General features: G+C 68.1%; 703 protein-coding genes, 8 tRNA genes, 145 pseudogenes and 2 riboswitches (2 of these 858 cut by a window edge). Of the genes and pseudogenes, 456 read left to right on the top strand and 400 right to left on the bottom strand.

Annotated elements, in window-relative coordinates; genetic code table 11:
* The 12 genes and pseudogenes from V8F63_RS05645 to leuB form a co-directional block, all read left to right on the top strand.
* Window positions 1–687 (top strand): annotated as a pseudogene (locus tag V8F63_RS05645) (dihydroxy-acid dehydratase); its annotated part reaches 288 nt to the left of the window's first position; the annotation flags it as partial.
* Entirely contained in the window at window positions 591–1493 is a 903-nt protein-coding gene (locus V8F63_RS05640; protein ID WP_392355044.1) for a dihydroxy-acid dehydratase, read from the top strand. The pseudogene V8F63_RS05645 and the gene V8F63_RS05640, both read left to right, overlap by 97 nt.
* 3 nt (window positions 1494–1496) lie before the next feature.
* Window positions 1497–2509: pseudogene (ilvC, locus tag V8F63_RS05635) on the top strand (ketol-acid reductoisomerase).
* Window positions 2510–2587: 78 nt separating this feature from the next.
* The gene (ilvG, locus tag V8F63_RS05630) at window positions 2588–4246 is read left to right on the top strand and encodes an acetolactate synthase 2 catalytic subunit (protein WP_303682891.1); all 1659 of its coding nucleotides are present in this window, start codon (window positions 2588–2590) and stop codon (window positions 4244–4246) included.
* Window positions 4247–4248: 2 nt separating this feature from the next.
* On the top strand, window positions 4249–4512 hold the full coding sequence (locus tag V8F63_RS05625) for an ACT domain-containing protein (RefSeq protein ID WP_253123450.1): 264 nt from the start codon (window positions 4249–4251) through the stop codon (window positions 4510–4512).
* Window positions 4512–5768 carry a 2-isopropylmalate synthase gene (locus V8F63_RS05620; protein ID WP_392354747.1) on the top strand — a complete coding sequence of 419 codons (1257 nt, stop codon included), beginning with the start codon at window positions 4512–4514 and terminating at the stop codon, window positions 5766–5768. Before V8F63_RS05625 ends, V8F63_RS05620 begins: the two co-directional genes overlap by 1 nt.
* Complete coding sequence (locus V8F63_RS05615) at window positions 5752–6114, top strand: hypothetical protein (RefSeq protein ID WP_392354746.1); 363 nt, start codon at window positions 5752–5754, stop codon at window positions 6112–6114. Before V8F63_RS05620 ends, V8F63_RS05615 begins: the two co-directional genes overlap by 17 nt.
* A complete protein-coding gene (locus tag V8F63_RS05610) occupies window positions 6003–6374 on the top strand; it encodes a hypothetical protein (protein WP_392354745.1) in 372 nt (123 codons plus the stop codon). Before V8F63_RS05615 ends, V8F63_RS05610 begins: the two co-directional genes overlap by 112 nt.
* Window positions 6278–6721: an aminotransferase class IV gene (locus V8F63_RS05605; RefSeq protein ID WP_392354744.1), complete on the top strand. Its 444-nt coding sequence runs from the start codon at window positions 6278–6280 to the stop codon at window positions 6719–6721. Before V8F63_RS05610 ends, V8F63_RS05605 begins: the two co-directional genes overlap by 97 nt.
* Window positions 6708–8129, top strand: a pseudogene (gene leuC, locus V8F63_RS05600) (3-isopropylmalate dehydratase large subunit). The gene V8F63_RS05605 and the pseudogene leuC overlap by 14 nt, the downstream one beginning before the upstream one ends.
* Window positions 8122–8724, top strand: a complete 603-nt coding sequence (leuD, locus tag V8F63_RS05595; RefSeq protein ID WP_134582075.1) for a 3-isopropylmalate dehydratase small subunit — start codon at window positions 8122–8124, stop codon at window positions 8722–8724. Before leuC ends, leuD begins: the two are co-directional and overlap by 8 nt.
* Entirely contained in the window at window positions 8724–9842 is a 1119-nt protein-coding gene (gene leuB / locus V8F63_RS05590) for a 3-isopropylmalate dehydrogenase (RefSeq protein ID WP_392354743.1), read from the top strand. Before leuD ends, leuB begins: the two co-directional genes overlap by 1 nt.
* Before the next feature lie 54 nt (window positions 9843–9896).
* Here the strand turns inward: leuB and V8F63_RS05585 are convergent, their stop codons facing one another.
* Window positions 9897–10490: a TetR/AcrR family transcriptional regulator gene (locus tag V8F63_RS05585; protein WP_025976566.1), complete on the bottom strand. Its 594-nt coding sequence runs from the start codon at window positions 10488–10490 to the stop codon at window positions 9897–9899.
* Window positions 10491–10758: 268 nt separating this feature from the next.
* On the opposite strand from V8F63_RS05585, the gene V8F63_RS05580 reads away from it, so the two are divergent.
* The 6 genes and pseudogenes from V8F63_RS05580 (at window position 10759) to V8F63_RS05555 (ending at window position 19209) form a co-directional block, all read left to right on the top strand.
* A complete protein-coding gene (locus V8F63_RS05580; protein ID WP_392354742.1) occupies window positions 10759–11841 on the top strand; it encodes an efflux RND transporter periplasmic adaptor subunit in 1083 nt (360 codons plus the stop codon).
* 30 nt (window positions 11842–11871) lie between these two features.
* A complete protein-coding gene (locus V8F63_RS05575) occupies window positions 11872–12660 on the top strand; it encodes an efflux RND transporter permease subunit (protein ID WP_392354741.1) in 789 nt (262 codons plus the stop codon).
* On the top strand, window positions 12627–15140 hold the full coding sequence (locus V8F63_RS05570; RefSeq protein ID WP_392354740.1) for an efflux RND transporter permease subunit: 2514 nt from the start codon (window positions 12627–12629) through the stop codon (window positions 15138–15140). The genes V8F63_RS05575 and V8F63_RS05570 overlap by 34 nt, the downstream gene beginning before the upstream one ends.
* A 1-nt stretch (window position 15141) precedes the next feature.
* Window positions 15142–16581: an efflux transporter outer membrane subunit gene (locus V8F63_RS05565; RefSeq protein WP_392354739.1), complete on the top strand. Its 1440-nt coding sequence runs from the start codon at window positions 15142–15144 to the stop codon at window positions 16579–16581.
* A 248-nt stretch (window positions 16582–16829) separates the two neighbouring features.
* On the top strand, window positions 16830–17939 hold the full coding sequence (gene proB, locus V8F63_RS05560) for a glutamate 5-kinase (protein WP_313633740.1): 1110 nt from the start codon (window positions 16830–16832) through the stop codon (window positions 17937–17939).
* Window positions 17936–19209 (top strand): annotated as a pseudogene (locus tag V8F63_RS05555) (glutamate-5-semialdehyde dehydrogenase). The gene proB and the pseudogene V8F63_RS05555 overlap by 4 nt, the downstream one beginning before the upstream one ends.
* Window positions 19210–19396: 187 nt before the next feature.
* Here V8F63_RS05555 and V8F63_RS05550 read toward each other — a convergent pair.
* From V8F63_RS05550 to V8F63_RS05540, 3 genes are all read right to left on the bottom strand, one after another.
* Window positions 19397–21616 (bottom strand): membrane-bound PQQ-dependent dehydrogenase, glucose/quinate/shikimate family, encoded by a 2220-nt coding sequence (locus V8F63_RS05550; protein WP_392355043.1) that lies wholly within the window; start codon window positions 21614–21616, stop codon window positions 19397–19399.
* 34 nt (window positions 21617–21650) lie between these two features.
* Window positions 21651–21836, bottom strand: a complete 186-nt coding sequence (locus tag V8F63_RS05545) for a hypothetical protein (protein ID WP_392354738.1) — start codon at window positions 21834–21836, stop codon at window positions 21651–21653.
* A gap of 164 nt (window positions 21837–22000) precedes the next feature.
* On the bottom strand, window positions 22001–22606 hold the full coding sequence (locus V8F63_RS05540) for a TetR/AcrR family transcriptional regulator (RefSeq protein ID WP_051582050.1): 606 nt from the start codon (window positions 22604–22606) through the stop codon (window positions 22001–22003).
* A 477-nt stretch (window positions 22607–23083) separates the two neighbouring features.
* Between V8F63_RS05540 and V8F63_RS05535 the strand changes: the two are divergent.
* A pseudogene (locus V8F63_RS05535) lies at window positions 23084–25209 on the top strand (M13-type metalloendopeptidase).
* Window positions 25210–25559: 350 nt separating this feature from the next.
* On the opposite strand, the pseudogene hisS reads toward V8F63_RS05535, so the two are convergent.
* The 5 genes and pseudogenes from hisS to V8F63_RS05510 all read right to left on the bottom strand — a co-directional run bounded on the left by hisS (window position 25560) and on the right by V8F63_RS05510 (window position 30280).
* A pseudogene (gene hisS / locus V8F63_RS05530) lies at window positions 25560–27031 on the bottom strand (histidine--tRNA ligase).
* A gap of 69 nt (window positions 27032–27100) precedes the next feature.
* Window positions 27101–28318, bottom strand: coding sequence for a DUF418 domain-containing protein (locus V8F63_RS05525; RefSeq protein WP_392354737.1), 1218 nt, complete (start codon window positions 28316–28318; stop codon window positions 27101–27103).
* 62 nt (window positions 28319–28380) lie between these two features.
* Complete coding sequence (locus V8F63_RS05520) at window positions 28381–28947, bottom strand: hypothetical protein (protein WP_134582063.1); 567 nt, start codon at window positions 28945–28947, stop codon at window positions 28381–28383.
* On the bottom strand, window positions 28947–29825 hold the full coding sequence (locus tag V8F63_RS05515) for a 3-hydroxybutyryl-CoA dehydrogenase (protein ID WP_392354736.1): 879 nt from the start codon (window positions 29823–29825) through the stop codon (window positions 28947–28949). Before V8F63_RS05515 ends, V8F63_RS05520 begins: the two co-directional genes overlap by 1 nt.
* Window positions 29826–29974: 149 nt before the next feature.
* Window positions 29975–30280 carry a YggT family protein gene (locus V8F63_RS05510; protein WP_025976553.1) on the bottom strand — a complete coding sequence of 102 codons (306 nt, stop codon included), beginning with the start codon at window positions 30278–30280 and terminating at the stop codon, window positions 29975–29977.
* Between the two features lie 122 nt (window positions 30281–30402).
* Between V8F63_RS05510 and V8F63_RS05505 the strand changes: the two genes are divergently transcribed.
* Both V8F63_RS05505 and V8F63_RS05500 read left to right on the top strand, forming a co-directional pair.
* Window positions 30403–30476 (top strand) — tRNA-Ala (locus tag V8F63_RS05505).
* Window positions 30477–30627: 151 nt separating this feature from the next.
* On the top strand, window positions 30628–30873 hold the full coding sequence (locus V8F63_RS05500) for a hypothetical protein (protein ID WP_025976552.1): 246 nt from the start codon (window positions 30628–30630) through the stop codon (window positions 30871–30873).
* On the opposite strand, the gene V8F63_RS05495 is transcribed toward V8F63_RS05500, so the two are convergent.
* From V8F63_RS05495 to V8F63_RS05480, 4 genes are all read right to left on the bottom strand, one after another.
* Window positions 30870–31244: a hypothetical protein gene (locus V8F63_RS05495; protein ID WP_392354735.1), complete on the bottom strand. Its 375-nt coding sequence runs from the start codon at window positions 31242–31244 to the stop codon at window positions 30870–30872. The genes V8F63_RS05500 and V8F63_RS05495 overlap by 4 nt on opposite strands.
* A gap of 35 nt (window positions 31245–31279) precedes the next feature.
* On the bottom strand, window positions 31280–31888 hold the full coding sequence (locus V8F63_RS05490) for an SDR family NAD(P)-dependent oxidoreductase (RefSeq protein WP_392354734.1): 609 nt from the start codon (window positions 31886–31888) through the stop codon (window positions 31280–31282).
* A gap of 48 nt (window positions 31889–31936) precedes the next feature.
* Entirely contained in the window at window positions 31937–33835 is a 1899-nt protein-coding gene (locus V8F63_RS05485) for a M20/M25/M40 family metallo-hydrolase (RefSeq protein ID WP_392354733.1), read from the bottom strand.
* 110 nt (window positions 33836–33945) lie between these two features.
* Entirely contained in the window at window positions 33946–36192 is a 2247-nt protein-coding gene (locus V8F63_RS05480) for a TonB-dependent receptor (RefSeq protein WP_392354732.1), read from the bottom strand.
* Between the two features lie 241 nt (window positions 36193–36433).
* Here V8F63_RS05480 and V8F63_RS05475 point away from each other — a divergent pair, with 241 nt between their 5' ends.
* Window positions 36434–37825: a metallophosphoesterase gene (locus V8F63_RS05475; RefSeq protein ID WP_392354731.1), complete on the top strand. Its 1392-nt coding sequence runs from the start codon at window positions 36434–36436 to the stop codon at window positions 37823–37825.
* A 16-nt stretch (window positions 37826–37841) separates the two neighbouring features.
* Here the strand turns inward: V8F63_RS05475 and V8F63_RS05470 are convergent, their stop codons facing one another.
* The 4 genes from V8F63_RS05470 to V8F63_RS05455 form a co-directional block, all read right to left on the bottom strand.
* Entirely contained in the window at window positions 37842–38498 is a 657-nt protein-coding gene (locus tag V8F63_RS05470; RefSeq protein ID WP_392354730.1) for a protein-glutamate O-methyltransferase CheR, read from the bottom strand.
* Window positions 38462–38653 carry a hypothetical protein gene (locus V8F63_RS05465; protein ID WP_392354729.1) on the bottom strand — a complete coding sequence of 64 codons (192 nt, stop codon included), beginning with the start codon at window positions 38651–38653 and terminating at the stop codon, window positions 38462–38464. The genes V8F63_RS05470 and V8F63_RS05465 overlap by 37 nt, the downstream gene beginning before the upstream one ends.
* Window positions 38650–39042: a response regulator gene (locus tag V8F63_RS05460; RefSeq protein ID WP_029972356.1), complete on the bottom strand. Its 393-nt coding sequence runs from the start codon at window positions 39040–39042 to the stop codon at window positions 38650–38652. The genes V8F63_RS05465 and V8F63_RS05460 overlap by 4 nt, the downstream gene beginning before the upstream one ends.
* A 95-nt stretch (window positions 39043–39137) precedes the next feature.
* Entirely contained in the window at window positions 39138–39824 is a 687-nt protein-coding gene (locus V8F63_RS05455) for a histidine phosphotransferase family protein (RefSeq protein ID WP_392354728.1), read from the bottom strand.
* Window positions 39825–39849: 25 nt separating this feature from the next.
* On the opposite strand from V8F63_RS05455, the gene V8F63_RS05450 reads away from it, so the two are divergent.
* Window positions 39850–40194, top strand: a complete 345-nt coding sequence (locus V8F63_RS05450; protein ID WP_392354727.1) for an inositol monophosphatase family protein — start codon at window positions 39850–39852, stop codon at window positions 40192–40194.
* Window positions 40113–40700, top strand: a complete 588-nt coding sequence (locus V8F63_RS05445; RefSeq protein ID WP_392355042.1) for a 3'(2'),5'-bisphosphate nucleotidase CysQ — start codon at window positions 40113–40115, stop codon at window positions 40698–40700. Before V8F63_RS05450 ends, V8F63_RS05445 begins: the two co-directional genes overlap by 82 nt.
* 10 nt (window positions 40701–40710) lie before the next feature.
* Here V8F63_RS05445 and V8F63_RS05440 read toward each other — a convergent pair whose 3' ends face one another.
* The 5 genes and pseudogenes from V8F63_RS05440 to map all read right to left on the bottom strand — a co-directional run bounded on the left by V8F63_RS05440 (window position 40711) and on the right by map (window position 44036).
* Complete coding sequence (locus tag V8F63_RS05440; protein WP_392354726.1) at window positions 40711–41598, bottom strand: aldo/keto reductase; 888 nt, start codon at window positions 41596–41598, stop codon at window positions 40711–40713.
* A 3-nt stretch (window positions 41599–41601) separates the two neighbouring features.
* A complete protein-coding gene (locus V8F63_RS05435) occupies window positions 41602–41844 on the bottom strand; it encodes a BolA family protein (protein ID WP_024354238.1) in 243 nt (80 codons plus the stop codon).
* Window positions 41845–41899: 55 nt separating this feature from the next.
* Window positions 41900–42411: pseudogene (locus tag V8F63_RS05430) on the bottom strand (GNAT family protein).
* A gap of 50 nt (window positions 42412–42461) precedes the next feature.
* Window positions 42462–42799: pseudogene (gene radC, locus V8F63_RS05425) on the bottom strand (DNA repair protein RadC).
* Window positions 42800–43216: 417 nt separating this feature from the next.
* Window positions 43217–44036, bottom strand: a pseudogene (gene map, locus V8F63_RS05420) (type I methionyl aminopeptidase).
* 149 nt (window positions 44037–44185) lie between these two features.
* Between map and V8F63_RS05415 the strand changes: the two are divergent.
* From V8F63_RS05415 to V8F63_RS05405, 3 genes are all read left to right on the top strand, one after another.
* Window positions 44186–44956 (top strand): competence/damage-inducible protein A, encoded by a 771-nt coding sequence (locus V8F63_RS05415; protein WP_392354725.1) that lies wholly within the window; start codon window positions 44186–44188, stop codon window positions 44954–44956.
* A 180-nt stretch (window positions 44957–45136) separates the two neighbouring features.
* Window positions 45137–46000 (top strand): outer membrane protein transport protein, encoded by an 864-nt coding sequence (locus V8F63_RS05410; protein WP_392354724.1) that lies wholly within the window; start codon window positions 45137–45139, stop codon window positions 45998–46000.
* The gene (locus tag V8F63_RS05405; protein WP_392355041.1) at window positions 45904–46437 is read left to right on the top strand and encodes an outer membrane protein transport protein; all 534 of its coding nucleotides are present in this window, start codon (window positions 45904–45906) and stop codon (window positions 46435–46437) included. The genes V8F63_RS05410 and V8F63_RS05405 overlap by 97 nt, the downstream gene beginning before the upstream one ends.
* A gap of 133 nt (window positions 46438–46570) precedes the next feature.
* On the opposite strand, the gene V8F63_RS05400 is transcribed toward V8F63_RS05405, so the two are convergent.
* Together V8F63_RS05400 and V8F63_RS05395 are read right to left on the bottom strand one after the other, a co-directional pair.
* Window positions 46571–47326 carry a siderophore-interacting protein gene (locus tag V8F63_RS05400; RefSeq protein ID WP_392354723.1) on the bottom strand — a complete coding sequence of 252 codons (756 nt, stop codon included), beginning with the start codon at window positions 47324–47326 and terminating at the stop codon, window positions 46571–46573.
* Entirely contained in the window at window positions 47323–47898 is a 576-nt protein-coding gene (locus V8F63_RS05395; protein WP_392354722.1) for a PadR family transcriptional regulator, read from the bottom strand. The genes V8F63_RS05400 and V8F63_RS05395 overlap by 4 nt, the downstream gene beginning before the upstream one ends.
* Window positions 47899–48042: 144 nt before the next feature.
* Between V8F63_RS05395 and V8F63_RS05390 the strand changes: the two genes are divergently transcribed.
* Window positions 48043–48786, top strand: coding sequence for a dienelactone hydrolase family protein (locus tag V8F63_RS05390; protein WP_303704967.1), 744 nt, complete (start codon window positions 48043–48045; stop codon window positions 48784–48786).
* 1 nt (window position 48787) lies between these two features.
* Here V8F63_RS05390 and V8F63_RS05385 read toward each other — a convergent pair whose 3' ends face one another.
* From V8F63_RS05385 to V8F63_RS05340, 10 genes and pseudogenes are all read right to left on the bottom strand, one after another.
* Window positions 48788–49252, bottom strand: coding sequence for an OsmC family protein (locus V8F63_RS05385; protein ID WP_392354721.1), 465 nt, complete (start codon window positions 49250–49252; stop codon window positions 48788–48790).
* Complete coding sequence (locus V8F63_RS05380) at window positions 49249–49974, bottom strand: GNAT family N-acetyltransferase (RefSeq protein ID WP_392354720.1); 726 nt, start codon at window positions 49972–49974, stop codon at window positions 49249–49251. The genes V8F63_RS05385 and V8F63_RS05380 overlap by 4 nt, the downstream gene beginning before the upstream one ends.
* A gap of 100 nt (window positions 49975–50074) precedes the next feature.
* Window positions 50075–51111, bottom strand: a pseudogene (gene trpS, locus V8F63_RS05375) (tryptophan--tRNA ligase).
* Window positions 51112–51284: 173 nt separating this feature from the next.
* On the bottom strand, window positions 51285–52982 hold the full coding sequence (gene murJ, locus V8F63_RS05370) for a murein biosynthesis integral membrane protein MurJ (protein WP_392354719.1): 1698 nt from the start codon (window positions 52980–52982) through the stop codon (window positions 51285–51287).
* A 30-nt stretch (window positions 52983–53012) separates the two neighbouring features.
* On the bottom strand, window positions 53013–53567 hold the full coding sequence (locus V8F63_RS05365) for an ACT domain-containing protein (protein WP_392354718.1): 555 nt from the start codon (window positions 53565–53567) through the stop codon (window positions 53013–53015).
* Window positions 53459–55702, bottom strand: coding sequence for a [protein-PII] uridylyltransferase (gene glnD, locus V8F63_RS05360; protein ID WP_392354717.1), 2244 nt, complete (start codon window positions 55700–55702; stop codon window positions 53459–53461). Before glnD ends, V8F63_RS05365 begins: the two co-directional genes overlap by 109 nt.
* Before the next feature lie 160 nt (window positions 55703–55862).
* On the bottom strand, window positions 55863–58490 hold the full coding sequence (gene mutS / locus V8F63_RS05355; RefSeq protein ID WP_392355040.1) for a DNA mismatch repair protein MutS: 2628 nt from the start codon (window positions 58488–58490) through the stop codon (window positions 55863–55865).
* 170 nt (window positions 58491–58660) lie between these two features.
* Complete coding sequence (locus V8F63_RS05350; RefSeq protein ID WP_244093252.1) at window positions 58661–59560, bottom strand: aldo/keto reductase; 900 nt, start codon at window positions 59558–59560, stop codon at window positions 58661–58663.
* Window positions 59561–59630: 70 nt separating this feature from the next.
* A pseudogene (gene maiA, locus V8F63_RS05345) lies at window positions 59631–60276 on the bottom strand (maleylacetoacetate isomerase).
* A pseudogene (locus tag V8F63_RS05340) lies at window positions 60273–60802 on the bottom strand (fumarylacetoacetate hydrolase family protein). The pseudogenes maiA and V8F63_RS05340 overlap by 4 nt, the downstream one beginning before the upstream one ends.
* Before the next feature lie 260 nt (window positions 60803–61062).
* Between V8F63_RS05340 and V8F63_RS05335 the strand changes: the two are divergent.
* The 3 genes from V8F63_RS05335 to V8F63_RS05325 all read left to right on the top strand — a co-directional run bounded on the left by V8F63_RS05335 (window position 61063) and on the right by V8F63_RS05325 (window position 62085).
* A complete protein-coding gene (locus tag V8F63_RS05335; RefSeq protein ID WP_003167924.1) occupies window positions 61063–61407 on the top strand; it encodes a DUF883 family protein in 345 nt (114 codons plus the stop codon).
* Between the two features lie 28 nt (window positions 61408–61435).
* Entirely contained in the window at window positions 61436–61804 is a 369-nt protein-coding gene (locus tag V8F63_RS05330; protein ID WP_392354716.1) for a hypothetical protein, read from the top strand.
* 101 nt (window positions 61805–61905) lie between these two features.
* Window positions 61906–62085, top strand: a complete 180-nt coding sequence (locus V8F63_RS05325; RefSeq protein ID WP_025976523.1) for a DUF1328 domain-containing protein — start codon at window positions 61906–61908, stop codon at window positions 62083–62085.
* A gap of 100 nt (window positions 62086–62185) precedes the next feature.
* Here the strand turns inward: V8F63_RS05325 and V8F63_RS05320 are convergent, their stop codons facing one another.
* A complete protein-coding gene (locus tag V8F63_RS05320; RefSeq protein ID WP_392354715.1) occupies window positions 62186–62758 on the bottom strand; it encodes a metallophosphoesterase in 573 nt (190 codons plus the stop codon).
* Between the two features lie 85 nt (window positions 62759–62843).
* On the opposite strand from V8F63_RS05320, the gene V8F63_RS05315 reads away from it, so the two are divergent.
* Window positions 62844–62975, top strand: coding sequence for a hypothetical protein (locus V8F63_RS05315; RefSeq protein WP_392354714.1), 132 nt, complete (start codon window positions 62844–62846; stop codon window positions 62973–62975).
* Here the strand turns inward: V8F63_RS05315 and V8F63_RS05310 are convergent.
* Entirely contained in the window at window positions 62972–63811 is an 840-nt protein-coding gene (locus V8F63_RS05310) for a diacylglycerol kinase family protein (RefSeq protein WP_392355039.1), read from the bottom strand. The two genes, V8F63_RS05315 and V8F63_RS05310, sit on opposite strands and share 4 nt — an antisense overlap.
* A gap of 297 nt (window positions 63812–64108) precedes the next feature.
* On the opposite strand from V8F63_RS05310, the gene V8F63_RS05305 reads away from it, so the two are divergent.
* The 4 genes from V8F63_RS05305 to V8F63_RS05290 all read left to right on the top strand — a co-directional run bounded on the left by V8F63_RS05305 (window position 64109) and on the right by V8F63_RS05290 (window position 68057).
* Complete coding sequence (locus V8F63_RS05305; RefSeq protein ID WP_025976520.1) at window positions 64109–64462, top strand: YMGG-like glycine zipper-containing protein; 354 nt, start codon at window positions 64109–64111, stop codon at window positions 64460–64462.
* Window positions 64463–64589: 127 nt separating this feature from the next.
* Window positions 64590–65045 carry an OmpA family protein gene (locus V8F63_RS05300; RefSeq protein WP_235599157.1) on the top strand — a complete coding sequence of 152 codons (456 nt, stop codon included), beginning with the start codon at window positions 64590–64592 and terminating at the stop codon, window positions 65043–65045.
* A gap of 79 nt (window positions 65046–65124) precedes the next feature.
* A complete protein-coding gene (locus V8F63_RS05295) occupies window positions 65125–67359 on the top strand; it encodes a thioredoxin family protein (RefSeq protein WP_392354713.1) in 2235 nt (744 codons plus the stop codon).
* 23 nt (window positions 67360–67382) lie between these two features.
* A complete protein-coding gene (locus V8F63_RS05290) occupies window positions 67383–68057 on the top strand; it encodes a thioredoxin family protein (RefSeq protein ID WP_253120984.1) in 675 nt (224 codons plus the stop codon).
* Between the two features lie 71 nt (window positions 68058–68128).
* Here the strand turns inward: V8F63_RS05290 and V8F63_RS05285 are convergent, their stop codons facing one another.
* On the bottom strand, window positions 68129–68605 hold the full coding sequence (locus V8F63_RS05285) for a hypothetical protein (protein WP_253120983.1): 477 nt from the start codon (window positions 68603–68605) through the stop codon (window positions 68129–68131).
* Between the two features lie 167 nt (window positions 68606–68772).
* Between V8F63_RS05285 and pgi the strand changes: the two genes are divergently transcribed.
* Window positions 68773–70383 (top strand): glucose-6-phosphate isomerase, encoded by a 1611-nt coding sequence (gene pgi, locus V8F63_RS05280; protein WP_253120982.1) that lies wholly within the window; start codon window positions 68773–68775, stop codon window positions 70381–70383.
* Between the two features lie 399 nt (window positions 70384–70782).
* On the opposite strand, the gene V8F63_RS05275 is transcribed toward pgi, so the two are convergent.
* Window positions 70783–70950 (bottom strand): hypothetical protein, encoded by a 168-nt coding sequence (locus tag V8F63_RS05275; protein WP_392354712.1) that lies wholly within the window; start codon window positions 70948–70950, stop codon window positions 70783–70785.
* Window positions 70951–71188: 238 nt separating this feature from the next.
* Between V8F63_RS05275 and groES the strand changes: the two genes are divergently transcribed.
* From groES to V8F63_RS05245, 6 genes and pseudogenes are all read left to right on the top strand, one after another.
* The gene (gene groES, locus V8F63_RS05270) at window positions 71189–71476 is read left to right on the top strand and encodes a co-chaperone GroES (RefSeq protein ID WP_024354450.1); all 288 of its coding nucleotides are present in this window, start codon (window positions 71189–71191) and stop codon (window positions 71474–71476) included.
* Window positions 71477–71532: 56 nt separating this feature from the next.
* A pseudogene (gene groL / locus V8F63_RS05265) lies at window positions 71533–73175 on the top strand (chaperonin GroEL).
* 270 nt (window positions 73176–73445) lie between these two features.
* On the top strand, window positions 73446–73772 hold the full coding sequence (locus tag V8F63_RS05260; RefSeq protein ID WP_392354711.1) for a hypothetical protein: 327 nt from the start codon (window positions 73446–73448) through the stop codon (window positions 73770–73772).
* Window positions 73694–74026 (top strand): M17 family peptidase N-terminal domain-containing protein, encoded by a 333-nt coding sequence (locus tag V8F63_RS05255; RefSeq protein ID WP_392355038.1) that lies wholly within the window; start codon window positions 73694–73696, stop codon window positions 74024–74026. Before V8F63_RS05260 ends, V8F63_RS05255 begins: the two co-directional genes overlap by 79 nt.
* Before the next feature lie 68 nt (window positions 74027–74094).
* Window positions 74095–74757, top strand: a pseudogene (locus tag V8F63_RS05250) (M17 family metallopeptidase); the annotation flags it as partial.
* A gap of 38 nt (window positions 74758–74795) precedes the next feature.
* Window positions 74796–75083 carry a hypothetical protein gene (locus V8F63_RS05245; protein ID WP_392355037.1) on the top strand — a complete coding sequence of 96 codons (288 nt, stop codon included), beginning with the start codon at window positions 74796–74798 and terminating at the stop codon, window positions 75081–75083.
* A gap of 14 nt (window positions 75084–75097) precedes the next feature.
* Here V8F63_RS05245 and greA read toward each other — a convergent pair whose 3' ends face one another.
* The gene (gene greA, locus V8F63_RS05240) at window positions 75098–75580 is read right to left on the bottom strand and encodes a transcription elongation factor GreA (protein WP_303704952.1); all 483 of its coding nucleotides are present in this window, start codon (window positions 75578–75580) and stop codon (window positions 75098–75100) included.
* A gap of 47 nt (window positions 75581–75627) precedes the next feature.
* On the opposite strand from greA, the gene V8F63_RS05235 reads away from it, so the two are divergent.
* The 3 genes from V8F63_RS05235 (at window position 75628) to V8F63_RS05225 (ending at window position 79842) form a co-directional block, all read left to right on the top strand.
* Window positions 75628–76842 carry a TIGR03862 family flavoprotein gene (locus V8F63_RS05235; protein ID WP_392354710.1) on the top strand — a complete coding sequence of 405 codons (1215 nt, stop codon included), beginning with the start codon at window positions 75628–75630 and terminating at the stop codon, window positions 76840–76842.
* A 72-nt stretch (window positions 76843–76914) separates the two neighbouring features.
* A complete protein-coding gene (locus V8F63_RS05230) occupies window positions 76915–78678 on the top strand; it encodes a M28 family peptidase (RefSeq protein WP_392354709.1) in 1764 nt (587 codons plus the stop codon).
* Between the two features lie 18 nt (window positions 78679–78696).
* Window positions 78697–79842 (top strand): serine hydrolase domain-containing protein, encoded by a 1146-nt coding sequence (locus V8F63_RS05225; protein WP_392354708.1) that lies wholly within the window; start codon window positions 78697–78699, stop codon window positions 79840–79842.
* A gap of 159 nt (window positions 79843–80001) precedes the next feature.
* Here the strand turns inward: V8F63_RS05225 and V8F63_RS05220 are convergent, their stop codons facing one another.
* The 3 genes from V8F63_RS05220 to V8F63_RS05210 form a co-directional block, all read right to left on the bottom strand.
* The gene (locus V8F63_RS05220; protein ID WP_392354707.1) at window positions 80002–80475 is read right to left on the bottom strand and encodes a hypothetical protein; all 474 of its coding nucleotides are present in this window, start codon (window positions 80473–80475) and stop codon (window positions 80002–80004) included.
* Window positions 80476–80614: 139 nt separating this feature from the next.
* A complete protein-coding gene (gene rarD / locus V8F63_RS05215) occupies window positions 80615–81619 on the bottom strand; it encodes an EamA family transporter RarD (protein WP_134582003.1) in 1005 nt (334 codons plus the stop codon).
* A gap of 104 nt (window positions 81620–81723) precedes the next feature.
* Window positions 81724–82770: an aspartate-semialdehyde dehydrogenase gene (locus tag V8F63_RS05210; RefSeq protein ID WP_392354706.1), complete on the bottom strand. Its 1047-nt coding sequence runs from the start codon at window positions 82768–82770 to the stop codon at window positions 81724–81726.
* A 148-nt stretch (window positions 82771–82918) separates the two neighbouring features.
* On the opposite strand from V8F63_RS05210, the gene zapE reads away from it, so the two are divergent.
* Complete coding sequence (zapE, locus tag V8F63_RS05205; RefSeq protein ID WP_392354705.1) at window positions 82919–84031, top strand: cell division protein ZapE; 1113 nt, start codon at window positions 82919–82921, stop codon at window positions 84029–84031.
* A 247-nt stretch (window positions 84032–84278) separates the two neighbouring features.
* Here the strand turns inward: zapE and mdh are convergent, their stop codons facing one another.
* Window positions 84279–85241, bottom strand: coding sequence for a malate dehydrogenase (gene mdh, locus V8F63_RS05200; protein WP_025976503.1), 963 nt, complete (start codon window positions 85239–85241; stop codon window positions 84279–84281).
* A 140-nt stretch (window positions 85242–85381) separates the two neighbouring features.
* Between mdh and V8F63_RS05195 the strand changes: the two genes are divergently transcribed.
* The 7 genes and pseudogenes from V8F63_RS05195 (at window position 85382) to V8F63_RS05165 (ending at window position 90845) form a co-directional block, all read left to right on the top strand.
* Complete coding sequence (locus V8F63_RS05195) at window positions 85382–85807, top strand: HIT domain-containing protein (protein ID WP_392354704.1); 426 nt, start codon at window positions 85382–85384, stop codon at window positions 85805–85807.
* Window positions 85808–86049: 242 nt separating this feature from the next.
* Window positions 86050–86394, top strand: a complete 345-nt coding sequence (gene sdhC, locus V8F63_RS05190; protein WP_392354703.1) for a succinate dehydrogenase, cytochrome b556 subunit — start codon at window positions 86050–86052, stop codon at window positions 86392–86394.
* Window positions 86391–86786 carry a succinate dehydrogenase gene (locus tag V8F63_RS05185; RefSeq protein ID WP_392354702.1) on the top strand — a complete coding sequence of 132 codons (396 nt, stop codon included), beginning with the start codon at window positions 86391–86393 and terminating at the stop codon, window positions 86784–86786. The genes sdhC and V8F63_RS05185 overlap by 4 nt, the downstream gene beginning before the upstream one ends.
* 6 nt (window positions 86787–86792) lie before the next feature.
* Entirely contained in the window at window positions 86793–88577 is a 1785-nt protein-coding gene (gene sdhA, locus V8F63_RS05180) for a succinate dehydrogenase flavoprotein subunit (protein WP_392354701.1), read from the top strand.
* A gap of 12 nt (window positions 88578–88589) precedes the next feature.
* Window positions 88590–89386: pseudogene (locus V8F63_RS05175) on the top strand (succinate dehydrogenase iron-sulfur subunit).
* Window positions 89387–89557: 171 nt separating this feature from the next.
* Window positions 89558–89878, top strand: coding sequence for a 2Fe-2S iron-sulfur cluster-binding protein (locus V8F63_RS05170; protein WP_024354432.1), 321 nt, complete (start codon window positions 89558–89560; stop codon window positions 89876–89878).
* A 1-nt stretch (window position 89879) separates the two neighbouring features.
* Window positions 89880–90845 (top strand): kinase, encoded by a 966-nt coding sequence (locus tag V8F63_RS05165; RefSeq protein ID WP_392354700.1) that lies wholly within the window; start codon window positions 89880–89882, stop codon window positions 90843–90845.
* On the opposite strand, the gene V8F63_RS05160 is transcribed toward V8F63_RS05165, so the two are convergent.
* The 5 genes from V8F63_RS05160 to V8F63_RS05140 form a co-directional block, all read right to left on the bottom strand.
* The gene (locus V8F63_RS05160) at window positions 90821–91600 is read right to left on the bottom strand and encodes an HAD family hydrolase (RefSeq protein ID WP_392354699.1); all 780 of its coding nucleotides are present in this window, start codon (window positions 91598–91600) and stop codon (window positions 90821–90823) included. The two genes, V8F63_RS05165 and V8F63_RS05160, sit on opposite strands and share 25 nt — an antisense overlap.
* 218 nt (window positions 91601–91818) lie before the next feature.
* A complete protein-coding gene (locus V8F63_RS05155) occupies window positions 91819–92817 on the bottom strand; it encodes a HAMP domain-containing sensor histidine kinase (RefSeq protein WP_392354698.1) in 999 nt (332 codons plus the stop codon).
* The gene (locus V8F63_RS05150; protein ID WP_392354697.1) at window positions 92799–93494 is read right to left on the bottom strand and encodes a PAS-domain containing protein; all 696 of its coding nucleotides are present in this window, start codon (window positions 93492–93494) and stop codon (window positions 92799–92801) included. The genes V8F63_RS05155 and V8F63_RS05150 overlap by 19 nt, the downstream gene beginning before the upstream one ends.
* Window positions 93470–93658: a PAS domain-containing protein gene (locus V8F63_RS05145; protein ID WP_392354696.1), complete on the bottom strand. Its 189-nt coding sequence runs from the start codon at window positions 93656–93658 to the stop codon at window positions 93470–93472. The genes V8F63_RS05150 and V8F63_RS05145 overlap by 25 nt, the downstream gene beginning before the upstream one ends.
* A gap of 35 nt (window positions 93659–93693) precedes the next feature.
* On the bottom strand, window positions 93694–94119 hold the full coding sequence (locus V8F63_RS05140; RefSeq protein WP_392354695.1) for a hypothetical protein: 426 nt from the start codon (window positions 94117–94119) through the stop codon (window positions 93694–93696).
* A 167-nt stretch (window positions 94120–94286) separates the two neighbouring features.
* On the opposite strand from V8F63_RS05140, the pseudogene V8F63_RS05135 reads away from it, so the two are divergent.
* Window positions 94287–94696, top strand: a pseudogene (locus V8F63_RS05135) (metallopeptidase family protein).
* 38 nt (window positions 94697–94734) lie between these two features.
* Here the strand turns inward: V8F63_RS05135 and V8F63_RS05130 are convergent.
* The 7 genes and pseudogenes from V8F63_RS05130 to V8F63_RS05100 all read right to left on the bottom strand — a co-directional run bounded on the left by V8F63_RS05130 (window position 94735) and on the right by V8F63_RS05100 (window position 105272).
* Complete coding sequence (locus V8F63_RS05130) at window positions 94735–95502, bottom strand: class I SAM-dependent methyltransferase (RefSeq protein WP_392354694.1); 768 nt, start codon at window positions 95500–95502, stop codon at window positions 94735–94737.
* Window positions 95503–95507: 5 nt separating this feature from the next.
* Window positions 95508–96904: pseudogene (locus V8F63_RS05125) on the bottom strand (RsmB/NOP family class I SAM-dependent RNA methyltransferase).
* A complete protein-coding gene (locus tag V8F63_RS05120; RefSeq protein WP_025976492.1) occupies window positions 96901–98865 on the bottom strand; it encodes a potassium transporter Kup in 1965 nt (654 codons plus the stop codon). Before V8F63_RS05120 ends, V8F63_RS05125 begins: the two are co-directional and overlap by 4 nt.
* Window positions 98866–98940: 75 nt before the next feature.
* Window positions 98941–99693, bottom strand: a complete 753-nt coding sequence (locus V8F63_RS05115) for a thioredoxin family protein (protein WP_025976491.1) — start codon at window positions 99691–99693, stop codon at window positions 98941–98943.
* A gap of 151 nt (window positions 99694–99844) precedes the next feature.
* A complete protein-coding gene (locus V8F63_RS05110) occupies window positions 99845–102046 on the bottom strand; it encodes a prolyl oligopeptidase family serine peptidase (RefSeq protein WP_392354693.1) in 2202 nt (733 codons plus the stop codon).
* Between the two features lie 141 nt (window positions 102047–102187).
* On the bottom strand, window positions 102188–104359 hold the full coding sequence (locus V8F63_RS05105) for a prolyl oligopeptidase family serine peptidase (RefSeq protein ID WP_392354692.1): 2172 nt from the start codon (window positions 104357–104359) through the stop codon (window positions 102188–102190).
* Between the two features lie 109 nt (window positions 104360–104468).
* Window positions 104469–105272 carry an ion channel gene (locus V8F63_RS05100; RefSeq protein WP_392354691.1) on the bottom strand — a complete coding sequence of 268 codons (804 nt, stop codon included), beginning with the start codon at window positions 105270–105272 and terminating at the stop codon, window positions 104469–104471.
* 37 nt (window positions 105273–105309) lie between these two features.
* Here V8F63_RS05100 and dapF point away from each other — a divergent pair, with 37 nt between their 5' ends.
* Window positions 105310–106275 (top strand): diaminopimelate epimerase, encoded by a 966-nt coding sequence (dapF, locus tag V8F63_RS05095; RefSeq protein ID WP_392354690.1) that lies wholly within the window; start codon window positions 105310–105312, stop codon window positions 106273–106275.
* 87 nt (window positions 106276–106362) lie between these two features.
* A pseudogene (locus tag V8F63_RS05090) lies at window positions 106363–108641 on the top strand (NADP-dependent malic enzyme).
* Window positions 108642–108697: 56 nt separating this feature from the next.
* On the opposite strand, the gene V8F63_RS05085 reads toward V8F63_RS05090, so the two are convergent.
* The 3 genes and pseudogenes from V8F63_RS05085 to V8F63_RS05075 all read right to left on the bottom strand — a co-directional run.
* The gene (locus V8F63_RS05085) at window positions 108698–110362 is read right to left on the bottom strand and encodes an MFS transporter (RefSeq protein ID WP_392354689.1); all 1665 of its coding nucleotides are present in this window, start codon (window positions 110360–110362) and stop codon (window positions 108698–108700) included.
* A 126-nt stretch (window positions 110363–110488) separates the two neighbouring features.
* Window positions 110489–111232, bottom strand: coding sequence for a response regulator (locus V8F63_RS05080; RefSeq protein WP_392354688.1), 744 nt, complete (start codon window positions 111230–111232; stop codon window positions 110489–110491).
* Between the two features lie 142 nt (window positions 111233–111374).
* Window positions 111375–111902 (bottom strand): annotated as a pseudogene (locus V8F63_RS05075) (ATP-binding protein); the annotation flags it as partial.
* Here V8F63_RS05075 and V8F63_RS05070 point away from each other — a divergent pair.
* Window positions 111901–112029: a hypothetical protein gene (locus tag V8F63_RS05070; RefSeq protein ID WP_392354687.1), complete on the top strand. Its 129-nt coding sequence runs from the start codon at window positions 111901–111903 to the stop codon at window positions 112027–112029. The pseudogene V8F63_RS05075 and the gene V8F63_RS05070 sit on opposite strands and share 2 nt — an antisense overlap.
* Window positions 112030–112091: 62 nt before the next feature.
* Here V8F63_RS05070 and V8F63_RS05065 read toward each other — a convergent pair.
* The 7 genes and pseudogenes from V8F63_RS05065 to rdgB form a co-directional block, all read right to left on the bottom strand.
* Window positions 112092–113700, bottom strand: a pseudogene (locus V8F63_RS05065) (YifB family Mg chelatase-like AAA ATPase).
* 91 nt (window positions 113701–113791) lie between these two features.
* Window positions 113792–114741 (bottom strand): annotated as a pseudogene (gshB, locus tag V8F63_RS05060) (glutathione synthase).
* Window positions 114742–114863: 122 nt separating this feature from the next.
* Window positions 114864–115676: a transglutaminase family protein gene (locus tag V8F63_RS05055; RefSeq protein ID WP_392354686.1), complete on the bottom strand. Its 813-nt coding sequence runs from the start codon at window positions 115674–115676 to the stop codon at window positions 114864–114866.
* Window positions 115673–116116, bottom strand: coding sequence for a YraN family protein (locus V8F63_RS05050; RefSeq protein WP_392354685.1), 444 nt, complete (start codon window positions 116114–116116; stop codon window positions 115673–115675). The genes V8F63_RS05055 and V8F63_RS05050 overlap by 4 nt, the downstream gene beginning before the upstream one ends.
* Window positions 116113–116985 carry a 16S rRNA (cytidine(1402)-2'-O)-methyltransferase gene (gene rsmI / locus V8F63_RS05045; RefSeq protein ID WP_392354684.1) on the bottom strand — a complete coding sequence of 291 codons (873 nt, stop codon included), beginning with the start codon at window positions 116983–116985 and terminating at the stop codon, window positions 116113–116115. The genes V8F63_RS05050 and rsmI overlap by 4 nt, the downstream gene beginning before the upstream one ends.
* A 33-nt stretch (window positions 116986–117018) precedes the next feature.
* Complete coding sequence (gene hemW / locus V8F63_RS05040) at window positions 117019–118086, bottom strand: radical SAM family heme chaperone HemW (protein WP_392354683.1); 1068 nt, start codon at window positions 118084–118086, stop codon at window positions 117019–117021.
* Between the two features lie 219 nt (window positions 118087–118305).
* Complete coding sequence (gene rdgB, locus V8F63_RS05035) at window positions 118306–118908, bottom strand: RdgB/HAM1 family non-canonical purine NTP pyrophosphatase (RefSeq protein WP_392354682.1); 603 nt, start codon at window positions 118906–118908, stop codon at window positions 118306–118308.
* A 440-nt stretch (window positions 118909–119348) separates the two neighbouring features.
* Here rdgB and V8F63_RS05030 point away from each other — a divergent pair, with 440 nt between their 5' ends.
* From V8F63_RS05030 to V8F63_RS05015, 4 genes are read left to right on the top strand one after another with little or no spacing between them, the layout of a single operon-like run.
* Window positions 119349–119960, top strand: coding sequence for a DUF2975 domain-containing protein (locus V8F63_RS05030; protein WP_392354681.1), 612 nt, complete (start codon window positions 119349–119351; stop codon window positions 119958–119960).
* Between the two features lie 24 nt (window positions 119961–119984).
* A complete protein-coding gene (locus V8F63_RS05025) occupies window positions 119985–120218 on the top strand; it encodes a helix-turn-helix transcriptional regulator (RefSeq protein ID WP_024354407.1) in 234 nt (77 codons plus the stop codon).
* A 2-nt stretch (window positions 120219–120220) separates the two neighbouring features.
* Window positions 120221–120583, top strand: a complete 363-nt coding sequence (locus V8F63_RS05020) for a hypothetical protein (RefSeq protein ID WP_392354680.1) — start codon at window positions 120221–120223, stop codon at window positions 120581–120583.
* Window positions 120580–120867 (top strand): Smr/MutS family protein, encoded by a 288-nt coding sequence (locus V8F63_RS05015; protein ID WP_392355036.1) that lies wholly within the window; start codon window positions 120580–120582, stop codon window positions 120865–120867. Before V8F63_RS05020 ends, V8F63_RS05015 begins: the two co-directional genes overlap by 4 nt.
* On the opposite strand, the gene V8F63_RS05010 is transcribed toward V8F63_RS05015, so the two are convergent.
* A complete protein-coding gene (locus V8F63_RS05010; protein ID WP_392354679.1) occupies window positions 120864–121439 on the bottom strand; it encodes a heme exporter protein CcmB in 576 nt (191 codons plus the stop codon). The two genes, V8F63_RS05015 and V8F63_RS05010, sit on opposite strands and share 4 nt — an antisense overlap.
* 84 nt (window positions 121440–121523) lie before the next feature.
* The gene (gene ccmA, locus V8F63_RS05005) at window positions 121524–122144 is read right to left on the bottom strand and encodes a heme ABC exporter ATP-binding protein CcmA (RefSeq protein ID WP_392354678.1); all 621 of its coding nucleotides are present in this window, start codon (window positions 122142–122144) and stop codon (window positions 121524–121526) included.
* A gap of 185 nt (window positions 122145–122329) precedes the next feature.
* Here ccmA and acnA point away from each other — a divergent pair, with 185 nt between their 5' ends.
* A complete protein-coding gene (gene acnA / locus V8F63_RS05000; protein WP_392354677.1) occupies window positions 122330–125035 on the top strand; it encodes an aconitate hydratase AcnA in 2706 nt (901 codons plus the stop codon).
* 244 nt (window positions 125036–125279) lie between these two features.
* Here acnA and V8F63_RS04995 read toward each other — a convergent pair.
* Window positions 125280–126172: pseudogene (locus tag V8F63_RS04995) on the bottom strand (hydrogen peroxide-inducible genes activator).
* 241 nt (window positions 126173–126413) lie between these two features.
* Between V8F63_RS04995 and V8F63_RS04990 the strand changes: the two are divergent.
* A complete protein-coding gene (locus V8F63_RS04990) occupies window positions 126414–126968 on the top strand; it encodes a peroxiredoxin (RefSeq protein ID WP_253111594.1) in 555 nt (184 codons plus the stop codon).
* Between the two features lie 250 nt (window positions 126969–127218).
* Window positions 127219–127752 carry a carboxymuconolactone decarboxylase family protein gene (locus V8F63_RS04985; protein WP_134581979.1) on the top strand — a complete coding sequence of 178 codons (534 nt, stop codon included), beginning with the start codon at window positions 127219–127221 and terminating at the stop codon, window positions 127750–127752.
* A 78-nt stretch (window positions 127753–127830) separates the two neighbouring features.
* On the opposite strand, the gene V8F63_RS04980 is transcribed toward V8F63_RS04985, so the two are convergent.
* The 12 genes from V8F63_RS04980 to V8F63_RS04925 form a co-directional block, all read right to left on the bottom strand.
* The gene (locus V8F63_RS04980; RefSeq protein ID WP_392354676.1) at window positions 127831–128247 is read right to left on the bottom strand and encodes a helix-turn-helix domain-containing protein; all 417 of its coding nucleotides are present in this window, start codon (window positions 128245–128247) and stop codon (window positions 127831–127833) included.
* 100 nt (window positions 128248–128347) lie between these two features.
* The gene (lnt, locus tag V8F63_RS04975) at window positions 128348–129937 is read right to left on the bottom strand and encodes an apolipoprotein N-acyltransferase (protein WP_392354675.1); all 1590 of its coding nucleotides are present in this window, start codon (window positions 129935–129937) and stop codon (window positions 128348–128350) included.
* Window positions 129934–130404 (bottom strand): rRNA maturation RNase YbeY, encoded by a 471-nt coding sequence (gene ybeY, locus V8F63_RS04970; protein ID WP_392354674.1) that lies wholly within the window; start codon window positions 130402–130404, stop codon window positions 129934–129936. The genes lnt and ybeY overlap by 4 nt, the downstream gene beginning before the upstream one ends.
* Window positions 130404–131423: a PhoH family protein gene (locus V8F63_RS04965; RefSeq protein WP_025976465.1), complete on the bottom strand. Its 1020-nt coding sequence runs from the start codon at window positions 131421–131423 to the stop codon at window positions 130404–130406. Before V8F63_RS04965 ends, ybeY begins: the two co-directional genes overlap by 1 nt.
* A 108-nt stretch (window positions 131424–131531) precedes the next feature.
* A complete protein-coding gene (gene miaB / locus V8F63_RS04960; RefSeq protein WP_392355035.1) occupies window positions 131532–132836 on the bottom strand; it encodes a tRNA (N6-isopentenyl adenosine(37)-C2)-methylthiotransferase MiaB in 1305 nt (434 codons plus the stop codon).
* 95 nt (window positions 132837–132931) lie between these two features.
* Window positions 132932–133468, bottom strand: coding sequence for a Fur family transcriptional regulator (locus tag V8F63_RS04955; protein ID WP_392354673.1), 537 nt, complete (start codon window positions 133466–133468; stop codon window positions 132932–132934).
* Window positions 133469–133504: 36 nt separating this feature from the next.
* Window positions 133505–133939, bottom strand: a complete 435-nt coding sequence (gene rimI / locus V8F63_RS04950) for a ribosomal protein S18-alanine N-acetyltransferase (protein ID WP_392354672.1) — start codon at window positions 133937–133939, stop codon at window positions 133505–133507.
* Between the two features lie 106 nt (window positions 133940–134045).
* Window positions 134046–134285 (bottom strand): hypothetical protein, encoded by a 240-nt coding sequence (locus V8F63_RS04945; RefSeq protein ID WP_392354671.1) that lies wholly within the window; start codon window positions 134283–134285, stop codon window positions 134046–134048.
* A complete protein-coding gene (locus tag V8F63_RS04940; RefSeq protein ID WP_392354670.1) occupies window positions 134282–134632 on the bottom strand; it encodes a hypothetical protein in 351 nt (116 codons plus the stop codon). Before V8F63_RS04940 ends, V8F63_RS04945 begins: the two co-directional genes overlap by 4 nt.
* Window positions 134633–134690: 58 nt before the next feature.
* Window positions 134691–135059, bottom strand: coding sequence for a helix-turn-helix transcriptional regulator (locus V8F63_RS04935; protein WP_392354669.1), 369 nt, complete (start codon window positions 135057–135059; stop codon window positions 134691–134693).
* Window positions 135060–135118: 59 nt separating this feature from the next.
* Complete coding sequence (locus V8F63_RS04930; RefSeq protein ID WP_025976459.1) at window positions 135119–135730, bottom strand: helix-turn-helix domain-containing protein; 612 nt, start codon at window positions 135728–135730, stop codon at window positions 135119–135121.
* Between the two features lie 66 nt (window positions 135731–135796).
* On the bottom strand, window positions 135797–136357 hold the full coding sequence (locus V8F63_RS04925; protein WP_392354668.1) for a NifU family protein: 561 nt from the start codon (window positions 136355–136357) through the stop codon (window positions 135797–135799).
* A gap of 227 nt (window positions 136358–136584) precedes the next feature.
* On the opposite strand from V8F63_RS04925, the gene V8F63_RS04920 reads away from it, so the two are divergent.
* The 4 genes and pseudogenes from V8F63_RS04920 to V8F63_RS04905 all read left to right on the top strand — a co-directional run bounded on the left by V8F63_RS04920 (window position 136585) and on the right by V8F63_RS04905 (window position 139014).
* A complete protein-coding gene (locus tag V8F63_RS04920; protein ID WP_227157618.1) occupies window positions 136585–137052 on the top strand; it encodes a hypothetical protein in 468 nt (155 codons plus the stop codon).
* 104 nt (window positions 137053–137156) lie between these two features.
* On the top strand, window positions 137157–137699 hold the full coding sequence (locus V8F63_RS04915; protein ID WP_312444920.1) for a hypothetical protein: 543 nt from the start codon (window positions 137157–137159) through the stop codon (window positions 137697–137699).
* Between the two features lie 52 nt (window positions 137700–137751).
* Window positions 137752–138383, top strand: a pseudogene (locus tag V8F63_RS04910) (LysE family translocator).
* 77 nt (window positions 138384–138460) lie between these two features.
* Window positions 138461–139014, top strand: a pseudogene (locus tag V8F63_RS04905) (hypothetical protein).
* Window positions 139015–139327: 313 nt separating this feature from the next.
* On the opposite strand, the gene V8F63_RS04900 reads toward V8F63_RS04905, so the two are convergent.
* The gene (locus V8F63_RS04900; protein WP_392354667.1) at window positions 139328–140068 is read right to left on the bottom strand and encodes a DUF6065 family protein; all 741 of its coding nucleotides are present in this window, start codon (window positions 140066–140068) and stop codon (window positions 139328–139330) included.
* A gap of 179 nt (window positions 140069–140247) precedes the next feature.
* Here V8F63_RS04900 and V8F63_RS04895 point away from each other — a divergent pair, with 179 nt between their 5' ends.
* The 4 genes and pseudogenes from V8F63_RS04895 to V8F63_RS04880 all read left to right on the top strand — a co-directional run bounded on the left by V8F63_RS04895 (window position 140248) and on the right by V8F63_RS04880 (window position 143116).
* Entirely contained in the window at window positions 140248–140715 is a 468-nt protein-coding gene (locus V8F63_RS04895) for a prolyl-tRNA synthetase associated domain-containing protein (RefSeq protein WP_392355034.1), read from the top strand.
* A 483-nt stretch (window positions 140716–141198) separates the two neighbouring features.
* Window positions 141199–142097 (top strand): annotated as a pseudogene (gene trxA / locus V8F63_RS04890) (thioredoxin).
* Window positions 142098–142107: 10 nt separating this feature from the next.
* Window positions 142108–142767, top strand: coding sequence for an LON peptidase substrate-binding domain-containing protein (locus V8F63_RS04885; RefSeq protein WP_392354666.1), 660 nt, complete (start codon window positions 142108–142110; stop codon window positions 142765–142767).
* Window positions 142768–142921: 154 nt separating this feature from the next.
* Window positions 142922–143116, top strand: coding sequence for a Trm112 family protein (locus tag V8F63_RS04880; RefSeq protein WP_003166576.1), 195 nt, complete (start codon window positions 142922–142924; stop codon window positions 143114–143116).
* Window positions 143117–143299: 183 nt separating this feature from the next.
* On the opposite strand, the gene V8F63_RS04875 is transcribed toward V8F63_RS04880, so the two are convergent.
* Window positions 143300–144550, bottom strand: a complete 1251-nt coding sequence (locus tag V8F63_RS04875) for a UbiH/UbiF/VisC/COQ6 family ubiquinone biosynthesis hydroxylase (protein ID WP_392354665.1) — start codon at window positions 144548–144550, stop codon at window positions 143300–143302.
* A gap of 198 nt (window positions 144551–144748) precedes the next feature.
* On the opposite strand from V8F63_RS04875, the pseudogene V8F63_RS04870 reads away from it, so the two are divergent.
* The 3 genes and pseudogenes from V8F63_RS04870 to xth all read left to right on the top strand — a co-directional run bounded on the left by V8F63_RS04870 (window position 144749) and on the right by xth (window position 149174).
* A pseudogene (locus V8F63_RS04870) lies at window positions 144749–147219 on the top strand (DNA translocase FtsK).
* 297 nt (window positions 147220–147516) lie between these two features.
* The gene (locus V8F63_RS04865) at window positions 147517–148158 is read left to right on the top strand and encodes an outer membrane lipoprotein carrier protein LolA (protein WP_392354664.1); all 642 of its coding nucleotides are present in this window, start codon (window positions 147517–147519) and stop codon (window positions 148156–148158) included.
* A 219-nt stretch (window positions 148159–148377) separates the two neighbouring features.
* Window positions 148378–149174: pseudogene (xth, locus tag V8F63_RS04860) on the top strand (exodeoxyribonuclease III).
* A 7-nt stretch (window positions 149175–149181) separates the two neighbouring features.
* Here the strand turns inward: xth and V8F63_RS04855 are convergent.
* Window positions 149182–150517, bottom strand: a pseudogene (locus V8F63_RS04855) (SLC13 family permease).
* Window positions 150518–150657: 140 nt separating this feature from the next.
* Here V8F63_RS04855 and V8F63_RS04850 point away from each other — a divergent pair.
* Window positions 150658–151551: a hypothetical protein gene (locus V8F63_RS04850; protein ID WP_392354663.1), complete on the top strand. Its 894-nt coding sequence runs from the start codon at window positions 150658–150660 to the stop codon at window positions 151549–151551.
* A gap of 224 nt (window positions 151552–151775) precedes the next feature.
* Here the strand turns inward: V8F63_RS04850 and gcvA are convergent, their stop codons facing one another.
* From gcvA to V8F63_RS04835, 3 genes are all read right to left on the bottom strand, one after another.
* Window positions 151776–152717: a transcriptional regulator GcvA gene (gene gcvA, locus V8F63_RS04845; protein ID WP_392354662.1), complete on the bottom strand. Its 942-nt coding sequence runs from the start codon at window positions 152715–152717 to the stop codon at window positions 151776–151778.
* A gap of 7 nt (window positions 152718–152724) precedes the next feature.
* Window positions 152725–153411, bottom strand: coding sequence for a response regulator transcription factor (locus V8F63_RS04840; protein WP_003168277.1), 687 nt, complete (start codon window positions 153409–153411; stop codon window positions 152725–152727).
* 62 nt (window positions 153412–153473) lie between these two features.
* The gene (locus V8F63_RS04835; protein WP_392354661.1) at window positions 153474–154184 is read right to left on the bottom strand and encodes a YggS family pyridoxal phosphate-dependent enzyme; all 711 of its coding nucleotides are present in this window, start codon (window positions 154182–154184) and stop codon (window positions 153474–153476) included.
* 42 nt (window positions 154185–154226) lie between these two features.
* Here V8F63_RS04835 and V8F63_RS04830 point away from each other — a divergent pair, with 42 nt between their 5' ends.
* Both V8F63_RS04830 and V8F63_RS04825 read left to right on the top strand, forming a co-directional pair.
* Window positions 154227–154682 carry a thiamine phosphate synthase gene (locus tag V8F63_RS04830; RefSeq protein ID WP_392354660.1) on the top strand — a complete coding sequence of 152 codons (456 nt, stop codon included), beginning with the start codon at window positions 154227–154229 and terminating at the stop codon, window positions 154680–154682.
* Window positions 154622–154828 (top strand): thiamine phosphate synthase, encoded by a 207-nt coding sequence (locus V8F63_RS04825; protein WP_392354659.1) that lies wholly within the window; start codon window positions 154622–154624, stop codon window positions 154826–154828. Before V8F63_RS04830 ends, V8F63_RS04825 begins: the two co-directional genes overlap by 61 nt.
* 3 nt (window positions 154829–154831) lie before the next feature.
* Here V8F63_RS04825 and V8F63_RS04820 read toward each other — a convergent pair whose 3' ends face one another.
* Complete coding sequence (locus tag V8F63_RS04820) at window positions 154832–155236, bottom strand: NtrZ family periplasmic regulatory protein (protein WP_025976440.1); 405 nt, start codon at window positions 155234–155236, stop codon at window positions 154832–154834.
* A 354-nt stretch (window positions 155237–155590) separates the two neighbouring features.
* Between V8F63_RS04820 and V8F63_RS04815 the strand changes: the two genes are divergently transcribed.
* From V8F63_RS04815 to holA, 4 genes and pseudogenes are all read left to right on the top strand, one after another.
* Window positions 155591–156046, top strand: coding sequence for a DUF3576 domain-containing protein (locus tag V8F63_RS04815; RefSeq protein WP_025976439.1), 456 nt, complete (start codon window positions 155591–155593; stop codon window positions 156044–156046).
* An 88-nt stretch (window positions 156047–156134) separates the two neighbouring features.
* Window positions 156135–158712: pseudogene (gene leuS / locus V8F63_RS04810) on the top strand (leucine--tRNA ligase).
* Window positions 158712–159197: an LPS assembly lipoprotein LptE gene (gene lptE, locus V8F63_RS04805; protein ID WP_312447941.1), complete on the top strand. Its 486-nt coding sequence runs from the start codon at window positions 158712–158714 to the stop codon at window positions 159195–159197. The pseudogene leuS and the gene lptE overlap by 1 nt, the downstream one beginning before the upstream one ends.
* 10 nt (window positions 159198–159207) lie before the next feature.
* On the top strand, window positions 159208–160260 hold the full coding sequence (gene holA / locus V8F63_RS04800) for a DNA polymerase III subunit delta (protein WP_303704913.1): 1053 nt from the start codon (window positions 159208–159210) through the stop codon (window positions 160258–160260).
* Between the two features lie 415 nt (window positions 160261–160675).
* Here holA and V8F63_RS04795 read toward each other — a convergent pair whose 3' ends face one another.
* The 10 genes and pseudogenes from V8F63_RS04795 to hemE all read right to left on the bottom strand — a co-directional run bounded on the left by V8F63_RS04795 (window position 160676) and on the right by hemE (window position 171108).
* The gene (locus V8F63_RS04795) at window positions 160676–161563 is read right to left on the bottom strand and encodes a ParB/RepB/Spo0J family partition protein (RefSeq protein WP_392354658.1); all 888 of its coding nucleotides are present in this window, start codon (window positions 161561–161563) and stop codon (window positions 160676–160678) included.
* Window positions 161564–161593: 30 nt separating this feature from the next.
* Window positions 161594–162430 carry a ParA family protein gene (locus V8F63_RS04790; protein ID WP_025976433.1) on the bottom strand — a complete coding sequence of 279 codons (837 nt, stop codon included), beginning with the start codon at window positions 162428–162430 and terminating at the stop codon, window positions 161594–161596.
* Window positions 162420–163039: pseudogene (gene rsmG, locus V8F63_RS04785) on the bottom strand (16S rRNA (guanine(527)-N(7))-methyltransferase RsmG). The gene V8F63_RS04790 and the pseudogene rsmG overlap by 11 nt, the downstream one beginning before the upstream one ends.
* Window positions 163039–164952 (bottom strand): tRNA uridine-5-carboxymethylaminomethyl(34) synthesis enzyme MnmG, encoded by a 1914-nt coding sequence (mnmG, locus tag V8F63_RS04780; protein ID WP_392355033.1) that lies wholly within the window; start codon window positions 164950–164952, stop codon window positions 163039–163041. The pseudogene rsmG and the gene mnmG overlap by 1 nt, the downstream one beginning before the upstream one ends.
* 63 nt (window positions 164953–165015) lie before the next feature.
* Window positions 165016–166328 (bottom strand): annotated as a pseudogene (mnmE, locus tag V8F63_RS04775) (tRNA uridine-5-carboxymethylaminomethyl(34) synthesis GTPase MnmE).
* A 136-nt stretch (window positions 166329–166464) separates the two neighbouring features.
* Complete coding sequence (locus tag V8F63_RS04770) at window positions 166465–166704, bottom strand: DUF6489 family protein (RefSeq protein ID WP_134581953.1); 240 nt, start codon at window positions 166702–166704, stop codon at window positions 166465–166467.
* Window positions 166705–166778: 74 nt separating this feature from the next.
* Window positions 166779–168274 (bottom strand): annotated as a pseudogene (gene rho, locus V8F63_RS04765) (transcription termination factor Rho).
* 271 nt (window positions 168275–168545) lie between these two features.
* Window positions 168546–168992, bottom strand: coding sequence for a CopD family protein (locus tag V8F63_RS04760; RefSeq protein WP_392354657.1), 447 nt, complete (start codon window positions 168990–168992; stop codon window positions 168546–168548).
* Window positions 168993–169046: 54 nt separating this feature from the next.
* Window positions 169047–170078 (bottom strand): annotated as a pseudogene (gene hemH, locus V8F63_RS04755) (ferrochelatase).
* Window positions 170075–171108, bottom strand: a pseudogene (gene hemE, locus V8F63_RS04750) (uroporphyrinogen decarboxylase). Before hemE ends, hemH begins: the two co-directional pseudogenes overlap by 4 nt.
* Before the next feature lie 480 nt (window positions 171109–171588).
* Here hemE and V8F63_RS04745 point away from each other — a divergent pair.
* The 6 genes and pseudogenes from V8F63_RS04745 (at window position 171589) to dnaQ (ending at window position 175272) form a co-directional block, all read left to right on the top strand.
* Complete coding sequence (locus tag V8F63_RS04745) at window positions 171589–172458, top strand: pyruvate, water dikinase regulatory protein (RefSeq protein ID WP_025976424.1); 870 nt, start codon at window positions 171589–171591, stop codon at window positions 172456–172458.
* A gap of 56 nt (window positions 172459–172514) precedes the next feature.
* Window positions 172515–172682, top strand: a pseudogene (locus V8F63_RS04740) (Maf family protein); the annotation flags it as partial.
* Between the two features lie 73 nt (window positions 172683–172755).
* A complete protein-coding gene (locus V8F63_RS04735; protein WP_392354656.1) occupies window positions 172756–173052 on the top strand; it encodes a Maf family protein in 297 nt (98 codons plus the stop codon).
* Window positions 173049–173903 carry a shikimate dehydrogenase gene (gene aroE, locus V8F63_RS04730; protein ID WP_392354655.1) on the top strand — a complete coding sequence of 285 codons (855 nt, stop codon included), beginning with the start codon at window positions 173049–173051 and terminating at the stop codon, window positions 173901–173903. Before V8F63_RS04735 ends, aroE begins: the two co-directional genes overlap by 4 nt.
* Entirely contained in the window at window positions 173900–174541 is a 642-nt protein-coding gene (coaE, locus tag V8F63_RS04725; RefSeq protein ID WP_392354654.1) for a dephospho-CoA kinase, read from the top strand. Before aroE ends, coaE begins: the two co-directional genes overlap by 4 nt.
* Before the next feature lie 5 nt (window positions 174542–174546).
* The gene (dnaQ, locus tag V8F63_RS04720) at window positions 174547–175272 is read left to right on the top strand and encodes a DNA polymerase III subunit epsilon (protein WP_025976420.1); all 726 of its coding nucleotides are present in this window, start codon (window positions 174547–174549) and stop codon (window positions 175270–175272) included.
* Between the two features lie 153 nt (window positions 175273–175425).
* On the opposite strand, the gene secB is transcribed toward dnaQ, so the two are convergent.
* Window positions 175426–175953 (bottom strand): protein-export chaperone SecB, encoded by a 528-nt coding sequence (gene secB, locus V8F63_RS04715; protein ID WP_392354653.1) that lies wholly within the window; start codon window positions 175951–175953, stop codon window positions 175426–175428.
* Window positions 175954–176208: 255 nt separating this feature from the next.
* Between secB and timA the strand changes: the two genes are divergently transcribed.
* The 4 genes from timA (at window position 176209) to V8F63_RS04695 (ending at window position 179738) form a co-directional block, all read left to right on the top strand.
* Window positions 176209–176826, top strand: coding sequence for a TIM44-related membrane protein TimA (gene timA / locus V8F63_RS04710; protein WP_253121021.1), 618 nt, complete (start codon window positions 176209–176211; stop codon window positions 176824–176826).
* Window positions 176826–177812: an MltA domain-containing protein gene (locus tag V8F63_RS04705; protein ID WP_392354652.1), complete on the top strand. Its 987-nt coding sequence runs from the start codon at window positions 176826–176828 to the stop codon at window positions 177810–177812. The genes timA and V8F63_RS04705 overlap by 1 nt, the downstream gene beginning before the upstream one ends.
* Window positions 177707–177946, top strand: a complete 240-nt coding sequence (locus V8F63_RS04700) for a 3D domain-containing protein (RefSeq protein WP_392354651.1) — start codon at window positions 177707–177709, stop codon at window positions 177944–177946. Before V8F63_RS04705 ends, V8F63_RS04700 begins: the two co-directional genes overlap by 106 nt.
* Before the next feature lie 103 nt (window positions 177947–178049).
* Window positions 178050–179738 (top strand): amidohydrolase, encoded by a 1689-nt coding sequence (locus V8F63_RS04695; RefSeq protein ID WP_392354650.1) that lies wholly within the window; start codon window positions 178050–178052, stop codon window positions 179736–179738.
* A 4-nt stretch (window positions 179739–179742) separates the two neighbouring features.
* Here the strand turns inward: V8F63_RS04695 and V8F63_RS04690 are convergent.
* Window positions 179743–181255, bottom strand: a pseudogene (locus V8F63_RS04690) (helicase HerA-like domain-containing protein).
* Window positions 181256–181495: 240 nt separating this feature from the next.
* On the opposite strand from V8F63_RS04690, the gene V8F63_RS04685 reads away from it, so the two are divergent.
* The 9 genes from V8F63_RS04685 (at window position 181496) to V8F63_RS04645 (ending at window position 189846) form a co-directional block, all read left to right on the top strand.
* A complete protein-coding gene (locus V8F63_RS04685) occupies window positions 181496–181843 on the top strand; it encodes a hypothetical protein (protein WP_392354649.1) in 348 nt (115 codons plus the stop codon).
* Window positions 181840–181992, top strand: a complete 153-nt coding sequence (locus V8F63_RS04680) for a hypothetical protein (protein WP_392354648.1) — start codon at window positions 181840–181842, stop codon at window positions 181990–181992. Before V8F63_RS04685 ends, V8F63_RS04680 begins: the two co-directional genes overlap by 4 nt.
* A complete protein-coding gene (locus V8F63_RS04675) occupies window positions 181989–182525 on the top strand; it encodes an AI-2E family transporter (protein WP_392354647.1) in 537 nt (178 codons plus the stop codon). The genes V8F63_RS04680 and V8F63_RS04675 overlap by 4 nt, the downstream gene beginning before the upstream one ends.
* Window positions 182526–182945: 420 nt before the next feature.
* A complete protein-coding gene (locus V8F63_RS04670; RefSeq protein ID WP_392354646.1) occupies window positions 182946–183365 on the top strand; it encodes a hypothetical protein in 420 nt (139 codons plus the stop codon).
* A 77-nt stretch (window positions 183366–183442) separates the two neighbouring features.
* Window positions 183443–183664 carry a hypothetical protein gene (locus V8F63_RS04665; protein WP_392354645.1) on the top strand — a complete coding sequence of 74 codons (222 nt, stop codon included), beginning with the start codon at window positions 183443–183445 and terminating at the stop codon, window positions 183662–183664.
* Between the two features lie 74 nt (window positions 183665–183738).
* Window positions 183739–187806: an NAD-glutamate dehydrogenase gene (locus V8F63_RS04660; protein WP_392354644.1), complete on the top strand. Its 4068-nt coding sequence runs from the start codon at window positions 183739–183741 to the stop codon at window positions 187804–187806.
* Between the two features lie 254 nt (window positions 187807–188060).
* Window positions 188061–188528 (top strand): universal stress protein, encoded by a 468-nt coding sequence (locus tag V8F63_RS04655; RefSeq protein WP_253120874.1) that lies wholly within the window; start codon window positions 188061–188063, stop codon window positions 188526–188528.
* Between the two features lie 5 nt (window positions 188529–188533).
* Window positions 188534–189502 (top strand): gluconolaconase, encoded by a 969-nt coding sequence (locus tag V8F63_RS04650; protein WP_392354643.1) that lies wholly within the window; start codon window positions 188534–188536, stop codon window positions 189500–189502.
* On the top strand, window positions 189472–189846 hold the full coding sequence (locus V8F63_RS04645; RefSeq protein ID WP_392354642.1) for a hypothetical protein: 375 nt from the start codon (window positions 189472–189474) through the stop codon (window positions 189844–189846). The genes V8F63_RS04650 and V8F63_RS04645 overlap by 31 nt, the downstream gene beginning before the upstream one ends.
* Window positions 189847–189868: 22 nt before the next feature.
* Here V8F63_RS04645 and V8F63_RS04640 read toward each other — a convergent pair.
* Together V8F63_RS04640 and metK are read right to left on the bottom strand one after the other, a co-directional pair.
* Window positions 189869–191097 (bottom strand): annotated as a pseudogene (locus V8F63_RS04640) (argininosuccinate synthase).
* A 187-nt stretch (window positions 191098–191284) separates the two neighbouring features.
* Window positions 191285–192484 carry a methionine adenosyltransferase gene (gene metK, locus V8F63_RS04635; protein WP_392354641.1) on the bottom strand — a complete coding sequence of 400 codons (1200 nt, stop codon included), beginning with the start codon at window positions 192482–192484 and terminating at the stop codon, window positions 191285–191287.
* Between the two features lie 243 nt (window positions 192485–192727).
* Between metK and V8F63_RS04630 the strand changes: the two genes are divergently transcribed.
* From V8F63_RS04630 to V8F63_RS04620, 3 genes are all read left to right on the top strand, one after another.
* Complete coding sequence (locus V8F63_RS04630) at window positions 192728–193180, top strand: Glu/Leu/Phe/Val dehydrogenase dimerization domain-containing protein (RefSeq protein WP_392354640.1); 453 nt, start codon at window positions 192728–192730, stop codon at window positions 193178–193180.
* Complete coding sequence (locus V8F63_RS04625) at window positions 193069–193989, top strand: Glu/Leu/Phe/Val dehydrogenase (protein WP_392355032.1); 921 nt, start codon at window positions 193069–193071, stop codon at window positions 193987–193989. The genes V8F63_RS04630 and V8F63_RS04625 overlap by 112 nt, the downstream gene beginning before the upstream one ends.
* A 108-nt stretch (window positions 193990–194097) precedes the next feature.
* A complete protein-coding gene (locus tag V8F63_RS04620) occupies window positions 194098–194322 on the top strand; it encodes an oxidoreductase (RefSeq protein WP_392354639.1) in 225 nt (74 codons plus the stop codon).
* Between the two features lie 55 nt (window positions 194323–194377).
* Here V8F63_RS04620 and V8F63_RS04615 read toward each other — a convergent pair.
* The 4 genes from V8F63_RS04615 to hemC form a co-directional block, all read right to left on the bottom strand.
* A tRNA-Thr gene (locus tag V8F63_RS04615) sits at window positions 194378–194453 on the bottom strand.
* A 47-nt stretch (window positions 194454–194500) separates the two neighbouring features.
* The gene (locus V8F63_RS04610) at window positions 194501–195076 is read right to left on the bottom strand and encodes a uroporphyrinogen-III synthase (protein ID WP_392355031.1); all 576 of its coding nucleotides are present in this window, start codon (window positions 195074–195076) and stop codon (window positions 194501–194503) included.
* Window positions 195019–195195 carry a hypothetical protein gene (locus V8F63_RS04605; RefSeq protein ID WP_392354638.1) on the bottom strand — a complete coding sequence of 59 codons (177 nt, stop codon included), beginning with the start codon at window positions 195193–195195 and terminating at the stop codon, window positions 195019–195021. Before V8F63_RS04605 ends, V8F63_RS04610 begins: the two co-directional genes overlap by 58 nt.
* 4 nt (window positions 195196–195199) lie before the next feature.
* Entirely contained in the window at window positions 195200–196096 is an 897-nt protein-coding gene (hemC, locus tag V8F63_RS04600; RefSeq protein ID WP_392355030.1) for a hydroxymethylbilane synthase, read from the bottom strand.
* Window positions 196097–196204: 108 nt separating this feature from the next.
* On the opposite strand from hemC, the gene tsaD reads away from it, so the two are divergent.
* Genes tsaD through V8F63_RS04585 form a run of 3 tightly spaced genes read left to right on the top strand, consistent with a single transcriptional unit; the run spans window position 196205 to window position 198786 of the window.
* Window positions 196205–197356 carry a tRNA (adenosine(37)-N6)-threonylcarbamoyltransferase complex transferase subunit TsaD gene (gene tsaD / locus V8F63_RS04595; protein WP_392354637.1) on the top strand — a complete coding sequence of 384 codons (1152 nt, stop codon included), beginning with the start codon at window positions 196205–196207 and terminating at the stop codon, window positions 197354–197356.
* Window positions 197357–197398: 42 nt separating this feature from the next.
* Window positions 197399–198397, top strand: coding sequence for an NAD(P)H-dependent glycerol-3-phosphate dehydrogenase (locus V8F63_RS04590; RefSeq protein WP_392354636.1), 999 nt, complete (start codon window positions 197399–197401; stop codon window positions 198395–198397).
* Window positions 198397–198786 carry a Rieske (2Fe-2S) protein gene (locus V8F63_RS04585; protein ID WP_125899603.1) on the top strand — a complete coding sequence of 130 codons (390 nt, stop codon included), beginning with the start codon at window positions 198397–198399 and terminating at the stop codon, window positions 198784–198786. Before V8F63_RS04590 ends, V8F63_RS04585 begins: the two co-directional genes overlap by 1 nt.
* Before the next feature lie 187 nt (window positions 198787–198973).
* On the opposite strand, the gene V8F63_RS04580 is transcribed toward V8F63_RS04585, so the two are convergent.
* From V8F63_RS04580 to V8F63_RS04555, 6 genes and pseudogenes are all read right to left on the bottom strand, one after another.
* On the bottom strand, window positions 198974–199132 hold the full coding sequence (locus V8F63_RS04580) for a hypothetical protein (RefSeq protein WP_223850640.1): 159 nt from the start codon (window positions 199130–199132) through the stop codon (window positions 198974–198976).
* 72 nt (window positions 199133–199204) lie between these two features.
* Complete coding sequence (locus V8F63_RS04575) at window positions 199205–199678, bottom strand: phasin family protein (RefSeq protein WP_392354635.1); 474 nt, start codon at window positions 199676–199678, stop codon at window positions 199205–199207.
* Window positions 199679–199698: 20 nt separating this feature from the next.
* Window positions 199699–200478: a creatininase family protein gene (locus V8F63_RS04570; protein WP_227157273.1), complete on the bottom strand. Its 780-nt coding sequence runs from the start codon at window positions 200476–200478 to the stop codon at window positions 199699–199701.
* An 85-nt stretch (window positions 200479–200563) separates the two neighbouring features.
* A complete protein-coding gene (locus tag V8F63_RS04565) occupies window positions 200564–201163 on the bottom strand; it encodes a TetR/AcrR family transcriptional regulator (protein WP_025976397.1) in 600 nt (199 codons plus the stop codon).
* A pseudogene (locus tag V8F63_RS04560) lies at window positions 201163–202751 on the bottom strand (DHA2 family efflux MFS transporter permease subunit). The gene V8F63_RS04565 and the pseudogene V8F63_RS04560 overlap by 1 nt, the downstream one beginning before the upstream one ends.
* A complete protein-coding gene (locus V8F63_RS04555; protein WP_392354634.1) occupies window positions 202748–203866 on the bottom strand; it encodes an HlyD family secretion protein in 1119 nt (372 codons plus the stop codon). The pseudogene V8F63_RS04560 and the gene V8F63_RS04555 overlap by 4 nt, the downstream one beginning before the upstream one ends.
* Before the next feature lie 190 nt (window positions 203867–204056).
* On the opposite strand from V8F63_RS04555, the gene nth reads away from it, so the two are divergent.
* Entirely contained in the window at window positions 204057–204767 is a 711-nt protein-coding gene (nth, locus tag V8F63_RS04550; protein WP_392355029.1) for an endonuclease III, read from the top strand.
* A 2-nt stretch (window positions 204768–204769) separates the two neighbouring features.
* On the opposite strand, the gene V8F63_RS04545 is transcribed toward nth, so the two are convergent.
* Window positions 204770–205660 (bottom strand): transporter, encoded by an 891-nt coding sequence (locus V8F63_RS04545; protein ID WP_392354633.1) that lies wholly within the window; start codon window positions 205658–205660, stop codon window positions 204770–204772.
* 149 nt (window positions 205661–205809) lie between these two features.
* On the opposite strand from V8F63_RS04545, the gene V8F63_RS04540 reads away from it, so the two are divergent.
* The 5 genes from V8F63_RS04540 to V8F63_RS04520 all read left to right on the top strand — a co-directional run bounded on the left by V8F63_RS04540 (window position 205810) and on the right by V8F63_RS04520 (window position 208743).
* Complete coding sequence (locus V8F63_RS04540) at window positions 205810–206844, top strand: adenosine kinase (protein WP_392355028.1); 1035 nt, start codon at window positions 205810–205812, stop codon at window positions 206842–206844.
* A gap of 157 nt (window positions 206845–207001) precedes the next feature.
* A complete protein-coding gene (ccmC, locus tag V8F63_RS04535) occupies window positions 207002–207721 on the top strand; it encodes a heme ABC transporter permease CcmC (protein ID WP_392354632.1) in 720 nt (239 codons plus the stop codon).
* 12 nt (window positions 207722–207733) lie between these two features.
* Window positions 207734–207886, top strand: a complete 153-nt coding sequence (ccmD, locus tag V8F63_RS04530) for a heme exporter protein CcmD (protein WP_003166605.1) — start codon at window positions 207734–207736, stop codon at window positions 207884–207886.
* Entirely contained in the window at window positions 207883–208446 is a 564-nt protein-coding gene (locus tag V8F63_RS04525; protein ID WP_392354631.1) for a DsbE family thiol:disulfide interchange protein, read from the top strand. The genes ccmD and V8F63_RS04525 overlap by 4 nt, the downstream gene beginning before the upstream one ends.
* Window positions 208447–208515: 69 nt before the next feature.
* Complete coding sequence (locus tag V8F63_RS04520) at window positions 208516–208743, top strand: hypothetical protein (protein ID WP_303704886.1); 228 nt, start codon at window positions 208516–208518, stop codon at window positions 208741–208743.
* Between the two features lie 60 nt (window positions 208744–208803).
* Here V8F63_RS04520 and V8F63_RS04515 read toward each other — a convergent pair whose 3' ends face one another.
* The 3 genes and pseudogenes from V8F63_RS04515 to ftsY all read right to left on the bottom strand — a co-directional run bounded on the left by V8F63_RS04515 (window position 208804) and on the right by ftsY (window position 211356).
* Window positions 208804–209460 (bottom strand): MarR family winged helix-turn-helix transcriptional regulator, encoded by a 657-nt coding sequence (locus V8F63_RS04515; protein ID WP_134581922.1) that lies wholly within the window; start codon window positions 209458–209460, stop codon window positions 208804–208806.
* Window positions 209461–209842: 382 nt separating this feature from the next.
* Window positions 209843–210411 (bottom strand): annotated as a pseudogene (locus V8F63_RS04510) (septation protein IspZ).
* Between the two features lie 78 nt (window positions 210412–210489).
* A complete protein-coding gene (gene ftsY / locus V8F63_RS04505; protein ID WP_392354630.1) occupies window positions 210490–211356 on the bottom strand; it encodes a signal recognition particle-docking protein FtsY in 867 nt (288 codons plus the stop codon).
* Window positions 211357–211618: 262 nt separating this feature from the next.
* On the opposite strand from ftsY, the pseudogene V8F63_RS04500 reads away from it, so the two are divergent.
* The 3 genes and pseudogenes from V8F63_RS04500 to V8F63_RS04490 all read left to right on the top strand — a co-directional run bounded on the left by V8F63_RS04500 (window position 211619) and on the right by V8F63_RS04490 (window position 214711).
* Window positions 211619–213660: pseudogene (locus V8F63_RS04500) on the top strand (NAD(+) synthase).
* A gap of 157 nt (window positions 213661–213817) precedes the next feature.
* The gene (locus V8F63_RS04495) at window positions 213818–214423 is read left to right on the top strand and encodes a DUF4168 domain-containing protein (RefSeq protein ID WP_392354629.1); all 606 of its coding nucleotides are present in this window, start codon (window positions 213818–213820) and stop codon (window positions 214421–214423) included.
* 63 nt (window positions 214424–214486) lie between these two features.
* On the top strand, window positions 214487–214711 hold the full coding sequence (locus tag V8F63_RS04490) for an alkylphosphonate utilization protein (protein WP_392354628.1): 225 nt from the start codon (window positions 214487–214489) through the stop codon (window positions 214709–214711).
* 134 nt (window positions 214712–214845) lie between these two features.
* On the opposite strand, the gene V8F63_RS04485 is transcribed toward V8F63_RS04490, so the two are convergent.
* The 3 genes from V8F63_RS04485 to V8F63_RS04475 all read right to left on the bottom strand — a co-directional run bounded on the left by V8F63_RS04485 (window position 214846) and on the right by V8F63_RS04475 (window position 217427).
* Window positions 214846–215739, bottom strand: coding sequence for an alpha/beta fold hydrolase (locus V8F63_RS04485; RefSeq protein WP_134581919.1), 894 nt, complete (start codon window positions 215737–215739; stop codon window positions 214846–214848).
* A 63-nt stretch (window positions 215740–215802) separates the two neighbouring features.
* Window positions 215803–216309: an HAD family hydrolase gene (locus V8F63_RS04480; protein ID WP_392354627.1), complete on the bottom strand. Its 507-nt coding sequence runs from the start codon at window positions 216307–216309 to the stop codon at window positions 215803–215805.
* A gap of 8 nt (window positions 216310–216317) precedes the next feature.
* Window positions 216318–217427 carry an AGE family epimerase/isomerase gene (locus V8F63_RS04475; RefSeq protein ID WP_392354626.1) on the bottom strand — a complete coding sequence of 370 codons (1110 nt, stop codon included), beginning with the start codon at window positions 217425–217427 and terminating at the stop codon, window positions 216318–216320.
* Window positions 217428–217627: 200 nt separating this feature from the next.
* On the opposite strand from V8F63_RS04475, the gene V8F63_RS04470 reads away from it, so the two are divergent.
* Entirely contained in the window at window positions 217628–218788 is a 1161-nt protein-coding gene (locus V8F63_RS04470; RefSeq protein ID WP_392354625.1) for a DegT/DnrJ/EryC1/StrS aminotransferase family protein, read from the top strand.
* Window positions 218789–218843: 55 nt separating this feature from the next.
* Window positions 218844–219725: a Gfo/Idh/MocA family oxidoreductase gene (locus tag V8F63_RS04465; RefSeq protein ID WP_392354624.1), complete on the top strand. Its 882-nt coding sequence runs from the start codon at window positions 218844–218846 to the stop codon at window positions 219723–219725.
* 115 nt (window positions 219726–219840) lie between these two features.
* Here the strand turns inward: V8F63_RS04465 and V8F63_RS04460 are convergent.
* Both V8F63_RS04460 and V8F63_RS04455 read right to left on the bottom strand, forming a co-directional pair.
* Window positions 219841–220267 (bottom strand): annotated as a pseudogene (locus tag V8F63_RS04460) (MaoC family dehydratase).
* 92 nt (window positions 220268–220359) lie between these two features.
* Window positions 220360–221332 (bottom strand): annotated as a pseudogene (locus tag V8F63_RS04455) (threonine/serine dehydratase).
* A 236-nt stretch (window positions 221333–221568) separates the two neighbouring features.
* On the opposite strand from V8F63_RS04455, the gene V8F63_RS04450 reads away from it, so the two are divergent.
* From V8F63_RS04450 to V8F63_RS04435, 4 genes are all read left to right on the top strand, one after another.
* The gene (locus tag V8F63_RS04450) at window positions 221569–222468 is read left to right on the top strand and encodes an FGGY family carbohydrate kinase (protein ID WP_392354623.1); all 900 of its coding nucleotides are present in this window, start codon (window positions 221569–221571) and stop codon (window positions 222466–222468) included.
* On the top strand, window positions 222453–222956 hold the full coding sequence (locus V8F63_RS04445) for an FGGY-family carbohydrate kinase (protein WP_392354622.1): 504 nt from the start codon (window positions 222453–222455) through the stop codon (window positions 222954–222956). The genes V8F63_RS04450 and V8F63_RS04445 overlap by 16 nt, the downstream gene beginning before the upstream one ends.
* Window positions 222957–223052: 96 nt before the next feature.
* Window positions 223053–223529, top strand: coding sequence for an Rrf2 family transcriptional regulator (locus V8F63_RS04440; protein ID WP_024354298.1), 477 nt, complete (start codon window positions 223053–223055; stop codon window positions 223527–223529).
* Complete coding sequence (locus V8F63_RS04435) at window positions 223526–224344, top strand: SDR family oxidoreductase (RefSeq protein WP_392355027.1); 819 nt, start codon at window positions 223526–223528, stop codon at window positions 224342–224344. Before V8F63_RS04440 ends, V8F63_RS04435 begins: the two co-directional genes overlap by 4 nt.
* Window positions 224345–224347: 3 nt before the next feature.
* Here V8F63_RS04435 and V8F63_RS04430 read toward each other — a convergent pair.
* A pseudogene (locus tag V8F63_RS04430) lies at window positions 224348–225045 on the bottom strand (MarC family protein).
* Window positions 225046–225142: 97 nt separating this feature from the next.
* On the opposite strand from V8F63_RS04430, the gene pyrF reads away from it, so the two are divergent.
* The gene (pyrF, locus tag V8F63_RS04425) at window positions 225143–225865 is read left to right on the top strand and encodes an orotidine-5'-phosphate decarboxylase (protein ID WP_303683933.1); all 723 of its coding nucleotides are present in this window, start codon (window positions 225143–225145) and stop codon (window positions 225863–225865) included.
* Window positions 225866–225949: 84 nt separating this feature from the next.
* On the opposite strand, the gene V8F63_RS04420 is transcribed toward pyrF, so the two are convergent.
* Window positions 225950–226777: a hypothetical protein gene (locus tag V8F63_RS04420; RefSeq protein WP_392354621.1), complete on the bottom strand. Its 828-nt coding sequence runs from the start codon at window positions 226775–226777 to the stop codon at window positions 225950–225952.
* Window positions 226778–227079: 302 nt separating this feature from the next.
* Window positions 227080–227262: a DUF1674 domain-containing protein gene (locus V8F63_RS04415; RefSeq protein WP_392354620.1), complete on the bottom strand. Its 183-nt coding sequence runs from the start codon at window positions 227260–227262 to the stop codon at window positions 227080–227082.
* Between the two features lie 155 nt (window positions 227263–227417).
* Between V8F63_RS04415 and htpX the strand changes: the two genes are divergently transcribed.
* From htpX to infB, 6 genes and pseudogenes are all read left to right on the top strand, one after another.
* Window positions 227418–228398 (top strand): zinc metalloprotease HtpX, encoded by a 981-nt coding sequence (gene htpX / locus V8F63_RS04410; RefSeq protein WP_392354619.1) that lies wholly within the window; start codon window positions 227418–227420, stop codon window positions 228396–228398.
* Window positions 228399–228455: 57 nt separating this feature from the next.
* On the top strand, window positions 228456–229184 hold the full coding sequence (gene trmB / locus V8F63_RS04405; protein ID WP_392354618.1) for a tRNA (guanosine(46)-N7)-methyltransferase TrmB: 729 nt from the start codon (window positions 228456–228458) through the stop codon (window positions 229182–229184).
* 621 nt (window positions 229185–229805) lie between these two features.
* A pseudogene (gene rimP, locus V8F63_RS04400) lies at window positions 229806–230400 on the top strand (ribosome maturation factor RimP).
* Window positions 230400–232145: a transcription termination factor NusA gene (gene nusA, locus V8F63_RS04395; protein ID WP_278070079.1), complete on the top strand. Its 1746-nt coding sequence runs from the start codon at window positions 230400–230402 to the stop codon at window positions 232143–232145. Before rimP ends, nusA begins: the two are co-directional and overlap by 1 nt.
* 18 nt (window positions 232146–232163) lie before the next feature.
* Window positions 232164–232838, top strand: coding sequence for an RNA-binding protein (locus V8F63_RS04390; protein ID WP_392354617.1), 675 nt, complete (start codon window positions 232164–232166; stop codon window positions 232836–232838).
* Between the two features lie 112 nt (window positions 232839–232950).
* Window positions 232951–235955 (top strand): annotated as a pseudogene (gene infB, locus V8F63_RS04385) (translation initiation factor IF-2).
* Window positions 235956–236052: 97 nt separating this feature from the next.
* On the opposite strand, the gene V8F63_RS04380 reads toward infB, so the two are convergent.
* Window positions 236053–236796 carry a class I SAM-dependent methyltransferase gene (locus V8F63_RS04380; protein WP_392354616.1) on the bottom strand — a complete coding sequence of 248 codons (744 nt, stop codon included), beginning with the start codon at window positions 236794–236796 and terminating at the stop codon, window positions 236053–236055.
* A gap of 214 nt (window positions 236797–237010) precedes the next feature.
* On the opposite strand from V8F63_RS04380, the gene V8F63_RS04375 reads away from it, so the two are divergent.
* The 7 genes from V8F63_RS04375 (at window position 237011) to pnp (ending at window position 242538) form a co-directional block, all read left to right on the top strand.
* On the top strand, window positions 237011–237514 hold the full coding sequence (locus V8F63_RS04375; protein WP_313633689.1) for a hypothetical protein: 504 nt from the start codon (window positions 237011–237013) through the stop codon (window positions 237512–237514).
* 13 nt (window positions 237515–237527) lie between these two features.
* Window positions 237528–238112 (top strand): DUF2459 domain-containing protein, encoded by a 585-nt coding sequence (locus tag V8F63_RS04370; RefSeq protein ID WP_392354615.1) that lies wholly within the window; start codon window positions 237528–237530, stop codon window positions 238110–238112.
* Complete coding sequence (locus tag V8F63_RS04365; RefSeq protein WP_392354614.1) at window positions 238106–238231, top strand: hypothetical protein; 126 nt, start codon at window positions 238106–238108, stop codon at window positions 238229–238231. The genes V8F63_RS04370 and V8F63_RS04365 overlap by 7 nt, the downstream gene beginning before the upstream one ends.
* Window positions 238232–238296: 65 nt before the next feature.
* Complete coding sequence (gene rbfA, locus V8F63_RS04360) at window positions 238297–238749, top strand: 30S ribosome-binding factor RbfA (protein WP_303704871.1); 453 nt, start codon at window positions 238297–238299, stop codon at window positions 238747–238749.
* 3 nt (window positions 238750–238752) lie between these two features.
* Window positions 238753–239685: a tRNA pseudouridine(55) synthase TruB gene (truB, locus tag V8F63_RS04355; RefSeq protein WP_392354613.1), complete on the top strand. Its 933-nt coding sequence runs from the start codon at window positions 238753–238755 to the stop codon at window positions 239683–239685.
* 89 nt (window positions 239686–239774) lie between these two features.
* A complete protein-coding gene (gene rpsO / locus V8F63_RS04350; RefSeq protein WP_003166644.1) occupies window positions 239775–240044 on the top strand; it encodes a 30S ribosomal protein S15 in 270 nt (89 codons plus the stop codon).
* Window positions 240045–240303: 259 nt separating this feature from the next.
* On the top strand, window positions 240304–242538 hold the full coding sequence (pnp, locus tag V8F63_RS04345) for a polyribonucleotide nucleotidyltransferase (protein ID WP_025976357.1): 2235 nt from the start codon (window positions 240304–240306) through the stop codon (window positions 242536–242538).
* Between the two features lie 265 nt (window positions 242539–242803).
* On the opposite strand, the gene V8F63_RS04340 is transcribed toward pnp, so the two are convergent.
* Window positions 242804–243172 (bottom strand): hypothetical protein, encoded by a 369-nt coding sequence (locus V8F63_RS04340; RefSeq protein WP_134581898.1) that lies wholly within the window; start codon window positions 243170–243172, stop codon window positions 242804–242806.
* Between the two features lie 68 nt (window positions 243173–243240).
* Window positions 243241–243966, bottom strand: coding sequence for a ribonuclease PH (gene rph, locus V8F63_RS04335; RefSeq protein WP_025976355.1), 726 nt, complete (start codon window positions 243964–243966; stop codon window positions 243241–243243).
* A 115-nt stretch (window positions 243967–244081) separates the two neighbouring features.
* On the opposite strand from rph, the pseudogene hrcA reads away from it, so the two are divergent.
* Together hrcA and grpE are read left to right on the top strand one after the other, a co-directional pair.
* Window positions 244082–245175 (top strand): annotated as a pseudogene (gene hrcA / locus V8F63_RS04330) (heat-inducible transcriptional repressor HrcA).
* An 83-nt stretch (window positions 245176–245258) separates the two neighbouring features.
* Window positions 245259–245785 (top strand): annotated as a pseudogene (gene grpE, locus V8F63_RS04325) (nucleotide exchange factor GrpE).
* Window positions 245786–245899: 114 nt separating this feature from the next.
* On the opposite strand, the gene V8F63_RS04320 reads toward grpE, so the two are convergent.
* Together V8F63_RS04320 and V8F63_RS04315 are read right to left on the bottom strand one after the other, a co-directional pair.
* The gene (locus V8F63_RS04320) at window positions 245900–246805 is read right to left on the bottom strand and encodes a dienelactone hydrolase family protein (protein WP_392354612.1); all 906 of its coding nucleotides are present in this window, start codon (window positions 246803–246805) and stop codon (window positions 245900–245902) included.
* Between the two features lie 73 nt (window positions 246806–246878).
* Window positions 246879–247528 (bottom strand): annotated as a pseudogene (locus V8F63_RS04315) (alpha-ketoglutarate-dependent dioxygenase AlkB).
* 284 nt (window positions 247529–247812) lie between these two features.
* On the opposite strand from V8F63_RS04315, the pseudogene dnaK reads away from it, so the two are divergent.
* From dnaK to dapB, 3 genes and pseudogenes are all read left to right on the top strand, one after another.
* Window positions 247813–249718: pseudogene (gene dnaK, locus V8F63_RS04310) on the top strand (molecular chaperone DnaK).
* 179 nt (window positions 249719–249897) lie between these two features.
* Window positions 249898–251104 (top strand): annotated as a pseudogene (dnaJ, locus tag V8F63_RS04305) (molecular chaperone DnaJ).
* On the top strand, window positions 251101–251847 hold the full coding sequence (dapB, locus tag V8F63_RS04300; protein ID WP_392354611.1) for a 4-hydroxy-tetrahydrodipicolinate reductase: 747 nt from the start codon (window positions 251101–251103) through the stop codon (window positions 251845–251847). The pseudogene dnaJ and the gene dapB overlap by 4 nt, the downstream one beginning before the upstream one ends.
* Window positions 251848–251875: 28 nt before the next feature.
* Here the strand turns inward: dapB and V8F63_RS04295 are convergent, their stop codons facing one another.
* From V8F63_RS04295 to coaBC, 3 genes and pseudogenes are all read right to left on the bottom strand, one after another.
* Entirely contained in the window at window positions 251876–252277 is a 402-nt protein-coding gene (locus V8F63_RS04295) for a BLUF domain-containing protein (RefSeq protein ID WP_392354610.1), read from the bottom strand.
* 48 nt (window positions 252278–252325) lie between these two features.
* A pseudogene (gene dut / locus V8F63_RS04290) lies at window positions 252326–252770 on the bottom strand (dUTP diphosphatase).
* Between the two features lie 4 nt (window positions 252771–252774).
* Window positions 252775–254010 (bottom strand): bifunctional phosphopantothenoylcysteine decarboxylase/phosphopantothenate--cysteine ligase CoaBC, encoded by a 1236-nt coding sequence (coaBC, locus tag V8F63_RS04285; protein ID WP_392354609.1) that lies wholly within the window; start codon window positions 254008–254010, stop codon window positions 252775–252777.
* 132 nt (window positions 254011–254142) lie between these two features.
* Between coaBC and V8F63_RS04280 the strand changes: the two genes are divergently transcribed.
* Window positions 254143–254655, top strand: coding sequence for an S-type pyocin family protein (locus tag V8F63_RS04280; protein ID WP_312448544.1), 513 nt, complete (start codon window positions 254143–254145; stop codon window positions 254653–254655).
* A 12-nt stretch (window positions 254656–254667) separates the two neighbouring features.
* Here the strand turns inward: V8F63_RS04280 and V8F63_RS04275 are convergent.
* A pseudogene (locus tag V8F63_RS04275) lies at window positions 254668–255530 on the bottom strand (glutamate racemase).
* A gap of 205 nt (window positions 255531–255735) precedes the next feature.
* On the opposite strand from V8F63_RS04275, the gene V8F63_RS04270 reads away from it, so the two are divergent.
* Together V8F63_RS04270 and V8F63_RS04265 are read left to right on the top strand one after the other, a co-directional pair.
* Window positions 255736–257835 (top strand): M3 family metallopeptidase, encoded by a 2100-nt coding sequence (locus tag V8F63_RS04270; RefSeq protein WP_392354608.1) that lies wholly within the window; start codon window positions 255736–255738, stop codon window positions 257833–257835.
* 211 nt (window positions 257836–258046) lie between these two features.
* The gene (locus V8F63_RS04265) at window positions 258047–259012 is read left to right on the top strand and encodes a magnesium and cobalt transport protein CorA (protein ID WP_278070063.1); all 966 of its coding nucleotides are present in this window, start codon (window positions 258047–258049) and stop codon (window positions 259010–259012) included.
* 1 nt (window position 259013) lies between these two features.
* Here V8F63_RS04265 and V8F63_RS04260 read toward each other — a convergent pair whose 3' ends face one another.
* Window positions 259014–259289 carry a hypothetical protein gene (locus V8F63_RS04260; RefSeq protein WP_392354607.1) on the bottom strand — a complete coding sequence of 92 codons (276 nt, stop codon included), beginning with the start codon at window positions 259287–259289 and terminating at the stop codon, window positions 259014–259016.
* A gap of 161 nt (window positions 259290–259450) precedes the next feature.
* Window positions 259451–262152: pseudogene (ppc, locus tag V8F63_RS04255) on the bottom strand (phosphoenolpyruvate carboxylase).
* Window positions 262153–262464: 312 nt separating this feature from the next.
* On the opposite strand from ppc, the pseudogene ffh reads away from it, so the two are divergent.
* The 4 genes and pseudogenes from ffh to V8F63_RS04235 form a co-directional block, all read left to right on the top strand.
* Window positions 262465–263883 (top strand): annotated as a pseudogene (gene ffh, locus V8F63_RS04250) (signal recognition particle protein); the annotation flags it as partial.
* Window positions 263884–264010: 127 nt separating this feature from the next.
* Window positions 264011–264523, top strand: a complete 513-nt coding sequence (gene rpsP / locus V8F63_RS04245) for a 30S ribosomal protein S16 (protein WP_025976337.1) — start codon at window positions 264011–264013, stop codon at window positions 264521–264523.
* A 109-nt stretch (window positions 264524–264632) separates the two neighbouring features.
* The gene (gene rimM / locus V8F63_RS04240) at window positions 264633–265160 is read left to right on the top strand and encodes a ribosome maturation factor RimM (protein WP_313633711.1); all 528 of its coding nucleotides are present in this window, start codon (window positions 264633–264635) and stop codon (window positions 265158–265160) included.
* A gap of 83 nt (window positions 265161–265243) precedes the next feature.
* The gene (locus V8F63_RS04235) at window positions 265244–265948 is read left to right on the top strand and encodes a glutathione S-transferase N-terminal domain-containing protein (RefSeq protein WP_025976335.1); all 705 of its coding nucleotides are present in this window, start codon (window positions 265244–265246) and stop codon (window positions 265946–265948) included.
* Between the two features lie 37 nt (window positions 265949–265985).
* On the opposite strand, the gene V8F63_RS04230 is transcribed toward V8F63_RS04235, so the two are convergent.
* The gene (locus tag V8F63_RS04230; protein ID WP_082891494.1) at window positions 265986–266159 is read right to left on the bottom strand and encodes a DUF1508 domain-containing protein; all 174 of its coding nucleotides are present in this window, start codon (window positions 266157–266159) and stop codon (window positions 265986–265988) included.
* A 127-nt stretch (window positions 266160–266286) separates the two neighbouring features.
* Here V8F63_RS04230 and V8F63_RS04225 point away from each other — a divergent pair, with 127 nt between their 5' ends.
* The gene (locus V8F63_RS04225) at window positions 266287–266520 is read left to right on the top strand and encodes a KTSC domain-containing protein (protein ID WP_134581884.1); all 234 of its coding nucleotides are present in this window, start codon (window positions 266287–266289) and stop codon (window positions 266518–266520) included.
* Here the strand turns inward: V8F63_RS04225 and V8F63_RS04220 are convergent.
* Together V8F63_RS04220 and V8F63_RS04215 are read right to left on the bottom strand one after the other, a co-directional pair.
* Window positions 266480–267649, bottom strand: coding sequence for a benzoate/H(+) symporter BenE family transporter (locus V8F63_RS04220; protein WP_392354606.1), 1170 nt, complete (start codon window positions 267647–267649; stop codon window positions 266480–266482). The two genes, V8F63_RS04225 and V8F63_RS04220, sit on opposite strands and share 41 nt — an antisense overlap.
* Before the next feature lie 153 nt (window positions 267650–267802).
* A complete protein-coding gene (locus tag V8F63_RS04215) occupies window positions 267803–268600 on the bottom strand; it encodes an enoyl-ACP reductase (RefSeq protein ID WP_167309551.1) in 798 nt (265 codons plus the stop codon).
* A 133-nt stretch (window positions 268601–268733) separates the two neighbouring features.
* Between V8F63_RS04215 and V8F63_RS04210 the strand changes: the two genes are divergently transcribed.
* Window positions 268734–269075 (top strand): DUF2794 domain-containing protein, encoded by a 342-nt coding sequence (locus V8F63_RS04210; protein WP_392354605.1) that lies wholly within the window; start codon window positions 268734–268736, stop codon window positions 269073–269075.
* 311 nt (window positions 269076–269386) lie between these two features.
* Here the strand turns inward: V8F63_RS04210 and V8F63_RS04205 are convergent, their stop codons facing one another.
* Window positions 269387–270139, bottom strand: coding sequence for a Bax inhibitor-1/YccA family protein (locus V8F63_RS04205; RefSeq protein WP_025976331.1), 753 nt, complete (start codon window positions 270137–270139; stop codon window positions 269387–269389).
* 126 nt (window positions 270140–270265) lie between these two features.
* Here V8F63_RS04205 and thpR point away from each other — a divergent pair.
* The 3 genes and pseudogenes from thpR (at window position 270266) to mmcB (ending at window position 271837) form a co-directional block, all read left to right on the top strand.
* A pseudogene (thpR, locus tag V8F63_RS04200) lies at window positions 270266–270803 on the top strand (RNA 2',3'-cyclic phosphodiesterase).
* Window positions 270800–271365 (top strand): annotated as a pseudogene (locus V8F63_RS04195) (GNAT family N-acetyltransferase). Before thpR ends, V8F63_RS04195 begins: the two co-directional pseudogenes overlap by 4 nt.
* A gap of 25 nt (window positions 271366–271390) precedes the next feature.
* Complete coding sequence (gene mmcB, locus V8F63_RS04190; protein WP_025976328.1) at window positions 271391–271837, top strand: DNA repair putative endonuclease MmcB; 447 nt, start codon at window positions 271391–271393, stop codon at window positions 271835–271837.
* A gap of 179 nt (window positions 271838–272016) precedes the next feature.
* On the opposite strand, the gene V8F63_RS04185 is transcribed toward mmcB, so the two are convergent.
* The 3 genes from V8F63_RS04185 to V8F63_RS04175 all read right to left on the bottom strand — a co-directional run bounded on the left by V8F63_RS04185 (window position 272017) and on the right by V8F63_RS04175 (window position 274693).
* On the bottom strand, window positions 272017–272730 hold the full coding sequence (locus V8F63_RS04185; protein WP_025976327.1) for a M48 family metallopeptidase: 714 nt from the start codon (window positions 272728–272730) through the stop codon (window positions 272017–272019).
* Window positions 272696–273976 carry a polyhydroxyalkanoate depolymerase gene (gene phaZ / locus V8F63_RS04180; protein ID WP_392354604.1) on the bottom strand — a complete coding sequence of 427 codons (1281 nt, stop codon included), beginning with the start codon at window positions 273974–273976 and terminating at the stop codon, window positions 272696–272698. The genes V8F63_RS04185 and phaZ overlap by 35 nt, the downstream gene beginning before the upstream one ends.
* Before the next feature lie 96 nt (window positions 273977–274072).
* Entirely contained in the window at window positions 274073–274693 is a 621-nt protein-coding gene (locus V8F63_RS04175) for an SCO family protein (protein WP_392354603.1), read from the bottom strand.
* Between the two features lie 92 nt (window positions 274694–274785).
* Between V8F63_RS04175 and V8F63_RS04170 the strand changes: the two are divergent.
* Window positions 274786–275946, top strand: a pseudogene (locus tag V8F63_RS04170) (ActS/PrrB/RegB family redox-sensitive histidine kinase); the annotation flags it as partial.
* Window positions 275947–276351: 405 nt separating this feature from the next.
* Complete coding sequence (locus tag V8F63_RS04165; RefSeq protein ID WP_134581876.1) at window positions 276352–276906, top strand: ActR/PrrA/RegA family redox response regulator transcription factor; 555 nt, start codon at window positions 276352–276354, stop codon at window positions 276904–276906.
* A gap of 119 nt (window positions 276907–277025) precedes the next feature.
* Here V8F63_RS04165 and V8F63_RS04160 read toward each other — a convergent pair whose 3' ends face one another.
* From V8F63_RS04160 to V8F63_RS04150, 3 genes are all read right to left on the bottom strand, one after another.
* The gene (locus V8F63_RS04160) at window positions 277026–279098 is read right to left on the bottom strand and encodes a PBP1A family penicillin-binding protein (protein ID WP_392354602.1); all 2073 of its coding nucleotides are present in this window, start codon (window positions 279096–279098) and stop codon (window positions 277026–277028) included.
* Between the two features lie 83 nt (window positions 279099–279181).
* On the bottom strand, window positions 279182–279802 hold the full coding sequence (locus tag V8F63_RS04155; RefSeq protein ID WP_303704860.1) for a trans-aconitate 2-methyltransferase: 621 nt from the start codon (window positions 279800–279802) through the stop codon (window positions 279182–279184).
* Window positions 279799–280746: an alpha/beta hydrolase gene (locus V8F63_RS04150; RefSeq protein WP_392354601.1), complete on the bottom strand. Its 948-nt coding sequence runs from the start codon at window positions 280744–280746 to the stop codon at window positions 279799–279801. The genes V8F63_RS04155 and V8F63_RS04150 overlap by 4 nt, the downstream gene beginning before the upstream one ends.
* Window positions 280747–280845: 99 nt before the next feature.
* On the opposite strand from V8F63_RS04150, the pseudogene V8F63_RS04145 reads away from it, so the two are divergent.
* The 4 genes and pseudogenes from V8F63_RS04145 (at window position 280846) to V8F63_RS04130 (ending at window position 284445) form a co-directional block, all read left to right on the top strand.
* Window positions 280846–281960: pseudogene (locus tag V8F63_RS04145) on the top strand (aromatic ring-hydroxylating dioxygenase subunit alpha).
* Between the two features lie 61 nt (window positions 281961–282021).
* Window positions 282022–282357: a hypothetical protein gene (locus tag V8F63_RS04140; protein WP_392354600.1), complete on the top strand. Its 336-nt coding sequence runs from the start codon at window positions 282022–282024 to the stop codon at window positions 282355–282357.
* A gap of 2 nt (window positions 282358–282359) precedes the next feature.
* A complete protein-coding gene (locus V8F63_RS04135; RefSeq protein WP_392354599.1) occupies window positions 282360–282671 on the top strand; it encodes a DUF1345 domain-containing protein in 312 nt (103 codons plus the stop codon).
* A gap of 296 nt (window positions 282672–282967) precedes the next feature.
* Window positions 282968–284445: pseudogene (locus tag V8F63_RS04130) on the top strand (DEAD/DEAH box helicase).
* Between the two features lie 150 nt (window positions 284446–284595).
* Here the strand turns inward: V8F63_RS04130 and purH are convergent.
* Window positions 284596–286200 carry a bifunctional phosphoribosylaminoimidazolecarboxamide formyltransferase/IMP cyclohydrolase gene (gene purH / locus V8F63_RS04125; RefSeq protein WP_392354598.1) on the bottom strand — a complete coding sequence of 535 codons (1605 nt, stop codon included), beginning with the start codon at window positions 286198–286200 and terminating at the stop codon, window positions 284596–284598.
* A 227-nt stretch (window positions 286201–286427) separates the two neighbouring features.
* Here purH and V8F63_RS04120 point away from each other — a divergent pair, with 227 nt between their 5' ends.
* A complete protein-coding gene (locus V8F63_RS04120; protein ID WP_392354597.1) occupies window positions 286428–286796 on the top strand; it encodes a GIY-YIG nuclease family protein in 369 nt (122 codons plus the stop codon).
* A 16-nt stretch (window positions 286797–286812) separates the two neighbouring features.
* Here the strand turns inward: V8F63_RS04120 and V8F63_RS04115 are convergent, their stop codons facing one another.
* The 4 genes and pseudogenes from V8F63_RS04115 to rpe all read right to left on the bottom strand — a co-directional run bounded on the left by V8F63_RS04115 (window position 286813) and on the right by rpe (window position 289302).
* Window positions 286813–287061 carry a heparinase II/III family protein gene (locus V8F63_RS04115; protein WP_392355026.1) on the bottom strand — a complete coding sequence of 83 codons (249 nt, stop codon included), beginning with the start codon at window positions 287059–287061 and terminating at the stop codon, window positions 286813–286815.
* Between the two features lie 146 nt (window positions 287062–287207).
* Window positions 287208–287702, bottom strand: a pseudogene (locus V8F63_RS04110) (heparinase II/III family protein); the annotation flags it as partial.
* A gap of 74 nt (window positions 287703–287776) precedes the next feature.
* Window positions 287777–288625, bottom strand: coding sequence for a hypothetical protein (locus V8F63_RS04105; protein ID WP_392354596.1), 849 nt, complete (start codon window positions 288623–288625; stop codon window positions 287777–287779).
* Window positions 288622–289302, bottom strand: coding sequence for a ribulose-phosphate 3-epimerase (gene rpe, locus V8F63_RS04100; RefSeq protein ID WP_312447610.1), 681 nt, complete (start codon window positions 289300–289302; stop codon window positions 288622–288624). Before rpe ends, V8F63_RS04105 begins: the two co-directional genes overlap by 4 nt.
* A gap of 332 nt (window positions 289303–289634) precedes the next feature.
* Between rpe and V8F63_RS04095 the strand changes: the two genes are divergently transcribed.
* Window positions 289635–290615 carry a magnesium transporter CorA family protein gene (locus V8F63_RS04095; protein ID WP_025976313.1) on the top strand — a complete coding sequence of 327 codons (981 nt, stop codon included), beginning with the start codon at window positions 289635–289637 and terminating at the stop codon, window positions 290613–290615.
* Here V8F63_RS04095 and V8F63_RS04090 read toward each other — a convergent pair.
* Window positions 290612–291226 carry a TetR/AcrR family transcriptional regulator gene (locus V8F63_RS04090; protein WP_392354595.1) on the bottom strand — a complete coding sequence of 205 codons (615 nt, stop codon included), beginning with the start codon at window positions 291224–291226 and terminating at the stop codon, window positions 290612–290614. The genes V8F63_RS04095 and V8F63_RS04090 overlap by 4 nt on opposite strands.
* A gap of 292 nt (window positions 291227–291518) precedes the next feature.
* Here V8F63_RS04090 and V8F63_RS04085 point away from each other — a divergent pair, with 292 nt between their 5' ends.
* The 8 genes and pseudogenes from V8F63_RS04085 to V8F63_RS04050 all read left to right on the top strand — a co-directional run bounded on the left by V8F63_RS04085 (window position 291519) and on the right by V8F63_RS04050 (window position 302989).
* Window positions 291519–293729 carry a TonB-dependent receptor gene (locus V8F63_RS04085; protein WP_392354594.1) on the top strand — a complete coding sequence of 737 codons (2211 nt, stop codon included), beginning with the start codon at window positions 291519–291521 and terminating at the stop codon, window positions 293727–293729.
* A gap of 133 nt (window positions 293730–293862) precedes the next feature.
* Window positions 293863–295236, top strand: coding sequence for an MFS transporter (locus tag V8F63_RS04080; protein ID WP_392354593.1), 1374 nt, complete (start codon window positions 293863–293865; stop codon window positions 295234–295236).
* Window positions 295237–295401: 165 nt separating this feature from the next.
* A complete protein-coding gene (sucC, locus tag V8F63_RS04075) occupies window positions 295402–296592 on the top strand; it encodes an ADP-forming succinate--CoA ligase subunit beta (protein ID WP_392354592.1) in 1191 nt (396 codons plus the stop codon).
* A gap of 56 nt (window positions 296593–296648) precedes the next feature.
* Window positions 296649–297550, top strand: a pseudogene (sucD, locus tag V8F63_RS04070) (succinate--CoA ligase subunit alpha).
* Between the two features lie 341 nt (window positions 297551–297891).
* On the top strand, window positions 297892–300906 hold the full coding sequence (locus V8F63_RS04065; RefSeq protein WP_392354591.1) for a 2-oxoglutarate dehydrogenase E1 component: 3015 nt from the start codon (window positions 297892–297894) through the stop codon (window positions 300904–300906).
* A 55-nt stretch (window positions 300907–300961) separates the two neighbouring features.
* Window positions 300962–301333, top strand: a complete 372-nt coding sequence (locus V8F63_RS04060) for a biotin/lipoyl-containing protein (RefSeq protein ID WP_392354590.1) — start codon at window positions 300962–300964, stop codon at window positions 301331–301333.
* Window positions 301291–302463 carry a 2-oxoglutarate dehydrogenase complex dihydrolipoyllysine-residue succinyltransferase gene (odhB, locus tag V8F63_RS04055; RefSeq protein ID WP_392355025.1) on the top strand — a complete coding sequence of 391 codons (1173 nt, stop codon included), beginning with the start codon at window positions 301291–301293 and terminating at the stop codon, window positions 302461–302463. Before V8F63_RS04060 ends, odhB begins: the two co-directional genes overlap by 43 nt.
* A 91-nt stretch (window positions 302464–302554) precedes the next feature.
* Entirely contained in the window at window positions 302555–302989 is a 435-nt protein-coding gene (locus V8F63_RS04050; RefSeq protein WP_392354589.1) for a hypothetical protein, read from the top strand.
* Here the strand turns inward: V8F63_RS04050 and V8F63_RS04045 are convergent.
* The gene (locus tag V8F63_RS04045; RefSeq protein WP_278070036.1) at window positions 302986–303252 is read right to left on the bottom strand and encodes a DUF6356 family protein; all 267 of its coding nucleotides are present in this window, start codon (window positions 303250–303252) and stop codon (window positions 302986–302988) included. The genes V8F63_RS04050 and V8F63_RS04045 overlap by 4 nt on opposite strands.
* A gap of 157 nt (window positions 303253–303409) precedes the next feature.
* On the opposite strand from V8F63_RS04045, the pseudogene V8F63_RS04040 reads away from it, so the two are divergent.
* The 3 genes and pseudogenes from V8F63_RS04040 to V8F63_RS04030 all read left to right on the top strand — a co-directional run bounded on the left by V8F63_RS04040 (window position 303410) and on the right by V8F63_RS04030 (window position 306087).
* Window positions 303410–304614: pseudogene (locus V8F63_RS04040) on the top strand (acyl-CoA dehydrogenase family protein).
* Between the two features lie 127 nt (window positions 304615–304741).
* The gene (locus V8F63_RS04035; protein WP_392354588.1) at window positions 304742–305989 is read left to right on the top strand and encodes a trypsin-like peptidase domain-containing protein; all 1248 of its coding nucleotides are present in this window, start codon (window positions 304742–304744) and stop codon (window positions 305987–305989) included.
* The gene (locus V8F63_RS04030; RefSeq protein ID WP_392354587.1) at window positions 305899–306087 is read left to right on the top strand and encodes a PDZ domain-containing protein; all 189 of its coding nucleotides are present in this window, start codon (window positions 305899–305901) and stop codon (window positions 306085–306087) included. The genes V8F63_RS04035 and V8F63_RS04030 overlap by 91 nt, the downstream gene beginning before the upstream one ends.
* Before the next feature lie 319 nt (window positions 306088–306406).
* Here V8F63_RS04030 and fabB read toward each other — a convergent pair whose 3' ends face one another.
* From fabB to V8F63_RS04015, 3 genes are all read right to left on the bottom strand, one after another.
* Entirely contained in the window at window positions 306407–307636 is a 1230-nt protein-coding gene (fabB, locus tag V8F63_RS04025; protein WP_392354586.1) for a beta-ketoacyl-ACP synthase I, read from the bottom strand.
* Between the two features lie 63 nt (window positions 307637–307699).
* Window positions 307700–308242: a 3-hydroxyacyl-[acyl-carrier-protein] dehydratase FabA gene (gene fabA / locus V8F63_RS04020; protein WP_134581859.1), complete on the bottom strand. Its 543-nt coding sequence runs from the start codon at window positions 308240–308242 to the stop codon at window positions 307700–307702.
* A gap of 79 nt (window positions 308243–308321) precedes the next feature.
* Window positions 308322–308828: an SH3 domain-containing protein gene (locus V8F63_RS04015; protein WP_303683701.1), complete on the bottom strand. Its 507-nt coding sequence runs from the start codon at window positions 308826–308828 to the stop codon at window positions 308322–308324.
* 118 nt (window positions 308829–308946) lie between these two features.
* Between V8F63_RS04015 and V8F63_RS04010 the strand changes: the two genes are divergently transcribed.
* Window positions 308947–309933, top strand: a complete 987-nt coding sequence (locus V8F63_RS04010) for a D-glycerate dehydrogenase (RefSeq protein ID WP_025976298.1) — start codon at window positions 308947–308949, stop codon at window positions 309931–309933.
* Here the strand turns inward: V8F63_RS04010 and moeB are convergent.
* Window positions 309930–310706 carry a molybdopterin-synthase adenylyltransferase MoeB gene (gene moeB, locus V8F63_RS04005; RefSeq protein WP_392354585.1) on the bottom strand — a complete coding sequence of 259 codons (777 nt, stop codon included), beginning with the start codon at window positions 310704–310706 and terminating at the stop codon, window positions 309930–309932. The genes V8F63_RS04010 and moeB overlap by 4 nt on opposite strands.
* Window positions 310707–310738: 32 nt before the next feature.
* Entirely contained in the window at window positions 310739–311149 is a 411-nt protein-coding gene (locus V8F63_RS04000; RefSeq protein ID WP_025976296.1) for a BLUF domain-containing protein, read from the bottom strand.
* Window positions 311150–311293: 144 nt separating this feature from the next.
* Between V8F63_RS04000 and hslV the strand changes: the two genes are divergently transcribed.
* Together hslV and hslU are read left to right on the top strand one after the other, a co-directional pair.
* Window positions 311294–311851 carry an ATP-dependent protease subunit HslV gene (gene hslV, locus V8F63_RS03995; RefSeq protein WP_025976295.1) on the top strand — a complete coding sequence of 186 codons (558 nt, stop codon included), beginning with the start codon at window positions 311294–311296 and terminating at the stop codon, window positions 311849–311851.
* A gap of 72 nt (window positions 311852–311923) precedes the next feature.
* Window positions 311924–313228, top strand: coding sequence for an ATP-dependent protease ATPase subunit HslU (hslU, locus tag V8F63_RS03990; RefSeq protein WP_392354584.1), 1305 nt, complete (start codon window positions 311924–311926; stop codon window positions 313226–313228).
* Between the two features lie 478 nt (window positions 313229–313706).
* Here hslU and V8F63_RS03985 read toward each other — a convergent pair whose 3' ends face one another.
* Window positions 313707–314105: an alpha/beta hydrolase gene (locus tag V8F63_RS03985; RefSeq protein ID WP_392354583.1), complete on the bottom strand. Its 399-nt coding sequence runs from the start codon at window positions 314103–314105 to the stop codon at window positions 313707–313709.
* Between the two features lie 81 nt (window positions 314106–314186).
* Here V8F63_RS03985 and V8F63_RS03980 point away from each other — a divergent pair, with 81 nt between their 5' ends.
* From V8F63_RS03980 to V8F63_RS03935, 10 genes and pseudogenes are all read left to right on the top strand, one after another.
* Complete coding sequence (locus V8F63_RS03980; protein WP_392354582.1) at window positions 314187–315155, top strand: glycosyltransferase family 9 protein; 969 nt, start codon at window positions 314187–314189, stop codon at window positions 315153–315155.
* Window positions 315156–315281: 126 nt separating this feature from the next.
* Window positions 315282–315803: a translation initiation factor IF-3 gene (infC, locus tag V8F63_RS03975; RefSeq protein ID WP_025976291.1), complete on the top strand. Its 522-nt coding sequence runs from the start codon at window positions 315282–315284 to the stop codon at window positions 315801–315803.
* Window positions 315804–315881: 78 nt separating this feature from the next.
* Complete coding sequence (locus V8F63_RS03970) at window positions 315882–317159, top strand: MFS transporter (protein ID WP_025976290.1); 1278 nt, start codon at window positions 315882–315884, stop codon at window positions 317157–317159.
* Between the two features lie 174 nt (window positions 317160–317333).
* Window positions 317334–317529, top strand: a pseudogene (rpmI, locus tag V8F63_RS03965) (50S ribosomal protein L35).
* Between the two features lie 107 nt (window positions 317530–317636).
* Window positions 317637–317990: a 50S ribosomal protein L20 gene (gene rplT / locus V8F63_RS03960; protein WP_025976289.1), complete on the top strand. Its 354-nt coding sequence runs from the start codon at window positions 317637–317639 to the stop codon at window positions 317988–317990.
* Window positions 317991–318078: 88 nt separating this feature from the next.
* Entirely contained in the window at window positions 318079–319155 is a 1077-nt protein-coding gene (gene pheS / locus V8F63_RS03955) for a phenylalanine--tRNA ligase subunit alpha (protein WP_025976288.1), read from the top strand.
* Window positions 319156–319169: 14 nt separating this feature from the next.
* Window positions 319170–319586: a hypothetical protein gene (locus tag V8F63_RS03950; protein ID WP_392354581.1), complete on the top strand. Its 417-nt coding sequence runs from the start codon at window positions 319170–319172 to the stop codon at window positions 319584–319586.
* A 58-nt stretch (window positions 319587–319644) separates the two neighbouring features.
* Window positions 319645–320037 carry a hypothetical protein gene (locus tag V8F63_RS03945; protein ID WP_392354580.1) on the top strand — a complete coding sequence of 131 codons (393 nt, stop codon included), beginning with the start codon at window positions 319645–319647 and terminating at the stop codon, window positions 320035–320037.
* Window positions 320034–322427 carry a phenylalanine--tRNA ligase subunit beta gene (gene pheT / locus V8F63_RS03940; protein WP_392354579.1) on the top strand — a complete coding sequence of 798 codons (2394 nt, stop codon included), beginning with the start codon at window positions 320034–320036 and terminating at the stop codon, window positions 322425–322427. Before V8F63_RS03945 ends, pheT begins: the two co-directional genes overlap by 4 nt.
* Window positions 322428–322586: 159 nt before the next feature.
* Complete coding sequence (locus V8F63_RS03935; protein ID WP_025976284.1) at window positions 322587–323207, top strand: DUF1134 domain-containing protein; 621 nt, start codon at window positions 322587–322589, stop codon at window positions 323205–323207.
* Between the two features lie 84 nt (window positions 323208–323291).
* On the opposite strand, the gene V8F63_RS03930 is transcribed toward V8F63_RS03935, so the two are convergent.
* The 5 genes and pseudogenes from V8F63_RS03930 to glmS form a co-directional block, all read right to left on the bottom strand.
* On the bottom strand, window positions 323292–324170 hold the full coding sequence (locus tag V8F63_RS03930; protein WP_392354578.1) for an SDR family NAD(P)-dependent oxidoreductase: 879 nt from the start codon (window positions 324168–324170) through the stop codon (window positions 323292–323294).
* Window positions 324171–324184: 14 nt separating this feature from the next.
* Entirely contained in the window at window positions 324185–325153 is a 969-nt protein-coding gene (locus tag V8F63_RS03925) for an NAD-dependent epimerase/dehydratase family protein (protein ID WP_392354577.1), read from the bottom strand.
* Window positions 325096–325416 (bottom strand): hypothetical protein, encoded by a 321-nt coding sequence (locus tag V8F63_RS03920; protein WP_392354576.1) that lies wholly within the window; start codon window positions 325414–325416, stop codon window positions 325096–325098. The genes V8F63_RS03925 and V8F63_RS03920 overlap by 58 nt, the downstream gene beginning before the upstream one ends.
* A gap of 435 nt (window positions 325417–325851) precedes the next feature.
* Window positions 325852–326779 (bottom strand): annotated as a pseudogene (galU, locus tag V8F63_RS03915) (UTP--glucose-1-phosphate uridylyltransferase GalU).
* 48 nt (window positions 326780–326827) lie between these two features.
* Complete coding sequence (gene glmS, locus V8F63_RS03910; protein ID WP_392354575.1) at window positions 326828–328642, bottom strand: glutamine--fructose-6-phosphate transaminase (isomerizing); 1815 nt, start codon at window positions 328640–328642, stop codon at window positions 326828–326830.
* A 184-nt stretch (window positions 328643–328826) separates the two neighbouring features.
* Here glmS and glmM point away from each other — a divergent pair, with 184 nt between their 5' ends.
* Window positions 328827–330176, top strand: a complete 1350-nt coding sequence (gene glmM / locus V8F63_RS03905; protein WP_278070022.1) for a phosphoglucosamine mutase — start codon at window positions 328827–328829, stop codon at window positions 330174–330176.
* Window positions 330177–330195: 19 nt separating this feature from the next.
* Here the strand turns inward: glmM and V8F63_RS03900 are convergent, their stop codons facing one another.
* The 3 genes from V8F63_RS03900 to V8F63_RS03890 form a co-directional block, all read right to left on the bottom strand.
* On the bottom strand, window positions 330196–331482 hold the full coding sequence (locus tag V8F63_RS03900; RefSeq protein ID WP_392354574.1) for a cystathionine gamma-synthase family protein: 1287 nt from the start codon (window positions 331480–331482) through the stop codon (window positions 330196–330198).
* Between the two features lie 119 nt (window positions 331483–331601).
* Window positions 331602–332912 carry an FAD/NAD(P)-binding protein gene (locus tag V8F63_RS03895; protein ID WP_392354573.1) on the bottom strand — a complete coding sequence of 437 codons (1311 nt, stop codon included), beginning with the start codon at window positions 332910–332912 and terminating at the stop codon, window positions 331602–331604.
* A gap of 282 nt (window positions 332913–333194) precedes the next feature.
* The gene (locus tag V8F63_RS03890; protein WP_392354572.1) at window positions 333195–334694 is read right to left on the bottom strand and encodes a phosphomannomutase/phosphoglucomutase; all 1500 of its coding nucleotides are present in this window, start codon (window positions 334692–334694) and stop codon (window positions 333195–333197) included.
* A 206-nt stretch (window positions 334695–334900) separates the two neighbouring features.
* Between V8F63_RS03890 and gpmA the strand changes: the two genes are divergently transcribed.
* The 3 genes and pseudogenes from gpmA to V8F63_RS03875 all read left to right on the top strand — a co-directional run bounded on the left by gpmA (window position 334901) and on the right by V8F63_RS03875 (window position 337607).
* The gene (gene gpmA / locus V8F63_RS03885) at window positions 334901–335617 is read left to right on the top strand and encodes a 2,3-diphosphoglycerate-dependent phosphoglycerate mutase (RefSeq protein WP_392354571.1); all 717 of its coding nucleotides are present in this window, start codon (window positions 334901–334903) and stop codon (window positions 335615–335617) included.
* Window positions 335618–335621: 4 nt separating this feature from the next.
* On the top strand, window positions 335622–336251 hold the full coding sequence (gene ribD, locus V8F63_RS03880) for a bifunctional diaminohydroxyphosphoribosylaminopyrimidine deaminase/5-amino-6-(5-phosphoribosylamino)uracil reductase RibD (RefSeq protein ID WP_025977984.1): 630 nt from the start codon (window positions 335622–335624) through the stop codon (window positions 336249–336251).
* Between the two features lie 85 nt (window positions 336252–336336).
* Window positions 336337–337607, top strand: a pseudogene (locus V8F63_RS03875) (pentapeptide repeat-containing protein).
* A gap of 69 nt (window positions 337608–337676) precedes the next feature.
* On the opposite strand, the pseudogene V8F63_RS03870 reads toward V8F63_RS03875, so the two are convergent.
* Window positions 337677–338169 (bottom strand): annotated as a pseudogene (locus V8F63_RS03870) (Hsp20 family protein).
* Between the two features lie 266 nt (window positions 338170–338435).
* Between V8F63_RS03870 and V8F63_RS03865 the strand changes: the two are divergent.
* The 3 genes from V8F63_RS03865 (at window position 338436) to V8F63_RS03855 (ending at window position 341276) form a co-directional block, all read left to right on the top strand.
* Window positions 338436–339242, top strand: coding sequence for a class I SAM-dependent methyltransferase (locus V8F63_RS03865; protein WP_134581838.1), 807 nt, complete (start codon window positions 338436–338438; stop codon window positions 339240–339242).
* Window positions 339243–339337: 95 nt separating this feature from the next.
* On the top strand, window positions 339338–340249 hold the full coding sequence (locus tag V8F63_RS03860; RefSeq protein WP_303683862.1) for a class I SAM-dependent methyltransferase: 912 nt from the start codon (window positions 339338–339340) through the stop codon (window positions 340247–340249).
* Window positions 340250–340412: 163 nt separating this feature from the next.
* Entirely contained in the window at window positions 340413–341276 is an 864-nt protein-coding gene (locus V8F63_RS03855) for an alpha/beta hydrolase (RefSeq protein WP_392354570.1), read from the top strand.
* A gap of 4 nt (window positions 341277–341280) precedes the next feature.
* On the opposite strand, the gene hisN is transcribed toward V8F63_RS03855, so the two are convergent.
* Entirely contained in the window at window positions 341281–342063 is a 783-nt protein-coding gene (gene hisN, locus V8F63_RS03850; RefSeq protein ID WP_392354569.1) for a histidinol-phosphatase, read from the bottom strand.
* 121 nt (window positions 342064–342184) lie between these two features.
* Window positions 342185–342400: pseudogene (locus V8F63_RS03845) on the bottom strand (helix-turn-helix transcriptional regulator); the annotation flags it as partial.
* A 169-nt stretch (window positions 342401–342569) separates the two neighbouring features.
* Here V8F63_RS03845 and V8F63_RS03840 point away from each other — a divergent pair.
* The gene (locus V8F63_RS03840; RefSeq protein ID WP_025977992.1) at window positions 342570–342827 is read left to right on the top strand and encodes a GlsB/YeaQ/YmgE family stress response membrane protein; all 258 of its coding nucleotides are present in this window, start codon (window positions 342570–342572) and stop codon (window positions 342825–342827) included.
* Window positions 342828–342894: 67 nt separating this feature from the next.
* On the opposite strand, the gene V8F63_RS03835 is transcribed toward V8F63_RS03840, so the two are convergent.
* Window positions 342895–343371 carry a superoxide dismutase gene (locus tag V8F63_RS03835; RefSeq protein WP_303682866.1) on the bottom strand — a complete coding sequence of 159 codons (477 nt, stop codon included), beginning with the start codon at window positions 343369–343371 and terminating at the stop codon, window positions 342895–342897.
* A 130-nt stretch (window positions 343372–343501) separates the two neighbouring features.
* Here V8F63_RS03835 and V8F63_RS03830 point away from each other — a divergent pair, with 130 nt between their 5' ends.
* A complete protein-coding gene (locus tag V8F63_RS03830; protein WP_392354568.1) occupies window positions 343502–345166 on the top strand; it encodes a GNAT family N-acetyltransferase in 1665 nt (554 codons plus the stop codon).
* A gap of 112 nt (window positions 345167–345278) precedes the next feature.
* Here the strand turns inward: V8F63_RS03830 and typA are convergent.
* From typA to V8F63_RS03815, 3 genes and pseudogenes are all read right to left on the bottom strand, one after another.
* Window positions 345279–347108 (bottom strand): annotated as a pseudogene (gene typA, locus V8F63_RS03825) (translational GTPase TypA).
* A gap of 134 nt (window positions 347109–347242) precedes the next feature.
* The gene (locus V8F63_RS03820; protein ID WP_392354567.1) at window positions 347243–347464 is read right to left on the bottom strand and encodes a putative sulfate exporter family transporter; all 222 of its coding nucleotides are present in this window, start codon (window positions 347462–347464) and stop codon (window positions 347243–347245) included.
* A complete protein-coding gene (locus V8F63_RS03815) occupies window positions 347464–348288 on the bottom strand; it encodes a putative sulfate exporter family transporter (RefSeq protein WP_392354566.1) in 825 nt (274 codons plus the stop codon). The genes V8F63_RS03820 and V8F63_RS03815 overlap by 1 nt, the downstream gene beginning before the upstream one ends.
* An 81-nt stretch (window positions 348289–348369) precedes the next feature.
* On the opposite strand from V8F63_RS03815, the gene V8F63_RS03810 reads away from it, so the two are divergent.
* Window positions 348370–349257: a LysR substrate-binding domain-containing protein gene (locus V8F63_RS03810; RefSeq protein ID WP_392354565.1), complete on the top strand. Its 888-nt coding sequence runs from the start codon at window positions 348370–348372 to the stop codon at window positions 349255–349257.
* Window positions 349258–349263: 6 nt separating this feature from the next.
* On the opposite strand, the pseudogene V8F63_RS03805 reads toward V8F63_RS03810, so the two are convergent.
* Window positions 349264–350672 (bottom strand): annotated as a pseudogene (locus tag V8F63_RS03805) (oligopeptide transporter, OPT family).
* Window positions 350639–351310: an oligopeptide transporter, OPT family gene (locus V8F63_RS03800; protein ID WP_392354564.1), complete on the bottom strand. Its 672-nt coding sequence runs from the start codon at window positions 351308–351310 to the stop codon at window positions 350639–350641. Before V8F63_RS03800 ends, V8F63_RS03805 begins: the two are co-directional and overlap by 34 nt.
* A gap of 130 nt (window positions 351311–351440) precedes the next feature.
* Here V8F63_RS03800 and recQ point away from each other — a divergent pair.
* Window positions 351441–353308, top strand: a pseudogene (gene recQ, locus V8F63_RS03795) (DNA helicase RecQ).
* A 4-nt stretch (window positions 353309–353312) separates the two neighbouring features.
* Here the strand turns inward: recQ and V8F63_RS03790 are convergent.
* From V8F63_RS03790 to V8F63_RS03780, 3 genes are read right to left on the bottom strand one after another with little or no spacing between them, the layout of a single operon-like run.
* Window positions 353313–353858, bottom strand: coding sequence for an alpha/beta hydrolase (locus V8F63_RS03790; RefSeq protein ID WP_392355024.1), 546 nt, complete (start codon window positions 353856–353858; stop codon window positions 353313–353315).
* Window positions 353858–354226 (bottom strand): hypothetical protein, encoded by a 369-nt coding sequence (locus V8F63_RS03785; protein WP_392354563.1) that lies wholly within the window; start codon window positions 354224–354226, stop codon window positions 353858–353860. Before V8F63_RS03785 ends, V8F63_RS03790 begins: the two co-directional genes overlap by 1 nt.
* Window positions 354223–354444 (bottom strand): hypothetical protein, encoded by a 222-nt coding sequence (locus tag V8F63_RS03780; protein WP_392354562.1) that lies wholly within the window; start codon window positions 354442–354444, stop codon window positions 354223–354225. Before V8F63_RS03780 ends, V8F63_RS03785 begins: the two co-directional genes overlap by 4 nt.
* Before the next feature lie 33 nt (window positions 354445–354477).
* Here V8F63_RS03780 and V8F63_RS03775 point away from each other — a divergent pair, with 33 nt between their 5' ends.
* The 4 genes from V8F63_RS03775 to V8F63_RS03760 all read left to right on the top strand — a co-directional run bounded on the left by V8F63_RS03775 (window position 354478) and on the right by V8F63_RS03760 (window position 356866).
* A complete protein-coding gene (locus V8F63_RS03775) occupies window positions 354478–354777 on the top strand; it encodes a hypothetical protein (protein ID WP_392354561.1) in 300 nt (99 codons plus the stop codon).
* Window positions 354778–354902: 125 nt separating this feature from the next.
* On the top strand, window positions 354903–355211 hold the full coding sequence (locus tag V8F63_RS03770) for a protoglobin domain-containing protein (RefSeq protein WP_392354560.1): 309 nt from the start codon (window positions 354903–354905) through the stop codon (window positions 355209–355211).
* Window positions 355178–356215, top strand: coding sequence for a GGDEF domain-containing protein (locus tag V8F63_RS03765; protein ID WP_392354559.1), 1038 nt, complete (start codon window positions 355178–355180; stop codon window positions 356213–356215). The genes V8F63_RS03770 and V8F63_RS03765 overlap by 34 nt, the downstream gene beginning before the upstream one ends.
* Window positions 356216–356311: 96 nt before the next feature.
* Window positions 356312–356866: a hypothetical protein gene (locus V8F63_RS03760; protein ID WP_392354558.1), complete on the top strand. Its 555-nt coding sequence runs from the start codon at window positions 356312–356314 to the stop codon at window positions 356864–356866.
* A 71-nt stretch (window positions 356867–356937) separates the two neighbouring features.
* Here V8F63_RS03760 and gyrB read toward each other — a convergent pair whose 3' ends face one another.
* From gyrB to mutM, 11 genes are all read right to left on the bottom strand, one after another.
* A complete protein-coding gene (gyrB, locus tag V8F63_RS03755; RefSeq protein ID WP_025978004.1) occupies window positions 356938–359367 on the bottom strand; it encodes a DNA topoisomerase (ATP-hydrolyzing) subunit B in 2430 nt (809 codons plus the stop codon).
* A gap of 244 nt (window positions 359368–359611) precedes the next feature.
* Window positions 359612–360802, bottom strand: coding sequence for a DNA replication/repair protein RecF (gene recF, locus V8F63_RS03750; RefSeq protein WP_392354557.1), 1191 nt, complete (start codon window positions 360800–360802; stop codon window positions 359612–359614).
* Window positions 360803–360966: 164 nt separating this feature from the next.
* Window positions 360967–361251: a GIY-YIG nuclease family protein gene (locus V8F63_RS03745; RefSeq protein WP_392354556.1), complete on the bottom strand. Its 285-nt coding sequence runs from the start codon at window positions 361249–361251 to the stop codon at window positions 360967–360969.
* A 69-nt stretch (window positions 361252–361320) separates the two neighbouring features.
* The gene (dnaN, locus tag V8F63_RS03740) at window positions 361321–362439 is read right to left on the bottom strand and encodes a DNA polymerase III subunit beta (protein WP_253122154.1); all 1119 of its coding nucleotides are present in this window, start codon (window positions 362437–362439) and stop codon (window positions 361321–361323) included.
* A gap of 300 nt (window positions 362440–362739) precedes the next feature.
* Entirely contained in the window at window positions 362740–363786 is a 1047-nt protein-coding gene (gene dnaA, locus V8F63_RS03735) for a chromosomal replication initiator protein DnaA (RefSeq protein WP_392354555.1), read from the bottom strand.
* Window positions 363756–364184 carry a DnaA N-terminal domain-containing protein gene (locus V8F63_RS03730; RefSeq protein ID WP_392354554.1) on the bottom strand — a complete coding sequence of 143 codons (429 nt, stop codon included), beginning with the start codon at window positions 364182–364184 and terminating at the stop codon, window positions 363756–363758. The genes dnaA and V8F63_RS03730 overlap by 31 nt, the downstream gene beginning before the upstream one ends.
* A gap of 484 nt (window positions 364185–364668) precedes the next feature.
* A complete protein-coding gene (gene rpsT, locus V8F63_RS03725; protein WP_025978008.1) occupies window positions 364669–364938 on the bottom strand; it encodes a 30S ribosomal protein S20 in 270 nt (89 codons plus the stop codon).
* 166 nt (window positions 364939–365104) lie between these two features.
* Window positions 365105–365890 (bottom strand): enoyl-CoA hydratase, encoded by a 786-nt coding sequence (locus tag V8F63_RS03720; protein WP_138142320.1) that lies wholly within the window; start codon window positions 365888–365890, stop codon window positions 365105–365107.
* Between the two features lie 43 nt (window positions 365891–365933).
* Window positions 365934–366152 (bottom strand): helix-turn-helix transcriptional regulator, encoded by a 219-nt coding sequence (locus V8F63_RS03715; protein WP_313634003.1) that lies wholly within the window; start codon window positions 366150–366152, stop codon window positions 365934–365936.
* A complete protein-coding gene (locus V8F63_RS03710; RefSeq protein WP_392354553.1) occupies window positions 366152–366640 on the bottom strand; it encodes a hypothetical protein in 489 nt (162 codons plus the stop codon). Before V8F63_RS03710 ends, V8F63_RS03715 begins: the two co-directional genes overlap by 1 nt.
* Window positions 366641–366726: 86 nt before the next feature.
* The gene (gene mutM, locus V8F63_RS03705) at window positions 366727–367590 is read right to left on the bottom strand and encodes a bifunctional DNA-formamidopyrimidine glycosylase/DNA-(apurinic or apyrimidinic site) lyase (protein ID WP_392354552.1); all 864 of its coding nucleotides are present in this window, start codon (window positions 367588–367590) and stop codon (window positions 366727–366729) included.
* Window positions 367591–367650: 60 nt separating this feature from the next.
* On the opposite strand from mutM, the gene V8F63_RS03700 reads away from it, so the two are divergent.
* From V8F63_RS03700 to V8F63_RS03665, 8 genes and pseudogenes are all read left to right on the top strand, one after another.
* Window positions 367651–368550, top strand: a complete 900-nt coding sequence (locus tag V8F63_RS03700; protein ID WP_392354551.1) for a class I SAM-dependent methyltransferase — start codon at window positions 367651–367653, stop codon at window positions 368548–368550.
* 73 nt (window positions 368551–368623) lie between these two features.
* Window positions 368624–369360: pseudogene (locus V8F63_RS03695) on the top strand (pseudouridine synthase).
* A 222-nt stretch (window positions 369361–369582) separates the two neighbouring features.
* The gene (locus tag V8F63_RS03690; protein WP_392354550.1) at window positions 369583–370221 is read left to right on the top strand and encodes a phosphoribosylanthranilate isomerase; all 639 of its coding nucleotides are present in this window, start codon (window positions 369583–369585) and stop codon (window positions 370219–370221) included.
* Between the two features lie 32 nt (window positions 370222–370253).
* Window positions 370254–371466: pseudogene (gene trpB / locus V8F63_RS03685) on the top strand (tryptophan synthase subunit beta).
* Entirely contained in the window at window positions 371466–371954 is a 489-nt protein-coding gene (locus V8F63_RS03680) for a hypothetical protein (RefSeq protein ID WP_134581819.1), read from the top strand. The pseudogene trpB and the gene V8F63_RS03680 overlap by 1 nt, the downstream one beginning before the upstream one ends.
* Window positions 371951–372807, top strand: a pseudogene (gene trpA / locus V8F63_RS03675) (tryptophan synthase subunit alpha). Before V8F63_RS03680 ends, trpA begins: the two are co-directional and overlap by 4 nt.
* 10 nt (window positions 372808–372817) lie before the next feature.
* Complete coding sequence (locus tag V8F63_RS03670) at window positions 372818–373717, top strand: acetyl-CoA carboxylase carboxyltransferase subunit beta (RefSeq protein ID WP_025978017.1); 900 nt, start codon at window positions 372818–372820, stop codon at window positions 373715–373717.
* A gap of 11 nt (window positions 373718–373728) precedes the next feature.
* A pseudogene (locus V8F63_RS03665) lies at window positions 373729–375014 on the top strand (folylpolyglutamate synthase/dihydrofolate synthase family protein).
* Between the two features lie 202 nt (window positions 375015–375216).
* Here the strand turns inward: V8F63_RS03665 and trxA (V8F63_RS03660) are convergent.
* From trxA (V8F63_RS03660) to V8F63_RS03620, 9 genes and pseudogenes are all read right to left on the bottom strand, one after another.
* Entirely contained in the window at window positions 375217–375549 is a 333-nt protein-coding gene (gene trxA / locus V8F63_RS03660) for a thioredoxin (RefSeq protein WP_025978019.1), read from the bottom strand.
* 124 nt (window positions 375550–375673) lie between these two features.
* Window positions 375674–379111, bottom strand: coding sequence for a double-strand break repair helicase AddA (addA, locus tag V8F63_RS03655; RefSeq protein WP_392354549.1), 3438 nt, complete (start codon window positions 379109–379111; stop codon window positions 375674–375676).
* Window positions 379108–381558, bottom strand: coding sequence for a double-strand break repair protein AddB (addB, locus tag V8F63_RS03650; protein ID WP_392354548.1), 2451 nt, complete (start codon window positions 381556–381558; stop codon window positions 379108–379110). The genes addA and addB overlap by 4 nt, the downstream gene beginning before the upstream one ends.
* Window positions 381480–381833 carry a hypothetical protein gene (locus tag V8F63_RS03645; RefSeq protein ID WP_392354547.1) on the bottom strand — a complete coding sequence of 118 codons (354 nt, stop codon included), beginning with the start codon at window positions 381831–381833 and terminating at the stop codon, window positions 381480–381482. The genes addB and V8F63_RS03645 overlap by 79 nt, the downstream gene beginning before the upstream one ends.
* 23 nt (window positions 381834–381856) lie before the next feature.
* Window positions 381857–382126, bottom strand: coding sequence for a hypothetical protein (locus V8F63_RS03640; RefSeq protein ID WP_392354546.1), 270 nt, complete (start codon window positions 382124–382126; stop codon window positions 381857–381859).
* Window positions 382127–382181: 55 nt separating this feature from the next.
* A pseudogene (gene murU, locus V8F63_RS03635) lies at window positions 382182–382873 on the bottom strand (N-acetylmuramate alpha-1-phosphate uridylyltransferase MurU).
* A 206-nt stretch (window positions 382874–383079) separates the two neighbouring features.
* A pseudogene (amgK, locus tag V8F63_RS03630) lies at window positions 383080–384167 on the bottom strand (N-acetylmuramate/N-acetylglucosamine kinase AmgK).
* Complete coding sequence (tsaE, locus tag V8F63_RS03625; protein ID WP_134581813.1) at window positions 384160–384621, bottom strand: tRNA (adenosine(37)-N6)-threonylcarbamoyltransferase complex ATPase subunit type 1 TsaE; 462 nt, start codon at window positions 384619–384621, stop codon at window positions 384160–384162. Before tsaE ends, amgK begins: the two are co-directional and overlap by 8 nt.
* 10 nt (window positions 384622–384631) lie before the next feature.
* A complete protein-coding gene (locus V8F63_RS03620) occupies window positions 384632–385468 on the bottom strand; it encodes a 1-acyl-sn-glycerol-3-phosphate acyltransferase (RefSeq protein ID WP_392354545.1) in 837 nt (278 codons plus the stop codon).
* Window positions 385469–385593: 125 nt separating this feature from the next.
* Between V8F63_RS03620 and V8F63_RS03615 the strand changes: the two genes are divergently transcribed.
* Both V8F63_RS03615 and V8F63_RS03610 read left to right on the top strand, forming a co-directional pair.
* Window positions 385594–387729: a S9 family peptidase gene (locus tag V8F63_RS03615; protein WP_392354544.1), complete on the top strand. Its 2136-nt coding sequence runs from the start codon at window positions 385594–385596 to the stop codon at window positions 387727–387729.
* A 66-nt stretch (window positions 387730–387795) separates the two neighbouring features.
* Entirely contained in the window at window positions 387796–388446 is a 651-nt protein-coding gene (locus V8F63_RS03610; protein ID WP_392354543.1) for an alpha/beta hydrolase fold domain-containing protein, read from the top strand.
* Between the two features lie 4 nt (window positions 388447–388450).
* Here the strand turns inward: V8F63_RS03610 and V8F63_RS03605 are convergent, their stop codons facing one another.
* Window positions 388451–388978 (bottom strand): SRPBCC family protein, encoded by a 528-nt coding sequence (locus tag V8F63_RS03605; RefSeq protein ID WP_134581809.1) that lies wholly within the window; start codon window positions 388976–388978, stop codon window positions 388451–388453.
* 139 nt (window positions 388979–389117) lie between these two features.
* Here V8F63_RS03605 and V8F63_RS03600 point away from each other — a divergent pair, with 139 nt between their 5' ends.
* The 4 genes from V8F63_RS03600 (at window position 389118) to V8F63_RS03585 (ending at window position 393196) form a co-directional block, all read left to right on the top strand.
* Window positions 389118–390533, top strand: a complete 1416-nt coding sequence (locus V8F63_RS03600) for an AMP nucleosidase (RefSeq protein ID WP_392355023.1) — start codon at window positions 389118–389120, stop codon at window positions 390531–390533.
* A 303-nt stretch (window positions 390534–390836) separates the two neighbouring features.
* Window positions 390837–391463 (top strand): hypothetical protein, encoded by a 627-nt coding sequence (locus V8F63_RS03595; RefSeq protein ID WP_134581807.1) that lies wholly within the window; start codon window positions 390837–390839, stop codon window positions 391461–391463.
* A gap of 1 nt (window position 391464) precedes the next feature.
* Window positions 391465–391794 carry a transcriptional regulator gene (locus V8F63_RS03590; RefSeq protein ID WP_278069984.1) on the top strand — a complete coding sequence of 110 codons (330 nt, stop codon included), beginning with the start codon at window positions 391465–391467 and terminating at the stop codon, window positions 391792–391794.
* A gap of 43 nt (window positions 391795–391837) precedes the next feature.
* Window positions 391838–393196, top strand: a complete 1359-nt coding sequence (locus V8F63_RS03585; protein ID WP_392354542.1) for an anthranilate synthase component I family protein — start codon at window positions 391838–391840, stop codon at window positions 393194–393196.
* A gap of 1 nt (window position 393197) precedes the next feature.
* Here V8F63_RS03585 and V8F63_RS03580 read toward each other — a convergent pair whose 3' ends face one another.
* The 3 genes from V8F63_RS03580 to V8F63_RS03570 are packed head-to-tail and all read right to left on the bottom strand — an operon-like array spanning window position 393198 to window position 394733.
* Complete coding sequence (locus tag V8F63_RS03580) at window positions 393198–393755, bottom strand: TadE/TadG family type IV pilus assembly protein (RefSeq protein WP_303684197.1); 558 nt, start codon at window positions 393753–393755, stop codon at window positions 393198–393200.
* Entirely contained in the window at window positions 393752–394282 is a 531-nt protein-coding gene (locus V8F63_RS03575; RefSeq protein ID WP_303684196.1) for a TadE/TadG family type IV pilus assembly protein, read from the bottom strand. The genes V8F63_RS03580 and V8F63_RS03575 overlap by 4 nt, the downstream gene beginning before the upstream one ends.
* 13 nt (window positions 394283–394295) lie before the next feature.
* On the bottom strand, window positions 394296–394733 hold the full coding sequence (locus tag V8F63_RS03570; RefSeq protein WP_392354541.1) for a pilus assembly protein N-terminal domain-containing protein: 438 nt from the start codon (window positions 394731–394733) through the stop codon (window positions 394296–394298).
* 282 nt (window positions 394734–395015) lie between these two features.
* Between V8F63_RS03570 and V8F63_RS03565 the strand changes: the two genes are divergently transcribed.
* From V8F63_RS03565 to V8F63_RS03515, 11 genes and pseudogenes are all read left to right on the top strand, one after another.
* Entirely contained in the window at window positions 395016–395207 is a 192-nt protein-coding gene (locus tag V8F63_RS03565; RefSeq protein WP_392354540.1) for a Flp family type IVb pilin, read from the top strand.
* Between the two features lie 121 nt (window positions 395208–395328).
* Entirely contained in the window at window positions 395329–395841 is a 513-nt protein-coding gene (locus V8F63_RS03560; protein ID WP_392354539.1) for a prepilin peptidase, read from the top strand.
* Between the two features lie 117 nt (window positions 395842–395958).
* Window positions 395959–396906 (top strand): Flp pilus assembly protein CpaB, encoded by a 948-nt coding sequence (gene cpaB / locus V8F63_RS03555; RefSeq protein WP_392354538.1) that lies wholly within the window; start codon window positions 395959–395961, stop codon window positions 396904–396906.
* Window positions 396907–396917: 11 nt separating this feature from the next.
* Entirely contained in the window at window positions 396918–397277 is a 360-nt protein-coding gene (locus tag V8F63_RS03550; protein WP_392354537.1) for a pilus assembly protein N-terminal domain-containing protein, read from the top strand.
* The gene (locus V8F63_RS03545; protein WP_392354536.1) at window positions 397193–398470 is read left to right on the top strand and encodes a type II and III secretion system protein family protein; all 1278 of its coding nucleotides are present in this window, start codon (window positions 397193–397195) and stop codon (window positions 398468–398470) included. Before V8F63_RS03550 ends, V8F63_RS03545 begins: the two co-directional genes overlap by 85 nt.
* Before the next feature lie 292 nt (window positions 398471–398762).
* Window positions 398763–399164: a CpaD family pilus assembly lipoprotein gene (locus V8F63_RS03540; protein ID WP_392354535.1), complete on the top strand. Its 402-nt coding sequence runs from the start codon at window positions 398763–398765 to the stop codon at window positions 399162–399164.
* On the top strand, window positions 399161–399370 hold the full coding sequence (locus V8F63_RS03535; protein WP_392354534.1) for a hypothetical protein: 210 nt from the start codon (window positions 399161–399163) through the stop codon (window positions 399368–399370). The genes V8F63_RS03540 and V8F63_RS03535 overlap by 4 nt, the downstream gene beginning before the upstream one ends.
* Window positions 399367–400755, top strand: coding sequence for a pilus assembly protein CpaE (locus V8F63_RS03530; RefSeq protein ID WP_392354533.1), 1389 nt, complete (start codon window positions 399367–399369; stop codon window positions 400753–400755). The genes V8F63_RS03535 and V8F63_RS03530 overlap by 4 nt, the downstream gene beginning before the upstream one ends.
* A pseudogene (locus tag V8F63_RS03525) lies at window positions 400710–402181 on the top strand (CpaF family protein). Before V8F63_RS03530 ends, V8F63_RS03525 begins: the two are co-directional and overlap by 46 nt.
* A gap of 5 nt (window positions 402182–402186) precedes the next feature.
* Window positions 402187–403170 carry a type II secretion system F family protein gene (locus V8F63_RS03520; protein WP_392354532.1) on the top strand — a complete coding sequence of 328 codons (984 nt, stop codon included), beginning with the start codon at window positions 402187–402189 and terminating at the stop codon, window positions 403168–403170.
* Between the two features lie 16 nt (window positions 403171–403186).
* Complete coding sequence (locus tag V8F63_RS03515) at window positions 403187–404179, top strand: type II secretion system F family protein (protein ID WP_025978044.1); 993 nt, start codon at window positions 403187–403189, stop codon at window positions 404177–404179.
* A 21-nt stretch (window positions 404180–404200) separates the two neighbouring features.
* Here the strand turns inward: V8F63_RS03515 and V8F63_RS03510 are convergent, their stop codons facing one another.
* Window positions 404201–404635 (bottom strand): SRPBCC domain-containing protein, encoded by a 435-nt coding sequence (locus V8F63_RS03510; protein WP_025978045.1) that lies wholly within the window; start codon window positions 404633–404635, stop codon window positions 404201–404203.
* 129 nt (window positions 404636–404764) lie between these two features.
* Here V8F63_RS03510 and V8F63_RS03505 point away from each other — a divergent pair, with 129 nt between their 5' ends.
* Complete coding sequence (locus V8F63_RS03505) at window positions 404765–405106, top strand: RidA family protein (protein WP_025978046.1); 342 nt, start codon at window positions 404765–404767, stop codon at window positions 405104–405106.
* 315 nt (window positions 405107–405421) lie between these two features.
* Window positions 405422–405823: a hydroxyisourate hydrolase gene (uraH, locus tag V8F63_RS03500; RefSeq protein ID WP_392354531.1), complete on the top strand. Its 402-nt coding sequence runs from the start codon at window positions 405422–405424 to the stop codon at window positions 405821–405823.
* A 27-nt stretch (window positions 405824–405850) separates the two neighbouring features.
* Here the strand turns inward: uraH and dapE are convergent, their stop codons facing one another.
* Window positions 405851–407038 (bottom strand): succinyl-diaminopimelate desuccinylase, encoded by a 1188-nt coding sequence (dapE, locus tag V8F63_RS03495; protein WP_392354530.1) that lies wholly within the window; start codon window positions 407036–407038, stop codon window positions 405851–405853.
* An 83-nt stretch (window positions 407039–407121) separates the two neighbouring features.
* Between dapE and V8F63_RS03490 the strand changes: the two genes are divergently transcribed.
* The gene (locus tag V8F63_RS03490; RefSeq protein ID WP_392354529.1) at window positions 407122–408432 is read left to right on the top strand and encodes an MFS transporter; all 1311 of its coding nucleotides are present in this window, start codon (window positions 407122–407124) and stop codon (window positions 408430–408432) included.
* Window positions 408433–408623: 191 nt separating this feature from the next.
* Here V8F63_RS03490 and V8F63_RS03485 read toward each other — a convergent pair.
* A pseudogene (locus tag V8F63_RS03485) lies at window positions 408624–409660 on the bottom strand (2'-deoxycytidine 5'-triphosphate deaminase).
* A 93-nt stretch (window positions 409661–409753) separates the two neighbouring features.
* Between V8F63_RS03485 and apaG the strand changes: the two are divergent.
* Entirely contained in the window at window positions 409754–410161 is a 408-nt protein-coding gene (apaG, locus tag V8F63_RS03480) for a Co2+/Mg2+ efflux protein ApaG (RefSeq protein WP_392354528.1), read from the top strand.
* 402 nt (window positions 410162–410563) lie between these two features.
* Here apaG and V8F63_RS03475 read toward each other — a convergent pair whose 3' ends face one another.
* A complete protein-coding gene (locus tag V8F63_RS03475) occupies window positions 410564–411106 on the bottom strand; it encodes a GcrA family cell cycle regulator (RefSeq protein WP_025978053.1) in 543 nt (180 codons plus the stop codon).
* A gap of 235 nt (window positions 411107–411341) precedes the next feature.
* Here V8F63_RS03475 and V8F63_RS03470 point away from each other — a divergent pair, with 235 nt between their 5' ends.
* The 4 genes and pseudogenes from V8F63_RS03470 (at window position 411342) to argF (ending at window position 415511) form a co-directional block, all read left to right on the top strand.
* Entirely contained in the window at window positions 411342–412181 is an 840-nt protein-coding gene (locus V8F63_RS03470; RefSeq protein ID WP_392354527.1) for an ABC transporter permease, read from the top strand.
* 56 nt (window positions 412182–412237) lie between these two features.
* Window positions 412238–413151: pseudogene (locus V8F63_RS03465) on the top strand (M20/M25/M40 family metallo-hydrolase).
* 134 nt (window positions 413152–413285) lie between these two features.
* A pseudogene (locus tag V8F63_RS03460) lies at window positions 413286–414460 on the top strand (aspartate aminotransferase family protein).
* Between the two features lie 127 nt (window positions 414461–414587).
* A complete protein-coding gene (gene argF, locus V8F63_RS03455; protein WP_392354526.1) occupies window positions 414588–415511 on the top strand; it encodes an ornithine carbamoyltransferase in 924 nt (307 codons plus the stop codon).
* A 44-nt stretch (window positions 415512–415555) separates the two neighbouring features.
* Here argF and V8F63_RS03450 read toward each other — a convergent pair whose 3' ends face one another.
* Both V8F63_RS03450 and V8F63_RS03445 read right to left on the bottom strand, forming a co-directional pair.
* Window positions 415556–416062: a pyridoxamine 5'-phosphate oxidase family protein gene (locus V8F63_RS03450; protein ID WP_025978058.1), complete on the bottom strand. Its 507-nt coding sequence runs from the start codon at window positions 416060–416062 to the stop codon at window positions 415556–415558.
* Between the two features lie 60 nt (window positions 416063–416122).
* Entirely contained in the window at window positions 416123–416341 is a 219-nt protein-coding gene (locus V8F63_RS03445) for a hypothetical protein (protein WP_025978059.1), read from the bottom strand.
* A gap of 244 nt (window positions 416342–416585) precedes the next feature.
* Here V8F63_RS03445 and V8F63_RS03440 point away from each other — a divergent pair, with 244 nt between their 5' ends.
* The 6 genes and pseudogenes from V8F63_RS03440 (at window position 416586) to V8F63_RS03415 (ending at window position 421262) form a co-directional block, all read left to right on the top strand.
* Window positions 416586–417434, top strand: a complete 849-nt coding sequence (locus V8F63_RS03440; RefSeq protein WP_392354525.1) for a hypothetical protein — start codon at window positions 416586–416588, stop codon at window positions 417432–417434.
* Window positions 417323–418405, top strand: coding sequence for a hypothetical protein (locus V8F63_RS03435; protein WP_392354524.1), 1083 nt, complete (start codon window positions 417323–417325; stop codon window positions 418403–418405). Before V8F63_RS03440 ends, V8F63_RS03435 begins: the two co-directional genes overlap by 112 nt.
* Before the next feature lie 238 nt (window positions 418406–418643).
* A complete protein-coding gene (locus V8F63_RS03430) occupies window positions 418644–419405 on the top strand; it encodes a hypothetical protein (RefSeq protein ID WP_392354523.1) in 762 nt (253 codons plus the stop codon).
* A 120-nt stretch (window positions 419406–419525) separates the two neighbouring features.
* A pseudogene (locus V8F63_RS03425) lies at window positions 419526–420448 on the top strand (sulfite exporter TauE/SafE family protein).
* Entirely contained in the window at window positions 420448–421122 is a 675-nt protein-coding gene (locus V8F63_RS03420) for a TIGR02186 family protein (protein ID WP_392354522.1), read from the top strand. The pseudogene V8F63_RS03425 and the gene V8F63_RS03420 overlap by 1 nt, the downstream one beginning before the upstream one ends.
* Window positions 421017–421262: a TIGR02186 family protein gene (locus tag V8F63_RS03415; protein ID WP_392355022.1), complete on the top strand. Its 246-nt coding sequence runs from the start codon at window positions 421017–421019 to the stop codon at window positions 421260–421262. Before V8F63_RS03420 ends, V8F63_RS03415 begins: the two co-directional genes overlap by 106 nt.
* A gap of 241 nt (window positions 421263–421503) precedes the next feature.
* Here V8F63_RS03415 and V8F63_RS03410 read toward each other — a convergent pair whose 3' ends face one another.
* The 3 genes from V8F63_RS03410 to V8F63_RS03400 form a co-directional block, all read right to left on the bottom strand.
* On the bottom strand, window positions 421504–423696 hold the full coding sequence (locus tag V8F63_RS03410) for a 3-hydroxyacyl-CoA dehydrogenase NAD-binding domain-containing protein (RefSeq protein WP_392355021.1): 2193 nt from the start codon (window positions 423694–423696) through the stop codon (window positions 421504–421506).
* 17 nt (window positions 423697–423713) lie between these two features.
* Window positions 423714–424919, bottom strand: coding sequence for an acetyl-CoA C-acetyltransferase (locus V8F63_RS03405; RefSeq protein WP_392354521.1), 1206 nt, complete (start codon window positions 424917–424919; stop codon window positions 423714–423716).
* A gap of 238 nt (window positions 424920–425157) precedes the next feature.
* A complete protein-coding gene (locus V8F63_RS03400) occupies window positions 425158–426390 on the bottom strand; it encodes a PQQ-dependent sugar dehydrogenase (RefSeq protein WP_392354520.1) in 1233 nt (410 codons plus the stop codon).
* 194 nt (window positions 426391–426584) lie between these two features.
* On the opposite strand from V8F63_RS03400, the gene V8F63_RS03395 reads away from it, so the two are divergent.
* Window positions 426585–426661, top strand: a tRNA-Met gene (locus V8F63_RS03395).
* 237 nt (window positions 426662–426898) lie between these two features.
* On the opposite strand, the gene V8F63_RS03390 is transcribed toward V8F63_RS03395, so the two are convergent.
* The 4 genes from V8F63_RS03390 to V8F63_RS03375 form a co-directional block, all read right to left on the bottom strand.
* On the bottom strand, window positions 426899–427108 hold the full coding sequence (locus V8F63_RS03390) for a cold-shock protein (RefSeq protein WP_025978066.1): 210 nt from the start codon (window positions 427106–427108) through the stop codon (window positions 426899–426901).
* Window positions 427109–427724: 616 nt separating this feature from the next.
* The gene (locus V8F63_RS03385) at window positions 427725–427952 is read right to left on the bottom strand and encodes a hypothetical protein (RefSeq protein ID WP_025978067.1); all 228 of its coding nucleotides are present in this window, start codon (window positions 427950–427952) and stop codon (window positions 427725–427727) included.
* A 91-nt stretch (window positions 427953–428043) separates the two neighbouring features.
* Window positions 428044–428460: a manganese efflux pump gene (locus tag V8F63_RS03380; RefSeq protein ID WP_392354519.1), complete on the bottom strand. Its 417-nt coding sequence runs from the start codon at window positions 428458–428460 to the stop codon at window positions 428044–428046.
* Window positions 428382–428639, bottom strand: coding sequence for a hypothetical protein (locus tag V8F63_RS03375; RefSeq protein WP_392354518.1), 258 nt, complete (start codon window positions 428637–428639; stop codon window positions 428382–428384). Before V8F63_RS03375 ends, V8F63_RS03380 begins: the two co-directional genes overlap by 79 nt.
* A riboswitch (yybP-ykoY riboswitch) is annotated at window positions 428640–428823 on the bottom strand.
* Between the two features lie 104 nt (window positions 428824–428927).
* Between V8F63_RS03375 and rlmN the strand changes: the two genes are divergently transcribed.
* The 3 genes from rlmN (at window position 428928) to V8F63_RS03360 (ending at window position 431502) form a co-directional block, all read left to right on the top strand.
* On the top strand, window positions 428928–430091 hold the full coding sequence (rlmN, locus tag V8F63_RS03370) for a 23S rRNA (adenine(2503)-C(2))-methyltransferase RlmN (RefSeq protein WP_392354517.1): 1164 nt from the start codon (window positions 428928–428930) through the stop codon (window positions 430089–430091).
* A gap of 132 nt (window positions 430092–430223) precedes the next feature.
* Entirely contained in the window at window positions 430224–430667 is a 444-nt protein-coding gene (locus V8F63_RS03365) for a DUF350 domain-containing protein (RefSeq protein WP_029972642.1), read from the top strand.
* 10 nt (window positions 430668–430677) lie between these two features.
* Window positions 430678–431502, top strand: coding sequence for a serine protease (locus V8F63_RS03360; RefSeq protein ID WP_025978071.1), 825 nt, complete (start codon window positions 430678–430680; stop codon window positions 431500–431502).
* 136 nt (window positions 431503–431638) lie between these two features.
* Here V8F63_RS03360 and V8F63_RS03355 read toward each other — a convergent pair whose 3' ends face one another.
* The 3 genes from V8F63_RS03355 to V8F63_RS03345 are packed head-to-tail and all read right to left on the bottom strand — an operon-like array spanning window position 431639 to window position 434492.
* Window positions 431639–431902 carry a hypothetical protein gene (locus V8F63_RS03355; protein ID WP_392354516.1) on the bottom strand — a complete coding sequence of 88 codons (264 nt, stop codon included), beginning with the start codon at window positions 431900–431902 and terminating at the stop codon, window positions 431639–431641.
* A 29-nt stretch (window positions 431903–431931) separates the two neighbouring features.
* Complete coding sequence (locus V8F63_RS03350) at window positions 431932–433731, bottom strand: insulinase family protein (protein WP_392355020.1); 1800 nt, start codon at window positions 433729–433731, stop codon at window positions 431932–431934.
* Window positions 433728–434492, bottom strand: coding sequence for a pitrilysin family protein (locus tag V8F63_RS03345; RefSeq protein WP_392354515.1), 765 nt, complete (start codon window positions 434490–434492; stop codon window positions 433728–433730). The genes V8F63_RS03350 and V8F63_RS03345 overlap by 4 nt, the downstream gene beginning before the upstream one ends.
* A gap of 211 nt (window positions 434493–434703) precedes the next feature.
* Here V8F63_RS03345 and V8F63_RS03340 point away from each other — a divergent pair, with 211 nt between their 5' ends.
* The 3 genes and pseudogenes from V8F63_RS03340 to clpB all read left to right on the top strand — a co-directional run bounded on the left by V8F63_RS03340 (window position 434704) and on the right by clpB (window position 439731).
* Window positions 434704–435543, top strand: a complete 840-nt coding sequence (locus V8F63_RS03340) for a TonB-dependent receptor plug domain-containing protein (protein WP_392354514.1) — start codon at window positions 434704–434706, stop codon at window positions 435541–435543.
* Window positions 435537–436973 carry an outer membrane beta-barrel family protein gene (locus tag V8F63_RS03335; RefSeq protein ID WP_392354513.1) on the top strand — a complete coding sequence of 479 codons (1437 nt, stop codon included), beginning with the start codon at window positions 435537–435539 and terminating at the stop codon, window positions 436971–436973. The genes V8F63_RS03340 and V8F63_RS03335 overlap by 7 nt, the downstream gene beginning before the upstream one ends.
* Before the next feature lie 174 nt (window positions 436974–437147).
* Window positions 437148–439731: pseudogene (gene clpB / locus V8F63_RS03330) on the top strand (ATP-dependent chaperone ClpB).
* Window positions 439732–440187: 456 nt separating this feature from the next.
* Here the strand turns inward: clpB and V8F63_RS03325 are convergent.
* Entirely contained in the window at window positions 440188–440586 is a 399-nt protein-coding gene (locus V8F63_RS03325) for a hypothetical protein (protein WP_392354512.1), read from the bottom strand.
* Between the two features lie 211 nt (window positions 440587–440797).
* Here V8F63_RS03325 and V8F63_RS03320 point away from each other — a divergent pair, with 211 nt between their 5' ends.
* Window positions 440798–441133, top strand: coding sequence for a GIY-YIG nuclease family protein (locus V8F63_RS03320; protein ID WP_025976655.1), 336 nt, complete (start codon window positions 440798–440800; stop codon window positions 441131–441133).
* Between the two features lie 3 nt (window positions 441134–441136).
* On the opposite strand, the gene V8F63_RS03315 is transcribed toward V8F63_RS03320, so the two are convergent.
* Window positions 441137–441493 (bottom strand): hypothetical protein, encoded by a 357-nt coding sequence (locus V8F63_RS03315; protein ID WP_392354511.1) that lies wholly within the window; start codon window positions 441491–441493, stop codon window positions 441137–441139.
* A gap of 71 nt (window positions 441494–441564) precedes the next feature.
* Entirely contained in the window at window positions 441565–442203 is a 639-nt protein-coding gene (locus tag V8F63_RS03310) for a TlpA disulfide reductase family protein (protein ID WP_392354510.1), read from the bottom strand.
* Here V8F63_RS03310 and argH point away from each other — a divergent pair.
* The 5 genes from argH to V8F63_RS03285 all read left to right on the top strand — a co-directional run bounded on the left by argH (window position 442202) and on the right by V8F63_RS03285 (window position 446108).
* Complete coding sequence (gene argH, locus V8F63_RS03305; RefSeq protein ID WP_392354509.1) at window positions 442202–443620, top strand: argininosuccinate lyase; 1419 nt, start codon at window positions 442202–442204, stop codon at window positions 443618–443620. The genes V8F63_RS03310 and argH overlap by 2 nt on opposite strands.
* Window positions 443621–443690: 70 nt before the next feature.
* Window positions 443691–443867, top strand: coding sequence for a hypothetical protein (locus tag V8F63_RS03300; RefSeq protein ID WP_392354508.1), 177 nt, complete (start codon window positions 443691–443693; stop codon window positions 443865–443867).
* 36 nt (window positions 443868–443903) lie between these two features.
* Entirely contained in the window at window positions 443904–445178 is a 1275-nt protein-coding gene (gene lysA / locus V8F63_RS03295; RefSeq protein ID WP_392354507.1) for a diaminopimelate decarboxylase, read from the top strand.
* A 57-nt stretch (window positions 445179–445235) separates the two neighbouring features.
* A complete protein-coding gene (locus V8F63_RS03290; RefSeq protein WP_392354506.1) occupies window positions 445236–445412 on the top strand; it encodes a hypothetical protein in 177 nt (58 codons plus the stop codon).
* 165 nt (window positions 445413–445577) lie between these two features.
* Window positions 445578–446108 (top strand): hypothetical protein, encoded by a 531-nt coding sequence (locus V8F63_RS03285; protein ID WP_392354505.1) that lies wholly within the window; start codon window positions 445578–445580, stop codon window positions 446106–446108.
* Between the two features lie 13 nt (window positions 446109–446121).
* Here the strand turns inward: V8F63_RS03285 and V8F63_RS03280 are convergent, their stop codons facing one another.
* Both V8F63_RS03280 and V8F63_RS03275 read right to left on the bottom strand, forming a co-directional pair.
* Entirely contained in the window at window positions 446122–446661 is a 540-nt protein-coding gene (locus tag V8F63_RS03280; RefSeq protein ID WP_392354504.1) for a phosphoribosyltransferase family protein, read from the bottom strand.
* Window positions 446654–447517, bottom strand: coding sequence for an MJ0042-type zinc finger domain-containing protein (locus tag V8F63_RS03275; RefSeq protein ID WP_392354503.1), 864 nt, complete (start codon window positions 447515–447517; stop codon window positions 446654–446656). Before V8F63_RS03275 ends, V8F63_RS03280 begins: the two co-directional genes overlap by 8 nt.
* A 69-nt stretch (window positions 447518–447586) precedes the next feature.
* On the opposite strand from V8F63_RS03275, the gene V8F63_RS03270 reads away from it, so the two are divergent.
* The 5 genes and pseudogenes from V8F63_RS03270 to V8F63_RS03250 all read left to right on the top strand — a co-directional run bounded on the left by V8F63_RS03270 (window position 447587) and on the right by V8F63_RS03250 (window position 451414).
* Window positions 447587–448327 carry an ATP-binding cassette domain-containing protein gene (locus tag V8F63_RS03270; protein ID WP_392354502.1) on the top strand — a complete coding sequence of 247 codons (741 nt, stop codon included), beginning with the start codon at window positions 447587–447589 and terminating at the stop codon, window positions 448325–448327.
* 64 nt (window positions 448328–448391) lie between these two features.
* Complete coding sequence (locus V8F63_RS03265; RefSeq protein WP_392354501.1) at window positions 448392–449204, top strand: ABC transporter permease; 813 nt, start codon at window positions 448392–448394, stop codon at window positions 449202–449204.
* A gap of 10 nt (window positions 449205–449214) precedes the next feature.
* A pseudogene (locus tag V8F63_RS03260) lies at window positions 449215–449861 on the top strand (YdcF family protein).
* Complete coding sequence (locus V8F63_RS03255; RefSeq protein ID WP_253121909.1) at window positions 449858–450571, top strand: 1-acyl-sn-glycerol-3-phosphate acyltransferase; 714 nt, start codon at window positions 449858–449860, stop codon at window positions 450569–450571. Before V8F63_RS03260 ends, V8F63_RS03255 begins: the two are co-directional and overlap by 4 nt.
* 51 nt (window positions 450572–450622) lie before the next feature.
* Window positions 450623–451414: a MipA/OmpV family protein gene (locus V8F63_RS03250; protein ID WP_392354500.1), complete on the top strand. Its 792-nt coding sequence runs from the start codon at window positions 450623–450625 to the stop codon at window positions 451412–451414.
* Window positions 451415–451418: 4 nt separating this feature from the next.
* Here the strand turns inward: V8F63_RS03250 and hisC are convergent, their stop codons facing one another.
* The 4 genes and pseudogenes from hisC to V8F63_RS03230 all read right to left on the bottom strand — a co-directional run bounded on the left by hisC (window position 451419) and on the right by V8F63_RS03230 (window position 457133).
* Window positions 451419–452534 (bottom strand): histidinol-phosphate transaminase, encoded by a 1116-nt coding sequence (hisC, locus tag V8F63_RS03245; protein WP_392354499.1) that lies wholly within the window; start codon window positions 452532–452534, stop codon window positions 451419–451421.
* 30 nt (window positions 452535–452564) lie between these two features.
* Window positions 452565–453257 (bottom strand): hypothetical protein, encoded by a 693-nt coding sequence (locus tag V8F63_RS03240; protein ID WP_392354498.1) that lies wholly within the window; start codon window positions 453255–453257, stop codon window positions 452565–452567.
* A 13-nt stretch (window positions 453258–453270) separates the two neighbouring features.
* Window positions 453271–454329: a DUF2125 domain-containing protein gene (locus V8F63_RS03235; RefSeq protein WP_392354497.1), complete on the bottom strand. Its 1059-nt coding sequence runs from the start codon at window positions 454327–454329 to the stop codon at window positions 453271–453273.
* A gap of 75 nt (window positions 454330–454404) precedes the next feature.
* Window positions 454405–457133 (bottom strand): annotated as a pseudogene (locus tag V8F63_RS03230) (ATP-dependent DNA helicase).
* A 295-nt stretch (window positions 457134–457428) separates the two neighbouring features.
* On the opposite strand from V8F63_RS03230, the pseudogene V8F63_RS03225 reads away from it, so the two are divergent.
* Together V8F63_RS03225 and pdeM are read left to right on the top strand one after the other, a co-directional pair.
* Window positions 457429–459970, top strand: a pseudogene (locus V8F63_RS03225) (ligase-associated DNA damage response DEXH box helicase).
* 165 nt (window positions 459971–460135) lie between these two features.
* Window positions 460136–460865: pseudogene (pdeM, locus tag V8F63_RS03220) on the top strand (ligase-associated DNA damage response endonuclease PdeM).
* A 30-nt stretch (window positions 460866–460895) separates the two neighbouring features.
* Here the strand turns inward: pdeM and V8F63_RS03215 are convergent.
* A complete protein-coding gene (locus V8F63_RS03215) occupies window positions 460896–461384 on the bottom strand; it encodes an Lrp/AsnC family transcriptional regulator (RefSeq protein WP_025976636.1) in 489 nt (162 codons plus the stop codon).
* A 147-nt stretch (window positions 461385–461531) separates the two neighbouring features.
* Here V8F63_RS03215 and V8F63_RS03210 point away from each other — a divergent pair, with 147 nt between their 5' ends.
* From V8F63_RS03210 to V8F63_RS03180, 7 genes and pseudogenes are all read left to right on the top strand, one after another.
* Complete coding sequence (locus tag V8F63_RS03210; protein WP_303682862.1) at window positions 461532–462761, top strand: 3-methyl-2-oxobutanoate dehydrogenase (2-methylpropanoyl-transferring) subunit alpha; 1230 nt, start codon at window positions 461532–461534, stop codon at window positions 462759–462761.
* Between the two features lie 3 nt (window positions 462762–462764).
* On the top strand, window positions 462765–463868 hold the full coding sequence (locus V8F63_RS03205) for an alpha-ketoacid dehydrogenase subunit beta (RefSeq protein WP_392354496.1): 1104 nt from the start codon (window positions 462765–462767) through the stop codon (window positions 463866–463868).
* A gap of 1 nt (window position 463869) precedes the next feature.
* Window positions 463870–465219, top strand: a pseudogene (locus V8F63_RS03200) (biotin/lipoyl-containing protein); the annotation flags it as partial.
* Window positions 465220–465328: 109 nt separating this feature from the next.
* Window positions 465329–465550, top strand: a complete 222-nt coding sequence (locus V8F63_RS03195; RefSeq protein WP_392354495.1) for a 2-oxo acid dehydrogenase subunit E2 — start codon at window positions 465329–465331, stop codon at window positions 465548–465550.
* Window positions 465551–465641: 91 nt separating this feature from the next.
* Complete coding sequence (locus V8F63_RS03190; protein ID WP_392355019.1) at window positions 465642–465908, top strand: GIY-YIG nuclease family protein; 267 nt, start codon at window positions 465642–465644, stop codon at window positions 465906–465908.
* A 45-nt stretch (window positions 465909–465953) separates the two neighbouring features.
* Entirely contained in the window at window positions 465954–467063 is a 1110-nt protein-coding gene (locus V8F63_RS03185) for an FAD-dependent oxidoreductase (RefSeq protein WP_392354494.1), read from the top strand.
* Window positions 466982–467365: a hypothetical protein gene (locus V8F63_RS03180; RefSeq protein WP_392354493.1), complete on the top strand. Its 384-nt coding sequence runs from the start codon at window positions 466982–466984 to the stop codon at window positions 467363–467365. Before V8F63_RS03185 ends, V8F63_RS03180 begins: the two co-directional genes overlap by 82 nt.
* 176 nt (window positions 467366–467541) lie before the next feature.
* On the opposite strand, the gene V8F63_RS03175 is transcribed toward V8F63_RS03180, so the two are convergent.
* Window positions 467542–467847, bottom strand: a complete 306-nt coding sequence (locus tag V8F63_RS03175; RefSeq protein ID WP_025976631.1) for a hypothetical protein — start codon at window positions 467845–467847, stop codon at window positions 467542–467544.
* A 68-nt stretch (window positions 467848–467915) separates the two neighbouring features.
* The gene (locus V8F63_RS03170) at window positions 467916–469202 is read right to left on the bottom strand and encodes a hypothetical protein (protein WP_392354492.1); all 1287 of its coding nucleotides are present in this window, start codon (window positions 469200–469202) and stop codon (window positions 467916–467918) included.
* A gap of 136 nt (window positions 469203–469338) precedes the next feature.
* Here V8F63_RS03170 and V8F63_RS03165 point away from each other — a divergent pair.
* The 4 genes from V8F63_RS03165 (at window position 469339) to V8F63_RS03150 (ending at window position 471981) form a co-directional block, all read left to right on the top strand.
* Window positions 469339–469415 (top strand) — tRNA-Arg (locus V8F63_RS03165).
* A gap of 165 nt (window positions 469416–469580) precedes the next feature.
* On the top strand, window positions 469581–470963 hold the full coding sequence (locus V8F63_RS03160; protein ID WP_392354491.1) for a site-specific integrase: 1383 nt from the start codon (window positions 469581–469583) through the stop codon (window positions 470961–470963).
* A gap of 4 nt (window positions 470964–470967) precedes the next feature.
* A complete protein-coding gene (locus V8F63_RS03155) occupies window positions 470968–471393 on the top strand; it encodes a hypothetical protein (RefSeq protein WP_392354490.1) in 426 nt (141 codons plus the stop codon).
* Between the two features lie 342 nt (window positions 471394–471735).
* On the top strand, window positions 471736–471981 hold the full coding sequence (locus V8F63_RS03150) for a hypothetical protein (protein WP_392354489.1): 246 nt from the start codon (window positions 471736–471738) through the stop codon (window positions 471979–471981).
* A 94-nt stretch (window positions 471982–472075) separates the two neighbouring features.
* Here V8F63_RS03150 and V8F63_RS03145 read toward each other — a convergent pair whose 3' ends face one another.
* Window positions 472076–472273 (bottom strand): hypothetical protein, encoded by a 198-nt coding sequence (locus V8F63_RS03145; RefSeq protein ID WP_392355132.1) that lies wholly within the window; start codon window positions 472271–472273, stop codon window positions 472076–472078.
* Between V8F63_RS03145 and V8F63_RS03140 the strand changes: the two are divergent.
* Window positions 472181–472441: pseudogene (locus tag V8F63_RS03140) on the top strand (DUF488 domain-containing protein); the annotation flags it as partial. The gene V8F63_RS03145 and the pseudogene V8F63_RS03140 overlap by 93 nt on opposite strands.
* 189 nt (window positions 472442–472630) lie before the next feature.
* On the opposite strand, the gene V8F63_RS03135 reads toward V8F63_RS03140, so the two are convergent.
* Window positions 472631–473242, bottom strand: coding sequence for a recombinase family protein (locus V8F63_RS03135; RefSeq protein WP_392354488.1), 612 nt, complete (start codon window positions 473240–473242; stop codon window positions 472631–472633).
* A gap of 194 nt (window positions 473243–473436) precedes the next feature.
* Here V8F63_RS03135 and V8F63_RS03130 point away from each other — a divergent pair, with 194 nt between their 5' ends.
* Complete coding sequence (locus V8F63_RS03130) at window positions 473437–473868, top strand: hypothetical protein (protein WP_392354487.1); 432 nt, start codon at window positions 473437–473439, stop codon at window positions 473866–473868.
* A 20-nt stretch (window positions 473869–473888) separates the two neighbouring features.
* On the opposite strand, the gene V8F63_RS03125 is transcribed toward V8F63_RS03130, so the two are convergent.
* The 3 genes from V8F63_RS03125 to V8F63_RS03115 all read right to left on the bottom strand — a co-directional run bounded on the left by V8F63_RS03125 (window position 473889) and on the right by V8F63_RS03115 (window position 476038).
* The gene (locus V8F63_RS03125) at window positions 473889–474050 is read right to left on the bottom strand and encodes a hypothetical protein (protein ID WP_392354486.1); all 162 of its coding nucleotides are present in this window, start codon (window positions 474048–474050) and stop codon (window positions 473889–473891) included.
* Window positions 474051–474473: 423 nt separating this feature from the next.
* Window positions 474474–474617, bottom strand: coding sequence for a BLUF domain-containing protein (locus V8F63_RS03120; protein ID WP_392354468.1), 144 nt, complete (start codon window positions 474615–474617; stop codon window positions 474474–474476).
* 605 nt (window positions 474618–475222) lie between these two features.
* On the bottom strand, window positions 475223–476038 hold the full coding sequence (locus V8F63_RS03115; RefSeq protein WP_392354485.1) for a hypothetical protein: 816 nt from the start codon (window positions 476036–476038) through the stop codon (window positions 475223–475225).
* A gap of 187 nt (window positions 476039–476225) precedes the next feature.
* Between V8F63_RS03115 and V8F63_RS03110 the strand changes: the two genes are divergently transcribed.
* Both V8F63_RS03110 and V8F63_RS03105 read left to right on the top strand, forming a co-directional pair.
* A complete protein-coding gene (locus V8F63_RS03110) occupies window positions 476226–478088 on the top strand; it encodes a site-specific DNA-methyltransferase (protein WP_392354484.1) in 1863 nt (620 codons plus the stop codon).
* Window positions 478085–479056 (top strand): DNA cytosine methyltransferase, encoded by a 972-nt coding sequence (locus V8F63_RS03105; RefSeq protein WP_392354483.1) that lies wholly within the window; start codon window positions 478085–478087, stop codon window positions 479054–479056. Before V8F63_RS03110 ends, V8F63_RS03105 begins: the two co-directional genes overlap by 4 nt.
* On the opposite strand, the gene V8F63_RS03100 is transcribed toward V8F63_RS03105, so the two are convergent.
* Genes V8F63_RS03100 through V8F63_RS03090 form a run of 3 tightly spaced genes read right to left on the bottom strand, consistent with a single transcriptional unit; the run spans window position 479053 to window position 480129 of the window.
* Complete coding sequence (locus V8F63_RS03100) at window positions 479053–479466, bottom strand: hypothetical protein (RefSeq protein ID WP_392354482.1); 414 nt, start codon at window positions 479464–479466, stop codon at window positions 479053–479055. The two genes, V8F63_RS03105 and V8F63_RS03100, sit on opposite strands and share 4 nt — an antisense overlap.
* On the bottom strand, window positions 479463–479693 hold the full coding sequence (locus V8F63_RS03095; protein ID WP_392354481.1) for a hypothetical protein: 231 nt from the start codon (window positions 479691–479693) through the stop codon (window positions 479463–479465). The genes V8F63_RS03100 and V8F63_RS03095 overlap by 4 nt, the downstream gene beginning before the upstream one ends.
* A gap of 37 nt (window positions 479694–479730) precedes the next feature.
* On the bottom strand, window positions 479731–480129 hold the full coding sequence (locus tag V8F63_RS03090) for a hypothetical protein (protein WP_392354480.1): 399 nt from the start codon (window positions 480127–480129) through the stop codon (window positions 479731–479733).
* 1126 nt (window positions 480130–481255) lie between these two features.
* Here V8F63_RS03090 and V8F63_RS03085 point away from each other — a divergent pair.
* The 4 genes from V8F63_RS03085 (at window position 481256) to V8F63_RS03070 (ending at window position 488506) form a co-directional block, all read left to right on the top strand.
* Entirely contained in the window at window positions 481256–481849 is a 594-nt protein-coding gene (locus V8F63_RS03085; protein WP_392354479.1) for an SNF2-related protein, read from the top strand.
* A gap of 275 nt (window positions 481850–482124) precedes the next feature.
* Window positions 482125–484110, top strand: coding sequence for a helicase-related protein (locus V8F63_RS03080; protein ID WP_392354478.1), 1986 nt, complete (start codon window positions 482125–482127; stop codon window positions 484108–484110).
* Between the two features lie 14 nt (window positions 484111–484124).
* On the top strand, window positions 484125–485690 hold the full coding sequence (locus V8F63_RS03075) for a site-specific DNA-methyltransferase (protein WP_392354477.1): 1566 nt from the start codon (window positions 484125–484127) through the stop codon (window positions 485688–485690).
* Window positions 485687–488506 (top strand): DEAD/DEAH box helicase family protein, encoded by a 2820-nt coding sequence (locus V8F63_RS03070; RefSeq protein ID WP_392354476.1) that lies wholly within the window; start codon window positions 485687–485689, stop codon window positions 488504–488506. Before V8F63_RS03075 ends, V8F63_RS03070 begins: the two co-directional genes overlap by 4 nt.
* Before the next feature lie 135 nt (window positions 488507–488641).
* On the opposite strand, the gene V8F63_RS03065 is transcribed toward V8F63_RS03070, so the two are convergent.
* On the bottom strand, window positions 488642–490456 hold the full coding sequence (locus V8F63_RS03065) for a flagellin (RefSeq protein WP_392354475.1): 1815 nt from the start codon (window positions 490454–490456) through the stop codon (window positions 488642–488644).
* Window positions 490457–491280: 824 nt separating this feature from the next.
* Here V8F63_RS03065 and V8F63_RS03060 point away from each other — a divergent pair.
* Entirely contained in the window at window positions 491281–491493 is a 213-nt protein-coding gene (locus tag V8F63_RS03060; protein WP_392354474.1) for a hypothetical protein, read from the top strand.
* Here V8F63_RS03060 and V8F63_RS03055 read toward each other — a convergent pair.
* Window positions 491483–491854, bottom strand: coding sequence for a hypothetical protein (locus tag V8F63_RS03055; protein ID WP_392354473.1), 372 nt, complete (start codon window positions 491852–491854; stop codon window positions 491483–491485). The genes V8F63_RS03060 and V8F63_RS03055 overlap by 11 nt on opposite strands.
* A gap of 872 nt (window positions 491855–492726) precedes the next feature.
* On the opposite strand from V8F63_RS03055, the gene V8F63_RS03050 reads away from it, so the two are divergent.
* Together V8F63_RS03050 and V8F63_RS03045 are read left to right on the top strand one after the other, a co-directional pair.
* Window positions 492727–493029 (top strand): S24 family peptidase, encoded by a 303-nt coding sequence (locus V8F63_RS03050; RefSeq protein ID WP_392354472.1) that lies wholly within the window; start codon window positions 492727–492729, stop codon window positions 493027–493029.
* A 2-nt stretch (window positions 493030–493031) separates the two neighbouring features.
* The gene (locus V8F63_RS03045) at window positions 493032–494270 is read left to right on the top strand and encodes a Y-family DNA polymerase (RefSeq protein ID WP_392354471.1); all 1239 of its coding nucleotides are present in this window, start codon (window positions 493032–493034) and stop codon (window positions 494268–494270) included.
* On the opposite strand, the gene V8F63_RS03040 is transcribed toward V8F63_RS03045, so the two are convergent.
* Window positions 494241–496250, bottom strand: a complete 2010-nt coding sequence (locus V8F63_RS03040) for a hypothetical protein (protein WP_392354470.1) — start codon at window positions 496248–496250, stop codon at window positions 494241–494243. The two genes, V8F63_RS03045 and V8F63_RS03040, sit on opposite strands and share 30 nt — an antisense overlap.
* Before the next feature lie 117 nt (window positions 496251–496367).
* Window positions 496368–497144, bottom strand: coding sequence for a hypothetical protein (locus V8F63_RS03035; protein ID WP_392354469.1), 777 nt, complete (start codon window positions 497142–497144; stop codon window positions 496368–496370).
* A 675-nt stretch (window positions 497145–497819) separates the two neighbouring features.
* On the opposite strand from V8F63_RS03035, the gene V8F63_RS03030 reads away from it, so the two are divergent.
* On the top strand, window positions 497820–497963 hold the full coding sequence (locus tag V8F63_RS03030) for a BLUF domain-containing protein (protein WP_392354468.1): 144 nt from the start codon (window positions 497820–497822) through the stop codon (window positions 497961–497963).
* Between the two features lie 352 nt (window positions 497964–498315).
* Window positions 498316–498549, top strand: coding sequence for a hypothetical protein (locus V8F63_RS03025; RefSeq protein WP_392354467.1), 234 nt, complete (start codon window positions 498316–498318; stop codon window positions 498547–498549).
* A gap of 20 nt (window positions 498550–498569) precedes the next feature.
* On the opposite strand, the gene V8F63_RS03020 is transcribed toward V8F63_RS03025, so the two are convergent.
* Window positions 498570–499001: a hypothetical protein gene (locus tag V8F63_RS03020; RefSeq protein ID WP_392354466.1), complete on the bottom strand. Its 432-nt coding sequence runs from the start codon at window positions 498999–499001 to the stop codon at window positions 498570–498572.
* A gap of 194 nt (window positions 499002–499195) precedes the next feature.
* Between V8F63_RS03020 and V8F63_RS03015 the strand changes: the two genes are divergently transcribed.
* Window positions 499196–499807: a recombinase family protein gene (locus tag V8F63_RS03015; RefSeq protein WP_392354465.1), complete on the top strand. Its 612-nt coding sequence runs from the start codon at window positions 499196–499198 to the stop codon at window positions 499805–499807.
* Between the two features lie 189 nt (window positions 499808–499996).
* On the opposite strand, the pseudogene V8F63_RS03010 reads toward V8F63_RS03015, so the two are convergent.
* Window positions 499997–500257: pseudogene (locus V8F63_RS03010) on the bottom strand (DUF488 domain-containing protein); the annotation flags it as partial.
* Between V8F63_RS03010 and V8F63_RS03005 the strand changes: the two are divergent.
* Window positions 500165–500362, top strand: a complete 198-nt coding sequence (locus V8F63_RS03005; protein ID WP_392355132.1) for a hypothetical protein — start codon at window positions 500165–500167, stop codon at window positions 500360–500362. The pseudogene V8F63_RS03010 and the gene V8F63_RS03005 sit on opposite strands and share 93 nt — an antisense overlap.
* Window positions 500363–500434: 72 nt before the next feature.
* On the opposite strand, the gene V8F63_RS03000 is transcribed toward V8F63_RS03005, so the two are convergent.
* From V8F63_RS03000 to V8F63_RS02985, 4 genes are all read right to left on the bottom strand, one after another.
* Complete coding sequence (locus V8F63_RS03000; RefSeq protein ID WP_392354464.1) at window positions 500435–500713, bottom strand: hypothetical protein; 279 nt, start codon at window positions 500711–500713, stop codon at window positions 500435–500437.
* Window positions 500714–501246: 533 nt separating this feature from the next.
* Window positions 501247–502329: a Fic family protein gene (locus tag V8F63_RS02995; RefSeq protein WP_392354463.1), complete on the bottom strand. Its 1083-nt coding sequence runs from the start codon at window positions 502327–502329 to the stop codon at window positions 501247–501249.
* Window positions 502330–502375: 46 nt separating this feature from the next.
* The gene (locus tag V8F63_RS02990; RefSeq protein ID WP_392354462.1) at window positions 502376–503665 is read right to left on the bottom strand and encodes a site-specific integrase; all 1290 of its coding nucleotides are present in this window, start codon (window positions 503663–503665) and stop codon (window positions 502376–502378) included.
* Between the two features lie 382 nt (window positions 503666–504047).
* Window positions 504048–504124 (bottom strand) — tRNA-Arg (locus V8F63_RS02985).
* 193 nt (window positions 504125–504317) lie between these two features.
* Here V8F63_RS02985 and V8F63_RS02980 point away from each other — a divergent pair.
* Window positions 504318–506042, top strand: a complete 1725-nt coding sequence (locus V8F63_RS02980) for a gamma-glutamyltransferase family protein (RefSeq protein ID WP_392354461.1) — start codon at window positions 504318–504320, stop codon at window positions 506040–506042.
* Between the two features lie 13 nt (window positions 506043–506055).
* On the opposite strand, the gene V8F63_RS02975 is transcribed toward V8F63_RS02980, so the two are convergent.
* The gene (locus V8F63_RS02975) at window positions 506056–506250 is read right to left on the bottom strand and encodes a hypothetical protein (RefSeq protein ID WP_392354460.1); all 195 of its coding nucleotides are present in this window, start codon (window positions 506248–506250) and stop codon (window positions 506056–506058) included.
* Between the two features lie 343 nt (window positions 506251–506593).
* On the opposite strand from V8F63_RS02975, the gene V8F63_RS02970 reads away from it, so the two are divergent.
* A complete protein-coding gene (locus V8F63_RS02970) occupies window positions 506594–506941 on the top strand; it encodes a hypothetical protein (protein ID WP_392354459.1) in 348 nt (115 codons plus the stop codon).
* Window positions 506942–507077: 136 nt separating this feature from the next.
* Here V8F63_RS02970 and V8F63_RS02965 read toward each other — a convergent pair whose 3' ends face one another.
* A complete protein-coding gene (locus V8F63_RS02965; protein WP_392354458.1) occupies window positions 507078–508961 on the bottom strand; it encodes a ribonucleoside-diphosphate reductase subunit alpha in 1884 nt (627 codons plus the stop codon).
* Between the two features lie 251 nt (window positions 508962–509212).
* Here V8F63_RS02965 and V8F63_RS02960 point away from each other — a divergent pair, with 251 nt between their 5' ends.
* From V8F63_RS02960 to V8F63_RS02950, 3 genes and pseudogenes are all read left to right on the top strand, one after another.
* Window positions 509213–509950, top strand: coding sequence for a phosphatase PAP2 family protein (locus V8F63_RS02960; protein WP_025976626.1), 738 nt, complete (start codon window positions 509213–509215; stop codon window positions 509948–509950).
* A gap of 81 nt (window positions 509951–510031) precedes the next feature.
* Complete coding sequence (locus V8F63_RS02955) at window positions 510032–511351, top strand: acetyl-CoA hydrolase/transferase C-terminal domain-containing protein (protein WP_392354457.1); 1320 nt, start codon at window positions 510032–510034, stop codon at window positions 511349–511351.
* Between the two features lie 169 nt (window positions 511352–511520).
* Window positions 511521–512563, top strand: a pseudogene (locus tag V8F63_RS02950) (ribonucleotide-diphosphate reductase subunit beta).
* Window positions 512564–512634: 71 nt separating this feature from the next.
* On the opposite strand, the gene V8F63_RS02945 reads toward V8F63_RS02950, so the two are convergent.
* The 4 genes from V8F63_RS02945 to V8F63_RS02930 all read right to left on the bottom strand — a co-directional run bounded on the left by V8F63_RS02945 (window position 512635) and on the right by V8F63_RS02930 (window position 515449).
* Window positions 512635–513168, bottom strand: coding sequence for a cell wall hydrolase (locus V8F63_RS02945; protein ID WP_392354456.1), 534 nt, complete (start codon window positions 513166–513168; stop codon window positions 512635–512637).
* Window positions 513169–513264: 96 nt separating this feature from the next.
* The gene (locus V8F63_RS02940; protein WP_392354455.1) at window positions 513265–513501 is read right to left on the bottom strand and encodes an ATP-binding protein; all 237 of its coding nucleotides are present in this window, start codon (window positions 513499–513501) and stop codon (window positions 513265–513267) included.
* A complete protein-coding gene (locus V8F63_RS02935) occupies window positions 513498–514724 on the bottom strand; it encodes a HAMP domain-containing sensor histidine kinase (RefSeq protein WP_392354454.1) in 1227 nt (408 codons plus the stop codon). The genes V8F63_RS02940 and V8F63_RS02935 overlap by 4 nt, the downstream gene beginning before the upstream one ends.
* Window positions 514721–515449: a TVP38/TMEM64 family protein gene (locus V8F63_RS02930; RefSeq protein ID WP_392354453.1), complete on the bottom strand. Its 729-nt coding sequence runs from the start codon at window positions 515447–515449 to the stop codon at window positions 514721–514723. Before V8F63_RS02930 ends, V8F63_RS02935 begins: the two co-directional genes overlap by 4 nt.
* 179 nt (window positions 515450–515628) lie before the next feature.
* Between V8F63_RS02930 and rpmH the strand changes: the two genes are divergently transcribed.
* The 6 genes from rpmH to V8F63_RS02900 all read left to right on the top strand — a co-directional run bounded on the left by rpmH (window position 515629) and on the right by V8F63_RS02900 (window position 520390).
* Window positions 515629–515763, top strand: a complete 135-nt coding sequence (gene rpmH / locus V8F63_RS02925) for a 50S ribosomal protein L34 (RefSeq protein WP_024354913.1) — start codon at window positions 515629–515631, stop codon at window positions 515761–515763.
* A gap of 34 nt (window positions 515764–515797) precedes the next feature.
* Complete coding sequence (gene rnpA, locus V8F63_RS02920; RefSeq protein ID WP_025976620.1) at window positions 515798–516238, top strand: ribonuclease P protein component; 441 nt, start codon at window positions 515798–515800, stop codon at window positions 516236–516238.
* A gap of 5 nt (window positions 516239–516243) precedes the next feature.
* Complete coding sequence (gene yidC / locus V8F63_RS02915) at window positions 516244–518046, top strand: membrane protein insertase YidC (RefSeq protein ID WP_392354452.1); 1803 nt, start codon at window positions 516244–516246, stop codon at window positions 518044–518046.
* Window positions 518047–518050: 4 nt separating this feature from the next.
* A complete protein-coding gene (yihA, locus tag V8F63_RS02910; protein WP_025976618.1) occupies window positions 518051–518719 on the top strand; it encodes a ribosome biogenesis GTP-binding protein YihA/YsxC in 669 nt (222 codons plus the stop codon).
* A 75-nt stretch (window positions 518720–518794) separates the two neighbouring features.
* Window positions 518795–519304 (top strand): DUF3617 family protein, encoded by a 510-nt coding sequence (locus V8F63_RS02905; protein WP_392354451.1) that lies wholly within the window; start codon window positions 518795–518797, stop codon window positions 519302–519304.
* Window positions 519305–519388: 84 nt separating this feature from the next.
* Window positions 519389–520390, top strand: coding sequence for an LLM class flavin-dependent oxidoreductase (locus V8F63_RS02900; protein ID WP_392354450.1), 1002 nt, complete (start codon window positions 519389–519391; stop codon window positions 520388–520390).
* On the opposite strand, the gene V8F63_RS02895 is transcribed toward V8F63_RS02900, so the two are convergent.
* The 5 genes from V8F63_RS02895 to V8F63_RS02875 form a co-directional block, all read right to left on the bottom strand.
* Window positions 520387–521127 (bottom strand): class I SAM-dependent methyltransferase, encoded by a 741-nt coding sequence (locus V8F63_RS02895; protein WP_025976615.1) that lies wholly within the window; start codon window positions 521125–521127, stop codon window positions 520387–520389. The two genes, V8F63_RS02900 and V8F63_RS02895, sit on opposite strands and share 4 nt — an antisense overlap.
* A gap of 115 nt (window positions 521128–521242) precedes the next feature.
* On the bottom strand, window positions 521243–521767 hold the full coding sequence (locus tag V8F63_RS02890; RefSeq protein WP_392354449.1) for a hypothetical protein: 525 nt from the start codon (window positions 521765–521767) through the stop codon (window positions 521243–521245).
* Between the two features lie 6 nt (window positions 521768–521773).
* Window positions 521774–522919, bottom strand: a complete 1146-nt coding sequence (locus V8F63_RS02885; RefSeq protein ID WP_134581688.1) for a polysaccharide biosynthesis/export family protein — start codon at window positions 522917–522919, stop codon at window positions 521774–521776.
* Between the two features lie 35 nt (window positions 522920–522954).
* Complete coding sequence (locus V8F63_RS02880; protein ID WP_025976612.1) at window positions 522955–524220, bottom strand: glycosyltransferase family 1 protein; 1266 nt, start codon at window positions 524218–524220, stop codon at window positions 522955–522957.
* Window positions 524220–525215: an SIS domain-containing protein gene (locus tag V8F63_RS02875; RefSeq protein ID WP_025976611.1), complete on the bottom strand. Its 996-nt coding sequence runs from the start codon at window positions 525213–525215 to the stop codon at window positions 524220–524222. Before V8F63_RS02875 ends, V8F63_RS02880 begins: the two co-directional genes overlap by 1 nt.
* Before the next feature lie 203 nt (window positions 525216–525418).
* Between V8F63_RS02875 and otsB the strand changes: the two genes are divergently transcribed.
* From otsB to aguB, 12 genes and pseudogenes are all read left to right on the top strand, one after another.
* The gene (otsB, locus tag V8F63_RS02870; RefSeq protein WP_392354448.1) at window positions 525419–526204 is read left to right on the top strand and encodes a trehalose-phosphatase; all 786 of its coding nucleotides are present in this window, start codon (window positions 525419–525421) and stop codon (window positions 526202–526204) included.
* A pseudogene (locus tag V8F63_RS02865) lies at window positions 526194–527976 on the top strand (glycoside hydrolase family 15 protein). Before otsB ends, V8F63_RS02865 begins: the two are co-directional and overlap by 11 nt.
* Window positions 527973–529344, top strand: a pseudogene (locus tag V8F63_RS02860) (trehalose-6-phosphate synthase). The pseudogenes V8F63_RS02865 and V8F63_RS02860 overlap by 4 nt, the downstream one beginning before the upstream one ends.
* 179 nt (window positions 529345–529523) lie before the next feature.
* Entirely contained in the window at window positions 529524–529934 is a 411-nt protein-coding gene (locus V8F63_RS02855; RefSeq protein ID WP_312444707.1) for an adenylyltransferase/cytidyltransferase family protein, read from the top strand.
* Between the two features lie 30 nt (window positions 529935–529964).
* Complete coding sequence (locus V8F63_RS02850) at window positions 529965–531242, top strand: hypothetical protein (RefSeq protein WP_392354447.1); 1278 nt, start codon at window positions 529965–529967, stop codon at window positions 531240–531242.
* Window positions 531243–531538: 296 nt separating this feature from the next.
* A pseudogene (locus V8F63_RS02845) lies at window positions 531539–532692 on the top strand (OmpA family protein).
* Window positions 532693–532956: 264 nt separating this feature from the next.
* Window positions 532957–533253, top strand: a pseudogene (locus tag V8F63_RS02840) (capsular biosynthesis protein); the annotation flags it as partial.
* Window positions 533254–533287: 34 nt separating this feature from the next.
* Window positions 533288–533938: a hypothetical protein gene (locus V8F63_RS02835; RefSeq protein ID WP_392354446.1), complete on the top strand. Its 651-nt coding sequence runs from the start codon at window positions 533288–533290 to the stop codon at window positions 533936–533938.
* Between the two features lie 352 nt (window positions 533939–534290).
* Window positions 534291–535388, top strand: coding sequence for a carboxypeptidase regulatory-like domain-containing protein (locus tag V8F63_RS02830; protein ID WP_392354445.1), 1098 nt, complete (start codon window positions 534291–534293; stop codon window positions 535386–535388).
* Window positions 535325–536509, top strand: a complete 1185-nt coding sequence (locus V8F63_RS02825; RefSeq protein WP_392354444.1) for a TonB-dependent receptor — start codon at window positions 535325–535327, stop codon at window positions 536507–536509. Before V8F63_RS02830 ends, V8F63_RS02825 begins: the two co-directional genes overlap by 64 nt.
* 1338 nt (window positions 536510–537847) lie before the next feature.
* Window positions 537848–538849: an agmatine deiminase family protein gene (locus V8F63_RS02820; protein ID WP_392354443.1), complete on the top strand. Its 1002-nt coding sequence runs from the start codon at window positions 537848–537850 to the stop codon at window positions 538847–538849.
* A pseudogene (gene aguB, locus V8F63_RS02815) lies at window positions 538849–539714 on the top strand (N-carbamoylputrescine amidase). Before V8F63_RS02820 ends, aguB begins: the two are co-directional and overlap by 1 nt.
* An 86-nt stretch (window positions 539715–539800) precedes the next feature.
* Here the strand turns inward: aguB and V8F63_RS02810 are convergent.
* The 7 genes from V8F63_RS02810 to V8F63_RS02780 all read right to left on the bottom strand — a co-directional run bounded on the left by V8F63_RS02810 (window position 539801) and on the right by V8F63_RS02780 (window position 548261).
* Window positions 539801–542680 (bottom strand): TonB-dependent receptor, encoded by a 2880-nt coding sequence (locus V8F63_RS02810; RefSeq protein ID WP_392354442.1) that lies wholly within the window; start codon window positions 542678–542680, stop codon window positions 539801–539803.
* Window positions 542681–542853: 173 nt separating this feature from the next.
* The gene (locus V8F63_RS02805) at window positions 542854–543927 is read right to left on the bottom strand and encodes a right-handed parallel beta-helix repeat-containing protein (protein WP_392354441.1); all 1074 of its coding nucleotides are present in this window, start codon (window positions 543925–543927) and stop codon (window positions 542854–542856) included.
* A gap of 27 nt (window positions 543928–543954) precedes the next feature.
* On the bottom strand, window positions 543955–544497 hold the full coding sequence (locus V8F63_RS02800; RefSeq protein WP_392354440.1) for a hypothetical protein: 543 nt from the start codon (window positions 544495–544497) through the stop codon (window positions 543955–543957).
* 280 nt (window positions 544498–544777) lie between these two features.
* Window positions 544778–545230, bottom strand: coding sequence for a hypothetical protein (locus V8F63_RS02795; RefSeq protein WP_392354439.1), 453 nt, complete (start codon window positions 545228–545230; stop codon window positions 544778–544780).
* A 122-nt stretch (window positions 545231–545352) separates the two neighbouring features.
* Window positions 545353–545673, bottom strand: coding sequence for a ribonuclease (locus V8F63_RS02790; RefSeq protein WP_392354438.1), 321 nt, complete (start codon window positions 545671–545673; stop codon window positions 545353–545355).
* 146 nt (window positions 545674–545819) lie between these two features.
* Window positions 545820–546872 carry a deoxyhypusine synthase gene (locus tag V8F63_RS02785; protein WP_024355263.1) on the bottom strand — a complete coding sequence of 351 codons (1053 nt, stop codon included), beginning with the start codon at window positions 546870–546872 and terminating at the stop codon, window positions 545820–545822.
* 126 nt (window positions 546873–546998) lie between these two features.
* On the bottom strand, window positions 546999–548261 hold the full coding sequence (locus V8F63_RS02780) for a type III PLP-dependent enzyme (protein WP_134581677.1): 1263 nt from the start codon (window positions 548259–548261) through the stop codon (window positions 546999–547001).
* 477 nt (window positions 548262–548738) lie between these two features.
* Between V8F63_RS02780 and phnC the strand changes: the two genes are divergently transcribed.
* From phnC to V8F63_RS02755, 5 genes and pseudogenes are all read left to right on the top strand, one after another.
* Window positions 548739–549533, top strand: coding sequence for a phosphonate ABC transporter ATP-binding protein (gene phnC, locus V8F63_RS02775; RefSeq protein ID WP_025978649.1), 795 nt, complete (start codon window positions 548739–548741; stop codon window positions 549531–549533).
* A gap of 22 nt (window positions 549534–549555) precedes the next feature.
* Window positions 549556–550035: a PhnD/SsuA/transferrin family substrate-binding protein gene (locus V8F63_RS02770; protein WP_392354437.1), complete on the top strand. Its 480-nt coding sequence runs from the start codon at window positions 549556–549558 to the stop codon at window positions 550033–550035.
* Window positions 549960–550538, top strand: coding sequence for a PhnD/SsuA/transferrin family substrate-binding protein (locus tag V8F63_RS02765; RefSeq protein WP_392354436.1), 579 nt, complete (start codon window positions 549960–549962; stop codon window positions 550536–550538). The genes V8F63_RS02770 and V8F63_RS02765 overlap by 76 nt, the downstream gene beginning before the upstream one ends.
* Window positions 550535–551349, top strand: a pseudogene (gene phnE, locus V8F63_RS02760) (phosphonate ABC transporter, permease protein PhnE). The gene V8F63_RS02765 and the pseudogene phnE overlap by 4 nt, the downstream one beginning before the upstream one ends.
* Window positions 551350–551427: 78 nt before the next feature.
* Window positions 551428–552498 (top strand): annotated as a pseudogene (locus tag V8F63_RS02755) (substrate-binding domain-containing protein).
* A 67-nt stretch (window positions 552499–552565) separates the two neighbouring features.
* On the opposite strand, the gene V8F63_RS02750 reads toward V8F63_RS02755, so the two are convergent.
* Window positions 552566–554326, bottom strand: coding sequence for a TonB-dependent receptor (locus V8F63_RS02750; protein ID WP_392354435.1), 1761 nt, complete (start codon window positions 554324–554326; stop codon window positions 552566–552568).
* 253 nt (window positions 554327–554579) lie between these two features.
* Here V8F63_RS02750 and V8F63_RS02745 point away from each other — a divergent pair, with 253 nt between their 5' ends.
* From V8F63_RS02745 to V8F63_RS02735, 3 genes are all read left to right on the top strand, one after another.
* On the top strand, window positions 554580–555068 hold the full coding sequence (locus V8F63_RS02745) for a hypothetical protein (protein WP_392354434.1): 489 nt from the start codon (window positions 554580–554582) through the stop codon (window positions 555066–555068).
* A 328-nt stretch (window positions 555069–555396) separates the two neighbouring features.
* On the top strand, window positions 555397–555660 hold the full coding sequence (locus V8F63_RS02740) for a hypothetical protein (RefSeq protein WP_392354433.1): 264 nt from the start codon (window positions 555397–555399) through the stop codon (window positions 555658–555660).
* 320 nt (window positions 555661–555980) lie between these two features.
* Complete coding sequence (locus tag V8F63_RS02735) at window positions 555981–556343, top strand: hypothetical protein (RefSeq protein WP_392354432.1); 363 nt, start codon at window positions 555981–555983, stop codon at window positions 556341–556343.
* A gap of 7 nt (window positions 556344–556350) precedes the next feature.
* On the opposite strand, the pseudogene V8F63_RS02730 reads toward V8F63_RS02735, so the two are convergent.
* Window positions 556351–557433: pseudogene (locus tag V8F63_RS02730) on the bottom strand (glycosyltransferase family 1 protein).
* Between the two features lie 250 nt (window positions 557434–557683).
* Between V8F63_RS02730 and putA the strand changes: the two are divergent.
* Both putA and V8F63_RS02720 read left to right on the top strand, forming a co-directional pair.
* Window positions 557684–560801 (top strand): annotated as a pseudogene (gene putA / locus V8F63_RS02725) (bifunctional proline dehydrogenase/L-glutamate gamma-semialdehyde dehydrogenase PutA).
* Between the two features lie 86 nt (window positions 560802–560887).
* Window positions 560888–562108: a tetratricopeptide repeat protein gene (locus V8F63_RS02720; protein ID WP_392354431.1), complete on the top strand. Its 1221-nt coding sequence runs from the start codon at window positions 560888–560890 to the stop codon at window positions 562106–562108.
* 10 nt (window positions 562109–562118) lie between these two features.
* Here V8F63_RS02720 and V8F63_RS02715 read toward each other — a convergent pair whose 3' ends face one another.
* A complete protein-coding gene (locus tag V8F63_RS02715; protein ID WP_392354430.1) occupies window positions 562119–563039 on the bottom strand; it encodes a hydroxymethylglutaryl-CoA lyase in 921 nt (306 codons plus the stop codon).
* Window positions 563039–564712 (bottom strand): glycosyltransferase family 39 protein, encoded by a 1674-nt coding sequence (locus V8F63_RS02710; protein ID WP_392354429.1) that lies wholly within the window; start codon window positions 564710–564712, stop codon window positions 563039–563041. Before V8F63_RS02710 ends, V8F63_RS02715 begins: the two co-directional genes overlap by 1 nt.
* 104 nt (window positions 564713–564816) lie before the next feature.
* Between V8F63_RS02710 and V8F63_RS02705 the strand changes: the two are divergent.
* Window positions 564817–565552, top strand: a pseudogene (locus V8F63_RS02705) (glycosyltransferase family 2 protein).
* 302 nt (window positions 565553–565854) lie between these two features.
* Here the strand turns inward: V8F63_RS02705 and V8F63_RS02700 are convergent.
* The 3 genes and pseudogenes from V8F63_RS02700 to V8F63_RS02690 all read right to left on the bottom strand — a co-directional run.
* Window positions 565855–565986, bottom strand: a pseudogene (locus V8F63_RS02700) (hypothetical protein); the annotation flags it as partial.
* Between the two features lie 207 nt (window positions 565987–566193).
* Window positions 566194–566817 carry a polyhydroxyalkanoate synthesis repressor PhaR gene (phaR, locus tag V8F63_RS02695; protein ID WP_392354428.1) on the bottom strand — a complete coding sequence of 208 codons (624 nt, stop codon included), beginning with the start codon at window positions 566815–566817 and terminating at the stop codon, window positions 566194–566196.
* Window positions 566818–566895: 78 nt separating this feature from the next.
* Window positions 566896–567591, bottom strand: coding sequence for a hemolysin III family protein (locus tag V8F63_RS02690; protein ID WP_392354427.1), 696 nt, complete (start codon window positions 567589–567591; stop codon window positions 566896–566898).
* Between the two features lie 180 nt (window positions 567592–567771).
* Here V8F63_RS02690 and V8F63_RS02685 point away from each other — a divergent pair, with 180 nt between their 5' ends.
* Window positions 567772–568944: an acetyl-CoA C-acetyltransferase gene (locus V8F63_RS02685; RefSeq protein ID WP_392354426.1), complete on the top strand. Its 1173-nt coding sequence runs from the start codon at window positions 567772–567774 to the stop codon at window positions 568942–568944.
* Between the two features lie 231 nt (window positions 568945–569175).
* Here V8F63_RS02685 and V8F63_RS02680 read toward each other — a convergent pair whose 3' ends face one another.
* The 7 genes from V8F63_RS02680 to V8F63_RS02650 all read right to left on the bottom strand — a co-directional run bounded on the left by V8F63_RS02680 (window position 569176) and on the right by V8F63_RS02650 (window position 574982).
* Window positions 569176–569712, bottom strand: a complete 537-nt coding sequence (locus tag V8F63_RS02680; protein WP_392354425.1) for a hypothetical protein — start codon at window positions 569710–569712, stop codon at window positions 569176–569178.
* A gap of 191 nt (window positions 569713–569903) precedes the next feature.
* Window positions 569904–570827: a S8 family serine peptidase gene (locus tag V8F63_RS02675; RefSeq protein WP_392354424.1), complete on the bottom strand. Its 924-nt coding sequence runs from the start codon at window positions 570825–570827 to the stop codon at window positions 569904–569906.
* A complete protein-coding gene (locus V8F63_RS02670) occupies window positions 570799–571272 on the bottom strand; it encodes a S8 family serine peptidase (protein ID WP_392354423.1) in 474 nt (157 codons plus the stop codon). The genes V8F63_RS02675 and V8F63_RS02670 overlap by 29 nt, the downstream gene beginning before the upstream one ends.
* A 312-nt stretch (window positions 571273–571584) precedes the next feature.
* The gene (gene dapD, locus V8F63_RS02665) at window positions 571585–572454 is read right to left on the bottom strand and encodes a 2,3,4,5-tetrahydropyridine-2,6-dicarboxylate N-succinyltransferase (protein WP_134581663.1); all 870 of its coding nucleotides are present in this window, start codon (window positions 572452–572454) and stop codon (window positions 571585–571587) included.
* Window positions 572451–573161, bottom strand: a complete 711-nt coding sequence (locus tag V8F63_RS02660; protein ID WP_392354422.1) for a pyrimidine 5'-nucleotidase — start codon at window positions 573159–573161, stop codon at window positions 572451–572453. Before V8F63_RS02660 ends, dapD begins: the two co-directional genes overlap by 4 nt.
* Window positions 573158–574087: an acetylglutamate kinase gene (gene argB / locus V8F63_RS02655; RefSeq protein ID WP_025978669.1), complete on the bottom strand. Its 930-nt coding sequence runs from the start codon at window positions 574085–574087 to the stop codon at window positions 573158–573160. The genes V8F63_RS02660 and argB overlap by 4 nt, the downstream gene beginning before the upstream one ends.
* Window positions 574088–574145: 58 nt before the next feature.
* Window positions 574146–574982, bottom strand: a complete 837-nt coding sequence (locus V8F63_RS02650; protein ID WP_392354421.1) for a hypothetical protein — start codon at window positions 574980–574982, stop codon at window positions 574146–574148.
* An 84-nt stretch (window positions 574983–575066) separates the two neighbouring features.
* Between V8F63_RS02650 and V8F63_RS02645 the strand changes: the two are divergent.
* The 3 genes and pseudogenes from V8F63_RS02645 to galE form a co-directional block, all read left to right on the top strand.
* Window positions 575067–576856, top strand: a pseudogene (locus V8F63_RS02645) (AGE family epimerase/isomerase); the annotation flags it as partial.
* Window positions 576828–577283, top strand: a complete 456-nt coding sequence (locus V8F63_RS02640; RefSeq protein ID WP_392355018.1) for an AGE family epimerase/isomerase — start codon at window positions 576828–576830, stop codon at window positions 577281–577283. The pseudogene V8F63_RS02645 and the gene V8F63_RS02640, both read left to right, overlap by 29 nt.
* A 26-nt stretch (window positions 577284–577309) precedes the next feature.
* Entirely contained in the window at window positions 577310–578281 is a 972-nt protein-coding gene (gene galE / locus V8F63_RS02635; protein WP_134581658.1) for a UDP-glucose 4-epimerase GalE, read from the top strand.
* Between the two features lie 4 nt (window positions 578282–578285).
* On the opposite strand, the gene V8F63_RS02630 is transcribed toward galE, so the two are convergent.
* The 5 genes from V8F63_RS02630 to V8F63_RS02610 all read right to left on the bottom strand — a co-directional run bounded on the left by V8F63_RS02630 (window position 578286) and on the right by V8F63_RS02610 (window position 582523).
* Window positions 578286–579218 (bottom strand): DUF4214 domain-containing protein, encoded by a 933-nt coding sequence (locus tag V8F63_RS02630; RefSeq protein ID WP_392354420.1) that lies wholly within the window; start codon window positions 579216–579218, stop codon window positions 578286–578288.
* A gap of 96 nt (window positions 579219–579314) precedes the next feature.
* Entirely contained in the window at window positions 579315–579980 is a 666-nt protein-coding gene (locus V8F63_RS02625; protein WP_025978674.1) for a hypothetical protein, read from the bottom strand.
* Entirely contained in the window at window positions 579980–580549 is a 570-nt protein-coding gene (locus V8F63_RS02620) for a glycosyltransferase (RefSeq protein ID WP_392354419.1), read from the bottom strand. Before V8F63_RS02620 ends, V8F63_RS02625 begins: the two co-directional genes overlap by 1 nt.
* The gene (locus V8F63_RS02615) at window positions 580474–581100 is read right to left on the bottom strand and encodes a hypothetical protein (RefSeq protein WP_392354418.1); all 627 of its coding nucleotides are present in this window, start codon (window positions 581098–581100) and stop codon (window positions 580474–580476) included. The genes V8F63_RS02620 and V8F63_RS02615 overlap by 76 nt, the downstream gene beginning before the upstream one ends.
* Window positions 581090–582523: a glycosyltransferase gene (locus V8F63_RS02610; RefSeq protein ID WP_392354417.1), complete on the bottom strand. Its 1434-nt coding sequence runs from the start codon at window positions 582521–582523 to the stop codon at window positions 581090–581092. The genes V8F63_RS02615 and V8F63_RS02610 overlap by 11 nt, the downstream gene beginning before the upstream one ends.
* A gap of 589 nt (window positions 582524–583112) precedes the next feature.
* Between V8F63_RS02610 and V8F63_RS02605 the strand changes: the two genes are divergently transcribed.
* From V8F63_RS02605 to rfbA, 6 genes and pseudogenes are all read left to right on the top strand, one after another.
* Window positions 583113–583493, top strand: coding sequence for a hypothetical protein (locus V8F63_RS02605; protein WP_392354416.1), 381 nt, complete (start codon window positions 583113–583115; stop codon window positions 583491–583493).
* On the top strand, window positions 583490–584254 hold the full coding sequence (locus V8F63_RS02600) for a hypothetical protein (RefSeq protein WP_392354415.1): 765 nt from the start codon (window positions 583490–583492) through the stop codon (window positions 584252–584254). Before V8F63_RS02605 ends, V8F63_RS02600 begins: the two co-directional genes overlap by 4 nt.
* Entirely contained in the window at window positions 584140–585636 is a 1497-nt protein-coding gene (locus V8F63_RS02595) for a glycosyltransferase (RefSeq protein ID WP_392354414.1), read from the top strand. Before V8F63_RS02600 ends, V8F63_RS02595 begins: the two co-directional genes overlap by 115 nt.
* Window positions 585637–585672: 36 nt before the next feature.
* The gene (locus tag V8F63_RS02590) at window positions 585673–586200 is read left to right on the top strand and encodes a sugar nucleotide-binding protein (RefSeq protein ID WP_392354413.1); all 528 of its coding nucleotides are present in this window, start codon (window positions 585673–585675) and stop codon (window positions 586198–586200) included.
* Window positions 586146–586517: a sugar nucleotide-binding protein gene (locus tag V8F63_RS02585; protein WP_392354412.1), complete on the top strand. Its 372-nt coding sequence runs from the start codon at window positions 586146–586148 to the stop codon at window positions 586515–586517. The genes V8F63_RS02590 and V8F63_RS02585 overlap by 55 nt, the downstream gene beginning before the upstream one ends.
* Window positions 586514–587372: pseudogene (gene rfbA, locus V8F63_RS02580) on the top strand (glucose-1-phosphate thymidylyltransferase RfbA); the annotation flags it as partial. The gene V8F63_RS02585 and the pseudogene rfbA, both read left to right, overlap by 4 nt.
* Window positions 587373–587388: 16 nt before the next feature.
* Here the strand turns inward: rfbA and V8F63_RS02575 are convergent.
* The gene (locus V8F63_RS02575) at window positions 587389–588198 is read right to left on the bottom strand and encodes a hypothetical protein (RefSeq protein ID WP_392355131.1); all 810 of its coding nucleotides are present in this window, start codon (window positions 588196–588198) and stop codon (window positions 587389–587391) included.
* Window positions 588195–589034 carry an FkbM family methyltransferase gene (locus V8F63_RS02570; RefSeq protein WP_392354411.1) on the bottom strand — a complete coding sequence of 280 codons (840 nt, stop codon included), beginning with the start codon at window positions 589032–589034 and terminating at the stop codon, window positions 588195–588197. The genes V8F63_RS02575 and V8F63_RS02570 overlap by 4 nt, the downstream gene beginning before the upstream one ends.
* A gap of 305 nt (window positions 589035–589339) precedes the next feature.
* Between V8F63_RS02570 and V8F63_RS02565 the strand changes: the two genes are divergently transcribed.
* The 7 genes from V8F63_RS02565 (at window position 589340) to V8F63_RS02535 (ending at window position 595214) form a co-directional block, all read left to right on the top strand.
* On the top strand, window positions 589340–589849 hold the full coding sequence (locus V8F63_RS02565; RefSeq protein WP_392354410.1) for a hypothetical protein: 510 nt from the start codon (window positions 589340–589342) through the stop codon (window positions 589847–589849).
* 277 nt (window positions 589850–590126) lie between these two features.
* Entirely contained in the window at window positions 590127–591632 is a 1506-nt protein-coding gene (locus V8F63_RS02560; RefSeq protein WP_392354409.1) for a hypothetical protein, read from the top strand.
* Between the two features lie 161 nt (window positions 591633–591793).
* Entirely contained in the window at window positions 591794–592285 is a 492-nt protein-coding gene (locus V8F63_RS02555) for a hypothetical protein (protein WP_392354408.1), read from the top strand.
* Between the two features lie 86 nt (window positions 592286–592371).
* Window positions 592372–593415 (top strand): GspE/PulE family protein, encoded by a 1044-nt coding sequence (locus tag V8F63_RS02550; protein ID WP_392354407.1) that lies wholly within the window; start codon window positions 592372–592374, stop codon window positions 593413–593415.
* The gene (locus tag V8F63_RS02545; protein ID WP_392354406.1) at window positions 593400–593570 is read left to right on the top strand and encodes a hypothetical protein; all 171 of its coding nucleotides are present in this window, start codon (window positions 593400–593402) and stop codon (window positions 593568–593570) included. The genes V8F63_RS02550 and V8F63_RS02545 overlap by 16 nt, the downstream gene beginning before the upstream one ends.
* A 10-nt stretch (window positions 593571–593580) precedes the next feature.
* The gene (locus tag V8F63_RS02540) at window positions 593581–594789 is read left to right on the top strand and encodes a type II secretion system F family protein (RefSeq protein WP_392354405.1); all 1209 of its coding nucleotides are present in this window, start codon (window positions 593581–593583) and stop codon (window positions 594787–594789) included.
* Entirely contained in the window at window positions 594789–595214 is a 426-nt protein-coding gene (locus V8F63_RS02535) for a prepilin-type N-terminal cleavage/methylation domain-containing protein (protein WP_025978687.1), read from the top strand. The genes V8F63_RS02540 and V8F63_RS02535 overlap by 1 nt, the downstream gene beginning before the upstream one ends.
* A gap of 3 nt (window positions 595215–595217) precedes the next feature.
* Here V8F63_RS02535 and V8F63_RS02530 read toward each other — a convergent pair whose 3' ends face one another.
* Genes V8F63_RS02530 through V8F63_RS02515 form a run of 4 tightly spaced genes read right to left on the bottom strand, consistent with a single transcriptional unit; the run spans window position 595218 to window position 598663 of the window.
* Window positions 595218–597104: a secretin N-terminal domain-containing protein gene (locus V8F63_RS02530; RefSeq protein ID WP_392354404.1), complete on the bottom strand. Its 1887-nt coding sequence runs from the start codon at window positions 597102–597104 to the stop codon at window positions 595218–595220.
* A complete protein-coding gene (locus V8F63_RS02525; RefSeq protein WP_392354403.1) occupies window positions 597053–597553 on the bottom strand; it encodes a hypothetical protein in 501 nt (166 codons plus the stop codon). Before V8F63_RS02525 ends, V8F63_RS02530 begins: the two co-directional genes overlap by 52 nt.
* A 58-nt stretch (window positions 597554–597611) precedes the next feature.
* Window positions 597612–598031, bottom strand: coding sequence for a hypothetical protein (locus V8F63_RS02520; RefSeq protein WP_392354402.1), 420 nt, complete (start codon window positions 598029–598031; stop codon window positions 597612–597614).
* Window positions 598028–598663 (bottom strand): hypothetical protein, encoded by a 636-nt coding sequence (locus V8F63_RS02515; RefSeq protein WP_025978690.1) that lies wholly within the window; start codon window positions 598661–598663, stop codon window positions 598028–598030. Before V8F63_RS02515 ends, V8F63_RS02520 begins: the two co-directional genes overlap by 4 nt.
* A gap of 125 nt (window positions 598664–598788) precedes the next feature.
* Here V8F63_RS02515 and gspG point away from each other — a divergent pair, with 125 nt between their 5' ends.
* On the top strand, window positions 598789–599304 hold the full coding sequence (gspG, locus tag V8F63_RS02510; protein WP_025978691.1) for a type II secretion system major pseudopilin GspG: 516 nt from the start codon (window positions 598789–598791) through the stop codon (window positions 599302–599304).
* Entirely contained in the window at window positions 599279–599743 is a 465-nt protein-coding gene (locus V8F63_RS02505; RefSeq protein ID WP_134581644.1) for a Tfp pilus assembly protein FimT/FimU, read from the top strand. The genes gspG and V8F63_RS02505 overlap by 26 nt, the downstream gene beginning before the upstream one ends.
* A gap of 15 nt (window positions 599744–599758) precedes the next feature.
* Here the strand turns inward: V8F63_RS02505 and V8F63_RS02500 are convergent, their stop codons facing one another.
* The 5 genes from V8F63_RS02500 to V8F63_RS02480 all read right to left on the bottom strand — a co-directional run bounded on the left by V8F63_RS02500 (window position 599759) and on the right by V8F63_RS02480 (window position 603376).
* Window positions 599759–600844, bottom strand: coding sequence for a hypothetical protein (locus tag V8F63_RS02500; RefSeq protein ID WP_392354400.1), 1086 nt, complete (start codon window positions 600842–600844; stop codon window positions 599759–599761).
* A 72-nt stretch (window positions 600845–600916) separates the two neighbouring features.
* Window positions 600917–601729: a hypothetical protein gene (locus V8F63_RS02495; protein ID WP_392354399.1), complete on the bottom strand. Its 813-nt coding sequence runs from the start codon at window positions 601727–601729 to the stop codon at window positions 600917–600919.
* Window positions 601726–601905, bottom strand: a complete 180-nt coding sequence (locus V8F63_RS02490) for a hypothetical protein (protein WP_392354398.1) — start codon at window positions 601903–601905, stop codon at window positions 601726–601728. Before V8F63_RS02490 ends, V8F63_RS02495 begins: the two co-directional genes overlap by 4 nt.
* On the bottom strand, window positions 601892–602515 hold the full coding sequence (locus V8F63_RS02485) for a type II secretion system protein (protein WP_025978695.1): 624 nt from the start codon (window positions 602513–602515) through the stop codon (window positions 601892–601894). The genes V8F63_RS02490 and V8F63_RS02485 overlap by 14 nt, the downstream gene beginning before the upstream one ends.
* Before the next feature lie 705 nt (window positions 602516–603220).
* A complete protein-coding gene (locus V8F63_RS02480) occupies window positions 603221–603376 on the bottom strand; it encodes a hypothetical protein (RefSeq protein ID WP_392354396.1) in 156 nt (51 codons plus the stop codon).
* A gap of 242 nt (window positions 603377–603618) precedes the next feature.
* Here V8F63_RS02480 and rfbC point away from each other — a divergent pair, with 242 nt between their 5' ends.
* The 3 genes from rfbC (at window position 603619) to V8F63_RS02465 (ending at window position 606077) form a co-directional block, all read left to right on the top strand.
* Entirely contained in the window at window positions 603619–604218 is a 600-nt protein-coding gene (gene rfbC, locus V8F63_RS02475; RefSeq protein WP_392354395.1) for a dTDP-4-dehydrorhamnose 3,5-epimerase, read from the top strand.
* Window positions 604219–604253: 35 nt separating this feature from the next.
* A complete protein-coding gene (rfbB, locus tag V8F63_RS02470; protein ID WP_392354394.1) occupies window positions 604254–605297 on the top strand; it encodes a dTDP-glucose 4,6-dehydratase in 1044 nt (347 codons plus the stop codon).
* Window positions 605298–605867: 570 nt separating this feature from the next.
* Window positions 605868–606077 (top strand): hypothetical protein, encoded by a 210-nt coding sequence (locus tag V8F63_RS02465; RefSeq protein ID WP_392354392.1) that lies wholly within the window; start codon window positions 605868–605870, stop codon window positions 606075–606077.
* A gap of 65 nt (window positions 606078–606142) precedes the next feature.
* On the opposite strand, the gene V8F63_RS02460 is transcribed toward V8F63_RS02465, so the two are convergent.
* From V8F63_RS02460 to V8F63_RS02430, 7 genes and pseudogenes are all read right to left on the bottom strand, one after another.
* Window positions 606143–606820: an ABC transporter ATP-binding protein gene (locus V8F63_RS02460; protein ID WP_025978701.1), complete on the bottom strand. Its 678-nt coding sequence runs from the start codon at window positions 606818–606820 to the stop codon at window positions 606143–606145.
* Complete coding sequence (locus tag V8F63_RS02455) at window positions 606820–607986, bottom strand: chain-length determining protein (RefSeq protein WP_025978702.1); 1167 nt, start codon at window positions 607984–607986, stop codon at window positions 606820–606822. The genes V8F63_RS02460 and V8F63_RS02455 overlap by 1 nt, the downstream gene beginning before the upstream one ends.
* Window positions 607987–608018: 32 nt before the next feature.
* The gene (locus tag V8F63_RS02450) at window positions 608019–608822 is read right to left on the bottom strand and encodes an ABC transporter permease (RefSeq protein WP_235599180.1); all 804 of its coding nucleotides are present in this window, start codon (window positions 608820–608822) and stop codon (window positions 608019–608021) included.
* Between the two features lie 252 nt (window positions 608823–609074).
* Window positions 609075–609685 (bottom strand): annotated as a pseudogene (cysC, locus tag V8F63_RS02445) (adenylyl-sulfate kinase).
* A 54-nt stretch (window positions 609686–609739) separates the two neighbouring features.
* Window positions 609740–610849: pseudogene (locus V8F63_RS02440) on the bottom strand (GTP-binding protein); the annotation flags it as partial.
* Between the two features lie 52 nt (window positions 610850–610901).
* Window positions 610902–611795: a sulfate adenylyltransferase subunit CysD gene (cysD, locus tag V8F63_RS02435; RefSeq protein WP_392355017.1), complete on the bottom strand. Its 894-nt coding sequence runs from the start codon at window positions 611793–611795 to the stop codon at window positions 610902–610904.
* Between the two features lie 30 nt (window positions 611796–611825).
* On the bottom strand, window positions 611826–613148 hold the full coding sequence (locus V8F63_RS02430) for a glycosyltransferase family 1 protein (RefSeq protein WP_392354389.1): 1323 nt from the start codon (window positions 613146–613148) through the stop codon (window positions 611826–611828).
* 244 nt (window positions 613149–613392) lie between these two features.
* Here V8F63_RS02430 and V8F63_RS02425 point away from each other — a divergent pair, with 244 nt between their 5' ends.
* Window positions 613393–614556: an OmpA family protein gene (locus tag V8F63_RS02425; protein ID WP_278069797.1), complete on the top strand. Its 1164-nt coding sequence runs from the start codon at window positions 613393–613395 to the stop codon at window positions 614554–614556.
* Between the two features lie 173 nt (window positions 614557–614729).
* Window positions 614730–616044 (top strand): annotated as a pseudogene (locus tag V8F63_RS02420) (UDP-glucose/GDP-mannose dehydrogenase family protein).
* Window positions 616045–616054: 10 nt separating this feature from the next.
* Here V8F63_RS02420 and V8F63_RS02415 read toward each other — a convergent pair.
* Window positions 616055–616177, bottom strand: a complete 123-nt coding sequence (locus V8F63_RS02415) for a hypothetical protein (RefSeq protein WP_268750894.1) — start codon at window positions 616175–616177, stop codon at window positions 616055–616057.
* Window positions 616178–616316: 139 nt separating this feature from the next.
* Window positions 616317–616991, bottom strand: a complete 675-nt coding sequence (locus V8F63_RS02410; protein ID WP_025977766.1) for an OmpA family protein — start codon at window positions 616989–616991, stop codon at window positions 616317–616319.
* A gap of 221 nt (window positions 616992–617212) precedes the next feature.
* On the opposite strand from V8F63_RS02410, the pseudogene V8F63_RS02405 reads away from it, so the two are divergent.
* Both V8F63_RS02405 and V8F63_RS02400 read left to right on the top strand, forming a co-directional pair.
* Window positions 617213–617633, top strand: a pseudogene (locus V8F63_RS02405) (Hsp20 family protein).
* A gap of 59 nt (window positions 617634–617692) precedes the next feature.
* Window positions 617693–617946 (top strand): annotated as a pseudogene (locus V8F63_RS02400) (DUF1150 family protein).
* A 53-nt stretch (window positions 617947–617999) separates the two neighbouring features.
* Here V8F63_RS02400 and ptsN read toward each other — a convergent pair.
* The 11 genes and pseudogenes from ptsN to rplU all read right to left on the bottom strand — a co-directional run bounded on the left by ptsN (window position 618000) and on the right by rplU (window position 625460).
* Window positions 618000–618464, bottom strand: a complete 465-nt coding sequence (gene ptsN / locus V8F63_RS02395) for a PTS IIA-like nitrogen regulatory protein PtsN (protein WP_025977764.1) — start codon at window positions 618462–618464, stop codon at window positions 618000–618002.
* Window positions 618465–618543: 79 nt separating this feature from the next.
* Complete coding sequence (gene raiA, locus V8F63_RS02390) at window positions 618544–619191, bottom strand: ribosome hibernation-promoting factor, HPF/YfiA family (protein WP_025977763.1); 648 nt, start codon at window positions 619189–619191, stop codon at window positions 618544–618546.
* 76 nt (window positions 619192–619267) lie between these two features.
* Window positions 619268–620793 (bottom strand): annotated as a pseudogene (rpoN, locus tag V8F63_RS02385) (RNA polymerase factor sigma-54).
* 111 nt (window positions 620794–620904) lie between these two features.
* A complete protein-coding gene (gene lptB / locus V8F63_RS02380) occupies window positions 620905–621705 on the bottom strand; it encodes an LPS export ABC transporter ATP-binding protein (RefSeq protein WP_392354386.1) in 801 nt (266 codons plus the stop codon).
* 6 nt (window positions 621706–621711) lie between these two features.
* Entirely contained in the window at window positions 621712–622200 is a 489-nt protein-coding gene (locus V8F63_RS02375) for an LptA/OstA family protein (protein WP_392354385.1), read from the bottom strand.
* Window positions 622197–622859: an LPS export ABC transporter periplasmic protein LptC gene (gene lptC, locus V8F63_RS02370; RefSeq protein ID WP_392354384.1), complete on the bottom strand. Its 663-nt coding sequence runs from the start codon at window positions 622857–622859 to the stop codon at window positions 622197–622199. The genes V8F63_RS02375 and lptC overlap by 4 nt, the downstream gene beginning before the upstream one ends.
* Window positions 622860–622880: 21 nt before the next feature.
* The gene (locus V8F63_RS02365) at window positions 622881–623495 is read right to left on the bottom strand and encodes a ribonuclease D (RefSeq protein WP_278069792.1); all 615 of its coding nucleotides are present in this window, start codon (window positions 623493–623495) and stop codon (window positions 622881–622883) included.
* Between the two features lie 174 nt (window positions 623496–623669).
* Window positions 623670–623756, bottom strand: a tRNA-Leu gene (locus tag V8F63_RS02360).
* 123 nt (window positions 623757–623879) lie between these two features.
* Window positions 623880–624413 carry a GNAT family N-acetyltransferase gene (locus V8F63_RS02355; RefSeq protein ID WP_025977757.1) on the bottom strand — a complete coding sequence of 178 codons (534 nt, stop codon included), beginning with the start codon at window positions 624411–624413 and terminating at the stop codon, window positions 623880–623882.
* Between the two features lie 177 nt (window positions 624414–624590).
* Window positions 624591–624875, bottom strand: coding sequence for a 50S ribosomal protein L27 (gene rpmA, locus V8F63_RS02350; protein ID WP_025977756.1), 285 nt, complete (start codon window positions 624873–624875; stop codon window positions 624591–624593).
* Window positions 624876–624971: 96 nt separating this feature from the next.
* Complete coding sequence (gene rplU, locus V8F63_RS02345) at window positions 624972–625460, bottom strand: 50S ribosomal protein L21 (RefSeq protein ID WP_025977755.1); 489 nt, start codon at window positions 625458–625460, stop codon at window positions 624972–624974.
* A gap of 294 nt (window positions 625461–625754) precedes the next feature.
* Here rplU and V8F63_RS02340 point away from each other — a divergent pair, with 294 nt between their 5' ends.
* The 6 genes and pseudogenes from V8F63_RS02340 (at window position 625755) to V8F63_RS02315 (ending at window position 629568) form a co-directional block, all read left to right on the top strand.
* Window positions 625755–626423, top strand: coding sequence for a hypothetical protein (locus tag V8F63_RS02340; RefSeq protein WP_025977754.1), 669 nt, complete (start codon window positions 625755–625757; stop codon window positions 626421–626423).
* A gap of 91 nt (window positions 626424–626514) precedes the next feature.
* On the top strand, window positions 626515–627471 hold the full coding sequence (locus V8F63_RS02335; RefSeq protein WP_313633278.1) for a cation diffusion facilitator family transporter: 957 nt from the start codon (window positions 626515–626517) through the stop codon (window positions 627469–627471).
* Window positions 627472–627653: 182 nt separating this feature from the next.
* A pseudogene (locus V8F63_RS02330) lies at window positions 627654–628747 on the top strand (GTP-binding protein).
* Window positions 628744–628956 (top strand): DUF2093 domain-containing protein, encoded by a 213-nt coding sequence (locus V8F63_RS02325; RefSeq protein WP_025977751.1) that lies wholly within the window; start codon window positions 628744–628746, stop codon window positions 628954–628956. The pseudogene V8F63_RS02330 and the gene V8F63_RS02325 overlap by 4 nt, the downstream one beginning before the upstream one ends.
* 58 nt (window positions 628957–629014) lie before the next feature.
* Complete coding sequence (locus V8F63_RS02320) at window positions 629015–629254, top strand: type II toxin-antitoxin system ParD family antitoxin (protein ID WP_025977750.1); 240 nt, start codon at window positions 629015–629017, stop codon at window positions 629252–629254.
* Entirely contained in the window at window positions 629251–629568 is a 318-nt protein-coding gene (locus V8F63_RS02315) for a type II toxin-antitoxin system RelE/ParE family toxin (RefSeq protein ID WP_025977749.1), read from the top strand. Before V8F63_RS02320 ends, V8F63_RS02315 begins: the two co-directional genes overlap by 4 nt.
* An 8-nt stretch (window positions 629569–629576) precedes the next feature.
* On the opposite strand, the gene V8F63_RS02310 is transcribed toward V8F63_RS02315, so the two are convergent.
* Window positions 629577–630269 (bottom strand): alpha/beta fold hydrolase, encoded by a 693-nt coding sequence (locus V8F63_RS02310; protein WP_303683359.1) that lies wholly within the window; start codon window positions 630267–630269, stop codon window positions 629577–629579.
* An 86-nt stretch (window positions 630270–630355) separates the two neighbouring features.
* Between V8F63_RS02310 and V8F63_RS02305 the strand changes: the two genes are divergently transcribed.
* The 4 genes from V8F63_RS02305 (at window position 630356) to V8F63_RS02290 (ending at window position 634136) form a co-directional block, all read left to right on the top strand.
* Window positions 630356–631321: a WD40 repeat domain-containing protein gene (locus V8F63_RS02305; protein WP_025977747.1), complete on the top strand. Its 966-nt coding sequence runs from the start codon at window positions 630356–630358 to the stop codon at window positions 631319–631321.
* Window positions 631322–631361: 40 nt separating this feature from the next.
* Entirely contained in the window at window positions 631362–632069 is a 708-nt protein-coding gene (gene mtgA, locus V8F63_RS02300) for a monofunctional biosynthetic peptidoglycan transglycosylase (protein ID WP_134581622.1), read from the top strand.
* A 176-nt stretch (window positions 632070–632245) separates the two neighbouring features.
* Window positions 632246–633856: a pilus assembly protein TadG-related protein gene (locus V8F63_RS02295; protein ID WP_392354380.1), complete on the top strand. Its 1611-nt coding sequence runs from the start codon at window positions 632246–632248 to the stop codon at window positions 633854–633856.
* Between the two features lie 82 nt (window positions 633857–633938).
* Window positions 633939–634136: a hypothetical protein gene (locus V8F63_RS02290; RefSeq protein WP_392354379.1), complete on the top strand. Its 198-nt coding sequence runs from the start codon at window positions 633939–633941 to the stop codon at window positions 634134–634136.
* A 176-nt stretch (window positions 634137–634312) separates the two neighbouring features.
* Here the strand turns inward: V8F63_RS02290 and V8F63_RS02285 are convergent, their stop codons facing one another.
* The 6 genes and pseudogenes from V8F63_RS02285 to V8F63_RS02260 form a co-directional block, all read right to left on the bottom strand.
* On the bottom strand, window positions 634313–635332 hold the full coding sequence (locus tag V8F63_RS02285; protein ID WP_392354378.1) for a 2-oxoglutarate and iron-dependent oxygenase domain-containing protein: 1020 nt from the start codon (window positions 635330–635332) through the stop codon (window positions 634313–634315).
* A 53-nt stretch (window positions 635333–635385) separates the two neighbouring features.
* A complete protein-coding gene (locus tag V8F63_RS02280; protein ID WP_227157461.1) occupies window positions 635386–636090 on the bottom strand; it encodes a DUF4908 domain-containing protein in 705 nt (234 codons plus the stop codon).
* Between the two features lie 186 nt (window positions 636091–636276).
* Window positions 636277–637002: an acetoacetyl-CoA reductase gene (gene phbB, locus V8F63_RS02275; RefSeq protein ID WP_025977742.1), complete on the bottom strand. Its 726-nt coding sequence runs from the start codon at window positions 637000–637002 to the stop codon at window positions 636277–636279.
* Window positions 637003–637104: 102 nt separating this feature from the next.
* Complete coding sequence (locus V8F63_RS02270) at window positions 637105–638175, bottom strand: NAD(P)-dependent alcohol dehydrogenase (protein WP_392354377.1); 1071 nt, start codon at window positions 638173–638175, stop codon at window positions 637105–637107.
* Window positions 638176–638179: 4 nt separating this feature from the next.
* Window positions 638180–638930 (bottom strand): annotated as a pseudogene (locus V8F63_RS02265) (DUF72 domain-containing protein).
* A gap of 782 nt (window positions 638931–639712) precedes the next feature.
* A complete protein-coding gene (locus V8F63_RS02260) occupies window positions 639713–640495 on the bottom strand; it encodes a hypothetical protein (protein WP_313633291.1) in 783 nt (260 codons plus the stop codon).
* 155 nt (window positions 640496–640650) lie between these two features.
* Between V8F63_RS02260 and V8F63_RS02255 the strand changes: the two genes are divergently transcribed.
* Together V8F63_RS02255 and V8F63_RS02250 are read left to right on the top strand one after the other, a co-directional pair.
* Entirely contained in the window at window positions 640651–641013 is a 363-nt protein-coding gene (locus V8F63_RS02255) for a hypothetical protein (RefSeq protein ID WP_134581616.1), read from the top strand.
* Window positions 641014–641207: 194 nt separating this feature from the next.
* Window positions 641208–641891, top strand: a complete 684-nt coding sequence (locus V8F63_RS02250; protein ID WP_392354376.1) for a TSUP family transporter — start codon at window positions 641208–641210, stop codon at window positions 641889–641891.
* Here the strand turns inward: V8F63_RS02250 and V8F63_RS02245 are convergent.
* From V8F63_RS02245 to V8F63_RS02235, 3 genes and pseudogenes are all read right to left on the bottom strand, one after another.
* A complete protein-coding gene (locus V8F63_RS02245) occupies window positions 641888–643249 on the bottom strand; it encodes a glutamate--cysteine ligase (RefSeq protein ID WP_313633294.1) in 1362 nt (453 codons plus the stop codon). The two genes, V8F63_RS02250 and V8F63_RS02245, sit on opposite strands and share 4 nt — an antisense overlap.
* Before the next feature lie 67 nt (window positions 643250–643316).
* Window positions 643317–643487, bottom strand: a pseudogene (locus V8F63_RS02240) (RsmE family RNA methyltransferase); the annotation flags it as partial.
* A gap of 46 nt (window positions 643488–643533) precedes the next feature.
* Window positions 643534–644142, bottom strand: a complete 609-nt coding sequence (locus V8F63_RS02235) for an RsmE family RNA methyltransferase (RefSeq protein WP_392354375.1) — start codon at window positions 644140–644142, stop codon at window positions 643534–643536.
* Window positions 644143–644237: 95 nt separating this feature from the next.
* Here V8F63_RS02235 and V8F63_RS02230 point away from each other — a divergent pair, with 95 nt between their 5' ends.
* Both V8F63_RS02230 and V8F63_RS02225 read left to right on the top strand, forming a co-directional pair.
* Window positions 644238–645599 carry an AarF/UbiB family protein gene (locus tag V8F63_RS02230; protein WP_392354374.1) on the top strand — a complete coding sequence of 454 codons (1362 nt, stop codon included), beginning with the start codon at window positions 644238–644240 and terminating at the stop codon, window positions 645597–645599.
* Entirely contained in the window at window positions 645560–645754 is a 195-nt protein-coding gene (locus tag V8F63_RS02225; RefSeq protein ID WP_392354373.1) for a hypothetical protein, read from the top strand. The genes V8F63_RS02230 and V8F63_RS02225 overlap by 40 nt, the downstream gene beginning before the upstream one ends.
* On the opposite strand, the gene V8F63_RS02220 is transcribed toward V8F63_RS02225, so the two are convergent.
* The 5 genes from V8F63_RS02220 to V8F63_RS02200 all read right to left on the bottom strand — a co-directional run bounded on the left by V8F63_RS02220 (window position 645755) and on the right by V8F63_RS02200 (window position 651772).
* Window positions 645755–646918, bottom strand: coding sequence for an acyl-CoA dehydrogenase family protein (locus V8F63_RS02220; RefSeq protein WP_313633299.1), 1164 nt, complete (start codon window positions 646916–646918; stop codon window positions 645755–645757).
* Window positions 646919–647088: 170 nt separating this feature from the next.
* A complete protein-coding gene (locus tag V8F63_RS02215; RefSeq protein ID WP_392354372.1) occupies window positions 647089–648870 on the bottom strand; it encodes an acyl-CoA dehydrogenase C-terminal domain-containing protein in 1782 nt (593 codons plus the stop codon).
* Window positions 648871–648874: 4 nt separating this feature from the next.
* On the bottom strand, window positions 648875–649363 hold the full coding sequence (locus V8F63_RS02210) for a MerR family DNA-binding transcriptional regulator (protein ID WP_025977732.1): 489 nt from the start codon (window positions 649361–649363) through the stop codon (window positions 648875–648877).
* A gap of 178 nt (window positions 649364–649541) precedes the next feature.
* Window positions 649542–649955: a DoxX family protein gene (locus tag V8F63_RS02205; RefSeq protein WP_025977731.1), complete on the bottom strand. Its 414-nt coding sequence runs from the start codon at window positions 649953–649955 to the stop codon at window positions 649542–649544.
* A 350-nt stretch (window positions 649956–650305) separates the two neighbouring features.
* Window positions 650306–651772, bottom strand: coding sequence for a YdiU family protein (locus V8F63_RS02200; protein WP_392354371.1), 1467 nt, complete (start codon window positions 651770–651772; stop codon window positions 650306–650308).
* Window positions 651773–651994: 222 nt separating this feature from the next.
* Between V8F63_RS02200 and nhaA the strand changes: the two genes are divergently transcribed.
* Together nhaA and V8F63_RS02190 are read left to right on the top strand one after the other, a co-directional pair.
* Window positions 651995–653206 carry a Na+/H+ antiporter NhaA gene (gene nhaA / locus V8F63_RS02195; protein ID WP_025977729.1) on the top strand — a complete coding sequence of 404 codons (1212 nt, stop codon included), beginning with the start codon at window positions 651995–651997 and terminating at the stop codon, window positions 653204–653206.
* 232 nt (window positions 653207–653438) lie between these two features.
* Window positions 653439–656087: a TonB-dependent receptor gene (locus V8F63_RS02190; protein ID WP_313633304.1), complete on the top strand. Its 2649-nt coding sequence runs from the start codon at window positions 653439–653441 to the stop codon at window positions 656085–656087.
* 332 nt (window positions 656088–656419) lie between these two features.
* Here V8F63_RS02190 and V8F63_RS02185 read toward each other — a convergent pair whose 3' ends face one another.
* The 12 genes and pseudogenes from V8F63_RS02185 to V8F63_RS02130 form a co-directional block, all read right to left on the bottom strand.
* The gene (locus V8F63_RS02185) at window positions 656420–659509 is read right to left on the bottom strand and encodes an efflux RND transporter permease subunit (protein WP_025977727.1); all 3090 of its coding nucleotides are present in this window, start codon (window positions 659507–659509) and stop codon (window positions 656420–656422) included.
* Between the two features lie 101 nt (window positions 659510–659610).
* Window positions 659611–660675 carry an efflux RND transporter periplasmic adaptor subunit gene (locus V8F63_RS02180; protein WP_392354370.1) on the bottom strand — a complete coding sequence of 355 codons (1065 nt, stop codon included), beginning with the start codon at window positions 660673–660675 and terminating at the stop codon, window positions 659611–659613.
* A 181-nt stretch (window positions 660676–660856) separates the two neighbouring features.
* The gene (locus tag V8F63_RS02175; protein ID WP_392354369.1) at window positions 660857–661357 is read right to left on the bottom strand and encodes a DUF6491 family protein; all 501 of its coding nucleotides are present in this window, start codon (window positions 661355–661357) and stop codon (window positions 660857–660859) included.
* Between the two features lie 181 nt (window positions 661358–661538).
* Entirely contained in the window at window positions 661539–662501 is a 963-nt protein-coding gene (locus V8F63_RS02170) for an FAD-dependent oxidoreductase (RefSeq protein ID WP_392355016.1), read from the bottom strand.
* A gap of 57 nt (window positions 662502–662558) precedes the next feature.
* A pseudogene (locus V8F63_RS02165) lies at window positions 662559–662781 on the bottom strand (MnmC family methyltransferase); the annotation flags it as partial.
* A 118-nt stretch (window positions 662782–662899) separates the two neighbouring features.
* Complete coding sequence (locus V8F63_RS02160; protein ID WP_392354368.1) at window positions 662900–663208, bottom strand: hypothetical protein; 309 nt, start codon at window positions 663206–663208, stop codon at window positions 662900–662902.
* 130 nt (window positions 663209–663338) lie between these two features.
* Window positions 663339–663614 carry a hypothetical protein gene (locus tag V8F63_RS02155; RefSeq protein WP_025977723.1) on the bottom strand — a complete coding sequence of 92 codons (276 nt, stop codon included), beginning with the start codon at window positions 663612–663614 and terminating at the stop codon, window positions 663339–663341.
* 157 nt (window positions 663615–663771) lie between these two features.
* Window positions 663772–663972: a hypothetical protein gene (locus V8F63_RS02150; protein ID WP_392354367.1), complete on the bottom strand. Its 201-nt coding sequence runs from the start codon at window positions 663970–663972 to the stop codon at window positions 663772–663774.
* A 198-nt stretch (window positions 663973–664170) separates the two neighbouring features.
* Window positions 664171–665040: a flagellar motor stator protein MotA gene (gene motA, locus V8F63_RS02145; protein WP_003170169.1), complete on the bottom strand. Its 870-nt coding sequence runs from the start codon at window positions 665038–665040 to the stop codon at window positions 664171–664173.
* Between the two features lie 289 nt (window positions 665041–665329).
* Window positions 665330–667129, bottom strand: a complete 1800-nt coding sequence (locus V8F63_RS02140; protein ID WP_278069766.1) for a long-chain-acyl-CoA synthetase — start codon at window positions 667127–667129, stop codon at window positions 665330–665332.
* 152 nt (window positions 667130–667281) lie between these two features.
* Window positions 667282–668594: pseudogene (locus tag V8F63_RS02135) on the bottom strand (sorbosone dehydrogenase family protein).
* A gap of 10 nt (window positions 668595–668604) precedes the next feature.
* Complete coding sequence (locus V8F63_RS02130; RefSeq protein WP_392354366.1) at window positions 668605–669177, bottom strand: lipocalin family protein; 573 nt, start codon at window positions 669175–669177, stop codon at window positions 668605–668607.
* Window positions 669178–669314: 137 nt separating this feature from the next.
* Here V8F63_RS02130 and V8F63_RS02125 point away from each other — a divergent pair, with 137 nt between their 5' ends.
* The 3 genes and pseudogenes from V8F63_RS02125 (at window position 669315) to V8F63_RS02115 (ending at window position 672247) form a co-directional block, all read left to right on the top strand.
* On the top strand, window positions 669315–670256 hold the full coding sequence (locus V8F63_RS02125) for an ABC transporter ATP-binding protein (protein WP_392354365.1): 942 nt from the start codon (window positions 669315–669317) through the stop codon (window positions 670254–670256).
* Window positions 670256–671022: pseudogene (locus V8F63_RS02120) on the top strand (ABC transporter permease). Before V8F63_RS02125 ends, V8F63_RS02120 begins: the two are co-directional and overlap by 1 nt.
* 733 nt (window positions 671023–671755) lie before the next feature.
* Window positions 671756–672247: a hypothetical protein gene (locus V8F63_RS02115; protein WP_392354364.1), complete on the top strand. Its 492-nt coding sequence runs from the start codon at window positions 671756–671758 to the stop codon at window positions 672245–672247.
* Here the strand turns inward: V8F63_RS02115 and V8F63_RS02110 are convergent, their stop codons facing one another.
* From V8F63_RS02110 to V8F63_RS02100, 3 genes and pseudogenes are all read right to left on the bottom strand, one after another.
* On the bottom strand, window positions 672248–672790 hold the full coding sequence (locus tag V8F63_RS02110) for a hypothetical protein (protein ID WP_392354363.1): 543 nt from the start codon (window positions 672788–672790) through the stop codon (window positions 672248–672250). It lies immediately after the preceding gene.
* Window positions 672791–672811: 21 nt separating this feature from the next.
* Window positions 672812–673194 (bottom strand): annotated as a pseudogene (locus V8F63_RS02105) (hypothetical protein).
* Window positions 673195–673240: 46 nt separating this feature from the next.
* Window positions 673241–674011 carry a ribonuclease gene (locus V8F63_RS02100; RefSeq protein ID WP_303705599.1) on the bottom strand — a complete coding sequence of 257 codons (771 nt, stop codon included), beginning with the start codon at window positions 674009–674011 and terminating at the stop codon, window positions 673241–673243.
* A gap of 93 nt (window positions 674012–674104) precedes the next feature.
* On the opposite strand from V8F63_RS02100, the gene V8F63_RS02095 reads away from it, so the two are divergent.
* Window positions 674105–674389: a hypothetical protein gene (locus tag V8F63_RS02095; RefSeq protein ID WP_025976860.1), complete on the top strand. Its 285-nt coding sequence runs from the start codon at window positions 674105–674107 to the stop codon at window positions 674387–674389.
* Between the two features lie 105 nt (window positions 674390–674494).
* Here the strand turns inward: V8F63_RS02095 and V8F63_RS02090 are convergent, their stop codons facing one another.
* Window positions 674495–675154 (bottom strand): amino acid racemase, encoded by a 660-nt coding sequence (locus tag V8F63_RS02090; RefSeq protein WP_392355015.1) that lies wholly within the window; start codon window positions 675152–675154, stop codon window positions 674495–674497.
* A 165-nt stretch (window positions 675155–675319) separates the two neighbouring features.
* Here V8F63_RS02090 and V8F63_RS02085 point away from each other — a divergent pair, with 165 nt between their 5' ends.
* Entirely contained in the window at window positions 675320–675880 is a 561-nt protein-coding gene (locus V8F63_RS02085) for a DUF11 domain-containing protein (protein ID WP_134581598.1), read from the top strand.
* A gap of 230 nt (window positions 675881–676110) precedes the next feature.
* Window positions 676111–676218: riboswitch (TPP riboswitch) on the top strand.
* Between the two features lie 69 nt (window positions 676219–676287).
* A pseudogene (gene thiC / locus V8F63_RS02080) lies at window positions 676288–678221 on the top strand (phosphomethylpyrimidine synthase ThiC).
* A 742-nt stretch (window positions 678222–678963) separates the two neighbouring features.
* Here thiC and V8F63_RS02075 read toward each other — a convergent pair.
* Window positions 678964–680331 (bottom strand): AAA family ATPase, encoded by a 1368-nt coding sequence (locus tag V8F63_RS02075; protein WP_392354362.1) that lies wholly within the window; start codon window positions 680329–680331, stop codon window positions 678964–678966.
* 117 nt (window positions 680332–680448) lie between these two features.
* Here V8F63_RS02075 and V8F63_RS02070 point away from each other — a divergent pair, with 117 nt between their 5' ends.
* Window positions 680449–681306: a hypothetical protein gene (locus V8F63_RS02070; RefSeq protein WP_392354361.1), complete on the top strand. Its 858-nt coding sequence runs from the start codon at window positions 680449–680451 to the stop codon at window positions 681304–681306.
* A gap of 130 nt (window positions 681307–681436) precedes the next feature.
* On the opposite strand, the gene V8F63_RS02065 is transcribed toward V8F63_RS02070, so the two are convergent.
* On the bottom strand, window positions 681437–682105 hold the full coding sequence (locus V8F63_RS02065) for a DsbA family oxidoreductase (protein WP_392354360.1): 669 nt from the start codon (window positions 682103–682105) through the stop codon (window positions 681437–681439).
* A gap of 105 nt (window positions 682106–682210) precedes the next feature.
* On the opposite strand from V8F63_RS02065, the pseudogene V8F63_RS02060 reads away from it, so the two are divergent.
* Both V8F63_RS02060 and V8F63_RS02055 read left to right on the top strand, forming a co-directional pair.
* Window positions 682211–682971, top strand: a pseudogene (locus V8F63_RS02060) (RNA methyltransferase); the annotation flags it as partial.
* Window positions 682972–682987: 16 nt separating this feature from the next.
* A complete protein-coding gene (locus V8F63_RS02055) occupies window positions 682988–683311 on the top strand; it encodes a YnfA family protein (RefSeq protein ID WP_392355014.1) in 324 nt (107 codons plus the stop codon).
* A 132-nt stretch (window positions 683312–683443) separates the two neighbouring features.
* On the opposite strand, the gene V8F63_RS02050 is transcribed toward V8F63_RS02055, so the two are convergent.
* Window positions 683444–684145 (bottom strand): NAD-dependent deacylase, encoded by a 702-nt coding sequence (locus V8F63_RS02050; RefSeq protein WP_392354359.1) that lies wholly within the window; start codon window positions 684143–684145, stop codon window positions 683444–683446.
* Window positions 684142–685029, bottom strand: a complete 888-nt coding sequence (locus V8F63_RS02045) for a LysR family transcriptional regulator (protein WP_392354358.1) — start codon at window positions 685027–685029, stop codon at window positions 684142–684144. The genes V8F63_RS02050 and V8F63_RS02045 overlap by 4 nt, the downstream gene beginning before the upstream one ends.
* Before the next feature lie 176 nt (window positions 685030–685205).
* On the opposite strand from V8F63_RS02045, the gene V8F63_RS02040 reads away from it, so the two are divergent.
* The 7 genes and pseudogenes from V8F63_RS02040 (at window position 685206) to V8F63_RS02010 (ending at window position 692269) form a co-directional block, all read left to right on the top strand.
* Entirely contained in the window at window positions 685206–686312 is a 1107-nt protein-coding gene (locus V8F63_RS02040) for an S-(hydroxymethyl)glutathione dehydrogenase/class III alcohol dehydrogenase (protein ID WP_392354357.1), read from the top strand.
* A gap of 81 nt (window positions 686313–686393) precedes the next feature.
* The gene (locus V8F63_RS02035) at window positions 686394–686780 is read left to right on the top strand and encodes a VOC family protein (protein WP_025977976.1); all 387 of its coding nucleotides are present in this window, start codon (window positions 686394–686396) and stop codon (window positions 686778–686780) included.
* Between the two features lie 41 nt (window positions 686781–686821).
* Window positions 686822–687361 (top strand): hypothetical protein, encoded by a 540-nt coding sequence (locus tag V8F63_RS02030; protein WP_392354356.1) that lies wholly within the window; start codon window positions 686822–686824, stop codon window positions 687359–687361.
* A 5-nt stretch (window positions 687362–687366) separates the two neighbouring features.
* Complete coding sequence (gene fghA / locus V8F63_RS02025) at window positions 687367–688215, top strand: S-formylglutathione hydrolase (RefSeq protein WP_392354355.1); 849 nt, start codon at window positions 687367–687369, stop codon at window positions 688213–688215.
* A gap of 5 nt (window positions 688216–688220) precedes the next feature.
* Entirely contained in the window at window positions 688221–688463 is a 243-nt protein-coding gene (locus V8F63_RS02020; protein WP_392354354.1) for a hypothetical protein, read from the top strand.
* A gap of 90 nt (window positions 688464–688553) precedes the next feature.
* Window positions 688554–690376, top strand: a pseudogene (locus tag V8F63_RS02015) (DUF885 family protein).
* A gap of 93 nt (window positions 690377–690469) precedes the next feature.
* Window positions 690470–692269, top strand: coding sequence for a DUF885 family protein (locus V8F63_RS02010; RefSeq protein ID WP_025977971.1), 1800 nt, complete (start codon window positions 690470–690472; stop codon window positions 692267–692269).
* A 70-nt stretch (window positions 692270–692339) separates the two neighbouring features.
* On the opposite strand, the gene V8F63_RS02005 is transcribed toward V8F63_RS02010, so the two are convergent.
* Window positions 692340–692903, bottom strand: a complete 564-nt coding sequence (locus V8F63_RS02005; RefSeq protein ID WP_303683088.1) for a DUF4189 domain-containing protein — start codon at window positions 692901–692903, stop codon at window positions 692340–692342.
* 3 nt (window positions 692904–692906) lie between these two features.
* On the bottom strand, window positions 692907–694028 hold the full coding sequence (locus tag V8F63_RS02000; protein ID WP_392354353.1) for a DUF1176 domain-containing protein: 1122 nt from the start codon (window positions 694026–694028) through the stop codon (window positions 692907–692909).
* A gap of 192 nt (window positions 694029–694220) precedes the next feature.
* Between V8F63_RS02000 and V8F63_RS01995 the strand changes: the two genes are divergently transcribed.
* Both V8F63_RS01995 and V8F63_RS01990 read left to right on the top strand, forming a co-directional pair.
* Entirely contained in the window at window positions 694221–695441 is a 1221-nt protein-coding gene (locus V8F63_RS01995) for an NADP-dependent isocitrate dehydrogenase (protein ID WP_392354352.1), read from the top strand.
* A gap of 376 nt (window positions 695442–695817) precedes the next feature.
* Window positions 695818–696369, top strand: a complete 552-nt coding sequence (locus V8F63_RS01990; RefSeq protein ID WP_392354351.1) for a DUF2939 domain-containing protein — start codon at window positions 695818–695820, stop codon at window positions 696367–696369.
* Window positions 696370–696556: 187 nt separating this feature from the next.
* On the opposite strand, the pseudogene alaS reads toward V8F63_RS01990, so the two are convergent.
* From alaS to V8F63_RS01970, 4 genes and pseudogenes are all read right to left on the bottom strand, one after another.
* A pseudogene (alaS, locus tag V8F63_RS01985) lies at window positions 696557–699201 on the bottom strand (alanine--tRNA ligase).
* Window positions 699202–699422: 221 nt separating this feature from the next.
* Window positions 699423–699784: pseudogene (gene rraA, locus V8F63_RS01980) on the bottom strand (ribonuclease E activity regulator RraA).
* A 578-nt stretch (window positions 699785–700362) separates the two neighbouring features.
* Entirely contained in the window at window positions 700363–701442 is a 1080-nt protein-coding gene (recA, locus tag V8F63_RS01975) for a recombinase RecA (RefSeq protein WP_025977964.1), read from the bottom strand.
* Window positions 701443–701612: 170 nt separating this feature from the next.
* Window positions 701613–703120: pseudogene (locus V8F63_RS01970) on the bottom strand (CHAD domain-containing protein).
* Window positions 703121–703209: 89 nt separating this feature from the next.
* Between V8F63_RS01970 and V8F63_RS01965 the strand changes: the two are divergent.
* Entirely contained in the window at window positions 703210–704790 is a 1581-nt protein-coding gene (locus V8F63_RS01965; protein ID WP_392354350.1) for a GNAT family N-acetyltransferase, read from the top strand.
* 143 nt (window positions 704791–704933) lie between these two features.
* On the opposite strand, the gene V8F63_RS01960 is transcribed toward V8F63_RS01965, so the two are convergent.
* The 3 genes and pseudogenes from V8F63_RS01960 to V8F63_RS01950 all read right to left on the bottom strand — a co-directional run bounded on the left by V8F63_RS01960 (window position 704934) and on the right by V8F63_RS01950 (window position 709528).
* Window positions 704934–705992, bottom strand: coding sequence for a CaiB/BaiF CoA-transferase family protein (locus tag V8F63_RS01960; RefSeq protein WP_392354349.1), 1059 nt, complete (start codon window positions 705990–705992; stop codon window positions 704934–704936).
* A 205-nt stretch (window positions 705993–706197) separates the two neighbouring features.
* Window positions 706198–708076: pseudogene (gene acs / locus V8F63_RS01955) on the bottom strand (acetate--CoA ligase).
* Between the two features lie 87 nt (window positions 708077–708163).
* Window positions 708164–709528 carry a DcaP family trimeric outer membrane transporter gene (locus V8F63_RS01950; protein WP_392354348.1) on the bottom strand — a complete coding sequence of 455 codons (1365 nt, stop codon included), beginning with the start codon at window positions 709526–709528 and terminating at the stop codon, window positions 708164–708166.
* A 182-nt stretch (window positions 709529–709710) separates the two neighbouring features.
* Here V8F63_RS01950 and V8F63_RS01945 point away from each other — a divergent pair, with 182 nt between their 5' ends.
* Window positions 709711–710325 carry a response regulator transcription factor gene (locus V8F63_RS01945; RefSeq protein WP_392354347.1) on the top strand — a complete coding sequence of 205 codons (615 nt, stop codon included), beginning with the start codon at window positions 709711–709713 and terminating at the stop codon, window positions 710323–710325.
* 26 nt (window positions 710326–710351) lie between these two features.
* Here V8F63_RS01945 and V8F63_RS01940 read toward each other — a convergent pair whose 3' ends face one another.
* The 8 genes and pseudogenes from V8F63_RS01940 to V8F63_RS01905 form a co-directional block, all read right to left on the bottom strand.
* Entirely contained in the window at window positions 710352–710675 is a 324-nt protein-coding gene (locus V8F63_RS01940) for a response regulator (protein ID WP_392354346.1), read from the bottom strand.
* A gap of 20 nt (window positions 710676–710695) precedes the next feature.
* Window positions 710696–712852 carry a PAS-domain containing protein gene (locus V8F63_RS01935; protein ID WP_392354345.1) on the bottom strand — a complete coding sequence of 719 codons (2157 nt, stop codon included), beginning with the start codon at window positions 712850–712852 and terminating at the stop codon, window positions 710696–710698.
* A gap of 29 nt (window positions 712853–712881) precedes the next feature.
* A complete protein-coding gene (locus tag V8F63_RS01930) occupies window positions 712882–713724 on the bottom strand; it encodes a hypothetical protein (RefSeq protein ID WP_392354344.1) in 843 nt (280 codons plus the stop codon).
* Window positions 713725–714009: 285 nt separating this feature from the next.
* A pseudogene (locus V8F63_RS01925) lies at window positions 714010–715679 on the bottom strand (MFS transporter).
* A 392-nt stretch (window positions 715680–716071) separates the two neighbouring features.
* A complete protein-coding gene (locus V8F63_RS01920; protein WP_392354343.1) occupies window positions 716072–717517 on the bottom strand; it encodes an NAD-dependent succinate-semialdehyde dehydrogenase in 1446 nt (481 codons plus the stop codon).
* A 91-nt stretch (window positions 717518–717608) separates the two neighbouring features.
* Window positions 717609–718211, bottom strand: coding sequence for a response regulator transcription factor (locus V8F63_RS01915; RefSeq protein ID WP_025977955.1), 603 nt, complete (start codon window positions 718209–718211; stop codon window positions 717609–717611).
* A complete protein-coding gene (locus V8F63_RS01910) occupies window positions 718180–718515 on the bottom strand; it encodes an ATP-binding protein (RefSeq protein WP_392354342.1) in 336 nt (111 codons plus the stop codon). Before V8F63_RS01910 ends, V8F63_RS01915 begins: the two co-directional genes overlap by 32 nt.
* A gap of 227 nt (window positions 718516–718742) precedes the next feature.
* A pseudogene (locus V8F63_RS01905) lies at window positions 718743–719297 on the bottom strand (PAS domain S-box protein); the annotation flags it as partial.
* 626 nt (window positions 719298–719923) lie between these two features.
* Between V8F63_RS01905 and V8F63_RS01900 the strand changes: the two are divergent.
* The 12 genes and pseudogenes from V8F63_RS01900 (at window position 719924) to V8F63_RS01845 (ending at window position 728952) form a co-directional block, all read left to right on the top strand.
* A complete protein-coding gene (locus tag V8F63_RS01900; protein ID WP_392354341.1) occupies window positions 719924–720607 on the top strand; it encodes a TorF family putative porin in 684 nt (227 codons plus the stop codon).
* 49 nt (window positions 720608–720656) lie between these two features.
* Window positions 720657–721937, top strand: coding sequence for a HAMP domain-containing protein (locus V8F63_RS01895; protein WP_392354340.1), 1281 nt, complete (start codon window positions 720657–720659; stop codon window positions 721935–721937).
* A pseudogene (locus V8F63_RS01890) lies at window positions 721910–722655 on the top strand (methyl-accepting chemotaxis protein). Before V8F63_RS01895 ends, V8F63_RS01890 begins: the two are co-directional and overlap by 28 nt.
* Window positions 722655–722936: an STAS domain-containing protein gene (locus V8F63_RS01885; protein ID WP_025977951.1), complete on the top strand. Its 282-nt coding sequence runs from the start codon at window positions 722655–722657 to the stop codon at window positions 722934–722936. The pseudogene V8F63_RS01890 and the gene V8F63_RS01885 overlap by 1 nt, the downstream one beginning before the upstream one ends.
* Entirely contained in the window at window positions 722933–723298 is a 366-nt protein-coding gene (locus V8F63_RS01880; protein ID WP_003169188.1) for a response regulator, read from the top strand. Before V8F63_RS01885 ends, V8F63_RS01880 begins: the two co-directional genes overlap by 4 nt.
* A 19-nt stretch (window positions 723299–723317) precedes the next feature.
* Window positions 723318–725632, top strand: a pseudogene (locus V8F63_RS01875) (chemotaxis protein CheA).
* A 3-nt stretch (window positions 725633–725635) separates the two neighbouring features.
* The gene (locus V8F63_RS01870; protein WP_134581570.1) at window positions 725636–726118 is read left to right on the top strand and encodes a chemotaxis protein CheW; all 483 of its coding nucleotides are present in this window, start codon (window positions 725636–725638) and stop codon (window positions 726116–726118) included.
* Window positions 726081–726257: pseudogene (locus tag V8F63_RS01865) on the top strand (hypothetical protein); the annotation flags it as partial. The gene V8F63_RS01870 and the pseudogene V8F63_RS01865, both read left to right, overlap by 38 nt.
* Window positions 726258–726332: 75 nt before the next feature.
* Complete coding sequence (locus V8F63_RS01860) at window positions 726333–726980, top strand: CheR family methyltransferase (RefSeq protein WP_392354339.1); 648 nt, start codon at window positions 726333–726335, stop codon at window positions 726978–726980.
* Complete coding sequence (locus tag V8F63_RS01855) at window positions 726977–728014, top strand: chemotaxis response regulator protein-glutamate methylesterase (protein WP_253123298.1); 1038 nt, start codon at window positions 726977–726979, stop codon at window positions 728012–728014. The genes V8F63_RS01860 and V8F63_RS01855 overlap by 4 nt, the downstream gene beginning before the upstream one ends.
* 8 nt (window positions 728015–728022) lie before the next feature.
* Entirely contained in the window at window positions 728023–728412 is a 390-nt protein-coding gene (locus V8F63_RS01850; RefSeq protein WP_025977947.1) for a response regulator, read from the top strand.
* Window positions 728409–728952 (top strand): annotated as a pseudogene (locus V8F63_RS01845) (chemotaxis protein CheD). Before V8F63_RS01850 ends, V8F63_RS01845 begins: the two are co-directional and overlap by 4 nt.
* Here the strand turns inward: V8F63_RS01845 and V8F63_RS01840 are convergent.
* Complete coding sequence (locus tag V8F63_RS01840) at window positions 728865–729242, bottom strand: hypothetical protein (protein ID WP_392355130.1); 378 nt, start codon at window positions 729240–729242, stop codon at window positions 728865–728867. The pseudogene V8F63_RS01845 and the gene V8F63_RS01840 sit on opposite strands and share 88 nt — an antisense overlap.
* A gap of 86 nt (window positions 729243–729328) precedes the next feature.
* Between V8F63_RS01840 and V8F63_RS01835 the strand changes: the two genes are divergently transcribed.
* A complete protein-coding gene (locus V8F63_RS01835) occupies window positions 729329–729805 on the top strand; it encodes a response regulator (protein ID WP_392354338.1) in 477 nt (158 codons plus the stop codon).
* A gap of 106 nt (window positions 729806–729911) precedes the next feature.
* Window positions 729912–730364, top strand: coding sequence for a chemotaxis protein CheE (locus tag V8F63_RS01830; RefSeq protein WP_134581564.1), 453 nt, complete (start codon window positions 729912–729914; stop codon window positions 730362–730364).
* Window positions 730365–730565: 201 nt separating this feature from the next.
* Here the strand turns inward: V8F63_RS01830 and V8F63_RS01825 are convergent, their stop codons facing one another.
* Complete coding sequence (locus tag V8F63_RS01825; protein WP_253123294.1) at window positions 730566–731825, bottom strand: D-amino acid dehydrogenase; 1260 nt, start codon at window positions 731823–731825, stop codon at window positions 730566–730568.
* 177 nt (window positions 731826–732002) lie between these two features.
* Window positions 732003–733576: pseudogene (locus V8F63_RS01820) on the bottom strand (MFS transporter).
* 336 nt (window positions 733577–733912) lie between these two features.
* Between V8F63_RS01820 and V8F63_RS01815 the strand changes: the two are divergent.
* Together V8F63_RS01815 and V8F63_RS01810 are read left to right on the top strand one after the other, a co-directional pair.
* Entirely contained in the window at window positions 733913–734926 is a 1014-nt protein-coding gene (locus V8F63_RS01815; protein ID WP_392354337.1) for a rhodanese-related sulfurtransferase, read from the top strand.
* Window positions 734927–735146: 220 nt separating this feature from the next.
* The gene (locus V8F63_RS01810; protein WP_392354336.1) at window positions 735147–736763 is read left to right on the top strand and encodes an acyl-CoA dehydrogenase family protein; all 1617 of its coding nucleotides are present in this window, start codon (window positions 735147–735149) and stop codon (window positions 736761–736763) included.
* A 60-nt stretch (window positions 736764–736823) separates the two neighbouring features.
* On the opposite strand, the gene V8F63_RS01805 is transcribed toward V8F63_RS01810, so the two are convergent.
* The 3 genes from V8F63_RS01805 to V8F63_RS01795 all read right to left on the bottom strand — a co-directional run bounded on the left by V8F63_RS01805 (window position 736824) and on the right by V8F63_RS01795 (window position 737741).
* Window positions 736824–736899: transfer RNA gene (locus V8F63_RS01805), tRNA-Ala, on the bottom strand.
* A 91-nt stretch (window positions 736900–736990) separates the two neighbouring features.
* Window positions 736991–737066, bottom strand: a tRNA-Ala gene (locus tag V8F63_RS01800).
* A gap of 132 nt (window positions 737067–737198) precedes the next feature.
* The gene (locus V8F63_RS01795) at window positions 737199–737741 is read right to left on the bottom strand and encodes a TIGR02300 family protein (protein WP_392354335.1); all 543 of its coding nucleotides are present in this window, start codon (window positions 737739–737741) and stop codon (window positions 737199–737201) included.
* A gap of 146 nt (window positions 737742–737887) precedes the next feature.
* Between V8F63_RS01795 and aroA the strand changes: the two are divergent.
* From aroA to mscL, 5 genes and pseudogenes are all read left to right on the top strand, one after another.
* Window positions 737888–739148, top strand: a pseudogene (gene aroA, locus V8F63_RS01790) (3-phosphoshikimate 1-carboxyvinyltransferase).
* Window positions 739145–739789: a (d)CMP kinase gene (gene cmk, locus V8F63_RS01785; RefSeq protein ID WP_392354334.1), complete on the top strand. Its 645-nt coding sequence runs from the start codon at window positions 739145–739147 to the stop codon at window positions 739787–739789. Before aroA ends, cmk begins: the two are co-directional and overlap by 4 nt.
* A gap of 184 nt (window positions 739790–739973) precedes the next feature.
* Window positions 739974–741670, top strand: a pseudogene (rpsA, locus tag V8F63_RS01780) (30S ribosomal protein S1).
* 233 nt (window positions 741671–741903) lie between these two features.
* Window positions 741904–742194 carry an integration host factor subunit beta gene (locus V8F63_RS01775; RefSeq protein WP_025977934.1) on the top strand — a complete coding sequence of 97 codons (291 nt, stop codon included), beginning with the start codon at window positions 741904–741906 and terminating at the stop codon, window positions 742192–742194.
* Window positions 742195–742216: 22 nt separating this feature from the next.
* On the top strand, window positions 742217–742630 hold the full coding sequence (gene mscL / locus V8F63_RS01770; RefSeq protein WP_003169155.1) for a large-conductance mechanosensitive channel protein MscL: 414 nt from the start codon (window positions 742217–742219) through the stop codon (window positions 742628–742630).
* A 42-nt stretch (window positions 742631–742672) separates the two neighbouring features.
* On the opposite strand, the gene V8F63_RS01765 is transcribed toward mscL, so the two are convergent.
* Window positions 742673–743179 (bottom strand): hypothetical protein, encoded by a 507-nt coding sequence (locus V8F63_RS01765; RefSeq protein ID WP_392354333.1) that lies wholly within the window; start codon window positions 743177–743179, stop codon window positions 742673–742675.
* Window positions 743179–743838, bottom strand: a complete 660-nt coding sequence (locus V8F63_RS01760; RefSeq protein WP_392354332.1) for a hypothetical protein — start codon at window positions 743836–743838, stop codon at window positions 743179–743181. Before V8F63_RS01760 ends, V8F63_RS01765 begins: the two co-directional genes overlap by 1 nt.
* A 349-nt stretch (window positions 743839–744187) precedes the next feature.
* Here V8F63_RS01760 and V8F63_RS01755 point away from each other — a divergent pair.
* Window positions 744188–746038, top strand: a pseudogene (locus V8F63_RS01755) (oligopeptide:H+ symporter).
* Here the strand turns inward: V8F63_RS01755 and V8F63_RS01750 are convergent.
* A complete protein-coding gene (locus V8F63_RS01750) occupies window positions 746035–748236 on the bottom strand; it encodes a TonB-dependent receptor (RefSeq protein WP_392354331.1) in 2202 nt (733 codons plus the stop codon). The pseudogene V8F63_RS01755 and the gene V8F63_RS01750 overlap by 4 nt on opposite strands.
* 169 nt (window positions 748237–748405) lie before the next feature.
* On the opposite strand from V8F63_RS01750, the gene V8F63_RS01745 reads away from it, so the two are divergent.
* On the top strand, window positions 748406–749323 hold the full coding sequence (locus tag V8F63_RS01745; RefSeq protein WP_392354330.1) for a TraB/GumN family protein: 918 nt from the start codon (window positions 748406–748408) through the stop codon (window positions 749321–749323).
* A 16-nt stretch (window positions 749324–749339) separates the two neighbouring features.
* Here V8F63_RS01745 and tldD read toward each other — a convergent pair.
* The 4 genes and pseudogenes from tldD to V8F63_RS01725 form a co-directional block, all read right to left on the bottom strand.
* Window positions 749340–750767 (bottom strand): annotated as a pseudogene (gene tldD / locus V8F63_RS01740) (metalloprotease TldD).
* A 106-nt stretch (window positions 750768–750873) separates the two neighbouring features.
* On the bottom strand, window positions 750874–751653 hold the full coding sequence (locus tag V8F63_RS01735) for a GIN domain-containing protein (RefSeq protein ID WP_134581554.1): 780 nt from the start codon (window positions 751651–751653) through the stop codon (window positions 750874–750876).
* Window positions 751654–751673: 20 nt separating this feature from the next.
* Window positions 751674–752240 carry a DUF1700 domain-containing protein gene (locus V8F63_RS01730; RefSeq protein WP_025977926.1) on the bottom strand — a complete coding sequence of 189 codons (567 nt, stop codon included), beginning with the start codon at window positions 752238–752240 and terminating at the stop codon, window positions 751674–751676.
* Window positions 752237–752667: pseudogene (locus V8F63_RS01725) on the bottom strand (PadR family transcriptional regulator). Before V8F63_RS01725 ends, V8F63_RS01730 begins: the two are co-directional and overlap by 4 nt.
* Window positions 752668–752953: 286 nt before the next feature.
* On the opposite strand from V8F63_RS01725, the gene coxB reads away from it, so the two are divergent.
* The 12 genes from coxB (at window position 752954) to V8F63_RS01665 (ending at window position 763122) form a co-directional block, all read left to right on the top strand.
* Complete coding sequence (coxB, locus tag V8F63_RS01720; RefSeq protein ID WP_392354327.1) at window positions 752954–754003, top strand: cytochrome c oxidase subunit II; 1050 nt, start codon at window positions 752954–752956, stop codon at window positions 754001–754003.
* Complete coding sequence (gene ctaD / locus V8F63_RS01715; protein WP_025977923.1) at window positions 753924–755570, top strand: cytochrome c oxidase subunit I; 1647 nt, start codon at window positions 753924–753926, stop codon at window positions 755568–755570. Before coxB ends, ctaD begins: the two co-directional genes overlap by 80 nt.
* A 63-nt stretch (window positions 755571–755633) precedes the next feature.
* Complete coding sequence (gene cyoE, locus V8F63_RS01710; protein ID WP_082891398.1) at window positions 755634–756611, top strand: heme o synthase; 978 nt, start codon at window positions 755634–755636, stop codon at window positions 756609–756611.
* A 6-nt stretch (window positions 756612–756617) separates the two neighbouring features.
* Window positions 756618–756875 (top strand): hypothetical protein, encoded by a 258-nt coding sequence (locus V8F63_RS01705; protein ID WP_025977921.1) that lies wholly within the window; start codon window positions 756618–756620, stop codon window positions 756873–756875.
* Window positions 756872–757435, top strand: coding sequence for a cytochrome c oxidase assembly protein (locus V8F63_RS01700; RefSeq protein WP_025977920.1), 564 nt, complete (start codon window positions 756872–756874; stop codon window positions 757433–757435). The genes V8F63_RS01705 and V8F63_RS01700 overlap by 4 nt, the downstream gene beginning before the upstream one ends.
* Window positions 757436–757489: 54 nt before the next feature.
* Window positions 757490–758368: a cytochrome c oxidase subunit 3 gene (locus V8F63_RS01695; RefSeq protein WP_134581551.1), complete on the top strand. Its 879-nt coding sequence runs from the start codon at window positions 757490–757492 to the stop codon at window positions 758366–758368.
* A gap of 59 nt (window positions 758369–758427) precedes the next feature.
* Window positions 758428–758793 carry a DUF983 domain-containing protein gene (locus tag V8F63_RS01690; protein WP_392354326.1) on the top strand — a complete coding sequence of 122 codons (366 nt, stop codon included), beginning with the start codon at window positions 758428–758430 and terminating at the stop codon, window positions 758791–758793.
* Window positions 758790–759194 carry an SURF1 family cytochrome oxidase biogenesis protein gene (locus tag V8F63_RS01685; protein WP_392354325.1) on the top strand — a complete coding sequence of 135 codons (405 nt, stop codon included), beginning with the start codon at window positions 758790–758792 and terminating at the stop codon, window positions 759192–759194. Before V8F63_RS01690 ends, V8F63_RS01685 begins: the two co-directional genes overlap by 4 nt.
* Complete coding sequence (locus V8F63_RS01680) at window positions 759089–759499, top strand: SURF1 family cytochrome oxidase biogenesis protein (protein ID WP_392355013.1); 411 nt, start codon at window positions 759089–759091, stop codon at window positions 759497–759499. The genes V8F63_RS01685 and V8F63_RS01680 overlap by 106 nt, the downstream gene beginning before the upstream one ends.
* Before the next feature lie 65 nt (window positions 759500–759564).
* A complete protein-coding gene (locus tag V8F63_RS01675; protein ID WP_392355012.1) occupies window positions 759565–760785 on the top strand; it encodes a pitrilysin family protein in 1221 nt (406 codons plus the stop codon).
* A gap of 56 nt (window positions 760786–760841) precedes the next feature.
* Window positions 760842–761444, top strand: coding sequence for a GNAT family N-acetyltransferase (locus V8F63_RS01670; RefSeq protein ID WP_025977915.1), 603 nt, complete (start codon window positions 760842–760844; stop codon window positions 761442–761444).
* 10 nt (window positions 761445–761454) lie between these two features.
* Window positions 761455–763122 carry a bifunctional diguanylate cyclase/phosphodiesterase gene (locus V8F63_RS01665; RefSeq protein ID WP_392354324.1) on the top strand — a complete coding sequence of 556 codons (1668 nt, stop codon included), beginning with the start codon at window positions 761455–761457 and terminating at the stop codon, window positions 763120–763122.
* A 30-nt stretch (window positions 763123–763152) separates the two neighbouring features.
* Here V8F63_RS01665 and V8F63_RS01660 read toward each other — a convergent pair whose 3' ends face one another.
* Window positions 763153–763734 (bottom strand): YqgE/AlgH family protein, encoded by a 582-nt coding sequence (locus tag V8F63_RS01660; RefSeq protein WP_025977912.1) that lies wholly within the window; start codon window positions 763732–763734, stop codon window positions 763153–763155.
* Window positions 763735–763867: 133 nt separating this feature from the next.
* Here V8F63_RS01660 and V8F63_RS01655 point away from each other — a divergent pair, with 133 nt between their 5' ends.
* Both V8F63_RS01655 and V8F63_RS01650 read left to right on the top strand, forming a co-directional pair.
* Window positions 763868–764356, top strand: a complete 489-nt coding sequence (locus V8F63_RS01655; protein WP_025977911.1) for a peroxiredoxin — start codon at window positions 763868–763870, stop codon at window positions 764354–764356.
* 51 nt (window positions 764357–764407) lie between these two features.
* Window positions 764408–764827, top strand: a complete 420-nt coding sequence (locus V8F63_RS01650; protein ID WP_278069708.1) for a very short patch repair endonuclease — start codon at window positions 764408–764410, stop codon at window positions 764825–764827.
* Here the strand turns inward: V8F63_RS01650 and V8F63_RS01645 are convergent.
* The 6 genes and pseudogenes from V8F63_RS01645 to V8F63_RS01620 form a co-directional block, all read right to left on the bottom strand.
* On the bottom strand, window positions 764824–765165 hold the full coding sequence (locus V8F63_RS01645; protein WP_392355011.1) for a response regulator: 342 nt from the start codon (window positions 765163–765165) through the stop codon (window positions 764824–764826). The two genes, V8F63_RS01650 and V8F63_RS01645, sit on opposite strands and share 4 nt — an antisense overlap.
* Window positions 765166–765167: 2 nt before the next feature.
* On the bottom strand, window positions 765168–766757 hold the full coding sequence (locus V8F63_RS01640) for a HAMP domain-containing sensor histidine kinase (protein ID WP_392354323.1): 1590 nt from the start codon (window positions 766755–766757) through the stop codon (window positions 765168–765170).
* A gap of 64 nt (window positions 766758–766821) precedes the next feature.
* Window positions 766822–767858, bottom strand: a pseudogene (locus V8F63_RS01635) (quinone-dependent dihydroorotate dehydrogenase).
* 8 nt (window positions 767859–767866) lie between these two features.
* Window positions 767867–768226 carry a DUF952 domain-containing protein gene (locus V8F63_RS01630; RefSeq protein WP_312446627.1) on the bottom strand — a complete coding sequence of 120 codons (360 nt, stop codon included), beginning with the start codon at window positions 768224–768226 and terminating at the stop codon, window positions 767867–767869.
* Window positions 768227–768229: 3 nt separating this feature from the next.
* On the bottom strand, window positions 768230–768721 hold the full coding sequence (locus V8F63_RS01625; RefSeq protein ID WP_392354322.1) for a histidine phosphatase family protein: 492 nt from the start codon (window positions 768719–768721) through the stop codon (window positions 768230–768232).
* 59 nt (window positions 768722–768780) lie between these two features.
* On the bottom strand, window positions 768781–769401 hold the full coding sequence (locus tag V8F63_RS01620; RefSeq protein ID WP_392354321.1) for a methyltransferase domain-containing protein: 621 nt from the start codon (window positions 769399–769401) through the stop codon (window positions 768781–768783).
* A gap of 219 nt (window positions 769402–769620) precedes the next feature.
* Between V8F63_RS01620 and gloB the strand changes: the two genes are divergently transcribed.
* On the top strand, window positions 769621–770352 hold the full coding sequence (gene gloB, locus V8F63_RS01615; protein WP_392354320.1) for a hydroxyacylglutathione hydrolase: 732 nt from the start codon (window positions 769621–769623) through the stop codon (window positions 770350–770352).
* A gap of 6 nt (window positions 770353–770358) precedes the next feature.
* Here gloB and V8F63_RS01610 read toward each other — a convergent pair whose 3' ends face one another.
* Window positions 770359–771801, bottom strand: coding sequence for an aldehyde dehydrogenase family protein (locus V8F63_RS01610; RefSeq protein ID WP_392354319.1), 1443 nt, complete (start codon window positions 771799–771801; stop codon window positions 770359–770361).
* A 161-nt stretch (window positions 771802–771962) separates the two neighbouring features.
* Window positions 771963–772139 carry a hypothetical protein gene (locus V8F63_RS01605; protein WP_392354318.1) on the bottom strand — a complete coding sequence of 59 codons (177 nt, stop codon included), beginning with the start codon at window positions 772137–772139 and terminating at the stop codon, window positions 771963–771965.
* 63 nt (window positions 772140–772202) lie between these two features.
* On the opposite strand from V8F63_RS01605, the gene V8F63_RS01600 reads away from it, so the two are divergent.
* Complete coding sequence (locus V8F63_RS01600) at window positions 772203–772910, top strand: CsgG/HfaB family protein (protein ID WP_392354317.1); 708 nt, start codon at window positions 772203–772205, stop codon at window positions 772908–772910.
* Complete coding sequence (locus tag V8F63_RS01595) at window positions 772907–773215, top strand: hypothetical protein (protein WP_392354316.1); 309 nt, start codon at window positions 772907–772909, stop codon at window positions 773213–773215. The genes V8F63_RS01600 and V8F63_RS01595 overlap by 4 nt, the downstream gene beginning before the upstream one ends.
* Here the strand turns inward: V8F63_RS01595 and V8F63_RS01590 are convergent.
* Complete coding sequence (locus tag V8F63_RS01590) at window positions 773158–773583, bottom strand: hypothetical protein (RefSeq protein ID WP_392354314.1); 426 nt, start codon at window positions 773581–773583, stop codon at window positions 773158–773160. The genes V8F63_RS01595 and V8F63_RS01590 overlap by 58 nt on opposite strands.
* On the opposite strand from V8F63_RS01590, the gene V8F63_RS01585 reads away from it, so the two are divergent.
* The 4 genes and pseudogenes from V8F63_RS01585 (at window position 773576) to V8F63_RS01570 (ending at window position 777207) form a co-directional block, all read left to right on the top strand.
* The gene (locus tag V8F63_RS01585; protein ID WP_392354313.1) at window positions 773576–774256 is read left to right on the top strand and encodes a GNA1162 family protein; all 681 of its coding nucleotides are present in this window, start codon (window positions 773576–773578) and stop codon (window positions 774254–774256) included. The two genes, V8F63_RS01590 and V8F63_RS01585, sit on opposite strands and share 8 nt — an antisense overlap.
* A 126-nt stretch (window positions 774257–774382) precedes the next feature.
* On the top strand, window positions 774383–775375 hold the full coding sequence (cysK, locus tag V8F63_RS01580) for a cysteine synthase A (RefSeq protein ID WP_134581535.1): 993 nt from the start codon (window positions 774383–774385) through the stop codon (window positions 775373–775375).
* 34 nt (window positions 775376–775409) lie between these two features.
* A pseudogene (locus V8F63_RS01575) lies at window positions 775410–776619 on the top strand (DUF2336 domain-containing protein).
* Window positions 776620–776784: 165 nt separating this feature from the next.
* Window positions 776785–777207, top strand: coding sequence for a MucR family transcriptional regulator (locus V8F63_RS01570; RefSeq protein ID WP_025977896.1), 423 nt, complete (start codon window positions 776785–776787; stop codon window positions 777205–777207).
* Window positions 777208–777286: 79 nt separating this feature from the next.
* On the opposite strand, the pseudogene V8F63_RS01565 reads toward V8F63_RS01570, so the two are convergent.
* The 5 genes and pseudogenes from V8F63_RS01565 to V8F63_RS01545 all read right to left on the bottom strand — a co-directional run bounded on the left by V8F63_RS01565 (window position 777287) and on the right by V8F63_RS01545 (window position 783832).
* A pseudogene (locus tag V8F63_RS01565) lies at window positions 777287–778404 on the bottom strand (DUF2336 domain-containing protein).
* 305 nt (window positions 778405–778709) lie between these two features.
* Window positions 778710–779594, bottom strand: coding sequence for a hypothetical protein (locus tag V8F63_RS01560; RefSeq protein WP_392354312.1), 885 nt, complete (start codon window positions 779592–779594; stop codon window positions 778710–778712).
* Window positions 779595–779673: 79 nt separating this feature from the next.
* Entirely contained in the window at window positions 779674–780717 is a 1044-nt protein-coding gene (locus V8F63_RS01555) for an ABC transporter substrate-binding protein (RefSeq protein ID WP_029972623.1), read from the bottom strand.
* 664 nt (window positions 780718–781381) lie between these two features.
* The gene (locus V8F63_RS01550; protein WP_392354311.1) at window positions 781382–781924 is read right to left on the bottom strand and encodes a DsrE family protein; all 543 of its coding nucleotides are present in this window, start codon (window positions 781922–781924) and stop codon (window positions 781382–781384) included.
* Between the two features lie 40 nt (window positions 781925–781964).
* Window positions 781965–783832 (bottom strand): annotated as a pseudogene (locus V8F63_RS01545) (ABC-F family ATP-binding cassette domain-containing protein).
* 99 nt (window positions 783833–783931) lie between these two features.
* On the opposite strand from V8F63_RS01545, the gene V8F63_RS01540 reads away from it, so the two are divergent.
* The 10 genes and pseudogenes from V8F63_RS01540 to V8F63_RS01495 all read left to right on the top strand — a co-directional run bounded on the left by V8F63_RS01540 (window position 783932) and on the right by V8F63_RS01495 (window position 791844).
* Window positions 783932–784540: a TetR/AcrR family transcriptional regulator gene (locus V8F63_RS01540; RefSeq protein WP_312446656.1), complete on the top strand. Its 609-nt coding sequence runs from the start codon at window positions 783932–783934 to the stop codon at window positions 784538–784540.
* Complete coding sequence (locus V8F63_RS01535; RefSeq protein WP_025977889.1) at window positions 784537–784875, top strand: multidrug efflux SMR transporter; 339 nt, start codon at window positions 784537–784539, stop codon at window positions 784873–784875. The genes V8F63_RS01540 and V8F63_RS01535 overlap by 4 nt, the downstream gene beginning before the upstream one ends.
* Window positions 784876–785018: 143 nt before the next feature.
* Window positions 785019–785498, top strand: a complete 480-nt coding sequence (locus V8F63_RS01530; RefSeq protein WP_303705674.1) for a YcgN family cysteine cluster protein — start codon at window positions 785019–785021, stop codon at window positions 785496–785498.
* A 43-nt stretch (window positions 785499–785541) separates the two neighbouring features.
* Window positions 785542–785919, top strand: a pseudogene (locus tag V8F63_RS01525) (GAF domain-containing protein); the annotation flags it as partial.
* A 196-nt stretch (window positions 785920–786115) separates the two neighbouring features.
* On the top strand, window positions 786116–787141 hold the full coding sequence (locus V8F63_RS01520; RefSeq protein ID WP_392355010.1) for a PAS domain-containing protein: 1026 nt from the start codon (window positions 786116–786118) through the stop codon (window positions 787139–787141).
* Between the two features lie 29 nt (window positions 787142–787170).
* Complete coding sequence (locus tag V8F63_RS01515; RefSeq protein WP_392354310.1) at window positions 787171–787962, top strand: response regulator; 792 nt, start codon at window positions 787171–787173, stop codon at window positions 787960–787962.
* 109 nt (window positions 787963–788071) lie between these two features.
* A complete protein-coding gene (locus V8F63_RS01510; RefSeq protein ID WP_392354309.1) occupies window positions 788072–789676 on the top strand; it encodes a terminase family protein in 1605 nt (534 codons plus the stop codon).
* A gap of 187 nt (window positions 789677–789863) precedes the next feature.
* A complete protein-coding gene (locus V8F63_RS01505; RefSeq protein WP_392355009.1) occupies window positions 789864–791042 on the top strand; it encodes a phage portal protein in 1179 nt (392 codons plus the stop codon).
* Entirely contained in the window at window positions 791042–791266 is a 225-nt protein-coding gene (locus V8F63_RS01500) for a hypothetical protein (RefSeq protein WP_025977883.1), read from the top strand. The genes V8F63_RS01505 and V8F63_RS01500 overlap by 1 nt, the downstream gene beginning before the upstream one ends.
* A 200-nt stretch (window positions 791267–791466) precedes the next feature.
* Window positions 791467–791844 carry an HK97 family phage prohead protease gene (locus V8F63_RS01495; RefSeq protein ID WP_392354308.1) on the top strand — a complete coding sequence of 126 codons (378 nt, stop codon included), beginning with the start codon at window positions 791467–791469 and terminating at the stop codon, window positions 791842–791844.
* 7 nt (window positions 791845–791851) lie between these two features.
* On the opposite strand, the gene V8F63_RS01490 is transcribed toward V8F63_RS01495, so the two are convergent.
* Window positions 791852–792241, bottom strand: coding sequence for a hypothetical protein (locus V8F63_RS01490; protein WP_392354307.1), 390 nt, complete (start codon window positions 792239–792241; stop codon window positions 791852–791854).
* A 151-nt stretch (window positions 792242–792392) separates the two neighbouring features.
* Between V8F63_RS01490 and V8F63_RS01485 the strand changes: the two genes are divergently transcribed.
* The 9 genes and pseudogenes from V8F63_RS01485 to V8F63_RS01445 all read left to right on the top strand — a co-directional run bounded on the left by V8F63_RS01485 (window position 792393) and on the right by V8F63_RS01445 (window position 796427).
* Window positions 792393–792707 (top strand): hypothetical protein, encoded by a 315-nt coding sequence (locus V8F63_RS01485; RefSeq protein WP_392354306.1) that lies wholly within the window; start codon window positions 792393–792395, stop codon window positions 792705–792707.
* Window positions 792704–793636 carry a phage major capsid protein gene (locus V8F63_RS01480; RefSeq protein WP_392354305.1) on the top strand — a complete coding sequence of 311 codons (933 nt, stop codon included), beginning with the start codon at window positions 792704–792706 and terminating at the stop codon, window positions 793634–793636. Before V8F63_RS01485 ends, V8F63_RS01480 begins: the two co-directional genes overlap by 4 nt.
* 217 nt (window positions 793637–793853) lie before the next feature.
* Window positions 793854–794119: pseudogene (locus V8F63_RS01475) on the top strand (head-tail connector protein).
* Window positions 794116–794433, top strand: coding sequence for a head-tail adaptor protein (locus V8F63_RS01470; RefSeq protein WP_392354304.1), 318 nt, complete (start codon window positions 794116–794118; stop codon window positions 794431–794433). The pseudogene V8F63_RS01475 and the gene V8F63_RS01470 overlap by 4 nt, the downstream one beginning before the upstream one ends.
* On the top strand, window positions 794430–794837 hold the full coding sequence (locus tag V8F63_RS01465; protein WP_303684357.1) for a DUF3168 domain-containing protein: 408 nt from the start codon (window positions 794430–794432) through the stop codon (window positions 794835–794837). The genes V8F63_RS01470 and V8F63_RS01465 overlap by 4 nt, the downstream gene beginning before the upstream one ends.
* A 187-nt stretch (window positions 794838–795024) precedes the next feature.
* The gene (locus V8F63_RS01460; RefSeq protein ID WP_025977876.1) at window positions 795025–795435 is read left to right on the top strand and encodes a phage major tail protein, TP901-1 family; all 411 of its coding nucleotides are present in this window, start codon (window positions 795025–795027) and stop codon (window positions 795433–795435) included.
* The gene (locus V8F63_RS01455; RefSeq protein WP_025977875.1) at window positions 795435–795725 is read left to right on the top strand and encodes a GTA-gp10 family protein; all 291 of its coding nucleotides are present in this window, start codon (window positions 795435–795437) and stop codon (window positions 795723–795725) included. Before V8F63_RS01460 ends, V8F63_RS01455 begins: the two co-directional genes overlap by 1 nt.
* Complete coding sequence (locus V8F63_RS01450) at window positions 795725–795901, top strand: phage tail assembly chaperone (RefSeq protein WP_082891399.1); 177 nt, start codon at window positions 795725–795727, stop codon at window positions 795899–795901. The genes V8F63_RS01455 and V8F63_RS01450 overlap by 1 nt, the downstream gene beginning before the upstream one ends.
* The gene (locus V8F63_RS01445) at window positions 795891–796427 is read left to right on the top strand and encodes a hypothetical protein (RefSeq protein ID WP_025977874.1); all 537 of its coding nucleotides are present in this window, start codon (window positions 795891–795893) and stop codon (window positions 796425–796427) included. The genes V8F63_RS01450 and V8F63_RS01445 overlap by 11 nt, the downstream gene beginning before the upstream one ends.
* 214 nt (window positions 796428–796641) lie before the next feature.
* Here V8F63_RS01445 and V8F63_RS01440 read toward each other — a convergent pair whose 3' ends face one another.
* Both V8F63_RS01440 and V8F63_RS01435 read right to left on the bottom strand, forming a co-directional pair.
* Window positions 796642–797019: a DUF805 domain-containing protein gene (locus tag V8F63_RS01440; RefSeq protein WP_392355008.1), complete on the bottom strand. Its 378-nt coding sequence runs from the start codon at window positions 797017–797019 to the stop codon at window positions 796642–796644.
* Complete coding sequence (locus V8F63_RS01435) at window positions 797001–797441, bottom strand: hypothetical protein (protein ID WP_392354303.1); 441 nt, start codon at window positions 797439–797441, stop codon at window positions 797001–797003. The genes V8F63_RS01440 and V8F63_RS01435 overlap by 19 nt, the downstream gene beginning before the upstream one ends.
* 78 nt (window positions 797442–797519) lie before the next feature.
* On the opposite strand from V8F63_RS01435, the pseudogene V8F63_RS01430 reads away from it, so the two are divergent.
* From V8F63_RS01430 to V8F63_RS01380, 11 genes and pseudogenes are all read left to right on the top strand, one after another.
* Window positions 797520–798129: pseudogene (locus V8F63_RS01430) on the top strand (DUF2460 domain-containing protein).
* 3 nt (window positions 798130–798132) lie between these two features.
* Window positions 798133–798762, top strand: a complete 630-nt coding sequence (locus V8F63_RS01425; RefSeq protein WP_392354302.1) for a DUF2163 domain-containing protein — start codon at window positions 798133–798135, stop codon at window positions 798760–798762.
* A 296-nt stretch (window positions 798763–799058) separates the two neighbouring features.
* Window positions 799059–799403 (top strand): peptidase P60, encoded by a 345-nt coding sequence (locus tag V8F63_RS01420; protein WP_392354301.1) that lies wholly within the window; start codon window positions 799059–799061, stop codon window positions 799401–799403.
* Entirely contained in the window at window positions 799404–799559 is a 156-nt protein-coding gene (locus tag V8F63_RS01415) for a hypothetical protein (protein WP_392354300.1), read from the top strand.
* Window positions 799560–799587: 28 nt separating this feature from the next.
* Window positions 799588–801353, top strand: a pseudogene (locus tag V8F63_RS01410) (glycoside hydrolase TIM-barrel-like domain-containing protein); the annotation flags it as partial.
* Between the two features lie 3 nt (window positions 801354–801356).
* Window positions 801357–802172 (top strand): phage tail protein, encoded by an 816-nt coding sequence (locus tag V8F63_RS01405; RefSeq protein ID WP_392355007.1) that lies wholly within the window; start codon window positions 801357–801359, stop codon window positions 802170–802172.
* The gene (locus V8F63_RS01400; protein WP_392354299.1) at window positions 802172–803077 is read left to right on the top strand and encodes a hypothetical protein; all 906 of its coding nucleotides are present in this window, start codon (window positions 802172–802174) and stop codon (window positions 803075–803077) included. The genes V8F63_RS01405 and V8F63_RS01400 overlap by 1 nt, the downstream gene beginning before the upstream one ends.
* A gap of 309 nt (window positions 803078–803386) precedes the next feature.
* Window positions 803387–804318, top strand: a pseudogene (locus tag V8F63_RS01395) (DnaJ C-terminal domain-containing protein).
* Between the two features lie 50 nt (window positions 804319–804368).
* A complete protein-coding gene (locus V8F63_RS01390) occupies window positions 804369–805541 on the top strand; it encodes a phosphoserine transaminase (RefSeq protein WP_392354298.1) in 1173 nt (390 codons plus the stop codon).
* Between the two features lie 91 nt (window positions 805542–805632).
* Window positions 805633–806928 (top strand): adenylosuccinate synthase, encoded by a 1296-nt coding sequence (locus tag V8F63_RS01385; RefSeq protein WP_392354297.1) that lies wholly within the window; start codon window positions 805633–805635, stop codon window positions 806926–806928.
* A 76-nt stretch (window positions 806929–807004) separates the two neighbouring features.
* Window positions 807005–807811: a two-component system response regulator gene (locus tag V8F63_RS01380; RefSeq protein ID WP_278069673.1), complete on the top strand. Its 807-nt coding sequence runs from the start codon at window positions 807005–807007 to the stop codon at window positions 807809–807811.
* Between the two features lie 76 nt (window positions 807812–807887).
* Here V8F63_RS01380 and rpoH read toward each other — a convergent pair.
* Both rpoH and V8F63_RS01370 read right to left on the bottom strand, forming a co-directional pair.
* Window positions 807888–808770, bottom strand: a pseudogene (gene rpoH, locus V8F63_RS01375) (RNA polymerase sigma factor RpoH).
* A 197-nt stretch (window positions 808771–808967) separates the two neighbouring features.
* Window positions 808968–809137: the 3' portion of an RluA family pseudouridine synthase gene (locus V8F63_RS01370; RefSeq protein WP_392354296.1), read on the bottom strand. Its footprint extends 829 nt past the window's final position; the window shows 170 of its 999 coding nt (coding positions 830–999); the start codon falls outside the window, past its right edge; its stop codon occupies window positions 808968–808970.

Below are 809137 nucleotides of genomic sequence, written 5' to 3'. Positions count from 1 at the left end.
GATTTCAACACCATCGTCGTCACCGACGGCATCTCGATGGGCACCGCGGGGATGAAGGCCTCCCTGATCAGTCGCGAAGTCGTCGCTGATTCCATCGAACTGGCCATCGAGGGCCATCAGCTGGACGGCGTCGTCTGCATCGTCGGCTGCGACAAGACGATTCCCGCCGCAGCCATGGCTCTGGCCCGGATGGATATCCCCGGCCTGGTCTATTACGGCGGCACCATCCTGCCCGGCGTGATCGGGACAAAGGAAGTCTCAGTCCAAGAAGTCTTCGAGGCCATCGGCGCCCACGCCGCCGGTTCGCTGGACGATGCGGGCCTGAAGGCGGTCGAGAGCGCGGTCTGCCCTGGCGCCGGCGCTTGCGGCGGTCAGTTCACGGCCAACACCATGGCCATGGCCCTGTCGATGATGGGCGTCAGCCCCATGGGCGCCAATGACGTGCCCGCCGTCGATCCGGCCAAGGGCGCGGAAGGCGAACGCTGCGGCCGCCTGATCGTCGAGCGCGTTTTCGCCGGAGATACAGCGCGCAAATACATCACCAAGGCCAGCCTGAAGAACGCGGCCATCGCCGTCTCCGCCTCAGGCGGATCGACCAACGCCGTCATGCACCTGACCGCCATTGCGGCCGAGGCGGGCGTCGATTTCGGCGTCGAGGACTGCCACCAGGCCTGCGTCGAGGCGCCGGTCATCTGCGACCTGAAACCGGGCGGCCGTTTCCTGGCTTCTCACCTGTATGCGGCGGGGGCACCCGCCTGGTCGCCCAGCGTCTGGCCGAGGCGGGCAAGATCGCCAACGTCCCGACCGTCTCGGGCCGCAGCCTGTTCGCCGAAGCGGGCGACGCCGAGGAGCAGCCCGGCCAGCAGGTCGTCACCACCTTCGACGCCCCCGTCATGGCGCGCGGCTCCTACGCCGTCATCTATGGCGATGTCGCCCCCGAAGGCGCCGTCATCAAACTGACCGGCCACAAGGTCGACCGCTTTGAAGGCCCGGCCGCCGTGTTCGACTGCGAGGAAGACGCCTTCCACGCGGTGCAGGACGGATCTGTCGGCGAAGGCGACGTCATCATCATCCGCTACGAAGGCCCCAAGGGCGGGCCCGGCATGCGCGAGATGCTGCAGGTCACCGCCGCCCTGAAGGGCCGCAAGATCGAGAACGTCGCCCTGCTGACCGACGGTCGCTTCTCGGGCTCCTACGGCTTCGTCGCCGGCCACGTCTCGCCCGAAGCGGCGGCGGGCGGCCCGATAGCTCTCATTCGCGATGGCGATCCGATCGTCATCGACGTCACCAACCGAAGGATCGACGTGCTCGTCGATCTGGAGGCGCGCCGGGCGGACTTCGCCCCCAACCGGGTCCGTCCGGCGCGAGGCGTTTTCGCGAAATACCGCGCCGCCGTCGCCTCCGCCTCGCAAGGGGCTGTGACCATTCCCAATCCGCCGCCGGCCCAAACGGCTGCGACCTATTCCAACGCCCCCATTTCTGAGGACGCCTGAACCATGGCCATCACCATCTACACCAACGACGACATCAAGCCGGGCGCCATCGCCGGCCAGCGCATCGCCGTCATCGGCTATGGCTCGCAGGGTCGCGCCCACGCCCAGAACCTGAAGGACTCGGGCCATGACGTCGTCGTCGGCGTTCGCCAGGGCGGCACAGGCTGGAAGCACGCCACCGCCGACGGCGTCCCCACCGCTGAACCGGCAGAGGCCGTTCGCGGCGCCGACATCATCGCCATCCTGACCCCGGACATGATCCAGAACGAGGTCTATCGCGACATCATCGAGCCGAACGCCAAGCCAGGCGCCGCCCTGCTGTTCGCGCACGGCTTCTCGATCATCTACGACCGCATCACGCCGCGCGACGACATGGACGTCATTCTGGTGGCGCCCAAGGGGCCGGGCGATCTGGTCCGTCGCGAGTTCGCGCGCGGCCGGGGCGTGCCCAGCCTGTTCGCCATCGAGAAGGACGCGACCGGCAAGGCGCGCGACCGCGCCATGGGCTACGCCAAGGAATCGGCGGCGCGACCGGCGGCCTGCTTGAGACCTCGTTCCGCGAAGAGACCGAGACCGACCTGTTCGGCGAACAGGCCGTCCTGTGCGGCGGCGCCAAGGAGTTGGTCATCCAGGGCTTCAACACCCTGGTCGAGGCCGGCTACCAGCCCGAGATCGCCTATTTCGAATGCCTGCACGAGCTGAAGCTGATCGTGGACCTGTTCTACGAAGGGGGCATCTCCAAGATGCACCACTTCATCTCGGAAACGGCCAAATGGGGCGCTGTCGCCTCTGGCCCGCGCGTCATCACCGATGAGACCCGCGCCCGCATGAAGACCATTCTGGACGAGATCCAGAGCGGCCAGTTCGCGCGCGAATGGATCGCCGAGAACGAGGCGGGCAAGCCGAAATACGAGGCCCTGCTGACTGAGGACCGCGCCAGCCAGATCGAACAGGTCGGCGCCCGTCTGCGCGACCGCATGGCCTGGCTGCAGACGGCCAAACAGGCCGCCGCCTGAACCTCTATATATATAAAGAGAGACTGAACCGATGAGCGCCGCCGCGCCCGCCCTGAAAACACCCCCGCCCCGGCCGTCATGACCGGCGCGCGCCTGCTTGTCTCCAGCCTGGAGCGGATGGGCGTAGAGGTGGTGTTCGGCTACCCCGGCGGCGCCATCATGCCGATCTACGACGCCCTGACGGGCTCGTCGCTGAAGCACATACTGGTCCGCCACGAACAGGCCGCCGCCTTCGCCGCCGACGCCTATGCGCGGCTGAGCGGCCGGGTCGGGGTCTGTATGGCGACCTCGGGCCCCGGCGCCACCAATCTGATCACCGGCATCGCCAACGCGATGATGGATTCGGCGCCGATGGTCTGCATCACGGGCAATGTCCCGCAAGGGATCATGGGCACCGACGCCTTTCAGGAGATCGACATCCTGGGCGTCACCCTGCCGATCGTGAAACACTCCATCCTGGTCCGTGACGCCGCCGAGATCCCGGCCGCCATCGAACAGGCCTTCCACATCGCCGCCTCCGGCCGCCCCGGCCCGGTGCTGGTCGATCTGCCCAAGGACGTGCAGTTCGCCGAAACGGTCGCCCCGTTCGGCTTCAACATTCCCAATGAGACGGCCGCCGCCGATCCCGACGCCATCGCCGAGGCCGAGCGCTTCATCCGCGCCGCTGAACGCCCGCTGATCTACATCGGCGGCGGGGTGAAGATCGGCCGCGCGACCGAAGCCTTGCGCGCCTTCGCCGAGACCACCGGCATCCCCGCCGTCGCCACTCTGAACGCCCTGGGCACGATGCCGACCGACGCCCCCGGCTTCCTGGGGATGCTGGGGATGCACGGGACGCGCGCGGCCAATGAGGCGGTTCAGGCGTCCGACCTGCTGATCGTCATGGGCGCCCGCTTCGACGACCGCGCCACCGGCAAGCTGGCCGAGTTCGCCCCCCACGCCCGCGTGGTCCATTTCGACGCCGACGCCTCGGAGATCGGCAAGCTGCGCGAGACCCACGTCGCCGTCGGCGGCGAGATCCGCCCGGCCATCCAAGCCCTGACCGCGCGCATGGCGACGGCGCCGCTGACCATTGACCCGTGGGTCATCCGTTGCGCCTCGGCGGCCGAGCGTCACGCCGCCCGCTATGACGCTCCGGGCGAAGGCGTCTACGCCCCGGCTCTGCTGAAGCAGCTGTCCGAAATGGCGGGCGACCGCTTCGTCGCCGCCTGCGACGTCGGCCAGCATCAGATGTGGGCCGCCCAGCACTGCCGCTTCGCCCGGCCTGAAGCCCACATCACCTCGGGCGGTCTGGGAGCGATGGGCTTCGGCCTGCCTGCCGGTCTGGGCGCCCAGATGGCCGATCCCGAGGCGGTCGTCGTCACCATCGCCGGCGACGGTGGCTTCATGATGAACGTCCAGGAGCTGGCGACCCTGCGCCGCTACGGCGTGCCGCTGAAGATCGTCCTGTTGGACAATTCCTCGCTGGGTCTGGTGCGCCAGTGGCAGGAGCTGTTCTTCGAAGAGAACTATTCCGAGATCGACCTGTCCGACAATCCGGACTTCGTGAAGGTGGCCGAGGCCTTCGGCGTCGAAGCCTTCCGCATCGACCGCCGCGACCAGGTCGAGGCCGGTCTGGCCCGCCTGCTGGCCGCCGAGGGCGCCTGTCTGGCCCACGTCGTCATCGACTCCAAGGAAAACGTCTGGCCGCTGGTGCCGCCGGGCAAGAGCAACGCTGAAATGATGGAAGGCGCATGATCATGAGCGACACCATTCACATCCAGATCGACCGGGCCGACGGCTCGCTTCAGCGTCTCATCGGCCTGGTGGAGCGCCGGGGCTTCCACATCGACGGCATGAGCATGGCCCCCGATTCTGAAATCGAAGGCGCGATGCGCCGCATCGCTCTGACCGTTCGCGGGCGCGACGCCGCCCGCTCCATCGACACCCTGGGCCGCCAGATCGACCGCCTGATCGGCGTCGCGCGCATCCAGGCCCAAACCTTCCAGTCCGAGGCTGCGTAATGTCCCGAGTAGAACGCGTATCCAGAACCGCCGAAATCGCGGCGTCCGATCCCAACCGCGTCATCATCTTCGACACCACCCTGCGCGACGGCGAGCAAGCCCCCGGCTTCTCCATGTCGGCCGAGGCCAAGCTGAAGATGGCCCATGTCCTGCGCGACCTGGGCGTGGACGTGATCGAGGCGGGCTTCGCCGCCGCCTCGCCGGGCGACGAGGAATGCATCCGACGCGTCTGCGGCGAGATCGAGGGACCGGTCTTCGCCTCGCTGAACCGCGCCAACGAGAAGGACATCGACGCCTCGTTCCGGGCTCTGTCGCCGGCGCCGAAGTCGCATCGCCGCTGCCACGTCTTCCTGGCCACCAGCCCGATCCACCGCTCGGCCAAGCTGCGGATGAGCACCAACGAGGTGCTGGCCACCATCTCGCGCACGGTGGAATACGCCGCCTCGATGTTCGACGACGTGGAGTTCTCGGCCGAGGACGCCTTCCGCACGGAACCCGAGTTCCTGGCCGAGGCCCTGATGGCCGCCGCCGACGCGGGCGCCCAGACGCTGAACGTGCCCGACACCGTCGGCTACGCCACGCCCGAGGAATCGCGCGAACGCTTCGCCTATCTGGACGGGATCATCCGACCGCGCCACGCGGACGTGATCTTCTCCTCCCACGCCCACAACGACCTGGGTCTGGCCGTGGCCAACTCCCTGGCCGCCGTCGAGGGCGGGGCGCGTCAGATCGAGGGCGCGATCAACGGCATCGGCGAACGCGCCGGCAACGCCTCGATCGAGGAAATCATCATGGCCCTGCGCACCCGCGCCGACCGCTATGGCGTCAGCGTATCCGCCGAAAGCCGCCACCTGGTGCGCGCCTCGGAGACCCTGCGCGAGGTGACCGAGACGGTCATCGCCCGCAACAAGGCCATCGTCGGCCTGAACGCCTTCGCCCACGAGGCCGGGATCCACCAGCACGGCATGATGGCCGACGCCCGCACCTACGAAATCATGCGTCCCGAGGACGTTGGTTTCGAGGGCAGCTACTTCGTGCTGGGCAAGCATTCCGGCCGCCACGCGGTCGGCAAGCGGGCCGAAGCCCTGGGTCACGTGCTGGAGGGCCAGCGCCTGGCCGACGTCTTCGCTGGCTTCAAACAACGCGCCGATCAGATCGGCGAAATCAATGACGCGGAGCTGACCGCCATTATCGCGGCCGTGACGGCTGCTGGCGCCTCCGCACAGATGGACAAGACCTATGCAACCGCTGGCTAAGAATATCTGGATCAACGGCGACCTGACGCCTTGGGCCGACGCCAAGATCCACGTCATGAGCCACGCCCTGCACTACGGCACCTCGGTGTTCGAAGGCATCCGCGTCTATGACACCCCGAACGGGCCGTGCGGCTTCCGCCTGACCGACCACGTGCGTCGCCTGTTCGACAGCGCGCGCATCTATCACTTCCCCTGCCCTTCACCGAGGACGAGCTGGTCCAGGCCTGCAAGGACGTGGTCCGTTCCGAGGGCCTGCGTTCGGCCTATCTGCGACCCCTGGCCTTCCTGGGCGAGTGCGGGATGGGCGTGTCCCCGTCGCCTGAGAACATCCGCACCGACGTCATGATCTCGGCCTTCCCCTGGGGCGCCTACTTGGGCGAGGAAGCTCTGGAGAAGGGCGTCGACGCCTGCATCTCCAGCTGGAACCGCGTCGCGCCCAACACCATCCCCTCGGGCGCCAAGGCGGGCGGCAACTATCTGTCCGGCTATCTGATCGGCCGCGAGGCCGCGTGCGCGGCTTCGGCGAAGGCATCGCCCTGGGCGCCGACGGGCTGCTGTCCGAAGGCGCAGGTGAGAACCTGTTCATCGTCAAGGACGGGGTGCTGATGACCCCGCCCGCCGCCGCCTCCATCCTGCAGGGCATCACCCGCGACAGCGTGATGAAGCTGGCGCGCGGCCTGGGCTACGAAGCCCGCGAACAGATCCTGCCACGCGAGGCCCTCTACGTCGCCGACGAGGTCTTCATGACCGGCACCGCCGCCGAGATCACCCCCGTCCGCTCCATCGACGGCATCCCCACCCGCGCCAACGGTCCCGGCCCGATCACCAAGGCGGTCAACAAGGCCTTCCGCGGCCTGTTCGACGGCACGACGCCCGACCGCTTCGGCTGGCTGGAGCCCATCGGCGAGGCGGCGGCCGCCCCGGCCAAGGAGCGCGTGCATGAGCCTGCCTAAGACCCAGCCCAAGACCCTGTATCAGAAGGTGTGGGACCGGCACGTCGTCGTGCCGGAAACCGCCGAGACTCCGGGCGTCATGTATGTGGACCTGCATCTGGTCCACGAAGTCACCTCGCCTCAGGCCTTTTCCGAGATCGCGGCGCGCGGACTGAAGGTCCGCCGTCCCGACCGCACCTTCGCCACCCTGGACCACTCGACCCCCACCCTGCCCGCCGGGCCCGACGGTCAGCTGCCCTATGTCACCGAACAGGCGCGCAGACAGGTCGAGACGCTGGAGGTCAACTGCGCCCGCCACGGCATCGAACTGGCGGGCTGGGGCTCGGATCAGCGCGGCGTCGTTCACGTCATGGGACCGGAGTTGGGACTGACCCAGCCGGGCATGACGGTCGTCTGCGGCGACAGCCATACCGCGACCCACGGGGCCTTCGGCGCCCTGGCCTTCGGCATCGGCACCTCGGAAGTCGGTCACGTGCTGGCGACCCAGTGCCTGCTGCAGCGCCGGGCCAAATCCATGCGGGTGACGGTCGACGGGCGCTTGCGCCCCGGCGTGTCCGGCAAGGACGTGGCGCTGGCCGTCATCGCCGCCATCGGCTTCGGCGGCGGCACCGGCTACGTCATTGAATATGCGGGCGAGGCCGTGCGCGCGCTGGACATGGAGGGGCGCATGACCCTGTGCAACATGTCCATCGAGGCGGGCGCGCGCGCAGGCATGATCGCCCCCGACCAGACGACCATCGACTGGCTGCGCGGCCGTCGCCATGTCCCCGCCGACTATGAGGCCGCCGCAGCCGACTGGCTGAGTCTGGCCTCGGACCCCGACGCGGTCTTCGACAAGGAGGTCGTGCTGGACGGCGCCGCCATCCGCCCGATGGCGACCTGGGGCACCACGCCCGACGCCGGCCCCCGTCGGCGCGCCGGTGCCGCAGCCGCGCTCGGCCTCGGACCAGAAGGCCATCGACTATATGGGCTTCACGGCCGGCGAGGCGACCACCGGCCACAAGGTCGATGTCGTCTTCATCGGCAGTTGCACCAACGGCCGCCTGCCCGACCTGCGCGCCGCCGCCGACGTCCTGCGCGGCCGCAAGGTCCAGCCGGGCGTGCGGATGCTGGTCGTCCCCGGCTCCGAGGCCGTGCGCCGCGACGCCGAGGCCGAAGGTCTGGACCAGGTCTTCATCGCCGCCGGCGCCGAATGGCGCATCCCCGGCTGCTCCATGTGCATCGCCATGAACGGAGACTTCGTCGCGCCCGGCCAACTGGCCGTCTCGACCTCCAACCGCAATTCGAGGGCCGTCAGGGCAAGGGCGCCCGCACCATCCTGGCCAGCCCCGCCACCGCCGCCGCCAGCGCCGTGGCTGGCGTGCTGACCGACCCGCGCGCCTATCTGGAGGCCCCCATCCATGCCTGAGGCTTTCAAAGTTCTGACGTCGAAGACCCTGACGCTGAGTCAGGCCAACATCGACACCGACCAGATCATCCCCGCGCGCTTCCTGACCACCACGACGCGCGAAGGTCTGGGCGCCCAGGCCTTCTATGACTGGCGCTATGAGGCCGACGGGTCGCCCAAGCCGGAATCGGTGCTGAACCGCATCGACCCGACCGAGCACCGCATTTTGCTGGCGGGGCCGAACTTCGCCTGCGGCTCTTCGCGCGAGCACGCGCCCTGGGCCCTGCTCGACTACGGCTTCCGGGCGGTGATCTCGACCGAGATCGCCGACATCTTCACCTCCAACGCCCTGAAGAACGGCTTTTTGCCCATCGTCGTCGATCAGGCCGTCTGGGACGATCTGGCCGCCCACCCGGAGCAGCCGGTGACGATTGATCTGGACGCCAATGAGATCCGGCGCGGCAACGCCCCGGCCGGGCCGTTCAAGGTCGAGTCCTTCGCCCGCCAGTGCCTGCTGGACGGCGTCGACGCCCTCGGCTGGCTTCAGTCGAAACTGCCTTACGTCGCCTCCTACGAACGCCTGCGCCAAGACACCTATCAGCCGGAGACCGCCTGATGACCGCCCATGACACGCCCGCCGCCGCCCGCACCTTCAACATCGTCGTCCTGCCCGGCGACGGCGTCGGGCCGGAGGTGACCCTGGCCGCCCAGCGGGTGCTGACCTGCATCGGCGATATCTACGGCCATCGCTTCGACTTCACCGAACACCTGATCGGCGGCGCCGCCATCGACGCCGTCGGCGAGTCCCTGCCGGAAGAGACCAAGGCCGCCTGCATCGCCTCGGACGCCGTGCTGCTGGGCGCCGTCGGCGGGCCCAAGTGGGACGGCGCCCCGGTGCGCCCCGAACAAGGTCTGCTGGCCATCCGCAAGGCGATGGGCCTGTACGCCAACCTGCGCCCGCTGCAGGTCTCGCCGGTGCTGGCCCACCGCTCGCCGCTGAAGAAGGAGATCGTCGAGGGCGTCGATCTGATCGTCTTCCGCGAACTGACCAGCGGCGTCTATTTCGGCGAGCGCACCCGGACTGAAACCTCGGCCTCGGACCTGTGCGTCTATACGGTCGAGGAGATCGAGCGCGTCGCCCGCGCCGCCTTCCAGGCCGCCGAGCAGCGGCGCGGCAAGGTCACCTCGGTCGACAAGGCCAACGTCATGGAGACCAGCCGCCTGTGGCGCGAGGTCGTCACCCGCATCCATGCCGAGGAATATCCGCAGATCACCCTGGAGCACGCCCTGGTCGACTCCATGGCCATGCACCTGATCCGCAAGCCGCGCGACTATGACGTCATCCTGACCGAGAACATGTTCGGCGACATCCTGTCGGACGAGATTTCGGTGCTGGGCGGCTCCATCGGCCTGCTGCCCTCGGCGTCGCTGGGCGCCAATGGACCCGGCCTGTTCGAACCGATCCATGGCTCGGCGCCGGACATCGCCGGACAGGACCTGGCCAACCCGGTCGGCATGGTGCTGTCGGCCGCCATGATGCTGCGCCACAGCTTCCAGCTGGAGGATGAGGCCGATTCCATCGAGGCGGCGGTCGCGGCCGTCCTGGCCTCGGGCGCCGTCACCGCCGATCTGGGCGGGGCGCTGGGCACGGTCTCGGCCACCCGCGCCATTGTCGACGCCATCCGGGCCATCCACTGGGCGGCGGCGCGTCATGTGCCGATGCACTGGGCCTGACGGTCTAGAGCGTTTGAACCACGAGAGGCGGGCGTCAGCCCGCCTCTTTTCACGTCAGCCGTCCACCAGTCCCTGCAGGGCGTCGGCCATGCGCCCGGCCAGAGAGGCCTTCTGCGCCTCGTCCAGGTTGGAGAAACCGTCCGACAGCTCCCGGCTAATGGCCATGCCCATGATCAGCCCCGCCGCCAGACGCGCCCGGACCGGGGCGTCCTCACCGCCGATCCACTGGGTCAGGGGCTCGAAGAAGCGGCTGTTGGTGGTGTGCTGCACCACGTCCATCGCCTTGGACGAACCGATGGAGCGCAGCAAAATCAAGAGGCCTCGCATGCGGCCGCTGCCGTCGTCCGGCGCGCAGGCCGCAGCCTCGCCATAGACGATCTCTCGCGCCAGGCGCTGGCCGAAGTCGTCGCGCGGCCCATCCATCAGATCGCGCCCGTTCTTGCAGCTGTCCAAGACGGCCACGAACAGATCTTCCTTGGAGCCGAAGTATCGGCTGATCAGCGCCGCATCGACGCCGACGTCGCGCGCCACGTCGCGCATGCCGACGTCATCATAGCTTTCAGCGCAAAAGCGTTCGCGCGCCGCTTCCAGGATGGCCTGGCGGGTGGCGTTGGCGTTACGCGGCCGGGGAACGTCGCAAAGGACCAATTGGTCGCACTCCAATAAACCTTACGGACTATATGGCCTTGTCATCAGGCGTTGACAAGCGAAGCAATCAGCGTCTTTAAGTCAGCCGGTGTTGACTGGACGCCTCCTCCCCAATGAGCGCACAGTCCTGTGGATAAAAAACGACTCCCAAGGAGAATGCGCCGATGCGCACGGTGAAGATCGCGGCCGCGTCCGTCATGATGGCGGCCGCCCTCTATGGCTGTTCCAAGGGCCAGGAGGCGCCCGCCCAGGGCGCGCCCCCGTCACGGTGGCCACGCCCCTGTCGCAACAGGTAGTTGACTGGGACGAGTTCACCGGTCGCTTCGAAGCGACCCGCTCCGTCGATGTGCGCGCTCGCGTGGGCGGCTACATCCAGTCCGTCCACTTCAAGGACGGCGACTTCGTGCGCCAAGGCCAACTGCTGTTCACCCTGGATCCGCGCCCGGCCCAGGCCGCCCTGGCCGCCGCCCGCGCCCAGCTGGCTCAGGGCCAGGCCCAGTTAACGCTGGCCCGCACGGAACTGGCCCGCGCCGAAGGCCTACTGGCCTCGCAGGCCGTGTCCCAGGCCGAGGTCGACGCCAAGCGCGGCGCTGTCCAGACCGCCGAGGCCGCCATGGCCGCCGCCAACGCCGCCATCCGCGCGCGTCAGCTGGACGTCGAGTTCACCCGCGTCACCGCTCCCATCTCGGGCCGCGTGTCCGACCGCCGGGTCGACCCCGGCAACCTGATCGGCGGCGGCTCTTCGGCCGGCGACGTGCTGACCACCATCGTCTCGTCGTCGCCGATCTACTTCGTCTTCGACGGCTCCGAGGCCCTGGCGCTGAAGTATCAGCGCGACGCCCGCAACGGGTCGGCCCCGATCCGCATCCGCCTGCAGGACGAGACCGCCTATGACCGCACCGGAACGCTGGACTTCACCGACAACGCCATCGACGCGTCATCGGGCACCATCCGCCTGCGCGCCGTGGTCCAGAACGCCGACGGCTTCCTGAAGCCGGGCATGTTCGGCCACGCCCAACTGGCCGGCTCGGGCGGTTACGCCGCCATGCTGGTGCCTGACGCCGCCGTCGTCACCGATGGTCCCCGCAAGGTGGTCTATGTCGTCGCCAAGGACGGCACGGTCGGCGCCAAGCCGGTCCAGCTGGGACCGATCGCCAACGGCCTGCGTGTCGTGCGCACGGGCCTGACGCCCGACGACCGCGTCATCATCAACGGCCTTCAGCGCGCCCGTCCGGGCCAGAAGGTCACCGCCCAGAACGGAACCATCAAGGCCGAGGAAGCCAAGGCCGACGCCCCCGTGACCTCGGCCCCCGTCGCCTCGTCCGCCACCTTCGTCGCCAGCGCCGGCTGAGGAGGAGGCTCACGGGCCGGAACCTGATTCATGAACATCTCCCGCTTCTTCATCGACCGACCGATCTTCGCGATCGTGATTTCGGTCTTCATCACCCTGGTCGGCGCCTTCGCCATGCCGATGCTGCCGTTGGCGCAGTATCCGGACATCGCCCCGCCGACGATCAGCGTCAGCGCCTCCTACGCGGGCGCCTCGGCTGAGACCCTGTCCGAAACGGTCGCCGCGCCGCTCGAGCAAGAGATCAACGGCGTCGAGAACATGCTCTACATGACCTCGTCGTCCACCTCGGACGGCCGGGTCAGCGTGACCGTGACCTTCCAGCCGGGCACCGACCTCGACACCGCCCAGGTGCTGGTTCAGAACCGGGTCGCCCTGGCCGAGCCGCGCCTGCCGGCGCAGGTCCGTCAGGTCGGCGTCATCGTCAACAAGGAGTCGACCGGCTTCCTGATGCTGGCCTCGCTGACGTCCGACGATCCGGGCATCGACAGCGACTATCTGGGCAATATGGCCCAGTCGACCATCCGCGACCGCCTGCTGCGCATCGACGGCGTCGGCGGCGTCCAGGTCTTCGGCGGCGGCAACTACGCCATGCGCATCTGGATCGATCCGGCCAAGGCGGCCGCGCGCGACCTGACCGCGCCCGAGATCATCGCCGCCCTGCAAGCCCAGAACGTCCAGGCCGCGGGCGGGTCGATCGGCCAGCCCCCTTCCCGACCAACGCCGCCGCCTTCGAGCTGCCGGTTCAGGTCGAGGGCCGTCTGGCGGCCCCCGAAGAGTTCGGAAAGGTGGTGCTCAAGACCGACGCCCAAGGCCGCGTGACCCGCGTCAGCGATATCGCCCGCGTCGAACTCGGCTCGGAAATCTACGGCGTCGAAGGCTATTTCAACGGCCAGCGCGGCGTCGGCGTCGCCATCATCCAGCAGCCCGGCTCCAACGCCCTGTCGACGGCCAACAAGGTCATCGCCGAGTTGGACGCCATCAAGGCCGACTTCCCGCCGGGCGTGAAATACGCCATCCCCTATAACCCGACGGAATATGTCGCCGCCTCGGTCTCGGCCGTGGAACACGTGCTGATCGAAGCCGTCTTCCTGGTGATGATCGTCATCCTGGTCTTCCTGCAGACCTGGCGCGCGGCCATCATCCCGATCCTGGCCATCCCGGTCGCCCTGGTCGGCACCTTCGCGGTGCAGCTGGCGCTGGGCTATTCGATCAACTCCCTGTCGCTGTTCGCCCTGGTTCTGGCCGTCGGCATCGTCGTCGACGACGCCATCATCGTGGTCGAGAACGTCGAGCGCTACATCCGCGAGGGCCTGACCCCCAAGGAAGCCGCCTATCGGTCGATGCAGGAAGTGTCGGGCGCCCTGGTCGCCATCTCCCTGGTGCTGACCTCGGTGTTCGTGCCGACCGCCTTCGTGCCCGGCATCCCCGGCATCTTCTTCCGCCAGTTCGCCGTCACCATCGCCTCGGCGACGCTGATCTCCCTGCTGGTGTCGTTGACGCTGTCTCCCGCCCTGTCGGCCCTGCTGCTCAAGCCGCACAAGGACCACGACGAGAGCCGCAAGCCGGGCCTGATCGGCACGGTCGCCTATTACCTCGGCTGGGCCGGGGCCAAGTTCAACGAAGGCTTCGACTGGGTGTCGGACCGCTACGGCCGCCTGACGGCCCGGCTGATCCGCATGGTCACGGTCATGCTGCTCATCTACGCCGCCCTGCTGGCCCTGACCGGCTGGCGCATGGCCGACACGCCGACCGGCTTCATCCCGGCGCAGGATCAGGGCATTCTGATCGGCGTCGTGCAGTTGCCGCCGGGCGCCTCGCTGGAACGCACCAAGGCGGCCATGAACAAGGCGGTCGAGATCGTCCGCAAATCCGACGGCGTTCAGGAAGTCACCGCCTTCGCCGGTCTGGACGGCTCCAGCTTCTCCATGTCGTCCAACGCCGCGACCATGTTCATCAAGCTGAACGACTACGACCAGCGCACCACCCCCGCCCTGGAGGCCTCGGCCCTGGCCGGCGCGCTCAGCGGCGCGACCGGCGTCATCGAGGAAGCCAGCATCTTCATGCTGTCGCCCCCGCCCGTTCAGGGTCTGGGCACCGGCTCGGGCTTCAAGATGATGATCCAGGACCGCTCGGGTTCGGGCTTCAAGGCTCTGGAGGGCGCGACCTTCGCCATGATGGGCGCCGCCGCCCAGATGCCGGACGAGGTCCAGCAGGTGTTCAGCCTCTACAACACCGGCTCGCCGCGCATCGCCGCCAGCGTCGATCGCGACAAGGCTCTGCTGATGGGAGTCCAGCCGTCGACCGTGTTCAGCACCCTGGGCACCTACCTCGGCTCGACCTACGTCAACGACTTCAACTTCCTGGGCCGCACCTTCCGCGTCACCGCCCAGGCCGAGCCCGCCTATCGCGACGAGCTGGCCGACATCGCCAACCTGAAGGTCCGTTCGGCCTCTGGCGGCATGGTGCCGATCGGTTCGGTGGCCACCCTGGCCGATGATTCCGGCCCCTCGCGCGTGGTCCGCTACAACCTGTTCCCGGCTTCGGAACTGCAGGGTGAAGCGGCGCCGGGCGTGTCTACCGGCGACGCCATCGCCGCGATGGAGGAACTGGCGGCCAAGACCCTGCCCGAGGGCTTCGGCTACGAATGGACCGAACTGGCCCTGCAGGAGAAGGCGGCGGCCGGCGGCTCGACCATCATCTTCCTGATGGCGGTGGTGTTCGTCTTCCTGGTGCTGGCCGCCAACTATGAGGCCTTCACCCTGCCGCTGGCGGTCATCCTGATCGTGCCCATGTGTATCCTGGCGGCCATCCTGGGGGTGAACCTGCATGGTCTGGACAACAACATCCTGACCCAGGTCGGTCTGGTGGTCCTGATCGCCCTGGCCGCCAAGAACGCCATCCTGATCGTGGAGTTCGCCAAACAGGCCGAGGACAACGAAGGCCTCGACCGCTGGCAGGCCGCTGTTCAGGCCGCCCGTCAGCGCCTGCGTCCGATCCTGATGACCTCGTTCGCCTTCATCTTCGGCGTGCTGCCTCTGGCCATCGCCTCGGGCCCCGGCTCGGAGATGCAGAACGCGCTGGGCATCGCGGTCGTCTATGGAATGCTGGGGGTGACCTTCTTCGGTCTGATCTTCACCCCGGTCTTCTATGTCATCTGTCGCTGGATGGCGGGCAAGCTGCCCAAGGCGCCGGGCAAGCAGCGCGAGCTGCCCACCAGCTTCGGCTCCACGCCGCACGACCCCTTTGACCCCGACGGCCCGGAACCGGCCCCCGCCGCTCCGCGCCAGGGAGATGCGTAAAATGAACGGCAAACTCCGCACTCTGCTGACCGCCGCGGGGTCGGCCGCCCTGCTCGCCGCCTGCGCGGTGGGCCCCAAGGCGCCGCTCCCGACGATCCCGGCCGAAGGCCAGGGCGCCTTCATCGGCTCGCAATCCGCCGCGGTTTCGACCGAGGCGGCCCGCGACGACTGGTGGCGGCTGTATCAGGACCCGACGCTGGACGGTCTGATCCAGCAGGCCCTGACCGAGAACAACGAGCTGGAGGCGGCCGCGGCCAATCTGCGCGCCGTCCGCGCCTCGCTGTCCGAAGCCCGCTCGGGCCGGTTCCCGACCACGACCACCTCGGCCGCGTACAACCGCAGCCGCGCCTCGACCGACACCGTGCCGACCGCCAACGGCGCCAAGCTGCCGGAAGTCGACACCTATGACGTCGGTCTGGACGTGGCCTATGAGATCGACCTGTTCGGCCGAGTGGAGTCCTCGATCCGCGCCGCGCGGGGCGACGTGGCCGCCGCCGCCGCCGCGCTGGAGGTCGTGCGGGTGACCGTCGCGGCCGAAACGGCCCGGGCCTACGCCGACACCTGCTCGGCCAACGCCCAGATCGCCGTCGCCGAGCGGACGATCAACCTGCAAGCCCAGACCGTCGACCTGACCCAGCGCCTGCTGGACGGGGGCGCCGGCAACGGCCTGGACGTGGCCCGCGCCCGCGCCGCCCTGGAACAGACCCGCGCCAGCCTGCCGCCCCTGCGGGCGGCGCGCGACGGCGCCCTGTTCCGTCTGGCGACGCTGACCGGCCGCACCCCCACCGAGGCCAGCGAGGCGGCCCGCGCCTGCCAGTCGCCGCCGCAACTGTCGCAGCCGATCCCGGTCGGCGACGGCGCCGCCCTTCTGGCGCGTCGTCCCGACGTGCGTCAGGCGGAAGCCCGCTTGTCGGCCGCCGCCGCCCGCGTCAACGTCGCCACCGCCGGCCTTTATCCCAGCATCCGTCTGGGCGGGTCGCTGGGCTCGACGGCGCTCGACGCCTCGGACCTGGGCGAGAGCGCCAATATGCGCTTCAGCGTCGGCCCGTTGATCTCCTGGTCCTTCCCCAACGTCTGGGCGGCCCGGGCGCGGATCAAACAGGCGGGCGCCCAGTCGGACGCGGCCCTGGCGACCTTCGACCAGACCGTGCTGACGGCGCTGCAGGAGACCGAGACGGCGCTCAGCGCCTACGCCAACGAACTGGACCGCCGCACGGCCCTGCGCACCGCGCGGGATCAGGCGGCCAGGGCGGCGCGCCTGTCGCGCCTGCGCTTCGACGCGGGCGCCGACAGCTTCCTGACGGTGCTGGACGCCGAGCGGACCCTGGCCGGCGCCGACGCCGCCCTGGCCGCCTCGGAAGCCCAGGTCACCACCTACCAGATCGGCCTGTTCAAGGCCCTGGCGGGCGGGTGGGATCAGGCGCCCGATCCCGAAGCCTGACCTTCAGCCTCAAGCTGACACTGAGACGCCCGGCTGGTTCGCCCGCCGGGCGTTTTCTTTGCCGCTTCTTCCGTCACCCGCAACAACCATTGAATATTATTCATTATCGTCGCGATTTTTAACGGCTTAGTCGAATAATCCTCTCCACAATCTTGGCTCCGTCGAGGATCTTGCGGTAGGGAGACCGGGTGACCTCCTCCGCGCCTCTCCTTGAAGCCTCTCAGGGCGCCGCCTCCCCTGCCGCCGCCCTGGCCCAGGCGCGCCGGGTGGTGATCAAGATCGGCTCATCCCTGCTGTTCGACGCCGATCGACGCGCCGTCGCCGCCGACTGGCTGGCCAGCCTCGCCGCCGATATCGCCGACCTGCGCCGCCAGGGCCGCGACGTCATCGTCGTTTCCTCCGGCGCAGTGGCTCTGGGGCGCGGTCGGCTCAACCTCTCGCCCAGCCGTCTGCAGGACAAGCAGGCCGCCGCCGCGGTGGGTCAGTCCCTGCTGATGCACGCCTGGGAAGACGCGCTGGCGCCCCACGGCCTGATGGCGGGGCAGGTCCTGCTGACCCGCGACGACACCGAACGGCGCCGCCGCTGGCTGAACGGCCGCGCGACGCTCGAGGCCCTGCTGGCCCACGGCGTCGTCCCTGTGGTCAATGAGAACGACACCGTCGCCACCGAAGAAATCCGCTACGGCGACAACGACCGCCTCGCGGCCCGCGCGGCTCAACTCGGGCGGGCCGATCTGCTGGTCCTGCTGTCCGACGTGGACGGCCTCTACACCGCCGATCCGCGCCGCGATCCGGACGCCCGTCACCTTCCGCTGATCGAGCGCCTGACGCCCGACGTTCTGGCCATGGCCTCAGGCGCCAACGCCCAGGCCGGGCTCGGCACAGGCGGCATGGCGACCAAGCTGGCGGCGGCCCAGATCGCCGCCTCGGCCGGGTGCGCCACCGTCATCGCCTCGGGCCTGACCCCGCATCCGCTGAGGGCGGTGCTGGACGGCGCCCGCGCCAGCCTAATCCTGGCGCCCGCCACCCCTCTGGCCGCGTGGAAACAATGGATCGCCGGCAGCGTGGCGCCCGGCGGCGCCCTGACGCTCGACGCGGGCGCCGTCGCCGCCCTGCGTGCAGGGAAGAGCCTGCTGCCCTCCGGCGTCGTCGCCGTCAGCGGCGACTTCGGCAAGGGCGACAGCGTGCGCCTGACCGGGCCGGACGGCGCGCGACTGGGCGTCGGTCTGGCGTCCTATGCGGCCGATGAGATTGCCCTGATCCGCGGCCGCCACTCCGACGCGATCGAAAGCCTGCTGGGCTACCGCGGCCCCTCGGTCGTCATCCACCGCGACGATCTGATTCTGGAGGACCGATGAGCGACCTCGCCGCCGCCATGCTGGACATGATGATCGACATGGGTCGCCGCGCCCGCGCCGCCGCCGAGTCCTTCCGCGCCACGACGCCGGACGCCCGCACCGAGGCCCTGACCCGCCTCGCCAGGGCCTGCGCGCGGCTGAAGCCGGCATCCTGACCGCCAACGCCCGCGATGTGGCCCGCGCCCGCGACGCCGGCCTGTCCGAGGCCCTGATCGACCGCCTGGCCCTGACCCCCGCTCGCGTCGAGGGCATGGCGGTCGCCGTCGAGACCATCGCCGCCCAGCCCGATCCCGTCGGCGGTGAAATGGCGCGCTGGACCCCGGCCAACGGTCTGGACATCGCTCGCGTGCGCACCCCCATCGGCGTGCTGGCCGTCATCTATGAGAGCCGCCCGAACGTCACCGCCGACGCCGCCGCCCTGTGCCTGCGCTCGGGCAACGCCGCCATCTTGCGCTGCGGCTCGGACTGCCTGGAGTCGTCGCGCGCCATCGCCGCCGTGGTGCGCAGCGCCGTGACCGAGGCGGGCCTGCCCGTCGACGCGATCCAGCTGGTGCTCGTGCCCGACCGCGCGGCCGTGGGCGCCATTCTGGCTGGCCTCGACGGCGCCGTCGACCTGATCATCCCGCGCGGCGGCAAGAGCCTGGTCGCCCGCGTTCAAGCCGAGGCCAAGGCGCCGGTGCTGGGCCACCTTGAGGGCCTGTGCCACACCTATCTGGACGCTGGCGCTGATCTGGACGTCGCCCGCCGCGTGACCCTGAACGCCAAGATGCGCCGCGTCTCGGTGTGCGGCGCGACCGAAACTCTGCTGGTCGACCGTGCGGCGGCCGAGCGCCTGCTGCCCGCCGTGGCCGCCGACCTGACCGCCGCCGGATGCGAACTGCGCGGCGACGCCGAAGCGCGCGCCCTCGTCCCGGGCATGACCGAGGCGACGGAGGCGGACTGGACGACAGAATACCTGGCGCCGATCCTGTCGGTGCGCGTGGTGGGCGGCGTCGACGGCGCGCTCGACCACATCCGCCGATACGGCTCGGGCCACACCGAGGCCATCGTCACCACCGACGAAAAAGCCGCCGGACGCTTCGCCGAGGGCGTCGACAGCGCCATCGTCCTGATCAACGCCTCAACCCAGTTCGCCGACGGCGGCGAGTTCGGTTTCGGCGGCGAGATCGGCATCTCGACCTCAAAGCTGCACGCCCGCGGCCCCGTCGGGGCGGAGCAGCTGACGACCTACAAATATGTGGTGCGCGGCGAAGGGCAGACGCGGCCCTGAAACAAGCGCCACGCCTCTCCCTCCCCGTCCCGGGGAGGGTGGTTGAGCCCGTCAGGGCGAGGCCGGGTGGGGGCGGCAAGGCTATTCAGGCGCTGACACATCAGGCGCCGCGCCCTTATCGCCATGCCCTCCCCACTCGGTCGCTTCGCGACTACCCTCCCCATGAAGGGAGGGAGCGGCGTGGCGCCTATTTCCGCTCCGGGAGCGCATAAGCGATGACATAGTCCCCGCGCGGCGTCTCCATGAAGTGGTGCCCGCCGGCCATGATCACCAGATACTGCCGCCCGTTCTGCTCATAGATCATCGGATTGGCCTGACCGCCTGCCGGAAGAACGTCCGACCACACCGTCTTGCCCGTCTCGATGTCGATGGCGCGGATCAGATCGTCCGTCGCGGCGGCGATGAAGATCAGCCCGCCCGCCGTCACCGCCGAGCCGCCGTTGTTCGGCGTGCCGATCTCCAGCGGCAGCATGGAGGGAATGCCGAACGGTCCGTTCTTGCGCGCCGTGCCGAACGGACGATCCCACAGGGTGCGGCCGCTCTTCAGGTCGATGGCGCGCATCCCGCCATAGGGCGGCTGTTTGCACAGCAGGCCGGTGAACTTGACCCGCCAGCCCGCATTGACGTCGATGGCGTAGGGCACGCCCATCTGGGGATCGCCCGCGCCCTCGGCCTTGGACTTCGACAGATTGCCGCCGCGGTTGGCCGCCTCCTTCTCGCGCTCGATGTAGCGGGGATCGTCGCGCGGGAACCAGCCCAGCCGATCGGCCTCGGCGCGGGGCACCAGGCGGTTGTGATTGGGCATGTCGTTGTAGTTGGCGACGATGACGCCGCGCGCCGGATCGACCGCCACCCCGCCCCAGTCCGAACCGCCGTTATAGCCCGGATACTGGATCCAGTAGCGATCCGCCGTCGGCGGGGTGAAGTAGCCGTCGTAGGCCGCCTGACGGAACTGGATGCGGCAGACCATCTGATCGATCGGCGACATGCCCCACATGTCACGCTCGGTCAGGTCGGCCTTTCTCAGCGTGTGGAACAGGGAGAAGGGCTGGGTCGGGCTGCGCTGCGACGGCTCGACGCCGCCCTGCGGCACGCGGCGCTCCTCCACCTTGTGCAGCGGCTGGCCGGTGCGGCGGTCCAGAATGTAGAGGTCGCCCTGCTTGGACGGCAGGATCACCGCCGGAACCAGGGTCCCGTTGACCGGCATGTCGACCAGCGTCGCCTGCGAGCCCAGGTCGTAATCCCAGACGTCCTTCCTCACCGTCTGGAAGTGCCAGCGCGGCTTGCCCGTGGTCACGTCCAGCGCGACCAGCGAGGTCGAATATTCATTCTCCGCTGGCCGGCGCAACCCGGAATAGTAGTCGGCCGAGGAGTTGCCCATCGGCAGGAAAACCAGGCCGAGCGCCTCATCGGCTGTCGCCGTGGTCCACATGTTCGGCGTGCCCGGCGTATAGGTCTCGCCCTCGGCCGGCAGGGTCGTGATGTCCGGACGCATCATGTCCCAGGCGAAGCGCAGCTCGCCCGTCATGGCGTCGAAGCCCTGGATCACGCCCGAGGCGTTCCAGCGCTTCTGGCCGTCCAGCACCTGATGGCCGGTCACCACCACCCCGCGCACGATCACCGGCGCCGAGGTGATCGACACCATGCCCGGATAGGGGTCGCCCATGCCGTTCTTGATGCTGACCTCGCCGTTGGTTCCGAAACCGGCGCAGGGCGCGCCCGTGCGGGCGTCCACGGCCACCAGTCGTCCGTCCAGCGTGCCCTCGATGATGCGCGTCGCGCAGGGCTGGGCCGCATCGACATTCGGCGCGGCGTAATAGGTCACGCCCCGGCAGGCGGCGGTGTAGGGGATCTGATCGTCCGCGACCTTGGGATCATAGGTCCACTTCTGCTTGCCCGTCGCCGCATCGACCGCGAACAGCCGGTTACGGGCCGAGCATAGATAGAGGGTGTCGCCGATCTTCAGCGGGGTCGTCTCAGCGCCCCAGCGCTCATCGGGCAGGTCGCCCGTGCGGAAGCTCCAGGCCCGCTGCAAGCCCTTCACATTATCCTTGGTGATCTGGGTCAGCGGCGAATAGCGCTGGGCGCTGTCAGAGCCGCCCCAGGCGGGCCAGTCGGCGCCGACCTTCAGCATCGCCGGGTCGCCCGCGCCGCCGTTCGCAGCGCCGGGAACGGGGCTCAGCACCCTGGCCTTGTTGGCCTGAGCCACCACCACGCCGGAAATCAGGCCGAGGACGACAATGGCCGCCAGGCCGCTCAGCACCATCCGCCCCCCGCCCCCGTCGCGCTTCAACACCGGCAGACTGAGAACCACGGCGATCAGCAGCACCAACGGCGCCACGACGCGCGGCACCAAGGCCCAGCCGTTCAGCCCGACCTCCCACAGCGCCCAGACGACGGTGCCGATGAAGATGGCGACATAGAGCCAAGCGCCCAGGGGTCTAAGCAGGGCCAGAAGCCCCCGACACGATCATCAACAGGCCGACGATCAGATAATAGGCCGATCCGCCCAGCATGATCAGCTGCCCCCCGCCGATGGCCAGCGTCAGTCCGATCAGGGCGATGACCATGCCCAGAAGCCTTACCAGGACGCTGCCGAATCCGCGTCCGCGCTCGATGGATGGCATCTCGCCCCTCCTGTTCCCGCAGCTTGGCCTTGAAAGGACGCAATACGCGAACAGCCGCGACGTTCCGTCGCGCCCCATGAAGGCGACGCGTCTGGGCGACGCGCATGAAAAAAGGGCCGCTCGCCCCATGACGAACGGCCCTTACAGATTTCGGCCCTCTGACCTTACTGGCGCGCCATCTGGCTCGACAGGATCAGATCCAGCTGTTGGCGCACATGGGGGGTCAGTTCCTCGACGCCCCAGCCGTCATAGGCGGCGTAACGGAAGTTGGAGATGAAGGTGTCCCAGATCATGCGCGGCAACAGGGTCTGGTCGATGTCCTGGCGCAGTTCGCCTTCGCCGACAGCCGCCTGCAGCAGATCCTGGATCCACAGCACGAGCGGCCCGACGAAAGCGCGCGAACGTTGATCGGCGTCTTCCGGCTGGAACCAGGAGCGCGCGATCATCGCCTGCATCAGCGGCAGATGTCCCAGCGAGCGATGGTAACCGGCCGTCAGGGCGGCGGTCAGCCGATCGGTGACGCGGCCTTCAACGCCCGCAGCCCCGGTCCGCATGTCGTTCAGCAGGCCTTCCATTTCCTCGGAAAAGACCGTCTCGAACAGTTCCGCCTTGTCCTGGAAGTTGGCGAAAACCGCGCCGGTCGACATTCCGGCGCCCTTGGCGATGTCCCGAATCGTCGCGGCGTCATAGCCGCGCTCTGCGAACAGGGCCCGCGCCGCATCCAGCACCTTGAGGCGTGTGCGAACCTTCGCCGCCTGACGGCGATTCATCCGCGGAGGAGCGACATTTTCGACGGTTTCGGCAAGAGAGGGGGAGGGCACGCGCATAAACAGGTGGCTCTGGGCTTAAATGGGCGGCGCGCTCGCCAATCCGGACCGCGTCGTTCGACCCGGCCCGAACCTGAAGACGACGGGCGCCCCTGAAACTAAGGGCGAACTTTCATCACCGAACAATGACCAAAATGGGTCACATCTCGAAAAAACCTCTGCCGGACCCTTGCAGCGCAATCAAGAAGACTACGCAATTATACGAATACCCGCCGCACCATGTTACAATGACCGGCGCCTGCTCGGCGAAACTTTACTCTTACAGACCTCTATTGCAGCTTCGGCGCGTATCCGGCGGCCTCTAAGGCCCCCGCCTCCGCCCAGCCCTCGCCCTCTGGATGAATTTTTTAAGACAGGGGCCTGCGCTTCCGGCCTAGGGTTCGTACCTGACGCCGCGAGGCTGAAAACGAGGAAACCTTGATGAAGAAACTGCTTGTAGGCGTCGCCGCTGTCGCCCTTCTGGCGCCGGGCGCCGCCCTGGCGGGCGATGGTCACGACCATGCCTGCATCGACGACGTCTGCACCGTCTTCGAACTGTTCCAGACCCCGGCCGCCGAAGGCGGCGCTTCGGGCTGGCAGGGAACCGAGGCGCCGAAATACGGGACCTGGGGCTTCGACCTCAACGGTCGCGACACCTCGGTGAAGCCGGGCGACAGCTTCTTCCGCTACGCCAACGGCGCCGCCTTCGACAAGCTGACCATCCCGTCGGACCGCACCTCCTACGGCTCCTTCCCCTGCTGCGCGAACTGTCCGACAACCGGATGAAGGAACTGATTCACGATTTGGCGGGCCGCACGGATCTAGCGGCCGGATCCGACGAGCAGAAGATCGCCGACGCCTACCGCTCCTATATGGACGAGGCGCGCATCGAGGCGCTGGACGCCCAACCGCTGCAGCCCTTCCTGGCCGCCATCCGCGCCGCCGACACCCACGAGAAGATCGCCGCCTATATGGGCCAGACCCAGGGCCGCGTCGGATCGTCCTTCTTCGGCACCGGCATCACCATCGACCAGAAGAACCCGAACCGCTACGTCGTGGCCACCGGCCAGTCGGGCCTGGGGATGCCCAACCGCGATTACTATCTGGACGCCCGCTTCGCCGACAAGAAAGAGAAGTACCAGGCCTATATCGAGCGGATGCTGACCAACATCGGCTGGGACGACCCCGCCGGCTCGGCCGCCGCCATCATCGCCCTGGAAGACCAGATCGCCCAAGCGCACTGGACGCCGGTGGAAAGCCGCGACCGCGACAAGACCTATAATGAATACTCGATCCAGACCCTGGCCGCCGATGCGCCGGGCTTTGACTGGGCCGGCTATTTCAACGCCGCCGGCCTGGGCTCGATCGACCGCCTGATCGTGCGTCAGAACACGGCCATGCCCAAGATCGCCGCCGTCTTCGCCCAGACGCCGGTCGCCACCCTGCAGGCCTGGCAGGCCTTCCACACCACCGACGATGCGGCGGGCGCCCTGTCCAAGCGCTTCTCCGACGCCCAGTGGGAGTTCCGTTCGCGCGACCTGTCGGGCCAGCCCGAACAGCGCAGCCGCGAGAAGCGCGCCATCAGCTTCGCCGAAGGCGCCCTGGGCGAGGCGGCGGGTCGTCTGTACGTCGCCGAATACTTCCCGGCCGAATCCAAGGCCAAGATGGAAGAGCTGGTCGCCAACCTGCGCACCGCCCTGTCGCACCGCATCGACAACCTGACCTGGATGGGCGCCGAGACCAAGGCGGCGGCGCAGGAGAAGCTGCAGAAATTCACCGTCAAGATCGGCTACCCGAACAAGTGGCGCGATTATTCGGGCTTGGAGATCAAGGCCGACGACCTGTTCGGCAACAGCCAGCGCATGGGCCAGTTCCAGTGGAACTATCGCCTGTCGCGCCTGGACCAGCCGGTCGACAAGGACGAGTGGGGCATGACCCCGCAGACGGTGAACGCCTATTACAACTCGGCCAATAACGAGATCGTCTTCCCGGCCGCCATCCTGCAGCCGCCCTTCTTCGATCCGGACGCGGACCCGGCCGTCAACTACGGCGGCATCGGCGGCGTGATCGGCCACGAGATCGGCCACGGCTTCGACGACCAGGGCTCCAAGTCCGACGGGGACGGCGTGCTGCGCAACTGGTGGACCGAAGAGGACAAGGCCAATTTCAAGGCCCTGACCGCGCGCCTGGGCGCCCAGTATGACGAGTTCGAGCCCCTGCCCGGCTTCCACGTCAACGGCGGCCTGACGATGGGCGAGAACATCGGGGACGCCGCCGGCACGGCGGTGGGTCTGGAGGCCTATCACCTGTCGCTGAAGGGCCAGCCGGCGCCGGTGATCGACGGCGTGACGGGCGACCAGCGCTTCTTCTACGGCTGGGCTCAGGTCTGGCAATCGAAGTACCGCGAGGACGCGCTGAAGAACCAGATCGCCACCGATCCGCACAGCCCGGCCGAGTTCCGCGTGATCGGCCCCGTGCGCAATATCGACGCCTGGTACGAAGCCTTCGGCGTCAAGCCCGGCGACAAATACTACCTGGCCCCGGAAGATCGCGTCCGCATCTGGTAAGGACGCCGCCTGCTGAATGAAGAGGGCCGGAGCCGCAACGCTCCGGCCCTTTTTCATGGCCGCCGCGCCGAAGCGCGCGCTCTCAAACACTCTTCGATAATTGTCGAGCTTCAGGCATGAAAAAGCCCGCTGCGGGGGATACATCGCAGCGGGCCTTCACGCTCTCTCAGGAGCGGACGTTTCCTCCCCGAAACGCCTTCAAGATGTCGCTGCGGCTCGCCGCTGCGCCTCTTGAGTGAGACCAAATGACGCCATTGGCCGGGGTGCGTCAACCAAGCGAGCGCCGAAAGCCTGCGCTTTTATGACTAAACGTTGATAAGTCACGACGTCGTCATGGATATTATCGAAGGTCATTCGATAATGGAGCGCACCACGGCCACCAGTTGATCGCGCGCCACCGTCTGCTGTCCGGGACGCTCGGCCTTCCAGGCGTCGTTGTCCGCGATGGCGGCGGCGCGGGCGCGTCCGGCGTCCAGATCCTTGATCGTCACCTGACCGGCGGCGATCTCGTCCCCGCCCAGGATGACGGCCGCCGGGGCCCCGCGACGGTCGGCGTATTTCATCTGCGCCTTCATACCCGCCCGGCCCAGATAGAGTTCGGCGGCGATGCCCGCCGCGCGCAGCTCCGACACGGCGTCCAGATAGTGCTGCATGTCGTCCTCGGAGAAGACGATGGCCACCACCGGCCCGCGCGTCGCGTCCTCGGCGCCGCGTCCGGCCGCCCGCAGGGCCGAGGCCAGACGCGACACGCCGAAGGAGAAGCCCGTCGCCGGCGTCGACTGACCGGTGAACCTCGACACCAGGTCGTCATAGCGCCCGCCGCCGCCGATCGAGCCGAAGCGCACGGCCCTGCCCTTCTCGTCCTTGGTGTCGAGCAGCAGCTCGGCCTCGAACACCGCGCCGGTGTAGTATTCCAGCCCGCGCACAATGGTCGGGTCGAACCGCACGTCGTCTTGCGCCACGCCCATGGCGGTCAGGGCGCGGTCGATGGCGGCCAGTTCCTTCAGCGCCTCTTCGCCAGCGGCGCCCAAGGCGGCGCCGGACACGGCGTCCAGCACGCCCGCGCGGCTGAGCCCCGGCGTCTCGGCCGAGGCCAGGAAGGCTTCGATCGCGCCGATAACTGAGGCGGGCAGGTTCGCCCCTTGGTGTAGTCGCCCGACTCGTCGAGACGCCCCTCGCCCAGCAACAGGCGCACGCCCTCGACGCCCAGGCGGTCGTATTTGTCCACGGCGCGCAGGGCCGTCAGCCGCTGCACCGGATCGGCGATTCCGCCCGCGTCGAACAGGCCGTCGAACAGCTTGCGGTTGGAGACGCGGATCACCGCCTGCCCGGCCGCCAGGCCCGCCGCGCGCAGGCCCTCGCAGCCCATGGCGATGATTTCGGCGTCGGCCTCGGGCCGATCCGAGCCGACGGTGTCGGCGTCGCACTGCCAGAACTCGCGGAAGCGGCCGGGCCCCGGCTTCTCATTGCGCCACACCGGCCCATAGGCGTAACGGCGGAACGGCTTGGGCAGGGTCTCCCAGGTCTGCGCGGCGAAGCGGGCCAGCGGCGCGGTGTGGTCGTAACGCAGGGCCACCCACTGATCGTCGTCGTCCTGGAGGGCGAAGACGCCCTCGTTCGGACGGTCGGCGTCGGGCAGGAACTTGCCCAGCGCATCGGCGTATTCGAACGCCGGGGTCTCCAGCGCCTCGAAGCCCCAGCGCTCATAGACCTCGGACACGCGCGCGACGATGCGGCGCTCGGCGGTCAGGTCGCGGCCGCGACGGTCGGCGAACCCGCGCGGGGCGCGAGCTTCGGGGCGGTTGGAGGCTTCGTCGGTCATGAGGCGGCGATTAAGCCATCAGATACGCCGCCGCAACTGACAGTCCGCCCGGAGCCGCCCCATCCGCCCTCAGGCCGTGCGGCGCAGCGGCAGATCGCGCCCATAGCTCAGGCGCCGCCACAGCCATTCGAACGGCCCCATGGTGAACTTCGACAGCCACAGCGGCGACCAGATCAGCTGCAGCGCCCAGACGCCGACGACGATGGCCCACTGCATCGGATAGTCGACCTGGCCGAACAGGCGCGGCCCCCACGGCATGTAGAAGATCGTCGCCATGATCAGGGTCTGAGTCAGATAGTTGGTGAAGGCCATCCGCCCCACCGGGGCCAGAGCCTTGCGCAGCCAGCCCACCCCGCGCGTCGTCGCCAGGATCAGCGCCGACGCATAGCCCAGGGTGATGATCAGCGGATACGAACCGACCGCCATCGCCCAGCCGCCGGTCGCCTCGACCTCGGCCCCCGCCTGAATCTCCATCCACTCCAACCCGGCCAGCAGAGCCAGGACGACAGCCCCGCCGGCCATCAGCGAAACATAGACGCGCATGGACATCCGGCCGTGGAAGAAGCCCGCCTTGAACAGGCCCAGCCCCAGCATCATCAGCGGCACAGTCGAAAACACATACATGAGCAGGTTCATCCCCTGGGCGATGGCCCAGGTCTTCAGGTTCTCCAGCGCGGCGCCGGCCCAGCCGCTTTGATAGGCCGCGATGGAGGCGGCGACCGTCCCGTCCGAAGCCTCGCTGCTCATCGCCTCGGGGAAGTTCGCCATAAGCAACATCAGACCGGCCTGAAGGGTCCCCAGGACCACCGTGACCCCCGCCCCGATCCAGATCAGCCGTCCGGCGGGCATCGACCGCATGGTCATCACGAACAGGCCGGACCAGGCATAAAGAAGCAGGATGTCGCCGTACCAGAAGGCCGCGCCGTGGATCAGGCCGAACAGGGCCAGAAACAGCAGGCGGCGACGCAGAACGCGCTCCTTCGCCTCATCGCCCCGCTCGCCGCCGACCAGGAAGATCGAGACGCCGAACAGCATGGAGAACAGGGTGACGAACTTCTGCTGAAAGAAGACGGCGATGATCCATTGCGCCACGCCCGAAGCGTTCGCCTCGGCCGGAAAGGGCGACGGGCTGCTGCTCATCTCGATCGCCAACATCGGCAGGGCGAAGGCCGCCGCGTTGACCGCCAGAATCCCCAGAACCGCCGCCCCGCGCAGCACGTCCAGCGTGACGATTCGGTGGGCCGCCGCCACCGGCGTCGGCGGCGCCGCCGCGACCTGATCCCTCATGCTCGCCCCTGTCCTTTGCGTGAAGACTGGAGGCTTAGGCGGGACCAACGCGACAGTTCACGTTAAATCCCCGTAACGTCCCGCTCTTGCAGCACGCCCATGCGGTTCTTGACCACGGGCGCCGGGACAAAGCCCAGCCAGGCGACGCACAGGCCGCCCCACAGCGCATAGCTGACGCCCACCATGACGGCCAAAGGCAGTCCCGCGACGCCATAGATCAACAGCGCCGTCTCGATCGCCCCCAGGCCTTGAACCAGGCTCTGCGACGCGGCGCCCGCCAGGGTCGCCATGATCACAGCCATGGTCGCCTGCATCGCCGCCGCCAGCAGGCCGCCGAACACGGTGAAGCGGCCGATCACCCCCAGCCGCGTCGAGGGACGGCCCGTCCTGGCGTGGCTGTTCAGCAGCAGCCACAGCCCGACCGGCGCCGCGATCAGTCCGACCGCCAGCAACACCAGCCGCCAGTCCGTGTCCACGCCCGACCACCAGTTCTCGGGCGGCCAGATGAACAGGGTCAGGATCACCGGAGGCCAGGCCGCCGCCGCCAGGGCGGCCGGGATCAGGGCGCCCGCGCCGCGCCGCGGCGCCACGCGCTTCAGACCCGGCAGGGAGGGAAAAGCGCCGGCCATCAGCGGGTCGGGACCGGCGTCTCGCCGGAATAGTCGTAGAAGCCGCGCCCGCTCTTCTTGCCCAGCCAGCCGGCCTCGACATATTTCACCAGCAGCGGACAGGGCCGATATTTGCTGTCGGCCAGGCCTTCATACAGCACGTTCATGATGGCCAGGGCCACGTCCAGCCCCATGAAGTCCGCCAGCTCCAGCGGCCCCATCGGGTGGTTGGCGCCCAGTTTCAGCGCCTTGTCGATCGAGGCGACGTCGCCGACGCCCTCGTACAGCACATAGACCGCCTCGTTCATCATCGGCACCAGGATGCGGTTGACGATGAAGGCCGGGAAGTCCTCGGACTCGGTCGTGATCTTGCCCAGGCTCTCGGCGAAGCCTACCGCCGTCTCGAAGGTCGAGGCCGAGGTGGCGATGCCGCGCACCAGTTCGACCAGTTTCATCGTCGGCGCCGGCTTCATGAAGTGCAGGCCGATGAAACGCTCGGGCCGATCCGTCACCGAGGCCAGGCGGGTGATGGAGATCGAGGAGGTATTGGACGCCAGCAGCGTATCCGGACCCAGCAGCGGCGTCAGCTCGGTGAAGACGCCCTTCTTGACCGCCTCTTCCTCGGACGCGGCCTCGATCACCAGATCCGCCCTGGCCGCCTCGACCAGGGTCGCCACGGCGGTGATGCGCTGAAGCGCCGCCTGGGCCTCCGTCTCGGTCGACAGGCCGCGCGAGGCGCGACGCGCCAGGCTGGCCGCGATCTCGCCCAGCGCCAGGGTCACCCGATCCGACGCAATGTCGTACAGCTTCACCTCATAGCCGCCGGCGGCCACCACCTGAGCGATGCCCGAACCCATTTGCCCGGCGCCGATGACGGCGACTGTCCTGATGGTAGTCATGAATTACGCACTGTATACGGTCCGCCAGTAACCTATCGTCGGCACCTTAGGAGCCCGCTCGCGCCGCGCAAGGGCGGAAATGGGCGCCGGCCGCCGAATCCCCGTTCCCGTGGCCCCGGTTCAACGACGTCCCCGCCTCAACCTCAGCCTCAGCCCAGCGACATGATCAGCATCGGCGCGACGGTCCGGTTGAACAACACGCTCAGGAACTGCAGCGCCAGCAGGGCGATGATCGGCGTGATGTCGATGCCGCCCAGCGGCGGCACCACACGCTGGATCGGCCCCAGGATCGGGCGGGTCACCGTGTCCAGCACATAGGCGATCTGACCCACGAAACGGTTACGCGGATTGACCACGTCGAAGGCGAACAGCCAGCTCAGGATCGCCGAGGCGATGATGCACCAGATCATCAAGGTGACGACGGCGTTCACCAGCCAGACAAGGGCGAAACCCATGAGAAACTCCTGCTACGTTCCCGCCGCTTCTAGCGGCCCGGCCGCCGATCGCCAAGGATTCGTGCGCGGCCCGTTGACACGCCCCCGTTGTCCCTTCTATTTCCCGCCCCTGCCTGTCGGTCGGGGCCGTAGCTCAGTTGGTAGAGCGCGTCGTTCGCAATGACGAGGTCAGGGGTTCGACTCCTCGGCTCCACCAGGGCTCCGTCCTGCCAAGTGGCGGGAAGCCCAGGCAGATACAGCCAACAGCCTAAGCGGTGTGCCGGCCCGCCTTAGCAGCAGTGGTTCGCTAAGCAGGCGGCGGCAACCTAGGAGAAAACGAAGCGTTCCCTGTGCCCACAGGATACGCCATGACTTTCACCCAGCTCGACCCGCCGCTGCCGATCCACGTTCAGGACAAGGGGGCCGGCTATGCCTTCGCCGTCATCGATTATGGCCAGGAGCACAATCTGATTTGGGTCACCGCCATCAATGACAGCGGCGAGATATGGTGCGCGCCCAACCCCAAGGTGCGGATGATGGCCAACTGGACCATGGGACGCCGTAAACCCGAAACCGCCGCCTCGGACAAATGCGCACCGGGCGGCCAGGGTTAGTTTTCGCGATAGAAGTTGCAGTACCAGTCGACGAAGCGGGCGACGCCTTCTTCCACCGGCGTCGAGGGCGCGTAGTCGAGGGCGGCCAGGGTGTCGGTCACGTCCGCCTCGGTGTCGGCCACGTCGCCGTCCTGCATGGGCATCAGGTTCAGCTTGGCTTTGCGGCCCAGCTTGGTCTCCAGCACCTCGATATAGCGCATCAGCGGCACCGGACGGCCCGCGCCCAGGTTCAGGATGCGCCAGGGAGCGACGCCGCTGGTCGCCGAATTGGGTGCAGTCGCATCCCATGTCGGGTCGATGGCGGCGGGACAGTCGAGCGCGGCGATCACGCCAGTGACGATGTCGTCGACATAGGTGAAGTCGCGGCTCATCCGCCCCTCGCCGTACACGTCGATCGGCTCGTCGTTCAGGATCGCTCGGGTGATTTGAACAGGGCCATATCCGGCCGGCCCCACGGTCCGTAAACGGTGAAGAAGCGCAAGCCCGTCGCCGGAAAGCCGAACAGGTGGGCGTAGGAATGGGCCATCGCTTCATTCGCCAGCTTGGTCGCCGCATAGACGGTCAGCGGATGATCCGCCGGCTGGCGCACTGAGAAGGGCAGAGCGCGATTGGCGCCGAACACCGAACTGGTCGAGGCGAAGACCAGATGGGCCGCCCCGACCGCGCGGCAGCCCTCGAGGATGCTGAGGAAGCCCACGACGTTGGAATCGACATAGGTCTCGGGCGCTTCCAGGCTGTAGCGGACGCCCGCCTGGGCGGCGAGATGCACCACCCGGCGCGGCTGGTGCTCGGCGAACAGGGCGGCGACGCCGTCACGGTCCGCCAGGTCCAGCGTATGGTGGCGATAGGCGGGATGGGCCTGAAGCTGGGCCAGGCGAGCCTGCTTCAGCGCCGGATCATAATAGGCGTTGAGGTTGTCCAGGCCGATAACGGTCTCGCCCCGCTCCAGCAGGCGCCGGGCGGTGTGGAAGCCGATGAAGCCGGCGGAGCCGGTGACGAGGACGGGATCGCTCATGATCGGCTGCGATAAACGGTCGCGCGGTCGGACGCCAGCGTCCGCACGCTAGGGCAGCGCCTCGGCCACAGCGGGCGCCGGTGCCAGAAGTCGCGCCGAAACATTCAGTCCGACACCTGCGATCAGGCAGGCCGCCGCCGCCAACAGCACCAGGCGCGCCGCCTTCGCGCCCGGCGCCAGGGGCCGGGCGAACAGCAGGACCAGCAGGGCGACCACGGCCAAGGCCCCCGGCAGGTCCATCCCGACGCCCAGGAAGACGAAGTGGCCGATCGCCAGCAGCCAGGCGCCGCCCAGCACGGTCGCCACGGAGACGGGTAGAAGGCCGAGCGGCCGCGTCAGGTCAGGGTCGATCAAGGCCGCCAGAGCCGCCGCCGTCGCGGCCAGCAACACCGGCCAGACGAATAGCAGGGCCGCTTCAGGCGCTGCGCCCTGCAAGGCGCAACCAAAGGCGAAGATCAGGGCGATCAGGCCCAACCAACCGCCCCACGCCGACCGCTCGGCCCGTCCCGGCCACAGCGACAGGATGACGGCGACGGCGCCCGCGCCGAACATGATTGATCGAGTTTTTTCGTCGAAGTCGCCTATCAATAAGACCAGAGCCGTCAGGACAGCGATGGTTGCGGCCACCACGCGCGGCCGCGTCCGACGCGCGCCGCTCAGCAGAACAAGCGCCAGGGCGAGCGCCGCCAGCGCCGCTCCCGCCTCCATCCACGGCAGGCGGCGCAGCAGGGTGTAATAGACGTCGGGCGAGGCGGGGCGGCTCGACATCGGTCCGGCCAGCAGGCGCGTCGCCTGCAGCAGGATGACGCCGCCGGTCAGGAACCACAGCCCGTCCAGCGCGCCCAGACCGACCTGCTTCGCCGTCAGCCCTGCGCCACGCCGCGCGCGCCAGGCGGCGAAACCGCCCAAGGCCGCCGCCAGAGCCAGCAAGGCCCAGCCCGTCGTCTGCTTATGCGCGATCACCCAGCGGCCGAAGATGTCGGCATAGACCAGGTTCTCGCCCCGGCCCGGCAGGCTGGGCGCGCGCAGCAAGGCGTCGGCCGCCTCCAACGCCTGAGAGCCAAGGTGCTGCACCGCGCCCTGATCCAGATTGTCGGGCGTGGCGTTTGCGGCGTGATACTGATCCGGGCGGCCGATGAAGGCCAGGTTCAGGCCGCCGATCCCCCGGTCCTTGGGCACGGTGAAGTCGGTGCCGTTGGGCATCCGCTCATACATGAAGGCGGCGATGGAGGTGGCGGTGGTCCCGCCGTCGGCCTTGGCCGCCGCGCGGCGGAACAGCTGGACCGTCGGCCCGGCCTCGCGCCCGGTCTCGAACATGGCGGCGCGGCCGCCGCCGCCGCGCGCCTCAAGGTTGACCACCGCCCCGATGCGGTCGCGCAAGGGATGGCCGCCGAAGAAGACCCGCGCTCCGTCCAGACCCAGTTCCTCCGCATCGGTCAACAGGACGACCAGGTCGCGCTCGGCCGGGCCGCGCGCCTGGAGCGCCCGCACCGCCTCCAGAATGGCGGCCACCCCGGCGGAATCGTCGGCCGCGCCGGGCGAGCCGACCACGGTGTCGTAATGAGCCATCAGCATGACGGCGGGCTGACTGCGGTCTTTTCCGGGCAGGACGCCGACCAGATTGATCGCCTGATTGTTCGCCGCGCCTGGGTCGCCGCCCGCACGCGCCAGCCGCTTGACCGAGGCGGGCGACAACGGCCCCGCCTGCTCGCTGACCTCCAGTCCCAGCTGCGTCAGCCGTGCGCTCAGATAGGCGCGGACCCGCGCGTGCTCGGGCGACCCGACCGGGTGCGGGGCGCGGGCGATCTGCTCGACGTCGATCATCGCCCGCGCGGCCGAGAAGGCGACGGCGGGCGCGTCCGCCGGTCGGGGCGTCGGCGCCTGGGTGGTCCACACCGCCAGCAAGAAGGCGAGCGTCAGCGATCCGAACAGCAGGGCCAGCCGCATGAGAGATCCTCCCCGATCCGAGCGGCAGTAGGACCAAGCGAACGTCGGATGGCAAGAGGGCGGCGACAGGTCGCCCCGTCGCCGCCCCCGATGCGATCCGCCTTGGCGGCTTAGAAGCGCTTGGACAGCTCCACGCCGTACATGCGCGGCTCGTTGACGAAGGCCGTCAGGTTGTTGAAGTCGATGGCGCCGATGACATTGGCCTCGTCCGTGATGTTGCGGACATAGGCGGCGGCTTCCAGGCCGCGGTTCAGGTCGCGCCAGCCCGCGCGCAGGCCGCCTTCGAAGTTGGTGTCCTGACGGAACTCGACCGCCTCATAAAGGAAGAGGTTGAAGTCCTTCTGCATCACCCAGTCGGTCGAGGCGAACAGCTCCTGATCGTCGCCGATCGGGCGGACGTAGGACAGGGTCAGATTGGCCGAATATTCCGGCGCCTGCGGGAAGGGGTTGCCGTCGATGCTGGCGCGGTCGCTCGTTCCGACCTTCACGATCGGGTCGGTGATGGTGCACAGGTGGTTGCCGCAGATGGCGACCAACAGGTCCTTGTCCTTGATCTCGGTGTGGTTCCAGGCCACGCCGCCGGCCAGGGTGAAGCCCGCGCCCAGATAGACGTCGCCGTCGATCTCCAAGCCGTAGCCCTGGCCCTTGTCGGCGTTGATCAGGCGGTTGGAATTGTCGATGCCGCCGATGGCGGTGAACTGCATGTCCTTGACGTCATACACATAGGCCGTGGCGTTCAGGCGGGCGCGGCCGTCCCACAGTCGGGCCTTGAAGCCGGTCTCATAGGACATGACGGTTTCCGAATCCGCCGTGGTCAGAACCGGCAGGTTGCGGCCCTGGATCGACGGCCCGCGATAGCCGCTGGCCACCCGGGCGAACAGGTTCAGGCTGTCATTGACCTCATACAGGGCGCTGACGTCCCAGCTGACCTGCTCGTCGCCGACCGAGACCTGGCCTTGCGCATTGGCGGGCGTGCCGACCAGGATGCGGCCGTGATAGTCGCGGCTGTCGTCGGTGTAACGCAGGCCGCCGGTCAGCTTCAGGGCCTCGGTGACCTGATAGTTGGCCTGACCGAAGACCGACCAGGAGTCCGACTTCTGCACGATGTCGGTGACCTTGGTCGGCATGATGCCGCCGACGCCGTCGAACGTGCCCGAGACCAGGTTGATGCGCTCGTCCCAATAGAAGGCGCCGACCTGCCAGCCCAGACGGCCCGCCCCGTTCGAGGACAGGCGCAGTTCATAGGTGTTCTGCAGCAGGTCGCTGGACAGGGTGCCCGACTCGACCGGGAACGGGGTCTTGTAACCCGCGCCCGCCGCAGCGCCGGCCGAGACGCCGCCGTCGATATCGCCGTCGCCCTGGGACCAGCCCTGGAAGGAGCCGACCACGCCGGTCAGGGTCGCCGGGCCGAAATCATAGGCGACCTGCAACGCCTGGGAGGTGGTCTGCTGCTTCTGGAAGTTGTTGCGGCCGCCGTCATACCAGACCGTCTCGCGGTCGAAGTTGTCGTTCAGCTTGTTCGAGCCCTTGGTCAGGACGTTGGCGCGGTTCATCGTGCCGGTGCCCACATAGTCGCGCGCCTGCAGCGTCAGCAGGGTCGACAGGCGGTCGGTCGGGGTCCAGGCGACGTGGATGCGGCCCGCCACATCATCGAAATTGCCCAGATCCTTGCCGTCCTTCTTGGCGAAGGGGGCGTCATAGGCGTTGTTGATATAGTCGTCGCGGTGGTTCCAAAGGGCGGCGACGCGGACCGACAGCGTATCCGACGCCGGCAGGGTCACAGCCGCCTCGGCCCGGGTCGAACCATAGTTGCCGTAGGTGATCGAGCCGAAGCCGGTGAAGTCATCGCCCGGCTTAACAGTGTCGATCTTGATCACGCCCGCCGGGGTGTTGCGGCCGAACAGGGTGCCCTGCGGCCCGCGCAGCACTTCCAGCTGCTTCACGTCGAACAGGGGGAAGCCCTTCAGATAGACGCTTTCCAGAACCAGTTCGTCCATCACCATCGACACCGGCTGAGACGCCGTGAAGTCGAAGTCCACATTGCCCAGACCCCGGATGTAGAAGCGCGGGGCGTAGCGGCCGTTGGAGCTTTCGACCTGCAGGCTGGGCACCCGGCCCGACAGCTGCAGGATGTCGCCGCCGCCGGCGTTCACGGCGTTCAGCGTCTCGGTGTTCATCGCGGTGACGGCGAAGGGCACGTCGCGGATGCTTTCGCTGCGGCGCTGGGCGGTGACGACGATGTCGCCGACCGCGGCGGCCTGCTCGGCCTGAGCGTCGGACGATTGGGCCAAAGCCGGCGTGGAAAGCAGCAGAGCCAAGCCGCTGGCGGAGGCGGCGAGAACCGAGAGACGCGTCATCGAGATATCCCCTTCTTGATGATCTTGGGCGGGTTAATTCGCCGCAGCCCCTAGGCCCGAAGCCGAGCTGTTTCCAGCCCAGAAGCCCCGCCCCGCATGAACCTTTCGCGACAGGGACACAGGCCAAGGGAAACCGGCGTTCAATTCCTTCCCGACCCGGTTGCGACATTGAGCCCCGCGGCAGGACATGCAAAGCAGATCGGCTGCGCCCGACCCTTGCTGAACGCCGCAGGAGACGCTCATGCCCCCCGTCGCCCCCTCCCGCCGACGTTTCCTCGCAAGCGTCGCCGCCCTGCCCCTGATCGGCGCAACGCCCGCGTTCGCTGGCGATCAGTCCGCCCCGGATGTCGGCCGCGCGCGCGCCCGGGTTGTGGCCCGAGTGTTGGCCATGTCCGACCTGCATTCGGCCTATGAGCGCAGCGCCCAGGTTCTGGCCGCCCTGCGCGCCGAAGTCCGCCGCCAGTCGGTTCCGCACCTGATCGCCCTGGACGGCGACATCTTCGAGCACGGCAACGTCGTCTCGGTGCGGTCCCAAGGCGCGATCGACTGGGCGTTTCTGGCCGCCTTGCCATCCATCGCGCCCACGGTGGTCAATCTGGGCAACCACGACAATGATCTGACGCCGGACTTGCACGCCGTGGTCGCCCGGATGCAGGGCCTGGGGATCAGCGTCATCAGCAACATCATCGACGCGCGCACCGGTCAGCCCTACGCCCGGGCGGCGACCGAGATCGCCTTGGGCCAGCGGCGCCTGCGCATCATCGGCTTCGGCACGAATTCGCTGAACACCTATCCCAAGGACAGCCGCGACTGGCTGTCGATCCCCGATCCGACCGACTGGGCGCGCGCCCACCTGCCGCCGCTTCTGGACGGCGCCGACCTGACGCTGGTGATGAGCCACGCCGGGGTGGCGGGCGACCGGGGGATGCTGTCCGCCCTGCCCGACGGCGCCCTGATGATCGGCGGACACAACCACCTGCTGTTTCAGGAGCCGCTGGGCCGCGGCCTCTACGCCCACACCGGATCGTGGAACAACGCCTATACGGCGGCCGATTATCTCAGCGATGGAAGCGTGCGGGCCCAGTCGCGCAGCGTCGCCCTGGACGGTCCCGCCGACCCGGCTCTGGCCGCCCTGATCCGCGCGACGCTGGCGCAGCATCTGAGCGCGCAGGAACGCGCCGTCCTGGGGAGCAGTCCCGCCGCCCTGTCGCTGGGCGACACCGGCCGCGCCGTGGCCGCCGCCTTCGCCCGCTTCGCCGGAGCCCAGGCGGGCTTTATCGGCCATACGACTCTAGGAACGGGCCTGCCCGCCGGGCCGATCAGCCGCTACGCCTTCGACGCCGTGGTGCGGTTCGACGGCAAGCTGATGGCCGCCGAGGTTCCGGCCGCGCGTCTCAGCGAACTGACCGCCCTGGCCAATCAGGACCGCGTCATGCCGTTCGCGCGACGCACCGGCGACTTTGTCTATGGCGCGGTCCAGGGCGACGAGAAGCGCGATACGATCCGCATCGTCACCACCGACTGGTGCGCCCTGAACCAGCAGGAGTATTTCGGCGTGGCCGATCTGGATTTCACCGAGGTCCCCGGCCCCGGCGTCAAGGCCGTCGCGGCGCAGGGCCTGCTGCAGGCCTGAGCGTCATTCCTGAACGTCAGGCCGCCCGGCGATAGGCTGAGGGCGACTTCACATAGAGGCCGCGCCGTCCCGCCACGGGCCTGAAGGCGACGCTATCGCCGTCGGGGCGCTCGTCCGCGCCCAGGAACAGGCAACCGTCATCGACCAGCCCCCGCTCCAGCCCGTCCAGCAGACGCGGCCGGCGCTCCGGCGTCATGTCGCCGAGCACGTGGCGGCAGAAGATGATGTCGAACCGCCCTTCGTCAGCCGGCGCGTCCAGCAGATTGGCGCGTTTGAAGGTGACGGCTGCGCGCAGTTCCGGCCGCGCCCGCCAGTGATCGTCCACCTGTTCGAACCAGCGCAGCATGGTCCGCGCCGACAACCCCCGCTGGATCTCGAAGGAGCTGTAGAGGCCCGACAGGGCCTTCTCGATCGCCTGACGCGACAGGTCGGTGGCCAGCACCTCGACCCGCGCCCCGGCCTCAAGGGCGGCGATGGCCAGCGAATAGGCTTCCTGACCCGATCCGGCGCCCGCCGACCAGATCCGCACCGGCCCGCCGCGCGCCGCCGTCAGGGCGGGCAGCAACTCGCGCTCCAGCACCTCGAACGCCGCCCGGTCGCGCCGGAACCAGGTCTCGGCGTTCAGCAGGGCTTCGATCACCCCCAGCCGAGCGACGCCACCGGGCGGCTCCACAGGCTGGCCAGCATGGCCTCGACGTTGTGATAGCCTTCACGACGCGCGACCGGTCCCAACCGATGCTCGGCCAGCTGCATCCGCTCTCGCGACAGGCGGTATCCCGCGCGCGAGGCCAGCAGAGCTTGAAGGCGGTCGAAATCCTCCGGCGTCATGACGGCGTCTGAATCGCTCCCACTTCGGCGAGCTTGGACTGCAGGATGTCGCCGTCGAACGGCTTCATAACATATTCGTCCGCCCCGGCGGACAAAGCTTCGGCGATGCGGTCGGCGCGCGTCTCGACCGAACAGAACAGCACCTTGGGCTCCCGCCCGTCCGGAAGGGCGCGCAGACGGCCCAGAAAGGTCATCCCGTCCATGATCGGCATCTGCCAGTCCAGCAGCACGACGTCCGGCATGGCGCCGACGCAGGCCTCCAGCGCCTCGGCGCCGTCAGCCGCCTCCTGCACCTCGAAAGCGAGGTCTTCGAGGATGCGCCGGGCCACCTTGCGGATGATCCGGCTGTCATCGACGATCAGACAGGTCTTGGCGTCCACGGGACTCATTCTCGCAAAAAGCGAATAACGACGATATTCACGCCAGAATGGTCTGACGCCGGTTAACGGAAAGTTGGCCTAGTCCGCCAGAGGCAGGCGGGCGATCAGGGCGACGCGGCCGTCCTCGACCGTCGTCTCCAGCCGCCCCCGGCGTCGCAGGCCGTCAGCCACAGCCAATAGGGCTGAATCCACTGCCCGGCGAGACCCTCCGTCAGACGCTCGCCCTTCAGCCCGGTCAGGGCCTCGGCCTTGAGCCGCGCCCGTGCGCCCTCGGCCGAACCGATCAGGATCAGCTGCCCGCCTTCGCGACGCACGGCGACCGTGGCTGCTCCGCCCATCGGCAGGGCGCCGACCGTCAGATAGGCCAGGTTCAGCAGGGCGCGCGCCTGAAGCTTGGTGAAGACCTCCTCGCCGACGCGCCAGTCCAGCGTCGCCCGCCCGCCGTCGGTCAGGCCCGTCAGCAGACTGTGCAGCTCCGCGCCCGAAAACTGTTCGCTGGAGGTCGCCGCCCCAAAGGCCACGCGGGCGAAATGGACCAGCGCCACCATCTTGGCCGCGCTCTGGCGAATCAGCCCCAGGGCGTCGTCGCGCATGTCCTGGGCGCTGGGGTCGTCCAGAAGGTCCAGACCCGACATGACCGCGCCCGCCGGGCTGATGAAGTCATGGCACAGCTTGGCCGCGATGAAGGCGGCCAGCTCCGCCCCATCGACAGGCAGGCTGGCGACGGGCAGGTCGGCGAGGGAGGGCGATGAAGTCAGGTCGGACACGGCGTTCGGCGGCAAGGTTTGCAAATGGTTAAGGCCAAGGTGGCCTGATTTGCCGGTTCTTGAAACCGGCCGCATGGGTTATCGGGTGCGGCATGACTGTCCCCGCCTCCCCTCCGCCTTCGCCGAACTTGAAGACGATCTCGTCTCGGGACGGCTGACCGACGCCCTGGCCGACATCGCCGAAGAGGCGGCCCAGCTGATCCTGCCCTACTGGCGCGCCGGGACGACGGCCGAGATCAAGGCCGACGACAGCCCCGTCACCGCTGCCGACCGCGCCGCCGAGGCGCTGATCCTGCAACGTCTGACCGCCCGCTGGCCCCAGGTTCAGGCCGTCGCCGAAGAGGCCGCCGCCGCCGACGGCCTGCCCCCTCGGTCGGCCAGTGGTTCTGGCTGATCGACCCGCTGGACGGCACCAAAGGCTTCATCCAGGGACGCGAAAGCTACACCGTCAACATCGCCCTGGTGCGCGGCGACGCCGTGGTCGCCGGCGTGGTGACGGCGCCGGCTCTTGCCCTGACCTGGCGCTCGGTGGCGCCGGGCGAAGGCGCCCAACGCCGCGCGTTTGGCGAGGCCTGGAAACCGGCGCGCGTGCGCGAGCGCCCTCTGGACGCCACCGCCTTGGTCAGCCACAGCATCAGCGACGAAGACGCCGAACGCCTGGCCGGCCGCAACGGCTGCCGGCTGTGGCAAGGCATGGATTCCTCGCTGAAGTTCTGCATGATCGCCGAGGGCCGCTACGACGCCTATCCTCGCACCGGCCCGACCTGCGAATGGGATACGGCTGCGGGCCAGGCGGTGTTGGAAGCCGCCGGCGGCCGCGTCGTGGCGGAGGACGGCCGCCCACTGGCCTACGGCAAGCCGGGCTTTCTGAACGGCCCCTTCTCGGCCATCGGCGCCTGAAAGGGCGGCGTCAGACCAAGGCGTCGACGCGCGCCATCTCGATCTGGGCCGACAGACCGGCGGGCAGGTCGCGCTCCGGCGTCGCCGCCAGCGTTTCCAGCTCCGCCCGGTCGCGCGGCCGGATCAGGACGCTCGACACGCCCGGGTCGGTCAGGGCGTAGGCCAGGCAGATAGCCTCGGCGGTCCAGCCCCGGGTCTGATGCAGGAAGGCGAAGGAGCCGCGCTGCGTCTCCTCGACCGGCGCCCGCCCGCCCAGGCCGAACAGGCCGCGCTTCTTGGGGGCCCCGGCCTCGGCCGCCTTTCGTTCGGTCGACAGGCTGTCGGGGAAATAGCCGTAGACGAACAGGCTCATCTGCCGCTCCAGCGCGGCCCGCATCCGGGCGCGCACCCGCCATTCGATATTGGCGTGGAACGGGGTGAACAGGGCGTCGAAGGCGCCGGTCGAGACATAGAGGTCGCTCACCGCCTCATCGCTCGACACGCCGAGCATCCGCACATGCCCCGCCTTGCGGATCGCCTTCAGCGCGGTGAGGGCGGCTTGCGGCAGCTCATTCTCGCCGGGGCGGTCCAGCACGGCCAGATCGAACCAGCCCAGCCCAGAGGCGTGCAGTCCCTGCTCGATCTCACGCCCCAGGCTAATCGGCGAGAAATCACGCCCGACGCCCAGGCTCACGCTGGCGATGACCAGACGGCGCTCGACATGGCCCAGCGCCTCGCCCGCCGCCCGCAGCAGCGCCGGATCGGCGCTGTCGAAATGGTAGGCGTTGATGCCCGCCTCCAGCGCCGCGAAGATCATCTGGCGCACATGCGCCCCGCCGCGCGCCGCCGCTTCCGCCCCCAGGCACAGGGTCAGATTGGAGACAGCCGCCCCCGAGACGCCGAAGGGGCGATAGCGCATGGGTCAGCCCGCCTCGGCCGGGGCGGAGGTCTCCAGCGCCAGAGCGTGCAGTTCGCCGCCCATCTTGCCCTTCAACGCCGCATAGACGAGCTGGTGCTGGCGCACCCGGTTCAGACCGCGAAACGCCTCGGACACGATGCGGGCGCGATAGTGGTCGCCGTCGCCGGCCAGATCCTCGATGGCGATGTCCGCGTCGGGGAAGGCCTCGGTCAAATGGGCGCGAAGATCGTCGGCGGACATGGGCATGGGAAAAGCACTCCGGAAGGCGACGGGGCGGCGAACCGGCCCGAGAATGTAAAGCTTACCCGGCCCCGCCGGTCCTGTCAGCCGCCCCTCCGACCGCCTCGGTCGGCCCGCCTTTGACCCGCTCGAACAGGGTGACGACCGAGCCCTTGTAGTCGGCATGGCCATAGGGGCGGTAGCCGACCCGTTCCGCCAGACGGATGGAGGCGGCGTTGTCGGGGGAGATCATGCAGACGGTGCGCGGCTCAGCCCTGTGCTCGTCCGTCCAGGCCAGCGCCGCCTGCAAGGCCTCGCGCGCCATGCTGCGCCCCTGAAAGGCCGGCGCCACGCCCCAGCCGAGCTCCGGCGCATCGAACGGCGGCGTCATGTCGCGACGATAGTCCAGCACGCCGACGCTGCCGACATAGCGCCCGTCGCCGTCTCGCGGATCGACCAGTTGCCATAGCCCTTGACCTGCCAGTGGCCGACATCGCGCAGCAGGCGGAACCAGACCTCCTCCTCCGACAGGCCGCGCCCCATGATATGGCGGGTGAAATCGGCGTCGGCCCACAGGGCGGTCAGATCGTCCATGTCGCCCACGGCGACCGGCGTCAGCGTCAAACGCTCAGTCGAAAGCACAGTCACATCAGTCCCAGTTGCTTGAAGCTGGCCACGCCTTCGCGGCCGACGATCAGATGGTCATGCACGGTGACGCTGAGGGCGCGCGCCGCTTCGATCACCTGTTTGGTCATGTCGATGTCCGCCCGGCTGGGCGTCGGATCGCCCGAGGGTGGTTGTGCACGATGATCATGGCGCTGGCCGACAGCTCCAGCGCGCGGCGCACCACCTCGCGCGGATAGACGGGGGCGTGGTCGACCGTGCCCCGGTTCTGGATTTCGTCGAGGATCAGCTGGTTCTTCTTGTCGAGGTAAAGGACGCGGAACTGCTCGCGCGGTTCATGCTGCAGCGACAGGCGCACATAGGCCAGCAGCGCCGTCCACGACGAGATGACGGTGCGCCGGTTCGCCTCCTCCTTGGCCACCCGGCGCGAGACTTCATGCAGGGCGGCCAGGTCCAGCGCCGTCTCGGCGCCCACCCCTTGGCCCGACCGCGCGAATCCTCGGCCTTGACCGTCATCAGATCCTCGACCGAGGCCGCCAGCACCGCCGCCAGCGATCCGAACCGGGTCAGCAGGGCCTTGGCCACCGGCTTGACGTCGCCCTGCGGCTGGCTGCGGAACAGGAACAGCTCCAGCAGCTCATAGTCGGGCAGATGATGCAGGCCCGCGGTGCGCGCGCTCGCGCAGCCGCTCGCGATGACCGGCGTGGTGCGGCTTGGCCTTTGGTTGTTGTTTCGGCGGTTGATCGAGCATCAGCCTCCCCGAGGGGAGACTAGCTCAGAATTTCGGGCGGAACAGGCCCTTGGGCGAGGCGGTGAAGATTTCCAGGCCGTCCTCGGTCACGCCGATCGAGTGTTCGCACTGCGACGACAGCGATTTGTCGCGGGTCACGGCGGTCCAGCCGTCCGACAGCACCTTTACCGCAGGCTTGCCCAATCACCATCGGCTCGACGGTGAAGAACATGCCCGGCTTCAGCACCGCGCCCTCGCCGCGACGGCCGTAGTGCAGGACGTTGGGGCTGTCGTGGAAGACCCGGCCGATGCCGTGGCCGCAGAAGTCGCGCACCACGCTCATGCGCTGGGCCTCGACGAATTTCTGGATGGCGAACCCGATGTCGCCGAAGGTGTTGCCCGGCTTGATCTGGGCCAGGCCAAGATCCAGCGAGTCATAGGTGACGTCGATCAGCCGCTTGGCGCGGGCGTTGATCTCGCCGACCGCATACATGCGGCTCGAATCGCCATGCCAACCGTCGACGATGACGGTGTGGTCGATGTTGACGATGTCGCCTTCCTTCAGGACCTTGTCGCCGGGAATGCCGTGGCAGACGACGTGGTTGATCGAGGTGCAGACCGTCTTGGTGTAGCCCTTGTAGCCGAGGCAGGCGGGCGTGCCGCCGTTGTCCAGGGTGAACTCGCGCACCAGATCGTCCAGCTCGCCCGTGGTCACGCCCGGCTTCACATGCTCGCCGATCATGTCCAGCGCCTCGGCGACCAGACGGCCGGCCTTGCGCATGCCCTCGAACCCTTCCGCGTCATAGATGCGGATTTCGTGGCTGCGGACGAAGACGTCGGTTTCCAGGTCGGGGGTCTCGTACATGCTTGGCTTTCGGGGAGGCGCGCTCCGCAATCAGGCGGAACGGGCGAAGAAACGACTTTCAGGACTTCAGATGGTCAGACTAGCACAAAACCTCAAGCCCGTCAGGGTTCGCCGCTGACGCAGGGGCCTTGGCTTCCTATCTAGGGGCCATGTCCAAGCTCTCGCCCTCCCCCACCGCCGCCGTCCTGATCATCGGCGATGAAATCCTGTCAGGCCGCACCCGTGACAGCAATATGAACACCCTGGCCCGCTTCCTGGCCCCGCTGGGCGTCGATCTGATGGAGGCCCGGGTGGTCGGCGACCGTCAGGACCAGATCGTCGCGGCCCTGAACGCCCTGCGCGCCGCGCACGACTATGTCTTCACCACCGGCGGCATCGGCCCGACCCATGACGACATCACCGCCGACGCCGTCGGCGCGGCCTTCGGCGTGCCGGTCAGCGAACACCCCGAGGCGCTCGCCATCCTCGAGCGCCGCTATGCGCCCGGCGAGTTCAACGCCGCCCGCCGCCGCATGGCCCGCGTGCCCGAAGGCGGCGTCCTGATCGCCAATCCGGTCAGCGGCGCGCCCGGCTTTCAGGTCGACAACGTCTTCGTCATGGCGGGCGTGCCCAAGATCATGGAGGCCATGCTCGACGACGTGGCGCCGCGCCTGAAGACCGGCTCTCCGGTGCATAGCCGCAGCCTTCGCGTCACCGGCGCGGGCGAAGGCGCGGTGGCCGACATCCTGCGCGCCGCCGCTGAGGCGCGGCCTCACCTGTCCTTCGGCTCCTACCCCTTCGGCTTCAGCGGGGACCATAAGCCCAGCGAGATCGGCACCCAACTGGTCATCCGCGGGAGGAACCAGCCCGAAGTTGACGCGGCGGAACACGATTTATCCGCTGACCTGCGTTCGGCAGGCATCGAAATTACCCCTACGTAACCTCACTAAGGTGTGAAATTGCGCACCTTTTGCGCCACGCTTTTGCCGGGAAGCCGTCCGACACCAGCCTTGGACGCAACGCTTTCATGACACGGACGCTGTGATGGCGGCGTGGCGGCTCTCCCCGAACAAAGGCCGTCCGCTTTTCAATGGCCGGCCCTCGACATAGGTGAAGCGTAAATGACCCCCAGGAACATGGTCCGCCTCGGCGGCCTGGCTCTGACCACCGTCCTGATGACGGGCGTGGCGGCCCCGGCCCTCGCCGGCTCCTTCTATCTGCAGGAACAGTCCGTGCGCGGCGCCGGCCGCGCCTTCTCCGGCGAGGCCGCCGATCGCGGCGTCGGCTCGCTGTGGTGGAACCCCGCCTCGATCGCGCGCAGCGGTCGCGAACTTTCCGTCGGCCTGCACGCCATCAAGATCGACTCCGAGGTGCGCAACACCGGTTCCTACGTCACCTATCCGGGCGGCGTGGACGTGCCGGTGGTCAACCCGCGCAACACCGAGGTCGACCCGATCGAAAGCGGCCTGGTCCCGAACTTCGCTTTCGCCACCCCGATCGGCGACCGCCTCGCCCTGGGCGTCTCGGTGGCGGCGCCGTACAACTTCACCACCAAGTACGAGCAGGGCTCCTTCGCGCGCTATGACGCCCTGACCTCGGAGCTGCGTTCGGGCGACGCCAGCCTGACCCTGGCCTATCAGGTCAACGACTGGCTGGACGTCGGCGCCGGGTTGAACGCCCAGTACGTCAAGGCCAAGCTGACCTCGGCCATGCCGTCGGTTTCGCCCCTGCTGCCGGACGGCTCCTCCTCGCTGGAAGGCGACGGCTGGGACTTCGGCTGGAACGTCGGTGCCCAGGTCCACAAGGGCCCGTGGGACTTCGGCCTGTCCTACCGCTCCAAGATCGAGCACGAACTGGACGGGGATATCGCCATCGCCCTGACCGGCCCCTGGCGCCCAACAGCGTCACCACCAGCGGCACGGCGAGCTTCAACACCCCGTGGTTCGCCTCGGCCTCGGTGCGTTACGCCGTCAACGACAAGCTGACGCTGAACGCCCAGGTCAACCGCATCGGCTGGTCCGAGTTCCAGGCCATCACCGTCGAATATCCGAACGGCGGCGACGTCATCCATCAGAACTACAAAGACGTCACCACCGGCGCCATCGGCCTGGACTACGCCCTCAGCGACAAGACCACCCTGCGCGCCGGCGTCGGCTATGACCCGACCCCGACCCGCGACAGCCTGCGCACGGCCCGCATTCCGGACGCCGACCGCTGGCTGTTCTCGGTCGGCGGCTCGACCGAGGTGACGCCGGGCGTGACCTTCGATGCAGGCCTGACCTACATCGCCTTCAGCGACTCGACGATCCGCGACGACCGCGCCTTCTACGCCGGCACCCCGGCGGCCGTGACCTCGCACCTGCGCGGCGAGGCCGAAGGCTCGGCCTTGGTGGCCTCGATCGGCGCCCGCTGGGCCTTCTGATCTTCGCCTGAGCGCGTTTGATGGCGCCGACGCCCCTCCCCCGCTCGAGGGGGAGGGGTTTTTGTGTCTGGCCTTCAGTCCTCGATCACATCGTTCGAGCCGACCCCGCCCAGCCGCCAGTAGCCCGCGACCTTCATCCATTTCGTGTTGAACGGCCGGGCGGCCAGCAGCGCCGCGCGCATCGCGCGGGCCACCGAGGATCGCAGGCCACCCAGACATAGGCGTCGGCCGGGTCGATCCGCTTCGCCGCCGCGATCGCCGCAGCCGTCAAAGCTTCGGCCCGCCCGCGCGGTCCGCCGTTGCGATGGACCCAGACGATCTCGACGTCCGCCGGACTGGGCAGGTCCAGTTCGCCGGCCGCGTCGTTGACCTCGATGCAGGCGATGGCGCGCGCGCCTTTCGGCAGCTCCTCCAGGCGGCGGGCGATGGCAGGGATCGCCGTCTCGTCGCCGATCAGCAGGTGCTCGGCGAAGCTGGTCGGGACCAGGAAGGACCCGCGCGGCCCGCCCAGGCCCAGTTCGTCCCCGGGCTGCGCGTCCTCGGCCCAGGCGGTGGCCGGGCCGCCGTGGCCGACAGCGAAGTCGATGGTCAGCCGACGATTGGCAGCGTCGAACGCGCGCGGGGTGTAGTCGCGCGCCACCGGGCGGGGGTCCGGGAACACCGGCCCGTCTGGCCCCGACGTCGGCAACACCAGCGGCTCGCCGCGCGGCACGGGGAAGATCTTCACATGGTCGTCGAAGCCGGGGCTGAAGAAGCCCTCCAGCTCGTCGCCCGTCAGCACGACGCGCTTCAGGACCGGGGTCAACTGCTCGACGGCTTCGACACGGGCGCGGCGGAATCTCAGCTCATGCCGCACGCGGCGCGGTTGTCTCAACAGGGCGTTGCTCATGCCTGTTTCACCTTTTCGGCTGCGGCTTCGATCATGTCGGCAAGAGCCTCGACCTGGGCTTCGCTGAGCGGCGGCTCCTGGGTCAGGCGATCATGCGTCGCGGCGCGGAAGGCCTCGATGGCCTGGGCGATGCGCGCCGGCCGGTCGGCGCGGCCGCCCAAGGCCTTCATCTTGCGCTCGGCGTGGGCCAGGGCCTCGGCGTTTTCCACCAGCAGGCGACGGCCTTCGTCGGTGACGGCGTAGCGCTTCTTGCCGCCGTCGGCGACGGCGTTCACGGCGCCCATGTCCTCCAGCAGCGCGAGGCTGGGATAGATGACGCCGGGGCTGGGCGCATAGGCGCCGCCCACTCGCGCCTCGATGGCCTTGATCAGTTCATAGCCGTGGCTGGGCTTGTCCGCGATCAGCGACAGCAGCACCCAGCGCAGGGCGCCGTGTTCGAACATGCGGCCGCCGCCGCGACGGCCGTGACCTTCGCCGCGCATCCGGCCCTCGCCCGTCCGCCGGGCTTCCGGGCGCATCGTCCGGCCATAGCCGCCGCAACCCAAGCCGCGCTCAGGTCCGTGCTGGCCCATGCCGTGGCCGCGCCTTCCGATCCTCTTGGATCCTCTCATCTCTTCTTTTCTCATTTAGATATATCGAACTGGCAAACAGATATATCTGAATGAGCGAAGCGCAAGACCCCTTCCCTGAAAAGAACGGCGCCCTAGATTGCAGGGATGGACACCATCGCCGCTCGCTGGGCTCGGTTGCAGCCGCATGTGCAGATCGTCGGGCCTGACGACGACCGCCCGCGCCCGATGGTCCTGCTGTTCCACGGTTGCGGCGGTCTGCGCAGCCATCTCCCGCGCTATGCCGAGGCGGCGAAAGCGGCCGGCTGGCGCGCCGCCATCATCGATTCCTATGGTCCGCGCGGCTGGGGCCGGACCATGACGCTGACCACGGTGTGCACCGGCGTGCTGTTCCGGGGCTATGAGCGGGCAGGCGATGTCCTGGCCGCCATCCACGGCCTGTCGCAGCGGCCGGACGTGGACGCTTCCCAACTGGCGCTGGCGGGCTGGAGCCACGGCGGATGGGCCATCATGGAGATGATGAGCGAGACGCCCGCGCCGCGCCGCATGGGCGTCGCCGATCCGGGCGCCGTCGACCTGTCAGGCGTCAAGGCCGTCTTTCTGGCCTACGCCTATATCGGCCCTTGGGCCTTCAACCGGATGAAGCCGTGGCGCCGTCACCCGCGCGTCCTGGCCCTGACGGCGGGGCGCGATCACCTGACCACGGTGCGCAACGCCGAACGGGTCAACGCCATGATCCGCGCAGGCGGGGCGCAGGTCGAAAGCTGGGTCGCCGACGGCACCCACGCCTTTGACGAACCGACCAACAACGGGCCGATGCGCCACCACCCCGACCTGACCGAGGAGGCCCTGCGCCGGTTCGGAGCCTTCCTGCAGCAGACCGCAGCCTAGGTCAGCGAGGCTCGATCCTGACCTCGGCGCGGATCGAGTTGGCGATGTAGCAGCTGTCGTGGGCGCGATGGTGCAGCTCGGCGAGGGCTTCCGCGTCCGGCGACGTGTCGCCTGACCAGATGACGGAGGGGCGCAGCGTCACCTCTGTGATCGACACCCTGCCGCGCTCGTCCTGGCCCAACGTCCCCTCGGCGTCGTCGCGATAGCTGTCGACGATGAAGCCGTCCTTGCGGGCGTAGGCCAGGAAGAACAGCATGTGGCAACTGGATAGGGCGGCGACCAGGGCTTCCTCAGGATCGACCGCCGTCTCGTCCGACAGGGGCGGCGGCAACAGGGCCGAGGGCGCGGACGAACCGTGCACCACGGCCCCGCCGTCGAAGCGCCATTCATGGCCGCGACTGTATTTGTTGTCGCTGAACGGCTGCTCGCCTCGGCGCCATTCGACCGTCGCCCGATGAACGCTCATGTCCGCTCCTCCTGAGCCTCGCCCAGCAAGGTATAGGTCATGCGCGCCCGGGCCTGAAATCCCAGTCCGCGATAGAAGGCGATCGTCGCCTCATGCTCGGCGAAGGCGTGCAGGAAGGCCGCCTCGCCCGAGGCCAAAACCTCGCCGACCACCGCGCGCGACAGAGCCGCCGCATAGCCTTGGCCGCGATGATCCGGGTGGGTGCAGACGCCGCTCAGCTCGGTGAAACCGTCCACGCGCAGCCGCCGCCCCGCCATGGCGACCAGCTGGCCCTCGCGCTTGACGCCGATGAACGGACCCAGCTTGCGCGTCTGCGAGCGGAAGGGACCAGGCCGCGTCAGGGTCGCCAGCGCCAGCATCGCCGGCGCGTCAGCCTCGTCCAGCACCTCGATGACGTCGTCCAGCCGCGGGCCTTCCAAGCCGAGGGGCGTCAGGGCCGTCGCCGTCATCTGCACCAGGCCGACCCGCGCGGCGATCACGGCGCCGTCGGGCAGGACGTCGACCATCGGCCCGTCCTCGCGCTCGACCAGGCCCCCGCCGGGATGGCGCCGGTCCAGCTCGGTCAGCGCCCGGCGGCTGTCCGGCGTCGCGTCGGCCGCCGCCAGGAACACCCCGATCTCAGGGTCGATGCGCACAGCGGCCGCTCCGGAATCCGGCGTGACGAAGGGCGACAGACGCGTGGTCAGGGCGTTGAACACCGCCCGATCGAGAGGATGGCTCATGCCTCGACGCTCTAGGCGCGAAGACGCGGCGACGGAAGCGAGACTCGCAACGCCGCGTCCGAAACCCGCCGCTCAGCCCAGAAGCATCAGCCCAGAAGCCTCAACCCTGCCAGAAGCCGACGATCTTCTTGACCTCGGCGATGGTCGGCTCGGCGATCTCGCGCGCCTTTTCGGCGCCGGCGGCCAGCGCGCGGTCGATCTCGGCCGGGTCGGCCATCAGGCGGCGCATCTCGGCGGTGACATTGGCCATCGACGACACAGCCAGCTCTGCCAGCTTCGGCTTGAAGGCGCCGAAGCCCTGCCCCGCGAACTCGGCCAGCACCGCCTCGCGCGTCGTGTCGGCCAGGGCGGCGTAGATGGCCACCAGGTTCTTGGCCTCGGGCCGGCCTTCCAGGCCCTCGACCGTTTCCGGCAGCGGCTCCATGTCGGTCTTGGCCTTGCGGACCTTGTTGGCGATGGCGTCGGCGTCGTCGGTCAGATTGATGCGCGACAGATCCGACGGGTCGGACTTGGACATCTTGGCCGCGCCGTCGCGCAGGGACATCACCCGCGTCGCCGGGCCCTGGATCAGCGGCTCAGGCAGGGGAAGTAGCCGGGCGCGCCAAAGTCGTTGTTGAACTTCTGGGCGATGTCGCGGGTCAGCTCCAGATGCTGCTTCTGGTCCTCGCCCACCGGCACCTCGGTCGCCTTGTAGAGCAGGATGTCCGCCGCCTGCAGCACCGGATAGGTGTACAGGCCGACGCTGGAGCGTTCCTTGTGCTTGCCCGACTTCTCCTTGAACTGGGTCATCCGGTCCAGCCAGCCCAGGCGGCCGACGCAGTTGAAGATCCAGGCCAGCTCGGCGTGAGCCGGCACAGCCGACTGCGGGAAGATGACGGCCTTGGCCGGGTCCAGGCCCGAGGCCAGATAGGCCGCCGCGATCTCGCGCGTCTGGGCGGCCAGCTTCTCGGGCTCCTGCCAGACGGTGATGGCGTGCATGTCGGCGACGAAGACGAACAGGGGCGCGCCCGTCTCCTGCAGTTCGGTGAAGCGTTTCAGCGCGCCCAGATAGTTGCCCAGGTGCAGGGCGCCAGAGGCCTGGATGCCGGACAGGATGCGGCGCGGGCCGGTGTATTGGGCCGGGGTCTGGTCAGTCATGATAGCGGATCTCGGAAATCGAAAGGCGGATGTCGGCGCACGGTTTCGCGTGGGAAAGGCGGGCGTGCGGAAGCCCGGGGCGGCGGATCAGCCGCGCCATCGTCCGTGAGCGAGTAATCGTCCCGAAAGCGCCATGCCCTCGCGCTTATCGGTTCGGGCTGCGAAGGGCAAGCTCACCGCGACCGCCGCACCAGACCCTTGACCTCGGCCATGGTCACGGCGCGGGTCAGGAAGGCCAGCGCGACATAGGCCAGACCGCCCGCCGCCACGACCAGCAGCAGGGTGATCTCCTTGGCGCCGTGGCTAGAACCCGCCATCGCCAGCAGGTCGGCGACCGGCGCCTGCAGCATCGGTCGCGCCCACGACGCAGCGCCGACCACCGCCGCCAGCCCCGCGCTGGCCAGGGCGATGCGGCTCAGACGCCAGACGGCGCGCGGGCTGGGTCGATAATGCTCGCGCCGCCACAGGGTCGCGCCCAGAAGCAGCACATTAGTCCAGGCCGAGGCGCTGACCGCCGCCGCGATGCCTGACACTCCCATGCCGAGGTTGAACAGGCCGATGGCCAGCACGGCGTTCACCGCCACCGAGATCAGGGCGAAGACCATCGGCCGTCGCGTATCGCCGCGCGCGAAGAAGGCCGGGGCCAGGATGCGGATCAGCACGAAAGCGGGCACGCCCCAGCCGAAATGCGCGAGGGCGCGGGCCGTATTGATGGCGTCCACCTGCAGGAATGCGCCGCGTGTGAACAAGGCGTCGATCAGGAAATAAGGCATGGCCATGAGGGCCGCCGCCGCCGGCAGGGTCAGGGCCATCGACAGGATCAGCGCCTCGTCCATCGAGGCCTGCTGCTGGGCGTGATCCTTGGACGCCACCGCCGACGACAGCTTGGGCAGAAGGGCGATGCCGATCGCCACCCCGACCAGACCTAGCGGCAGCTGATACAGCCGGTCCGCCGTCGCCAGCCAGGTGCGCCCGCCGTCGACGAAGCTGGACAGGTTGCCGGAGATGAAGACGTTGATCTGAGTGGCGCTGTTGCCGATGGCGGCGGGAACGGCGGTGATGATGATGGCCTTCACCGCCGGCGTCATTTTCGGCAGGCTGAGGCGGATATTCGCCCCCGCCTTGCGCGCCGCCCACCAGCACAGACCCGCCTGGGCCACGCCCGCGACCAGCACGGCCCAGGAGGCGGCGTAGGCGGCCTCGATCTGATCGCCCTTCACCGGGATGACGGCGGCCAGCATGATCAGGTTCAGCAGGATCGGATAGGCGCCCGAAACGATGAACCGCCCCCTCGCGTTCAGCACCCCGCTAAGCAGGGCGGCGATGGCCATGCAGGGCAGGTAGGGCATGGTGATCTGGGTCAGGATCACCGCCAGCTTGAAGCGGGCCGGATCATCCAGGAAACCGATGTTGATGACGGTCATCAGCCACGGCATGGCTAGCTGGGCGACCAGGGTCAGGGCCACGGTGACGGCGGCCACGGCGGCTAGGGCGTCGGTCGCGACCTTGTCGGCCGCCGCCTCGCCCTCGCTCTTCAGCGTCTTGGCGTAGGCGGGCACGAAGGCGGCGGCGAAGGCCCCTTCGGCGAAGATGCGCCGGAACAGATTGGGGAAGTTCAGCGCCGTGTAATAGGCGTCGGCCGCCGGTCCTGCCGAGGCGCCCAGCGCCGCCGTGATGACCAGGTCGCGCGCGAACCCGGCCAGACGGCTGAGCAGGGTCATGGCGCTGAAGATGGCGGAAGACCGCGCCACCCCGCCCGCCTTGGGCTTGGCCGTCGCAGCGGAGGCCGGCGGCTGGACCACCGGCTCGACCGTAGCGTTTGCAGCCGAGATCGGCGCGGCCGGTTCGATGGGATCGGTCTTGTCGTTCACGGCTGTTCCTGCGCTCGGTGCCGAAACGCCTTAGCGCGCCTGCGGGCCGCTGGATACGGGCGAGCGGCCCAGCGCGCCTTCCAGATCCGACACATCGCGCACGCTGGCGCGCACAGGGGTGATGCTGCGCCCGGCCGGGCCTTGCGGCGCGCGATCCAGCACCTCCAGCAGGTCCGCCTTCAGCGCCTCCAGCTTCGACTTGCTCTTGGGTTTCCGACCGTCGGCGTCGGTGATGTAGAAGCCGTCCACCGCCCGCTCGCCGAAGCTGGCGACGTGGGCCGAGCGGGTCGAATAGCCGTGCGCCGAGATCGTCCGCGCCAGATCGGCCAGCAGGCCGGGACGGTCGGCGCCGGACACTTCGACCACCACGGCGCTGGTCCCGGTGTCGGCGTCGATGCGCACCACCGGCCGCACATCGAAGACGGCGCGGCGGGCGCTGACGCGCGGCGCCTGCATGGCCGAGGTCCGTGCGCCCTTCAGCACCGCCCGCTCCATCGCCTTGACCAGAATGGCCAGCCGTCGCGGCTCGCGCCCGCCATAGGGTTCGCCCGCCCCGTCCTGAACCTCGAACACGTCCAGCGCCATGCCGTCCTCGGCCGTGGCCAGCCGCGCGCCCACCACGTCGGCGCCGGCCATCGACAGCGTGGCCGCCAGATCGGCGAACAGGCCGGGTCGGTCGCGCGCCGCCACGGCCACGCGGGCGGTGGATTCCAGCGGCCCTTCGGCGGGCAAGGCCTCGACCGCCGCCCCTCTCGCCGCGCCCGTTCGACCAGGGCGGGGTGGTCGGCCAGAGGGTCTTCGCGCGTCACGGCGTCGCCCCGGAACAGGGCCTCGGTGGCTTCGAACAGGGCGCGCATCAACTGCCCTTTCCAGCCGTTCCACACCCCCGGCCCAACGGCGCGGATGTCGGCCACGGTCAGCACCATCAGCATGCGCAGGCGCTCTGGATCTCCCACCGCCTCAGCGAAGGCGCGCACGGTCGAGGGATCGGACACGTCGCGCTTCTGGGCGTAGTCGCTCATCAGCAGATGATGCCGCACCAGCCAGACGACCAGCTCGATCCGGCGCGGATCGACGCCTAGCCGCTCGCAGGCCCGGCGCGCGGCGATGGCCCCGTCCTCCAACTGGCCCCGGTCGCCGCCCTTGCCTACGTCGTGCAGCAGCATGGCCAGCATCAGCGCCTCGATATCGGCGATGTGCGGGACGATGGCGGTCGAGGCCGGGTGGTCGGCCTTCAGCTTGCCGCGCGCGATGTCGTTGATGACGCCCACCGCCTGCAGGGTGTGCTCGTCCACCGTATAGGCGTGGTACATGTTGAACTGGGTCTGGCCGACGATCCGTCCCCATTCGGGCAGGAAGCGTCCCAGCAACCCCGTCTCGTTCATGATCGACAGGACGCGATAGGGCCGCTGGCCGTGGGCCAGCACCGTCAGAAACGCCTCGGCCGCGCGCGGGTCGCGGCGCAGGGCGGGTGTCACCAGCGTCAGCGAGCGGATCACGGCGGCGAAGGCGTCGGGGTGCAGGTCCAGGTCCAGCCGGTCCGCCTCGACGAACAGCATCAGCAGCCGCGCCGGATCGCGGGCGAAGACATTGGCCCCCGTCACGGTCAGCCGCCCCTCCTCCACCGCCAGGCCGTCGAAGGCGAGCCTGACCCGGCGGCGGCGGATCAGCCGCGACAGGCCGCGCGCCAACCCTTCAGCCTTCTTCTGCTGGCGCGCCTCCAGCTGGGCCGAGACAGCGCGGGTCAGGGCGCCCACCTCGCGCGCGACCTGGAAATAGCGGCGCATGAAGCGCTCGACCGCCAGTTCGTCACCGCGCCCGCGCCAGCCCATGCGCCGGGCGATCTCGGGCTGGACGTCGAAGGTCAGCTTCTCCTCAGGCCTCCCCGTGACCAGATGCAGCAGGATGCGCACCCGCCACAGGAAGCCGATCGCCTCGCGGAAGCTGCGCAGCTCGCGCGCGGTCAGCAGCCCCTCCAGCGCCGCCTGCCCTCGCTCGCTGTCCGGCGCCAGCGAGCGGGCGATCCAGAACAGGGTGTTGAGGTCGCGAAGACCGCCCTTGCCGTCCTTGATATTGGGCTCGACGCGGTAGCGGACGGCGCCGGTCTTCTGCAGGCGCACGTCGCGCTCGGACATCTTGGCGGCGATGAAGGGGCGCGGGTCGGCGCGGGCGACTTCGCTGCGGAACCGTTTCAGCAGGCTTTCGCCCAGGCCTGCATCCCCCGCCAGCACCCGCGCCTCCAGCAAGGTGGTGCGCACCGTCATGTCGTCGCGCGCCAGAGCCAGGGTCTCGCCGATGGAGCGGAAGGCCGAGCCGACCTTCAACCCCAGATCCCACAGGACATAGTGGACGAACTCGACCACCGCCTGGGCGCGCGGGCTGATCGCCTGGCCGGGCCGCAGGAACAGCAGATCGAGGTCCGAAAACGGCGCCAGCACCCCGCGTCCGTAGCCGCCGACGGCCAGCAGGGTCAGCCGCTCGTCCGCGGCCGGATGGACCTGTTCCGTCGCGAACCGCCACAGGGTGGTCAGCAGGGCGTCGGCGGCCTCGGCGTAGAGGCGCGCCGCCTCGGCGCCGTCGGTGGCGCTTTCGGCTCGGCGGGCGGCGCGGGCGCGGTCGGCGTCGAAGCTTTCACGCAAGAGCGCGGTGACGGCGGCGCGCGGGTCCGGCGCCGAGGCGGCGTCGAGAACAGCGGACGGGAGCGGGGGCGGGACGGTCACGGAAGAAACATAGCACGCTCCCTATCTACCGCTCATCCCGGCGGACGCCGGGACCCAGTCCTTTGGCTTCAAGCGCTCGCTTGGACACTGGCAGCTTCATCTCACCGATGGAGGACGAAGCTCTCACTGGGTCCCGGCGTCCGCCGGGATGAGTGGTTTTTTAGGTCTTAGCCAGCCCCTTCAGCCGATACAGCGCCTCCAGCGCCTCGCGCGGGGTCAGGTCGTCGGGGTCGATGGCGGCGACGGCTTCGTCCAGCATGGACTTCATCGGCGGCGCAGGCGGCTCGGCGGCGGCGAACAGCGGCAGGTCGTCCAGCCGCGCGGTCGCCGCCTTCTCATTCTCCAGCCGCTCCAACACCGCGCGCGCGCGGCCGACCACGGCCATCGGCACGCCCGCCAGCTTGGCCACCTGCACGCCGTAAGAACGATCCGCCGCCCCGGGCGCCGCCTCGTGCAGGAAGACCAGCTCGCCGTTCCACTCGCGCGCCTTCATCGACAGGTTGCAGACGTGGTCCAGCCGTTCCTCGAGCTGGGCCAGCTCGTGATAGTGGGTGGCGAACAGGGTGCGGGCGCGGTTGGTCTCGTGCAGGGCCTCGGCCGTGGCCCAGGCGATGGCCAGGCCGTCGTAGGTGGCGGTGCCGCGCCCGATCTCGTCCAGCACGACGAAGCTGCGCTCCGTCGCCTGAGTCAGGATGGCGGCCGTCTCGACCATCTCCATCATGAAGGTGGAGCGGCCGCGCGCCAGATCGTCGCCGGCGCCGACGCGACTGAACAGCCGATCCACCACACCCAGCTTCATCGACCGCGCCGGCACGAAGGCCCCGGCCTGGGCCAGCACCACCAGAAGCGCGTTCTGACGCAGGAAGGTCGACTTGCCCGCCATGTTCGGCCCGGTGACGATGGACAGGCGCGAGGCGCCGACGCCGTCGCCCGCCAGCTGGCAGTTGTTGGGCGTATAAGGCAGGCCTTGCGCCTTCACCGCCGCCTCGACCACCGGGTGGCGGCCGGCCTCGACGGCGAAGCACAGGCTGTCGTCGACGCTGGGGCGCACGGCCCCGACCTCTTCGGCCCATTCGGCCAGAGCGGCGTGGGCGTCCAGTTCGGCCAGCGCCTCGGCCACGCCCTGCAGCGGTCCGGCCAGACGCGCCACCTCGCGGCGCCAGACCTCGAAGGTCTCGGCCTCGATGGCCAGGGCGCGGTGTCCGGCCTGGCTGATCTTGGCGTCCAGCTCGGACAGCTCGACGGTGGTGAAGCGCACCTGATTGGCCAGGGTCTGGCGGTGGATGAAGGGGCTGTCCGGTCCCGCGCGCAACAGGCCTTCGGCCGCCTTGGCGCTGGTCTCGAGGAAATAGCCGAGGACGGCGTTGTGGCGCACCTTGAAGGCGACGCCGCTGTCGGCGACCGCCTTGGCTTCCAACTCGGCGATGATCTTGCGGCTGTCGTCGCGCAGGGTGCGGGCGGCGTCCAGTTCGGGCCGATGGCCGGGATTCACATAGCCGCCGTCGCGCGCCAGGTGCGGCGGCTCGTCCATCAGGCCGTCGGTCAGTTCGGCCAGCAGGTGCGACAGGTCGCCCTCAAGCGCCAGACCGTCGAGGCAAGCCGTCACTCGCGCAGGCGGTCCGGCCAGCGGGTCGTTGGCGCAGGCGGCGAACAGGGCGCTGAGACCCAGCGCCGTCGTCAAGCCCGAGCGGATCGCCGCCAGATCGCGCGGCCCGCCGCGGCCCAGCGCCAGACGCGAGGTCGCCCGCGCCACATCGGCCGAGGCGCGCAAGGCGTCGCGCAGGTCGCGTCGCAGATCGCGCCGCTCCAGCAACCACTCAACAGCGTCCAGCCCGGCGTTGATCGCCGCCGGATCGCGCAAGGGCCGCGAGATGCGTTCGGCCAGCGCCCGCGCCCCGCCCGAGGTCACGGTGCGGTCGATGGCGTGCAGCAGACTGCCGTCGCGCTCGCCCCTCTGGGTGCGGTCGATCTCTAAGCTGAGGCGCGTCGCCGGATCGATAGCGAGAAAGCCGCTCTCGCCCGAGCGGCGCGGCGGGGTCAGGGCGGGAATCCTGCCCGCCTGCGTCGTCTCCAGATAGGCGGCGATCAGGCCCAGGGCCGAAATCTCGGCCTCCTCAAAGGCGCCGAAACCGTCCAGCGCCGAGACGCCGTAGAGCCGCTGCACCCGATCCTTGGCCCCGACCGGCTCGGCCAGGGCCTGGGGCATGGCCTGGACCACCCCGCCGGAACCGTCCAGCGCCCCCTTCATCGTCTCGTCCGAGAACAGGCGGTCGGGAACCAGCACCTCGGACGGGCGGAACGCCGCCAGCGCCGCGCCCAGATCCGACAGGTCGCAGGCGACCGAATCCACGACGCCCGCCGACAGTTCGACCACCGCCACGGCGGCCCTGCCCTTGCGGATCGCCACGGCCGCCAGCCGGTTGGCGCCGCGCGCGTCCAGCAGCGTGTCCTCGGTCAGTGTGCCGGGCGTCACCACCCGCACGATGTCGCGGTGGACCACGGCCTTGGAGCCGCGCTTCTTCGCCTCGGCCGGGTCTTCCAGCTGTTCGCAGACGGCGACCTTGAAGCCCTGGCGGATCAGCCGCGCCAGATAGCCGTCCATGGCGTGGACGGGCACCCCGGCCATGGGGATGTCCTCGCCCTGGTGCTTGCCGCGTTTGGTCAGGGCGATGCCCAGCGCCGCCGCCGCCTTCTGCGCGTCCTCGAAGAACAGTTCGTAGAAGTCGCCCATGCGGAAGAACAGCATGGCTTCGGGCTGTGTAGCCTTGACCGACAGGTATTGGGCCATGACCGGCGTGGTGCCAGCGTCGGGCTTGAGGTCAGTTTTGGCCAAGGCCTTGGGGGTGGGAAAGCGGCGCGTTCATCTGACCCGCAGGGTGGCGGATCGGGACGGCGGCCTCAAGCGCGGGCGGCGCCCTCATGCACAGGCGAAGGACCGCCTGTGGACAGCTTTGTGGATCAGGCCGCGCTGACGAGGCGCAGGCGCGGGCGCGAGGCCAGGGCGGCGGGGGTCTCGTCCAGCGCCAGGGCGTCCCAGTCGATGTCGGGGCGCGGGGCGTGGGAGGCGGCGATGATGGCGCGCAGTTCGGCTGATGAGGCCACGCTGGCGATGACCGAGGCCACCCCCGGCAGGGTCAGGGCGTAGGCCAGGGCCGCCTGCATCGGATCGACCCGCGCCTCGGCCAGACGGCGGCGCGTGCGGGACAGGGCCATGCCGTGGGCGGCCAGTTCGGGCGGCAGGCTCTCGCGGTTGGCGAACAGCAGGCCCTGCGCAAAGACCGAGGCCAGATGCACTTCAATCCCTTGGCTGGCCAGAGCGGCGATGACGCCGGACCGCGCCGCGCGCTGATCCAGGATGTTGCAGGTCAGTTGCACCACGTCGGGCTGGAAGCGGCGCGCCAGCAAGGCCGGGCCGTCCTCGACCGTGGCGATGAAGCCGACCTTGCGGAAGACGCCGCGATCCTTCAGCGCCTGCAGCCGGTCCCACAGGGCGCGGCCCTCGGCGCCGGCCAGATCGCCAGCGTTCTGCACCAGGACGGCGTCGCCGCGCGGCAGGCCCATACGCTCCAGCGAGCGGCGGGCGCGGGCCTCGACCCGGTCCAGGCCGTCGGCCAGCGGCACGGTGCGCACGGTGACGCGGAAGGGCGAGGGGAAGGGCCAGGCCTGGCCCAGCATGCGCTCCACGTCGCCTTCGGGCCGGGTGGCCACCAGGCCGATCCCGGCGTCGCCTGCGGTCTGCAGCAGATGGCGCGTCGCCTCCTCCCGCTGGCCCGGCGGCAACGGGCGAGACCGATCAGGCTCGACCACCAGGGCGATGGCGAGTTTGTCGGCCGGAGAGGGCGGAACGGCGAATCTCACGACCCCGATCATCCATCTCAAAGCTTAAGGGAGATTGACCGAAATCAAGGTCGTTGGTGAACGAAGACGCTTAATCCGCATCCGGCTGGTTTTCCGGCAGGGCGGCGATGAAGGCGGGGTGGACTTCGGCCCGCGCCTCGATCTCCAGCAAGCGGGGAAGGCCGCCAGATCGACGTGGAACCGCCGCGCCGAATAAAGCTGCGGGATCAGATAGCAGTCCGCCAAAGTCGGCGCCCCGCCGAAGCACCAGCCGTCGCCGTGGCGCACGACCAGGGTCTCGAGCGCCGTGAAGCCGTCGATGATCCACTGACCGGCCCAGGCGTCCACACTCGTCTGATCGGCGCCCATTCCATCGGAGGTCAGGCCTCGCACCGCCTTCAGAACCCGCAGATTGTTGAGCGGATGGATGTCGCAGCCGATCAACGCCGCCATCGCCCGCACCTGCGCCCGGCCCGCCGCGTCCGAAGGCAGCAGGGGCGGCTCAGGATGGGTTTCCTCCAGCCACTCCAGAATGGCCGGGCTCTGGGTCAGCACCAGCCCGTCGTCGGTTTCCAGCGCCGGGACCAGCCCTTGCGGATTGAGCCTAAGGTAGGCCTCGGACTTCTGCGCGCCCGTGCGCAGGTCCAGCGCGCCTGTCGATACTCCAGTTTCTTCAGATTGAGGGCGATGCGGGTGCGGTAGCTGGTGCCCGAGCGCCAGTAGCCATGCAGGATCATGATTGCACCGTGAAGCTGAGCGGGGGCAGGCCCGCGATGACCGCCTCGACCCGATCGCCGGGGCTCAGGGGACCGACCCCTTCGGGCGTTCCGGTGAAGATCAGGTCGCCGGGTTTCAGCGTCCACAGTTCGGCCGCCTTGGACAGGACGCCGTCGACGTCCCAGATCATGTCCGACAGCCGACTGGACTGACGAACTTCGCCGTTGACCTTCAGCTCAATGGCCGCATCGGCGCCGGCGGCGTCAGGCTGAGCGCGCCGCACGGAGCCGACTGGTCGAAGGCCTTGCTCGCCTCCCACGGCCGCCCCTTGGCTTTCGCTTCCGCCTGAAGATCGCGCCGGGTCAGATCGACGCCGACGGCCCAGCCGATCGGCCGGGCGTCTTCGCCCAGCGCCACGACCAGTTCGACTTCGTAATGCAGGTTCCGCGTCGCCGGCGGATAGGCCGGGTCCGCCCCGTCCGCGACCAGGGCGTCGCTCGGCTTGGCGAAGAAGAAGGGGGCGGGCTTGTCCGGGTCGGCCCCCATCTCGCGGGCATGGGCGGCGTAGTTTTGGCCGACGCACAGGATGCGCCGCACGGGCAGGCGGCGCGCCTCGCCGTCGATCGGCAAGGAAGGCGTCGGAGCGGGAGGGAACAACCATTGGGTCATGGCGCTGTTCTAGAAGCGTGGCGCGCGGCGCGCCAGATGGGAAGCCGCGCTGCAGGAACCTTGATCGTCGGTGTGGCGTTCCGGGCAGGGCTTCTCTATTTAATCGTCAAGCTTACACAAGGAGCGGAGCGCGCATCATGGCCACGTCCAAGGCTCGTGAAGACATCAAGAACGACCTCAAGACCCTGAAGGAGGACCTCAAGGCCGGCGCCCGTGAGGAAACCCAGCGTCTGAAGGAAAAGGCCTCCGAGGCCGAAGCCCGCCTGCGCGAGCAGGGCGAGGAACTGCGCGAAAAGGCGCGCGGCTACTACGACGACGCCAAGGTGCGCGGTCGTGAATATTACGACGACGCCGCCGAGAAGTTCGACGAGGCGCAACGCTATGTCGTCGAACGGGTGCAGGAGCGTCCGATTCAGTCGACAGCCATCGCGCTGGGCGTCGGCGTCGTGCTGGGCTTGCTGCTGGCCGGGCGTCGGCGCTGATGATCGGCCGGGGCTCATCAACCGCGCGGTGGCGACGTTCGTCGCCGCCGGCGCGGCCTTCGTGTCGATGGTCGCCGTGGGGGCCACGGTCTACTACCTGCTGTTGCTGGTCGTGATCCCCGTGATCGCCGCCGCCCTGACGGCGTTGCTGTTCGCCCTGATCGCGGCGATCGTGGCCCTGGTGTTCGTGCGCCGCGCCCGCGGCGACGACGATGATGAGGAAGACGCGGAGCCTGAGGGCTTGGGCGCTCGCGCCCTGCATCTGTTCCAGCAGCGTCCGGTTCTGGGCGCCGTCGCCGCCCTGGCCGGCGGCTTCATCTTCCTGCGCAATCCCGCGCTGGCGACAATGGTGGCGGCCGCCTTTACCGAAAAAAGCAGGGTTCGCCGTCGGCGCTAACGGAACAGCCAAGCCTCCGCCGCGTTGTTTCAAGCAAGCGGCGCTGACGACGGGAGTGGTCGAAAGCTCGCTCCCGTCAACATCTTAAGGAGGGTTCGCCTATGCTTCGCTGGGCTATTATTTTCTTCATCATCGCCTTGGTCGCAGCCGTCCTCGGCTTCGGCGGCATCTCGGGCATGTCGTTTGAAATCGCCAAATTCATCGCCATCATTGCGGTGATCCTGTTCGTCGTCTCCCTGGTGGTGGGCGGCATCAGGGGCCGCGGCGGACCGCGCATCTAGCGCCCGCTGCTGCTTAGAAAATCAGGGCCGCGACCTTGGCGTCGCGGCCCTTTTTCGTGGCTGGATCAGCTTCAGGACTAGAGCTTCAGGGGCTAGAACTTCAGGGACGACGACGCGGCAGGCGCCAGGTCTGATGATCGGCGAACCGCCGCCCGTCCCAGGCCACGGCCGACACCGTCACGGCCTCCTCATCCCATTCGATTCGGTTGAAACTGGGCGGCGCCCCGCGCTCTCGATGCGACAGGGTTCCGCAGCCGACGGCGTAGGAGCAGTTGTCGCCCACGTCGACCGGCAGGGCGAACGGCATATGGACGTGGCCGGTCACGATCAGGTCGACTCCTGCGTCGGCGAAGATGCGGGCCGCCCGCTCGCCGCGCTTGACCTCGCCGGTCATCGGCGCGCCGATCATTTCAATGAGCGGGTGATGACAGGCCAGCACCCGCAGGGCGCCTGGCGACGCCTGGCGCAGGGCGTCCGCCGCTCGGCGCGTCTGGTCCAAGTCGATCACCCCCTTGGACCAGTTAAGACGGGCCTGCCAGCCGCGCGCCGTGGTGACCCCGCGGACCATCAGGCGATCCGAACGAAACTCATGATCGTGCGCAGGGTGGCCCGTCGCCTGCTCAAACGCCCGCCAGGGCCAGAACAGCCGCGCCATCACGTCCCAATAGGGCACGTCGTGATTGCCGACGGTGACGAAGACCGGCTTGGGCAGCGCCCGAATCCATTCCCCGGCCGCCGCGAACTCGGCCGGATAGCCCTTGCGTGATGTCGCCGGTGATCAGGGTCAGATCCGGCGCGACAGCGTGGGCGTAATCGGCGGCGGCGGCCACCGCATGTTCATGCTCGCAACCGAAATGAATGTCGGAAAACTGGAGGACGACCCCCACTAGACGCTATCCTCGGCGGCCGCAGGCTTGGGCGCCAGCGCCATGAAGGCGCGCGGCAGGAAGCGCACCGCCGCCTCGCGACCCAACAGCATGGGTTCGCCGTCGATCACCGCCGGGACGCGCGAACGGGCCTCGACAACGACGCGGCGCGCCGGGCGCGTGGTGACGTTGGGATCATGGCGCCAGTCGTCGAACAGAGCATGGGCGGCCAAGCGGAAGGCCTGGGCCGCGTCCCCCGTATTCATGGCCGCAGCCTCCAGCCCGTCGTTCTTCTGCATCGCCTTGGAGATCAGCGGACTAATCAGCACCAAGGCTTCGGCCTTTTGTTTCTGGCCGCCGTCCAGGGCATAGCGCACCCGGCCGGAAAAAGCCTTCTTCAGCGCCCGCCGACCATAGGTCCAGGCCATCTTCAGCTTGCCCTCGCGAATGGCCTCGCGCGCCGGGGCCCACAGGGCGGGCGAGCCCAGGATGGCCGCGCAATAGAAGGCCTCGCCCTCGACCTCTCCGCCGGCCACAGCCAAAGGCGCCCCTTCCTCCAGCGCCAGGCGAAGCGCCTTCTTCCAGTCGCCAGTGCCGTACAGAGCCTTGGGCAGCATGTTCATCGTCCCGCCCGGCAGGGGCGCGATCAGGGGGCCGTCGGCGCCGGCTCGGGCGGCGACAGACCGCGCCGTCCCGTCGCCCGCCAGGATGAACAGCACGTCCGGCTTGGCGGCCAGCGCCTCGGCGATCTGCTCGGGGATGCGCGCGCCCTCCAGCACCACCACCTCGGCCTCGAGGGGGTATTCGGCCAGGATGGCGCCAGCTTCTTCGCACGCCTGACCGCCAACCCCGCCCGACAGCGGATTGACCAGGATGACGACCCGCTCCAGCCGGGCCTCCCCGTCAGCGGCCGCCGCCCCTGCGCCGCATCGCCGGGCGGCGGCGCTCCGGTTTCAACCGCGTTCGGCGCAGGCGAGGCGTCGTTCTGAGCGTCAGTGTTCATGGGCGGCGAACGCCTGCGCACACGGGCGGTTCCCCTTCGGCCAACCCACGCCGCGATTCAAAGTAAAGCTTACGCCGTTCGGCCTCGGAACCGCCTTGTTCGCCCTGCGTTATCGAAGCTTCAGGGGTGCCCCTAAGGGATGAAGGACAGAACCATGAACAAGGCGATTCTCGCCATTGCCGGCGCCGGTCTTCTGGTGACCGCCTGCGCCAGCGACCCGTATTACGGCGGCGGCGCCGGCTCGAGCCAGGCCGTTCGTCAGGGCGCCGTCGGCGCTGGTCTGGGCGCCGTGGCCGGCGCCATCATCGGCAACAACGTCGGCGGCGGCAACGCAGCGACGGGCGCCGCCATCGGCGCCCTAGCCGGCGGCGCAGCCGGCGCCATCCGCGGCTCCAGCCAGGACCGCAACAACCAGCAGCGCTACCGCGACAATCAGGGCCGCTACTACTACTGCTACGACAACCGCCAGAGCGAGTGCTACTGGGAGAACGGCCAGCGCCGTTACTGATCCCGGCGTATAGCCTCTGGCGCCCGAAGCGTTTTCGGGACAATCTTGAAAGGGCGATCCGCACGGCGCGGGTCGCCCTTTTTGCTGAAGGCAGCGCACGCCGCATGGCGCGCGCGAGGGGGCTGAGATGAAGCGTGTTTCCGCAGTCGTTATGATGGCCCTGGGCCTGACCGCCGCCGGTTGCGCCGCCACCAGCGGTTATAAGCAGCGCAGCGATCTGGTCAGCGACCCGTCGGCCTGCGCCGACAAACGGTTCGAAGTCTATTTCGTCCCCGATCAAGCCACCCTGACCGACGCCGCCCGCATGGCCATCGGCATGACCGCGACCCAGCTTCAGGGCTGCCAGATCAAGCACGTCAAGGTGACCGGCCTGGCCGACGCCCGCAGCGGCACGGCGGCCGCCAATCAGAGCATTTCCGAACGGCGCGCCCGCGCCGTCGCCGAAGCCCTGGCCGGCGCCGGCCTGCCCGCCCCCGCCTTCGACATCGAGGCCGCCGGGGCCGACGGCGCGGTCGTGGGCGGGGTCAACGACCCCTTGCGCCGCCGCACCGAGGTGCTGATCGAGGTCGTCGCCCCGCGCTGAGGCCCGGGCCGTCCGCTGCGGCCCGCCGTCGCGGGCCGTGGCTAGGCGGGGCTCAAGGGTCTAAGCTCGCGCCTTTCCTTTGATCCTGTTTCCGGCCTCGCCCTTGCGCATCCTGTTTCTGCTCCTGACCTGGCTCGCCCTTGGCCTGACCCCGGCCCTTCCGGCGGCGGCGAGCGTCCCGGCGTCCGAGGTCGCCCTGCGCGACGCCCTGGCGGCCGGGGCCGCGCCGGTCGCCAGGGCCTCCGCTGCGCCCGGCCCGCAGCGCACCGAGCGGATCGAGGCGGAACTGGTCCCCATGAGCGCCTGGGCCGTCCCCGGCTCGACCGCCGTCGTCGCCATCCGCCAGCAGATCAAGCCCGGCTGGCACACCTATTGGCGCAATCAGGGCGATTCCGGCGGACCGACGACCCTTACGTGGTCCCTGCCTGCGGGCGTTGCGCCGGGCGACATCCTATGGCCCCTGCCCGAGCGTCAGCGGCTGCAGAGCCTGATGAACTACGGCTATTCCGGCGCCGTCTTCCTGCCCGTCCCGATCGAGATTCCAGCGGACGCCGCGCCGGGCAGCAGCCTACCCTTGCGCGTCACCGCCCACTTCTACGTCTGCAGCGACGAGATGTGCGTGCCCGAAGACCTCGACCTGGCGCTGGACCTGCCGGTGCGCGAGGGCGCGGCGCCGCTGGACCCGCGCTTCGGTCAGGCGATCCAGGATGTCGTCGCCGCCGCTCCGCGTCCCGCCGGGATCGAGGCGCGCGTCGCCCTGGCCGACGGCCGTCTGGTGCTGACGGCCAGCGGCGGCCCGTTGGCGGGCGCCGCGCCCAAGTGGGCCTATTTCCATCCGTTCGAGGGCGGGCTGATCGACCACGCCGCCGCCCAGTCGGGCGAGCGCGGGCCGCAGGGGCTGACCGTGACCGTCGCCGCCGGGCGCGGCCTGACGTCCAATGGATTGAAGGGGCCGATCAGCGGCGTCCTGTCCACCGATCTGGGCGCCTGGGAGATCACGGCCGAGCCGGGCGCCGCCCTGACCGGCGTCACAGGCGACGGCGCGATCGGCGATGGCGAGGGCGCGCAGGCAGCCGCCGCCCCCGCCCTGCCCGACTTCGCCAAGGCGGCCCTGTTCGCCCTGCTGGGCGGGCTGATCCTGAATCTGATGCCCTGCGTCTTCCCCATACTGGCGATGAAGGCGGCCTCGCTCAGCCGCGCCGCCCATCAGCCGGCCGAGGCGCGCCGCGACGGCCTGGCCTTCCTGGCCGGCGTGCTGGCGACCTTCCTGGTGCTGGCGAGCGCCCTGCTGGCCCTGCGCGCGGGCGGCCAGGCGCTGGGCTGGGGCTTCCAACTGCAGTCGCCGGGCGTGGTGGCGGCGCTGGCCCTGCTGATGCTGGCGGTGGCGCTGAACCTGTCGGGCGTCTTCCACATCGGCGCCGGGCTGCAGGGCGCCGGGCACGGCCCGCTGTCGCGCCTGCCCGGCGTCGCGGGCGCCTTCTTCACCGGCGTGTTGGCCGTGGTCGTGGCCGCCCCGTGCACCGCCCCCTTCATGGCCTTCGCCCTGGGCGCCGCCCTGTTCATGCCCTGGCCGATGGCGCTGGCGGTCTTCCTGATGCTGGGGCTGGGACTGGCCCTGCCCTATGTGCTGATCAGCCTCAATCCGCGCCTGCTGGCCCGCCTGCCCAAGCCGGGGCCGTGGATGGAGACGCTGCGCAACCTGCTGGCCTTCCCCATGTACGGCGCCGCCCTGTGGCTGGCCTGGGTCTACGGCCGCCAGACCGTCGACGCGCTCGCCCTACTTTTCGGCGCGGGCCTGATGCTGGCGCTGGCGCTGTGGCTCTATGGCCGGGCGCAAGCCGCGCCGGGCAAGGGCCGGGCACCCGCTATCGGCGCTCTGCTGGCCGCGATCGCGGCGCTGGGCCTGGGCGTGCTGGCGGGCAAGGCCCCCGCCGCTTCCTCTGAGAGCGCCGCCGCCGTCTCCCGCCTGTCGTCTCAGCCCTGGTCCGAGCAGGCGGTTCAGGGCGCCCTCGCCGAAGGGCGTCCGGTTCTGGTCAACTTCACCGCCGACTGGTGCGTGACCTGCAAGGTCAATGAGAGCACGGCCCTGTCCTCGGCCCGCACGGCGCAGGCGCTGGAGCAAGCCAACGCCGTCTATCTGGTCGGCGACTGGACGCGGCGCGACGACGCCATCACCGCCGAACTGCAGCGCCACGGCCGCTCGGGCGTGCCGCTGTATCTGGTCTATGCGCCGGGCCGGGCCCAGCCGCGCATCCTGCCGCAACTTCTGACCGAAGGCGTCGTCATCGACGCGCTGAAGGACGCCATCGACTGAACTTCATCTCTGGGGAGACCGCCATGTTCCGCCTGCTGACCGCCGCTTCCGTCTCTCTTCTGCTGCTGGCCGCCTGCCAGCAGCCGCCTGCCGCATCGCCCGAGCGCACGGAGAACGCCGCCGCCGCGCCCGAAGCGACCGAGGCGCCGGGTCCCGGCGAAATGGCCCCCGCCTTCACCCTGGTCGACGCGCAGGGGCAGCAGCGGTCCCTGGCCGACTTCCGCGGCAAGACGGTCGTGCTGGAGTGGACCAACGAAGGCTGTCCCTTCGTGAAGAAGCACTATACCGGCGCCATGCAGGCTCTGCAGCGCGAGGCGACGGCCGACGGGGTGGTCTGGCTGACCATCATCTCCTCGGCGCCGGGCACGCAGGGCTTCGTCGAGGGCGAGGAGGCGCAAGCCTGGAAGGCCAAGCACAAGGCCGCCTTCACCCACCTGCTGCTCGATCCGACCGGCGAAGTCGGCAAGCGCTATGACGCCAAGACCACGCCCGACATGCGCATCATCGACCCGGAGGGGCGGTTGATCTACGTCGGCGGCATCGACGACCGGCCGACCAACAAGGTCGAGGACCTGAACGGCGCCAACAACTTCGTCCGCGCCGCCCTGGCCGACGCCAAGGCCGGACGCCCCGTCCAGACCGCTTATGCCGCGCCCTACGGCTGCGCCATCAAATACCCGGAGACAGTCGAGGGGTGATCGCCCCTCTCCAACTTGGCCTCAAGCAGCGCGACGCGCGGTAGGCCCAAACATCAAGCCACAGCCAGAGGCTACGCCTCGGGCTGTGGCGGCGAAGTGATGACCTCGACGTTGTCGTTCAGCAGGTAGGACAGTTCGTCCAGCGCCAGCTTGCGGGCCGACGCGTCAGCGGCGCTCTCCAGCGCGGCGACCTTCAGAGGAAGGTCTTCTGAGATGCCGCGCAGGATGCATTTCAGGTCGTTGTCCGTGCCGCGTTCCTTGAGGATCAGATGACCCTGCATGTCGCGCTGTGCCAGGTCCGCCGCCTGCCCCTTGAACGCCGCCCAGGCCGCGCCGGAGAAGAAGCCCGAGCGGTCCGCCTCGCCCGAGGCCATCCAGCCGTCGACGATCGACTTCAGCGCGCCCGAGCGGGCGACCAGATCGGCGAACAGAGGCTCCTGCGCCACCGACACCGGAGCCGCGGGGGCGACGGGCGGCAGGGCGGCGGCTTCGGCGACGGCGGGATCGGCCAGCATCAAGGCGACCGCGAGGGCTATTCCGCAGGACATGGCGTGCCTTTCACAAAGGACCGGGGGACAATCGGCTTCCGGCTGGAAATCCAGCTTGACCCCAACTCGGATTGAACTCTTCTCGGCCTGAGCCGTAAACCAGAGCCTGCAAACCCCGGGCCAGAGCGCGGATCGCTTCCGAACACGGCCCCCTATGGGAGACCAAGATGCCGCATGTCGCCTGGACTGAACTGGAGGCCGCCGCCCGTCAGGACGCGCAGTCCCGCATCCAGGACCAGTTCGCCGCCGACCCCGACCGGCTATCGCGGATGACGCTGGACGCGGCAGGCCTGCACCTGGATCTGTCCAAGCAGAGCTGGTCCCGGGCCGGGTTCGAGGCCGCCCTGGCGCTGGCGCGGGCCTGCGACGTCGAGGGCCGCCGCGCCGCCCTGTTCGCGGGCGAGGCCGTGAACCTGACCGAAGGGCGGGCGGTGTTGCATCCGGCCCTGCGGGCGCCGGACGGCGCGTCATTCCATGCGCTGGGCGAGCCGGTGTCGGCCGAGGTCGAGGCGGTGCGCGCCGAAATGAAGACCTACGCCCAAGCTTTGCGGTGCGGAAATGAGACAGGCGCCACGGGACGCCGGTTCGAGACGGTGCTTCATATCGGCATCGGCGGCTCGGACCTGGGGCCGCGCCTGATCTGGGACGCCCTGCGTCCGCTGGACCCGGACATCGACCTGCGCTTCGTCGCCAACATCGACCCGCGCGACATGGCCGAGGCCCTCGTCGGGCTGGACCCGGAAACCACCCTCGTCGTCGTCGTCTCCAAGACCTTCACCACCCAAGAAACCTTGACCAACGCCGAGGCCGCCAAGGCGTGGCTGGCGGCCTCCCTGCCGGCTGAGGGGCTGGCCAAACACTTCATCGGCGTCACCGCCGCGCCGGAGAAGGCGCAGGCCTTCGGCTGCGGCCGCACCTTCGCGTTCCGAGACTGGGTCGGCGGTCGCTATTCCCTGTGGTCCGCGGTCAGCCTGTCGTGCGTCATCGCCCTGGGGTGGGAGGTGTTTCAGGCGTTTCTGGACGGCGCCGCCGAGATGGACCGCCACTTCCTCGAGGCCCCGCTGGAGAAGAATGCGCCGGTGCTGCTGGCGCTGGCCGAAATCTACAATGTCGACGGCCTGCATCGCGGGGCCCGCAGCGTCGCGCCCTACGCCCACGCCCTGCGCCGCCTGCCCGCCTTCCTCCAGCAGTTGGAGATGGAGTCGAACGGAAAACAGGTGCGCCGCGACGGATCGCCCGCCGGGCGCCAGACCTGTCCCGTCGTTTTCGGCGAACCCGGATCCAACGGCCAGCACGCCTTCTTCCAGCAATTGCATCAGGGACCGCAGGTCGTTCCTGTCGACTTTATCGTCGCCCGTCGCACCTGCGAGAAAGCATCTGCGACGGCCCTGTGGGCCAACGCCCTGGCCCAGGCCCAGGCCCTGATGCTGGGGAAGAGCGAGGCTGAGACGCATGCTGAACTGATCGCCTCGGGCGCTTCGGAGGCAGAGGCCGACCGCCTGGCGCCGCACAAGGCTTTCCCAGGAAACCGCCCGTCGACGACGGTTGTGATGGAGCGGCTAACGCCGCAGGCCCTGGGCGCCCTGATCGCCCTTTATGAGCACAAGACCTTCGTCGAGGGCGCGATCTGGGACATCAACAGCTTCGATCAGTGGGGCGTGGAACTGGGCAAGGTTCTGGCCAAGGCCCTGTTAAAAGACGTCGCCAGCGGCGCGCCGTCGGCTGATCTGGACCCGTCGACGGCCGCCCTGCTGGGCCGGCTGGCGCCCGCGCGCTGATCGCGCACAGGGCCAAGGACGGCGTCTCTCAACGCAAAAAGGCCCGGTCGCGAGACCGGACCTTTCCTTAGCGCGCCGTCCGCTTACCAGCGGCGGTCGTAGCGGTAGTCGCGATCGCGGCGGTTCTGGTAGCTGCGCCACTCGCCGTGGTTCCTCCAGTAGCGGCCATCGCGGTAATAGCGCCCGTTATTTCGCTCATAGCGACCGTTATTGCGTTCATAGCGATCGTTATAATAGCCGTCGCGGCTATTGATGCCGTGCTCACGCTCCCAATGGCCCTGGTTCCGGTAGCAGCGGCCGCCGCGGTAATATTCACAGCCGTCGCCGCGGTTCGAGGCCGCGCCCAGGGCCGCGCCGGCTAGCGCGCCCCCGCGACATAGCGTCCATCGCCCTGGCCGATCAGCGCGCCGGCGACGCCGCCGACCACGGCGCCCAGAACGGCGTCACGGCCGGTGTTGTCGCGATCGCGGTCACGATAATCTGCGCGGCGGCCGGGGTCGTGGCCAGCATCGTCACAACCAGAGCAGGGGCGATAGCGCCGGCGCCGATCTTGAACAGGGTCTTCATGGCGGGCTCCTTTCGAAAGCCGGTTGATCCGTTGTCCCCCTTTTAGCGAAGCCTGTCTGAACGACCCCAGGGGCCTCTGTTCATTTTCGCTTCATCCAGGCGCCTATTGGCGCCGCCTCGCCCTTGACGCCTGCGGCTCCCCTGCCTAACTCCCGGGTCGTTAGCACTCGGGGAGGGCGACTGCCAAAAGTCGCGGGCTCCGAGGGCTGAAACCAACATCCTAACGGGAGTTACTCAGATGGCGTTTCGTCCGCTCGGCGACCGCGTGCTGGTCAAGCGCGTTGAAGAAGAATCCAAGACCAAGGGCGGGATCATCATCCCCGACACCGCCAAGGAAAAGCCCCAGGAAGGCGAAGTCGTCGCCGTGGGCCCCGGCGTCCGTGACGAAGACGGCAAGTTCGTCGCCCTGGAGCTGAAGGCCGGCGACCGCGTCCTGTTCGGCAAGTGGTCGGGCAGCGAAGTGAAGATCGACGGCGAAGACCTGATCATCATGAAGGAAACCGACGTCCTGGGCGTGCTGTCGTAAGACGCGTCCTGGTTTCCGGTTTCTCGCGTAAAAACATCTAGATAGGAGCAGCCCGCATGGCCGCTAAAATCGTAAAATTCAACACCGACGCCCGCGACAAGATGCTCAAGGGCGTCAACATCCTGGCTGACGCCGTCAAGGTGACCCTGGGGCCGAAGGGCCGCCACGTCGTGATCCAGAAGTCGTTCGGCGCCCCGCGCTCGACCAAGGACGGCGTCTCGGTGGCCAAGGAAATCGAGCTGGAAGACGCCTTCGAGAACATGGGCGCCCAGATGATCCGCGAAGTCGCCTCCAAGGCGAACGACAAGGCGGGCGACGGCACCACCACCGCCACCGTCCTGGCCCAGGCCATCGTCCAGGAAGGCCTGAAGGCCGTGGCCGCCGGCATGAACCCGATGGATCTGAAGCGCGGCATCGACAAGGCTGTCGAAGCGGTGCTGGAAGAGGTCAAGTCGAACTCCAAGCCGGTCTCCAACAACTCGGAAATCGCCCAGGTCGGCACCATCTCGGCCAACGGCGACGCTGAAATCGGCGACCTGATCGCCCAGGCCATGGCCAAGGTCGGCAACGAAGGCGTCATCACCGTCGAAGAAGCCAAGACCGCCGAAACCACCGTCGACATCGTCGAGGGCATGCAGTTCGACCGCGGCTACCTGTCGCCCTACTTCATTACCAACCCGGACAAGATGGAGGCCGTCCTCGAAGAGCCGCTCATCCTGCTCCACGAGAAGAAGCTGACCTCGCTGCAGCCGATGCTGCCGGTGCTGGAAGCCGTGGTTCAGTCGGGTCGTCCCCTGCTGATCATCGCCGAGGACATCGAAGGCGAAGCCCTGGCCACCCTGGTGGTCAACAAGCTGCGCGGCGGCCTGCGCGTCGCCGCCGTCAAGCGCCGGGCTTCGGCGACCGCCGCAAGGCCATGCTGGAAGACATCGCCATCCTGACGGGCGGCCAGGTCATCTCGGAAGACCTCGGCATCAAGCTGGAAACGGTCACGCTCGATATGCTGGGCAAGGCCAAGAAGGTCCAGATCACCAAGGACGACACCACCATCGTCGAAGGCGCTGGCGAGAAGGACGGCATCGAAGCCCGCGTCGGCCAGATCAAGCGTCAGATCGAGGACACCACCTCGGACTACGACCGCGAGAAGCTGCAAGAGCGCCTGGCCAAGCTGGCCGGCGGCGTCGCCGTCCTGCGCGTCGGCGGCTCGACCGAGGTCGAGGTCAAGGAGAAGAAGGACCGCGTCGACGACGCCCTGAACGCAACCCGCGCCGCTGCCGACGAAGGCATCGTCCCGGGCGGCGGCGTGGCCCTGCTGAAGGCCTCCAAGGTGCTGGCCGCGCTGAAGGTCGACAACGCCGACCAGACCGCCGGCGTCAACATCGTCCGTCGCGCCCTGCAGGCTCCGATCCGTCAGATCTCGGAAAACTCGGGCGTCGAAGGCTCGATCGTGGTCGGCAAGGTGCTGGAGTCGGACAAGGCCAACTTCGGCTTCAACGCCCAGACCGAGGAGTACGGCGACCTGGTGGAGATGGGCGTCATCGACCCGGCCAAGGTCGTCCGCTCGGCCCTGGCCTCGGCCGGCTCGGTCGCGGGCATCATGATCACGACCGAAGCCGCCATCGCCGACGCGCCCAAGAAGGCCTCGGCCGGCGCCCCCGACATGGGCGGCATGGGCGGCATGGGCGGCATGGACTTCTAAAGAAGTCCATCGTGACGCCCATCACTTAAAGTGGCTGGACCGACTGACGTCGGTTCAGCGGGCGGCATGGACTTCTAAAGAGGTTCATCAGCCTCAGACGACGGGAGGGCGGGATCGAAAGGTCCCGCCCTTTCTCTTGGGCTGCGCCTTCCCGATCGCGCGGACCCGGCGCGACAAGGCGTCGCGCCCTTCCGTCAGCGGAGCGGTTGCTCCCACGTCACGGTCCCGCCCATAAAGGCGCCTTCATCGTCACAGAGGGGGCCCTGATCGATGCGCCGCACCACCCGTATTCCGTCCTTCGCCGCAGCCGCGCTGATCGCCGCCGCCGGTCTGAGCGTCGCCGTCCCGGCCGAGGCGCAATCGCGCCGCGCCGCGCCCGCCGCCGAGCGTTCCGATTGGCCCGCCCGCGCCGCCCCGGCTCAGGCGCGCGCCGTGACCTTCGCCGCCGCTGCTGCGCCGTCTGGCTCTCTGGTCCTGCCGCTGGCGTCGGAGGCTGAGCCAACGCGCGCGGCGCGTCCCTGGACGCCGCCACGCGTCAGGCCATCGCCTCGGCCATCAGCGCCGCCCGCTTCGACTATAAGCCCCGCCAGACCCTGAACCTGCACGGCGTCGGCGGCTGGGATCGCATCCTGATCGTGGGTCTCGGCGAAGCGCCGAAAGCCGCCGACATCCAGACCGCCGGCATCGTCGCCGGCCGCGCCCTGAACAGCCAACCCGGCGCCCTGACGGCCCTGGCGACCGGCCTGTCGGCGGATATGGCGTCGGAGCTGGCGACGGGGCTGGGCATCGGCCACTACCGCTCGGACCTCTATGTCACCACCGGCCGCGACCGTCCGGCGCCGGCGCCCTGACCGTGGTGGCCGACGACGTTGGCAATGCTCAAGCGCACTATCGTCGCGGCGCGGCTCTGGTCGAGGCCATGGCCTGGACCCGCGACGTGTCCAATGAACCGGCCAACGTCATCTATCCAGAGACCTTCGTCGAGCGCGCCCGCGCCGCCTTCGCCGGCGTGCCGGGGGTCGAGATCACCGTGCTGGACGTGCCGGCGATGCAGCGGCTGGGCATGGGCGCCATCCTCGGCTCGGGTCAGGGATCGGCCCGTCCGCCGCGTATGCTGGCCGTGCATTATCGCGGTCAGGGCGCGCCGTCGGCAGGGCCGGTGGCCCTGTTGGGCAAGGGCATCACCTTCGATTCCGGCGGCATCTCGCTGAAGCCCGGCTCTAACATGGGCAATATGAAGATGGACATGTCCGGCGCCGCCAGCGTCGTCGGCGCCGTCCTGGCCCTGGCCAAGGGTGGAGCGCCGGTGGACGTGGTCGCCGTCGCCGCCCTGTCGGAAAACATGCCGGGCGGCAACGCCATCCGCCCCGCCGACGTCCTGACCGCCATGAACGGAAAGACCATCGAGATCGTCTCGACCGACGCCGAGGGCCGCCTGGTGCTGGCCGACGCCGTGGTCTGGGCCGACACGACGATGAACCCGGCCGCCATCGTCGATGTGGCCACCCTGACCGGCTCGGTCGGCGGCGCACTGGGCGGCGACTATGCGGGCCTGTTCAGCCGTCACGACGCCCTGGCCGATCAGCTGAAGACGGCGGGCGAGGCGACGGGCGAAACCCTGTGGCAGTTGCCGCTGCACCCTCCTATGTGCGGGCCACATCTTCGACCATCGCCGACATCAAGAACTCGGGCGACGGCGGCGCGGGCGCGGGCACCGGCGCCCACTTCATCGGCTATTTCGCCCGGCCCGAGACGCCCTGGGCGCACCTGGACATCGCCAACATGGCCTTCGGCGGCGCCAATGACGTCAAGCCGGCCGGTTCGGCGGGCTACAGCGTCCGTCTGCTGGAGCGCTTCGTGCGCGACTTCCAGCCGGTGGCCAAGGAGAAGGGCACGGGCGGCTACTAAAGCCGCCCCAAGCCTCAGCCTTCCTTGATGGCGACGATCTCGACCGACTGGCCCGCGACCGTCGCCTCATCCCCCTCGCGCCGGCCCATCAGGGCCTGGGCCAGGGGCGAGACGTGGCTGACGCTGCCCTTGGCCGGATCGGCCTCGTCCTCGCCGACGATGCGCCAGGTCTGGGTGCGGCCGTCCTCGCGCACGATCGTCACCGTATCCCCGAAGCGGACCTGGCCGTCCGGCGGCGCCTCGACCAGCTGCGCCGTGCTGCGCCGCGCCGACCAGTAGCGCAGGTCGCGGGTCGCCCGCGCCATGGCGGTGCGGTCGGCCTCGATGGAGCCCGCCGCCTGCGCCGCCGTATAGGCCGCCCGCGCGGCCGCCAGTTCGGCCTCGATCTGGGCCAGCCCTTGCGGGGTGACCAGGTTGGGATGCGGCGAGATCGGCCGGTCCGGCAGGTCCGCCGCCGTGGCTTCCAGATCTTCTTCTCGGGTAAAGGCGACGCTCATGACCATCAACATAGGCCCCGGCGCCCATTCCCGCTAGGAAGACGGGGATGACGCCCTCCCCTTCCACAGTCGCCGTGATCGGCGCCGGTCCCGCCGGGCTGATGGCCGCCGAACGCCTGGCGCAGGCGGGCCTGCGCGTCGTGGTGCACGAGCGCATGCCCTCGGTCGCCCGCAAGCTGCTGATGGCCGGGCGCGGCGGGTTGAACCTGACCCATTCGGAACCGCTCGCGCCCTTCCTGAACCGCTACGACTCCGCCGCGCAGGCCCGCATCAAGGGCTGGCTGGACGCCTTTTCGCCCGCCGACCTGATCGAATGGGTCGAGGGGCTGGGCCAGCCCACCTTCATCGGTTCGTCCGGCCGGGTGTTCCCGAAGGCGATGAAGGCCTCGCCCCTGCTGCGCGCCTGGCTGGGGCGGCTGGAAGAGCTGGGCGTCGAGGTCCGCACCCGCTCGCGCTGGATCGGCTGGCAGGGCGAGGCCCTGATGTTCGACACGCCCGAGGGCGAGCGGATCGAGCGCCCCGACGCCGTGATTCTGGCCATGGGCGGCGCCAGCTGGGCGAAACTGGGCTCGGACGCAGCGTGGGTTCCGACGCTGGAGCAGGCGGGCGCCGAAGTGGCCGCCTTCCGGCCCGCCAATGTCGGCTTTGACGTCGCGTGGTCGCCGATCTTCGGCGACCGCTTCGCCGGAACGCCGCTGAAAGGGATCGCGCTGACGCACCAAGGCCGCACCGTGCGCGGCGAGGCCATGATCGCCGCCTATGGCGTCGAGGGCGGCGGCGTCTACGCCCTGTCGGCTGCATTGCGCGAGGCGGTAGAGCGCGACGGATCGACCGTGCTGACGCTCGATCTTCGGCCCGACCTAAGCGTCGAAGCGCTGACCCAGCGCCTGTTGAAACCGCGCGGCAAGGACAGTCTGTCGAACTGGCTGCGCAAGGCCGCGCGGCTGGACGCGGCCGCTGTCGCCCTGTTGCGCGAAGGCGGCCCCCTGCCCGCCGACCCCGCCGAACTGGCCGCCCGGATCAAGGCCGTCGCCCTGGTCCTGACCGGGGTTCAGGGCCTGAGCCGCGCCATCTCCTCGGCCGGGGGCGTGACGCTGGACTCGGTGGACGAGCGGCTGATGCTCAAGGCGCGGCCCGGCGTCTTTGCCGCGGGCGAAATGCTGGACTGGGAGGCGCCGACCGGCGGCTATCTGCTGCAGGCCTCCTTCGCCTCAGGCGTCGTCGCGGCCGACGCCGTGCGCGCCTGGCTGGACGGACGCTGAAGCCTTTCGGGGTCGACAGCGGCGCCCTCAGGGGGCAGCGTGGCGCAAACCTGTCTGAGATCGAGCCCGCCCATGACCCTCGCCCGTTCCGCCGCCGTCGGCCTGATCGCCGTCCTGATGTGTTCGACTTCCGCGCTCGCTCAAACCGGCCGCGTCGACCCGGCCCGGCTGAACGAGGCCACGCGCGTCCTGGCGTCCGACGAATTCGAAGGCCGCGCCCCGGTCACGCCCGGCGAAGACCGCACCATCGCCTGGCTGACGCAGCAGTTTCAGGCGCTGGGCCTCGAACCCGGCGGCCCCAACGGATCGTGGGTGCAGGTCGCCCAGGTCAGCCGCACCAGCCAGGACGGCCCCGCCGCCATCAGCGTCTCCGCTAAGGGCCGCACGACCGAGCTTCAGCGCGCCAAGGACGTCATCGTCTCGTCCGACCGGCCGGTGGACCGCATCACCCTGAGCGACGCGCCGCTGGTCTTCGTCGGCTATGGCGTCGATGCGCCCGAGCGCGGCTGGGACGACTACAAGGGCGTCGATCTGACCGGCAAGATCATGCTGGTCCTGGTCAACGACCCGGACTTCGGCGCGCCCGAAGGCCATCCGGTCGCGGGCAAGTTCGACGGTCAGGCCATGACCTTCTATGGCCGCTGGACCTATAAGTTCCAGGTCGCGGCGGCGCATGGGGCGGCGGGCGTCCTGGTCATCCACGACACGCCCGGCGCGGGCTATCCCTGGTCGACGCTGGAGAATTCCTCGACCGCGCCCAAGTTCGACATCGTCCGCGCCGACCCGGACAAGGAGCGCGTGGCGGCTCAAGGGTGGATTCAGGGCGCCGTCGCCGAACAGCTGTTCCGGGACGCCGGGCTAGACTTCGCCGCCCTGAAGAATCAGGCCCGCACCCCGGACTTCCGCCCCGTGGCGCTGGACGGCGTCACCATGTCCATCGACTTCGGTCAGAAGGCCGATCGGGTCGAGACGCGCAACGTCATCGGCCGCCTGCCGGGAACCAAATATCCCGACGAGACGGTGATGTTCGGCGCTCACTGGGACGCCTATGGCCGCGCCACGCCCAAGAACGGCGACGACATCTATAACGGCGCCGTGGACAATGCGACGGGCGTGGCCGGGATCATGGAGATCGCCCGCCTGTTCGCCGAGGGGCCGCGCCCCGAGCGCTCGACCGTCTTCATCAGCTGGGCGGCGGAAGAAACCGGTCTGCTGGGCGCCGAATACTACGCCGCCAATCCGGTCTGGCCGCTGGAGACGACGGTCGCCAACATCAACATGGACAGCCTGCTGCCGGGGACCGAGATCGACCCGAACATCGTCGTCATCGGCGCGGGCAAGAATGATCTGGACGACCGGCTGGCGGTTCTGGCCGCGCGCGAGGGACGCCGCCTGATCCCCGACCCGGCGCCGCACGCGGGGGCCTTCTATCGCTCGGACCACTTCCCCTGGCGCGCAAGGGCGTACCCGCCCTGTTCGCCGCCGCCGGCTTCACAGGCCACAACGACGCCAGCCGGGACTACGTCGCCAACCGCTATCATCAGCCGACGGACGAATGGACGCCCGACTGGAAGATGGACGCCGCCGCCGCCGATGTTCAGCTGCTGTACGAAGTCGGCCGCGACCTGGCCAATCGCGCGACTGGCCCGCGTGGAAGCCGGGCGACGAGTTCGAAGGCGCCCGCAACGCCTCGGCTTCGGCGCGGAAATAGCGCCCTCCCGTCATCCCGGAAGCGGCGCAGCCGCTATCCGGGACCGCCGGACTCTCAGACAGCGGAAGGTCGGCGCCCTGGCGATCCCGGCTCTCCGCTTCGCTTCGGCCGGGATGACGGTGTAGGAGAGTCTGATGGACCCCATGACCAGCCTCCCCGACCTCCACGGCGTCTGCCCGCCGCGTTTCAATGCGGTGAAGGACGCCTTCGCCGCCAACTTCACCGACGCGCCCGAAGGGCTGAACGAACTGGCCGCGCGTTTCAGCGTGACCATCGACGGCGAGGTGGCGGTGGACCTGTGGGCCGGGTCGGCCGATCTGGCGGGGACCAGGCCGTTCGCCGCGGACACGCTGGTCCCGGTCTTTTCGACCGGCAAGGCGGTGATGGCCTTGATGATCGCGCGCTGCGTCGACAGGGGGCTGTTGTCCTATGAGGACCGGGTCGCCGACCACTGGCCGGCCTTCGGCGCGGCCGGCAAGGACCAGCTGACCGTCGGCCAGTTGATGAGCCACCAGTCCGGCCTGCCGGGCTTTTCCGACGGCGTGGAGCCGGCCATCTGGTTCGACCGTCAGGCGGTGCTCGACAGACTGGCGGCCCAGACGCCGCTGTGGGCGCCGGGCACGGCGTCCGGCTATCACCCGATCACGATCGGCTATCTGGCGGGCGAGTTGTTCCGCATTGTCGACGGGCGGACCATGGGGACGGCTCTGCGCGACGATTTCGCCCAGCCGTTCGATCTGGACCTGTGGATCGGCCTGCCGGAGGCTGAGCACGGCCGCGTCGCCCAACTGCGCAAGCCCGCAGCCGCGCCGGACCTCGGCCCCATCGACGCGATCAAGAAAGCCGCCTTCCTGGATCGCGGCTCGGCGCCGGGCGGGCGCGGCTCGACCGAGTGGCGGATGGCGGAGATTCCGTCGGCCAATCTGCACGCCACGGCCAAGGATCTGGCGCGCATGATGTCCGTCGTCGCCACCGGCGGCGCGCTCGACCATCGGGCGGTGCTGTCGGAGGAAACGCTCGCCCAGGCCACGCGCGAGCGCATCCACGGACCGGACAAGGTGCTGCCTTTCGACATGAGCTGGGCGGCGGGCTTCACCCGCAATCAGGGCCTGAACATCTTCGGCCCCAACCCCGAGGCGGTCGGCCACTGCGGCTGGGGCGGGTCGATGGCGTTCGCCGACCAGGCGGCGGGGGTATCGGCCGCCTATGTCATGACGCGCCAGTCGCCGCATCTGATCGGCGATCCGCGCGCGTTGAGGCTGATCGAGGCTCTTTACGGCGCGCTCTGAATCTTGATCCGCTCATCCCGGCGGACGCCGGGATCCAGTGAGAGCCACAGACACACGCTTCCGCATTATCCGGGCGCGCCAAACGCTCTCGGTCGAGAAAGAAGCCAAAGGACTGGATCCCGGCGTCCGCCGGGATGAGCGGGGTATAGGCGCGGCCCTCTAGGCCTCCGGCCCCCACGCCAGCTGGTCGTGCACGATCAGCCAGCCGTCGACCGTGCGGCGCAGGATGCGGGTGAACAGGCCGCGATGGGTCTTGCCGCCGCGCGTCATCACCGCCCGACCTGAAACCACCGCCGTATTGACGTCGAACTGCATGGTCTCGAACCACTCATAGGACAGCGTCCCCAGCCCGCCGGGCTCGGCGGCGCGGGCGTCCAGCGCCGCGCGCACGCTGTCGGGCCCCTTCAGCGGGGTGTCGCCCAGGAAGACCAGCAGCGGCTCGTCGTGGACATAGGTGGCCATGACCGCGTCGACCTGTCCCGAGGTCCAGGCGGCGGCCGCCGCGTCCAGGGCGTCGCTGACAGCATCGAAGGTCTCGGCCGTGGTCGGCGGCGCGGCGACGGTCGCCGGGGCGCCGGGGGCGGCGGACGGGGCGGCCTCGCGGGCGACCCCAGCGCGGGCGGTGCGGATCACGTCGTCGCCTCCGCCAAGGGCGCCGCTGCTTTGAGCGCAGGCGGAGGTCCCCCGGCGATCAGCACGGACACGGCGAGGGCGGAGAGCAGGCGGGAGCGGATCATCATCCCCTCTCTTTAGGACGGGACGACGCCAGACCTCAACGCGCCGGCGGCGGATTCTCGCCGATGGCGTCCATCCGGTCCTCGGCCGGGTCGTCCAGCAGACCGGGTTCAGGCGCGACAATGGTCTCGGCCGTGGCGGAGGCGCGGCGCACCTTCAGAACGGCGCCGACCGCGAAGACGGCCACGGCGATCCAGATGAAGACGAAGGAGGCGATGCGCAGCGGCCCCAGAGCCTCGCCCTGAAGCGCGCCGATGATGAAGACGATGGTCGGCGCCAAAAACTGCAGGAAGCCCATGCTGGACAGGGGCATCCGCCGCGCCGCCCAGGCGAACAGGGCCAGGGGAATGACCGTCGCCGGTCCAGCGAACAGCAGCCAGAAGACCGAACCGGCCGACTGGGTGAAGTGGCCCGCGCCGCTGGTTTCGATGTGGATCAGCCAGATCAGCCCCGGCAGGGCCAGCAGCAGGCACTCCAGGAAGAGACCCGTCTGGGCGTCGACCGAGACGCGTTTGCGGATGACGCCATAGGCCGCGAACGTCAGCGCCAGGATGATGGACACCCAGGGCGCATGACCCAGGGCGATGGTCTGCAGCAGCACCCCGACCGCCGCCAGGGCCATGGCGATCTTTCCGGCCCAATCGATCTTCTCGCGGAACAGCCAGGCGCCCGCCGCCATGTTCAGCAGCGGGTTCAGATAATAGCCGAGCGAGGCGTCCAGCGTCCGCCCGTTGTTCACGGCGATGATGTAGGTGGTCCAGTTGCCGGCGATCAGCACAGCGGACAGGGCCAGCCATCCCAGCACCTTCGGCTGGCGCAGCACGGCCATGACCTGCGTCCACTGGCGCGACAGCATGACCAGCAGCGCGGCCCAGACCAAGCCCCAGACAGCCCGGTGCCCCATGATCTCCCAGGCGTCCGCCCCCTGCTGGCCCATCTGCTGGAACACCAGGGGCACGAACCCCCAGATCAGGTAGCAGAATACGCCCGCCCCCAGGGCGGCGCGGGCTTCGGACGCAGGAGGAGCAGACGACGCGCTCACGCTGGAAACCTTCGATCCCCGCCGCATCGCCGACGCGGCGGGGTCATGGAGTGCTCAAACCGCCCTCAAGCAGCCTCGCGCCGCGCGCAAGGCGTTAGGGCTTCTTAGACCGTCAAAGTGCGATAGCCGCTCGACGGGGTGATGACGCCGGTCTCGTCCAGCAGTTGGGCGATCTGCACGGCGTTCAGGGCCGCGCCCTTGCGCAGGTTGTCGGACACCACCCAGAACGACAGACCGTGCTCGACGGTCGGGTCCTTGCGGATGCGCGACACATAGACGGCGTGTTCGCCCGCCGCGTCGACCGGGGTGATGTAGCCGTCGTGTTCCTGCTTATCGATGACCTGAACGCCCGGCGCCTCGCGCAGGATTTCGCGCGCCTCGTCCGGCGCGATCGGACGGTCAAACTCGACCGTCACCGCTTCGGAGTGGCCGACGAAGACCGGCACGCGCACGCAGGTGACGGTCAGCTTGATCGAGGGATCGAGCATCTTGTGCGTCTCCTCCCACATCTTGGCCTCTTCGTCGGTATAGCCGTCGTCGCGGAACGAACCGATGTAGGGGATGACGTTGAAGGCGATCTGCTTGGGGAACTTCTTGGGCGTGGCGTCGCCCAGGCCGTAGATGGCCTTGGTCTGGTTCCACAGCTCGTCCATGCCTTCCTTCCCGGCGCCCGACACGGACTGGTAGGTCGAGACGACGACGCGCTTGATCTTGGCCGCATCGTGCAGCGGCTTCAGCGCCACCACCAGTTGGGCGGTCGAGCAGTTGGGGTTGGCGACGATGTTCTTCTTGCGCGCCAGCTTGACCGCGTCGGGGTTCACCTCGGGCACGATCAGCGGCACGTCCGGGTCCTGGCGGAAGGCCGAGGAGTTGTCGATGACGATGGGGCCGGCCTTGCCGATCTTCTCGGACCACTCGCGCGACACCGCGCCGCCGGCGCTCATCAGCACCAGGTCGACGCTGGAGAAGTCGAACTGTTCGATGTCCTCGCACTTGATGGTCCGGTCGCCGAAGGAGACCTCGACGCCCTTGGATTTTCGGGAGGCGATCGCGTGCATTTTCTCGACGGGAAAGTTCACTTCTTCGAGAATGGCCAGAATTTCCCGGCCGACATTGCCGGTGGCGCCTACGACGGCGACGCGATAGCCCATGATGAAATCATCCTTTGTACGGGGGCGTTTGGGAGAAACGCTTCTGCATTTGGGTCCTTCGCAGCCGTGAAGCAACCGGAATCCTCCAAATCGACGCCGGAAACGGCGACCGCCTTTCCCCGGCCCTGTCGGGGGCTATCTGCTGGGCATGACCTCCCGCATCCGCAACGCCTACGACATCCGCGTGGAAGAAGGCGTGATCACGCCCGAACCGGCCCAAGCCGCCCTGATCGGCGCGCTTGAACGGCTGGAGACCGACCTGTCGAAGAAGGGCCTGTTCGGCGCCCAGCCGGCCGTGCGCGGCATCTACATCTGGGGCCCGCCCGGACGCGGCAAGTCGATGCTGATGGACCTCTTCTATTCCTCGACGCCCGAGCAGAAAAAGGTGCGGGCCCACTTCCACGCCTTCATGGCGCGCATCCACGACCTGGTGAAACAGTGGCGCGACGGCACGGCGCGCAGCCGCAAGGAGGTCTTCGGGACCAGCCGGGGCGACGACCCCATTCCGCCGATCGCCGCCCTGATCGCCTCCGAGGCCCGGCTGCTGTGCTTCGACGAGTTGCAGGTCACGGACATCGCCGACGCCATGATCCTGGGCCGTCTGTTCGAGGCCCTGTTCGAGAAGAAGGTGGTGCTGGCCGTCACCTCGAACCGCGCGCCCGAAGACCTCTACAAGAACGGCATCAACCGCCAGCTCTTCCTACCCTTCATCGACATCCTCCGTCAGCGCTGCGACGTGGTCGAGACGGCCGGCGCCCGCGACTTCCGCCTGGACCGCATGGCCGGGGCCAAGGTCTGGTTCTCGCCGCTGGACGCCGAGGCGCGGCAGGGCTTCGAGACCCTGTGGTCGGACCTGAAGGGCGGCGAGACGGAGGAGCCCATCGCCCTGCCGGTGCTCGGCCGCGAGGTGAAGCTGGAGCGTACGGTCGGCGCCATGGCGCGCGCGACCTTTGACGAGCTATGCGGCCGCCCGCTGGGGCCGCAGGACTATCTGGCCGTCGCCCGGCGCTTCCACACCCTGTTCCTGGCTGACGTGCCCCTGCTCAGCCCGGCCAACCACCACGAGGCGCGCCGTCTGGTGACGTTGGTGGACGCGCTTTACGAGGCCAAGACCCGGCTTGTGGTTCTGGCCCAGGCCGCGCCGGAGGCCCTCTACGTCGAAGGCGTCGGCGCCTTCGAGTTCGAACGCACCGTCTCGCGCTTCAACGAGATGCGCAGCGCCGACTGGCTGGAGCAGCGCGAAGAAGCAGAGGCGGCGTAGGCCTCTCCTTCCGCTCATCCCGGCGGACGCCGGGATCCAGTACGAACCCCGCGCACCGCATTTCAGAGCGCCGCTTCACCAGCGCCGTACTCGGGGCCAAAGCACTGGGTCCCGGCGTCCGCCGGGATGAGCGGTTGCTACGTGTATGGCGCACAAAAAAGGGGCCGCGCCTTCCAGCACGACCCCTTTCCATTCGGACGCCTAAGCGCTCAAGCAGCGAGCCGCCGCGCGGCTCGCGTTAGCGCCCTCAAGCCAAGGAAGGCTCGATGTCCTTACAGGCCTGGATCAGGCCCTGGACCGAGGCGACCGACTTGGCGAACATCGCCTTTTCGTCGTCGTTGGTGGTGAACTCGACGATCTTCTCGACGCCGTTCGCGCCGATCATCGCCGGGACGCCTACGTAGAGGTCCGACAGGCCGTATTCGCCCGACAGCCACACGGCGCACGGCAGGACGCGCTTCTGGTCCAGCAGGTAGGACTTGGCCATCGCAATCGCGCTCTCGGCCGGGGCGTAGAAGGCCGAGCCGGTCTTCAGCAGGGCGACGATCTCGCCGCCGCCCTTGCGGGTGCGCTCGACGATGGCGTCCAGGTCGGCCTGGCTCAGGAAGCCGGCGGCGACGGCGTCGGGCAGCGGCAGGCCGCCCACGGTCGAGTGGCGCACCATCGGCACCATGTCGTCGCCGTGGCCGCCCAGGGTCCAGGCGTGGATGTCCTGCACCGACACGCCGGTCTTTTCAGCCAGGAAATAGGCGAAGCGGGCCGAGTCCAGCACGCCGGCCATGCCGATGACCTTCTCCTTGGGCAGGCCTGAGAACTTCTGCAGGGCCCAGACCATGGCGTCGAGCGGGTTGGTGATGCAGATGACGAAGGCGTTGGGGGCGTGCTGCTTGATGCCCTCGCCGACGGCCTTCATCACTTTCAGATTGATGCCGATCAGGTCGTCGCGGCTCATGCCCGGCTTGCGCGGCACGCCGGCGGTGACGATGCAGACGTCGGCGCCCGCGATGTCGGCGTAGTCGTTGGCGCCCTTCAGGGCCACGTCCTGACCGAAGACGGCCGAGGCTTCAGCGATGTCGAGGGCTTTGCCTTGCGGCGTGCCTTCGGCGATGTCGAACAGGATGACGTCGCCCAGCGCTTCGCGCGCGGCCACATGGGCCAGGGTTCCGCCGATCATTCCGGCGCCGATGAGGGCGATCTTCGCGCGAGCCATTCAGGTCTCTCCAGTCGATATTGCGTGTGCGAAACGGTAGTCGCTGGAACGGCGGTCTAGACCTGTCGGCGGGTCGCGGCAAGCGTTCGGGGATACGGCTTTCGTCGTTGCGCCCCCGCCGGCGGCTGTCACGGTTCCCCATGATCTCGCCTTTAGACTTCCGCGCCGATCCCGCCTTTGAGGCGGCCTCCGTCTTCGCCGCCGACTGGCCGCTGTGCCAGATCCGCTTTCAGGACGACGCCCGTTTCCCGTGGTTGATCCTGCTGCCCCGCGTGGCCGGGGCGGTGGAACTTGAGGACCTATCGCTCGCCCAGCGCGCCCTGCTCACCGAAGAAATCGTGCGGGCCGGGGCCTTGGTGCGCGAACTGGGCGCTCTGCGCGATCAACCGGCGGACAAGCTGAACGTCGCCGCCCTGGGCAATGTCACCGCCCAGCTTCACATTCACGTGGTCGGGCGTCGCCGGGACGATCCGCTGTGGCCTGACCCGGTCTGGGGGCGGCCGGGGGCGGTTCCGTGCACGACGGCGACGCGCCAAACGGCGCTGTCGCATATCGCAGCCTTTTGATTGGCGTTCGCAGGCAGAACTTGACGGGAATCGGCCCGCTTCGTTGACACCCCCGTCCGCGTCACTAAAGCCTGTTGCACTGCAATCCGGCCCTGAAATTCCTCGGGTTTTTTGAGAATCATTCGCATGTCGAACACTCCCCGGCTGCGGGCGAAACTGGCGACCGGACGGGCCGCTACGTCCGTCACCCCAACGGGCACGTCGCACCGATGTCGCCCTTCACCGATATCTGGCGCTGGCACATGACCATGGTCGCGTCGATCCTGTTCCGCGTCACCATCGGCGCGGCCAGCGTGGGCGCGGTCCTGCTGCTGGGCTGGGTCGCCGCCGCCGCCTCGGGGCCGGACGCCTTCGCCTCGGTCGCCGCCGTCTCGGGCTCGCCGTTCGGCCTGTTCATGTGGTTCGGCCTGACGTGGGTGCTGTTCTCCTTCCTGCTGAACGGCGCCCGCCACCTGATCAACGACGCGGGTCGCGGCCTGACCATCAAGTCGGCCAACCTGCTGGCTCAGATCGCCGTCTGGGGCCCGATCGTCCTGGCCGTCCTGTTCTGGGTCGTGCTGTTCGCTGCTGGAAAGGTTTCGCTGTGAGCGCCGCCCCCAAGTTCAAGAACAATGTGAAAATCTCCGAGCGTCACGGCGCCTCGGAATGGAAAGTCGAGAAGCTGGCGCTGCTGGCCCTGATGCCGCTGGGCCTGTGGGTCCTGTCGTCGGGCTTCACCCTGGCGGGCGCCGATTACGGCGCGGTCGTCGCCTGGTTCGGCAGCACGCTGAACGCCGGGCTTGCGGCCGTGACGGCGGCGGTCTTCTGCCTGTTCGCCAGCCTGGCCTGGAAGGTGATCATCGAGGACTACGTCCCCGCCGGTTCCCGCTCCAGCCTGATCCTGGTTTCGAACCTGGTCTTCCTCGTGCTGGCGGCCGCCAGCATCTTCTTCATCGTGCGTCTGGCGCTGGGCTCGGCCCCGCTGCCGGCCGGAGTCTGATCCGCCATGGCTGCTTACGAGCTTATTGATCACGAATACGACGTCGTCGTCGTCGGCGCCGGCGGCTCGGGCCTGCGCGCGGCCCTCGGCGCCGCCCAGCAGGGCCTGAAGGTCGCCTGCGTCACCAAGGTCTTCCCGACCCGCTCGCATACCGTGGCGGCGCAAGGCGGCATCTCCGCTTCGCTGGGCAACATGGGCGAGGACAGCTGGCAGTGGCACATGTACGACACCGTCAAGGGGTCGGACTGGCTGGGCGACCAGGACGCCATCGAATACCTGGTCCGCAACGCGCCCCAGGCCGTCTATGAGCTGGAACACTGGGGCGTGCCCTTCAGCCGCACCGACGAAGGCAAGATCTATCAGCGCGCCTTCGGCGGCATGACCCGCAACTTCGGCGAAGGCCCGGTGCAGCGCACCTGCGCCGCCGCCGACCGCACCGGCCACGCCATCCTGCACACCCTCTACGGCCAGTCGGTCCGTCGGGAAGTGAAGTTCTTCGTCGAATACTTCGCCCTGGACCTGATCATGCAGGACGGCGCCTGCACCGGCGTCACCGCGCTTCAGCTCGACAACGGCCAGATGCACCAGTTCCGCGCCAAAATGGTGGTGCTGGCGACCGGCGGTTACGGCCGGGCCTACTTCTCGGCCACCTCGGCCCACACCTGCACCGGCGACGGCAACGCCATGGTGCTGCGCGCCGGCCTGCCGCTGCAGGACATGGAGTTCGTGCAGTTCCACCCGACCGGCATTTACGGCGCCGGCTGCCTGATCACCGAGGGCGCCCGCGGTGAAGGCGGCTATCTGACCAACTCGGAAGGCGAGCGCTTCATGGAGCGCTATGCGCCGACCGTGAAGGATCTGGCCCCGCGCGACATGGTCAGCCGCTCCATGACCATCGAAATCCGCGAAGGCCGCGGCGTGGGTCCGAACAAGGACCACATCTTCCTGCACCTGGATCACCTTGATCCGGCCGTGCTGCACGCCCGCCTGCCGGGCATCTCGGAATCGGCCAAGATCTTCGCCGGCGTGGATGTGACCAAGGAGCCGATCCCGGTCATCCCGACCGTCCACTACAACATGGGCGGCATCCCGACGAACTATCACGGCGAGGTGCTGACGCTGCGCGACGGCAACCCCGACAGCGTGGTGCCGGGCCTGATGGCCGTGGGCGAGGCGGGCTGCGTCTCGGTGCACGGCGCCAACCGCCTGGGCTCCAACTCCTTGACCGACCTGGTGGTGTTCGGCCGCGCCGTCGGCCTGCGCTGCGGCGAGGTCGTGGACAAGAACTCGGCCGTGCCTTCGGCCTCCAAGGCCCAGACCGACCAGCACATCGCGCGCCTGGACCGCTTCCGCAACGCCTCGGGTTCGACCCCGACCGCTCACCTGCGTCTAGACATGCAGCGCGCCATGCAGGCCGACGCGGCCGTGTTCCGCACCGGCAAGACCCTTGAAGAAGGCGTGGCCAAGCTGCGCTCGATCGAGGCCGCCGGCGCCGACATCAAGACCACGGATCGCGGCCTGATCTGGAACACCGACCTGGTCGAGACGCTGGAATACGACAACCTGATCTCGCAGGCCCTGGTCACCATCGAAGGCGCGCTGAACCGCACGGAATCGCGCGGCGCCCACGCCCGCGAGGACTTCCCCGACCGCGACGACGAAAACTGGATGAAGCACACCCTGGCGTGGAAGCGTCCGGGCGAGGGCGTCCAGATCGATTATCGCCCGGTGCACAAATACACGATGACCGACGAGGTCTCTTACATCGAGCCCCGGGCTCGGGTGTACTAAGGAGGATTGCAGATGGTTCAGCTCAACCTCCCGCGGGGCTCCAAGCCCACGACCGGCAAGGTCCACAAGGCCCCGGCCGGCGCGAAGAACGTCAAGACCTACAAGGTCTATCGCTACGACCCGGAAACTGACGCCGATCCGCGCTGGGACGTCTATGAGGTCTCGGCCGACGATCACGGCCCGATGCTTCTGGACGCCCTGATCCACATCAAGAACGAGATCGACCCCACCCTGTCGTTCCGCCGTTCGTGCCGTGAAGGCATCTGCGGCTCGTGCTCGATGAACGTCGACGGCCGCAACGCCCTGGCCTGCACCAAGGGCTGGGCCGAGTGCTCGTCGCACAACATCACCATCGCCCCCTGCCCCACCAGCCGGTGGTGAAGGACCTGGTGACGGACCTGTCGCTGTTCTACGCCCAGTACGACTCCATCCAGCCCTACCTGCAGTCCGACCTTCCGGACCCGGAGAAGGAGCGCCTGCAGTCGCCGGAAGACCGCGAAAAGCTGGACGGCCTTTACGAGTGCATCCTGTGCGCCTGCTGCTCGACCTCGTGCCCGAGCTACTGGTGGAACCAGGAAGAGTATCTCGGCCCGGCGGCCCTGCTGCAGTCCTATCGCTGGATCGCCGACAGCCGCGATGACGCCACCCAGAAGCGCCTCGACGACCTCGAGGACCCCTTCAAGCTGTATCGCTGCCACACGATCATGAACTGCGCCCAGGTCTGCCCCAAGGGGCTGAACCCGGCCAAGGCGATCGCCGAGACCAAGAAGCTGATGGTCTCGCCGTCGCGCAAGAAGACCGCCGCCTGATCTTTTCCTCCCCACTTCGTGGGGAGGGGGACCACGTAGTGGTGGAGGGGCTTCGCGACGGCGGAAGCAGATCGCCCCTCCGTCACGTCGGCTGCGCCTCCACGCCACCTCCCCACTTGCGTGGGGAGGAGAAGGCTTGCCAAGCCTGCATCCAGGGTTAAGACCGCTTCCATGCCCAAGATCACCTACATCGAGCACGACGGGACCGAGCACACGGTCGAGGTCAAGAAGGGCCTGTCCGTGATGGAGGGCGCGATCCGCAACAATGTGCCGGGCATCGACGCCGATTGCGGCGGGGCCTGCGCCTGCGCCACCTGCCACGTCTACGTCGATCCGGATTTCGCGGCCGAGACGGGCCGTCCCTCGGCGATGGAGGAGTCCATGCTGGACTTCGCCGAGAACGTGGAGCCGAACAGCCGCCTGTCCTGCCAGATCCGCGTCACCGACGATCTGGACGGCCTGATCGTCCGCCTGCCGCAAAGCCAGCACTGACATGGTCGACGCCCGGCTGCTGGACGCGGTCGGGTCTCTGGTCGCGGCCCACGCGCGGCCGGACCACATCCCCCTGATCGGCATCGCGGGGGCCCAGGGCTCCGGCAAAACGACACTGGCGCGGGCTGCCGCCGACCGGCTGGGCGCCGCGCACCTATCGCTGGACGACGTCTATCTGACGAAGACGGAGCGCCAGGCCCTCGCCCGAGACGTCCACCCGCTGTTCGCCGTGCGCGGCCCGCCCGGCACGCACGACCTGGCCTTGCTGGAGGCCGCAGTCGCCGCCCTGCGCGCCGCCGAGCCCGACAGCCGCACGCCCCTGCCCGCCTTCGACAAGCTGGCCGATGATCGCGCCCCCAGAACGGACTGGCCTGTGTTTGCGGGCCGCCCGTCGGCGGTGCTGATCGACGGCTGGTGTCTGGGCGCGACGCCGCAGGCTGAGACGGAGCTGGACCTGCCGATCAATGCTCTGGAAATCGAACGCGATGGCGACGGGACGTGGCGGCGCGCCGTCAACGCCGCCTTGGCCGGCGCCTACGCCGAAACCTTCGCCCGCTTCGACGCCATCCTGTTCCTGAAGACGCCATCCTTCGACGCGGTGCTCGACTGGCGCTGCGAACAGGAGGCGGGCCTGATGGGCCTGCCCCTCGCTGAACTGCCGCCCGCGCGGCGCGCCGACCTGGCCGTCTTCATCCAGCATTTCGAGCGCATCACCCGCCCCATGCTGGCCGGCGGGGTGCGGGCGGATGTGACGGTTGCGCTGGACCGCCAAAGACATCCCTTCTCCCCTGTGGGAGAAGGTGGCCCGTCAGGGCCGGATGAGGTGTCGGCGCGACGCCGCGGATTCTACAGACGACGCGGACTTGATCGGATACGGGGCGCTCACCCCTCATCCGTCAGGCTCCGCCTGCCACCTTCTCCCACAAGGGGAGAAGGAAAGAGTCAGTCCGCCGGCATGCGGCCGTAGTTAACGGCCATGCGGCCGATCAGGCCCTTGACGATCAGGTCGACCGGCGAGCCTTCGCGATAGTCGCCCGCCGCGACGAAGTTGACGCGGTCCTCCGAGATCAGGCGATGGATCTTGTCGTGGTCACGCGGCGTGCTGTCGGGGTCATAGACGGCGATGGAGAAGCCGCCCTTGGTGTGCATCATCTTCATGGTCGGCACATCGGTGTCGCCGTCGCCCAGGAAGATCATTCGGTCGAACGGAATAGGCCGCTCCTCGTCGGGGATGAAGCGGTTGATGCGCTCGTCCTCCCAGTGGTTGTGCACGCCCTTGTTGATGCGGAACAGATACTGGGTCTTGGTGGTGTAGTTGACGCCCACGGCCGGCCACACCGCCACATCGTCCGCGTCATAGGCGTATTTCGAAGCGAACACGTGGGTGAAGGCCTCGGCGATGGGGCAGCCCTCGATCATCTCGGTCAGGCCCGCCGAGATGATGTAGTGCTCGATCTCCAGACCGTACTGGGCGCCGAAGGCGTTCATGCGGTCGAACCAGCTGCGGTCGCGCAGACCCTCGAACAGGGCCACGTCGCGCCCGTGATCGCGCAGCGTCTGGCGCGTCACCGGCGTGCCCTGCTCGCGCGCGGCCAGCAGCATCATCTGCATGTACATCAGGATGCCGTCGCCGTCGGCGGCGATGGTCCGGGGACGGACGGTCTCGTTCCAGAACTGGGCCGGCGTCATTCCGATCGAAGGGATGAAGCTGACCTCCTGCATGTTCCCCGGGCCAGCGTCCCGTCGAAATCATAGATGATGGCGGTCTTGAGCAGGGGGCGGGGCGTGTCGGCCATGGGTTTCCCAAGTGGCGAGTGGCGAGTGGCGAGTGGCGAGTGGCGAGTGGTTAGTGACAGGAAGGGGACGAGTCAAAAAGGCAGCCTGCAGCCATAGCGTCTCCGCTGTCCAAAACGGTGCCGCCACTCGTCACTCGCCACTCGTCACTGCTCAAGCAGCAGCTCCGGCGCCGCCGTCGGCGCCTCGGCCTCGATCGGCAGGTGCAGGATGAAGGCCGCGCCCTTGCCCGGTTCGGACTGGACCTCGGCCCAGCCGCCGTGCAGTTCGACCAGGGCCTTGACCAGAGCCAGGGCCACGCCCGGCCCGCCGCGCTCGCGCCGCACGAAGCGGTCGAAGACGTGCGCCTGCAGGTGATAGGGGATGCCCCGGCCGGTGTCCTCGACGCGGATGCGCACCTCGTTCGGTCCGGCCTCGGCGCTCAGGCTGACGGCGCCGCCTTCGGACACCGCCCGGCAGGCGTGCTCCAGCAGGTGATCGACCGCCTGGGCGATGCGGCGGGCGTCGGCGCGGATCGGCTGAAGCCCCGCCGGGCAGGCCAGATTCAGCGTCGCCCCGCGGCCCTCGACCTTGGGCCGGATCCGCTCGGCCGCCTCGTCCAGCAGGTCGCAGACGCGCACGTCGCCCAGCGTCAGCTCCATCTCGCCCGCGTCGATCTGGGCCATGTCCAGCACGTCGTCGATGGAGCGGGCCAGATGACTGGCCGCGACGCGGATGGCCCCGGCGTGCTGTCGGCTGCGCTCGGGCAGATCGCCCATCGCCTCCAGCAGTTCGGAATAGCCGACGATGGTCGTCAGCGGGGTGCGCAGCTCATAGGAAACGCTGCCCACGAACTCGCGTTTCAGCGCCTGGCTCTCGGCCAGAGCGGCTTCCTTGGCCGCCAGCGCCTGCTCCAGCCCGCGCCGGGCCGTCACGTCCGAGAAGGCGACCAGGGTAGCGCCGTCCGGCAGGGGACGGGTCTGCCAGGCGGCGCTGCGGCCGTCCTCGGTGCGGCCCTCGCCCGCGATCGGCACCCGGCTTTCGGGGTCAGGGTCGGCGACCCGCGCCTTCAGCCCCAGCCACAGGGCCGCGTCGGGCAGGACCGGGCGACACAGAGCGGCCACGGCGTCGAAGTCGCCCGCCTCGTTCAGCCGTTCGCCCGACACCCCCAGAAGGTCTCGAACGCCTCGTTGTGCAGCCGCAGCCGCCCGTCCGAACCGAACACGGCCACGGCGTCGTTCAGCTTATCCAGCGTCGCGCGCTGGACCTGGATCTGGGCGTTGTAGCGGCTGCGCAGCTGCAGCTCGCCGGTGATGTCCGAGAAGATCAGCAGGATGCCGCCCAGCGGGTGCGGCTGGCGCACCACCCGCAGCGTCCGCCCGTCCGGCAGCGACCAGCTGTCGTCCGGCGAGGCCTGGGCGGCGCCGTAGAAATCCAGCTCATCCGCCTTCCAGCGGGCATAGTCGACGACCTCGGGCAGCAGCCGCTTCTGGCGCAGCCGGTCCAGCAGTTCGGCGTGGGTCGGCCGCTCGTCCAGCCAGGCCGGGTCGACCCCGAACAGCGACTGGAAGGCGGTGTTGTGGAAGGCCAGCCGCTTGGACGGGCCGAAGATGGCCACGGCGTCGGCCAGGTGGTTCAGGGTTTCATCGTGAGCCTCGACGTGACGGCGCAGGGTGTCCCGCGTCTCCTCGGCCTCGGTCATCTCGATGGCGAAGGCGATCACGGCGCCGCGTCCGCCCGCCAGCGGCTCGGCCAGGATCTTCCACGCCCGGCGCCGTCCGCCCGCCGTGGTCCAGCGGAAGCCGTCCTGGGGCGCATTCAGGCGCAGGGCCTCGGCCACCACCCCGTCGGCGCCGCGGTCGAAACTGAGCCCCGCTCGCGCGCCTCGGCCAGGGTCTCAGCCCCCGTCTCGGCCAGCCAGGCGCTGTTGGCCCAGACCAGCCGCCCGGCCCCGTCCACGACCCAGGTCGGCGCCGGAGACTGTTCGGCCAGAACCCCCGCCCCCACGGCGCCGTCCAGTCCGCCCTCGCCGCCGACCCCGGTCAGGCGCGACAGCCGCAGCCAGGCCGACCCCCATGTGGCCGCCCCTCGACCGCCCAGGCGCCCTGCGGCGTCTCCATCAGGGTCTCGAACGCCTCCCCGGCCTGAACCAGCGCCTCCATGCGCCCGGTGTGCAGACCGGTCAGGACCTCGACCACGCCTTGCGCCGCCGCCAGCCCCTCAAGGCCGGGCGCCAGCGCCGACAGGGCCTCGGCCGAACCGAACACCGCCTGCGCCTCGCCCTTCGGGCTCAGGGCCAGCCGCACGTCGTCGAACGCCGTCAGGGCCCCTTCGCTGGCCGCCGCCGAGGCCTGGGCCGCCCAGCCAGCGCTCGATCTCGACCTCGCGCGCGCCCAGCCGCGCGCGCAACCGCCAGGTCCAGGCGCTGATCGCCAGCGCCAGACCGGCCGCCCCTGCGGTGGCTGCATAAGCGATGTCGGCCTCGGCCATAGGTCCCCGGATGATGCGTCGCTGCGGCGGCCGCCGAGCGTCAGCGCGCCGACCGATTCGCGTTTACCATAACCTGATTGCGCGATTTGCGATGCGGCGTCGCCGCCGATTGCGGGACCGGCCGCGCCGGGCGATATCCTTAGCCATGAGCCAGACCTGGACCGATCAGACCGCCCCCTCCCTGGACGACTTCGCCCGCCTGGCGGAAGAGGCCTTCGCCGCCCTGCCCGACCTGTTCCGCCAGGCGGCCGGGGACGTCGTCATCCGCATCGACGACTTCGCCGACGAAGAAACCCTGCGCGACCTGGAGATCGAGGACCCGTTCGAACTGACCGGCCTTTATTCCGGCGTCCACATCGGTGAGCGGGACAGCATGGGCCCGGCGCCGAGCCGTCGCGCGTCTTCCTGTATCGCCGGCCGATCCTCGATGAATGGTGCGAACGCGGCGACGTCGGCTTGGCCGAGATCATCGCCCACGTCCTGATCCACGAGATCGGCCACCACCTGGGCCTGGACGATGATCAGATCCACGCCATCGAAGATGATGATGACTGAGGCGGGGGCGGGGCCGCTGATGCAGAGCGGCGGCTGAGCTAGGCGCGGCGGGCTTCGAAGGTGATGACGTCGTCATCGCGACGGGGCGGCCGTCCATGCTCGTAACCGCCCGAGATGATAATGCCGACGAACCCCGTCGCAGCCAAAGCCAGCCGCATTTCCTCGACGCCCCACCAGCGCAGGCCGAACAGCTCCAGCTCCGACGCAGTCAGACGACCATCCGACCATTGATCATAGCGCAGATGCGAGACGACCGTCTGGTTCAGCAGATCGGAATCGACGCGCTCTTCGGTCAGGGTCAAAACGTCGCCGTTCCTGTCGGTCCACCGCCGGGTCGACCCCGGCGGCGCCAGGACGGCGCTGATCGGATCAAGGTCGAGGATCAGACGCCCGCCCGGCGCCAGATGATCGTGAAGACGCTTCAGCACCGCCAGACCTTCCTGCGCCGTGGCGATCAGCTGGAACGATCCGGCAGGCAGGATGGCGGCGCCGAACCGCGTCGCATAGGCGAAGTCGTCAAAACGGGCGACGGACAGGTCCGCCTTCAGGCCGCGTCTGGCGCACGCCGCCCGGCACAGCTCCAGCATGGCTTCGGAAGCGTCAAAGCCGACGACGTCCAACCCGGCTTCCAGCAGGGGAACCAGCACGCGGCCCGCCCCGACGGCGGGCTCCAGCACGGGTCCCTCGCATCCTTTCAGCCGCGCGGCGTAGAACTCCACATCACCGAAAGATCGGCCGACCGGCTTGTCCAGTTCATAGACCCGGGCGGCCAGACCGGCGTAGCGATTGCTCAGGACGTCCGCCATCGACCTCAGCCTGCGATCCGCTCCAGCTTGGCCGCGAAGAAGCCGTCCAGCCCGCCCTTTTCCGCCCATTGCGACGGCAGGATGCGCAGCCAGCCTTCGGGCGTCAGGGCCTCGTCCGGGGCGCCGACCTCGGCGGGAACGGCGGCGACGGTGCGGAAGGCCGGGTTGCGGCGCAGGAAGGCGATCACCTGGGTCTCGCCCTCTTCGCGCTCCAGCGAGCAGACGCAATAGACCAGACGGCCGCCCGGCTTGACCTTCGCGGCGGCGGCGTCGAGCAGGCGATGCTGCACATCGGCCAGCTTGGCCACGTCGGCGGGGCGGGTGGCGCGCAGGACCTCAGGGTTGCGGCGATAGGTGCCGGTCGCCGTGCACGGCGCGTCCAGCAGGACGGCGTCGAACGTCCGCTCGTCCTCCCAGTCCTCGGCCGGGACGGCGACGACCTCGGCCGTGAGGTTCATGCGCTCGAAATTCTGGCGCAGACGTTTCAGACGCGCCTCGGAACGGTCCAGCGCCACGACTTCAGCCCCGGCGGCGGCCAGTTGCAGCGTCTTGCCGCCCGGCGCGGCGCACAGGTCCAGCGCCGTCTCGCCCGGCTTGACGGCCAGCAGGCGCGCGGGCACGGCGGCGGCGGCATCCTGCACCCACCAGTCGCCCGCCTCGAAACCGGGCCAGGACGCGACATCGCCGCGCTTGCCGGTGCGGACCGTGCCGCCGGGCAGCACCTCGCCCTCGACAGAGGCCGCCAGTTCGGCCGGGTCGACGCCCGGCTTGGCCGTCAGGTCGGTCGCCGGCTCTTCCCGCGTAGCCAGGGCCAGGCCGATCAGGGACGCTTGGCCATAGGTCGCCTTCCAGCGCTGGGCCAGCCAGTCGGGCAGGTTGGATTCAGCGGTCGTCAGGCCGGGACCGTCGCGGCCGACGCCGCGCAGCACGGCGTTGACCAGATTCTTGTAGGGCCGCGTCTTGGGATCGCGCTCGGCCAGCTTCACCGCCGTCGACACGGCCGCGAAGGCGGGCGTCTCCAGCACCAGGGTCTGGGCCAGGGCGATGCGCAGGATCGTCATGACCGCCAGCGGCGGAGCCTTTGCAGACGGCGCTCAAGGATCTGGTCGATCTCGCCCAGACGGCGCAGGGCCGCCATCGCCACGGCGCGGGCGAAGGCGCGGTCCTGCGGCGGCAGGTCGCGCGCGGGCGACTGCGCCAGGGCCTCGTCCAGCCCCGTGCGCTTCTCCAGCGCCGCGTTCAGCAGGACGCCGGCGACCAGACGGGCCTCGACGCCGATGTCGGCGTGCGGGTCGTCCGCGACCGGGCGCGGCGCCGGCTCACGACGCGGGCCGCGCGCCTTTTCGGCGATGCGGCGGCCGCGCGCGGCGGAGCTCCGGCCCTTGGGCGCGTCCCCGCTCACACCGACACCTGGGTGCCTAGCTCGACCACGCGGCCGGGCGGAATACGGAAGAAGTCGGTCGGATTGGCGGCGTTACGCATCAGGAAGATAAACAGTTTGTCCTGCCACAGAGGCATGCCCTGACGGGCGGTGGGAACGACGGACCGGCGGCCCAGGAAGAAGCTGGTCGACATGATATCGAACTTCAGCCCCTGTTTGCGGCACAGGGCCAGGGCGCGCGGCACGTTCGGCGTCTCCATATAGCCGAAGGTCAGCGTCAGGCGTTTGAAATCATCGCTGATCGGCTCGACCGCCACCCTTTGCAGGTCCGACACGCGCGGCCGGTCGGACGTGTGCACCGTCAGGATGATGTTCTTCTCGTGCAGCACCTTGTTGTGCTTGAGGTTGTGCATCAGGGCCACCGGCGCGACCTCGGCGTCCGAGGTCAGGAAGATGGCCGTGCCCGGCGCCCGGTGCGGCGGACGGGCGCGCAGCATCTCGATCAGATCGGTCAGCGGCAGGCTGTCCTTGCGCGTCTTGTCGGTCAGGATCTGCGTGCCGCGCACCCAGGTCCACATGAGCATGACCAGACCGCCGCCCAGCACCAGCGGCATCCACGCCCCGGCCGGGATCTTCAGCAGGTTGGAGGTCAGGAAGACCGCGTCGATGAAGCCGAACGGCACCAGGGTCAGCAGGATGGCCCACATCGGCCACTTCCACTTATGCCGCACGACGGTGAAGGACATCAGGGTGTTGACCATCATGGTGCCGGTCACCGCCACCCCATAGGCGGCCGTCAGATTGTGCGAGGACTGGAAGGTCACCAGCACGAACAGCACGCCCACCATCAGCAGGCTGTTGATCGCGGGCACATAGATCTGGCCGGCCTGGGTCTCGGAGGTGTTGCGGATGTCCAGGCGCGGCAGCAGGCCCAGCTGCACCGCCTGCTGCGTCACCGAGAAGGCCCCGGTGATGACCGCCTGACTGGCGATCACCGTAGCCGCTGTCGCCAGCAACAGCATGGGCCAGTAGACCAGCTGCGGCACCATGTTCCAGAACGGGTTGTTCGCCGCGCCGGGGTGGGAAAGCAGGAAGGCGCCTTGCCCCAGATAGTTCAGCGTCAGACACGGCAGGACGATGAACAGCCAGCCCTGGCGGATCGGCGACTTGCCGAAATGGCCCATGTCCGCATACAGCGCCTCGGCGCCCGTCACGGCCAGAAAGACGCTGCCCAGGATGACGAAGCCGAGGAAGCCGTCGGCGACCAGCAGCTTGATCCCGTAATAGGGCGACAGGGCCTTCAGGATCGACAGGTCATCGAAGATGTGCGCCACGCCCATCAGGCCCAGCGACAGAAACCACACCAGGGTGATGGGGCCGAAGAACTTCGCCAACCCCGCCGTGCCGCGCGACTGGACCAGGAACAGGGCGATGAGAATGCCCGCCGCTAACGGCAGGATGAAGGGATCGAGGCGTCCATTCAGGCCCGGCGCCTCCTGCAGCCCCTCGATGGCCGACAGCACGGAAATGGCCGGGGTGATGACGCCGTCGCTGTAGAACAGAGCCGCGCCGCAGACGCCCAGAATGAACAGCCAGGCGCTGCGTCGGCCGATCGCGTGCTGGGCCAGGGCCATCAGCGACAGGGTGCCGCCTTCGCCCTTGTTGTCGGCCCGCATCAGGAACATGACGTATTTGAACGTCACCACCACCATCAGGGCCCAAAAGGCCAGGGAGACGACGCCGATGACGGCCAGATCGCCGTCGACGCCCTTCTGGGCGTGGCCGATGGCTTCGCGCAGGGCGTAGATCGGGCTGGTGCCGATGTCGCCGAACACCACGCCGATGGCGCCCAGGATCAGGGCGCGGCGGCCGGCCTTGCCCCCAGGGCCCGGCGAACCCCCGGCGGCGGGAGGCGGGGCGTGGGCGGGGGATGAGGCGTTGGCGTTAGGCGCGGCGTCGCCGCGGGGCGTGTCCCCGACCATGCATTGTTCTCCGGGTCGCGCGAGGAGGCGTGCCCATCAAGAGCCGCGGGCCTTTAGACCTTTTCCGTCAGCGCTTCAATCGCGCCCAGGTTCCGGCCGCGCCGCCGAGGACAGGATGCGACGGTCGTCCTTGGCCTGAAGCAGGATCACCACACCCTCGTCCGCCCCCGCCTCGACAGGCAGCGGAAACAGCACCGGGCGTCCGTTCCAGTCGCCCAGACGGCGCACCTCGCGCACGACATTGACGTGGGTCACCGCGCGGCCCCGGTTGTCGCCGCCCTTGACCTCGACCGTCTGCTGCCCCGGCCGATAGACCACGGCGACGACCTCGGCCCCGCCCTGCGGCGCCCGGCCGGAGCCGACGCCGACGCGGTCGCCGGTCTCGCGGAACTCGATCTCGGGCGGCCAGCCGCGACCGCGCGCCTCGGCCTCGACGGCGGCCTTCAGCTCCGGCGAGCGGGCGCCCGATACATGACGGCGCCCGTCGATCACCACCTGCGGCGTCGAGACGTTTCTAAGCTTCAGCGCCTGACGATAGGCGCGCTGGCGTTCGGCGAACTCGGGCCGGGCGAAGGTGTCGGGCCAGCCCAGATAGTCCCAGTAGTCCACGCCATAGGTCAGGACGATCACGCCCGGCTCGGCCGCCACGCTTTCGACGGTGCGGTTGGCGTCGGGGCAGCCGGCGCAGCCCTGGGCGGTGAACAGTTCGACCACCACCGGCTGGACCGGGGCGTCACGCTCGCGCGACGGCGCGGCGGCGACGGCCAGCAGGCCTGCGCCCGCGACCACCGCCGTCATCCCGTACCTGAACAGGCCCCGTGCCATCATGGGCGCGATCCTATCCCTTCGGCCCGAGAACGCCGCTCATAAATGCGTGAGCGGAAAAAGAGAAAACGTCATCCCGGAACGCCGACGTCGCGTCTTCGGCGGTCCCGGCTCTCCGCTCTGCTGCGGCCGGGATGACGTGTCGGCGGACAGATTAATCCATCAGCTGTTGGGCCAGATAGACATAGTGGCGCGCCCAGCGGCGGGCGTTGGCGACCGGATCCGCGTCGTTGGAGTGACCGCCCGCCGTGTCCTCGAAATAGAGATGATCGTGGCCCTGGTCCCCCAGACGCGCCGCGAACTTGCGGGCGTGGCCGGGGTGGACCCGGTCGTCGCGCGTATTGGTCGTGATGTAGACGCGCGGGTATTTCACCTCGGGCCGCAGCTGCTGATAGGCCGAATAGCGGGCGATGAATTCGGCGTCGCCCGGAATGCGCGGATCCCCGTACTCGCCCATCCACGACGCGCCCGCCGGCAGTTCCTGATAGCGCAGCATGTCGATCAGAGGGCTTTCGATGACGGCCGCATTGAACAGCTCCGGATGCTGGGTGATCGACACGCTGGTCAGAACCCCGCCGTTGGAGCGGCCGTAGATGCCCAGGTGGCGCGGGCTGGTGATGCGGCGCTGCTCCAGATCCCGCGCCACGGCGGCGAAGTCGTCGAAGGCGCGCTGGCGGTTCTCGCGAAAGGCCGCCTGGTGCCAGCCGGGTCCGAACTCGCCGCCGCCGCGGATGTTGGCCTGAACGAAGACGCCGCCGTTCTCCAGCCACAGCTTGCCCATCTCGGGCTTGTAGGCGGGCGGGAAGCTGGCCTGGAAGCCGCCGTAGCCGAACAGGATGGTCGGGCCGGTTCCGTCCATCGCCAGGTCTTTGGGTCGAGTGACGAAGTAGGGAATCTTGGTCCCGTCGGTCGAGGTCGCCTCGAACTGCTCGACCACATGGGTCGAGGCGTCGAACTTGGCCGGGGCCGACTTCAACTCGGTCAGGGCGCCGGTGGAGACATCGGCGAGGCTGAGCGTCGGCGGCGTCAGGAAACCCTGCGTCGAGACGAAGACCTGCCCCTTGGCCTTGGAGCTGTCGCCCAGACCCACGGCGCTGTTGGCCGGCACGGCGATCTCGGTCGCGGTCCAGCCCTCGGCGGTCGGGGTGAAGCGCTTCAGCGCGCCGACGACGTTGTCGGCGATCACGGCGACGAGGCTGTTCTCGAACACGCTGACGTTCTGCAGCGACTGGCGCGGGCCGGGCGCGAAGATGGTCGCAGCCTTGGCGTCGATGCGCACGTCCTGACGCGGCTGGCCCAGCGCGCCCAACGGCAGCGCCAGAAGCGAACCGGAGGCGTAGTCGTGGCCGTCGAAGCTCCAGGGCTGCTCGGGCGAGAAGACCAGCTTGCCGTCCAGCACGCCCTGAACGCCCACGCGCTCAGGCAGGGCCAGCTGATGCGGCTCGCCGTCCGAGCCCAGCATCCAGGTTTCCGAGCGGAAGGTGTCCAGCGGACGGCTGAACAGCACCGCCTCGACCGCGCCCGCCTTGTCGCGGAAGACGCGGGGGCTGACGCCATAGCCGCCGTCGGACTGCTGGCCGCGATAGACCTCGGTCGCGTGTTCCAGCGGATGACCGCGCTTCAGCGACTTGATGATGAAGGGATAGCCCGACTCCGTCAGGCTGCCGGGGCCGAAGTCGGTGGCGATCAGCAGGGTGTCGCGGTCCAGCCAGGAAATGCGGTGCTTGCCTTCGGGGATGACGAAGCCGCCGTCCACGAAGGTCTTGGTCGTCAGGTCGAACTCGCGCACCGTCACGGCGTCCATGCCGCCGTTGGACAGATTGACCAGGCAACGGGTCTCGTCCGGCGCCAGGCAGTTGGCGCCCTTGAACACCCAGTCCTTGCCCTCGGCCTTGGCCAGGGCGTCGATGTCCAGCAGGGTCTCCCACTGCGGCTGGGCGGTGCGATAGGACGCCAGCGTCGTGCGGCGCCAGACGCCCTTGGGATTGGCCGCGTCCTGCCAGAAGTTGCCGAGGCCTTCGCCCAGGAAGCTGACGCCGGGGATGCGGTCGGTGGCCGTCAGGATGGCTTCGGCCTGCTGGCGGAACGGCTCATAGCGGCGGTCGCCGGTCAGGGCGGCCAGGGCCCTTTCATTGGAGGCGGCGACAAAGGCGCGGGCCTCGGCGCCGTCCACCTCTTCCAGCGCCAGATGGTCGTCGGCGGCCTTAACCCCTTCGGGCGACAGGTCGCGCGGGAAGTGCGGCGGCGGGGTCGTCGCCGAGGCGGCCGTCGGATCGGACACGGCGCCCGCGGCCATAGCGGGCGCGGCGGCCAGCATCAGGGTCGGCAAGGCGACGGACAGGAACAGGTTTTTCACAATCTTCTCCGCTCATCCCCGCGGAGGCGGGGACCCAGTGCTTTGGCCTCAGAAGCCGTCGCCAAAGTTTCGCTCACGGCCCAGGTCGAGCGCGAGGCTCGAGCCTGGGTCCCCGCCTCCGCGGGGATGAGCGGTGTGGTCTTATCGCTGCGAGGGCCGATCCATCAGCCGCCGGGTCAGATAGGTGTATTCCAGCGCGATGCGGCGGGCCGTCTCGCGCAGGTTGGCGCCGGCTGCGTGGCCGCCGTCGGTGTTCTCGTAGAAGAGCACCGGATAGCCCAGCGCCTCCATCCGCGCCGCCGCCTTGCGGGCGTGGCCGGGGTGGACGCGGTCGTCCTTGGTCGAGGTGTGGATAAAGACTTCCGGATAGGGCTGACCCGCCGCCAGCTTCTGATAGGGCGAGTATTGTTCGATCCAGGCGCGCTGCTCCGGGATGTCCGGGTCGCCGTATTCGCCGATCCAGCTGGCGCCCGCCAACAGCTTGTGGAAGCGCAGCATGTCGAACAGGGGCACCTGGATGACGGCCGCATTGATCAGGTCCGGGCGCTGGGTCAGCATGGCGCCCATGAACAGCCCGCCCTGCGAGCCGCCCATGACGCCCAGGTGCGGCTGGCTGGTGATCCCGCGCGTGATCAGGTCCTGAGCCACGGCCTGGAAGTCCTCATGCGCGCGCTGGCGATTTTCCTGCTGGGCCGCCTGGTGCCACTTCGGGCCGAACTCGCCGCCGCCGCGCGTATTGGCGATGACATAGACGCCGCCCCGCTCCAGCCACAGCTTGCCGACCGTCGGCGAATAGCCGGGCAGCAGCGACGACTGGAAGCCGCCGTAGCCGTACAGCAGCGTCGGGTTCGACCCGTCCAGCGCCATCGCGTCCTTGTGGACGACGAAATAGGGGATCATCGTCCCGTCGTTGCTGCGGGCCTCGAACTGGTCCACGCGCATGCCGCTGGCGTCGAACTTGTCCGGCAGGGCCTTGGTCAGATCGACGGCCCCGGTCGCCGCATCGGCCAGATAGAGGCTGGACGGGTTCAGATAGCCGGTGACGCTGACGAAGATCTTGTCGTCCTGCTCCGAGGCCGAGCCGACCCCGACCGAGACGTTCTGCGGCAGGTCCAGGCGCGTGCGGCTCCAGTCGGCCGGATCGTAGACATAGACCGAGCCGCGCACGTTTTCATAAAGCGCCACGACCAGCTTGTTGCGGGTGGCGTTGATCCCCTCGACCGCCTCGCGCTCGCCGGGGCGGATGACCAGACGGGCGGTCGCCTTCGGATCGGCCAGCCATGCCTGCAGGTCCCAGGCGATGACGTCGCCGGTCTTGAATTCCTGACCCGACGGCGCGGTCCAGTCCTGATCCGTCGTCACCACCAGCTGTCCGGCGACCAGGGCGTTGATGTTGGACTTGAGCGGCAGCTCCAGCTTCGTCGTCGAGCCGTCGGCGTTCAGGCGCCAGGTCTCGCTCTCATAGAAGTTGATCCCCCGGTTCAGCAGCACCGCCTGCACCACGCCGTCGGCGTCGCGCAGGGTGTAGCCGGACACCGAGACGTCGGTCTTCTGGCCGGCGAAGACCTCGACAGCCTGATCGATCGTCTGGCCGCGCTTCATCAGGCGCACGGTGCGCGGATAGCCGGAGTCCGTCAGCGAGCCCTCGCCGAAGTCGCGCGAGATCAGCAGGGTGTCCTTGTCGATCCAGCTGGCGCCGCCCTTGGATTCCGGCAGGCTGAAACCGTTTTCCACGAAGGTGCGCGTCACGCTGTCGAACTCGCGCAGGGTGACCGCATCCTTGCCGCCGTTCGACAGGGAGATCAGGCAGTAGCGCTCTTCAGGCGGCAGACAAGTCGCGCCCTTATAGACCCAGTTGGCGCCCTCGGCCGCCGACAGGGCGTCGAAGTCCAGGATCGTCTCCCACTGCGGCGCATCCGTGCGATAGCTGTCCAGCGTCGTGCGGCGCCAGATCCCGCGCACGTGTCCGGCGTCCTGCCAGAAGTTGTCGATATGGCCGTCGTGGGTGAAGCCCGGCGAGGGGATGCGGTCGCGCGACTGCACCAGCTCCAGCGCCTGCTGGTGCAGCGCCTCATAGCGCGGATCGCCCTGCAGCACGCCCAGCGAGGTCTCGTTGTGCGCCTTGACCCAGTCCATGGCGCGCTCGCCCTCGACCTCCTCCAGCCACAGATAGGGGTCGGTCGCGTCGCTGGTCGCGAAGCCCGGCGCGGTAGAGGCGACACTGGTGGAAACGGAAGCTTGGGCCATGGCGACAGGTGCGGCTCCGGCGGCAAGGGAAAGGACGGCGACAGACGCCAGGGTGCGGATGATCATGGGTGTCCCCCAACGGACGAATGTTTCGCCGGGCACCTTGGCGACGCCGACGACGAGGGGCAAGCGTCAGTCATATTACCGGCGCGTAATCTTCGGCCGCCGGATCAAATCAGTCGCCGTCGTCGGGGATGCACAGGATCTGGCCGCAGGCCTTGCAGTGGACGGCGTCCGGATCATGCTTCTGCAGGCCGCAGGTCGGACAGGGAAACTTCACCTTGTGCGGCCGGATCAGGGTCTGGGCCAGGCGGATGAACAGGGTGATGCCCACCAGCATGACGACGATGGAGATGACCCGGCCCCAGTTGCCCGGCAGGGTGATGTCGCCGAACCCTGTCGTCGTCAGGGTGGCGACGGTGAAGTAAAGCGCGTCCAGATAGCCGTTGATATGCTCGGCCTTGCCCCGGAAATAGGCGTAGACGAAGCCGGTCGTCACGAAGACAAAAGTGATCAGGGCGGCCAGGGCGCGGATGATCTCCTCCACCCGGGTGTCGTCGAACCGGCGGCCGATGGTGCGCCAGAACAGGTCGCTGTTCAGCAGACTCCAGAACCGCAGCAGCCGCAGGAAGCCGAAGTTGGCCAGCCAGGCCGGAAACAGCAGGGTCGCCAGGACGAACAGATCGACCCAGACGATCGGCTTCTTCAACCAGTCGCGGACATCGGAATAGGCATAGGCCCGCGCCGCCAGGTCCAGCCCCAGGATGGCGGCGATGAAATAGTCGGCGACATAGAAGACCCAGCCCGCCTCCTTCAGGATCGGGGCCGCCAGAAAGAAGCCGATGATGATCAGATCGACCAGAATGACCATCAGGCGGAACTTCACCGCCGCCGGCTGGGCGCCGTGATAGAGGTAACGCAGGCGCGCCCTCAGTCTCAGGCCGTCGGGTCTGGCGGTTTGGCTCTGATCGGAAGTCATCGTCGCCAGCGATACATGAACCGGCGCAAAATCCTATATGAAGAGCAACATGAGTGAACCCGCCCGCCCCTACATCCGCATGAACGGCGCCGGAAACGCCTTCATCGTCGTCCAGGCCTTCGAGCAACCCTTCCACCCGACGGCGGACCAGGTGCGCGCCCTGGCCGCCCCGGCGGCGGGTCTGGGCGGCTTCGACCAGCTGATCGGCGTCGAACCGTCCGAGACGGCCGACGCCTTCATGCGGGTATGGAACGCCGACGGCTCGATGGTCCAGACCTGCGGCAACGCCCTGCGCTGCGTCGGCTGGCTGATGCTGGAGGCGACCGACAAGGAAGAGGTGGTGATCGACACCCTGAGCGGGCCGACCACCGCGCGCCGCGCTTCTCTCCCATCAGGCCGCGTCGGGTCGGGAGATCCCGCAGGGTCGACGACCGCGGCCCAGACACAAAGCCGCGTCGGGTCGGGAGGTCCCGAAGGGCCGACGACCGCGGCCCAGCATCAAGTCACGGTGGATATGGGCGCGCCGCGTCTGGAGTGGGATCAGGTGCCCCTGTCCGAAGAGATGGACACGCGCGGCATCGAGCTTCAGGTCGGACCGATCGACGCGCCCGTACTGCACACCCCCGGCGCCGTTTCGATGGGCAATCCCCACGTCGTCTTCTTCACCGATCGCCAGGACGACGCCTTCGTGCGCGGCTCGGGCTCGCTGGTCGAGCGCCACCCGCTGTTCCCTGAAGGGGTCAATGTCGGCTTCGCCCATGTGCTGTCGCCCGATCACATTCGGTTGCGGGTCTGGGAGCGCGGGGCGGGCCTGACCCTGGCCTGCGGCACCGGCGCCTGCGCCGCCCTGGTGGCCGCCGCGCGGCGCGGCCTGACCGGGCGAAAGGCCGTGGTGACGGTCGATGGCGGCCAGCTGACCATCGAATGGGACCAGGCTACGAACCACGTCTTCATGACCGGTCCGGTCCAGGTCGAAGGCGCCGGGTTCCTGCCCGAAGCCTGACCATTGCGTCTTGACCCAGCGTCAGCGGTTGTCGGCGACGGCCCCACCCTCTAGGAACGAGACGCGCCTGCCCTTGCCGAGATTAAAATGCCCGAATTGACCGACAAACAGACCTTCTCAGACGACGACGCTCTGGAGTTCCACAGCGATCCGATCCCGGGCAAGATCTCCATGGCCCCGACCAAGCCGATGGCGACCCAGCGCGACCTGTCGCTGGCCTATTCGCCGGGCGTGGCCGTGCCGGTCCTGGCCATCGCCGCCGATGCGGACAAGGCCTACGACTATACCGCCAAGGGCAATCTGGTCGCGGTCATCTCGAACGGCACCGCCATCCTGGGCCTGGGCAACCTGGGCCACATGGCCTCCAAGCCGGTGATGGAAGGCAAGTCGGTCCTGTTCAAGCGCTTCGCCGACGTCGACAGCTTCGACGTCGAGGTGAAGACCACCGACCCGGACGAGTTCGTCACCGTGGTCAAGAACATCGGCGACACCTGGGGCGGCATCAACCTGGAGGACATCAAGTCCCCCGAATGCTTTGAGATCGAAGCCCAGCTGCAGGACCTGCTGGACATCCCCGTCTTCCACGACGACCAGCACGGCACCGCCATCATCTCGACCGCCGGCCTGATCAACGCCTGCCACATCGTCGGCAAGAAGCTGGAAGACGTGAAAGTCGTCCTGTCCGGCGCCGGCGCAGCGGGCCTGTCCTCCATCGCCCTGATGAAGGCCGCCGGGGTCAAGGCTGAGAACACCGTCATCTGCGATCGTCAGGGCGTGATCTACAAGGGCCGGGACAACGTCTCCCAATGGCAGGCGGCGCACGCCACTGACACGCCGCACCGCACCCTGGCCGAGGCCATGGTCGGCGCCGACGTGGTGCTGGGCCTGTCGGCCAAGGGCGCGATCACCAAGGAGATGGTCGCCTCCATGGCGCCCAATCCGATCATCTTCGCCATGGCCAACCCCGACCCCGAAATCACGCCCGAAGACGTCAAGTCCGTGCGTTCGGACGCCATCATGGCGACGGGCCGGTCAGACTACGTCAACCAGATCAACAACGTCCTGGCCTTCCCCTATCTGTTCCGGGGCGCGCTGGACGTGCGCGCGCGGCAGATCAACCACGAGATGAAGATCGCCTGCGCCCACGCCCTGGCGGCGCTGGCGCGCGAAGACGTGCCGGACGAGGTCGCCGCCGCCTATCGCGGCCGCAAGCTGAAGTTCGGTCCGGAATACATCATCCCGACGCCCTTCGATCCGCGCCTGATCTGGTACATCCCGCCCTTCATCGCCCAGACGGCGATGGACACCGGCGTCGCGCGCAAGCCGATCGAGGACATGGACGCCTATCGCATCAGCCTGCGCCAGCGGGTCGATCCGTCGGCCGCCCTGATGCAGAAGATCCAGGCCAGCGTGCGCTCGGGTCCGAAGCAGCGCGTCGTCTTCGCCGAGGGCGAGGAGCAGTCCGTCATCCGCGCCGCCTGGGCCTTCAAACAGGCCGAACTGGGCACGCCCATCCTGGTGGGCCGCGAGGAACTGATCCGTCAGAACGCCGCCGAGGCCGGTCTGAGCTTCGATGAGCTGGGCATTGAGATCATGAACGCCCGGATTTCCGAGCGGAACACCGATTACGTCGACTGGCTCTACGCCCGCCTGCAACGCCGCGGCTATCTGCGCCGCGACGTCCAGCGCATGATCAATCAGGACCGCAACTATTTCGCCGCCGCCATGGTCGCGCGCGGCGAAGCGGACTGCATGGTCACCGGCGTGACCCGCAATTTCAACATGGCCCTGAAAGAGGTCCGCCGCGTCCTGGACGTCAAGGACCGGATGATCGGCCTGTCGATCCTGCTGGCCAAGGGGCGCACCCTGTTCGTGGCCGACACCTCGATCCACGAACTGCCCGACGCCGCCGAACTGGCCGAGATCGCGGTCAAGGCCGCCGCCACGGTCAAGACCCTCGGCCGCAAGCCGCGCGTCGCCTTCCTCAGCTATTCGACCTTCGGCGACCCCCGGGCAACCGCGGCGAGAAGGTTCGCGAGGCGATCCGCATCCTGGACGGCATGGATGTCGATTTCGAATATGAAGGCGAAATGCCGCCGGCCCTGGCGCTGAACTCCGAGGCGCGGGCCAACTATCCCTTCATGCGCCTGACCGGCGACGCCAACGTCCTGGTCATGCCGGCTATCCACTCGGCCGCCATCTCGACCCGCCTGGTTCAGGCCCTGGGCGGCGCCACGGTGATCGGCCCGCTGCTGGTGGGTCTGGAGAAGTCGGTGCAGATCGTGCCGCTGGGCGCCTCGGTCGGCGAGATCATGACCGCCGCCACCTTCGCCGCCTACGCCGAAGGGGTGGAGATCGAGGACTGACCCCCTCGCCATCGCGACACCGTTCAGAGGCGGCCTTCGGGCCGCCTCTTTGCGTTTCAGGCGCCGGGCGCTTCTTCCGGGGCGGCCGCCTTCTTCTGCTCGGCGATCAGGCGCGCATGACGCGGCGCGACGTAGAAGGCCAGCAAAATGGCGAACACGCCGATGACCGTCGAATACAGGAAGAAGGTAACGTAGCCCGCCCCCAATCCGGCCGGCGACACCCCGCTCTTGGCCGCGCCTGCGACCAGAGATTCCGGCGGCAGGGCGTGAAACAGGCCCTTCAGCGCCCCCAACGGTCCCCCGGCGTCGGCCGCCCGCGCCGAGGCCTCGACGATCTTGCCGGACTGGGACGCGATCAGCTTGCCCGGCAGGGCGTACAGCGAGCTGAACAGGGCGTATTGGGTCGCGGTGAAGCCGATCGACGTCAGGCTGGACATATAGGCGATCAGCGCCGTCCCGGCGTAGCCGGTGGCGAGGTTATCCACGCCGATGGAGACGAACAGGGCGGTCAGATCATGCCCCTGGGTCGCCAGCCAGGCGAAGACCAGGTTCGACACCGGGCTCATGAAGGCCCCGACCACCATGGTCCGGATCAAGCCGAAGCGGGCGACGGACCAGCCGCCGATGAAGACGCCCAGCGACATGGCGACGACGCCGAACAGCTTTCGCACCTCGCCGATCTCGATCAGGCTGAACCCCAGGTCGATGTAGAAGGGGTTCATGATGTTCAGCACGAAATCCGCCAGGCGATAGAGGCAGATCAGCGCCAGGATCGGCCCGGCCAGCTTGCCGAAGCGGACAAAGAAATCCTTCAACGGCGCACCGAACGAACCGGCCAGATAGGCGCCGGGACGGGTGCGCCAGCCTGGCACGGGCGCGCAGGCGAAAAACAGCAGGCCGAAACCCAGCACGATCCAGGCGAACTGGATCAACACCCCGCCGCCCCCGCTTTCAGCCAGCCCCGCGCTCAGGACGGCCAGAACCGCTTCGGGCAGGACCGCGCCGAAGGCCCAGGCGAAGGCGTCGATCTTGTCGGTCAGTCCTGTGCCGATCAGCACCGCCGCGACGAAGATCAGGCCGAGGCGCACCACCCATTCGATCTTCTCGGCCACGGGACGGGACGGAATGTCGGACACGGGAATGGCGCGCACGACGTGCTGCTTCTCGCGCGGCGCCAGCAGGACGCCCATCACGCCGACGCCCATCAGGGCGGCCATGATCGCGTAGGACAGGTTCCAGTTGTAGAACTGCGCCAACGCCAGAGGCACGAAGCCGGCGACGATCTGAGCGACGCGATAGCCGAGCTGGTAGGCCGCCGCCATCGCGCCCTGACGGCTGTCGTCCACCGCCTCGATACGCCAGGCGTCGATGGCGATGTCCTGGGTCGCGCCGAAGAAGCCGACCATCACGGCGAAGGCGGCCACGGCGCCCAAGGACGTCTGCGGATTGGAGCCCGAGATCAGCCACAGGCCGGCGATGATCACCACCTGGGTCGCCAGCATCCACGAGCGCCGATGCCCCAGCCAGCGCGTCAGGCCGGGAATATTGGTGCGGTCAAGCAGCGGCGCCCAGACGAACTTCAACGCATAGGTCAGGGTGGCCAGGGCGAAGAAGCCGATCATCTCCAGCGTCACGCCCGCGTCGCGCAGCCAGGCCGACAGGGTGTCGTAGATCAGCAGGTTCGGCAGGCCCGCCGCGAACCCCAGCAGCAGCATGGCCATCGGCCGCCGCTCGCCATAGACGGCCAGCCCCCGAAACGTCCGGCAGGCGCGTTGGGCGTCTTGGTATCAATCATACGTGGCTCCGGCGGCGCCGCCGGGCGATACGGACGACGAACTACTGGCAGATCAGGAAGCCGCGACCTTGGCGCGGTTGGCCCCGTTCGTCCAGCGGGCCAGCGCGCTTCGCAGAGCGTCCGCCTCCAGCGGCTTGGACAGGTGGTCGTCCATGCCCGCCGCCAGACAGGCGGCGCGGTCCTCGGCGAAGGCGTTGGCGGTCAGGGCGATGATCGGCGTCTGGTCGCCTCGCGCGCGCAGGGCGCGCGTCGCGCCGGGCCCGTCCAGACGCGGCATCCGCATGTCCATGAAGACCAGATCGAAGCGCGCCGCCTTCATCGCCTCCAGCGCCTCATGCCCGTCGGCGGCTGTCTGAACGACGCAGCCCTCGCGACGCAACAGGGTCCTGGCCAGAAGGGCGCCGACCGGATTGTCCTCGACCAGCAGGACCCGCACACCCTTGAAGGCGACATGGGCGACCCGGTCGTCGTCGCCGGATCGAACCGGCGGCGCCGCAACGCCCCGGCGCGGCGCCAGCGCCCCCAGCACCTGCTCGGACAGCGAGGCCCGGCGCAAGGGCTTGATCAGATAGCCGCAGAAGCCGGCTGCTCGGTAGCGGCTGATCAGATCCCGTTCGTTCGGGCGAAGCAGGATGATGGACTGGCCCTGAACCGGCTTGGCCGCCAGCGCCCCTACGTCGGCGCCGGCATGATCCACCAGAGTCACCTGCGCCTGACGCGCCACCCTGCCGCCGGAGGCCTCGATCTGGTCGGCCGCCGCGCGTCGCACGAAGGGATCGGGCGTGCGGATCGCCACCGCCAGCTTGGCCAGCGGCCGCGCGCGCGGCGTGGCGCCGGGCGCGACCGGGAAGGCGGCTTCGAAACGGAATCGGGCCGGCGCCTTCGGGGCGGTCCTCGACCACGACGGCTCCGTCCATGGCGCGGGCCAGCCGCCGCACCACCGCCAGGCCCAGACCCGCGCCGTCGAAACGCGCGGCGTCGGAGGCGTCGGCGTGGCCGAACTCTTCGAAGATGCGGCTGCGCGCCTCTTGCGGCACGCCCGGTCCGGTGTCGTCGACGATGAAGGCCAGCCGCACGGGCGCGCCGTCCCGCGGTTCGCCCACCGCTTCGACCGCCAGACGCACGCCGCCCCGGTCGGTGAACTTGACGGCGTTTCCAGCCAGGTTGAACAGGATCTGCCGCAGACGGCCCTCGTCGGCGACGATGTCGGGCGCGTCGGCGGCCACCGACCAGACGATCTCCAGCCCCTTGTCGTGGGCGCGCGGACTGAGCAGTTCGGCCACGCCCCGCACCAGGCCTTCCAGGTCGACCGGCGCCGGATCGAACTCCAGCGCCTCGGCCTCCAGCCGGGCGTAATCCAACAGGTCGTTGACCAGGCCCAACAGATGTTCGGCCGACTTCTGCGCCGCCTCGGCATAGGCGCGCTGCGCCCCGTCCAGCCGGGTGCGCGACAACAGGCCGAGCATGCCGATCACCCCGTTCAGAGGCGTGCGCATCTCATGGCTCATCAGCCGCAAGAACTGCTGTTCGGGCGAGGCGCCGTCCGCAGGCGCGTCGGACGGCCCCGCTCCCAAGCCGGACATGGCGGGATGATTCGCGTTCTGCGACGGTTTGCGGCGGGTTTGTCCCATAAGGCCACGCTAGGCCTGCCGGGGTTAATTCAACACGAACGGCCTCGGCCCGTCTGCGCCTTCCTTTACGGGAAACAGGCCGCGTCGGCTGACCTGACGGTCGAAATCCTCATGGGCGCCGACGGTGCTGCGTCGGTACATCAGGGCCTCGGCCACATGGCGGCGCAGCACCCCGTCCGCGCCGTCCAGATCGGCGATGGTGCGGGCCAGGCGCAGGGTGCGGGTCCAGCCGCGCGCCGTCAGCCCCCGCCTCCCCCGCCTTCATCAGCAGAGCGCGACCAGCCTGGTCCGGGGCGGCGAACCGTTCCAGCGCCTCGCCCGACGCCCGGGCGTTGAGGGCCTGCATCCCCGTCAACCCGGCCTCGGCCTGACGGGCCTCCTGCATCTGCATGGCGGCGAAGACCCGGGCGGCGGCTTCGGCCGTGCCCTCGGCCGGAGGCGGCAGGATCATGTCGGCGGTAGTGACCGGCGGCGTCTCGACCGTCAGGTCGATGCGGTCGAACATCGGGCCGGAAATACGGTTCTGATAGTCCCTTTGACAGCGCGGAGCCTTGCCGCAGGCGCCCCTTCCCGGTCCGCCCACGCCGCAGCGGCAAGGGTTCATCGCCGCCACCAGCTGGAAGCGCGCGGGATAGCGCACATGGGCGTTGGCCCGCGCCACCACGATCTCGCCGGTCTCCAGCGGTTGACGCAGGCTGTCGAGCGCCTGGGCCGAATATTCCGGCAGTTCGTCAAGGAACAGCACGCCGTTGTGCGCCAGCGACGCCTCGCCCGGCTTGGCCTTGTGCCCGCCTCCCGTCAGGGCGGCCATCGAGGCCGAATGATGCGGCGCGCGGAACGGTCGTTCGCGCGTCAGGGCGCCGCGCTCGATCAGCCCCGCCACCGACCAGACCATTGAGGTCTCCAGCCGTTCGATCGGCGTCAGCGGCGGCAACAGGCCCGGCAGGCGCGCCGCCATCATCGACTTGCCCGAACCCGGCGGACCGACGAACAGCAGATTGTGGCCCCCGGCGGCGGCGATCTCCAGCGCCCGTTTGGCGCCCTCCTGTCCCTTGACCTCGCGCAGGTCGGGCACGGCGCGCCCCTCCACCACCGGCCCCGGCTGGGGCGGGCGCAGCACCTGGGTCCCGCGAAAATGATTGATCAGGCCGATCAGGGAACGCGGCGCCAGCAGCCGCACATCCCCCGCCCAGGCCGCCTCCGGCCCGTTCGCCTCCGGGCAGATCAGGCCCAGCCCCATGCCGTTGACCGCCATGGCCGCAGGCAGGGTCCCGCCGACGCCTGCGATCTGGCCGTCCAGCCCCAGTTCTCCGACCGCCGCCCAGCCGTCCAACGCGTCTGGCCCGATCACGCCCATCGAAGCCAGCACGGCCAGGGCGATGGGCAGATCGAAATGGCTGCCCTCCTTGGGCAGGTCGGCGGGGGCCAGATTGGCGATCACCTTCTTGGCGGGCAGAGCCAGGCCGATGCCGGCGAAGGCGCCGCGCACCCGTTCGCGGCTTTCGGCCACCGCCTTGTCCGGCAGGCCGACGATGGCGAAGGCCCCGGCGGGCGAGCCGACCTGCTGCACCTCGACGTCGACCCGGCGCGCATCGACGCCGTCGAACGCCACCGTCACCACTCGAGCCGCCATCGTGTTCTCTCCTCAGTAAAGAGAACAAATCACGAACTCAAGCAAACTGCAAGAGCGCCGTTCGATCAGGCGCGCGGGCGGCTTTCAGCCGTCAGGCGGCCGCCGCCTTCCGCTGCTCGATGACCGCCCACATCCGCTCGGTGGCGTCGATCCCGGCGAAGTTCAGCAGTTGCTGTGCGCCGGTGGGCGAGGTCACATTGATCTCGGTCAGATAGTCGCCGATCACGTCGATGCCGACGAAGATCAGGCCGCGTTCCTTCAGATAGGGGCCGATGGCGGCGCAGATCTCCAGGTCGCGCGGGGTCAGCTCGACCGGCGCCGCCGTGCCGCCGACGCGCAGGTTGGAGCGCACCTGATCCTTCGCCGGAATACGGTTGATGGCGCCGACCGGCTCGCCGTCGATCAGGATGATGCGCTTGTCGCCCGCCGCGACGGCGGGGATGAATTTCTGGATCACCAAAGGATCGCGCGACCCGGCCGCGTGGATCTCGATCAGGGCCTCCAGGTTCGGATCATCCGCCTTCAGCCGCACCACGCCCGAGCCGGCCGCGCCATGCAGGGGCTTCAGCACCACATCGCCATGACGGCGGTGGAAGTCGACCAGGGCTTCGGGGTCGGACGACACCAGGGTCGGCGGCTGCAGGCCGGGAAACAGGGTGGCGATCAGCTTCTCGGCGCCGAGCGCACCTCGGCCGGATCATTGACCACCAGGGTCTTGGGATGCACCCGCTCCAGCAGATAGGTGGCGGTGACATAGGCCATGTCGAACGGCGGGTCCTGCCGCATCAGGATGACGTCCACGTCCGTTTCCAGATCCAGCCGTTGTTCGGGGCCGAAGTCGGCGTGGTCGCCCTGCTTGCGCTGCACCGTCACCGGGCGGGCGCGGCAGAACAGGCGGCCGTCCTCCAAAGCCAGGGTGCGGAAATCGTAGACCCACAGCTTGTGGCCGCGCGCCTGCCCGGTCAGGGCCATCAGGAAGGTGGTGTCCGACTCGACGTTGACCGCCTCGAGCGGGTCCATCTGGATGGCGACCTTGAGCATGGGGTGTCCTTCTTGGTGGGGCGCTATCGCTCGCGCCGCGGGCGCTCGCTAAATGAGCGCCCGAACAAGGACGCCGCTGAGCGTTACTTGAGGCCGCGACAGCTCGGCTGCAAGGCCGCGCTTCAGTTCAACTGCAACCGCATCCGGTCCAGCCGGACGTCGCAGGCGACGAGAGCCTCGCCCAGGGTGCGGGCGCGGGCCAGGGCGTGCATGGCGCCGGTCAGGGCGCCCTGCTTCTCTCGGGCGGCGGCGACGTCCAGCCAGGGGCGGTGATCCTCCGGGTCCAGCAGGGCGCGGCGCAGGGCCGAGCGCTCGGCGCCTTCGTAATCTCGGGCCTGAAGCGCGCGGTTGAACAGGATGTTCTGCAGGCGGATCAGGGCCTGACGCTCGCTGACCGGCGCCATCAGCAAGTCCAGCCGGTCGGCCACGTGCGGCGTCAGCCCCGCCAGAAGGGCGCGGCGCGTCAGCTCTGACGGCAGCACCAGACGTCCCTGGCTGAACGGGTCCAGCGCCACCGGCCCCTCGGGCGTTTCGACCCGCAGCAGGACGTGGCCGGGAAAGTCCACCGGCGCCGCGCTCAGTCCGGCTCGTCGCGCCGCGTCCAGATAGAAGATGACCAGCACCGCCGACAGGCCGCGGCGCCGCTCGGCCACGTCGATCACGTCCGTATTGGCCGGATGGTCGTAGTTCAGCAGGTCGCCGTTCAGCCGCAGGTCGCCGGCAAGCGCCTCGGTCAGGGCCTCATCGGGGCTCTCCTGAGCCGCCCGCTCCTTCAGCCGCTGGGCGGCGTGGTCGGCCAGGATGCGCACGCCGTCGGCGTCGCGGAACGGATAGTCGTGGATGGCGCAGGCGATGGCGCAATCCAGCAGGGGAAAGGCCTCGTCCGGCCCCTCGCCCGCCTGCGCCAGCACCGCCTCTGCTTCCTCGCGCGTCAAGGCCGATCCGCTCCCCTGGAGATCACGCCGCGAAGATGACGCGGAAAGCGTCCGGGGGCCAGCGTCACCATGTCGATTCTCAGGTCCAGCCCCGCAAGGGCCGGCCGTCCCCGAGCCGCCGCCTCGGCCGCACGGATCAGACGCTGGTGCTGGTCCGGCCCCAGGGCCAGCGCCGCCGCCTCCAGCGTGGCGCGGCGTTTGACCTCGACGGCGGCCAGAACCCGCCCGCGCCGGGCCAGGATGTCGATCTCGCCGCCCCGTCCCTTCAGGCGAAAGGCCAGCACCTGATAGCCCTTGAGCATCAGCCACAGGGCGGCGATCCACTCGGCGTCATGGCCCTGACGATGCGCCCGTCCGCCGACCGCCCTGCGCCAGCCCGCCTTGGGCCGCTTGGGCGGCGGCTGCGGGCGCGACAGGCGAGAGGGCGGGGCCGGGCTCACCGCGCCTTCAGCTCCAGCGCCCGCTTGTACAGCGGCTTGCGCGGCAGGTTCAGGGCCTTGGACACCTCGGCCGCCGCCTCGCCGGGCGGCAGGCGGGTGAGGGCTTCGGACAGGGCCGCGTCGGCGTCGGCGGCGCTGGCGACCTCGGCCTCGCCGGGGCCGACCACCACCACGATCTCGCCCTTGGGCGCGTCCAGACGCGGATCGGCGGCCAGCTCAGCCAGCGTGCCCCGCACGCATTCCTCATAAAGCTTGGTCAGTTCGCGAGCCACCGCAGCGGGGCGCGGCCCCAGCACCTGCGCCATATCGGTCAGGCTGTCCCTCAGACGCGGACCGCTTTCAAAGAAGACCAGCGTCTGACGGCCCGTGCGCAACTCCTCCAGCGCCGTGCGGCGCGCGCCCGACTTGGGCGGCAGGAACCCCGCGAACAGGATCCGGTCGGCAGGCAGGCCGGCGATGCACAGCGCCGCCAGCAGGCTGGACGGGCCCGGCACGGGATGGACCGGCAGGCCCTCGGCCACCGCCGCGCGCGCCACCACATAGCCGGGGTCGGACACCAGAGGCGTGCCCGCGTCCGACACCAGGACCACCACCTCGCCCGCCCTCAACCGCTCGACGGCGATCTCGGCGGCGCGGGCCGAGGCGTGGTCGTCGCAGCGCTCCAGCTTGGCCTTCAGCCCATAGGCGGTCAGCAGCTTGGCCGTGACCCGGGTGTCCTCGGCCAGCACCAGATCGGCCGCCGCGAGCACGTCCAGCGCCCTCAGCGTCATGTCGCGCAGGTTGCCGATCGGCGTCGCCACCAGATAAAGGCCCGGCGAAACGGGGCGCGCGGGCGGGGCGGTCGGCGGGAAAAGCGGGGCGTCGGACATCGGCCGGACCCTGCCAGTCCAGCGCGGCGCGGTCTAGGTCAGCAACGCCTTCAGCACGGCGTCCAGCAGCGGCCGTCCCGTGGCCGTGGCGGCGATGCGCCCGTCCTTCAGAGCGACGAAGCCGTCGGCCAGCAGGTCGCCCAACTTCCCGTCATCCGCTGACAGGCCCAGCCGCTGCAGCAGGGACAGGGGCACGCCTTCAATGGTGCGCAGGCCCAGCAGCACCCGCTCCTCGTCGGCGTCGCGGGGCTCCAGAACCTCGCGCTCGGCCCAGGGCGAGCCGGCGGCGACGCCCTGCACATAGTCGCCGATGCGGCGGTGCGCGACGGTGGCGATCCGGCCCTCCGCCAGCGTTATCCGGCCGTGGGCGCCGGGGCCGAGGCCGAGGTAATCCCCGCCGCGCCAGACGTGCAGATTGTGGCTGGAGCGAGCGGCGACGTCGCGGGCGTGGTTGGACACCTCATAGGCCTCGAACCCGGCCGCTTCGAGCGTCCCTTGCGTGGCCTCGTACAGTTCGGCGGCCAGATCCTCGTGGGGCGGCGACCAGGCCCCGCGCGCCACGGCCCGCCCGAACGCCGTCGTCCCCTCGATGGTCAGTTGGTAAGGCGAGACGTGCTCGAACCCCAGATCGAGCGCGGTGGACAGTTCGGCCTGCCAGTCGGCGACGCTCTGTCCCGGCCGGGCGTAGATCAGGTCGATCGACAGGCGCGAGAAGGCCCGTCCCGCCAGAGCGATGGCCCGACGCGCCTCGTCGGCGGAATGGTCGCGGCCGAGGAACTTCAGCGCCGCATCGTCGAACGACTGCACCCCCATCGACAGCCGGTTGATCCCCGCCTGCGCCAGGGCGGCGTAGCGCCCGGCCTCGGCGTCGGTCGGATTGGCCTCAAGGCTGACCTCTATGGCGCCCGTCGGCGGAAACAGGGCGCGGGCGCGCTCGACCACCGCCGCCACGGCGTCCGGCGGCATCAGCGACGGCGTGCCTCCGCCGAAGAAGATCGAGGCCAAGGCGCGCGGACCGACCCGCGCCGCCTGCGCCTCTAGGTCGTCAAGAATGGCCTGCGCCAGCCCCGCCTGCTCCTCGGTCCGCCCCCGGTCGCGCACGACGTTGAAGTCGCAATAGGGGCAGATGCGGGCGCAGTAAGGCCAGTGGACGTAGAGGGCGATGGAACCCTTCTCCCCTCGGGGAGAAGGTGGGCGGCAGAGCCGCTCGGATGAGGGGCGGGTTGAGCATGACAGGCTTTCGTAATGTCAGGAGCCGACGGCCCCCTCATCCGTCGTGCTGCGCACGCCGCCTTCTCCCCAAGGGGAGAAGGACCACGGTCAATCAATCAGCGCCGCCTTGAGTTTGTCGAAGGCCCGGCCGCGATGGCTGACGGCGTCCTTCTCGGCGGCGTCCATCTCGGCGAAGGTCTTGTCCGAGCCTTCCGGCTGGAAGACGGGGTCGTAGCCGTGGCCGCCGTCGCCCCGCGGCGGGAAGACCAGCTGGCCGTCGACCCGGCCCTCGACCACCACGCAGGGCCCGTCCGGCCAGGCCACCGCCAGGGCCGAGGTGAACCAGGCCGAGCGGTCGCGCGAACCGGTCTCCTCCAGCCGCTGCTCGACCTTGCGCATGGCCAGGGCGAAGTCCTTGTCCGGCCCGGCCCAGCGCGCCGAATAGATGCCGGGCGCCCCGTCCAGAGCCGCGACGGACAGGCCGGAATCATCGGCCAGGGCGACCTCGCCCGAGGCCTGGGCCGCATGGCGCGCCTTCAGCATGGCGTTGCCGGCGAAGGTGCTCTCGGTCTCGTCCGGCTCGGGCAGATTCAGCTCTCCGGCCGTGACGATCCGGTAATGTCCGTCCAGCAGCGCTTCGATCTCGCGCGCCTTGCCGGGATTGTGGGTGGCGGCGACGAGCCGCATCCCCTTGATGAGCTTGAGATTCATGGCGCGACCTTACTCCCGTCGAATCCATTGCGAAATGGTAACATCGTTAAACGATATGTAAGTTGGCTTTCATCCGGGCATGACCTATCTTCATTATCAAGAACGGAGGCCGCACCGTTCAAATGCGAGAAACAAATCGCAACAACGATCCAGCGGCGCAGCATAAATGCACAAAAAATGTGCTTTGATGGAGAGACCGATATGCAAGCCATGCGAAAGACCAACATGATGGACCGTCTGGCCCACAGCCTGGGCAACGCCTTCCTGCTGGCCGCCCTGCCGGCCGCAGCGATCGCCCTGATCGTTCAGAGCTTCTGATCCTGTCGGGTTGGAGGGGACTTTGACGATCGCCATGAACGCCGCGAAGAATAACGCCGCGCGCGGGTCGGCCGGACCCGCCGCGGCGACCGCGCCTCTTCCCCCGGCCTGAGACGCCGCCCATGCGCTTCCCGAATCTGAACCCCGCCGGGAAGTCGAAGCCGCGCCGTCGGCGCAACCCCAATCTGCTCACGCCCAATCTGCGCACCCTCGGCCCCGGCTCGATCGCCAGCGTGCTGAAGATCGCCCTGGACGTCGCCTATGTGGTGATGATCCTCGTCACCGGCCTGCTGCTGCTGCTTTGGGTCGCCTCCATCTTCATTCCGCTCGACAATCTGAACGTCACGGTGTCGGACGGAGCGGACGGCCGCGAGATGCCGTTGTCGCGCCCGCTGCTGCTGTTCGGCCTGGGCGCCCTGACCGCCTATTTCAGCGGCTTCCTGCTGATCCTGCGTTATCTGCGCAAGATTTTCCGCACCCTGACCCTTGGCGATCCGTTCCAGCCGCACAACGTCCGCCGCCTGCGCCAGATCGGCCTGATCCTGGCCGTCGTCACCGGCGGCGTCTGGATCGTTCAGGGTCTGGTCGCCGCGCGTCTGGCGCCCGGCGTGATGGAGCCGCAGGGGATCAGCGACCTGCTCACCCCCGTCTTCTCGGTCCTGGTCGTCTTCGTCCTGGCCGAGGTGTTCCGCGAGGGCGCGCGCCTTCGTCGCGAATCCGAACTGACGATCTGACCGGGACACGCTAAAGCTCACCACATGGCCATCCGCGTCCAACTTGACCGCATCCTCGCCCAGCGCCGCATGTCGCTGACGGAGCTCGCCGACCGCGTCGGCGTGACCGTCGCCAACCTGTCCATCCTCAAGACGGGCAAGGCGCGGGCCGTGCGCTTCACCACCCTGGACGCCCTGTGTCGCGAGCTGGACTGCCAGCCCGGCGACCTGCTGGCCCATGAGCCCGGTCCGCCGGACGCCGTCGACGACGAGGACTGAGCGTGGCCCGCCGCGGCCCGCCGGCCGCCAGCACCGACGCCGCCCCTGACGCCGCCCCTGACGCCGACGACAAACGCCTGTGGGCGCGGGTCGCCAGCACCGTCACCCCGCCCATGCGGCGCAAGGCCGCCCGCGTCACGCCCGGGGCCGTCGTCCCGCCTGAAGCCGAGCTTGAGGCGGCGGCGCCGCCCGTCGCGCGCGGCGCCGCCGGCAAGAAGCGCACCGCCGCCCTCACCCCCGCCTCGGCCGGGCGCTCGACGACCCCGGCCTCGGTGCCCCGCGCCTCCAACGCCGCGCCGCCCCGGCCCGCCCCCGCGCCCAGCCAACGCCCGAAGAGCTTGAGCCCGGCCGCAAGCGCCGCCTGACCCGCGAACGCGATCCGATCGAGGCGCGCATCGACCTGCACGGCTTCGGCCGCTTCGAAGCCGAAGACCAGCTGCGCGGCTTCCTCATCAGCTGCCAGATGCGCGGCTTGCGCTCGGTCCTGGTGATCACCGGCCAGGGCCGCCGCGGCGGCGGGATCATCCGCGCCTCGGTGCATGAATGGCTGACCGGGCCTTATCTGCGCGGCGTCGTGTCCGGCTTCGCCCCCGCTCACCGCCGCCACGGCGGCGACGGGGCGCTGTATGTGACGCTGAAGGGGCGCTAGCCCTGCGCGTTCCTCACCGCCGCCGCGCCCGCGATCGGCGCGATCACCAGGGCGAACAGCACGTAGGCGCCCAACAGGGCCAGCGCCGAGGCCGGGCTCTGACCGCTGGCGGCGCGGGTCAGGGCGCCCGCCCCGAACACCACCGGCGGGATGAACAGCGGCAGCACCACCACGGCGATCAGCAGGCCGCCGCGCCTTGCGCCCAGCGCCAGCGCCGCGCCGAGCGCGCCCGTAAAGGCGAAGCCCAGCCCGCCCAGCGCCGCCGAGGCGCCGGTCAGACCGATCAGTTCCGGCGGCTGGCCCAGCGCCAGGGCCGCCACCGGCGCCGCGACCGCCAGCGGCAGACCCGTGGCCAGCCACTGCGCCAGCGCCTTGATCCCCACCGTCGCCTCCAGCGGCAGGGGGCCGGTCGCCAGCAGGTCCAGCGCCCCGTCTTCCAGGTCCCGCTCGAACATCCGCTCCAGCGACAGCAGCGACGCCAGCGCCAGCGCCATCCAGCTGGCTCCCGAAGCGGCGGGCGCCAGAACACGCGGATCGCCCCCGCCGCCAGCGGCAAAATGGCCGTCAGACACAACAGAAAACCGCAGGCCAGCAATGGCCCCCGCCGCCGCCCCAGGCCAGCGACAGCTCGCGCGCGAACAGGGCGCGGGCGGCTTTCACCGCACGCCCCCTAAATCCAGCGACCGCCCCGCGACCGGCAGCGGATCATGCACGGCGGCCAGGATCATGCCCCCGCCCGCCAGATGCTCGGCCATCAGTTCGGCGGCCACGCTGCGCCAGGCCTCGTCCAGCGGCGCCAGCGGCTCGTCCAGCAGCCACAGGGCGCGCGGGGCGGCGACCAGACGCGCCAGCGACAGCCGCCGCCTCTGCCCCGCCGACAGCTTGCGCGTCTCCAGATCCAGCAAGGGCGCCAGTTTCAGCCGCGCGACGGCCGCGTCCATCGCCTCGGCCGACCCGCCCAGCCATTCAACCTGAAACCCCAGCTCCTGCCGCGCCGTGCGCTGAGGCTTCAAACCCTCGTGATGGCCCAGCAGATGCAGCGCCGAACGCCGCGCGCCCTCGGCCTCCATCTCGCCCTCGGCGTCATGAAAAACGATCGCCCCCGCATCCGGGCGGATGAAGCCCGCCACCGCGCGCAGCAGGCTGGTCTTGCCCGCCCCATTGGCCCCCGTCAGGGCCGCCGCCTCGCCCGCCGACAGGCTGAAACTCAGGCCATGGAACAGCCGCCGCTCGCCCCGCGACAGGCTCAGGGCCTCGATGTCGAGCCGGGTCAGCACTTGCGAATCTCTCTCAATGTCCACGTCCGGGGTGTGGATACATGGACGGCCCACGCGCGCGGGACTATATGCGCAAGCGCCGCAGCAGGCTTTCGCCGCGCGCGCCGGGGACCTGTGCGCCCCGACGTCCAGCGCGCGAAGGCGCAACCGATTGTCGGGCGGCGTTTGCCAGAGGACTACTCTCCATGCCGTCGATCGACAGCCTCAAAACCCGCCAGGACCTCGCGGTCGGGCGCAAGAAATACGCCTATTACAGCCTTCCCGCCGCCGAGGAAGCCGGTCTGGCCGGGATTTCCCGCCTGCCGCGCTCGATGAAGGTGCTGCTGGAGAACCTGCTGCGCAACGAAGACGGCGTCTCGGTCACCGAGGACGACCTGAAGGCCGTCGCCGCCTGGATCGAGAACAAGGGCGCCGTCGAGCACGAGATCGCCTTCCGTCCGGCCCGCGTGCTGATGCAGGACTTCACCGGCGTTCCGGCCGTCGTCGACCTGGCCGCCATGCGCGACGCGATGGACAAGCTCGGCGCCGACGCCAAGAAGATCAACCCGCTGGTCCCCGTCGATCTGGTCATCGACCACTCGGTCATGGTCGATCATTTCGGCAACGCCGCCGCCTTCGGCCAGAACGTCGAGCGCGAGTATGAGCGCAACATCGAGCGCTACAACTTCCTGCGCTGGGGCTCGTCAGCCTTCAACAACTTCCGCGTCGTGCCGCCGGGCACCGGCATCTGCCACCAGGTCAACCTGGAGCACCTGGCCCAGACCGTCTGGACCGCCGAGGAAGGCCGCAAGACCGTCGCCTATCCCGACACCGTCGTCGGCACCGACAGCCACACCACCATGATCAACGGCCTGGCCGTCCTGGGCTGGGGCGTCGGCGGCATCGAGGCCGAGGCCGCCATGCTGGGCCAGCCGATCCCGATGCTGATCCCCGAAGTCGTCGGCTTCAAGCTGACCGGCAAGCTGCCGGAAGGCGCGACGGCCACCGACCTGGTGCTGACCGTCACCCAGATGCTGCGCAAGAAGGGCGTGGTCGGCAAGTTCGTGGAATTCTTCGGTCCCGCCATCGCCGGCATGACCATCGAGGACCAGGCCACCATCGCCAACATGGCCCCGGAGTACGGCGCCACCTGCGGCTTCTTCCCGGTCTCTCAGGCCACCATCGACTATCTGACGGCCACCGGCCGCGAGAAGGCGCGCGTCGCCCTGGTCGAAGCCTACGCCAAGGCTCAAGGGTTGTGGATCGACGAGACCTCGGAAGACCCGATCTTCACCGACGTGCTGGAGCTGGACATCTCGACGGTCGTGCCGTCGCTGGCCGGTCCCAAGCGTCCGCAGGACCGCGTCGAGCTGACCAGCGCCGCTCCGGCCTTCGCCACGGCCCTGACCGACGTCTTCTCGCGCCCGGCCGACGCCCCGCGCGTCGCGGTCGAGGGTGAAAAGTTCGACCTGGGCGACGGCGACGTGGTCATCGCCGCCATCACCTCGTGCACCAACACCTCCAACCCGTCAGTGCTGATCGCCGCCGGCCTGGTGGCGCGCAAGGCCAATGCGCTCGGCCTCAAGCCCAAGCCCTGGGTCAAGACCTCGCTGGCCCCCGGCTCGCAGGTCGTCACCGACTATCTGACCGACGCCGGCCTGCAGAAGGACCTGGACGCCCTGGGCTTCAACCTGGTGGGCTACGGCTGCACCACCTGCATCGGCAACTCGGGTCCGCTGGACCCGGCCGTGTCCAAGGCGATCAACGACAACGGCCTGGTGGCCACCTCGGTTCTGTCGGGCAACCGCAACTTCGAGGGCCGGGTGAACCCGGACGTCCAGGCCAACTACTTGGCCTCGCCGCCGCTGGTGGTGGCCTACGCCCTGGCCGGCTCCATGCATATCGACATCACCAAGGAGCCGATCGGCCAGGACAAGAAGGGCAATGACGTCTTCCTGAAGGACGTGTGGCCGACCTCGGAAGAGATCGCCGCCATCCAGAAGAAGTCGGTCACGCCCAAGATGTTCGCCAAGCGCTACGCCGACGTCTTCAAGGGCGACGAGCACTGGCAGGCCATCCAGGTCGCCGGCGGCCAGACCTACGAGTGGCAGGACACCTCCACCTACGTCCAGAACCCGCCCTACTTCGAAGGCCTGTCGATGGAGCCGACCCCGGTCAGCGACATCGTCGAGGCGCGCATCCTGGGCATCTTCGGCGACTCGATCACCACCGACCACATCTCTCCGGCCGGTTCGATCAAGAAGGCCTCGCCGGCGGGTCAGTACCTGACCAACCACGGCGTCGACGCCCTGGACTTCAACAGCTACGGCGCCCGCCGCGGCAACCACGAAGTCATGATGCGCGGCACCTTCGCCAACATCCGCATCCGTAACAAGATCACCCCGGACATCGAGGGCGGCGTCACCAAGCACTTCCCCTCGGAAGACACGATGTCGATCTACGACGCGGCCATGCGCTACCAGTCGGAAGGCCGTCCGCTGGTCGTCTTCGCCGGCAAGGAATACGGCACCGGCTCGTCGCGCGACTGGGCGGCCAAGGGCACCCGCCTGCTGGGCGTCCGCGCCGTCATCGCCGAAAGCTATGAGCGCATCCACCGCTCAAACCTGGTCGGCATGGGCGTCGTCCCGCTGCAGTTCAAGGAAGACGGCTGGCAGAAGCTGGGCCTGACGGGCGAAGAGATCGTCACCATCCGCGGCCTGACCGACGCCAACGCCGGCAAGCTGAAGCCGCGTCAGGACCTGTGGGTCGAGCTGTTCCGTCCGTCGGACGGCAAGATGGCCCGCTTCCCGGTCCGCTGCCGCATCGATAACCAGACCGAGCTGGACTACTTCAAGGCCGGCGGCGTCATGCCCTACGTGCTGCGCAACCTGGCGCGCGGCGACGAGAAGTAAGCGGTCTCAAGCAGCGCGAAAGCGCGTTAGACCAACCAGAATGAAGGCCGGCGGAGCGATCCGCCGGCCTTTTCTTTGGGCCCGCAAACCCCTCCCGGCCGTCATCCTCGGGCTTGACCCGAGGATCGAGCGCAGCGGGGCGCTCGCCCTTGCCTAGGCTGCGCAGGCGGACACCCCGGTCCTCGGGTCAAGCCCGAGGATGACGGCGGAATGGTCGAAGGCGGCGCCTCGCCGCTCGCCCGCCTCAGTCCAGTTTCAGCGCCTCGGCCAGCAGGCGCGCCTCGGCCGCGCGGCTGGAGCCGGCGCGCCAGGCGACCACGATCTCGCGATGCGGCGCGTCTTCGGAAATGGGCCTAACGACGACGCCCGGACTATCGGCCAGGCCCGCCTTCACCGCCATCTGCGGCAGGAAGCTGACGCCCAGTCCCGAGGACACCATCTGCACCAGCGTATGCAGGGAGGTGGCGGCGAAGACGTCCTCGCCGCGCGGCGCCTCGATATTGACGGCCGCCAGGGCCTGATCGCGCAGGCAGTGTCCGTCTTCCAGCAGGATCAGGTCGTCGGCCTTCAGCATTCCCTCCGGGATCGGCCCGGCGCCCGCCAGCGGATGGCCGACGGGGGCGGCGGCCAGGATCTCGTCGTCGCCGATATGGGCGTGGTCGATCCCCGGCGCGTCGTAAGGCAGGGCGATGACGGCGGCATCCAGTTGGCCCGCCTTCAGTCCGGCGATCAGGCGCGGCGTCAGGTCTTCGCGGATGAACAGGCGCAGGCCCGGATACAGGGTCTTCAGCCCCGGCAGAGTGCGCGGCAGCAGGAAGGGCGCCACCGTCGGGATGATCCCCAGGCGAAACCGGCCCGACAGCGGCTTGCCCGCGTTCTGGGCCGCCTCGACCAGGTCCTCGGCGCGCGCCAGCACGTCCTCGGCCCGGCGCACCGCCTCGGCCCCCACAGCGGTCAGGATCACCGCCCCCGCGTGCGCTCGACCACCGCGGCGCCCAAGACGCGCTCCAGCTCCTGCACCCCCGACGAGAGGGCGGGCTGGCTGACATGGGCGGCCTCGGCGGCGCGGCTGAACGAGCCGTGCTCGGCCAGGAGCTTCAGATATTGCAACTGGCGCAAGGTGGGCAGGACGGACATGGGTCACGCTGGTGGTTGGGGAGGCGGCTCCAGACATAGGCGTCGCCTATGCCGAAATCAAAAGTCATCGATCGTTTTTATGGAGACGACGGCGGAGCGCGCGCACCATAAAACAAATCTATCCGCATGAGCAAAATGATCGATTTGACTTAAGCAGCGCCAAGGCCCATCTCATGGCCTCGACGGTTCGCCCTCCCCGGCGAGCCGACGGTCAATATCATTCGTCTCTAGGAGAAGCGCGATGCTCGGCGTCGGTCAAAAACTGCCTGATTTCAAAATTATCGGTGTGAAGCCGGGCTTCAACAGCCACGAAGAAAACGGCGCCTCGGCGTTCGAGCCGATCACCCAGGACAGCTTCGAAGGCAAGTGGAAGGTCATCTTCTTCTACCCGAAGGACTTCACCTTCGTCTGCCCGACCGAAATCGCCGCCTTCGCCAAGCTGGGGAAGGACTTCGAGGACCGCGACACCGTGGTTCTGGGCGGCTCGACCGACAATGAGTTCACCAAGCTGGCCTGGCGCCGCGACCACGCCGACCTGAACAAGCTGCCGATCTGGCAGTTCGCCGACAACGGCGGCAAGCTGGCCCGCGCCCTGGGCGTGCTGGACGAAGAAGAAGGCGTGGCCCTGCGCGCGACCTTCGTCGTCGACCCGCACAACGTCGTCCAGCACGTCTATGTCACCAACCTGAACGTCGGCCGTTCGCCGGAAGACACGCTTCGCGTCGTCGACGCCCTGCAGACCGACGAACTGTGCGCCTGCAACCGCCCGGTCGGCGGCGACACCCTGGCCGCCTAAACACCGGCCCAAAGGTCGACAACGACCAGGCCCGGACCGCGTGAGTAGGGTCCGGGCCGCCCCTCGACAGAGGCGGCGGCGGGCGACTGTCGCCGCCTTTGTTAGTTTTAGGGCGCTATCGTCCTTCGGACTGCTTGAGCGCGTTTGGAGCGCTATCGTCCCTCGGCTTGAGCGCCCCTTCACGCCATTTGCGGCTCAAGCAGCAAGCGACCGCGTCGCGCGCGATAGCCGCTTCCTGAAAGGAACCAAAATGTCCATCGACGCCCTGCGCGATCTGATCCCGGCCTATGGCAAGGACATCTCGCTGAACCTGTCCTCGCTCGCCAATGAGACCGTGCTGAACGACCAGCAGAAGTGGGGCTGCTTCCTGGCCTCGGCCCACGCCATCGGCGTCGGCCCCGTGGTGAAACTGATCGAGGCCCACGCCGCGACCGTTCTGTCGCCCGAGGCGATGAACGCCGCCAAGGCCGCCGCCGCCATCATGGGCATGAACAACATCTACTATCGGTCGCTGCACCTGATGAAAAATCAGGAATACACCACCCTGCCGGCCAAGCTGCGCATGAACGTCATCGGCAATCCCGGCGTCGACAAGCTGGACTTCGAGCTGTGGTCCACCGCCGTGTCGGCCATCAACGGCTGCGGCGCCTGCATGGACGCCCACGAAGGCGAACTGCGCAAGCACGGCACGCCGAACGTCCAGATCCAGGCCGCCCTGCGCATCGGCGCCGTGGTCCACGCCGCCAGCCGGATCATCGCCTCGGAGACGGCGCTGCGCGCCTGATCCCGGTCGGCAGCCCATACGAGAAAGGCGCGGATCGTTTTCCGCGCCTTTTTCTTGGCCGCCCCTCCCCAGAGGCGCTCAGTCGGCGTCGGCGGCCTCTTCGACCAGCTCGCGCATCAGGTCGACCACCAGCTTCTGCTGACGCGACGACAGGCGCGGCGCCAGCCGCCCGATCTCGATCGTCTGACGCGTGGCGGGAAAGTCATGCACGAACGGCTCGGCCTCGTCCTCGGCCATGCCCGGCTGAGCGGCCTTGGTCAGGCCCTCGAAGAAATAGCCGATATCCACGCCGAAGAAGCGGGCGATGTCCCACAGTTTGGACGCCGAGATGCGGTTGGCGCCCTTTTCATACTTCTGCACCTGCTGGAAGGTGACCCCCAGCGCCTGACCCAGATCGGTCTGATTATAGCCCAGGGCGATGCGCTTCTCGCACACGCGCCGCCCGACATGCCGGTCCACCAGATGGGGACCCTCCGTCCCCGAACGCCTGATCATCTCCAGCCCCTTCCCGGTTGTACTGGTATCCACATGCCGCGCGCCCTCTCCCCTGTCATGCGCTTTCGCGTCACAGGGCGCCGCCGGCATCTTATCATGCTTAACGATCCGCTCCCGCATTTCCGGCGCGACGACGCCCCGCCGTCAGCATGATCATCATCAGGACGGCAAACCCCAGATCGCCCCAGCGACCATAGAGGGTCGGCGGCGCCGGCTGCGGCAGACGCACGTCGATGATCCCCGCCTGGCCTGGGTCCAGTCGCCGCCCCTCGACGATCCGCCCCCACGGATCAATCATGGCCGATACGCCCGTGGGCGTCGCCCGCGCCACCGGCAGGCCCGTCTCCAGCGCCCGATAGGAGGCCAGGTTCAGGTGCTGGCGCGGCCCCGACGTCTTGCCGAACCAGGCGTCGTTGGAGACGTTGACGATCCACGCCGGGCGCGTCGCCGCCGTCGCCGGGGTGAAGCCAGGATACAGGGCCTCGTAACAGATCAACGGCTGCACGCTCGGAGCGTTGGCCAGGCTGATCGGCGCGGGCGTCGGCCCGGCGCTGAAGTCGGCCGGCACATGCACCAGGCTGCGCACGCCGATCCGGCCCATCAGATCGCCCAGCGGCAGGTATTCGCCGAACGGCACCAGCCGGTGCTTGTCGTAGATCGGGCCGATGCGCAGCCCCGCCGCCCCTTCGTCGTGCAGGGCGAACAGGCTGTTGTAATAGCGGGCGCCGGTTTCAGCGCGCGGGTCCGGCTCGGCTCGGCTCAGCCCCGCCAGCAGGGTCTGTCCGGTCTGCAGCGCCGCCGCCACCGCCTGGGCGTCCGACGAAGAGAACAGGTCGTTGGCCGTAGTCGGCAGGGCGCCCTCGGGCCAGATCACCACGTCGGGCAGGGCCTCGGCCGGGCGCGCGGTCAGCTCCAGATAGCGGCCCAGGATGGCGTGATAGGCCTCAGGGCTCCACTTGTAGTCCTGCGGAATATCGGCCTGAACCAGACGCACCACGGTCGGCGTCTCGACCGCCTGCGCCGAGGACAGGCGCGCGGCCCCGAAGGCGAACAGACCGCCCAGCGTCAGCATGCCCAGCCCCGCCGCGATCAGGCGCGGACGACGCGGCCCGGCGTCGCCCAGCGTCGCCAAGGCGCTGACCGACGCCACCGTGATCAAGCCCAGCCCGTAGACCCCGACGACCGAGGCGAACTGCGACATCGCCGATCCGGCCGCCCAGCCGGCGCCCGCTGGATTCCACGGAAAGCCGGTCAGCACATGGCCACGCGTCCACTCCAGCAGGGCGAACAGGGCGGCGAACAGCAGGACGCGCCGCGCTCCGGCCGGACGGATCCAGCGATAGGCCATCGTCGCCAGCCCCCAGAACAGCCCCATGCCCGCCGGCAGCAGGCTGGCCGCAAACGGCGCCATCCACGCCTGGGCCGGATTGACCAGAAAAGCCTCGGCCACCCACCAGCAGCCGATGAAGAAATAGGCGAAGCCCGCCAGCCAGCCGACCCAGAAACCGCCCTTCATGCCGCCTGCCCGATCGGCCAGCAGCAACAGCAGCGGATAACCCAGCAGACCGGGCAGGACGCCGAACGGCGGGTGGACCAAGGCGGCGCCCGCCCCGGCCAGAAGCGCCAAGGCGATCCGGCCCCAGCGGTTGTCCATCAGGCCCATGAAGCGGGCGGCGAGCGCCCCGCTCATGCGGCGCCCTCATGCTCGGCCGCGCCATTCTCCGCAGCATAGGGGTCGGCGACGCCCAGTTCGGCCAGGATCTCGCGCTCCTCGGCCTCCATCTCCTCGGCCTCGGCGTCGTCGTCGTGGTCGCGGCCCAGCAGGTGCAGGACGCCGTGGACGACTAGATGGCTCAGGTGGTCCGACAGGGCCTTGCCCTGCGCCGTCGCCTCGGCCGCGCAATAGGCATAGCCCAGCACCACGTCGCCCAGATGGGGAAAGGCGCTCTCGGCCGCCGGGAAGGACAGCACGTTCGTCGGCCAGTCCTTGTCGCGGAACCGCGCGTTCAGATCCTGCACCGCCGCGTCGTCGGCCAGCAGCACCACGACATCGCCCTCGACCGTTCCCAAGGCCGCCGCTGCGGCGCGCTCGACGATCGCCGCCGCCTCGGGCAAAGCCTGCGTCCAGCCGTCGCTGTCGATCTCGACCTCGATCATCAGGCGTCGTCCTCAAGGTCCGGGAAGGGGCGGCTGCGCGCCGCGTCGCTGTCATAGGCGCGCACGATGCGCTCGACCATGGCGTGGCGCACCACGTCCTCGGACTTGAACTGCTGCACGCCGACGCCCTCCACGTCCTTGAGGATGCGCAGGGCGTGGGCCAGGCCGGAATCGCGCGGGTTCAGCAGATCGACCTGTGACGGGTCGCCCGTCACCACCATGCGCGCCCCCTCGCCCAGGCGGGTCAGCACCATCTTCATCTGCATGCGCGAGGTGTTCTGCGCCTCATCGACGATGATGAAGGCGTGGCTCAGCGTCCGGCCGCGCATGAAGGCGATGGGGGCGGCTTCGATCTCGCCCTTCTCGCGGCGACGGCGCACGTCGTCGACGCCCAGGATGTCGTTCAGCGACTCCCAGATCGGCGCCAGATAGGGGTCGACCTTCTCGTTCAGGTCGCCCGGCAGGAAGCCCAGCTTCTCGCCCGCCTCGACCGCCGGGCGGGTGATGACCAGCCGGTCCACCTGCCCTCGCTTCAGCAGGGAGGCGCCGTAAGCCGCCGCCAGGAAGGTCTTGCCCGTGCCCGCCGGACCGACGCCGAACGTCAGTTCGCAGCGGCCCAGCATCTCCAGATAGCGCGCCTGCGACGCCGTCTTGGGGGCGATGGCGCCACGACGGCCCACCGGCAGGGCCGCGCCTTCCGGCACGCTTCGTCCCATGCTGCGACCTTGGCTGCGGCCCGCCGGTTCGGCCCGCGGCTGGGTGACGGCGGCGCCCAGGGCGGTGCGCACGTCGGCCTCGGTGATCTCGGCGCCCGCCTCGGCGCGGGTCGACAAGGCCTCGATCACCCGGCGCGCCTGCGCTCGGTCCCGCGTCGAGCCGTTGATCGACACCCCGCCGCCCGGCGTCTCGACCAGCACCTTGAAGGCGTCCTCGATCAGGGCCAGGTGGCGGCTCTGCGGCCCGATCACGGCGCGCAACGCCGCATCGCTGAGGGACAGGAACTCGGACTCGCGCGCCATGAGGCCTCCTTGTTGGGTCCCCTATCGCCTCGCACGCGGTGCGAGGCTGCTTGGGGGATTGTGAGTGTCCCTAACGCCGCTCGCGCCGCCTGGGTTGAGAAGAATCCGTCAGTTCGTCTGGGTCAGTCGGCCCGACAGGCTGTTCTGCTGGCCGCTGACGATCTCGACCGGAAAGATCCGGCCGATCAGTTGATCTGCGTCCTCGACGTGGACCGATTGCAGATAGGGCGAGCGGCCGATGGCCTGGGCGCCGTGGCGGCCCTTCTTCTCGAACAGCACCGGCAGGACGCGCCCGGCCAGCGACCGGTTGAAGGCGACCTGCTGTTCGGTCAGCAGGGCCTGCAGGGCGTGCAGCCGTTCCTTGGCCACGGCGTCCGGGACCTGCGCCGCCATGGTCGCGGCGGGGGTGCCGGGGCGCGGCGAGTACATGAAAGAGAAGGCGCTCGCGTAGTTCACCCGCCGCACCAAATCCATCGTGTCCTCGAAGTCGCGATCCGTCTCGCCGGGGAAGCCGACGATGAAGTCGCCCGAAAGCGCCATGTCCGGCCGCGCCTCGCGGATGCGGTCGATCAGGTCGAAATACTTCTCGCGCCCGTGCTTGCGGTTCATCAGCCGCAGGATGCGGTCCGAGCCCGCCTGCACCGGCAGGTGCAGATAGGGCATCAGGGCGTCCAGATCGCCATGCGCCGCGATCAGGTCGTCCGACATGTCGTTGGGGTGGCTGGTGGTATAGCGGATGCGCTCAATGCCGGGGATGTCCGCTAGGGCGTAGGCCAGCTTGGCCAGCGTAAAGGGTTTGCCGTCGGGCCCCTCGCCGTCATAGGCGTTGACGTTCTGGCCCAGCAGGGTGACTTCGCGCACGCCCCGGTCGGCCAGGGCGCGGGCCTCGTCCAGCACCGCCGCGACCGGCCGCGACCATTCGGCGCCGCGCGTATAGGGCACGACGCAGAAGGTGCAGAACTTGTCGCAGCCTTCCTGCACCGTCAGGAAGGCGGTGACGCCCTCGGTCCCGCGCGTCGCGGGCAGGGCGTCGAACTTCTCATTGGGTGCGAAGTCGGCGCCGATGCGCTCGCCGCGCGCCCGCGCCGTGCGGGTCAGCAGCTCCGGCAGCTGGTGATAGGCCTGCGGCCCGACCACCAGATCGACCGCCGGCTGGCGCTTCATAATCTCCTCGCCCTCGGCCTGGGCGACGCAGCCGGCCACGGCGATGGTCATGCCGCCCTGCCCCGCCGCGGCCTTCTCCTCCTTCATCTGCCGCAGCTTGCCGAGTTCGGAATAGACCTTTTCGGCCGCCTTCTCGCGGATGTGGCAAGTGTTCAGGATGACGAAGTCGGCGCCGTCCGGCGTGTCCGTCGGCGCATACCCCAGCGGCCGCAGCACGTCGGCCATGCGCTCGGAATCATAGACGTTCATCTGACAGCCGTAGGTCTTGATGAACAGGCGCTTGGGCGCGGCCCCGCCTTCCGGCGCGCCGCCGTCCTCCAGGACGGGCGTTAGGAGCGTATCGGTCATGCCCGGCTTATGATCGCCGAAACCGGCGACGGCAAGCGGCGACCCCGGTCAGGCTCAGGCGGGATCAGTCTTCGACCTCGTCGCGCGGGCGGCGCTTGTAGATCAGGCCCTCGCGCTCGACCGGCTCGGCGCCGGGGATGACGTGGCCGTAGAGCCAGCTTATGACCGACCAGCTCATAGCCCAGCTTGCGCGCGATCTCGGTCTTCAACCGTTCGATCTCGGCGTCGAAGAACTCGATGACCTCGCCCGTCTTGGTGTCGATCAGGTGGTCGTGGTGGTCGTCGCCGGCCTCTTCATAACGGCTGCGGCCGTCGCCGAAGTCGTGCTTCTCGACCACGCCCGCCTCTTCGAACAGGCGCACGGTGCGATAGACGGTGGCGATGGAGATGTGCGGGTCGATCGCCGAGGCGCGGCGATACAGTTCTTCCACATCGGGGTGGTCTTCGGCGTTCGACAGGACGCGGGCGATCACCCGACGTTGCTCGGTCATGCGCATGCCGCGCTCGGCGCAGAGTTTTTCGATCCGGTCCATGCGGCGAAGATAGGCCGGACCGTCGCCTTATGGAAGCTATCGAGGAAAGTTCAGGACCAGCGTCAGCGCGTCCTCGCGGCGACCGTCCGTATGCGAATAATAGCCGCGCCTGCGGCCCATCTCGACGAACCCGCAGCGGGCGTAAAGCGCGCGGGCGGCGGCGTTGCCTTCAGCCACCTCCAGGAACATCCGTTCGGCCCCCAGGGCGGCGGCGCGCACCACCGCCGCCTCGACCAGACGCCGGCCCAGGCCCGCCCGGCGCGACGACGGCCGCACCGCCAGGGTCAGGATTTCCGCCTCGTCGACCACGACGCGGATCAGGATGAAGCCGTCGTCCTGCGCCACGGCGAACACGCCCGGCGAGGCCAGAAGTTCGGCCAGAGCCGCCGCGTCCCACGGCGTCTCGAAGGCCTCGGCGTGGACGGCGGACAGCCGAACGGGATCGACCGGCGGGACGATCGCCTCGCTCATACAGCGGGCTGGCGCGGCTGGCCCGGCAGGCGGCTGGGCGGGGTGGCGTCGGGGGCGCGAAGATACAGGGGCGACGGCGGCGACCTCGCCGGGTCGGCGGCCATCGTCAGACGCGCCAGCGCCTCCGGGCTCGGCGCGGCCAGAGGCTCAAGCCGGGCGCCCACCAGGTCAGGGAAGGTCTCGGCCAGAAGCGTCGCCCCGCTGCCGACCAGCAGGACGCCCCCTGACCCGCCTCGGCCAAAATACGGTCGCGCGCCGTCTCCAGCGGCCAGGCCTCGGCCTCGCCCAGAGGCGCCCCGTCGCGGAACAGCCGCCCATAGACCTGACCCCGTCGGGCGTCGATCACCGCGGCGACCAGACCGGGCGCCGCAACCGAAGCGGCCAGGGCGTCCAGCGTGGAGATTCCACCACCGGCCGATCCAGCGCCGCGCCCAATCCGAGGGCGAAGGCCAATCCGACCCTCAACCCCGTGAAGGAGCCCGGCCCCACCGTCACCCCGATCCGATCCACGCCGTCGAAACCGCCGGCCTCGGCCGCCGCATCGCGCGCCAGCCCGCCCAGCCGTTCCTGATGGCCCTTGGTCATCAGCTCCCGGCGCAGACCCAGGGCGCGCACCGCGTCGCTCGCCGCCTCGTGCGCGAACACCCCGGCGACGCAGGCGCCCAGCGCCGTATCAATGACCATGACCTTCATGGTCCTGTCCCTAATGCGAAATCGGCGCGGATGCGACCGTTTCGGCCCCGCCGATCCATCAGGCTCCGGCCATAGCCTGGGCCACGCGGGTCAGGGCGCGGCGCGCCTCGGCGTCGAAGATGCGGACAAAGGCCTCGGCCAGGTGTCGCCCCTCGGCGCTGGCCATGACCGGATGCACCAGCGGCTCCGAACCCTCGGCGTCCGGGCGCGCGGGAAAGAAATCGGCGACCGAACACCCCATGGCGGCGGCGGCCTGATGCAGGCGGGACGCGGAGATCCGGTTGGCCCCGGCCTCATATTTCTGGACCTGCTGAAAACTGACGCCTAGCGCCCGTGCGAGCGCCGACTGAGACCACCCCAGGGCCGACCGCCGCGCTGCGATGCGCAGGCCAACGACCTGGTCGATGTGATGACTGCGACGCGGCATGACCCCTCCGTTTCAACCAGAGCGTTTCACGTCCGCCGATGAAATACAACTATTTCGTTTCATGCATCGTCCAGGCGGCTGATGACCGCTGACACGGACTGGACGTCTGATCGCGCGATGCGCTCGGACCGATCCAGGGCGCCGGCGCCCAAGACCACCATCTCCGCCTCGTCGGCGCGGTCATACAGCCGGACCTTGCGCAGGCCGTCCTGAAGCTGGATCACACAGCCTTGGCCTCGTCTCGGCCAACGTCCCAGAGCGTACTCCAGCACCGTGCCGGCCGACGCCCAGGGCGCCAGTTCGTCCGTCTCCAGCCGCAACCGTCGCACGTCCGAGGCGGCGCCCTCGAACGCCCGACCGCGCGCTGAAAGGCCGTGCGCCGGCGCATTGTCTGGATGGGACGTCTTCGGGCGGTCGGTCGAGACCGCCGCCCCGCCCGGCGCTTGCAGCATCAAGGCCTCGGGCGTCGCGCCCAGGGCTCCGGTCAGCCGGCGTTGAACATCGGGGCGGAACAGGCTGGACCGTTTGCCGGCTTCATAGAGGCCCCAGCCCTGGCCGGTCATGCCGATCCGCGCGCCGGCTTCGGCCTGACTCAGCCCGCAGTCGCGCCGCAGCGCCGCCAGCGCCTCGCCCAGAGCCCGCGCTTCGGATGTCTCGCCCGAACCTGCCATCGCGCCATCATGCCTCGCCGCCCCCTCGGGTGCGAGCGTTTCATGTGAAACAGAACGGCGAAGGCGTCAGATGACCTGTTCGACGCTGGTCACTTCGGGAACATAGTGACGCATCATCTGCTCGACCCCGGCCTTCAGCGTCGCCGAGGAGGACGGACAACCGGCGCAGGCCCCGCGCATCCGCAGGCGCAGCACCCCCGTGTCTTCGTCGAAGTGGTCGAACAGGATGTCGCCGCCGTCCTGGGCCACGGCCGGACGGATGCGGGTGTCCAGCAGTCCCTTGATCTCGGCCACGATCTCGCTGTCGGGCGTCCCATCATCCGGCGCCGCTTCCGCCCCCGCCCGCACCAGCGGCGCGCCCGAGACGAAGTGATCCATCACCACCGACAGGATCGGCGCCTTCATCGCTGTCCACTCCGGCCCGTCCGCCGCGCGCGTGACCGAGACATAGTCGGCGCCGAAGAAGACGCCCTCGACGCCTTCCAGCTCGAACAAAGCCTCGGCCAGGGGCGAGGCCGCCGCCTCGTCGATGGTGCGGTATTCCAGCGTCTGTTCGCCCGCGACCTCACGGCCGGGCAGGAACTTCAGGGCGTTCGGGTTGGGGGTGGCTTCGGTCTGGATGAACATGGCCCGCAGATGCGCCCTGTCGCGCACGGGTTCAAGAGGCCGGCCCGCCAGCCTTCACGCGCTTTCCTGCCTCTCGCGCGCTTTCCCGCCCAAAAGCGCTTTCATACAAGGTCACGCTTGCGCTTCGGCGACGGCGCCCTCACCGTGGCGGCCATCTCCGGTCGCTCCCGGCCGGCGAGTTCTTAGTCTTGACGGGCGCCGCGCCCGTCGCCTGCCGGAGCCCCCACATGTCCCGCCTGACCCTCGCCGCCGCTGCTGCGGCCCTGGCCGTCTGCGCCGCCCCCGCCGTCGTCTCCGCCCAGGAGGCCGCGCCCGCTGCGCCCGCCGCCCAGCCCGCCCCCTCGCCCGAGGAAGCCGCCTTCCAGGCCAAGGGCGAAGCCTTCAACGCCGAGGCCCAGCGCATGAAGGCCGAACTGGACGCCGTGATCGAGGACCCGGCTCTGGACGCGGCGACCAAGCAGACGCGCGCCGACGCCATCATCACGCGCTATGAGCCGACCTTCAACGCCTTCGCCGACGAACTGGCCGCCTTCTTCCGCACCTTCGCCGAGAAGCCCGAGAACGCCGAGAACAAGGCCCAGATCCTGGCCGCCGCCGAGGCCGCCCCGGCCCAGATCCGCGCCGTTCCGGCCCAGATCCGTCAGGCCGTGGCCCAGGCCGTGACCGCCCCGGCCGCCCCCGACGCCCAGGACTGATCAAACGGGAGAGAGGGCGCCCTCCCCGGCGCCTTACCGCGATTTCACTTGAGCGCGCGCGCCCTTCGGCGGACCCTGCCAGCGTCCGTCGAAGGAGCCTCGTCATGGTCCGCGCCCTCTCTCTTGTTCCCCTGTCTTTGGCCGCCGCCCTGGCGCTGCTGCCGGTGTCGACCGCCGTGGCCGAGACCCAGAAGACCTCCGCCGAACTGAGCCTTGAATCCGCCGCCGCCGTGTTCGAGCGGAAGATGGAGGAGTTCGGCGCCCGGGCGGAACGCATCCAGGCCGACGACAGCCTGAACGAAACCCAGAAGGGCCTGCGCATCGCCGCCCTTTGGTCGGACTATCAGCCGCACGTCGCCGACTTCACCGCCGAGGCGACGCGCCAGGCGAGCCAGATCGCCCAGGCCGCCCTGGCTGAAATCGACATCGAAGCCGTCGTGCGCGAGGCGACCGCCGGCATCGCCCCGATGGTCGAGGGCCTGTCGACCAACGGCGCCTGGGCCCAGGCCGACCCCGAGCACATGGTCACCTATGGTCTGATCGCCCAGTACGGCATGGATCAGGCCCTGGATGCGATGGACGAGGTCGAAGCCGCCCTGGCCGTCCCGCCCGCGCCGCCCGTCCCGCCGATTCCCTCTGAAACCTGAGCCGATGACCGCGACGGCTTGACGCAGCGCCCGGCGCGCTCGAAAGGGCCTCATGGCCGCGCTTCCCGTCGATCCGCATCTTTATCTGGCTTTTGTCGGCGTCATGGCCGTGATGGCGGTGACGCCCGGTCCCGCCAACATCTTCGCCGTCGCCACCGGCATGGAGAAGGGCAAGGCCGCCGCCCTGACCGCCGTCGTCGGCATGAACTGCGCCACCCTGGTCTGGTTCGGCGCCGCCGCCCTGGGCCTGGGCGCCCTGGTGATGGCCTTCCCCCAGGTCTTCCGCGTCATCGCCGTCCTGGGCGCCCTCTATGTCGCCTGGCTGGGCGTCAAGGCCCTGCGCGGCGCCTTCGCCACCGCCGCCGAGCCTTCGCACATCGAGGTCAAGCGCGGGCGCAGCGCCCTGATCGACGGCTTCATGGTTCAGATCGCCAACCCCAAGGCCATCCTCTTCTTCACCGCCGTCCTGCCCCCTTTTTGGACATCAACCGTCCGCTGGCGCCCCAGCTGGCCCTGTTCGCCGTCACCACCGTCGGCATGGATGCGCTGTCGATGAGCGGCTACGGCCTGGGCGGGGCGGCGCTGGCGCGACAGATGACCGCGCCGCGTTTCCGCAAGGGGTTCGGCATAGTCGTCGGATGTCTTCTGCTGTTGGCCGCCGTCCTGATCGTCTCACGTCTGTGAAGCGCGTTTCGGAACTTGGCCGTTCACCCGTCGTTCAGACCGAAGAGCGTTCAGTGAACGCTCAAGGAGAGTTTTCCATGATCAAGCTTCGCAAGACCCCGGTGCTGATCGCCCTGGCGGGCGCGCTCGCCCTCGGCGCGTGCGCCACGGCCACCCCTACCAGCCTGCCGGCGTGAACGGCCAGCGCGGCGGCTACGCCGAGCAGCGCCTGGAAGCCAACCGCTACGCCGTCAGCTTCTCGGGCAACTCCGTCACCTCGCGCGATCAGGTCGAGATGTCGCTGCTGCTGCGTTCGGCCGAACTGACGGTCGAGAACGGCTATGACTGGTTCGCCACCGTCACCCGCGCCACCGACCGCGACACGCGCTTCTACACGACGCCGGACCCCTTCTACTACGACCGCTACGGTCCCTTCTGGGGTCCGTCCTGGCGCTTCTACCAGCGCGGCTACTGGAGCACCTGGGACCCTTACTGGGGCCGGGACCGCGACATCCGCCAGGTCGACCGCTATGAGGCCACGGCCGAGATCGTCATGGGCCGCGGTCCCAAGCCGGCCGGCGACGTCAACGCCTTCGACGCCCGCGAGGTCATCAACAACCTCGGCCCGCGCGTGATCCGGCCGGTTTCTTAATTAGGCCGCTAACGCTCGCGACGGGGTCGCTCGCTGCTTGAGCGGCATGAAAGACCGCTATCGCTCACCGCACGGCGGCTCGCTGCTTGAGCGGCGAAGGGCGCGAAAAATGACAACGCCCGCTTCCGTCACCGGAGGCGGGCGTTGCTTTTCCTCCCCATGCAATGGGGAGGGGGACCGCGTAGCGGTGGAGGGGCTGACGGCCGCGCCGACAGACGAAGGCGCCGAGAGCTGCGGACCCCACCAGCCCCTCCGTCACGTCGCCTTCGGCTCCGCGCCACCCCCATTGGCATGGGGAGGAGAAGCCCCCGCCTCACCCCACGCGCGGGTTCTTTAGACGGCGCTTATTGGCGTGGGTGGCCGGCGCCTTGCCCAGGGCCTCGGGCACCTCGCCCTTGAAGTAGAAGCGCTGCCACGCCTCCTTGGCCGCGTCGGGATCGCCCGAAGCCAGGCGGGTGTTGAAGTCCGTCCGCGACCGGTTCCAGGCGTCGAACTGACCTTTCATGCCGGGATTGGATTCCAGCGAACGGATCACCGGCTCGAACGCCTCCACCTTGCGGTGCTCGACCGGCAGGATGAAGCAGAACGGCTCGCCCTTATCGAAGCGGATCCGGCCCGGCCGCGTGAAGATCCAGTTCATGGTGAAGGGGAACGGCAGCCAATCCGTCTCGATCAGGCCGCTCAGCGGCTGGATGCCGTCCTTGACGTGATTGGGCGACCCCTGCGCGATCAGGCCCCAGCCCGGCGGGGTGCGGAACAGATACTGCGGGTGCATGGTCAGCACCCCGCGCGAGAAGTGCGACGTGACGAAGTGGTCCAGCTCCGGCTGCGGCCGGTCGGGCGTGATGGTGATGTCGTTCTGCGACGGCCCGCCGTTCCACTCGGCGGTGAAGCCGAACGGACACAGGATCTCCCAGCCCGTGGTGTTGGCCATGGTCAGGGGCAGACAGCGATAGGGGTGCCGACTGGCGAAGGCATCCATCCAGTTGCGCGACTGGCGGCCCGGCGCCAGGTCGCACGGACGCCCATTCATCGGATAGCATTCCAGTTCCAAGACGCGGCTCCCCAAGCTTGACGAATGAAGTGACGACCCTGAGGGTCGCTCCTCTCCCCTATCGCCCTCGCCGCCCGCCCGACAAGACCGAGATGACCGCCAACACCGACGCCGCCGCGCAAACCCCGACTTCGTCCGCCCCCTACCCCGCCTACGATCGCGCCCGCCTGCTGACCTGGATGGCCGAGCACGGGATCGCCCAGACCACCCACGACCACCCCGCCGTCTTCCGCGTCGAGGAAGGGCTGGAGCTGAAGGCCGCCCTGCCCGGCGTCCACACCAAGAACCTGTTCCTCAAGGACAAGAAGGGCCGCCTGTGGCTGATCTCGGCGGCCCAGGACACGGTCATCGACCTCAAACGGGCTCACCGGGCGATGGGCTCGGACCGCCTGTCCTTCGGCAACGAGAGCCTGCTGTGGGAGACGCTGGGCGTGCGTCCCGGCTCGGTCACGGCCCTGGGCCTGATCAACGACCTGGAGCGCCGCGTCACCTTCGTGCTGGACCGGCGCCTGTGGGAGGCCGCTGTCGTCAACTTCCATCCCTTGATCAACACCGCGACCACCGCGCTCGATCAGGACAGCTTCCGCCAGGTGCTGGCCCTTCTGGACCGCGAGCCGATCATGGTGGACTTTGGCGCCCTGGATTGAGTGGAGGCGGGCGTCCGTTTTAAGGATTGGGGCCTATGCCCACTTTCGATCCGTTGCGGACCTTTAAAAGACGCCCGCTGGCTGCGCATGGACCGGCTATAGTTTCCTTCTCCCCTTGTGGGAGAAGGTGGGCGCCGTCAGGCGCTCGGATGAGGGTGTGAACGCCGCCGTAGCGCGTTTTCGTCACAAACCAGCCTGAGCGGGCGACGGAGCGCCGACACCCCTCATCCGTCTCGCTACGCGAGCCTCCTTCTCCCACAAGGGGAGAAGGATGCGGCAGGGCAATCAACCATCCCCCTCGGCGCCTGTGCTAGACTGTCTCTCCCGTTGAAGGAGATTTCAGACGATTCAGACGAATTGGACTCTGTTTTTTCCGATCCTCTCGCCTTCCCATGCGGCAAGGCGCGCTTGCGGCTTGATGCGCACGCATCCCGACGCCATCTGATCCGTTATCTTCCTTCGTCTTGCCTTGCGGACCCGACCATGACCTTCGCCGAACCGTCGCTGACCACCCCGCCCGACCTGATCAAGGACGGCACGGACGCCTCCTTCATGCAGGACGTGGTCGAGGCTTCGAAGCATCAGCCGGTCATCGTCGACTTCTGGGCCACCTGGTGCGGCCCGTGCCGCACGCTCGGCCCGGCGCTGGAGAAGGCCGTGCGCGCCGCCAAGGGGCGGTGAAGATGGTCAAGATCGATGTCGACGCCAACCCGGCCTATGCGGGCCAGCTGCGGGTGCAGTCGATCCCGACCGTCTACGCCTTCGTCAACGGCCAGCCGGTGGACGGCTTCCAGGGCGCCGTGCCCGACAGCCAGATCAAGGCCTTCATCGACAAGCTGACCGGCGGCGAAGGCGTCAACACCGACGTCGAACAGCTGCTGTCGCTGGGCGAGGAGTCGCTGACCCTCAATGATCTGGGCGGCGCCGCCCAGGCCTTCGCTCATGTGCTGACCATGGAGCCGGGCAACCAGAAGGCCATCGCCGGCATGGCCCGCGTCTACCTGGCCGAGGGCGACGCCGAGCAGGCCGCCCAGACCATCGCCATGGCGCCCGCCGATTCCGCCGATTCGGCGGTCCAGGCCGTGCGCGCCCAGCTGTCGCTCGCCTCGGCCGCGCCCACCGGCGCGACCGCCGAACTCGAAGCCCGGCTCGCCGCCGACAAGAACGACCACGAAGCCCGCTTCGACCTGGCCCAGGCCCTGGCCTCGGCGGGCGACCTGAAAGGGGCGGTCGACCACCTGCTGGCCATCGTTCAGGCCGACCGCGACTGGAACGAACAGGCCGCCCGCAAGCAGCTGCTGACCGTGTTCGAGGCCGCCGGCCCCAACAGCGAAGTCGCCCGCGACGGCCGACGACGCCTGTCCTCCATCCTGTTCTCCTAACGGCGCGATCATGGCTCAGGGCTACGTCAAGGCCAGCGAACTTCCCCAGGTGATCCCGGTCTTTCCGCTGCCGGGATCCATCCTTCTGGCGCGGGGCCAGCTGCCGCTGAACGTGTTCGAGCCGCGCTATCTGAACATGGTGGATGACGCCATGGCGGGGGACCGGGTGATCGGCCTGATCCAGCCGGTCGGCGCCGCGGGCGAGAACCCGCCCCTGACCCGCGTCGGCTGCGCCGGGCGGATCACCAGCTTCGCCGAGACCTCGGACGGGCGCTATCTGATCACCCTGACCGGGGTGTGCCGCTTCGCCGTGGCCACCGAGATGCAGGTGCGCACCCCCTATCGCCAAGTGCGCGCCGACTTCCAGCCCTATGAGGCCGACCTGCGCGCGCCCGATCCCGACGAGGCCTTCGACCGCGAGCCCTTCCTGTCGGCCCTGGCGCCCTATCTGTCCGGGCGCGGTCTGGACATCGACTGGGACACCGCGCGCGCCGCGCCGCAGGAGGCGCTGGTCAACAGCCTGGCGATGGGCCTGCCCTTCGAGGCGCCCGAAAAACAGGCCTTGCTGGAGGCCCTGACCCTGATCGACCGCGAAGCCGCCCTGACCGCCCTTCTCCGCATCGAAGCCATCGCCCCCGACGACGACGAACCCGGACCGGCGATGCAGTAGTCTCAGCAAGCTCGACGCGATAAACACACGGCCAACAGAATGGGGCGCCCGGCGCCCTCAAGCAGCAAGCGCCCGCGGCGCGAGCGATAGGGCCGGGCTCTAACTTCCTCAAGCAGTGAGCGCCCGCGGCGCGAACGATAGGAAACTAAAAATCATGAGCGACGCCTTCAACACCCCCGTCTCGGTCGATCCTCGCCTGCTGGAGGTGCTGGTGTGTCCGGTCACGCGCGGCCGCCTGACCTATGACCGCGAGCGCAACGAACTGGTCTCGGCCGGCGCCAAACTGGCCTTCCCCATCCGCGACGGCGTGCCGATCATGCTGGCCGAAGACGCCCGCCCGCTGGACTGAGCCCCATCTCTCCTCCCCATGCAATGGGGAGGGGGACCGCGAAGCGGTGGAGGGGCTAGGCCGGGCGGAACCCAAGCGGCCCCTCCGTCTCGGCCGCTATCGCGTCCGATCCACCTCCCCATTTCATGGGGAGGTGAAGCCCTCAAGCAGCGAGCGCCCGCGGCGCGAGCGATAGGGCCTCTCTTAAAGCGCTTCTCCTCGGAGAAGCCTCGGCAGATCCCCCGTCGCTCCGCCCGCCTCATGCATGAAGGCGCGGCGCAGGGGGGCGATGCGGTTGACCGCCGCCATGCCGAGATCGCGAGCCAGCCGCACCGGGGCGATGTCGTTGGAGAACAGGCGCACGAAGCCGTCGAACCCCGCCGCCAGCGCCGCCGTGTCGAACCGGCGCCAGCGGGCGTAGCGCTCCAACACCAGTTCCGAGCCGATGTCCTCGCCGATGCGCGCGGCCTCGGTCAGCACCTCGGACAGGGCGGCGACGTCCTTAAGGCCCATGTTCAGCCCCTGGCCCGCCACCGGGTGCACCCCGTGGGCCGCGTCGCCGATGATGGCCATGCGCGGCGCGGTCAGGCCCTCGGCCAGTTGCAGCGACAGCGGATAGACGAAGCGCGGCCCCTCGATCGTCAGCTCGCCCAGAAAATCGCCGAAGCGGCGCGTCAGATGGGCGTGGAAGGCCTCGTCCGAGGCCGAGCGCAGCGCCTCGCCCCGGCGGGTGCTCTCGGTCCAGACCAGATTGGCCCGGTTCTCCGTCAGCGGCAGGATGGCGAAGGGGCCGTCGGGCAGGAAATACTCATGGGCGACGTTGCCGTGCGGCTTGTCCATGCGCACGGTGCAGACGACGCCGCTCTGCTGATAGGTCCAGCCGAAAACGTCGATGCCCGCCGCGCGGCGCACGGTCGAGTTGCGCCCCTCGGCGCCGATCACAAGCGGCGCCGACAGGGTCGAGCCGTCCTTCAGCGTCACCGTGGCCCGGCCCGGCCCAACCGCTACATCGGCCACGGCGGCGGGGGCGCGGACCTCCAGCCCCTGAGCGTTCACCAGCTCGGCCAGAGCCGAACGCAGGCGGCGGTTCTCAACCATATAGCCCAGCGGCTCGCCGCCGTTGCGGTCGCCGATCTCGTCCGCATCGAAGCGGATATAAGACGCCGACGGTTTGCGGCTGGCGGCGCCGGGACGGCGGCCGTCCGTCACCAGGATGCGGTCCATGCGGCAGGCGTGCGGCTCCAGCGCCTCGCCCAGCCCCAGCGCCTTCAACATGCGGAAGTTGGCGTAGGAGATCGCCGTCGCCCGCCCATCGAAGGTCGGCGCCATCTGGGCGTCAAAGGGCTGAGGGTCCACCATGACGGGGCGCAGGCCGCCCTGCGCCGCCGCCAGCGCAAAGGTCGCCCCGACCAGCCCTGCGCCGGCGATGATGATGTCGTATTCGGTGTCAGCCATGTGGTCTGTGTCGCGCTGAAAGCCGCGTCCGTCCAGTGGGACATAGTGGCGAGTGGCGTGTGGCGAGCGCCGAACGAGCCATCCGGACGGTTGAGACATCGTTCTCGCCCCACGTCACTCGCCACTCTCTGGTAAATGGGCCTTTAACCTTATGGGAGGCACAAGGGGTCGGAGTCCCGTCTTCGGAGGTCCGCCTTCATGTCCGCCGCCCTTGCGCTCGGTCAACGCGTCTGGAGCACCGCCCGCATCGTCTGGGCGGCGCCTTTCGCCGTGCGGTTCAGGGGGTGCTGCAGGCCATGCTGGCCGCGCTGCTGCTGGTGGCCCTGATCTCGTGGAACCCGGCGGATCCCAGCTGGAACGCCGCATCAGCCCAGGCGCCGACCAACTGGCTAGGCGGCGCAGGCGCGACCTTCGCCGATCTGATCATGCAGTCTCTAGGGTTGGCGGCCTGGCCCGCCGTCCTGCTGCTGATCGCCTTCGGGCTGGCCGTGGCCATCGGCGACGCCCTGCAGCACCGCCTGCAGCCGACCCCGTTCAAGATCTTCTGCGCCATAGCTGGCGTTCTGCTGCTGTCGGCCGCCCTGTCGGCCCCGGCGGCGCCCGCCAGATGGCCGCTGGCGGCGGGCATGGGCGGGCTGTGGGGCGACGCCGTCACGGGCCTGGCCGCCAACGGTCTGGGCGCCCTGAAGGTCCCCGGCGCGCGCATTATTCTGGGCCTGCTGTTCCTGGCGCTGGCGCTGTGGAGTCTGGCCTACACCGTGGGCCTGCGCCTGCGCGACTTCACCGACACCGCCGGCTGGGCCGCTCAGAAGGGGGCCAAGGCCCGCGCCGCCCGTCCTGCGAAGGCCGCCAAACCGGGCAAGACCCCGCGCGCCGTCGCCGAAGCCGCCGCCCCGACCCGCAAGCCGCGCCACCGTCTGCCCGAGGCGGACGAGATGGAGGCCAACGGCTCGGCGCCCGTCTCTACCGCTCCGGTCGCCGCCGCCTATGACGAGGCCGACGCCGATCAGCCTGACGCCTATACCCCGCCGTGGGAGGACGCGGCGCCCGCCCCCATCACCCCGCCCTCTGCCCGCCCCAGCCGCCCGGCCGAGCCCAAGGTGGCGGCGGTCAAGGCGCCCAAGCCCGTGCGCAGCGACGCCGATCAGCAGGCCTTCGACTTCGCCAATGAGGGCGGCTTCGAACTGCCGCCGCTGGGCATTCTGGCCAAGCCCGGCCCGCGCGGCGGCGCCGTCGACGAGGAGTCGCTGAAGGCCAACGCCAAGATGCTGGAGGGCGTGCTTCAGGAATTCGGCGTGCGCGGCCAGATCGACCAGATCCGCCCCGGCCCGGTCGTCACCCTGTATGAGCTGGTGCCAGCGCCCGGCGTGAAGCACGGCCGCGTCGTGGCGCTGGCCGACGACATCGCCCGCTCCATGTCGGCCCGCGCCTGCCGCATCAGCGTGGTTCAGGGCCGCAACGCCATCGGCATCGAACTGCCCAACGCCAAGCGCGAGACTGTCTTCCTGCGCGACCTGCTGGCGTCAGGCGAATACGACAAGAAGAGCCATCTGCTGCCGCTGGCGCTGGGCGAAACCATCGGCGGCGAGCCCTATGTCGCCGATCTGGCGCGCATGCCCCACCTGCTGATCGCGGGCACCACCGGCTCGGGCAAGTCGGTCGGGGTCAACGCCATGATCCTGTCGATCCTGTATCGCCACTCGCCCGCCGAGTGCCGCTTCATCATGATCGACCCCAAGATGCTGGAGCTGTCGGTCTATGACGGCATCCCGCACCTGCTGGCGCCGGTTGTGACCGATCCCAAGAAGGCGGTCGTGGCCCTGAAGTGGACCGTGCGCGAGATGGAGGACCGGTATCGCCGGATGTCCAAGCTCGGCGTCCGCAACGTCGCCAGCTACAACGAGCGCGCCCGCGAGGCCCAGGACAAGGGCGAGCATTTCGAGCGCACCGTCCAGACCGGCTTCGACGAACAGGGCCGCCCCGTCTACGAGAGCGAGAAGATCCGCCCCGAGCCCATGCCCTATCTGGTCGTGGTCATGGACGAGATGGCCGACCTGATGCTGGTCGCGGGCAAGGATGTGGAAGGCGCCGTCCAGCGTCTGGCCCAGATGGCGCGCGCTGCGGGCATCCACCTGATCATGGCGACGCAGCGCCCGTCGGTGGACGTCATCACCGGCACCATCAAGGCCAACTTCCCGACCCGGATTTCTTTCCAGGTCACCTCCAAGATCGACAGCCGCACCATCCTGGGCGAACAGGGCGGCGAGCAGCTGCTGGGTCAGGGCGACATGCTCTACATGGCGGGCGGCGGACGCATCACCCGTCTGCACGGCCCCTTCGTCGGCGATCAGGAAGTTGAAGAAGTCTGTAAACACCTGCGCGCCCAGGCCGAGCCCGAATACCTCGACCTGATCACCGACGAACCGGACGGCGACGGCGACGGCGCCATGGGCGAAGACGGCGGCGGCACCGGGGACGACCTGTATGACCGCGCCGTGGCCGTGGTCACGCGCGACCGCAAGGCCTCAACTTCTTACGTCCAGCGCCGCCTTCAGATCGGCTACAACCGCGCCGCCACCCTGATCGAACGCATGGAGCAGGAAGGCGTCGTCAGCCCGGCGAATCATGCGGGCAAGCGCGAGGTGCTGGCCGGACCGCCTCCAATGTAGCCTCGGCTACGTCAAGGGCGGCAGCTGCGCTGCCGGGCGCTATCGCTCGCGACGCGGTCGCTCGCTGCTTCAGCGCCCCGTCGCGCACGCAAGCCGGGAACTCCGCGCTCCACTCGACGCTTAAACGCCTCACGTCCTCAAGCAGCGAGCGACCGCGTCGCGAGCGCTAGGACACTAAACAATGAACGCCGCTTCATCCCAGCGCCGGAATATGGTCAGGCTGGCGTCATCAGCCTGCCGGATGAAGTCCTCATCCTCATCGGGTCGAAAACCGTTCAGAACGGGAGAAGAAAAGACATGAGCATTTCCCGCCGCGCCTTCGGCCTCGGCTCCGCCGCCCTGGTCGCGCTCGCCACCGCCCCCGCCGCCGTCCTGGCTCAGGCCGGGCTGTCGGCCGACGATCAGGCCGTGCTGCGTCAGGCCCAGACCTATCTGACCGCCATGACGACGGCTCAGGGGACCTTCGTCGAGACCGGGCCGAACAATCAGCGGCGCACCGGCCGCTACTATCTGCAGCGCCCCGGCAAGATGCGATTTGAATACACCGAGCCTGCGGGCCTGCTGGTCGTCGCCGACGGCAATAACGTCAGCCGCTGGGACCCGCGCCTGAACGTCTTCCGCCAGGCGCCGCTGGGCCAGACGCCGCTATCGACCTTCCTGGCGCGCGAGGTCCGGCTGGATCAGGGCGTCAAGATCGACCGCGTGACGCGCATGGACTCCGGCGCCTTCGCCATCACCGCCCGCGACGCGCGCCGCCCCAACGAAGGGTCGGTCATCCTCGCCTTCGCCGGGTCGCCCGTGCGCCTGCAGGAGTGGACCATCACCGACGCGCAAGGCTCGCGCACGCGCGTGCAGCTGACGACTCTGCAGCCCGCGCCCGGCCTGGCCTCCAGCCTTTTCCAGCTGCGCGACCCCACCCGGCGAAACCGGCGCAACTGATCCGACGGCTAGAGGGAAGCAGGGCGAATTTGTGACAGTTTGACCTTTTTCTCTCGGCGTGACACTTTGGGCACAGGACGGCGGCGGCCGTCCCGCCCGCCACGGATTCATCCCCGCCTGGCGGCGAGAGAGACGAACTTCATGCGCCCGGACGCTGTTCCGGGCGCTTTTTTCGTGGCGCTTAGACCCCGCCGGCATGACCTGCTAAGGCCCCCGGTCATGAGCCTTCGCATCGTCACCTGGAACATCAACTCGGTCCGCCTGCGCATCGATCAGGTCGCCCGTTTCGTCGCCGAACACGCCCCGGACGTCCTGTGTCTGCAGGAGATCAAATGCACCGAGGACCAGTTTCCGCGGCAAGCTTTCATCGACATGGGCCTGCCCTATCTGCGGATCGGCGGCCAGAAGGGGTGGCACGGGGTGGCCATCGCCAGCCGCCTGCCCATCCTTGACAGCCCCAGGCTGGACGTCTGCCGCGAAGGCCACGCCCGCTGCGTCTCGGCCGTGGTCGAGGGGTGGAGGTGCAGAACTTCTACATCCCGGCGGGCGGCGACCTGCCCGACCGCGAACTGAACCCCAAGTTCGATCACAAGATGGACTTCTATGAACGGTTGACCGCCGAGATGAAGACCCGCGACCGCCAGCGGCCTCTGGTTCTGGCCGGCGACTTCAACATCGCGCCGGGCGAGAACGACGTCTGGAACCACCGCTTCATGTCCAAGGTGGTCAGCCACACCCCCGGCGAGGTCGAGACCCTGTACCGGCTTCAGGACGCGGGCGGTTTCACCGACGTTCTACGCGATCAGATCCCAGACCCGGTTAAGCTGGCCAGCTGGTGGAGCTATCGCGCCAAGGATTTCCGCAAGTCAAACCGGGGCCTGCGCCTCGATCACCTATGGACCTCGCCGGGCCTGACTCCGGCCGTAGTCAAGGGCAGCGCCCGCATCCTCGACACGGTGCGCGAATGGGAGCGGCCCAGCGACCACGCCCCGGTCGTGATGGACCTGGACATCTAAGGCCGCCTCAGAACGGGAAGAAGATCGGGATCGCCGCCATGCCCGTGGCCCAGGTGATCAGGTTCAGCGGCAGGCCGACCTTCACGAAGTCCATGTAGCTGTAATTGCCCATCTGATAGACGAGCACGTTCGTCTGATAGCTGAAGGGCGTGGCGAAGGCGGCCGAGGCCGCCATCATCACCGCCACCAGAAACGGTCGCGCATCCACGCCCAGCGCCGCCGCTATGGCTACGGCTATCGGCGAGAACAGCACCGCCACCGTGGCGTTCGACAGGATGTCCGTCGCGAACAGCGTCACCCCGTAAAATACGAACAGCGCCGCCCACGGCCCATAGGGGCGGATCACGTCGATCAGGGCGTCGGCGCCCGCCTGGGCCAGGCCCGTCACCTCCAGCGACGAGCCGATGACCACCATGCCCGCGACCAGCAACAGGATTTCAGGCCTCAGCCCGGCATAGGCCTCCTCGGCGGTGATCACCCGCATCAGGATCAGGGCCACCGCCCCGGCGAAAGCCGCCGCCGCAATGGGCGCCAGGCCAAAGGCCGAGGCCACGACCACGGCGGCGAAAACGGCCAGAGACGCCAGGGCGCGTTTCAGCTCCAGCGGCCGCTCAGCGCCTTTTTCATACAGATCGACATTGCCCAGCACCGCATCGCCCGACCCGCCGGGGCTGGCGCGCTGCTCCATCAGCCACGGCAGACGGAAGGACGACAGCAGGCTGCGCTTGCCCTTACCGGCCTTCTCGGCTTCCCGGCGCGCCGCCATTTCGGCCTCGTCGCGCGCGGCGGTCTTCTCCAGCACGCGCGAGCCGATGAAATACAGATAAAGGCCGCCGACCGTGGCGATGCACAGACCCACGCCCGTGATTTCAAATAGGGAGAAGACCGGCTGACCCGTATTGCGGGCCATGTCGCTGACCAGCAGATTGGTCGAGGTGCCGATCAGGGTCAGCAGCCCCCATGATCACCGCATAGCTGAGCGGCATCAGGAATCGCTTGGGCGACAGGCCCAGCGACAGGGCCATGTCGCGGACCACCGGCGCCGCCAGCACCACCACCGGCGTGTTGTTGAGAAAACCGCCGACCGCCCCGCACAGGCCGATCACGATCCACACGGCGTGTCGCCCGAACAGGCGGGTCATGCCCTTGGCCTTGCGGATCAGCCAGGCCAGCAGGCCTGACAACTCCATGGCGTAGGCGATGACGAACAGCCCCGCCAGAGCCATGATGGCCGGGCTGGCGAAGGCGCCCTGCACCTCGACCGGGCGCACCACGCCGAACAGCAGCAGCGCCGCCGCGCCGCTAAGCGCCACTACATCGGAGCGCAGACGTCCATGGATCATCACCCCGACCACGACGACCAGGACGACGAGAGCGATAATCTGGTCCAGCGTCACCCGCGCAAGAGCCCCTGTTCCGCCAGACGCCGGACCCGTTCACGGGCCGGGGCGCCAATCCGTCATTCCCGTGTTAGGCTGCTTCCATGTCGATCACAACGACCCGTCTCGCCGCGCCGATCGCCCTGGCGGCCGCCATGGCCCTTCTGGCGTCGTGCCAGAAGCCGTCCGAGCCCGCCGCGCCCGAAGCTCCGGCGCCCGCCCCGCCCACGGTCGTGCTGGACTCAACCCTGAACCGCGCCGCCCTGCTGGCCGCCCTAACCGAAGCGAGAACCGCCACGGCCGACGGCCGCGTCCGCGACGCGGCCCTGAGCGGACGGACCGTGTCGGTGCGCCTTCCTTTCGGATGCGACGGCGCAGCACCGGCCGAACGGACGCAGCCGGGCCTGCCGGCCCTGGTGCGCGGCGACGACGGCAGCCTGATGCTGAGAGTTCTGCCCGAGGATCTCGCCACGTCCGGCCTGGTCATCACCGCGGGCGCGGACGACGCGGCGCCTCCCAGTGCCTGGGAAGCGGTCGAAGGCTTCTGGATCCCCCGTCCCTGGAGCGGGCTGGAAACCTGTCGCCCCGGCGAGACCGCGCCGACGGCGCGCCAGCCAGCGCAAGACGCTGAAGCAGACAGCAGACCCGAGGCCGACGGTGTAGTTTCGCCTGCGGCTCAGCCGTCCGTTCAGACGGAACGCACCTCAGGGCTGGCCGCTGTGTTCGAGACGGGCGGCTCGCGCCTGGGCCGCCGCCAGGGCCAGGCCTATGTCCATGTCATTCGGGGAGACAAGGGCGTCGCTCCGACGCCGGCGCCCGGCGGCTATGCGCTGCGGCTGGAGGGGCGGCTGACCGCCTTTGCGGACGGAAAGGCCGTCCACTGCGTCCAGAAGGACGCCGAAAGCCGTCCGGTCTGCGTCGCCGCCCTGCGGCTGGACCGGCTGGCCTTCGAGGATGGAGCCACGGGCGCCCTTCTCAGCGAATGGCGCCCGCGTTGAGCTGATGTCAGGCAGCGCCCAAAGGGCGGCGCCGGCCAGGACGCCCAGCAGGATCAGGGTGACGCTGCCGGTGAAGACGACGACGCCTTCGAACGAGAAGCCCGAAGCGCGGGGATGTACGAGTTTCATGATTGAGTTCCTTTCGGCGGGGGAGATCCGAACGGCCTCAAGATAGGAAGCGCGACCGTGAACGACAAACCACGGTTCGGCTGCATCGCGTGAGCTTAACTCACCTGATCCTGCTCTGCGTCCCGATCTGGCCGCGATTCCGCCACGATCCAGTTGAGGAAGCGGCGCAGCTTCGGCTCATCGGCGCGTTCGGGCAGGACCACGGCCCAATAGGCCAGGTCGTTCGTGAGGGCGTGGTCGACCGGCTGGATCAGCCGCCCCTCGCGGAGCTCCTCCGCCGCCAGCGGCGCCGAGGTCAGGGCCACGCCCCGCCCCGACAGGGCGGCCTCCAGCGCCAGGTGGCTGTGGCTGAAGTGGGGGCCGCGCAGATGGTTCACGCGCGGATCCTCGACGCCGGCGCTTTCGAACCAAGCCTTCCAGCCCAGTCGGTTCGCATAGGGCATGTCGTGCCAGGTCTCGTGAATCAGCACCACGTCCAGCAGATCGGACGGCTGGTTCAACCGCCGCGCGGCGGCGAAGGACGGGGCGCAGACCGGGATCAGGCGCTCATTGACCAGCCGCCGCACCACCTTGCCCGGATAAGGGCCTTCGCCATAGCGCAGCGCCACGTCCGCCTCGCCGTTGGACAGGTCGGCGATGCGGTCCTCGGCGAAGACGATCAGGTCGAGGTCGGGATTGTCTTCGCTGAACCGGTGCAGACGCGGCGACAGCCATTTGCTGGCCAGGGACGGCAGGGCGCTGATCCGCAACTGGCGCGAACGGCCGGGCCGCACGGCGTCCAAGGCGCTTTCCAGCCGCTCGAAGGCGTCGGCGACGCCCTGGGCCAGGCGCACGCCATCGGCGGTCAGCCGCACCGAGCGGTTGAAGCGGTCGAACAGGCGCAGGCCCAGCCGCATCTCCAGCGCCTTCACATGGCGGCTGACAGCGCCGGGGGTGACACCCAGCTCCTCGGCCGCCTCACGGAAGCTGCCGTGACGCGCCGCCGCGTCGAACGCCCGAAGCGCCACCAGCGGCGGGGTCGGGCGACGCTCGCTCATGGGCAGATCAGGGCTGGAGGCGGTAGCCGCCGGCGTCGGTCAACAGCAGCCGCGCCTGACCCGGCTCGGCCTCGATTTTCTGACGCAGGCGGTAGATGTGGGTTTCCAGCGTGTGGGTGGTGACCCCGGCGTTGTAGCCCCACACCTCGGTCAGCAGCTCTTCGCGCGACACCGGCTTGGCCCCGGCGCGATAGAGGTACTTCAGGATGTTGGTTTCCTTTTCCGTCAGCCGGACCTTCTTGCCCTTGTCGTCCACCATCAGCTTGGAGGCCGGACGGAACTCATAGGGACCGACCTGGAAGACGGCGTCCTCGGACTGTTCGTGGCTGCGCAGATGGGCGCGGATGCGCGCCAGCAGGACGGCGAACCGGAACGGCTTGGTGACGTAGTCGTTGGCGCCGGAGTCGAGGCCTAGAATGGCGTCGGAGTCCGACGACTGCGCCGTCAGCATGATGACCGGGGTCGAGATCCCCGCCTTGCGGATCAGGCGACAGGCCTCGCGGCCGTCCATGTCGGGCAGGTCGACGTCCAGCAGGATGAGGTCGGCGCGCGCCTCCTTGGCCTGACGCACGCCGTCGGTCGCCGTCGCGGCCTGGGCCGGGCGGAATTCCTCGTGAAGCGCCAGCTGCTCGGCCAAGGCCTCGCGCAGGTCGTCGTCGTCGTCGATGATCAGAATGGTCTTGGGCGTGCGCATGGTCTCTTTAGAATGGCGAGGCTTGAGCCGAACGCCAAGGGCGCCGGACAGGATATTGCGTCCTAAGAGGGCGCCGGCGCTTTATTTCGTTCCCCGAACAGAGCCGAACCGACCCGAACATGGGTCGCGCCCGCCGCGATGGCTGCAAGATAATCGCCGCTCATGCCCATCGACAGCACGCCCAGGCCGTTGCGCGCTGCGATCGCGGCCAGCAGGGCGAAATGCGGAGCGGGGTCTTCATCAACAGGGGGAATGCACATCAGCCCCTCGACCTTCAGGCCGTATCGGTCGCGGGCGACGGCGATCAGGGCGTCGGCGTCGTCGGGCAGAACCCCGGCCTTCTGCGGCTCGGCGCCGGTGTTGACCTGAACCAGCACGCTGGGGCGCCGCCCCGCCCGCGTCATGGCGGCCGCTAGAGCGGCGGCGAGCCGTTCGCGGTCCAGCGTCTCGATGACGTCGAACAGTTCAACCGCTTCCAGCGCCTTATTGGTCTGCAAAGGGCCGATCAGGCGCAGTTCCAAATCCGGCAGGGCGGCGCGACGGGCCGCCCAGTGGCCTTGCGCCTCCTGCACCCGGTTCTCGCCGAACACGCGCTGACCGGCGTCCAGCGCCGCCTGCAGCGCCTCGGGCCCTTGGGTCTTGGACACGGCGGTCAGCACCACCGAGGCCGGGTCGCGGCCGGCCGCCTTGGCCGCCTCGGCGATGCGGCCCCGCACCTGGGCGAAGCGGTCAGCGATGGACGAAACGGCGGCGGCGGGATTAGGGACGGTCATGATGCCCCTGTCTGACACCCTGTCCGAAGAAGCGCAAAGCCTGTGGGACGCCGCCCGCGCCCTGGCGCGCACGGCGCCGCAGGGCGGCCGCTCCCTGCCCCCCTGCTGTTCTTCACCGACCCGGCGCGCACGCCCCGACCGTGGGAGACGGCCGCCCGCCTGCCTGCCGGCGCAGGCGTGGTCTTCCGTCACTTCGGCGCCGCGGATCGACTGGAGACCGGACGGCGCCTGCGCGAGGCGACGCACAGGGCGGGGGTTCAGCTGCTGGTGGGACTGGACGTCGAACTGGCAGAGCAGATCGAGGCGGACGGCGTGCACCTGCCCGAGCGGGCGCTGTCGGCCGCCTGGTCCCTGTCGGGACGACGGCCGGACTGGCTGCTGACCGGGGCGGCCCATTCCCCGGCAGCGGTGCGGGGGCGCGCGATCTGCACGCCCTTGTGCTCTCGCCGGTCTTTCCGGCGGGCGGCGCTTCTTCAGTCAAAGCGCCGCTGGGCGTAGAGGGATTTTCGGCTCTTGCCGCCCTGGCCCTCTGCCCGGTCTACGCCCTGGGCGGGATCACGGCGCTCAATGCGCCGCTATTGGCGGCGTCGGGCGCATCCGGCCTGGCGGGCGTGGAGGCGATCCAGACGGCTTTCGCCGGCTAGGGCTTAGAACTTGAAGATGGTCTCGAGCCGCACGCGCGGCGCGGCGCGGCGGTCGGCGGCGCTTTCGGGCGCGCGGGCCGGGTCGACTTCAGGCGAGGCCAGGTTGGCGGCGGCGCCGACGCGCAGGCGCGGGCTGAGGCGGTAATAGGCTCCGGCCTCGACATCGCCCCAGTCGGCTTCGCGGCCGACCGGCTGGTTCAGGTTGAAGTTCAGACCCCAGCGGCCGTTCTCGTTGAAGCGCAGGCCGCGGCGCTGGGCCGGGGTCGCAGGCGTGGTCGAGGACTGGGCGGCGATATCGCTGAGATTGACAGAAGGCGTGCGGGCGCGCGTCTGCGCCGAGGCGTCGTCCGCCATCCCGGCCAAGGCCAGGGCGCCCGCGCATGCAGCGATGACGGCGACGAAACGCATTCCACCTACCCAAAAAGACCGACTTGAGCCGTCGATCCGTTATTGACGAGCCGGAACCGTCCGACCTGGGGATAACATATGGACTCGCGCCCCGGGGTCAACGCATGGAAGCCCCGCGATCACGGTTCGGGGCGACTCCGCCGGCCCCTGTGGCGCCTGCGTCACGCCGTTCCGGCCTTTTGCCGTCGATATTGGCGGCCAGGAACGCCGGTTCGCCTTGTCATAGCCCCTTTTGAGCGTGTTATAGAGCGTCGCTGCGGCGCGTGCGCGCGCGGTCTCTTTCGATGATCGCCCCTCGGGGGCCTTTCGGAAGCGCCCGGCGTACGTCGTCCACCCCTTTACGGAGACTATGGAATGGCTCTTGTTCGCGGCGCTGCGGTCGCCCTGATCGCCTCGGGACTGCTGCTCGGCGGCTGCTCCAGCCTGCCCTTCGTCGGCGGCGGCTCCAAGGCCAAGACGCCCAGCATGGAAGCCCAGCTGGGCATCGGCGTGAACGCCTATCTGTGGCGCGCCACCCTGGACACCCTGTCCTTCATGCCGCTGGCCAGCGCCGACCCTTGGGGCGGGGTGGTGAACTATGACTGGTACGTCAATCCGCAGACGCCGAACGAGCGTTTCAAGGCCACCGTCTTCATCCTGGACCGCCGTCTGCGCGCCGACGCCCTGAACGTCGCCGTGACCAAGGAAGTCAAGGACGCCTCGGGCGGCTGGGTTTCGGCCCCGGTCGCGGCCCAGACCGAAACCGATCTGGAAAACGCCATCCTGACCAAGGCGCGCCAGCTCAACCTCGCCAACGCGGCCCGTCGCTAAGGCGCCGCCTCTCCTCCCCTTCGCCGTTCAACGCAGACCTCAGGGCCGCCTCAAGCTTCGCGCCTGAGGCGAGACCTCAGGATACGCCGTGGCCCGCTACGAGCCCAAGACAGCCGAACCCCGCCAGCAGGCCCGATGGGCCGAGGCCGACGCCTTCTCGGTGTCCAACGCCGACACCGGCCGTCCGAAATACTATGTGCTGGAGATGTTCCCCTATCCGTCGGGCAACATCCACATGGGCCACGCCCGCAACTACGTCATGGGCGACGTCGTGGCGCGCTGGAAGCGGGCGCAGGGCTTCGACGTGCTGCACCCGATGGGCTGGGACGCCTTCGGCATGCCGGCCGAGAACGCGGCCATGGAGCGCGGCGTCCACCCCGGCGACTGGACCTGGTCCAACATCGCCACGATGCGCGGCCAACTCAAGCTTCTGGGCCTGTCGCTGGACTGGTCGCGCGAGTTCGCCACCTGCGACCCCGAATATTATGGCAAGCAGCAGGCCTGGTTCCTGGAGCTTTTCAAGCGCGGCCTGGTCTATCGCAAGGACGGCGTGGTCAACTGGGACCCGGTCGACAACACCGTCCTGGCCAATGAGCAGGTCATCGACGGGCGCGGCTGGCGCTCGGCGCCGTGGTCGAGAAGCGCAAGCTGAACCAGTGGTTCCTGCGCATCACTCAGTATGCGGACGATCTGATCGACGGCCTGTGCGAGCTGGAAGGGCGCTGGCCTGAAAAGGTCCGTCTGATGCAGGAAAACTGGATCGGCCGGTCCAAGGGCCTGCAGATGAAATGGGCCTGGGCGGGCGCCGTTCCGGCCGGTTTCGATGACGGGCTGGAGATCTACACCACCCGCCCCGACACCCTGTTCGGCGCCAGCTTCATGGGTCTGGCTCCGGATCATCCGATCTCGAAGCAACTGGCCGAGGCCGACCCCAAGATCGCCGCCTTCGTCGCCGAATGCCGCAAGGGCGGCGCCAGCCAGGCCGACATCGAACAGGCCGAGAAGATCGGCTGGGACACCGGCCTGAAGGTGATCCACCCCTTCACCGGGGCCGAAGTCTCGGTGTGGATCGCCAACTTCATCCTGTCCGACTACGGCACCGGCGCCATCTTCGCCTGTCCGGCGCATGACCAGCGCGACCTGGACTTCGCCCGCAAATACGACCTGCCGGTGATCCCGGTCGTCCGTCCCGAGGAGCGGGCGACGACTTCGCCGTGGCCGGCGAGGCCTATACCGGCCCGGGCGTCATCTTCCATTCCGACTTCCTGAACGGCCTGGACATCGAGACCGCCAAGGCCGAGGCCATCCGCCGGATCGAGGCCGCCGGAACCGGCCAGGGCGCGACCATCTATCGTCTGCGCGACTGGGGCGTCAGCCGTCAGCGCTACTGGGGCTGCCCCATCCCGGTCATCCACTGCGAGGCCTGCGGCGTCGTGCCGGTCCCGGCCGACCAGCTGCCGGTCGAACTGCCCAAGGACGTCACCTTCGACGTGCCCGGCAACCCGCTGGACCGTCACCCGACCTGGAAGCATGTCGACTGCCCGTCATGCGGCGCCGCCGCCCGGCGCGAGACCGACACGCTGGACACCTTCGTGGACTCCAGCTGGTATTTCGCCCGCTTCGCCGATCCCAAGGCGGCCGAGCCGATCAACAAGGCCGCCGCCGCCAAATGGCTGCCGGTCGATCAGTACATCGGCGGCGTCGAGCACGCGGTCCTGCACCTGCTCTACGCCCGCTTCATCACCCGCGCCCTGTCGGACGCCGGTCTGATGGACGTCAAGGAGCCGTTCGCGGGCCTGTTCACGCAAGGGATGGTGGTCCACGAGACCTATTTCGACGGCCATGAGGACAGCGGCAAGCCGCGCTGGATCGAGCCGTCCGACGTGCGCATCGAGACGGTGGACGGCAAGAGGGTCGCCACCCGCCTGTCCACCGGCGCCCCGGTGACGATCGGCGACATCGAAAAGATGTCCAAGTCGAAGAAGAACGTGGTCGCGCCCCAGGACATCATCGCCGCCTATGGCGTGGACGCCGGCCGCCTGTTCATCCTGTCGGACAGCCCGCCCGAGCGCGACATCCAGTGGTCCACCGGCGGGGTCGAGGGCGCCGCCCGCTTCGTGCAGCGCGTCTGGGGCGAATACGCCTCATACGACGCCGCCGCTCCGGCCAACGCCGATGTGGACGCCGCCCTGATCCGCGAGACGCACAAGGCGATCAAGGCCGTCAGCGAGGGCGTCGAGCACTTCCGCTTCAACTCGGCCGTGGCCAAGCTCTACGCCTTCCTGGCCACCATCCGCCAGCACGACAAGGCGGGCGCCGAGGCGAAGAAGACCGCCCTGTCCGCCCTGGCGCGGCTGATGGCGCCCTTCACCCCGCACCTGGCCGAGGAATGCTGGACCCAGCTGGGCGAGGCCGGAATGGTTCTGGACGCGCCCTGGCCCGTCTATGACCCGGCCCTGGCCGCCGACGACCAGGTCACCCTGCCCGTCCAGATCGGCGGCAAGCGTCGCGGCGAGGTCGTTCTGCCGCGCGGTGCGGACAATGCGAGGGTCGAGGCCGCGGCCCTCGCCAATCCGACGGTTCAGGCCTACCTTGCCGCCAACAACCTCAGCATCCGCAAGGTGGTCGTCGTGCCTGACCGTATCGTCAATCTGGTGGCCGGCTGATGCGCAGCGGGCGTCGTCTCCTGCTGGCGCTGGCCGGGACGGTTCTGCTGGCCGGTTGCGGCTTCACGCCCCTGTATGGCGAAGCGGGGGTCAGCGGCGCCCTGTCGCGCATCGCCGTAACGACCCCCGACGACCGACTGGGTTATCGCCTGCGCGAACAGCTGGAGGACGCCTTCGGCCGCGACGGCGCCCAGGCGCCGCTCTACCGCCTGGCGACCGAGGTCGAGCACAAGCGCCGCCCTCTGGGCCGCCGCATCGACGACACCGCCAGCCGCTATGAACTGACCGTCAGGGCCGCCTGGTCCCTGACCCCCGTCGCGGGCGGCGAAACCCTCAAGGGCGTGCAGACCACCACGATCACCTACGCCGCCGCCGACCAGCCCTACGCCGCCATCGCCGCCCAGCAGGACGGCGAGGACCGCGCCGCCGCCGATCTGGCCCGACTGATCCGCCTGGACATGATGCGCGTCCTGGCGGGGCGTTGAAGGCCGGCGCATGATCCTGTCCCGGCGGCCTGACGTCGACCGCTTTCTGAAGGCGCCGGACGCCGGCGTTCGCGCCGCCGTCATCCACGGCAAGGACCGCTCGGGCGTGACCGAACGCGCCCTGACGCTGTGCAAGACGATCACGCCGGATCTGAACGACCCGTTCAACGTCACCCTGCTGACCGAAGCCGACATCGACGGCGACCCGGTTCGGCTGGAAGAGGCCCTGACGGCGCTGAGCATGATCGGCGGGCGGCGTCTGGTGCGGGTGCGCATGGGAGACGCCAAGGGCGGCGTCGACAAGGCCGTGGCCGCCGCCCTGAGCGCCCACGCCGAGGGCGCCTACAACCCCGACGCCATGCTGGTGATCGAGGCCGGGGCGCTAGGCCGCGAATCCGCCCTGCGCAAGGCCGCCGAAAAGGCCCAGGGCGCGGTGGCCATCGCCTGTTATGAGGACGAGGTCGGCGATGTCGCCCGCATGACGCGCGAGGCCTTGGGCGCCGATAAGGTGGGCCTGACCTCGGACGCGCTGGATCGCTTCGTCGCCCGCCTGCCCCGCGAACGCGGCCTGATGCGCCAGGAGATCGAACGGCTGATCCTCTACATCGGCCCCGGCTCGGGCCGCACCATCGACGTGGAGGAGCTGGACGCCCACCTGGGCGTCGAGCCCGACGCCTCCCTGTCCGACGCCGCCCTACAGGCGTTCGGCGGCCGCCCCGGCCCCGCGCAGGCGGGCCTGCGCCGCGCCCTGGCCGAGGGCGAAAGCGCCGTCATGGCTGTGCGCATGACCTCGCTTCATCTCGGAAAGCTGCGCCGGATCAATATCCTGCAGGCCAACGGCGCCGGCGCCAAGGAGGCCGCCAAGGCCGCCGGCGTCTTCTGGAAGCAGGAGGCGGAAATGCTGCGCCAGGCGCGCGGGTGGCGCCTCGAACTGCTCGACGAGGTGCAGGACAGCGTCAACACCGCCGACGTCATGACCAAGACCACGGGCATGCCCGAGGCGCTGATCGCCGAACGCCTGCTGCTGGAAATCGCCGCCCGCGCCAAGCGCATGGGGCTTTAAGCGTCGCCCTAGCGCGCTTCGCGCTGCTTGAGGGCTTAGAAAAAGGCGCTTCCCCTCTCCTCCCCATGAAAGGGGAGGGGGACCGCGTAGCGGTGGAGGCGCTTCTCCGGCGGACCCAAGCGGCCCCTCCGTCTCGTCGCCTTCGGCGTCGATCCGCCTCCCCACAAAGTGGGGAGGAGACGCCGCGTCAGCCGCGCTTCGATGCGCGCCGGAAGGCCGGCTTGTTCTGCGCCACAGACTGGCGCTGCATGGATTTCTCGGTCGTGGCGGCGCCGGCCGCCGCCGAAGGCGCCGGTATTGCGGCTCGTCGCCTGCTTGGCCGCCAGGGCGCGTTTCAGCGCATCTGCGGCGCTCGGTTTTTCAGTTTTCTCAGTCATGACGCCACCCTAACACGAACGGCGCCGGAAAGAGCCTCTTAGCCGCGCATCAGGCGGCGGCACAGGTCGTCCAACTGCTCCAGAGTGCCGTATTTGACGGTGATCTCGCCCTTGCCGCCCCTGTCGGCCAGCGAAACCTTCAGGCCCAGGGCGTCAGACAGATCCTGCTCCAGGGCGGCGATGTCGGCGGCGCCCTCCCCGTTCGGCGCAGGTCGGACCTTGGGCGTCTTCGGGCCCTCGGCCGCACGACGAGCCAGGGCCTCGGTCTGGCGCACGTTCAGGCCCTTGGCGATGACCTCCGCCGCCAGCTGTTCGGCGTTCGGCGCGGTGATCAGGGCGCGCGCGTGGCCGGCCGACAGCTCGCCGCGCACCACATGCTCGCGCACCGACTCGGGCAGTTGCAGCAGGCGCAGGGTGTTGGCCACGTGGCTGCGGCTCTTGCCCACCACGCCCGCCAGGGCGTCCTGGGTGCGGCCGAAACGCTCCATCAGCACGGCGTAGGCGTTGGCCTCTTCCATCGGGTTCAGGTCGGCGCGCTGGACGTTTTCGATGACGCCGACTTCCAGCACCTCGATGTCGTCCATCTCGCGCACGACGATCGGCACCTGAGTAAGGCGGGCGGCCTGGGCGGCGCGCCAGCGGCGTTCGCCGGCGATGATCTGCCACACGCCCGCTTCCCCCGGCTGCGACCGCACGAGGATCGGTTGCAGCACGCCCTTGTCGCGGATCGAAGCCGTCAGTTCGTCCAAGTCGGTCTTGGCGAAGATCTTGCGCGGCTGATCGGGATTGGGCTTCAGCGCTTCGATGGGCGCGCGCTGCACGCCCGCGGGCGCCGGACCGGCCGCATCGACGGCGACCGCTTCCTGCGCGTTTTCACCCAAAAGCGCCGAGAGACCCCGGCCCAGACCACGCTGACGTTCGGACAAGATGCTGTTTCCGTTTACTTATCAGGTTGATCAGGCCGCGATGGCCTGACGACGTTGGCGCTCGCGCGCGACCAGTTCACGCGCCAGCTTCAGATAGGCCTGACTGCCCGCGCACTTCAGATCGTAGATCAAGGCCGGCTTGCCGAACGACGGCGCCTCGGACACCCGCACGTTTCGGGGAATGACGCTGTCATAGACCTTGTCGCCGAAATGGGCGCGCACATCGGCCGCCACCTGGCCCGACAGGGCGTTGCGGCGGTCATACATGGTCAGGACCAGGCCCTGGATCTCCAGCGCCGGGTTCAGGCTCTGACGCACCATCTCAATGGTCCGCATCAGCTGAGTCAGACCCTCCAAGGCGAAGAATTCGCACTGCAGCGGCACCAGAACGGCGTCGGCCGCGGCCATCGCATTCAGCGTCAGCAGGTTCAGGGACGGGGGGCAGTCAATCAGGACATAGTCATACCGGGAATGACCGTTGCCGCCCTGCTTCGCCAGGGCGTCGCGCAGCCGATAGGAGCGGCGATCCGACTGGCTCAGCTCGATCTCGACGCCCGACATGTCCGGGTCGGCGGTGACGATGAACAGGCCGGGCACGGCGGTTTCGATCGCCGCCTCGTCGACGGGGCGGCCGTCGACGATAACGTCATAGATGGTCACCCGCCGTGTTTCACGTGGAACACCCAGGCCGGTCGAGGCATTGCCCTGCGGGTCCATGTCCACGATCAGCACCTTCTCGCCGATCGCGGCCAGCGCCGTGCCGAGATTGATGGCGGTCGTGGTCTTGCCTACGCCGCCCTTCTGGTTGGAAACCGCCAGAACGCGGGTGCCATGAACCGAGGACGGCTTAACGGACTCAACGGACACGGCGAAGACCCCTCAGTGAAACGATGCGGCCGCGCGGATCGCTGCGCGAGACAGCGAACCGGCTTCAAACTGCCAGACCCGACGGGCCTCTTTCAACTCAGCCTCGGCCTTCTCTCCCTTGAGGAACAGACCTTTTGCACCGCGTTGGAAGTAGGGCTGTGCATAACCCAACAGCTTCTCCATCGCCGCGACGGCCCGCGCCGTTACGACATCAACCGCGATCGCCTGCTCCTCGGCTCGGCCGTTGACCACGGTGGCGGGCAATTCCAGGGCGTCGACAATGGTCTGCAGGAAACGGCAGCGCTTGCCGAGGCTGTCGACCAGCCAGACGTGGGCGCCTGGCCTGCCCTTCAGCAAAATCGCCAAGACCACGCCCGGAAAGCCCGCCCCGGCGCCCAGATCGGCCCAGGTCTTCGCCTCTGGCGCGAGATCCAGAAGCTGGGCGCTGTCCCAGGCGTGGCGGTTCCAGAAATCGGGGATGGTGTCCGGCCCGACCAGGTTCATGACTTCGTTCGCCTCGGTCAGCATGGCCAGGAAGGTCGTCAGGTCGGCGATGTTGGCGTCGCTGGCCCCGGTCTGGGCGCGAAAGGCGTCGATAGCGTCCGACATCAGGCGACAACCGCCGCGAGATCTGCGTCCACGTCCTTCACCTTCTTCACGTGAGCCAGAAGCGCCGTCAGCGCGCCCGGCGTCATGCCTTCGATCCGGCCGGCCTGCCCCAGCGTCAGAGGACGGATCATGGCCAGCTTCTCGCGCACCTCATTCGACAGGGCGCCTATGGCGGCATAGTCAAGGTCGCGCGGCAGGGCGAGCCCCTCCTCCCGTCGCAGCGCCTCGGCGTCCTGGGCCTGACGGTCGAGATAGCCGGCATAGACGGCGTCGATCTCGACCTGTTCGCGAACTGCGGCGGACCAGTCGCCGATTTCGGGGTGGATCGCAGTAAAGTGATCCAGCGTCACGTTCGGGAATGCCAGCAGGTCGCGGATCGAGCGACGCTGACCATCGGCGTTGACCGTGATTCCCAGCGCGCCCGCCTCCTTGGGCGTGAACAGCGTTTCACGTGAAACACGATTAGCTACGTCCAGAAGGTCCGCCTTCTCCCGCCAAATCTTCGCCCGGTCTGCGCCGACGATACCCGCTTCCATTCCGATCGGCGTCAGCCGCTGATCGGCATTGTCGGCGCGCAGGGTCAGACGATACTCGGCCCGGCTGGTGAACATGCGATAGGGCTCGGTCACGCCGCGCGTCACTAGGTCGTCGATCATCACGCCGATATAGGCTTGATCTCGGCCGAGGATCAGCGGATCAGAACCGGCGGCGGCGCGGGCGGCGTTCAGGCCGGCGATCAGCCCTTGTGCGCCAGCCTCCTCATAGCCGGTCGTACCGTTGATCTGGCCGGCCAGATACAGGCCATGCCGCTTCTTGACCTCCAGCGCCGGGGTCAGCTCCCGCGGATCGACATAGTCGTACTCGATGGCGTAGCCGAAGCGGAACACCTCGACCTGCTCCAGACCCGGCATGGTGTGCAGGAAGGCCAGCTGAGTCGCATCGGACACCGAGGTCGAGATGCCGTTCGGATAGACGCTGGGATCATCCAGACCTTCCGGTTCCAGGAACACCTGGTGGCTGGTCTTGTCGGCGAAGCGCACCACCTTGTCCTCGATCGAGGGGCAGTAGCGTGGGCCGCGCCCGGACAGCCGGCCGCCATAGACCGCGCTTTCGCCGAGGTTATCAGCGATGATGCGGTGCGTCTCTTCGGTCGTGTGGGTCACGCCGCAGGCGATCTGGGGCACCTCAATGCGGTCGGTCAGGAAGCTGAAGGGCACGGGCTGGTCGTCCGCCGCCTGCATCTCCAGCCGCTCCCAGGCGATGGTGCGGCCGTCCAGGCGCGCGGGCGTGCCGGTCTTGAGCCGGCCCATCATCAGCTCAGCGGCGTGCAGGTCGCCCGCCAGGCCCGTCGAGGGATCCTCGCCATAACGGCCGGCCGGAATGCGCAGGTCGCCGCGATGGATGACGCCGTTGAGGAAGGTGCCGGTCGTCAGCACCACGGCGCCGGCGCGGATGGTCTCCCCTGCCCCGGTCTTGACGCCGACCACCCGGTCGCCGTTCAGGATCAGCCCCTCGGCCGTGCCCGCCATCAAGGTTAGGTTGGGATAGCCCGCCAGCTCGGCCTGCATGGCCTCGCGGTACAGACGCCGGTCGATCTGGCTGCGCGGGCCGCGCACGGCGGCGCCCTTGGACCGGTTCAACATGCGGAACTGAATGCCCGACACGTCGGCAAGCCGGCCCATCACCCCGTCGAGCGCGTCGATCTCGCGCACCAGATGGCCCTTGCCTAGGCCGCCGATCGCCGGGTTGCAGCTCATCTCGCCGATGGTCTCCAGCTTCTGGGTCAGAAGCAGGGTGCGGGCGCCCGCACGGGCAGCGGCCGTCGCGGCCTCGCAACCGGCGTGGCCGCCGCCGATGACGACGACGTCGAAGGTGTGATCGGGTGTCGAACTCATGGGGTCCACATAGTCCATCTGGGCCGGAATCGCCACCAGCTCGAGAACCATTGTTTCACGTGAAACAGCCGAACGCCGGGTCTATTTGCCGATGCAGAACGAGGAGAAGACCTCGCCCAGAATGTCCTCGACGCCAATGGCCCCGGTGACGCGGGCCAGGGCGTCAGCCGCGCGGCGCAGGTCGTCGCCGGCCATCTCAGGCGCCACATCGAGCGCCCGGCGGCCCTCCTCGACGGCGGCCAAAGCCTCGGCCAGGCGGCGGCGATGGCGTTCGCGCGTGACGGCCGGGAAGTCAGCGCCAGACAGGTCGCGCGCCAAGCGGGCGGCGATCCACTCATGCAGTTCGGCCAGCCCCTGCCCGGTCGCCGTGCTGACGCTCAGGGCCTCGAGATCCGGCGCGGGCGCCACGGCGCCCAGATCGGCCTTGTTCAGCACTTGAAGATCGGCGGGGCGCACGAAGGCGGCGGCCGGGTCCTCGGCGCCTTCGGTGGAGGGCGAGCGGACCCATAGGCGCAGATCGGCGCCCTCGGCGCGCACGCGGGCGCGGCGGATGCCCTCAGCCTCGACCGGATCGTCGCTGTCGCGCAGACCGGCTGTGTCCGACAGGGTGACGGCGTAACCGCCGATCATGATGTCGGCGTCCAGCACGTCGCGGGTCGTTCCAGCGATGGGGGTGACGATGGCCGCTTCGCGCGCAACCAAGGCGTTGAACAGGGACGACTTGCCCGCGTTGGTCTCGCCGATCAGCACGATGCGATAGCCCTCGCGCACCCGCCGCCCGCGATCAGAATCGGCCAGCGCCGCGCGAAGATCGGTCGCCAGAGCGTCCAGCACCGGCCCGGCCGTGCGCGCCAGATTGTCAGGCACTTCCTCGTCGGGGAAGTCGATCTCGGCCTCGACCAGCGACAGGGCCTTCAACAGGTCGCGGCGGAATCCGGCGTAGGCGGCCGACAGGGCGCCGTCGAGCTGGCCCAGCGCCTGAGACTTCTGGGCGTCCGTTTCAGCGTCAATGAGGTCAGCGACCGCCTCGGCCTGGGCCAGATCCATGCGGCCGTTCTGAAAGGCGCGACGGGTGAACTCGCCCGGCTCGGCGGGACGCAGGCCAAGCGCGATCAGGGCGGTGCTGGCCGCCTCGACGACGGCGCGGCCGCCGTGCAGGTGCAGCTCGGCCGAGTCCTCGCCGGTATAGGAGCGCGGGGCGACGAAGCGCAGGATGAGGGCCTCGTCGATCAGACGGCCGTCGTGGCGCAGGTTGCGCACCGAGGCCAGGCGCGGCGTCAGCCCCCTGCCCCCAGCGCGGCCAGGGCGGTCTCCGTGCCTGGGCCCGACAGGCGCAGGATGGCGACGGCGCCGCGGCCCGGCGGCGTGGCGAGGGCGAAGATGGTGTCGGTCATACCTTCTCCTCCCCATTCCATGGGGAGGGGGACCACGACGTGGTGGAGGGGCCAGCGCGGAAGGAAACGGCCCCTCCGTCTCGTCGGCTGCGCCGCCGATCCACCTCCCCACTTCGTAGGGAGGAGAACAGGAGCCTCACGGCTTGGGCGCGCCCGTGACGGCGGCTTCCATCAGACGGCGGAACTGGTCCTGAGCCTGAACGCCGAAGCTGGTCCAGGTCTTCATCAATTCGTCTGGCTGCATGGCGGCCATGTTGGCGTCCATGCGCTTCTGCATTTCCGCGACCAAATGGTCGTTGAGCGGCGTCACGTCCGGAAGGCCCAGGAAGGCGCGAGCCTCGGCCGGAGTGCAGTCGATCTCAATGTTCAGCTTCATGACCCGCACTCCTGTTTCACGTGAAACACGCCCTCAAGCAGCCGCCCGCCGCGCGGGCGGCGCTAGGGCCAGTATCAGGTGTTCATGGACTGGAAGAAGTCGCCGTTGTTCTTGGACTGGCGCAGCTTGTCGAGCAGGAACTCGATCGCGTCCTGCGGACCCATCGGGTTGAGGATGCGGCGCAGGACATAGGTCTTGGCCAGCTGGTCCTTCGGCGTGATGAGGTCTTCCTTGCGGGTGCCCGACTTGAGCACGTCGATGGCCGGGAAGATGCGCTTGTCGGCGACCTTGCGGTCCAGCACGATTTCCGAGTTGCCGGTGCCCTTGAACTCTTCGAAGATCACCTCGTCCATGCGGCTGCCCGTGTCGATCAGGGCCGTGGCGATGATGGTCAGCGACCCGCCCTGCTCCACATTGCGCGCGGCGCCGAAGAAGCGCTTGGGCCGCTGCAAGGCGTTGGCGTCGACACCGCCGGTCAGCACCTTGCCCGACGACGGGACCGTGGCGTTGTAGGCGCGGCCCAGGCGCGTGATGGAGTCCAGGAGGATCACCACGTCCTTCTTATGCTCGACCAGGCGCTTGGCCTTTTCGATCACCATCTCGGCCACGGCGACGTGGCGGGTGGCCGGCTCGTCGAAGGTCGAGGCGACGACCTCCCCTTCACCGTGCGCTGCATGTCGGTGACTTCTTCAGGGCGTTCGTCGATCAACAGGACGATCAGGAAGACTTCCGGGTGGTTGCGCTCGATCGACTTGGCGATGTTCTGCAGCATCATCGTCTTGCCGACGCGCGGCGGGGCCACGATCAGGCAGCGTTGCCCCTTGCCGAGCGGGGCGACGATGTCGATGACCCGACCCGAGCGATCCTTCAGCGTCGGATCCTGGATCTCCATGTTGAGCCGCTCTTCGGGATAGAGCGGCGTCAGGTTGTCGAACAGGACCTTGGTCTTGACCATCTCCGGATCTTCGAAGTTGATCGTGTCGACCTTGAGCAGGGCGAAGTAGCGCTCGCCCTCGCGCGGGCCGCGCACGGCGCCGTGCACCGTGTCGCCCGAGCGCAGGCCGAAGCGGCGGATCTGCGACGGCGAGACATAGACGTCGTCCGGACCCGGCAGGTAGTTGGCGTCGGGGCTGCGCAGGAAGCCGAAGCCGTCCGGCAGGATCTCCAGCACGCCCGAGGCGATGATCTCGACCTCTTCATCGGCCAGAGTCTTCAGGATGGCGAACAGCAGGTCCTGCTTGCGCAGGTTGCCGGCGTTCTCGATGTCCAGGCCCTCGGCGAAGGCGACCAGGTCTTCCGGCGTCTTCTCGTTCAGTTCCTGAAGCGTGATGCGGCCGTTGGGGACGATGGGCTCGCCGTCGTCGTCCTCATCATCATCCTCGGCCGTGGTGTCGACGCCATGATCGTCGTCCTCAGAGATAGGCTGAACCGGGACTTCGGGCTCGGCCTCCTCGACCAGCGCCGCCGCGCGGCTGCCGCCCAGGCTCAGGGTGCGACGCGGCCGCTCAACCGGCGTTTCCGTTGCATTTTCAGCGACTTCGGTGTCCGGAGTCTCAGGCGTATCGGTCATAATGGCGTGCTCGTTCGCGCGCCCGGACGCGGCGAGGCGGCCAGGAGCAGAAAGGTCGTAATGGCTTCAGCCGCAGGGGCTGGGAGGGAGGGCGACGGGTTCCCCGCAGGCTCAAACCGGCAGGCGTCGCAAAAGAGAGGGACCGCGCTGCACGGATCGGCCGCACGGTTCACCGCAGCGGAACCACGAAAGACCCCTGCAGGTCAAGGACCTTCAGGCAGCGCGCGACGGCGTCGCTCGCGTCAGGGCGCTTAGAAACTCCATTCCATCGTCACCGACAACACCATGATGATGGCCAGGACGAACGGATCTCATTGGTCATGCGCCAGAAACGGCCAGAATATTTCGACGCGCCCGCCGCGATCTTCTTGCGCTGACCCGCCAGGAAGCCGTGCCAACCGGCCAGCAGGAAGACGCCGATCAACTTGGTCATCATCCACGGCTGATGGGCGAAGGACCAGTCGGCGCCGTCGCCGCTGCGCAGCCACAGCAGCCAGCCGCCGAAAATGAAGGCCAGGATCATGGCCGGGTTGATGATGATCCGCAGCAGCCGCGTCTGCCAGGCGCGCAGCAGGGCCTGCATCTCGCTGCGCAAGGGTTCAGGCTTGGCGTTCTGCTCGGCGTCATAGGCGAACAGACGCGGCAGGAAGAGCATTCCGGCCATCCAGGCGATCACCGCCAGGATGTGCAGCCCGCGGGCCAGGTTGTAATAGTCCATGTCGATCCCCTCAGGCCGCCCTGGAGCCCTTTGAACAGCCGGACGGGCAGGCTTTCAAGCCGGCGCATGGTCGACCCTGCGAAGCCCCTGCGGCGCGGTCCCCGGCGTCTCCAGCGCCCGCGCGACCGCATCGGCCAGGGCGGCGATGAAAACCGGGTCGGCGCTGACCGTCGGCGCGCGCAGATAAGGCGCGCAACCGACCTTATGGGCCAGTTCGCCGTATTCCATGTCCAGTTCGACCAGGGTCTCGATATGTTCGGAGACGAAGGCGATCGGCACCACCAGCGCGCCCACGCCGTCCTTGGCCGCCTGTTCGATGGCGTCAGGCGTGGGGGCCCAGCCATTTCAGCGGACCGACCCGGCTCTGATAGCAGATGGCCCAGTCGGTCAGGCCCATGCGCTCCACCACGGCGGCCACGGTCGCCTCGACCTGGGCCTGATAGGGATCGCCCGCTGTGACCAGCTTCTCGGGAATGCCATGGGCCGAGAACAGCACCCGCACCGGCTTGCCTTGCGCCTTGTCCAACGTCTGCTGGATCAGTCGGACCTGGGCCTCGATCAGGCCTTCGGCGTCGGGGTAGCAGCAGACGACGTGGGTCTCGCCCGGTCCGTCGTAGCACTCGGTCCACTTCTTCAGCGAGGAGGCCGTCGTGGTGGTCGAGAACTGCGGATAGAGGGGCAGAAGGACGATCTGGTCGGGCTGGAAGGCTTTGACCGCCGCCGCCGTCTCTTCGGTCAGCGGATGCCAGTAACGCATGGCGATGAAGACCCGGCTGTCGTCGCCCGGCGAGGCGTCCGCCAGGGCGCGCGATAGGGCCTCCGCCTGCTTCTGCGTCTCGGGCAACAGGGGCGATCCCCGCCCATCAGGGCGTAGTTGGCCTGGGCCGAGGTCTCGCGACGGCTGGAGATCAGCTTGGCCAGCGGCGTGCGCACGATCCCCGGCAGACCGATGATGGCCGGATCGTTGAACAGGTTGAACAGGAAGGGCTTGACCGCTTCGGGGCGGTCGGGACCGCCCAGATTGGTCAGGACGACCGCCACGCGCCGGCCGGGTCGTCCCTCTAGGGTAGCGGCGGTCTGGTTCATTGGGCGCCGATCCGTTTCAGCACTTGCTCGACATGGGCGATGGGCACGTCAGGCAGGATGCCGTGGCCGAGGTTGAAAATCCACGGCCCTTGGCCCCAGGCCTCCATCAGCTGATCGACACGGCGGTCCAGCGCCTCGCCGCCTGCGCGCAGCAGCAGAGGGTCCAGCGCGCCCTGGATGGGTTTGATCTTCTGCACGCGCTGGCCGACGTCCAGCGGACAGGCGGTGTCCAGCGCCACGCCCTGCACGTCGCATTCGCGCGCATAGCGTTCGGCCAGGGCCGCCGAGCCCCTCGGGAAGCCGATCAGGGGCACGGTGACGCCCAGCTCGCGGGCGCGGGCGACCAGCTTCTGATGCGGCTTCAGCACCAGGCTCTCGAACAGATCGTCGGGCAGGCCCTCGGCCCAGCTCTCGAAGATCTTCAGCACCTGGGCGCCCGCGTCCTGCTGCATCTTCAGATAGTGGGCGGTGGCTTCCACCAGCACGTCCAGCAGGCCGTAGACGATCTCGGGCTGGGTGTAGGCGTAGGTGCGGGCCGCCGCGCGCTCGCCCTTGCCCATGGTCCGATGTTCGCCGTCCAGCATATAGGTCGCCACGGTCCACGGCGCGCCCGCAAAGCCGATCAGGGCGCGTTCAGGCTCCAGTTCCGCGCGCACAAGGCTGAGCGTCTGGCCCACGGCCTTGAGGGCCTCTCCAGTCTGCTGAGCCTTGTCGGCCATCGACTGCACCGACGGCAGGGCGCCCAGGCGCGGGCCTTCCCCGCCTCGAACCACACCTTTTGCCCCAGGGTGCCGGGGATCAGCAGGATGTCGGCGAAAACGATGGCGGCGTCGAAGCCGAAACGGCGCATCGGCTGCAAGGTCGCTTCGGCCGCCATCTCCGGGTTCAGGCAGAAGGCGATGAAGTCCGGCGCCTTGGCCCGCAGCTCGCGGTACTCCGGCAAGTAGCGCCCGGCCTGACGCATGAACCACACAGGCGGGCGGGAAAGGGTTTGGCCCTGGAGAGCCTGGATCAGAAGGGGCGTGCTCATGTCTTGGGCTTTAGGATGCACACCCCCAAGCCTCAATACCTATTCAGATTTAAGAATTGAAAGAATTAGAGGTTGGAAGCAGGGCGGGGGAGCGCGGGGATAACCCTGGACCGTCCCGGTCGGACTCCCTTTGTCCCCGTTTCGCGGCGAACGATCCGCGGGATCGCGGGCGGGGGTGTGAGTCATGGGGATAAGCCGTGAAACACCCGCCAGACTCGGGTTTGCCTCTGGGCGCCGTTGTGGGTGAATCCACGGGCGCCATTTGGACAGGCACTCCTGCCCACAGCCTGGGATGAAACCTCGGCGCCCAGGCGGACGACTCCGGCGCCGATCGCGGCAACGGCGCCCGCGATCCCCGCTCGCGACCGGAGACAGGGCTTGCTACAGGATTCGGCGCCCGGTCTTTCACGAACGGCGCCCCGGCTTTTCAACAGGGCGCGGGGATGATCCGACCGTGGGACAGAAGGAGACGCCGTCCCCATGAGCCCTGCCCGTCCTCCCGGCGCTTCGCGTCTGGCCACTTATTTTCACGTCCATCTCGTCTCGGATTCGACGGGCGAGACGTTGAACGCCATGGCCAAGGCGGTGATCGCCCGTTTCGACGGCGTCATTCCCATCGAGCACATCTACGCCCTGGTGCGGTCCAACAAGCAGATGGAGCGCGTGCTGGAAGAAGTCGCCGCGGCGCCGGGCGTGGTTCTGCATACGCTGGTGGATCGGGAGCTGCGCGAGCAGCTGGAGGAAGGCTGTCGTCGGCTGCAGATGCCGCAGATCGGGGCGCTGGACCCGCTGGTCGGCGCCCTGTCGCGCTACCTCGGGGCGGACGTTTCGGCGCGGGTGGGCGCCCAGCACGCCCTGGACACCGGCTATTTCAACCGGATGAGCGCGCTGGACTACGCTATCGCGCATGATGACGGACAAGGCACGCTGGAGCAGCTGGAACAGGCCGACGTCGTCCTGTGCGGCGTCAGCCGGACCTCCAAGACGCCGACCTGCATCTATCTGGCCCATCGCGGCATTCGGGCGGCGAACGTGCCGCTGGTTCCGGGCCAGGAAGACGGCGAGCGGTTGACGGCGCTGAAGCATCCGCTGGTGGTCGGCCTGACCGTTTCCCCGGACCGCCTGGTGCAGATCCGCCGCAATCGCCTGGACGGGCTGAACGCCGGCCACGCCTCGGCCTATGTCGATCATGACTCTGTGCGCGAAGAGACCATTAAGGCGCGGCGCGCCTTTGAACGGCGCGGCTGGCCGACCATCGACGTGACCCGGCGTTCGGTCGAGGAGACGGCCGCCGCCATCATCAACCTGTTGAGCGAGCGGCGCAGCCGCAAGCTGGGAGCGCCGATGTGACCCAGGCCCCCCATGAACGGCTGATCCTGGCCTCCAAGAGCGCCGCGCGCCGGGCCATGCTGGAAAACGCCGGCGTGCCCTTCGCCGTGCAGGTGGCCGATGTGGACGAAGACGCCCTGAAGACCCCGGGCGTCGATCCGGCTGAACTGGCGGTTGAACTGGCCCGGGCCAAGGCGCTGGCGGTGTCGCGTCAGGACCCGGAGGCCTGGGTGCTCGGCGCCGATCAGACCCTGGCCTTTGACGGCGGGCTGGTGTCCAAGGCCCCGACGCTGGCGGCGGCGCGCGCGCCTGTCGGCCATGCGCGGCCGCTCGCACCACCTGCATTCGGGCGCGGCTCTGGCGCACAAAGGCCAGATCGTCTGGAGCGGGCTGGACACGGCCGAAATGAAGGTCCGCGCCTTCTCCGACGCCTTCCTCGACGCCTATCTGACGGCGGAAGGCGAAGGCCTGCTGGCCTGCGTCGGGTCCTACCGGCTCGAGGGGATGGGGGCGCAACTTTTTGACGCAGTGCGCGGCGACTATTTCACTGTTCTCGGATTGCCGTTATGGCCCGTCCTCACAGAGTTGAGGCGTTCGGGGGTCATTGGGTCATGAAGATAGAAACGGAACCGGCGGTCCGTCCGGCCCGCATCACGGGGCAGGTCCGGCTGGGCGGGGTCGTCGGCAATCCGATCGGCCACTCGCTGAGCCCGATCCTGCATAACGCCTGGCTTGAGGCGGCGTCGGTCGACGGCTCCTATGTCGCCTTCCAGCCGAAGGACCCCAATGGATTCCGCACCCTGGTCGCCGCCGGGCGCGCGGGCCTGATTCAGGGGCTCAACGTCACGGCGCCGTTCAAGGAACAGGCTTTCGCCCTGGCCGACGACATCGCCCCGGCGGCCAAGGCGACCGGTTCAGCCAACATCCTGGTGTTTGAAGACGGCCGGGTCCGGGCCGACAGCGCCGATGGGGCCGGCGTGCTCTACGCCCTGGCGGAGCAGGCGCCGGCTTTTGAGCTGAACGGCGCCCATGTCGTCATGCTGGGCGCAGGCGGCGCCGCTCGCGCGGTTGCGGGCGCCCTGGTTCAGGCCGGGGCGCGGCTGTCGATCCTGAACCGCACGCGCAGCCGCGCCGAAGCCCTGGCCGCCGATCTGGGCGCCGCGGTGGCGGTCGCCGAGGACGAAGGGGTGCTGGCGGTGGCCGATCTGGTCATCAACGCCCTGAGCGCGCCGCCGACCATCGACCTCAGCGTCCTGAAGGCTGACGCGGTCGTGATGGACATGACCTATAAGCCGGTGCTCACGCCCTTTTTGGCGGCGGCGCAGGCGCGAGGGCTGATCACGGTCGACGGCCTGGCCATGCTGATCGGTCAGGCCGGACCGTCGTTCGAGGCGATTTTCGGCGTTCCGCCTCCGCCGCTGGATCTGCGCGCCGTGGCTATGGCCCATCTGGACGACGCCGCATGATCGTTTTGGGGCTGACCGGCTCCATCGGCATGGGAAAATCGACGACGGCGAAGATGTTCGCCGACGAAGGCGCGGTGATCTGGGACGCCGACGCCGCCGTTCATCGGCTCTATGGGCCGGGCGGAGCGGCCGTGGCGCGGCTGGCGCAGGCCTTTCCCGGCGTGGTCGTGGATAACGCTGTCGATCGGGTGCGGCTGGCCGAGGCTCTGGGGCGCGACGAGACCGCCTTCCAGCGACTGGAAGCCATCGTCCATCCCTTGGTCGCCACGGACCGCGCGCAGGCGCTGACGGCCGCGCAGGCGCAGGGCGCGCGTCTGGCGGTCGTGGACATTCCCCTGTTGTTCGAGACGGGCGGCGACGCCGCTGTCGACGCCGTGGTGGTGGTCACCGCCGAACCCGAGGTGCAAGCCCAGCGCGTTCTGTCCCGACCGGGCATGACGCGCGAGCGGTTCGACGCCATCGCGTCGCGCCAGACGCCGGACGCCGAAAAGCGCGCCCGCGCCGACTTCCTCATCGACACGGGGCGAGGTCTGGAGGCGGCGCGCGACCAGGTGCGCCGGATCGTGGGGACAGTCCTGTCGCCGTCGTGGACGCCGCCGCGCGGCGCTCTTTCGTTCGGGGCCGATCCCCGGCATTAAGGGGCATGGCTCGCGAAATCGTCCTCGATACTGAAACCACCGGCTTCGATCCCAAGACGGGCGACCGGCTGATCGAGGTGGGCTGTATCGAGATCGAGGACCTGCTGCCGACGGGGCGGACTTTTCACCGCTTCATCAACCCCGAACGGCTGATCCCGCCCGACGCCATCAAGGTGCACGGCATCACCGACGACAAGGTCAAGGACGCGCCCAAATTTCATGAGGTCGTCGACGACCTGATGGAGTTCCTGGGCGATGCGCCGCTGATCGCGCACAACGCCAACTTCGACCGCAACTTCATCGACTTCGAGATCGGCCGCATCGGCCGCAAGCCGCCGCCGCAGGACCGTTGGATCGACACCCTAGCCCTGGCCCAGAAGCGGTTTCCGGGCATGGCCAACTCGCTGGACGCCCTGTGTAAGCGCTACAAGATCAGCCTGGTAGAGCGCACCCTGCACGGCGCCCTGATCGACGCCCGCCTGCTGGCCGAGGTCTATCTGGAGCTGCGCGGCGGCAAGGAGCGGGCGCTGGACCTGACCTCGACGCGCGGCGGTCCTGCGGAGACCGCGGTGCGCGCCGCCTATGGCGCCCGGCCGCGCCCCCTGCCCTCCTTCGTCACAGCCGAGGAAGAGGCGGCGCACCTCGCCTTCCTCAAGGCGACGATCAAGGACTTCAGCCTGTGGGCGGGCTATGGCGTGTCGGTCGAGATAGAGACCGAAGAAGCCGCCTGACTGCATGCGCCCCACGAAAAAGGGGCGCCCTTTCGGACGCCCCTTCCCCGTAAATCGTCGCTCAAGCAGCAGGACGCCGCGCGTCCTGCGATAGCGATCAATCTTGTCGCTCAAGCAGCGAGGCGCCGCGCGCCTCGCGCTAGCGACCCTTTATCAAGCCTGGCCCGTTTCGGCCGGCGCGCTGGCGATTTGCTGCTGGCGGGCGAGGTAGATGGCGGCGAAGTCGATCGGGTCGACCATGAAGGGCGGATAGAAGCCGCCGTCCGCCGTCGCCTGCGCGATGATCTGGCGCGCGAAGGGGAAGAGGTAGCGCGGGCATTCGATCAGCAGCAGGGGCTCGATGTCCTGGGGCTGGACGCCCTGCAGGGCGAACAGGCCGCCGTAGAGCAGTTCCACGTGAAACACCGGCGACTTGTCGTCGGCCGTCGCCTTGATCGACAGCTTCAGGTCCACTTCGAACAGGCCGTCCGGGCGGCCCTGGGCGTTCATTTCGACGCCCATGTCGATGGCGGGCTTGCCGTCGATGCGCAGGCTGTCCGGCGCCTTGGGGTTTTCGAACGACAGGTCGCGGACGTATTGGGCCAGGATGCGGAAGCCCGGGCCTTGCGGCTGGCCGTCCTGCGGCTGGGCTTGGTCGGGCGTCTGGCCGTTGGCGTCGGCGGGCGGCGTGGCGTCGGTCATGGGTATGGAAACCGTCTTGCAGAAATGAGGCGTCCCGCTCGTTCGTCGAGCAGGCGTGAGGGGCGGCGGTAGCATGGCGAGACCCTGTGTCGCAACGTCGAGACCGGCGTTCGCCCCCTGCTTCGCCTTGCGCCCGCCCGGATCGACCCCTAATCACATTGTACGCCCAGCCCTTTCGCTTGGAAGGCGAGCCCGCCGGGCTCCTCCTGACGTGCGACAGGCGGCCTGACTAAAATCGAGGAACCCACCGTGCCGGTGACCTTTCAGATCGTGATCTTCGCCGTTATCGCGGCGGTTCTGCTGTTCCAGCTTTATAATGTGCTGGGCAAGAAGGTCGGCCGTCAGCCGGAGGACAATCCGAAACCGATGGCGGTTCCGGCGGCGCTGGGCGGCGCGGCCGAGGCGCCCCGGGGGCCGGCTGTCGACCCGGCACTGACGGCGGCGATCGCCGGGCTGAAGGCGCGCGATCCCAACTTCGACCCGCACCGGTTCCTGGAGGGCGCGCGTCAGGCCTATGAGACCATTGTGGGGGCCTACGCCAAGGGCGACCGGGAGGCCCTGCGCCCGCTGCTGACCGACAAGGTCATGGGGTCGTTCGAGGCGGGCATCGCCGCCCGTGAGGCGCGCGGCGATATCGAGAGCGCCGAGCTGGTTCACCCTCCGCGCGCCGATCTTGAGCTGGCCACCGCCGAGGGCGATCGCGCCCTGGCCAAGGTGCGCTTCCTGGCCGAGGTGCGCGGCTCGCTGACCCCCTCGGGCGGCGAGACCGTCACGGAAGAACGCCGCACCGCTGAAATCTGGACCTTTGAGCGCCGCCTGGGGGCGTCCGACCCGAACTGGGCCCTGGCCCGCGTCGAGCCGGCCGCCGCCTGATGATCGCCCGGTCCGCGTCCCTCGATCAGACGGGCGCGGCCCGTTCCCCTACGGCTCCGCTTTCGTGGGCGGGCGTTGCGGCCCTGAGCCTGCTGGCGGCGGCCTGCGCCTCTACGCCCCGCCCGATTCCGACCCCCGGCCCCACCCCGCCGGTCGACTGGCCGACCCTGCCGCCGGTCGCGGGCGCGCTTAATCTGGCGGCCCTGCCCGGCTGGGCCGAGGAAGACCATCTGGCGGCCCTGCGCGCCTATGCCGCCGGTTGCGGCCCGTCGCGCATCGCGGTCGAGACCTGCCGCGACGCCCGCGCCTTGGTCGACCGCGCCAACCCCAGCGACGCCCGCGCCTTCCTAGAAAGCCGTTTCGCGGCCACCGAGGTCCAGACCGACGACGGCGGACGCGGCCTGCTGACGGCCTATTTCGCCCCTGAATATCCGGCTCGCCGCACGCCAGACGCCGAGTTCGACGCGCCGGTGCTCAGCCGTCCGGCCAATCTGTCCAGCGTCGGCGACCGCGCCGCCATCGAGGCCGGCTCGGCCCAGTCGTCGGTCCTGGCCTGGATGAAGGCGGAGGATCTGTTCTTTCTGCAGATCCAGGGCTCGGGCACCCTGACCTTCCCCGACGGCGCCCGTCTGCGCGCCGCCTACGCCGCCGACAACGGGGCGAAGTTCGTCGGCATCGCCCGCCCCATGGCCGACGAGGGCCTGCTGCCGCGCGACGGCACGTCCGGCGAGGCCATACGCGCCTGGCTGGCGGCCCATCGCGGTCCGGAGGCGCGCCGCGTGATGGCGCTGAACCCGCGCTACATCTTCTTCACCACCAAGCCTGATGACGGCGACGAGGCGACGGGCGCGGCGGGCGTGCCCTTCCCGCGCGGCGCTCGGTGGCGGTGGACCCGTCGCGCTGGACCTATGGAGAGGCGGCCTGGATCGAGGCCGACGGCGGCAATCTGCGCGGCGCCCGCGCCAGCTATCGCGGCCTGGTCATGACGCTGGACACCGGCTCGGCCATTCGCGGCCCGGTGCGTGCGGACCTCTATATCGGCCGGGGCGATGCGGCGGGGCACGAGGCGGGCGCGGTGCGCCACCCCTTGCGCATGTGGCGCTTGATCCCGCGCGGCTAGGAACCTCTCGATATCGCGGCGGGTTGCTAACACAGGCGTGGACGGGGGTCAGGAGAGCGTCATGAGACAGGCTGCTGCATATGCGATGGATCGGCGATTGTTCATGACGGGCGCCGTCTCGGGAGGCCTGGCGCTCGGCGGCCTTGCGCAGGCTCAGACGGCCGCGACGACGATCTTCCACGGGGGCTCCATCCGCACCATCGACGATGCGCGACCGACCGCTGAGGCCTTGGCGGTGCGCGGCGCCGCTATTGTGGCGGTCGGCTCGCTGGAGGAGGTGCAGGCCGCGGCAGGGCGCGCCGCGCGCCGGGTCGATCTTGACGGGCGGACCCTGCTGCCCGGTTTCTTCGATCCGCACGGCCATGTCTCGATGGTGGGATTGCAGGCCCGCTACGCCAACCTCCTGCCGGCGCCTGACGGCGAGGGGAACGACATCGCCGCCCTGCAACGGATCACGCGCGATTGGATGAACCGTCATGCGGCCCTGGTCCGTGACACGGGCTTGGTGATCGGCTTCGGCTATGACGATTCCCAGCTGCAGGAGCGGAGGCACCCCACACGGGACGAACTGGACGCCATATCCGACGCCGTGGCGGTGCTGTTCCTGCACCAGTCGGGGCACCTGGGCGCGGCCAACGGCGCAGCCCTGGCCGCCGCGGGGGTGGGGCCGGACCCGGCCGACCCGCCCGGCGGCGTGTTCCGGCGCAAGAACGGCTCGCGCGAGCCGGACGGCGTGTTGGAGGAGACCGCCCTGTTCGCCGTCATGGGCGCCCTGTTCACGCGACTGGACGCCGAAGCCAACCGTCAGATGATCGTCGAGGGCGCGCGCTACTACGCCCGTTTCGGCTACACCACGGCCCAGGACGGCCGCTCGTCCACAGATACCTGCCGCATGATGGCGGGCCTGGCCGAGGCGGGCGCCCTGCCCATCGACATCTTGTCCTTTCCCGACATCCTGACCTCGACCGACGTCATGGCCACGCCTCTGTACCGGCGAAATTACGAGGGCCGTTTCAGGATCGGCGGGGTCAAGTTGACGCTGGACGGCTCGCCGCAGGCCAAGACGGCCTGGCTGTCCCAGCCCTACTTCGTTCCGCCCGAGGGCCAGCCGGCCTCCTGGCGCGGCTATCCGGCGGTGACGGAGCAACAGGCGCTGGACGCCATCGACCTGGCTTTCGCCAACGACTGGCAGATTGAAGTCCACGCCAACGGCGACGCGGCCATCGACCTGATGATCGCCGCCGTCCGCGAAGCCAGCCGCAAGCATGGCGCGCGCGACCGCCGACCGGTGCTGATCCACGGGCAGACGACGCGGATGGATCAGCTTGACGACCTGAAAGCTCTGGGGATCGTCCCCTCCTTCTTCCCCATGCACACCTTTTACTGGGGCGACTGGCACCGGGATTCCGTGCTGGGGCCGCGGCGGGCCGAGTTCATCTCGCCCTGCGGCTCGGCCTGGCGGCGCGGGATGCGCTTCACCAGCCACCACGACGCGCCGGTGGCCAATCCCGACGCCCTGCGCGTGCTGTCGGCCACGGTGACGCGCCGCACCCGCTCGGGCGACATCCTGGGGCCGGACGAGCGCGTGCCGGTCGAGGTCGCCCTGAAGGCCATGACCCTGTGGGCCGCCTGGCAGCATTATGAGGACGACCGCAAGGGTTCGCTGGCGCCGGGCAAGCTGGCGGACATGGTGCTTCTGGATGCGGACCCGATGACGATCGATCCCGACCGGCTGGCCGGGATCAAGGTCACGGACGTCTATAAAGACGGCCGCCCGGTCGAACTGAGCTAGGTTTTTAGCGCTTCTTCAGACTGCCCAGCACGCCGCGCAGCAGTTCGCGGGTGATGGTCGATCCGGCGGTGCGCAGCACGGATTTGGTCAGGGCTTCGACCGGGGTCTGCCGGTTGGACGGCGCGCGGGGACGGGGCGTGGCCGGAGCGCGCGGAGCCGGCGCCGAACGCGCGGCCTTTTGCGCCGCCTTAGCCTCTGCGGCGGCGGCGGCCGTTTCGGCTTCAATACGGTCGGCCTGGGCGCGGCGGGCCTTCAGCACCTCTTCGGCCGACTCGCGGTTGATCGCCGTGTCATAGACGCCGCGCACCGGGCTGGCGGCCATGGTCGCGGCGCGTTCAGCCTCGGTCGCCGGGCCGAGGCGCGAGTCGGGCGGACGGATCTTGGTCCGGGCCACCACGGTGGGGGCGCCCTTCTCATCCAGAGTTGAAACGAGCGCTTCGCCCACGCCCAGCGCCTGAATGGCCTCGGCCGTGTCGAAGGCGGGATTGGTGCGGAAGCTCTGGGCGGCGGCGCGCAGACCCTTCTGTTCTGCGGGGGTATAGGCGCGCAGGGCGTGCTGCACCCGGTTGCCCAACTGCGCCAGGACGCTGTCGGGAATGTCGGCGGGGTTCTGGGTGACGAAATAGACGCCGACGCCCTTGGAGCGGATCAGCCGCACCACCTGCTCGACCTTTTCCAGCAGACCCTTGGGCGCGTCGTTGAACAACAGGTGCGCCTCGTCGAAGAAGAAGACCAGTCGCGGCTTCTCCGGGTCGCCGATCTCGGGCAGCTGCTCGAACAGCTCGCTCAGCAGCCACAGCAGGAAGGCGGCGTACAGGCGCGGGCTGTTCATCAGCCGCGTAGCATCCAGCACGTTCACCTGGCCCCGGCCGTCCAGGGCGGTGCGCATCATGTCCTCAAGCCGCAGGGCCGGTTCGCCGAAGAAGGCCTTGCCCCCTGCTGCTCCAGCTGAAGCAGAGCCCGCTGGATGGCGGCGATGGAGGTCGGCGAGACGTTGCCGACCTCGCGGCCGATCGCTTGAGCGTTCTCACCGACATAGGCCAGCAGGGCCCGCAGGTCCTCCAGGTCCAGCAGCAGAAGACCTTCCTTGTCGGCGACGTGGAAGGCGACGGTCAGCACCCCTCCTGCACGTCGTTCAGCTCCAGCATCCGGGCCAGCAGCACCGGGCCGACGTCGGAAATGGTGGCGCGGATCGGGTGGCCCTTCTGGCCGTACAGGTCCCAGAAGACGACGGGCGCCGACCTGCCGTTCAGCGTCAGCCCCATCTTGCCGGCCCGTTCGGCGAACTTGTCGAGCCCGCCGTCCTGGCTGATGCCCGAAAGGTCGCCCTTCACATCGGCGCAGAAGACCGGGACGCCCGCTTCGGAGAAGCCTTGGGCCATGATCTGCAGGGTGACGGTCTTGCCGGTGCCGGTGGCGCCCGCCACGACCCCGTGGCGATTGGCCCGGTTCAACAGCAGGCGCTCGGGCGCGCCCTCAAAGGACTGGCCGAGGAACAGGGCGGGGGCGTCGGTCATCAGCGGGTCTCCTGCGTGGCGAGTCATGCTTAATCGACCGCGCCGCCGCTGCAAGGCGGAACCTCGGCGGTTTACAGCGATTGACGCGGGTTCAAGCCAGCACGACAGTCCCGCCATGAAGCTTCCGATCACCGTCAATCATTCTTCGCCGGCTTCCACTGCGGTGGTGTTGATCGCCGTCGTGGCCGCAGGAGCGGCCCTCTATTGGCTCAGGGACATCCTGACCCCCTGGCCATGGCCATGTTCCTGATGATCATGATCGACGGGGTGAAGCGGGCCATCGAACGCCGCACGCCGATCCCGCCGCGCTTCGCCGGCGCCGCAGCCCTGCTCGTCGTGGTGCTGGGCTTCCTGTTGTCGATCTGGATCATCGTCGACGGCGCTGCGGGCTTCTTCACCGACGCCTCGGGCGTGGCGGGCAGCATCGGCCCCCGTATCGACCAGATCAGCCGCGACGTGTCCGCCCTGGTCGGGTTCAGCGACCCTCCGACCCTTCACGACATGATCGCCGGCATCGACGTGCGCGGCTGGCTCACCAGCGCCGCCTTTCAGGTTCAGGGGCCGCGACCGGCGCCTTCTTCGTCATGATCTATCTCGGCTTCCTGCTGGCGTCTCAGGCGGGCTTCCGAAAGAAGATGGTCGGCATGTTCCCCGAACGCGGCCCGCGTCAGGAGGCGCTGGAAGTGTTCGAGCGCGTGCGCAGCGGGGTCGAGGGTATCTGTGGGTCCAGGCCGTGACCGGGGCCATGATCTGCGCCGTCGCCTGGGTGCTGATGCGGGCCGTGGGGCTCCAGAACGCGGAGTTCTGGACCTTCGTCATCTTCATCATCGGCTTTATCCCGGTGCTGGGCGGCGCGGTCGCAGGCTGCGCCCCGCCCCTGTTCGCCCTGGTCCAGTTCGAAAGCTACTGGCCGGCGGCGGTCCTGTTCGTCGGGCTTCAGGTGCTGCTGTTCGTGGTCGGCAATCTGGTGCAGCCGCGGATGCAGGGCGACAATCAGAACATCGACCCCATCGTCGTGCTGCTGGCCCTGGCCTTCTGGGGCAAGCTGTGGGGCGTGGCGGGGATGTTCCTGTCGACGCCTCTGGCGGTGATGGCCATGGCCATCCTGGCCGAGTTCAAGGGGTCGCGCTGGATCGCCGTCCTGCTGTCGGGCGACGGCGAGCCCTATGCCCGCAAACCCGGCAAGGAAAATCAGCCAAAGGGCGGTTCTTCCTGGCTCGGAGGGATTTTGGGCCGCGACGTCCCGCCGCAGGATAGAAGCCTGAAATAATCCTTCAATTGTCCTTGAAAGGCCGCAATCGCCGCCTATCTCATCCTCACACGACGCGGCCCTCCCCCCCCTCCCGGGCCGCGGCGTCTGAGGCCGGCGCTTCCCCTCCCCTCCTGAGCGCCGGACCGAGCAGGCCGTCGGACATCGTTCGACGGCCTTGTTCGTTTCTGGGGCTAGGTCGACACTCTGCCGTCGGGCGGGTTCCGTCAGAAGATGGCGGAAATGGGGCTTTTGCTGCTGCGCTGCGTGGGGGTGGCTCGCAAAATCGTCCACAACTGGGCCTCTTGCGCCACATGGTGCGCTGCACACTGAAAATCCATGCGTTTCGGGGCTCAAGCGGCCTAGCCGTTCTCGCCGGGCGCGCTAAGGTGCCGCGGTTTTCCCCAGCGGTTTTCCACCGCGCCGTTTGAGACTGTCGTCATGTCCGCTGCTTCGCGCATCGTTCCCGCCGTTCCCGCTGACTTGGGAGCGCTGGAAGCGGCCTATGCGCGGATTGCGGCGCCGCCGGGAGCGCCCGAAAAGGCGCTGCTGGCTCAGGCCTTCGACGACTACGCCGCCGATGAGACGCCCGAACTGGGCGGCGACGATCTGGCGGTCCTGCTGGCGGGCGCCTGGCGCGGCGCCCAGGCCCGCAAGGCAGGCGAGCCCGCCCGCATCACCGTCGGTCCTCTGGTCGACGAACACGGCGTCAACACGGGCTATGATCAGGTCCTGATCCTGCAGGACGACGGCCCCTTCCTGGTCGACAGCGTCCTGGGCGAACTGGCTGAGGCGGGCGTCACCGTCCGCGCCCTGTTCCACCCGATCGTCGAAGTCGAGGCCGGACGCCGCGACTCCTGATCATCGTCGTCATCGACCCCCTGCCGCAGGAGCGCCGCGACGCCCTGGGCGAAGGCCTGGCCGCGGCTCTGGCCGACGTGCGCGCCGCCGTGCGCGACCACGCCGCCATGCTGGAGGCGATGGGCGCCGAGATCGCCCGCCTGGAAGCCCATCCGCCGGTGGGCGTGGCCGCCGAGGTGCTGGCCGAAAATCTCGCCTTCCTGCGCTGGGTCAAGGACGACCACTTCGTCTTCCTGGGCGCGCGCCAGTACGACTATCCGCGCGGCCCCGACGGAACCTATGAGGCCGAGGCGCCCTGAACCAGTCCACCGACGGTCTGGGCGTCCTCAGCGACCCCGAGCGCCGCGTCCTGCGCCGCGCCAATGAGCCGGCCGTGCTGACGCCCGCCATGCAGGCCCAGCTGAACGAGAGCGAGCCGGTCACGGTGGCCAAGGGCAATATGCGCTCTCGCGTGCATCGCCGCGCCTATATGGACTACATCGGCGTCAAGCGTTTCGACGATCAGGGCCGGGCCGTGGGCGAGACGCGCTTCGTCGGCCTGTTCACCCATGAAGCCTACGACGTCATGGCCCATGAGGTGCCGCTGCTGCGCCGCAAGGTCGAGAACGCCCTGGCCCGCGCCGACAAGGCGCCGGGCAGCCACAACCACAAGCGTCTGCGCACCATCCTGGAAAACTATCCGCGCGACGAGCTGTTCCAGATCGGCGAGGACGAGCTGCTGGATACGGCGCTGGGCATCCTGCACCTGTATGACCGCCCGCGCATCCGCCTGTTCACGCGCCGCGATCCGTTCGACCGGTTCGTCTCGGTGCTGTGCTTCGTCCCGCGCGAGCGCTACGACGCCGGCCTGCGCCAGCGTATCGGCGCCATCCTGGCCCAGGCCTGGGGCGGCCGGGTGTCGGCCGCCTATCCGCAGATGTCGGACCAGCCGCTGACTCGCGTCCACTACATCATCGGCGTGACGCCGGGCGAGCATCCGGTCCCCGACCTCAAGGCGCTGGAAGCCGAGGTGGCCGAGGCCGGCCGCAGCTGGATCGACCGCTTCGAGCGCGCCCTGCGCCAGGCCGGGGTGGACGAGGCCGCCGTCGGCCCGACCAGCGCCCGCTGGGCCGAGGGCTTCGGCGTCGCCTTCCGCGACCGCTATGACGCGGCCGAGGCCGTGGCCGATCTGGAGCAGTTCGACCGTCTCAACGACGGCGCGGCCGCCGATGGCGTCCACGCCGAGCCTGTAGCGGTGCGCGCCTTCCGCACCGCCGACGAGACCAACCTGCAGTTCCGCTTCAAACTGTATCGTCGCGGCTCGGCCGTGCCGCTGTCGGACGTCCTGCCGATCCTGGCCGACATGGGCCTGAAGACGCTGGAGGAATCCGACCACGTGGTGCGCACGATCGGTCAGGAGCCGATCTACATCCACGACTTCCTGCTGGAAGACCCGCGCGGCGCCGACCTGGTGTTCGCCGATCTCAAGACCCCGTTCGAAGAGGCCTTCAAGGCCGTGTGGAACGGCCGCACCGAAAGCGACGGCTTCAACCGTCTGGTGCTCGAGCTGGGCGTCGACTGGCGCGAGGCGGCCCTGATCCGCACCCTGGCCCGCTATCGCCAGCAGACCGGTCTGGACCCGTCGCAGGCGGTGCAGGAAGCGGCCCTGCGCGAATATCCCGACGTGGCCCGCGCCATCCTGTCGCTGTTCAAGGCCAAGTTCGACCCGGCCCACGGCGGTTCGGTGGCCGAGCGCGAGGCTTCGGTCGCCGAACTGGACGCCAAGATCGAGACCCTGCTGCAGGACGTGAAGAGCCTGGATCACGACCGCGCCCTGCGCCGGATCGCGGCCCTGATCGACGGGATCAAGCGCACCAACTTCTATCAGCTCGACGCCGAGGGTCATCCGAAGGCGCACATCTCGATCAAGATCGCCGGTCAGGAACTGGCCGACCTGCCCCTGCCCAAGCCGTTCCGCGAGATCTTCGTCTGGGCGCCGCACATCGAGGGTTCGCACCTGCGCTTCGGCCCGGTGGCGCGCGGCGGCCTGCGCTGGTCGGATCGTCGCGACGATTTCCGCACCGAGGTCCTGGGTCTGGTGAAGGCCCAGCAGGTCAAGAACTCGGTCATCGTCCCGGTCGGCTCCAAGGGCGGCTTCTATCCCAAGCAGCTGCCGGTCGGCGGCACGCGCGAGGAAATGCAGGCCGAGGCCATCCGCGCCTATAAGACCTTCCTGTCCGGCATGCTGGACATCACCGACAACATCGTCGGCGACGCCGCCCCGGTGCGCCCGGCCAATGTCGTGGCCTGGGAAGGCGACGACCCCTATCTGGTCGTGGCCGCCGACAAGGGCACGGCGACCTTCTCGGACATCGCCAACGGCGTCAGCCAGTCCTACGGCTTCTGGCTGGACGACGCTTTCGCGAGCGGCGGTTCGGCCGGCTATGACCACAAGGAGATGGGCATCACCGCGCGCGGCGCCTGGGAAGCGGTCAAGCGCCACTTCCGCGAGGTCGGCAAGGACATCCAGACCGAGCCCTTCACCGTGGTCGGCGTGGGCGACATGTCCGGCGACGTCTTCGGCAACGGCATGCTGCTGTCCAAGGCGACCAAGGTCGTGGCCGCCTTCGATCACCGCGACATCTTCATCGACCCGAACCCGGACCCCGCCCGGTCGTGGGAAGAGCGCAAGCGTCTGTTCGAGACCCCGCGCACCAGTTGGCAGGACTATGACAAGAGCCTGATCTCGGAAGGCGGCGGCGTCTTCTCGCGCTCGGCCAAGTCGATCACCCTGACCCCGCAGATCAAGGACCTGCTGGATATCGAGGCGGACACGGTCGATCCGGTCACCCTGATGCAAGCCATCCTCAAGGCCCGCGCCGAACTGCTCTACTTCGGCGGCATCGGCACCTACATCAAGGGTTCGGGCGAGACCAACCTGCAGGTCGGCGACAAGGCCAACGACGCCATCCGCGTCAACGGCGGCGACATCCGCGCCCAGATCATCGGCGAAGGCGCCAACCTGGGCATGACCCAGCTGGGCCGCATCGAGGCGGCGCGCGCGGGCGTGCGTCTGAACACCGACGCCATCGACAACTCGGCCGGCGTGGACTCCTCCGACCAGGAGGTGAACATCAAGATCCTGCTGGGCGGCGCCATCGCCTCGGGCCACCTAAAGGCCGAGGACCGCAACGCTCTGCTGAAGTCGATGACCGACGAGGTGGCGCACAACGTCCTGCGTCACAACTACGACCAGACCCTGGCCCTGACCCTGCAACAGGCCGAAGGCGCCGCAGCGCTGGACGCCCAGCAGGCCTTCATGCAGCACCTGGTCTCGATCGGTAAGCTGAACCGGGCGGTGGAATATCTGCCCGACGACGCCCGCATGGCCGAGATGAAGCTGCAGGGCCAGGCCCTGTCGCGGCCGGAACTGGCGGTCCTGACCGCCTATTCCAAGCTGGAACTGTTCGACGAGATCGTCGCCTCGGCGGCGCCGGACGACGCCTTCTTCGAGCGGATGCTGGTCGACTACTTCCCCACCCCGCTGGCCCAGTTCGAAGAGGACATGAAGGGTCACCGCCTGCGTCGCGACATCATCGCCACCGTGCTGTCGAACGAGATCGTCAACATGGCCGGGCCGACCTTCCCCGACCGCCTGCGGGCGGCGGCGGAGTGCGACACCGCCGCCATGGTCACGGCCTTCGAGACCGCGCGCCACGTCTTCCGCCTCGATGAGGCCTGGAAGGCGGTCGAGGCCCTGGACCTGAAGATCCCGGCCGAGGCTCAGACGGCCCTGTATCAGGAGATCGCCCTGGTCCTGCGTCGCCAGACCTTCTGGCTGGCGCGCCGCGCGGCCCGCACCGAGACGACGGTCGGCGGCATGATCGCCGCCTATCAGCCCGCCGCCGACGCCCTGCGCGCGGCGGGCCCCGCGGTGCTGTCGCGTTATGAGCACGCCCGCTACGAAGACCGGGTCCAGACCTTCATCGGCCTGGGCGCGCCCGAAGAGCTGGCCCGCGACATCGCCATGCTGCGTCCGATGGTGGCCACGGCCGACATCGGCGACCTGGCGAACGAGCTGGGCTGGGACGCCCCGGCCATGGCCCGCGTCTATCACCAGGTCGGCGCCGCCTTCGACTTCGACCGCCTGCGCGTGGCGGCCGGGTCGGTGCCGTCGGCCGATCACTTCGATCGCCTGGCGGTGCGTCGCCTGATCCAGGACCTGATGACCGAGCAGCAGCAGCTGACCCGCGCCGTGGCCAAGGCCTCGGCTCAGGCGGCGGGCGTCGGCCAGGAAAGCGCGGAACAGGCGGTCGACGCCTGGATCGGCGCCCGCATGGATCAGGTGGAGGCCCTGCGCGGCTCGGTCGACGAGATCGAGACCTCGGGCTCCGGCTGGACCTTCGCCAAGCTGACCATTGCGAATGGAGCGATCCGCGAGGTGTTGGCTTCGGCTTCCTAAGTGGTGATGACGCCGGGCGAGAGCCCGGCGTCACGCGCTACGCTCGCGAGGCGGTCGCTCGCCGGTTGAACGCCTTTTTGGCGCTATCGCTCGCCGCGCGGCGGCTCGCTGCTTGAGCGCTTTTTGGAGCGCGATCATTCGCTGCGGCAAATCAGGGCCCGTCCGTTTCGTCGTGTGGCGAGGCGGGCGGGCCTTGGCGTTTGGGGCGGGGTCGGTTTAGGTGGCGCCTTGCTGTTCAGTGAACCGGAGGGCCCATGCCCAGGAAGTTCCTCGTCGTCGTCGACGACAGTCCCGAGCTGGGCGCCGCCCTGGCCTACGCCTCGCGCCGTGCGCGCTCGACCGGGGGCCATGTCGTGCTGCTGCGCGCCCTGCCCGGCGGATCGGACGAGCACTGGTCCGGCGTCCGCGATGAAATCCGCCGTCAGCAGCGCGAAGAGGCGGAAGGCCTGCTGACCCGGCTGGGCGAGAAGGTCGCCGAAACCTCGGGCGCCCCGCCCGTCTATCTGATTGAGGAGGGCGATCCCCAGGCCGCCATCCGAAAGGCCGTCGGCGACGACCCCGACATCAAGATCCTGATCCTGGCCGCCGGGGCCAATGGGCGCGGTCCCGGCCCGCTGATTTCGGCGGTGCTGAAACAGGGCGCCGCCTTCACCGGCCGAAAACTGCCCGTCACCATCGTGCCCGGCGAACTGACCGACGAAGAGATCCAGGACCTGGCCTGACCGTCATGAAAATCCGTCTGATCGCCGCCGCCGTCCTGTTGTCGCTGGCGGCGTTCGCGCCTGACGCCCGGGCGCAGTCGGGGGCGCAGTCGGGGGCGCGAAGCTATGCGCTCCAGGGCGACTGCGACGGCCGCCCCGCGACGCAGGTGCGCATGGCGCCGGGCTATTGTCTGGGGCTGGTCTGGCAGGGAGCCGGGCAGGACGGTCCCCGCATGCCGCGCGGCCTGATGCCGCTGGAGGGCGGCGACTGGCTGGTCACCGATCTGGGCGCCTGGGAGGCGGACAAGGGGGCGGTGTGGCGGCTGTCGTTTGCGGCCGACGGCGCGGCGCGCTGGCGGCGGCTGGCGGGCGGGCTGTCCATGCCGCACACGGTCAAGCGCGGGCCGGACGGGCGCATCTATGTGTCCGAGATGAACCGCATCCTGACGCTGGACCCCGACGCGGCCGATGCCCAGGCCAGCGTCCGTACCGTCATCGGCGACCTGCCGGACAACCGGCTGCACGACAACCGTCACCCGCTGTCCAGTTTCGTCTTCGACGGAAACGGCGACCTGCTTGTCAATGTCGGGGCGCCCAGCGACCGCTGTCTCGACGCGGCGGGCAAGCCGAAGACGGATACGCGCGGGGCCTGCGTCGAGGACGCCGCGACGGCGCAGGTGCGGCGCCACGTCTATCTGGGGAACGGCCGCTGGGCTGAGGACAGCACCGTCTTCGCCTCAGGCTTGAGGAACTCCATCGCCCTGGTGCGGCACCCGTCAGGGACGGTGCTTCAGGCCGAGAATTCGGTCGATCTGGAGACGCCGGATCATCCCTATGACGAGATCAACGTCCTGACGCAGGGCGCCATTACGGCTGGCCCTACTGCGTCGATCTGGCCACGCCCCTGCCCGGCTGGCCTGCGCGTCAGGCGCGCTGCAATGAGCGCGAGAAGCCGATCGCCCTGTTGCCGCCGCACGCGGCGCCGCTGGACCTGATCTATTATGAGGGAGCGATGTTCCCCGAACTTCAGGGACGACTGCTGATGACCTGGCACGGTTTCCGCCGCACGGCCGGTCGCGTCGTGGCGGTCGAAACGGACGAGGCGGGGCGGCCCCTGACCGATATCGGCGGGCGCTACGCCATCTATCCGCGCGGCGCCCTGCCCTACCCCGCCGGGGCGCCCAGCGTGAACGGCAAGGTGCTGACGCCGGGCTGGGACAGGATCGCCGGCCGCCACCCGCGCGGCTCTCCCGTGACGATGGCGACGGCGTCGGACGGCTCCATCTGGGTCACGGATGACAGAAGCCGGGCGATCCTGAGAATCGCCCGGCCCCGGTAGGCTTGGGTTTTAAGAGGGCGGCTCAGCCCTTCTGGCCGTCCCGCTTGGCCAGGACGCGCAGGCGAAGGGCGTTCAGCTTGATGAAGCCTTCGGCGTCCTTGTGGTCATAGGCCTGGACGCCTTCCTCGAAGGTCACCAGATCCTGATCGTACAGGCTGTTGGGGCTCTCGCGGCCGATGATGGTCACGTTGCCCTTGTAGAGCTTCACGCGGACCGTGCCCGAGACCTTCTGCTGGCTGTGGTCGATGGCGGCCTGCAGCATCTCGCGCTCGGGGCTGAACCAGAAGCCGTTGTAGATGAGCGAGGCGTATTTCGGCATCAGCTCGTCCTTCAGGTGCATGGCGCCGCGATCCAGCGTGATCGACTCCATGCCGCGATGGGCGGCCAGTATGATCGTGCCGCCCGGGGTCTCATAAACGCCGCGCGACTTCATGCCGATGAAGCGGTTCTCGACCATGTCCAGACGGCCGACGCCGTTATCATGACCCAGCTGGTTCAGCTTGGTCAGCAGGGCGGCGGGCGACAGGGCCTCGCCGTCGATGGCGACCGGGTCGCCCTTTTCATAGGCGATGGTGATGATGGTCGGCGTGTCCGGGGCGTCTTCCGGCGCGATGGTGCGCTGGTGCACGAACTCGGGCGCCTCGACGGCCGGGTCTTCCAGCACCTTGCCCTCGGACGAGGAGTGCAGAAGGTTGGCGTCGACCGAGAAGGGCCTCGCCGCGCTTGTCCTTGGAGATCGGGATCTGGTGCTTCTCGGCGAAGTCCAGCAGGGCCTCGCGGGACTTGAAGTCCCACTCGCGCCACGGGGCGACGACGCGGATGTCGGGCTCCAGCGCATAATAGCCCAGCTCGAAGCGGACCTGGTCGTTGCCCTTGCCGGTGGCCCCGTGACAGACGGCGTCGGCGCCGACCATGCGGGCGATCTCGATCTGGCGCTTGGAGATCAGCGGACGGGCGATCGAGGTGCCCAGCAGATACTGGCCCTCATAGACGGTGTTGGCGCGGAACATGGGGAAGACGAAGTCGCGCACGAACTCTTCGCGCAGGTCGTCGATGAAGATGTTCTCGGGCTTGATGCCCAGCTTCAGCGCCTTTTCCTTGGCGGGAGCGAGGCTCCTCGCCCTGGCCCAGGTCGGCGGTGAAGGTCACCACCTCGGCGTTATACTCCGTCTGCAGCCACTTCAGGATGATCGACGTGTCCAGCCCGCCCGAATAGGCGAGGACGACTTTCTTGGGGGCGGGCTTGCTCATCGGTCGGGAATTCCTTTCAATAGGATGCGTATCGGCGCATTCGGCGCGCTTAAAGGACCAGACGCGCCGCGATGCAAGGGCATGATTGCGGCGCCGCGTCCCGAACCGCCGCTCTAAGCAGAAAGGGCGCCGCGAGCCAGCCCGCAACGCCCCTGTTTCCAGCTGGATTTTCAGCCGTTTATCGGTCTCAGGCGGCCAGGGCTTTGAGCGCGTCCACGAGGTCGGTCTTTTCCCACGAGAAGCCGCCGTCGGCGTCCGGCGTCCGGCCGAAATGGCCATAGGCGGCGCTGCGGCGATAGATGGGCCTGTTCAGGCCCAGATGCTCGCGGATGGCGCGCGGCGAGGCGCCGCCGATCAGCTTGGGCAGTTCGCGCTCCAGCACCGCCTCGTCAATCTTGCCCGTGCCGTGCAGGTCGACGTGGACCGACAGGGGCTTGGACACGCCGATGGCGTAGCTGATCTGGATGGTGCAGCGGTCGGCCAGACCCGCCGCGACGACGTTCTTGGCCAGGTAGCGGCAGGCATAGGCGGCCGAGCGGTCCACCTTGGTCGGGTCCTTGCCCGAGAAGGCGCCGCCGCCGTGCGGGGCCGCGCCGCCGTAGGTGTCGACGATGATCTTGCGCCCGGTCAGGCCGGCGTCGCCGTCAGGCCCGCCGATGACGAAGGTGCCGGTCGGGTTGATGTGCCACTCGGTCTCGGCGGTGATGAAGCCGTCCGGCAGCACCTGTTCGACATAGGGCTTCACGATGGCCGCGACCTGGTCTTGGCTCAGGTTCGCCTTGTGCTGGGTCGAGACGACGATGGAGGTCGCGCGCACCGGGCGGCCGTTTTCGTAGTGCAGGGTCACCTGGCTCTTGGCGTCGGGCTCCAGGCCCGGCTCCTCGCCCGAGTGACGGGCCTCGGCCAGGGCCTTCAGGATATTGTGGCTGTAGGCCAGGGTGGCCGGCATCAGTTCCGGCGTCTCGTTCGAGGCGTAGCCGAACATGATGCCCTGGTCGCCCGCGCCCTCGTCCTTGTCCTCGCCGGCGTCGACGCCCTGGGCGATGTGGGCCGACTGCGGGTGCAGGTGGTTCTGGAACTGCAGCGTCTTCCAGTGGAAGCCGTCCTGTTCATAGCCGATGTCGCGCACCACGCCGCGCACCGTATCTTCGATTTCCTGTTCGACGCCGGGGGCCCAGTTGCCCGCCGTATCCATGATGCCCTGGCCGCGGATTTCGCCGGCGATCACCACCAGATTGGTCGTCGTCAGGGTTTCACAGGCCACCCGAGCCTCGGGGTCCTTGGATAGAAACAGGTCGACGATGGCGTCCGAGATCTGATCGGCGACCTTGTCAGGGTGGCCTTCCGAAACGCTCTCGGAGGTGAAGAGGAACGACGAACGGGCCAAGGCAGGCTCCTGCGTGACGACAATGTCCTCAGACATATAAAGATATGCTTATACGTGCAAGACGGCATCTGTCCTGACGACCAGGCGTCTCCCGCCGCCTTTTGCCGGGCGTGAAGCGTCTCGCAGACGCACACGAACTATTGCGCTGCAGCATTTGATGTGGCAGCAAAATCCTTTCTGGGTCAAAAAACGGGCTCGTTTCCACGATGGGAGCGACCTTGTGCCTATATATTTGGAACAAACATGCCGAATCCAAACATCCTAGACGCGGCCCTGACCCGCCTCGACGAGGCGGCGCGCCACGTGCAGATCGATAGCGATGTGCTGGAGAAGCTGAAATATCCGCGCGAGACGATGAAGGTCCGACTGTTGATCCGCATGGACGACGGGTCGCGCAAATCCTTCCTCGCCTGGCGCTGTCGCTATGACGACACGCGCGGCCCCACCAAGGGCGGCATCCGCTTTCACCCGGCCTCCACGGCGGAGGAGGTCGAGACCCTGGCCTTCTGGATGACGGTGAAGTGCGCCGTGACCAACCTGCCCTACGGCGGCGGCAAGGGGCGGTGCAGGTCGATCCCAAGAGCCTGTCCAAGGCCGAGCTGGAGCGGCTGTCGCGCGCCTATGTCCAGGCCTTCGCCGGCATCATCGGCCCCGACCGCGACATTCCGGCCCCCGACGTCTACACCAACGCCATGATCATGGGCTGGATGGCCGATGAATACGCGTCCATCCAGGGTCAGGCGGCGCCCGCCGTCATCACCGGCAAGCCGATCGCCCTGGGCGGTTCGGTGGGGCGCGAGGACGCCACGGCGCGCGGCGGCTTCTACCTCACCTGCCACCTGACCGAGCGGCTGGGGCTGCCGACCGAAGGCCTGCGCGTGGCGGTTCAGGGCTTCGGCAATGCGGGCCAGCACGCGGCGCGCCTGTTCCGCAGCATCGGCGCCAAGATCGTCGCCGTGTCGGACTCGGGCGGCGCCGTTCACGCGGCCTCCGGCCTCGACCTGGACGCCCTGTTGGCGGCCAAGGCGGCTGGCCAGTCGGTGGTTCAGGCTGAACACGGCGGCAAGGTCATTTCGCCGGATGAACTGATCGCTGTCGAATGCGACGTCCTGGCCCCCTCGGCGATGGAGGACATGATCCACGACGGCAACGCCGCCTCGGTTCAGGCCAAGGTCGTGCTGGAGCTGGCCAACGGCCCGATCATGCCCGAGGGCGACCGCATCCTGGCCGAAAAGGGCGTGATCGTCCTGCCGGACATCCTGGCCAATGCGGGCGGGGTGACCGTGTCCTATTTCGAATGGGTCCAGAACCGCCAAGGCTACTACTGGACGCTGGACGAGGTGCAGTCGCGCCTCAAGACGATCATCGAGACCGAGGGCGACGCCGTGTGGTCCATCGCCGAGGACAAGAAGGTCACCTTGCGCACCGCGGCCTACATCCACGCCCTGGGGCGTCTGGCGGGCGCGATCGAGGCGCACGGCACCCAGCAATTCTTCACCAGCTAGGTGGCCTTCAGCCGCAGGTTTCGGTTTCTCCAAAGCGTCGCACTTCCAACCGCTTCCCTGTCATCAGTCTTCGGCAAGGGACGGCGAGTGAAGGTTGGGAGTGCGCCGATGGACGTCTTCTACTGTCTGATCCACACGCCCGAGGCGATCACGCCGGAGCTGTGCGTCCTGTCGGGCGCCACGGAGATCGAGGCCGTGCGTGGCGTCAATGAAGTCGCGCGCGACTGGCCGCGTCTGGAGCGCATAGACCTGTATCGCGGCAATCACGAGGTCCGCAGCTTCGCGCCCAGCGACCTCGTCCCTACTAGCCCCATCCGCGCCCTGGCGGCGTGACGGCCAAACGGCCGCCGCAAGGCGTGAAGGCGGTTGCATAGCGGTGAATGGAGAGTGGTGCCGCTTAGGTGACTCGAACACCTGACCCCCTCATTACGAATGAGGTGCTCTACCAGCTGAGCTAAAGCGGCCCCGGCGTCGTCCGCGTATGGAGGCGCGAGCGAGCGAGGAGGGCTCTTTATACGGGCGCGGCGGGCTTGCCAAGAGCCGATAGCATCGACGGTTCATCGGGCGCTGCGGCGATGCGGATTTGCGTGAAATCAAAGGGGCGTAGGGGCGCGGCGGCCGCGTCGGAAATGCAGACGGCCAGGCGGCCGGATGAGGCGGCGCGGGGCAGGTCGGTCGCCAAGGCGCGGGCGGCGCGTGGGGAATGCAACATGACCGCGTCGAAGGCGCCGGGCGCGGGCGCATGCGTCTCGAAGGCGGCGTAGACGGGCAGGCGCTGGACCGGGCGGTCGGGCAGCAGGGCGGGCAGGTCGCCGGCCGGCTCGCGTGCGCCTGGCGCTAGCAGCGGGCCGGGCGGGGCTTCGGCGGCGATCAGGCGGGCGAGGGCGTGGATGTCGCCGGCGGCGGAGCGCACGTCGGCGAAGCCTGCGGCGCGGGCGGCCTCGGCGGTGGCGTCGCCGACGGCGAAGACGGGGTGGTCGCGAAAGCGCGGGATCAGGGGAGCGAAGGCCTCGACGCCGTTGGGGCTGGTTAGGGCGAGTACGGCGACAGCGTCGGGCGGGGGCGCGGCGTTGAGCGCGCCGGGCAGGGGGCGAGCGTCAGGAGCGGGACGACCACGGGCTCGAAGCCCAGCGCCGTCAGCCGGTCCGCCGTGCGGGCGGCGCCCGGCTCGGCGCGCGTGACCCAGACGCGGCGGATCGGCGTCACGGCTCTAGAGCGCGATCTTTTGATCGCCGGCCACGGCCTGGACCTGGCCGCCGAGATCGAGACCGAGGGCGCGGGCGGCGGAAAGGTCGGCTTGGGTCAGGTCGGCAGGGGCGGCGATCTCGCCTGAGCGCGTCCAGCGGCCCGACCCGTCGGGGCTGAGCATTTCGGTGCTGAGATGCAGGCGGCCTTCCGCGATGTGGGCGTAGGCGCCGATGGCGGTGCGGCAGGAGCCTTCCAGCGCGGTCATGGCCCCGCGCTCGGCGGCGACGCAGAGGGCGGTGGGCGCGTGGTTGAGGGCGTGGGTCCAGGCGGCGTTCACGTCGTCCTCGCGCGTCTGCAGGGCCAGGGCGCCCTGGCCCGGCGCGGGCAGGAAGGCGTCCAGTGGCAGGCGCTGGCGGATGACTTCGCCCAGGCCCAGGCGATTGAGGCCCGAACAGGCCAGAAGGATGGCGTCGAAGTCGCCGTCGCGCAGACGCTTCAGCCGGGTGTCGACGTTGCCGCGCAGCATCTCGATGTTGAGGTCGGGGCGCAGGGCCACCGCCTGGGCCTGACGACGCAGGGATGCGGTGCCGAAACGGGCGCCCTGGGGCAGGTCGGCGAAGGTCGCGTAGCGCTCGCTGATGAAGGCGTCGCGGGGATCTTCGCGCTCGGGCACGGCGGCGATGGCCAGGCCGGGCGGCTGTTCGGCAGGGACGTCCTTCATGGAGTGAACGGCGACGTCGACGCGGCCGTCCAGCAGGGCCTCCTCGATCTCCTTGGTGAACAGGGCCTTGCCGCCGACTTCCAGCAGGCGGCGGTCCTGGATGCGGTCGCCGGTGGTGACGATCTCGACCAGGGGGACAAGAGTTTCGATCTCAGCCTCGGGCACGCCCAGGGCGCGGCCGATGGCGCGCTGCATCATGCCGGATTGGGCCAGAGCCAGGCGCGAACGCCGGGTGCCGATGCGCAGGAGAGGTTGAGTCACGTCGAGACGCCGTTGCGAAAGGGGGCGGGCCGCTAACTCCGCCCGATGACAATGGACGCGGACTATAGCAGGGCGGCGGACGGGGCAACCGGACCGGAGCGGGACGGTTTGACCGTGCTGGGTCTGGAGACCAGCTGCGACGAGACCGCCGCTTCGGTGGTGCGTCTGTCGGCGGCGGGCGCCCAGGTGCTGTCCAGCGTCATTCACAGCCAGATCGACGACCATGCGGCCTATGGCGGGGTCGTGCCGGAAATCGCCGCCCGCAGCCATGTGGAGATGATCGACGGCGTGACGCGCCGGGCCATGAGCGAGGCCGGGCTGGACTGGAGCGGGCTGGACGGCGTGGCGGCGACGGCGGGCCCCGGCCTGGTCGGCGGGGTCATGGTCGGCTTGTCCTACGGCAAGGCGGCGGCGCTGGCGCGGGGCTTGCCGCTGATCGCGGTCAACCATCTGGAAGGTCATGCGGTGTCGGCGCGGCTGGGGGCGGAGACGACCTATCCCTTCCTGCTGCTGCTCGTCTCGGGCGGGCACTGCCAGTTGCTGGAGGTGCGCGGCATCGGCGACATGAGCCGGCTGGGCACCACCATCGACGACGCGGCCGGCGAGGCCTTCGACAAGATCGCCAAGGCCCTGGGGCTGGGTTATCCGGGCGGGCCGGCGCTGGAGAAGCTGGCGGCCCAGAGTCGAGAGAATGGCGGCGACGGCTCGCGGTTCGAGCTGCCGAGGGCGTTGCTGGGGCGCAAGGACTGCGACTTCTCCTTCTCGGGGCTGAAGACGGCGGCGTCGCGTCTGGCCCAGACCTGCGAGACGGAACAGGACCGGGCGGATCTGGCCGATGCGGTGCAGAAGGCGATCGCGCGCCAACTGGCCGAGCGCTCCGAGCGGGCGATGAAGGCTTACGCCGAGGCGCACGAACATCGCCTGTTCGTGGTGGCGGGCGGCGTGGCGGCGAACAAGACGATCCGGCGGACTCTGGAGGGTCTGGCGACGAAGCACGGCTTCGCCTTCCTGGCGCCGCCGATGGCCTATTGCACCGACAATGCGGCGATGATCGCCCTGGCGGGGGCCGAGCGGCTGGAAAAAGGGCTGACGTCGGACATCGATGTCGCGGCTCGGCCACGATGGCCACTGGACGAGACGCGCGCGAGCGTCGATCCTGTTCACAAGAAAACGGGCCGCAAGGGCGCCAAGGCTTAAAGCGGCCTGAAGCCCTGCGGGGGTCGGGGGACCGGAGAAGATATGGGATTTCATACTGCAGGCGTAATTGGCGGCGGCGCCTGGGGCACGGCCCTGGCGCAGAGCGCGGCGGCGGCGGGTCTGGCCGTCATCCTGCAGGCGCGCGAGCCTGAGGTGATCGAGAGCATCCGCGCGCGCCGGATGAACGACGCCTTCCTGCCGGGGGTCGAGCTGGATTCGGCCATCAACGTCACTTCGGATCTGGCGGATCTGGCTGACTGCGATCTGATTCTGGCCGTGCCGCCGGCTCAGCATATGCGGGCGACGCTGACAGCGTTTGCGCCTTACGCCCGGCCGGGTCTGCCGATCATCCTGTGCTCCAAGGGCATTGAGCGCGGCTCGTTGAAGCTGATGACCGACGTGCTGGCCGAGACGATCCCGTCGGCGACGGCCGCCGTGCTGTCGGGGCCCAGCTTCGCCGCCGAAGTGGCGCGCGGCCTGCCCAGCGCCGTGACCCTGGCCTGCGCCGACCTGGAGATGGCCGAGGCCCTGGCGGGCGCCCTGTCGGGCCCGGTCTTCCGCCCCTATTTCGCCGATGACCTGATCGGGGCCGAGACGGGCGGGGCCCTGAAAAACGTCCTGGCCATCGCCTGCGGCATCGTCGAGGGCCGCGAACTGGGCCGCAGCGCCCACGCCGCCGTCATCACCCGCGGCTATGCCGAGATCGTCCGCGTGGCCACGGCCCTGGGCGGCAAGGCCGAGACGGTGGCGGGGCTGTGTGGCGTCGGCGATCTGGTGCTGACCTGCTCCAGCCCGCAATCGCGCAACATGAGCCTGGGCCTGGCGCTGGGACAGGGTTTGAGCGTCGAGCAGGCGCTGGCCGGCAAACGCTCGGTAGCCGAGGGCTATGAGAGCGCGCCCGCCGTGCGCGAGCTGACCCGCAAGCTGGGCGTCGACACGCCCATCTGCGAGGCGACGGCGGCGGTGCTGGCGGGCGAGCTGACGGTGGATCAGGCGATCGAGAGCTTGATGAGCCGCCCGCTGAAGCCCGAGCGCGAATAGTGGCGCAAGAGGGTCCGGCGGCCGAGACGCAGGAGCGCAAGCGGGTCTGGAAGACGCCGCCGAACGTGGCCCTGTGTCTGGAAGCGGACATCAATGATCCCGGCTCGCGCGGCTTCGTGCTGCAGATCGGCGAGGCCTTCTTCCACGGCTTCGTGGTGAAGAAGGACGGTCAGGTCGCGGGCTGGGTGGATCGCTGCCCGCACGCGGGCTTTCCCATCGCGGTGGAGCTGGACCGCTATCTGACGCCGGACGGGTCGCTGATCCTGTGCGGTTGGCACGGGGCGGCGTTCGAGCCTCTGTCGGGCGCCTGCGTCGCCGGACCCTGCGCGGGCGGCAAGCTGACGCCCTGGCCGGTCGAGGCGCGGGACGGGGTCATCCGCACGGCGTGAGGCTTTACTAGCCCCAACACGGCCGTCATCCTCGGGCTTGACCCGAGGATCCAGTTTTCGGCTCTGCTTCGTTCAGAGAGGCGGCGAAGGCGCGTCCAACGGATGCCCGTCGCGCGCTGCCTTTGGATCCTCGGGTCAAGCCCGAGGATGACGGCGGAGGAAGGGGCGGCCGGAAGCCGCGTCCCGCCTATTCCTTCGGGACCAGCTTGGGATCCTTGGTGAAGGCTTCGTCGACCTCTTCCTCGGTGATCCGCTTGGAGGGGTCGCCCGGCTGGTTGAGGTTCTGCTCCTCGGTGCCGTCGCCCATCATGCCGGGGTGGGGGTCTTTGGGGTCTTTCTCGGCCATGGTGATCTCCTCCGCATGGATGCAAAGGCAATCCGGCGACGGCGCCGGGCGTTCCATCACGCCCGCGCGAGGTCAGCGCTTCAGGCGTCGCGCATTGGCCGTGGCCTTGGCGTGGACGGGGGCCATCGTCTTGGCCTGCGCCTTCAGCGCGGCGCCGTAGAAGGCCCAGCCGTCGCTCATCGCCCGGCTCCAGGCGCCCATCGCCCAGTCGCCCTGGGCGGCGGCGAAGGCGAAGGGGGTGTCGGCGCGCGCCAGTCTGGCCAGGCAGTCGGCGGCCTCGGCCCCTTCGCGCGCGGCTGCGCGGCCCGCCCGTTCGGCCAGATCCATCGCCCCAGCATAGGCCGCCCCGGCCGAGGCCGCCATGGCCTCGACCTTCTCGGCGCCCATGCGGCCCAGCTCGGCGTGGTCGGCGCGCAGCGGATCGGCCATGGCCTCGCCCATGATCCCCAGCCGTCGCGTGATCACGGCGGCCGAGGCTTGGGCCAGTTCCTGACCGGCCTGGGCGTTGCGCAGGGCGTTGCGGGCGGTCTTCTGCATGGGGGTCATGCAGCGACCCTGAGCCTGTTTCAGGCGACCGGCAAGACTTCCTGTGCGAACTCCGTCAGATCGCGGATCAGGGCCGGGACGGCGGCGTCGATGATGCGCTGGCCCTTTTCCGGGGTCGCCTGGGCCGGGTCCGAGCCGATGCGGCCGTCGGGGAAGCGGGCGCGATAGTCGTTGGCGTCGCGGATCGGGCCGAAGGGGGCGATCTTCGGCTCATAGTCGGCGGTCTTGATCCGCTCGGGATAGCCCGCCTGGGTCACGGCGATCTCCGACGGGGTGGCGTGGCTGCCGTGGCCCGTCGGGAAGATGTCCTCGCACAGCTTCTGCACGCCCGGCAGGTCCCACCAGTTGCGCAGCTTCAGCACGAAGGGCGGGCGCTCGGCCCAGGGCTCGGGCGTGAAGGACCAGTCGGCGTAGATCTCGGCGAAGGCGGCCTCGATGGTGGCGACGTTGCCGCCGTGACCGTTAAGGAAATAGATGCGCTCGAAGCCGTGGCGCGTCAGCGACGACACCCAGTCGGCGATCGCCGCCATAAAGGTCGACGGGCGCAGGGTGATGGTGCCGGGAAAGGCCAGGTGGTGCTGGGCCATGCCGATGTTGAAGGTGGGCGTGACGACCAGGCTGTCGTCGCCCTTCTCGGCGGCGTGGGCGATGATCTCGGGGCACAGCCAGTCGGTGCCCAAAAGGCCCGTCGGCCCGTGCTGTTCGTTCGAGCCGATCGGCACGATCACCGTCTTGGACAACAGGGCGCCGGACTTCAGGCGCTCGTCGATCTCGGGCCAGGACGACAGGTGGATCAGCATGGGAAACGGCTCCGGCGGGCGCAGGGGAAAGGATTGAGGGCGGCTTTACGCTGATCCGCCTTCAGGGCCAATCAGGCGCAATCGCCTATTCCGGGGCGAAGGCGCGGACGAAGCGGCGGGCGACGTCGCGCGCCCGGGCGGGCAGGTCGGCGATTTCGGGATGCGGCAGCCCCAGCACCGAGCGCAGATGGCCGTGGCCCAGGGCCATGCCGGTGAACATCTCGGCGGCGGCCAGGGGGTCGGGGACGCTCAGGCGGCGCGCCTCGTCCTGGACCTTTAGCCAGGCGGCGATGCGCCGGACGCTCTCGCCCGGACCGGCGTCATAGATGGCGCGCGCCAGTTCCGGCGCCTCGGGCGAGACCAGGGCCACGCCGCGCAGGGAGGCGCCCTTGCCGCCTGTGCAGATCTTGCTGATCAGGGTCTCGGCGATGGCGGCCAGCACCGCCTCCGGCTCGGCGCCCGAAGTCAGCGGGGCGGTGACGGCGTCCGAGCGCTGGGCCGCCAGGGCCCGGCCGATCTCAGTCTTGGTCGCAAAACGATTGTAGAGGGTCTGTTTCGAGACGCCCGCACGCCGGGCGATCTCGCTCATCGAGGCCTTCGCGCCCTTTTCGACGAACAGGCTGGCGGCGGCCTGAAGGATGGCCTGGCTCTTTTGCTCGTCGATCTGGCCGCGGGCGCGGGGCATCAGTGGACATCCGAAGAAGCGGCGGCGGCGTTGGGTTTGGCGGGCTTGGACAGCAGGGTCAGGAAGCCCGCGCAGGCGCAGCCGATGGCCAGCAGGGCGAAGGCGTCGCCGAAGGCCAGGGTCGTCGCCTGTTTCTGCAGCAGGCCATAGACCGCCTTCAACGCCGAGGCCTGCGGGTCGATGGAGCCTGAAAAGCGCGCGGCCATGCCGGCGATCATGTCGCGCACCCCCTGATGGGTCTGATCGATGGCGCTGGTCAGCTCGGCCATTGCAGGGCGGTGTTCTGGGTCAGGGAGGTGTTGAGGATGGCCAGGCCGAAGGCGCCGCCGACGTTGCGCGCCAGGTTCACCAGGCCCGAGGCGTTCTTGACCATATGCGGGGGCAGGGTGGCCATCGTCACCTGCTGCGAGGCGATCATGGCCAGCATGACCCCGGCGCCGCGCATGGCCTGAATGCCGGCGAACTCCCAGAAGCCCCACTCATCCGTCACGACGCGGGCGTCCCACATGCCCCAGGCGGCCAGCATGAAGCCGACGAACATCAGGATGCGCGGGTCCAGCTTGCGCACCAGCCGCCCGGCGAAGGGGGCGGTGGCGAACATGGCCAGGCCTGAGACCACCATGGTGGTGCCGACCTCGGCCGCCGAATAGCCGCGCACCCGTCCGAGGAACAACGGCAGCAGGAAGGTGCCGCCGAACAGGGCCGCGCCGACGATGAAGGTCATGACGACCCCGACGACGAAGTTGCGGTTGGCGAAGGCGCGCAGTTCCACGATCGGGTTGTAATAGACCAGCGAGCGCCAGATGAAGGCCGGGCCGCAGATCAGGGCCACGAGGCTGAGCAGCAGGATGTGGTCGTCGGCCAGCCAGTCGTTCTTGGCCCCTTCCTCCAGCACGAATTGCAGGCTCATCAGGAAGGCGGCCATCAGGCCCAGACCCCACCAGTCGAAGCCCTTGCTCAGGCTGGCGTCGCCCTTGTCGAAATGGGCGTAGCGACCGACCAGAAACAGGACGACCACGCCGGGGAAAATGTTGATGAAGAAGAGCCAGCGCCAGCTGAGCCATTCCGTCAGGTGGCCGCCCAGGGTCGGGCCGACCGTGGGGGCGAGCGTCACGATCAGGCCCATGATGACGCTGGCGGTGACGCGCTTCTCGGGCGGGAAGGCGGTGAAGACCACGGCGAAGACGGTCGGGATCATGGCCCCGCCGAGGAAGCCCTGCAGCGCGCGGAAGAAGATCATCATCTCGACCGAGGTCGAGAGGCCGACGGCCACGCTCATGATCAGGAAGCCGATGCCGGAGGCCAGGAACAGCTTCTGCGTGCCCCACAGCCGCGACAGGTATCCCGACAGGGGGATCATCACGACCTCGGGGATCAGATAGGCGGTCTGGATCCAGCTGATCTCGTCGGCCGAGGCGCCGACCCCGGCCTGAATCTGGGGCAGGGAGGCGGCGACGATCTGGATGTCCAGAATGGCCATGAACTGGCCGATGACCATGCCGGCGAAGCCGAGCAGCAGGACCGTCCAGTTGATCTCGGGCTTGTCGGCGACCGCTGGGGCGTCCGCAGGAAGGACGCCGTCTCTCACCGGGCCGGGTCCAGCGAGGCGACGGCGACCTCGCCCAGATGGGCGTCGGCGAAGGCGGCGCCGCCCTGGCTCTTCAGGTCCACCTTGACCTCGACCGACAGGCCGGGACGCAGGGCGACAGGCTCGCCGGTGGCGCGGCGGTCGACGACGATGCGGACGGGGACGCGCTGGGTGATCTTGGTGAAGTTGCCGGTGGCGTTCTCGACCGGGATCAGGGCGAACTCCGAGCCGGTGGCCGGGGCGAAGCTGTCGACGTGGCCGACGATGGACTGGCCGGGGAAGGCGTCGGCCTTGATCTCGACCGTCTGGCCGAGGCGCATGCGGCCGACCTGGGTCTCCTTGAAGTTGGCCACGACATAGGTGTCTTGCAGGGGGACGATGGACATCATCTGCCCGCCGGCCTGGACCACCTGGCCGACGCGGACGCCGCGGGCGCCGACGACCCCGGCGACGGGGGCGCGGATGACGGTGCGGTCCAGGGTCAGCTGGGCCTGTTCGACCAGGGCTCTAGCCTGTTCGACGGCGGCGACGCTCTGGTTGCGGGTCGAGCCGAGCACGGCGGCGGTGCGCTGTTCGGCGGTCAGGGCGGCCTGGGCCTGGGCGACCGAGGCGCGGGCGGTCTCGGCGGTGGCGCGCTGGGTCTCGATGCGCTGTTGCGACACCCAGCCCTCGGCGGCCAGCTTGCCGTAGCGATCAACCTCGGCGCGGGCCAGACCGGCCTGGGCCTGGGCCTGGGTCACAGCGGCGGCGCGGGCGGCGATGGTGGCCTGTTCCTGTTCGGCGCGAGCGTCGACATTGGCCACGGCGGCGGTCAGGGCGGCCAGATTGGCCTGGGCCTGGGCCTGGGCCAGTGCGGCGCGGGCGTCGGCGTCGTCCAGACGGGCCAGGACCTGACCGGCCTCGACGCGCTGGTTGTCCTTGACCAGGACCTCGATCACCTCGCCGTTGATGCGGGGGCTGACGGCCACGGTGTCCGCCTGGACGAAGGCGTTGTCGGTGGCTTCCCAGCGCTGTTTGCCCTGCCACCAGACCACGCCGCCGGCGATGAGGCCGAGGCCGACGACGCCGGCGACGATCAGGGGCAGACGCTTCTTGAGCGCGGCGGGGAGGGCCATGGGGAGACAGCTCGCTTGGATTTCGCGCGTAAAATGGACGGCGACGTCCAGAATACAACCCCGAACCGCGCCTTTTTGTCGCAGCGTGTCGCGCGGGCGACGTTGACGCCGCGCGCCGGGGAGGCGAAGCGGGGGCATGGCTCCGTTGAAATCCGCGTCCCGCCAGAAGAAGGCCGTTCAGAAGGCCGGCCTGACCCCGCCGCCCGGCAAGCGCTCGCGCCAGCCGAAGACGGCCCCCGTCGGGGCGATCATCGCCTGGCCGCCGGATGAGGATCGGGTGGAGGAGGTCTTCGTCCGCCTTTCCGGCGTCATGCCCGATCCGAAGACCGAGCTGGAATTCGTCAATCCCTACACCCTGGTGGTGGCGGTGGCCCTGTCGGCCCAGGCGACCGACGTGGGGGTCAACAAGGCCACGCGCGCCTTGTTCGCCGTGGCCGACACGCCGCAGAAGATGCTGGCCCTGGGCGAGGAGGGGCTGATCCCGCTGATCTCGTCGATCGGCCTGTATCGCACCAAGGCGAAGAACGTCATCGCCGCCGCGCGGATGCTGGTCGAGAAGCACGGCGGAGAGGTCCCGCTGAACCGCGCCGACCTGCAGGCTCTGCCGGGCGTCGGGCGCAAGACCGCCAGCGTGGTGCTGAACGAACTGGGGATCGAGCCGGCCATCGCGGTGGACACCCACGTCTTCCGCGTCTCGCACCGGCTGGGGCTGGCCAACGCTTCGACGCCGGACAAGGTCGAGGCCCAGCTGCATCAGGTGGTGCCCGAGGCCTGGCTGCCCAAGGCGCACCACTGGCTGATCCTGCACGGCCGCTACACCTGCCTGGCGCAGCGGCCGAAGTGCGCGGGATGCGTGATCTCGGACCTGTGCCCGTCGCGGGCCAGCTTCATGGGCGTGTAGGCCTAGCGCTCCAGCCGCGCCCGCACCGCCTGACCGAAGCGGGCGCCAGCTTCAGGCGCGGCGGCCAGGTAGAAGTCCGGCTCGATCAGTTCGGCCTCCATCAGCACCCAGTCGCCGTCGTCGCCCTTCGTCATGTCGATGCGGGCGTAGAGGAGGTCTTCGTCGATGACGGCCAGGGTGCGTTCGGCCAGATCGAGCGCGCCCTGAGGCGCGGCCTTCAGCGCTTGGTATTGTCCGCCGTACTGGGTCTGGATGCGGAACTCGCCCGCCGCGCCGGGGCGCTTGTTCACGACGTGGCTCAGTTCGCCGCCGAAATAGAGCAGGGAGGTCTCGCCCTCGGTCTCGATGGCCTTGAGATAGGGCTGGATCATCGTTCCGCCGACAGGGGCGTCGGCCAGGGCCGCGTCCAGCAGGTCGCCCGCCGCCACCCGCAGGGTGCGCCAGGCGCCGCCCGAGACGGTCGGCTTGACGATCAGGGTCTCGGCGCCTGTCGCGGCGAAGGCGGCTTCCAGAACCGCAGCGTCGACGTGGTCGGCGAAGATCGTCTCGGGCACGGCGACGCCCTTTTCCGCCAGGAGGGCCAGGTAGCGCTTGTCGGCGTTCCAGCGCAGGGTCGCGGCCGGATTGGCCAGGGGCGCGCCCGCCTCGGCCCAGGTCGTGCAGGCCTGGACCCAGCGGTCGTGGCCCTGATGATAGCCCCAGACCAGCAGCGGCAGGACCAGGGGGAAGTCCATCAGGGCGCGGGCGTTCTCGACGTGATCGGTCCAGGGCGTCGGCCGCGCCGTGATCCCCGCCGTCGCCAGCGCCTCGCCCAGCCGGTCCAGCACGCCCGGCCACAGAGTCGAATAGGTGGGGTCGGCAGGGTCGGGGGTCAGGACGGCGACGTCGGTCATGGGCGCGGCTCCGCATGGCCCGGCGAGGGCCGTGTGCAACAGGTCCATCGGCTTTAGGCCGCCGCCGGATCGGCGTGAAGGGCCGCTTTTCGCACGACGGCGGGGCCGGCGCTCTGGCGCGCGGCGGCCTCGCCCGCTATGGGGCGGACATGACCCAGTCCCTGCCCGCCTTCGCCCAAAACGCCCGCTTCGACGTCTGCGCCCTGGGCAACGCCATCGTCGACGTCCTGGCGCCATGCGAACCGGCCTTCCTGGAGGCCAAGGGCCTGGTCCCCGGCTCGATGCAGCTGGTCGACGAGGAACAGAGCGCGACCCTGTATGACGCCATGGCGGCGGGGGTCGAGGCCTCGGGCGGTTCGGCGGGCAACACCGTGGCGGGCGTCGGCTCGTTCGGCGGGCGCGCCGCCTATATCGGCAAGGTGGCGAAAGACACGCTGGGCGAGGTCTTCAGCCACGACATCCGCGCCGTCGGCGTCCACTTCGACACCCCTGTGCTGGAAGACGGCGCGGGCCAGGGCTTCGGCACCGGTCGTTGCCTGATCAACGTCACGCCGGACGGCCAGCGCACCATGTGCACCTTCCTGGGCGCCGCCAACCAGCTTACCACGGCCGACGTCGACGCGGGCGTGATCGGCGACAGCGCCATCGTCTATCTGGAAGGCTATCTGTTCGACCCGGCCCCGGCCCGCGCCGCCTTCGAGGCCGCCGCCGCCGCCGCCCATGCGGCGGGCCGCAAGGTCGCCATCACCCTGTCGGACAGCTTTGTGGTGCACCGCTGGCGCGCAGAGCTGCTCGAGTTCATCGAGACCTCGGCCGACATCGTCCTGGCCAACGAGGCCGAACTGCACGCCCTGTTCGAGACCGAGGACTTCGACCACGCCGCCGCCCACCTGGGCCGCATCGTCGAGGTGGCGGCCGTGACGCGCGGCGCCGCCGGTTCGGTGCTGTTCCGCGGCGACGAGCGGGTCGAGGTCGCCGCCTATCCGGTCGAGAAGGTCGTCGACACCACCGGCGCCGGCGATCAGTACGCGGCCGGCGTGCTGCTGGGCCTGTCGCGCGGCCTCAGCCTGGCCGAGGCCGGGGCGCTGGGGTCGCTGGCGGCGTCGGAAGTGATCGGCCATTGGGGGCCGCGCCCGATGGTCGGGCTGAAGGACCTGGCGGCGCAGCACGGGCTGGGCCTGTAGATCGGGCCTCGTCCCCTGCGTCACTGTTATCCGTCATCCTCGGGACCCGAGGATCACGGCGTAAGAAGAGAGGATGGCGGCGTAAGAAGCGCCGCGACAAAGGGTCGGACGCTGCGCCCGCTTGCCGTGGCGCGCTGGGCCGCGTAATCGGCGGCCCATGTTCGGCCTCGCCAATCCCGACCGCTTCATGCGCTTCACCGGCCCGCTGGTTCCGGTGCTGTGGGCCCTGGCGCTCGGCCTGCTGCTGCTCGGGACCTGGTTCAGCTTCACTGCGCCGGCCGACTATCAGCAGGGCGACACGGTGCGCATCATGTTCATTCACGTCCCGGCGGCGTCGCTGGGCTTGATGGCCTATGGAGCGCTGGGCGTCTCTAGTTTCTTCGCCCTGGTGTTCCGCCATCCGCTGGCCGACGCGGCGGCGCGGGCGGCCGCCGTGCCGGGTGCGGCCTTCACGGCCCTGGCCCTGGTCACCGGCGCCCTGTGGGGCCAGCCGATGTGGGGGACGTGGTGGGTGTGGGACGCGCGCCTGACCAGCGTGCTGGTGCTGTTCCTCTTCTACCTTGGCTATATGGCCCTGCGCAGCTCGATCGACGATGAGGCCAAGGCGGCGCGGGCGGCGGCGGTGCTGGGTCTGGTCGGCCTGATCAACCTGCCGATCGTGAAGTTCTCGGTCGACTGGTGGAACACCCTGCACCAGCCGGCCTCGCTGCTGCGGTCCGGCGGGACCAGCGTGGACCCGGTCTTCCTGCCCGCCCTGCTGACGATGATGGCGGCCTACGCCGTGCTGTTCGGGGCGATCTGGCTGACGTCGATCCGCACCGAGGTCCGTCGCCGTCGTGTTCTGACCCTTCGCGCCCGCGCGGCGCTGGAAGCCTGATGGAGTTGTCTCATGCTTGATCTGGACATGAGCCCCTACGGCGCCTTCGTCTGGCCCGCCTGGGGGATCAGCGCCGTGGTGCTGGCCGCCCTGTCGGCGCGCGCCCTGATCGCCGCCCGCCGCTGGAAGCGCGAGCTGGCCCGGCTGGAGGCTGCGCGCAAATGAAGCGCTGGCTGGCCCTTCTTCCCATCGTCGTTCTGGTGGCCTTGGGCGTTTTCCTGATGAGCCAGATGGACCGGATGGCGGGCGACCCCGCCGCCGGGCCGACCTATCGCCCCGACGCGCTGGTCGGTCAGCCCATCCCCGAGACGACGGTCCTGCCCATCCTGTCGGACGGCAAGGCCAGCGACGACCTTCTGGACCTGAAGACGGCGGGCGTGGGCAAGCCGATGATCGTCAACGTCTTCGCCAGCTGGTGCGCGCCGTGCCGCCTGGAGCATCCGCAGCTGATGGAGCTGAAGGACCAGGGGATCGCCGTGGTCGGCGTGGCCTATAAGGACGACCCCGTCGCCACCGACGCCTTCCTGGACGAGCTGGGCGACCCCTATCGTCTGGTGCTGGTGGACCGCGAGGGCCGGGCCGGGCTGGACCTGGGCGTGTCGGGCGTGCCCGAGAGCTTCGCCGTCGACGCCTATGGGACCATCGTCGCCAAGTCCTCGGGGCCGATCCTGACCGACGCCGATCTGAAGACGCTGACCGACGCCCTGAACGCCCCCGTGCGTTGAGGCGACCGCCCGAAACAGGGTGAATCGCGTATTAACCATATCTAGACGAAGCGCGGGCATCCTCAGCCCATGTCCGCCATTTCGTCCGAGCGGCCGGCCTTTCCGCCTCAGGCGGGCGGCGCGGCCCACGCCCTGAGAACGGCCCAGTCGGCCTTCTTCCGCCAAGCCATGGGGCTGGCGGCGCCGGTTGCGGCTGAGGAGACGATGCGTTCGGCTGCGGCGGTTTCTGCGCCGGTCGAACAGGCGGCGCCATCGCGTCTGCAACGCCCCGGCTCGCTGCTGGACATTCGGGTTTAGGCGGCGGCCTCGATACGCCGCTCATCCCGGCGGACGCCGGGATAAGCGGAAAGGAAGAACTTAGCCCTCAGCGGCGCCCTTGAGCGGGACCACGACGACATCGGCTGCATCGTCGGTCTGCGGTTGATCTGAAACGGTTTCGGTCGCGCCCTTCTTCTTCTTCCTGCCCCGGTCGTCGCCTTTGCGCGCGGCCTTTTCCGCCTTCTTGGCTTCCTTGGCGGCTCTCTTCGCCGCCTTGACCTCGGCGCGGACTTGTTCGGGGGCGGCGTCGGCGGCGTCGGAGAGGCTGCAAAGCAGGTCCAGGAAACTGTCGCGCTTGGATTTAGGCAGCAGGCCCATGATCCGCTTGTCGGCGGCCTCGACGCGCGGGCGGGCGGCGATGAGGGCGGCCTCGCCCTCAGGCGACAGGCGAACGGCCTTGGCGCGCGCATCCAGCGTCGAGCGTTCGCGCTCCAGCAGGCCCTTGGTCGTCATGCGCGCCACCAGATCCGCCAGGGTCGAGCGGTCGATCCCGGTCGCCTTGACCAGGTCGGTCTGCGTCAGGCCCGAGCGGGCGGCCACGGCCTCCAGCACGGCGAACTGGCGCTGGGTCAACCCGTCCGGCCCGGCTTCCTCGGCGTAGATGTCCAGCGCCAGCTGCAGCGCCCGGTGAATCAGGTGGCTCGGCGATTCCGCCAGCCCGCCCTTGATCTTCGCCTGCTTGCCCGACTTGATCATCGTCTTCGTTCCCGAACAGCCCGATACCGGCCGTGGCCGGATGATGCTGCGACAGCTAACAGTCTGGCTTAACGCTTTGACGACGCAAACGCTGACGGTTTGAAGACATTTAAGCAGGCCTACCGCGCTTCGCGCTGCTTGAGGCCTTGTTGGTGGGCCTACCGCGCTTCGCGCTGCTTGAGGCCTTGTTGGTGGGCCTATCGGGCTTCGCCCTACTTGAGGCCCGGAAATGGATGATCGAATCCTGCTATGCCTCCGTCATCCTCGGGCTTGACCCGAGGATCGAGCCTAGCGGCGCTCTTTTGCGTTCCGCCGTCGCGCAGGCGGATAATCCGATCCTCGGGTCAGGCCCGAGGATGACGGGAAGAAGTGAGACCCAACCCTAAAGGCCGGTGTCGGGCGAGACGGGGCCCGGTTCCTCGTCCTTGGTCATGTTCTTCAGGATCAGCGGCACCTGCGACAGACCGAAGATCGAGGCCGCGATCCACAGCACGCCGCGGAAGGCGGTCCAGACGCCGTTGGGATCCGGCGTCCCCAAGTTGAGCGCCGACCAGATGGCGGTGACGGCGGTCGGGCTGCGGAACACCTCATTGGCGATGGCGACGGCCAGGAAGTAGAGGCCGTAGCGGAAGGTCAGTTTGCGCCACGCCTCGTCAGTCACCTTGATGGCCGAGCCCAGCAGGGCTTTGAACGGATATTTCTTCAGCGGCAGCGAGCCGAGCAGGACGGCGGCCAGCAGGCCGTTCTGCACCGTCAGCTTCAGCTTCACGAACAGGTCGTCGTCGGTGACGATGGTCAGGACGCCGAACACCAGGGCGAAGCCGCCGGTGATCAGGGGCATGGGGCCAGGCGCCGCTCCAGCACGAAGCCGACGGCCAGGGCGATCATCGAGGCGATGACCAGCACCCACGTCGCCTTGATCATGTCGCGGGTGATGAAATAGGCGGCCATGAAGGCGACCAGGGCGCCGAAGTCGACGGCCTGCCGGATCCATTGCGGACGTTTGCTCTGGGTCGCTTCAGTCATGGATCAGTCCTCAAGCCCGACCAGCGATCGGGAAAACGCGCGGGCGTCGAAAGGTTGCAGGTCCTCGACCCCTTCGCCGACGCCGATCAGCTTGATCGGGGCGTCCGAGGCCTGGGCCACCGGCACCAGGACGCCGCCGCGCGCGGTGCCGTCCAGCTTGGTCATCACCACGCCCGAGACATAGGCGGTGCGGCCGAAAATCTTTTCCTGCTCCAGCGCGTTGCGGCCGACGGTGGCGTCCAGCACCAGCAGGGTTTCGTGCGGGGCGTCCGCATCGACCTTCTTCAGCACGCGCACGATTTTGAGTAGTTCGTCCATCAGGGTGGACTTGTTCTGCAGCCGCCCGGCCGTGTCGATCAGGACGACGTCGAAGCCTTCCGCCTTGGCCTTGGCGTATGCGTCGAAGGCCAGACCGGCGGCGTCGGCGCCGTCGCGGCGGCTTTCGAAATGAGCGCCCGCGCGGTCGGCCCAGACCTTCAGCTGCTCGCGGGCGGCGGCGCGGAAGGTGTCGCCGGCGACGATCATCACCTTGGCGCCCTTGCCTGTCAGGTCCGAGGCGATCTTGCCCAGGGTCGTCGTCTTGCCCGAGCCGTTCACGCCGACGAACAGGACCACATAGGGCTTGGGCCCGCTGAGGGGATCGAACGTCGCCTGACGCGGCGTCAGTTCGGCCGCCACGGCCTCGGCCAAGGCTTCCTTGACCTCGCGCTCGTCAGAGGTCTTGCCGAACCGCAGGGCGCGAAAGCGCTCGACGATGCGGGCCGAGGCGGCGGGGCCGAGATCGCTCTCGATCAGATGTTCCTCCAGCCGCTCCAGCGCCTCCTCCGAGAGGGGCTCCTTCACGAAGGTCGAGACGACCTGATCGGTCATCTGCTTGGAGGATCGGGACAGACCCGCGCTCAGCCGCTGAAACCAGCCTTTTTGGGCGTATCGCTCATGGTGTGAGCCTTAGCCGACGGCGGTTCGCAGGTCACGAACTTCCCGCTGCCCGCTCATCCCGGCGGACGCCGGGACCCAGTGCTTTGGCTTCGGGGCCGCAACCCTATATTGATCGAACGGTCTTAGAGATCGGACGCCGCGTCTCGCGGCTCTCACTGGATCCCGGCGTCCGCCGGGATGAGCGGATGGATTGATGGCCTCGAACAGTTCCTTCCACGCCCCGCGCCGCCACGGCTTCGTGCGGGTCGCCGCCGCCACCCCGGTGGTTCATATCGCCGACCCGGCCGCCAACGCCGAGGAGCATGAACGGCTGATCCGTCAGGCGGGCGAGAAGGGCGTGGACCTGCTGGTCTTCCCCGAACTGTCGCTGAGCGCCTACGCCATCGACGACCTGCACCTGCAGGCGGCCCTGCTGGACGAGGTCGAGCGCCAGATCGCCCGTCTGGCGGCGGTCGCGGACGAGGCGGGCGTGATCGCCGTGATCGGCGCGCCGATCCGCAACGGCGACGCCCTGTTCAACTGCGCCGTCGTACTGGGCGGGGGCGAGGTGCTGGGCGTGGTGCCGAAGACCTATCTGCCCAACTATCGCGAATACTATGAGAAGCGCTGGTTCGCGCCCGCCGCCAGCCGTAGCGAGGACGCCATCGTCCTCAATGGCGAGCGTGTCGACTTCGCCCCGGGCCTGATCTTTGAGGCGACCAACCGGCCGGGCTTCGTCTTCGCCGTCGAGGTCTGCGAGGACTTCTGGGCGCCGCTGCCGCCGTCGACGCGGGCGGCGCTCGCAGGCGCGCGCATCCTGTGCAACCTGTCGGCCTCCAACATCGTCATCGGCAAGGCCGACGAGCGCGCCCTGCTGTGCGCCAGCCAGTCGGCGCGCACCCTGTCGGCCTATGTCTTCGCCGCCTCGGGCTGGGGTGAAAGCACCACCGATCTGGCGTGGGACGGTCAGGCGACCATCCATGAGCTGGGCGCGCGGCTGGCCGAGGGCGAGCGGTTCGCGATGCATAGCCATCTGACGATCGCCGATGTGGACGTGGACCGCATCGGTCTGGACCGCTTACGCAACGGCACCTTCGCCGACTGCGCCCGGATCGAGGGCGAGGCCGCGACGGTGGTTCCGTTCGAGGCGGGGAGGGCCGGCCGACGCACTGATCCGCCCGCTGGACCGCTTCCCCTTCGTGCCGGACGATGCGGCGCGGCTGGATCAGGACTGCTTCGAGGCCTTCAACATCCAGGTCCAGGGGCTGATGCGGCGGATGACGGCGACGGGGTCCAAGACCCTGGTGATCGGCGTCTCGGGCGGGCTGGATTCGACCCAAGCCCTGCTGGTCGCCTGTCGCGCCTTTGACCGGCTCGAGCTGCCGCGCACGGGCATTCTGGCCTTCACCATGCCCGGTTTCGCCACGTCCGAGGGGACCAAGTCCAACGCCTGGAAGTTGATGACGGCGCTGGGCGTGACGGGCGCCGAGATCGACATCCGGCCCGCCGCCGAACAGATGCTGCGCGACATCGGCCATGCCTTCTCGAACGGCGAGCCGGTGCACGACATCACCTTTGAGAACGTGCAGGCGGGCCTGCGCACCGACTATCTGTTCCGGCTGGCCAATCAGAACCACGGCTTCGTTCTGGGCACCGGCGACCTGTCGGAACTGGCGCTGGGGTGGTGCACCTATGGCGTCGGCGACCACATGAGCCACTACAACGTCAACGGCGGGGTGGCGAAGACCCTGATCCAGCACCTGATCCGTTGGGTGGCCGAGCGCGGTCTGGTGGGCGAGGCCGCGACGCCGACCCTGCACGCCATTCTGGCTACCGAGATCTCGCCCGAGCTGGTGCCAGCGGGCCGACGGGGCGATCCAGTCGACGCAGAGCATCGTCGGTCCCTACGCGCTGAACGACTTCTTCCTGTTCTACATCAGCCGCTTCGGCTTCAAGCCGTCTAAGGTCGCCTTCCTGGCGCATCAGGCCTGGGGCGACGCGGCGACGGGACGCTGGCCGGTCGGCCTGCCGCAGGGCGAGCGGGTCGCCTATGACCTGCCGACCATCAAGGGCTGGCTGCGCAAGTTCCTGGTCCGCTTCTTCCAGACCAGCCAGTTCAAGCGCTCGGCCGTGCCGAACGGGCCGAAGGTGGTCACCGGCGGGTCGCTGTCGCCCCGTGGCGACTGGCGCGCGCCGTCGGATTCCTCAGCGCGGGTGTGGCTGGACGAACTGGACGCCAATACGCCTGAGGGTTGAAAGCGCCGTTTCGGGGTTTACCCGCCTGCATCACGCAGGTTAGCGTTTCGACCTCCCCGCCCTCTGTGAGACTGACATAGCCCGGTCGTGCGGGAGAGCCCGGACCTGTCCGGGTCAGCCTAGGGGCTGAGCGTTCGGGACTGGAGAAGGATACGCCATGCGTTTTGCAACGGCCGCCGCCCCGACCGCCATTCTGGCCGCCCTGTTTCTGACCGCCGCGCCCGCTCTGGCGCAGGACGCCGCTGAACCGGCGCCCGCCGCCGCGCCCGCGCCCGCGGGCGAGCCCACCGACGCCGAACTGGCCCAGTTCGCCGCCGCCATGAAGACGGTCTCGAGCGTGGCCGCCTCCGTCCAGAACGGAACGCCCACCGAGGAGCAACAAGCCCAGATGGCCGCCGCCGTGCAGAACTCGGGCCTGGCCGTCGAGCGCTTCAACGCCATCTCGGCCGCCGTCTCGGCGGATCCGGTCCTGCAGGCGCGCGCCGCCGTGGCTGGCGCCGCTCCGTCCGCGCCCGGCTCGGTAGGCGCTGGCGTGACGGACGCCGAAATCAGTCAGTTCGCCGCCGCCATGGCTGAAATCTCTGGCATCGCCCGCGCCCTGAACGGCGCCCAGCCCAATGAGAAGCAGCAGGCTCAGATGGCGGCGGCCATCCAGAACTCGGGCCTCGAGATCGAGCGCTTCAACGCCATTTCCGCCGCCACGGCTCAGGATGAGCAGCTTCAGGCGCGCATCGCCCTTGCCCAGGCGCGGCAGGGCGAATAGGCCCATAGGGGACGGGCCGTCGTGGAAGCGGCGGCCTTCTCTCTATTGCAGGCAGGACTGATCATGAGCGACGACGTCACCAAGGACTCCAACGGCAACATCCTGTCGGACGGCGACAGCGTGACCCTGATCAAAGATCTGAAGGTCAAGGGCTCGGGCGGGGTGACGCTGAAGCGCGGCACGATGGTCAAGAACATCCGCCTGACCGCCGATCCTGACGAAATCGAAGCCAACGTCGAAAAGGTGCGCGGCCTGGTCCTGCGCACGGAGTTCGTCAAGAAGGCTTGATTTAAGAGGCCTACCGCGCATTCGCCCTACTTGAGGCTCGTTGTAAGCGGGCCTATCGCGCTTTGCGCTACTTAAGGCCCGAGCTCGTCATCCCGGCTCTCCGCTCCGCTGCGGCCGGGATGACGAGGGGTGCCTCAGCCCACCCCCGCCAGAAACTCGAAGATAGCCGCCCGCGCCTCGGGTTCGTCCAGCATGGGGGCGTGGCCCACGCCGGGGATCTCGGCGTAGGCGAGGCTGGGCGCGGCCTTCTTCATCTTATCGACGATGGCGGGGCTGAGCAGGTCCGAGGTTCCGCCGCGCACCAGCAGGGTCGGCTTTTTGCGCGCCAGAGCCCGGAACGATGGCCACAGGTTGGGGACCAGGGCCTTGGACCCGGCCGCCTTGAACGGCGCTGCGATGTCGGGATCGTAGTCCAGCACCGGCGCGCCTTCGGTCCCCTCGCGGAAGATTCGGCGCGAGAAGGCGGCCCAATCCGCATCCGTATAATCGGGAAAGGCCGCCTCATTGATGCGTCGGGCGTAGGCTGCAGCGTCGTCCCAGTTGTCGATCACGACCGGCTGGCCGGTATAGGCGGCGATGCGGGCCAGGCCCTCGGCGGCGACTTCGGGGCCGACGTCGTTCAGGATGGCGGCGGCGATGGCTTTGGGCTTCAGCGCCGTCAGCGCCATGGTGATCAGCCCGCCCATCGAGGTGCCGAGGAAGACCGCCTTCTCGATCCCCGTCTGCTCCATCAGGGCGACGACGTCCTTGGCGTAGACGTCCGGCGTGTAGGTCATGGGGTCGGGCGCCCGGTCCGACCGACCGCGCCCACGCACGTCGACGGCCAGGACGCGGCGCCCGCTGTGCGCGATCAGCCCGGCGATGACGCCGAAATCGGCGCTGTTGCGCGTCAGGCCGTGGATGGCGATGACCGGCAGGCGGGCTGGCCCCTCGGCCGGGGCGTAGTCGCGGGCGTAGAGGCTGAGGCCGTCGGGCGAAGTCCAGCGGCGCTCGACATAGCGGTCGGCCAACGGGGTGGTCATCGACATGGGGCGTCTCCGAACAGTCAATCTACGGCGGACGACGTTAATTCATCGGATGCGGAATAGCGATCAGCCGGGCAGCAGATCGCGCACGAATTGATCCAGGTCGCCCTCGGTGAAGCGATAGCCCGGCACGCCGGCGCGCCGCGCCGCCTCCATGTCCGACGGCTGGTCGCCGATCATCAGCGAGCGGGACAGGTCCAGATCATGCTCGGCGGCGGCTTTCAGCAACATGCCCGGATTGGGTTTGCGGTCGGGGTGGTCGGGGTGGCGATAGCGCTCATCCGCCGCCTCAGCGTGAAAGGGACAGGCGTAGACGGCGTCGATGCGCCCGCCGCCCTCGGCGAGCCGCTGGATCAGCTGGCAGTTGAACTCATGCATGGTCTCTTCGCTGAACATGCCGCGCGCCACGCCGGACTGGTTGGTGACGATGACGGCGACATAGCCCGCGTCGTTCAGGCGCTTCACCGCCTCGGCGGCGCCGGGGATCAGCACCAGCTGGTCGGGCCGATGCGGATAGCCGCTGTCGACGATCAGCACGCCGTCGCGATCCAGAAAGGCCCCTGGACGTTTCATGGGTCGGCTCATGATGGCTCCGTCAGCAGGGCCGAGAAGGCCGTCATCAGATGATAGAAGGTCGAGGCGGGGACGGCCGCGTCCTGCGCCCGGCCGTCGGCGTCAAAGGCGTCGAACCACAGGCCGGCGCGCGGCGTCGCCAGGTGCGTTTCGAACAGGCGGTCGACCAGACGGGCCGCTCGGTCGTGATCGCCGCGCAGATGCAGGGCCCGCAGCAGTTCGGTCTGGGCCCACAGGCGCACGCCGCCGTCGCGGACCCGTCCGATCCGATCGATCTCGCGCACGGCCAGGCCATCGGCGCGAACCCCGCAGGTCAGGGCGCTGGTGTAAAGCGCGCGCGCCGCTGGGCCGTGATCCGGGAGGCCGAGGCGCGCCGCCCGGTCCAGCAGCCAGACCCATTCCATGTGATGGCCGGGCTCGATGCACTGGCCTTCGGACCCGGGACGGATGCTCCAGTCGCGCCCATAGAACTCGCCCAGCATCAGATGCTCGCGGTCGAAGAAGCGGCGGTTGAACAGGTCCAGCACCGACCGCGCCGCCGTCTCGAACGCAGGATCAGGCGCGGTCGCCTGCCAGGCCAGCAGGGCCTCCAGCATATGCATGTGCGGGTTCTGGCGGCGGGGCAGGACGGGCGGCAGCGCCTCCTGCCAGCCGCCGTGTTCCCGGTCGGCCATCTGGGCCTCTATGGCGGTCAGGGTCTCCAGCGCCAGAGGCCGCGCCCGCTTGTCCTTCAGCACCCGATGCGCCCCGGCCAGGGCGAACAGCACGAAGGCCAGGTCATACAGGTCGGGCGTGGCGTCGATGACCGCGCCCGCATCGTCCGTGGCGCGCACCCACAGGCCGTCGTCGCGCCGGGCGCCGTCGATCAGGGCGTCCAGTCCGGCGCGGGCGATGGCCTCGCCCTCGCTCCAGCCCAGCGCCGACGCCTCGGCGAAGACATGGATCTGGCGCGCCTGAACCCGTGTGCGACGCGGAGCGCCGGTGACGGCCCGCCCGCTGAAATCCAGCTTCTCATAGAAGCGCCCGTCGGCGTCGACCCCGGCTCGCGCCCACAGCGGCAGAGCCTGGCCGAACAGCCAGTCGCGAACCTGTTCCTTGGCGGCGGGGTCGAAGCGCATGATCCCGGATTAGGCGGCGCCCATGGCTTTGCCAAGCCGCCCCTTCGTTGCATCGCGCAACGCGAAGTGACCCCGGAGGGTTTGTTCAGCACCCCGGCGCTTTGGTAGGACGCAGCCTGACACAGACGACCCGCCTTCGCGTCCGCGCCCCGGAAGACGATCCCCCGCCGCGCCGGCCCTATCGAGAGAGCGACATCGCAATGACCATTCCCTTCATCGACCTCCAGGCCCAGCGCCTTCGCCTCGCCGGCAAGATCGAGGCCGCCGTCCAGGAGGCCGTGGTCGGCGGCGCCTGGGTCATGGGTCCGCAGGTGCGCCAGTTCGAGGCCGACCTGGCCGCCTTCGGAAAGGCCAAGCACGCCCTGGGCTGCGCCAACGGCACCGACGCCCTGGCCCTGCCGCTGATGGCTTGGGGGATCGGGCGCGGCGACGCAGTCTTTGTCCCCAGCTTCACCTTCGCCGCCACCGCCGAGGTCGTGCCCTGGTTCGACGCCGAGCCGGTCTTCGTCGACGTGGATGAAAACACCTACAACATGGACCCGGCCGCCCTGGAGCGCGCCATCGAGGGCATCAAGGCCGAGGGCCGTCTGACGCCGCGCGTGGTCATCGCCGTCGACCTGTTCGGCCAGCCGGCCGACTATCCGGCCATCAAGGCGATCTGCGACAAATATGATCTGAAACTGATCTCGGACTCGGCCCAGGGCTTCGGCTGCATGATCGACGGCGCGCACCCGCTGAAATGGGCCGACGTGACCACCACCAGCTTCTTCCCGGCCAAGCCGCTGGGCTGCTACGGCGACGGCGGGGCGGTGCTGACCAACGACGACGATCTGGCACAGCTGATGGATTCCATCCGCGTCCACGGCAAGGCGGTGGCGGTCGACCTGAAGGACCGGACCTTCGAGCACGACCCCAAATATCTGAACATGCGCATCGGCTTGAACAGCCGTCTGGACACCATCCAGGCCGCCGTCCTGATCGAGAAGCTGAAGGTCTTCGGCCAGGAGATCGAGTGGCGCAACGCCGCCGCCGCCCGCTACAACGAGGGCCTGCGCCCCCACGTCGCCAAGGTTCCGGACGTCCCCGCGGGCAACGTCTCCAACTGGGCGCAGTATACGGTCGAGCACTCCGACCGCGACGCCCTGGCCGCGCACCTGAAGGATCAGGGCGTGCCGACGGCGGTCTATTATCCGATCCCGCTGCACCTGCAGCCCGCCTATGAGCATTTCCCGCGCGGCGCTGGGGGCCTGCCCGTCACCGAGCGGCTGAAGGACGTGGTGATCAGCCTGCCGATGCACTCCGACCTCGACGCACAGACGCAGGACCGCATCATCGCCGCCGTCGCCAGCTTCAAGGCCTGATCCGCATGACCATCCACCAGACCCCCTCAAGATCGGCGTCGCCGGCGCCGGCGTCATGGGCCGCAACCACGCCCGCGTGCTGGCCGAACTGCGCGACGTCGAGCTGACGACGGTGTTCGACCCCGACGCCGTGACGGCCGAGGGCGTAGCCGCCGCCTATGGGGCGACCGCCGTGACGACCGCCGAGGCCTTCGTGGCCGCCGGTCTGGACGCCGCCGTCATCGCCACGCCGAACCGCTATCACGCCGAACTGGGCGTGGCCCTGCTAAACGCGGGGGTCCATGTGCTGGTCGAAAAGCCGATCGCGGCCACGGTGGCCGACGCTCAGGCCATGATCGACGCGGCCAAGTCGAACAACCGCGTGCTGATGGTCGGCCATGTCGAGCGCTTCAACCCGGCGGTCGAGACGGTCAAGCGCGCCATCGACGGCGACGAGATCATCTCCATCCAGATCACCCGCGTCGGCCCCTTCCCGCCGCGCATGGGCGAGGTCGGGGTGGTCATCGATCTGGCGGTGCACGACATCGACATCATCCGCCACCTGACGGGCTCGGAGATGACCGAGGTCCAGTCCTTGCTGGGCCATACCCACGCCTCGCGCGAGGACTCGGCGCTGCTGCAGTTCCGCATGGAAAACGGGGTGATCGCCCACATCACCACCAACTGGGTCACGCCCTACAAGACCCGCGTGCTGCAGGTCGCGACCAAGAGCCGCTTCATCGTCGCCGATCTGATCACCCGCCAGGTGACCGAGTATTTCGGCCAGCAGCCGGACGGCTCCTACTCGACGCGGATGCTGAATTCCTGGCCCGCCGAACCGCTCAAGAAGGAGCACGAGGCCTTCCTCCACGCCATCCGCACCGGCGAGACGGCGGCGGTTTCGGGCGAGGACGGCCTGCGCAACCTGGAGGTGGCGCTGAGGTGTCTGGGGGAATAAGGCGCACATACATTTCCGCTCACCCCGGCGGACGCCGGGGCCCAGTGAGAGCTGCAAGCATGGCGGCTGAGGCCAAAGGACTGGATCCCGGCGTCCGCCGGGATGAGCGGGAAGGTTAGGTCTTCACCACATGCATGGTCAGCCATTCGGCGATCAGGGCGGGCTTGTCGCCGCCTTCGATCTCGATGGTCAGTTCGTGCTTCAGCAGCCAACGGCCGGCGCCCTTGTCTTCCGCTGACAGCAGTTTGAAGCGGCCGCGCACGCGCGATCCCGACGGCGCCGGGGCGAGGAAGCGCAGGCGGTCGAAGCCGTAATTGACGGACATGACCAGATCATCCAGCGGGGCGACGGCCTCCATGCTCATCGCCGAGGCGAGGCTGAGGGTCAGAAAGCCATGCGCGATGGTCCCGCCAAGGGGTCGCCTTGGCGCGTTCGGGATCGACGTGGATGAACTGCTCGTCCTCGGTCAGGCTAGCGAAGGCGTCGACGCGCGCCTGATCCAGGTCGAACCAGCGGCTGACGCCGACGTCCTGATCGATCATGGATTGAAGTTCGCTGGCCTTGGTCATGGATGACGCTCCCCTTAGAGACGGGCGTCAGCTTAGCCGCTATCTCCCCGCCCGCGCCAGCGAGGTCATCCCCCGAACCGCCCCTCGATGACGGCGCTGAACAGGCCGGGGTCGACGTTGCCGCCGGACAGGACGACGCCGGTGGTCAGGCCCTCGCCCGCGACCTTGCCCGACAGAAGCGCGGCCAGAGACACGGCGCCGCCCGGTTCGATGACCAGCTTCAGCCAGCGGAAGGCGAAGCGCATGGCCTCGGCGACCTCGGCGTCGGTGACGGTCGCCGCGCCCGACAGGCGTTGGTTGATGGGGAAGGTCAGTTCACCCGGCATGGGCGCCATCAGGGCGTCGCAGATCGACGGCGCGCCCTCAGGATGGCCGACGCGCATCCCGGTCGTCAGCGAGCGGCGAGTGTCGTCGAAGGCCTCCGGCTCGACCACGATGACGCGGGTGTCCGGGCTCTGTTCGGCCATGACCAGATTGATCCCGGCGATCAGTCCGCCGCCCGAGGCGCCGCACAGCAGCTGGTCCATCGGCGCGCCCGCTTGCTCCAGCATCTCCAGCCCGACCGTGCCCTGACCCTCGATGACGAAGGGATCGTCGAAGGGCGGGACGAGGACGCAGCCGCGCTCGGCCGCGATCTCGGTGCCGATGGCCTCGCGGCTTTCGGTCCAGCGGTCGTAGAAACGCACCTCGCCGCCAAAGGCGCGCACCCTCGACCTTCACCGCCGGGCTGTCGGACGGCATGACGATCAGGGCGCGGGTCCCGACGGCCTTGGCGGCGGCCGCGACCCCTTGGGCGTGGTTGCCCGAAGAATAAGCCACGACGCCGCGCGTCTTCTCTTCGTCGGTCAGTCGGCTGATGCGGTTATAGGCCCCGCGGAACTTGAAGGCGCCCGCGACCTGCAGCGTCTCCGCCTTCAGCAGCACCCGCCCGCCGACGGCCTCGTTCAGGGCCGGATGCTCAATCAGCGGCGTGCGAACGGCGGCGGGAGCGATCTGGCGGGCGGCGTCGACGACGCCTTCGATGCTGGGCGTATGCATGGTTCCCTCTTACGCGCGGACGCGGGCTCTGCATAAGTGCCATCATGCATGCGAACATGATCCTCGCCATCGACCAAGGCACGACCTCGACGCGGGCGATCGCGTTTGAAGTGTCACAGCCTCAAGTAGGGCAAGGCCCGATAGGCGCAAAGGCAGATGCGCCTCAAGCAGGGCGAAGCCCGATAGGCGCAAAGAAAGACGGCGCGTTCAGCGCCGTCGCCGTCAGCCAGATCGAGTTGGCGCAGCACTTTCCGCAGTCGGGCTGGGTCGAGCATGACGCGGCCGAGATCTGGCGCGCGACGCTGCAGACCTGTCGCGAGGTGGTCAGGAAGGCGGGCGGCGTCGGCCGTTTCGCCGCCATCGGCATCACCAACCAGCGCGAGACGGCGGTGATCTGGGACGCGGCGACGGGCGAGCCCTTGCATCGCGCCATCGTCTGGCAGGACCGGCGTACGGCCGAGGCGACGGGCAAGCTGGCGGCGGCAGGGCATGAGGCGATGGTCCAGGCGGCGACGGGCCTGATCCTCGATCCCTATTTTTCGGCGTCGAAATACGCCTGGCTGCTGGACGCCGTGCCCGGCGCGCGCGAGCGGGCGGCGCGGGGCGAGGTCAAGCTGGGCACCATCGACGCCTGGCTGATCTGGAAGCTGACGGGCGGCAAGAGCCACGTCACCGACGCCACCAACGCCAGCCGCACCAGCCTGATGGACCTGACGACGCGCGCCTGGCGTCCAGACCTGTGCGACCTCTTCAACGTGCCGATCGAGGCCCTGCCCGAGATCAGGGACTGCGACTCCCTGTTGGGCCAGACCGATCCGGCTCTGTTCGGGCGCGCCCTGCCGATCCACGGCGCGGCGGGGGACCAGCAGGCGGCTCTGGTCGGCCACGGGGCGCTGAAGCCGGGCGACGCCAAGATCACCTACGGCACCGGCGCCTTCCTGGTCGCCAATGTCGGCGCGGCGCCGGTGGCCTCGACCTCGCGGCTGCTCGGCACGCTAGGCTACGCGGCGGGCGGGGAGGCGGCCTATGCGCTGGAGGGGTCCATCTTCTCGGCCGGGTCGGCGATCCAATGGCTGCGCGACGGGCTGAAGGTGCTGTCGGATCGCGCCAGTCCGAGGCCGTGGCCCAGTCGCTGACGGACAACGGCGGGGTCTATCTGGTCCCCGGCTTTACTGGATTGGGCGCGCCGTGGTGGGAGCCGGAGGCGCGCGGCACCATCGTCGGTCTGACGCGCGACAGCGGCCCGGCGCATATGGTCCGCGCGGCGCTGGAGAGCCTGGCCTACCAGACCCGCGACCTGCTGGACGCCTTGAAGAAGGACGGCGCGCCGCCGCTGAAACGGCTCAAGGTCGACGGCGGGGTCACCGCCAACGCCTTCGCCATGCAGTTCGTCGCCGACATCTGCGAGGTCGAGGTCGAGCGCCCGGCCTTTCAGGAAATGACAGCCATGGGGGCGGCGCGGCTGGCGGCCTATGGCGTCGGCCTGACGTCCGCGCTGTGGACCGCGCCTGCTGAGTCGCCCGCCGTCTGGACGCCGCGCATGGAGCCAGCGGAAAGAGCGCGTCTGCTGACAGGATGGCGCGCCGCCGTGCGGGCGGCCGTCGCGGCGGCGCGACCTGAGTAGGCGGGCGGCGGTCGCTATTTGGAACAGTTATTATTGCAGATTGATTTGTGAAACGGGTGCGGAAGGCCTACCTATCGGTCTGGAGCATGAACACTGATGTCTGACAGCCAACGTTTTCCCGTCGCCGCCCACGCCCTGGCCTATCTGGCCCACAAGGGCGCCTATGCGGCGACCGAGGCCGAGCCGAGCGCCGTCCTGGCCGCTTCGGTGCCGACCAATCCGGTGGTCATCCGCCGGGTGACCGCCCTGCTGGCCAAGGCGGGGCTGATCGCGACGCGTCCGGGCGCCTCGGGCGGGTCGTGGCTGCTGCGGCGGCCTGAGACCATCTGTCTGGACGAGGTGCTGCGGGCGGTGAACGGTTGCGCCCATCTGGGCTCTCCGCCTGCAGGGGCTAAGGGCTGCCCGATCGGCGAACATATTCCGCGTCAGGTGGCCAAGGCTCTGACGGCGGCGGATCAGGCGGCGGGCGCGGCCCTGTCGAAGATCACCATCGCCGACCTGCTGGAAGAAGATCCCGAGGTGCTACGCGCCTTCGCCCCGCATCCGTCCTGTCCCAACGCCGACGCAGCCTGACGGGCCGTCCGTGGGGAGGGCGCCGCACCGTTCTGATCACCGGCGCCTCGGCGGGCATAGGGGCGGCGCTGGCCCGCGTCTGCGCCGGGCGCGGATACGACCTGATCCTGACCGCCCGTCGCGAAGGGCCGCTGCAGAGCCTGGCCGAGGAACTGGGCGCTGCGTACGGCGTCGCGATCGCCGTCCTTCCGGCTGATCTGGCTGACCCTGACGCGCCCGGCCGTCTGGTCGAGACGATCGCGGCGCGGGGCCTGGCCGTCGACGGCCTGATCAACAACGCAGGCTTCAGCCGCACCACCGGCTTTCTGAGCACCGACCCGGTCGACCACGCCGCCATGATCCGCGTCATGCTGAGCGCGCCGGTCGAACTGTCGCGTCTGCTGCTGCCGGGCATGGCCGCGCGCGGATGGGGCCGGGTGCTGAACGTCGCCTCCCTGGCCGGGCAGATGCCCGCGACCGGCGGCGACACCCTTTACGGCCCGATCAAGAGCTTCCTGATCAAGGCGTCGCAAGGGTTGTGGCTGGAGATGCAGGGGACGGGCGTGCACGTCACCGCCCTGTGCCCCGGCTACACCTATACCGAGTTCCACGACGTCAACGGCTCGCGCGAGCAGGTCTCGGCCGCCTATCCGAAGTGGATGTGGATGGACGCCGATCGCGTCGCGCGCATCGGTTGGGACGCGGTCGAGGCGAACCGCCCGCGCGTGACGCCGGGCATGATGAACAATGTGCTGGCGGCCCTGGGCGGAATGCTGCCCGACACGATGGCGTTGAAGATGGTCGGCGGCCACGCCAGGCGGCTGGACCGCCTCTAGCGGCTACTGGCCGCCCGCCGGATAGGGGGCGGTGACGCCGGCGCTGAACATGCCCGGCAGAGCCTCGCCCAGACCCATCAGAATGAACTGGATCGCCAGGGCGCACAGGATCAGGCCCAGCACCCGCACCACAATGGCCATGCCCACGTCGCCGAGGATGCGGCTGATCGGCCCCGTGGCCGAGAAGCACAGGAAGGTGACCACGCAGGCGGCGATCATGGCGACCAGGGAGGAGACGGTGCCGACCAGGCCCAGCTTGGCCGCCTCGCCGGCGTTGATGATCACGGCCGAGATGGCGCCGGGCCCGATCATCAGCGGAATGGCGAACGGCACGATCAGCCGCTTGAAGCGGCGCTTGGCGTAGCCGCGCACGTCCTTGGCGTCGGTCGCGGCGTCGGCGTCGGCGAAGATGGCGAGGAAGTCCTCGCGCGCCATGTCCAGACCGAGCAACAGCAGCAGGATCCCGCCTGCGATGCGGAAGGCCGCCAGCGAAATGCCGAAGAACTGCAGCAGGCCCAGGCCAGTGAAGAAGAAGAAGCCGAGGAAGACCACGGCGAACAGGCAGATCATGGCCGAGACGCTGATCCGCTGACGCAGGAGGCGCCCGCCGTGGCCGCCGCGAAGATCGGCACATTGCCGATGGGGTCCAGCAGGGCGAACAGCGCCACGAACAGGTTGACCCCCAGATCGACCGCGTTCATTGCTCCATCCCGCCCTTAAAACCCGCCGCGCGACCGCGACTCCTTGCCCCACCTATCGGGGCATCCGCGCGCGCCTGCAAGCCGCCGAGAGCTGGAAATGTCCGCAGACCGACCCAATCGTCCTTTCGATCCGCGCGTGATCTGCGCCCTGGACGTGCCGACGACCGATGAGGCGCGGGCTTTGGTTGAGCGGATCGGCGATGCGGTGGGCTTTTACAAGGTGGGGCTTCAGCTGTTCGCCTCAGACGGCATGGCGCTGGCGCGCGAGTTGAAGGCGTCCGGCGCCCAGGTGTTCCTCGACTGGAAGCTGCACGATATCGGCGCGACGGTGGAGAAGGCGACGGCGGCGCTGGCCCATGCGGGTTGCGATCTGCTGACCGTCCACGCCCGGCCGCAGGTGATGGCGGCGGCGGCGCGCGGCGCGGCAGGCTCGGACCTGAAGATCTTGGGCGTGACCGTCCTGACCAGCCTGACCGACGACGATCTGAGGGCGGACGATCACAGCCTGTCGGCCGCCGAACTGGTGGAGCTGCGGGTGCGCCAGGCGCTGGAGGCGGGCGTCCACGGCGTCGTCTCCAGCCCGCATGAGGCGGGCCGGGCGCGGCGGATTGCAGTCGAGGGCGGCAGCGAGGACTTCTTGATCGTCACCCCGGGCGTGCGGCCTGCCGGGGCGGCGATGGACGATCAGGCGCGCGCGGCGACCCCGGTCAGCGCGCTAGAGGCCGGGGCGACCCATCTGGTCATCGGACGCCCGATCACGGCCGTCGCCGATCCGCGCGCGGCGGCTCAGGCGATTACGCAGGAGATTGCGCTGGTCTGATGGTTAGAGGACTGATCCCGAAGGGGATCGTGCTTCACGTGAAACAGAAAGGGCGGCGTCCGCAGACGCCGCCCTTTTTCGTGATCAGCCGCGCTCGCCGCGTTCCTGGCGGTAGGGCCGCTCGGTCGGCGACGGCGCAGACGGCGGGGCCGGCGGCACGGCGTAGTAGCCCTGATCGAAGTTCACGACCGGCGGGGCCGTCTCGACGCGCGGCGGTTCGACATAGACGTCGGGCCGGGCCACTTCGACCTGGGCCGGGGCGACGCGCACGTCAGCGGCGGCGACATGGACCGGCGGCGGGGCGACGTGGACGCGGGCCGGTTCGACGTAGACCGGGGCCGGCTGCACATAGATCGGCGGCGACTCCACATAGACGGGCGGCTGCGAAACATAGACGGGCGGCTGGCTGACGTAGATCGGCTCGGAGCGGTAATGCACGGGTTGAGGCGGCGGGCCGCAGCGGCCGCAATCCTGGCTGTAACCGCCCTGATAATAGCCCTGCTGCTGATAGCCGCCACCGTACTGACCGCCGCTGTATTGGCCGCCATAGCCGCCATAGCCATAGCGCGCCCACGGATAGCGGCCGTAGCCGTCGACCGGATAGCCGAAGGGCATGGAGCGGGTGACGCCGGAATAGCCATAGCCTCCCTGCTGGATCGGCGGTTGCGACGGAGCGACCACGACGGGCGGCCGCACCCGGCCGCCGTAGCCGTACCCATAGCCGTAGCTCTCGACGGGGCCGTAGCCGCCCTGCCAGCCGGTGTCGCTGTACCAGGTCTGGGCGCGGCTCTGAACCACGGGACCGCGGGCGTAGCCTGCGGCGGCGTTATAGCGGGCGCCGGCCTGATGGGCCTCGGCGGCGCCGGCGATCAGCATCGCCGCGCCGGCGGCGGCGTAGAATAGAGCCTTCATGGCTGCGCTCCTTGTTTCGGCCGCAAAGGTTAATGCGGATCTCGTCGGAGCGTTCATTATTCTCCCGTCAAGGGAACCAGCGCGGGTTGGGGCAGCCGCAGACTGGGCGACAGCGCGGTCGCCGACTCAAGCAGCAAGCGCGCCCTCGTCGCGAAAGATGGCGTCTTAAGTCAGCTCAAGCAGCGAGCCGCCGTGCGGCGAGCGGTAGCGCACTAAAAACTCAAGCAGCGAGCCGCCGTGCGGCGAGCGGTAGCGCACTAAAAACTCAAGCAGCGAGCCGCCGTGCGGCGAGCGGCAGCGCCCTAAAAGTCCACCGCGAGGCCCTTCTTCTCCCAATCGCCGAAGCGGGTCGGCTCGGGCCCTTTGCGGCCGCCGACTTCGTTGGGCAAGGCGGCGTCGTCTTCGGCGGCGCGGCGTTCGGCCGCTTCCAGCAGGGCGCGGCGCGCGGCCTCGCTTAGCGGGCGGTCCGGCGTGGCGTAGGGCACGTCGGCGTTGAAGACGTCCTCGGCAGAGGTTTCGGTCGGGGGTGGGCTGTTCGGTCACAGGTCGCCTGCCTTGAGAGCGGGGATACTGGGGCTCAAATAGACGTTCCGGCCGAACACGCCACCCCTGAAGCCCGTTAGCTCGCTCGAACGCTCGCATGAACCACCTGAAGACATTCGCCCTGCTGGCCGTGATGACCGCCCTGTTCATGGGGATCGGCTATCTGATCGGCGGCGCCACGGGCATGGCGATCGCCCTGGCCGTGGCGGCGGGGATGAACCTGTTCAGCTACTGGAACGCCGACAAGATCGTCCTGAAGATGTACCGCGCCCAGCCGGTGGACGAGACCCATCCTAACGCCGTGGTGCGCGCCTATGTCGCCGATGTGAAGCAGATGGCGCAGGACGCCGGCCTGCCCCCGCCCAACATCACCATCATTCCGAACGATCAGCCCAACGCCTTCGCCACGGGACGCAACCCTCAGAACGCGGCGGTGGCGGCGACGACGGGCCTGCTGGACATGCTGACGCGCGAGGAGATCCGCGGGGTGATGGCGCACGAGTTGGCCCATGTGAAGAACCGCGACACCCTGACCATGACGGTCACGGCGACGGTGGCGGGCGCCATCGCCATGCTGGCCAACTTCACCCTGTTCTTCGGCGGCGGGGACGACCGCGAGCGGCCCGGCGGGATGATCGGGACCATCGCCCTGATGCTGCTGGCGCCGATGGCGGCGGGTCTGGTGCAGATGGCGATCAGCCGCGCCCGCGAATACGAGGCCGACCGCGTCGGCGCCGAGATCGCCAACGACCCCCAGGCCCTGGCCTCGGCCCTGCAGAAGATCGAGGCCTATGCGCGCGGCGCAGTGAACGCCCCGGCCGAGCGCAATCCGGCCACGGCCCATATGTTCATCATCAATCCGCTGAACGGCAAGGGCGCGGACAATCTGTTCTCGACCCACCCGGCCACCGGCAACCGCGTCCGCGCCCTGATGGAGCTGGGGGCGAAGATGGGCATGAGGACGCGCCCGGCGGCGGCCTTCGTGGCGCCTTCGCCCTCCGCCGCGCCGGTCCGGGGGACCAGCGTGCCCACGACCGATGACGGTCGTGCATCGCCGCCGCGCGGCCCGTGGGGCTGAACCTTCCGCACCGAGGGGGCTTTGCGTGCGCGGGCATTAGCCGCTAGAGCGCGCGCCATGACCGACGAGACCGATCCCAAGCCGTCCGACGCCGAGCGCCCCGAGTGGGCCAAGGCGCATGGCCCGCTGCGCTCCTTCGGGCGCATCAAGTCGCGGCCGATCAAGGCGAAGCAGGCGGCCCTGTTCGACACCCTGATGCCACGCATCGCCGTGCCGGACCCGGCCAAGGGGCCGATCGACCCCCTGGCCCTGATGCCAGGCGCGAAGGCGGCGTGGCTGGAGATCGGTTTCGGCGGCGGGGAGCATCTGGCGGCCCAGGCGGCGCGTCATCCCGAGGCGGTGATGATCGGCTGCGAACCCTTCCTGAACGGCGTCGCCTCGGCCCTGAGGCATGTCGAGGAAGGCGGGCTTCAGAATGTCCGCCTGCACGCCGACGACGCCCGCGCGGTGATGACGGCCCTGCCGGACGCCTCGCTGGACCGGGTGATGATCCTCTTCCCCGACCCCTGGCACAAGGCGCGCCACAACAAGCGCCGCTTCCTGCAGGACGAGACGGCGGTGGAGATCGCCCGCCTGCTGAAGCCGGGCGGCAAGGTTCGCTTCGTCACCGACTGGCTGGACTACGCCGACTGGGCGCTGGAGCGGCTGGCGCGCACGCCGGGCCTGACGCGCCTCGAGACGGGCGCCGACTGGTTCGCCGCGCCCGAAGACCACGTCGTCACCCGCTATGAGGAAAAGAAGCTGGGCGACACCGATCCGATTTTCCTGGAGTTCCAGAAAGGCTGAAGCGATGGGCGAGGGAGGGTCGATTACCGAAAAAGCCGATCCTCATTGGCCCCAGCTTTTGCTCTGCGTCGTGCTCGCTCCGGTGTTGTCGGCAATCTTCTACGGCCTGGCGGGGCGTCTGGCGGGTAGCGCGGAGGCCTCGGTGATGCTGTCCCCGCTCGGGTGGATGTTGGCGCTGTTTTACGGCTTCCTGCCAACGCTGCTGTTCGGGAGCGTGGGCTGCGCCCTGGGCGGGCGCTTTCTGTCGAGGGCGCCATGGCCTGCATGGGGGCGGCCGGCGGCTTGGCGGCCTCGGCCTATGTGGCTGTCTCGTTGGCTATGGGCGGAATGAACCTGGGTGTTGGGTGGTTCGCGCCCTGGGCCACGCTGCTGCTCAGTGAAGACGGTCCGGCGTTGCTAGGAGGGAGCGGCTCATGGGCCGTGCCGCTCTGCATCGTCCTAGCTGGATTCGTCGCAGGGGCGCTCTATCGCGGGATGTCGAAGGCCGCGAGGGCGACAAGGGGCTGACACGGCCCCCGCTTTGGCCTATATGACCGCTCACATCGTTAGACCGACGTCCAACGGCGTCGTTTCAAGCGGCGGCCCGGATGGACCGTCGCTTTTGTTTTCTGGAGTAGCCGTTTGCGGGCCAAGACCGCCGAAGACCGTGCTCTGCTTGAGCTGATCGACCCCGTGGCCGAGAGCCTGGGGCTGGCGGTCGTGCGCGTGCGCCTGATGGGCGGGACGCTGCGTCGTCGTCTGCAGATCATGGCCGAGCGCCAGGCGGACCATGACATCTCGGTCGAGGAGTGCGCCCGCCTGTCGCGCGCCGTGTCCGAGGTGCTGGACGCCGCCGATCCGATCGCGGGCGAGTACCTGCTGGAAGTCTCTTCGCCCGGCATCGACCGGCCGCTGACCCGCCTGATCGATTTCAGCCTGTTCGAGGGCTATGAGGCCCGCCTCGAGACCGACCGCATGGTCGAGGGGCGCAAGCGCTTCAAGGGCATTGTCGCCGGAACCGAGGGCGAGAACGTCGCCATCGATCTGGACGGCGAGGACGAGACCGCCTTGATCCCCTTCGCCTGGCTGGCCGACGCCAAGCTGGTGCTGACCGACGAACTGCTGAAGCGCGGCGCCCCGCGCGGCGCGCGGCGAACCTGAAGACGATGGCCTGCCTGAGGGCGCGCCGGACGACAACTCCGACTCCACTCAAGACTCCACCAAGGACGACGCCTGATGGCCGTGACCGGAATCTCCGCCAACCGCCTGGAACTGCTCTCCATCGCCGACGCCGTCGCGCGCGAGAAGAGCATTGACCGGGAAATCGTCATCGACGCGATCGAGGAGGCGATCCAGAAGGGCGCCAAGTCGCGTTACGGCGCGCACCACGACATCCGCGCCAAGATCGACCACAAGACCGGCGAGCTGACCCTGACGCGTCACGTCACCATCGTCGCCGACGACTGGCAGCCCGAAGACGAGCTGGAAGAGTTCAACGACAGCGCCATGGTGCGTCTGCGCGACGCTGTGAAGCGCGACGCCGAGGCCGAGGTCGGCAAGGAATACGTCGAGGTCCTGCCGCCGTTCGAGTTTGGCCGGGTCCAGACGCAGATGGCCCGCCAGGTCGTGACCGGAAAGGTCCGCGAGGCCGAGCGCGCCAACCAGTACGAAGAGTTCAAGGACCGCGTCGGCGAGATCGTCAACGGCACGGTCAAGCGCGTCGAATACGGCAACACCATCGTCGACCTGGGTCGTGGCGAAGGCATCATGCGCCGCGACCAGTCGATCCCGCGCGAAGTGTTCAACATCGGCGACCGCGTCCGCACCTACATCTATGACGTGCGCCCGGAAGCCAAGGGCCCGCAGGTCATGCTGTCGCGCGCCCACCCCGGCTTCATGGCCAAGCTGTTCGCTCAGGAAGTGCCGGAAGTCTATGACGGCGTGATCGAGATCCGCGCCGCCGCCCGCGACGCCGGTTCGCGCGCCAAGATGGCCGTGCTGTCGAACGACAGCTCGATCGATCCGGTCGGCGCCTGCGTCGGCATGCGCGGCTCGCGCGTGCAGGCGGTCGTGGCCGAACTGCAGGGCGAGAAGATCGACATCATTCCGTGGGTCGACGACGAGCCGACCTTCATCGTCAACGCCCTGGCCCCGGCCGAAGTGGCCAAGGTGGTGCTGGACGAAGAGGCCGACCGCGTCGAGGTTGTGGTGCCGGACGAACAGCTGTCGCTGGCCATCGGCCGTCGCGGCCAGAACGTGCGCCTGGCCTCGCAGCTGACCGGCTGGCAGATCGACATCATCACCGAGTCTCAAGACAGCGAGCGTCGCCAGCGCGAGTTCGCCGAGCGGACCACCCTGTTCCAGGAAGCCCTGGACGTGGACGAGACGATCGCCCAGCTGCTGGTCACCGAAGGCTTCGCCACGGTCGAAGATCTGGCCTTTGTCGAGCCTTACGAGATCGCGGAGATCGAAGGCTTCGACGAGGACACCGCCGAAGAACTGCAGACCCGCGCCCGCGAGCACCTGGATCGTCTGGCGGCCGAGCTGGACGCCAAGCGCGTGGCCCTGGGCGTCGAAGACGGCGTGCTTGAGGTTCCGGGCGTGACCGCCGCCATCGCCGTCGCCCTGGGCGAAGGCGGAGTGAAGACGGTCGAGGATCTGGCCGATCTGGCCACCGACGAAATCCGCGGCGGCTACGAAGTGCGCGGCGGCGAGCGGGTCAAGGTCGCCGGCGTGCTGGAAAGCTTCAACCTGAGCCAGGAAGACGCCGAAATGCTGATCCTGCAGGCGCGCGTGGCCGCCGGCTGGATCGACGCTTCGGAACTGCCCCAGCCTGAGTACGTCGAGGAAGAGACGTTCGAGGGCGAGTTCGATGGCGACCTCGACGGCGAGGGCGAAGACGCCCCGGCCGCCGACGCGAGCGACGACGGTGAGGCGCAAGCCGCCGCCGTCGACCTCGACGACCAGTCCCGCGACATGTGATGGGAGCCGCAGCTGTCCATGAGGTCGTCCGAGACGTTGATCGATAGGGATCGTCAGGACCTGGCGTCGCGCCAGGCCCTCGATGAATCTCGCCTGATCCGTTTCGTGGCCGACCCGGACGGCGCGGTGGTCCCCGATCTGGCGCGCAAGCTGCCGGGCCGGGGCCTGTGGGTCGCCGCCGACCGCGCCTCTCTGGAGGCGGCGATCAAGAAGAACCTGTTCGCGCGCGCCGCCAAGGCGCCGCTGAAACTCGCCGCCGACCTGCCCGATCTGGTCGAAAAGCTCTTGGTTCGGCGCTGTCTGGACCAACTGGGCCTTGCCCGGCGCGAAGGCGTGCTTATCTCTGGCTTCGAGAAATGCGCTGCGGCGATCCGCAGCGGCCGCGCCGCATGGCTGATCGAAGCCGCCGACGGCTCGGCCGACGGGCGCGGCAAGCTTCTGGCCCTCTCCAGACACGCCTCGCCCGCCCCCGAAATCTGCGGGGCTTTCAGCGCGGACGATTTGAGTTTGGCCCTTGGGCTGGAAAATGCGATACACGCCGTCCTGCTGCAAGGCGGGCGGGCTGATCGCTGGACCCTGGAGGTTCAGCGGTTGGCGGGATTTCGACCTCTCTGTCCCCAGAGCTGGAACCGGGCGGGGCCCGAACACGGCGCAGAGGACGACCGGGGCGACGCCCCGGATGGAGAGCCTTAGGGTTTGAGCGGCGGCGGGCCTGTTTCCGAAACAACGGAGGCGGGGCCGCATTCTGCTATGGGTGATTGAGACAGGCGAAGGCGGAATTCTCCGCCCTGAGTAAAGCGACCGGATGAGCGACGAAAACAACAATTCCAACGACGGCAAGACTCCTGCCAACGCGCCTTCGCAGACGGGGCCGCGCGCTCCGCTGAGCCTGAAGCCGCGCGCGACGGGTTCGGTCTCGACCGGCACTGTGAAGCAGAGCTTCAGCCACGGCCGATCCAAGACCGTCGTCGTCGAGACCAAGCGCCGGGCGGGCGCACAGGGCGGGCATCAGCGTCCGCAGGGCTTCGAGGTCGCGCGTCCGCGTTCCGAAGGCGGCGCGCCGCGTTCAGCGGCCCCGCGTCAGCCGATGGGCGGAGGCCTGTCGGCCGAGGAGCAGGAAGCGCGTCGCCGCGCCATCGCTCTGGCCACCCAGCAGGCGGCTGAAAAGCAACGCCAGGCTGTAGCCGCCAAGGCCGCCGCCGAGGCCGCTGAGCGCGAGCAGGCCGCCGCCGCTGAAGCCGCCGCCTCCAAGGCCGCCGCCGAAGCCGCCGCCGCCAAAGCCGCCGCTGAAGCCGCGCGCGTCGAGGCCGCCAAGCTGGGCGCCGCCGCGCCCGCGTCGGACAAGGCCGCTGCGCCCAAGGTCGAAACGCCCAAGGCTGTGGCTCCCAAGGTTGAGACCCCCAAGGTCGAGGCCCCCAAGGTCGAGGCCAAGCCCGAACCGGTGAAGCCGGCCGCGGCCGCGGCTCCCAAGCGCCCCGCCGTCAACTTCGGCCAGCGCGCGCCCAAGATTCCGCAAGGCCGCGCGCCGCTTGAGCGGCCCGCCTTCGGCGGCCGCTCGGCCCGCGAACAAGCCATGGGCGGCGAGCGTCCGCAGGCCAGCGAACCGGCGCCGCGTGAAGCCGGCCGCGAGGGCGGCGAGCGTCCCGCCCGTCCGGCCCAGACGGTCCGCTATTCTGCTCTGAACCCGCGTCCGGCCCCCGGCGCCCGCACCGGCGCCGCCGGCGCGGCCCGCCCTGGCGGTCGTCCGGCCCCGAACCAGCCCCCGGCCCAGCCCGAGGTGGCCCGTCCCAGCCGCGCCGGCGGCGGCTTCGCTCGTCCGGCCGGACGGGAAGATGACCGCGAGAAGCGTTTCGGCGACAATGCGCCGGGCAAGGCCGTCAGCCGCACGCGTGGCGAGCCCAAGCGCCGCGAAGGCCGCCTGACCATTCACTCGGTGGCGGGAGGCGATGAGGACGCTGTCGAGCGGATGCGCTCGCTGGCCTCGGTGCGTCGTGCTCGCGAACGCGAGAAGGAAAAGCGCCGCGGCGGTTCGACCGAAACGCCCAACCGTCCGCGTGAAGTGGTCATTCCCGACACCATCACCGTTGGCGAACTGGCCAACCGGATGGCCGTGCGCGGCGTCGACATCATCAAATTCCTGATGCGTCAGGGCCTGATGATGAAGATCAACGACGTGATCGATTCCGACACCGCCGAACTGGTCGCCGAGGAATACGGCATGGCCGTCAAGCGCGTGTCGGAATCCGACATCGAAGAAGGCTTCATCGCCGAAGCCGACGACGCCGACACGGGCGACGTGCGCGCCCCGGTCGTGGCCATCATGGGCCACGTCGACCACGGCAAGACGTCGTTGCTGGACGCCCTGCGCACCACCGACGTGGCGGCGGGCGAAGCTGGCGGCATCACCCAGCACATCGGCGCCTATCAGGTGCGGCTGGGCGACGGTCAGCGCATCACCTTCCTGGACACGCCAGGCCACGCGGCCTTCTCGGCGATGCGGGCGCGCGGCGCCAACGTCACCGACATCGTCGTCCTGGTCGTCGCGGCCGACGACGGCGTCATGCCGCAGACGGTCGAGGCCATCCAGCACGCCAAGGCGGCCGGGGCCCCGATCATCGTGGCCGTCAACAAGATCGACAAGCCGGACGCCAATCCGCAGAAGGTCGTCAACGAACTGCTGCAGTATGAAGTCATCTCGGAGAGCCTGGGCGGCGACACCCAGATCATCGAGCTGTCGGCCAAGGAGAAGCTCAATCTCAACGGCCTGACCGACGCCATCCTGTTGCAGGCCGAGGTCATGGACCTGCGCGCCAACGCCGAGCGTTCGGCTGAAGGCGTGGTCATCGAGGCCAAGCTGGACAAGGGTCGCGGCCCGGTCGCGACCGTCCTGGTCAAGCGCGGCACCCTGCGTCGCGGCGACATCGTCGTGGCCGGTTCGGCCTGGGGTAAGGCGCGCGCCTTGCTGAACGAGCGCAACGAGCAACTGCCGGAAGCCGGTCCTTCGGTCCCAGTCGAGATCCTCGGCCTGGACGAGGCCCCGTCGCCGGGCGACGTCTTCGCTGTGGTGGAATCCGAGGCCCGCGCTCGCGAACTGACCGAATACCGTCAGCGCGTGAAGCGCGAGAAGACGCAGGTCTCGGGCGGTTCGCTGTCGCTGGTCGACATGATGTCCAAGCTGCAGTCCAAAAAGGTCTCGGAACTGCCGGTCCTCATCAAGGCCGACGTTCAGGGCACCGCCGAAGCCATCGTCGGCTCGCTGGACAAGATGGGCAACGACGAGGTCCGCGCCCGCACCGTCTATTCGGCGCCGGCGGCATCACCGAGAGCGACGTCAACCTGGCCAAGTCGGCCGGGGCGCCGATCCTGGGCTTCAACGTCCGGGCCTCGAAGCAGGCGCGCGATCTGGCCGAACGTGAAGGCGTCGAGATCCGCTATTACTCGATCATCTACGACCTGCTGGACGACATTAAGGGCGTGCTCTCGGGCATGCTGGCGCCGCTCCAGCGCGAAACCTTCCTGGGCAACGCCAAGGTTCTGCAGGCCTTCGACATCACCAAGGTCGGCCGGGTCGCGGGCTGCCGCGTCACCGAAGGCGTGGTCCGCAAGGGCGCGCGCGTCCGCATCATCCGCGACGACGTGGTGGTTCTGGAGCTGGGCGTGCTCAACACGCTCAAACGCTTCAAGGACGAGGTCAACGAGGTGCCTTCGGGCCAGGAGTGCGGCATGCAGTTCCAGGGCTTCCAGGACATCAAGGAAGGCGACTACATCGAGTGCTTCACCGTCGAAGAGATCAAGCGCACCCTGGACTAGTACGCCTAGATCTGGACGTTTGAGCCTCACGGCCTGAAACATGAAGGGCGCGGTTTCGAAAGAAGCCGCGCCCTTTGTCTTTGGCTTGCGTTGGCAGTTAGTCCTCGACGACAGACTTCAGCGCGCCGTCCGAGAAGGTCAGGATGAAGCGCTGGACCGGCGCCGCGTCGTCGGCCTGCAGCTCGATCTCTAGCCGTTCGCCGGTCAGTTCGGCGCTCATCGAGACCTCCGTCTCGCCTAGCCAGGCGCGCCCCGTGACTTGTTGATACGTCTGTTCCAGCTCCAGTCGGCAGGCCGTCCCGTCCTCGCGCGTCCAGTCCCATCGTCCGGCGACCGGGGCCGGAACGGTCCATTTGTAGATGTAGCCGTCGGCGACCTTGATCCGCTCATCCGCTGGCCAGTCGCCCATGTCGAAGGCGTGCGAGACGATGCGGGCGCCGGGCTTCAGCTGGCTGAGGAGACGCGGGCGCAGCTCCACATTGATCGACTGCAGCAGATACAGGCTGACCACGGTGGCCTCGCTGACATCGACGCTAAACAGGTCTTCCTCGATGAAGTCGACCATATGCTCGACCCCGGCCCAGCCGGCGTACTCCATGGCGTCGGCGATGCGCGTCGGGTCGATGTCGAAGCCGATGCCGTGGGCGTCGCGGTCGCGGGCGGCGGCGATGACGATCCGGCCGTCGCCGCAGCCGAGGTCATAGAGGCGATCCTTCGGCCCTACGCCGGCCAGGGCAAGCATGGCGGCGACGGTGTCTTCCTCCGTCGGAACGAAGGGCACGGCCAGATAATGGTCCGGGTCCTGGGCGTAGTTGTCGATGTCGAAGGGGTCTTTGAACACGGCGCTCGGATCATGAAGAGGAGGAACGGGCGAAAGGATGCCTCGGCAGGGATCCGTATGCTCGCGCGCGCATCATGCCGGACCGACGCCCGCCTCGCCAGCGGCCGCGTATTGAAGGCTTCATCTGGCCTTGCGTTGGCCTTAGGGTTCGGCCATCGCGTCGGGGGCGCCGAACAATGGACCGCAAATGTCACGTGCTGGACCGTCTCTTCTGTTGATCGCCACGCTGGCTGGCGCGGCCGCGTCCCCGGCCGTGGCCGACACGCGGTTCCTGTCGTTTGACGCCAGCGACCGCCCGACCCAGGCCCTGACGCGCGGCGTGACGCTGGAGGTGGAGCGCGGCTGGTTCGGCGCCACCTCGGTGAGGAACCTGTTCTCCTCGACCTCGCGCGGCTCGGCCCGGTTCGAGCGCGGCGGACCGGACCAGGTCCGGCGCGTCCTGCCCCAGGGCGCAGCCGACGGCGGCGTCTACAGCATCCTGGCCGACGGCGACGGCCGCGCCCTGTCGCGCGCCCTGTGTCCGGGCGCCGATGAGGCCTTCATCGTCGTGGGCCGGGTGCGGGCGGGCCATCCGCTGACGATCGAGACGGTCGGCCGCTGGGCTGACGGCCAGTTCCGCCACTGCGTCAGCCTGAATTACAGCTATCGCGGCGAGTGGGCGACGATGCAGGGCTCTTCGCCTGCGCGCGATGTTCCGGCGGCCTTCGGCAACAACTAAAGGCGAGGCGGGCGTGCTGATCCGCTGGAGCCTCGCTGTTCTTCTGGGTCTGCTGGCTGGTCTGTGGACGGCGCAGCGGCCGGGCGATCCGGCGCTGTTTCCGCCCCAGGACGCACAGGCGGCGATCGTCGTCCATCTGCTCGACAACGGATTTCACACCGATCTGGTCGCGCCGCGCGCGGCGCTGGCGGGCGGAGACGATGCGCTGGCGCGGGCGGTGCGAGCCCTGCCGCCCGGCGACTGGGTGCGGATCGGCTGGGGCGACGCCGCCTTCTATGTCGAACAAGGGCCGATCAGCCGGCGGCTGCCCGACGGAGCGCGGGCCCTTTTCAAACCGGGCGGCAATCCGTCCGTGGTCATGCTGGACCCGGATCCGGTCGATCCCGCCCTTCTGTCCGACGAGATACGGACGACCCTGAGCCTGTCGTCCGACGGCTTTACCGCCTTGCGCGCGCGCGTGGCGTCCTCGCTCCAGCGGGATGCGGAGGGGCGAGCGGTCATCGCCGCGAGGATGCCGGACGACGACGCCGTCTTCTACGCCAGCCAGGAGACCTTTGGGTCGGCCATCTGTGCAACCACTGGACGGCCGAGGTGCTGAACGCGGGCGGCCTGCCCATGCCGATAGTGCGCAGCCTGACCTCTGGCGCGGTGATGCGGGCGGCGCGAACCGCCGAACAACGCGCGGCGGAACTGGACTTGCGCGGCGCAGACGACTAGACCCCGCCCCTTCGCGTTTCAGAGCCGGCGTCCGATCCCCGGCGGCGCGAGCAGGAGGAGCCCCGATGGCCCGCAAGCAACACACCCGCAACGCCAGCGGCCCGCTGGGCCCGTCGCAGCGTCAGCTGCGCGCCGGCGAGCTGATCCGCCACGCCCTGGTCGACGTCATGCGCGAGCATGAGATTCACGACGAGGCCTTGCTGGGCGTCTCCGTCACGGTGACCGAGGTGCGGATGAGCCCGGACCTGCGCCACGCCACCTGTTTCGTCGAGCCTCTGGGCGCCGGCGTCGAGGCGGCCGAGACGGCGGGGCAAGAGAGCGCCATCATCAAGGCGCTGAACGAACACGCCAAATTCCTGCGCGGCCAGCTGGGCCGCCGCATCGACATGAAGTTCACGCCCGACCTGAAATTCCGCCACGACGAGAGCTTCGACGCGGCCAGCCACATGGACCGTCTGTTCAATGATCCGCGTGTGCGCGCCGACATCGAACAGGCTGACGACCAGGGCGAAGACTGACTCATGGCGCGGCGCAAGAAGGGCGATCTCGTCAACGGCTGGGTGTGTCTGGACAAGCCCTATGAGATGGGCTCGACCGAGGCGGTGACGAAGGTCCGTCGGCTGTTCAACGCCCAGAAAGCGGGCCATGCCGGGACGCTGGACCCGCTGGCCTCGGGCATACTGCCCATCGCGCTGGGCGAGGCGACCAAGACCGTGCCCTTCATGATGGAGGCGCAGAAGGTCTATCGCTTCACCATCCACTGGGGCATTTCGACCGACAGCATCGACCGCGAGGGCGAGATCATCGCCCGCTCCGACGTGCGGCCTTCGGTGGAGGCGGTGACGGCGGCGTTGCCGTCGTTTGTCGGCGAGATCGACCAGACGCCGCCCGCCTTTTCGGCCGTAAGGGTCAATGGCGAGCGCGCCTATGATCTGGCGCGGGCGGGGGTCGAGGTCGAGCTGCAGCCGCGCCGGGTGACCATTCACGAGGCGGCCGTGACGGCCGCGCCCGACGCCGATCACGTCGAGATCACGATGCGGACGGGCAAGGGCGTCTATGTCCGTTCGCTGGCGCGCGACCTGGCGATCATGCTGGGCGCGGAGGGCCATGTCTCGGACCTGCGGCGCGAGCGGGTGGGGCCGTTCTCGGTCGACAACGCCGTAACGCTGGATTTTCTGGAAGAGTTGGCGCATAAGGGCGCCGCCTTTGAGGGCTTGCTGCCCGTTTCGACCGCTCTGGACGACATCCCGGAGTTGGCCGTGACGGATCAGGACGCCCTCTCTTTGAGGCAGGGACGGCCGATCGTTCTGCTCCCCCGACAGATTGAAACGCTCAAGGCCCGGCTCGCCGCCGGCTCGCGGCTGGTTTCGGTCTTCGAGGGCGGAACCCTGGTCGCGCTCGGCAATCTCAGGGCCGGTCGGCTTGAACCCGACCGTGTTTTCAACCTCCCTTGAAGCAGGCCGACCGCTTGCCGACAGGAACTCCAACGCCCTCAAACAGCGAGCCTCCGCGAGGCGAGCGATAGGGCAAGAAAGGACCTCCGATGTCGATTACGGCTCAACGTAAAGCTGAAGTCATCGCCGACAACGCCCGCTCGACGGGCGACACTGGTTCGGCCGAAGTGCAGGTCGCGATCCTGACGGAACGCATCGCCAACCTGACCGAGCACTTCAAGACCCACAAGAAGGACAACCACTCGCGTCGTGGCCTGCTGAAGCAGGTTTCGCAGCGTCGTCGCCTTCTGGACCACCTGAACAAGACCGACAGCGCCCGCTATCAGGCGCTGATCGCCAAGCTGGGCCTGCGTCGCTAAGGCGCCCCGGTTGCGGATCGGATAATCTCCACGAGGCGCGGGCGGTCACGTCCGCGCCTCGTTCCGCTATTAGTAGCAAGCTTCCCGCGCGCCGCGGGTCTGACCGGCGCAACCGACGCGAGGGCCTTGAATCCGGTCCTCAATCACCCGCCCGGCCGCGACGTCGCGGCCAGGTCAACGGGGACCGTTAAGGACTGAACGGCCTGACGCTCCGCACACCCCCGACGGGAATACGCCCGCGGGAGACGAAAGACGAAACATGTTCGATATCAAACGCAAGACGATCGAGTGGGCCGGCCGCCCGCTGACCCTGGAGACGGGCCGCATCGCCCGTCAGGCCGACGGCGCCGTGCTGGCGACCTACGGCGAGACCGTGGTCCTGGCCACCGTCGTCTACGGCCGCCAGCCCAAGCCGGGCCTGGATTTCTTCCCGCTGACCGTCAACTACCAAGAGAAGACGTTCGCCGCCGGCAAGATCCCGGGCGGCTACTTCAAGCGTGAAGGCCGTCCGACCGAGAAGGAGACCCTGGTCTCCCGCCTGATCGACCGCCCGATCCGCCCCCTGTTCGTCAAGGGCTTCAAGAACGAGACCCAGGTCATCGTCACCGTGCTGCAGCACGACCTTGAGAACGACCCCGACATCCTGGGCATGGTCGCCGCCTCGGCCGCCCTGACCATCTCGGGCGTGCCCTTCATGGGCCCGATCGGCGCCGCGCGCGTCGGCATGATCGACGGCGAGCTGGTGCTGAACCCGGCCATCGACACCCTGGGCGAGAGCGCCCTGGACCTGGTCGTCGCCGGCACGCAAGACGCCATCATGATGGTCGAATCCGAAGCCAAGGAGCTGTCGGAAGAGAAGATGCTCGAGGCCCTGATGTTCGCGCACGCGGGCATGCAGCCGGTGATCGACGCCATCATCGACCTGGCCGAGCACGCCGCCAAGGAGCCGTTCGACTTCCAGGCCGAAGACCACTCGGACGTGGTCGCCTCGATCAAGTCGCTGGTCGGCGAAGAGATCAAGGCCGCCTACGCCCACCCGGGCAAGTACGAGCGCCGCTCGGGCGTGGACGCCGCCAAGAAGAAGGCCGCCGAGGCCCTGGTGAAGACCGACGAGAATCCGGACGGCGTCGACTCGTCGAAGTTCTCGGCCGCGTTCAAGGAGTGCGAAGCCGACGTCCTGCGTCGCGACATCATCGAGAACAGCCACCGCGTCGACGGCCGCGCCCTGGACAAGGTCCGCGCCATCGTTTCGGAAGTCGGCGTCCTGCCGCGCACCCACGGTTCGTCGCTGTTCACGCGCGGCGAAACGCAAGCTCTGGTCGTCGCCACGCTCGGCACCGGCGAGGACGAGCAGTACATCGACAGCCTGACGGGCACCTACAAAGAGTCCTTCCTGCTGCACTACAACTTCCCGCCCTATTCGGTCGGTGAAGCGGGCCGCATGGGCTCGCCGGGCCGTCGCGAAATCGGTCACGGCAAGCTGGCCTGGCGCGCCATCCGCCCGATGCTGCCGTCGCGCGAAGACTTCCCCTACACCATCCGCCTGGTGTCGGAGATCACCGAGTCCAACGGCTCGTCCTCGATGGCCACGGTCTGCGGTTCGTCGCTAGCCCTGATGGACGCCGGCGTGCCGCTGGTCCGTCCGGTCTCGGGCATCGCCATGGGTCTGATCCTGGAGCCGTCGGGCGAGTTCGCCATCCTGTCGGACATCCTGGGTGACGAAGACCACCTGGGCGACATGGACTTCAAGGTCGCGGGCACCTCGGAAGGCATCACCAGCCTTCAGATGGATATCAAGGTCGCCGGCATCACCAAGGAGATCATGCAGCAGGCCCTGACGCAGGCTTCGGCCGGCCGTCTGCACATCCTTGAGGAAATGTCCAAGGCGATGGAGGCCCCGCGCGCCGAGCTGGGCGAGTTCGCGCCCAAGATCGAATCCATCAAGATCGCGGTCGATAAGATCCGCGAAGTGATCGGTTCGGGCGGCAAGGTCATCCGCGAAATCGTCGAGAAGACCGGCGCCAAGGTCGACATCGGCGATGACGGCACCATCAAGATCGCCGCCAACGAGCAGGAGAAGATCGAAGCCGCCAAGGCCTGGATCCAGTCCATCGCCTCGGAGCCGGAAGTCGGCACGATCTACACCGGCAAGGTCGTGAAGGTCGTCGACTTCGGCGCCTTCGTGAACTTCTTCGGCGCCAAGGACGGCCTGGTCCACGTGTCCCAGATCGCTCTGGAGCGCGTCGCCAACCCGGCCGACGTCCTGTCGGAAGGCCAGGAGGTCAAGGTCAAGTTCCTGGGCTTCGACGATCGCGGCAAGACCAAGCTGTCGATGAAGGTCGTCGATCAGGAAACCGGCGAGGACATCACCGACAAGATCAACGCCGAGCGCGCTGAGCGCGGCGAAGCTCCGCTGTCGGAAGACACCGGCGGGCGTCCCAAGCGTGACGGCGACCGCAACGGCGGCGACCGCGGCCGTCGCCGTCGCGACTAAGCCTCGGCGTCATTGCTGAAGTAAGAAGGCCCCGGCGGAGCGATCCGCCGGGGTTTTCTTTGGGCGCTATCGCTCGCCGCGCGACGGCTCCCTGCTTGAGCGCGCCTTCTCCCTCCCCTTCATGGGGAGGGTGGCTGAGGCCGCGAGGCCGAAGCCGGGTCGGGGCGGCTTGGCAAATCAACCGCCGAGGCCAGGACCACCTGGCCCTCCCCACCCGGTCTCCGCTTCGCTTCGACCACCCTCCCCATGAAGGGGAGGGAGAAGATCAGCTCTTGCACTCTTTCGGCGCGGTTTCGCCGTCGCGGGTCCACATCGCGCAACTGCGGTCGATCTCGCCCTGGATCAGGTCGCAGGGGTTGGCGGCGTTGCAGGGCGGGCGCGTGGCGGGGCTGACGGCGACGCAGCGCTGGACCAGACGGGCCGAAGCCGCTTCGCCCAGGGTCTCGCGGCAGGGGCGATCGTCGATGGGTACGCGCTGGGGCGCCATATCCGGGCCTTCGGGCAGGCGGGCTTCGGGTTCGCGGGCCGGGGAGGGCGCTGGCGTCGGCGCCGACGTGGCCGGTTCGGGGCGCGGCTGGCAGGCGATCAGCAGCCCGCTCAGGGACAGGCAGGCCAGAAGAGACAGTCGGGTCATGTGCGGACTTTCGGATCGGGGTTCGCCTTGGCAACGACGATGACCCCGATGCGGCTCCGCGAAAAGTCTTATCGGCGGGCGGCTTCGACGGCGGCGCGCTGCAGGGCGAACAGCTCGGCGCAGCCGATTTCCGCCAATTCGAACAGGCGGTCGAACTCGGCCCGGCTGAAGCCGCGCTTCTCGCCGGTGGCCTGGATCTCGACGATCTGGCCCGCCCCGGTCAGGACGAAGTTGCTGTCGGCCTCGGCGGTGGAGTCCTCCTCATAGTCGAGGTCCAGCACCGGCAGATCCTTGAACACGCCGCAGGACACGGCCGCCACCTGGTCCAGGATCGGGTCAGTCGTCAGCACGCCCTCGTCCTTGAGGTAGTTGAGCGCCGAGGCCATCGCCACCCAGGCGCCGGTGATGGAGGCGGTGCGGGTGCCGCCGTCGGCCTGGATCACGTCGCAGTCGATCAGCACCTGACGCTCGCCCAGCGCCTTCAGGTCGACCACGGCGCGCAAGGAGCGGCCGATCAGGCGCTGGATCTCCTGGGTGCGGCCCGACTGCTTGCCGGCGGCGGCCTCGCGCCGGCCGCGCGTGTGGGTGGCGCGCGGCAGCATGCCGTATTCGGCCGTGACCCAGCCCTGACCACTGTTGCGCATCCAGCCCGGCACCTTCTCCTCGATCGAGGCCGTCACCAGCACCTTGGTATGGCCGAAGGAGACGAGGCAGGAGCCCTCGGCGTAGCGGTTGACGCCGGTTTCCAGCGTGACGGTGCGGAGTTGTTCAGGGGTGCGTTCGGACGGGCGCATGGGAATTCCTTGGAAGCGGGATGGCGCGTGCTTATCCTGAAACCATGAGCCTGTCCCGCCCTGACCTGTTTGCGGCGCCTGCCCCGTCCGTTCCGGCGGGACGGAGGGCGCCGACATGAGCCTGCTTTACCCCTCGCCGGGTCTGGCGACGCTGGATGCGCGGGCGCGCGACATCTTTCGCCGGGTGGTCGAGACCTATCTGGAGACGGGCGATCCGGTGGGGTCGCACACCCTGGCGCGCGCCGGGCTGGACCTGTCGCCCGCCTCGATCCGCAACACCATGCAGGCGTTGACGCAGGCCGGTCTTCTGGCCTCGCCGCACGCATCGGCCGGGCGGGCGCCGACCCATGCGGGCCTGCGCCTGTTCGTGGACGGCCTGTTGGAAGTCGGCGACATCGGTCAGGAGGAGCGGCGCGAGATCGACGCCCGCCTGGCGGTGCTGGGCGCCAAGGGCGGCGGCCGCAATGTCGAGGAGGCGCTGGATGCGGCCTCATCCCTGCTGTCGGGTCTGGCGGGCGGGGCAGGCATCGTCGCCAGCCCCGTGCGCGAAGCCGGGGTGCGCCACGTCGAGTTCGTGGCCTTGGGCGGCGGACAGGCGTTGGCGGTGCTGGTCGCCGACGACGGGGTGGTCGAGAACCGGCTGATGAACCTGGCGCCGGGCGTCACCCCCTCGACCCTGCAGGAGGCGTCCAACTTCCTCAGCGCGCGGCTGAAGGGCGCCCGCTGGCCGAGGCCCGGCACGAGATGAAGGCTGAGATGGAGGCCGCGCGGCGCGATCTGGACGCCGCCGCCGCCCGTCTGGTCGAGGATGGGCTGGCCGCCTGGAGCGGCGGCGCAGGCGGCGCGGGCCACGATCGCAACCTGATCGTGCGCGGGCGCGGCAACCTGTTGCAGGACGCCCGCGCGGCCGAGGATCTGGAGCGGGTGCGCGTCCTGTTCGACGATCTGGAGCAGAAGGAACAGCTGATCGGCCTGCTGGACGATGTCGGCGCGGCCCAGGGCGTGCGCATCTATATCGGCGCGGAAACGCGACTCTTTTCGCTTTCGGGTTCCGCCGTGATCGCGGCGCCCTATATGTCGGGCCGGCAGCGGGTGCTGGGCGCCATCGGCGTCATCGGGCCCGCGCGGTTGAACTACGCCCGTGTCATACCGTTGGTGGACTATACCGCCCGGGTGCTGGGCCGGATTCTGGACGGACAAGAGACGTGAACGACATCAACGACGAGACCCGGGACCAACTCGAGCAGGACATCCACGAAGGCGAAGCTGCGCCTGAAGGCGATGAAAACGCCGTGGTGGACGCCCTGATCGCCGAGCGCGATCAGTGGAAGGACCGCGCCCTGCGCGCCGTGGCCGATGCCGAGAACACCAAGCGCCGCGCCGAGACGCAGCAGAACGACGCGCGCGCCTACGCCATCCAGCGCTTCGCCAAGGATCTGCTGGGCGTGGCCGATACGCTGGAGCGCGGTCTGGCGGCGGCGCCAAGGACGCCGAAGGCCCGACGGCGGCCATGGTGACGGGGCTGGAGCTGACGCAGAAATCCCTGCTGTCGGCCTTTGAGGCCAACGGCCTGACCCGCGTCGATCCGGCGCCGGGCGACGCCTTCGACCCGCACCTGCATCAGGCGATGATGGAGCAGCCGTCGGACACCGTGCCGGGCGGCGCCGTCATCCAGACGCTGCAGCCGGGCTACGCCCTGTTCGGCCGCACCGTGCGCGCGGCCATGGTCGTGGTCGCGGCCAAGGGCTCGAGCCCGGCGACGGGCGGCGCCTATGCCGATCCGAACACGACCGGCGGGAATTTCGACGCCAAGGCCTGAGGCTTTCGCGCGTTGATATGACGACGGCCCGGCGCAGACGCGTCGGGCCGTTTTTATACGCCTGCGAAATAAACCGCTCATCTCGGCGGACGCCGGGATGAGCGGGCGGAGAGGTCAGCCCTTCAATTTCGAATCGAACAGTTCGAGCAGCCGCCGCCAGCCGTCCTTGGCATCCGCCTCGCGGTAAGAGGCGCGGTAGTCGGCGTGGAAGCCGTGCGGGGCGTCGTCATAGAGGACGATCTGGCTGTCGGTCCGCCCTGCGGCCTTCAGCGCCTCGTTCATCGCCCTGACCGTGTCGTTGGGAATGCCGCTGTCCTGGGCGCCGTAAAGGCCCAGCACCGGCGCCTTGAGTTCGCCCGCCAGGTCGATGGGCCAGGGGCGGCCCGTCGCCTTCTGGTCGTCGCTCGCATTGGCGGCGGGCGACAGGCGGCCGTACCAGGCGACCCCGGCGTCCAGCGTCGGGAAGCGGGCCACCGCCTGCCACACCACCTTGCCGCCCCAGCAGAAGCCGGTGATGCCGACCTTGTCGGCCTTGGCCCAGGACTGGGCGCCGATCCAGTCCAGGGTGGCGCTGATGTCGCCCATCACCTGATCGTAGCTGGCGGCGGCGACGATGCGCTGGATCGCCTGCATGTCGCTGAGCGGGGCCGGGTCCTGGACGCGCACGAAGAAGGCGGGCGCCACGGCGGCGTAGCCCGCCTTGGCTAGGCGGCGGCAGACATCGCGGATGTATTCGTGCACGCCGAAAATCTCGGACACGACGATGACGACCGGGAAGGGGCCGGCGCCTTCGGGCCGGGCGACATAGGCGGGCAGGCTGAAGCCGTCGGGCGCCGGATAGGCTGCGTCCTGCGTGGCCAGCCCCGCCGCGTCGGTGGCGATCGGCTGGGCCGACTGGCTGAGGGCGGCCGGGGCGTAGGCGGCGAAGAACAGCCCGCCGGCTGTCGCCACGCCCAGGCTGCGGCGGCTGGGGGCGATCTGGTCGGGGCTCAGGCCCTCGGGCCGGGTGATCAGGGTCATCGCGGGTCTCCGGTCGGCGCTGTGGAAGCGGCGACAGTGCCTCGGCTTTCCCTCCGCCGTCGAGTCTTTCCGTCTAGCCCGCGACCCGCAGCGTCAGATTGATCCGCCCGCCGTCGGGCAGCAGTCGCGAAGAGCCCGCCAGAAGCCGGTCGATCCCGTGCCGCGCCAGCCTTGCAGGCCCGGTCAGGGCGCAGACGTCGCCGGAGGCCAGGCGCACCGTGCTGGTGGCGCCGCTCTTTCCGGTTTCGTCGGGGGCCGGGCCGATGCGGAACACCGCCGTATCGCCCAGAGAGACCGACAGCACCGGCGCCGTCAGGTCGCGTTCGTCCTTGTCCTGATGCAGACCCATCTTCGCCTCGCCCTGATAGAGGTTGACCAGGCAGGCGTCGGGCGGCCTCGGCCAGCCGGTCAGGGCGTCCCACAGGCTCAGCAAGGGGGCCGGAATGGCGGGCCAGGGCGTGCCCGTCATGGGATGGGTCGGCTGATAGCGATAGCCCGCGCGGTCCGACACCCAGCCCACAGCGCCGAAGTTGCTCATCCGCACCGAAAAGGGCCGCCCGCCGGGCGTCGTCGGCCGATAGAGGGGGCGGCGTCCAGCCCTGCCTGCACCTGAGCCAGCAGCTCGCCTTGCGCCGCCGTGTCCAGCAGGCCGGGCCACAGCCGAAAGCCGGGCAGGGCGGTCGGGGTTTCGGGAAGCGCTGGGGGCGGGATTTGCGAGGTCATCGGCCGAATTTAGCGGCGCGATGCGTCCTTGTCCGCCATAAGGCGCGGAATCTGCCCCGAACCGCACACAAGGCCTTGCGGGCCCTGCGGACTTTCCCATATCCGAGCCAATCCGGCGATAACCCCTTTTCGTTAGGGGTTTGTCCGCCGACCTCGTCCACCGCCGTACCGGGCCTCGCGTCCGGCGCGGCATGATTTCAAAAGCCCATCAGGGGGCGGTCACGCGCGGCGCTTGATCCAAGGCCGCCGCATCGCCCGCCGCAAGGAGTGAAAAAGACAAGCCCATGGCCAAGATCATCGGCATCGACCTCGGCACGACCAACTCGTGCGTCGCCGTCATGGACGGCAAGAACCCCAAGGTCATCGAAAACGCCGAAGGCGCCCGCACCACCCCGTCGGTGGTCGCCATCCAGGACGGCGGCGAAATCCTCGTCGGCCAGCCGGCGCGCCGTCAGGCGGTGACCAACCCCGCCAACACCTTCTTCGCCATCAAGCGCCTGATCGGCCGCAATTTCGATGACCCGGTGGTGGCCAAGGACAAGGGCATGGTGCCCTTTGAGATCGTCAAGGGCCCGACCGGCGACGCCTGGGTCCAGGCCCACGGCAAGGACTATTCGCCCCAGCAGGTTTCGGCCTTCACCCTGGGCAAGATGAAGGAGGCCGCCGAGGCCTATCTGGGCGAGAAAGTCACCCAGGCCGTCATTACCGTTCCCGCCTATTTCAACGACGCCCAGCGTCAGGCGACCAAGGACGCCGGCAAGATCGCCGGTCTGGAAGTCCTGCGCATCATCAACGAGCCGACCGCAGCGGCCCTGGCCTATGGTCTTGAGAAGAACGACGGTCAGAAGATCGCCGTCTACGACCTGGGCGGCGGCACCTTCGACGTCTCGATCCTGGAGATCGGCGACGGCGTGTTCGAGGTGAAGTCGACCAACGGCGACACCTTCCTGGGCGGCGAAGACTTCGACATGCGTCTGGTCGACTACCTGGCCGACGAGTTCAAGAAGGAGCAGGGCGTCGACCTGCGCTCGGACAAGCTGGCCCTGCAGCGCCTGAAGGAAGAGGCCGAAAAGGCCAAGAAGGAGCTGTCCTCGACGACCCAGTACGAGGTCAACCTGCCGTTCATCACCATGAACCAGTCGGGCCCGCTGCACCTGAACATCAAGCTGTCGCGCGCCAAGCTGGAAGCCCTGGTCGACGACCTGGTCGCCCGCACCATCGAGCCGTGCAAGAAGGCCCTGGCCGACGCCGGCCTGAAGGCTTCGGACATCGACGAAGTGGTGCTGGTCGGCGGCATGACCCGCATGCCCAAGGTGCAGGAGGCCGTGAAGGCCTTCTTCGGCAAGGAGCCGCATAAGGGCGTGAACCCGGACGAGGTCGTGGCCCTGGGCGCCGCCGTTCAGGCGGGCGTTCTGCAAGGCGACGTCAAGGACGTGCTGCTGCTGGACGTGACCCCGCTGACGCTGGGCATCGAGACGCTGGGCGGCGTGTTCACCCCGCTGATCGAGCGCAACACCACCATCCCGACCAAGAAGGCCCAGACTTTCTCGACCGCTGACGACAATCAGTCGGCCGTGACGATCCGCGTCTTCCAGGGCGAGCGTCCGATGGCCGCCGACAACAAGATCCTGGGTCAGTTCGACCTGATGGGGATCCCGCCGGCCGCGCGGCATGCCGCAGATCGAGGTCGCCTTCGACATCGACGCCAACGGCATCGTCCACGTCACCGCCAAGGACAAGGCGACCAACAAGGAGCAGTCGATCCGCATTCAGGCCAACGGCGGCCTGTCGGACGCGGACATCGAGCAGATGGTCAAGGAAGCCGAGGCCAACGCCGCGGCCGACAAGGCGCGCAAGGAACTGGTCGAGGCCCAGAACGGCGCCGACAGCCTGGTCCACTCGACCGAGAAGGCCCTGGCCGAGCACGGCGACAAGATCGACGAAGCGACCAAGGCGACCATCCAGTCGGCCCTGGACGATCTGAAGTCGGCCAAGGACGGCACGGACCCCGAGGCCATCCGCGAGAAGACCAACACCCTGGCTCAGGCCTCGATGAAGTTGGGTGAGGCCATGTACGCCGCCCAGCAGGGCGGGACTGAAGGCGGCGCCGAGGGCCAACCGGCCGACGACGGCGTGGTCGACGCCGAGTTCGAGGAAGTCTCGGACGCGGACGAGAAGAAGGACGCCTAAGACGGCGCCTGGCTAATGTTCGGCCCCGCTTGTCAGACGGCAGGCGGGGCCGTTTCATGAAACTTGCATCATTGGACCGGGCGCCCATGTCATCAGGCAGGCTGCCGGTCATCCGCAAACGGAGCGCCTCCGATCACGAGAGGCCTGAAGCGGCGGGAAAGTAAGAGGACGAACGCCTGATGGCGCAACGTGACTATTACGAGATTCTGGGGGTCGAGCGGACGGTTGATGCGGCCGCGCTCAAGAGCGCCTATCGCAAGCTGGCGATGGAGCACCACCCTGACCGCAACGGCGGCTCTGAAGAGTCCGTGGCCCGCTTCAAGGAGATTTCCGAGGCCTACACCGTCCTGTCCGACGAGCAGAAGCGCGCGGCCTATGACCGGTTCGGCCATGCCGGCGTCAACGGCGGCGGCGCGGGCGGGGGCAACCCGTTCGGCCAGGGCGGCGCGGGCTTCCACGACATCAACGACATCTTCTCCCAGGTCTTCGGCGACGCCTTCGGGGACGCCTTCGGCGGCCGGGGCGGCGGCGGGCGCCAGAACCACGGGCCGCGCCGCGGCTCTGACCTGCGCTACGACCTCGAGATCACGCTTGAGCAGGCCTATCAGGGCGCCGAGGTCGAGATCGCCATCCCGACCCTGATGAGTTGCGAAGTCTGCGACGGCTCGGGCGCCAAGGCGGGCACCAAGCCGACCATCTGCAACACCTGCGGCGGCGCCGGGCGGGTGCGTCAGGCCAACGGCTTCTTCCAGGTCGAGCGCACCTGCCCCGCTGCGGCGGCTCGGGCGAGATGATCGCCGACCCCTGCACCACCTGCCGGGGCCACGGCCAGGTCCGCAAGACCCGCAAGCTCAGCCTCAAGGTGCCGGCGGGCGTCGACGACGGTTCGCGCATCCGCCTGTCGAGCGAGGGCGAGGCGGGCCAGCGCGGCGGCCCGCGCGGCGACCTTTACGTCTTCCTGTCGGTCACGCCGCACGAACTGTTCGAGCGCGACAACCTGGATCTGCTGGTGACGGTGCCGGTGCCGATGACGGTGGCGGCCCTGGGGGCGTTGTGGACGCGCCCTGCCTGATCTCCGACGCCTGCGACGGCAAGTGCAAGGCCCCGGTCGAGGTGCCCGCGGGCGCCCAGACCGGCAAGACCGTCCGCATCAAGGGCAAGGGCATGCCGCACCTGAACGGGCGCGGCCGCGGCGACCTGGTGGTTGAACTGTTCGTCGAGACGCCGACCGATCTGAACGCGCGCCAGAAGGAGCTTCTGGCCGAACTGGCCGCGTCGCTGGGCGAGAGCCAGACCCCGCGCAACACCAGCTTCGCCGGCAAGGCCAAGCGCTTCTGGGCCGACATTCTGGGCGGCGACGCCGACAATCCGAAAGAGACCGCGTGAGCGACATCTTCCACGCCGGCATTTCCGGCCGGGGCCGCATGGGCCGCGCCGTGTCTCAGGTTCTGGACGCCCGCGAGGACGTGGTGGTCGCCGCCCGTTTCGACCGCGGCGAGACCGTCGATCTGAAGCTGTGCGACGTCATCATCGACTTCTCGACGCCCGAGGCCTCGGTGGCTCTGGCGCGCGCCTGCGCCGAGGCGGGCGGACCGGCCTTGGTCATCGGCTCCACCGGCCTGGCGCACGAGCAGGAGGCCCAGATCGAGGCCGCGGCCGAGAAGATCGCCATCGTCATGAGCGGCAACTTCTCGCTGGGCGTGAACATATTGATCGGCCTGGTCGAACACGCGGCCCTTCGGCTCGACGCGCGCGACTGGGACATCGAGGTGCTGGAGACCCATCACCGGCGCAAGGTCGACGCGCCTTCGGGCACGGCCCTGATGCTGGGCGAGGCGGCCGCCAACGGCCGGGGCCGCGATCTGGCGGAGCTGCAAAGCGCCCCCTATGACGGCATCACCGGCCCGCGCGAGCCGGGCAAGATCGGCTTCGCCTCCCTGCGCGCCGGCGGGGTGATCGGCGAGCACACCGTCATGTTCGCCTCGGAAGACGAGATGCTGACCCTGTCGCATTCGGCCATCGACCGCAGCCTGTTCGCCAAGGGCGCGGTGGCCGCCGCCGCCTGGGTGCGCAACCGCCGCCCCGGCCTCTACGACATGCAGGACGTGCTGGGCTTCCGTCAGGCGTGACAGACTAGAGCGCGATCGTATCGCGGCCTCAGGCCGCTTCGGACAACAGTTCGGTCATGGCGGCGCGCCAGGCGCAAAGGTCCTGCGAGCGGGCTGCGATCAGGTGTCGGAGCGCCTCGGACTGACGAGGCGACGGCGCCGTCATTCCCCACGCGGCGAAGCTGCGGCGTTCGATCGTGTCCCTGACCAACACCTCGATATCTTCATGCCGTTCATCGAAATGCAGATGCAGCATGAGGATATCCAGGGCGCTGGGCGAGCCTTCGAGGATCTGAACGAACACGCCGTCTTGCAGGGTCAGGGCCCCGCTGATGCCGTTGCGGGCGTTCAAATAAGCCGCGACATCGACGATGTCGGCGATCGCCTTAGTCTCGTCTTCGCGAGCGAGCCGTGACCGGCTGAAGTAGACGAGCTGTTCCAGCGTGTTCATGACCGCCACGCTAAACCAGTATCTAAGGATGTGAAAGTAGAGTCTTCATCAACGCCCGGTTGAACCGAATCCGCCCGTGCCCCGGTCGGTTTCGTCCAGGGCTTCGACCTCGACGATCTGCGCCTGCTCGTAGCGGGCGATCACCATCTGGGCGATGCGGTCGCCGCGCTTGATCTCGAACGGCAGCTCGCCGTGGTTGATCAGGATGACCCCGACCTCGCCGCGATAATCGCTGTCGATGGTGCCGGGCGATCAGCCGAGATCCCGTGCTTCAGCGCCAGGCCCGAGCGCGGGCGCACCTGGGCTTCGTACCCGGGCTCCAGGGCGATCTTCAGACCAGTGGGCACCAATTGCGCTGGCCGGGCTCCAGCACCAGGGTCTCGCCCTCGGCGAGGGCGGCGCGAAGGTCCATGCCGGCCGAACCGGCGGTCTCATAGGCGGGCAGGGCCAAGCCCTCGGCGTGGGGCAGGCGTTCGATACGGAGGGCGGTCATGGTCTCAAGCCTTGAAGTGATCGGCGATGCGCTGGGCCAGCTTCCTGGCGACCTGGGTCTTGGACTGGCGCGGCCAGGGCTCGTCGCCATTGCGGGTGAACAGGGTCACGGCGTTTCCGTCCGAGCCGAACACCTCGTCCGAGACGTCATTGCCGACGATCCAGTCGCACCCTTTGCGGGAGAGCTTGGCGCGCGCGTTGGCTTCCAGGTCGCTGGTCTCGGCGGCGAAACCGACCACCAGTTTCGGGCGGCGAGGGCCGGGCGCGGAGACGCCCGCCAGGATGTCGGGGTTTTCGATCAGCGCCAGCGACGGCGGCCCGCCCGGCGCCTTCTTGATCTTGCCCGAGGCCACGCCGTCCACGCGCCAGTCGGCGACAGCGGCGCTCATGACGGCGATGTCGGCCGGGAGCGCCGCGTCGACAGCGGCCTTCATTTCCGTGGCGGCCTCGACCCAGACGCGGGTCACGCCCACGGGCGCGTCCAGCGCCACCGGGCCGGAGATCAGCGTCACCTGCGCCCCCAGTTCGGCCAGGGCGGCGGCGACGGCGTAGCCCTGCTTGCCGCTGGAGCGGTTGGTCAGGCCGCGCACCGGGTCGATCGGCTCGAACGTCGGCCCGGCCGTCACCACGGCGGTCCGGCCGGTCAGCGGGCGTCCATCCGGTCCGGCCAGCAGACGGGCGATGGCGTCCAGGATGACCGGGGGCTCGGCCATGCGGCCTGGCCCGAACTCGCCGCAGGCCATGACGCCGTCGTCGGGTCCGACCATGGCCATGCCGTGATAGCCGTCGAACCCCTTCAGCCGCGCGACATTGGCCTGAACCGCCGGGTGCAGCCACATGCGCACGTTCATCGCGGGGGCCAGCAGCACCTTCTTGTCGGTGGCCAGAAGCGTGGTCGAGGCGAGGTCGTCGGCCATGCCGTTGGCCGCCTTGGCGATCAGCCCGGCCGTGGCGGGCGCCACGACCACCAGATCGGCCCAGCGGGACAGCTCGATATGGCCCATGGCGGTTTCGTCGTCCGGCATGAACAGGTCCTGTCGGACCGGATGGCCGGTCAGGGCCGCCAGCGACATGGGGGTGACGAACTCGGCCCCGGCTCTGGTCAACACGGTCATCACTTCGACGCCCGCCTTGCTGAGCAGGCGGATCAGCTCCAGCGCCTTATAAGCGGCGATGCCGCCGCCGATGATCAGCAGGACCTTGCGGCCGGCCAGGGCGCTGGAAAGCGAGGGTGCGGTCATGAACCAAGGTCTAGCGGCGTGGCGTGACGGCGTCGAGACAAAGCGACGTCGCCCCCGTTTGCGCGCGAGGGGCTTTGCCGGGCGATAAAAATCATGCCTAACTGCGTTCTTCAGAAATATCGGGAGGGCGCCATGCGTATGCGGATGTCTGCGGCTCTGGCTGCGACGGTTCTGGCTCTGGCGGGATGCGATAGCGGCGGCTCGGCGGTCGAGACGCGCGATCGTAGCGCCGCCGAGCCGGTCGGCTTGATCTCGGCGAGCGGGCCGGACGATGCGGCGGCCGCCCCGTCGCCGGACGCGGCCAAACCCGCTGTCACCGCCAACCGGCGCGAGACCGCCGACGCCAAGGTGCAGCGGCTGTATGAGCGAAACGGCGCCGACTTCGGCGCCCGCTCGGCCGATGACTACCTGCAGAAGGTGCGGAGCTTCACCGAGGCGACGCCGAAGGGAACCGAGACGGTGAAGCGCGCCAACGGCGACACCCTCTTCTATCAGGCCGCGACCAACACCTTCGCCGTGGTCGACCGCAACGGCGTGCCGCGCACCATGTTCAAGCCGGACGATGGCCCGGCCTACTGGGCGCAGCAGAAGGAGCGGGCGCCGACCTTCGGCCAGCGTCGTAATGCGACACGTTCGGCGGAATAGCGGCGGGGCGTCTTAGGCCGCCTCGAACGTCAGCGGCGCGCCCCAGAACTGGGCGACCAGGTCCGATTGCGGGCCGGGCGTTCCGGTGGTCAGGAAGTCGCGGCGGGCCGAGGAGCCCAACTCATATTCCGGATGGCGCTCGAAATAGCGCTCCAGCGAGTCGGCGACGGCGGCGGGCTGGCTGATGATCTGGACGCCGGGCGGCAGGGCCTGGGCGAACAGGTCGGCCACGATCTCATAGTGGGTGCAGCCCAGGACGGCCTTGTCCGGATGGCGGCCGATCCGGCGGCGCAAGGCGTCGACGTGGTCGTCGATGACCACCTTCAACTCCTCGGGCGGGGCGCCCAGTTCGATCAGGCCCGCCAGGCCGGGGCAGGCCTCGGTGAAGACCGCCAGGTCGTCGCGGCGCTTGTCGATCTCGATCTCATAGACTCGGCTCATGGCCGTGGCGGCGGTGCAGAAGACGCCGGTGACGTCGATGGCCTGCTTCTTCTCGCCTTCCAGCCGCCCGTTGCGTTCGGCCTCATAGGACCAGGGCAGGCCTGTGGCCGCTTCGATGGTGGGCACGATGATGCCCAGCACGTTGACCGGACGGCCCAGCTTTTCGCGCATCCCCGGAATCCAGGTCTGCTGCAGGCGGCGCAGCGCAATGGCCGAGGCCGTGTTGCAGGCCAGCACGACGATAGAGGCGCCGGCCTCGAACAGGCGCTCGCATCCGGCGCGGGTCAGTTCGACGATGTCCTCGCCGCCGCGCCCGCCATAGGGGGCGTGCGCCTGATCGCCCAGATAGATGAAGTCCCGCGTCGGAAAGCGGGTCGTGAGTTCGCGGTGGACCGTCAGGCCCCCACGCCGGAGTCGAAAACGCCTATCGCCATGCAGCGGCCTTTAGACCTGCGGGGTTTCGCCGTCCAATACTTAGGACTAAACCGGATTTATGGGACGCTCTCGGACCCTGCGCCGAAGGATGTCCAAAACAGCTATGGTTGGGAGACCTGGATGCACAGACGCCATCTTCTCATCGGAGGCGCGAGCCTCTTTGCCCTGTCGGGCTGCGCTTCGGCCGGGGCCGTGGAGAACGCGGTGAGCGGCGCCGTCGCCGCCCTGACGACCGCCGATGAGGCCCGGATCGCCCGCGCCGTCCTGCCGGCGACCGCGCCGCGCGCCGAGCTGCTGCAGCCCTGGACCGGTCCGTATGAAGGCGTGCCGCCGTGGGACAAGGTGACGGCGCCCAAGATGCGCGAAGCCATCCTGGAAGGCATCGAACTGCAACGCGCCGACATCGCCGCCATCGCGAACAACCCCGAGGCGCCGACCTTCGCCAACACCATGGCGGCGATGGAGATGGCGGGCGAGCCGCTGGACCGCGCCATGAACGTGTTCAGCGTCATGACCTCGAACATCGGCGGCGAGCAGTGGGACGTGCTGGAAACCGAGCTGTCGCCGATCCTGTCGGCCGCCTCGGACGAGATCACCTTCAACGAAAAACTGTTCGCCCGCATCAAGGCCGTGGCCGACGGCGCTGACGCCGCAGGCCTGAACGCCCAGCAGAAGCGTCTGGCCGAGCGCAGCCGCGACGCCTTCGTGCGCAACGGCGCCGCCCTGGACGCCGCGGGCAAGGCCGAGCTGGGCCGCATCAACACCGACCTGTCGAACGCCTTCACCAGCTTCGGCCAGAAGGTCGTGGCCGACGAGAACACCTGGACCGTCATCACTGATGAGGCCGGGCTGAAGGGCCTGCCGGACTCCAACAAGGCCGCCGCCGCCGCCGCCGCGCGTTCGCGCAACGTCCAGGGCTGGGCCATCGTCAACACCCGCTCTAGCGTCGATCCCTTCCTGACCTTCGCCGACGACCGCGCCCTGCGCCAGCAGGTCTGGACCAAGTTCGTCAAGCGCGGCGACAACGGCGACGCCAACGACACCAAGTCGACCATCGCCCGTATCGTCGCCCTGCGTCAGCAGCGCGCCAAGCTGCTGGGCTTCGGCAACCACGCCGAATGGCGCATGCAAGACACGATGGCCAAGACCCCGGCCGCGGCGATGGACCTGATGCAGCGCGTCTGGGCCCCGGCCAAGGCCCGCGTCGCCGAGGAAGTCGCCGACATGAAGGCGATCGCCGGTCACGACATCGAGCCGTGGGACTATCTCTACTACGCCGAGAAGGTGCGTAAGGCGAAGTACGACCTCGATCAGAACGAGCTGAAGCCCTACTTCGAACTGCACGCCGTGCGCGCGGCCTCCTTCTACATGGCCGAACGCCTGTACGGCTTCGTCTTCAAGCCGCTGGCCAAGGGGACCGTCTCGACCTTCGAGCCGGACGTGACCACCTATGAGGTCACGGACAAGGCCACCGGCAAGCTGATCGGCCTGTTCTACGCCGACGACTTCGCCCGTCCGGGCAAGCGTTCGGGCGCCTGGATGACCACCTATCGGTCCTTCTCGCAGCTGACCGGCTCCAAGCCGATCCTGGCCTCGAACAACAACAACTTCGTCAAGGCGCCGGAGGGCCAGCCCCTGCTGATCTCGCTGGACGACGCCGAGACCCTGTTCCACGAGTTCGGCCACGCCCTGCACTACTTCTCGTCGGTGGTGACCTATCCGTCGTTCGGCAACACGCCGCGCGACTTCGTGGAATATCCGTCGCAGGTGCATGAGCACTGGGTGCTGACCCGGCCCATCCTCGATGGCTATATGAAGCACGTGGAGACGGGCCAGCCGATGCCGCAGGCGCTGGTGGACAAGATCGAGGCCTCCTCGACCTTCAACCAGGGCTACGCCACGGTCAGCTACCTGTCCTCGGCCCTGGTCGACATGGACCTGCACACGCAGGCGACGCCGCCGACCGACATCGCCGCCTTCGAGAAAGCCTCGCTGGACCGTCTGGGCATGCCCAAGGAGATCGTGATGCGGCACCGCCTGCCGCAGTTCAATCACCTGTTCACCTCGGACGCCTATTCGGCCGGCTACTATTCCTACCTGTGGTCGGAAGTGATGGACGCCGACACCTGGGCCTACTTCGAAGAGTCCGGCGACGTCTTCAACCCGGAGATCGGCGGCCGCTTCAAGTCGATCATCCTGGCGCCGGGCAACACCACCGACCGCGGCGACGCCTATCGCCAGTTCCGCGGCCGCAATCCGGACGTGGCGGCCCTGCTGAAGGTGCGCGGCTTCCCGACGTCTTAAGAGTGGGCCTACCGCCCTTCGGGCTACTTGAGGCCGTTGGGCGTCTAGGGCCGCGTCGGGTCGAGACCCGAAGGGCGGCGCGAAGCAGCCAAGGCGAAAGCCTTCTGACCGCGGCACAACCAAAGAGAGGGCCTGGCGGAGAAATCCGCCGGGCCTTTTCTATTTCAGCCGGGGTGGCGTAAGCCTTGGCTATTCAGTTGAAGGAGCGCCCATGAGCGTCGTCGCCTCCTACGTCTACAAGGACGGCAAGCGGGTGCGCGCGGCGCCGCTGACGGATCAGGGCCTGGCCCTGGCCAAGGGCGAATACCTGTGGATCGGCCTGCATGAGCCGACGGACGAGGAGTTCGATGTCCTGGTCCGACGTTTCCACCTGCACCCCCTGGCGGTCGAGGACGCCCTGACGGCGCACCAGATCCCCAAGCTGGAGGTCTATGGCTCCGAACTGTTCATCGTCGCCCGCACGGCCCAGGCCAAGGGCGACCGCATCCTGTACGGCGAGACTCACGTCTTTATCGGCCCCAACTACGTCATCACCATCCGCCACGGCTCGGCCCGCGCCCACACCCAGTTGCGCGCCCAGCTGGAGGCCTCGCCCCACCAGCTGAGCCACGGCCCGGACTTCATCCTGCACGGAGTGCTGGACTTCATCGTCGACGGCTACATCCCCATCATCGACGCCATCGAGGACAAGGTGCTGGAGATGGAGCAGGTGGCCCTGGACAGCTTCCTGTCGCGCGCCGATATCACCCGCCTGTTCCAGCTGCGCCGCGAACTGGTGAAGTTCAGCCGGGTGCTGGGGCCGATGGAGGAAGTCAGCGTCAAGCTGCAGTCGCTGGACCTGCCCTGCATCGACCGCGAGGTGCGGCCCTATTTCCGCGACGTGGCCGACCATGTGCGCCGCGTCGCCAGCCGGGCGGCGGGCCTGCGCGACATCCTGGCCTCGGTGTTTGAGGTGTCCAACCTGCTGGAGCAGCAGCGCCAGGGCGTCATCACCCGCAAGCTGGCCGCCTGGGCCGCCATCCTGGCCACGCCGACGGCGGTGGCGGGCATCTACGGCATGAATTTCGAACACATGCCGGAGCTGCGCTGGACCTATGGCTATCCGGCCGTTCTGGCCTTCATCGTCGCCATTTGCATCGGCCTGTACGTCACCTTCAAGCGGACGCGTTGGCTGTGATTCATCCTGCCCGTGCGCGCGCCTGCGCATAGGTCAACCGGGCCGACTGCGGCAGTTTCTCCAGAGCCTCGTCGCGCACGCCGCCCAGGCAGCGGATGCGGGCGACGCCGCTGTATCTCTGGCAGAGACGCCGGGCGGCGCGCATCACGTCGCGGTCGAAGGCTGCTGCGCCTTCCCGCGAAGCCAGGTCACGGACATCGATGGCGAGGCGGCTGTCCGCCGAGGCGACTCCTACCGAGGCCAAAAGAACGGCGGCTGAACAAATGATCCTGAGCATGGGCTTCCAACCTTTTTAAAGTCGCGCTGCGGCGACGACGGCTGGGAGATCACGCGGCGTTTCCAGCGGAACGGAGTTCGTTCAAGGGCTGATTTGCGACGCTCGCATAAGAATGGGTCACCTTACCGGCGCGTCATCTGAGGGCCGCAAGGCGGCCTTGCTCAGCCGCTGTTCCTGAGGCCCGCCGCCACGCCGTTGATGGCCAGAAGGATGCCGTTGCTGACGCGCGGGTCGTCGTCGCCTGCGCGGCGGCGGCGGATCAGCTCGATCTGAACATGGTTCAGCGGCTCGACATAAGGCATCCGCTGGCGGATCAGCCGGTCCAGTTCGGGCTGGCCGCCCAGCAGGGCGTCCTGGCCGGTGATCGACAGGACGGCGGCGACGGTGCGGTCCCATTCGGCGCGGATGGCGTCATAGATGCGCTCGGCCAGGACGGCGTCGGGGACCAGGCCGGCGTAGCGGCGGGCGACAGCCATATCGGCCTTGGCCATGACCATCTCCATGTTCTGGATGACGGTGCGGAAGAAGGGCCAGGTTTCGGCCATGGCGCGCAGTTCGGCCGGGTCTTCGCCCCGAACCGCCGAGCCGAAGCCGTACCAGCCGGGCAGCATGACCCGCGACTGCGACCAGCTGAACACCCACGGAATGGCGCGCAGGTCCTCGATGGCGGGCGAGGCGGTGCGGCTGGCCGGGCGCGAGCCGATCTTCAGGTCGGCGATCTCGGCGATGGGCGTGGCGGCGCGGAAATAGTCGACGAAGCCGGGCGTGTCATAGACCAGGGCGCGATAGGCCTTCATCGAGGCGGCCGACAGGCGCGCCGCCGTTTCGCCATAGCGCGCGCTGTAGCCTGCGTCGGACTGCGGCCCCAGCGAGGCCAGCAGCGTCCCGCAGGTCAGGGCGTCGAGGTTGCGTTGGGCCACCTCAGGCTCGCCGTATTTGTTGGCGATGACCTCGCCCTGTTCGGTGACGCGGATGCGGCCCGCGACCGTCCCGGCGGGCTGGCCCAGCACGGCCGAGAAGCTTGATCCGCCGCCGCGCCCCACGGCGCCGCCGCGCCCATGGAACAGCTGCAGCCGCACCCCGCCGCGCGCGTGACCTCCAGCAGGGCGCGCGAGGCCTCGTGCAATTCCCAGCCCGAGGTCAGGTAGGAGCCGTCCTTGTTGCTGTCGGAATAGCCGATCATCACCTCGTGCACCCCGCGCGCCTCGGCCACGGCGCGGGCCGACGGCTCGGCAAGGACCCGCTCCAGCGTGTCTCGCGCGGCGCGCAGGTCGTCGATGGTCTCGAACAGGGGCGCGGCCTGGATGGGGCAGGCGGCCGCGTCGGCCGGGTCGTAGAGGCCGACTTCCTTGAGCAGCAGATAGACCTCCAGCATGTCCGAAGCGGCGTCGGTCTTGGACACGATGTGGGTGCGGATCGCCTGCGGGCCGAACGTCGAAAGAGCCTCGGCGGCGGCCTGAAGGATGGCGCGCTCCTTCAGCGTCTCGGGGGCATAGTCCGCATACGGAGAGAACAGGGGGCGCGGGCTGGTCAGCTCGCGCGCCAGCACGGCCAGGCGCTCCGTCTCGTCCAGGGCGGCGTAGTCGGGGCAGACGCCCGCGACCTTCAGCAGGTCGGCGACCACGCGCTGATGCACGTCGGCGTTCTGGCGCAGGTCCAGCGTCGCCATGTGGAAGCCGAACACGTCCGCCGCCGTGATCAGCCGCGTCAGCCGGTCGTCGGCGAAGACGGCGCCGTGGGTCTTCACCAGACTGTCGTGCAGGATGTTCAGATCAGAGCGAAACGCGTCGGGCCCGTCGTAGGGCGGAGCCTTAAATCGGGCCGGGCGCGGCGTCGGCTCGCCGGTCAGGGCCGGATAGGCCGCCGACAGACGGGCGTAGATCTGGCTGAGCGCCCGGCGATAGGGTTCGTCCGCGCGCTGGATGGTGGCGTCGCCCGAGCCTTGCGCCAAGGCGGCCAGTTCGGGCGTGACGCGGGTCAGGTCGATGGACAGGCTGAGCTCGGCGCCCAGGGCGTGGACCTCGTCCATATAGAAGCCGAGCGCGGCGCGGGCCTGACTGCGGAAGGCGGCGCGCAGGGTGTCGGCGTCGACGTTCGGGTTGCCGTCGCGGTCGCCGCCGACCCAGGAGCCGATGCGCACGAAGGGCGCCAGGTCGGGCTCCAGCAGGCGCCGCCATTCGGCCAGTTGGGCCGGGGCGACATGCAGGAAGATGCGCCGCAGCCAGTCGACCACGATGTCGATCTCGTCCTGCACCACCGGGGCCGAGGCCCGCGTCAGCCGCGTGGCCCACAGGATGACGATCTGACGGCGCAGGGCCGCCTTCAGCGTTTCGGGATCGCAGGCGATCCCAGCGCGGTCGCAGCCGTCCAGCAGTTCGCCGACCGCCGCCGTGCGGTCGATGACGCTCTTGCGGCGCACCTCGGACGGGTGGGCGGTCAGCACCGGCGAGATCAGGGCCTGGCTCAGCAGGTCGCGCACCGCGCCCCTGTCGACGTCCGTCTCGGCCAGTCGTTTAAGCACGCCTTCGGGGGTGTCCGCGCGCTCTCCCGCCTCGGCCTGGGCCTGGGCGCGGCGCTTGCCGGCTCGGTCCTCAGCGACATTAGCCAGCAGGGAGAAGGCGGCGAAACCGTGCGTCAGGCCGATGGCCTGATCCAGCGACAGGTCGCCCAGCAGACGCTCCAGTTCCGAAGCATCGTCCGAGGCCGGGTCGCGGTGATAGGCGACGGACGCCTTTCGCACGGCTTCGATCCGGTCGTAGAGCGCCTGTCCGCCCTCGTCGCGGATCACCTCGCCCAGCAGGGCGCCCAGAAGCCGAACCTCATCGCGGAGGCGGTCGTGGGGAAATTCCGAAGTCTGGCTCATGGATTGTCTCTCAAGGGCGAGGCCGGAAGCGAAACCGTATCAGGGTGATCCCGGTGCGCTAGTCCACGAAGCAACGCGCCAACCCCTGAGCGGTCGCCTTTCGTCTTGAGAACGGAGTCGACATCGCCTTGCTTTTCCGCCATAAGCCGCGACTTCCGGCGCAATTGAACCTGCGCCTCCACCCGCACGACCCCTGATTTTCTTCAGGACGAGGCGGGAGAGGGCCTCTGTCGACGTGATCGTTCGCAGAGGTCGCCCGCCTATGGGCGCTGCTCACGGAGGCTTTAGGCCCAGGCGCATGAAAGGGTTTGAATGTTCGAGGCTCTGAACGAGCGGCTGACAGGCGTCTTCGACCGGATCACCGGGCGCGGCGCCCTGTCCGAAAAGGATGTCGAGGAGGCCCTGCGCGAGGTCCGCGTCGCCCTGCTCGAGGCCGACGTCGCCCTGCCGGTGGTCAAGGACTTCATCGCCCGCGCCAAGACGGCTGCGACGGGCGAAGACGTCATCCGCGCGGTCAAGCCCGCCGATCAGGTCATCAAGATCGTCTATGACGGCCTGGTCGACATGCTGGGCGGCGAAGAGCCGGTTCCGCTGAACACCAATGCGACCCCGCCCGCCGTCGTGCTGATGGCCGGTCTGCAGGGCTCGGGCAAGACGACGACCTCGGCCAAGCTGGCCCTGCGCCTGTCGAAGTTCGACAAGAAGAAGGTCATGATGGCCTCGCTGGACACGCGTCGTCCGGCGGCCATGGAGCAGCTGGCCACCCTGGGCCAGCAGATCGAGGTCGCGACCCTGCCCATCGTGGCGGGCGAGAGCGCGGTCCAGATCACCCGCCGCGCGCTGCAATCGGCCAAGCTGCAGGGCTTCGACGTCCTGATCCTCGACACCGCCGGCCGCATCACCCTGGACGAAGGGCTGATGAACGAGGTGGCCGAGGTCGCGCAGATCGCCAAGCCGGTCGAGACCCTGCTGGTCGCCGACAGCCTGACCGGTCAGGATGCCGTGCGCACCGCCGCCGCCTTCCACGAACGCCTGCCGCTGACCGGTCTGGTGCTGACCCGCGCCGATGGCGACGGGCGCGGCGGCGCCATGCTGTCGATGCGCGCCGTCACCGGCCTGCCGATCAAATATCTGGGCGCGGGCGAAAAGGTCGATGCGCTGGACGTCTTTGACGCCCGCCGCGTCGCCGGCCGCATCCTGGGTCAGGGGGACATCGTCGCCCTGGTCGAGAAGGCCGCGGGCGAGCTGGACCAGGCCAAGGCCGAGAAGATGGCCCGCAAGCTGGCCAAGGGTCAGTTCGACCTGGACGACCTGGCGGGCCAGCTGAACCAGATGAAGAAGATGGGCGGTCTTCAGGGCATCATGGGCCTGCTGCCCGGCGTGGCCAAGCTGAAGAACCAGATGGCCGAGAACAACGTCTCGGACAAGATGATCGACCGCCAACTGGCCGTCATCAACTCCATGACCAAGGCCGAGCGCAAGAAGCCGGACCTGCTGAACGCCAGCCGCAAGAAGCGCGTGGCCAAGGGCGCCGGCGTCGAGGTCCAGGACATCAACCGCCTGCTGAAGCAGCACCGGCAGATGGCCGACATGGTCAAGTCCCTGTCCAAGGGCGGCGGCAAGAACTTGCAGAAAATGGCCTCCATGATGGGCGGCCTGCCCGGCATGGGCGGCGGCGGTCCGGACATGAACCGCTTGAAGGCCCTGGGCGGCGGCAAGATGCCGGAACCCTCGGCCGATGAAATGAAAGCCATTCATGACCGCCTGGCGGGTCTGGGCGGCGGACAACTTCCGGGGGCCTTCCGGGTCTGCCGGGCTTCCCCAAAAGAACTAACGCCTTTCTAGAAAGAGACTGAAAATGCTGAAGATTCGTCTGTCCCGCGGCGGCGCCAAGAAGCGCCCCTACTACCACATCGTCATCGCCGACTCGCACGCTCCGCGCGACGGCAAGTTCATCGAGCGCGTCGGCAGCTACAACCCGATGCTGCCCAAGGACAGCGCCACCCCGCGCATCGTCCTGAAGGCCGACCGCATCGCCGAGTGGCTCGCCAAGGGCGCCCAGCCGACCGACCGCGTCGCCCGCTTCATCAGCCAGAGCCAGGACGAAGCGCTGGCCGGCAAGGTCCAGTGGGTCCAGGGCAACAACCCGAAGAAGGCCGAGCCGGGCAAGAAGGCCCAGGAACGCGCCGCCGAGCGCGCCCAGCGCGAAGCCGATCGCCTGGAAGCCGAAGCCGCCGCCAAGGCCGAGGCCGCTGAAGCCGCCGCCGCCGCTGCCGCCGCTCCGGCCGTGGAAGAAGCTCCGGCTGAAGAAGCCCCTGCCGCTGAAGCGCCTGCCGAAGCCGCCGCTGAGGCGACCGAAGAGCAGGCCTAAGCCTTACTTTTCATCCGGCTGCAGCCGGTTGAAACGGGAAAGCAGCGTCCTTTCGGGGCGCTGCTTTTCTGCTATCTGGACCCCATCGCATCGGTAAACGGAGCCCGGTATGAGCAGCGAAGACAGACTGATCCTGGTGGGCCAGATCGGCGGTGCCTTCGGCGTGAAGGGCGAGGTGCGCATCAGCGCCTATACCGCCGACCCCATGGCCCTGGTCGGCTATTCGCCGCTGCTGGGCGCCGACGGCAAGCCGGCGCTGACGTTGATCTCGGCCCGGCCGGACAAGGCGGGCGTGGTGGCGCGGGTCAAGGAAATCGCGACCAAGGAAGAGGCCGACGCCCGGCGCGGCCAGAAGCTGTTCGTCACGCGCGACGCCTTGCCGGAGCCGGAGGAGGACGAGTTCTACCTGACCGACCTGGTCGGCCTGGAGGGGCGTGATCCGGCCGACGTGGTGCTGGGCAAGGTCAAGTCGGTCCAGAACTTCGGCGCCGACGACATGCTGGAGATCGCCCCGGCCGAGGGCGGCCCGACCTGGTACCTGCCCTTCACCCGCGAGGCGGCGCCGGAACTGCACATCAACGAAGGCTGGCTGCGCATCGTCCGCCCGACCGAAGTCAGCGACCGCGACGAAGACTGAGGCACGGACATTCGCCGCATGGACGGTTGCGGATCGTCTTACGGCTCCCGACATGGGCAGGGTCACACCAGCCGGAGCGTTCCATGGCCGACCTGTCCGCCTTCCCCGTCACCCGTCAGTTTCCGCCCCAGCATCCGGACCGGCTGCAGCTCTATTCGCTGCCGACGCCCAATGGGGTGAAGGTGTCGATCCTGCTGGAGGAGCTGGGTCTGCCCTACGAGGCCCATCTGGTCGATATCGGCAAGGACGAGACCTGGACGCCGGAGTTTCTGTCGCTGAACCCCAACGGCAAGATCCCCGCCATCATCGATCCCGACGGCCCGGGCGGAAAGCCGCTGCCCCTGTTCGAATCCGGCGCCATCCTGGTCTATCTGGCCGAGAAGACGGGGCGCTTCCTGCCCGCCGATCCGGCCGCGCGCTATGAGACGCTGCAGTGGGTCTTCTTCCAGATGGCGGCCATCGGCCCGATGTTCGGCCAGCTCGGCTTCTTCCACCGGTTCGCCGGGCGCGAGTACGAGGACAAGCGGCCGCGCGATCGCTACGTCGCCGAGTCCAAGCGCTTGCTGGGCGTGCTGGAGGGAAGGCTCGAGGGTCGCGACTGGATCATGGGCGCCGACTACACCATCGCCGACATCGCCATCCTCGGCTGGGTGCGCAACCTGATCGGCTTCTATGAGGCGGGCGATCTGGTCGGCTTTTCCGACTTCCCGCGCGTCGGCGCCTGGCTGAAGCGGGGCCTAGCGCGTCCGGCGGTGCAGCGCGGGCTGGAGATCCCGGCGCGATCGTAAATGGAGGCGGGGGCGCGACGCCGCGGCCCCGCCCGACCTAGACTTCTTCGGTCGGGGCGTCGCCGACGTGCTTCTTGATCGACTCTATGGCCCGCTTGGCGCCCGACTTGTCGGAATAGCCCTCGGTCGAGAAAATGACCTCCGAGTTGTATTTGAACCGGACGCGGAACTCGCCGGCCTTGTCTTGGTAGACCTCGAACTTGTGCGCCATGATCGCCTCACTTCGCAGGCCCCAGTCGGCCCAAGGTCAAGCTGACATAGTCGCTTCGCTCGTCAATGCCCCGCCGAACACGGGTGCGTGAGGGGGAGCCGAGACGCCGGCTGGCCGTTCTCCCCTTATGCCGTCCAGCGTCATCCGCCGCTTCCGCTATGACGAGGCCGCCCGTCGATTGCGGCTGACCTTCGTCTCGGGCGCCGTCTACGACTACGACGACGTGCCGCCGGAGGTGGCCAAGGGTCTGGCGCAGGCGTCGTCCAAGGGGCGCTTCTTCGGGCTGCGCGTTCGCGACCGCTATCCCTGTCGCCGGGTGTTCAGCGCGCGCCAATCCAGCGACGCGCCGCCAGGGCGATGAAGCCGACCGCCAGGCCCCAGAAGGCCGAACCAACCCCGAACAGCGCCATGCCCGACGCCGTGGCGGCGAAGGTCAGCACGGCCGCCTCGCGATTCTTGACCTCGCTCATCATGGCGCCCAGCGACCCGGTCAGGGGCGCGATCAGGGCCAGTCCTGTGATGGCGGCAAGCGCGCCGGTCGGCATGGCGATGAACAGGCCCGCCAGCGGCGCCGCGAACAGGGCGACGACCAGATAGAACAGGCCGTAGATCACCCCCACGGTCCAGCGTCTGGCGGGGTCAGGGTGGGCGTCCGGCTCGGTGCAGATGGCGGCGGTGATGGCGGCCAGATTGACGCCGTGTGCGCCGAAAGGCGCCAGAAGCGTGCTGGTCAGCCCGCCCCAGAAGATCAGCTTTCCGGCGGGCGGGGCGTAGCCTGCAGCCCTCAGCACCACCAGACCGGGCAGGTTCTGCGAGGCCAGCGTCACCAGATACAGCGGCAGGGCCAGACTGACCGCCGCCTTCCAGTCGAAGGCTGGCATGACCGGCGATAGGGCGCCGAACAGGCCGGTTCCCTCGGGCAGGGCGACCTGACCGCGCACGGTCAGAACCGCGAAGGCGACGACCAGAACGGCGGGCAGGGACCAGGCGGGCGCCAGCCGACGCATGACCAGAAAGACCAGCAGCAGTCCCGCCGCCAGCATCAGATCGGTCGGGAACACGAGAAACAGCTTGAGGCAGAAAGGCAGCAGCACCCCCGCCAGCATGGCCGAGGCGATGGCCGCCGGAATGCGCTCGGCCAGCCGTCCCAGCGCCGGGACCAGCCCGGTCAGCACCATCATCAGCCCGGCGATGACGAAGGCGCCCACGGCCGTCGACCAGCCGAGGCCCAGCGTCGAGGCCGCCAGCAGGGCCGCGCCTGGCGTCGACCAGGCCAGCACGACCGGCATCTTCAGTCGCCAGCTCAACACCGCGCCGGGCAGGCCGATGCCCAGGCACAGGGCCGTGACCATGGAGATGATCTGGCCGGGCGACGCGCCCATCGCCTGTCCCGCCTGAACGATCAGGGCGACCGTGCCGCCGAAGCCGACGACGGTGGCCACCGCGGCGGCGGAAAAACTGGCGGGAGGAGGCAGGCTCGCGGAACTCATGCGCCCAAGCTAGGCCGGGCGGCGGCGTGTCGAAAGCGGAAACCTATCTTCCGCTCATCTCGGCGTCAGCCGGGATGAGCGGGTAGTGGAGGAGATGCAAAAAAGGCCGCCAGTTCGCCCGACGGCCCTCTGTGTTCGCATGAAGTCGGGGGTTCAGCCCTCCATGTCGTCCGGCAGGCCGACGGCGTGGAAGCCGGCGTCGACGTGGACGACTTCGCCCGTGGTCGAGCGGCCCAGATCCGAGCACAGCCACAGGGCGGCGCCGGCGACGCCTTCCATCGAGGTCTCTTCCTTGATCAGCGAGAACTGCGCCGACTTGGAGTGCAGGCCGCGCCCGCCGGCGATGCCCGCCAGCGACAGGGTGCGCATGGCGCCCGCCGAGATGGCGTTGACGCGGATGCCCTTCGGACCGAGATCGCGCGCGATGTAGCGGGTGGCGGCTTCCAGCGCGGCCTTGGCCACGCCCATGGTGTTGTAGTTCGGGATGACCCGTTCGGACCCGAGATAGGTCAGGGTGATCATCGAGCCGCCGTTGGGCATCAGCTTGGCCGAGCGCTTGGCCACGTCGACGAAGCTGAAGGCCGAGATGTTCATGGCCAGCAGGAAGCTGTCGCGGGTGGTGTTGTCGACGAAGGAGCCCTTCAGCTCGTCCTTGTTGGCGAAGGCCACCGAGTGGACGACGAAGTCGATCGTGCCGAACTCCTTCTCCAGCTCGGCGAAGGCGGCGTCCATCGAGGCGTCGTCGGTGACGTCGGCCTGGATCAGCAGTTTGGCGCCGACGCTTTCGGCCAGGGGACGCACGCGGCGCTCAAGACCCTCGCCCAGATAGGTGAAGGCCAGCTCGGCGCCCTGCGCCGCCAGTTGCGAGGCGATGCCCCAGGCGATGGAGTTGGAGTTGGCCACCCCCATGATCAGGCCCTTCTTGCCCTTCATGAGTTCGCCGGTGGGCATGTCCCAGCCTTCGCTCGTCGCCATGGGTTCGTCTCCGTATCTAGAACTTGATCCGCCTTTTGGACGGGCGCGCGGCGGGTGACAAGTGAGTGCTGACGCTGGCGTTTATCCGCCGTCGGCCTAAGTTGACGTCATGAGCTTCGACGCCGACAGTTCGCACGCACAGCCGCAGGCTGGTCCCGTCTTCTTCGACCGCCGCGAACTGGACCAGATGCTGCGGGTTTATGGGCGGATGGTGGCGGCGGGCGAATGGCGCGATTACGCCATGGCCGGGGCCAGGGAGCACGCCGAGTTCGCCGTCTTCCGCCGCCACGGCGACGCGCCCGTCTATCGCATCGAGAAACGCCCCGCCCTGCGCCTGAAACAGGGCCAGTGGGCCGTAATCGGCGAGGGCGGCCATGTGCTGAAACGCGGCCGCGATCTGGCCCAGGTGCTGCGCGTCTTCGACAGCCGGAAGTTCACGGTGGTGGACTAGGACGGTCTCGCCCCTCGTCCTCGACCTCTCCTTGCCGTCAGCCTCAACCCCTCTCTCCGCCGTCATCCTCGGGCTTGACCCGAGGATCGGGTTGTCCTCGCGCGAGGCATAGACGGTCGAGGACGCAGCGTGGCTCGATCCTCGGGTCAAGCCCGAGGATGACGGAGGCAATGGTGCCAATTCCAAAGAAAAGGCCCCGACGTCGCCGTCGGGGCCTCATTCTTTCTTGGCCTATCGCCCTTCGGGCTGCTTGAGGCCGACGCTCAAGTCGGCCGTGACCGCGTCACGGCCATAGCGCATTCAAAAAGCCTCTATTCGCGGCTGCCGCCCATGAAGGCCAACAGGAACTGGAACAGGTTGATGAAGTTGATGAACAGGCTCAGGGCGCCGAAGCCCGTGGCCACGCCCATGGCGTTCTTGTCGCCGCCCAGGGCGTAGTAGGTCATCTTCAGACGCTGGGTGTCATAGGCGATCAGGCCCGAGAAGATCAGCACGCCCAGACCCGAGATCACCAGGCCGAACATGCCCGACTTCACCAGGAAGGCGTTGACCAGCATGGCCAGGATCAGGCCGATCAGGGCCATGATCAGGAAGGTGCCCATGCCGCTGAGGTCCTTCTTGGTCGTGTAGCCGACCAGGCTCAGACCCGCGAAGGCGGCGGCGGTGACGAAGAAGGTCGAGGCCAGCGAACCGCCCGTATAGCGCAGGAACAGCACGCCCAGACCGGCGCCGATGGTGGCCACCACGGCCCAGTAGAGCATGTTCACGCCCTTGGCCGTCGGGTTCTTCATGAAGAACATGGAGCCGAACAGCATGACCAGCGGCGAGAACTGGATGATCATGCCCAGCATGGTCAGGCCGATGCGGCCGTCCGGCATGCGGGCGAACAGCAGCTGCTGCACGGCGGGGACGTTGCCGGTGACGTAGGCCAGGACGCCGGCGACGACCAGACCGATCGCCAGCTTGTTGTAGACGCCCAGCATGAAGGCGCGCAGGCCGGCGTCGACGGACATGTCCGCCGACTGCGGAAGCGGGCGCGCATAGCCGTTGTTGAAATCGCTCATCGCGAAAGAAGTCTCCCATTCGGCCGGGATGGTCCCGACCTTTGGCTCAAATATCGGCACGCCGGGGCGTCCATGCAAGAAAAAGCGGGCTTCCGGCCGGCGGTTCCGCCCGCTACCAAGGGTCGCATGCTACGTCTGTTCACCGCCATCGCCATTCCCGAGGACGTCGCCGAGACCCTGGCGCGGCGGCAGTCCGGCCTGCCCGGCGCCCGCTGGCGGCCGCTGGACGCCCTGCACGTCACCCTGGCCTTCTATGGCGAGGCGTCCGAGCGCACGGCTGACGACCTGGCCTCCGAGCTGACCCGCGCCGAGGGCGGGGGCGTTCGAGATCGCCCTTAACGGCGTCGGCGCCTTCGGCGACGCCCATCGCAGCCACACCCTGTGGGCCGGGCTGGAGCGGTCCGAACCGCTGAACGTCCTGGCCGGGCGTTGCCGGTCGGCCGGCGAGCGCGCGGGCGTCCCGCCGGAGAACCGCGAATACCGGCCGCACGTCACCCTGGCCTATCTGAAGCCCCAAGCGAACCCCGACCGCATCGGCGCCTGGATCGCCGGGCACAATCTGCTGAAGTCGCCGCCGATCCGCGTGGATCGCTTCGGCCTCTATTCCAGCGTCCTGACCGGCGACGGCAGCGTCTACACCCTGGAGCGGGAGTATCTGTTGTGATCGAGCGTCCCACCTCGCCCCTCGGCCCCACGCTGGAGACGGAGCGCCTGTTCCTGCGCCCGCCGACGCTGGAGGACTTCCCGCGCTGGGCCGACTTCATGAGCGACCCTGAGACGACCCGCTTCATCGGCGGGGTGCAGTCCAGGCACGAGGTTTGGCGCGCCATCGCCTCGGTGGCGGGCATGTGGGCGCTGCAGGGCGAGGGCATGTTCTCGGTGATCGAGAAGGCGACCGGCCTGTGGATGGGCCGGATCGGGCCGCTGCACCCCTATGACTGGCCGGGCCGGGAAGTGGGCTGGAGCCTGCACCGCGACGCCACGGGCAAGGGCTATGCGCTCGAGGCGGCTGCGGCGACCATGGACTACGCCTTCGACGTACTGGAGTGGCCCGACGTCATCCACTGCATCGACCCGGACAACCGCGCCTCGGAGAAGCTGGCCGAGCGGCTGGGCTCGACCAATCGCGGGCCGGGCGCGATCCCCCGCCGTTCCACGAGCACAAGGTCAATCTGTGGGGTCAGGCGCGCGAGCAGTGGCGGGCGAACCGGCAGCGCTTGCGGTAGGAACGCAACGGGAACATAAAGGCGCATGGCCGCCGCCGCGCTTCACCTCGAACTGGTCTTCAGCCGCCCCGAAACCACCCTCTCGGTGACGCGAGGGGCCGCTCGGCTGCTGGTCGACATGGGCTATGCGCCTCTGCTGGAGGTCTGTCTGCCCAATGGGCGGCGCGCCGACGTCATGGCCCTTGGACCCAAGGGCGACATCGTCATCTGCGAGGTGAAGTCGGGTATCGACGACTATCGCGTCGACCGCAAATGGCAGGAGTACGGGCCGTTCTGCGACGCCTTCTACTTCGCCGTGGCCCCGGAGTTCCCGGAGGGCGTGCTGCCGGACGAGCCGGGCCTGATCGTGGCCGACGGCTTTGGCGGGGCGGTGCTGCGCGAGGCGCCGGCGACGCCCCTGGCCCCCGCGCGACGCAAGGCGCTGACCCTGGCCTTCGCCCGTCTGGGCGCGCTCAGGGCGATGCGCGAGTAACGCCCTTCTCCCCTTGAGGGAGAAGGTGGGCGCCGGAGGCGCTCGGATGAGGGGTGTCAGCGCGGTGTCTGAAGTTCTAGCGATCGGGCGGTGCGACAGCCGCTAAAGCCGCTGCGCTCGCACCCCTCATCCGTCAGGCTGCGCCTGCCGCCTTCTCCCTCAAGGGGAGAAGGGCCTCCTTACCCGCCCACGGCGTGCAGCGCCGCGCCATGGTCGCGCAGCCAGCGGCGGTGCGGGCGATGATCCCCGATCAGTCGAGCCACGACGGCCCAATAGGCCGGGCTGTGGTCGGCGTGGACCAGGTGAGCCACTTCGTGCGCGGCCAGGTAGTCGGCCACGGCGGGCGGGGCCATGATGACGCGCCACGAGTAGCGGATCGAGCGGTTGTGCGGGCTGCACGAGCCCCAGCGCGAGCGGGTGTCGACGATGGACACCTTCACCGGTCCCTGACCCAGGCTCTTCAGGTGGACCTGCGTGCGTTCGGTCAGGAAGTCGCGCGCAGCCCGGCGGAACCAGTTCTCGATGCGGCGAGAGAAGGCCTCGCCCTGGCCGCCTGAACGCAGCACAGGCCCCTCGTCCGTCTCGATCAGGCGCGCGGCGCCCGCGCCGCCGCTCGCCTCCAGCCGCACCGGACGGCCCAGCCAGGTGACGACGGCGCCGGGTTCAAACGCCAGGGTCTCGACCCGCGCGGCCAGCCGTTCGGCGATCCATCCGGCCTTGGTGCGGGCGAAGGCGACGACCTCGCCAAGGCGCCGCTCGCTGGGGGCCACGGCCACGGCCTCGCCGGCGCGGGCGTCGATGCGGATCGACAGCCGCCGCGCGCGCGGATTGACCGACAGCCTCAGGGCGCCGCCGCCCTCAAGCGGCAGACGCTGACCGTTCCGGTACGACACTGAGGGCTTCGTTGCTGGCGATGAAATCGCGCACGCGGGGATAGATCTCCTCGCGGAAACGGCGGCCGTTGAAGACGCCGTAGTGGCCGACTTTGGGCTGGACGTAGAGCAGACGGCGGTCGTCGGGGATGTTGGGCGTCAGGCCGTGCGCCGCCTGGGTCTGGCCGACGCCCGAGATGTCGTCCATCTCGCCCTCGATGGTGGCCAGGCCGATATCCTTGATGGCCGTCAGATCGACGGTCTGGCCGCGATGCTGCAACAGGCCGCGCGGCAGCAGGTGCTGCTGGAAGACGATGTCGATGGTCTGGAGATAGAATTCTTCGGTCAGGTCCAGCACCGACAGATATTCGTCGTAGAACTGCTCGTGCTTTTCCACGCCGTCGCCGTCGCCCGCCACCAGATCGTCGAAATAGCGGCGATGGGCGTCGACGTGCTTGTCCTCGTTCATCGACATGAAGCTGTAGAGCTGGACGAAGCCGGGATAGACCCGCCGTCCCGCGCCCGGATAGGGCAGGGGCACGGTGTGGATCATGTTCGACTTGAACCAGGTGAAGGGCTTTTCCTCGGCCAGCTGGTTCGTCACCGTCGGCGACAGGCGGGCGTCGATGGGCGAGCCCATGAAGGTCATGGAGGCGGGGCGGTTCGGGTCGTCCTCGGCGGCCATCACGGCGCAGGCGGCCAGCACCGGCGGCCCCGGCTGGCAGACGCCGACGACATGGGCGCGCGGGCCGACGGCGGCCAGCATGTCGCGCACATGGTCGATGTAGTCGTTGAAGTCGAAACGGCCTTCCAGCATCGGCACCTGACGGGCGTTGGCCCAGTCGGTGACATAGACGTCGTGGTCCTGAAGGAAGGTCTCGACCGTGCCGCGCAGCAGGGTGGCGTAGTGGCCCGACAGCGGCGCGACGATCACCACGGCGGGCGCGGCGGCGGGGCGGCCCGCGCGTTTCAGGTCGCCGATGTTGCGGGCGAACCGCACCAGGCGGCACCAGGGCGAGGACCACACCACCTGTTCGGTGGTGCGCACGGGCTTGCCGTCGATCTCGATCGTCTCAAGGCCCCAGTCCGGCTTGCCGTAGCGGCGCGTCAGGCTTTCGAACACCTCGGCCGCGGCATAGGCGGTGCGGCCGATCGCCGTGTCCGCCGCCGGATTGAGCGGAGAGGTCCAGAACTGCCGGGCCATCTGGGCCCCGATCCGGAACGGCGTCGCCGAATGGTAGGCGAGCTCGTGAAAAGCGTAGAGCATGAAACCCCGAGTGCGGCCCCCGCCGATGCGGATCGCCGATCATACAGGATGATGCGCTGCAAAAAGCCCGGCCGCGCCGCGTTCAGGCAAAGGTGATCAGCCCTTCTCCATCGCGTTTTCGATCAGGGTCACGGTGCGGCTGGGCCCCAGGTCATGGGCGACGGCGCTCCGGAACTTGCCGTCCGGCCCCATCAGATAGACGGTCAGGCCGTGGTTCATGGTGTAGCCCTCGCCCTCGCCGACCTTCTGATAGAAGGCGCGGTATTCCTTGGCGACCTGGGCCACCTGTTCCGGCGTGCCGGTCAGGCCGATGACGCCGTCGGGGAAGCCGTCCGACGACAGATAGTCCTTCAGCATCTGCGGGGTGTCGCGCTCAGGGTCGATGCTGATGAAGACGATCTGCAGGTCCTTGGCCTTGTCGCCCATCCGTTCCTGCACGGCGTTCAGCACGCCGAGCGTGGTCGGGCAGTAGTCGGGGCAATAGGTGAAGCCGAAGAAGACCAGGCTCCACTTGCCCTCCAGAATCTTCTCATCGACGACCTGGCCGTCCTGATTGGTCAGGGTGAAGGGGCCGCCGACCAGGGGCTGGCCCGTCGCTGAATCCGTCGTCTGGGCCGCCTGTTGCCGACCGCCGACGACCACCATGGTGATCAGGCCCAGCGCCAGGGCGATGACCGCGCAGGCGGCGGCGAACAGGATGACGGGACGGCGGGGCATGGCCTCTCCTTAGGCGAGAACGACGCGGATCATCGGGCGGGCGCGACACGGCGTACCGTGCAGCCGCCCCTCGCGCGGTCTATAGAAGAGGGGTGAGCCCGACAGAAGCCCCCATACCGCCGCACGCCCCGCTGCACCTCCTGGCCCAGGCGGGCGGCGAACTGGCCGGTCTGCCCGAACTGCCCCGGCGCGGGCGCGGCCTGTCGCTGCGCACCCTGATCGTGCTGCGCTGGCTGGCGGTGATCGGCCAGACCAGCGCCATCCTGACCGCCTATTTCGCCCTGCATTTCCCCTTGCCGTTATGGGAGTGCCTGACGGTGATCGGCGCGGGCGTGGCGATGAACCTGGCCACGATGGCGCGGGCGCGGCGCATCGACGGCAGCCTGCCGGACGGGCCGAGAACCGCCGCGCAGCTGGGCTTCGACATCCTGCAGCTGGCGACGCTGCTGGCTCTGACCGGCGGTCTGGCCAACCCCTTCTGCCTGTTGTTGGTCGCGCCGGTGACGATCGCGGCGGCGGCCCTGCCTGCGCGGCAGGCGGTCATTCTGGGCGTCATGGCCCTGATCGCCGTGGGCTTCCTGTTCTCCTGGTCCCTGCCCCTGCCGTGGCGCCTGCATGAGCATCTGGAGCTGCCGGGCCTCTACCGTCTGGGGCTGGGGCTGGCGCTGGTGACCGGGGTGCTGTTCACCTCCGGCTATGCGTGGAAGGTGGCGGCCGACGCCGACAAGCTGGAGCTGGCCCTCGCCACCACGCAGGACGTGCTGCAGCGCGAACAGAGGCTGGCGGCCCTGGGCGGTCTGGCCGCCGCCGCCGCCCATGAACTGGGCACGCCCCTGGCCACCATACAGGTCGTCGCCAAGGAGATGCTGCGGGACGCCCCCACCGGCAGTCCCGCCGCCGAGGACGCCGGCCTGATCCTGCAGCAAGCCGAGCGCTGCCGCGCCATCCTGAAGCAGTTGTCGGCCCAGCCCCAAGAAGGCGACGCCCTGTTCGCCGACATCGATCTGAAGGCCCTGCTGGAAGAGGTGGCCCAGCCGCATCGGGGCTTTGATCTGGACTTCGACATCGCCGTGAAGGCGCCGCCCGGCCAGCCCGTGCCGCGCGTGCGCCGCCTGCCCGAGATCGTCCACGGCCTGTCCACCCTAGTCGAAAACGCCGCCGACTTCGCCACCGCGCGGGTGCAACTGACCGCCGTGGTCGATGCGGGATGGATCGAGATCGACATCGTCGACGACGGCCCCGGCTTCGCCTCTGAGATTCTGCCGCGCCTGGGCGAGCCCTATGTGACCAGCCGTCCGCAGGCCAAGGCCCGCCGCGCCCTGGCGGCCCAGATCGCCTCGGCGTCCAGCCCGGCGCGCAGGGGACGGCGCGCGCCGCCCCGGTCACCGCCCCCATCGCGCCCAGCCAGGGCGGCATGGGGCTGGGCTTCTTCATCGCCCGCACCTTGCTGGAACGGACCGGCGCCAAGGTTTCGGTCGGCGCGGGCGCGCCCGCCAAGGGCCAGCCCGGCGGCGCCCTCGTCTCCGTGCGCTGGGCGCGTCAGGCGCTGGAAGTCACCGCCTCGGCGATGGATGGCGGCGGAACCTGATGTCGCAGTTGCGAGCTTGGCCCTTGACCCTGCGTCGTTGACGCACGACCTGAAACCTCAGGAGAATTTCATGTCCGAACTCGAGACCCAGATCGCCGCCCTCAACGACAAGTCCCTGCTGCTGCTGGACGATGATCAGGCGCTGCGCACCCGGCTGGGCCGGGCGCTGGAATCGCGCGGGTTCGCCGTCTCTGTCGCCGGTTCGGTGGCCGAGGCCAGCGACGCCCTGCGCCAGTCGGTTCCGGCCTTCGCGGTCCTGGACATGCGGCTGGAGGACGGCAACGGCCTGAAGGTGGTCGAAATGATCCGCGAGCGGCGCGAGGACGCCCGCATCGTCATGCTGACCGGCTACGGCGCCATCGCGACGGCGGTGGCGGCGGTCAAGGCGGGCGCGGTCGACTATCTGCAGAAGCCCGCCGACGCCGACGACGTGGTCAAGGCCCTGCTGTCCACCGGCGAGGCGCCCGAGCCGCCGGAAAACCCGATGTCGGCCGACCGGGTGCGCTGGGAGCATATCCAGCGGGTCTATGAGCTGTGCGACCACAACGTGTCCGAGACGGCGCGCCGCCTGGGCATGCACCGGCGCACCCTGCAACGCATCCTGGCCAAGCGCGCGCCGCGATAGGCTGCTTTTTGCGCGCTATGCTCGCGACGCGGTCGCTCGCGGCTTGAGCGCCTTACGCTTCTCCCTCACCCCTCGTGGGAGAAGGCGGCCCGCCACGAGGCAGAGGGGCGCTCAGTCGGTCAGAAGAACAGCGCGTCCGGGCGCCGTTCCTGCTGGGGCGCAGGGGGCGTCTGCGGCGGGGCGGGCCGGGCCGCCGGGGCCGGTTGCGGCTGGACCGGTTGCTGAGCCTGGCCGTCGATGATCACCGGCGGCGGAGCGTCGTAGGGCGTGGCCGCGGCGTAAGGGTCCTCGACCTGGCCCATCAGATCGCCGACCGGATCGGGCGGGATCCAGCCTTCGGGCAGGGGCGGACCGTTGGGAATGGCTTGGACCGCCAGCTTGGGCAGGGCGGCTTCCATAAAGCCGCGCCAGATGGCGGCGGGGGCCGCGCCGCCAGTGACCCGGGCCATCGGCTTGTTGTCGTCCTTGCCGACCCAGACGGCGGCGACGAAGCCGCCTGTGTAGCCGACGAACCAGGCGTCCTTGTAATCCGAGGTGGTGCCGGTCTTGCCGGCGATATCGCGCCCGCCGATCGCCGCCGAGCGGCCGCTGCCCGACGTGACGACGCCGCGCAGCATCTGGTTCATGTAATAGAGCGGCGGATTATTGATGGCCTGGCCGCCTTCCGACGGGCCGTGGGTATAGATCACGCGGCCGGACGGCGTGCGGATCCGGCTGATGCCATAGGCGTCGACACGGCGGCCGCCGTTGGCGAAGGCGTCATAGGCCTGGGCCATCTCCAGCGGGCTGACCTCGACGGCGCCGAGCGCCATGGACGGCTGCAGGCCGATCTCGCTGGAGATCCCGAGGCGACGGGCGGCGCGGGCCACGCTGTCGCGCCCGACCTGATCGGCGACATAGGCCGCGACCGTGTTGGTCGATTGGGCCACAGCCTGGGCCAGGGTCATCTGGCCCGAGAAATTGCCGGAATAGTTGCGCGGCGACCAGCCGCCGATGGTCACGGGCTGGTCCACCACCGGGGTCTGGGGCGTATAGCCCGCCTCGACGGCGGCCAGGTAGACGAAGGGCTTCCAGGCCGAGCCCGCCTGACGCCGCGCATCCACCGCGCGGTTGAACTGGCTGTCGCCGTAGGAGGCGCCGCCGATCATGGCGCGCACCCGGCCGTCGCCGTCCAGGGCGACCAGGGCGGCCTGTTCGACGCCCTTGCCCTTGTCGCGGTCCAGGATGCGGCGCACGGCGCGCTCGGCGTCGGTCTGCAAGGTCAGATCGAGCGTCGTCTCGACGACCATATCCTCGGTCGGTTCGCCGACCAGGGTGCGGATCTGCTTGTCCAGCCAGTCGATGAAGTATTGGGCGTGCTGGCTGGCCAGGGTCTTGGACACCCGCACCGGCTCGGCCACGGCGGCCTCGCGCTGGGCCGGGGTGATGGCGCCGACCTCGACCATTTCGTTCAGCACGACGTTGGCGCGTGTCGCGGCGCGCTCGCTTTCGGAGACGGGGGAATAGCGCGAGGGCGCCTTCAGCAGGCCCGCCAGCAGGGCGGCCTCGCCGACCGTCAGCTTGTCGGCGCTCTTGTCGAAATAGCGCTGCGAGGCGGATTCGATGCCATAGGCCCCCGCGCCGAAATAGACGCGGTTCAGATACAGGGCGAGGATTTCCTTCTTGGAGAACTTCATCTCCAGCCACACGGCCAGGATCAGCTCCTGCACCTTGCGCTTCATGTTCTGATCGGGCGTCAGGAACAGGTTCTTGGCCAGCTGCTGGGTGATGGTCGAGCCGCCCTGGACCACGCGCCCGGCCCTCAGGTTCGAGGCCATGGCCCGGCTCATGCCGATCGGGTCGAAACCGGGGTGGTGATAGAAGCGGCGATCCTCGATGGCCACGAAGGCGGCGGGGACGTAGTCGGGCAGGGCGTCCAGATCGACCGGCGGCGCCATCTGGGTGCCGCGCACCGCGATCAGGGCGCCGGAGCGGTCCAGATAGGTGATCGAGGGCTGGCGATCGACCTCATACAGACTGGAGGTGTCCGGCAGGTCGCGCGCAAACACCGCCAGGAAGACCACGGCGAAGATCAGACCCCAGACGGCCAGCACCGCGCCCCAGTAGAACAGGCGGCCGAAGACGGTTCGGCGCGGGCGTTCTCCACCCTGCTCGTTGCGGTCGGGTCCGCGGTCGTTGCGCGCCATGAACATCCCTCTATGCCAGCGACGTGGACCCTAGCCGTTCCCGTCGCCGGCGAAAACGCCCCCGTTTTCGATCACGCCAGCGTGTGCGCCTATTTCGCCGAAAGAATGGCGCGGCGGGCCAGCCAGACGCCGTTCCCGCCGCCGTTCTCCACCGCCAGTCCGGCCTGGGTCAGCGCGGCGCGATACGCCTCAGGGGCCAGGCTGCCGTGATAGAGGGCTTCGCCGCGCCACTCGCCGATCGCCTCGCCGTGGGCGGGTCCGGCGGTGAACATCAGCCGGCCGCCGGGCGTGACACGGGCGGCCAGGGCGGGCAGAACCGCTGTTTGCGCTTCCGGAGTCAGGTGGAACAGGCTGTGCCAGGCCAGAACGCCGTGAAAAGCGTCGTCCGGCAAGGCGTCGCGCATGTCGCCGATACGCCAGTCGCCGCCAGGCAAGGTCTCGAGCGCATGGGCGATCAGGCCGGGCGAGGCGTCGAGGCCGACGACCTCGAACCCGCGCTCCAGCAGGGCGGCGCCCATGGGCCAGCCCGAGCCGCAGCCGACGTCCAGAACCCGGGCGCCGCGCGGCCAGCCCTGCGTGAAGCGGTCCAGCCAGGCGGCTTCGTTCCAGTCGCCTTCATCCCGGCGCAGCACGACGCCCCGGTCGCGAATCCAGTCGGCCGCCTTGTCCTGATAGAGGCCGACGATCCGATCCGCAGCCGGATGGCTCATTTGGCCAGGAAGGCGTCCAGCGCCCCATGGAAGGCGTCGGGCTGGTCGAACATGATGAAGTGGGCGCTGTCGTCGATGCGCTTCAGCCTGGCGCCGGGCAGGGTCGCGAACGACATCTGATAGATGGCGTCGGTGATCGCATCGGTCATGCGGGGGTCGTTGAACTTGACGTAGAGCACCTCGGTCGGGGCGGTGATCTTGGCCAATTCGGGTCGCAGGTCGGTGGTCACCAGTTCGCGGAAGGCGGCGGCCGAGACCTTCTGGTCGCTGCCCCGCATGTCCTTCAACGCCTCTTCGCGCCGGCTTGCGGTGTTGATCATGCCGTTGATGGAGGCCGTGGCCTGGGCGACGTAGGCCTCGCGCGGGCTGGTCGACTGGGCGGTCCAGATCTGATCGGCGACGGGGGTCACGCTCTCGGCCGTCGCGCCGGGCGCGCCGAACATGGCGCCCATGAAGGGGATCATGTCGACGACCATCAACTTGCCGACCAGGTCCGGGTGCCGTGCGGCCAGCATCATGCCCATCGTTCCGCCCATCGAGTGGCCGACGACGGCGGGCTGGTTCAGATGCTGCTCGCGGATGTAGCGGGCGATGTCTTCGGCCACGGGGGCGCCGACCGGTTGGGGCGCGTCGCCCTGGGCGTTGGCTTGAGGCGCGGCGCCCGCGAAACCGGCGACGTGGATGCGGTGGATGCGATAGCGCCCGGCCAGGTGATCGACCGTCCCCTGCCAGACCGCGGGCGAGGACGACAGGCCGGGGATCAGGATCAGGTCGGGCGCGCCTTCCGGTCCGTCGACGCGGACGCTGAGGCGGTCGGAGGCGAAGGCGGCGTGCGCCGCGCCGTGGGCCGCGTGGTTGACATGGCCGTCCTGAGCCACGGCGGGAGCGGCGGCCAGCAACAGGGCGGCGGCGCCGAAAAAGGCGGTGGAGGCGGTGCGGATCAAGGCGTCTCTCCCAAAGAGAATTTGAGACAGATTAATTCATCGGCTGAGGAAGGGAATGGCCTTTGGACGGCTGACCGTCCCTGCTGCTACAAGGCGGCCATGACTGCAGACGCCGCGCCCGCCCCAGTATCCGCCCCCGAGGCCAAGGCTCCGCCGACCGCTTTCGGCAAGGGCTTCATCACCGACGCCTGGTATTTCGTCGCCCTGGCGCGCGACGTGCCGGTGGCCAGCCTGAAGCGCTATGAGATCATGGGCGAGCCGGTGCTGATCGGCCGCACCCGCGCGGGGAGGTCTATGGCATGCGCGACATCTGCCCCCACCGCGCGGCGCCGTTGTCGGCCGGACGCCTGGTCGAGAAGCCGGGCGAGGGCGAGACGATCGAATGCCCCTATCACGGCTGGCGCTTCCGGCCTGATGGCGTCTGCGCCGCCATCCCGTCGCTGGTCGAGGATCAGGCGTTCGAGGCGAACCGCATCAAGGTGCGATCCTATCCGGTGCGCGAGAGCCAGGGCATGGTCTTCGTCTGGATGGCGGCCGACGCGCGCAATCCGTCCGAGCCGGATCAGGAGCCGCCACAGTTCCCCGGCGCCGTCGGCCAGCCGCGTCTGGTCGAGGCGATGGATTTCGACAGCCATATCGACCACGCCGTCGTCGGTCTGATGGACCCGGCCCACGGCCCCTATGTCCACCAGCAGTGGTGGTGGCGCTCCGAACATTCGATGCACGAGAAGGCCAAGACCTTCGCACCGGTCGACTTCGGCTGGGCCATGGTGCGCCATGCGCCGTCGTCGAACAGCCGCCTGTACAAGGTGCTGGGCGGGGCGCCTGCGACCGAAATCACCTTCCGCCTGCCGGGCTATCGCTGGGAGCATATCCAGGTGGGCGCCAAGCAGGTGCTGGCCCTGACCTGCCTGACGCCGGTGAGCGAGACCAAGACCCGCATCACCCAGATATTCTGGTCCGACCACTGGGTGTTCGGCATCGCCAAGCCCTTCCTGCGCATGGGCGTCGTCGCCTTCCTCAAGCAGGACGGCGGCATGGTGAACCTGCAGAACGAGGGGCTGAAATACGACCCGGCCCTGATCTGGATCGACGACGCCGACAAACAGGCGAAATGGTATCAGCAACTGAAGCGCGAATGGCTGAAGAGCCGCGCCGAGGGCCGCGCCTTCGTCAATCCGATCCAGGAGACGGTGCTGCGCTGGAAGAGCTGACGGCGGAACTCCGGCGGCTCAGCTCTGGCCGTTCCGTGCGGAACCGCGCAATCATGCCGTCATGAAGTCGGTCGCGCGCCTCTTTCGTCTGCATTTGGCCCTGTGGTTGGGGTTGGCGGTCATGGCGGCCGCGAGCGCCGTTTCGCCCGTAGCCTGGGGCTGGCCGATGCGGTTGGCGGTCGCGTGGGACGCGGGCGTGGCGGCCTTTCTGCTGCTGACCTTCGTGCGGCTCAGCCGAACCCGATCGGTGGCGAGGATCCGCGCGCGGGCGGCGGAAATGGACCAGGCGGGCAGGGCGGTTCTGCCGCTCAGCCTGTTGGCGGCGGGGGCCAGCGTCTTCGTCATCGTCCTGATCGCGGCGTCGGGGGCAAGCCTACGGCGACGGCGGCGACGCTGACCGTGGCCACCATCGCCCTCAGCTGGCTGTTCGTGCAGACCATCTTCGCCCTGCATTACGCCCATGAATTCTATGCGCCGGCCGGGACCGGCCAGGGCGACCGCCAAGGGCTGATGTTCCCCGGCGAGGACGACGCCGACTATTGGGACTTCCTGCACTTCGCCCTGATCATCGGCGTGGCGAACCAGACCGCCGACGTGCAGATCTCTAGCCAGCGCCTGCGCCGCATCGCCACCGTCCACAGCATCCTGGCCTGGCTGTTCAACACGGTGATCCTGGCCCTGGCGGTCAATCTGGCGGTCAACCTGTTGTAGGCTTTCGGCGGGTTCGCCTTGACTTGGCCGCTATTGAGGTCCATCTGCGCTGCATCGCACAATGCGGTGACCGGCGCGTTCCAGCGCGTGTTTGGGCTTCCCTGACCGGAAGGCCTGTCTGTCGAGCGGCCGGATCATTCGATTTCATACGTCGTCCATACACGCGGGGCGGCGCCCGTTCCCCGCCCGATTTCGGGCAGGCGACGTGCGCCCTTTTGTGAAGGTCTGGTTCGTCCAGCCGCGCGCGCCGCCGTTCGTGAAAGACAGACGTGAGCGACACTCTTACTTTTGAATCCATGGGCCTGAACAAGGCTCTGCTGACCGCCCTGGCCGCAACCGGCTACGAGAAGCCGACGCCGATCCAGGCCAAGTCCATCCCCGACGTGATGAAGGGCAAGGACCTGCTGGGCATCGCCCAGACCGGCACCGGCAAGACGGCGGCCTTCGCCCTGCCGATCCTGCATCGCCTGGCCGAGAACCGCGTGGCGCCAAGCCGCGCACCACGCGCTGCCTGGTCCTGAGCCCGACGCGCGAACTGGCGACCCAGATCGCCGACAGCTTCAAGCAATACGGCGCCCACCTGGGCTTCCGCGTGGCCGTCATCTTCGGCGGCGTGAAATACGGCCCGCAGGAACGCGCCCTGCAACAGGGGCTTGACGTGCTGGTCGCGGCGCCCGGCCGCCTGCTGGACCACCTGCAGCAGAAGACGCTGGACCTGTCGCAGACCGAGATCTTCGTCCTGGACGAGGCCGACCAGATGCTGGACCTGGGCTTCATCAAGCCGATCCGCCAGATCGTCAGCCGCATCCCGGCCAAGCGTCAGAACCTGTTCTTCTCGGCCACCATGCCGTCGGAGATCGGCAAGCTGGCCGGCGAGCTGCTGAAGGACCCGGTCAAGGTCCAGGTCACGCCGCAGGCCACCACGGTCGAGCGCATCCAGCAGTCGGTGATCTGGGTCGAACAGGGCAAGAAGCGCGCCCTGCTGACCGAGCTCTTCTCCGACCCCGCCTATACGCGCTGCCTGGTCTTCACCAAGACCAAGCACGGCGCCGACAAGGTCGCGGCCTATCTGGAGGCGGGCGGCGTCGAGGCCGGCGCCATCCACGGCAACAAGAGCCAGCCGCAACGCGAGCGCGCGCTTGAAGCCTTCAAGAACGGCAAGCTGCGCGTTCTGGTCGCCACCGATATCGCCGCGCGCGGCATCGACGTGGACAAGGTCACCCACGTGGTGAACTTCGAGCTGCCCTATGTGCCGGAAGCCTATGTCCACCGCATCGGCCGGACGGCCCGAGCGGGCAAGGACGGCACCGCCATCAGCTTCGTCGCCGGCGACGAGATGAAGCTGCTGAAGGACATCGAGAAGGTCACGCGCCAGAAGATCCCCGCGATCGACCGCCGCAACGACAAGGCGCTGGCCCAGCTGGACGCCTCCATCATGGCGGCGGGCGTGGCCAAGAAGGCGACCCTGCCTGAACGTGAAGGCCGCTCGGACGGCGAAGGCCGGGGCGGGCGTGGTCGCGGCGGCCGCAACCCGCACCGTGAAGGCGTCAAGCAGGAGGCCGGCGGTCAGCCGCACCGCCAGCGTCGCGGCCGCAACGGCGCGCCTGCGGTTGAGCGCGCGGCGCCGGTCTACGATCCGATGGCGGGCGATCGCGCCCGCTCGTCGGTGCGCGCAGCGCCGTCCGCCGAGCCCAAGCCGGTCGGCGAACTGCAGCGCCGCCCGCGTCGTCGTCGCCCGTCGAACGGGGGCAAGGGCCACGCCGCCCAGGGCTGATACAGCAAAGCCCGCTCGCTCCCCGAGGAGCGGGCGGCGCGGGCCGCCCGCGACAGGGTCGGGGAGGCGCGGGGCGCCTCCACCGCCTTAATAAAGCTTGCAAACCCGCTCAAGCCAGCAGGCGGCCGCGCCGCCTGCGTTAGCGGTCTATCAGTGCCTGAACACCCGCACGCCGGTGAAGGCCATGGCGATGTTGCGTTCGTCGGCGGCGGCGATGACTTCCTCGTCGCGGATCGAGCCGCCCGGCTGGATCACCGCCGTGGCCCCGGCGGCGACGGCTTCCAGCAGACCGTCGGCGAAGGGGAAGAAGGCTTCGGACGCGCAAGCCGAGCCTTCAGCCAGCGAATGGGCCAGACCCTTGGCCTCGCCGGCTTCCTTGGCGCGGATGGCGGCGATGCGGGCGCTGTCGCGGCGGTTCATCTGGCCGGCGCCGATGCCCGCCGTCTGGCCGTCCTTGGCGTAGACGATGGCGTTGGACTTGACGTGCTTGGCCACGGTGAAGGCGAACAGCATGTCCTGGATCTCGGTCGGCGTCGGCTGGCGGCGCGTGACGATCTTCAGATCTTCCGGCTTGATCAGCGAGCGGTCGCGCGACTGCACCAGGAAGCCGCCGGCGACTGAGCGGAACACCTCGCCCGGGCCGTGCGGGTCAGGGAGACCATTCGTGATCAGCAGGCGCAGGTTCTTCTTGGCGGCGAAGACTTCCTTGGCCTCGTCGTCCGCGCCCGGCGCGATGACCACCTCGGTGAAGATGCCGGTGATGGCGCGGGCGTCCTCGCCCGTCAGCGGGCGGTTGACGGCGATGACGCCGCCGAAGGCCGACACGGCGTCGCATTCCAGCGCGCGGGCGTAGGCCTCCGACAGGGTATGGCCGACGGCCACGCCGCAGGGGTTGGCGTGTTTGACGATGACGCAGGCCGGGGCCTCGAACTCGGCGACCAGCTCATAGGCGGCGTCGGCGTCGGCGATGTTGTTGTAGCCCAGCTCCTTGCCCTGGACCTGGGTGGCGTAGGCCACGCCCGGGCGCTTCTCGCCGGTGCGGTAGAAGGCGCCGGTCTGGTGCGGGTTTTCGCCATAGCGCAGCGTTTGCGCCAGCGAACCGGCGATCGCCTTGCGCGCCGGGGCGGCGTCTTCCAGCTGACCGGCGAACCACGACGACACGGCGGCGTCATAGGCGGCGGTGCGGGCGAAGGCGCGGGCGGCCAATTGCTTGCGCAGCGTCAGCGTGGTCGTTCCGTCGGCCTTCAGGGCTTCGACGATCAGGCCGATGCTCTCGGCGTCGACGGCGACGGCGACGTGGCCGTGGTTCTTGCTGCCCGAACGGATCATGGCCGGGCCGCCGATGTCGATGTTCTCGATGGCTGCTTCAAAGCCGCCGCCGGATTCCACGGTCTTCTCGAACGGATAGAGGTCGATCCAGACGATATCGATGGCGCCGATGCCGTGCTCGCTCATGGCGGCGGCGTGGGCCTGGGCGTTGCGCACGCCCAGCAGGCCGCCGTGCACGACCGGGTGCAGGGTCTTGACCCGGCCGTCCATCATTTCCGGGAAGCCGGTCAGATCGGCCACGTCCTTGACCGGCAGGCCGAAGCCCGCGATCGCCGCCTTGGTGCCGCCGGTCGAGACCAGTTCGACGCCCAGCCCCGCCAGGGTGCGCGCGGCGTCTTCCAGCCCCGCCTTGTCCGACAGGGAGATCAGGGCGCGGACGGGCTTGATCGCGTCCGGGGCGGGCGGAAAGTCGGGAGCGGCGGGCATGGGCGGCGTCCGTTTACGGCTGGGGCGGGGAGATGGCGGGGCATCTAGCACCAACGGGACACGGCGTCAGCCCTTGGCGTCCGTTGCGGTCCTCCCGGCGCCGATCCTCGGGTCAAGCCCGAGGATGACGAAAGGGAGGGCACGCGGCGATGTTGTCGGTGTCTTGCTCACACTGCGTCATCCTCGGGCTTGACCCGAGGATCGAGTTGTCCGCCACTCACGGTTCCATGAACGAGCGCCGCCCTTTCATCGCGACCTATATTCTGGCCAGTCGCCCGCTCGGCGTTCTTTACGTCGGCATGACCTCGAACCTCTACGAACGCATCCGCCAGCATCGGGAGGACGGCATCGAAAGCTTTGCCCAGCGTTACGGCTGCAAGACGCTGGTCTGGTATGAGACGCACGGCTTCGTCACCGAGGCGATCCGGCGCGAGAAGGCGCTGAAGCGCTGGAACCGCACCTGGAAGCTGGAGCTGATCGAGAAGACCACCCCGCAGTGGCAAGACCTCTATCCCGGCCTGTTTGGATTGGCGCTGATCCTCAGGTCAAGCCCGAGGATGACGGAGGGAGAGAGGGAGGCGTCGAGGCATTTCTGAAGCGCCTCGATCGGCTTTAGTCCGGATCGCCGCTCGCGCCGGCCGGGCTCAGCTTCCAGCGGACCTTGGTTTCGGCGTCGGTGCGGGCCGAGCCGCGCACGACGATCTGCAAGGAGCGGCGGGTCAGGCCTTCGTCGATGTGGACGGCGGGCTCGATGGCCACGTCGGGGCCGTCGCTGCGGAACCACCAGCCGCGTCCGGACGGGCCGCGCAGCAGGATGGAGCGGCGGTCGCGGGCCAGCGAGGCCTGGACCCCCGGCTCCAGCTGGAAGCGCAGGGCGTAGGGCGCCGCGATGGCCCGGGTCGCTTCGGGGCGGCCTTCGGGGGATGCAGCCGCTCCTCGGCGCGCAGTTCGTCCAGCCGCTGGTCGATGTAGAGGCGGCGCTGGTGCATCAGGCCGTACTGCGCCATCCAGCCGTCATGCTCGACCTCCAGCCAGACGGCGCCGTCGCCTTCCTGATGCTGGCGCGTGACGTGCAGGGCGGGGCCGACGAGGCGCGGGCCCAGCAGCTCGCCCTTCCAGCCCGCCAGAGGCTCGGCCAGAGGCTGTTCGCCCAGCGTCAGGGTCGAGGCGCCGGGCGTCAGGCGCAGGGCCTGTCGGTCCAGGGCGCGCGGCGTCCATCCCGCCGAGGTGAACAGGCGGTCGCGGCCGCAGACGACCTCCAGGGCCGCGGGCTGGCCGCAGGCGGCGGCCGACCAGGCGTTGCGCGCCGGGGCCTCGACATCGACCACGACGGTTAGCAGGGGGCTGGAGACGCGCAGCAGGCCGCCGACGGCGCCGCTGGGCGGGGCGGCGGGGGCGTCGTCATGGGCGCGGGCGGCGGCGATGCGCTCAGGCGTGGAGGGGCCGCCGCCCTGAAACACGGCCAGCTTCCGATCGGGCAGGGTCTGCAGGCGCAAGGCCATCGTCAGGCGCGAAATGGCCTCGGCCACCGGCTCGGGCGTGACTTCGGACAGCTGGGCCAGGGCGTCGTCCAGCGTCAGCAGGTCGAGCAGCAGCTCCAGCCCCTCTCCGGCGCGCGCGAGGCGTGGGCGCCGTCGGGAGCGACCGTGGCGGTCAGGGCGGCGGGCAGACGTTTCAGCGCCTTGTCGCGGATGGCGGCGCCGGCCTTGCCGGTCAGGGCGCATCCCGCGACGGCGGCGGCGGTCAGGCGCTCGGCCCGGCCCAGGATCCCGCCGGGCGGCCGCAGCAGCTGGCGCGCCTGATGGGCCAGGATGTCGGTCAGCTTCAGGCGCTCGACCTCCGTCGCTGCGCCCGCCAGCCGCCGTCCGGCGCAGGCCAGGTGATAGACGCGGCGGGCCAGAATGTCCGGATCCCAGGAAAAGGGCGACCAGCGGCTGAAGACCTCATGCCAGGCCAGGGTGAGGGCCAGGACTTCGCGCACGCCGCGATCGCCCTGAGCCATCATGGCGGGCAGCCAGTTGAAGCTGTGCAGCTCGACGGCGAAGGCGCGGCTGGGCGTGGGGCTGTTCCACAGCTCGGCCGGGGTTCCGGCGTCCAGGCTCAGGCCCGCCAGCGTCAGCTTGCCCGACAGCAGGGGACGCGGCGCCTCTTCGGGCAGGGGGCGGAAGTCGCGCGGGCTGACGGCGAAACCCTCGGCGGTCGGACCGCCCAGCGTCAGGCCGTAGCCGGGCAGGCCGTACAGTTCGATCCACGCCTGGCGCGCCACCAGCCCCTTGGCGACCGAGGCCCACAGGCGCGGGTCCGGTCGGGCGCCGGAGGCGGGGCGCACGGGGGTCCGCATCGGGGCGCCCTTCAGGCCGGGGATGTGCCCTTCGGCCAGGGGGACGTCGCTGTCGCGCGGGGCGAAGGGGCCGAGGGGGCTCACGCGGCGGCGGCCTTCAGGGCCTGGATATTGGCGGCATAGGCGTCCGGCCCGCCCTTGAAGACGAAGGAGCCGGCGACCAGCGCATCGGCCCCGGCGGCGACGCAGGCCCCGGCGTTGGCGGCGACCACCCCGCCGTCCACTTGCAGGTGCGCCCTTGATCCGGCGCGGTCGAGGATGGCGCGGGCGCGCTCGATCTTCCGCAGCGAGGTCTCGATGAATTTCTGACCGCCGAAGCCCGGATTGACCGACATGATCAGCACTAGATCGACCAGTTCGACCGCCTCTTCCAGCACGCTCAATGGCGTGGCCGGATTGAAGACGAGGCCCGCCTTGGCGCCCAGCTGGCGGATCTGGCCCAGCGTGCGGTGGACGTGGGGGCCGCTTTCGGGATGGACGCTCATGATGTCGGCGCCCGCCGCGCGATAGGCCTCCAGCCAGTTGTCGACCGGGGCGACCATCAGGTGCACGTCGAACGGAAGGCTGGTGTGCGGGCGCAGGGCTTTCACCACGTCCGGGCCGATGGTCAGGTTGGGCACGAAATGCCCGTCCATGACATCGACGTGGATCCAGTCGGCGCCGGCCGCCTCAAGCGCCCGGATTTCCTCGCCCAGGCGAGAGAAGTCGCTGGCCAGGATGGAGGGGCAGATCAGCGGGGCGGTCGCGGCGGTCTGGGTCATGGCCCTGCGACTTACGTGGGTGTGAGGCGAGGGGCAAGCCGGGCCGCGGACGTAAGGTCGCGTGTTGCGCATGGATTCGATCAGGCGGGGCTTTCGCGGGCGCTGGGCGGAAAGGTGATGCTGAAGCCTCAGCCGGGTCTTGGCGGAGGGGCGGGCGGTTGACCCTGGTTTGCGAACGCGTCAAGACGCCTGCGCCGTCCAGATGCCTGTCGTGGGGCGGCGTCTTTTGGAAACCCTCAGATGAACCCCGAAGACCGAAGTCTGTCTTCAACTTCTTCGACGCTCTGAGGACGTTCGCTTCCGCGCGAGCGCCCTCGCGAAAGGAAGCAACCATGCTGAACGCCTATGACTGGCGGGCCGATCGGCTCGTGCGCCTCGATACGACCGTGGATCACGGCCCCGCCTGCTGGATCGATCTTGTCTCTCCGACCGCGCAGGAGGCGGCGGCTCTGGAGATCCTGACGGGCATCGACCTCCCCAGCCGTGACGAGATGGACGATGTCGAGCCGTCCGCCCGCCTCTACGCTGAAGACGGGGGCGTCTTCATGATCGCCGCCGTGGCGACGGATCTAGAGACCCACGATCCGATCAAGACGCCGGTGACCTTCATCCTGAAGGGCGGGCGGCTGGTGACGGTCAGCTACGGCCAGCCGCGCTCCTTCCAGACCTTCATCGCCCACGCCACCCACAAGCCCGGCGAGCGGCTGGCCAGCGGCGAGGCCGTGATGATGGGGCTGATCGAGGCGGTGATCGACCGCTACGCCGACGCCCTGGAAACCAAGGGGCTGGAGCTGGACGCCATCTCGCGGATGATCTTTCGCAAGCGCGACCCCAAGGCGATGGAGAGCCACAACCTTCAGGCCGTGATCCGCGACATCGGCCGGGCGGGCGACTTCCTGGGCCTGATCCGCGAGAGCCTGTCCAGCCTGCAGCGCCTGCTGGCCTATCATGCAGCCGTGTCGGGCGCGCGGGCCGGGAGCAAGGCCGATCGCGAGGGGCGCCAGACCGTGCGTCTGCTGCAGCGGGACGCGGCGGCGTTGAGCGAGCTCAGCGTCTCCATGTCCTCCAAGGTGACCTTCCTGATGGACGCCACCCTGGGCCTGATCAATCTGGAGCAGAACCAGATCATCAAGATCTTCTCGGTCGCGGCCGTGGCCCTGCTGCCGCCGACGCTGATCGCGTCGATCTACGGCATGAACTTCGACGTCATGCCGGAATTGCACTGGCGGTACGGCTATCCAGCGGCGGTGGGGGCGATGATCCTGTCGGCGGCTCTGCCCTATTTCGTCTTCCGCAAGAAACGCTGGCTCTAACCGTCCTGAGACGGGCCGCAGACCGCGCGGAAACCGGCGGCGGCGAAACGCACCATGTAGTCGCAGGCGCTGTCCAGGTCGCCCGACCGGCACAGGCCGCCGGACAGGCGATCCAGCCGCCCCGTCTCGCCCAGCGTCAGGGTCAGGGCGCCCGACAGGTTGTGCCAGGCCCAATAGAGCTGCTCGTCCCGCGCCTCCGGCATGATGCGTTTGACCAGTTCAAGCAGGCGTCGGATGGCAGGGTCGAAATAACGGGCCATGGTCTCGCCGCCGAAGGCGGGCTGGGCGTTCGTCTGGGCCACCAGGGCGGCGTAGTGCTTCCACCCCGGCCCGCCCTTCAGCGACCACTGGAAAGGCGGGCGCAGGAAGGCTTCGAGAAGGCCTTCCAGCGTCATGGCCGGGCCCGTCGCCTCTGCGTAGCGATCCATGGCGGCGACGCGCTCGCTGTTCCACACCTCGGCGCGGCGGTTGAAGACGGAGTCGAACAGCTCCTTCTTGGCCCCGAAATAATAGTGGACCAGGGCCGTATCCACGCCCGCCTCGCGCGCCACCTCGCGGATGGTGACGCCATAGAAGCCGTGCTTGGAAAACAGGTCCTCGGCCGCGTTCATGATGGCGTCGCGGGTCTCTCCAACGGCGGACGCCTTGGATTTCTTGGGCCGACCGCGCCGCGCCGGGGCGGCGGGCGAGGGGAATCTGGGGCGGCGGCAGGTCGCTCTTCGTCATGGTCGGAAGCTAGTCGCGCTTTGGGGGTTAGTGCAACGGCGCCACAGGGAGGGCCTTTCCGTGACGCAAATCAGGCTTGGCCGTTTGACAGTCGGCCGAAACCCGGTCACCTATGCTGAAAATCATTGAACGCTGAATAAAAGCGTCGATCGGGCCGGAAACATGATTGGGATTGAAATGAACAGACTCGTGAAAACCGCCCTTCTGGCGGGCGCCGCCTTCGGCGTGATGGCTTCGGCCGCGCAGGCGCAACAGGCTCCGGCCATGGAGGCGCAGGCCTCGACTGTCGACGACATCATCGTCAGCGCGCGCCGCCGTGACGAAGCGCTGAAGGACGTGCCGGTGTCGGTGTCGGCCATGAGCGCCGAGCGCCTGGAGCAGACCGGCGCTTCGGACATCACCGCCCTGCAGCAGCAGACGCCCAACGCGACCGTTCAGGTGGCGCGCGGGTCCAACTCGACCCTGATTTCCTTCATTCGCGGCATCGGCCAGCAAGACCCGCTGTGGGGCTTCGAGCCGGGCGTGGGCCTGTATGTCGACGACGTCTATGTGGCGCGCCCGCAAGGCGCCGTGCTGGACATTTTCGATATCGAGCGCATCGAGGTCCTGCGCGGGCCGCAGGGGTCGCTGTACGGCCGCAACACGGTCGGCGGCGCCATCAAATACGTCACGTCGCGTCTGGACCCTGACGCGCCGGAGCTGACGCTGCGCGGCGCTTACGGCAGCTACAACCAGATCGATCTGCTGGCCCAGGGCTCGATGCCGGTGACCGACAAGCTGCGCATCGGCGGCGCCGTCGCCAGCTACAACCGCGACGGCTACGGCGAGAACCTGAACACGGGTGCCGAGCACTACGACAAGGATGTCCTGGCCGGCCGCGTCAGCGTCGAGTTCCAGCCCACCGACAACACCTTCTTCCGCCTGGCCTATGATCGCGTCGAGGACCGCTCGAACCCGCGTCACGGCCACCGCGAGAAGGCCGGGGTCGGCCCCGGCGCCGGCGTTCCGGGCAGCGTCTATGACACCTACGCCGGCCTGGGCGACCGCAACAAGGTCACCACCGAAGGCGTCTCGCTGACGGCTCAGGTCGACCTCAACGACGTGTGGACGGTCAAGTCGATCACCGCCTATCGCTCGGGCGACACCGACACCCTGATCGACTTCGACAACACCCCGGCGCCGACGCTGGACGTGCCGGCCATCTACGGCGACCACCAGTTCACCCAGGAATTCCAGGCGCTGTTCAGCACCGACCGGATTCAGGGCGTGGCCGGGATCTTCTACCTGGACGGCACCGCCTCGGGCGCCTTCGACACCATCGCCCAGAACTTCGGCATCGTCATCGGCACGGCCGGCTACGTGAAGACGACCAGCATCGCGCTGTTCACCGACATCAACCTGGACCTGACCGATCGTCTGCACCTGGGCCTGGGCGCCCGCTATACCGTCGACGACAAGACCGGCCACGTCTTCCGCGCCAACTATCTGGGCGCGACCCGCAGCCCGCTGCTGGGCGGCACGGCGCGCGCCCCGATCCTGCTGCGCACCGACTACACGCGCTCGAACAGCTTCGATCAGTTCACGCCCAAGGCCTCGCTGTCCTACGACTTCTCGGACCGCATCACCGGCTACGCCTCTTACTCGAAGGGCTATAAGTCGGGCGGCTTCGATATGCGCGGCGACGCCATCCTGACGCCGAACACGGTCAACGGTTATCAGCCGGAAACGGTCGACTCGTATGAAATCGGCCTGAAGGGTTCGGCCTTCGACCGTCGCCTGAGCTTCGCCTCGGCCGTCTTCTACAACGAGTACCAGGACCAGCAGGTCACCACCCAGGTTCCGGCCGTGGGCGGCATCGCCAGCTTCGTCGACAACGTCGGTTCGTCCAAGTTCTACGGGGCTGAAGTCGAAGGCTCTCTGATCCTGACCGATAGCCTGACGGCCAACTTCGCCGTCGGCTACCTGGACTCCAAGTTCGAGCAGTTCCAGCGCTACAACCTGACCACCCAGAAGTACGAGGACATCTCCGACCTGGTCGTGCTGCAGAATGCGCCCAAGTGGACCGGCTACTTCGGCCTGACGTGGCTCGGCGAAGTGGCCGGCGGCTCGCTGGCGGTGACGCCCTCGGTCAGCTACCGCGATGACTACAGCCAGTTCGAGTTCCCCAACCCGGTGCTGGACCAGGACGCCTTCGCCCTGGTGGACCTGTCGGTCGTGTGGACGGACCCCAGCAACAAGTGGACCGTCGGCCTGTACGGCAAGAACTTGACCGATGAGGAATACCGCGTCGGCGCCTACAACTTCGCGGGCGCGGCCTACAACGACTCCCTGATCGGCTACTACGGCCCGCCGCGCACCGTCACGGCGTCGCTGCAGTACAAGTTCTGATCGGGTTTTTCTCCTGAACGCCTGATCATCTGATCACGGGCGGCGGTTCGCTGGAGCCGCCGCCCTTCTTTTCCATGGCGCGGGGCGGCCAGGCCGTTACCGTCGCGGGACAGCAAACCAGTCGGGGAACGTCATGAGTGAGATCGGAGCGGCCAAGGCCGAAGCAGCGGCGGTCGACGCCCGCGCCGCTTCGCCGGGCTATCGCTACTATGTGCTGGGGATCCTGATCCTCATCTATATGCTGAACTTCCTGGACCGGCAGATCATCGGCATCCTGGCCGCGCCGCTGAAGGCGGAGTTCAACCTCAGCGACACTCAGTTCGGCCTGCTGGGCGGCCTGGCTTTCGCCCTGCTGTATTCGACCCTAGCGATCCCCATCGCCTGGCTGGCGGACCGCTTCAGCCGGGTGTGGATCATGACCGGCGCCCTGACCATCTGGTCCGGCTTCACCGCCCTGTGCGGCGTGGCGGGCGGCTTCGGCTCTCTGTTCCTGTGCCGGATGGGCGTGGGCATCGGCGAGGCGGGCGGGGTGGCCCCGGCCTATTCCCTGATTTCGGACTATTTTCCCAAGTCGCAGCGGGCGCGGGCCTTGGCGGCCTATGCTTTCGGCATTCCGCTGGGCATGGCGGCGGGCACGCTCGTGGGCGGCCTGCTGGCGGCGACCTACGGCTGGCGCACCGCCTTCATCGTCGTCGGGATTCTGGGCGTGCTGGTGGCCCCGGTGCTGCGGCTGACGGTCAAGGATCCCAAGCGCGGCGGCTTGGACGTGGAGCCCTCTTCGCCGACTGCAGCGCCGGTCGAGGCGCCCAAGGCGCCGCCCTTCATGCAGGTGGTGCGCACCCTGGCGCCCAAGCCCAGCTTCTGGCTGCTGTCGTTCGGCGCGGCGGCCTCGTCGGTGTGCGGCTACGGCGTCGCCGCCTGGCTGCCCAGCTTCTTCATGCGCAGCTTCGGCCTGAGCCTGTCGCAGACGGCCTGGTATTACTCGGCCATCGTCCTGGTCGGCGGGGTGGCGGGCATCTGGCTGGGCGGATCGATGGCGGATCGCCTGGGCAAGAAGTCCAAGTCGGCCTATCCGCTGACGCCGGCGATCGCCTTCCTGATCTCGGTGCCCTGTTTCATCCTGGCGATGAACTCAGGCGCGGTGGTCGGCGCCGTCATGCCGGGCTCGGACCCCAACGGCTTCGCCTCCCTGGCTCTGGCCTTCGCGATCTTTCTGATCCCCACGGGGCTGAACCTGGTGTGGCTGGGGCCGATCACGGCGGCGGTGCAGCATCTGGGCGGGCCGTCGATGCGGACCACGGCCTCGGCCCTGTTCCTGCTGATCAACAACCTGCTGGGGATCGCCGTCGGCATCTATTATTTCGGCTGGATGAGCGACCTGCTGCGTCCGACCTTCGGGGAGGAGAGCCTGCGCTGGGCCATCTATACCGGCATGGGCTTCTACCTGCTGTCCTCGGCCCTGTTCATCTGCGCCTCGCGGACGCTGAAGAACGACTGGGTCGACTGACCGCCTGAAAAACAGTCTGGGCGGCGGCGGCGCGGGGCCGCCGCCCGGCATTAGAAAATCCTTGTGAGGCCATAAACAGACAGGCGGTTGCGCTGGCGAAGGCGCGACGCCTATAAGCGCGGCCAAAGTTTCCACAAACCTCCCTCAGAACGGCGCGGGTCCAACATGAACATTCACGAGTATCAGGCCAAGCAGGTCCTCAAGGGCTACGGCGCCCCGGTTGCGGACGGCGTCGCCATCACCTCGGCCGACCAGGCCGAAGCCGCCGCCAAGCAACTGCCTGGCCCGCTCTATGTCGTGAAGTCGCAGATCCACGCCGGCGGCCGCGGCAAGGGCAAGTTCAAGGAACTGGGCGCCGACGCCAAGGGCGGCGTGCGTCTGGCCTTCTCGATCGAGGAAGCCGTCGCCCACGCCAAGGAAATGCTGGGCAACACCCTGGTCACCGCTCAGACGGGCGAGGCCGGCAAGCAGGTCAACCGCCTGTACATCGAAGACGGCGCCGACATCGCCCGTGAGCTGTATTGCTCGCTGCTGGTCGACCGCTCGGTCGGTCAAACCGCCTTCGTCGTCTCGACCGAAGGCGGCATGGACATCGAGGAAGTGGCCCACGCCACGCCCGAGAAGATCCACACCATCGCCATCAACCCGGAAACCGGCGTGACCGACGAGAACATCGCCGCGATCAACGCCGCGCTGGAGCTGACGGGCGACGCCGCCGAAGACGGCAAGTCGCTGTTCCCGATCCTGTACAAGGCCTTCGTCGAGAAGGACATGGACATGCTCGAGATCAACCCGCTGATCGTCATGGAGAACGGGCGCCTGCGCGTTCTGGACGCCAAGGTCTCGTTCGACGGCAACGCCCTGTACCGCCACGAAGACATCCGCGCCCTACGCGATGAGACCGAGGAAGACGCCAAGGAGATCGAGGCCTCCAAGTGGGACCTCGCCTATGTCGCCCTGGACGGCAACATCGGCTGCATGGTCAACGGCGCCGGTCTGGCCATGGCGACGATGGACATCATCAAGCTGTACGGCAAGGAACCCGCCAACTTCTGCGACGTCGGCGGCGGCGCCTCGAAGGAGAAGGTCGCAGCGGCCTTCAAGATCATCACCGCCGACCCCAAGGTCGAAGGCATCCTGGTCAACATCTTCGGCGGCATCATGAAGTGCGACGTCATCGCTGAAGGCGTCGTCGCCGCGGTGAAGGAAGTGGGCCTGAAGGTGCCGCTGGTCGTGCGTCTGGAAGGCACGAACGTCGAGCTGGGCAAGAAGATCCTGAACGAGTCGGGTCTGGCCATCACGGCCGCCGATGACCTGGACGACGCCGCCCAGAAGATCGTCGCGGCGATCGCCTAAGGCTCGGCCTTAACGACGACCGCCTCGCAGACACACAGATTTCAGAGCACAGACACATGTCCATCCTCGTTAACAAGAACACCAAGATCCTGGTCCAGGGCCTGACCGGCAAGACCGGCAGCTTCCACACCGAACAGGCCCTGGCCTACTACGGCACGCAAATGGTCGGCGGCATCCACCCGGCCAAGGGCGGCCAGACCTGGACCGGTTCGCACGGCGAAAGCCTGCCGATCTTCGCCTCGGTCGCCGAAGGCAAGGATCGCACCGGCGCCGACGCCTCGGTGATCTACGTCCCGCCGGCAGGCGCGGCCGACGCCATCATCGAAGCCATCGAGGCCGAGATCCCCTTCATCACCTGCATCACCGAGGGCATCCCGGTGCAGGACATGGTCCGCGTCAAGGCGCGCCTGGACCGCTCCAACTCGCGCCTGCTCGGCCCGAACTGCCCCGGCGTCCTGACCCCGGAAGAGTGCAAGATCGGCATCATGCCGGGCTCGATCTTCAAGAAGGGCAACGTCGGCATCGTCTCGCGCTCGGGCACCCTGACCTATGAAGCCGTGTTCCAGACCACCAACGAAGGCCTGGGCCAGACCACGGCCGTCGGCATCGGCGGCGACCCGGTCAAGGGCACCGAGTTCATCGACGTGCTGGAAATGTTCCTGGCCGACGACGCGACCGAGTCCATCATCATGATCGGCGAAATCGGCGGCGCGGCCGAAGAAGACGCCGCCCAGTTCCTGATCGACGAAGCCAAGAAGGGCCGCAAGAAGCCGATGGCCGGCTTCATCGCGGGCCGCACGGCGCCAAGGGCCGCACCATGGGCCACGCCGGCGCCGTCGTCTCGGGCGGCAAGGGCGATGCGGAATCCAAGATCGCCGCGATGGAGGCTGCGGGCATCCGCGTCTCGCCGTCGCCCGCGCGTCTGGGCACCACTCTGGTGGAAGTGCTGAAGGGCTAAAGCCCTTCAGCGGCGCCTCCTTGGAGGCGCGGCGCTAACGCTCGCGACGCGGTCGCTCGCGGCTTGAGCGCCGGATTCACTCAAGGGTGGGTTCGGCGTCGGGCGGCGGCGGATTGGACTAAAGTCTAGTCGATCCGCGTTCCGGGGACGTTTTTCGCGCCGTGTGACCTTTTGTAACGCCTCCGGAATCGTCCGGAGGCGTTTTTTCTTGCGGAATCGACCAAATCCACCCGCTCCGCCTCCCTTCGGTCATGACCAGTAAGGAAACAGGGCCTATATGAACGGCGCTGCTCTCCGCGCGGCTGTGCGCGGGCGGTTGTAAAGGGACGATTGAAAGAAAAATGGCGGACGATGCGGGTCGGCTGAACCAGGTCTTTGCCGAGACCTCCTTCCTCTATGGCGCGAACGCGGCCTTTATTGAGGACCTGCACGAAAAATGGGCCTCGGACCCCGGCTCGGTGTCGGGGGAATGGCGCGCCTTCTTCGATCAGTTGAAGGACAACGCCGACCTGGTGAAGCAGTCGGCCGCCGCCGGCTCCTGGGGCCGTTCGGGCGCGACCGAGCCGACCGAAGAGACCGCCGTGTTCGATGGTCGCTGGCCCGCCCCCAAGGCCGATCCCAAGGCCGCCGGCAAGCCCGGCGCGCGCCCGGCTCCGGCTGCAGCCGGCGCCGGTGTTTCGGCCGCCGATGTGCGCGCGGCCGCCCACGACTCCATCCGCGCCCTGATGCTGATCCGCTCTTATCGCGTGAACGGCCACCTGCAGGCGAACCTGGACCCGCTGGGCATTGAGCCGCCGGTTCAGAACCCGGAGCTGACGCCTGAATTCTATGGCTTCACCGAAGCCGACATGGACCGTCCGATCTATCTCGACGGCGTGCTGGGTCTGGAGACCGGCTCGCTGCGCCAGGTGATCGAGCTGCTGCGCCGCACCTACTGCGGCAATATCGGCGTGCAGTTCATGCACATCGCCGAACCGGAAGAAAAAGCCTGGCTGCAACAGCGCATCGAGGGCCCGGACAAATACGCCCAGAACGCCTTCACCAAGGAAGGCAAGCTGGCCATCTTCAAGAAGCTGGTCGAGGCCGAGGGCTTCGAACGCTTCCTGCACAAACGCTTCCCCGGCACCAAGCGCTTCGGTCTGGACGGCGGCGAAGCCATGGTCCCGGCGCTGGAGCAGGTGATCAAGCGCGGCGGCGCCCTGGGCGTCGACGAGATCGTGCTCGGCATGGCGCACCGCGGCCGCCTGAACGTTCTGGCCGCGGTCATGGGCAAGCCCTACAAGGCCATCTTCCACGAGTTCCAGGGCGGTTCTTCCGTCCCCTCGGACATCGAAGGCTCGGGCGACGTCAAATACCACATGGGCGCCTCGTCGGACCGTGAGTTCGACGGCCACAGCGTCCACCTGTCGCTGACCGCCAACCCCTCGCACCTCGAGATCGTCAACCCGGTCGTCCTGGGCAAGTCGCGCGCCAAGCAGGCGTTCGACATTCGCGAGGCCGAGGTCAACCTGGGCAAGCCGGACGCCGAATGGGTGCTGGACCGCTCCAAGGTCGCGCCTCTGCTGATCCACGGCGACGCCGCCTTCGCCGGCCAGGGCGTGGTCGCTGAATGCTTCGCCCTGATGGGGCTGAAGGGCTACCGCACCGGCGGCACCCTGCACTTCGTCATCAACAACCAGATCGGCTTTACGACGGCGCCGCGCAACTCGCGCTCTTCGCCCTATCCGTCGGATGTGGCCCTGATGGTTCAGGCGCCGATCTTCCACGTCAACGGCGACGACCCCGAAGCGGTCGTCTTCGCCGCCAAGGTGGCCACCGAATACCGCCAGAAGTTCCACAAGGACGTGGTGGTGGACATGTTCTGCTACCGCCGCTTCGGCCACAACGAAGGCGACGACCCGACCTTCACCCAGCCGCTGATGTACGCCAAGATCAAGAACCAGCCCTCGACGCTGGAGATCTACGCCAAGCGCCTGATCGCCGAGGGCGTCATCACCCAGGCCGAGGTCGACGCCGAGATCGCCCGCTTCGAAGCCTTCCTCGACGCCGAGTTCGACGCCGGCAAGACCTTCGAGGCCAAGAAGGCCGACTGGCTGGACGGCGAGTGGAAGGGCCTGGGCGTCGACGCCGGCGACGACCAGCAGCAACGCGGCAAGACCGCGGTCGCGGCGGACAAGCTGCGCGACTACGGCCACCGCCTGACCACCATTCCGAACAGCGTCGACGTGCACAAGACGCTGAAGCGCGTCATCGAGACCCGTCGCGAGACGGTGTCGGCCGGCGAGAACATCGACTGGGCCACGGCCGAGAGCCTGGCCTTCGCCAGCCTGCTGGACGAGGGCTACAACATCCGCCTGTCGGGCCAGGACTCGGTGCGCGGCACCTTCTCGCAGCGCCACTCGGGCATCACCGACCAGACGACCGAGCAGCGCTACTTCCCGCTGAATAACCTGCGCGAGGGCCAGGCCCATTTCGAGGTCATCGACTCGGCCCTGTCGGAAGAAGCGGTGCTGGGCTTCGAGTACGGCTATTCGCTGGCCGACCCGAACACCCTGACCATGTGGGAAGGCCAGTTCGGCGACTTCGTGAACGGCGCCCAGGTGGTGATCGACCAGTTCATCTCCTCGGGCGAGCGCAAGTGGCTGCGCATGAGCGGCCTGGTGATGCTTCTGCCGCACGGCTATGAGGGCCAGGGCCCCGAGCACTCCTCGGCGCGTCTCGAGCGCTTCCTGCAGCAGTGCGCCGAGAACAACATGCAGGTCGCCAACTGCACGACGCCGGCCAACTACTTCCACATCCTGCGTCGCCAGCTGCACCGCTCGTTCCGCAAGCCGCTGATCCTGATGACGCCCAAGTCGCTGCTGCGTCACAAGAAGGCCGTCTCGACCCTGGCCGACATGGCCGAGGGTTCGTCCTTCCACCGCGTGCTGCGCGACGACGCCCAGCTGCGTCCGGACGTGGCGGGCGTGACGCTGAAGGCCGACAAGGACATCCGCAAGGTCATCGTCTGCTCGGGCAAGGTCTATTACGACCTGCTGGACGCGCGCGAGAAGGCCGGTCGCGACGACATCTACATCCTGCGTCTGGAACAGTTCTATCCGTGGCCGATCAAGTCGATCTCGGCGGAACTGGCGCGCTTCCCCAACGCCGACCTCGTCTGGTGCCAGGAAGAGCCGAAGAACATGGGCGGCTGGACCTTCGTCGATCCGTGGCTCGAGCTGACGCTTGAGAAGCTGGACGTGAAGGCCAAGCGCGCGCGCTACGTCGGTCGTCCGGCCTCGGCCTCGACCGCTGCGGGCCTGATGAGCCGACACCTGAAGGAACTCGAGACCTTCCTCGCCGAGGCCATGGCCTGACCGCCGCGCCTGACCTAAGAAACACGTTAAGTTCAGACACGAAAAGACACTGAAGATGGCCGATATCCTCACCCCCGCCCTCGGTGAATCCGTCGCCGAAGCCTCCATCGCCAAGTGGACCAAGAAGGTCGGCGACGCCGTCAAGAAGGACGAGGTCCTGGTCGAGCTGGAAACCGACAAGGTCTCGCTGGAAGTCGTCGCCCCCGCCGACGGCGTGCTGTCGGCGATCAACGCTGATGAAGGCGACACCGTCGTCCCCGGCACGGTGCTCGGCGCTGTGACCGAAGGCGGCGCAGCCGCCGCCTCGGCTCCGGCTGCTGCTGCGGCGCCGCCGCCGCCCCGGCCGCTTCGGGCGGCGCTGGCGTCGACATCGCCGTGCCGACGATGGGCGAAAGCGTCGCCGAAGGTTCGATCGGAACCTGGCTGAAGAAGTCGGGCGACACCGTCGCCAAGGACGAACTGCTGGTCGAGGTCGAGACCGATAAGGTGGCCGTGGAAGTCTCGGCCCCGGCCGCCGGCGTCCTGACCATTACGGCCGCGGATGGCGCCACCGTGACCCCGGGTCAGGTGATCGGTTCGGTCGCCGCCTCTGGCGCTGCTGCTGCGGCGGCCCCGGCTGCGGCCGCCGCCCCGGCCAACACGGGTTCGGCCCAGGTCCAAGGCCAGGACAAGGCCTCGGCGCACCTGTCGCCCGCCGTCCAGCGCGTGGTTTCCGAGAACAACCTGAACCCGGCCTCGCTGTCGGCCTCGGGTCCGAAGGGCAACATCACCAAGGCCGACGCCATCGCCGCCATCGGCGCCGCCGCTCCGGCTGCGCCCAAGGCTGCTGCTGCTCCGGCCGCTCCGCGCGCCGACCAGCCGCGCGAAGAGCGGGTGAAGATGACGCGCCTGCGTCAGACCATCGCCCGCCGCCTGAAGGAATCCCAGAACACGGCCGCCCAGCTGACCACCTTCAACGAGGTGGACATGACCAACGTCATGGCCCTGCGCGCCCAGTACAAGGAAGTGTTCGAGAAGCGCCACGGCGTGAAGCTGGGCTTCATGTCTTTCTTCACCAAGGCGGTGGTGCAAGCCCTGCACGAAATCCCGGCCGTCAACGCCGAGATCGACGGCGCGGACATCATCTACAAGAACCACTACGACATCGGCATCGCCGTCGGCACCGACAAGGGCCTGGTGGTTCCGGTTCTGCGCGACGCCGACGTCCTGTCGCTGGCCGGCATCGAGAAGGGCATCGCCGCCCTGGGCAAGGCCGCCCGTGACGGCGCCCTGACCATGGATCAGATGCAGGGCGGCACCTTCACCATCACCAACGGCGGCACCTATGGCTCGCTGATGTCGACGCCGATCCTGAACACGCCGCAGTCGGGCATCCTGGGCATGCACAACATCGTGCAGCGTCCGATGGCCATCAACGGCGAGGTTAAGATCCGTCCGATGATGTACCTGGCCCTCAGCTACGATCACCGCATCGTCGATGGCAAGGAAGCCGTGACCTTCCTGGTCCGCATCAAGGAACTGCTGGAAGACCCGGCGCGCGCCCTGCTGGACCTGTAAGGTCGGCGCGACGCGAACGAGTGACGACGGCGGGATCTTCGGGTCCCGCCGTTTTCATTTGTGGGCGGCGCCGGCGTGCTAGGCTGACGGCATGAGCCTGGTCGAGATCGCCCGCTTTCAAGATGTCTACGAGGCCGATCTGGCGGCGGCCTTCCTGTCGGCGCACGACATCGAGGTGTCCGTGGCCGAGCGGTTCCAGACCACCGTCGACCCCCTGATGCAGCGCGCGCTGGGCATCCGCCTGATGGGGCGGGCGGATCAGGCCGATCAGGCGCGCGACCTGCTGAAACGCGCGCGGGCCGGAGAGTTCGCCACGGAGGAGGGCGATGACCTGAACGCGCCCGAAGCGACCGTCCGTGCGGCGTCGCGCGGCTTGGCCCTGTTGGCGTTCGCGTCGGGCGCAGGCTTTGTCGGCACCAGCCTGCCGCGTCGGTTCAGCGCCTTTCAGTGGACTGGGCTGGCGATCCTGGCTGCGGTGGCGCTGCTGAGCCTGGCCCTGTGGGTGGTCGCAACCCTGAACGCCTAGAGGCCGACGTCCCAGACGCCCGCGTCGCGCATCCGGCATTCGCGGGCCTCGGCGGCGCGGCCGCCCATGTCATGGGCCATGCCGCGAATGGCGTCGGACACCGTGGTCTTGTGACGGCCCGGCACGACGGCGTGGATGAAGGCGCAGCCGGCCAGACGCAGCAGCTTGAGGCCGAAGCGCGACGAGGCGGCCATATGCTCGAAATAGGTCTCGTTGACCTCACGCGGGTGATCGCGGAACAGACGATTGAAAGCGTTCGACATGCAGCCAGCCTAGCGTGTTCGCGCCGGCCCCTCTACCCGGCCGCCGCATTCTGGCCTAAACCCGCGCCAGGAATAGAGGGCGCTTCGTCACGCCGCTTCAACCCCGCATGAGGCGGGCGCGGACGAATCTTCCTTTTCAAGCTCAAGAGGACGACACATGGCCGACGGCACCACCCCTTCCGCCCAGAAATCTTCGGGCCAGACGTTCCGCTGGGATGATCCCTTCGATCTGACGGGGCGTCTGACCGCCGAAGAGCGGATGGTTCAGGACGCCGCCCGGTCCTATACGCGCGAGGCCCTGCTGCCGCGTGTGGTCGCCGCCTTCCGCGACGAGGTCTTCGACCGCGCCATCATGACCGAGATGGGCGAGATGGGCTTCCTGGGCGCCATGCTGCCCGAGCAGTACGGCGGTTCCGAAGCGTCGCACGTCGCCTATGGCCTGATCGCGCGCGAAGTCGAGGCGATCGACAGCGGCTACCGTTCGGCCATGAGCGTGCAGTCGTCGCTGGCCATGTATCCGATCTACGCCTTCGGCTCGGACGAGCAGAAGATGAAGTTCCTGCCCAAGATGGCGGCGGGGGAGCTGGTCGGCTGCTTCGGCCTGACCGAGGCCGACGGCGGGTCCGACCCGGCCTCGATGAAGACCACGGCGGTCGCGGTCGACGGCGGCTATCGCCTGAACGGCGGCAAATACTGGATCACCAACTCGCCGATCAGCGACCTGGCCATCGTCTGGGCCAAGCTTGACGGGACCATCAGGGGCTTCATCGTCGAGCGGGATTTCGAGGGCTTCACCACAGGCAAGATCGGCGACAAGCTGTCCTTGCGCGCCTCGATCACCGGCGACATCGGCCTGAACGACGTCTTCGTGCCGGAAGCCAATATCCTGCCGGGCGTGCAGGGTCTGCGCGGGCCGTTCTCCTGCCTGAACAAGGCGCGTTTCGGCATCGCCTGGGGGCGATGGGCGCGGCCGAGTTCTGCTTCCACGCCAGCCGCGACTATGTGGCCGAGCGCACCCTGTTCGGCCGCCCGCTGTCGGCGCGCCAGCTGGTGCAGAAGAAGCTGGCCGACATGCAGACCGAGATCTTCCTCGGCTTCGAGGGCGCCTATGCTTTGGGCCGCCTGCTGGACACGGGGGCCTGGGTTCCCGAGGCCATCAGCCTGATGAAGCGCAACAACTGCGGCAAGGCCCTGGCCGTGGCGCGTGAGGCCCGCGACATGCACGGCGGCGCCGGGATCACCGGCGAGCTGCACGTCATGCGCCACGCCATGAACCTGGAAACCGTCAACACCTATGAAGGCGCCCACGACGTCCACGCCCTGATCCTGGGCCGCGCCATCACCGGCGAAGCCGCCTTCTGATCCAAGCGTTGCAGAAAACGCGCGGCGGGCCGATCTTTTGCCGTCGTCGCGCGTTTGTCTCGCCTGCGGGGCGGCGGTCCTCGGCAGTCTGTCGGTCCAAGGCGGTCGACGCGTGAAGGAAATCGGAATGACCAAACACAGCCTGCTGGCCGGCGCCGCCCTGGCGATCTTCAGCGTCAGCGGCATGGCCCAGGCGGCGCCCATGACGGCCGCCCGTGCGGCGGTGCAGTCGCCGGTCGCCGCCATGCCCTATGACGCCCGGCGCGGCGTCTTCACCTTCGCCGCCGGGCTGGAGGAAAGCTTGCCCGCCGTGGTGCAGGTGACGACCCTGGGCCAGTCGCGCGGTCCCAGCTCGGCGCGCAACCCCAAGCCCTCCCAGGGCGGCTCGGGCGTCATCATCGACGCGCGCGAAGGCATCATCGTCACCAACCACCACGTCATCGAGAACGGCCAGAAATTCACGGTCGACCTGATCGACGGGCGCTTGTTCGACGCCACCCTGATCGGGGCCGACAAGGCCACCGACATCGCCGTGCTGAAGATCGACGCCCCGGGCCTGTCGCAGGTGACGACGGTGGACTCCGACACCCTGCGCAGCGGCGACTTGGCGTTCGCCGTCGGCTATCCGCTGGGGTTGGACCAGACCCTGACCATGGGCGTCATCTCGGGGCTGAACCGCTCGGGCATGGGCGACGCCATCGAAGACTATATTCAGACCGACGCAGCGGTGAACTCGGGCAATTCGGGCGGCCCGCTGCTGGACAGCCGGGGACGGCTGATCGGCATCAACACCGCCATCCTGTCGGGCGGCTTCGGCGGCGGCAACGACGGCATCGCCTTCGCCGTGCCGACGCGCATCATGATGTTCGTGGTCGACCAGCTGCGCGCCTCGGGCGAGGTCAAGCGCGGCCGCGTCGGCCTGGGACTGGGCTCGCTGACGGCCGAGCGCGCGCGAGAGATCGGGCTCAACATCGTGCGCGGCGCCGTGGTCTATGACGTCGAGCCGGGCTCCTCGGGCGAGCAGGCGGGGCTGAAGCCGGGGGACGTGCTCACCCGCATTCAGGGCCGCCCCGTGGCCAACGCCGGGTCGGTTCAGGCCACGGTCGGCATCGCCCAGGCCGGCACTCAGATGCCCGTCGTCTATCTGCGCGACGGCCGCGAGGCCTCAACCCAGCTGACGGTCGAGCCGTCTGATCCAGCCGCTGTGCGTTTGGGGGCGCAGGCCGCCATCGCCCGCGGCCTGACCCTGCGCAATCCCACGTCAGGCCGGGGGCCCAGATCGCCGTGGTCGAGGCGGGGTCGTCCGCCGCGGCGGCGGGGTTCCAGGCCGGCGATGTGGTGGTCCAGGCGAACGGCGTCGAGATCGCCGACATGAAGGATTTGGCCCAGCGCCTTCAGGCCGCAGGCGAGGCGGTCGTGCCGATCATCGTCCTGCGCGAAAACGAACGCGTCGAGATCGACCTTCCGGCCTGATCGGCGCCGTCTGAAGCTCTACGGCGTCGCCCGCGTGACCCTCGCGCGGGCGAAGTCTTGTGCGCTGAGGGAAGCAGACAGCAAAACGCCCGCGCTGCCGGGAGGGGAGGGGAGGCAGGCGCGGGCGTCGCTTGGAGGAAGCATCGACCCGCCGAGGCCCTTTACGCGGAAAAATCCGGGGGCTGGGGGGCTGTTCAGGATCCGGGACTTCTCCAGGCTCCGACGGGCCGATGCTGCTTTTGTGAGCGCCCTTCCGGGCGGACGAAGGACCGAATGGGGGCGTTTTCGTGTCGCTTCAGATTTTTCCGATCGGTGAAAATCAGACCTTGGACAGGATCAGCGAGGCGTTGGTCCCCCCGAAGCCGAAGCTGTTGGACATGACGTGCTTCAGCTCGCCGTCGTGGCGCTGGCGCAGGATCGGCATGCCCTCGAACTCAGGGTCCAGGGTTTCGATGTGGGCGCTCTCGGCCGCAAAGCCGTGCTTCATCATCAGCAGGCAGTAGATGGCCTCCTGCGCGCCCGCTGCGCCCAGGGAGTGGCCCGTCAGCGACTTGGTCGAGGAGATCATCGGCAGGTCGTCGCCGAAGACGTTGCGCACTGCGCCCATCTCCTTGCTGTCGCCGACCGGCGTGGAGGTGCCGTGCGGGTTCAGATAGTCGATCGTCGGATTGCCGGCCATTTCCAGCGCGATCTTCATGCAGCGCTCGGCGCCCTCGCCCGACGGAGCCACCATGTCGTAGCCGTCCGAGTTGGCGCCGTAGCCGGTGACTTCGGCGTAGATGGTCGCGCCGCGCGCCACGGCGCGTTCGTATTCTTCCAGCACGACGATGCCGGCGCCGCCGGCGATGACGAAGCCGTCGCGGGCCGTGTCATAGGCGCGGCTGGCCTTGTCGGGCGTGTCGTTGAAGTTGGAGGACATGGCGCCCATGGCGTCGAACATGTTCGACATGGACCAGTCGATATCCTCGCAGCCGCCGGCGAAGACCACGTCCTGCTTCCCCCAGGCGATCTGCTCGGCGGCCGCGCCGATGCAGTGGGCGCTGGTCGCGCAGGCCGAGCTGATCGAATAGTTGATGCCCTTCAGCTCGAACCAGGTGGCCAGCACGGCCGAGGGGCCGGACGCCATCGCCTTGGGCACGGCGAAGGGGCCGACGCGCTTGGGCGAGCCCTTTTCGACGGTCGTCTGGGCCGCCTGCAGGATGACCTGGGTCGAGGGGCCGCCCTCGCCGACGATCAGGCCGATGCGCTCGTCCTTGATCTCGTCGGCGCTCAGGCCGCTGTCCTTCAGGGCTTCTTCAAAGGCGATGTGCGCCCAAGCCGTCCCGTTGGCCAGGAAACGGGCGGCGCGGCGGTCGACCAGCGGCGCCCAGTCCTCGGCCGTATGACCCAGGGCCGGCGGCGCCCAGACCTGGGAGCGGAAGCCGTATTTGGCGTGGTCGGCGGCGTGCTGGACGCCCGACTTGGCGTTGCGCAGCGAGGCCGCGACCTCGTCTTGGCCGGTGCCGATGGAGGAGACGATGCCCAGTCCGGTGACGACGACACGCCGCATGGTGTTTCCAATCCTACAAAGTCTGCGGACGCCGCGTGGGCCGCGGCTGTCCATCAAGTGGGGTCAGGCGGCGCTCGGTTCCACCGGAGCCGCGCCGCCGAACAGGCCGACGCGCATATCGGCGCAAGTATAGATGACCTCTCCGTCCGCTTCGAGCACGCCGTCGGCGATGCCCATGACCAGCTTGCGGTTGATGACGCGCTTCAGGTGGACCTTATAGACCACCTTCTTGATGTCGGGGGTCACCTGGCCGGTGAACTTCACCTCGCCGACGCCCAGCGCCCGACCCTTGCCGGGGCCGCCGATCCAGCCCAGGTAGAAGCCGACCAGCTGCCACATGGCGTCCAGGCCCAGGCAGCCCGGCATGACCGGATCGCCGATGAAGTGGCACTGGAAGAACCAGAGGTCGGGGTTGATGTCGAGTTCGGCCTCGACATAGCCCTTGCCGTAGTCGCCGCCGTCAGCGGTGATGGTCTTGATGCGGTCGAACATCAGCATCGGCGGCGCCGGCAGCTGGGCGTTGCCCGGACCGAACAGCTCGCCCCGGCCCGAGGCCAGCAGGCCTTCGTGATCGAACGACGACGGATATTGCGACGACTGGCTCAAGATTGATCAGCTCCGAAAGGTGTTGCTGGCGGGTTACACGACCCGAAGGCCGCGCTCAACCGTGCCGTGGATATGGGGATCAGGAGCTGCGGCCGGTTCCGGCGGGGCGGGCGGCGTTGCACAGGGCGCGTTCCTGGGCGCCGAAGACGGCCCTCTGCTGCACCCAGCCGCGCAGCTTGCGCGCCCGCACGCGGCACCAGCCGTCCTCGCACTCGTCCAGCGACACCAGGGCGTGCGGCGACAGTAGGGCGCGGACCGAGGCGGTTTCCGACCGGCTAGATCGGATGGGCACAGGCTCGTCCGAGCGGTTGAACACGCTGCGGCGGCCCGAGGCGACGGTGCGGTGGATCCAGGCCACGGAGCCGTCGGGGTCGCAGATCTTTCGCCACTCGCGCGTCTCGGCGATCACCTGCACCGGCAGGCCGGCGGCGCGGTATTCCCACAGGATGCGGTAGTCGAGGCCCGGTCCCTGGCGCGCCCGCACCTGCGAGGATTTCAGCGTCACCCAGCGCGGCACCTCCAGCCCGGTCGGGGTGGGGCGGCCGTCCGGCATGGTGGCGCCCGCCGACAGCAGAACGCCGGTCATCAGGATAGCGGCGAGGGCCGCGACGCGAGGCGCCCTTTGTTCCTGACCGCAGCTTTGCTAGACACCGAATATCGACCCGTTCCGAACGGGCGCCGCCCGTGGAAAACCCAGGTCCCCTATGTCCGCTCGCAAGCTTAAGGTCGTATTAACCAGACGCCTGCCTGACGCCGTTGAGACGCGGATGCGCGAACTTTTCGACGCCGAGCTGAACCTGACCGACCGGCCGATGTCGCGGGACGAACTGGCCGCCGCCTTGCAGCGGGCCGAGGTGCTGGCTCCGACCATCACCGACCAGCTGGACGCCGAACTGATCGCAGGCGCGGGCGAGCAGCTGAAGATGATCGCCAACTTCGGCGCGGGCGTGGACCATATCGACATCGACGCCGCCGTCGGGCGCGGCATCATCGTCACCAACACGCCCGGCGTCCTAACCGAGGACACGGCCGATCTGGGCATGAGTCTGATCCTGGCGGTGAGCCGCCGCATCGTCGAGGGCGCCGCCGTCGTCGAGGCCGGGCGCTTCGAGGGCTGGAGCCCGACCTGGATGTGCGGCCGCAAACTGTGGGGCAAGCGTCTGGGCATCGTCGGCATGGGCCGCATCGGTCAGGCCCTGGCCCGCCGCGCCAAGGCCTTCGGCATGCAGGTCCACTATCACAACCGCAAACCCGTCCCGGACATGATCGCCGAAGAGCTGGGCGCGACCTGGTGGGACGATCTGGACCAGATGCTGGCGCGGATGGACGTCATCTCGCTAAACTGCCCGGCGACGAAGGAGACGCACCACCTGCTGTCGGCCGAGCGTCTGGCCCGGCTTCAGCCGCACGCCATCGTGGTCAACACCGCACGCGGCGAACTGATCGACGAGGCGGCCCTGGTCGAGGCGCTGGACCGCCGCGCCCTGTTCGGCGTCGGTCTGGACGTGTTCGAGCACGAGCCGAAGGTTCACCCCGGCCTGATCGGCCGCCCGAACGTGGTGCTGCTGCCTCACCTGGGCTCGGCCACCATCGAGGCGCGCCAGGACATGGGCGACCGCGTCATCGCCAACATCATGACCTATCAGAACGGCCACCGCCCGCCGGACCGCGTCATCCCGGCGATGCTTTAGGCGTGAGCTGACCCGCAGACCGGGCAGGCGGGGTCGGCGGCGATCTTCGCCACCCGGCTGGTTCCGGCTAGCCCGTCATAGAGCATCAGGCGGCCGGTCAGCGGTTCGCCCGCCCCGGTGATCAGCTTGATCGCTTCGAGCGCCGCCATCGCGCCGATGACGCCCGCCAGGGCGCCGACCACGCCGACGCGGGCGCAGGTCTCGGCGTCGGGCGGAACCTCGGGCACCAGACACTGATAGCAGGGACGCCCCTTGAACACCGACACCTGGCCCGACCAGCGGCCGAGCGCGCCCGACACCAGCGGCTTGCCCGCGGCCACGCAGGCGGCGTTGACGGCGAGACGGGTCTCGAAGTCGTCCGTGCCGTCCAGCGCCAGGTCGAAGTCCTGCATCAGGGCCGCCGCGCTGTCGGGCGTGACGCGCTGATTGAAGGTCCGGACCGTGACGTGCGGGTTCAGGGCGTTGAGGCGTTCGGCGCCCGCCTCGACCTTGGCGCGGTCGGGGTCGTCGGCAGTGAAGGCGATCTGGCGCTGCAGGTTGGACAGGGCCACCGTATCGTCGTCGATCAGCCCCAGCGTGCCCACGCCGGCGGCGGCCAGATAGAGGGCGGCCGGGTTGCCCACCCCGCCCATGCCGACGATAAGCACGCGGGCGCGCTTCAGCGCCTGCTGGCCGGGGCCGCCGATCTCGGACAGCACCAGCTGGCGGGCGTAACGCTCGACCTCTTCGTCGGAAAAGCGAACCGGGGCGGCGGGGGCGGGAGGCTGGATCACGCCGGACTGTCTAGCGCAGTCCGGCCGATGCGTCAGGCGGGAAGCGCCAGGACCTGCGACGCCGTGACCAGCAAGGCTTCGGCCTGGGCCGCGCTCAACTGATCCAGGGAGGGGCGGCTTATGTGCGGCCAGACGGGACGAGGCATCTCAACCAGCGTCATCGGCCACTCCTCGAACAGGCGCACTGTGGTGTTCTGGTCCGACAGCAGGCGGATGTTCTCATGGCGCGGGTCGGCGCGCAGCCGGTCCATCAGCCGGTCCACATCGGCGCGGCGTCCTTCGATGGCCTGAAGGAAGCGGCCGTCGTGGCGCATCAGCACCCCAGTGACGCGGTCCCGGCGATTGTTTCTGATCGAGGCGCCGAGAATTTCGGCGAGAACCAGCAGGCTCGTCGCGGCGTCGCCGACGGCGTCGCTGACGTAGATGGCGCGGTGCAGGGGCAAGACGGACTCAGGTGATCGCGTGCGGGGAGGGGCTCCTGTCACGCGGGCGCGCCAGAGGCAAGCGGAGCCATGAGCATGGCGAGCGGTTCTCTGCGGCGCCGGGCCGTCTTGCGGCGACGCCGGTTCCTCGCCATCTGACCCGCCATGAACACGACCGCTTCGAACTTTCCCGACTGGCACGGCACCACCATCCTGGCGGTGCGCAAGAACGGCCGCACCGTCATCGCCGGCGACGGCCAGGTCTCGATGGGACCGACCATCGTCAAGGGCGCGGCGCGCAAGGTGCGGACTTTGGCGAACGGCAAGGTGCTGGCGGGCTTCGCCGGGGCCACGGCCGACGCCCTGACCCTGATCGAGCGTCTGGAGGCCAAGCTGGAGCAGTATCCGGACCAGCTGGCGCGAGCCTGTGTCGAGCTGGCCAAGGACTGGCGCACCGACCGCTATCTGCGCCGGCTGGAGGCCATGCTGCTGGTCGCCGACAAATCCCAGATACTCACTGTCACCGGCGTCGGCGACGTGCTGGAGCCGGAATACGGCGTGGCCGCCGTCGGCTCGGGCGGCAACTATGCCTTGGCCGCCGCCCGCGCCCTGATCGACGAGAACAGCGAGCTGGACGCCGAGCAGATCGCCCGCAAGGCCATGAAGATCGCCGCTGATATCTGCGTCTACACTAACGGCAATCTGACCATTGAAAGTCTGTAGGGCGCTATCGCTCGCCGCGCGGCGGCTTGCTGCTTGAGCGCCTGTTACGCGTATTTCTGGACCGTCTGAACCATGACCGACCTTTCTCCCCGCGAAATCGTCTCTGAACTGGACCGCTTCATCGTCGGCCAGGACGACGCCAAGCGCGCCGTGGCCGTGGCCCTGCGCAACCGCTGGCGCCGCAAGCGCGTGCCCGACGACCTGCGTGACGAGGTCACGCCCAAGAATATCCTGATGATCGGCCCGACGGGCGTGGGCAAGACCGAGATCGCCCGGCGTCTGGCGCGGCTGGCCGGCTCGCCCTTCCTCAAGGTCGAGGCGACCAAGTTCACCGAGGTCGGCTACGTCGGCCGCGACGTCGACCAGATCATGCGCGATCTGGTGGAAAGCGCGCTCGTCATGGTGCGCGACAAGCGCCGCTCGGGCGTCAAGGCCAGGGCCGAGGGGATGGCTGAGGAGCGCATCCTCGACGCCCTGGTCGGGCCCGGTTCGCAGCCCGCCACGCGCGAGGCCTTCCGCAAGAAGCTGCGCGCGGGGGAACTGGACGACAAGGAAATCGAGATCGCCTTGGCCGACACCGCCTCGCCGCTGCAGGGGTTGGACGTGCCGGGCGGCGGCAACGTCGGCCTGCTGAACCTGTCGGAGATGCTGGGCAAGATGGGCGGCGGCCGCACCAAGACGGTCAAGCTGACCGTCAAGGACGCCCTGGCGCCGCTGGTCACCGAGGAGAGCGACAAGCTGCTGGATCAGGAAAGCCTGACCAAGGAAGCGCTCCTGCTGGCCGAGAACGAAGGCATCGTCTTCCTGGACGAGATCGACAAGGTCGCCGCGCGTCAGGATCGCGGCGGCGGCGCCGACGTGTCGCGCGAAGGGGTGCAGCGCGACCTGCTGCCCCTGATCGAGGGCACGACCGTCTCGACCAAATACGGGCCGGTGAAGACCGACCATGTGCTGTTCATCGCCTCGGGCGCTTTCCACGTCGCCAAGCCGTCGGACCTGCTGCCGGAGCTTCAGGGCCGTCTGCCGATCCGGGTCGAGCTGAAGGCCCTGACCCGCGACGACTTCAAGCGCATCCTGACAGAGCCGGAAGCCAATCTGATCCGTCAGAACCAGGCCCTGCTGGCGACCGAAGGGGTGGAGCTGGTCTTCACCGACGATGCCGTGGAGGCCATGGCCGACGCCGCCGTAGCCGCCAACTCCACCGTCGAGAACATCGGCGCGCGCCGTCTTCAGACGGTGATGGAGCGGGTGCTGGAAGAGACCAGCTTCAAGGCCTCCGACCTGTCCGGCCAGACCCTGACCTTCGACGGCGACAAGGTGCGCGAAAAGGTCGGCGACCTGGCCAAGAACGTGGATCTCAGCCGGTTTATTCTGTGACGGCCTGAGCTTCTCCTCCCCACGTCGTGGGGAGGTGGATCGGCGGCGCGGCCACCGAGACGGAGGGGCCGTCTGGTTCTGCTGGCTGAGGCCCCTCCACCGCTACGCGGTCCCCCTCCCCATTGCATGGGGAGGAAATCACCCCGCATCGCCTCCACCGCGTCGACCAATCGTTCCAGCTCCGCCGGGCTCGACAGGCGGTGGTCGCCGCCTTCGATGAGGTCGAGCCGCAGGTCGCCGCCGCTCAGGCGTTCGGCCAGCTCGACCTGATGGCGCCATGGCACGACGTCGTCGGCGCGGCCCTGCAGCACGTGCACCGGGGCGGTGATGTCGATGCGCCCGTCCAGCAGCAGCCAGTCGCGGGCCTCCTCGAACATCCGCCGGGTCAGGACGTAGGAGCCGAGGCCTTCTTCGGTGATGACCGTCTCGCCGTCGCGCAGGATGGCCTGGCGTTCGTGGTCGGCCAGCCCCGGCCACATCAGCTTTTCGGTGAAGTCCTGCGCCGGATTGACCAGCACCACCCCTTGACCCGCTGCGGCCGCGCCAGCGTCGCCAACAGCGCCACCCAGCCGCCCATGGACGAGCCGACCGGGATCACCGGCCCCTCAAGACTGTCGATCAGGGCGATGGCGTCCTCGCGCCAGCGGCCGATGGTGGCCTGCTTCCAGTCGCCGCTTGATGCGCCGTGGGCGAAGTGGTCGTAGCGCACATACCTCCAGCCGCGCTCGCGGGCGGCGGCGTCCAGCGCCAGGGCCTTGGTTCCCTCCATGTCCGAGCGGAAGCCGCCGATCCAGATGACCGTCGGGCCGTCGCCCGTGACCGCCTTATAGGCCAGGGTCTCGCCGTCGGGGCGGGCCAGCGTGTCGAAGTCCGACATGGAAACTCCTCGGACTGTCATTCCTCGTGGAATGGCTTTAGCAGAGACGACGATTGTTCACAGAGGCCGCGAGGCGCCCGCTTGTCTGCTCCCAAAGCCCTGTTCGTCAGCTCCAACCGGATCGGCGACTGCGTCATCTCCTCGGGCGTGATCCGCGAGATCGCGCGCCAGCTGCCGGGGGTTCAGATCACCGTCGCCTGCGGCCGGCCGCCCGCGCCCTTCTTCCGTTCGGCCCCGAACGTCGAGCGCGTCATCATCCTCGACAAGAAGAAGGCCGCCGGACACTGGCTCGATCTGTGGAAACAGGTGCGCGGCACGCAGTGGGACATGGTCGTGGACATCCGCGGCTCGGCGCTCGCCTGGCTGATCGCGGCCAAGCGCCGCATCGTCTACACCCGCCGCTGGGAGACCGGCCTGCGCAAGGTCGAGATGGTGTCGGCCCTGATGGGCTCGTCCACGCCGCTGGACCCGGAAATCTTCCTCGACGATCAGGCGCGCGCCGAGGCCGCCGCCGTCATCGACCCGCAGCTGGCAGGCGGCGCCGGTCCCGGCCCGATCATCGCGCTCGCCCCCATCGCGCACCAGCCCGGCAAGTCGTGGCCCGCCGAGCGCTGGGGCCAGCTGGTGGAGAAGCTGAAGGCCGAGCCGCGCTTTGACGGTTGGCGCTTCATGCCGGTCGGCGGCCCCGGCGACCGACCGCCCGCCACCCCGGCGCTGGAGGCGGCGGGACCGCGCGGCATCGACTGCGTGGGCAAGGGCGACATCCTGTGCTCGGCCGCCGCCATCGACCGCGCGACCCTGTTTGTCGGCAACGACAGCGGCCTGATGCATGTCTCTGCGGCGCTGGGGCGGCCGACGCTGGGCCTGTTCGGTCCGACCGAGTGGTGGCTCTATGGACCGTGGGGGCCGAAGACGCGCACCGTGGCCTCGAACGAGACGCGCGGCCAGTTCGCCCCGATCGAGGACCTGAGCGTCGATCATGTGTTCGATGGGGTGCTGGCGCTGCACGACGCCTATGTCGCGAACGGGTTTAACCCCGAGAAGCCTTGAAATCCGGGCCTTCTATCGCCATATTCGCGGCGCTCGAAGAGAATGGCGCCTGGCGCCGTCCGCCTTCGTCCGCTCATTTCGCCTATCTTCTGATCACATAAGGAAACGACGCCCATTCGCCGTCCCATGCAAGCGCCGCCCGTAAAGGACGGGCCGCCCATCAACCAGGATATCCGCGCCGCCCGCGTTCTGCTCATCGACCAGAATGGGGAAAAACAGGGCGTCATGCCTTTGTCCGCCGCGCTTGAGGCCGCCGAAGAGGCTGGCCTGGACCTGGTTCAGATCGTCGCCAACGCCGAAACGCCGGTGTGCAAGATTCTCGACTACGGCAAGCATCGTTTCCAAGAACAGAAAAAGAAGGCTGAGGCGCGCAAGCGTCAGAAGGTCGTCGAGCTGAAGGAAATCAAGCTCCGCCCGAACATCGACAGCCACGATTACGATGTGAAGGCCAAGGCCATGCATCGCTTCTTCGACGACGGCGACAAGGTCAAGGTGACCATCCGCTTCCGGGGCCGCGAAATGGCCCACCCCGAACTGGGCATGAAGCTGATGCACAAGGTCCAAGCCGATTTCGAGGAAGAGGCCAAGGTCGAGTTCCATCCCAAGATGGAAGGCCGCCAAATGATCATGATCCTGGCGCCGCGCTGATCGCGCACTTAACGACAAGACTATGGACGCCCCGGCCTTGCGGCCGGGGCGTCTTACTATCCGGCGGGAAAAACACGAATGACGGCGCAGACGATCAAGGCTCCCGGCGGGGGCGCTCCGACCCTGGCGGTTCTGTTCGCGGTGGTCTTCATCAATCTGGTCGGGTTCGGCCTGGTGGTGCCCCTGCTGCCGTTCTTCGCCCAGAGCCTGCAGGCCGAGCCGTGGCAGATCACCCTGATGTTCTCGGCCTATTCCCTGGGCCAGTTCTTCGCCGAGCCCTTCTGGGGGCGGCTGTCGGACCGGATCGGGCGCAAGCCGGTGCTGCTGGTCACCTTGGCGGCCAACGCCCTGGGCTATCTGTTGCTGGCGTTTGCGCCGACCATCTGGGCGGCGATCCTGGTGCGGCTGTTCACTGGGCTGGGCGCGGGCAATATCTCGACGGTCCAGGGTTATATCGCCGATGTCACCCCGCCCGAGCGCCGGGCCGGACGCATGGGGATGATCGGCGCCGCCTTTGGTCTGGGCTTCATCGTCGGGCCAGGCCTGGGCGGCCTGCTGGTCCAGCCGCAGATGGGCCATGTCGGCTATCAACTGCCGATCTTCGCCGCCTCGGGCGCTGCCGTGCTGGCGGCGCTGGGCGTGATGTTCTTCCTGCGCGAGAGCCGCACGCGGACGGATCCGGCGGCGCCGCGTCCGGCATTCCTGTCGGGCGTCAGCTTCGCCCGCACCGATGAGGTGATCTCGCGCGTCCTGGTGGTCAGCCTGATCTATCTGGCGGGCTTTTCGGCGATGGAGGCCGCCTTCGGCCTGTGGGCGGAGCAGCGCTACGCCTGGACGGCGCGCGAGGTGGGGCTCAGCTTCATGATCGTGGGGCTGATCTCGGCGGTGAACCAGGGACTGGTGGCCGGGCGGCTGGCGCGGCGCTTCGGCGAGGCGCGGGTGCTGGCGGCCGGGATGCTGCTGTTCGGCCTGTCGTTGGTGCTTCAGGTGGCCGCGCCGGTCGCCTGGTTCCCGGCGGGGCGGATCGACCTGGGCCTGTTCAGCCTCCCGCTGGTCGCCGGCTGGATCATTCCGGTCATCATGGGGATCGGCGCATGCGGCATGTCGCTGGCCATGCCCAACATCTCGGCTCTGATCAGCCGTTCGTCGCCGCCGGACCGGCAAGGCGCCATGCTGGGGCTGAACATGGCGGCGGGCTCGATGGCGCGGATCGTCGGCCCCATCGTCGCCGGGGTGCTGTATTCGGCGGTCGGGCCGGACTGGCCCTTCCTGGTCGGCGCCGCTCTGACCCTTCCCGCAGCGGCCATGGCGATCAACGCCGGGCGCGCCGTGCGCCGTCGTTCGGCCCGGGCGTGACAAGGCCAGCGCGGACTCTTCTTGCCTCTGCGCGGCTCTTGGCGTAAAAGCCGCGCCTTCGCGTACCGGACCGCCGGGCGAACAGGCATGCCTGGGCGGTCTTAAATCAGGCTGGCGCTGGTCGGGCTCAAGTAGCTCGAAGAGCGGTAGCCCTCTAAGAGACAGAGAGTGAAAATGCCGAAGCTGAAGACGAAGTCGGGCCAAGAAGCGCTTCAAATTCACCGCGACGGGCAAGGTCAAGGCTGGCGTGGCCGGCAAGCGCCACCGCCTGATCAGCCACAACTCGAAGTACATCCGCCAGAACCGCGGCACTTCGGTCATGGCCGACGCCGACGCCAAGAAGATCAAGTCCTACATGCCGTACGCCTGATCGGCGCACGCAGACACGATCTCTCAACCGCATAGAATTTGAACTAAAGCCTCATGCAGTGAGCCGCCGCGCGGCGAACGTCAGAGGCTTCCCGAAGGAAATTTATAATGGCTCGCGTCACCCGGGGCGTCACCGCCCACGCCAAGCACAAGAAGATCCTGAAGCAGGCCAAGGGCTTCTACGGCCGCCGCAAGAACACCATCCGCGCCGCCAAGGCCGCAGTGGATCGCGCCGGTCAGTACGCCTACCGCGACCGTCGCAACAAGAAGCGCTCGTTCCGCGCCCTGTGGATCCAGCGCATCAACGCCGCGGCCCGCACCGAAGGCTTCACCTACTCGCAGTTCATGCACGGCCTGAACAAGGCGGGCATCGAGCTGGACCGCAAGGTCCTGGCCGCCATCGCCGCCGATGAAGCCGGCTTCAAGGGCATCGCCGACAAGGTTCGCGCGGCCCTCGCTTAAGCCTTTCTCCCTCACGGGATGAAGCAAAAGCCCTCCGGTTCGCGCCGGGGGCTTTTTGCTTTCGTTCCTAACGGCTAGACGAACCCCCATGACCGATCTCGCTCAACTGGAACTGGACCTCATCAACGCCATCGGCTCGGCCGAGAGCGTGGCGGGTCTGGAAGACATCCGCGTCGCCGCCCTCGGCAAGTCCGGCTCGATCTCGGGCCTGCTGAAAGGCATGGGGGCGCTGAGCCCGGATGAGCGCCGCGAGCGCGGCCCCGTCATCAACGGCCTGCGGGACCGGGTGTCGTCGGCCCTGAGCGCCCGTAAGGCCGAGCTGGAAGCCGCCGAACTGGACGCTCGCCTGCTGGCCGAACGCGTCGACCTGACCCTGCCCAGCCGCCCGCGCCGCAAGGGCGGGGTGCACCCGACCATGCAGGTCATGGACGAGATGGTCGCCGTTTTCGCCGACATGGGCTTCTCGGTCGCCGAGGGGCCGGACATCGAGGACGATTTCCACAACTTCACCGCCCTGAACTTCCCGCCCAAGCATCCGGCGCGGGAGATGCACGACACCTTCTTCCTGAAGCCCGACCCGGAAACGGGCGAGCGCAAGGTGCTGCGCACCCACACCAGCCCGGTGCAGGTCCGCACCATGATGTCGCAGAAGCCGCCGATCCGCATCATCGCGCCCGGCCGCACCTTCCGTAAGGACAGCGACGCGACCCACACGCCGATGTTCCACCAGATCGAAGGCCTGGTGATCGACCGCGACATCCACATGGGCCACCTGAAGACGACGCTGGAGACCTTCATCGCCCGCTTCTTCGAGCTGGACGACGTGCACGCCCGTTTCCGCCCGCACCACTTCCCCTTCACCGAGCCCTCGGCCGAGATGGACATCCGCTGCGACCGCTCGGGCGGCAAGCTGACCCTGAACGAGGGCGAGGACTGGTTGGAGATTCTGGGCTGCGGCATGGTGCACCCGAACGTGCTGCGCAACTGCGGCATCGACCCGGACGAGTATCAGGGCTTCGCCTTCGGCATGGGCGTTGATCGCCTGGCCATGCTGAAATACGGGGTGCCGGACCTGCGCCCCATGTTCGAGGCCGATACGCGCTGGCTGGCGCACTACGGTTTCTCCGCCTTCGCCGCGCCGAATCCGGCGTCGGGCCTCAGCTGAACTGGAACACGCTCATGACCGACCAGACCGAGATGTCGCCCGAAGAAAAACTGGGCCGCGAGATCGTCGCCCGCACCGCGTTTGAGAAGGAAGCCGTCTGGCTGCCGTCCCTGGCCGTCCAGCACATGAACGCCGGACAGGTCTTCATCGACGGCAAGACCTTCACCGAATGCCTGATCGAAGGCCCGGCGGTGATGGCGATCATGAACGGCACTGCCTTCGACGGCTGCAACATGGGCGTGGCCGAGGACCCGCGCACCCTGTTGCTGGACCCGCGCGGCTCGATGATCGCCGGGGCGATCGGCATGTCCAACTGCCGCTTCGTGCGCTGCCGTTTCGTGCAGGTGGCCTTCACCGGCGCCAAGGAGGCGCTGGACGAACTGGAGCAGGGCCTGTTGAGCGCCCGCGCCGAGGCGCAAACCAAGGGGTGACGCCTGCGGGCGCCGGGAGCGCGCCCTCGCCCCCTTCAGTGTTCTTTGAAAGATTCTCATGACTGACACCCCCATCACCCTCGAAGCGCTCGGCCCCGGTCCCACGTATGTCGGCAAGAACGTGTGGCTGCCCCAGCTGTTCATGGAGACGGCGCGCGCCGGCCTGCCCGTCATCGAGAACCGTCGCTTTGAGAACTGTCTGATGGAAGGGCCGGCCGTCCTGCTGCCGCTGGAAGGCTGCAATTTCGACGGCTGCAACATGGGCGACGCCAAGGGCGATCCGCGCAACCTGATGCTGACGCCGATGGGGCCGCAGCGCGTCACCGGGCCGATCCCGTTCAAGAACTGCCAGTTCATCAACTGCAACTTCCTGGGCGTCGGCTTCACCGGCCCGTCGGAGTTCCTCGATAATATGGCAGCGGCGCTGTCCCAGGCGGGATCGGCCCAATGAAGTTCACCCTTTCCTGGCTGAAGGCCCACCTCGAGACCGAGGCCGAGGTCGATCAGGTCGCCGAGGCCATGACCATGGCCGGGCTGGAGGTCGAGGAGGTCCACGACCCCATCGCCGCCCTGGCCCCCTTCACGGTCACGCGCATCGTTTCGGCCGAGCGTCATCCGAACGCCGACCGCCTGCAGGTCTGTCAGGTCGAGACCGTAGACGGCCTGAAGGAGATCGTCTGCGGGGCGCCCAACGCGCGCGCCGGGCTGACCACCATCTACGCCCCCATCGGCGCCTATGTGCCGGGTCTGGGCGTGACCCTGGTCGAGAAGCCGGTGCGCGGCGTGGTGTCCAACGGGATGCTGTGCTCAGGCGCGGAGCTGGAGCTGGCGGACGACAGCGACGGCATCCTGGAGCTTTCGGATGAGCTTCAGGTCGGCGCGCCCGCTGCGGGCGTCTTCGGCGCCGAGCCGGTCATCGACTTCGAGGTGACCCCGAACCGTCCCGACTGGCTGGGCGTGGCGGGCATCGCCCGCGACCTGGCCGCCGCCGGGCTCGGCAAGCTGACGACGCCGGAGATCGCGCCGGTCGCGGGGGCTTTTGACAGCCCCGTCTCGGTGACGCTGGAAGCGCCCGACCTGTGCCCGGTCTTCGCCGGTCGCGTGATCCGCGGCGTTCGCAACGGCCCGTCGCCGGAGTGGCTGCAGCAGCGGCTGACGGCCATCGGCCTGCGTCCGATCAACCGCCTCGTCGACATCACCAACCTGATTTCCTACGACCGCGCGCGGCCGCTGCACGTCTATGACCTGGCGAGCCTGTCGGGCGACGGGATCGTGGTGCGCGCCGGTCGCGGCGAGGCTGATCAGATCGAGGCGCTGGACGGCAAGACCTATGCGCCGGGCGCCGCCGACTGCGTCATCGCCGACGCCGGGGGCCAGCGCGCCATCGGCCTGGGCGGCGTCATGGGCGGCGTCTCGACCGGCTGCTCGGACGAGACGGTCGACGTCTTCGTCGAGAGCGCCTGGTTCGACCCCATCGCCATCGCCCAGACCGGCCGTTCGCTGGGGATCAACTCGGACGCCCAGTACCGCTTTGCGCGCGGCGTCGACACGGCCTCGGTCGTGCCGGGGCTGGAGCTGGCGACGGAACTGATCCTCGACCTGTGCGGCGGCGAGCCGTCGACGGTCACGGTAGCGGGACAGGCTCCGGCCGCCCCGGCCGCCTTCGCCTTTGATCCGTCCTATGTGAAGCGCCTGTCGGGCATGGACCTCAGCGACGACCGGATCTTCGAGATCCTGTTCGCCCTGGGCTTCACCGTCATGCGCGGTTCGCCCTGGTCGGTGACGCCGCCGTCCTGGCGCCGCGATGTTGAGGGCCCGGCCGATCTGGTCGAGGAGGTCGCCCGCATCGAGGGCTACGCCGCGCTGCCGGATGCGCCCCTGCCGCCCGTCGCAGCGGCCCCCGGCGGGGTGCTCAGCCCGCGTCAGGCGCGGGTGCGCACGGCCCGTCGCGCCCTGGCGGCCCTGGGCTATGCCGAGGCCGTCACCTGGTCCTTCACCAAACAGTCGATCGCGGCCCTGTTCGGCGGCGGCGATGAGCGGCTGGTGCTGGAGAACCCGATCGCAGCCGATCTGGACTGCATGCGGCCCTCGGCCCTGCCGAACCTGATTCAGGCGGCGGCGCGCAACGCCGCGCGCGGCCACGCCGACGTCGCCCTGTTCGAGATCGGCCCCATCTATCTGGACGACCAGCCCAACGGACAGCGCACGGTCATCGCCGGTCTGGTCGCGCCGCACGCCGACCGGCACTGGGGCGGGGCGGATGAAGACCCTCTGTTCGCACTGAAGGGCGACCTGTTGGCCGTGCTGGAGGAGATCGGCGCGCCGGTCGGCTCCCTGCAGCTGGCGCAAGGGTCGAACCGCGACTGGTGGCACCCGGGCCGGTCGGCCCGGCTGCAGCTGGGGCCCAAGAACGTCATCGTCGAGTTCGGCGCCCTGCACCCGCGCGTGCTGAAGGCGCTGGACGCCGACGGCCCCATGCTGGCGTTCGAGATCGTGCTTGATTCCGTGCCGGAACCGCGCGGCAAGGGCGGCAAGGCGCGCGGCGCGGCGGACCTGCCAAACCTGATGCCCCTGACCCGCGACTTCGCCTTCCTGATGGACGAGGCCAAGGCCGTGGGCGACCTGACCCGCGCCGTGGCGGGCGCTGACAAGGCGCTGATCGCCGATGTCTGCGTGTTCGACGTCTATCGCGGCCAGGGCGTGCCGGAAGGCCAGAAGTCGGTGGCCATCGAGGTCGAGATCCAGCCTCGCGCCGCGACCCTGGCCGAAGCAGAGATCGAGGCCCTGATGGCCAAGGTGAAGGCCGCCGCCGCCAAGGCTGGCGGAACGCTGCGCGCCTGAAGACAGAAAAAACCGGCGGCCTGAGTCACGGGCCGCCGGAACGTCTGCGGCCAAGCAATCTTCGGTTAACCTTAAAGCCCCAAGGCTGCCGTAAAAGGCACGGACGGTAGGCCAAGCCCGCGACGACGGGCGGACCGTCCTTAGCCGGGAGCCTCGACCATGCACCGCCGCCAACTGATCCGCACCAGCCTCGGCCTCGCCGCCGCCGGCGCCCTGCCCGCCGGCCTAGGCGCCTGCGCCAGCCGCCCGCCGGCCGATCCCAACTATCCCATCGCCTCGGACAACAACGCCCAGGCCTATACCTTTGACGAGCTGGTCGCGGCCGGGTCGCGCGAGCTGGGCATCGCGGCCGAGGCCGTGGGCGGCGCCATCGAGCGCATCTTCGCCGAACAGGGCGACCGCCCGACCGCCTATATCGCCGGCGAAGAGGGCGCAGGCGCCGTCGTGGCCGGCCTGCGCTATGGTCGCGGCGCCCTGCACATGAAGGACCTGTCGGCCTCGCAGGAGGTGTTCTGGCAGGGCGCCTCCATCGGCTGGGACTGGGGCGGCAACGCCAGCCGGGTCTTCACCCTGGTTTACGGTCTGTATCACCCCGACATGCTCTATCGCCGCTATCCGGGCGTTGAGGGCTCGGCCTATCTGATCGCGGGGCTTGGCGTGAACTATCAGCGCGCCGACGGCATCGTCCTGGCTCCGATCCGCACTGGCGTCGGCGTGCGTCTGGGCGCCAATGTCGGCACTATGAGCTACAGCCGCCAGCGAAACATCCTGCCTTTCTAAGGGACGCTATGCTCGGGTCGCGGACCCTCGCTGCTTGAGCGAAAGAGGAGGCGCGTCGATTTCGGTCGGCGCGCCTTTTGTGTGTCAGGACTGTTCCTCGGCGAGGATAGCCTCCAGGCCCTCGCGATAGGAGGGATAGCGCGGGCGCCAGCCCAGTTCGGCCTTGGCGCGGGCGTTGGAGACGCGCTTGGAGTCCAGGTAGAAGCGGCGCATGGCCTCGCTGACCTCTGGGGCCGTCCAGTCGACCTGCGGCGGGCGCGGCAGGCCCAGGCGTTCGGCGGCCCAGGCGGTGACGACGTCGGCTGAGGTCGGCTCGTCGTCGGTCAGGTTGTAGACGCCGCCCGGCCGGGGCCGGGCCATCGAGGCGAACAGGCCGGAGACGATGTCGTCGACATGGATGCGGTTGAACACCTGGCCGGGCTTCTTGACCAGCCGGGCGTTTCCGGCGCGCAGGCGGTCCAGAACGCTGCGGCCAGGGCCGTAGAAGCCGGGCAGGCGGAAGACCTGCAGAGTCAGCCCCATGCCCTGGGCGCCGTCCAGCCAGTCGCGCTCGACCCGGGCGCGTCGGGCGCCCGCCAAGGTGGCGGCGTTCAGCGGATCGCCCTCGAAGGCCCAGCCGCCCGCCCGGTCGCCGTAGACGGCGGTGGAGGAGGCATAGCCGATCCAGTCGGGCCAGGCGTCAGCCGCCAGGGGCGTCAGGGCGCGCAGCGCCGGGCAGCCGTGGGCGTCCGGCGGCGTGGTGATCAGCACGGCCTGAGCGGCGGCCAGAGCCTCGCTCAGGGCCTTGGCGTCGGCCGGATCGACCGGCGTCATCCCCTGCGCCGCCAGCGCCTGACGGGTTTCGGGATCGCGCGAGGTGGCGAAGGCCCGGCCGCCGCGCCGCACGGCCTCGCGCCCCGCCGCCTGTCCCAGATAGCCGCCGCCGAAGACCAAGAGGGACGGGGCGGCGGCGGGTTCAGTCATCAGGCTTCGGCTTCTCAGGCGGACAGGATGCGGACGGGGGCGGCGGCGAAGGCTGTTTCAGCCTCGTCGCGGAGGGCGTCGGCGCGGCCGGCGTTCCAGGCGGTGACGCAAGGGATCTTGCTGCGGTCGGCGCGATCGGCGTAGCGCCGGGCGATGTCGGTGACATCGGCCATCAGCCCCTCGGCCAGGGTGATCGGTTTCAGCCCCAGCTCGCGGAACTGATCGTTGGCGACGACCAGTTCGTTCTCGTCGGCCTCCTGACGCGGGTTGGCGACGTTGTGGACCGGGGCGCCGGTCATGTCGGCCACCATACGGGCCAGATCGCGGACGCGGCGGCTCTCGGTCATCTGGTTGAGGATCTTGACCCGATCGCCGCGCTTGGGCGGGTTGTTCAGCGCCAGCTCGACGCAGCGCACCGTATCCTGAATGTGGATGAAGGCCCGCGTCTGGCCGCCCGAGCCGTGGACCGTCAGCGGATAGCCCAGCGCGCCCTGCATCAGGAAGCGATTGAGCACCGTGCCGTAGTCGCCGTCGTAGTCGAAGCGGTTGATCAGGCGCTCGTCCTGCTTCGTCTCCTCGGTCTGGGCGCCCCAGACGATGCCCTGGTGCAGGTCGGTGATCCGCAGGGAATCGTTCTTGGCGTAGAACTGGAACAGCAGGGCGTCCTGCGTCTTGGTCATGTGGTAGATGCTGCCGGGGTTCGGCGGGAACAGGATCTCCTGCTCGGTCGGGCCGTGGTCGGTGTCGACCGTGACCTTCAGATAGCCCTCGGGGATGCGCAGGCCCGCCGTGGTGTAGCCGTAGACCCCCATGGTCCCCAGGTGGGCCAGGTGGACATCGCGGCCGCTTTCGACGATGGCGGCCAGCAGGTGGTTTGTGGCGTTCAGATTGTTATCGACGGTGTAGATCTTGTGCCGCGCCGACTTCATCGAATAGGGGGCGGCGCGCTGCTCGGCGAAATGGACGACGCTGTCGGGGCCCAATCCTTGATCAGGGCGACCAGGCGGTCGAACTCCTTGCCGACCGTCAGATTGACGAAATCGATGGTGCGGCCCGACACCTCCTTCCACGCGGCGATGCGCTCGCCCATGGTGCGGATCGGGGTCAGGGAGCGGATTTCCAGCTCATTGTCGATGTTGCGGCGGCTGAGGTTGTCGACGATCAACACCTCCCAGCCGCGCGCCGACAGGTGCAGGGCCGTGGGCCAGCCGCAGAAGCCGTCGCCGCCCAGAATCATCACGCGCATCGGTCGAACCTCGTTTTCAACGTCCCCTCTTGCCTAGCCGAACGCGTGAGCGGGCGAAAGCGTGGCGCGCGGGGAGCGGCTAAAGCGACGCAGGACGGAAAAACAGAGTCCAATTCGTCTGAATCGTCTGAAATCGGAGGGATTGGTCCGGCGCAAACGGGATCATGAGGCGATGGGATAATGAGGCGGACTGAACAGGGGACGCAGAGGGCGGGGCTTTGAAATCAAAGAGGTTTTCAAAGCCTGACGTGCAGACTCCGCAGGCCCTTCTCCCCTTGTGGGAGAAGGTGGGCGCCGGAGGCGCTCGGATGAGGGTGTGAGCGCGACCTTTAGACGACGAGGCGGAACACTAGCGGCAGGTTTGCCAACGCGCCGTCGCCACCCCTCATCCGTCAGGCTTCGCCTGCCACCTTCTCCCACAAGGGGAGAAGGGATTTACAGCAGGCCCTCAATGGCGGCGCGGGCGGCGTCGCCCAGGTCGGGGCGCTTCAGGGCCAGGGCGACGTTGGCGCGCAGCAGGCCGATCTTGTCGCCGCAGTCGTGGGTCACGCCCTCATACTCATAGGCGGTGAAGGTCTGCGACTGCATCAGCCGGGCCATGGCGTCGGTCAGCTGAATCTCGCCGCCCGCGCCGCGCTCCTGCGTCTCCAGCAGGTCGAAGATTTCCGGCTGCAGGATATAGCGGCCCGAGATCGACATGTTCGACGGGGCCGTGCCCTGGGCGGGCTTTTCGACCATGCCCTTCATGCCGTAGCGGCGGCCGTCGTGGGAGGCGGGGTCGATGATGCCGTATTTGTGGGTGTCGGCCTCGGGCACGGCCTCGACGCCGATGACGTTGCCGCCGACTTCGGCGTAGACCTGGGCCAGCTGCTTCAGCGCGCCGGGCTGCGAATCCACGATCACGTCGGGCAGGATGACGGCGAACGGCTCCGGCCCGATGATGTCGCGGGCGCACCAGACCGCGTGGCCGAGGCCCTTGGGCTGCATCTGGCGGGTGAAGCTCATCTCGCCGGCCTGGGCCAGCTCGGCGTTCATGGTCGCCAGGATCTCGGTCTTGCCCTTGGCCAGGAGCTGGGCCTCGAGGCTCGATCTGGTGGTCGAAATAGTCCTCGATCGCCTGTTTGGCGCGGCCGGTGACGAAGACGATGTGCTCGATCCCCGCCTCGCGCGCCTCTTCCACGATATAGGAGAGGATCGGCCGGTCGACGACGTTCAGCAGCTCCTTGGGCGTGGTCTTGGTGCCGGGCAGAACCCGCGTGCCGAGACCGGCCACGGGCAGGACCGCCTTGCGCAGAGGGGCTGGGCGAAGGCGGGCGGGGAGGTCGTCATGGATCGTCCTGATCAGCCTTGGGGCGCCTGTCATAGGCGCAATTGTGAAGCTTCCAAACGCCCCCGGGCCGATCGGGTTCGCCTATTCCACCGTCACCGACTTGGCCAGGTTGCGGGGCTGGTCGACGTCGGTGCCCTTCTGGACGGCGGTGTAGTAGGCGAGCAGCTGCATCGGCACGGCGTAGACCAGAGGCGCGATCAGGGCCGGGCAGTCCGGGGCGTGGACGCGGCGGACGCCCGCGCCGTGCAGGGCCGGCGCCGTCTCGGGCGTGATCATGATGACCGGGCCGCCGCGCGCGGCGACTTCCTGCAGGTTGGAGGCGGTCTTCTCGAACAGGTCGTCCAGCGGGGCGAGGGCGACGGTCGGGGTGGCCTCGTCGATCAGGGCGATGGGGCCGTGCTTGAGCTCGCCCGCCGCATAGCCCTCGGCGTGGATGTAGCTGATCTCCTTCAGCTTCAGCGCGCCTTCCATGGCCAGCGGGAACATCGGGCCGCGCCCCAGGAACAGGACGTCGCGCGCCTTGGCCAGGTCGAGCGTCAGGGCGTGGATGCCCGCGTCCATCTGCAGGGCCTCGGCGATCAGGCGCGGGGCCTCGAACAGGGCCTTGACCAGCTCGGCTTCCTGAACGGCGTCGATCCGGCCGCGCGCCACGCCCGCCGCGACGGCCAGCGACAGCAGGGCGGCGACCTGGGCGGTGAAGGCCTTGGTCGAGGCGACGCCGATCTCGGGGCCGGCGTGGGTGGGCCACAGCACGTCCGCCTCGCGCGCCATGGAGGAGGTGTGGACGTTGACGACAGCGGCGGTCTTCAGCCCCTGCGCCTTGCACCATTTCAGGCCCGCCAGGGTGTCGGCGGTCTCGCCCGACTGGCTGACGGCGACGGCGAGCGTGCCGGGCGACAGGGCCGGGTCGCGGTAGCGGAACTCAGAGGCGATCTCGACGTCGCAGGGCAGGCCGGCGTACTTCTCAAAGGCGTATCGGCCGATCTGGGCGGCGTAGAAGGCCGTGCCGCAGGCGACGATCTGGATGCGGCTCAGGGCGGCGAAGTCCACGGCCTGAACCTTGGCCTTGCCGGAGACCAGGTCGAGGTATTCCGACAGGGTGTGCTGGACGCTGTCGGGCTGTTCGTGGATCTCCTTCTCCATGAAGTGGCGGTATTCGCCCTTCTCGACCAGGGCCGAGGAGGCCGAGACCTGAACCACGGCGCGGTCGGCCGGGCGGCCCGAGGCGTCGAACATGCGCGCGCTGGTGCGGGTCACGGCGACGAAATCGCCCTCTTCCAGATAGGAGATCTTCTGAGTGAAGGGGCCGACCGCCAGGGCGTCCGAGCCCAGGTACATCTCGCCCTCGCCCCAGCCGACGACCAGGGGGCTGCCGCGACGCGCGCCCAGGATCAGCTCGTCCTCGCCCTCGATCAGCACGGCCAGGGCGTAGGCGCCGGTCAGACGATCCAGCGTGGCCTTGAAGGCGTCCAGCGGCGCCATGCCGGCGGCCAGCTTGTGGTCCAGCAGGTGGGCGACGACCTCGGTGTCGGTCTGGCTTTCGAAGACGCGGCCCTCGGCCTCCATCTCGGCCTTCAGCTCGGCGAAGTTTTCGATGATGCCGTTGTGGACCAGGCAGACGCGCCCGGCCTTGTGCGGGTGGGCGTTGCTGGTGGTCGGCGCGCCGTGGGTGGCCCAGCGGGTGTGGCCGATGCCGACGGTTCCGGCGACCGGCTCGGCGGCCAGCACGGCCTCCAGCTCGCGGATCTTGCCCTTGGCGCGGCGGCGCTCGATGCGGCCCTCGGACTGGACGGCGATGCCGGCGGAATCGTAGCCGCGATACTCAAGCCGCTTCAGGCTGTCGATCAGGCGAGAGACGACGGGGCCGGTTCCGGTGACGCCGATGATGCCGCACATGAGGTCTGCTCCGATGGGCAGGCAGCCGCCGCTTTTTGCGCCGCGCCGCGAATTGAGGTAAGCGAGAGGGTTCAGCCTCCGCCCTGGATCTCAGCTCTAGGAAATCGCGGGGGCGGCGACATCAAAAAATGGGTTTCGGAAGGTTTCTTTGCAAACTCCGGGGCCGCCAGCGAAGGACGGCCTTTTGGGCGAGAGAAAATACTTCGGCACCGATGGCATTCGCGGCCGGGCCAACACCCATCCGATGACGGCCGAGGTGGCCCTGCGCGTCGGCCTGGCCGCCGGGCGGCTGTTCCGCACCGACGACGACCGTCGCCACCTGGTGGTGATCGGCAAGGACACGCGCCTGTCCGGCTATATGATCGAGCCGGCGCTGGTGGCGGGCCTGGCCTCGGTCGGCATGGACGTGCGCACCTTCGGCCCCCTGCCGACGCCGGGCGTGGCCATGATGACCCGCTCGATGCGGGCGGACCTGGGCATCATGATCTCGGCCTCGCACAACGACTACGCCGACAACGGCATCAAGCTGTTCGGGCCGGACGGCTACAAGCTGTCGGACGAGATCGAGCTGAAGATCGAAGCCATGATGGACGAGGCCCTGGATCAGGACCTGGCGCCCTCGAACAAGCTGGGCCGGGTCAAGCGGATCGACGACGCGCCGCCCCGCTATATCGAAATCGCCAAACAGGCCTTCCCCAAGCGGCTGAGCCTGAAGGGCCTGCGCATCGCCATCGACTGCGCCAACGGCGCGGGCTACCGCGTGGCCCCGACGACCCTGTACGAGCTGGGCGCCGAGGTCTTCCCCGTCGGGGTGGAGCCTAACGGCCTGAACATCAACGCCGAGTGCGGCTCGACCCATCCCGAGACCGTGTCGGAAGCGGTCAAGCGCTATCGCTGCGACATCGGCATCGCCCTGGACGGCGACGCCGACCGGGTGATCATCTGCGACGAAAAGGGCCATGTGGTCGACGGCGACCAGATCATGGCTCTGATCGGTCTGGACTGGGCCAAGCGGGGACGGCTGAACGGCAAGGGCCTCGTCGCCACCGTCATGTCCAACCTAGGACTGGAGCGCCGCCTGAAGGCCGAGGGGCTGACGCTGGAGCGCACCAAGGTCGGCGATCGCTACGTCATGGAGCGGATGCGCGAGGGCGGCTTCAACATCGGCGGCGAACAGTCGGGCCACATCATCCTGAAGGACCATGCGACGACGGGCGACGGCCTGATGGCCGCGCTGCAGGTGCTGGCGGTTCTGGTCGAGGCGGGCGCGCCGATGAGCGAGCTGGCGCGCCAGTTCGAGCCGGTTCCGCAACTGCTGCAGAACGTCCGCTACACGGCCGGCAAGCCGCTGGAGGACGAGAAGGTCAAGGCGGCGATGGCCGAGGCGGAAGCCGCCCTGAACGGCGCGGGCCGCCTGCTGGTCCGCCCCTCGGGCACGGAAAAGCTGATCCGCGTCATGGCCGAGGGCGATGACGAGGCCCTGGTCAAGCGCGTGGTCAACGAGGTCGCCGAGGCGGTGAAGGCGGCGGGCTGATCGCCCGCCGCTTGCGCCGTCAGATGGGGGACAGGGCCTGATCCAGGTCGGCCCACAGGTCCTCGACGTTCTCGATCCCGACCGACAGACGCACAAGATTGTCGCCGATGCCGCTGCGCGCCTTGGCTTCTGGCGTGTAGTCCGAATGGGTCATGCTGGAGGGGTGGGAGGCCAGGCTCTCGGCGCCGCCCAGGCTGACGGCCAGTTTGAACAGGCGAAGCGCGTTCAGCATGCGGAAGGCCTCGGCCTCGCCGCCCGGAAGCTCCAGCGAGAAGGTCGAGCCGGAGCCCTTGCACTGGGCCTCGAAGATCGCCTGCTGTTCGGGCGAGGCGTCCGGGCCGCCCGCCGTCAGGACGGCGCTGACGCGCGGGTCGGCGCGCAACCGCTTGGCCAGGATCAGGGCGTTGTCCTGCGCGCGCTCCATGCGGATGTGCAGGGTCTCAAGGCTGCGCAGCAGCAGCCAGGCGGTGTGCGGGTCGGCGGTGGTGCCGCAGATGGTCCGCATCTCGCCGACGCGCGCCATGATCTCGGCTCCGCCCATGCAGCCGCCCGCGATCAGGTCCGAGTGGCCGCCGACGTATTTGGTCAGGGAGTAGAGGACGAGGTCGGCGCCCAGCTCCAGCGGGCTTTGCCACAGGGGGCCCAGGAAGGTGTTGTCGACGGCGATGACCGGCGGTTCGGCCTGATCCAGCGCCTTGGCGGCGGCGACCGCGCGGGCGATGTCGACCAGTTGGTTGGTCGGATTGGCCGGGGTCTCCAGATAGACGGCGGCCAGGCGTCCGCCGGTGGTCTTGGCCTGGTCGGCCGCCGCGATCATGGCCGTGGCCAGGGCGTCGGCGCCTTCGGCGGCGGGGACGCTGATCGCCTTGACGCCGTAGCGGGGCAGGATGCGGTCGAACAGATATTCGGTGCCGCCATAGGCCGGAGCCGTATAGAGGATGACGTCGCCGGGCCGCACCAGGGCCAGCATGGCGGTCGAGATGGCGGCCATGCCGCTGGAGAAGACCAGGGCCTTGTCGGCCTTGTCCCAGACGGCGAGGCGGTCCTCGAGGATCTCCAGGTTCGGATTGTTGATGCGCGAATAGATCAGGCCCAGCGCCTCGTCCGGATCGCGCTGGCGCAGGCCATAGGCGACTTCGAAGAAGCGCTTGCCGTCCTCGGCCGACTTGAAGACGAAGGTCGAGGCCTGGAACAGGGGCGCCTTGATCGCGCCCTCCGACAGGGCCGGATCATAGCCGTAGCCCATCATCAGGGTTTCGGGCGCGAGGGTGCGGTCGCCGAGGACGCGCGTACGGTGGCGGTTCATTATTATGTTTCCTCTCCTGCGTCGGTGATAGCCGACCCGGAAAAGGCCCGCCAGACGCTAAGTCATGGAGGAGAGGCGCCGCGCTTTGGAAATTTCGACCGCAAGGCGGCCGGCGGGGATCAGGCCGCCAGGACGCGGGCGAGGGCCTCGATGCGCTGGCGGATGTCCGGCACGGCGACGGTTTCCCAGAAGGCGGCGCGGGCGGGCGGGCCGAGCATGAACAGGCTAGGATCGGCGGCGCCGTCGGCGTGGATCACGCGCCCCTCGGCGTCGAGGTCGAGGCCCAGGCCGACGGGATCGAGGCGGGCGCGGCCCTGCGCGATCAGGGCGGCGGTCATGGGCGCGCGGGCGGCGTCATGGCCGGGGCCGGTGCAATCGATCAGCCAGTCGGCCGTCAGGCGCTGAACCTCGCCCTTGCGAGTGCGGACGGTCAGGGCGGCGACATGGTCGCCCGCCTCGACCTCCTGCACGCGACCGGCCACGACCGCCAGGCGGCCAGCGCTGATCAGGGCGTCCATGGCGGCGGCGATCTCGGCGGCGATGCGGTGGCGGTGGACGTCCCACCAGGGCCGCAGGTGGCGCAGGAAGCGGGCGCGCTCGGCCGTCGTCGCCGTCCGCCACAGCTCGGCGGTGACGGGGCGATAGCCCTCCATGACGCGACGCCAGCCGTGCGCGCGCGCCAGCCGCCGCGCCGAGGCCAGGCGCAGGGATAAGGCGCCCTCGAGCGCGTCGGGCGGCAGGTCGAGCGGGGCGTCGTGATGGGGGCCGTGGGCGCGCGGCAGCAGGCCTCGGCGCGACACGACCGTCGCCCGGCCGCGCCAGCCCTGGGCCTGAAGCGCCAGCGCCACGTCGACCATGGTCAGGCCGGAGCCGAGGATCAGGACGGCATCCTCGGCGCCGACGGCGGCCAGGGCGCCGGGCGCCCACGGATCGGCGAGGCGGCGCGGGCCTGCTCCGGGCGCGACCGGGCGCGGGGCCGGATTGCCGGTGGCCAGGACCACGGCGCGGCCCCGGATGCGGGCGCCGTCGGCCAGGACGACGCTCTCGCCGTCGAGGCGCACGGCCTCGCCCCTCACGCGGCGGATCAGGCCAGGATGGGCGGCCTCGGCCTCCACCAGGCGACCCTGGACATAGAGGCCGTACAGGCGGCGCGGCGCAAAGCCGTTGGGATCGGCGAAGTCCGGCGCGTGAACCGCCAGCCATTCGGTGAAGTCCGCCGGCCGGTCCGGCCGGGCGCTCATCCGCTCGGCGCGAACGTTGAGGCGGTGGTCGTCCAGGTCGGCGGCGTAGGCGACGCCGGGGCCGATCCGCGCGCCGCGCTCGATCAGGACCGAGGCCTGGCCTCGCTCGGCCAGACGCGCGGCCAGCATGGCGCCGGAAAACCCGCCGCCGACGATGGCCACGGGGAGGGGGACGGCGATGTCGTTCATGGGAGGAAGACGCCAGAGGCGGCCCGGAAGGTCAATCTTCGTCTCTCCACTTTGCGCGGAGAGGTAGCGCGCCGTTTCTCCCTCCCCTTCATGGGGAGGGTGGTCGCGCAGCGACCGGGTGGGGCGGGCTTGGCGATGCGGGACTTGGCCTGTCTCGCTTCCAGCCTATCTGGCCCATTGCGTCTGGGCCGCCTTGTCGCCCCCACCCGGCTCCGGCTTCGCCTCAGCCGCCCTCCCCATGAAGGGGAGGGAGAGGCGCGGGCCTGGCCTTTGGCGGATCGCTCAGATTTCCTGGTTGAAGGCGCCGATTTCGGGGTGGGCGGCCAGGCGCGGCTTGATCTCCTTGCGGAACAGGTCGCGCATGTCGTCGGCGGAGCGCATGCTCTCGACCACGACGACCAGTTCGGGCTTGTTGGACGAGGCGCGCACCAGCACCCAGGAGCCGTCCTCGAGGTGGACGCGTACGCCGTTGACGGTGATGGCTTCGACGATCTTGCGGCCGAGAATTTCGCCGCCGGAGGCCGCCAGGTCCTCGTACTCCTTCACGATCTTGGCCAGCACGTCATACTTCAGCTCGTCGTCGCAGTGCGGCGACATGGTCAGCGAAGTCCAGGCGTCGGGCAGGGCGGTCTTCAGTTCGCTGAGGCTCTTGCCGGGATTGCGGTCCAGCATGGCCAGAACGGCGCCCGCCGCCACCAGGCCGTCGTCATAGCCGTGGCCCAGATCCCCCGACAGGAAGAAGTGGCCCGACTTCTCGAACCCGGCCAGAGCGCCCAGTTCAGCAGTCTTGCGCTTGATGTAGGAGTGGCCGGTCTTCCAGTAGACGGTGGTCGCGCCGTTGGCCTTGAGCACCTCGTCGGTCTTGTACAGGCCGGTCGACTTCACATCGACGACGAAGGTCGCGTTCGGGTGGATGGCCGACAGGTCGCGGGCCAGCATCAGGCCGATCTTGTCGGCGAAGATCTCCTCGCCCGTGTCGTCGACCACGCCGCAGCGGTCGCCGTCGCCGTCGAAGCCGAGCGCGAGATCGGCGCCCGTCTCTCTCACCTTGGCCGCCATCTGCATCAGCATGGCGTGATCTTCCGGGTTCGGATTGTATTTGGGGAAGGTGTAGTCGAGGTCGGTGTCCATCTCGATCACCTCGGCGCCCATCAGGCGCAGCACCTCGGGGGCGAAGGCGCCGGCGGTGCCGTTGCCGCAGGCGGCCACGACCTTGAGCGGGCGGGACAGCTTCACCTTGGACGCCACGTCCTTGATGTAGGTCTCGCGGAAGCCCTCGACGCGCTCCAGCCGGCCGCCGGGACGGGCGACGCCCTGGCCGTTGAGGACGATCTCCTTCAGGCGGCCCATCTCGTCGGGGCCGAAGGTCAGCGGCGCCTGGGCGCCCATCTTCACGCCGGTCCAGCCGTTCTCATTGTGGCTGGCGGTGACCATGGCGACGCAGGGGCAGTCCAGCGCGAACTGGGCGTAATAGGCCATCGGCGACAGGGCCAGGCCGATGTCCAGCACCTCCATGCCGCCTTCGAGTAGGCCCAGGATCAGCGCCTGCTTCACCGACAGGGAATAGCCGCGGAAGTCTTGGCCGACGGCGATCTTCGGCGTCTGGCCGATCTCGTGGACATAGGTGGCCAGGCCCAGGCCCAGGGCCTGAATGCCCAGCAGGTTGATCTCTTTTTCCAGGATCCAGCGGGCGTCGTATTCGCGAAAGCCGGTCGGCTTGACCAGAGGCAGGGTTTCATATTCCGCAGTGTTGGGGCGGATGTCCTGACGGGGCTTTTGCATAAGTCTTCCTAGATGGTCCCGGGGGAGCGGGGGCTGCTATTCTGCCTTGGCCTATAGCCTCCCCCGCTCGAGAGGCCACAACGCGCGACCCTTGTTAGGGCTGCGCTTGCGGGGCGCTTATTCGCCGATGTGCGGCGAAACCTTGACCGCGCCCGCGTCGGGGGCCTAGCGAGAACCTCAAGATACGGATGCTCCCGGAGACCTTCATGACCCGCCTGATCCTGCTGCGCCATGGCCAGAGCCAATGGAACCTGGAGAACCGCTTCACCGGATGGGTCGACGTCGACCTGACGGCCGAGGGCGAGGCCCAGGCCCGGCGCGGCGGCGAGCTGATCGCGCAGGCAGGCTTCAAGCCTGCCGTGATGTTCACCTCGGTGCTGAAGCGGGCCAAGCGCACCGGCGCCCTGGCGCTGGATTCGGCGGGTCTGAAGGATGTCCCGGTGATCGAGGACTGGCGCCTGAACGAGCGCCACTACGGCGGCCTGACCGGGCTGGACAAGGCCGAAACGGCGGCCAAGCACGGCGAGGATCAGGTCAAGGTCTGGCGCCGCAGCTATGACGTGCCGCCGCCGCCGCTGGCGCCGGGCGGCGAGTTCGATTTCGACGCCGACCCCCGCTACGTCGGCAATGAAATCCCGGACACCGAGAGCCTGAAGACCACGCTGGACCGGGTGCAGCCCTATTGGGACGCCGAGATCGCGCCGCGGCTGAAGGCGGGCGAGGACGTGTTGATCGCCGCCCATGGCAACTCCCTGCGCGCCATCGTCAAACTGCTGTTCGCCGTGCCGGACGACAGGATCGTCGACGTCGAGATCCCGACCGGCAACCCGCTGGAGATCGATCTGGACGCGGACCTGAAGCCGGTCGCCGCCCGCTATCTGGACGAGGGGCGGGCGCAGGCCCTGCCCCAATTGCGAGAGTGATCGCGTGAGCGGGGCGGCGGACGACGCCGTCTTCATGCGGCGGGCCATCGACCTGGCCCTGAGCCGCATGGGCGAGACCTGGCCCAATCCGGCCGTCGGCTGCGTCCTGGTCAAGGACGGGGTCGTGCTGGCCGAGGCGGCGACCGCGCCGGGCGGGCGTCCGCACGCCGAGGAACAGGCCGTGCCCGAGGCGGGCGAGGCCGTGAAGGGCGCGACCGCCTATGTGACGCTGGAGCCGTGCGGCGCCCGCTCGTCGGGCCGCAAATCCTGCGCCCACTTCCTGGCAGAGGCCGGGGTCGAGCGAGTGGTGATCGCGGCGCTGGACCCGTCGCCTTTCGCCTCGGGGCGGGGGACGGAGCGGCTGCGCCAGTCGGGCCTGACGGTCGAGACCGGGCTGTTGTCGGATGAGGCCGCCGTCCTGTGCGAAGGCTTCTTGCACCGGCTCGAGACGGGCCGGCCTATGGTCCGCGTCAGCCTGGACGGCGCGGGCTTTGACGGGCGGTTCGCCGCCTCCGCACGCGCCGATCTGACGACCGAGCTGAACCGGTTGGGCGAGGCGGGCTACACCCGTCTTTGGACCCAAGAGGGCGACCTGGCCGCAGCCCTGCGCGAACAGGGCCTGCTGACGGAGTAGGGCGGCCAGCGGCGGGGCGGAGGCCACGGAAAAACCCTTGTTTCCGCAAAGCTTCCTTAATCCGGCGTAAGCCATAAACGGCCCCATGAGCGAGGCCGTCGAACCCGTCCGCAGGAAACTGACTCAGGAAGAGGCCGACGCCGTCTGCCTGAAGCACGACCGGCTGTGGCAGGCGCGGCCGGGCGGGGCGCGGGCGGTGTTCGCCTGGATGGACCTGTCGGGCGTGTCCCTGCGCGGGCGCAATCTGGCCGACGCCGACTTCACCGCCGCTTGCCTGATCGGCTGCGACCTGACCGGGGCCAAGCTGGACAACGCCAACTTCTTCGGCGCCGACATGCAGGATGCGACCCTGGTCGACGCCAGCCTGCGCCGGGCCGATCTGCGCGGGGCCTGCCTGCGCGGCGCGGACCTGTCGGGCGCGGACCTGTTCGAGGCCGACCTGCGCGAAGGGACCATCGCCGCCAAGGACGCCAAGCTTGGTTTTCGCGTGGTCGAGGCGCGCAAGCGGACCGACACCGAGGCGCAGGGCGCCGTGCTGGCCGGCGCCAATCTGCAGCGGTCGCGCATGACCGGCGTCATCGCCGTGGCCGCCGACTTCACCGACGCCATCATGAAAGACTGCAAGCTGGTCCGGGCCAACCTGAAACAGGCCAGCTTTCGCGGCGCCGATCTGGCCGGGGCGGACCTGTCGGGGGCCGACCTATCGGGCGCGGACCTCACCGACGCCATTCTGGTGGGGGTCAAGGCGGCCATGTGGCGGACCGACGGGGCCAATATGGACGGCGCCCTGATCGACAACCGCCCGGCGGGCGAACCGGTTAGTCAGATGCCTGCGGCCGAAATGCTGCGCGAACACGCCCAGTGGTGCGAGACGGGCGGGGCCGAGGGCCAGCCTTCGGTGTTCGACGGCGTCGATCTTCGGCCGCTGGAGAGCATTCGGGGGCTGAACCTGACGGCCCTGTCGGCCAAGGGGCGGTCTTCTACGGCCTGGACATGGAGGGGGTGCAGCTTCAGGGGGCGCAACTGGAGGGCGCCGACCTGCGCTCGGCCAATCTGCGTCGGGCGGACCTACGCGGCGCGCGGTTGACGCGGGCGCGGCTGAACGGAGCGGACCTGCGCGAGGCGCAACTGGGGCCGTTGATGCTGACGGCGGATCGGCTGATGCCCGCCGACCTGAGCGGGGCGAATCTGCGCGGCGCGGACCTGACGGGCGCGGACATGCGCCGGGCGGTGCTGAGCGAGGCGGACCTCAGTCGCGCCATCCTGCACGGCGCCCAGACCCGACAGGCCGACTTCACCGGCACCCAGACCGGCGGCGCGCGCGGGCTGGACCTGTCCGACCTGAACGCAGGTTAGCATCCGCTCCCACGAAAAAGGGGCGACGCGAACGCCGCCCCTTGAATGAGTCTGTCAGGGCCAGACGGCTCAGGCCGCCTTATTGGCCGCCTTATCGGCCGTGTCCTCGGCCTTGCCTTCGATCAGGGTCGAGCCGGTGGCGATCTCGATGCTGCGGGGCTTGAGAGCCTCCGGCAGTTCGCGCTTGAGGCTCGATGGTCAGCAGGCCGTGGGCCAGGGCCGCGCCCTTGACCACCACATAGTCGGCCAACTGGAAGCGGCGCTCGAAATCGCGCTCCGCCAGGCCGCGATGCAGGAAGGTCCGCTGGGCGCCGTCGCTGTCGTTGGCGGCCTTCTTGCCGGTGACGGTCAGCAGGTTTTCCTTGGCCTCGATGTTCAGCTCATCGGCCGAGAAACCGGCGACGGCGATCTCGATGCGATAGGCGTCCTCGCCGGTCGTTTCGATGTTGTAGGGAGGCCAGCCGTTTTCCGGGCCGGAGCGCGCTGCGCTTTCCAACTGGCGAACCAGACGGTCGAAGCCGACGGCGGAACGGTACAGCGGCGAGAAATCATAGGTACGCATGGGTCATCCTTCTGACATTCAGCAAGGTTGAGCCGCCCGGCGGTTTGGCCCCGGACGACGGAGGGTTTCAGCCCCGGCGGTCCGCATTCGGCCCCGTCAGGACTGGAGAGCCCGAGGATCGGCGCTCTCGGACGAAGAGGTAGGAGGCCGTTTTTCGGGCGCAAGGGGCCGCGCGAAATCGCCGCTCCGCCGCATCGACGCCTTGCGGCGGCCGCGAAGCGCCGTAAGGATTTTACCTTCATCCTTCCGAAGCGACCGGAGCCTCCATGCGAACCTTCGCCTTCATCGCCCTCGCCGGGGCCGTCCTCGGCTCCCCCGTCCCCGCGCTGGCGCAAGCCGCGCCGTCCGACGCCGCGCCCCTGCCGCGACGCGAGGGCCTGTCGATGGAGATGCCGACCCTCAGCGAGGACGCCGCGCTTCAGGCGGCCGTGGCCTCGACCAGCCGCCCGGAAGCAGACCGGGCGCGCGACGGCGAGCGCCATCCGTTCGAAACCCTGACCTTCTGGGGACTGCAGCCGGGCCTGACCGTCGTGGAGATCGAGCCGGGCCGCGCCGGGTGGTGGCGCAATATCCTGGAGCCCTATGCGGCGGCCACCGGCGGGCGCTACGTCCCGGTCAACCGGCCGACCGAGGGGATGGGCGTCGCCGATGGAACCGCCGACATGGTCGTGGTGGCCCGCGCCTTCCACAACTGGTCGCGCGACGGCCGGGCCGAGCCCTATCTGGCCGCCTTCTTCAAGGCGCTGAAGCCCGGCGGCGTGCTGGCGGTGGAGCAGCACCGCGCGGTCGAGGGGCTCAACGTCGCCGATACGGCGCCCAGCGGCTATGTGCCCGAGAGCTGGGTCATCCACGCCGCCCGCCGCGCCGGTTTCGAACTGGAGGCGCGCAGCGAGCTGAACGCCAACCCGAAGGACGACCGGGACCACCCCTTCGGCGTGTGGAGCCTGAAGCCGACGCGCACCTCGGAGCGCGACGGCCGGACGCTGACGCCCGACGAGCGCGCGGCGCTGGACGCCATCGGCGAGAGCGACCGCATGACCCTGCGCTTCCGCAAGCCCTATGCGGCCGACTGAAGCCTCTTGATGACAATGCAGTGCGTGATTTTGACCCTGGCGCAGAAGCGCCTTAAGCCCCAAGCGAAGACATCTGGCGGCAAGAGGAAGCGCGCATGACAGACCGATCGACGCGGCGATCCGTCCTGGCCGGCGCCAGCGGCCTGGCCCTGGTCGCGCCCCTGTTCGGCCTGGCCGGCTGCGGCCGCAAGGAGGAGGCGCCGACGCCCGCCGCGCCCGAGGCGCCCAAGGGCCCGCCCGAAGGCTCGCTGGAATGGGCGGTCGCCGGTTCGTGGCGCACGGCGGACGACAAGGCGCGCGACGTCTGGCGCCACCCGATCGAGACGCTGCGCTTCTTCGGCCTGCAGCCGAAGATGACGGTCGTGGACTTCTGGCCCGGCAGCGGCTGGTACGCCGAGATCCTGGCCCCCTATCTGAACCGGGGCGGCGGGACGCTGTATCTGGCGGGCTTTGTCGAGGGGCCGAACGCCGACCCGGCCCAGGTGGCGATCAACAATGCGCTGAAGGCCCGTATCCTGGGATCCAAGAAGCTGTACGGGCCGGTGCAGTTCACCGCCTTCGGGCCAGGCTCGGACCCGGTGGCTCCGGCGGGCACGGCCGACATGGTGCTGTTCATGCGCTATGTTCACGCCTGGATGGCGGCGGGGATCGCTGAAAAGGCCTTCGCCGACGCCTTCACGGCTCTGCGGCCGGGCGGGATCCTGGGCGTGGAGCAGCACCGGCTCCAGCCGGACGAGGATCAGGACCCGGCCGCCGCCAACGGCTATGTGCAGGAAGCCTTCGTCCGCCAGCTAGCCGAAGAGGCGGGCTTCGTCTTTGTCGAGGCGTCCGAGATCAACGCCAACCCGGCCGACACCAAGGACCATCCATTCGGGGTCGAGACCCTGCCGCCGCGCCGCCTGACGGCCCCGCTGGGCCAGCCCGCCGACCCTGAGTTCGACCGCACCAAGTACGACGCCATCGGCGAAAGCGACCGTATGACCCTGAAGTTCAGGAAGCCCGAGTGAGCCGCCCCGCCGCCTTCGCCGCCCATGCGCCGTTGATGGGCGTGCCGGGCGCCGCCTGTCCGCCGGGGGAGAGGGCGACTGGTTCCGGGGCGCCGGAGGGCTGCGTCTGCGCGCCGCCTTCTGGACGCCGTCGAGCCTGCAGGCCAAGACGCCGCGCGGGACGGTGGTGCTGAGCCCCGGCCGCACCGAGCCGATCGAGAAATACTTCGAGTTGATCGGCAACTTCCTGGCGCGCGGCTTCTGCGTCCTGGCCCACGACTGGCGCGGGCAAGGGCTGTCAGCGCGGCTGTTGCCGGATCGGCTGCGCGGCCACGCCCGGGCGGTCGAGGAGTTCCTGGACGACTACGCCCGCCTGCTGGACGCCTATGAGGCGCGCGCGCCCAAGCCCTGGATCATGGTCGGCCATTCGATGGGCGGGTGTCTGAACCTGTTGACGCTGGAGACGGGCGAGAGCCGGTTCGGCGGCGCCCTGCTGTCCAGCCCCATGTTGCGGATCAAGACCGGCAAGCGGTCGATGTGGACGGTCAAGCTGGCGGTGCGCTGGGCGCTGCGCAACGGCAAGGCGGGCGACTATGTGCTGGACGACCCCGACGATCCCTTCGACCACACGTTTGACAACGACGCCCTGACCTCGGACCGGGCGCGCTATGATCTGTGGCGACAGCAGCTTTACGCCTGTCCGCACCTGGCGCTGGGCGGGCCGACCTGGGGCTGGCTGGCCTTCGCCCTGGACGCCGGCGAGCGGGTGTTGAAGCCCAGAGCGCTGAAAGGCGTGAAGATCCCGGTGTGCGTGGTTCAGGCGGCCGAGGACGACAAGGTGTGGAAGCAGACCAATCGCTGGGCGGCCCGGCGGCTGGGGCGCGGCCGTTACGTCGAGGTGCCCACGGCCAAGCATGAGGTGATCATGGAGGTCGACGAGCTGCGCGGGGTCTTCCTGCACGAGTTCGACGCCCTGGCCGACTATGTGGCGCCGGGGCCGCAAGCGGCCTCGACCTCTGCGGGCGCGCGGACGGCCGAACCCGCCTGATCGGTCAGGCTGGGGCCAGCAGGGGCAGGGCCTGATCGGTCAAACGCGCGTCGCCGACCGCCAGCACGCGGCCGTCGGCCTGATGCGGGGGCCGGCCGCGCCAGTCGGTGAACCGGCCGCCCGCCGCCTCGACCAGCGGTTTGAGCGCCGACCAGTCCCAGACCTGAAGCTCGCTCTCGGCCACCAGGTCGATGTTTCCCGCCGCAACCATGGCGTAGGCGTAGCCGTCGCAGCCCAGGCGGGCCAGGCGAGCCGAGGCGCGCAGCCGGTCCCAGGCGGCCCGGTCGGCGCCGGTGAAGATTTCGGGGTCGGTGGTGGCGATCAGCGCCTGATCCAGGCGCGCGCAGGCGCGGGTCCTGAGCGGGGTCTCGCTGGCGCCCTTCAGCAGGCGCGCGCCGGACGGGCCGCCGAGGAAAACTTCGCCCAGATAGGGCTGGCCGACGGCGCCGATGACCGGGGCGCCGTCCTGACGCAGGGCGATCAGGGTGGTCCACAACGGCAGGCCGGCGATGAAGGCGCGGGTGCCGTCGATCGGGTCCAGCACCCAGACGTGTTCGGCGTCGGCCCGATCCTCGCCGTACTCCTCGCCGATGACGCCGTGGTCGGGATAGCGGGCGGCGATCAGGCGGCGGATGGCGGCCTCGGCGGCGCGATCGGCTTCGGTCACGGGGTCGAAGGCGCCGGGGACGCCCTTGTCTTCCTGAGCGAAGGCGCCCCGGAAGAAGGGCAGGGCGACGCGCGCAGCCTCACGCGACAGCTCGACGGCGAAGGATTCCAGCTCGGTCATAGGGCCCCGATACACGGTCCTGGGACGCGGGGCGAGGCTCGGGGCGCCACGCTGGGGGCGAGCGTCAGGCGGCGTTGAGAGTCGGGTGCAGGGTCGAGGTCGGCAGAGCGGCGGGCTCGGCGGACAGGCCGTCGTAGAAATAGGTGACGGGGGTTTCCAGCGCTTCGGCCAATTCCCACAGGCGGGCGGCGGACAGGCGGTTGGCGCCGCATTCATATTTCTGGATCTGCTGGAAACGGACGCCCACCCGATCGCCCAACTGTTGCTGCGTCAGGCCCAGAAGACGGCGGCGTCGGCGCAGGCGACGACCCAGGTGCAGATCGATCTCGGCGGCCATGACCTTCTCCCCATCTTTAGATGTTGTGCCGGTTCGGCACGTGGCGAGGAGGTCTCGCAAAGGGCGTGCCGACTTCCCCTCAGCGGGGAAGGCGCACGACATGAGGCAACCGCCGCGGCGTACGCGCATTAACGGCCAAGGCAGACAGCCTTTTCAGGAAGGAAGAAACATGGGTGGATTTGGATTCATCGCCTGGATCATCATCGGCATCGTCGCCGGATGGCTGGCGGAGAAGATCATGAAGCGGGAACACGGCCTGCTGACCAATCTGATCGTCGGCGTGGTCGGCGCGCTGATCGGCGGGTTCCTGGCCAATAATCTCTTGGGCGTGGACGCGGCCGGCAATTGGATCGTCGGCATCTTGGTCGCCACGATCGGCGCCGTGGTGCTGTTGTTCCTGCTGGGTCTGGTGAAGCGACGGGCCTAACCGCCGGTCGCACCATCACGAACTGAGGGCGGCCCGACGGGCCGCCCTCTTGTCGTGCAACAGACGCTTAGTCAGGACTGTCGGTCGGCTCATCGCCAGTCGGCTGATCGCCGGTCGGCTCGTCGCCAGTTTGCGCATCAGCCGGGGCGGCGTCCGGCGTGGCGTCCGGCGTCGGCTCGGCCGTATCCGAAGCAATCGGCGCGGCCGACTGGACATCCGAAGCGCTGGCGTCGACAACGATGTCAACGCCGTCCTGGCGGATGCCGGCCAGCGGCACCGGGCGGACCTGGCCGTCGGCGGTGCGGACCGTCAGTTCCTGGCCGTTGGCGCCGTTCTGAACGCCGACCAGCTTGCCGATCTCGGAGCCGTCGCCGCTCTTGACGGTGGAGCCCGGGGTCAGGGTCAGGCTCTGGGGTTGAGCCGCGGCCGCCTCAGCGGGAGCCGGCTCGGGCGTCTGCGGCGTCGTGGCGTCCTGGGCGAAAGACGGGGCGGCGATGAACAGGGCGCCGGCGATGCCGGTCAGCAGGGCGGTCTTGCGGATCATGAGAAACTCCTGGAATGGCGAGCTCGGCGCTCGCGAAAAAATGAACCCGCGTGATCCAGGATGGTTTCGCCTGCCCTGAAATGACCTTTTACCGGCCGCAAACGGCCGATTCTTGCTCGATGGAGGGCGGTTGACCAAGTCCAGCGCAAAACACGACCCCTTGCGCATAATGCGGCGCCTGGCCGGGTTGGCCTATGAGCTGACCCCGCAAATCTTCGCGGCGGCCACCTTCCTGCTGGGGGCGGTGATGCTGCTGACCGCGGTGACCCCCGCCTTCAACGAAAAACTCAGCGCGCTGGGGCGGTTCTATCCGCCGCTGCTGATCGACCTGTCGCACTTCGCCGCCAGCGTGACGGGCTTCGTCCTGCTGCTGATCTCGGCGGGGCTGTGGCGACGGCGGCGCGGCGCCTATTACGCGGCGCTGGCGTTCCTTCTGGTCGGGGCGGTCTTCTCGCTGCTGAGAGGACTGGACTGGCTCCAGGCGATCGAACTCACGTTGGCGGCGGCCCTGTTGACGCCGTGCCGGGCGGCCTTCAACCGCCGGTCGCGCCTGGGCGAGCCGCTGCGGCCGGGGTGGCTGCTGATGCTGGCGGCGGCGGTGGCGGCCATGATTTGGCTGGGCTTCTTCGCCTATCGCGACACCGCCTATACGGACGAGCTGTGGTGGACCTTCCTGGTCGACAAGCAGGCGTCGGGCTTCCTGCGCGCCGGGGCGGTGCTGGCGCTGCTGACCCTGGCGGTGGCCATACGCTCGCTGACGACGGCGCCGGGCGCCCGCACCCACGGCCCCGCCGCCCCGGAAGAGATCGAACGCGCCCGGCAGGCGTTGGAGAGCGCCGAGGCGGCCGCTCCCGAGGCGGAACTGGCCCTGTTGGGCGACAAGGCTCTGCTGTTCAGTCCGTCCGGCCGCAGCTTCATCGCCTATCGCGTGCGGGGCCGCCGCTGGATCGCCATGGGCGAGCCGGCGGGCCTGGCGGCGGAACGGCTGGAACTGCTGTGGGCCTTCGCCCAGCTGGCCGACAGCTACGGCGGCGCGGCGGTCTTCTATTCGGTCGGCGAGGGGCTGCTGGCGGACCTCGCGACCCTGGGGCTGGCGGTCCGCAAGGTGGGCGAGGCCGCCGTGATCGACACCGCCCGCTTCACGACCGAGGGCAAGGGCAAGCAGAACCTGCGCACCGCCGTCAACCGCGCCGAACGCGACGGCGCCGGTTTCGAAGTGGTCCCGCCCGGCGCGGCGCGCGCGCTGGAGCCCGAACTGCGCGCCGTGTCGGACGCCTGGCTGAGGCATCACAACGGCTCGGAAAAAACCTTTTCGCTCGGCCGGTTCGATATCGACTATCTGGACCGCCAGCCCCTGGCCCTGGTGCGCGAAAACGGCCGCATCGTCGCCTTCGCCAATCTGTTGCGCGGGGCGGGCGGCGGCGAGGTGATGATCGATCTGATGCGCTATGATCCCGACGGGCCGAACGGGGTGATGGACTATCTGTTCACGCGCACCGCGCAGTGGGCGCGCGATCAGGGGGTGGCGCGGCTGGATCTGGGCATGGCCCCCCTGTCGGGCCTTGAGGATCGGCGGACGGCCCCCGTCTTCGCCCGCGTCGGCGCCCTGGTGTTCGAGGAGGGCGGGGCCGTCTACGGCTTTCAGGGCCTGCGCGCCTACAAGGCCAAGTTCGACCCCGTCTGGCGGCCGGTGTTCATCGCCGCGCCGCCCAGCACGCCCTTGCCTCTGGCCCTGTTGGACGTGGCCCTGCTGACCAGCGGCGGCTGGCGGGGGCTGTTGGGGCTGAAGCGGTAGCGCCTCCGTCATCCCGGACGCCCCGCAGGGGTGGCTCGCAGGGCGATAGGCCCAAACTAAAAAAGGCGGCCCTTGCGAGCCGCCTTTCTCATTTCGACAATGTCGGCGCAGATCAGTCGGCGCGGACGCGCTTCTTGCGGAAGGAGGGGTTCAGGACCTCCTTGCGCAGGCGGATCGACTTGGGCGTGACCTCGACCAGTTCGTCTTCCTCGATATAGGCGATGGCCTGCTCCAGGCTCATCTTGCGCGGCGGGGTCAGGCGCACGGCCTCGTCCTTGCCCGAGGCGCGGACGTTGGTCAGCTGCTTGCCCTTGATCGGGTTGACGTCCAGGTCGTCGGAGCGGCTGTTCTCGCCGATGATCATGCCCTGATAGGTCTTCTCGCCGGCGCCGACGAACATGACGCCGCGGTCTTCCAGGTTCCACAGGGCGAAGGCCGCCGTGTCGCCGTCCGAGTTCGACACCAGCACGCCCTTCAGGCGGCCTTCGATGGCGCCCTTGTGCGGCTCATAGTGGGAGAAGACGCGGTTCAGCACGCCCGAGCCGCGCGTGTCGGTCAGGAACTCGCCCTGATAGCCGATCAGCGAGCGCGACGGGCACTTCAGCTGGATGCGGGTCTTGCCGGCCCGAGGGCCCCATGTCGGTCAGCTCGGCCTTGCGGGCCGACAGCTTCTCGATGACCACGCCCGAGAACTCGTCGTCCACGTCGATGACGACGTCTTCGATCGGCTCCATGCGCTCGCCGTTCTCGCCGGTCTGATAGACCACGCGCGGGCGGCTGATCGACAGCTCGAAGCCTTCGCGGCGCATGTTCTCGATCAGCACGCCCAGCTGCAGTTCGCCGCGGCCGGCGACTTCATAGGCGTCGGAGTCCGGCGTCTGGGTGATGCGGATGGCGACGTTGGCCTCAGCTTCCTTCAGCAGGCGGTCGCGGATGACGCGCGACTGCACCTTGTCGCCTTCGCGGCCGGCCAGGGGCTGTCGTTCACGCCCACGGTCATCGAGATGGTCGGCGGGTCGATCGGCAGGGCGTCCAGCGGGGTGTCGACGTCCAGCGCGCACAGGGTGTCGGCGACGGTGGCCTTGGACATGCCGGCGATGGCGACGATGTCGCCCGCCTCCACGCCCTCGTCGATCGGCTGGCGCTTCAGGCCGCGGAAGGCCAGCACCTTGGTGATGCGGCCCTGTTCGATGGTCTTGCCGTCACGCGACAGGGCCTTGATGGCCATGCCGGGAACCGCCTTGCCCGAGTGGATGCGGCCGGTCAGCAGGCGGCCCAGGAAGGGGTCGCTTTCGATCAGGACGTTCAGGATCTTGAACGGCTCGTTGACGCGGGCCTGGGCCTCGGGAGCCGGGACGTGGTCGACGATCAGGTCGTACAGCGGGTGCAGGTTGTCGTTCGGCTGGGCCAGGTCCAGCGTCGCCCAGCCCGAACGGCCCGAGGCGTAGATGACCGGGAAGTCCAGCTGCTCGTCCGTGGCGCCCAGGGCGGCGAACAGGTCGAAGGTCTCGTTCAGCACCCGGTCCGGATCGGCGTGGGCGCGGTCGACCTTGTTGATGCACAGGATGGGACGCAGGCCCATCTTCAGCGCCTTGGTCAGCACGAACTTGGTCTGGGGCATGACGCCCTCTTCGGCGTCGACCAGCAGGACGCAGCCGTCCACCATGCCCAGGATGCGCTCGACCTCGCCGCCGAAGTCGGCGTGGCCGGGGGTGTCGATGATGTTGATGCGCGTCTCGCCCGCCTTGCCGTTCCACTGGATCGACGTGCATTTGGCCAGGATGGTGATGCCGCGCTCGCGCTCCTGATCGCCAGAGTCCATGACGCGCTCGGTCGTGGCCTCATTGGCGCGGAACAGGCCCGACTGGGCCAGCAGGGCGTCCACCATGGTCGTCTTGCCATGGTCGACGTGGGCGATGATAGCGACGTTACGAAGGTTCATATCGGGCTCGGGCGGACTGTGTTCGGTCACGGATAGGCCGCGCCGCTGCAAGAAGATTGCAGAAAAGGGAAGGGTTCGGGGCGCCTCTTACAGGGATGCGGGCCAAAACGCCAGTCCGGTGCGCGTTCAGCCGATCAACCCAGCGGGATGAGGGCGATCACCGCCAGCGCCAGCAGGCCGATCAGCAGGGCCGACAGGGCGGCGACGGCGGCCACCCGCGGCCCGGCCCGGACCACGGCGCGCGGGTCGACCATCAGCCCCAGCGCGGCCATGGCGATCAGCGTCAGGGCCGAGACCGAGACCTGCAGCGGCTGCAGGATCGCCGCGGGCAGCCAGCCCAGGGAGCGGGCGGCCATCAGGGCCAGGAAGACCAGGATGAACCAGGGGCCATCTGGTGCAGCTTGGGCCCGCGCCCGCCTGCGGCCTGTTTCGACCGCATCAGGCCCAGCACCAGACAGACCGGCCCCAGCATCAGCACGCGCACCAGCTTGACCACGGCGCCGGTCTGGACCGCGGCCAGGCCGGCGGGCGCGGCGGCGGCCAGCACCTGCGGCACGGCGTAGACGGTCAGACCCGCCAGCACCCCGACGCGCGTGGCGTCATAACCCATCAGCGCGCCGACCACGGGGACCAGCAGCACCACGGCGATGCCCAGAACGGCGGTGAAGCCGATGGCGGCGGCGACATCCTGTCCCTCGGCCTCGATGACGGGGGCGACGGCGGCGATGGCCGAGTTGCCGCAGATGGCGTTGCCGCAGGCGACCAGCAGGGCCATGGCGTGCGGCAGGCCGAAGGCTCGGCCCAGGGCGTAGCCGCCAAGGATAGCCAGGGCGACGACGCCGACGATGGCCAGCAGCAGCCACGGCCCCAGCGCCGCGACGGCCGCGCCGGAGACGGTGGCGCCCAGCAGCGCGACCGCAACCTCCAGCAGGGTCTTGGCGCTGAAGCTGACGCCGGGCGCCCACAGCGACGATGGCGTCCACACCAGCCGCAGGGCCGCCCCGATCAGGATGGCGAGCACCAGACCCTCGATCCACGCCTGCCCGAACAGGCGCGCCTCGAACAACTGAAGGCCGAAGGCGACGGCGCCGATGGCGGCGGACAGGGCCACGCCCGGCAGCAGGCGCAGCGGGCCGGTCAGGCGGCGAGAGGCGGCGGCGGGGTCGAGGGCGACGGTCATGCCCTCCTTATCGGCTCTGTCTTATGATCGATCCAACGCGTAGTTCTGGACTTAACGATCAATATATCTGATCAATCGCGTATGACGCTGGAACAGCTCCGCATCTTCGTCGCCGTGGCCGAGCGCCTGCACATGACGCGGGCGGCCGAGGCGCTGCATCTGACCCAGTCGGCGGTCAGCGCGGCGGTTCAGGCGCTGGAGACGCGGCACGGGACGCGGCTGTTCGACCGGGTCGGGCGGGGGCTGGCGCTGAATGCGGCGGGGACGGCGTTTCTGCCGGAAGCTAAGGCGGTGCTGGCGCGGGCCGAGGCGGCCGAGCGGCTGTTGGATGAGTTGGCGGGGATGAAGCGCGGCTCGGTGCGGCTGTTCGCCAGCCAGACCATCGCCGCCTATTGGCTGCCGCCGCGCATGGCCGCCTTCGCCCAGAGCCATCCGGGCGTGGAGCTGCATCTGTCGATCGGCAACACCCATCGGGTGGTCGAGGCTGTTCTGGGCGGCGAGGCGGAACTGGGCTTGATCGAGGGCGCCGAGGATGCGCCGCGTCTCGAGCGGACCCGCATTGGCGCTGACCGGCTGATCGTGGTGGCGGCGCCGGATAATCCGCTGGCCGGACGCGAGGCGGCGCTGGCGGCGGCGGACCTGAAAGCGCTGGACTGGGCCCTGCGCGAGCCGGGCTCGGGCACCCGCAGCGAGTTCGAGGCGGCCCTGCCGCGCGGTATGGCCGCGTCCGACCTGAAGACGGCGCTGGTGCTGCCGTCCAATGAAGCCATCCTGACGGCGGTGGCGGCCGGCGGCGGCGCAGGGGGCGGGCTTGTCACCGCCATCTCGGAACTGGCCGGCCGGCCCCTGATCGAAGCGGGGCGGCTGGTCCGTCTGCCGCTCGACCTGCCCGAGCGGCCCTTCTATCGACTGCGGCACCGCGAGCGCGGCGCCAGTCGGGCGGCGGAAGCGTTCGCCGCCGCCCTCTAGTTCGGCTTAGACCTGAGCCGCGCGGCGGCGCACCCAGGCGTACAGCGCGTAGGTCAGACCTGCGAAGGCGATCAGCCCGGCCCACATGGCGGGCCAGCCGCTGTCGGCGGGCAGCAGGGCGAAGGGCGCCTCCTTCTTGGTGCCGACGATGACGGCGGCGGTGAAGACGCCGAACAGGCTCTCGCCCACGATCAGGCCGGACGCCAGCAGCACGCCCATGCGGCGGGCCACATCGGCGTAGCGGGTCGACTTGACCGCCCGGTCGTACAGCCAGCCGCAGACCGCGCCGATGACCAGCATGGTGGTGACGGCGGCGGGCAGATAGACGCCGATGCCCGCAGCCAGCGGCGGCAGCTTGATCCGGTCCTTGGTGGCGCGGCGCAGGGTCACGTCCAGGATGATGACCAGAACGCCGACCACGGCGCCGATGCCGATCAGGTCCCAGCGCAGGTCGCCCGAGATGACGCCCTTGGCCAAGGCCGAAATCAGGGTGGCCTGAGGCGCCGCCAGGGTCTGCGACCCTTGCACGATGGCGGGCGGGCCGCCCTCGAAGCCGAAGGCCTGGTTCATCATGTCCAGCACGAAGGGGATGACCAGCGCGCCGGCCACCACGCCGACCAGCAGGGCCGTCTGCTGACGCCAGGGGTGGCCTCGACCAGTTGGCCGGTCTTCAGGTCCTGCAGGTTGTCGTTGGCGATGACGGCCACGGCGAAGACGATGGCGGTGACGATCAGGGCGAAGGCGATCACGGACGGATCAGCGGGCACCCCCGCCACGGCCAGCACGCCCAGCATCAGCAGCGACGCGATGATGATGGCCAGGATGCCGACGCCCGACACCGGGCTGTTCGACGAGCCGATCAGCCCGGCCATATAGCCGCAGATGGCCGCCACGGCGAAGCCGATGACCACGACATAGACCAGGCCGCCGATGACCAGCAGCGGCGCCGAACCGGCCAGAGACGTGCCCTGGGCCACGACCGCCAGCAGCACGGCGATGCCGACCAGGGCGGCGACGGACAGCAGGCCGACGATCTTGATGGGGATGTCCTGCTCGGTCAGCTCCAGCGTCTCGCCGTGGGCGCGGCGCGACTGGGCCGAGACGGCCGAGGCCAGGCCCGCGACCAGCGGCTTGGCCAGCTTGGCCAGGGTCCACAGGGCGGCCACGCCGATGACCCCGGCGCCGATGAAGCGGACTTCGCGCGCCCAGACGGTCATGGCCAGGCCTTCCGCTCCGGCGTCGGCCGGGACCGAGGCGGCGACCGACGGCAGGCCGTGGGCGGCGGCCCAGGCTGCGAACTCGGGCGAGGTCAGGATGGGCACGAAGATCAGCCAGGCCAGAACCAGGCCGAACAGCTGCGTCAGGCCGACGGCCAGGCCGATCAGGTGGCCGGCGCCCAGCAGGGCGAACTGCATGGAGAAGCCGACGCCGGTGGCTCCCCGCCCAGGGCGGCCGGAAGGCGCAGGAAGGCGGCCGTCTCGGCCGCGAAGACCCGTGCGGCGGCCAGGAAGCCGAAGACGGCCGAGGCGATCGCCCCGCCGATGACCACGAACAGGCCCGAACGGTTCTCGCGCACGGCCTCTTCGGTCTGTTCAGCGCCGGGCGAGCCGACCTTCAGCACCTCGGCGGCGGCGACGCCCTCGGGGTAGGGCAGGCCGCCCTGAACGACCAGGGTGCGGCGCAGCGGGATGGAGAAGGTCACCCCCAGCACGCCGCCGAGGATGCAGATCATCACCGATTCCCAGAACGGGAAGTCCATCCACCAGCCGATCATGACCAGGCCGGGCAGGACGAAGATGATCGAGCTCATGGCGCCGCCGACCGAGGCGACGGTCTGGACGGTCATGTTCTCCCAGATGGTCGAGCCGCGGAACGCCCGCAGCAGGGCCATCGAAATGACCGCCGCCGGAATGGCCGAGGCGAAGGTCAGGCCGACCTTCAGCCCCAGATAGGTGTTGGCCGCCGTGAAGACCGCCGCCAGCAGACAGCCCAGGATCAGGGCGCGGATGGTCAGTTCAATGCGTTTGCCGGTTCCGGCGGGCGTGTCCGTCATGCGGGGCTCTTTTTCCGTTGTTGCGCGGAGGTAAGCCCGAAAGCGGCCTCGTGACAACGGGGGCTGCGCATCCCGACGGCGCGGCGATGACGGGATGACACCTCGGAACGAATACGGCACAACCCCCGCCATGTTCGACCCTCGCCCGACCGACGCCGCCTTTCCGACCCTGGACGAGGCGCGGACGCTGCTGGAGCGGGTCTGGGGCCATGCGGATTTTCGGGGCCTGCAGGCCAGCGTGATCCAGGAGGTGCTGGCCGGACGCGACGTGATGGCCGTGCTGCCGACCGGCGGCGGCAAGAGCGTCTGTTATCAGGTGCCCGCCATCCTGCGGCCCGGCGTGGGTCTGGTCGTCTCGCCGCTGATCGCCCTGATGACGGATCAGGTCGAGGCGCTGAAACAGCAGGGGGTGGCCGCCGCGCGTCTGGATTCAGGCCTGACGATGGACGAGCGCTCGGCCGTGTGGCGGGCGGCGCGGGCGGGGAGCTGGACCTGCTCTACGTCTCGCCCGAAGGGCTGGCGTCCGGCGCCATGCTGGACCGATTGGCCGAACTGCCGATCAGCCTGATCGCCATCGACGAGGCGCACTGCGTGTCCCAGTGGGGCCACGACTTCCGGCCCGATTACCGCACCCTGGGCCGACTGGCCGAGATATTCCCCGGCGTGCCGCGGATCGCGGTGACGGCGACCGCCGACGCCCGCACGCGCGACGACATCCTGGCCTCGCTGCGGCTGGGCGAGGCGCGGGTTTTCGTCGACAGCTTCGCCCGGCCCAATCTTCAGCTGTCGGCCGAACGCAAGGTCAACGGCTCGCGCGCCCGCACCGACGCCGCCGTCATCGAACTGGTGCGCGAACGGCGGGGCAAGTCGGGCGTGGTCTATTGCGGCAGCCGCGACGGCTGCGAGCGGGTGGCCGACGCCCTGAGGGACGCCGGAAGCAACGCCATCGCCTATCACGCCGGTTTCGACGCCCGCGAGCGCGACCGGCGGCTGGAGCGTTTCTTGGCCGAGGACGGCGCCGTCATGGTCGCGACCATCGCCTTCGGCATGGGGGTGGACAAGCCGGACGTGCGCTTCGTCATCCACGCCGATCCCCCCGGTTCCTTGGAGGCCTACTGGCAGGAGATCGGCCGCGCGGGGCGCGACGGCGAACCGGCCGAGGGCATCACGCTTTACGGCCCGTCCGACATCGCCTGGTCCCTGCGTCGCCTTGAGGGGCGGCCGATGGCCGAGGAGGTCAAACAGGTCCAGACCCGCAAGGTGCGCCAACTGTTCGCCATGCTGGACGGCGCGACCTGTCGGCCCCAGGCCGTGCGTCGCTATTTCGGCGAGCAGGACGCCCAGCCGTGCGGCGTCTGCGACATCTGCGGCGACCCGCCCGCCACCTTCGACGCCGTGGTGCCCGCTCAGAAGGCGCTGGCGGCGGTCCAGCGGCTGGGCGAACGCTTCGGCCGGACGCGCGTGGTCGATCACCTGCTGGGCAAGACCAAGGACGTCCAGCCGTGGGAGGCCGGGCTGTCGACCTGGGGCATCGGCGCCGACCTGTCGCTGGCCGCCTGGCGCGACGTGATCGACCATCTTTTGTTCGAGGGCCTGCTGGTCGAGGACCCCAACGACGGCAAGCCGATCATCCGCCTGGGCGAGGCGCAGGCCGTGCGGGCCGTCTATCGCGGGGAGCGGCCGGTGCGGGTGCGGCAGGCGCCGATCCGGGCCGTGGCGCTGGACAAGCCGCGCCGCAACGCCGGGCGCAATCTGGCGGTCGAGGGGCTGGACGCCGATGTGCGCGCCCGTTTCGAGGCCCTGCGCGCGTGGCGCCGCGACCGCGCCATCGAGCAGCGCGTGCCGCCCTATGTCATCTTCCAGGACAAGACCCTGGTCGAGATCGCCCTGCAGGAGCCGCGCGGCCTGGACCAGCTGGCCGTCATCCCCGGCGTCGGCGCAGGCAAGCTGGACCGCTACGGGCCGGCGGTGCTGGAGGTTCTGGACGCCGTGGCGTGAAGCCTCAGCGCAGGAAGCGGTCGACGGCCTGCTGGAACTGACGCGGTCGGTCGATCATGACCATGTGCTCGGCGCCCTCGATCCGCTCGAAGGTCGCCGGGCGGGGCAGGGAGCGGTAGCCGTCGCGGAACAGGCCGTCGACGTGGCTGCGCGGGCTGTCGGCGTCGGGGCTCCAGCCATAGACGACCGTGACCGGCGCCTGGATCAGCGGCAGGCGCGAGCGCAGATCCACCGTCATCACCTCATACAGGCCCTGAGCCAGGACGCGCCGGTCGCCGCCCTGCCAGCCCAGGCCGTTGAACAGGCTGTCGGCCGCGCCGCCCAGCTCCAGCCCCATTGAGGCGGCCTGGGTGCGCAGGACCTGATCGCCCAGCAGCATCAGCCCTTGATAGGCCAGCCGCGCCAGAGGTTCGACATCGCCCACCGTCGAGCCGGGGCTGATCAGGGACGGGAAGAAGGGCGAGGCGTCCACCACCATGACCCGGCCGACGCGGCCGCCGCCCTCGGCCGCGACGCGCAGGGCCATCTGCCCGCCCATCGAATGGCCGATCAGGGCGGGACGATCCAGGCCCGCCTCATGGATGTAGCGCAGGATTTCCCCGCCGACGGCCCGCCGATGCGGCCCTCGGCGTTGCCCGCCGCCGCCAGCGGGCCAAAGCCGCGCACGGTGACCAGGTGCACCCGGTAGCGGGCCTGCAGCGCGTCGGCGGTGCGGCTCCAGACCGCCGAGGTCGAGGCCAGGCCGGGGATCAGCACCACGTCCGGCCCCTGTCCGCGCGTCTCTACGACGATGCGCGAGGACTGAAACGCGGCAGGGCTTGCCGCAGACGAGACAGTGAGCGAGCGCGCCCCAGCGGGCGCCGCGGCGGTCGTCAGGCTCAGGAAAAGGGCGGTCAGGACAACGGAAAACCGGCTCATGGCGTCAACCTGCCGTCAGATAGCGGCGAAACCTCGGCGAGAGGCTCTTGGCGTGATGGATTGAATTTTACGACGATCAGGAGTGAAATCATTGGATCTGGGGAGGTTCTCATGAAGAAATCCATCATCGTCCTGTCCGCCGTTGCAGGTTTGGCTGCATCGCCCGCTCTGGCTGAAAACTGGAACGTCATTTCGCGAAGCTCGGCCACCGCCTTCATGGTGGATGTCGATCGATCGCACAGGCCGACGGCGTGACCAGCGCCCGATTGGCGCGCGTGCCCGCCAAGGGCGAGCCGACGGATCTGTCGCACAGCATCGGGACCGTCAGCTTCCGCTGCGCCGCCAACCAGTCGAAGGCGGGCGAAGAGGTGTATTACGGTCCGGACGGCGCCGAGCAGGAGCGGATCGACGACGGCTATGATTTCGAGCCGATCGTGCGCAATTCTCTGGACTCCTACGTCAAGGAGATCGTGTGCGAGGACAAGCGCGGAACGGCGGCCTTCCCGACGATCCGCGCCTTCATCGAAGCCGGACGTCCCGACTCGCGCTGACGCGGCCGAAGGGGCCGCTTGTGCCGGTCGGCCCTTGGGGTTAAGGCCGCCCTCGGTCGATCGGGCGCCGCGTTTTTTAGTATCGAGCAGTCGTTTTGCAGCTTTCATCTGATCCTCAGGGCGGCGTGCTTTCGCGCGCCGGCGACGCCGCGTCCCTGGGCCGTTTGCGCCAACGCGTTGAAGATCATGCCGACGCCCTGGTGGCGGCCTTTTACGATGCTCTCCTGGCCGATGAAGAGGCGCGCTCCTTCCTGCATCATTCCGTGGTCCAGGAGCGGCTGAGCCCCTCGCTGCGCCGCTGGCTGGTGGATCTTTTCGCGCCCGGCGCCGACCTGGCCGGGGCGGCCTTTGCGGCCCGCCAGCAGAAGATCGGCGAGGTCCACGCCCGCATCAAGATCCGATGCATCTGGTCATGGCCGGGGCGGCGGTGCTGAAGGGCCGGCTGGCCGACGCCCTGGCCAGCGACCCGGCCGCCTTCGACCTGTTGCGGCTGGCCGGCGAGCGCATCGACCACGCCCTGCGCCTGATGAGCCAGTCCTATGAAAAGGGCGCCAGCAATCGCGCGCGGCTGGACGAGGCCTATCGCCTGTTCTCGCTGGACCAGGACATCCATTTCGAGCGCGAGAGCCAGCGCGCCGGCCTGATGGAATGGAGCCAGAAGACCCTGTTCCGCATCCTGGCCTCGGGCGGGGTGGAGGGGGCGGGCGCGCTCAGCGCCTCGCCGTTCGGCCTGTGGATTCGCCATCGGGCCGACTTCCTGTTCGACGGCTCGCCCCACCTGACGCGGCTGAACGCGGCGATGGAGCGCATCGACGCCGAACTGCTGCCTCGCTTCACGCCGGGCGCGGCTTCGTCTGATCTGGCCGGGCCGCTGGAGGCGCTGGAGGCGGCGGTGGACGAGGTCGCCTTCCTGCTGAACGAGATGTTCCAGGGGCTGGCGGGGATGGAAGGCGGACGCGATCCGCTGACGCGCGCCTTGAATCGGCGCTTCCTGTCGTCGATCCTGAGCCGAGAGATCGGTTTCGCCAACGCCAACCACACGCCGCTGTCCGTGCTGCTGCTGGACGTGGACCACTTCAAGCGGATCAACGACACCCACGGCCACCCCATCGGCGACGAGGTGCTGCGCCAGGTGGCCGAGGCGGTCACCGAGAACGTGCGCCCCAGCGATTTCGTCTTCCGCTATGGCGGCGAGGAGTTCCTGATCGTCCTGGTCGAAACCAGCCTGCGCCAGGCTGCGACGATCGCCGAACGGATGCGCCAGGCCCTGGCGACCAAGGCCATTACGGCCTCGGGTCTGGAACCCTTCCACGTCACCGTGTCCATCGGCGCCGCCGAACACGGGGGCCATCCGGATGAGAACTATTTGGTCAAGGAGGCCGACGACGCCCTGTACCGCGCCAAGCAGAATGGCCGTAACCGGGTGGAGATCGCCTAGCCGGCTCTTTCGGCGCTCGCGACAGCCGGCGCCGAATAAGCGCTTTCGATCTCGCAAGACAGGGTTATTAATGCGTCCCGACGATCGGGGGACGGCATGCAGGAATTCGACGCGCTCTTCGCCTTCTACGCCCTCCTGCTCGGGCTGGCGGTCGCCAACGTCGCGACGGCCTTCGCCGAAATGTACAAGGCGCGCGGCCGGGTGATGATCGGCTGGACGGTCCCTCTTCTGGGCGCCCTCGTGCTGATAGCGGCCTGCCAGCAGTGGCTGTCCCTGTTCCGCGCCCAGGCCGGCGTGAGGCTGGGGGCCGTGGAGCTTTTCATCTGTCTGGCGATGGCCCTGCCGTACATCGTCATCAGCCAGGTCATCCGGCCCCGCTATGATGAAGTCGCCTCGCTGGAGACCTATTACGCCCAGCACCGCAGGGTGATCGTCGGCGCCCTGCTGATTCCGGTGCTCGCCAGCACCATCGTCAATATCGTCTATATTCTGAAGCTGAATGAGCCGATCGCCCCGGTTATCCCGACGATGCTGATCTATCAGGGCGTCCGTTTCGCCTGCATCGTCCCCATGCTGATCTGGCCGGCCGCCGCCGTGCAGCGGGCGGGACTGATCGTCCTGCTCGCGCACACGGTCATGGTGATGCTCTAGGCGATTGTTCTGGCGCGAATATCTGAGTTGAGTCGGGCATGCGCCCAACTCAACCGATTCCGCTCTAACCGTCAGGCGTCGACGGCGGCGTCCAGAGCGTTTTCCTGGATGAACTCGCGGCGGGGCTCCACCACGTCGCCCATCAGCTTGGCGAACAGGTCGTCTGCGTCGTCGCCGTGCTCGACCTTGACCTGCAGCAGGGTGCGGGCGTTGGCGTCCAGCGTCGTCTCCCACAGCTGTTCCGGGTTCATCTCGCCCAGACCCTTGTAGCGCTGGATGGCGATGCCCTTCTTGCCCGCGTCCAGCACGGCCGCCAGCAGGTCCAGCGGGCCGCGGATGGTCGTGGTCTTGTCCTTGCGGCGATAGACCGCCGGGGTGGCGAACAGACCGTCGAAGGCGGCGGCGCGCTCGGCCAGACGGCGGGCGTCCAGCGAACGGCCCAGCACCTCGTCCAGCACGATGGTCTCGCTGACGGCGCGGCGCACGCGGGTGAAGGCCACGCCGCCCTGGGCGGCCAGTTCGCCGGTCCACGGACCGTCGCCTTCCTCGGCGTAGAGGTTCAGCCGCTCGGCTGCGCGCGCGGCGCGGTCGGCCAGCTCGCCGGCGTGTTCGTCAAACAGGCCCGCCAGGGCGCCCTGTTCGATGGCGAAGGCCGGAGCGCGGCTGGCCAGGCGGTCGACCAGGGCCTTGAACGCCTTGGCCTCGCGGACCAGTTCCTGCAGGTCCATGCTGGCGCGCACCTCGCCCGAGGCCAGCTCCAGCGTCGCCTCGGCGCTGCCTTCCTCGATCAGATAGGCGTCCATCTCCGCCTGATCCTTGATGTAGCGGTGCTGCTTGCCCTTGGAGACCTTATAGAGCGGCGGCTGGGCGATGTAGACGTGGCCGCGTTCGATCAGCTCCGGCATCTGACGATAGAAGAAGGTCAGCAGCAGGGTGCGGATGTGGGCGCCGTCGACGTCGGCGTCGGCCATCAGGATGATCTTGTGATAGCGCAGCTTGTCCGCGTCGAAGTCGTCGCGGCCGATGCCGGTGCCCAGCGCCAGGATCAGGGTGCCGATGGTGTCGGACGACAGCATCCGGTCGAAGCGGGCGCGCTCGACGTTCAGGATCTTGCCGCGCAGGGGCAGGACGGCCTGGTTCTCGCGGTTGCGCGCCTGCTTGGCCGAGCCGCCGGCCGAGTCGCCCTCGACGATGAACAGTTCGGACTTGGCCGGATCGCGCTCCTGACAGTCGGCCAGCTTGCCGGGCAGAGATGAGATCTCCAGCGCCGACTTGCGCCGGGTCAGGTCGCGCGCCTTGCGGGCGGCTTCACGCGCCGAGGCGGCCTCGATGATCTTGGAGACGACCAGCTTGGCCTCGACGGGGTGTTCCTCGAACCAGGTCGACAGACCCTCGGAGCACAGGCTTTCGACGGCCGGACGCACCTCGGACGAGACCAGCTTGTCCTTGGTCTGGGAGCTGAACTTGGGGTCCGGGACCTTGACCGACAGGACGCAGGTCAGGCCCTCGCGCGCATCCTCGCCCGAGACGGAGACCTTCTCCTTCTTGGCGAGCCCTGAGCTTTCGATATAGGCGCCCATGACGCGGGTCAGGCTGGCGCGGAAGGCCGACAGGTGGGTGCCGCCGTCTCTCTGGTTGATGTTGTTGGTGAAGCACAACATCGTCTCGTGGTAGCTGTCGTTCCACCACAGGGCGAGGTCCAGCTCGATGCCGTCCTTCTGGCCGCGGATGACGATGACGTCCTTCAGGATCGGCGTCTTGGACTTGTCCAGGTGGCGCACGAAGGCTTCGACGCCGCCCTCATAGTGCAGCAGGATCTCGACCGGCTCCGGCCCGCGCTTGTCGCTCAGCTTGATGACCACGCCCGAGTTCAGGAAGGCCATTTCGCGCAGGCGGTGTTCCAGCGTCTTCAGGTCGAAGTCGATGTGGCTGAAGGTGTCGATCGACGGATAGAAGGTGACCTCGGTGCCGGTCAGCAGACGGCCCTTGTCCTCGCGCATCGGGGCGTCGCCGATGACGGCCAGCGACCGCACGGTGTCGCCGCGCTCGAAACGCACGCTGTGCTTCTTGCCCTCGCGATAGATGACCAACTCCAGCCAGTCCGACAGGGCGTTGACCACCGAGACGCCCACGCCGTGCAGGCCGCCTGACACCTTGTAGGAGTTCTGGTCGAACTTACCGCCGGCGTGCAGCTGGGTCATGATGACCTCGGCGGCCGAGATGCCTTCCTCGGCGTGAGTGGCCACCGGAATGCCGCGCCCGTTGTCGGTCACGGTGACCGAACCGTCCTCGTTTAGGGTGACGGTGACCAGATCGGCGTGGCCGGCCAGGGCCTCGTCGATGGCGTTGTCCACCACCTCATAGACCATGTGGTGCAGGCCTGAGCCGTCGTCCGTATCGCCGATATACATGCCGGGGCGCTTGCGCACCGCGTCCAGGCCTTTGAGAACCTTGATGGAATCGGCGCCGTATTCGGGCGAGGGAGCAGTCTGTTCGGTCATGAAAACGTCGGCTCAGGGTCCGCGGGCGGACGGGGAAGAGGCGGCGGTTCGACCGCCTGTCTCAGGGGCGCAAATCAGCGCGTCCCGAAGTCTCCGATATATAGGAAATTGGACGGGAAAAGCCACTCTTTCCCTTCTCCGCTTGCGGGAGAAGGTGGGCGCCGAAGGCGCTCGGATGAGGGGTGTCTGCGTGAGGTTTAAGTACGATGGCTGAAGGCTCGGGAAAACCGGCAAGGTCGCGTGGTCACCCCTCATCCGTCGGGCTCCGCCCGCCACCTTCTCCCACAAGGGGAGAAGGGGAAGACAGCCCGCCGCCTTCCACCGCCACGAACTGCGCACGGCCTTCCAGCGCCGCGAACAGCGGCCGCTCCGTCCCGGTCATGAAGGCCTGAAGCTTCAGCGCCTCGATCTCGTCGAACAGGGCGGCGCGGCGGGTTTCGTCGAGGTGGGCGGGGGCCTCGTCCAGCAGGAGGATCGGTTGGGCGGGTTGCCCGGATTCAGGATGGGCCAGGCGCGTTACCTGGGCCAGGATCAGGTTCAGCACCAGCGCCTTCTGCTCGCCCGAAGAGCCTTCGGCGGCGGGCCGGTTCTTCTCGCGGTGCAGGGCGGTGAGGTCCGAGCGGTGCGGGCCGAACAGGCTGCGTCCGGCGGCGGCGTCGCGGGGTCGCGCGCGCATCAGGCCTTCGCCGAGCGCCTCGACGATGTCGGCCTCGTCGGCGCCTGCCGTCGCCATTTCTTCGGCCGGACCGGCCAACCCCAGATCGGCCTGGGGGAAGGGGCGGTCGGCGCGGGCGTCGATCCCGGCCTGAAGCTCTTGCAACGCCAAGGCGCGCGCCACGGCGGCGCGGGCGCCGCTCTCGGCCAGCCGGGCCTCCAGCGCGTCCAGCCACAGGGGATCGGGCGGGCGGGTGTCGTCGGTCAGCAGGCGCAGCCGCTCGCGCAGGGCCTTTTCATAGGTGGAGACGACGGCGGCATGATCGGGATGGGCGGCGAAAACCAGCCGGTCGAAGAACCGCAACCGCTCGGCCCGCGCGTCCGAGAACAGCCGGTCCTGCTCGGGCGTGGCCCAGACGGGGCGCAGATGATCCAGCAGCCGCCCCGGCGGGGCCGTCTCGCCGTCGATGCGCACGATGCGCCGCGCCGACGGTCCCATGGTCTGAACGCCGGTGCCCAGACGCACTTCGTCGCCGTCGGCGCCCCTAAGCGTCGCCGCCACGGCCCAGGGCCGCCCGACCGCCTCGCCGGGCTCGCGCCGCCCCATCTCCGCCGCCGTCGCCCCCCGCAGCCCCTTGCCAGGGGTCAGCAGGCTGACGGCTTCCAGCAGATTGGTCTTTCCTGCTCCGTTCGGCCCATGCAGCACCACCGTCCCGCCGGAAACCGGCAGGGTCGCGCCCGCGTAAGAGCGGAAGTCGGTGAGGGCGAGGGAGGTGATCATGCGTTGGTCAGCAGATACACCGATTTGACGGGCGGAGGCTGCATATGAAACCGCTCACCCCGGCGGACGCCGGGGGCCAGTGCGAACCACGCCCCCTACGCTTGAAGCCAAAGGACTGGATCCCGGCGTCCGCCGGGATGAGCGGGGAGGGGCGCTCCGCCGCTTCAAAGCAATGTCGGCAGCAGATCATCCCAAGCTGGGTTCATCCGCTCGATCAGATCGAGCTTCCATGCGCGGCGCCATTCTTTGATTTGGCGCTCGCGACGAAAGGCCTCGTCGCGCGTTCCGTGGTGCTCATACCAGACCAGGCGGGAGACCTCGTATTTCGCCGTGAAACCGCCGCGCAGCTTCTCGCGATGCTCCATGACCCGCTTCAGCAGGTCGTCGGTCGAGCCGGTGTAGAGGACGCCGTTGCGCCGGCCGGCCAGGATGTAGGTGTAGAAATACATCCAACCTCCTCGGCGCGGCCCTCACTGGGCCCCGGCGTCCGCCGGGGTGAGCGGTTGTTGCTACAAGCCCTACACCCGCAGCGGCATCAGCACGTACTGGACGCCCACGTCGGCCGGGTCGAGCACCAGGGTCGGGCTGGCCGGGTCGGCGAACTTGAAGTGGGCGGTCTCGCCGGTGATCTGGCCGGCGACGTCCAGCAGGTAGCGGGCGTTGAAGCCGATCTCGAACGGCTCGTCGGAATAGCCGATCTCGACCTCTTCCTCGGCCTGGCCGGCCTCCATGTTGCGGACGGTCAGCTTCACCCGGTCGTTGTCGAAGGCCAGCTTCACCGAGCGGCTCTTCTCGGCCGAGATGGTGGCGACGCGGTCGACGGCCTTGGCGAACAGGCTGTTGTCGATGTCGGCCTGCTTGTCATTGCCCTTGGGGATGACGCGCAGATAGTCAGGGAAGGCGCCGTCGATGACCTTTGAGGTCAGGCTGGCCTGGCCGAACTCGAAGCGGATCTTCTGGGCCGAGACCTGGACCTCGACCGGGCCGGCGCCGTCGTCCAGCAGGCGGCGGACCTGATCCACCGTCTTGCGCGGCACGATGACGCCGGGGCCGCCCGCCGCGCCTTCCGGCGCCGGGGTCTCGGCCAGGGCCAGGCGGTGGCCGTCGGTGGCCACGGCGCGCAGCAGCGGAATGCCGCCGTCGGCCACGGTGTGCAGATAAAGGCCGTTCAGATAGTAGCGCGTCTCTTCGGTCGAGACGGCGAAGCGCGTCTTGTCGATCAGGCGCGCCAGGTCTTCCTTGGGCAGGGTGTAGCGCGCGCCCGACGCCTCGGCGGACATGACCGGGAAGTCGCCCGCCGGCAGCACCGGCAGGTTAAACTTGGACCGCCCCGCCGAGACGACCAGACGCGGATCGTCGCCGGAATAGGTCAGCGACACCTCGGCGCCGTCCGGCAGCTTGCGCACGATCTCATACAGGGTGTGGGCCGGAGCCGTGATCTGGCCCTCGACGTTCACCTGGGCCTCGGCCTCGTCGACCATTTCCATGTCCAGGTCGGTGGCGGCGAACGACAGGCGGTCGCGCCCGGCGCTCAGCAGCACGTTGGACAGGATCGGAATGGTGTTGCGACGCTCGACCACGCTCTGGACGTGCCCCAGGGCCCGAAGAAGCGCGGAACGTTCGATGGTCAGCTGCATATGGTCTCGCCCGGTCGCGACCCTGTCGAAGCAGCGTCGCCGTAAATATGGGCAGGAACACTAGCGCATTGAGCGAAAGGGGCAACGGGCAGAGGCGCTTGCCCCCGATTTCCACAGGCCGGATCCTCTTTCCGTCATTCTCCGGCAAGCCGCGGAGCGGCGCAGACCGGGGAACCCAGCGGCGCGCGTCAGCGCGAAGACGCGCGCGCGACGCTTGCGGTGAAGATCGCTTTCGCCGCCGCTGGGTCCTCCGGTCAAGTCGGAGGATGACGAAAGAAGGCGGCGGTGATGCTGCCCGGCTTACCCGCGCAGTTTGCGCGTCAGGGCCTCGACGTCGCGGGCGATCTGGTCGTCCTTGGGCATCAGCTCTTCGATCTTGCGGACGCCGTGCAGGACGGTGGTGTGGTCGCGCCCGCCGAAGCGGCGGCCGATGTCGGGGTAGGAGCGCGTGGTGTGCTGCTTGCACAGATACATGGCGACCTGGCGCGGGCGGGCGATGGCGCGGGTGCGGCGCTCGCTCAGCAGGTCGGCCTGTTTCAGGTTGAAGTGCTCGGCCACCGTCTTCTGGATCTCGTCCACGGTGATGCGGCGCTCAGGCCCCGTGCGCAGGGCGGCGCCCAGCAGGGTCTGGACTTCGTCGACGGTCAGGGCCGACAGGCGGCTTCCGGCGACGGCGGCCAGGGTGTTCACGGCGCCTTCCAGCTCGCGCATCGAGCCGGGGGTGCGGTCGACCAGATGCTCCAGCACCTCGGAACGAGCCTCGCCGGTGACGACGCCCAGCTTGGCCAAAGCGCTCAGACGCGATTGAGCGACGGCGACCTTCAGGTCGCGGTCAGCAGCCTCGACCGGGCAGGTCAGGCCGGCGGCCAGGTGGCTGCGCAGGCGCGGCTCGACGTCGGTCAGGGCCACCGGCGCGCGGTCGGCCGACAGGACGATGCGTTTGCCGTCCTCGATCAGGGCCGTCAGCGTGTTCAGCAGCTCTTCCTGGGTGCTCGTCTTGCCGCCGACGAACTGGACGTCGTCCAGCAGCAGCATGTCGGCCGAGCGCAAGCTTTCCTTGAAGGCCGCGGTCGAGCGGTCCTGCATGGCGCGCACGAAGGTCGACAGGAAGCGTTCGGCGGTCAGATAGACCACCTTGGCGTCCGGGCGCAGGCGTTGCGCCTCCCAGGCGATGGCGTTCAGCAGGTGGGTCTTGCCGTAGCCGTAGGGGCCGCAGAAGAAGACGGGGTTGAAGTGGCCGTCGGCCCAGGACGCCACCTGCTTGGCGATGGCCAGGGCGAAGGCGTTGCCGTGGCCCTCGACGAAGCTGTCGAAGGTCAGGCGCTCCTGCAGGCCCGCGGCGCGCACGGCGCGGGCGCCGTCGGTGGCCGGGGCGAAGGCGGGGGCGGCAGGCGCGGCCGCCGGCGCGGCGCTGATCGAGGCCAGGCGCGGGGCTTCACGCGAGGCGGAAGCGGGGGCACGGAGCCCATCTCGGCGCGGCAGCGGACCTCAAGGCGACGCGACAGGCCGTCCAGGCCCAGCCACAGCTCGTTCATCCGTCGCAGGGCGTTCTTGCGCACCCAGTCGCGCGCATAGGCGGTCGGGGTCACCAGGATCAGATTGCCCTGAGAATCCACCCGCACCGCCGAAGGCGCGATGTAGCTGCTGAAGGGTCCGTCGCCGATCTCAGTTTTCAGGCGGTCCGCCGCCTCCGTCCAGATACGGTTGGGATCCGTCATACCCGCCATCGCCACGCCCCCGATCATGAAGAACACCCGCCACAAGAGTTATCACCGACGAACGCCCTTCGAGACGAGGTCCGGGGACGACTTCTCTCGTCTCGCGAAGCCGGGCTTCGCAAGCGGGGTCGTACTCACAGACAGACATCTCGCGTCGAGGGAAATCATTGATTTCCTCGTCTTCATCCAGACAGGATGGAAGTGCGTTACCCCCTCAACTTACCCTCGGAACGGCGGAGATCAACGCTGATTCGAGTCGAGATCTGCACTTAAATTGATTGACTCCAGCAAACCCCGGCAGGGCTTAGGAAAATGGCGATTTCGCCTTAATCGATCGCCGGAGTCGGCCGGTCTGACTTAGCAGCAGACAGCAAGACGGCGAGGGAGCTTGCGCTTCCTCGCCGTTGAAATTCATGCATTTTTTCACGAAACGCCGGTTAAGGGCCTTCCGTGATCGTCACAAAGCGCTGTTTGACGAAGCCGTGATGACCCGTCCGAGCGCGGTGCGATATCAGGCGGCCGACAGCTTCTTCAGCTGGGCGGCCAGACGGCTGACCTTGCGCGAGCCGGTGTTCTTGTGAACCACGCCCTTGGACACGGCGCGCATCAGTTCCGACTGGGCGGTGATGAACGCAGCCTTGGCGGATTCCACGTCGCCGCCCGTGACGGCTTCCTGGAACTTGCGCAGGTAGGTGCGAACGCGGGTGCGGCGGGCCTTGTTCACTTCGGTCCGCGCTTCGATCTTGCGGATCGCCTTGCGGGCGCCTGCATTGTTGGCCATCGGGTAAAAACCTTCGAACGAAAACGCCGTAAACCACACGTCCACGGCGAGAAAATCTCAAGAGCGGGCGGCTATAGCGGAAAGCCTCCGAACGGTCAACGCGATCCGCCCGGAATTGAGTCGGGGCCGGGGTTTGCGCCCCATGCGGCCGGCCCCGACGCCAGACTCAGCGGCCGGTGAAGGCGGGCTTCCGCTTCTCGACGAAGGCGGCCATGCCTTCCTTCTGATCGTCGAAGGCGAACAGGGAGTGGAACAGCCGGCGCTCGAACACCACCCCTTGCGCCAGGGTCGTCTCGAAGGCGGCGTTGACCAGTTCCTTATTGGCCATGACGGCCAGGATCGATTGTCCGGCGATCTTGGCGGCGGCGGCGCGCGCCTCGTCCAGCAGGGCGTCAGACGCCACGACGCGCGACACCAGACCCGAGCGTTCGGCCTCGGCGGCGTCCATCATTCGGCCGGTCAGGCACATGTCCATCGCCTTGGCCTTGCCCACGGCGCGGGTCAGGCGCTGCGAGCCGCCGATCCCGGGCGCCACGCCCAGATTGATCTCGGGCTGGCCGAACTTCGCCGTGTCCGAGGCGATGATGAAGTCGCACAGCATGGCCAGCTCGCAGCCGCCGCCCAGGGCATAGCCCGAGACCGCCGCAATGATCGGCTTGCGGAAGCTCGCCACCCGATCATGGGCGCGGGCGAAGAAGTTGCCGCGATACATGTCGGCATAGGCCTGATCCGCCATCTCCTTGATGTCGGCGCCCGCCGCGAACGCCTTGGCCGAGCCGGTCAGCACCACGCAGCGCACGCTGTCGTCGTCGGCCACGCTCTCCAGAAAGTCTCCCAGCTCGCCGGTCAGGGTGGTGTTCAGCGCGTTCAGCGCCTCGGGCCGGTTCAGGGTGACGACCGCATAGCCGTCCGCGTGGCGTTCGATCAGCAGGGTGGAATAGGCGTCGGCCATGATGTGCGCTCCTCTCAAGCTCGTTCGGGACTGGTCTAGCGCCTCAACCCTCCCACTGGAACACCTCGCCGATCTCGACCCCGAAGGCCTGGGCGATGCGGAAGGCGGTTTCCAGGCTGGGCGAGTATTTGCCCTGCTCCATCGCGACGATGGTCTGGCGCGTCATGCCGATACGAGCGGCCAGGTCCGCCTGGGTCATCTCATTGGCGTTGAAGCGCAGCTGGCGGATGCGGTTCCTGATAGGGGGCGGCGGCTTGCCCATCAGCGCCCCCGACGGAGCAGGGCCAGGGTCAGGGCCCAGCGCGCCAGCTCCGACAGCATGATGCAGCCCAGCACAGCATTGGCCGACAGCACCAATCCATTGCCGGGGATCATCCGCCGCGCCAGTCCGTCCGGGCGGGCCGCACCCCAGAAGCCTACCCCGTAGGCGATGGCCGCGACTGTCATCAGCAGGCCGATCAACAGCATCAGCGAGACGTGGCTGGCCTGAAGCGCGGCCAGGCTCTCGCGTTCATCGCGCGCCCGGCGCTCCGCCTTGGGGGTGGTCAGCATGGCCAGGGCGGTCAGAGCCGTCTCCAGCACCACCACAGTGATCAGGCCTAAGATGAACAGCCCGCCCATGTCGGCGGCGAAGTCCGCCTGTCGCAGACCGCCCGCCAGCACTCGCTCGCCGAACCGCCAGGCATAGACGCCCCAGACCGCGAGCCCGGCGAGAATGGCCACCCACAGATGTTTTTCACGAAAGGTCATGACGCGCTCCTGGCTGTCCTCACCTGTGTCGCGCTGGACGGATGGAATGTCTACTATTTCTTACACGGTGTCGAATCTTTCAGACATCACTTCTTCTGACAGACCGGGCAGAAGAAGGTCGAGCGGCCGCCCTGCACGATGCGCTTCACGACGCCGCGACAGCCCTCGGTGCGGCAGGGCTCATGCTCACGGCCGTAGACGTCGAAGCGATGCTGGAAATAGCCCTGGCCGCCCTCGACGTTGGCGAAATCCTTCAGGGTCGAGCCGCCCGCGGCGATGGCGTCATGCAGGACGTTGCGGACCTCGACCGCCAGCCGCTCCAGCCGCGGACGGCTGACCTTGCCCGCCGCCGTCAGGGGCGAGATGCGCGCGCGATAAAGGGCCTCGCACACATAGATGTTGCCCAGACCCGCCACGATGCTCTGGTCCAGCAGGCTGACCTTGATGTTCTGCGCCTTGCCCGCAAAAGCCTCGGCCAGGTGGGCGCCCGAGAAGGCGTTGCCCAGCGGTTCCGGCCCCAGTTTGGCGAACCAGGCGTGGCCCTCGACCGCCCCGGTCGGGATCAGGCCCATGAAACCGAAGCGCCGCGCATCGGCGTAGCCCAGCCGCGTCAGCACCCCGTCCCGGTCGGCGGTCAGGCTCATATGCTCATGCTTGCCCACGACGGGGGCGTCCGTCTCGAACAGGCCGGGGGCGACGCCCTCCAGAGTGAAGCGCCCGGTCATCCCTAAGTGCGTGATCCAGGTCTCGCCGGTCGACAGGGGAAACAGCAGGTATTTCGCCCGCCGGTCCAGCCGCAGCACCGTCGCCCCGTCCAGCCGCTCGACGAAGCGTTCGGGAAAGGGAAAGCGCAGGTCCGGCCGGTTCTGACGCGGCGCGCTCAGGCGGGCGCCCTCCAGCACGGGCTGAAGGCCGCGACGGACGGTTTCGACTTCGGGTAATTCGGGCATGAGCGTCAGCTTAGGCGCGGGCGGCTTCTCGGGCGAGGGGGAAGGGATTATAGGCGGGGGATGACCATGCTTCTCTACGGCCGCCCGCCCGCCGTGTTCGATCCGCCCACGACGGCGACCCAGACCTCGCCCCTGATCCCCGGCTCGAGCGCGCTGGAGACGGTCGCGCCCGGCTCGGCCGAGGGCGTCATGCTGTATGCCCCGCCGGGCGCGGTGGAGCGGCGCTATACGCTGGCTCTGGCGCTGAGGGCGCTGAAGCCCGGCGGGCGGCTGGACGTCATGGCGCCCAAGGACAAGGGCGGCTCGCGCCTGGGCAAGGAGCTGAAAGGCTTCGGGCTGGACGTCGCCGAGACGGCCAAGGCGCACCATCGCCGCTGCATCGTCATCCGCCCCGAGGCGGTCGAGGGGCTGGACGCCGCCATCGAAGCGGGCGCGCCGCGCGTGGTTCCGGGGCTGGAGGCCTGGTCGCAGCCGGGCGTCTTCGCCTGGGACCGGGTCGATCCGGGCACGGCGCTGCTGGCGCAGGTGCTGCCGCCGCTGAAGGGCGCGGGCGCCGATCTGGGCTGCGGTTTCGGGGCGCTGTCGACGGTGGTGCTGCGCGCGCCCGCCGTGACGACGCTGCGGCTGGTCGACATCGACCGGCGCGCGGTCGAGGCGGCGAAGCGCAACGTCGAGGACGCGCGCGCCAGCTTCGACTGGGCCGACGTGCGGACGCTGGAGGCGGCGGGCGACCTGGATTTCATCGTCAGCAATCCGCCCTTCCATGACGGCGGCGCCGAGGACCGGCGGCTGGGCCAGAACTTCATCCGCAAGGCGGCCGAGATGCTGCGGAAGGGCGGGACGGCCTGGATCGTCGCCAACCGCCACCTGCCTTATGAGGCCGAACTGGACGCGGCCTTCAAGCGGGTGCGGATGGTCGTGGATCAGGGCGGCTACAAGATTTTCGAGGCGGTGAAGTGATCTCGCCCTCAAGCAGCCCGAAGGGCGGTAGGGCGAGGCATAAGGCCTCAAGCAGCCCGAAGGGCGATAGGGCATGAGCAAGAAGATTCCCACGTCCCGCGTGGACAAGCTGCTGGGCTCGATGGGCTACGGCTCGCGGGCTGAGATGGCGCGGCTGGGCAAGGCGGGCGGGATCGTGCTGGACGGCGCCGACCTGACCGATGTGTCCAAGCGCATCCCCGTGACGCCCGACCTGCCGAGCCGCATGGAGATCGACGGCGAGCCGCTGGATCCCGTGCCCGGTCTGGTGATCCTGTTGAACAAGCCGCTGGGCATGACCTGCTCGCACAAGGAGGACGGGGCGCTGGTCTATGACGTCTTGCCCGACCGCTGGCGGCGGCGCGACCCGGCGATCTCGACCATCGGGCGGCTGGACAAGCAGACCTCGGGCCTGCTGCTGCTGACCGACGACGGTGACCTGCTGCACCGGGTGATCAGCCCCAAGCGTCAGGTGGCCAAGGTCTATCGCGCGACGCTGGCGCGGCCGCTGAACGGGACGGAAGGTGCGCTGTTCGCCTCGGGCGAGCTGGTGCTGGAGGGCGAGGACAAGCCGCTGGCGCCCGCCGTGCTGGAGGCGGTGTCGCCGACCGAGGCGCTCCTGACGGTGACGGAGGGGCGCTATCACCAGGTGCGCCGGATGTTCGCGGCGGCGGGCAATCATGTGGAGGCCCTGCATCGCGAGCGGTTGGGCGGGCTGACGCTGGGCGATGATCTGGCGCCGGGGAGTGGCGGCTGCTGAGCGAGGATGAGATCGCGTCGATCTTCGCCTGAACCACTCTTTCGTCATCCTCCGACGAGCGTAGCGAGATCGGGGGACCCAGCGGCGCCCGTCAGGGCGAAAGACCCACGCGCCGCGCTTGCCGCAAGGATCGCCTTCGGCGCCGCTGGGTCCCCGGTCTGCGCCGCTTGCGCGGCTTGCCGGAGGATGACGAGGGGTAGGGAGGGCAAGTGCGGCGCTTGACCTGCCCCCGCAGTCGCGCACCTGATTTGCGCATGACCCTCACCAAGATCTGCGGCCTGACGACGCCGGATACGCTGGATGCGGCGCTCGACGGCGGGGCGGCCTTTGTCGGGGCGGTGGTGTTTCCCAAGAGCCCGCGCCACATCCCGCCGCTGCACGCCGCCACCCTGTTCGACCGCGCGCGCGGTCGGGCGAAGATCGTGGCGGTGCTGGTCGACCCCGACGACGCCCTGCTGAGCGAAGTCGCCCTGATCCTGCGGCCTGACCTGATCCAGTTGCACGGTCATGAGACGCCGCAGCGCGCGGCCGAGGCGAGGCGGTTGACGGGGGCGGGGATCATCAAGGCCCTGCCGATCCGGGACGAGACGGACTTCGCCTCCGTCGCCGATTGGGCGGACGTCGCCGATCACCTGCTGTTCGACGCCAAGCCGCCGAAAGGCGCTGATTTGCCCGGCGGAGTGGGGGCGTCGTTCGACTGGACCCTGATGCGCAATCGGGCGCTTCCGGCAAACTGGTTCCTCGCGGGCGGGCTGTCGCCGGAAAATCTCACCGAAGCGGTGCGGATTTCAGGGGCGCCGATGGTCGATGTCTCCTCTGGCGTCGAAAGCGCGCCGGGTGTTAAGGACCCTGACTTGATCCACGCCTTCCTCAAGGCCGTATCCCGGTCCTGATTTCGTCGCCTTCCCGCGAAAGACTGCCGCTCGTGAACGCATTTCTCCCCAATATCTACGCCTGGCCCGACGCTGACGGCCGCTTCGGCCCCTATGGCGGCCGTTTCGTGCCCGAGACCCTGATGCCGCTGATCCACGAACTGGAGGCGGCCTATAAGGCGGCCAAGGCGGACCCGAGCTTCCAGGCCGAGCTGGACGGCTATCTGGAGCACTACGTCGGCCGCGCCAGCCCGCTCTATTTCGCCGAGCGCCTGACCGAGCATTTCGGCGGCGCCAAGATCTGGCTGAAGCGCGAGGACCTGAATCACACGGGCGCGCACAAGATCAACAACTGCATGGGCCAGATCCTGCTGGCCCGCCGCATGGGCAAGACGCGCATCATCGCCGAGACCGGCGCCGGTCAGCACGGGGTCGCCTCGGCCACCGTCTGCGCCCGCTTCGGCCTGCCCTGCACCGTCTACATGGGCGCCGTCGACGTGGCCCGTCAGCAGCCGAACGTCTTCCGCATGAAGCTGCTGGGCGCCGAGGTCTCGGCGGTGACCGCCGGGGCGGCGACGCTGAAGGACGCCATGAACGAGGCGATGCGCGACTGGGTCACCAACGTCGCCGACACCTATTACATCATCGGCACGGCGGCGGGCCCGGCCCCTATCCGGCCATGGTGCGCGACTTCCAGTCGGTGATCGGCAAGGAGATCAAGGCCCAGGCCCAGCGCCAGATCGGCCGCCTTCCCGACGCCGTCATGGCCTGCATCGGCGGCGGATCGAACGCCATCGGCGCCATGCACCCCTTCATCGAAGACGAGGGCGTGCGCCTGATCGGGGTCGAGGCGGCGGGCCACGGCCTGGACACCCCCGACCACGCCGCCAGCCTGAAGGGCGGGCGCTCGGGCGTGCTGCACGGCAACCGCACCTATCTGCTGCAGGACGCCGACGGCCAGATTCTGGAGGGCCACTCCATCTCGGCCGGTCTCGACTATCCGGGCATCGGGCCGGAGCACGCCTGGCTGCACGACCTGGGTCGCGGCGAATATCTGTCGGCCACCGACGACGAGGCGCTGGAAGCGTTCCAGACCCTGTGCAAACTGGAAGGCATCATCCCGGCGCTGGAGTCGTCGCACGCCCTGGCGCGCGCCGGCGAGGTGGCCCGGAACCTCGGCAAGGGGGCGATTTGGTCATCGTCCTGTCCGGCCGGGGCGACAAGGACATTAACACCGTGGCTCAACACCTGGGCGTGGAGTTGTAATGATGAAGACCCTGCTGATCGCCGCCCTTCTGGCGGCCGCTTCGCCCAGCCTGACCCTGGCGCAGAACACCGCTGCGCCCGCCCAACAGGCGCCGGTGCAGACGGCGCCGACCGTCCCGCCCGGCCCGGCGGCGACCGGAATGCCGGTCCTGCCTCCGGCGACCGAGGCGGCCGACTGCGGCGGCCTGCTGCGCAGCCCCGCCTTCTGCGTGACGGCGCAACTGGACCAGATCGGCGCCCTGGCCGACGCCTATACGGAACATCTGGGCACGCTGAACTGGCTGGCGGCGGACGGGGACGACAACCGCGTCATCTTCGTGCGGCGCCGCGAGGGCGGCGGCTGCGACGGCCTGCAGATGGTCGCCTTCTATGACGAGAGCAAACCGGCCGAGGCGACGGCGCCGGGCTATCTGGGCTTCGCGGTCATTCCCGGCGATGTCTGCACCTCAGGCCCGGCTTCGCCGGTCGCCGGAACCCTGCCGCAATGACGACCGCACGCATCGACGCCCGCTTCGCCAAGCTGAAGGCCGAGAACCGCGCCGGTTTCGTCCCCTATGTCATGACCGGCGACCCCAGCCGGGACGAGGCGCTGGAAATCCTCAAGGGCCTGCCCGCCGCCGGGGCCGACCTGATCGAACTGGGCCTGGCCTTCTCGGATCCGATGGCCGAGGGGCCGCCGATCCAGCGCGCCGCCCTGCGCGGGTTGAAGGCGGGGTGACCCTGCGCGGCACGCTCGACCTGGTGGCCGACTTCCGCAAGAGCGATCGGGACACGCCGCTGATCCTGATGGGCTATCTGAACCCGGTGGAATCCTACGGCTATGAGGCCTTCGCCTGCGACGCGGCCGAGGCCGGCGTGGACGGCATCATCGTCGTCGACTGCCCGCCGGAAGAGGCCGGGCCGCTGTCCGCCGCCCTGGACGCGGCCGAAGTTTCGCTGATCCGGCTGGCCACGCCGACCTCTGACGACGACCGCCTCAAGGTCATCGCCGAGGGCACGTCGGGCTTCGTCTATTACGTCTCGGTCGCCGGTGTGACCGGGGTGAAGGAGGCCGTCGCCGCCGAGGTGGCGCCCGCCGTCGAGCGCGTGCGACGCGCCGCCGGCCTGCCCGTCGCCGTCGGCTTCGGCGTCCGCACGCCCGAACGCGCCGCCGAGATCGCCCGCGTCGCCGACGCCGTCGTCGCCGGTTCGGTCTTCGTGAACGAAGTCGCCGCCGCCCTAGAGGCGAACGAAGCGGCTGTCCCCCGCGTTCTGGCCAAGGTGAAGACGCTGTCCGATGCGGTGAAAGCCGCCCGAACGAGTGCGCCCCAGAATAGTGATTTCCTCGCGGAAACCGTCTAAAGGCCCGCCCATGGTCGATAAACATCCTGAGAACAAGGCTCGCGGCGGCTGGCTGTCGCGTTTCGCGCCCGGCGTGCGCAAGATCGTCAGCCCGCGCGACACCCCGGACAATCTGTGGGTCAAGGATCCCGACACGGGCGAGATGCTGTTCCGCTCGGACCTGGAGGCGGCCCTGTGGGTCACGCCGTCGGGCCGTCATATGCGGATCAATGCGCCCACGCGCCTGAAGGCCACCTTCGACGACGGCCTGTATGAGAGCATCGACACGCCCGACGTGCCGGAAGACCCGCTGAAGTTCTCGGACGGCAAGCCCTATCGCGACCGCCTGTCGGCGGCGCGCAAGGCGGCCGGCCGCAAGGACACCATGGCCATCGGCTATGGCCGCATCGGCGGCGCGCCCGCCGTGGTCATCGTCCAGGACTTCACCTTCATGGGCGGTTCGCTGGGCATGGCGGCGGGCGAGGCCTTCATCGCCGCCGCGCGCGAGGCGGTGAAGCGCAATGTTCCCTTCGTCTGCTACACCGCCGCCGGCGGGGCGCGGATGCAGGAAGGCGCCCTGTCGCTGATGCAGATGGCGCGCACCACCCTGGCCGTCCAGGAAGTGAAGGCGGCCAAGCTGCCCTACGTCGTGGTGCTGACCGACCCGACCACGGGCGGGGTCACGGCCTCCTACGCCATGCTGGGCGACGTCCACCTGGCCGAGCCGGGCGCCCTGATCGGGTTCGCCGGTCCGCGGGTGATCGAGACCACCATCCGCGAGAAGCTGCCCCCGGGCTTCCAGCGCGCCGAATACCTCAAGGACAAGGGCATGGTGGACAAGGTGGTGTCGCGCGCCGACCTGCCGACGACGCTCGGCCTGATCCTGTCCATGCTGATGAGCGGAACCGCCCAGACGCAGAAGGCGGCGTAAAGCCGGCCCTGATGGACCCGATCTCGGAACGCCTGCGCGCCCGGCATCCCCAGCGCATCGACCTGTCGCTGGACCGGATGCGGGCCCTGTGCGCCGCGCTCGGCGATCCGCAGGACAGGTTGCCGCCGGTGGTCCATGTCGCGGGCACCAACGGCAAGGGCTCGACCGTCGCCCTGATCCGCGCGATCGCGGAAGCGGCGGGCCTGCGCGTCCATACCTATACCTCGCCGCATCTGGTGCGGTTCAACGAGCGCATCCGCCTGGCCGGCAAGCTGATCGAGGACGAGGCGCTGAACGCCATCCTCGACCGGGTCGAGGCGGCGATGGCCCAGACCGGCGGTCAGGCCACGGTGTTCGAGAGCACCACGGCGGCGGGCTTCTTGGCCATGAGCGAAACCCCCGCCGACCTGGCCGTCATCGAGGTCGGTCTGGGCGGATTGCTGGACGCCACCAACGTCATCGCCCGGCCGCTGCTCAGCGTCATCACCCCGGTCGACCTGGACCACGCCGAGTTCCTGGGCACGAGCATCGAGGGCGTGGCGGGCGAGAAGGCGGGCATATTGAAAGCGGGGGCGCGCGGCGTCGTGGCGCGCCAGTCCGAGGCGGCCATGGCGGTGATCGCGCGGCGTGCGGCGGAGGTGGGCTCGCCCCTGACCGTCATGGGCGTGGACTTCGACGCCTGGGCCGAGCGCGACGGCCTGGCCTATCAGGATCCGGAGCGGTTCCTGGACCTGCCCGCGCCCGCCCTGGCCGGCGCGCATCAGTTCGACAATGCGGGCGTGGCGGTCGCCGCCGCGCTGGAACTGGACCTGCCCGAAGCCGCCATCGCCGAGGGGCTGAAGTCCGTGCGCTGGCCGGCGCGGATGCAGCGGCTGACCGCCGGGCCTTATGCCGACAAGGCCCAGAAGGTCGACGCCGAGCTGTGGCTGGACGGGGGCACAACCCGCACGCCGCCCGCGCCCTGGCCCGCGCCCTGTCCGACCGTCAGGCCCGCGCCCCGCGACCCACCGCCCTGATCGTCGGCATCCTGGCCAACAAGGACGCCGGCGGCTTCTTCGAGGCGCTGAAGGGGATCGACGCCCAGGTCTTCACTGTCGGCTTCGAGGGAGCGGCCGCCGAGCCGGAGGCCCTGGCCGCCGTCGCCCAGGGACGCGGCTTCGGCGCCATGGCGGCGGGATCGGTGGACGCCGCGCTCGACCGCGCCCTGGCCCTGGGCGCCGGACGGGTGGTTATCTGCGGCTCGCTGTATCTGGCGGGCGAGGTGCTGGGCGCCAGCCGCGAGACCTGGCCGGTCTGATCCGAGGCGCCGCGCCTCTCCCTCCCCGTACCGGGGAGGGTGGTCGCGAAGCGACCGGGTGGGGAGGGCCAGGCGATCCTGAGCGCCTCAGAACAACAGACAAGCAAAAGGCGGCGCCCCATCAGCGGCGCCGCCCCACCCGGTTTCGGCCTGACGGCCTCAACCCCCTCCCCGGGACGGGGAGGGAAAAGTCGTGCGTGTGTCAGTCCGCCTTCACGCCGGCTTCGGCCAGCCATTCGACGATCTTGCCCTTGGGCATGGCGCCGACCTTCATCGAGGTCATCTGGCCGTCCTTGAACAGCATCAGGGTCGGGATGCCCTTCACGCCCATCTTGGACGGGACCATGGGGCTGTCGTCGATGTTGACCTTGGCGATGGTCACCTTGCCGGCCAGCTCGTCCGAAATCTGCTCCAGCGCCGGGCCGATCTGCTTGCAGGGGCCGCACCACTCGGCCCAGAAGTCCACCAGGACCGGGGTCGAGGATTTCAGGACGTCGGCGTCGAAGCTGTCGTCGGTGACTTTCACAGTCGCCATTTTAGTCTCCTTAAGGGCGCTATCGCTCGCGCGCGGCGGCTCGCTGTTTGAGCGCATTTAATAGTCGCGCGCCGACGGCAGCGTCAGCGTTCGGCCACAGATGTGGGTGCGAATCCCGCACAAATCAACGCGCATTTTCGAGAGCGGCGTCCATCAGCCCTTGCGGAACCGCCATCAGCTTCGGCCCGTCGGTCCAGACCAGGGCCGCCTCGACCGCGCGGTCGGGATAGAGGCGGCGCAGAACGGCGGCGTAGATGGCCATCTGCAGCACATAGGCGGGATCGGCGTCCTCGACCCGGTCCGGGGCCGGGCGGTTGGACTTGAAGTCCACCACTAATACGCGTTGTGGCGTGACCACCAGCCGATCGATGCGGCCCGAGATCGACACGCCGGACGGCAGGTCGGGCGCGGTCCCGGTCAGGGCGACCTCGGCGCGGCTGCCGGGGCCGAAGACGGGGGCGAAGCGGGCGTCGTCCAGCACGCCGAAGGCGGCGGCGATCATCTCGGCGCGCTGGTCCTCGCTCAGGTCGCGCTCGCGGGCCAGCATCCGGCGGGCGGCGTCGGGGCGGTCGGGCGACGGCAGGTCGGGCAGGCGCTCCAGCAGGCGGTGGATCAGGTCGCCGCGCCGGAACCGGCCGAGGCCGGCCCCGGGGCCTTCGCCCCGCGCCAGCGGCGACGGCGCCGGGATGCGTTTCTGCTCCTGCATCTGCGAGGGCGAGGCGAAGCGGGCGGCGGCGTCGCGCGGCGCGTTGGTCCGCGCCCAGGCGGGGGCCTCCGCGCGCATCTCGGCGGCGGCGACGGCGGCGGGCAGGCTGCCGGGATCGGTGCCGTAGCGGCGGACGCCGCCGTCCAACTCGCGCACCTGATCGCCCAGGCGGTCGAAGGTCTCTTCGATCACCGACCACCAGTCCCCGGCCTCGGGCGCGCGTTTCGAGCCGCGTCCCATGACGATCACCCGATCGCGCGCGCGGGTCAGGGCGACGTAGAGCAGGCGCAGAGATTCGTCGCCGACCCGCGCCTCGCGCGCCGCGCGGGCGTCGGCCGAGGCGGGGCAGTCCTCCTTGGACGAGCCGGGGCACATCAGCCAGGCCTCGGCGCCGTCCTCCAGCGGGACAGGCATCAGGGACGGCCCCTGCGCCTTCGCCTTCATCGTCGTGTCGGGCAGGATGACGACCGGCGCCTCCAGCCCCTTGGCGCCGTGGACGGTCATGACACGGACCTCGCCGCGCGGGCCTTCCAGTTCGCGCTTCACCTCGACGTCGGCGGCTTCGAGCAGGGCGAGACAGGTCTCCAGATCGGTCCCGCCGCGTCCCTCGGCGGCCAGCACCTGATTGAGGGTCTCGTCGATGGCTTCCTCGGCCTCGCGGCCCAGACGGGTCAGGATGCGGGCGCGGCCGGACTGGCGCGTCCCGTCGACCCGGTTCAGCAGGCTGGAGAAGAAGCCGAAGGGATCGAGGTCGCGGGCGCTGCGCGCCGCGCGCAGCAGGTCCAGCGCACGGCCCCACTCGGGCCGCTCCTCCGCCCGGCGTTTCAGTTCGCGCCACAGGCCGTCGCGCTCTTCGCGGCCCGCCAGGTCGAACAGGCTGTCCTCGTCCACGTCGCAGAAGGGGCCGCGCAGCACCTCGGCGACCGTCAGATCGTCGCCGGGGAAGAGGGCGAACCGGGCCAGCGCCTTCAGGTCGTCGAAGACGATGTGCTGCGACAGCTTCAGCCGGTCGGCGCCGGCCACCGGCGCGCCCGCCGCCTTCAGTCCACGGATGATCTCCTCGAAGGTCGCGTCGCGGCGGCGGACCAGGATCAGGAAGTCGCCGTAGCGGCAGGGACGCGGCGTCCCGTCCTTGTCGAAGACGACGGCGCCGCTCTCGACCTGGCGGATAATATCCTTCGCCAGGGCCTGGGCCATGCGTTTGCGGGCGCTGGCGGTTCCTTCCTGATCGACGGGATCGGTCCAGGCGTCGCGCTCGGGCGGGGCCTCGTCGACGAACAGGGGCCACAGCTCGACGGCGCCGGGCTGGCCTTTGCGGGCGGCGGTATGGTGGGGAATCTCGCCGGTTTCCCCGACCAGGGCGCGGGCGCGTTCGGGCGTGCCGAAGACTGCGTCCACGAACGTCAGCACCGCCTCGGTCGAGCGGTAGGAGGTCTCCAGCGGCACGCCCTCGAAGGCGCCGCCCGCCCCGGTGATCAGGCTGTCATAGACCTGCGATTCCTGCCTCAGCCGCTCGGGCCGGGCGCCCTGGAAGGAGTAGATGGACTGCTTCTCGTCGCCGACGGCGAAGACGGTGCGGTCGGTCCCCTCGACGGTGAAGAACTCGCCGGTCAGGGCGCGCATGATGGCCCACTGTTCGGGGGCGGTGTCCTGGGCCTCGTCGATCAGGACGTGGTCGACGCCGCCGTCCAGCTTGTACAGCACCCAGGCGGCGGTCGAGCGGACGGTCAGCAGTTCGACCGTGCGCGCCACCAGGTCGGAGAAGTCGAGCGCGCCGTGCGCCGTCTTGGCCGCCTCGTAGAGGGCGGCGTGGGCGTTGGCGAGGGTCAGCAGCTTGATAGTGTCGTCGGCGACCTTGGCTGCGCGCAGCTGGTCGCGGGCGGCCAGGAACTTGTCCTGCAGATCGGCCAGCCAGCCTGCGGCGTCGGGCGGCGCCTGCTTGGTCGCCATCGACTTGCGGGGCGAGCCGGAGCCGGTCAGGAAGACGACGCCCAGGCCGTGGAAGCTCCAGTCGTGGTCGAGGGCGTGGATCAGTTCGGCGGCCCGGTCCTTGTCGGTCTTGGAGCCGGTGGCCATCAGCTCGGCCATGCGGCGGACCTCGCCCCGGTGCAGCCAGCGCAGGAAGTCGGCCTCGATGTCTTCCGGTGTCTTTTGCGGATCGGCGCCGGTCAGGACGTAGGGGCCGGGCGCGCGGCCGTCGGCGACGCGGGCGACGTAGTCGGTCAGCTCGGCACGCCGGGCCTCGATCAGGGCCAGAAGATCCTGGAAGCGGCCCCAGTCCAGCTCGACCGCAAAATGGCTGTAGGCCTGGCCGACCGGCCCCTCGACGTCGGCCAAGGCGGCCCGGGCCAGGTCTTCGCGCGCGGCGTGAGACAGGGCGATCGCCGCCTCGTTCTCCAGCACGGTGAAGCGCGGCGACACGCCCGCCTCGATGGGGAAGCGGCGCAGCAGCTTTTCGCAGAAGGCGTGGATGGTCTGGATCTTCAGCCCGCCGGGCGTCTCCAGCGCGCGGGCGAACAGGCGCCGCGCCTCGGACAGGCGGGCGGGATTGAGGGCGGCGGGGTCGCTGTCGTCCAGTTTGGCCAGCGCGGCCGACAGTTCGCCGTCGTCCATGACGGCCCATTTGCCGAGCGTCTCGAACAGGCGGGCCTGCATCTCGGCGGCGGCGGCCTTGGTGTAGGTCACGCACAGGATGGCCGAGGGCGCCGCGCCGCCCAGCAACAGGCGCGCCACGCGGTTGACGAGCGTCGATGTCTTGCCCGACCCGGCGTTGGCGGTGACGAAGACCGAACGGGCCGGATCGGCGGCGCGGGTCTGGGGGTTGAGGGCGTCTTCGGGCCGGACGTGAAGGTTCATTCCGCCTCTCCTTCCTCGGCCCCGCCGATGACGTGCCATTCCCAGACGCGAGCCAGCAGGTTGTAGGGGCTGTAGCTGCCCATCAGGTGGGGCGCGGCCCACGAGAGGTAGGGCGTCTCCAGCCTGTCGAAGTGGGCGACGCGGGCCATCAGCCCTTCCAGCGCGGCCTCGGACAGGGCCTGCGCCTCCGGCCCGGCCGCGCGCACGGCAACCTCGCCCGCCTTCTTGCGGCCGACGACGCGGACGTAGGTCAGCTCCTCGGGCGGGACGGGGCCGTGGGTCTTCTCGAAGCCCCCGGCGGCCAGGATGGCGCCGGTCAGGGTCAGTTGGGGCGCGAAGCCCGCCTTGATCTGCTTGGCGGTCGGAACCTGGCCCGTCTTGAAGTCCATGACGGCGGCGGACAGGGCGCCGACCTCGATGCGGTCGGCGTAGGCCTTGACGGTGAAGGGGCCGCCCGGCGCGTCGAAGGTCAGGGCCCCCTGCTGTTCGATCAGCAGGTCGACGCCGCGCGCCCGGCGCTCGGTCTCGAACCCGGCCAGCCAGCGGGCGGCGTTTTTCGCCAACGGCGTTTCGCGCGCCATGGCGGCGTCCTCGAAGCCGTGGGCGCCCAGCTCCTCGAGCAGCAGGCGCTCGATCACCGCGTCAAGGTCGTCGGGCAGCAGGTCGGGCCAGTCCTCGGTCAGGCGCTCGATGGCCTTGTGCACCGCGTTGCCGCGCGCCAGGGCCTCGGCCGAGGCGCCGGGGCGCTCCATCGGTTCGAGGTTCAGGATGCGGCGGGCGTAAAGCGCATAGGGGTCGCGGACCCAGCGCTCGACCCCGGTGACGTAGAGGCTGCGCGGGCGGCGCTCGACCGGGGGCGTAGGCGCGGGGCGCGGCGCCAGCCGGGCCGGACCGGGCGGCGGGGTGTCGAGGGCGCGGGTCCAGTCGGCGACGCCTTCGGGGGCGCTGAGCTTGACCGGAGTGTCGGGCGCGTCGGCGCCGCGCGTCAGCATCTCCAGCCGCCACAGCCAGCGCGAGCGCACGGCGGGCTGGCCGCCGCGTCGTTCACAGTGGACCAGGATCGCCTCCTCGGCGCAGGAGGCCTGGACGAAGTCCTGCGCCGTCTGGCCCAGGCGCCGCTCAGGCGCGGGCAGGGGCAGGGCGGCGCGCATGGGCCGGGACAGGAAGGGATCGACCGGGGCGGCGTTGGGCCAGACGCCCTCCTCAAGCCCGGCCAGGATCATGCGGTCGGCCCGCGCCAGACGGGCTTCGATGGCGCCGAGGATGCGCAAGGACGGATGGGTGGCGCCGCCGGTGCGCACCGTCGTCTCGGCCAGCAAGGCGGCGATCAGGTCGGCGAACTCGGCGGGCGTGGTCTGGCCCAGCGGACCGCCGCCCTCGATCAGGGCCGACAGCAGAGAGGCCGCCGCCTCGCCGTCCGGCCCGGCCCACGCGTTCTGACCCGCCAGGGTTTCGATCAGGGCGGCCAGGGTGCGGGCCGCCTCGTCCGGCGCACAGGGGCGGGCCGTGGCCAGAGCCTCCAGCCGGTCGGCGAGGGCCTGCGCGCCCTTCAACCGGGCCAGCTTCCATTCGGCCAACGGCAGACCGCCGCGCCGAGGCTGGGCCGCCTTCAGCAGGCGTTCGTGAAGCTGGGACCAGCGGCGCGGGCGCGGGCCGCGCAGGGCGTGCTCCTCCAGCGCCTCGGCGGCGTCGGTGAGCGTCGTCTCGCCCAGATCGAGGCGGACCAGCGGGTGCTTCAGGACGGCCAGCAGCGTTTGCGGCTTCAGCGGCTCGGCCAGGAAGCGGGCGCAAAGGTCGACCAGCACCCCCGCCGTCATCCGCGACAGGGGCTGGCCGGTGGAGGAGTCCGGGACGATGCCCCAGCGCGCCAGCCGCGCCTCGACCCGGCGCGACAGCTGCAGGTCCGGCGTCACCAGGGCGCAGGTGATGGGGCGGCCGTCGAGCGCGCGATGCTCGAGGCTCTCGCGCATCATCAGGGCGACGGCGGCGGCGGCTTCTTCTTCGGCGCGGACGGACAGGACGGTCAGGCCCGACAGGCCCTCGGCGATGGGGTCGGCGGCGCGGCCCGCCTCGGCCGAGCGGGCGCGCAGGCGCTTGATCTCGGCTCGCCAGTCGTCGGTGGCGTCTGCGGGGCGCAGGGCTTCGTTGATCAGGCGTTGGCGGGCCAGACCGCGCGCCTCAATGGCGGGTTCGAGGGGCGGCTGGAACCAGGGCTGGACCGCCTCGCGGGCGACCTCGGCGCGGGTCAGAAGGGCTTTCAGCGCGGCCTGCGGATGCTGGTCGTCGATGCGGTCCCAGGCGTCGGCGGCCAGATCGAGATCGAGGCCGGGCAGGACGACCACGCCCTGCGGCGCTTTCGCCACGGCCTTCAGCACATCGGCGGCAGCGGGGACGGTGCCGGTGGAGCCGGCGGCGATGACGGGGGCCTGCGGGGGCGGGCGTCCCACGCCTCAGCCAGACGGCGCAGCAGGGTCGCGCGGCGCCAGGCCGGATCGACCAGGCCGAGCGCCTCCAGCCGCTTGGGCCAGGCCTCGACGGCGAGGCCGAGGAAGCGCGCGCTCTCGCGCCAGTGCTCGGCGAGATCCTGTTCCGCCAGAGTGGCGACACGCGACAGGTCGGAGACTTCCTCGAGCTGGCAGGAATCGAGGAAGGCGCCGAGCGCATCGGCCATTTCGAGCGCGCGCAGGGGCTTCATCCCCGGCTGGAAGTCTTCGGCGATCATGCGCGCCATCTCGAAGCGGCGCGTCAGGGGGCGATGGCGGGCGGCAGGTCCAGACCCAGCTCGCCGGGGGCGAAGGGCGGCTCGTCCTCCTCCAGATCGCCGAGCGGGCGGACCTGAGGCAGCAGGATGGGGCGCTCGCCCGCCAGCTTGCCCAGGGCGAAGGAGAAGGCGCGGGCGGCGCGGCGGTTGGGCAGCAGGATGGTGGCGTCGGTCAGGGTCTCGGGCGGGGCGTCGCCCAGCCAGTCGAGGACGCCCGCCGCCAGGTCTTCGAGGAAGGGCCGCCAGGCGGGCACGGCGCGCCAGCGCGGACCTTCACCCGAGAAAGGATCGAAGCGCCCCCGGTCATGGTCAGATGTCCTCTTTCAGCCGCGCCTCGGCCTCGTCGCGGGCCTGAGGGTCGCCGACGTGCATCCAGTCGCCGTCGAGCACGCAGCCGAAGAGGCGGCCCTCGGCGGCCGAGGCGCGCCACAGGGGGCTGAGCGAGAAGGGGCCGTCGGGGCCGAGATCGGCGTAATCGGGCCGGGTGATGTGGACGCCCATATAGGCGAAGGGGGCGTGGGCGGCCTCGCCCCGGAAGGTCAGGGCGCCGTCATCGCCGAGGAAGAAGTCGCCGCCGCCCTCGAAGCCGATGGAGCCTTCGCGCCGGGCCAGCAGCAGGGCGGCGTCCATGCGCTCCGGGTCCCACAGGCGGATGAGGTCGGACAGGGCGTCGCCGCGGTCGATCCAGACGCTGTCGATGTTGGCGACGAAGACGGGATCGTCGCCGAGCAGGGGCGGGCCTTCTTCAGGCCGCCGCCGGTCTCGAGCAGTTCGGCGCGTTCGTCGGAGATATGGATCGCCGGGCGCGTGCGGGCGGCCAGATGGCTCTCCAGACGGTCGGCGAACCAGTGGACGTTGACCACGGCGTCGGTGACGCCCGCGTCGGCCAGCCGGTCGAGGACGTGGTCGATCAGCGCCTTGCCGCCGACCTCGACCAGGGCCTTGGGCCGGTCGTCGGTCAGGGGCCGCATCCGCGTGCCGAGCCCGGCGGCGAGGACCATGGCGGTGGTGGGAGTGGTCATGCGCGTTCTCCGATCCTTCTCCCCTGGGGAGAAGGTGTCATGCGGAGCATGACGGATGAGGGGGCGAGCGGCTGGGGGTGTGCGGCGGGACGGGAAGGGCGAGGCTCGGACGAACCCGCCCCCTCATCCGAGCCGCTGCGCGGCCCACCTTCTCCCCGAGGGGAGAAGGAAGCGGCTGGCGCTGCTCATCGACGCACCTCCTCCGGCGCGTGGCGGTCCATCCAGGCGGCGACGGCTTCGAGGCCGGGCGCCTTCAGGTTGGCGGTCAGGTGCGCCCACATGCGGGGCATGAAGGCGGCGTAGCGGGGCTTGGCGTCGCGGGCGATCAGGCGGGCGAAGATTCCGAGAATCCGCGCCTCGTTCAGGGCGGCCAGGCCGGCGTAGGCGGCCATGAAGGCCTCGCGGTCGGTCTCGGGCCGCAGGGCGAAGTAATGGTCGAGGGCGAGGGCCTCCAACTCCGGCGCCACGTCGCGGCGGGCGTCCTGCAGCAGGGAGTGGAGGTCCCACGACGGGTGGGCCTTCACCGCGTCCTGGAAGTCGATCATCCCGACCGAGGCGGCGCCGGTCTTGCCGTCCAGCCGGATCAGGTTCTCGGCGTGATAGTCGCGGTGGGCCATGACGGTCGCCCCCGCCTCGCCCGCCGCCGTGATCGGGGCCCAGACGGCGCGCCATTCGGAGACGGCGGCCTCGTCGAAGCTGAGCGAGGGGACCAGCTTGGGCAGCCAGTCGACGAACAGGTCGGCCCCGCCCTGCAGCGCCGTCTGGTCGTAGGTCAGCAGGGGCCAGTCGCCCGCGGGGCCGGTCAGGACCTCGGGCGTCGGGGCGGCGTGCAGGACGGCCAGGGCCTCGACGGCGGCGCGATAGAGGGGGCGGGATCGGCGCCGTCCGCGATGACGCGGGCGAACAGGGCGTCGCCGAAATCCTCGATCACGGCCAGGCCGTTGGGGGCGTCGACGGCGATGATCTCGGGCGCCGACAGGCCGAGCGATTTCAGGTGGGCGGCGACGGCGGCGAAGGCCTCGATGCGGCCGGCGGACAGGCGGGCGACGGCGTTCCAGCCGTGGGCGTGGCGCTGCTGCGGCGTCCAGGACGGGTCGCAGGGCTGGCTTTCGGCGGCGGGGGCCTGATCCATCAGCATCAGGGTCGCGCCGGACGCCGTGGTCAGCCGCTCGTAGCGCCGCGTCGAGGCGTCGCCGGGCAAGGGCGCGCGGACGGCCCCGGCCAGACCGGCCGAGCGCAGGAAGTCGAGACGGAGGGCTTCGCGGTCAGACATGGAGTTCCTTCAGTTTGGCTTCCCACGCCCCTGCGCCAGAAACGGTCGCAAGACGGCCTTCGCCGTCCTCGGAGATGGCGATCGTCAGGCGGTCGGGGCCGAGCATCCGGCCGGGATCCTCGCCCAGCCGTTCGGGCCATTCGATCAGGGCGCAGCCCTCGTCCAGCGCCTCGTCCAGGCCGACCTCAAAGGCCTCTTCGGGTCGGGTCAGGCGATAGAGGTCGAAATGGGCGATGGGCGGGTCGCTCTCGTAGAACTGGACCAGGGTGAAGGTCGGCGACGGCACGTCCTCGTCCGGGCGCGTCAGGGCGCGGATCAGGCCGCGCGCTAGGGTGGACTTGCCCATGCCCAGGGGGCCGTAGAGCAGGACCGCCTCGCCCGGCGCCAGCAGGGGCGCGATGGCCTGGCCCAGGCGCGTGGTGGCGTCGGCGTGGGGGAGGACGAAGGTCGTCATGCTGAGATCATCATGCGAAGGTCGCGTCAGGGTCGGCGGCGAGGGTCCGCTCGACGAAGGTTTTCAGTTTCAGGGTGGCGGCCTGGGCGTCGATGTCCAGGGCCAGCGGCGGGATGGGGCGGCCGACGGTCAGGTCGAAGGCGCGCCCCTTCTTGTTCAGCAGCTCGTGGAAGAGGGTGATGTCGCGCAGCTCCTGGGACACCTTGTCGAACAGGTGGAACAGACGGCTGGTCGGACCGGCGACATGGACCGGAATGACCGGCGCTTCGTATTTGCGGGCGAGCGAAGCGGCGGTGGCGGCCCACTCTGGATCGGTCAGCCGGCCGTCCGGGCCGAGGCGGGCCAGGCGTCCGGCCGGGAACATGACGACGCAGCGCTCGGCCTCGAAGGCTTCCTTGGCGGCCTGGAGGGTGGCGCGGGTCTTCTCGCGCGTGCGTTTGGCCGTGACCCATTCGACGGGAATGACGGTCTCCGACAGGCGGGGCGAGACCCGCAGGGCGTCGGCGTTGGCGAAGTAGATCAGGTCGTCGCGCACCGTGCGCAGGGCGTCGTGCACCGCGAGGCCGTCGGCGATGCCGGTCGGGTGGTTGCACACCACCAGACAGCGGCCCGAGGCGGGCAGGCGGTCCAGGTGCGCCGTCCGCACCGTCAGCTCCAGCAGGTCGGAGACGTAGTCCAGCGCCTCTCGTCCGCCCATCGGGCCTATGGCGTCAGCCATGCGACGCGCCTTGGCGTAGTCGAGCAGGCGGTAGAGGGCGGGGCGGACCAGGGGCCAGGCGGCCGATGCCGTGAGCCGGGGCGCGCGCTCGGCGATCAGCACGTCGACGATGTGGGGAGCCGGACTCATCGCCTGCTTGTCGCCGAGCCGGCGGCGGCGGGCAAGCGGCTTGGCGCGGGCGAGAGACTTTGCGGGCGGCTCGCGGCGGTGTTAGGCCTTCGGCCAGACATCCCATCCGCATGAGGAGCGCCTGAATGCGCCGCCTGCCCCATCTCCTGTCCGGCCTCAGCGCCGCCGCCCTGCTGACCGCCACGGCCCTGCCGGCCCTTGCCCTGCCGACGTGGGCCGAGGGAGCGCCCGCCGCTGCGGCGGCGGCCACGGCCCCCGCGACGACCCAGGCCCGCGCCGCCTTCACCTATCAGGACATGATCTCGGCCAACCGGCTGGGCGATCCGCAGGTGTCGCCGGACGGCGAGTGGGTGGTCTATTCGCTGACCCAGACGGATGTGGCGGCCAACAAACGCTCCAGCGCCCTCTACATGCTGGGCCTCAAGGGCGAGGCTCAGCCGCAGAGGCTGGCGATCTCCGAAGGCGGCGCCAACACCGCCCGTTGGGGCGCTGACGGCAAACTGTATTTCCTGTCGAGCCGCTCCGGCTCAAGCCAGGTGTGGGTCTCGGCCGACAAGGGCGCGACGGCGACGCAGGTCACGGCCCTGCCGACCGACGTCAACGCCTATCGCATCAACGACGCGGGCGATGCGGTGGCCGTGTCGCTGGCCGTCTATCCGGACGCCGCGGACCTGAACGCCTCGGTCGCGCGCGGAAAGACCGAGGGCGAGAAGAAGTCGACCGGCCAGGTCTATGACCGCATGTTCGTGCGTCACTGGGATACGTGGAACGACCACACCCAGAACCACCTGTTCGTCCAGGCGATCGGTGCCGACGGCAAGGCGGGCGGCGAGCCGGTCTGGGTGACCAAGGGCTTCGACGGCGATACGCCCTCCAAGCCGTTCGGCGACGAGAGCGAGTTCACCTTCGCCCCGGACGGCCAGTCGCTGGTCTTCTCGGCGCGCAAGGCCGGGAACAGCGAGCCGTGGAGCACCAACTTCGACCTGTATCAGGTGGCCGTCTCGGCGCCGGGCCAACTGACCAATCTGACCGAGGCCAACCCGGCCTGGGACACCGGCCCGGTCTTCTCGCCGGACGGCCAGACGCTGGCTTACCGCGCCATGGCCCGTCCGGGGTTCGAGGCGGATAAGTATTCGATCTTCCTGCGCGACGTGGCCACCGGCCAGACCCGCCAGATCGCGGCCAACTGGGACCGTTCGGCCGACACCCTGCAGTGGTCGAAGGACGGCAAGACTCTGTACACGACGGCGGGAGATGTCGGTCAGACCAAGCTGTTCGCCATTGACACGCGCAACGGCGTGGTCATGCCGCTGACGGGCGAAGGCCACGTCGGCGCTTTCGGTCAGACGCCCTCGGGCTTCGTCTTCGCGATGGACAGCCTGACCTCGCCCAGCGACCTCTACTTCAAAACCTGGCGCGGCCGCGAGATGCCGCGCCGCCTGACCGAGGTGAACCCGCAACTGGCGACAAAAGCCTTCGGCGAGGCTGAGCAGTTCAGCTTCCCCGGCTGGAACGACGAGACGGTCCACGGTTACGTCATCAAGCCCGCCAACTATGTCGAGGGTCAGAAGTATCCGGTCGCCTTCCTGATCCACGGCGGTCCGCAAGGTTCGTTCGGCAACTCCTGGTCCTATCGCTGGAATCCTGAGACCTATGCGGGCGCCGGCTATGCGGTGGTGATGATCGATTTCCACGGCTCGACCGGCTACGGCCAGGAATTCACCGACGCCATCAGCCAGCACTGGGGCGATCGCCCGCTGGAAGACCTGCAGAAGGGCTGGGCCTTCGCCCAGTCGAAATATGACTTCCTGGACGGCGACAACGCCTGCGCCCTGGGCGCGTCCTACGGCGGCTATATGATCAACTGGATCGCCGGCAACTGGCCGGGCGAGTTCAAATGCCTGGTCAACCACGACGGCGTCTTCGACACCTTCGGCATGGGCTACGGCACCGAGGAGCTGTGGTTCACCGAGTGGGAATACGGCGGCACGCCGTGGGAAAACCCGCAGGGCTATCAGAAGTTCAACCCGGCCAACCACGTGCAGAACTGGCGTGATCCGATGCTGGTGGTCCAGGGCGATCTCGACTTCCGCATCCCGACCTCGCAGAGCCTGTCGACCTTCACCGCCCTGCAGCGGCGCGGGATCGAGAGCCGTCTGGTCTTCTTCCCCGACGAGAACCACTGGGTGCTGAAGCCCGCCAACAGCCTGCAATGGCACAACGAAGTCTTCGGCTGGCTGGACAAGCATCTGGCCAAGTAAGGCTTAGCCTGACTTCGAGGGCGCGGTTCGTCAGGGCCGCGCCCTTCGTTTTTCGGGGAGGGACGCATGACGCGACGAGGGCTGCTGGCGCCGCTGCTGGCGACCGTGGCGACGGCCGCTTGCGCGCCGTTGATCGGGCAGGAGGCGATGACGCCGGTTCCGCTGGGGCCGCCCGGCTGGCGCACGGCGCGCGCGGCCTATGGCGCCGATCCGCGTCAGACGCTGCGTCTCTATCGACCGGCGGCGGCGAGCCGCTTGCCCATCCTGATCCTGTTGCCGGACGGCGCGCCCGAAGCGGTGGACGAGCGGGCGGCGCGCGATCTGGCCGAGGGCGGCTTCATTGTGGTCCTGGCCGACCGACGCGAGGCGCCGGACAGTCCGCACCCGGCCTTCATTTCCGACGCGGCGGCGGCTGTCGCCTGGGCGGCGAAACGGGTCCAGGATCTCGGCGGCGATGCTGAACGCATCGGCGTTCTGGGCCTGGGCGAGGGCGGCCGGGCGGCTGTGATGCTGGCGCTGGACCGGCGCTATCTGGCGGCGGCTGGCGCGCCTGCCGCCTTGCGCGCGGCGGCGGCTCTGGGCGCGCCCGAACGGCCGGATGCGACCTTCACCGACCCCTCGGCCTATGCCGGCGCCTCTGATTCAGCCCCGGTCTGGCGCGGACGAGCGGGCGATCTGGCGGGGGCGGTCAGCTTCCTGCGCGGGGCGCTGGGGTAGGGCCTCAGTCGCCCGCTTCGACGCGCGTCTTGAGATTGGCCAGCTGCGCCGACAGCACGCCGTCGACCGGCGCGGCCCAGGCCTCCAGTCCCCCGCTGGCGTAGCCGCCGACCACATAGGTCCAGGTCAGGGTCGTTCCGTCGCCTTCCGGCTGAAGGCTGAATGTCAGGCCGCCCGCCGCGCCCTGCCCCTGCAACGGGCCGAGGCCGCCTTGCAGCACCAGTTTCGATCCCGGCTCGACCAGCACCGTTTCCAGATGACGCGAGACGCGGCCGTCCGCCGCTTGCTCGCACCAGCAGCCGCCGGGCGACAGGTCCAGCGACAGGGTCGAGGCCTTGAACCAGCGGTGGTCGCGGCTCCACCAGGTCTCGGGCGCGGTCAGCGTCGCCCAGACCCGCGCGGGCGGGGCGGCGATGGTGATGGCGCCGCCGACCTCGAAGCCGCCCGGGGCGGCTGACTTCACCTCCGCCGAGGCGGGCGCGGTGGCGGCCAGCAAGGCCGCGGCGACGAACGAAAACAGGCGTCGAACCATGGGAGTCCTCCAGCCGGATCAGCAAGCGCGCGCCGGGGCGTTCGGTCAACTGTCATGTCGGCGTGTTTCCCCTGTCTCGCCAAGGTCACGGTTTTCCGCTAGAGGAAGCCATGACAGACAAGATGACCCCCAGGCGGCGCTGGACCGCCTCGAAACCCTCTACAATCAATCCGTCGCCAATCTGCGTCAGGCCGTGAAGGTCTTTCTGGCGACTGGCGATCGCGCCGAACCCGAGGCCCGCGCGGCGGGCCTGTTCGCCTATCCCCGCCTGACGGTGACCTGGCACGGCGAGCGGCCGCAGAACCTGGAAACCCGCGCCTATGGCCGCCTGTCGTGGCCCGGCGTCTATTCCACCACCATCACCCGGCCCGACCTGTTCCGCGACTATCTGCTGGAGCAGCTGACCCTGCTGGCGACCGAATACGGCGCGACCTTCGCCGTCGAGCCGTCGGATCAGGAAATCCCCTTCCCCTATGTGCTGGACGGCTCGGACGTGGTGCTGGACCGCACCATGACGGCGGCCATCGCCCGCTGGTTCCCGACGACGGAACTGGCCCACATCGGCGACGAGGTGTCCGACGGCCTGTGGGAGCCGGGCGAGGAGCATCCGCTGGCCCAGTTCGACGCCCTGCGCACCGACTTCTCGCTGGCGCGGCTGCGGCACTATACCGGCACCCCGGTCGAGGACGTGCAGAGCTTCATCCTCTTCACCAACTACAACCGCTACGTCGACGAGTTCGTGCGCTGGGCCACGACCCAGATCGCCGATCCCGACAGCCCTTATGAGGCCCTGTCCTGCGCCGGGGGCGTGGTGGTGACGCGCGCCACCGACGATCCGGAGGCGGCCATCATGGACGCCGCCTGGCGCAAGCATCAGATGCCCGCCTATCACCTGACGCGGCCGGACGGTCAGGGCATCACCCTGGTCAACATCGGCGTCGGCCCGTCCAACGCCAAGACCATCTGCGACCACCTGGCGGTCATGCGGCCGCACGCCTGGATGATGATCGGCCACTGCGGCGGCCTGCGCGGCAGCCAGACCATCGGCGACTACGTCCTGGCCCACGCCTATCTGCGCGACGACCACGTGCTGGACGCCGTCCTGCCCGCCGACATCCCCATCCCCAACATCGCCGAGGTGCAGCGCGCCCTCTATGACGCGACCAAGCTGGTCTCGGGCGCGCCGGGCGAAGAGGTGAAGAAGCGTCTGCGCACCGGCACCGTCGTCACCACCGACGACCGCAACTGGGAGCTGCGCTATTCCAAGTCGGCCCTGCGCTTCAACCAAAGCCGCGCCGTCGCCATCGACATGGAAAGCGCCACCATCGCCGCCCAGGGCTATCGCTTCCGCGTGCCTTACGGGACGCTGCTGTGCGTGTCGGACAAGCCGCTGCACGGCGAGATCAAGCTGCCGGGCCAGGCCAACCGCTTCTACGAGGGCTCGATCTCCGAGCACCTGCAGATCGGCATTCAGGCGGTGGAGCTGCTGCGGGCGGAGGGCGCGCGCCTTCACTCCCGCAAGCTGCGCGCCTTCGACGAGCCGCCTTTCCGGTAAGGGCGCTATCGCGCGCGACGCGGTCGCGCTGCTTGGGCCCAGGCGCGACGCCTCTCCCTCCCCGTCCCGGGGAGGGTGGTCGCGAAGCGACCGGGTGGGGAGGGCTTGGTGATACGGAGCGCAGGGTCGATGCGGGCGGGTCGGCGCTTGATTTGCCTTGCCGCCCCCACCCGGTTTCGCCTTTCAGGCTCAACCACCCTCCCCGGGACGGGGAGGGAGAGGGGCTGTGTCCGCTTTTAAGAAAGAACTTTACAACATAAAGTCATTGGCTCATCTTCTGCTCAACAGGCAGGGAGAGACGCCATGACCCGCGACCAGGTTCAATCCGTTCACGACGACATCGCCTATATGAAGGCCCTGGCCCAGGAAGGGCGGCAGGCGCCGCTGCTGGGCGGGCGCATACTCGTCACCGCTGGACTGGTGTTCGGCGTGGCGGCGGTCATCCACTACGCCATCAACAGCGGGCTGATAGACATGGCGCCGGTCGCTTATCTGATCCTGTGGGGCTCGGCCATGGTGATCTTCTTCGGCGCCCTGATCGTCGAGATCCGGCGTTGCGAGGGCAGGCCGGGCGCGCAGTCGGCGGGCAACCGCGCCGCCAGCGCCGGCTGGATGGGCGTAGGCCTGGGCATCTTCGTCATGTCCCTGGCGATGGGGGTGATCGGCTGGAAGACCCAGAGCGACGCGGTCGCCATGATCTTTCCGTCGCTGATCTTCGCCCTTTACGGCTCGGCTTGGGCGGTGTCGGCGACCATGAGCGGGCAGAAGTGGCAGTGGTATCTCGCGATCGGATGCTGGATCGCCACGCCATTGATCGCCTTTCTGATCGGCAGCCCTGCGATGTGGCTGGGCTATGCGGCGGGGCTGTTTCTGTTCGCCCTCGTTCCCGGCCTGATGCTGATGCGCCAGGAACCGACGGAGGTGGTCTGACATGACCGCTTCTGAGCCAACGCCCGATGCGGCCGACGATTTCGACATCGGCCGCATAGACGAGGTGATCCACGGCCGGGTGCGCCTGGGGATCATGGCCTATCTGTCGGGCGTAGAGAGCGCCGAGTTCGGCGAGTTGAAGGCCCGGCTGCAGACCACGGACGGCAATCTGTCGGTGCATCTGCGCAAGCTGGAGGAGGCGGGCTTTGTCGCCGTGTCCAAGAGCTTTCAGGGCCGCAAACCCCTGACGCGCGCCAGCATGACGACGGCGGGCCGCGACGCCTTTCTCGCCTATCTGGACGCCATGTCGGCCCTGGTTGCGGGGCGCTGAGGGCGGCTGGCGTCAGGGCGCGAACCGTCTATGGAAGACGGTCATGAGCGAGCGCCTTTCATCACCTGACACTGGCGGCCAAGGGGCGCTATCGGCGCTGGCGGTGGAGCCGTGCGGCTGGGTCGATCCGGTGGCGGTCGCGGCGGGCATCCGCCGGCGCGAAGGGGCGCTGGGGCTGATCGCCGGGGCCGATGATCCCGCCGCGCATGGCGGGCGGATGTCCTTCGTCGCCTGCGAGCCGGACCTGTGCGTGATCGGGCCGGTCAGAGACGCTGCGCCGTTCCAGGCTCTCAGGAATCCGGCTTTCGCGGGCGGCGGCGTCGTCGGCTTGATGAGTTACGACGCCGGGGCGCGCCCGGCGACGGGCGATCGGGGCGGGGATTGGCCCGATCTGATGCTGGCCCGCTATCCGGCGCTGCTGGCCTTCGATCACCAGACGAAAGAGGTGCGCGCCGTGGGGCGGGGGCGCACCGCGGCGCAGGCGCGCGAACAGGCGCGCCGGGCGGCGGCCTGGCTGACGCTGGCGCAGACGCCGGGAGCGCCGTCGGCCCCGGCTTCGGCCTTTGAGGGCGAGGCGGCGCCAGACGTTTATGAGGCCGCCGTCGCGGATGTCGTGGCGCGCATCGCGGCGGGCGAGCTGTTTCAGGCCAATATCGCCCGCGCCTGGTCGGGCAGGCTGGAGCCGGGACGCGACCCGTTCGATGTCTTTGTGCGGCTGTCGGCGGCGCGCGGCGCGGCCTACGGCGCCTTCTGGCGGCTGGGCGATCGGGCGATCGTGTCCAACTCGCCGGAACTGTTCCTGACCTTCGACGAGGCGAGCCGGCGGATCGAGGCCCGGCCGATCAAGGGGACGCGGCCGCGCGATTTCGATCCGGAGCGTGACGACGCCCTGGCGGCTGAACTGACCGCCAGCGCCAAGGATCGGGCCGAGAATCTGATGATCGTCGATCTGATGCGCAACGACCTGGCGCGGGCGGCGCGGCCGGGCACGGTCCGGGTCGAGGGGCTGTTCGAGCTGGAGCGCCACCCGACGGTGCATCATTTGGTCTCGACCGTCAGCGCCGAGGCCGCCGCAGGGTTCGGTCCGGCTGAGGTGCTGGAGGCGGCCTTTCCCCCTGGCTCGATCACCGGGGCCCCCAAGCATCAGGCCATGAAGGTGATCGCGGCGCATGAACCGCCGCGCGGGCCGTGGTGCGGTTCGCTGTTCGGCTGGGGGCTGGCGGGCGATCTCCGGCTGACGGCGTCGGTGCTGATCCGCACGGCGGCTTTCGTTCAGGGTGAGAAGGGCTGGCGATGGCGCGCTCAGGCCGGGGCGGGCATTGTCGCCGACAGCGACCCGCGCGCCGAGCGGCTTGAGACCGAGGCCAAGATCCTGGCCTTGAAGCAGGCCCTAACGGGGTAGGTCAGCAGTCGGTGCAGACGACGCGATCAACGGTGCGCGGCCGCAGGAAATAACGGCGCGACAGGGCGACCGGCTTGGGCAGTACGGCGGCGAACGGCGACCTGTAGATATACTGGGTCTCGCCCATGATCACCGTCTGCTCCTTCTCGACCACGTCGGGCGGCAAATCGGCGATGGGATCGCCGCGCTGTAGAGGCGATAGCGCCTTGCCGTTGCCGTGGCTCCACTCGATTGTCGCGACGCCCCTGGCGTCGACGGAGATGCTGGTGGTGCGGATGGACAGTTCGGCGGCGGGGAAGGGGCGCATGATCAGGCCGCCGACGGCGTAGATGGCGTCGATCCCGGCCCGATTGGTTCTTTCGCTCTGGGCGACCAGGTCGGACACGACCGAGGCGGCGTGACTGGCGCGGCGCTGGGCCATGAAGCCCTGGCTGAACTCGACCAGGCCGAAATAGAGCAGGATCATCACCGGCGCGATCAGGGCGAACTCGATCGCCGTGGCGCCGTCCCGGTCGCCGGGCAGGCGGCGCAGGGGCCGCAAACGCAGGCGCCGGTTCATTGATAGGGCTCGTTGCGGAAGGCCAGGGTGGTGGTCAGCATCACCCGCCCGTCCTTGGTGCGCGCCACCGCCTGGGCGATCATCGGCGTGACGATCGGCTGTTCATACCAGACCCGCACGAGCACGCGCTGGCCGGGGCCGCCGGGTTCGAATTTCAGGCCGGTGGGGTCGAACTGGTCGCCGCTGGTCGGGTCCGGCGGGGCCTTGCTCGGGTCGGTCAGGGAAAAGTCGTCCAGCACGCGCACGTCGATGAAGGCGCGGCGGCCGCAGTCGCCGGAAAACATGCTCATTTCGGCGCAGAACTTGTCCTTGAACTGCTCGGGCGTCAGTTCCTGCGTCTGGGCCTGCCCGGTGCGCACCTGGCGGGCGGCGTCCGAGGCGGCGGTCTCGACCAGGGCGTCGACCAGCAGCATCAGGCCGATCTCCAATATGCCGAATAGCAAAAGGAAGAAGGGCAGGGCGACCAGGCCGAACTCAATGGCGTTCGAGCCTTCGCGTCGTTTCCGGTCGTGAGAACGCCGCGCCAAGGCCCGGCCTTTCTTAAGACCCGCGCCCGGGGGCGGTGTCGTCGGAGGCGATAGGCGCATCGACGGGCGCGCAGGTCGCGCCGCAGGTCACTTCGGTCGTGTGCCGTCCGCGCCAGACCCGCACTGTTCCGGCGCTGCTGGGCGTCACCACGATCTGGCGCTGGAACAGGGGGCGGCCCAGACCGTCCACGGCGATGACCTCGGTCACGCCATAGGCCTTGCCGGTGATGAACAGGGTGCGGGCGTCGGTGACGGCGACGTCGGCGATGTCTTTATTGGCGACGATGACGGACCCGGCGGCGGCGCCCAGCTGGACGCGCGTCGCCTGATGGATCGGCACTTCCAGTTGACGGCTCTGCGCCGTCGCCGCCGTCGCGCCCAGAACGATCGGCAGGCCGACGCACAGCAGGCGGATCAGGTTCGCCCTGTTGGGCCTGGCCGATGCCGTCATGTCGGAACCTCCGAAGTCAAAAGAACGGGCGCGCGCGACGCCGCGCGTGAACTGTCGCGCGCAAAGGTCAAGATTTCCTGAAATTCCTGCGTTCACCGATCCTATGACGCGATCATAGTAAACAAGCAAGTAACCATCATATTTGTATTAGGCGCGGTCGGCTTTTACTCGCCCTTAATCCGCAACGCGGCATGGTCAGCGGGCAAACGGGGGTCAAGCGGGCAAAACCGGTGACCCTGGATGGTGGAACTGTTGCTCGCTTAGAACAAAGGAAGACAAATCATGCGTAACTTCATCAATCGCTTCGCCAAAGACGAATCCGGCGCCACGGCCATCGAATACGGCCTGATCGCCGCCCTGATCTCGGTGGTCATCATCACCGCGCTCATCGCTATCGGTCCGAAGGTTAAGGGTATGTTTGAGGGTGTGGAGGACAAGTTGACGGAAGCAGAAACCGAAGCAGCCAAAAACTAATAAATCTATTGGTCTTATCGCTAACAGCCGGAGCAAAAACTCCGGCTGTTTTCGTTGTGAGAGTGGACAGCGCTCAGCCCAACGAAACCGAGTTTTAAAGACTTATGGGCAGGCTGAGGGTATGGATCATCTTTCCTTCCTTCTCCTCGCCCTTCTTCCCGTGCTCGCCGTCGTCGCGGCCCTGCACGACCTGACGACGATGAAGATCCCAAACTGGATCTCGATCGCGCTCGTCGGCGGCTACTTTCCAGCGGCGCTGGCGCTGGGCCTGCCCCTGAGCGTGGTGGGCGTTTCCGCCGGAATGGCGTTGGCGGCGCTGTTCATCGGCGCGGGGATGTTCGCCCTGAACTGGATCGGCGGGGGCGACGCCAAACTGCTGGCGGCGGCGACCCTGTGGATGGGGTTGTCGGGCACGCTGTATTTTCTGCTCTTCACCGGGCTAGCCGGCGGAGCCTTCTGCATGCTGCTGCTGACGGCGCGCAGTCGCCTGCCCATCCTGGCCCAGACGGGCCCGGGCTGGATGATGCGGTTGATGCAGCCCAAGGGCGACATTCCCTATGGCGTCGCCATCGCGATCGGGGCCCTGCTCGCGTATCCCGAAAGTCCGCTGATGGCCGCCTTCATCGCGGGTTGATCCGCGTTCGCCAAGGCCTGTCCCGCTTAGGGACGCGTTAACCTCGATCCGTCATCATTGTTAACGGCAGGGGCGGCCCGCGCGCTATCGCGTCGTCGCGTCTGCCGGAGACCGTCGATGAAGCCCGCCAAGATCGCCGTCATCTGCATCGCCGCCCTGGCCGCTGTCGGCCTGGCGCTGGTGGTGCGCGCTATGGGTTCGTCCGGCGCAGAGCCGGCGACGGCCTCGGCCGCCGTCGAGGCGCGACCGATGGCCAAGGTGCTGGTCGCCGCGCGCGATCTGGAGCCGGGCCGACGCCTGGCCGACGCCGACCTGAGCTGGAAGGACTGGCCGACCGAGGAGCTGAATCCGCTCTTCATCACCGACGGCTCGACCCCGCCGCCCGCCAAGCCCGAAGGCGCCGCCGCCGAGAACGCCGCCGTCGACGCCAAGGGCGAGCCGAGCCGTGAGCAGGCGCGCGCCCAGGCGGTCGAGCGCGCCCTGAAGGCCGCTGCTGAACTGAACGGTCCGGGGGCCAAGTCCGACTATATCGGCGCCGTGGTGCGCGAACCCATTCTGGCGGGCGAGCCGATCGTGGCGCGCAAGATCGTTCGCGCCGGGGACAGCGGCTATATGGCCGCCTATCTGGAGCCGGGCACGCGCGCCATGGCCATCCGCGTCAATGTCGAGACCGCCGCCGGGGGCTTCATCCTGCCCGGCGACCGGGTGGACGTGCTGATGACGCGCGAGATCAAGAACAACGACAGCGGCGCCGGACCGCGCTTCACGACGGCGACGATCATGCGCAACATGAAGGTCCTGGCCATCGACCAGACCACCCGCGCGGCCGAGGACGAAAAGGCCGTGGTCGGCGCCACCGCCACCTTGGCCGTCAGCGAACGCGACGCCGAGCTTCTGGCCCTGGCGCGGTCCGAGGGGGACCTGTCGCTGGTGCTGCGCTCCTATGCCGATACGGCGGGGCCGTCCGGCCATGTTCCCGGCGCAGTGCGGCGCGGCGGCGAGCGAACGGGCGCGGTGGTGAAGATCTATCGCGGCGGCGACGCGCAGGAAGTGCCGACGCCATGAGGATTTCGCGCATGAACCGTTTCGCCGTCGCCGCCAGCGTCGCTGTGCTCGCTCTGGGCGGGGCGGGCGCGCCGATGGATCAGGCAGGCGCCCAGACGACGCGCGCCGCCATCACCGCCGGCTCGGCGCCGCAGCTGGTCAACCTGCCGCGCGGGACCTCCTTTGCGGTCGACCTGCCGTCTGATGCGCGCGACGTCATCATCTCCAACCCGCGCGTCGCCGAGGCCATGCTGCATTCGCCGCGCCGCATCACCATGATCGGCCTGGAGGGGGCGAGACGGACGCCGTGTTCCTGGATGGCTCCGGCCGCACCATTCTGGCGCTGCGCGTGCGGGTGGATGCCGGCGTCAGCGCCCTGCAGGATACGCTGAACCGCATCGCGCCCGGTTCGGATCTGCGGGCCGAAGCGGTCAACGACAGCATCATCCTGACCGGTCTGGCCGCCAGTCCGGCCGACGCCGACCGCGCCGCCCAGGTGGCCCGCGCCTTCGTCAGCGCCCCCGAGAAGGTCATGAACATGATCTCGGTCGCCGGTTCGGACCAGGTGACGCTGAAGGTCCGGGTCGTCGAGGTGCAGCGCAACGTCATCAAGCAGTTGGGCTTCGACACCCAGGCGGTGATCGGCCGTGTCGGCGACACCCAGTGGCTGTTGGGCAACAGCGCCACCTGGGGCGTCAACGGTTCGCTGCTGGGCGGGCTGGCGGGCGGGATCGCGCGCGACACGACCAAGAACTTCCAGATGGAGGGGCCGTGCCTCGGGCCGGGGTGGCCGGAAGGCGCCCTATGCCCGGTCATCGTCGACGGCAGTCCGGGCGATCCTCCGAACTGGGAAACCGCACAGCCGGGCACGGGTCCCGGCTCAGACGGCCTGAACAAAGGCTCGGCGACGCTGAAGGCGTTCGAGCGCGTCGGCCTGGTCCGCACCCTGGCGGAACCTAACCTGACCTCGGTCAACGGCGAGGCCGCCAGCTTCCTGGCGGGCGGCGAGTTTCCTGTGCCCACCGGCCGCGACCGCGACGGGCAGATCACCGTGCAGTACAAGCCCTATGGCGTGGCGCTGGGCTTCCGCCCGGTCGTCCTGTCCGAAGGGCGCATCAGCCTGCAGGTCAAGGTCGAGGTTTCGGAGCTGACGCCCAGCGGCGGCCTGACCATCGGCGCCGGAACGCCGTCGTCGATCACCCTTCCGGGCCTGACCGTGCGGCGCAGCGAGAACACAGTCGAACTGCCTTCGGGCGGGTCGATGATGATCGCGGGCCTGTTGCAGGAAAGCACGCGTCAGGCGGTGGATTCCCTGCCAGGCATGACGAACATCCCGGTGCTGGGGCAGTTGTTCCGCTCGCGCGACTATCTGATGGGCGAGACCGAACTGGTGGTCATCGTCGAGCCCTATGTCGTCACGCCGACGGCGCCGGGGCGGATGCAGACGCCGGCCGACGGCCTGCGCATCGCCCATGACGCCCAGACCATCTTCTTCGGCCAACTAAATCAGGTCTACGGCTCGCCCGCGCCGACCGCCCAGGCGGGCGCCGGATGGCGCGGCCCCGTCGGCTATGTGATCGAGTGAACGCCATGACCCGACCCTTTTCGCGGCATCTCGCCCTGATCGCCCTGACGGCGGGCGGATTGGTCCTGTCGGCCTGCGTCGGCGGCCCGGCGAGCCTGGGCGGCGAGCCGCCGCTGACGCCCACCTCGCGCTACTCGCTCCAGGTCGAGCCGGGGCTGGAGCGCATCGCCCTGGCGGTGCATGAGACGGGCGTATCGGCCAATCAGCGCGCGGCCCTGGGCGATCTGGTCAACCGCTTCGCCATGGAGGGGCGCCGGTCCTGGTCATCGAGGCTCCGTCCGGCGGCGACCCGGTGGCGGCCGAGGCGGCCTGGGGCGTGCGGGCGATCCTGCAACAGGCGGGCGTGCCGGAGAACCGCATCCAGGTCGCCGCCTATGTCGCGCCTGATCCGCGCGCGCCGGTGCTGGTCGGGTTCGAGACCGTCCGGGCGGTGGTGCCTCAGTGCGGGACGCAATGGGGCAATCTGGGCCGCAGCGGCGACAATCAGTCCGCCTCCAACTTCGGCTGCGCCGTCAACGCCAACCTGGCCGCCCAGATCGCCGACCCGCGCGACATCGTGGCGCCGCGCGGCATGACGCCGTCCGAGGCCGGGCGACGCGCGGTCGTGTTTGACGCCTATCGCAAGGGAAGCGCGACCTCGGCGGCGCGCGAACCCCTGCTGTCGCAAATGCGCATCTCACAGGCCATTCAATGAGCAAGCTGGCCGATACCCATTCGAGCGGGTTCGACGCCCTGGACGGCTTTGATCTGGACGACGAGTTTCTGGATCTTGATGACGGTCGGCCGGGTCCGGCGCTGACGCCCCCTCCCGCCGCCGCGCCGACGTCCGCCCCTGCAGAGGCCGCGTTCGTGGAGGCGGCGCCGCCCCCGTTGCGGCGCCCTCGACCCTCAGCCTGGTGAGCGGGGCGGTGGAAGTCGCCATTCCGCGCATCGCGGTTCATGTCTTCGCCGAGCGTCAGGACACGGCGGCCGCCGGCGAGCGCGCCGGTCAGGACCGCCGCATGGCCCGCGCCGCCACCCAGATCCGTCTGGGCGGGGTGCAGGCGGCCATCGAGGCCTATCAGCACGAGCCGACGCCGCCTCTGGTGATCGTCGAAAGCCTGAAGGACCCGCAGAGCCTGCTGGCCGAGATCGACCAACTGGCCCAGGTCTGCGATTCCGGCACCAAGGTCGTCATCATCGGCGCGGCGAACGATATCCTGCTGTATCGCGAACTGATGCGGCGCGGCGTCAGCGAATATCTGGTGGCGCCGATCCAGCCGTTGCAGCTGATCGCGGCGATCGGCGGCCTGTTCGCCGATCCGGCCCAGCCCTTCGTTGGCCGCACCATCGCCTTCGTCGGCGCGCGCGGCGCCGGGGCCTCGGCCGTGGCGCACAACACCGCCTATGCGATGAGCGAGCGGATCGGCGTCAACACCGTCATCGTCGACTATGACCTGCCGTTCGGCACCGCCGGGCTGGACTTCAATCAGGACCCGCTGGGCGGGGTCGCCGACGCCCTGAAGCAACCGGAGCGTCTGGACGCCACCCTGCTGGACCGGATGACGGTGCGCTGCACCGACAAGCTGAGCCTGCTGGCGGCGCCCGCCACCCTGGACGCCGACTGGGACTTCAGCCCGGACGTCTTCGAGGAAGTCACCGGCCGGATCCGCGCCACGGCGCCCTTCGTCGTGCTGGACCTGCCGCACCTGTGGTCGGGCTGGATGCGGCGGGCGCTGATTTCAGCGGACGAGGTGGTCGTGGTGGCGACGCCGGACCTGGCCTCGCTGCGCAACGCCAAGAACATGATCGACCTGATCAAACAGGGGCGGCCCAACGATGCGCCGCCGCGTCTGGTGCTGAACCAGGTCGGCCTGCCCGGACGGCCCGAGATCCCGGTCAAGGATTTCGGCGCGGCGCTGGGGGTGCATCCCAGCCTGATCATCCCGTTCGACGCCAAGGTGTTCGGCACGGCGGCCAACAACGGCCAGATGATCATCGACTCGGCGGCCAAGACCAAGCCGGCCGAGGCGTTCGAGACCCTGGCCCAGATCGTGTCTCATCGCGAGCTGCCGGTTGCAGGGGGCAGACGCGGGCCAAAACTGCGGCGGGCGGTTCGTCGCTGTTCGCCGGTCTGTTCAGCCGGAAGCGGGCCTAGGTGTTCGGCAAGCGGACAGCTCCGGCGGCGGCCCAGACGGTCACGCGTCCGGCGGCCGCGCCTGACCCTGGCCTTGAGAAGGCTGCGTCCCGCCGTCCGACGTTGGAGCCGGTCGACGCCTTCTCGCCTGAAGAACTGGACCCGCTGACGCCGACGACGCCCAAGCGTCCTGATCCTTTCGAACACGCGCTGGGACAGTCGGATCAGCCGCGTGCGGCTGCGGGCGGCGCCGGGCCGCGCGCCACCGCCGGTCTGGCTCAGTTGAAGAACGCCCAGGCGGTCGCCGAGATCGTTCGCGAGCAGAGCGACTATTACCACGCGACGAAGACGACCATCTTCAACGCCCTGATGAACACCATCGACCTGGCCCAGCTGGCGCAGCTGGATCAGAAGGCGGCGTCCGAGGAAATCCGCGACATCGTCTCCGAACTGGTGGCGATCAAGAACGTCTCCATGTCGGTGGCCGAGCAGGAGCATCTGGTCCAGGACATCCTGAACGATGTGCTGGGGTATGGCCCGCTGGAGCCGCTGCTGGCGCGCGACGACATCGCCGACATCATGGTCAATGGGGCAGGGCGCGTCTTCATCGAGGTCGGCGGCAAGGTGCAGCTGACTAACGTCCGTTTCCGCGACAACACCCAGCTGATGAACATCTGTCAGCGGATCGTGTCGCAGGTCGGTCGCCGCGTCGACGAAGCCAGCCCCATCTGCGACGCCCGCCTGCCCGACGGCAGCCGCGTCAACGTCATCGCCCCGCCCCTGGCCATCGACGGGCCGACGCTGACGATCCGCAAGTTCAAGAAGGACAAGCTGACGATGCGCAATCTGGTGGAGTTCGCCTCCATCAGTCCCGAGGGCGCGCGCGTCCTGGGCGTCATCGGCGCTTCGCGATGCAATCTGGTGATTTCGGGGGCACGGGCTCGGGCAAGACCACCCTGCTGAACACCCTGACGGCCTTCATCGACCCGACCGAGCGCGTCATCACCTGCGAGGACGCCGCCGAACTGCAGCTGCAGCAGCCGCACGTCGTGCGTCTGGAGACCCGCCCGCCGAACCTGGAAGGCCAGGGCCAGATCACCATGCGCGACCTGGTCAAGAACTGCCTGCGGATGCGCCCCGAACGCATCATCGTCGGCGAGGTGCGCGGGCCCGAGGCCTTCGACCTGCTGCAGGCCATGAACACCGGCCACGACGGGTCGATGGGCACGCTGCACGCCAACAGCCCGCGCGAGGCGATCAGCCGTCTGGAATCCATGATCACCATGGGCGGCTACGGCCTGCCGTCCAAGACCATCCGCGAGATGATCGTCGGCTCGATCGACGTCATCGTTCAGGCCGCGCGCCTGCGCGACGGCAGCCGGCGCATCACCCACATCACCGAGGTGGTGGGGCTGGAAGGCGACGTCATCGTCACCCAGGACCTGTTCGTCTACGACATCACCGGCGAGGACGCGCACGGCAAGATCACCGGGCGCCACCGCTCGACCGGCATCGCCCGCCCGCGCTTCTGGGACCGCGCCCGCTATTACGGTCTGGAGCGCGAACTGGCCGAGGCCCTGGACGCGGCGGAGTAGGGCGGATGCTGCTTCCTGTGCTTGCGGCGGTTCTGGCCTTCATCACCATCGGCGGCGTCGGCTGGGTGCTGGTCGGCGGCGACGACTCCTCGGGGCAGGCGGTCAAGCGCGCCAAGGTTCTGGCGACCAGCCGCACCGAGTCGGTGGCGGCGGCCAAGCGGGCGGCTGTAGCCAATACGCCCGAGGCCCGACGCAAGCAGATCATGGTCCAGTTGCGCGAGGTCGATCGCCGCGAGCGCAAGGCGCGCATGACCACCAGCGCCAAGCTGAAGCAGGCGGGGCTTGAACTATCGCTGCGGACCTTCGTTGTCATCAGCGTGGCGATGGGGCTGATCGGCGCCCTTCTGGCCTTTGTCCTGGGCGGCAACATCCTCATCGTCCTGGGCGTCGGGATCGCCATGGGGCTGGGCCTGCCGCGCTGGGTCGTGAACATGAAGGCCAAGGCGCGGATGAAGAAGTTCTCTCTCGCCTTTCCCGATGCGGTCGACGTGCTGGTGCGCGGCATCAAGACCGGCCTGCCCGTCCATGACTGTTTCAAGGTCATCGCCCGCGAAAGTCCTGAACCTCTGGCGGGCGAGTTCCGCCTGCTGGTCGAGGGGATGGGCGTGGGGCTGACGCTCGCCGACGCCCTGGACAAGATGTACATGCGGATGCCGACGCCGGAGCTGAAGTTCTTCGCCATCGTCATCGCCATTCAGCAGAAGTCGGGCGGCAACCTGGCGGAAGCCCTGAGCAACCTGACCTCGGTGCTGCGCGCCCGGCGGATGATGGGCGAGAAAATCAAGGCCATGTCGTCCGAAGCCGTGGCCTCGGCGGCCATCATCGGCTCCCTGCCGCCGGTGGTGATGATCATGGTGACCCTGACCAGCCCCAGCTACATGATGCTGCTGTTCACCGACGGGCGCGGCCACGTGATGCTGCTGGGCGCAGTGTTGTGGATGGCCACCGGCGTCTTCGTGATGAAGCGCATGATCAACTTCAAGTTCTGAGGAAGGGGCCAGGACCGTGAACGCCTTCATGCGCTTCATCACCGATCCGCAGAACCTGCTGAGCATCGGCGTGGGCGTGGCCGTTTTCGCCAGCGTCCTGACGCTGCTGTCGTCCTTCGTCGGCGGCGGGCCGCGGCTGGACAAGCGGATGAAGGCGGTGGCCGAACGCCGCGAGGAACTCCGCCGTCGTTCGCGTCAGGCCCTGCGCGGCGGCGGGGGCGAGACGGGCGGCGGGCTGCGTCGCACCGACGACAGTTTCCGCAGCCGGGTGGTGGCGCGGCTGAATCTGGTCAAGCTGCTGGAAGACCCCAAGGTCGCCGAAAACATGACCCAGGCCGGTTTCCGCGGGCCAAGGCCGCTGAACACCTTCTACTTCTTCCGCTTCGCCCTGCCGTTCATCCTGATGGCGCTGACGGCCTTCTATCTGTTCGTGGTGATCAAACCGGACCTGCCGGGCTTCACCCTGTTTTCCTTCGTGATCCTGGCGGCGGGCGTCGGCTTCTATGCGCCGAACATCTATCTGAAGAACATGATCGACAAGCGGCGTCAGTCGATCGTCGCGGCCTTCCCCGACTCGCTGGACCTGCTGCTGATCTGCGTGGAGTCGGGCATGTCCATCGAGGCGGCGATTCAGAAGGTCAGTCAGGAAGTCGGCGGCCAGTCGATCGAACTGGCCGAGGAGCTGTCCCTGCTGTCGGCCGAGCTGAGCTATCTGCCCGAGCGGCGCCTGGCCTATGAGGGCATGGCCAAGCGGACGCAGCATCCGGGCATCCGCGCGGTGGCGACAGCCATGACCCAGGCCGAGACCTACGGCACCCCTCTGGGCAGCGCCCTGCGGGTGATGGCCAAGGAAAACCGCGACCTGCGCCTGGCCGCCGCCGAGAAGAAGGCGGCGGCGCTTCCGGCCAAGCTGACCGTGCCGATGATCCTGTTCTTCCTGCCGGTGCTGTTCGTCGTCATCCTGGGGCCGGCGATAATCAACATCACCGATACGATCAAGGGCGGCTGACGGCTCTGCCGGGAGGCGACGTCAGCCCTGTTCGGCGATCTGTTTCAGCTTCTCGCTGATGGCCTCATAGGCCGGACGGATGCGGGCGCGGTGCTTGTCGTGGAACAGTTCGGCCCGCAGCCCGGTGAAGACCATGCCGTGCGAGACGATGCAGGCGCCGCGATCCAGCTCCTCGATTTCATAGTAGCGCAGGGTGCGGAACAGAAAGCCGCGACGCTCGACCCAGACCAGCTGGGCGTTGGGCTCCCACTCGCCCAGATGCGCCTGCACCTGGCGCTCGCCCAGGTCCGGCAGGCGTTCGGTCAGGCTGATCGGCGCGCCATAGCCAAGGGCGCCCTGAACCTTGACCTCATGCGGATTCCAGCGCTCCCAGCCGCCGAAGTCCGTCAGCACGTCCCAGAGGCGTTCGGCCGTCGCGCGCACGCCGATGCGGTGTTCGATGCGGATCGTTTCCATGCGCTCCCTGTGACATGGGTTTTGCCGTTTAGGAAGACGGCGCGGCCCTGAGCTTCCAGTCGAAGCGGCGTTTGCCCTTGGAGCGCCGGCGCCGTCGCGTTAAGGCCGAAGGCGAAGCAAGGAGCCGTCATGATCACCCGCATCCAGCCCGAACGTCGCATGAGCCAAGCCGTGATCCACGGCGACACCATCTATCTGGCCGGTCAGGTCGGCGAACCGGGGCAGGACGTCGTCGCTCAGACGCGCACCGCCCTGGCGGAGGTCGACGCTCTTCTGGCTGAATGCGGGAGCAACAAGTCGAAGATCCTCTCGGCCCAGGTCTGGCTGGCCGACATCGCCGATTTCGCGGCCATGAACAGCGTGTGGGACGCCTGGGTCGACCCGATCAATCCGCCCGCGCGCGCCACCTGCGAGGCGAAACTGGCCACGCCCGCCTATCGGGTCGAGGTCATCGTCGTGGCGGCGCGCTGATATGGCGCGCGTCATCTCGAATGAGAGCGAGCTGGAGCGGTTCAGAGCGACCCGGGTCACCGCCCTGTACCGTCTCGACCTGATCGAGAAGGGGCGCAACTGACCTATGAGGACGGCACGCCGGTCGACATGGCGTCCGAGGCGCAGCGCCTGAAGGATCAGGTCGCCGACATGGACCGGCGCATCGCCCGGCTGGAGGCGGCGGGCGAAGCCTGATCTTCACAGACTGACGAAATGTGGTGCGCGACCCATCCGTCGCCGTCTTTCGCGCGAATAAGGCCGCGCTACTGCATTTCACTTTCAGGAGATCGTTCGATGAACCTTCGCACCCTCGCCGTGGCGGCCGCCGCCTTGTCCGCCTGCGCCTTCCCCGCCGCCGCCGAGACCATCTCGACCCACGTGCTGGATCTGGCGCGCGGCGTCGGCGGCCGTGACGTCCCGGTTACCCTGCAGATCAAGTCGGCCGACGGCCAGTGGCGCGACCTGGCGACCAGCCGCACCGACGACAACGGCCGCGTCCGCTCGTTCGGCGACGCGATCAAGACCGAGGCGGCGACCTATCGCCTGGTGTTCGACATGTCGCGATATGGCGAGCCGACGACGCCGCCCTTCTTCCCCGAGATCGACGTGGTCTTCCAGGTGGTCGATCCCAGCGTCCACTATCACGTGCCGGTGGTGGTCAGCCCCTACGGCTACAGCACCTATCGCGGCAACTAAGGCCGTCACCGTGTTCGGACGCCTCGGTCAGAGGCGTTCGAACACCGTGCGGATGACCGCCTGATAGGCGTCGGTCAGGGCGCGCAGCTCGGCCTCGGGCACGCGCTCGTCCACCTGGTGCATGGTCTGGCCGACCAGGCCCAGCTCGAGCACCGGGCACAGGGCGCGGATGAAGCGGGCGTCGGAGGTGCCGCCGGTGGTCGAGGCCTCGGGGCGGCGGCCCAGCGTCGCCTCCACCGCATCCTGCACCGCCGTGACGAAGACGCCCGGCTCGGTCAGAAAGGCCTCGCCCGAGCACATATGCTCCAGCTCGATGCGCAGGCCCGTCTCGGCCTGGAGGGCGCCCGCCTCTCGGTTCAGCCAGTCGATCAGGCCGTCGCCGGTGTGGTTCGGGTTGAAGCGGATGTTGAGCCGCGCCCTGGCCTCGGCCGGGATGATGTTGGTCGCCGGATTGCCCACGTCGATGGTGGTGATCTCCAGGTTCGACGGCGGAAACTCAGGATAGCCGTCGTCCAGCACATGGGCGTCGAGGCGGGCCAGCAGCTTGGCGATGACCGGGGCCGGATTGGCGGCGCGGTCGGGATAGGCGACGTGGCCCTGTTTCCCATGCACAGTGATCCAGGTGTTCAGCGAGCCGCGCCGCCCGACCTTGATCATGTCGCCCAGGTGATGGGCCGAGGAGGGCTCGCCGACCACGCAGGCGTCGATGACCTCGCCCTCGGCGGCCAGGGTCTGGACCACCCTCTTGGTGCCGTGCAGGGCCGGGCCTTCCTCGTCGCCGGTGATCAGGAAGGACAGGGAGCCTTCGATCTCGTCTCGGGCCAGCACGCGCGAGACGGCGGCGACCCAGGCGGCGATGCCGCCCTTCATGTCCACGGCGCCGCGGCCGTAGAGGACGCCGTCGCGGGTCTCGCCCTCGAAGGGGCCGGCGCTCCAGGCCTTCAGGTCGCCGATCGGCACCACGTCGGTGTGGCCGGCGAAGCAGAGGTTGGGCGAGGCGGTGCCGCGCCGGGCGTAGAGGTTCTCGATCCGGGCGTCGTGGCCGACGCCGCTCGGTCCTTCGAACACCATGCGGCGGCAGGCGAAGCCCAGGCCGGTCAGGGCGCGCTCCAGCACGTCCATCGCCCCTTCGTCGGCGGGGGTGACGGAGGGGATGCGGATCAGGTCGCGGGTCAGTTCGACAGGATCGATGACGGAATGTGATGCGGCGCTCATGCCGCTATGCTTTAGGCATATCGTGCATCCGCGAGAAGGGCCGACGCTGCGACGGCGCCTCCTAAACGAAGACGCCCGCCACTGTGACGACTGAAAGCTTCGACACCGCTCCGACGGTTCCACCTCAACCTCCGGCGCCGCCAGGCCCGCCTTCGCACGGCGACGGCCCGGCCAGTCCGTGGGGCATCGGCGATTTCCGCCTGCTGTGGCTGGGGCGGCTGGTGGCCGTGCTGGGCATCCAGATCCAGTCCTCGGCCCTGCTGTGGCAGGTCTATGAGATCGCCCGGCGCGACCATCCGATCGAGGAGGCCAGCCTCTATCTGGGGCTGGTGGGCCTGTGCCAGTTCCTGCCGCTGCTGGCCTTCACCCTGCCGGCCGGGGCGATGGCCGACCGGCGCGACCGCAAACATACCGTCACCCTGTCGATCATCGTCGAGGGGATGTGCGCGGGCGCCTTCCTGATGATGGCGCTGCACGGATCGCCGCCGCTGTGGGGCCTGCTGGCGGTCGCCGCCGTCTTCGGCGCGGCGCGCGCCTTCCTGGCTCCGGCCAGCCAGGCCTTCCTGCCGATGGTGGTGGGACGCAAGGCCCTGCCGCCCGCCATCGCCGCCCAGTCCATCGCCTTCCAGACCGGCGCCATCGCCGGGCCTGCGCTGGGCGGGGTCATCGTCGGCGTGAACGTGCCGCTGGCCTACGCCTCGGCGATGGCGCTGTTCCTCGTGGCTGTCGCCTGCTTCCTGCTGATCCGCACCAAGGGCAAGCCTCAGGTCGATCCGTCCAAGCTGGGCCCGGTGCAGCAGGTCCGAGAAGGCCTAGCCTATGTGTGGAAGACCAAGATCGTGCTGGGCGCGATCTCGCTGGATCTGGTCGTCGTCCTGTTGGCGGGCGTGGCCCTGCTGACCCCGATCTTCGCGCGCGACATCCTGCATGTCGGGGCCATCGGCTTCGGCCTGCTGCGCGCCTCGTTCGGGGTCGGGGCGCTGATCATGGCGCTGTATCTCAGCCGCTTCCCTATCGTGCGCCACGGCGGGCGCTGGATGTTCGCAGCGGTGGCCGTGTTCGGGGTCTGCACCGTGGTGTTCGGCCTGTCCAAAAGCGTCTGGCTGTCAGGGGCTGTGCTGTTCCTGGGCGGGGCGGCGGACATGATCAGCGTCAACATCCGCCAGACCCTGATCCAACTGGCTACGCCCGATCACATGCGCGGGCGGGTGTCCTCGGTGTCCATGCTGTTCATCGGCGCCTCAAACGAACTGGGCGAGGCCTATTCCGGCGTGGCGGTGCGCCTGCTCGGCCCGATCGGGGCGGCGGTGGTCGGCGGCTTTGGGGCCCTGGCGGCGACCGGCGTCTGGGCCAAGGTCTTTCCGGATCTGAGGAAGGCGAATCGGCTGACCTGATGCGCTCAAGGTGATCCTTCTCCCCCTGTGGGAGAAGGTGGCATGCGGAGCATGACGGATGAGGGGTGTCGACGCGGCGGCGGCTGTTCAGTCGATGAAAGAAAAGCGCCGCGATCGGCTGACTGCGGCGCTCACACCCTCATCCGAGCGCCTTTGGCACCCACCTTCTCCCACAAGGGGAGAAGGGTGCATTACCCCCAGGGGCGGAAGTGTTTCGACAGCTTGAGCCCCTGGCTCTGATAGTGGCTGCCGCCCTCGCCGTAGAGGCGCGACGGCCGTTCCGTCAGCGGCTCATAGACCAGTCGGGCGACGATCTGGCCGTGCTCCAGCAGGAAGGGGTGTCGTGGGTGCGGACCTCCAGCACGCCCTTGGAGCCGGCGCCGTGCGCCTCGTCCGTGCCGAAGCCGGGATCGAAGAAGCCGGCGTAGTGGACGCGGAACTCGCCGACCGAGGGGTCGATCGGGGTCATCTCGGCGGCCTGATCGACGGGGATCTCCACGTCGTCGGACGAGGCCAGGATGTAGAACTCGCCCGGGTCCAGCAGCAGTTCGCCGCGACGCAGGGTCAGCGGCTCCCAGAAGTCGCGCGGATCATGGCCGTCGATGTGGTCCATGTTGATGACGCCCGCGTGGCGGCGGCCGCGATAGCCGACGACGCCGTGGTCGCCCGCGCGCAGGTCGACGCCGACGCTGCGGGTCTCCAGCTTGGGCGGCTCGCCCGCCTTGAGGCGCAGCTGGTTCAGACGCGTGCCCGGCTTGACCAGGATGGAGAATGTTTGGGGCGCGATCTCGAGATACAGCGGGCCGTCGTAACCCTCGTCCACGTCGTCGAAGCTGCCGCCCTGATCGGTTAGCAGGCGCACGAAGACGTCGACGCGGCCGGTCGAGCTCTTCGGATTGGCGCGGGCGTTCAAGCCCTTGGGCAGGTGCAGACGCTCCTGCAGGCGGGCGATGTAGACGCAGCCCTTCTCCATCACATAGCCGCTGTCGGGCAGGTCGATGGCGTGCATGGCGACGTCGGCGATGCGTTCCTCGACCTTGCGCTGGCCGGGCAGGAAGGAGGCGCGCACGCGCCAGGCCTGATCCGACAGCCGCAGGTCCAGGCTGGCGGGCTGAACCTGATCGACGTCGAAGGGGGTGTCGGAGGCGACGGCGCCGATCGCGATCAGGGTCTCAATACCCTGGAAGGGAAGGATGCCGGGCTGGTCGGGAATCTGAAAGCTGGTCATGCCGTCCTGTTCTCACACGGATTTTCTTGTCTGTGTAGCTTGTCGGCGACGACAGACGCTTGAACCCCGCGCACGGCGGGCTGCATATAGCGCATGCACTCCGCTCCTGCCTACTCCGCCGAGACCGAAGGCGTCGTCGTTCGCGTCCGCCCCTCCTATCTGGCGGGCCAGTCGGATCCCGCCGAGGGACGCTGGGTCTGGGCCTATCAGGTCGAGATCGTCAATCTGAGCGGCGGCCCGGTGCAGCTTGTGGCCCGGCGCTGGACCATTACCGATGCGCTCGGACGGGTCGAAGAGGTGCGCGGCCCCGGCGTGGTCGGCGAACAGCCGGTGATCGAGCCGGGGGACAGCTACGCCTATGCTTCGGGTTGTCCGCTGACGACGCCATCCGGCTCTATGGTCGGCGCCTATTTCATGCAGGACGCCGAGGGGCGGATGTTCGAAGCGGCCATCCCAGCCTTCAGCCTGGACGTGCCGAATGCGCGAAGGGTGCTGAACTAGGCTGCCGCACACGCCGTCATCCTCGGGCTTGACCCGAGGATCGGACGGTCCGCCTGCGCGACATAGGCAGGGCGGAGCGCGCCCAACGCTCGATCCTCGGGTCAAGCCCGAGGATGACGGAGAAGAGGGAGGGGCTGAGCGGAGCGCGGCAAGGCCAAACAAAAGCCCCTCGCCAGAGGCGAGGGGGATGGGACTGCGTCAACCCGGAGAACCGCAGTCCCGCCCCGGAACCCGCAGGAAACCGGCGGGGCGGACGGCGGCCCCACTAGGGGCGTTCGTGTCGGCCGTGGGGCCGAACGGCGCCGACGCGGCGGCTGCTCAAGTAGCGAACCGCCGCGCGGTGAGCGGTAGCAGGCCTAAAAGCTCAAGCAGCGAGCGACCGCGTCGCGAGCGATAGCGAACTTAAATATACCTACGCAGGCTGCGGGCCAGGTCTGAGGAGGCGTCCTTGCTGGCGCTCTTGCGGACCTGGGGCTGGTAGGCGACGCGGGCGTGCTCGACGCAGTAGACGCCTTCCGAAGCGCGGCGGCCGCAGAAGCTGAAGTCGCTGGTCGACGGGTCGCCGATCGGCCATTTGCACATATGGGCGCCCAGGGTCAGCACGGTGGCGGTGCCGGGCAATTCCGGCGCGGGGGCCGGGGCCGGCGACTGCGGAGCGGCGGCGACGATCGGGCGCGGGGCGACGGCCTCAAGGCGACGCGGAGCCGACGGCGCCTGCACCGGCGCGGCCGGGGCGGCAGCGCGTGGACGGGCGGGGCGGAAGGTGGTGCGCGCGGGCTGCGACGGGGCGGCCCGGCCCGACAGGCCCAGGCGGTGCACCTTGCCGATCACGGCGTTGCGGGTCACGCCGCCGCCCAAGGCCTTGGCGATCTGGCTCGCTGACTGGCCTTCCAGCCACAGCTTCTTGAGCGCGCCGACGCGGTCTTCGGTCCAACCTGGGTTCATGTCGTCCTCCTGCGGAGACGTCAGATTCAATATCTTGTGTCGGAGTCCGAATTTCGGCCCCTCATCACGCCTCTAATCGTAAATCACCTCTTAAAAGACGCAATATGTGGGAATTCACCTGTCCACAGAAACTATATGTAGTATGGTTAATGTCCCGATTTGAATCAGTTTCTTGGCCTTCATCCACAGGGCGGGCGCCTTGCGAAACGGCCTCGCCTGTCGCATCTGAGGCCGCATGACGCACCTGACCGCCGGTTCCGACGCCCCTTCCGCTGCTGCTGGCGGCTTGCCTCAGCCCCGCCGCTACGACGGGATCAACTGGGTGGGCTTGCGCACCCTGTATCTCAAAGAGGTCCGCCGCTTCTGGAAGGTGGGCGCTCAGACCGTAGCGGCGCCGGTGGTGACGACCCTGCTCTACATGATGGTCTTCGTGGTGGCGCTGAAGGGGGCCCGGCCGCCGCTGCACGGCACGCCCTTCGCCGAGTTCGTGGCGCCGGGCCTGATCATGATGGCCATCCTTCAGAACGCCTTCGCCAACGCCTCGTCCAGCCTGATCCAGGCCAAGATCATGGGCACGGCGACCGACTTCCTGACCCCGCCGCTCAGCCCGCTGGAGTTGACCATCGGCTTCACCCTGGGCGCGGCGACGCGCGGCGTCGCGGTGGGGCTGGTGACGGCGATCTGCGTCATGCCGTTTGCGAAGCTGGGCCTGGCCAACCTCGCCCTGATCGTCTGGTTCGGCCTGATCGCTTCGCTGCTGATGGGCATGATGGGGGTGCTGGCGGGCCTGTGGTCCGAGAAGTTCGACCATCTGTCGGCGGTGCAGAACTTCGTGGTCATGCCGATGACCTTCCTGTCGGGCACCTTCTATCTGATCGACAGCCTGCCCGAGCCCTTCGCCAGCATCAGCAAGTTCAATCCCTTCTTCTACCTGATCGACGGCTTCCGGGCCGGGTTCATCGGCCATGCGGAAGGAAGCCTCGTGGTCGGAGTGGTCATGAGCGCCGTGCTCACCGTCATCATGGGCGCGGCCTGCTGGCTGGTGTTCCGTTCGGGCTGGCGGCTGAAGAGCTGACGGCTTAATCAGGGCGTCGAGCGCGAGGCGAGGGGCTTCGCGAAAGGGGCCCCGCCATGTCGTTTCATCTTCGCCTGAAAGCCGCAGTCAGCGGCGCCGTTCTGGCCGCCATCTGCCTGACTGCGGCGCCGTCGCTCGCCCAGAACCGCGCCGCCGATCTGCGTGAACAGGTCGGCGCCTACGCCCAGCCGTCCAACGCCGAACGACTGCAAGTGCTGTTGCGCCAGCTTCGGGCCGAGGGCTTCGCGCCCACCGTCGAGACCTTCGACGGCGGCGGCCGCGGCGAGCCGATGCAGGGCTCCAACGTCGTCGTCACCCTGGGCGAGGGCGCGAAGGAAATCCTGCTGACCGCCCACTATGACGCGGTGAAGCTGCGGGACGGGACGATGGCGGATGGTCTGGTCGACAACGCCGGCTCGGTCGTCGCTGTGATCGAGGCGGCCAAGATCCTGCGCGAGCGCCGCTGTCCCACCGCATCCGCATCATCTTCTTCGACCAGGAAGAGTTGGGCCTGATCGGCGCACGGAAGTGGATCGAGGCGCACGGTCTGGCCAACGTCGCCGCCGTGGTGAACTCTGACGTCGCCGCCTATGGCGACACGATGATGTATGGCCAGAACAACGGGCCGCAGTCGGCCTTCGTCACCCGCGCGGTGCAGGAGCTGTGCGCCGAACAGGCCCTGCAGTGCGTCGGCTTCCCCATCTATCCGCCGTCGGACGACCGGGCCTTCTCGGCGGCGGGCGCGCCCGTGGTCTCGCTGGGTTTCCAGGACGAGATCGGCGCCCACCAGATGTGGCTGGCCTTCAACGGCGGAAAGACGAACGGCCTGGCCGAAGGCTTCGTCCCGCAGGTTTTCCGGCTGATCCACTCCCAGGACGACGCCATCGAGGCGGTCGAGGCCGAGGCGATCGATCTGGCCGGCCGGACCTACGCCGCCCTGATCCGCAAACTGGATGCGCAGCTGCGCTGAATTCGCATCGCGGGCGGTGTTGACTATGCGGAAATAGCGCCCGACAAGTTCCTCGCCCTTTTCCAAAGCGGTCCCGTCGCTGACGCGCCGGGGCCGTCTCACTTTATGGAGTTTGCCAAGTGTCCGGTCATCTGATGGGTGTCTACAATCGCGCGCCGCTGGAAGTGGAGCGCGGCCAGGGCGTCCGCCTGTGGTCCGCTGACGGGACCGAGTACCTGGACTGCGTTTCGGGCATTTCGACCAATGCGCTGGGTCACGCCAACCCCAAGCTGGTCGCCGCGCTGAAAGCCCAGGCCGACAAGCTGTGGCACGTCTCCAACATCTTCAAGATCCGGGCCAGGACGCCCTGGCCGACGACCTGTGCGCCAAGTCCTTCGCCGACGTGGTCTTCTTCACCAACTCGGGCACGGAAGCCGTCGAATGCGCGCTGAAGACGGCGCGCAAGTTCCACGTCGCCAACGGCCAGCCTGAGCGGATCGACATCTACGGCTTCGACGGCTCCTTCCACGGCCGCACCTACGGCGCGATCAACGCCGCCGCCAACCCCAGCTACACCGAGGGCTTCGGGCCCAAGATGGAGGGCTTCCATCAGTTGAAGTGGGGCGACCACGACGCCATCAAGGCCGCCATCGCCAACCCGACCACCGCCGCCATCATCGTCGAGCCGGTGCAGGGCGAGGGCGGCTGCCGCGCCATGCCGGAACAGTGCCTGCGCGGCCTGCGCGAACTGTGCGACGCGCATGGCGTCCTGATCATCTTCGACGAGGTCCAGTGCGGCATGGGCCGGACCGGCAAGCTGTGGGCCCACGAATGGGCCGGCATGGCGCCGGACATCATGGCCATCGCCAAGGCTCTGGGCGGCGGCTTCCCCATCGGCGCCTGCCTGGCGACGGCTGAAGCGGCCAAGGGCATGACGGTCGGCGCCCACGGCTCGACCTTCGGCGGCAACCCGCTGGCGATGGCGGTCGGCAAGGCGGCTTTCGACGAGGTGTCGTCGGACGCCATCCTGAACAACGTCAACGAGGTCGCCGGCTATCTGAAGCAGCAACTGCACGGCCTGGCCGAACGCTTCCCCGACGTGATCGTCGAGGTGCGCGGCAAGGGTCTGCTGCTGGGCGTCAAACTGGTCCCGAACAACCGCGAGTTCATGGGCTGGGCGCGTGATGAGGCCAAGCTGCTGGTCGCCGGCGGCGGCGACAATCTGGTCCGCGTCCTGCCGCCGCTGAACATCACCCTCGAAGAAGCCCGCGAGGCGGTCGAGAAGTTCGAGAAGGCCTGCGAGTTCGCCCGCACCAAGGTCGCGGGCTGACGCTGTTTCTCCCTCCCCTCATGGGGAGGGCGGGTGGGGCCGTTTTTCTTCTACCTCCAGATTTCCGCAGGGCCGCCCCCACCGGTCCCTGCGGGACCATCCTCCCCATGAGGGGGAGGGAGAAGGCTTGGTCATGGTTCGTCACTTCCTCGACATCCACCGCCTGGACGCGGCGACCCTGCGCGCCATCCTGGACGACGCCCATGCCCGAAAACGCGCCCGCAAGGGCTGGCCCCAGGGTCGGCCTGACGCCGACGCGCCTGGCAAGGACCGCGTCCTGGCCATGGTCTTTGAGAAGAACTCGACGCGCACCCGCTTCAGCTTCGACGCGGCCATCCGGCAACTGGGCGGGGACTCCATCATCGCCACCGCGTCGGACATGCAGCTGGGCCGGGGCGAGCCGGTCGAGGACACCGCCCGCGTCCTGTCGCGCATGGTCGACGCCGTGATGATCCGCGCCAATGATCATGAGGACGTCGAGCGCTTCGCCCGCGTCTCGACAGTGCCGGTGGTCAACGGCCTGACTGACCGCAGCCACCCGTGCCAGATCCTGGCCGACCTGATGACGATCGAAGAGCATCGCGGCTCGATCGAGGGCAAGACGATCGCCTGGATCGGCGACGGCAACAACGTCTGCCACAGCTTCATGCACGCCGCGCCCAAGTTCGGCTTCCACCTGAACGTCGCCTGCCCGGCGGAATACCACCCGGACCTGCGCGATCTGGAAAAGGGCGGCGCTCACGTCACCCTGACCAGCGACCCGCGCGAGGCGGTCAAGGGCGCCGACGTCGTCGTCACCGACACCTGGGTCTCCATGGGCGACCAGGACTATGAGGCCCGGCTGGCGGCCTTCGAGCCCTACAGCGTCGACGCGGCCCTGATGGCCGAAGCCGCCGATGACGCCGTCTTCCTGCACTGCCTGCCGGCGCACCGGGGCGAAGAGGTCACGGACGCCGTCATCGACGGCTCGCAGTCGCTGATCTGGGACGAAGCCGAGAACCGCCTCCATGCGCAGAAGGCGGTCCTGGCCTGGTGTTTCGGAGCGTTTTAGAACGCCCTGACGCGCTTCGCGCCGCTTGAGGGCGGGCGAGGGCGTTAGCTCAGGTTGACGTCGGCCACATCGCCGGCGTCGGGCGGGGTCTTGGTCAGGTTCGCCTTGGCGATTTCGAAGGCGAACTTCATCAGGCCGCCGTCGCTGACCCAGACGCGGCCGTCGCCGGCGTCGAAGCGCAGAAGCGTCAGCCGCGGATCGTCCTTGCCCTCAGGATACCAGGCCGCCAGCACCGGGTTCCAGTAGCGCTCGATGACCTCCCGGTCGCGCCCATGCACCGAAAGGGCGCCGTGGATGCAGGCCCAGACCTTTTGGTCCTTCGAACCATAGCTGAACATGGCCGTTTGCCCCGGCGTCGCCGCATCCCGCGCCAGGTCCGTGTCGTCACGGGTGAAGAACCAGATGGTCCCGGTTTCGGCTTCGCGGAAGGCGGTCATCGGCTGGCTGTGATAGCCGGGCCGGTCCAGCCCCAGCATGCCGGTGTTGCTGGATTTCAAGCTTTTCCAGAAAGCCTCTTCGGCCTGCGCCGGCGTCAGTTCCTTGTCGGTCACGCGGGTCTCCTGTTGTCCATGGGGAGACAGGAAAACCGCCCGCAGGCCAGAGCGTTCCCGCTAGAAAGCCGGCGCCGCCGGCAGCGGCCGTCCGCTCAGCTCCGCCATCAGGTGGATCAGCAGGTAGAAGGCCAAGGCGGCGGCCAGCAACATGATGAACCGCCACGGCATCATGCGCGGGCCGCGCGTGAGGTCTATCGGTCGCGCGCCGCGCCATCCGGCGAAGACGACGACCGCCAAGGAGGCGATCAGCAGGATCAGGGTGAGCGTGGCGTCCATGACCGCGGCAGTTGGGGCGCCCGAGGCTGGGATGCAAGCGCCCCGCCGCCCACGATCGGCAGCTTGGCCGTATTTCTTGATGCGCGGTTAATGTAAACGCGGCATTAACCATGCCGGGCGCATCAGCGCCGTGTCGGTTGCCGTGGGCGTTTCGTGACGAGGCGCCACATCTTGCGGTTAACGACACGTTTACACGCTCTATCTGGAAGGATACCGTTCGCGCCATGGGTCGGGAGGCGAATCAGTGACCGCAGCGGCGCCGTGGAGCGTGAAGGGCATCGATCCCAAGGCGCGCGAGATCGCCAAGGATCTGGCGCGTCGCTCGGGCATGACCCTGGGCGAGTGGCTGAATTCCATGATCATGGATGAGCCGGAGGAGGACGACAGCGTCGCCACCCTGCCGCGCCGGTCGCCCATCCCTGATCCCTATGATCGCCGCAGCCGCTCGCGCCGTCTGGACGACGTCTATGGCGAGGATGCGCACCGGCATGAAGGCCTGGGCAGAATGGGCGCGTCGCTGGAGGTGATCGCCGAGCGCCTGGAGGCGGCCGAGCGCCGCTCGACTCTGGCCATTCAGGGCATTGATCAGGCCGTCGTCGGGCTGGTGCGTCGGATGGAGGCGCAGGACGAGGCTGAGGCGGCCAAGGCGCGCCGCATCGACGATATCGCCGAGGAACTGCGCGAGGGCCACCGTCGCCTGCGCCGCCTGGAGCAGGACGCCGGAGCCGAGGCGCGCGACGGGTTGGACAAGCTGGATGCGGCCCTGACCGCCGTCTCCACCCGCCTTTATGAAATGGACGAGCGCCAGCGGGCGGGCGTCAGCGAACTGCGCGATCGGATCGAAGCGGTCGAGAAGGCGGCTGGGCCGGGCGCGGCGCCACTCTGCTGTCGCAAGTGGGCGTACGTCTGGACGACGCCCAGTCGCAGACCTCAGAAGCGCTCAAGGGATTGGAGCGGTCGTTCGCGGCCCTCGACCTGCGGATGCGCGACGCCGAGCGCCGCATCGAGCCGGAGCACGCGCGCGAAGCCTCGCGCTTTGAAAAGCTGGCGGAGGCTCTCACCCGGCAGGTGGAATCCAGCCGCGTCGAGATGATGCGCCGCCTGGATGCGGCCGAAACCGAAGGCCGCGTCGAGCGGATCGAGCGCGCCTTGGCCGCGATCGGCGAGCAGGCCCGCGCCGCCGAGCAGCGCTCGGTCGCCGCGGTCGAGGGCATGGGCCACGAGATCATGCGCATCGCCCGCAATCTGAACGGCCGGGTGGAGAAGGTCGAGGCGACGGGCGCAGGGGCGTCCGACGCGCGCGTGGCCGCGCTGGAACAGAAGCTGGAGCGCGACCTGGCTCGCCACGCCCAGGCGGTGGACCAGCGCCTGACTCAGGCCGACGATCAGCACGCCCTGGCGCTGGAGCGGCTCGGCGGCGAGATCGCCCGGATCTCTGACAGGCTCGGCGAACGCATCGCCCAGTCCGAGCGTCGCTCGGCCCAGGCTCTGGACGACATCGGCCGCCGCCTGGCCGAAAGCACGGACAAGATGCATCAGCGCCACGAGCGCGCCTCGGGCGAGCTGGCCGAGCGGATGCGTCAGAGCGAGGAGCGCACGGCGCGCCTGCTGGCCGAGGCGCGCGACAGCATCGAGCAGCGCGCGGGCCGCACCGAGCGTCGCGACGTTCCGCTGGAAAGCTCGGAGCCCGCCCCTGGACCCCCGCTGAAAGTCCGAGCGGCGATTGGCGCGCGGCGGCTTTCGCCGACCCGGTCGAGCCCTGGTCGCAGGATCCGCTGGCGGGCGCTGTTCAGGCTGAGCCTTTCCCGACGCAGACGGAGCGCCATCCGGACGACGGCGTCTTCGCCGACCCGTTGGAGGCCGATTTCCTGGAGCCGCGGCAGGACGCGACGCCGTTTGGCCGCGCCCCGTCCGAACTGGCGGCGGACCCCGCCTCGATCCATGCGCCGGACTCTTTCGGCGGCGCCGACATCAGCGACATTCTGGCGGCGTTCGAAGACCCGGCGGCGGATGTCTTCGCCCGTCCCGCGACGGTTGCCGCGACGGCGGCCGACCGCCCGTTGACGCTGGACGATGACGACGACGGCTTTGCGGCGGAACTGGAGTTCGTCGATCCCGCGCCGCGCGCGACGGCCGACGACGGGCCGACGACGACCCGGGACGTGCTGGACGCGGCGCGCGCCGCGATGGCGCCGAGGCCGCCGATGATGGCGCCCGCGCCGGCTTCGGCCTCAAGAAACGCGGCGGCAAGTCCAAGCTGCAGGAGCGTCTGGACAGGCAGGCTGGCCGCCAGGGCTCGACCATGCGCAAGGCGATCGGCGCCTCGGCCGTGGCGGCACTGGTGGTCGGCGGCGGCTACGCCAGCCTGCAGGTGGCCGACGGCGCGGGCCTGCGCTTCCCGGGCGTAAGCGCGCCCGGTGTTGCGGCGGGTCCGGCGGACGCAGAGGCCGGGCTGGATGCGCCCATCGCCGCCGTGGCGCTGGACGCTGCGCCGACCGACGCCGTGCCGTCGCCCGAGGCGGCGGCGACCGAGGGCGCGTCCCTGTTCGCGCGCGCCAGCCTGATGCTGAACAACGGCGACGAGGCCGGCGTCGAGCCGCTGACCCGCGCGGCCAATCTGGGCTATGCGCCGGCGCAGCTGCGCCTGGCCATGCTCTATCAGGAGGGTCAGGCGGGGCTGGCCGTTGACGACGCCGAGGCGCGCGCCTGGGCCCGTCGCGCGGCCGAGGGCGGGGACGCCAAGGCCATGCATCACTACGCGATGCAGCTGTATGACGGCGTCGGCGGGGCCAAGAGCGGGCCGGACGCGCTGATCTGGCTGAAGAAGGCCGCCGAGGCAGGCCGCGTCGACAGCCAGTACAACGTGGCCAAGATGCTGGAGCAGGGCGATCAGGGCGTGGCCGCCAACCGCACCGAAGCCTTCAAATGGTACATGATCGCCGCCCGTCGCGGCGATCAGCAGGCTCTGGCCTCGGTGCAGCGGCTGACGCCCGCCCTGTCGGCCGTCGAACGCCGCAAGGCGCGCGAGGCCGCCGACGCCTTCACCGCGCCGCCGCTGGCGTAGAGGCCGCGCGCAAACAGGCGCGGGCCGGGGGTGGCGGTTCGCCGCAGGGGCCGCTAAGACCGAAGATCTAGTCGCCTTTCCGGCGCCGATTGCCTGTCCTTCCAGCCGAAGGCGCGTGCCGTGGATATTTACCTGCCGATCGCCGAAGTCTCGGTGAACTGGCCGCTCCTGGTCATGCTGGGGGCGCTGGTCGGATTCGTGTCCGGCCTGTTCGGCATTGGCGGCGGCTTCCTGATGGCGCCAGTGCTGGTGTTTCTGGGCATTCCGCCGACGGTGGCGGTGGCCAGCCAGGCCAGCCACGTCGTCGCCTCTTCGACCTCGGGCGTGATCCGTTATTCCGGCATGGGCGCGGTCGATTACCGTATCGGCGGCATCATGGCCGTGGGCGGCGCCTTGGGCGCGCTCGTGGGCGTTGAACTGTTCCGCTACCTGCGGCTGCTCGGTCAGGCCGATCTGGTGGTGTCGCTGTCCTATCTGCTGTTCCTCGGCTCCATCGGCGGCATGATGCTGTACGAGAGCCTGACGCAGATCCTCCATCGCGTTCGGGGCGAGACGCCGCCGCGCAAGGAGCGTCGTCGCCCGATGTGGCTGTACGGCCTGCCGTTCAGGATGCGTTTCCCGCGCTCGGGCCTGTACATCAGCGCCATTCCGCCGTTCGGCCTGGGCGTGTTCGCGGGCGTCCTGTCGGCCATCATGGGGGTGGGGGCGGCTTCATCCTGGTGCCGGCCATGCTCTATGTGCTGCGCATGAGGGCCAGCGTGGTGGTCGGCACCAGCCTGTTCCAGATCATCATTACCACAGCCATCACCACTGTGCTTCAGGCCGGGCGCAACCAGACGGTGGACATCGTCCTGTCGACCATCCTGCTGCTGGGCGGGGTGGTGGGGGCCCAATACGGCGCCAAGCTGTCGGGCCGGTTCCGCGCCGAAGAGATGCGGGCGGCCCTGGGCCTGATCGTCCTTCTGGTAGGCATCCAGATGGGGCTGGAGTTGTTCGTCCGGCCCAGCGACCTGTTCTTGCTGGCGCCAGGGGTGGCGGACTGATGTTCCAGGTCCTGCCGCCCGAGCCGCCGCCGCAGGCTGCGCCGGAGATCATCATCGAACGCTCGGCCGCCACCACCGAGGAGGTGCGCGTCGCCGCCGCCCTGACCGACGCGCGGGTGGATGTGGACTCAGGCTTCAAGGGCGCGTCGATCGTTCTTTATGGGGCCGTGTTCAACCCCAGCGCCACGCCGGCCGACGTGGTGGTGGTGGTGCGCGGGCCCGACGCCCCGGTCCGCCTGGTCAAGAAGACGCGCAACATGGGGGTCTGGCTGAACAGCCGCCCGGTGCTGTTCGAGGGCGCGCCCGGCTTCTACATGACCGCCTCGACGCGGCCGCTCAGCGACATCGCCGACTTCGGCCAGTTGCGCCGTCTGGGCGTGGGAGTCGACCACCTGCGCATCGACGCGCCGGAAGAGGCCCGCACCGTCACCCGCTACGGCGTGCGCGACGTGGTCATCAGTCGCCTGGGCGAGGATTATCTGGACTGGCGCCGCGCCGTGATCCGGCTGAAGGAGGCGGCGGCCCTCTATGACACCGATCCCAAGGGGTGCAGTTCGTCGACCGGGGCCTGTTCCGCGCCGAGGTCAAACTGCCCGCCGTGGCGCCGACCGGGAAATACTACGCCGAGGTCTGGCTGTTTCAGGAGGGGGCGGCGGTGTCGGTGTCCAACCTGACCCTGACCGTCGAGAAGGTGGGGCTGGAGCGCGACATCTATGAGTTCGCCCATCGGAGGCCCTGGAGCTACGGCGTGCTGTGCGTGTTGCTGGCGGCGCTGACGGGCTATGCGGCGTCGCGGGTGTTCCGAAGCAGGTGACTTCTCACCCGCTCATCCCGGCGGACGCCGGGATCCAGTGAGAGCCTCGCGCTCCGCCTTTGAAGAAGGCCAAGATTTCCACGCGCGCGGATGCAGCCAAAGAACTGGATCCCGGCGTCCGCCGGGATGAGCGGGAGTAGAGGGGGCGCTCAAGCAGCGAGCGACCGCGTCGGGAGCGATAGCGCAAAAGAAAGGGCGGCCCGCGAAGGCCGCCCTTTCCGGTTCACTCTGTGTATGAGCCTCAGGCCGCCTTCGTCTGCGGCGCGAAGCGGCTGTAGAAGGTTTCGTCCTTGGCGGCCATGTCGCGCAGAAGCTGCGGGACCTTGAAGCGGTCGCCGTATTTGGCGGCCAGGTTGTCGGCCTTGGCCACGAAGGCCTTCAGGCCGGTCTGGTCCATGAAGGTGATGGGGCCGCCGGTCCAGGGCGCGAAGCCCCAGCCCAGGATGGCGCCCAGGTCGCCCTCGCGCGGGTCGTCGATGACGCCCTCTTCCCAGCAACGGGCCACTTCGACCGCCTGGCGATACAGCAGGCGGGTCTTCAGCTCATCGATGGCGGCCAGCGCCTCAGGGCTTTCGCCGAGTTCGGCGCCCTTGGTGGTCGGGGCCAGGTCGTAGAGGCCCGGCCAGATGACCTTGGGCTTGCTGTCGTAGTCGTAGAAGCCCTTGCCGTTCTTGCGGCCGAAACGGCCCTGCTCGACCATGGTGGCGACGATCTGCTCGCCCTCGTTGGGGACGTACTTGTCGCCCAGGTCCTCTCGGGTCTGCTTGGCGATCTTGTAGGAGAGGTCCAGGGCCACGTCGTCGTGCATCTCCAGCGGGCCGCGCGGCATGCCGGTCATGCGGCCGACGTTGTCGATCAGCACGGGCGAATAGCCCTCTTCCAGCATGGCCATGCCTTCCATCAGGAAGGTCGAGAAGCAGCGCGAGGTGTAGAAGCCTCTGGAGTCGTTGACGACGATCGGCGTCTTCTTGATCTTCAGGACATAGTCCAGCGCCTTGGCCAGGGCCGCGTCGCCGGTCTTCTCGCCCATGATGATCTCGACCAGCATCATCTTGTCGACAGGCGAGAAGAAGTGGATGCCGATGAAGTCCTCGGGCCGCACGGAGGCCTCGGCCAGGCCGGTGATCGGCAGGGTCGAGGTGTTGGAGCCGAACACGGCGCCTTCGGCCAGCTGGGCCTCGGCGCGCTTGGTGACGTCGGCCTTGATCTCGCGGTTCTCGAACACGGCCTCGATGACCAGGTCCGAGCCCTTGATCAGGTCATAGTCCGTCGTCGCCGTGACCAGGGCCAAGGTGGCGTCGAACTTCTCCTGGGTCATCTGACCGCGCGACAGGCGCTTCTTCAGCAGTTCCTCGACGTGGGCCTTGCCCTTGTCGGCGGCCTCCTGCGTCTGGTCGATCAGCACGGTCTCGATGCCGGCCATGACCTGCACATAGGCAATGCCGGCGCCCATCATGCCCGCGCCCAGGACGCTGACTTTCTTGGGGTCGGACTTGGGCACGCCCGCCGGACGCACGGCGCCCTTGTCCAGCTCTTGCTTGGACAGGAACAGGCTGCGGATCATGGCCTGGGCCTGCGGCGTCATCAGGGTCTTGATGAAGTAGCGCGTCTCGATGCGCAGGCCGGCCTCGATCGGCACCTGCACGCCTTCATAGACGGCCTTCATCATGTTCAGCACGGCCGGATAGTTGCCGTAGGACTGCTTGCGCAGGATGGCATTGCCCATGATGAAGACCTGGGCGCCCGCCGGGTGGTAGGGGCCGCCGCCGGGGATCTTGAACTTGGGATCGTCCCAGGGCTGGACGGCCTTGCCGCCGGCCTTGATCCAGGCCTTGGCGGCCTCGACCGACTGGCCCTTTTCGACGACCTCATGGACGACGCCGGCGCCCTTGGCGTCGTTCGGACGCCAGGACTTGCCCTCGGCCATCTGCATCAGGGCGTTCTGCACCCCGATCAGACGCGTCAGACGCTGGGTGCCGCCGCCGCCGGGGAAGAGGCCGACCTTGATCTCGGGCAGGCCCAGCTGGATCTTCGGTTCGTTCTCGACCACGCGATAGTGGCAGGCCAGGGTGAACTCCAGCCCGCCGCCCAGCGCCAGGCCGTTGATGGCCGCCGCCACCGGCTTGCCCGAGGTTTCCAGCGCGCGGAACGCGCCGTTCAGCGCCCAGCCGGTGTCGAACGCCTTCTGCAGGTCGCCGCCGCCGGCCAGCATGCCCGAGGCCATGTCGCCGAGGTCAGCGCCAGCGCAGAAGCCGGTGGTCTTGCCCGAGGTCAGGACCACGCCCTTGATGGCGTCGTCGGTCTTGATCTTCTCCACCAGAGCCGGGATCTCGGCAATGACGGCGCTGGTCAGGGTGTTCATCGAACGGCCCGGCACGTCGAAGGCGACTGTGGCGATGCCGTCGGCGTCGATGTCGATCTTGAAGTTTTCCATGGTCATAAGCTCCCGGATCAGACGCGTTCGATGACGGTGGCGGTGCCCATGCCGCCGCCGATGCACAGGGTGGCCAGGGCCGTGGACTTGTCCGAGCGTTCCAGCTCGTCCAGCACCGTGCCCAGGATCATGGCGCCGGTGGCGCCCAGCGGGTGGCCCATGGCGATGGCGCCGCCGCAGACGTTGATCTTGTCATGCGGGATGTCGAGCGCCTGCATGTAGCGCAGCACCACGGCCGCGAAGGCCTCGTTCAGTTCGTACAGGTCGATGTCGCCCGGCTGCATGCCCAGCTTGCCCAGCAGCTTGCGGGTGACGGGCTCGGGGCCGGTCAGCATGATCGACGGCTCCGAGCCGATGGAGGCGCCGCCCAGGATTTTCGCGCGCGGCTTCAGGCCCAGCGCCTCGCCCATCTCCTTGGTGCCGATCAGCACGCCCGCCGCGCCGTCGACGATGCCGGACGAGTTGCCGGGCGTGTGGACGTGGTTGACGCTGGCGACCTCGGGATAGCGCTGGCCGATCACCGCGTCGAAACCCATGCCGCCCATCATGACGAAGGAGGGATTGAGCCCGCCCAGGGTCTGCATGTCCGTGTTCGGACGGATGGTCTCGTCGCGGTCCAGCTGGGTCAGGCCGAGCTGGTTCTTGACCGCGATCACCGACTTGTCGAAGCGGCGCTCGGCCCAGGACCGGGCGGCGCGCTTGTGGCTTTCGACCGAATAGGCGTCCACGTCGTCGCGGCTGAAGCCGTATTTGGTGGCGATCATGTCGGCCGAGACGCCCTGCGGCACGAAATAGGTCGGGAAGGCCGACGAGGGGTCGGTCGGCCAGGCCCCGCCGTCCGAGCCCATCGGCACCCGGCTCATGGCTTCCACGCCGCCGCCGACGGCCATGCCCGCTTCGCCCGACTTCACCTTGGCGGCGGCCACGTTCACGGCCTCCAGGCCCGAGGCGCAGAAGCGGTTGATCTGAAAGCCCGCCGTCGCCTGGTCCCAGCCGGCGGCCAGAACGGCGGTGCGCGCGATGTCGGCGCCCTGTTCGCCCACCGGCGAGACGCAGCCCAGGATCACGTCATCGACCTTGGCGGTGTCCAGGCCGTTGCGGTCGCGCAGCGCCTCCAGCACCTGGCTGGCCAGGCTCAGCGCGGTGATCTCGTGCAGGCTGCCGTCCTTCTTGCCCTTGCCGCGCGGGGTGCGCACGGCGTCGTAGATATAGGCGTCGGCCATGGAGCGTCTCTCTTTGTTGGGTCCCTAGCGCGCCGCGCGGCGGCGAGCTGCTTGAAGGACGGGTTAGGCGTCTTAGGGCCTGCGCGACGGACGGAAAAATCCGATCGTCCCGTGTGGCGTGGAAACTCGATCCGTTAGAAAGCCGACGTTTACGTCAACGTCAAGTAACAAGGCGCGTGAGGTCGCCGGATGTGAAAAGGGCGGGCCGTTGTGCGCGGCCCGCCCTATCCCTTCAGCCTCAGCGACGCGCCAGCCGCACCAGCTTGCCGTTCTCTTCGTCTGTCACGACCCAGACCGCGCCGTCGGGCCCGACCGCCACGTCGCGGATGCGTTCGCCCAAACCGGTCAGCAGGCGCTCCTCGCCGACCACGCGGCCGTCGCGCAGCACCAGGCGGACCAGATGCTTGCCGCCGAGGCCGCCGATCAGGGCGTTGCCTTTCCAGTCGGGGAACATGGCGCCGTCGTAGAAGACCATGCCGCCTGGCGCGATCACCGGGTCCCAGTAGTAGACGGGCTGGACGGTGCCGTCTTTCGTCGTCGTCGCGCCAGGGATGGCGTCGCCGCTGTATTCGATGCCGTAGGCCGCGCCGGGCCAGCCGAAGTTGGCGCCGGCCTTCTCCAGGTTCAGCTCGTCGCCGCCGCGCGTGCCGTGCTCGATGCTCCAGACCGCGCCGGTCTCCGGCTGGACGGCGATGCCCTGAGGGTTGCGGTGGCCGTAGGACCAGATCTCGGGCAGGGCGTCGTCGCGGCCGACGAAGGGGTTGTCGGACGGGACCGAGCCGTCGGCGTTAATGCGGATGACCTTGCCGTGGTGCGAGGCCAGGCTCTGGGCCGTCGGCCGCATCGGCTTGTCCGAGCGCTCGCCGATGGTGATGTACAGCTTGCCGTCCCGGCCGAAGACCAGGGAGGAGCCGAAATGTTTGTCCCCGTCGTAGGTGTCCTTGACCTGGAAGACGACCTGCACGTTCTCGACGCGGCTCAGGTCGTCTGACAGGCGGCCGCGCGCCACGGCCGTGCCGTTGCCGCCGTTCCGCGGCTGGGCGTAGGACCAGTAGATCATCCGGTCCTGAGCGAAGGTCGGGCTCAGGATGACGTCCAGCAGGCCGCCCTGGCCGCGCGCCGCCACGGCGGGCAGGCCGCTGATCGGGGCGCCGATCTGGCCCTGGGCGCTGACGACGCGCATGCGGCCGGGCCGTTCGGTCACCAGCCACTGGCCGTCCGGCAGCAGGGCCAGACCCCAGGGGTGCTCCAGCCCCTCGGCGACGACCGCGTGCTGCATGGCCGCCGTGGTGCTGACTGACGGGGCGCGGGTCTGGCCTTCGCGCGCGGGCTTCTGGTCCGGGTTGTTGGGCGGGCGCGTCTCGACCGGGGCGCCGGTCGCAGCGGACGTCTGCGGCTCATCCTGCCCATTGGCCCCGCAGGCGGCGAGAGCGAGGACAGCGGCGGAAACGGCGAAGAGGGCGGGGCGCATGGCGGCTCCTGAACAGCGTGGCTTTGGATAGCGAAGATGCAGGCTTGCAGCGCATTACGCGAGCCGAAAGACGCCGCGACCGATGGTCCTGCACGAAATCCGCACCGAACCGGCTTGAACCGAACGGAAGGCGGCGATATACGCACCCCTCTCGCGCCCGGGGTCGTTTCGATCCGGCGAGAGGCTCCGTATGGGGTTGGGTAGCTCAGATGGTTAGAGCGGTGGATTCATAACCCACAGGTCGGCGGTTCGATCCCGCCTCCAACCACCACGGACTTTCTTGACATCAAGGACTTAGGCGGGCGCTCCAAGCCAGGGCGCAGGACCGCCATTAGGGCATTCGGGGATCGGCGAGCGACTTTTTCGCAGAGGCCGCCCCGGCTCTTGCGGCGCGACGCCGCACCTTCAAGGTCCGTCGTACCTGATCGAGCGCCGCGGTCTGCAGAATTGACAAGGCCCGCCTCCATAGGGGGCGGGCCTCGATGCGCCGGTGAACCGGTGCGTTCGCTTATGCGGCCTGGAGTTGGCCCGCCGAAGCCTTGCCGGAGCGCTGGTCGTGCTCCAGCTCATACGACAGCGCTTGGCCTTCGTTCAGCCCGGTGAGGCCGGCCCGCTCAACGGCGGAAATGTGAACAAAGACGTCGCCGCCGCCAGCGTCAGGCGCGATGAAACCGAAACCCTTGGTGGGGTTGAACCATTTAACAATACCAGTAGCCATTTCCATGACCTCCGAAAAAGGTTGCCCAGAGGAAAGGTCCTGAGGGCTGTCGGGTCTAAGGAAACGAAAAATCTCGATGCGTCGCAAAGAAATAGGGCGTTACGCAGAGATATCGACATCCGCAGGGTGAACGAGCGCGCCAGCATATGCAAGCATTAGTATTGGGTATTTTATCATACGTTCGAATATCCTTTTATTTCCGTGATCTCGGAAACTTCTCATCTTGAGCCCCTTGCGGTTTCGGTGAGCGTCTTCCACTTGGATAACGAGCTTAGGCTCATTAGGCCCGTCTGAGTCCCAATGCGGCAGACGGGTTTTCTTATGCCCGTCAGCCAGGCCTGGGCGGAAGTCCAGGCGGCGGCGGGCGCTCAGCCTTTGTCTGCGATCTTGCTATGGAAGCGGCGCGCGATAATCGCGGCACGCGCGTGGGGTTGCTCTAGGCTGCGTAAAGCCCGTCGAACGGCGCGGTATCCGCAGAGGCGGGGCCGGCCCCGTCACCCTTCCCTGTGCGCTCTTTTCAGCTTTTCGCGACGTCCGACAGCGGGCTTCTCGCTTCCGGCTATCGGATTGCGGCTGGTCCGACGTGGGCTGCGCGCGGGGCTTCGAGGTTTGCGCCTCAGTCCTGCCGAAGCCGCGATGCGCCGCCCGTGATCTTGCACAGATAGTCGGTTTGGGGGCGGCCCGTCTGCATGCCGCTTGGGGTCAGGATGCCGCCGCGCGCCACGCATTCGGCGTCGAGCTTGGTCATTTCTTCCTGATAGGTCGGCAAGCCTCGGCCGGTGGCGCATCCGGCCAGGGCTAGAGGCGCCGCGAGGACGGCGATGAGCAATAGGGGCGGACGCATGGGGGTCTCCTTGGATGCAGCCTTAGGGCGTCAGGGCCGAGGGTTCCGCAAACGCCTGCGGGGGCAAGCGCAAAGCCGGTTCGTGACGGATTTAACCAGCCAGAAGGCCGAGATGTTCCAGAAGAATCTTGCTGCCTAGAGCGATCAGGGCCAGGCCCCCGAGCAGCTCGGCGACCCTGCCCAGGCGCGTTCCCGCCGCCTTGCCGATCAACAGGCCGAGGCTCGCCATGACGAAGGTGGTGAAGCCGATGCACAAGGCGATCAGCCAGATATTGGCTTCCAGCAGGGCCAGGCCCACGCCTACGGCGCCCGCGTCGATCGAGGTGCCCACGGCGGTCGCGATCAGGGCCAGCAGGCCGCGCGACGCCGCCTTGCCGACGGGAGCCGTCGCCTCGGCCGCATCCTCGTCGCGCTTCAGCGCCTCCCAGATCATCCGGGCGCCGACCGCGCCCAGCAGGCCGAAGGCGATCCAGTGGTCGACCGCCTCGACGAAGCCTGCGGCCGCCACGCCCAGGGCGAAGCCGACCAGGGCGTGATCGCCTCGACGACGCCGAACACCAGGCCGGACCGCAGGGCCTGCGGAACGGTGGGGCGATGTTGGGCGCCTCGGCCGATGGCGGCGGCGAAGGCGTCGGCGGACATGCTGAGGGACAGCACCGCAACGGCGAACGGGGACATCATGATCAAGACGGGAACTCGGCCGGGCGTACGACAGCACGCTCCACGCGCGGGCCGGCCCCACGTGTGCAGCATGCTGGTCTCGCTAGGCGGAACAAAATCCGCTGATCGCGCCATGCCCTTAAGGCAAGTATGTTGACGCGATCCCGACTGGGATATGCCGGAAGCTACTCCCCAACGGCCGCCCCTCTAGCGCCTCGTTCGGCGTCTATCAAGCCGGCCATGGCCAAAGGCGACAAGACGCCCCATCTGTGCTAGACGCCGCCGCCTCAACTCTTCGCCGCAGGACTTCCGCCCTTGAGCATCACGCTCGACCTTTCGCGCGCCAGCGCTTCAGCCACGACGCCCGTCAACCTCAGCGGTTTGACGCGCGACGAACTGCGCCAGGCTCTGATCGACGCCGGGATCTGCCCGCCGGAGAAGGCCCGGATGCGCGCTTCGCAAGTGTGGCGCTGGATCCACCACTACGGCGTGACCGACTTCGCCCTGATGAGCGATGTGGCCAAGGACACCCGCGCGGCGCTGGCCGAGGCCTTCACCCTGGCCCGCCCCGAGATCGTCGAGCGCCAGGTGTCCAAGGACGGCACGCGCAAGTGGCTGATCCGCATGGCGCCCGGGATCGAGGTCGAGACCGTCTACATCCCGGACGTGGGCCGGGCTGGCGCCCTGTGCGTCTCGTCCCAGGTCGGCTGCACCCTGAACTGCACCTTCTGCCACACCGGCACGCAGAAGCTGGTCCGCAACCTGACCGCGGCCGAGATCGTGGCCCAGGTCCAGGTGGCCCGCGACGACCTGGACGAGTGGCCCTCGCCCAAGGAAGACCGTCGCCTGTCGAACATCGTCTTCATGGGCATGGGCGAGCCGCTCTACAATCTGGACCACGTGGCCAACGCCATCGACATCATCTCGGACAATGAGGGCATCGCCCTGTCGCGGCGGCGGATCACGGTGTCGACCTCGGGCGTCGTGCCGCAGCTGAACGCCCTGGGCGAGCGCACGGCGGCCATGCTGGCCATCAGCCTGCACGCCACCAACGATCCCTTGCGCGACCAGCTGGTGCCGCTGAACAAGAAGTATCCGCTGGATCAGCTGATGGCCGCCATCCGCGCCTATCCCGGCCTGTCCAACGCGCGCCGGGTGACGTTCGAATACGTCATGCTGAAGGGCGTCAACGACAGCCCCGCCGAGGCGCGCGCCCTGATCAAGCTGATCGAGGGCATCCCGTCCAAGGTGAACCTGATCCCGTTCAACCCCTGGCCCGGCACCGACTATCAGTGCTCGGACTGGAAGACGATCGAGACCTTCGCCGCCATCCTGAACAAGGCCGGCTACGCCTCGCCCATCCGCACCCCGCGCGGGCGCGACATTCTGGCCGCCTGCGGCCAGCTGAAGTCTGAGAGCGAGAAGCTGCGGGCCTCGGCGCGTCTGAAGGCGGAGCGCGAAGCGGTCGACGCCGCCTGAGGCCGCTGACCGTCCGGTTGGACGCTTTGTCCGCCGAGTGTGGCGCGGGCGCCCTAGCGGAAGGCTCAAGCTTTCGGGCAAGAATGTTTTGGTTTCGTTCCCCTTCAGATCGGGAGGCTAGGGTTCGTCGTCATGGAGACCTCGTCGTTGCCGGGCGTGCTGTCGACGCCTGAACTCCAGGCTTTTGCGACGGGCTTTCCGATCCTGATGCTGCATCTGGCGGTGACCTTCGGACTTTTGGCCGCAGGGGCTGCGGTCTACGCCCTGCTGACGCCGTGGCGCGAGATCGCCCTGATCCGCCAAGGCAATCCAGCGGCCGCCGTGGCCTTCGCCGGGGTGCTGGTCGGGCTGGCTATTCCGCTGGCTGTGTCCCTGTCGGTGTCGACCTCGATCCGCGACATCGCCATTTGGGGTGTGGCGACGGTGGTGCTGCAACTCCTGGCCTTCCGCGTCGTCGATTTCCTGCTGCACGGCCTGCCGCAACGGATCGAGAAGGGCGAGGTGTCCGCCGCCGTGGTCCTGGCCGGGGCCAAGCTGTCGACCGCCCTGATCCTGGCGGCCGCCCTGACGGGCTGAGGGGACGGCATTGCGCTTTCCCCACCTTCCGGACTGGACCATCTACGCCGCCGTCATCGGGGTGATCCTGATCGCTTCGCTGAGCCGGGGCGAGCGGGCGGACGCCCCTCACGATCAGCATGAGGATGAGGCGTCCGGTCCCTTGCTGGGCCCGATCACTCCCTTCGACCCTTCCGTCACCGTGGATACGTCCGACGAGCATGAGCCTGTGTCGGGCACGGCCTTCTCCATCGCCGGGGACGGTCGCTGGATCACCGCCCGCCATGTGGTCGAGGGCTGCCGCAAGCCCGCTTTGGTGATCGACAAGACCCGGGCTCTGGCGGCTGACGTGCGGCTGGCGGCGCGGGCGGACGTGGCCCTGTTGCTGACCGACGGCGGGCCGCCCGCCCTGCCGATCGCGCCCGAGGCGCCGCTCTACAAGGGCCAGCGCGCCTTCCACCCCGGCTTCCCGCAGGGCCGGCCGGGCGAGGTCGCCTCGCGCCTGATCGGTCGCGAAACGCTCAAAATTCGTGGCCACCGCTCCTATGACGAGCCGGTGCTGGCCTGGGCCGAGGCCGGGCGCACGCGGGGACTAAAGGGCACGCTGTCGGGCCTGTCGGGCGCGCCGGTGCTGGACCGACGCGGCCGGGTGCTGGGCGTGACCATCGCCGAGTCGCCCCGTCGCGGCCGCATCTACACCACGGCGCCCGACACCTTCGTGCCGGCGGTCGGCGCCCAGCAGCGCGCCGACGAGGCGGCCCTGGGCCAGGCGGTGACGACCCAGAACTACGGCGCCGTCTCCGACCGCCTGCGCCAGGACCTGCGCGTCGCCCAGGTGGTGTGTCTGACGACGTGATCTCCGCCCCTTGTCCTGTGGAGGGGGATCGGCGGCGGAGCGGACGGGACGGAGGGGCTCCTTGGTTCCGCTGCGTTCGGGCCCCTCCACCACTTCGTGGTCCCCCTCCCCACTCGGTGGGGAGGAGAAGGTCGGCCTACTTCAGCGTCGCGCTGTCCAGGTTCAGTTCGCTCAGGGGAATGACCTCGACGTTGGGGTATTTCGCTCGCAGGCCGTCGATGAACTTGGACGCGTCGCCGACGATCACCAGGCTGGCCCGGTCCGTCGGCAGGTGTTCAGCGAAGGCGCTTTCGACCTGTTCGGCGGTGACGGCGCGAACGCGCCCGGCGTAGTCGGCCAGATCGCTCATCGGCAGGTCGTACAGGGCCAGGTTGGCGACCAGGCCGCCCAGGCCGTCCACCGTCTCCAGCGAACGGCCGAAGCCGCCGATCAGGGTGGCGCGGCGGGCGCCAGTTCGGCCTCGGTCGCCGCCGTGGTCCCCAGCTTGCCGATCTCTTCAAGGATCAGGTCGGCCACCTCGGTCGCCGTTTCGTTCTTGGTCTGGGTCGAGGCGGAGAAGACGCCGGTCTGCTGTTGGGCGCCGACCGACGAGCGGGCGCCGTAGGACAGGCCCCGCTTGATGCGGATTTCCTGGTTCAGACGTGACGAGAAGCCGCCGCCCAGCAGGGTGTTGCCCAGCGTCAGCGGGAAGTAGTCGGCGTCGGTGCGGCTGATCCCGCGGATGGCGGCGACCACGGCGGCCTGACCGGCGCCAGGCTGGTCGATGACGACGACGCGCGGGGCCAGCGCCTGACCCGCCTTGTCGATGGCGGCCGGGGCCGGGCCGGCGTCGCGCCAGTCGCCGAAGGCTTCGGCGGCCAGGGCGCGCGCTTCGGCCGGGGTCACGTCGCCCGAGAAGACGAGGGTCGCCTGCGAGGGCCCGAACCGCTCGGCGTGGAAGGCGGCGACGTCGTCACGCGTCAGGGCGGGGATGCTGGTCACCGTGCCCGAGCCCGGCGCGCCGTAGGGCGCGGCGCCGTACATCACCCTGCCGACCGACTGGGAGGCGATGGAGCCGGGCTGGCTCAACGCCACGCGCAGCCCGTCCAGGGTCTGGGACTGCTGACGCTCCAGCTCTTCCTGCGCGAAGGCCGGGTTGCGCACCAGATCGGCCATCAGGGTCAGGGTCCGGCCGAACACGTCCTTGGGCGCATTGGCGTAGACATTGGTGAAATCGGCACCCGCGCCCGCGCCGATGTTGGCGCCCAGCTGTTCGATGGCGGTGGCGATTTCCGGCGCCGACTGGGTCGTTGTCCCTTGAGTCAGCAGGCTGGCGGTCATGGAGGCGACGCCCGGCTTGCCTGCCGGATCGTGGGCCGAGCCGGCGTTGAAGTTCAGGCGCGCCGAAACCAGCGGCAGGCCCTTGGTCGGGGCGACCAGGACGCGCAGGCCGTTGTCCAGACGGAAGTCGGCGATGGCGGGCGTGGCGGGCGACACCTCAGGTCCCGGCTGAGGCAGGCGGGCGCGTTCGGCTTCGGGCAGCAGGACGGCGACCGGACCGGCTGGCGCCAGAGACGCCACTGTGACCGGGGCGTCGACGTTCTTCTTCTGCTCGCTGGGCGCGTTGGCCTCGTCGGCGGGCAGGTAGTTGATGGTGATCTGGCGCTGCGGCGTCAGATAGCGGCGGGCCACACGCTGCACGTCAGCGGCGGTGACGGCCTGGATCTCGGCGATCTCGCGGTCGGCGGCGGTCGCGTCTCCGGTCATGATCAGCGCCATGCCCAGGGTCGTCGCGCGGTCGTCGATGCTTTCACGGCCGCGCAGGGCGTCGGCGACCAGTTCGTTCTTGGCTTCGGCCAGTTCGGCGGCGGTGACGGGCTCGTCGCGCAGGCGCGCGATCTCGACCTCAAGCGCGGCCTTGCCGGTCTCGACCGTCTGGCCGTCGGCCATGATGGCGTAGGCGGCCAGATTGCCCGCCTGCTGGGCGAAGTCAGGGTTGGAGCCCGCCGAGGCGGCGATCTGCTTGTCGTAGACCAGCGAACGGTACAGGCGGCTGCTCTCGCCGGTCGACAGGATGCCGTCCAGCACCGTCAGGGCCGCGCGGTCGGCGTCCTTATAGGCCACGGTGTTCCAGGCCAGGGCCACGGCGGGCAGGGGCACGTTCGGCGAATAGAAGGTTGCGGTGCGCGGGCCGGCGGGCTCGGGCTCCTTCACGTCATTGGCGGGCATGGGCGTCGATGGCCGCTTCAGCGGGGCGAAATACTCGTCGACCCAGCCGTCCAGCTGCGCCTGATCAAATTGCCCGCCACGATCAGCATGGCGTTGTCCGGCCGGTAGTAGGTGGCGTGGAAGCGCAGCACGTCGTTCAGCGTCGAGGCGTCCAACTCCTCGATCGAGCCGATGCCCGGACGGCGATAGGGGTGGTCCTGATAGATGGTCTCGGGCGCGAACAGATTGAACAGGCGGCCGTAGGGGCTGGCCAGGACGCGTTGACGGTATTCCTCCTTCACCACGTCGCGCTCGGATTCAAAGGTCTTCTGATCGACGACCAGAGAGCCCATGCGGTCCGCCTCGGCGAACAGGATGCGCTGCAGGTGGTTGGCCGGGACGACCTCGTAATAGGCGGTCACGTCGTCGGCGGTGAAGGCGTTGTTCATGCCGCCCACGTCCTCGGTCAGACGGTCGAACGTCTCGGAGGGCATGTTCTTCGTCGCCTTGAACAGCAGATGTTCGAACAGGTGGGCGAAGCCCGAGCGGCCCGCCGGATCGTCCTTCGATCCCACGCGATACCAGACCTGGACCGTGACGTTCGAGGTCGAGGCGTCGCGCGCCGTATAGACCTCCATGCCGTTGGCCAGCACCCGCTTGTGGAAGCCCAGCGGCGGCACCTGGACGCCGCCTTGAGCGGTCGTCGCGGCGGCGGGCGGCGCCTTGGCCCAGGCGGGGGCGGCGGCCGGCAGGCCGAGCAGCAGCGCCGAGGCGCAGGCGGTCAGGATCAGACGATTCTTCATGAGGGCGGCTTTCCAACGCCCGCGCTCGAAGAAACGGGCGCTGAAAACCTAACAGGACGAAGCGCCGCCGCGCACCTTACGGAGCTGTAATGAAAGCAGGCTTGGCCACAGACCCGCCCCGGGGATGAAAAAGATGTAACTCGGTTATGCGTCGGGACGCTGATATCGGCGAAACAGGACGTTGAGGGACGTCCGTGCGAGGACGCCCATCATGACAAAATACAAGTTCGCGCCCCTTCTGGGGGTGGTTCTGGCCTTGCCCGCTGCCGGGGTTCTGGCGCAGACGCCGTCGCCTGGAACGCAGCCGTCCCAAAGCCGTCCCGTTCAGACTGCGCCGCAGAAGGCGGACAAGGACGATCAGCCCGCCGCCGTCGGCGACGTCGTCGTCAGCGCCCGCGCCAATGACGTGCGGACTTCGATCGACTCCATCAGTTACAGCCTGGCCGACGATCTTCAGGCGGCGACCGGCACCTTGGCCGAGGCCCTGCGCAATGTGCCCTCGGTCGATGTCGATCCTCAGGGCAACGTCTCCCTGCGCGGCGATAGCAATGTCACCCTGCTGGTGGACGGCCGCCCCTCGGCCATCCTGTCGGGACCGAACCGCGCCGATGCGGTGCTGCAACTGCCGGCCGATCGCTACGCCCGGATCGAGGTGATGACCAATCCGTCCGCCGCCTACAGCCCCGAGGGCTCGGGCGGGGTCATCAATCTGATCACCAAGCCGGTTCCGGCAGCGGTCGCCGCCGCCGCCGCCGCTGGGACGCCGGGCGCCGCTGTCACCACCGGCTCGCTGCGCGCCAATGTGGGCGATCATGGACGCTGGAACGTCGGGGCCAGCGGCTCGCGCCAGCAGGGCAAGCTGACCCTGACTGGCGATCTCAGCTATCGTCACGACGAGCAGAGCCTGTCCTTCGACCGCCTGCGCGAACAGCTTAACCCGTCCGGCGCGGTGGTCAGCACGACGACCACCGCCCAAAATATTGAATCGACCCAGGACGGCGTCTTCGGCCGCGTCGCCGCCGAATACCGGCTGACGGAAAAACCATGCTGACCGGCGAGGCGCGCGCCAATCGCTTCGACATCGACAGCGATGTGCGCGGCCTGTTTGAGACGCGCGACGCCTCGGGCGCCCTGACGCGCGCCTATAGCCGCGACGGCTCGGGCGGCTTCGCCATGAAGGGCTGGGGCGTCACCGGACGGGTTCTGCATCAGTTCGATACGTCCGGGCACGAATGGTCGAACGAGCTGCGCTATGATCGCAACGATCAGGAGAACGACTCCCTGGCCGCCAACGTCTTCCGCCTCCCGATGCAGCCGACGGTGTATGAGGCCCAGCGCGGCCTGAACGCCCAGGAGACGATCGGCTTCACCAGCGCCTACACCCGGCCGATGGGCGAGGGCGCCAAGCTGCGCGCGGGCTATGAGCTGAGCCTCACCCGGCCGGATCAGGAAAATGAGGTCCGGCGCGGTCACGCCGAGAACGTCCTGGCCCCTGTGCCCTCGCTCAGCAACCGGTTCGAGGCCGAGCAGACGGTCCACGCGCTTTACGCCACCTATGAGCGCCCCTTCGGCGAGAAGCTGTCCGGCCAGTTCGGCTTGCGGCTGGAACAGGCCGACATCGAGGTCGAGGACGTCACCAACGCCGTGCGTGCGTCTCAGGACTATTTCCGCGCCTATCCGACCTTCCACCTGCAGTATCAGCTGACCGAGACCCAGACCCTGCGCGGCAGCTATTCGCGGCGCATCCAGCGGCCGCAGCCGTCGCAGCTGAATCCGTTTGTGGTCTATGGCGATCCGCTGAACCTGCGCTCGGGCAACCCGGACCTGGAGCCGCAGGAGACCGATAGCTTCGAGGCCATGTGGCAGATGCGCCGGGGCCAGAGCTTCTATCAGGCCACCGCCTATTTCCGCGACACGACCAAGGCCTTTACCGAGGTGGCGACCGACGTGGGCGGCGGGGTCCTGCTGACCCGGCCCGAGAACCTGGGCGCCCGCCGCGATCTGGGGATAGAGCTGACCGCCAGCGGCCGCCTGCACCCCACCTTGCGCTACAACGCCAGCGTCAACGCCTTCCGTCAGGAGATCGACGCAGCCGGCATCCCCGGCGGCCGCGACCGCGAGGGCGAGATGGTGACCGGCCGCCTCAGCCTGAACTGGCAGGCCACGCCCAAGGATTTCGTCCAACTGATGGGGTTCTGGCAGGGCGATCAGCTGCTGGCGCAAGGCAAGCGCGAGAGCGGCGGCATGCTGAACTTCGGCTACCGCCGCAAGCTGAACGACACCCTGTCGCTGCAGTTCACGGCTCGCGACCTGCTAAACTCCTTCGGCGGCGCCACCACCTATGACACGCCCCAGTTCCGCGAGCGCCTCGACCAGGACCTGAACCTGCGCGCCTTCTACCTGGGCCTGAGCTGGTCCTTCGGCGGGCCGCGCCGCCAGCCCGAGCAGTTCGACTTCTCGACCGGTCCGACCGGCGGCTAAGGCCTGTCGCCGGACTGAGCCTGACGCCCGTCGCCCCTGTGGCGGCGGGCGTCCTCGTTTGGGCCCTTGCGTGTCTGATCGGCCACACCCACCTCCTTTGCGACAGCTCAAGGCGTCGCTTCAGATTAGGGCGCATTGAGTTCAAATCCGCCTCCTGAGGGGAAACCGAACGCCATGAATCTCGATCTCTATTCCGACCGCGCCAAACAGGCCGTCCAGTCCGCCCAGTCGCTGGCCCTGGCCCGCCGCCACCAGCAATCGCGCCCGAGCACCTGCTCAAGGTGCTGCTTGAGGAGCGCGACGGTCTGGCCCGCAAGCTGATCGATCAAGCGGGCGGCGATCCGTCCGCCGTCGAGCTCGTCACCGAGGGCCTGCTGAAGAAGCGGGCGCAGGTCGAAGGCGGCTCGGGCCAGCTTTACCTCGACGGCGATCTGGCGCGCGTCTTCAGCGCCGCCGAAGAAGCCGCCAAGAAGGCCGGCGACGCCTTCGTCACTACCGAACGCCTGCTGGCCGCCGTGGCCAAGGAAGGCGGGGCCGCCGCCGAGGCGCTGAAGTCCGCCGGGGTGACGGCCAAGAAGCTGGACGAGGCCGTGACCGAAATCCGCAAGGGCAAGACCGCCGACAGCGCCGGCGCCGAGGACAGCTTCGACGCCCTGAAACGCTACGCCCGCGACCTGACCGAGGCCGCGCGCGACGGCAAGGTCGACCCGGTCATCGGCCGCGACGAGGAAATCCGCCGCACCATTCAGGTCCTGGCCCGCCGCACCAAGAACAACCCCGTCCTGATCGGCGAGCCCGGCGTCGGCAAGACCGCCATCGTCGAAGGCCTGGCCCTGCGTATCGTCAACGGCGACGTGCCTGAAAGCCTGAAGGACAAGAAGGTCCTGGCGCTAGACATGGGCGCCCTGATCGCCGGGGCGAAATATCGCGGCGAGTTCGAGGAGCGGCTGAAAGCCGTGCTTAACGAGGTGGCGGCGGCTGAGGGCGGCATCGTCCTGTTCATCGACGAGATGCACACCCTGGTCGGCGCCGGCAAGGGCGACGGGGCCATGGACGCCTCCAACCTCTTGAAGCCTGCTCTGGCGCGCGGCGAACTGCACTGCGTCGGCGCCACCACGCTGGATGAATACCGCAAGCACGTCGAGAAGGACGCGGCCTTGGCCCGTCGCTTCCAGCCGGTCTTCGTCTCGGAACCCACCGTCGAGGACACGGTGTCGATCCTGCGCGGCCTCAAGGAAAAATACGAAGTCCACCACGGGGTGCGCATCAGCGACAGCGCGATCGTCGCCGCCGCCACCCTGTCGAACCGCTACATCACCGACCGCTTCCTGCCGGACAAGGCCATCGACCTGATCGACGAGGCCGCCTCGCGCGTCCGCATGGCCGTGGACTCCAAGCCCGAGGCTCTGGACGAGATCGACCGCCGTCTGGTCCAGCTGAAGATCGAGCGGGAGGCCCTGAAGAAGGAAGACGACAGCGCCTCCCGCCAACGTCTCGAAAAGCTGGAGGACGAGATCGCCGACCTGGAAGGCCAGTCCGACGACATGACCGCCCGCTGGAAGTCGGAAAAGGACAAGGTGGGGCAGGGCGCGCAACTGCGCGAAACGCTTGACCGCCTGCGCGCCGAACTGGCCGCCGCCCAGCGCGCCGGCGACCTCGGCCGCGCCTCAGAGATCGCCTATGGCCAGATCCCGCAGTTGGAGAAGCAACTCGCGGACTCCGAATCCCCGGCCGCGGTCGCCGCCCCCTGACGCCCGAGGTCGTCGACGCCGAGCAGATCGCCGCCGTCGTCAGCCGCTGGACCGGCGTCCCCGTCGACAAGATGCTGGAGGGCGAGCGCGAGAAACTGCTCAAGATGGAGGACGAACTGGGCCGCCGCGTGGTCGGTCAGGACGAGGCCCTGGCCGCCGTCTCCGACGCCGTGCGCCGCGCCCGCGCCGGCCTGAACGACCCCAACAAGCCGCTGGGCAGCTTCCTCTTCCTCGGCCCCACGGGCGTCGGCAAGACCGAGCTGACCAAGGCCCTGGCCGGCTATCTGTTCGACGACGACAACGCCATCACCCGTATCGACATGTCCGAATACATGGAGAAGCACTCGGTCAGCCGCCTGATCGGCGCCCCTCCCGGCTATGTCGGCTATGACGAGGGCGGCGCCCTGACCGAGGCCGTGCGTCGTCGCCCCTATCAGGTCGTCCTGTTCGACGAGGTCGAGAAGGCCCACCCCGACGTCTTCAACGTGCTGCTTCAGGTGCTGGACGACGGCCGCCTGACCGACGGTCAGGGCCGCACCATCGACTTCAAGAACACCCTGATCATCATGACCTCCAACCTGGGCAGCCAGTATCTGGCCGATCAGCCCGAGGGCGAGGACGTCGAGGCCGTTCGCCCGCTGGTCATGGAGCAGGTCCGCGCCCACTTCCGGCCCGAGTTCCTGAACCGCATCGACGAGATCATCCTGTTCCACCGCCTCGGCCGCGAACAGATGGGCGGCATCGTCCGCATCCAGCTGGCGCGCCTGGAGAAGCTGATGGCCGACCGCCGCCTGACCCTGGCTCTGGACGACAGCGCCCTGACCTGGCTCGCCGACAAGGGCTACGACCCGGTCTACGGCGCCCGCCCGCTGAAGCGCGTCATCCAGAAGGAACTGGTCGACCCGATGGCGAAGAAGCTGCTGGCCGGCGAGATCGAGGACGGCAGCGTGGTGGCCGTGTCAGCGGGTAGCGATGGGCTGGAGATCGGGAAGGCGCGGGTACATTGAGTTCATCAATGTAGGTCTAGCTTCAACGGCCACCCATCCCCGATGGGAGTGAGCGTTTCCCAACTCGAAGTGTGATCAAGGTGCTCCATTTCAGTGCCATTGAAAGCAGCCCAAGCGTCAAACATTTGGCCTATCATGGCACGGTCAATATCTGGTCGCCGGTTTGCTCTCCAAATCCCTAGTTCTGGAAAACCCGTGCGACCGTCTGGTAAACGCACCGTATGGGTCTCGATTGAAACCCATACGAAATCGATCTCATCGAGTCGGGGTTTTGCTGCCCTTAAAGCTTCTCGAACAGCATAGGCAGCCACGCCAGCTTCAATTTTCTGAGGCTTATCGATCATAATGATCGCGAGACCAGCTGCTCCGGGCAGCGCTAGTTTGGTGCGGGTGTCAGTGATCTGAGGATTAGCTTGTTGGAGCAATTTTCTGATGGGCCGACCCCTATGTTGACCATCATTCTGTTGATTTCGGTCCCATTGCTTCTAGATGATAAAATTTTTGGATACCGACCTCACCGAAAACGAACATTCGAGGTTCTTTTCGCGTTTCATCGTCGATTAGACGTTCAATGCGTTGCACTGGATAGCCATTGACCGCCTTCATCTCCGCAATGAACTGTCTGTTCCAAAGCAAATAATCGGCAATTTGTCCGGTGCCGTGCAGGGTAGAGAAGGCTTTGTCATCAAGGCTCTCAGTTCCCTCTCCGGTCTTTAAGAAGGCATGCATCCTCTTTTCGAGAGCTGACGCTGGTTGGTTTTTGGAAGGCCTTACGAAGACGAGCAAGCGAATATCATCTTGATGATTCATTTTCAGGATCGGCTTGTTTGATGATTTGCGATTCACACTGTTCAACTTTCGTCATCCTCCGGCAAGCCGCGTCAGCAGCGCAGACCGGGGGACCCAGCGGCGCGCGGGAGCGCGAAAGAGCCACGCTCGGCGGCCGCCCTAAGATCGCCTTCGGCGCCGCTGGGTCCCCCGGTCTCCGCTTCGCTTCGCCGGAGGATGACGGAAGAAGGGGCGGGGCGTGGGTGACGGAAGGAGAGGGGCGGGTTAGCGTGGCCGTATGGCGACCCATCGCACCTTCATCGCGACCTACATTATGGCGAGCGGGCGCAACGGGACGCTCTACGTCGGCTCGACTTCCAATCTGGAAAGCCGCGTGTGGAAGCACAGGACGCGGGCCTTTCCTGGCTTCACCGACGCCTATGACTGCACCCGTCTGGTCTGGTTAGAGCAGCACGCCCTGATGCTTGATGCGATCCGGCGCGAGCGACGGATCAAGAAGTGGCTGCGCGACTGGAAGCTGTCCCTGATCGAGAAGGACAACCCGGACTGGCGCGACCTTGCCGCCGACTGGTTCCCGGATCCGAACTGGACCCCGCCGCCGGGCGTCGACTGAGCCTCACCCCAGCACCGGCATCACCTCGACCCCGTCGCAGACGAAGATGCTCATGTGCGGGTGGTTCTCGAACAGGCGGGCGGCGGCCTCGTGGCTGTCGGCGCGCACGACCCTGAAGACGGTCAGCAGGTTGACCATGTCGGTCACGGCGCCGTCGTCGCCGATGCGTTTGGTCCGGCCCAGCGGGCCGCCCTGAAAGACGATGGAGTCGCGGTGCGCCTCTTCCCAAGCGGCGACGGCGGCCACGCCGCGGCGGGCCGTCTCGGTCTGCTCGGCCTCGCTCATGGCGCGCCAGGCCCGCCATTTGGGGCCGGTCTTGTCGCTGGTGAAGACGGCCAGATAGTGGGTCTCGACGCTCATCGCAGCCTCCTGTGCGGCGCGAGCATCAACCCTTCGGGCCGTCTTCGACAAGCGGGGCCGGAGGGTCTGGTTCAGCCCTCGGCCAGCAGGTGGTCGATCAGGGCGCGCGCCTCGGGGCCGGCCCAGTCGGCCTCGCCGGTCAGGACGGCGCGGACGCGGCCCTGGCGGTCCATGAGGATGGTCTGGGGCATGGCGCCTTTGCCGGGAAACTCGAACGCCAGCTGGAATTTCGGGTCGATGTAGAAGTCCAGCGGCGCGTTTTCGGCGATGAAGGCCCGCGCCTCGTCCGCCGTCTTGTCCAGGTCCATGCTGACGGCGACCACGGCGAAGTCGTCGCGCGCCTTATAGTGGTCGGCCAGGGCCGCCAGCGTCGGCATCTCGATCTTGCACGGGGCGCACCAGGTGGCCCACAGGTTCACCACCGTCACCTTTCCCGCGAAGTCGGCCAGACGGACGTCGGCGCCGTCGGCGGCCTTGAACACATAGTCGGGCGCGGTCGGGGAGGCGGGCGCCTGCAGGGCCGCCAGCGACCCCTTGGCGAAGGCGGCCAATTGCGGCTCAAGGGTGTGGACCGGCGCCTGGGCCGCAGGCGGCGCGGACTCTTTGCCTCCGCCCTTCTGATTGACGTATAGCAGCGCCGCGCCCACGCCGATCACGCCGATCACCGCGAACGTCGCCACGCCCGCCCAAGTCCGTCCAGAGCCGCTCATGTCCGATACGCCTTCCAAACCACAGCCAGATACCCCCGCTCAGGGCCAGTCTCTATGGGGCGGACGCTTCAGCGCCAAGCCTGCGGACATCATGCAGGCCATCAACGTCTCCATCGGCGTCGATAAACGCCTGTGGGCGCAGGACCTGGCCGGTTCGCGGGCCCATTGTCGCATGCTGGAGAAACAGGGGATCATCGCGCCTGCGGACGCCCAGGCCATCCTGGGCGGGCTGGACGTGATCGAGGGCGAGATCCGGGACGGGACCTTCCCCTTCCGCGACGCCTATGAAGACATTCACATGAACGTCGAGGCGCGCCTGTCGGAGCTGATCGGCGAGCCGTCAGGGCGTCTGCACACCGCGCGCAGCCGCAACGATCAGGTGGCGACGGACTTCCGCCTGTGGGTGCGCGACGCCTGCGACCGCACCGTGGCGCAGCTTCAGGACCTGCAGCGGACCCTGCTGGACCGGGCGGAACAGCACGCGGGCGACCTGATGCCGGGCTTCACCCATCTGCAGACGGCCCAGCCGGTGACCTTTGGCCACCACCTGATGGCCTATGTCGAGATGTTCGGCCGCGATGCGGGCCGCTTCGCCGACGCGCGCGCGCGCATGAACGAGAACCCGCTGGGCGCCGCCGCCCTGGCCGGTTCGCCTTTCCCGATCGACCGCCACATGACGGCGCAGGCGCTGGGCTTCGATCGCCCGATGGCCAACTCTCTTGACGCCGTGTCGGATCGCGACTTCGCGCTGGAGAGCCTGGCCGCCGCCTCCATCGCGGCGGGCCACCTGTCGCGTCTGGCCGAAGAGATCGTGGTCTGGATGACGCCGATGTTCGGCTTTGCGACACTGCCTGACGACCTGACCACCGGCTCGTCCATCATGCCGCAGAAGCGCAACCCCGACGCCGCCGAGCTGGTGCGGGCCAAGACGGGCCGCATCAACGGCGCCCTGATCGCCCTGACCACGGTGATGAAGGGCCTGCCGCTGGCCTATTCCAAGGACATGCAGGAGGACAAGCCGCCGGTGTTCGAAGCCTTTGACGCGCTGGATCTGGCGCTGACGGCCATGACCGCCATGGTCGCCGTGATCCGCCCCAACACCGAGAAGATGGCCGCCGCCGCCGGCGCGGGCTTCTCGACCGCCACCGACCTGGCCGACTGGCTGGTGCGCGAGCTGAACCTGCCCTTCCGCCAGGCGCACCATGTCACCGGCGCCGCGGTGAAACGGGCTGAGGCGCTGGGCCTGGGGCTGGGCGAATTGCCGCTGAGCGAATTGCAGGGGCTGGATGGCCGGATCACCGAAGGGGTGTATGAAGTGCTGACGCCCGAAGCCTCCTGCGCCAGCCGCCAGAGCTTCGGCGGCACGGCGCCGGAACAGGTCCGCGCGCGCATCGCCGACTGGAGAAGCCGCCTGTGACGAAGACGTCTGTGAAGAAGACCCTGATCCTCGCGGCGCCGCTGCCCTTCTGCTGGCCGGCTGCGGGCGCATGGCCGACCTCGAGCCGCCGCAGGGCGCCATGCCGAAGAAGCAGACCGAGCGCGCTATCCGCGACCGCTCGGCCCCGGGCTTGCCGGAAGAGGCGATGCAGAACCTGCCGCCGCGCCAGATGCCCATCGACAACGGCACGAGCAATCCGTTCGGCAAGCCGCCGCCGATGAACTGAGCCTTAGCGCTCTTCCTCTGACTGGACTCCCCGCCGGTGCACCATTTTGATCTGAAGGACGGCGTCCTGCATGCCGAGGGCGTCTCTCTGGAGGCGCTGGCGGACAGCGTCGGCACGCCGACCTACGTCTATTCCTCGGCCACCCTGCGCCGTCATTACGGCCTCCTGCGCGAGGCGTGCGACGCGCACAGGGGCGCGCTGGGCGACGCCCTGATCGCCTTCGCGGTCAAGGCCAACTCCAACCTTTCGGTGCTGGCGACCCTGGCGAAACTCGGCTGCGGCGCCGACACCGTGTCCGAGGGCGAGATCCGCCGGGCGCTGGCCGCCGGGATTCCGGGCGAGCGGATCATCTTCTCGGGCGTGGGCAAGACCGACGCCGAACTGGTTTTCGCCATCGAACAGGGCGTGCGTCAGATCAACGTGGAGTCCTCGGCCGAGCTGGACCGGCTGATCGCCGTCGCTGCGACCCAGAACGCGGCCCCCGCCATCGCCATCCGCGTGAACCCCAAGATCGGCGCCGGCGGCCACGCCAAGATCACCACCGGCGGCGCGGGCGACAAGTTCGGCGTGCCGGTCGAGGAGGCGATGGCGCTGTACGCCCGCGCATCAAGCTCGCCCCACGTCACGCCCGTGGGTCTGGCCTGCCATATCGGCAGCCAGATCACCGACCTGGCTCCGCTGGAAGCCGCCTTCCGCGTGCTGCGGGACATGACCGAGGCCCTGCGCGCGCAGGGGCACAGCGTCACCCGCCTCGATCTCGGCGGCGGCCTGGGCGTGCCCTATTACGGCGATGCGGCGACGCCGTCCCCGGCCGACTACGTCGCCATGGCTGCGCGCGTGCTTGAGGGGCTGAACGTCGAGGCCGCCTTCGAGCCCGGCCGCCTGATGGCCGCCAATGCGGGCGTGCTGCTGAGCCGCGTCATTCAGGTCAATGAGCGCACGGACGGCCGCCGTTTCCTGGTGCTGGACGCGGCCATGAACGATCTGATGCGTCCGGCCCTTTACGACGCCTTCCACGATCTGAAGCCCGTCCGCCCGGTCGAGGGCGAGCTTCTGCCTCACGATGTGGTCGGGCCGGTGTGCGAGACCGGCGACACCTTCGCGCGCGACCGCGACCTGCCGCCGCTGAAGGCGGGCGATCTGGTCGTCTTCATGAGCGCCGGGGCCTATGGCGCGGTGATGAGCGGCGAATACAATACCCGTCCGCTGGCCGCCGAAGTGCTGGTCGACGGTGAGCGCAGCGCGGTGATCCGCCCGCGCCCGACCTATGACGACATGTTCGCCCGCGAGCCGATGGCGGGGTGGCTTTAGAACTCGCCTTGAGGTGATGTCCTTCAAGCTCTACCGTTTGTTGGGGGAGGCTCATCAATGGCTCTAGAAATTACTTTGTCTTTCGACGGCGCATCTGCGGATGACAACGTGCTGGACCTCTACGACGGAGCCCAAGCTCTCGTCGGTTTTCAGCGTTCGTTGGCCATCACAACCCACCTCATCGTGAACGGCGAGGTGATCACACAAGCTCCATCACTCAAGAACGCTCCTTAGCTACCACCTCAAGAGGGCAGCTGGAAAGCAACCGCTCTTGTTGCAACTACCGTCTTCACGCTTGGCGCAGCCCCAAAGGATAGCCCCATCGGGCACCTAATAAGCTCCGCATACGACTATGTAATTTCCGAATCACTTGGCTTTCATGTCGACTATGACATGAGCTTGGGCCAACAACTTGAAGAGCATCGGAAGAAAAATCCAGCATCGGCGGCAGCGAAACTAAAAGAAACACATTTCGACAGCGCGATTGAGAAATGTGAAGCCGCCATCCGAGACATACATCGCCCTATGGCCTTCTCTGAAACGGCTGAGCAGGCTAAAATAACTGCCAAAATCGATGGCTATTCACGAACAATTGGGCCAGATTTAAACCTAAATACATACGAGTATATTGCCAGCACCCATCAATCCGAAATGCCGCAATATTTTGAAGGCTGGGTCAGCAGTTGTAATATGAACACATTCAAAGGTCGAATATTTTTAAGTCAAGCGGGTCGATCTGTTCCGTTCACATTAGCAGAAGATCTAAAAAATCGACGCAAGGTCGCCCTTATAACGACGAGCTTAACTTCAAACGCTCGCGAACGCCTTACCGACGAAGGTAAGAGGTACTTTGTTGCCTTCCGCAATGAGACAACAACCGGTCGACTCAAAAGCCTTCACCTTACGAAGCTTACATCACAACCATTTTGAGCTTAACTACAGTCTAGTCCAGGGCGCAGATGTCCGGCAGGCCGCGCATCCCGCCCGCGTGGTCCAGGCCATAGCCGACCAGGAAGCGGTTCGGCGCCTCCCAGCCGACGAAGTCGGGCTCGGGGGCGCGGGGCTTGGGCCAGGGCTTGCGGGCGAAGACGCAGGTCAGCACCTCGGCCGCGCCCGCCTCCTTGGTGATGCGGACCGCCTCGGCCAGCGACAGGCCGGTGTCGAACACATCGTCCAAGATCAGCACCTTCTTGCCGGTCAGCGGGCGCTGATAGGGGGCGCGAACCTCGATCCGGCCCCGGCTGGTCTGCTCGTCGCCGTAGGAAGCCAGCCACAGGGCGTCGAAGCGGACGTTGCGGCCTTCGCGCGACAGGGCGCGGGTCAGGTCGGCGGCGAACCACAGCCCGCCGGTCAGCAGGACGACGGCCACCGTATCATCGTCGACATGAGGGGCGATGCGTCGCGCCAGATTAGCCACGACGGCCTCGATCTCGGCCTGGGACAGGAGGACAGCGGGAGCGAGCGTCGATGGGGTGTCAGCCATGCCTCGCCGATACCCCTTCTGCGACGTCGGTGTCGAGAGGCGAGGGCGCCGGGCCAACGTCGAGGGCGCCCAGACGACGCAGGCCCCCGTCTTCGCGCGCGGCGGGTTCAGGGCGGGCGGTCTTGTCGGCGGCGCGCGGGGGCGCCTTGCGCACGGGCTCAAGGACGAACCTGGTCGTTATGCCGGCGGCCTTGCCTTGAGGATCGCCGATGACTGTGGCGAAGCCCTGCGCCTGGCCGGGCAGGGTAGGGGGCCAGTCCGGGCGCACCACGCGACTGGCGATCTCGACGCCGCGCTCATCCTGCAAGATCACGCGGATGGGGGGCGACGACACCTCGGTGTCGCGGATGTTGCGCACGGCGCCGGAGACGATGATCCGGCCGGGATCATGCGGCGCCACCCGCGCCCGCTGTGCTTCGAACTCCAGCCCGACGATGTTCACCTCAAGCCCCAGCGCGCCATAGGCGCCCGCCGTCGCCGGAAATTTGCGGACGATCTCCTCACGGAACAGGACGCCGCCGCCGAGCAGCCCCAGCACCACCGCCGCCGCCGCCGCCCAGGCTGCGCCCGCAGCCGCCGCCTGCCGTGTGCGGCGCTTGCGCTCGGCCCTGGCGCGGAAGGCGCGCGGCAGTTCGGGCGCGGGCGTCTCGGCCAGACTGTCAGGCAGGGTTTCGGGCGAAGCGTCTTCGCCGGCGCTCAGGCCTTTCGTCGCCGGTTCCAGCTCCAGCGGCGCATCTTCCAGGCTGGCGCGCCAGTCGTGGCCGCAGGCCTTGCAGCGCACGCGGCGGCCGTTGGGGCCGATCGCTTCATCGGCAACAAAATAGCTGGTGGCGCAGGCGGGACAGGTCAGTATCATGTCAGCTGACTGTGAGGCTTATCGCCCCCTCCTGTCGCGGCGCAACGCCCCGGTCCAATACGAAACCCTATGCCCGATCCGATTTGCCGCGCCGCCGACCCTGATTCCGCGCCTGACGCCGTCCGCCTCAGAGGCGTGGGCTTCGGCTATGGGGGCCGACCCGCCGTGCTGCGGGACGTTAACCTTAGTCTGCCAAACGGCTCTTTCCACTTCCTTACCGGACCTTCGGGGGCGGGCAAGTCCTCGCTGCTGCGGCTGCTGACTTTGGCGGCGCGGCCCCAGGCGGGACGAATCAGCCTGTTCGGCCAGGACGTGACCCACCTGCCCCGGCGCGAGGTCCCGGCGCTGCGACGCCGCATGGGTGTGATCTTTCAGGATTTCCGACTGCTGGACCACCTGTCGGCCTTCGACAATGCGGCTCTGCCGCTGCGCTTGGCGGGCGAGCGCCCGGCCGAGTACGCCGCCGACGTGCAGGAGATGCTGCGCTGGGTCGGTCTGGGCGGTCGGCTGGACGCCCTGCCGCCCACCCTGTCCGGCGGCGAGAAGCAGCGTCTGGCCATCGCCCGCGCCGTGGTGGCGCGGCCGCGCCTGATCCTGGCCGACGAGCCGACCGGCAGCGTCGACCGGCCGATGGGCGAGAAGCTGATGCGGCTGTTCCAGTCGCTGAACAAACTGGGCGCCACCGTGCTGATCGCCAGTCACGACGAGGCCCTGGCCGAGCGCAGCGGCGCGGCCGTCCTGCGGCTGGAAGGCGGGCGGCTGACGCAGATCGCGCCGGCTTCATCTGTTGGACCGGAGGCGCAGCCATGATCGGCCGCTTGCGCGACTCCCAACCAGAATTGCTGCCGCGCGAGGCGGGGGTGAACGCTGGCTGGTGGTGGTCATCGCCGTGCTGTGCTTCCTGGCCTCGATCGCCGCTGTCGGGGCGCTGGCCGCCGACCGGGCGGCGCACGGCTGGGCGGGTCACCTTCGCGCCGAGGCGACGGTGCAGGTGCGCCCGCGTGTCGATGAGACCGGCCCCGCCGCCGCCGCCCGCGCCGCCGAGACCCTGGCCGGGGTCAAGGGCGTGGCCGAGGCGCAGGCGATGGACCGCAAGGCGGCCGAGGCTCTGTTGCGGCCCTGGGTGGGGGAGGCGGTGCTGCCCGACCTGCCTCTGCCTTATCTGGTCGTCGTCCGGCTGGACCCCAAGACGCCCGCCAGCGCGCCCAGCCTGAGCCGCGCCCTGGCCGAGGCCGGGCTGGACGCCAGCGTCGACGATCACAGCCTGTGGCGCGGCGAGGTCGAGCGGTCGGCGGGCGTGATCACGGCCCTGGCGGGGGCGGCCTTCCTGCTGATCGCGGCGGCGACGGCGGCGGCGATCGCCTACGCGACCCGCGCGGGCATGGCGGCCCAGGCGGCGGTGATCGAGACGCTGAGCCTGAACGGCGCGTCGGACGGAGCCATCGCCACACTGTTTCAGCGGCGTTTCGGGATTCTTGCGGCGACCGCGGGCGCGGCGGGGGCCGGCCTGGCGGCGCTGATGCTGGCGGCGCTGCGGTTGATCGGGGGTGAAGGCGGACTGACCCCGGCCCTGCCGCTGGCCTTTGGCGACCTGCTGGCGCTGATCGCCTGCCCCTTGCTGGCGGGGGCGGTCGCGGTGCTGGCTGCGCGCCTGACGGCGCTGGCGAAGCTGGGCGGGCGTCGCTAGTTAGTTAAGCATGAAGTTCCTGACGCTGATCGCCGTGGTGGCGCTGATGTGGCTGACGGGCCTGTTCGTCTTCGCCGAGCGGGTTCGCGGTCTGACGCCTGCGCCGGAGCCGGCGCGGGCGGACGCCATTGTCTCCCTGACCGGCCCCTCGGCCGAGCGCGTCAACGCCGCCATCCGCCTGTTGGAGCAGGGCAAGGGCGACCGGCTGCTGATCTCGGGCGTCAATCGGGAGGTGCGTCGCCAGGAGCTGCGCGCCCTGACGCCGGGGTCCAAGAAGCTGTTCAACTGCTGCGTCGACCTGGGCTTTGAGGCCGAGAACACCGTCGGCAACGCCCAGGAGATCGCCTCTTGGGCGCGGGCCAAGGGTTATGACGACCTGATCGTCGTCACCTCGGACTATCACATGCCGCGCAGCCTGATGGAGATTCGCGGCGCGGCGCCCGGCGTGCGCCTGACCCCCACGCCATCTCGACGCCGTCGCTGGACACCCCGTCGTGGTGGCGCGCGACCGAGACCGCCCGGCGCATGACGCTGGAATATATGAAATACCTGGCCGTCCTGGGCCGCGAGGGGATGCATCGCCTGACCGGGCGTCACCCGGAACGCCCCGGTCCCGCCGCACCCGACGCCTCAGACCCCCGCAAGGCCGCCGCATGACGACCGTTCGATCCCTGCTTTTCACCCTGTGGCTGTATCTGTCGATGCCGCTGTTCGCGGTCTTGCTGTCGCCGGCCCTGCTGATGCCGCACGGGGCGGCGATGGGGGTGATCAAGATGTGGGCGCGGTTCGTCCTGTTCGGCCTGCGCTGGATCGCCGGGGTCAAGGTCGAGGTGCGGGGCCTCGAGCATCGTCCCAACGGCCCGGCCCTGATCGCGGCCAAGCACCAGGGGATGCTGGACGTCATCGCCCCCTTCGCCTTCCTCGACGACGCCTGTTTCGTCATGAAGAAGGAGCTGATGCCACTGCCCTTCTTCGGCTGGTTCGCCTGGAAGACGAAGATGATCGCCGTGGACCGCGCCGCCCACGCCAAGGCGCTGAAGGCCATGGTGCGCCAGACCCGCGCTCGCCTGGCCGAGGGCCGTCAGATCCTGATCTTCCCCGAAGGCACGCGCACGACGCCGGGCGAACCGGCCGACTACAAGCCCGGGGTCGCCGCCATCTATCGCGACGTGGACGCGCCCTGCTGGCCCGTCGCCACCAACTCGGGCGTTCACTGGCCGGCGCACGGCTTCAAACGCTACCCGGGCACGGTGGTGTTCGAGTTCCTGCCGCCGATCCCGGCGGGTCTGAAGCGGGTCGAGTTCATGAAGCAGTTGGAAAGCCGGATCGAAGACGCCTCGACCGCCTTGTTGCCGCCCAGAACCTAGGCTTTGGAGGGCGGGTCCCTATATCATCAGCTGTTGACCTAGGCCCCGCTCATGATTTCACGCTCCGCCTTTCGCATCGCCCTGCTGACCGCCATCCTAGGGAGCTTGCCGGCTGTCGCCTCTGCGCAGTCACAGCCGTTCCAGCCGCTGGAAGCGCCGCAGACGTGGAAGGTCGACATCGGCGGCGGCTTTGTCCGGGGCTTCAGCGTTTCGGGCGACAAGTCCGAGGATTTCAACTTCACCGCCTGGGGCTCGGCCTCCTATCGCGACATCGTCTACGCCAACGGCCTGGACGGACTGGGCTGGAACGCGGTCAAGCGCGACGGCTTCCATGCGGGCGTTCAGTTGCGTCCGCGCTTTGCAGCGGGCGACATCGAGGGCCTGGACCGGCCCGGCTACGGCGCCGATGCGGCCCTTTACGCCTTCAAACGTCTGCCGGGCAATGTCGTGGTCGGAGGCCGCATCCAGCATGACGCCACCGGCGACGACGCCGGTCTTGAGTACTACGGCTCGGTCAGCCACCAGCGCGTGACGCCCGTCGGCCTGTTGCAGACGATGGCCTATATGCGCGGCGGCAGCGACGCGCGCGTCCAGCGCTATTACGGCGTCACCGCTCAGCAAGCCGCCAATACCGACTATGCCGCCTTCACGCCGTCGGGCGGACTGTCGGCCGCAGGCGCCGCAGCCATGCTGGCCGTGCCGATCGGCGACCGTTACGGCGTCGGCGCCTTCGTCAACTACGAACAGCGTCTGGGCGACATCAAGGACAGCCCGTTGATCGAGGACGACTACGTCTGGCGCGCCGGGGTCATCGGCGTGGTGCGCTTCAACAGCGGCGGCTGAGGCTTCAGCCCGCCGCGAACTCGCTGAGGGCGTCCAGGAAGGCGCGGTTCTGATCCTCGGTCCCGATCGTCACTCGCAGGCAATCGGGCAGGCCATAGCTGCCTACGCCGCGCACGATGATCCCCTTAGCCTGCAGATAGTCCTGCGCCGCCGAAGCCGGGCGTTTCGCATCGGGGAAGCGGATCAGGATGAAGTTGCCCGAAGCCGGAAAGACCTCGAAACCGAAGCCCTTGATCGCCTGGGTCAGGCGCGGCCGCCACTCGGCCACCAGATCGCGCGAGGCCCTCTGGTGCGCTTCGTCGCCCTGGGCGGCGATGGCCGCCTCGATGCCGGGCAGGGAGACGTTGAACGGCAGACGGATGCGGTCGATCGCCTGCTCCACCGCCAGCGGCGCATAGCCATAGCCGACCCGCAGACCGCCCAGCCCGTGCAGCTTGGAGAAGGTGCGGGTGACGACGATGTTGGGCGCCGTGCGCGCCAGATCGAAGGCGCTCTCCCAGTCCGGCTCGGTCACGAACTCGGCGTAGGCTTCGTCGATCACCAGGATGACGTGCGGCGGCAGGCCGGCGTGCAGGCGGCGGATTTCCTCGCCCGTGGCGTAGCTGCCGGTTGGATTGGCCGGGTTCGACAGATAGACCAGCTTGGTCCGCTCATCGACCAGAGCCAGCATGGCGTCGACGTCCGCGCGCAGCTCCGGCTCGGCCGCCAGCTTGACCTCGGCCTGACAGGCGCGGGCCGAAATCTGGTAGGCGACAAAGGCGTACTGGCTGGTGACGATGTTGTCCCCGGCCTCCAGATAGGTCTGGTTCAGCAGGGCGAAGACCTCGTCCGACCCATTGCCGAAGATCAGCCGCTCGGGCTCCAGCCCGTGCGCCTCGGCCACCACGGCGCGCAGGCGGTCGGCCCGGCCGTCGGGATAGAGGTGGATCGAAGAGGCGGCGGCGGCGAAGGCCTCGCGCGCCTTCTCGCCCGCGCCCAGCGCGTTTTCGTTGGACGACAGCTTGATCGGTTTGGCCACGCCCGCGATGGCGCTCTTGCCGCCGACGTAGGGGGCGATGTCCAGCAGGCCGCGCTTGGGTTGTGGCGCGCCGTCGGACGGCGCCTGGTTCGCTTCGGTCATGCGCGCGTCATCCCCTGCCGGCAGCCATGGTCAAAAGACGGGAGCGGCGCCGATGACGCCGGTCAGGCCGCCGGGCGCGCCGTCCAGCCTGATGTCTTCAGCCTGCACATAGCCTGTCAGGACGAACAGCTTCAACCCGCCTCCGCCCGATAGAAATTCGGCCGCCAGACCGGCCTGAGACAGGGCCTCGACGATGCGAGCGTCCGGCCATGCGCTGTCGGTGACCCAGAAGGTGCGGTCGTCGCCCGTCGGCCCCGGAGCCTCGGTTCCGACCATCAGGGCGCGCGGAGCTCCAGCCGCGTCATCGGGCAGGGCGGCGATGACCTTCAGCATGGGCAAAGCCAACAGCCGCCCCCACCACGGCCGCGCCGACAGATCGATCAGGGCGCGCGCCTTCTTCGCCGCCCCGTCGCGCACGGCGAGCAGCGCCTGATCCGCCTCGGACATCGGCCGCGCCGCCAGGCCCCAGCGATCGGCCGCCAGCATTTGCGACAGCGCCCCACAGGCGATCAGGGGGCGTCCGTCCGCCGCCTCCAGCCGCCCCAACACCGCGCGCACCGCCGCCTTTTCGGACAAGCTCATCCCCGACAGAGTTGCGCGCTGGGCGATGGCGTCGCCGTCAACTGAGCCGCGCGGCCCCGCCGCCAGCCGGGCGCGAGCGGCCTTGGCCACGGCGCGTTCCAGCGCCAGGCGTTCCTCGTCGGCGGGCGGCTCGATCAGCATGACAGGGGCAGCCTCAGAACAGCTGCGGCGCAGGGGCCAGGGCGAACGGCCCCAGATAGGTGCGGCCGCCGCGAAACTGGATGGCCAGCTCCACGCCTTGACCGCCGTCGCCGGTTCCGCCCTGAGGCGTGGCCGCGGCGGCCTTTGCGGCGGCGGCGCGATCCAGCGCCCCGCCCTGCTGGGCGCCCGCCAGGCCGACGATGGCCGCCAGCGGCTTCTCGGCGCGCACGAAGACCTCGCCTTCCAGCTGGCCCTTGGCGTCCGCCGACAGGGCGTCGCTGGAGACGAAGGCCTTGCTCTCGCCCGCCTGAAGCTGGCCCTTCACGTCGATGAAGCGCCCGCCCGCCGCCGTCCAGGCGCTCAGCAATCCCTTGGCGTCCGCGCCTTTGCGCAGGGCCGAGGCCTTTTCGATCACCGCCTCGATCTGGGCGTTCAGCATTCCCGACTGGGTGAAGCCCTCGACCGGGCCGTTGGCGCGGCCCTCGCCGTCGACCAAGCGGAACAGCACATCCACGTCGTCGGTCGGCGTGTCCGAGCCGACCAGATGCGGCCGCATGTAGAACTGCACCAGACGCGCCTGTTTCAGCGGGAAGGGCTCGGCGTCCGGCAGGGCGGTGAAGACCGGCTTCTCCAGCTCCAGCGCCAGATTGGGCCAGCGCTGGGTCAGGCCGTGCACGCTCATGCGGATGCCCTCGGCGCGGATCGCCGTCTTGCCCTTCTGCGCGCGCGTGACCGTCAGGCCGTCCGGCGCCGCCAGCACCCAGCGCGTGGGGTTATAGGCGTTGGCCTGAGCGATCATCTCGGGCGCCGCGATCGCATGACCGGACGGGGCGACGACGTCCAGGTGTTTGATCGTCACCCGCGCGTGCATCGGCCATCCCGTGGTGGAGATTCCGGCGTGTTCGATGGTCCAGCCGCTCTGCTGCAGCCCGGCGATCTTGCCCTCCATCCGCCGCTCGATCTGCTGCGTCAGGAAGAACCACCAGCCGGTCCACAGAACGAGGAGGACGGCGACGATGGCGAAGGGAATGATCAGTCCCTTGCGGCTGTGATGCGGGGCGGCGTCGGTCATGCAATCTCCGGATTTGCGCCCCTATAGCGCATGGACCGGGGGCGCCATAAGGGCGAAGGCGGCGCCGGTTCGCGGCTAGGCTTCATCGGACGATGATGAAGATGAAGCGAGGAACGCCTTGGTCAACTCCACCGTCTCGGCCAGCCCCAACCGCAGCACCTCCGTGCCCGGCGGCAGAGCGGCGAAGAGGCGGGTGGGGCAGGCGGCGTCCAGCATGACGAAGACGCCCCGGTCGTCCGCCCGGCGAATCAGGCGACCAAACGCCTGAGCGATCCGCCCGCGCGCCAGGGCGTCGTCCCAGGAGCGCCCGCCCGAGCCCGTGCCGAACCGTTCGCGCCGCGCCTTGTGCAGCAGGTCCGGGCGCGGCCAGGGCACGCGGTCAAAGGCCAGAACGCGTAAGGAGCGCCCAGGCACGTCCACGCCGTCCCTGACCGCATCGGTGCCCAGCAGGCAGCTGTCCCGCTCGGCGCGGAAAACATCGACCAGCGCCCCGACCTCCAGCGGATCGACGTGCTGGGCGTAGAGCGGCAGGCCCGCCCGCGCCAGCTCCGGCCCCAGCCGTTCATAGACCGCCTTCAACCGACGGATGGCGGTGAACAGCCCTAAGCCTCCGCCGCCCGCCGCCAGGAATAGTTCGCGCATGGCCGCCGCGATCTGGCGCGGGTCGTCCTTGACCAGATCATTGACGACGATGACCCGGCTGTTGGTCGCATAGTCGAACGGGCTGTCCACCTTCAGCGTCCGCGCCGGTTCGATCAGGCGCGCCGCGCCGGTGCGCAGACGGGCCAGGTCAAAGGGGTCATCGGCCGCCGGATCGGACAGGGTGGCGCTGGTCACCAGCACCCCGTGCGAGGGCATGACCACCGCCGCCTCCAGCGGCACGGTCGGGTCGATCCAGTGACGACGCAAGGCCACGTCGTGGATGCGGCCGAACGCGGCCTCCGCGCTCAGCCAGTCGACGTAATCGGGATCGGGCCCCATGTCGCCATCTGGGCCGCCCTCCTCCAGCGCCGCCAGCATGGAGCGCCAGCCGGGCAGGGTCATGCGCGCGCGCCGGTCCATGCCGCGCAGCGCCCCTCGATGCGGGCGCGGGCGGCGCCGTCCAACTCGGCCGCCTCCTCGTCGAGGATGTCTTCCAGATGGCGCGACAGGGTCAGCAGCGGCGCCTCGAGGTCGGCGATGGCCTTGGCCGCCTCGCGCGCGGCCGCCAGCACCGGCTCGGTGACCGGATGCAGCGGGCACTCCAGGCCGAACTCGGTCCCGCCGCTCTCGGCGGCGCGAGCGCGCAGTTGCTCCAGCGCCGCCACCAGGAAGCGCTCGATCGGGCCGATGGGGTTCACTTCGCCGGACGCCGGCGCGATGCGGCCGGACACGCCTTCGCCGGGCAGTTGCGCCGCCGCGCGCAAGGCGTCGGTCAGGGCCGCGCGGGCGGCCTCGTTGTCGGCGCACAGGTCGCCCAGCCGTTGCTCGAGCCCGCGCCCGCGACGGCCGCGTCCCTCCGGCCCGCGGATCCAGCGGCGCAGCTCGGCCGCCTCCTGCCCCGACAGGCAGGCGGAGAAGGCGCTGTCGGCGGCGTCGAACAGGTGGTGGCCCTCGTCGAAGACGATGCGCTTCAGCGCCGCCGTCTCGCCGTCCTGCTTCAGGCCCCGCGCGGTGCGGGCGCCGTCGAAGGCGGCCTGGGTCATCACCAACGCATGATTGGCCACCACCAGATCGGCCCGGCGGCTGGCGCGGATGGTCTTTTCGACAAAGCACAGGCGATAGTGGGGACAGGCGGCGTGGACGCACTCGCCGCGCCGGTCGACCAGATTGGCCGGTCCCGCCTGATGCATGGGCGCGGTCGCATAGAGGCCCGGCAGCCAGCCGGGATAGTCGCCCCCGGTCATGTCGCCGTCGCGGGTATGGGCGGCCCAGCGCGCGGCCAAGGCCATGCCGATCAGGTCGCCGTTGCCCAGCTGCGCCGCCTGCACCATGTCCTGAAGGTTGAGCAGGCACAGGTAGTTCTCGCGCCCCTTCCTCACCACGGTCTTCTTCCGCCGCTCAGCCTCGTCAGGCCACAGGGCGCGGCTCTCGCGGTCGATCTGGCGTTGCAGGGCGCGGGTGTAGGTCGAGATCCAGGCCGCTCCGGCGTTGCGCTCGGCCCACAGACTGGCGGGCGCCAGATAGCCCAGGGTCTTGCCCGTGCCGGTCCCCGCTTCGGCCAGCAGGACGCGCGGGCGCCCCTCCTCGTTGCGGGGCGAGAAGGCGTAAGCCGCCTCGGCCGCATAGTCGGACTGGGCGGGCCGCGTCTCGTCCAGACCCGAGGCCTGAAGCAGCTTGTCCAGACGGATGCGGGCGCTCTCAGAGTCGACGGGGGCCGACCCGGCCTCGCCGCGCGGCGCCTCGTCCTCCCACTCCTGAAGCCGGGCCCAGACGTCGAGGCCCGAGCCGCGTTGCTGGCGGTCGCGCAACGGCCCGGCGCGCAGGGCCTGGAGCACGCGCGGCGCCCAGCCCCAGCCCGCCCGCTCCAGCGTCAGGGCCAGCGCGTAGGCCTCCTCCCGCCCCGGATAGGCGGGCGCGGCCAGTTCGGCCAGCAGGTCGGCGGCGGCGGCGCGCAGGGCGGCGGCCTGCGCCTCGGCGCCCCGCGGCTCCTCGCGCCCCAGGGCCAGCGCCAGCCCGGTGGCCGACGGGGCGCAAAACCGGGCCGGGCGCACGAAGGCGAACAGCTCCAGCGCGTCCAGCATCTGCGCCGAGCGCGGCGGCGGCGCTAGACCCAGCCGCCGCGCCGTCAGCCCGGCGTGGGCGACGATGACCGCGCCGCCCATTAACAGGCCCTCGGCGGCGCCGCGCCCGATCTTCCTCGCCCCTTCATCGTCGCACACGGCCCCGGCCCCGGGCGGCGTGGCCAGCGCGGGGGGCAGGTCGAACGTCAGGGACGGAACGGTCCGGATGTCGGCGGATTCAACAGTCACCCTCGCTCAATAGCGCCAGAGATGATGAAACGGAACGGGAACATGTTATAGGCCTGTCGTGACGACGCCGCGTACTGCAACGCTTCCGCCCCTGTTCGCCGACTGGTTCGCCGGTCGGGGCTGGTCGCCGCGCCGGCATCAGCTGGAGATGGTCGCCGCCGCCGAGGCCGGGGCGCACGCCCTGCTGGTGGCGCCGACGGGCGGGGGCAAGACGCTGGCGGGCTTCCTGCCCAGCCTGATCGACCTGGCCGAACGGGGGCCGCGACCCGAAACCGGGCCGGGCTCGGGCGTTCACACCCTCTATCTGTCGCCGCTGAAGGCCCTGACCACCGACGTCGAGCGCAATCTGATGACGCCCATCCGCGAGATCGGGCTGAACATCCACGTCGAGAGCCGCACCGGCGACACCAAACAGTCGAAGAAGCAGCGCCAGCGCGACTTCCCGCCCGACATCCTTTTGACCACGCCGGAGCAGTTGGCCCTGTTTTGCGCCTGGGAGGGGCGAGGGACTATTTCGCCGACCTGAAATGCGTGGTGCTGGACGAGGTCCACGCCATCTGGAGCGGCAAGCGCGGCGACCTGCTGGCGCTGGGGCTGGCTCGGTTGCAGGCGTTCGCGCCGGGCATGCGGCGGGTGGCGCTGTCGGCGACGGTGGACGATCCGGCAAAGATCGCCGACTGGCTGTCTCCTTCTCCCCTCGGGGAGAAGGTGGGCGGCGGTGCCGCTCGGATGAGGGGGACGCTGAGAACAGACTCGACGCCGCCAGTCTGGATCAGGCCGCCCCCTCACCCGTCTCGCTGCGCGATCCACCTTCTCCCCGAGGGGAGAAGGAGTGCGGGTTGTTTTGGGCGATCCCGGCGCGCCGCCGGTGGTCGACGTGCTGGTCAGCGAAGGCCGCGTGCCTTGGGCCGGCCACACCGGCGTCCACGCCATCCCCGAGGTCTACGACGCCATCCGGCGCGCTGAGGCTCAGCCTGATCTTCGTCAACACCCGCTGGCAGGCCGAGTTCGTCTTCCAGTCGCTGTGGGCGATCAATGAGGACGACCTGCCCATCGCCCTGCACCACGGCTCGCTGGCGGCAGAACAGAGGCGCAAGGTCGAGGCGGCGATGGCGCGCGGCGACCTCAAGGCCGTGGTCTGCACCTCGACGCTGGACCTGGGCATCGACTGGGGCGACGTCGACCTCGTAATCCAGCTGGCGGCGCCCAAGGGGGCCAGTCGGCTGGTGCAGCGCATCGGCCGGGCCAACCACAGGCTGGACGAGCCCTCGCGGGCCCTGATGGTCCCGGCCAGCCGGTTCGAGATGCTGGAATGCCAGGCCGCGCGCGAGGCCGTGGCCGAGAACGCCTTCGACTGGGAGCCGGAGCACACCGGCACGCTGGATACGCTGGCCCAGCACGTCATGGGCTGCGCCTGTTCGGAACCCTTTGATCTGTCGGACCTATACGCCGAAGTGACGACGGCCGGCCCCTATCGCGGCCTGACCTATGAAGCTTTCGAGGAGGTGGTCGATCTGGTCGCCACCGGCGGCTATGCGCTGCGGACCTACGACCGTTTCGCCCGTATCGTGCGCACCCGCGACGGCAAGTGGAAGGTCCGCAACGCCCAGATGGCGCAGCGCCACCGGATGAACGTCGGCGCCATCGTCTCGGCCGCCAATCTCAACGTTCGCGTCGCCGGTCGCAGGGCAGGGGGCAAGCATCTGGTCGCTGGGCGCAAGATCGGCGAGGCCGAGGAATGGTACTTCGAACAGATGACGCCGGGCGACACCTTCGTCTTCGCCGGTCAGGTGTGGGCCTTCCAGGGCATCGCCGGGACCGACGCCCTGGTCGCGCCCGCCGTGGATAAAGACCCGAAGATCCCCTCTTACGGCGGCTCGAAGTTCCCGCTGGGCACCTCCCTGGCCGAGCGGGTGCGGCGCATGGTGCAGGACCGCGATCACTGGCGCGTCCTGCCCTCCGACGTGCAGGAGTGGCTGGAGCTGCAGGAGCTGCGCAGCGCCATTCCTGAAGCCCAGACCCTGCTGGTCGAGACCTTTCCGAGGGGCGCTCGGCATTTCCTGGTCGCCCATCCGTTCGAGGGGCGGCTGGCGCACACGACGCTGGCCATGCTGCTGACCCGGCGACTGGACCGGATGGGCGTCGGCCCGCTGGGCTTTGTGGTGACGGACTATTCGCTGGCGATCTGGTCGATCCGGCCGATGGACGACATCGACCTGGACGCCCTGTTCGAGCCGGACATGCTGGGCGACGATCTGGAGGCCTGGCTGGAGGAGAGCTTCATGATGAAGCGGTCCTTCCGCAACTGCGCCCTGATCTCGGGCCTGATCGAACAGCGCCAGCCGGGAGCCGAGAAGACCGGACGGCAAGTGACGTTTTCAACCGACCTGATCTACGACGTGCTTCGGCGGCACCAGCCTGACCACCTGCTGCTGAGAACGGCGCGCGCGGATGCGGCGACAGGGTTGCTGGACGTGGCGCGGCTGGGTCAGTTGCTGAGCCGCATCCATGGCCGCATCGTGCATAAGGCGCTGGACCGGCCCTCGCCCTTCAGCGTGCCGGTGCTGGTGCAGATCGGTCGTGAACGGGTCGGCGGTGACGCGGCCGAGATGATCCTGGATGAAAGCGCCGAGGCCCTTATCGCCGAAGTCATGGAAGACGCGCCCGAAGCGCTGAAGGGGGCGGCGTGAAGCAATCGTGCGTCCTTTTCCCCTCGGGGGAGAAGGTGGCTTGTGCAGCAAGGCGGATGAGGGGGACGCCAGTTGCGTGGTCGTCTTCTAGCGGCTTGCCTGCGGATACAGCCCCCTCATCCGAGCGGCTCCGCCGCCCACCTTCTCCCCGAGGGGAGAAGGGCGATGAACGACGCCCTGCGCGAAACCCTGTCGCCCTATCGCCATCCCTGCGGCGGGCTGAAGCTGACGGTGAACGGCGAGGCCTGCGTGTTGCGCTGTTCCGGCTCCCTGTGGTTGCCGGGGCGTCAGGCCCTGATCGCCTCGGACCTGCACCTGGAGAAGGGTTCGGCCTTCGCGGCGCGCGGCCAGATGCTGCCGCCCTATGACAGCCCCGCGACCCTGGCCAAGCTCGAGGCCGAGATCGACGCGCTGGACCCGCGCACGGTCGTGCTGCTGGGCGACAGCTTTCATGATTCAAAGGCGGTGTCGCGCATGGACGGCGCCCAGCTGGCGCGGCTGGAGAGGCTGGCGTCCGGGCGCGACTGGGTCTGGCTGGAGGGGAACCATGATCTGGACGCCCTGGCCGGCGCCCTGGACCAGCTGCCGGGCCGGGTGGTCGAGACGATGGCGCTGGGCGGCCTGCATCTGATCCACGAGCCGCAGATCGAGCCGGCGCCCGGAGAGGTCGCGGGCCATCTGCATCCGGCCGCGCGCGTCGCCGCCTACGGCCGGGGGTGCGGCGTCCGTGTTTCGTCACGGACGGGCGGCGGCTGATCATGCCCGCCTTCGGCGCCTTTACCGGGGGCTGGACGTGCGCGATGCGGCGGTGGCGTCCCTGTTCGCGACCGCTCCCTTGGCGGCTCTGCTGGGGCGGGATAAGGTCCACGCCGTCGCCTTCCACCGCCTCAGCTGAGGCGGCGAGGCGCCAGGACGGTGCGGCCGATCAGCCGACGTGCGGCGTGATGATCCCCAGCGGCAGGGTGGTGACGTTCTTCACCCCGCGCGTGACGATGTGGCTCTCGCAATTGGAGACGATGCCCAGCGTCAGCAGCTTGTCGCGCAGGAACTGGTCGAAGGCGTGCATGTCGGTGGTGATGATACGCAGGACATAGTCTTCGCGCCCGGTGATGGTGGCGCACTGCACCACCTCGGGCCAGCCCTCGACGGCTTCTTCGAATATCTGCAGATTGTCGCGCGTCGGCAGGCTCAGCTTGACGATGGCGTAGACCTCGAAGTCCAAGCCCAGAAGTCCGGCGTCCAGCAGCGTGACACGCTTGCGTATCAGGCCAGAGTCCTCCAGTCTCTTGATCCGGCGCCAGCACGGCGACGCCGACAGGCCGACGCGATCAGCCACCTCCGCGACGGACAGGCCTGCGTCCTGCTGAAGGATGTCAAGGATGCGCGCGTCGATGGGGTCGAGTTCGTCGGCCAAAGGCTTTCTCCGAATTTGCTTTCTGCGCAATAAAATACCTCAATTGGTATTTGGCAAGAGTGTTTTTGGAAGAGCTAACAGTGAGCCGACATGCTATGCCCTAGTTCATAAGGAAACGCGGCCGGTTCAACCGGACGGGAGGCATTGATGAAGAATACCCCGACGCTGTCGCTGCGCGTCCCGGAGCCTTCGGGCCGGCCGGGCGATACGCCTGATTTCAGCCATTTGAAGCTCGACGAGCCCGGCGCGGTCGCCCGCCCGGACGTCAGCACGACCCCCGCCGAAATGCGCGATCACGCCTTCCGCCTGATCCGCGTGCTGGACGATCAGGGCAAGGCCGTCGGGCCGTGGGACCCCAAGCTGGACCCTGAGACCATGCGTCGCGGCCTGAAGGCCATGATCCTGACGCGCGCCTTCGACGACCGGATGCACCGCGCCCACCGCCAGGGCAAGACCAGCTTCTATATGAAGTGCACCGGCGAAGAGGCCATTGCGGTCGCGCAGGGGATGATCCTGAGCCGCGAGGACATGGGCTTCCCGACCTATCGCCAGCAGGGCCTTCTGATCGCGCGCGACTATCCGCTCGCGACCATGATGAACCAGATCTATTCGAACGCCGAAGACCCCATCAAGGGCCGCCAGCTGCCGATCATGTATTCGGCCAAGGACTACGGCTTCTTCACCATCTCTGGCAATCTGGGCACCCAGTATGTTCAGGCCGTGGGCTGGGGCATGGCCTCGGCCATCCGCGGCGACGACAAGATCGCCATCACCTGGATCGGCGACGGCTCGACGGCGGAGAGCGACTTCCACTCGGCCCTGACCTTCGCCGCCGTCTATCGCGCGCCGGTCATCCTGAACATCGTCAACAACCAGTGGGCCATCTCGTCCTTCCAGGGCATCGCCGGCGGACTTGAGACCACCTTCGCCTCCAAGGGCATCGGTTATGGCCTGCCCGCCCTGCGCGTCGACGGCAACGACTTCCTGGCTGTTTGGGCCGCGACCCAGTGGGCCGAGGAGCGCGCCCGAACCAACCAGGGCGCGACGATCATCGAACTGTTCACCTATCGCGGCGCGCCGCACTCGACCTCGGACGATCCCAGCCGCTACCGCCCTGGCGACGAGCACGAGAAGTGGCCGCTGGGCGATCCGATCGCCCGCCTGAAGCAACACCTGATCGGCCTGGGCGAATGGTCGGACGCACAGCAGGAAGAGGCCGAAAAGGAAGCGGTCGAGAAGGTCCGCGCCGCCGCCCGGGAATCCGAGGCCATCGGCACCCTGGGCCAATCGCGCCCCAGCGTGAAGACCATGTTCGAAGAGGTCTATGCGACCGAGGACTGGCGCCTGGTCGAACAGCGCCGCGAAGTGGGAGTCTAAGTCATGGCCGAGATCAACGACAAGATTGAAGCCGACATGGTCGACCAGAAGGACGCCCCGGCGTCGGTCGCCCCGGACGGCCCGGCCATTGCGCCGATGAACATGATCCAGGCCCTGAACTCGGCCCTGGACGTCAAGATGGCCGAAGACCCCACCGTCGTCTCCTACGGCGAGGACGCGGGCTATTTCGGCGGCGTCTTCCGCGTCACCGACCACCTGCAGAAAAAGCACGGCCTGAACCGCAGCTTCGACGCCCCGATTTCGGAATCCGGCATCGTCGGCACCGCCATCGGCATGGCCGCCTATGGCCTGCGCCCGGTGGTCGAGATCCAGTTCGCCGACTACATCTATCCAGCCTACGACCAGATCGTCTCCGAAGCGGCCAAGATGCGCTATCGCTCGGGCGGCCAGTTCACCACGCCGATGGTGGTGCGCAGCCCCTACGGCGGCGGCATCTTCGGCGGCCAGACGCACTCCCAGTCGCCGGAAAGCCTATTCACCCACATCGCCGGTCTGAAGGTGGTGATCCCGTCCAACCCCTATGACGCCAAGGGTCTGCTGACCGCGGCGATCGAGTACGACGACCCGGTCATCTTCTTCGAGCCCAAGCGCCTCTACAACGGCCCCTTCGACGGCTGGCACGAAAAGCCAGTCAGCCCTTGGAAGGCCCAGGACCTGGCCCAGGTCCCGACCGGCAAATACGTCGAGCCGATCGGCAAGGCCCGCGTGATGCGCGAAGGCAATGACGTGACCATCCTGGCCTATGGCACCATGGTCTGGGTCGCCCTGGCCGGCGCCGAGCACGCGGGCGTGGACGCCGAGGTCATCGACCTGCGCACCCTGGTTCCGCTGGACATCGAGACCATCGAGGCCTCGGTCAAGAAGACCGGCCGCTGCGTCATCGTGCACGAGGCGCCGAAGACCTCGGGCTTCGGCGGCGAACTGAGCGCCCTGGTTCAGGAGCGCTGCTTCTATCACCTGGAGGCGCCGGTGGCGCGCGTGACCGGCTGGGACACGCCCTATCCGCACGCCTTTGAATGGGAATATTTCCCCGGACCGCAGCGGGTCGCGGACGCGCTGAAAGCCGTCATGATGGGAGGTCGCTAAGATGGGTCGTTTTGTTTTCAAGCTTCCTGACGTTGGCGAAGGCACCGCCGAGGCCGAACTGGTCGGCTGGCACGTCAAGGTCGGCGACACCGTCGCCGAGGACCAGATCGTCGCCGACGTCATGACCGACAAGGCCACGGTCGAACTGACCAGCCCGGTCGCGGGCGTCGTCACCGCCCTGCACGGCGAGCCCGGCCAGATGATGGCCGTGCGCGGCCCGCTGGCCGAGTTCGAGGTCGAGGGCGAAGGCAATGCGGAAGCGGTCGCCGAAAGCCCCTCCACCGCTACGCGGTCCCCCTCCCCACAAGGTGGGGAGGAAAAGCCCTCGCTTTCTCCTCCCCATGCCAATGGGGAGGTGGCGCCGAAGGCGACGGAGGGGCCGACGGCCGCACCCGGAGCCAACCACGTCTTCAAACTGCCCGACGTCGGCGAAGGCACCGCTGAAGCCGAACTGGTCGGCTGGCATGTGAAGGTCGGCGACACGGTCGAGGAAGACCAGATTCTGGCCGAGGTCATGACCGACAAGGCGACGGTCGAACTGACCAGCCCGGTCTCCGGCGTCGTCGTCGCCCTGCATGGCGAAGCCGGTCAGCAGATCGCCGTCGGCGGCCCGCTGGTCAGCTTCAACGTGGCGGGCAAGGGCAACGTCGCCGAAGCCCCCGCCGCCGCTCCGGCGTCTGCCGCCAAGGCCGAGAAGGCCGCGCCGGCTCCTGTCGCCGCACCGGCCGCCAAGCCTGCCGCTGCGCCCAAGGCCGACGCCAAACCCGTTCCGGCCCTGACCGGCCGCCAGCCGGGCGAGCGCCCGCTGGCCTCTCCCGCCGTACGCAACCGCGCGCGTGATCTGGGGGTCGACCTGGTCTTCGTGCCGGGCAGCGGCCCCGCCGGCCGCATCGAGCACGCCGATCTGGACGCCTTCGTGGCGCGCGCCGGCGCGTTCGCCCCGGCCCCGGCCTCGGGCGGCTCGCTCTACGCCAAGGCCGAGGGAACCAACGAAGTCCGCATCATCGGCCTGCGCCGCAAGATCGCGGAGAAGATGGCCGAGAGCGTCCGTCGCATCCCGCACATCACCTATGTCGAGGACATCGACATGACGGCGGTGGAAGAGCTGCGCGCTCACCTGAACGCCCAGAACAAGGGCACGGGGAAGGCCAAGCTCAACGTCCTGCCCTTCATCGCCCGCGCCATCGTCGTGGCCCTGAAGGACCAGCCGAACATCAACGCCACCTATGACGACGAGGCGGGCGTGCTGACCCAGCACAACGCCGTCCATCTGGGCATCGCCGCCCAGACGCCGAACGGCCTGATGGTCCCGGTCGTCCGCCACGCCGAGGCGCGCGACGCCTACGACACGGCCGAGGAAATCGTCCGCGTCTCGGGCGCCGCCAAAGACGGCAGCGCCAAGCGCGAGGAGCCTCAGCGGCTCGACCATCACCATCACCTCGCTGGGCACGCTCGGCGGCGTGGTGCACACGCCCATCATCAACCACCCCGAAGTCGCCATCGTCGGTCCGAACAAGATCGAGGAGCGCGTCGTGGTGCGGGGCGGCCAGATGGTCGTGCGCAAGATGATGAACCTGTCCTCCAGCTTCGATCACCGCATCGTCGACGGCCACGACGCGGCGGTCTTCGTGCAGAAGATCAAGACCCTGCTGGAGAACCCGGCGACGTTGTGGATGAACTAAGAACCCAGCCTCTTCCTTCCGCTCATCCCCGCGGAGGCGGGGACCCAGGCTTCAGCTTCGGACCCCGCCCTTGGCCTTCTTCACCTACATCATGGCCAGCCGACGGAATGGGACGCTCTATACGGGCTCGACGGACGACATCGGCCTGCGCGCCTGGCAGCACAAGGAAGGGGCGGGGTCGAAGTTCACCGCCGAGCACGGCGTATGCAAACTCGTCTGGTTCGAGGCTCACGAGACCCGCGAGGCGGCGTTTCAAAGGGAGCGGCGGATCAAGAAGTGGAACCGTCAGTGGAAGCTGCGGCTGATTGAAGACATGAACCCCGGCTGGCGCGATCTCATCGAGATGTTGAGCGCCTAGCCGAAACCTGGGTCCCCGCCTCCGCGGGGATGAGCGGAGAGTTTGATGCAGACCCTCAAGACCAAAGTCCTGATCATCGGCGCCGGGACCGGCGGCTATGTGGCGGGGATTCGTTGCGGCCAGTTGGGGCTGGAGACCGTGCTGGTGGATGCGTCGCCGGGCCTCGGCGGCACCTGCCTGAACGTCGGCTGCATCCCGTCCAAGGCCATCATCCACGCGGCGGGCAAGTTTGAGACGGTGGCCAAGGCCGTCGGCGACGGCACGCTGGGCATCACCGCCTCGACCCCGGCCATCGACCTGTCCAAGACGGTCGAGTGGAAGGACGGGGTGGTCAAGAAGCTGAACGCCGGCGTCGCCGCCCTGCTGAAGAAGGCCAAGGTCAAGGTCATCAAGGGCTGGGCCGAGTTCTCGGACGCCAAGACCTGCACCGTCAAAACCGAAGACGGCGACCTCCGCATCAGCGCCGAGCACGTCATCCTGGCTACGGGGTCGGAGCCGGTCGAACTGCCCTTCCTGCCCTTCGGCGGCGACGTGATTTCGTCCACCGAGGCCCTGAGCCTGCCCGAGGTTCCCAAGAAGCTGGTCGTCGTCGGCGGCGGCTATATCGGCCTGGAGCTGGGCATCGCCTTCCGCAAGCTGGGCGCCGAAGTCGCCATCGTCGAGATGGCCGAGCGCATCCTGCCGCTCTACGACAAGGCCCTGACCGACCCGGTCGCCAAGTGGCTGGAGAAACACGGCGTGCAGCTGCTGCTCGGCGCCCGCGCGGGAGGGTTCGGCGACGGCAAGCTGAACGTCACCGACAAGGACGGAAACCCGATGCAGCTGAATGCCGACAAGGTGCTGGTCACCGTCGGCCGCCGCGCGCGGACCCAGGGCTGGGGCTTGGAGAACATGGGCGTGGCCATGAACGGCCCGTTCGTGAAGATCGACAATCGCTGCGCCACCAGCATGAAGAACGTCTGGGCCATCGGCGACCTGACCGGCGAACCTATGCTGGCGCACAAGGGCTCGGCGCAGGGCGAGGTTGTCGCCGAGATCATCGCCCATCTTTCTGGGAAGGAGGCCACGACCGCGTGTTCGATCCGACCACCATCGCCGCCGTCTGCTTCACCGAGCCGGAGATCGTCTCGGCGGGCCTCGGCCCCGACGACGTGAAGGGCCGCGACGACGTGATCCAGGCGGTCTTCCCCTTCGCCGCCATCGGCCGCGCCCTGGCCATCGAGGCGGGCGAGGACGGCGGCTTCGTCCGCGTCATCGCCTCCAAGTCGGATCACCGCCTGCTGGGCGTCCAGGCCGTCGGCCAGCACGTGTCGGAGCTGTCCAACAGCTTCGCCCAGATGCTGGAAATGGGCGCGGTGCTGGAGGATGTCGCCGGAACCATCCACGTCCACCCGACGCTGGGCGAAGCCTTCCACGAAGCCAGCCTACGGGCGCTCGGGCACGCCATTCACATCTGAGGGCGCTATGCTCGGGTCGCGGACCCTCGCGACTTGAGCGCAGTTGAGCGGGCCGCGATCGTCGGCCTTTCGGGACCTCCCGACCCAACGCGGCTTGAGATTCCCTCCGCCCTTCGGGGCAAGAAAAGGGCGCGCAGCGAATGCAGTGCGCCCTTTTTGCGTCTAGCGCCTGCTAATCAGTTCTTGGCGGGAACGCGCGTGTCCGTGGCCGGATCGACGGCGCCGGGGCGTCCCTCGGCGGCGGCCTCGGCCTGATTGGACTCCAGCTTGTCGGCGACCTTGCCCGCGCCTTCCTCGACCGCCTGAGCGGCCTTCATGGCGCCGGATTCGACCACTTCGCCGGTCTGGGCGGCGACGTCGGCGGCCTTGTCGCCGGCGGCTTCGGCGTTGGCCTCGGCCTGGTTTTGCTCGGCCTGGGTGCAGGCGGCGGCGCCGAGCGCCAGGACGGAGGCGGCGGCGATGGTCAAGGTGCGGATGCGCATGGGTGAACCCCTCTGAGATAGGAACCTTTGCCTTAACGCCGGCGGTCCCGCGCGGGTTGCGATCACCCTCAGTTCAGGTCGACCGGCAGCGTCTGGCTGGCCAGCAACTGCTCCATCGTCTTCCAGTGGTCCGGCCCCTGCCGCTGGACCCAGGCCTGCACCATGTCGCGGCCGAGGCCATAGTTGATGATGTAGGAGCGGTAGGTCTCGATAAAGCTCAGCCGCTGCGCCGCCCGGTCGCGCGCCACGAGGCTGTATTTCTGCAGCTGATCCAGCGCCGTTTCGCGGTCGATGCGCCCCGCCAGATAGGCGTCCGCCACCGTATATTCCGCCCGCGCCAGCTCGCGCGTCAGGGTCAGCAGCTGCGTCTGCGCCTCGGCTGTCGCCGGGTCTAGCCCGGCCAGCGGATACAGCACCTGCGCCTCGAACTCGGTGCGTTCATGGCCAGGGAAGGCCAGGTCGATGCCGTAGTTGGCGCTGCCCTCGGCGATGAAGGACATGGGGCTGAACAGCGGATAGACGCTCATCTCGACCCAGCCCTTGTCCTTGACGAAGGTCTGCTCCAGCAGGGCGTTGTAGACGTGGTGGCCGGGATACCCCTCGTGACAGCCCAGATCGACCGCCCGGTCGATGTAGATCGGCAGGTCGGTGTTCACCTGGATCAGGCTGAAGGCCCCGCCCTTGAACCAGTTGTATCCGGACCACGGCTTGTCATTGACGAACTCCAGGGTGAAGGTCTCGCCGGCGGGCAGGGTCATGCGGCGTTCGGTGCGCGCCTTGCACTCATGGATGGCCGCACGCATCACCGTGTCCAGCCGGTCCTTGGGGATGACGTAGCGGGCGCGGAAGGCGGCGACCCGATCCGCCAGCGGCCCCTCGCCGGGGACCAGGGCGTCGATGCGCGCCAGCACCGGATCATAGGACGACAAGGGCCGCAGTTCCGGCCGCACCCCGAACAGAGCCTCGGCCTCATCGGCGAAGCCCATCGTCTCGCCCTGCAGCATCCGCAGCCGCGCCGAGGCGGCCGCGACATGGGCCTTCAGATAGGCGCGGCGCTGGCGGCTCTGGGCGTCCAACCCAGCCTCCGGCAGGGCGTCCAGGCGCTGGGAGAGGTTGGCCGCGCCCTTGGCCAGCTGGGGCAGGGCGCGCGGCTGCGCCTTGGCCGTCTCGGCCCACTGCGCCGGGCCGTAATAGGCGTCGACATAACCCGGCTCGCGCTCGCCGATCTCCAGCGTCAGGGCGACGTAATCGCGCGCCACGGCGTCCAGACTGTCGGCGTTCGGCTTCGGCGTCGCCGCGCAGGCGGCCAGAACGGCGACGGCGCCCGCCAGGGCGGCGATGGTGGTAGCGCGCATGGACATCTCCTCTCTCGTCCCTGACGCTAGGCCTTCGCGCGCCGCTCGCCAAGAAGCGGCCTGCGGACGCAGTTCAGGGATTGAGACCGCCCCGCCCATGCTGTAAGCACCGCCGTCCGGCCTCGTCGCCGCAGACGCACCCGTAGCTCAGCTGGATAGAGTGCTGCCCTCCGAAGGCAGAGGTCACAGGTTCGAATCCTGTCGGGTGCGCCAGTCTCAACCATATCGTTGAAAACGCTGCGGAATTACCGTCGGCTAAACCGTTTTCCGACGATTGCTACACAACTCTGCTACACAATTTTCCCAACGATCAGGGGCTAAGCCGTTCTGATCATTCAGGAAAACGGTCAGGCGGCTGCTACACAAAGCTGCTACACAATGTTCGAACGCATTTGGTGGAGCGAAGTGGCGGTCGCATCTACTACCGGCGCCGAGTTCCTGAGGCTCTTCGAGCCATTATTGGCAGGGAGAGAAGTCTGGAGATCGTTGGGGACGGACAGCCCAACGGTCGCCAAGCGTCGCGCCTTACGAGTCGCAGCCCAGATCGAGCACGAGTTTGAGGTGGCCCGCTCAAAGGTCGGCCTGAGCGTCGATCCGATCATGCTCGAAGCGTTCACCGAACCGGCGCCCAGTGCGGCGGCGACCTCGGTCGCCGAGCCTGAGGAGCCGAACGGCATCACACTCGGCGATCTCTACGACGCTTATATGGATGATCCGACGCGGGATTGGTCGCCGACCACGCGTATGGCTTACCAAACGACCAAGCGACTGGTGGTGGCGATCCTCGGCGCAGATACGCCAGTTCGTTCCATTACTCGTAGTCAGTGCCGCGAGATGATCGAGGTGCTCCGCTGGCAGCCTCGCAACGCGTCCAAGCTATTTCCAAAACTTAGCCCAATCGAAATCGCGGAACGAGCGAAGGTCGAGGGCCGCACGGACCTGATCAACGCCGCCAACATTAACACCTACCTGAACAAGCTCGGCGGGGTGCTGAACTGGGCGGTGAAGGAGGAGATGCTGGACCGCAATCCGGCGCAAGGCTTGCGCGTGCCCGATCCGACCGCACGGCGCGACAAACGCCTGCCGTTTTCGACCCGTCAGCTACAGACGATCTTCTCGGCGCCGCTTTACACCGGCTGCCGCGACGACGGACATGGCTACGCAACGCCCGGCCCAGAGCGACCCCGCAACGCCCGCTTCTGGATTCCTCTGCTGTCGATGTTCGGCGGCCTTCGCTTGAACGAGGCCTGCCAACTCGATGTCGCCGACATCCGGCGGGTCGAAGACGTGGACTGTTTCGTCATCACCGAACGATCAGAGGACGACGAAACCGACAAGCGGTTGAAGACCTCCTCCAGCGAACGGGTCGTCCCGATCCACAAGACCTTGATCGACCTCGGCTTCATGGATTTCGTCCGCCAGCGGAAGCGCGCGGGTGAAACCAAGCTGTTCGGCGAGGTGGGCATGGGTGCCACCGGCTATCGCTCCACAACCTTCTCTGCGTGGTTCCGACGTTTCGTCGCCAAGGCCGGAGCAGAATCGCCAAAGACCTGCTTTCACAGCTTTCGGCACGGCTTCCGAGACGCCCTTCGCGAGGCGCGCATCGACCGTGACATCGCACTGGCATTGGGCGGATGGACGGCCGGGAACGGTTCCGCTTCCGTGGCTGATACCTATGGCAACGGCTATCAGATCGCGACGCTGAAAGAGGCCATCGACCGAGTGCGCTATCCCGGCCTTGACCTATCGCACTTGCGATGAGGCAATGATCGCCTTCACTAACCAATGTTCTATCAGCTATAACGTGGGGGAAGCTGGAGGAACGGCCATGCTGAGAGATGGCGAACATGATCAACTCAGCCCCGCGCAGAGACAAGTTTATCTTCGAGCCAGCCCGGGAGAACGCGCGATGTTTGCTCGTGTCTGGGAGGCGACCAATCGAGGAAAAGCCAGAAGTAACGCTGAAGGTTCGTCAGGGATGCGTTCATTGGGCGCGAACGGAACCGTTTTGACAGCCATTTCTTTGGCAATATTCTCGTTCTTGTTCGCTTGGGAGCCCTACAATGTGGTTTGGCTGCTCTTTTTGGTCATCATCGGACCCCTTTGCGTTATCTCGATTTTCATGTGGATGTTGGGCGTCCTTGAGCAGAGGCTCATCGCGATCAACGAGACCCTCAAAAACCGACCTTAACAATGCCGCCCTAGCAGCCGCCTGACCGTTTTCCTGAATGATCAGAACGGCTTAGCCCCTGATCGTTGGGAAAATTGTGTAGCAGAGTTGTGTAGCAATCGTCGGAAAACGGTTTAGCCGACGGTAATTCCGCAGCGTTTTCAACGATATGGTTGAGACTGGCGCACCCGACAGGATTCCTCTGGTGGCTAAGTTTGTTGTCCATGCCGCACTCCTGATCTGGGGCGTCCAGCCATCGTCATCGGGACGATTCCGGTCAACGCTGTGGTAGGCCGTAACGAAGACATGCGACCGCATTTGGCGGCGGTCGATCAGGGATTGGGGGACTGAGAGATGAGGCGGTTGGCGCATGTGATCGAGGCGACCGAAGTCACCGCCGTGGAGCGACGGCTTGAAAACGCATTGAAAGCTGCCGGATTTAATGTTGGGCGGCTCAACCTTACGCCGCTCGCCCAGCAGGTCGCCGCTGAGGAAGCGAAGGAGCTACTCGTCGCCGTCAATATCCAGCCGATTGAGGCTCCTTTTTCGGGCGAGGCGACGGCGGCGTGGAAGTGCGGTTCGTATTCGGAGCGGCAACCGATCACGTGATGGCCAAAACGGTTCTGGCTTAAGCCGCCACGCTCTCCTGACGGTCTCCGCGACCGTTTCCAACGAGCGTTTGATCGAAGGCGCGTCTCGCGAGTTAGCTCGGCATGTCCCAGCCTTTTTCACCATCGGCCACGCGACGCGCACACTGGATCAGTTCGTCGAGCTTCTGATGGAGAACCGGATCGGCATGGTGGTGGACGTGCGCTCCATGCCCGCGTCCCGCACCAACCCGCAGTTCAACCGCGATGTGCTGCCCACCAGCCTTCAGGACTACCAGATCGGGTATCGCCACCTCGCCGCCCTCGGAGGGTTGCGCAAAAAGCAGATGCCGGAAGAGGAGTCGCCGAACGACTATTGGCGAGTGAAGAGCTTTCGACGGTATGCCGATTATGCCCTTGGCCCTGACTTCGCAGCGGGCTTGGCCACGCTCCGCGCTCTGGGCTCAGAGCAGCGGATCGCCATCATGTGCGCTGAAGCGGTGTGGTGGCGATGCCATCGGCGGATCATCGCCGATTACCTTCTCGCTCGCGGGGAGGAGGTGTTTCATATCCTTGGTCAGCGCGACGCTCAGCCCGCCAGTTTAACGCCGGGCGCCCATATCCTGTCGGGGGTGAACGGATCGAATATCGGGCCGAAAAGCCCGCCTAAATCAAGCGGCCACGCTCTCCTCACGGTCCTCTTCCACCGTCTCCATCGAGCGTTTGATCGCTGTCACCGTCATGGGCGAGGCCCGATGGAGGCGGGCGGTGGCGCGGATGCCCATACCGTCGTCCAACGATTTCCTGATCGCTTCCACACGGTCCTGCGGCATCGGTTTACGACCGCTCTTCTTGGTCGTCCGACGAAGCCCAGCCATGATGCGCTCACGGATCATGGCCCGCTCGAACTCGGCGAAGACCGACAACATCTGGAACATCATCCGGCCTGATGGCGTCGAGGTGTCGAGGCCCTGCTGGTGGAGATAGAGGTCCACGTTTTTGGCGTGGGCATCGTTCAGGAAAGACACGAGATCGGGCAGGCTGCGGCCAAGGCGGTCCACGCTCCACGCCATGATCTGCTCGAAGTCCTTGCGGGCCACGCCTTTTAGCAAAGCGTCGTAGCCGGGGCGCCGGTCACGGCCTTTAACGCCGGAGATGCCTTCGTCAGTGAATGTGGCGACCACTTCCCAGTCCTGCCTCTGGGCGACGGCCAGAAGGTCACGAAGCTGGTTCTCGACGGTCTGGTTTTTATCCGCCGTCGAAACACGAGCATAGATCGCCACGCGCTTGGTCAGGGCTGTTCTCCTATTGCTATTGAGAGAACGCCAGACTCTCATAGATCGGCGAAGCGTCAACGAGATCGGACAGTAGCGGCGCCGCGCGTGGGGCGGCCTTCATCGGATTCTTGTTTGTCAGCGGGCTGCGCGTGGCTCATGGATCGGACGAGCAGTAGGCTTCCGAGAGGATATGGAGCGGAATGGTCGAACCGGAACGCCATCCAATGGCTGCGGAACTGATAGCTGCTGTGGGAGAGGTGATGTTGAGGTGGGGGCGCCTCGAAGCAGAAATGATGCGAAGGCTGGAAGGGAGTGAGCACAACCTTTCCCCTCGCGCTCCGACGATCCAGCTATGGCGCGTCGTGAGCGGGCAGCCCGGATCGGACCTTGCGGTTTGGAATGAGGAGATCGAATGGGCAGCCCACGTCAGAAACTTGCTGGCGCACGGGTTTGTCGGCGGCGTCTGCGAACCGATAGATGGCCATCCGGCAGTGATCTGCCGACACCCGGACGGCGAAAACCGCCGCCTGACTTATGACACGCTCAAAGCTGCGGCGCAGAGAATCGATCTGCTTCAGCTTCGCCTTCGCCAAGAGACAGATGCCTTGCGCCGTTCTCCTCGCAAGATTTGACTACCGGACGGCGTCGGTTGTCAGGAAGGCGGCATCTCATCCAGCGGGATGATGAACATTTGGCTGTAGCCGTGGTCGCCATCGCTGATGGGAAAGGCCACATAATCTTCGCCAGCGTCATCAGTGGCATGGCGCACTATGTCGTTGAACTCGGCGGCGCGCTTAGGATTGCCGATCAGCAAGAAGCCATCGCTGTCCCGCCGAACTTGGTAGGCGGGTGACGTTTCCAACAGACTGTCGAGAAATCGCCCCATAGGGGAATATGAACATCGCTCGACGAACACTTCAAGCTACGCCGTGGACGGTCGCCGCCGAGGTGGCGCCAGTTGGGTAGATTACCTAAGTGTTTTTCCCCAGTGGTCGTGGCCGCGCGCTCTATCTCTGGCGCCGGTAATCTTCCTGCTCGGCGGCGAGTTCGAGCATCATTCGTAGGGCCGATCCATATGATCCTTCGCACCCCTCGACTAACCTGCTGAGCAGCTTTGCTCGGTCGGGGCGCATCTTCGGTGTTTCCATCACCCACACTGGAAAGGCCCGCTCTACTCCCCAGTCCTCGCCGAGCACCCGTAGATCGGTGTGTCGGCTATCCGAGCGCAGACGGGCCATCAGCGCATCAACGGTAGGGGAGAGCCTTCAATGACCTGTATGAATGTGCCATCGGCGTAGGCCAGCACGCCCGTGATCTCGTCCTGTCGATTGTTGCGGGCAGACGCGCCGAGAATCTCCGCGAGGTTCAGCGGGTGCTCCATCGAAATGGTTGACCGGCTACAGTAGATCACTCGCTTCCAGCGCATCACCCCGTTCCTCTCGTTGAGGACAAGGCCCCTGAGAGACGGATGTTCCCTCAGGGCGTTGTCGCCCCTCCGCACGTCCCAGAAAACAGATGGAAGCGGGCACGAAAATCGACGCCGATAAAAGCCTGACATTTCAGGTCGCGATCTTCCGTGAAACACCGCCAATTTCACCCCCTTTGAGAGAACGGTCGCGGCGGCTCTTTTCGAGCGATCTTCCAGTCGGCTCTCCGCGATCCGGCTGAAGCCTTCATGAGATCGAGGATCAAGGCGAGTGCTCCGCACTCACCTGCGTCTGACCCTTTCCATCGCCGCGCCTCGCTGTCGCTCTGCCCGACGAGCTAAAGGGCGCAGCCGATTTGTGAAATCAGGGAAGAGCCAAATCCCCTCATTTAACGACCTTGCTAAGACATCTTATAAGGAAGGCCACTAAATGAGGGCTTTTCTCAGAGAGCCGATTGGTCGCTTCGCTTCTCTCATAAAAGGAAAGAAGAAGGCGTAGATATAAATGCCGCCGCGACACTCACCATGTTAAATATGGACGTGGCGGACAACGCTGGAAGTCATGAACCAGCGAGATCAGCAGGTCGAAAACTAAATGGGTATTCGGCTGGAAGTGGGAGGGGAATAGTGGGCATGCTTGCGTATCCTCTCGCGCGCCACTCTGCCTCGTTCGTCAAGACAAATCCCCAAGCAGACTCCATCATCCCAAGCATAACCTTGAAAGAAGGATGGGCCAGATCGACATGAAGGCCTCTCCACCCCACCAGCTTCAGGAATTTATCGGAGACGAAATCCTCGCTGGTCCTATCGGGCACGGGGCTGAATTTTTTGTGGTTCGCCAGCGCGGCCGATAGGGGCGCCGTCGCTTTTTCATTCCGAACGGAACTCAAAAATGCAGCGCACTCATTGTAGAACGCGTTCTCACCATCCCGGCAATCAGGCGCATTGAGGATAGCTTCGGCGCGATAATACAGTTCAGACTTTTTCCATATCCAAACCAAGTTGGTGATCCGGTGAAGTTCAACGCGTTCTCCTGATTTTTCGAGAAGCGTCCAATCTTGCCGCCCATTCTTCCGCTCATAACTGCGCTTTATCGGGGAATCTCGGTGAGCTACGAACGCATCGACCTCGGCTCTCGGATACCACGTCGTTCCGGCAGTTCCCGTCGTGGTGGAGCAATAGAACATTGGACATGCACCAGTGGCCGATTTCTGTCCGAGATTAGCAAGCGACTTTACACTAATCCCGATTTTGTCCGCTGCCTCCTTCCGGGTGAGGAGGTCCGTGGCAGGAATGCCAAGCAGCTTCGCCAGCCGGTCTTTGGTGATAGTTCGATGCTTTGAAGGTTGGTCAGCCATGGCGCGGTTGTCACCCATCGCGCCTACAAAATTCTTACCGTGAAGCCGTCTGGCCGCGCGCGAAGGGATAACTGCGGACGGATGTGAGAACTCTGGAAGGTTGAGGGAAAAGCCTTGCTCCCCTTGTCATCCACAGAAGCTCGCTACGGATCAAAGGATGTGGCCTTTGGCACTCATCACCCACTGATGAGGTCACTCACGCCGCATGAATAACCGCCGCCAGAAGCTCGCCGAGATCAAACAAGGTCCCGTCGCGAACGACAATTGTCCGACGATCACGCCGCCGCCCTCGGCGCCGTCCGCCCGCCTTCTGAAGGGTGAATGCGTAGCCACCATGAGTGCCATGGCCAGCGAGTCGGTCGATCTGATTGTGACGTCGCCGCCCTACATGAACATCGGCATGCCCTATGGCGACGACTTCCAGTCGATTGAGGATTATGTCGAGTTCTCGCGCCAATGGATCACGGCCGCCGCGCGCGTCTTGAAGCCCGGCGGATCGATGTGGATCAACGTCGGGATGCATAAGGCGGGGCCGAACAGCCGCGTGCCGCTGACCTACTATCTGTTCCCGCTGATCGCGGCCACGGGCCTGACCTTCGTTCAAGAAATCGTCTGGGATCGCCGGGCGCAGCAAAATACCACCCAGCGTTTCGCCACCCGTTCTGAACGCTGGCTCTATCTGGTGAAGCCCGGCGTGCTGAAGGGCGGTCGTGGACGCCCGAAGGTTATCCATCCGACCTTCAACCTCGACGACGTGCGCCGTCCCTCTACGTCGAAGGACAAGCGCAACAATCCGGCCGGGGCCAACCCTGCCGACATCTGGGAATTCACGCAGGTCCACGGCACGGCGAAGGAGCGCACCGAGCATCCGTGCCCGTTCCCGGTCGCGATGATTGAGCGCATTGTGCTGGCCTGTTCCAATCCCGGCGATGTGGTGCTGGACCCGTTCGGTGGGTCAGGGACCACTGGCGCGGCGGCGATGGCCCATGGCCGCTCCTCGGTGATGATCGAGCGCGAGCCGACCTACTGGCCGATCATTGAAAAGCGTTTGGGGCTTGTGGATCGCGTCGTCGTCGGTTCGACCGAGGCTGGCGCGGACTTGTTCGCTGAGTTCCACCACGGCGACGCCATCCAAAAGATGAAACTGATCCCGTCCCAGTCGGTGAACCTGATCCTGTGCGACCCTCCGTACGGCACGACGGCGGTCGAATGGGACGAAGTGCTTCCGGCGGCCGACCTGTGGCGTGAATATAAGCGCATCCTCGCGCCGGGCGGCATGATCGTTCTCCACGCGGCCCAGCCGTTCACCACGGACCTGATCATGTCGAACCGCTCGTGGTTCAGCCAGCACCTGATCTGGGAGAAATCCCGCGCTTCCGGTTTCTATCATGCGAAGCGTCGCCACATGGCTGCGCACGAAGACGTCCTTGTCTTCAAACGTCCCGGTGCGAAAACTACCTTCAACCCTCAGGGTGTGGTGAAGAAAGAGCCCCAACTCGTCCGTCGCGCCAATGCGGGCAAGGTCTACGCAAGCAATCCCGCCACCAACGAATGGATCAACGATAGCTCGAACTACCCCCGCTCGGTCTTGAAGTTCAAAAGCGAGCGCACCCATGGTCACCCGACCCAGAAGCCGCAGGCTCTGGCCGAATACCTGATCCGCACCTTCTCCAATCCCGGCGATGTCGTGCTGGACCACTGTTTTGGAAGCGGGACGACCGGCGCGGCGGCCATGGTCGCTGGCCGCAGCTTTATCGGCGTTGAGCGCGATGACGAGTGGTTCGCAAAGGGTCGCGCCCGCGTTCTTGCGGCGGCTGGAACGGATGAACTCCCGTCGCCGACGACGCCGGTCGCCGCGAACGATGATGCCACTGCGGCCAAGGCCACGGATGATTGTTCTGGTGCTCGCGTCGCCCAGTCTGCTGCGCGGCCCGATAAGTCCAGTGATGACATCGTCCGAGTCGGCACGACCAAACGGGTGGCCCAGCGCGGGACCATCGCGAACGACAACCGTCCGACTTCCGATGTCATCCGGTATGGCACCGTGTGCTCGGGATCGAGGGGGTGAGCTTGGCATGGGAGCCGCTCGGTGGCTTCGGACCTGCCTTCTTCTCGGAGGTTGAGCGTTTTCCGAGCGCAGTGCTGGACCACCACTGGCCCCACGTTCCGAACCTTGGCGACATGCGCGGCATCGACGGATCGGAGTGGCGCGGCAAGCTGGACGTGCTGTGGGGAAGCAGCCCCTGCCAAAGCTTCAGCCTCGCGGGGAAGCGGCTCGGCATGGCCGATGGCCGTGGCGAACTGACCCGCAAGTTCGTGGACCTTGCGGATGAGATCGCCCCCGAATTCGTCATTCTTGAAAACGTCAAAGGACTGCTCAATGACCCGCAAAACGCCTTCGGCTGCTATCTCGGCGCCCTCGTCGGTTCGCCCGATCCGCTCCGCTTTGGAAAAAAACGCTGGCCCAACTTCGGCTATGTCGCGGGAGTTCGCCGACACGTCGCTTGGCGCGTTCTCGACGCGCAACACGGCGGCGTGGCGCAACGCCGCGAGCGTGTCTTTGTTGTCGGATGTCCTCGAAACGGACCCGATCCCCGAGAGGTTCTTTTTGAGCAAGCGCGCGAAGGCGGGCATCCTCAAGCGGCTGCTGGGTCGCCCCGCGACCGCGAAGCGCACGTTGCCGCCCGGCTCGGTGATCGTAGCCCTGCGATCTACCTGAACGCCGACGCCACGCCGAAGTGGGCCGTGGAGCAAGCTTACACTCTGCGCGCTGCGGGTGGATCGGGCGGCAAGGCTTGTGTCGTCGTCGATGGTCATGTGCGGGAACTGACGCCGCTTGAACGCGAGCGGCTGATGAGAATGCCCGATGGCCACACCAATATTCCGTGGCCGGGCAATGCGCGTTCGCTCGATGTCGCTCGTTTCAAGGCCATCGGTAACTCACTAGCTATTCCCGACGTCCGTTGGATTGGCGAACGCATCAAGCTCGCGCGGGCGATCCACCGGGCCGGGGTCAACCTCCCACAGGCGGCTTAAGCCGCATCGGCGTTGGGTCGGAAGACATCGGGCCAAAGGTCCAGCGGCAGCGAGTGAGGCTCATGCCCAGCGATGTCGCTAAACACCTCGACTGTCCGCTCTAACGCCGCGACGTTCATGAACTCCAGATGCTCAAGTGCCGCCCAGTCGCAGCGCGCAATCAGACCATTCTGCATCAGCCACCCGGCGACCGCCGCTAAATCATCCACCGGGACGAGCAGTCCGGTCTTGGTGGCCGGTCGTAGACCCAGACCGCACCGAACGAACACTGCTTCAGCCTCGGTCGAGCAGATCAGGAGCATGTCATTCATCGGACTGGAGATGATCCCCCCGGTCTTGGTTTGGCCGAGCACCGCTTCCAGCGTCGCCTCATCGTCGTTTGGGAACTGGAAGACGTGATGGATGCTCATCGTCGCGCCTCCGGTTTCAGCCACAGCACGGCCCACGCTACCCTCGCCGCCAGCATCAGGCGGCCTTCGCGAACGAGCTTCTGGAAGAGGGTGATTAAAACGTCGCTCGACGGGCCTCGGGCACCGCGCAGACAGAGATAGTTATCTGCCTTATTCAACCACTCGCTGCTGAAGTGTCGATAAGAGTCGGTGAGGCCGCGTCGCTGGAAGAGGTGGTAGATGTTCATATCGGAGCCTTTCGTTTCCGATATTTAGCTTTGCCATTTAAGGGTAAACGGCGTGATCTCGATACAATTCTGTATCTGGGAGGCTGACTACAGGGTTTTCGCTGGTCCAATCGACCTTGAGACCCACGGCATCGGCGACCTTTCGAAATGCCATTTCGAAACGCTCGTAATCTGTATGTTTTGGTTCTGGCTCAAAAATCTGGAAAACGACCTGAGAGATCGGGGCCAGCAGAGTCAACTCAGGCGCACCTTCATACCCGCCTGAACGCACGTATCCTTCATCGCCCTGATGAGCGGCGACAGTGAGATATGCCTTTGTGTCAGTAAGTGCGACAGGAACATGATCCTTGGACTCCCATCCCCCGGCAGCCATCATGTTGGCGTCAATCAGGTTAAAATTTATGCATTCCCATAGCCGGTGAAAAGCGCTGTCCATGTAGCCCGCCTTGATATCTTGTGCAGCTACACCTTCGAATTCAGCCCTGCAATGAATTGGTCGAGTAGTGCGAGGAAGCGAGTTGTGCGACCTATATGCGGCCCGACCCATACAGGATCGCCTTCAGGCACGAACTCGCCCCAACGAGTAGACACTATTAGCGGCGGGGCCGATGGAAAGAGGGGCTCTTCGGGAGGAAGTGGAAGTGCGTCTTTTTCTAAATATTCCCACTTGGCTTCCGAAAAGCCCGCCTCCTCCAGCATCGCGCAGACTTCATCAACACTGAGCGCGCCATCTTCTATAGAGCTACCCACTTTCTCTATTATTCCGTCCAAACTTTCGAGTAGGGGAGCAAGCGCCACGCCTCAGCGGGCGCGCGCAACTCTACTCGCGTCTCCCATTCATCAGGGGTCCAGTTTAAAGAGAAAGCGGGACTACGAGGATAGCCCAGAAATTCTTCGAACAACCCTATCTCTATCCGTTCTTCAACTGGCCGCACCATCCAAGGTGTCCAGTATTTGGATCGTGAGACGACCATGAAACCCTTGGAGAGCGAGCCGTCCGCCACGTCTGCCGCGAATGTTGCAAGGCGATCATCGTTCATAATTCAGCCCCAAGACTGCTAAAAATTTCTGCCCACAGTATGCATTACGCGGTTCTATATCGCACCGCTCCTGTCATGTAGCCTAACGATTGTTCGGTTTTTACTAAGGGCCCGTGGGTCCAGTTGGAGCGCGCTTGTGGGATTTAATTTGAAGGGCGGTCGGCCCAAAAATATGAAACAGGGCGTCTATTGGGTCCAAAGGCATCGGGATAATACGCGCCGCAGGAGTCCTCGCCCTCAATCGGACCTGCCTCCCGGCGGGACGGTCCGCCCTGATGGACTCGGATGGGCGGTAATCGTTATTGTGTCGCTAATTATTGTGGTGGCGGTATCGCTTTGACCGACTAGCGTCCCGCACGGCGACGGCGGGCACCGCTTTGGTTTGGCCTGCTCATTTCAAGTTGATTCAAAATCCTCCAGCGCCGAACATCGCCGCCAACAATTTCGCCGGGGGCGGCCGCGATTCTTGACACTGGTGGACACCGTAGCCATCGCTAACGCCCCGGTCCACGCAGGGGAAACATGAGCGTCGCGCCTACCTACACGCCGCATCAGGCCAAATATTTCGCGCACTTCCTGACCCGTGAGGGAATGGAGGAAGGCGAAGGGCTGACGCAATCTCTGTCGTCGGCGCGCGTTGACCTGAACCCGCACCAAGTCGATGCGGCAATGTTTGCGCTGCGCTCGCCCTTGTCGAAAGGCGTGATGCTGGCCGACGAGGTGGGGCTGGGCAAAACCATCGAGGCGGCGCTGGTGCTGTCTCAGCGTTGGTGGGAACGGCGACGGCATCTGCTGCTGATCGTGCCCGCCTCGCTGCGGAAGCAGTGGGCGACCGAATTGCGTGAGAAGTTCTCGCTGCCTTCGGTGATCCTCGACGCCAAGCGTGTGAAAGACCTCGCCAAGGCAGGCAAGCCGAACCCGCTGGGTCGCGAGGAGGGGATCGTCATCCTCTCCTACGAATACGCGGCGCGGATCGCCGACCAGCTTCGAGGCGTGCCGTGGAGCCTCGTGGTCTTCGACGAAGCCCACAAGCTGCGAAACGTCTATAAGTCCGCCGAGAATCGCGTGCCGCTGTGCTGCGCGATGCTTTGGCTGGGCGTCAGAAGCTGCTGCTGACCGCCACGCCGCTCCAGAACAACCTGATGGAGCTATACGGCCTCGTCACCATCATCGACGACACCTACTTCGGCTCCGAACAGGCGTTCCGGGCCGAGTTCGGCGGGCGGGAGGACAAGGCGTCCCAAGCTCTGTTGGCGCGACGGCTGGAGCCGATCTGCAAACGCACCCTGCGCCGTCAGGTCCAAAAGGCGGGCCTGATCAACTACACCAACCGTCTGCCCAAGACGTTCGACTTCACGCCCGACCAGTTGGAGACCGATCTCTACGAGCACATGTCGGCCTATCTCCAACGCGACGATACGCTGGCTGTGGGTCAGAACGGGCGTCACCTCGTCACGCTGGTTCTGCGGAAAATCCTCGGCTCATCATCGTTCGCGGTCGCAGCCACGTTGGACAAGATGGTCACGCGCCTTGAACGGAAGCTGGCCATAAATGAGGAAGCGCTCGACGACATCGATGGCGTCGAGGAAACCGCCGAGGAATGGCGGGAGGACGGCGACGCCCGTGAAGCGGAGGCGCTGGAAGACGAGACTGACGACGACATAGATGACATCGACCCCGCGCACCTGAAGGCCGAGATCGACGAACTGGCGCGCTATCGCGACCTCGCCGCGTCGATCCAGACGAACGCCAAGGGAAAGGCGCTGCTCGACTGTCTGCCGGGTGTGCTTGACGAGATCGTCGGCAAGGGCGGCCAGCGGAAGTCCGTGATATTCACCGAGTCCGTCCGCACCCAGACCTACCTTCGGGAGCTTTTGGAGCGGCATGGCTTTGAGGGCCAAACGGTCGTTCTCAACGGCTCCAATTCCGACAAGGACAGCAACGCTATCTACAAGGCGTGGCTGGAGAAGCACCGGGGCACTGATGTCGTCTCCGGCTCGAAGACCGCCGACATGAAGGCTGCCATCGTGGACGCCTTCCGCAACGAGCGCACCATCCTGATCGCCACGGAGTCGGGGGCCGAGGGCATCAACCTTCAGTTCTGCTCGCTGCTGATCAACTACGACCTGCCTTGGAATCCCCAGCGGGTGGAGCAGCGCATCGGCCGCTGCCATCGCTACGGCCAGAAGATCGACGTCACCGTCATCAACTTCATGAACCGAAAGAACCAAGCTGAGGCGCGGATCGTCCAGCTTCTGGATCAGAAGTTCAAACTGTTCGAGGGCGTCTTCGGCTCGTCGGACGAAGTGCTGGGTGCCATCGAATCCGGCGTCGATATCGAGCGGCGCATCCTCGACATCGTGCAGTCCTGCCGCACGAACGACCAGATCAACGAAGCCTTCGACGCGCTTCAGGCCGAGTTCAGCGTCGAGATCGACGAAGCCAAGACAGAGGCCCGCAACAAGCTGCTGGCCGAGATGGACGACAAGGTAATCTCGCGCCTGAAGTTCCGGCAGGGGGCCGTCTCCTCGTCGCTGAACGAGTTCAAGCGGGCGCTGCTCACGCTGGCCCGCGCCGAACTACCGGAGGCGCGCTTCCACGAGGATCACGTCGAGCGCTTTGACTACGACGGCGACACCTACTCGTCGGAATGGCCAGAGGCCGACGAACGCGGCTGGCGCTTCTTCCGGCTGGCTGACGAGGGTCTGGCCGACGCACTGGTCACGAGGGCCAAGAGACGCGATCTGGGCGCTGCCGAGGTTGCCTTCGACTATGGTGCCTACAACGGCCAACTCGCCGATGTGGCCCCGCTCCGAGGCAAGAGCGGGTGGCTGAAGGTCGCGCGCCTTAAACTGGTAACGCCCGCCCGCACCTTTGATGAACTGATCTGCGCCGCCGTCACGGATAGCGGCGAACCAATCCACGCCGAGACGGCCGCCCGCATGATGAGCGTTCCCGCCTCGGTCGCCGGAGACGCCAATGGCGCGGCACCGGAGGGCGACTTGTCGAAGTTGCTGGAGGACGGCCAGACCGAGATCGTCGGCCGAGCGCAGGAGAGGCTGGGCGACTTCCTCAATGAGGAGGAGGAGCGGCTCGACAACTGGCGTGACGACGCGCGGGTCTCCTACGACCAGCAGATCAAGGCCCTGACCAAGGAAGCGAACGAGAAGAAGAAGCTCGCCCGTGCGGTCCAGAACCTTCAGGAGAAGGTCGAGCTACAGCGCGAGGCGTCGGCCCTGAAGCGACAAGCGGACGACCTCCAGCACCAGCTTTACACCCGGCTGAAGGAGATTGACGACGAGCGCGAGCGAATGCTCGACGACATCGCCGACAAGTTGTCCCTGACGCCCGAAATGACGACCCTGTTCACGATCTGATGGAGCCTTGCCTGATGGCCGCTAAAACCAAGCTCGAACTGAAGTGGATCGGCAAGGAAAACCGACCACGCCTTGAGCCACGCATACTTATTGAGGATCACCGGTATTCATACCACGCCAAAAATCGTCGCGCTGCCGACCGCTTCGATAATGTTCTTATCAAAGGAGATAATCTACTCGCCCTCAAAGCACTAGAAGCGGAATACTCGGGCCGAGTGAAGTGCATTTTCATAGACCCGCCCTACAACACGGGAAGCGCATTCCCCCACTACGACGACGGGGTAGAGCATTCTCTATGGCTATCCCTCATGCGCGACCGGCTCGAAATTCTGAAAAACTTGCTGACGCCAGATGGTTCTATCTTTGTCAGTATTGATTTCAACGAGGTTCACTACCTTAAGGTCCTTATGGATGAGGTATTTGGCAGAAGTAATTTTCAGAGGGAGATTATTTGGCGAATCGGCTGGCTTTCTGGATACAAGACGATGGCCAAGAATTTCATTCGCAATCATGATACGATACTATTCTATTCGAAAAATGCCAACGACGCTTACTTCAAGAAGCAATACGTAGAAAAGAAGGACTTCTCGCCTCGTTTCACGCCTCCACAAATCAAGGAGCTTGCCACTGCCCTTCAAGAAAAGGGCCTATCCAAAGGTGAGGCGGGAGAGTTCTTGGCGGTTGCCTCGGAGATCGGATTGCCTGACCGATACCCGTTGGAAGATACGTGGAATTGTTCGATCTATGACCGCCTGAACAGCATCGCGGTTGTGTCATTTTCAGGCGAGTCGGTCTCGAAGATGCTCGGAGTCGAAGAGCTAAAAGGCCAAAAATCTGAAGCGTTGCTTCACCGCATTATATCTAGCGTGACAGAGCCGGGGGATATCGTCCTCGATTCATTCGCAGGAACGGGGACAACAGGGGCCGTGGCCCACAAGATGGGGCGTCGATGGATCATGATTGAGATCGGCGACCACGCGGAAACACACATCGTTCCACGTCTGAAAAAGGTTATCGATAATGAGGAGTTCGCCGGGGTCACCAAAATAACAGGTTGGCAAGGCGGTGGTGGATACCGCTATTTCAAGCTGGCACCGTCGCTGCTGGAGAAAGACCAGTTCGATAACTGGGTGATCTCCAAATCCTACAACGCCGCGATGCTGGCCGAGGCAATGTGCAAGCACTTTGGATTCACCTACGCGCCATCGGATGAGCACTACTGGATGCACGGTCACTCGTCGGAGACCGACTTCATCTATGTCACGACGAACAGCCTGACGCACGAGCAGCTTGCCGCCATCTCGGATGAGGTCGGGCCGGAACGCACCTTGCTGATTTGCTGCAAGGCGTTCCAAAGCGGCAACGCTGACGCCTTTGGCAACCTGACAATCCGAAAGATTCCGGGCGCGATCCTCGACCGCTGCGAATGGGGCAAGGATGACTACTCACTGAAGATCGAGGCCCTGCCGTTGTTGGAGGACGAGCCGGAGGAAGTGGCGGATGAGACCCCACGCCGGAAGTCGGCGGGAAATCCGAACCAGCCGGGCCTATTCACCGGTGACGAGGAGATCGAGGCGTGAGCGTCTCGGCCGTCGATCCCAAGCGCGCCGAGAGTCAGATCAATCAGCGGCTCTCGCTACGGAAGCCGCAATCGGAATCGCTGCGTCGGCTCGCTGACATCGTGGACCTGATCGCGCCGTCCAAGGACACGGATGTCGAGGCCGCGCGCGAGGCGATCCGCAACGCCTATGGCGATCTGGACGACGCCTATTTCGAGGACTTCGAGCGCGACTTCCCCAGCGTCTGCTTCGCCTTGGCGACCGGCGTCGGGAAGACGCGCCTGATGGGCGCGTTCGTCAGCTACCTGTTCATGATCGGCAAGAGCCGCAACTTCTTCGTTTTGGCGCCGAACCTGACCATCTACGAAAAGCTGCTGGCCGACTTTCAGCCCTCCAGCCCGAAGTATGTTTTCAAGGGCGTCGAGTCGTTCGCGCACAATCCGCCGCTCATCGTCAACGCCGAGAACTATGAGGAAGGACGCGGCGTGCGCGGCGCTGACCTGCTGGGGCAGGAAGCCGCCATCATCAACATCTTCAACATTTCGAAGATCAATTCCGACACGACGTCGTCCGCGAGAAAGGGCCAGCTTCCTCGGATCAAGCGGCTTCAGGAATACATAGGCGAGAGCTACTTCAGCTATCTGGCGGGCCTCGACGATCTGGTCCTGCTGATGGACGAGGCCCATCGCTATCGCGGCTCTGCGGGCGCCAAGGCCATCGCCGAACTTAAGCCGATCCTCGGGCTGGAAGTCACCGCGACACCCAAGAGCGTTGGCGCTAAGTCAGCCGCCTTCAAGAACGTGGTCTATCGATACGACCTGCCCGAGGCGATGAAGGACGGCTACATCAAGGAACCGGCGGTCGGCACCCGCGCCAATTTCGACCCGAAGTTGGTCGATGAGGACACGCTGGAGCGCATCAAGCTTGAAGACGGCATCCACTACCACGAGCATGTGAAGGTCCAGCTTGCGACCTACGCCAAGCAGAACGAGAAGCCGCTGGTTCACCCGTTCATGCTGGTGGTGACACAGGACACCGAACACGCCCGCCGCGTGCGCGAGTTCGTCGAATCCGATGGTTTCTTCGAAGGCCGCTACAAGGGTCGGGTCGCGGAAATCCACTCCAAGCTGACCGGCGAGGAGAGCGACGAGAACGCGCAGCGCCTGCTCAACATTGAAAAGAGCGGCGACACGGACATCGTGATCCACGTCAACAAGTTGAAGGAAGGCTGGGACGTCTCCAACCTCTTCACCATCGTCCCGCTGCGCGCCTCGGCTTCCGACATCCTGACCGAGCAGACTCTCGGCCGGGGTCTGCGTCTGCCTTATGGCAAGCGCACTGGCGTCGACGCCGTAGACACGCTCACGGTCATCGCCCACGACCGCTTCAACGACCTCATTGAGAAGGCCAAGGACGCCGATGGCGTCATCCATACCCTGAAGCAGGTGAAAATCGGCGAAGGCGGCGACGTCTCGGCCGCCAAGCCGGTGATGGTTGAGGCACCCTCCGTCATCGAGCAGATGCTGAAGCAGGTCGTGTGCGCGCACGACGATGAAGTGGCGGCCGAGTTCGCGCCCGAGGCCAAGCCCTATGGCATGTCGGACAACCCTGCGCCTGCCTTCACATTCCAGAAGGAGGAGGAGGTAGCGCTGGCCCAGACGGTGCTCACCGACGTTTTGCCGAGCATCAAAAAGCAGGTCGCCACGATCCGCGACCTAAATGACGAGAAGGTGGTGAAGCGGATCGTCGCCGACGCCATGGCCATCCAGCGGAGCAAGGGCGGCTTGTTCTCGGACCTGACGAAAGAGCGAGCCGAGGAGGTGGTGAAAGAGTTCTGCGCGGCGTTCGTCGCCAAAACCATCGCAATCCCGAGCCTGACCGTCACGCCGCAGGATCACGTCTCGTTCGGCTTCCAGCCCTTCAAGCTCGACCTCGGTAGCTGGAACTACCAGCCGCTCTCGCGGGAGCTTCTGGTGCAAGTGCTCCGCACCGAGAAGCAGACGGTTATTAGCGGCGAGGAAGGCGGCGACGTGCCCGCCCGACTGGAGGACTATCTGGTCGCCAAACTGATCGACTTCGACGAAATCGATTACGACGCTCACGCCGAGCTTCTTTATGATCTCGCCGGTCAGGTGGTGGCGCATCTGCGCGGCTATCTGAAGGACGAAGAGGAGGTCCGGGCAACGCTTCAAGGCTGGAGCCGAGACATGGCGAAGGCCATGTTTGCCCAGATGCGCCAGAACATGTGGCGGACCACCACGACCTATCGGGTGACCCTGAACGCCGCCTTCAGCGAACTGAAGCCGCAGGCGTTTGACGGATCAGGCAAGGATGCCGTGCGAAACTTCCGCGAACCGCCTGAACGGCTCGGCGAAATCAAACGCTTCATCTTCACCGGCTTCGGACCGCGCGCCTGTTACGCGCAGGCTAAGTTCGATTCCGACACCGAACGGAAGATGGCCGTGCTTCTAGAGCGCGACCCCACGGTCGAACTCTGGATGAAACCGGGTCCCAATCAGTTCAAGATTTTCGACAGCGAGGGCCACGCCTATCAGCCTGACTTCGTGGTCGAGACCGAGACCGAGCGGTTGATCATTGAGACGAAGCGGCGATCCGACATGAACGATGCGGATGTCCGCCGAAAAGCCGACGCTGCTTCTCTATGGTGCTTCATCGCCACCGAGCATCACGCCAAGAAGCATGGCGACAAGCCTTGGCGATATGTGCTTGTGCCCGACGACGCTATGCTCCCGAACGCCACAGTGGAAGGCCTTCTGTCCCAGTTCGTGCGGGCACCGGATGCGGACCTGCGTGGTCGCTATGAATTGAGCGAATAGGGGCGAGCAGCGCGCTCGCGCATGCCAGATTTCTGGGCGCATCCGCGACGTTGCTACCCGACCACGAACGGCCGAAAGGACGGCCCGACGTCCATCAGGACGCGTTGGATGCCGCGTTCTTGGACGTCGCTCGACCTACCTTCTGAACAAGGCCAGCATCCACTCTGGCTGCTGGTTGGCGATGGAGAGCGTCTGCGCCGCCAACTGCTGCCTGATCTGCGCGGCCTGAAGTTTGGCCGACTCCTTGCCGAGGTCAGCGTCTATAAGGTTGCCGATCCCGACTTCGATGGCGTTGCCGGATTTGACCGCATAGAGCGCGGCTCGGCCGAGAGTTTTATTGCGTGTGCCGAAGTAGGAGGACGAGTCTGTCGTTCTGTTGAGCGCGCTTTTCACGCGATCCAACACGGTCCACGCATCCGCAAAGTCCATCGGGTCCAATCCGAGTCCCGCAGCCGTCAGATCGCGCGACGATACACGCATCGTCTGCCCGGACGGCGAGGTGGGAACATCGAGGTGGAACGGGCCAAAGCCAGCTACTTGGAAGGACGAGGTTGAGACCGTGGCCGCAGCCGGAGGCGAGCCGACCGGAGATAGGGACACGGCCCCAACGACCCATGCGCTATCGGCGTTGGCGGCTCCCTGATTGAAGCGGAATTCCAGCGGACCTTTGGCTGGATCGTAATCGAACGACAGGATGTTCTGGCCGGTCACGCTAAACGGCGGCCCAACGGGCGCACCACCCGGAACATAACCCTGTCCTGAAGCCGCGACACGGGAACCGCCCTGCCAAACCTCCATGGCGTCGGGCAAGTCGAAGGCGTCGAACACGATATCCATGCGCCCAGCGACGGCAGTTCCGGCGAAGCTGTAAGTGCCCGACCCGCCCTGCGGCTGCTCATCCAGTGCGATGGCGGCCTGTTCAGGGTTCGCGAATGGAAGCGGCGGGTCAAAGGCTGCCGTCGATTGTAGGCTTCCGGTCGGCGTGTAGGTCGCAATGGCCGTGGGAAGGGGATCGGCAGGGTCTTGTAGGATCAGTCCCCCAACCGTCCATACCGTCCCGGTGGCAGCAACGTTTTCGTTGAAACGAAACTCGATGTTCTGGCCCTTGGCGGGATCGTAGTCGAAGCTGAGGACATTTGGCCCCGTCACTGCCGATCCGGCACCCACGGCGACGCCGCCTGCTACATACGGTTGACCCGAAGCGGCGACGCGGACGCCATTCTGCCAAACCTCAACGACATCCGGTGCGCTGTAGGCGTCCAGAAGCAGGCTTACCCGCCCGGCGGTCGTTCCGGCGTCAGCCACGACTGTCTGGCTGTTCGAACCGGAAATGGATGCGACCGCCGCATTAAATGAGGGCGGCGTGAGGGCCGAGGGCGGCAGTGAATAAGCGACACTGGCCCCCATGGACGAAAATGAGCCGGGCGGGAGGGCCGCCATGCGAGGAAAGGCGGGCTGCGGCAAGGTGGTCTTTGGCAGGCCATAGGCCACACTGGACGTAGTGGTCATGGTCGGCCTGCCGGTCAGCAGGTTGATCCCGTCGAACTCTGTAGATCGCGCGATCCTATCGATCTCGTCGATCAGGGCAGTCATGTCATTGATGATCGCTTGCCGTGATGTCCCCGAAAGGGAATCGTTCAGCGAGACGGCGTGTTGCTGAAGTTCGATCAGAAGCTCGCCTATCCGTTCGGCGCCCATCAGAGCGAGGTCTGTGACGGTTTGGGCCCGGCTCAAACCCGTCGCCACAACACCCCAGCCGCCGACATCCGCTCGCATGGCCGAAGCGATGGCGAAGATAGCTCCATTGTCTTTTGCGCCGGAAACCTTCAGGCCGGTCGAGACGCGGTTCTGCGCGGCAGCGAGATCGCGCCCGGCAGCGTTCACAGCTTGGAGAGCCTGAAGAGCCGAGCGGTTAGTATGAATCGACGACGACATGATTGCGAGCACCATGCCCGCCGAGCCGGATAAAGTGAACCTTGTTCACTGTCGTCCGATCAGCCCCATTCCAGTTCACGCACGAAGCGACGGTAGTTTCGCCATTCCACGCTCCCAGTCCGCTCGGGGACGTGCGGAACTCCGTGTCGTTCGCATGCGGCGGCAGCCGCATCCTTGAGATCGAGAGCGACAAGGCCATTTCGAGGGCCGTGGGCAGACCAAAACAGCCAGCCCTTTCCCATCGATAGCGGCCGAAACTCCAACAGAATTCCCCCGAAACTCCGCGATGGCCATTTTGCCCGCCGCGATTTCAGAAAGCCGATGTGGCAGGCAATTTCGGTATTTTCGTCCAACTGTGAGCAGGTCCCGCGTTGTGGCGACCGCGCGCAGTTCGTTATCGCGCTGCTGGATCGGATGCGGGGGCAAACGATCAGCCCGCCGCATGAAACGGTCGAGCAATTTTGGCAGGGACGATGACCGCGACATACGCGCGATAGCTCCTGCTACCACCTCGTCGGTGGCCTTGGAGTTCACTGACTGGACGAACTCTAAGGCCGAGTTGAACCTCATGGCCTCGACGCCGGTGTCGATGCGTTCGAGGGTGTTGGCGTGGCGCCAGCGCGGATCGAGCGCGGCCAGAACCTCAAGCTTCCGGCAGGTGATCCGGCCAGAACCACGCAGGGCGTCGGCTCCGCGCGTATCGTCGCTTGCCGCGAAAGCGTGAAGAGCAATGTAGTCGCGAGAGCGCGGCAGCGGCTTTTCACCAATCGCTCCAGAAGGCCCAGCAAACCTCGGGGCACGTCGCCATACGCGTGTCGAAGGATGTCCATGGGGCGGCCGTGGCGGACGACTTCGGCGAACGTCGGCAAGAACAGTTCGTCAGGCTGGCAGATGTCACCGGCCTTAATCTCCTGCGCCGCCAGTGCCGCGAAAATGGCTTGTCGCCGCTGGGGCGCCGCCGTCAGGACGCGCGCCAAAATGCCCGGTTCAGTGTCATCCAGCTTCACAAGAGCACACGTGAAGGGGCCCAGCAGACCGCCGTCACGCATTGATGCGCTCCCACGGGAAAAAGCCTTGGCCCTGAGCATTCGGCGCAATCTGGAACGCCACCCACCGCCATTTCCGCCCTTCGGCACCCGTCACCTGATGGTCGGTCAGAATGCGCGGTTCGGGGTTGGTCAAGTCAGCGAGGATCGCCTTAACGGCCACCGATTCCGGCATGACAACCGGCAGGGTTTCAAATCCATCAGCTTCCGCAGGCGGCTCTACGAACAACCACTCCGAGGTGCTGACCCAGTTGTGTCGGCCAGCTAGCTCGTCGAGGAGGGCTTCGAATTCGATGTTGTCGATCTGGCCGTCAACGTCCCGCAGGATGCGAACGGCGAGGCAGCGCAAAGGCTCGTGACCCGTCAAGTGAACTCCGAATGCTGTGAAGCTTGGAGCTTCTCATGCAATGCCAGCGCGTCAACCAGAATGGCCGGGAGCTATTCGTCCGCGCCTTTGCGAACATTCGCGACAAACCGCCAACCCTTCCAGATGGCGACTTCTCGGGTGACGGGACAGTCGAGGAGAGCGGCCGTAGCGCGCGCGATGGCGACTTCGTCGCTGGGCAGCATAGCAGGACTGAACTGACGTCCGTGCGCCGACGCGGGTAGCGGGTAAAACGTGTAGCCGTCCATCCTGAACCCCCAAGCTTGCAATCACGAGGAGCACAGCCCGGCTGAAGCCGAGCAATCGGGGGGGCGCAGCTTCGATTCCTGCCGGGCTGTGCGCTGGTCAGTGAGGAGTTCCAGCATTGAATATGGGCTCACAAAGATTAAGGACGCGCAAGTTCCAAAAACCGTCGTTCCTCCACTCGCGCGAATAAGCTGCCGTCACAAAGATGATTGGCGGGATGGAGATTGAACCTTCTGACGATTGGCTCGCGTTCGACGTAGGCCCAAAACCATGAGGTAGCCGACCAGCGGACCCAGCGTCATGCCTACGGTATGGAACAAGGCGACCGAAATGATCGCCACCATGGCGACCAACGCCCACTCCTTCCATGAGAAGGACCTCAGAGACCGAGCCAAAACCTTGGAGGACATCGTATTCTCCTGATTTAAAACCGGAGATATCTGAACTGGTCCATGAGGTAAAGCAACGCTTACCTACGAAGGGTAGCGAGTCGATCTCACTTCCCTTTCCGACAAATGTTCCGCATATGTTCCACTATGGGAGCGAGAGCATATAAGGGCGATGAAACGACGGGCTTCCAAAGTCCCGCACAGGACCACGTTGAGGCTGTGCCCGATCTTGCGGACCTGCTGGAGCTACGGCGCCCTCAACGATACGCGGTGAGGATAAAGGGCGAGGGCCTGCGAAGTCGCGGCATTCACGGCGGCGACATCCTCGTCGTGAACACCGACGCGGAGCCCAGAACCGGCAAGGTATGTGTCGCCTTCCTCCTCGGCGACGTCGTGCTGGCGGTCCTATCGGAAAAGGACGGTCAATGGTGGCTGGAGCCCGCTAACCACCCGGCTCAGCCGGTATCTGACCACACGGAAGTTTGGGCGATGGTCGCGGCATTGGTCAGGACCGATGTCTGACCATGTTCGGACTCATCGATGGCAATAACTTCTACGTTTCGTGCGAGCGGGCTTTTGACCCGACCTTAATCGGCAGGCCGGTTATCGTGCTGTCGAACAACGACGGCTGCGCCATCGCCAGATCGGCTGAAGCCAAGGCCCTCGGGATCAAGATGGGCGAGGTCTGGCACCTGTCGAAGCGCAAACCGGAATATCGCAGCGTCATTGCCCGGTCCTCGAACTACGCCCTGTATGGTGACATGAGCCGTAGGGTGTTCGAGGTTCTTTCTGAAAGTTTCGCGAGGGTCGAGCCCTACAGCATCGACGAGATGTTTGTTGACCTGACAGAGTTCGCACGAGCGGACTATTGCCGCAGGGTGCGCGAACGGATCAGACGGGTGACCAAAATCCCAACCTGCGTCGGGATCGGCCCCACCAAAACATTGGCGAAGCTGGCGAACAAGCACGCGAAGACGGCGAGCGGCGTCTCAGACTTCAGCGACCTCGACGTCCGCCGCGAGGCGTTCGCCACCATGCCCATCGACGAAGTCTGGGGCATAGGCTGCGCCTCGCAAACGAAGCTCAACAATCTCGGCATCTTCACAGTCGAGCAGTTTGCTGCGCTCACGTCCGCCAGCGTCAGAAAACTGATGACGGTGACCGGGCAACGCACCCATGCCGAACTGAACGGCGTTTCCTGCCTCCCTCTCGCATTGGCGCCCAGCCAGCGGCAGACCGTGGCGGTGACGCGGATGTTTGGGCGACTTGTCGAGACGTGGGAGGACATGCGAGAGGCACTGGCGGCCCATGCTTCGCGCGCTGCGGAGAAGTGCCGGAATCACGGGCTGGTTGCCAACGCGATGGTGGTGTTTTTCCACACGCATCCGCACAATGGCGACCCTTGGTATCATGGGCAGCGGTCGTTCGAGATCGAGCCGACGTCAGACAGCTTCGCGCTAATCAGTCAGGCGGTCCGAGCGGGGCGGTCCATGTGGAGGCCGAACACGCGATACGCCAAGGCGGGCGTGATCCTGCTTGACCTCAAGTCGGCGAGGGACATGCCGCGCGATCTCTTGCCGACCGCTGACACTGTTCGATCTGAGAAACTGATGGCGGCTCTAGATGCGGTGAACAATCGGTTCGGAAGTGGGACTTTGCGGCCGGGCGGAATACGACAGGTCACCCCATGGTCTACACGAGCCGCCAATCGCTCACCCCGCTACACGACGAGGCTAAGCGACCTGATGGAAGTGCGCGCCTGAAACGGAACTCAACGGCCCCGTCTCCTTTTCCGCTTTCAGAATCTCCACCAGTTTCGCCAGTTTTGGGCATCGCCTTCCAGTGGCGATGCGGCCTTTAGCTTTCTGCGTCTTCCGACGCTGGAGTTTGCGAGACACTTCCACGCAGTCGTCTGCCATGTCGTAGCGGGCATAGCTCATCACGGGTGTCAGACAGTCGAACAGGCGGCGGTTAATCATCACCCGATGGGACGCGCTCCCCGAATTCCTGAAGCCGAGGTTACGACCAGCGGTCTGGTTGAACTGGTCGATATGGGCGATGCGTGCCAGATCGACGCGGCCAGTCCATGCGTTGAGGGCCTGATGTTCCGCATATTGCTCTGGCGCCATCATCGTCATTGTCTGAACGACGTCCTTGCCAATATAGGCGTTCGATCCCTTGGCCGAGGCGTGCGTCTCAGCGTCGTCGAGACGTGCCAGCTTATTGCCAATCGCGAAAAGGGGTCCAACGGCATCGGCTCTTGCTGCCAGAACATGTCGAGAAGCGGACCCCGTAGTGAGAGTCCGGTCCGGTCGGGTCGATGTCGCGTCCTTGGGCAGGAGAGGCGCGTCTAGGCAGGTCGTGCGCCAGCTTCCGGCATGCTCAGCGAGGAGCAGCGGCACAAATTCGGTCGTTAGGATCGCAGTTTTATGCGCGACCTCCGACGCCCAGTTTCGACGGCGGACATGCCAACGTCGGTTATTGGCTCTGGCGTAGATGTCGCGGTCCCTATCGAGGCTGGCTCCATACTCGAAGTTCTCCCCCGTCGTGACGTGTTCCCAACAATGCTCTGGTGTTCCCGCGATGCGGCAAACCTCATCAAAATCGAAGTCTTGAACCCGACCGCTGCGTTGGAACGTGTTCCACCGTTCGGCCAAACTCGTTCGGCTGGTCCATCCCATGCTGTTTATGAGTTCGCGGATGCCTTCCATTTTTTCAGAAGGCATGACTTCCACGATGGCCCTCGTGTTGATCTCATCATGAACCAGAAGGCCCAGCCGTGTAGCTTCGCGCGCCGCGAGCCGGTCGGCGGGGTTCTCGACAGCCTCGGCGGCAAGCAGCAGACGGCTAAAGTTGTCTTTGGCCCACGCCTGCGCGACGTCGTGGACGGTGAAGAACACGGGCGAACCGGAGGCGACGGCCGAGCGCAGATCGGCATACGCGCCGTCCATGGCTTTCGCCACGCTGCTCTGTTCTGCCCTGATCATGTCCGCTCTGGAGGCGTAGCCGCTGATGGCGGCGTCTTTGTGCGAAACGCGCTTTTTCGGATCGGGACATAGCTCCGTGTAAATCCGATCAAACGAACGGAGAAACACAGGCTTCATGTCGCCCATGTCGGCGGCGTGAAGCGTCCTGAACTCCGCCTCCTTTTCTTGCGCGCCTTCGTAGGTGGGGAAGGCGAACATCAACCATGATGGCAATCCCTCTCGACGAAATCCTTTGATCAGGTCGGGTGCTGCGGTCATGAGGCTTCGGGTTTTGCTGATCCCTTCCGGAGCACAGAGCAGGTGGGTCTCTGGCTTCCGCACATTATCCCTGAGGCTTCCAAGCAGGATGGCGGACATCGCCTTTGTCGCCGTCTTGTGATCTCTCGCTGCCTCGGCGAACTCAGCCTCGACTGTCGAACGCACACGCCCGCCCGGCCCGACGCGCTGGCCATGAAAATCATCTGCCCAGATGTCCAGCATGTCGCCGAGCGAGCGCGGCAACCGGCTCATCAGGACGCCATCGACGCCAGCGTCATTGGTGAGGTCCAGCGGGTTGGACCCTTGGACCAGAACCGTAGCGAAGTCCGCACGCATGACTGACTTCGGGTTTTGGTCTGCGGGGTGATTGTAAAAATATGCGACCGGCTCGCCGCCCGAACAGTCGAGGTGCGAGAACTTCGGATGGTTGGTCACGCCGTCGAAGAGTGCCGCGAGCTTCGCCTCAGCATGGAGATTCTCCCCGCTCTGTATCGTCACGGACTTGGCCCTGCGGCGCCGACCGATGAGGAACGATGGGCGTCGTCATGAAATCGACAGGGTTCAGCAAGGCTCCCTTGCCCCCGCCGCCCCTTCCGCGCGGAAGGTGCTCCCACATCACTCCCTGAAAGAGGGGCACACCGACCGGGACCCCAAAAATGTGGTCCGTAGATTCGTTGAGCCGCATGCCGCGCGGCAAGCGTCGGAAATTCTCAGGTTGCCGCAGCGATGTGTCTGCCTTTTTCCAGCCAGACCAAAAGGCGCAAAGTTTTCGAACTCATCGCGCAGCCGATCCCATGCCTTCTGGAAGCCCAACCGCGCACTGGTCGGTTCCGGCGCGGCGCCCCTCAAAATCTCGGTTGAGACCACGAAATGGAAATGGAGGCTTTTGTGACCGGAATAGACAACGGTCAGCCCCACGGCGTCGGCGTAGGTTTTTCGCAGGTGGGTGACGAACTGGCCGACGACGCTATCGTGCTTACCGCCTGACGACCGGAGCCAGCCGAGTTGCTGCTGGAAGAAAGCGATGTTCCGGTCATCAAACTCGATGGTCAGAATGTGATGTGGGGCAACCACGATGCGGGATGCGGGGCTGGCTTTCGCCCCCGGTTCAGCGATCCGCATGGCGTTGGTGAACAGGCACTGATGCTCCCAGCCGTGCTCTGCTGTTCGTTCGATCAGGCTGGCCACGGTGTAGTGGCTCTTTGCCTTCACATAGAAGTTGCTTTCCACACTCATGTAGGTGCGGTTCGCGCTGTCGAAGCCCTGCTTCTGGATGATCTCGGTGAGGAGGATCGAGGGGGCGGCAGTCTCGGACCGTCGGAGTTGGCCAACCTCGGTCTTGGTTAGGAGCGGGGCGTAATATTTCGCCCACAGGGGTTCAAAATAGTTCACGTTCAAGTCCTGTCAGGTCAAAATATGATGTGACGGACCAGATCGACCTGCTGATCTCGCTGGTTCATGACTTCCAGCGTTGTCCGCCACGTCCATATTTAACATGGTGAGTGTCGCGGCGGCATTTATATCTACGCCTTCTTCTTTCCTTTTATGAGAGAAGCGAAGCGACCAATCGGCTCTCTGAGAAAAGCCCTCATTTAGTGGCCTTCCTTATAAGATGTCTTAGCAAGGTCGTTAAATGAGGGGATTTGGCTCTTCCCTGATTTCACAAATCGGCTGCGCCCTTTAGCTCGTCGGGCAGAGCGACAGCGAGGCGCGGCGATGGAAAGGGTCAGACGCAGGTGAGTGCGGAGCACTCGCCTTGATCCTCGATCTCATGAAGGCTTCAGCCGGATCGCGGAGAGCCGACTGGAAGATCGCTCGAAAAGAGCCGCCGCGACCGTTCTCTCAAAGGGGGTGAAATTGGCGGTGTTTCACGGAAGATCGCGACCTGAAATGTCAGGCTTTTATCGGCGTCGATTTTCGTGCCCGCTTCCATCTGTTTTCTGGGACGTGCGGAGGGGCGACAACGCCCTGAGGGAACATCCGTCTCTCAGGGGCCTTGTCCTCAACGAGAGGAACGGGGTGATGCGCTGGAAGCGAGTGATCTACTGTAGCCGGTCAACCATTTCGATGGAGCACCCGCTGAACCTCGCGGAGATTCTCGGCGCGTCTGCCCGCAACAATCGACAGGACGAGATCACGGGCGTGCTGGCCTACGCCGATGGCACATTCATACAGGTCATTGAAGGCTCTCCCCTACCGTTGATGCGCTGATGGCCCGTCTGCGCTCGGATAGCCGACACACCGATCTACGGGTGCTCGGCGAGGACTGGGGAGTAGAGCGGGCCTTTCCAGTGTGGGTGATGGAAACACCGAAGATGCGCCCCGACCGAGCAAAGCTGCTCAGCAGGTTAGTCGAGGGGTGCGAAGGATCATATGGATCGGCCCTACGAATGATGCTCGAACTCGCCGCCGAGCAGGAAGATTACCGGCGCCAGAGATAGAGCGCGCGGCCACGACCACTGGGGAAAAACACTTAGGTAATTCTACCCAACTGGTGCCACCTTGGCCGTGTTTGCCCACGGCGTAGCTTGAATTGTTCGCCGAGCGATGTTCATATTCCCCTATGGGGCGATTTCTCGACAGTCTGTTGGAAGCGTCAGCCGCCTACCAAGTTCGGCAGGACGACGATGGCTTCCTTCTGATCGGCAATCCTAAGCGCGCCGCCGAGTTCAACGACATAGTGCGCCACGCCACTGACGACGCTGGCGAAGATTACGTGGCCTTTCCCATCAGCGACGGCGGTCAAGGCTACAGCCAAATGTTCATCCTCCCGCTGGATGACATGCCGCCTTCCTGACAACTGGCGCCGTCCGGTAGTCAAATCTTGCGAGGAGAACAGCGCAAAGCATCTGTCTCTTGGCGAAGGCGAAGCTGAAGCAGATCGATTCTCTGCGCCGCAGCTTTGAGCGTGTCATAAGTCAGGCGGCGGTTTTCGCCGTCCGGGTGTCGGCAGATCACTGCCGGATGGCCATCTATCGGTTCGCAGACGCCGCCGACAAACCCGTGCGCCAGCAAGTTTCTGACGTGGGCTGCCCATTCGATCTCCTCATTCCAAACCGCAAGGTCCGATCCGGGCTGCCCGCTCACGACGCGCCATAGCTGGATCGTCGGAGCGCGAGGGGAAAGGTTGTGCTCACTCCCTTCCAGCCTTCGCATCATTTCTGCTTCGAGGCGCCCCCACCTCAACATCACCTCTCCCACAGCAGCTATCAGTTCCGCAGCCATTGGATGGCGTTCCGGTTCGACCATTCCGCTCCATATCCTCTCGGAAGCCTACTGCTCGTCCGATCCATGAGCCACGCGCAGCCCGCTGACAAACAAGAATCCGATGAAGGCCGCCCCACGCGCGGCGCCGCTACTGTCCGATCTCGTTGACGCTTCGCCGATCTATGAGAGTCTGGCGTTCTCTCAATAGCAATAGGAGAACAGCCCTGACCAAGCGCGTGGCGATCTATGCTCGTGTTTCGACGGCGGATAAAAACCAGACCGTCGAGAACCAGCTTCGTGATCTGCTGGGCGTTGCGGAACGACAGGGCTGGGAAGTGGTCGCCACCTTCACCGACGAAGGCATCTCCGGCGTTAAAGGCCGCGACCGGCGCCCCGGCTACGACGCTCTGCTCAAGGGCGTGGCGCGCAAGGACTTCGAGCAGATCATGGCGTGGAGCGTGGACCGCCTCGGTCGATCCCTGCCCGACCTCGTGTCTTTCCTGAACGATGCCCACGCCAAAAACGTGGACCTCTATCTCCACCAGCAGGGCCTCGACACCTCGACGCCATCAGGCCGGATGATGTTCCAGATGTTGTCGGTCTTCGCCGAGTTCGAGCGGGCCATGATCCGTGAGCGCATCATGGCTGGGCTTCGTCGCACGACCAAAAAGAGCGGTCGTAAACCGATGCCGCAGGACCGTGTGGAAGCGATCAGGAAATCGTTGCGAGACGGTCTGGGCGTCCGCGCCACCGCCCGCCTCCATCGGGCCTCGCCCATGACGGTGACCGCCATCAAACGCTCTATGGAGACGGTGGAAGAGGACCGTGAGGAGAGCGTGGCGGCGTAAATCAGGCGGGTTGCTCGGCCCGATATTCGATCCGCTCACCCCCGACAGAACATGGGCTCCCGGCGTTAAACTGGCGGGCTGAACGTCGCGCCGACCAAGAATATGAAACACCTCTGCGCCACCGGCGAGCAGGTAATCGGCGATGATGCGACGATGGCATCGCCACCATACCGCTTCAGCGCACATGATGGCGATCCGCTGCTCTGAGCCCAAAGAGCGAAGCGTGGCCAAGCCCTCTGCGAAGTCGGGGCCAAGAGCATAATCGGCATAGCGTCGAAAGCTCTTCACTCGCCAATAGTCGTTCGGCGACTCCTCTTCCGGCATCTGCTTTTTGCGCAACCCTCCGAGGGCGGCGAGGTGGCGATACCCGATCTGGTAGTCCTGAAGGCTGGTGGGCAGCACATCGCGGTTGAACTGCGGGTTGGTGCGGGACGCGGGCATGGAGCGCACGTCCACCACCATGCCGATCCGGTTCTCCATCAGAAGCTCGACGAACTGATCCAGTGTGCGCGTCGCGTGGCCGATGGTGAAAAAGGCTGGGACATGCCGAGCTAACTCGCGAGACGCGCCTTCGATCAAACGCTCGTTGGAAACGGTCGAAGAGGACCGTCAGGAGAGCGTGGCGGCCTAAGCCAGAACCGTCTTGGCCATCACATGATCGGTTTCCTTTCCGAATACGAACCGCACTTCCACGCCCCCGTCGCCCCGCCCGAAAAAGGGAGCCTCAACCGGCTGGATATTGATGGAGACGAGTAGCTCCTTCGCTTCCTCAGCGGCGACCTGCTGGGCGAGCGGCGTAAGGTTGAGCCGCCCAACATTAAATCCGGCAGCTTTCAATGCGTTTTCAAGCCGTCGCTCCACGGCGGTGACTTCGCTCGCCTCGATTACATGCGCCAACCGCATCATCGCTCGCCCCCAATCCCTGATCGACCGCCGACAAACCCGGTCGCATGTCTTCATTACGGCCTACCACAGCGTTGACCGGAATCGTCCCGATGACGATGGCTGGACGCTCCAGATCAGGAGTGCGGCATGGACAACAAACTTAGCCACCCGAGGAATCTCTTCGGGTGCGCCATCTTTCCAAACATCGTTGAAAACGCTGCGGAATTACCGTCCGCACAACCGTTTCCGCACGATGTCTACACAAACCGTCTACACAATCCGACCGACTGTCAGCGGCTAAACCCTTCTGATCGTTGGGATAATCGTCGAAACGGCGTCTACATGCCGCTGGTAGGACAACGAATTTTTAGGCTCCCAGAAGATGCAAACATATAGTTTGGGGTGCATTTCCATGCATGATTTTGTGACCTGCATAGGAGATGGCTCCCTCATTTGCGGGTCGCTTTGACATAACCGGAAAGAGCGCGTTCGTTATGCATGTCCGCACAACGTGCATAGAAAATGTGCTTTTCCTATGCGCGTTTTTTTTGCCGTCAAACGGATTGCGCGTTGCCGAGCAACGCCATCAGTGCGCGATTCACATAGTAATTTTCGCGCCCGATTTTTAGCTTTTGCATCATTCCGATCCGCGTAAGTTCGTCGAGATAGCGGGTCGCCGTAATGCGGCTGACGCTTAGATCGCGTTCAACAAAAACGATCTTGCTGTAAGGGTGGCTGAAAATATTATTCAGAAGGTCTTGGCTGTAGATGCGAGGAAGCTGCTCACGCATCTGCACCTTGTGTGCCTGCATTAAGCTCCGAATGCTGTGAACTAGGCGCGTAGTTTGCTGCGCTGTCTCCTCAACTCCAGCCAGCACATACAAGAGCCATTCTTCCCACGCATTATCCGTTCGCACTGCCTGTAAAAGTCGATAATATTCATTCTTGGTTTGGTTGATATAGCGCGAAAGGTAGAGGACCGGCGTAGTTAGCAAGTCCTGCTTCACAAGATACAGGATGTTCAGGATGCGACCTGTTCGACCATTTCCATCGTAGAATGGATGAATGGTCTCGAATTGGTGATGGATAATCGCCATCTTGATGAGCGGATCGAGATCGGTGAGGCCGTCATCGTTTATGAACGCTTCTAAGTTGTTCATAAACTTAAGAATGTCGTCATGGCTTTGTGGCGGCGTGAACACTACCTCGCCAGTTTTATCGTTCTTGAGCGCAGTGCCGGGGAGCTTTCTGAAGCCCGCCTTGTTCCGCTCCAGCGTCGCCTGCATGGCAAGGATGTCATTGGTCGTGATCAGGCCCGTTTTGCGAACGGTCTCAAAGCCTTCCCTCATAGCTCTGGCGTAACTGAACACCTCTTTAGCTGCGAGACTTGCAAAGCGTTCAGCGAGCGCATCGCTTCGATAGAGGTCGTCGTGGGTCGTGATGATATTTTCGATTGCCGAACTGTCCTTTGCTTCTTGCAGGGACAGAGTGTTGATCAGGATCGACTCGTTCGGCACCAACCCGGCGGCGCCCTTCAGTTCGGCAAGCGCGCCGCGTGCTGAAGCGAGCTTTTTAAGGACGGTCTTGGTTTCCAGATCGATTGAGAGTGGAAGTAGGGGCGGCATATAGGCGGTCATCCTTGCAGGTCGCTCCTTACTCCAATCATGTGGCTATTTCTGCCCCTCATAGCCCGAGTCGTGAAATCTGCGTTCGATGAACTGCCGCTGGAGCCTTCTGGGCGTTTTCGCTCGAACATGAAGGCCTCGCTCGGACGTGGCTCTTAGGGCGGGCGATTGGATGACGAAAATCCCCATTATTTAAATGAGATAGATCGAGGCTAGGATACTGCACGCGGTCGATGGCTTCTTTCAGCGTGGCGATCTGGTAGCCGTTGCCGTAGGCGTCTGACACGGCAGCCGACCCGTTCCCTGCCGTCCAGCCGCCCAAGGCTAGAGCGATGTCGCGGTCAATGCGCGCCTCGCGAAGAGCGTCGCGAAAGCCATGCCGGAAGCTGTGAAAGCAGGTCTTCGGGGCGGCGGCTCCTGCCTTGACAAGGAAACGGCGGAACCACGCAGAGAAGGTCGTGGAGCGATAGCCGGTGGCGCCCATTCCGACCTCCGCGAACAGCTTGGTCTCTCCAACCCGCTTTCTCTGGCGCACGAAATCCATGAAACCGAGATCGATCAGCATGGCGTGAATCGGAACGACCCGTTCGCTGGAGGAGGTCTTCAACCGCTTGTCGGTCTGGTTGTCCTCTGACCGTTCAGTGATGACGAAGCAATCCACGTCGTCGATGCGTCGAATGTCAGCCACGTCGAGTTGGCAGGCCTCGTTCAAGCGAAGGCCGCCGAACATCGACAGCAGGGGAATCCAAAAACGGGCGTTGCGTGGTCGCTCCGGACCGGGCGTGGCGTAGCCGTGACCGTCGTCGCGGCAGCCGGTATAAAGCGGCGCCGAGAAGATCGTCTGTAACTGACGGGTGGAGAACGGCAGACGTTTGTCGCGCCGTGCGATCGGATCAGGCACACGCAGACCCTGCGCCGGATTTCGCTCCAGCATCTCTTCCTTCACGGCCCAGTTCAGCACGCCGCCGAGCTTGTTCAGATAGGTGTTGATGTTGGCGGCGTTGATCAGGTCTGTGCGGCCCTCGGCCTTGGCCTTCTCTGCAATCTCGACAGGGGAGAGCTTCGGGAAAAGCTTGGAAGCGTTGCGGGGTTGCCAGCGCAGCACCTCGATCATGTCGCGACATTGACTACGGGAGATGGAGCGCGCTGGCGTGTCTGCGCCGAGGATCGCCACGACGAGTCGCTTGGTCGTCTGGTAGGCCATGCGCGTCGTTGGCGACCAATCCCGCGTGGGATCATCCATGTATGCGTCGTAGAGATCGCCGAGCGTGATGCCGGTCGAGGCTTCCGTCTCGACAATGGCTGGCGTCGATGCGAGCGGCGCCGGTTCGCTGAATTCTTCGAGCATGATCGGATCGACGATCAGACCAACCTTTGATCGGGCGATCTCAAACTCGTGCTCGATCTGGGCGGCGACTCGTAAGGCGCGACGCTTGGCGACCGTTGGGCTGTCCGTCCCTAACGATCTCCAGATTTCTTTCCTGCCGATAATGTCCCGAAGGGCCTCTGGAACCCGTCGCCGATAGTGAATCTGGCCACGCTTCCGAACGAGATGCGTTCGAACAATGTGTAGACGCTTTGTGTAGACGCCGTTTCGACGATTATCCCAACGATCAGAAGGGTTTAGCCGCTGACAGTCGGTCGGATTGTGTAGACGGTTTGTGTAGACATCGTGCGGAAACGGTTGTGCGGACGGTATTCCGCAGCGTTTTCAACGATGTTTGGAAAGATGGCGCACCCGAAGAGATTCGAACTCCTGACCCCCAGATTCGTAGTCTGGTGCTCTATCCAGCTGAGCTACGGGTGCGCACCGCCTTGCGGGCAGGGCCGGGTATCTAGCGGGTCGCTTCCGGGCTGGCAAGTCGGTTTTCTAAGAAAAACTTGAGAAAATGCAGGGTTGGCCTGAGGGGGCGTGGGGCCTAGGCATAAGGCGCCCTGCAACGTGCTGGAGAGATTGCGTGCGCGCCTTGCCATTTTTCACCTTCCGTCCTGCCCGTAGAATGTCGGCGTTGATCGCCGGGACGGCGGCTGCGGCCCTGTTGCTGGGCGGGTGCGCCACGTCTGCGCTGGACGCTGGCGTCGCGCCGGGAGCGCAGGCGCAGGCGCAGGCAAGCCAGACCATCGCGCGCGGACCGTTCGTGTCGGCGGCCAATCCCCTGGCGGTCGAGGCGGGGATGAAGGTGCTGGCGCGCGGCGGGTCGGCCGTGGATGCGGCCGTGGCCGTGCAGGCGGTGCTGGGTCTGGCCGAGCCGCAGTCGTCGGGCCTGGGCGGCGGCGCCTTCATGATGTTCTATGATGGGCAGAGCGGGGCCGTCACCGTCTATGACGGGCGCGAGACGGCGCCGGCGGCCGCCACGCCTGAACTCTTCTATGAGAACGGCCAGCCGCTAGCCTTTGTCGATGCGGTGTTGAGCGGGCGCTCGACCGGGGCGCCGGGCGTGGTGCCCATGCTCGCCCTGGCGCAGAAGCAGCACGGCGCCCTGGCCTGGTCGGAGCTGTTCGGCGACGCCGAGAAACTGGCGCAGGACGGCTTTGTCGTCAGCGAGCGGCTGGCGGGCATGATCAACAGCGACGCGCCTCAGGCCAAGACCCGCTGGGCGAGCGAGTATTTCACCAAGCCGGACGGGACGCGCTATCAGGCGGGTGATGTCCTGCGCAATCCCGCCTATGCCGAGACGGTGCGCCGGATCGCGCGGGACGGCGCCGCGGCCTTGCAACAGGGGCCGCTGGCCGAGGCTATTGTGGCGGCGGTGCAGGCGGGACCGCGTCCCGGCGCCCTGACCACGGCCGATGTCGCCGGCTATCGCCCTCTGGTGCGCGAGGCCGTGTGCGGTCCCTATAAGATCTACACCATCTGCGTGCCGCCGCCGCCGTCCAGCGGGGCCTCCATCCTGGAGTTGCTGGCGATGGCCGAGCGGACGCCGGACATCGACAAGGGCCCTGACAGCCCCGAGGCCTGGGCCGCCTTCGGCCAGCTGCAGCGGCTGATGTACGCGGACCGCGACCGCTATTTCGGCGATCCGGCCTTCGTCAACGTGCCGGTGGCGGGTCTGCTGGACCCGGCCTATGTGGCGGAGCGGGCGGCGCTAGCGCCGGGCCTTCGCGGCGCGGCCCTATGGCGTGCCGGCGGGGCGCCGAACGTCGGCGCGGACGCCACGCGCGAACCGGCGGGGACGTCGCACCTGGTCGTGGTGGACGCGCAAGGCAATGCCGTCAGCATGACCACCACGGTCGAGAGCCTGTTCGGCTCAGGCCGTATGGCGGGCGGCTTCTTCCTGAACAATCAGCTGACCGATTTCTCGATGGTTCCGACGGCGTCGGACGGCACGCCTGCGGCCAACGCCGTGGCGGCGAACAAGCGGCCGCGCTCGTCGATGTCGCCGGCCGTGATCCTGGATCGCGAGGGGCGGCTGGTGGGCCTGCTGGGCTCGCCGGGCGGTTCGTCGATCCTGGCCTATAACGCCAAGGCGCTGATCGGCGCCCTGGCCTGGGGCCTGCCGTTGCAGCAGGCGTTCGACCTGCCGAACCTGGTGGCCAAGGGCGACGGCTTCGGCGCCGACACCGAGGGCTTCCCCGAGGCGGTGCGCGAAGGGATGGCGACGCGCGGCGTGGAGTTGAGGCCCAACACGACCGAGACCTCGGGTCTGCATGGCGGGCTGTGGCGGGACGGCCGCTGGGACGGAGCGGCCGACAGCCGCCGCGAGGGCGTGGCGCGGACGCAGTAGGAGGAGGAGGAGCCTAGCGCGGCGGGCGGATCGTCAGTTGGAAGGCCACCAGGCCTTCCGACACGTCGGTGTTGATGCCCTGATAGCCGCGCAGGCCCTTGGCTTCGATTTCGCGGTAGACCACGCCGAAGGAGCTCTGGATGGCGCCCCGGCGATAGGCCACGCCGATCGAGGCGTCGCCGAGATAGGTGCCGGCGTCCTGGGTCACGCCTGAACCGGCGAATTCGCCGTCGCGCGTGCGGGCGAAGTTGTAGCCGACCGCCCGCTTGGAGCCTGCGGCGTAGAGATACCAGCGCGGGCGGTCGCCGAACGCTTCGTCGCCGTTGGGCCAGACGGTCCAGGTTTTCGCCGATGCGCAGGGTGGCGCCAGCCTCGGCCGACGGGCCGTCGCTGCCGACGCCGAAGCCCGCGTGCGGCGTCAGGGACACTTCCAGCCCCGAGGCGGTGCGGCCGCTGGCCGCGGTCCAGCCGCGCGTGTAGGTGACGTCATAGCTCTCGCCCGAGAAGGCGACGGGGTCCAGGGCGCGGGGCGGCGCGGGCGAGCCGTCGGCGTGGCGCAACTCGCCGGTGGTCGTGATCCGCAGACGGTCGGTGAAGCCGTCGCCCGCGAACCAGGCCTCTTGCCGCAGTTGGCCGGCGTCAGCGTTGAAACGCGAGGCTGTGTTGATCTGGACCGGGGCACCGAAGGCCGCCTCAGGCTCAGCCGAGAACGGCAGGCGGCTGTCGGCCAGGGCGGCGGCGTCCTCGAACCGGACCGCCTCGCCGCCGCGCGCGACGATGGGGCTGTCGGCTTCCATCTGCGGCAGGGCGGAAACGGGCATGGCGACGACTGTCGCCGCCCCGATCGTCAGTCCTGCCCATGCCATGCGCCGCATCAACGGTCCCTCCCGACCCGTTAACGGTTCCACTGTGCACGAACGCCGGGGAACCGCAACGGACTCTTTTGCGCCTTAATCCTAGTCAAACGAACGAAGCCGCCCGGAGAGGGTTCCCCGGGCGGCTGAAAGGCGATGGCGATGATGGCTAAGGCTTGCCTTACTGGCAGGCCAGACACTCGTCGTAGTCGATGCGGGTGACGGAGAAGAGGTCCGGCTGGTTCGGATCGATCTCCGCTTCGACCTTGTCCTCGGCGCCGGCGAAGGCGGCGCGCTGCACCGACTTGGAGCGCAGATAATAGAGCGACTTCAGGCCCCGCTCCCACGCCGACCAGTGCAGCATGTGCAGGTCCCACTTGTTGACGTCGCCGGGGATGAACAGGTTCAGCGACTGCGCCTGGCAGATGTCGCCGGTGCGGTCGGCGGCCAGTTCGATGACCCAGCGCTGGTCCAGTTCGAAGGCGGTCTTGAACACGGCCTTCTCTTCGTCGTTGAGGGCGTCCAGGTGCTGGACCGAGCCTTCGTGCTCAAGGATCGACGACCAGACGGCCTCGGTGTCGATGCCCTTCTCGCCCAGCAGCTTCTGCAGATAGGGGTTCTTGACCGCGAAGGAGCCCGACAGGGTCTTGTGGGTGTAGATGTTGGCCGGGATCGGCTCGATGCCCGCCGAGGTCCCGCCGCAGATGATCGAGATCGAGGCGGTCGGGGCGATGGCCAGCTTGTGCGAGAAGCGCTCCATGACGCCGCGCTCGGCGGCGTCGAGGCAAGGGCCCTTCTCCTCGGCCAGGGTGCGGCTGGCCTTGTCGGCCTCGCGGCGCAGGTGCTTGAACAGGCGCATGTTCCAGCTCTTGGCCATGGCCGATTCAAAGGCCACGCCTTGCGCCTGCAGGAAGGAGTGGAAGCCCATCAGGCCCAGGCCCACCGAACGCTCGCGCTGGGCCGAATAGACGGCGGCGGCCATCGACGACGGGGCGCGGGTAATGAAGTCCTCGAGCACATTGTCGAGGAAGCGCATGATGTCCTCGATGAAGCGGGGCTCCTCGCGCCACTCCAGGAAGGTCTCGGCGTTGACCGACGACAGGCAGCACACGGCGGTGCGCTCGACGCCCTTATGGTCCAGGCCCGTGTGCAGCATGATTTCCGAGCACAGGTTGGACTGCTTGACCGACAGGCCCAGGTCCTTCTGGTGCTGCGGCATCTGCCGGTTCACCGTGTCCGAGAAGATCAGATAGGGCTCGCCCGTCTGCATCCGGATCTCGAGGATCTTGGTCCACAGGTTGCGGGCGTCGACGGTTTTGCGCACTTCGCCGGTCTTGGGCGAGACCAGGTCGAAGCTCTTGCCGTCGCGCACCGCTTCCATGAAGGCGTCGGTGATGTTGATGCCGTGGTGCAGGTTCAGCGAGCGCCGGTTGAAGTCGCCCGAGGGTTTACGAATCTCGAGGAACTCTTCGATCTCCGGGTGGTGCACGTCCAGATAGACGGCGGCCGAGCCGCGACGCAGGGACCCTTGCGAAATCGCCAGGGTCAGCGAATCCATCACGCGGATGAAGGGGATGATGCCCGAGGTCTGGCCCGCGCCCTTGACCTTCTCGCCGATGGAGCGGACGCCGCCCCAATAGGTGCCGATGCCGCCGCCGTTGGAGGCCAGGGAGACGTTCTCGTTCCAGACGTTCTGGATGCCGTCCAGACTGTCGTTGACGGCGTTCAGGAAGCAGGAGATCGGCAGGCCGCGATCGGCGCCGCCGTTCGACAGGACGGGCGTCGCCGGCATGAACCACAGCTTGGACATATAGTCATAGACGCGCTGGGCGTGCTCGGCGTCGTCGGCATAGGCCGTGGCGACGCGGGCGAACATGTCCTGATAGCTTTCGCCCGCCAGCAGGTAGCGGTCTTCCAGCGTCTTCTTGCCGAAATCGGTCAGCAGGGCGTCGCGCGAGCGGTCCAGCTTCAAGCCGCCCACCACCTTCAGGTCCGGCTTCAGCTCGATCGGAGCCGGGGAAACCTGAGAGAATTCCGTTGTCTGCAACGCTTCGCCGCCAGCCATCTCGCTATCCCGCTCTTGCTTGGAAACCACTAGATGTAGTGGGTACCCTGTCCGGAAGTGACTAAATCGGCATTAACGTCCGAGGCCAAGTGATTTTTTTGGCGAACCTAGGTGACACGCACAGGCAGGAATTTCGTCCAGTGATTCGTCAGCGCCGCGCGGGCATTTGCTGCCTGCTGGGGGTGTTTATCCAAAGGTTGTGGAAATCTATCAGGCAGGGAACGTCCCTCCAGCTTCGCCGTTAGCGCCCCATGGCTCCGCATCCCACCGCCTTTCTGACCCGCGCCCTGCGTGTCGCGCGCACTGAAATCGCCGCTGTGGCCGCCATGCTGGTCGTCGCCCTGGGGGTGCTGACCTTCATCGAGGTGGCCGACGACATGCGCGAGGCGGACGGCCAGGCCTTCGATCAGGCGGTGCTGGCGGCGGTCCGGCCCTTCGCCGACGATCCCGGCCGCCCCTGGGGGCCGTGGTGGCTGCACGAGGCGGCGGCGGACCTGACGTCATTGGGCGGCATATCGGTTCTGACGCTGTTCGCGATCATCGCCATCGGCTTCCTGCTGATCATGAAGAAGCGGCTCTCGGCGCTGATGCTGGTGGTCGGCCTGGCGGGCGGGGTGGCCCTGAGCGAGGGGCTGAAAGCGCTGTTCGAGCGCGAGCGGCCGCCGCAGATCTATCAGGCGGTCGATACGCTGAACGCCAGCTTCCCCTCCGGTCACGCCCTGTTGTCGACGGTCTTCTATCTGACGCTGGGCGTCATGCTGACGCGGGCCTTTCCGCGCCGGCGGCTGAAGGCCTATGTGCTGGGTTGTGCGGTGGTGATAGCCCTTCTGATCGGGCTGACGCGCATCTATCTGGGCGCGCACTGGGCCTCGGACGTGTTTGCGGGCTGGAGCGTGGGCGCCGCTTGGTCGATGGCGCTGTGGCTGGTCGCCTATGCCGCCGAACGACGCCAGCGCCTGCACGACGCGCCGCTTCAGGACGCCCCCTGATCGCCGCCCTTAGACCAAGGTCTAGCGCCGCGACGGCGCGCAGCTGACGGATAAAGACGGACGACGTTTCAGGAGTTGCCCATGACCGATTTCGCCGCCCTCTACGCCGAACGGCTGACGACGCCCGAGGCGGCGGCCGCCCTGATCCCGTCGGGCGCCAAGGTGGCCATGGCCCTGGGCGTCGGCCAGCCGCCCGCCTTGCTGAAGGCCCTGGCCGACCGGGCCGAGTCGCGGCAGGTCGGCGACATCAACCTCTACTACCTGCTGTCCACCGCCATCGCGGGCGAGACGGTGATGCGCTACGAACTGACCGACCGCATCCGCCCGCACAGCCTGTTTTACGGCGCCATCGAGCGGAAGCTGGAGGCGCGCGGGCGCGAGGAGGGCCGCCGCGCCGTCTGGTTCGTGCCGACCGGCTTTCAGCAGGCTCCTCGGGTGCTGACGCAGGAGATCGGCGTCGACACCCTGCTGGCGACCGTCTCGCCGATGGACGCCGAAGGGTATTTCAGTTTCGGGACCAACACCGACTACGCCCTGGCCGTGTCGCAGAGCGCGCAGCGGGTGATCGTTGAGGTCAATCCGCACATGCCGCGCGTGTTCGGCGACTGCCGCGTCCACATTTCTCAGGTCGCGGCCCTGGTCGAACATGCCGCGCCCCTGCTGGAGGCGGGCAAGGCGCCGCAGCAGCCGCAGGATCGCGCCATCGGCGCCCTGATCGCGGGACTAGTCGAGGACGGGGCGACGCTGCAGATGGGCATCGGCGCCCTGCCGGACGCCGTGTGCGCGGCCCTGCACGACCATCGCGATCTGGGCGTCCACACCGAGATGCTGACGCCGGGTCTGGTCGAGCTGATGAAGGCGGGCGTCGTCACCAATGCGCGCAAGACCCTGCATCCGGGCAAGACGGTGTTCACCTTCTCCATGGGCGACCGTTCGACCTATGAGTTCCTGCACGAGAACCCGGCTGTCGAAGCCTATCCGGTCGACTATGTGAACGACCCGGCCGTCATCGCCCGCAACGATCGGATGGTGTCGGTCAACGCCACCCTTCAGATCGACCTGTTCGGCGCCTGCTGCTCGGAATATCTGAACGGGCGGCAGTATACGGCGGCGGGCGGCCAACTCGATTTCGTGCGCGGCGCGACGGCGTCAAAGGGCGGCAAGTCGATCATCGCCTGCCATTCGACGGCGGCGAAGGGGACCGCCTCGCGCATCGTGGCGCGCCTGGACGGTCCGGCGACGACGCCCCGCAACGACATCCACTACGTCGTCACCGAGCATGGGGCCGTCAATCTGAAGGGGCTGACCGACGACGCCCGCGCCCGCGCCCTGATCGGCCTAGCCGCGCCCGAGTTCCGCGAGGAGCTGGAGCGCCAGGCCAGGGCGATGGGCCTGCTCTAGGTTTAACAAACCGTCCCCATCTTCCTCCCCAGTTTCCTGTCATTCAAACACCACATCTAGCGGTCGTGTGAAAAGTGATCGCTAGATGTGCGCATCTTCCCTTGTTCGGACGCGCCGGGGGACGCATGGTGCGGGCGCCCTCTCCTGGATCTGCGACAGGTCTTTTTCGATGAACGCCCCCGCTATCATTCGTCCCGACATGCCCGGCCTGCTGACCCCTTCGGCCGCCTATAAGCCCTTCCGCTATCCGTGGGCCTTCGACATGTGGAAGAAGCAGCAGCAGGTCCACTGGATGCCCGAGGAAGTCCCGATGGGCGAGGACGTCAAGGACTGGGCCGCCAATCTGAACGACGGCGAGCGCAACCTGCTGACCCAGATCTTCCGCTTCTTCACCCAGGCGGACATCGAGGTGCAGGACAACTACATGGAGCGCTACGGCCGGGTGTTCAAACCGACCGAAGTGAAGATGATGCTGGCCGCCTTCGCCAATATGGAGACCATCCATATCGCGGCCTACGCCCTTCTGCTCGAGACCATCGGCATGCCGGACAGCGAGTTCGGCGCCTTCATGGAATACGAGGCCATGAAGGACAAGCACGACTACATGGGCCAGTTCGGGGTCGACAGCGACGCAGACATCTGCCGCACCCTGGCCATGTTCGGGGCTTCTCGGAAGGCCTTCAGCTGTTCGCCAGCTTCGCCATGCTGATGAACTTCCCGCGCCAGTCCAAGATGAAGGGCATGGGCCAGATCGTGTCCTGGTCGGTGCGCGACGAGAGCCTGCACTGCGAAGGCATCATCAAGCTGTACCACGCCTTCAACAAGGAGACGGGCGCCGTCACCAAGGCCGTGGCCGACGACATCGTGGACTGCTGCAAGACGGTGATCCAGATGGAGGACAAGTTCATCGACCTGGCCTTCGAAATGGGCCCGGTGAACGGCATGACGCCCGACGACATCAAGGCCTACATCCGCTTCATCGCCGACTGGCGCCTGCGCCAGCTGAACCTGCCCGAGGTTTACGGCGTGACCGAGAACCCGCTGCCGTGGCTGCAGTCGCTGCTCAGCGGCGTGGAGCACGCCAACTTCTTCGAGGCGCGCGCCACCGAATACTCCAAGGCGGCGACGCAAGGGTCGTGGCACGGCGCCGACGGCGTCTGGGACAGCTTCGACAATATGATGAAGCGCCGCACGCACAGCGCTGAGGCCTGATCCAGCCCGCGTTGGCTAAGTAAAGGGCGCCGCTGACGCAAGGTCGGCGGCGCCTTTTTGTTGCGGAGGGCCTAGTTCGGCCCCGGACGCCCGGCGTTGCAGCGGGCGCGGTCGCCGCGTTCGCAGGCGGCGACGGTGGCGCGCCAGTCGGCCATCTCTCGGTCATAGCGGGCCTGGGCTTCCCCGGCGGCGCGCAGATCGGCCTCGTGGCGTTCACGGGCGGCGCGGGCGTCGGCCTCCGTCTGATTAAGCTCGGCCTGCCAGCGCCGCTGGGCCTCGGCCTGTGCGGCCTGATTGGCGCGGTCCTCATTCTCGGCCAGGTCGTTCTGGGCGACGATTTCGGCGTTCAGGGCCTGGGTCTGACGCAGTTCGTCGGGGTCCTGCTTGGAATCAGGCGCGCGGCGGTAGCGCTCGCCCTTGGTCAGCATTTCGGCGACGGGGTCGCGTGACTGGGCTTGAGCTGAGCTTTGGGCTTGAGGCGGGTTGGCGCGGGGCGTCGTGGTCTGGGCGCCGGCGGGCGCAGCCAGGGCCGCCAGCCCCAGGGTCAAGGCCAAGGTCTGGGACAGAACCGGCGCGGCGCTTCGCGGGGCGGAAAAGCGAATCATCGAAAATCTCCTTCGGACGCGGCGACGGAACGCGGCAAGCTTGGCGTTTCCGAGGCTTCAGGGGAACAACGCTTTATGGGCCGGTTTGGCTGCCGGTCACATCGGCAGGCGCAGTTCGAACCGCGCGCCCCACGGCCCGGTGTCGACCAGCGTCAGCGAGCCGCCGTGGTTCGCCGCCAGTTCGCGCGAAATGGTCAGTCCCAGCCCCGTGCCGTCCGCCTTGCTGCCGCTGACGAAGGGCTCGAACAGGCGCTCGGCAAGGCGCGGCGGGATGCCGGGTCCGTCATCGGCGATGAGGATGGCGGCCTCAGCCCCTTCGGTCGCGGCGCTCACAGTGATGGCGCCCTTGCCCCCGTTCTCTGGATCGCCTCGATGGCCTGACGGGCGTTGCGCATCAGATTGACCAGGATGCGGTGAAGTTGGTCCGGGTCGGCGTTGACGGTGAAGCGGGCGGGCAGGTCGCGCACCAGTTTCACCCCGTCCTGCTCCAGCCCGGCGTCCTCGGCGGCGGCGGCCACGGCGCGGGCCAGCAGCATCTTCTGACGCTGGGGCTCGGGCTCTTCGGTCTTGCCATAGGCCAGGACGTTGCGCGCCAGGGTCGAAGCGCGCCCCAGCGCCCGCTCCAGCCGTGGCAGGGCGATCGCCACCAGCGGGTCGGACGAGGTCGACAGCCGCTCAGACGCCATCTGGGCCGAGGTCAGCATGTTGCGCAGGTCGTGATTGATCTTGGCCACCGCCTCGCCCAGCGCCGCCAGGCGGGCGCGCGAGCGCAGCGACTGGCGCACCTCCTCCTGCATCCGGGCCAGTTCGCGCTCGACCCGGCCGATCTCGTCGCGACGGCTGGACGGCGGTTCGGCCGGGCTTTCGGGATCCGCGGCGAAGCGTTCGATCGAGCGCGTGACGCGGCCCAGCGGCTGCAGCACCAGATAGGACAGGGCGGCGTACAGCAGACCGCCCGCCACCGCCGCGATCAGCAGGGCCACGGCCAGGTTGTTGCGCAGGAAGGTCGCTAGCTCCTTCTTCAGCGGCTGGGCCGGGGCCAGGATCTCGATCAGGTCGCCCGAGCGATAGCGCGGCGCCGCCTGCACCCGTAGCGAGCGGTCGGGGTGGCCGAACAGGGTCTTCCACGGGTCCAGCAGCCGCGCCCCGATATTGCGCTGGCGCAGGTCGATCAGTTCGGGCGCGCGCGGCAGGTTGGGGGCCTGCAGCAGCAGGCGGCGCACGCCCTGTTCGCCGACCACGACCGACTGCACTCCGCCGATGCTGAGCAGTTGCTCCGCCGTCGTGTCCTCGACGGCCGAATAGGGCAGGGCCTCGACCCCGACCGAGGCCAGTTCCGCCGCCTGCAGCCGATCCATCAGCCACCGCTCCTGGAAGGAGGCGGCGCTGGGCACGATGATCAGGCCGACGACCGACAGGGTGAAGACGACCGTCAGCACCAGCAGCCGCACCGACAGGCCGTCCGGCGACGGCAGGGCGAACCGGCGGCGCGGCTCGGGCCGTTCCGTCACCGGCGTGACCTCGGGCGCATGGGACTGCATCTCGCCTACCGTCATGACGCCTCCGTGCGGCGGCGGCCGCGCAGCGTCTGGCCCAGCTTGAGCAGCAGGGGCAGCAACATCGACAGGAAGGCCACGCCCATCAGGGGCCAGAAGAACTCGGCGAACAGGCTGCGGATGTCGGGGTTAGGATTGGTGATCAGCACTTCATGCAGGCTGTCGCCGATCCCGCAATAGATGATGTGGGCGGGCAGCAGGCCGACGAAGGTGGCGATGACATAGGGGCGCAAGGGGGCCGCCATCACGCCCGCCGCCACATTGATCATGTGAAACGGCACGGTGACGACCAGACGGGCGATCAGCACATACCAGAAGGTGTCCTTGTCGACCCCCGCGCAGACTTTGTTGAGCAGGCCCGTATCGGCGGCGGCGCGGCGGCGCAGGGAATCGCCCAGAGCCGTGCGCCCGACATAATAGACGGCCAGGGCGCCGACGGTGGCGGCGAAGGCGGTGGCCACGCCCCCGACCCATGGCCCGAACAGATAGCCCGCCGTCACAGTGATGAAGACCACGCCCGGCACCACGCTGGCCGTCAGCAGGGCGAAGATCAGCATCAGGGCGCCCAGAGCCAGCAGATAATGTCCGGCGACCAGGGCCTCCAGCGTTGCGCCGTGCTCGCGCAGCGTGTCCAGCGACAGATAGCGATTCCAGCCCATGCCGAAGATCAGGGCGGCGGCGGCCAGCAGCACGGCCAGGGGCAGAAATCTTTTGACCCGGTCCAAACCGCGCTCCATCCTCTTTCTTCTGCATCCCTAGCGGATTTCCAGCCGTCGTGCGCGTCTGTCGAGCGCACGGAAAAGCGGCTGTGGCGTTGACTCCCGTCCTGTCGCCGCTTATACGCCCGCCTCTCTCGCGGCTGACGCTTGTGTCTGTCGCCAACCCCAGTAACCCGGAGCCGACCGTGAAGCGGACCTATCAGCCGTCGCGACTCGTGCGCAAGCGCCGTCACGGCTTCCGTTCGCGGATGGCCACCGCGAACGGCCAAAAGATTGTCGCGCGTCGCCGCGCCAAGGGCCGCAAGCGCCTGACGGCCTGACGTCACGCGCCCATTTCCCTTCAGGGCGGGGCGCATGACCGATCTGATGAAAATCGATCGCCTGTTGAGGCGGCCCCAGTTTCTGGCGGCCGCCAAAGGCGTTTCCCAGGCCCGCGGCGCCGTGGTGGTCCAGCAGCTGGACCGCGCCGACGGGGACCCTTCGGTGCGCCTTGGATTCACCGCCACCCGCAAGATCGGCGGCGCCGTCGTGCGCAACCGCGCCAAGCGCCGTCTGCGCGAGGCCGCGCGCCTGCTGACGCCGCTGCACGGGCGCGCGGGATGCGACTATGTGTTCATCGCCCGCATGGGGACGGCGGACCGCGACTGGGACCGCTTGCTTGACGATGTGAAATCGGCCCTTACAAGGCTCGCAACCCCGCGCGCGGCTTCCGATATGGGAGACCGGGCCGTTTCGACCGCCTCGACACCGACCCGCGCCGCCACCAGCCCGCGCCCCGCCGACCAGGACCGCTGATTTCGATGCAGACCCAGAATTCGCGCAACACCATCATCTTCTTCGTGTGCGCGGCCCTGATCATGGGCGTCTACTACTTCATGGTGATGCGCCCGCAGGCCGAGAGCCGCCGTCAGGCGCAGATCGTCGCCGCCGAGCAGCAGAAGGCCCGCGAGGCTTCGGCCGACGCCGGCCTGACGCCGACGGGCCCCGCGCCGGGCGTCTTCATCAAGGACCGGGGCCAGGCCCTGGGCGCCGTCGCCCGGGTGCCGATCCAGACGCCGACGCTGAAGGGCTCGCTGTCGCTGCAGGGCGCGCGCATCGACGACCTGTACCTGACCAACTACAAGGAAACGCTCGACAAGAGCTCGCCGCCGGTCGAGCTGTTCCGCCCGCAGGGCATGGAGCACGCCTATTTCGCCCAGTTCGGCTGGAGCGGCCCCAACGTCGCCGGCGGCGTTCCCGGCCCCAACACCGTCTGGCGCCTGACCAAGGGCGAGACCCTGACGCCGACCACCCCGGTCGAACTGACCTGGGACAACGGTTCGGGCCTGCGCTTCACCCGCCTCGTCTCGATCGACGAGCAGTATATGTTCACGGTCACGGACACGGTGGCCAACCTGGGAACCCAGGCCATCGCCATCGCCCCCTACGGCCGCGTCGAGCGCCAGGGCGTCCCGGTCGACCTGGGCAAGCAGATGATCCTGCACGAGGGGGCCATCGGCGCCTTCGGTTCGGACGGCAAATTCACCACCGAACAGGTCAAGTACAAGGACTGGGCCAAGAAGCCGCGCATCCAGAAGGATTCGGTCGGCGGCTGGATGGGCATCACCGACAAATACTGGCTGGCGGCCCTGATCCCGACCCAGGACGAAGCCATCGAAGGCCGCTTCTCGGTGCGCGACGCCGACGGCATGAACGTCCACGAAGCCGCCATGCTGGGCGCCACCCGCACGATCCAGCCGGGCCGCCAGATCGAAGAGACCCAGCGCCTGTTCGCCGGCGCCAAGCGGGCCGAAGTGCTGAAGGGCTATGAGGAATCGCTGGGCCTGCCGCGTTTCGTCTACGCTATCGATTGGGGCATGTTCTGGTTCCTGACGCGCCCGATCTTCACCGTGGTGGAGTTCTTCTACGGCGTGTTGGGCAACTTCGGCCTGGCCATCCTGGCCCTGACGGTCGTGGTCAAGCTGGTCCTCTTCCCGCTGGCCAACAAGTCCTACGAGAGCCTGTCCAAGATGCGGACCCTCCAGCCCAAGATGGAGGAGATTAAGAAGAAGCACGGCTCCGACCCGCAGAAGCAGCAGCAGGAGATGATGGCCCTTTATCAGCGGGAGAAAATCAATCCGCTGGCGGGCTGTCTGCCGATGGTGGTGCAGATCCCGGTCTTCTACGCCCTGTACAAGGTGCTGTTCGTGACCATCGAAATGCGTCACGCCCCCTTCTTCGGCTGGATCCGCGACCTGTCCGCGCGCGACCCCTCGACCGTGTGGAACCTGTTCGGCGCCGTGCCGTGGGACCCGGCCACCCTGCCGGTGCTGGGCGGCATCCTGAACGGCCCGCTGCACCTGGGCGTCCTGCCGCTGGTCTATGGCTTCACCATGTGGCTGCAGATGGCGATGAACCCGCCGGCGCAGGACCCGATGCAGCGCCAGATCTTCGCCCTGATGCCGATCGTCTTCACCTTCATCATGGCCCCGTTCGCGGCCGGCCTGCTGATCTACTGGGCCTGGAACAACGTCCTGTCGATCATCCAGCAATATGTGATCATGCATCGCTTCGGGGCCGAGAACCCGATCGACAGCTTCATCGCCCGTTTCAAGAAGGCCTGATCGTTTGGACGCTTCTGACGAGCCCAAGGTCGGCGAATACGCCGACGCCGAGATCGAGGCGGCGCGCATCCTGTTCGCGCGCCCCGCGACCTTCATCATGGGCTGCGCCAAGATCGAGCAGCTGCCGACGCCGGACCTGCCCGAGATCGCCTTCGCCGGCCGCTCGAACGTCGGCAAGTCCAGCCTGATCAACGGCCTGGTGGGCATGCACAAGCTGGCGCGCGCCTCGAACGAGCCGGGCCGCACGCGCGAGGTCAACTTCTTCGATCTGGACGGCCGCATGCGTCTGGTCGACCTGCCCGGCTACGGCTGGGCCAAGGCGTCGAAAACGACGGTTAAGAAGTTCCAGGACCTGGGCCGCGACTACCTGCGCGGCCGGGTGACGCTGAAACGCGTCTATCTGCTGATCGACAGCCGTCACGGCCTGAAGAAGGTCGATGACGAGGCGTTGGACGCCCTGGACCTGTCGGCCGTCTCCTATCAGATCGTCCTGACCAAGGCCGACAAGCTGAAGGCGGGCGAAGCCGCGAAGGTCCAGGCCGCGACGCTGAAGGCCATCGCCAAACGCCCGGCCGCCTATCCGCACGTGGCTGTCACGTCGTCGGAAAAGGGCTTCGGTCTGCCCGAACTGCGCGCCGAGATCATGCGCACCACGGGCGTCACCCTGGACTGAACCGCTCGCGGCGGTATGAACCGTTAAGCTAGACCCGCGTTATCCGCTCGGTTCTTAACGAGAGGGGAGCGCGCCATGCGTTCAGCGATCATCGGCGGCGTCGCCGTCGCCTGCCTAATGGGTCTGTCGGCCTGCGGAAACAACAACAAGGCCGAAGCTCCGGCTGCTGATGGGGCTGAGACCGCCTCGACCGCCGCCGCGCCTGCGACGCTCGACGCGCCCAAGCCCGGCCTGTGGCGCGTGTCCACGGCGATGGAAGGCATGCCCGGCGGCGCGGCCATGGCGCCGCAGGATGTCTGCATCAAGGAAGCCAAGTTGGAGGCTCCCGCCAATGCCCAGCAGCCGGGCGCCGACTGCACGACCCAGCCCTTCGCGCGCCAGGGCGACGCTATGGTCGCCACGTCGACCTGCGCCCTGCCGGGCAATATGAAGGCTGACTCCACCATCCGCGTCACCGGCGACTTCAACAGCCGCTACGTGACCGAAGTGACGACCAGGATGAACCCGGCGCCGACGCCCCAGATGGCCCAGACCAAGGTCACCATGACGGCCGAGCGCATCGGCGACTGCCCCGCCGGTCAGTAATCGCTCGCGGGCCGGCGCCTGGCAAAAGAGGCCGATTGTTCGGGCGGACATGGCGCCGCTGCGAAGCGGCCCCATATCGGTCGGATGATCCCTTTGTCCGTTCTCGACCTCGCCCCCGTCCCCGAAGGCTCCGACGTGGGCCAGGCGCTCGCCAACACCATCGATCTGGCCCGCCACGCCGAGCGGCTGGGCTACAATCGGTACTGGCTGGCCGAGCATCACAACATGCCGGGCATCGCCAGCGCGGCGACTTCGGTGGTGATCGGCGCAGTGGCGGCGGCGACCAAGACCATTCGCGTCGGGGCCGGGGGCGTCATGCTGCCCAACCACGCCCCGCTGGTCATCGCCGAGCAGTTCGGCACCTTGAACGCGCTATATCCCGGCCGCATCGACCTGGGACTGGGGCGCGCGCCGGGCTCGGATCAGGCGACAGCGCGGGCCCTGCGCCGGACGCTTCAGGGCGACCACGACGCCTTCCCGCAGGATGTGATGGAGCTGATGCAGTGGTTCGCGCCCGCCACGGCCGATCAGCGCATCATCGCCAATCCGGGCGAGGGCCAGGACGTGCCGATCTGGATTCTGGGCTCCTCGACCTATGGCGCCCAACTGGCGGCGCATCTGGGCCTGCCCTACGCCTTCGCCAGCCATTTCGCGCCCGGCGAGATGATGCGGGCCATCGACATCTATCGGCAAACCTTCCGTCCATCGCCGCATCTGGACAAGCCCTACGTCATGCTGGGCTATAACGCCTTCGTGGCCGAGACGGACGAGGCGGCGCGCCTGTTGTTCACCTCGGTCCAGCAGGCTTTCGTCAACCTGAGGACCGGCCGCCCCGGCAAGTTGCCGCCCCCGGTCGAGGGCTATTACGAGCGTCTGGACGGGGCCGCGCGCGGCATGATCGACGCGGCTCTGGCCTGTTCGGCCGTCGGCGCTCCGGCGACGGCCCGGGCCGCCCTCGACGTCTTTATCGCCCGTACCGGGGCCGACGAACTGATGCTCACCAGCCAGATTTGGGACCCGGCCGCGCGGATACGATCGCTGGAGCTTCTGGCCGAGGCGGCAGGGCGAACCGGGCGATTGCCCTAGATCGCGGAGTAGGGCGCCTGGAAATGAGCGATGAGCCTGGCTTCATCTGCGAAATAAGGGTTCGACAGGTGCACGGGCGCTGGAACTTCGGCCTGGCCTGCCGGCCTGCGGAACATGGTCAGACAATCCAGAAGCGCCGCGTCGATCCAGGTGACCACTTCCTGCACCACCATTTGACCGCCATGGACGGAAACGAGGTCCGCGACCGCTGAGGCGGAGACGGAATGCGCCCGACTATGGTCGTTCTGGCCCTCGACGAGTTGAGACTGGGCATAGTTGGAATGATGAATGAAGGCCGTGCCGCCGGGCTTCAGTTTACGGAGGATCTCGGCGACATAGGCTTGCAGGACGTCTATTTCTGCGTGGACCAGCGAGTCGAACGAGAAGACGACATCGAACGATGCGTCTGGGGCGGCGGCGAGCGACAGGCCGTCGTTGCTCTCAAAGCGGGCGTGTGAAGCATTGGAAAATCTGTTGCGACAGGCTTCGACGCAGGACGCGTTCAGGTCGATGCCGAGGTAGCGTTCGCAGTTGGGGAGCAGGAAACGCGTCCAGCGACCGTAACCCGGCGCAATCTCTAGGATACTGGAAGCAGGAAGCAGCCGGTGGAGCCTGGGGAATAGCGAGCCATACCATTGGGCTTCGCTGCCTCCCCAAGGAACGCTCCATTCTTCACCTGCCTCCTCCCAGCCGTAGTTGTCGCCCCAAAGCGAAGTATTCCAGCTGAGATCAGGCATCTTAGGCTCGCTTCCTAGTGTTGAAAAAGAGGTCGTCCAGTCGCGGTTATCCTTAGTCAGAGTGCAAGTAACGCGAGCCTCGCCAAGGCTGTCAATGTCCGTCTGTACGCGGGCTCTAGATGTCCGACGGAGGCAGGAAGCATAGGGGCGTGGGACCCTTGGTCGAGGCGTCGCCGGAGGCTGTCGTGCGGCCGCAGGCGGCGCCGAGGCGCATGGCGTCGGCCAGGTCCTGGGCCGATATCGGCGCGCGCTCATTCAGGCGCGCGCGCAGGCCCTGGCATGCCGCGAGGATAGCGGCGGCGCGGCGCACCTCGGCGTTGTCGGACCGTGCGCCAAGCCCTGCCAGGGTGGCGAAGCGCCATTCGCCTTCGTCGGAGGGACCGCTGATCATGTCCCATTTTTCCGTCGGCGTCAGATGTTCGCCGATCAGCACCCAGTCGTCCTCGCCTCGGCGTCGCCGATAGTGGCCAAATCCATCCGGGAGGCCGTGGCGCGCATAGATGGCGACGGCGATCGCTTCTACTTCGGCGATCTGCTCCAGGATGGCGCGCAGACCGTCGTCGGCTTCGTCTTCACCCGCACCGCTTGGATGCGCGACCGCGGGGGCCGCCTCCTGACGACGCCGAGGACGGCCGAACATCGCGCCTTAGTCGAGGTTCAGCGTGCTGGTCACCGAGACGTCGTAGACGACGCGTGTGATGCTCTGCACGAACTCGAAGAATTTGCGCATTTCTGCGGCCCCCGCGCGCGGGGCGTAGATGACGTCGTCGGGCTGCATCTGGAAGTTGCTGGCGATGAAGAAGCCCTCGCCCTCGTTCAGATTCAGACGATAGACGACCGGCACCCCGCGCGAGGTGGGGGCCTGCTGAATGCCCAGGGCCTGGGCGACCTCCGGCCGCTCGAAGCGGAAGACCAGCACCGACCGGGCGTTGGCCAGGTTGGAGTCCAGCCCGCCGACGCCGCTGAGCGCTTCAGCCAGGGTCAGGGGCCCGGACGGCAGCTCGCTGCGCGCCACGGCGTTGAAGGCGCCGAAGGAGCTGAAGCGGCGGGGCTTGTAGACCAGATTAACTTGATCGCCGCGCTGGAGGCGCACGTTTTCATTGAACTCGGTCGTCACGACGGACATCGGCGCAGCGTAGGTCTTGCCGTCGCGCTGAATCCGAACGTCGATGTCATACAGCGACCGCGACGGGCCGCCCGCAGCGGCGATCACGTCCAGAATGCGGTTGTGGTTGCTCGTCAGCGGTTGGCGGCCCGGATTGCGGACCTCGCCCAACACGGTGACGGCGTTGGACGTATTGCCAGCGATGGTGACGATCACCTGCGGATTGGCCACCTTGCCGATCAGGGCGCGGCGCACGGCGGCCGAGGCCTGCGTCGGCGTCAGTCCCTGAACATTCACCTCGCCCGCGAAGGGGATCGGCACGGCGCCGTTGCGGTTGACGACCAGCGGCGGCAGGGTCTGGTTGCCGCTGGATCCTGAATTGTTGGAGCCGCCCCCGAACAGGGCGCCGCCGGGCTCGAAGATGCTCACGGCCAGGGTGTCGCCTACGCCGATCACGTCGGTCGGGGCGTCCGACGACGCCAGGGCCAGGGTCGAGAAGGACGGCGGGGGCGCGGCCTTGAGACGTTCGCTCAGGGCGAAATCCAGATCGATCAGGGCGTAGTCGCCGGCGCGTTCGGGCGACGAGGCGCCCTGAACGACATTGCGCCCGGACGGCCCGTCGCGCGGCAGGGTGGAGCACCCGGCCAGAAGGGCGACGATGAGCAGGCTGGCGGCGGTTCTGGTCATGGGGCCTCTGTTCAATTTCATCAGATGCTTACCCTTCAGGCGGTCGCGCCGCCAGAGGAAGACAGCACCCGTTCCTGAACGACATTGAAATGGCGCGCCCAGTCCGGGGCGCAATAGGGCGGGGCGACGGGCGGGTTTCGGGTCCAGTCTTCCAGCGCGCTCAGCCAGCCCAGCCCGTCCAGCGGGTCGATCAGGCGGGCGTGGGGCACCAGTTCGCGGTGGGCGGCGATGTCGGAGGCGATGAGGGGGACGCCCATGGCGCTGGCCTCGACAGCGGGCAGGTCGAACCCTTCGACAGACGACGGCGCCACCATGGCCCGGGCGCCGCGCATCAGCGCAGACAGGGCGCAATCGGGCAGATTTTCGGCCTGATGCACCAGGCCCCGCAGATTGGGCGAGCGCTGCAGATGGTCCAGCACCGCCTCATTCTCCCAGCCGTAACGCCCCACCAGGACCAGACGCGGCGTCTCGTCGCCCATCGTCTCCTGAAGGCGCCGCCAGACCGTCAGCAGGAAGGCCAGGTTCTTGCGGGCCTCGATCGTGCCGACGTGCAGGAAGTAGGGGCGGGCGGCCGTGATGGCGGTGCGGCTGTCGAAGGTGCGCTCCAGCCCCAGGTGGGCGACCTCGATCGGCGGGGCGGCCAGGTTGGATCGGGCGGCGAACCGTTTCAGTTCGTCCGCCGTGTAGTGGGAGTTGACGAGGATGCGCGAGGCGTGGCGCAGGACATTCTGCATGCGCCGCTCATGCTTGGCCCCGTCGCCGGGGCGGCAGAACTCGGGGTGGGTCACCGGGATCAGGTCGTGGACCATGATGATCCGTTCGATGCCGCCGTCCGCCAGCGACGTCAGGATGTCCGGCGTGTTCAGACTGGTGTGGCCGACGTTGATATAGGCGCGGGCCGAGGGCGGGGCGGCGATGCGGCGCGACCGGAAATACTGTTTCCACACCCGCTTCGGCTTCTTGCGAAGTTGCGGGTTCTCCTCAGGCACGTGGCCGATTACCGAGGCGCCGTTGTCGGGCGAGTTCAGGGCGTCGAACAGCCTGCGGGCCTCGCCGTTCAGTTCGGACACCGCGCCGGGGCCGGTCCAGCGCGTCCGCAGCTCGGTCAGGCGCTGACGGAACCAGTCGTTGTCGACGCGCGCCAGCTGGTCCTTGCGCGCCCGCACCGGCGTCATCCGATAGACGGGATGCTCGATCAGCCATTCGGCATAGGCCAGACAGACCCGGTCCACGCCGGTCGGCGCGCTGCGTTCGGTCCGGCTGAGCAATCGACTGGCGTCGAAGAGCACGTCCTGCACCATCAGGAGACGTATCCCGCCTGCATCAGCTCGGCGATGTGGATGATGGCGACGGGGCGCCGCTCATCGATGACGAACAGATTGCTGATCTTGTTGGCGCTCAACAGATCGACCACGTCGCTCATCCGGGCCTGGGGATCGACCGTGATCGGGCTGCGGCTCATGATGTCTTCAGCGTGCAGGGCCGTGATGTCGTTGGTGAAGGCGCGGCGCACGTCGCCGTCGGTGATCATCCCGGCCAAAGAGCCGTCCGGCGCCAGCACGGCGACGGCGCCCTTGCGCCCCTCGGTGATGGCCGAGACGACGGTTCTGAAATCGGCGTCCAGCGGCACGCTGGCGGGGGCGGCCGCGTTGTCGCCCATCCATTCGCGCACGGTCTGCAGGCTCATACCCAGCGAGCCGCCCGGATGGTGCAGTCCGAAATCTTCCCGCGTGAAGCCGCGCCGGTCCATCAGCACCATGGCCAGGGCGTCGCCCATCGCCAGGGACATCAGGGTCGAGGTCGTCGGCGCCAGGCCGTTGGGGCAGGCCTCGGCCACCTTGGGCATGGTCAGGCAGACGTCGGAGTGGCGGCCCAGGAAGCTCTGCGGCCTCTGGGTGAGGCCGATCACCGGAATGTCGTTGCGCGCGCAGAAGATCAGGGGATCGCGCAGTTCGCGGCTCTCGCCCGAGTTGGACAGGGCCAGAAGCGTGGTGTCCGGGCGCAGCATCCCCAGGTCGCCGTGGCTCATCTCGGCCGGATGGACGAAGAAGGAGTTGGTGCCGGTCGAGGCCAGGGTGGCGGCGATCTTGCCGCCGATGTGTCCCGACTTGCCCATGCCGGTGACCACGACATAGCCCGGCCGCGACAGGATGACGTCGGCCGCCCGCGCGATCGAGGAATCCAGCGACCGCTCCAGCGCCTCCAGCGCCTCTATGTTCAGGCGCACGACCTCGCGGGCGCGGTCTGACATGGCGGCGAGCTGTTCGGGAGTAGAAGGAGCGGAGAGGGCGGTCATCACGGTTCCAGGCGCCGGGGCCGCTTCTGCGGCTCTTCGTACAGCAGCCGGAATTGCCCCAATAAGCTGCTCTACACAATGGCGTGGTCGGAAAAGCGCCGGACAAAACGTTTCGATCCGGCCCGTTGAGAATCTTTTACAACCTTTGCGGTGCTCGCGCGTTGTGACGATCTCACTAATGGGAAAGTCGAAACCTCAGCCTGATGTCCGATGCTCAGGGGGCCGCTCCCCCGCGCCTGCCTCACCCGCCCGTCTGCTTGCCCAGCGCAGCCCTGTTTCTCGACCTCGACGGGGTCCTCGCTCCCCTTGCGCCGACGCCCGACGCCGTCGGGCCGGACGCGCGCCGCACGGCGGTGTTGACCCGGCTGACGCAGGCCCTGCAGGGGCGCGCGGCCGTCGTCAGCGGCCGCACGCTTGCGGAGATCGACCGGATCAGCGACGGCGCGGCGCGCGCCGCCTCCGGCGTGCATGGCCTGGAACGCCGGCGCGGCGACGGCGCCCTGTTGCGCGCGGATCCGTCCCCGGCGATCAAGCAGGCGCTGCAGGCCTTCCACGCCTTCGCAGCCGCCCGTCCCGGCGTCCTGGTCGAGGACAAGAGCCTGTCGGCGGGTTTGCACTTCCGCCAGGCTCCGGAGGAGGGCGAGGCGGCGACGCGGCTGGCGACCGATCTGGCGGCGTCGACGGGCCTGACCCTGCAGCCGGGCTCCATGGTGCTGGAGCTGAAGACCCCCGGGGCGGACAAGGGCACGGCGGTTCGCGCCTTCATGCAGGAACCGCCCTTCCTCGGCGCGACGCCCGTCATGGTCGGCGACGATCTGACCGACGAAGCCGGGTTCGAGGCGGCGCAGGACCTGGGCGGGTTCGGCGTGCTGGTCGGGCCGTCGCGGCCAACCGCCGCCCGCTATCAACTGGCCGATGTCGCCGACGTTCTCGACTGGCTGGAAGTCGTCGCCGCAGACGCTCACAAGGAGGCCCGCCATGAAGCCTGACCTCGACCTCGCCCCTATCGGCAACTGCTCCGTCAGCGCCCTGGTCGACCGGCGCGGCCGCTTTGTCTGGGCCTGCGCCCCGCGGATCGACGACGACCCGGTCTTTTCCGCCCTGATGGACGGCGAGGCGCCAGAGCACGGCTTCTGGGCCATCGAGCTGGAGGACCTGGCCTCGGTCGAACAGGCCTATGTTCGCAACACAGCCGTTCTGCGTACGGTCATGACGGCCGCGGACGGCGCCGCCGTCGAGATCATCGACTTTTGCCCCCGCCATCTGAAGCACTCGCGCATCTATCGGCCGACCGCCTTTGCGCGGGTGGTGCGGCCCCTGTCGGGCTCGCCGCGCATCACCGTGCGGCTGCGCCCTCGGCGGACTGGGGCGCGCGCGCGGCTGAGCGGACTTCCGGCTCCAATCACATCCGCTATCTGTGCAGCGACGTGACCCTGCGCCTGACCACCAACTGTCCTGTCAGCCATGTTCTGAACGAGCGCACCTTCCGCCTGGAAGAAGAGATGGCCTTTTTCCTCGGCCCGGACGAAGGCTACGATCAGGCGGTGCTGGCGGGCGTCAATGCCGCTCTGGACCTGACCATCGCCCACTGGAAGCACTGGACCCGCACCCTCTATCTGCCGCTGGACTGGCAGGAGGCGGTGATCCGCGCCGCCATCACCCTGAAGCTGTGCGTCTATGAAGAGACCGGCGCCATCGTCGCCGCCATGACGACGTCGGTGCCCGAGTTCCCCGAGAGCGGGCGCAACTGGGACTATCGCTACTGCTGGATCCGCGACGCCTACTACACGGTGCGGGCGCTGAACCGCCTGGGCGCGGTGGATATCCTGGAGAACTACCTCGGCTATCTGCGCAATCTGGTCGACGCCTCGGCGGGGGCCATGTGCAGCCGGTCTATGGCGTGGGGCTGGAGCCCGCCATCGTCGAGCGCATCGTCGACAGCGTGGAAGGCTATCGCGGCATGAAGCCGGTGCGCGTCGGCAATCAGGCGCATGAGCATCTTCAGCACGACGTCTATGGCCAGATCGTCCTGCCGCTGGTTCAGGCCTTCTTCGATCAGCGCCTGCTGCGTCCCGGCACGGTCGAGGATTTCCGCGCTTTGGAAAAGGTCGGCGACCGCGCCTTCGCCATGCACGATCAGGTCGACGCCGGCCTGTGGGAGTTCCGCACCATCGCCCGCGTGCACACCTATTCCTCGGTCATGTGCTGGGCGGCCTGCGACCGCCTGGCCCGCGCGGCGCATCACCTGGGCCTCAAAGACCGCTGGGAGGTGTGGCGCGAGCGGGCGCGCGTCATCCGCGAGCGCATCGAGGCCGAGGCCTATCTGCCCGACGACGGTCGCTTCGCCGCCAGCTTCGGCGGGACGGAACTGGACGCCGCCCTGCTGCAGATGACCGACCTGGGCTTCCTCGACGCCCGCGATCCGCGCCAGGTGAAGACCTTCGAGGCGATCGAGCGCGACCTGAAGCGCGGCCCCTATCTGTTCCGCTACATCCACCCGGACGACTTCGGCGAGCCGGAGACCGCCTTCAACTTCTGCACCTTCTGGTACATCGAGGCGCTGGCGCTGAACGGCCGGGTCGAGGAGGCGCGCGTCATCTTCGAGGAGATGCTCAGCCGCCGCACCCATGCGGGCCTGCTCAGCGAGGACATTTCGATCCAGGACGGCGAGCTGTGGGGCAACTACCCTCAGACCTATTCCCTGGTCGGGATCATCAACTGCGCGGTCCTGCTCAGTCGTTCGTGGCAGGACGCCCGATGAGCCGGCTGATCGTCGTCTCCAATCGCGTCTCCGCGCCGAAAGACCCGGCGGCGGGCTCTGCGGGCGGGCTGGCCATGGCCCTGTCGGCGGCGCTGCGGAAATATGAGGGTCTGTGGTTCGGCTGGTCCGGCGAGACCGTGGAGCGGTTCACCGGCGAGCCTCAACATCGAGGATCGCGCCGGCGTCACGGTGGCCACCGTCGATCTGGAGCCGCAGGATGTCGATGAATATTACAACGGCTACGCCAACAAGACCCTGTGGCCGCTGTTCCATCACCGCGTCGACCTGACCGCCTATGAGCGGTCCTACGGCGAGGGTTATGAGCGCACCAACCGCCGTTTCGCCGAGGTGCTGCAGCCCCTGCTCCAGCCCGACGACGTGATCTGGATTCACGACTACCACATGATCCCGATGGCGCGGGACCTGCGCCGGCTGGGCGTGAAAAACCGCATCGGCTTCTTCCTGCATACGCCCTGGCCTGCGCGGCAACTGCTCGTCACCCTGCCGCATCACCGGCGGCTGGTGAAATCCATGTTCCATTTCGACCTGCTGGGCTTCCAGACCCGCGAGTGGATGGAGCTGTTCCAGCGCTACGTCGAGGTCGAGGCCAAGGGCGTGGTCGGACCCGGCGGCCGGGTCGAAGCTTTCGACCGCAGCGTCCAACTCGGCGTCTTTCCGATCGGCATCGACGTGGACGGTTTCTTGGCGGCGCGCGATTCCCTGCTGGGCCAGAAGACCTATGACCGGATCGCGGCCAGCGCCGCCTTCCGCTCCATGATCGTGGGGGTGGACCGGCTCGACTATTCAAAGGGGCTGGAACAGCGCCTGCTCGGCTATGAGCAGTTCCTGGAAGACAATCCGTCGATGCGCGGCGATGTCTTCCTGCTGCAGGTGACGCCGATCTCGCGCGACGACGTGGATACCTACCAGGACATCCGGGCGCGGCTGGACGCCCTGGCCGGACGCATCAACGGCGCCTACGCCGACATGGACTGGCAGCCGATCCGCTATCTGAATCGCACCTTCCGACGCGACCAGCTGGCGGGCATCTATCGCGCCGCCCGGGTCGGGCTGGTGACTCCGCTACGCGACGGCATGAACCTGGTGGCCAAGGAATACGTCGCGGCCCAGAACCCCGACGATCCCGGGGTGCTGATCCTGTCCCGCTTCGCCGGCGCCGCTGAACAGATGGGCGAGGCCCTGCTGGTCAACCCCTTCAGCCGTGAAGAACTGTCCGACGCCATCCACAAGGCCCTGACCATGCCCCGGGAAGAGCGCATTCGAAAGTGGAAGGCGCTGATGCAGGTCGTCCGCGACACCGACGTCGCCCACTGGCGCGATCAGTTCGTGCGCGCGCTGATCAACTGAAAGCGCTGTCGGCTTTGAGGCGCTGCAGTGATCGGGCGCGACCTTTTGACGCACATAAATTTTTCTCAGACCGCGGACCATTCGTCTTATTTGAATGACAGTAACGCGTAGATCGGCACGCCCTCAGTATTAATAACGACGATCTTGCGGTTTAGTTTTAGATTGCATTGGTCGCTTAGATGAAGACAGTCATTACATACGGCACCTTTGACCTGTTTCATGTCGGGCACCTGAGAATTCTCACTCGTGCTAAGGCGTTAGGTAACCGACTGATTGTTGCGGTCTCCACGGACGAGTTTAATTTCGTCAAAGGTAAGTCTTCCGTGATTCCCTATGCTTCTCGAGCTGAAATCGTCGCAGGACTGAGTTGTGTTGATCAAGTCATACCGGAGGAGAATTGGGATCAGAAGATTTCTGATATCAAGAAGTGGTCAGTTGATGTTTTTGTCATGGGGCATGACTGGGACGGCAAGTTTGATTATCTGTCGGATTATTGTGAAGTGACCTATCTTGATAGGACTAGTGGCGTGTCTTCTACAATGATTAAGCGCACTGTCGGCGCGTCTAGTTCTTCCGCGATTGGTTTCTAGGGTTTTATAGTTTTGGCTAAATCTACCAGTGTGTATCTTTTCTCGTCGCAAGAGAAAGATAAGTATTGTTTAGACCCTTTAGTGTCTAGGCTGAAGCCGTATTTCAAGGATGTATTTTCTTTATCATTTGATAAAATCTGCTCTGATATGGCCAGATTTTCTGTCGATGAATGTCCGGTTGCTATATTCTCTTCTTTGTCCGCTTATGACTTTGCTAAATTTGTCAGGGGCGGTCGTCCGTTCGTGGCGGTAGGCCTGGAGCACGGCGTGGCTCCATTTAAAGCTTATACCTACAATCCAAGATTTCTTGAGTACGACTGCTATGTTTCGCCTACCCGTCTATGGGCGAGAAGGTTGTCGTCTCTTCATCCGCGCTACGCGAACAAGTTTACTGAAGTCGCCTATCCGCGGATGGATGATCTGGTTTCGCGTTGCGACAGGCGCCGAGGCGAGAGCCATTCCGCCTGGTCAGGTGCGCAGCAGAGCGAAAGAGATCTGGTCATCCTGTCGTGGGGCGTGGATTTTTCGACCGTGCGGCGCATGCCGGACCGGGCGGGGGTCGTCTATCTGGTGCATCCTTCGATCGCCAAGGCGGCGCGTCGAACCAAGTTGAAGCACGCCAAGATCGTGGTTTCGACGCCCGACGACGCGGCCGCCCTGATTGTCGGAGCCAATCGGATTCTCGGTGATTTTTCGTCGATGACGCTGGAAGCCGCCGTCTTGAACCCTTCAGTCTATATGTTTGTGGACCGACGGTTCTATGGATCGGACTGTGATCTCAATCCGAGCTTCTTTGATCGTTCGGATGCAGCGTTCGGGCGTGTGGAGCATGCCGATTGCTCCTTGCCTATTCAGCGCGTGCTCGACCTTGAGGGCTTGAAGCGCGCCTTGGCTGGGGAGGCGGTCGATCCTGAAGCCGCGGTCGTGTCGTGGGCCGTCGAGGGAATGTTGCCCAAGGCCACGGGAGATCAAGGCGCGCAGGCGGCTGCTTTGATCGGCCGCGTCGCGGCGGCCCTCTTGCCCGAGAAACGAAAGCTGGCGACGATGTCGCCCAACCTGCTGGCCCTGAAGGCGGTTGAATCCGCCTACTATGACGTCCTGGGCCGCCAGCCTGATTATCCGGCGGCGCTGTCGCATGCGCGTAACTGGTTGAACAACCCAGCGCCGCGCCCTGCCAAGACCATCAGTCTGTACAATACGTTTGCGCAAAGCGCCGAGGGGCAGAAACGCTGGGTCGCAGGCAATTTCCAGCTGCCCGAAGTGCGAGTGGAGGCTATGGCTGGCGATGTGTCGGAAATCGTCAGCTAGTCCGTGACGGCGCGGGCGGGGGTCCGGGGCGCCGGTCGCCCCGGCCGCGTCTGACCGCTGCCAAAAATGGCGCGTTCCGCGTGGCCTAGCGGTTCATCGCTTGTTCAGGTTCACTAGAACACCAAGGCAAACTTGTCAGGCACGCGGCGGGATCGGCTTTTTGTGTTGAAACGGCGCCACAGTCGCCATAATCAGCGCTAGAGCTGGGAACCGCTGCACTGCAACGTCGTTCGGGTTTGGAGCGCCGGTGCAGGACATGTGTCGGGGATCGGATCAACTACGAGTGTGAGGACACCATGAAGCTGAAACTTCTGGCCAGTGTCGCTGCGGCCGGGCTGTTCGCAGCCGGCGCTGCATCGGCTGAGCCCGATGGCTGGTACGGCGCGATCGACGCGGGCTACCACATCATCGACGACATCAATACGGAAGCCTCGGCGACCGGCCACAACTGGAACTGGGAAGTCAACGACGGCTGGGCGGCTTTTGCTCGCCTGGGCTACCGTTTCAACCCGAACTGGCGCGCTGAACTCGAAGGCGGCTACCGCTCGGGTGACATCGGCACCGTGCGCGCCGTCTCGGGTCCGCAGGGCCTGTGCAACCTGACGCCGGCCACCGGTCCGTGCCACTCGCCGGAAGGCGACATCACGTCGACCACCCTGATGGCCAACGTCATCTATGACTTCGGCACGCCGGACTGGACCCTGCGTCCGTTCGTCGGCCTGGGCGTGGGCGTCAACCGCGTCAACACCGACACCGTCGGCCGCCTGCGTCAGACGCCGGGCGTGACCTTCGGCGCTGACGACAGCTCGACCAAGTTCGCCGCCCAGGCGATCGCCGGTCTGGCCTGGGCCGTCTCGGACCGCGCCAACGTCGACCTGACGTACCGTTACCTGACGGGCGACATGGAGTTCGACACCCGCACCTCGGGCACGGGCGCCATTCCGTTCGGCACCCTGGCGGGCGACTATGACCAGTCGCACACCGTGACGCTGGGCCTGCGCTATGCGTTCGGCGCCGAGCCGGTCGCCCCGCCGCCGCCGCCCCCGCCGCCGCCGCCCCCGCCGCCTCCCCGCCCCCGCCGCCGCCGCCGCCTCCGCCGCCTCCGGCCAAGCCGGCTGCCCGTCAGTTCGTGGTCTACTTCGACTTCGACCGTTCGGACCTGACGGCGGAAGCCCGCTCGGTGGTGACGCAAGCCGCCAACTACGCCAAGTCGGGCGCTCCGACGCGCGTGCTGGTGGTCGGCCACACCGACACCTCGGGCAACGCGGCCTACAACATGGGCCTGTCCAACCGCCGTGCGCGCACCGTGGCTGACGCCCTGGTCGCTCAAGGCGTCAACGGCGGCGTGATCTCGCTGGACGGCAAGGGCGAAACCGCCCCGGCCAAGGCCACCGGCGACGGCGTGCGCGAGCCGCTGAACCGCCGCGCCACCGTCGACATCAACTTCTAAGGCTCAAGGGGGCCGGTTCATCCCGGCCCCCGCGACCATAGAAGCGTCGATAAGAACCTTCCGCCGAGGCTCAGGTTGCTGAGTTCGGCGGTTGTGTTTGAGCTTCAGGCGGCGCACAGGCCTTATCGGCTTGTCCATCGGGGTCTGAAGTTTAATAAGGCTCTGTCGCTAGAGAGATATCAGCGTTTGCTCGCGCCCTTCGATCCAGACCAGCCGGTCGCCGGCCTAAAGGCTCCTGTCGACCTGACCGGAAGGCGGTTCCTCATGGTGTCCGCACCCTTTGGGCGGTTCGGGCGCAGGCTGGCGCGCGCCATCGAGAGCCGGGGCGGTGAAGTGCGCCGCATGCTGTTCAACGCCGGCGACCTTTCGAACTGGGCACGGAGCGGCGGGCTCGCCTATCGCCGTCCCGCCAGCGAGTGGCCGCAGGACGTCGCGCGTCTGGCTGAAGAGTTCACCGACATCATCCTTTTTGGAGAGGGCGGCCCCTATAATCAGGGCGTGCTGACCCAGGCCAAACAGCTTCCCGCCCGTGTCTGGGTGCTGGAAAACGGCTACTTCCGCCCCGATTGGATCACTCTGGAGCGCAACGGCGTCAATGCGTCGAGCGGACTGCCGCGCTCGGGCCGGCTATCCGCCGCCGCCGCCGGAACTGCCGATTTCAAGACCTGTCGGCAAGATCCTGCCGCATCACGTGCTCAACATCAGCTTCTATCATGCGGTCCAGCCCTTCGGCCGTTTGATGTTCCCGCACTATCGCCACTACTACAGCGCTTCGCCTTGGCGACAGTGCGTGGGCCACGTGCGGCGATATCTGGCCCTGGCGGTCTCGGGCGCGAAGAGCCGGGATGTCGAGCGTCTTCAGGCCAAGGGCGACTTCTTCATCGCCTGCCTGCAGCGGGACGGCGACGCCCAACTGCTGCGCTACTCCGAGATTCATGACAATCTGTCCTTCCTGGATCGGGTGATGGCCAGCTTCGCCCGCTCGGCGCCGGCGTCGACGCGGCTGCTTGTCAAGAATCATCCGCTGGATCCCGGCGTGATCAACCTGGGCCGCGAGACGCGGCGCCTGGCGGCCAAGCATGGCCTGACCGGCCGGGTCGACTTCCTCGACGGCGGAAATCTGGCCCAATTGTGCCGTGCGTCACAGGGTATGGTCGTCAATAACTCCAGCGCGGCGTTGTCGGCGCTTGGTTTCGGCACGCCGGTGAAGGTCCTCGGCCAGGCCTTCTTTGATTTCGAGGGCTGACCGACCAGAAGCCCCTAGACGCCTTCTGGCGCGCGCCCACTCCCGCGGACCGCAGCCTGTTCACGGCCTTCCGCGCCTATGTGATCAACAGGACCCAGATCAACGGGAACTATCACGAGCCGCGCGCTCTGGATGCGACCGCCGAGCGCGTGGCCGACGCTCTGGCGACACGCCTGACCTAGGGTCGCCGAACGGCTCTCGGTATGGTGTGGCTCTCAGGACACCCTTGAGCGCTGTCATCGTTCTGTCATCCAGTTGTCGTCCGAGCGTCTGATGGGGGCCTAAAGCCGCCCCATCAATGACCGCGCTGATTGCCGTTCTGGCAACTGCGTCGAAAAGGATCACAGCACCCATGTTGAACCGCAACCTCGCCTATGGGGTTTCCGCCGCAGCCATCCTGTTGGCGACCTCCAGCGCCGCCTTCGCCCAGGAAACCACGGGCGGCATCCGGGGCGTGATCACGGACGCGGCTGGCGCGCCGGTGGCCAACACGGCTGTCGTCGTCACCCACATTCCGTCGGGCACCAGCACCACGACGGTCACCAATGAAGAAGGCCTGTACACCGCGCGCAACCTGCGCGTCGGCGGCCCGTACTCGGTGACGGTGATGGTCGACGGCCAGACCGAGACGGCTCAACTGGGCAGCGTCGGCATCGGCGCTCCGACCGTGTTCGACGTGACCGTTTCGGCCATGGCCGCCGACGCCGGCGCGACCGAAGTGGCCGAAGTGGTCGTGCGCGGCGTGCGTGCTGTGCGCACCTCGCCGACCGCTCGCCTGAACCTGGAAGACATCGAGACGCTGCCGTCCATCAGCCGCGACATCAAGGACATCGTGCGCACGACCCCGTTCGCCACGGTGGACCCGACGAACAACGACGCCCTGTCGATCGGCGGCCAGAACACCCGCTACAACGCCATGCTGATCGACGGGATCAAGCAGGGCGACGACTTCGGCCTGAACGGCAACGGCTATCCGACCCTGCGTTCGCCGATCTCGCGTTCGGTGCTGCAAGCGGTCAGCGTCGACGTCGCCCCCTACGGCGTCCAGTACGGCAGCTTCACCGGCGGCGTGATCAACTCGGTCACCAAGTCGGGCGGCAACGAGTTCCACGGCGAAGCCTTCTGGGAAGTCACCAACGACAGCCTGCGCGGCGACAGCTTCAGCTATAAGGACTTCGTCTCGGGCGAGCGTCAGAACCGCTCGCTGACCGGCGAGTTCGAAGAGAAGACCTGGGGCGCGACCCTCAGCGGTCCGATCATCAAGGACCGCCTGTTCTTCCTGGTGAACTACGAAAAGTATGAATCGACCCAGCCGGTCCTGTCGGGTCCGGAAGGCTCGGCGCCGTCAACCAGGCGCCGGGCATCACCCAGGCCCAGGTCGACCAGGTGCGCGATATCGCCAAGCGCATCTACGGCTACGACCCGCTCGACTGGTCGGCCGACGCCCTGACGGTTCAGGACGAGAAATACTTCGCCAAGCTGGACTGGAACATTAACGACCAGCACCGCGCCGTCGTCTCCTACCAGCAGACCAAGGGCAGCGATCTGCGCCTGAACAACACGGTCACCAACGGCGCCTACGTCAGCGTCGGCCTGCTGTCCTCGGCCTATCAGATCGACCAGAACCTGACGGCCTACAAGGCTCAGCTGTTCTCGGACTGGACCGACACCTTCTCGACCGAGTTCTCGATCAGCCGCAAGGAAACCGAGAATCTGTCGAACGGCCTGGGCGGCAACGACTTCGCCGCCATGCAGGTCTATCTGGACCCGCCGATCGGCCCGAACACCGGCGTGCGTCGCTCGATCCGCTTCGGTCCTGAGCGTTCGCGTCACGCCAACATGCTGACGGTCGACACGATGCAGTATCGCCTGGTCGGCAACTGGGAAGCCGGCTTCGGTCACCGCCTGACCGGCGGCTATGAGCGCGAAGAGCAGGACATCTTCAACCTGTTCGTTCAGGTCGCCAACGCCGAGTACGAGTTCGCGTCGCTGGCCGATTTCGAGGCCCGCAAGGCGTCGTCGGTCGGCTACACCAACGCCGCCAGCAACAACAAGAACGACGGCGGCGCCAGCTTCAGCTACGCCCTGAACACCCTGTTCCTGCAGGACGAATGGTCGGTCAGCCCGAACCTGACCCTGACGGCCGGCCTGCGCTACGACTGGTACACCTCGGACGACAAGCCGAAGTACAACAAAGCCTTCTATGACCGCTTTGGTTTCGGCAACGACACCAACCTGGACGGCATCAGCATCCTGCAGCCGCGCTTCGGCTTCAACTGGCCCGGACCCCACCCTGACCGTCTACGGCGGCTTCGGTCGCTTCCAGGGCGGTTCGCCCAACGTCTGGATTTCGAACTCCTACTCGAACCCGGGCAACCTGACGGGCTCGTTCCAGTGCAAGTCGGCGGCCAACTATCAGTCGCAGTTCGCCGGCGGCTTCGGCGTCTGCCCGAACGGTTCGTATCTGACCAACGTCGATGGCCTGAACCCGAACCAGCAGCTCAAGGACAAGGTCACCGAGAGCGCCCAACTGGGCACCGGCAACATCAACCTGATCAGCCCGGCGTTTAAGACGCCGTCGATCTGGAAGACCTCGCTGGGCGTCAACAAGATCTTCGATCTGAGCCGCTTCAACATGGGCTCGGGCTGGAGCCTGACGGCCGAGTACGTTCACTCGGAACTCGAAAACGCCATCGGCTGGGTCGACCTCAGCATGGCCCAGACCCAGAACGGCACGGCGCCGGACGGTCGTCCGATCTTTGGTCCGAACCCGGTCCGTCGCGGTCAGCAAGTGCTGATGCTGACCAACCTGAACGGCGGCAAGACCGACCAGTTCGCCATCGGTCTGGACAAGGCCTGGTACGACGGCTGGCTGGACGGCGCGGGCTTCAACCTGTCCTACACCTACCTGGACAGCACGGACCGTTCGCCGGCGACCTCGTCGACGGCCAGCTCCAACTTCGGCAACAACGCCCTGTCGGATCCGAACAACCCGGAACTGGCGGACTCGAACTATGAGATCGAGCACGCGCTGAAGCTGAACCTGACCTACTCGCGCGCCTTCTTCGGCGACTACCGCACGCGCTTTAACCTGTACGCCCAGCGTCGTTCGGGCCTGCCCTACAGCTACACCTTCGGCACCAGCCCGGCGAACCTGTACGGCGAACACGTCACGACCCAGCGTCAGCTGCTGTACGTGCCGGCGGCCGACTCGGCCGGCAACGTCACGGCGACCAGCGACCCGCGCGTCACCTACGGCCCGAACTTCAACGTCGGCGCCTTCAACGACTTCCTGCACTCGACGGGCCTGATCAAATACGCCGGTGAAATCTCGCCGCGTAACGCCTTCAAGTCGCCCTATGTGACGACGGTCGACCTGCACATCTCGCAGGAGCTGCCGGCCTTCTTCCCGGGCGGCGCCAAGCTGGAAGGCTATGTCGACGTCAAGAACCTGGGCAACCTGATCAACGACGAGTGGGGCACGATCCAACAGATCGGCTTCCCCTACACCTCGAACAACGTCGGGGCCTCGATCGTGGACGGCAAGTACAACTACACGCTGTTCACGCCTCGCAGCCCCAGCACCTTCGGCACCGAGTCGGTGTGGCAGGTGAAGGTCGGCGTCCGCTACCGCTTCTAAGCGACGCTGAACGAAGACTAGGGGAGGGCGGTCCGGAAACGGGCCGCCCTTTCTTTTGAGGGCCTACCGCGCGTTCGCGCTGCTTGAGGCCATTCTAGGTCGCCTACCGCGCGGTCGCGCTGCTTGAGGCGAGTTGAGCAGGCCAGGTGCGTTGAAGCGGCTGACCCGGCGAGGCCGGCCGCCATTGAACCCGAGGCGTTCAGGGCCTATCTCGCCCCCTTCGTGCTTCATCCCTTTTATGTGGACGTTTTCGGCCCATGACTTCGCCCATGACCCCGCCTATCCCTGCTGAGTGGACGCCGCATCGCGCGATGTGGGTCGGCTGGCCCAGCCACGCTGACCTGTGGGAGGACAACCTCGAACCGGCCCAGGCCGAGGTCGAGGCTCTGGTGCGCGCCCTGGCCGGGCCGGGCCGCGAGCAGGTCAAGCTGATGGTCGGCAATGACGAGGCCCTGGCCGACGCGCAGGCGCGCTTCGCCGACGCGGCGGGCGTCACCGTCGTGGCCGGGCGCTTCGGCGACATCTGGCTGCGCGACACCGGGCCGATCTTCGGCGCCGGATCGGCCTCGGCCCAGGCCTTTGTCTTCAACGGCTGGGGCGGCAAGTACGACCTGCCGCACGACGACGACGTGGCCGACCAGATCGGCGAGCAGACGGGCGTCGCCCTAACCCGCCACGACTTCATCCTGGAAGGCGGCGCCGTGGACCACGACGGCGAAGGCACGGTGCTGACCACGCGCCAGTGCGTGCTGAACCCCAACCGCAACACCGGCTGGACCGAGGAAACGGCCGAGGCCGCCTTCGCCCAGGCCCTGGGCGCTCGGAAGGTGCTGTGGCTCGGCGACGGCCTGCTGAACGACCACACCGACGGCCACGTCGACAACCTGGCCCGCTTCGTCGCGCCGGGCGTGGTCGCCTGTCCGATCGCCTTCGGCCCCAAGGATCCCAACGCCGAAGTCTATGACGAAGCGGCCGAGGCCCTGGCCGCCATGACCGACGCCGCCGGTCGTCCGATCCGGGTGCTGCGCATCCCCTCGCCAGGCCTGATCCTGGACGAGGACGAACGCCCGATCCCGGCCAGCCACATGAACTTCCTGATCGCCGACGGCGCCGTCATCGTGCCGACCTATGGCGACGACATGGCCGCCCGCTTGGCCTGCGAAGCCCTGGCCACCGTTTTCACCGACCGCGAGATCATCCCCTTGCCGTCGATCGCCACCCTGTCGGGCGGCGGTTCCTTCCACTGCATCAGCCAGCAGGAGCCCGCGTGATGACCCGTCAAATCACCGTCGCCGCCATCCAGACCTCGTACGGCGAGGACATGCAGGCGAACATCGACAAGACCATCGGCTTCATCCGCGATGCGGCGGCCAAGGGCGCCCAGGTCATCCTGGCCCCGGAGCTGTTCCAGGGCCCCTATTTCTGCGTCTCGCAGGAGGAAAAGTGGTTCGGCGCCGCCTATCCGTGGCGCGAGCATCCGGCCGTGACCCAGCTTCAGCCCGTGGCCAGGAGCTGGGCGTCGTTCTGCCCGTCTCCATCTTCGAGCGCGAGGGACCGCACTATTTCAACAGCCTGGTGATGATCGACGCCGACGGCGAACTGATGGGCGTCTATCGCAAGAGCCACATTCCTGACGGTCCCGGCTATCAGGAGAAGTACTACTTCCGCCCCGGCGACACCGGCTTCAAGGTCTGGGACACGCGCTTCGGCCGCATCGGCGTCGGCATCTGCTGGGACCAGTGGTACCCCGAGACCGCCCGCGCCATGATGCTGCAGGGGGCGGAGATCCTGCTCTACCCGACCGCCATCGGCACCGAGCCGCATGACGACACCCTGGACACCGCCGCCCCGTGGCGGCGCGCCATGCAGGGGCACGCCGTGTCCAACGTCGTGCCGGTCGTCGGCGCCAACCGCATCGGCCACGAGCAGGTGACGGAGGCGGGCCAGACCTATTACGGCCACTCCTTCATCGCCGACCATCGCGGCGACCTGGTCGAAAGCCTGGACCGCGAGGAGGGCGTCTTGGTGCACACCTTCGACCTGGACTTCCTGGACCGCCACCGCGCGGCCTGGGGCTTCTTCCGCGACCGCCGCACCGACCTGTACGGCGCCCTGGCGACGGGCCGCCCGGCCTGATCCGGCTTTTGTGAAAATCTGAGCCCAAAGAAAAGAGGCGGAAGACCGGGGTCTTCCGCCTCTCTCATTTTATGCGTTGAACGCTATCAGAACTTCAGCGTGGCGCCGAAGGTGAAGTAGCGGCCGATCGCATCGTAGGTCTGCGGGAAGGTGTTCCCGTTGTTCGCAGAGGTGGTGCCGATCTGCGAGCCGACGATGGGCGGCGACTTGTCGAACAGGTTGTTGATCGTCGCCGTCAGACGCACCGTTTGGGTGATGTCCCAGCGGCCGCTCAGGTCGAAGTAGTCGTAGCTGTCGATCTGGGCGTAGTCCGGGAACCACTTGGTGTTGCTCGGCTCGACTTCGACGCCGGAGAGATGACGCCAGTTCAGCGAGGCCGAATAGTCGCCCAGCGTCCAGGTCGCGCGGCTGTTCCAGCGTTGCTTGACCTTGGGCTCGCCGCACGAGACCGAGTAGTAGCCGACGCAGTCACGCAGCACGGAGGCCGGGGTGGCCTGGGTTTCGTGCTTGGTGAGGATGCTGCCGTTGACGCTCAGGTCGAGGCGGCCGATGTCGCCCCAGCCGAAGTCGGACAGCTCGACGCGGTAGTTGCCCGCGATGTCGAAGCCCGAGACGCGCTCGTTGCCGGCGTTGGTCGACGGACGGATCACGCCCTTGGCGTCGACGCCGTTCAGCGAGCCGTTGGCGGCGCTGCGCTGGATGGCCTTACAGCTGTCGTTGAACGCCAGCGTCGGGTTCAGAGCCTTGTCGTAGCAGCCGTTCATGACATCAGCCAGGCTGGGGCTGTTGATCGTCTTGTCGATCTTGATGTCGTAGTAGTCCAGGCTCAGACGCAGGCTCGGCACGAAGGACGGTTGCCAGACGGCGCCGATGGTCCAGGTGTCGGCTTCTTCCGGACCCAGATTCGGGTTGCCGCCCGTCTGCTGGTTGACCTGGCCGGAGTTCGGCGCAGCCACATAACCGATCGCGCCCAGCGGCACGCCGGTCAGACGGCACAGGTTGCTCAGCGTGCCGGCCGTGTTGGCGTCAGCCGAGTTGATCAGGTTCAACTGGCACGGATCGATCGCCATATTGCCCAGGCCGGTGACCTGCGGGTTGAACAGCTCGCCGATGTTCGGGGCGCGGGTGGCGCGCTGATACATGGCGCGGACGCGGACGTCCTCGATCGGCGACCAGTCGCCGCCGAACTTGTAGCTGCCGTAGTTGGTCTTGGAGCTGCCGGCCTTGAACTCGGTCTGGCGGTAGCCGGCTTCCAGGTTCAGGCTGTGGATGAACGGCAGGTTCTCGATCACCGGCACCGCCAGTTCGGCGAAGGCTTCACGCAGTTCGAACTGACCGTTGCGATCCGGAACCGGCGCGCCGGTGCCCAGGATCTCGCCGTTGGTCTGAGACGCCGCATCGCCGCGCGTCGAGGCGCCCGACCGACGCCATTCGGCGCCGAAGGCCACGGCGACCTGGCGCTCGCTCCACGGGCTGGACAGGCGTTCGGGCAGCAGACCCGAGATCGAGCCCGAGGCCACGTCCTGCTTGATCGTGGTTTTGCTCATCGACGACAGGTTGATGTAGTCGATCATTTCCTGCGTGATCGTGCCTTCCGGACCGAAGACGTTGATCGGCACGCAGCCCGCCACGGGGGTGGAGGCGCCCGGAACCAGACATTCGGTCGCCGATACGGTGTTCAGGGCGTTGCGCAGCTTGGACAGCGAACCCCAGTTACGACGCGTCAGCAGCTGCTGCGTCTCGCCGTGCGAGACATAGGCGTCGTAGTTCCAGTCGGCGTTGATGTCGCCACGGACGCCGGCCAGCAGCTGGACCGTCTTGTTCTCGATGTCGACCGGACGGGTGCCCATCTCGGTGAAACGACGGTTGATGGTCAGGTCCATCATGGTGTCGCCGCCAGCGCCGGCGACGCACTTGGCCGGATCGATCAGCAGGGCGCCGCAGAATTGCTGGCGCATGGCGTCCGGGATGAACGGGTTGCCGATCGGCACCTTATAGGTGTTGCCGAAGGTGCCGCTCGACGCGTTGTCCAGCGAGACGTTGCTCTGGACGTAGGTCAGGTGGCTGTAGACTTCAGCGGCCGAGTTGATCTTGAAGCTGCCCAGACCGTTGATCTGATAGCGGCTCAGCGGCGTCTGATACAGGTTGTACGGGTTGTAGTTGTAGCCCGCCGAGTTGTAGTTCGGGTGGTTCGAGCCGATCAGAGCGCCCGTGGTCGGGTCCAGCTCGGCGCCGGTCGGCAGGGCGACGCCGCCCTTGACCGGGGTCAGGTCGAAACGACCGGGGACCGAGGTGCCCGAGCCCAGCGGCTTGCCCGAGGTCGAGGAGAGCGCGACCTCGCCCCAGGGGCGGCGCACCTGGTACAGCGGGTCGGTCTTGGTGTAGCCGAAGCTGACGACGGCGTTGCCGCGGTCATCGGCGAAGTTGCCGCCCATGGTGACGTCGAACTTGCGACGCACGGCGTCGTCTTCGCCCGAGAAGCCGTAGGAGGAGTTGACCTCGACGCCTTCGAAGTTGTTCTTCAGGATGAAGTTGACCACGCCGGCGACGGCGTCAGCGCCGTACACGGCCGAGGCGCCGCCGGTGACGGTGTCGACGCGCTCGACCAGGGCCAGCGGGATGGTGTTGGTGTCGACCACGCCTTCGAGGTTGAACGGCACCACGCGGCGGCCGTTGATCAGCACCAGCGTGCGGTTGGTGCCCAGGCCGCGCAGGTTGATGGTCGCGCCGCCGCCCGAACCGTTGTTGGTGGCCGAACCGACGGCCGGCACGGCGGCCGGCAGATCCTTGACCAGCTCTTCGACAGCCACCGGCTGCGACATAGCGATCGATTCAGAGCTCAGCGACGTGATGGGGCTGGACGCCTCATAGCCCGGCTGGCGGATGCGCGAGCCGGTAACGACGATGGAAGCGACTTCGGCGACTTCTTCATTCGCCGACTGGGCGAACGCCGGCGTGGCGGCCATGAAGCTGAGGGCGGCGCCCCGATAATGGTCGAAGCGAGCAAGGACTCGCGAACAATTCTCTTTTTCAAAAAGAGACCCTCTCCTGAACAAAACAAGCCCCCGTCGCCCCTTGAACGAAGGGGCCGATCGACGGCTCGCGGCACATCAGGGCCGTTCGCCCTGCGCGGGGGACATTACGGCGAGGCCTGCCACAAGCAAGTCGGAATTACGTCAATAATGGCACAGAGCAGAAAAAAATACTGACAAATGAAGGAAATTCGGGATGAGGCGCAAAAAATACGCTCAATTCCCAAAACTGTAACGAACGACGTTGTGTGAGGCGCCGTCGCGATCATCGGCGCTGCTGCCCCAGGGGTAGCCTTTATCGTCGCCGCAGTAGGACCGTCGGCCCTGGCGAGCGTTCTGCACCACCAGGCGTGGGCGCAGCCGGGCGGCGCCGCTGAAGAGGTTGTCGGTGATGGTGTTGTAGGACGGCGTCTGGTGGCGGATGACCCCCGCTCGCCGCAGTTGCGATAGAGGAAGACGCCGGGCCGCCCGCCCAGTTCGAAGCGGTTGCCGATGATGCGATTGCGGGCCGAACCGTCGATGGCGATCATCTCGCGCTGGGTCCGGGTGCGGAGCAGGTTGTCCTCGATCCGGTTGTCGGCGCTTTCGGCGTCCAGATAGATGGCGGTTGAGACGCTGTCGCCCTCCAAGGTCGACCCCAGCAGGCTCAGACGGGTGACGCCCGGACCGACATAGAGTGGGATCGTCCCCGCCGCGCGGATCGTCACGTTCTCCAGCGTCACATGACTGGGCGCCGTCGCCTGCAGGCGGGTGGTGTGATCCCTTGTGCGCGAAGAGGCGCGCAGGTCGTCATAGCGTCCATCGGCGCCCATGCCCCAGACCCGCACGGCGCCGTTGATCCGGCAGTTGCGGATGCGGACATCCGTCGGACGGCTCCAGAGGGCGGCGTCGATGCGGCGCGACCAGATGGCGATGGTCGGCGCCGAGGCTGCGACCGGAACGTCCGGGCGGCCGACCGTCCCGCCGCCGCAGTCCAACTGGGCGCCTGAAGCTTCTGCGCCGATGATGCGCACGGGACGGACGATCGCCTGGTCCGGCGTCAGCGTTGCGCGGCAGGCCAGCAGGTAGGGGGTATCGGCCTCGGCGGTCAGGGCCGCGATGTCCTGCGCGTCGCAGGGGCGGGCGGCGGGCAGGGACCAGGCTTCGGCGGAGAGCAGCAGGAAGGTCGCCAGAATGCTCATCGCGTCGCCGTCAACAGGACGCGGCCGTCAGGGCAGGGGCGTGGCCAGGGCCAGCGCCTCGGCCGCGCAGCCGGGGTTGCGCGCGCCCGTCGCACGCACGGCGGCCAGTTCCGCTCGCGCGGCGATCAGGTCGGCCTGAAACGCGGGCTGGGCGGCGGCGGCCTGAAACACGGCGCGGCCCAGTTCGTCGCCGGCGGCCACGTCGCGCGGATAGTGCATGGCGCAGACCAGTCGGCTGCGGCCCAGTTCGTCGCCCATGCGGCGGGCGGCCTCGGCGCGGGCCGGATCAAGGGCGGCGAAGGCTTCGCCATAGACGGCGCCGACGGTCGAACTGCCCGATGGATAGGAGGCGCTGCGTCGGCCCGCCTCGGTCAGCCGCTGGCAGGCGTTGCGCTGAAGATCGTCGCCGACCGGGCGGGGGCGATGGGCGCGGGCCTTGACCCTTTCGGCGACGGTGTCGGCGTCATGAAACAGCCGCTGCATCAGCCGGGTCAGCTGCGGAACGGCGGCCGGGTCCAGGCGCGCGTCCAGGGCGCAGTCGAAATGCTGCAGCGCCAGCGGCGGGCGCAACTCGGCGTGAGCCGTGGCCAGCAGCCAGCGGTCGGTGTCTTCCAGGGCGATGAAGCGGGCGGAACGGGCCTTGTCGTCCAGATCTTCGGCCGAGCCGGGGGCAGGCGGCGGGGGACGGCGTCGGCCAGGGCGGCCACGACGGTTTCGTCCAGATAGCCCGCTGCGACAGGCGCGCGGGCGGCTTCAGGCCGCAAAGCGGCGGGCGTTCCGGCGCAGGCGCTTAACAAGACGGCCAGGACAGCCGCCGTCGCCACGGCGCGCGGGCCGCCCGGTGCGCGCATCAGGCCCCGGCGCTCCAGGACAGCTGCACCGAGGTCAGGCCGTCTTCGCCCGGCGACGCGACGACCTGGAGGCTGGCCCCATTGTCGCCGGATGCGGCGGCGCCATAGGCGCGGGCCTCGCCCTGATTCATGGCCATGATCGAGGCCAGCCCCGCCTGCTCAGCCCGCTGGCGATAGAAGGCCACGACGGCTTCCGGGTCCGCATCGGTGCTGAAGGTGATCAGGCCGCCGGGCCCGCTGGGCCCATTGGCGGCGATCGGGGCGCCGTCAGCCTGGGCTCCGGGGTAGACGACGGCGAAGGCGGGCGCGCCGCGGATCGCCCCGGCCGAGGCCGGGGACGTGCCGCCAGTCGAAGCGGGGGCGGGGCGTCTGAAGCGGCGGCCGAAGCGGCGTCCGGCTCGAACGAGCGGGCCGCAGCCTCTTCGCCCTGGGACGCAGCGGGACCGTCGCACGCCGCCAGCCCGATGCTGAACGCCAGGACCCCGATCGCCACGCAACGCCTCATTCCCACTACATCCTTAATGTCGCTAATGGGGCGCACCGTGGCCTATCCGTGCGGCGGCAGCAAGGCGGTTCAACCGGTAGGGGCGTCGACGTCGTCGCCGGGCTGGCGGGTGGACTTGCGCGCCTGTTCAGGCCCGCCGGCGGGGCGCGTGGCGGCGTCGCGCGCGGCCACGCCTTCGCGGGCGAGCGCGTCGTTGATGACGTCCTGGTCCGGATCAATCTCGGAGCCCGACGCCGAGCCGCCCCGCAGGGAGCCGGCGCGGGTGTCGGAGCCCGAATCAGTGCCCTCCAGCGCCTTGTTCAGCGCGTCGCGCAGGTGGCCGCGATCGGTCTTCTCGCCCATGGCGGCGGCTTCGCGGCTTTCGTCGTTTTCGGTCTTGGGGTCGGTCATACAGATCTCCCGTGGCTGGACCAGAAACAAGCGGCCGGGAGGCGGGGCGGTTCCGTCGGGCCTGCGCGCGGGCGAAGCGGGCAAGAAAAAGGCCGGAAGCGTGCGCTTCCGGCCCTTGATGCATCCGGCGAGCCGGAGGCGTCTTCTTATTTGCCGAACAGCTTGGCCCACTGGCGCGGCTCGCGCTTCTTCCACGAGTCGCGGTGATAGGCGTCCGAACCGATCAGCGGCACGACGGTGGTGGCTTCGGCGTAGACCATCTGTTCGTAGGTGGTCGAAACCTTGCCCCACGAGGCGGCTTCCTGCAGCGTCGAGGACGAGCAGGCGCCGTCGCGCACGTCGGCGACGGTGATCTGCACGGCGTATTTGTGCATCTCGGCGTCTTCACCGAGGATCTCGGCGCAGACGACGGTGTCCTGGGCGAAGTTCTTGGGCACGCCGCCGCCGACCATGAACAGGGCCGTGGTGCCGGCCGCGATCTTGATGTCGGTCAGTTCGCGGAAGTCCGCGACCGCGTCGATCATCATGTACGGCTTGCCGGCTTTGGCGCGTTCCTTCTGGTGCTTGACCAGGCCGAAACCGGCCGAGCTATCGACGAAGGCCGGGCAGAAGATCGGCACGCCCTTCTCATAGGCGGTCTGGATCAGCGAGCCGGGCTTCTTGGCGTTGCCTTCCGACAGCCACTTGCCCATTTCCCAGATGAACTCGCGCGAGGAATAGCCGCGCGGCTCCAGGCGGTTGGCGATCTCATAGATCGCGTTGTCGCAGTCCTGCAGTTCTTCTTCGTCGATGTAGGTGTCGTAGATGCGGTCGATGTAGTTGTCGCGCAGGATGTTGTCGTCGACCGGGCCCGCAGCCTGATAGTGCTTGTAGCCAAGCGCCTCGAAGAAATCCATGTCGACGATGGAGGCGCCGGTGGCGACCACGGCGTCGATCATGTTGAACTGCACCATGTCGCGATAGACGTGCATGCAGCCGCCGGCCGAGGTCGAACCGGCCAGGATCAGCCACGGCGAGCAGGTCTCGTCTTCCAGGGCCATGTTGAAGATGTCGGCCGCGCGGGCGGTGTCGCGCGAGCTGAACGACATCTTGCGCATGGAATCGATGATCGGGCGTGCGTCGAAGCTGGTGATGTCGACGTGCTCGACGGTGGTGGCCAGCAGTTCGGCTTTTTTGTTCGACTGAACGGGAGCGTTCATTTCAGCGGTTTCCCTCGGATTTGAGCGCCCGTCGTCAATAAGGAACAGCGGCCCGGACGGAGCGACGGGCCGCTGCTTGTACCAAAGCCTTGAGACATTTTTCAGTTCAAGGCGGGGTGTTGTGGATCAGCGCTTGCGTTTGCGCTGGCCGGCCTTGCCCTTGGGACGCGACAGGCGAACGATCTTGCGAGCGTTCTCCTCGGCCGTGGTGCGCACGGTCGGGATGGAGCGCGGCGCCAGGCCGTACATCGAACCCATCGGGGCGTCCGCGACCACGGCGATGTCATGCTCGCCATAGCCGTTGAAGCCCGTCGTCATGGCCACGCCATAGGCGCCCAGCATGCCGATCTCGATGAAGTCGCCTTCCTGGACATCGGCGGGCAGCCAGAACGGGCCCGGCATGTGGTCGATGCTGTCGCAGGTCGGACCATAGAAGCGGAAGGGCTTCAGCTCCGACGAGGAATCGCCGTCCCGGACCAGCTTGGTCGGGAAGGGCCAGCGCGAGTGGGTGGCGTCGAACAGCGAGCCGTACGACCCGTCGTTCAGATAAAGGGCGTCGCCCTTGCGCAGGTCCACGCGGCACAGCACCGACGACGATTCGGCCACCAGCGCCCGGCCGGGCTCGCACCACAGCTCGGTCGTTTCCGACACCGGCATCTCGTTGAAGCCGCGATGGATGGCGTCGGCGTATTCGCTCAGGTCCGGCGGGACCATGCCCGGATAGACCGACGGGAAACCGCCGCCGACGTCGACGATATCGACGAAGACGCCCGCCTTCTTGATGGCGCGGCCGACCTGGGTCATCGCCGCCTCATAGGCCGAGGGGCGCATGCACTGCGAACCGACGTGGAACGACACGCCCATCAGCCCGTCCTGAACCGCCTGGCGCGTGGCCAGCAGCAGGGCGGGCGCCTGATCCGGCGTGACGCCGAACTTGCCCGACAGCGAATAGGCGGCGCCGTCGGCCGACACGCCCATGCGAACCACCAGATTCAGGTCCTCGGCGTGGCCGGTGGCCTCGAGGATCTTGTTCAGTTCGTCATGGCTGTCGAGCACGAAGGTGCGCACGCCGTGGTCGGCGTAGGCCGCACGGATGGCGCCGCGGCTCTTGACCGGGTGCATGAAGGCCAGACGCGCGTTCGGGCTGACCGATCGAACCAGTTCGATCTCGGCCAGGGACGCGACGTCAAACGCGTTGACGCCCTGTTCGACCAGAGTCTCGATGACCCAGCGCGAAGGGTTCGCCTTCACCGCATAGAAGACGTCGGCTTTCAGATTATCCTGGAACCACTGCGCCGCTACGGCAACGGAGCGAGGACGCACGAGTGCGACCGGACGCTCCGGGGACCGCTGACGGACCAGGTCCAGGGGAAACTGGTACGTGTGCAACGCACGTAACCCCCTGATGATTGTTAAACCCAGACCCGGCGTTAGCGGCGCAAGTAGGACCTACGGGGTCCGCCGGAACGCGCGATATGGGGGCATTGGCGTGTCATGTAAAGCGGAAATATTGCGGCGCGGTTCCCCGATCCGCAGCGGCGATGGCGTCCCACGGTCTGCATCGGGCCGCCCGACGGCGGCTTGGCCGAGACGGGGCCGGCCCGCTTGCCCTTCTGCTTCTATATGGGGTTGCCCGGGCTGACGCGGCTTGGGCGCGGCGTCCCGAACATGGGGCCGGTGGGGGCCGCGAGGCGGCGCTGCGCGGCCGGGGCGATCGGGTCGAACGGGCGGCTTCTAAGGCGGAGGCCCTGTGCTGAAAAGGCTCACCCACTGGACGTAATCGACGCAGACATGCCATTAAGACTTGCCCTTGCGCCCATCTCGCGTCATGCGGCGCCCCTTTGTCGCAACCTCATCCATGGGTTCATGAGTTCTTCAACAGCCGCCGTCGCCTCTGTCCGCGACGTCTCGAAGACCTACGGGGCCAGAAAGGCGCTCGACGGCGTGTCCGTCGAGGTCGGCGCCGGTGAAATGGTCGCCCTGATCGGTCCTTCAGGGTCGGGCAAGTCCACCCTGCTGCGTTCGATCACGGGTCTGCACCCGATCGATCCCGGCGGGACCATCTCGGTTTTCGGCGATGTCGTTCAGCAGAACGGCCGCGTCACGGGCGCCGTGCGCCGTGCGCGCGGACGGCTGGGCATGATCTTCCAGCAGTTTAATCTGGTGGGTCGGCTGAGCCTGTTCTCCAACGTCATGCTGGGCGCGCTTGGCCGTCTGCCCGCGTGGCGCGGCCTGTTCGGCGTCTGGCCGGGCGCGGACAAGGACAAGGCCATGGCGGCCCTGCATCGCGTCGGCGTGTCCGAATACGCCGCCCAGCGCGCCAACACCCTGTCGGGCGGCCAGCAACAGCGCGGCGCCATCGCCCGCGCCCTGGTTCAGGGCGCCAAGGCCATTCTGGCCGACGAGCCCGTCGCCTCGCTGGACCCGGTGTCGGCCCGCAAGGTGATGGAGCTGCTGGTCGAGCTGAACAAGCGCGACGGCCTGGGCGTCATCGTCACCCTGCACCAGGTGGACTACGCCATCCGCTACTGCGACCGCGTCGTCGCCCTGCAGAAGGGCAAGGTGGTTTACGACGGGCCCTCGACCGGCCTGGACACTAAGCGCCTGATTGAAATCTACGGTCCCGAATACGAGGACGCGTTCTGGGAAGCCAAGGCATGACCCATTCCAATTGACCCGCCGGATGCTGGGCCTGGCCGCCGGCGCGGCCCTGGCCGTCAGCCTCGCGGCCTGCGGCCAGGGCGACAAGGCCGGCGCCGCCAAGGGCGCGCCGTCCGAGATCAGCTTCGCCATCCTTCCGGCCGAGGGACAGGCGTCCTCCGGTCCGCTGTGGCAGCCGCTGCTGGACGACATGACCAAGGCCGTCGGCGTGCCGGTGAAGCCCTATTTCGCGTCCAACTACACCGTGCTGGTCGAGGCCATGCGCGGCAATCAGATCCAGGCCGCCTGGTTCCCGGCCAAGACCGCCATCGAGGCGATCGAACGCTCCAAGGGCGAGGTCGTCGCCCGCATCGTCGACCCCGAAGGCCGCGATTCCTACCAGTCGACCCTGATCGTCAAAAAGGCTCGGGCATCACGCTGGACGACGTGCTGGCCTGCGGCAAGAAATACGACTTCGGCATCGGCGACGCCCTGTCGACTTCGGGCACGCTGGCGCCGATGACCTTCCTGTTCAATCCGCACAATGTCGTGCCGAACGAGTGCTTCAAGACGGTGCGCACGGCCAACCATCAGGCCAACTCCTTCGCCGTGGCCAACGGCCTGGTGCAGGTGGCGACGTCGAACACCATCAACACCGTCTTCATCGGCCGCTCCAACCCGCAGATCGCCGCTCAGCTTGAGGAAATCTGGCGCTCGCCCCCGATCCCGGAGGCGGGCATCGTCATCCGCGAAGACCTGGATCCGGCGATCAAGGAAAAGATCCGCGGCTTCTTCCTGACCTATGGCCGGGGCGAGGGCGCCGAGGCCGAGCGCCAGCGCAAGATCCTGAAGGACCTGAACTATTCGGGCTTCAACCCGGCCGACGAATCCTATCTGAACCCGGTCCGCGAGATGATCGCAGACCAGACCCTGACCGAGGCCAAGGCCAAGGGCGACGCCGCCGGCGCCGCGCGCGCCGAGGCTGAACTGCAACGCCTGCGTCGCCTGCGCGAGGTCCAGCCTTGACCGACGCTTCGCTTACCGCCGCCGCCGGCATTCCCAAGGCGCCCGCCAAATCGGCCGGCGCCTGGGCGCTGGACATCCTGATCTGGGGCGGTCTGGCCGTCCTGCTGCTGATCAGCATCGAGGCTGTGGATCTGGGCAATCTGTCGCGCCTGATCACCAACTCGTCCAATATCCAGACCTTCGCCGCCGACCTGCTGCGCCCGAACTTCGCCGACTGGCGCCTGTTCGTCGGCAAGATGTGGGAGACGATCCAGATCGCCCTGTGGGGCACCTTCCTGGCCATCTTCCTGGGCGTGCCCATGGGCCTGGCCGCCGCGCGCAACATCGCCCCGGTCTGGGTGGTGCAGCCGGTGCGCTGGATCATGAACATGCTGCGCTCCATCCCCGATCTGGTGATGGGCCTGCTGTTCGTCGTCGCCGTGGGCCTGGGCCCGCTGGCGGGCGTGCTGGCCATCGCGCTGAACACGGCGGGCGTTCTGGCCAAGCTGTTCTCCGAAGCGGTCGAGTCGATCGACAAGGGCCCGGTCGAAGGCGTGCGCGCCACCGGCGCGTCCAAGCTGCACGAGATCGTCTGGGGCGTGATCCCCCAGGTGGCGCCTCTGTGGACCTCTTTCGCCCTCTACCGTTTCGATCGAACAGCCGCTCGGCCACCGTGCTGGGCCTGATCGGCGCGGGCGGCATCGGCCAGGTCCTGTTCGACCGCATGAACGGTTTCGCCTTCCGCGACGTTTCGGCCGTGGTCATCGTGGTCATCGTCGCGGTGACCCTAATCGACTTCCTTTCGCAGGCGATGCGTCGACGTTTGCTCTGACTGTCACAAAGGTCTGGCCGGACCGTCACACTCTCCTGCTTTAAGCGTCGCACACTGACGACTGGAGAAGGTCCGGCCATGATCCGCACACTGAAGTTTACGGCCTGCGCGGCCGCCCTGCTGGCCCTGGCGGCCTGCGGCGACAACGAGGGCGGCGCCCCGGTTCGCAGAAGGCCCGCACGGGCATCTGGGCCGCCGGCTCCTCGACCGTCTTCCCCTTCTCCACCCGCGTGGCGGAAACCTTCTCCCGCAACGGCGGCGGATCGTCGCCCCGGGTCGAGGCCCTGGGCACCGGCGGCGGCATTCAGGCCTTCTGTTCGGGGATCGGCCCGTCGACCCCGGACATCGCCAACGCTTCGCGCCCGATGAAGGCCAGCGAGTTCGACCGCTGCGTCGCCAACGGCGTCACCGACATCGTCGAGCTCAAGATCGGCTATGACGGCATCGTCGTCGCCACGGCCCGCACCGGCCAGAGCTTCAACCTCGAGCCTCAACGACCTCTACGAGGCCCTGGGCAAGGACGTGCCGGGCGCCGACGGCCAGTTGATCGCCAACCCGGCCAAGACCTGGAACGAGGTCAACAAGGCCCTGCCGGCCACCCGCATCCAGGTCTATGGCCCGCCGCCGACCTCGGGCACGCGCGACGCCTTCCTGGAGCTGGGCATGGCGCCGGGCGCCAAGCTGATCCCGGCCGTCGCCGCCATCGAGAAGCAGGACAAGACCCGCTTCGAGACCATCGCCCACACCCTGCGCGAAGACGGCGCCTGGGTCGACTCGGGCGAGAACGACAACGCCATCGTCCAGACCCTGACCCGCACGCCGGGCTCGCTGGGCGTGTTCGGCTTCTCCTTCCTTGAGCAGAACATGGACACGGTGAAGGCCGAGACCATCGACGGCGTGGCCCCCTCGGTCGCCACCATCGCCGACGGCTCCTATCCGCTGGCCCGCAGCCTCTACATCTACGTCAAGAAAGCCCACATCGGCGTGACGCCGGGCCTGGAACAGTTCGTACAGGAGTTCATGTCCGACGGCTCGGCCGGTCGCGGCGGCTATCTGCAGGACCGCGGCCTGGTGCCGCTGCCCGCCGACCAGCTGGCGGCCGAACGCGCCAAGGCGGCGGCCATGACCTCGATGTCGCGCCCGAACTAAAGAGCGCCCCATCCCAAAAAAGGCCCGGCGAGTCTCCTCGCCGGGCCTTTCATTTGCAGGCGACTGCTTAGAAGTCGGCGGTCAGGCCCACGAAGATGTAGCGACCCATCGCGTCGTAGGTTTGCGGATAGGTGTTGTTGTTGCCCGTCGTGCCGACGCTGTAGGACAGCGGCGGATCGCGATCGAGGATGTTGTTGACCCCGGCGCGCAGGCGCAGGTTCTCGCGAACCTGCCAAGTGCCGGCTAGGTCGAGGTAGTTCTGGGCGTCGAACGAGCCGTCCAGGCGATCGGTCCCGCCCAGATTGTCAACTCCGCCGTAGTAGCGCCAGGTCAGCGAGAGGTCGCTGCTCCACGGCGTCTGCCAGGTGACGCGAGCGCGGTGACGCCATTCGTTCTTTGGCGTGCCGCATTCATTGCCGAAGAAGCCCACGCAGTCATACGGGGTGACGCCTTCGCCCGGATCGGTCTCCAGCTTCTCCAACCACGAACCGACGAAGTTGAAGGCCAGCTTGCCGTATTCGCTGAGGTTGAACCGCTCCAGCTCCAAGCCGTAGTTGACGTTCACATCGACGCCGGAGGTTTCCAGCCCGCCGATGTTGGTGTTGAACGCCTCCACATAGCCGCCGGTGGTCCACAGGGTGCCGATATCGCTGCGGACGATGCGGGCGCAAGCGGCCGGGTCGTCATTCTCATAGCAGCGTTCCAGGGTCACCAGCGGATCGATGATGTCGATCCGGTCCTTCAGCTTGATCGAGTAGTAGTCGACCGAGATGTTCAGCCCGGGAGCGAACGACGGCGTGAACACCGTGCCGATGGTGAAGGTGTCGGCGGTTTCCGGCGCCAGGTCGGGGTTGCCGGCCTGCAGGAAGTTGTACTGACCGGCCGGGCTTTCCAGCAGGCCGCCTGCGTCCGTCGCCAGACCGTACTGGGCCGTAGGCACGCCGGTGGCGACGCACTGCGCCAGGCTGGCCGTCGGGTTCGGGCCGCAAGGATCGCCGTCGGAGTCGAACAGGTTCAGGCCTTCCGGCCGGAACAGTTCGACCACGTTCGGCGCGCGGGTGGTGCGGGCGAAGCTGGCGCGGAAGCGGATGTCCTGCACCGGCGCCCAGTCGAGGCCCAGGCCATAGGCGTCCGAGTTGAACTTGTCGTAGGTGGACCGACGATAGGAACCGTTGATGGACACCTGCTCGGCCAGGGGCTGGCCCTCGATCAGCGGCATCCGGAACTCGCCGAACAGGTCGTAGACCTGAACCGAGCCGGAGACGTTCGGGGTGGGTCCGCCCTGACCGGCCAGGTCGCCGGTCTGGAAGGCCACGTCCGAAGCGGCGTCGAGCTTGTCACGACGGTACTCGGCGCCGAACGCGACCTGCAGACCCTGTTCGGCCCAGGGACTGGCCCAGCCGTACTTCGTCAGGTCGCCGGTCATGGCGGCCGTCAGAACCTGCTGCTCGGTCTTGCCGCGCTGAAGGCCGGCCACCTGGATGTAGTTCAGGGCTTCCTGCGTCACGCCGTCTGGCGAGTAGAGGTTGTAGGGCACGCAGGCGGCGTCCACCGGAGCCAGCGGGCCGGTCGGGCCATCCGGATCGATGGCCGAGACGCAGGCGGCCTGACCCGTGGCGGGGTCGATGGCGACGTCCAGGGCGCGGCCGATGCGGATGTTGGAGAACTCGTTGCGGTAGATACGGCTCAGCTGGACCTTCGAATAGGTCGCCGCGATGTCGTAGCTCCACGCGTCGTCCAGGTCGCCGCGGATGCCCACCACCCCGCGATAGTTCTGCGAGCTGATGTCGTCCTGACGGCCGCCGCCTTCGACGTTGCGTCGGCCCACCAGAACCTCGACGGTTTCGACGCCGGCGGCGCACCCGAGACCGGCCGCCTGAGCGGCGCTGAGCAGGGGTTGTCGCAGCTGATGTTGTAGCCGCCGTTGGCCGAGGTGCCGCCGCCGAAGAAGATGCCCGACGGGGCGATCTGGGCGATCGTGCTGTAGTCGCTGAACGACAGGCTGGTGAAGGCCTCGATCTTGTCGTTGACCTGATAGTTGCCGAAGGCCCCAGGGTATAGCGCTCATCGGGGCGCTGGAAGTGGTTCAGCGGCCCGAAGTTGTAGGCGTCGTTGCCCGTGTAGTTGCGGAAGCCGCCGCCGTCGGCCACGGTCAGGTTCGCGCCGTTCTCCAGCGACAGGAAGCGGCCGGTGGCGTTGGTCGACGAGCCGCCGCAGGTGAAGTCGTCCCCGGCTTCACCGCCCAGCGAACAGGCCGAATAGTCGCGATCGCGGCCCAGGATCTTGTTGTTCTTACGCCAACCGGCGTAGGCGGTCAGGTTGCCGCGATCATCCGGGGCGTTGACGCCCATGGCGATGGTGACCTCGCGGCTGAAGCCGTCCATCACATTGTCGTCGGGCAGTCGGAACTGCGACGGGTTGCCGCTGGCGCGGCCCTCAATGACGCGGCGCAGGTTGCCAGGGCCGTCATAGTCGTTGTTGTGCTGGTTGAAGCCGTACTGCGCGTCGATCTGCAGACCTTGGAAATTCTTGCGCATGATGAAGTTCACGACGCCGGCGATGGCGTCTGAACCGTAGACGGCGGCCGCGCCGCCCGTCAGGACCTCGACACGCTCGACCAACTGGCCCGGAATCTGGTTCAGGTCGGCGGCCGTGTCGTTCGGCGAGCCGTAGCCCATCCGGCGCCCGTCGATCAGGACCAGCGTCCGGTCAGGTCCGAGCGCGCGCAGGTCCACGCTGGCGGTGCCCGAGGCGCCGTTCGAGACGGTCGAGTTCTGCGCCGCGAAGGCCTGGGGCAGCTGATTCACCAGGTCTTCGACCCGAGTGACGCCCTGAACGTCGATGTCCTCGCCGGTCACCTGGGTCACGGGGCTGGTCGTAGTCAGGTTGGGCTGAGGAATGCGTGACCCGGTGACGATGATGTCGCCCACTCGGGCCGCTTCTTCCTGGGCCGACTGCGCGGCGGCCGGGCCCGCGAAGGCCGCGATCGTCATGCCTGTGATGATCGTTGATGCAAGCAAATGCTTGCGATTAATGAAGGTACTCAAAGGAAGCCTCCTCTTGTCTGCCCTGTCCTATGGGGTTCCCAAGGACTTTATCGATCAGGTCTTCGACATCGACATCGTGAGCATTGATAACGGATCAATCTCGATCAAATGTTAGGCGCGTTATGTCAGTCTTCGCTATGTCAAAGGCGATGGCGGATATAACGAGGTCTTCTGTGTCTCTAATTGAGCACATATCAGCCGCATTGATGTCAGATTTGATTAGGCCGACTAGGGAGCGTTTCGTGCCAAAATTTTTCAGAAATCTGCGGCTAAGGCGCCAGGAAACGGCTACTTTTTCAGCAGTCGCGATAATGCTGGTCTGGGGGCGGGAGGTTCCGTCGCGGCTCAGGCCCAGGCTGGATCGGACCGGCTGACCCCCTGCTGGACTGCCGCCGCATTGAGGACAAGCTCGCGCGCGTCGATTGCTATGACGCCGTGACGGATCGGCTGGCGGCGGCGCAGACAGCCGGCGACCTCGTCGTGGTCGATCGCGGCAAGGTCACGGAGTTGAGGCGTCAGCTGTTCGGCTTTGCAGCGCCGGCCATGGGCGCGCTGTTCGGCGCCGCAGACGACGATCGCGTCGAGTCTATCGAAACCACGCTGGATCGCGCCGTTCAGCAGGTCGACGGCAAGTGGCGGTTCCACTTGGGGGACGGCTCGCAATGGGGCCAGGTGGACTTCGATCCCGTCCGTTTTCAGAACAGGCCTGGTCAGGCCGTCAGGGTGCGCCGGGCGGCGCTGGGCAGCTATATGCTGACCACGGGCAACAGCCGCGCGGTCCGCGTCCAGCGCTACTAGCGCGCCTCTACGCCGCCGCGCGTCGCCTCAGGCGGGCCACCCGGCGCAGGCGGCGCCAGAAGCGGCCGCGCGCGGGCTCGGGATAGGGCTGCAGGTTCTCGATGAACTGCTCGGCCGAGGCGCGCCAGCTGAACTTCTCCGCATAGGCGCGCACGTCCTTGCGGTCGAGCTCAAGGCACTTCAGACAGGCGGTCTTCAGGTCGTCGTCGATGAAGCCGGCGCCCGAGCCGGGGATCAGGTCGATCGGGCCATGCGCCGGATAGGCGGCGACCGGGGTGCCCGTGCCCATCGCCTCCAGAATCACCAGGCCGAAGGTGTCGGTCCAGCTGGGGAAGACGAAGACGTCGGCGTCGGCGAAGCAGCGCGCCAGCTCCTCCCCGAACTTGGCCCCGAGGAATTGGCGTCCGGGTATTTCTCTTCCAGATCGGCGCGGGCCGGGCCGTCGCCCACGACGATCTTGGTGCCCGGCAGGTCCAGGCCGAGGAAGGTCTCGATGTTCTTCTCGACGGCCACGCGGCCGACGTTGAGGAAGAAGGGGCGGGGCCATTCATCGCCGCCCATCTCCTGGTAGATCGGTTCAAGGTCGGGGCGGAACAGCTCGGTGTCCACGCCGCGCGTCCACGGCGAGACGTTCTTGAAGCCGTGCTCGACCAGTTCGTCGCGCAGGGTCGGGGTGGCCACCATCAACCGCCCCGACGGCTTGTGGAACCACTTCATATAGGCGTAGCCGACCTGCACCGGGATCGGGAAACGGGCCGAGACGTATTCGGGGATTGGTGTGATAGCTGGTCGTGAAAGGCAGCTTCCACTCCACGCAGATGCGCCGCGTGGCGATGCCCAGCGGACCTTCGGTGGCGATGTGGACGGCCTCGGGCTCGAAGGCGCGCAGGCGTTCGCGGATCTCTTCCTCGGCGCCCAGGGCCAACCGGATCTCCGGATAGGTCGGGCAGGGAATGGTCTTGAACTGGCTGGGTTCGATGACCTCCACCTCATGACCCATGGCGCGGCATTCGGCCACGGTGCGGGTCAGGGTGCGGACGACGCCGTTGACCTGAGGCTCCCAAGCGTCGGTGACCAGAACAATGCGCATGAAGTCGATAGGGCCTTGAGCCGTTCGCGAAGGTGAAACTTCTAGACGCTCCGCATGACGAAGGCGAGACGGCATGATATTGCGCCGTGCAGAGGGTTTTCGTCTCGACAGATGATCATCTCCGCGCGCACCCCGTCCGGGCGCCGGTTTCCCCTGGAATGACGAGCGTACCCCGAAGCTTACGCGGAGTTATGGGTGATCATGCGATGCACATTCGGGCGCACTGACCATATATCCAGAAATTCACAGGATGGATTTCATGACGCCGACCGATCTTCGCCATTGGGATGAGCTGGACCGGAACAAGTACCGGGACGAACGTGAGGTGGTGGCCGAGCTGCTGGCCGCCGAACCCCTGACGCCTGACGGTCGCGCGGCGGTGCTGAACGACGCCATCGGCCTGGTCGAAAGCGCCCGCAAGAGCCAGAAGCGCCAGGGCGTGGTCGAAAGCTTCCTGCAGGAGTTCTCCCTGGGCACCCGCGAAGGTCTGGCGCTGATGTGTCTGGCCGAGGCCCTGCTGCGCACGCCTGACGCCGACACCCGCGACCGCCTGATCGCCGAGAAGATCGGTTCGGCCGACTGGGCCTCGCACCTGGGTCAGTCGGACAGCCTGTTCGTCAACGCCTCGACCTGGGGCCTGATGCTGACCGGCAAGCTGGTCGACGTCGACGATGAAGCGCGCAGCGACCTGCCGAACTTCCTCAAGCGTCTGGTCGGGCGCCTGGGCGAGCCGGTCATCCGCCAGGCCGTCGCCACGGCCGTCAAGATCATGGGCGAGCAGTTCGTCGTCGGCCGCACCATCGAGGCGGCGCTGAAGCGTTCCGACCGCGAGAACTGGCTGTGCAGCTTCGACATGCTGGGCGAGGGCGCCCGCACCGCCGCCGACGCCGAACGCTATGAAAAGATCTACGCCGACGCCATCGAGGCCGTGGGCAAGACCGCCAAGGGCGAAGGCCCCGAGCGCGGCCATGGCGTCTCGGTTAAGCTGTCGGCCCTGTCGCCGCGCTATCAGGCGGTGCAGGAAGATCGGGTGTGGGAGGAGCTCTATCCTCGCATCCTGCGCCTGGCGCTGATCGCCGCCAAATACGACATCAACTACACCATCGACGCCGAAGAGGCCGACCGTCTGGCCCTGTCGCTGAAGCTGCTGGAGCGGCTGGCGCGCGAACCGGCGCTGGGCGACTGGCAGGGCCTGGGCCTGGCCGTTCAGGCCTATCAGAAACGCACCACCGAGACGGTGGCCAAGCTGGCCGAACTGGCCAAGTCGTCGGGCCGTCGCCTGATGGTGCGCCTGGTCAAGGGCGCCTATTGGGACACCGAAATCAAGCTGGCCCAGGTCAACGGCCGCACCGACTATCCGGTGTTCACGACCAAGCCGGCGACCGACCTGAACTATCTGGTCTGCGCCAAGGCGCTGATCGAGGCCTCGCCCTATATTTTCTCGCAGTTCGCCACTCACAACGCCCACACCCTGGCCGCCGTGCACCGCATGGCCGCCGATCGCGGCGTGACCATCGAGTTCCAGCGCCTGCACGGCATGGGCGAGGCGCTGTATGACGGCGCCAAGGTCGAGTGGGGAGATGTCGTCGTGCGCGCCTACGCCCCCGTCGGCGGCCACGAGGAACTGCTGCCCTATCTGGTGCGCCGTCTGCTGGAAAACGGCGCCAACTCCTCCTTCGTCCACGCCCTGCTGGACGAGCGCGTGCCTGCGGCCGACGTGGCCGCCGATCCCATCACCTCGGTCGAGGCCCAGCCCGATCGCCATCCGAAGATCCCTGTGCCCATGAACATCTACGGTGACCGCAAGAACTCCCTCGGCCGCGACTATTCGCAGGCTTCCGACCGTGAGCGTCATGCGGCCGCTCTGGAGCGCGTCGACAGCGAGAAGCTGACCGCCGGTCCGATCATCGGCGGAAAACTCCGGGCGGGCGTGAACCCGCAGGACGTCACCAACCCCTATGACCGCAGCCGCGTGCTGGGCCATGTCTCCGAAGCCTCGGTCGAGGACGTCGACGCCGCCGTCAACGCCGCCGCCGAAGCCCAGGTCGCCTGGGACCGTCTGGGCGGCGCGGGCCGCGCCCCGGTGTTGCGCGCCATGGCGGACGCTCTGGAAGCCGAGCTGGACCGTCTGGTCGCCCTGCTGTCGCGCGAAGCGGGCAAGACGCTGAACGACGGCGTGGCCGAGGTGCGCGAAGCCGCCGACTTCTGCCGCTACTACGCCCTACTGGCCGAGCGCGACTTCGGCGGCCGCCAGACCCTGAAGGGCCCGACCGGCGAGACCAACGAACTGGTCCTGCACGGCCGCGGCGTCTTCGCCGCCATCAGCCCGTGGAACTTCCCGCTGGCCATCTTCACCGGCCAGATCGCCGCTGCGCTCGCCGCCGGCAACGCCGTGGTGGCCAAGCCCGCCGAGCAGACGCCGCTGATCGCCGCCGAAGCCGTGCGCCTCTACTACAAGGCCGGCCTGAACCCTGACCTGCTGGCCCTGGTTCCCGGCCGCGGCGAGACCGTCGGCGTGGCCCTGACCAACCACCCGGGCATCGACGGCGTGGCCTTCACCGGCGGCACCGACACCGCCAACGCCATCAACCGCGGCCTGGCCGCGCGCCCGGCGCCATCATCCCCTTCATCGCCGAGACGGGCGGCCTGAACGGCATGTTCGTCGACACCACGGCGCTGAAGGAACAGATCATCGACGACGTCATCCTGTCGGCCTTCGGCTCGGCGGGCCAGCGTTGCTCGGCCCTGCGCATCCTCTATGCGCCCAAGGACTCGGCCGACGCCCTGATCGAGGGCCTGAAGGGCGCGCTGGCCGCCCAGGTGCTGGGCGATCCGACCGACGCCAGGACTGACATCGGCCCGGTGATCGACGCCGAAAGCCGCGCCAACCTGGAAGCCCACGTCGAGCGTCTGTCCAGGAAGCCAAGATCATCGCCCGCGCCGAACTGCCGGCCGGGGCCGACAAGGGCGACCTGTTCGCCCCGGTCATCGCCGAGATCCCGACCCCGGACTTCCTGGAACGCGAAGTCTTCGGCCCGATCCTGCACGTCTACCGCTACGACCCGAAGGATCTCGAGACGGTGGCCGGCAAGCTGGCGGCGCGCGGCTTCGGCCTGACGCTGGGCGTCCACAGCCGTATCGACGCCTTCGCCCGCGAGGTGATGGAGCTGGTCCCGGCGGGCAACGTCTACGTCAACCGCTCGATCATCGGCGCGGTGGTCGGCGTCCAGCCCTTCGGCGGCGAAGGCCTTTCCGGCACCGGCCCCAAGGCCGGCGGCCCCAACAGCCTGATCCGCTACGCCGCCGAGAAAGCCATCAGCATCAACATCGCCGCCCAGGGCGGGGACCCGGCGCTGCTGAATCTCTAAAGGATGTCGGCGCGTCGCCTCAGCGACGCGCCGTATTTTTATCGCCTTGCCAAAAATCAGTCTAAGGAGATCGGCAAGGAGCTCGAATGTCTGACCTTTTCCGCAGCGACAATGTCGTCGTCCGCAGCGTCCCTGCTTCGGACCTCAGCCGCTGGGTGGTCACGTTCGACAACTACGGGATCGGCCACGGGTTCGATCGCCCCGGCTTCGGCGAGGAGTTCCTGCGCAACGCAGGCATCTCCGCCATCCATGTGATGGGCGTGCGCGAGGACTGGTATCAATACCCTGAGATGCCGGCCGCCATGCAGGCCGTGCGTCAGGCGACGGCGGGCGCGGAACGGGTCATGACCTATGGCTCCAGCATGGGCGGCTACGCGGCCCTGCGCTTCGCCGACGCCGCCGGCGCCAACGCCGTGCTGGCGATCTCGCCGCAGTATTCGATCGACCCAAAGAAGGCGCCTTTTGAGAAGCGCTGGATTCAGGACAGCCGCCGCATCCGCTTTCTGCCGGAAATCGACGGACGCTTAAGCTGTGCCGTACAGCCCATCGTCGTCTTTGATCCGGTGGCCGAAGACGGCCGTCAGGCGGCGCTTATACAGCAGGATATTGCGATTACGCAGATTCGGCTGCCGCACGTCTCCCATCCGGCGACGACCTATCTGGGCGAGGTGGGTCTTCTCAAGCCGCTGGTTCTGAAGACGTTGTCGGGAGAGCTGGACGGGCCGGCTTTCAACAGCGAGGCGCGTTTGGCTCGCCGCCGGAGCAGCCTGTACGTGTCCAACCTCGCGAAATCTCAACCGGCCCACCGTTCGCAACTGGCGCTGGCCCTGGCGCGACGTTCTGTGGAGATGGCGCCGGGGAATTGGCTGGCCCGGGCGGCCTTGGCGGGTCTCCTCTCGCAGGTCGGCGAATACGATCAGGCGGTGGCTGAAATGGAAGGCGTCACGGCGGCCACGAACGGCGATCCGAACTATCTCGTTCACTATGTCAACGTGCTGGCGGCGGCAGGGCGTCCGGCTGAAGCCTTGCCGACAGCCCGAGAGGTGATCGAGACCTGGCCGCACATGGCGCATCTGCACGCTTGGGAAGGCGCTGTTTTATGGGCGGCTGGCGAACACGGCGCTGCGCTCGAGGCGGTCTCGCGGGCCGTCGCCCTGGACCCTCAGGAAAAGAAATACGCTCGACTGTTGAAAAACTATCGACAGAAGCTGGCCAGCGAAAAAAGGCGCAGGACAGCCGTGTGGCGGTGGTTCAAGCGGGGATCATCTGTGTTTGAACGCGCCCTGCGACGAGCGTCGGCCTCATAACCTGCGGCCATCACCGCCTGCCCGGCCATCCACCCGCACGGCTGAGCGCGCTGGGGTTGGGCTTGCCGATTTGGGCGCCGATCCAGCGGGCGGTTTCGATCAGGGCGTCAAGGTCGTAGCCGGTCGAATAGCCGGCCCGCTCCAGCATGTAGACCAGATCCTCGGTGGCGATGTTGCCGGTCGCGCCGGGCGCGAAGGGGCAGCCGCCGATGCCGCCGACCGAGGCGTCCAGCACGTCGACGCCTGCCTCGACGCCGGCATAGGCGTTGGCCAGGCCGGTGTTGCGGGTGTCGTGGAAATGCAGGCGCAAGGTGGCGTCGGGCGCGGCCTTTCGGGCGGCCTCGACCTTTTTGGTCACGCTCCACGGATCGCCGACGCCGATGGTGTCGGCCAGGGCGATCTCCTCGACGCCGAGCGCGGCGATGCGGGCGACCAGGTCGCTGACCTGCTGCACCGAAACCTCGCCGTCGAAGGGGCAGCCCCAGACGCAGGACAGGGTGGCCGACAGCTTCGGCGTTGCGCCGGGCGCGCCGTCTGCATTGGCGCGGCCCGCCAAGATGTCGGCCAGCATCTGCACCTGCTGGTCGACGGTCAGGCCCTGGTTCTTCAGGCCGAAGCCGTCGGTGGCGGACATGGCGACGTTGACCTCGTCCACCGCCGTGCCCAGCGCGCGGTCGTAGCCCTTGCCGTTCAGGACCAGGCCGATGCGGCTGCGGTCCTCAAGGCGGGGCAGGGCGGCCATGACCTCTTCGGCGCCCGCCATCTGGGGCACGTATTTGGGGTGGACGAAGCTGACCGCCTCGATGCGTTTCGCCCCGGCCGCCTCCAGCCGCTGGACGAAGTCGGCGCGCACGGCGGGCTCCAGCACGGTCTTCTCGTTCTGCAGGCCGTCGCGCGGCCCGACCTCGACGATCTGGATGAAACGTCCCATCAGCGCGCGCTCCTGTCGCCTGAACCCGCCGGCGCGTAGACGGTCAGGCGCACGTCGTCGCCCGAGGAATAGTTGTGGCCGGTGACCACGCCGACGGCCCGCCCGGCGGCGCCCAGGTCGGCCAGGGCGCGGCGGAAGGCCTCGTCGTCGCGGGCCTCGACGATGGCCGGACGACCCTCGGCCAGGGCGCGAGCGGCGCCGGCGCCGTCGGTCAGCTGGGTGTCCTTGCCGGTCAGGAAGACGAAGCTGGGCTCATGGAAGGTGGTGATGGCCACCGGCCCCGGATAGCGGCCCTGGGCGGGGTTCAGCTCGGCCGAGTCCAGCGTCTGCACCAGGCGCGGCGCGATCGACAGCGGGCGCAGCTGGCGGATGGTCCCTGCCAGGCCCGCATGGGCCAGAATGCCGAAGACGACGGCGATCAGCACCCCGGTGATCGCCGCGCGGTTGACCAGCAGGAAGCCTCCGACCGCCGCGGCCATGACGGCGAAGACGATGGTGACGGTGGCCCAGGTCTGGGCGGTCGAGCGGCCGAACTCGGTCAGGCCGTAGACGGTGATCAGGCAGATGACCACGGCCGCGAACAGGCCCAGCAAGGCGCCGGTCACGCGCGAGACCTTGCCGATCGGCTGGGTCAGGGCGGCGGCGGCCAGCAGGGCGATCGCGCCGAAGGTGGGCAGGGTGTAGTGCCACAGCTTGGTCGGGGCCAACTCGAACATCAGCCAGGCCGGGACCAGCCAGCAGACGGCGAAGCGGATCGCCGGCTCGGCCCGGCGATGCCAGCCCGTCGACAGGGCGGCGGGCAGCATCAGGGTGACGGGGAACAGCAGCAGCGGCGACAACAGCACATACATGCCGGGGAAGCCGCCGTGGCTTTCGTGCGCGCCCGCGATCTTGGGCGCCAGGTCGCCGCCGATGGCTTCGCGCCAGAAGCCGCCGTCGGTGGCGATGGTGATGGCGATGGCCCACGGCCCGACCAGCAGGGCCGTCAGCGGCAAGCCCCAGCCCCAGCCCAACTGCCCCAGCCATTTGATGTTCCGGTCCCAGACCGACAGGGCGATGACGGCCAGCGCCACGACCAGAAGGCCGATCGGCCCCTTGATCAGGATGGACAGGCCGATCCCGACCCAGAACAGCAGCTTGTGCAGCCGGTTCGACTTCTCGCCCGCCCGCGTGGACATGTAGATGCGCGCCAGCGCCGCCATCGACAGGGTGGTCAGACCCGCCAGCATGGCGTCGGTCTTGGCGATGCCCGCCTCGGTCGACAGCAGGAAGGTCGCGCCCAGCATGACGCCGGCCAGGAAGCCCGCCCTGTTGCCGAACAGGGCGGCGCCCGCCCAGGCCACGGCCCAGGCCGCCAGCATGGCGCCCAGCAGCGACGGCAGGCGATAGGGCTGGATGGTGCGGTCCTCGACGTCCGAAGTCACGGCCACGGCGGCGGCCTGCATCCAGTAGATGCCGATGGGCTTCTTCCAGCGCGGATCGTCCTGGAAGCGGATGTCGACATAGTCGCCGCCTTCCAGCATCTGGGCCGTCGCCTGGGCGAAGCGGCTCTCGTCCCGGTCCAGCGGCGGCAGCAGCAGCAGGCCGGGCAGGCCGGCGATCAGGGCCAGCAGGGCCGCAAGGACAGGGCCGCGCCAGCCGGCGATGTAATGATCCAGGTTCGGGCGGTTCATGGCGCACTCGTATCACGCCGGACGCGGCGTCCGGAAGCTTCGCCTTGTGCGACGGCTGTGGACGCGCCGTTTCGCCGAGGCGCGGCCTGCGCTAAGGAAGGCCGATGACCGACCGCTCCGCTTCCTCGCCCGACATTTCCGTCGTCGTGCCCGTGCATGATGAATCCGGCGCCGCCGTGCCCCTGGCGCGAGAGATCGCCGAGGCCTTCGCCGGGCGGTCCTATGAGATGATCTTCGTCAACGACGCCAGCCGGGACTCCACCCTGGCCGAGCTGCAGGCGGCGATGGCCGAACTGCCCGCCCTGCGGGTGCTGTCGCACGGAACCAACGCCGGACAGAGCCGGGCGGTGCGCACCGGCGTCCTGGCCGCGCGGGCCGATCATCGTCACCCTGGACGGCGACGGCCAGAACCCGCCCGCCGACGCGCCGCGCCTGGCCGACGCCCTGCTGGCCGCCCCGCCCAGCGTCGCCCTGGTGGGCGGCGTGCGCGCCAAGCGTCAGGACAGCAACGCCAAGCGCCAGGCGTCGCTATGGGCCAACCGGATCCGCAGGAAACTGCTGGGCGACGACGCCGACGACACCGGCTGCGGGCTGAAGGCCTTCCGCCGCGACGTCTTCCTGCGCCTGCCCTACTTCGATCACATCCACCGCTATCTGCCCGCCCTGATGATCCGCGAGGGGTATGAGAACCGCTACCTCGAGGTCGATCACCGCCACCGCGAGACGGGCCGGTCGAAATACACCAACTGGGGCCGGCTGCGGGCGTCCTTCTCGGACCTGCTGGGCGTGATGTGGCTGAAGTCCCGCTCTCGTCGCCCGGGGGCGGTGACGGAGTTCTGAGGTTTATAATTCCGCTCATCCCGGCGGACGCCGGGAACCAGTGCTTTGGCTACACCCGCGACATCTGCCGCCGAGTTTGGGGCTCTTACTGGGTCCCGGCGTCCGCCGGGATGAGCGGGAGTAGGGCCAGTAGGCCCTAGCTGAACGCCAGAAAAATCACCGCCACTACGGTGGCGTCGAACAGGCGGGCGGCGAGGCTGAGAGCGGCGGGCATGGCGCGATCCGAGGACGGTTGAGCCTGCGTCCTCGCAAGTCAGGCGCCAGTCGCCGTCAGATCTCGGTCTTGCGCGCCCGACCCGGCGAGGGCGCCGGTCGTGCCGCCCTGAATATTCTCGGCCCAGATAGGTGGTGCGCGCCGCGTCCAGCACCGGAGCGCCGCCCTTCAGCCCGCGCTTCTGCCCTGACTGGCCCAGCACTTGGGCGGCGAAGGCGGCCGGCGGCGGGGGCGGGGTGACGGCAGGCTTTGCCGGGGAGGCGGCAGGATCGGCCGCCTGATCCGCCGCTTCGGCCTCGGTCGGGACCAGGGCGCGCGCGCGACGCCGTTCGCGACGGCGACGGTCCTTGTCGCCCCGCTCATCGACCACGGGGTCGTTCATCGGACCCGCTGCGCCGATCGGACGGATCTCGTCCGTCATGCCGGTTCAGTCCTTGGACTGGGCGAGGCGGTCGATCTGAGCCCGCATCTCGTCCATCTGGCGGCGCATCTCGTCCAACGCGGCGTCATCCTTGGCCGGCGTCGGCCTGGCTTCGGCGGGCGACGCCTCCGCCGCTTCGTCTTCGGCGCGGGCATGGGCGAAGCCGGGGAACATCCGCATGGCGCGCTCGAACATGGCCATGTTCTGGCGCACGGCTTCTTCCATCAGATTGCCGCCGGGCGCCGCAGAGAAGGCGCGGGTGAACTGGCCGCGCAACTGCTCCTGCTGGCGAGTGAAGCTGTCCAGCGACATCTCCAGATAGGACGGCAGCACCCCTTGCATGGAGTTGCCGTAGAAGCCGATCAGCTGGCGCAGGAACTGCACCGGCAGCAGGGCCTCGCCCCGGCTTTCTTCCTCGAAGATGATCTGGGTCAGGATCTGGCGCGTCAGGTCGTCGTTGGTCTTGGCGTCATGGACGGTGAATTCCACGCCTTCGCGCACCATCCGCGCCAGATCGTCCAGCGTCACATAGGCGCTGGTGGCGGTGTTATAGAGCCGCCGGTTCGCATATTTCTTGATGACGACGATGCCGTCACGGGTTTTTCCACCCTCGGATTTCTTGTCGGCCACCCTTGTTCTCGCGATGTTGCAACGCCCAAGCATCCCGCATTGCGGCGGCGAAGGCGAGTCCCGTCTTTCCTTGTCGGCTCAGCCGTTGACCAGCACCACGCCGATCAAGATGGCGGCCCAGTGGACGCCCGCGCCCGTCACCACAAAGCCATGCCAGATGGCGCGGCGGAACTTCACCTTCTGGCTGACGAAGACGAAGACGCCGGACGTGTAGATCAGCCCGCCCACGACCAGCAGGCTCAGCGCCAGCGGGTGCACCGTCTCGATCATCGGCTTGAGCGCGAACACCGCCACCCAGCCGAACAGGACGTAGATCACGCTCCAGAAGGCGTCCGACAGGCGCGGCGCCAGCATCTTCACCGCTGCGCCGACCAAAGCCATCGTCCAGACGGCGGCGGTGAAGCCGACCGACCAGGCCCCCTCGAAGCGCACCGCCGTGAACGGCGTGTAGCTGCCCGCGATCATCAGGAAGATGGCCGCCTCGTCCAGCCGCCGCAGCACTGGCCGCGCGGCGCAGGGATGGGTCAGGTTGTAGACGGTCGAGGCCGTCAGCATGGCCACCAGGCAAAGAGCGTAGATCGCCGTCGAAACCGCCGCGCCGACGCCTGCATAGACGCTGGCCAGCACCGCCAGCACCACGCCGCCCGCCACCGCCAGGGCCAGCCCGATCAGGTGAACCCACAGGTCGGCCATGCGCTCGGCGCGCGTCTGATAATGCTCGATCATGTCGAGGCTCGTCGGGGTGCAGATGCGGCGGGCCAGATGTTTCAGCATGGACGAACTCTCAACGCGGCGACGTCTCCTTCCCTGTTTCAAAGCGCGTCTGCGGCCATCGTTCCCGGCTCTTGCTGCGACGCGGCGATGACGTTTTGCTGATTGCTGCATCGCAACAGGTGACGGCCGCGGCCGAATGCGGCACAACCCCGGCAAGATTTCTCCAGGGAGTGAATAAAAATGACCGACGTCGTCATCGTCTCCGCCGCCCGCACGCCGGTCGGCTCCTTCCTCGGCGCCCTGTCGACCCTGCCGGCCTCCAAGCTGGGCGAGGTCGCCATCAAGGCGGCGCTGGAGCGCGCGGGCGTCGCGCCCGCCGATGTGGACGAGGTGATCCTGGGCCAGGTGTTGCAGGCCGGCGCGGGCCAGGGCCCGGCGCGTCAGGCCGCCATCGGCGCCGGCCTGGCCAATGAAACCCCGGCCTGGAGCCTGAACCAGCTGTGCGGGTCCGGCCTGCGCGCCGTCGCCCTGGCCTATCAGCAGATCGTTCAGGGCGATGCGAAGATCGTCGTCGCCGGCGGTCAGGAAAGCATGAGCCAGTCGCCGCACGCCCAGCAGATTCGCACCGGCCAGAAGATGGGCGACCTGGCGCTCAAGGACACCATGATCCTGGACGGCCTGACCGACGCCTTCCACGGCTATCACATGGGCCAGACGGCCGAGAACATCGCCGCCAAATGGTCGATCGACCGCGACGCTCAGGACGCCTTCGCCGTCGCCTCCCAGAACAAGGCCGAGGCCGCCCAGAAGGCTGGAAAATTCGCCGATGAAATCGCGCCCGTGACGATCTCGACCCGCAAGGGCGACGTGGTGGTCGATCAGGACGAATACATCCGCCACGGCGCCACTCTCGAAGCCATGCAGAAGCTGAAGCCCGCCTTCGTCAAGGACGGCACGGTGACGGCGGCCAACGCCTCGGGCATCAACGACGGCGCGGCCGCCCTGGTGCTGATGAGCGCCGATGAAGCCAAGGCGCGCGGTCTGGAGCCGCTGGCCCGCATCGCGTCGTGGGCCACGGCGGGCGTCGATCCGGCCATCATGGGCACGGGTCCGATCCCGGCGTCGAAGAAGGCGCTGGAGAAGGCGGGCTGGACCGTCGCCGACCTGGACCTGATCGAATCCAACGAAGCCTTCGCCGCCCAGTCGCTGTGCGTGGTCAAGGAGCTGGGCCTCGACCCGGCCAAGGTCAACGTCAACGGCGGCGCCATCGCCATCGGCCACCCCATCGGCGCGTCCGGCGCGCGCGTCCTGACCACCCTGCTGCACGAGATGAAGCGCTCGGGCGCCAAGAAGGGTCTGGCCACCCTGTGCATCGGCGGCGGCATGGGCGTGGCCCTGTGCGTCGAGCGCTAAGAGCTTCAACGACAGACTGAAACAGGAAAGGCCGGCGCGCGATCGCCGGCCTTTGCTTTCCTCCCCATGCAATGGGGAGGGGGACCACGAAGGGGTGGAGGGGCCAGCTACGGGAGCAGGCCCGTCAGAATCAGCTCGCCGTCTCGCCATCTGTTCGCGTCAGCGCGCGGACAGCCCCTCCACCCCTTCGCGGTCCCCCTCCCCACGCTGTGGGGAGGAAAATAGCGGGCCTCAGAATCCCCGCCGCCAGCTGCCCAGCAGGGCGTAGCCGGTCGGGGCGTCGGCGCGGTGCTGTTCTTCGCGGCTGGCCACGGCCTCCAGCTGCAGCCAGGAGCCGCCGGGCAGGGCGTGCAGGCTGCGGACGCTGAAGTCGATCTGCCGCCCCGAGGGCGCGGCCGAGAAGCGCCGCTCCGAGAAGGTCACCGGGTCGAAATATTCCAGCGGCGCGTCGGCCAGAAAGGCGCTGAACGTCCCGTCCTCGATCCGCAGCGGCTGGGAAATCTCCCAGCTCAGGCTGCTGCAGCCCAGGGCCTTGGCGATTGACCAGGACGGGCAGGCCGACTGCAGGGCGATGCGCCAGGTCGAGCTGAGCGCCGGGGCGGACAGATGCAGGAACCGCCCCTCCAGCTCGGTGCGGCCCAGGCCCGCCTCGCCCGACAGGGTCAAACCGCGTCCCAGCGTCACATCCGCCCCGACCGCCGCAAAGCGGGTGCGCGACGGCAGGGCGAAGTCCGAGCGCGTCGGCAGATAGGCGCCCAGCGGCCCCATCCGTTCGTCCAGAGACCCGACGCTGAACGACAGGCCCCCTCGGTCTTGGCCGCCGCGATCCTGCTCCTCGCCTGCAAAACGCCAGTCCAGCCCGGCACGGGCGTAGGTCGAGGCGTCGCGCTCGACCGGACGCAGCGGCGCGCGGCGGTCGCCCGACCCGGTCTCGGCGCTGAAGGTCAGGGCGCCGAGCTTCAGCCCCCGCGCAGGGCGTGGTCCGCCTGGGTCAGGGCGACGAAGCCGTCGCCGGACCCGCTGCGGAAGGGCGAACTGGCGCCGCCCTGACCCTGCCAGGCGGTGAGGGACAGCCGACCCGCCTGCACGTCGAACAGAGCCTCGCTGCGCGTCTCGTCGCCCAGCCACGGCGCGTCGAACGGGGTGTAGCGGGCGACCACCGGCTCGGGCACGGCCACCGGCGTGGCGGCGGCCAGCGACAGACGCGTCCCGCCCGGCGCATCCAGCGTCACCTGCGACTGCTGCATCGGCGTCGGATTTCTGGGCTGATAGCTGCGGCGCGGCGCGGGGCCGTAGGCGGCGCCCAGGTCCACGCGGAACAGCCGCTCATATTCGTCATAGGCGATGGTGCTCAGCGCCCCCGTGCGGCCCAGGGCGTCGCCGAACGGTCCGCCGACATGGGCGCCGGGCTCCAGCGCGATATTCACCGCCGCCCCGGTCGCCATCGGCGCCGAGGTCGCGCCCACCGGCTGGAAGGCGCGGGCGATGTCCAGCAGGCCGCGGCCGTAGACGATGTCGGTTCCCGCATCGCCCGCCTCGCGCCCGGTGCGCAGCAGGATGTCGATGGCCTGCCGTCCGGTCAGGTTGGGGAAGGCCTCCAGCAGCAGGGCCAGCGCCCCCGCCACGGCGGGCGAGGCGAAGGAGGTGCCGTTCACCCGCCAGCAGCCCTCGTCCTCGCAGTCGACAATGACGTCGACGCCGGGCGCGGACAGGAAGGCGTTCTGCGACACGCCGGCGCGGTTGGAGAAGGCGGCGATCTGCTGGGCCTGGTCATGCGCCCCCGTGACGATGATCGCGCCGGCGAAACGGGGATCGCTGGCGTAGCGACCGGGCCATTCGGGGTTGGCGCCCTCCTCATTGCCCGAGGCGATGGCGAAGACCACGCCCGCATTGATCGCGCGCAGCAGGGCCGCCTCGAACTGGGCCCAGCGGGCCTTCGCCGCCGAGCGATAGATTGATCACCCGCGCCCCGTTCTGAACCGCGTAATCCAGCGCGCGCGCCAGGTCGCTGCTTTTGAAGCACATCTTGTCTTCGGGTTTGGCGCAGTCGCTGACGTCGGCTCGGACCGACAGGATGGTCGAGTTGAAGGCCACTCCGACCGTGCCGTAGTTGTTGAAGGGCGCGGCGATGACGCCGGCCACCCGCGTCCCGTGCCGGTCCTCGCCCTCGCCCTCGTTGCGACCGGCGACGATGTCTGTGGACAGGGGCGAGATGTTCGCGCCCAGGTCCTGATGGTTCATGCGGATGCCGGAATCCACCACCCCGACGGTGACGCCGCGCCCGGTCGCGCCCGTGCGCCAGGCGGCGATGGCCTGAGCATCGGCCACGCCCCAGTTGCGTTGGTATTCGCGCGAGGCTTCCGACGGGATCGGCGGAGGGGTGGCGGGGGCGGTGGTGGAGGAGGGGGCGGCGGCGGTGGCGGCGGCGGTGGAGGCGTGGGCGTGACGATGCCGCCTCCACCACCCCTCCGCCCCCGCCGCAAGCGGCCAGCGGCGTCGCCAGCAAGCCCAGGACGCTGATCGAGATCGCGATCCGCCGCAGTCGATGAACAGCCATGGTTCCCTCTTCCGAAACCTATTGGGCCATTAGGCCGGTTTCGGAACGATTGACGAGCCTGTTTCGACAGCGCCGCTTGGGAATCAGTCGCGCAGCAGTTCGTTCACGCCGGTCTTGGCGCGGGTCTGGGCGTCGACGCGCTTGACGATGACGGCGCAATACAGGCTGGGGCCGCCGTTTGGGTCGGGCAGGGCGCCCGGCACCACGACCGAGTAGGCGGGCACCTCGCCGCGGAAGATCTCGCCGGTCGCCCGGTCGACGATCTTGGTCGAGCCCGACAGATAGACGCCCATGGCCAGGACCGCGCCTTCGCGCACGATGACGCCCTCGGCGACCTCGGCGCGGGCGCCGATGAAGCAGCCGTCCTCGATGATCGTCGGATTGGCCTGCAGCGGCTCCAGCACGCCGCCGATGCCGGCGCCGCCCGACAGGTGGACGTTCTTGCCGATCTGGGCGCACGACCCGACCGTGGCCCAGGCGTCGACCATCGAGCCTTCGTCGACATAGGCGCCGATGTTCACGAAGGAGGGCATCAGCACCACGTTCTTGCCGACATAGGCGCCGCGACGGACGATGGCGCCGGGCACCGAGCGGAAGCCGGCGGCCTGATAGTCGGCCGCGCTCCAGTCGCCGAACTTGTTGGGCACCTTGTCCCAGAAGGGGCCGACCGCGGCCGGGTGATCGGCCGACAGCGGCAGGGTCGGCGCGTGGCCGGCGCGCATGATGACGTTGTCGTTCAGGCGGAAGGACAGCAGCACCGCCTTCTTCAGCCATTGATGCGTGGTCCACACGCCGTCTTCGCCGCGCGAGGCCACGCGCGCCTGGCCGGAATCCAGCAGGGCCAGGGCGGTCTCGACGGCGTCGCGCACCTCGCCGCGCGTGGCCGAGGATACCTCGGCGCGATCTTCCCAGGCGGCCTCGATCACGGATTCCAGGTGGGTCAGGTCGGTCATTGCGGATCTCCGTCAAGCATGGCGGCAGCCAGGAAGGGGCCCAGGGAGGCGGCCCGGTGTTGGATGTGGTCGCCCTCGGCGGTGAAGGCCTTGGGCCCGACCAGGACGGTGGTCATGCCGATGGCGTGCGCCGGTTCGAGGTTCTTGGGCGTGTCCTCGAAGAAGCAGGCGGTCGCCGGATCGACGCCGAACCGGCTCAGCATCTTGTCGAAGGTGCGCGGGTCCGGCTTGGGGATCAGGTCGGCGTCCTCCAGGGCGAAGACGCCGTCGAAGAAGCGCGTCAGCTCCAGCCGCTCCATCACCCGCCGGGCGTGGCCGATCGAGCCGTTGGTGAAGATCAGGCGCGGGCCTTGCAGCCGCTCCAGCGCCGCGTGCAGGCCCGGATCGGGCGTCAGCACGTCCAACGGCACGTCGTGCACCTCGGCCAGGAAGTCGTGCGGGTCGATCTGATAGTGCAGCATCAGCCCGGCCAGGGAGGTGCCGTAGTCGTGCAGATAACCCTTCTGCATGCTCAAGGCCTCGGCCGACGGCAGGCCCGAGGTGCGCACCACATACTGGTTGATGCGCTGCTCGACCTGCGTCAGGAACTGGCTTTCCGGCGGGTAAAGGGTGTTGTCGAGGTCGAACACCCAGGACCGCACGTGGCGCAGGTCGGCGCCGATCTCGGTGCTCGCCGCGAGCGGCCCGCCCGAAGCGTCTGCCGTCACTTCGCCTTCACCAGGGTGCCGGCGCCGTGCTCGGTGAACAGTTCGACCAGCATGGCGTGCGGACGGCGCCCGTCCAGGATGACCACGGCCTCGACCCCGGCGCGGACGGCGGCCATGGCCGTCTCCAGCTTGGGGATCATGCCGCCGGTGGCGACGCCGTCGTCGATCAGGCCTTGCGCCTCTTCCAGCGTCATCTGGCGGATGATCTCGCCGTCGGCGCCCTTGACCCCCGGCACGTCGGTCAGCAGCAGCATCCGCTTGGCGTGCAGCGCCCCGGCGACGGCCCCGGCGACGGTGTCGGCGTTGACGTTGTAGGTCAGGCCGTCTTCCGCCACCCCGATGGGGGCGATGACCGGCACCCAGTCCTCGGTCTCCGAGGCGATCAGGCCCTTGATCAGCTTGGGATCGACCTTGGTCGGCTCGCCGACGAAGCCCAGGTCGACCTCGTGTTCGATCATGCTGTCGGGGTCGCGCTTGGTGCGCTTGGTCTTCTCGACCGTCAGCAGGCCGGCGTCCTTGCCCGACAGGCCGACGCCGCGCACGTCGGCTTCCTTGCCGGCGACGGTGATCCAGTGGGCGATCTCTTTGTTGACAGCGCCGGACAGGACCATCTCGGCCACCGACATGGTGTCCTTGTCCGTCACGCGCAGGCCGTCGACGAAGGCCGACTTCACGCCCGCCTTGTCCAGCATGGCGCTGATCTGCGGCCCGCCGCCGTGGACGACCACGGGGTTCACCCCCATCAGCTTCAGCAGCACCACATCGGCGGCGAACTGCCGGGCCACGGCGCTCTCGCCCATGGCGTGGCCGCCGTATTTGATGACCACGGTCTCGCGGTCATACACCTGGATATAGGGCAGAGCCTCGGCGAGCGTCTTCGCCGTCTCCCAGCCGCGTTCCTCGGATTGCCGATCAGTCTCTATCATGGTGCGCGCTCGATAGCGGGCACGGGCGCGGGAGTCACGCCTGAAGGCGCTTGGCCCGCTAACGCGGCGCGTCGCTGAACAGGTCGCAGGCTTGGTCGAAGTCGCTGCGGAGATCGTCCAGGGCGAAATGCAGATCCGAGTGTTCGCCGTGACGCGACAACTGCGCCAGCAGACCATAGGTTCGGGCTACGGCTGAAGGCGGGGGCGAGGCGTCCGACTGTCGTCTGAGGTCGGTTGACAGGAAGGCGTCGATTTCACTCGAGCGGGCGTCGTCCAGGTTCAGCGTTGTGGCCGAAAGTTTATTGATGGCGTCGAAAACCGTGCGCCACTGATGCAAGAAATCTGGCCACAGCACAAAACGTCTATCAAGACCTCGGGACGACTGCTCCGCGTCCAGTACGTGACGCATCCACAGCCGCAGCGCGTGGTTGCGGCTCAGTGCGTTCCGAGATCCCAGCGAGGCGGCCACCTCGGACGGAGCCCGCACAGGGCTGACGATCAGAGGGTCGTACCCGGCTTCCAACAAGGCCTGACGCCACAACGGGAAAATACGGCAGATGCGGGGATCCTTCAGCACTATGACTGCAGCGTCGCCGAATTCGTCCCGCAACAGGTCGATGGCGTCGTTTCGTGCAGACCTGTCCGCCAGAAGAGGTGCTTTGGGGATGGCCCGCCAGTCGTGCCAGTTAGAGCCTTCACGGTTCAATATGCGGTCGTTGAAATCGGCGACGGCGCTGCTTTCCCAGAAACCCTTGGGGTTGTCAGCGGCGGCAGGCATCAGGTGTTTCGGCGCCGCAGCCCCGGCCAGCGCGAGCGCGCCGGCGACCGACGACGTGCCGCTGCGATGCATACCCAGAACGATCAGAGCCGTTTTTTTCGTCATCTTCGCCAGCATCGTTTGTTAGACACGCGTCACTAGCGGTTCACGACCGCCTGTCCTAGCCTTCGCATCGACAGCGCCGCAGTCTAATGGGATGCCATGAATCTATATCCGGTGATAATGTGCGGTGGTTCCGGCACTCGGCTGTGGCCCTCCTCTCGCCCCTCCAGGCCTAAACAATTCATACCGTTAGCTGGGAACAGGTCGCTGTTTCAGGAAACGGCCATGCGTGTGGCGCCGCTCATCGGCGATGGGGTGATGGTCGTCGTGGCGGGGACGCGGCACCGGCACTGGGTGCTGGAGCAGCTTGAGCAACTGGAGCTGCAGGATCGGACCCAGATTCTGCTAGAGCCGGAAGCGCGCGATTCGGCCGCTGCTATGGCCGCCGCCGCTGCCTGGACGCTGGCGCGCGATCCGGAAGCGGTGAACGTATTTGTCGCTTCCGACCATCACGTACCCGATCATGAAGCGTTCCGCGCGGCCGTGCGTGAGGCCGCCGCCGCCGCCGCCGCGGATGGGCGGATCGTCACCTTGGGCGTGAAGCCGACGTCGGCCTCGACCGCCTATGGCTACATCAACCCGGAGGGGCCTGGGTTGGCCGCTGTTAAAGCGTTCCGCGAAAAGCCGGATCGCGATAGCGCCGCCGAGTTCATCCGAGATGGGTATTTGTGGAACAGCGGCAACTTCATCGTGGCGGCCGCCACTCTGGCGGAAGAGCTGGAAGCCCGCGCGCCGGGCGTGGCGGATGCGGCGAGACGATCTCTCGAGCATTTGCCCTCAGGCCACGTCCAGGTGCTGGGCGACGCCTTTCGAGACGCCCCCAAGATTTCCATCGATTACGCCGTCATGGAAAAGACCCTGCGCGCCTCAGTCCTGGCGGTTGATTTCGCCTGGTCTGATTTGGGCGCATGGGACGCCATCGCTGAGACGGGCGAGGGCGAGTTCGGATCTCATATCTTTGAGGATTCAGAAGGGTGCCTCGTTCGAGCGCCAGAAGGCGTGCTGGTCGGGGTTCTGGGGGTCAGCAATCTGGCGATCGTGGCTGAAGAGGACGCCATCCTCGTCTGCGATCTGGACCGCGCTCAGGATGTGAAGAGCGTGGTGGAACGGGTTCGCGCCGCGTTCCCGCAGCATCTCGACTTCCAACAACCTGAGCCGGAGACTCTAGACGCGGGCGGGCGTCGCTTTGGGGACTGGTTGCGTCAGTCCGTCCTGCCCCTGTGGGCGACGCTCGGGCAGGACGACGACGGCCGTTTCGCCGAGGCCTTGAGTTTGGACGGCCGTGTCATGAAGCTCGCTCGTCGAGCGCGCGTCCAGGCCCGCCAGATATGGTCCTATGCCCAAGCCGGACGGCTAGGGTGGCAGGGGCCCTGGCGCCGCGCCGTGCGGGCCGGGTTGGAGCGTCTTGAGACGGAGTATTTGCGCCCAGACGGCCTTTGCCGGACCCTTCTGACAGCGGAGGGCGCGCCGTTGGACGAGACGGCCATGCTTTATGATCAGGCTTTCGTGCTTCTGGCTTTGGAGGCGGGGCGCTCTCATGCGGACGATCCCGCTGCGGTGGAGAAAACGGCCCTCCAGATTCGTGAAAGGCTGAAGGACTGGCTCCTTCCGGGCGGCGGCTGGCGGGAGCAGGGAGAGCATCCCTATCAGTCCAATGCGCACATGCATCTGTTGGAAGCCTGCCTGGCCTGGGAAGAAGGGGAGGCGACGCCGCATGGGGCGCCATGGCCGATGACATCGTGGACCTGGCGCAACGGCATTTCATCGATCCAGACGGCGGTTTCCTGCGGGAGTTCTTCGACGAACAATGGCGCCCCGCCCCCGGCGAGCCTGGCCGTCTGGTCGAGCCTGGGCATCAGTTTGAATGGGCCTGGTTGCTGGCGCGGCACGCGCGACTGCGCGGCGACGTCGCCTCGATGGGTCTCGCCCGGCGGCTGTTTGATTTCGGCGCCAGGGGGATCAGCGACGACCGCGTCGCTGTGGACGCCATCAACCTTGACGGCCGCCCCCGGGGAGCGTGCGCGGCTCTGGCCACAGACGGAATGGCTCAAGGCCGCTTTGATCCTGGCGGAAACCGCAGAAGACGGCGAACGGCGCCGCTATCTGCTGGAGGCTGCGGACGCGTTGAGGGCTCTATGGCTCTATCTGACGCCGAACGGCGTCTGGCGCGACAAGCGTTTGGGTCGCAAGGGCTTCATCAATGAGGCGGCGCCCGCCAGTTCGCTTTATCACATCATGGGCGCGTTCGGGCAGTTTAGCGCCAGCGCGCGGCGCCTGGACCTTACGGCTGCGGACATGAGCAAACCGCTGGGCTGAGCGGCCGTCTCAGGAAATTCACTATAATGACCAACATTTTAGTTACCGGCGGCGCTGGCTATATCGGCAGCCATACGTGCATGCGTCTGGCGGAGGCGGGCTTTCAGCCCGTCGTGTTCGACAACCTGTCCAACGGCCATCGCGAGGCCGTGCAATGGGGGCCGCTGGAAGAGGGCGATGTTCGCTCTGCGGCCGACATCAAGCGCGCGTTGGAGCGTTGGCGCCCGGTCGGCGTGATCCACTTCGCCGCCCTGATCGAAGTGGGCCTGTCTTTTGACCAGGTCAGCGACTTCTACGCCGTCAATGTCGGGGGCGCGCTCAATGTTCTGGCGGCTATGAGCGATGCGGGCGTCGCGCCGTTCGTCTTTTCATCCACCTGCGCCACCTATGGCGAGCCGCAGTATCTGCCTCTGGACGAGAGCCACCCTCAAAACCCGATCAATCCCTATGGTCGAACCAAGCTGGCGGTCGAGCAGGCGCTGGCTGACCTGACGCGCTTTGGCGCGATCCGTCCGATCATCCTGCGCTATTTCAACGCGGCCGGCGCCGATCCCGAGGGCCGGATCGGCGAGCGCCACGAACCCGAGACGCACGCGCTGCCTCTCGCCATCCAGACGGTGCTGGGTCAGAGGCCTGTGTTCTCTATTTTCGGCGACGACTACGATACGCGCGACGGCACGGCGTTACGCGACTATGTTCACGTTCTCGACTTGGCGGACGCCCATGTGTTGGCGTTGCAGCGCTTGTTGGACGGCGCGCCGGGCGGCGAGGCGTTCAATCTAGGCACCGGCGCTGGAACTACGGTCAAGGAGCTGATCGCCGCTGTCGAAAAGGCCAGCGGGCGGGCGCTTCCGGCAAAACCGCAGCCTCGACGCCAAGGGGATGCGCCCAGCCTTGTAGCCAATAATGCGGCGGCGGCCGGGACGCTGGGTTGGCGATTAAGGTGGAGTCTGGCCGATATGGCTCAGCATGCCTGGAACTGGCATTCCAAGAGCTAGCCGATCAAGCTAGGGCGGCCGCCAGCGCGTGTCGCTCTTCTTCCGTCAAAATCCGCTTCAAAAGCTGCGGGAGGCGGCCCTTGAATTCCGGGCTCTCCATGCAGCTGTTCAGGTCGTCGCGATAGGTGCGCTCGCCGCTGCGCAATGCCGCCAGCGAAGACAGCCGACCGCCAGGATCCGGGTGGCGGCCGAACATCACCTTATAGATGGCCTCGACGAACTCTTCGTTGGCCTCTTCTCTGTTTCCGCCGCTGGCCTGGGGAACGCCGGAGGCGTCGATCCCCGCAGCAGCTAGGCTTTGGCTGACAGCCTGTTCGATCCGCTCGATGCGCAGCCACATAGGAGCCGCGTCGCGGACAACCTGACGGATGAAGCGCGCGTTCCAGTTGAAGACCCCTTCGTCCCGCAACAGCACGTCTTCAAAGCCGTCGACAGCATTCAACGCCTCATGCAGAATCGCCTGGTCGTCGATCACATCGCCCCAAACGGCTTCTGCGGAGAGCACGTCTAACGGCGGCGCCATGAACTTTTCGAACCAGAGATCGACCAGCTCGCGCGCCTTGTCGTGCCCGAGGTTGATCGCGAAAACGCCGGCGTTGATGTCCCACCATCGGGGCGGCGTCAGGCCGCTGGGGGCGGCGATGAGAGCGTACTGGCTCCGTTCGGCCAGGTAAGCGCCGATGTCGAACGACAGGTCGGCGATATAGGCGTCGGCGTCAACATAGACGACCCAGCCGTCATATCCCGCCTGCGTGTAGGATTTGAGGATGGGAATCCTGTTCAAAGAGGCATGCCAAGGCTTGGCGCCTCGCTTGATCCCGTAGAAGCACTCGTAAGCGTGTCCAAACTTCTCGCAGTATGCTTTCAGCGAGAGCGAGGACCTGTCGATAAGAGGGCGATACTTCGAGACGTCGGACGTTTGAATGAAGGTGATCATGAGGATATTTGTGGATCTTTGTGGATCGGTCGCTCATCACAACGCCGTCACCGTCTCGGTGAACAGTATGGTGGTTTTGCGGGGGGACGGGACGCGTTAAAGCAGGCCGGTGGTGTCGAAACGGAAATCCGGATGGTAGGGACCTGGCAGCTGGCCGCCCCATCGCGAGCCGAATTCCTCGCTCCACACCAGATCGTCGATATAGCTGGATATCCGCTTTTCGTCTTCGGCGATTTCGCCGTCAGGATAGGGCGCGGCTGCGTCGGGCCAGCGCCCGAGCAGGGTCAGGTAGGCCATATCCCGAAACGATTGGACGCCATGGCGTCGATAGTGATTGAGCGCGAACGGCAGCAGCGTCTCTGAGTTGGGGCAGCAGCGCGGAGCACGGACCTCGCTCAGCAATTCTTCGACGCTCAGCGACCGGCTGACCGTGGACAGCGGCGGCATGTCGCCAGCGCCGAAGGTCATCGTTTTCAGAATGCGGCCAGAGACGGCGCAGGCGATCTCGATACGCTCGCCCAGGGCGATGGCCAGGCGCAGGCCATGGAGCTCAAACCCGCACCAGCCGCTGCGCAGCCCTTCGGCGGCCGCAACCTCGGAAAAGCCGCCCGCCATGGCAAAGCTAATCGGCGTGTCGTCGGCTGAAAGGCGAAGCAGGCACGGTCCGCCGGATTGCGGCGCGGCATAGCCGAAGATGCGACCGCCCTCGACCACGATGTCGTATGCGGTCACCGGGGCGTGGGAATATTGGGAGCTGCTCATCACTGTTCCTTCACCCAGCGCGCGATTTCTGCATAGCAACGGTCCCATCCGTGCGGTGCGGCCCGTTCCAGAAGATCCGACACCGATTGTCCGGCGGAGCGCGTCTGCGCAGCGCGAAGTTCGGCCGTGCGCAGGGCTTGAGCGAACTCGAACGGTTCAGTCGGGTCGAAGAAGACGCATTGTTCCGGAAATACTTCGGGCATGCTCGAACTGTTGGAGCAAACGGTGACCTTGCCCATGGCGCCGGCTTCCAGAACCGGCAGGCCGAAGCCTTCGAAGAAGGACGGGTAGATGCAGAAGGCGCTGTTCAACATCAGCGCGGTGCGCTCTTCGTTGGAGATGAAGCCGGTGAACAGGATGCGGTCGGCGGCGACGCCGGCGCCCTGCAGCCGGCTCATGAGGCGGCTTTTCTCATCCAGCCAGCCGTCACGACCGACGAAGACGACTTTGAAGCGTGAGGCGAAGCCCGGATCCGTCATCAGGTAGTCGAAGATCAGGCTGCCGTTCTTGCGCGGCTCGAGAGTGCCGATGACGACGACATAGGGCTCAACCGACAGTTCGGGGCGCAACTGCAGGCGCCGGCGCTCAGCTCGTTCGGTTCGAACTCGCAGCCCAGCCGGATGACCGACATTTCAGAGGCTGGTTTGCCGAAATAGGCTTCAACATCGGTCAGGGTGGCGCGCGACACGCAGAACAGGTGGTCGGACGTCTCCACATCCGCACGGATGCGGTTGGCGAAGTGGAAGATGTTGTCGGCGTTGTGGAACTGCGGCGTCACGATCGGGCTGAGGTCGTGAATGATGGCCGCTTCCTTCCCGAAATAGCGTCGGACCGGTTTGATGTTCGGGAAAATCGCGACCATCTCGGCCGCGTCGGCCTGGGCGATCGGAGGCACGTCCCAGACGAGTTGAGACAGGGCGTCTAGTCCACCGGCGCCGGAACGTTGGCGTAGAAATTTCACCACCAGCTCGCGGGGCAGCGGGACGGTTTCATGGGTGAAGACCCAGTCGATGCTCTGATCGTCCAGCGCATGACGAACCAAGGCGGCCACGACGTTGGGAATGCCGGTCCAGTGCTCCTCGAACAGGGCGCCGACATCGAGGACTGCCTTACGCGTCATGTTGGGACTCCCCGGCCTTCAACTGTTCAACCGTGTTCCAGAACCGTTCCGCGAAGGGCGCGAGGCCGAACTGGCTGCGGACCTCTTCGAAGGCGGCCGAAGATCTGTGGGCGTAGTCGGCCTCCTCCAGCGTCACGGCGCGCTCCAGAGAGGCGCGGACGTCTTCGGCGGAGACATAGTTGGTGTCCGTTCCGAACATGCGGTAGCGGGCGGTCAGGCGGATATCCAAGGGGCGAGGTTCGGACGGGATGACGACGGCGTCGTTTTCGGAAATATAGTCGCTCATGGCGGTGTGATTGACCGTCACCGGCACCACGCCTCGGCCCATGGCCTCGATCAGCGGCAGGTTCTGTCCTTCGGCATAGGAGGTGCAGACGTAATAGGTCGCCGCATCATACAGCCGGTTCAGTTCGTTGCGCGTCAGCACGGAGTCGGTCAGCCAGATGCGGTCGCTCACCATCGGCGGGATCAGGCGCCCGGCGTCGGAAATCTGCTCTTCCATCAGGATGCGGTTGGCCAGGCGCTTGGCCCGGTGAGGCGTCGTCATCTTCAGCAGCAGCAGCGCGTTGGGACGGTGCTCCAGGAACCGCATGAACCCGGTCAGCATGGGCTCGATCTGCTTGCGATAGTCGTGAACGTTGAAGACGCTCAGGAAAATCTCCGGCCGTTCTTCCCCGTCCAGCGAGGACAGGATGGCGGGCAGGGAGGCGGCCTTGGCCCGCGCGGCGTTGTCCAGCATCGGCTGAAGACGCGGCAGGATGCTCAGCGGCTCCCAGTTGACGCCCGCCAGGTCGCGGCCGATGCGCTCCAGTTCACGCAGGTCCGGACGTTGTGAGCGCGGTCGTCGGCTCAGGTTCGACAGCACCGGCGAGGGTACGCGCGTGGCGGGTTTGGTGATCTGGGCGGCGACAGCGTCGGTCGCGTGCTGCGACGTGACCCACAGTTCGTCAGCGACATCCAGCATCTGGGCCTGGTCAGCAAAGGCGTGGTGACTGAAGGCCTCGGTCGGCAGGCGCAGTCGGTCAAACTCCCAGGCGAAGCAGTTGATGTTGTAGGCGCCTTTCAGCACCCGCATCCGCTCCGGCGGATAGAAGCCCAGGTGAATGTTGATCTCGGCGCCCGAGCGCTCACGGATGTCCGAGATGTATTCGGGCTTGTCGATCACCGTGTAATCGACCTCCATCTCCTCGAAGGCCTGGATGAAGCCGCGCATGGCGAAGGAGTAGGAATAGTCGGCGGCGCCCAGGCCGGCCGCAGCCGCTTCCTTGTCGCCCTCTTGGACCTGACCGCCGGGCACGGACAGGAAGACGCGCAGAGGCGCCTTGGGAGCCTTGGGATTGACGCCCCGGAAAACGAGGGTGTTGTCGATCCGTCGAAGCAGCTTGAGTTCCAGCGCGATCTGGTCCGCAGCCGGATGACCCAAGGCGACGGCGGTCTCGAATTCGCGGGCTGCAGTGTCGAAGTCGCCGCGAATTTGGCCAGGTGGCCCAATTGCAGAGCCGCTTCGCCCTCGTCGCCTCCCAGTTCTCTCGCCTTGCGGTAAGCCTCGGCGGCGCGGCTGTGGAAACCCGCTTCCTTCAGGGCGTGACCCTTTTGAATCCAGGCGCCGGGCTTGGTCGGCTCCATGCCGGAGATCTGGCGGCGATAGGCCAGATCCAGCGCCCAATCTCTCTGAGTGCGCGCCTTCTCCGCCTGACGTTTCAACTCCTGTGTCGACTGGCGACGGCCCATCAGCGGCGCGCCTAGTTCGGTGATGCTCCGAACAACGCCCTGAGGCGTCGGCATTTTGTCACTCATGAAGGGCTCCGAGGCGTCTAATGCAGTCAACCGACATCGCGTGCGGCAGACCAAGTCCTGTTCCCGTCGTCAAGATATTTCCTACAAAATATATCGTCGATCTTTCTAGCGTTATCTTGGTAGCGGCGGTCCCGCGCCGAGCGTGTCCTAAATGCGTCTGGATCGACGAAGCGATTGGAGCAGTCTAGAGACGGACCTGTGTGTACGGGGATTGCATGGTGGCAGGGTTGGAAACGGTCGAGGCTGTCTGGAACGAGGAAGACGTTCGAAACCTGTATCGGCTCGCATTGCGTCGTGAAGCCGAGGCGGAAGCTATTGTGCAGGAAATGACGGCATGGCCGTCGGACAGACTGGTACGCACGTTTTTCACCTCGCCCGAGTTCCTTGAACGTCTGGAGCCGGACTTCCAGAAGGGCGAACGCCCCTGGCGTGAGGAGGAAACTAGTCCCGGCGAGCTTCTGCGGGCTTGGGCGGCGGGGCGTCTGCCGCTGTCGGAAGGGGGCGGCTCGCCATTGTGCAGGCGAGGTCGTGGACGCGCGTTTACTGGCTCTTGTTCAGCGATCCTCAGTTCAGTCAGGTCGTCGGTCCAGAGTTGATCGGCGGCGCCGAGGTCGTGGCGTGGCTGGAAAAATTCGCCAAAGCCGATGGCCGGATTGAGCAGGTCGACGGGCACGTGATCCGTGGCTGGGCGGTGCGCTTAGATGACATCGCCCAGTCGGCGATCGTGGAAGCCTGGTCCGGCGGCGCCTTGTGTTCCGCGACGACAACCAACTTGTTCCGGCGCGACATCCAAGATCGTTTCGGCGGCGACGGGCGCTTTGGTTTTGAACTCAGCCTACCTGCTGAAATGGCGCGCCGAAATGGCGGCGAGGTCGAGGTCGAAGTCCTGGGCGTCCCGATTGCGCGCGTTCGCTTGCCGCCTGAAGAGCAGGTGCTGGACGATATAGCGGCGGCGGCGCGGGAACTTGGCGAGGTGCGCGCCTTGCTTGAGCGGCTGGAGGCGCGTCTGCCTGCGGCCGAAAGCGGTCTTGCCCAGCCTCTGTCCGACTATGGCGCCTACGCTGCGGCTTGGCGCGATAGCGGCCTGGACGCCGCATCGTCGTCACGGAGAGGTTTGGTCGTGGTGGACGCGGTCGGCGCCCTCCGCGCGCACTGGATGACACGGTTCGCAGCCTGCTGGCTCAGACGGCTCCGTTGGAGAGGCTGTCCGTCGCTCTCGTCATCGACAGCAGCCAGGCCGCCTTGGCGGAAGACCTGCGTAATCGGTGCAGTTGGCAGGGACTTGGTGGCGTTTCCATCCATCTGGCCGAGCCGTCGGCGCCGGCCCAGCGCCTCATGGCTGCGGTCGAACAGGTAGGCGCACGAGGCGAGTTCTGTCTCTTTGTGCGCGCCGGCGATGACCTCGCCCCCGGCGCGGTGCGCCGGATCGCTGCGCGCATGGACCGAAGCGCCCAGGTGCAGGCTGTCTATTTTGATGAAGATTGCTTTGCGGACGGGCAGCAGGAAATGGACGCCGTTCTGCGCCGCCGCAAGGATCCGGTGTTGAAGCCGGGCTTTGACCGGGACCTGCTGCTTCAGACGCCCTATGTCGGTCAACGAGCGGCCTTCAACACTGAAGCTCTTCGCCGATTCAGCTTGGAAGAGGCGGCTGGCGATCATTTTGCTGCTGACCTGATGCTGCGTATCGACGCCGAGGGCGGCGTGATCGATCACGTGGGTCGGGTTCTGCTGAGCCGGTGGCCTGAAGATTCCGGATCCATTTCTTGGCGCCAGGCGGTCGAGTCTCATGTCCGCGCCGAGGGGGCTGTGGCGTCAGATCATGAAGACGAGCTTGGCGCTCGCGTTCCAGGGGCTGTGCGCGTGCGTCGTCGTGCCGATGCGGCGAAGGCCTGCATCATTATTGCGACCCGGGACGCCGTCGACCTGCTGCGGCCTTGCGTGGAGAGCATCTTCGCGATGCGGCCCGCCAATGCGACGCCGTACGAGCTGTTGATCATCGATCATGAAAGCCAGGAGCCTGAAACGCTGGCCTATCTTGCGCAGCTGGAGGCCGCTGGCGATGCGCGTATCATGCCGTATCAGGGCGAATTCAACTGGGCGCTGATGAACAATCTTGCTGCGGCCCAGACAGACGCTGACGTCCTGATCTTCCTCAACAACGACACGGTGGTTCGCACCCGTGACTGGTTGGACGAGCTGGTCAGCCAGGCGCAGCGTCCGAACGTCGGCCTTGTCGGTTGCCGTCTGCTTTACGCAGACGGGACGATCCAGCATGCCGGCTTCGTCGCGCGAGAAGAGGTGTATTCGTTTCTGACCCATGAGGGCGTGGGCGACATGGGTTCGTCGCCGGGTTATCTGGGCCGACATGCTTTGGTGCATGGTTGCGTCGCAGTAACCGGCGCCTGTATCGCCATCCGCGCCGAAACGTTCCGGGAACTGGGCGGCTTCGACTCGGCCGCATTCCCGATCGAAGGGAACGACGTAGACTTGTGCATGCGGGCTCAGGCGCAGGGATTGAAGGTGATCTACGACCCCTTTGCGACCCTCTATCACTTGGAATCGAAGTCTCGCGGCTTCAACACCGACCCTGTGCGCCAGGCCCGGGCGGAGGCTGCGTCGCGGTTGCTGTGGCGTCGCTGGGGCCCGCAATTCAGCCGGGACCCGGGCTTCAATCCGCATTTCGATCGCTTGTCGCGACCCTTCTCTCGGCTGCGGCCGCCGCCCTCCTACGCAGGTTGATGAGCGGGGGTCCTGATACTGGGCGCGGGCGGCCAGGTGGGGCGCGCGACCGCAGCGGTTTTGCGCCGCCAGGGCCGCGCTGTGACCGGCCTGACACGAGGCGACCTGGACATCACCGACGAGTCCGCCTTGGACGAGGTCTTCCGTCGTTTTTGTCCCGCGACGGTGATCAACGCCGCAGCCTTCACGGCCGTCGATCGGGCGGAAGCACAACCTTGGCGGGCTGAAGCCGTCAATGGCCGGGCGCCGGGATTGATCGGCGCGTCGGCGCGTCGTCATGGCGCTGCATTGATCCATCTGTCGACGGATTATGTTTTCGACGGAGAGAAGGGCGCGCCCTATGTCGAAGCCGATACGGCGGCGCCTGTGTCGGTTTACGGTCGCAGCAAGCTTGCGGGCGAGGCGGCCGTGCTTCGCTCCGGCGCGGCGGGAGTGATCCTGCGCACCTCCTGGCTGTTGTCTGCAGGGGGTTCGTCGGGGCTATTCTGTCGCGCGCGCGCTCTGGCGAGGTGTTGCGGGTCGTCGGCGATCAGAAGGGCCGTCCGACCTTGGTCGACGACCTAGCTCAGGCGCTTGCCGCCCTGGCGCACGAGACTCTGCCGCAGGCCGCACAGGTCTATCACTACGCGGGCGCGACCGATGCGACATGGTTCGAGCTGGCCGACGCCCTCGTCGACGAATGGAGCGGCCGCACCGGCGCCGCCCGGCCTGTGATGAGCGGCGTCACCGCCGCGAGTTGGAACGCCCCGGCGCGCCGCCCCTCTGATTCCCGGCTCGACAGCGGGCGCATCGCGGCTGATTTCGGCTTGCGGGGGCGGGATTGGCGCGAAGGCGTTCCCGAACTGGTTGAAGCCTGGTTGAACAAGGAGCCGGACCAATGAAGGGCATCATCCTGGCCGGCGGCGCGGGCTCGCGCCTGCATCCCATGACCACGGCGGTCTCCAAGCAGTTGATGCCGGTCTATGACAAGCCGCTGATCTACTATCCGCTGACGACCCTGATGCTGGCGGGGATCCGCGAGATCCTGATCATCACCACCCCGCGCGACCAGCCCGCCTTCCAGAGCCTGCTGGGCGACGGCGGGCGCTGGGGGCTCGATCTGACCTTCGCCGTGCAGGATCAGCCGCGCGGCCTGGCCGACGCCTATCGCATCGGGGCCGATTTCGTGGACGGCGGCCCCTCGGCCCTGATCCTGGGCGACAACCTGTTTTACGGCCATGAGGCCGGGCGCGTCTTCGCCCGCGCCGCCGACACGCTGGACGCCCAGCGCGGCGCCGTGGTCTTCGCCTATCGCGTGTCCGACCCGCGCCGCTACGGCGTGGTCGAGCTGGACGGCCAGGGCCGCCCCCTGTCCATCGAGGAGAAGCCGGCCGACCCCCGCTCCCCCTGGGCGGTGACGGGTCTTTATATCTACGACGGCCAAGCGCCCGAGGCTCGCCGCCCGCCTCCAGCCCTCCGCGCGCGGCGAGCTGGAGATCACCGACCTGAACCGCGCCTATCTGGAGCAGGGCCGCCTGGGGGTCGAGCGTCTGGGCCGCGGCTTCGCCTGGCTGGACACCGGCACCCCCGACAGCCTGCTGGACGCCGCCGCCTTCGTGCGCACCCTGGAGCAGCGCCAGGGCTTCAAGATCGCCTGCCCCGAAGAGGTCGCCTGGCGCATGGGCTGGATCGACGCCGCCCAGCTGGCCCGCCTGGCCGAAGGCTTCGGCGGCGCCGACTACGGGGCCTATCTGCGGGGGTGCTGGCGGCGGGCTAGAGCGGCCGCCCGCGATAGCGGATCGCTAGGGGAACCGTCAGCGTCATCTCGTGCGAGACGCCGTGCTCCCACAGGCCGTCCTCGCCCCAGCAGTCGCCATGATCCGCGCACATCAGGATGGTTGCGCCATGAAACCGCTCGATCAGGGCGGCGATCTGCCGGTCTACATATTCGACGCAGGCGATTTGACGCCGTCGGCACTCGGCCGAGCGGTCCTGCGTCTGGAACGGCACGCAGGGGTTGTCGTCTGCCGACCACGGCGCGCCTTCATAGTGATAGGGCACATGGGTCTCGCCGATGTTGGCGAAGACGAAGACCGGCGCGTCATCGGCGGCCGCCAGCTGCTCTTCGATCCACTGGACTTGCGCCCGCACGCCGCGACTGCCGACGAAGTTGAAGGCGTCGAAGCCGCTCCTCAGCGTGGCTGACACCGCCGTCGCCGGATCGAACCAGCCCATCGCCGCCGTGCCGATGGTGCGGTGTCCAGCGTTGCGGAATCCGTCCACGATATTGTCGCCGCTCAACAGGAAGCCCGGCGGCGCCGCGCCCGGATGCCCGGCGTAGTTCAGCCTGAACAGGCGGGCGAACTTCGGATTGAAGAAGGGCGTCTGCTCCTCGGCCACGCCGGGCGTGAAGCCCACGAACATGGCGGCGTGCGAGCCATAAGTGAAATGCGACGGCGCCTTGGCCCGCCGCACCCGCCCGACGCCTTTCAGCGCCGGAGCGTCGGCCGCCTCGAAGGCGTCGTGGCGGCACGAGTCGAGCGAGAGAAACAGGACGCTGTGCTCGTCTACGTGGTGGATCAAGAAGCTAGGCTTTCAACATAGGCCTGCAGGGAACCGGCTTCGATTGCCGCCCTATTCTCGAGCATCTGGATGCAATGCATAGCTAAGTCAAATGAATTATAGCAGCAATGTGCAATAATTGCAATGTTTTTCAATATTGTATTGCTTGCGTTTCCTGCGTCGGTGAAGTCTTTCGCGTAGACAACGTCGGCTTCGAGCAGCTGATTGAGGCTGGCTCTGTCGTTTCCGTTTATCGTGCAGGGGGCTATTATCCAATTCTTGACAGCAGCGAAGCAGTGAGGGATGAATCCTTGACTTCGCATAAAGACGTCAACTTCACCAAATGTAGGCTGATTCTTATATAATGGTAGAAATGAAACTTCGATATGAATTATCGCGCAGTCGGATAGCTTGGATAATCCGTTTTTGATTATCTCAAGCTCCATGCCTTGAACGTCAATTTTAAAATAGTCGATGCGTTTTATCTCATTTACATTGTCTATCTTCTTTGTGTCGACGGTCTCGGTGTGGATGATTTTCGAAACTCGTTCGAGCATCGAAAACAGCCGCAACGTGTTTTGGTCTGGCCTCAGGCCGCTAGTCATGCCGGATGACATGCAGATGTTCAGGTCGATTGGCTCGCCGTTGCCCAGCGCGTAAGGCAGGTAGGTTTCCAGCGGCCCTTTGGCTTCCAGGAGCGCGGCCAGCGCGGCCGGCTGGGGTTCAAAGCCGGTCAATCTGCCGACGCCGGCATCCAGCAGCGGGGCGTAGGGCGGGGTGCCGTCGATGGGGTTGGCGCCGACATCGACAATCTCGATCGGTGCGTCTAGGGAGAGAATCTCGAATATCGAAGACATGTCAGCGCCTGTTTCTGTATGTCTGATTTTCCAAAACTCTTACCTGTGTTCGGTGGAAATGAAACTGCTCGTCTGCGTGCCCGCCTATGGATCCACTGTCCGAGTCGAAACAATGAACTCTATCGCTGTGGGGATGATCCATCTTCAGCAGCAGATGCCTCACGTCGATATACGTCTGTTCTCCCTAGATATGGCCGAGATCGGCCGTGTCCGAAATTTGTTCGCCTCCCTGGCGCTGAAGGATGACTTCGACGCCTTGTTGATGGTGGATTCGGACATGGGAATCCCCGGAAACCTTTGCTCGATTGCTGGCCTCCGGGCACGAGGTTTGCGGTCTGACTTATCCTAAGCGTCAGATAGACCTACATAAATTCCACGAGCTCGCGGCCGCGGGCGTAGATTTCGATGGGGCGAAAATTCAGGCCCTGACCTTTATTGCGGCCGGGAATTTCGTTCACGAAAACGGGCAGATCCAGGTTCAGGACGGTTTCCTTGAGATGACGGGCTTGCCAGGCGGCTGTCTGCTGATACGCACGTCTGCTCTTCGCCGAATGTGGAAGGAGATCCCCAAGATTCGCCAGACCGAACACATCTCGGATCTTGAAGGGAAGATGGGTATTGAAAACCTTATTCGATGCTTCGACAACGTGAATGTCGGCAATACGAATCTAAGTGAGGATCTCAGCTTCTGTCATCGCTGGCGGTCAATAAATGGCCGGATTTTCGGACTGGTCGATGTTTCGGTCACTCACTGTGGCGGCATGAATTACGAAGGTCGCTACATTGATCTTCTGATGAGTACGGCAAAGGCCTAATGGTCTCATTTCAGGCGTAGATATTCGCGCTGTCTTCTGCGTCGTCGTCGGGCCTGAAAGGTTGAGATAACGTAAACTTGGCCGGCTATCTGACGTTGTTATGCATGGTTCGTGTTCATTGGGTGACGTTATATAAATTTAGGTTGACGCGCCGCTGTTCGCCTAGCTAAGCGTGGCAAGCCTCGTGGATGCAGAGTGCGACCCGCTTTCGGGCCGCTGTGGCCGAAAGCATAATGGGCCGTCCGCCCAAACCATTTTGAACCTTCTGGGGACGTTCATGTCTAAGAAATCTCTCTATCTGGCATCGGCGGCGCTCGCCCTGTTTGCTGCCGGCAACGCTTACGCCATCGATGTGTCGGGCATCGGCAAGTACAGCACGGTCAACTCGGCCGTTACGACGTCGGCCGCCATCAAGCTGGCCAGCGAACTGCGCTTCACCGCTTCGGCCTCCTCCGCTTCGAGCTTCGCCAACTCGGCCGACATGGTGTCGTTCAAGGTTTCGGCCTCGACGGGCAACTCCCTGCCGACCGGCGTGCCGCTGGTGTTGACGGTCGATCTGACCAACGCTGTGTTCAATGACGCTCTGGGTTCGAACGCGGTCCTGACGGGCACGGGCGCCTGCACCTTCTCTCCTGCTCCGCTCAGCGGCGTCCAGGCCAACGCCAAGTCGGCCAGCTACCTGCTGACGCTGTCGGGCTGCGGCACGGCGACGGCTGACGGCATCACCGTCACCCTGCCGGTGCGCGCGACGGGCGCTGGCTCGGTCTCCATCGGCGCCGAGCTGATCACCCAGGCTGGCGGCCTGGCCGTCGACGGCGGCCGCAAGGCGGCCACTTTCATCCAGTTGGCCAACGCCTTCGACGTCGCCGTGTCGGCTTCGGGCTCCAACGCCGTCGCTGACCTGGCCGAAGGCTATGAGAAGCTGACCAGCGGCAACGCGGCTGTGGTCGTGGGCACCTATCAGCTCAAGGTCGACACGGACGTTTATACGCACCTGAGCCCCAGCACTGGCAGCGGCAAGGCGAGCACGGCTGATGTCGCTGCTGTCCGTCTGAAGGGCGTTGCCGCCGCCGGCTTCAACGGCTTCAACCTGGCCCATGACACGGCCACGGCCACTTTCGGCGCCACGACCGCAACCATCGCCGACACCCGCGTTCTGGACGTAACGTCGGTCACTACGACCGCGCACACCATCTACGTGGTCGATAACACCGGCACGGCGACCGGCACCAGCACGGCAGAGATCATCGCCCGTAACGGCATCATCACGCCGACCGCTCTGAACCTGACCGCCACCGTCGATCTCCTGAAGCCCTCGACCGATACGTCCACCACGACGGCGAACCCGTTCAACGACTTCTCCAAGTCGGCTGATCTGAAGAGCGTGGTCCGCAACGGCGCTTCCTTCGTGGCTCCGTGGGTGGCTTTGGGCTCGTCCAGCGCCAACTCGACCATCCGTCTGGCCAACAACGGCGCTGCGGCGACCGGCCCGATCCAGGTGACGCTGCTGTCGCACAACGGCACCTCGGTGACGACCAAGACCGTGACCATCGGCGCCGCTCAGGTTGTCGCTGGTTCGCTGAACGCGACGGGCGGCATCGCTGCTGGCTCGGCCGTCTCGATCTCGGGCGCCGCTCTGAAGGCTGCCTTCGGCACGGACGCTGTCAACGGCGACCTGCAGGTCAGCGTTGAAGGCCATGCCTCGACCCTGTCGGGCAAGGTTCGTGTCACCCAGGCTTCGGGTCAGATCTTCGAGACCTCGCTGGGTAACATCGGCAACTAAGTCCAGGCATCCGTCTGAACTGGGGAAGGGAGGGCCTTGCGCCCTCCCTTTTCTTTGCGCGGCGGGCGGACCGGGGGCGGCCGCGACGGGCTTGCCGTTCCGCTGTCATTCGTCAGCCCGCTCCGGTGGACGGCGTTCGCTTCTGTCGTTACAGCGGACAGGTGACTGTGACCGCTCGCTCCATGAATTCCGACCGCCCCGCCGCCCCGCCGCCGCTTCGCGCGGCGCGTCCGCGCCTGGGCGACCTGCTGGTCGAGCGCGGCCTGGTGCGGCCGGCCGATGTCGCCAACGCCCTGTCGCTTCAGGCCCAGAACGGCGGCCTGCTGGGGCTGAACCTGGTGCGCCTGGGCGCCCTGTCCGAAGCCCAGCTTCTGGACGTCCTGTCCGAACAACTGAATCTGCCCGTCCTGGCGCCCGAACACGGCCCCGCGCCCGAGCGCGTCCGCGCCTTCATGGACCAGATCGGCTCCCCCTCGCCTGGTGGGCCGAGCGCGAGGCCGTCGCCTGGCGTGAAGAGGCGCCCGCCGACGACGCCTCCGCCCCCGGCCGCATTCTGTGCGCGGCGGTCCAGCCGCTGGACCCCGCCCTGGCCGAACGCATCGCCCAGTCGAGCCTTGAGCCCGTCGCCTTCTTCCTGGCCCCTCGCTCCCTGATCGAGGCCCTCACCGACGACCTCAGCCAGGATCAGTCGCCGGGCCTCGATCCCGCCCTGGGCGGCGGCGGCGCCGACGCGGCCCGCTTGCGCGAACTGGCGCAGGAAGCCCCGGTCATCGACTTCGTCAACGCCGTCTTCGCCGAGGCCCTGACCCGCCGCGCCTCGGACGTTCATGTCGAACCCTATGAGGACCGCTTCCTGGTGCGCATGCGCATCGACGGCGTCCTGACCACGGCCCGCAGCGCCCCGCGCTCCAACTTCGACGCCGTCTGCTCGCGCATCAAACTGCTCAGCGGCATGGACATCGGCGAGCGCCGCCTGCCGCAGGACGGCCGCCAGTCGATCCGTGTCTCGGGGCAAGAGGTTGATTTGCGCGTCTCGACCCTGCCGTGCTCGTGGGGCGAATCCATCGTCCTGCGCCTCCTGGGCAAGACCAGCCGCCTGCCGCAGCTGTCCGAACTGGGCGTCAGCGCGCAGCAGGAAGCGGGCTTCCTGCGCCTGGCCGAACATCCCAACGGCGTCTTCCTGATCACCGGCCCGACCGGCTCGGGCAAGACCACCACCATCTATCGCCTGCTGACCCACCTGAACGACGGCGAGCGCAAGATCATCACCGTCGAGGACCCGGTCGAACTGGACCTGCCCGGCGTCATCCAGGTGCGCGTCCGCTCCGAGATCGGCCTGACCTTCGCGGCGGGCCTGCGCTCGATCCTGCGTCAGGACCCGGACGTCATCATGGTCGGCGAAATCCGCGACCCCGAGACGGCGCGCATCGCTGTGCAGGCCGCCCTGACCGGCCACATGGTCATCTCCACCGTCCACACCAATACGGCGCTGGCGGCCATTCCGCGCCTGCTGGACCTGGGGATCGAGGACTATCTGCTGGCCGACGTGCTGCGCGGCGTGGCGGGCCAGCGCCTGATCGCCGCCTGTGCGAAGACTGCGCCCGCCCCTCGACCCCGGCCGAGGCCGCCGCTCACGAACAGGCCGTTCCGGCCCACCTGCGCGCCGTCGCGGCGGACGAGCCCGCCCGCTGGATGGAGCCGGTCGGCTGCGCCAAATGCGGCCACAGCGGGTTCCGCGGCCGCCTCGGCGTCTATGAGCTGGCGCCGATGTCGCCGGCCTTGATCGCCGGCCTGCGCGCCTCGGCCGACGAGGATCAACTGACCGACGCCGCCCGCAGCGAAGGCTTCCTCAGCTTCGCCGACGACGCCTTCCTGAAAGCCCGGCGCGGCCAGACCGCCCTGACCGAAGTCCACCGCATCGCCGGAGGCGGCCAGTGAGCCGCGTCCCATGACCAACCAACTGACCTTTCAGTATGAGGCCGCCGGGCGGGACGGGCGGATGGTCAAGGGGATGATCGGCGCCGCCGATGAGGCGCTGGCCATGCGCCGCCTGGCCGCCGACGGCCTGACGGTCGTGCGCATCCGCCCCGCCGCCGCGCCCAAGGCCGAGGGGCGCGAGCGCGGGTTGAAGACCGCCGAGCGGGTGCTGGTCCTGCGGCAGATGGCGCTGATGCTGGAAGCGGGCGTCTCCCTGTTGGAGGCGCTGGACACGGTCGCTCAGGGGATGCAGGCGCGTAAAGGCCGCCGCCAGTTCCAGGCCGCCATCGCCGCCCTGCGACGCGGCGAGTCGCTGGGCGACGCCCTGGAGGAGCACGCGCCGGGCTTTCCCGACTATGTCTACGCCATGGCCCGCGTCGGCGAGGCGTCGGGCCGCATCGCCGAGGTGCTGAAAGAGGCCGCCGAGCAGATGGCCTATGAGGACCGGCTGCAGCGCGACTTCGCCAACGCCATGACCTATCCGGCCTTCCTCTGCTTCGCCGGGGTGGCCGCCGTCGGCTTCATCTTCACCCAGGTCGTGCCGCGCTTCGGCGCCATGATCGGCGACGACCGCGAGAACATCCCCGCCATGTCGCGCTGGGTCCTGCAGGCGGGCGAGTTCGCCAACGCCAACCTGGGCGTGGTGGCGGTGACGGCGGCGCTGGTGATCGCGGCTGTCGTCCTGATCGTCAAGAACGCCGCCTTCCGCGAGCGGGCCTATACTGTCGCGCACGGCCTGCCCGTCGTCGGCCCGGTGATCCAGTCGCGCGAGATCGCGTCGTGGGCGCGGCTGACGGCCTTCGCCCTGAACAACGGCGTGCCCCTGCTGTCGGCGGCGGCCCTGTCGCGGGCGGCGGTGCCGATCGGCCCGTTCCGCCAGGGGCTGGACCTGCTGGAAAGCGACCTGAAGGCGGGTATGACGCTGGACGCCTCGCTGGGCGCCCACACCCGGCTGGAGGCGATGGACCTCAGCCTGCTGCGCGCGGGCCAGAAGTCGGGCGCCGTCGGCGCCATGTTCGGCTTCATGGCCGACAACTACGAAGCGCGTCTGCGCGACCGGATGAAGCGGATGACTTCCCTGCTGGAGCCGATGGCCATCGCCGTCATCTCCATCGTCGTCGGCTTCGTCGCCCTGTCGCTCGTTCTGGCCCTGTCGAGCGTCTACGAAGGCGTCGTCTGATGCGAGCGAAGGTGCGGGGGCGTCAGGGGTTCAGCCTGATCGAGGCCCTGGTGGCGCTGGCCATCGCCTCGATGACGCTGATGGCGATCTTCGAACTGCAGATCCAGATGGCGCGCGGCCAGCAGCGCGCGGCCCTGGCCATCGAACAGGTGGCGGCCCAGGAGAACGCCCTGGCCCTGACGCGGCATCTCAATCCGATGGCCGAACCCTATGGCCGCATCGCCCTGCCGGGCGGCGACGTCGTCACCTGGTCGGCCGAGGCCAAGAGCGAGCGCCGCACCAACGCGGGCTTCCCATCAGGCGACGGCGCCTTTGAGGTTCAGCTCTATCAGGTCACGGTCGGCGTCGAGCGCCAGGGCGGCCGGTCGCCCGCGCCTCTGGTGTTCGACCGCCTGGGCTGGCGCCGACTGGAGATCGAGGGCTGAGGCTTAGTCCTCGACCGGCTCCGGCGCCTCTTCAATCACATCTTCCACGGGCCCTGTGGTGATCGCCGAGGCGGTCGGCGTGCGGCGGCGCTCTGAGGCGCGGTTCGGTCCGGGCAGGTCGAACCCGACGCCGCGCACCCCATAGCCGACCGAGAAGGGCGTCAGCGTATAGGACCAGCCGCGTCCGGTGCGGAAGGCGGCGTTGATGTCGCGCGACAGGCTGTCGGCCATATCGGCCATGTCTTCGTCGCCCCGGATGACATAGGGGGTGATCAGCATCACCAGTTCGGTGCGGTTGCCGCTGACGCTGTTGGTCTGGAAGGCTGAGCCGATCAGGGGGATGTCCTTGATGAAGGGCACGCCGGTGTTGGTCTTGGAGTAGTTGTTGCTGATCAGGCCGCCCAGCACGCCGGTCCAGCCGTCGGTGATCGAGATCTGGGTTGTCAGGCTGCGGTTCAGGATCGGCGGGCTGGCGATGGCCGAATTGGTGGATTCCCCGACCTCGGAGATTTCCTGGCTAATCGTGATGTCGACCCGGTCGCCATAGACGACGGGCTGCAGGTCCAGGATCACGCCGGTCTGGCGATACTGCACGCTTTGCAGCACGTCGGTGCCGTCGCCGCCGGTCTGGGTATTGACGGCGCGCTGCGAAGTGATGATCGGCACGTCGGTGCCGACCTGGAAGCGGGCCGAGCCGCCGCTGCGCGCCACCAGCTGCGGCCGCTGCAGGATGTTGACGCGGTTGTTGGACGCCTCGGCCGCCAGATTGGCGCGGAAGTCGTCGCCCTTGAACGACAGGACCAGGCCGCCGCCGCCGATTTTCAGGCCCTCGGTCGACCCGGTCAGCAGGCCGTCGCCGCGCATCTCGGAACCGAACAGATTGACGCCGAGCGAGGTTTTGTCCGTCAGCGTCACCTCGGCGATCATCACCTCGATCACGACCTGGGGCGCCGGGGTGTCCAGCGTGTTGAGCAGATTGCGCAACTGGGCGAACTCGGTGGCCGTGCCGGTGAAGATGATGCGGTTGCCGATGGGGTCGGTCAGGACGCGGCCGTTCATGAACTGACCTTGCGAACCCTGACCCATCCCGCCCTGGCCGCCGCCGTTCATGCCGCCGGTCGGACGGTTGGCTTCAGAGGCGGGCGGGGCGCCCGGCACGCCGACGGGCGCCTGGGGCTGGGCCATGGTCGGGCTCTGCCCCATCGCCAGCTGGCCCAGAGAGGCGGCGTCGGTGTTCTTGACCTGATAGACGAAGGTCGAGGCCTTGTCCCCGAGGGCGGCGGGCTGATCCAGGGTCTCGACCCAGTAACGCGCGCGCTCCAGCGTTTCGGGATCGCGCGCGAAGATCAGGATCTGGTTCGCCGCCGGGAAGGACAGGATGACCAGGGCGCGTCCGGCCAGGGCCTGGCGCGAGACGATATAGCCTTCGGTCGTCAGCGTCTGTTCCAGCGAGGCGGCCAACTGATCGGTGGCCCAGAAGGAGGGTTCGACCCGCAGCACCTGGGTGCCGGCGAAGCGCGGCTGGTCCAGTTCGCGCAGCGCCCGAACGACCTGGGCTACCTCGCGGCCGGAGCCGGAGATGATCAGGCTGTTGGTCAGCGGATCGGGCGTGATCCGCGCGCCGCTCAGATTGGGATAGACGTCCTGCAGCAGGGCCTGCAGGGCGTTGACCTCGATGGTCTGGACGCTGAAGAACTGCACCACCCGACCGGCCGCGTTGGGCACGGCGCGGCTGCGATTGATGTCGGCGCCGGTCGAGGTCTCGGGCGTGGCGCCCACGGTGACGAAGCCGCCGTCGATATAGACCTCGACCCCGTACTGGCGCAGCGCCTGCTGGGTCAGGCTGAACAGGGCGCGTTTGCTGATCGCGCCGCCGCTGCCCCCGGCCACGATCTCGGTGCGGTTGGCGACGTCAGGCGACAGGGTGAAGGGGTCTTCAGCACGCCGCCGAAGACGGTGGCGGCGAACTGCGGAATCGACTGGGGCGACAGATTGGCGTCGACCAGTTCGTCCGATACGAGGCCCGCGATCTGCTCGGGGGTGGCGGGCTGGCGCGTGGCCGCGGGCGGCGCCGGCGGGGCCGGGATGTTCAGCGTGCTGGTCTGCACCCGGGCGCGCCCGTCCGTGGAGGTCTCGCCGCCGATCTGGCCGTCCGTGGACGCGCGCTCCAGACGGGCGTCAGGGCGGGTGACGACGCTCTGCATGTCCGGGAAGGCGGCGCATCCAGCCAGGACGATCATCGGCGCCAGCGCCGCCGCCGCACGCAGGGCCGCGCGGGACGCAGGCGCGCCCAGGCTGGCGCGCGGGCGAGAGAAGCGGTCCGTGGTCAGCTTCGACATTGCATTGTCCTCGATACTCAACCGAACACCCGCACGACGCGCGTTTCGCGTCCCTTGGTCAGGGTGACGGCGTCAGCGGTGATTTCTTTGATGCGCCAGTCCTCGAACACGGCGCCTTCGGCCAGGGGGCGACGCCGCCCGCGCCGCTCACCAGGACGTGGCGGGCGCCGGTCGCCGGATCGCGTTCGACCCCGCGCAGGGCGGCGCGGAAGGTCACGGCCACGTCGGGCGGCGGCGGAGGAGGCGGAGGCGGCGGAGGCGGCGGGGGCGGCGGCGGCGGCGGCGGGTCCGACCGCAGCGTCTTCAGAAAGGCCACGGCCGCGATCGCGCCTTCGCCGGGCCGCAGGCTCAGTCCCTGCTGGGCGCTCGCGCCGCGCACGACCGCGGGCGGCTCCTCCGGCCGGCCCGGATAGGCGGCGCCGGTCAGATAGGCCAGGATCAGGACCAGCGGCGGCGCCGCCCACAGCAGGGGCTTCACGACGCCGTCTCCGTCTGCGTCAGCCGCACTGGAAAGGCGAGGCGCAGCCACAGCTTGCCGCTGGTCTGGGGCGGGCCGTCCTCGACCATCATCGGCCGGGGCGGCGTCAGCTCATAGCGGAACCCCACGACGCGGAACCCTTCGGGCCATTCACCCAGCTTGTCGAGGAAGGCGAAGGCGGGGCCCCAGCGCAGGTCGGATTGAACCTCGACGTCCAGCCACTGTGTCGGGCCGATCGCCTCGACCTTGGCGTTGGTGACGATGCGCGCATTGGGCAGGTCGACGGCCGACAGCGCCTCCAGCAGCCGCTGCTCGATCAACACCTGAGCCACGGCCGGATTGGCGGCCTCGAACCCCCAGGCGTTCATGTCTTCCAGCGCCAGCCGATCCGCCGCGCCATCGGCGATCCGCCGCGCCGCCGCCGCCGTCAGTCGGGCCGTGGACTGTTCGCCCAGCGCGTCGATATAGGCGTCGGCCTGGGTCGTTCGGGCCTCCAGCGCGGCGACCGGGGCGTAGAAGGCGACGCCCAGCGCCAGGCCGCCCAGCAGCAGGCGCTCACGCGTGGTGGTGCGCTGCAGACGCTCTTTCAGCGCCTCGATCGACGCGCGCGTCGATGCGACCGTGTCCGCCATGAATCCTTGCAAAATCGTCGCCCTCGTGCGCGCCAGAGCCCGCATCGCATCGACCCCCTATGCGCGCTCAGCTATAGCAACCGCTAAGCGCCCATAACAGCTTAGAAATCCAAAGTGGTCGATCAATGCTTCGTCGTCTGAACCGACTTTACCGCCGTTTTTCGTTTGTCGTGGCCCCGCCGCATCAGCCGCGCAGCCGTCAGGCGCGCGCCGGCTATTCCATGCTCGAGATTCTGGTCGTGCTGGCGATCATCGCCCTGATCGCCGCCGTGGTGGGACCGCGCCTGTTCGCCCAGCTGGACAAGTCCAAGAGCCAGACCGCCCGCCTGCAGATCCGCTCGCTGGAAGCGGCGCTGGAGACCATGCGCATCGACATCGGCCGCCTGCCGAGCGAACAGGAAGGCCTGACCCTGCTGATGAAGGCCGACGCCCAGCAGGTGCCCGGCTGGTCGGGTCCGTATCTGGACAAGGACCTGCCGCCCGACCCGTGGGGCCGCTCCTACATCTATGTGGCGCCGCCCGCGCCCAGCGCCGGCGATCCGGCGCCCGACGCCCGCGCCCGGGTGATCAGCTACGGCGCCGACGGCCAGGAGGGCGGCGAGGGCGTCAACGCTGATGTCTCGTCCGATTCCCCGCGCTGATTTCAGCCGTCGTCCGGGCGGCGCCGTTGATCCGGCGCGCGCGGGCTACAGCCTGATGGAGGTGCTGGTGGTGCTGGCCATTTTCGCCCTCAGCGCCTCCATCATCATGCCCTCGACCTCGCGGATGCTGGACCAGACGGCGGCGCACGCCGTCTTCTTCGAGTTCCAGCGCCAGGTGTCCGACCTGCGGCGTGAGGCCAACCGCACCGGCGAGCCGCTGCGCATCATCGACCCCGCCATGCCCGAGCTGGAGGGTGATCGGCGGATCGAGCTGCGCGCCCCGTGGCGCTACACCTTGTCGCCCGCCCTGTCGGTCGCCGAGGGCGGCGGCTGCTCCACCGCCAGCGCCAATCTGATCCACCAGGACCGGGTGGTCATGACCCTGCGCAGCGAGGACGGAACCTGCCGATTCATCCGCTATCAGGCGGCTGCGTCCTAAAGCGCTCGGCTCAGCTCAGGGCTGGGCCGGAGAGGCCGGCGCCGGTTCCAAGCCGGGTTCAGGCTCAAGCGGCGGCGCCGCCTCGCGCACCCGCATCTTCACGCTCAGATTTCTGGCTGCGCTGTCGGTGCGGGGCTCGACCGCATAGAAATAACCCGAGCTTTCCAGATCGCCCACCACCAGGGCGATCTTGCCGATGGCCTCATAGGGCAGGGTGAACTCCAGCGTCTCCGTCTCGGCGTTCAGGGCCGAGGGCGCCAGATCATGCAGCGCCAGAATCCCGATGGCCGCCCCGGCGGCGCTCAGCGGGCCGGTCTGTTCCTCCAGGCGACGATAGGCGACCAGCTTCTGCTGGCTGGCGTTCAGCCTGTGCACGGCCTCGGCTTGCGGCGTGGCGGCGCGGATCTCGGCGGTCTGCTCTTCGATCCGGGCGACGTCCTTGGCCAGTTCGCGGCTCTGACCGAACAGGAAGGCGGCGACGCACAGAGAGGCGAAGGCCGCCCCGCCGCCGGCCATCAGCGCCAGCTGTTCGCGCGACAGCTCGACCGGGGCCAGGGCGAAGGCGTCGCGATTGTCGAAGGCGATCGACAGGTCGCTGGGCGCGGGCGGGGCCTCCGGCGCCGCCTCGGCGTTGCGCTGCAGCCGCACGAAGGCGGACCAGGCGGCGGCGTCGTAGCGGTCGCGGCGCCAGGCGGAGGCGACCAGCGCCTTGTCGCGCCACAGCTGCGCCTCATGGCCCTGGTTCAAACGTACGATGCGCCAGCCCTCGCCGCGCGGCTGGGCCAGGGTCTCGGGCGTCAGGACCGGCGCGCTCTGCATCCCCTCCTGCGCCGCCAGCAGGGTCTCGACCCGCTCGGCGTCCCACCACCAGACGCCATAGTCGTCGCCCGCCTTGCTGAGGACGAAGCCCGCCCGCAGATAGGGCGCGGCCAGCCGGGCGTGCAGCGTCGCCGCCTGTCGCCGCCGCCGACGCGGCAGGGCCGCTGTGCTGAACAGGCCGAAGGCGCACAGGTCGCGCGCCAGCAGCAGCACCGGCCGTCGCAGCACGCGTCCGACCGCGCCGCCCGGATGGACGACGCTGAGGGCGCCGTCGGCGCTCAACCGCTCAACGCGGGGCGTAAGGAAGTCGAATGGCATCGGTCGTGTCGGCCCTGGCCCGCTTGGGGGCTTCTGTCAGTTCGGTCTGGTCGATCCACAGCGGCTGCTCCAGACCGAAGGGGTCAGGGTCAGTCGCGCGCGATAGACCCAGGCGGATCGGGTGTCGTGAAGCGTCAGGATGGTCGCGCCTGACGGGTAGGTGAAGATCTGTTCCTGATCCAGGTCCAACACGGCCCCGGTCACGGACGCCACGTCGTAGAGAGAGGTCAGCGGCCGCTCAGCGCGAACGCGCATCAGGGTCTCGATCTGGCTGTCGTTCAGGCCGAACCAGACCGCCAGGGCGGCCGGGCCGGCGGTGTTCACATTCTGGGTGGCTGAGGTGGCGTCGGCGGCCAGCGCGTCGCGCAGGGCGCGCCACTTCTTCGGCTCGACCGCCAGACGCGCGCCCAGGATCGACAGCCATTCCGTCGGCCGGATCAGGCGCCGGTTGGCCGGGCCGCCGTCGGCGTAGTCGGCGCGCTCGGCCCCGTTCGGCTGCCTCAGGTCGTCTGAATCGATATAGTCCGTATAGCGGGCGATCAGGGCCTGCCGCTCGCCCGGCTGGACGCCCGCCGCCTCCAGAAACCGCTCATGCGGCTGGCCGAACAACTGGGCGGTGTTGATAAGGCCCGCCTGATCCTGAAGGCGCAGGACCAGCGGCCCGTCCGCGTCCATCGTATAGCGGCGCCCGTCGGCCATGACCTTTTCGACCGGCACGCCCGAGACGTTGGACGGCTCCTGTTGCGGCCCCTCCATCTCCAGCGTCTGGCGGATGTCGTTGACCCCGAAGCCATAGGCCCGCGTCGGCTCGGTAGCGGCCATGAAGGACAGGGCGGCCTCGGCGCTCATCGCCCTTGCAGGAAGCGGACGCGCGCGCGCGCCGAGGCCGCCTCGGCGCTCAGGCTGGCCAGGGCCGTGATCGCCACCAGGAAAATCAGCGTCACCACCCCCGTCACCGCCAGCACGGCGGGCAGGGCGAAGCCGGAGCGGCGCCGGGCGCGAGATCGGGGCCTAGAAGTCGGCATCGAACCTCACCCATCGACCCGGATTGCCGGACGAGGCCACCTCCACCACATCCACGTCCGGGCCGCCGTTCAAGCGGACGAAAAGGCGGGCGCTGCGCATGCCTTCTTCGCCCAGCACCCGCTCGCGCGGCGTTTCGAACGCGGGCGCCCAGGTCTGGCCGTCCTGGGAATAGGACAGGCTGGCCTGTCCGCCGTGGGGCAGGGGCAGCAGCGGCGTCCTGCGGCCGGCGGCTTCGCACATCACGACGCGGCGGCCGTCCTGCACCTCGATCGTCAGCACCAGTCGCCCGGCCCAGCCCTGGGGCGCGCAGCCGGTGGCGCGCTCCATGACGGCCTCGCCTTCCAGCCGCTCGGGCGCGCCCACAAGCGGCAGGTCCACGCCCTCCATAATCGCGGCGGGCGGGCGCACGGTCAGGCTGCGGATGATGCTGCGCAGGTCGCTGATCGCCACATCGGCGTCGGCCGCGGACATGGCGCGCCGTCCCAGCGCAAAGCCCGCGTCGCCCGCCTTCATGCCGATCGAAAAGATGACGGCCAGCGCCATGCCCCCGATCGCCAGCACGACCAGGGCTTCAATCAGGGAAAAGCCGGAGCGGCGGGCGGAGATCATTGCCCGGCCTTGATAGGGCGTCCCGCACCGCCTGCCAACATTGGCATGACGCCGCTCTGAACAAAGACTTCGGCTTTTCGTCGTTCTCCCGGGCTGATATGGAAGACGTTGAGTTCTATGGGGGAAGGGGATGCGCGGCGTCGCCTCGGTCTTGATAGCGGCGAGCCTCGGCGGCGCGGCATGGGCGGGGGTCAGCATCCTTACGCCGCCGGACCGCGCCCAGGCCGGCTCTGCGCGCCTTATCGCTCATGCCGCGCCGCTCCCGGCCGAGCTGCCGGAAGTCGTTCCCGCGCCCGAGACGGACGCCGATCGCCGCGCCCGCCTGAACGCCCGCCTGAAGACCATGCTGGACGAAGGCAAGGGCGCCCGTCTGACGGACGCCCCGCCGCGTCCGCCCGCGCCCGCCCGTGCGCCGCGTCCGGCGCGCGCCGCGGCCAAGGCCGAGCCTGCGGCGACCTTCGCCCCGCCCGCCCATGACGCCGCCTCCGCGCGCCCGACCGTGCGGCGCGCAGGCGGCTATGTCCCGCCGACGCTGGATCTGAAGACGCCGCCGCGCGTGCCGCAGAACGATCTCGAATGTCTGACGCAGGCCGTCTACTATGAGGCCCGAAACGAAAGCGAAGAGGGACAGGCGGCGGTCGCCGAGGTGGTGATCAACCGATCCCGCCACCGGGCCTATCCGAAGTCGATCTGCGAAGTGGTCTATCAGCGCAACAGCCGCACCTGCCAGTTCACCTTCACCTGCGACGGGTCGATCGGCCGCCGTCCGGTCAGCGCGGTCGCCTGGGCGCGGGCCGAACGCATTGCGCGCGAGGTGCATGAAGGCCGCTCGTCCAGCCAGTTGCCCAAGAACTCGGTCAACTATCACGCCAACTATGTCCGCCCCTCGTGGGGCCGCCGTCTGGCCCGCGTGCGCCAGATCGGCGCCCACATCTTCTACGGCGCGCCCCTGAACGGCTCGACCCCCGGCGCCTATGAACGCGACGCCGCGCCTGCGCCCGCCCGCCTGCTGTTCGTGCGCAATGAGGCGCTGGACCGCGCCTATGCCGTCCTGGCGGGTCAGGCTTCGAACGGCGCGAGCGAAACCCCGACACGGCTGCGCAATGACGCTGGAGACCTCGGGCCGGCTCGTCCTGCTCAGGACGCCGCGTTACGGCGACGCGCGCGGCTGGTTCGCCGAGACCTGGTCCCGCGCCCGCTTCGCCGCCGCCGGCATCGACTGCGACTTCGTTCAGGACAACCAGTCGCGCTCGGAGCCGCAGGGCGTGGTGCGCGGCCTGCATTTCCAGACGCCGCCCTATGCTCAGGCCAAGCTGGTCCGCTGCCTGCGCGGGGCGATCCTCGACGTGGCGGTCGACCTGCGCGCCGGCGCCGCGACCTTCGGACGGGCTCACGCCGTCGAACTGTCGGCCGACAGCGGCGATCAGCTGTTCATCCCGCCCGGCTTCGCGCACGGCTTCGTCACCCTGACGCCCGGCGCCGAGATCGCCTATAAGGTGTCCGCCCCCTACGCCCCGGCGCATGAGGCGGGTCTGGCCTGGGACGACCCCGATCTGGACATCGCCTGGCCCGTCGCGGCGGATCAGGCGGTGCTGGCCGATCGCGACCGCGCCTGGCCGCGCCTGCGAGACCTGAACAGCCCGTTTCGCGGCGTTGAGGCGTCGGGGCTCTCGATTGTGGACCTGGCGACCGTTAGCCGTTAGCCGGAGAGGCTGCTGCGTCGGCTAAGGAGAGGCTTGTGCGGATATTGCTCACCGGCGGCGCCGGCTTCATCGGCTCGGCCCTGGTCCGCGAGCTTCTGTCGCGCGGCGACGAGGTGCTGGCGGTCGACAAGCTGACCTACGCCGGGGTCGAGGCCTCCCTGACCGAAGTCGCCGACCACCCCCGCTTCCGCTTCCTGAAGGCCGACATCGGCGATGCGGCCGCCATGGCCGGCGCCTTTGACGCCTTTCAGCCCGACCGCGCAGCCCACCTGGCCGCCGAAACCCACGTGGATCGTTCGATCGACGGCCCGGCGGTCTTCATTCAGACCAATGTCGTCGGAACCCAGGTCCTGCTCGATCAGGCCCTGGCCTATTGGCGCGGACTGAGCGGCCCGGCGCGCGAGGCCTTTCGCTTTCTGCACGTCTCGACCGACGAGGTGTTCGGCTCGCTCGGCGCCGAGGGGCGCTTCGACGAGGCCACGCCCTACGATCCGCGCTCGCCCTATTCGGCGTCCAAGGCGGCGTCCGACCATCTGGTTCGGGCCTGGGGGCATACGTTCGGTCTGCCGGTGGTGATCAGCAACTGCTCGAACAACTACGGCCCGCGCCAGTTTCCCGAAAAGCTGATCCCGACCCTGATCCTCAAGGCCCTGGCCGGCGAGCCCCTGCCCATCTACGGCGACGGCTCCAACGTGCGCGACTGGCTGCACGTCGACGACCACGCCCGCGCCTTGAGGCTGATGCTGGAACGCGCCGAACCGGGCCGCACCTATTGCGTCGGCGGCGACGCAGAGCGCACTAATTTGCAGGTCGCGGCGGCGGTCTGCGCCGCTCTGGATAAGCTCAAACCCCGCCCAGACGGCCGCCCTCACGCCGACGCCATCACCCTAGTGGAGGACCGGCCCGGCCATGACCGGCGCTACGCCATCGATTCCGGCCTGATCCGCGCAGAGCTGGGCTGGCGGCCTGAAGCGTCGTTTGAGCAGGGCATGGCCCGGACCGTCGCCTGGTATCTTGATAACCGGGACTGGTGGGCACCGCTGGTCGCAGCCCGTATGCCCAGACGGGGCCTGGTCTAGGTTAATCCACGCGGGAGACGATGAGGTCCGACATGCTGATCTCGCCATGGAAGACGCCTTCCATGACCAGCAGCCGGAATCGCACGCGCCTTGCGTCGTCCAGTCGTAAACCATTTCGATCTCAAAGACCCCGGGACGCCCTGGGCGGAACTCCTGGCTCACATAATCCTCGATGCCGCCCCAGTCGGCGCGAAACAGATAGCGACAGGCATAGGCGTCGACCGACAGGGTGAAGACCGCCTTCCAGCGTCCCGTCGGCATTTCCAGGTAGGGACCGTAGACCACGATGCGGGGGCGGCCGGTCAGGTCCAGCGTGGATCGTCCTTCGGCGTGGGTCGCGGGCGTGTTCCAGGTGAGCAGCGAGCCGCTCCAGACCGCCTCGCCACGGGTGTACACCTGAAGAGCCTTGGCCATCGCGCCGCTTGGCGCCGGCGAGGCGCCTGGAGGCGCTACCTCGAAATCCGGAAAGAGGCGGACGGCGCCAGACGCGAGCCGATCGGGGCCGAACACCCGCTCGTGCGGAAGCGTCGTGGATGCGGCGAAGCTCCGGCTGGCGGCCTGGATGGCGTGATGGCGTTCGGTCTGGTCCATCTGGTCGGGCAGGGTGATGTCCAGGGCGTCCAGGATGAAGGCGATGCGGCTGTCGTCGGGCTGGCGCCGCCTAGCCTCATCGGCCGAGATCGTCAGCAGCATCATGCGCGCGCCGGCGTTCAGATCCTGGCTTTCGTCCCAATCATGCAAGACATAGTTCGCACGCTCGGCGGCGTCGCGCAGGCGTGAAATCCAGTGGGACCGATTAGGCAGGGGCGGAAGGACAACCCAGTGGTGTGCGTTCAATTCGGCGCTCATGCGGCCCGCAGCCAGGTATAGACCTCGACCGCTTCTTGAATGTCGTGGAAGATTTTGGCGCGCCCGCTTTCGATGATGAGGGCGCGGTCGCAATAGTTCGCGATCATCTGGACGTCATGGGACGCCATGAGGAAGGCGCGGTGCGCGCGCTCTTCAAACAGGCCCTCTTGGCATTTGCGCTGGAAGCGGGCGTCGCCGACCGCCACCAATTCGTCGATCAGATAGCAATCGAATTCGATCGCAAGGGACAGGCCGAAGGCCAGGCGTGCTCTCATGCCCGACGAATATTGCTTGACCGGGTCGCGCAGCGCCTTGCCCAACTCCGCAAAATCGTCAACGCGCTCAAGGGTTTCCTTATACTCTCGGCCATAGAGGCGAGCCAGAAACCGCACATTGTCCAGTCCGGACAGGCTGCCTTGAAATCCGCCGCCGAAGCCGATCGGCCACGACGATGTCATGCGCCATGAGATGGAGCCTTCGCTGGGCGGCATCACGCCGCCCAGCATCTTGATCAGCGTCGATTTGCCCTGGCCGTTCCGCCCGAGGATGGCCAGTCGCCCTGAGCGTCCCAGGTCGAAGTTCAGGTCGGTGAACAGAGGCTTGTGGGCCCCGTGGTAGGTCTTCCCGAGGTTACGGACGCGAAGGCCTGGATCCGTGTCGGCGTCCGACGTCATCAGTCCTGCTGCCTATGCTCTCGGACGCCGGCCCAAACCAGCCAGCCTACGCCGTATGCCAGCAGGGTGGAGGCCAGAATGGTCAGGATGGAGCGCCAACGGCGCGGTTCCGACGCCTTGTCGGGGAGGCTCGGCTCGACGATGCGTTCAAGGTAGAGCTTCTGGCGACCGGCTTCCTGTTCGGCGGCCAGCAAGGCGGCGGTCGCCTGGGTCAGCTGCTTATCGGCGATCTCGCGCCGCAGGGTCAGTTCTTCGAAGGGGCCGATCTTGTTAGACAACGAGCTGGCGTCGCCCGCCATCTTGGCGCGCGCCTCCGCGACCTGGCGTTCATAGGCGGCTATGCGGTTGTCGAGGATCGGCAGTTGCGGGCTGGCCGGCGCCTCGGCCGCGACCTGAGCGCGTTCGGCGCGCAGTTGGGCGATCGTCACCAGCAAGCCGTTGATGACGCCCGAACTCTCGGCGGCCGCGAGGCGGGGGTCGATGAACTGGGCGCTGTTGCGCAGGGCCGTTAGAGCTTGTTGCGAAGCGGCGACCTCGCCCTGGGCGCGTTGTAACGCCGCTTTGGCGTCCCGCACGGCGTTGTTCGACGCCCGCTCATTCAGCCGGTTTATCAAGGTCTCCCCGCTGGCCAGCATCGCCTTGTTGAGGTTCTGGGCGTCTTTCGGGTCGAAGGCTTCGACGCGCAGGGTGCTGATGCCCGTGCCGGAATCGTACCCGACCGTCATGAAGCGCAGGAACGCCTTGTACAGGCTCTCTTCACTGCGGCTTTCCCAGGGGCGCGGGTAGCGCGCGATGAAGTCGGACCCGGGCCGGGCGAAAACCTTGTTCAGATCGAAGGTCTGCTGCAGTTCTTTCAGGCCGTCTCGGGACGAGATGTACTCGTGCACGGCGAATGCGTCGTTCATCCCGGTTGAGAAGCCCACCCCTTGCAGGGCCAGGCCCACCGCAGACGGCTGTCCCGAGTTGGCTGAACGCACGACGAACCGCGCTTCCGACACATAACGCGGCGAGGCGATCAGCAGATAATAGATCATAGCGATCAGCGTGGGCAACGCGACCACGATCAGGAAGCCCACTGGAATGCGCTTCCAGAGGTCCTGCCGCTTGTTTGAAGGCCCCTCGATGGCGTTCAGAGGGCCGACGTAACTGATCTTTTGCTCAGCCATAGGAAGGGTTCGCCTTGGAAAACGTTGGCTCTTTACTCGACTGCAATACGATCGCGCGCACCCGCAATCATCGCCAAGCCTAGCAGATTGAACACCGCGCCACATAGCAGCGCGTAGCCGACGTCGAAATAGGTCGGCGTGAATTCGTTAAACACGCCGGCTCGCACCATTTCGACGCCGTGAACGAACGGGATCAGAAGCAGGACTTTCTGAAAATCGGGCGGTAGCCAGGCCACCATGGTGAACGCGCCGGACAGTGGTATCAGCACGTAGCTGATCAAGCCGATCAGGCGTTCGAAAACATCATAGCGCATCGCCAGGCCAGCAAGCACTAGCGCGAAACCCACGCCGACCCAGCATAGCAGGACCCAGCCGGCGTAAAGGGTGAGGTAATCGTGCGGCAATGACACCTGTCCGATCGCCAGCAAAATCACATAGACGATGACGAACGCCGCCGTCGTGCCCCCGATCTCGATCATGGCGCGCGAGGCGAAGATGTGAATCGGGCTTATTTTACGATGATACAGAAGCCCGAGGTTGGCTTGGAGCGCTGACGACAGGGCGCCGATCAAGTGCCTGATCAGGATCAACGACATATAGCCCGTCATGACGAACGGGATCAGTCGAACGCCATGTTCGTACTCAGGCTTGGTGGCGCTCCACAAGATCATCACGCCGAAGCAGAACAGCAGAGGTTCGCCGACGATCCAGGCAAAGCCCAGACCCTCGCGCCCAAACCGCGTGGCCATCTCGCGCATCATGAGAGCGCCGACGATTTTCAGGTGGCGAGCTGCTTTTGCGAACATGGAATGAGGGTTGACGCAGCGGCGCTGCAAGGAGCTGGACGGCGCCGATGCCGGAATGGCCGTCTCGACGTTGGCCAGACCATAGCCGACCTATGATGGGGCGCAATGTTTCATTCGCCTTGGCCGCTGGAATCGCGAGAGGTTTTAAAGGGTCAAGCGCACTCTGAATGGATAAAGCCGCCCTGGCGTCGACATGCGTAGTTTTTGATCTGGGCGCCAAGCCTGGCTTCCGTGGCTCCGAAGCCACAGTCGAGCGCTATGGCGCATGGCCGGCCGGGATGATCAGACAGTCGACCTGGTGATGACGCCACAGATCATCGCGGCGGCCTCCTGGGCTGTGGTTTTGTCGGCGTCGACATGGATTTCGGCGTTGTCCGGCGCCTCATAGGGGCTGTCGATGCCGGTGAAGTTGGTCAGTTCGCCGCGCCGGGCCTTGGCGTAGAGACCTTTGACGTCGCGGGCTTCGACCGTGGCGAGCGGGGCGTCGACGAAGATTTCCAGGAAGGGCACGTCCCCCATCATCTCGCGCGCCATCGCCCGTTCGGCGCGGAAGGGCGAGATCAGCGACACCAGGACGATCAGGCCGGCGTCGGCCATCATCCGGGCGGCTTCGGCGGCGCGGCGGATGTTCTCGACCCGGTCGGCCTCGGTGAAGCCCAGGTCGCGGCTGAGGCCGTGGCGCAGGTTGTCGCCGTCGATCAGATAGGTGTGGCGCCCTCGGCGGCCAGCTGCTCCTCGACCAGGTTGGCGATAGTGGACTTGCCCGCGCCGGACAGGCCGGTGAACCACAGCACGGCCGGTTGCTGGCCCTTCAGGGCGGCGCGGCGGGCGCGGTCGACCTTGATCGGCTGGCGATGGATGTTGTGGGCGCGGCGCAGGGCGAAGCGGATCATCCCGGCGCCGACCGTGGCCTGGCTCATCCGGTCGATCAGGATGAAGCCGCCCATCTCGCGGTCTTCGTCATAGGGGGCGAAGGCGATGTCGGCGCCCAGCGACAGGTGGCAGACGCCGATGTCGTTCAGCTCCAACGTCCGTGCGGCCAGGGGCTCCAGGGTGTTGACGTTGACCTTGTGCCGGATGTCGGTGATCGAGGCGGCGACGGTGCGGGCGCCCAGCTTCAGATCGTATTGGCGGCCGGGCAGCAGCGGCGCCTCGGCCATCCAGATCACGGCGGCCTCGAACTGGTCGGCGGTCTCCAGCGGGGCGGCGGCGGCGCACAGGACGTCGCCGCGCGACAGGTCGATCTCGTCGGTCAGGGTCAGCACGACCGACCGACCGGCACCGGCCTGTTCGGCGTCCTCGGTCGGGGCCAGGACGCGCGCGACCGTGGTCGTCACCCCCGACGGCAGGGCGCGCACGGCGTCGCCCGGCCTGACGCGGCCTGCGGCGATCCGGCCCGTATAGCCGCGAAAGTCCAGATGCGGCCGGATCACGCCCTGCACGGCCATGCGGAACGGCAGGTCCTGACCTTCGAACAGCGGGGGCAGCGCCTCCAGCGTCTCCAGCAAGGTCGGGCCGGAATACCAGCCGGCCTCCTCGCCGCGTCGCGCCACGTTGGCGCCGGTCGCGCCGGACGCCGGAATGGCCGTGACCTCCAAGCCGATCTGGGCGGCATAGGCGGCGAACTCGGCGGCGATGGGCTCGAACACCGCCTGGCTCCAGTCGATCAGGTCCATCTTGGTGACGGCCAGAACCACGCGGCGCACCCCCATCAGGGCCAGGATGTGCGCGTGGCGGCGCGTCTGGGTCAGCACCCCTTTGCGGGCGTCGGCCAGGATGATCGCCGCATCGGAGGTCGAGGCGCCGGTGGCCATGTTGCGCGTGTACTGCTCATGGCCGGGGGTGTCGGCGACGATGAAGCTGCGCCGCTCGGTCGAGAAGTAGCGATAGGCCACGTCGATGGTGATGCCCTGCTCGCGCTCGGCCAGCAGGCCGTCGACCAGCCGGGAGAAGTCCAGCGCGCCGTCCGCATCGGTCAGGGCGGCGATCTGGTCGTCGGGGACGGCGCCGACGTCATGCAGCAGGCGGCCGATCAACGTCGACTTTCCGTCGTCCACCGAGCCGCAGGTGATGAAGCGCAGCAGGTCGCGCTGGGGGAGGGCGCCGACATCAGAAATAGCCCTCCTGCTTCTTGCGCTCCATCGACCCGGCCTGGTCGCGGTCGATCAGCCGCCCCTGACGCTCTGAGCTGCGCGAGGCGCGCATCTCGGCGATGACGGCGTCCAGCGTCGTCGCCTCGCTTTCGATGGCGCCGGACAGCGGGTAGCAGCCCAGGGTGCGAAAGCGCACGGTGCGGACCTCGGCCGTCTCGCCGGGGTTCAGCCGCATCCGCTCGTCGTCGACGACGATCAGGGCGCCCTGGCGCTCCACCACCGGGCGCGGCGCGGCGAAATACAGGTCCACGACGGGGATGTTCTCGGCGGCGATGTAGTCCCACACGTCCAGCTCGGTCCAGTTGGACAGGGGAAAGACCCGCATGGTCTCGCCTGGCGAAACGCGCGGATTATACAGGCTCCACAACTCGGGCCGCTGACGGCGCGGATCCCAGCGGTGGCCGGGGCCCCGGAAGGAGAAGACGCGCTCCTTGGCTCGGCTGGCCTCCTCGTCGCGGCGTGCCCCGCCGATGGCGGCGTCGAAGCCGTGCAGGTCCAACGCCTGCTTCAATCCTTGCGTCTTCCACAGGTCCGTGTGCACGGCCGAGCCGTGGTCGAACGGATTGACGCCGCGCTCGACGGCTTCGGGGTTCTTGTAGACGATCAACTCCATGCCGCTTTCGGCGGCCATGCGGTCGCGCAGGGCGTACATGGCGCGGAACTTCCACGTCGTATCGACGTGCAGCAGGGGGAAGGGCGGCGGCGCGGGATGGAAGGCCTTGCGCGCCAGGTGCAGCAGGGCCGCCGAATCCTTGCCGATCGAATACAGCAGCACCGGGCGCGCGCACTCGGCCGCCACCTCGCGCAGGATGTGGATGCTCTCGCTCTCCAGCCTCTGGAGATGCGTCAGTCGCTCGGCGGAAAAGTGGGCGCCACGGCGTCAGGCCAGCGTCAGCCCGACCTTGCCGTACAGGTCGCGCAAGCGCGCCTGATAGGCGGCGGGCGTGAACTTGCCGGCCTGGATCAGGCCGCGCGCCTGCAGGTCGAGACGAAGGCCTTCGTCGGCGTCGAGCGCCTGGATGCCCCGCGTCATCGCCTGGACATCATAGGGATCGACGATCACCGCCGCATCCCCGGCGACCTCGGGCAGGGAGCCTCCCGTCGAGGTCAGCACCGCCGTCGACAGGGCCATCGATTCCAGCACCGGCAGGCCGAACCCTTCATACAGGGACGGGAACAGGGTGGCCTTGGCCCCGCGGATCAGGCTGATCAGCATGGAGAAGGGCATGTATTCATACTGGCGGATGCGCTCGGCGCTGGGGCCGCCGTCGCGCTTGACCTGGTTCAGCAGGGCGGTCTCGCCCTCGTCCAGCCAGGCGCGGCCGCCGATGATGACCAGCGGCGTCTTGCTGCCGGACGCCAGATAGGCCTCGACGATGCGGCCCAGGTTCTTCTTCGGCTCGATGGCGCCGAAGTGCAGGAAATAGTCCTTCCAGCCCAGGTTGAAGACGCCTTCCAGCTCCAGCTCCACCTCGGCCTGAGAACGCGAGGTCAGGCTCTTAGGCAGGTCGACGGCCTGATAGGTGTTGGTAACCCGGTCTTCGGACACGCCCAGCAGGCGGATGACGTCCTGGCGGGTCGTTTCGGACACCACGGCGATGTGGTCGGCGCGCTTCGCCACCGCCTGACACAGGCGCATATAGACCGCCTTGTCGTCCATCGTGGTGTGCGGCAGGCGCAGCGGGATGAGGTCGTGGATCGTATAGAGGTTCGGGACGCCCTTGGCGTAGAGCGGCAGGGTCGCCGTCCAGTGCATGGCGTCGGGCCGCGGAGCGTCAGCCGAGGCTTCGAAACTGACCGGCGTCTCCTTGCCATAGGCTGCGAAGCTGCGGTTCGCCGTGTGGAACAGGTTCTGGGCGGCCCAAAAGCTGTCCGCCGCCGGCCGGCCGCCGCCTCGGCTGGGCCAGATGACCTCGCCCGAAGGCATGATGGCGTGCGCCTCGCGCCCGAAGCGCGACGTGTAGGTGTCGCGGAAGCGCTGGATCTTCTTCTTTCGGTTCAGCTTTTCGGGCGGGCGCTCGGCGTCGGTCAAGGCCGTCTCGTTGACGACGTTGCTGGCCTTGCGAGCCGCTGCTGGACCGTAAAGCACCTGCGTCCCCAGGCCGATCTCGCGCACATTGATCAGCAGATTGCGCCCATAGGTGGCGATCCCCGAACCCTTCGCGAGCGCCAGGTTGAAGCCGTCGATGCAGATAGAAGACATTGAGATGAGCTGATCCGATGAAGCAGCGGGATGTGGACGACACCCTGATCCTCAGGTCAAGGGGCGCAACGGACGTCTTTGTTAACCTGTGCTTCATCCCTGTAGCCCGCAGGCCACGTTTTGAGCCTAAGCTGTGGTTTTGGCGCCTTTGCCGCTCGACCCCTCATGGCAACGCTGCTAGGGAAGCGGCAGGTGACTTTTTCTCGTCGCCATACTGACAACAGATCTCGGAGGGCCGCATAATATGCGTGTCAAGAGTTTGATCCTGGCGTCGAGCGCGGCGGCCGCCCTGGCCCTGTCGGCCGGCGCTGCATCGGCTGAGCCCGATGGCTGGTACGGCGCGATCGACGCCGGCTACCACATCATCGACGACATCAATACGGAAGCCTCGGCGACCGGCCACAACTGGAACTGGGAAGTCAACGACGGCTGGGCGGCTTTTGCTCGCCTGGGCTACCGTTTCAACCCGAACTGGCGCGCTGAACTCGAAGGCGGCTACCGCTCGGGCGACATCGGCACCGTGCGCGCCGTCTCGGGTCCGCAGGGCCTGTGCAACCTGACGCCGGCCACCGGTCCGTGCCACTCGCCGGAAGGCGACATCACGTCGACCACCCTGATGGCCAACGTCATCTATGACTTCGGCACGCCGGACTGGACCCTGCGTCCGTTCGTCGGCCTGGGCGTGGGCGTCAACCGCGTCAACACCGACACCGTCGGCCGCCTGCGTCAGACGCCGGGCGTGACCTTCGGCGCTGACGACAGCTCGACCAAGTTCGCCGCCCAGGCGATCGCCGGTCTGGCCTGGGCCGTCTCGGACCGCGCCAACGTCGACCTGACGTACCGTTACCTGACGGGCGACATGGAGTTCGACACCCGCACCTCGGGCACGGGCGCCATTCCGTTCGGCACCCTGGCGGGCGACTATGACCAGTCGCACACCGTGACGCTGGGCCTGCGCTATGCGTTCGGCGCCGAGCCGGTCGCCCCGCCGCCGCCGCCCCCGCCGCCGCCGCCCCCGCCGCCTCCCCCGCCCCCGCCGCCGCCGCCGCCTCCGCCGCCTCCGGCCAAGCCGGCTGCCCGTCAGTTCGTGGTCTACTTCGACTTCGACCGTTCGGACCTGACGGCGGAAGCCCGCTCGGTGGTGACGCAAGCCGCCAACTACGCCAAGTCGGGCGCTCCGACGCGCGTGCTGGTGGTCGGCCACACCGACACCTCGGGCAACGCGGCCTACAACATGGGCCTGTCCAACCGCCGTGCGCGCACCGTGGCTGACGCCCTGGTCGCTCAAGGCGTCAACGGCGGCGTGATCTCGCTGGACGGCAAGGGCGAAACCGCCCCGGCCAAGGCCACCGGCGACGGCGTGCGCGAGCCGCTGAACCGCCGCGCCACCGTCGACATCAACTTCTAAGGCTCAAGGGGGCCGGTTCATCCCGGCCCCCGCGACCATAGAAGCGTCGATAAGATCAAGGACGGTCAGCCCGCAGGGGCCGATCGTCCTTTTCTTGCGCCAAAGCCGCCCTTGCTGGCGCCTGTCTTCATCGACGGCTATCTGCTGAGGACGACTTCTAGAGGAGTGCTTTGATGCGCGTCGCCATGATCGGAACGGGCTATGTCGGCCTGGTGTCTGGGGCCTGTTTCGCCGATTTCGGCCACACGGTGACCTGCGTCGACAAGGACGCCTCCAAGATCGACCGCCTGCACCAGAACATCATGCCCATCTATGAGCCGGGCCTGGACGATCTGGTGGCGACCAACGTCAAGGACGGGCGCCTGTCCTTCGCCACGCACGGCGCCGAGGCCATCCGCAGCGCCGACGCCGTCTTCATCGCCGTCGGCACCCTCGCGGCGCGGCGACGGCCACGCGGACCTGTCCTACGTCTATGCGGCGGCCGAAGAGATCGCCGATCTCATGCAGGGCTTCACCGTCGTGGTGACCAAGTCGACCGTCCCGGTCGGCACCGGCGACGAGATCGAGCGCATCATCCGCGAACGCCGTCCCGACGCCGACTTCGCCGTCGTCTCCAATCCCGAATTCCTGCGCGAAGGCGCCGCGATCGGCGACTTCAAGCGCCCCGACCGCGTCGTCGTCGGCACGGACAACGAGCGCGCCCGCGCCGTCATGGCCGAACTCTATCGCCCGCTGAACCTGAACGAGACGCCGATCATGTTCACCGGCCGTCGCACGTCCGAGTTGATCAAATACGCCGCCAACGCCTTCCTGGCGATGAAGATCACCTTCATCAATGAAGTCGCCGACCTGTGCGAGGCGGTCGGCGCTGATGTGCAGCAGGTGGCCCGCGGCATCGGTCTGGACAATCGCATCGGCTCGAAATTCCTGCACGCCGGGCCGGGCTACGGCGGTTCGTGCTTTCCCAAGGACACCCTGGCCCTGGTGCGCACGGCGACCGACGCCGGCTCGCCGGTTCGCCTCATCGAGACGACGGTGGCCATCAACGACGCCCGCAAGAAGGCGATGGCCGACCGCGTCGCCGAGGCGCTGGGCGGCGATCTGAAGGGTCGGACGGTGGCGCTGCTGGGCCTGACCTTCAAGCCGAACACCGACGACATGCGCGATGCGCCGTCCCTGGATGTCGCGCCGGCCCTGATCGCGCGCGGTGCGACGGTTCAGGCGTTCGACCCCGAGGGCATGGAGGAGGCCGCCAAGCTTCTGGACGGCGTCGTCTTCAAGAGCGGCCCCTATGACGCGGTCGAGGGCGCCGACGTGGTGGTGATCCTGACCGAATGGAACCAGTTCCGCGCGCTGGATCTGGACCGGGTCAAGCTGCTGTTGAAGCAGCCGGTCATGGTCGATCTGCGCAACGTCTATCGCCCGGACGACATGAAGGCGCGGGGCTTCCGCTATACGTCGATCGGCCGACCCGACCACGCCGCCTGATCAACGGCTTCTAGAAGAACAGGGCCCGTCCCGCCGCGATGACGACGGCGGCTGTGACCACGGCGGCGAACGCCGCTGTGGCGCCAAGCCTCAACGCCCTGCCCAGCGCCCGACCCGCCGCGTCGTCATCCATGCGAAGCTCCCTGATCGCGGACACCAAAGCCGCGCGGACAGGGAACCGCAATAGGCGAACCGGCTTGGGGCAGGGCGGCGTCAAAGAAAAAGGGCGGCCCGGTCAAGGGCCGCCCTGCATCCTCAACCCGGCGTCGGGATCAGCCGGTGAACGGACGGATCAGGATTTCGACCCGGCGGTTCTGCGCCTTGCCCTGGACCGTATCGTTGGAGGCGATCGGATTGCGGGCGCTCATGCCGGCGACGTAGAGGCGCTCGCGCATCACGCCGCGGTCGATCAGATAGGAGGCGACGGACGACGCCCGGCGCTCCGACAGGGGCTGGTTGATCGCGTCGCCGCCCGAGGAGTCGGTGTGGCCGATGACGTCGACCATCGACCGGTCGTACTCGTTCAGCACGCGGGCCACGTCGTCTAGCACCGGCAGGAAGCGGGCGTCCAGCGACGACTGGCTGGACGCGAAGGTCACGTCCGACGGCATGCGCAGGACCAGGTTGTCGCCCTGGCGCGCCACGCCGACGCCGGTGCCCGACAGCTCGGCTTCCAGGGCGCGCTGCTGGCGGTCCATGTATTGGCCGACGCCGGCCCCGGCCAGGGCGCCGACGCCCGCGCCGATCAGCGCGTTCTTGCGGCCCTGTTCGCCGCTGGAGGTGTTGGTCAGATAGCCCAGCAGGGCGCCGCCGACGGCCCCGGCGATGGCGCCCGTGCCGGTGTTGTTGCGACGCGGCGCAGAGCTGTAGGGGTCAGTGGTGGTGCAGGCGGCGGCGCCCAGCAGGGCGGCGATGCTCAGGCCTGTGACGGCAAGCTTGGCGCGCATAGGTGATCCTTTCGATAGTGATCCGGTCGCAGGAACGCCGCCATATGGTGAAGGTTCCAATCTGTACCCGTCATGAACGGAACCGGCGCGGTTTTCACAGCGGTTGCGACTGCGGCGAGCGTTGACCGCGCGGCCCCGGCCCCCATCTGTAACAGCGGCCGGGCGCTTTGCCGATCGCGGGAGGCGCCGGACGGCCGAGGTCGCTTTTCCATGAGGACCCCATGACCACCCGCGCCTTGCTGTTCGACAGCCCCTTCCTGCTGGGCTTCGACCAAACCCGAGCCCTGATCGACCGCGCCGCCAAGGCGGCGGGCGAGAGCTATCCGCCCTATAACGTCGAACAGATCGGCGAGGCGGCCGTCCGCATCACCCTGGCGGTGGCCGGTTTCACGCCGGACGATCTGTCCGTCACCGTCGAGGCGCCAGCTGACCATCACCGGCAAGCGCGAGGACGCCGGCCGCGACCCGCAGGCCTTTCTGCATCGCGGGATCGCCGCGCGCGGCTTCGTGCGCAGCTTCGTCCTGGCCGACGGGCTGGAGATTTCCGGCGCGCAGCTGGAGCACGGCCTGTTGCACGTCGACCTGATCCGCCCGGAGCAGGAAAAGCTGGTGCGGCGCATCCCCATCACCACGACGGGCTGAAAAAGCCGTCGAACCGCTCGGCTTTCCGGGCGTTCAGTCAAGCGTAAGGAGGCGGTCTTATGACGCCCATCATGACCAAGAAGGACTTCGCCGGTTTCGGCGCCCCGATCTCGTCTACGTCCGCGCCATCCGCGCCTCGGACGTGGTGGCCGACGCCCACGTCGAGCCGGCGGCGGACATCGAGATCGACCCGGACCAGATCCTGTACGCGGTGCACGGCGCCGACGGCGAGCGTCTGGCCGTCATGCTGGATCGCGAAACCGCCTTCGCCGCCGCCGTCGCGCACGAGCTGGAGCCGGTCTCGGTCCATTGATTTTGCTGGAAGAATAAAGGCGCGGGCCGCCGGGCGCCGCGCCTTTTGGCCGGTCAGGCGGCCGTCTTGGACACGTCCTTGACGAACAGGGCGCGAATGGCGTCCACGGTGCGCGCTTGGCGCAGTTGCTCGCGCAGCTCCGGCGAGCGCAGGGCGCGCGACACCGCCGCCAGGGCGCGCAGGTGCTCGGCCCCGGCGTCCGTCGGCGCGAACAGGGCGAACAGCAGATCGACCGGACGATCGTCCAGCGATTCATAGGCGACCGGCGTATCCAGACGGACGAAGACGGCGCACACCTGCTCCAGCCCCTTGATGCGGGCGTGCGGCACGGCGACGCCGGAGCCCAGGCCGGTCGAGCCGAGGGCTTCGCGTTCCAGCAGAGCCTCGAAGGCGCGCTCGGCGTCCATTCCCGTCGCGCTGGCGAAGGCCTCGGCGACGGCGTGCAGCGCCTGACGTTTGGATGAGGCGCCGCCTCGCAGGACGATCCCGTCCGGCGACAGCAAATCAGCAATGTCCATGACTACCCCGAAAACGGTACCCGACATGTGCGGAAGGGCGAGGGCCTAATAGCGCCTTCGCCCTTCCATAGGAAGTCTTTCAGCCGACGCGTTTGACCGCGCCGTTCACCGTACGCTCCGGGTCGATCCAGCCCACATTGCCGTCAGGGCGGCGATAGACCACGGCCAGGCCGCCGTGGGCGGCGTTGCGGAACATCACCAGCGGATAGCCGGTCATGTCCAGTTCGGCCACGGCGCGTCCCACGGTCAGGGTGCGGATCTCGGACTGGGTCTCGGCGATCACCATGCCCACCGGAGGCGGCTCGTCCGGGCGGCCCGCGTCGCCGAACTCTTCATCCTCGACCGAATCGGGATCGCGGAAGATGGTCAGGGCGGCGACTTCGCGCGCCGCGTCCTCGGTCTTCTCGGGCGACAGGCCCTTGGGACCGATGTGGTGATCCTTCAGGCGGCGCTTATAGCGGCGGACCCGTTTCTCCAGCTTGTCCAGACTGTCGGAGAAGGCGGCCTGGGCGTCGCCGCCGAAACCGGTCGTCACCAGCGATTGGCCCGAAGCCAGACGCACCCAGCAGTCAACGCGGAAACCATGGCGGTCCTTGGAGACCACGACCTCGGCGTCCTGGGCGCCGCGGGCGAAATATTTGCCGATGCCCTCTTCGAGTTCCTGGGAGATGCGCGAGCCTAGCGCTTCGCCGACATCCACTTGTTTGCCGCTGACTTGTATCTGCATAGCCCTACAACGCGACGGACGGCGTTTGGTGTCAACGTCGATCACCGATTTGTGGTGAAGCTTGGCGGGGGCGTGATCAGGCGGTCTTGAGCAGGCGACGGCGCTGGACGGACGACGGATTTTCAAGGCTTCCCGGTACTTGGCGACCGTGCGCCGGGCGATGTCGATGCCCGCCTCGTTGAGGATTTCGACGATCCGATCGTCGCTCAGCACCTCGCCGTCCGCGTCCTCGGCGTCGATCATGGTCTTTATCCGGCGGCGGACCGCTTCGGCCGAATGTGCGGCGCCGCCGTCGCTGGACTGGATGGCGGCGGTGAAGAAGAACTTCAGCTCGAACACGCCGCGCGGGGTGGAGACGTATTTGTTCGAGGTGACGCGGCTGACGGTGGATTCGTGCATCTCGATGGCTTCCGCCACCGTCTTCAGCGTCAGCGGACGCAGGAACTCGACGCCGAAGGCCAGGAAGGCGTCCTGCTGGCGCACGATCTCCGACGAGACCTTGAGGATGGTCTTGGCGCGCTGGTCCAGCGACTTGACCAGCCAGCTGGCCTGGGCGGCGCAGTCGGCGACGAAGGTCTTCTCCGTGTCGGACCGGGCGCCCGCCGCGATCACCGCATGATAGCGCTTGTCCATCAGCAGCCGGGGCAGGGTGTCGGCGTTCAGCTCGACCCGCCAGCCGCCGGCCGGGTCGGGGCGCACATGAACGTCGGGCACGACCGTCTGGGCCGGTTCCCTGCCGAAGCCCGCGCCGGGACGCGGCGTCAGGCCCTTCAGCTCGGCGATCATCTCGGCCAGATCTTCGCCGTCGACGCCGCACGCCTTGCGCAGGGCGGTCAGGTCGCGCCGCGCCAGCAGCTCCAGGTTCTCCAGCAAGGCCGCCATCGCCGGATCGAAGCGGTTGCGCTCGACCAGTTGCAGCGTCAAACATTCGGCGATCGAACGGGCCATCACCCCCGTCGGCTCGAAGCCGTGGCAGACGCTCAGAACCGCTTCCACGCGGGCGACGTCCACGCCCAGCCGCTCGGCGATCTCGGCCAGATCGGCGCGCAGATAACCGCCTTCGTCCGTGGCGTCGATCAGGGTCAGGGCGATGCCGTGGTCGGCCGCCGACAGGCCCGCCGCCGAGGCCTGGGCCTGCAGGTGCTCCCACAGGGTCAGGTCGCGATGATCGGGGCGCTCGCGCTCTTCGCCGTCAGCCATGCCGCCGGCCCCCGTGCGGGACCAGTCGTTCAGGCCGGGCTGGGCGGCGCCGTCCTCCTGACGGTCGCTGACCCGTTCGCCAGGCGCGGCGTCGCCGTACAGATCGTCCGAGGCGGCGTCCATGTTCTGGGCGTGGGCGTCGGACCCCTCGACGAAACTCAGTTCCGCCTCGCCGCCGTGGTCCGAGGCGGCGTCGGTGACGGCGTCGTTGGCGGAGTCTGGCGCGCTGTCGCCTCCGGCGTCAGCCTCGTCGCGTTGCAGCAGGGGATTGCGTTCCAGCTCGGCCTCGACGAAGGCCTCCAGCTCCAGGTTCGACAGTTGCAGCAGCTTGATCGCCTGCTGCAGCTGGGGCGTGATGACCAGCCCCTGCCCCTGCCTGACCTCCAGCCTCTGACCGATCACGTCGCTTCAACCCCGCCTGCGCACCAAGTGGCCCGCTTCTTGCTGGGGATGATGGGGCAGAGCCGTTAACGGGCGGTGATCAGGCGCGCAGCCAGCGGCGCTCGCGGCGCCTTAGCCGTACATCTCGCCCAGATAGACGCGGCGCACCTCGGCGTCGGCGACGGCTTCGTCCGCCGTGCCTTCGAACAGGACCGCGCCCGACGAGATGATCGAAACGCGGTCGATGATGTCCAGCGTCTCGCGCACATTGTGGTCGGTGATCAGCACGCCGATGCCCTGGCTCGACAGATAGCGGATCACCTGCCGGATATCGGCGATGGCCAGCGGATCGATGCCGGCGAACGGCTCGTCCAGCAGCATGAAGCTGGGTCGCGCGGCCAGGGCGCGGGCGATTTCGACGCGGCGCCGCTCGCCGCCGGACAGGCCGGTGGCCGGGGCGTGGCGCAGGTGGTCGATGCGCAGCTCCTCCAGCAGGCGGGACGTCTCGTCGCGCGCGCCGGCGGCGGTCTTCTCGCGCAGTTCGACCACGGCCTTGACGTTCTGCTCGACCGTCATGCCGCGAAAGATGGAGGCTTCCTGCGCCAGATAGCCCAGACCCATGCGGGCGCGCTGGTACATGGGCTGCTGGGTGATGTCCTCATTGTCCAGCCAGATCGAGCCGCTGTCGGCGGGGATCAGGCCGGTGATCATGTAGAAGCAGGTGGTCTTGCCCGCCCCGTTGGGCCCCAGCAGGCCGCAGACCTCGCCGCGCTGGACGTTCAGGGAGACGTCGCGCACCACCTGCCGCTGGCCGAAGCTGCGGGCGATGTGCTCGACGCGCAGGCCTGTCGGGCGCGCGGCCTCGACCGCCGTCGCCGTCGGTTCGACGACCGGCGCGTCCAGGTTCAGGGCGGAGAGTTCCTTGCGCGCCACGCCGCCTCAGTTCCCTTGCGGATAGAAGACGCCCTGGACGCGGCCGCCGGGGCCGCCGCCCTCGATGCGGGCCGTCTCGGTGCGGACGTTATAGACCAGGCGGCTGCCGGTCAGGACGCTCTTGCCCTGGGTCAGGATGACGTCGCCGGTCACCACCACATTGCCGTCGTTCAGCGTATAGACGGCGCGGTCGCCCTTCATGCTCTGGTCCGGGGTGACGAAATAGACGTCGCCGCTCGCCTCGATGCGGTTCAGGTCGCCATTGGACGTAAAGCCCCGGATGGCGTCGGCGCGAAGGCGGTTGCCGCCTTGCGTCACCTCGGCGCGGCCGCGCAGCGAGAAGCCGTCGGGCGTATATTCGCCGCTGTCGGCGCCGTACTGGACCGGCTGGCGGCTGGCGTCGGCGCGGTTCTGGGCTCCCGACACCGCGGGCAGCATCAGGGCGGTCAGCAGGGCCGCGCCCGCGATCGTCAGCTTGGACTTGGACAGTTTCATCGGTCGGCTCCGGCGGGATTGATCGTCCCGGTTACCTTGTTTTCGCCCTGGCCGTTGAAGACGACCCTCTGGCCCTGATCATAGATCGCATAAGACGAAGCATCGATGCTTCCAAGGGGGCCGCGACCGTGCACCCCCTTGTCGCCGGTGACCACCCCGGTGTCGGTGTCGACCACGGCTTCGGGCGTGGTCAGCTCCCAGCCGGTGCCGCCGTCCGAGATCTTCACGTTCGGGCCGATGACGACCTTGCGCTGGGTCTCGATATAGGTGCCGCCGTCCGCGCTCAGCTCCGTCGTCTTGCGCGCCCCCAGGTTCAGCCGCAGCAGGGGGCCGACCAGGCGGAAATGGCCGGTGGCCGGGTCGCGCACCGCGCCTTGGGCGCCGATGACGAAGGAGCGCCCTTGCGCGTCCTGGCCGTGGAACATCGGATTATCCAGACGGATCTCGCGGCTTTCGCTGGCCTTGCGCTCGACCCCGGACATGACGGTGCGGAACACGGTCCAGGTCAGGGCGCCGCCCGCCAGCATCACGATGACGATCGGCAGGACGCGCCGATACAGCTTCACCCGTCGCGAGCGCGTGCGCCAGCGTTCGCCGGCGCGGGCGACGCGCGCCTCGTCGGCGCGCTTCTGCTCGTCCTGGACGTCGGGCTCGCTCATCGGCGTCTCGGGTCCGATCCTTTAGGCGTGGGCGAAGATGTCGATCTCGTCCCAACCGGCCAGGTCGAGGCGCGAACGCATGGGCAGGAAGTCGAAGCAGGCCTGGGCCAGCTCCATGCGGCCCTCGCGGACCAGCATCTCGTTCAGCCGGTTCATGATGACGTGCAGGTGAAGAACGTCCGAGGCGGCGTAGTCCAGCTGCGCCTGGCTCAGTTCGGCCGAGCCCCAGTCCGAGCTCTGCTGCGCCTTGGACATCTCGATCCCGGCCAGTTCGCGCGACACGTCCTTCAGGCCGTGGCGGTCGGTGTAGGTCCGCGCCAGCTTGGAGGCGATCTTGGTGCAGTAGACCGGGCGCGTCTCGACGCCCAGGTGCAGCTCGAACATGCCGATGTCGAAGCGGCCGAAGTGGAAGATCTTCAGCACCTTGGGATCGGTCAGCAGCCGCTTCAGGTTGGGGCAGTCATAGGCCGGGCGGTTCAGGCGCACGACGTGGGCGTTCCCGTCGCCTGACGACAGCTGCACCACGCACAGCGGATCGCGGCGGAAGCGCAGGCCCATCGTCTCGGAATCGATCGCCACCTCGGGGCCCAGGTCCAGGCCGTCGGGCAGGTCGCCTTCGTGGAAATAAACCGTCATGCGCGCAAACTCGTTCGTCGTTCAGGCCGCAACATAGACGAACCGCGCGCCACCGCCAGAACACAGGCGCCGGAACTCAGGCTCGACTTCGCCGTCGCGGCCGCGGGGAGGGAAGATCAGGGCCGAAATGACAAACGGCGCCGCATCCTATCGGATACAGCGCCGCTTGAGAAATGGTGCCCAGGAGAAGACTCGAACTTCCACGACCGTTAAGCCACTGGCACCTGAAGCCAGCGCGTCTACCAATCCCGCCACCTGGGCCCGGTGGGTCGCCCCGCCGAGGGCCGGACTAATAGGGGGACCCTCGGGGCGGTCAACAGGCTTTTTTCGGTTTCGTGAAAAAACTGCGCCGTTGACCAAAAGCTCCGGGAAATCCGCGCACTATCAGGCCAGCCAGACCATCATCCGCGTATCGGCGCTCTCGCCGCGCGCGCGGCTGAAGGCCGGACGGGTCTCGCCGGTGTACAGGAAGCCCGCCTTTTCCAGCACCCGGCCCGAGGCGGGATTGTCGGCGAAGTGGCCCGCCATCAGGGCGCGCCGCTTCCATCGCGTGGAGGCCCAGACCAGGGCGCCTTCCAGCGCCTCGGTCGCATAGCCCCGGCCCCAGAACTCGCGGCCGATCCAGTAGCCGGTCTCCGGCACGGCGTCGGCGTCATGGAACATGCCGACGACGCCCACGGGGCCGTGGTCCTCGTGCTCGATCAGGAAGGTGTTGGCCTTCCTCGGGTCCTGGGAGGCGACCTGCAGCACGAAGTCCTCGGCATGGTCGACGCCGAAGGGGTGGGGCATCCGCATGGTCATGCGGGCGATGTCGTGGTCGTTGGCCAGGGCGGCGATCCGCGACACGTCCTGGGCGCCGGGCGCGCGCAGCAGCAGGCGCCGCGTCTCGATGACGGGGGAGGTTTCGATCACGCACATGGTTCGGCCTCGATGTCTTCGGCGCCGCCTCCTTGGAGGGCTCGGGCGGCATTCGAGGCGGGGAAACGCAAACGGGGAGCCTGGTGATCCAGACTCCCCGCGGAATATTTTCCCTTGGTCCGGATCGGCTGCTGTCGAGAGCAACGCGATCCGGGGAAATACTGTCCTGGCTTCGCGTTACTCGGCGGCCATCGCCTGGGCGTCGTCGTTGGCCGGGAGAATCGACACGTAACAACGGCCGCCACGTTTGGTGGTGAACTGGACGGCGCCGGTCACAGTGGCGAACAGGGTGTGGTCGCGGCCCAGGCCGACGTTGGTGCCCGGGTGGAACTTGGTGCCGCGCTGACGCACGAGGATGTTGCCGGCCAGCACGCGCTCGCCGCCGAACTTCTTCACGCCAAGGCGTTTCGACTCTGAGTCGCGGCCGTTACGCGACGAACCGCCAGATTTCTTGTGAGCCATCTTGCTGCTCCTCTTCCTTGGTGCGCTACCGCCCGTTGGGGCTGCTTGAGCGCGCCATCTGTTCTGCTAGGCGCTGATCCAGCGCCGGTGAAAATCTTAGGCTTCGGCGCCTTCGGCGGCGTCAGCCTTGGCGGCCTTCTTGGCCGGAGCCTTCTTGGCCTTCGGGGCTTCGGCTTCGACAGCCTCGACGCGCGGGGCCAGGCCGCGAGCGCGGGCGTTGATCTCGGCCTTGGTCATCAGGTCGACCGCGCCGTCCCACTTCGCCTTCTCGCCGGCGCCTTCGATGCCGGTGATGCGCAGGACCGATTCCATCTGGCGATGGCCGTTCGTGCGGCGATAGCCCTGACGACGGATCTTCTTGAAGATCTTGATCTTCTCGCCCTTGCGGGTCTCGATCAGCGTGGCTGCGACAGCGGCGCCGTCGATCAGCGGAGCGCCGACCGTAACACCCTTGTCGCCGCCCAGCATGAGGACTTCACCGAAATTGACGGCAGCGCCAGCGTCGCCGTCGATCTTCTCGACAACAATCACATCGCCCGGTTGAACCCGGTACTGCTTTCCGCCGGTCTTGATCACCGCGTACATTAGGAAGCCTCAGCGTGAACGCAAAAATGGATGCGCCCGCCAGGAGACCCTGCGGGCGAAGAGCGGCGACATATACGGATGGTCACGGAAGAGTCAACGTGAAACGGACGCCCAAGGGGGCAAAACCCGCCCGAAACGGGTTCCGAGCCGACTCTGTGGCCCTGATGCACGGGCGATGCAAGCGCGTGGGGGACTCCTGGGTCTCTATATAGAAGACGCGACGCGACGCCGCGGACGAAGATTCTTCGCCGATTCTTCTCGACTGTTATAAGGTAACACTCTAAGGGAGCGGCCATGTCCTCTCCCGATCTCGCCGAGCCGGTCCTGCTGTCGCTTCTGGGCGGCGGCTTCGTCGCGGCCTTCCTGCACGCGGCCCTGCCGACCCACTGGCTGCCCTTCGTCCTGGTCGGGCGGGCCCAGCGCTGGAGCGTGGCGCAGGTGATGACGACCGTGGTGACGGCCGGCCTGGCGCATATCGCGTCCACGGCCCTGGTGGGGTCGCTGATCGTGGCGGCGGGCCTGGCGCTGAACCGCTGGGTCGAGGGCCTGCTGCCGCATCTGTCGGCGGCCCTGCTGTTCCTGTTGGGCGCCTTCTACCTGGCCAAGGCGTCGTTGAAGCGCACGGCGACCGCCGGCGGCCCGGCCGTGGACGCGGGCGATGGGACCGGACCCGCCGTCTCTGACCGGGCGGCCTTCCTGGGGCTGGTGCTGATGATGGCGGTGACCCCGGGCGAGGTGCTTCTGCCCATCTATCTGTCCTCGGCGACCGAAGGCTTCTGGGCGCTGGGCCTTCTGACGCTGGTGTTCGCGGCGGGGACGGTCTTGGGCATGACCCTGCTGGCGGCGCTGGCGACGGCGGGCTACTCCATCCTGCGTCTGGAGCGGTGGGCGCGCTATGAAGGCGCCATCCTGGGCGGGGCGCTGATCCTGATCGGCTTCCTGGTTCTGACGCATCAGCACTGATCCGATGTCTGATAGGTTATATATTTACATTCAATGACTTGCGGTTGACGAGCGTTGACGGCGCGGCGCACGCCAGCCTAGAGGAGGGGACATGGCGCACGATCATGCTCACGACCATGACGGTCCTCCCCACGCCCATTCACACGGCCACGGCCACAGCCATGGCATCGGCGGCCATCATCACGGCCCGACCGACACCGGGGACTGGCGCTACGCCGTCGGCCTGATCGTCAACCTGGGCTTTGTCGCCGTCGAGTTCACGGCGGGCTTCATCGCCGACTCCACCGCCCTGATGGCCGACGCGGGGCACAACCTGTCCGATGTCCTGGGCCTGGCCATGGCGGGCGGCGCGGCCTGGCTGGCCCGGCGGGCCGCAGGGGCCCGGCGCACCTACGGTTACGGCAAGGCGACGGTGCTGGCGGCCCTGGGCAACGCCCTGCTGCTGATCTTCGCCTGCGGGGCCATCGCCTTCGAAGCGGTGCGCCGTCTGGCCGAGCCGGCGCCGGTGGCCTCGGGCGTCATCATCGCCGTGGCGGGGATCGGCTTCCTCATCAACCTGGGCACCGCCCTGATGTTCATGAAGGACCAGCACAAGGACCTGAACGTGCGCGGCGCCTATCTGCACATGATGGCGGACGCCGGGGTCTCGCTGGGCGTGGTCATCGCCGGCGTCGTCATTCTGTTCACCGGCTGGTCCCTGATCGACGGCGTGGTCAGCCTGATCATCGTCGCGGTCATCATGATCGGCACCTGGGGGCTGCTTAAGGACTCCGTCAACCTGGCGCTGGACGCCGCGCCCAACGGCCTGGACGTGGCCGAGATCCGCAGCGCGCTTCTGGCTTTGCCGGGGGTGACGGCGGTGCACGACCTGCACGTCTGGGGCCTGTCGACCACCGACGCCGCCCTGACCGCCCACCTGGTCCACGACCGCCCGGACCCCGACGCCCTTCTGGCCGAGGCGCAAGGGTTGGCGCGCGGCCGCTTCGACATCAGCCACACGACGCTGCAGCTGGAAACGGACGTCCTGCCCGATTGTCCGGCCTGCTGAGCGTGCTTTCCTCCCCTGCAATGGGGAGGGGGACCACGAAGTGGTGGAGGGGCTTACGCCAGCGGCGCCAAGCGGCCCCTCCGTCTCGTCGGCTGCGCCGCCGATCCACCTCCCCATTTCATGGGGAGGAGAGGGCGTCGAACGTCTTCCATTTCCGCCTTCAACGCGCCATCTAGCGAGCCATGACCCAGAAGACACCCGTGACCGTCCTCACCGGCTACCTCGGCGCCGGCAAGACCACCCTGCTGAACCGCATCCTCACCGAGGACCACGGCAAGCGCTACGCCGTCATCGTCAATGAGTTCGGCGAGATCGGCATCGACAACGACCTGGTGGTCGGCGCCGACGAGGACGTGTTCGAGATGAACAACGGTTGCGTCTGCTGCACGGTGCGCGGCGACCTGATCCGCGTGGTCAACGGCCTGATGAAGCGCCAGCGCCCCGGCAAGCCCGCCTTCGACGCCATCATCGTCGAGACGACCGGCCTGGCCGACCCCGGCCCGGTGGCCCAGACCTTCTTCGTCGACGATGAGGTCAAGGCCAAGACCCAGCTGGACAGCGTGACCGCCCTGGTCGACGCCAAACACGTCATGGCGCGTCTGGACGACTCTAAAGAGGCGCGCGAACAGGTCGCCTTCGCCGACCGCATCATCCTGAACAAGATCGACCTGGTGGACGAGGCCCAACTGGCCGAGGTCGAGGCCCGCCTGCGCGCGCTGAACCCGCTGGCCCCCATCGTCCGCGCCGAGCGCTCGAACGTGCCGCTGGATCAGGTGCTGGGCCTGCACGCCTTCGACCTGGACCGCATCCTCGAGGTCAAGCCGGACTTCGTGAACCCGCCCCACGGCGCCGAGGGCCACGTCCACGACGAACACTGCGGTCACGGGCATGACCATGCCGAGGACCATGTCCACGACGAGCATTGCGGTCATGACCATGACCACGATCACGCGCATGGGGCGCGCGGCCACGCCCACGAGGACGACATCAAGGGCGTTTCCTTGACGCTGGACCGTCCGCTGAACGGCGCCAATTCACCGCCTGGCTGGATCGCCTGCTGGGCGAGCAGGGCCAGAACATCCTGCGCGCCAAGGGCATCATCGACGTTCAGGGCGAGGACCGCCGCCTGGTCTTCCAGGCCGTGCACATGATCCTGGAAGGCGATCTTCAGCAGCCCTGGGGCGAGAAGGAGCGCCGCTGGAGCCGCGCCGTCTTCATCGGCCGCGACCTGAACGAGGCCGAACTCAAGGCCGGGTTCGAGGCCTGCGCGGCATGAACCCGCCGCCGCGCCCGCGCGCAGAAGCCAAGCTGATCTACGGCACGCCCGAGTTCGAGATCGTGCAGCACGGCGACCACGTCCGCTGCGCCGTCTCGGGCGCGCCGATCCCGCTGGAGGCCCTCAACTACTGGAGCGTCGAGCTTCAGGAGGCCTATGCGTCCGGCGAACTGATGACGAAGCGCTGGGTCGAGACGCAGAAGTCGTAGGCTATTTCGGGCGCACCGCCGCGCTTGCCATTTTTTGCCATCAGCGTAGGCTCCCGGCATGAGCACGATGAATATCTCGCTGCCCGATCCGATGAAGGCCTTCGTCGACGAACAGGTTGCGGAGCGGGGCTATGGCTCCTCGAGCGAGTATGTCCGTGATCTGATCCGCAAAGACGGGGATCGGCAGAAGCTGCGCAGTCTGTTGTTAGTCGGCGCTGAATCCGGCCCGACCGGGCCGGCCGATGGAGCCTATTTCGAAAGCCTGAGAGCGCGTATCGCCAGCCGTCGCCCGGCGTGAAGACCAAGGCTGTCATTCCGCGCGAACAGGCCGCACACGATATCGAAGAGGCGTTGGACTACTATCTCGAGGCAGCGGGCGATGTCGTCGCCAGCGCTTTCGTTGATGCGCTTGAACAGGCTCTGAACCACGTCGCGCGGCATTCGGCCTCCGGTTCGCTTCGATATGCTCATGAGCTTGATTTGCCGGAACTGCGCTTCTGGCGGGTCCGCGATTATCCCTATCTGCTGTTCTATGTAGAGCGCGAAGACCACATCGACCTGTGGCGCGTTCTGCATGGCGAGCGCGACCTGCCGGTCTGGATGCGAGCGTAAAGTCAGGCTTAGGACGCCAATCGTTCCGCCAGCCACTCGGTCATCACCCGCGCCAGCGCCTTCGGCTGTTCCAGCGGGATCATGTGGCCGCTGTGCGTCACCGTCTCCAACGTCGAGCCGGAAATCCCCCGCCGCAGTTCCTCGGCCTCTTCCCGGCTGCGCAGCCGATCCGTATCCGCCGCCACGATCAGCGTCGGCTGAGCAATCTCGCCCAGTCGCTCCAGATCGCCCGCCCGCGCCATCGCTGACTGGCGGTGAAACACCTCGCCGCCCAGCCGCAAGCCCATGTCGCGCACCCGCGCGATCATCGCCTCGTCGCCCGACAGATCGGGGTGCAGGGACGAGACGATGGCCGGGCGGCTCAACCCCTTGAAGGCCCGCGGCGGCGCCTTCAGGGCCGAGCGCCGCTGGCGGATCAGCTCTTCGGTATCCCCGCGCGCCGAGGTGGCGATCAGGATCAGGGCCTCGACCCGCTCCGGCGCGATCCGCGCCAGCTCCCGCGCCACATAGCCGCCCATGGAGAAGCCCACGGCGACGAACCGCTCGGGCGCATCGGCCAGGATGGCGGCGGCCATGCTCTCGATATCCTCGCCCCGGCTGAGGTCGGTGGCGACCAGCGGGCCGAACGGGGCCAGGTCGTCCGTCATGGCGTCCCACAGGGTCGCATCGGCCATGAAGCCGGGAATGAGCAGCAGGGTCATGGCTTCTCTATAGGCGCGACCGGCGACAGACGCGACGCAGGACGCTATGAGGCCGGTCTGACTTTTCTCGCTTTTCGTGAGCCGACATGACGACCTTCTCCTTCGACGCCCAGGTCACCGCCGCCCTGTTCGACAAGACCGGCGCGATCTTCGCCCTGGGCGACGGCTCGGTGCGGTTCGAGAGCGGCGCCCGCAGCGAGGTCCATGACGGCGCCGTCCTGTGCGCCTGCGTCCACCCCTCGGGCGAGGGGATCGTCACCGGCGGCGACGACGGCAAGCTGGTCTGGAGCCGCGAGGGCGAGGCCGTGCTGCTGGCCCAGACCAAGGGCCAATGGATCGACGCCGTCGCCGCCTCGGCCGAGTCCGGCCTGATCGCCTTCTCCTCGGGCCGGACGCTGAGCGTGCTGGACAGCAAGGACGTGGCTTTCCGCCGCGCGTTCCAGCACGAGCGCACCGTCTCGGGCGTGGCCTTCGACCCCAAGGGCCGTCGCATCGCCGCCTCGACCTATGGCGGCGCCTGGCTGTGGTACGCCCGCATCGAGCAGCAGCAGCCGACCAAGCTGGCCTGGGCCGGGTCGCACCTGGCGGTCGGCTTCTCCACCGACGGCGCCTTCGTCGTCACGGCGATGCAGGACAACCAGCTGCACGGCTGGCGCCTGAAGGATCAGAAGAACATGCGGATGGGCGGCTATCCGTCCAAGATCAAGAGCTTCGCCTTCCTGGCCAAGGGGCAGCTGCTGGCCACCTCGGGCGCGCAAGGGGTGGTGCTGTGGCCCTTCGTCGGCGCCAACGGGCCGATGGGCCGCGAGGCGACCGAGATCGGCTATGACGAGACGACCCTGATCGCCCAGGTCGCCGCCGCCCCCGCCCACGGCCGTCTGGCGGCGGGGCTGGAAGACGGACGCGTCTGGTGGGCCGATCCGGCCGGGCGCGGCCTTCAGTTCGTCAAGCAGGACAAGGGCGCCCCCATCACCGCCCTGGCCATGAGTTCGGGCGCCGCCCGCATCGCCTGGGCGGACGAGGACGGCCACGCGGGCGTGGCCTCGCTCTGATCGGCCTTGCGCTGAAGCTTGGCTGAGGCAGGATGACGGCATGACCCGCGCGAAACACCGCAAGCGCCGCCCGCTTCTGACCCTGTTGCTGATCCTGGCCCTGTTCCCTCTGGCCGGGGTGGCGGTGCACCGCTTTCTGCCGCCGCTGGCGACCATCCTGATGGTCAAGCAGGCGGCCGCCGGGCACGGCATGGACTATCGCTGGCGCTCGCTGGACCGGATCTCGCCGCGTCTGGTCGAGGCGGTGATCGCCGCCGAGGACGCCCGTTTCTGCCAGCACCACGGTTTCGACGTCGAGGCCATCCAGAAGGCGCTGGAAGCCAATGAGCGCGCCGAGCAGAACGGCTCGGGCCGCGTCCGCGGCGGCTCGACCATCAGCCAGCAGACCGCCAAGAACGTCTTCCTGTGGCCCGGCCGCGACTGGGTCCGTAAGGGCCTGGAGGCGGGCTACACCGGCCTGATCGAGATCGGCTGGGGCAAGCGGCGGATCATGGAGATGTATCTGAACGTCGCCGAATGGGCGCCGGGCGTCTATGGCGCCGAGGCCGCCTCGCGCCACTGGTTCAACAAGAGCGCCGACAAGCTGACCGCCAGCGAGGCCGCCCGCCTGGCCGCCATCCTGCCCAGCCCGCGCCGCTACAAGGCGGCCAACTCCGGCCCCTACGTCCGCCGCCGCGCCGCGCGCATCCAGGCGGCCATGGGCACGGTGCGCCAACAGGGTCTGGACGCCTGCGTCGACCGCCGCTGACGCCAGCCGCGGCAACCCGCCGTTAACCGTGAACTTGGGGCCAAGCCTTAACGGACCCGCGTCATGCTGGGATCGACTGCGGGCCGGTGCGTCGGCGCGCGACACGGCGGGATTTCACGGTGAAACACGGTCTGAAACGAGCAGGACGAGGCCTTCGCCTCTTCGTCCGCCGCCTGATGCGCCAGACCCAGGGCAATGTCGCCCTGATGTTCGCCATCGCCCTGCCGATCCTGATGATGATCACCCTGGGCGCCGTCGACCTGCACCAGGCCTCCAAGGTGAAGGCGGAGCTTCAGGACGCGTTGGACGCCGCCGCCCTGGCCGCCGCCCGTTCGGTCTACAGCGACAACGTCAATATCAACCGGGTCGGCATGGCCGCGCTAAAGGCCAATATGCCGCGCTATTTTCAGGCGGGCTCTGACGACACCGCGACCTTTGTCCTGGCCAACAACCGCGTCACCGGCGAGGCGCGCGTCAATGTGAAGGTGCTGGTCGCCAACATCTTCCTGCCGCCGTACGGCAAGCTGCTGGACGACTACCTGCCGGTCGGCAGCCGCTCCGAAGTCCTGCGCGCCTCGCGCAACGTCGAGGTGGCGATGGCGCTGGACATCACCGGGTCGATGGACAACTGCACGCGCAACTGCCCGCCGACGTCCAAGCTTCAGGACCTGCAGGCGGCGGCCAAAGATTTGATCGACATCGTGGTCCAGGACCAGCAGACGCCCTTCTACTCCAAGGTGGCGCTGGTCCCCTATGCGGCGGGGGTGAACGTCGGATCGCTGGCGGCGCAGGCGCGCGGGCCGCTGGACAGCACGACCCGTTCCGTCACGGCCGCGACGTGGGTGAGCGGGACGGTGCGCACCATCTCGAACATTTCGCGGGCCTCGCCGACGACGATCACCTCCAACGGCCACGGCTTCGTCACCGGCGACCGGGTGGTGCTGTGGAACGTCCAGGACATCCCCGCCCTGAACGGCGTTCCCTATGAGGTGGCGAGGATCTCTAACAACCAGTTCCAGCTCAGGACGCTGTCGGCGTCAAACGCAGCCTCCAGCTATCAGGGCTCGTCCACCAGCACGACGAAATCGGCCTATGTCGCCAAATGCGTGCGCAGCGACTGCGGCCTGACGGTCACGGTCGGCGGTCACGGCCTTTCGGTGAACGACCATGTCCGCCTGACCAGCATGGGCGGCCTGGCCCAGTTGAACGAGGCGGGGTTCCGCGTCGCGAGCGTCAGCGGATCGCAACTGGTTCTGAATTCGACGCGCAGCCTGGGTCTGGCCCAGACCTCAAAGGGCGGCGTCTCCTATTCCGGCGGCGGTCAGCTGATGAACGGGCGCGACGGCGCCGAATGGCGCGTTTTCTCCACGGCGGACGGCTACATCAACGTGCTGCCCTCCAGCACCTGCGTCAGCGAGCGCGTCGGCGTCGAACGCTATACAGAGGCGCGGCCGTCCACCGCCTATGTCGGCCGCAGCTATCTGGGCTCGGACAACGCCTGCCCCAGCGCCGCCATCACCCCGCTGACGGCCAGCGCCACCACCCTGAAGGCCAAGATCGACCAGTTGCGCAAAAGCGGCTCGACGGCGGGCCAGATCGGCATCGGGTGGGCCTGGTACATGCTGTCGCCCAACTTCGCCTCCCTGTTCGACGGTGCGGGCAAGCCCGGCGAATACGCGCCTTCGGAGACGCTGAAGGTGGCCATCCTGATGACCGACGGCGAGTTCAACACCCCTTCCGGGACGGCGTCATCGCTCTGGACGCGGGATCAGGCAGCGGCGCCCTGAACACCCACATCAACCTGAACTCGTCCAACGGCGACCCCTTCATTCAGTCGGTCGAGTTGTGCCGGGCCATGCAGGCCAGGGGGTGGTCGTCTATACGGTCGGCTTCGACCTGGGCAGCGACACCGGCAAGCCCAATGTGGTCGACAGCGCTCTGGACGTGATGCGCCAGTGCGCCACCAGTGAGCAAACCCACTTCTTCGAAGCCAACAGCGGCGCCGATCTGAAGGAAGCCTTCCGCGCCATCGGCCGCGACATCACCCGCCTGCGCATCGCCCGCTAAGGCAGGGCAGGGCGGATTTCTCCTCCCCATGCAATGGGGAGGTGGATCGGGCGCGTCAGCGACCGAGACGGAGGGGCCGCTGGGTTCGGCGGTCGCGACGCCCCTCCACCGCTTCGCGGTCCCCCTCCCCATGGGCATGGGGAGGAAAACCTCAGTCATACCCGCGCCTTCCCCAATCAGATCAGGCGGATTTCCTTGAGCCGCTCGGTCAGGAAGTCCTCGGCCAGGATGGTCTTGCCGGCATAGCGGTCCGGGTTTTCCGGGGTGACCGTCGACGGCAGGGTCTCGATCGGGAAGTCCGGGTTGAAGTGCAGGAAGAAGGGCGTCGAATAGCGGGCGAAGCCGCGACGCTCGGGCGCCGGATTGACCACGCGGTGCGTCGTCGACGGCAGGACGTGGTTGACCAGCCGCTGCAGCATGTCGCCGATGTTGACCACCAGGGCGCCCGGCGGCGGGGCGATGTCCAGCCACTCGCCATCGGAGTCCTTTAGCTGCAGCCCGGCCTCTTCGGCGCCCAGCAGCAGGGTGATGACGTTGATGTCCTCATGGGCCCCCGCGCGCACGCCCTCGGCGTCGGCCGGGATCGGCGGATAGTGCAGCAGGCGCAGCACGCTGTTGCCCAACTGGACCTTGTCCTCGAAATAGGCGTCGTCCAGCTTCAGATAGCGGGCGATGGCCTTCAGGATGCGGCGGCCCAATTCGTCCAGACCTTCGTACAGGCCATAGACGTGCTGGCGGAAGCCTTCGATCTCGGTCGGCCAGACGTTGTCGCGCATGTATTGGCGATAGGGGTGGCCCTCCGGCAGTTCGCGGCCGGTGTGCCAGAACTCCTTCAGGTCGACCGCCTTGGCGCCCTTGGCCGCCTCGACGCCGAAGGGGGTCAGGCCGCGCGCGCCGCCGCCGGGCTGATGATACTGGCGCTTCACGTCTTCGGGCAGGGCGAAGAAGGCCTTGGCGTCGTTGACGGCGGCGTCGATCAGCCCCTGATCCAGGCCATGGTCGGCGATGACCGCGAAGCCGTAGCGGGAAAAGGACGCGCCCAGGGCGTCCGAGAAGGCCTGGAAGTCGGCGTCATAGGCCTTCATCGACACCGGGACGATGGCGCGGGTCTTGGCCTGGTCCTCGGCGGAGACGGCGGTGAGGGGAGAGGTCACTGTGAAATCAGCCTCTGTGATGGTGAGTATGGCCGCCCTCATACGCCCAATGGAGGCGAAAGGGCAGATGGCGAGGTTGGGCCTTTGGTCCCAGGTCAGTCCTGCGGGATCACGGCCCGGATGACGCGGGCCGAGGACGGCCGCCCGGCGATGCCCCGGCGCGGATCGACCACCACGCGCAGGTCGCCGCCGGAATAGGTCACCGACGACCGCTGCCCTTCGACGACGGTGATGCTGCGCAGCCGCTCCAGGAAGGGGCGGGCGCTTGGCGAACGGGCGATGCGGACCACGGCGTCGGTGGTGACGATCAGGGCCTCGATGCACAGGGCCTCGGACTCCTGGCCGTCCACATTGATGCGGACCAGCCGACCCATGGCCTCGGACACCAGGCCGCTGCGGCGCGCCATCAGGTTGAACATCTGCACCGGCCCCAGCGAGGGCGGGGCCAGGCTGACCGGCGGCCCGGCCAGCGACACCGGCGAGCCGCCCGGCGCGCGCGTCGTATAGACGGTGATGCCGCCGCCGGCGGTGACGCGCAGCACCTGATCGCCGGCGTCGTTGCGATAGATGGTGTCGCCGCGCGGCGCCGAGGACGGGCGAAGGGCCCAGGTCTCCGTCGAACGCTCGAACCGCAGCAGGGTCAGCGACCCGGCCTGATCCAGCACAAAGGCCTGCCCCGCTTCGGAGACATAGCGTCCGGGCGGCGGGGTGGTGCGGATAACCGACTGGTCGCGGATGGCGCGGCTTTGCTCGGCCTGGGCGTTGGAGCGCAGTTGAGCCTCGGCTTCGCCCGGCGCCATGCCGCAGGCCAGGACGACGGCCAGCCCGGCCGTGGCCCCGCTACGGCGCCAGGAGCGCGCGCAGACGCTCCCCGCGACACGAGGCGTCGCGAGGACGACAGGCGGCTTCTCCGCCACGGCTTGGACCGCAGACCTCATGCCTTCAGAGGTGATATGCCCGCACGGCGGATTTTGGGCGAACGCAGCTTATCCAACCAGGTACTGCCCGCCGTTGAGCGACAGGGTGCACCCTGTGACATATCCGGCACGCTCGCCCGACAGCCACGAGACCATGTCGGCGATCTCCTCGCCCTTGCCCAGGCGGCCGACGGGAATCTGGGCCACGATGGCGTCCAACACCTTCTGGTCCATCGCCCCGACCATTTCGGTGTCGATATAGCCCGGCGCGATGCAGTTGACGGTCACGCCCTTGCGCGCGTTTTCCAGCGCCAGCGCCTTGGTGAAGCCGATCATCCCGGCCTTGGCGGCGGAATAGTTGGTCTGGCCGATCTGGCCCTTCTGGCCGTTGATCGAGGAGATGTTGACGATGCGGCCGAAGCCCCGGTCGCGCATGCCGTTGATCACCTGGCGCGTCATGTTGAACACGCTGTCCATATTGACGCGGATCACGTCGGACCACTGATCGGCGCTCATCTTGTGGAAGAAGCCGTCGCGGGTGATGCCGGCGTTGTTGACCAGCACGTCGATGGGGCCGAAGCGGTCCTCCACTTCCTTGACCGCCCGTTCGCAGTCCTCGAACGAGCCGACGTTGCCCTTCACCACCATGACGCCCAGCTCGCGGGCGGTGGCCTCTGCGGCCTCGGTGTTGCCGGAATAGCCGGCCGCGACCTGCAGCCCGTCTTCCTTCAGTCGCTGAACGATCGCCTTGCCGATGCCCCGGGTGCCCCCGGTGACGAATGCGGTACGCGTCATGACGTCTCCCTGATCCTGTGCGGCGGCCGTCGCGGGCGCGACGCCGTCCGCCTCCCTTGGACGCCAGCCTTAGCGCGGCGCGCGTCGAACGAGAAGACGGGGTTACGCCGTCGCGGCCAGGCGGCCCATGTCGATGACGAAGCGATAGCGCACGTCCGACCGCTCCATCCGTTCATAAGCCTCGTTGATCTGGTCGGCGGCGATCACTTCAATATCGCACACGATCCCGTGTTCGCCGCAGAAGTCGAGCATCTCCTGCGTCTCGCGGATTCCGCCGATCAGCGAGCCGGCGATGCGGCGGCGCCGCCACAGCAGGGGCATGGCGAAGACCGGCAGCCCCTCCGTCGTCAGCCCCAGCATGACCATGGTCCCGTCGCGCGCCAGCAGATTGACGTGGCTGGCGATCTCATGCGTGGCCGAGACGGTGTTGATGATCAGGTCGAACTGCTCGGCCGCCGCCTTCATGGCGTCGGCGTCCGAGTTGATCAGGAAATGCCGGGCGCCCATCCGCTCGGCGTCGGCCTTCTTGCGGTCCGAGGTCGACAGCACCGTCACCTCGGCGCCCAGGGCGGCGGCCAGTTTGACCGCCATATGGCCCAGCCCGCCCAGGCCGATCACCGCCACCTTCGACCCCGGTCCCACGCCCCAGGTCTTCAGCGGCGACCAGGTGGTCACCCCGGCGCACAACAGCGGCGCCGCCGCATCCAGCGGCAGGCTGTCAGGGATCTTCAGCACAAAGGCCTGGTCCACGGTGATGCGATCGGAATAGCCGCCCTGGGTGATCGTCTGGCCGACGCCTACGCCCTTCGGATCGCGCGAGCCGTAGGTCTGGGTCATGCCCGGTTCGCAATACTGCTCCAGCCCCTCGCGGCAGGCCGAACAGGTGCGGCAGCTGTCGACCATGCAGCCGACGCCGACGCGGTCGCCTTCCTTGAAGCGCGTGACGTTCGCGCCCACCGCCGTCACCACCCCGGCGATCTCGTGGCCCGGCACGATGGGATAGCGCGTCCCGCCCATGTCGTTCTTCACCACATGCAGGTCCGAGTGGCAGACGCCGCAGTATTTGATCTCGATCGCCACGTCGTCCGGCCCCGGATCGCGCCGTTCGAAGCTATAGGGGCCCAGCGGCTGGTCGGCGGCGGTGGCGGCGAAGGCGCGTGTGGGGATGGGCATTGATTCACTCCTTCAACTTGGCGATCAGCGCCTGGGCCGCCGCGGGGTTCCGCACCTTGGCCCCCGAAATGAAGTAGGCGAATACGTCCCCCGCCCGGCCCAGCCGCGCGCCTGTTTGGCCACGGCGTCCAACTCTCCGGAGGTCATGCCCGTCGGTTCGTCCTCGCGGCTGGACATCAGCCGGGCGTAGGTAAAGTCCGCCGTCGCCTCGTCGATCTGCGGCCAGGTCGGCTCTTCGTCATCGACGGCGTAGACGATGGCCGCCCCATACTTCCTCGCCAGATCATAGAACTGCTCGGTGGCGAAGGTCGGATTGCGCACCTCCAGCGCGTGACGCAGCCGCACCCCGTCCTTCTCCTTCGGCAACAGCTTCAGGAACCCCTCGAAGTCCTCCGGATCGAACTTCTTCGTTCCCATGAACTGCCAGTTGATCGGCCCCAGCTTGTCGCCCAGCCCCGTCAGCCCCTGCGACAGGAACCGCTCGAAGCTTTCGCCGCCGTCGGACAGCACCTTGCGATTGGTGCAATAGCGGCTGGCCTTGACCGAGAAGACGAAGCCGTCGGGCGTCTCATCGCGCCACTTCGCCCAGCTGTCGGGCTTGAACGTCGAATAATAGGTGCCGTTGATCTCGATCGAAGTCAGCGCCCGGCTGGCGAACTCCAGCTCCCGCTTCTGCACCAGCCCCTGCGGATAGAAGACCCCCGCCACGGCTCGAACGTCCAGCCGCCGACGCCGATATGGATGGATCCCGCCATGACCTAGCCTCCTGATGCAGGCCGCTTTGATCGCAGAAATCACCGGCGGCGGCTATGGGAAGCGGATGGACGGAGCGTTTGAGAAGGATGGCTTACCGGTCCTCGGGGAGCGCCCGCTCGTTGGCGACTTGCAGGCCGCCAAGCCTCTTAAATCGTGTGGCTACACGCGATGCGTCACGTTCGCCTCAACCGCCAGAGGCGTTACGTCGTTTGAACGCTTCTACAATCCAATACAGGATTGCATACTCCGCAATAAAAATCGGGGCTAAGGCGAGAGGAGCCTCTAATGCGTCCGGGCATCTCGATTAGGAATATTGCACTAAGGTTGATCGCTAGTGTGGCGGTTACAATCGCTATAAACCATTTATGGAAAGCGATATCCCAGTTTGTTTCTATGAGGAGCGAGATCATGGAAATGGATATTGCGATTAGCAGCGACTCTTCTGCACTAAAGAAAAAGTGCTGATGATAAAAGCAGTGAGAGGAATAAGGGCGTCAAACGCGATATTTTTGGCTTTTATTGCTTTCTTTTTAACGATGCGACTTTCGTCATTTTTCATGTTTGTTGAATCATGTTTGGTAATTAGGCTTAGCGAAGCGCAGGGCAGATAGGTCTCTGAAGCCTTGCTGGGTGCGATATGCGAACCTTTGCCGACGGGGGATTTGTGATCACATTGGCGCGAAGGCTTACGTAGTGGAAGTCCGCAAATGATCTTGCAGCGAAGTCCGCCTCAAGCCAGCTTTCGGACATTGAGCGCACCAATCAAACGGGCCGCGCGCCCTCAGCCTGAAACGCAATCTCCCGCCGCGCCGAAGACCACCGCGCGCGGATCGGGCGGGCGCAGGCGGCCCAGCACGTCGCGGCGGCTGGGCGGTCGCCCCCAGCGGGTGAAGCCCAGGCCGTAGCGCCTCAGCGTCGCCTCATGCGGCAACCACAGCGAATGGCGCGACAGCCAGGCCGCGCGCGGCGTCGCCTCGCCGGGGATGGTCACCTGGGTCTGAATGTCCGACAGCCCGATCTGGGCGGCGGCGCACGCCAGAATGCCGGGGTCGGCGCCCCGCGCGGCGTAAAGGGCGCGCAGCCGTCGCGCGCCCCGGGCGATCTCGTCCGGAACGGCCTCGTTCAGCGTTTGATAGTTGGCCTCGATCACCGGCGAGGAGTGATGGAAGCTGACGAAGCCCGCCCGCTCTATGGTGCGCGTCGCCCCGGCGGCGAAGATGGCGTTGGCGCAGGCGGAGGTGCACTGGCCCCGCACCGTCACCGGCAGGCGCCGCGCCAGGATCACCTCGGCCGCATCCAGCGCGGCGTTCTCGTCGCCGCCGCCGCTGTCGATCACCAGGCCCTCGACGCTTTCGTCCGACAGGGCCAGGGCCAGGGCGGCGCCCGAGGCCGGGCTGAAGGCCCCGCGAAACACCACGCGCGGCCCCTCGCGCGACAGCAGCCACTGGGGCCGGGCAGGGCCGGCGGACATTTCGGTCGTGGCTGGCGATGCGGGCGCCGCCGACGTCGCCTGCGGCGAGGCGACGGCGATCAGGGCGGAGGTCATGGCGGCGATCAACGACACAGGCTTATGAGCCTCCTTGCAGGACCGCCACCATGCGCCCGCCGAGGCGTCTGTGTCCAAGCCAAAGATAAGGGGCCGGCGCCGCGCCCCGTGGCGAAGAGGTTGGCCTCCCCGTCAACTCGTGCATAGTGATGCTCGACAAACGGAGGTCGGTCATGTTGTTGGCGGTTCTGTTCTACGGCGTTACGGCGTTTGGCGGCCAGACGGGGGCCCAGCCCGCGCCGCCGTCCAACCATCAGGTCATCCGCCCCAGCGCCGACCGGGCGGACCCAACCATGTGGCGCTTTCAGGACATGGACGATCGCCGCATGATCGACGAGATGCGCCGCGAGCGCGTCCGACAGAACTACGAAGCCGCCGTGATCAACCAGCGCCGGCTGCTGGCCGACGAGCTGGATAAGCTGATCGCCGCCAATGAATGCGGCCAGGCGACCGATCTGGCCCAGCGCGCCGGCTATCGCGACATCCGCGAAGGCGTCGCCAGCGCCTGTCAGGCCAGGGCCGGATCCAGCTCCTAAGGCTTCATCGCCGATTTGACGCCACAGCGTGGCGGTTCGCCGCCTGCGGGGCTATAGCGCCAGCCTGACCGGAGTGCTGTGCGCGTGTTCGACCTGACGCCTGAAATCATCGCCCTGTTGGGCGTCGCGTCGGTGATCGCCGGCTTCATCGACGCCATCGCCGGGGGCGGGGGCTGATCTCGCTTCCGGCCCTGTTGTCGGTCGGGCTGAACCCGGTCGCCGCCATCGCCACCAACAAGGTTCAGGGCAGCGTCGGCACCGCCAGCGCCCTGTGGAACTTCTGGCGCAAGGGCAGGGTGGATTTCCGCCTGATCCGCTGGCCGCTCGCGCTGGTTGCGGTCGGGTCGGGGCTGGGCGCCTTCGCCGTGACCCTGGTGGATACGCGCTGGCTGATGATCCTGCTGCCGGTGCTGCTGATCGGCATCGCGCTCTATTTCCTGCTCGGCCCCAAGGCGGCGGACGAGGACGCCGCCGCCCGGCTGACGCCCCTGGCCTACGCCTTCGTGGCGGGCGGGATAGGCTTTTACGACGGCTTCTTCGGGCCGGGGACGGGGTCGTTCTTCGCCCTGAGCCTCGTCATGCTGCTGGGCATGGGGCTGACGCGGGCGACGGCGCACACCAAGGCGCTGAACCTGATGAGCAACGTTGTCGGCATCGTCGTTCTGGCGGTCGGCGGCCATATCGTCTGGGTGCTGGCCGGGATCATGGCGGTGGGCCAGTTCATCGGCGGGCGGCTGGGTTCGCACGCGGCCATGCGCTTCGGTCCGCGCCTGATCCGGCCGCTACTGGTGGTGATCTCGCTGGCGATGACGGCGCGGCTGCTGTCCGACCCCGCCAATCCGCTCAGGGCCATGATCGCGGGCTGGCTGGGTCTTTAATAGGCGCAGTCGCGATAGACGCGGCTGATGTCGCCCGCCCATTCGCCGTTGTAGAGCTCCAGCAACCGGTCGGCCGAGGTCACGCCGCTGTCGGCGATGTCTTCCAGTTCGGTGATGTAGCCGCGCTCGTCCACCATGCCGCCGCTGAAGCGAGCTCGGTTCTTCAGGCCTTGCTTGGCGATGTTGACCATGTCGACGGCGACGTCGCGCACGCTGCGGCCGCTGGCTTCCGCCTTCAGGCCCAGCCGCGTCACGTCGCGGCGCAGGCGCTCGTGGTCGGCGATGTCCCAGTCCTTGCACAGGTCCCAGGCCGCCGCCAGCGACGGCGCGTCGTACAGGATCCCGGCCCACAGGGCGGGCAGGGCGCAGATGCGGCTCCACGGCCCGCCGTCGGCGCCGCGCATCTCCAGATACTGCTTCAGCCGCACCTCGGGGAACAGGGTGGTCAGGTGGTCGGCCCAGTCCTGAACCGTGGCCCGATCGCCGGGCAAGGCGTCCAGCTTGCCTTCGATGAAGGCGCGGAACGACTGTCCCGACAGGTCGACATAGGTCTGGCCGCGCTTGGCGAAATACATCGGCGCGTCCAGCGCATAGTCGGCGTAGCGCTCATAGCCGAAGCCGTCCTCGAACACGAAGCCCAGCATGCCGGTGCGGTCCGGGTCCGTGTCGGTCCAGACGTTGGCGCGCGCCGAGACGAAGCCGTTCGGCTTGCCCTCGGTGAAGGGGCTGTTGGCGAACAGGGCCGTGGCGATGGGCTGCAGCGCCAGCGACGTGCGGAACTTCATCACCATGTCGGCTTCAGAATCGAAGTCGAGGTTGGCCTGAATGGTGCAGGTGCGCAGCATCATATCCAGGCCCAGCCTGCCCTTCTTGGGCATATAGGCGCGCATGACGTCATAGCGGCCCTTGGGCATGACGGGGATGTCCTCGCGCCGCCACTTCGGGTCGAAACCCAGCCCCAGGAAGCCCAGGTTCAGCTGGTCCGCGACCTGCTTGACCTCCATCAGGTGCTGGCCGGTCTCGTTGCAGATGTCGTGAATGTCCTTCAGCGGGGCGCCCGACAGTTCGAACTGACCGCCCGGCTCCAGGCTGATCGAGGCGCTGAAGCCCTCGGCGTTCTTGCGCTCCAGGGCGATGACGTGATCGCCCTCCAGCACCGGCGTCCAGCCGAAGCGGGTCAGCCCGTCCAGCATGGCCTTGATGCCGCCGGGGCCTTCATAGGCCGGGCGACGCAGCGTCGACTTGTCGAAGCCGAACTTCTCGTGCTCCGCGCCGATGCGCCATTGGTCCTTGGGCTTCTCGCCCTTCGACATGGCGTGGATCAGCTGGTCTCTGGAAAGGGGCGCCGTGTCGGACATCTGTAACCTCTGCTGTCGCGGCTAGATGGGCCAGCCAGCGGCCGGGCTCAAGGGGCGGCGGAAACTTCTAACGATCCCAGTCGCCGACCGCCGCCTGCCACAGCGTCATTGCGGCGATGGCGGCGGTGTCGGCCCGCAGGATGCGCGGCCCCAGCGAGACGGCGGTGGTGAAGGGCAGGGACCGCAGCCGCTCGCCCTCCTCGGGCGAAAACCCGCCCTCCGGTCCGATCAGTATGGCCCACCGACCTTCTCCCTCCCCGTCCCGGGGAGGGTGGTCGAGCCCTTCAGGGCGCGACCGGGTGGGGAGGGCCTGGCGATCCAGCACGCCCCCGTGGCCCCTCCCCACAAGGGGAGGGAGAAAACGGCGTCAAGGCGGTGATCGCGGGCGCGCCGCCCGTCTCGTCGCAGAACATCAGCCGCCGTCCGTCCTCCCAGCCGTCCAGCAGGGCGTCCAGCTTGACCGGATCATCCACCACCGGCACGTCCAGACGACCCGTCTGCTCGGCGGCCTCCTCGGCGATGGCGTCCAGCCGATCCAGCCGCAGCCGGTCCGCGTTGGTGCGATGGGTCAGCGCCAGCCGCACCCGCTTGGCGCCCAGTTCGGCGGCCTTCTCGACAATGGTTTCGACGCGGGCCTTCTTCACCACGGCGACGATCAGCTCCAGATCGGGGCCATAGGTCTGCGGCCGTGTCTGCTCCTCGGCGCGCAGGATGACGCCCTTCTTCAGCACCTCGGCGACGCTGACGCGCCACTCGCCGTCGCGACCGTTGAAGACCAGCAGCTCGTCGCCCGCCTTCAACCGCATCACCTGCGTCAGATAGCGCGACTGGTCGAGCGTGGGCGCCACGGCGGCGCCGGGGGCGAGGTCGCCCTGAACGTAAAGACGGATCATGGCGCCTGCATATCGCGCTTTCACGGCGACGACCAACCTCGGCGATCGACTGAGCTTGGCGGGAACGCCGGGTGTTCGGCCCGCGTTCGTCTGTCATGTTCACAACCTTGGCCGTTGCGGCGCGCGATCGAAAACGACTGGCCGAGATTTCCGGCGTCGCCGCCCGCTTCGGGCTTGAGGCCGTGCTGCTGCGCCTCGGCCTCGGCGGCGGGGGCGCGGACGAGACGGACGGGCCTGAGCCCCTGTCCCGCCGCACCCGTCAGGCGCTGGAGGCGCTGGGCCCCACCTTCGTCAAGCTGGGCCAAATCCTGTCCACCCGCTCGGACCTGCTGCCCGCCGACTGGATCGCCGAGTTCGAACAGCTTCAGAGCGCCGGACCCACCCTCGACTTCGAGACGCTGCGGCCCGAGGTCGAAGCCGCCCTGGGCGGACCGCCGGAACAGGTCTTCGCCCGTTTCGATGCGACGCCGCTGGCCGCCGCCTCCATCGCCCAGGTGCACCGCGCCGCCCTGCACGACGGGACCGCGGTGGTGGTCAAGATCCGCCGCCCCGGCGTGCGCCCGCGCGTCGAGGCCGACCTGCGCCTGATCGCCGAACTGGCCCGCCGCGCCGAACAGTCCAGCGCCGAGATCGCCCGCTATCGCCCGCGCGCCCTGATCGCACAGCTGACCGAGGCCATGCTGGACGAGCTGGACTTCACGACCGAGGGCCGCAACGTCGACCGCTTCGCCGCCGACTTCGCCAAAAACCGCGACGTGGTCATCCCCGCCGTCTATTGGCAGCACACGACCGACCGCGTGCTGGTGCAGGACTATCTCGACGGCGTGGCGCCCATAGACGCCGCACGGCTGAGGGCGGCCGGCGTCGATCCGCACCGGCTGGCCCGCGTCGGCGCCGAGGCCGTGCTGGACATGGTGCTGGTCAACGGCCGCTTCCACGCCGACCCGCACCCCGGCAACCTGCGCGGCCTGCCCGGCGACCGGGTGGGACTGCTGGACTTCGGCATGGTCGGGACCGTCACCCCGCGCCGCCGCGCCGAACTGATCAGCTTCGTCCAGTCGCTGGCCGCCGGCGACGGCGCGCGCATGGCCGAGGTTCTGGCCGACTGGACCGAAGGGACGGACGTCTCGCGCTCCAGCCTGACCGCCGGGGCCGAACGGCTGATCGCCCGCCACGGTCAGGGCGTGGTCGACCTGCCCGCCATTGTCGCCGATCTGATGGGGCTGATGCGTCAAGAACGGGTGGCCGCCCCGCCCGATCTGGTGCTGATCCTCAAGGCGCTGGTGACCATCGAAGGCGTGCTGTCGCGCGTCGACCCAGACTTCGATCTGGTCAAAACGATGAAGGGCGCCTGGAGCCGCGCCCTCTTCTCCAGCCGCAGCCCGGAAGACCTGCGCAACCGTCTGATCGGCGCCCTTTGGACCTGTCGGCGGCCAGCGACGACCTGCCCCGCCTGATCCGCGCCGCCTCGCGCCGCCTCACGGCCGAGCCCGCCGCGACGGCGACTGCGGACAAGGAAACCGCCCGGTCGATCCTCTCGGCCGGGCGATGGATCGCCGCTTCGATTGTCGTTTCAGGCGCCCTGATCGCGGGCGCCCTGCTGCTGCGCTGATTACAGCGTCCGCGCGATCAGCAGCTTCATGATCTCGTTCGTCCCGCCGTAGATGCGCTGGACGCGGGCGTCCTTGTACAGCTGGGCGATCGGGTATTCGGTCATGTAGCCGTAGCCGCCGAACAGCTGCAGCATCTCGTCGATGGTCTCGCCCTGGATGTCCGTGACCCAGTATTTGGCCATCGAGGCCGTGGCGGCGTCCAGCTGACCCTTCAGGTGAAGGCCGATGCAGTGGTCGACGAAGACCTTGGCCACGGTCAGCTTGGTCTTGATCTCGGCCAGTTTGAACTGGGTGTTCTGGAAGTCGATGACCCGCTTGCCGAACGCCTTGCGCTCCTTGACGTAGGCCAGGGTCGCCTCCAGCCCCCGCTCGGCGGCGGCCACGCCCTGAACGGCGATGTTCAGGCGCTCCTGCGGCAGTTGCTGCATCAGCTGGACGAAGCCCTGGCCCTCGGTGTCGCCGATAACGTTGTCCAGCGGCACCTTCACATCGTTGAAGAACAGTTCGGAGGTGTCGTTCGCCTCCATGCCGATCTTGTGCAGGTTGCGGCCGCGCTCGAAGCCTTCTGCCCCGTCGGTTTCGAGGCAGATCAGGCTGGTGCCCTTGGCGCCCTCGGCCGGGTCGGTCTTGGCGACGACGATGATGAAGTTGGCCAGCTGGCCGTTGGTGATGAAGGTCTTGGAGCCGTTCAGCACATAGTGGTCGCCCTGCTTCACGGCGGTGGTCTTGACGCCTTGCAGATCCGACCCGGCGCCCGGCTCGGTCATGGCGATGGCGCCGACCAGTTCGCCCGACTGCAGGCGCGGCAGCCAGCGCGCCTTCTGCTCGGCCGTGCCGTAGTGCCAGATGTAGGGCATGACGATGGCGTTGTGCAGGCTGATGCCGAAGTGGTCCGCGCCCTTCCAGCCCAGCTGGCGCATCAGCACCACTTCGTGCCGGTAGTCGCCGCCGAAGCCGCCGTCCTCTTCCGGCAGCGACAGGCCCAGCAGGCCTGCGTCTCCGGCCGCGTTCCACAGCTCGCGCGGCACCGAGGAGGCGGCGATCCACTGCTGGAACTTCTCTTGCGGGGCGTGCTCGTCGATCCATTTGGCGACGGAGTCGGAGAAGAGGACGATCTCCTCCTCGCGCATGAAATCGGGGTCGGGGCTGCCTAGGACGTTCATCTCATCTCTCCTCCCCACTCCGTGGGGAGGGGGACCGCGAAGCGGTGGAGGGGCTGCATCCATCGCAAGGGGTTACTGTCGCGCGACGGAAAAAGAGCCCCTCCGTCTCGTCGGCTGCGCCGACGATCCACCTCCCCATCCGAGATGGGGAGGAGATCAAGACGCCGCGCTTAAAACGCCTCGGCGGGCATCTGCATCAGCACCTCGGCGCCGGACTTCAGCTTCTTCAGGTGCGCCCCGGCGTCGGGCAGGATGCGCTCGACGAAGTAGCGGCCGGTCATCAGCTTGTTGGCGTAATAGGGATCGGCGTCCCCGGCGGCGATCTTCGCCTGCGCCGCCTTGGCCATCTGCGCCCACAGGAAGGCGTAGGCCGTCAGGCCGAAGATGTTGAGGTAGTCGGTCGAGGCCGCCGCCGCATTGTCCGGGTTGGCCATGCCGTTCTGCATCAGCCACATGGTGGCCTCCTGCAGCTTCTTCTTGGCGTCGGCCAGGCCCTCGACGAAGGGCTTGATGGCCTCGTCGTCGCCGTTCTCGCTGACGAAGGCGTCGATGTCGGCGAACCAGCTCATGATGGCGCGGCCGCCGTTGGCGGGCAGCTTGCGACCCACCAGATCCAGCGCCTGGATGCCGTTGGTGCCTTCATAGATCATGGTGATCCGCGCATCGCGCAGATACTGCGAGGCGGGGAAGTGCTCGGTGTAGCCCGAACCGCCGTGGACCTGCATCGCCAGCGAGGCGACGTGGAATCCCTTGTCGGTCAGATAGGCCTTCAGCACCGGCGTGATCAGGCCCATGTAATCCTTCGCCTTGGTGGCGACGGCTTCATCGGCGGCCTTCTGCAGGTCGGCCTGCAGCGCGGTCCACAGGATGAAGGCGCGGCCGCCTTCGACGAAGGCCTTGGCTTCCAGCAGCATCCGGCGCACGTCCGGGTGGACCATGATCGGATCGGCCGGGCCGTCCGGGTTCTTCGGTCCGGTCAGGCTGCGGCCCTGCAGGCGGTCGTTGGCGAACTCGACGGCGGCCTGATAGGCGGCGTCGCCGATGGCCAGCCCTTGCAGGCCGGTCCCCAGACGGGCCTCGTTCATGACCACGAACATGTTGTTCATGCCCCGGCCTTCTTCGCCGATCAGCCAGCCCTTGGCGTTCTCATAGGCCATGACGCAGGTGGCGTTGCCGTGGATGCCCATCTTGTGCTCAAGGCCGGCGCAGGACACGCCGTTGCGCTCGCCCAGCGAGCCGTCCTCATTCACCAGGAACTTGGGCACGACGAACAGGCTCAGGCCCTTGATGCCCGGAACCGCGCCTTCGACGCGGGCCAGCACCGTGTGGATGATGTTGTCGGCGAAGTCGTGCTCGCCCGCCGAGATCCAGATCTTCTGGCCGGTGATCGAATAGGAGCCGTCGTCGTTCTTGACCGCCTTGGTGCGGACCATGCCCAGATCGGTGCCGCACTGCGGCTCGGTCAGGTTCATGGTGCCGGTCCATTCGCCCGACGCCATCTTCGGCAGATACTTCTGCTTGATCTCGTCCGAGGCGCTGGCCTCGATGCCGTGGAAGGCACCGCTGGTCAGGCCCGGATACATGGAGAAGGCGGCGCTGGCGGCGGCGGTGAACTGGCCCACCGCGCTGGACACCACCGACGGCATGCCCTGACCGCCGAACTCGGTGCTGAAGCCCAGCGAGGGCCAGCCGGCCTCGACCATCTGATGATAGGCTTCCTTCCACCCCTTGGGCGTGGTCACCACGTCGCCCTCGATGCGGCAGCCTTCCAGATCGCCGGGACGGTTGATCGGGGCGATGACCTCTTCGGCGAACTTGCCGCCTTCCTCGATGATCTGGTCGATCAGGTCGCGCGACAGATCGGCGTCGGGCAGTTGGTTGCCGTAGGTCTCGACCTGCAGAACGTCATGCAGGACGAAGGACAGGTCGCGGACGGGCGCCTTATAGGTCATGGGATCACGCTCTCGCTTTGAAGGTCAGGAAATGGTCGTCGGGGTCGTTGAGCCGCTCGCTCAGCAGGCTGGCGTAGGCCTCGGCGCCCGGCAAAAGGTCGGGACGGTGTTCGCCCAGGGTCTTTTCCATCCAGGCGCAGGCGGCCTCGGCCGTCTCGATGGCGCCTTCGATGTCTTCCAGCTGCTGCTTCAGCGCCTCGATACGGGCGCGATGGCGCGGCAGGGCGATGGCCATCTGATGGACGTTGTGGTCTTTCTGATCATACAGATCCAGCATCTCCTGGATCTCAACCAGGGTGAAGCCGATGCGCCGGCCGCGCATGATCAGCTTCAGCCGAGCCCGGTCGCGCGGCCCATAGACCCGCGTCTGCCCTTTACGCGACGGCGTCAGCAGGCCCTTGTCCTCATAGAAGCGAAGGGCGCGCGCGGTCGCGCCGAACTCACGGCATAGCTGCCGTATGGAATAGGTGCGATGTTCGTCTGCGATCGACATGCCGTCTTGATAACTTGACGCGGACGTAAAGGGAAGCTTTCGACGCGCCCGGCTACGAAGTTGTGAACGGCTCAAAGAAAAGGCCGCGACCGGGGTTGGGTCGCGGCCTTCGTATTCGCAGGCCCTCAGGGGAGGGGGAGAAGCGGGCCTGCAAATCGGATCGGGAAGGGGCGTCGGCTCAGCGGCGACGCAGCCACAGCACCGGCGCCGTGATGGCGATCAAGACGACGTTGGTCAGGCTCAGGCCCATGTCGAGGTTGAAGGCGTGGACGCCCAGGGCGACGACCTCGAGGATCAGCAGACCCGCTGTCGCCGTCAGCAGCAGCGGACGGCCGAACCGCCATGAAATCAGCGGCGTCAGCACCATCAGGGCCAGCGCCATCTCGGCGACGCCGACGCCGCGCACAAAGGTCTCGCTGACGAGGGCCGGCCACTGCATCAGCACGATGAGGTTCTGCATCGGCTCGGACAGCTTGGCGTAGCCGGCGGCGAGGAAGAACATGGCGATCCAGCCCTGGAAGGTCCAAAGCGTGATGTTCAGATAATCGGCGCGGGCGCGCGCCTGATGGGGCGTCAAGGTGGTCGTCGTCATGGCCGTAACCGTTAATTCGCAACAGCTACAACATCAGTTGCTGTGTGCTGACTTGCAAGCGGCTGAAACAATCTGTGATCAGGCTGGCGGAAGGTCGTGGCGACAGCGAGGCTGAAACCACATTCCCCGTAACCCAGCCGGGATCATCCGCCTCTAAGCCGAGCCGTATTTTGAGTCAACGCGCGATGACATCAATTGATGACTTAGGGCGCAGCCTTGCAAAATTCCGTTCATCCCCGCGGAGGCGGGGACCCAGTTCGGTGGCCGCAAAGCGTGAGGTTGGGGAGAATGGTCTTCGGGCGCGCGCCGCCCTCACTGGGTCCTCGCCTCCGCGGGGATGAGCGGGACGATCACAAACTCCACGCTTCCCTTGCCATCTCCAGCCGGGCCAGTTTGGCCTTCAGCGGCGCCCAGTCGTCGGCCGCGTCAATGGCGCTCCACAGGGCCTCGACCTCGTCGATCAGCAGCTCTTCGGGTTCGGGCGCGGCGAACATCGGATGCTCCAGCCGCTCGGGCCGGTCGGGCTCATGCTCCATCAGGGCGAAGCGGAAGGCGTCGAAGGCCTCGCCCTGATAGGTCTTGCCGCGCACCCCGCCCAGCGCCCGCGCCGCCGAGCTGAACCCGCCGAACCAGTCGAAGAAGATCGGCTCCCAGCGCAGAGCCTCCTTCTTCTCGCGCGCCAGCGCCAGCGTCGCGTCCAGCAGCCGCTGATCCGCCGCCTCGCCCAGGCTCTTGACGCCCAGCCGGTTCAGGAAGGCCGCGCGCAGGTGGCGGATATAGGCCGGGCCGAAACCGTTCAGCGCCGCCGCCAAATCCGCGACTTGCGGCTCCGACTCGGCGATCAGCTTCAGACACCCCGCCAGCTGGGTCAGGTTCCAGAACACCGCCTCGGGCTGGCGCGCGAAAGCGTAAAGGCCGTTCTGGTCGAAATAGGCGGCGGTGAAGCCGGGCTCGTAATGGGGCAGGAAGCGCCACGGGCCGTAGTCGAAGCTCTCGCCCGCGACGTTCAGATTGTCGGTGTTCAGCACGCCGTGGACGAAGCCCGCCGCGATCCATTGGGCTGTCAGCGCCGCCGAGGCCTCGACCACCGCCGCCAGGAAGCCGGGCGCGTCGCCCGGCGCGACTGCCGGATGATACAGGCTGCGCGCGTGCTCCATCAGCGCCTCGATCTGGTCCTTGCGCCCGTAATAGGCGGCGCGCTGGAAGGTCCCGAAGCGGATATGGCTGTGCGACAGCCGCACCATGACGGCTGATCGCGTCGGCGACGGCTCGTCGTGCCGCTCCAGATCCTCGCCCGTCTCGATCAGCGACAGGATGCGGCAGGTCGGCACGCCCAGGCTCTCCAGCATGGCCGCCGCCAGCGCCTCGCGCACCCCGCCCTTCAGCGTCAGCCGCCCGTCCGCATGACGCGACCACGGCGTCTGGCCCGAGCCTTTGGTGCCCAGGTCGAGAAGGCGAGTTGGAAGAGCGCTATCGCTCGCGACGCGGTCGCTCGCTGCTTGAGCGCCGCTCACCTCCCGCATCTGCGCCGCCAGAAAGCCGCGCCCGTCGCCGATCTCGGGGTTGTACACGCGGAACTGGTGGCCGTGGTAGCGCATGGCCACGGGGCCGGGCTGGCCGGGCAGGGGGTCGAACCGGCCGAAATGGGCGATCCATTCGGCGTCGCTCAGCGTCTCCAGCCCTACCGTCGCCGCCGCCCGGTCGTTGCGCAGGCGCAAGATCGTCTGCGGGAAGTCGGCCGGCTTCACGGCGTCGCCGTATTCGGCGCCCAGTTCAAAAAAGCGGGGGTCGGGGCGATAGGCGGGGGAGACGGGCATGGGCGGCAGATGCCCCTTCGCAGCGCATTTCGCAACCGCGAGGCCGATCCGGCGCGGCGGGGTTGAACCTTGCGGCCCGATCCGTATTTTCACCGGCAGAGATCAGGCCCCGCGCGGCATCGCCCAGGGGTCAGGCCGGCGCCGCCTTGCGCGCGAATCCGGTCCGGCGTCCGTCGATAACCTGACGCCACGACAGACCCTCTCGCTGTTTCGGAGACCTTCGTGGCCAGAAAACATACGCTCGCCTTTCTCAAGACCGAGGCCGGTTCCGGCGCCGTCCTGGGCTTCGCCGCCCTGGCGGCGCTGATCGTCGCCAACTCGCCCTGGTCGGCGGATTATTTCGCCTGGCTCAAGAGCGTTCACGCCGTTCAGATCGGCCCCCTGCGGCTGGAGGAGACGATCTCCGACTGGATCAAGGAAGGCCTGATGGCGGTCTTCTTCCTAATCGTCGGCCTTGAAATCAAATATGAGGTCCTGAAGGGCGAACTCAGCAATCCCAAGAAGCTGGCCCTGCCCATTCTGGCGGCGCTGGGCGGCATGGCGGTCCCGGGCCTGGTCTATCTGGCCGTCGCCGGAACGCTGGGCGGCCCCACGCAGGGATGGCCCATTCCGCTGGCCACCGACATCGCCTTCGCCCTGGCCGTTTTCGCCATGGTGGGGCGCAGCCTGCCCGCGTCGCTGCGCGTCTTCCTGCTGACCCTGGCCATTGTCGACGACCTGGGCGCCATCGCCTTGATCGCCATCCTGTTCAGCCAGGGCGTTCAGTGGGTTCCGCTGCTGGCGGCGCTGGGCGTGATCGCCGTCTTCGCGGTGCTGGGCCGCCGCCGGATGGCCGCCGCCTTCTGGGTGCTGGGCTTCGCCGCCGTCTGGTATCTGACGGTGCTGTCCGGCCTGTCGACGTCGCTGACGGCCGTGGCCTTCGCCCTGATCGTGCCGGTCGATCCGCGTCGCGAGACCTCGCAGAGCCCGCTCAAGGACGCCATGCACGACCTGCACCCCTATGTGGCCTATCTGGTCCTGCCGCTGTTCGCCTTCGCCAAGGCGGGGGTCTCCTTCGCCGGCCTGTCGTTGGAGCAGGCCTTCGCCCCGCTCGTCGTCGCCATCGCCCTGGGTCTGTTCATCGGCAAGCAGATCGGCGTCTTCGGCGTGGCCTGGCTGGCGGTCAAGCTGGGGCTGGGCGACAAGCCGTCGGGCGCTGGCTGGATGCAGCTTTACGGCGTCAGCCTGCTGTGCGGCATCGGCTTCACCATGAGCCTGTTCATCGGCGTCCTGGCCTTCCCCGGCGCCGTGGACTCCGTCGAGCAGATCGAGGTCAAGCTGGGCGTCATCGGCGGCTCCCTGCTGTCGGGTCTGGCTGCGGCCGTGATTCTGTCGCTGGCCGATGCGGCGCAAAAGAAAAGACGCCATTTGAAATCAGTCGCTTCGGCTGAGTGATCGCCGATAACATTGACCTAACGTCAGTATATTTGTCGCTTTATCGCCACAGATGAGGCGGGGGCGAGGGAATTTATCGTCCCTCACGTGGCCTTTGCTTGTCGGTGACTGGGGCATGGACTACCCCTTTGTGCTGAGAACCCGCGCCGTCCAATGAGCGCGGATCATCAGGGACAGGAATCGCGCGCGGCCGCGAAATGCGGCCGGGCCCACAGAGTCGGGGAGCCGCCTTATGCGTTTGAACCACATCCTTCGCTGCACCGCTTCGGTCGCCGTCGTCGGCGTCGCGGCCTTCGGCTTCGCAGGCGCCGCCGCGGCCCAGGAGGGGCCCACCACGGTCGACGACATCATCGTCACCGCCCAGAAGCGCGAACAGAGCCTGCAGGACGTGCCGATCGTGGTCACCACCCTGTCGCAGGCCGCGCTGGAAGGCGCCGGGGTGCGCGACATCAAGGATCTGCAGATCCTGACGCCGGGCATGACCGTCACCTCGACCCAGTCCGAGACCTCGACCACCGCCCGCATCCGCGGCGTCGGCACCGTGGGCGACAACCCCGGCCTGGAAAGCTCGGTCGGCGTGGTCATCGACGGCGTCTACCGCTCGCGCAACGGCGTCGGCTTCGGCGACCTGGGCGAACTGAGCCGCATCGAGGTGCTGAAGGGGCCGCAGGGCACCCTGTTCGGCAAGAACACCTCGGCCGGCGTCATCAACATCATCTCCGAGGCGCCGTCCTTCACGCCGGGCTTCGAGGCCGAGGCCACCTACGGCAACTTCGGCGCCTGGGGCATCGCCGGCTCGGTCACCGGCCCGCTCAGCGAAAAGGTCGCCGGCCGCCTCTACATGGCCAAGCGCGAGCGCGACGGCTTCTACGACGTGGTCACCGGCGCCGGTCCGCGTCAGGAGACCGACGACCAGAACCAGAACTTCTGGACCGCGCGCGGCCAGCTGCTGATCCTGCCCTCGGACGACGTCTCGATCCGGCTGATCGCCGACTATTCCAAGCGCGACGAATACTGCTGCGTCTCGACCCAGATCCGCACCGGCCCCACCGTCGCCTTCATCAACGCGGTCGGCGGTCAGCAGGCCGCCCCGGCGCCGGGCTTCGGCGAACTGCCCTTCTCGCGCACGGCCTACGCCAACCGCGGCACCGGCCAGACCATGGAAGACATGGGCTTCTCGGCCGAGGCCAACATCGACATTCCGTCGTGGAACGCCACCTTCACCTCGCTCAGCTCCTGGCGGAACTGGTCGGGCGTCAACGGCATGGATCTCGACTACACCACCGCCGATCTGCTCTATCGCGTGGATGACGGCGGCTACGGCTTCGAGCTCGAGAACCTGACCCAGGAGTTCCGTCTGGCCGGCGCGACCGACCGCCTCGACTGGCTGGTCGGCGCCTTCATGACCCGCGAGAACATCGACCGCGCCGACAGCTACTGGTACGGGGCGGGCTACACGCCTTTCCTGTCGCTGCTGATCTCCAGCCAGTTGAACGCCGGTTCGAGCGCCATCCCGATCAGCCCGAATATCATCGGCTGCATAACCCGTCCGGGGACGACGGCGCAGTTCCTGGCCGGTTGTCTGGCGACCGGCGGCATGGCGCCTTCGGGTCCGACGGCGCCCACCGGCCCCGGGTTCGGCACGGGTCATGGCGTCCAGGATCACTACAGCCAGACGACCGAATCCATCGCCGTCTTCACCAACAACACCCTGCATCTGACCGACAAGTTCGACGTCACCCTGGGGCTGCGTTACACCCTGGACGACAAACGCCTGCTCGGCGTCCAGGACAATCTGGGAGCCAATGGCGCGGCCTGCGGCGGCGCCCTGGGCAATATCGCGGCGATGACCGGAGCGCTGATGGGCGCGGGCCTGCCTGCGGCCGCGGCCCAGACCACCGCCGGGCGCCTGGCGTCCAACCTCTGCCTGCCGTGGGCCAACCCGCTGTTCGACAACCGTCGCATTTCGGAAAACCACGACAACGGCGAGCTGAGCGGCACCCTCAAGGGCAGCTATCGCTTCAACGACAGCGTGATGGCCTACGCCTCCTACGCGCGCGGCTACAAGTCGTTCGGCTACAACATGGACCGGGTGCAGGGGCCCACGGCGACCAATCCGCTGCCGGTCAACCCCAGCAGCTCCCTGCTGTTCCCGTCCGAGACGGTCGACAGCTATGAAATCGGGCTGAAGAACACCCTGTTCAACCGTTCGGTGCTGTTCAACATCACCTACTTCAACCAGAAGTTCGAGGACTTCCAGCTCAACACCTTCCTGGGCACGGCCTTCGTGGTCGAATCCATTCCTGAGCTGACCTCCGAGGGCGTCGACGCCGACTTCGTCTGGTTCACCCCGGTCGAGGGCCTGTCGTTCTCGGGCGGCGTGACCTACACGGACACCAAATACGGCGAGTTCACCGCCGCCGACCTGGCCAACCCCGGCAACTTCCCGCAGCTGTCGCTGCTGCCGGGCGCCCGCGCCTCCTTCGCGCCGGAATGGTCGGCCACGGCGGCCATGTCGTTCGACCGCTCGATCGGCTCGGGCATGAAGGTGGGCCTGAACCTGTCGGCGAAGTATTCGACCGAGTTCAACACCGGCTCGGACCTGCTGCCGTACAAGATGCAGGACGCCATGACCTTGCTGAACGGCCGCGTCACCCTGGGTTCGGAAGACGAACGCTGGGCGCTGGACCTGTGGGCCCAGAACCTGACGGACGAAGAGTATAAGCAGGTCGCCATCAACGCCCCGCTGCAAGGCTCGGCCTTCCAGACCACGGTCCAGCCGAACGGCACCTACTACAACCCGGCGCTGGACACCCAGACCTACAACGCCTTCATGGGCCAGCCGCGCACCTACGGCGTGACCCTGCGCGTCCGCTACTGATCTCAGCGGAGCGTCTGACCATAGGGGCGGGCCGGAGCGATCCGGCCCGCCTTTTTCTTATGTGTTCTTCCCTCTCCCGGCGGGAGAGGGCTTAAGCGCACGAGAGCGCAGCGATCGTTCTTGCGCGAAAGGGTGAGGGGCTTGTCCTGTCAGTCGGCATCAGCCGTCGCAGCGGCGGGTGGTCGGCCGCGAACCCTCACCCTTTCGCCTTCGCCAATCGCTGACGCTCTTGGAGGCTCAAGCCCTCTCCCATCGGGAGAGGGGACGCCCATAGAAAAAGCCCCCGGCCATGCGACCGGGGGCTTTCCTGTTTTCAGCGCCTGAGATTCGCCTCACTCCGCCGGCGTGTGGCTCTCTCCGGCCATCCGCCTCTGCCCGGCGAACATCCGATTCAGCGTCCGCCGTCCAAAGCCGGCGATGTCGTCAATGATAGTGAACACCGCCGGGATGTAGAGCAGCGACAGGAAGGTCGAGGAGATCAGCCCGCCCAGCACCGCCACGGCCATCGGCGAGCGGAACTCCACGTCGGCGCCCCAGCCGATGGCGATGGGCACCATGCCCGCCCCCATGGCGAAGGTGGTCATCAGGATCGGCCGCGCCCGCTTGTGGGCGGCGTCCATGATGGCGTCGAAACGGCTCAGACCGCTCTTCTCGGCCATGATGATGTAGTCGACCAGCAGGATGGAGTTCTTGGCCGCGATCCCCATCAGCATCAGCACCCCGATCAGGGCCGACATCGAGAAGCTCTTGCCGGCGATCACCAGGGCGATGAAGGCGCCGCCGATGGCCAGGGGCAGGGCCGCCATGATGGTGACCGGATAGGCGAAGCTTTTGAACAGCAGGGTCAGCACCGCATACATCAGCAGGATGCCCGACAGGAAGGCGATGCCGAAGCCGATCAGCATCTCCTGGATGAACTCGGCGTCCCCGGCCGGGACCTGTCGCACGCCGTTGGGCAGGCTCTTGACCGAGGGCAGACGGTTCACCGCCTGACCGGCGGCGCCGGTGGTGATGCCGTCCAGCTCGGCCGTGATCGAGGCGATGCGCGAGCGGTCCTGACGGCTGACCGTGGCCGGCCCGGCGCCGAACTCGATGTCGGCCACCGCGCTCAGCGGCACCGAGGCGCCCGAGGCGGTCGGCACGCGCAGGCTCTCCAGCACGTTCAGGTCCTCGCGCGCCGCCTCGGTCAGCTGCAGGCGAATGGGGATCTGACGGTCGCCCAGATTATATTTCGGCAGGTTCTGATCGACGTCGCCGATCGTGGCGACGCGCACCGCCTGCGAGATGGCCCCTGCCGAGACGCCCAGCAGCGCCGCCTCGTCCGGGCGCGGCGTGACCAGGATTTCCGGGCGGGCGATGGCGGCCGTATTGACCACATTGGCCAGGCCCGGCACGCCGCGCATCTCGTCTTCCACCTTGCGGGCGGCCGCTTCCAGCGTCGCCGGATCGTCGCCCAGGATGGAGAAGGTGTAGCTGGTGCCGTCGCCCGGGCCGCCGCCCTGCTGGGCGATGCCGGCGCGGATGCGGGCGCCGGGGATCTGCTTCAGCTCATCGACCATGACGCGGGCGAAGGCCTGCTGGCTCAGGTCGCGCTGACCCTTGGGCACCATGTCGGCGTAGACATTGGCCTGATTGACCGCCTGGCCGCCGACGGCGGCGTAGACCGAGGTGACCTCGGGCCGGGCGTTCAGCGTCTGGGTCACCTGCCGCACCACGGCGTCGGTCTGGCGCAGGGTGGCGCCCGGCGGCAGCTCGATCTGGAAGGCCGCGCGGCCCTCGTCGGCGGGCGACATGAACTCGAACGACATCTTGGCGACCACGGACAGGCCGATCGAGCCGAACAGGAAGGCCGCGCCCATGACGAAGACGATCCAGCGATGGCGCAGGCACCACTTCAGCGCGCGCAGATAGCCCGCCATCCAGAAGGGGTCCTTGTCCTCATGGTGTGTGTGCTTGAGCATATAGGCCGCCATCAGCGGCGTCAGCAGACGCGCCACCACCAGCGAGAAGAAGACGCTGATGCAGGCGGCCAGCGCAAAGGCCTTGAAGAACTGGCCGATGATGCCAGGCATGAAGCCGACGGGCGCGAACACGGCGATGATGGTGCCGGTCGTCGCCACGACCGCCAGGCCGATCTCGTCGGCGGCCTCGAAGGCGGCGTCATAGGGCGGCTTGCCGTCGCGCATGTGGCGCACGATGTTCTCGATCTCGACGATGGCGTCGTCGACCAGGATGCCGATCGTCAGCGACAGGGCCAGCAGCGTCACCACGTTCAGCGACTGGTCCATCGGCCCCAGGATGGCGAAGGTGGGGATCAGCGACATCGGCATGGCCGTCGCCGCGATCAGGGTCGCGCGCCAGTCGCGCAAGAATATCCACACCACGATGACGGCCAGGACCGCGCCCAGGATCAGCGCCTCCAGCGAGGCGAGGTAGGATTCCTCGATGTATTTCACGCTGGAGGTGACCTGTTCGATGGTCAGGTCCGGGTGGCGCTCGTCGATCTTCTCGACCTCGGCGCGCACCTTTTCGGAGACCTTGACCTCGCTGGCCTCGCGCGAGCGCAGGAAGTTGAAGGTCACGGCCTCCTGGCCGTTGTAGCGGGCCAGACGGCGCGGCTCGCTCCACTTGTCGACCACCACGCCCAGGTCGCCCAGGCGCACGTTCTTTCCGTCGCCGACCGGCACCAGGGTCTCGCGCAGCTGTTCGACCGAACCGGCGGCGCCCAGCGTGCGCACCGCGCGCTCCGATCCGGCGATGGTGACGCGCCCGCCCGGCAGGTTGTTGTTGACGTTGGTCAGGGCCTGGCTGACCTGCGCCGCCGTGACGCCGTAGGCGCTCAGACGCTGCGGATCCAGCTCGACGCGGATCTCGCGGTCCACCCCGCCCGAACGGTTGACCTCGCCGACGCCGCCCAGCGCCAGCAGGGCGCGGCTGACCTCATTGTCGATGAACCAGCTGATCTGTTCCGGCGTCATCGTTTCCGAGCGCACCACATAGGTGATCAGGGCGTCGCCGGTGATGTCGATGCGCTGGACCGTCGGTTCCTGCATGTCCTGCGGCAGGCTGGCGCGCACCCCGCTCATGGCGTTGCGCACGTCGTTGGTGGCGCGTTCGGTGTCGGTGCCCAGCTCGAACTCGATGGTGGTCGAAGACACCCCGTCCGAGACGTTGGAATAGATGTGGCGCACGCCCGACAGGCCGGCGATCGAATCCTCGATCACCCGCGTGACCTGCACCTCCATCTCGGTCGGGGCGGCGCCGGGGCGCGCGGCCGTGACTGCGACCAGGGGGAAGTCGATGTCGGGGTTGTTGTTGATCCGCATCCCGGCGAAGCCGGTCACCCCGCCCAGTGTCAGCAGCAGGAACAGCAGGATGACGGGGATGGGGTTCTTGATCGCCCAGGCGGAAATCTGGTTCATGGCCGGGCCTTACTTCTTGGCGGGCGCTTGGGCGGCGGGAGCCGGAGCGGCGGCGGCGGCGCCGGCCTTGGGCGCCGCCACCGTCACCTTGTCGCCGTCGTTCAGGAAGCCGGCGCCGGCCACCACGACCCGCACCCCGGCCTCCACCCCTCGACCGAGGTCTGGTCGTCGTTGCGCGACAGCACCGTCACCGGGGCGAAGCGCACCGAGGAGTCGGCGTTCAGCACGAAGACGCCGGACTTGTTGCTGCGGTACAGGACCGCGTCGGTCGGCACCACCGTGGCCGGACGGGCGCCCGCCTCGATGGCGGCGCGGGCGAACATGCCCGGCTTCAGCGCGCTGCCGGGCGACAGGCTGATGCGCGCCAGCCCCAGGCGGGTCTGAGGATTGACCTCAGGCGTGACGATGCGGACCGTGCCGGTCGTCGATCCGGCCTGGCTGGAGGTTATGGCCGCGCTCTGCCCGGCCTGGATCAGCGGCAGTTCGGTCTCGGGCACCTGGGCGTCCAGCTCCAGGCGGCCGTCGCGCACCATGCGGAACAGTTCGGTCCCGGCGTCGATGATCTGGCCCTTGGTGACGCTGCGGCTGATGATCAGCCCGCTGACCGGCGCGCGGATGGTGGCCTGCGACAGGCGTGTCTGGGTCTCGGACAGCGAGGCGCGCGCCGCAGCCAGATTGGCCGTCGAGGCGCGCTGGTTGGCCAGGGCCGTATCCAGCGCCGCCTGGCTGAGGAAGCCGCGCTCCTTCAGTTCCTGCGCGCGGGCCAGGGCGGCGTCGTCGCGCGCGGCGTTGGCCTCGGCCGTCTGCACCGCCGCCTGCTGCTGGCGCACCTGGGCCCGCAGCAGCACGTCGTTCATCTGCACCAGCGGCTGGCCCTGTCGGACGTAAGAGCCTTCATCGACATAGACGGTCGTCGCCGTCAGCCCGCCGGTCTCGGCGCCGACCGGCACCTCTTCCCAGGCGGTGACGGTGCCCGAGGCGACCACCGTGCGGGGCAGGGCGACCGTCGTGGCCGTCGCCGCGCTGACGGTCTGGCGCGAGGCGCCGGGCTCCTTTTCCTTGGGGGCCTCGCCGTGTCCGCCGCAGGCGGCCAGGGTCAGGCTCGCGCACAGCGCCGCGGCCAGGGCGCCGGTCAGTGGGGCCGAAAAGCGTCGAGAGGTCGCCACGTGCGGATATCCTGGGAGGTTGAGCATTCAGTCAGGCGCGCGCCAACCTTCTGTCCGACGGCGCGGGCATAGCAACGCTGTTTAACCCTTCGGCGATCCCCGCTCAAACGACTCGATCGCAATTACAGAGAAGTAATCTGCGGGGGGGCCGTCGAGAGACGCTTCAAATAGGCGACAGGGGTCAGGGCCGCTCCCGGGCCGGCAGGGCGGCGACTTCGGCGTCGGTCAGGCCTTTGACCATACGAACGCTGCACGGCGTGTTGTCAAAGTCCCGAGGCGCCGAGACGATGCGGGTCCAGTCGCCCACGCACAGGCGGGTCAGCCCGCCGTTCGGCTTGAAGCCGATGGCCAGCGCATTCTCCAGGTCCGGACAGACGCCCAGGGTCTCCAACTGATAGACCGACTTCGACCCCGTGCGCACATAGACGTTGCGCCCGTCGTTCGAGACGCGGAAATTGCGAATGTCGCGCTGGAAGATGCACTGGCGCGCCGTCGCGTTCGCGGCGGTCTGGCCGCTGCTGCCGCCATTGGGCCCGCCGTTGACCGGCGCGCAAGCGGCGATGGTGAAGGTCGCGGCCAGAAGAGCCGGAGCCATAGCGAGACGAAGGGTCATGACGCTGCCTCGGTTGACGTCGATCAGGGCGGTGCGCCCGGTCTGAACCAGGCCAGTGGCGTTATGCACGACAACGCCGGGCGCGCGCGCTGGTTTCGCTTAAACGGCGTTATCGCCTTCGGTCAGCCAACGGGTCGCCGACAGCCGGCGCGCCGCCTCGGCGCTCAGGGGCGAGGGCCGCCCCATGGCCAGGGCCGCCAGATGCTCGCCCAGCAGGGGGCGACGCAGAAGCCGCGCGAGCCCAGACCGGTCAGGACGAACAGGCCGGGCCGCCATCGGCCGCACAGGGGCAGGCGGTCAGGCGTCGTGGCGCGCACGGCCGCGCGGCGCCCCGCGCCTGAGCAGGCGCGGCCTCGACGCGCGCAGCGCATTGGGGCAGGGCGGCGCCGAGGGTCGCCCGGTTGCGGGCGCTGGCCTCGTCGGACGCCTCGGGCGTTTCGACGCCCCGGTCGTGGGTGGCGCCGTAGAGCATCCCCCGCCCGGTCGGCGCCGCATAGCCGCCCCAGGCCGCCGGGACGCTCGGGCCGGGCGCCGCTTCGTCCTCGATCCAGTCCGCCTGTCCGGCCACGGGCGACAGCGGCAGGTCGGGCTCCAGCCGCGCCGTCCCCCAGCCCGCCGCCAGCACCGCGGCGTCCGCCTCGATCAGCACGGCGCCATCCTCGCCCCGAATGCGCCAGCCGTCCGTCAGCGGCTCCAGCCGCGCCACGCGCCCTGTCATCCGTTCTGCGCCGGTCAGCCAGGGCTCCAGTATGGCGTCGGAGCGCACCGCCAGCGCCAGCGCCATCATCAGTCCGCCGCGCGCGGTCGCCTCGCCCAGATGTCGCGAACAGGCGGCCGCGTCCAGGCGCTGCATCGCCCCTTCGGCCCACAGCTCCTGAGCGGCGATCTTGTCGAAACGGACGGCGTCGCGCGGCGCCTGCTCCAGTTGCAGCACGCCCTCGGCGACCACGGCGCCGGGCAGGGCGCGATAGAGGCTGCCCGCCCGCTCCAGCGCCTGGGCGTGGAAGCCCGCGATCAGGGCGTCCCCCGCATCCAGCCGGGGCGTGACCAGCGACGCGGGAAAGCCCGAGGCCCCCGCGCCCGCCCGTTCGGCCTCGATGACAGTGACGCGCGCGCCCTCGGCGATCAGGGCCCGCGCGACGGCCGCCCCGGCGATCCCGGCGCCGACGACGGCGACGTGGACCGGCCGCTCCGGCCGGGGCTCGCCCGCCATCCGCGCTTCCAGCCGTTCGCGCTTGCGCCCGTGGCCGGGCTTCTTCTCGACCGTAAAGCCGTGCTCGGCCAGACCCCGCCGCACGGCCCCCGCGACGGTGAAGGTGGCCAGCCGCGCGCCGGGCCGAGCGCGCCGCGACCAGCGCCATAATCTCGGGCGACCACATGCCGGGATTCAGCGCCGGCGAAAATCCATCCAGGAACCAGGCGTCGGCCGCGCCCGACCACTGCTCCAGCGCCCATCGCGCATCGCCGACGGCCAGGTCGATCGTCGCCCCCACTGCGGCAGGTCCAGCCGATGAAACCCGGGCGTCCCGGCCGGCCAGACCGCCAGCAGCCCGGCGGCCGTCTCGGCCAGCTCGGGCCAGGCGGCCAGCGCCCGCGCCGCCTCTTCGCGCGTCAGGGGAAGCCTTCGATGGAGAAGACCTTTAGCCGCCCGTTCTCGGGCCGCGTCCGTCGCCACAGGTCCAGCAGGGCGACGATGTTCAGCCCGGTGCCGAAACCTAGCTCGCCCACGGTGAAGGCGGATCGCCCGCTCCACGCCTCCGGCAGGCCGCAGCCCTGCAGGAAGACCGCCCGCGTCTCGGCCAGGCCGTCGTCCTTGGAGAAGTAGACGTCGCCGAATCGGCCCGAGCGGGGCGAGCCGTCCTCGGCCCACACCAGAAGCGGAGAGGCGTCGTCAGGCGCGATGTCGGCGGGATGGGTCATGACGGCCGGTCTATCGACCTGGGCGAGCGGACGAAAGCTGGCCGGAACTATGGGCAAGAAAAAGGGACCGTCCGAAGACGATCCCTTTCTCCATCACGGTCCGGAGACCGCGATTTAAGACTGTGAAGTCTTAGGCAGCCGGGGCGGCCGGAGCAGCAGCCGGAGCGGCGGCGGCGTCGGCGGCCGGAGCAGCGGCGTCAGCCTTGGCGGCTTCGCCAGCGGCCTCGCCAGCAGCGGCGGCGGCGTCGGTGGCGGCGGCGTCGGCCGTAGCAGCGGCGTCGGCAGCGGTGTCGGCGGCGGCGGTGGCGTCGGCAGCGGCGTCTTCAGCCTTGTCGGTGGCGGCGGGTTGGCAAGCAGCCAGGGCCAGAGCGGCGGCCGAAGCGGCGATCAGAGCGGTGATGCGCATAGTTTTCTTCCTTCAGAAGGTAAATGCGAGACCATGAACCTCGCTGAGGGAGTGATAACGGCTTCGTGAGCACAAGCGCAAGCGATTTCTCACGCGTTCGTGAAGACGCCGCGAGCGCATCTCGTTTGTCGATGCGCCGACGCGCCTCGCCGCGCCTCTAGTGGGGCGGAATCGGCGGCGTCGCCGGGTCGGTCGGATCGGCCGGCAGCGGCGTCGGCGGCGAATCCGGGTCCGGCGGCAGGGTCGGAGGGGTCCGCGCCGGAACGGCGTCGCCCGGCGGCGGGTTGGCGGGCGTCATGGCGCCGGGCGCAGCCCTCGAATCCGGCGTGCTCGAGGGTTGGGCGGCCGGGGCGGTCACGCCGTCCGCCCGCTGTGGCGCGCGTTCGCTGCACGCGGACAACAGCAGAACGGCGCCCACGGCGGTCAGGCTCGGCAGAAGGAATCTTGAGGACGGTCGCATCGGACGGCTCCTTTCAGAAACGGCCGCGCACGCGGCCGTGATCTTCAGAGAACCGTCGTGAACGCTCCGTGTTCCGAAAGTCGGATGAAGCGCCCGTCAGGCGTCCATCGGCGCGGCGGCCAGGGCTTCTTCCATTTCAGTGAAGGACGGCTGGGCGGTCGAAGGGATGTCGCCGCGCCCGATCTCGACCGAGATCTGGGCCGCATTGCCGTGCAGGTGGGCCACCAGCACCGACTGGATGATCTTGTAGTAGGCGCCTTCCTCTTCGACGATGGCGTTCAGGCGCGAGGCGAACGGCCCGACCAGCCCATAGGCCAGGAAGACGCCCAGGAAGGTGCCGACCAGGGCGCCGCCGATCATGCCGCCCAGCACCTCGGGCGGTTCGGTGATCGAGCCCATCGTCTTGATGATGCCCAGCACCGCCGCGACGATGCCCAGCGCCGGCAGGCCGTCGGCCAGGGTCTGCAGCGCGTGGGCCGGGGCCAGGGCCTCGTGGTGGTGCTTCTCCAGCTGCTTTTCCATGGCGTCCTCGATCTGGTGCGGATCTTCGAGGTTCATGGTCATCATCCGCAGGGTGTCGCAGATGAAGTCGGTGGCGAAGTGGTCCTTCAACACCTTGGGATACTTCTGGAAGATGGTGCTCTCGGCCGGCTTTTCGATGTGGCTTTCCAGGGCGATCACGCCCTTGGACTTCATCGTCTTGGTCAGCTGGAACAGCAGGCTCAGCAGGTCCTTGTAGTCCTGCTTCTTCCACTTCGGCCCGGCGAAGCATTTGCCCAGCCCGCCCAGGGTGGCCTTGATCACCGGCAGGCTGTTGGAAATCAGGAAGGCCGCGATCCCCGCCCCGAAGATCGCCATCAGCTCATAGGGCAGCGAATAGAGGATGGTCGCCATCTTGCCGCCGTGCAGCAGGAAGCTGCCGAACACCATGGCGAACAGCATGACGATGCCGATGATCTGGAACATGGGGCGAGCGGGCGTCCTGCAGCCGAAGGGTCAGACGCCTTATCGCCGTTAATGCTTAAGGGCGCGTTTCGCGAATCCCGGTTCGGCACAAAAAGAAGAGGACCCTCTCCCTCCCCTTCATGGGGAGGGTGGTCGCGCAGCGACCGGGTGGGGAGGACTTGGTGATCCTGGGCGCAAGGTTCCACAGACTTGGTTGTCTTTCCGGCCTTCGGCGCTCGTCCAGACCAGCCGCCCCCACCCGTCTTCGGCTTCGCCTCAGCCACCCTCCCCATAAAGGGGAGGGAGACAATTAAAGCCGCGTCTCGCCGCTCAGGATCGCCTCGCGCGCCTGGGCGGTCAGCACCTGATATCCCGCCTCGCCGCCGCGCACCCAGACGGGGCCGTCGACCTTGGCCGGGTCGAAGCCGTCGGCGACCAGGTCGACCTTGCGGTATTTGAAGGTGCCGGTGGTGTCGGCCGACTTCAGCATCCGCACGAACACCGGCCGCGCATAGGACGGCAGTTGCTCATCGGTCCAGGCGGCGAAGGCGGCGGGGTCGAACACGCCGTCCATCACCAGGCCGACCATGCCCGCCTTGCCCTCCTGGCCCGGCACGGCGACGCCATAGGCGATGACTTCCTGCACGCCGGGCGCCTCGGACAGGCGCTGCTCGACCTCGGCTGTCGAGACGTTCTCGCCCTTCCAGCGGAAGGTGTCGCCCAGCCGGTCCATGAAATAGAAATAGCCCTGCCGGTCCTGGCGCATCAGGTCGCCGGTGCGGAACCAGCGATCGCCTTTCTTGAACACGTCGGTCAGGATCTTCTTCTGCGACGCCTTCTTGTCGGCATAGCCCGAGAAGTCGTGGCGGATGTCGCTGCCGATCTGGCCGATGGCCTCGCCGGTCTCGCCGACGGCGACGGGCACGCACTGGCCGTTGGGGCCGCGCAGGGGCTCGCCCGTCTCCGGGTCCAGGGCGATCAGGCGGATGTTGATCTGCGACTTCAGATAGCTGGGCACCCGGCCGATGGCGCCCGCCTTGCCGTCGAAGTTGAACAGGGAGACGTTGCCCTCCGTCGAGCCGTAGAACTCCAGAATGTCCTTGATGCGGAACCGGCTCTGGAACTCGGGCCAGACATCGGGGCGCAGGCCGTTGCCGAAGGCCAGCCGCAGCTTGTGAGCCTTCTCGTCCGGATGCGCCGGGCTGTTGACCAGATAGCGGCACAGCTCGCCGATATAGACGAACATCGTCGCGCCCGTCGCCTTCACGTCGGGCCAGAAATGGGTGGCCGAGAAGCGCCGCCGCGTCACCATCCGCCCGCCGTTCAACAGCACCGAACCGACCCCCACCAGCCCGCCGGTCGAGTGATACAGCGGCAGGACGTTGAACAGCACGTCCTTGGGCGTCGAGGCCGTGGCCCCGGCGAAGGCGCGCATATAGGTCCGCACCCGCGAATGCGGCATTCGCGCCGCCTTGGGCAGGCCGGTGGTGCCCGAGGTGTAGATATAGAGGGCGGTGTCGCGGTTGGTCATGCCCTGGCGCAGCGCGCGGTCGGGCCGCACCGAGGAGGCGCTGCGCACGGCGTTGTCCAGGTCGCGGCGGCCGTTGGTCTCGTTTTCCTCGCCCAGGCCGTGGACCCAGATCATCAGATTGCGATCGACCAGGCCGCGCGCGTCCTCGACCGCCTGCCAGCAGTCCTCGTCCGTCACCACGTTGAAGGCGGTCGAAATAGTCAGGCAGTGGGCCAGGGCCGCGCCGGTCAGATTGTTGTTGATCAGGGCGGTGGCCACCCCGACCTTGGAGAAACCGAACCAGGCCGCGACGTATTCCACGCGGTTGTGCATCACCAGGGCGATGACGTCGCTGCGCTTCAGATTGCGGCTCTTGGCCCAGTTGGCGTAGCGGTTCGCCAGCGCCTCGAACTCGCGATAGGTCAGCTTGCGGGTCTCGTCCTCGACGGCGACGTTGGGGCCGAACTTGTCGACCGCCTCCTCGATGTCGTCACAGGCCAGGACGTCGCCGTCCAGGGTGATGGGCTTGATGCGCTTCAGAAGCCGGAACAGCCCGCTCGCGAACTTGATGTCACGCCGGATGTTTGCCGCCAGTCCCATAGGTGCGCCGCCTCTTCCCGATTTGCCTTTGCCAAAGGTGATGAACGGCGCGGGGCGGCGGGTCAACCGGGGGCGGGGACGCAGGCGGAGCCGCCGAACGAAAAGGCAAGCTTCCGCGCCGTTTTCAATGACGTAGCGTCAAGTCTAGCCTCTCAGCGCGCGGCGGGCGCGACGCGCCAGACCGCATCGCCCACGTCATCGGCGACCAGCAGGGCGCCGCGCCGGTCCACGGCGACCCCGACCGGCCGTCCCATCGCCTCGCCCTTTTCATTGCGGAAGCCGGTCAGCACGTCCTGGGGCGGCCCGTCCGGGCGCCCATCGCGGAAGGGCACGAAGATGACCTTGTACCCGGACGGCGGATTGCGGTTCCACGAGCCGTGCTGGCCGATGATCGCCCCGTTGCGCCACTGCGGCAGCAGGTCGCCCGTATAGAAGGTCAGGCCCAGCGAGGCCGTGTGCGACCCCAGGGCGTAGTCGGGCCGGATCGCCCTGGCGACCATCTCGGGCCGGGCGGGCTGCACCCGCTCGTCGACGTTTTGCCCGTAATAGCTCCACGGCCAGCCGTAGAAGCCCCCGCCGTGACCGAGGTCATGTAATCGGGAACCAGATCGTTCCCCAGGGCGTCGCGCTCATTGACCGAGGTCCACAACCGCCCGTCCTGCGGGTTCCAGGCCAGACCGACCGGGTTTCTCAGGCCCGAGGCGAAGACGCGCCGCGCCCCCGTCGCCGCGTCGATCTCCAAAATGGCGGCGCGGTCGACCTCCTCATCCAGCCCGTTTTCGCCGATGTTGGAGTTGGAGCCGACCCCGACATACAGTTTCGTCCCGTCGGCCGAGGCGACCAGGCTCTTGGTCCAGTGGTGATTGCGCCCGGCCGGCAGGTCCGCGACCTTGACCGGCGTGGCGTCGATGCGGGTCTGTCCCGTCCGATAGGGGACTTTGACCAGGGCGTCGGCGTTGGCGACGTAGAGCGTCTCTCCGACCAGAGCCATACCGAAGGGCGAGGTCAGGCCGCCGAGGAAGACGGTCTTCGTCTCGGCGGTCCCGTCGCCATCGGCGTCGCGCAGCAGGCTGATGCGGTCGGCGCTGGGCCGGTCGCCCGACCCGGCGCGCGCCATCACCAGTCCCTCGATCCAGCCGCGCAGGCCGCCCTTCTTCTCCTTCGGCTTGGCCGGTCCCTGGGACTCGGCGACCAGCACGTCGCCGTTGGGCAGGACATAGAGCCAGCGCGGATGATCCAGCCCCGTGGCTAAGGCGTTGGCCGCCAGCCCCGCCGCCGCAACGGGCGCGCGGCCTTGCGGCCAGCCGACGGCCGGGGCGATCTTCACCATCGGCACGCCTTGGGGCTTGGGCGCGGGCAGGTTGGGCGCCGCGCCGAACCCGTCGGTTTCCGGCAGCACGCTTTCGGTGCCGCAGGCCGCAAGCACCATCATCAGGGGCAGTATCAAGAGGCGGCGGCGACCCATGGAACGATCCTCAGCGTGCAGGTAGGGCGGGGTACTCAAGTCGACTGACGTCATAGCCCAGTTCGCCGGCCCGCCGCGTCAGGCGGGCGAGCTGGTCGGCGGTCGGGACGTCCCGCGTATAGATGAAGAGCCGATCGAACGTCGGATCGGCCGAGATGAACCAGCTGTAGTCTTCGGCGCGATCCAGCACCCAGTAATCCCAGGTGACGAAGCCCCAGAAGTATCTGACCCGCAACTTGGCGTTCACGCCCGGGTCCAGGATTTGGCCGCGCCCTTCGATGGCCTTCTCCGGGCCTTCGGGCGTGTCCACCTGGCAGGTGTCGCGCACCGCGACCCGGGCGGGCGGCGAAAAGACATAGGCGCTGGCGCCGGCGACGCAGCCGTCGGTGATCTTCATCGGCAGACGCGCCACCTCATGCCAACGTCCCGACCAAAGGCGCTCCGCGTCGATGGTCTTGAGCGGCTGAGGCGCGCGCACCGCGCTCATCAGCGGGGCCGTGATGCACGCGGCCAGGCTTGCGGCCAGGGCGATAAGGGGCGTCGCGGCGGCGAGACGGCGGGAAATCGGGGCGGCGAGGGGCATGGCTGTCTCCGTGGAACGAACACAGGTTTACGCGCGCGGTTCCATGGCGGATGACTTACGCTCGGCGCGACAGTCGGGAGGGCCTTGAGCGCCTCGCGGGTCACGCCTATCTGCGAAACCACGCCCAGGGAGGTTCCATGCCGCCAGTCATCGCCATCCAGGGCCTGACCAAGACCTATAAGACCGGGCGCCAGGCGCTGAAGCAGCTGGACCTCGAAATCCGCAAGGGCGAGATCTTCGCCCTGCTGGGGCCGAACGGGGCGGGCAAGACGACGATGATCTCCATCGTCTGCGGCATCGTCACCCCGACCAGCGGGACCATCCTGGCCGACGGCCATGACATCCAGTCCGACTACCGCGCCGCCCGGGCCAAGATCGGCCTGGTGCCGCAGGAGCTGACGACCGACGCCTTCGAGACCGTCTGGGCCACCGTCACCTTCAGCCGCGGCCTGTTCGGCAAGCCGCCGAACCCGGCCCACATCGAGCGCATCCTTCGCGACCTCTCCCTGTGGGACAAGAAGGACGCCAAGATCATGACCCTGTCCGGCGGGATGAAGCGCCGCGTCATGATCGCCAAGGCCCTGAGCCACGAGCCCGACATCCTGTTTCTGGACGAGCCCACGGCGGGCGTCGACGTCGAGCTGCGCCGCGACATGTGGGCCCTGGTGCGTCGGCTGCGCGATCGCGGCGTGACGATCATCCTGACCACTCATTACATCGAGGAAGCCGAGGAGATGGCCGACCGCGTCGGCGTGATCCTCGATGGTGAGCTGATCCTGGTCGAGACGACCGCCGACCTGATGCGAAAGCTGGGCCGCAAGACCCTGACCCTGAACCTGCAGGAGCCGCTGGCCGCCCTGCCGGCCGAGCTGGCCGAGTGGCCGCTGGAGCTGAAGAACGGCGGCTGCGAACTGGAATACGTCTTCGATTCCCACGCCGAGAAGACCGGCGTGCCCTCCCTGCTGCGCCGCCTCTCGGACCTCGGCGTCGGCTTCAAGGACCTGAACACCCGCCAGAGGTCGCTGGAGGACATCTTCGTCAGCCTGGTCCACCGCGATCGCGAGGAGGAGGGGGCGTGATGCGTTTCAACGGCCACGGAGTCTGGGCCATCTACCGCTTCGAGATGGCCCGGTCGCTGCGCACCCTGTGGCAGTCGCTGGTGACGCCGGTCATCACGACCTCGCTCTATTTCGTCGTCTTCGGCGGCGCCATCGGCAGCCGCATGACCGAGGTGGACGGCGTCCCCTACGGCGCCTTCATCGTGCCGGGGCTGATCATGCTCAGCCTGTTCACCCAGTCGATCTTCAACGCCAGCTTCGGCATCTATTTTCCGAAGTTCACCGGCACCATCTACGAAATCCTGTCCGCCCCGGTGTCGTCGCTCGAGATCGTGCTCGCCTATGTCGGGGCGGCGGCGACCAAGTCGGCGGTCCTGGGGCTGATCATCCTGGCCACGGCGGCGCTGTTCGTGCCGCTGCACATCCTGCACCCCTTCTGGATGCTGGCTTTCCTGATCCTGATCTCGACCACCTTCGCCCTGTTCGGCTTCATCATCGGCGTCTGGGCGCAGAATTCGAGCAGCTGCAGCTCGTGCCCATGCTGATCGTCACGCCCCTGACCTTCCTGGGCGGCGCCTTCTATTCGATCGAGATGCTGCCCGAGGGCTGGCGGACGGTCGCCCTGTTCAATCCGGTGGTCTATCTGATCTCGGGCTTCCGCTGGGCCTTCTACGGCGTGGGCGACGTCAGCGTTCAGGCCAGCCTTCTGGCCACGCTGGGCTTCTTCTTCGCCTGTCTGGCGGCGGTGGGCTGGATCTTCAAGACCGGCTATCGTCTGAAGAACTGAAGGCCACGAAAGCGCCGAACTCGGCGCTCACCGTCCTGGCCCTCAAACGCCTTTTCGACCTGATGCGCGCTCGCCTGAGCGCCGGAGACCGAATGTCCGACGCCGACGACAAGACCCCATCGACCGACAACCCGGCGCCGGACGCCGCGCCGCGCGCTTCAGCCCCGTTCCGGCGGGGCCAGATCACCTGGGGCCGCCCGCCCCAGGCCCCCTTCCACGTCGGCCCCCTGCCGCGCGACGAAGGCCTGGCCCGCCTGACCGCCATGCCGCCGCATCCCAAACCGGCGCAGCCAAAGCCCGCCCAGCCCCAGCCTGCCCAGCCTCAGCCCGCAAAGCCGACGCCCCCAGTGTCCGCGCCCCGTCCCTCGGGCGTCTTCAGCGGGTCGATGGTGCCGCGTCGCCAGCCCGCCCCGGCCGGCGCTCCCCAGCCTGCCGCTCCTCAACCGAGCGCGCCTCGACCGGCCGCGCCCCAACCCGCCGTGTCCCAGCCGAGCGTCGCCGCCCGCCCGACCCCGCCGCCCGCTCCCGCGCCGCGTCCGGCGGCTGAGGCGTTCGCTCAACCGACGCCCGCCGCCCCGATGTCTGCTGCTGCGCCGTCTTCCGCGCCGCAGCCCGCAACGCGCGCGCCCCAACCGGTCGAGCCGGTCGCTGCGCCGCTGGCCTCGTCTTCAACCAAGCCCGCTCGCGCTGGCCGCTCTATGTCGGCGTCGCGGCGGCGGCCGTTCTGGTTCCCGTGGCGGTCTGGCTGCTGGCCCGCTCCGGCGCGCAGGACGCCGCCGTCGAGGCGCCCGCCGCCGCGCCAGCCCCGGTGGTCGAAACCCCCGCCGCGCCGGTTGAAACGCCTGCGCCCGCGCCGACCGTCGCCGAGGCGCCAGCCGCCGTTGCGGCCGCTCCCGCGCCTTCACGCAACGTCAGCCCCGCGTCCGCGCGCCCGGCGCTGGTCCCGGCTCGCCCGACGACAAGGGCGCCCGCGCCCTCTGCCCCGTCGCCGGCCATCCCTGCGCCCACGGCTCAGCCGCCCGCCGCTACGCCTGCGCCGATCGTGGTGACGCCGCCTGCCGCGCCGGCGCCATCTGCCGCGCCGGCGCCATCCGCCGCGCCTGCGCCGTCTGCGGCGCAGCCGGACGCTCCGGTCCGGTCCGAGGGCCCGCCGCCGACCCAGGCCCGCCCGGCCCAGACCGACCCCAACGCCCCGATCGTCACCCGGCCCCAAAAGCTGGACTGATCAGCGCGCCAGCGGCGGCGTCTGTTCGGCCAGCGGCGGCACGCGGGTGTCGCGCCGCACGCTGTCGGGCATGAAGTCGGGATCAAAGGCGCCGCGCGTCGTCTCAGCGCCCATCTGAATGTACTGGGTGCCATAGATCTGCGGCCGTCCGATGCCCTGCAGATAGCGGTCCAGGCTGGCCGCCGCGATCCAGGCGGCGTCCTGATGACCTTGCGCCAGGGCGGCGGTCGCCAGCACATGGGCCTTCAGGATGTCGTCCGCCTCGCGGCTGTGGTGGAAGATGAAGGCCGCGCGATAGTAGTCAGCGGCCGACCGGATCTCGCCGCGTTCCAGCATGGCCTTGGTCTCGGCCAGACGTTCGGCGTCGGCCATGCCCTCAAGCAGGTCGAGATGATGGTCCTGACGCGCCTTCTGATCGGCGTCGAACAGGGCGGTCAGCGCCGGATTGTCGGCCCGGACCGCTGGCGGATCCTCAGCGCGACCCTGAGGACCGCAACCGGACAGAAGCAGCGCCGCCGCTGCGAGGGGGATCAGGCGTTTCATGCCCCTCGATAAGGGGAACGGTCACGCTTGGCGCAAGGGCAGATACCCGCGTTCCACCATCCGGCGCAGGCCGTCATAGGCCTCGCTCAGTTCGTCATAGGCGGTGCGGGCGGCGGTCAGGCGGGCGACCTGATCGGGCGTCGCCGGCGCGCCGGATTCCGCCAGGCGCACGGCCTCGGCCCCCACCGCGCCCGCGCCTGGGCCGTCAGCACGGCCAGTTTCTGAAAGGCGGCCACGTCGACCTGGCTCAGCGCGTGGCCGATCAGTTCGCGGTTGGCGACATAGGCGGCGTAGTCGATCTGATCCAGCAGGCCGCGCAGGCGGCGTTGCTCCTGCGGCTCCATGTCCTCGGGCATGAAGTGGTCGCTGGAACGGCGGCGGGACTGGGTCAGCATGGTCGACATGACGGCCTCGGACGAAACAGCGATCCGCAGCCTGACCCTGTTCTGGTTAACCGGTCGTTTGCACGCCCCGTTGCGCGTCCTGCTGAACGCCCTTGGGCGCCAGCTTCAGCCGCTCGCGGTCCGGCGCGCCCAGCCCGCGCGGGCAGCGCATCGGCCGATAGTCCTTGGAATAGCAGAGCCGCGCCTCGCGGAACCAGCCGTCGGTGGTGGCGATGAACACCCCGTCGCGCGGGAAGCCCGGATTGGCCGCGACAAAGGCGTCGCGGATGGCCCCGGCGGTCAGGCGCTGGGTCGGAATGGCCTCCAGATCCGGCTTGTTCAGCCCGTCCCACATCTTCGCGGCCTGCGCGAAATAGGCCTCGGGACTGTCCCAGCCGCAGGTGCCGTGCGCCGCCCACTCATGCTGTTGCAGGCTGGGCGAGGGGATCATGCAGAAGTGCCGCCGCACCGTCTCGACCGCAATGGCCGGGCCGGGCGCGGCGCAATAGCGCGGGTGCTTGTTGTCCGCCCCATTGGGCCACAGGCCGTGCAGGGTCAGGCCGAACTGATTGGCCGCGCATTGATAGCGGGCGTCGGGATAGTCCTTGCCGCTGCGGCAGGCCTGCGGCGACCAGCTGACCGCCAGCATGTTGAAGGCGACCGCCACGTCGGCGGCGACCTCGTCCTGCGGGATGCGATAGGGGCGGGCCGGGCGCAGGTCGTCCGGCACGTCGCAGACGGCGCCCGCGACCTGGGTCGGTTCAGGCTCGGCGCCGGTCGAGACGGTGCAGGCGCCCAGCAGGAGCGTCAGGGCGGCTAAGGCGAAGGGAATGCGCATGGCTCACCCGTAAACCCTGCGTGATCCTCGGCCAAGGCGGAACCCGCGCACGGCCCCGGCCATTGATAAGCGTAAGCATAAGAGGATGATTCCATGCCCGATCAAGACGCCTTTGAAGTCGCTCTGGAAGAGGCCATCGCCCTGTTTGAACAAGGCGAAAACATGAATCAGGCGCGGTTCGACGAGCTGATCGCCGAACTGGAGGCGCGCCGCCCCGCCCTTCACGCCGTGGCCGAGGACGACCCCCGCGCCGAACGCGCCCGCGAGCTGGAGCGTCGCGCCGCCGAGCTTGAGCATCGCGCCGCCCAGGGCCACGGTCAGATGGACGAGGTCAACAGCCTGCTGTCGCCCCTGATGGGCAAGAAGTCGGAGACCTGAGCCTGCCGAAGACGCCGTCATCCCGGCCTTGAGCCGGGACCGCCACAAGCGCCGCCGTCAGAACGTGCGGCGCTCCCGAACAGCCCGGGCTGGCGGCCAGGCCGCCTATCGACAGGCCGCGACGCAGGCCCGCGCCAGCACCTCGGCGGAATCGATCAGCGGCGCGCTGACATCGGCCTGATCCAGCAGCAGCGGCACCTCGGTGCAGCCGCCGATCACCGCCTCGGCGCCTGCCGCGATCAGGGCCTGCGCCAGATCGCGCATGGCCGCGCGCTGATCGGGGCCGACATCGCCCGCCTTCACCGCGAACACCACCTGCATGAACCGTTCGCCCTCGGCGGGGAGGGCGACCATCGCCAGCCCCTCGGCCGCCAAAGCCTCGGCGTAGAGCCGCATCCCGCCCGGCGTCGCCAGCACCCCGACCCGCCGCGCCCCGGTCCCGGCCGCCGCCCTGGCCGTTTCCGCCACCATGTCGATGAAGGGCAGGCCCGCCGCGCGGATGGCGCCCGCATGGGCGTGGGCCGTATTGCACGGCATGGCCAGCACCTGCGCCCCCGCAGTGTTCAGCGCCTGCGCCATTTCGCCCAGCGCCCGCCCCGCCGCCTCGGGCTGGGTATGGCGATTGGGCACCTGGGGGTTGATGTCGGCGATGACGCGGATGTGGTCTTCATCCACCCTGGCCGGCGTCAGCGCCTGCACCCGCGCCAGAAAGGCCAGCGTCGCGGCCGGCCCCATGCCTCCCAGAACGCCCAGAACCCTGCTCATGTCGATCTCCCGGCGGCGCGCCCGCTTCAGGCAGCTCTCATGCGGTCGGAAGGCGTGCAACGTAAAGCCCGCCTGCACGGGACAGTCTTTGAAAACCAGCGATTATCATTGACTGATCATTGATTACGTTGTTCGACGCCGTCGGTTTGTTGAAAGTGGTGCGATATGAAATTTCTGGCCGGTCTTGCTCTCGGGCTCCTGCTCTCTCTGGGCGCGACCGCTGCGGCGGCGCAGAACCCGGATGTATCCGTCACATTGACGGCCAGCCCTCAGTCGCCAAAGCCTGGCGCCACGATCAGGTTTGAAGCCGTGGTCACCAATCACGGCCCGGGACAAGTCACTGGTTTAGAGGCGGAGATATGGCTGCCTGCCGGGCTGACGCCGACATTAGTCAGCACGAACGCCGGAACGATCGTTGGTTCGAACACGACGGGCGCGCTTATTCACAATGTCACCCTTGGCGACGGGCAGGGGTTTACCCTGACTGCGGAGGCAGTGCTGCCGTCCGGCGCTGTGCCTGGAACCGTCTTGACGGGAGAAGCGGAGGCCAGGCCCAGCGCGCTGGATTCTGATCCGACGGACAACCTCGCCACGGCGACGCTGGCGGTCGGCGGCGTCGCGCCTGCGCCCGTTCCGACCCTGACCGAATGGGCCATGATCCTGCTGGGCGCCCTCTTGGCGGGCGGCGCTGTGCTGCAACTGGAGCGCCGCCGACGCGCCGTTTGAAGCGGCGGCCCCACAAAAATGATTATTGTTCGATAAAGCGCGTTAACAGCCCACCGGCCGCGGAACCAACCTCGCAGTCGGGGGTTCAGCAATCGGACCCGTCGGACGCCCCCCAACCCCGACGCAGTCTGCGGCGGCCCGGCCTTAACGCCCCCCGACTGAGAAGCCGGGCCGCCCCCTCTCTTCTTCCCATCGCTTCGCTTGACCCGCCTCGCAAACGGGCTAGGCTTGCCGTGTTCTCCGGGGGTCGCGATCGAGCGGCTGAGATTGGCGTAGGCGCCTGACCCGTCGAACCTGATCCGGGTCATGCCGGCGAAGGGACGAGTTCACCGCTTTCGACGCCCGAAGTCCGGCGTCGGGGCGCTCATACCGCGCCGGCGGACCTCTTCTCGCAGGAGGCCGCCACAATGAATATCCACGTCACCGACACCCAAACGCCGACCGAGGCTCAAGCAGCGAGCGACCGCGTCGCGAGCGATAGCCTCCCTCTCAGCGAAGCGCGCCAACAAGTCGCCGCCGAGCACGGCACGATCCCCACCGGCCCCCGCGCGGGCGGCCGCAAGGTCTATGTCGCGGGCGAGCTCTTCCCCGACATCCGCGTCCCCTTCCGCGAGGTCGCCGTCCACCCTTCGGCCAACGAGCCGCCGGTGACGATGTACGACTCATCCGGCCCCTACACCGACCCGGCCGTGACCATCGACATCAAGAAGGGCCTGCCCAAGGTCAAATCCAGCTGGCAGCTGGATCGCGGCGACATCGCCCCCGTCGCCAACCCTCGCGAGGTCAAACCCGAAGACAACGGCCACGCCAGCGGCAAGCACCTGGCCCCCGCTTCGACACCTCCAACCATCAGGTGTTCAAGGGCGTCCCGGGCCGCCCCGTCACCCAGTACGAATACGCCCAGGCCGGCATCATCACGCCCGAGATGGAATACGTCGCCATCCGCGAGAACCTGCGCCGCGAGCAGAACGCCCCCTGCATCCGCGACGGCGAGGACTTCGGCGCCTCGATCCCCGACTTCGTCACGCCCGAGTTCGTGCGTCAGGAAATCGCCCGCGGCCGCGCCATCATCCCGCACAACATCAACCACCCCGAAGTCGAGCCGATGATCATCGGCCGCAACTTCCTGGTGAAGATCAACGCCAACATCGGCAACTCGGCCGTCCTCTCGTCCGTCGATGACGAGGTGGACAAGCTGGTCTGGGCCACCCGCTGGGGCGCCGACAACGTCATGGACCTGTCGACCGGCCGCAACATCCACAACATCCGCGACTGGATCATCCGCAACTCGTCCGTCCCCATCGGCACCGTGCCCATCTATCAGGCGCTGGAGAAGGTGAACGGCGTCGCCGAGGATCTGACCTGGGAAGTCTTCCGCGACACCCTGATCGAACAGGCCGAACAGGGCGTGGACTATTTCACCATCCACGCGGGCGTGCGCCTGCCCTTCGTGCCGATGACGGCCAAGCGGGTGACGGGCATCGTCTCACGCGGCGGCTCGATCATGGCCAAGTGGTGCCTGGCCCACCACAAGGAGAGCTTCCTCTACGAGCATTTCGAGGACATCTGCGACATCATGCGCGCCTATGATGTCTCCTTCAGCCTCGGCGACGGCCTGCGCCCCGGCTCCATCGCCGACGCCAACGACGAGGCCCAGTTCGCCGAGCTGCGCACCCTGGGCGAACTCACCAAGACCGCCTGGGCCAAGGGCTGCCAGGTCATGATCGAAGGCCCCGGCCACGTGCCGATGCACAAGATCAAGGCCAACATGGACGAGCAGCTCAAGCACTGCCACGAGGCGCCCTTCTATACCTTGGGCCCGCTGACCACCGACATCGCCCCCGGCTACGACCACATCACGTCGGCCATCGGCGCGGCCATGATCGGCTGGTTCGGCACGGCCATGCTCTGCTACGTCACGCCCAAGGAGCATCTGGGCCTGCCCGACCGTCAGGACGTCAAGGACGGCGTCATCACCTACAAGATCGCCGCCCACGCCGCCGACCTGGCCAAGGGCCACCCCGGCGCCCGCGCCCACGACGACGCCCTCTCCAGAGCCCGCTTCGAGTTCCGCTGGGAGGACCAGTTCAACCTCTCCCTGGACCCCGAGACCGCCCGCAAATTCCACGACGAGACCCTGCCGAAGGAGGCGCACAAGACCGCCCACTTCTGCTCCATGTGCGGCCCCAAGTTCTGCAGCATGAAGATCAGCCAGGACATCCGCGACGCCGCCAAGGCCCAGAACGACGCGGGCGCCAGCCTGACGGACGCCGAGGCGGGCATGGCCGAGATGAGCGCTAAGTTCAGAGCCGGGGGCGGGGAGATTGAGGTGAAGGTTTAAGCGAGCGGGCGCACCCCGGGCCAGGATTATGGACGCGAGGCGGTCTCAACCTCGCCTTGCGTCCAAGTCTGCAGGCTGCAAAATTATGCCGAAGCCATCACGCCAAGGGAGGCTAGGGCACCTCGGACGCGTGTTTCAAATAGCCTGAACGACTCGGCGCCCCGTAGACGATCTAAGGATTGAGCTTGGGCAACTGCTGAAAATATTTGGCTAGGAGCCGATCGGCGGCGCCGTGGAGTGGCCAGCCGCACAGCGTTCTCCAGCACGCTCTTTGGATCCGGCAGAGCCTCCGCTGCCGCTGCCGTCGCAGGTAGGCCAAGTTCAGTGGCGCTTCCTGCATACCCCAGCGCGTCTAAAACAGCCTCGACGTCTGCAAGCACCCACGCTTCTGTTTCTCGATTTGGAGTAATTGTTACGCAGCGTTCCTGAGGCCATGCGCATAGCTCATTAGCCCGTTCGCAATAACTTTGAGAACGCTGTGCCAAGCTTTGCCGAACACCTCGTCCGCCGATATCAGCGTGGATGAAGGCAATGTGAAAAGCTTGGGCGTTCTTACAGATTTCCCCTGCGACCTCCTCAACAGCTCGTCCCGAGAGCGATAGTTGAACGGCAGCAGATTCCGGGATCTGAACGGATCTGGTTCCCTCACGAAGAGAAATGTCCGTTAGAATTCGAGGTAATAGCACCTCATAATACGCACGATCGGTCGCGCCTTCGTACGCTGTCGCCCACGATATATACGTCACGCTTCCTCGCTCAATTTTCGTAGAAGCGCCTCAACTTCAGTGCGTGTAAGGTCCTTTTCAGGGTCGAGCTCAAGTTGATCGGAGCGAACTCCGGTTCGCATACGAGTCCTTGTAGATCGTGTGCTAGATATTGGGTCAATCATTGCAACCGAGTCGGCGGCAATAATCTCCCTATCTTCTAGAGATTTCATTACTGCTGGAGAATGAGTGTTAACAAGGACTTGGAATAGTTGATCTTCAAGGAGGCCGTCGCCTGTTGAGGCTGATTCTCTGAGCAGCGTCATTAAAAGTGGTATGCGGCCCTCGTGAACTCCATTTTCCGGCTCCTCAAAGCATAGTACACCCTTTCTGTCGGGGTCATCGAGGATAGAAAGAAGGGCGAGCAATCTAAGTGTCCCATCAGATATTACCCGAGAGCTGAAACTAAGATCATCTTTCATGGAGACGCTAAATGAGTATTCTTTGGACCCGTCATCGTCGTGGACATTCACAGATTTAACGGATGGTATAAGCGATGTGAGATCGGATGCGATGTCCGATATAACGCCATTGGGTCTTTTGTCGTTTCGAGTTTCATCCTTCAATCGGGCTAGAACTGCGGACAGGTTAGATGCATCTGATCTGAGAGATTTCGACTCAAACTTGTCGCTTGCCCTACGCGCAGATTGCGGGTTGATTTCCAAAAAGCGAATGGAAGAAAGAAGATCTCTAAGAGCGTATAGATGGGGAAATTCAGACGTAGCGATTGTAGATAAAGCCGTTCTCGAAGCTTCGGCCGCTGGAATTTTAACAGGTCGACCTCGCTTTGTTGCTCCCGTATCCCCAGCTGGACCATCTTGTCTAATGTTGAATGCCACTACCCTGGAATTTGAATCTATATCCATGTCTATAAAGGCATTTTTTCTGTGAGAATATGAGACTTTCACGCGACGAAGAAAGGTGTCTTTGTCGTGTGATCTAAAGAGAGGAAAACACATTTCATGTGAAATAAATATTCCATGAGGATTTCCTCTCGCATCTCTTTTAATGGAAAGGCCAAGCTCGTATCTAATTCTCTGAGCCTTAATCGCATACTTGGCGCCGAACGCATCGATTCCAAACGACCCAAGTAGAACTTCTACCGCGAATTTCATATCATCGCGGGTGCCTGAAGCAGTCTGTCGAAATAACTCCTCCGGCTCACCGCGCAGGTCGCGCATTGCCGTCCGAACGTCATGCTGAGCTAGGAGGGAGATGAATTTCAGAGCGTCAAAAAGATTGGATTTTCCGCTCGCATTGGGACCAACCACCGCAGAAAATGGCTGCAAGTCTAGCTCAAAGCCTGAGAAGGTTTTGAAGCCGTCGATTTCTATTCGGGTCAACATATATAGACGCTAGCGCGCCCCCTTGTCCTCGGCAACGGTTGCTTCGCGCGCCTAACGTCCGTCCGATCCTGACGCACCCGTCCTCCATCCTCCGCCTTTCAGGCAGGAGGCGGCGCGATGGACGATCAGGCTTCGGGCGGGCGGGAGAAGGACTGGCCCGAGAAAGACTGGCATGAGGAGGCGCCGCGCATCATCGCCTCCGGCCGGTGGGAGCAGGACGAGTACGGCGACACCACCTACATCCCCGACCATGTGCGGCCCTCGACCGCCGAGCGGGCCGAGGCGCCTCCTCCAAACCATGATGACGCCCCGCGCGGCCATTATTACGAAGACCCGGCGCCGCGGGACGGCTATCGCGTCCGCTCCGAGGCGGTCTGGGCGGCGGCGCGGCGCGACTATCTGGCCGGGGATACGGCCGAGGCCGTCTGCGACCGCTATGGGCTGAAGCTGGGGACGCTGCGGTCCCGCGCCGCGCGCCAGGGCTGGCGCCGCTGCGATGCGGGCGACCCGGACCCGTGGCCCCCAAATCTCCTGAATGACGACGACGATCCGGTCGAGGATGCGGCGGCGGACGCCCCCGATCTGGCGGCGATGGCGGCTCAAGCGCTGATGCGGCTGAACTGGGCGGTGCGGCGCGGCCGGGCGGCCGAGGCGGCGTCTTGGCTGCGCACCTGGCGGGCGCTGACTGATCCGGCCCTGCTGGCCGCCGCCGAGCCGGAAAGCCCGCCGCCTGCGCCTGAACCGGACCCGCTCGACACGCTGGAAGCCGACATGAAGGCGGTCGCCGCCGTCGCCCGCGACGCCGCCCGTCTGGCCCCCGACGACCACGCGGGCCGCCGCGCCGTCGAGGCCCGCCTCGCCGTCCTCAGCGCCCGCCTCGCGCCGGAAAAGAGGGCGGCGATTTCAGACGATTCAGACGAATTGGACTCTGTTTTTCCCAACCCTTCTCCCCTTGTGGGAGAAGGTGGCCCGTAAGGGCCGGATAAGGGGTGTCGGCGCGACATGACGCGCTTTCTCTCCCTCGGGCTCATTGGAAAACGGGGCGCTCACACCCCTCATCCGTCCGGCTTCGCCGTCCACCTTCTCCCACAGGGGGAGAAGGGCCTTACGCCTTGCCCGCGATCTCGCGCAGGGCGTTGACGAACACCTGCGTCGGCTGGCCGCCGGAGATCAGATATTTGTCCTCCACCACCACGGCGGGGACGGAGGTGATGCCCCGCGCGCGCCACAGGGCCTGACTGTTGCGCACCTCCTGCATATAGCGGCCGGACGCCAGCACCTCGGCCGCCTCGGCGCGGTCCAGCCCGGCGGCCTCGGCGGCTTCGGTCAGGACGCCGGCGTCCGAAACGTTGCGGCCTTGCGTGAAGTGGGCGGCGAACAGGGCGTGCTTCAGCGCCGCCTGCTTGTTGGGCGCCGTCAGCCCGGCCCAGTGCAGCAGGCGGTGGGCGTCGAAGGTGTTCCACATGCGGCTGTCGTCGCGGAAGTTCATCTCGACCCCGACCTCGGCGGCGCGGGCGGTGATGGCGGCGCGGTTGGCGGCCGACTGTTCGGGGGTGGAGCCGTATTTGCGGGCCAGATGCTCGCCCATGTTCTCGCCCTCCGGGGCGATGTCGGGGTTCAGTTCGAACGGCTGGAAGGCGATGTTCGCGGCGATCCCTTCGCCCTCCAGACGCTCCAAAGCCTGTTCGAGCCCGCCCAGCCCCACGGCGCACCAGGGGCACATGACGTCGGAGACGAAGTCGATCTTCAGCGGCTTGGGGGCGGGCGCGGTCATGGCGGCGGCTTTCGGAAACAGAAGGTGTCGCCGGGGATATGGGCGCGGCGAAGAAGGAGGCAAGCGCGCCTTCTCGCGCCGGGGCAGAAGGATTACACAGCGCCCATGAGCGAACTCACCCCTCCCGTCGTCGTCCTCGACAAGTCCCAGATGGCCGACAATATCGGCGCGGTCGCCCGCGTCATGGCCAATTTCGGCCTGTCCGAGCTGCGGCTGGTCAGCCCGCGCGACGGCTGGCCCCAGGAGCGCGCCTGGGCCACGGCGTCCGGCGCCGACTGGGTGCTGGACGGGGTGAAGGTGTTCGACAGCGTGGCGGCGGCCATCGCCGATCTGCACACCGTCTTCGCCACCACCGCCCGCCCGCGCGAGACGCGCCAGCCGGTGCGCACCCCGCGTGAGAGCGCCCGCATCCTCTATGACGACACCGCCTCGGGCCTGAAGACCGGCCTGCTGTTCGGCGGCGAGCGCGCGGGGCTGGAGACGGGCGACATCGCCCTGTGCGCCGGGATCACGACGATTCCGATCGACCCGAAACACCACTCGCTGAACCTGGCGCAGGCGGTGGCGATCAACGCCTATGAGTGGCGCACCCTGATCCTGGACGCCCCGCCGCCGAGATTCAGGAAGGCGAGCCGCCCGCGTCGAACGACCTGCTGCTGGGGATGTACGAACATCTGGAGGCGGAGCTGGACAACGGCGGCTTCTTCTATCCGCTCGAGAAGAAGCGCTCGATGAGCCAGAACCTGCGCGTCATGCTGGGCCGCGCCGCCTTCACCGAGCAGGAGGTCGCCACCCTGCGCGGCGCCATCCACGCCCTGGCCAAGGGGCGGGGCCGGGTGCTGGCCAAGCTGGCGGCCGAGAAGGCGGCGGCGAAGAAGGGGAGTGAAGCTCGCCCTCGTCTATCCCCTGGCGGCCCTGGCCGAGATCGGCGGCTGCTTCGCCTTCTGGGCGTGGCTGAAGCTGGATCGTTCGCCGTGGTGGCTGGCGCCGGGCGTGCTCAGCCTGATCGCCTTTGCGTGGCTGCTGACGCTGGTCCCGGCCGAGGCGGCGGGGCGGGCGTTCGCGGCCTATGGCGGGGTCTATATCGTCGCCTCGCTGGCGTGGATGGCGCTGGTCGAGAAGACGACGCCGGACCGCTGGGACCTCATCGGCGGCGCGGTCTGCCTGTTCGGCGCCGCGATCATCCTGTTCGGGCCGAGGGGGTAGCGTTCTCTTATCCGCCGTCATCCTCGGGCTTGACCCGAGGATCGGGTTGTCCGCCTGCGGCCGCTTGGAAAGCATGAGCGCGCCGCTTCCTTGATCCTCGGGTCAAGCCCGAGGATGACGGCGAGGGGAGCCTTACAGCGTCCCGAAGAACCCCGGCACGGTTTCGCTGGCGGGGCCATAGACGCCCTCGTCGAACAGGCGCGCGCCCTGCGTCGGCTCCAGGTTGATCTCCACCGTCCGCGCCCCGGCCATACGCGCCAGCTGGACGAAGCCCGCCGCCGGATAGACCGCGCCCGAGGTGCCGATGGAGACGAACAGGTCGCACCGCGCCAGCGCCGCTTCGATCTGCTCCATCTCCAGCGGGATTTCGCCGAACCAGACGATGTGCGGGCGTAAGATTCCGCGCGGGTGATGCGGCGAGGCGTGGGTCGCCTCCAGATCGCCGTCCCAGTCGCAGACGATGTCCGAGGCGGTGCAGCGCGCCTTCTTCAGCTCGCCGTGCATGTGGATCAGCTCGAAGCCTGCTGCCGGCGGCGTCTCGGCATGCGCGCGGTCGTGCAGGTCGTCGACATTCTGCGTCACCAGCAGGAAGCCGCCTTTCCAGCGCGCCGCCAGATCGGCCAGGGCCCGGTGCGCGGCGTTGGGCTGCACGCTGGCCAGCTGGCGCCGGCGCTGGTTGTAGAAGTCCTGCACCAGGGCCGGGTTGGCCGCGAAGCCCTCGGGCGTCGCCACCGCCTCGACGCGATGCCCCTCCCACAGGCCGTCCGAAGCGCGGAAGGTCGGCACGCCGCTCTCGGCCGAGACGCCGGCGCCGGTCAGGATGACGAGGTTCATGCGGGGCTCCTTGGCGCGGCCAGTCGGTCGTGCAGCCAGTCGATCATGGCGCGGACCTTGGGCGGGACGTGGCGGGGGTGGGGGTGGACGGCCCAGACGCCTTCGTCGGGCGGGCGGGCCGCGTCCAGCAAGGAGACGAGGGTGCCGCTGGCCAGCGCCTCGGCGACGTAGAACTCGGGCAGTTGGCACAGGCCCAGCCCTTGCAGAGCCGCGTCCAGCACCGCCGCGCCGGAGTTGCAGCGCCAGCGGCCGGAGGGGCGAAGGCTGACCTCGCGTCCGGCCTCGGTGAAGCGCCAGTGCTCGGCCGAGCCGATCAGGCCGTCGTGGCTGGCGATCTCGGACAGGTCGCGCGGGGCGCCGCGCCGCGCCAGATAGTCGGGGCTGGCGCACAGAATCAGCCGCCGCGACGCCAGCCGCCGCGCCATCAGTCGGGAGTCGGTCAGGTGGCCGAAGCGCACCGCCAGATCATAGCCGTCGCCGACCAGGTCCCTGAGACGATTGTCGAGGTCCAGCTCGATGCGCAGTTCCGGGTTCTGGCGGGCGAAGGCGTTGACGGCGGGGGCGATGAACCGCTCGCCATAGGAGACGGAGCAGGTCATCCGCAGCAGGCCGCGCGGGGCCTGATCGTCGGGCTGGACGGCGGCCAGGGCCTCGTCGCGTTCGTCGATCAGGCGACGACACCGGGAAAGGAAGTCGCGGCCTGCGTCGGTCAGCTCGACCCGGCGGGTGGTGCGGTGGAGCAGGCGGGTCTGCAGCCGGTCCTCCAGCCGCGCGATCTCGCGGCTGACGGCGGATGTCGACAGGCCCAGCCGCTTGGCGGCGGCCGAGAAGCTGGCCTGTTCGGCGACAGCGGTGAATTCGTCGATCCCGTCCCAGCGGCTCATGGGGATGTTGGATCAGGATTGTTGCTCAACAGCAATAATGTTTTGCCGTTGTCGCCGTTTCGACCCAGCCGCAACGGGCGTAGTAAGGTCGCCAATCGTCACCTCTCCCGCCTTAGTCCCTGAAGCAGCGAGCGACCGCGTCGCGAGCGATAGGGACGTCCGAAGGACCCAACATCATGAAGACCCGCGCCGCCGTCGCCTTCGAAGCCAAACGCCCGCTCGAGATCGTCGAGGTCGACCTGGAAGGTCCGCGCGCCGGCGAGGTGCTGGTCGAGATCAAGGCGACCGGGGTGTGCCACACCGACGCCTATACGCTGGACGGCCTGGATTCCGAGGGCATCTTCCCGTCGATCCTCGGCCACGAGGGCGCGGGCGTGGTGGTGGAAGTCGGGCCCGGGGTGACCTCGGTCGAGGTCGGCGACCATGTCATCCCGCTGTACACGCCGGAATGCCGCCAGTGTAAGTCGTGCCTGTCGCGCAAGACCAACCTGTGCACCTCGATCCGCGCCACCCAGGGCAAGGGCCTGATGCCCGACGGCACCAGCCGCTTCAGCTACAAGGGCCAGGCGATCGCCCACTACATGGGCTGCTCGACCTTCTCGAACTATACGGTGCTGCCGGAAATCGCTCTGGCCAAGATCCGCAAGGACGCCCCGTTCGACAAGGCCTGCTACGTCGGCTGCGGCGTGACCACGGGCGTGGGCGCCGTGACCAACACCGCCAAGGTGACGCCGGGCGCTAACTGCGTGGTGTTCGGTCTGGGCGGCATCGGCCTGAACGTCATCCAGGGCCTGAAGATGGTCGGCGCCGACAAGATCATCGGCGTGGACATCAACAACGACAAGGAGGAGTGGGGCCGTCGCTTCGGCATGACGGACTTCATCAATCCGAAGAACGTCTCGGACGTCGTGGCCGAGGTGGTGCGCCTGACCGACGGCGGCGCCGACTACACCTTCGACTGCACCGGCAACACCGACGTCATGCGCCAGGCGCTGGAATCCTGCCACCGCGGCTGGGGCGAGAGCATCATCATCGGCGTGGCCGAGGCGGGCAAGGAAATCTCGACCCGTCCGTTCCAACTGGTCACCGGCCGCGTCTGGAAGGGCTCGGCCTTCGGCGGCGCGCGCGGCCGCACCGACACGCCCAAGATCGTCGACTGGTACATGGACGGCAAGATCGAGATCGACCCGATGATCACCCACACCTTCGCCCTGGAAGACATCAACAAGGCCTTCGATCTGATGCACGAAGGCATGAGCATCCGATCGGTCATCGTCTTCTAAAAGAGCGTTGCCAAACGAAACTAAGGCCGCCTAGCTTGCGGCTCCCGGTCAGCCGGCCGGGAGCACAATCGGGAGAAGACTATGTTCACGCACGTCACCTTGGGGGCCAACGATCTCGAGGCTTCGCACAAGTTCTATGACGCCGTGCTGGGCGCCTTGGGCCACCCGCCGGGCACGCTGAGCGAAGCGCCGATGCCGGGCGTCTGGTATATGACGCCGCGCGGAATGCTGGGCGTGGTCAAGCCGCGCGACGGTCAGGCGGCCTGTCACGCCAACGGCGGCACCATCGGCTTTGCGGCGGCCAGTCCCGAGGCGGTCGTCGCCTTCGCCGAGGCCGGGGTCGCAGCGGGCGGCGTGGCGATCGAGGATCCGGCCGGCCCGCGCAACAGCCCCTTCGGCGTGCTGCACCTGGCCTATCTGCGCGATCCGGCGGGCAACAAGATCTGCGCCGTTCACCGGCCGGGCTGAGGGCTGAAGCGATGACGACCAGGGCGGCTATCGCGTCGATCATGAGCGTTGCGGCGATCGCGGCGCTGGCCGCCTGCACGCCGCGCGGGGGCGAGACGCCGCCCCCGGCCGAAGCGTCCGCGCCGGCCTGGGTCCGCAAGCAGGTGGTGCTCTATCTGCCCGACCGCCTGATGAAGGCGCGGATCGAGATCTCCGACCTCTCGCCCTATCTTCTGCGCGTTGAGGAGGCGGTCAGCGCCGCCGCCACGGCCCAGCCGACGCAAGCGGGCGCCTCGGGCATGATGCTGCTGATGGTCAAACCGGGCGAGCGGTCCAGGGCCTGGATCGTCACCGGCGAGCCGCCGATGCAGCCGGAGGTCGTCGCGGCTCTGACGGCCGCGGCCGAGGCCGTGCCGGCGCCGAAGGTGCGCCAAGGGCCGATCCTGGTGGGTCTGCAGTTCGACGCCTGGGGCGGCGGCGCCCGCCCGAAGGCGCGGTCGCGCCGATCCCGCGCGACTGGTACGCGCATTTCTCCGAGGACGGCGGCGTCCTCGACGACGACTTCATGGCCAAGGTCTGGCCGGACTGATCTTCAGGAGTAGAGCTTATGGAAACGGTCAAGAGCCACGTCGTTCACGGCGGGACGCTGCGCTATCTGAAGCACGACAGCGCGACGACGGGCACGCCCATGACGCTGTCGGTCTTCGTGCCTGCTGGCGAGGGGCCGTTTCCGGTCCTGATCTGGCTGTCGGGGCTGACCTGCACCGAGGACAACTTCACCACCAAGGCGGGCGCCTATAAGGCCGCCGCCGAACACGGCGTCATCATCGTCGCGCCCGACACTTCGCCGCGCGGCGACGGCGTGGCCGACGACGCCGCCTATGACCTGGGGCAGGGCGCGGGCTTCTATGTCGATGCGACGCAAGCGCCGTGGGCGCCGCATTTCCGCATGGAAAGCTATGTCACGGGCGAGCTGATCGAGCTGATCGACGCCCAGTTCCCGACGACGAAGACGCGCTCGATCTTCGGCCATTCGATGGGCGGGCACGGGGCGCTGACGCTGGCGCTGCGTCATCCGGAACTGTTCAAGTCGGTGTCGGCCTTTGCGCCGATCTCGTCGCCGACGCGCTGTCCCTGGGGCGAGAAGGCCTTCACCGCCTATCTGGGCGAGGATCGGACGCAATGGGCGAAACACGACGCGGCCCTGCTGATCGAGGGCGGGGCGGCCCAAGATGCAGATGGAAAGCGCGTGTTCGACGACATCCTGGTGGACCAGGGCGACGCCGATACCTTCCTGACCGATCAGTTGAAGCCGGAGCTGCTGACGGCGGCGGCGCAAAAGGCCGGTCAGGGGCTGACCCTGCGGATGCAGCCGGGCTATGACCATTCCTACTTCTTCATGGCCAGCTTCGTGGACGACCATGTGGCCTTCCACGCCAAGCGGCTGAAAGCCTGAGTAAAATGACCGATGCCGCCCCCGATTTCGATTCCATGTTCGCGGACCTGTGCAATCAGGTCGGCTTCTGCCTGCATGAAAAGGGGCAGAAGAAGGTGATCGCCGCCCTGCCCAAGGGGCTGGACGCCGCCGTGCGCGCCGTCTTCGCCGCCGAGGGCGTGGATGAGCCGAACGCGCCCGGCGACCTGAAGCGCGCCGTGCGCGACTGCATCAAGGCCCATGTAAGCGCGCCCAGATCGGGCGCATGACGCAGACTTAACCCGCAAGGCGACGATCAAGCCTTGCGGGCGGCCATCGCTTCGCTAGCATCCCGGCCCATCGCTTTTGGGAGGAAGCTCATGATGGATCGCCGCCGCCTGTTGATGTCGGTCGCCGCGGGGGAGCGCTGGCCGCTGTCGGCCCGGTTCGCGCCCTTGCCCATGGCGCTGCGGCGCAGACCGCTTCGGCCGACTTCAACGCCCTGATGAACCGGATCGCGCAGGAGATGCTGCTGAGCGATCCGGAAGCCCTGACCATGCTGGGCATGGACCGGGGACCGATGGCGGACGCCCGCTTCAAGCTGAGCGACCGCAGCCAGGCCAAGGTCGAGGCCGACAAGGTCAAGTTCGTCGCCGCCATGACGGACATGGCGGCCATCGACCGCAACGCCCTGCCGGCCAAGGAGCAGATCTATCACGACTCCCTGACCTTCTTCGGCGAGACGGTGATGGAAGGCTACGCCTTCCCCTATGGCGGCGGGATGTACCCCTCGCCCTATACGGTCAGCCAGCTGGGCGGCTCGTACCAGCAGATCCCCGACTTCCTCGACAGCCAGCACCGCATCGAGGCGGCGGATGACGCCGAGGCCTATCTGTCGCGCCTGTCGGACTTCGCCCGCAGTCTGGATGACGAGCGCGAGCGGATGCAGATCGACTACGCCGCCGGGGCCGTGCCGCCGGACTTCGTCATCGACCGCACCCTGACGCAGATGGGCGCCATCACCGGCACGGCCGTGGCCGACTCGGTCATGAGCCAGTCGATCGCGCGTCGCACGGCCGAGAAAAACATCCCCGGCGACTGGGCCGCACGGGCGCAGACGATCCTGACGCGAGAGGTCTATCCGGCCATCCAGCGCCAGGCCGACGCCCTGAAGGCGGTGCGCGCGGGCGCGACGCACGACGGCGGCGTGTGGCGTTTGCCGGACGGCGAGGCCTACTATCGCTATGGGCTGAAGAACTACACCACTTCCTCGATGACGCCGGACGAGGTGCATCAGATGGGGCTGGACCAGGTGGCCGACATCTCGGCCCGCGCCGACGGCCTGTTGAAGGCGCAAGGGTTGACGCAAGGCACGGTCGGCCAGCGCATCGCCGCCCTCGGCAAGGATCCGCGCTTCGTCTATCCGAACACGGACGAGGCCAAGGAAGAGCTGCTGAAGGAGTTGAACGTCCAGATGGCGGCCATGCAGGCCCGCATGCCGGACTATTTCGGCCGCCTGCCCAAGTCGCCCTGCGACATCCGTCGCGTGCCCAAGGCCATCGAGGCCGGGGCGCCGGGCGGCTACTACATGGCGCCGGCGCTGGATGGGTCGCGGCCGGGCGCCTACTACATCAATCTGCGCGACACGGCGGAGTGGCCCAAGTGGACCTTGCCGACCCTGACCTATCACGAGGCCGTGCCGGGCCATCACTTCCAGATCGCCCTGCAGATGGAGCAGCCGGACACCCCGCTGCTGATGAAGGTCATGGGCTTCTCGGCCTATTCCGAGGGCTGGGGCCTGTATTCGGAGCAGTTGGCGGACGAGATCGGCGCCTATGAGAACGATCCCTTTGGCCAGATCGGCTACCTGCAATCCTTGATGTTCCGCGCCGCGCGTCTGGTCGTGGACTCGGGTCTGCACCACAAGCGCTGGAGCCGCGAACAGGGCATCCGCTACATGGTCGATACGCTGGGCGATCAGGAATCCAGCATCGCCACCGAGGTCGAGCGCTACTGCGTCTGGCCGGGGCAGGCGTCCAGCTACAAGGTCGGCCACACCACCTGGGTCAAGCTGCGCGAAGACGCCAAACGGCGCCTGGGACCGCGCTTCGACATCAAGGGCTTCCATGACACGGGCCTGGCTCTGGGCGGCGTGCCGCTGACGGTGCTGGAGCGGACCATGAACGCCTGGACGCCGGTCTGACGACGACCTGATTCCCGGACGCGCCGGTCCTTCATTGAGCGTGAGTGTGGAGCAACGCCCGGCGCGGCGCGGCTTCTTTGGGGGAGTACCTGAATGATCAATCGCCGCAATCTCTTGCTGAGCGCCGCCGCGACCGCCGCCGCAGCGCCCATGCTGGCCCAGTGCGCCGCCGCCGCCGCCAGCGACGCCGACGCGCGCCTGAACGCCCTGCTGGACGGCTGGTTCGAGGCCGACATCGACGAGGCGCCCGAGCGCGCCACCAACCTGGGTCTGGACAAGGACGCCCGCGCGGGCTTGTCGTCCAAACTCAGCGAGGCCGGGCCGGACGCCATCCGCAAGGATCGCGAGAAGGCGATCAAACGCTGGGACGAGCTGAAGGCGTTTGACCAGAAGGGCCTGTCCGAGGCCGGGGCGCTGAACTACGCCATCGCCGCCTTCGGGCGCGAGACGTCGGCCCAGACGGCGCGCTTCGACTATGGCGCGGGGCCGGGCCGTCCGTCGCCCTATGTCGTGACCCAGCTGTCCGGCGCCTATTTCTCGACGCCCGACTTCATGGACAACCAGCACCGCATCGAGGACGCGGCCGGCGCCGACGCCTTCCTGTCGCGGCTGGAGGCCTTTGCGGGCGTTCTGGACGGCGAGACGGACAAGATCAAGGAAGACGCCGGTCTGGGCGTGATCGCGCCGGACTTCATCATCGACCGGATGCTGCCGCAGATCCGCACCCTGCGCGACACGCCCGCCGCCGACATGGCCATGATCCAGTCGCTGGTCCGCAAGGCAGGGGCGCTGAACCTGTCGGGCTATGACGCGCGCGCCGCCGCCCTGGTGGACGAGAAGGTCAAACCGGCCCTGGCCCGCCAGATCGAGGCGCTGGAAGCGGTCCGTCCCAAGGCCGTTCACGACGCGGGCGTGTGGCGCCTGCCGGACGGCGAGGCCTTCTACGCCGCCGGGCTGAAGTCGAACACCACGACCACCCTGTCGGCCAAGGAAATCCACGCCATGGGCGTCGAACAGGTGGCCGAGATCACCGCCGAGATTGACGCCATCCTGAAGTCTCAGGGCATGACCCAGGGCACGGTCGGCGAACGGGTTCAGGCGCTGAACAAGGACCCGGCCCAGCTGTTCCCCAACACCGACGCGGGCAAGGAAGAGCTGCTGAAGTGGCTGAACGAACAGGTCGCCGCGCTTGAACCGAAACTGCCCGCCGTCTTCGGCCGCCTGCCCAAGACCCACGTCGAGGTGCGCCGCGTGCCGGTGTCGATCCAGTCGGGCGCGCCGGGCGGCTACTATCAGGGGCCGCCGCTGGATGGCTCGCGCCCGGGCGCTTACTACATCAACCTGCGCGACAGCGGGAACTGGCCGAAGTTCGCTCTGCCGACCCTGACCTATCACGAGGCCTCGCCGGGTCACCACCTGCAGGTGGCGCTGCAACGCGAGTCGGGGGAGCTGCCGCAATGGCGCCGCGCCGGCGGCTTCTCGGCCTTCAACGAAGGCTGGGCGCTGTACGCCGAGGCGGTGGCCGCCAACGATCTGGACGCCTATGCGACCGATCCGCTGGGCCGCGTCGGCTTCCTGATGTCCTATCTGTTCCGGGCCGTGCGCCTGGTGGTCGACACCGGCATCCACTCCGAGCGCTGGAGCCGCGAACGGGCGGTCGAATATATGGCGGCCTCCGGGGCCAAGCCGCTGGACGCCTCCAACAGCGAGATCAATCGCTACTGCGTCTGGCCGGGCCAGGCCTGCGCCTACAAGGTCGGTCACACCGTCATCGCCCGCCTGCGCGAGGAAGCCCAAGCCAAGGACGGCTTCGACCTGCGCGCCTTCCACGACAAGGTGCTGGGCGACGGCTCCATGCCGCTGGCGGTGCTGGAAGGACGGATGCGCGGCTAACCGCCTTCCAGAAACAAGAAGGGCCGGAGGATCATCCTCCGGCCCTTTTCCTTGGCGGTGGGCCGCCTTGTCAGTAACGCGTCACGCGGGTGGATCGCGAGGTGCAGACGGCGTCATGGGCCATTGCGCAATCGGATCCGCCGTTGGCCTGGCACTGGCTGATGGCGTCGGCGCGGGCCGAGCGGGCGTTGCGCGCAGGCGTTGAGAAATAGCGGGTCACGCCGTCGACCTGACCCGAAGCCACGGCCGAGCAGGCGTTGCGCCAGGAGGCCACCGGCGCACAGTTGGCGTCGGGTTCGGTCGGCGCGCGCATGCTGACGCCCCAGGCATGGTCGGGCTGCTCGCATTTCCTCATGGCGTTGAACATGGCGGCGTCGATGTTGCGGCCCTGCAGGACATAGGCATAGACCGCGCCCGTGTCGGTGTTGAACGCAAAGGCCCCCAGACCCTCGACACGTTCGCGATGGCCCATGGTGCTCGTGTCCACGCCCTGCGGGGCGTCTGGCGCGCAGGTCGCCGAACCGGCCGCCGTGCCGACGGGGCATTGTGTCTGGGCTGAGGCCTTGCCGGAGGGCAGTCCCGCCATCAGCAGAAAGCCCACGGCCATAGCGCCTGAAAGCGCAATGAATTTCATGACTTAATCCTTGGTTGCGCGCCAGGTGGATGGCCACAGGTCCTGAGGCATGGCGGTGCAGGTCGGCATCGCCTTCTCCTCCAGCAGGGCGAAGCGTTCGCCGGTCCAGCCCCAGACGCCCATGCGGCCGCAGTCGCCTAGGCCGCGTCCCTTGGCGAAGGCGAACAGGGTGCGGGTTTTGGGATCATAACGGCTGTTGACCAGGGTCTGCTCGCTGCCCGCGGCCGTGGGGAAGGCGACCGGCTGAGGCGCGTTCCCGTCTGCCGTCGTGAGGAAATAGGCCTGGCTGAAGTTATAGGCGCCTTCGCCGCACGGCACGCTCCACAGCAGCTTGTCAGCGGCTAGCCGGGCGACCTCGACCTCCGCCTCGAAGCGTTCGCCCCGGCGGGTTTCGGCCAGGCATTCCTTGACCCTGGCGTGCGCCAGCAGCGCCGGCGACAGGTCATCCTGAGGCAGGCCGTTCTGGGAAACGGCGGCGGCCAGGGTCACGCGCGGCGCGGCGGGGGCGGCGGGCACGCTGGACGCGGGCTGGTCGCCGCGCCGGATCAGCGCCGTGGACGTGCCCAGTCGTCCCTGACGGTCGTCGATCCACAGGAAGGCGGCGGCGGCCCCGCCCAGGCTGACCTTCATCTTCTCGTCGCCGCGCCTCAGCGCCATGAAGGAGCCATTGCCCAGATCATGCAGAAGCTGGGCCGAGGGCGGCTGGAAGGCGATGACGTCGCCTTCCTCATCCATCTTGGAATTCTTGCCGGCATAGCGGCGGCCGTCGATCTCGGCGTAGACGTCGCCCTGTCCGTCTTCCAGCCCCCAGCCGCCCATGTGGACGACGGGCCGCGCCTGAGGGCCCGGCGCCAGGAAGACCATGACGAAGCCCATGTTTTCCTCGGCCGATCCGAAGGCGACGCAGTGATTGGTGTTGTCGCATGTCGCTGTCCAGTCGCGAAACTCGCGCGTCACGCTGGGCGGATGGGCGCCGCCCTGTACGGCGGGCGCGGCGACGGCGGCCTCGGCGGGCGGCTGAGCCGTCGGCGCTTCTGGCGCGGTTGCGGCCTCCTGTCCCTTGCAGGCGGCCAGCGCCAGAGGGACCAGGGCGACGGTGGCGGCGAACCGGAGGCGAGGCGTCATCAGGCGTTCCATGCGTTTTGACCGACCGGCGGCGTCAAGCGTAGCCGTGAAGAAGCCAAGCGGCCAAGCCGTCGTTTCGTTCCGGCCCGCCGTTCAGGCCGTGCGGCTTTCGTCCCCTTTGCGCCCGCGCGCGGGGTCGCTATATCCCCTGCACCGAATTCCTTCCCTGATTTGAGAGACAGAGGCGTAAGCATGGCCAAGATCAAGGTCGCCAATCCCATCGTGGACATCGACGGCGACGAAATGACCCGGATCATCTGGCAGATGATCAAGGACAAGCTGGTCTTCCCGTACCTGGACCTCGAACTCGACTATTACGATCTCGGCATGGAAAGCCGTGACGCCACCGACGATCAGATCACGATCGACGCGGCCCACGCCATCCAGAAGCACGGTGTCGGCGTGAAGTGCGCCACCATCACCCCGGACGAGGCGCGCGTCGCCGAATTCGGCCTGAAGAAGATGTGGAAGTCGCCGAACGGCACCATCCGCAACATCCTGGGCGGCGTGGTCTTCCGCGAGCCGATCATCTGCTCGAACGTGCCGCGTCTGGTGCCGGGCTGGACCCAGCCGATCGTCGTGGGCCGCCACGCCTTCGGCGACCAGTACAAGGCCACCGACTTCCTGATGCCGGGGCCGGGCACCCTGACCATCAAGTTCGTCGGCGACGACGGCGAAGTGATCGAGCACGAAGTGTACAAGTCGCCGGGCGCTGGCGTCGCCATGGGCATGTACAACCTGGACTCCTCGATCCGCGAGTTCGCCCATGCCTCGTTCGCCTATGGCCTGCAGCGCAACTACCCGGTCTATCTGTCGACCAAGAACACCATCCTCAAAGCCTATGACGGCCGCTTCAAGGACATCTTCCAGGAAGTCTTCGACGCCGAATACGCCGAGGAATTCAAGAAGCGCGGCCTGACCTATGAGCACCGCCTGATCGACGACATGGTCGCGGCCGCCATCAAGTGGTCGGGCGGCTTCGTCTGGGCTTGCAAGAACTACGACGGCGACGTGCAGTCGGACATCGTGGCTCAGGGCTTCGGCTCGCTGGGCCTGATGACCTCGGTGCTGATGACGCCGGACGGCAAGGTCATGGAAACGGAAGCCGCCCACGGCACCGTGACCCGCCATTATCGCCAGCATCAGAAGGGCGAGGCCACCTCGACCAACTCGATCGCCTCGATCTTCGCCTGGACGCGCGGCTTCAAGCACCGCGCCAAGCTGGACGGCAACACGGAGCTGGCCGAGTTCGCCGACACCCTGGAGCGCGTGGTCGTCGAGACGGTCGAGTCGGGCTTCATGACCAAGGACCTGGCCCTGCTGGTCGGCGATCAGCAGTCCTGGCTGACGACCGAAGGCTTCCTGGACAAGGTGTCCGAGAACCTGAAGAAGGCCCTGCCGGGTATTGGTTAAGAGCGCTACCGCGCTTCGCGCTGCTTGAGCGCGTTGCTGTGAGCAGCAAGGCCCGCCGGAGCGATCCGGCGGGCCTTTTGCTGGGCGGCATCGCTTCCCTATTCCGCTCATCCCGGCGGACGCCGGGATCCAGTGAGAGCGCCACGCTGCGCCTATCCGCCGATCCGGAATGCTTGAAGCCAAAGTACTGGGTCCCGGCGTCCGCCGGGATGAGCGGTGGTCGATGTTTGCCTCACCCCATCGTCAGGTCCCCTGGAAACGAGAGCCGGTGAAAACACGCATTGAACCCGCCTGTGATCCATGTCCCTAATCCGCCTGGGGATTTTGGCGCCGTTTCGTCGTCGTCCCGTCGCGTTCGTAAGGCAGGGGAGGGCCGATGAACCGCAAACTGATCATACGTCTGGGTTTGGCGGCGGCGGCCGTCTTCGTGGTCGCCTACGGCGCCTCGCCCCTGCTGGCGGCTCGGTCGCTGATCCAGGCGGCCAAGACCGGTGACGAAAAGGCGCTGGAGCGCCAGGTCGACTTTCCCGCCTTTCGCGCCAGCCTGAAAGACGAGCTGAACGCCCGCATGATGGTCGAGATGCGCAAGGACAAACGCCTCGGCGACAGCGGCCTGTCGGGGTTGGGGATGCTGTTGGCGCCGGCCCTCGTGGGCGGGGCGGTCGACGCCTTCGTCACGCCTCAGGCCATCGCCCTGATGGTGCAGGAGGGCTGCGCCCCCAAGCCGGAGATCAAACGCCCGGAGCCGCAGGAGCCGAAGTCCGAGAACAAGCGCGTGCGCCAGTCGTGGGGCTATCGCGACCTGGACACCTTCGCGGTCACCCTGACCCGCGACGACCAGCCGGAGGAGCAGGTCTCCCTGCTGATGAAGCGTCGCAATTTGTTCGGCTGGAAGCTGGCCGGGATTGATCTGGGGGCGCCGGAGTAGGTTTCTCCTCCCCATGCAATGGGGAGGTGGATCAGCGGCGCAGCCGACGAGACGGAGGGGCTGCTTGGTTCCGCTGGCGTAAAGCCCCTCCACCACTTCGTGGTCCCCCTCCCCATTGCATGGGGAGGAAAGAAAAAGGGCGGCGCATCGGATGCGCCGCCCTTTGTCGTTCAGCCTTTAAGGATGATCAGCCCTTCAGCGAGGCCCGGATGGCGTTCAGGCCGTCCTCGGCCTTGGACCCATCAGGCGCGCCGCCCTGGGCGAAGTCGGGCTTGCCGCCGGCGCCCTTGCCGCCCATGGCGATGACGGCGTCGCGGGCCAGGTCGGCCGCATTGACCTTGCCGGCCATGTCCGGCGTCGCGGCGACGGTGATGGCCGCCTTGCCGTCGGTGACGCCGACCAGGGCGACGACGCCCGAGCCGAGCTGCTTCTTGAAGTCCTCGGCCACGCCGCGCAGGCCCTTGCCGTCGACGCCGTCCAGAACGCGGGCGATCAGGTTGATCCCGCCGATCTCCTCAGGCGCCGCATTGGCGCCCGCGCCGCCGCCCAGGGCCAGCTGCTTCTTCAGCTCGGCGACCTGCTTCTCCAGCGTCTTGACCGAGGCCTGCAGGCCCTCGACGCGGGCCGGAACCTCGGCGGGCTGGATCTTGAAGCCCTGGGCCAGTTGGCGGGCGACGTTGGCCTGATCCAGCAGGAAGCGGCGGGCCGCGTCGCCGGTGAGGGCCTCGATGCGGCGGACGCCGGCGGCGACGCCGCCTTCGGACACGATCTTGAACAGGGCGATGTCGCCGGTGCGATAGACGTGAGTGCCGCCGCACAGCTCGACCGAATAAGCGCCCGGACCCGACAGGGCGTGGCCTAGGGTGAGGACGCGGACCTCGTCGCCGTATTTCTCGCCGAACAGGGCCACGGCGCCCGCCGCGATGGCGGCGTCGGGCGTCATCAGCTCGGTCGTGGCCGGCGCGTTCTGGCGGATGACGGCGTTCACCTCGTCCTCGATGCGGGCGATCTCCTCGTCCGTCAGCGGGGCGTTGTGGCTGAAGTCGAAGCGCATGCGCTCGGCGTCGACCATCTGGCCCTTCTGGGCGACGTGGGGGCCCAGCACGTTCTTCAGCGCGGCGTGCACCAGGTGCGCGGCCGAGTGGTTGGCGCGAGTGGTCGGGCGCGAGCCGTCCTCGACCGTGGCGGTCACGACCGCGCCGGTCGCCAGCGAGCCTTGCGTCACCTCGACGGTATGCACGTGCAGGTCGCCAGCGTGCTTCTTGGTGTCCAGCACGCGGCCTTCGCCGCCGCTCCAGACCAAGGAGCCCTTGTCGCCCGCCTGACCGCCGCCTTCGCCATAGAAGGGGTCTTGTCCAGCAGGACCTCGACCGTCTCGCCGGTCGCGGCGGATGCAGTCTCGGCGCCGTCCTTGACGATGGCCAGGACCTTGCCCTCGCCGGTTTCGGACTCATAGCCGGTGAACTCGGTGCCGCCGTGCTGGTCGCGCAGGCTGAGCCAGGCGCCGGCCGAGGCGGTCTGGCCTGAGCCCTTCCAGTGCTCGCGCGAACGATCGCGCTGCTCGGCCATGGCGGCCTCGAAGCCGTCGACGTTGACGCTGAAGCCGCGACGACGCGCCTCGTCCTGCGTCAGGTCCAGCGGGAAGCCGTAGGTGTCGTACAGGGTGAAGGCCGTCTGGCCGTCCAGCATGTCGCCCGCCTTGAAGTCGGCGGTCGCCTGGTCGAACAGGTTCATGCCGCGGCCGAGCGTGGTGCGGAAGCGGATCTCTTCCTGCTTCAGCGTGTCCTCGATGAAGGCCTGGGCGCGGCCCAGTTCCGGATAGGCCTCGCCCATCTCCTCGACCAGGGTCGGCACCAGACGGTGCATCAGCGGGTCCTGCGCGCCCAGCAGGTGAGCGTGACGCATGGCGCGGCGCATGATGCGGCGCAGGACATAGCCCCGGCCTTCGTTCGACGGGGTCACGCCGTCGGCGATCAGGAAGGCGGTCGAGCGCAGGTGGTCGGCGATGACCCGGTGCGACGGGGCGCGCTCGCCCTCGGCCTTGGTCGAGGTCAGCTCTTCCGAGGCGTTGATCAGGCTCTTGAACAGGTCGACTTCATAGTTGGAGTGGACGCCCTGCAGCACGGCGGCGATGCGCTCCAGACCCATGCCGGTGTCGACCGAGGGCTTGGGAAGGTCGCGAACGATCTGATCGTTCTCCTTCTCGTACTGCATGAAGACGTTGTTCCAGATCTCCACGAAGCGGTCGCCGTCCTCGTCCGGCGAACCGGGAGGGCCGCCGAAGATGTGGTCGCCGTGGTCGTAGAAGATTTCGGTGCACGGACCGCACGGGCCGCTGTCGCCCATGGCCCAGAAGTTGTCGGCCGTCGGGATGCGGATGATCTTCTCGTCCGCGAAGCCGGTGACCTTCTTCCAGATGTCGAAGGCTTCGTCGTCGGTGTGATATACGGTGACCAGCAGGCGGGCGGGGTCCAGGCCAAACTCCTTCGTCAGCAGCCCCCAGGCGCTCTCGATGGCGTGGTCCTTGAAGTAGTCGCCGAACGAGAATTGCCCAGCATCTCAAAGAAGGTGTGGTGGCGCGCAGTGTAGCCGACGTTGTCCAGGTCGTTGTGCTTGCCGCCGGCGCGGACGCACTTCTGCGAGGCTCGTCGCGCGCTTGTAGGGCGGGACGGCGCCGCCGGTGAAATAGTCCTTGAACGGCACCATGCCCGCGTTGACGAACAGCAGCGTCGGGTCGTTCTGCGGCACGAGCGGAGCCGACTGCACCTTCTCGTGGCCGTCGGCGGCGAAGTAGTCGAGGAAGGTGGAACGGATCTGCTTCAGGCTGGTCATGGGCGTATCGCTCTGGAACTCGGGCGCGCGGAGGAAATAGCGGAACCGGCGTCATATAGGGATTTTGCACTGAGTGCATCACTGACGCGTGACTTCAGATTTCCTCCCCATGCAAATGGGGAGGGGGACCACGTAGTGGTGGAGGGGCCTGGCGGTGCAACCAAGACGCCCCTCCGCCTCAGCGGCTGCGCCGCTGATTCCACCTTGGGGAGGAAACGCGCTCAGTCGTGAAGCCGATGCGGCGCGACGATCACCCCGTCTTCATCCGCATACAGCCAGTCGCCGGGGGTGAAGATGACGCCGCCGAAGGCGGTGGGGATGTCGATCTCGCCGATGGCGTCGCGGTCCGCGCGCAGGGGGTGGCTCCCAGGGCTTTGACGCCGGCCTGCAGGGTGTTGATGACGGCGGTGTCGCGCACGGCGCCGTGGACGACGACGCCGGCCCAGCCGTTGGCGATGGCCAGCTTGGCCAGATTGTCGCCGACCAGCGCCCGCTTCAACGAGCCGCCGCCGTTGACCACCAGCACCGCGCCCTGGCCGGGGCGCTCCAGCGTCTGGCGGACCAGGGCGTTGTCGTCCAGCACGCTGAGGGTGCGGATCGGGCCGTGGAAAGCCGCCACCTGGCCGAAGCTGCGGAAGGGGTCTGGCAGACCTTCACCGCGTCAGGATGGGCGTCGCAGAGGTCGGCGGTGGCGAAGATCATGGGGGAGGCTCCGTTGGTTCGCGGCCAAGTTTGCCTGTTGGCGAAGAGGGGAAACAAGTCCGTTGATGGAGAAACGCCGGTAGCGGGTGGGTCTCCACATCCGCTCATCCCGTCGGACGCCGGGATCCAGTGATTTGGCTTCAGGGCGCGAGGGGGCGATGGGGGGCGATGCGTGCGGCGCGCGCACTGGGTCCCGGCGTCCGCCGGGATGAGCGGGAGAGCGGGCGGCGCAGAAAAAGGCCCGCCCGAAGCAGGTCGGGCGGGCCGATCTCCGTCCGACCGGCCACGCGGGGTCGGTAGGCGGGTCGCGCGGCGGCGAACGGAGAAGCTCTGAGCCGTCAGGGCGCGCCGGGCTCCACTATCCTAGGCGATTGGCCTGAGGATGGGTCAATCGTGGCGCTTCCAGGCGTCATCCTCGGGACGAGCCCGAGGATGACGGCGTTTAGATGATGGGGCCGATCAGCCCTCCAGATCCTGACCTTCGTCGGGTTCGGGCGCGCCCAGCATGTCGTCGGCGATCTTGGCCGTGGACTGGCGCACCGCCTTTTCGATCGAGGCGGCCATGTCGGGGTTGTTCTTGAGGAACTCCTTGGCGTTCTCGCGGCCCTGACCGATGCGGGTGGAGTCGTAGGAGAACCAGGAGCCCGACTTCTCGACGATGCCGGCCTTGACGCCCAGGTCGATGATCTCGCCGATCTTGGAGATGCCTTCGCCGTACATGATGTCGAAGATGACTTCGCGGAACGGCGGGGCGACCTTGTTCTTCACCACCTTGACGCGGGTGGTGTTGCCGACGACCTCGTCGCGGTTCTTGATCGCGCCTGTGCGACGGATGTCCAAACGCACCGAGGCGTAGAACTTCAGCGCATTGCCGCCCGTCGTCGTTTCCGGCGAGCCGTACATGACGCCGATCTTGTGACGGATCTGGTTGATGAACAGGACGATGCACTTCGACTTGGAGATCGAGGCCGTCAGCTTGCGCAGGGCCTGCGACATCAGACGCGCCTGAAGGCCGGGCAGGCTGTCGCCCATCTCGCCTTCGATTTCGGCGCGCGGCGTCAGTGCCGCGACGGAGTCGATCACCACGATGTCCACGGCGCCGGAACGCACCAGGGTGTCGACGATCTCCAGCGCCTGTTCGCCCGTGTCGGGCTGCGACACCAGCAGGTCGTCCAGATTGACGCCCAGCTTTTGCGCATAGACGGGGTCCAGCGCGTGTTCGGCGTCGACGAAGGCGGCCACGCCGCCCTTCTTCTGGACCTCGGCCACGGTGTGCAGGGCCAGGGTGGTCTTGCCCGAGGATTCGGGACCGAACACCTCGATCACCCGCCCGACCGGCAGGCCGCCGATGCCGAGCGCCATGTCGAGGCCGAGCGAGCCGGTCGAGACGCTCTCGATCTCGGCCACCACGCCGGCCTTGCCCAGTTTCATGACCGAGCCCTTGCCGAAGGCGCGATCGATCTGCGCGATCGCCGCCTCTAGAGCGCGTTGTTTGTCGCTGTCTTCTTTACCCACGAGCTTCAGTGCCGCCTGTGACATTGGTTTTCTCTCCCTTGCCATGATTCCCATCTGACTTCGGGAGAGACCCGCCACGGACCCGCTCCCTTGGTGAAGCGGACTATGGACACGGTTTGTTCTTGTTCGCAAGATGTTCTCGTGAACTGAACAAGAACATTGAGCGCGATGCGACCGATACTGTCGTGTCCGTCTTAGCGAGACCAGAAGGACCGGGCGCGCGACAGGCGGGCGAAGGCGCGGCTTGAGGCGGCGTGAAGGACGGCGGCGCCCTGCTCGCGGCGGCCGATCAGGCGCCCGGCGGCGAAGGCGATCTCGGGCGAGGTCAGGCGGGCGTCGGCGGGGATGCGGTCGCGGGCGACGGCCAGGTCGTTGAGGACGCCGAACGCGTCCTGCGTCGTCTCCAGCGCCTCGAGGAAGCGTCTTTCGCGGCGGGGATGGTCGAACAGGCCGACAAAGAACTCGGCCGCGTAACGAAGGCGTTTCACCCGGATGCGCAGCCGGTGGCGGCCCGCCGCGTCCAGGCGGTCGAGGCGACGGCCGCCGCGTCGCACGCGCCGGTTGAGCCGCTCCAGGGCCTCGGCGGCGAAGTCGGCGACGGGCCGCTGTCGGCGCCAGGTCCGCACCGGATCGGGGTCGCTGCGCCAGGCGCCGGCCTCGATCCAGGCCAGGGTCTCGAGCATCAGGGCGGCGTAGCGCGGCGATCGATGGCCGCCATGGCCCGGCGATAGGCGCCGCTGCGGGCCGCCAGCAGGCGCAGGCCCAGCGGGGCGAGGCGGGGGTCGGGCGTCTCCAGCGCGGCGGGGTGGAAGACGTCGCGGATGAAGACGTCCAGATCGCGCGCGGCGTCGGTCTCATGCGCCAGCCATTTCAACTCTGCGACGGCGGGAGCGGCGTCCTCGCCCAGCAGGGGACTGAATACGGACAGGGCGGCGCGCAGCCGACGCAGGCCCACGCGCAGCTGATGCAGGGCCTCGGGCCGGCGCACCCTTCTCAGCAGTTCGGCGTTGGCCGAGACCTGACCCAGGGCGGCCAGGGCCGTGCGGCGCAGGGCCGCTTCGGCGCTCAGGGCGCGGGGCAGGGGATCGGCGCGGGCGGTGCGGGGCGCGCGCTCCAGCCCCTCGGCCAGGCGCCAGCCGCGTTCGGCCTTGCTCTCGAACAGGGGGACCAGGGCCACGTCGGCCGACAGGCGCCGAGCCAGGGCGAACAGGGCCTCGGGCGGGCCCTCCTTCAGCTCCAGCTCCAGTTCGCGCAAGGGCTCGGTGCGGTCGCCGCACGACAGTTCGCCCTCGTCATAGGCCGCCTCGATCACGGCGCCGTCGAAGGAGACCAGACGGGCGCGGCGCCGCACCGTGCTGGCGAAGCAAGGGGCGAGATCGCGGCGGCGGCCCTTCAGCAGGGTGGCGGCGGGCGTCGTCTTCAACGCCGCCCAGTCCAGGGCCTCGCTGGCGACCGGCATGTCCCATTCGGCGCGGTTGAGGACGTCGCCGCCCGTCTGGCCCTTCAGCGTCTGGACGAAGCCGCGCTCGGTCCCGCGCACCCGCAGGCCCCAGCCCGCGCGCCGCAACGCCTGATCCGGCGTGTCGAAATAGACGGAGCGCAGGGCGTGCACGCTCTCCTCGCCCGCCAGGGCCGGGTGGGCGTCCAGGCGCGCGGCGGCGCCGGGGCCGAGCCGAAATTTGAGTTCAACTTCCTGCTTCATGCCGGACATCCCGCCATTGTGCGCCTATCCTCATGCCGGTCCAAGACGATGGAATGATCCAACGGCCAAGGTCGAGCGTTAGGTGTCGCATGACTGATCTTCAGACCGCCCAAACCGCCCAGAACGCCGAACCGGCCAAGCCCGCCGTCCTGACCATCCGCAACGCCCGCATGGGCGACATCCCCGGCATCAGCGCCCTGGTGGCGCGGGTCTACAAGGACATGCCGCCCTATACCGCGGGGATGCTGCGGGGCCAGATCGCCACCTATCCGGACGGCCAGTTCGTGGTCGAGTTCGAAGGCGAGATCGTCGGCTATGCGGCCAGCTTCCGCATCGACGAAAAATCCGCCATGGGCCCGCACACCTGGGACCAGATCACCGGCGGCGGCTATGGCGCCCGGCACGATCCGGCCGGCGAGTGGCTGTACGGCATGGAGGTCTGCGTCGACCCCGCCCGACGCCGCCTGCGCATCGGCCAGCGCCTGTATGACGCGCGCCGCGACCTGTGCGAGGCGCAGAACCTGAAGGGCGTCGTCTTCGGCGGCCGGATGCCCGGGCTGGCGCGGCGCCGCTCGGCCTATCCCGACCCGAACGCCTATGTCGAGGCGGTGCGAGACCGGAAGGTGAAGGACCCGATCATGGCCTTTCACCAGCGTTCGGGGTTCGAGCCGGCGGGGGTGCTGCTGAACTATCTGCCGTCGGACAAGGCGTCGCTGGGTCACGCGGCGCGCTGGGTCTGGCGCAATCCCTACTATGTCGAGGCGACGGGCAAGGGGGCGGCCTTTGCGGTCAAGGAGACGGTGCGCGTCGCCACGGTCCAGCTGCAGATGCGTAAGGTCGACAGCTTCCAGGAGTTTATCGACAACGTCGAATATTTCGTCGACGTCGTGTCCGACTATCGCGCCGACTTCGTGGTCTTTCCCGAGCTGTTCACGCTTCAGCTGCTGTCGCTGGCGACCAAGAAGCTGACCCCGGCGGAATCGATCGAGGCGTTGACCCGCTACACCCCGCGCTTCGTCGAGGCGATGCGCGAGCTGGCGGTCGGCTACAACGTCAACATCATCGGCGGCTCGCACCCGACGCGGACCGAGGACGGCGAGATCCAGAATGTCGCCTATGTCTTCCTGCGCGACGGCTCGGTGCATGAGCAGGAGAAGATTCATCCGACCCCGAACGAGCGCCACTGGTGGAACATCAAGGGCGGCGACCGCGTCCACGCCATCCCCACCGACTGCGGGCCGATCGGGGTGATGATCTGCTACGATTCCGAGTTCCCCGAACTGGCGCGGCGCCTGGCGGACGAGGGCGCGCGCATCCTGTTCACCCCCTTCTGCACCGACAACCGGCAGGGGTATCTGCGCGTGCGCTACTGCTCGCAGGCGCGGGCCATCGAGAACCAATGCTACGTCGTCCTGTCGGGCAATGTCGGCAACCTGCCCAACGTCGAGAACATGGACATCCAATATGCGCAGTCCTGCATCTTGACGCCGTGCGACTTCCCGTTCGCGCGCGACGGCGTGGCGGCCGAGGCCAGCGAGAACGTCGAGACGGTGACGGTGGCGGACCTGGACCTCTCCGACCTGGCCTGGGCCAAGGCGCAGGGGACGGTGCGGAACCTGCGCGACCGCCGGTTCGATCTCTACAAGACGGTGTGGACGGACGGGGGCTGACCTTACCCCCGCTCATCCCGGCGGACGCCGGGATCCAGTGAGGGCCGCGCGCACAGGACTTGCGTATTCATGCCGCGCGTTTGAGGCCAAAGCACTGGGCCCCGGCGTCTGCCGGGGCGAGCGGTGATTTCGTGACCGGCCTTCTATTCCGGCCGCCGCGCCGGGCTGTCCCGGAACCGCGGGGCCGGCGCGGGCTGCACCACGCCCTGGGCGGTGACGAAGGCCTCGCGGGCGCGGTTGTGCGGGTGGTCGGGCGCTTCGGTCAGGGACAGGACAGGGGCGACGCAGGCTCCTTGCGCGTCGGGATCGCTGCACCAGTCGTCGCGGGTGCGGGTGCGGAAGACGGCGGCCAGCCTGTCCTTCAGCCTCGGCCATTGGGCGGGGTCGAACGGCATGGCGAAGTCGGGATCGCTTCCCAGTCCCGTCAGCCGCATCAGGGCGATATAGAAGGCCGGTTCGATGGCCCCGACGGCGACATATCTGCCGTCCTTCGTCTCATAGACCTCATAGAACGGCGCGCCGGTGTCGAGCAGGTTGACGCCGCGCTCGTCGCGCCACGCCAGACTGGGCGGCAGGGGCGCGGGCAGGGCCTGGCGGAAGCCCCAGATCATGCTCATCAACAGGGATGAGCCGTCGGTCATGGCGCAGTCGATGACGTCGCCGCGCCCGGTGCGCTGGGCCTTGAGCAGGCCCGCGACCATGCCGAAGGCCAGCAGCATGCCGCCGCCGCCGAAGTCGCCGACCATGTTGATCGGCGGGGTCGGCTTCTCGCCCGCCCGGCCGAAGGCGTGAAGCGCGCCCGAGACGGCGATGTAGTCGATGTCGTGGCCCGGCGCCGGGGCCAGCGGCCCGTCCTGACCCCAGCCGGTCATGCGGCCGTAGACGAGGCGCGGATTGTCGGCCAGCAGCACGTCGGGACCGAGACCGAGACGCTCCATCACGCCGGGACGAAAGCCCTCGATCAGGCCGTCGGCGGTGCGGGCCAAGTCGCGGACCAGGGCGGCGTCCTCTGGCGTCTTCAGGTCGGCTTCGACCAGGCGGGCGCGACTGCGGTTCAGGGGATCGCGCAGGTCGGGCGCCGCGCCGGGACGGTGGACCAGCACCACCTCGGCGCCGTGATCGGCCAGCATCATGCCGCAGAAGGGGGCGGGGCCGATGCCGCCGATTTCGATGATGGTCAGGCCGTCGAGGGTTCCGCTCATGCCCCGCACTGAAGCCGAGGCGGGCGGCCCCGTCCAGCTTGCGCCGTCCGGGACCGCCTCTTCGGGGGAACTGAATGATGAACCCGCTCACCCCGGCGGACGCCGGGGCCCAGTGCTTTGGCCAAGGGCGCGGCCGTGCTGTTTGGCGCGGCGCGCGTTGCTCTTACTGGGTCCCGGCGTCCGCCGGGATGAGCGGATATGAAACCTAGGCCGCGCGGTTCTTGACCAGATCATCGACCACCGACGGATCGGCCAGCGTCGAGGTGTCGCCCAAGGCGCCCAGTTCATTCTCGGCGATCTTTCGCAGAATCCGCCGCATGATCTTGCCCGAGCGGGTCTTGGGCAGGCCCGGCGCCCACTGGATCACGTCGGGGGCGGCGATGGGGCCGATCTCTTCGCGGACCTGGGCGACCAGGGCCTTGCGCAGGTCTTCGGTGGCCTCGACTCCTTGTTCAGGGTGACATAGGCGTAGATGCCCTGACCCTTGATGTCGTGGAAGCCGACGACGGCGGCCTCGGCCACGTCGTCGTGCAGGACCAGTGCGCTCTCGACCTCGGCCGTGCCCATGCGGTGGCCCGAGACGTTGATGACATCATCGACCCGGCCGGTGATCCAGTAATAGCCGTCTTCGTCGCGGCGGCAGCCGTCGCCGGTGAAATACTTGCCCGGATAGGTCGAGAAATAGGTCTCGAAGAAGCGTTGGTCGTCGCCATAGACGGTGCGCATCTGGCCCGGCCAGCTGTCGGTGATGCACAGGTTGCCCTCGGTCGCGCCGTCCAGCACGCCCCCTTCCGCGTCCACGATTTCAAGCTCGACGCCGGGCAGGGGCCTGGTCGCCGAGCCGGGCTTCAGGTCCGTCGCGCCGGGCAGGGGCGAGATCAGCGCGCCGCCCGTTTCGGTCTGCCACCAGGTGTCGACGATGGGCAGGCGGCCTTCGCCGACGACCTCATGATACCAGCGCCAGGCCTCGGGGTTGATCGGTTCGCCGACGGTGCCCAGCAGGCGCAAGGATTTGCGGCTGGACGCCTTCACCGGGGCGTCGCCGTCGCGCATCAGGGCGCGCAGGGCCGTGGGGGCGGTGTAGAAGATATTGACCTGATGCTTGTCCACCACCTCCCAGAAGCGGCTGACGGTGGGATAGTTGGGCACGCCCTCGAACATCAGGGTCGTCGCCGCATTGGCCAGGGCGCCATAGACGACATAGGTGTGGCCCGTGACCCAGCCCACGTCGGCGGTGCACCAGAAGACCTCGCCGGGGCGGTAATCGAACACCAGCTCATGCGTATAGCTGGCCCAGAACAGATAGCCGCCGGTGGTGTGCAGCACCCCTTGGGCTTTCCGGTCGAGCCCGAGGTGTAGAGGATGAACAGCGGATCCTCGGCCTTCATCGGCTCGGGCGCGCAGTCGGGCGAGGCCTTGTCCGCCTCGACGCCCCAGTCCAGGTCGCGACCCTCGACGAAAGGAACCTCGGCGCCGGTGTGGCGCAGGACGACGACGGTCTTCACGCCCGCGACCTTTTCCAGCGCCTTGTCGACATTGGCCTTGAGCGGGACCTTCTTGCCGCCGCGACAACCCTCGTCGGCGGTGATGACGAAGGTGGATTCGCAGTCCTCGATCCGCCCGGCGATGCTGTCGGGCGAGAAGCCGCCGAAGATGACCGAATGCACGGCGCCGATGCGGGCGCAGGCCAGCATGGCGTAGGCCGCTTCGGGGATCATCGGCAGATAGATGGTGACGCGGTCGCCCTTCTGGACGCCGTTGGCCTTCAGCACATTGGCCAGGCGGCAGACGCGGTCGTGAAGCTGGCCGAAGGTGACGGTTTCGCTGTCGGTCGGCTCGTCGCCTTCCCAGAGGATGGCGACCTCGTCCCGGCGGTGGGGCAGGTGGCGGTCGATGCAGTTGGCCGAGACGTTCAGCACTCCGTCCTCGAACCAGCGGATGCGGAAGTCTTCCTTGTTGAAGGACACGTCCTTGATCTTGGTCGGGAAGGTCATCCAGTCCAGCCGCTCGGCCTGGGTGGCCCAGAAGGCGTCAGGGGTCTCACGCGCCTGCATCCGGGCCGCTTCATAGCCGTCGCGGTCCATGTGGGCGCGGGCGGCCAGTTCAGCGGGGACGGGATAGATTTCCGGATCAGACACGCGATTTTCCTCCAGCAGTCTTTTTCTTCGGCCTTAGAAGCCGTATTTCACGAACAGGATCAGACGGGTCATGTCGCCGTCCAGCCCTGACTCGAGTTTGCGGTCAGCGAACATCACCTCGGCGCCGACATCAAACGCCGTGACCGGCGACCAGATCAGATTGGCGTGAAGGCTCTGGGCCGAGCGGTTGACGCCGGTCCCGGTCAGCAGCACGTCGTTGTCCACCCTCTGCGTCGACCAGATCAGGCTGGAGCGCCAGCCGGGCGCCCAGACGTGGCGATAGGCGGCGAAGCCTGCGATCACGCCGATGGCCTCAAGCTCGCCCGAGGCGTCCAGCACGGCGTCGTTGGAGAAGTTCAGCCCGACATAGCGGCCGACGCCTTCGCCGCCCGTCAGCATCAGGCGGATGTCGTCCTGCGCCCCGACCTTGATCTTGGCCGATGCCGACAGGCCCCAGCCCGTGGCGGTGGAATCCACGTTGGTCGCCGGGTTCTGATACTTCAGCTGGCGCACCAGGCCGGACAGCTGCACGTCGCCCCACGGGCGGCTGAGGCCATAGCGGGCGGTCAGGTCAGGCAGGCTGTTGTCGTCGGCGATGATGCGCGCGCCGCCGCCTAAGGGGGTGACGGTGGTCTCAGGGTTCTCCAGCGCGATGGAGAAGGGGCCGCGCGTATAGCGGACCTGGGCCTGGCGGGCGAAGACCGTGCCCTCGGCCGCCCCGACGAAGTCGGCCGATTCCGGCAAGACGGCGGTGTTCTGGAAGTTGGTCCACTCCTGGCCGATCAGCCAGTTGTCGATGGTGACGAAGGCGCGGCGCAGGGCGGGGTTCGCGCCGCTGGTCGTGCGCTGGTCGCCGGAGCCGGGCAGGGTCTGGAAGTCCATCTCCAGACGCGTGCCGATCTTGTGGCCGCCGACCACGCCGTCGGTGGTGAGCCAGAAGCGGGTCTGGCGGGCGTTGAAGTCGGTCGCGACATCTTCGTCCGCGCCGCCGACCGGGATGGAGCCGGGCAGGTGATAGTCGCGCAAGGGATCGCCGTTGGCCGGGTCGCCGCCGGAATATTTCGACGCCATGAAGTCGGTCTTGATGAAGCCGCCGAACTTCACCGTATGGTCGCCGATGCGGAAGCCTTCCTCGCGCGGGGCGTCAGAGACGGGCGTCGGCGTCGGGACGGGCGCAGGGCGCGCTTCGAGGCGGACGATGTCCTGCGCCATGACCTGATTTTGCGAGGCCTGCTGCGTTCGCGCAGCGGCGACTTCGGATTTCAGACTGTTCAGCTCGGCTTCGAGCTGGGCGATACGGGCTTCCAGTGCGGCGCTGGCGTCCTGAGCCAGTGCGGCGCCGGGCGCGAGCAGCAGCGCGGCCGCAGCCACGCCGCCGAACAGACGGCAGCTTCCCATGCGAGGTCCTCCCAGACCGTTGTTCCGGGCCCGTCTGTCGCAGGCCTCAGGACGGCAGCATTCCGCGCGCTCCGGGTTTGCGGCCATTAGCCATTCGTCTAGTTTCGACCAAAGTCGAGGCGCGGCATGGTGTCGTCGCGACGCGGCCCGATGAACAAGAACCGCGCGTGGGAAGGACCTTCATGGATCGCATCGTCGTCGCCGACGACCATCCCCTGTTTCGCGCGGCCTTGAGGTCGGCCGTCGAAAAGGCGTCCGAGGGCGCGCAGATCGTCGAATGCGCCAGCCTGGCAGAGGCGCAGGCCGCCCTGTCCGAGGGGCCGGTCGATCTGTTGCTGCTGGACCTGAAGCTGTCGGATGTGGACGGCATGACGGGCCTGACCCTGATCCGCGCCGATCATCCGGCCGTCCCGGTCGCCGTCGTCTCGGCCAGCGAGGAGGCGCCGACCATCCGGCGCGCCCTGTCGCTGGGGGCGGCGGGCTTCATCCCAAAATCGGCCGCCCTGCCCGAAATGGTCGAGGCCATACAGGCCATCCTCGACGGAGAGACCTGGGCGCCCGAGGTCGAGGCGGCGGGCGAGGAGGAGGCCGACCTTCAGGCTCGCATCGCCAGCCTGACGCCGTCGCAGCTGCGGATTCTGGAGGGGCTGAAGGTCGGGCGGCTGAACAAGCAGATCGCCTTCGACCTGGGCGTCACCGAGGCGACGATCAAGGCGCACCTGACCAGCGTCTTCCGCAAGCTGGGCGTGCAGAACCGGACCCAGGCGGTGATCCTGGCGCAGTCGCTGGATCTCTAAATCCTTCTCCCACAAGGGGAGAAGGGTCAGCTCCTCAGAAACGCCTTCAACGCCGCGGGCTTGACCGGTTTCGGCAGCAGCACCGCCCCCGCCGCCGCCGCCTTCTCCTTCAGCCCGTCGCGCGTGTCGGCCGTCACCAGCGCAATCCGCCTGACTCCCCGCGCGCGCAGCCAATCGACGGCGGCTAGCCCGTCAGGCTCGTCGTCGCCCAGATGCAGATCGACCAGGGCCGCGTCGAACGGGCCGACCGCCGCGCGGGCTTCGGCGACCGAGCGCGCGATCACGGCCTGCGCGCCCCAGCGGTCCAGCAAGGCCGTCAGGGCGTCGAGGATGGCGGGTTCGTTGTCCACGCACAGCACCCGCAGACCGATCAAGGGCAGGCGCAGGTCGTCGGGCGTGATCTCCGGCTCGGGCCGGGGGCGGCGCGCGGCACGGCGACGCGGAAGGTCGTGCCGCGCCCGACGCGCGAGGCCAGCGACAGCGGGTGGCCCAGCAGGTCCGACAGCTTCTGCACGATGGCCAGGCCCAGGCCGGCGCCCGGCTCGTCCACCGGGGCGCCGGGCAGGCGCACGAACTCGCCGAAGACCGCCTGCCGGTCGGCCTCGGCGATGCCGCGCCCGGTGTCGCTGACCAGAATCTGCACCCGTTCGCCGTCGCGCCGGGCGCCGATCAGCACCCGCCCGTGGTCGGTGTAGCGGATGGCGTTGGCGATCAGGTTCTGCAGCATGGAGCGCAGCAGGTCGCGGTCCGAGGCGATCCACAGGCTGGACGGCGCCGCCGTCAGCGTCAGCCCCTTGGCGCGGGCGACCGGGGCGAACTCGCGCGTCAGTTCGTCGAACAGGCCGCCCAGGGCCAGCGGCGCCACGGCGGGCCGGACTCCGCCCGCCTCCAGCTTGGACAGGTTCAGCAGGGCGGTCAGCAGGCGGTGGGCGCTGTCGATGGCGCGGTCGGCGTTGGTCGCCAGGCCGCGCGCGGGCGATCCGGCCAGATCCGCGTCCTCCCTCAGGGCGGCGATGAACAGACGCGCGGCGTGCAGCGGCTGCAGCAGGTCATGGCTGGCGGCGGCCAGGAAGCGGGTCTTGGAGGCGGTGGCGTCCTCGGCCGTGCGGCGGGCCTCCTCCAGCCGTTCGGTGCGGTCGGCGACGCGGGCCTCCAGCCGCTCGTTGGCCTCCTCCAGCTCGCGCGCGGCGCGGCGCAGGGCGGTGATGTCGGTATAGCTGGTGGCGTAGCCGCCGCCGGGGATGGGCGCCCCGGACGAGCGCAGGATGCGGCCGTCGGGCTGTTCGCGCTCGTGGTCGTGGGGGATGCGGCGGGCCAGGGCCTCCAGCCGCCGCTCGACCCAGGCGTCGATCTCGTGAGCCGGTACGCCCGCCTCGCCGCGCTCGGCGTTCAGACGATAGACGGCGGCGATGGGCAGGCCGACGTGGACGAAGCCGGCGGGCAGGTCGAACATCTCGACATAGCGGCGGTTCCAGGCGGTCAGGCGCAGGTCTTCGTCGACGACGCTGACGCCCTGGTCGATGTTGTCCAGCGTGGTCTGCAGCAGGTCGCGGTTGAACTGGACGGCCTGGGACGCCTCGTCGAGCATCCGCACCACGTCCTCGGGCGCGCGGCCTCCGGCGGCCAGGGCGGCGGCCAGGACGCGGCGGGCGGCGGCGGCGCCGACGGCCCCCGCCAGCATCCGCTCGGCGGCGCGGGCCAGCGTCGCGTCGGCCGGGTCGGCGTCCTTCAGCTTGATATCCGTCTCTCGCGCCCAGGCGGCGAAGGCGCGCTCGGCCCGCTCGTCGCCGATGAAGCGGGCGACCAGGGCGCGCAGGTCGCCGACCGAGGCCCCGGCCGAGCCGCCGCGCCCCTCCATCCAGTCCGGGCCGAGCCGGTCGACAAAGGCGCGGGCCTGGACCCGGTCGATCAGGCGCGGCGGCCGCGCCCGCGACACCAGGACGAAGACGCCGAGGTTCAGCGCTAGGCTGAGGAAGACGCCCGCGGCGAACGGATCTTCCAGCCCCAGCATGGCGGGCACGTTCAGGCCGAAGCCGGGCGCCAGCTGCGGCGCGGCCAGCATGACGGCCCAGACCGCCATCCCCGCCGCCAGCCCCGCGAGCGCCCCGCTGGCCCGCCCGCCGCGCCACAGCACCGCTCCGAACAGCGACGGCGCCAGCTGGGCCAGGGCGGCGAAGGACACCAGGCCGATGGCCGCCAGGCCGCTGGAGCGGTCCATCGCCAGATAATAGAGCCAGGCCAGCAGCAGCAGGCCGACGATGGCCAGGCGGCGGATGTTCAGCAGGGTCCGGGCCATGTCCGGCGGGGCCGCGCCGCGCCGCCGTCCGGCGGCCATCAACGGCAGCACCAGGTTGTTGGACACCATGGCCGACAGGGCCACGGCCTCGACGATGACCATGGCGGTGGCGGCCGAGAAGCCGCCGACGAAGACCACGGCGGTCAGCAGGCTCTGCCGCGCGCCCAGCGGCAGGGCCAGCACCAGCAGGTCGGGATTGGTCTGCGGCGTGAACAGCCCGCCCGCCGCCACCAGAGGCAGGACCGCCAGCGTGGTCAGGATCAGATACAGGGGAAGATCCAGCGCGCGCGGCGCACCTGGGCCGGATCGCCGCCCTCGACGAAGGCGACGTGAAACTGACGCGGCAGGCAGAAGATGGCCAGGGTCGCCACCAGGGTGATGGCCATGAAGCGGGCGTCGATGTGCGGCCAGCGGCCCAACTGCCCCAGACTGTCGGTCACGGCCTGCTTCGACGGCGAGGCGGCCAGCAGGAAGACCGCGAAGACGGCGACGGCCAGCAGGGCGGCCAGCTTGACGATGGACTCGATGCCGATGGCCTGGATCAGGCCGCGGTTGTGTTCGGTCAGGTCGGGCCTTCGTGCGCCGAACAGGATGGCGAACCCGGCCAGAACCGCCGCCATGACCAGAACGGTCAGGCTCTCGGACCCGGCGACGGGGGTGCCGGCCGTGATCAGCTCGCCCGCCATCGACAGCGACTTGAGCTGCAGCGCGATGTAGGGGACCGAGCCCAGGATGGCGACGCCCGCCACCGCCGCGCCCAGCGCCGGGCTCTTGCCGTAGCGCGACGAGATGAAGTCGGCCATCGAGCCGACGTTCTCGCGCCGGGCGGCCGAGGCGATGCGCCGCCACAGCGGCAGCAGCAGGGTCAGCCCCAGGATCGGCCCGACGTAGATTGGCAGATACTCCCACCCGTCGCGCGCCGCCGTGCCGACCGCGCCGTAATAGGTCCAGGACGTGCAGTAGATGGCCAGGGACAGCGCATAGAGCGAGGGCCCCAGCATCCCGCGCCGCGCCTTGATCTGAGGCCGCTCGTACCACCAGGCGATGCCGAACAGGGCGGCCATGTAGAAGGCCGTCAGGGCCAGGGTGGCGAGGCTGAACATGGGCGTCATCTGGGCCGGGCGCGATCTCGCGGGCAAGTGAAAAGAGGGCGGCCAGGCCGAAGCCGGACCGCCCGCAGGTTGGCGAAATACTGGCGCCCCCGTGACCCTTCTCCCCTTGTGGGAGAAGGTGGGCGCCGGAGGCGCTCGGATGAGGGGGGCGGCGCGACCTCTGAAACGCATCGGAGACAGGACTGCGCCGAACCGAACACCGAAGCACAGACACCCCTCATCCGTCTCGCTCCGCGAGCCACCTTCTCCCTCAAGGGGAGAAGGAAGCCGTCGCGCCTAGTCGTGGATGTTCACGTCCTTGCCTTCCTTCACGAAGAGGACGCCGATGATCAGGGTCAGCACGGCGATGGCGATGGGGTACCACAGGCCGTAGTAGATGTTGCCCGTGGCCGCGACCATGGCGAAGGCCGTGGTCGGCAGGAAGCCGCCGAACCAGCCGTTGCCGATGTGATAGGGCAGCGACATGGAGGTGTAGCGCACCTTGGTCGGGAACATCTCGACCAGGGCGGCGGCGATCGGGCCGTAGACCATGGTCACATACAGCACCAGCAGGAACAGGATGCCGATCACCAGCGGCTTGTTGACCAGGGCGCTGTCGGCCTTGGCCGGATAGCCGGCCTCGGCGAGGGCGGCGGTCAGGCCGGCGTCCCAGGTCTTCTTCTGCGCGTCGAAGTCGGCCTTGGCCATGGTCTTGCCGTTGAAGCTGTCGACCACGCGGTCGCCGATGCGCACCTGGGCCACGGTTCCGGCCGGGGCGGCCTCATTGACGTAGGTGACGCCCGCCTTGGCCAGATGGGTCTTGGCGACGTCGCACGAGCTGTTGAAGACGGTCTTGCCGACGGGGTCGAACTGGAAGTGGCAGTCGGCCGGGTCGGCGACGACGGTCACCGGCGACGAGGCCGCCGCAGCGGCCAGACGCGGGTTGGCCGCCTCGGTCAGGGCGCCGAACAGCGGGAAGTAGGTCACGGCGGCCAGCAGGCAGCCCGCCATGATGATGGGCTTGCGGCCGATCTTGTCCGACAGCCAGCCGAAGATGATGAAGAAGGGCGTCGCCAGCGCCAGGGCGGCGGCGATCAGGATGTTGGCCAGGGTCGGATCGACCCTCAGCGTCTTCTCCAGGAAGAACAGGGCGTAGAACTGGCCCGTGTACCAGACCACCGCCTGACCGGCGGCCAGGCCGAACAGGGCGATCAGCACCAGCTTCAGGTTCGGCCACTTCATGAAGCTGTCCTTCAGCGGGGTGGTCGAGCCCTTGCCCTCGGCCTTCATGCGCTTGAACGCCGGGCTTTCCGACAGCTTCAGGCGGATCCACAGGGACACGCCCAGCAGCAGGATCGAGACCAGGAAGGGGATGCGCCAGCCCCATGCGACGAAGGCCTCTTCGCCGACGCTGAAGCGGACGCCCAGGATCACGGCCAGGCTGAGCAGCAGGCCCACGGTGGCGGTGATCTGGATGAAGGAGGTGTAGAAGCCGCGCTTGCCCTCCGGGGCGTGCTCGGCGACGTAGGTGGCGGCGCCGCCGTATTCACCGCCCAGCGCCAGGCCCTGGATCAGGCGCATCAGCACCAGGATGATCGGCGCGGCGATGCCGATGGCGGCGTAGGGGGCAGCAGGCCCACCACGAAGGTCGAGACGCCCATCAGCAGCATGGTCACCAGGAAGGTGTTCTTGCGTCCCCACAGATCGCCCATGCGGCCGAAGACGATGGCCCCGAACGGGCGGACCGCAAAGCCCGCGGCGAAGGCCATCAGGGCGAAGATGAAGCCGGTCGTCTCGTTCACGCCCGAGAAGAACTGGGCGGAGATGATCGCGGCCAGCGAGCCGTAAAGATAGAAGTCGTACCATTCGATGACGGTGCCGACGGAGGAGGCGAGAATCACCAGCCGGTCGTTCTTGTCGACCGTGTGCTCCGCGCCCTCCGCCGCATCCATGGTGCGGTCGGTCATGGGCAGTTCCCTTCCTGTGCGGCCGCGATGCGCGGCGCGTTTCCCTCGCGCCCGGCGTGCTTTGCGCCCGGCGTCGGAAGGAGAGTGACAGCAGGAACGGCGGTTTGCGCAGACCGACCTTGGTCGAATAATTATGCTTCCCTCTCCCGGCGGGAGAGGGCTTGAGCTTCGGAGAGCCGAAGGCGATCCGCAAAGCGAAAGGGTGAGGGGCTAAGGCGTCAGTCGGCGTAAGCCGTCGCGCAACCGCAGATCGCCTTCTATTCGACAAGCCAGAGAGGATGAAGAGGCTGCGCCACGGCCTTCGGCCGACGTTCACCGCGAACCCTCACCCTTTCGCCTGTTCCAATCGCTGCGCTCTTGGAGGCTCAAGCCCTCTCCCATCGGGAGAGGGATCAGATGCCCATGCAGAGGTATTTGATCTCCAGGTAATCCTCGATGCCGTGGCTGGAGCCCTCGCGGCCGAGGCCGGATTGCTTGATGCCGCCGAAGGGCGCGACCTCGGTGGAGATCAGGCCGGTGTTGATGCCGATCATGCCGGTCTGCATCGCCTCGGCCACGCGCCAGACGCGGCTCAGGTCGCGGGCGTAGAAGTAGCCCGCCAGGCCGAAGATGGTGTCGTTGGCCAGCGCAACGCCTTCCTCTTCCGTCTCGAAGCGAACGACGCCGGAAACGGGGCCGAAGGTCTCCTCGCGGCACATCTGCATGTCCTGGGTCACGCCCGACAGGACGGTCGGCTGGAAGAAGGTGCGGCCCAGCTTGTGGCGTTCGCCGCCGGTCAAAAGGGTCGCCCCCTTGGCCAGGGCGTCGGCGACGTGGTCCTCGACCTTCTTCACCGCCTTCTCGTCGATCAGGGGGCCGATCTGGACCCCGTCGTCCAGGCCGTTTCCGACCTTCAACGCCTCGGTGGCCTTTGTCAGCTTGGCGACGAATTCGTCGTAGACGGCGGCCTGGACATAGAAGCGGTTGGTGCAGACGCAGGTCTGGCCCGCGTTGCGGTACTTCGAGGCGACGGCGCCCGCCACGGCCGCGTCGATGTCGGCGTCGTCGAAGACCAGGAAGGGGGCGTTGCCGCCCAGCTCCAGGCTCATCTTCTTGATGGTCTGCGACGACTGCTCCATCAGCAGGCGGCCGATCTCGGTCGAGCCGGTGAAGCTGATCTTGCGCACCGTTTCATTCGACGTCAGCTCGCCGCCGATGGCCGAGGCCGAGCCGGTGACGACGTTGAACAGGCCAGGCGGCAGGCCCGCTTCTTCCGCCAGCACGGCCAGAGCCAGGGCCGACAGCGGCGTCTGACTGGCGGGCTTCAGCACCACGGCGCAGCCGGCGGCCAGGGCCGGGCCGACCTTGCGGGTGATCATGGCGGCGGGGAAGTTCCACGGGGTGATGGCCCCCACCACCCCGACCGGCTGGCGCAGCGTCACCAGCCGCTTGGAGGCGTCGTGGCTCGGGATGACCTCGCCGTAGGTTCGTTTGCCCTCCTCGGCGAACCATTCGATGAAGCTGGCGGCATAGGCGATCTCGCCCTTGGCCTCGGTCAGGCTCTTGCCCTGTTCTCGGGTCAACAGGCGGCCCAGCGCGTCCTGCTCGCTCATCATCAGGTCGAACCAGCGGCGAAGAATGCGGGCGCGCTCGCCCGCCGTTTTCGCGGCCCACGGTTTCATGGCGGCCTCGGCGGCGGCGATGGCGCGGCGGGTCTCAGGGGCGCCCATGTCGGGCACGGTCGCCAGAACCTCGCCTGTAGCGGGGTTGGTCACTTCGAGGGTTCCGCCGCCGTCGGCGTCGATCCAGCGGCCGTCGACATAGGCCTGATGACGCAGCAGACGGGCGGGATCGGACATGGGGCGGACTCCTTGGACGCAAGACACGGGACGGGGCGGGGAGCCGTCATAACGCCTCGGCGCGGACGAGGCTGCACGCCCGCGCGAAAGTCTAGACGAGCATCAGCCCCATGCGCACCAGGGCCGACAGGCTGTCGGCTTCCATCTTGGCCATGACCTTGGCGCGGAAGACCTCGACGGTGCGCGGGCTGATCTTCAGCTGCAGCGCGATCTCCTTGTTGGACAGGCCCGCGATCAGGGCGTCGAAGACCTGGCGCTCGCGCGGGGTCAGCCGTCCCAGACGCATCTGCGCCGCCTGACGGGCCTGCTGGCGCTGGTCCAGATCGTCCATCCGGTTCAGACAGGCGCGGACGGTCTCGATCAGGCGCTCGGGGTCGAACGGCTTTTCGATGAAGTCGACGATGCCGGACTTCATCATCTGCACCGCCATGGTGACGTCGGCGTGGCCGGTGATGACGATGATGGGCCAGGCGTTGCCGCGCAGCTCGATCAGACGGCGCACCAGCTCGGCGCCGTCCATGCCGGGCATCCGCACATCGGTGATGACGCAGGCGGCGGCGTCACCGGGCAGGGCGGCGAAGAAGTCGGCGCCTCCGGCGAAGCCGCGCGCCCGCACGCCGTCGGCCCGCAGCAGGGCCAGCAGGGAATCCCGGACGGCGTCATCATCGTCGATGACGAAGACGGAACGGCTCATCGCGAACCTCCTCGTGACGGCGCAGGGCGAAGGCGAAGGCGGCGCCGCCCAGCGATGGACTGCGGCGCGCCGACAGAGCGCCGCCGTGACGCTCCACGATGGTGCGGGTGACCGACAGCCCCAGCCCCATGCCTGCCGACTTGGTGGTGGTCAGAGGCTGGAAGATGCGCTCGGCGTCCGCCTCGGCGATGCCGGGCCCGTTGTCCTCGACGCTGATGCGATAGACGGGCCCCTCGACCCGGCCGGTGACGCTGACGACCGCGCCGTCGGGACGCTCCGCCGCCGCCTCGACCGCATTGCGCACCAGATTGACCAGAGCCTGCTGGGATGGATGCGGTCGGCGCGGACGTCGTCGTCCTCGGCCTCGGCGTCGAGCCGGACCTCGACCTTCTTGTCCTGGCCGATCATCTGCAGAATAGGCGCCAGATCCTCGATCATCGAAGAGACGCGCTCGCGCCCCAGCACGCTGGTTTCAATGGTCAGGAGCTCGCGCATGCGGTGGATCAGCTTGCCGGCGCGGAGCAATTGACCCTTGGCCAGGTCCAGCGGGGGCCGGGCGGGCTCGGCGGCGGGGCCGGCCTTGAGCATTTCCGCCTGGCTGGCGTGCATATAGGCGGTGGCGGCGCTGAGCGGCTGGTTCAGCTCGTGGGCCAGGGTGGCGGCCATCTCGCCCAGGGAATTCAGCCGCCAGACCTTGTTGAGCTGGGCGTGCAGTTCGCGCGCCTGCGCCTCGGCGGCGTGCGAACGGGTCAGGTCGGTCAGGGCCAGGGCGACGTGCTCCACGCCCGATCCGCCGGGACCGGGCGTGGGCGGTATCAGGCCGAAGCGCAGGCTGAGCGGAAAGGTCGAGCCGTCGGCGCGGCGGCCGGTCCAGTAGCCGCGGCGGGCTTCCAGCTGGCCCGCCTGGTCGTTGGCTTGGTGGACCGCGTCCATGTCGAACTCGGCCGTCAGATCGGAAAAGGGGCGTCCCAGCGCCGCCTCGCGCGGCAGGCCGAACAGGGCCACGGCGGCGCCGTTCATCCGCTGGATCAGGCCGTCCCGGCTGAGGGTGAGGGCGGGGGTCGACAGGAAGGCGGCGTGCAGCATGGCGTCGCGCGCGGTCAGCTGGCGCGCCATGTCGCGGTCCTGACGCCAGGCGGCGATCAGGCTCAGGATCGACAGCAGGGTTAAGGCCAGCGCGATCACGAGCGCGGGGCGCGTCGGGGTCCACGCAAACGCCAGGGCCAAAACCAGACCGGCGCCCGTCAGCGTCGAGAACGCCAGAGCCGCGGCCCAGGCGTGGGGTTTGCGATGCGCGGCGACGGGGCGGCGGTCCAATGCGGAATAAATCGAAAGTCCTCCTGGCGCCCCCGACCAAGGCTGGGATCCTTCATAACAGCGTTGTCAGAATCGAGACGTTCGGGCGTTCTAAATATTCGTTGAGAATGTTGCAATCAGCGCCCGTGATCAGCGCGATCATAGAAACCGCTGTTTCTCAGAATAACGATGATATCAATCGTCTTGTTAACGCTATTGCTTAACTCTACAGTTTCGACGCCGAGCCTTCATGTCGTCTGCAGAGGTCGATCTTGCGGTTGCGGCGTCCCTTGTTGGGACATGCGGACTTATACGTAGGCGGCAGTTTACGATTCCATACGGAAATGCCGGGCAAGACGGTCTCGCTTACAAGAGGTCCGAATGCCCTTTCATGTTTCAGCCCCCGCCAGAACGGCGTGCGCGGGCTTTGTACGGCGGCTCTGGTCGCGGTCGCCTGTGCTGCTGGCCCGGCGACGGCGCAGCCAGTCGATGGCCGCTGGAGCGGCCAGCTGGGCCTCGCCAGCGAATACGTCGGCAAGGGATTGGGCAAGAGCGCGGGCGATCCCAGCCTGAACGGAACGCTGGAGGCGTCGTACGGCGATCTCTACGGCAGCGTCTTCGCCTCGACCGCCCGCCTGTCTCAGGGTTCGGACGCCGAGATCGTCGCCGCTCTGGGCTGGCGGCCCAGGGCGGCGGGCTTCGCCTTTGATCTGTCGGTGATGAACCGCGACCTGCCTGGGACGCGGGCCGGCGTCGACGCCAACTATTGGGAATATCAGGCGGACGTCTCGCGCAGGTTCGGGCGCGTGTCCGGGCGGCTGCGCGTTAACTACACGCCCGACGGCTTCGCCGCGACGCGGCAGGCCTGGTGGATCGAGGCTCAGGCGGCCGCGCCGCTGGGCCCGCGCGCCCGGGCCTCGGCGGCCTTCGCCGTTCGTTCGGCCGACGGCGGGGCCGACTACAACGCCTGGAACATGGGCGTGAAATACAACCTGAGCGAGCGATGGGCGATCGACGCCCGCTGGTACGACACCGACAGCCACGCCCTGGGCGAGAACTACGACGGGCGCCTGGTGGGGGCGCTCAGCTTCAACTTCTGATCGAAAGCCGGTTTCGGCTCTCAAGAGAATCTTCACGGGGAAGAGTTAGATGGACGCCATGTTGAGCGACCTGAAGATCGAAAAGAAACTGATGGCGGCCTTTGCGGTCGTGATCCTGGCCATCGTCGCCATGGGGCTGACGGTGTTTTTGCAGATCAATGCGCTTGATGCGGCGCGGACGGATCGTTCGCGCGCGGGCGTGGTCCAGCGCGAGGCCGAGGCGGCGCAATTCTATCTGGCGCGTCAGGAGGCCAGCTATCGCGGCTTCCTGGTGTCGCGCGACCCCTATTATCTTCAGCGTGTCGAAGAGCATCGCAAGAGCTTCAACCAGAGCCTGGACCGGCTGGTCCAGTTGGACCGCTCCAGCGCGGCGCAGGCGCGCGCGGCCCGCACGGCGGCGGACGAGTGGAACAAGCAGGTGGTTCAGCGCGGCCGGGTCATGGTCGCCGATCAGGCGGGCTGGATGCAGGCCATCGCCATGGTCGGCCGCGACGGTCAGGCCGACAAATTCATCGATCCGGCTGAAAGCGCGCTGGACGGACTGATCGAGAAGAAGGTTCAGGAAAGCCGCCTCTATGGCGAGAAGCAGGTGGCGGCCGCCAAGACGGCCCGCATGGTGCTGATCGGCGGCCTGCTGCTGGCGCTGGCGCTGGCGGGCGGCATGGCGGTGATGCTGACCAATGTCCTGGCCAAGCCGCTGACGGCGATGACGACGGCCATGCGCCGTCTGGCGTCGGGCGACACCTCCGTTCCGGTGCCGGCCGCCGGCCGCAAGGACGAGGTCGGCCAGATGGCCGCCGCCGTCCAGACCTTCAAGGACGCCGCGATCGCCAAGGAAGCCCTTGAAGCCGAGACGGCCGCTCAGCGTCGCGCGGTCGAAGAGGAGCGCGCCCGCGTCGAAGCCGAAAAGGCCAGGGCGGCCGAAGAGGACCGCGTCGCCATCACCGCCCTGGCTGAGGGCCTGAATGCGATGGCGGCAGGCGATCTGACCTACCGGATCGACGTTCCCTTCGCCCCCAAGGCGGAACAGCTGAAGGCTGACTTCAACGCGGCCATTTCGCAGTTGGAGCAGGCCGTGGCCGTGGTGGTCGACAACGTGGCCGCGATCCGCTCGGGCTCGGGCGAGATCAGCCAGGCGTCGGATGACCTGTCGCGTCGCACCGAACAGCAGGCCGCCAGCCTGGAAGAGACCGCAGCGGCTCTGGATGAAATCACCGCCACGGTGAACCGGACCGCCGACGGCGCCGTCAGGCGTCCCGCGTCGTCCAGACGGCGCGCAATGAGGCCGAGGCGTCGGGCGCAGTGGTCAGCGACGCCGTCGCCGCCATGACCGCCATCGAACAGTCCTCCAACCAGATCGGCGCCATCATCGGCGTGATCGACGAAATCGCCTTCCAGACCAACCTTCTGGCGTTGAACGCGGGCGTCGAGGCGGCGCGTGCGGGCGACGCCGGGCGCGGCTTCGCCGTCGTGGCTTCGGAGGTGCGGGCGCTGGCCCAGCGTTCGGCCGACGCGGCCAAGGAGATCAAGACCCTGATCACCGCCTCGGGCCGCCAGGTCGAGCAGGGGTGGCTCTGGTCGGCCAGACCGGCCAGGCCCTGGGCCGCATCGTCGCCGAGGTCGCCGAGATCGACGGGCTGATGTCGGAAATCTCGGCCTCGGCCCAGGAGCAGGCGACGGGCCTGCAACAGGTCAATACCGCCGTGAACCAGATGGATCAGGTGACCCAGCAGAACGCCGCGATGGTCGAGGAATCGACCGCAGCCAGCCATTCCCTGGCTCAGGAAGCCGACGTCCTGGCCGCCTCGGTGGCGCGTTTCAAGGTCGCTCAGGGCGCAAACGGGGTCGCGGCCCCGGCGCGCGTTTCGGCCCCTCCGTCGCAAGGCCAGTCGCCGTTCAAGGCGAAGCCGGCGCCGGTCGCCGCGGACGCTGCGCCGGCCCGCACGCCCCAGCCGGTGGCCGAGACGGTCGCCGCCCTGAAGACGATGGGACGCGGCGGCGCGGCCCTGAAGGCTGAAATCATCGAAGACGGCTGGGAGGAGTTCTGATGGCGGCTGTGGTCGTTCTGGCCCCGGTTCTGGACCTGCGCGCGGCCGAGCCGCTGAAGGGCGAACTGCTGGCGGCGCGCGGTCAGGCCCTGACGCTGGACGGTTCGGCCGTCGAGCGGCTGGGCGGGCTGTGCCTTCAGCTGCTGTTGTCGGCGATCCGCACCTGGCGCGCCGACGGCCAGGCTTTGACCTTCGTCAATGCCTCCGAGGCCATGACGACCCAATGGAGCGCCTTCGGCGCTTCGCTCTCCGACCTTTCCACACAGGACGCCCTGCAATGACCAAGACCGTTCTGACCGTCGACGATTCGCGCACCATGCGCGACATGCTGATGCTGGCGCTCAAGGACGCGGGCTATCGCGTGGTCCAGGCCGAGGACGGCGTCCATGGTCTGGAGGTGCTTCAGGCCGAAAGCCCCGACATCGTCATCACCGACATCAACATGCCGCGCATGGACGGCTTCGGCTTCATCGAGGGGATGCGGGCGGACCCGGCCTTCAGCGCCGTTCCCGTGCTGGTCCTGACGACCGAGAGCGACGCCGCCAAGAAGCAGCGCGCCCGCGAGGCCGGGGCCACCGGCTGGATCGTCAAGCCGTTCGATCCCGTGCGTCTGGTCGACGCCGTGCGTCGCGTGGCGGCGTAAGAAAAAGGGGCGCGGGGCGATGAGCGACGATCCGTTCGAGGCGATCAAGGCGACCTTCTTTCAGGAGTGCGAGGAGCTGCTCGCCGATCTGGAAGGCAATCTGCTGACGCTGGAGTCCGGATCGACGGACATCGAGGTCATCAACGCCGTCTTCCGCGCCGTTCACTCGGTCAAGGGCGGGGCGGGGGCCTTCGGGCTGGAGGACCTGGTCCGCTTCGCCCACGTCTTCGAGACGCTGATGGACGAGCTGCGCTCGGGCCGCAAACCGTGCGACGATGCGACCGTGAAGACCCTGCTGCGCGCCGCCGACGTGCTGGCCGACCACGTCGCCGCTGCGCGCGGCGCGGGCGCGCCCGTCGACCCGGCGCGTTCGGCCGGACTGGTCGCCGAGCTTGAGGCCCTGACCTATGGCGGCGCCGCCCCGGTCGCGGCCGTCGAGCCGGAAGAGGACGACTTCGGCTTCACGCCGGTGGCCATGGATCTGGGCGCGTTCGAAGCGCCGGCGGGCCTGCCGGATCTGGCCGATCTGCCGCCCTTGCCGGATCTGGCGGCCTTGGCGCCCTGTCCGCTCCGGCGCCTCTGCCTGACCTGTCGGCCCCGGCCGCGGCGGGCGGCTGGAAGATCGTCTTGCGCCCTCATCCGCGCCTCTACGCCAGCGCCAACGAGACCGGGCTGCTGCTGCGCGAACTGGCCCGCCTGGGTCCGACGCGGGTGCAGCTGGACGACAGCGGCCTGCCGCTGCTGGACGCGCTGGAGCCGACCGACAGCCATTTGATCTGGACCATCGAACTGGACGGCGACGCCAGCGAGGCCGAGGTGCGCGAGGTCTTCGACTTCGTGGAGATGGACTGCGACCTGAGCATCACGCCGCTGTCCGGCGACGGTCCCGCCGAGGCTGCGCCTGCGGCGGCTGAGGCGCAAAGCGACGCCTCGGCCCTGGCCCGCGCCGCGTCGTCGGAACTGGATATCGCCGCCCTGCTGGCCTCAGTCGGCGCCGGGTCGACGGAGGCGCCTGCCGCTGTCGTCGCGCCTGTGATCGCCGCGCCTGAACCTGTCGCGCCGCCGCCGGTCGTCGCCAAGCCTGCGCCGGCCGCTCCGGCGCCTGTGCAAGCGACGCCCGCCGCCGCCGCGCCGGTGACCATCCGCGTCGATCTGGAGCGGGTCGATCGCCTGATCAACGCGGTCGGGGAACTGGTCATCCAGCAGGCCATGCTGGCCCAGCGCGTGACCGAGAGCGGTCTGGCCCGTTCCTCCGATATCGGCCTGGGCCTCGAAGACCTGGAGCTGCTGACGCGCGAGATTCAGGACAGCGTCATGGCCATCCGGGCCCAGCCGGTGAAGTCGGTGTTCCAGCGGATGCCGCGTCTGGTGCGCGAGGCGGCCGAGGCCACCGGCAAGAAGGTGAAACTGGTCACCTCGGGCGAGGACACCGAGGTCGACAAGACCGTGATCGAACGCCTGTCCGATCCCATCACCCACATGCTGCGCAACGCCATCGACCACGGGCTGGAAGGGCCTGAGGAGCGTCTGGCGGCGGGCAAGCCGGCCGAGGGGACGGTGCGTCTGGCGGCCCTGCACCGCTCGGGCCGGATCGTCATCGAGATTTCCGACGACGGCAAGGGCATCAACCGCCCGCGCGTCAGGGGCATCGCTGTCGAGCGCGGCCTGATCGCCGAGGACGCCATCCTGTCGGACGACGAGATCGACAATCTGATCTTCCTGCCCGGCTTCTCGACCGCGACCGAGGTGTCGGACCTGTCGGGCCGGGGCGTGGGCATGGACGTGGTGCGCCGCTCGATCCAGTCGCTGGGCGGGCGTATCTCGATCAGCTCCGTGCCGGGCAAGGGCTCGACCTTCACCCTCAGCCTGCCGCTGACCCTGGCCGTGCTGGACGGCATGGTGGTCGGCGCGGCCGATCAGACCCTGGTCGCGCCCCTGGCCGCCATCGTCGAGAGCCTGACGCCGAACGAAGCCGACATCCATTACGTCGGCGGCGTCGATCCGGTGCTGCGCTTCCGGGAGGCCTTCGTGCCGCTGGTGGACGTCGGCTTGGCCATGGGCTTCCGCGACGACCCCACGGTCCTGAAGGGCGGGGTGGTGATGATCGTCGAGACCGAAAGCGGCCAGCGCGCCGCCCTGTTGGTCGACGCCATCCACGGCCAGCGCCAGGTCGTCATCAAGAGCCTGGAATCCAACTACCGCCACGTCGAGGGCGTGGCCGCCGCCACCATCTTGGGCGACGGCCGCGTGGCCCTGATCCTCGATATCGACGCCCTAGTGACCGCCAAGCGTTCCCGAACCCCGTCGCGTTCCGACCTGCAAATGGCGAGCTGAACCATGACCCACATTGACCACATTCTCACCCCCAACGTCGCCGGGACCGATCGCGAACTGATCGCCTTCCGCATCGGCGAACAGGAATTCTGCGTCGACATCATGAGCGTGCGCGAGATCCGCGGCTGGACCCCGGCCACGCCCCTGCCCCGCTCGCCCGCCTATATGAAGGGCGTCATCAACCTGCGCGGGGTGGTGCTGCCGATCATCGATCTGGGCGCGCGCTTCGGCCTGCAGACCGGCGAGCCGACCGAGCGTCACGTCATCATGGTGGCCCATGTGGGCTCGCGTCTGGTGGGCCTGCTGGTCGATGCGGTGTCGGACATCGTGCAGCTGTCGGACGCGGCCATCCAGCCGACCCCGGACGTGGCCAGCGATCATGTGAAGTCCTTCGTGAAGGGCATCTTCGCCGTCGAGGGCGGCCGCATGATCAGCCTGATCGACCTGGATCACGTTCTGCCGGAAAGCGAGGCCGAAGCGGCATGACGACCGTCGCCGGGCGGGGGCTCTGGTCGAAGGCGAGTTCGTCTTCACGGCCGAGGATTTCCGCCACATCGCCCAAACCCTGCACGCCCACGCCGGCATCGCCCTCAGCGAAGGCAAGGCGGCGCTGGTCTATTCGCGGCTGGCCAAACGCCTGCGCCTGCTGGGCCTGCGCAGTTTCCGCGACTACTGCGCCCTGATCGACGGGGCGCAGGGCGTGGACGAGCGCCAGGCGATGATGGCGGCCCTGACCACCAACGTCACCCGCTTCTACCGCGAGCCGCACCACTTCGATCACCTGCGCGACAAGGTGATGCCGGAACTGGCCGCCAAGGCGCGGGCGGGCGGGCGCGTGCGCCTGTGGTCCGCCGCCTGCTCGAACGGCCAGGAGCCCTATTCGATGGCGATGACGGTGATGGATGTCCTGCCCGAGGCGGCCGAGCTGGACGTGCGCATCCTGGCCACCGACATCGACCCCAACATGGTCGCCGAGGGCGCGGCGGGCGTCTATTCCGACGACCTGTTGGCCCCGGTCCCGGCCGCGTCGCGCCGGCATTTCGAGCCGGTGGCGGGCGCGCCCGGCCGCTTCAGCGCCGATGCGGCCCTGCGCCGTCTGGTGACGTTCAAGGAGCTGAACCTGATCGGCGACTGGCCCATGCGCGGCCGCTTCGACGTAATCTTCTGCCGCAACGTGGTCATCTATTTCGATGACGCGACCCAGGAGCGCGTCTGGGGCCGGTTCACGCCGATCCTGAACCCCGGCGGCGTCCTCTACATCGGCCATTCCGAGCGGGTGACGGGTCCGGCGGCGCAACAGCTGCAGCCCGCCGGCCTGACCACCTACGTCAAGGGAGCGGGGGCATGAGCGCGGTCTCGGTCCTGGTGGTGGACGACAGCGCCACCATGCGCAGCCTGATCAGCGCCGTCCTGCGCCGCGACCCTGAGATCAATGTGGTCGGCACGGCCGCCGATCCGCTGGAGGCGCGCGCCAAGATCAAGGAGCTGAACCCCGACGTCATCACCCTGGACGTCGAAATGCCCAATATGAACGGGCTGGAGTTCCTGGAGAAGATCATGCGGCTGCGGCCCATGCCCGTGGTCATGGTCTCGACCCTGACGCAGGCGGGGACCGACGTGACCCTGGCCGCGCTGGAGGTCGGGGCGGTGGACGCCGTGGCCAAGCCCGCGCCGGGCGTGCCGGTTCAGGAAGCCTTCGGCGATCTGGCGGAAAAGGTGAAGGTCGCCGCCCGCTCGCGCGTCCGTCCGCTGGAGACCCGCGCGGTTCAGGGCCATGAGGGCGCCTATCACGCCGACCCCAACCATGTGCTGGCCATCGGTTCGTCCACCGGCGGGGTCGAGGCCCTGCTGACCATCCTGTCGGCCTTCCCCGCCGACTGCCCGCCGACGCTGGTGACCCAGCACATGCCCGCCAGCTTCACCAAGAGCTTCGCCGCCCGCCTGAACAAGGCCTCGGCCGCCGCGGTCAGCGAGGCCGAGGACGGCGCGCCGCTGAAGCCGGGCCATGTCTACATCGCGCCGGGCGGGGACGCCCACCTGGTCGCCTCGGGCGGACGCTGCCGCCTGATCGCCGCCGATCCGGTCAACGGCCACCGCCCCTCGGTCGACGTGTTGTTCGGTTCGGTCGCCCAGCTGGGCCGCCCGATGACGGGCGTCATCCTGACCGGCATGGGCAAGGACGGGGCCAAGGGCCTGCTGGCCATGCGCCAGGCCGGCGCCCGCACCCTGGGCCAGGACGAGGCGTCCTGCGTCGTCTATGGCATGCCGCGCGCGGCCTTCGAACTGGGCGCCGTCGAGCGCCAGCTGCCCCTGTCCCGCATGGCCCCCGCCATCCTCGAATCCTGCGCCGCCCGCACGGCCGCGCCCCAGTCTGTCGCGTAAGGACGTTTATGCCCGCCGCCTCCGCCATCCGCACCCTCGTCGTCGATGATCAGCTGACGATGCGCTCGCTTGTCCGCGCCAGTCTGCAGCAGATCGGCGTGCGCGACATCGAGGAAGCGCCCGACGGCGAGGCGGCCCTGCGCTCCCTGCTGGTGCAGCCGGTCCATCTGGTGATCTCGGACTTCAACATGCCGAACCTTGACGGGCTGAGCCTGCTGCGCGCCATCCGGGCGCATCCGCCGCTCTCCAAGACGGCCTTCATCATGCTGACCGGCCGGGCCGACCGAGAGCTGGTCCAGCGCGCCGTGCAGTTCGGGGTGAACAACTATCTGGTGAAGCCCTTCACCACCGCCCAGCTGAAAGAGAAGCTGGAAGCGGTCTTCGGCCCGCTGACGTGACCGGCGCGGCGGTCCAGGAGCCGGTCGAGCGGCGCGTGCACGTGGGGCAGGGCGATCACTATGTGTCGTCCGATCCCGACGTCGTGCTCACGACCGTCCTGGGCAGCTGCGTGGCCCTGTGCCTGCGCGACCCGCAGGCGGGGGTCGGGGGATGAACCACTTCCTGCTGCCCGAAGGCGCCGGGGCCGAGAGCGGGGCCAGCCGCCGCTACGGCGCCTATCTGATGGAAGTCCTGATCAACGATGTGCTGAAGGCGGGCGGTCGCCGCGACCGGCTGGAGGCCAAGCTGTTCGGCGGCGGCCGGATGTTCGACGCCCTGACCGACATCGGGTCGGCCAACGCCGACTTCGCCGAGAAATTCCTGGCGGACGAGGGCATTCCCGTCGTCAGCCGCAGTCTGAGGGCGCCGGCGGGCGCCGTATTCACTATTGGCCGGTCAGCGGTCGGGCGCGTCAGCGCGTGGTGACGGACGGCGCCAGCCTGCCGCCCGCGACGCCGCCGCCGACGCCTGTCGCTGCCGGGGATCTGGAGCTGTTCTGATGGCTGAAACAGACAATCGCGACCTGCTGGCCGCCATGGCGGCGGAGCTGTCGGACATCCGCGCCGAGATCGAGGCGGCGGGCGGGCTGGTGTCCGAGGTGCTGCGCCAGCTGCCGGCCGAGACGCGGCTGGGCTATCTGACGCGCAGCCAGAGCTTCGACGTCCTGTCCCAGCGGATCGAGGCCCTGGCCGGACTGGCGCAGGCCGTGGCCGAGGAGCAGCCGATGGACACCGCCCTGGCGGCTCTGCCTCTGGCCGAGATGGCCGAGCGGATGCAGGAAACGGCCCACCGCGCCCGCCCTCGGCGGCGCCCGCTGACGATCCGGACGCGGCGTCCGGCGCCTCGGCGCCGGGTGTGCTGCAACTGTTCTGAGCGATGGCCGACGACCGCATCAATCTGGAGCAGTCGACGGTGCTGCTGGTCGACGACACGCCGCAGGCGCTGGACATGCTCGGCTCGATCTTTCAGGGCTTCGGCGTCAAGGAGCAGATCAAACGCCCCTCGGCCGTCGAGGCGGTGAAGCTCCTGCAACAGCGTCCGGTCGATCTGATCGTCATCGACTGCGGCGACCCGGAGATGGACGGCTACGCCTTCACCCGCTGGCTGCGGCGCGAGACGCCTGCGCCGATGCGCTATACGCCGGTCATCCTGGTCACCGGCCACGCCTCCCAGTCCAAGGTGCAGGAAGGCCGCGACTGCGGCGTCAGCTTCGTCATCACCAAGCCTCTGACGCCGGCCGTGCTGTTGAGACGCATCTTGTGGCTGGCGGGCGATGAGCGCGAGTTCGTCGAGTGCGCGACCTATGTCGGTCCCGATCGGCGCGTCCGTATTTCGGCCCGCCCGTGGGCATGACCGGGCGCCGCAAGGGCGACCTGTCGGCTCACGTCGGCCACGCCGTCGAAGAGAATATGGATCAGGCCGATATCGACATGCTGCTGAAACCGCAGAGGGTGTCCCTGTGAGCGAGCCTGTGATCACCCGGATCAAGACCTCTCTGGCGCAGCAGATGGCCCAGCCGGGCGGCCGGACCCTAAGCGATGTTCAGCGCCGCGCTGACGAACGACTGGGCCGCCACAAGGCCGAGGTCATGGCCGAGATCGAAGCCGCCGTTGCGAGGCTGGAAAGCCTGTGCGCAGCGCGGCCGCAGGCGTCCGGCGCCGAAGTCTATCGTCTGGCGTCGCGGGTGGTGGATTTGGCGGGCTTCTTCGACACCGGGCCGCTGTTCGACGCGGGCTACAGCCTGGCCGATACAGCCGACCGCATGACGGCGGCGGACGCCTGGGACTGGCCGCCGGTGCAGGTGCACGTCCAGGCGCTGCGGCTGATCCTCAACGCCGGCTGCGAACGCAATGCGGCGACGCAGCAGTTGCTGAACGGCCTGAAGGCCGTGGCGGCGAAAGCAAGAAGCTAGGCCCTTCTCCCCTTGTGGGAGAAGGTGGCTCGCGGAGCGAGACGGATGAGGGGTGTCGACGCGAAGCCTGACCATTGTTGACTGAGGCCGACGCCTTGTTCGGATAATGAGGCGCTAGCACCCCTCATCCGAGCGCCTTGCGGCGCCCACCTTCTCCCACAAGGGGAGAAGGATTTGTGCGTGTTATCGCCTCAGAATGAATCAGCGGCCGTATCGCGCGATGCCCAGGTCGGCCGTCTCGATATCCGGGGTCTGGCCGCTGATCAGATCGGCGATGACGCGGGCCGAGCCGCACGCCATGGTCCAGCCCAGCGTGCCGTGGCCGGTGTTCAGGAACAGATTGTCGATCTTGGTCTTGCCGATGACCGGGGTGCCGTCCGGCGTCATGGGGCGCAGGCCCGACCAGTAGCTGGCCGCCTTCAGGTCGCCCGCGCCGGGGAAGAGCGAGCCGACCGAGTGCTCCAGCGTATTGCGGCGGCGCTCGGGCAGGGCGTCCGAGAAGCCGGCGATCTCGGCCATGCCGCCGACGCGGATGCGGTCGCCCAGGCGGGTGATGGCCACCTTGTAGCTCTCGTCCATGATGGTCGAGACCGGCGCGGCCGGCTCATTGATGATCGGGGCGGTGATCGAATAGCCCTTCACCGGATAGACCGGCAGGGTCATGCCCAGCGGCTTGACCAGCATCGGCGAATAGGAGCCCAGCGCCAGCACATAGGCGTCGGCCGTGACCAACCCCTTGTCGGTCTTGACCCCGGTGATGCGGCCGCCCTCGGCGATCAGGCCCTGAATGGTCGTGCCGTACTGGAAGGTCACGCCCTGCGTCGCGGCGGCGTGGTCGGCCAGGGCGACGGTGAACTTGAAGCAGTCGCCCGTCTCGTCGCGCGGCAGGCGCAGGCCGCCGACGAACAGATCGCGCGTCGCCTTCAGGCCCGGCTCGGCGGCGATGCAGCCGTCCTGGTCCAGCACTTCGAACGGCACGCCGCCTTCGCGCAGGACCTCGGTGTCCTTGTAGATGCCGTCCAGCTGCTTCTGCGTGCGGAACAACTGCAGCGTGCCCTGGGTGCGGTGGTCATACTGAAGGCCCAGTTCCTCGTTCAGCGCCGTCTGCACCACCTGGCTGTAATCGGCCAGACGCACCATGCGGGCCTTGTTCAGCGCATAGCGGGCCGAGGTGCAGTTGCGCAGCAGCGACAGCAGCCAGGCCACGGTCGGGGCGTTGATCTGGGGGTGCAGGATCAGCGGCGCGTGGCGCATGAACAGCCACTTCACCGCCTTGGCGGGAATGCCGGGCGCGGCCCAGGGCGAGGAATAGCCGGGCGAGATCTCGCCAGCGTTGGCGAAGCTGGTCTCCAGCGCCGGACCGCTCTGGCGGTCGATGACGGTGACCTCATGGCCCTGGCGGGCCAGGTAGTGGGCGGTCGTCACGCCGATCACGCCGGCGCCGAGGATTGCGATCTTCATGGGTCTTGACCTTGCGCGAACCAGACGCGTGGCTCCCTAGACCAGATTTTGCGCCCTTCGCGCAAGCCGCAGTTTGTGTGCGCCGCAATATCGACAGGCTTGATAAGGACTGCCTGTGTTCGGCCAATCACTGTCGATTATTTGCTCAGCATATTGAGCAAGCGCGTCGGGTCGGCGTCAGGAGGATCGGGTCGGGTCCGTCAGGGGCTCTCCATAGTGGCGGTCGCCGTGCAGATTGGCGGCCAGGGGGACGGTGGTGCGCTCGATCATGCGGTGCACGACGGGCTTGTCCGGTCCCTGGTGCAGGGCGCGGATGCCCTCGTTGATCGCGGCGTCGGCGTGGGTGATGCGCTGGTTGTGACGGATGTAGTCCAGCCAGGTCGGCGTCTGATACTTCTCGACCCAGATCTCAGGCTCGGCCAGGTCGCGCATCACCCGCCATTGGCGCGCGCCGTCGCGGCGGCGGATGCGGCGCCGCTCGTCCATCAGCGCCAGGAAGGCGTCGATGTCCTGCTCGCGGATGCGATAGGCGATGGAGACGATGATCGGCCCGCTGCGGGGCTCTATCGCCAGGGTGGTCTGCGGCTCGGTCCAGCGGCGCAGCAGGTCCATGTTCAGGTTGGCGGTCGAGGGCAGGGGCACCCTCAGGCCGATCAGCACGCAGAGCACCAGCACCCCGGCCGAGACCGCCAGGGCGATATCGACGCCATAGGCCTGGGCCAGCGCCCCCACAGCCAGCTGCCGCCGGCCATGCCGCCGAAGGCCGCCATCTGGTAGAGCGACAGCGCTCGCGCCACGACCCAGCGCGGCACCGACATCTGCACCGTGACGTTGAAGCTGGACAGCACCAGCACCCAGCCCGCCCCGGCCAGCATCAGCGCCGGCAGGGTGACCGCCAGCCAGGGGATGTAGCCCAGGCCGACCGCAGCCGCCGCAAACACCAGGGCGGCGACGCGGACGATGGTCTCCGTCTCGTATTTGGCGCGCAGCCGGCCGACGAACAGGGCGCCGCCGACCGCGCCCACGCCGAACGAACCCAGCAGCAGGCCGAAGGCCAGCGGACCGCCGCCGTTCTCGCGCGCGACCACGGGCATCAGCGCCTGAACCGCGCTGGCGCCCACGCCGAACACCACGGCGCGCAGCAGCACCGCCGTCACGCGCGGCGACAGGAAGGCGTAGCGCACGCCCCCGGCCATGGCCGCCAGCAGGCCTTCGCGCGGCAGGGTCTGCTTGGGCCGCTCGGGCTTCCAGCGGAACAGCACGAACAGCAGGCCCAGATAGCTGACGGCGTTGACGGCGAAGGCCGCCGCCGCGCCCGCCGCCGCCACGATCAAGCCGCCCAGCGCCGGGCCGACGCTGCGGGCCATGTTGAAGCCCATGGAGTTGATGGTCACGGCCCCGGCCAGATCCTCACGCGGGACCATGTCGCCGACCGAAGCCTGCCACGCCGGGCCGTTGAAGGCGACGCCGCAGCCGATCAGGAAGGTGAAGGTCAGCAGCACCCAGGGCGTGATCCAGCCCATCCAGGTCATCGCCGCCAGCCCCGCCGAGACCAGCAGCATGAAGGTCTGGGCCGCCAGCATGATCTTGCGTCGGTCCACCGTGTCGGCCAGCGCCCCGGCCGCCAGCGACAGCAGCATGATCGGCAGAGTGACCGAGGCCTGCACCAGGGCGACCATCTGGGCCGAGGCGATGGAGGTCATCATCCATGCGGCGCCGACCGACTGGATCAGCCCGCCGAAATTGGTCACCAGGCTGGTGATCCACACCGCCCGGAAGATCGGGTGCCGCAGCGGCGCTAAGGCCGAGGGCCGGCCGGGCGGGACGGGTGCGGGGGCGGAGGGGGGCGGAGGAGGATGCGTCGGCGGTTGAACTCATGCCTGACGGCTCCTCGCATCGGCGACCGGGGCATCGGCGACCGGGGCATGGGCGACCGGGGCATGGGCGATAGAGAGCAGGCGAGAACCAACGACGACCATGCGGTCAATCCACACGGCTTCGGCGGGGGAAGCAAGCCGGTAAGCGGTCACTTGGGGTTCCGGATTATTGGCGTCGCGGGAGCAGCGACGGGACGCTATAGGAAGGCCGTGACCGACCCAGCCGTTCCCTCTCCGCCGCCTTCGGCCCCCTTCACCGTGGCGGCCCTGTATCGTTTCGCGCCCGTCGCCGACCCGGCGGCCCTGCGCCTGCACCTGCTCGACCTGTGCGGGAGCCAGGTGCGCGGCACGCTTCTGGTGGCGCATGAGGGCATCAACGGCACCATTGCGGGGCCTCAGGCCGCTATCGCCCGCGTCATCGACGGCGTGCGCGCCTTGCCCGGATTCGACCGGCTGGAGCTGAAGTATTCGACCGCCTCGGCCATGCCCTTCCACCGCATGAAGGTGCGGGTGAAGGCCGAGATCGTCACCATGGGCCAGCCCGACATCGACCCGGTCGAGGGCGTCGGGACCTATGTCTCGCCGCAGGACTGGAACGCCCTGATCGCGGACCCCGACACCGTCGTCATCGACACCCGCAACGACTACGAGGGCGAGATCGGGGCCTTCGAAGGCGCGGTCCAGCCCAACACCCGCACCTTCCGCGAGTTCGCCGACTGGTTCCGCACCGAGGGCCGCGCCCTGCTGGACCGCCCGACGCCGCCCAAGGTCGCCATGTACTGCACCGGCGGCATCCGCTGCGAAAAGGCCACCGCCTTCCTGAAGGCCGAGGGGGTGCGCGACGTGCACCATCTGGAGGGCGGCATCCTCAAATATCTGGAGACGGTGCCCGAGCCGGAAAGCCTGTGGCGCGGCGAATGCTTCGTCTTCGACGAGCGGGTGGCCGTGGGGCACGGACTGGTCGAGGGCGAGTACAGCCTGTGCCGCGCCTGCCGCATGCCGGTCAGCCCCGAGGGGCGGCTCTCGACGCGCTATGTCGAGGGCGTGGCCTGCGACCGCTGCTGGGACGACCGCGATGCGACCCAGCGCGAAGGCTACGCCGAGCGCCACAAGCAGGTGGAGATCGCCCGCGCCAGAGGCGTGGCGCACGTGGGGGCGACCTTAGCCAACCCTCTCCCGGCGGGAGAGGGCTTGAGCCTCCAAGAGCCAAAGGCGATTGGCTAAGGCGAAAGGGTGAGGGGCTTGTCTCGTCAGTCGGCGCAAGCCGTGGCGCGACTGCATCACCCGCGAACCCTCACCCTTTGGCTGCTACGCGCCGCCCTGCGGGTCGCGCAAGAACGATCGCTGCGCTCTCGTGCGCTCAAGCCCTCTCCCATCGGGAGAGGGTCGCGGTCGGCGCCCGCCCATGCCATCCTCCCCGTCTCGCTGAATACGGAGGCCGGCCATGTCCCCCTTGCGTCCCGTCGAGCGGCTCGACACCCATGAGGTGACCAATCAGGTTCCCCCTCTGGAGGACGTCGACCTGTTCAGCGGCGACCGGGCCCTGCACGACGCCGTGCGCCATTGGGGCGGGGCCGGGCATGTCGAGCGGCTGAGCGATGTGGGACGTCGCTGCGGCTCGGCCGAGGTGATCGACTGGGGCGTGCAAGCCAACCGCGTGCCGCCGGTGCTGGACACCCACGACCGCTACGGCCGCCGCATCGACGAGGTGACGTTTCATCCGGCCTACCACCAGCTGATGGATCTGGGGCTGGGCGCGGGGTTGGCGTCGAGCGCCTGGGACGGGACGCCGAACGGCCATCTGCTGCACGCGGCGATCCTGTTCCTGACCGGTCAGGCGGATTCGGGGACCAGTTGCCCCATGACCATGACCTACGCCTCGGTGGCGGCGCTTCAGGCCGATCCGGCGGTGGGCGAGCCGTGGATCAGGGGTGTCCTGTCAGGCCGTTACGACCCGGCCGTGCGACCGGCGGGGGACAAGGCGGGCGTGACCCTCGGCATGGCCATGACCGAGAAGCAGGGCGGCTCGGACGTGCGCGCCAACACCACCCGCGCCGAGCCGGTCGGCGAGGACAGCTGGTATGCGCTGACCGGGCACAAATGGTTCTGTTCGGCGCCGATGTGCGACGCCTTCTTGACGCTGGCCCAGGCGCCGGGCGGGCTGACCTGCTTCGTCCTGCCGCGCTGGCTGCCGGACGGGACGCGCAATGCGGGGTTCCGCGTCATGCGGCTGAAGGACAAGATGGGCGACCGCTCCAACGCCTCGTCCGAGGTGGAGTATCACGGCGCGCTGGCTCAGCGGCTCGGCGAGGAGGGGCGCGGCGTCGCCACCATCATCCGCATGGTGCAGCATACGCGGCTGGACTGCGTGGTCGGCTCGGCGCTGCAGATGCGCGGCGCGCTGGCGCAGGCGGTGTGGCACGCCGCGCACCGCACGGCCTTCCAGAAGCGGCTGATCGACCAGCCGATGATGGCCGCCGTCCTGACCGACCTGGCGGTCGAAAGCGAGGCGGCGACGGCGCTGTCGATGCGGCTGGCGGCGACTTTCGATACCGACGACGCCGTGGGCCGCCTGCTGACGCCGGTGGCCAAATACTGGGTCTGCAAGCGGGCGCCGAACCTGGTCTATGAGGCGATGGAGGCGCTGGGCGGCGCTGGATACGTCGAAACCGGGCCGATGCCGCGCCTGTTCCGCCAGTCGCCGCTGAACGCGATCTGGGAAGGCTCGGGCAACGTCATCGCCCTGGATGTCTTGCGCGCGGCGGGGCGCGAGCCGGAGGCCGTGCAGGCCCTGCGCGACTGGCTGGCGTCGCAGGCGGGCAAGTCCGCCGACTACGACCGCTTCATCGCCCGGCTGGACGTGACCGCGCACGAGGCCGGGGCGCGGCTGGCGGTCGAGCGGCTGGCGCTGGCGGCCCAGGCGGCGGCCTTGCTGGAAATGGACAGTCCCTCGGCCGAGGCCTTCATCGCCCTTCGCCTGCGCCCGCGCGGCATGGCCTATGGGGCCTATGAGGTCGAGGTGGACCAGCCGGCGGTGCTGGAGCGAGCCATGCCGGCCTGAATGTCCGAAAAGGGGGCCGGAAAGGACGAAGGCCTCGCGGGGGCTCCGCGAGGCCTTCGATGGTGGAGCTTAGCGGAGTCGAACCGCTGACCTCTTGCATGCCATGCAAGCGCTCTACCAACTGAGCTAAAGCCCCGTGCCGTATCGGCTGGGTTATGTGATCGACCGCTCCAGACGGAAAGTCTGGAAAGGACGAAGGCCCCGCGGGCGTTCCGCGAGGCCTTCGATGGTGGAGCTTAGCGGAGTCGAACCGCTGACCTCTTGCATGCCATGCAAGCGCTCTACCAACTGAGCTAAAGCCCCGAACCTTTCGGTCGGTCCCGCCGGGGAGTGACAATGTCGCCCCCGGCGAGGCGCGGAAACTAGGTCAGGCCGTTTTGAAGATCAAGCGGGTCTGACACATTTTTTTCCGCTTATTTTTCTGACCTTTGCCGCTTAGTCGTCGTCGCGCGACGGCTTGGTCAGCTCTTCTTCGAGGTCGTCTTCGTCTTCGTCTTCGATGAAGGGCACGGAATCGTCGTCGTCATCGTCAAGAACGTCGTCGTCGTCGTCGCCGTCGGCCGTGCCCATGCCGGCGTCGTCGGCGCCGGGTTCGCCGTCGTCGTCATCCGGCGTCAGGATCGGCTCGTGGCCTTCCTGGTCGATCTCGGGCGTGGAGCCTTCGACGTCCTCTTCATCCTCTTCGGCGTCGGCGGACTTGTCGGCGACCTGATCTTCGGCCTCCTCTTCGTCAGCGGCGAAGCCGGCGCCGCGACGCGCGCGGCGGCTGCGGACGGCTTCTTCCATCGGGTCGAACTCGGTGTCGCACTTGGGGCAACGGGCCGGGCGACGGTTCAGATCGTAGATTGGCCTGGCAGTTCGGGCAGACCTGCTTTTGGCCCAGTTCGGGATTGGCCACGTGATTAGACCTTCGGCGGGTTTAAGGGGAAAAATCGGAAATAGGGCGGCTCCCTTGCCACTGGCGGGGGCCGCTGTCAAAAGCCTTCTTTTCCGCGCGTTTCGCGGCCCTCCTGACAACCGGAGCCTGCATCAGGGTGAGCACTCCCCAGACCTTCACCGCGTCCCCCGTTTCAGGCGTCAATTCAGGGCTCAAGGGCGTGGTCCGCGCGCCCGGCGACAAGTCGATGTCGCACCGCGCCCTGATCTTCGGCGGCATGGCCGAGGGCGTGACCGAGATCGAGGGGCTCCTGGAGGGCGACGACATCCTGGCCACCGGCCGCGCCATGCAGGCGTTCGGCGCGTCGGTCGAGCGCCTCGGGCCGGGGCGCTGGCGGGTCGAGGGGCGCGGGCCGCTGCGCTCGCCGGACAGCATTATCAACTGCGGCAACGCCGGCACGGGCGTGCGCCTGCTGATGGGGGCGGTCGCGGGCTATGAGCTGACCGCGATGTTCGATGGCGACGCCTCCCTGCGCAAACGGCCGATGAAGCGCGTCACCGGGCCGCTGGCCGACATGGGCGCGCGCTTCGACTGGAACGCGGCCGAGGACCGGGTGCCGCTGACCCTGCAGGGCGGCGGGCTGAAGGGCGTGACCTTCGTCCAGAGCGTCGCCTCGGCGCAGGTGAAGTCGGCCATCCTTCTGGCCGGGCTGAACGCGGCGGGCGAGACCGTCGTGGTCGAGCCGGAGAAGAGCCGCGACCACACCGAACGGATGCTGCGCGCCTTCGGCGCCGAGGTCGAGGTGACCGAGGAGGGCGAGGGCTGGCGCATCCGCCTGGCGGGGGCCAGCAACTCAAGGGAACGCACGTCGCCGTGCCGGGCGACCCGTCTTCGGCCGCCTTCCCCTGGCGGCGGCCCTGGTGGTTCCGGGCTCCGAAGTGACGGTCGAAGGGGTGATGCTGAATCCGCTGCGCACCGGCTTGTTCCAGACCTGGATCGACATGGGCGCGGACCTGACCATCGCCAACCGCCGCATGGCCGGGGGCGAAGAGGTCGGCGACGTCACCGCTCGCCACTCGGCGCTGACGGGCATTGTGGTCCCCGAGGACCGCGCCGCCTCCATGATCGACGAATATCCGATCCTGTCGGTGACCGCCGCCTTCGCGGAAGGCGCGACCGTCATGCGCGGCATCGGCGAGATGCGCGTCAAGGAAAGCGACCGCATCGCCCTGATGGCGTCGGGGCTGTCGGCCTGCGGGGTCCAGGTAACAGAAGAGCCGGAGGGCTTCATCGTCACTGGCGCCGTCGGGGTCGGCCCGGTGAAGGGCGGCGCGACCGTCGACACCGCTCACGACCACCGCATCGCCATGAGCCACCTTGTGCTGGGCCTGGCCGCTGAACAGCCCGTCTCGGTCCGCGACCCCGAGATGATCGCCACCAGCTTCCCCGGCTTTGTCGAGATGATGAACGGGCTGGGCGGGACGATCGCCCAAGGAGACGCGGCATGAACCTTGTCATCGCCGTCGACGGCCCCGCCGCCTCGGGCAAGGGCACCATCGCCGCGCGCCTGGCCGCCCACTACCGCCTGCCGTATCTGGACACCGGCCTGCTGTATCGCGCCGTGGGCCTGGCGGTGCTGGATGCGGGCGGTGATCTCGGCGACGCCGAGACGGCGGCCAAGGCCGCGCGGGCGCTGGATCTGGCCAGCCTGAGCGACAACCCCCGCCTGACCGATCGCGGCGCGGGCGAGGCGGCCAGCCGCGTGGCCAGCCATCCGGGCGTGCGCGCGGCCCTGCTCAAGCTGCAGCAGGACTTCGCGGCGCAACCGGGCGGCGCGGTGCTGGACGGGCGCGACATCGGCACGGTGATCGCGCCGGGCGCTCCGGCCAAGCTCTATATCACCGCCAGCCCCGAGGTGCGGGCCGAGCGCCGCTGGAAGCAGCTGACCGCGCGCGGCGAGGTCATCGCCTTCGACGACATGCTGGACGATATCCGCCGCCGCGACGCCCGCGACGCGGGCCGCGACGACGCCCCGATGGTCCAGGCGGACAACGCCGTCTTGCTGGACACGACCGATCTAGGTATAGAGGCCGCCTTCGATGCGGCCCGCCGTATCGTCGAGGCGGCGCGAGCCAGGGCCGGGATCTGATCCCGCCGGGCGAATCCAACGCTCCGATCTCCTCGACGGCCGCGGGCGTTCTGGCTTTCTGTCGTCGCGCTTTTCCAGCGCGTGTCGCCTCGCCTCGTGACGACCTGACTTCCCTTTTCTCACCCCCTTCGCGCGCGACCATCCGGCCGTGCGCGTTTCGCTTTCATCAACCTCAAGAGTTTCCATGACCGAAACCCTCAACCCCACTCGCGACGATTTCGCCGCGCTCCTCGACGAACAACTGCAAGGCCGCGACCTTGGCGAAGGCCAGGTCGTCCACGGCCGCGTCGTCGGCATTGAAAAAGACATCGTCATCATCGACGTCGGTCTGAAGACCGAAGGCCGCATCGCCATGCGCGAGTTCGGCCAGGGCGACGGCGCTGTCCTGCCCAAGGTCGGCGACAACGTCGAAGTCTATCTGGAGCGCGTCGAAAACGCCCTGGGTGAAGCGGTCATCAGCCGCGACAAGGCTCGCCGCGAAGAGGCCTGGACCCGTCTGGAAGCCGTGTTCGCCGAAGGCCAGCCGGTCAACGGCGCCATCGTCGGCCGCGTCAAGGGCGGCTTCACGGTCGACCTGGGCGGCGCCTCGGCCTTCCTGCCCGGCTCGCAAGTCGACATCCGCCCGGTGCGCGACGTCGGCCCGCTGATGGGCAAGGAACAGCCCTTCGCCATCCTGAAAATGGACCGTCCGCGCGGCAACATCGTCGTCTCGCGTCGCGCCATCCTGGAAGAAGCCCGCGCTGAACAGCGCACGGAGCTGGTCGGCCAGCTGCAAGAGGGTGAAGTCCGCGAAGGCGTCGTCAAGAACATCACCGACTACGGCGCGTTCGTCGACCTGGGCGGCATCGACGGCCTGCTGCACGTCACCGACATGTCGTGGAAGCGCGTGTCGCACCCGTCGCAGGTCCTGGCCGTCGGCGACACCGTCAAGGTCCAGATCGTCAAGATCAACCCGGACACCCAGCGCATCTCGCTCGGCATGAAGCAGCTGCAGTCGGATCCGTGGGACGGCGTCGAAGCCAAGTACCCGGTCAACGCCAAGTACACCGGCCGCGTCACCAACATCACCGACTACGGCGCCTTCGTGGAGCTGGAGCCGGGCGTTGAAGGCCTGGTCCACGTGTCGGAAATGTCCTGGACCAAGAAGAACGTCCACCCGGGCAAGATCGTCTCCACCTCGCAGGAAGTGGACGTGGTCGTCCTGGACGTCGACAGCGCCAAGCGTCGTATCTCGCTGGGCCTGAAGCAAGCCCAGAACAACCCGTGGGAGGCCTTCCTGGAGGCTCACCCGGTCGGTTCGACCGTCGAGGGCGAAGTCAAGAACGCCACCGAGTTCGGCCTGTTCGTCGGCCTGGACAACGACATCGACGGCATGGTCCACCTGTCGGACCTGGACTGGAACGTGTCGGGCGAAGAAGCCATCCAGCGTTACCGCAAGGGCGAGACGATCAAGGCCAAGGTCCTGGACGTCGACATCGACAAGGAGCGCGTCTCCCTGGGCGTCAAGCAGCTCGGCGGCGACCCGATGGAAGGCGACGTCTACAAGCGCGGCCAGCAGATCACCGTCACCGTGACGGCGATCGAGACCGGCGGCATCGAGGTCAAGTTCGGTGAAGACGACGCGCCGGTCACGGCCTTCGTCCGCAAGTCGGACCTGTCGCGCGACCGCAACGAGCAGCGCACCGAGCGCTTCGCCGTGGGCGACCGCGTCGACGCCATGATCACCGGCGTCGACAAGGCCACGCGCCGCGTCTCCGTCTCGATCAAGGCGCTGGAGATGAAGGACGAACAGGAAGCCATCGAGCAGTTCGGGTCGTCGGACTCGGCGCCTCGCTGGGCGACATCCTGGGCGCCGCGCTCAAGAACGCAGCCAAGGACTAATCGTCCTCGGTGATCGGGAAACGGGGCGGCCGGAGCGATCCGGCCGCCCTTTTTCTTTGGCCGCGACCCTGGCTCTTTGCGACGTATTTTCTTCCTCACACGGCCCATCGGCGGCGAAACCTGCCACGCTGGAATGCAAGAAACCTTCACGACGATGCGTTTTGCCCTTTCTTCCTGTGGCGACAGGCGGTTAGGGTGTCTTCCCGGACGGTGAAACCATGGCGGGGGCCTGAATGATCAAGTCTGAACTGATCGAGAAGTTGGCGGCTGAGAACCTGCACCTCACCCATGCCGAGGTGGAGCGGGTCGTAAATGTGATCCTCGGCTGCATGACTGACACCCTGTCCGAAGGCGGACGGGTCGAGCTTCGCGGCTTCGGCGCCTTTTCGGTGCGCAGCCGACCGGCGCGGACGGGGCGCAACCCCCGCACCGGCGAAACGGTCGAGGTCCCGGCCAAGGCCGTGCCCTTCTTCAAGAGCGGCAAGGAGCTGCGCGAGCGGCTGAACGCCTCCGGCGACGCCTGATATCATCTGAAAGACTGATGCAATGAGCCTGCTGTCCGAGTTTCGGGAATTCGCCGCGCGCGGCAACGTCGTCGACCTGGCGGTCGGGGTCATCATCGGGGCCTCGTTCGGCAAGATCGTCACCAGCCTGGTCGATCAGGTGGTGATGCCGCCGATCGGCCTGCTGCTGGGCCGGGTGGACTTCTCCAAGCTGGAGTGGGTCCTGGTGCCCGAAGACCCGGCGACAGAGGCGGTCGAGAAGGTGGCCATCCAATACGGCGCCTTCATCAACACCCTGATCCAATTCCTGATCGTGGCCTTCGTGGTCTTCCTGATGGTCAAGATGGTCAACAAGCTGCGCCGCGAGCAGCCGGCCGAGCCTGAGGCGCCCGCTGCGCCGACGCCGACCGAGGCGCTGCTGGCGGAAATCCGCGACGAGCTGAAGGCGCGCTCCTAAACGGCGGCGCCGACGAGGGCCGCAAGAGGCCCTCGTTTCCCTTCATGCCCGCGCTTGCACCGCTTGAGCGCGCAGGGGCGTCGACGCCAGCCTCAGGGCGGCGCTGGCCCGCGCCGGCAGGGGGCGCAGACAAAAGGAATAGTCGCCGTCATAGGGCGTGGGCCGCCAGCCCGCGTCCTGCATCCCATCGTCGAAGGCGATGTGACAGTGGCCCCAGCCGCCCTCGCGCCAGGCCTTTTGGCCCAGTCGGCCCAGGGCGGCGAGCAGGTCGGGCGACACCACCTGCAGCCGCACCTTGGCGGCGCCCAGCGCCGGCGCCATGCGACGCAGGCCCTCGACCAGCGCCTGGATCGCCGTCGAATCATTGTCCAGCGCGACCAGGTCGATGATCTCCAGGATCGGCGGCTCCAGCGGCGTTTGCTTGTTCAGCATGGCCACCGCGAAGCCCGTCAGGCGCCCGCCGTCGCGATAGGCCAGGCTCAGCGGCGGCACCGTCAGATCGGGGTCCGACAGCCGCCAGCGCATGATGTCCGGGCTGCGGTCCGCCATCAGCCGCCCCTCGGCGCGCAGGGCCGTCCAGAACCGGGCGTAGTCCGAGCGCTGCGACAGGTCGGGGCTGAGGCTGACCCCGTCTGGCAGGCGGCTTTCGGCCTGACGCAGGCGGCGCTCGCCGTTGAGGCGGGGCAGGGGGACAGCTGTTCGCCCAGCAGGCGCGCCAGCGTCGGAGCGCGGTCCACGACCTCGCGCAGGCCCCGTCCATACAGGCAGGCCGCCGGGTCGATCAGCCAGGACAGCTTCAGCGTATGGGTTTCGGGCGGCCAGGGAACCATGCCATGCCGCTGGTACAGCGGACTGGAGCGGGCGTTGGCGTTCAGCGTGTAGCGGGCGAAACAGGCGGGTTGGTCGATGAAGGCGTTGATCAGGGCCCGGCTGCGGCCCCGCTGCGCCGGAGGCACGACGATGGAATAGCCCGTCGCGGCGTGCAGGCGTTGATCGTTGCGCCAGAAGCGCTGGATGAAGTTGCCGACGAAGGCCTGTGGCCCGGCGCCGTGGTCGATCACCCAGCCGTGCGGGGCGTCGATCTCGGCCGAGGCCGGGTTCGCCATCAACCAGCGCCAGCCCGCCGCCGACCGTTCCGGCCACCACACGCTGCTGTGCAGTCGATTGACGGCCTCGAGATCGCTTTCGTTGAACGGGCGCAACGACATGTCTGTTTGAATCTCCCCAGCCCAGTTTCGGCGTTCGAGGAGCGTGCGCGAAATATGTGTAGAATGATCTAATCACCCTCAAAACGCGAACTTTGCGACGATCAGGCGCCCGTCGGCGGCCAAGATTTGGCCGTTAACGCTTGTTTGCAATCCGTGACCGTGCTGTTTCTGGACGCTTCCACGCCCGTCGGGGGCGTCAGACAATGGAGCTTGCCGTTGAGCACGACGGACGGAGGGGCGCGCGACCTGCGCGCCGGCCCGGCACTCGAGGGGGCGACGCCCAGGCGATGGCCCATACGGTGACTGTGAATAAGGCGAAGTCGATCATGATCTGCGCGGGGGCCCAGGCATGAATATCGTCATCGCCATCGGTCTGATCATCACCCTGGTCACGGGCGTGCCCGTGCTGATGCAGATCCTGAAACACCACCCGCGCGGACTGATCATCCTGTTCTTCGCGGAGATGTGGGAGCGCTTCTCCTATTATGGGATGCGCGGCATCCTGATCTTCTTCCTGACCCAGCACTTCCTGTTCAACGACGCCCAGGCCGGCTCGGCATACGGCTCGTACACCTCGCTGGTCTACCTGCTGCCGCTGCTGGGCGGCATGATGGCCGACCGCTTCATCGGCACGCGCAAGGCCGTGGCCTTCGGCGCCCTGCTGCTGGTGGCCGGTCACGGCATGATGGCCTTTGAGGGCCGTCCCGCCACCGAAACCCTGACCTATCAGGGCGCGACTTATGAAATCTCGGCCGAAGGCCGGGGTGCCGCGCGCGACGTGGGCCTGATGGTCAACGGCCAGAAATACGCCTTCGCCCCGGTCGAGAACGGCCTGGCGATCCAGAACCTGCCGCAGGACGCGCCGATCCCGGCCGTGCTGCCGACCGGCGACTACAAGATCGAGGTCACCCGCGACCTGGCGGGCATCAACGTCTTCTACCTGGCCATCGCCCTGATCATCATGGGGGTGGGCTATCTGAAGCCGAACATCTCCACCATCGTGGGGCAGCTGTATCCTGACGGCGACCCGCGCCGGGATCGGGCTTCACCCTCTACTATTACGGCATCAACCTGGGGGCCTTCTGGGCCGCGGTGCTGTGCGGCTATCTGGGCCAGACGGTCGGCTGGTGGGCGGGCTTCGGCCTGGCCGGGGTCGGCATGGCGCTGGGCTGGGTCGTCTTCGTCATGGGCAAGCCGCTGCTGCAGGGCAAGGGCGAGCCGCCGGTCGAAGGCGAGCCTCAACAAGCCCTTCCTGGGCCCGCTGAACCGCGAGTGGTCGATCTATCTGCTGAGCGTGCTGGGCGTCGGCGTGGTGTGGTTCATGGTTCAGCGCAACGCCCTGGTGGGCTGGGTGCTGGGCGCCGCCACCGTCGCGTCGCTGGCCTTCATCGCCTATATCATCGTCAAGGTCTGCGAGAACCGCATCCAGCGCGAACGCATGATGCTGGCGGTGGTGCTGATCTTCGGCTCGGTGGTCTTCTTCACCCTGTTCGAACAGGCCGGCACCTCGCTGAACCTGTTCGCCGACCGTAACGTCGACCTCAGCCTGACGCCGACGGCGGTTCAGTTCCTGGGCGTCACCGTCGGCACCCCGGCCCAACTGGCGGCGGCGGGCATCACGCCCACGGGCTTCTGGATCGACGCCACGGTGACGGCGGCGCAGACCCAGTCGTTCAACGCCGGCTTCATCCTGATCTTCGCGCCGATCATGGCGGCCCTGTGGGCCTTCCTGGGCCGACGCAACATGGACCCGAACCCGGTCCTGAAGTTCGGCCTCGGCCTGCTGCAGGTCGGCCTGGGCTTCATGATCGTGGTGTGGGGCGCCGGTCTGGCCGATTCGGCCTTCCAGATGCCGGTGCTGCTGCTGGGCCTGCTCTACATGTTCCACACCCTTGGCGAGCTGTTCCTGTCGCCGGTGGGCCTGTCGGAAATCACCAAGCTGTCGCTGGCCAAGGTCGTCAGCTTCATGATGGCCGTGTGGTTCCTGGCCTCGTCGATTGCTCAGTACGTCGGCGGCTGGATCGCCGGTCTGGCCGGGACCGAGACGGTCGGCGGCCAGGTGCTGGACCCGGGCGCCGCGCTGCGCACCTCGCTGGAGGTGTTCGGCATGCTGGGCGTGTGGGGCATGGGCATCGGCGTCGGTTTCATCGTCCTCAGCTTCTTCATCAAGGGCTGGTCGCACGAGAAGGCGCCGCACTAGAGCAAAAGCCGGTCCGGCGTTCGCGCGCCGGACCGGCCGACCATCAAAGGAAAGGGCGGCGTCTCGCAGGAGGCGCCGCCCTTTTCAGTTGTCCGGGGAAAGGCCCCGGCTGGTTCCGGGGCGCGTGGTTTCAGTTCCTCAGAAGGTCTTGCGCAGCCGGATCTGATAGAAGGTGCGCGGGTCGATGAAGCGGTTCTCGACAAAGGCGATCGGCCGCGTCTCGCGATCCGCGAACTGGGTGAGCTGGACGTTGAAGTCGTCCCAGATGTTGATCTGGGCGCGGATCGACAGGGTCGGCGTCGGCTTATACTCGCCCCACAGCTCATAGTAGTCGTGACCGCGCCAGCCCGAGATCTGGTCCGGACGATAGTTCTTCTGGCCCAGCAGGGGATCCAGGCGCCGCCCCACTGCATCTTCCAGCGCGTGATGTCCTGCTGGAAGGTGATGGTCGCCTGACTGGCGCGGACGCCGGAGATGGGGCGGATCTCGCCGGTGGTCGGATCGGTGACTTCGGTGTGGTTCCAGGTGTTGCGGAAGCCGAACTTGCCGCCCGAGACGCCCAGTTTGTCGGTCGGCACGGTGACGTTCAGCACCAGCTGGTCTAGCGTCCCGTCGCCGATATTGCCCACGGCGGCGTAACCGCCTTCCAGGGGGATGACGTCGATGGCGTCGGTGATCTCGTCATGGCGCAGGCCGATGCTGACGACGCCTTCGCCCCAGAAACGCTTCTCATAGGTCAGTTCTGCGACCCAGCGCGATTCGGGATGCAGGTTCACATTGCCGCCGAAGACATTGCCGTCGGCGAACTCGGCCGAGGCGGCGAAGTCGCTGAAGTCCAGCTGACCGACGGTGCGCTCCAGCCGCAGGCGCAGCTGGTTGTTGACGGCCGGGGTCCAGGTGGCCAGCAGGCGCGGCTTGGCGAAGAAGAAGCTCTTTTCCTGATCCGCGTCGCCGGACTGGCTGATGGTCGAGGATTCCAGCCGCAGGCCGCTTTCCAGCGTCCATTTCGGGTTGATGCGCCAGGTCGCCTTGCCGAACAGTTCGCCGCGCGTCTCCTCGACCTTGACCGAGGCGGAGGGCAGGGGCTCCTCGACGCCGTCGATGGAATAGGCCTGGTCGCGCTGCATCATGTTGTAGGCGATTTCGCCGCCCGCCTCGAGATCCATCGACGGGGTCCGCTCATAGCGCACCAGGCCGCGCAGGATGGTTTCGGATGACTTGCCGTCAGAACTGAACAGTTGTTCCGGGCTCTGGACGTCAACCACCCGGCCGCGTGAGACCGAGGCCGAGTCATAGTCGCCGAACTCATGGATGAAGCGGGTTTCCAGCTTCAGCTTCTCGGACAGGGGGCGGATGTAGACGACGCCGAACTCGCCGCTGTTACCGTCTTCATCATACAGGCTTTCGCGCAGCACGCCGGGCGCGGTCTGGCGGTTGATGTTGTGCCAGTCGTTGACCCCATAACGCGCCGTCAGGTCGACCTTGCCGCCCAGGAAAGGACTGGAGAAGTTGCCGCGGATCGAGTTCCCGCCGCCGTAGCCGTCGTTGTAGTAATCTTCGGCGCGCAGGGTCTCTCCGTTCGGGCCGACCCGGCGCAGCGGACCGGCGCCGTTGGAGTCGCTCATGGAGATGCCGTCGCTTAAGGTCACGCCCCAGGTGCGATCGCCCTTGCGCTCGGTGAACTGATAGGAGCCGCCGAACAGGTCCTGGCCGCCCTCGAACAGGTTGGCGTTGAAGGTGGCGATGTGTTCGCGGCTGACCGTGTTCTTCAGGATGACGTTGGCGACGACGGAATAGCCCTGCATCTCGATGCCCGGCGCCCCGCCGCGGATCAGTTCGATACGCTCGACCTGGCTGGCCACGGTGCGGCTCAGCACGTTGGAGCCGGTGTCGTTCTTGGAGGCCGGGCGCGAGCCGTTGATCAGGACGTTGCCGACCGCGCCTTCAAAGCCGCGCGCGCCGTCGCCGTCGTTGACCGAGAAGCCAGGCACCCGGTTGACCATGTCCAGCGCCGTGTTGGGGCGCGCGTCGACGAAGAAGTCGGGGGTGAAGATCAGCACAGCCTGGTCGCCGGGGACAGCGGACTGCCGGGCCGGGGCGTCGGCCCGATCGGCGGCCCGATCAGCGGCCAGGGCGGCCGGCGCGGCGGCGGCCAGCAGCAGTGCGGTGGTCGCCAGCAGGGCGCTCTTGGTGTTCATCTGTCCTCTCCTCGGTGTCGGCCGAGGTGTGGACGGGCCGTGTTACGATCTCCAGTTACAAGCTGGACAGGTGGATTAAATCGCGGACAGCATTACGGGGATTTCATTACAGCCAGCAAAGCGGAATGAATATAACGCTGAAATGCATAGCCGCTCTTCTTCCCTAGTCTTGTTGTTCGTTTCGGCTTTCGCCCTGTCGGTCGGGACGGCGAAAGCGCAAGAGGCGGCGGCTCCCGACACGGTCGAGGACGTCGTGGTCACCGCCCGTCGTATCGAGGGGCCGATGTGGGAGGTCCGGCGCGGCGACAGCGTGCTGTTCCTGGTCGGGGCCATAGAAGGCCTGCCGCGCGACATGGAATGGCGCACCGACGCCCTGCTCTCGGCGGTCGAGCGGGCCGACCGGGTGCTGTTTCCCATTCAGGGGCAGGCGTCTCTGGCGGATGTCGGACGCCTCGTCTGGCGCATCCGCACCCTGACGCGCCAGCCGGATGGACGGACCAGCGCCGACTACCTGTCGCCAGAACTGGAGGCGCGGGTCCAGCGGATCACGGGCGAGGGGCCCAGCCGCAAGAGTTTCATGATGCTGTCGGCGGACCTGATGGAGCACGGCGGCTACGCCCGCCGGGCGCGCCCCGTCTCCGAAATCGTGCGCCGCGCCGCCCGCGCCAACAAGAAGGCGGCTGAGCCGGTGGGCGTCTATCGCGGCGACGAGATGATCGACAAGGTGCTGACCACGCCGCCCGAAGCGTATCTGAACTGCATGCAGGCCGCGACGACGGCGGCCGAGGCCGGGCCGGGAAACGGCGCCCAGCGGGTCGAGGACTGGCGGCAGCGACGCGTCCCCGACGTCCTGGCCTCGACGCTGGATCAGGCGGTCGACGCCTGCTCCTACTGGTCGGTGATGGGGCAGGGCGAACGGCTGCGTGATGTCTGGCGTCAAGGCATGGCCCAGTCCCTGTCCGAGGCGGGGGTCACTGTCGCCATAGTGCCGCTCAGGCTGCTGGCCGAACCGAACGGTATGCTGGATCAACTGGCGCGAGAGGGGCTGGATCCGCTGGGTCCCGATTGGCGCGCGCCCCAGCCTTGATGCAAGACCGGGGCGGTCAGACCGCCGTGCCGCCGACCGTCAGGCCGCCGATCTTGAGGCTGGGCTGGCCGATGCCGACGGGGATGCCTTGCCCGGCCTTGCCGCAGGTGCCGACGCCGGGGTCGAAGGCGAAGTCGTCGCCGATCATCTGGATCTGGGTCAGGGCCGTGGCGCCGTCGCCGATCAGGGTGGCGCCGCGCACAGGCGCGGTGATCTTGCCGTCCTCGATCAGATAGGCCTCGGTGCACTGGAAGACGAATTTGCCGTTGGTGATGTCCACCTGGCCGCCGCCGAAGTTGGCGGCGTAGAGGCCGCGCTTGGTCGAGGCGATCATGTCCGCCTGCGATCCTTGCCGCCTTCCATGAAGGTGTTGGTCATGCGCGGCATCGGCGTATGGGCGAAGGACTGGCGCCGACCGTTGCCGGTGGCGTTCGCGCCCAGCTGACGCGCCGACAGCCGGTCGTGCATCAGGCCGACCATTATGCCGTCCTCGATCAGCACGGTGCGCGAGGTCGGGGTGCCTTCGTCGTCGAACGACAGGGAGCCGCGACGGCCGGCGATGGAGCCGTCATCCACCACCGTCACGCCCGGCGCGGCGACCCGCTTGCCCATCATGCCGGTGAAGACCGACGAACCCTTGCGGTGGAAGTCGCCCTCGAAGCCGTGGCCGACCGCCTCGTGCAGCAGGACGCCGGGCCAGCCCGCGCCCAGCACCACGTCCATCTCGCCCGCCGGGCAGTCGACGGCCTCCAGATTGACCAGGGCCTGACGCAGGGCCTCGTCTACCTGAGCCTGCCAGCGTTCGGGGGCGATCCATTCCTCGAAGCCCGCGCGGCCGCCGGCGCCGACGAGGCGCTTTCGCGCTTGCCGTCCTTCTCGACGGTGACGGAGACGTTCAACCGCACCAGCGGGCGCAGGTCGCTGAGCAGCCGCCCGTCGCCGCGCAGGATGTCGATGGCGCGGCGCTCGCCGACCAGGGAGGCCGAGACCTGCACCACGCGCGGATCGCGGGCGCGGGCCCAGGCGTCGATCTCGGCCAGCAGGGCGATCTTGTCCGAGAAGGCCGGGGCCAGCAGCGGATCGACCGGATCATAGAGGCGCTGGTTGGTGGCGCGCGGCGCCTCGGCGGCGGTTCCGTCATAGCCGCGCTTGGCGAGCGCCGCGCTGTCGGCGGCGCGGCGGATGGCGGCGGCGGAAATCTCATTGGCGTGGGCGTAACCGGCCGTCTCGCCCGCCACCACGCGCAGGCCGAAGCCCTCCACCGCGTCATAGGAGGCGCCCTTCAGCCGACCGTCGTCGAAGACCAGGGATCGCTCTCGGTCTTTTCGAGGAACAGCTCCCCGTCGTCGGCGCCCGCCAGGGCGGTCTGCAGGATCGACAGGGCCTCGTCCGGGGCTACGCCCGCGGCGTCGAGGATGGGGGAGGGGGAGGCGGCGTTGCTCATGGAGGCTAGATAGGGGCTGAGGAGCGCCGCGTCACGGCCCGCAAAGCAATCGGCCCCTCTCGCCGTGCGAAAGGGGCCGATCAGGCGGTCAGTCGGTGGGCGTGGATCAGTCCTGCGACACCTCGCCGGAACCGCTGACCGACTGGCGCAGTTCGGCGGGGCGGCGGGTCAGGCGGACTTCGCCGCTGCCCGAGACGTCGACCTCGGCCTTGCCGCTGGGGCCGACGCGGACGTCGCCCGAGCCGCTGACCTGGACCTTGGCGTCCTCGACGATCAGTTCGTCGAGGCGGGCGTCGCTGGAGCCCGAGGCGTCGACCGTAACGGCGCCGGTGCGGCCCTGAACGCGCACGTCCGACGCGCCGGTCAGGGTCAGGTCCAGCGTCGGCTGGTCATAGCCGCGGATCTTGAGCTCGGTCGGGCCGGACAGGTCGAAGGCCTTCACCGAGGGCGCCTTGATGATGATCTTCAGGGCGTCGGTCTCGCTCCAGCCGCGAATGCCGGTGCGGGTCCAGCGGACATAGCTGCGGTCGCCGCGCGGGGCTTCCTCGAGCGTCAGGCGGCCGTTGGCGAAGCGGACGCGGTTCACTACCGTCTCGGCGCCCGTGACGGTGATGCCCGGCGCGTCGGCCTGCTGGTCGTAGACGACGTCGGCGGGGATGTTGATGGCCAGACGCTCGTCGCCCGTCCATGCGATGGTGCGCGTGGCGTCCGGCGACACCTGGCCGCGCTCGACGGTGAAGCCGCTGTCGCCGGCCTCGTCGTCGGTGATCACCCAGGTCCAGTCGTGGCGGGCCAGGTCGCGGCCGCCCACGGCGAAGGCGCCGCCGAAGCCGACGATGGCCAGGATCAGGCCTGCGCCGGAGATGATGAGCAGATTGCGGATCATGACGTGTTCTCCTCTGTCGCTTAGGCCTGGGGTTCCAGGGCGGGTTTGATGACGCGGTAGTGCAGCCGGGCGTACCAGACGGTGGCGTCGATCAGCCACTTGGTCAGCAAGGCCATGGTTCCGACCATGAAGATGCCCAGACCCATCAGGCCGACGCCCAGCAGCGCGGCGGCCAGCGCCCCGCCCGGCAGGCCCATGAAGGCGCCCGCCACCATGACGAAGCCGCCGGCGATGAAGACGCCGACCCCTCCCAGCAGCAGGGACAGCACCGTGCCGAAGACGGGCAGCGCGATCGGCAGCAGGATCAGGATGTCGATGGCGCCCAGACCCAGGATGCCGAACACGGCCCCGGCGGCGGACGACGCCGACGGCTCCTGACGCCAGCGCTGGGCGCCGGCCTCAGCCTTCAGTTCGCGGGCCAGGCGATCGGGATCGCCCAGGGCCTCGGCCACCTCGGCCTCGCTGCGCCCGGCGGCGGCGCCGTCGGCGAAGTGGGCTTCATAGTCGGCGACGATCTCATTGGCGGCGGCGGCGGGCAGGCCCACCAGGCCGCGGCGCAGGCGCGCCAGAAATTCCGCGCGGTTCATTGGTCCTCTCCCCTGTCAGCTTGGGCGGTCGATTCGGTTTGGGCGCTCTGGTCGAGCAGGGCGGGCGTTTCCGCCGGGGCCTGGGCGACGATGACGGATTCGCCTTCATCGCCCGCGATCAGGGCCTCGACGGCGCGGGCGAAGGCCCGCCACTCGCCGGTCTGGCCGTCCAGGGCGCGGCGCCCCGCATCGGTCAGTCGATAATATTTCCGCGACGGGCCGCTGGATGATCGACCATATAGGTCTCGACCAGGCCGTCGGTCTGCATCCGCCGCATCAGCGGATAGATGGTGCCTTCGCCCATGCCGATGGCGTCGGACAGGTGGCTGGCGATCTCATAGGCGTAGCTGTCGCGCCGGGCGAGCAGCGCCAGGACACACAGCCCCAGCACGCCTTTCTTCAGTTGAATGTCGATGGTGTCGCGCATGGCCTCCCTGCGGGCCTCCTCTTGGGCATCCCTGTCTGGATGACGAAGAGGTATCGCAAGGTATCTTGTGGTGCAAGGTAGCTGTTCAAACATGACAGCGAATTAATCGACCGCATTTTGTCGAGACGGCGCCCTAGGTGCGCTTGATCGCTTGGCAAGGGCGATCCGAGCCGATAAGGACCGGCCCATGACACGCCGAGGTCCTCTGGGCCCGGCGACGCTTGCGAATTGCTCGCAAACGTCTGCTGCTGAACGGTTTATGAGGACTTCTCTAATGGGGATGGGCATGCGAGCCATGGCGCGGTTGGGAGGCGGTATCGCCGCGACCGCCCTTGCCGCCATTTTCGCCGCGCCGGCGATGGCGCAGGATGTGTTGGGTCAGCCGGTTCCGGCGGGCCTGGGCCTGCAGACGGCCGCCGCGCCGCTGGCGCATGAGGCTCACTTCTTCCACAACATCGTGCTGATGCCGGTCATCACCGCCATCTGCGTGCTGGTGCTGGTTCTGCTGGTGTGGATCGCGATCCGCTACAACAAGCGCGCCAATCCGACTCCGGCCAAGTGGAGCCACAACACCCTGATCGAAGTGATCTGGACGGTGGTGCCGGTGCTGATCCTGGTCGGCATCTCCCTCTTCTCGTTCCGCCTGCTGTTCGCCTACCACGACTATCCGGATGCGGACGTCACGGTGAAGATCACCGGCAACCAGTGGAACTGGGGCTATGAATATCCGGACCAGGGCGTGGCCGAGTACATCTCGAACATGCTGCCGGAAGACAAGACGACCAAGCAACTGTACCGCCTGGCCGCCGATGAGCCGATGGTGGTGCCGGTCGGCGAGAACGTCCGCCTGCTGATCACCGCTTCGGACGTGATCCACGCCGTCGCCATTCCGGCCTTCGCCATCAAGGTCGACGCCGTTCCGGGCCGTATGAACGAGACCTGGTTCCGCGCCGAGAAGGAAGGCGACTACTACGGCCAGTGCTCTGAACTGTGCGGCGTCGACCACGCCTTCATGCCGATCCACGTCAAGGTGGTCAGCAAGCGGGCCTTCGCCGAATGGGTCGCCTCCAAGGGCGGCTCGATGACCAAGGCGGCTGACGAAGCCGCTGCTGCGGCCGCGCCCGCCGCCGCCGAAGCGCCCGCCGCTCCGGCTGCCGGCGCCGCCGCCCCGACCGACGCCGCGCCTGCGGCCCCGCAACCGCCGCCGCGCCCGCCGCGCCGGCTGCTCAGTAAGAGAGACGCGAGAGCCCAGACCGATGGCCACCGCAGCTGTTCACGATCCGCACGACCACAAGCCGGGTTTCTTCACCCGCTGGTTCCTGTCGACCAACCATAAGGACATCGGGCTTCTGTACCTGATGTTCGCCATCTTCACCGGCCTCATCGGCGGCGCCCTGTCGGGCCTGATCCGGTGGGAGCTGGCGGAGCCGGGCATCCAGATCTTCAAGGAAGGCTCCTTCGTCCAGTATCTGGGCCTGGTTGAGGCTTCCAAGCACGGCTACAACGCCACCGTCACGGCGCACGCCCTGATCATGGTGTTCTTCGTCGTCATGCCTGCGACGATGGGCGGCTTCGGCAACTACTTCATCCCGATCATGATCGGGGCGCCGGACATGGCCTTCCCGCGTCTGAACAATATTTCGTTCTGGCTGATCTTCTTCGCCTTCGTGCTGCTTATCCTGTCGATGTTCGTCGACGGCGGGCCGGGGCGCGGGTTCGGCGGGGGATGGACCTCCTATCCGCCGCTGTCGACCATGGGTCACGCAGGGCCGTCGTTCGACCTGGCGATCTTCTCGCTGCACGTCGCCGGCGCCTCGTCGATCCTGGGCGCGATCAACTTCATCACCACCATCTTCAACATGCGCGCGCCGGGCATGACCCTGCACCGCATGCCGCTGTTCGCCTGGGGCGTGCTGATCACCGCCTTCCTGCTGCTGATCTCGCTGCCGGTTCTGGCGGGCGCCATCACCATGCTGCTGTCTGACCGTAACTTCGGCACGTCGTTCTTCGACCCCGCCGGCGGCGGCGACCCGGTGATGTACCAGCACCTGTTCTGGTTCTTCGGCCACCCCGAAGTGTACATCATGATCCTGCCGGGCTTCGGCATGATCTCGCACATCGTCTCGACCTTCTCGAAGAAGCCGATCTTCGGCTACCTCGCGATGGCCTACGCCATGGTCGCCATCGGCTTCATCGGCTTCATCGTGTGGGCGCACCACATGTATACGGTCGGCATGAGCGTGAACCTGCGCGCCTATTTCGTGGCCGCGACCATGATCATCGCCGTGCCCACGGGCGTGAAGATCTTCAGCTGGATCGCCACCATGTGGGGCGGCTCGATCACCTTCAAGACGCCCATGCTGTGGGCGATGGGCTTCATCTTCCTGTTCACCGTCGGCGGCGTGACCGGCGTGGTCCTGTCGAACGCCGGCATCGACTACAGCCTGCACGACACCTACTACGTCGTGGCGCACTTCCACTACGTGCTGTCGCTGGGCGCCATCTTCTCGATCTTCGCCGCCTTCTACTACTGGTACGAGAAGATGTTCGGGGTGAAGTACAACGAGTTCCTGGGCCAGGCGCACTTCTGGATCATGTTCATCGGCGTGAACCTGATCTTCTTCCCACAGCACTTCCTGGGCCTGCAGGGCATGCCGCGTCGTTACGTCGACTATCCGGAAGCCTTCACCTACTGGAACTACGTGTCCTCGGTGGGCTACGTCATCACCATCGTCGGCGTCGGCGTCTTCCTGGTGATGCTGCTGGAGTCGGCCATCCGTCGCCGCAAGGCCGAGGCCAACCCGTGGGGCGAAGGCGCCACCACCCTGGAGTGGACCCTGTCCTCGCCGCCGCCGCACCACCAGTTCAACGAACTGCCGGTGGTCAAGGCGGACAACCACTGATCCTTATCGGATAGACCCGGAGAGGCCGCCCTTCCGCAACCGGAAGGGCGGCCTTTGCTCTTTATGACCATGACCGATCACCCCGCCCGCGAAACCCCGCTTGTCACCAGCGCCCAGCCGGAAGATTTCTTCCAGTTGCTGAAGCCGCGCGTCATGTCGCTGGTGGTGTTCACCGCGGTCACCGGACTGATCGTCGCGCCGGGACGGCTGGACTGGATCAACGCCGTCGTCGCCATCCTGTGCATCGCCATGGGGGCGGGGGCCGCCGGCGCGCTCAACATGGCGATCGAGGGCGAGACCGACGCCCTGATGCGCCGCACGCGCGGCCGTCCGGTCGCCGCCGGACGCGTGCGCAAGAACGACGCCATGGCCTTCGGCATGGTGTTGTCGGTCTTCTCGGTCATGCTGCTGGGCATGACCACCAACTGGCTGGCGGGCGGACTGCTGGCCCTGACCATCGTCTACTACGCCTGGCTCTACACCCTGGTGCTGAAGCGCCGCACGCCCCAGAACATCGTCATCGGCGGGGCGGCGGGCGCCTTTCCGCCGGTGATCGGCTGGGCGGCCGTGACGGGCGACGCCCCGTGGCAGGCCTGGCTGCTGTTCCTGATCATCTTCACCTGGACCCCGCCGCACACCTGGGCCCTGGCTCTTTATTCGGCCGGAGATTACGCCAAGGCGGGCATTCCGATGATGCCGGTGGCGCGCGGCGCCAAGTCCACCCGCCTGCAGATCCTGCTCTACACCCTGGTGTTCGTGCCGGTGGCGATCGCCCCGGCGCTGACGGGGCTGGGCGGGCCCATCTATCTGGTGGTGTCGATCGTCGGCGGCGTGGCCTTCCTGGGCCTGGCGCTGCGGCTCTATCGCTCGCGCGCGGGCGATCAGCCCGACAAGGCCGAGGCCGTGGGACGAGAGGCCGCATTGTATGACGTCCGGGCCGAGGCCAAACCGGCCCGCAACCTGTTCGCCTTTTCCATTCTGTATCTTATGGCGCTGTTCTCGGCCCTCCTGGTCGAGCATTTGCCCGGCGTTGGAGGCTAAACCCCTGTGTCCCAACTCAAATACATCAAGCTGACCGATGAGCAGGCCCGCGCGCGCAAGCGTCGCAATGTGGCCATCGCCCTGGGCCTGCTGGGCTTCATCGCCCTGGTCTACCTGGTCACCCTGTCGCGGATGAGCGCCAACAACGAGGCGCGCAAGGCGGCCGAGGCCGAGGCTCTGGCGACGCTGGAGCGCGCCGATCCGGCTCTGCCGCCTCCGGTTCAGCCGGACGCGCCCGCGTCCTCGGAGGCAGCCCGGCCGTGACCAAGCAGAACAAGGTCGCGATCCTGTGCGCGGCTCTGGTGCTGACGATGACCGGCGCGGCCTTTGCGGCGGTGCCCCTCTATCGCATCTTCTGTCAGGTGACGGGCTTTGACGGCACGGTGAAGCGGGCCGAGGCGGCCCCGACGCAGATCCTGGATCAGGAGGTGCTGATTCGGTTCGACACCAATGTGCGCGACCTGCCGATGACCTTCCGCGCCGAAACCCTGAGCCAGAAGGTGCGGATCGGCGAGACCGGCATGGCCTATTTCGAGGTGACCAACACCTCGAACCAGACGCTGCACGCCACGGCGGCCTATAATGTCGTGCCCGAGCGGGCGGGGCCTTATTTCCAGAAACTGCAGTGTTTCTGCTTCGAAGGTCAGGAAATCGCGCCGGGCGCGACGGTTTCCTTCCCGATTCAGTATTTCGTGGCGCCCGAACTGGCGACCGACGCCGAGGTGAAGGGCGTGCGCCAGATCACGCTGAGCTACACCTTCTTCCCGACCAAGGGCTTCCAGCAGGCGGCTGCGAACGACTCTGCTGTTGGCAAAGCCGGATAGCGAGGGCTATAGCCCTCTTCAAACATTCTCGCCTTGATTACAGAGACTCCAGGAATGGCCGACGCGCACGCGAAACCGCAACACGACTACCACCTGGTCGACCCCAGCCCGTGGCCGCTGGTCGGCTCCTTCTCCGCCTGCGTCATGTTCATCGGCGCCGTCGTGTGGATGAAGGGGCTGTTCGGCCTCGAGGCCGGCACCAAGTGGATGTTCTTCGTCGGCCTGGCCGGCGTCCTGTTCACCATGTTCTCGTGGTGGTCGGACGTGGTGAAGGAAAGCCGCAAGGGCGACCACACCCCCGTCGTGGGCATCGGCCTGCGTTACGGCATGGTGCTGTTCATCGCGTCGGAAGTGATGTTCTTCGTCTCCTTCTTCTGGATGTTCTTCGACATGGCGATCTTCAATGAATCGCGTGCGATCATCCCGGAAGTCGGCAACTGGATGGACACCGCCGCCGCCTGGAAGACCTGGCCGCCGACGGGCGTCGAGCTGCTGGATCCGTGGAGCCTGCCGCTCATGAACACGGTCATCCTGCTGCTGTCGGGCACGACCCTGACCTGGGCGCACCACGCCATCATCGCCGGCGACCGCAAGGCCGCCAAGATGGGCCTGCTGATCACCGTCCTGCTGGGCCTGCTGTTCACCGGCGTTCAAGCCTATGAGTATTACCACATCCTGCACGGCCACCTGTTCTTCAGCGAAGACGCGGCCCAGGCCAAGCTGTACGGTTCGATCTTCTTCATGACGACGGGCTTCCACGGCTTCCACGTCGCGGTCGGCACCATCTTCCTGGCTGTCTGCCTGCTGCGCCTGCAAGTCGGTCAGATGTCGCCGCAGAAGCACTTCGGCCTCGAAGCCGCCGCCTGGTACTGGCACTTCGTCGACGTGGTGTGGCTGTTCCTGTTCGTCTTCATGTACGTCGTCTTCGGTTGATCGAACACGACGGACAAGTCGAGCTTTCGTCGGCGCGGGGCCCCAGGTCCCGCGCCGATTTGCTTGTCTGGCCTGCTGTGCGCGCAGGGCTGAGGGGGCGCTGTCCCGCCTGCGGGCGCGGGCCGCTCTTCGAGGGCTTCCTGAAGCGCCGTGCGTCCTGCGAGGCGTGCGGCTTTGATCTGGGCGCGGTCGAGACGGGCGACGGCGCGGCCACCTTCATCATGCAGATCGCCGGCTTCCTGGTCGGGTTTTCGGCGCTGGCGGTCGAGATCGCCTTCAGCCCGCCGATCTGGCTGCACCTGATCATCTGGCTGCCGCTGACGGCGGGTCTGGCCCTGGCCTTGATGCGGCCGGGAAAGGGGTTGATGACGGCGCTTCAGATGCTGCGTCAGCGCAGCGACGATTCACCCCGAGAGACCCGATGACCGACGCCGCCCGGCCTCGTTTTCCCTATGTCCTGACTGTCGTGACGGTGCTGGCGCTGGCCCTGCTGCTGACGCTGGGCGTGTGGCAGGCGCAGCGGCTGCAGTGGAAGCTGGACCTGATCGCCCGCTCCGAAGCGGCCGCCCGTCAGGCGCCGGTTCCTCTTGCGGATGCGCTGGCGCTGGAGGACCCCGAGTTCCGTCAGGCGATCGTCACCTGCCGCGGCCTGAACACGGCGCCCTTCGTCGAGTTGCAGACCATCGAGGACGGCGACGCCGGCGTGCGGCTGATCTCGGCCTGTCCGATCCAAGGGCGGGGACCATTCTGGTCGATCGCGGCTTCCTGCCTGCCGAGGTCGCCGAGCGTCCCGCCGTTCGCGCCGATGCGGCCATGCCGGTCGTGATCGCGGGCGTGGTGCGCCGGGCGACTGAGCCGAACGCCATGACGCCGCCGCCCTCGGGCCAGGTCTTCTACGGCCGCGATCAGATGGCGATGGCCAAGGCTTTGGGCGTGGCCGGGCCGGTGTCGCCCTACACCGTCTATGCGACGACCTCGGCCAATCCCGAGCTGACGGCGCTGCGGCCCGTGGCGCCGCCCGCCGCCTTCAGCAACAACCACCTGGGCTACGCCCTGACCTGGTTCGGCCTGGCCGCCGTGCTGGTCGGCTTCTATGCGGCCGTGATGGTCCGCCGTTACCGTTCTTCCTGAGGACAATCGATCTGACTGCTCGCCTTCACACCCTGTCCAATGGCGTTCGCGTCGTGTGCGACCCCATGCCCGGCCTGCGCACCATCGCCGTGACGGTGGCCGTCAACGGCGGCGCCCGTATGGAGAACGAGGCGCAGTCCGGCTGGTCGCACCTGCTGGAGCATTTGGTCTTCAAGGGCGCGGGCGACATGGGCGCGCGCGAGATCGTCGAGCGTGTCGAGGCCGAGGGCGGCTCGATCAACGCCGCGACCGGCTATGAGCGCACCAGTTTCGACATCCGCGCCCTGAAGGGCAGCCTGCCTCTGGCCATGCAGGTGCTGTCGGATCTGGTGTTCCGCCCGACCCTGGCGCCCGAAGAGATCGAGCGCGAGAAGGACGTGGTGGCCCAGGAGATCGCCGAAGCCTTCGACACCCCCGACGACCATGTGTTCGAGATGGCCCAGACCCGCGCCTTCGTGGGGCAGGCGCTGGGGCGGCCGATCCTGGGCTCCATCGCCAGCCTGGCGCCGGTCGAGCGCGAGACGATCGGCGACTGGCGCCGACGTCTCTATTCGCCCGACCGCATGGTCGTGGCTGTCTCGGGCGGGGTGGACGAAGACGAGCTTCTGCCGCTGGCGGAGGCCTGGTTCGGCCATCAGACGGCGACGCCGACCGAGGCGCTGCCGCCGGCCGTCTTCGTCGGCGGCGAGGCGCGGCTGGCGCGCAAGATCGAACAGGCCAATCTGGTGTTCCAGCTGCCGACCATCGGCGCGCGCGACGAGCGGCTGCCCGCCCTGCGCCTGTTCACCGAAATCCTGGGCGGCGGGATGGCTTCGCGCCTGTTCCAGAGCGCGCGCGAGGATCGCGGCCTGGCCTACGCCATCGACGCTTATCACGAGACCTATGACGATCTGGGGCTGCTGGGCGTCTACGCCGGGGCGGCGGCCGAACGCTCGGTCGAGCTGGCCGAACTGTGCGCCGCCGAAATCCTGGACCTGGCCGAGCGGGGGCCGACGCCGCAGGAACTCGCCCGGGCCAAGGCGGTGCTGAACGCCAGCCTGTGGATGGCAGACGAAAGCCCGGCCAGCCGCGCGGGCCGCAATGCCGGCCAGACCCTGGTGTTCGGGGCGCCGGTCTCGTCCGAGGCGACGGCGGCCCGCATCGAGGCTCAAAGCGCCGAGGACCTGCGCGCCGTGGGGCGTGAGATGGCGGCGACGGGCCGTTCGGCCAGCGCCGTACTGGGGCCGCGCGCCGCGGGCGGGGCGGGCGCCGCCTTCCGCGCCGCCATGTTGGCAGCCGGCGGCTGACGTCATCTTTGTCGCCGGCAGCTGACGCCGGGGCTGCGACGGGTTATCCTGATCCCATGGCCCTGTTCGACTGGATGGCCGAGGCGACCGGACCGGTCCTGAACGGGCAGGGGGTCGTGCTGCGTCCGCCGCGCCCTTCTGACTATATGGCCTGGGCCTCCCTGCGCGAGGAGTCGCGCGCCTATCTGCAGCCGTGGGAGCCGGCCTGGCCCGAGGACGACCTGACCCGGGCCGCCTTTCGTCGCCGGCTGGGCGTCTATGCGCGCGAGATGGAGTTGGGCACGGCCTGGCCCCTGTTCATCTTCGATGGCGAGGACGAAGCCCTGCTGGGCGCCGTCACCCTGTCCAACATCCGCCGCGGCGTCGCCGAGACCGGGACGCTGGGCTATTGGGTCGGCCAGCCGCACGCAGGGCGCGGGGTCGGCACCACGGCGGTGCGCGCCATGCTGGCTTACGCCTTTGGCCCATTGAAGCTGCACCGGGTCGAGGCGGCGTGCCTGCCGACCAACTACGCCTCGCGCCGGGTGCTGGAAAAGGCGGGGTTCCGTCATGAGGGACTGGCGCGGGCTTATTTGAAAATTAACGGCCGCTGGGCAGATCATCTGCTGTTCGGCGTCCTGAACACCGAGTTCGCGCCCACCCTTCCTCAGTCATGTTAGCGGGTACGCTTTGAGTGCAAGATCCAGAGCGTTGACGTGGGACCCCACCACGGCCATCGAAGCCTTGGCTGCGGCGGACGCCGCGCTTTGGATTTGGACCCCCGCCGAGGATCAGATCCGCTTCACCGGCGCCACCCGGCCGCTGGGACTGGGCCCGCTGGCCCCGCAATGCTCGGGCGCGGCCTTCACCGCCCTGACCATGCCGCAGGACCGCGCCCTGGCCGATCGGCTGCTGAAGCCGCAGGCCGAGGGGACCGAGATCGCCGTGCGTCTGCGGATGCGCGGGTGCGAGACCTGTCTATGGCGCGGCGTCTGGCTGGAGGACGGCCTGCGCGCGGCGGGCATCGTCGCCCTGGAGACCAAGTTCGCCGGGGCGGATCGCGACACGCTGACCGGGCTGCTGGACCGGCGGACCTTTCGCGTCCGCGTCGCCGAAACCCTGGCGCAGCCAGGCGAGTATGAACTGGTCGTGGGGGATCTGGACCGCCTGCGCCGCCTGAACGAGGCCCTGGGGCACGAGCGGGCGGACCTGGTGCTGTCGGCCTTGGGGTCGCGACTGTCGGCGGCCTTTTCCGAAAGCTGCGCCCCCGCCCGGATCGGCGAGGACGAGTTCGCCATCCTGGTGAAGCGCGGCGGGACCAGCGGCGGGGCCCGGATGCGCGAGGCGCTGGAACAGCCGCTGCGCATGGCCGGTTTCGACATCTATCCCACCCTGTCCATCGGGGCGGTGACGGCCGAGGGCGGCCCCGACGCCCCGGACCCGGCCGAACTCCTGCGCCGTGCCGAGCTGGCGGTGGAGCAGGCTAAGACCGCCGGGCGCGGCGGGGCCGCCGCCTACGGCCGGGCGCTGGAAAGCGACAGCCTGTCGCGTCTGGCGCTGGAGGCGGACCTGCGCAACGCCTTCGTGCGCGGCGAGATCGAGCCCTTCTTCCAGCCGATCGTGAACCTGAACACCGGCGCCGTCGCCGGGTTCGAGGCCCTGGCGCGCTGGCGCCACCCCCGGCGCGGTCTGGTCCCGCCGGACGAGTTCCTGACCCTGGCCGATGAAATGGGCCTGATGAACGAACTGGGCCTGCTGATGATGACCCAGGCGGCGCGTCAGCTGGACGAGTGGCTGACCCGCCACCCCAACGCGGGGCGGCTGTTCTGCAGCGTGAACCTGTCGGTCGGCGAGATCGAACGCCCTTATCTGGTTGAGGACGTCGCCCGCATCATCAAGGAGACGGGCCTGCCGCGCGGCGCCCTGAAGCTGGAAGTCACCGAAGGCGACATCATGCGCGACACGGCGCGCGCCGCCGAGGTGCTCAAGGCCCTGCGCGAAGCGGGCGCCAGCCTGGCGCTGGACGACTTCGGCACGGGCTTCTCGTCCCTGTCCTACCTGGCCAAGCTGCCCTTCGACACCCTGAAGATCGACCGCTATTTCGTGCTGACGATGGACAAGGACGAGGGCTCGGCCAAGATCGTCAAATCCGTCGTCAACCTGGGCCGCGACCTGGAGCTGGAGGTGGTGGCCGAGGGGGTGGAGAACGCCCACCTGGCCCAACTGCTGCTCGACGACGGCTGCCACTACGGCCAGGGCTTCGGCTATGCGCCCGCCCTGCCGGCCCAGGAAGCCGAGGTCTATTTGAACGAGTCCCTCGCCGACGGTTCCGCGCCGATCAAGGGGCGCTCGGCTTAGCGATACCCTCTCCCGGCGGGAGAGGGAGCGTCAGGCCCGGCCGCTCTGGCTGGACAGGCGGGCGGCGTCGACGCCGAGGCCCGCCAGGGCGCGGCTCCACTTGGTGTCGTAGTCGGTGTCGAAGATCAGGGCGTCGTCGGCTTCTGCGGTCAGCCAGACGTTTTCGTTCAGCTCTTCCTCCAGCTGACCCTCGCCCCAGCCGGCGTAGCCCAGCAGCAGGATCGACCGGCGCGGGCCTTCGGCGTCGGCCATGGCGGTGAGGGCGTCGCGGGTGCCGGTCAGGGCCAGCCCCTCGCCGAAGCTGAGGCTGGTCTCGTCGCTGATCCAGTCGTCGGTGTGCAGGACGAAGCCGCGCTCGCGCTCGACCGGGCCGCCGATCAGCACTCGCCGGTCGCGCAGGCGGTCATGGCTGGGCGTATCCAGCGTCTCCAGCACCTCGGCCAGGGACACGCCGGGCGCGGGCTGGTCCAGGCGCACGCCCAGGGCGTGGTCATCGTCGTGGGCGCAGATCAGGATGACGGCGTGCCGGAAGCGGTCGTCGTCGATGCCGGGCATGGCGACCAGCAGACGTCCGGTCAGGGAGGAGGCCGCCGGGGAGGAGGAGGTCTTCATCCCCCTATCATCGGGGCGCCGGCCTTCGGGCGCAAGACGGCGGGCGCCGGGGCGCTTGGCGTTCGGGCCGTGGGTCTCTATCTGATCGTCATCGCGCTCCGGATCGGCCGGGCCGACATCCGGAGATCCCGACATGACCCTTTCGATCGGCGACCGCATTCCCGAGGCGACCCTGACCACCATGACCGCCGAGGGCCCCAAGCCGGTCACGACGGCCGAGCTGTTCGGCGGCAAGACCGTCGCCCTGTTCGCCGTGCCGGGCGCCTTCACCCCGACCTGCTCGGCGCGCCACCTGCCGGGCTATGTCGACCACCGCGCCGACCTGAAGGCCAAGGGCGTGGACACCGTGGCCTGCGTCTCGGTCAACGACGCCTTCGTCATGGGGGCCTGGGCCCAGGCCAACGACCTGAACGGGACCGACGACATCGTCATGCTGGCCGACGGCAACGGCGACTTCACCCGCGCCGTGGGCCTGGCGCTGGACGCCAAGGGCTTCGGCATGGGCGAGCGCTCGCAGCGTTACTCCATGCTGGTCAAGGACGGCGTCATCGACCAGTTGAACATCGAGCAGGGCGGCGAGTTCAAGGTGTCCTCGGCCGAGCATCTTCTGGCCCAGCTGTGATTCCCGGCGTCGCCCGCCGCTGGCCGGCCCGCCGCGCGCGGAGCTGAGGCCGTGGCGGGCGACGTCTTCACGCCCGAACAACGCAGCGCCGTCATGCGGCGCGTGAAGGGTCGCGACACCGGCCCCGAGATCAAGGTCCGGCGCGCCCTGCGCGCGGCGGGCATCGGCTATCGCCTCGGCGGCTGCGGCCTGCCGGGGCGGCCGGATCTGGTGATGAAGGGGCGCAAGACGGTCGTGTTCGTCCACGGCTGTTTCTGGCACGGCCACGACTGCCCGCGCGGCGCCCGCCAGCCCAAGGGCAACGCCGATTACTGGATCGCCAAGATCGACCGCAACCGCGCCCGGGACGCCCGCGTGGCCGACGAACTGGCGGCGGCGGGCTGGCGCGTCCTGACCCTGTGGGAATGCGACCTCAGACAGCCGGGCTGGGAAGAGCGCCTGATCGCGGCCCTGCGCCCGCAAACCGCCTAGGCGGCGGCCGCGTCCGCTTCGTCCTGGGCCGCGGCGTCCAGCGTGCGGGACAGGGCCTCCAGCAGCGCGGCTGGGGTCAGCGGCTTGGACACGAAGGCGTTCATGCCGGCGGCCAGGCAGGCGCTCATGTCTTCCGGCTCGGTGTCGGCGGTCACGGCGATGACGGGAACGCGGGCGTTCGGGCCGCCGCCGCTGCGCAGACGCCGCGTGGTCTCGCGGCCGTCCAGTTCGGGCATCCGCACATCCATGAAAACGACGTCGAAGACCTGGTCCTCGCAGGCGTGAAGCGCGGCCAGGCCGTTTTCCGCCATGACGATCTCGCAGTCGAAGGCCTGCAGGATCAGCTGGATGGCGCGCCGGTTGATGGCGTGGTCGTCGACGACCAGGACGCGCAGAGGCCGGGCGTCCGCCGCGTCGTCATCGAGCGCGACCTTCTCGAAGGCCGGCGGCGAAGGCAGGGACGCCGAAGGCAGGGGCGGCGAAGGCGGGAGCTGCGAAGTCGGGGCCGCCGGAGCGCTGTCCGGCGGGGGGCGAGCGGGTCGAGGCGGCCGGACACGGCCAGCGGGGTGATTGGCTCGTCGCGGATGTCGTCGGCGGCCGCATCGCGCCGTCCTTGAGGCAGGCTCAGGGCCACGGTGAACTGGGAGCCGCAGCCGGGTTCGCTGCGCACCGTCAGGCGCCCGCCCATCAGTTCGATCAGGTCGCGGCTGATCGCCAGCCCCAGGCCAGAACCGCCGAAGCGGGCTGCGACGCCGTCCTGGGTCTGGTCGAACGGGTTGAACAGCCTCTGCAGCTGCGCGGGGCTCATGCCGCGCCCGGTATCGGCGATGTCGATCAGCAGGGCGCAGGCGCCCTGATCGTCCACCCAGCAACGGACCTTCAGCGTCACCGTCCCGGCCTCGGTGAACTTCATGGCGTTGGAGATCAGATTGTTCAGCACCTGACGCAGGCGCATGGCGTCGCCGCGCACCCAGCGGGGCGTCTCGCGCGCGCCTTCCAGCCGTAACCTCAGACCCTGGGCGCGGGCCTGGCCCTGCCACAGCCGTGCGGTCTGGGCCAGCAACAGGCGCAGGTCGAACTCATTGCTCTCGACGTGCATCCGGCCTGCGTTCAGCCGTGCGTGATCAAGCAGATCGTCCAGCAGGGCCTTCATCATGAGGCCGGCGTCCTCGATCAGGGCGACCTGCTGGCGCGCGGCGGCGGACGGGGCGGCGGCGCGCAGGTAGTCTGCGCCAGTCAGGATGGCGCTGATGGGCGTGCGCAGGTCGTGGCCGACGGCGGCCAGGAAGGCGCTGCGCTCCGTCATGGCGGTCTCGACCTGGCGGCGTTCCCGCTCGGCTTCGGCCAGGGCGTGGCGCTCGGCCAGCGTGGCGCTGCGCAGGCGCGCGCGCGTGTTGAAGCAGAAAAGGGCGTAACAGAAGATGCCGATCGCCACGGCGATGATCAGAGACCGCTCGGCTCCCCACAAGGCCATGAACATGGGCGTCAGGGCCATGAAGCCCAGCTGGGGCAGCACGGTGAAGCTGAACACCCGCATATTGCCGGCCGACATGATCACGGAGTTGATCGAGCCTGCCGAAAGCAGGACGGAAGCGGCGAAACCGCCCATCGGACCGCCGATCAGCCATAGGGGTACAGACAGGAAACCCAGCCAGCCGGCGTTCAGCGCCAGCACGGCGTCCATCGCCAGTCCGCGCCAGCCCTTTGGCGTCTCCTGGCGGTCTTGCAGCACGGGCTGGGCCAGCCAGGCCTCAACCCCCTGGATCAGGACATAGACAGCCAGCCACCCCATAGCGGGCCCCAGTCCCAGAATGGGGCTGAAGACAAGCGCCGTCGCGCCGCCCGTGACAAGGCGCTGCATTGTCGCCTTGCGACGTTGGCGAATGGCGGGCGCCCACCCGATATGGGCGTCGGCGATAGTGTCGGACATACGACGTTCCAAACGGGCGCTGGGCCCATTGGTTCATCATCGACCGAGGGTTGCTAATGCTCCGTCAACGGCGGGCGGCGGTCGCCTCGGCCATGCTGGAAAAGCCTTCGGCGCGCAGGCGGGCGGCCAGGTCGCGCTTGATGCGGCCGATCAGGCCCGGGCCTTCATAGATCAGGGCCGAATAGACCTGGACCGACGAGGCGCCGGCCCGGATGCGGGCGAAGGCGTCTTCGCCGCTGGCGATGCCGCCGACAGCGATCAGGGGCAGGCGCCCGTCCGCCGCTTCGGCCGCCGCCTCGAGGGCCTTCAGGGCGAAGGGCTTCAGCGGGGCGCCCGACAGGCCGCCATTCTCGCCCGCGAATGCGGAGCGCAGGGAGGCGGGCCGCTCCAGCGTGGTGTTGGACACGATCAGGGCGTCGATCCGGTGGGCGAGGAAGCCTCGACGATCATGCCGATCTCTTCGCCGATCAGATCGGGCGCGATCTTCAGGAAGACCGGGGCGCCGTCGCCGGGGCGCGCCTCGTTGATGCGACCCAGCAGGTCGTCCAGCGCCTCGCGGCCCTGCAGCGCGCGCAGCCCCGGCGTATTGGGCGAGGAGATGTTGATCGTGAAATAGTCGGCCAGACCCGCCAGCCGCTTCAGCCCCGCGACATAGTCGGCGGCCCTGTCCTCGGTATCCTTGTTGGCGCCCAGGTTGGCGCCGATGGCGGTGCGGGTCGGGCGCCGGGCCAGACGGGCGGCGAAGGGCTCCAGCCCCTCGTTGTTGAAGCCCATGCGGTTGATGATCGCCCGGTCTTCCGACAGGCGGAACAGGCGCGGTTTGGGGTTGCCCGCTTGCGCGCGCGGCGTGACCGAGCCGCACTCCACGGCGCCGAATCCCAGCCGCGACAGGCCTTCCAGCGCCTCGCCGTTCTTATCGAGGCCCGCCGCCAGACCGACGGGGTTGGACATCTGCAGCCCGGCGATCGTGGTCTTCAGGATCGGATCGTCGGCGCCGGGCGCGGGCAGGGGCGTCAGCTGCAGGGCGCGGATGGCCAAGCGGTGGGCCGTTTCCGGGTCGAATTGGCGCAGCAGGACGGCGCCCAGGTCGGTCAGGCTCATGCTCATGTTCAGGCTCGGGCGGTCTCTTCAATGACCATGCGGCCGTCGGCGCTGACCGACAGGCCGCGCGCGCCGCGCGTCGCGGCGACGGGCAGGGGGCCGTAGATGTGGGGGAACAGGGCGCCGCCGCGCGACGGCTCCCAGATCAGGGCGTCGCCCAGAGCCGTCAGGTCGACCTCGACCAGCATCAAGTCGCTCTGTCCCGCGTAATGCTTGGCCGCCGTGGCCTCCAGCTGATCGGCGGCCGACAGGTGGATGTAGCCGTCGGCCAGGTCCACGGCTGAACCGTCGTAGCGGCCCTCGGCCAGGGCCGCCCGCCAGTCGGCGCGGCTCAAAATCTTGAAGGCGAAATGGGGCAGGTCGGTCATGGCCTAGAGCGTCTCCGGGGTCAGCCAGCCCTCATAGGAGGGGCGCCCGGCGACATCGACGGTGAAGACAGCCGCCGCCCCGGTGGGGAAGCCGCCGCTCATCTTGTCCAGCACCGAAGGCGAGGCGGCGCTCTCGATCAGATATTCGACCGCCAGTTGATGCACGCCGGGGTTATGGGCGATCAGCAGCAGGCAGCCCGCCTCGTCCTCGGCCGCCTCGACGGCGCGGCGCAGGGTGTCGGCCGAGGCGTTGTAGAGGTTGTCGGACACGCGCAGTTCGACGTCGCCGAAATGGTCGCTGACCTGATCCCAGGTCTGGCGCGTGCGCCGGGCGCCGGACACCAAAGCCATATCCGGCTTCAGTCCCCGCGCGGCCAGGGCGCGGCCGATGGCGGCGGCGTCGCGCAGGCCGCGCTCGCTCAGGGCGCGGTCCACGTCGCCGCCGGGCGCCGAGGCTTCGGCCTTGGCGTGACGCATCAGGATCAGTCTTTGCATGAGGCTGGCTTTAAGGCTGTTTGCGCGCGGCGCCCATAGGGTGCGACGCAGGCGCATGATCACGGGCGGCGGGCGAGGGGGTCAGGGCGGGCCGTCCGGCCAGCACCGTCTGGGCCAGGCCGCGCGGGCGGACGCGGGCGTAGGCCTGGCGCGTGGCTTCCAGCATGATCAGGCCCGCTGCGCCTGGAAACAGTTTCGGGCCCACCTGCTCCAGCCCGTCGGCCAGACCCAGCAGAGGCCGCCACGGGGGACGTAAAGCGCCTGGGACCAGGCGACCGGCTCGAGGCCGACTTCGCGCACCAGCCGCTCCAACTGGCCGCGGGTGAAGGGGCGGCCGTGGCCGAAGGGGTGGCCTCGGCGCGGGCCCACAGGCCCCCGCGCGCCGCCGCCGCCAGGATGACGCGGCCCGACGGCGCCAGGGCCCGCACCGCCTCGGTCAGCAGGGCCTTGGGGTCGTCCGCCTCTTCCAGGGCGTGGACCAGCAGGATGCGGTCGAAGGTCCCGGCGGCGAAAGGCAGGCGGCGCTCGTCGATCAGGACGGTGCGGTTGCGGCCGCCCGCCGTCCACTGCTCCGCGCCCTGTGCGCCCGGCATGGCGGCGATGACGCGGCGCGCGCCGATGAAGGCGTCCAGCCAGGGTGGCGTAGCCCAGCCCCAGCACGTCGCAGCCGTTCGCCTCACCCCAGGCGTCGTCCAGCCGCCGCGCCAGCATGCGCCGCGCCAGCGCCCCTGTCGGTTCGCCGTAGAAGGTGCGGAGCCTCGTCGATGCTGCGGCGCATGGGAGCAGTATGGCGGATTTCGCGGCGGATGTCGGCCTTCCTGCTTAAAACCGCTCATCCCGGCGGATGAGCGGAAAACTGTATAGGCCTGCTAGGATGCCGCCTGATCGGAGACCTCCTCATGACCCTGACCGTCCGCCAGTTCCCCTGCCTGTCCGACAACTACGGCTTCCTGATCCGCGATGAGGCGACTGGGCTGGTTGCGGCCATCGACACGCCGGACGCCGAGGCGATCCTGGACGATCTGGAGGCGTCGGGCTGGGGGCGGCTGGACCTGATCCTGAACACCCACTGGCACCCCGACCACACCGGCGGCAACGAACGGCTGCAGGCCGAGACGGGCTGCGAGATCGCCGGACCGGAGGAGGTGCGCCGCGCGGCGCCGCTGGATCACGTGCTGGTCGACGGCGAGGCGGTGCGGCTGGGCAGGACGGCCTTCGACGTGGTGCTGTCGCCCGGCCATACGCTGGGCCATGTGGTCTATCATGCGGCGGACGACGGCCTGGCCTTCGTCGGCGACGTCATCTTCGCCCTGGGCTGCGGGCGGCTGTTCGAGGGAACGCCTGAGCAGATGTGGGAGAGCCTGAACCGCATCGCCGCCTGGCCCGAGGCGACGACGCTGTACTGCGCCCATGAATATACGGCGTCGAACGCCCGCTTCGCCCTGTCGTCGCCGGACGCCGATGAGGCCTTGCAGGCGCACGCCGAGGCGATCTTCGCCGCGCGCGAACGGGGCGAGGCCACCGTGCCGACGACGGTCGGGGTCGAGCGCCGTTTCAACCCCTTCCTGCGCGCCCGCGACGCCGAAGACTTCGCTCAGCGCCGCGCGGCCAAGGACGCATTCAAGGGGTAGCGGGTCTCAAGAGGCCGAGTAGCTGGTCTTGATCTGGGTGTAGAAGTCGGCGGCGGCGAAACCCTGTTCGCGGGGGCCGTAGCTGGACTTCTTCGTGCCGCCGAACGGGACGTGATAGTCGACCCCGGCGGTGGCCAGGTTGACCATGGTCATGCCCGCCCGCGCCCGGCGCTGGAACTCGCGCGCGTGCTTCAGCGACTGGGTGACGATGCCCGCCGACAGGCCGAACTCGACGCCGTTGGCGATGGTCATGGCCTCCTCGAAATCGGCCACGCGGATGGTCGAGGCGACGGGGCCGAACACTTCTTCGTTGTTGATGCGGGCGTCGGGCAGGGTGTCGACGATCAGGGTCGGCTGGACGTACCAGCCCGGCTTGTCGAGGCTGAGGCGCTGGCCGCCCGCCACGACGCGGCCGCCGCCGGACGCGGCGATGTCGATGTAGTCGTAGGACACGTCGCGCTGGGCCTCGGTCACGGCGGGGCCCATCTGGGTGGACGGGTCAAGGGCGTCGCCGACGCGCAAGGACGCGACCTTCTCGGCCAGGGCGGCGACGAAGCGGTCATGGATGCCGTCCTGAACGATCAGGCGGCTGGAGGCGGTGCAGCGCTGGCCCGTGGCGAAGAAGCTGCCGTCCAGGGCGATGTTCACGGCGCGGTCGAGATCGGCGTCGTCCATCACGATCAGCGGGTTCTTGCCGCCCATTTCCAGCTGGACGCGGGCCTGACGCTTCATCGCCCCTTCGGCCACCCCGGCGCCGACCTTCTGCGAGCCGGTGAAGCTGATGCCGTCCACGTCCGGGTGGGCGACGATGGCGCGGCCGACGTCGCCGTCGCCGATGACCATGTTGACCACGCCCTTGGGCAGGCCCGCCTCATGCAGGATGGCGATCAGGGCCTCGGCCGTGGCCGGGGTCGGGCCGGCGGGCTTGATGATCACGGTGTTGCCGAAGGCGATGGCGGGGGCGATCTTCCAGGCCGGAATGGCGATGGGGAAGTTCCACGGCGTGATCAGGCCGAACACGCCGACCGGCTGGCGATAGGTCTGGATTTCCACGCCGGGCCGGGTCGAGGCCAGGTTCTGGCCGTGCAGGCGCAGGGCCTCGCCCGCGAAGAACTTCAGGATGCGGGCGGCGCGGGCCGTCTCGCCGATGCCTTCGGCCAGGGTCTTGCCCTCTTCGCGCGACAGCAGGCGGCCGATGACTTCGCGCCGCTCCATCAGCAGGGTCCCGGCGCGATCCAGCACATCCGAACGGACTTCAGGCGAGGCGTCGGCCCAGGGACCGAAGGCGGCGCGGGCGGCGGCGACCGCCTGATCGACCTCGGTGGCGCCGCCCTGGGGCGTGCGGGCGACCACATCGCGGATGTCCGACGGGTTCAGGCTCTCGCCCGGGCGCGTTCCGGCGACCTTCTCGCCGCCGATCCAGTGCGAAAGCTCAAGCGTGTCGGTCATCTGGTCATTCCCTTGGTTCAGCATCTGGATTGCCTGACGCAGCGACCGGCGACAAGGCGTCGGCGCCGGATGTTTCTGTTGAATTGGCGCGGGTTTGGCGAAGGGATTGCGCTGAGCGCATAAGGCGTGTCATGAATAACGCTGATCGGCCGGGGGCGGTTTCAGATGATTTTCCAGCGGGTTTTCGCAGCTTTTGCGGCTCTGGCCGTCTGTGCGTCGGCCTGCCCGGCCGCAGCGTTCGCCGCGCCCGGCGCGGTTGAGGTCGAGACCGCGCCGCCGGGGTCAGCGCGGGCGGGGCTGAAGCGCCGGGTGGCGGTCGGGCGCTTCAGCAACAGCACCCCTATGGCCGCCTGCTGCTGTCGCCGGGGCAGGCCGACCCGGTGGCGAGCCAGGCGGGCGACATGCTGGTCAACGCTTTGGTGGCCTCCGACCATTTCTTCGTCTTCGAGCGATCCGATCTGACGGCGCTCAACGCCGAGCGGGTGCTGTCCCAGGCGGACGGCCAGGCGCTGAGCGGGGTCGACGCCCTGCTGCTGGGCTCGATCACCCAACTGGGCCGTCGCAACGAGGGCAAGCAGGGCTTCCTCAACTCCCAACGGCGTCAGGCGGTCAACGCCACGGTCGAGATCCGTCTGGTCGACGTGCGCACGGGCCGCGTCTTCTTCACCGCCTCGGGCGCCGGGGAGGCGACGACGGAGACCGGCGAGGTTGCGGGCTTCGGCAGCCGCGCGGGCTATGACTCGACGCTGAACGATCGGGCCATATCGGCGGCCATCGCGGACGCCATGACCAATATCGTCAACCAGTTGCAGCAGCGGGCCTGGTTCACCGACATCCTGCGGGTGTCCGGCCCGACCGTCTATGTCAGCGGCGGTCCCAGCCAGGGTCTGCGCGCCGGCGACCGCTTCCACGTCGAAACGCCGGGCGAGACGGTAGTCAGCGGCCAGTCAGGCCTGCCGATCACCCTGCCGGGCAGCCGGGTGGCGCAGATCGAGATCACCGGCTTCTTCGGCGACAGCCCTGAGACCGAGGGCGCGACCGCCCGCCTGATCGAGGGCGAACTGCCTGCCGATCCAACCGGCCTGCGGGTCACGGAGATCAGACCATGAAGACGAGCGCGGTCGTGCTGACCGTCCTGTGCGCCGCGCTGGCGGCCGGAGGGTGCGTCCAAAACTATCCTGCGCGCGAGGCGGTGCAGGGCGCATCCGCGGGCACGCTGAAGCTGCGTAACGCCCCGGCCGACGCCCGCCTGATCGTGGACGGGCGCGATCTGGGATCGGTCAGCGCCCTTGGCGGGGGCGCGGCCCTGACGCCGGGCCGTCATGAGGTCGTCGTCAGTCAGGGCGGTCGGATCCTTCACGCCCAGACGGTGATCGTCGCCGCCGGGACGCAGGCTGTGGTGGTGCTGCCGTGAAACGTCTGATGATGATGGCCGCCCTGATGACCCTGACCGGCCTCGCCGCCTGCGCGCCCGCCACGCGGTTCGAGTGGGGCGCCTATGAGCCCGCGCTCTACGCCTATGCCCAGAACCCCGAGAACCGCGAGGCCTATCGCACCGCGCTGGAGCGCGCCATCGAGGCGGGGCGCAAGCGCGACGCCGTGGCGCCGGGGCTGCTGGCCGAGCTGGGCTATCTGCATCTGCAGGCGGGCGAGACGGCGCAGGCCCTGACGATGTTTCAGGAAGAGCGCGCGCGCTTTCCCGAATCGGCCGTCTTCATGGATCGGGTGATCGTCGGCCTCGGCGGTCAGGCCGCCGTCGCCGGGGAGAGGCGCAATGATCATCCGCCAATCGCTCGCCGTCGCCGCCCTGGCCTGCGCCGCCCTGCTGACCGCCTGCGCCACGGGGCCTGCGCCCAAGAGCTACGCCGCCCTGCGCGCCGAGAATCCGCGCAGCGTCATGGTGGTTCCGGCGCTGAACTCGACCGTCAACGTGGATGCGGCGGACTATTTCGTCTCGACCATTTCCCGGCCGGTGGCCGAGCGCGGCTACTATGTCTTCCCCGCCCATATGGTGAAGGGGGTGCTGGAGGACGAGGGCCTGTCGGACGCCGGTCTGGTGCATCAGGCCGACGCCGCGCGCTTCGGTCCCCTGTTCGGCTGCGACGCCGTGCTGTTCGTCGAAATCCAGAAGTGGGAGTCGCAATACATCCTGATCTCGACCTCGACCAATGTGGCGTTTGAATACACGTTGAAGAGCTGTCGCAGCGGTCAGGTGCTGTGGGCGGACCATCAGTCGATGACCTACAGTCCGCAGGCGTCGAACTCGGGCAATCCGCTGGCCGATCTGCTGGCCCAGGCCATCGTCGCGGCGCTGGAGAAGGCCAAGCCCAACTATATGCCGCTGACCCAGCAGGCCAATCTGACGGCGACCCATGCGCTGGGGCAGGGCCTGCCCGCCGGGCCCTATCTGCCGGCCCAGCACCGGCAGGATCACAAGAGCTTTCCGGACGAATAGGCCCGTCGCGTCCGGGCGCGGTCAGCGCGGCTAAACACCGCGACAGAAAAGCTGCGGAGCGGGGCCTTGCCTCGCGCGTATAAGCCTTATCTGTTACGCCGCCCCCGAACGTACGGAGACCTCGCCATGTCCGACACTGCTCAAACCCAAGCCTATGACGCCAGCCGCCACAGGAAGGCGGGGCGGGGTCGGGTCTATGACAGCATCGTCGACACCATCGGCGATACGCCCCTGGTGCGGCTGCCGAACCTGACGGCGGCGCTGAAGCCCAAGGCCACGGTGCTGGCCAAGCTGGAGTTCTTCAACCCGATCGCCTCGGTCAAGGACCGTATCGGCGTGGCGATGGTCGAGGCGCTGGAGCAACTGGGCCGGATCAAGCCGGGCGCCACCCTGATCGAGCCGACCAGCGGCAACACCGGCATCGCCCTGGCCTTCGTCGCGGCGTCCAAGGGCTATAAGCTGATCCTGGTCATGCCCGAGAGCATGTCGATCGAGCGGCGCAAGATGCTGGCCCTGCTGGGCGCCAAGCTGGAGCTGACGCCGGCCGAAAAGGGCATGAAGGGCGCCATCGCCCGCGCCGAAGAGCTGCTGAGCGAAATCCCCGGCTCGGTCAGCCCGGCCCAGTTCGAGAACCTGGCCAACCCCGCCATCCACGAGGCGTCGACGGCTGAGGAAATCTGGAACGACACGGCGGGCGCCGTGGACGTGGTGGTGGCGGGCGTCGGCACCGGCGGCACCATCACCGGCGTCGGCCATGCGCTGAAGGCGAAGAAGCCCTCGGTGAAGATGATCGCGGTCGAGCCGACCGACTCTCCCGTTCTGTCCGGCGGCGCGCCGGGGCCGCACAAGATCCAGGGCATCGGCGCGGGCTTCATCCCCGCCGTGGTGGACCGCGCCGTCATCGACGGGGTCGAGCAGGTCACCAACGAGGACGCCTTCGCCATGGCCCGCCGCGTCGCGCGCGAGGACGGCGTCCCGGTCGGCATCAGCTCGGGCGCGGCCCTGACGGCGGCCTTCCGGCTGGCGGCGCAGGATGCCTATGCCGGTCAGACCATCGTGACCATCGTCCCCAGCTTCGCCGAACGCTATCTGTCGACGGCTCTGTTCGAAGGGCTGTGACGGCCGGTTAACGCGTCGGCGCTAGGCTGCGCTCATGAGCGAACCCAGGGTCAGGGCGGAAGAGACAGGGACGCGGCCGTTGCGGGCGCGCCGCGCCCTGCTGCGTCGTCTGGCCGATGTGGTCAGCCTGCCGGCGAGCCGGATCAACGTCTTCGAGCGTTCGGTGGTCGGCGACCTGCTGGTCGACGTGCTGCGGACGGCCGCGACGGATGAGCGCCGCCGGGTGGCCGAGCGGCTGGCCCCGCTGGGCGAACTGCCTGATGCGCTGAAACGGCTGCTGCTGCGCGACGAGCCTGAGGTGGCGCGGCCGCTGCTGGAGGAGTGCGCGGCCCTGTCGGACGCGGACCTGATCGGCTGCGCGCGCGATGCGGGTCTGGAGCATCGCCTGATGATGGCGGCGCGGCGCGGCCTGTCCGAGGTCGTGGCCGAGGCCCTGTTCAACTGGGCCGAGGAGGCGGTGATCGCCGCCGTCCTGCGCAATGACACGGCGCGCCTGCCGCAATCCGCCGTCGAGAGCGTGATCGCCCTGAGCCGCAACGCGCCGGCGCTGTGCGCCCTGATCCTGCGGCGCCCGGAACTACGGCCCTCGGGCGCCTATGTCATGTTCTGGTGGTGCGGGGCCGAGGAGCGGCGCATCATCCTGCAACGCTTCGCCGTGTCTCGCGAGGTGATGCAGAGCAGCGTCGAGGACGTCTTCGCCCTGGCGGCCGAGGAGGGGTGGAGCGACCCCGTCGCGCGCAAGGCGCTGCAGTTCATCGAGCGGCGCCAGCGCAACCGCGCGGCGGTGGCCAAGAGCCCTTACGCCGATCTGGAAGCGGCCGTGGCGGCGGCGGGGCCGGGGACTGACGCGCGAACTGGTGGCCGAGATCGGCTATCTGTCGGGGATCAAGCCTTTGACTTCGGCCAAGATCATGGGCGATGCGGGGCGAGCCCCTGGCCATATTGTGCAAGGCGACGGGCTTGGCGCGGCGCGACCTGGCGGCCCTGTGGCGGGCCATGCGGCGTCCCGAGACCACGGCGGACGGCGCCGAGCACCCCGACTGGCGCCGGGTGCAGATCATCTATGAAATGCTGGCGGTGGACCGGGCCCAGACGGTGCTGCGTTACTGGAACTGGTCTCTGTCCTCGGCGCTGACGCCGACGCTTCTACGGGCGATCCGCGAGGGGAGGAGGCGCTGATCGACGAATACTCGGCGCCTGAGCGCGCAGCCCTGCTGGCCCTTGCGGAGAACTTCGGTCGATAAAAAATCGGCGTTGTCGTAATTACTGATCAGAGCAGTTGAACTCGCTTATCAAGCGATAAAAGACGGCTGCATTGCTTTCAAACTCGAACATCCGTATGAAACCGACAAGCGGCGGATCCTTTCAGATCAGTCGAATGAATTTGGGACGACAGAAGGCTGATCCAGATGGAAGAAAAACCCGAACTGCTTGAGATGACGGCGGACATCGTGTCGGCCTATGTCAGCAACAACACCGTATCGGCCGACACTGTGCCGACCCTGATCGCGCAAATCCACGCCGCCCTGTCGGGCGTTTCGGAAGCGCCGGTCGAGGCCGAGCCCGAGCCCCAAGAACCGGCCGTCCCGGTTCGCAAGTCGATCACGCCGGACTTCCTGATCTGCCTGGAAGACGGTCGCAAGTTCAAGTCGCTGAAGCGTCACCTGCGCACCAAATACAATCTGAGCCCGGAAGAATACCGCGCCAAATGGGGTCTGCCGAAAGACTATCCCATGGTCGCCCCGAACTACGCCAAGGCGCGTTCGGAACTGGCCAAGCAGATGGGCCTGGGCCAAGGCGGCCGCAAACCCGCCCGCGCGACCCGCAAGTAAAAGCGGCGCCAATCAAAAACAGACGCCCGCCTTTCCAGCGAAAGGCGGGCGTTTTGCTGTCCGGGACAAGGAGAGGCGGTCAGGCCGCCTGCATCGCCTTGCGCGCGCGCCAGAAGCGGATCGTCCGCAGGGCCGCCTCTCGGGTCAGTTCCTGATACATCCCGGCATAGGCGCGGGCCTTGCCCATGGCGTTGTCGTCGGTGTTCAGCAGGACGACGGCGTAGGTCAGGAACAGGGCGCGATCCAGGTCGGCCGCCTTGCAGATCACCGCCAGGGCGTCCAGCTCGCGCCGCTCGATGATCTGGCGAGCGGTGTGGAAGTCGACGTCGGCCAGCTGCGACAGGGCGATCAGGAAGGCGGTCTGGCCGCCCGAGCGCAGGAAGCGGGCCAGCACCTGGGGCGTCAGCTGGTTGGCGGCGCGCAGTTCTTCGACATAGGCCAGGCTCTCGGCGTAGTCGGGCGGCAGGGCGCCGTCTTCGGCGGCGACGCGCGTGCGCCCGGCGGCCAGGGCGCTTTCCAGCAGGGCCGGGTCCATCCGCGCGTTCTGTTCCAGGATGCGCTGGCGCAATCGGGCCTCGACCTCGAAATACAGGTCGTTCAGCAGGTCGGGCGGCAGGCTGGAGCGTTCGACCGTCACCGCGTGCAGGGCAGGGTTGGCGCGGGCGCGTTCAACGGCGGTTTCCGAGGCGGCGCGCGACAGGCTGGCGCCTTCATTGCCCAGCAGCACGCCCAGGGTCTCGTCGTCGCCGCGCTCGACAATGGCGTCGGACACGGCCTCGGACACGGCGGCGCGGCGGCTGACGGCGCGCATATGCCCCTGACCGCGCGAGCGCACCACGCCGATCAGGTCCGCCTCGGTCAGCACGGGCGAGGCGCTGAGGACGGGGGCGGCCACGGTCTCGGCTTCGTCATTGGCCAGGCGGCGGATCAGCTGGTGCGGGGCGTCCGGCGCCTCGGCGAACCGCTCGGCCAGTTCGGCGCGCACGGCCGTCTCCATAGCGTCGGTGAGTTCGGACAGGACGGCGCCATAGAGGGCGGTTTCCGCCTCGGTGCGCTGGGGGCGCCGAAGAAGCAGTCGGTCAGTTCACGCAGCAGGGCGCGCCGCTTGGGGCTGGAGTCTTCCTGGGCCAGGGCGATCAGCTCAGGCAGGCGCGAGCCGGTCTTGGCCGGCGGAGGCAGGGCGGCGCCGTCGCTCATGGCAGGTCGGGACCGTCGGTCGTGGGACCGTCCGTCAGGGGGCGGCGCGCAGGCGGCCCTGGGCGTCGCGCATGACGGCGGGCGCCTCGGGCGGCTGAGCCAGGTCGTCCGAGGCGATGGGTTGATCCAGTTCGACCGGCAGGGCGTCCAGATAGTTGGGCGCGGGCAGGGGCGTGGCGTCCGGCTGGCGGCCCGCCTGACGGTGGACGGAGTAATAGCGGGCGCCGCTCTGAGCCGGGGCGTCGCTGGACGCGGGCTGGGGCGCGGGTTGCGGCGCAGTCTGAGGTTGTTGCTGCGCCGGGGCCTCAGGCGTGGCGGCGGCCGATGCGGCGGGCGTCTGAGGCGCGTTCCTTTGCAGCTGGAAGATCAGCGCGTCGCGACGGGCGCCAACGGGTCGACGGTCGGCTGGGCCGGTGCGGGCGCGGGGTCTGGCTGAGCTTGGGGCTGAGGCTCGGGCGGGAGCGGGGGGCAGGCTGGACCGGCGGCGGGGGCGGCGCAGGCTGGGGCTGGGCGATAACGCTCTGCGGCGGCTGTCGCACCGGTTCAGGCGTCGGCTCGGGGGCAGGTTGAGGAGCAGGGGCGACGACGCGCGGGATCGGCTGAACCGGCGTCGGCATCGGCCGCAACGGCTCGGGCATCGGCGCGGGCGTCGGCTGGGGCGTCTGCTGGGGCAGAGGCGCATAGGGCGCAGGCTGAGGCTGGCTCTGCGTCGGCTGGCGCGTCCACGGCGGGGGTTGATAGGACGGCTGATAGGGCGCGGGCGGCGTGAAGTCGGGCGCCGGGGCTTCGGCCGGAGGACTCACATAGGGGCGCCAGACGGCGTCCGGGTGGCTGGTCACCGGACGGAACTCGGGCGCGGGGGCCTGCTGGGGCTCGCCGTAGGCCTGGGCGGAACGCCAGGGGTATCCGCCGTGCGGGATGATGGGCGGGCGGGCGGCATAGGTCTGGCTGTCCGCCACGACCTGCTGCGGCGGGGCGAAGCTGTCAGCCGGGGCGCTGGTCCAGTCCGGCGCGGGCCGGCTGGCTGGATGGGCTGAGGGGCGGCCCGGCCAGGAGAGTTGGCGCGTATGGGAGGGCGTAGGATAGGGCGTTTGGTCGGGAGCTTGTTGAGGCGGGACGGGCTGCGCCCAGGCGGCCGTGGCCGCGCCGAGCGCGGGCAGAAGGGCGGCGATGGTCAGGGTGCGCGTCAACGGCGCCTCGTGAAAACTGCAGAGGTTCAGCCGGGCATCCTAGGCGGCGCGGCTTAATCCTCGCCTAACGTCGGGCGATTTAGCCGCGCGAGGGCAGATACTGGCTGGTGAAGGCCTCGCGCCAGTCGGGCGCGGCGGGATAGGCGCCCTGCGTCTGATCGGCGAAGGCCTGCCAACGCTCGGGCGTCATGGCGCCGAGGCCGTACAGGGCCGCGTCGCCGCCGTCGACCATGGCCCGGGCGCGCAGGGCGGCGCGGGCGGCGTCCAGCGCGCGCTGGGGCAGGTCGGGATGGGCGCGGCGGATCAGGGCGTCGCCCTTGGCCCCGTCGCCGTGGACATAGTCGCGCCAGCCCTCGACCGAGGCGGCGATGAAGTTGCGCAGGGCCTGGGCGTTGTCGCGGGCGAAGGCGTTGGGCGCCAGCACCAGGCCGGAATAGGAGGGGTAGCCGTCCTCGGCCGGGGACAGGATCAGGGGCTGGAAGCCGACCGCGCGGGCGACCGCCTCTGGGCCGCCGTCGGTCAGGCGAGCGATCAGCACGCTGTCCGCATCGTCGCGGAAGGCCTTCAGATTGTCATCGACCGCGCCGGGTTGGGCCTGGTCGGCGGCCAGATCGAAGCGGGCGCGCAGCCAGGTCCAGAAGCCGTCCTGATCCCTGGGCTCCATCAGCAGCTTGCGGCCGCGCAGGACGGTCAGATCCTCCAGCTGCTGGCCGGGATGGGCCAGAAGGACGACCGGGTCTTTCTGCAGGAAGGCGGCTACGGCCTTGACCGGGGCGCGCTCGGCGATCAGCCGCAGGGGCAGGAAGCTGTCGCGGCCGATGGCCAGTTCGACCGCGCTGGCGGCCAGAAGGGCGGGGATGTCGGCGCCCGGCGGGCCGGACAGAATCTCGACATTGAGGCCGCGCCGCTCATAGGCCCCGACCGCCAGCGCCTGATAGAAGCCGCCGTGCAGGGCGTCGGCCGGTCCGCCCGCCGCGACGCGCAGGCGCACGCGGCCGGACTCGTCGGTCGGCGCGGGCGTGCGGCTGCACGCCGACAGGGCGCCCACGGCGCTCAGGCCCACGGCGCTTAGGCCAAGGGCGCCGGCCATCAGGCCGCGTCGGTTCAGGCGGGCGCGAGTCATCACGTCTAGGGTGTAGGGGGCGGGCCGCGCTTGGAAAGGCGGCGGGACGTCGCCAGGCCGAATTGCGACCGGAAATCCAACAAGCCAGCGCCGGAATTGAGCGAGGGGACGTCATCCTTTGAGCCGGACCGTCGCCGGTCAGATCGCGGATCGCGTCCCCTCGCCAAGTCCGGGTTGGACTTGACCGTTATAGGGTCGAAACTTCGCCTCAGCGTCGGCGGGCGAACCCGGCGTCGTTCGGCGCCTGTTTCATCGGCTCCTGGTCTTCGGCGTTCCGCAAGGCGAACCTCGCGCCGTCCATCGATCCCGGCCTGGTTCTCCGTGATCCCTGCGCCGAAACGCTAAAGGATCGGGAGCCTTGGCCCTGCGTCGGTGTTTCCGCGTCCTCCGAGGAGGCTTGGAACCCTGGGTCAGAGAGCCGGACCGGTCCGCTTGATGTCCGGGTCTCCCCGGATTTCCGCGCCTCCGTGTCCCTTCGGCCTGTTGACGTTCCCGCGAAATCGGTTATTGGGCAAGCGCCCAAACCGGCGCGTCTGTGCGGAATCGTCCCGGACCCGGTGGGCAAGTCTGTGGATATCTGTGGACGGACGAAATTCGCGCAGGCGGATCAGGATGTTGCGCTGTCCACAGGAAAAGGCGCTCCGCGCCGCGCCGGGCGCGAACTCTAGAGAATGAGGGCGTAGCCGGCCTGCTGGTGGTGAATGACGGTCATCATGGCGGCGGTATCGACCTGAACGCCGGGCTCCAGATCGGCGGGGGTCAGGCCGTTGGCGACCATCGACTGACCGCACAGGCGCACCTGAACCCCGGCGGCGAGGAGGGCGCGGATCAGGGCGCTGTTGGGATTGACCTGCCCCTTGCCGCGCGCGGCCCAGGCGGCGTCGGACAGGGTGGCGAGCGTGGCGCCTCCGTGCAGGACGGCGACGATCTTGCGGCGCTCGCCCGTCACGCCGCCGGCTTCGAGCAGATTGGTCAGGCGGGCCACGCGGGCGAGCGACTTGAGCGGCTTGTCGTCCGGCCCGCCCTGGGCCACGTCGAGGATGACCTTGTAGTCGCGCCCGGCGTCAGGTTGTTCGCCCGCATCAGGCAGGGCGGTGAAGGCGCCGTGGCCGACGACCGTCTGGGCTTGGGCTTGAGACGGGAGGGCGACGGTTGAGACGCCCAGAGCCCCGAGGGCCAGGACGAGGGCGGAGAGAACGGCTTTCATGCGGAGGTCCTGACTTAACGAGGGGTGCAGAGGCAGGCGATCACCCTGCCAGCGCGGCCTTCTTCTCTTCAAGCTCCAGCCAGTCGAGTTCGGCGGTTTCCAGTTCAGCGCGGGCCTTTTCGGCCGCCTTCATGGCGCGGTCGAAGGCGACGGGGTCGCGTGAATAGAGGTCGGGGTCGGCCAGGATGGCGTCCTGTTTGGCGATTTCGACGGGGAGGGTCTCCATCAGCTTTTCGACCTCTTCCAGACGGCGGGCGTCCTTGTAGGAAAGCTTGGCCTGTTTCTTGGGGGCGCGGTCGGAAGGCTCCGCCTTCTCGACCCGACGCGCTCCGGGGGCGGCTTCGGCGTGGGTGGGGGCGGGGCGAGGAAGCCGGGGTTCTGGCGCAGGAAGTCCTGCCAGCCGCCGGGGGTCTCGACCACGTCGCCGCGGCCGTTCAGGGCGATGGTCGAGGTGGCCAGGCGGTCGACGAAATCACGGTCGTGCGACACCAGGATCAGAGTGCCGTCGTAGCTTTCGAGCAGCTCCTCCAGCTTCTCCAGCGTGTCCATGTCGAGGTCGTTGGTCGGCTCGTCCAGGATCAGCAGATTGGCGGGCTGGGCCAGGGCGCGCGCCAGCAGCAGGCGGTTGCGCTCGCCGCCCGACAGGGTGGAGATGGGCTGCTTCAGCTGCGCTTCCTGGAACAGGAAGTCCTTGGCGTAGGCGGCGACATGCATGGAGCGGCCGCGCACCAGGATGCTGTCGCCCCCGCCCGGCGTCAGCGCGTCCCACAGGGTCATGTCCGACTTCAGCCCCTCGCGCGACTGGTCGAGGTAGAGGGGCTCCAGATTGGCGCCCATGCGGACCGTGCCCTCGTCCGGGGCCAGTTCGCCCAGCAGCACCTTGACCAGGGTGGTCTTGCCCGCGCCGTTGGGGCCGACGATGGCCAGCCGGTCGCCGCGGATGATGCGGGTGGTCAGGTTCTTGAAGATGACGCGGTCGCCGAACGCCTTGCTGACGCCCTTGATGTCGGCGACCAGCTTGCCCGAGGCGCCGCCGGAATCGACGCCGAGGTTCAGTTCGCGCGGGATGTCCTTGACCCGTTCGGCCCGGTCCAGACGCATCTGCTGCAGGGCGCGGGCGCGGCCCTCGTTGCGGGTGCGCTGGGCGGTGATGGAGCGGTAGAAGGTGTAGGTCTCGGCCTCGATGCGCTTGGTCAGGCGGCGCAGGGACTCGGCCTCCTCCTCCATGACCTTGGCGGCCCAGTCGTCGAACTCGATGAAGCCCTTGTTCAGGGTGCGGACCTTGCGGCCTTCCAGCCAGTGCACGGTGTCGGTGACGCGGTTCAGGAAGGCGCGGTCGTGGCTGACCACCAGCAGGGCGAAACGGGCCTGGATCAGCTCGTTTTCCAGCAGTTCGATGGCCAGGATGTCGAGGTGGTTGGTCGGCTCGTCCAGCAGCAGAAGGTCGGGCTCTTCGGCGAAGGCCTTGGCCAGGGCGGCGCGGCGGATCTCGCCGCCCGACAGGCCTTGCGTCGACTTGTTCGGGTTGAGGCCGAAGGTCTCGAGCCAGCTTTCGGCGGTCCAGCGTTCGGCCTCGCCCGAGGCGGCGTAGTCGGCCAGGGTCCATTCTTGAGTGGCCCTACCGCTCGCGACTTCGCGCTCGCTGCTTGAGGGCGGTGAGAGATCGGGTTCTTGCGGGACATAGGCGAAGCGGGTGCCGGCCTGGAACGAGCGGTCGCCCGAGTCCGGCTCGATCAGGCCCATGACCACCTTCATCAGGGTGGACTTGCCCGCCCCGTTGCGGCCGACCAGGGCGGCGCGGCTGCGCGGCTCCATCGCCATGTCGACGCCGTCGAACAGCGGGAGGGGGCCGTCCTGGAGACGGACGTCCTTGAGGGCGACGAGAGGAGGGCGAAGGGCCATAGACACCAGTCCGAAAAGGGAGGCCACGCCTATAGCGCGTCGAGAGGGCGAAGGGCCAATATTTCAGGATTTACACAAAACCGTCCAGACGGTATGTCGGGTCGCATGGACGCTCAACCGAACCGCCGGACGCCCGAAGACACCCGCCGCCAGATCATCGAAGCGGCCATCGAACTGGCCGCCGAACAGGGGGCGATGGCGCTGACGCTGGACGCCGTGGTGGGGCGGCTGCCCTTCAGCAAGGGCGCCCTGTTGCATCACTTTCCGACCAAACAGGCGTTGCTGGAAGGGGTGCTGGACCATCTGGCGCTGGAGATGACGACGGCGGTGCTGGCCGAGGCCGCGCGCGATCCCAACCCCTATGGCCGCAATGCGCGGGCCTATCTGAGGACGGTGGTCAATGAGCCGGCGACCGAGCGGGACGTGAGCATCGGCCGCGCCGTCCTGGCCGCCTGCGCCATAGAGCCCAGCCTGATCCCGCGCTGGCGTGAGGCGATCCGCAGCCTGACGGTGGGAGACCCGGAAGATCCGATGGGCCGGGACGACGCCCTGATGCTGCGGCTGATCGCCGACGGCCTGTGGATGAGCGATCTGTTCGGCACGCATGAGGTGTCGCTGGAACAGCGCCAGGCCCTGCTGTCGCTGCTGACGCCGGGCAGCCTGCTGACGGACGGCTATTCAGAGGCCGGCGCCCATGGGGAGACCGGCGCATGAGCCCGACCACCTGGCTGGCCCTGCTGGGCGCGATCGGCTTTGAGGTGATGGGCACGACCTTGCTGCAGCAGTCGCAGCAGTTCACCAAACCCCTGCCGACGGCGGGGCTGGCGGTCTGTTACGGCATCGCCTTCTATCTGCTGACGCTGGCGCTGAAGCAGATGCCGGTGGGGTTGGCCTATGCGATCTGGAGCGGGCTGGGGGTGGTGCTGATCTCGCTGATCGGCCTGGTTCTGTTCAAGCAGAAACTGGATGGCCCGGCCATCATCGGTCTGGGGCTGATCATCGGCGGGGTGGTGGTGATCAACCTGTTCTCGAAAAGCGTGACGCACTGAAGCGTGCCGGAGGGGCGGCTGAGACGCCGAGACCAGGATCGCCTGGCCCTCCCCACCCGGTCTTCGCTTCGCTTCGACCACCCTCCCCATGAAGGGGAGGGAGAAGGCGACAGCGGGGGTTTTGAGGCGTATAGGGCGCGCCCATGAGTTCCGCGCCCGCCAAGCCCTTCTGGGAGACCAAGACGCTCGCCGAGATGAATCCGGCCGAGTGGGAAAGCCTGTGCGACGGCTGCGGCCTGTGCTGCGTCATCCGGTTCGAGGACGAGGACACCGGCCGGATCATCCCGACGCGCGTGCATTGCAAGCTGTTCGACACGAACGCCTGCACCTGCACCGATTACGCCGAGCGTCAGGCCGAGGTGCCGGACTGCGTGCAGCTGACGCCCGACAATATCGAGCGGCTGAAGTGGATGCCGCTGTCGTGCGCCTATCGTCGGCTGCATGAAGGGCGGCCGCTGGCCTGGTGGCATCCGCTGGTCTCGGGCGACCGGGAGACGGTGCATACGGCCGGGGTGTCGGTGCGTCGCCAGACCGTGTGCGAGACGGCGCTGAAGGAACCCGAGGACGCCCTGGAGTTCGAAGCGCCCGAATGGATGGCGGAACGGGGCGTCGCTAACGAATAATTCGGCGCCTGGGGGTTAGGGGCGTGATCAGGGCGAGGGCGGAATGGACATTGTCGCAGCAGGAAAAGGCTCGGGAAACGGCGCGCGGGACGCGTTCGACCGGCTGACGGCGATCGCCTGCGCGACCTTCCGTACGCCCCACGCCATGATCGCGACGCTAGATGAAGACCGGGCGGTCTTTCTGTCCGGGGTCGGGCTGGACGAGGTGAGCGTGCCGCGCCTCGACAGCGTCAGCCACCAGCTAGCGGCCATGGGACCGGACGCCGTGATGGTGATCCAGGATGCGCGTGAGCATCCCGTCTATCGCCGCCATCCGATGGTGGTCGGGGCGCCCCATGTCCGCTTCTTTCTCGGCGCCACGGTGTGCGGCGCTGACGGGCGGCCCGCGGGGGCCATTGGCGTCATGGACGTTCAGCCGCGTACGGCGCCGACGCAGGCCGAGCTGGACCTGATCCGCGAACTGGCCGGGCTGGCGGGTCAGTTGATGGAGCACGCCGAGGCGATGCGCCAGGAGGCGGCGCGCCTGGAGACGCTGCGGCTGGCCGAGGACATGGTCGGGGTCGGACGCTGGCGCTATGAGGTCGCGACCGGAGCGGTGACCTGGTCGGACGAGATCTATCGCATCCACGGGCGGGCCGGGCGCCTTCCATCCGAAGCTGGAGGATGTCTTCGGCCACTATCACGCGGACGACCGGGGCGAGGTCCAGCGGCTGGTCGAACGGGCGCTGAAGACCGGCGAAGGCTATACCTTCAAGCTGAGGCTGGTCGGCGTGGACGGTGTCGAACGGGTGGTCGCCGCCGAGGGCGCCGCCGAGAAGGACGCCACCGGCCGGGTGATCGCCCTGTTCGGGGTGCTGCAGGACGTGACCGAGCGCGAGGCCTTGCTGCGTGCGGCCCAGACCAATGAGCGGCGCTATCGCCTGCTGGCCGAAAACACCGGCGACGTGATCACCCGCGTCAAGATGGACGGGTCGAGCAAATACATCTCGCCGGCGATCCAGCAGTTGCTGGGCTGGACCTTTGAGGACATGAGCGGCCAGTCGACCGACTATGTCCACCCCGAGGACCGGCTGCAGGTGCTCCAGGCGATCAGCGCGGCGGTCCAGACAGGCCAGCCGACGCGGCTGGAGCATCGGGCGGTGCACCGCCAGGGCCACACGGTATGGGTGGAGTCCGCCTTCAAGGCCCTGACCGACGAGCACGGCCAGGTCGACGACGTGGTGGTGGTGATCCGCGACATGACCCAGCGCAAGGTGCTGGAGGACGAGGTCATCGAGGCCAAGGAGCGGGCCGAGAAGGCCGCCCAGGCCAAGAGCGAGTTCCTGGCCAATATGAGCCATGAGCTGCGCACGCCCCTGACCAGCGTCATCGGCTTTTCGGGACTGTTGCAGGCCTCGGAGCATCTGCCGGCCGAAGAGCGGGTCTATGTCGAACGCATCGCCACGGCGTCAGAGGCGCTGCTGGGCGTCATCAATGACATTCTGGACTATTCCAAGCTGGAAGCCGACGCGATCGAGATGGACCCGGAGCCGTTCGATACGCGGGCCCTGGTGGACGGGGCGGCGGCGATCATCGAGAGCCAGTGCTCGGCCAAGGGGCTGACCCTGAACGTGGTGGTGGCGGCGGAAACCCCGAGCGCCTGACCGGCGACAAGGGACGGTTGCGGCAGGTGATGCTGAACTTTCTGTCCAATGCGGCCAAGTTCACCGCGCGGGGAGCGGTGACGCTGAAGGTCGGCGGGCGGCCGCTGGCGGACGGCGGCTGGCGGATGCGGGTGGAGGTGACCGACACCGGCATCGGCATCCCGTCCGAGAAGATCGGGGAACTGTTTCGGCGCTTCACCCAGGCCGACGCCTCGACCACGCGGGTCTATGGCGGGACGGGGCTGGGTCTGGCGATCTCGCGGCGGCTGATCGAACTGATGGGCGGCGAGGTCGGGGTGGAAAGCGCGCCGGGCGCCGGCTCGACCTTCTGGTTCGAGGCGCCGCTGGCGGCGGCGACGGCCGAGGACGTTACGGCGGCAGGCGAGGAGGATCGCGCCCGCAAGGACGCCCTGCGCGGCCGGGTGCTGATGGCCGACGACGCGGCCGCCAACCGCGAGCTGGTCAGCGCCATCCTGAGAAACCTGGGGTTGGAGATCGATACGGTCGCCGACGGCGCCGAGGCGGTGCATGCGGCGCATTCAGGCGCCTATGACCTGGTGCTGATGGACGTGCACATGCCGGTCATGGACGGGCTGACCGCGACGCGGGAAATCCGCCGGATGCAGGCCCAGGGCGAGCGGCGGATCCCCATCCTGGCGCTGACGGCCAACGTGCAGGCGGACCAGGTGAAGCGTTGCCTGGAAGCGGGGATGGACGGCCATCTGGCCAAGCCGATCCAGATCGCGGAACTGGCGGCCGCCCTGTCGCGGTGGCTGAACGAGGCGGAAACGACGCCTGAAGAGACGCGGGCGGGCGCCTGACGCCGACGGTCTTTGCGACAGTGCGGGCCAAAGCCGGGAAATCCCTGCGTTTGACGCGATCCGGGCGCCCTTTGCGCGCCTGAGGACGCTGCTCGTCTATGGTTCAGTCATGGCGGGAAAAGCGGATCAGAGCGGGGCGGCGGGGACGACGGCGGCGTGGCTGGGCGAGGTCTTCGCCAGGCTGAAGGCCGCGACTGACGAGGCCATCGCCGTGGTGACGGCGGCCGAGCCGCCCGCCGATGTGGCCGAGGCCGAGAAGCGGGCGCGCGCCATCGGCGTTCTGGCCCGCACGGCTAAGGCGGTGGCGGCGCTGGAAGCCGACATGATCCGCAAGAGCCGCAGCCCTGAAGAGGATGGAATGAGCGACGACGACCGTGACCTCAGCGACGCCGAACTGGCCGGGCTTCAGGCCGAATTCTTCGCCCGTGTCGATCATCTCGTCGCAGCCATCGAGCGCAAGTCGCTGGCTGCGGGACTGGATCGAGAGCCTGCCGCGCGAACAGCGGGGGCGGCGCTGAGGGCGGCCGTGAAGGCGACGCCGAGGCTGAACGACGACCAGATCGCGCCGCCTGAGAACTGGCGCACCTGGGTACTGCTGGGCGGGCGCGGGTCGGGCAAGACCTTCGCCGGCGGCTTCTGGATGAACGAGCTGGCGCGGGGCGCGGATATGACCTTCGCCCTGGTCGGACCGGCGCTGCACGACGTGCGCGAGGTGATGGTCGAGGGGCCGTCGGGGCTGAAGGCTCAGGCGACGCCCGACAACCGGCCGCGCTGGGAAGCGGGGCGGCGACGGCTGGTGTGGCCCTCGGGCGCGGCGGCCTATGCGTTTTCGGCCGAAGACCCGGACAGCCTGCGCGGGCCGCAGTTTCACGCCGCCTGGGCGGACGAATTCTGCGCCTGGAGGAACATCGAGGCGACGCTGTCGAACCTGAGGTTCGGCCTGCGGCTGGGGACGGACCCTAAGCTGGCGATCACGACGACGCCCCGGCCGATCCCGGCCCTGAGGCGGCTGTTGGCCGAGCCGGGCGTGGCGACGGCCCGGCTGGCGACGAAGGACAACGAAGCCAATCTGGCGCCGGGGTTCCTGGGCCATCTTCACAGCCTCTATGCCGGGACGCGGCTGGAGGCGCAGGAGATGGAGGGGCTGGTGGTCGAGGCCGATGGCGCCCTGTTCCGGGCGGAGGATTTGGCGCGGGCGCGGGGGAGCCGTCCGACGAAGTTTGAGCGGGTGGTGGTGGCGGTCGATCCGCCCGCCAGCGCCCAGGGCGACGCCTGCGGGATCGTGGTGGCGGGGCGTTGGGACAAGACGGGCTATGTGCTGGCCGACCGTTCGGCGCGCGGCCTGTCGCCCGCCGGGTGGGCGCGGCGCGTGGCCGAGACCGCGCGCGAGTTCGACGCCGACCTGGTGCTGGCCGAGGCCAATCAGGGCGGGGAGATGGTGCGCGCCCTGCTGGGCCAGGCGGACTGTCCGGCGCAGGTGAAGCTGGTTCACGCCAGCCGGTCCAAGAAGGCGCGGGCCGAGCCGGTGGCGGCGCTCTACGAACAGGGGCGCGTGGTCCACTGCGGGGCGTTCGCGGCGCTGGAGGAAGAGATGATGGCGCTGGGCGGGGAGGCGCCGGGCGCCAAGAGCCCGGACCGGGCGGACGCCCTGGTGTGGGGGCTGACGCACCTGCTGCTGGCCGGGAAGACGCAGCCGAGGCTGCTGGCGTTGTGAGGATAGGCGCGGCGCTCTCCCTCCCCGTCCCGGGGAGGGTGGTCGCGAAGCGACCGGGCGGGGAGGGCCAGGTGATTTCAGACTGGCTGACTTCAGACGGGGCGCTTGAATAGCCCTGCCGCCCCCACCCGGTTTCGCCCTGACGGGCTCAACCACCCTCCCCGGGACGGGGAGGGAGAATTCGGTGATGGAGATTTCAATGGATTGGCGACGACCGTTCGGTCGGCGGCGCATCGCCGCGCCCGAAATCAAGGACAGCCGCACCGGGCAGCTGATCGCGCTGACGGGGGCGGGCCGGGCGCGGTGGACGCCGCGCGATTACGCCCATCTGGCGGACGAGGGGTTCGGCAAGAACGCCGTGGCCTATCGCTGCGTGCGGATGATCGCGGAGGCGGCGGCCTCGACGCCGCTGATGGTGATGGTCGGGGGCGTGCGCAGCGCGGACCATCCGCTGGCGCGGCTGATCGACAAGCCCAATCCCGAGCAGTCGGGCGGGGAGTTGATGGAGGCGCTGTACGGCGCGCTGCAGACGGCGGGCAACGCCTATGTCGAGGCGACCGGCGACGCCGACGGGGACGGAGCGCCGGACGAACTGTGGGCGTTGCGGCCCGACCGGGTGAAGGTGGTTCCGGGGCTGGCGGGCTGGCCGGAAGCCTATGAGTATGCGGTCGGCGGGCGCGCGGTGCGGATCGGGCGGCACGGCGACGGCTGGTCGCCGGTCATGCATCTGAAGTTGTTTCATCCGACGGACGATCATTACGGGTTTTCACCGCTGGAGGCGGCGGCCTTCGCCATCGACGTGCACAACGCTTCGGGCGCCTGGAACAAGGCGCTGTTGGACAATGCGGCGCGGCCGTCGGGGGCGCTGGTCTATGGCGCCAGGGACGGCGAGCGGCTGACGGCGGATCAGTTCGAGGCGCTGAAGGCGGAGCTGGGCGAGGCCCATGCCGGGGCGCGCAACGCCGGGCGGCCGCTGCTGCTCGAAGGCGGGCTGGACTGGAAGCCGATGAGCCTGACGCCGCACGACATGGACTTCATCGCCGGCAAGCACGCGGCGGCGCGGGAGATCGCCCTGGCCTTCGGCGTGCCGCCGCAGCTGCTGGGGATTCCGGGGGATGCGACCTACGCCAACTATCGCGAGGCCAACGCCGCCTTTTGGCGCGGGACGGTGATCCCGCTGGTGAGGAAGGCGGCGGGGGCGATGACGGGCTGGCTGGGCGGGCGGTTCACAGATTGCCGGATCGAGCCGGACCTGGATGCGGTTCCGGCTCTGCAGGTCGAGCGTGACGCGCTGTGGGCGCGGCTGAGTGCCGCGAGCTTCCTGACAGAGGACGAGCGGCGCCGGATGGCGGGGGTGGGGGAGTGATGGAGGCGATGAAGAAGATGCCCGTCGCCCTGATCGCGGCGCTGCTGGTGCAGACCGTCGGCGGCCTAGTGTGGGCCGGCGGGGCCGCGGCGCGGATCGCCACCCTGGAGCAGCGCGTGGACGAGCAGAGGTTGGTCGCCGAGCGGCTGGCGCGGCTGGAGGCGCAGGGCGAAGCGACGCGCGCCGCGGTCGAGCGGATCGAGCGGCGGCTGGAGGAGAAATGATGGCGCAGGGATTTCTCCCTCCCCTTCATGGGGAGGGTGTCGGCGCAGCCGACGGGTGGGGAGGGGAGAGCAAATCGGGTCTGGCGGCTTATCAGCCAAGCCGTCCCCACCCGGCTTCGCCTGACGGCTCAGCCACCCTCCCCATAAAGGGGAGGGAGAAAGGGGCGCTCGCTATCCAAGGCTACGCCTCCCTTTGGGGCGTGGCGGATCTGAACGGGGACGTGACGGCGCGCGGCGTCTTCGCCGACAGCCTGGCCAAGACCGGCGCGGGCGGGGTGCGGATGCTGCACCAGCATGAGAGCCGCGCCGTGGTCGGCGTCTGGGACCGGATGGTCGAGGACGAGCGGGGCCTGTGGGTCGAGGGGCGGATCGAGGACTGGTCCGCCGAGGCCCGCTACGCCGCCGCCCTGACGCGCGCCGGGGCGCTGGACGGCCTGTCGATCGGCTTTCGTGCGACGAAGGCGCGGCGCGACGGGCGGCTTAGGGTGCTGAGCGCGGCGGAGCTGTGGGAGGTGTCGCTGGTGACGTTTCCGATGCTGCCGGGCGCGCGGTTTCAGGCGCGGGGGGCGGCGGGCTGATCCGGCGTCAGTCGGGCGAGGCCAGCGGGCGGTCGTCGCGACGTCCGTGCAGGCCGGGGGCCTCCTGGGCGTGGCCGCGCAGGGCGATGGCGCAGGATTCAGGGGTCTGGCGCGAGGCGACGGCGGGGCTGGCGCCTCGGTCATAGGCGGCCCGGAGCGCGCGGCGTTCCGTCTCGTCGGCGGTCGGGGCGTGGCGGCGCAGATGGGCGGCGAAGCCCTGTTCGCCCGAAGGGGCGCGATTGAAGCGCTCGCACGCCCCCAGGGTCTCGAACAGACGGGCCTGCAGGGAAGCGCCGGCGGAGAGGCGGTTCTGTTGGGGAGGCATGGCGGCTGTTTCCGGCGTGGCGCACGACGGGAGAAGGGCGGCGGACAGGGCGATTATGACGAGTTTGAGCATCAATTCTTCCTGCATGAACGAGGACGCTAACACGCCTGCGCGAAGGCGCAACGAGGGCTGTGGCGCGACCTGCTGAAGCAAGATCGAGACGCGGCGTCGCAACCGCGTCTCCAGCGTAACCGCATCGTGCGGTTCTAACATCGGAGACACCATGAAAGAGACCAAGACCGTCTCGGGCAACCCCGAGGCGCGCGCCGCCATGCATGAGATGATGGCCGCGTTCGAGGCGTTCAAAGGGGCGAACGACGCCCGTCTGGACGAGATCGAGAAGAAGGCGTCGGCCGATGCGCTGCTGGAGGAGAAGGTGGCGCGCATCGATCAGGCCGTGGCGCAGGCGCAGGCGCGCATGGATCGCGTGCTGAGCGAGAGCCGCAGGCCTGTGCTTGAGGCCGACGGCCCCTCCACCGCTTCGCGGTCCCCTCCCCATTCCATGGGGAGGAGAAATCGGCGTGGGACGGCTATATGAAGTCGGGCGCGTCGCATGGTCTGGAGCTGAAGGCGGGGCTGTCGTCGGCGTCGAACTCGGCGGGCTATGTCGTGCCGCCGGAGACGGAGCGGGCCATCGAGCGACGCCTGATGGCGGGCAGCCCGATGCGCGAGATCGCCACGGTGCGCACCGTCGGCTCAGGCGTGTTCAGGAAGCCGGTGTCGACGGCGGGCGTGCAGGCGGGCTGGGTGGCCGAGACGGCGGCTCGCCCCGAGACGGACCCGGCGACGCTGGCGCTGCTGGAGTTTTCGTCGGCCGATCTCTACGCCTGTCCGGCGGCGACGCAGTCCCTGCTGGACGACGCCCTGATCGACCTGGACGAATGGCTGGCGGCCGAGGTCGAGGACGCCTTCGCGGCGCAGGAGACGGCGGCCTTCGTCAGCGGCGACGGGGTGAACAAGCCCAAGGGCTTCCTGGCCTATGCCAATGCGGCCGAAGGAACGCAGACCTGGGGCCAGATCGGCACGGTGGCGTCGGGGGCTGCGGGCGGTTTCGCGACCACCAATCCGGCGGATAAGCTGATCGACCTGATCTATGCGCCCAAGGCCCAGTATCGGCCGAATGGGCGTTTCGTGATGAACCGACGCACGGTCTCGGCGGTGCGCAAGTTCAAGGATGCGGACGGCAACTATGTCTGGTCGCCGGCGACGCGGCCGGGCGAGACGGCGTCGCTGCTGGGCTATCCGGTTACCGAGATCGAGACCATGCCGGATATCGGCGCCAACAGCCTGTCGGTCGCGTTCGGCGACTTTGCGCGCGGTTATCTGATCGTCGACCGCGCGGGGGTGCGAGTGTTGCGCGATCCCTATTCGGCCAAGCCCTATGTGCTGTTCTACACGACCAAGCGCGTGGGCGGCGGGGTGCAGAACTTCGACGCGATCAAGCTGATGAAGTTCGCGGCCTCGTAAGAGACGCTGAAGCTGGGCCCTCTCCCGGCGGGAGAGGGCTTGAGCCTCGGAGAGCCGAAGGCGATCCGCAAGGCGAAAGGGTGAGGGGCTGACGGTTCAGTCGGCGTGAGCCGCTGCCCGACGGCTGCCGCCGACGGTCGCCGGGAACCCTCATCCGGCCCTTCGGGCCACCTTCTCCCATCGGGAGAAGGGATGCAGAAACATAGGAGATTCTGGCATGACCGCACCCGTGAGCCTCACGGAGGCGAAGCTGTTCCTGCGCGTCGAGCATGAGGCGGAGGACGGGCTGATCCAGACGCTGATCGACGCGGCCAGGGCGCGGGTGGAGGGGAGGTCGGGTTGAGCCTGACCTCGACCTCGCCGGCGCCGCTGCGGCTGGCGGTGATGATGCTGGTGATGCGCGCCTATGAGCGCGGCGACGGCGAGATGAGCGCGGCGCCGGTCGAGGGGTGGATCGCGCCCTATCGCGTGGTGCGGCTGTGAGCGCGGGCGCGATGAAGGTGGTGGCGTCGCTGGTGCGGCCGGTGGAGGCGCAGACGCCCTATGGCGGGCGCGTCGTCAGCTATGAGCCGGTCGGGTCGCTGTGGCTGAGCCTGGGGGCGCGGCGGCGGCGCGAGCGGACGGACGCGGGGGTGACGCGCGGCGTGGAGACGCTGAGCGCCACGGTGCGGGCCGATCCGAGGCTGGAGGAGGGGCTGGTCGTCCGCTTCGGCGGGGCGGACTGGGGCGTCGTGGGCGTCGAGGCGGATCCGAAGGCGGCGGGCCGCGTGCGGCTGAGCCTGGAGCGGGCGCGATGAAGGATCATGAAGGGGCGCTGGTGAAGGCGCTGATCGCGCATCTGGGCGGCGACGGGGCGCTGAAGGCGCTGCTGGGCGATCCGGCCCGGGTCTGGGACGAGCCGCCGCAGGGGGCGGAGTTTCCGCATCTGGTGATCGGGCGGTGCGAGAGCCGGCCGCTGAATGCGGACGGCGGCGGGGTTGAGCAGAGGCTGACCCTGACCTGCGCCAGTCGGTTCAGGGGGCTGGAGGAGGCACGGGCCGTGGCGGCGGCGGTGCGGGTGGGGCTGGCCGATGCGCCGCTGGAGGCGGAAGGGGTGAAGGCGGTCAGCGTGGCGGTGACGTTCACGGACCTGTTCCGCAGCCCGGATCTGAAGCGGGCGTGGGCGGTGATGCGGCTGCGGGCCGTGACGGAAGAGGTTTAGCGCGGCGCCTCTCCCTCCTCTTCATGGGGAGGGTGGTCGCGATAGCGACCGGGTGGGCGCGCGGGGCGATCGGGGCGCGGCGTGGGCATGGCCTGGCCCCCCACCCGGCCTCGCCTGCAGCTCGGCCACCCTCCCCATAAAGGGGAGGGAGAAGGCGTGCGTGTTCTGGAAAACGAAGCGAGGAAAGATGACGGCGCAACGGGGCAAGGACATCCTGCTGAAGATCGAAGGCGCCGCCGGCGCCTTCATCACTGTGGCGGGGCTGAGGGCGAGGACGATTTCGCTGAACGCCAAGACGGTGGACGCGACCGACAGCGACAGCGCCGGGCGGTGGCGCGAGCTGCTGGCGGGCGCGGGCGTGAAGTCGGCGGCGGTGTCGGGGCAGGGAATCTTTCGCGACGCGGCGTCGGACGCCCTGATCCGCGAGGCCTTCTTTGAGCAGGCGGCGAAGACGTGGCGGCTGATCGTGCCGGACTTCGGCGTGCTGGAGGGGCCGTTCCTGGTCGCCGCGCTGGAATATGCGGGCGAGCATGAGGGCGAGGCCAGCTTTGCGTTGAGCCTGGCCAGCGCGGGCGAGATCCGTTTCGAGGCGCTGTGATGGCGAACGGCGTGCGGGGCGAGGTGGTCGCGAGGCTAGCGGGGGCGGAGCGGACGCTGTGCCTGACGCTGGGCGCCTTGGCCGAGATCGAGACGGGGCTGGGCGTGGCCGGGATGGCGGCGCTGGCGGAGCGGATGCGCTCGCTGTCGGCGCGCGATCTGATGGTGGTCCTGGCGGCGCTGTTGCGCGGCGGGGGCGAGGTTGTGCTGGCGGACGGACTGGCGAGCGCGCCGGTTGATCCGCGCGAGGCGGCGGGGGCGGTGGCGAAGGCGTTCGCGGCGGCGGCCTGATGACTCCTTGGAGCGAGATGATGCAGGCGGCGGCGCGGAGGGGCGTGGGGCCGGAGGGCTTCTGGCGGCTGTCGCTCAAGGAGTGGCGGATGCTGACGGCGGGGCCGGCGCGGGCGGCGCCCCTGGGGCGCGGCGAACTGGAGCGGATGCAGGAGATGTGGCCGGATGAGCGATAGTTTCAGGCCGGACGGCGTCGACGCCGTGCCGGTGAAGGCGGCGGAGGCGGCGGCGGCGCTGGAGGCGCTGAAAGAGCCGGCGGAGCGGGCGGCGGCCTCGATCGAGGATGCGTTCGGGCGGGCGGGGGCCAGTCTGACGCGCTCTCTGGCGCGGGCGGCGGCGGACGGGCAGGTGACGCTGGCTGAGCTGGCGCGGGCGGTGCTGAACGCTGTCAATGCGGCGGCGGGCGTGCGCGGCGGTGTGGGACTGTCGGGCGCCATAGCGGCGGCGATGGGCGGCTTCGGCGGCGCGCGGGCGGACGGCGGGCCGGTGCTGGGCGGGGGCGCCTATCTGGTCGGCGAGCGCGGGCCGGAGGTGTTTCGCCCGGCGGGCGCCGGGACGGTCGAGCCGATGGGCGGTCCCTCTGGTTCTGGACCCGGGGTGACGGTGAACGTGACGGTGGACGGCGGCGCCGAGGGGCTGCTGCGGTCAGAGACGCAGATCGCACGGATGCTGGCGCGGGCGACGGCGCTGGGGGCGCGCTGACCCGCTCAAGCAGCGAGGCGCCGCGCGCCGAGCGGTAGCGACAAAGCAGCTCAAGCAGCGAGGCGCCGCGCGCCGAGCGGTAGCGACAAAGCAGCCCAAGCAGCGAGGCGCCGCGCGCCGAGGGGTAGCGACAAAGCAGCTCAAGCAGCGAGGCGCCGCGCGCCGAGCGGTAGCGACAACAAAAAAGAGCGCTCCGAAGAGCGCTCTTTGGGACTTATTCGCCCTTGGGGTTGGGGCCGTATTTGTTGGGGCCGGGTTGGCTGCCGCCGAAGCCGAGCCACATCCAGAAGCCGAAGCTGACCAGACCGGCCAGGAACATCAGGCCGAAGGCGGCGCCGCCGGTGGCGACGAGCAGTTCGGGGTCCATCGACTGCATGGCGTTGGGGTCGCTCAGGACCGACAGGCCGAAGGCGCTGACCAGCATGGCGAGCGAGGCGTACCAGAGCGCCCAGGGGATGACGACCAGCCAGCCCGGCTTGCCCATGTCGTGGAAGCGTTTGAAGCCGACCGCCAGGTGCAGGACCATCACGGCGAGGCCAAGGATGAAGCTGACCTTGGGCACGAAGTTCAGGATCAGGCCGACGACGACCAGGATGGCCCAGCTGATCCAGAAGTCCCGGCGCCGCAGGCGGCCCTTGAACGAGAAGAGGGCGGTCTTGATGTCGTAGCCGGCGGCGGGCTGGGCGCTGGCCGAGGGGCGGCGCCTGCAGCCTGGCCGAAGGCTGCGGCGGCGGTGGCGGACGGCAGAAGCATGATCTGGGTCGCCTCCATGCCTTCGGGCACGAAATCGACGCGCACGCCGGCGGCCATCGCGCCCTCGCCCTGAACGGCGGTGCGCGCGAAGCCGTAACGGAGGCTGTCGTCGCCGCTGATCAGACCCGTGCCGGTCGCCTCGTCATAGCTGAGAATTCGCCGCGCACGCGGATCTCCTGTCGTTGGACGGCTTTGCCGTGGTGTGGCGAAAGCATGGCCGACACCGGCGGCGCGGACAACCCAAAGCGTGACGTTAGGCAAGGTTTTTCGCGACGCGTTCGCGAGCGGTCCCGGCCGGGACGCAATCCAGACATTGAGACAGGGATGGGGAGGGGACGCATGGCCTTTCATGAGGTGCGCCTGCCGGCGCGGCTGGCGTTCGGTTCGACCGGCGGCGTCGAGCGCAGGACGGAGATCACGACGCTGGCGTCGGGGTTCGAGCGGCGTTCGACGCCGTGGGCCGATGGGCGCAGGCGCTATCTGATCGGGGCGGGACTGCGCTCGCTGGACGACATGGCGGCGCTGACGAGTTTTTTGAAGCGCGACGCGGGCGGCTGCATGGTTTCCGGTTTCGAGACTTCGCGGACTTCAGGAGCGGGCGCCGGGGGCGGCCGTGACGCCGCTGGATCAGACGATCGGGATGGGAGACGGGCAGGCGCGCGTCTTTCAGTTGAGCAAGGCCTATGGCGATCATCGCCGGGTCATCGCCAAGCCGGTCGAGGAATCGGTGCGGGTGGCCGTGGCGGGCGTGGAGACGGCGGGCTTCAGCCTGGAGGCGACGACGGGGCGGGTGACGCTGGCGACGGCGCCGCCGAAGGGGGCAGCGGTGAGCGCGGGGTTCGCCTTTGACGTGCCGGTGCGGTTCGACGCGGACCGGATGGAGGTGACGCTGGAGAGCTTCGGCGCAGGGCGGATGGTCGCCATGCCGCTGATCGAGGTGCGGGTCTGAGCCATGCGCAATGTTCCGGACGAACTGGCCGCCCGCATCGAGAGCGGGGCAGCGACGCTGTGTCATGCCTGGCTGCTGAGGCGGGTGGACGGGCGGGCGATGGGCTTCACCGACCATGACCGCGATCTGGAGGTCGAGGGCGTCATGTGCCGGGCGGGCAGCGGCTGGACCGGCGGCGCGGGCGAGGGCGAGGTCGGGCTGGCGGCGGGGGCGTTGTCGGCCTCGGGCGGGCTGGATGACGCGGCGATCACCGAAGAGGACATAGCGGCGGGGCGCTATGACGCGGCCGAGGTCGAGCTGTGGCGCGTGGACTGGATGCGGCCGGACCTGAAGGTGCGGCTGTGGAAGGGGAGGCTGGCGCGGATACGGCGCGAGGAGGGGCGGTTCATCGCCGATCTGGACGGGCCGATGGCGGCGCTGGAGCGGGTCGTCGGGCGGACCTATGGCCGGGGCTGCGACGCGGTGCTGGGCGATGGGCGCTGCGGGTTGGAGGCGGCGGTCATCGCGGCGCAGCTGCGACAAGCGGTGGGCGACCTGCGTGGGCGTGTTCGGCAATGGGGTGAACTTTCAAGGGTTCCCGGACGTGCCGGGCGAGGACTTCCTGACGGCGCGGCCGGCAAGCGGGCGCAATGACGGCGGGAGCCGCAGGCGATGAGGAAGGGCGCTCAAGAATTCTCCCTCCCCTTCATGGGGAGGGTGGCTGAGGCGGAGCCGAAGCCGGGTGGGGGCGGCAAGCAAGAACAGGCGTCGTGTCCTGATCACCAAGCCCTCCCCACCCGGTCGCTGCGCGACCACCCTCCCCATGAAGGGGAGGGAGAGGCGCGGCGCTTGGGGGTCGTGGCGGCGGCGCGCGGTTGGCTCGGCACGCCGTATCGGCATCAGTGCAGCGTGAAGGGCGAGGGGGCGGACTGCCTCGGCCTGGTGCGGGGGTGTGGCGCGAGGTTATGGGCGAGGAGCCGGAGGCGCCGCCGCCCTATCGCCCCGACTGGGCCGAGGTCGGGGGCGAAGAGGCGTTGTGGGCGGCGGCGCGGCGCTGGCTGGTGGAGATATCGCCCGAGCGGGCGGGGCCGGGCGACGTGCTGCTGTTCCGCATGGCGGCGGGGGCGCCGGCCAAACACTGCGCGGTGTTGAGCGCGGTAGAGGGGCCCGAGTGGCGGATGATCCACGCCTATTGGGGCCGCTCGGTCGTGGAGAGCTGGATGGGGCCGTGGTGGCGGCGGCGGCTGGTCGCGGCCTTTCGCTGGCCTGAATCCCGGACGATTTTGAAGGAGTAGATGATGGCGCAGGTGCTGCTGGGCGGCCTTGGCGGGATGGCGGGCGTCAGCAGCCTAGGCCTGCTGGCCGGGGGCTGCTGGGGCGGGCGCTGGACGACCGGCTGGTCGCTGGATTGTCGCCGGCGCGGCAGGTCGGGCCGAGGCTGGAGGGGCTGAAGCTGCAATCCTCCGCCGAGGGGCGCCGATGGCCTGCGTCTTCGGCCGGGCGCGGGTGACGGGGCAGGTGATCTGGGCCGCGCGGTTTCTGGAGCGCAAGGAGAAGCGCTCGGCCGGCAAGGCGGGAAAGACGGTCGACTACGCCTATTCGCTGAGTTTCGCGGTGGCCCTGTGCGAAGGGCCGATCGACGGGGTGGGGCGCATCTGGGCCGACGGCCAGCCGATGGACATGACGGGCGTGACCATGCGCCTGCATCGCGGGACGCAGGATCAGATGCCCGACCCGCTGATCGAGGCGGTGGAGGGACGGGCGCCCGCCTATCGCGGGACGGCCTATGTGGTGTTCGAGGACCTGCCGCTGGACGCCTATGGCGACCGAGCGCCGCAGCTGTCGTTTGAGGTGTTCCGCCGACCGCAGGGCGCCGAACCGCAGATGGAGGACCGACTGGAAGGCGTCTGCCTGATCCCCGGCGCGGGCGAGTTCTGTCTGGCGACCGAGCCGGTGATGCGGCGCGAGGGGCTGACGAAATCGACGCCCGAGAACGTGCATCTGACGGCGGGGCAGACGGATCTGGAGGCGTCGCTGGATCAGTTGACGGCCCAGGCGCCGAGGCTGAAACGGGTCAGTCTGGTGGTCGGCTGGTTCGGCGACGACATACGCATGAGCCATTGCCGCATCCGGCCGGGGGTGGAGCGGCGGCAGAAGCCGACCGAGCCGCTGGTCTGGCGTGTGGCCGGGGTCGAGCGGGCGGACGCGCATCTGATCTCACAGGTCGAGGATGGTCCGGCCTATGGCGGCACGCCCTCGGACGACAGCGTGCGGCAGGCGATCCGGGCGCTGAAGGCGCGCGGGCTGGAGGTGACGCTGTATCCCTTCGTCTTCATGGACTGCCCTGGCTATCCGTGGCGGGGACGCATTGAGGGGACGGACGGAGCGGGGGCGACGGCCGAGGTCGCGGCCCTGTTCGGGACGGCGGACGGCTGGGGCCTTCGTCGGCTGGCGCTGCACTATGCGAAGATCGGGGCCGAGGAGGGGGACGGGCTGCTGATCGGCTCGGAGATGCGCGGGCTGACCTGGACGCGCGATGCGGGCGGGGGCTTTCCGGCGGTGGCGCAGTTGCGGACGCTGGCGGCCGAATGCCGGGCGGTGGTCGGGCCGGGAGTGAAGCTGAGCTACGCCGCTGACTGGTCGGAGTATTTCGGCTGGCAGAGAGAGGGGAGGTAAGGTTTCACCTCGATCCTTTGTGGGCTGATCCGAATATCGATTACGTCGCCATCGACTGGTACCCGCCGATGGGGGACTGGCGCGGCGGCGACGGCGGGCTGGATGCGCAAGCGTTCCGTGGACCGTCGGACCCGGCCTATCTGGCGGCGCAGGTGGCGGGCGGCGAGGGGTATGACTGGTTCTACGCCAACGCGGCGGACCGGGCGGCGCAGCGGCGCACGGCGATCGAGGACGGCGCCCACAGCGAGGCCTGGATCTGGCGCTACAAGGACCTGAAGGGCTGGTGGTCGAACCCGCACCATGAGCGCATCGGCGGCGCAAGGCAGGCGGCGCCGACGGCCTGGGTTCCGCAGATGAAGCCGATCCGGCTGACCGAGTTCGGCTGTGCGGCGGTGGATCGCGGGGGCAATGCGCCGAACGTGTTCCAGGACCCCAAGAGCACCGAAAACGCCCTGCCGCCGCACTCGACCGGAGCGCGCGACGACCGGATGCAGCGGCGGCTGATCGAGGCGGTGCTGGGGCACTATGCGCAGCCGGCGAACAATCCGATCTCGGGCGTCTATGGCGGGCCGATGCTGCAGGGGGCGGACGTCTGGTGCTGGGACGCGCGGCCCTATCCGGCGTTTCCGGCGCTGGCTGAGGTGTGGGCGGACGCGGGCGCCTGGCGCACGGGGCACTGGCTGAACGGGCGGATGGGCGGCGATGCGCGCGGCCTGATCGAAGCGATCCTGAAGCGCGGCGGCTTGGCCGAGACGGACTATACGGTCGGGGCGGTGGACGGCGCGGTGACGGGCTATGTCGTCGACCGGCCGATGGCGACGAAGGATGCGCTGGCGCCGCTGATTCAGGCGCTGGGGGCGGCGGCGGCGGAGCGGGATGGTCGGGTGGCCGTGCTGGGCGAGACGGCGCGGGAGATGACGCTGGATCTGGCGGCGCTGGCCCTGCCCGACAAGGGCGGGAGCGCGGCGGCGGAGCGGCGGCTGACGCCTCGGCCCAGCGCCGCGCGGCTGCGGTTTATCGATGAGGCGGCGGACTATCAGCTGGGCGCCGTGACGGTGCGCGGCGACGGCGAGGGCGGCGGCGTGGATGCGGCCCTGCCCGCCGTGGTCGGGGCCGGGCTGGCGACGGCGGCGGCGCAGCGGCTGTTGCTGGGCGAGGCGGCCGAGCGGCTGACGCTGAAGCTGGGGCCGCTGGAGGCGCTGAGGCTGGAGCCGGGCGATGTGGCGGCGGTGGAGGGGCGCGCGGGCGACTGGCGCGTCGAGCGGCTGGACTGGGATGAGACGCCCAGGGCGGTGCTGACGCCGGTGGTGGAGGCCGTCGTCGTGGATGCGCCGGAGGACTGGCGCGGCGATGGGGGCGAGGCGACGACGGCGGGGCGCCGTTCCTGATGCTGTTGGACCTGCCGCCGCTGCCGGGAGAGGAGGGGGACGGGCGGCCGGTGGTCGCGGCGTCGGCCGAGCCGTGGACGCCGATGGCGCTGCATGGCGGCGCGTCGGTCGACAGTCTGACGCTAAGGGCGGTTGTGGAGACGCCGGCGACGGTGGGCACGCTGACGGCGCCGCTGCGGCCCGGCGTGGTCGGGCGCTGGGACGAGACGGGTGAGCTGAGCGTGCGGATGGAGGGGCAGGCGCCGCAGAGCCGGGCGGCCGAGGCGGTGCTGTCGGGCGCCAATCTGCTGGCGGTGAGCAGCGCGGAAGGATGGGAGATGGTGCAGTTCCGTCGGGCCGAACTGGTCGGCGGCGACGTGTGGCGTTTAAGCGGCCTGCTGCGCGGTCAGCAGGGGACGGAGGAAGCGGCCGCGCGCGGGGCGGAAGCGGGGGCGCTGGTCGTGGTGCTGGAGCGCGGCATGGCGCGCGCCGAGGTCGATGCGGCCGAGCGGGGACTGCCTCGGATCTGGCGGGCGGGGCCGGCAGGCGCGCCGCCGGGCGGGGCGGGGACGACGGAGGTCGGCTTCACCTGGGCCAACCGGAACGCGGCTCCGTGGCGACCGGCGCATCTGCGGGCTGTGGCGGAGGGCGGCGGATGGCGGTTGAGCTGGACGCCCCGCGTGCGTCTGGGCGGCGACGGCTGGGACGCTGAGCCGGTCGAGGTCGATCCGAGACGGTTCCGGGTGCGGGTGCTGGAGGGCGCTGTCGTGCGGCGGGTCTGGGAGGTCGAGGGGCTGGCGACCGTCTATGGCGCGGCCGAGGTTGCGGCGGACTTTCCGGGCGGGCGCGGGGCGGACGCGCACGTCGCTGTAGCCCAATGCGGCGACGGATATGGCTGGGGCCCGGAGGCGGTGGCGGGATTGTGACGCCCGCGTCCCTCTCCCGATGGGAGAGGGTTTGAGCGCACGAGCGCGAAGCGATCGTTCTGGCGCGAAAGGGTGAGGGTTCGCGGGTGAAGTCGGCGTAAGCCGTCGCGCCACGGCTGACGCCGACTGACGGTACAAGCCCCTCACCCTTTCGCCTTAGCCAATCGCCTCCGGCTCTTGGAGGCTCAAGCCCTCTCCCGCCGGGAGAGGGATGCCATGTCGCAAGGAAACCATCCTCGCCCCTTTCGGCGGGCGGTTGCATGGCTTAACTGACGCTCTGGTCTGTGTTGATCCGGAGTGGAGCGAAAATTGGCTGGCGATCCCTATCAGGAACTGGGCGTTTCCAAGGGCGCGAGCGCGGACGAGATCAAGAAGGCGTTCCGCAAGCTGGCCAAGGAACTGCACCCCGACAAGAACCCGGGCGACAAGGCGGCCGAGGAGCGGTTCAAGCGCATCACCGCCGCCTTCGACCTGCTGGGCGACGCCGAGAAGCGCGCCAAATATGATCGCGGCGAGATCGACGCCGACGGACGCGAGCAATTCCGAGGCTTTGGCGGCGCTCAGGGCGGGCGGCCGGGCGGCGGCGGGTTCAGCGGCTTCGGCTTCGGCGGGCGCGGCGAAGGCGGCCCCGGCGGGCGGGCCAGCTTTGACGACATCGACCTGGAAGAAATCTTCGGCGCCTTCGGAGGCGGCGGACGGAGCGCCGGGCGCGGTTTCGGCGGCGGGCGCGGGCAGGACGTGCGCGCCACCCTCGACATCAGCCTGGAGGACGCCATCGCGGGGACGACGCGGCGCATTCAGTTCTCGGACGGGCGGATGCTGGATGTCACGATCCCAAAGGGGGCGTCCGACGGCCAGACGATCCGGTTGAAGGGACAGGGGCGCCGGGGCGCGGCGGTCAGGCGGGCGACGCCCTGATCGAACTGCGCATCCAGCCGCACCCGGTGTTCAAGCGCGACGGGGCTGACCTGACGATGGATCTGCCGGTGTCGGTTCCGGATGCCGTGCTGGGCGGCAAGATTCAGGTGCCGACGCCCGAGGGCGCGGTGATGATGACCATTCCCAAAGGCTCGAACTCGGGCAAGGTGCTGCGGCTGAAGGGACGGGGCGCCTATGCGAACGGCAAGCGCGGCGATCTGATGGCCAGGCTAGTGGTGACGCTGCCCGAGGCGCCGGACGACGAACTGGTCCGGTTTGCGACGGAATGGCGTGAGCGCCGGCCCTATAAGCCTGGCCGCTGATGGCCTAAGGCTGACGCTTCCTTCTCCTCCCCGAGACTTCAGAGACCGATATGACGCCCAAGCCCGCCGCCAAGCCTGCTCGCCCCTGGTTCTCGGCCGGGCCGACGGCCAAGCGTCCGGGCTGGGAACTGGCGAAGCTGCCCACGAACCTGATGGGGCGGGGCATCCGCGCGCCGGAGGTGGTCGAGCGGTTCGCGCATGGGCTGCGGCTGACGCGCGAGGTGCTGAGCCCGCCGGACGATTACGTCATGCTCTATACGCCGGGCTCGGACACCGGGGCGGTCGAGGCGGCGCTGTGGTGCATGCTGGGCGAGCGGCCCGTGCAGGTGATCGCCTATGAGAATTTCGGCCTGACCTGGCTGGCGGACGTCAAGGAGCATCTGGGGCTTGAGCCTGAGGCCCTGACGGCGCCGTGGGGCGAACTGCCGGACCTGTCGAAGGTCGATCCCAAGAAGGACGTGGTGTTTCCGTGGAACGGCACGACCTCGGGCGTGCGCGTGCCCGACGGCGACTGGATCGCCGACGACCGCGAGGGGCTGACCATCTGCGACGCGACCTCGGCGGCGTTCGCGATGGACCTGCCGTGGGACAAGCTGGATGTGACGACCTTCAGCTTCCAGAAGGCGCTAGGCGGCGAGGCGGGCGTCGGGGTCCTGGTGCTGTCGCCGCGCGCGGTGGCGCGACTGGACAGCTATCGGCCGGATCGGGCCGTGCCCAAGGTGCTGCGGATCGCCGACAAGACGGGCTTTGATCGGACGCTGGCGGACGGGGTGGTGATGAACACCTTCTCGGTCCTGACCATCGAGGACTGGATTGACGCCCTGGACTGGGCGAAGGCCGAAGGCGGACTGCCTGCCCTGATTGCGCGCACAGACGCCAACTATGCCGCCCTGGCCGAGTGGGTGGAGCGGACCGACTGGATCGCCTTCCTGCCGGACCGGCCGGACATCCGCTCGACGACCTCGGTCTGTCTGAAGTTCGTCGATCCGCGCGTGGCGGCGCTGGACGAGGCGGGGCAGAAGGCCTTTGTAACGCGGTTCAAGGCTCTGCTGGAGGGCGAGGGGGCGGTCTATGACATGGAGCCGCACCGCAACGCCCCGCCGGGCCTGCGCCTGTGGTGCGGCTGTACGGTCGAAACGGCGGATGTCGTGGCGGCGACGCCGTGGCTGGAATGGGCGTTCCAGACGGCGGTCGGTGAACTGGCTCAGTCGGCGGCCGGATAATTCTGTCGCCTATTAGACGCCCTTGGGGGCGACGCCGGACGATTCAGGGGGTATAGGCTCCCACCGCATTCTGGATTGCGGAGTATAGGTCTTGGCGAACGTCGCAGTGGTCGGCGCCCAGTGGGGCGACGAGGGCAAGGGCAAGATCGTGGACTGGCTGTCCAATCGCGCCGACATGGTGGTGCGGTTCCAGGGCGGCCACAACGCGGGCCACACCCTGGTCGTCGACGGCAAGGTCTATAAACTTGCATTGCTCCCGAGCGGAGTGGTGCAGGGCAAGCCCTCGATCATCGGCAACGGCGTGGTCGTCGATCCCTGGCATCTGGTCGGGGAGATCGAGAAGATCCAGGCTCAGGGCGTGGCGATCACGCCCGACATCCTGACCATCGCCGACAACGCCTGCCTGATCCTGCCGATCCATCCGGCGCTGGACGTGGCGCGCGAGGCCGCCGCCAGCGCGCCGGGCGCCAAGATCGGCACGACCGGACGCGGCATCGGCCCGGCCTATGAGGACAAGGTGGGGCGCCGGGCCATCCGCGTCTGCGACCTCGCCAACGAAGACGACCTGAAGATCAAGATCGACCGCCTGCGCTCGCACCATGATCCGCTGCGGGCCGGCCTGGGGCTGGAGCCGATCGACCCGGAGGCGCTGCTGGCGCAACTGCTGGAGATCGCGCCGAAGATCCTGCCCTACGTCAAGCCGGCGTGGCGGGTGCTGGACGAGGCGCAGAAGGCGGGCAAGCGGGTGCTGTTCGAGGGGGCGCAGGGCGCCTTCCTGGACGTGGACCACGGCACCTATCCCTATGTGACCAGCTCCAACACCGTCGCCGGTCAGGCGGCGGCCGGGTCGGGCGTCGGGCCGCGCGGCGTCGGCTATGTGCTGGGCATTGTGAAGGCCTATACGACGCGCGTCGGGGAAGGCCCCTTCGCCTGCGAACTGAACGATGAAGTCGGCCAGCACCTGGCGGTGGTGGGCCGCGAGATCGGCGTGAACACGGGCCGGTCGCGCCGCTGCGGCTGGTTCGACGCGGTGCTGGTGCGCCAGTCGGTGGCGATCAACGGCATCGACGGCATCGCCCTGACCAAGCTGGACGTGCTGGACGGGCTGAAGACGCTGAAGATCTGCGTCGGCTATCGCATCAACGGCCAGGTGCTCGATTATCTGCCCAGCAGCCTGAAGGAACAGGCCTCGGCCGAGCCGGTGTTCGAGGAACTGGAAGGCTGGGACGAGAGCACCGCAGGCGTGCGGACCTTCAAGGACCTGAACGCCCATGCGCTGAAGTATGTGCGTCGGATCGAGGAACTGATCGGGGCGCCGGTGGCCTTGCTGTCGACCAGCCCCGAGCGCGACGACACCATCCTGATGCGCGATCCGTTCCAGGGCTGAGTTTACATTTCCGGTCGAGGCAACGACGCCTTAACCCGTGAGGCGTAGGGTGACGCTCTGAAATGGAGCTCGCCCTGTGTTCGCCCTAGACGCCAAGACGATGCAGCGGATCGCGCCCGTGGTCCGGCGCGTGATCATCGTTGATCCCAACCCCGCCGCCGCGCGCCTGCTGCAGGACCTGCTGAAGGGGTTCGGATCGCGCGAGATCGTGGTCGAAGGCGACGAGGCGCGGGTGCTGGACCTGGCCCGTGAAATGGAGCCGGCGCTGATCTTCACTGAGCGCACGGGTCCCAGGCTGGACGGCGAGGCCTTGGTGCGGCGCATTCGGCGTTCGAGCCTGGCCTGCCGCCGCGCGCCGATCATCATGGTGACGGCGGAGGCCACAGCCAGCGCCATCAAGGGCGCGCGAGACTCGGGCGTGCACGAGTTCCTAAGGAAGCCCTTCACCAGCGGCGACCTGCAACGTCGGATCGAGAACCTGGCGACCAAGCCGCGCGACTGGGTCGAGGCGGTCGGCTATATCGGGCCGGACCGGCGGCGCTTCAACTCTGACGACTACGCCGGGCCGCAGAAACGCAAGGCGGACAAGCCGCGCTCGAGCGCGGAGGCCGCTCTGGCGGTCAAGGATCAGGCGATGCGGATCCTGTTCTCGGCGTTGACCCAGTTCGACAGCGATCCGATGCAGGCCGTGCGGGCGATCAAGCAGCAGGCTGAGACCTTGAAGGCCCTGGCCATCAAGACAGGCGACGCGCCGCTGGCCATTGCGGCGGCGGGACTGGACACGGCGCTGGCCGCCGGGGCGCCGACCAAGGCCGGACTGACCGCGCCGGTTGAGGTGGTGCTGAAGCTGGCCTCGCCCGAGAGCCTAGCCCGGGCGGGTTAGGGCCGCCGCCCTCGATCCTCGGGTCAAGCCCGAGGATGACGCCAGAGAGCGGCCGTTGCGGCGATCCAGCAGGCCCTCAGGCGTCGACCAAATTGCGTTCTTCAGCAGCGGCGCGCATGGCCTTCTGCAGCTTTTCGAAGGCGCGGACCTCGATCTGGCGGACGCGCTCGCGGCTGACGCCGTACTGGCCGGCCAGCTCCTCAAGCGTGACCGGATCGTCCTTGAGGCGGCGCTCGGTCAGGATGTGCTTCTCGCGATCGGTCAGCTCTTCCATGGCTTCCTGCAGCAGGCCCATGCGGATGGACTTTTCCTCGCTCTCGGCCAGTTCGGTCTCCTGGCTGACGGCGTTGTCGTCGGCCAGCCAGTCCTGCCACTCGCTTTCGCCATCCGAACGCAGCGGCGCGTTCAGCGAGGCGTCGCCGCCGAGACGGCGATTCATGTTGGTGACTTCTTCTTCCGACACGCCCAGCTTGGTGGCGATGGCGGCGAGGTGCTCGGGGTGCAGGTCGCCTTCCTCGAAGGCCGAGATCTGGCTCTTGGCCTTGCGCAGGTTGAAGAACAGCTTCTTCTGCGCCGCCGTGGTGCCCATCTTCACGAGCGACCAGGAGCGCAGGATATATTCCTGAATGGACGCGCGGATCCACCACATGGCGTAGGTCGCCAGGCGGAAGCCCTTGTCGGGATCGATTTTTGACGGCCTGCATCAGGCCGACGTTGCCCTCTGAGATCACCTCGCCGATCGGCAGGCCGTAGCCGCGATAACCCATGGCGATCTTGGCCACGAGGCGCAGGTGAGAGGTCACAAGACGGTGGGCGGCCTCGGTATCCTGGTGTTCGCTCCACCGCTTGGCGAGCATGAACTCCTCGTCCTTGGTGAGCATCGGAAACTTACGGATTTCCGTAAGATACCGTGACAGTCCCTGTTCAGGCGACATCACCGTCAGCGTTTTATTGGCCATATGGTCCCTCCGGCTTCACGAGCTGGCGCTACGGCTTTGACCACATGACGTGCATCATCACCTCGCCCCTCAACTGACAAGATGGGAATCCGTTGCCCGAAACGAAAGGGGCGGATTGTCCCAATTGAACGGCGATGCTTCCTCGCCGCCTATGTATGATCTAGCACAGATGTTGTTGCGAATAAAGCGGCAGCGTTTTAGAGGGCCGCCAGCAGGGTTTGCAGCCGCTGCATGTCCTGCGGCGGGGCGGTCTGGAAGCGCAGCGGCTGGCCGGTGACGGGGTGGACGAAACCGAGGATGGCCGCGTGCAGGGCCTGGCGTTTCAGGCCGGCCTCGGCGATGGCGGCGCGGACGGGCGCGGCGGGGC

Source organism: Brevundimonas sp. LF-1 (assembly GCF_037055305.1).
Lineage (GTDB): Bacteria > Pseudomonadota > Alphaproteobacteria > Caulobacterales > Caulobacteraceae > Brevundimonas > Brevundimonas sanguinis.
The sequence above is the reverse complement of the archived record's forward strand: the minus strand, read 5'-3'. Positions and strand labels throughout refer to the sequence as shown.

Bases quoted from the DNA above. Each gene is read 5' to 3' on its own strand.
- ilvG (WP_303682891.1), top strand. From the start codon at position 2,588: ATGACCGGCGCGCGCCTGCTTGTCTCCAGCCTGGAGCGGATGGGCGTA.
- V8F63_RS05625 (WP_253123450.1), top strand. From the start codon at position 4,249: ATGAGCGACACCATTCACATCCAGATCGACCGGGCCGACGGCTCGCTT.
- V8F63_RS05620 (WP_392354747.1), top strand. From the start codon at position 4,512: ATGTCCCGAGTAGAACGCGTATCCAGAACCGCCGAAATCGCGGCGTCC.
- V8F63_RS05615 (WP_392354746.1), top strand. From the start codon at position 5,752: ATGCAACCGCTGGCTAAGAATATCTGGATCAACGGCGACCTGACGCCT.
- leuD (WP_134582075.1), top strand. From the start codon at position 8,122: ATGCCTGAGGCTTTCAAAGTTCTGACGTCGAAGACCCTGACGCTGAGT.
- leuB (WP_392354743.1), top strand. From the start codon at position 8,724: ATGACCGCCCATGACACGCCCGCCGCCGCCCGCACCTTCAACATCGTC.
- V8F63_RS05575 (WP_392354741.1), top strand. From the start codon at position 11,872: ATGAACATCTCCCGCTTCTTCATCGACCGACCGATCTTCGCGATCGTG.
- V8F63_RS05565 (WP_392354739.1), top strand. From the start codon at position 15,142: ATGAACGGCAAACTCCGCACTCTGCTGACCGCCGCGGGGTCGGCCGCC.
- V8F63_RS05545 (WP_392354738.1), bottom strand. From the start codon at position 21,836: ATGCCATCCATCGAGCGCGGACGCGGATTCGGCAGCGTCCTGGTAAGG.
- V8F63_RS05540 (WP_051582050.1), bottom strand. From the start codon at position 22,606: ATGAATCGCCGTCAGGCGGCGAAGGTTCGCACACGCCTCAAGGTGCTG.
- V8F63_RS05525 (WP_392354737.1), bottom strand. From the start codon at position 28,318: ATGAGGGATCAGGTCGCGGCGGCGCCGCCGACGCCGGTGGCGGCGGCC.
- V8F63_RS05520 (WP_134582063.1), bottom strand. From the start codon at position 28,947: ATGGCCGGCGCTTTTCCCTCCCTGCCGGGTCTGAAGCGCGTGGCGCCG.
- V8F63_RS05515 (WP_392354736.1), bottom strand. From the start codon at position 29,825: ATGACTACCATCAGGACAGTCGCCGTCATCGGCGCCGGGCAAATGGGT.
- V8F63_RS05510 (WP_025976553.1), bottom strand. From the start codon at position 30,280: ATGGGTTTCGCCCTTGTCTGGCTGGTGAACGCCGTCGTCACCTTGATG.
- V8F63_RS05500 (WP_025976552.1), top strand. From the start codon at position 30,628: ATGACTTTCACCCAGCTCGACCCGCCGCTGCCGATCCACGTTCAGGAC.
- V8F63_RS05495 (WP_392354735.1), bottom strand. From the start codon at position 31,244: ATGAGCCGCGACTTCACCTATGTCGACGACATCGTCACTGGCGTGATC.
- V8F63_RS05490 (WP_392354734.1), bottom strand. From the start codon at position 31,888: ATGAGCGATCCCGTCCTCGTCACCGGCTCCGCCGGCTTCATCGGCTTC.
- V8F63_RS05485 (WP_392354733.1), bottom strand. From the start codon at position 33,835: ATGCGGCTGGCCCTGCTGTTCGGATCGCTGACGCTCGCCTTCTTGCTG.
- V8F63_RS05480 (WP_392354732.1), bottom strand. From the start codon at position 36,192: ATGACGCGTCTCTCGGTTCTCGCCGCCTCCGCCAGCGGCTTGGCTCTG.
- V8F63_RS05475 (WP_392354731.1), top strand. From the start codon at position 36,434: ATGCCCCCCGTCGCCCCCTCCCGCCGACGTTTCCTCGCAAGCGTCGCC.
- V8F63_RS05465 (WP_392354729.1), bottom strand. From the start codon at position 38,653: ATGACGCCGGAGGATTTCGACCGCCTTCAAGCTCTGCTGGCCTCGCGC.
- V8F63_RS05460 (WP_029972356.1), bottom strand. From the start codon at position 39,042: ATGAGTCCCGTGGACGCCAAGACCTGTCTGATCGTCGATGACAGCCGG.
- V8F63_RS05440 (WP_392354726.1), bottom strand. From the start codon at position 41,598: ATGCGCTATCGCCCCTTCGGCGTCTCGGGGGCGGCTGTCTCCAATCTG.
- V8F63_RS05435 (WP_024354238.1), bottom strand. From the start codon at position 41,844: ATGCCCATGTCCGCCGACGATCTTCGCGCCCATTTGACCGAGGCCTTC.
- V8F63_RS05415 (WP_392354725.1), top strand. From the start codon at position 44,186: ATGTCCAAGCTCTCGCCCTCCCCCACCGCCGCCGTCCTGATCATCGGC.
- V8F63_RS05410 (WP_392354724.1), top strand. From the start codon at position 45,137: ATGACCCCCAGGAACATGGTCCGCCTCGGCGGCCTGGCTCTGACCACC.
- V8F63_RS05400 (WP_392354723.1), bottom strand. From the start codon at position 47,326: ATGAGCAACGCCCTGTTGAGACAACCGCGCCGCGTGCGGCATGAGCTG.
- V8F63_RS05395 (WP_392354722.1), bottom strand. From the start codon at position 47,898: ATGGGCCAGCACGGACCTGAGCGCGGCTTGGGTTGCGGCGGCTATGGC.
- V8F63_RS05390 (WP_303704967.1), top strand. From the start codon at position 48,043: ATGGACACCATCGCCGCTCGCTGGGCTCGGTTGCAGCCGCATGTGCAG.
- V8F63_RS05385 (WP_392354721.1), bottom strand. From the start codon at position 49,252: ATGAGCGTTCATCGGGCGACGGTCGAATGGCGCCGAGGCGAGCAGCCG.
- V8F63_RS05380 (WP_392354720.1), bottom strand. From the start codon at position 49,974: ATGAGCCATCCTCTCGATCGGGCGGTGTTCAACGCCCTGACCACGCGT.
- V8F63_RS05365 (WP_392354718.1), bottom strand. From the start codon at position 53,567: ATGGCGCTGGACGTGTTCGAGGTTCAGGACGGGGCGGGCGAACCCTAT.
- mutS (WP_392355040.1), bottom strand. From the start codon at position 58,490: ATGGCCCAATACCTGTCGGTCAAGGCTACACAGCCCGAAGCCATGCTG.
- V8F63_RS05335 (WP_003167924.1), top strand. From the start codon at position 61,063: ATGGCCACGTCCAAGGCTCGTGAAGACATCAAGAACGACCTCAAGACC.
- V8F63_RS05325 (WP_025976523.1), top strand. From the start codon at position 61,906: ATGCTTCGCTGGGCTATTATTTTCTTCATCATCGCCTTGGTCGCAGCC.
- V8F63_RS05305 (WP_025976520.1), top strand. From the start codon at position 64,109: ATGAACAAGGCGATTCTCGCCATTGCCGGCGCCGGTCTTCTGGTGACC.
- V8F63_RS05300 (WP_235599157.1), top strand. From the start codon at position 64,590: ATGAAGCGTGTTTCCGCAGTCGTTATGATGGCCCTGGGCCTGACCGCC.
- V8F63_RS05290 (WP_253120984.1), top strand. From the start codon at position 67,383: ATGTTCCGCCTGCTGACCGCCGCTTCCGTCTCTCTTCTGCTGCTGGCC.
- V8F63_RS05285 (WP_253120983.1), bottom strand. From the start codon at position 68,605: ATGTCCTGCGGAATAGCCCTCGCGGTCGCCTTGATGCTGGCCGATCCC.
- pgi (WP_253120982.1), top strand. From the start codon at position 68,773: ATGCCGCATGTCGCCTGGACTGAACTGGAGGCCGCCGCCCGTCAGGAC.
- V8F63_RS05275 (WP_392354712.1), bottom strand. From the start codon at position 70,950: ATGAAGACCCTGTTCAAGATCGGCGCCGGCGCTATCGCCCCTGCTCTG.
- groES (WP_024354450.1), top strand. From the start codon at position 71,189: ATGGCGTTTCGTCCGCTCGGCGACCGCGTGCTGGTCAAGCGCGTTGAA.
- V8F63_RS05260 (WP_392354711.1), top strand. From the start codon at position 73,446: ATGCGCCGCACCACCCGTATTCCGTCCTTCGCCGCAGCCGCGCTGATC.
- greA (WP_303704952.1), bottom strand. From the start codon at position 75,580: ATGAGCGTCGCCTTTACCCGAGAAGAAGATCTGGAAGCCACGGCGGCG.
- V8F63_RS05235 (WP_392354710.1), top strand. From the start codon at position 75,628: ATGACGCCCTCCCCTTCCACAGTCGCCGTGATCGGCGCCGGTCCCGCC.
- V8F63_RS05230 (WP_392354709.1), top strand. From the start codon at position 76,915: ATGACCCTCGCCCGTTCCGCCGCCGTCGGCCTGATCGCCGTCCTGATG.
- V8F63_RS05225 (WP_392354708.1), top strand. From the start codon at position 78,697: ATGACCAGCCTCCCCGACCTCCACGGCGTCTGCCCGCCGCGTTTCAAT.
- V8F63_RS05210 (WP_392354706.1), bottom strand. From the start codon at position 82,770: ATGGGCTATCGCGTCGCCGTCGTAGGCGCCACCGGCAATGTCGGCCGG.
- zapE (WP_392354705.1), top strand. From the start codon at position 82,919: ATGACCTCCCGCATCCGCAACGCCTACGACATCCGCGTGGAAGAAGGC.
- mdh (WP_025976503.1), bottom strand. From the start codon at position 85,241: ATGGCTCGCGCGAAGATCGCCCTCATCGGCGCCGGAATGATCGGCGGA.
- V8F63_RS05195 (WP_392354704.1), top strand. From the start codon at position 85,382: ATGATCTCGCCTTTAGACTTCCGCGCCGATCCCGCCTTTGAGGCGGCC.
- sdhC (WP_392354703.1), top strand. From the start codon at position 86,050: ATGACCATGGTCGCGTCGATCCTGTTCCGCGTCACCATCGGCGCGGCC.
- sdhA (WP_392354701.1), top strand. From the start codon at position 86,793: ATGGCTGCTTACGAGCTTATTGATCACGAATACGACGTCGTCGTCGTC.
- V8F63_RS05170 (WP_024354432.1), top strand. From the start codon at position 89,558: ATGCCCAAGATCACCTACATCGAGCACGACGGGACCGAGCACACGGTC.
- V8F63_RS05165 (WP_392354700.1), top strand. From the start codon at position 89,880: ATGGTCGACGCCCGGCTGCTGGACGCGGTCGGGTCTCTGGTCGCGGCC.
- V8F63_RS05160 (WP_392354699.1), bottom strand. From the start codon at position 91,600: ATGCAGGAGGTCAGCTTCATCCCTTCGATCGGAATGACGCCGGCCCAG.
- V8F63_RS05140 (WP_392354695.1), bottom strand. From the start codon at position 94,119: ATGCAGCCACCGCAGGGGCGGCCGGTCTGGCGCTGGCGATCAGCGCCT.
- V8F63_RS05130 (WP_392354694.1), bottom strand. From the start codon at position 95,502: ATGGCGGACGTCCTGAGCAATCGCTACGCCGGTCTGGCCGCCCGGGTC.
- V8F63_RS05120 (WP_025976492.1), bottom strand. From the start codon at position 98,865: ATGGTCGGGGACACGCCCCGCGGCGACGCCGCGCCTAACGCCAACGCC.
- V8F63_RS05115 (WP_025976491.1), bottom strand. From the start codon at position 99,693: ATGATGGCACGGGGCCTGTTCAGGTACGGGATGACGGCGGTGGTCGCG.
- V8F63_RS05105 (WP_392354692.1), bottom strand. From the start codon at position 104,359: ATGATCATCCGCACCCTGGCGTCTGTCGCCGTCCTTTCCCTTGCCGCC.
- V8F63_RS05100 (WP_392354691.1), bottom strand. From the start codon at position 105,272: ATGACTTCCGATCAGAGCCAAACCGCCAGACCCGACGGCCTGAGACTG.
- dapF (WP_392354690.1), top strand. From the start codon at position 105,310: ATGAAGAGCAACATGAGTGAACCCGCCCGCCCCTACATCCGCATGAAC.
- V8F63_RS05085 (WP_392354689.1), bottom strand. From the start codon at position 110,362: ATGGCCATGCTGCTGCTGGGGTTCGCGGCGGGCCTGCCGAACCTGCTG.
- V8F63_RS05070 (WP_392354687.1), top strand. From the start codon at position 111,901: ATGCCGATCACCCCGTTCAGAGGCGTGCGCATCTCATGGCTCATCAGC.
- rsmI (WP_392354684.1), bottom strand. From the start codon at position 116,985: ATGTCCGACGCCCCGCTTTTCCCGCCGACCGCCCCGCCCGCGCGCCCC.
- rdgB (WP_392354682.1), bottom strand. From the start codon at position 118,908: ATGAATCTCAAGCTCATCAAGGGGATGCGGCTCGTCGCCGCCACCCAC.
- V8F63_RS05030 (WP_392354681.1), top strand. From the start codon at position 119,349: ATGCGCTTCCCGAATCTGAACCCCGCCGGGAAGTCGAAGCCGCGCCGT.
- V8F63_RS05025 (WP_024354407.1), top strand. From the start codon at position 119,985: ATGGCCATCCGCGTCCAACTTGACCGCATCCTCGCCCAGCGCCGCATG.
- acnA (WP_392354677.1), top strand. From the start codon at position 122,330: ATGCCGTCGATCGACAGCCTCAAAACCCGCCAGGACCTCGCGGTCGGG.
- V8F63_RS04990 (WP_253111594.1), top strand. From the start codon at position 126,414: ATGCTCGGCGTCGGTCAAAAACTGCCTGATTTCAAAATTATCGGTGTG.
- V8F63_RS04985 (WP_134581979.1), top strand. From the start codon at position 127,219: ATGTCCATCGACGCCCTGCGCGATCTGATCCCGGCCTATGGCAAGGAC.
- V8F63_RS04980 (WP_392354676.1), bottom strand. From the start codon at position 128,247: ATGATCAGGCGTTCGGGGACGGAGGGTCCCCATCTGGTGGACCGGCAT.
- lnt (WP_392354675.1), bottom strand. From the start codon at position 129,937: ATGAGCGGGGCGCTCGCCGCCCGCTTCATGGGCCTGATGGACAACCGC.
- ybeY (WP_392354674.1), bottom strand. From the start codon at position 130,404: ATGATCGAGGTCGAGATCGACAGCGACGGCTGGACGCAGGCTTTGCCC.
- V8F63_RS04965 (WP_025976465.1), bottom strand. From the start codon at position 131,423: ATGGCGCGCGAGTCCGAGTTCCTGTCCCTCAGCGATGCGGCGTTGCGC.
- miaB (WP_392355035.1), bottom strand. From the start codon at position 132,836: ATGAACGTCTATGATTCCGAGCGCATGGCCGACGTGCTGCGGCCGCTG.
- V8F63_RS04955 (WP_392354673.1), bottom strand. From the start codon at position 133,468: ATGGACCGGATCGAAAAACTCTGCGCCGAGCGCGGCATGCGCATGACC.
- rimI (WP_392354672.1), bottom strand. From the start codon at position 133,939: ATGAGCGAGGCGATCGTCCCGCCGGTCGATCCCGTTCGGCTGTCCGCC.
- V8F63_RS04940 (WP_392354670.1), bottom strand. From the start codon at position 134,632: ATGAAGGTCATGGTCATTGATACGGCGCTGGGCGCCTGCGTCGCCGGG.
- V8F63_RS04935 (WP_392354669.1), bottom strand. From the start codon at position 135,059: ATGCCGCGTCGCAGTCATCACATCGACCAGGTCGTTGGCCTGCGCATC.
- V8F63_RS04930 (WP_025976459.1), bottom strand. From the start codon at position 135,730: ATGGCAGGTTCGGGCGAGACATCCGAAGCGCGGGCTCTGGGCGAGGCG.
- V8F63_RS04925 (WP_392354668.1), bottom strand. From the start codon at position 136,357: ATGTTCATCCAGACCGAAGCCACCCCCAACCCGAACGCCCTGAAGTTC.
- V8F63_RS04920 (WP_227157618.1), top strand. From the start codon at position 136,585: ATGTCCCGCCTGACCCTCGCCGCCGCTGCTGCGGCCCTGGCCGTCTGC.
- V8F63_RS04915 (WP_312444920.1), top strand. From the start codon at position 137,157: ATGGTCCGCGCCCTCTCTCTTGTTCCCCTGTCTTTGGCCGCCGCCCTG.
- V8F63_RS04895 (WP_392355034.1), top strand. From the start codon at position 140,248: ATGGCCGAGCACGGGATCGCCCAGACCACCCACGACCACCCCGCCGTC.
- V8F63_RS04885 (WP_392354666.1), top strand. From the start codon at position 142,108: ATGGCTCAGGGCTACGTCAAGGCCAGCGAACTTCCCCAGGTGATCCCG.
- V8F63_RS04880 (WP_003166576.1), top strand. From the start codon at position 142,922: ATGAGCGACGCCTTCAACACCCCCGTCTCGGTCGATCCTCGCCTGCTG.
- V8F63_RS04875 (WP_392354665.1), bottom strand. From the start codon at position 144,550: ATGGCTGACACCGAATACGACATCATCATCGCCGGCGCAGGGCTGGTC.
- V8F63_RS04865 (WP_392354664.1), top strand. From the start codon at position 147,517: ATGAGCATTTCCCGCCGCGCCTTCGGCCTCGGCTCCGCCGCCCTGGTC.
- V8F63_RS04850 (WP_392354663.1), top strand. From the start codon at position 150,658: ATGTCGATCACAACGACCCGTCTCGCCGCGCCGATCGCCCTGGCGGCC.
- gcvA (WP_392354662.1), bottom strand. From the start codon at position 152,717: ATGAGCGAGCGTCGCCCGACCCCGCCGCTGGTGGCGCTTCGGGCGTTC.
- V8F63_RS04840 (WP_003168277.1), bottom strand. From the start codon at position 153,411: ATGCGCACGCCCAAGACCATTCTGATCATCGACGACGACGACGACCTG.
- V8F63_RS04835 (WP_392354661.1), bottom strand. From the start codon at position 154,184: ATGACCGTCCCTAATCCCGCCGCCGCCGTTTCGTCCATCGCTGACCGC.
- V8F63_RS04820 (WP_025976440.1), bottom strand. From the start codon at position 155,236: ATGCGTTTCGTCGCCGTCATCGCTGCATGCGCGGGCGCCCTGGCCTTG.
- V8F63_RS04815 (WP_025976439.1), top strand. From the start codon at position 155,591: ATGGCTCTTGTTCGCGGCGCTGCGGTCGCCCTGATCGCCTCGGGACTG.
- lptE (WP_312447941.1), top strand. From the start codon at position 158,712: ATGCGCAGCGGGCGTCGTCTCCTGCTGGCGCTGGCCGGGACGGTTCTG.
- holA (WP_303704913.1), top strand. From the start codon at position 159,208: ATGATCCTGTCCCGGCGGCCTGACGTCGACCGCTTTCTGAAGGCGCCG.
- mnmG (WP_392355033.1), bottom strand. From the start codon at position 164,952: ATGGACTATGTGGACCCCATGAGTTCGACACCCGATCACACCTTCGAC.
- V8F63_RS04770 (WP_134581953.1), bottom strand. From the start codon at position 166,704: ATGAAGCTGAACATTGAGATCGACTGCACTCCGGCCGAGGCTCGCGCC.
- V8F63_RS04760 (WP_392354657.1), bottom strand. From the start codon at position 168,992: ATGGACTATTACAACCTGGCCCGCGGGCTGCACATCCTGGCGGTGATC.
- V8F63_RS04745 (WP_025976424.1), top strand. From the start codon at position 171,589: ATGAGCCCTGCCCGTCCTCCCGGCGCTTCGCGTCTGGCCACTTATTTT.
- V8F63_RS04735 (WP_392354656.1), top strand. From the start codon at position 172,756: ATGCGCGGCCGCTCGCACCACCTGCATTCGGGCGCGGCTCTGGCGCAC.
- aroE (WP_392354655.1), top strand. From the start codon at position 173,049: ATGAAGATAGAAACGGAACCGGCGGTCCGTCCGGCCCGCATCACGGGG.
- coaE (WP_392354654.1), top strand. From the start codon at position 173,900: ATGATCGTTTTGGGGCTGACCGGCTCCATCGGCATGGGAAAATCGACG.
- dnaQ (WP_025976420.1), top strand. From the start codon at position 174,547: ATGGCTCGCGAAATCGTCCTCGATACTGAAACCACCGGCTTCGATCCC.
- secB (WP_392354653.1), bottom strand. From the start codon at position 175,953: ATGACCGACGCCACGCCGCCCGCCGACGCCAACGGCCAGACGCCCGAC.
- V8F63_RS04705 (WP_392354652.1), top strand. From the start codon at position 176,826: ATGATCGCCCGGTCCGCGTCCCTCGATCAGACGGGCGCGGCCCGTTCC.
- V8F63_RS04695 (WP_392354650.1), top strand. From the start codon at position 178,050: ATGACGGGCGCCGTCTCGGGAGGCCTGGCGCTCGGCGGCCTTGCGCAG.
- V8F63_RS04685 (WP_392354649.1), top strand. From the start codon at position 181,496: ATGTTCCTGATGATCATGATCGACGGGGTGAAGCGGGCCATCGAACGC.
- V8F63_RS04680 (WP_392354648.1), top strand. From the start codon at position 181,840: ATGATCTATCTCGGCTTCCTGCTGGCGTCTCAGGCGGGCTTCCGAAAG.
- V8F63_RS04670 (WP_392354646.1), top strand. From the start codon at position 182,946: ATGTCCGCTGCTTCGCGCATCGTTCCCGCCGTTCCCGCTGACTTGGGA.
- V8F63_RS04655 (WP_253120874.1), top strand. From the start codon at position 188,061: ATGCCCAGGAAGTTCCTCGTCGTCGTCGACGACAGTCCCGAGCTGGGC.
- V8F63_RS04650 (WP_392354643.1), top strand. From the start codon at position 188,534: ATGAAAATCCGTCTGATCGCCGCCGCCGTCCTGTTGTCGCTGGCGGCG.
- V8F63_RS04630 (WP_392354640.1), top strand. From the start codon at position 192,728: ATGCCGAATCCAAACATCCTAGACGCGGCCCTGACCCGCCTCGACGAG.
- V8F63_RS04620 (WP_392354639.1), top strand. From the start codon at position 194,098: ATGGACGTCTTCTACTGTCTGATCCACACGCCCGAGGCGATCACGCCG.
- hemC (WP_392355030.1), bottom strand. From the start codon at position 196,096: ATGATGCAGCGCGCCATCGGCCGCGCCCTGGGCGTGCCCGAGGCTGAG.
- tsaD (WP_392354637.1), top strand. From the start codon at position 196,205: ATGACAATGGACGCGGACTATAGCAGGGCGGCGGACGGGGCAACCGGA.
- V8F63_RS04590 (WP_392354636.1), top strand. From the start codon at position 197,399: ATGGGATTTCATACTGCAGGCGTAATTGGCGGCGGCGCCTGGGGCACG.
- V8F63_RS04580 (WP_223850640.1), bottom strand. From the start codon at position 199,132: ATGGCCGAGAAAGACCCCAAAGACCCCCACCCCGGCATGATGGGCGAC.
- V8F63_RS04575 (WP_392354635.1), bottom strand. From the start codon at position 199,678: ATGACCCCCATGCAGAAGACCGCCCGCAACGCCCTGCGCAACGCCCAG.
- V8F63_RS04570 (WP_227157273.1), bottom strand. From the start codon at position 200,478: ATGCTGATCCACCTGTCGTCCTGGCCCGAGATCGACGAGCGCCTGAAG.
- V8F63_RS04565 (WP_025976397.1), bottom strand. From the start codon at position 201,163: ATGCCCCGCGCCCGCGGCCAGATCGACGAGCAAAAGAGCCAGGCCATC.
- V8F63_RS04555 (WP_392354634.1), bottom strand. From the start codon at position 203,866: ATGGCCCTCCCCGCCGCGCTCAAGAAGCGTCTGCCCCTGATCGTCGCC.
- V8F63_RS04545 (WP_392354633.1), bottom strand. From the start codon at position 205,660: ATGACCGACGTCGCCGTCCTGACCCCCGACCCTGCCGACCCCACCTAT.
- V8F63_RS04540 (WP_392355028.1), top strand. From the start codon at position 205,810: ATGACCCAGTCCCTGCCCGCCTTCGCCCAAAACGCCCGCTTCGACGTC.
- ccmC (WP_392354632.1), top strand. From the start codon at position 207,002: ATGTTCGGCCTCGCCAATCCCGACCGCTTCATGCGCTTCACCGGCCCG.
- ccmD (WP_003166605.1), top strand. From the start codon at position 207,734: ATGCTTGATCTGGACATGAGCCCCTACGGCGCCTTCGTCTGGCCCGCC.
- V8F63_RS04525 (WP_392354631.1), top strand. From the start codon at position 207,883: ATGAAGCGCTGGCTGGCCCTTCTTCCCATCGTCGTTCTGGTGGCCTTG.
- V8F63_RS04520 (WP_303704886.1), top strand. From the start codon at position 208,516: ATGTCCGCCATTTCGTCCGAGCGGCCGGCCTTTCCGCCTCAGGCGGGC.
- V8F63_RS04515 (WP_134581922.1), bottom strand. From the start codon at position 209,460: ATGATCAAGTCGGGCAAGCAGGCGAAGATCAAGGGCGGGCTGGCGGAA.
- ftsY (WP_392354630.1), bottom strand. From the start codon at position 211,356: ATGACCGATCAGGTCGTCTCGACCTTCGTGAAGGAGCCCCTCTCGGAG.
- V8F63_RS04495 (WP_392354629.1), top strand. From the start codon at position 213,818: ATGCGTTTTGCAACGGCCGCCGCCCCGACCGCCATTCTGGCCGCCCTG.
- V8F63_RS04490 (WP_392354628.1), top strand. From the start codon at position 214,487: ATGAGCGACGACGTCACCAAGGACTCCAACGGCAACATCCTGTCGGAC.
- V8F63_RS04485 (WP_134581919.1), bottom strand. From the start codon at position 215,739: ATGTCGATGACCACCCCGTTGGCCGACCGCTATGTCGAGCGCCGCTGG.
- V8F63_RS04480 (WP_392354627.1), bottom strand. From the start codon at position 216,309: ATGAAACGTCCAGGGGCCTTTCTGGATCGCGACGGCGTGCTGATCGTC.
- V8F63_RS04475 (WP_392354626.1), bottom strand. From the start codon at position 217,427: ATGCGCTTCGACCCCGCCGCCAAGGAACAGGTTCGCGACTGGCTGTTC.
- V8F63_RS04470 (WP_392354625.1), top strand. From the start codon at position 217,628: ATGACCATTCCCTTCATCGACCTCCAGGCCCAGCGCCTTCGCCTCGCC.
- V8F63_RS04465 (WP_392354624.1), top strand. From the start codon at position 218,844: ATGGGCCGCAACCACGCCCGCGTGCTGGCCGAACTGCGCGACGTCGAG.
- V8F63_RS04440 (WP_024354298.1), top strand. From the start codon at position 223,053: ATGTCTGACAGCCAACGTTTTCCCGTCGCCGCCCACGCCCTGGCCTAT.
- pyrF (WP_303683933.1), top strand. From the start codon at position 225,143: ATGTCCGCAGACCGACCCAATCGTCCTTTCGATCCGCGCGTGATCTGC.
- V8F63_RS04420 (WP_392354621.1), bottom strand. From the start codon at position 226,777: ATGAAGGCTCTATTCTACGCCGCCGCCGGCGCGGCGATGCTGATCGCC.
- htpX (WP_392354619.1), top strand. From the start codon at position 227,418: ATGAACCACCTGAAGACATTCGCCCTGCTGGCCGTGATGACCGCCCTG.
- trmB (WP_392354618.1), top strand. From the start codon at position 228,456: ATGACCGACGAGACCGATCCCAAGCCGTCCGACGCCGAGCGCCCCGAG.
- nusA (WP_278070079.1), top strand. From the start codon at position 230,400: ATGGCCGTGACCGGAATCTCCGCCAACCGCCTGGAACTGCTCTCCATC.
- V8F63_RS04390 (WP_392354617.1), top strand. From the start codon at position 232,164: ATGAGGTCGTCCGAGACGTTGATCGATAGGGATCGTCAGGACCTGGCG.
- rbfA (WP_303704871.1), top strand. From the start codon at position 238,297: ATGGCCCGCAAGCAACACACCCGCAACGCCAGCGGCCCGCTGGGCCCG.
- truB (WP_392354613.1), top strand. From the start codon at position 238,753: ATGGCGCGGCGCAAGAAGGGCGATCTCGTCAACGGCTGGGTGTGTCTG.
- rpsO (WP_003166644.1), top strand. From the start codon at position 239,775: ATGTCGATTACGGCTCAACGTAAAGCTGAAGTCATCGCCGACAACGCC.
- pnp (WP_025976357.1), top strand. From the start codon at position 240,304: ATGTTCGATATCAAACGCAAGACGATCGAGTGGGCCGGCCGCCCGCTG.
- V8F63_RS04340 (WP_134581898.1), bottom strand. From the start codon at position 243,172: ATGACCCGACTGTCTCTTCTGGCCTGCCTGTCCCTGAGCGGGCTGCTG.
- rph (WP_025976355.1), bottom strand. From the start codon at position 243,966: ATGCGCCCGTCCGAACGCACCCCTGAACAACTCCGCACCGTCACGCTG.
- V8F63_RS04320 (WP_392354612.1), bottom strand. From the start codon at position 246,805: ATGACCCTGATCACCCGGCCCGAGGGCCTGAGCCCCGACCAGATCGCC.
- V8F63_RS04295 (WP_392354610.1), bottom strand. From the start codon at position 252,277: ATGAACACGCTGGAACAGCTCGTCTACTTCAGCCGGTCACGGCTCGCT.
- coaBC (WP_392354609.1), bottom strand. From the start codon at position 254,010: ATGACCGCACCCTCGCTTTCCAGCGCCCTGGCCGGCCGCAAGGTCCTG.
- V8F63_RS04280 (WP_312448544.1), top strand. From the start codon at position 254,143: ATGCGTATGCGGATGTCTGCGGCTCTGGCTGCGACGGTTCTGGCTCTG.
- V8F63_RS04265 (WP_278070063.1), top strand. From the start codon at position 258,047: ATGAGCGTCGTCGCCTCCTACGTCTACAAGGACGGCAAGCGGGTGCGC.
- V8F63_RS04260 (WP_392354607.1), bottom strand. From the start codon at position 259,289: ATGCTCAGGATCATTTGTTCAGCCGCCGTTCTTTTGGCCTCGGTAGGA.
- rpsP (WP_025976337.1), top strand. From the start codon at position 264,011: ATGCTGAAGATTCGTCTGTCCCGCGGCGGCGCCAAGAAGCGCCCCTAC.
- rimM (WP_313633711.1), top strand. From the start codon at position 264,633: ATGAGCAGCGAAGACAGACTGATCCTGGTGGGCCAGATCGGCGGTGCC.
- V8F63_RS04235 (WP_025976335.1), top strand. From the start codon at position 265,244: ATGGCCGACCTGTCCGCCTTCCCCGTCACCCGTCAGTTTCCGCCCCAG.
- V8F63_RS04230 (WP_082891494.1), bottom strand. From the start codon at position 266,159: ATGGCGCACAAGTTCGAGGTCTACCAAGACAAGGCCGGCGAGTTCCGC.
- V8F63_RS04225 (WP_134581884.1), top strand. From the start codon at position 266,287: ATGCCGTCCAGCGTCATCCGCCGCTTCCGCTATGACGAGGCCGCCCGT.
- V8F63_RS04220 (WP_392354606.1), bottom strand. From the start codon at position 267,649: ATGAGTTCCGCGAGCCTGCCTCCTCCCGCCAGTTTTTCCGCCGCCGCG.
- V8F63_RS04215 (WP_167309551.1), bottom strand. From the start codon at position 268,600: ATGCCCACCGGCGAACTCATGAAGGGCAAGAAGGGCCTGATCATGGGG.
- V8F63_RS04210 (WP_392354605.1), top strand. From the start codon at position 268,734: ATGAGCTTCGACGCCGACAGTTCGCACGCACAGCCGCAGGCTGGTCCC.
- V8F63_RS04205 (WP_025976331.1), bottom strand. From the start codon at position 270,139: ATGAGCGATTTCAACAACGGCTATGCGCGCCCGCTTCCGCAGTCGGCG.
- mmcB (WP_025976328.1), top strand. From the start codon at position 271,391: ATGGCCGCCGCCGCGCTTCACCTCGAACTGGTCTTCAGCCGCCCCGAA.
- phaZ (WP_392354604.1), bottom strand. From the start codon at position 273,976: ATGCTCTACGCTTTTCACGAGCTCGCCTACCATTCGGCGACGCCGTTC.
- V8F63_RS04175 (WP_392354603.1), bottom strand. From the start codon at position 274,693: ATGCCCCGCCGTCCCGTCATCCTGTTCGCCGCCGCCTGCGCGGTCATC.
- V8F63_RS04165 (WP_134581876.1), top strand. From the start codon at position 276,352: ATGTCCGAACTCGAGACCCAGATCGCCGCCCTCAACGACAAGTCCCTG.
- V8F63_RS04160 (WP_392354602.1), bottom strand. From the start codon at position 279,098: ATGTTCATGGCGCGCAACGACCGCGGACCCGACCGCAACGAGCAGGGT.
- V8F63_RS04155 (WP_303704860.1), bottom strand. From the start codon at position 279,802: ATGAGCCATCCGGCTGCGGATCGGATCGTCGGCCTCTATCAGGACAAG.
- V8F63_RS04140 (WP_392354600.1), top strand. From the start codon at position 282,022: ATGAAGTCGGTCGCGCGCCTCTTTCGTCTGCATTTGGCCCTGTGGTTG.
- purH (WP_392354598.1), bottom strand. From the start codon at position 286,200: ATGCCCGCCGCTCCCGACTTTCCGCCCGCCCCGGACGCGATCAAGCCC.
- V8F63_RS04120 (WP_392354597.1), top strand. From the start codon at position 286,428: ATGAACGAGCGCCGCCCTTTCATCGCGACCTATATTCTGGCCAGTCGC.
- rpe (WP_312447610.1), bottom strand. From the start codon at position 289,302: ATGACCCAGACCGCCGCGACCGCCCCGCTGATCTGCCCCTCCATCCTG.
- V8F63_RS04095 (WP_025976313.1), top strand. From the start codon at position 289,635: ATGCTGAACGCCTATGACTGGCGGGCCGATCGGCTCGTGCGCCTCGAT.
- V8F63_RS04090 (WP_392354595.1), bottom strand. From the start codon at position 291,226: ATGAACGCGGCCGAGGACCTGTTTTCCAAGCACGGCTTCTATGGCGTC.
- V8F63_RS04085 (WP_392354594.1), top strand. From the start codon at position 291,519: ATGAACAGACTCGTGAAAACCGCCCTTCTGGCGGGCGCCGCCTTCGGC.
- V8F63_RS04080 (WP_392354593.1), top strand. From the start codon at position 293,863: ATGAGTGAGATCGGAGCGGCCAAGGCCGAAGCAGCGGCGGTCGACGCC.
- sucC (WP_392354592.1), top strand. From the start codon at position 295,402: ATGAACATTCACGAGTATCAGGCCAAGCAGGTCCTCAAGGGCTACGGC.
- V8F63_RS04065 (WP_392354591.1), top strand. From the start codon at position 297,892: ATGGCGGACGATGCGGGTCGGCTGAACCAGGTCTTTGCCGAGACCTCC.
- V8F63_RS04060 (WP_392354590.1), top strand. From the start codon at position 300,962: ATGGCCGATATCCTCACCCCCGCCCTCGGTGAATCCGTCGCCGAAGCC.
- odhB (WP_392355025.1), top strand. From the start codon at position 301,291: ATGGGCGAAAGCGTCGCCGAAGGTTCGATCGGAACCTGGCTGAAGAAG.
- V8F63_RS04050 (WP_392354589.1), top strand. From the start codon at position 302,555: ATGAGCCTGGTCGAGATCGCCCGCTTTCAAGATGTCTACGAGGCCGAT.
- V8F63_RS04045 (WP_278070036.1), bottom strand. From the start codon at position 303,252: ATGTCGAACGCTTTCAATCGTCTGTTCCGCGATCACCCGCGTGAGGTC.
- V8F63_RS04035 (WP_392354588.1), top strand. From the start codon at position 304,742: ATGACCAAACACAGCCTGCTGGCCGGCGCCGCCCTGGCGATCTTCAGC.
- fabB (WP_392354586.1), bottom strand. From the start codon at position 307,636: ATGCGGCGTGTCGTCGTCACCGGACTGGGCATCGTCTCCTCCATCGGC.
- V8F63_RS04015 (WP_303683701.1), bottom strand. From the start codon at position 308,828: ATGACCGGCGTTCTGCTGTCGGCGGGCGCCACCATGCCGGACGGCCGC.
- V8F63_RS04010 (WP_025976298.1), top strand. From the start codon at position 308,947: ATGTCCGCTCGCAAGCTTAAGGTCGTATTAACCAGACGCCTGCCTGAC.
- hslV (WP_025976295.1), top strand. From the start codon at position 311,294: ATGAACACGACCGCTTCGAACTTTCCCGACTGGCACGGCACCACCATC.
- hslU (WP_392354584.1), top strand. From the start codon at position 311,924: ATGACCGACCTTTCTCCCCGCGAAATCGTCTCTGAACTGGACCGCTTC.
- V8F63_RS03985 (WP_392354583.1), bottom strand. From the start codon at position 314,105: ATGTCGGACTTCGACACGCTGGCCCGCCCCGACGGCGAGACCCTGGCC.
- infC (WP_025976291.1), top strand. From the start codon at position 315,282: ATGCAAGCGCCGCCCGTAAAGGACGGGCCGCCCATCAACCAGGATATC.
- V8F63_RS03970 (WP_025976290.1), top strand. From the start codon at position 315,882: ATGACGGCGCAGACGATCAAGGCTCCCGGCGGGGGCGCTCCGACCCTG.
- rplT (WP_025976289.1), top strand. From the start codon at position 317,637: ATGGCTCGCGTCACCCGGGGCGTCACCGCCCACGCCAAGCACAAGAAG.
- pheS (WP_025976288.1), top strand. From the start codon at position 318,079: ATGACCGATCTCGCTCAACTGGAACTGGACCTCATCAACGCCATCGGC.
- V8F63_RS03950 (WP_392354581.1), top strand. From the start codon at position 319,170: ATGACCGACCAGACCGAGATGTCGCCCGAAGAAAAACTGGGCCGCGAG.
- V8F63_RS03945 (WP_392354580.1), top strand. From the start codon at position 319,645: ATGACTGACACCCCCATCACCCTCGAAGCGCTCGGCCCCGGTCCCACG.
- pheT (WP_392354579.1), top strand. From the start codon at position 320,034: ATGAAGTTCACCCTTTCCTGGCTGAAGGCCCACCTCGAGACCGAGGCC.
- V8F63_RS03935 (WP_025976284.1), top strand. From the start codon at position 322,587: ATGCACCGCCGCCAACTGATCCGCACCAGCCTCGGCCTCGCCGCCGCC.
- V8F63_RS03930 (WP_392354578.1), bottom strand. From the start codon at position 324,170: ATGACTGAACCCGCCGCCGCCCCGTCCCTCTTGGTCTTCGGCGGCGGC.
- V8F63_RS03920 (WP_392354576.1), bottom strand. From the start codon at position 325,416: ATGCGCGTGATGATTCTGGGCGGCGACGGCTTCTGCGGCTGGCCCACG.
- glmS (WP_392354575.1), bottom strand. From the start codon at position 328,642: ATGTGCGGCATCATCGGCGTCACCGGAACCGGCCCCGTCGTCTCTCGC.
- V8F63_RS03900 (WP_392354574.1), bottom strand. From the start codon at position 331,482: ATGAACCGCCACCGTACGCGCGTCCTCGGCGACCGCACCCTCGCGCCC.
- V8F63_RS03895 (WP_392354573.1), bottom strand. From the start codon at position 332,912: ATGAACGACATCGCCGTCCCCCTCCCCGTGGCCATCGTCGGCGGCGGG.
- V8F63_RS03890 (WP_392354572.1), bottom strand. From the start codon at position 334,694: ATGCAAAAGCCCCGTCAGGACATCCGCCCCAACACTGCGGAATATGAA.
- gpmA (WP_392354571.1), top strand. From the start codon at position 334,901: ATGACCCGCCTGATCCTGCTGCGCCATGGCCAGAGCCAATGGAACCTG.
- V8F63_RS03865 (WP_134581838.1), top strand. From the start codon at position 338,436: ATGCGAACCTTCGCCTTCATCGCCCTCGCCGGGGCCGTCCTCGGCTCC.
- V8F63_RS03860 (WP_303683862.1), top strand. From the start codon at position 339,338: ATGACAGACCGATCGACGCGGCGATCCGTCCTGGCCGGCGCCAGCGGC.
- hisN (WP_392354569.1), bottom strand. From the start codon at position 342,063: ATGACCGAGCTGGAATCCTTCGCCGTCGAGCTGTCGCGTGAGGCTGCG.
- V8F63_RS03840 (WP_025977992.1), top strand. From the start codon at position 342,570: ATGGGTGGATTTGGATTCATCGCCTGGATCATCATCGGCATCGTCGCC.
- V8F63_RS03835 (WP_303682866.1), bottom strand. From the start codon at position 343,371: ATGATCCGCAAGACCGCCCTGCTGACCGGCATCGCCGGCGCCCTGTTC.
- V8F63_RS03820 (WP_392354567.1), bottom strand. From the start codon at position 347,464: ATGGCCGCCCGCTCCCTGGGCTGGCTGCCCGCGGCGATCCTGCAGCCG.
- V8F63_RS03815 (WP_392354566.1), bottom strand. From the start codon at position 348,288: ATGACCGTCGCCCTCGACCCCGCCGCCGCCTCTCGCCGCCTGACCGGC.
- V8F63_RS03810 (WP_392354565.1), top strand. From the start codon at position 348,370: ATGACGCTGGAACAGCTCCGCATCTTCGTCGCCGTGGCCGAGCGCCTG.
- V8F63_RS03800 (WP_392354564.1), bottom strand. From the start codon at position 351,310: ATGACGGACACGCCCGCCGGAACCGGCAAACGCATTGAACTGACCATC.
- V8F63_RS03785 (WP_392354563.1), bottom strand. From the start codon at position 354,226: ATGAGCCGGTTTTCCGTTGTCCTGACCGCCCTTTTCCTGAGCCTGACG.
- V8F63_RS03780 (WP_392354562.1), bottom strand. From the start codon at position 354,444: ATGAAGGCGGTGGCCGAGCTTCGCGAAATGACGTTCCAGTTTTCAGCC.
- V8F63_RS03765 (WP_392354559.1), top strand. From the start codon at position 355,178: ATGCATCTGGTCATGGCCGGGGCGGCGGTGCTGAAGGGCCGGCTGGCC.
- V8F63_RS03760 (WP_392354558.1), top strand. From the start codon at position 356,312: ATGCAGGAATTCGACGCGCTCTTCGCCTTCTACGCCCTCCTGCTCGGG.
- gyrB (WP_025978004.1), bottom strand. From the start codon at position 359,367: ATGACCGAACAGACTGCTCCCTCGCCCGAATACGGCGCCGATTCCATC.
- recF (WP_392354557.1), bottom strand. From the start codon at position 360,802: ATGATCACCTCCCTCGCCCTCACCGACTTCCGCTCTTACGCGGGCGCG.
- V8F63_RS03745 (WP_392354556.1), bottom strand. From the start codon at position 361,251: ATGTATTTCTACACCTACATCCTGGCCGGCCGGCGCAACGGCGTCCTC.
- dnaN (WP_253122154.1), bottom strand. From the start codon at position 362,439: ATGCAGCTGACCATCGAACGTTCCGCGCTTCTTCGGGCCCTGGGGCAC.
- V8F63_RS03730 (WP_392354554.1), bottom strand. From the start codon at position 364,184: ATGATCGGGGGCGTGGCGATGGCGGGTATGACGGATCCCAACCGTATC.
- rpsT (WP_025978008.1), bottom strand. From the start codon at position 364,938: ATGGCCAACAATGCAGGCGCCCGCAAGGCGATCCGCAAGATCGAAGCG.
- V8F63_RS03720 (WP_138142320.1), bottom strand. From the start codon at position 365,890: ATGGCCGACGCCTATTCCACCCTGCTGATCGAACGCCACGCGGACGGC.
- V8F63_RS03715 (WP_313634003.1), bottom strand. From the start codon at position 366,152: ATGGGCAAGCCGCCGCCCCCTATCAGGAACCGCATCCGCCAGCTGCGC.
- V8F63_RS03710 (WP_392354553.1), bottom strand. From the start codon at position 366,640: ATGACCTTTCGTGAAAAACATCTGTGGGTGGCCATTCTCGCCGGGCTC.
- mutM (WP_392354552.1), bottom strand. From the start codon at position 367,590: ATGCCCGAATTACCCGAAGTCGAAACCGTCCGTCGCGGCCTTCAGCCC.
- V8F63_RS03700 (WP_392354551.1), top strand. From the start codon at position 367,651: ATGACCATGCTTCTCTACGGCCGCCCGCCCGCCGTGTTCGATCCGCCC.
- V8F63_RS03690 (WP_392354550.1), top strand. From the start codon at position 369,583: ATGACCCTCACCAAGATCTGCGGCCTGACGACGCCGGATACGCTGGAT.
- V8F63_RS03680 (WP_134581819.1), top strand. From the start codon at position 371,466: ATGATGAAGACCCTGCTGATCGCCGCCCTTCTGGCGGCCGCTTCGCCC.
- V8F63_RS03670 (WP_025978017.1), top strand. From the start codon at position 372,818: ATGGTCGATAAACATCCTGAGAACAAGGCTCGCGGCGGCTGGCTGTCG.
- trxA (WP_025978019.1), bottom strand. From the start codon at position 375,549: ATGGCGACTGTGAAAGTCACCGACGACAGCTTCGACGCCGACGTCCTG.
- addA (WP_392354549.1), bottom strand. From the start codon at position 379,111: ATGAACCTTCACGTCCGGCCCGAAGACGCCCTCAACCCCCAGACCCGC.
- V8F63_RS03645 (WP_392354547.1), bottom strand. From the start codon at position 381,833: ATGATCGCCGAAGACTTCCAGCCGGGGATGAAGCCCCTGCGCGCGCTC.
- tsaE (WP_134581813.1), bottom strand. From the start codon at position 384,621: ATGACGACCTTCGTCCTCCCCCACGCCGACGCCACCACGCGCCTGGGC.
- V8F63_RS03620 (WP_392354545.1), bottom strand. From the start codon at position 385,468: ATGAGTCCGGCTCCCCACATCGTCGACGTGCTGATCGCCGAGCGCGCG.
- V8F63_RS03615 (WP_392354544.1), top strand. From the start codon at position 385,594: ATGCGCCGCCTGCCCCATCTCCTGTCCGGCCTCAGCGCCGCCGCCCTG.
- V8F63_RS03610 (WP_392354543.1), top strand. From the start codon at position 387,796: ATGACGCGACGAGGGCTGCTGGCGCCGCTGCTGGCGACCGTGGCGACG.
- V8F63_RS03605 (WP_134581809.1), bottom strand. From the start codon at position 388,978: ATGGTTCGACGCCTGTTTTCGTTCGTCGCCGCGGCCTTGCTGGCCGCC.
- V8F63_RS03595 (WP_134581807.1), top strand. From the start codon at position 390,837: ATGACCCGCGACCAGGTTCAATCCGTTCACGACGACATCGCCTATATG.
- V8F63_RS03590 (WP_278069984.1), top strand. From the start codon at position 391,465: ATGACCGCTTCTGAGCCAACGCCCGATGCGGCCGACGATTTCGACATC.
- V8F63_RS03585 (WP_392354542.1), top strand. From the start codon at position 391,838: ATGAGCGAGCGCCTTTCATCACCTGACACTGGCGGCCAAGGGGCGCTA.
- V8F63_RS03580 (WP_303684197.1), bottom strand. From the start codon at position 393,755: ATGAACCGGCGCCTGCGTTTGCGGCCCCTGCGCCGCCTGCCCGGCGAC.
- V8F63_RS03570 (WP_392354541.1), bottom strand. From the start codon at position 394,733: ATGACGGCATCGGCCAGGCCCAACAGGGCGAACCTGATCCGCCTGCTG.
- V8F63_RS03565 (WP_392354540.1), top strand. From the start codon at position 395,016: ATGCGTAACTTCATCAATCGCTTCGCCAAAGACGAATCCGGCGCCACG.
- V8F63_RS03560 (WP_392354539.1), top strand. From the start codon at position 395,329: ATGGATCATCTTTCCTTCCTTCTCCTCGCCCTTCTTCCCGTGCTCGCC.
- cpaB (WP_392354538.1), top strand. From the start codon at position 395,959: ATGAAGCCCGCCAAGATCGCCGTCATCTGCATCGCCGCCCTGGCCGCT.
- V8F63_RS03550 (WP_392354537.1), top strand. From the start codon at position 396,918: ATGAACCGTTTCGCCGTCGCCGCCAGCGTCGCTGTGCTCGCTCTGGGC.
- V8F63_RS03535 (WP_392354534.1), top strand. From the start codon at position 399,161: ATGAGCAAGCTGGCCGATACCCATTCGAGCGGGTTCGACGCCCTGGAC.
- V8F63_RS03520 (WP_392354532.1), top strand. From the start codon at position 402,187: ATGCTGCTTCCTGTGCTTGCGGCGGTTCTGGCCTTCATCACCATCGGC.
- V8F63_RS03510 (WP_025978045.1), bottom strand. From the start codon at position 404,635: ATGGAAACGATCCGCATCGAACACCGCATCGGCGTGCGCGCGACGGCC.
- V8F63_RS03505 (WP_025978046.1), top strand. From the start codon at position 404,765: ATGATCACCCGCATCCAGCCCGAACGTCGCATGAGCCAAGCCGTGATC.
- uraH (WP_392354531.1), top strand. From the start codon at position 405,422: ATGAACCTTCGCACCCTCGCCGTGGCGGCCGCCGCCTTGTCCGCCTGC.
- dapE (WP_392354530.1), bottom strand. From the start codon at position 407,038: ATGAGCGCCGCATCACATTCCGTCATCGATCCTGTCGAACTGACCCGC.
- apaG (WP_392354528.1), top strand. From the start codon at position 409,754: ATGCACTCCGCTCCTGCCTACTCCGCCGAGACCGAAGGCGTCGTCGTT.
- V8F63_RS03475 (WP_025978053.1), bottom strand. From the start codon at position 411,106: ATGAACCCAGGTTGGACCGAAGACCGCGTCGGCGCGCTCAAGAAGCTG.
- V8F63_RS03470 (WP_392354527.1), top strand. From the start codon at position 411,342: ATGACGCACCTGACCGCCGGTTCCGACGCCCCTTCCGCTGCTGCTGGC.
- V8F63_RS03445 (WP_025978059.1), bottom strand. From the start codon at position 416,341: ATGGACGCCACGCTCACCCTGATCCTGCTGATCGCCTCCTTGGCGGTC.
- V8F63_RS03435 (WP_392354524.1), top strand. From the start codon at position 417,323: ATGCGCGACGCCGAGCGCCGCATCGAGCCGGAGCACGCGCGCGAAGCC.
- V8F63_RS03430 (WP_392354523.1), top strand. From the start codon at position 418,644: ATGCGCAAGGCGATCGGCGCCTCGGCCGTGGCGGCACTGGTGGTCGGC.
- V8F63_RS03420 (WP_392354522.1), top strand. From the start codon at position 420,448: ATGTTCCAGGTCCTGCCGCCCGAGCCGCCGCCGCAGGCTGCGCCGGAG.
- V8F63_RS03410 (WP_392355021.1), bottom strand. From the start codon at position 423,696: ATGGAAAACTTCAAGATCGACATCGACGCCGACGGCATCGCCACAGTC.
- V8F63_RS03405 (WP_392354521.1), bottom strand. From the start codon at position 424,919: ATGGCCGACGCCTATATCTACGACGCCGTGCGCACCCCGCGCGGCAAG.
- V8F63_RS03400 (WP_392354520.1), bottom strand. From the start codon at position 426,390: ATGCGCCCCGCCCTCTTCGCCGTTTCCGCCGCTGTCCTCGCTCTCGCC.
- V8F63_RS03390 (WP_025978066.1), bottom strand. From the start codon at position 427,108: ATGGCTACTGGTATTGTTAAATGGTTCAACCCCACCAAGGGTTTCGGT.
- V8F63_RS03385 (WP_025978067.1), bottom strand. From the start codon at position 427,952: ATGCGTCCGCCCCTATTGCTCATCGCCGTCCTCGCGGCGCCTCTAGCC.
- V8F63_RS03365 (WP_029972642.1), top strand. From the start codon at position 430,224: ATGGAGACCTCGTCGTTGCCGGGCGTGCTGTCGACGCCTGAACTCCAG.
- V8F63_RS03345 (WP_392354515.1), bottom strand. From the start codon at position 434,492: ATGAAGAATCGTCTGATCCTGACCGCCTGCGCCTCGGCGCTGCTGCTC.
- V8F63_RS03340 (WP_392354514.1), top strand. From the start codon at position 434,704: ATGACAAAATACAAGTTCGCGCCCCTTCTGGGGGTGGTTCTGGCCTTG.
- V8F63_RS03335 (WP_392354513.1), top strand. From the start codon at position 435,537: ATGCTGACCGGCGAGGCGCGCGCCAATCGCTTCGACATCGACAGCGAT.
- V8F63_RS03320 (WP_025976655.1), top strand. From the start codon at position 440,798: ATGGCGACCCATCGCACCTTCATCGCGACCTACATTATGGCGAGCGGG.
- V8F63_RS03315 (WP_392354511.1), bottom strand. From the start codon at position 441,493: ATGAGCGTCGAGACCCACTATCTGGCCGTCTTCACCAGCGACAAGACC.
- argH (WP_392354509.1), top strand. From the start codon at position 442,202: ATGTCCGATACGCCTTCCAAACCACAGCCAGATACCCCCGCTCAGGGC.
- V8F63_RS03310 (WP_392354510.1), bottom strand. From the start codon at position 442,203: ATGAGCGGCTCTGGACGGACTTGGGCGGGCGTGGCGACGTTCGCGGTG.
- V8F63_RS03300 (WP_392354508.1), top strand. From the start codon at position 443,691: ATGGCCGACCTCGAGCCGCCGCAGGGCGCCATGCCGAAGAAGCAGACC.
- V8F63_RS03290 (WP_392354506.1), top strand. From the start codon at position 445,236: ATGGCTCTAGAAATTACTTTGTCTTTCGACGGCGCATCTGCGGATGAC.
- V8F63_RS03280 (WP_392354504.1), bottom strand. From the start codon at position 446,661: ATGGCTGACACCCCATCGACGCTCGCTCCCGCTGTCCTCCTGTCCCAG.
- V8F63_RS03275 (WP_392354503.1), bottom strand. From the start codon at position 447,517: ATGATACTGACCTGTCCCGCCTGCGCCACCAGCTATTTTGTTGCCGAT.
- V8F63_RS03270 (WP_392354502.1), top strand. From the start codon at position 447,587: ATGCCCGATCCGATTTGCCGCGCCGCCGACCCTGATTCCGCGCCTGAC.
- V8F63_RS03255 (WP_253121909.1), top strand. From the start codon at position 449,858: ATGACGACCGTTCGATCCCTGCTTTTCACCCTGTGGCTGTATCTGTCG.
- V8F63_RS03250 (WP_392354500.1), top strand. From the start codon at position 450,623: ATGATTTCACGCTCCGCCTTTCGCATCGCCCTGCTGACCGCCATCCTA.
- hisC (WP_392354499.1), bottom strand. From the start codon at position 452,534: ATGACCGAAGCGAACCAGGCGCCGTCCGACGGCGCGCCACAACCCAAG.
- V8F63_RS03240 (WP_392354498.1), bottom strand. From the start codon at position 453,257: ATGCTGATCGAGCCGCCCGCCGACGAGGAACGCCTGGCGCTGGAACGC.
- V8F63_RS03235 (WP_392354497.1), bottom strand. From the start codon at position 454,329: ATGACCGACGCCGCCCCGCATCACAGCCGCAAGGGACTGATCATTCCC.
- V8F63_RS03210 (WP_303682862.1), top strand. From the start codon at position 461,532: ATGAAGAATACCCCGACGCTGTCGCTGCGCGTCCCGGAGCCTTCGGGC.
- V8F63_RS03205 (WP_392354496.1), top strand. From the start codon at position 462,765: ATGGCCGAGATCAACGACAAGATTGAAGCCGACATGGTCGACCAGAAG.
- V8F63_RS03190 (WP_392355019.1), top strand. From the start codon at position 465,642: ATGGCCAGCCGACGGAATGGGACGCTCTATACGGGCTCGACGGACGAC.
- V8F63_RS03185 (WP_392354494.1), top strand. From the start codon at position 465,954: ATGCAGACCCTCAAGACCAAAGTCCTGATCATCGGCGCCGGGACCGGC.
- V8F63_RS03175 (WP_025976631.1), bottom strand. From the start codon at position 467,847: ATGCGCATCCGCACCTTGACCATCGCCGCCGCCTCCGTCCTGGCGCTC.
- V8F63_RS03170 (WP_392354492.1), bottom strand. From the start codon at position 469,202: ATGCGCGCTACCACCATCGCCGCCCTGGCGGGCGCCGTCGCCGTTCTG.
- V8F63_RS03160 (WP_392354491.1), top strand. From the start codon at position 469,581: ATGTTCGAACGCATTTGGTGGAGCGAAGTGGCGGTCGCATCTACTACC.
- V8F63_RS03155 (WP_392354490.1), top strand. From the start codon at position 470,968: ATGATCGCCTTCACTAACCAATGTTCTATCAGCTATAACGTGGGGGAA.
- V8F63_RS03130 (WP_392354487.1), top strand. From the start codon at position 473,437: ATGGTCGAACCGGAACGCCATCCAATGGCTGCGGAACTGATAGCTGCT.
- V8F63_RS03120 (WP_392354468.1), bottom strand. From the start codon at position 474,617: ATGGAGCACCCGCTGAACCTCGCGGAGATTCTCGGCGCGTCTGCCCGC.
- V8F63_RS03115 (WP_392354485.1), bottom strand. From the start codon at position 476,038: ATGGGTGACAACCGCGCCATGGCTGACCAACCTTCAAAGCATCGAACT.
- V8F63_RS03110 (WP_392354484.1), top strand. From the start codon at position 476,226: ATGAATAACCGCCGCCAGAAGCTCGCCGAGATCAAACAAGGTCCCGTC.
- V8F63_RS03100 (WP_392354482.1), bottom strand. From the start codon at position 479,466: ATGAGCATCCATCACGTCTTCCAGTTCCCAAACGACGATGAGGCGACG.
- V8F63_RS03095 (WP_392354481.1), bottom strand. From the start codon at position 479,693: ATGAACATCTACCACCTCTTCCAGCGACGCGGCCTCACCGACTCTTAT.
- V8F63_RS03090 (WP_392354480.1), bottom strand. From the start codon at position 480,129: ATGGACAGCGCTTTTCACCGGCTATGGGAATGCATAAATTTTAACCTG.
- V8F63_RS03085 (WP_392354479.1), top strand. From the start codon at position 481,256: ATGAGCGTCGCGCCTACCTACACGCCGCATCAGGCCAAATATTTCGCG.
- V8F63_RS03080 (WP_392354478.1), top strand. From the start codon at position 482,125: ATGTCGGCCTATCTCCAACGCGACGATACGCTGGCTGTGGGTCAGAAC.
- V8F63_RS03075 (WP_392354477.1), top strand. From the start codon at position 484,125: ATGGCCGCTAAAACCAAGCTCGAACTGAAGTGGATCGGCAAGGAAAAC.
- V8F63_RS03065 (WP_392354475.1), bottom strand. From the start codon at position 490,456: ATGGTGCTCGCAATCATGTCGTCGTCGATTCATACTAACCGCTCGGCT.
- V8F63_RS03045 (WP_392354471.1), top strand. From the start codon at position 493,032: ATGTTCGGACTCATCGATGGCAATAACTTCTACGTTTCGTGCGAGCGG.
- V8F63_RS03030 (WP_392354468.1), top strand. From the start codon at position 497,820: ATGGAGCACCCGCTGAACCTCGCGGAGATTCTCGGCGCGTCTGCCCGC.
- V8F63_RS03025 (WP_392354467.1), top strand. From the start codon at position 498,316: ATGGGGCGATTTCTCGACAGTCTGTTGGAAGCGTCAGCCGCCTACCAA.
- V8F63_RS03020 (WP_392354466.1), bottom strand. From the start codon at position 499,001: ATGGTCGAACCGGAACGCCATCCAATGGCTGCGGAACTGATAGCTGCT.
- V8F63_RS03000 (WP_392354464.1), bottom strand. From the start codon at position 500,713: ATGATGCGGTTGGCGCATGTAATCGAGGCGAGCGAAGTCACCGCCGTG.
- V8F63_RS02995 (WP_392354463.1), bottom strand. From the start codon at position 502,329: ATGACCGCCTATATGCCGCCCCTACTTCCACTCTCAATCGATCTGGAA.
- V8F63_RS02990 (WP_392354462.1), bottom strand. From the start codon at position 503,665: ATGCTCGAAGAATTCAGCGAACCGGCGCCGCTCGCATCGACGCCAGCC.
- V8F63_RS02980 (WP_392354461.1), top strand. From the start codon at position 504,318: ATGTCGGCGTTGATCGCCGGGACGGCGGCTGCGGCCCTGTTGCTGGGC.
- V8F63_RS02965 (WP_392354458.1), bottom strand. From the start codon at position 508,961: ATGGCTGGCGGCGAAGCGTTGCAGACAACGGAATTCTCTCAGGTTTCC.
- V8F63_RS02960 (WP_025976626.1), top strand. From the start codon at position 509,213: ATGGCTCCGCATCCCACCGCCTTTCTGACCCGCGCCCTGCGTGTCGCG.
- V8F63_RS02955 (WP_392354457.1), top strand. From the start codon at position 510,032: ATGACCGATTTCGCCGCCCTCTACGCCGAACGGCTGACGACGCCCGAG.
- V8F63_RS02945 (WP_392354456.1), bottom strand. From the start codon at position 513,168: ATGATTCGCTTTTCCGCCCCGCGAAGCGCCGCGCCGGTTCTGTCCCAG.
- V8F63_RS02935 (WP_392354454.1), bottom strand. From the start codon at position 514,724: ATGACGGTAGGCGAGATGCAGTCCCATGCGCCCGAGGTCACGCCGGTG.
- rnpA (WP_025976620.1), top strand. From the start codon at position 515,798: ATGACCGATCTGATGAAAATCGATCGCCTGTTGAGGCGGCCCCAGTTT.
- yidC (WP_392354452.1), top strand. From the start codon at position 516,244: ATGCAGACCCAGAATTCGCGCAACACCATCATCTTCTTCGTGTGCGCG.
- V8F63_RS02905 (WP_392354451.1), top strand. From the start codon at position 518,795: ATGCGTTCAGCGATCATCGGCGGCGTCGCCGTCGCCTGCCTAATGGGT.
- V8F63_RS02900 (WP_392354450.1), top strand. From the start codon at position 519,389: ATGATCCCTTTGTCCGTTCTCGACCTCGCCCCCGTCCCCGAAGGCTCC.
- V8F63_RS02895 (WP_025976615.1), bottom strand. From the start codon at position 521,127: ATGCCTGATCTCAGCTGGAATACTTCGCTTTGGGGCGACAACTACGGC.
- V8F63_RS02890 (WP_392354449.1), bottom strand. From the start codon at position 521,767: ATGTTCGGCCGTCCTCGGCGTCGTCAGGAGGCGGCCCCCGCGGTCGCG.
- V8F63_RS02885 (WP_134581688.1), bottom strand. From the start codon at position 522,919: ATGACCAGAACCGCCGCCAGCCTGCTCATCGTCGCCCTTCTGGCCGGG.
- V8F63_RS02880 (WP_025976612.1), bottom strand. From the start codon at position 524,220: ATGGTGCAGGACGTGCTCTTCGACGCCAGTCGATTGCTCAGCCGGACC.
- V8F63_RS02875 (WP_025976611.1), bottom strand. From the start codon at position 525,215: ATGACCGCCCTCTCCGCTCCTTCTACTCCCGAACAGCTCGCCGCCATG.
- otsB (WP_392354448.1), top strand. From the start codon at position 525,419: ATGTCCGATGCTCAGGGGGCCGCTCCCCCGCGCCTGCCTCACCCGCCC.
- V8F63_RS02855 (WP_312444707.1), top strand. From the start codon at position 529,524: ATGAAGACAGTCATTACATACGGCACCTTTGACCTGTTTCATGTCGGG.
- V8F63_RS02835 (WP_392354446.1), top strand. From the start codon at position 533,288: ATGCGTCGAGCGGACTGCCGCGCTCGGGCCGGCTATCCGCCGCCGCCG.
- V8F63_RS02830 (WP_392354445.1), top strand. From the start codon at position 534,291: ATGTTGAACCGCAACCTCGCCTATGGGGTTTCCGCCGCAGCCATCCTG.
- V8F63_RS02820 (WP_392354443.1), top strand. From the start codon at position 537,848: ATGACCCCGCCTATCCCTGCTGAGTGGACGCCGCATCGCGCGATGTGG.
- V8F63_RS02810 (WP_392354442.1), bottom strand. From the start codon at position 542,680: ATGGCCGCCACGCCGGCGTTCGCCCAGTCGGCGAATGAAGAAGTCGCC.
- V8F63_RS02805 (WP_392354441.1), bottom strand. From the start codon at position 543,927: ATGAGCATTCTGGCGACCTTCCTGCTGCTCTCCGCCGAAGCCTGGTCC.
- V8F63_RS02790 (WP_392354438.1), bottom strand. From the start codon at position 545,673: ATGACCGACCCCAAGACCGAAAACGACGAAAGCCGCGAAGCCGCCGCC.
- V8F63_RS02785 (WP_024355263.1), bottom strand. From the start codon at position 546,872: ATGAACGCTCCCGTTCAGTCGAACAAAAAAGCCGAACTGCTGGCCACC.
- phnC (WP_025978649.1), top strand. From the start codon at position 548,739: ATGAGTTCTTCAACAGCCGCCGTCGCCTCTGTCCGCGACGTCTCGAAG.
- V8F63_RS02770 (WP_392354437.1), top strand. From the start codon at position 549,556: ATGCTGGGCCTGGCCGCCGGCGCGGCCCTGGCCGTCAGCCTCGCGGCC.
- V8F63_RS02740 (WP_392354433.1), top strand. From the start codon at position 555,397: ATGCGTGACCCGGTGACGATGATGTCGCCCACTCGGGCCGCTTCTTCC.
- V8F63_RS02720 (WP_392354431.1), top strand. From the start codon at position 560,888: ATGTCTGACCTTTTCCGCAGCGACAATGTCGTCGTCCGCAGCGTCCCT.
- V8F63_RS02715 (WP_392354430.1), bottom strand. From the start codon at position 563,039: ATGGGACGTTTCATCCAGATCGTCGAGGTCGGGCCGCGCGACGGCCTG.
- V8F63_RS02710 (WP_392354429.1), bottom strand. From the start codon at position 564,712: ATGAACCGCCCGAACCTGGATCATTACATCGCCGGCTGGCGCGGCCCT.
- V8F63_RS02690 (WP_392354427.1), bottom strand. From the start codon at position 567,591: ATGCTGAAACATCTGGCCCGCCGCATCTGCACCCCGACGAGCCTCGAC.
- V8F63_RS02685 (WP_392354426.1), top strand. From the start codon at position 567,772: ATGACCGACGTCGTCATCGTCTCCGCCGCCCGCACGCCGGTCGGCTCC.
- V8F63_RS02680 (WP_392354425.1), bottom strand. From the start codon at position 569,712: ATGGGGCCGCTGGGCGCCTATCTGCCGACGCGCTCGGACTTCGCCCTG.
- dapD (WP_134581663.1), bottom strand. From the start codon at position 572,454: ATGACCGACCTGACCCACCTGGAATCCGTGATCGAGGCCGCCTGGGAA.
- argB (WP_025978669.1), bottom strand. From the start codon at position 574,087: ATGATAGAGACTGATCGGCAATCCGAGGAACGCGGCTGGGAGACGGCG.
- V8F63_RS02650 (WP_392354421.1), bottom strand. From the start codon at position 574,982: ATGCTGGCGAAGATGACGAAAAAAACGGCTCTGATCGTTCTGGGTATG.
- galE (WP_134581658.1), top strand. From the start codon at position 577,310: ATGACCAACATTTTAGTTACCGGCGGCGCTGGCTATATCGGCAGCCAT.
- V8F63_RS02630 (WP_392354420.1), bottom strand. From the start codon at position 579,218: ATGATCACCTTCATTCAAACGTCCGACGTCTCGAAGTATCGCCCTCTT.
- V8F63_RS02625 (WP_025978674.1), bottom strand. From the start codon at position 579,980: ATGAGCAGCTCCCAATATTCCCACGCCCCGGTGACCGCATACGACATC.
- V8F63_RS02615 (WP_392354418.1), bottom strand. From the start codon at position 581,100: ATGACGCGTAAGGCAGTCCTCGATGTCGGCGCCCTGTTCGAGGAGCAC.
- V8F63_RS02605 (WP_392354416.1), top strand. From the start codon at position 583,113: ATGGTGGCAGGGTTGGAAACGGTCGAGGCTGTCTGGAACGAGGAAGAC.
- V8F63_RS02570 (WP_392354411.1), bottom strand. From the start codon at position 589,034: ATGTCTTCGATATTCGAGATTCTCTCCCTAGACGCACCGATCGAGATT.
- V8F63_RS02560 (WP_392354409.1), top strand. From the start codon at position 590,127: ATGTCTAAGAAATCTCTCTATCTGGCATCGGCGGCGCTCGCCCTGTTT.
- V8F63_RS02545 (WP_392354406.1), top strand. From the start codon at position 593,400: ATGTCGCCGGCCTTGATCGCCGGCCTGCGCGCCTCGGCCGACGAGGAT.
- V8F63_RS02540 (WP_392354405.1), top strand. From the start codon at position 593,581: ATGACCAACCAACTGACCTTTCAGTATGAGGCCGCCGGGCGGGACGGG.
- V8F63_RS02535 (WP_025978687.1), top strand. From the start codon at position 594,789: ATGCGAGCGAAGGTGCGGGGGCGTCAGGGGTTCAGCCTGATCGAGGCC.
- V8F63_RS02525 (WP_392354403.1), bottom strand. From the start codon at position 597,553: ATGTCGAAGCTGACCACGGACCGCTTCTCTCGCCCGCGCGCCAGCCTG.
- V8F63_RS02515 (WP_025978690.1), bottom strand. From the start codon at position 598,663: ATGGCGGACACGGTCGCATCGACGCGCGCGTCGATCGAGGCGCTGAAA.
- gspG (WP_025978691.1), top strand. From the start codon at position 598,789: ATGCTTCGTCGTCTGAACCGACTTTACCGCCGTTTTTCGTTTGTCGTG.
- V8F63_RS02505 (WP_134581644.1), top strand. From the start codon at position 599,279: ATGTCTCGTCCGATTCCCCGCGCTGATTTCAGCCGTCGTCCGGGCGGC.
- V8F63_RS02495 (WP_392354399.1), bottom strand. From the start codon at position 601,729: ATGAGCGCCGAGGCCGCCCTGTCCTTCATGGCCGCTACCGAGCCGACG.
- V8F63_RS02490 (WP_392354398.1), bottom strand. From the start codon at position 601,905: ATGCCGACTTCTAGGCCCCGATCTCGCGCCCGGCGCCGCTCCGGCTTC.
- V8F63_RS02485 (WP_025978695.1), bottom strand. From the start codon at position 602,515: ATGATCTCCGCCCGCCGCTCCGGCTTTTCCCTGATTGAAGCCCTGGTC.
- rfbC (WP_392354395.1), top strand. From the start codon at position 603,619: ATGACGCTGGAGACCTCGGGCCGGCTCGTCCTGCTCAGGACGCCGCGT.
- V8F63_RS02465 (WP_392354392.1), top strand. From the start codon at position 605,868: ATGGCGTTCGGTCTGGTCCATCTGGTCGGGCAGGGTGATGTCCAGGGC.
- V8F63_RS02460 (WP_025978701.1), bottom strand. From the start codon at position 606,820: ATGACGTCGGACGCCGACACGGATCCAGGCCTTCGCGTCCGTAACCTC.
- V8F63_RS02455 (WP_025978702.1), bottom strand. From the start codon at position 607,986: ATGGCTGAGCAAAAGATCAGTTACGTCGGCCCTCTGAACGCCATCGAG.
- V8F63_RS02430 (WP_392354389.1), bottom strand. From the start codon at position 613,148: ATGTCTTCTATCTGCATCGACGGCTTCAACCTGGCGCTCGCGAAGGGT.
- V8F63_RS02425 (WP_278069797.1), top strand. From the start codon at position 613,393: ATGCGTGTCAAGAGTTTGATCCTGGCGTCGAGCGCGGCGGCCGCCCTG.
- V8F63_RS02415 (WP_268750894.1), bottom strand. From the start codon at position 616,177: ATGGATGACGACGCGGCGGGTCGGGCGCTGGGCAGGGCGTTGAGGCTT.
- V8F63_RS02410 (WP_025977766.1), bottom strand. From the start codon at position 616,991: ATGCGCGCCAAGCTTGCCGTCACAGGCCTGAGCATCGCCGCCCTGCTG.
- ptsN (WP_025977764.1), bottom strand. From the start codon at position 618,464: ATGGACATTGCTGATTTGCTGTCGCCGGACGGGATCGTCCTGCGAGGC.
- raiA (WP_025977763.1), bottom strand. From the start codon at position 619,191: ATGCAGATACAAGTCAGCGGCAAACAAGTGGATGTCGGCGAAGCGCTA.
- V8F63_RS02375 (WP_392354385.1), bottom strand. From the start codon at position 622,200: ATGAAACTGTCCAAGTCCAAGCTGACGATCGCGGGCGCGGCCCTGCTG.
- lptC (WP_392354384.1), bottom strand. From the start codon at position 622,859: ATGAGCGAGCCCGACGTCCAGGACGAGCAGAAGCGCGCCGACGAGGCG.
- V8F63_RS02365 (WP_278069792.1), bottom strand. From the start codon at position 623,495: ATGACGGTTTATTTCCACGAAGGCGACCTGCCCGACGGCCTGGACCTG.
- V8F63_RS02355 (WP_025977757.1), bottom strand. From the start codon at position 624,413: ATGTGCGTGATCGAAACCTCCCCCGTCATCGAGACGCGGCGCCTGCTG.
- rpmA (WP_025977756.1), bottom strand. From the start codon at position 624,875: ATGGCTCACAAGAAATCTGGCGGTTCGTCGCGTAACGGCCGCGACTCA.
- rplU (WP_025977755.1), bottom strand. From the start codon at position 625,460: ATGTACGCGGTGATCAAGACCGGCGGAAAGCAGTACCGGGTTCAACCG.
- V8F63_RS02340 (WP_025977754.1), top strand. From the start codon at position 625,755: ATGTCCTCTCCCGATCTCGCCGAGCCGGTCCTGCTGTCGCTTCTGGGC.
- V8F63_RS02335 (WP_313633278.1), top strand. From the start codon at position 626,515: ATGGCGCACGATCATGCTCACGACCATGACGGTCCTCCCCACGCCCAT.
- V8F63_RS02325 (WP_025977751.1), top strand. From the start codon at position 628,744: ATGAACCCGCCGCCGCGCCCGCGCGCAGAAGCCAAGCTGATCTACGGC.
- V8F63_RS02320 (WP_025977750.1), top strand. From the start codon at position 629,015: ATGAGCACGATGAATATCTCGCTGCCCGATCCGATGAAGGCCTTCGTC.
- V8F63_RS02310 (WP_303683359.1), bottom strand. From the start codon at position 630,269: ATGACCCTGCTGCTCATTCCCGGCTTCATGGCCGATGCGACCCTGTGG.
- V8F63_RS02305 (WP_025977747.1), top strand. From the start codon at position 630,356: ATGACGACCTTCTCCTTCGACGCCCAGGTCACCGCCGCCCTGTTCGAC.
- mtgA (WP_134581622.1), top strand. From the start codon at position 631,362: ATGACCCGCGCGAAACACCGCAAGCGCCGCCCGCTTCTGACCCTGTTG.
- V8F63_RS02295 (WP_392354380.1), top strand. From the start codon at position 632,246: ATGCGCCAGACCCAGGGCAATGTCGCCCTGATGTTCGCCATCGCCCTG.
- V8F63_RS02285 (WP_392354378.1), bottom strand. From the start codon at position 635,332: ATGAGGGCGGCCATACTCACCATCACAGAGGCTGATTTCACAGTGACC.
- V8F63_RS02280 (WP_227157461.1), bottom strand. From the start codon at position 636,090: ATGGCGCCGGGCGAAGCCGAGGCTCAACTGCGCTCCAACGCCCAGGCC.
- phbB (WP_025977742.1), bottom strand. From the start codon at position 637,002: ATGACGCGTACCGCATTCGTCACCGGGGGCACCCGGGGCATCGGCAAG.
- V8F63_RS02270 (WP_392354377.1), bottom strand. From the start codon at position 638,175: ATGCCCATCCCCACACGCGCCTTCGCCGCCACCGCCGCCGACCAGCCG.
- V8F63_RS02255 (WP_134581616.1), top strand. From the start codon at position 640,651: ATGTTGTTGGCGGTTCTGTTCTACGGCGTTACGGCGTTTGGCGGCCAG.
- V8F63_RS02245 (WP_313633294.1), bottom strand. From the start codon at position 643,249: ATGTCCGACACGGCGCCCCTTTCCAGAGACCAGCTGATCCACGCCATG.
- V8F63_RS02235 (WP_392354375.1), bottom strand. From the start codon at position 644,142: ATGATCCGTCTTTACGTTCAGGGCGACCTCGCCCCCGGCGCCGCCGTG.
- V8F63_RS02230 (WP_392354374.1), top strand. From the start codon at position 644,238: ATGTTCACAACCTTGGCCGTTGCGGCGCGCGATCGAAAACGACTGGCC.
- V8F63_RS02220 (WP_313633299.1), bottom strand. From the start codon at position 646,918: ATGAACGTCCTAGGCAGCCCCGACCCCGATTTCATGCGCGAGGAGGAG.
- V8F63_RS02215 (WP_392354372.1), bottom strand. From the start codon at position 648,870: ATGACCTATAAGGCGCCCGTCCGCGACCTGTCCTTCGTCCTGCATGAC.
- V8F63_RS02210 (WP_025977732.1), bottom strand. From the start codon at position 649,363: ATGTCGATCGCAGACGAACATCGCACCTATTCCATACGGCAGCTATGC.
- V8F63_RS02205 (WP_025977731.1), bottom strand. From the start codon at position 649,955: ATGACGACGACCACCTTGACGCCCCATCAGGCGCGCGCCCGCGCCGAT.
- V8F63_RS02200 (WP_392354371.1), bottom strand. From the start codon at position 651,772: ATGCCCGTCTCCCCCGCCTATCGCCCCGACCCCCGCTTTTTTGAACTG.
- V8F63_RS02190 (WP_313633304.1), top strand. From the start codon at position 653,439: ATGCGTTTGAACCACATCCTTCGCTGCACCGCTTCGGTCGCCGTCGTC.
- V8F63_RS02185 (WP_025977727.1), bottom strand. From the start codon at position 659,509: ATGAACCAGATTTCCGCCTGGGCGATCAAGAACCCCATCCCCGTCATC.
- V8F63_RS02170 (WP_392355016.1), bottom strand. From the start codon at position 662,501: ATGGCGGGCGAGCCCCGGCCGGAGCGGCCGGTCCACGTCGCCGTCGTC.
- V8F63_RS02160 (WP_392354368.1), bottom strand. From the start codon at position 663,208: ATGACCCATCCCGCCGACATCGCGCCTGACGACGCCTCTCCGCTTCTG.
- V8F63_RS02155 (WP_025977723.1), bottom strand. From the start codon at position 663,614: ATGCGCATCACCGCTCTGATCGCCGCTTCGGCCGCCGCTCTGGCCCTG.
- motA (WP_003170169.1), bottom strand. From the start codon at position 665,040: ATGTTCCAGATCATCGGCATCGTCATGCTGTTCGCCATGGTGTTCGGC.
- V8F63_RS02140 (WP_278069766.1), bottom strand. From the start codon at position 667,129: ATGGGACTGGCGGCAAACATCCGGCGTGACATCAAGTTCGCGAGCGGG.
- V8F63_RS02130 (WP_392354366.1), bottom strand. From the start codon at position 669,177: ATGCCCCTCGCCGCCCCGATTTCCCGCCGTCTCGCCGCCGCGACGCCC.
- V8F63_RS02125 (WP_392354365.1), top strand. From the start codon at position 669,315: ATGCCGCCAGTCATCGCCATCCAGGGCCTGACCAAGACCTATAAGACC.
- V8F63_RS02110 (WP_392354363.1), bottom strand. From the start codon at position 672,790: ATGAAACGCCTGATCCCCCTCGCAGCGGCGGCGCTGCTTCTGTCCGGT.
- V8F63_RS02100 (WP_303705599.1), bottom strand. From the start codon at position 674,011: ATGCGCATTCCCTTCGCCTTAGCCGCCCTGACGCTCCTGCTGGGCGCC.
- V8F63_RS02095 (WP_025976860.1), top strand. From the start codon at position 674,105: ATGCCCGATCAAGACGCCTTTGAAGTCGCTCTGGAAGAGGCCATCGCC.
- V8F63_RS02090 (WP_392355015.1), bottom strand. From the start codon at position 675,154: ATGAGCAGGGTTCTGGGCGTTCTGGGAGGCATGGGGCCGGCCGCGACG.
- V8F63_RS02085 (WP_134581598.1), top strand. From the start codon at position 675,320: ATGAAATTTCTGGCCGGTCTTGCTCTCGGGCTCCTGCTCTCTCTGGGC.
- V8F63_RS02075 (WP_392354362.1), bottom strand. From the start codon at position 680,331: ATGTTGACCCGAATAGAAATCGACGGCTTCAAAACCTTCTCAGGCTTT.
- V8F63_RS02070 (WP_392354361.1), top strand. From the start codon at position 680,449: ATGGACGATCAGGCTTCGGGCGGGCGGGAGAAGGACTGGCCCGAGAAA.
- V8F63_RS02065 (WP_392354360.1), bottom strand. From the start codon at position 682,105: ATGACCGCGCCCGCCCCCAAGCCGCTGAAGATCGACTTCGTCTCCGAC.
- V8F63_RS02050 (WP_392354359.1), bottom strand. From the start codon at position 684,145: ATGAACCTCGTCATCCTGACCGGCGCCGGCGTCTCGGCCGAGAGCGGC.
- V8F63_RS02045 (WP_392354358.1), bottom strand. From the start codon at position 685,029: ATGAGCCGCTGGGACGGGATCGACGAATTCACCGCTGTCGCCGAACAG.
- V8F63_RS02040 (WP_392354357.1), top strand. From the start codon at position 685,206: ATGAAGACCCGCGCCGCCGTCGCCTTCGAAGCCAAACGCCCGCTCGAG.
- V8F63_RS02035 (WP_025977976.1), top strand. From the start codon at position 686,394: ATGTTCACGCACGTCACCTTGGGGGCCAACGATCTCGAGGCTTCGCAC.
- V8F63_RS02030 (WP_392354356.1), top strand. From the start codon at position 686,822: ATGAGCGTTGCGGCGATCGCGGCGCTGGCCGCCTGCACGCCGCGCGGG.
- fghA (WP_392354355.1), top strand. From the start codon at position 687,367: ATGGAAACGGTCAAGAGCCACGTCGTTCACGGCGGGACGCTGCGCTAT.
- V8F63_RS02020 (WP_392354354.1), top strand. From the start codon at position 688,221: ATGACCGATGCCGCCCCCGATTTCGATTCCATGTTCGCGGACCTGTGC.
- V8F63_RS02010 (WP_025977971.1), top strand. From the start codon at position 690,470: ATGATCAATCGCCGCAATCTCTTGCTGAGCGCCGCCGCGACCGCCGCC.
- V8F63_RS02005 (WP_303683088.1), bottom strand. From the start codon at position 692,903: ATGAAATTCATTGCGCTTTCAGGCGCTATGGCCGTGGGCTTTCTGCTG.
- V8F63_RS02000 (WP_392354353.1), bottom strand. From the start codon at position 694,028: ATGACGCCTCGCCTCCGGTTCGCCGCCACCGTCGCCCTGGTCCCTCTG.
- V8F63_RS01995 (WP_392354352.1), top strand. From the start codon at position 694,221: ATGGCCAAGATCAAGGTCGCCAATCCCATCGTGGACATCGACGGCGAC.
- V8F63_RS01990 (WP_392354351.1), top strand. From the start codon at position 695,818: ATGAACCGCAAACTGATCATACGTCTGGGTTTGGCGGCGGCGGCCGTC.
- recA (WP_025977964.1), bottom strand. From the start codon at position 701,442: ATGTCACAGGCGGCACTGAAGCTCGTGGGTAAAGAAGACAGCGACAAA.
- V8F63_RS01965 (WP_392354350.1), top strand. From the start codon at position 703,210: ATGACTGATCTTCAGACCGCCCAAACCGCCCAGAACGCCGAACCGGCC.
- V8F63_RS01960 (WP_392354349.1), bottom strand. From the start codon at position 705,992: ATGAGCGGAACCCTCGACGGCCTGACCATCATCGAAATCGGCGGCATC.
- V8F63_RS01950 (WP_392354348.1), bottom strand. From the start codon at position 709,528: ATGGGAAGCTGCCGTCTGTTCGGCGGCGTGGCTGCGGCCGCGCTGCTG.
- V8F63_RS01945 (WP_392354347.1), top strand. From the start codon at position 709,711: ATGGATCGCATCGTCGTCGCCGACGACCATCCCCTGTTTCGCGCGGCC.
- V8F63_RS01930 (WP_392354344.1), bottom strand. From the start codon at position 713,724: ATGTTCAGCCTCGCCACCCTGGCCCTGACGGCCTTCTACATGGCCGCC.
- V8F63_RS01920 (WP_392354343.1), bottom strand. From the start codon at position 717,517: ATGTCCGATCCCGCCCGTCTGCTGCGTCATCAGGCCTATGTCGACGGC.
- V8F63_RS01915 (WP_025977955.1), bottom strand. From the start codon at position 718,211: ATGAGCCGTTCCGTCTTCGTCATCGACGATGATGACGCCGTCCGGGAT.
- V8F63_RS01895 (WP_392354340.1), top strand. From the start codon at position 720,657: ATGGACGCCATGTTGAGCGACCTGAAGATCGAAAAGAAACTGATGGCG.
- V8F63_RS01885 (WP_025977951.1), top strand. From the start codon at position 722,655: ATGGCGGCTGTGGTCGTTCTGGCCCCGGTTCTGGACCTGCGCGCGGCC.
- V8F63_RS01880 (WP_003169188.1), top strand. From the start codon at position 722,933: ATGACCAAGACCGTTCTGACCGTCGACGATTCGCGCACCATGCGCGAC.
- V8F63_RS01870 (WP_134581570.1), top strand. From the start codon at position 725,636: ATGACCCACATTGACCACATTCTCACCCCCAACGTCGCCGGGACCGAT.
- V8F63_RS01855 (WP_253123298.1), top strand. From the start codon at position 726,977: ATGAGCGCGGTCTCGGTCCTGGTGGTGGACGACAGCGCCACCATGCGC.
- V8F63_RS01850 (WP_025977947.1), top strand. From the start codon at position 728,023: ATGCCCGCCGCCTCCGCCATCCGCACCCTCGTCGTCGATGATCAGCTG.
- V8F63_RS01835 (WP_392354338.1), top strand. From the start codon at position 729,329: ATGGCCGACGACCGCATCAATCTGGAGCAGTCGACGGTGCTGCTGGTC.
- V8F63_RS01825 (WP_253123294.1), bottom strand. From the start codon at position 731,825: ATGAAGATCGCAATCCTCGGCGCCGGCGTGATCGGCGTGACGACCGCC.
- V8F63_RS01810 (WP_392354336.1), top strand. From the start codon at position 735,147: ATGTCCCCCTTGCGTCCCGTCGAGCGGCTCGACACCCATGAGGTGACC.
- cmk (WP_392354334.1), top strand. From the start codon at position 739,145: ATGAACCTTGTCATCGCCGTCGACGGCCCCGCCGCCTCGGGCAAGGGC.
- V8F63_RS01775 (WP_025977934.1), top strand. From the start codon at position 741,904: ATGATCAAGTCTGAACTGATCGAGAAGTTGGCGGCTGAGAACCTGCAC.
- mscL (WP_003169155.1), top strand. From the start codon at position 742,217: ATGAGCCTGCTGTCCGAGTTTCGGGAATTCGCCGCGCGCGGCAACGTC.
- V8F63_RS01765 (WP_392354333.1), bottom strand. From the start codon at position 743,179: ATGGCGGACCGCAGCCCGGACATCATGCGCTGGCGGCTGTCGGACCCC.
- V8F63_RS01760 (WP_392354332.1), bottom strand. From the start codon at position 743,838: ATGTCGTTGCGCCCGTTCAACGAAAGCGATCTCGAGGCCGTCAATCGA.
- V8F63_RS01750 (WP_392354331.1), bottom strand. From the start codon at position 748,236: ATGAACACCAAGAGCGCCCTGCTGGCGACCACCGCACTGCTGCTGGCC.
- V8F63_RS01735 (WP_134581554.1), bottom strand. From the start codon at position 751,653: ATGATCCGCAATCTGCTCATCATCTCCGGCGCAGGCCTGATCCTGGCC.
- V8F63_RS01730 (WP_025977926.1), bottom strand. From the start codon at position 752,240: ATGAACCGCGCGGAATTTCTGGCGCGCCTGCGCCGCGGCCTGGTGGGC.
- coxB (WP_392354327.1), top strand. From the start codon at position 752,954: ATGCGAGCCATGGCGCGGTTGGGAGGCGGTATCGCCGCGACCGCCCTT.
- ctaD (WP_025977923.1), top strand. From the start codon at position 753,924: ATGGCCACCGCAGCTGTTCACGATCCGCACGACCACAAGCCGGGTTTC.
- cyoE (WP_082891398.1), top strand. From the start codon at position 755,634: ATGACCATGACCGATCACCCCGCCCGCGAAACCCCGCTTGTCACCAGC.
- V8F63_RS01695 (WP_134581551.1), top strand. From the start codon at position 757,490: ATGGCCGACGCGCACGCGAAACCGCAACACGACTACCACCTGGTCGAC.
- V8F63_RS01685 (WP_392354325.1), top strand. From the start codon at position 758,790: ATGACCGACGCCGCCCGGCCTCGTTTTCCCTATGTCCTGACTGTCGTG.
- V8F63_RS01675 (WP_392355012.1), top strand. From the start codon at position 759,565: ATGCCCGGCCTGCGCACCATCGCCGTGACGGTGGCCGTCAACGGCGGC.
- V8F63_RS01670 (WP_025977915.1), top strand. From the start codon at position 760,842: ATGGCCCTGTTCGACTGGATGGCCGAGGCGACCGGACCGGTCCTGAAC.
- V8F63_RS01660 (WP_025977912.1), bottom strand. From the start codon at position 763,734: ATGAAGACCTCCTCCTCCCCGGCGGCCTCCTCCCTGACCGGACGTCTG.
- V8F63_RS01655 (WP_025977911.1), top strand. From the start codon at position 763,868: ATGACCCTTTCGATCGGCGACCGCATTCCCGAGGCGACCCTGACCACC.
- V8F63_RS01640 (WP_392354323.1), bottom strand. From the start codon at position 766,757: ATGTCCGACACTATCGCCGACGCCCATATCGGGTGGGCGCCCGCCATT.
- V8F63_RS01630 (WP_312446627.1), bottom strand. From the start codon at position 768,226: ATGACCGACCTGCCCCATTTCGCCTTCAAGATTTTGAGCCGCGCCGAC.
- V8F63_RS01625 (WP_392354322.1), bottom strand. From the start codon at position 768,721: ATGCAAAGACTGATCCTGATGCGTCACGCCAAGGCCGAAGCCTCGGCG.
- gloB (WP_392354320.1), top strand. From the start codon at position 769,621: ATGACCCTGACCGTCCGCCAGTTCCCCTGCCTGTCCGACAACTACGGC.
- V8F63_RS01610 (WP_392354319.1), bottom strand. From the start codon at position 771,801: ATGACCGACACGCTTGAGCTTTCGCACTGGATCGGCGGCGAGAAGGTC.
- V8F63_RS01600 (WP_392354317.1), top strand. From the start codon at position 772,203: ATGCTGGTCAACGCTTTGGTGGCCTCCGACCATTTCTTCGTCTTCGAG.
- V8F63_RS01595 (WP_392354316.1), top strand. From the start codon at position 772,907: ATGAAGACGAGCGCGGTCGTGCTGACCGTCCTGTGCGCCGCGCTGGCG.
- V8F63_RS01585 (WP_392354313.1), top strand. From the start codon at position 773,576: ATGATCATCCGCCAATCGCTCGCCGTCGCCGCCCTGGCCTGCGCCGCC.
- V8F63_RS01590 (WP_392354314.1), bottom strand. From the start codon at position 773,583: ATGATCATTGCGCCTCTCCCCGGCGACGGCGGCCTGACCGCCGAGGCC.
- cysK (WP_134581535.1), top strand. From the start codon at position 774,383: ATGTCCGACACTGCTCAAACCCAAGCCTATGACGCCAGCCGCCACAGG.
- V8F63_RS01570 (WP_025977896.1), top strand. From the start codon at position 776,785: ATGGAAGAAAAACCCGAACTGCTTGAGATGACGGCGGACATCGTGTCG.
- V8F63_RS01555 (WP_029972623.1), bottom strand. From the start codon at position 780,717: ATGACTCGCGCCCGCCTGAACCGACGCGGCCTGATGGCCGGCGCCCTT.
- V8F63_RS01550 (WP_392354311.1), bottom strand. From the start codon at position 781,924: ATGAAAGCCGTTCTCTCCGCCCTCGTCCTGGCCCTCGGGGCTCTGGGC.
- V8F63_RS01540 (WP_312446656.1), top strand. From the start codon at position 783,932: ATGGACGCTCAACCGAACCGCCGGACGCCCGAAGACACCCGCCGCCAG.
- V8F63_RS01535 (WP_025977889.1), top strand. From the start codon at position 784,537: ATGAGCCCGACCACCTGGCTGGCCCTGCTGGGCGCGATCGGCTTTGAG.
- V8F63_RS01530 (WP_303705674.1), top strand. From the start codon at position 785,019: ATGAGTTCCGCGCCCGCCAAGCCCTTCTGGGAGACCAAGACGCTCGCC.
- V8F63_RS01515 (WP_392354310.1), top strand. From the start codon at position 787,171: ATGCTGAACTTTCTGTCCAATGCGGCCAAGTTCACCGCGCGGGGAGCG.
- V8F63_RS01510 (WP_392354309.1), top strand. From the start codon at position 788,072: ATGGCGGGAAAAGCGGATCAGAGCGGGGCGGCGGGGACGACGGCGGCG.
- V8F63_RS01505 (WP_392355009.1), top strand. From the start codon at position 789,864: ATGGAGATTTCAATGGATTGGCGACGACCGTTCGGTCGGCGGCGCATC.
- V8F63_RS01500 (WP_025977883.1), top strand. From the start codon at position 791,042: ATGGAGGCGATGAAGAAGATGCCCGTCGCCCTGATCGCGGCGCTGCTG.
- V8F63_RS01490 (WP_392354307.1), bottom strand. From the start codon at position 792,241: ATGCTCAAACTCGTCATAATCGCCCTGTCCGCCGCCCTTCTCCCGTCG.
- V8F63_RS01485 (WP_392354306.1), top strand. From the start codon at position 792,393: ATGAAAGAGACCAAGACCGTCTCGGGCAACCCCGAGGCGCGCGCCGCC.
- V8F63_RS01480 (WP_392354305.1), top strand. From the start codon at position 792,704: ATGAAGTCGGGCGCGTCGCATGGTCTGGAGCTGAAGGCGGGGCTGTCG.
- V8F63_RS01465 (WP_303684357.1), top strand. From the start codon at position 794,430: ATGAAGGATCATGAAGGGGCGCTGGTGAAGGCGCTGATCGCGCATCTG.
- V8F63_RS01460 (WP_025977876.1), top strand. From the start codon at position 795,025: ATGACGGCGCAACGGGGCAAGGACATCCTGCTGAAGATCGAAGGCGCC.
- V8F63_RS01455 (WP_025977875.1), top strand. From the start codon at position 795,435: ATGGCGAACGGCGTGCGGGGCGAGGTGGTCGCGAGGCTAGCGGGGGCG.
- V8F63_RS01450 (WP_082891399.1), top strand. From the start codon at position 795,725: ATGACTCCTTGGAGCGAGATGATGCAGGCGGCGGCGCGGAGGGGCGTG.
- V8F63_RS01445 (WP_025977874.1), top strand. From the start codon at position 795,891: ATGAGCGATAGTTTCAGGCCGGACGGCGTCGACGCCGTGCCGGTGAAG.
- V8F63_RS01425 (WP_392354302.1), top strand. From the start codon at position 798,133: ATGCGCAATGTTCCGGACGAACTGGCCGCCCGCATCGAGAGCGGGGCA.
- V8F63_RS01415 (WP_392354300.1), top strand. From the start codon at position 799,404: ATGATGGCGCAGGTGCTGCTGGGCGGCCTTGGCGGGATGGCGGGCGTC.
- V8F63_RS01405 (WP_392355007.1), top strand. From the start codon at position 801,357: ATGCTGCAGGGGGCGGACGTCTGGTGCTGGGACGCGCGGCCCTATCCG.
- V8F63_RS01400 (WP_392354299.1), top strand. From the start codon at position 802,172: ATGCTGTTGGACCTGCCGCCGCTGCCGGGAGAGGAGGGGGACGGGCGG.
- V8F63_RS01390 (WP_392354298.1), top strand. From the start codon at position 804,369: ATGACGCCCAAGCCCGCCGCCAAGCCTGCTCGCCCCTGGTTCTCGGCC.